At 66.4% G+C, this 914,681-nt stretch carries 815 protein-coding genes, 3 tRNA genes, 11 pseudogenes and 2 riboswitches (1 of these 831 cut by a window edge); of the genes and pseudogenes, 351 read left to right on the plus strand and 478 right to left on the minus strand.

What is annotated here, in order from left to right:
- Nucleotides 1-302 precede the first annotated feature (302 nt).
- The gene (locus tag ABIC50_RS05970; protein ID WP_354162273.1) at nt 303-578 is read left to right on the plus strand and encodes a CppA family protein; all 276 of its coding nucleotides are present in this window, start codon (nt 303-305) and stop codon (nt 576-578) included.
- A 144-nt stretch (nt 579-722) separates the two neighbouring features.
- Here the strand turns inward: ABIC50_RS05970 and ABIC50_RS05975 are convergent, their stop codons facing one another.
- On the minus strand, nt 723-2,216 hold the full coding sequence (locus tag ABIC50_RS05975) for an aminotransferase-like domain-containing protein (RefSeq protein ID WP_471685752.1): 1,494 nt from the start codon (nt 2,214-2,216) through the stop codon (nt 723-725).
- Between the two features lie 194 nt (nt 2,217-2,410).
- On the opposite strand from ABIC50_RS05975, the gene ABIC50_RS05980 reads away from it, so the two are divergent.
- Entirely contained in the window at nt 2,411-2,761 is a 351-nt protein-coding gene (locus tag ABIC50_RS05980) for a hypothetical protein (protein ID WP_354162278.1), read from the plus strand.
- A 125-nt stretch (nt 2,762-2,886) separates the two neighbouring features.
- Here ABIC50_RS05980 and ABIC50_RS05985 read toward each other — a convergent pair whose 3' ends face one another.
- From ABIC50_RS05985 to gtdA, 8 genes are all read right to left on the minus strand, one after another.
- Entirely contained in the window at nt 2,887-3,309 is a 423-nt protein-coding gene (locus ABIC50_RS05985; protein WP_165752926.1) for a DUF6691 family protein, read from the minus strand.
- Between the two features lies 1 nt (nt 3,310).
- Entirely contained in the window at nt 3,311-3,745 is a 435-nt protein-coding gene (locus ABIC50_RS05990) for a YeeE/YedE family protein (RefSeq protein WP_354162280.1), read from the minus strand.
- Complete coding sequence (locus tag ABIC50_RS05995; RefSeq protein WP_006751221.1) at nt 3,735-4,085, minus strand: ArsR/SmtB family transcription factor; 351 nt, start codon at nt 4,083-4,085, stop codon at nt 3,735-3,737. The genes ABIC50_RS05990 and ABIC50_RS05995 overlap by 11 nt, the downstream gene beginning before the upstream one ends.
- Before the next feature lie 117 nt (nt 4,086-4,202).
- Nucleotides 4,203-5,564: an MFS transporter gene (locus ABIC50_RS06000; RefSeq protein WP_354162283.1), complete on the minus strand. Its 1,362-nt coding sequence runs from the start codon at nt 5,562-5,564 to the stop codon at nt 4,203-4,205.
- A 76-nt stretch (nt 5,565-5,640) separates the two neighbouring features.
- On the minus strand, nt 5,641-6,849 hold the full coding sequence (locus tag ABIC50_RS06005; RefSeq protein WP_354162286.1) for a 3-hydroxybenzoate 6-monooxygenase: 1,209 nt from the start codon (nt 6,847-6,849) through the stop codon (nt 5,641-5,643).
- A 19-nt stretch (nt 6,850-6,868) separates the two neighbouring features.
- Nucleotides 6,869-7,510 (minus strand): maleylacetoacetate isomerase, encoded by a 642-nt coding sequence (maiA, locus tag ABIC50_RS06010; RefSeq protein ID WP_354162288.1) that lies wholly within the window; start codon nt 7,508-7,510, stop codon nt 6,869-6,871.
- Between the two features lie 25 nt (nt 7,511-7,535).
- On the minus strand, nt 7,536-8,234 hold the full coding sequence (locus ABIC50_RS06015) for a fumarylacetoacetate hydrolase family protein (protein ID WP_354162291.1): 699 nt from the start codon (nt 8,232-8,234) through the stop codon (nt 7,536-7,538).
- 90 nt (nt 8,235-8,324) lie between these two features.
- Entirely contained in the window at nt 8,325-9,371 is a 1,047-nt protein-coding gene (gene gtdA, locus ABIC50_RS06020) for a gentisate 1,2-dioxygenase (RefSeq protein WP_354162293.1), read from the minus strand.
- Between the two features lie 164 nt (nt 9,372-9,535).
- Between gtdA and ABIC50_RS06025 the strand changes: the two genes are divergently transcribed.
- Nucleotides 9,536-10,480 (plus strand): LysR family transcriptional regulator, encoded by a 945-nt coding sequence (locus ABIC50_RS06025; RefSeq protein ID WP_354162300.1) that lies wholly within the window; start codon nt 9,536-9,538, stop codon nt 10,478-10,480.
- Between the two features lie 46 nt (nt 10,481-10,526).
- Here ABIC50_RS06025 and ABIC50_RS06030 read toward each other — a convergent pair whose 3' ends face one another.
- From ABIC50_RS06030 to ABIC50_RS06045, 4 genes are all read right to left on the minus strand, one after another.
- The gene (locus ABIC50_RS06030) at nt 10,527-11,795 is read right to left on the minus strand and encodes an FAD-dependent oxidoreductase (RefSeq protein ID WP_354162303.1); all 1,269 of its coding nucleotides are present in this window, start codon (nt 11,793-11,795) and stop codon (nt 10,527-10,529) included.
- Nucleotides 11,792-12,025 (minus strand): 2Fe-2S iron-sulfur cluster-binding protein, encoded by a 234-nt coding sequence (locus tag ABIC50_RS06035; RefSeq protein WP_011658575.1) that lies wholly within the window; start codon nt 12,023-12,025, stop codon nt 11,792-11,794. The genes ABIC50_RS06030 and ABIC50_RS06035 overlap by 4 nt, the downstream gene beginning before the upstream one ends.
- A gap of 183 nt (nt 12,026-12,208) precedes the next feature.
- Entirely contained in the window at nt 12,209-13,336 is a 1,128-nt protein-coding gene (locus tag ABIC50_RS06040; protein ID WP_354162304.1) for an NAD(P)/FAD-dependent oxidoreductase, read from the minus strand.
- Complete coding sequence (locus ABIC50_RS06045) at nt 13,333-14,265, minus strand: 4-hydroxyproline epimerase (RefSeq protein WP_354163637.1); 933 nt, start codon at nt 14,263-14,265, stop codon at nt 13,333-13,335. Before ABIC50_RS06045 ends, ABIC50_RS06040 begins: the two co-directional genes overlap by 4 nt.
- Nucleotides 14,266-14,906: 641 nt before the next feature.
- Here ABIC50_RS06045 and ABIC50_RS06050 point away from each other — a divergent pair.
- The 4 genes from ABIC50_RS06050 to ilvD all read left to right on the plus strand — a co-directional run bounded on the left by ABIC50_RS06050 (nt 14,907) and on the right by ilvD (nt 21,485).
- The gene (locus tag ABIC50_RS06050) at nt 14,907-16,532 is read left to right on the plus strand and encodes an APC family permease (protein ID WP_354162307.1); all 1,626 of its coding nucleotides are present in this window, start codon (nt 14,907-14,909) and stop codon (nt 16,530-16,532) included.
- Between the two features lie 71 nt (nt 16,533-16,603).
- The gene (locus tag ABIC50_RS06055) at nt 16,604-18,196 is read left to right on the plus strand and encodes an aldehyde dehydrogenase (NADP(+)) (RefSeq protein ID WP_354162310.1); all 1,593 of its coding nucleotides are present in this window, start codon (nt 16,604-16,606) and stop codon (nt 18,194-18,196) included.
- Nucleotides 18,189-19,211, plus strand: a complete 1,023-nt coding sequence (locus tag ABIC50_RS06060; RefSeq protein ID WP_354162313.1) for an Ldh family oxidoreductase — start codon at nt 18,189-18,191, stop codon at nt 19,209-19,211. The genes ABIC50_RS06055 and ABIC50_RS06060 overlap by 8 nt, the downstream gene beginning before the upstream one ends.
- A gap of 414 nt (nt 19,212-19,625) precedes the next feature.
- The gene (ilvD, locus tag ABIC50_RS06065) at nt 19,626-21,485 is read left to right on the plus strand and encodes a dihydroxy-acid dehydratase (RefSeq protein WP_354162316.1); all 1,860 of its coding nucleotides are present in this window, start codon (nt 19,626-19,628) and stop codon (nt 21,483-21,485) included.
- Between the two features lie 116 nt (nt 21,486-21,601).
- Here ilvD and ABIC50_RS06070 read toward each other — a convergent pair whose 3' ends face one another.
- Both ABIC50_RS06070 and ABIC50_RS06075 read right to left on the minus strand, forming a co-directional pair.
- The gene (locus ABIC50_RS06070) at nt 21,602-22,465 is read right to left on the minus strand and encodes an SH3 domain-containing protein (protein ID WP_354162319.1); all 864 of its coding nucleotides are present in this window, start codon (nt 22,463-22,465) and stop codon (nt 21,602-21,604) included.
- A gap of 33 nt (nt 22,466-22,498) precedes the next feature.
- The gene (locus ABIC50_RS06075) at nt 22,499-22,948 is read right to left on the minus strand and encodes a hypothetical protein (RefSeq protein ID WP_175667808.1); all 450 of its coding nucleotides are present in this window, start codon (nt 22,946-22,948) and stop codon (nt 22,499-22,501) included.
- Nucleotides 22,949-23,255: 307 nt separating this feature from the next.
- On the opposite strand from ABIC50_RS06075, the gene ABIC50_RS06080 reads away from it, so the two are divergent.
- Nucleotides 23,256-24,806, plus strand: coding sequence for a sigma-70 family RNA polymerase sigma factor (locus tag ABIC50_RS06080; RefSeq protein WP_354162322.1), 1,551 nt, complete (start codon nt 23,256-23,258; stop codon nt 24,804-24,806).
- Nucleotides 24,807-24,994: 188 nt separating this feature from the next.
- Nucleotides 24,995-25,873 (plus strand): helix-hairpin-helix domain-containing protein, encoded by an 879-nt coding sequence (locus ABIC50_RS06085; protein ID WP_354162325.1) that lies wholly within the window; start codon nt 24,995-24,997, stop codon nt 25,871-25,873.
- 78 nt (nt 25,874-25,951) lie between these two features.
- Here the strand turns inward: ABIC50_RS06085 and ABIC50_RS06090 are convergent, their stop codons facing one another.
- Entirely contained in the window at nt 25,952-26,377 is a 426-nt protein-coding gene (locus ABIC50_RS06090; protein WP_175654962.1) for a helix-turn-helix domain-containing protein, read from the minus strand.
- A gap of 137 nt (nt 26,378-26,514) precedes the next feature.
- Here ABIC50_RS06090 and ABIC50_RS06095 point away from each other — a divergent pair, with 137 nt between their 5' ends.
- The gene (locus ABIC50_RS06095; protein WP_354162328.1) at nt 26,515-27,012 is read left to right on the plus strand and encodes a DUF2938 domain-containing protein; all 498 of its coding nucleotides are present in this window, start codon (nt 26,515-26,517) and stop codon (nt 27,010-27,012) included.
- A 136-nt stretch (nt 27,013-27,148) separates the two neighbouring features.
- Here the strand turns inward: ABIC50_RS06095 and ABIC50_RS06100 are convergent, their stop codons facing one another.
- Entirely contained in the window at nt 27,149-27,589 is a 441-nt protein-coding gene (locus ABIC50_RS06100; RefSeq protein WP_269017228.1) for a MarR family winged helix-turn-helix transcriptional regulator, read from the minus strand.
- A 135-nt stretch (nt 27,590-27,724) separates the two neighbouring features.
- Between ABIC50_RS06100 and ABIC50_RS06105 the strand changes: the two genes are divergently transcribed.
- On the plus strand, nt 27,725-29,260 hold the full coding sequence (locus ABIC50_RS06105) for an MDR family MFS transporter (protein ID WP_354162331.1): 1,536 nt from the start codon (nt 27,725-27,727) through the stop codon (nt 29,258-29,260).
- A gap of 49 nt (nt 29,261-29,309) precedes the next feature.
- On the opposite strand, the gene scpC is transcribed toward ABIC50_RS06105, so the two are convergent.
- Nucleotides 29,310-30,824 carry a succinyl-CoA:acetate CoA-transferase ScpC gene (gene scpC, locus ABIC50_RS06110; protein ID WP_354162334.1) on the minus strand — a complete coding sequence of 505 codons (1,515 nt, stop codon included), beginning with the start codon at nt 30,822-30,824 and terminating at the stop codon, nt 29,310-29,312.
- Nucleotides 30,825-31,464: 640 nt separating this feature from the next.
- On the opposite strand from scpC, the gene ABIC50_RS06115 reads away from it, so the two are divergent.
- The 8 genes from ABIC50_RS06115 to ABIC50_RS06150 all read left to right on the plus strand — a co-directional run bounded on the left by ABIC50_RS06115 (nt 31,465) and on the right by ABIC50_RS06150 (nt 40,315).
- Nucleotides 31,465-32,145 carry a CDP-alcohol phosphatidyltransferase family protein gene (locus tag ABIC50_RS06115; RefSeq protein WP_011658562.1) on the plus strand — a complete coding sequence of 227 codons (681 nt, stop codon included), beginning with the start codon at nt 31,465-31,467 and terminating at the stop codon, nt 32,143-32,145.
- Nucleotides 32,142-32,951, plus strand: a complete 810-nt coding sequence (locus ABIC50_RS06120; protein ID WP_011658561.1) for a HalD/BesD family halogenase — start codon at nt 32,142-32,144, stop codon at nt 32,949-32,951. The genes ABIC50_RS06115 and ABIC50_RS06120 overlap by 4 nt, the downstream gene beginning before the upstream one ends.
- The gene (locus ABIC50_RS06125; protein WP_105830122.1) at nt 32,948-33,949 is read left to right on the plus strand and encodes an HpnL family protein; all 1,002 of its coding nucleotides are present in this window, start codon (nt 32,948-32,950) and stop codon (nt 33,947-33,949) included. Before ABIC50_RS06120 ends, ABIC50_RS06125 begins: the two co-directional genes overlap by 4 nt.
- 36 nt (nt 33,950-33,985) lie before the next feature.
- Nucleotides 33,986-34,753 (plus strand): phosphocholine cytidylyltransferase family protein, encoded by a 768-nt coding sequence (locus ABIC50_RS06130; RefSeq protein WP_011658559.1) that lies wholly within the window; start codon nt 33,986-33,988, stop codon nt 34,751-34,753.
- A complete protein-coding gene (gene aepX / locus ABIC50_RS06135; RefSeq protein ID WP_354162337.1) occupies nt 34,750-36,432 on the plus strand; it encodes a phosphoenolpyruvate mutase in 1,683 nt (560 codons plus the stop codon). Before ABIC50_RS06130 ends, aepX begins: the two co-directional genes overlap by 4 nt.
- The gene (gene aepY / locus ABIC50_RS06140) at nt 36,429-37,610 is read left to right on the plus strand and encodes a phosphonopyruvate decarboxylase (protein ID WP_354162340.1); all 1,182 of its coding nucleotides are present in this window, start codon (nt 36,429-36,431) and stop codon (nt 37,608-37,610) included. The genes aepX and aepY overlap by 4 nt, the downstream gene beginning before the upstream one ends.
- On the plus strand, nt 37,610-38,674 hold the full coding sequence (locus tag ABIC50_RS06145) for a 2-aminoethylphosphonate aminotransferase (protein ID WP_354162343.1): 1,065 nt from the start codon (nt 37,610-37,612) through the stop codon (nt 38,672-38,674). Before aepY ends, ABIC50_RS06145 begins: the two co-directional genes overlap by 1 nt.
- Nucleotides 38,675-39,907: 1,233 nt before the next feature.
- A complete protein-coding gene (locus tag ABIC50_RS06150) occupies nt 39,908-40,315 on the plus strand; it encodes a hypothetical protein (protein WP_354162346.1) in 408 nt (135 codons plus the stop codon).
- 39 nt (nt 40,316-40,354) lie between these two features.
- On the opposite strand, the gene ABIC50_RS06155 is transcribed toward ABIC50_RS06150, so the two are convergent.
- Nucleotides 40,355-40,795 carry an acetyltransferase gene (locus ABIC50_RS06155; RefSeq protein ID WP_354163639.1) on the minus strand — a complete coding sequence of 147 codons (441 nt, stop codon included), beginning with the start codon at nt 40,793-40,795 and terminating at the stop codon, nt 40,355-40,357.
- Nucleotides 40,796-41,147: 352 nt separating this feature from the next.
- Between ABIC50_RS06155 and ABIC50_RS06160 the strand changes: the two genes are divergently transcribed.
- A complete protein-coding gene (locus ABIC50_RS06160; protein WP_175702295.1) occupies nt 41,148-41,531 on the plus strand; it encodes an ATP-dependent protease in 384 nt (127 codons plus the stop codon).
- A 34-nt stretch (nt 41,532-41,565) separates the two neighbouring features.
- Nucleotides 41,566-42,384 carry a PA3715 family protein gene (locus ABIC50_RS06165; protein WP_354162349.1) on the plus strand — a complete coding sequence of 273 codons (819 nt, stop codon included), beginning with the start codon at nt 41,566-41,568 and terminating at the stop codon, nt 42,382-42,384.
- Between the two features lie 28 nt (nt 42,385-42,412).
- Here the strand turns inward: ABIC50_RS06165 and ABIC50_RS06170 are convergent, their stop codons facing one another.
- A complete protein-coding gene (locus ABIC50_RS06170) occupies nt 42,413-43,564 on the minus strand; it encodes an acyltransferase family protein (protein ID WP_354162352.1) in 1,152 nt (383 codons plus the stop codon).
- A gap of 3 nt (nt 43,565-43,567) precedes the next feature.
- Here ABIC50_RS06170 and ABIC50_RS06175 point away from each other — a divergent pair, with 3 nt between their 5' ends.
- Nucleotides 43,568-43,735, plus strand: a complete 168-nt coding sequence (locus ABIC50_RS06175; protein WP_354162355.1) for a hypothetical protein — start codon at nt 43,568-43,570, stop codon at nt 43,733-43,735.
- 143 nt (nt 43,736-43,878) lie between these two features.
- Complete coding sequence (pip, locus tag ABIC50_RS06180) at nt 43,879-44,811, plus strand: prolyl aminopeptidase (RefSeq protein ID WP_006760245.1); 933 nt, start codon at nt 43,879-43,881, stop codon at nt 44,809-44,811.
- A gap of 62 nt (nt 44,812-44,873) precedes the next feature.
- Here the strand turns inward: pip and ABIC50_RS06185 are convergent, their stop codons facing one another.
- The 7 genes from ABIC50_RS06185 to ABIC50_RS06215 form a co-directional block, all read right to left on the minus strand.
- Nucleotides 44,874-45,146, minus strand: a complete 273-nt coding sequence (locus ABIC50_RS06185) for a hypothetical protein (RefSeq protein ID WP_354162358.1) — start codon at nt 45,144-45,146, stop codon at nt 44,874-44,876.
- A gap of 183 nt (nt 45,147-45,329) precedes the next feature.
- Nucleotides 45,330-46,388 carry a transglutaminase family protein gene (locus tag ABIC50_RS06190; protein WP_354162361.1) on the minus strand — a complete coding sequence of 353 codons (1,059 nt, stop codon included), beginning with the start codon at nt 46,386-46,388 and terminating at the stop codon, nt 45,330-45,332.
- A complete protein-coding gene (locus ABIC50_RS06195) occupies nt 46,382-48,988 on the minus strand; it encodes a circularly permuted type 2 ATP-grasp protein (RefSeq protein ID WP_354163641.1) in 2,607 nt (868 codons plus the stop codon). The genes ABIC50_RS06190 and ABIC50_RS06195 overlap by 7 nt, the downstream gene beginning before the upstream one ends.
- Before the next feature lie 212 nt (nt 48,989-49,200).
- On the minus strand, nt 49,201-52,635 hold the full coding sequence (locus ABIC50_RS06200) for a transglutaminase family protein (protein WP_354162364.1): 3,435 nt from the start codon (nt 52,633-52,635) through the stop codon (nt 49,201-49,203).
- A gap of 93 nt (nt 52,636-52,728) precedes the next feature.
- Complete coding sequence (locus ABIC50_RS06205; RefSeq protein WP_354162367.1) at nt 52,729-53,739, minus strand: transglutaminase family protein; 1,011 nt, start codon at nt 53,737-53,739, stop codon at nt 52,729-52,731.
- An 8-nt stretch (nt 53,740-53,747) separates the two neighbouring features.
- Entirely contained in the window at nt 53,748-54,689 is a 942-nt protein-coding gene (locus ABIC50_RS06210) for an alpha-E domain-containing protein (protein WP_011658544.1), read from the minus strand.
- A 64-nt stretch (nt 54,690-54,753) separates the two neighbouring features.
- A complete protein-coding gene (locus ABIC50_RS06215) occupies nt 54,754-56,169 on the minus strand; it encodes a circularly permuted type 2 ATP-grasp protein (protein WP_041491637.1) in 1,416 nt (471 codons plus the stop codon).
- A gap of 660 nt (nt 56,170-56,829) precedes the next feature.
- Between ABIC50_RS06215 and ABIC50_RS06220 the strand changes: the two genes are divergently transcribed.
- Entirely contained in the window at nt 56,830-57,822 is a 993-nt protein-coding gene (locus ABIC50_RS06220) for a LysR substrate-binding domain-containing protein (RefSeq protein ID WP_354162370.1), read from the plus strand.
- 16 nt (nt 57,823-57,838) lie between these two features.
- On the opposite strand, the gene ABIC50_RS06225 is transcribed toward ABIC50_RS06220, so the two are convergent.
- Nucleotides 57,839-58,102, minus strand: a complete 264-nt coding sequence (locus tag ABIC50_RS06225; protein WP_354162373.1) for a hypothetical protein — start codon at nt 58,100-58,102, stop codon at nt 57,839-57,841.
- A 404-nt stretch (nt 58,103-58,506) separates the two neighbouring features.
- Between ABIC50_RS06225 and ABIC50_RS06230 the strand changes: the two genes are divergently transcribed.
- The 9 genes from ABIC50_RS06230 to ABIC50_RS06270 all read left to right on the plus strand — a co-directional run bounded on the left by ABIC50_RS06230 (nt 58,507) and on the right by ABIC50_RS06270 (nt 71,255).
- A complete protein-coding gene (locus tag ABIC50_RS06230) occupies nt 58,507-58,938 on the plus strand; it encodes a hypothetical protein (protein WP_354162375.1) in 432 nt (143 codons plus the stop codon).
- Nucleotides 58,939-59,024: 86 nt separating this feature from the next.
- Complete coding sequence (locus ABIC50_RS06235; RefSeq protein ID WP_354162378.1) at nt 59,025-59,756, plus strand: hypothetical protein; 732 nt, start codon at nt 59,025-59,027, stop codon at nt 59,754-59,756.
- Between the two features lie 105 nt (nt 59,757-59,861).
- Nucleotides 59,862-62,987 carry a poly-beta-1,6 N-acetyl-D-glucosamine export porin PgaA gene (gene pgaA, locus ABIC50_RS06240; protein ID WP_354162381.1) on the plus strand — a complete coding sequence of 1,042 codons (3,126 nt, stop codon included), beginning with the start codon at nt 59,862-59,864 and terminating at the stop codon, nt 62,985-62,987.
- A 15-nt stretch (nt 62,988-63,002) separates the two neighbouring features.
- Nucleotides 63,003-65,096, plus strand: coding sequence for a poly-beta-1,6-N-acetyl-D-glucosamine N-deacetylase PgaB (gene pgaB, locus ABIC50_RS06245; protein WP_354162384.1), 2,094 nt, complete (start codon nt 63,003-63,005; stop codon nt 65,094-65,096).
- Nucleotides 65,093-66,364 carry a poly-beta-1,6-N-acetyl-D-glucosamine synthase gene (pgaC, locus tag ABIC50_RS06250; RefSeq protein WP_175659438.1) on the plus strand — a complete coding sequence of 424 codons (1,272 nt, stop codon included), beginning with the start codon at nt 65,093-65,095 and terminating at the stop codon, nt 66,362-66,364. Before pgaB ends, pgaC begins: the two co-directional genes overlap by 4 nt.
- Nucleotides 66,342-66,830, plus strand: coding sequence for a hypothetical protein (locus ABIC50_RS06255; protein WP_011658536.1), 489 nt, complete (start codon nt 66,342-66,344; stop codon nt 66,828-66,830). The genes pgaC and ABIC50_RS06255 overlap by 23 nt, the downstream gene beginning before the upstream one ends.
- 121 nt (nt 66,831-66,951) lie before the next feature.
- Nucleotides 66,952-68,775: a glutamine--fructose-6-phosphate transaminase (isomerizing) gene (gene glmS / locus ABIC50_RS06260; protein ID WP_354162387.1), complete on the plus strand. Its 1,824-nt coding sequence runs from the start codon at nt 66,952-66,954 to the stop codon at nt 68,773-68,775.
- Nucleotides 68,772-70,073: a hypothetical protein gene (locus ABIC50_RS06265; RefSeq protein WP_354162389.1), complete on the plus strand. Its 1,302-nt coding sequence runs from the start codon at nt 68,772-68,774 to the stop codon at nt 70,071-70,073. Before glmS (ABIC50_RS06260) ends, ABIC50_RS06265 begins: the two co-directional genes overlap by 4 nt.
- Before the next feature lie 345 nt (nt 70,074-70,418).
- Nucleotides 70,419-71,255 carry a c-type cytochrome gene (locus tag ABIC50_RS06270; RefSeq protein WP_354162392.1) on the plus strand — a complete coding sequence of 279 codons (837 nt, stop codon included), beginning with the start codon at nt 70,419-70,421 and terminating at the stop codon, nt 71,253-71,255.
- A gap of 10 nt (nt 71,256-71,265) precedes the next feature.
- Here the strand turns inward: ABIC50_RS06270 and ABIC50_RS06275 are convergent, their stop codons facing one another.
- The 3 genes from ABIC50_RS06275 to ABIC50_RS06285 are packed head-to-tail and all read right to left on the minus strand — an operon-like array spanning nt 71,266 to nt 74,237.
- Complete coding sequence (locus ABIC50_RS06275) at nt 71,266-72,522, minus strand: Zn-dependent hydrolase (protein ID WP_354162395.1); 1,257 nt, start codon at nt 72,520-72,522, stop codon at nt 71,266-71,268.
- The gene (locus ABIC50_RS06280; protein WP_105830142.1) at nt 72,515-73,054 is read right to left on the minus strand and encodes an L-2-amino-thiazoline-4-carboxylic acid hydrolase; all 540 of its coding nucleotides are present in this window, start codon (nt 73,052-73,054) and stop codon (nt 72,515-72,517) included. Before ABIC50_RS06280 ends, ABIC50_RS06275 begins: the two co-directional genes overlap by 8 nt.
- Before the next feature lie 16 nt (nt 73,055-73,070).
- The gene (locus ABIC50_RS06285; protein ID WP_354162398.1) at nt 73,071-74,237 is read right to left on the minus strand and encodes a branched-chain amino acid ABC transporter substrate-binding protein; all 1,167 of its coding nucleotides are present in this window, start codon (nt 74,235-74,237) and stop codon (nt 73,071-73,073) included.
- Between the two features lie 177 nt (nt 74,238-74,414).
- On the opposite strand from ABIC50_RS06285, the gene ABIC50_RS06290 reads away from it, so the two are divergent.
- Complete coding sequence (locus ABIC50_RS06290) at nt 74,415-75,308, plus strand: LysR substrate-binding domain-containing protein (protein ID WP_011658529.1); 894 nt, start codon at nt 74,415-74,417, stop codon at nt 75,306-75,308.
- Nucleotides 75,309-75,396: 88 nt separating this feature from the next.
- Here ABIC50_RS06290 and cuyB read toward each other — a convergent pair whose 3' ends face one another.
- The 3 genes from cuyB to ABIC50_RS06305 are packed head-to-tail and all read right to left on the minus strand — an operon-like array spanning nt 75,397 to nt 78,422.
- Nucleotides 75,397-76,098, minus strand: coding sequence for a cysteate racemase (gene cuyB, locus ABIC50_RS06295; protein WP_354162401.1), 702 nt, complete (start codon nt 76,096-76,098; stop codon nt 75,397-75,399).
- A gap of 10 nt (nt 76,099-76,108) precedes the next feature.
- Nucleotides 76,109-77,413: a dicarboxylate/amino acid:cation symporter gene (locus ABIC50_RS06300; protein WP_354162403.1), complete on the minus strand. Its 1,305-nt coding sequence runs from the start codon at nt 77,411-77,413 to the stop codon at nt 76,109-76,111.
- Between the two features lies 1 nt (nt 77,414).
- Complete coding sequence (locus ABIC50_RS06305) at nt 77,415-78,422, minus strand: ABC transporter substrate-binding protein (RefSeq protein ID WP_354162405.1); 1,008 nt, start codon at nt 78,420-78,422, stop codon at nt 77,415-77,417.
- 320 nt (nt 78,423-78,742) lie between these two features.
- Between ABIC50_RS06305 and ahpC the strand changes: the two genes are divergently transcribed.
- Entirely contained in the window at nt 78,743-79,306 is a 564-nt protein-coding gene (gene ahpC / locus ABIC50_RS06310; RefSeq protein WP_011658525.1) for an alkyl hydroperoxide reductase subunit C, read from the plus strand.
- A gap of 124 nt (nt 79,307-79,430) precedes the next feature.
- Nucleotides 79,431-81,029 (plus strand): alkyl hydroperoxide reductase subunit F, encoded by a 1,599-nt coding sequence (gene ahpF / locus ABIC50_RS06315; protein ID WP_354162408.1) that lies wholly within the window; start codon nt 79,431-79,433, stop codon nt 81,027-81,029.
- A gap of 114 nt (nt 81,030-81,143) precedes the next feature.
- Here ahpF and ABIC50_RS06320 read toward each other — a convergent pair whose 3' ends face one another.
- The 6 genes from ABIC50_RS06320 to ABIC50_RS06345 all read right to left on the minus strand — a co-directional run bounded on the left by ABIC50_RS06320 (nt 81,144) and on the right by ABIC50_RS06345 (nt 86,911).
- Nucleotides 81,144-81,983: an extensin gene (locus ABIC50_RS06320; protein WP_354162412.1), complete on the minus strand. Its 840-nt coding sequence runs from the start codon at nt 81,981-81,983 to the stop codon at nt 81,144-81,146.
- 193 nt (nt 81,984-82,176) lie between these two features.
- Nucleotides 82,177-83,076 (minus strand): lipid A hydroxylase LpxO, encoded by a 900-nt coding sequence (gene lpxO, locus ABIC50_RS06325; protein WP_354162415.1) that lies wholly within the window; start codon nt 83,074-83,076, stop codon nt 82,177-82,179.
- A gap of 208 nt (nt 83,077-83,284) precedes the next feature.
- Nucleotides 83,285-83,839, minus strand: a complete 555-nt coding sequence (locus ABIC50_RS06330) for a carboxymuconolactone decarboxylase family protein (RefSeq protein ID WP_175722210.1) — start codon at nt 83,837-83,839, stop codon at nt 83,285-83,287.
- Nucleotides 83,840-83,864: 25 nt separating this feature from the next.
- Complete coding sequence (locus ABIC50_RS06335) at nt 83,865-85,199, minus strand: aspartate aminotransferase family protein (protein WP_354162418.1); 1,335 nt, start codon at nt 85,197-85,199, stop codon at nt 83,865-83,867.
- A gap of 15 nt (nt 85,200-85,214) precedes the next feature.
- On the minus strand, nt 85,215-86,264 hold the full coding sequence (locus ABIC50_RS06340) for a C45 family autoproteolytic acyltransferase/hydrolase (protein ID WP_354162421.1): 1,050 nt from the start codon (nt 86,262-86,264) through the stop codon (nt 85,215-85,217).
- 275 nt (nt 86,265-86,539) lie between these two features.
- Entirely contained in the window at nt 86,540-86,911 is a 372-nt protein-coding gene (locus ABIC50_RS06345) for an MAPEG family protein (RefSeq protein ID WP_354162424.1), read from the minus strand.
- A 305-nt stretch (nt 86,912-87,216) separates the two neighbouring features.
- On the opposite strand from ABIC50_RS06345, the gene alr reads away from it, so the two are divergent.
- Nucleotides 87,217-88,338, plus strand: a complete 1,122-nt coding sequence (gene alr / locus ABIC50_RS06350) for an alanine racemase (protein ID WP_354162427.1) — start codon at nt 87,217-87,219, stop codon at nt 88,336-88,338.
- Between the two features lie 133 nt (nt 88,339-88,471).
- Here the strand turns inward: alr and ABIC50_RS06355 are convergent, their stop codons facing one another.
- The 6 genes from ABIC50_RS06355 to ABIC50_RS06380 form a co-directional block, all read right to left on the minus strand.
- A complete protein-coding gene (locus ABIC50_RS06355) occupies nt 88,472-89,266 on the minus strand; it encodes an enoyl-CoA hydratase (RefSeq protein ID WP_354162430.1) in 795 nt (264 codons plus the stop codon).
- A gap of 97 nt (nt 89,267-89,363) precedes the next feature.
- A complete protein-coding gene (locus ABIC50_RS06360) occupies nt 89,364-89,729 on the minus strand; it encodes a response regulator (RefSeq protein WP_006759394.1) in 366 nt (121 codons plus the stop codon).
- 35 nt (nt 89,730-89,764) lie between these two features.
- The gene (locus tag ABIC50_RS06365) at nt 89,765-90,724 is read right to left on the minus strand and encodes a chemotaxis protein CheX (protein ID WP_165752868.1); all 960 of its coding nucleotides are present in this window, start codon (nt 90,722-90,724) and stop codon (nt 89,765-89,767) included.
- Between the two features lie 22 nt (nt 90,725-90,746).
- Nucleotides 90,747-91,331 carry a hypothetical protein gene (locus tag ABIC50_RS06370; RefSeq protein WP_354162433.1) on the minus strand — a complete coding sequence of 195 codons (585 nt, stop codon included), beginning with the start codon at nt 91,329-91,331 and terminating at the stop codon, nt 90,747-90,749.
- The gene (locus ABIC50_RS06375; protein ID WP_354162436.1) at nt 91,328-92,068 is read right to left on the minus strand and encodes a methyl-accepting chemotaxis protein; all 741 of its coding nucleotides are present in this window, start codon (nt 92,066-92,068) and stop codon (nt 91,328-91,330) included. The genes ABIC50_RS06370 and ABIC50_RS06375 overlap by 4 nt, the downstream gene beginning before the upstream one ends.
- A gap of 2 nt (nt 92,069-92,070) precedes the next feature.
- Nucleotides 92,071-94,461, minus strand: a complete 2,391-nt coding sequence (locus tag ABIC50_RS06380; RefSeq protein ID WP_354162438.1) for an MCP four helix bundle domain-containing protein — start codon at nt 94,459-94,461, stop codon at nt 92,071-92,073.
- 57 nt (nt 94,462-94,518) lie between these two features.
- On the opposite strand from ABIC50_RS06380, the gene ABIC50_RS06385 reads away from it, so the two are divergent.
- A complete protein-coding gene (locus ABIC50_RS06385; protein WP_354162440.1) occupies nt 94,519-94,944 on the plus strand; it encodes a hypothetical protein in 426 nt (141 codons plus the stop codon).
- 12 nt (nt 94,945-94,956) lie between these two features.
- Here ABIC50_RS06385 and ABIC50_RS06390 read toward each other — a convergent pair whose 3' ends face one another.
- Both ABIC50_RS06390 and ABIC50_RS06395 read right to left on the minus strand, forming a co-directional pair.
- A complete protein-coding gene (locus ABIC50_RS06390; RefSeq protein WP_354162443.1) occupies nt 94,957-95,364 on the minus strand; it encodes a type II toxin-antitoxin system VapC family toxin in 408 nt (135 codons plus the stop codon).
- A complete protein-coding gene (locus ABIC50_RS06395) occupies nt 95,361-95,603 on the minus strand; it encodes an antitoxin (RefSeq protein WP_011658485.1) in 243 nt (80 codons plus the stop codon). Before ABIC50_RS06395 ends, ABIC50_RS06390 begins: the two co-directional genes overlap by 4 nt.
- Nucleotides 95,604-95,864: 261 nt before the next feature.
- On the opposite strand from ABIC50_RS06395, the gene ABIC50_RS06400 reads away from it, so the two are divergent.
- Nucleotides 95,865-96,563 (plus strand): alpha/beta hydrolase, encoded by a 699-nt coding sequence (locus tag ABIC50_RS06400; RefSeq protein WP_354162445.1) that lies wholly within the window; start codon nt 95,865-95,867, stop codon nt 96,561-96,563.
- Nucleotides 96,564-96,607: 44 nt separating this feature from the next.
- On the opposite strand, the gene ABIC50_RS06405 is transcribed toward ABIC50_RS06400, so the two are convergent.
- Nucleotides 96,608-98,101, minus strand: coding sequence for an amino acid permease (locus ABIC50_RS06405; RefSeq protein ID WP_354162448.1), 1,494 nt, complete (start codon nt 98,099-98,101; stop codon nt 96,608-96,610).
- Nucleotides 98,102-98,204: 103 nt separating this feature from the next.
- Nucleotides 98,205-99,611, minus strand: coding sequence for an aspartate ammonia-lyase (aspA, locus tag ABIC50_RS06410; RefSeq protein WP_006750132.1), 1,407 nt, complete (start codon nt 99,609-99,611; stop codon nt 98,205-98,207).
- Between the two features lie 156 nt (nt 99,612-99,767).
- On the opposite strand from aspA, the gene ABIC50_RS06415 reads away from it, so the two are divergent.
- Nucleotides 99,768-100,742 carry a LysR family transcriptional regulator gene (locus ABIC50_RS06415; RefSeq protein WP_175673921.1) on the plus strand — a complete coding sequence of 325 codons (975 nt, stop codon included), beginning with the start codon at nt 99,768-99,770 and terminating at the stop codon, nt 100,740-100,742.
- 83 nt (nt 100,743-100,825) lie between these two features.
- On the opposite strand, the gene ABIC50_RS06420 is transcribed toward ABIC50_RS06415, so the two are convergent.
- From ABIC50_RS06420 to ABIC50_RS06435, 4 genes are all read right to left on the minus strand, one after another.
- Nucleotides 100,826-101,890 (minus strand): asparaginase, encoded by a 1,065-nt coding sequence (locus ABIC50_RS06420; protein ID WP_354162451.1) that lies wholly within the window; start codon nt 101,888-101,890, stop codon nt 100,826-100,828.
- 151 nt (nt 101,891-102,041) lie between these two features.
- Nucleotides 102,042-103,064 (minus strand): DUF2891 domain-containing protein, encoded by a 1,023-nt coding sequence (locus ABIC50_RS06425; protein ID WP_175702259.1) that lies wholly within the window; start codon nt 103,062-103,064, stop codon nt 102,042-102,044.
- Between the two features lie 10 nt (nt 103,065-103,074).
- Nucleotides 103,075-104,025, minus strand: a complete 951-nt coding sequence (locus ABIC50_RS06430) for a DUF979 domain-containing protein (RefSeq protein WP_354162454.1) — start codon at nt 104,023-104,025, stop codon at nt 103,075-103,077.
- Nucleotides 104,022-104,711: a DUF969 domain-containing protein gene (locus tag ABIC50_RS06435; protein WP_354162457.1), complete on the minus strand. Its 690-nt coding sequence runs from the start codon at nt 104,709-104,711 to the stop codon at nt 104,022-104,024. The genes ABIC50_RS06430 and ABIC50_RS06435 overlap by 4 nt, the downstream gene beginning before the upstream one ends.
- A 293-nt stretch (nt 104,712-105,004) precedes the next feature.
- Between ABIC50_RS06435 and ABIC50_RS06440 the strand changes: the two genes are divergently transcribed.
- The 3 genes from ABIC50_RS06440 (at nt 105,005) to ABIC50_RS06450 (ending at nt 107,752) form a co-directional block, all read left to right on the plus strand.
- Nucleotides 105,005-105,229: a hypothetical protein gene (locus ABIC50_RS06440; protein ID WP_011658476.1), complete on the plus strand. Its 225-nt coding sequence runs from the start codon at nt 105,005-105,007 to the stop codon at nt 105,227-105,229.
- 389 nt (nt 105,230-105,618) lie between these two features.
- The gene (locus ABIC50_RS06445; RefSeq protein WP_354162458.1) at nt 105,619-106,623 is read left to right on the plus strand and encodes a chemotaxis response regulator protein-glutamate methylesterase; all 1,005 of its coding nucleotides are present in this window, start codon (nt 105,619-105,621) and stop codon (nt 106,621-106,623) included.
- A gap of 55 nt (nt 106,624-106,678) precedes the next feature.
- On the plus strand, nt 106,679-107,752 hold the full coding sequence (locus ABIC50_RS06450; RefSeq protein WP_354162461.1) for a diguanylate cyclase domain-containing protein: 1,074 nt from the start codon (nt 106,679-106,681) through the stop codon (nt 107,750-107,752).
- Between the two features lie 4 nt (nt 107,753-107,756).
- Here ABIC50_RS06450 and ABIC50_RS06455 read toward each other — a convergent pair whose 3' ends face one another.
- Entirely contained in the window at nt 107,757-110,006 is a 2,250-nt protein-coding gene (locus ABIC50_RS06455) for a putative bifunctional diguanylate cyclase/phosphodiesterase (RefSeq protein WP_105831729.1), read from the minus strand.
- Between the two features lie 210 nt (nt 110,007-110,216).
- A complete protein-coding gene (locus ABIC50_RS06460; RefSeq protein ID WP_354162463.1) occupies nt 110,217-110,489 on the minus strand; it encodes a hypothetical protein in 273 nt (90 codons plus the stop codon).
- Nucleotides 110,490-110,512: 23 nt separating this feature from the next.
- Between ABIC50_RS06460 and ABIC50_RS06465 the strand changes: the two genes are divergently transcribed.
- Nucleotides 110,513-111,235, plus strand: coding sequence for a haloacid dehalogenase type II (locus ABIC50_RS06465; protein WP_354162466.1), 723 nt, complete (start codon nt 110,513-110,515; stop codon nt 111,233-111,235).
- Between the two features lie 25 nt (nt 111,236-111,260).
- Here ABIC50_RS06465 and ABIC50_RS06470 read toward each other — a convergent pair whose 3' ends face one another.
- Nucleotides 111,261-111,536 carry a hypothetical protein gene (locus tag ABIC50_RS06470; protein WP_175673914.1) on the minus strand — a complete coding sequence of 92 codons (276 nt, stop codon included), beginning with the start codon at nt 111,534-111,536 and terminating at the stop codon, nt 111,261-111,263.
- 143 nt (nt 111,537-111,679) lie between these two features.
- Complete coding sequence (locus tag ABIC50_RS06475; protein ID WP_165752855.1) at nt 111,680-112,651, minus strand: LysR family transcriptional regulator; 972 nt, start codon at nt 112,649-112,651, stop codon at nt 111,680-111,682.
- 144 nt (nt 112,652-112,795) lie between these two features.
- Between ABIC50_RS06475 and ABIC50_RS06480 the strand changes: the two genes are divergently transcribed.
- The 3 genes from ABIC50_RS06480 to mmsB all read left to right on the plus strand — a co-directional run bounded on the left by ABIC50_RS06480 (nt 112,796) and on the right by mmsB (nt 116,668).
- Entirely contained in the window at nt 112,796-114,115 is a 1,320-nt protein-coding gene (locus ABIC50_RS06480; RefSeq protein WP_011658469.1) for an MFS transporter, read from the plus strand.
- Nucleotides 114,116-114,236: 121 nt separating this feature from the next.
- Nucleotides 114,237-115,763 (plus strand): CoA-acylating methylmalonate-semialdehyde dehydrogenase, encoded by a 1,527-nt coding sequence (locus ABIC50_RS06485; RefSeq protein ID WP_354162468.1) that lies wholly within the window; start codon nt 114,237-114,239, stop codon nt 115,761-115,763.
- Nucleotides 115,764-115,777: 14 nt separating this feature from the next.
- Nucleotides 115,778-116,668, plus strand: coding sequence for a 3-hydroxyisobutyrate dehydrogenase (gene mmsB / locus ABIC50_RS06490; RefSeq protein ID WP_354162471.1), 891 nt, complete (start codon nt 115,778-115,780; stop codon nt 116,666-116,668).
- An 89-nt stretch (nt 116,669-116,757) separates the two neighbouring features.
- Here the strand turns inward: mmsB and ABIC50_RS06495 are convergent, their stop codons facing one another.
- Entirely contained in the window at nt 116,758-117,090 is a 333-nt protein-coding gene (locus ABIC50_RS06495) for a hypothetical protein (RefSeq protein ID WP_105831736.1), read from the minus strand.
- A 542-nt stretch (nt 117,091-117,632) separates the two neighbouring features.
- Here ABIC50_RS06495 and ABIC50_RS06500 point away from each other — a divergent pair.
- Nucleotides 117,633-118,394, plus strand: a complete 762-nt coding sequence (locus ABIC50_RS06500; RefSeq protein ID WP_011658465.1) for a DUF4397 domain-containing protein — start codon at nt 117,633-117,635, stop codon at nt 118,392-118,394.
- 63 nt (nt 118,395-118,457) lie between these two features.
- Here the strand turns inward: ABIC50_RS06500 and ABIC50_RS06505 are convergent, their stop codons facing one another.
- Entirely contained in the window at nt 118,458-119,012 is a 555-nt protein-coding gene (locus tag ABIC50_RS06505) for a DUF3005 domain-containing protein (RefSeq protein ID WP_175659477.1), read from the minus strand.
- A 179-nt stretch (nt 119,013-119,191) separates the two neighbouring features.
- Nucleotides 119,192-119,455: a hypothetical protein gene (locus ABIC50_RS06510; protein ID WP_082089639.1), complete on the minus strand. Its 264-nt coding sequence runs from the start codon at nt 119,453-119,455 to the stop codon at nt 119,192-119,194.
- A 365-nt stretch (nt 119,456-119,820) separates the two neighbouring features.
- On the opposite strand from ABIC50_RS06510, the gene ABIC50_RS06515 reads away from it, so the two are divergent.
- On the plus strand, nt 119,821-120,993 hold the full coding sequence (locus tag ABIC50_RS06515; RefSeq protein ID WP_354162474.1) for a LysR family transcriptional regulator: 1,173 nt from the start codon (nt 119,821-119,823) through the stop codon (nt 120,991-120,993).
- Between the two features lie 59 nt (nt 120,994-121,052).
- On the opposite strand, the gene ABIC50_RS06520 is transcribed toward ABIC50_RS06515, so the two are convergent.
- Nucleotides 121,053-122,609 carry an MFS transporter gene (locus tag ABIC50_RS06520; RefSeq protein WP_354162477.1) on the minus strand — a complete coding sequence of 519 codons (1,557 nt, stop codon included), beginning with the start codon at nt 122,607-122,609 and terminating at the stop codon, nt 121,053-121,055.
- Nucleotides 122,610-122,709: 100 nt separating this feature from the next.
- Between ABIC50_RS06520 and ABIC50_RS06525 the strand changes: the two genes are divergently transcribed.
- Complete coding sequence (locus ABIC50_RS06525) at nt 122,710-123,588, plus strand: LysR family transcriptional regulator (protein ID WP_354162480.1); 879 nt, start codon at nt 122,710-122,712, stop codon at nt 123,586-123,588.
- 139 nt (nt 123,589-123,727) lie between these two features.
- Complete coding sequence (locus ABIC50_RS06530; RefSeq protein ID WP_354162482.1) at nt 123,728-124,717, plus strand: ABC transporter substrate-binding protein; 990 nt, start codon at nt 123,728-123,730, stop codon at nt 124,715-124,717.
- 16 nt (nt 124,718-124,733) lie between these two features.
- On the opposite strand, the gene ABIC50_RS06535 is transcribed toward ABIC50_RS06530, so the two are convergent.
- On the minus strand, nt 124,734-125,108 hold the full coding sequence (locus ABIC50_RS06535; protein ID WP_354162485.1) for a phage protein NinX family protein: 375 nt from the start codon (nt 125,106-125,108) through the stop codon (nt 124,734-124,736).
- 291 nt (nt 125,109-125,399) lie between these two features.
- On the opposite strand from ABIC50_RS06535, the gene ABIC50_RS06540 reads away from it, so the two are divergent.
- Entirely contained in the window at nt 125,400-126,476 is a 1,077-nt protein-coding gene (locus ABIC50_RS06540; RefSeq protein WP_354162488.1) for a glycosyltransferase family 2 protein, read from the plus strand.
- Nucleotides 126,477-126,491: 15 nt separating this feature from the next.
- Nucleotides 126,492-127,757 (plus strand): glycosyltransferase family 87 protein, encoded by a 1,266-nt coding sequence (locus ABIC50_RS06545; protein WP_354162491.1) that lies wholly within the window; start codon nt 126,492-126,494, stop codon nt 127,755-127,757.
- Here the strand turns inward: ABIC50_RS06545 and ABIC50_RS06550 are convergent.
- From ABIC50_RS06550 to ABIC50_RS06610, 13 genes are all read right to left on the minus strand, one after another.
- Nucleotides 127,721-128,761 (minus strand): TadG family pilus assembly protein, encoded by a 1,041-nt coding sequence (locus ABIC50_RS06550; protein WP_354162494.1) that lies wholly within the window; start codon nt 128,759-128,761, stop codon nt 127,721-127,723. The two genes, ABIC50_RS06545 and ABIC50_RS06550, sit on opposite strands and share 37 nt — an antisense overlap.
- The gene (locus ABIC50_RS06555) at nt 128,754-129,182 is read right to left on the minus strand and encodes a TadE/TadG family type IV pilus assembly protein (RefSeq protein ID WP_006755604.1); all 429 of its coding nucleotides are present in this window, start codon (nt 129,180-129,182) and stop codon (nt 128,754-128,756) included. Before ABIC50_RS06555 ends, ABIC50_RS06550 begins: the two co-directional genes overlap by 8 nt.
- Entirely contained in the window at nt 129,179-130,036 is an 858-nt protein-coding gene (locus ABIC50_RS06560) for a tetratricopeptide repeat protein (protein ID WP_354162497.1), read from the minus strand. Before ABIC50_RS06560 ends, ABIC50_RS06555 begins: the two co-directional genes overlap by 4 nt.
- On the minus strand, nt 130,033-130,977 hold the full coding sequence (locus ABIC50_RS06565) for a type II secretion system F family protein (RefSeq protein WP_105831472.1): 945 nt from the start codon (nt 130,975-130,977) through the stop codon (nt 130,033-130,035). Before ABIC50_RS06565 ends, ABIC50_RS06560 begins: the two co-directional genes overlap by 4 nt.
- Nucleotides 130,974-131,951: a type II secretion system F family protein gene (locus tag ABIC50_RS06570; RefSeq protein WP_354162499.1), complete on the minus strand. Its 978-nt coding sequence runs from the start codon at nt 131,949-131,951 to the stop codon at nt 130,974-130,976. Before ABIC50_RS06570 ends, ABIC50_RS06565 begins: the two co-directional genes overlap by 4 nt.
- The gene (locus ABIC50_RS06575; protein WP_354162502.1) at nt 131,948-133,372 is read right to left on the minus strand and encodes a TadA family conjugal transfer-associated ATPase; all 1,425 of its coding nucleotides are present in this window, start codon (nt 133,370-133,372) and stop codon (nt 131,948-131,950) included. The genes ABIC50_RS06570 and ABIC50_RS06575 overlap by 4 nt, the downstream gene beginning before the upstream one ends.
- Entirely contained in the window at nt 133,369-134,592 is a 1,224-nt protein-coding gene (locus ABIC50_RS06580) for a CpaE/TadZ family protein (RefSeq protein ID WP_354162505.1), read from the minus strand. Before ABIC50_RS06580 ends, ABIC50_RS06575 begins: the two co-directional genes overlap by 4 nt.
- A 21-nt stretch (nt 134,593-134,613) precedes the next feature.
- Nucleotides 134,614-134,997: a CpaD family pilus assembly lipoprotein gene (locus ABIC50_RS06585; RefSeq protein WP_011658449.1), complete on the minus strand. Its 384-nt coding sequence runs from the start codon at nt 134,995-134,997 to the stop codon at nt 134,614-134,616.
- Between the two features lie 14 nt (nt 134,998-135,011).
- Nucleotides 135,012-136,394: a type II and III secretion system protein family protein gene (locus ABIC50_RS06590; RefSeq protein WP_126225147.1), complete on the minus strand. Its 1,383-nt coding sequence runs from the start codon at nt 136,392-136,394 to the stop codon at nt 135,012-135,014.
- Between the two features lie 54 nt (nt 136,395-136,448).
- On the minus strand, nt 136,449-137,477 hold the full coding sequence (gene cpaB / locus ABIC50_RS06595; RefSeq protein ID WP_354162508.1) for a Flp pilus assembly protein CpaB: 1,029 nt from the start codon (nt 137,475-137,477) through the stop codon (nt 136,449-136,451).
- Between the two features lie 20 nt (nt 137,478-137,497).
- Nucleotides 137,498-137,977: an A24 family peptidase gene (locus ABIC50_RS06600; protein ID WP_354162511.1), complete on the minus strand. Its 480-nt coding sequence runs from the start codon at nt 137,975-137,977 to the stop codon at nt 137,498-137,500.
- 88 nt (nt 137,978-138,065) lie between these two features.
- Complete coding sequence (locus tag ABIC50_RS06605) at nt 138,066-138,245, minus strand: Flp family type IVb pilin (RefSeq protein WP_011658445.1); 180 nt, start codon at nt 138,243-138,245, stop codon at nt 138,066-138,068.
- Between the two features lie 312 nt (nt 138,246-138,557).
- A complete protein-coding gene (locus ABIC50_RS06610) occupies nt 138,558-138,848 on the minus strand; it encodes a hypothetical protein (RefSeq protein WP_354162514.1) in 291 nt (96 codons plus the stop codon).
- Between the two features lie 116 nt (nt 138,849-138,964).
- Between ABIC50_RS06610 and ABIC50_RS06615 the strand changes: the two genes are divergently transcribed.
- Entirely contained in the window at nt 138,965-139,921 is a 957-nt protein-coding gene (locus ABIC50_RS06615) for a TauD/TfdA dioxygenase family protein (RefSeq protein ID WP_354162516.1), read from the plus strand.
- 139 nt (nt 139,922-140,060) lie between these two features.
- Here ABIC50_RS06615 and ABIC50_RS06620 read toward each other — a convergent pair whose 3' ends face one another.
- Both ABIC50_RS06620 and ABIC50_RS06625 read right to left on the minus strand, forming a co-directional pair.
- Nucleotides 140,061-141,722 carry an ABC transporter substrate-binding protein gene (locus ABIC50_RS06620; RefSeq protein WP_354162519.1) on the minus strand — a complete coding sequence of 554 codons (1,662 nt, stop codon included), beginning with the start codon at nt 141,720-141,722 and terminating at the stop codon, nt 140,061-140,063.
- Nucleotides 141,719-141,856, minus strand: a complete 138-nt coding sequence (locus ABIC50_RS06625; protein ID WP_354162522.1) for a hypothetical protein — start codon at nt 141,854-141,856, stop codon at nt 141,719-141,721. The genes ABIC50_RS06620 and ABIC50_RS06625 overlap by 4 nt, the downstream gene beginning before the upstream one ends.
- A gap of 220 nt (nt 141,857-142,076) precedes the next feature.
- Between ABIC50_RS06625 and ABIC50_RS06630 the strand changes: the two genes are divergently transcribed.
- Entirely contained in the window at nt 142,077-142,484 is a 408-nt protein-coding gene (locus tag ABIC50_RS06630; protein ID WP_354162524.1) for a DUF427 domain-containing protein, read from the plus strand.
- A 218-nt stretch (nt 142,485-142,702) separates the two neighbouring features.
- A complete protein-coding gene (locus ABIC50_RS06635; RefSeq protein WP_354162526.1) occupies nt 142,703-143,695 on the plus strand; it encodes a sulfonate ABC transporter substrate-binding protein in 993 nt (330 codons plus the stop codon).
- Between the two features lie 20 nt (nt 143,696-143,715).
- Here the strand turns inward: ABIC50_RS06635 and ABIC50_RS06640 are convergent, their stop codons facing one another.
- The 4 genes from ABIC50_RS06640 to ABIC50_RS06655 all read right to left on the minus strand — a co-directional run bounded on the left by ABIC50_RS06640 (nt 143,716) and on the right by ABIC50_RS06655 (nt 146,867).
- Nucleotides 143,716-144,300 (minus strand): putative glycolipid-binding domain-containing protein, encoded by a 585-nt coding sequence (locus ABIC50_RS06640; protein WP_354162529.1) that lies wholly within the window; start codon nt 144,298-144,300, stop codon nt 143,716-143,718.
- Between the two features lie 171 nt (nt 144,301-144,471).
- The gene (locus ABIC50_RS06645; RefSeq protein WP_175663011.1) at nt 144,472-145,629 is read right to left on the minus strand and encodes an iron-containing alcohol dehydrogenase; all 1,158 of its coding nucleotides are present in this window, start codon (nt 145,627-145,629) and stop codon (nt 144,472-144,474) included.
- Nucleotides 145,626-145,961, minus strand: coding sequence for a putative quinol monooxygenase (locus tag ABIC50_RS06650; RefSeq protein WP_354162532.1), 336 nt, complete (start codon nt 145,959-145,961; stop codon nt 145,626-145,628). The genes ABIC50_RS06645 and ABIC50_RS06650 overlap by 4 nt, the downstream gene beginning before the upstream one ends.
- Before the next feature lie 189 nt (nt 145,962-146,150).
- Nucleotides 146,151-146,867 (minus strand): SDR family oxidoreductase, encoded by a 717-nt coding sequence (locus tag ABIC50_RS06655; protein WP_354162534.1) that lies wholly within the window; start codon nt 146,865-146,867, stop codon nt 146,151-146,153.
- A gap of 133 nt (nt 146,868-147,000) precedes the next feature.
- On the opposite strand from ABIC50_RS06655, the gene ABIC50_RS06660 reads away from it, so the two are divergent.
- The 4 genes from ABIC50_RS06660 to ABIC50_RS06675 all read left to right on the plus strand — a co-directional run bounded on the left by ABIC50_RS06660 (nt 147,001) and on the right by ABIC50_RS06675 (nt 150,470).
- Nucleotides 147,001-147,978 (plus strand): LysR family transcriptional regulator, encoded by a 978-nt coding sequence (locus ABIC50_RS06660; RefSeq protein WP_354163643.1) that lies wholly within the window; start codon nt 147,001-147,003, stop codon nt 147,976-147,978.
- A gap of 194 nt (nt 147,979-148,172) precedes the next feature.
- Nucleotides 148,173-149,561: a nucleobase:cation symporter-2 family protein gene (locus tag ABIC50_RS06665; RefSeq protein ID WP_354162537.1), complete on the plus strand. Its 1,389-nt coding sequence runs from the start codon at nt 148,173-148,175 to the stop codon at nt 149,559-149,561.
- A gap of 97 nt (nt 149,562-149,658) precedes the next feature.
- A complete protein-coding gene (locus ABIC50_RS06670; RefSeq protein ID WP_354162540.1) occupies nt 149,659-150,081 on the plus strand; it encodes an NUDIX hydrolase in 423 nt (140 codons plus the stop codon).
- 86 nt (nt 150,082-150,167) lie between these two features.
- Entirely contained in the window at nt 150,168-150,470 is a 303-nt protein-coding gene (locus ABIC50_RS06675; protein WP_165752829.1) for a hydrogenase maturation factor, read from the plus strand.
- A 51-nt stretch (nt 150,471-150,521) separates the two neighbouring features.
- Here ABIC50_RS06675 and ABIC50_RS06680 read toward each other — a convergent pair whose 3' ends face one another.
- Nucleotides 150,522-150,734 (minus strand): hypothetical protein, encoded by a 213-nt coding sequence (locus ABIC50_RS06680; RefSeq protein WP_006753552.1) that lies wholly within the window; start codon nt 150,732-150,734, stop codon nt 150,522-150,524.
- 369 nt (nt 150,735-151,103) lie between these two features.
- Here ABIC50_RS06680 and ABIC50_RS06685 point away from each other — a divergent pair, with 369 nt between their 5' ends.
- Together ABIC50_RS06685 and ABIC50_RS06690 are read left to right on the plus strand one after the other, a co-directional pair.
- Nucleotides 151,104-152,261 (plus strand): DUF4382 domain-containing protein, encoded by a 1,158-nt coding sequence (locus ABIC50_RS06685; protein WP_354162543.1) that lies wholly within the window; start codon nt 151,104-151,106, stop codon nt 152,259-152,261.
- Between the two features lie 65 nt (nt 152,262-152,326).
- The gene (locus ABIC50_RS06690; RefSeq protein ID WP_012365739.1) at nt 152,327-152,488 is read left to right on the plus strand and encodes a hypothetical protein; all 162 of its coding nucleotides are present in this window, start codon (nt 152,327-152,329) and stop codon (nt 152,486-152,488) included.
- 119 nt (nt 152,489-152,607) lie between these two features.
- Here the strand turns inward: ABIC50_RS06690 and ABIC50_RS06695 are convergent, their stop codons facing one another.
- The 8 genes from ABIC50_RS06695 to fdnG form a co-directional block, all read right to left on the minus strand.
- A complete protein-coding gene (locus tag ABIC50_RS06695; RefSeq protein ID WP_175790152.1) occupies nt 152,608-153,369 on the minus strand; it encodes a Fic family protein in 762 nt (253 codons plus the stop codon).
- A gap of 167 nt (nt 153,370-153,536) precedes the next feature.
- Nucleotides 153,537-153,632: transfer RNA gene (locus tag ABIC50_RS06700), tRNA-Sec, on the minus strand.
- Nucleotides 153,633-153,683: 51 nt separating this feature from the next.
- Nucleotides 153,684-155,609: a selenocysteine-specific translation elongation factor gene (gene selB / locus ABIC50_RS06705; protein WP_354162546.1), complete on the minus strand. Its 1,926-nt coding sequence runs from the start codon at nt 155,607-155,609 to the stop codon at nt 153,684-153,686.
- Complete coding sequence (selA, locus tag ABIC50_RS06710; protein WP_354162549.1) at nt 155,606-157,045, minus strand: L-seryl-tRNA(Sec) selenium transferase; 1,440 nt, start codon at nt 157,043-157,045, stop codon at nt 155,606-155,608. The genes selB and selA overlap by 4 nt, the downstream gene beginning before the upstream one ends.
- A 75-nt stretch (nt 157,046-157,120) precedes the next feature.
- The gene (gene fdhE, locus ABIC50_RS06715; protein ID WP_354162552.1) at nt 157,121-158,056 is read right to left on the minus strand and encodes a formate dehydrogenase accessory protein FdhE; all 936 of its coding nucleotides are present in this window, start codon (nt 158,054-158,056) and stop codon (nt 157,121-157,123) included.
- 107 nt (nt 158,057-158,163) lie between these two features.
- On the minus strand, nt 158,164-158,790 hold the full coding sequence (locus ABIC50_RS06720) for a formate dehydrogenase subunit gamma (protein ID WP_105831433.1): 627 nt from the start codon (nt 158,788-158,790) through the stop codon (nt 158,164-158,166).
- On the minus strand, nt 158,787-159,701 hold the full coding sequence (gene fdxH, locus ABIC50_RS06725) for a formate dehydrogenase subunit beta (RefSeq protein WP_011658409.1): 915 nt from the start codon (nt 159,699-159,701) through the stop codon (nt 158,787-158,789). The genes ABIC50_RS06720 and fdxH overlap by 4 nt, the downstream gene beginning before the upstream one ends.
- Before the next feature lie 10 nt (nt 159,702-159,711).
- Nucleotides 159,712-162,783 carry a formate dehydrogenase-N subunit alpha gene (fdnG, locus tag ABIC50_RS06730; RefSeq protein ID WP_354162555.1) on the minus strand — a complete coding sequence of 1,024 codons (3,072 nt, stop codon included), beginning with the start codon at nt 162,781-162,783 and terminating at the stop codon, nt 159,712-159,714.
- Nucleotides 162,784-162,922: 139 nt separating this feature from the next.
- Here fdnG and ABIC50_RS06735 point away from each other — a divergent pair, with 139 nt between their 5' ends.
- From ABIC50_RS06735 to ABIC50_RS06755, 5 genes are all read left to right on the plus strand, one after another.
- The gene (locus ABIC50_RS06735; protein ID WP_354162558.1) at nt 162,923-163,855 is read left to right on the plus strand and encodes a YihY/virulence factor BrkB family protein; all 933 of its coding nucleotides are present in this window, start codon (nt 162,923-162,925) and stop codon (nt 163,853-163,855) included.
- A 446-nt stretch (nt 163,856-164,301) separates the two neighbouring features.
- Nucleotides 164,302-165,459, plus strand: coding sequence for a porin (locus tag ABIC50_RS06740; RefSeq protein ID WP_175659529.1), 1,158 nt, complete (start codon nt 164,302-164,304; stop codon nt 165,457-165,459).
- Nucleotides 165,460-165,846: 387 nt separating this feature from the next.
- A complete protein-coding gene (locus tag ABIC50_RS06745) occupies nt 165,847-166,320 on the plus strand; it encodes a VOC family protein (protein WP_011658404.1) in 474 nt (157 codons plus the stop codon).
- A 292-nt stretch (nt 166,321-166,612) separates the two neighbouring features.
- The gene (locus ABIC50_RS06750; protein WP_354162561.1) at nt 166,613-166,963 is read left to right on the plus strand and encodes a hypothetical protein; all 351 of its coding nucleotides are present in this window, start codon (nt 166,613-166,615) and stop codon (nt 166,961-166,963) included.
- Between the two features lie 110 nt (nt 166,964-167,073).
- A complete protein-coding gene (locus ABIC50_RS06755) occupies nt 167,074-167,409 on the plus strand; it encodes a hypothetical protein (protein WP_354162563.1) in 336 nt (111 codons plus the stop codon).
- 169 nt (nt 167,410-167,578) lie between these two features.
- Here ABIC50_RS06755 and ABIC50_RS06760 read toward each other — a convergent pair whose 3' ends face one another.
- Complete coding sequence (locus ABIC50_RS06760; protein ID WP_006754477.1) at nt 167,579-168,028, minus strand: HU family DNA-binding protein; 450 nt, start codon at nt 168,026-168,028, stop codon at nt 167,579-167,581.
- Nucleotides 168,029-168,286: 258 nt separating this feature from the next.
- Between ABIC50_RS06760 and ABIC50_RS06765 the strand changes: the two genes are divergently transcribed.
- A complete protein-coding gene (locus ABIC50_RS06765; protein ID WP_354162566.1) occupies nt 168,287-169,405 on the plus strand; it encodes an acyltransferase family protein in 1,119 nt (372 codons plus the stop codon).
- A 507-nt stretch (nt 169,406-169,912) separates the two neighbouring features.
- Here the strand turns inward: ABIC50_RS06765 and galU are convergent.
- The gene (galU, locus tag ABIC50_RS06770; RefSeq protein ID WP_006754479.1) at nt 169,913-170,800 is read right to left on the minus strand and encodes a UTP--glucose-1-phosphate uridylyltransferase GalU; all 888 of its coding nucleotides are present in this window, start codon (nt 170,798-170,800) and stop codon (nt 169,913-169,915) included.
- 229 nt (nt 170,801-171,029) lie between these two features.
- Nucleotides 171,030-171,341 (minus strand): hypothetical protein, encoded by a 312-nt coding sequence (locus tag ABIC50_RS06775; protein WP_175658692.1) that lies wholly within the window; start codon nt 171,339-171,341, stop codon nt 171,030-171,032.
- 45 nt (nt 171,342-171,386) lie between these two features.
- Between ABIC50_RS06775 and ABIC50_RS06780 the strand changes: the two genes are divergently transcribed.
- Nucleotides 171,387-172,562: an acyltransferase family protein gene (locus ABIC50_RS06780; protein WP_354162569.1), complete on the plus strand. Its 1,176-nt coding sequence runs from the start codon at nt 171,387-171,389 to the stop codon at nt 172,560-172,562.
- A gap of 421 nt (nt 172,563-172,983) precedes the next feature.
- Here ABIC50_RS06780 and ABIC50_RS06785 read toward each other — a convergent pair whose 3' ends face one another.
- From ABIC50_RS06785 to ABIC50_RS06800, 4 genes are all read right to left on the minus strand, one after another.
- Nucleotides 172,984-175,446 (minus strand): glycosyltransferase family 4 protein, encoded by a 2,463-nt coding sequence (locus ABIC50_RS06785; protein WP_354162572.1) that lies wholly within the window; start codon nt 175,444-175,446, stop codon nt 172,984-172,986.
- Nucleotides 175,443-176,909, minus strand: a complete 1,467-nt coding sequence (locus tag ABIC50_RS06790; RefSeq protein ID WP_011658395.1) for an oligosaccharide flippase family protein — start codon at nt 176,907-176,909, stop codon at nt 175,443-175,445. The genes ABIC50_RS06785 and ABIC50_RS06790 overlap by 4 nt, the downstream gene beginning before the upstream one ends.
- A 41-nt stretch (nt 176,910-176,950) precedes the next feature.
- Complete coding sequence (locus tag ABIC50_RS06795) at nt 176,951-179,143, minus strand: NHL repeat-containing protein (RefSeq protein ID WP_354163645.1); 2,193 nt, start codon at nt 179,141-179,143, stop codon at nt 176,951-176,953.
- A gap of 104 nt (nt 179,144-179,247) precedes the next feature.
- Nucleotides 179,248-179,451 carry a hypothetical protein gene (locus tag ABIC50_RS06800; RefSeq protein ID WP_354162575.1) on the minus strand — a complete coding sequence of 68 codons (204 nt, stop codon included), beginning with the start codon at nt 179,449-179,451 and terminating at the stop codon, nt 179,248-179,250.
- A 185-nt stretch (nt 179,452-179,636) separates the two neighbouring features.
- On the opposite strand from ABIC50_RS06800, the gene ABIC50_RS06805 reads away from it, so the two are divergent.
- The 3 genes from ABIC50_RS06805 to ABIC50_RS06815 are packed head-to-tail and all read left to right on the plus strand — an operon-like array spanning nt 179,637 to nt 182,738.
- Nucleotides 179,637-180,701 (plus strand): acyltransferase family protein, encoded by a 1,065-nt coding sequence (locus ABIC50_RS06805; RefSeq protein WP_165752801.1) that lies wholly within the window; start codon nt 179,637-179,639, stop codon nt 180,699-180,701.
- Nucleotides 180,702-180,736: 35 nt separating this feature from the next.
- A complete protein-coding gene (gmd, locus tag ABIC50_RS06810) occupies nt 180,737-181,783 on the plus strand; it encodes a GDP-mannose 4,6-dehydratase (protein ID WP_006755185.1) in 1,047 nt (348 codons plus the stop codon).
- Nucleotides 181,770-182,738 (plus strand): NAD-dependent epimerase/dehydratase family protein, encoded by a 969-nt coding sequence (locus ABIC50_RS06815; RefSeq protein ID WP_354162578.1) that lies wholly within the window; start codon nt 181,770-181,772, stop codon nt 182,736-182,738. The genes gmd and ABIC50_RS06815 overlap by 14 nt, the downstream gene beginning before the upstream one ends.
- A 97-nt stretch (nt 182,739-182,835) precedes the next feature.
- Here ABIC50_RS06815 and ABIC50_RS06820 read toward each other — a convergent pair whose 3' ends face one another.
- The 18 genes from ABIC50_RS06820 to leuC all read right to left on the minus strand — a co-directional run bounded on the left by ABIC50_RS06820 (nt 182,836) and on the right by leuC (nt 201,291).
- A complete protein-coding gene (locus ABIC50_RS06820) occupies nt 182,836-184,029 on the minus strand; it encodes an O-succinylhomoserine sulfhydrylase (RefSeq protein ID WP_041490157.1) in 1,194 nt (397 codons plus the stop codon).
- 257 nt (nt 184,030-184,286) lie between these two features.
- Nucleotides 184,287-185,819, minus strand: a complete 1,533-nt coding sequence (gene purF, locus ABIC50_RS06825) for an amidophosphoribosyltransferase (protein WP_011658389.1) — start codon at nt 185,817-185,819, stop codon at nt 184,287-184,289.
- A gap of 51 nt (nt 185,820-185,870) precedes the next feature.
- Entirely contained in the window at nt 185,871-186,365 is a 495-nt protein-coding gene (locus ABIC50_RS06830) for a CvpA family protein (protein ID WP_006755189.1), read from the minus strand.
- Between the two features lie 6 nt (nt 186,366-186,371).
- Nucleotides 186,372-187,229 (minus strand): SPOR domain-containing protein, encoded by an 858-nt coding sequence (locus ABIC50_RS06835; RefSeq protein WP_354162580.1) that lies wholly within the window; start codon nt 187,227-187,229, stop codon nt 186,372-186,374.
- 29 nt (nt 187,230-187,258) lie between these two features.
- Nucleotides 187,259-188,569: a bifunctional tetrahydrofolate synthase/dihydrofolate synthase gene (gene folC, locus ABIC50_RS06840; RefSeq protein ID WP_011658387.1), complete on the minus strand. Its 1,311-nt coding sequence runs from the start codon at nt 188,567-188,569 to the stop codon at nt 187,259-187,261.
- A 100-nt stretch (nt 188,570-188,669) separates the two neighbouring features.
- A complete protein-coding gene (gene accD, locus ABIC50_RS06845) occupies nt 188,670-189,542 on the minus strand; it encodes an acetyl-CoA carboxylase, carboxyltransferase subunit beta (RefSeq protein WP_006755101.1) in 873 nt (290 codons plus the stop codon).
- A 66-nt stretch (nt 189,543-189,608) separates the two neighbouring features.
- Entirely contained in the window at nt 189,609-190,427 is an 819-nt protein-coding gene (gene trpA / locus ABIC50_RS06850) for a tryptophan synthase subunit alpha (RefSeq protein WP_175706028.1), read from the minus strand.
- Nucleotides 190,428-190,468: 41 nt separating this feature from the next.
- The gene (locus ABIC50_RS06855; protein WP_011658385.1) at nt 190,469-191,320 is read right to left on the minus strand and encodes a DNA-methyltransferase; all 852 of its coding nucleotides are present in this window, start codon (nt 191,318-191,320) and stop codon (nt 190,469-190,471) included.
- A 7-nt stretch (nt 191,321-191,327) separates the two neighbouring features.
- Nucleotides 191,328-192,521 (minus strand): tryptophan synthase subunit beta, encoded by a 1,194-nt coding sequence (gene trpB / locus ABIC50_RS06860; RefSeq protein WP_165752797.1) that lies wholly within the window; start codon nt 192,519-192,521, stop codon nt 191,328-191,330.
- A 56-nt stretch (nt 192,522-192,577) separates the two neighbouring features.
- A complete protein-coding gene (locus ABIC50_RS06865; RefSeq protein ID WP_175760061.1) occupies nt 192,578-193,279 on the minus strand; it encodes a phosphoribosylanthranilate isomerase in 702 nt (233 codons plus the stop codon).
- Entirely contained in the window at nt 193,276-194,088 is an 813-nt protein-coding gene (gene truA, locus ABIC50_RS06870) for a tRNA pseudouridine(38-40) synthase TruA (protein WP_354162583.1), read from the minus strand. The genes ABIC50_RS06865 and truA overlap by 4 nt, the downstream gene beginning before the upstream one ends.
- Entirely contained in the window at nt 194,088-196,163 is a 2,076-nt protein-coding gene (locus ABIC50_RS06875; RefSeq protein WP_354162586.1) for a FimV/HubP family polar landmark protein, read from the minus strand. The genes truA and ABIC50_RS06875 overlap by 1 nt, the downstream gene beginning before the upstream one ends.
- Nucleotides 196,164-196,429: 266 nt before the next feature.
- Nucleotides 196,430-197,551, minus strand: coding sequence for an aspartate-semialdehyde dehydrogenase (gene asd / locus ABIC50_RS06880; RefSeq protein WP_006756674.1), 1,122 nt, complete (start codon nt 197,549-197,551; stop codon nt 196,430-196,432).
- An 82-nt stretch (nt 197,552-197,633) separates the two neighbouring features.
- Entirely contained in the window at nt 197,634-197,753 is a 120-nt protein-coding gene (locus ABIC50_RS06885) for a hypothetical protein (protein ID WP_039319027.1), read from the minus strand.
- 119 nt (nt 197,754-197,872) lie between these two features.
- Entirely contained in the window at nt 197,873-198,940 is a 1,068-nt protein-coding gene (gene leuB, locus ABIC50_RS06890) for a 3-isopropylmalate dehydrogenase (RefSeq protein ID WP_166725030.1), read from the minus strand.
- Nucleotides 198,941-199,015: 75 nt separating this feature from the next.
- Nucleotides 199,016-199,666, minus strand: coding sequence for a 3-isopropylmalate dehydratase small subunit (gene leuD / locus ABIC50_RS06895; protein ID WP_006754088.1), 651 nt, complete (start codon nt 199,664-199,666; stop codon nt 199,016-199,018).
- Between the two features lie 65 nt (nt 199,667-199,731).
- A complete protein-coding gene (locus tag ABIC50_RS06900; protein WP_011658379.1) occupies nt 199,732-199,878 on the minus strand; it encodes an entericidin A/B family lipoprotein in 147 nt (48 codons plus the stop codon).
- 3 nt (nt 199,879-199,881) lie between these two features.
- Complete coding sequence (leuC, locus tag ABIC50_RS06905) at nt 199,882-201,291, minus strand: 3-isopropylmalate dehydratase large subunit (RefSeq protein WP_006754089.1); 1,410 nt, start codon at nt 201,289-201,291, stop codon at nt 199,882-199,884.
- A 240-nt stretch (nt 201,292-201,531) separates the two neighbouring features.
- Between leuC and ABIC50_RS06910 the strand changes: the two genes are divergently transcribed.
- Together ABIC50_RS06910 and ABIC50_RS06915 are read left to right on the plus strand one after the other, a co-directional pair.
- Nucleotides 201,532-201,864: a cupin domain-containing protein gene (locus ABIC50_RS06910; RefSeq protein WP_175659544.1), complete on the plus strand. Its 333-nt coding sequence runs from the start codon at nt 201,532-201,534 to the stop codon at nt 201,862-201,864.
- A 126-nt stretch (nt 201,865-201,990) separates the two neighbouring features.
- A complete protein-coding gene (locus ABIC50_RS06915) occupies nt 201,991-202,716 on the plus strand; it encodes a glutathione S-transferase (protein WP_354162589.1) in 726 nt (241 codons plus the stop codon).
- 188 nt (nt 202,717-202,904) lie between these two features.
- Here ABIC50_RS06915 and ABIC50_RS06920 read toward each other — a convergent pair whose 3' ends face one another.
- The 5 genes from ABIC50_RS06920 to ABIC50_RS06940 all read right to left on the minus strand — a co-directional run bounded on the left by ABIC50_RS06920 (nt 202,905) and on the right by ABIC50_RS06940 (nt 207,900).
- Nucleotides 202,905-204,446 (minus strand): amino acid permease, encoded by a 1,542-nt coding sequence (locus ABIC50_RS06920; RefSeq protein ID WP_354162592.1) that lies wholly within the window; start codon nt 204,444-204,446, stop codon nt 202,905-202,907.
- A 138-nt stretch (nt 204,447-204,584) separates the two neighbouring features.
- A complete protein-coding gene (locus ABIC50_RS06925) occupies nt 204,585-205,049 on the minus strand; it encodes an Lrp/AsnC family transcriptional regulator (protein WP_354162595.1) in 465 nt (154 codons plus the stop codon).
- A gap of 101 nt (nt 205,050-205,150) precedes the next feature.
- A complete protein-coding gene (locus ABIC50_RS06930; RefSeq protein WP_354162598.1) occupies nt 205,151-205,909 on the minus strand; it encodes a dimethylarginine dimethylaminohydrolase family protein in 759 nt (252 codons plus the stop codon).
- A 236-nt stretch (nt 205,910-206,145) separates the two neighbouring features.
- A complete protein-coding gene (locus tag ABIC50_RS06935; RefSeq protein ID WP_354162601.1) occupies nt 206,146-207,399 on the minus strand; it encodes a DUF1479 domain-containing protein in 1,254 nt (417 codons plus the stop codon).
- A gap of 111 nt (nt 207,400-207,510) precedes the next feature.
- The gene (locus ABIC50_RS06940) at nt 207,511-207,900 is read right to left on the minus strand and encodes a VOC family protein (RefSeq protein WP_354162604.1); all 390 of its coding nucleotides are present in this window, start codon (nt 207,898-207,900) and stop codon (nt 207,511-207,513) included.
- A 71-nt stretch (nt 207,901-207,971) separates the two neighbouring features.
- Here ABIC50_RS06940 and ABIC50_RS06945 point away from each other — a divergent pair, with 71 nt between their 5' ends.
- Entirely contained in the window at nt 207,972-208,955 is a 984-nt protein-coding gene (locus tag ABIC50_RS06945) for a helix-turn-helix domain-containing protein (RefSeq protein ID WP_354162606.1), read from the plus strand.
- Between the two features lie 90 nt (nt 208,956-209,045).
- Here ABIC50_RS06945 and gltA read toward each other — a convergent pair whose 3' ends face one another.
- The 7 genes from gltA to ABIC50_RS06980 form a co-directional block, all read right to left on the minus strand.
- A complete protein-coding gene (gene gltA, locus ABIC50_RS06950) occupies nt 209,046-210,347 on the minus strand; it encodes a citrate synthase (RefSeq protein ID WP_011658354.1) in 1,302 nt (433 codons plus the stop codon).
- Nucleotides 210,348-210,413: 66 nt separating this feature from the next.
- Complete coding sequence (locus tag ABIC50_RS06955; protein WP_011658353.1) at nt 210,414-210,686, minus strand: FAD assembly factor SdhE; 273 nt, start codon at nt 210,684-210,686, stop codon at nt 210,414-210,416.
- A gap of 6 nt (nt 210,687-210,692) precedes the next feature.
- Nucleotides 210,693-211,394 (minus strand): succinate dehydrogenase iron-sulfur subunit, encoded by a 702-nt coding sequence (locus ABIC50_RS06960; protein WP_011658352.1) that lies wholly within the window; start codon nt 211,392-211,394, stop codon nt 210,693-210,695.
- Between the two features lie 21 nt (nt 211,395-211,415).
- Nucleotides 211,416-213,191: a succinate dehydrogenase flavoprotein subunit gene (gene sdhA, locus ABIC50_RS06965; protein ID WP_006754980.1), complete on the minus strand. Its 1,776-nt coding sequence runs from the start codon at nt 213,189-213,191 to the stop codon at nt 211,416-211,418.
- A 3-nt stretch (nt 213,192-213,194) separates the two neighbouring features.
- Entirely contained in the window at nt 213,195-213,563 is a 369-nt protein-coding gene (gene sdhD / locus ABIC50_RS06970) for a succinate dehydrogenase, hydrophobic membrane anchor protein (protein ID WP_175655080.1), read from the minus strand.
- A gap of 4 nt (nt 213,564-213,567) precedes the next feature.
- The gene (sdhC, locus tag ABIC50_RS06975) at nt 213,568-213,984 is read right to left on the minus strand and encodes a succinate dehydrogenase, cytochrome b556 subunit (RefSeq protein WP_012365678.1); all 417 of its coding nucleotides are present in this window, start codon (nt 213,982-213,984) and stop codon (nt 213,568-213,570) included.
- 169 nt (nt 213,985-214,153) lie between these two features.
- Nucleotides 214,154-214,978 (minus strand): GntR family transcriptional regulator, encoded by an 825-nt coding sequence (locus ABIC50_RS06980; protein ID WP_011658350.1) that lies wholly within the window; start codon nt 214,976-214,978, stop codon nt 214,154-214,156.
- A gap of 288 nt (nt 214,979-215,266) precedes the next feature.
- Between ABIC50_RS06980 and ABIC50_RS06985 the strand changes: the two genes are divergently transcribed.
- From ABIC50_RS06985 to acnA, 5 genes are all read left to right on the plus strand, one after another.
- Entirely contained in the window at nt 215,267-216,253 is a 987-nt protein-coding gene (locus ABIC50_RS06985) for a malate dehydrogenase (RefSeq protein WP_006754984.1), read from the plus strand.
- A gap of 186 nt (nt 216,254-216,439) precedes the next feature.
- Nucleotides 216,440-217,444, plus strand: coding sequence for an HpcH/HpaI aldolase/citrate lyase family protein (locus ABIC50_RS06990; protein ID WP_175663119.1), 1,005 nt, complete (start codon nt 216,440-216,442; stop codon nt 217,442-217,444).
- Between the two features lie 223 nt (nt 217,445-217,667).
- Entirely contained in the window at nt 217,668-218,177 is a 510-nt protein-coding gene (locus ABIC50_RS06995; RefSeq protein WP_175667925.1) for a hypothetical protein, read from the plus strand.
- Between the two features lie 23 nt (nt 218,178-218,200).
- Nucleotides 218,201-219,652 carry a bifunctional 2-methylcitrate dehydratase/aconitate hydratase gene (locus ABIC50_RS07000; RefSeq protein ID WP_354162609.1) on the plus strand — a complete coding sequence of 484 codons (1,452 nt, stop codon included), beginning with the start codon at nt 218,201-218,203 and terminating at the stop codon, nt 219,650-219,652.
- A 45-nt stretch (nt 219,653-219,697) separates the two neighbouring features.
- A complete protein-coding gene (acnA, locus tag ABIC50_RS07005; protein ID WP_175659551.1) occupies nt 219,698-222,415 on the plus strand; it encodes an aconitate hydratase AcnA in 2,718 nt (905 codons plus the stop codon).
- Between the two features lie 143 nt (nt 222,416-222,558).
- Here acnA and ABIC50_RS07010 read toward each other — a convergent pair whose 3' ends face one another.
- The 3 genes from ABIC50_RS07010 to ABIC50_RS07020 are packed head-to-tail and all read right to left on the minus strand — an operon-like array spanning nt 222,559 to nt 223,747.
- Entirely contained in the window at nt 222,559-222,999 is a 441-nt protein-coding gene (locus ABIC50_RS07010; RefSeq protein ID WP_175663122.1) for a DUF1801 domain-containing protein, read from the minus strand.
- Entirely contained in the window at nt 222,996-223,427 is a 432-nt protein-coding gene (locus tag ABIC50_RS07015) for an SRPBCC family protein (protein WP_354162612.1), read from the minus strand. Before ABIC50_RS07015 ends, ABIC50_RS07010 begins: the two co-directional genes overlap by 4 nt.
- Entirely contained in the window at nt 223,424-223,747 is a 324-nt protein-coding gene (locus ABIC50_RS07020; RefSeq protein ID WP_105831397.1) for an ArsR/SmtB family transcription factor, read from the minus strand. The genes ABIC50_RS07015 and ABIC50_RS07020 overlap by 4 nt, the downstream gene beginning before the upstream one ends.
- Before the next feature lie 689 nt (nt 223,748-224,436).
- Between ABIC50_RS07020 and ABIC50_RS07025 the strand changes: the two genes are divergently transcribed.
- Nucleotides 224,437-226,176, plus strand: coding sequence for a S53 family peptidase (locus tag ABIC50_RS07025; RefSeq protein ID WP_354162615.1), 1,740 nt, complete (start codon nt 224,437-224,439; stop codon nt 226,174-226,176).
- A 72-nt stretch (nt 226,177-226,248) separates the two neighbouring features.
- Here the strand turns inward: ABIC50_RS07025 and ABIC50_RS07030 are convergent, their stop codons facing one another.
- The 5 genes from ABIC50_RS07030 to ABIC50_RS07050 form a co-directional block, all read right to left on the minus strand.
- Nucleotides 226,249-227,658, minus strand: a complete 1,410-nt coding sequence (locus ABIC50_RS07030; RefSeq protein ID WP_175702184.1) for an MFS transporter — start codon at nt 227,656-227,658, stop codon at nt 226,249-226,251.
- A 213-nt stretch (nt 227,659-227,871) separates the two neighbouring features.
- Nucleotides 227,872-228,708 (minus strand): ABC transporter permease, encoded by an 837-nt coding sequence (locus tag ABIC50_RS07035; protein ID WP_040141016.1) that lies wholly within the window; start codon nt 228,706-228,708, stop codon nt 227,872-227,874.
- Nucleotides 228,709-228,745: 37 nt separating this feature from the next.
- A complete protein-coding gene (locus ABIC50_RS07040; RefSeq protein WP_175663305.1) occupies nt 228,746-230,008 on the minus strand; it encodes an ABC transporter permease in 1,263 nt (420 codons plus the stop codon).
- A gap of 102 nt (nt 230,009-230,110) precedes the next feature.
- On the minus strand, nt 230,111-231,157 hold the full coding sequence (locus ABIC50_RS07045) for an ABC transporter substrate-binding protein (RefSeq protein ID WP_011658338.1): 1,047 nt from the start codon (nt 231,155-231,157) through the stop codon (nt 230,111-230,113).
- A gap of 81 nt (nt 231,158-231,238) precedes the next feature.
- On the minus strand, nt 231,239-232,336 hold the full coding sequence (locus ABIC50_RS07050) for an ABC transporter ATP-binding protein (RefSeq protein ID WP_354162618.1): 1,098 nt from the start codon (nt 232,334-232,336) through the stop codon (nt 231,239-231,241).
- Nucleotides 232,337-232,444: 108 nt separating this feature from the next.
- Between ABIC50_RS07050 and pdxR (ABIC50_RS07055) the strand changes: the two genes are divergently transcribed.
- On the plus strand, nt 232,445-233,968 hold the full coding sequence (gene pdxR / locus ABIC50_RS07055) for a MocR-like pyridoxine biosynthesis transcription factor PdxR (RefSeq protein ID WP_175713524.1): 1,524 nt from the start codon (nt 232,445-232,447) through the stop codon (nt 233,966-233,968).
- A gap of 39 nt (nt 233,969-234,007) precedes the next feature.
- Here pdxR (ABIC50_RS07055) and ABIC50_RS07060 read toward each other — a convergent pair whose 3' ends face one another.
- The 5 genes from ABIC50_RS07060 to ABIC50_RS07080 all read right to left on the minus strand — a co-directional run bounded on the left by ABIC50_RS07060 (nt 234,008) and on the right by ABIC50_RS07080 (nt 239,646).
- Nucleotides 234,008-235,042 carry a lipase secretion chaperone gene (locus ABIC50_RS07060; protein ID WP_354162621.1) on the minus strand — a complete coding sequence of 345 codons (1,035 nt, stop codon included), beginning with the start codon at nt 235,040-235,042 and terminating at the stop codon, nt 234,008-234,010.
- A 3-nt stretch (nt 235,043-235,045) separates the two neighbouring features.
- On the minus strand, nt 235,046-236,140 hold the full coding sequence (locus ABIC50_RS07065; protein ID WP_354162624.1) for a triacylglycerol lipase: 1,095 nt from the start codon (nt 236,138-236,140) through the stop codon (nt 235,046-235,048).
- Nucleotides 236,141-236,371: 231 nt separating this feature from the next.
- Nucleotides 236,372-238,501 carry a TonB-dependent copper receptor gene (locus tag ABIC50_RS07070; protein ID WP_354162627.1) on the minus strand — a complete coding sequence of 710 codons (2,130 nt, stop codon included), beginning with the start codon at nt 238,499-238,501 and terminating at the stop codon, nt 236,372-236,374.
- A gap of 83 nt (nt 238,502-238,584) precedes the next feature.
- Nucleotides 238,585-238,953 (minus strand): DUF2946 domain-containing protein, encoded by a 369-nt coding sequence (locus tag ABIC50_RS07075; protein WP_175663130.1) that lies wholly within the window; start codon nt 238,951-238,953, stop codon nt 238,585-238,587.
- Between the two features lie 156 nt (nt 238,954-239,109).
- A complete protein-coding gene (locus ABIC50_RS07080; RefSeq protein WP_105831388.1) occupies nt 239,110-239,646 on the minus strand; it encodes a cytochrome b in 537 nt (178 codons plus the stop codon).
- Between the two features lie 233 nt (nt 239,647-239,879).
- On the opposite strand from ABIC50_RS07080, the gene ABIC50_RS07085 reads away from it, so the two are divergent.
- Entirely contained in the window at nt 239,880-240,518 is a 639-nt protein-coding gene (locus ABIC50_RS07085; protein WP_175655095.1) for a Pr6Pr family membrane protein, read from the plus strand.
- Nucleotides 240,519-240,566: 48 nt separating this feature from the next.
- Here ABIC50_RS07085 and ABIC50_RS07090 read toward each other — a convergent pair whose 3' ends face one another.
- Entirely contained in the window at nt 240,567-241,298 is a 732-nt protein-coding gene (locus tag ABIC50_RS07090) for a peptidoglycan DD-metalloendopeptidase family protein (RefSeq protein WP_175655096.1), read from the minus strand.
- 413 nt (nt 241,299-241,711) lie between these two features.
- On the opposite strand from ABIC50_RS07090, the gene ABIC50_RS07095 reads away from it, so the two are divergent.
- Complete coding sequence (locus tag ABIC50_RS07095) at nt 241,712-242,032, plus strand: hypothetical protein (protein ID WP_011658328.1); 321 nt, start codon at nt 241,712-241,714, stop codon at nt 242,030-242,032.
- Between the two features lie 111 nt (nt 242,033-242,143).
- On the opposite strand, the gene ABIC50_RS07100 is transcribed toward ABIC50_RS07095, so the two are convergent.
- The 4 genes from ABIC50_RS07100 to ABIC50_RS07115 all read right to left on the minus strand — a co-directional run bounded on the left by ABIC50_RS07100 (nt 242,144) and on the right by ABIC50_RS07115 (nt 245,731).
- Nucleotides 242,144-242,488: a DUF4148 domain-containing protein gene (locus ABIC50_RS07100; RefSeq protein ID WP_006754857.1), complete on the minus strand. Its 345-nt coding sequence runs from the start codon at nt 242,486-242,488 to the stop codon at nt 242,144-242,146.
- 198 nt (nt 242,489-242,686) lie between these two features.
- On the minus strand, nt 242,687-244,099 hold the full coding sequence (gene gnd / locus ABIC50_RS07105; protein WP_006760524.1) for an NADP-dependent phosphogluconate dehydrogenase: 1,413 nt from the start codon (nt 244,097-244,099) through the stop codon (nt 242,687-242,689).
- A gap of 97 nt (nt 244,100-244,196) precedes the next feature.
- Nucleotides 244,197-244,838, minus strand: a complete 642-nt coding sequence (locus ABIC50_RS07110; protein WP_354162630.1) for a DUF938 domain-containing protein — start codon at nt 244,836-244,838, stop codon at nt 244,197-244,199.
- A complete protein-coding gene (locus ABIC50_RS07115) occupies nt 244,835-245,731 on the minus strand; it encodes an NAD-dependent protein deacetylase (RefSeq protein ID WP_354162633.1) in 897 nt (298 codons plus the stop codon). The genes ABIC50_RS07110 and ABIC50_RS07115 overlap by 4 nt, the downstream gene beginning before the upstream one ends.
- A 1,106-nt stretch (nt 245,732-246,837) precedes the next feature.
- Between ABIC50_RS07115 and ABIC50_RS07120 the strand changes: the two genes are divergently transcribed.
- Both ABIC50_RS07120 and ABIC50_RS07125 read left to right on the plus strand, forming a co-directional pair.
- A complete protein-coding gene (locus ABIC50_RS07120) occupies nt 246,838-247,797 on the plus strand; it encodes an LLM class oxidoreductase (protein ID WP_354162635.1) in 960 nt (319 codons plus the stop codon).
- A 154-nt stretch (nt 247,798-247,951) separates the two neighbouring features.
- Complete coding sequence (locus ABIC50_RS07125; protein ID WP_354162638.1) at nt 247,952-250,429, plus strand: mechanosensitive ion channel family protein; 2,478 nt, start codon at nt 247,952-247,954, stop codon at nt 250,427-250,429.
- Between the two features lie 13 nt (nt 250,430-250,442).
- Here the strand turns inward: ABIC50_RS07125 and ABIC50_RS07130 are convergent, their stop codons facing one another.
- On the minus strand, nt 250,443-251,270 hold the full coding sequence (locus ABIC50_RS07130; protein WP_354162641.1) for a CerR family C-terminal domain-containing protein: 828 nt from the start codon (nt 251,268-251,270) through the stop codon (nt 250,443-250,445).
- A gap of 92 nt (nt 251,271-251,362) precedes the next feature.
- Between ABIC50_RS07130 and ABIC50_RS07135 the strand changes: the two genes are divergently transcribed.
- From ABIC50_RS07135 to ABIC50_RS07150, 4 genes are all read left to right on the plus strand, one after another.
- Nucleotides 251,363-252,481: an HlyD family secretion protein gene (locus ABIC50_RS07135; protein ID WP_354162644.1), complete on the plus strand. Its 1,119-nt coding sequence runs from the start codon at nt 251,363-251,365 to the stop codon at nt 252,479-252,481.
- Nucleotides 252,474-254,060 (plus strand): DHA2 family efflux MFS transporter permease subunit, encoded by a 1,587-nt coding sequence (locus ABIC50_RS07140; protein WP_175738774.1) that lies wholly within the window; start codon nt 252,474-252,476, stop codon nt 254,058-254,060. Before ABIC50_RS07135 ends, ABIC50_RS07140 begins: the two co-directional genes overlap by 8 nt.
- 13 nt (nt 254,061-254,073) lie before the next feature.
- Nucleotides 254,074-255,558, plus strand: a complete 1,485-nt coding sequence (locus ABIC50_RS07145; protein WP_354162647.1) for an efflux transporter outer membrane subunit — start codon at nt 254,074-254,076, stop codon at nt 255,556-255,558.
- Between the two features lie 705 nt (nt 255,559-256,263).
- A complete protein-coding gene (locus tag ABIC50_RS07150) occupies nt 256,264-258,099 on the plus strand; it encodes a S53 family peptidase (RefSeq protein ID WP_354162650.1) in 1,836 nt (611 codons plus the stop codon).
- 147 nt (nt 258,100-258,246) lie between these two features.
- On the opposite strand, the gene ABIC50_RS07155 is transcribed toward ABIC50_RS07150, so the two are convergent.
- Nucleotides 258,247-259,797, minus strand: a complete 1,551-nt coding sequence (locus tag ABIC50_RS07155) for a phospholipase D family protein (protein ID WP_354162653.1) — start codon at nt 259,795-259,797, stop codon at nt 258,247-258,249.
- Here ABIC50_RS07155 and ABIC50_RS07160 point away from each other — a divergent pair.
- Nucleotides 259,790-260,098, plus strand: a complete 309-nt coding sequence (locus ABIC50_RS07160) for a hypothetical protein (RefSeq protein WP_354162656.1) — start codon at nt 259,790-259,792, stop codon at nt 260,096-260,098. The two genes, ABIC50_RS07155 and ABIC50_RS07160, sit on opposite strands and share 8 nt — an antisense overlap.
- A 24-nt stretch (nt 260,099-260,122) precedes the next feature.
- Here the strand turns inward: ABIC50_RS07160 and ABIC50_RS07165 are convergent, their stop codons facing one another.
- Nucleotides 260,123-261,046, minus strand: coding sequence for a LysR family transcriptional regulator (locus ABIC50_RS07165; RefSeq protein WP_354162659.1), 924 nt, complete (start codon nt 261,044-261,046; stop codon nt 260,123-260,125).
- Nucleotides 261,047-261,216: 170 nt separating this feature from the next.
- Between ABIC50_RS07165 and ABIC50_RS07170 the strand changes: the two genes are divergently transcribed.
- Both ABIC50_RS07170 and ABIC50_RS07175 read left to right on the plus strand, forming a co-directional pair.
- Nucleotides 261,217-262,503 carry an MFS transporter gene (locus tag ABIC50_RS07170; protein ID WP_175655114.1) on the plus strand — a complete coding sequence of 429 codons (1,287 nt, stop codon included), beginning with the start codon at nt 261,217-261,219 and terminating at the stop codon, nt 262,501-262,503.
- A 12-nt stretch (nt 262,504-262,515) separates the two neighbouring features.
- A complete protein-coding gene (locus ABIC50_RS07175; RefSeq protein WP_006751747.1) occupies nt 262,516-263,265 on the plus strand; it encodes a creatininase family protein in 750 nt (249 codons plus the stop codon).
- A 306-nt stretch (nt 263,266-263,571) separates the two neighbouring features.
- Here the strand turns inward: ABIC50_RS07175 and ABIC50_RS07180 are convergent.
- Nucleotides 263,572-263,775 (minus strand): annotated as a pseudogene (locus ABIC50_RS07180) (LysR family transcriptional regulator); the annotation flags it as partial.
- Between the two features lie 266 nt (nt 263,776-264,041).
- Here ABIC50_RS07180 and ABIC50_RS07185 point away from each other — a divergent pair.
- From ABIC50_RS07185 to ABIC50_RS07200, 4 genes and pseudogenes are all read left to right on the plus strand, one after another.
- On the plus strand, nt 264,042-264,809 hold the full coding sequence (locus ABIC50_RS07185; RefSeq protein WP_354162662.1) for a glucose 1-dehydrogenase: 768 nt from the start codon (nt 264,042-264,044) through the stop codon (nt 264,807-264,809).
- An 18-nt stretch (nt 264,810-264,827) separates the two neighbouring features.
- Entirely contained in the window at nt 264,828-265,331 is a 504-nt protein-coding gene (locus ABIC50_RS07190; protein WP_354162665.1) for a (R)-mandelonitrile lyase, read from the plus strand.
- 100 nt (nt 265,332-265,431) lie between these two features.
- Complete coding sequence (locus ABIC50_RS07195) at nt 265,432-266,097, plus strand: carboxymuconolactone decarboxylase family protein (protein WP_354162668.1); 666 nt, start codon at nt 265,432-265,434, stop codon at nt 266,095-266,097.
- A gap of 569 nt (nt 266,098-266,666) precedes the next feature.
- Nucleotides 266,667-266,885, plus strand: a pseudogene (locus ABIC50_RS07200) (AAA family ATPase); the annotation flags it as partial.
- A gap of 40 nt (nt 266,886-266,925) precedes the next feature.
- Here the strand turns inward: ABIC50_RS07200 and ABIC50_RS07205 are convergent.
- The 7 genes from ABIC50_RS07205 to ABIC50_RS07235 form a co-directional block, all read right to left on the minus strand.
- The gene (locus ABIC50_RS07205) at nt 266,926-268,932 is read right to left on the minus strand and encodes an ATP-binding protein (protein WP_354162671.1); all 2,007 of its coding nucleotides are present in this window, start codon (nt 268,930-268,932) and stop codon (nt 266,926-266,928) included.
- Nucleotides 268,933-269,176: 244 nt separating this feature from the next.
- Nucleotides 269,177-269,255: transfer RNA gene (locus ABIC50_RS07210), tRNA-Ile, on the minus strand.
- Between the two features lie 138 nt (nt 269,256-269,393).
- On the minus strand, nt 269,394-271,811 hold the full coding sequence (gene rpoD / locus ABIC50_RS07215) for an RNA polymerase sigma factor RpoD (RefSeq protein ID WP_105831367.1): 2,418 nt from the start codon (nt 271,809-271,811) through the stop codon (nt 269,394-269,396).
- Between the two features lie 88 nt (nt 271,812-271,899).
- Nucleotides 271,900-273,774 carry a DNA primase gene (gene dnaG, locus ABIC50_RS07220; protein ID WP_354162674.1) on the minus strand — a complete coding sequence of 625 codons (1,875 nt, stop codon included), beginning with the start codon at nt 273,772-273,774 and terminating at the stop codon, nt 271,900-271,902.
- A gap of 64 nt (nt 273,775-273,838) precedes the next feature.
- Nucleotides 273,839-274,285, minus strand: a complete 447-nt coding sequence (locus tag ABIC50_RS07225) for a GatB/YqeY domain-containing protein (protein ID WP_006751744.1) — start codon at nt 274,283-274,285, stop codon at nt 273,839-273,841.
- Nucleotides 274,286-274,471: 186 nt separating this feature from the next.
- Entirely contained in the window at nt 274,472-274,684 is a 213-nt protein-coding gene (gene rpsU / locus ABIC50_RS07230) for a 30S ribosomal protein S21 (protein WP_006751743.1), read from the minus strand.
- Nucleotides 274,685-274,790: 106 nt separating this feature from the next.
- A complete protein-coding gene (locus ABIC50_RS07235; protein WP_175673821.1) occupies nt 274,791-276,008 on the minus strand; it encodes a BaiN/RdsA family NAD(P)/FAD-dependent oxidoreductase in 1,218 nt (405 codons plus the stop codon).
- A 130-nt stretch (nt 276,009-276,138) separates the two neighbouring features.
- On the opposite strand from ABIC50_RS07235, the gene tsaD reads away from it, so the two are divergent.
- Nucleotides 276,139-277,179 (plus strand): tRNA (adenosine(37)-N6)-threonylcarbamoyltransferase complex transferase subunit TsaD, encoded by a 1,041-nt coding sequence (gene tsaD / locus ABIC50_RS07240; RefSeq protein WP_175655120.1) that lies wholly within the window; start codon nt 276,139-276,141, stop codon nt 277,177-277,179.
- Between the two features lie 100 nt (nt 277,180-277,279).
- Here tsaD and folE2 read toward each other — a convergent pair whose 3' ends face one another.
- The 4 genes from folE2 to ABIC50_RS07260 all read right to left on the minus strand — a co-directional run bounded on the left by folE2 (nt 277,280) and on the right by ABIC50_RS07260 (nt 281,404).
- Nucleotides 277,280-278,089 carry a GTP cyclohydrolase FolE2 gene (gene folE2 / locus ABIC50_RS07245; RefSeq protein WP_126225052.1) on the minus strand — a complete coding sequence of 270 codons (810 nt, stop codon included), beginning with the start codon at nt 278,087-278,089 and terminating at the stop codon, nt 277,280-277,282.
- 154 nt (nt 278,090-278,243) lie between these two features.
- On the minus strand, nt 278,244-280,148 hold the full coding sequence (gene dxs, locus ABIC50_RS07250) for a 1-deoxy-D-xylulose-5-phosphate synthase (RefSeq protein ID WP_175663150.1): 1,905 nt from the start codon (nt 280,146-280,148) through the stop codon (nt 278,244-278,246).
- An 81-nt stretch (nt 280,149-280,229) separates the two neighbouring features.
- On the minus strand, nt 280,230-281,114 hold the full coding sequence (locus ABIC50_RS07255) for a polyprenyl synthetase family protein (protein ID WP_175659584.1): 885 nt from the start codon (nt 281,112-281,114) through the stop codon (nt 280,230-280,232).
- On the minus strand, nt 281,111-281,404 hold the full coding sequence (locus tag ABIC50_RS07260) for an exodeoxyribonuclease VII small subunit (RefSeq protein ID WP_006760428.1): 294 nt from the start codon (nt 281,402-281,404) through the stop codon (nt 281,111-281,113). The genes ABIC50_RS07255 and ABIC50_RS07260 overlap by 4 nt, the downstream gene beginning before the upstream one ends.
- Nucleotides 281,405-281,674: 270 nt before the next feature.
- On the opposite strand from ABIC50_RS07260, the gene ABIC50_RS07265 reads away from it, so the two are divergent.
- Nucleotides 281,675-282,781, plus strand: coding sequence for an aromatic ring-hydroxylating oxygenase subunit alpha (locus tag ABIC50_RS07265; RefSeq protein WP_354162677.1), 1,107 nt, complete (start codon nt 281,675-281,677; stop codon nt 282,779-282,781).
- A gap of 117 nt (nt 282,782-282,898) precedes the next feature.
- Nucleotides 282,899-283,768 (plus strand): sulfurtransferase, encoded by an 870-nt coding sequence (locus tag ABIC50_RS07270; protein ID WP_354162680.1) that lies wholly within the window; start codon nt 282,899-282,901, stop codon nt 283,766-283,768.
- 51 nt (nt 283,769-283,819) lie between these two features.
- Here the strand turns inward: ABIC50_RS07270 and ABIC50_RS07275 are convergent, their stop codons facing one another.
- The 3 genes from ABIC50_RS07275 to polA form a co-directional block, all read right to left on the minus strand.
- Nucleotides 283,820-284,695: a dienelactone hydrolase family protein gene (locus tag ABIC50_RS07275; protein ID WP_175655123.1), complete on the minus strand. Its 876-nt coding sequence runs from the start codon at nt 284,693-284,695 to the stop codon at nt 283,820-283,822.
- 411 nt (nt 284,696-285,106) lie between these two features.
- Nucleotides 285,107-286,441 carry an NAD(P)/FAD-dependent oxidoreductase gene (locus ABIC50_RS07280; RefSeq protein WP_175663154.1) on the minus strand — a complete coding sequence of 445 codons (1,335 nt, stop codon included), beginning with the start codon at nt 286,439-286,441 and terminating at the stop codon, nt 285,107-285,109.
- Between the two features lie 279 nt (nt 286,442-286,720).
- A complete protein-coding gene (gene polA / locus ABIC50_RS07285) occupies nt 286,721-289,474 on the minus strand; it encodes a DNA polymerase I (RefSeq protein WP_212071490.1) in 2,754 nt (917 codons plus the stop codon).
- Between the two features lies 1 nt (nt 289,475).
- Between polA and ABIC50_RS07290 the strand changes: the two genes are divergently transcribed.
- Both ABIC50_RS07290 and ABIC50_RS07295 read left to right on the plus strand, forming a co-directional pair.
- Nucleotides 289,476-290,234 (plus strand): LOG family protein, encoded by a 759-nt coding sequence (locus ABIC50_RS07290; protein WP_011658288.1) that lies wholly within the window; start codon nt 289,476-289,478, stop codon nt 290,232-290,234.
- 400 nt (nt 290,235-290,634) lie between these two features.
- Entirely contained in the window at nt 290,635-290,904 is a 270-nt protein-coding gene (locus ABIC50_RS07295) for a hypothetical protein (protein ID WP_354162683.1), read from the plus strand.
- Nucleotides 290,905-291,014: 110 nt separating this feature from the next.
- Here ABIC50_RS07295 and ABIC50_RS07300 read toward each other — a convergent pair whose 3' ends face one another.
- Nucleotides 291,015-292,541 (minus strand): AMP nucleosidase, encoded by a 1,527-nt coding sequence (locus tag ABIC50_RS07300; protein WP_012365626.1) that lies wholly within the window; start codon nt 292,539-292,541, stop codon nt 291,015-291,017.
- A 140-nt stretch (nt 292,542-292,681) separates the two neighbouring features.
- On the opposite strand from ABIC50_RS07300, the gene ABIC50_RS07305 reads away from it, so the two are divergent.
- From ABIC50_RS07305 to ABIC50_RS07325, 5 genes are all read left to right on the plus strand, one after another.
- Complete coding sequence (locus tag ABIC50_RS07305; protein WP_165752732.1) at nt 292,682-293,089, plus strand: hypothetical protein; 408 nt, start codon at nt 292,682-292,684, stop codon at nt 293,087-293,089.
- Between the two features lie 107 nt (nt 293,090-293,196).
- Nucleotides 293,197-294,195 (plus strand): homoserine kinase, encoded by a 999-nt coding sequence (locus ABIC50_RS07310; RefSeq protein ID WP_354162686.1) that lies wholly within the window; start codon nt 293,197-293,199, stop codon nt 294,193-294,195.
- On the plus strand, nt 294,186-294,995 hold the full coding sequence (locus tag ABIC50_RS07315; protein WP_175655130.1) for a BPSS1780 family membrane protein: 810 nt from the start codon (nt 294,186-294,188) through the stop codon (nt 294,993-294,995). Before ABIC50_RS07310 ends, ABIC50_RS07315 begins: the two co-directional genes overlap by 10 nt.
- A gap of 178 nt (nt 294,996-295,173) precedes the next feature.
- Entirely contained in the window at nt 295,174-295,626 is a 453-nt protein-coding gene (locus ABIC50_RS07320; RefSeq protein WP_175655131.1) for a MarR family winged helix-turn-helix transcriptional regulator, read from the plus strand.
- Nucleotides 295,627-295,778: 152 nt separating this feature from the next.
- On the plus strand, nt 295,779-296,198 hold the full coding sequence (locus ABIC50_RS07325) for an organic hydroperoxide resistance protein (protein WP_011658280.1): 420 nt from the start codon (nt 295,779-295,781) through the stop codon (nt 296,196-296,198).
- Between the two features lie 108 nt (nt 296,199-296,306).
- Here ABIC50_RS07325 and ABIC50_RS07330 read toward each other — a convergent pair whose 3' ends face one another.
- Nucleotides 296,307-296,483 carry a DUF3563 family protein gene (locus tag ABIC50_RS07330; protein WP_006753395.1) on the minus strand — a complete coding sequence of 59 codons (177 nt, stop codon included), beginning with the start codon at nt 296,481-296,483 and terminating at the stop codon, nt 296,307-296,309.
- 81 nt (nt 296,484-296,564) lie between these two features.
- Nucleotides 296,565-297,674 carry an extracellular catalytic domain type 1 short-chain-length polyhydroxyalkanoate depolymerase gene (locus ABIC50_RS07335; RefSeq protein ID WP_354162689.1) on the minus strand — a complete coding sequence of 370 codons (1,110 nt, stop codon included), beginning with the start codon at nt 297,672-297,674 and terminating at the stop codon, nt 296,565-296,567.
- A 247-nt stretch (nt 297,675-297,921) separates the two neighbouring features.
- Between ABIC50_RS07335 and ABIC50_RS07340 the strand changes: the two genes are divergently transcribed.
- The 4 genes from ABIC50_RS07340 to ABIC50_RS07355 all read left to right on the plus strand — a co-directional run bounded on the left by ABIC50_RS07340 (nt 297,922) and on the right by ABIC50_RS07355 (nt 301,128).
- Nucleotides 297,922-298,620, plus strand: coding sequence for a phosphatase PAP2 family protein (locus ABIC50_RS07340; protein ID WP_105831354.1), 699 nt, complete (start codon nt 297,922-297,924; stop codon nt 298,618-298,620).
- Nucleotides 298,621-298,756: 136 nt separating this feature from the next.
- Complete coding sequence (gene modA, locus ABIC50_RS07345; RefSeq protein WP_354162692.1) at nt 298,757-299,554, plus strand: molybdate ABC transporter substrate-binding protein; 798 nt, start codon at nt 298,757-298,759, stop codon at nt 299,552-299,554.
- 10 nt (nt 299,555-299,564) lie between these two features.
- Nucleotides 299,565-300,242, plus strand: coding sequence for a molybdate ABC transporter permease subunit (modB, locus tag ABIC50_RS07350; protein ID WP_175737212.1), 678 nt, complete (start codon nt 299,565-299,567; stop codon nt 300,240-300,242).
- A gap of 142 nt (nt 300,243-300,384) precedes the next feature.
- Complete coding sequence (locus ABIC50_RS07355) at nt 300,385-301,128, plus strand: ATP-binding cassette domain-containing protein (RefSeq protein ID WP_354162695.1); 744 nt, start codon at nt 300,385-300,387, stop codon at nt 301,126-301,128.
- Nucleotides 301,129-301,249: 121 nt separating this feature from the next.
- Here the strand turns inward: ABIC50_RS07355 and ABIC50_RS07360 are convergent, their stop codons facing one another.
- The 3 genes from ABIC50_RS07360 to ABIC50_RS07370 form a co-directional block, all read right to left on the minus strand.
- On the minus strand, nt 301,250-302,089 hold the full coding sequence (locus tag ABIC50_RS07360; protein ID WP_354162698.1) for a TOBE domain-containing protein: 840 nt from the start codon (nt 302,087-302,089) through the stop codon (nt 301,250-301,252).
- Nucleotides 302,090-302,137: 48 nt separating this feature from the next.
- Nucleotides 302,138-303,769 (minus strand): CHAD domain-containing protein, encoded by a 1,632-nt coding sequence (locus ABIC50_RS07365; protein WP_354162701.1) that lies wholly within the window; start codon nt 303,767-303,769, stop codon nt 302,138-302,140.
- A 126-nt stretch (nt 303,770-303,895) separates the two neighbouring features.
- Nucleotides 303,896-304,279, minus strand: coding sequence for a tautomerase family protein (locus tag ABIC50_RS07370; protein WP_011658272.1), 384 nt, complete (start codon nt 304,277-304,279; stop codon nt 303,896-303,898).
- Between the two features lie 110 nt (nt 304,280-304,389).
- Here ABIC50_RS07370 and ABIC50_RS07375 point away from each other — a divergent pair, with 110 nt between their 5' ends.
- The 5 genes from ABIC50_RS07375 (at nt 304,390) to ABIC50_RS07395 (ending at nt 309,108) form a co-directional block, all read left to right on the plus strand.
- Complete coding sequence (locus tag ABIC50_RS07375) at nt 304,390-305,247, plus strand: LysR family transcriptional regulator (protein ID WP_012365617.1); 858 nt, start codon at nt 304,390-304,392, stop codon at nt 305,245-305,247.
- Nucleotides 305,248-305,286: 39 nt separating this feature from the next.
- A complete protein-coding gene (locus ABIC50_RS07380; RefSeq protein ID WP_269017415.1) occupies nt 305,287-306,210 on the plus strand; it encodes a DMT family transporter in 924 nt (307 codons plus the stop codon).
- A gap of 67 nt (nt 306,211-306,277) precedes the next feature.
- The gene (locus ABIC50_RS07385; RefSeq protein WP_175705487.1) at nt 306,278-307,057 is read left to right on the plus strand and encodes a sensor histidine kinase; all 780 of its coding nucleotides are present in this window, start codon (nt 306,278-306,280) and stop codon (nt 307,055-307,057) included.
- Nucleotides 307,058-307,133: 76 nt separating this feature from the next.
- A complete protein-coding gene (locus ABIC50_RS07390) occupies nt 307,134-308,477 on the plus strand; it encodes a hemolysin family protein (protein ID WP_012365614.1) in 1,344 nt (447 codons plus the stop codon).
- Nucleotides 308,478-308,523: 46 nt separating this feature from the next.
- The gene (locus tag ABIC50_RS07395) at nt 308,524-309,108 is read left to right on the plus strand and encodes a thiamine phosphate synthase (protein WP_354162704.1); all 585 of its coding nucleotides are present in this window, start codon (nt 308,524-308,526) and stop codon (nt 309,106-309,108) included.
- A gap of 59 nt (nt 309,109-309,167) precedes the next feature.
- Here ABIC50_RS07395 and ABIC50_RS07400 read toward each other — a convergent pair whose 3' ends face one another.
- Nucleotides 309,168-310,811, minus strand: coding sequence for a DUF3459 domain-containing protein (locus ABIC50_RS07400; RefSeq protein ID WP_354162706.1), 1,644 nt, complete (start codon nt 310,809-310,811; stop codon nt 309,168-309,170).
- A 302-nt stretch (nt 310,812-311,113) separates the two neighbouring features.
- On the opposite strand from ABIC50_RS07400, the gene ABIC50_RS07405 reads away from it, so the two are divergent.
- The gene (locus ABIC50_RS07405) at nt 311,114-311,824 is read left to right on the plus strand and encodes a class I SAM-dependent methyltransferase (RefSeq protein ID WP_354162709.1); all 711 of its coding nucleotides are present in this window, start codon (nt 311,114-311,116) and stop codon (nt 311,822-311,824) included.
- Between the two features lie 122 nt (nt 311,825-311,946).
- Nucleotides 311,947-312,615: a glutathione S-transferase gene (locus ABIC50_RS07410; RefSeq protein ID WP_354162711.1), complete on the plus strand. Its 669-nt coding sequence runs from the start codon at nt 311,947-311,949 to the stop codon at nt 312,613-312,615.
- A gap of 6 nt (nt 312,616-312,621) precedes the next feature.
- Here ABIC50_RS07410 and ABIC50_RS07415 read toward each other — a convergent pair whose 3' ends face one another.
- Entirely contained in the window at nt 312,622-313,275 is a 654-nt protein-coding gene (locus tag ABIC50_RS07415) for a DUF1345 domain-containing protein (RefSeq protein WP_011660476.1), read from the minus strand.
- Between the two features lie 134 nt (nt 313,276-313,409).
- Between ABIC50_RS07415 and ABIC50_RS07420 the strand changes: the two genes are divergently transcribed.
- Nucleotides 313,410-314,135, plus strand: a complete 726-nt coding sequence (locus ABIC50_RS07420) for a metallophosphoesterase (RefSeq protein WP_012365608.1) — start codon at nt 313,410-313,412, stop codon at nt 314,133-314,135.
- A gap of 58 nt (nt 314,136-314,193) precedes the next feature.
- Here the strand turns inward: ABIC50_RS07420 and ABIC50_RS07425 are convergent, their stop codons facing one another.
- Complete coding sequence (locus ABIC50_RS07425; RefSeq protein WP_354163647.1) at nt 314,194-314,889, minus strand: RES family NAD+ phosphorylase; 696 nt, start codon at nt 314,887-314,889, stop codon at nt 314,194-314,196.
- A 2-nt stretch (nt 314,890-314,891) separates the two neighbouring features.
- A complete protein-coding gene (locus tag ABIC50_RS07430; protein WP_006754054.1) occupies nt 314,892-315,311 on the minus strand; it encodes an MbcA/ParS/Xre antitoxin family protein in 420 nt (139 codons plus the stop codon).
- Between the two features lie 231 nt (nt 315,312-315,542).
- Here ABIC50_RS07430 and ABIC50_RS07435 point away from each other — a divergent pair, with 231 nt between their 5' ends.
- Nucleotides 315,543-316,325, plus strand: a complete 783-nt coding sequence (locus tag ABIC50_RS07435; RefSeq protein ID WP_354162714.1) for an ABC transporter substrate-binding protein — start codon at nt 315,543-315,545, stop codon at nt 316,323-316,325.
- A 208-nt stretch (nt 316,326-316,533) separates the two neighbouring features.
- Here ABIC50_RS07435 and ABIC50_RS07440 read toward each other — a convergent pair whose 3' ends face one another.
- The 3 genes from ABIC50_RS07440 to ABIC50_RS07450 form a co-directional block, all read right to left on the minus strand.
- Complete coding sequence (locus ABIC50_RS07440; RefSeq protein ID WP_241244814.1) at nt 316,534-316,785, minus strand: hypothetical protein; 252 nt, start codon at nt 316,783-316,785, stop codon at nt 316,534-316,536.
- A 530-nt stretch (nt 316,786-317,315) separates the two neighbouring features.
- On the minus strand, nt 317,316-318,788 hold the full coding sequence (locus ABIC50_RS07445; RefSeq protein ID WP_105831341.1) for a sigma-54 dependent transcriptional regulator: 1,473 nt from the start codon (nt 318,786-318,788) through the stop codon (nt 317,316-317,318).
- A 436-nt stretch (nt 318,789-319,224) separates the two neighbouring features.
- Complete coding sequence (locus tag ABIC50_RS07450) at nt 319,225-320,148, minus strand: metal-dependent hydrolase (RefSeq protein WP_354162717.1); 924 nt, start codon at nt 320,146-320,148, stop codon at nt 319,225-319,227.
- Between the two features lie 580 nt (nt 320,149-320,728).
- On the opposite strand from ABIC50_RS07450, the gene ABIC50_RS07455 reads away from it, so the two are divergent.
- A complete protein-coding gene (locus tag ABIC50_RS07455; protein ID WP_354162720.1) occupies nt 320,729-321,070 on the plus strand; it encodes an FKBP-type peptidyl-prolyl cis-trans isomerase in 342 nt (113 codons plus the stop codon).
- 25 nt (nt 321,071-321,095) lie between these two features.
- Nucleotides 321,096-321,863, plus strand: coding sequence for an AraC family transcriptional regulator (locus ABIC50_RS07460; protein WP_354162722.1), 768 nt, complete (start codon nt 321,096-321,098; stop codon nt 321,861-321,863).
- A 454-nt stretch (nt 321,864-322,317) separates the two neighbouring features.
- Here ABIC50_RS07460 and ABIC50_RS07465 read toward each other — a convergent pair whose 3' ends face one another.
- Nucleotides 322,318-322,788: a winged helix-turn-helix transcriptional regulator gene (locus tag ABIC50_RS07465; RefSeq protein WP_354162724.1), complete on the minus strand. Its 471-nt coding sequence runs from the start codon at nt 322,786-322,788 to the stop codon at nt 322,318-322,320.
- A gap of 150 nt (nt 322,789-322,938) precedes the next feature.
- On the opposite strand from ABIC50_RS07465, the gene ABIC50_RS07470 reads away from it, so the two are divergent.
- The gene (locus tag ABIC50_RS07470) at nt 322,939-324,174 is read left to right on the plus strand and encodes an MFS transporter (RefSeq protein WP_354162727.1); all 1,236 of its coding nucleotides are present in this window, start codon (nt 322,939-322,941) and stop codon (nt 324,172-324,174) included.
- Between the two features lie 195 nt (nt 324,175-324,369).
- On the opposite strand, the gene ABIC50_RS07475 is transcribed toward ABIC50_RS07470, so the two are convergent.
- The 10 genes from ABIC50_RS07475 to ABIC50_RS07520 form a co-directional block, all read right to left on the minus strand.
- On the minus strand, nt 324,370-325,536 hold the full coding sequence (locus ABIC50_RS07475; RefSeq protein WP_011660464.1) for a glycosyltransferase family 4 protein: 1,167 nt from the start codon (nt 325,534-325,536) through the stop codon (nt 324,370-324,372).
- Entirely contained in the window at nt 325,536-326,720 is a 1,185-nt protein-coding gene (locus ABIC50_RS07480) for a glycosyltransferase family 4 protein (RefSeq protein ID WP_354162729.1), read from the minus strand. Before ABIC50_RS07480 ends, ABIC50_RS07475 begins: the two co-directional genes overlap by 1 nt.
- The gene (locus tag ABIC50_RS07485; RefSeq protein WP_165752707.1) at nt 326,717-328,183 is read right to left on the minus strand and encodes an O-antigen ligase family protein; all 1,467 of its coding nucleotides are present in this window, start codon (nt 328,181-328,183) and stop codon (nt 326,717-326,719) included. Before ABIC50_RS07485 ends, ABIC50_RS07480 begins: the two co-directional genes overlap by 4 nt.
- A gap of 10 nt (nt 328,184-328,193) precedes the next feature.
- On the minus strand, nt 328,194-329,330 hold the full coding sequence (locus tag ABIC50_RS07490) for a glycosyltransferase family 4 protein (RefSeq protein ID WP_354162732.1): 1,137 nt from the start codon (nt 329,328-329,330) through the stop codon (nt 328,194-328,196).
- A 110-nt stretch (nt 329,331-329,440) separates the two neighbouring features.
- Entirely contained in the window at nt 329,441-330,400 is a 960-nt protein-coding gene (locus ABIC50_RS07495) for a glycosyltransferase family 2 protein (protein ID WP_229082457.1), read from the minus strand.
- A gap of 62 nt (nt 330,401-330,462) precedes the next feature.
- The gene (locus tag ABIC50_RS07500) at nt 330,463-332,688 is read right to left on the minus strand and encodes a polysaccharide biosynthesis tyrosine autokinase (RefSeq protein WP_354162735.1); all 2,226 of its coding nucleotides are present in this window, start codon (nt 332,686-332,688) and stop codon (nt 330,463-330,465) included.
- 50 nt (nt 332,689-332,738) lie between these two features.
- On the minus strand, nt 332,739-333,917 hold the full coding sequence (locus tag ABIC50_RS07505; RefSeq protein ID WP_011660458.1) for a polysaccharide biosynthesis/export family protein: 1,179 nt from the start codon (nt 333,915-333,917) through the stop codon (nt 332,739-332,741).
- On the minus strand, nt 333,911-334,354 hold the full coding sequence (locus ABIC50_RS07510; RefSeq protein WP_006752506.1) for a low molecular weight protein-tyrosine-phosphatase: 444 nt from the start codon (nt 334,352-334,354) through the stop codon (nt 333,911-333,913). Before ABIC50_RS07510 ends, ABIC50_RS07505 begins: the two co-directional genes overlap by 7 nt.
- Nucleotides 334,355-334,394: 40 nt before the next feature.
- The gene (locus ABIC50_RS07515; RefSeq protein WP_138848524.1) at nt 334,395-335,807 is read right to left on the minus strand and encodes a UDP-glucose dehydrogenase family protein; all 1,413 of its coding nucleotides are present in this window, start codon (nt 335,805-335,807) and stop codon (nt 334,395-334,397) included.
- A 66-nt stretch (nt 335,808-335,873) separates the two neighbouring features.
- The gene (locus ABIC50_RS07520; RefSeq protein WP_354162738.1) at nt 335,874-337,247 is read right to left on the minus strand and encodes an undecaprenyl-phosphate glucose phosphotransferase; all 1,374 of its coding nucleotides are present in this window, start codon (nt 337,245-337,247) and stop codon (nt 335,874-335,876) included.
- A 439-nt stretch (nt 337,248-337,686) separates the two neighbouring features.
- Between ABIC50_RS07520 and ABIC50_RS07525 the strand changes: the two genes are divergently transcribed.
- Entirely contained in the window at nt 337,687-339,213 is a 1,527-nt protein-coding gene (locus tag ABIC50_RS07525) for a mannose-1-phosphate guanylyltransferase/mannose-6-phosphate isomerase (protein ID WP_011660455.1), read from the plus strand.
- 121 nt (nt 339,214-339,334) lie between these two features.
- Here ABIC50_RS07525 and ABIC50_RS07530 read toward each other — a convergent pair whose 3' ends face one another.
- The 8 genes from ABIC50_RS07530 to ABIC50_RS07565 all read right to left on the minus strand — a co-directional run bounded on the left by ABIC50_RS07530 (nt 339,335) and on the right by ABIC50_RS07565 (nt 346,310).
- Nucleotides 339,335-340,276 carry a DUF6566 family protein gene (locus ABIC50_RS07530; protein WP_175702663.1) on the minus strand — a complete coding sequence of 314 codons (942 nt, stop codon included), beginning with the start codon at nt 340,274-340,276 and terminating at the stop codon, nt 339,335-339,337.
- A gap of 693 nt (nt 340,277-340,969) precedes the next feature.
- Nucleotides 340,970-341,551, minus strand: coding sequence for a DUF3501 family protein (locus ABIC50_RS07535; RefSeq protein ID WP_175667986.1), 582 nt, complete (start codon nt 341,549-341,551; stop codon nt 340,970-340,972).
- 45 nt (nt 341,552-341,596) lie between these two features.
- Nucleotides 341,597-342,934 (minus strand): heterodisulfide reductase-related iron-sulfur binding cluster, encoded by a 1,338-nt coding sequence (locus ABIC50_RS07540; protein WP_175667987.1) that lies wholly within the window; start codon nt 342,932-342,934, stop codon nt 341,597-341,599.
- Between the two features lie 126 nt (nt 342,935-343,060).
- Complete coding sequence (locus tag ABIC50_RS07545; protein ID WP_011660451.1) at nt 343,061-343,483, minus strand: rubrerythrin family protein; 423 nt, start codon at nt 343,481-343,483, stop codon at nt 343,061-343,063.
- Nucleotides 343,484-343,694: 211 nt separating this feature from the next.
- On the minus strand, nt 343,695-344,963 hold the full coding sequence (locus tag ABIC50_RS07550; protein ID WP_269017448.1) for an RNA polymerase sigma factor: 1,269 nt from the start codon (nt 344,961-344,963) through the stop codon (nt 343,695-343,697).
- Nucleotides 344,960-345,376 (minus strand): VOC family protein, encoded by a 417-nt coding sequence (locus ABIC50_RS07555; protein ID WP_175677227.1) that lies wholly within the window; start codon nt 345,374-345,376, stop codon nt 344,960-344,962. The genes ABIC50_RS07550 and ABIC50_RS07555 overlap by 4 nt, the downstream gene beginning before the upstream one ends.
- Nucleotides 345,377-345,402: 26 nt before the next feature.
- Nucleotides 345,403-345,825 (minus strand): YciI family protein, encoded by a 423-nt coding sequence (locus ABIC50_RS07560; protein WP_011660448.1) that lies wholly within the window; start codon nt 345,823-345,825, stop codon nt 345,403-345,405.
- Nucleotides 345,826-345,956: 131 nt separating this feature from the next.
- Nucleotides 345,957-346,310, minus strand: coding sequence for a YciI family protein (locus tag ABIC50_RS07565; protein WP_011660447.1), 354 nt, complete (start codon nt 346,308-346,310; stop codon nt 345,957-345,959).
- Nucleotides 346,311-346,517: 207 nt separating this feature from the next.
- On the opposite strand from ABIC50_RS07565, the gene ABIC50_RS07570 reads away from it, so the two are divergent.
- The 4 genes from ABIC50_RS07570 to ABIC50_RS07585 all read left to right on the plus strand — a co-directional run bounded on the left by ABIC50_RS07570 (nt 346,518) and on the right by ABIC50_RS07585 (nt 350,980).
- Nucleotides 346,518-348,320: an ExeM/NucH family extracellular endonuclease gene (locus ABIC50_RS07570; RefSeq protein WP_354162741.1), complete on the plus strand. Its 1,803-nt coding sequence runs from the start codon at nt 346,518-346,520 to the stop codon at nt 348,318-348,320.
- A 337-nt stretch (nt 348,321-348,657) separates the two neighbouring features.
- Nucleotides 348,658-349,047, plus strand: a complete 390-nt coding sequence (locus ABIC50_RS07575; protein WP_011660445.1) for an ElaB/YgaM/YqjD family protein — start codon at nt 348,658-348,660, stop codon at nt 349,045-349,047.
- A gap of 70 nt (nt 349,048-349,117) precedes the next feature.
- Nucleotides 349,118-349,702: a BPSL1445 family SYLF domain-containing lipoprotein gene (locus ABIC50_RS07580; RefSeq protein ID WP_012365579.1), complete on the plus strand. Its 585-nt coding sequence runs from the start codon at nt 349,118-349,120 to the stop codon at nt 349,700-349,702.
- 225 nt (nt 349,703-349,927) lie between these two features.
- Nucleotides 349,928-350,980, plus strand: a complete 1,053-nt coding sequence (locus tag ABIC50_RS07585) for an AI-2E family transporter (protein ID WP_105830088.1) — start codon at nt 349,928-349,930, stop codon at nt 350,978-350,980.
- 255 nt (nt 350,981-351,235) lie between these two features.
- Here ABIC50_RS07585 and ABIC50_RS07590 read toward each other — a convergent pair whose 3' ends face one another.
- The 5 genes from ABIC50_RS07590 to ABIC50_RS07610 form a co-directional block, all read right to left on the minus strand.
- Complete coding sequence (locus ABIC50_RS07590; RefSeq protein WP_354162743.1) at nt 351,236-352,252, minus strand: NADP-dependent oxidoreductase; 1,017 nt, start codon at nt 352,250-352,252, stop codon at nt 351,236-351,238.
- 35 nt (nt 352,253-352,287) lie between these two features.
- Nucleotides 352,288-353,076, minus strand: a complete 789-nt coding sequence (locus tag ABIC50_RS07595; RefSeq protein ID WP_011660440.1) for an SDR family oxidoreductase — start codon at nt 353,074-353,076, stop codon at nt 352,288-352,290.
- A gap of 432 nt (nt 353,077-353,508) precedes the next feature.
- Complete coding sequence (locus tag ABIC50_RS07600) at nt 353,509-354,096, minus strand: phosphatase PAP2 family protein (RefSeq protein ID WP_175677231.1); 588 nt, start codon at nt 354,094-354,096, stop codon at nt 353,509-353,511.
- Between the two features lie 81 nt (nt 354,097-354,177).
- Complete coding sequence (locus ABIC50_RS07605) at nt 354,178-355,494, minus strand: Nramp family divalent metal transporter (protein ID WP_354162746.1); 1,317 nt, start codon at nt 355,492-355,494, stop codon at nt 354,178-354,180.
- Nucleotides 355,443-356,516 carry a helix-turn-helix domain-containing protein gene (locus tag ABIC50_RS07610; protein ID WP_354162749.1) on the minus strand — a complete coding sequence of 358 codons (1,074 nt, stop codon included), beginning with the start codon at nt 356,514-356,516 and terminating at the stop codon, nt 355,443-355,445. The genes ABIC50_RS07605 and ABIC50_RS07610 overlap by 52 nt, the downstream gene beginning before the upstream one ends.
- 419 nt (nt 356,517-356,935) lie before the next feature.
- Between ABIC50_RS07610 and ABIC50_RS07615 the strand changes: the two genes are divergently transcribed.
- Both ABIC50_RS07615 and ABIC50_RS07620 read left to right on the plus strand, forming a co-directional pair.
- Entirely contained in the window at nt 356,936-357,856 is a 921-nt protein-coding gene (locus tag ABIC50_RS07615; protein WP_354162752.1) for a LysR family transcriptional regulator, read from the plus strand.
- 118 nt (nt 357,857-357,974) lie between these two features.
- The gene (locus tag ABIC50_RS07620; protein ID WP_354162755.1) at nt 357,975-358,376 is read left to right on the plus strand and encodes an OsmC family protein; all 402 of its coding nucleotides are present in this window, start codon (nt 357,975-357,977) and stop codon (nt 358,374-358,376) included.
- A gap of 142 nt (nt 358,377-358,518) precedes the next feature.
- Here ABIC50_RS07620 and ABIC50_RS07625 read toward each other — a convergent pair whose 3' ends face one another.
- Complete coding sequence (locus ABIC50_RS07625) at nt 358,519-359,400, minus strand: Dyp-type peroxidase (protein WP_354162758.1); 882 nt, start codon at nt 359,398-359,400, stop codon at nt 358,519-358,521.
- A gap of 504 nt (nt 359,401-359,904) precedes the next feature.
- On the opposite strand from ABIC50_RS07625, the gene ABIC50_RS07630 reads away from it, so the two are divergent.
- Nucleotides 359,905-361,767, plus strand: coding sequence for an ABC transporter ATP-binding protein (locus ABIC50_RS07630; RefSeq protein ID WP_126226725.1), 1,863 nt, complete (start codon nt 359,905-359,907; stop codon nt 361,765-361,767).
- A gap of 220 nt (nt 361,768-361,987) precedes the next feature.
- The gene (locus ABIC50_RS07635) at nt 361,988-362,701 is read left to right on the plus strand and encodes a riboflavin synthase subunit alpha (RefSeq protein ID WP_354162761.1); all 714 of its coding nucleotides are present in this window, start codon (nt 361,988-361,990) and stop codon (nt 362,699-362,701) included.
- Nucleotides 362,702-362,719: 18 nt separating this feature from the next.
- Here the strand turns inward: ABIC50_RS07635 and ABIC50_RS07640 are convergent, their stop codons facing one another.
- The 14 genes from ABIC50_RS07640 to ABIC50_RS07705 form a co-directional block, all read right to left on the minus strand.
- Nucleotides 362,720-363,301 carry a hypothetical protein gene (locus ABIC50_RS07640; RefSeq protein ID WP_354162764.1) on the minus strand — a complete coding sequence of 194 codons (582 nt, stop codon included), beginning with the start codon at nt 363,299-363,301 and terminating at the stop codon, nt 362,720-362,722.
- Complete coding sequence (locus ABIC50_RS07645) at nt 363,298-363,516, minus strand: hypothetical protein (RefSeq protein ID WP_354162766.1); 219 nt, start codon at nt 363,514-363,516, stop codon at nt 363,298-363,300. Before ABIC50_RS07645 ends, ABIC50_RS07640 begins: the two co-directional genes overlap by 4 nt.
- Nucleotides 363,517-363,604: 88 nt before the next feature.
- Nucleotides 363,605-364,846 (minus strand): voltage-gated chloride channel family protein, encoded by a 1,242-nt coding sequence (locus tag ABIC50_RS07650; protein WP_354162769.1) that lies wholly within the window; start codon nt 364,844-364,846, stop codon nt 363,605-363,607.
- 79 nt (nt 364,847-364,925) lie between these two features.
- Nucleotides 364,926-365,029, minus strand: a riboswitch (Fluoride riboswitch).
- A gap of 59 nt (nt 365,030-365,088) precedes the next feature.
- On the minus strand, nt 365,089-366,108 hold the full coding sequence (locus ABIC50_RS07655) for a chemotaxis response regulator protein-glutamate methylesterase (RefSeq protein ID WP_354162772.1): 1,020 nt from the start codon (nt 366,106-366,108) through the stop codon (nt 365,089-365,091).
- Nucleotides 366,105-368,414, minus strand: a complete 2,310-nt coding sequence (locus ABIC50_RS07660) for a hybrid sensor histidine kinase/response regulator (RefSeq protein ID WP_354162775.1) — start codon at nt 368,412-368,414, stop codon at nt 366,105-366,107. The genes ABIC50_RS07655 and ABIC50_RS07660 overlap by 4 nt, the downstream gene beginning before the upstream one ends.
- On the minus strand, nt 368,411-369,124 hold the full coding sequence (locus tag ABIC50_RS07665; protein ID WP_354162778.1) for a chemotaxis protein CheW: 714 nt from the start codon (nt 369,122-369,124) through the stop codon (nt 368,411-368,413). Before ABIC50_RS07665 ends, ABIC50_RS07660 begins: the two co-directional genes overlap by 4 nt.
- Nucleotides 369,125-369,169: 45 nt before the next feature.
- On the minus strand, nt 369,170-370,786 hold the full coding sequence (locus ABIC50_RS07670; protein WP_354162781.1) for a CheR family methyltransferase: 1,617 nt from the start codon (nt 370,784-370,786) through the stop codon (nt 369,170-369,172).
- On the minus strand, nt 370,783-371,295 hold the full coding sequence (locus tag ABIC50_RS07675; protein WP_105830072.1) for a chemotaxis protein CheW: 513 nt from the start codon (nt 371,293-371,295) through the stop codon (nt 370,783-370,785). Before ABIC50_RS07675 ends, ABIC50_RS07670 begins: the two co-directional genes overlap by 4 nt.
- On the minus strand, nt 371,292-372,968 hold the full coding sequence (locus tag ABIC50_RS07680) for a methyl-accepting chemotaxis protein (RefSeq protein ID WP_354162784.1): 1,677 nt from the start codon (nt 372,966-372,968) through the stop codon (nt 371,292-371,294). The genes ABIC50_RS07675 and ABIC50_RS07680 overlap by 4 nt, the downstream gene beginning before the upstream one ends.
- Nucleotides 372,969-373,087: 119 nt before the next feature.
- Complete coding sequence (locus ABIC50_RS07685) at nt 373,088-374,221, minus strand: hybrid sensor histidine kinase/response regulator (protein WP_175726960.1); 1,134 nt, start codon at nt 374,219-374,221, stop codon at nt 373,088-373,090.
- Nucleotides 374,222-374,471: 250 nt separating this feature from the next.
- Nucleotides 374,472-374,903, minus strand: coding sequence for a hypothetical protein (locus tag ABIC50_RS07690; RefSeq protein WP_354162786.1), 432 nt, complete (start codon nt 374,901-374,903; stop codon nt 374,472-374,474).
- Between the two features lie 57 nt (nt 374,904-374,960).
- Nucleotides 374,961-376,544: a Na+/H+ antiporter gene (locus ABIC50_RS07695; RefSeq protein ID WP_105830069.1), complete on the minus strand. Its 1,584-nt coding sequence runs from the start codon at nt 376,542-376,544 to the stop codon at nt 374,961-374,963.
- A 250-nt stretch (nt 376,545-376,794) separates the two neighbouring features.
- Nucleotides 376,795-378,228 (minus strand): aldehyde dehydrogenase family protein, encoded by a 1,434-nt coding sequence (locus tag ABIC50_RS07700; protein ID WP_354162788.1) that lies wholly within the window; start codon nt 378,226-378,228, stop codon nt 376,795-376,797.
- Between the two features lie 28 nt (nt 378,229-378,256).
- Nucleotides 378,257-379,897, minus strand: coding sequence for an acetolactate synthase large subunit (locus ABIC50_RS07705; RefSeq protein ID WP_354162791.1), 1,641 nt, complete (start codon nt 379,895-379,897; stop codon nt 378,257-378,259).
- A gap of 326 nt (nt 379,898-380,223) precedes the next feature.
- Here ABIC50_RS07705 and ABIC50_RS07710 point away from each other — a divergent pair, with 326 nt between their 5' ends.
- Nucleotides 380,224-380,541 (plus strand): type II toxin-antitoxin system RelE/ParE family toxin, encoded by a 318-nt coding sequence (locus ABIC50_RS07710; RefSeq protein ID WP_354162794.1) that lies wholly within the window; start codon nt 380,224-380,226, stop codon nt 380,539-380,541.
- A gap of 3 nt (nt 380,542-380,544) precedes the next feature.
- Complete coding sequence (locus tag ABIC50_RS07715) at nt 380,545-380,844, plus strand: addiction module antidote protein (RefSeq protein ID WP_006750245.1); 300 nt, start codon at nt 380,545-380,547, stop codon at nt 380,842-380,844.
- 51 nt (nt 380,845-380,895) lie between these two features.
- On the opposite strand, the gene ABIC50_RS07720 is transcribed toward ABIC50_RS07715, so the two are convergent.
- The 5 genes from ABIC50_RS07720 to andAc all read right to left on the minus strand — a co-directional run bounded on the left by ABIC50_RS07720 (nt 380,896) and on the right by andAc (nt 385,705).
- A complete protein-coding gene (locus ABIC50_RS07720) occupies nt 380,896-382,182 on the minus strand; it encodes a DUF445 domain-containing protein (RefSeq protein ID WP_165752680.1) in 1,287 nt (428 codons plus the stop codon).
- Nucleotides 382,183-382,376: 194 nt separating this feature from the next.
- On the minus strand, nt 382,377-383,597 hold the full coding sequence (andAa, locus tag ABIC50_RS07725; RefSeq protein WP_354162797.1) for an anthranilate 1,2-dioxygenase system ferredoxin--NAD(+) reductase: 1,221 nt from the start codon (nt 383,595-383,597) through the stop codon (nt 382,377-382,379).
- Nucleotides 383,587-383,913 (minus strand): anthranilate 1,2-dioxygenase ferredoxin subunit AndAb, encoded by a 327-nt coding sequence (gene andAb, locus ABIC50_RS07730; protein ID WP_006756593.1) that lies wholly within the window; start codon nt 383,911-383,913, stop codon nt 383,587-383,589. Before andAb ends, andAa begins: the two co-directional genes overlap by 11 nt.
- A 17-nt stretch (nt 383,914-383,930) precedes the next feature.
- Nucleotides 383,931-384,419 (minus strand): anthranilate 1,2-dioxygenase small subunit AndAd, encoded by a 489-nt coding sequence (gene andAd, locus ABIC50_RS07735; RefSeq protein WP_011660415.1) that lies wholly within the window; start codon nt 384,417-384,419, stop codon nt 383,931-383,933.
- The gene (gene andAc / locus ABIC50_RS07740; RefSeq protein ID WP_105830063.1) at nt 384,416-385,705 is read right to left on the minus strand and encodes an anthranilate 1,2-dioxygenase large subunit AndAc; all 1,290 of its coding nucleotides are present in this window, start codon (nt 385,703-385,705) and stop codon (nt 384,416-384,418) included. Before andAc ends, andAd begins: the two co-directional genes overlap by 4 nt.
- A 209-nt stretch (nt 385,706-385,914) precedes the next feature.
- Between andAc and andR the strand changes: the two genes are divergently transcribed.
- On the plus strand, nt 385,915-386,874 hold the full coding sequence (gene andR, locus ABIC50_RS07745) for an anthranilate 1,2-dioxygenase regulatory protein AndR (protein WP_041491607.1): 960 nt from the start codon (nt 385,915-385,917) through the stop codon (nt 386,872-386,874).
- Between the two features lie 60 nt (nt 386,875-386,934).
- Here andR and ABIC50_RS07750 read toward each other — a convergent pair whose 3' ends face one another.
- Nucleotides 386,935-387,825 carry a LysR family transcriptional regulator gene (locus ABIC50_RS07750; RefSeq protein ID WP_354162800.1) on the minus strand — a complete coding sequence of 297 codons (891 nt, stop codon included), beginning with the start codon at nt 387,823-387,825 and terminating at the stop codon, nt 386,935-386,937.
- Between the two features lie 91 nt (nt 387,826-387,916).
- Between ABIC50_RS07750 and ABIC50_RS07755 the strand changes: the two genes are divergently transcribed.
- Genes ABIC50_RS07755 through catC form a run of 3 tightly spaced genes read left to right on the plus strand, consistent with a single transcriptional unit; the run spans nt 387,917 to nt 390,323 of the window.
- Nucleotides 387,917-389,050: a muconate/chloromuconate family cycloisomerase gene (locus tag ABIC50_RS07755; RefSeq protein WP_354162802.1), complete on the plus strand. Its 1,134-nt coding sequence runs from the start codon at nt 387,917-387,919 to the stop codon at nt 389,048-389,050.
- A 36-nt stretch (nt 389,051-389,086) separates the two neighbouring features.
- Nucleotides 389,087-389,989 carry a catechol 1,2-dioxygenase gene (gene catA, locus ABIC50_RS07760; protein WP_354162804.1) on the plus strand — a complete coding sequence of 301 codons (903 nt, stop codon included), beginning with the start codon at nt 389,087-389,089 and terminating at the stop codon, nt 389,987-389,989.
- 43 nt (nt 389,990-390,032) lie between these two features.
- A complete protein-coding gene (catC, locus tag ABIC50_RS07765; protein WP_354162806.1) occupies nt 390,033-390,323 on the plus strand; it encodes a muconolactone Delta-isomerase in 291 nt (96 codons plus the stop codon).
- Between the two features lie 64 nt (nt 390,324-390,387).
- Here catC and tssJ read toward each other — a convergent pair whose 3' ends face one another.
- From tssJ to tssB, 14 genes are all read right to left on the minus strand, one after another.
- On the minus strand, nt 390,388-390,906 hold the full coding sequence (gene tssJ, locus ABIC50_RS07770; protein ID WP_354162808.1) for a type VI secretion system lipoprotein TssJ: 519 nt from the start codon (nt 390,904-390,906) through the stop codon (nt 390,388-390,390).
- A 13-nt stretch (nt 390,907-390,919) separates the two neighbouring features.
- Nucleotides 390,920-392,044, minus strand: coding sequence for a type VI secretion system baseplate subunit TssG (gene tssG, locus ABIC50_RS07775; protein WP_354163649.1), 1,125 nt, complete (start codon nt 392,042-392,044; stop codon nt 390,920-390,922).
- Nucleotides 392,041-393,855: a type VI secretion system baseplate subunit TssF gene (tssF, locus tag ABIC50_RS07780; protein ID WP_354162811.1), complete on the minus strand. Its 1,815-nt coding sequence runs from the start codon at nt 393,853-393,855 to the stop codon at nt 392,041-392,043. The genes tssG and tssF overlap by 4 nt, the downstream gene beginning before the upstream one ends.
- Before the next feature lie 9 nt (nt 393,856-393,864).
- Nucleotides 393,865-395,448 carry a type VI secretion system protein TssA gene (gene tssA, locus ABIC50_RS07785; protein WP_354162814.1) on the minus strand — a complete coding sequence of 528 codons (1,584 nt, stop codon included), beginning with the start codon at nt 395,446-395,448 and terminating at the stop codon, nt 393,865-393,867.
- An 8-nt stretch (nt 395,449-395,456) separates the two neighbouring features.
- Nucleotides 395,457-399,248, minus strand: a complete 3,792-nt coding sequence (locus ABIC50_RS07790; protein WP_354162816.1) for an ImcF-related family protein — start codon at nt 399,246-399,248, stop codon at nt 395,457-395,459.
- Nucleotides 399,226-400,527, minus strand: coding sequence for a KPHS_23130 family T6SS system protein (locus tag ABIC50_RS07795; protein WP_354162819.1), 1,302 nt, complete (start codon nt 400,525-400,527; stop codon nt 399,226-399,228). Before ABIC50_RS07795 ends, ABIC50_RS07790 begins: the two co-directional genes overlap by 23 nt.
- Nucleotides 400,528-400,530: 3 nt before the next feature.
- Complete coding sequence (locus ABIC50_RS07800) at nt 400,531-400,788, minus strand: PAAR domain-containing protein (RefSeq protein ID WP_175659644.1); 258 nt, start codon at nt 400,786-400,788, stop codon at nt 400,531-400,533.
- 61 nt (nt 400,789-400,849) lie between these two features.
- Entirely contained in the window at nt 400,850-403,090 is a 2,241-nt protein-coding gene (locus tag ABIC50_RS07805) for a T6SS phospholipase effector Tle1-like catalytic domain-containing protein (RefSeq protein WP_354162822.1), read from the minus strand.
- Nucleotides 403,083-403,874: a DUF3304 domain-containing protein gene (locus ABIC50_RS07810; protein ID WP_354162824.1), complete on the minus strand. Its 792-nt coding sequence runs from the start codon at nt 403,872-403,874 to the stop codon at nt 403,083-403,085. Before ABIC50_RS07810 ends, ABIC50_RS07805 begins: the two co-directional genes overlap by 8 nt.
- Before the next feature lie 116 nt (nt 403,875-403,990).
- Nucleotides 403,991-404,761 (minus strand): DUF3304 domain-containing protein, encoded by a 771-nt coding sequence (locus ABIC50_RS07815; protein ID WP_354162827.1) that lies wholly within the window; start codon nt 404,759-404,761, stop codon nt 403,991-403,993.
- On the minus strand, nt 404,754-405,746 hold the full coding sequence (locus ABIC50_RS07820) for a DUF4123 domain-containing protein (protein WP_354162829.1): 993 nt from the start codon (nt 405,744-405,746) through the stop codon (nt 404,754-404,756). Before ABIC50_RS07820 ends, ABIC50_RS07815 begins: the two co-directional genes overlap by 8 nt.
- Nucleotides 405,746-408,097 carry a type VI secretion system Vgr family protein gene (locus ABIC50_RS07825; RefSeq protein WP_354162832.1) on the minus strand — a complete coding sequence of 784 codons (2,352 nt, stop codon included), beginning with the start codon at nt 408,095-408,097 and terminating at the stop codon, nt 405,746-405,748. The genes ABIC50_RS07820 and ABIC50_RS07825 overlap by 1 nt, the downstream gene beginning before the upstream one ends.
- A gap of 78 nt (nt 408,098-408,175) precedes the next feature.
- Complete coding sequence (tssC, locus tag ABIC50_RS07830) at nt 408,176-409,726, minus strand: type VI secretion system contractile sheath large subunit (protein ID WP_006750267.1); 1,551 nt, start codon at nt 409,724-409,726, stop codon at nt 408,176-408,178.
- Between the two features lie 73 nt (nt 409,727-409,799).
- Nucleotides 409,800-410,312 (minus strand): type VI secretion system contractile sheath small subunit, encoded by a 513-nt coding sequence (gene tssB, locus ABIC50_RS07835; RefSeq protein WP_354162835.1) that lies wholly within the window; start codon nt 410,310-410,312, stop codon nt 409,800-409,802.
- A 579-nt stretch (nt 410,313-410,891) separates the two neighbouring features.
- Here tssB and tssK point away from each other — a divergent pair.
- From tssK to tssE, 6 genes are all read left to right on the plus strand, one after another.
- Entirely contained in the window at nt 410,892-412,241 is a 1,350-nt protein-coding gene (gene tssK, locus ABIC50_RS07840) for a type VI secretion system baseplate subunit TssK (protein WP_354162837.1), read from the plus strand.
- A gap of 80 nt (nt 412,242-412,321) precedes the next feature.
- Complete coding sequence (locus ABIC50_RS07845; RefSeq protein WP_354162840.1) at nt 412,322-412,996, plus strand: DotU family type IV/VI secretion system protein; 675 nt, start codon at nt 412,322-412,324, stop codon at nt 412,994-412,996.
- 11 nt (nt 412,997-413,007) lie between these two features.
- Nucleotides 413,008-414,771, plus strand: coding sequence for an OmpA family protein (locus tag ABIC50_RS07850; protein WP_354163651.1), 1,764 nt, complete (start codon nt 413,008-413,010; stop codon nt 414,769-414,771).
- A gap of 94 nt (nt 414,772-414,865) precedes the next feature.
- Nucleotides 414,866-415,351: an Hcp family type VI secretion system effector gene (locus ABIC50_RS07855; protein WP_006750272.1), complete on the plus strand. Its 486-nt coding sequence runs from the start codon at nt 414,866-414,868 to the stop codon at nt 415,349-415,351.
- Nucleotides 415,352-415,445: 94 nt separating this feature from the next.
- Complete coding sequence (tssH, locus tag ABIC50_RS07860) at nt 415,446-418,154, plus strand: type VI secretion system ATPase TssH (RefSeq protein ID WP_354162843.1); 2,709 nt, start codon at nt 415,446-415,448, stop codon at nt 418,152-418,154.
- Nucleotides 418,151-418,573, plus strand: coding sequence for a type VI secretion system baseplate subunit TssE (tssE, locus tag ABIC50_RS07865; protein ID WP_175677265.1), 423 nt, complete (start codon nt 418,151-418,153; stop codon nt 418,571-418,573). The genes tssH and tssE overlap by 4 nt, the downstream gene beginning before the upstream one ends.
- A gap of 10 nt (nt 418,574-418,583) precedes the next feature.
- Here tssE and ABIC50_RS07870 read toward each other — a convergent pair whose 3' ends face one another.
- Entirely contained in the window at nt 418,584-419,369 is a 786-nt protein-coding gene (locus ABIC50_RS07870) for an NAD(P)H-dependent oxidoreductase (protein ID WP_354162846.1), read from the minus strand.
- A gap of 86 nt (nt 419,370-419,455) precedes the next feature.
- On the opposite strand from ABIC50_RS07870, the gene ABIC50_RS07875 reads away from it, so the two are divergent.
- Nucleotides 419,456-420,349 carry a LysR family transcriptional regulator gene (locus tag ABIC50_RS07875; RefSeq protein ID WP_175705449.1) on the plus strand — a complete coding sequence of 298 codons (894 nt, stop codon included), beginning with the start codon at nt 419,456-419,458 and terminating at the stop codon, nt 420,347-420,349.
- 133 nt (nt 420,350-420,482) lie between these two features.
- On the plus strand, nt 420,483-420,887 hold the full coding sequence (locus tag ABIC50_RS07880) for a DUF2471 family protein (RefSeq protein ID WP_006750278.1): 405 nt from the start codon (nt 420,483-420,485) through the stop codon (nt 420,885-420,887).
- Nucleotides 420,888-421,066: 179 nt separating this feature from the next.
- Here ABIC50_RS07880 and ABIC50_RS07885 read toward each other — a convergent pair whose 3' ends face one another.
- Entirely contained in the window at nt 421,067-423,100 is a 2,034-nt protein-coding gene (locus ABIC50_RS07885) for an oxidoreductase (protein WP_354162848.1), read from the minus strand.
- Between the two features lie 75 nt (nt 423,101-423,175).
- On the opposite strand from ABIC50_RS07885, the gene ABIC50_RS07890 reads away from it, so the two are divergent.
- Nucleotides 423,176-424,258, plus strand: coding sequence for an AraC family transcriptional regulator (locus ABIC50_RS07890; RefSeq protein ID WP_354162851.1), 1,083 nt, complete (start codon nt 423,176-423,178; stop codon nt 424,256-424,258).
- Nucleotides 424,259-424,267: 9 nt separating this feature from the next.
- Here ABIC50_RS07890 and ABIC50_RS07895 read toward each other — a convergent pair whose 3' ends face one another.
- From ABIC50_RS07895 to ABIC50_RS07905, 3 genes are all read right to left on the minus strand, one after another.
- Nucleotides 424,268-424,717, minus strand: coding sequence for an aconitase X swivel domain-containing protein (locus ABIC50_RS07895; RefSeq protein WP_354162853.1), 450 nt, complete (start codon nt 424,715-424,717; stop codon nt 424,268-424,270).
- Entirely contained in the window at nt 424,710-425,957 is a 1,248-nt protein-coding gene (locus tag ABIC50_RS07900; protein ID WP_354162856.1) for an aconitase X, read from the minus strand. Before ABIC50_RS07900 ends, ABIC50_RS07895 begins: the two co-directional genes overlap by 8 nt.
- A 66-nt stretch (nt 425,958-426,023) precedes the next feature.
- Nucleotides 426,024-426,452 (minus strand): MarR family winged helix-turn-helix transcriptional regulator, encoded by a 429-nt coding sequence (locus tag ABIC50_RS07905; protein WP_354162859.1) that lies wholly within the window; start codon nt 426,450-426,452, stop codon nt 426,024-426,026.
- 106 nt (nt 426,453-426,558) lie between these two features.
- On the opposite strand from ABIC50_RS07905, the gene ABIC50_RS07910 reads away from it, so the two are divergent.
- The 5 genes from ABIC50_RS07910 (at nt 426,559) to ABIC50_RS07930 (ending at nt 432,234) form a co-directional block, all read left to right on the plus strand.
- Nucleotides 426,559-427,479: a LysR family transcriptional regulator gene (locus tag ABIC50_RS07910; RefSeq protein WP_126226682.1), complete on the plus strand. Its 921-nt coding sequence runs from the start codon at nt 426,559-426,561 to the stop codon at nt 427,477-427,479.
- Between the two features lie 107 nt (nt 427,480-427,586).
- Nucleotides 427,587-428,018, plus strand: a complete 432-nt coding sequence (locus ABIC50_RS07915) for a MarR family winged helix-turn-helix transcriptional regulator (RefSeq protein ID WP_354162862.1) — start codon at nt 427,587-427,589, stop codon at nt 428,016-428,018.
- A 65-nt stretch (nt 428,019-428,083) separates the two neighbouring features.
- Entirely contained in the window at nt 428,084-429,175 is a 1,092-nt protein-coding gene (locus tag ABIC50_RS07920) for an HlyD family secretion protein (protein WP_354162864.1), read from the plus strand.
- A gap of 13 nt (nt 429,176-429,188) precedes the next feature.
- Entirely contained in the window at nt 429,189-430,763 is a 1,575-nt protein-coding gene (locus tag ABIC50_RS07925) for a DHA2 family efflux MFS transporter permease subunit (RefSeq protein ID WP_212061907.1), read from the plus strand.
- 16 nt (nt 430,764-430,779) lie between these two features.
- On the plus strand, nt 430,780-432,234 hold the full coding sequence (locus ABIC50_RS07930) for an efflux transporter outer membrane subunit (protein ID WP_354162867.1): 1,455 nt from the start codon (nt 430,780-430,782) through the stop codon (nt 432,232-432,234).
- Nucleotides 432,235-432,298: 64 nt separating this feature from the next.
- Here the strand turns inward: ABIC50_RS07930 and ABIC50_RS07935 are convergent, their stop codons facing one another.
- Nucleotides 432,299-432,976, minus strand: a complete 678-nt coding sequence (locus ABIC50_RS07935) for an NlpC/P60 family protein (protein ID WP_354162870.1) — start codon at nt 432,974-432,976, stop codon at nt 432,299-432,301.
- Between the two features lie 52 nt (nt 432,977-433,028).
- On the opposite strand from ABIC50_RS07935, the gene ABIC50_RS07940 reads away from it, so the two are divergent.
- Nucleotides 433,029-434,006: a hypothetical protein gene (locus ABIC50_RS07940; RefSeq protein ID WP_354162873.1), complete on the plus strand. Its 978-nt coding sequence runs from the start codon at nt 433,029-433,031 to the stop codon at nt 434,004-434,006.
- 99 nt (nt 434,007-434,105) lie between these two features.
- Here ABIC50_RS07940 and glmS (ABIC50_RS07945) read toward each other — a convergent pair whose 3' ends face one another.
- From glmS (ABIC50_RS07945) to ABIC50_RS07975, 7 genes are all read right to left on the minus strand, one after another.
- A complete protein-coding gene (glmS, locus tag ABIC50_RS07945) occupies nt 434,106-435,923 on the minus strand; it encodes a glutamine--fructose-6-phosphate transaminase (isomerizing) (RefSeq protein ID WP_011660395.1) in 1,818 nt (605 codons plus the stop codon).
- A gap of 59 nt (nt 435,924-435,982) precedes the next feature.
- On the minus strand, nt 435,983-437,071 hold the full coding sequence (locus ABIC50_RS07950) for a hypothetical protein (RefSeq protein ID WP_354162876.1): 1,089 nt from the start codon (nt 437,069-437,071) through the stop codon (nt 435,983-435,985).
- 91 nt (nt 437,072-437,162) lie between these two features.
- Nucleotides 437,163-439,322: a polysaccharide deacetylase family protein gene (locus ABIC50_RS07955; protein ID WP_354162878.1), complete on the minus strand. Its 2,160-nt coding sequence runs from the start codon at nt 439,320-439,322 to the stop codon at nt 437,163-437,165.
- Between the two features lie 352 nt (nt 439,323-439,674).
- A complete protein-coding gene (locus tag ABIC50_RS07960; RefSeq protein WP_354162881.1) occupies nt 439,675-440,430 on the minus strand; it encodes a hypothetical protein in 756 nt (251 codons plus the stop codon).
- A 14-nt stretch (nt 440,431-440,444) separates the two neighbouring features.
- Nucleotides 440,445-441,509 carry a YaiO family outer membrane beta-barrel protein gene (locus ABIC50_RS07965; RefSeq protein ID WP_354162884.1) on the minus strand — a complete coding sequence of 355 codons (1,065 nt, stop codon included), beginning with the start codon at nt 441,507-441,509 and terminating at the stop codon, nt 440,445-440,447.
- Nucleotides 441,510-441,522: 13 nt separating this feature from the next.
- A complete protein-coding gene (locus ABIC50_RS07970; RefSeq protein ID WP_354162887.1) occupies nt 441,523-442,518 on the minus strand; it encodes a bactofilin family protein in 996 nt (331 codons plus the stop codon).
- Between the two features lie 3 nt (nt 442,519-442,521).
- Nucleotides 442,522-444,051 (minus strand): glycosyltransferase family 2 protein, encoded by a 1,530-nt coding sequence (locus ABIC50_RS07975; protein ID WP_354162890.1) that lies wholly within the window; start codon nt 444,049-444,051, stop codon nt 442,522-442,524.
- A 1,236-nt stretch (nt 444,052-445,287) separates the two neighbouring features.
- Between ABIC50_RS07975 and wecB the strand changes: the two genes are divergently transcribed.
- Nucleotides 445,288-446,505, plus strand: a complete 1,218-nt coding sequence (gene wecB / locus ABIC50_RS07980; RefSeq protein WP_354162892.1) for a non-hydrolyzing UDP-N-acetylglucosamine 2-epimerase — start codon at nt 445,288-445,290, stop codon at nt 446,503-446,505.
- Between the two features lie 62 nt (nt 446,506-446,567).
- Here the strand turns inward: wecB and ABIC50_RS07985 are convergent, their stop codons facing one another.
- The 6 genes from ABIC50_RS07985 to ABIC50_RS08010 all read right to left on the minus strand — a co-directional run bounded on the left by ABIC50_RS07985 (nt 446,568) and on the right by ABIC50_RS08010 (nt 453,115).
- On the minus strand, nt 446,568-447,356 hold the full coding sequence (locus ABIC50_RS07985) for a hypothetical protein (protein ID WP_354162895.1): 789 nt from the start codon (nt 447,354-447,356) through the stop codon (nt 446,568-446,570).
- Between the two features lie 102 nt (nt 447,357-447,458).
- Nucleotides 447,459-449,321, minus strand: a complete 1,863-nt coding sequence (locus ABIC50_RS07990) for a methyl-accepting chemotaxis protein (protein ID WP_354162898.1) — start codon at nt 449,319-449,321, stop codon at nt 447,459-447,461.
- Nucleotides 449,322-449,470: 149 nt separating this feature from the next.
- Nucleotides 449,471-450,157, minus strand: coding sequence for an OmpA/MotB family protein (locus ABIC50_RS07995; protein WP_354162901.1), 687 nt, complete (start codon nt 450,155-450,157; stop codon nt 449,471-449,473).
- An 18-nt stretch (nt 450,158-450,175) separates the two neighbouring features.
- On the minus strand, nt 450,176-450,940 hold the full coding sequence (locus ABIC50_RS08000) for a flagellar motor protein (RefSeq protein WP_354162904.1): 765 nt from the start codon (nt 450,938-450,940) through the stop codon (nt 450,176-450,178).
- Nucleotides 450,941-450,963: 23 nt separating this feature from the next.
- Nucleotides 450,964-452,202, minus strand: coding sequence for a Crp/Fnr family transcriptional regulator (locus tag ABIC50_RS08005; RefSeq protein ID WP_175746145.1), 1,239 nt, complete (start codon nt 452,200-452,202; stop codon nt 450,964-450,966).
- A 250-nt stretch (nt 452,203-452,452) separates the two neighbouring features.
- A complete protein-coding gene (locus ABIC50_RS08010; RefSeq protein WP_105830022.1) occupies nt 452,453-453,115 on the minus strand; it encodes a glutathione S-transferase family protein in 663 nt (220 codons plus the stop codon).
- A 289-nt stretch (nt 453,116-453,404) separates the two neighbouring features.
- Between ABIC50_RS08010 and ABIC50_RS08015 the strand changes: the two genes are divergently transcribed.
- Nucleotides 453,405-454,742 carry a polyhydroxyalkanoate depolymerase gene (locus ABIC50_RS08015; protein ID WP_354162907.1) on the plus strand — a complete coding sequence of 446 codons (1,338 nt, stop codon included), beginning with the start codon at nt 453,405-453,407 and terminating at the stop codon, nt 454,740-454,742.
- Between the two features lie 139 nt (nt 454,743-454,881).
- Here the strand turns inward: ABIC50_RS08015 and ABIC50_RS08020 are convergent, their stop codons facing one another.
- The 6 genes from ABIC50_RS08020 to ABIC50_RS08045 all read right to left on the minus strand — a co-directional run bounded on the left by ABIC50_RS08020 (nt 454,882) and on the right by ABIC50_RS08045 (nt 458,891).
- Complete coding sequence (locus ABIC50_RS08020) at nt 454,882-455,346, minus strand: DUF3761 domain-containing protein (protein WP_175746144.1); 465 nt, start codon at nt 455,344-455,346, stop codon at nt 454,882-454,884.
- Between the two features lie 62 nt (nt 455,347-455,408).
- A complete protein-coding gene (locus ABIC50_RS08025) occupies nt 455,409-455,546 on the minus strand; it encodes an HHHH-motif protein (RefSeq protein WP_164714777.1) in 138 nt (45 codons plus the stop codon).
- Nucleotides 455,547-455,865: 319 nt separating this feature from the next.
- Entirely contained in the window at nt 455,866-456,633 is a 768-nt protein-coding gene (locus ABIC50_RS08030) for an ABC transporter ATP-binding protein (RefSeq protein ID WP_175677285.1), read from the minus strand.
- Between the two features lie 18 nt (nt 456,634-456,651).
- The gene (locus tag ABIC50_RS08035) at nt 456,652-457,365 is read right to left on the minus strand and encodes an ABC transporter permease (protein WP_011660379.1); all 714 of its coding nucleotides are present in this window, start codon (nt 457,363-457,365) and stop codon (nt 456,652-456,654) included.
- Entirely contained in the window at nt 457,362-458,051 is a 690-nt protein-coding gene (locus ABIC50_RS08040) for an ABC transporter permease (RefSeq protein ID WP_011660378.1), read from the minus strand. Before ABIC50_RS08040 ends, ABIC50_RS08035 begins: the two co-directional genes overlap by 4 nt.
- A gap of 66 nt (nt 458,052-458,117) precedes the next feature.
- Complete coding sequence (locus tag ABIC50_RS08045) at nt 458,118-458,891, minus strand: ABC transporter substrate-binding protein (RefSeq protein WP_354162909.1); 774 nt, start codon at nt 458,889-458,891, stop codon at nt 458,118-458,120.
- A gap of 494 nt (nt 458,892-459,385) precedes the next feature.
- Between ABIC50_RS08045 and hutC the strand changes: the two genes are divergently transcribed.
- Nucleotides 459,386-460,081: a histidine utilization transcriptional repressor HutC gene (gene hutC, locus ABIC50_RS08050; RefSeq protein ID WP_006750813.1), complete on the plus strand. Its 696-nt coding sequence runs from the start codon at nt 459,386-459,388 to the stop codon at nt 460,079-460,081.
- 16 nt (nt 460,082-460,097) lie between these two features.
- On the opposite strand, the gene ABIC50_RS08055 is transcribed toward hutC, so the two are convergent.
- A complete protein-coding gene (locus ABIC50_RS08055) occupies nt 460,098-461,339 on the minus strand; it encodes a glycosyltransferase (RefSeq protein WP_354162912.1) in 1,242 nt (413 codons plus the stop codon).
- Nucleotides 461,340-461,433: 94 nt separating this feature from the next.
- Here ABIC50_RS08055 and ABIC50_RS08060 point away from each other — a divergent pair, with 94 nt between their 5' ends.
- Together ABIC50_RS08060 and ABIC50_RS08065 are read left to right on the plus strand one after the other, a co-directional pair.
- The gene (locus tag ABIC50_RS08060; protein ID WP_354162914.1) at nt 461,434-462,054 is read left to right on the plus strand and encodes a TetR/AcrR family transcriptional regulator; all 621 of its coding nucleotides are present in this window, start codon (nt 461,434-461,436) and stop codon (nt 462,052-462,054) included.
- A 208-nt stretch (nt 462,055-462,262) separates the two neighbouring features.
- Nucleotides 462,263-462,616 (plus strand): hypothetical protein, encoded by a 354-nt coding sequence (locus ABIC50_RS08065; RefSeq protein ID WP_012365480.1) that lies wholly within the window; start codon nt 462,263-462,265, stop codon nt 462,614-462,616.
- A gap of 42 nt (nt 462,617-462,658) precedes the next feature.
- On the opposite strand, the gene ABIC50_RS08070 is transcribed toward ABIC50_RS08065, so the two are convergent.
- From ABIC50_RS08070 to ABIC50_RS08085, 4 genes are all read right to left on the minus strand, one after another.
- Nucleotides 462,659-463,501, minus strand: a complete 843-nt coding sequence (locus ABIC50_RS08070; protein WP_354162916.1) for an alpha/beta fold hydrolase — start codon at nt 463,499-463,501, stop codon at nt 462,659-462,661.
- 114 nt (nt 463,502-463,615) lie between these two features.
- Complete coding sequence (locus tag ABIC50_RS08075) at nt 463,616-464,533, minus strand: LysR family transcriptional regulator (protein WP_006750808.1); 918 nt, start codon at nt 464,531-464,533, stop codon at nt 463,616-463,618.
- A gap of 266 nt (nt 464,534-464,799) precedes the next feature.
- Entirely contained in the window at nt 464,800-465,045 is a 246-nt protein-coding gene (locus ABIC50_RS08080) for a DUF3717 domain-containing protein (protein WP_006761486.1), read from the minus strand.
- 259 nt (nt 465,046-465,304) lie between these two features.
- Nucleotides 465,305-466,840 carry an amino acid permease gene (locus ABIC50_RS08085; RefSeq protein WP_012365477.1) on the minus strand — a complete coding sequence of 512 codons (1,536 nt, stop codon included), beginning with the start codon at nt 466,838-466,840 and terminating at the stop codon, nt 465,305-465,307.
- A gap of 569 nt (nt 466,841-467,409) precedes the next feature.
- Here ABIC50_RS08085 and ABIC50_RS08090 point away from each other — a divergent pair.
- The 3 genes from ABIC50_RS08090 to argG all read left to right on the plus strand — a co-directional run bounded on the left by ABIC50_RS08090 (nt 467,410) and on the right by argG (nt 471,871).
- On the plus strand, nt 467,410-468,942 hold the full coding sequence (locus ABIC50_RS08090) for a GGDEF domain-containing protein (protein WP_354162919.1): 1,533 nt from the start codon (nt 467,410-467,412) through the stop codon (nt 468,940-468,942).
- Between the two features lie 169 nt (nt 468,943-469,111).
- Nucleotides 469,112-470,182 carry an FUSC family protein gene (locus ABIC50_RS08095; protein WP_105830013.1) on the plus strand — a complete coding sequence of 357 codons (1,071 nt, stop codon included), beginning with the start codon at nt 469,112-469,114 and terminating at the stop codon, nt 470,180-470,182.
- Between the two features lie 351 nt (nt 470,183-470,533).
- On the plus strand, nt 470,534-471,871 hold the full coding sequence (gene argG / locus ABIC50_RS08100; protein ID WP_006750803.1) for an argininosuccinate synthase: 1,338 nt from the start codon (nt 470,534-470,536) through the stop codon (nt 471,869-471,871).
- Between the two features lie 143 nt (nt 471,872-472,014).
- Here the strand turns inward: argG and ABIC50_RS08105 are convergent.
- The 16 genes and pseudogenes from ABIC50_RS08105 to ABIC50_RS08180 form a co-directional block, all read right to left on the minus strand.
- Nucleotides 472,015-472,200 (minus strand): annotated as a pseudogene (locus ABIC50_RS08105) (hypothetical protein); the annotation flags it as partial.
- A 756-nt stretch (nt 472,201-472,956) separates the two neighbouring features.
- The gene (locus ABIC50_RS08110) at nt 472,957-473,508 is read right to left on the minus strand and encodes a hypothetical protein (protein ID WP_354162922.1); all 552 of its coding nucleotides are present in this window, start codon (nt 473,506-473,508) and stop codon (nt 472,957-472,959) included.
- 394 nt (nt 473,509-473,902) lie between these two features.
- Complete coding sequence (locus ABIC50_RS08115) at nt 473,903-474,079, minus strand: hypothetical protein (RefSeq protein WP_175668062.1); 177 nt, start codon at nt 474,077-474,079, stop codon at nt 473,903-473,905.
- Complete coding sequence (locus ABIC50_RS08120) at nt 474,076-474,330, minus strand: DUF7660 family protein (protein ID WP_354162924.1); 255 nt, start codon at nt 474,328-474,330, stop codon at nt 474,076-474,078. Before ABIC50_RS08120 ends, ABIC50_RS08115 begins: the two co-directional genes overlap by 4 nt.
- A gap of 631 nt (nt 474,331-474,961) precedes the next feature.
- Entirely contained in the window at nt 474,962-475,186 is a 225-nt protein-coding gene (locus ABIC50_RS08125) for a hypothetical protein (RefSeq protein ID WP_175668063.1), read from the minus strand.
- A gap of 230 nt (nt 475,187-475,416) precedes the next feature.
- Nucleotides 475,417-475,947, minus strand: coding sequence for a hypothetical protein (locus tag ABIC50_RS08130; protein ID WP_354162927.1), 531 nt, complete (start codon nt 475,945-475,947; stop codon nt 475,417-475,419).
- A gap of 304 nt (nt 475,948-476,251) precedes the next feature.
- Nucleotides 476,252-476,455 carry a DUF4926 domain-containing protein gene (locus ABIC50_RS08135; RefSeq protein WP_334042866.1) on the minus strand — a complete coding sequence of 68 codons (204 nt, stop codon included), beginning with the start codon at nt 476,453-476,455 and terminating at the stop codon, nt 476,252-476,254.
- Nucleotides 476,452-477,129 (minus strand): DUF6883 domain-containing protein, encoded by a 678-nt coding sequence (locus tag ABIC50_RS08140; RefSeq protein WP_354162930.1) that lies wholly within the window; start codon nt 477,127-477,129, stop codon nt 476,452-476,454. Before ABIC50_RS08140 ends, ABIC50_RS08135 begins: the two co-directional genes overlap by 4 nt.
- Before the next feature lie 51 nt (nt 477,130-477,180).
- Complete coding sequence (locus tag ABIC50_RS08145; RefSeq protein WP_354162933.1) at nt 477,181-478,077, minus strand: DUF637 domain-containing protein; 897 nt, start codon at nt 478,075-478,077, stop codon at nt 477,181-477,183.
- 60 nt (nt 478,078-478,137) lie between these two features.
- Entirely contained in the window at nt 478,138-478,707 is a 570-nt protein-coding gene (locus tag ABIC50_RS08150; protein ID WP_354162936.1) for a contact-dependent growth inhibition system immunity protein, read from the minus strand.
- A complete protein-coding gene (locus ABIC50_RS08155) occupies nt 478,632-479,663 on the minus strand; it encodes an endonuclease toxin domain-containing protein (RefSeq protein ID WP_354162939.1) in 1,032 nt (343 codons plus the stop codon). Before ABIC50_RS08155 ends, ABIC50_RS08150 begins: the two co-directional genes overlap by 76 nt.
- 195 nt (nt 479,664-479,858) lie before the next feature.
- Nucleotides 479,859-480,131, minus strand: coding sequence for a hypothetical protein (locus ABIC50_RS08160; RefSeq protein ID WP_354162941.1), 273 nt, complete (start codon nt 480,129-480,131; stop codon nt 479,859-479,861).
- Between the two features lie 9 nt (nt 480,132-480,140).
- On the minus strand, nt 480,141-491,843 hold the full coding sequence (locus tag ABIC50_RS08165) for a two-partner secretion domain-containing protein (protein WP_354162944.1): 11,703 nt from the start codon (nt 491,841-491,843) through the stop codon (nt 480,141-480,143).
- 155 nt (nt 491,844-491,998) lie between these two features.
- Nucleotides 491,999-492,919: a peptidylprolyl isomerase gene (locus tag ABIC50_RS08170; RefSeq protein WP_354162946.1), complete on the minus strand. Its 921-nt coding sequence runs from the start codon at nt 492,917-492,919 to the stop codon at nt 491,999-492,001.
- Nucleotides 492,920-492,930: 11 nt separating this feature from the next.
- Nucleotides 492,931-494,757: a ShlB/FhaC/HecB family hemolysin secretion/activation protein gene (locus tag ABIC50_RS08175; protein WP_354162949.1), complete on the minus strand. Its 1,827-nt coding sequence runs from the start codon at nt 494,755-494,757 to the stop codon at nt 492,931-492,933.
- Entirely contained in the window at nt 494,757-496,913 is a 2,157-nt protein-coding gene (locus ABIC50_RS08180) for a two-partner secretion domain-containing protein (protein ID WP_354163653.1), read from the minus strand. The genes ABIC50_RS08175 and ABIC50_RS08180 overlap by 1 nt, the downstream gene beginning before the upstream one ends.
- A gap of 401 nt (nt 496,914-497,314) precedes the next feature.
- Here ABIC50_RS08180 and ABIC50_RS08185 point away from each other — a divergent pair, with 401 nt between their 5' ends.
- Entirely contained in the window at nt 497,315-497,611 is a 297-nt protein-coding gene (locus ABIC50_RS08185; RefSeq protein ID WP_175663251.1) for a hypothetical protein, read from the plus strand.
- Nucleotides 497,612-497,647: 36 nt separating this feature from the next.
- On the opposite strand, the gene ABIC50_RS08190 is transcribed toward ABIC50_RS08185, so the two are convergent.
- On the minus strand, nt 497,648-498,958 hold the full coding sequence (locus ABIC50_RS08190) for an MFS transporter (protein WP_354162951.1): 1,311 nt from the start codon (nt 498,956-498,958) through the stop codon (nt 497,648-497,650).
- A 192-nt stretch (nt 498,959-499,150) separates the two neighbouring features.
- Entirely contained in the window at nt 499,151-500,233 is a 1,083-nt protein-coding gene (locus ABIC50_RS08195) for a tartrate dehydrogenase (protein ID WP_354162953.1), read from the minus strand.
- 108 nt (nt 500,234-500,341) lie between these two features.
- Between ABIC50_RS08195 and ABIC50_RS08200 the strand changes: the two genes are divergently transcribed.
- The 6 genes from ABIC50_RS08200 to ABIC50_RS08225 all read left to right on the plus strand — a co-directional run bounded on the left by ABIC50_RS08200 (nt 500,342) and on the right by ABIC50_RS08225 (nt 504,231).
- Nucleotides 500,342-501,250 carry a LysR family transcriptional regulator gene (locus ABIC50_RS08200; protein WP_354162956.1) on the plus strand — a complete coding sequence of 303 codons (909 nt, stop codon included), beginning with the start codon at nt 500,342-500,344 and terminating at the stop codon, nt 501,248-501,250.
- A gap of 251 nt (nt 501,251-501,501) precedes the next feature.
- On the plus strand, nt 501,502-502,008 hold the full coding sequence (locus ABIC50_RS08205) for a helix-turn-helix domain-containing protein (protein ID WP_126226856.1): 507 nt from the start codon (nt 501,502-501,504) through the stop codon (nt 502,006-502,008).
- A complete protein-coding gene (locus tag ABIC50_RS08210; protein WP_354162958.1) occupies nt 502,005-502,268 on the plus strand; it encodes a hypothetical protein in 264 nt (87 codons plus the stop codon). Before ABIC50_RS08205 ends, ABIC50_RS08210 begins: the two co-directional genes overlap by 4 nt.
- Nucleotides 502,265-502,735 (plus strand): type II toxin-antitoxin system HipA family toxin, encoded by a 471-nt coding sequence (locus tag ABIC50_RS08215; RefSeq protein WP_354162961.1) that lies wholly within the window; start codon nt 502,265-502,267, stop codon nt 502,733-502,735. The genes ABIC50_RS08210 and ABIC50_RS08215 overlap by 4 nt, the downstream gene beginning before the upstream one ends.
- A 90-nt stretch (nt 502,736-502,825) precedes the next feature.
- Entirely contained in the window at nt 502,826-503,455 is a 630-nt protein-coding gene (locus tag ABIC50_RS08220; RefSeq protein ID WP_354162964.1) for a LysE family translocator, read from the plus strand.
- A gap of 14 nt (nt 503,456-503,469) precedes the next feature.
- Entirely contained in the window at nt 503,470-504,231 is a 762-nt protein-coding gene (locus tag ABIC50_RS08225; protein ID WP_354162967.1) for a class I SAM-dependent methyltransferase, read from the plus strand.
- 24 nt (nt 504,232-504,255) lie between these two features.
- On the opposite strand, the gene rtcR is transcribed toward ABIC50_RS08225, so the two are convergent.
- Nucleotides 504,256-505,872 carry an RNA repair transcriptional activator RtcR gene (gene rtcR, locus ABIC50_RS08230; RefSeq protein ID WP_354162970.1) on the minus strand — a complete coding sequence of 539 codons (1,617 nt, stop codon included), beginning with the start codon at nt 505,870-505,872 and terminating at the stop codon, nt 504,256-504,258.
- 337 nt (nt 505,873-506,209) lie between these two features.
- Between rtcR and ABIC50_RS08235 the strand changes: the two genes are divergently transcribed.
- The 5 genes from ABIC50_RS08235 to ABIC50_RS08255 all read left to right on the plus strand — a co-directional run bounded on the left by ABIC50_RS08235 (nt 506,210) and on the right by ABIC50_RS08255 (nt 511,244).
- Nucleotides 506,210-506,282, plus strand: a tRNA-Cys gene (locus ABIC50_RS08235).
- Nucleotides 506,283-506,538: 256 nt separating this feature from the next.
- Complete coding sequence (locus ABIC50_RS08240; RefSeq protein WP_165752606.1) at nt 506,539-507,678, plus strand: slipin family protein; 1,140 nt, start codon at nt 506,539-506,541, stop codon at nt 507,676-507,678.
- Nucleotides 507,679-507,742: 64 nt separating this feature from the next.
- Entirely contained in the window at nt 507,743-508,966 is a 1,224-nt protein-coding gene (locus tag ABIC50_RS08245; protein ID WP_354162973.1) for an RtcB family protein, read from the plus strand.
- A 55-nt stretch (nt 508,967-509,021) separates the two neighbouring features.
- Complete coding sequence (locus ABIC50_RS08250) at nt 509,022-509,834, plus strand: nucleotidyltransferase domain-containing protein (protein ID WP_354162976.1); 813 nt, start codon at nt 509,022-509,024, stop codon at nt 509,832-509,834.
- A 258-nt stretch (nt 509,835-510,092) separates the two neighbouring features.
- Complete coding sequence (locus ABIC50_RS08255) at nt 510,093-511,244, plus strand: DUF1176 domain-containing protein (protein WP_354162979.1); 1,152 nt, start codon at nt 510,093-510,095, stop codon at nt 511,242-511,244.
- Nucleotides 511,245-511,253: 9 nt separating this feature from the next.
- Here the strand turns inward: ABIC50_RS08255 and ABIC50_RS08260 are convergent, their stop codons facing one another.
- Nucleotides 511,254-511,922, minus strand: coding sequence for an O-methyltransferase (locus ABIC50_RS08260; protein WP_354162982.1), 669 nt, complete (start codon nt 511,920-511,922; stop codon nt 511,254-511,256).
- A 132-nt stretch (nt 511,923-512,054) separates the two neighbouring features.
- On the opposite strand from ABIC50_RS08260, the gene ABIC50_RS08265 reads away from it, so the two are divergent.
- Nucleotides 512,055-513,350 (plus strand): O-acetylhomoserine aminocarboxypropyltransferase/cysteine synthase family protein, encoded by a 1,296-nt coding sequence (locus ABIC50_RS08265; RefSeq protein WP_175659699.1) that lies wholly within the window; start codon nt 512,055-512,057, stop codon nt 513,348-513,350.
- 547 nt (nt 513,351-513,897) lie between these two features.
- Here ABIC50_RS08265 and ABIC50_RS08270 read toward each other — a convergent pair.
- From ABIC50_RS08270 to ABIC50_RS08280, 3 genes are read right to left on the minus strand one after another with little or no spacing between them, the layout of a single operon-like run.
- Nucleotides 513,898-514,746 (minus strand): SDR family oxidoreductase, encoded by an 849-nt coding sequence (locus tag ABIC50_RS08270; RefSeq protein ID WP_354162984.1) that lies wholly within the window; start codon nt 514,744-514,746, stop codon nt 513,898-513,900.
- A gap of 51 nt (nt 514,747-514,797) precedes the next feature.
- A complete protein-coding gene (locus tag ABIC50_RS08275) occupies nt 514,798-515,559 on the minus strand; it encodes an SDR family NAD(P)-dependent oxidoreductase (RefSeq protein ID WP_175738387.1) in 762 nt (253 codons plus the stop codon).
- Between the two features lie 51 nt (nt 515,560-515,610).
- Complete coding sequence (locus ABIC50_RS08280; protein WP_354162987.1) at nt 515,611-516,351, minus strand: SDR family oxidoreductase; 741 nt, start codon at nt 516,349-516,351, stop codon at nt 515,611-515,613.
- Nucleotides 516,352-516,635: 284 nt separating this feature from the next.
- On the opposite strand from ABIC50_RS08280, the gene ABIC50_RS08285 reads away from it, so the two are divergent.
- On the plus strand, nt 516,636-517,529 hold the full coding sequence (locus ABIC50_RS08285; RefSeq protein ID WP_354163655.1) for an AraC family transcriptional regulator: 894 nt from the start codon (nt 516,636-516,638) through the stop codon (nt 517,527-517,529).
- Between the two features lie 7 nt (nt 517,530-517,536).
- Here the strand turns inward: ABIC50_RS08285 and ABIC50_RS08290 are convergent, their stop codons facing one another.
- From ABIC50_RS08290 to ABIC50_RS08300, 3 genes are read right to left on the minus strand one after another with little or no spacing between them, the layout of a single operon-like run.
- Nucleotides 517,537-518,463, minus strand: a complete 927-nt coding sequence (locus ABIC50_RS08290) for an NADP-dependent oxidoreductase (protein ID WP_354162990.1) — start codon at nt 518,461-518,463, stop codon at nt 517,537-517,539.
- Complete coding sequence (locus tag ABIC50_RS08295; protein WP_175738383.1) at nt 518,463-518,891, minus strand: nuclear transport factor 2 family protein; 429 nt, start codon at nt 518,889-518,891, stop codon at nt 518,463-518,465. The genes ABIC50_RS08290 and ABIC50_RS08295 overlap by 1 nt, the downstream gene beginning before the upstream one ends.
- 21 nt (nt 518,892-518,912) lie before the next feature.
- Nucleotides 518,913-519,344, minus strand: coding sequence for a DoxX family protein (locus tag ABIC50_RS08300; RefSeq protein WP_471685771.1), 432 nt, complete (start codon nt 519,342-519,344; stop codon nt 518,913-518,915).
- A 101-nt stretch (nt 519,345-519,445) separates the two neighbouring features.
- Between ABIC50_RS08300 and ABIC50_RS08305 the strand changes: the two genes are divergently transcribed.
- Nucleotides 519,446-520,348 (plus strand): LysR family transcriptional regulator, encoded by a 903-nt coding sequence (locus ABIC50_RS08305; protein ID WP_354162996.1) that lies wholly within the window; start codon nt 519,446-519,448, stop codon nt 520,346-520,348.
- Nucleotides 520,349-520,499: 151 nt separating this feature from the next.
- Here ABIC50_RS08305 and ABIC50_RS08310 read toward each other — a convergent pair whose 3' ends face one another.
- The gene (locus ABIC50_RS08310) at nt 520,500-520,868 is read right to left on the minus strand and encodes a hypothetical protein (protein WP_354162999.1); all 369 of its coding nucleotides are present in this window, start codon (nt 520,866-520,868) and stop codon (nt 520,500-520,502) included.
- 189 nt (nt 520,869-521,057) lie between these two features.
- On the opposite strand from ABIC50_RS08310, the gene ABIC50_RS08315 reads away from it, so the two are divergent.
- The 3 genes from ABIC50_RS08315 to ABIC50_RS08325 all read left to right on the plus strand — a co-directional run bounded on the left by ABIC50_RS08315 (nt 521,058) and on the right by ABIC50_RS08325 (nt 523,226).
- Nucleotides 521,058-521,342, plus strand: a complete 285-nt coding sequence (locus ABIC50_RS08315; RefSeq protein ID WP_354163002.1) for a DUF4148 domain-containing protein — start codon at nt 521,058-521,060, stop codon at nt 521,340-521,342.
- A gap of 711 nt (nt 521,343-522,053) precedes the next feature.
- Nucleotides 522,054-522,770, plus strand: coding sequence for a M35 family metalloendopeptidase (locus ABIC50_RS08320; protein WP_354163005.1), 717 nt, complete (start codon nt 522,054-522,056; stop codon nt 522,768-522,770).
- A 15-nt stretch (nt 522,771-522,785) separates the two neighbouring features.
- On the plus strand, nt 522,786-523,226 hold the full coding sequence (locus ABIC50_RS08325; protein WP_354163008.1) for a hypothetical protein: 441 nt from the start codon (nt 522,786-522,788) through the stop codon (nt 523,224-523,226).
- A 140-nt stretch (nt 523,227-523,366) separates the two neighbouring features.
- Here the strand turns inward: ABIC50_RS08325 and ABIC50_RS08330 are convergent, their stop codons facing one another.
- The 6 genes from ABIC50_RS08330 to ABIC50_RS08355 form a co-directional block, all read right to left on the minus strand.
- Entirely contained in the window at nt 523,367-524,557 is a 1,191-nt protein-coding gene (locus ABIC50_RS08330; protein ID WP_354163011.1) for a phosphotransferase enzyme family protein, read from the minus strand.
- 36 nt (nt 524,558-524,593) lie between these two features.
- On the minus strand, nt 524,594-525,205 hold the full coding sequence (gene pnuC, locus ABIC50_RS08335) for a nicotinamide riboside transporter PnuC (RefSeq protein WP_354163014.1): 612 nt from the start codon (nt 525,203-525,205) through the stop codon (nt 524,594-524,596).
- Nucleotides 525,206-525,264: 59 nt separating this feature from the next.
- Nucleotides 525,265-527,496, minus strand: a complete 2,232-nt coding sequence (locus ABIC50_RS08340; RefSeq protein WP_354163017.1) for a TonB-dependent siderophore receptor — start codon at nt 527,494-527,496, stop codon at nt 525,265-525,267.
- Nucleotides 527,497-527,968: 472 nt separating this feature from the next.
- Nucleotides 527,969-528,172, minus strand: a complete 204-nt coding sequence (locus ABIC50_RS08345; RefSeq protein WP_006750787.1) for a DUF2970 domain-containing protein — start codon at nt 528,170-528,172, stop codon at nt 527,969-527,971.
- Nucleotides 528,173-528,294: 122 nt separating this feature from the next.
- Nucleotides 528,295-530,349, minus strand: coding sequence for a pyridoxamine 5'-phosphate oxidase family protein (locus ABIC50_RS08350; RefSeq protein ID WP_354163019.1), 2,055 nt, complete (start codon nt 530,347-530,349; stop codon nt 528,295-528,297).
- Between the two features lie 34 nt (nt 530,350-530,383).
- Nucleotides 530,384-531,028, minus strand: coding sequence for a glutathione S-transferase family protein (locus ABIC50_RS08355; RefSeq protein ID WP_229062675.1), 645 nt, complete (start codon nt 531,026-531,028; stop codon nt 530,384-530,386).
- Nucleotides 531,029-531,155: 127 nt separating this feature from the next.
- On the opposite strand from ABIC50_RS08355, the gene ABIC50_RS08360 reads away from it, so the two are divergent.
- Nucleotides 531,156-532,094 (plus strand): LysR family transcriptional regulator, encoded by a 939-nt coding sequence (locus ABIC50_RS08360; protein ID WP_229082560.1) that lies wholly within the window; start codon nt 531,156-531,158, stop codon nt 532,092-532,094.
- Nucleotides 532,095-532,229: 135 nt separating this feature from the next.
- The gene (locus ABIC50_RS08365) at nt 532,230-532,493 is read left to right on the plus strand and encodes a fucose-binding lectin (protein ID WP_011660332.1); all 264 of its coding nucleotides are present in this window, start codon (nt 532,230-532,232) and stop codon (nt 532,491-532,493) included.
- A gap of 313 nt (nt 532,494-532,806) precedes the next feature.
- Here ABIC50_RS08365 and ABIC50_RS08370 read toward each other — a convergent pair whose 3' ends face one another.
- The gene (locus ABIC50_RS08370; RefSeq protein ID WP_354163022.1) at nt 532,807-533,448 is read right to left on the minus strand and encodes a TetR/AcrR family transcriptional regulator; all 642 of its coding nucleotides are present in this window, start codon (nt 533,446-533,448) and stop codon (nt 532,807-532,809) included.
- Nucleotides 533,449-533,550: 102 nt separating this feature from the next.
- Between ABIC50_RS08370 and ABIC50_RS08375 the strand changes: the two genes are divergently transcribed.
- From ABIC50_RS08375 to ABIC50_RS08385, 3 genes are read left to right on the plus strand one after another with little or no spacing between them, the layout of a single operon-like run.
- The gene (locus tag ABIC50_RS08375) at nt 533,551-534,477 is read left to right on the plus strand and encodes an SDR family NAD(P)-dependent oxidoreductase (RefSeq protein WP_354163025.1); all 927 of its coding nucleotides are present in this window, start codon (nt 533,551-533,553) and stop codon (nt 534,475-534,477) included.
- Nucleotides 534,474-536,036: a flavin-containing monooxygenase gene (locus tag ABIC50_RS08380; protein ID WP_354163027.1), complete on the plus strand. Its 1,563-nt coding sequence runs from the start codon at nt 534,474-534,476 to the stop codon at nt 536,034-536,036. Before ABIC50_RS08375 ends, ABIC50_RS08380 begins: the two co-directional genes overlap by 4 nt.
- A 7-nt stretch (nt 536,037-536,043) precedes the next feature.
- A complete protein-coding gene (locus ABIC50_RS08385; RefSeq protein WP_354163029.1) occupies nt 536,044-537,030 on the plus strand; it encodes an alpha/beta fold hydrolase in 987 nt (328 codons plus the stop codon).
- Nucleotides 537,031-537,107: 77 nt separating this feature from the next.
- On the opposite strand, the gene ABIC50_RS08390 is transcribed toward ABIC50_RS08385, so the two are convergent.
- Entirely contained in the window at nt 537,108-537,506 is a 399-nt protein-coding gene (locus ABIC50_RS08390) for a carboxymuconolactone decarboxylase family protein (RefSeq protein WP_229082566.1), read from the minus strand.
- Between the two features lie 362 nt (nt 537,507-537,868).
- Here ABIC50_RS08390 and ABIC50_RS33970 point away from each other — a divergent pair, with 362 nt between their 5' ends.
- The 3 genes and pseudogenes from ABIC50_RS33970 to ABIC50_RS08410 form a co-directional block, all read left to right on the plus strand.
- Nucleotides 537,869-539,896, plus strand: a complete 2,028-nt coding sequence (locus tag ABIC50_RS33970; RefSeq protein WP_471685774.1) for a collagen-like triple helix repeat-containing protein — start codon at nt 537,869-537,871, stop codon at nt 539,894-539,896.
- Between the two features lie 120 nt (nt 539,897-540,016).
- Nucleotides 540,017-541,300 carry an isoprenylcysteine carboxylmethyltransferase family protein gene (locus tag ABIC50_RS08405; protein ID WP_354163038.1) on the plus strand — a complete coding sequence of 428 codons (1,284 nt, stop codon included), beginning with the start codon at nt 540,017-540,019 and terminating at the stop codon, nt 541,298-541,300.
- Between the two features lie 467 nt (nt 541,301-541,767).
- A pseudogene (locus ABIC50_RS08410) lies at nt 541,768-542,193 on the plus strand (NADPH-dependent FMN reductase); the annotation flags it as partial.
- A 29-nt stretch (nt 542,194-542,222) separates the two neighbouring features.
- On the opposite strand, the gene ABIC50_RS08415 reads toward ABIC50_RS08410, so the two are convergent.
- The 4 genes from ABIC50_RS08415 to ABIC50_RS08430 are packed head-to-tail and all read right to left on the minus strand — an operon-like array spanning nt 542,223 to nt 547,322.
- Entirely contained in the window at nt 542,223-542,870 is a 648-nt protein-coding gene (locus tag ABIC50_RS08415; RefSeq protein WP_354163044.1) for a DUF2894 domain-containing protein, read from the minus strand.
- Nucleotides 542,867-543,511, minus strand: a complete 645-nt coding sequence (locus ABIC50_RS08420; RefSeq protein WP_165752555.1) for an OmpA family protein — start codon at nt 543,509-543,511, stop codon at nt 542,867-542,869. Before ABIC50_RS08420 ends, ABIC50_RS08415 begins: the two co-directional genes overlap by 4 nt.
- 3 nt (nt 543,512-543,514) lie before the next feature.
- The gene (locus ABIC50_RS08425; protein WP_354163047.1) at nt 543,515-546,562 is read right to left on the minus strand and encodes a DUF802 domain-containing protein; all 3,048 of its coding nucleotides are present in this window, start codon (nt 546,560-546,562) and stop codon (nt 543,515-543,517) included.
- 10 nt (nt 546,563-546,572) lie between these two features.
- Nucleotides 546,573-547,322, minus strand: coding sequence for a DUF3348 domain-containing protein (locus ABIC50_RS08430; RefSeq protein ID WP_354163050.1), 750 nt, complete (start codon nt 547,320-547,322; stop codon nt 546,573-546,575).
- Between the two features lie 529 nt (nt 547,323-547,851).
- Between ABIC50_RS08430 and ABIC50_RS08440 the strand changes: the two genes are divergently transcribed.
- Nucleotides 547,852-549,063 carry a DUF1444 domain-containing protein gene (locus ABIC50_RS08440; protein WP_354163053.1) on the plus strand — a complete coding sequence of 404 codons (1,212 nt, stop codon included), beginning with the start codon at nt 547,852-547,854 and terminating at the stop codon, nt 549,061-549,063.
- A gap of 118 nt (nt 549,064-549,181) precedes the next feature.
- Here the strand turns inward: ABIC50_RS08440 and ABIC50_RS08445 are convergent, their stop codons facing one another.
- Complete coding sequence (locus ABIC50_RS08445; protein ID WP_175673703.1) at nt 549,182-549,820, minus strand: LysE family translocator; 639 nt, start codon at nt 549,818-549,820, stop codon at nt 549,182-549,184.
- A gap of 172 nt (nt 549,821-549,992) precedes the next feature.
- Here ABIC50_RS08445 and ABIC50_RS08450 point away from each other — a divergent pair.
- A pseudogene (locus ABIC50_RS08450) lies at nt 549,993-550,106 on the plus strand (GCN5 family acetyltransferase); the annotation flags it as partial.
- An 8-nt stretch (nt 550,107-550,114) separates the two neighbouring features.
- Entirely contained in the window at nt 550,115-550,708 is a 594-nt protein-coding gene (locus tag ABIC50_RS08455) for a hypothetical protein (protein WP_354163056.1), read from the plus strand.
- A gap of 64 nt (nt 550,709-550,772) precedes the next feature.
- On the opposite strand, the gene dctA is transcribed toward ABIC50_RS08455, so the two are convergent.
- Nucleotides 550,773-552,140 (minus strand): C4-dicarboxylate transporter DctA, encoded by a 1,368-nt coding sequence (gene dctA / locus ABIC50_RS08460; RefSeq protein WP_354163059.1) that lies wholly within the window; start codon nt 552,138-552,140, stop codon nt 550,773-550,775.
- A 161-nt stretch (nt 552,141-552,301) separates the two neighbouring features.
- Nucleotides 552,302-553,468 carry a mandelate racemase/muconate lactonizing enzyme family protein gene (locus tag ABIC50_RS08465; RefSeq protein ID WP_175726891.1) on the minus strand — a complete coding sequence of 389 codons (1,167 nt, stop codon included), beginning with the start codon at nt 553,466-553,468 and terminating at the stop codon, nt 552,302-552,304.
- A 128-nt stretch (nt 553,469-553,596) separates the two neighbouring features.
- Between ABIC50_RS08465 and ABIC50_RS08470 the strand changes: the two genes are divergently transcribed.
- The 3 genes from ABIC50_RS08470 to ABIC50_RS08480 all read left to right on the plus strand — a co-directional run bounded on the left by ABIC50_RS08470 (nt 553,597) and on the right by ABIC50_RS08480 (nt 557,186).
- Nucleotides 553,597-554,556 (plus strand): LysR family transcriptional regulator, encoded by a 960-nt coding sequence (locus ABIC50_RS08470; RefSeq protein WP_041491595.1) that lies wholly within the window; start codon nt 553,597-553,599, stop codon nt 554,554-554,556.
- A 254-nt stretch (nt 554,557-554,810) separates the two neighbouring features.
- Nucleotides 554,811-556,187: an FAD-containing oxidoreductase gene (locus ABIC50_RS08475; protein WP_105829962.1), complete on the plus strand. Its 1,377-nt coding sequence runs from the start codon at nt 554,811-554,813 to the stop codon at nt 556,185-556,187.
- Nucleotides 556,188-556,283: 96 nt separating this feature from the next.
- Complete coding sequence (locus ABIC50_RS08480; RefSeq protein ID WP_354163062.1) at nt 556,284-557,186, plus strand: LysR family transcriptional regulator; 903 nt, start codon at nt 556,284-556,286, stop codon at nt 557,184-557,186.
- A gap of 27 nt (nt 557,187-557,213) precedes the next feature.
- On the opposite strand, the gene ABIC50_RS08485 is transcribed toward ABIC50_RS08480, so the two are convergent.
- Nucleotides 557,214-560,207 (minus strand): amino acid adenylation domain-containing protein, encoded by a 2,994-nt coding sequence (locus tag ABIC50_RS08485; protein ID WP_354163065.1) that lies wholly within the window; start codon nt 560,205-560,207, stop codon nt 557,214-557,216.
- A 386-nt stretch (nt 560,208-560,593) separates the two neighbouring features.
- Here ABIC50_RS08485 and ABIC50_RS08490 point away from each other — a divergent pair, with 386 nt between their 5' ends.
- On the plus strand, nt 560,594-561,583 hold the full coding sequence (locus tag ABIC50_RS08490; protein WP_354163068.1) for a zinc-dependent alcohol dehydrogenase family protein: 990 nt from the start codon (nt 560,594-560,596) through the stop codon (nt 561,581-561,583).
- A 54-nt stretch (nt 561,584-561,637) separates the two neighbouring features.
- Here ABIC50_RS08490 and ABIC50_RS08495 read toward each other — a convergent pair whose 3' ends face one another.
- Nucleotides 561,638-562,531 carry an SDR family oxidoreductase gene (locus ABIC50_RS08495; RefSeq protein ID WP_354163071.1) on the minus strand — a complete coding sequence of 298 codons (894 nt, stop codon included), beginning with the start codon at nt 562,529-562,531 and terminating at the stop codon, nt 561,638-561,640.
- Nucleotides 562,532-562,626: 95 nt separating this feature from the next.
- Here ABIC50_RS08495 and ABIC50_RS08500 point away from each other — a divergent pair, with 95 nt between their 5' ends.
- Entirely contained in the window at nt 562,627-563,496 is an 870-nt protein-coding gene (locus ABIC50_RS08500) for a helix-turn-helix transcriptional regulator (protein ID WP_354163074.1), read from the plus strand.
- A gap of 221 nt (nt 563,497-563,717) precedes the next feature.
- Nucleotides 563,718-564,947 carry a cyanate transporter gene (locus ABIC50_RS08505; protein WP_354163077.1) on the plus strand — a complete coding sequence of 410 codons (1,230 nt, stop codon included), beginning with the start codon at nt 563,718-563,720 and terminating at the stop codon, nt 564,945-564,947.
- A gap of 207 nt (nt 564,948-565,154) precedes the next feature.
- Here ABIC50_RS08505 and ABIC50_RS08510 read toward each other — a convergent pair whose 3' ends face one another.
- Entirely contained in the window at nt 565,155-565,538 is a 384-nt protein-coding gene (locus ABIC50_RS08510; RefSeq protein ID WP_105829956.1) for a hypothetical protein, read from the minus strand.
- Nucleotides 565,539-566,130: 592 nt separating this feature from the next.
- On the opposite strand from ABIC50_RS08510, the gene ABIC50_RS08515 reads away from it, so the two are divergent.
- The gene (locus tag ABIC50_RS08515) at nt 566,131-567,609 is read left to right on the plus strand and encodes an alkaline phosphatase family protein (protein ID WP_165752543.1); all 1,479 of its coding nucleotides are present in this window, start codon (nt 566,131-566,133) and stop codon (nt 567,607-567,609) included.
- A 290-nt stretch (nt 567,610-567,899) separates the two neighbouring features.
- Nucleotides 567,900-569,462, plus strand: coding sequence for a methyl-accepting chemotaxis protein (locus ABIC50_RS08520; protein ID WP_354163080.1), 1,563 nt, complete (start codon nt 567,900-567,902; stop codon nt 569,460-569,462).
- Nucleotides 569,463-569,579: 117 nt separating this feature from the next.
- Here the strand turns inward: ABIC50_RS08520 and ABIC50_RS08525 are convergent, their stop codons facing one another.
- Nucleotides 569,580-570,467, minus strand: coding sequence for an IclR family transcriptional regulator (locus ABIC50_RS08525; protein ID WP_126226604.1), 888 nt, complete (start codon nt 570,465-570,467; stop codon nt 569,580-569,582).
- A 292-nt stretch (nt 570,468-570,759) separates the two neighbouring features.
- On the opposite strand from ABIC50_RS08525, the gene ABIC50_RS08530 reads away from it, so the two are divergent.
- From ABIC50_RS08530 to ABIC50_RS08565, 8 genes are all read left to right on the plus strand, one after another.
- Entirely contained in the window at nt 570,760-571,842 is a 1,083-nt protein-coding gene (locus tag ABIC50_RS08530) for an ABC transporter ATP-binding protein (RefSeq protein ID WP_175732747.1), read from the plus strand.
- On the plus strand, nt 571,843-572,823 hold the full coding sequence (locus ABIC50_RS08535; RefSeq protein ID WP_175673690.1) for an ABC transporter permease: 981 nt from the start codon (nt 571,843-571,845) through the stop codon (nt 572,821-572,823). It begins immediately after the preceding gene.
- Nucleotides 572,820-573,614 (plus strand): ABC transporter permease, encoded by a 795-nt coding sequence (locus tag ABIC50_RS08540; RefSeq protein ID WP_354163083.1) that lies wholly within the window; start codon nt 572,820-572,822, stop codon nt 573,612-573,614. The genes ABIC50_RS08535 and ABIC50_RS08540 overlap by 4 nt, the downstream gene beginning before the upstream one ends.
- 2 nt (nt 573,615-573,616) lie before the next feature.
- Nucleotides 573,617-573,961 carry a (2Fe-2S)-binding protein gene (locus ABIC50_RS08545; protein ID WP_354163085.1) on the plus strand — a complete coding sequence of 115 codons (345 nt, stop codon included), beginning with the start codon at nt 573,617-573,619 and terminating at the stop codon, nt 573,959-573,961.
- On the plus strand, nt 573,958-575,397 hold the full coding sequence (locus ABIC50_RS08550) for an FAD/NAD(P)-dependent oxidoreductase (RefSeq protein ID WP_354163088.1): 1,440 nt from the start codon (nt 573,958-573,960) through the stop codon (nt 575,395-575,397). Before ABIC50_RS08545 ends, ABIC50_RS08550 begins: the two co-directional genes overlap by 4 nt.
- Nucleotides 575,390-576,538, plus strand: coding sequence for an NAD(P)/FAD-dependent oxidoreductase (locus tag ABIC50_RS08555; RefSeq protein ID WP_354163091.1), 1,149 nt, complete (start codon nt 575,390-575,392; stop codon nt 576,536-576,538). Before ABIC50_RS08550 ends, ABIC50_RS08555 begins: the two co-directional genes overlap by 8 nt.
- Nucleotides 576,535-577,581 (plus strand): ABC transporter substrate-binding protein, encoded by a 1,047-nt coding sequence (locus ABIC50_RS08560; RefSeq protein ID WP_354163094.1) that lies wholly within the window; start codon nt 576,535-576,537, stop codon nt 577,579-577,581. The genes ABIC50_RS08555 and ABIC50_RS08560 overlap by 4 nt, the downstream gene beginning before the upstream one ends.
- A gap of 176 nt (nt 577,582-577,757) precedes the next feature.
- Nucleotides 577,758-579,125 (plus strand): MFS transporter, encoded by a 1,368-nt coding sequence (locus ABIC50_RS08565; protein WP_354163097.1) that lies wholly within the window; start codon nt 577,758-577,760, stop codon nt 579,123-579,125.
- 26 nt (nt 579,126-579,151) lie between these two features.
- Here the strand turns inward: ABIC50_RS08565 and ABIC50_RS08570 are convergent, their stop codons facing one another.
- Together ABIC50_RS08570 and ABIC50_RS08575 are read right to left on the minus strand one after the other, a co-directional pair.
- A complete protein-coding gene (locus ABIC50_RS08570) occupies nt 579,152-580,162 on the minus strand; it encodes a 3-hydroxybutyryl-CoA dehydrogenase (protein WP_354163099.1) in 1,011 nt (336 codons plus the stop codon).
- Nucleotides 580,159-581,265, minus strand: coding sequence for an NAD/NADP-dependent octopine/nopaline dehydrogenase family protein (locus ABIC50_RS08575; RefSeq protein ID WP_175677354.1), 1,107 nt, complete (start codon nt 581,263-581,265; stop codon nt 580,159-580,161). The genes ABIC50_RS08570 and ABIC50_RS08575 overlap by 4 nt, the downstream gene beginning before the upstream one ends.
- 149 nt (nt 581,266-581,414) lie before the next feature.
- Here ABIC50_RS08575 and ABIC50_RS08580 point away from each other — a divergent pair, with 149 nt between their 5' ends.
- Both ABIC50_RS08580 and ABIC50_RS08585 read left to right on the plus strand, forming a co-directional pair.
- Complete coding sequence (locus tag ABIC50_RS08580; RefSeq protein ID WP_354163102.1) at nt 581,415-582,389, plus strand: AraC family transcriptional regulator; 975 nt, start codon at nt 581,415-581,417, stop codon at nt 582,387-582,389.
- Nucleotides 582,386-583,423 (plus strand): LysR family transcriptional regulator, encoded by a 1,038-nt coding sequence (locus ABIC50_RS08585; protein ID WP_354163105.1) that lies wholly within the window; start codon nt 582,386-582,388, stop codon nt 583,421-583,423. The genes ABIC50_RS08580 and ABIC50_RS08585 overlap by 4 nt, the downstream gene beginning before the upstream one ends.
- A gap of 32 nt (nt 583,424-583,455) precedes the next feature.
- Here ABIC50_RS08585 and ABIC50_RS08590 read toward each other — a convergent pair whose 3' ends face one another.
- Nucleotides 583,456-584,586 (minus strand): porin, encoded by a 1,131-nt coding sequence (locus ABIC50_RS08590; RefSeq protein WP_354163108.1) that lies wholly within the window; start codon nt 584,584-584,586, stop codon nt 583,456-583,458.
- 411 nt (nt 584,587-584,997) lie between these two features.
- On the opposite strand from ABIC50_RS08590, the gene ABIC50_RS08595 reads away from it, so the two are divergent.
- Nucleotides 584,998-586,404 (plus strand): spinster family MFS transporter, encoded by a 1,407-nt coding sequence (locus ABIC50_RS08595; RefSeq protein WP_354163110.1) that lies wholly within the window; start codon nt 584,998-585,000, stop codon nt 586,402-586,404.
- 156 nt (nt 586,405-586,560) lie between these two features.
- Nucleotides 586,561-587,541 carry a PDR/VanB family oxidoreductase gene (locus ABIC50_RS08600; RefSeq protein WP_354163113.1) on the plus strand — a complete coding sequence of 327 codons (981 nt, stop codon included), beginning with the start codon at nt 586,561-586,563 and terminating at the stop codon, nt 587,539-587,541.
- Between the two features lie 114 nt (nt 587,542-587,655).
- Here the strand turns inward: ABIC50_RS08600 and ABIC50_RS08605 are convergent, their stop codons facing one another.
- Nucleotides 587,656-588,576, minus strand: a complete 921-nt coding sequence (locus tag ABIC50_RS08605; protein ID WP_354163115.1) for a LysR family transcriptional regulator — start codon at nt 588,574-588,576, stop codon at nt 587,656-587,658.
- 139 nt (nt 588,577-588,715) lie between these two features.
- On the opposite strand from ABIC50_RS08605, the gene ABIC50_RS08610 reads away from it, so the two are divergent.
- Both ABIC50_RS08610 and ABIC50_RS08615 read left to right on the plus strand, forming a co-directional pair.
- Nucleotides 588,716-589,999 carry an aromatic ring-hydroxylating oxygenase subunit alpha gene (locus ABIC50_RS08610; protein ID WP_354163118.1) on the plus strand — a complete coding sequence of 428 codons (1,284 nt, stop codon included), beginning with the start codon at nt 588,716-588,718 and terminating at the stop codon, nt 589,997-589,999.
- Entirely contained in the window at nt 589,996-590,499 is a 504-nt protein-coding gene (locus ABIC50_RS08615; protein ID WP_105829936.1) for an aromatic-ring-hydroxylating dioxygenase subunit beta, read from the plus strand. Before ABIC50_RS08610 ends, ABIC50_RS08615 begins: the two co-directional genes overlap by 4 nt.
- Here the strand turns inward: ABIC50_RS08615 and ABIC50_RS08620 are convergent.
- Nucleotides 590,474-590,680: a hypothetical protein gene (locus tag ABIC50_RS08620; RefSeq protein WP_354163121.1), complete on the minus strand. Its 207-nt coding sequence runs from the start codon at nt 590,678-590,680 to the stop codon at nt 590,474-590,476. The two genes, ABIC50_RS08615 and ABIC50_RS08620, sit on opposite strands and share 26 nt — an antisense overlap.
- Here ABIC50_RS08620 and ABIC50_RS08625 point away from each other — a divergent pair.
- Entirely contained in the window at nt 590,679-591,065 is a 387-nt protein-coding gene (locus ABIC50_RS08625) for a tautomerase family protein (protein ID WP_354163124.1), read from the plus strand. The two genes, ABIC50_RS08620 and ABIC50_RS08625, sit on opposite strands and share 2 nt — an antisense overlap.
- A 62-nt stretch (nt 591,066-591,127) precedes the next feature.
- Here ABIC50_RS08625 and ABIC50_RS08630 read toward each other — a convergent pair whose 3' ends face one another.
- A complete protein-coding gene (locus tag ABIC50_RS08630; protein ID WP_354163127.1) occupies nt 591,128-592,681 on the minus strand; it encodes a sensor histidine kinase in 1,554 nt (517 codons plus the stop codon).
- Between the two features lie 141 nt (nt 592,682-592,822).
- On the opposite strand from ABIC50_RS08630, the gene ABIC50_RS08635 reads away from it, so the two are divergent.
- From ABIC50_RS08635 to ABIC50_RS08655, 5 genes are read left to right on the plus strand one after another with little or no spacing between them, the layout of a single operon-like run.
- Nucleotides 592,823-594,016 carry an acyl-CoA dehydrogenase family protein gene (locus ABIC50_RS08635; protein WP_126226582.1) on the plus strand — a complete coding sequence of 398 codons (1,194 nt, stop codon included), beginning with the start codon at nt 592,823-592,825 and terminating at the stop codon, nt 594,014-594,016.
- A 53-nt stretch (nt 594,017-594,069) separates the two neighbouring features.
- On the plus strand, nt 594,070-594,447 hold the full coding sequence (locus ABIC50_RS08640) for a hypothetical protein (RefSeq protein ID WP_354163130.1): 378 nt from the start codon (nt 594,070-594,072) through the stop codon (nt 594,445-594,447).
- Nucleotides 594,448-594,455: 8 nt separating this feature from the next.
- The gene (locus tag ABIC50_RS08645) at nt 594,456-595,004 is read left to right on the plus strand and encodes a nuclear transport factor 2 family protein (protein ID WP_354163133.1); all 549 of its coding nucleotides are present in this window, start codon (nt 594,456-594,458) and stop codon (nt 595,002-595,004) included.
- 32 nt (nt 595,005-595,036) lie between these two features.
- The gene (locus ABIC50_RS08650) at nt 595,037-596,161 is read left to right on the plus strand and encodes an amidase (protein WP_354163136.1); all 1,125 of its coding nucleotides are present in this window, start codon (nt 595,037-595,039) and stop codon (nt 596,159-596,161) included.
- A gap of 56 nt (nt 596,162-596,217) precedes the next feature.
- Nucleotides 596,218-596,961, plus strand: coding sequence for an SDR family NAD(P)-dependent oxidoreductase (locus ABIC50_RS08655; protein WP_354163138.1), 744 nt, complete (start codon nt 596,218-596,220; stop codon nt 596,959-596,961).
- A 52-nt stretch (nt 596,962-597,013) separates the two neighbouring features.
- Here ABIC50_RS08655 and ABIC50_RS08660 read toward each other — a convergent pair whose 3' ends face one another.
- Nucleotides 597,014-597,646: a response regulator transcription factor gene (locus ABIC50_RS08660; protein ID WP_011660264.1), complete on the minus strand. Its 633-nt coding sequence runs from the start codon at nt 597,644-597,646 to the stop codon at nt 597,014-597,016.
- Between the two features lie 333 nt (nt 597,647-597,979).
- Here ABIC50_RS08660 and hpaC point away from each other — a divergent pair, with 333 nt between their 5' ends.
- Entirely contained in the window at nt 597,980-598,525 is a 546-nt protein-coding gene (gene hpaC, locus ABIC50_RS08665; protein WP_354163141.1) for a 4-hydroxyphenylacetate 3-monooxygenase, reductase component, read from the plus strand.
- Nucleotides 598,526-598,543: 18 nt separating this feature from the next.
- Here hpaC and ABIC50_RS08670 read toward each other — a convergent pair whose 3' ends face one another.
- Nucleotides 598,544-599,794 carry a YbfB/YjiJ family MFS transporter gene (locus tag ABIC50_RS08670; RefSeq protein ID WP_354163144.1) on the minus strand — a complete coding sequence of 417 codons (1,251 nt, stop codon included), beginning with the start codon at nt 599,792-599,794 and terminating at the stop codon, nt 598,544-598,546.
- A gap of 249 nt (nt 599,795-600,043) precedes the next feature.
- Complete coding sequence (locus ABIC50_RS08675) at nt 600,044-600,589, minus strand: RBBP9/YdeN family alpha/beta hydrolase (protein WP_354163146.1); 546 nt, start codon at nt 600,587-600,589, stop codon at nt 600,044-600,046.
- A gap of 118 nt (nt 600,590-600,707) precedes the next feature.
- Between ABIC50_RS08675 and ABIC50_RS08680 the strand changes: the two genes are divergently transcribed.
- The 3 genes from ABIC50_RS08680 (at nt 600,708) to ABIC50_RS08690 (ending at nt 602,657) form a co-directional block, all read left to right on the plus strand.
- On the plus strand, nt 600,708-601,163 hold the full coding sequence (locus ABIC50_RS08680; RefSeq protein ID WP_006752128.1) for an Lrp/AsnC family transcriptional regulator: 456 nt from the start codon (nt 600,708-600,710) through the stop codon (nt 601,161-601,163).
- Nucleotides 601,164-601,522: 359 nt separating this feature from the next.
- Complete coding sequence (locus ABIC50_RS08685) at nt 601,523-601,645, plus strand: hypothetical protein (RefSeq protein WP_006752127.1); 123 nt, start codon at nt 601,523-601,525, stop codon at nt 601,643-601,645.
- Between the two features lie 58 nt (nt 601,646-601,703).
- Nucleotides 601,704-602,657, plus strand: coding sequence for a CgnE/CgnB domain-containing protein (locus tag ABIC50_RS08690; protein ID WP_354163148.1), 954 nt, complete (start codon nt 601,704-601,706; stop codon nt 602,655-602,657).
- Between the two features lie 8 nt (nt 602,658-602,665).
- On the opposite strand, the gene ABIC50_RS08695 is transcribed toward ABIC50_RS08690, so the two are convergent.
- The gene (locus ABIC50_RS08695) at nt 602,666-603,175 is read right to left on the minus strand and encodes a GNAT family N-acetyltransferase (protein WP_354163150.1); all 510 of its coding nucleotides are present in this window, start codon (nt 603,173-603,175) and stop codon (nt 602,666-602,668) included.
- A 40-nt stretch (nt 603,176-603,215) separates the two neighbouring features.
- A complete protein-coding gene (locus ABIC50_RS08700) occupies nt 603,216-604,274 on the minus strand; it encodes an AraC family transcriptional regulator (protein ID WP_229080746.1) in 1,059 nt (352 codons plus the stop codon).
- 143 nt (nt 604,275-604,417) lie between these two features.
- On the opposite strand from ABIC50_RS08700, the gene ABIC50_RS08705 reads away from it, so the two are divergent.
- From ABIC50_RS08705 to ABIC50_RS08725, 5 genes are all read left to right on the plus strand, one after another.
- Nucleotides 604,418-604,567: a hypothetical protein gene (locus ABIC50_RS08705; protein ID WP_175673660.1), complete on the plus strand. Its 150-nt coding sequence runs from the start codon at nt 604,418-604,420 to the stop codon at nt 604,565-604,567.
- Between the two features lie 26 nt (nt 604,568-604,593).
- Nucleotides 604,594-606,321: a GMC family oxidoreductase gene (locus ABIC50_RS08710; protein ID WP_354163153.1), complete on the plus strand. Its 1,728-nt coding sequence runs from the start codon at nt 604,594-604,596 to the stop codon at nt 606,319-606,321.
- Nucleotides 606,308-608,758, plus strand: coding sequence for an alpha/beta hydrolase fold domain-containing protein (locus ABIC50_RS08715; protein ID WP_354163156.1), 2,451 nt, complete (start codon nt 606,308-606,310; stop codon nt 608,756-608,758). The genes ABIC50_RS08710 and ABIC50_RS08715 overlap by 14 nt, the downstream gene beginning before the upstream one ends.
- 568 nt (nt 608,759-609,326) lie before the next feature.
- Entirely contained in the window at nt 609,327-609,659 is a 333-nt protein-coding gene (locus ABIC50_RS08720) for a type II toxin-antitoxin system RelE/ParE family toxin (RefSeq protein ID WP_011660253.1), read from the plus strand.
- Entirely contained in the window at nt 609,656-609,985 is a 330-nt protein-coding gene (locus ABIC50_RS08725) for an addiction module antidote protein (RefSeq protein WP_229080750.1), read from the plus strand. The genes ABIC50_RS08720 and ABIC50_RS08725 overlap by 4 nt, the downstream gene beginning before the upstream one ends.
- 15 nt (nt 609,986-610,000) lie before the next feature.
- On the opposite strand, the gene ABIC50_RS08730 is transcribed toward ABIC50_RS08725, so the two are convergent.
- Nucleotides 610,001-612,019: an LssY C-terminal domain-containing protein gene (locus ABIC50_RS08730; RefSeq protein ID WP_354163159.1), complete on the minus strand. Its 2,019-nt coding sequence runs from the start codon at nt 612,017-612,019 to the stop codon at nt 610,001-610,003.
- 102 nt (nt 612,020-612,121) lie between these two features.
- A complete protein-coding gene (locus ABIC50_RS08735) occupies nt 612,122-612,574 on the minus strand; it encodes a hypothetical protein (RefSeq protein WP_354163162.1) in 453 nt (150 codons plus the stop codon).
- 306 nt (nt 612,575-612,880) lie between these two features.
- Here ABIC50_RS08735 and ABIC50_RS08740 point away from each other — a divergent pair, with 306 nt between their 5' ends.
- A complete protein-coding gene (locus ABIC50_RS08740) occupies nt 612,881-613,528 on the plus strand; it encodes a response regulator (protein WP_165752503.1) in 648 nt (215 codons plus the stop codon).
- A complete protein-coding gene (locus ABIC50_RS08745; protein ID WP_354163164.1) occupies nt 613,525-615,312 on the plus strand; it encodes a sensor histidine kinase in 1,788 nt (595 codons plus the stop codon). The genes ABIC50_RS08740 and ABIC50_RS08745 overlap by 4 nt, the downstream gene beginning before the upstream one ends.
- Before the next feature lie 63 nt (nt 615,313-615,375).
- Here the strand turns inward: ABIC50_RS08745 and ABIC50_RS08750 are convergent, their stop codons facing one another.
- From ABIC50_RS08750 to ABIC50_RS08765, 4 genes are all read right to left on the minus strand, one after another.
- Nucleotides 615,376-615,675: a type II toxin-antitoxin system RelE/ParE family toxin gene (locus tag ABIC50_RS08750; RefSeq protein WP_229080755.1), complete on the minus strand. Its 300-nt coding sequence runs from the start codon at nt 615,673-615,675 to the stop codon at nt 615,376-615,378.
- A complete protein-coding gene (locus ABIC50_RS08755; RefSeq protein ID WP_175726863.1) occupies nt 615,672-615,947 on the minus strand; it encodes a YlcI/YnfO family protein in 276 nt (91 codons plus the stop codon). The genes ABIC50_RS08750 and ABIC50_RS08755 overlap by 4 nt, the downstream gene beginning before the upstream one ends.
- Nucleotides 615,948-616,059: 112 nt before the next feature.
- The gene (locus tag ABIC50_RS08760; RefSeq protein ID WP_105831609.1) at nt 616,060-617,370 is read right to left on the minus strand and encodes an MFS transporter; all 1,311 of its coding nucleotides are present in this window, start codon (nt 617,368-617,370) and stop codon (nt 616,060-616,062) included.
- Between the two features lie 103 nt (nt 617,371-617,473).
- Nucleotides 617,474-618,490 carry an ABC transporter substrate-binding protein gene (locus ABIC50_RS08765; RefSeq protein WP_354163167.1) on the minus strand — a complete coding sequence of 339 codons (1,017 nt, stop codon included), beginning with the start codon at nt 618,488-618,490 and terminating at the stop codon, nt 617,474-617,476.
- Nucleotides 618,491-618,725: 235 nt separating this feature from the next.
- Here ABIC50_RS08765 and ABIC50_RS08770 point away from each other — a divergent pair, with 235 nt between their 5' ends.
- Together ABIC50_RS08770 and ABIC50_RS08775 are read left to right on the plus strand one after the other, a co-directional pair.
- Nucleotides 618,726-619,391, plus strand: coding sequence for a response regulator transcription factor (locus tag ABIC50_RS08770; RefSeq protein WP_011660244.1), 666 nt, complete (start codon nt 618,726-618,728; stop codon nt 619,389-619,391).
- Nucleotides 619,378-620,799 (plus strand): sensor histidine kinase, encoded by a 1,422-nt coding sequence (locus ABIC50_RS08775; RefSeq protein ID WP_354163170.1) that lies wholly within the window; start codon nt 619,378-619,380, stop codon nt 620,797-620,799. Before ABIC50_RS08770 ends, ABIC50_RS08775 begins: the two co-directional genes overlap by 14 nt.
- Before the next feature lie 37 nt (nt 620,800-620,836).
- Here the strand turns inward: ABIC50_RS08775 and ABIC50_RS08780 are convergent.
- Both ABIC50_RS08780 and ABIC50_RS08785 read right to left on the minus strand, forming a co-directional pair.
- Nucleotides 620,837-621,288: pseudogene (locus tag ABIC50_RS08780) on the minus strand (hypothetical protein).
- Nucleotides 621,289-621,373: 85 nt separating this feature from the next.
- Entirely contained in the window at nt 621,374-622,018 is a 645-nt protein-coding gene (locus ABIC50_RS08785) for a TetR/AcrR family transcriptional regulator (protein WP_354163173.1), read from the minus strand.
- Nucleotides 622,019-622,085: 67 nt separating this feature from the next.
- Between ABIC50_RS08785 and ABIC50_RS08790 the strand changes: the two genes are divergently transcribed.
- On the plus strand, nt 622,086-622,649 hold the full coding sequence (locus tag ABIC50_RS08790) for a DinB family protein (RefSeq protein ID WP_354163176.1): 564 nt from the start codon (nt 622,086-622,088) through the stop codon (nt 622,647-622,649).
- A 24-nt stretch (nt 622,650-622,673) separates the two neighbouring features.
- On the opposite strand, the gene ABIC50_RS08795 is transcribed toward ABIC50_RS08790, so the two are convergent.
- Genes ABIC50_RS08795 through ABIC50_RS08810 form a run of 4 tightly spaced genes read right to left on the minus strand, consistent with a single transcriptional unit; the run spans nt 622,674 to nt 627,349 of the window.
- On the minus strand, nt 622,674-623,438 hold the full coding sequence (locus ABIC50_RS08795; protein ID WP_354163178.1) for an ABC transporter ATP-binding protein: 765 nt from the start codon (nt 623,436-623,438) through the stop codon (nt 622,674-622,676).
- Nucleotides 623,435-624,292, minus strand: coding sequence for an ABC transporter ATP-binding protein (locus ABIC50_RS08800; RefSeq protein WP_175722942.1), 858 nt, complete (start codon nt 624,290-624,292; stop codon nt 623,435-623,437). Before ABIC50_RS08800 ends, ABIC50_RS08795 begins: the two co-directional genes overlap by 4 nt.
- Before the next feature lie 11 nt (nt 624,293-624,303).
- Nucleotides 624,304-626,115, minus strand: coding sequence for an ABC transporter permease (locus tag ABIC50_RS08805; protein ID WP_354163181.1), 1,812 nt, complete (start codon nt 626,113-626,115; stop codon nt 624,304-624,306).
- A gap of 40 nt (nt 626,116-626,155) precedes the next feature.
- Nucleotides 626,156-627,349 carry an ABC transporter substrate-binding protein gene (locus ABIC50_RS08810; protein WP_354163183.1) on the minus strand — a complete coding sequence of 398 codons (1,194 nt, stop codon included), beginning with the start codon at nt 627,347-627,349 and terminating at the stop codon, nt 626,156-626,158.
- A gap of 355 nt (nt 627,350-627,704) precedes the next feature.
- Between ABIC50_RS08810 and ABIC50_RS08815 the strand changes: the two genes are divergently transcribed.
- Genes ABIC50_RS08815 through ABIC50_RS08830 form a run of 4 tightly spaced genes read left to right on the plus strand, consistent with a single transcriptional unit; the run spans nt 627,705 to nt 631,305 of the window.
- Nucleotides 627,705-628,718: a LysR substrate-binding domain-containing protein gene (locus tag ABIC50_RS08815; protein ID WP_354163185.1), complete on the plus strand. Its 1,014-nt coding sequence runs from the start codon at nt 627,705-627,707 to the stop codon at nt 628,716-628,718.
- Nucleotides 628,715-630,139, plus strand: a complete 1,425-nt coding sequence (locus ABIC50_RS08820; RefSeq protein WP_105831619.1) for an NAD(P)-binding domain-containing protein — start codon at nt 628,715-628,717, stop codon at nt 630,137-630,139. The genes ABIC50_RS08815 and ABIC50_RS08820 overlap by 4 nt, the downstream gene beginning before the upstream one ends.
- Nucleotides 630,140-630,184: 45 nt before the next feature.
- A complete protein-coding gene (locus tag ABIC50_RS08825) occupies nt 630,185-630,715 on the plus strand; it encodes a CMD domain-containing protein (RefSeq protein WP_354163188.1) in 531 nt (176 codons plus the stop codon).
- A complete protein-coding gene (locus ABIC50_RS08830; RefSeq protein ID WP_354163191.1) occupies nt 630,712-631,305 on the plus strand; it encodes a peroxidase-related enzyme in 594 nt (197 codons plus the stop codon). Before ABIC50_RS08825 ends, ABIC50_RS08830 begins: the two co-directional genes overlap by 4 nt.
- A 54-nt stretch (nt 631,306-631,359) precedes the next feature.
- Here ABIC50_RS08830 and ABIC50_RS08835 read toward each other — a convergent pair whose 3' ends face one another.
- Nucleotides 631,360-631,791 (minus strand): Lrp/AsnC family transcriptional regulator, encoded by a 432-nt coding sequence (locus tag ABIC50_RS08835; RefSeq protein WP_006479718.1) that lies wholly within the window; start codon nt 631,789-631,791, stop codon nt 631,360-631,362.
- A 302-nt stretch (nt 631,792-632,093) separates the two neighbouring features.
- On the opposite strand from ABIC50_RS08835, the gene ocd reads away from it, so the two are divergent.
- Nucleotides 632,094-633,173 (plus strand): ornithine cyclodeaminase, encoded by a 1,080-nt coding sequence (gene ocd, locus ABIC50_RS08840; RefSeq protein ID WP_354163193.1) that lies wholly within the window; start codon nt 632,094-632,096, stop codon nt 633,171-633,173.
- 59 nt (nt 633,174-633,232) lie between these two features.
- Complete coding sequence (ctlX, locus tag ABIC50_RS08845; RefSeq protein ID WP_354163196.1) at nt 633,233-634,234, plus strand: citrulline utilization hydrolase CtlX; 1,002 nt, start codon at nt 633,233-633,235, stop codon at nt 634,232-634,234.
- An 87-nt stretch (nt 634,235-634,321) separates the two neighbouring features.
- Here the strand turns inward: ctlX and ABIC50_RS08850 are convergent, their stop codons facing one another.
- The 4 genes from ABIC50_RS08850 to ABIC50_RS08865 form a co-directional block, all read right to left on the minus strand.
- Nucleotides 634,322-637,078 (minus strand): Hsp70 family protein, encoded by a 2,757-nt coding sequence (locus tag ABIC50_RS08850; protein ID WP_354163199.1) that lies wholly within the window; start codon nt 637,076-637,078, stop codon nt 634,322-634,324.
- 5 nt (nt 637,079-637,083) lie between these two features.
- Nucleotides 637,084-638,925, minus strand: coding sequence for an Hsp70 family protein (locus ABIC50_RS08855; protein ID WP_354163202.1), 1,842 nt, complete (start codon nt 638,923-638,925; stop codon nt 637,084-637,086).
- Nucleotides 638,922-639,497 (minus strand): DUF2760 domain-containing protein, encoded by a 576-nt coding sequence (locus ABIC50_RS08860; RefSeq protein WP_354163205.1) that lies wholly within the window; start codon nt 639,495-639,497, stop codon nt 638,922-638,924. The genes ABIC50_RS08855 and ABIC50_RS08860 overlap by 4 nt, the downstream gene beginning before the upstream one ends.
- Before the next feature lie 259 nt (nt 639,498-639,756).
- Nucleotides 639,757-640,197 carry an Rrf2 family transcriptional regulator gene (locus ABIC50_RS08865; protein ID WP_166726329.1) on the minus strand — a complete coding sequence of 147 codons (441 nt, stop codon included), beginning with the start codon at nt 640,195-640,197 and terminating at the stop codon, nt 639,757-639,759.
- A gap of 142 nt (nt 640,198-640,339) precedes the next feature.
- Here ABIC50_RS08865 and ABIC50_RS08870 point away from each other — a divergent pair, with 142 nt between their 5' ends.
- The 5 genes from ABIC50_RS08870 to ABIC50_RS08890 all read left to right on the plus strand — a co-directional run bounded on the left by ABIC50_RS08870 (nt 640,340) and on the right by ABIC50_RS08890 (nt 645,379).
- Nucleotides 640,340-641,254: an NAD(P)/FAD-dependent oxidoreductase gene (locus ABIC50_RS08870; RefSeq protein WP_354163208.1), complete on the plus strand. Its 915-nt coding sequence runs from the start codon at nt 640,340-640,342 to the stop codon at nt 641,252-641,254.
- 99 nt (nt 641,255-641,353) lie between these two features.
- On the plus strand, nt 641,354-642,280 hold the full coding sequence (locus ABIC50_RS08875; RefSeq protein WP_354163211.1) for a LysR family transcriptional regulator: 927 nt from the start codon (nt 641,354-641,356) through the stop codon (nt 642,278-642,280).
- Between the two features lie 113 nt (nt 642,281-642,393).
- Complete coding sequence (locus ABIC50_RS08880; RefSeq protein ID WP_354163213.1) at nt 642,394-643,524, plus strand: DSD1 family PLP-dependent enzyme; 1,131 nt, start codon at nt 642,394-642,396, stop codon at nt 643,522-643,524.
- Nucleotides 643,525-643,655: 131 nt separating this feature from the next.
- Nucleotides 643,656-644,627: an ornithine cyclodeaminase family protein gene (locus ABIC50_RS08885; protein WP_354163216.1), complete on the plus strand. Its 972-nt coding sequence runs from the start codon at nt 643,656-643,658 to the stop codon at nt 644,625-644,627.
- A 29-nt stretch (nt 644,628-644,656) separates the two neighbouring features.
- A complete protein-coding gene (locus ABIC50_RS08890; RefSeq protein ID WP_354163657.1) occupies nt 644,657-645,379 on the plus strand; it encodes an HAD family hydrolase in 723 nt (240 codons plus the stop codon).
- Nucleotides 645,380-645,443: 64 nt separating this feature from the next.
- On the opposite strand, the gene ABIC50_RS08895 is transcribed toward ABIC50_RS08890, so the two are convergent.
- Complete coding sequence (locus ABIC50_RS08895; RefSeq protein ID WP_126226542.1) at nt 645,444-646,061, minus strand: glutathione S-transferase family protein; 618 nt, start codon at nt 646,059-646,061, stop codon at nt 645,444-645,446.
- Nucleotides 646,062-646,135: 74 nt separating this feature from the next.
- Complete coding sequence (locus ABIC50_RS08900; protein ID WP_175655317.1) at nt 646,136-646,504, minus strand: YciI family protein; 369 nt, start codon at nt 646,502-646,504, stop codon at nt 646,136-646,138.
- An 82-nt stretch (nt 646,505-646,586) separates the two neighbouring features.
- Between ABIC50_RS08900 and ABIC50_RS08905 the strand changes: the two genes are divergently transcribed.
- Nucleotides 646,587-647,054 carry a MarR family winged helix-turn-helix transcriptional regulator gene (locus tag ABIC50_RS08905; RefSeq protein ID WP_354163219.1) on the plus strand — a complete coding sequence of 156 codons (468 nt, stop codon included), beginning with the start codon at nt 646,587-646,589 and terminating at the stop codon, nt 647,052-647,054.
- A 30-nt stretch (nt 647,055-647,084) separates the two neighbouring features.
- On the opposite strand, the gene ABIC50_RS08910 is transcribed toward ABIC50_RS08905, so the two are convergent.
- A complete protein-coding gene (locus ABIC50_RS08910) occupies nt 647,085-647,678 on the minus strand; it encodes a TetR/AcrR family transcriptional regulator (protein WP_229062838.1) in 594 nt (197 codons plus the stop codon).
- Between the two features lie 119 nt (nt 647,679-647,797).
- On the opposite strand from ABIC50_RS08910, the gene ABIC50_RS08915 reads away from it, so the two are divergent.
- Together ABIC50_RS08915 and ABIC50_RS08920 are read left to right on the plus strand one after the other, a co-directional pair.
- Nucleotides 647,798-648,853, plus strand: a complete 1,056-nt coding sequence (locus ABIC50_RS08915; protein WP_354163222.1) for a saccharopine dehydrogenase family protein — start codon at nt 647,798-647,800, stop codon at nt 648,851-648,853.
- Nucleotides 648,840-649,607: an isocitrate lyase/PEP mutase family protein gene (locus ABIC50_RS08920; RefSeq protein WP_354163224.1), complete on the plus strand. Its 768-nt coding sequence runs from the start codon at nt 648,840-648,842 to the stop codon at nt 649,605-649,607. Before ABIC50_RS08915 ends, ABIC50_RS08920 begins: the two co-directional genes overlap by 14 nt.
- Nucleotides 649,608-649,767: 160 nt before the next feature.
- Here ABIC50_RS08920 and ABIC50_RS08925 read toward each other — a convergent pair whose 3' ends face one another.
- Entirely contained in the window at nt 649,768-650,979 is a 1,212-nt protein-coding gene (locus ABIC50_RS08925) for an MFS transporter (protein WP_354163226.1), read from the minus strand.
- Nucleotides 650,980-651,049: 70 nt separating this feature from the next.
- Between ABIC50_RS08925 and ABIC50_RS08930 the strand changes: the two genes are divergently transcribed.
- A complete protein-coding gene (locus ABIC50_RS08930) occupies nt 651,050-652,084 on the plus strand; it encodes an AraC family transcriptional regulator (RefSeq protein WP_354163229.1) in 1,035 nt (344 codons plus the stop codon).
- A 92-nt stretch (nt 652,085-652,176) separates the two neighbouring features.
- On the opposite strand, the gene ABIC50_RS08935 is transcribed toward ABIC50_RS08930, so the two are convergent.
- Together ABIC50_RS08935 and ABIC50_RS08940 are read right to left on the minus strand one after the other, a co-directional pair.
- Nucleotides 652,177-652,344 carry a hypothetical protein gene (locus tag ABIC50_RS08935; protein ID WP_006749649.1) on the minus strand — a complete coding sequence of 56 codons (168 nt, stop codon included), beginning with the start codon at nt 652,342-652,344 and terminating at the stop codon, nt 652,177-652,179.
- Nucleotides 652,345-652,420: 76 nt separating this feature from the next.
- A complete protein-coding gene (locus ABIC50_RS08940; protein ID WP_354163232.1) occupies nt 652,421-654,325 on the minus strand; it encodes a DUF3857 domain-containing transglutaminase family protein in 1,905 nt (634 codons plus the stop codon).
- Nucleotides 654,326-654,655: 330 nt separating this feature from the next.
- On the opposite strand from ABIC50_RS08940, the gene ABIC50_RS08945 reads away from it, so the two are divergent.
- The 3 genes from ABIC50_RS08945 (at nt 654,656) to ABIC50_RS08955 (ending at nt 655,457) form a co-directional block, all read left to right on the plus strand.
- Nucleotides 654,656-654,841 carry a hypothetical protein gene (locus ABIC50_RS08945; RefSeq protein WP_006749647.1) on the plus strand — a complete coding sequence of 62 codons (186 nt, stop codon included), beginning with the start codon at nt 654,656-654,658 and terminating at the stop codon, nt 654,839-654,841.
- A 97-nt stretch (nt 654,842-654,938) separates the two neighbouring features.
- Nucleotides 654,939-655,238 (plus strand): hypothetical protein, encoded by a 300-nt coding sequence (locus ABIC50_RS08950; RefSeq protein WP_354163234.1) that lies wholly within the window; start codon nt 654,939-654,941, stop codon nt 655,236-655,238.
- A 60-nt stretch (nt 655,239-655,298) separates the two neighbouring features.
- A complete protein-coding gene (locus tag ABIC50_RS08955; protein WP_006749645.1) occupies nt 655,299-655,457 on the plus strand; it encodes a hypothetical protein in 159 nt (52 codons plus the stop codon).
- Between the two features lie 113 nt (nt 655,458-655,570).
- Here ABIC50_RS08955 and ABIC50_RS08960 read toward each other — a convergent pair whose 3' ends face one another.
- A complete protein-coding gene (locus ABIC50_RS08960; protein WP_354163659.1) occupies nt 655,571-655,891 on the minus strand; it encodes a DUF1840 domain-containing protein in 321 nt (106 codons plus the stop codon).
- Nucleotides 655,892-656,077: 186 nt separating this feature from the next.
- Nucleotides 656,078-656,335: a hypothetical protein gene (locus ABIC50_RS08965; protein WP_354163237.1), complete on the minus strand. Its 258-nt coding sequence runs from the start codon at nt 656,333-656,335 to the stop codon at nt 656,078-656,080.
- Nucleotides 656,336-656,771: 436 nt separating this feature from the next.
- On the opposite strand from ABIC50_RS08965, the gene ABIC50_RS08970 reads away from it, so the two are divergent.
- Entirely contained in the window at nt 656,772-657,635 is an 864-nt protein-coding gene (locus ABIC50_RS08970; RefSeq protein ID WP_105831642.1) for a crotonase/enoyl-CoA hydratase family protein, read from the plus strand.
- 56 nt (nt 657,636-657,691) lie between these two features.
- Here ABIC50_RS08970 and pdeR read toward each other — a convergent pair whose 3' ends face one another.
- From pdeR to ABIC50_RS08990, 4 genes are all read right to left on the minus strand, one after another.
- Complete coding sequence (gene pdeR / locus ABIC50_RS08975) at nt 657,692-659,695, minus strand: cyclic di-GMP phosphodiesterase (protein WP_354163239.1); 2,004 nt, start codon at nt 659,693-659,695, stop codon at nt 657,692-657,694.
- A 674-nt stretch (nt 659,696-660,369) separates the two neighbouring features.
- Nucleotides 660,370-664,008 carry a hydantoinase B/oxoprolinase family protein gene (locus ABIC50_RS08980; RefSeq protein WP_354163242.1) on the minus strand — a complete coding sequence of 1,213 codons (3,639 nt, stop codon included), beginning with the start codon at nt 664,006-664,008 and terminating at the stop codon, nt 660,370-660,372.
- A gap of 118 nt (nt 664,009-664,126) precedes the next feature.
- Complete coding sequence (locus tag ABIC50_RS08985; RefSeq protein WP_126226528.1) at nt 664,127-665,431, minus strand: MFS transporter; 1,305 nt, start codon at nt 665,429-665,431, stop codon at nt 664,127-664,129.
- 226 nt (nt 665,432-665,657) lie between these two features.
- The gene (locus tag ABIC50_RS08990) at nt 665,658-666,431 is read right to left on the minus strand and encodes a putative hydro-lyase (RefSeq protein ID WP_354163245.1); all 774 of its coding nucleotides are present in this window, start codon (nt 666,429-666,431) and stop codon (nt 665,658-665,660) included.
- Nucleotides 666,432-666,635: 204 nt separating this feature from the next.
- Here ABIC50_RS08990 and ABIC50_RS08995 point away from each other — a divergent pair, with 204 nt between their 5' ends.
- Complete coding sequence (locus ABIC50_RS08995) at nt 666,636-667,568, plus strand: LysR family transcriptional regulator (RefSeq protein ID WP_006749637.1); 933 nt, start codon at nt 666,636-666,638, stop codon at nt 667,566-667,568.
- Between the two features lie 62 nt (nt 667,569-667,630).
- Here ABIC50_RS08995 and ABIC50_RS09000 read toward each other — a convergent pair whose 3' ends face one another.
- The 6 genes and pseudogenes from ABIC50_RS09000 to ABIC50_RS09025 all read right to left on the minus strand — a co-directional run.
- Nucleotides 667,631-667,957 carry an antibiotic biosynthesis monooxygenase family protein gene (locus ABIC50_RS09000; protein ID WP_011660203.1) on the minus strand — a complete coding sequence of 109 codons (327 nt, stop codon included), beginning with the start codon at nt 667,955-667,957 and terminating at the stop codon, nt 667,631-667,633.
- A gap of 144 nt (nt 667,958-668,101) precedes the next feature.
- A pseudogene (locus ABIC50_RS09005) lies at nt 668,102-668,307 on the minus strand (flagellin N-methylase); the annotation flags it as partial.
- Nucleotides 668,214-669,023: a MetQ/NlpA family lipoprotein gene (locus ABIC50_RS09010; protein ID WP_354163248.1), complete on the minus strand. Its 810-nt coding sequence runs from the start codon at nt 669,021-669,023 to the stop codon at nt 668,214-668,216. The gene ABIC50_RS09010 and the pseudogene ABIC50_RS09005, both read right to left, overlap by 94 nt.
- Entirely contained in the window at nt 669,020-670,069 is a 1,050-nt protein-coding gene (locus ABIC50_RS09015; protein ID WP_354163250.1) for a formylglycine-generating enzyme family protein, read from the minus strand. The genes ABIC50_RS09010 and ABIC50_RS09015 overlap by 4 nt, the downstream gene beginning before the upstream one ends.
- 10 nt (nt 670,070-670,079) lie before the next feature.
- The gene (locus tag ABIC50_RS09020; protein WP_354163253.1) at nt 670,080-672,029 is read right to left on the minus strand and encodes an arylsulfatase; all 1,950 of its coding nucleotides are present in this window, start codon (nt 672,027-672,029) and stop codon (nt 670,080-670,082) included.
- A 145-nt stretch (nt 672,030-672,174) separates the two neighbouring features.
- A pseudogene (locus tag ABIC50_RS09025) lies at nt 672,175-672,588 on the minus strand (SDR family oxidoreductase); the annotation flags it as partial.
- A gap of 148 nt (nt 672,589-672,736) precedes the next feature.
- On the opposite strand from ABIC50_RS09025, the gene ABIC50_RS09030 reads away from it, so the two are divergent.
- From ABIC50_RS09030 to ABIC50_RS09040, 3 genes are all read left to right on the plus strand, one after another.
- Nucleotides 672,737-673,027 carry a co-chaperone GroES gene (locus ABIC50_RS09030; protein ID WP_006749630.1) on the plus strand — a complete coding sequence of 97 codons (291 nt, stop codon included), beginning with the start codon at nt 672,737-672,739 and terminating at the stop codon, nt 673,025-673,027.
- Nucleotides 673,028-673,039: 12 nt separating this feature from the next.
- The gene (groL, locus tag ABIC50_RS09035; RefSeq protein WP_354163255.1) at nt 673,040-674,680 is read left to right on the plus strand and encodes a chaperonin GroEL; all 1,641 of its coding nucleotides are present in this window, start codon (nt 673,040-673,042) and stop codon (nt 674,678-674,680) included.
- A 179-nt stretch (nt 674,681-674,859) separates the two neighbouring features.
- Entirely contained in the window at nt 674,860-675,474 is a 615-nt protein-coding gene (locus ABIC50_RS09040; protein ID WP_011660193.1) for a LysE family translocator, read from the plus strand.
- Between the two features lie 150 nt (nt 675,475-675,624).
- Here the strand turns inward: ABIC50_RS09040 and ABIC50_RS09045 are convergent, their stop codons facing one another.
- From ABIC50_RS09045 to ABIC50_RS09170, 26 genes are all read right to left on the minus strand, one after another.
- Nucleotides 675,625-677,028, minus strand: coding sequence for an amidase family protein (locus ABIC50_RS09045; RefSeq protein WP_354163258.1), 1,404 nt, complete (start codon nt 677,026-677,028; stop codon nt 675,625-675,627).
- A gap of 107 nt (nt 677,029-677,135) precedes the next feature.
- Entirely contained in the window at nt 677,136-677,927 is a 792-nt protein-coding gene (locus tag ABIC50_RS09050) for an alpha/beta fold hydrolase (protein ID WP_012365341.1), read from the minus strand.
- 82 nt (nt 677,928-678,009) lie between these two features.
- The gene (locus ABIC50_RS09055) at nt 678,010-678,351 is read right to left on the minus strand and encodes a DUF4148 domain-containing protein (RefSeq protein WP_012365340.1); all 342 of its coding nucleotides are present in this window, start codon (nt 678,349-678,351) and stop codon (nt 678,010-678,012) included.
- A 276-nt stretch (nt 678,352-678,627) separates the two neighbouring features.
- Nucleotides 678,628-679,164: a cytochrome P460 family protein gene (locus tag ABIC50_RS09060; RefSeq protein WP_354163260.1), complete on the minus strand. Its 537-nt coding sequence runs from the start codon at nt 679,162-679,164 to the stop codon at nt 678,628-678,630.
- On the minus strand, nt 679,164-680,204 hold the full coding sequence (locus ABIC50_RS09065) for an alpha/beta fold hydrolase (RefSeq protein WP_354163263.1): 1,041 nt from the start codon (nt 680,202-680,204) through the stop codon (nt 679,164-679,166). Before ABIC50_RS09065 ends, ABIC50_RS09060 begins: the two co-directional genes overlap by 1 nt.
- Before the next feature lie 312 nt (nt 680,205-680,516).
- A complete protein-coding gene (locus ABIC50_RS09070; protein ID WP_006749613.1) occupies nt 680,517-681,794 on the minus strand; it encodes an epoxide hydrolase family protein in 1,278 nt (425 codons plus the stop codon).
- Nucleotides 681,795-681,967: 173 nt separating this feature from the next.
- Nucleotides 681,968-682,564: a pyridoxamine 5'-phosphate oxidase family protein gene (locus ABIC50_RS09075; protein ID WP_354163267.1), complete on the minus strand. Its 597-nt coding sequence runs from the start codon at nt 682,562-682,564 to the stop codon at nt 681,968-681,970.
- Nucleotides 682,565-682,673: 109 nt separating this feature from the next.
- The gene (locus tag ABIC50_RS09080) at nt 682,674-682,862 is read right to left on the minus strand and encodes a hypothetical protein (RefSeq protein WP_175666094.1); all 189 of its coding nucleotides are present in this window, start codon (nt 682,860-682,862) and stop codon (nt 682,674-682,676) included.
- 10 nt (nt 682,863-682,872) lie between these two features.
- Nucleotides 682,873-684,072 carry an aminotransferase-like domain-containing protein gene (locus tag ABIC50_RS09085; RefSeq protein WP_354163270.1) on the minus strand — a complete coding sequence of 400 codons (1,200 nt, stop codon included), beginning with the start codon at nt 684,070-684,072 and terminating at the stop codon, nt 682,873-682,875.
- Nucleotides 684,073-684,476: 404 nt separating this feature from the next.
- Nucleotides 684,477-684,665 carry a hypothetical protein gene (locus ABIC50_RS09090; protein ID WP_354163273.1) on the minus strand — a complete coding sequence of 63 codons (189 nt, stop codon included), beginning with the start codon at nt 684,663-684,665 and terminating at the stop codon, nt 684,477-684,479.
- A 61-nt stretch (nt 684,666-684,726) separates the two neighbouring features.
- Complete coding sequence (locus tag ABIC50_RS09095) at nt 684,727-685,911, minus strand: thiolase family protein (protein ID WP_354163276.1); 1,185 nt, start codon at nt 685,909-685,911, stop codon at nt 684,727-684,729.
- Nucleotides 685,912-686,065: 154 nt separating this feature from the next.
- Nucleotides 686,066-686,251: a rubredoxin gene (locus ABIC50_RS09100; protein ID WP_006749607.1), complete on the minus strand. Its 186-nt coding sequence runs from the start codon at nt 686,249-686,251 to the stop codon at nt 686,066-686,068.
- Nucleotides 686,248-687,171, minus strand: coding sequence for an alpha/beta fold hydrolase (locus ABIC50_RS09105; protein WP_354163279.1), 924 nt, complete (start codon nt 687,169-687,171; stop codon nt 686,248-686,250). The genes ABIC50_RS09100 and ABIC50_RS09105 overlap by 4 nt, the downstream gene beginning before the upstream one ends.
- Nucleotides 687,171-688,268 (minus strand): fatty acid desaturase, encoded by a 1,098-nt coding sequence (locus tag ABIC50_RS09110; protein ID WP_006749605.1) that lies wholly within the window; start codon nt 688,266-688,268, stop codon nt 687,171-687,173. Before ABIC50_RS09110 ends, ABIC50_RS09105 begins: the two co-directional genes overlap by 1 nt.
- A 12-nt stretch (nt 688,269-688,280) precedes the next feature.
- A complete protein-coding gene (locus ABIC50_RS09115; protein ID WP_006749604.1) occupies nt 688,281-688,601 on the minus strand; it encodes an acyl carrier protein in 321 nt (106 codons plus the stop codon).
- A 55-nt stretch (nt 688,602-688,656) separates the two neighbouring features.
- Nucleotides 688,657-689,610: an acyl-CoA desaturase gene (locus tag ABIC50_RS09120; RefSeq protein WP_354163282.1), complete on the minus strand. Its 954-nt coding sequence runs from the start codon at nt 689,608-689,610 to the stop codon at nt 688,657-688,659.
- 56 nt (nt 689,611-689,666) lie between these two features.
- Nucleotides 689,667-690,626 (minus strand): acyl-CoA desaturase, encoded by a 960-nt coding sequence (locus ABIC50_RS09125; protein WP_354163285.1) that lies wholly within the window; start codon nt 690,624-690,626, stop codon nt 689,667-689,669.
- Between the two features lie 60 nt (nt 690,627-690,686).
- Complete coding sequence (locus ABIC50_RS09130) at nt 690,687-692,441, minus strand: fatty acyl-AMP ligase (protein WP_354163288.1); 1,755 nt, start codon at nt 692,439-692,441, stop codon at nt 690,687-690,689.
- Between the two features lie 123 nt (nt 692,442-692,564).
- Nucleotides 692,565-693,983, minus strand: coding sequence for an MFS transporter (locus ABIC50_RS09135; protein WP_354163291.1), 1,419 nt, complete (start codon nt 693,981-693,983; stop codon nt 692,565-692,567).
- Between the two features lie 4 nt (nt 693,984-693,987).
- Nucleotides 693,988-694,815: a hypothetical protein gene (locus tag ABIC50_RS09140; protein ID WP_354163294.1), complete on the minus strand. Its 828-nt coding sequence runs from the start codon at nt 694,813-694,815 to the stop codon at nt 693,988-693,990.
- A gap of 44 nt (nt 694,816-694,859) precedes the next feature.
- Complete coding sequence (locus ABIC50_RS09145) at nt 694,860-695,903, minus strand: aromatic ring-hydroxylating dioxygenase subunit alpha (RefSeq protein WP_354163297.1); 1,044 nt, start codon at nt 695,901-695,903, stop codon at nt 694,860-694,862.
- A 41-nt stretch (nt 695,904-695,944) separates the two neighbouring features.
- The gene (locus ABIC50_RS09150; protein ID WP_138849966.1) at nt 695,945-697,027 is read right to left on the minus strand and encodes a fatty acid desaturase family protein; all 1,083 of its coding nucleotides are present in this window, start codon (nt 697,025-697,027) and stop codon (nt 695,945-695,947) included.
- A 112-nt stretch (nt 697,028-697,139) separates the two neighbouring features.
- Nucleotides 697,140-698,525, minus strand: coding sequence for an NAD(P)/FAD-dependent oxidoreductase (locus ABIC50_RS09155; RefSeq protein WP_354163300.1), 1,386 nt, complete (start codon nt 698,523-698,525; stop codon nt 697,140-697,142).
- 162 nt (nt 698,526-698,687) lie between these two features.
- The gene (fabF, locus tag ABIC50_RS09160) at nt 698,688-699,980 is read right to left on the minus strand and encodes a beta-ketoacyl-ACP synthase II (protein ID WP_354163302.1); all 1,293 of its coding nucleotides are present in this window, start codon (nt 699,978-699,980) and stop codon (nt 698,688-698,690) included.
- Nucleotides 699,981-700,125: 145 nt separating this feature from the next.
- Nucleotides 700,126-700,779 carry an acyl-homoserine-lactone synthase gene (locus tag ABIC50_RS09165; RefSeq protein WP_354163303.1) on the minus strand — a complete coding sequence of 218 codons (654 nt, stop codon included), beginning with the start codon at nt 700,777-700,779 and terminating at the stop codon, nt 700,126-700,128.
- 378 nt (nt 700,780-701,157) lie between these two features.
- The gene (locus ABIC50_RS09170; protein ID WP_354163305.1) at nt 701,158-701,541 is read right to left on the minus strand and encodes a DUF4902 domain-containing protein; all 384 of its coding nucleotides are present in this window, start codon (nt 701,539-701,541) and stop codon (nt 701,158-701,160) included.
- 488 nt (nt 701,542-702,029) lie between these two features.
- On the opposite strand from ABIC50_RS09170, the gene ABIC50_RS09175 reads away from it, so the two are divergent.
- The 5 genes from ABIC50_RS09175 to ABIC50_RS09195 all read left to right on the plus strand — a co-directional run bounded on the left by ABIC50_RS09175 (nt 702,030) and on the right by ABIC50_RS09195 (nt 706,709).
- Nucleotides 702,030-702,683 (plus strand): helix-turn-helix transcriptional regulator, encoded by a 654-nt coding sequence (locus ABIC50_RS09175; protein ID WP_244101981.1) that lies wholly within the window; start codon nt 702,030-702,032, stop codon nt 702,681-702,683.
- A 443-nt stretch (nt 702,684-703,126) separates the two neighbouring features.
- Nucleotides 703,127-704,473 (plus strand): MFS transporter, encoded by a 1,347-nt coding sequence (locus ABIC50_RS09180; RefSeq protein ID WP_126226517.1) that lies wholly within the window; start codon nt 703,127-703,129, stop codon nt 704,471-704,473.
- Nucleotides 704,474-704,512: 39 nt separating this feature from the next.
- Nucleotides 704,513-705,484 (plus strand): dipeptidase, encoded by a 972-nt coding sequence (locus ABIC50_RS09185; RefSeq protein WP_012365330.1) that lies wholly within the window; start codon nt 704,513-704,515, stop codon nt 705,482-705,484.
- Nucleotides 705,485-705,529: 45 nt separating this feature from the next.
- The gene (locus tag ABIC50_RS09190) at nt 705,530-706,054 is read left to right on the plus strand and encodes a DUF5943 domain-containing protein (protein WP_354163307.1); all 525 of its coding nucleotides are present in this window, start codon (nt 705,530-705,532) and stop codon (nt 706,052-706,054) included.
- Nucleotides 706,055-706,136: 82 nt separating this feature from the next.
- Complete coding sequence (locus ABIC50_RS09195) at nt 706,137-706,709, plus strand: PAS and helix-turn-helix domain-containing protein (RefSeq protein ID WP_012365329.1); 573 nt, start codon at nt 706,137-706,139, stop codon at nt 706,707-706,709.
- A 28-nt stretch (nt 706,710-706,737) separates the two neighbouring features.
- On the opposite strand, the gene ABIC50_RS09200 is transcribed toward ABIC50_RS09195, so the two are convergent.
- Nucleotides 706,738-707,646, minus strand: a complete 909-nt coding sequence (locus ABIC50_RS09200; RefSeq protein WP_354163309.1) for an alpha/beta fold hydrolase — start codon at nt 707,644-707,646, stop codon at nt 706,738-706,740.
- A gap of 86 nt (nt 707,647-707,732) precedes the next feature.
- Here ABIC50_RS09200 and ABIC50_RS09205 point away from each other — a divergent pair, with 86 nt between their 5' ends.
- Entirely contained in the window at nt 707,733-708,119 is a 387-nt protein-coding gene (locus ABIC50_RS09205) for a MerR family transcriptional regulator (protein ID WP_354163311.1), read from the plus strand.
- 300 nt (nt 708,120-708,419) lie between these two features.
- Here the strand turns inward: ABIC50_RS09205 and ABIC50_RS09210 are convergent, their stop codons facing one another.
- From ABIC50_RS09210 to ABIC50_RS09235, 6 genes are all read right to left on the minus strand, one after another.
- Complete coding sequence (locus ABIC50_RS09210) at nt 708,420-708,890, minus strand: hypothetical protein (RefSeq protein ID WP_354163313.1); 471 nt, start codon at nt 708,888-708,890, stop codon at nt 708,420-708,422.
- A gap of 879 nt (nt 708,891-709,769) precedes the next feature.
- The gene (locus ABIC50_RS09215) at nt 709,770-710,372 is read right to left on the minus strand and encodes a J domain-containing protein (protein ID WP_354163315.1); all 603 of its coding nucleotides are present in this window, start codon (nt 710,370-710,372) and stop codon (nt 709,770-709,772) included.
- 351 nt (nt 710,373-710,723) lie between these two features.
- A complete protein-coding gene (locus tag ABIC50_RS09220) occupies nt 710,724-711,896 on the minus strand; it encodes an NAD(P)/FAD-dependent oxidoreductase (protein ID WP_354163317.1) in 1,173 nt (390 codons plus the stop codon).
- A 194-nt stretch (nt 711,897-712,090) separates the two neighbouring features.
- Complete coding sequence (locus ABIC50_RS09225; protein WP_354163319.1) at nt 712,091-713,242, minus strand: branched-chain amino acid ABC transporter substrate-binding protein; 1,152 nt, start codon at nt 713,240-713,242, stop codon at nt 712,091-712,093.
- A gap of 412 nt (nt 713,243-713,654) precedes the next feature.
- Nucleotides 713,655-713,846 (minus strand): CsbD family protein, encoded by a 192-nt coding sequence (locus ABIC50_RS09230; RefSeq protein WP_105831675.1) that lies wholly within the window; start codon nt 713,844-713,846, stop codon nt 713,655-713,657.
- 163 nt (nt 713,847-714,009) lie between these two features.
- Nucleotides 714,010-715,554 carry a PAS domain S-box protein gene (locus tag ABIC50_RS09235; RefSeq protein ID WP_354163320.1) on the minus strand — a complete coding sequence of 515 codons (1,545 nt, stop codon included), beginning with the start codon at nt 715,552-715,554 and terminating at the stop codon, nt 714,010-714,012.
- 391 nt (nt 715,555-715,945) lie between these two features.
- On the opposite strand from ABIC50_RS09235, the gene ABIC50_RS09240 reads away from it, so the two are divergent.
- The 3 genes from ABIC50_RS09240 (at nt 715,946) to ABIC50_RS09250 (ending at nt 716,789) form a co-directional block, all read left to right on the plus strand.
- On the plus strand, nt 715,946-716,110 hold the full coding sequence (locus ABIC50_RS09240) for a hypothetical protein (RefSeq protein WP_006749573.1): 165 nt from the start codon (nt 715,946-715,948) through the stop codon (nt 716,108-716,110).
- Between the two features lie 77 nt (nt 716,111-716,187).
- Nucleotides 716,188-716,538 (plus strand): BON domain-containing protein, encoded by a 351-nt coding sequence (locus ABIC50_RS09245; protein WP_354163322.1) that lies wholly within the window; start codon nt 716,188-716,190, stop codon nt 716,536-716,538.
- Nucleotides 716,539-716,591: 53 nt separating this feature from the next.
- On the plus strand, nt 716,592-716,789 hold the full coding sequence (locus tag ABIC50_RS09250) for a CsbD family protein (protein WP_011660169.1): 198 nt from the start codon (nt 716,592-716,594) through the stop codon (nt 716,787-716,789).
- A gap of 226 nt (nt 716,790-717,015) precedes the next feature.
- Here ABIC50_RS09250 and ABIC50_RS09255 read toward each other — a convergent pair whose 3' ends face one another.
- A complete protein-coding gene (locus ABIC50_RS09255) occupies nt 717,016-718,044 on the minus strand; it encodes a DUF1338 domain-containing protein (protein ID WP_354163324.1) in 1,029 nt (342 codons plus the stop codon).
- Nucleotides 718,045-718,264: 220 nt separating this feature from the next.
- On the opposite strand from ABIC50_RS09255, the gene ABIC50_RS09260 reads away from it, so the two are divergent.
- Together ABIC50_RS09260 and ABIC50_RS09265 are read left to right on the plus strand one after the other, a co-directional pair.
- A complete protein-coding gene (locus tag ABIC50_RS09260) occupies nt 718,265-719,218 on the plus strand; it encodes a LysR family transcriptional regulator (RefSeq protein WP_006749569.1) in 954 nt (317 codons plus the stop codon).
- A gap of 473 nt (nt 719,219-719,691) precedes the next feature.
- Nucleotides 719,692-721,320, plus strand: a complete 1,629-nt coding sequence (locus tag ABIC50_RS09265) for an NADP-dependent glyceraldehyde-3-phosphate dehydrogenase (protein ID WP_354163326.1) — start codon at nt 719,692-719,694, stop codon at nt 721,318-721,320.
- Nucleotides 721,321-721,427: 107 nt separating this feature from the next.
- Here the strand turns inward: ABIC50_RS09265 and ABIC50_RS09270 are convergent, their stop codons facing one another.
- Nucleotides 721,428-722,060, minus strand: a complete 633-nt coding sequence (locus ABIC50_RS09270; protein WP_354163328.1) for a LysE family translocator — start codon at nt 722,058-722,060, stop codon at nt 721,428-721,430.
- Between the two features lie 619 nt (nt 722,061-722,679).
- Here ABIC50_RS09270 and ABIC50_RS09275 point away from each other — a divergent pair.
- Together ABIC50_RS09275 and ABIC50_RS09280 are read left to right on the plus strand one after the other, a co-directional pair.
- A complete protein-coding gene (locus tag ABIC50_RS09275; RefSeq protein ID WP_006749566.1) occupies nt 722,680-723,003 on the plus strand; it encodes a hypothetical protein in 324 nt (107 codons plus the stop codon).
- 382 nt (nt 723,004-723,385) lie between these two features.
- Nucleotides 723,386-723,706: a DUF1330 domain-containing protein gene (locus ABIC50_RS09280; RefSeq protein WP_354163330.1), complete on the plus strand. Its 321-nt coding sequence runs from the start codon at nt 723,386-723,388 to the stop codon at nt 723,704-723,706.
- 19 nt (nt 723,707-723,725) lie between these two features.
- Here the strand turns inward: ABIC50_RS09280 and ABIC50_RS09285 are convergent, their stop codons facing one another.
- Nucleotides 723,726-724,562, minus strand: coding sequence for an NAD-dependent epimerase/dehydratase family protein (locus ABIC50_RS09285; protein ID WP_175698020.1), 837 nt, complete (start codon nt 724,560-724,562; stop codon nt 723,726-723,728).
- A 114-nt stretch (nt 724,563-724,676) separates the two neighbouring features.
- On the opposite strand from ABIC50_RS09285, the gene ABIC50_RS09290 reads away from it, so the two are divergent.
- Nucleotides 724,677-725,780: a LacI family DNA-binding transcriptional regulator gene (locus ABIC50_RS09290; protein ID WP_354163332.1), complete on the plus strand. Its 1,104-nt coding sequence runs from the start codon at nt 724,677-724,679 to the stop codon at nt 725,778-725,780.
- A 99-nt stretch (nt 725,781-725,879) separates the two neighbouring features.
- Here ABIC50_RS09290 and ABIC50_RS09295 read toward each other — a convergent pair whose 3' ends face one another.
- Nucleotides 725,880-727,172 (minus strand): MFS transporter, encoded by a 1,293-nt coding sequence (locus tag ABIC50_RS09295; protein WP_175666078.1) that lies wholly within the window; start codon nt 727,170-727,172, stop codon nt 725,880-725,882.
- Nucleotides 727,173-727,602: 430 nt separating this feature from the next.
- On the opposite strand from ABIC50_RS09295, the gene ABIC50_RS09300 reads away from it, so the two are divergent.
- Genes ABIC50_RS09300 through ABIC50_RS09310 form a run of 3 tightly spaced genes read left to right on the plus strand, consistent with a single transcriptional unit; the run spans nt 727,603 to nt 729,048 of the window.
- Nucleotides 727,603-728,031, plus strand: a complete 429-nt coding sequence (locus tag ABIC50_RS09300) for an Xre family toxin-antitoxin system antitoxin (protein WP_354163333.1) — start codon at nt 727,603-727,605, stop codon at nt 728,029-728,031.
- Entirely contained in the window at nt 728,028-728,501 is a 474-nt protein-coding gene (locus ABIC50_RS09305) for an RES family NAD+ phosphorylase (RefSeq protein ID WP_175748128.1), read from the plus strand. The genes ABIC50_RS09300 and ABIC50_RS09305 overlap by 4 nt, the downstream gene beginning before the upstream one ends.
- A 13-nt stretch (nt 728,502-728,514) precedes the next feature.
- On the plus strand, nt 728,515-729,048 hold the full coding sequence (locus ABIC50_RS09310; protein ID WP_354163335.1) for a methylated-DNA--[protein]-cysteine S-methyltransferase: 534 nt from the start codon (nt 728,515-728,517) through the stop codon (nt 729,046-729,048).
- Nucleotides 729,049-729,061: 13 nt separating this feature from the next.
- Here the strand turns inward: ABIC50_RS09310 and ABIC50_RS09315 are convergent, their stop codons facing one another.
- Nucleotides 729,062-729,880 carry an AraC family transcriptional regulator gene (locus ABIC50_RS09315; protein WP_175673592.1) on the minus strand — a complete coding sequence of 273 codons (819 nt, stop codon included), beginning with the start codon at nt 729,878-729,880 and terminating at the stop codon, nt 729,062-729,064.
- A gap of 77 nt (nt 729,881-729,957) precedes the next feature.
- Between ABIC50_RS09315 and panB the strand changes: the two genes are divergently transcribed.
- Nucleotides 729,958-730,812, plus strand: coding sequence for a 3-methyl-2-oxobutanoate hydroxymethyltransferase (gene panB, locus ABIC50_RS09320; protein ID WP_354163337.1), 855 nt, complete (start codon nt 729,958-729,960; stop codon nt 730,810-730,812).
- Between the two features lie 29 nt (nt 730,813-730,841).
- Here panB and ABIC50_RS09325 read toward each other — a convergent pair whose 3' ends face one another.
- On the minus strand, nt 730,842-731,333 hold the full coding sequence (locus ABIC50_RS09325; protein WP_138849935.1) for an Lrp/AsnC family transcriptional regulator: 492 nt from the start codon (nt 731,331-731,333) through the stop codon (nt 730,842-730,844).
- A gap of 156 nt (nt 731,334-731,489) precedes the next feature.
- On the opposite strand from ABIC50_RS09325, the gene glmS (ABIC50_RS09330) reads away from it, so the two are divergent.
- On the plus strand, nt 731,490-733,319 hold the full coding sequence (glmS, locus tag ABIC50_RS09330) for a glutamine--fructose-6-phosphate transaminase (isomerizing) (protein WP_354163339.1): 1,830 nt from the start codon (nt 731,490-731,492) through the stop codon (nt 733,317-733,319).
- Nucleotides 733,320-733,787: 468 nt separating this feature from the next.
- Here glmS (ABIC50_RS09330) and ABIC50_RS09335 read toward each other — a convergent pair whose 3' ends face one another.
- The 11 genes and pseudogenes from ABIC50_RS09335 to ABIC50_RS09385 form a co-directional block, all read right to left on the minus strand.
- Nucleotides 733,788-734,282, minus strand: a complete 495-nt coding sequence (locus ABIC50_RS09335; RefSeq protein ID WP_124613845.1) for a Mov34/MPN/PAD-1 family protein — start codon at nt 734,280-734,282, stop codon at nt 733,788-733,790.
- On the minus strand, nt 734,267-735,943 hold the full coding sequence (locus ABIC50_RS09340) for a ThiF family adenylyltransferase (protein WP_354163341.1): 1,677 nt from the start codon (nt 735,941-735,943) through the stop codon (nt 734,267-734,269). The genes ABIC50_RS09335 and ABIC50_RS09340 overlap by 16 nt, the downstream gene beginning before the upstream one ends.
- Nucleotides 735,944-735,950: 7 nt before the next feature.
- Nucleotides 735,951-737,123, minus strand: coding sequence for a CBASS cGAMP synthase (locus tag ABIC50_RS09345; protein ID WP_354163342.1), 1,173 nt, complete (start codon nt 737,121-737,123; stop codon nt 735,951-735,953).
- On the minus strand, nt 737,123-738,145 hold the full coding sequence (locus tag ABIC50_RS09350; protein ID WP_354163343.1) for a CBASS cGAMP-activated phospholipase: 1,023 nt from the start codon (nt 738,143-738,145) through the stop codon (nt 737,123-737,125). The genes ABIC50_RS09345 and ABIC50_RS09350 overlap by 1 nt, the downstream gene beginning before the upstream one ends.
- A 698-nt stretch (nt 738,146-738,843) precedes the next feature.
- A complete protein-coding gene (locus tag ABIC50_RS09355) occupies nt 738,844-739,104 on the minus strand; it encodes a hypothetical protein (RefSeq protein WP_354163345.1) in 261 nt (86 codons plus the stop codon).
- 103 nt (nt 739,105-739,207) lie between these two features.
- On the minus strand, nt 739,208-741,556 hold the full coding sequence (locus tag ABIC50_RS09360; protein ID WP_354163346.1) for a TnsB C-terminal domain-containing protein: 2,349 nt from the start codon (nt 741,554-741,556) through the stop codon (nt 739,208-739,210).
- A gap of 129 nt (nt 741,557-741,685) precedes the next feature.
- Nucleotides 741,686-742,420, minus strand: coding sequence for a PDDEXK family nuclease (locus ABIC50_RS09365; protein ID WP_354163348.1), 735 nt, complete (start codon nt 742,418-742,420; stop codon nt 741,686-741,688).
- Nucleotides 742,421-742,617: 197 nt separating this feature from the next.
- The gene (locus ABIC50_RS09370; protein ID WP_354163691.1) at nt 742,618-743,592 is read right to left on the minus strand and encodes a hypothetical protein; all 975 of its coding nucleotides are present in this window, start codon (nt 743,590-743,592) and stop codon (nt 742,618-742,620) included.
- A gap of 120 nt (nt 743,593-743,712) precedes the next feature.
- Nucleotides 743,713-744,240: pseudogene (locus tag ABIC50_RS09375) on the minus strand (TniQ family protein); the annotation flags it as partial.
- Nucleotides 744,149-745,213 (minus strand): TnsD family Tn7-like transposition protein, encoded by a 1,065-nt coding sequence (locus ABIC50_RS09380; RefSeq protein ID WP_354163349.1) that lies wholly within the window; start codon nt 745,211-745,213, stop codon nt 744,149-744,151. The pseudogene ABIC50_RS09375 and the gene ABIC50_RS09380, both read right to left, overlap by 92 nt.
- Before the next feature lie 370 nt (nt 745,214-745,583).
- On the minus strand, nt 745,584-746,915 hold the full coding sequence (locus tag ABIC50_RS09385; protein ID WP_354163350.1) for a hypothetical protein: 1,332 nt from the start codon (nt 746,913-746,915) through the stop codon (nt 745,584-745,586).
- Nucleotides 746,916-747,832: 917 nt separating this feature from the next.
- Here ABIC50_RS09385 and ABIC50_RS09390 point away from each other — a divergent pair.
- The 7 genes from ABIC50_RS09390 (at nt 747,833) to ABIC50_RS09420 (ending at nt 757,113) form a co-directional block, all read left to right on the plus strand.
- Nucleotides 747,833-748,369 carry a DUF6471 domain-containing protein gene (locus tag ABIC50_RS09390; protein ID WP_354163352.1) on the plus strand — a complete coding sequence of 179 codons (537 nt, stop codon included), beginning with the start codon at nt 747,833-747,835 and terminating at the stop codon, nt 748,367-748,369.
- Between the two features lie 361 nt (nt 748,370-748,730).
- Complete coding sequence (locus ABIC50_RS09395; RefSeq protein WP_354163354.1) at nt 748,731-749,066, plus strand: hypothetical protein; 336 nt, start codon at nt 748,731-748,733, stop codon at nt 749,064-749,066.
- The gene (locus ABIC50_RS09400) at nt 749,050-749,250 is read left to right on the plus strand and encodes a BPSL0761 family protein (protein WP_354163355.1); all 201 of its coding nucleotides are present in this window, start codon (nt 749,050-749,052) and stop codon (nt 749,248-749,250) included. The genes ABIC50_RS09395 and ABIC50_RS09400 overlap by 17 nt, the downstream gene beginning before the upstream one ends.
- A gap of 494 nt (nt 749,251-749,744) precedes the next feature.
- Nucleotides 749,745-752,558 (plus strand): type VI secretion system Vgr family protein, encoded by a 2,814-nt coding sequence (locus ABIC50_RS09405; protein ID WP_354163357.1) that lies wholly within the window; start codon nt 749,745-749,747, stop codon nt 752,556-752,558.
- Nucleotides 752,555-754,120 (plus strand): hypothetical protein, encoded by a 1,566-nt coding sequence (locus ABIC50_RS09410; RefSeq protein ID WP_354163359.1) that lies wholly within the window; start codon nt 752,555-752,557, stop codon nt 754,118-754,120. The genes ABIC50_RS09405 and ABIC50_RS09410 overlap by 4 nt, the downstream gene beginning before the upstream one ends.
- 3 nt (nt 754,121-754,123) lie before the next feature.
- Nucleotides 754,124-755,113: a PoNe immunity protein domain-containing protein gene (locus ABIC50_RS09415; protein ID WP_354163361.1), complete on the plus strand. Its 990-nt coding sequence runs from the start codon at nt 754,124-754,126 to the stop codon at nt 755,111-755,113.
- Nucleotides 755,114-756,009: 896 nt separating this feature from the next.
- Nucleotides 756,010-757,113, plus strand: a complete 1,104-nt coding sequence (locus ABIC50_RS09420) for a peptidoglycan-binding domain-containing protein (protein WP_354163362.1) — start codon at nt 756,010-756,012, stop codon at nt 757,111-757,113.
- A gap of 706 nt (nt 757,114-757,819) precedes the next feature.
- On the opposite strand, the gene ABIC50_RS09425 is transcribed toward ABIC50_RS09420, so the two are convergent.
- From ABIC50_RS09425 to ABIC50_RS09450, 6 genes are read right to left on the minus strand one after another with little or no spacing between them, the layout of a single operon-like run.
- Nucleotides 757,820-758,542: an HNH endonuclease gene (locus ABIC50_RS09425; RefSeq protein WP_354163363.1), complete on the minus strand. Its 723-nt coding sequence runs from the start codon at nt 758,540-758,542 to the stop codon at nt 757,820-757,822.
- On the minus strand, nt 758,539-760,533 hold the full coding sequence (locus tag ABIC50_RS09430; RefSeq protein ID WP_354163364.1) for a hypothetical protein: 1,995 nt from the start codon (nt 760,531-760,533) through the stop codon (nt 758,539-758,541). The genes ABIC50_RS09425 and ABIC50_RS09430 overlap by 4 nt, the downstream gene beginning before the upstream one ends.
- 8 nt (nt 760,534-760,541) lie before the next feature.
- On the minus strand, nt 760,542-765,530 hold the full coding sequence (locus ABIC50_RS09435) for an Eco57I restriction-modification methylase domain-containing protein (RefSeq protein ID WP_354163365.1): 4,989 nt from the start codon (nt 765,528-765,530) through the stop codon (nt 760,542-760,544).
- Nucleotides 765,531-765,534: 4 nt separating this feature from the next.
- A complete protein-coding gene (locus ABIC50_RS09440) occupies nt 765,535-768,387 on the minus strand; it encodes a DUF8741 domain-containing protein (protein ID WP_354163366.1) in 2,853 nt (950 codons plus the stop codon).
- A gap of 6 nt (nt 768,388-768,393) precedes the next feature.
- Nucleotides 768,394-773,721 carry a DEAD/DEAH box helicase gene (locus ABIC50_RS09445; protein WP_354163368.1) on the minus strand — a complete coding sequence of 1,776 codons (5,328 nt, stop codon included), beginning with the start codon at nt 773,719-773,721 and terminating at the stop codon, nt 768,394-768,396.
- Between the two features lie 16 nt (nt 773,722-773,737).
- Nucleotides 773,738-773,914, minus strand: coding sequence for a type II toxin -antitoxin system TacA 1-like antitoxin (locus ABIC50_RS09450; protein ID WP_084636098.1), 177 nt, complete (start codon nt 773,912-773,914; stop codon nt 773,738-773,740).
- Between the two features lie 66 nt (nt 773,915-773,980).
- On the opposite strand from ABIC50_RS09450, the gene ABIC50_RS09455 reads away from it, so the two are divergent.
- Together ABIC50_RS09455 and ABIC50_RS09460 are read left to right on the plus strand one after the other, a co-directional pair.
- Nucleotides 773,981-774,763, plus strand: a complete 783-nt coding sequence (locus tag ABIC50_RS09455; protein WP_354163369.1) for an SIR2 family NAD-dependent protein deacylase — start codon at nt 773,981-773,983, stop codon at nt 774,761-774,763.
- Nucleotides 774,764-774,875: 112 nt separating this feature from the next.
- Nucleotides 774,876-775,874, plus strand: coding sequence for a hypothetical protein (locus ABIC50_RS09460; RefSeq protein WP_354163371.1), 999 nt, complete (start codon nt 774,876-774,878; stop codon nt 775,872-775,874).
- A gap of 483 nt (nt 775,875-776,357) precedes the next feature.
- On the opposite strand, the gene ABIC50_RS09465 is transcribed toward ABIC50_RS09460, so the two are convergent.
- Genes ABIC50_RS09465 through ABIC50_RS09475 form a run of 3 tightly spaced genes read right to left on the minus strand, consistent with a single transcriptional unit; the run spans nt 776,358 to nt 778,371 of the window.
- Nucleotides 776,358-776,855 carry a TPM domain-containing protein gene (locus tag ABIC50_RS09465; RefSeq protein WP_012365293.1) on the minus strand — a complete coding sequence of 166 codons (498 nt, stop codon included), beginning with the start codon at nt 776,853-776,855 and terminating at the stop codon, nt 776,358-776,360.
- A gap of 2 nt (nt 776,856-776,857) precedes the next feature.
- A complete protein-coding gene (locus ABIC50_RS09470) occupies nt 776,858-777,691 on the minus strand; it encodes a TPM domain-containing protein (protein ID WP_354163372.1) in 834 nt (277 codons plus the stop codon).
- Between the two features lie 17 nt (nt 777,692-777,708).
- On the minus strand, nt 777,709-778,371 hold the full coding sequence (locus ABIC50_RS09475) for a LemA family protein (RefSeq protein WP_354163374.1): 663 nt from the start codon (nt 778,369-778,371) through the stop codon (nt 777,709-777,711).
- Nucleotides 778,372-778,838: 467 nt separating this feature from the next.
- Here ABIC50_RS09475 and ABIC50_RS09480 point away from each other — a divergent pair, with 467 nt between their 5' ends.
- Entirely contained in the window at nt 778,839-781,055 is a 2,217-nt protein-coding gene (locus ABIC50_RS09480; RefSeq protein WP_354163376.1) for a copper-transporting P-type ATPase, read from the plus strand.
- Nucleotides 781,056-781,206: 151 nt separating this feature from the next.
- Complete coding sequence (locus ABIC50_RS09485; RefSeq protein ID WP_244098276.1) at nt 781,207-781,713, plus strand: P-loop NTPase family protein; 507 nt, start codon at nt 781,207-781,209, stop codon at nt 781,711-781,713.
- 94 nt (nt 781,714-781,807) lie between these two features.
- Here the strand turns inward: ABIC50_RS09485 and ABIC50_RS09490 are convergent, their stop codons facing one another.
- A complete protein-coding gene (locus ABIC50_RS09490; protein ID WP_354163378.1) occupies nt 781,808-782,620 on the minus strand; it encodes a hypothetical protein in 813 nt (270 codons plus the stop codon).
- A gap of 263 nt (nt 782,621-782,883) precedes the next feature.
- Complete coding sequence (locus ABIC50_RS09495) at nt 782,884-783,699, minus strand: AraC family transcriptional regulator (protein ID WP_354163380.1); 816 nt, start codon at nt 783,697-783,699, stop codon at nt 782,884-782,886.
- A gap of 120 nt (nt 783,700-783,819) precedes the next feature.
- Between ABIC50_RS09495 and ABIC50_RS09500 the strand changes: the two genes are divergently transcribed.
- Complete coding sequence (locus ABIC50_RS09500; protein ID WP_354163381.1) at nt 783,820-784,479, plus strand: glutathione S-transferase family protein; 660 nt, start codon at nt 783,820-783,822, stop codon at nt 784,477-784,479.
- A 72-nt stretch (nt 784,480-784,551) separates the two neighbouring features.
- Here the strand turns inward: ABIC50_RS09500 and ABIC50_RS09505 are convergent, their stop codons facing one another.
- The 10 genes from ABIC50_RS09505 to ABIC50_RS09550 all read right to left on the minus strand — a co-directional run bounded on the left by ABIC50_RS09505 (nt 784,552) and on the right by ABIC50_RS09550 (nt 794,038).
- Nucleotides 784,552-785,640, minus strand: a complete 1,089-nt coding sequence (locus ABIC50_RS09505; protein ID WP_354163661.1) for a porin — start codon at nt 785,638-785,640, stop codon at nt 784,552-784,554.
- Between the two features lie 237 nt (nt 785,641-785,877).
- Nucleotides 785,878-786,213, minus strand: coding sequence for a Rieske (2Fe-2S) protein (locus tag ABIC50_RS09510; protein ID WP_354163382.1), 336 nt, complete (start codon nt 786,211-786,213; stop codon nt 785,878-785,880).
- A gap of 3 nt (nt 786,214-786,216) precedes the next feature.
- On the minus strand, nt 786,217-786,528 hold the full coding sequence (locus tag ABIC50_RS09515) for a YciI family protein (protein WP_012365279.1): 312 nt from the start codon (nt 786,526-786,528) through the stop codon (nt 786,217-786,219).
- Between the two features lie 5 nt (nt 786,529-786,533).
- Nucleotides 786,534-787,406: an intradiol ring-cleavage dioxygenase gene (locus tag ABIC50_RS09520; protein WP_354163384.1), complete on the minus strand. Its 873-nt coding sequence runs from the start codon at nt 787,404-787,406 to the stop codon at nt 786,534-786,536.
- Between the two features lie 28 nt (nt 787,407-787,434).
- Nucleotides 787,435-788,502 carry a maleylacetate reductase gene (locus ABIC50_RS09525; RefSeq protein ID WP_175694355.1) on the minus strand — a complete coding sequence of 356 codons (1,068 nt, stop codon included), beginning with the start codon at nt 788,500-788,502 and terminating at the stop codon, nt 787,435-787,437.
- Between the two features lie 7 nt (nt 788,503-788,509).
- On the minus strand, nt 788,510-789,976 hold the full coding sequence (locus ABIC50_RS09530) for an aldehyde dehydrogenase family protein (protein ID WP_354163386.1): 1,467 nt from the start codon (nt 789,974-789,976) through the stop codon (nt 788,510-788,512).
- Nucleotides 789,977-790,008: 32 nt separating this feature from the next.
- The gene (locus ABIC50_RS09535) at nt 790,009-791,028 is read right to left on the minus strand and encodes a hydroxyquinol 1,2-dioxygenase (RefSeq protein ID WP_126226489.1); all 1,020 of its coding nucleotides are present in this window, start codon (nt 791,026-791,028) and stop codon (nt 790,009-790,011) included.
- Between the two features lie 44 nt (nt 791,029-791,072).
- A complete protein-coding gene (locus ABIC50_RS09540; RefSeq protein ID WP_354163388.1) occupies nt 791,073-791,567 on the minus strand; it encodes a cupin domain-containing protein in 495 nt (164 codons plus the stop codon).
- Nucleotides 791,568-791,681: 114 nt separating this feature from the next.
- Nucleotides 791,682-792,611, minus strand: a complete 930-nt coding sequence (locus ABIC50_RS09545) for a LysR family transcriptional regulator (RefSeq protein WP_105831699.1) — start codon at nt 792,609-792,611, stop codon at nt 791,682-791,684.
- Nucleotides 792,612-792,787: 176 nt separating this feature from the next.
- Nucleotides 792,788-794,038: an MFS transporter gene (locus ABIC50_RS09550; RefSeq protein ID WP_354163390.1), complete on the minus strand. Its 1,251-nt coding sequence runs from the start codon at nt 794,036-794,038 to the stop codon at nt 792,788-792,790.
- A gap of 742 nt (nt 794,039-794,780) precedes the next feature.
- On the opposite strand from ABIC50_RS09550, the gene ABIC50_RS09555 reads away from it, so the two are divergent.
- The 6 genes from ABIC50_RS09555 to ABIC50_RS09580 all read left to right on the plus strand — a co-directional run bounded on the left by ABIC50_RS09555 (nt 794,781) and on the right by ABIC50_RS09580 (nt 803,767).
- Nucleotides 794,781-797,549, plus strand: coding sequence for a type VI secretion system Vgr family protein (locus tag ABIC50_RS09555; RefSeq protein WP_354163392.1), 2,769 nt, complete (start codon nt 794,781-794,783; stop codon nt 797,547-797,549).
- A 17-nt stretch (nt 797,550-797,566) separates the two neighbouring features.
- On the plus strand, nt 797,567-799,879 hold the full coding sequence (locus ABIC50_RS09560) for a T6SS effector phospholipase Tle3 domain-containing protein (protein WP_354163393.1): 2,313 nt from the start codon (nt 797,567-797,569) through the stop codon (nt 799,877-799,879).
- Nucleotides 799,880-800,013: 134 nt separating this feature from the next.
- Nucleotides 800,014-801,354, plus strand: coding sequence for a virulence factor (locus ABIC50_RS09565; protein ID WP_354163663.1), 1,341 nt, complete (start codon nt 800,014-800,016; stop codon nt 801,352-801,354).
- 71 nt (nt 801,355-801,425) lie between these two features.
- Nucleotides 801,426-801,683, plus strand: a complete 258-nt coding sequence (locus ABIC50_RS09570; protein WP_011660133.1) for a PAAR domain-containing protein — start codon at nt 801,426-801,428, stop codon at nt 801,681-801,683.
- An 18-nt stretch (nt 801,684-801,701) separates the two neighbouring features.
- Nucleotides 801,702-802,016: a TrfB-related DNA-binding protein gene (locus ABIC50_RS09575; protein WP_249182831.1), complete on the plus strand. Its 315-nt coding sequence runs from the start codon at nt 801,702-801,704 to the stop codon at nt 802,014-802,016.
- Between the two features lie 266 nt (nt 802,017-802,282).
- Entirely contained in the window at nt 802,283-803,767 is a 1,485-nt protein-coding gene (locus tag ABIC50_RS09580; RefSeq protein WP_354163394.1) for an aminotransferase class V-fold PLP-dependent enzyme, read from the plus strand.
- Nucleotides 803,768-803,832: 65 nt separating this feature from the next.
- Here ABIC50_RS09580 and ABIC50_RS33975 read toward each other — a convergent pair.
- A pseudogene (locus tag ABIC50_RS33975) lies at nt 803,833-804,276 on the minus strand (DJ-1/PfpI family protein); the annotation flags it as partial.
- Between the two features lie 252 nt (nt 804,277-804,528).
- On the opposite strand from ABIC50_RS33975, the gene ABIC50_RS09590 reads away from it, so the two are divergent.
- On the plus strand, nt 804,529-806,061 hold the full coding sequence (locus ABIC50_RS09590) for an amino acid permease (RefSeq protein ID WP_354163396.1): 1,533 nt from the start codon (nt 804,529-804,531) through the stop codon (nt 806,059-806,061).
- A 148-nt stretch (nt 806,062-806,209) separates the two neighbouring features.
- Here the strand turns inward: ABIC50_RS09590 and glyA are convergent, their stop codons facing one another.
- The 3 genes from glyA to ABIC50_RS09605 all read right to left on the minus strand — a co-directional run bounded on the left by glyA (nt 806,210) and on the right by ABIC50_RS09605 (nt 809,837).
- Nucleotides 806,210-807,457 (minus strand): serine hydroxymethyltransferase, encoded by a 1,248-nt coding sequence (glyA, locus tag ABIC50_RS09595; protein ID WP_354163398.1) that lies wholly within the window; start codon nt 807,455-807,457, stop codon nt 806,210-806,212.
- A 319-nt stretch (nt 807,458-807,776) separates the two neighbouring features.
- Nucleotides 807,777-808,556 carry an SDR family NAD(P)-dependent oxidoreductase gene (locus ABIC50_RS09600; protein WP_354163400.1) on the minus strand — a complete coding sequence of 260 codons (780 nt, stop codon included), beginning with the start codon at nt 808,554-808,556 and terminating at the stop codon, nt 807,777-807,779.
- A 33-nt stretch (nt 808,557-808,589) separates the two neighbouring features.
- Nucleotides 808,590-809,837 (minus strand): D-arabinono-1,4-lactone oxidase, encoded by a 1,248-nt coding sequence (locus tag ABIC50_RS09605; RefSeq protein WP_354163401.1) that lies wholly within the window; start codon nt 809,835-809,837, stop codon nt 808,590-808,592.
- A gap of 262 nt (nt 809,838-810,099) precedes the next feature.
- Here ABIC50_RS09605 and ABIC50_RS09610 point away from each other — a divergent pair, with 262 nt between their 5' ends.
- Nucleotides 810,100-811,047 (plus strand): helix-turn-helix domain-containing protein, encoded by a 948-nt coding sequence (locus ABIC50_RS09610; RefSeq protein WP_354163403.1) that lies wholly within the window; start codon nt 810,100-810,102, stop codon nt 811,045-811,047.
- 182 nt (nt 811,048-811,229) lie between these two features.
- On the opposite strand, the gene ABIC50_RS09615 is transcribed toward ABIC50_RS09610, so the two are convergent.
- From ABIC50_RS09615 to ABIC50_RS09660, 10 genes are all read right to left on the minus strand, one after another.
- The gene (locus ABIC50_RS09615) at nt 811,230-811,658 is read right to left on the minus strand and encodes a hypothetical protein (RefSeq protein ID WP_050810674.1); all 429 of its coding nucleotides are present in this window, start codon (nt 811,656-811,658) and stop codon (nt 811,230-811,232) included.
- A 44-nt stretch (nt 811,659-811,702) separates the two neighbouring features.
- Nucleotides 811,703-813,553: a S10 family serine carboxypeptidase-like protein gene (locus ABIC50_RS09620; protein WP_354163404.1), complete on the minus strand. Its 1,851-nt coding sequence runs from the start codon at nt 813,551-813,553 to the stop codon at nt 811,703-811,705.
- A gap of 791 nt (nt 813,554-814,344) precedes the next feature.
- On the minus strand, nt 814,345-816,159 hold the full coding sequence (locus ABIC50_RS09625) for an ExeM/NucH family extracellular endonuclease (RefSeq protein ID WP_354163406.1): 1,815 nt from the start codon (nt 816,157-816,159) through the stop codon (nt 814,345-814,347).
- A gap of 197 nt (nt 816,160-816,356) precedes the next feature.
- Complete coding sequence (locus tag ABIC50_RS09630) at nt 816,357-817,298, minus strand: CopD family protein (RefSeq protein WP_354163408.1); 942 nt, start codon at nt 817,296-817,298, stop codon at nt 816,357-816,359.
- The gene (copC, locus tag ABIC50_RS09635; RefSeq protein ID WP_354163410.1) at nt 817,295-817,690 is read right to left on the minus strand and encodes a copper homeostasis periplasmic binding protein CopC; all 396 of its coding nucleotides are present in this window, start codon (nt 817,688-817,690) and stop codon (nt 817,295-817,297) included. The genes ABIC50_RS09630 and copC overlap by 4 nt, the downstream gene beginning before the upstream one ends.
- A gap of 14 nt (nt 817,691-817,704) precedes the next feature.
- On the minus strand, nt 817,705-818,052 hold the full coding sequence (locus ABIC50_RS09640; protein WP_354163665.1) for a copper-binding protein: 348 nt from the start codon (nt 818,050-818,052) through the stop codon (nt 817,705-817,707).
- 82 nt (nt 818,053-818,134) lie between these two features.
- On the minus strand, nt 818,135-819,430 hold the full coding sequence (locus ABIC50_RS09645) for a multicopper oxidase family protein (protein ID WP_354163412.1): 1,296 nt from the start codon (nt 819,428-819,430) through the stop codon (nt 818,135-818,137).
- A 1-nt stretch (nt 819,431) separates the two neighbouring features.
- The gene (locus tag ABIC50_RS09650; RefSeq protein ID WP_354163413.1) at nt 819,432-821,054 is read right to left on the minus strand and encodes a TolC family protein; all 1,623 of its coding nucleotides are present in this window, start codon (nt 821,052-821,054) and stop codon (nt 819,432-819,434) included.
- The gene (locus tag ABIC50_RS09655; protein WP_212115672.1) at nt 821,051-821,347 is read right to left on the minus strand and encodes a hypothetical protein; all 297 of its coding nucleotides are present in this window, start codon (nt 821,345-821,347) and stop codon (nt 821,051-821,053) included. Before ABIC50_RS09655 ends, ABIC50_RS09650 begins: the two co-directional genes overlap by 4 nt.
- 94 nt (nt 821,348-821,441) lie before the next feature.
- Entirely contained in the window at nt 821,442-821,828 is a 387-nt protein-coding gene (locus ABIC50_RS09660) for a hypothetical protein (protein ID WP_354163415.1), read from the minus strand.
- Between the two features lie 278 nt (nt 821,829-822,106).
- Here ABIC50_RS09660 and ABIC50_RS09665 point away from each other — a divergent pair, with 278 nt between their 5' ends.
- The 3 genes from ABIC50_RS09665 to ABIC50_RS09675 all read left to right on the plus strand — a co-directional run bounded on the left by ABIC50_RS09665 (nt 822,107) and on the right by ABIC50_RS09675 (nt 825,591).
- Nucleotides 822,107-822,778, plus strand: a complete 672-nt coding sequence (locus ABIC50_RS09665; protein ID WP_012365252.1) for a heavy metal response regulator transcription factor — start codon at nt 822,107-822,109, stop codon at nt 822,776-822,778.
- Nucleotides 822,775-824,187, plus strand: coding sequence for a heavy metal sensor histidine kinase (locus ABIC50_RS09670; protein WP_354163416.1), 1,413 nt, complete (start codon nt 822,775-822,777; stop codon nt 824,185-824,187). The genes ABIC50_RS09665 and ABIC50_RS09670 overlap by 4 nt, the downstream gene beginning before the upstream one ends.
- Before the next feature lie 134 nt (nt 824,188-824,321).
- Nucleotides 824,322-824,498, plus strand: a riboswitch (yybP-ykoY riboswitch).
- A gap of 82 nt (nt 824,499-824,580) precedes the next feature.
- Nucleotides 824,581-825,591 (plus strand): sodium:calcium antiporter, encoded by a 1,011-nt coding sequence (locus tag ABIC50_RS09675; protein ID WP_354163417.1) that lies wholly within the window; start codon nt 824,581-824,583, stop codon nt 825,589-825,591.
- A gap of 236 nt (nt 825,592-825,827) precedes the next feature.
- Here ABIC50_RS09675 and gstA read toward each other — a convergent pair whose 3' ends face one another.
- Nucleotides 825,828-826,463 carry a glutathione transferase GstA gene (gstA, locus tag ABIC50_RS09680; protein ID WP_354163419.1) on the minus strand — a complete coding sequence of 212 codons (636 nt, stop codon included), beginning with the start codon at nt 826,461-826,463 and terminating at the stop codon, nt 825,828-825,830.
- Nucleotides 826,464-826,603: 140 nt separating this feature from the next.
- Between gstA and ABIC50_RS09685 the strand changes: the two genes are divergently transcribed.
- From ABIC50_RS09685 to ABIC50_RS09700, 4 genes are all read left to right on the plus strand, one after another.
- On the plus strand, nt 826,604-826,960 hold the full coding sequence (locus tag ABIC50_RS09685) for a winged helix-turn-helix transcriptional regulator (protein WP_175656866.1): 357 nt from the start codon (nt 826,604-826,606) through the stop codon (nt 826,958-826,960).
- A 20-nt stretch (nt 826,961-826,980) separates the two neighbouring features.
- Nucleotides 826,981-827,349: a hypothetical protein gene (locus ABIC50_RS09690; RefSeq protein WP_354163421.1), complete on the plus strand. Its 369-nt coding sequence runs from the start codon at nt 826,981-826,983 to the stop codon at nt 827,347-827,349.
- 48 nt (nt 827,350-827,397) lie between these two features.
- A complete protein-coding gene (locus ABIC50_RS09695) occupies nt 827,398-828,258 on the plus strand; it encodes an XAC2610-related protein (RefSeq protein ID WP_354163423.1) in 861 nt (286 codons plus the stop codon).
- A gap of 194 nt (nt 828,259-828,452) precedes the next feature.
- Nucleotides 828,453-829,862, plus strand: coding sequence for an MFS transporter (locus tag ABIC50_RS09700; RefSeq protein WP_354163425.1), 1,410 nt, complete (start codon nt 828,453-828,455; stop codon nt 829,860-829,862).
- 16 nt (nt 829,863-829,878) lie between these two features.
- Here the strand turns inward: ABIC50_RS09700 and ABIC50_RS09705 are convergent.
- A pseudogene (locus tag ABIC50_RS09705) lies at nt 829,879-830,139 on the minus strand (LysR family transcriptional regulator); the annotation flags it as partial.
- 207 nt (nt 830,140-830,346) lie between these two features.
- Between ABIC50_RS09705 and ABIC50_RS09710 the strand changes: the two are divergent.
- The gene (locus ABIC50_RS09710) at nt 830,347-831,183 is read left to right on the plus strand and encodes a helix-turn-helix transcriptional regulator (protein ID WP_354163427.1); all 837 of its coding nucleotides are present in this window, start codon (nt 830,347-830,349) and stop codon (nt 831,181-831,183) included.
- A gap of 239 nt (nt 831,184-831,422) precedes the next feature.
- Here the strand turns inward: ABIC50_RS09710 and ABIC50_RS09715 are convergent, their stop codons facing one another.
- On the minus strand, nt 831,423-831,827 hold the full coding sequence (locus tag ABIC50_RS09715) for a nuclear transport factor 2 family protein (RefSeq protein ID WP_138849892.1): 405 nt from the start codon (nt 831,825-831,827) through the stop codon (nt 831,423-831,425).
- 136 nt (nt 831,828-831,963) lie between these two features.
- On the opposite strand from ABIC50_RS09715, the gene ABIC50_RS09720 reads away from it, so the two are divergent.
- Both ABIC50_RS09720 and ABIC50_RS09725 read left to right on the plus strand, forming a co-directional pair.
- The gene (locus tag ABIC50_RS09720) at nt 831,964-832,104 is read left to right on the plus strand and encodes a hypothetical protein (protein WP_354163429.1); all 141 of its coding nucleotides are present in this window, start codon (nt 831,964-831,966) and stop codon (nt 832,102-832,104) included.
- A gap of 259 nt (nt 832,105-832,363) precedes the next feature.
- Entirely contained in the window at nt 832,364-832,954 is a 591-nt protein-coding gene (locus ABIC50_RS09725) for a GNAT family N-acetyltransferase (protein ID WP_269017682.1), read from the plus strand.
- Between the two features lie 42 nt (nt 832,955-832,996).
- Here the strand turns inward: ABIC50_RS09725 and tam are convergent, their stop codons facing one another.
- A complete protein-coding gene (gene tam / locus ABIC50_RS09730; RefSeq protein WP_354163431.1) occupies nt 832,997-833,785 on the minus strand; it encodes a trans-aconitate 2-methyltransferase in 789 nt (262 codons plus the stop codon).
- A 122-nt stretch (nt 833,786-833,907) separates the two neighbouring features.
- Here tam and ABIC50_RS09735 point away from each other — a divergent pair, with 122 nt between their 5' ends.
- Nucleotides 833,908-834,804: a LysR family transcriptional regulator gene (locus ABIC50_RS09735; protein ID WP_105833691.1), complete on the plus strand. Its 897-nt coding sequence runs from the start codon at nt 833,908-833,910 to the stop codon at nt 834,802-834,804.
- 15 nt (nt 834,805-834,819) lie between these two features.
- Here the strand turns inward: ABIC50_RS09735 and ABIC50_RS09740 are convergent, their stop codons facing one another.
- Nucleotides 834,820-835,254, minus strand: coding sequence for a GNAT family N-acetyltransferase (locus ABIC50_RS09740; RefSeq protein ID WP_354163433.1), 435 nt, complete (start codon nt 835,252-835,254; stop codon nt 834,820-834,822).
- Nucleotides 835,255-835,379: 125 nt separating this feature from the next.
- Between ABIC50_RS09740 and ABIC50_RS09745 the strand changes: the two genes are divergently transcribed.
- The 5 genes from ABIC50_RS09745 (at nt 835,380) to ABIC50_RS09765 (ending at nt 841,969) form a co-directional block, all read left to right on the plus strand.
- Nucleotides 835,380-835,559 carry a hypothetical protein gene (locus ABIC50_RS09745; protein WP_354163434.1) on the plus strand — a complete coding sequence of 60 codons (180 nt, stop codon included), beginning with the start codon at nt 835,380-835,382 and terminating at the stop codon, nt 835,557-835,559.
- A gap of 195 nt (nt 835,560-835,754) precedes the next feature.
- On the plus strand, nt 835,755-838,307 hold the full coding sequence (locus tag ABIC50_RS09750) for a type VI secretion system Vgr family protein (protein WP_354163436.1): 2,553 nt from the start codon (nt 835,755-835,757) through the stop codon (nt 838,305-838,307).
- Between the two features lie 14 nt (nt 838,308-838,321).
- On the plus strand, nt 838,322-839,344 hold the full coding sequence (locus ABIC50_RS09755) for a DUF4123 domain-containing protein (RefSeq protein WP_354163438.1): 1,023 nt from the start codon (nt 838,322-838,324) through the stop codon (nt 839,342-839,344).
- Between the two features lie 146 nt (nt 839,345-839,490).
- Complete coding sequence (locus ABIC50_RS09760; protein ID WP_354163440.1) at nt 839,491-839,946, plus strand: DUF3304 domain-containing protein; 456 nt, start codon at nt 839,491-839,493, stop codon at nt 839,944-839,946.
- A 13-nt stretch (nt 839,947-839,959) separates the two neighbouring features.
- The gene (locus tag ABIC50_RS09765; protein WP_354163442.1) at nt 839,960-841,969 is read left to right on the plus strand and encodes a phospholipase effector Tle1 domain-containing protein; all 2,010 of its coding nucleotides are present in this window, start codon (nt 839,960-839,962) and stop codon (nt 841,967-841,969) included.
- Nucleotides 841,970-842,068: 99 nt separating this feature from the next.
- Here ABIC50_RS09765 and ABIC50_RS09770 read toward each other — a convergent pair whose 3' ends face one another.
- Nucleotides 842,069-842,269 carry a hypothetical protein gene (locus tag ABIC50_RS09770; protein ID WP_175664461.1) on the minus strand — a complete coding sequence of 67 codons (201 nt, stop codon included), beginning with the start codon at nt 842,267-842,269 and terminating at the stop codon, nt 842,069-842,071.
- Nucleotides 842,270-842,299: 30 nt separating this feature from the next.
- Nucleotides 842,300-843,628: a DUF3422 family protein gene (locus ABIC50_RS09775; protein ID WP_354163444.1), complete on the minus strand. Its 1,329-nt coding sequence runs from the start codon at nt 843,626-843,628 to the stop codon at nt 842,300-842,302.
- Between the two features lie 159 nt (nt 843,629-843,787).
- Between ABIC50_RS09775 and ABIC50_RS09780 the strand changes: the two genes are divergently transcribed.
- Complete coding sequence (locus ABIC50_RS09780) at nt 843,788-844,663, plus strand: LysR family transcriptional regulator (protein WP_012365223.1); 876 nt, start codon at nt 843,788-843,790, stop codon at nt 844,661-844,663.
- A gap of 30 nt (nt 844,664-844,693) precedes the next feature.
- Here ABIC50_RS09780 and ABIC50_RS09785 read toward each other — a convergent pair whose 3' ends face one another.
- Nucleotides 844,694-845,260 carry a hypothetical protein gene (locus ABIC50_RS09785; RefSeq protein WP_126226448.1) on the minus strand — a complete coding sequence of 189 codons (567 nt, stop codon included), beginning with the start codon at nt 845,258-845,260 and terminating at the stop codon, nt 844,694-844,696.
- Between the two features lie 468 nt (nt 845,261-845,728).
- Between ABIC50_RS09785 and ABIC50_RS09790 the strand changes: the two genes are divergently transcribed.
- On the plus strand, nt 845,729-846,865 hold the full coding sequence (locus ABIC50_RS09790; protein WP_354163667.1) for an acyltransferase family protein: 1,137 nt from the start codon (nt 845,729-845,731) through the stop codon (nt 846,863-846,865).
- A 57-nt stretch (nt 846,866-846,922) separates the two neighbouring features.
- Here the strand turns inward: ABIC50_RS09790 and ABIC50_RS09795 are convergent, their stop codons facing one another.
- Complete coding sequence (locus ABIC50_RS09795; protein ID WP_166723184.1) at nt 846,923-847,513, minus strand: class I SAM-dependent methyltransferase; 591 nt, start codon at nt 847,511-847,513, stop codon at nt 846,923-846,925.
- 269 nt (nt 847,514-847,782) lie between these two features.
- Between ABIC50_RS09795 and ABIC50_RS09800 the strand changes: the two genes are divergently transcribed.
- Nucleotides 847,783-847,956, plus strand: coding sequence for a hypothetical protein (locus tag ABIC50_RS09800; protein WP_354163446.1), 174 nt, complete (start codon nt 847,783-847,785; stop codon nt 847,954-847,956).
- Nucleotides 847,957-847,978: 22 nt separating this feature from the next.
- On the opposite strand, the gene poxB is transcribed toward ABIC50_RS09800, so the two are convergent.
- Both poxB and ABIC50_RS09810 read right to left on the minus strand, forming a co-directional pair.
- Nucleotides 847,979-849,700: a ubiquinone-dependent pyruvate dehydrogenase gene (gene poxB, locus ABIC50_RS09805; RefSeq protein WP_354163669.1), complete on the minus strand. Its 1,722-nt coding sequence runs from the start codon at nt 849,698-849,700 to the stop codon at nt 847,979-847,981.
- A gap of 265 nt (nt 849,701-849,965) precedes the next feature.
- Nucleotides 849,966-850,463: an Lrp/AsnC family transcriptional regulator gene (locus tag ABIC50_RS09810; protein ID WP_354163448.1), complete on the minus strand. Its 498-nt coding sequence runs from the start codon at nt 850,461-850,463 to the stop codon at nt 849,966-849,968.
- 190 nt (nt 850,464-850,653) lie between these two features.
- Between ABIC50_RS09810 and ABIC50_RS09815 the strand changes: the two genes are divergently transcribed.
- On the plus strand, nt 850,654-851,670 hold the full coding sequence (locus ABIC50_RS09815; RefSeq protein WP_175707747.1) for a 1-aminocyclopropane-1-carboxylate deaminase: 1,017 nt from the start codon (nt 850,654-850,656) through the stop codon (nt 851,668-851,670).
- A gap of 106 nt (nt 851,671-851,776) precedes the next feature.
- Here ABIC50_RS09815 and ABIC50_RS09820 read toward each other — a convergent pair whose 3' ends face one another.
- The 6 genes from ABIC50_RS09820 to ABIC50_RS09845 form a co-directional block, all read right to left on the minus strand.
- On the minus strand, nt 851,777-854,785 hold the full coding sequence (locus ABIC50_RS09820) for an ATP-binding protein (protein WP_354163449.1): 3,009 nt from the start codon (nt 854,783-854,785) through the stop codon (nt 851,777-851,779).
- 81 nt (nt 854,786-854,866) lie between these two features.
- Nucleotides 854,867-855,526 (minus strand): response regulator, encoded by a 660-nt coding sequence (locus ABIC50_RS09825; RefSeq protein WP_126226442.1) that lies wholly within the window; start codon nt 855,524-855,526, stop codon nt 854,867-854,869.
- 344 nt (nt 855,527-855,870) lie between these two features.
- Nucleotides 855,871-856,059 (minus strand): hypothetical protein, encoded by a 189-nt coding sequence (locus ABIC50_RS09830; RefSeq protein ID WP_126226441.1) that lies wholly within the window; start codon nt 856,057-856,059, stop codon nt 855,871-855,873.
- Between the two features lie 118 nt (nt 856,060-856,177).
- Nucleotides 856,178-859,249 carry an ATP-binding protein gene (locus ABIC50_RS09835; RefSeq protein WP_354163450.1) on the minus strand — a complete coding sequence of 1,024 codons (3,072 nt, stop codon included), beginning with the start codon at nt 859,247-859,249 and terminating at the stop codon, nt 856,178-856,180.
- A gap of 371 nt (nt 859,250-859,620) precedes the next feature.
- The gene (locus ABIC50_RS09840; RefSeq protein WP_011660079.1) at nt 859,621-860,448 is read right to left on the minus strand and encodes a hypothetical protein; all 828 of its coding nucleotides are present in this window, start codon (nt 860,446-860,448) and stop codon (nt 859,621-859,623) included.
- A gap of 122 nt (nt 860,449-860,570) precedes the next feature.
- Nucleotides 860,571-861,158 (minus strand): tetratricopeptide repeat protein, encoded by a 588-nt coding sequence (locus ABIC50_RS09845; RefSeq protein WP_354163451.1) that lies wholly within the window; start codon nt 861,156-861,158, stop codon nt 860,571-860,573.
- A gap of 356 nt (nt 861,159-861,514) precedes the next feature.
- Between ABIC50_RS09845 and ABIC50_RS09850 the strand changes: the two genes are divergently transcribed.
- The 3 genes from ABIC50_RS09850 (at nt 861,515) to atsR (ending at nt 864,788) form a co-directional block, all read left to right on the plus strand.
- Nucleotides 861,515-862,405 (plus strand): helix-turn-helix domain-containing protein, encoded by an 891-nt coding sequence (locus ABIC50_RS09850; RefSeq protein WP_354163453.1) that lies wholly within the window; start codon nt 861,515-861,517, stop codon nt 862,403-862,405.
- 61 nt (nt 862,406-862,466) lie between these two features.
- Entirely contained in the window at nt 862,467-862,967 is a 501-nt protein-coding gene (locus ABIC50_RS09855) for a putative pterin-binding protein (RefSeq protein WP_011660076.1), read from the plus strand.
- A 9-nt stretch (nt 862,968-862,976) separates the two neighbouring features.
- A complete protein-coding gene (gene atsR, locus ABIC50_RS09860) occupies nt 862,977-864,788 on the plus strand; it encodes a hybrid sensor histidine kinase/response regulator AtsR (RefSeq protein ID WP_354163455.1) in 1,812 nt (603 codons plus the stop codon).
- A 54-nt stretch (nt 864,789-864,842) separates the two neighbouring features.
- On the opposite strand, the gene ABIC50_RS09865 is transcribed toward atsR, so the two are convergent.
- Entirely contained in the window at nt 864,843-865,262 is a 420-nt protein-coding gene (locus ABIC50_RS09865; RefSeq protein ID WP_011660074.1) for a secondary thiamine-phosphate synthase enzyme YjbQ, read from the minus strand.
- A 10-nt stretch (nt 865,263-865,272) separates the two neighbouring features.
- Nucleotides 865,273-865,599: a thioredoxin family protein gene (locus ABIC50_RS09870; RefSeq protein WP_354163457.1), complete on the minus strand. Its 327-nt coding sequence runs from the start codon at nt 865,597-865,599 to the stop codon at nt 865,273-865,275.
- 219 nt (nt 865,600-865,818) lie between these two features.
- On the opposite strand from ABIC50_RS09870, the gene ABIC50_RS09875 reads away from it, so the two are divergent.
- The 5 genes from ABIC50_RS09875 (at nt 865,819) to ABIC50_RS09895 (ending at nt 868,679) form a co-directional block, all read left to right on the plus strand.
- Nucleotides 865,819-866,151: a DUF2322 family protein gene (locus ABIC50_RS09875; protein WP_105833665.1), complete on the plus strand. Its 333-nt coding sequence runs from the start codon at nt 865,819-865,821 to the stop codon at nt 866,149-866,151.
- Nucleotides 866,152-866,223: 72 nt separating this feature from the next.
- Complete coding sequence (locus ABIC50_RS09880) at nt 866,224-867,024, plus strand: hypothetical protein (RefSeq protein ID WP_354163671.1); 801 nt, start codon at nt 866,224-866,226, stop codon at nt 867,022-867,024.
- Nucleotides 867,025-867,223: 199 nt separating this feature from the next.
- The gene (locus tag ABIC50_RS09885) at nt 867,224-867,856 is read left to right on the plus strand and encodes a LysE family translocator (protein ID WP_354163459.1); all 633 of its coding nucleotides are present in this window, start codon (nt 867,224-867,226) and stop codon (nt 867,854-867,856) included.
- Between the two features lie 180 nt (nt 867,857-868,036).
- A complete protein-coding gene (locus ABIC50_RS09890; protein WP_241244804.1) occupies nt 868,037-868,405 on the plus strand; it encodes a type II toxin-antitoxin system RelE/ParE family toxin in 369 nt (122 codons plus the stop codon).
- Nucleotides 868,392-868,679, plus strand: a complete 288-nt coding sequence (locus ABIC50_RS09895; RefSeq protein WP_175728120.1) for a helix-turn-helix domain-containing protein — start codon at nt 868,392-868,394, stop codon at nt 868,677-868,679. The genes ABIC50_RS09890 and ABIC50_RS09895 overlap by 14 nt, the downstream gene beginning before the upstream one ends.
- Nucleotides 868,680-868,761: 82 nt before the next feature.
- Here ABIC50_RS09895 and ABIC50_RS09900 read toward each other — a convergent pair whose 3' ends face one another.
- The 3 genes from ABIC50_RS09900 to ABIC50_RS09910 all read right to left on the minus strand — a co-directional run bounded on the left by ABIC50_RS09900 (nt 868,762) and on the right by ABIC50_RS09910 (nt 870,874).
- A complete protein-coding gene (locus ABIC50_RS09900; RefSeq protein WP_354163461.1) occupies nt 868,762-869,487 on the minus strand; it encodes a YebB family permuted papain-like enzyme in 726 nt (241 codons plus the stop codon).
- 143 nt (nt 869,488-869,630) lie between these two features.
- Nucleotides 869,631-870,200 (minus strand): hypothetical protein, encoded by a 570-nt coding sequence (locus tag ABIC50_RS09905; RefSeq protein WP_126226431.1) that lies wholly within the window; start codon nt 870,198-870,200, stop codon nt 869,631-869,633.
- Between the two features lie 215 nt (nt 870,201-870,415).
- Nucleotides 870,416-870,874 carry an Lrp/AsnC family transcriptional regulator gene (locus ABIC50_RS09910; protein WP_006486309.1) on the minus strand — a complete coding sequence of 153 codons (459 nt, stop codon included), beginning with the start codon at nt 870,872-870,874 and terminating at the stop codon, nt 870,416-870,418.
- A gap of 124 nt (nt 870,875-870,998) precedes the next feature.
- Between ABIC50_RS09910 and ABIC50_RS09915 the strand changes: the two genes are divergently transcribed.
- The 3 genes from ABIC50_RS09915 (at nt 870,999) to surE (ending at nt 872,997) form a co-directional block, all read left to right on the plus strand.
- Nucleotides 870,999-871,736: an AzlC family ABC transporter permease gene (locus ABIC50_RS09915; protein WP_354163463.1), complete on the plus strand. Its 738-nt coding sequence runs from the start codon at nt 870,999-871,001 to the stop codon at nt 871,734-871,736.
- Nucleotides 871,726-872,028 (plus strand): AzlD family protein, encoded by a 303-nt coding sequence (locus ABIC50_RS09920; protein ID WP_162999222.1) that lies wholly within the window; start codon nt 871,726-871,728, stop codon nt 872,026-872,028. The genes ABIC50_RS09915 and ABIC50_RS09920 overlap by 11 nt, the downstream gene beginning before the upstream one ends.
- A gap of 189 nt (nt 872,029-872,217) precedes the next feature.
- Nucleotides 872,218-872,997 carry a 5'/3'-nucleotidase SurE gene (surE, locus tag ABIC50_RS09925; protein WP_354163465.1) on the plus strand — a complete coding sequence of 260 codons (780 nt, stop codon included), beginning with the start codon at nt 872,218-872,220 and terminating at the stop codon, nt 872,995-872,997.
- 105 nt (nt 872,998-873,102) lie between these two features.
- Here the strand turns inward: surE and ABIC50_RS09930 are convergent, their stop codons facing one another.
- The 5 genes from ABIC50_RS09930 to ABIC50_RS09950 all read right to left on the minus strand — a co-directional run bounded on the left by ABIC50_RS09930 (nt 873,103) and on the right by ABIC50_RS09950 (nt 877,450).
- On the minus strand, nt 873,103-873,924 hold the full coding sequence (locus tag ABIC50_RS09930; RefSeq protein ID WP_354163467.1) for an SDR family NAD(P)-dependent oxidoreductase: 822 nt from the start codon (nt 873,922-873,924) through the stop codon (nt 873,103-873,105).
- A gap of 69 nt (nt 873,925-873,993) precedes the next feature.
- Nucleotides 873,994-874,461: a cupin domain-containing protein gene (locus ABIC50_RS09935; protein ID WP_011660063.1), complete on the minus strand. Its 468-nt coding sequence runs from the start codon at nt 874,459-874,461 to the stop codon at nt 873,994-873,996.
- Nucleotides 874,462-874,699: 238 nt separating this feature from the next.
- Complete coding sequence (locus tag ABIC50_RS09940; RefSeq protein WP_354163469.1) at nt 874,700-876,052, minus strand: pyridoxal phosphate-dependent decarboxylase family protein; 1,353 nt, start codon at nt 876,050-876,052, stop codon at nt 874,700-874,702.
- 20 nt (nt 876,053-876,072) lie between these two features.
- Nucleotides 876,073-876,372 carry an ArsR/SmtB family transcription factor gene (locus ABIC50_RS09945; RefSeq protein WP_012365181.1) on the minus strand — a complete coding sequence of 100 codons (300 nt, stop codon included), beginning with the start codon at nt 876,370-876,372 and terminating at the stop codon, nt 876,073-876,075.
- Between the two features lie 187 nt (nt 876,373-876,559).
- Complete coding sequence (locus tag ABIC50_RS09950) at nt 876,560-877,450, minus strand: LysR family transcriptional regulator (RefSeq protein ID WP_354163471.1); 891 nt, start codon at nt 877,448-877,450, stop codon at nt 876,560-876,562.
- Nucleotides 877,451-877,579: 129 nt separating this feature from the next.
- Here ABIC50_RS09950 and ABIC50_RS09955 point away from each other — a divergent pair, with 129 nt between their 5' ends.
- A complete protein-coding gene (locus ABIC50_RS09955; protein WP_354163472.1) occupies nt 877,580-878,617 on the plus strand; it encodes an aldo/keto reductase in 1,038 nt (345 codons plus the stop codon).
- 54 nt (nt 878,618-878,671) lie between these two features.
- On the opposite strand, the gene pdxR (ABIC50_RS09960) is transcribed toward ABIC50_RS09955, so the two are convergent.
- Nucleotides 878,672-880,150 carry a MocR-like pyridoxine biosynthesis transcription factor PdxR gene (pdxR, locus tag ABIC50_RS09960; RefSeq protein ID WP_354163473.1) on the minus strand — a complete coding sequence of 493 codons (1,479 nt, stop codon included), beginning with the start codon at nt 880,148-880,150 and terminating at the stop codon, nt 878,672-878,674.
- Nucleotides 880,151-880,281: 131 nt separating this feature from the next.
- Here pdxR (ABIC50_RS09960) and ABIC50_RS09965 point away from each other — a divergent pair, with 131 nt between their 5' ends.
- Nucleotides 880,282-880,758, plus strand: coding sequence for a GNAT family N-acetyltransferase (locus ABIC50_RS09965; RefSeq protein ID WP_354163475.1), 477 nt, complete (start codon nt 880,282-880,284; stop codon nt 880,756-880,758).
- A 31-nt stretch (nt 880,759-880,789) separates the two neighbouring features.
- Here the strand turns inward: ABIC50_RS09965 and ABIC50_RS09970 are convergent, their stop codons facing one another.
- Nucleotides 880,790-881,515 (minus strand): class I SAM-dependent methyltransferase, encoded by a 726-nt coding sequence (locus ABIC50_RS09970; RefSeq protein WP_175656892.1) that lies wholly within the window; start codon nt 881,513-881,515, stop codon nt 880,790-880,792.
- Nucleotides 881,516-881,758: 243 nt separating this feature from the next.
- On the opposite strand from ABIC50_RS09970, the gene ABIC50_RS09975 reads away from it, so the two are divergent.
- From ABIC50_RS09975 to ABIC50_RS10035, 13 genes are all read left to right on the plus strand, one after another.
- The gene (locus tag ABIC50_RS09975; protein WP_354163477.1) at nt 881,759-882,763 is read left to right on the plus strand and encodes a hypothetical protein; all 1,005 of its coding nucleotides are present in this window, start codon (nt 881,759-881,761) and stop codon (nt 882,761-882,763) included.
- Nucleotides 882,764-882,989: 226 nt separating this feature from the next.
- Nucleotides 882,990-883,580 carry a DUF4410 domain-containing protein gene (locus ABIC50_RS09980; protein WP_354163673.1) on the plus strand — a complete coding sequence of 197 codons (591 nt, stop codon included), beginning with the start codon at nt 882,990-882,992 and terminating at the stop codon, nt 883,578-883,580.
- 289 nt (nt 883,581-883,869) lie between these two features.
- On the plus strand, nt 883,870-884,679 hold the full coding sequence (locus tag ABIC50_RS09985) for a TlpA family protein disulfide reductase (protein ID WP_354163479.1): 810 nt from the start codon (nt 883,870-883,872) through the stop codon (nt 884,677-884,679).
- A gap of 645 nt (nt 884,680-885,324) precedes the next feature.
- Nucleotides 885,325-886,731, plus strand: a complete 1,407-nt coding sequence (locus ABIC50_RS09990) for an undecaprenyl-phosphate glucose phosphotransferase (RefSeq protein WP_354163481.1) — start codon at nt 885,325-885,327, stop codon at nt 886,729-886,731.
- A 132-nt stretch (nt 886,732-886,863) separates the two neighbouring features.
- Entirely contained in the window at nt 886,864-887,979 is a 1,116-nt protein-coding gene (locus ABIC50_RS09995; RefSeq protein WP_471685792.1) for a polysaccharide biosynthesis/export family protein, read from the plus strand.
- Between the two features lie 47 nt (nt 887,980-888,026).
- On the plus strand, nt 888,027-888,464 hold the full coding sequence (locus ABIC50_RS10000; protein ID WP_354163675.1) for a low molecular weight protein-tyrosine-phosphatase: 438 nt from the start codon (nt 888,027-888,029) through the stop codon (nt 888,462-888,464).
- A 25-nt stretch (nt 888,465-888,489) separates the two neighbouring features.
- A complete protein-coding gene (locus ABIC50_RS10005) occupies nt 888,490-890,742 on the plus strand; it encodes a polysaccharide biosynthesis tyrosine autokinase (RefSeq protein WP_354163484.1) in 2,253 nt (750 codons plus the stop codon).
- Nucleotides 890,739-891,800 (plus strand): glycosyltransferase family 4 protein, encoded by a 1,062-nt coding sequence (locus ABIC50_RS10010; protein WP_354163486.1) that lies wholly within the window; start codon nt 890,739-890,741, stop codon nt 891,798-891,800. Before ABIC50_RS10005 ends, ABIC50_RS10010 begins: the two co-directional genes overlap by 4 nt.
- On the plus strand, nt 891,787-892,881 hold the full coding sequence (locus ABIC50_RS10015; RefSeq protein ID WP_354163488.1) for a polysaccharide pyruvyl transferase family protein: 1,095 nt from the start codon (nt 891,787-891,789) through the stop codon (nt 892,879-892,881). Before ABIC50_RS10010 ends, ABIC50_RS10015 begins: the two co-directional genes overlap by 14 nt.
- Nucleotides 892,841-894,019, plus strand: coding sequence for a glycosyltransferase family 4 protein (locus ABIC50_RS10020; RefSeq protein ID WP_354163489.1), 1,179 nt, complete (start codon nt 892,841-892,843; stop codon nt 894,017-894,019). Before ABIC50_RS10015 ends, ABIC50_RS10020 begins: the two co-directional genes overlap by 41 nt.
- Nucleotides 894,007-895,299 (plus strand): polysaccharide biosynthesis protein, encoded by a 1,293-nt coding sequence (locus ABIC50_RS10025; RefSeq protein WP_354163491.1) that lies wholly within the window; start codon nt 894,007-894,009, stop codon nt 895,297-895,299. The genes ABIC50_RS10020 and ABIC50_RS10025 overlap by 13 nt, the downstream gene beginning before the upstream one ends.
- Nucleotides 895,296-896,663: a glycoside hydrolase family 71 protein gene (locus tag ABIC50_RS10030; RefSeq protein ID WP_354163493.1), complete on the plus strand. Its 1,368-nt coding sequence runs from the start codon at nt 895,296-895,298 to the stop codon at nt 896,661-896,663. Before ABIC50_RS10025 ends, ABIC50_RS10030 begins: the two co-directional genes overlap by 4 nt.
- Nucleotides 896,660-898,129, plus strand: a complete 1,470-nt coding sequence (locus ABIC50_RS10035; RefSeq protein WP_354163494.1) for a hypothetical protein — start codon at nt 896,660-896,662, stop codon at nt 898,127-898,129. The genes ABIC50_RS10030 and ABIC50_RS10035 overlap by 4 nt, the downstream gene beginning before the upstream one ends.
- 31 nt (nt 898,130-898,160) lie before the next feature.
- Here ABIC50_RS10035 and ABIC50_RS10040 read toward each other — a convergent pair whose 3' ends face one another.
- Nucleotides 898,161-898,565 (minus strand): hypothetical protein, encoded by a 405-nt coding sequence (locus ABIC50_RS10040; RefSeq protein ID WP_006756235.1) that lies wholly within the window; start codon nt 898,563-898,565, stop codon nt 898,161-898,163.
- Between the two features lie 673 nt (nt 898,566-899,238).
- On the opposite strand from ABIC50_RS10040, the gene ABIC50_RS10045 reads away from it, so the two are divergent.
- On the plus strand, nt 899,239-899,628 hold the full coding sequence (locus ABIC50_RS10045; protein ID WP_175659840.1) for a fucose-binding lectin II: 390 nt from the start codon (nt 899,239-899,241) through the stop codon (nt 899,626-899,628).
- 214 nt (nt 899,629-899,842) lie between these two features.
- Nucleotides 899,843-900,577, plus strand: coding sequence for a fucose-binding lectin II (locus ABIC50_RS10050; protein ID WP_354163496.1), 735 nt, complete (start codon nt 899,843-899,845; stop codon nt 900,575-900,577).
- Between the two features lie 112 nt (nt 900,578-900,689).
- Here the strand turns inward: ABIC50_RS10050 and ABIC50_RS10055 are convergent, their stop codons facing one another.
- Nucleotides 900,690-902,060, minus strand: coding sequence for a peptidoglycan DD-metalloendopeptidase family protein (locus ABIC50_RS10055; protein ID WP_354163497.1), 1,371 nt, complete (start codon nt 902,058-902,060; stop codon nt 900,690-900,692).
- Between the two features lie 329 nt (nt 902,061-902,389).
- Here ABIC50_RS10055 and ABIC50_RS10060 point away from each other — a divergent pair, with 329 nt between their 5' ends.
- A complete protein-coding gene (locus tag ABIC50_RS10060) occupies nt 902,390-903,268 on the plus strand; it encodes a mechanosensitive ion channel family protein (protein WP_354163499.1) in 879 nt (292 codons plus the stop codon).
- A 50-nt stretch (nt 903,269-903,318) separates the two neighbouring features.
- Here ABIC50_RS10060 and ABIC50_RS10065 read toward each other — a convergent pair whose 3' ends face one another.
- Both ABIC50_RS10065 and ABIC50_RS10070 read right to left on the minus strand, forming a co-directional pair.
- Nucleotides 903,319-904,464, minus strand: coding sequence for a branched-chain amino acid ABC transporter substrate-binding protein (locus tag ABIC50_RS10065; protein ID WP_354163501.1), 1,146 nt, complete (start codon nt 904,462-904,464; stop codon nt 903,319-903,321).
- Between the two features lie 69 nt (nt 904,465-904,533).
- Nucleotides 904,534-905,571: a histone deacetylase family protein gene (locus ABIC50_RS10070; RefSeq protein ID WP_354163503.1), complete on the minus strand. Its 1,038-nt coding sequence runs from the start codon at nt 905,569-905,571 to the stop codon at nt 904,534-904,536.
- A gap of 125 nt (nt 905,572-905,696) precedes the next feature.
- On the opposite strand from ABIC50_RS10070, the gene ABIC50_RS10075 reads away from it, so the two are divergent.
- From ABIC50_RS10075 to dbpA, 5 genes are all read left to right on the plus strand, one after another.
- Nucleotides 905,697-906,185 carry an Lrp/AsnC family transcriptional regulator gene (locus tag ABIC50_RS10075; RefSeq protein ID WP_105833634.1) on the plus strand — a complete coding sequence of 163 codons (489 nt, stop codon included), beginning with the start codon at nt 905,697-905,699 and terminating at the stop codon, nt 906,183-906,185.
- 68 nt (nt 906,186-906,253) lie between these two features.
- Nucleotides 906,254-906,559, plus strand: a complete 306-nt coding sequence (locus ABIC50_RS10080; RefSeq protein ID WP_175656908.1) for a hypothetical protein — start codon at nt 906,254-906,256, stop codon at nt 906,557-906,559.
- 487 nt (nt 906,560-907,046) lie between these two features.
- Nucleotides 907,047-908,729 (plus strand): malate dehydrogenase (quinone), encoded by a 1,683-nt coding sequence (mqo, locus tag ABIC50_RS10085; RefSeq protein WP_354163505.1) that lies wholly within the window; start codon nt 907,047-907,049, stop codon nt 908,727-908,729.
- A 491-nt stretch (nt 908,730-909,220) separates the two neighbouring features.
- Nucleotides 909,221-909,418, plus strand: coding sequence for a hypothetical protein (locus tag ABIC50_RS10090; protein WP_006756243.1), 198 nt, complete (start codon nt 909,221-909,223; stop codon nt 909,416-909,418).
- Nucleotides 909,415-910,812 carry an ATP-dependent RNA helicase DbpA gene (gene dbpA, locus ABIC50_RS10095; RefSeq protein WP_011660030.1) on the plus strand — a complete coding sequence of 466 codons (1,398 nt, stop codon included), beginning with the start codon at nt 909,415-909,417 and terminating at the stop codon, nt 910,810-910,812. Before ABIC50_RS10090 ends, dbpA begins: the two co-directional genes overlap by 4 nt.
- A gap of 40 nt (nt 910,813-910,852) precedes the next feature.
- On the opposite strand, the gene ABIC50_RS10100 is transcribed toward dbpA, so the two are convergent.
- Nucleotides 910,853-911,677 carry a phosphate/phosphite/phosphonate ABC transporter substrate-binding protein gene (locus ABIC50_RS10100; protein WP_354163507.1) on the minus strand — a complete coding sequence of 275 codons (825 nt, stop codon included), beginning with the start codon at nt 911,675-911,677 and terminating at the stop codon, nt 910,853-910,855.
- Between the two features lie 305 nt (nt 911,678-911,982).
- Here ABIC50_RS10100 and ABIC50_RS10105 point away from each other — a divergent pair, with 305 nt between their 5' ends.
- Genes ABIC50_RS10105 through ABIC50_RS10115 form a run of 3 tightly spaced genes read left to right on the plus strand, consistent with a single transcriptional unit; the run spans nt 911,983 to nt 914,430 of the window.
- Nucleotides 911,983-913,008 carry a fatty acid desaturase gene (locus ABIC50_RS10105; protein WP_354163509.1) on the plus strand — a complete coding sequence of 342 codons (1,026 nt, stop codon included), beginning with the start codon at nt 911,983-911,985 and terminating at the stop codon, nt 913,006-913,008.
- A complete protein-coding gene (locus ABIC50_RS10110; protein ID WP_354163511.1) occupies nt 913,005-913,271 on the plus strand; it encodes a hypothetical protein in 267 nt (88 codons plus the stop codon). The genes ABIC50_RS10105 and ABIC50_RS10110 overlap by 4 nt, the downstream gene beginning before the upstream one ends.
- Nucleotides 913,228-914,430: a benzoate/H(+) symporter BenE family transporter gene (locus tag ABIC50_RS10115; protein ID WP_354163512.1), complete on the plus strand. Its 1,203-nt coding sequence runs from the start codon at nt 913,228-913,230 to the stop codon at nt 914,428-914,430. The genes ABIC50_RS10110 and ABIC50_RS10115 overlap by 44 nt, the downstream gene beginning before the upstream one ends.
- 34 nt (nt 914,431-914,464) lie before the next feature.
- Here the strand turns inward: ABIC50_RS10115 and ABIC50_RS10120 are convergent, their stop codons facing one another.
- Nucleotides 914,465-914,681 carry the 3' end of an NAD(P)H-binding protein gene (locus tag ABIC50_RS10120; protein ID WP_354163513.1) on the minus strand. Its footprint extends 671 nt past the window's final position, so 217 of the gene's 888 nt are visible here — the last part of the coding sequence; its start codon lies beyond the right edge, outside the window — the gene reads right to left on this strand; its stop codon occupies nt 914,465-914,467.

Genomic DNA, 914,681 nt, shown 5'->3' on the forward strand with positions numbered 1-914,681 from the left:
CGTCAGACTGGCGTGCTCCGGCCGACGTGGTCGCGGACTCGATAGCCAACACCCCGGCCAGTCAACCTACACAAATAAGTGCCATAACCCTCGCGGGGCACCCGCACCATTAGTGCTTGCGCCAGAACGTGAGCACAGGTGCGCATTGGTCTTGTTACATCTTGCGGCTAAAAAATTCACCATATCGCTTCCAAACGGAAGTTTTATGGTTACCTCCACACCAGGCGCATGCGTGCCGCTTGCGGCCGCCTCATATACTGGTTATATTTACAGTACTGTATTTATGAACAGTGAGGTGCGCGATGGAACATCTGGTCCGTATCGTCAACGACACCGATCGCCAAGTGCTGGCATGGCTGCGTGCGCAGGTCGGCGACGCCCGCGTCGAGCGCGCGGCGCGCCAGCTTGGGGCGACGCGCAAGCCGTTTCCGTCCGCGTTATGCCGATACCTCGGCATGAGCGCGCCGGCCACGCTGCGCCATGCGGAACGGCCGCGTGCCGCGCGCGACTTCTCCGTCGGCGATCGCTACCTGTCGCTGATTCGTCAGCACCTCGCTGCGCATACGGTCGGCCGATGAAATCGCCGAAATCGTATCGTCGGCGCGTGATGGCGCGGCGGCCGGCAGCGATGAGCACGGCGTGCCCGATCGGGCGGCCCGTGCCGCCGTCACGCCAGCCGAGCCCGGTAGCCGGCCTCCCGGCTCGGCCGACAGCCGGCCCGCTTACGCGGCGGCCGCCGCGTCGCGTATCAGCTGGCCGAGCGTTTCGATGGCCGCTTCGTGAGCCGAGTCGAATACCCGCGTGCACCCAAGCCGGATATACGCATCGAAGCGGTCGGAATTCGAGAAGATCGAGCCGGGCGCGATCCTTACTCCCCGTGCCAGCGCCGCATCGAACAATGCTTCGGAACGCACGCCGTCCGGCAACGCGATCCACAGCAGCATGCCGCCCGGCGGCCGGTTCATCCGCGTGCCGGCCGGAAAATGACGTGCGATCGCATCGATCGTCACGTCGCGCTGCACACGAAGCTGTTCGCGAAATCGGCGGAGGTGGCGATCGAACGCGCCCGAGCCGACGAATTCGGCAGCGACGGCCTGCAGCAACGCGGCGTTGTGCCGGCTGTGCGCGAACTTGAGCATCTTCACGCGCGCGTGCCAGCGGCCTGCACTCATCCAGCCGAGCCGCATCCCGGGCGCCAGCACTTTGTTGAACGACGGGCAGTAGATCACCGTGCCGTCGCGGTCCCATGCCTTTACCGGCTTCACCGTGTGCGGCGCTTCGACGAGTTCGCGATACGGCTCGTCCTCGATCACGGCCACGCCGCGACGCGAGCACAGCGCGACCAGTGCGGCCTTGCGCTCGTCGGGCATCACGCTGCCGAGCGGGTTCTGCAGGTTCGGCACGACGACCACGGCCCGAATGTCCGGGTACGCGGTCAGCGCCACGTCGAGCGCTTCGATCGACAGGCCGCTCGTCGGGCTGGCCGGGATCTCGAGCGCACGCAGGCCAAGGCTTTCGAGCAGCTGGATCAAGCCGAAAAAGGCCGGCGATTCGATCGCGATCGTGTCGCCGGGGCGCGCCACCGCGCGCAGCGCGAGATTCATCGCATCGACGCCACCGCTCGTCGACATCACGTCGTCCGGCGACACGGTCACGCCGTACGACAGCGCACGCTTGGCCATCGTCTGGCGGAATTCGGGCGACCCGCCAACTGGCCCCGCGTCGGTCAACAGCGTCGGCTTGCGCCGCAGCAGCCGGATCGCCAGCGCCTGCAGGCGCTCGGCCGGATACAGCGTCGCCAGCGCGGACGCGCCGCCAAGATTCAACGCATCGGGCGTCGCGTTCGCGCGATCGATCACGCGCGACACGCGTTCGTGCAACCCCGCGAATGGCGGCTCGACGCTCAGCGGCGGCCCGTCGCACTCCGGCAGCGTTGCGAGCGCGGCCACCGCGCGCCGCCGCACGAAGTAGCCCGAGCGCGGCCGTGCTTCGCACCAGCCCGTATCCTCGAGCCGCCGGAACGCCTGGATCGCGGTCGACAGGCTCACGCCGTGCTGCGCCATGAATCCGCGCACCGACGGCATCCGGTCGCCGGGCGACAGCGTGCCGGCCGCGATGATGCGGCGGTAATGCTCGGCGAGTCGTTCGTACAGCGGCTCGCCGGCCATCGGCAAAGGTGTGCGGGGCGCGTCGGTGAGGGATGTCATGCGGGTCATCGTGCCCGCGCGCCCTGGCGCACGCCAGATACAGATTCGGGGAAAACCCACCGATACAGCAGGCCAAAATCGCCGCCTGCACCGTAACAGATTCCCGTCCCCTGAATCTGTCCGGCCCGCGCGCGTTTCCCTAACCTGATTGCACGCTGTCGCCCCACCGTCGCAGGGCGGCGCAACCGGGAAAGGGACTCGCCATGCGAACACAAAACATCCGGCTCGACGCCGGGCAAAGCCACTTTGCGTGGTTCGACAAGGGCAGCCAGGTCATCGTGCTCGACGGCGCGCTCGCGGTCACGTTGCGCCACGGCGGGCTCGACTGGCTGCCTGATGCGCCGCACTACGTCCGTCGCGTGCTCGACGAAGGCGAATGCCTGACGATCGAGACCGCCGGTCACGCGACGTTGACTGCCAGCGGTGCCGCGCCGGTCGACGCGACCCTTGCGGAACCCGCGGCCCGGGCCGGGATGTTCGCTGCGTGGCGGGCGTGGTTGCAGCGGGTGGCCTCCTGGCCATTCGGCGAGCGGCATGTGCACGAACAGCGCTGACGCGATGGCTCGCGCTGTCGCTGGTATCGTCATGCAACCACCGTATCGCCTCATCCGGCGCCGAGCGTGATCGCGGCCGGCGCCGTCGCCGCGCCGGACCGATTCAACCGGGCAGAGATCTCCGGCTACCGCACCTTCCGCGCACGTTCGATCCATTCGAACAATGCCATCCCGACCAGCATCGCGACGACGAACGCGATGCCCTTGACCGAGCCCAGACCGATCGACACGAGGGCCGGCCCCGGGCAGAACCCGGCAAGCCCCCAGCCGATGCCGAACACGGCACTCCCGGCGACGAGCCGCACGGTGATCGCCCGCGCGGCCGGCCACTGGATCGGCAGCCCGAGCCACGACCGCGTGCGGCGCTTCGCCCATGCGAAGGCGACCACGGCGACACCGATCGCGCCAACCATCACGAACGCGAGCGACGGATCCCAACGGCCTGCCAGGTCGAGAAAACCGAGCACCTTCCGCGGGTTGGCCATCCCCGACACGATGAGGCCGACGCTGAACAACAGCCCCGCCAGAAACGCGAATCCTGCCTGCATGTCAGCCTCCGAGCACGTGCCGCCGCACGAATACGGTCACGAAGCCTGCGACCATGAACACCGCCGTCGCGACGATCGACCGCGTCGCACCGCGCGACAACCCGCAGACCCCGTGACCGCTCGTGCATCCGCCCGCATAGCGCGTGCCGATCCCGACCATCAGGCCGGCCGCCAGCAACTCGCCCCAGCCTGCATCGACCTGCGGCGTCACGGCGGCACCGGCGATGCGCATCATCAGCGGCGCGGCGATCAGCCCGGCGACGAATGCGGCACGCCAGTCGCGCTCCGCGGCGCCGGCCGTGAACAGGCCGCCGACGATGCCGCTGATTCCGGCGATCCGCCCGTTGAACGCGACGAGCCACGCAGCCGCCAGCCCGATCAGCACGCCGCCGGCAAGCGACAGCCCGGGCGTGAAATGAAGCGCATCAAGCTGCATGGCGCTTCCCTTTCGCGGCCGGGCCGCAGAACTGTTCGTACAACACGCCCATCACCGCGATCGCGGCCGGGCTGTCTAGCGAATAGTGGATGTTCTTGCCTTCGCGGCGCGTGCGGACGAGTGCGTTGTCCCGCAACACGCCGAGCTGCTGCGACAGCGTCGGCTGGCGAATATCCAGCCGCGCCTCGAGATCGCTCACGCAGCGTTCGCCTTGCGACAGCTCGCACAGCAGCAGCAACCGGTCTGGATTGGACAGCACCTTGAGCAGCGCGCACGCCGATTCGGCGGCTGCGCGCATCTGGTCGGGCTCGGGCAGCCCGGCGGAAGGATCGGTGTTCATGGGAGCGGCGGCACATGATTAATGAATCAATATTATATCATCTTATATATTGTTGCTTCGCACCGCCGCCCGGCACTGTCACTCCGAAGCCCCCAACACTGCCCTCCCGTGCCACCGCTACGCCTGCTCGCCGGCAATCGCGTCGGCCGGCACGGCCCGCTCGGCGCCGGCCCGCACCACGCCGAGCGCCAGCACGGCGCCCCCTGCGATCACGCACGGCACCGCGACGCAGGCGAACGCGCTCGGCAGCGGCAACCCCATCGCGAGCATCGCCCCGCCCGCCATCGAGCCGACGACCGATCCGCTGCGGCCGATCCCGTTCGCCCAGCTCACGCCCGTGGTCCGGCATTCGGTCGGATAGAACGCGGCCGACAGCGCGTTCGCCCCGACCTGCGAGCCCGACACGCAGAAGCCAGCCGCGAACACGGCCAGCGCGGCACCCGCAGGCGACGCGGCCAGCACGCCGATCGCCGCGACGAACACCCCCGCCGCCGCATAGCTGCAGGCAAGCACACGGTGTGGATTGAAGCGGTCCATCAGCCAGCCGAGCACGATCGCGCCGAGCGTGCCGCCGACCTGGAACATCGCGGCCACGCGCGCGGCCGTCTGCAGCGTCGCGCCGGTCGTGCGCAACAGCGTCGGCAGCCAGCTCGACAGCAGGTAGATGACGAGCAGGCTCATGAAGAACGTGAGCCACAGGAGCAGCGTGCCGCGCAGCAGGTCCGCGCCGAACAGGCGGCCGAGCGGCGAACCGACCGGCTTGCCGCGCGGCGCGATGAACGACGCGTGCGCGAGATGCGGGTCCGGGGCGATACGCGCGAGCATCGCCGCGATCCGCTCGCGAGCCGCGCCGGTGTTGACGAGGTAACGCACCGATTCCGGCAGCCGCCACGCGAGCACCGGCACAAGCAGCAGCGGCGCGACACCGCCGACAACGAGCACCGCGCGCCAGCCGTCGCGCTCGATCAGCGACGCGGCCGCGAGTCCGCCGAGCGCGGAGCCGATCGTGAAGCCGCAGAACATCGTCGTCACGAGCAGCGAGCGCCGCTGCGCGGGGCAATACTCGGACGTCAGCGTGATCGCGTTCGGCATCGCGCCGCCGAGCCCGAGGCCCGTCACGAACCGCCACGCGATCAGCTCGGTCAGACCGCCCGCGCTCGCCGACGCCGCGCTCGCGATACCGAAGCACGCGACACAGGCGAGCAGCAGGCGCTTGCGGCCGAACCGGTCGCCGAATGGCCCGAACACGAGCGCGCCGGCCATCAGTCCGGCGAGCCCGGCGCCGAATACCGGCGCGAGCTGCGCGGGCGACAGGCCCCATTCCGTGCGAATGACGGGGGCGATGAACCCGATCGAAGCCGTGTCGAAACCGTCGATCGCGACTATCAGGAAGCACAGCACGACGATCGCGGCCTGAAACGGCGTAACGCGATGCCGGTCGATCCATTCGCTGACGTCGATGAACAGCGTGTCGGCCATGATGGTGTCTCCTCCATGAAGGCGGTCGCGCGCGATGTAGTTGGATTGCGCGCCGCCGGATTCGGGCTGAAGCGCGTCAGGCGACGGACTTCAGGCAATCCTGCGCACGCCAGCCGTGCAGCCAATCGAGCGCGTCGTAGAACTGCGCCTGCGTGCGTCCGATCCAGAGCGCATTGCGCACCTGCCGCTCGACGCCCTTCGCGTGATAGATCCGCCCCATCTCGCGCGCCGAATACAGCACGCGCGCGGTGCGCGGAATCCGCACGCGTTCGTACAGCGCGAACGCGGCCTCGAAATCGCCATCGGTCTGCGCGACGGCCGCGCCGAGCGTCACCGCATCCTCGAGCGCCTGGCACGCGCCCTGCGCGATGTATTGCGTCATCGGATGCGCGGCGTCGCCGAGCACCGTCGCGCGGCCCGCGCTCCAACGCTCGACCGGGTCGCGGTCGGCGGTCGCCCAGCGCTTCCACGACGTCGGCCGGTCGAGCATCTGCTTCGGCAGCGGATGGATGTCGTCGAAGTACGACAGCACTTCCTCCTTGCTGCCCTCGCGCACGCCCCAGCTTTCCTGCTCGCGGCTGTGGAACGTGACGACGAGGTTGTATTGCCGTCCGCCGCGCAGCGGGTAGTGGACGAGATGGCAATGCGGGCCGGCCCAGACGACCGGCGCATTGATCTGCAGATCCCTCGGCATGTTGTCGACGTCGACGACCGCGCGGTACACGACGTGCCCCGTCACGCGATGTGCATCGCCGATCAGCGCCTGCCGGATCGCGGACTTCACGCCGTCGCAGCCGATCACCGCATCGGCACGATAACGCTCGCCGTGCTGGTCGGTCACGGTCACGCCGTTGCCATCCTGCTCGAACCCGTACACCTGCGTGCTGGTCCGGAATTCGATCAGCGGATGATCCTTGACCGCTTCGTAGATCGACAGGTGAATGTCCGCGCGATGGATCACCGCATACGGGTTGCCGAAGCGTTCGCGATACGCGGCGCCCGTATCGATGCGCGCGACTTCCCGCGCATCGACCGCATCCATCAATTGCAGCCGGTCGGTGAATACCGCGCGACCGCGCGCGGCCTCGCCGACGCCCAGCGCGTCGAGCGCGTTGAACGCGTTCGCGGCGAGCTGGATGCCGGCGCCGATCTCGCCGATCTGCGCGGCCTGCTCGAGCAGCTTCACGCGAATGCCCTGACGCGCGAGCGCCAGCGCCGTCGCGAGCCCGCCGATACCGCCGCCGATCACGAGTACGCGCCGGCCTGTGTTGTGTGTCTCGCCCATGTTCGTCTCCTGCTTCGTATTACGCGACGTAGTCCGGTTGCCGCTGCGGCTGTGCCGCGTCGAACGCCGGCTCGCGCCGTGCGTGTTCATACACCGCGAGGCTGCGCGGATACGCGTTCAGGTCGCACTCCATCCGCAGCGCGTTCGCGATCTGCGGCACGAGGCACACGTCGGCGAGCGTCGGCGCATCGCCGAAACACCACGGGCCCGTGTCCGCGCGCGCGAGCAAGCGCTCGACGCCGGCCATCCCTTCCGCGACCCAGTGCCGGTACCACGCCCGCTTCTGCTGCGGCGTGACCTGCAGTTCACGGTCGAGGTAGTGCAGCACGCGCAGGTTGTTGACCGGATGGATGTCGCACGCGATCAGCGTCGCGAGTTCCAGCACGCGCGCGCGCGGCCGCGGTTCCTGCGGAATGAGCCGCGGCGCCGGATGAATCTGGTCGAGGTAGTCGATGATCGCGAGCGACTGGCCGAGACGGAAATCCCCGTCGACCAGCGCCGGCACCGATGCCGACGGATTGACCTGCGCGACGTAGCCGGGCTCGTGGTGCGCGCCCGTGCGGATGTTCACGGGCAGCGTGTCGTACGGCAGCCCTTTCAGCGCGAGCGCGATGCGCACCCGATAGGATGTCGAACTATTGAAAAAGCTATGCAGTTGCACGATGTGACCTTTCGAGGAAAACGCGTCAGACCACGCGCACGGCGAGTTCGCCGAGACGCTCGACGCCGACCTTCATCACGTCGCCCTTGACCACCGCGCCGACGCCTTCCGGCGTGCCGCTGAAGATCACGTCGCCCGGTTCGAGGCGGAAGAACTTCGACAGATCGGCGACCGTTTCGGCGACCGACCAGATCAGGTGCGACACGTCACTTTTCTGCTTCGTCGCGCCGTTGACGGTCAGCCACAGCCCGGCCTGCTCGAAATGACCGACTTCGCTCGCCGGATGCACGGGGCCGACCGGCGCGGAATGGTCGAACGCCTTGCCGATTTCCCACGGCCGACCCATCTCGCGCATCTTCATCTGCAGGTCGCGGCGCGTCATGTCGAGGCCGACTGCATAGCCCCACACGTGCTCGAGCGCGTGCTCGAGCGGAATGTCCGCCCCGCCCTTGCCGATCACCGCGACAAGCTCGGCTTCGTAGTGATAGTTCTGCGTCTGCGACGGATACGCAAGATCGAGCGTTTCGCCGTAGGCGACCGGCACGATCGAATCGGCCGGCTTGCAGAAGAAGAACGGCGGTTCGCGATCGGGATCGAAGCCCATTTCGCGTGCATGGGCCGCGTAGTTGCGGCCGACGCAGTACACGCGACGTACCGCGAAGCGGGCGTCGCGACCGGCGACGGGAAGCGCCACCGGCGCTTCAGGCGGAAAAACGTAAGTCATGAACGGCTCCAGCGTAGGCATCAAGGAAGGAACACGCGCCGCGGCGACGGCGCATCGGACGAATCGGGAAGATCGGGAAAACCAGCGGCGTCAGTCGCGCGCTTCGCGCAGCAGGTTCAGCGCGGACAGCACGGGCCGGTCGGAATAGCTGAACAGCACGCAATCGGACGACGCCGACAGCCGCACCGGAACCCACGACGGCGCGACGAAGATGTCGTGCGGCTCGAACGCGAACGCGTCGTCGCCGATGTGTGCGGTTCCGCTGCCTTCGACGACGCAATAGATCGTCGCGTCGGTGCTGCGATACGTGCGGCCGTCGAAGCCGGCGGGCAGGAACTGCATGAAGGTCGCAATCGTCGGCATCGGCCAGCCGCCCGTCGCCGGGTTCACGTAGCGCAGCTTCACGCCGTCCCACGCATCGAGCTCGCCGTTGCGGTACAGCGCGTCGAGCGCCTCGCGGGTGCGTGCATACGGATAGCTGAACACCGGCGACGTCGGATCGCTCACGCGATGCCGCACCGGCGCCATGTTGTGACCGAAGCGCGCGAAGCTGTCGCCTTCCGCGCGGCGGACGGGCTGCTCGGCTTGCGGATAGCTCTCCGCGAAGCCCGCATCGAGGCTCGCGACGAGCGGAATGTCGAGCCCGTCGAGCCACACGACCGGCTCGCCGCCGTCCGCCGCCGACGGATTGCCGTGGTCGTGCCACGCCCACGACGGCGTGATGATGAAGTCGCCCGGATGCATCGTCGTGCGTTCGCCGTTCACCGCGGTCCATGCGCCCTTGCCTTCGACGATGAAGCGCAGCGCCGACTGCGTATGCCGGTGGCTCGGGGCGATCTCGCCCGGCAGGATCAACTGCAGGCCCGCGTACAGGGTCGGCGTCATGCTCGACTTACCGGGCATCCCCGGGTTCTCCAGCACCAGCACGCGGCGCACGGCTTCTTCCGCGCTGATCACGCTGCCGGCCTGCATCACCAGATCGCGCACCTGCGCGTACTTCCAGATCGCGGCCTGTGCGGCCGGCTGCGGGGTTTTCGGCACGAGGTTGTGCAACGATTCCCACAACGGCGCGAGGCGCTGTTCGGCGATCCGTGCGTAGTAGTCGGCGCGCGACGTATCGGAGTGTCGGCTGGTCATGATGTCTCCATGGGACGGCCGATCTCGGTCGGCGCTGTGTCGGGTCGGGGACCGCATGCCGCAGTCCGTTAGCGAATTTATATTCGACGCAGACATACCCGGTAAAATGGTGAAATCATCTAATCCATATGGTTTCGGATATACCTTCCGATACGGAGTGCGCGATGGACTGGACCTACCGGCTGCGATTGCGGCACCTGCAAGTGCTGTTGAGCCTGGCCAGCACGGGCAACCTGAGCCAATCGGCGGCGGCGCTGGCGACCACCCAGCCCGCGCTGTCGAAATGGCTGAAGGAACTTGAGGAGGATGTCGGGCTGCCACTGTTCGAGCGGCACGCGCGCGGCTTGCGGCCGACGCCCTACGGCGACGCGCTGATCGAGCACGCACGCCGCGTGGAGGCCCAGCTCGACGTCGCGCGCGACGACATGGCCGCGTTGCGCGAAGGCGGCAGCGGCCTCGTCACGATCGGCACATCGGGGGTCGCGGCCGCCGATACGGTGCCGCTCGCGGTGTCGCAACTGCTGAAGCGGATGCCGCGTGCGCAGGTGCGGCTTGCGGAGAGCACGATGAACCAGCTGATGCCGCAGCTCGCGCGCGGCGAGCTGGACATCGTCGTCGGCCGCTCCGGGTCCGCGTCCGTCGATCCGCACCTGCACGCCGAAGCGTTGTACGTCGATCCGGTGGTGTTCGCCGCGCGGCCCGATCATCCGCTCGTCGGCGCGGCATCCGTCGGCTGGGACGAGGTGCTGACCTACTCGTGGATCGTCTGGCCGTCCGGCACGCCGGTGCACAATGCGCTACAAGTCGCGCTGACGGCCGCCGGCCGCGTGCAGCCGCCGCACTGTGTCGAATCGAACTCGTCGATCCTGAACCTTACGCTGCTGAACAACACCGACCTGCTCGGCGTCGCGTCGCATCGTGCCGCGCGACGCTTCGAGCAATTGAACGCGATCCGCATCCTGCCGATGCAGCTCGAGGGCCAGGGCGCGGTGTCGATCTACTGGCATCCGGACAGCGCGAGTCGCGCGGCCGTGGCCACCACGATCGAATGCCTGCGCGCCTGTACGGCGCCGCAGGTCGGCGGATGGGAGAAAGTGACGGTGGAATGAGCGGCGAGGCAGCCCGGCTCGAACCAGGTCACCTCCCCAACGCGCGTCAGGCCCCGTCGCAGGACGCCGTGTCGTCCAGCATCAGCGTACCGACCCGCGCGGGCACGAGCGGTGTGCGCGGCACCGGCGGCGTCCAGCCGAACAGCGCCTGCGCAGCGGCGCCGCACACGCGGCCCTGGCAAGCGCCCATCCCGCAGCGCGTCTGCAGCTTCGCGGCCGTCCAGCCCGGCGCCGGCGCGACCGCGTCGAAGCGCACGTCCTCGCAACGGCACAGCAGCGTATCGGGCCGCGCGAGCCGGCGGATCGGCTCGCGGATCGCGAAGCGCTCGCGCACCGCGTCCGCGAACGCCTGCCAGTGCGCGCGTCGCGCCACCAGCGCGGCCAGCGGCGCTACCTGCCCGGTGGCCGCATAGCCGGCGATCTCGCCTTCGACCATCGCCAGTTCGCTGCCACCGACACCCGTGCACTCGCCCGCGGCGAAATACCCGTCGCGGCTCGTGCGCTGGTGCGCGTCGACCACGACCGCGCCGTTCTCGATCCGGCAACCGAGATGGCTCGGCAGCACGGTGTTCGGCACGAGGCCGAAGCCGCACGCGAGCCGGTCGCAATCGACGTCGAACTCGCGCTCGCCCTGCCGGATCCGCACACGCTCCAGCCGCTTGTCGCCGAATGCTTCGACGACGTAGGCATTGGGCCGGTACGCGGCCGTGACGAGCTTCGCGGCCTGCGCGAGTTTGGACGGCCAGCGCCACAGCCCTGCGCCGAAACCGGCCACGTCGCCCCATGCCGCGTGTTCGAGCACGTGCGACACCTGTGCGCCTGCCTGTCGGGCCGTCGCCGCGCTCGCGAGCAGCAGCGGGCCGCTGCCGGCGATCACCGTACGCTGCCCGCGCACGTCGAGGCCGTACTTGATCAGCGCCTGCAGGCCGCCCGCGCCGGTGACACCCGGCAGCGTCCAGCCCGGGAACGGCAGCAGCAACTCACGCGCGCCGCAGCACAGGATCAGCGTGCGGAATTCGAGCAGAAAGCCGCGCTCGTCGTCCTCGAGCAGCAGCGTGCCCGGCTGCGTTTCGGCGACGATGCGCGTGGCCGCGAGATGCGTGACGTTCGGCTGCCGCAGCACGGCGAGGCGTTCCGCCGCGGCCGCCACCGGCGTCGCGGCGGCGGCCTGGCGCCAGATCTGTCCGCCCGCGCGCGGGTTGTCGTCGACGATCGCGATCGTTGCGCCGCTTCGTGCGGCGGCCCGCGCGGCCGACAACCCGGCCGGGCCCGCGCCGACGATCGCGACGTCGACGCTCAGTCGTTCCTGTTTCATCGCGTGCGCTCCACCCGCATTCCGTCGCGGCACAGCGTCTGGCAGGCCAGACGACGGCGGCCGTCGATCGTCATCCTGCACTCCTGGCAGATGCCCATACCGCAAAACGGCGCGCGCGCCGCACCCGTGCACGACACGCGCGTCGTGTCATCGCCGCTGGCCGCGACGGCGGCCGCGACGGTCGCACCGTCGGCCACCGTCAGCGCGCGGCCGTCCAGATGAATGATCATGTCAGCCTCCGCCGGGCCGCCCCAAGGGGGCTGACAGCCCCCGCGGGGGGCAGCGAACAAAGTGAGCGTGGGGGTCGTTTCATGTCAGCCTCCGCCGGGCCGCCCTGCACGTACGGGAATCGGCCTTCGAGGGATGGGGGGACTGCGTCCCCCCAAGCGAACGAAGTGAGCGTGGGGGTCGTTTCATGTCAGCGCTCCGGCTACGGGGGACGTCGTCAGGAAACGTCCCGGCAAATACGGTTCGATATCGATCGGCGGCTGCTCGCCGGTCATCAACGCGGCGACGATTCGCGCGCTGCCCGGCGCGGTCGTCACGCCGAGCCCTTCGTGCCCGACCGCGAGCCACACGCCCGGCCGCGCCGGATGTTCGCCGAGCAGCGGCAAGCCGTCGGGGCTCGCGGAACGAAAGCCCGTCCATGCGCGAATTCCGTTTAGGTCGGCCAGATCCGGCAGGTAGCCGGCCGCACGGCGCAGCATGCGCGCGAGCACCGGCGGCTCGATGCGCGCGTCTTCCGTGTCGAACTGGCGCGACGAGCCGATCAGCAGCTGGCCGGTCGGCCGCGGTTGCACGTTGAACGCGACGGACGTGCCGTCGCTCGCGTGCGCGCTCGCCGCATAGCCGAGCTCGACGAGCTGGTGCGACACCTGGCCCGGGTAGCGATCGGTGATCAGCAGATGGCCCTTCTTCGGGCGCAGCGGCAATTCAGGCAACAACGTCCGTGCGGCGACGCCGTTCGCGACGACGACGCGTTCCGCGCGCAGCGTGTCGCCGCTCGCGAGCGTGACGCTCGGGCCGTCGACCGCCACCGCGCGGTCGCGCCGCAACGTGATGCCCGGCGCGCGCTGCAACAGCCAGCTCGCGGCAACCGGCGCATAGAGAATCGCATCACCCGGGATCTTCAGCGCGCCGCCGAGCCCCGCGCGCAGCATCGGCTCCAGCCGCGCGAGCGTCGCCGCGTCGATCAGCTCGCCCGCGACGCCATGCGCGGCGAGCGTCGCCTGCTTGGTGCGCGCGAGGTCCATCTCGTTGGAATCGGCCGCAAGCCACAGCGTGCCGCAGTTGCGGTACGCGCAGCCTTCCGGCATGTCGCCGCTCAGCGCGCGCCACAGCTCGATCGAGTAATGGCTCAGCGCGAGCTCGGCCGCGTTGTCGTCCATCGCGACGAGGTGTCCCATGCCGGCGCCGGTCGCGCCGCCGCGGGCGTCGTCGACGACGAGCACGCGCAGCCCGCGCTGCGCGAGTTCATGCGCACATGCGGCACCGACGATGCCGGCGCCGATCACGACGACGTCGGTCCTTGCCTCGCTCACGACACGATGCCCCAGCCGAACGGATCGTCTTCCTCGATCAGCAACGTCGCTTCCGCGCTGAGATGCGCACTGCCGCGGATCGTCGGCACGATGCCGCCGTCGGCCTGCGCATAGCTCGCGTGGAACACGCTGCCGATCACGCTCGCCTGCCGCCACACGACGCCCGGTTCGAGCTTGCCGTCGGCCGCGAGGCAGGCGAGCTTCGCGCTCGTGCCGGTGCCGCACGGCGAACGGTCGTACGCATGGCCCGGGCACAGCACGAAGCTGCGGCTGTCGTGCTCGGCATCGTCGGCGAACAGTTCGATATGGTCGATCTCGCCGCCGTTCGCGCCGGTGATGCCCGCGCGCTCGAGCCCTTCGCGCACGGCGGACGAATAGGCGGTCAGCGCCGCGACGTTGTCGCCGGCCACGCGCTGGCCGTGATCGCTGATCAGGAAGAACCAGTTGCCCCCCCACGCGATGTCGCCCTTCACGGGGCCGTAGCCCGGCACGTCGACGGCGACGGCCTTCGCATGGCGATACGCGAGCACGTTGCGCACGCTGACCGACAGGTCGTCGTGCAGCGTCGCCTCGACGGTGCCGACCGGCGTTTCGATCCGGTGCACGCCCGGCTCGATGCGGCCCATGTGATGCAGCGTGCGCACGACGCCGATCGTGCCGTGCCCGCACATCCCGAGGTAGCCGCTGTTGTTGAAGAAGATCACGCCGGCCGCCGCCTCCGGCGACACGGGTTCGCACAGCAGCGCGCCGACCATCACATCGCTGCCGCGCGGCTCGAGAATGCACGCGGTGCGATAGCGATCGTGCTCGCGCGCGAGCACGTCGCGGCGCTCGGCCATCGTGCCGTTGCCGAGCGAGGGAAAGCCGGACACGACGAGCCGCGTGGGTTCGCCGCCCGTGTGCGAATCGATGATCTGAATGCGCTTCATCATGAGCCGTCCGAAGTGGGGAAAGGAGCATAGCTTCCTCCGTCGCGCGTCCGTCCGCTTGTGGCTTTTCGATGAGGACGGCGACGAAATCGGCACAGTGCGGAACGCCTTTCGCAGCCCTTGCGGCCACTGTGCCGATTTCGTCATTCTGCTCCGCGATACGACTCAAGCGTGATGGGTGTTTGCACGGCGATACTGGTTGCACGTCGACGCGCCTGTCGCCGGCCGAGATGAAGCGATACGTAGCAACAGGAAGCAACAGGAAGCAATACGAAGCAGGAGATTGCAGTGAGCCGAAACGCCATCCAGCGGACCGAAGTTTCCCCCGCCCTCAGCAACCGGTTCGCACCGGCCGCTTCCATCGCATTCGACGCCGCGCACCGCGCCGAACAGAACCGGGCGAACCGCTGAGCGACTTCCCCCCGGCGATGCAACGGCTTCCCACCGTCGCATCGCCACTTCCGGTCCGGCATGGCCCGCACGGGTCCGTTCGCCGCGGCGCCAAGGAGCGTCGCGCATAACGGCCGTCGGCCCGCCCGGTCGTTCGAACCGGTCGCATGCCGGCCGGCAGGTGTGCGCCGCTGCTCCGTCGGAGCGCGGCGCAAGCCCACCTGCCCCGATATTTCCCAGGAGACAAACCCATGCCAGGCCAAGGCAACACGCACCCTTCCGTCCCGCTTTCCCGTTCCGTGCCCGCCGACGGCGGTCACGGCAAGTTCAAGAAACAGCTGTCGCTGACCGACCTGACGTTCATCGGTCTCGGTGCGATCTTCGGTTCGGGGTGGCTGTTCGCCGCGAGTCACGTGTCGACGATCGCCGGCCCGGCCGGCATCTTCTCGTGGCTGCTCGGCGGCTTCTCGGTGCTGCTGCTGGGCATCGTCTACTGCGAGCTCGGCGCCGCGCTGCCGCGCGCGGGCGGCGTCGTCCGCTACCCGGTGTTCTCGCACGGCCCGCTGCTCGGCTACCTGATGGGCTTCATCACGCTGATCGCGTTCTCGAGCCTGATCGCGATCGAAGTGGTCGCCGCGCGCCAGTACGCGGCCGCGTGGTTCCCCGGCCTCACCAAGGCCGGATCGAGCGACCCGACGACGATCGGCTGGCTCGTGCAGGCCGGGCTGCTGTGCTTCTTCTTTTACCTGAACTATTCGAGTGTGAAGACGTTCGCGAAGGCGAACAACGTCATCAGCATCTTCAAGTTCATCGTGCCGCTGTCGGTGATCGCGGTGCTGTTCACGTTCTTCAAGCCCGCCAATCTGACGATCCACGGCTTCGCGCCGTTCGGCATGCCGGGCATCGAGATGGCCGTGTCGGCGGGCGGGATCATTTTCGCGTACCTCGGCCTCACGCCGATCGTGTCGGTCGCGAGCGAAGTGCGCAATCCACAGCGCACGATTCCGATCGCGCTGATCCTGTCGATCCTGCTGTCGACGCTGATCTACGTGCTGCTGCAGCTCGCGTTCATCGGCAGTATCCCGACCGACATGCTCGCCGCCGGCTGGCACGACGTGAGCAAGGCGTTCTCGCTGCCGTACCGCGACATCGCGCTCGCGCTGGGCGTGGGCTGGCTCGCGGTGATGGTGGTCGCCGACGCGATGATCTCGCCGAGCGGCTGCGGCAACATCTACATGAACGCGACGCCGCGCGTCGTCTACGGCTGGGCGAAGACGGGCACGTTCTTCAAGGTGTTCACGCGCGTCGACGAAGCGTCGGGCATCCCGCGCGCGGGCCTGTGGCTCACGTTCGGCCTCTCGATCTTCTGGACGATGCCGTTCCCGTCGTGGGAAGCGCTGATCAACATCGTGTCGGCCGCGCTCGTGCTGAGCTATGCGGTCGCGCCCGTGTCGGTCGCCGCGCTGCGCCGCACCGCGCCCGACTTGCCGCGGCCGTTCCGCGCGGTGGCGTTCGGCATCACCGGCCCCGCGTCGTTCGTGATCGCCGCGCTGATCGTCTACTGGTCGGGCTGGGGCACGGTGTCCTGGCTGCTCGGCCTGCAGATCGCGATGTTCGTGATCTATCTCGCCTGCCGCCGCTGGGTGCCGACCGCGCACCTGAGCATCGCCGAGCAGGTGCGTTCGTCCGCGTGGCTGATCGCGTTCTACGCGGCCATGATCGTGCTGTCGTACTTCGGCGGCTTCGGCGGCACGGGCCAGCTCGCGCATCCGTACGACACGGTCGTCGTCGCGGCCGTCGCGCTCGTCATCTACTACTGGGGCGCCAACACCGGCATCCGTTCCGACAAGCTGCAGCTCGAAGACGACGAAGACTGACGCCCCCGCTTTCCCCTTTCCACTCCGGCCGGGCGCATCACGCCCGGCCCCGCATTTTCCGAGGAAACACCATGCAACTCACAGGTCAGCTCCTGATCGGCCAGTCGGCCATCGCCGGACAAAACGGCACCCTCCACGCGATCGCCGCCGCCACCGGCGAACCGCTCGACCCCGCGTTCGGCGGCGCGAGCCTGCACGACCTGGAGACGGCCTGCGCGCTCGCGGACGACGCGTTCGACACATACCGCGAAACGCCTCCCGAGCAACGCGCCGCGTTTCTCGACGCGATCGGCCGCAACATCATGGCGCTCGGCGACGACCTGATCGAGCGCTGCGTCACCGAAACGGGACTGCCGCGCGCACGCATCGAAGGCGAACGCGGCCGCACGGTCGGCCAGCTCGCGCTGTTCGCGTCGCTCGTGCGCGACGGCGGTTACGTCGACGCGCGCATCGACCCGGCCCGGCCGGACCGCAAGCCGCTGCCGCGGGTCGACCTGCGCCTGCGCAACGTCGCGATTGGGCCGGTCGCCGTGTTCGGCGCGTCGAACTTCCCGCTCGCGTTCTCGGTCGCCGGCGGCGATACCGCGTCCGCACTCGCGGCCGGCTGCCCGGTGATCGTCAAGGCGCACTCCGCGCATCCGGGCACGTCCGAGCTCGTCGGCCGCGCGATCCAGCAAGCCGTGCGCGAATGCGGGCTGCCGGCCGGCGTGTTCTCGCTGCTGTTCGACGCGTCGCGCGAAATCGGCCAGGCGCTCGTCGCCGATCCGCGCATCAAGGCCGTCGGTTTCACCGGCTCGCGCCGCGGCGGCGTCGCGCTGATGAACATCGCGGCCGCGCGCCACGAGCCGATTCCGGTCTATGCGGAAATGAGCTCGATCAATCCGGTGCTGCTATTCCCGGCCGCGCTCGACGCGCGCCACGACACGATCGCGCCGCAGTTCGCCGCGTCGCTCGCGCTCGGCGCCGGCCAGTTCTGCACGAACCCGGGCCTCGTGCTCGCGGTCGACGGCCCCGCGCTGCGCGCGTTCGAAGCCGCGGCGGCCTCCGCCGTGCAAGCGAGCGCCGCGCAGACGATGCTCACGCCGCACATCCACGCGAGCTACGCGCAAGGCGTGGCCGCGCTGCGCGCGCACGACGCGGTCGAGCTGCTGGCGGAAGGTGCGGAAGGCGGCCGCTACCAGGCACGCGCGGCGCTGTTCGCGACGTCGGCGGACGCGTTCATCGCGCATCCCGAACTGCGTGACGAGGTGTTCGGCCCCGCGTCGCTGATCGTGCGCTGCCCGGATGCCGACACGCTGCATCGCGTGCTGAAGTCGCTCGAAGGCCAACTGACGATCGCCGCGCATCTCGCCGACGGCGACGCCGCGCTGTTTGCCGCGCTACGCCCGACGTTGGAGCGCAAGGCCGGCCGCATTCTCGTCAACGGCTTCGGCACGGGTGTCGAGGTCGGTCACGCGATGGTGCACGGCGGCCCGTTCCCGGCCACGTCCGACACGCGCACCACGTCGGTCGGCGCACGCGCGATCGAGCGTTTCCTGCGCCCCGTGTCGTACCAGGACGTGCCGGACGCGCTGCTGCCCGACGCCATCCGCAACGGCAACCCGCTGAACGTGCCGCAACGCATCGACGGCGTGCCCGCGCCGCGGGAAGCGCGCGATGTCTGAGCCGCTCGCCGAAGTCGTCCTGTCGCTCGATGAGGTCCACGCACTCGCGCTGCGGGTGCTGACGCACAACGGGATGTCCGCCGCGCACGCGCAGGCGATCGCGAACGTGATCACGCAGGGCCAGCGCGACGAGTGCCACTCGCACGGCGTGTACCGGCTGCTCGTCTGCGTGCGCTCGCTGAAGAAGGGCAAGGTCGATCCGCAGGCCGTGCCGACGCTGCGCCGGCTGTCGTCGTCGATCGTCGCGGTCGACGCGCATCGCGGCTTCTCGCTGCTGAGCTTCGAAACCGGCCTGCCGGTGCTCGTCGAGATGGCGAAGCAGCACGGGATCGCGGCGATGGCGATCAACAACTGCTACCACTTCTCGGCGCTGTGGCCCGAGGTCGAGGCGATCGCCGCCGAGGGGCTGGTCGGCATCGCGATGAACCCGAGCCACAGCTGGGTCGCGCCGGAGGGCGGCCGCGAACCGGTGTTCGGCACGAACCCGATCGCGTTCGCGTGGCCGCGCCCGGACGGCGTGCCGTTCGTGTTCGACTTCGCGACCAGCGCGATCGCGCGCGGCGACATCGAGCTGCACGCGAAACAGGGCAAGGCGATCCCGCCGCACTGGGCGATCGATGCCGACGGCCGGCCGACCACCGATCCGAAGGCCGCGCTGCAGGGCGCGATGCGCAACTTCGGCGGCCACAAGGGCTCGGCGCTGGCGGCCATGGTCGAGCTGCTCGGCGGCGCGCTGATCGGCGACATGACGAGCCGGGAGTCGATGGACTTCGACGAAGGCGTCGGCGCGACGCCGTGCCATGGAGAGCTCGTGATCGCGTTCGACCCGAAGGTGTTCCTCGGCGACGAACTCGACGCGGGCCTCGCGCGCGGCGAGCGGATGTTCGCGTCGATCACCGGGCAAGGTGCGCGGCTGCCGTCGCAGCGGCGCTTCGATGCCCGCGCGCGCAGCATCGCGCACGGCGTGCGGATTCCGAAGGCGCTGTACGACGAAATCCTGACGCTGCTCGACTGACGCGATCGCGTTGCGTGGCGGCGGCGGCTCGCGGCGCGGCTTCATCGCCGGTAGAAGGCGATGAAGCCGCCGCCTGTTCCGCCACCCGGTTCGCCGCCTGATTCTGCCGCCGGGTTCTGCCACCCGATTCGTCGCCCGATTTGCGCCTGGTTCCGCCACCCCATTCGTCGGTCGATTCGCCGCCCGGTTCCGCCGACGGTTGCACCGGCAAGGCCCCGCGCCGCTGGTGCGCGCCCTGCCCGGCTCCACGCCCGCGCCCTTCGCCCACTCCCGCCCGCGCCGCCCGCCCGGCGGCTGTGGGATAATCGCCCAGTTTGCCCAGGGCGCAGCTCAAGAGGTTGTTCGCACGGGCGCGCGAGAGGCCTTCAATCCCGTGCCTCCATCCTTTTCCGCGATATTTCTTCAGCCATCACAATGCCCACATACCGTTCCAAAACCTCCACCGCCGGCCGCAACATGGCAGGCGCGCGCTCGCTGTGGCGCGCCACCGGCATGAAAGACGACGATTTCTCGAAGCCGATCATCGCGGTCGTCAACTCGTTCACGCAGTTCGTGCCCGGGCACGTGCACCTGAAGGATCTCGGCCAGTTGGTCGCGCGCGAGATCGAGGCCGCCGGCGGCGTCGCGAAGGAATTCAACACGATCGCGGTCGACGACGGCATCGCGATGGGCCATGACGGCATGCTCTATTCGCTGCCGAGCCGCGACATCATCGCCGACTCCGTCGAATACATGGTGAACGCGCACTGCGCGGACGCAATGGTGTGCATCTCGAACTGCGACAAGATCACGCCGGGGATGCTGATGGCCGCGATGCGCCTCAACATTCCGGTGATCTTCGTGTCGGGCGGCCCGATGGAAGCCGGCAAGACGCGTCTCGCGAACCCGGTCACCAAGACCGTCGAACTGAAGAAGCTCGACCTCGTCGACGCGATGGTGATCGCGGCCGACCCGTCGTATTCGGATGCCGACGTCGCCGAAGTCGAACGCTCGGCCTGCCCGACCTGCGGTTCGTGCTCGGGCATGTTCACCGCGAACTCGATGAACTGCCTGACCGAAGCGCTCGGCCTGTCGCTGCCCGGCAACGGCACGGTCGTCGCGACGCATGCCGATCGCGAGCAACTGTTCAAGCGCGCCGGCCGCCGCATCGTCGAGCTGACCCGCCAGCACTACGAGCAGGACGACATGCGCGCGCTGCCGCGCTCGGTCGGCTTCAAGGCGTTCGAGAACGCGATGACGCTCGACATCGCGATGGGCGGTTCGACCAACACGATCCTGCACCTGCTGGCGATCGCGCAGGAAGCCGGCATCGACTTCACGATGAAGGACATCGATCGCCTGTCGCGCACCGTGCCGCAGCTGTGCAAGGTCGCGCCGAACACGAACAAGTACCACATCGAGGACGTGCACCGCGCTGGCGGCATCATGGCGATCCTCGGCGAGCTCGACCGCGCCGGCAGGCTGCATACCGACGTGCCGACGGTGCACGCGCCGACGCTGAAGGATGCGCTCGACCAGTGGGATATCGTCCGCACCGACGACCCGGCAGTGCGCACGTTCTACCAGGCCGGCCCGGCCGGGATCCCGACGCAGGTGGCGTTCAGCCAGAATACGCGCTGGCCGAGCCTCGACCTCGACCGCGCCGAAGGCTGCATCCGCTCGTACGAGCATGCGTTCTCGAAGGAAGGCGGGCTGGCCGTGCTGACCGGCAACATCGCGCTCGACGGCTGCGTGGTGAAAACGGCCGGCGTCGATGAAAGCATCCTCGTGTTCGAGGGCTCGGCCCACGTCACCGAATCGCAGGACGAAGCAGTCGAGAACATCCTGAACGACAAGGTCAAGGCCGGCGACGTGGTGATCGTGCGCTATGAAGGCCCGAAGGGCGGCCCCGGCATGCAGGAAATGCTGTACCCGACGAGCTACATCAAGTCGAAGGGCCTCGGCAAGGCGTGCGCGCTGCTGACGGACGGCCGCTTCTCGGGCGGCACGTCGGGCCTGTCGATCGGTCACTGCTCGCCGGAAGCGGCAGCGGGCGGCGCGATCGGCCTCGTGCGCGACGGCGACAAGATCCGCATCGACATCCCGAACCGCACGATCGACGTGCTGGTGTCGGACGAGGAACTCGCGCGTCGGCGCGAAGAGCAGAACGCGAAGGGCTGGAAGCCGGCACAACCGCGTCCGCGCAAGGTGTCCGCGGCGCTGAAGGCCTATGCGAAGCTGGTAATGTCGGCCGACAAGGGTGCTGTGCGCGACCTGTCGCTGCTGGAAGACTGATGCCGGGCAGCGGGCCGCACGAACGGCCCGCCCGCCGGACCCAGAAGCCGCTCTCCGGAGCGGCTTTTTTTCATCCGGCGCCGGCTGGCGGCTGCGGCACCGGAACCTTCAGGCGATCAACGACGGAACTCGTCGCTGCGGCCCCGGCCTCCCCCACCGCCGTGGTTTCCGCCCCCGTCCCCGCCGCCTTGCGGCCGACCGCCGTAACCGCCGCCGCCCTGATGTGCCGGCGGCATCATCTGGACCGCGCCACCGCTCGGTGCGGGCTGCGCGGGCGGCGGCGGAGCCGGCTGATGGACACCGGCCGCGCCGGGCATCGGCGCCGGCGCGGGCATCGGTGCGGGCGCTGGCATCGGTGCGGGTGCAGGCATCGGCGCGGGCGCGCGTGCGGGCGCGGGCGCAACCTGCGGCGCCGGCGCGCGGTTCGGACCATTCCAGCCGCCGCGCGTGGCCGACGGCCGCGCATCATGCTGCACGGGCGGCGCGCCGCGCGGCTCGCGCTGGGCCGGCCAGCCCGGCTGCGGACGGCCGTAGTAGGCGGGCGGCATCCCGCCGGGGCCGACGCGCGGCTCGGCACGATGCTCCCAGCGATGGCGATCGTGAAACCACGGCCGGTGGCGGTAATAACGGTCCCAGTACGTGCCGATCGCGAACCCGGTCACCGGCACGCCGATGATCGCGCCGTATTCGAGCAGCGGCACGTAATTGCCCTGGTACGGGTAGTCGAGCTGCTGCGCGTCGATCCAGCCGCGCACGCCGGGCAGCGCGACGTCGCACCACGAGTAGTCGCTCAGGCAGCCGAACACGTCCACCGCGGTGCCGGGCGGAAGTTGCGCGACGACCGGATAATCAGGCGCCGGCCCCGCAAAGAGTTCGGCGCCCGAGTTCGTGTAGGCGCTGCTTTGCGCGTCGGCGATCCCCGGCACGGCCGCGACGCCGAACAGGACGACGCACAAACTTCTAATGATGGTGTTGCTCATATTGCTCTCCCGCGCGGTGCCGCCGCGCGTCGGTCAGTGTCGATGGCCGCCGCCCCAGTGTCCCCCACCCCAATGTCCGCCACCCCAGTGGCCGCCGCCCCACGGACGGTGCCAGCCGCGGTAGCCGCCGCCCCAATACCCGCGGAAGCCGAAGCCGATCGTGACGGGCGGCCCGTACCAGCCCGGGTAGTACGCGGGGTAGTAGGCCGGGTAAGGCACATAGGCCGGCGCGGCATAAACGGGAGCCGGCGGGTAAGCGTAGGCATAATCGTCCGCTGGCGGCGGCACGGCCGGCACGGCGGGTGTGGACGACGCGGCCGGGCCCGTATTGGCCGGCGTCACCGGGATCTCGCGCTGCGACACCACGGCGGGCGCGGGTGCGTAATACGGTGCATATCCGTAAGGGCTCGTGTAATAGCAGCCACTCAGCGCGAGGATCGCCAGCACGATGACGGCTGGCCTCGCGGCGTGGATCGGGTTCATTTGAAGCTCCGCAGGAATTCGTGCGTCGCCGCGTGGCGCGCGCCTGACTCTAGCTTACGTCCCCTGCATATTTCTGCGGGTTTGATCGGTTACTTTTTGTTTCGCCATCACAATTGAAGGGGTCGCACCGCGCGGGTACGCTGCGTGCTCGCGCGTCTGGCGCGCCGGCGTTGAAGTTGGCGCAAATGCCCTCACTTGGATATTCAGTCAGGCTGGCCGGCGCGGACGGGTGTTCGCGGCCCCCGGCGGCCTGAAACCAGCGGACTTCGGCCCGCCCAACAGGAATGCGGCTCACGCCGCCATCGACATGACTACGCCACGCCCCACGCTTCGGGCGGACACGCCCCTCGATCCGATCATCCAGCTGCTGGCGCTCGCCGGCGAACAGGGTTATCTGACGCACGCCGACCTCGTCGACGCGCTGCCGCCGGAAAGCGACAGCCCCGACGCGCTGGACGTCGTGCGCGCCGCGCTTGCGGACATCGGCATCGCCGTGCTCGACGAGCCGGCCGCGCCGGCGCCGTTCGCGGGCGCGGCACCGGTCGACGTCGATCGCGATGCGCTCGACGAGGGCCGCGCGCTGCTCGGCGATCTCGCCCGCGGCACGAGCGCGTCGACCGATCCGCTCGCGCTCTATATGCGACGCATTCACGCGGTGCCGCTGCTCAAGCGCGAGGACGAAATCGTGCTCGCCCGCGAGATCGAAACGGGCCGCCATCAGATCCTGCATGCGCTCGCCGGCTATCCGGCGGCGGTCGATGCGCTGCTCGCGCGCCATGGTGCAACGGGTGGAAGCGGCGCGGCCGGAGACGAAGGCGATCACATCGGCGACGGCGAAGGCGACACGCCGGCACCCGCGCGCTACGACACGCTGCAGGACGCCATCACGGCCCTGCGCGCCGCATTGCACGCGCAAGGCTGCCGCTCGGCCGAATACCGCGACGCGCGCAACCGCCTCGCCGCACTGCTCGGTTCGCTCGCGTGGGTTGCGCCAGCCGTCGACGATGCGACTCGCGTCGTGCGTGCGCTCGCCGCCGCGCCGGCCAATGCCGCCGCCGACAGCGACGCCGCATGCTTCGACGCGGTCGCGCGGCGCGCGCTCGGCGCCGCGCTGAGCGACGGTCAGCAAAAGGTGCGCGACGGTACCCGCGCGATGCTGGAGGCGAACCTGCGGCTCGTGCTGTCGATCGCGCGCAAGTACATGAACCGCGGCGTCGACCTGCCCGACCTCGTGCAGGACGGCTGCCTCGGCCTGATGCGCGCGATCGAGAAGTTCGAATACCGGCGCGGCTTCAAGTTCTCGACCTATGCGACCTGGTGGATCCGGCAGGCGGTCGCGCGCGCGGTGGCCGACCGTTCGCGCACGATCCGCGTGCCCGTGCACGTCGGCGACCAGTACCAGCGCGTGCAGCGGCATGCGCTGCGCTTTCGCCAACGCACGGGCCGCCGCGCGACGCCGGCCGAACTGGCCGCCGAATCCGGGCTCCCCGAGGGCAAGCTGCGTGCGGTGCTCGCGCTGCCTGCCGAGCCGCTGTCGCTCGACACGCCGCTGCCCGACGCGGAGACGGGCCTCGTCGACCTGATCGAGGACCAGGCGTCGGCGAGCCCGTTCGAGCGCCTGGCGGACACGCGCATGCGCGAATGCGTGACGTCGCTGCTGCGCTCGGTCACGCCGGCCGAAGCCGACGTGCTGCGCCGGCGGTTCGGCCTCGGCGGCGCCGAGCCCGACACCTACGACGCGATCGCGCAGGACGCGGGCATGTCGCGCGAACGCGTGCGGCAGATCGAGAAGCGCGCGCTCGCCACGCTGCGCACGGCCGCGGAGGCCGAGGGCGCGGAGTCGTTCCTCGACGCGTAACCGGTCGCGCGTTCGTGCCCTATCCCGGCACGAACGCGCGTGCGGCGCGGTTCCCGCCTGTGCAACGTTTGCTATTGACACGCATCAAGTTTTGTTCGTCGCTTCCCGTGACAATGTGCTGAAATGAACGGCGGCCCGCGCGTTGCGCGCGCCGTTCATTCCGTTTGCGCTTCCCCAGGTCCCGCACCATGCAGACGACCATCAGCCAGACGCACGAGGAAAACCGGCAAATCGCGGCTTGCCTGCGCGAAGCCGCGCAGCTGCTTGCCGATCAAGGCGCGAATCCTTACCGGGTTGCCGCCTACCGCGCGTCGGCCGATACGATCGAGTCGCTCGACGACGGCATCCGCACGCGCTTCAACACGGGCGGTGTCGATGCGCTCGGCGCGCTCCCGGAGGTCGGCACAGGCGTCGCGCAGGCGGTCGCCGAATGGCTGGTGACCGGGCGCTGGCGCCTGCTCGATCGGCTGCGCGGCGATGCGGAACGCGTGTCCGCGTTCGAAGCCGTGCCCGGCATCGGCCATGCGCTCGCGCTGCGGATTCACGACCAGTTGCACATCGATACGCTCGAGGAGCTCGAACGCGCGGCCCGCAGCGGCCAGCTCGACGCGATTTCGGGTGTCGGCCCGCGTCGCGCGGCCGGCATCCGCGCGGCGCTCGACGACGTATTGAGCCGGCGCCGGCGCTGGCAAGGCCACGCGCAGGACGCCGACCTCGGCACCGAGCCGCCTGTCGAACTGCTGCTTTACATCGACCGCCTGTACCGCAACAAGGCCGCCGCCGGCATCCTGCCGATGCTCGTGACGCGTCGCGTGAACGCGGACGTCAGCGTGTCGCCGCCCGTGATGCACATGACGAAAGGCGGCTGGCATTTCACCGCACTGTGCCCGTATCCCGCCCGCCCGCACGAGGCCGGCCGCACCGCGGACTGGGTCGCGCTCTACTTCTACGATGCGTTGCAATGCGAGCACCAGCGCACGGTCGTCACCGAAACGTTCGGTTCGCTCGTCGGCAAGCGCATCGTGCGCGGACGCGAGATGGAATGCCGCGTCTATTACGCGGGATGACGTGCTCGGGGCATTAGCCGCCGCGGCTTGCCTGCCCCGTCGCACGCTCGCGCGCCCCACTCCGGCAAGCCGAACCGCCTACGCGCCTTCCGTCTTCGTGCGACGCGCCGGATGACGGTGCGCGGCGCTGCGCAGCAGCTTGCGGAACGACGGACACTCGAGATGACTCGGCGCCGGGCACACGGCCGCATGCCGCAGCGCATCGCGCACCGCACCGAGACGGCGGATCGTACGGTCGAGCTCGTCGGCCTTGTCGTCGAGCTTCGCGCGATCGATCGCCGGGCGGCCGTCCGCGCCGAACATCGCGAGGATGTCGTCGAGCGCGAAACCGGCCTCGCGGCCAAGCGCGATGAGCGCAAGGCGCTCCAGCACCGACTCGTCGTACTGGCGCCGCAGCCCGTGACGGCCGTTCGGCACGATCAATCCCTTTTCCTCGTAGTAACGCAGCGTCGACGCGGGCAATCCCGAGCGACGCGCGACCTCGGCGATATCCAGACGGCTCATGCTTGACCTCAAGTGAACTTGAAGTTGCAAGATAGTCGCTCGACTCCTTCGACACAAGACTGGACCGCCATGAACCCGCCGAAACCGACTTGTCTGCCGGCCCGCGCCGCCGCCACCATTCGCCGCGGAGGCGCGTGATGACCTCGCCCGACCTCCTCGTGCGTATCCTGCTGATCGGCGCGGGCGCGACGCTCGTGACGGACCTGTGGGCGCTGCTGCGACGCAATGCATTCGGGATTCCGTCGCTCGACTACGCGCTGGTCGGCCGCTGGCTCGGCCACATGTTGCGCGGCCGGTTCCGGCATGCGTCGATCGTCGCCGCGCCGCCCGTGCCAGGCGAACGCGTGTTGGGCTGGATCACGCATTACGCGATCGGCATCGCGTTCGCGGGGCTGCCCGTTGCGATCGCGGGCGCGGAATGGATCGGTGCGCCGACACTCGTGCCGGCGCTCGTCGCAGGCCTCATCAGCGTCGCCGCGCCGTTCTTCGTGATGCAGCCGGCGTTCGGATTCGGCGTCGCCGCATCGCGCACGCCGCAGCCGGGCGTCGCGCGCCGGCGCAGCATCGTCACGCATCTGGTGTTCGGGGCGGGGCTTTATCTGGCGGCGTTCGGGTTGGCGACGCTGGGCCGTTGAGCGCCGCGCGCCGGCGCAGCGCATCGGGCAGGCGCGGAGGGGCTGAAACGGAATCGGCCCAGGCCGGGCCACCTCGTCATCGCGAACGACGCTCCGCCGTGTCCGGTCGACTCTGCGGCCCCAGCACGCGCCTGCGTCATTCGCCGCCGCTGTCGATCAGGTTGTGGCGCACGCGCCCGAGCAGGCGCACGAGCGTGTCGCGCTCGTCGCGCGTGAAGCCGCGCAGCCCGTCGTCGGTGACGGTGTCGCCCACTTCCAGCATCTGCGGAAAGATGTCGCGCGACTTGTCGGTCAGCCGGATCACGAACGCGCGCCGGTCGTCGTCGTTGGCGATCCGTTCGATCCATCCGCAGCTTTCCATCCGGTCGAGCAGCCGCGTCAGCGAGATCGGCGTGATCTCGAGCCATTCCGCGAGCCGCGCCTGATTCATCTCGCCCTTCCACGTCAGGTACGCGAGCACGCGGCTTTGCGCGCGCGTCAGTCCGATGCGCTTCGCGCGCCGGTCGAACAGGCGTCCTTGCAGGCGGGCCACGTCGGTGATCAGGTAGCCGATCCGGTTCTCGTAAGTCTTGTCCATGCGGCGATTATAGGGGCAGGCCGCGACTGCCCCGTGCCTCGATCCTGGGCGATAAGCATGGATATAATAAGCATGCTTATAATTCGAGTCACACCGGATCGCCGCCCATGGCGACCGCCCCACGGAGACACCCGCTTGAATCCAGCCGCCGCCGACACCCCTGCCTCGCCGCCTGCCCTCAATCGGCCGATGCTGACCCTGTCGATCATGCTCGCGACGCTGATCCAGACGCTCGACAGTACGATCGCGAACGTCGCGCTGCCGCACATGCAGGGCACGCTGTCCGCGTCGCAGGACGAGATCACCTGGGTGCTGACCTCCTACATCGTCGCCGCGGCGATCGCGACGCCGCTGACCGGCTGGCTGTCCGACCGCCTCAGCATGAAGCGGCTGCTGACGCTCTCGATCGCCGGCTTCACGATTGCGTCCGCGCTGTGCGGGCTGTCCGAGTCGCTCGTGCAGATCGTCGGCGCACGATTGCTGCAGGGGGTGTTCGGCGCCGCGCTGGTACCGCTGTCGCAGTCGATCCTGCTCGACATCAACCCGCGCGAGAAGCAGGGCCAGGCGATGGCGATCTGGGGGATGGGCGTGATGGTCGGCCCGATCCTCGGCCCGACGCTGGGCGGCTGGCTCACCGACAGCTACAACTGGCGCTGGGTGTTCTTCATCAACGTGCCGATCGGCGCGTTCGCGCTGGCCGGCGTGCTGACCTTCCTGCCCGTGCGGGCACCGCGCCCGCACGTGAAATTCGACGCGTTCGGCTTCGCGACGCTCGCGCTCGCGATCGGCGCGTTCCAGGCGATGCTCGACCGCGGCGAACAGCTCGACTGGTTCGGCTCGTACGAAATCCGCATCGAGGCGCTGGTCGCCGCCCTCGCCTTCGCGTTCTTCCTCGTGCATACGGCAACCGTCGGCAAGGCGTCGTTCTTCAAGTCGGAGTTGCTGCGCGACCCGAACTTCGCGACCGGCACGCTGTTCATCTTCGTGGTCGGCGCGGTGCTGTATGCGACGCGCGCGCTGTTGCCGCCGATGCTGCAGAACCTGATGGGCTATCCGGTCGCGACGACGGGCCTCGTCACCGCGCCGAGCGGCGCGGGCACGATGATCGCGATGCTGTTCGTCGGGCGCTTGCTGAAATACGTGGACGCGCGGGCGCTGCTGTTCGCCGGGCTGGCGATTTCCGCACTCGCGCTATGGCAGATGATGCAGTACACGATCGTGCTGTCCGAGGCGGACATCGTGTGGCCCGGGGTGGTCCAGGGCTTCGGGCTGGGGCTCGTGTTCGTGCCGCTGAGCGCGCTGTCGTTCTCGACGCTCACGCCCGAGCTGCGCGCGGACGGCACGGCCACCTACAGCCTGATGCGCAACATCGGCAGCAGTATCGGCATCTCGATCGTGCAGACGCTGATGACGCGCAACACGCAGGTCGCGCATGCCGACCTCGCGACCCACGTCACGCCGTTCGACCCGGCCGTGCAGGCGATGGCCGGCAGCCACATCGACATCGCGCTGCTCGACCGCACCATCAACCAGCAGGCCGCGATGATCGCGTACCTGAACGACTTCAAGCTGATGTTCGTCGCGACGCTGCTGATGATCCCGCTGTTGCTGCTGATCCGCCCGCCGCGGAAAACGGCGAGCATCGACGTCGCGCACGCGGCGATGGACTGACGACGCGACGGGCGCGCGCGATGCACGCCAGCGCCCGCGCCCGGCCGGCTCAGGCCTTCATCGTCCCGGTACGCACGTAGCGTTCGTGCCACGACAGCGCCTCGGTGAGCAGGTGCGGCGTGTGCTTGCCGAAGCTCTCGCGCGACGCGCGCTCGAAGTAGTCCTCGAGCATCGGACGGTAGTCGGGATGCGCGCAGGTCGCGATGATCTTGCGCGCACGCTGCTTCGGCGACAGGCCGCGCAGATCGGCGAGCCCCTGCTCGGTGACGACCACCGCGACGTCGTGCTCGGTATGGTCGACGTGGCTCGCCATCGGCACGATCCGCGAGATCGCGCCGCCCTTCGCGGTGCTGGCCGACATGAAGCACGACAGGTAGCCGTTGCGCGCGAAGTCGCCCGAGCCGCCGATGCCGTTCTGGATCTTCGTGCCCATCACGTGCGTCGAGTTCACGTTGCCGTAGATGTCGGCTTCGATCATCCCGTTCATCGCGATGCAGCCGAGGCGGCGCACGAGTTCCGGATGGTTGCTGATCTCCTGCGGGCGCAGCAGGATTTTTTCGCGGAACGTCGCGATCTCGTCGGCGAAGCGCTGCACGGCGGCCGGGCTCAGCGACAGCGCGGTGGCCGATGCGAAGCTCAGCGTGCCGTCGTCGAGCAGGTCGAGCATGCCGTCCTGGATCACCTCGGTGTACGCGGTCAGGTTCGAGAAGCCGGCCGAGCTCAGTTCCGCGAGCACCGCGTTCGTGATGTTGCCGACCCCCGACTGCAGCGGCAGCAGGTTTTCCGGCAGACGGCCGCGCTTCACTTCGTGGCGCAGGAAGTCGATCAGTTGCAGCGCGATCTGCTTGGACGTGGCGTCCGGCGCGGAGAACGCGTTGCTGCGGTCCGGCGCGTCGGTCTCGACGATCGCGACGATCTTCTCGGCCGGGCAGCGCAGGTACGGCTCGCCGATCCGGTCGTCGCTTTTCGTCAGCGGAATCGGCTTGCGGTGCGGCGGCAGCGCGGTGCCGTAATAGACGTCGTGCATCCCGTCGAGGCCGAGCGGCTGGCGCGAGTTGACTTCGAGGATCACGTGCTTCGCCTGCTCGAGCCACGTCTTGTTGTTGCCGATCGATGCGGACGGAATCAGCAGCCCGTCCTCGCGGATGCCCGCGACTTCGACGATCGCGACGTCGAGGTCGCCATACAGCCCGAACCACGCGTATTGCGCGACGTGGCTCAGGTGGACGTCCTGGTAGTCGACTTCGCCGCTGTTGATCTTGTCCCGCAGCGTCGGGTCGGACTGGTACGGCAGGCGCATCGAGATGCCGTTGGTGCGGGCGAGCGCGCCGTCGAGCTCCGGCGCGGTCGACGCGCCCGTCAGCACGTTGATCCGGAAATCCTCGCCGCGCGCGTGGGCGGCCTCGATGTGGGCGGCGAGCGCGGCCGGCACGGCCTTCGGATAACCCGAGCCGGTGAAGCCGCTCATCGCGACGGTCATGCCGGGACGGATCAGCGCGGCGGCTTCGTCGGCGGTGCGGACGAGCGAACGCAGGGCGGGAGCGAGGATGCGTGATGAAGACATGGCTGTATATCTGACGCTTTTGGTCTGTCGTTGACGTCGCGGGGGGGTGTCTCCTGAGCGACGCGAAGCCCTTGGGGCCGCGAGGGGCGGCCGGCACCACAGGCACGGTCGGAGTATCGCAGAGGCCGTCGCCGCGAAATGTCCGCTGAATGCAAAAGATACTTACTGAATGCGCCGGGTATCGAACGGCCGTTCTGTGACAGGCGGAGCAATCTGCCGAATGCACCCGAAAGGTGCGCGAAAGCGAATCGGCAATTTGCCGCCCGCGGATGACGAACGACCTCACGTCACTCGACTGTGACGTTTCCGGATTGACTGCCTGAACGCAGGGAATCAATATGCCGCGGCCGATCGAAGATCAACGCGGCCAATTGTCGCCCGGCGCCGCTTTTTCGGGCCTGATGCATATCAACCCGGCGACGCGCGCGCCGCGTCAGCGGCCCTCTGGGCGCGGCCCGCGGGCCCTTGACAGTCGCGCCATGCGAACCACACTGGATTACATATGGCCCGGGTGTGCGAACGCCGTTTCGCGCATCGGGCGCGTAACCGGCCGATGCGCGGAATGGCGTTAACACTCCCGCATGTCAGGACATTGATCGAAGAAAAAGCAACAAGTTACGATTCCGTATATATTTCGCCGATGGACCAAAGAAAAACCGCCAAACACCCGGAACCGCCGCTGCCACGCACTTGGGATGCGCGGCTCGCGCGCGCGCTCGTCCGGCCGCTGATCGACACGCCGGTCACCCCGAATCACCTCACTACCCTTCGTCTGCTGATCGGCCTCGCCGGCGCCTGGTGCCTGGCGCAAGGCGGCTTCGGCTGGAGCAACGCAGGCGCATTCCTGATCGTGCTGTCGAACTTCGTCGACCACACCGACGGCGAACTCGCGCGCATCAGCGGCAAGTCCAGCAAGATCGGTCACTTTTACGACCTCGCGGCCGACGCGCTCGTGACGGTCGCGCTGTTCGTCAGCATGGGCGTCGGCATCGTCGCCCAGGGCGGCCAGATGGCCGCGTCGCCGGTGCTGCTCGGTGCGCTGGCCGGCGGTGCCGTCGCGCTGATCTTCTTCCTGCGCATGCGAATCGAATCGGTCGCCGGCAAGGCCGGCACCAAGCAGGCGTTCGCCGGCGGCTTCGAGACGGAAGACGTGCTCTACCTGCTGCCGCTCGTGACGCTCACCGACAGCGTCCAGCCGTTCCTGCTCGCGGCGTCGATCGGCGCCCCGCTGTTCGCCGCGTGGGTCGTGATCGACTGGTGGCGCATCGTGCGCCGCGGCAACACCCCGCAGAATTCAACCGAAATCCAGGCTTCCAAATGACTTCTAGCACGCGCGACGACTCCGTGCTGAGCCCGGCACGCCCCGCGCCTGCGCGCGCGGCGGCGGCCGATCCCGATCGCACCGTGGCCGGCTGTGTCGGCCAACTCGACCTCGACCGCCTGCGCAGCGACTACACGCGCCAAGGGTCGTTCCTGTATCTGGACGCCTTCCTACCGCCCGACGCGCACGCGAAACTCGCGGCCGCCGCCCGCGCGCTGCAGCCCGGCCTGAACCGCAATTACCTGCCCGGCCACAAACAGGGCGGCAGCGTGAGCCGGCACACGATCGACGAAAAGGCTCCGTACATCGCGGAGCTGTACCGCTCGAAGGCGCTGATCGGCTTCCTCGAAAAGATCACGGGCGACAAGCTGATGGTGTCGCCGGAGAACGATCCGCACGCGTACGCGCTGTACTACTACACGAAGCCCGGCGACCACATCGGCTGGCACTACGACACGTCGTACTACGACGGCCGCCGCTATACGCTGCTGATCGGCGTGATCGACGAATCGTCGTGCCGGCTCGACTACGAGCTGCATACGCGCAATCCGGACGTGCCCGACGAACCGGGCTCCGTGCAGATCGCCGACGGCGGCATCGTGCTGTTCGACGGCGACAAGCTGCGCCACCGGATCACGCCGCTCGGCCAGAACGAGACGCGCGTGTCGCTGACTTTCGAATACGTGACCAACCCCGGCATGCGGCCGTGGAAGCGCTTCATCTCGAACATGAAGGATGCGATCGCGTATTTCGGTTTCCGCCAGGTGTTCAAGCAACTGGCCACGCGACGGTCGAGCGGGTCATGACACGCGCCGGCCTGATCCTGCTGTCCCTCGGAACGGCACTCTTCATCGCCCTGCTCGCATGGCAGGGCGTCGGCGCGGTCGCGTCGACGCTCCTCGCGGCCGGCTGGGGCCTCGCGCTCGTCGCGGCGTTCCACGTCGTGCCGCTCGTGATCGACGCGTTCGCGGTGTCCGTGATGTTCCGCCGCGGTCAACCGGCCGCCGAGCTCGGCAACGCGCTGCGCGCGCGCTGGGTCGGCGAATCGGTGAACAGCCTGCTGCCCGCCGGGCAGATCGGCGGCCCGGTGCTGATGGTGCGCTACCTCGCGCAGCGCGGCACGCGGATGGCCGATGCGGCCGCCGCGATGACCGTCGGCACGACGATGCAAGCGCTCGCGCAGATGGCGTTCGCGCTGATCGGCATCGCCGCGTTCAGCCTGTATGCGACGCACGATTCGGTCGCGCACCTGCGCACGCCCGCGCTGATCGCCACCGGCGTGCTCGGCGCCCTCGCCGTCGCGTTCTACGCGGCTCAGCGGCGCGGGCTGTTCGGCCGCGGGATGCGTCTCGCGTCGAAGCTGCTCGGCCCGCGCGACTGGTCGTCGCTGGCGACCCGCGCGGATGCGATCGACAACGCGGTCGCCGCGCTGTACCGCGATCGTGCGAAGGTCGCGAAAACCTTCGCGTTGAGCCTCGCCGGCTGGATCGCCGGCACCGCGGAAGTGTGGCTCGCGCTGCACTTCCTCGGGCACCCGGTCAGCTGGCTCGACGCGCTGCTGCTCGAGAGCGTCGGCCAGGCGATTCGCGGTGCGGCGTTCGCGATCCCCGGCTCGCTCGGCGCACAGGAAGGCGGTTACCTGCTGCTCGCCCCGCTGGTCGGCCTGCCGCCCGACGCGGCGCTCGCGCTGTCGCTCGCGAAGCGCGCGCGCGAACTCGCGCTCGGCCTGCCCGGCCTGCTCTATCTGCATTTCAGTGAAAGAAACTGGCAGCGGCGCCATGCGCCGCAGCCTCTCGCCGACTGATCGTTCAGATCCGCCGGCTTTTTGGTTGGAGAACCCATGCGAGCCATCATTCTTGCGGCAGGCCTCGGCTTGCGCCTGCAACAACCACCCGAGGCGCAATACCCGAAGTGCCTGCTGCGCTTCGACGACGTGTCGCTGCTCGAGCGCCATCTGCGCGTACTCGACGCCGCCGGCGTCGATGAAATCGTGCTCGGGCTCGGCTTCCAGTCCGAGAAGGTCGAGCAGGAATTGAAGCGCCTCGGCCGCACCGCCGAGATCGTGATCAACGAGCGCTACGACCTCGGCAGCGTGCTGACCGTGCACACCGTCGCCGATGCGATGACGCGCGGCGGCGACGTGCTGCTGATGGACGCCGACGTGCTCTACGACGAGAACATCCTGCACGCGCTGGTGGCCGATTCGGACAAGGCGGTCGACCGCCTGCTGATCGATCGCGACTTCGAAGCCGGCGACGAGCCCGTCAAGCTGTGCCTGAAGAACGGCGTGCCGGTCGAGTTGCGCAAGCAGCTCGCCGTCGACCTCGACTACGACACGATCGGCGAATCGGTCGGCTTCTTCCGCTTCACCGAAGGCACCGCGCGCCGCCTCGCGAAAATCGTCGCCGGCTACGTCGACAGCGGCCGCGCGAACATGCCGCACGAGGAAGCCGTGCGTGACCTGTTGCTCGAAGGCGGCCATTCGTTCGACGTCGCCGACGTCACGGGTTCGCCGTGGATCGAGATCGACTTCCCGAACGACGTCGCACGCGCGACACAAGACATTCTTCCCCTGATTCAACGCACCACGGCAGGAGCCGCACGATGAACGCTCGCGAACCCAACTTCTCCGAATCGCGCAGCGCACGCCTGCGCCGCATGCTTGTCAGCAACGAACTCGAATTCCTGATGGAAGCGCACAACGGCCTGTCCGCACGGATCGTCCGCGAAGCCGGCTTCAAGGGGATCTGGGCATCGGGCCTCGCGATCTCCGCGCAGTTCGGCGTGCGCGACAACAACGAAGCAAGCTGGACGCAGGTCGTCGACGTGCTCGAGTTCATGGCCGACGCGAGCGACCTGCCGATCCTGCTCGACGGCGACACCGGCTACGGCAACTTCAACAACGTGCGCCGCCTCGTGAAGAAGCTCGAGCAGCGCGGCATCGCCGGCGTGTGCATCGAGGATAAACAATTCCCGAAGACGAACAGCTTCATCGGCGGCGAGCGCCAGCCGCTCGCGGAAATCGACGAGTTCTGCGGCAAGATCAAGGCCGGCAAGGATTCGCAGAGCGACGCCGACTTCTCGATCGTCGCGCGCGTCGAGGCACTGATCGCGGGCTGGGGGATGGACGAGGCGCTGCGCCGCGCGAACGCGTACGCGGAAGCCGGTGCCGACGCGATCCTGATCCACAGCAAGCTGTCGCGCCCGGACGAAATTCTCCAGTTCGCACGCGAATGGAGCGGCAAGGCGCCGCTCGTGATCGTGCCGACCAAGTACTACAGCACGCCGACCGACGTGTTCCGCCAGGCCGGCATCAGCACCGTGATCTGGGCGAACCACCTGATCCGCGCATCGGCATCGGCGATGCAGGCCGTCGCACGCGAGATCCATGAAAACGAGACGCTGATCAACGTCGAGGACCGCGTCGCGTCGGTCAACGAGATCTTCCGCCTGCAGGACGCCGACGAATACTCGGCAGCGGAGCGCATCTACCTGTCGTCGTCGCGCGCGTCGAACGCCGCGATCGTGCTCGCCGCGAGCCGCGGCAAGGGGCTCGAGGCCGTCACCGAGGATAAGCCCAAGGTCATGCTGCCGGTCGCCGGCAAGCCGCTGCTGCGCTGGCTCGTCGACGGCTTCAAGACGCACGGCGTGAACGACATCACCGTGGTCGGCGGCTATCGCGCCGACGCGATCGACACGTCGGGCATCAAGCTCGTCGTCAACGAGCGTCACGCGCAGACGGGCGAGCTCGCATCGCTCGCGTGCGCGGCCGAACGCCTGACCGGCGACACCGTGATCTCGTACGGCGACCTGCTGTTCCGCAGCTACATCGTGCGCGACCTCGCGGAGAGCGAGGCCGAGTTCAGCGTCGTCGTCGATTCGTCGCTCACGGAGACCAACCAGAGCGTGCGCGATTTCGCGCTCTGCTCGGCCGCCGACGACCGCGGCCTGTTCGGTCAGAAAACCTACCTGCAACGCGTATCGAGCGACGTCGCCGCAGGCACGCCGCATGGCCGCTGGATCGGTCTGCTGAACGTGCGCGGCGCAGGCGTCGATCGCCTGAAGGCGATGCTCGCGACGCTGCAGGCACGTCCTGATTTCGACACGCTCGATATCCCGTCGCTGCTCAACGAACTGATCGCCGCCGGCGAGAAGATCGAGGTGCAGTACGTGCACGGCCACTGGCGCGGCGTCAACGATCTCGAAGACTTCCGCCGCGCGGGCGACTTCGCGCACGGCCAGACGCCGCTGTCCGAGCCGGGCGCCGGCAACGGGGGCGCGCAATGATCGAAGCGGCCCAGTTCGTCGAGGCCGCGCGCGAGCGCGGTTTCGACTGGTACGCGGGCGTGCCCTGCTCGTACCTGACGCCGTTCATCAATTACGTGCTGCAGGACCCGACGCTGCACTACCTGTCGGCCGCGAACGAAGGCGACGCGGTCGCGCTGATCGCCGGCGCCACGCTCGGCGGCAAGCGCGGGATCGCGATGATGCAGAACTCCGGGCTCGGCAATGCGGTGAGCCCGCTCACGTCGCTGACCTGGACGTTCCGGCTGCCGCAGCTGCTGATCGTCACGTGGCGCGGCCAGCCGGGCGTGTCCGACGAGCCGCAGCACGCGCTGATGGGGCCGATCACGCCGGCCATGCTCGACACCATGGAGATCCCGTGGGAGACGTTCCCGACCGACCCCGAACACGTCGGCCCGGCGCTCGACCGCGCGATCGCGCACATGGACGCAACCGGCCGCCCGTACGCGCTCGTGATGCAGAAAGGCAGCGTCGCGCCGTATGAACTGAAGGCGAACCCGGCGGCGACGCCGCGCGCGCATGTTGCCGCACAGTCGGCGGCACGTGCTGAATCGCCCGCATCGTGGCCGACCCGCCACGACGCGCTGCAACGTGTGATCGCGCACACGCCGGTCGACTCGACCGTCGTGCTCGCGTCGACCGGCTTCTGCGGCCGCGAACTCTATGCGATCGACGACCGTCCGAACCAGCTGTACATGGTCGGCTCGATGGGTTGCGTGACGCCGCTCGCGCTGGGTCTCGCGCTCGCGCGCCCCGACCTGCGCGTGGTGGCCGTCGACGGCGACGGCGCCGCGCTGATGCGCATGGGCGTGTTCGCGACGCTCGGCACCTACGGTCCGTCCAACCTTACGCACGTGCTGCTCGACAACGGCGCGCACGAATCGACCGGCGGCCAGGCGACCGTGTCGCGGCATGTGTCGTTCGCGGGTGTCGCGGCCGCGTGCGGCTATGCGTCCGCCGTCGAAGGCGACACGCTCGACGTGCTCGATGCGACGCTCGCTGCGGAGGCCGACGGTACGCAGTTCGTGCGCGTTGCGATTCGCACGGGCGTGCCCGACGGCCTGCCCCGCCCGACCGTCACGCCGGTCGAGGTCAAGACCCGCCTGATGCGGCATATCGGCGCCGCACAGGCCGAAGCCCACGCCGAAGGAGCTCATTGATGCTGCTGCTGAACCCCGGCCCGGTCACGCTCACCGAACGCGTGCGCCGCAGCCTGCTGCAACCCGACCTGTGCCATCGCGAAAGCGAGTTTTTCGATCTGCAGGATGAAGCGCGTGCGCGCCTCGTCGCCGCGTACGAGCTCGATCCGGCCGAATGGGCCGCCGTGCTGATGACGGGCTCGGGCACCGCCGCCGTCGAAAGCATGATCGCGGCGCTCGTGCCGCAGGACGGCAAGCTGCTCGTGATCGAAAACGGCGTGTACGGCGAGCGCATCACGCAGATCGCGACGCAGTACGGGATCGCGCATGATGTGCTGAAGCATGAGTGGATGCAGGCGCCTGATCCCGCGCAGATTGGTGCGAAGCTCGATGCGGGTGCGTACTCGCACGTCGCGGTGATTCATCACGAAACGACGACCGGCCGGTTGAATGACCTCGGTAAGATCGCCGACGTATGCCGTGCGCGTGGTGTGAAGATGCTCGTCGACGGTGTGAGCAGCTTTGGGGCTGAGGCGATCGACTTTGCCGGCGGTGTGATCGATGCTGTTGCCGCTACTGCGAACAAGTGTCTGCACGGTGTGCCGGGGGCCGCGTTCGTGATCGTGCGCCGTAGCGCGCTGGCGAAGGCCGCGAGCCGTACTTATTACCTCGATCTCGGTCGGCTTGCGAAGCTGCAGGATCAGCGGAATACGCCGTTTACGCCTTCCGTGCATGCTTACTATGCGCTCGTAGAGGCACTGCGCGAGTTCGACGAAGCCGGTGGCTGGCGTGCGCGGCATGCTCACTACAAGGCGCTTGCTGATCAGGCGCAGGCTGGGCTGGCGGCGCGTGGGATGTCGCTCGTGTTGCCGGAAGGCGCTTCGTCAGTCGTGCTGCGTGCGTATCGGCTGCCGCAAGGCGTTACGTATGAGACGCTGCATGACGGGCTGAAGGCGCGTGGCTTCGTGATTTATGCGGGGCAAGGCGGGTTGTCGAAGGAATTGTTCCGGATTTCGACGATGGGGGCGATTCAGGCGGCTGACGTCGATCGGTTGCTGGATGGGTTTACGGAGTTGACGCGGTAAGCGTTGCCCTGCTCGTTCGTTCGTCCATGAAAAGGCCCGCAAGGGCCTTTTTTGTTGTTCATCGTGGATCAAAGGGAAATGCGGGGAAGAGTGCCGGCATTCGGCTGCGGTCAGTCGACGTAGTCACCCGAATCGTTGACAATGAAGTCTGCTTCGATCTATGCGACGTTTCTTATTGACCACGTCAATGCTACTTTCAAACGATTCCATCAACAGGTTACGTAATCTGGGGCTGCAATTGCCCAGCGAACCGTTCTTCTCGCCGGATCACCGTGCGTATCCTTCGGGTTATCTGATTATGAAACCCATTAGTGTCCAGGGGAACTCGCTTGCCAGTCTTAGTAAGGCTTATAGAGATGGACATACGCGCGATGATACCGACGCTCCGGTGCCAACGGTCTGGCATGCATCTGATCGCTGGAACGTGTCCGTTTGGGACTGGACGCCTGGCCCAGGACCAGGCGACTTCGTGAAGGAGTTCGCGGACGAAGATGCCGCAATTGACTTCGTCGTGCAATATTTCTTTGGCAAGACGCCAGAATTCTCCGCGCGACTCGCTCACGACAATCAGCGAACAGCGATATAGAGCCGAATTCAACGTGCGCTTTGCCCGACAGCTGTGTTCTCGATGACGATGCACTGGACGGCATCGAATCGCTGTTCGGCCAACTGCAGACGTTTGACAGCGCCGCCAGGCGAAAGGCGGCCGAAACTGGTGCTGTGTATTATTTAGACGCGGCTTTAGGCGTGAAGGGGAATAAGAGGTGGGCTCATGGGTCCGATGCAAGTGCGATCAACTCGTTCATAAAAACCTGTTTTGCGGAACAGGTATATCTCTGCTCGCGACGGAAGAGTTCCTCGATGAGGATCATGTCGCAAAAAGCGCAGGTGACCTGATCTCCGATCTTATCCGGCGGTCGGAACTTCTACTTACATGCTGGAACTGTGGACGAAAAATCTTGGTGAGGGAGACTAAAGACGTGTTCGAGGTCCGGTTCTTCAAGCCGGAACAAGACGGGTAAATGTAAATCTGCAGTGGACTCGCACGGGACATCGAACGGCCGCTTCGAGCCTCATTGAAGGGCCGCAATAGGTGTCGGCTACAGCCGAGAGCATCGGGCGGCTTCCGGCCAGCACCTGCCATCCGACGGCCCAGCCTCAAAGGAGACCTTCATAATTCCGATATGCCCGAAGTTGGCATCCTGTTTGCAACAGTATGAGGTGTAGAACGATATGGTTGAAGGCTGGCACGGAGAGGATTACATCATCTTATTTGCAGACGAAGAGGCATCGGCCACGGCGAGCGCCTGCGGATTCAACACGGCACTTCCCGGCTTCTCAGTCTTGGGGCTCCGAGGTTGGCTAGATTTCATCATCCAAGATGAGGCCGGGGCGACTTTCACGATCCCCAGTGTTCCGCTGGATACGCGTTATCTTGCATCTTTCAATCTTCCGGTTCCGTACGAACTGAAGCCTGATCCGCGACTCACTGGAAAGGTCAAATGGCTAGTAAAGCCACTAATTTTCGGTGGAAGCGCGGACGCCGAGGAGAACGTGTCATGGGTCACGCATCAGCAACACGGGGAACTCGTGCGATGGTGGAACGAGCAGTACAGGTTCGCCAAGGCCGGGGAGGCTTGACGACGCCGTCGCCTCGAGTCGGCTGCCATGAGCAGACACTTAGACGCCGATGTACTCCAAGTGAATGAGTGGATATGGTCTTCCCTGTCCATCCAGTGGAGCACGGCCCGTCCGTTTGAAACCCATTTTTTCGTAAAAACCAACGGCTTGACCGTTCTGCTCATTGACATCGGTTGTCATTTTGGGGTGAAGCTTCAGGCCATGACGGACTAGGGCTGCACCAATGCCAGTCCCTCTGCAGGCTGGATCAACGAACAGTGCCTCCATGTGGCCGTTGTCGATGAGCATGAATGCCTGGGCGTAATCATTGGCATCCACTGCCAACCAGAGCGGAGCTTTCGGGAGGAAGTCACAGACCAAATCATCAATAGCTTTGCGGTCCTCGAGGGACAGGAAATCATGTGTAGCGTCAACTGCACGGCGCCAAATTTCAATGGCACGAGCGCCTTCCTCGGGACGGGAATTTCGAATAGTAACCATTGTTTGATTATAAGCACTGCGAGGCTTGGAGGCTGAATCTGGTTCAGAGAGGCCCACCTAGGAAAAACCTCGACCTGTCGTCAGAATGACCGCAACGGCTTGCGATGCTACGCTCGACATTTGTTCTGCGATCTGCCACGCCCGGTTGTTTTCATCGTAATCGCTAAAATGAGTACCCCGCTGCCGCTGCGACCCAATGAGTAGCGCACTCAAAGGCATGAACCTCCCTATCACGGTGCCTTTGCTCCGGCCAAACACCAGTGCAAAACGGCGTATTATGCCGTCCGGATCCGCAACACCAAGCCGGGCCTAGCCCGTGCGATGTTGTGCCCTGACAGACAAGAGAAATGGAATGACGACTACCTTCGACGAGGCGACAACGGCGGCGATCGCCGCGTTTGCCCAATTGGATTTCTACACGGCTGTGCAAGCGATGCGCGCCGAGGCGGATTACGACCACGAACGAGACCAGTGGATCTCGCGCTATATCGACGAGCACGGCGGCGACGCGGACGATGCAGCATACGACGCGTTGCACGCTGAGGCCCAGACAACCCCGGAATACGCGCAGTTCGTCGATTCGGTTCGCCAGGAAATCCTGGACTACTTCGGCGTGACGGACGATCAACTGGACTGCATGATCGTGCTGCGCAATGACGACAGCGATGAGCTTTGGGCGGAAGTCAATCGGCAGCGGACCGCGCTGGGAACCGGTGAAGTGCGCGGAGATCTCTGATCGAAAGATGCGAAATATCTTTCCCATCGTCGCCATGAGACTCCCCGGCTTCATCCCGCTGTTGGCACTCGTCCTCGCTCCCGCTGCTCACGCCATCGACAACCAGCCCTGCGACGACGCAGCCATCACGGCCGTCGCCCGCTGGGCCGGCATCGCGAGTGCACGCATCGCCACGCGCGACGCGGACCGGCTCGCCATCGCATCGGCGTGCAAGGCGATGCCAAACGCGCCGCAGACAACGATCGCAGCCGTCGCGTTCGATTCGTTGCCGAAGAGCGAGAACCCGGGCGGCAACAACAAGCTGCAGGTCGTCGCGCTCGTCGAGGGCGGCAAGATCGTCGCGGCCGCGCGCTCGATCGTCGAGGAAGATGCCACGACGGAAGTCGGCCCGGACAGCTATCGCATCGACACCGCGCCGTATCGGCTGTCGCCCGACGTACGCGCATTCGGTGTCGTGTTCCTGAGCAGCGCGCGCGGGCCGAGCTGTCCCGATGCGAATGCGAGCGAAGAACTGACGCTGTGGGTTCGAGAAGGCAATCGCATTCGTCCCGTGTTCGGCACCAATCTGTACGGCTGGGTCAGTGTCGAACGCGACGCCTGCGGTCCAGGCACCGGCGACGCCCGCAGCGAAGATGCGAACATGACGATCGCCGTCGAGAAAACATCGAGCCACGGCTTTGCCGACCTATCGATCACGGCACACGTCACGAAGACGCAACGCAAGGACGGCAACTATTCAGAGACGGGCAAGCGAACCGCGCGCACGGTCGTCAAATACGACGGCCAATCGTACGGTATCGATATGTTCCGCGACTTCTGGTATTCGCCCGCCGCGCGGAAGCGCTTCAAGTAAGACGGCGGCAGACCGCCGCCTTGCCCGCCTACTCCACCACCTTCGGCCCGATCGCATCGGTCGGCGCCGGCATCCGCAGCGCGTCGTCGCGCACGCGTCGCGCCTCGCGCGCGGTGTAGCGATCCTTCAGCCGCAGGAACGGTTTTTCAACGAGGAAGTAGCTTGCCGTCGCCGCGAGCAACGCCCACACGATACCGAGCGGGAACGCATGCGCGACCGGCAGACCCGGGTTCGCGAACGGTTGCTGCCACAGATACAGGCTGAACGAAATCGTACCGACGAACACGACCGGCGCAGCCCGCAGCCACCGCGCGCACCAGAACTCGCTGCGGAAATTCAGCACGACGATCACGATCGCGATCAGCGCGGCCTCGATCGTCACGCCGTAGGTTGCATTCCAGAAGCCGCCGAGCCGACGTTCGGCAAGCGGCATCCCGAACAGCACGATCAAGACGATCACCGTCACGATGCGCGTCTCGCCGCGCCACGAGCTAATCCACGCTTCGAGCCGTTCGCGGTTGAGCGCCGCATAGCAGCCGATCAGGATCGGATCGACGCCCGTATGCAGCATCATCGCGAGCTGCCCGCGCAGCGCCGGCGCGATGAAATACGTGAGCGCGCGCACCAGCGGCACGGCCAGGATCAGCGCGGCCAGCCAGCGCGTCCCGCGGTGGCGGGTGCCATACACGAACAGCAGCGGCCAGAACCAGTAGAACTGTTCCTCGAGCGCGAGCGACCAGAAGTGACCGAGATACCACGCGCCGTCCGGATGCAGCGCGTTGTCGCCGGCCAGGCCGAACCACGCCGAGTAGTTCCACAGATGCAACGCCGCATACAGCCACTGGCGGCGATCGACGTCGAGCCAGCCGGCCACGGCGAGGATGCCGACGACCGTGAGATACACATAGCAGGCCGGCCAGATCCGCAGCGCGCGGCGCACGTAGAACGACGTCAGCGCAATTCCGCCGGTGCGCGCGAACTCCGCGCGCAGCACGTTGGTGATCAGGAACCCGCTCAGGACGAAGAAGATCAGCACGCCAAGCCGGCCGTCGGCGATCAGCCGAAGCGGCGCGAGCCAGCCGGTGTAGCCGCCCGGCAGCACGTGCTCCGCGTGGCCGACGACGACCATCGTGACCGCGACGGCGCGCAACCCTGTCAGCTGCTTGACGCGATGGTTCATCGGATGGCTTCCGTTGGCACGGTGGAGGGATGGCAGGCCGGCGCGCAATTCCCGATTCCGAGCCAGCGCCGACATGCCGCCGCGATTTTGTCTGAAAAATATCGGAATGAAATTATTTCAAAAATTCAGGGGCGCATGCCGCCGCGCAGCGGCCGGAATGAATGGGCATAATGACCGGCATTGTCCGGCGGCAGCGGCGGCCAGATGCAGACGCAACGAATCTTGCGGCGCCGCAATCTCCGCGATACCGGCGCTCCCGCATCCCGGCCCGCGCCTCGTCCGCCGTCCTGTCGACCCTCACCCGGAGCCTGCCTGTGTACCCACCGATCGAACCCTACGCCCACGGCCACCTCGACACCGGCGACGGCCACCACATCTACTGGGAGCGCTGCGGCAACCCGTCCGGCAAGCCGGCGGTGTTCCTGCACGGCGGCCCGGGCGCAGGCTGCAGCCCCGACCATCGTCGCCTGTTCGATCCCGAGCGTTACGACATCCTGCTGTTCGACCAGCGCGGCTGCGGGCGCTCGACGCCCCATGCCAGCCTCGACAACAACACGACCTGGGACCTGGTGGCCGACATCGAGCGGCTGCGCGAGATGACGGGCGCGGAACAATGGCTCGTGTTCGGCGGTTCGTGGGGCAGCGCGCTCGCCCTCGCCTATGCGCAGACGCACCCGCAACGCGTAAGCGCGCTCGTCGTGCGCGGCATCTTCACGATGCGTCGCGCGGAGTTGCTGTGGTACTACCAGGAAGGCGCGTCGTGGCTGTTCCCGGACCTGTGGGAAGAATTCCTCGCGCCGATTCCGGAAGCGGAGCGCGGTGACCTGATGGCCGCGTACCATCGCCGGCTGACGGGCGACGACGAAGCCGCGAAGCTCGAAGCCGCGCGTGCGTGGAGCCTCTGGGAAGGCCGCACGATCACGCTGCTGCCCGATCCGGCGCTGGCCGAGCACTTCGCGGACGGCCGCTACGCGCTCGCGTTCGCGCGGATCGAAAACCACTACTTCGTGAATCGCGGGTTCGTCGACGAAGGCCAGTTGCTGCGCGACGCGCATCGCCTCGCCGGTATTCCGGGCGTGATCGTCCAGGGCCGCTACGACATCGCGACACCCGCACGCACCGCGTGGGATCTCGCGAAAGCGTGGCCGGACGCGACGTTCGAAATCGTGCCGGACGCCGGGCACGCGTACAACGAACCGGGCATCCTGAAGGCGCTGCTCGCCGCAACGGACCGGTTCGCCGCGTAAGCGACTCCACGCAAAACGGCGCGGCGCGCTGCATCAGGCACGGCCTGCGCGCGCCGCCCCGCTCACAACGCGGCTTCGACGATCGACTTGCCGCTGATCGCCTGCTCGACGAGCTGTTCGTCCCCGACCTTGCGGATCGCATCGTCGAGCAACCCTTCCGGCTCCTCGGTCGCCACCTTCAGCAGGCCGGACAGCCCGCGCGCGTCGAGCACCACCAGCGTCTCCATCGAATCCGCGCGGCTCACGAGCACGCGGCGGAACGCAGGGCCCGCGCCGAAGCTCGCGCAGAGCGCGATCGTCTCGTTGCCGAGCGGGTAGTCGAAGTTCTTGATCATGTCTGCCGCCGTTGCAAGGGAATGGCTGCGCGCGACGGCGCGGCGCCGTGACGTCGACGCACCCGCGCGTGCCGCCGGCGCCCGACCGCTCCGATCCGTTCGCCGGCACCATCATGCTAGGCGGGCAGTATTAACGACGACTTAAACGGCCGGCGAGCGGCGTATCGGGCCGATCACCGCGTCTCACGACGCTTCGTCGAGCGGCTCGACCGTCACGCCGACCTTCAGCTCCTGATCCGCGCCGCCGCCGCGAATCACGCCGCGCAACGGCGTCACGTCCGCATAGTCGCGGCCGATCGACAGCATCACGTAGTCGTCACCGGGCGCACGGTCGTTGGTGGGGTCGAGTTGCAGCCAGCCGCCATCTTCGGGCCATGCCGGGTCGTATACGTCGATCCATGCATGCGACGCATCCGCGCCGATCAGCCGCGGCTGACCGGGCGGCGGCTGGGTCAGCAGATACCCGCTCACGTAGCGCGCGGCAAGCCCGAGCGAGCGCAGCGCGCCGATCATCACGTGCGCGAAATCCTGGCACACGCCCTTGCGCAATCGCAACGCATCGAGCGCGGTCGTCGTGATGTCGGTGCTGTTCGGCGTGTACGCGAAATCGGCGTGAACCCGCCGCATCAGGTCCCACGCGGCCTGCACGAGTGGCCGACCCGGCGTGAAGCTCGCGGCCGCGTACGCGGCCAGTTCGGGATCGCACGCCACGTGCGGCGACGCGAACACGAACTCGCTCGCCGCGTCATACGGCTGCCCCGCACGAAACTGCAAGCGCTCGCGCACGGCTTCCCACGCCATCGCATGCTCGGCGTCGGGGCTCGCGATCGCGGGCGGCGGTGCGCCGCGCGCGCCCAGCGACCAGACGGGCGCACTCACGCGCACCGTGCTGCGGCTGCGCACGAGCAGCGCATCGTGAGGCTGGTTCAGCGCGAACGACGCGCGCGCGTTGCCGAACGCATCGATCTCGGTGCAGACCGACTCCGGGGCGGGCTCGATGTCGAGCGAGAACGACAGCACCTTCTGGCGCGGCGTCGCGAGCGGCTGCAGCCGCGCCTGGTGCTGCGCGGATTCGACGCGTGCCGCGTAGCGGTATTCGGTGTCGTGCGTCACGCGCAGCACGCGGCCGGGCGCGACGGTGGTCGGCGCGGCGGGTGTTGCTGGTGTAGCCGCCGGCGCGTCCTTCGCACTGCCGGAAGCCGGCGCGGGCGACATCTTCGCCGCGTGTTTCGTCGTCACCATAGCGTCCTGCCCGCGTCCCGCACATGACTGAAATAGCGCTCGCCGATCCGGTTCGACAATTCCCACACCGCCTTCACGGTCGTGTCGAGCGCCTCGAGCAGCTTGTCGTGCCGGCCGTCGTCGCCGGTTTCGCACAATTCGTGCAGCGACCACGCGGGCACGTCCGGAATCGTCTCGGCAAGTTCGGACAGCGCATAGCCTTCGCTGCGCTCGACCTTCGTCAGCCGGCCGCGCAGCGCCTGCACGACCCAGCCGAGCGAGCGCGGGTTGTCGGTGTCGAGCACGACGAGCGACAGCAGCGGCGCGACGTCGAAGCCGCGCTGGAACCGCGAGCGGAACGTGATCGTGCTGTCGAACAGTTCGAGCACGAGCTCGAAGCCGTCCTGCCGGTGCACGGCGCCCTCGTCGAACGCGAACTTCAGCACGCTGCACAGGAAGTCCAGCCGTTCGATCTGCCGGCCGATCGACAGCAGCCGCCAGCCATCGTCGCGCGTCATGTTGTCGGTCTGCGCGCCGGTGATCGCGCCGAGCAGCAGCCCGAGGCGCTCCAGCAGTTGCAGCGCCTCGTTGCCGATCTGTTCTTCGGCTTCCGGATGATCGGCGCTGTCGGCGAACAATTGCGTCGCGTCGTCGATCAACCGCCACTGATCGCTCGACAGCCGCTCGCGGATCGCGGCGGCGGCACCGCGCATCCCGAACAGGCAGGACGCGATGCCGGACGTGCGGTCCGCGCCGCGCGTGAGCGACGTCGCGAGCGCGTGCTGGAACGCACGCGGCGCATCGACGGCGTTCGGCGCGTCGGACGCGATCAGCCCGGTGTCGCGGCACAGCGTGTCGATGAGCTCCAGATGCGCGGGGCTGTCGACGTCGTCCTCGCCGCGCAGCCGCTCGAGCGCGGCGCGCGCGAGACGCATCAGGCTGGTCGCGCGCTCGGTGTAGCGGCCGAGCCAGAACAGGTTCTCGGCCGCGCGGCTCGCAATCGCGCGCGGGTGCTCGACGAGATCGTCGGGGCCGAGACGGGTCTGCAGCAGCGTCGTCGAATCGACGATGCCTTCGGTCATCACCCACGTATCGACGGTGCTGCCGCCGCGCGGCATCGGCGCGTTGAACAGCGTATCGCGCGTGCCGACCCGCGACAGGCCGCCCGGCAGGAGCCGCCAGCGCTGCGCGCCGTCGGCTAGCGCGAACACGCGCAGCAGCAGCGGTTTCGGCACGATGCGCGCGCCGCCGTTACCTTCAGGCGCGTCGCGCCCCGGCCAGGTCGGCGCCTGCGACAACGGCAGGTCGGCCTGCACCGTGTAATGTTCGGGCCGGGCGAGGATCCGCGCACGCCACTCGGCCAGCTGCGCCGGCGTGAGCCGCGCGCCGATCACCGGATCGAACCCGCCGCCGGCCTGCGCGTCGGGCGGATACGACGGTTTCACGATGCCGCGCGCGAGTTGCGGCAGCGCGTCGTTGCACGCGGCGGCCTCGCCGCACCACCACGAATGCACGGCGGGCAGCGTCAGCGTTTCGCCGAGCAGCGCTTCCGCGAGGCGCGGCATGAAGCCGAGCATGCCCGGCGATTCGAGGAAGCCCGAACCCGGCGCATTCGCGAGCAGCACGTTGCCCGCGCGCACGGCCTGCAGCAGCCCCGGCACGCCGAGCATCGAATCGGGCCGCAGTTCGAGCGGATCGAGCCATGCGTCGTCGACGCGCCGCAGGATCCCGTGCACGGGCTCGAGCCCGCGCAGCGTCTTCAGGAACACGTGGTTGTCGCGCGCGGTCAGGTCGCCGCCCTCGACGAGCGTGAGACCGAGATAGCGCGCGAGATACGCATGTTCGAAGTAGGTCGCGCTGTGCGGCCCCGGCGTGAGCAGCACGATCCGCGAATTCTTGCTGGCCGGGCTGAGCGCCTGCATGCTCTGCAGCAGCGACCGGTACGCGGACGCGAGCCGCTGCACGCGCAGCCCGCGAAAGCCGCGCGGAAAGAGCCGTGACACGATCAGCCGGTTTTCGAGCAGATAACCGAGCCCGGACGGGCCCTGCGTGTGCTGCGCGACGATCCGCCATTGCCCGTCGGGGCCGCGCGCGAGATCGAACGCAACGATGTGCAGCCATGTGTCGCCCGGCACGCGCGCGCCGCGCATCGCGCGCAGGTAGCCCGGGTGGCCGGTGACGAGCGCGGGCGGCAGCAGCCCGCGCTCCAGGATCGTCTGCGGGCCGTACAGGTCGGCCATGGTCGCGTTCAGCAGCCGCACGCGCTGCAGCACGCCGCGCTCGATCGCGACCCAGTCCTCGGGCGTGACGATCAACGGCAGCAGGTCGAGCGACCACGGGCCGGCCGCGCCGTCGCCCGCGCGTTGCTCGTGGAGCTGGTAGAACAGGCCGTTCTCGCGCATGCGTCGCTGCAACGCGTCGGCGCGGCGGTCGAGATCGGCCACGCCGTCGCTGCCGATCGACGTGAAGAAGCTGCGCCATGCGGGCGCGAGCAGCGGCGCGGTGAGGCCGGCGGCACTGCCGCGCAGTTCGTCGTAGCGGCCGGCCGCGGCCGGCGCCGCGAGCGCGGCGGCCAGTTCCGCGGCGTCCGGCTGCGCGCCGGTATCGAAAAGCGTGGGCATCGCGTCGGCGTCGGCGAGATTGTCGGGGTGAATGAGCGGCACGGTCGGTTTCGTTCCGTCGTCAGGGTGCGGCCGTGCCCGCGCGCCGCCGCAGCGGCGGGCGGGCACGGCGGACGCGGCGGGCAGCCGCGGCCTGCCCGCATCCTAGCACTCCGGCCGGCGCGCCGGGAGGTCGCGAACCGCGCATCGTCGTCCGTCCGTTCATCCGGCGCTCAGGGCCGCCGCAGGTCGAGCGTGAACGGGAATTCGCGGCTCGGCGCGGCGGCCGATGCCGTCATCCGTCCCGGCGTGTGTCCCATCTCGACGAAACGCGTGAGCCGGCGGCTTTCGGCCTCGTACGCATTGACCGGGAACGTCGCATAGTTGCGCCCGCCCGGATGCGTGACGTGATACCGGCAGCCGCCGAGCGAGCGCTGCAGCCACGTGTCGACGATGTCGAACGTGAGCGGCGCGTGCACGCCGATGGTCGGATGCAGCGCCGACGGCGGCGCCCACGCCTTGTAGCGCACACCCGCGACATATTCGCCGACGGTGCCGGTCGGCTGCAGCGGCAGCGGGCGGCCGTTGACGGTCACGACGTGCCGGTTGTCGTTCAGCCCCGTCACACGCACCTCGAGCCGTTCGACCGACGAATCGACGTAGCGCACCGTGCCGCCGGGCGCGCCCTCCTCGCCCATCACGTGCCACGGCTCCAGCGCACCGCGCAGCGACAGTTCCATCCCGTTCACCGCGATCTGGCCGAACAGCGAGAAGCGGAACTCGAAGTGCGGCGCGAACCACGCCGGATCGAACCCGAAGCCGGCGTCGCGCAGCTCGGCCAGCACGTCGTCGAAATCCATTTTCAGGAACGCGGGCAGCATGAAGCGGTCGTGCAGCGCGGTGCCCCAGCGCGTGAGCGGCGTCGTGTACGGCGCGGCCCAGAAACGCGCGACCAGCGCGCGCAGCAGCAGTTGCTGCACGATGCTCATCCGCGCATGCGGCGGCATCTCGAACGCGCGCAGTTCGAGCAGGCCGAGCCGGCCGGTCGACGAATCGGGCGAATACAGCTTGTCGATGCAGAACTCGCTGCGGTGCGTGTTGCCGGTCACGTCGATCAGCAGGTTGCGCAGCACGCGGTCGACGAGCCACGGCGGCATGTCCTGCCCGTACAGCAGCTTGTTGCGCTGGATTTCCGCGAACGCGATGTCGAGCTCGTAGAGCTGGTCGTTGCGCGCCTCGTCGACGCGCGGCGCCTGGCTCGTCGGGCCGATGAACAACCCGGAGAACAGGTACGACAGCGACGGATGGTTGTGCCAGTAAGCGATCAGGCTCGCGAGCAGATCCGGGCGGCGCAGGAACGGGCTGTCGGCCGGCGTCGCGCCGCCGAGCACGAAGTGGTTGCCGCCGCCCGTGCCGACGTGCCGGCCGTCGACCATGAACTTCTCGCTGGACAGGCGCGACTGCCACGCGGCGTCGTACAGGAATTCGGTCTGCTCGACGAGTTCGTCGAAGCTCCGGGCCGGATGGATGTTCACCTCGATCACGCCGGGATCGGGCGTGACCTGCAGCAGCTTGAGCCGCGCATCGCGCGGCGGCGGATAGCCTTCGAGCACGAGCTTCACGCCGATTGCGTGCGCGGTCAGCTCGATCGCCGCCAGCAGGTCGAGATAATCCTCGAGTGCGGCGAGCGGCGGCATGAACACGTACAGGATGCCTTTGCGCACTTCGGCGCACAGCGCGCTGCGCGTGATCCACCCGGCCGATTCGAAGGGCTCGGGGCGGCGCTGCGGGTCCTGCTGGCCGGGCGCGTGCCGTCCGGCCGCGTCGGTGCCGTCGCCGCGCCACTGCATGACCGTTTGCGTGGGCGCTTCGCGATGCGCGCCGGCGAGATAGCGCGGCGCGTCGGCCGCGCCCACATGACGCGCACGGAACGCGGCGGCCTCCGGCAGCGCGGCGCGCGGCGCGAACGGATCGCGTTCGACCAGGTACGGATAGTCGGCGCCGGTGACCCACGGCAGCGAATCGAGCGGCAGCCGGTAGCCCATCGGCGAATCACCGGGCACGAGATACATCCGCTCGTCGCGGAAGAACCACGGGCCCGTCTGCCAGCGCGGACCGTCGAGGCCCGACCGCTCGCGGCCCGACTCGTCATCCGCGCACTTGAGCGGCAGCACGTAGCCGACCACGCTGTCGAGCTTCTGGTCGAACACCTTGCGCAGCCGCGCGCGTTCGAGTTCGTCGTCGAGCCGCGAATCGAACGGATCGACGTTGACGGGCAGCCGGCGCTCGCGCCACAGGTAGTACCAGACGTCCTCGTAGCCGGGCTGCACGAATTCGTGGGTCAGGCCGAGGCGCGCGGCCAGCGCGTCGATGAAGCGTTTCGCATCGTCGGTCGTCAGCGCGGACGGCTCGCGCTCGTCGGCGAACAGCGACGGATCCTGCCACACGGGCTGACCGTCGGCCCGCCAGAAGATCGACAGCGCCCAGCGCGGCAACTGCTCGCCCGGATACCACTTGCCCTGCCCGAAATGCAGGAAGCCGCCTTCGCCGTATTCGGCGCGCAGCCGCTGCACGAGTTCGGTTGCGTAGCCGCGCTTGGTCGGGCCGAGCGCATCGGTGTTCCACTCGGCGCCGTCGCGATCGTCGATCGACACGAAGGTCGGCTCGCCGCCTTGCGTCAGCCGCACGTCGCCCGCCGTCAGCGCGCCGTCGACCTGCGTGCCGAGCGTGCGCACGGCCGCCCATTGCGACTCGGTATACGGCTTCGTCACGCGCGGCGATTCGTACACGCGCGTCACCGCCATCTCGTGCTCGAACGACACCTCGCATTCGTCGATCAGCCCTTCGACCGGTGCGGCGCTGGTCGGCTGCGGCGTGCACGCGAGCGGAATATGCCCTTCGCCGGCGAGCAGGCCCGACGTCGGATCGAAGCCAATCCAGCCGGCGCCCGGCAGATAGACCTCGCACCAGGCGTGCAGGTCGGTGAAGTCGACCGACGTGCCGCTCGGGCCGTCGAGCGCCTTCACGTCGGGCGTGAGCTGGATCAGGTAGCCGGACGCGAAGCGCGCGGCGATGCCGAGATGCCGGCACAGCTGCACGAGCAGCCATGCGCTGTCGCGGCACGACCCGGACGCGAGCTCGAGCGTCTGCTCGGGCGTCTGCACGCCCGGCTCCAGGCGCACGAGATAGCCGATGTCGCGCTGCAGCTGCTGGTTCAGCGCGACGAGGAAGTTCGTCGTGCCGGCCGGCGTGCGGTCGACGCTGTCGAGATACGCGCGGAACCGCGGTGCCTCGCTCGTCGCCGGATCGCACGCGAGGTACGGCGCGAGTTCGGTCTTCAGCGCATCGTCATAGCTGAACGGGTATTGCTCCGCGCTCGCTTCGAGAAAGAAGTCGAACGGGTTGTACACCGACATTTCGGCGACGAGATCGATGGTGATCTCGAAGTGCTCGGTGCGCTCCGGAAACACGAGCCGCGCGAGATAGTTCGAAAACGGGTCCTGCTGCCAGTTGATGAAATGCTCGGCGGGCTCGACCGTCATCGAATACGCGATGATCGGCGTCCGGCAGTGCGGCGCGGGCCGCAGCCGCACGATCTGCGGCCCGAGATTGACGGGCCGGTCGTAACGGTAGCGGGTGGTGTGATGCAGCGCGACGTGGATGGGCATGGGGGAGCCGCTCGGTTCGGGTTGGGCCGGCCGCGCGCGCCGCGTCGCCGTCACTGCGGCGGCACGGCACGGCGGATTCGGCGAAGGGGCGCGTCAGACCAGTCCCGGCGACTGCACGACGCTGATCTCGACGCCGACGGCGCGCGCGCCGACTCCTGTCACCGGCTGCGCGTCGCGATGGTCGAGGCCGACCGCGATGCGCACGTAGCGCTCGTCCGGGCAGCGGTTCATGAACGGATCGAAGCCGACCCAGCCGAGCCCTTCGACGTACGCCTCGGCCCACGCATGGCCTGCCGGCTGCTGCATCAGCGCGGCAGTTTGCGGCTGCGCGCCGAGCGCCGGCTGCTGCAGCCCCTGCGATTGTGATTGCGATTGCGACTGCGACTGGGATTGCGACTGCGCGGCGTGCGACGCGCCGAGCGCCTGCTCCATCCCCTCACCGCTCTGCAGCGCAAGCGCTTCCTCCTCGCCTTCGTCGCCCGCGCTCTGCTTCGCGTCGGCGATGCGCTGCATCGCGCTGTCGGCGAGCACGTAGCCCGAGATATAGCGCGCGGGAATCTTCAGCACGCGCGCGGCCGCGATGAACGCATGCGCATGGTCGCGGCTCGTGCCCTCGCCGTTTTGCAGCGCGGTTTCGGCGTCGACCGGCGCGTCGGCCAGGGTCGGCGCGTACGCGATGCGATCGTGCACTTCCGTCATCAGCCAGTGCAGCGCATCGAGGCTGTGCGGCTCGATCGGCAGCGCGTGCGCGAGCTCGCGCACGGTGTCGCCGGCCTTCGTGAGCGCGGTCTCGCGCTCGAAGATCCACGGCGGCGCATAGCCTTCGGAGTTGCCGAGAATGCCCGCACGGTCCTGCGTCTCGACGACGCCGGCCGCGACCACGACGATCTCGTTCCGCGCGCCGGGGTCGTGGCGCACGAGATCGATCCGGTTGCCGAAGCCGTCCGCATAGGACAGGGTCGGCTCGACGCCGTCGATCGTGACCTGCCACGCGCGCACCGTCTGCCCGGGCCCCGATTGCGGGCGCAGCCGCAGCCGTTGCAGCGCGTGGGTGGCTTGATCGTCGAACTGATAACGCGAGATGTGTCGGATGGCGAGTCGCATGGCAAGTCTCAGTCGAAGTTGTAGGCCTGGGCGATATCGGCCCCGAGGCTGTTGTTGCGGCCGATGAAGTCGGTCAGGAACTCGTGCAGGCCGCTCTTGAAGATCCGCTCGACCGAGGTGTCGGACAGCATCTGCAGGATCTTCGCGGCCGTGTCGTGACACGGGTGTGTCACGCCGTAATCCTTCGCGAGCAGGTTCAGGCTCGACACGACGCGCCCGTAGCAATAGCGCAGCGAACGCGGCATGCGGCCGTTGAGGATCAGGTAGTCGGCGATGTTCATCGGCTTGTACTGCACGTCGTACACCCAGCGATACGACCGGTGCGCGGCCACGCAGCGCAGGATCGTCTCCCACTGGTAGTTGTCGAGGATCGTGCCGACGTGCGACACCGACGGCAGCAGCAGGTGATATTTCACGTCGATGATCCGCGCGGTGTTGTCGGCCCGCTCGACGAACGCGCCGATCTGCGCGAAATCGAAGATCTCGTTGCGCAGCATCGTGCTGTAGAAGCTGCCGAGGATCAGCGCGGTTTCGCGCTTCACTTCGTCGAGCACCGCCGGCAGCCCGCTCTCCGGCACCGGCTCCGCAAGCGCGCGGCGCAGCGCGAGCCACGCGCCGTTCACGCTCTCCCACGCCTCCCGCGTGAGTGCCGTGCGCACCATCCGCGCGTTCGAGCGTGCGGCCTCGATGCACGACAGCACGCTCGACGGGTTGTCGCGATCGCGCAGCAGGTAGTCGGTCACGGTATCGGCGGCATATGCGTCGTACTTCTGACGATAGCCGTCGTCCGCGCCCGAGCTGACCAGCACCGACGACCATTCGGCCGGCGCGTCGGCCGTGCGCGTGAGCGCCATCCGCAGCCCGGCATCGACGATGCGCGCGATGTTCTCCGCGCGCTCGATATAGCGGTACATCCAGTAGAGCCCGCTCGCAGTTCGTCCCAGAAGCATCTCGTGTCCACTCCGTCTTCGTTCGGTTCGCGCGCCGGCTGCGGCGCGCGCGGTCGTGCCCGGCTCAGTCGGCCAGCACCCAGGTGTCCTTGGTGCCGCCGCCCTGGCTCGAGTTGACGACAAGCGATCCTTCCTGCAGCGCGACGCGCGTGAGCCCGCCCGGCGTGATGCGGATCCGGTCCGACACCAGCACGAACGGCCGCAGGTCGACGTGGCGCGGCGCGAGGCCGGCTTCGGTCAGGATCGGCGTCGTGGACAACGCCAGCGTGGGTTGCGCGATGTAGTTCGCGGGTCGCGCGCGCAGCTTCGCGGCGAACGCCTCGAGTTCGGCCTTCGACGCGCACGGCCCGACCAGCATCCCGTAGCCGCCCGAGCCGTGCACTTCCTTCACGACCAGTTCGTCGAGATGGTCGAGCACGTATTTCAGGCTGTCGGCCTCGCCGCAGCGCCAGGTCGGCACGTTCTCCAGCAACGCCTTGCGGCCCGTGTAGAACTCGACGATCTCCGGCATGTACGAGTAGATCGCCTTGTCGTCGGCGATGCCGGTGCCCGGCGCGTTCGCGATCGTGATGTTGCCGGCGCGGTAGACATCCATGATCCCGGCCACGCCGAGCACCGAGTCGGGGCGGAACGTGAGCGGATCGAGGAACGCGTCGTCGACGCGGCGGTACAGCACGTCGATCTGCCGGAAGCCTTCGGTCGTGCGCATCGCGACGCGGCCGTCGACCACCTGCAGGTCGCTGCCCTCGACGAGGTGCACGCCCATCTGGTCGGCGAGGAACGAATGTTCGTAGTACGCGGAATTGTGGATGCCGGGCGTGAGCACGGCGATGGTCGGGTTGTCGGCGTTGCCGCCCGGCGGGCACACGGCCGCGAGCGACTGCCGCAGCATCTGCGGATAGGTCTCGACCGGGCGCACCTTGACCTGCTGGAACAGCTCCGGGAAGAGCTGCATCATCGTCTCCCGGTTTTCCAGCATGTACGACACACCCGACGGCGTGCGCGCGTTGTCCTCCAGCACATAGAATTCGTTCTCGCTGGTGCGCACGATGTCGACGCCGATGATGTGCGTGTAAACGTTCCCGGGCGGCCGGAAATCGATCATCTCCGGGATGAACGCCTCGTTGTGCGCGATCAGATGCTTCGGCACGATGCCCGCGCGGACGATTTCCTGGCGGTGGTAGATATCGTCGAGGAATGCGTTGAGCGCCATCACGCGCTGCTCGATGCCGAGCGACAGCCGGCTCCATTCCGCGCCCGAGATGATGCGCGGCACGATGTCGAACGGAATCAGCCGCTCGGCGGCCTGCGCGTCGCCGTACACGGCGAACGTGATGCCCGTCCTGCGGAACACGCCTTCGGCGTCGTGGGCCTTCTGGGCGAGGCTTGCTGGGTTCTGCGTGTCGAGCCACTGCTTGAGGCGCGCGTAAGGCGGTCTCACCATGTCGCCGGATTGCAGCATTTCATCGAACGGTTTCATCGAATTGTTCTCCATCGTTCTCCCCGGCATTGCGCATGCCGGACCGGCGTACTCACTTCTTTGCAAGGAACGTGCCTTGCGCTATCCGCTCGATTCCCCCCTTTTGGCGCCGCCGCGCGCACGCTCGTGCGCCATGACGCACCACGACGGTGCAGCGACGGCTCTCTCCGCCGCATCGACGCGCCGCGATCGCGCGCGCCAGTCGAACATAGTTCCCCCGCGTGTCATGAATGCGCAATCTGCACTGCACCAAATGGGCGCCCGTGCCGGTTGTGCCCGTCGTGGTGAATGGTGCCCCGCACCGCTCGCCATGGCCTTGGGCGCCTCGATTCCCGCCCCTGTTCGCCGAGCAGGATGGCGCGGCGCAACCGCTCGCGGGAAAGCGGGCCGGCCACGCAACCTGCGCAGGCCGGCCCTGGGGAAGTACCGTCTGCGGCCGCACCAGCGTTCGACGCGGTGAACTAACTGGTTAGCCGGGTCCGGCGCCTCAAACTTATGCAGCCGTAATGCCGCCGACAATGCTCATGCATATTTCGACTGACACCGATCGAAAAAAAACATCGGCTGCCGGCGCGCGAGGCGCGGTAGGCTAGAAGGTTCGTGCAGCGAAACGGCGCCGCCGCCCCCGTGGGCGCCCGACCATAACAAGCGAAGATCGAAATGGAAGCGAAGTGGCTGGAAGATTTCCTGAGCCTTGCGGATACCAAGAGCTTTTCCCGGGCCGCGCGTCATCGGCACCTCACGCAGTCGGCCTTCAGCAGACGAATCGCCGCGCTCGAAACGTGGATGGACGCGAAGCTGGTCGACCGCAGCATCAACCCCATCACGCTGACGCCGGCCGGGCAGATGTTCCGCGGGCTGGCCGCGGACATCCTGCGCAGCATGTATGCGGCCCGCAACCTCGTGAACGGCTACGACCAGTTCGCGGCAAGCGACCAGGTCGTGCGCTTCGCGGTCGCGCATACGCTCGTGTTCACGCTGTTCCCCGAATGGCTCAAGCAGTTGAACGGCGAAGTCGGCCATGTGACCGCGCGCGTGAATGCGGTGAACGTGCCCGAAGGCGTGCAGCAACTGGTCGAAGGTGAGTGCGACCTGCTGCTCGGCTATCACCATCCGCAACTGCCGATCGTGCTCGATCCGAACCACTTCCCGTTCGTCACGCTCGGCGTCGAACGGATCCTGCCGGTGTCGACGCCCGACGCGCACGGCCGGCCGCTATTCGAACTGCCGGGCGCGCCGGACGCGCCGCTGCCGCTGCTCGCGTATTCGTCGGGGGCGTTCCTCGGGAACGTGGTCGAGATGCTGCTGCTGAACGCGTCAGAATCGTATGCGCTGCACCGCTGCTTCGAGACGCACATGTCCGAAGCGCTCAAGGGGATGGTCGTGGCCGGGCACGGGATCGGCTGGCTGCCCGAAAGCTGCGTGGCGAAGGAACTCGCGGAAGGCTCGCTCGTGCGGGCGGGCTCGGCGGACTGGATCACCGAGCTCGAGATCCGCCTGTACCGGTCCGCGCGCAAGCGCGGGCTCGCGGCCGAACAGCTTTGGACCTACATCATGAACCGGCCGCGCACCGCGGCCGACGGCTCGATCGCGGCCGAGCCGGCAGCACCCGCCGTGCGCATCGCTCGCCGCAGCGTCGGCGGCAGCCGATAACGCCCTTCCTCGTCCTTCATCGCCTGACTTGCCGGCGCACGATGCGCGGATAACCGCGCGTCGCGCCGTCATCCGAACGGCGTCGGCCGCCCGCATTTTCCGCTCCTGCACGGAGTGTCGATGCGAATATCGCACGCTTGATCAAGCGAGTTAAATAGCCAAACGTTTGCGAGTCCGGGCTGTATTCCTTTCTATCAGAAATACCTGATCCCCAATAACTTTCCGGTTTCAACAGTGGAAATACCCTGTTACAGATCACAATAAAAGTTTCGATTTGCATGCAACGACGATTCATGCCAATACCGTCGCACCCTCTTTTTCTATTTTCACGCCATTTGTACCGATGTCATGGAAATGCCTCGATTACAGAGGCAATACTTCCTTTTATCAGTCGTTATTTTTCGGCACAAATTCCGGTACCTCTTACGTCGTAGGTTTCCGTCCGGGTCATCGCTACCGCCGAGCAAATTTCATGTCCGGCAACATCGACTTTATTATGATTTTAAAGATTCGTCGAATAAATGCCAATCCTATTTAAATAAGACATTTTAAACGGTGTGTCGTGCGGGCTACACATTATTGTTTGTTGAAAACCCATCGTGTATCAATAGCATGTCGTAAAAGCCGCATATAATTTCGACTCGGAATAAATGCGTTGTCATTTGATTCCGGCTGGAGGTGGCAATGTCTTCCTCGTCGTTTAAACAGCATGCCCGGCCGTTGCTCGGCCTCGTCGTCGTATTCGCGCTCTGCATCGACGCCGCGGCCCAGGGCCAGCCCCAAACCGAGCCCGCGTCCGGCGCGGGCCCGGAGCGATACGTGATTTCGTACATCTGCGGTGATGCACGAATCGACGGTACGGCGCCACTTCCCCCCGACGGCCGTCCGTACAACCTCGGTGTGTCGTTCGTCGCGGGCAGCACCGGACAACCGCTATCCAACGTGCAGGTCCGACTGCGGCGACACGGCCGCGTGCTGCTGGAATTCAAGGCCACGGGGCCGCGCTGTCTGTTCAGCGTGCCCGAGGCCAGTTACCGGGTCGAAGGCACCTATCAGGGGGCGACGCAGTTCGCGATCGTCGAAACGGGCGCGCTCACCACGCAGTTGAAATGGTGAGCCCCCGGCCGAATCCGCGTGCCGACACCGCACGATCGCGCCATTCACCGCGATCCACCGCTATCCACCGAAACGAGGAGCATGGAATGACTCGCGCAGAGCGACCGGACGACGCGCCGGTCCGTCAGCCGAAACCCTCCTGGGGCCCGGGCAAGAGTGCGGCCCTCAGCATCGTCGCGTTTGCCGCGATCTTCGGTGCGTTCGCGTATGTCGAGCGCGACGTCGGGATGGGCAACGCAGCCCACACGACCGTGACGCGCGACATCGCCGGCGTGGTCGGCACCGCCGTCCAGAAGTCTCGCGACGCCATCGTGGCCGTAACGGACAACGCGTCCGGCGCGTCCGTGCCCGCCGGCGTAGCATCGACCGTCGCACGGGCCGCGCCGGCTAGTTCGCCGGCATCGGCCGCGCCCGTGATGTCGGCCCGATCCCACGCGAAACACGCGCGCCGTGCGCATGGGTCATCCACGACGCTCGCGGCCGACGCGTCTGCCGCATCCGCCGGCGCGCGCACCACGCGCTCATCCGAAGCGCATCGGACGTCACGTTCGCAGGCGCTGGCGCGCACGAAAAAATCCGCCGACCCCGAGCCGAGCGTTCAGCCGCATTCGTATACAGCGGACTCGGCGCACATGCAGGCGGCCAGCGTGACGCGCGCGGAGGTGGAAGGCGCTCGCGCGCTGGCCAAGGCGCGCTCGTGCGCACAGATGGATCAATGGAACTGCGTGGAGCAAAACGCGAGCCGGGCACTCGCGATCGACCCGAAGAACAGCGAATCGCGCGCGCTGCTTGGACAAGCGATCCGTAACCGCCTATGAGCCGGCCCTCACGCTGCCAGGTCTCGCCACCCGGCAGCGTGAGGGCGGGCGACGCGCGTCGTCGGGCATGCAACCGATGTGATCGACAAGAAGTGAGGACATACCGTGGCTAACAATCGTCAAGAACAATGCACCACCGTCGCTCCGTCCAACCGGCGGATCCTCCTGCATGCGCCATTGCTGTTGCTGCTCGTCGCGTCCGGGCCCTGCTTCGCTGCCGAAGGCGACGCGGAACCGGGCAGCGCGCGCGAAATCGCCAGGACCCACGGCGCACGGGATGCGCTGCCGCCCGACCTGCAACCGACGGGGGCGCCGATGCAGGCCGCCCAGGGTTCGGGCACGTTGCCTCCTCATGCGCCGACGCCGATCGCGCTGGCGTCCGATGCGTCGCTGCAGATCGCTCAGGCATCGCCTATGCCGATCTCGGTGGTGGTGGAGCCGGAAGCGCCGCAATCGGGCGAGCCGGCGCCGGGCGCGCAGCCCCCCGATCCGCCGACACCTGTCGCGCCGACGCCCGACGGGCCGAGGCAACTGGCGCAGGCGTCCGACAGCGCACCTGCGAATACGCCGGCACCGGTCGCGCAGACGCTAGACGCACCTATGCAACCGGCGCAAGCATCCGACACCGCACCGCCGAATACGCCTGCACCGGTCGCGCAGATGCACGACGCGCCGATGCAGCTGACGCAGGCGTCCGACACCTCACCGCCGAATACGCCTGCATCGATCGCCCAGATGCAGGACGCGCCGATGCCGCCCGCGCAGGCGTCCGACACCGCACCGCTGAATACACCTGCACCGATCGCACAGACGCCGGACGCGCCGATGCCGCCCGCGCAGGCGTCCGACACCGCACCTGCGAACACGCCGGCACCGCTCGCGCAAACAAAGGACGCGCCGGTGCAACTGACGCAGGCATCCGACACCACCCCGCCGAATACACCTGCACCGATCGCACAGACGCAGGACACGCCGATGCCGCCTGCACAGGCCACCAGCACCCAACCGCCCGATACACCAGCGCCTACCGCCGCGACGCCATCCGAACCCTCGGCATCCACCGCGCCGGCTCCGAGCGCGCAACCCTCGGCCCCCCCGCCGCAGCCCACGCAAACCACCACCACCACGCCGCCGAATTCACCGACGCAAACCGCTCAGGCATCCGGCACGCCGATGCCGAACTCACCCGCCCCCGTGACGCAGATGCCGGGCGCGCAACCGCCGTCGTCCCAGGGGCCGAGTTCACAGACGCCCGGCGCCCAGCTACCCGGCGAATCCATGCAACGCTCGCAAGGCCCTGACGTCGAAACGCCGAACGCCGAGGCGCCGGATCTCCGTACCGCCGACGTCGAGACCGTGCGCAAGGACGTGTTCGGCCTCGCGACGAGCGGCGGCGCGGTCAAGGCGATCGACGAAGCGAAAATGCGGCCCGATGCGTTCTCCGCCGTCGACATCGCGCAACTGGAAGAACTGTCGATCCGCCAGCAGGTGCGCGGCGGACGCGACAAGTCGCGCGCGATGACGAGTTCGGACCGCTTCGACGGGCTCGACAACGCGCTGCGCGCAGCCGACGACCTCGACCAGCGGATGCCGGCCACCCCCGAGTACACGCCCGTCAGGACGGCGCTCGCGGGCGACCGCACGATCGCCCTCGCGGCACGCGGCGACATGACGAAGGCCGTCAAGACGTTCGAGACCATCCCGCCCGACGCGGAGATCTCGATCGACGCGCTGGCGGCCGTCGGCGACGCGTACCTGTACCTGAGCGAACCGGGCAAGGCGAATGTCGTCTACCAGCGTGCGCTGAATCAGGCGACCGCGTCGCCGACGGACCGAGCAACCCGCGGCTTCCAGTACGGTGCACGCACGCGCGCGATCGAGCTGCGCGAAGGGCTGTTCTGGTCGTACGTCGACCGGGCCCGCGCGGCGGACGCGAAGCAGGTGCTCGACGACATGGGCAAGTCGTTGCCGCCGGCCACGGAGGTGCGCAACTACGGCCCGGGGGAAAGCGACTATCTGCGCTACTACCGGCTGCGCGCGCAATACCTGATCTTCACGGGTCACGCCGACGAAGGGATCGCCGCGCTCGAGCAACTCGAGAACGAGGTGCCGTTCAACGGCGAGGTGCGCGCCGCGCACGCCGACGCGGTGTCGGGCCAGGCGCATCCGCGCCAGGCGATCTCGATGTATCGCGCGTCGCTGGCCGACCATCCGGACAGCGTCGAGATGCTCGCGGGCCTCGGCCGCGCGTCGCTCACGGCGGACGACTACGCGACCGCGAAGAGCGTCGACCAGACCCTCGACAACACGTTCCCCGACAGCGGCGCCGTGCGCAGCTTCAAGCGCGACTACAAGGCCTACCGCAGCCCCATCTTCACGACCGACCTGAGCTTCGAGCACGGCAACAGCGCGCTGGCCGACAACAGCTTCACGTCCGACAGCTACATCTATTCGCAACCGTTCGGCGACAACTGGCGGGTGTTCTCGCACACGTTCTTCGGCCACGCGCAAACCGACAACGGCAGCCTCAGCCGCACCCGCACGGGCATCGGCGGCGACTACCGGCACGGGCCGCTCACAGTCCTCGGCGAAGTCACGCGCTCGTTCGGCGGGGACGGCCGAACCGGCGGCCGCGGGTCGATCGCGTACGCGCTGAACGACTACTGGACTGTCTCCGGCGGGCTCGACAGCAACGACAACTCGCTGCCGTGGAAGGCGTATGCCGCGCACATCTGGGGCCGCTCCGCGAACGTGTCGGTCGTGTATCGCCAGAACGACCGGCGCGAAGTCAAGCTGAGCTACGGCGTGAGCCGCTACAGCGATTCGAACCTGCATCAGGAAATCACGGCGACCGCCACGCAGCGCGTGTACACGGCCGCCAACCAGCTCGTAAACGTATCGCTGGATCTCGGCACCGGCAGCAACACGCGCCGGGACGCACCGTACTTCAGCCCGGGCCGCGACTACGCAGCCGCGGCGACCGTGATGCACCAGCTGACGTTGTGGAAGAAGGGCGACATGGGGCTGCAGCAGCGCATCTCGGTGTCGGGCGGCGCTTACAACGAGCGCGGATTCGGCACCAGCGCGCTGTGGAGCGCGCGGCTCGAGCACGCGTGGACGTTCAAGCACGACATCACGCTGAGCTACGGGATCGAGGTCAGCAGCCACGCGTACGACGGCGAGCGCGAGCGCTCCGAAACCGGCTTCCTGTCGCTCAACCTGCCGTTCTAGCAAGGAGATCGTACGATGCAATCCCGACGGACCTTCATGTGCGGATGCATGGGCGCCTTTACCGCCTGTTCGCTGTTCCCGGGCGTGACCAATGCCAAGATGATCGACCTGCTGCCGCCGTCCGATCCGGCCGACGGCAAGACGTTTCGCGTGATCTGCCTGCATGACGTGCGTGACAATCTGATGGCGTCGTTCAACTCCCCGTCGGCGATGGTCGACCCGTTCGCGATCGATACCGGCACGCTGACCGCGATTTTCTCGTGGCTGCAGACCAACAACTACCACACCATCACGGTCAAGCAGATCGAGGAGTCGCGACACGGCGGCAAGCCGCTGCCGCCGCGCTCGGTGCTGCTCACGTTCGACGACGGCTTTCGCAGCCACTACACGAAGGTGCTGCCGCTGCTCGAGCGCTTCAAGTATCCGGCCGTGATGGGCATCGTCACCGCGTGGATCGATACACCGCCGAATACGCCGATCCGCATCAGCGACAAGGTGCAGGTGCCGCGCGACTACTTCCTGTCGTGGGACGAGGTGAAGAAGCTCGGCCAGTCGCACCTCGTCGAGCTCGGCTGCCACACCCACAACCTCCATCACGGCGCGATCGCGAATCCGCAAGGCAACGAGTTGCCGGCGACCACCTCGCACCTCTACCTGCAGAACGAGAAGCGCTATGAAACCGACGCCGAATTCGAAGCGCGCGTGCACAACGACCTCCAGACGTGCGTGCGGCAGATCCGCGAACACACCGGCATCGTCGCACGCTCGATGGTGTGGCCATACGGCGCGGAAAACCAGCCCGTGCGCAAGATATCGACGTCGCTCGGCATGGACATCCAGTTCAGCCTCGACGCCGGCCCGAACACGCCGGACGTGCCGCTGGACCGCTTGAGACGGATCCTGATGATGTACGACGTCGACATCGGCGGGTTCGAGCGCTCGATGCGCGAACCGGCATCCAACCGCGGTGATGTCGACGTGCCCGAGCGCATCGTGCAGGTCGATCTCGACCAGGTCTACGATCCGGATCCCGCGCGGCAGGAAGCGAATCTCGGCAAGCTGATCGAACGCATCTACCGGATGCAGCCGAAATCGGTGTACCTGCAGGCGTATGCGGATCCGAAAGGCACCGGTGTGGCCGAAGCGGTGTATTTCCCGAACCGGCACCTGCCGATGCGCGCCGACCTGTTCTCGCGCGCCGCGTGGCAGCTCAACACGCGCGCCAACGTGCAGGTGTACGCATGGATGCCGGTGCTCGCATTCCGGCCGCCGGCCGACAAGCAGCGCGGGATCGAGGCCGTGACCGCCTACGGCGGCGCGCCGGCCCGCGAGAACGGCACGCGCGTGTTCCGGCTGAGCCCGTTCGATCCGGAAGCGCGGCTGATGATCCAGCAGATCTACGAGGATCTCACCAAGCACGCGTCGTTCAGCGGCATCCTGTTCAGCGACGATGCCGTGCTCGACGACTACGAGGATGCGGGCAAGCATGCGCTGCGCATCTATTCGCAGTGGGGGCTGCCGGCCGACATCGGCAAGATCCGCGAGAACCCCGACCTGATGAAGCGCTGGACGCGCCAGAAGTCGCGCTACCTGATCGACCTGACCCGCCAGCTCTCGCAGATCGTGCTGGCCCACCAGAATGCGGGCGACGTGCTGACCGCGCGCAACATCTTCGCGATGCCGGTGCTCAAGCCCGAATCGGAAGCGTGGTACGCGCAGAACTACGACGATTTCCTCGCGACCTACGACTACGTCGCGCTGATGGCGATGCCGTACATGGAACAGGCGAAGGACCCAGAAGGCTGGCTGGACCAGCTCGTGCAGGCCGTCCATGCGAAGCCGCGCGGGCTGGAGCGCACCGTGTTCGAACTGCAGTCGTACGACTGGCGCGCGCGCAAGGCCGTGCCGGCCGGCACGCTGCTCGCGCAGATGCGGCGGCTGCGCAGCAAGGGCGCGGTGAATTTCGGCTACTACCCCGACAACTTCCTGAACGGCCAGCCGCAGCTCGAAGCGATGCGCGACGTGATGTCGTTGAAGTCCCGCCTCGACCAGAACTCGATCAACGCGCTGATGCAGATGCAGCACACGCCCGGAACCAAGACGCCATGAACTCCCACAGCATCATCCAGCGCCTGCAGGACTTCGTCTTCTACTATCCGTTCTTCATGTCGTATCTGTGGATGATCGGCGGCGTCGTTCACTACTTCCTGCTCGAGGAGGGCCGCGAGCTGTCGATGCGCACGATCGCGTCGAGCGGCATCCCGAAGATCTCGATCGTCGTGCCGTGCTTCAACGAAGCGGCGAACGCGCGCAGCGTGATCCGGCATCTGAACGCGATGGACTACCCGAACTACGACATCATCGCGGTCAACGACGGCAGCCAGGACCGCACGGGCGAGATCCTCAACGAGCTGGCCGTCGAGATCCCGCGGCTGCTCGTGATCCATCACGCGCGCAACGAGGGCAAGGCGGTCGGGCTCACGACCGCGGCCGCGGTATCGAACGCCGAATACCTGCTCTGCATCGACGGCGACGCGCTGCTCGCGCACGACGCGATCGGCTGGATGCTCGAGCATTTCCTGACCGATCCGGGCGTCGGCGCGGTCACCGGCAACCCGCGCATCCGCACGCGCACGTCGCTGCTCGGGCGCATGCAGGTCGGCGAATTCTCGTCGATCGTCGGGCTGATCAAGCGCACGCAGCAGGTGTATGGCCGCATCTTCACGGTGTCGGGCGTGATCACGATGTTCCGCAAGACCGCGCTCGCCGATGTCGGCTACTGGAGCTCGGACATGCTGACCGAGGACATCGACATCAGCTGGAAGCTGCAATGCCGCGACTGGCGCGTCGTGTACGAGCCGCATGCGCTGAGCTGGATCCTGATGCCCGAGACGGTCCGGGGGCTCTACCGGCAGCGGCTGCGCTGGGCGAAGGGCGGCATCCAGGTGCTGATGAAGTACGCGGGCACGCTCGCGCGGCCGACGCAGATGATGATGTGGCCGCTGTTCATCGAGTACCTGATCGGCATCGCGTGGGCGTACTCGATGTCGTTCATCCTGCTGCTCGCGCTGATCAACGTCGTCTATCCGCTTCCGCCGAGCTGGCATGTGTCCGTGGTGCCGCACTGGCACGGGATGCTGCTGGTGGCGACCTGCATCCTGCAGCTGATTATCGGCAGCATGATCGATCGTCGTTACGACGAGAAACTCCTGATGTACTTCCTTGACACCATCTGGTACCCCGTCGCGTTCTGGTTGATCAGCATGATCACCACCGTCGTCGCCCTGCCCGCCGTCGTATTGCGGGGCCGCGGCAAGCGCGCCGTTTGGGTCAGTCCCGACCGAGGCATTCAACATGAAGAACGCGCCGATTATTGACCTTTCCCTGCGCGCCCCGCGCGAACTGATCGCCGAGCGTGGCGGCATCGTGGGACCCGTGCTGGTCGCGTGGTTCCGCCTGATGCGGCCCGCGCTGGTGGGTGGGGTCTGGGCATCGATCTGCATCTATACCTACCGCTACCTGTTGCCGTTCAACGAGGCCGAGATGCCGATCGAACAGATCGTGTTCTACGTGACGAGCATCGCGCTGATCGCCGGCACGATCGTCATGTGGCTGATCGCGGGGCGCGTCGTGCATCCGCTCGCGTACCGGTGGCGCGTGTCGAAGATGCTGCGGCGCTCGGCCAGCGTGAAGGTGCGCTCGGTCGCGCCGACCGCGTTCGCGGGCGCCCGCCGGCGCGGCGCACGACGCACGACGCGCATTCTCGTCGCGTCGCACGACGCGAACGGGTCGATCTCGGGCATCGAATGGGTCGCGCATGCCGGGGCCCAACCGCGCGAATAGGTCCGGGCAGACGTGCCGCGCCGCGCGCGACGCATGCCGCGGGGCGCGACACCGCTCCTGATAGCGTGCTGCCGCGCGTCGCGCGCGCCAGCCGGCAACTTCCCTGGAGACGAGGTGAATCATGTGCGGAATCGTCGGAGCAAGCGGCCTGAAGAATCAGGTGCCGCAACTGGTCAATGCGCTGAGCCGGCTCGAATATCGCGGCTACGATTCGTGCGGCATCGCCGTGCTGCGCGACGGCCACCTGCGCAGCGAACGCACGCTGCGGCGCGTGGCCGACCTGCAGCACCGCGTGCTGACGCTCGGTCTCGAAGCGCAGACCTGCATCGCGCACACGCGCTGGGCGACGCACGGCGCGCCGTCGGAAGTCAATGCGCACCCGATCATGTCGGGCGACACGATCGCGGTCGTGCACAACGGGATCATCGAAAACCATGACGCGCTGCGCGCCGAACTGCGGCAGCGCGGCTATACGTTTCGCGGCGAAACCGACACCGAGGTGATCGCGCATCTGATCCACAGCGTCTATCGCGACAACCTGTTCGATGCCGTGATCCGCGCGGTCAAGCGGCTGCACGGCGCGTATGCGATCGCCGTGCTGAGCGCGCGCGAACCGCAGCGGCTCGTCGCCGCGCGCGCCGGCTCGCCGCTCGTGATCGGCATCGGCGCGGACCAGAACTATCTGGCGTCCGACTGCGCGGCGCTCGGCGACCTGACCGATCGCTTCGTCTACCTCGAAGACGGCGACGTCGCGCTGATCACGCCGGAGCGCATCGACGTCGTCGATTCGGTCGGATGCGAAGCCAGGCGTCCGCTGTGCGAGGTCAAGGCGCGCGACGACGACGCCGCGCTTGGGCCCTATCAGCACTTCATGCAGAAGGAGATCTTCGAGCAGCCGAAGGCGATCGCCAGCACGATCGACGGCATCGATACGATCTCGCCAGCGCTGTTCGGCGGCGAAGCAAGCGCGCGTGCGTTGTTGTCGAAGACCCGCAGCGTGCTGCTGCTCGGCTGCGGCACCAGCTACTACGCGGGCCTGACGGCGAAATACTGGCTCGAGAGCATCGCGGGCATCCCGGCCCAGGTCGAGATCGCGAGCGAATACCGCTATCGCGATACCGTGCCCGATCCGCACACGCTGGTCGTCGGCATCTCGCAGTCCGGCGAGACCGCCGACACGATCGGCGCGCTCGAGCGCGCGCGCGAGATGGGCCAGGACATGTCGATGGCGATCTGCAACGTGGCGACCAGCTCGATCGCGCGCAGCGCGCCGCTCTGCTTCCTGACGCGTGCCGGCATCGAACTCGGCGTCGCGTCGACCAAGGCGTTCACGACGCAGCTCGTCGCGCTGTTCCTGCTGACGCTGACGCTCGCGCAGCAGCGCGGCCGGCTCGACGCCGCGCAGGTCGCGATGCACCTGAAGAAGATGCACGAACTGCCGGAGCGCATCGCCCACGCACTCGCGCTGGAAACGCAGATCATGGGCTGGGCCGCGAAGTTCGCACGCACGGAGAACGCGCTGTTCCTCGGGCGCGGGATTCACTATCCGATCGCATTGGAAGGCGCGCTGAAGCTCAAGGAAGTGTCGTACATCCATGCGGAAGGCTATCCGGCCGGCGAACTGAAGCACGGCCCGCTCGCGCTCGTCACGAGCGCGATGCCGGTCGTCACGATCGCGCCGGACGACCGCCTGTTCCAGAAGCTGAAGTCCAACATGGCGGAAGTGCGCGCCCGCGGCGGACGGCTGTACGTGCTCGCGGGTCATCAGCTCGAGATCGAGGCCGATCGTGATACGCACCTGATCCGCGTGCGCGAATCGGGCGATGCGCTGTCGCCGATCGTCAACGTGATTCCGTTGCAGCTGCTCGCGTATCACGTCGGCTGCGCGCGCGGCGCCGACGTCGACAAGCCGCGCAACCTCGCGAAATCGGTCACCGTCGAATGACGGAGCGGCACGACCTGGCGCACGCGTTCGCCCTGCGCGCACGCGCGGCCCGGCGTGCCGCCGCGTGGCGCGTCGCTGCCGTTCTGTGCGGCGCGTGCGTTGCCGTCGCGGCGCCGTCGTACACGTGCGCGGGCGCGCCGGTCGTGCATACGGTCACCGTGCAGGAACCCCCGTCGCCGCAGGAACGCGGCGATGCGCGGCGCTTCATGCACGGGATCGGCGTGGCCGACGCCGGCGACGGCCGACGCTGGGTGTTCTTCAGCAGCTCGGGCATCGCGCCGCGCGGCGCGCTGCGCAACGGCAACTGGCCGCATGACGTATACGTCGGCGAATGGCTGCCGGGCAAGCCGGGCCTGCTGCGCGTCCATACGTTCATCAGCCGCCCGGAGGCGCAGGAGCCGGTGTCGATCGCGCAGAACCCGCGCGGCGACATCTTCGTCACGTTCGAGGACGGCTGGGACACGCCGGACACGGTCAGCCAGCGATACGGCATCTACCGGCGCGACCTGAAGCCGGTCAAGCCCTACCCGAATGACGTCGAATCGGGCGGCCACTCGGGGCACGTCGCCGCGGTGGGCGAACGCTTCGTCGTGTTCTATTCCGCCGACTGGATCGACGGCGGCGGCGTCGACGATCTCGGCACCGGCAACGGCGTCTACGTGAAAACCTACGATGCCGAAGGACGCGTGCTGAACCATGTGTCGGTCGCGCCGCGCCGTCGCGAGTGGTGGCCCATGGTCGCGGGCTCGGCGCGCCGCGCGCTATTACTCTGGCAGAAATACATCGAAGGCAGCACGGACGCGACGCTCGAATACGCGCTGTTCGACCCCGTCACGGCGAAGCTCGACAAGCTCGGGGCGCTGAACGACGCGATTCAGTACTACGTGTATTCATCGGCCTACGTGCCGGCGGTCGACCGCTTCGTCGTCGTCACGACCACCGCCGACAATCGCGGCGTCGCGATGCTGATCGACCCGGACGGCCGTCGCGTCGCCACGCTCGACTGCCTGCCGGCGTCGGTGCGGGAGTCCGGAATCGGCGTCGACGGCACGCATGCGTACGTGCCGACCCGCGACGGGCGGCTGCTGACGCTGGCGCTTTCGGCAACGGGCATGTCGGTGAGCGGCGTACAGCGTTCGCCGATTCCGTGGGGCTCGACCGGCATCGCGGGGTTCCCGGCACGCGGCGGGGCGATGCATTTCGTGTCGCTGACACCGTCCGGCGCGCGCGAAGCCGATTTCGACACGGCGCGGGACACGCCGTTGCCGAAGGCCGACGCGCAGTGTCCGACACATTGATGACGATGTGCGTCGATCGTCCGGATCGACGCGAATCACCGATGCCTTTTGAGTCGGCCGCTTCCTTGTGCGTCGTCGGCACGCCGTTGGTCGCGTAATGATGCGCGTGCTGCGGCACGTCGGCCCGATGCACCGCCGCCCGAATCGCGCCGCGCGATCCCTGCGCATGCATCCGGCGATCGGGTAGCCGGACACGCTGCCGTCGACAGGTCCGATTCCCGCCCCTCGGCTCCCGCGCCGCAGTCGCCAGCGCCGCCCGTACCGGATAGACTGTCGCCCGATTCCTTCCATCGGCCGCGGCGCTCGCCCCTTCCGCCGCCGCAACGCCCCTTCCACGGAGTACGAATGCTGAAGCGCCGGTGGTTTTCGCTGTTGCTGCTGATGGTGTGCCTGATCGCCACGCGCGCGTCCGCGCAGGGCGCGCTCGAACTCGACACAGACGGCACGCCGCGCGTCCTGACGCGCGAGGCGCTGCTCGCGCGCGCCGACGCGACGGACATCCACGTGCCGCGCGACATTGCGTACGGCCGGCCGATGACGTTCCGCGCGGTGCCGTTCGCCGCGCTGCTCGGCGACACGCCGCCAGCCGCCGACGGCGTGCTCGAAACGCGCGCGGCCGACGGTTTCGCCGCGCAATTACCGCTGGATCTCGCGCGCCGCCGTGCGCCGGCCGGCGCCGTCGCGTGGCTCGCGATCGAGGATCCCGCGCACCCGTGGCCAAAGCTGCCGGGCAAGCAGGTGAGCGCGGGGCCGTTCTATCTGGTGTGGCTAGGGCCGGACGCGTCGTCGGTGCGCGGCGAGCAGTGGCCGTATCAGATCGTGCGCATCACGGTCGAATCGTCGCCGCTCGCGCGCTGGCCGTCGCTCGCCGTCGATTCGGCGCTGCCGGCAAACGATCCGGCCCGCGCGGGCCAGCGGCTGTTCGTCACGCAATGCCTCGCATGCCACCGGCTCGACGGCGCGGGCAGCAGCCACGCCGGCCCCGACCTGAACGCGCCGATGAATCCGGTCGACTACTTCCAGCCCGCCGCGCTGCGCCGCTACATCCGCAACCCGGCATCGGTGCGCGACTGGCCGGGCCGCGCGATGCCGGCGTTCCCGCCCGAGCAACTGAGCGACCGGGAACTCGACCAGATCGTCGCCTACCTCGCGTACATGGCGCGGCGCAAGGCCGGCAAGTAAGCCGCGCCGCTCAAGCGCCCGCTTCCTGCGCGCTCTGCAGCACCGCGCGCAGCAGCACGTCCGCCCCCGCCGTCGACCATTCCGGCGTGATCGCCTCGGCCTCGTTGTGGCTGAGCCCGTCGACGCACGGCACGAAGATCATGCCGGTCGGCGCGACGCGCGCGACGTAGCACGCGTCGTGGCCCGCGCCGGACACGATGTCCATGTGCGACAGCCCGAGCGCCTGCGCCGCGTCGCGCACCGCGTCGATGCAGCGCGGCGCGAACGGCACCGGCGCATACGTGAAGATCTGCTCGATCTGCGCACCGAGCCCGGCATCGGCCGCCACGCGCGCCAGTTCCGCACGCAGCGCCGCATCGAGTTCGTCGAGCACCGCATCGTCGGGGTGGCGAAACTCGACCGTGAAGAAGCAATTGCCCGGCACCGTGTTGCGCGAATTCGGCCGCGCTTCGATCATCCCGACCGTCGCGCGCGCGTGCGGCGCATGGCGCCGGCCGAGCGCATCGACGAATGCGATCATCCGCGCGGCGCCCACCAGCGTGTCGCGCCGGAATTCCATCGGCGTCGTGCCCGCGTGCGCGTCGACGCCCGTCAGCGTCACCTCGTACCAGCGCTGCCCCTGACCGGCCGTCACGACGCCGATCGTCTTGCCCGCGCGCTCGAGAATCGCGCCCTGTTCGATATGCAGTTCGTACGCGGCATGCACCGGATAACCGCCGACGGGCTCGGTGCCCGCATAGCCGATCCGCGCGAGTTCCTCGCCGATCGTCTTGCCGGCGCCGTCGGTGCGCGACAGCCCGTATTCGAGCGGATAGACGCCCGAGAACACGCCGGCCGAGATCATCGCCGGCGCGAAGCGCGAGCCTTCCTCGTTGGTCCAGATCACGACGTCGATCGGGCGCTCGGTCTCGATGCCCGCATCGTTCAGCGCGCGCACGACCTCGAGGCCGCCGAGCACGCCGTAGATGCCGTCGTAGCGGCCGCCGGTCGGCTGCGAATCGGCGTGCGAGCCCGTCATCACCGGCGCGGCGTCGGGATTGCGGCCCGCGCGGCGCGCGAACACGTTGCCCATCCGGTCCACCCGCACCGTGCAGCCGGCGTCGCGCGCCCACTGCACGAACAGGTCGCGCGACTCGCGGTCGAGATCGGTCAGCGCGAGACGGCAAACGCCGCCCTTCGGCGTCGCGCCGATCTGCGCCATCCGTTCGAGCGATGCCCACAGCCGCGCGCCGTCGACCCGCGGTGCGCGTGCGAGGTCGTCATGCATTGCCGGCCTCCGCTGCGTCGTCGCGCGGCGCGGCCTGCAGCGCATAGCGAAAATCGCAGCGCTTGCCGCCCTGCATGATCGTGCTCGTGCGCGTGAGCGCGATGCGCGGGTCGTAACCCTCGATGAAGTAGCTGTCGCGCGCGCAGCTCAGCAGGTGGCCGATCTCGCCGAGCCCCATCGCGTGATACATCTCCGCATAGCTGCAGCGATGCACGTCGTAGTCGTAGTGCGCGTCGTCCGCGCGGCGCACCTCGACGTCGAGCGCGTCGTCCTTCTCCCACAGCACCTGCAGCGCGATGAACGACTGCACGCTCGTGCCGTCGGGCTCCTGCGCGGCGAACGTGCGGCCCGCGTCGACGGCCGCGCCGCGCACGGCTTCCGCGATCACGGCCTGCGCGCGCTCGGTGCCGAATTCGCGCTTCATGATCTCGTAGATCGGCTTGATGATTTCCGCTTCGATGCGGCGCCGCGCGAGGATGCCGAGGCGCGTGTCCTCGGGTGCCGCCGCGGCTGCGTGGGTCTTGTCGGTCATGGGAACGTCTCCGTCGTTATTTCGTTGCGGGGCGCGCGCCGCCGAGCACGTCGACGACGGTCCACTTGCCGCCGCGTACCTGGTAGATCGTGAACGCCGGGTCCTTCAGGTTGCCTTGCTGATCGAACGCGACCCGGCCGGTCACGCCGGGCCGGTCGATCGCGCGCACGGCCGCGACCACCTTCGCGGGCTGCGTCGTGCCGGCCTTCTGGGTGGCCGCGATCAACGTGGCGGCCGCGTCGTATGCGAACGGCGCATGCAGCTCGATCGGCGCGTGCCAGCGTGCGCGATATTGCGCGTCGAACGCGTTGCCGCCCGGCATCCGGTCGAGCGGCAGGCCCGGCTCGAGCGCCGTCACGCCTTCGCCGTCCTTGCCCGCGAGCGACAGGAAGGTCTGGCTCACGAAACCGCCGGCGCCGAGCAGCGGCGCGTTCACGCCGAGCTGCCGCATGCGGCGCGCGATCGGCGCGGCCTGCGCGTCGAGGCCGCCGAAGAACACGAGATCCGCGCGCTTGCCCTTGATCGCGGTCAGCACGCCGCTGAAGTCGGTCGTCTTGTCGTTCACGTACTGGCGATCGACGATCGTGCCGCCGTTCGCCTGCACGCCCTTGATGAACTGGTCGGCCAGCCCCGCGCCGAACGACGTGCGATCGTCGATCACCGCGATGCGCTTCGCCTTCAGGGACTTCACCGCATACGCGCCGGTGAAGTTGCCGCCCGCATCGTCGTGACCCATGATGCGGAACGCGGTTGCGTAGCCCTGCTGCGTGTATTGGTGGCCGGTGGAGGCCGGCGCGATCTGCGCAATGCCCGCATCGCGATAGACCCGCGACGCCGGCACGCTGCAGCCCGTGTTCCAGTGACCGACGACGCCGATCACGTGCTGGTCGACCAGCTGCTGCGCGACCGCGACGGCCGTGCGCGGGTCGGATTGGTCATCGGCCGCGACGAGCTTGTAGACGACCGGCTTGCCGCCGATGCTCGGATGCTTCGCGTTCGCGTCGTCGATCGCGAGTTGCGCGCCGTTCTGCAGGTCCTTGCCGATGCGCGCGGATGGGCCGGTGAGCGGCGCGGCGAGGCCGATCAGGATCGTCTGCGGCGCGGATTGCGCGAAGGCGGGAACGGCCGCGATCAGCGCGGCCGCGGAGAAGGCGAGACGGGCGGGAAGAAAGGCGAGTTTCATGTGCGGGGACCAGTGATTCGGATCAAAACATGAAAAATATTAAAGATTCGACACCAACACCCCAAATACTCAATTGTTGGATGCTTATGCCATTCCCGACACAATAGCGTAAACACCTGTAAATACAGCGCATTTTAAGATTGTCGCTTACCCTGATTTTTCGATAAAATTCGACACATGAAAAATATCGAACAATTGCCGCATGATCCGCCGTTGCGCGCCGTCCGCGCGTTCGAGGCATTCGCGCGTCTCGGCTCGGTCACCGCGGCCGCGCACGAGCTCGACATCACGCCGTCCGCGGTCAGCCACCAGTTGCAACTGCTCGAAGCGTTCATCCAGACGCCGCTGACCGTGCGCGAAGGCAGGCTGCTCGCGCTCACTGATGAAGGGCGCGACTATTACCGCTCGATCAGCGCCGCGTTCTCGGTGCTGCGCAGCGCGACGCGCTTCGTGCGCGACCGCTCGTCGCTGCGGCAGATCACGATCAGCCTGATTCCGCTGCTCGGCATCGGCTGGTTCATTCCGCGGCTGCATGCATTCCTCGCCGACAACACCGACGTCGACGTGACCGTGCTGTACGCCCATCACCGCAACTATCGAAGCGACGCGTCGGACCTGTCGATCCGCTTCGGCACCGGCGACTGGCCCGGCTACCGCTGCGAGCGGCTGCTGCCGGGCGCGATGGTGCCGATGTGCAGCCCGTCGTTCCTGAAGCGTCACGGGCCGTTCCGCACGCCGGCCGATCTCGCGCGGGCGCCGCTCGTGCACGACGAGGATCGCAGCACCTGGGTCAACTGGCTGCAGGGCGCCGGCGTGCGGCACGTGTCGCATGCGGTGGGGCCGATGTTCGAGGACGGGCAACTGACGCTGAGCGCGGCGCGCGCGGATCTCGGCGCGGCGCTGCTGCGCGCGCCGCTGGTCGAGCGCGAACTGGCGAGCGGCGAACTCGTGCAGCTGTTCGATCACGCGCTCGACGACGGGCGCGACTACTACCTGTGCACGCGCGAAGATGCGGACATGCCGGACGGCGCGAGACGGCTTGCCGACTGGCTGAGGAAGATCGCCGCCTGAGCGGCCGGCCTGCCGCCTGCCGGCCGAGCGGGGCCGCACGCGTGGCCGGCGCGGGCGGCGTCCGTCACGCATGCCGGAGAGCCGCGCGTCACACTGCCCGCCCCCAGCCGCGCTCGGCCGCATACGCGACCGTCGCCCGCGCCAGCTCCTGCGTGCTGTCGATCAACGCGAACGGCGCATCGCGCAACGCACGCGCGGCGATCGGAATTTCCGTGCAGCCCATCACCGCGACGCCCACGTCCCGCCGCGCCAGCGTCGCGAGCGCGCGCGACAGGTACCGCACCGACGCATCGATCTTCCCCGCCTTGACGGCCGCGATGCATGCGGCGATATCGCGCTGCGCGGCCACGGCCGGCATCACCGGCTCGAAGCCGCGCGCACGCAGCGCCGCCTGGTAGAAGCCCGACACCAGCGTGCCGCCCGTGGCGAGCACCGCGACGCGCCGCACGCCGGCCGGCACCGCGGCCACCGACGCATCGACGATATGCAGCACCGGCGCCGCGCTGCACTCGCGCAGCGGCGCATACCAGTGATGCGCCGAATTGCACGGGATCGCGATCACGTCGACACCGCAGCGGTTCAGCAGCGCGACGCCGTCGAGCAGCGCCGGCAGCGGATCGGCGCCGCCGTCGAGAATCGCGCGCGAGCGATCGGGCGTCTGCGTCAGGTTCGCGACGATCATCGGCAGGTGCTCCTGGTCGCAGCGCGCGCGCGTCAGGCGAATCACGCGATGCATGAAGTCGACCGTGGCCAGCGGCCCCATTCCGCCCAATACACCGACAAGCGCCATGATGTCTCCTTCACGCGCGCGGCGGCCGCGCGCAGATCGCGGATACGACGGCCGAGTTGCCGATCACCAGCAACAGCGTGCGCAATATCTCGCAGAACGGATCGACCGCCGCGAACAGCACGAACGCGGCCTCGAACGGCAGGTGCAGCGCCGCGCAGACCATGCCGGCGAGCGACACCGTCACGACCCCCGACGTGCCCGTCGACGCGAATCCGGCCAGCACCGACGCGACCAGCACGACGCACAGCTCGCCGGGGCCGAGCGCGCGTTCGTAGAGTTGCGCGACGAACAGCGTCGCGCTCGCGTAATAGACCATCGGCCCGACGCGCAGCAACGACACGGCGAGCGGCACGACCAGCTCGACGCGCGCGCGTGCGAAGCCGAAGCCGTCGGCCAGGCACTCGATCATGCTCGGCATGCAGGCCACGCTGCTGCGCGTGGCGAGCGCCATCGCGAACGGCGTGCGCAAGCCGGCCAGCGTCTCGGCCAGCGTCGCGCCCGAGCGCTTCCAGATCACGGCGATCGCCGCCGCCATCAGCACGAGGGAGACGACCACAAACGCCATCACAAAGCGAAACATCGCCTCGAGCGGCCCGAATCCGGACGTGCCGATCTGCGCGGCGCCGCCGCAGAACAGCACGATCGGCGTCGGATACGCGAGCCAGTGCATGATCTTCTGGCACGTGAAATACACGGTCTCCAGCGTCTGGCTCAGCGCCGCCGAGATGCTCGCCGGCACGCGCCCCGACGCGAAGCCGAAGAACAGCGAGAACACCAGCGCCTTCAGCGTGTCACCGCTCGCGAGCGCCGCGAAGAAGTTGCCGGGCACCAGCGCGATCAGCATGTCGGCGAGCCCCGACGACTTCTCCGCGGGATCGGTGCCGTACAGCGTCATCACGGTGTCGCTCGCCGCGCCGTCGCTGCCGACCAGCGCGCCGAACGCCTTCAGCGTCGCGTTCGACAGGTGCTCGCCCGGGCGCATTGCGACCAGCACGACCGCGCCGACCACCACCACGAACACCGACACGCAGCCGAAGATCGCGATCACGCGCATCACGAGATCCGATGCACTGCCCTCGCGCAGCAGCCGCTGCAGGCTGAAGATCACGGCGGCCGTCATGAACGGCAGCGCCGTCATCTTGAGCAGACCGACGTACACCTCGCCCACGTAGTCGAACTGCGGCGCGGCGGCCGGCCACAGCATGCCCGCCACGATCCCGAGCGCGAGGCTGCCGAACACCGTCAACGGATGGATCGCGAACGCATGCAGCCGCTCGATGCGTGGCTTGATCCTGCGGGTCTCGTTCATGTTCATTTCAGTGGCCCATCGCATCGAGCAGGGATTTCACGTCGAGCCGCTTGTTGCGCTCGGCCAGGAACTGGTTGACGAACGCGAGCAGCGTCGGCGCGGACACCGGCACGCCCACGGCCAGCGCGTCGGTCAGGTCGTCGAAGGTCGCGACGCGCAGCCGGATCGGCGCGCTCGGGTCGTCCTGCATCACGAGCTTGATCGCGAGCTCGTCGCGATACACGGCCGTCACCGCGCCGGCGTTCAGCGCGTCGAGCGTCGCCGGCCAGCTCGGATAGGTGCGCACCTGCGCGGCCGGGAAGTCGTTGCGCGCGTATTCGGCGTAGGCCGAGCGCGCGACGACGCCGATCGTGCCGCGGTAGTCGCGCACGACTTCCGGCAGCGGCCGCCCTTTCGCGAGTTCCGCGAAGCTGACGCGGTTGATCAGCAGCGCGCGCCGCAGGCTGATGTACGGCGTGCTGAAGCTGACCACCTGCGCCCGCGGCAACGTGCGCGACAGCTTGCTGATCGCGACGTCGGCCTGCCCGGTCGCGAGCAGGTGAACGACGTCGTCGAAGGTGCGCGCGTCGCGGTCGAACTGCACGGCCACGCCGAGCTTTTTCGCGAGCTGGTCGGCGAGGTCGATGTCGACACCCGCCAACGCGCCGTTGCGCGACCAGAAGAACGGCGGCTGGTCGACGCCGAGCACCGCGACGACGAGCGTGCCGCGCGTGACGATGCGCGCGAACTCGGGCGCGAGCAGCCGGCCGTCGGGGATCGGCACGAGGCCGGTGGCGGTGACGGTGGTGGCGGGCGCGGTCGTGGGGGCGGGCGTGGCCGTCGCGGCCGTCACCGCCCTCGCCGCCGTCGCCGCCGGCGCGGTTGCATCGAGGGCCAGCGCCGGCGCACCGCACGACACGGCGATGAATGCGCAGGCCGCGCCGCGCACGTGCCGAAGCACGCATCGGCGCTCGAGGAAAATGTCGCGGCACCACGCAAGCAGCACGCGCGCGGCGCGTCCGGAAAAGAGGTTCATGGCGGTGATTGACGGCGAGTGTCGAACGACCGCGCAGCCGTTCGTGCCGAACGGGTGCCGGGCCCTGGCGCGAAGCGCGTGGCCGTGGTTCGGCGCCGCACGCTCCCGCCCGCCCAATGTGTCAGAAGCGCCGCCCGGCCGAAATCCGCCGGAAGGCCCGGCCCGGATGTCACGGGCCGTCCGGACGGCCCGCCGCAACGGGGGCCGGAAGCAGATAGGAATTCCCGATGCCGTGGATTGAAACAAGCAATTTCACAAACTCGGGGTCAACCCGGATACTGGGAACACTTCATCAACACCACCCCAAAGGAACTCGCAAGATGCCGATCATCAACACCCAAATCAAGCCGTTCAAGGCAACCGCATACCACAACGGCGAATTCGTGCCCGTGACCGAAGAGAACTTCAAGGGCAAGTGGTCCGTCGTCGTGTTCTACCCGGCCGACTTCACGTTCGTCTGCCCGACCGAGCTGGGCGACCTCGCCGACCGCTACGCGGAATTCCAGAAGCTGGGTGTCGAAATCTACGGTGTGTCGACCGATACGCACTTCACGCACAAGGCATGGCACGACACGTCGGACACGATCGGCAAGATCAAGTACCCGATGATCGGCGACCCGACGCTCACGCTGTCGCGCAACTTCGACGTGTTGATCGAGGAAGAAGGGATGGCGCTGCGCGGCACGTTCGTGATCAACCCGGAAGGCGAGATCAAGCTGTGCGAAATCCACGACAACGGCATCGGCCGCGACGCAGGCGAACTGCTACGCAAGGTGCAGGCCGCGCAATACATCGCGGCGCACCCGGGTGAAGTGTGCCCGGCCAAGTGGACGCCGGGTGCGGAAACGCTGACCCCGTCGCTCGACCTGATCGGCAAGATCTGACGCTCACTGCGCGCGCCTCGCCCGAGGCGCGCGAGCGACGCGCCGCGGGCCGCCCCATGCGGCCCGCACCCTCCTCCGGCACGACGTGCCCGACCAGAATTATCAATACGGAATCCGAAACGCCATGCTCGACGCCAATCTCAAGAATCAACTGAAAGCGTACCTCGAAAAGATCACGCGCCCGATCGAACTCGTCGCGTCGCTCGACGACAGCGCGAAGTCGCAGGAACTGCTTGCGCTGCTCAACGAGATTGGTTCGCTGACGTCGCGCGTGACCGTGACCGAACGCCGTGACGACGCCGAGCGCAAGCCGTCGTTCTCTATCGGCGAACCCGGCAAGCCGGCAGGCATCCGCTTCGCCGGCATCCCGATGGGCCATGAATTCACGTCGCTCGTGCTCGCGCTGCTGCAGACGGGCGGCCATCCGATCAAGCTCGACGACGACGTGATCGAACAGATTCGCGCGCTCGACGGCGACTACGCGTTCGAAACGTATTTCTCGCTGTCGTGCCAGAACTGCCCGGAAGTCGTGCAGGCGCTGAACGTGATGTCGCTGATCAACCCGCGCATCCGCCACGTCGCGATCGACGGCGCGCTGTTCCAGAACGAAGTCGAAGCGCGCCAGATCATGGCCGTGCCGACGATGTTCCTGAACGGCGAATCGTTCGGCCAGGGCCGCAGCAGCGTGAAGGAAATCCTCGCGAAGCTCGACACGGGCGCCAGCGCACGCGCCGCGAAGTCGCTCGACAACAAGCCGGTGTTCGACACGCTGATCGTCGGCGGCGGCCCGGCCGGTGCGGCCGCCGCGATCTACTCGGCGCGCAAGGGCATCGCGACGGGTGTCGTGGCCGAGCGTTTCGGCGGCCAGGTGCTCGACACGATGGCGATCGAGAACTTCGTGTCGGTGCAGGAAACCGAAGGGCCGAAGTTCGCCACCGCGCTCGAGCAGCACGTGAAGCAGTACGACGTCGACATCATGGACGTGCAGCGCGCCGACGCGCTGATTCCGGGCGACGTGCACCAGATCCGCCTCGCGAACGGCGCGGTGCTGAAGGCGAAGACGATCATCCTGGCAACCGGCGCGCGCTGGCGCGAAATCAACGTGCCGGGCGAGCGCGAATACCGCAACCGCGGTGTCGCGTACTGCCCGCACTGCGACGGCCCGCTGTTCAAGGGCAAGCGCGTCGCGGTGGTCGGCGGCGGCAACTCGGGCGTCGAGGCCGCGATCGACCTGGCCGGCATCGTGAAGGAAGTCACGCTGCTCGAATACGGCGCGCAACTGCGCGCGGACGAGGTGCTGCAGCGCAAGCTGCGCAGCCTGCCGAACGTGACGATCGTCACGCAGGCGCAGACGACCGAGCTGACCGGCGACGGCAGCAAGCTGAACGGGCTCGTCTACAAGGATTTGCGTTCGGGTGAAGCGAAGCGCGTCGATCTCGAAGGCGTGTTCGTGCAGATCGGCCTCGTGCCGAACACCGAATGGCTGAAGGGCACGATCGAACTGTCGAAGCACGGCGAGATCGTCGTCGATGCACGCGGCGCGACGTCGGTACCCGGCGTGTTCGCGGCCGGCGACGTGACGACGGTGCCGTTCAAGCAGATCGTGATCGCGGTCGGCGAAGGCGCGAAGGCGTCGCTCGGCGCGTTCGATCACCTGATCCGGCAGGACGTGACGCCGGCCACGGCCGACGCGCCGCAGGCCGAAGAAGCGATCGCCGCGTAACGCGCGACGCACCGCCCGGATTCGTCTCTCTTGGCCCCGCATGCCCTGGTCGGCGTGCGGGGTCTTTTTTCATCCGGCGTCGTGCGGCGCGGTGCGAGCGCACCGGCACCGTTCTCACTGGGCCGCGGCGGGCGCGGCACTCGCCGATGCGGGCGCCTTGAAGCTGCTCGACTGCCTGACCAGCTGCTCGGTCATCGCGGCGGCAACCGCATTCCCGCCGGCCGACGGACGCGCGCGATCGACGCTCGGCGTCGCCACGTATTGCGGCGGCGGCAACGACGGATCGAGCTTTGCCGATTCATGCACGAGCGCAGCGGTTTCCGGCGTTTCGGATTTCGTGCCGGACGGTGTGGTCGCGTGCCGTTCAAGCCCGTCGCGCTTGCGCTCCGCGCGTTGGGCCGGCTGGGCTTGCTGACTCGGGCGGCTCGCCTGTGCCGCCTGGACTGGCGGTGTCGACTGCACGGGTTGCGCCGTTCGTGCCGCTGGTTGCGGTTGTGCGGCTTGTCCCGGGGCCTGCGGCGTCGCGGGCGTAGGCTTGGCTTTCGCTGGGGTCGAATCCTCCGGCTCGACCGTCACGACGTGAACGGTCGGCGGCGGCGCGGCCGGTTTCGCGGGGGGTGCCTGCCCGGCGATCACCGGCACGACGGCGGTGGATGGCGCCGCCGCGTTCGTGCGCGCGGGAGCCGCGGCTGGCGGCGGCACCGCCGCTCGTTGCGGCACGGCGTCGTCGACGTGCGGGGACGGCACCGCCACCGCCGCCGGCGGCGCGATCGTCCCTTGTGCGGTATGGTCCTCGTTCGCGGCGGGAACGGCGGCGGCAGGCGCTGCGGCATCGCCGATGCCGGCCTCCGCGATCGCGCGGTGGTCGTCGCGCAGCAGCATCACGTAGCCACTGCCTGCCGCAGCCACCAGCAGTCCGCCGACGATCATCAAAGTCTTTCGGGTCCTTCTCATGCTTGCTCACCGATCTTATCGACGTGAACGAGCCATCATACGCGTGGGTTCGCGGCAGATCCCGCATGAATACATTTGGTTGCATTGATGCGGGCGCAGCGCGGGCGCAGCGCCGCGGGTAGCGCCGGCTGGGCCGGACCGATGCCGCGCCGCCCTATCCTCAGACGGTTCGACACCCCCTGCTCGCGCCCCATCAGAGGCAGAAGATCGCGACCGCGATGCCGCCGAACAGCGCCCACTTGACGACGTAGTACACGGTGCGATTCCACGCCTTCAGCCGCTTGCCGGCGCGGCGAATCGCATACAGGTACTTGAATGCATGATTGAGGCCGCCGGTGCGGTCGCCCGTTTCGTTCGGCGACGCGGCCGCGCGCATCAGCAGTTGCCCGAACGCATCGTTGACGCGCTGCGCCCAGCGATATTTCATCGGCCGGTCGATGTCGCAGAACAGGATCACGCGATCGTGCGCGGTGCGATTCTCGGCCCAGTGCAGATAGGTTTCGTCGAACATCACGGCCTCGCCATCGCGCCATGCATACGACTCGCCGTCGACGACGATCCGGCACGCGTCGTCATTCGGCGTGTCGAGCCCGAGGTGGTAGCGCAGCGAGCCCGCATACGGATCGCGATGCAGCCCGAGCTTGCCGCCCGGCGGCAGCTGCGCGAACATCGCGGCCTTGATCGACGGAATCCGCGACAGGATCTCGACCGTCCGCGGACACAACGCCTGTGCGGACGGATGCGGCGCGTCATACCACTTCAGGTAGAAGCGCTTCCAGCCGTTGCGAAAGAACGAATTGAAGCCGATGTCGTTGTACTCGCCCGACGCCTTGATCCGGCTGGCATCGCGCAACGCGAGCGCTTCCTCGCGGAAGGTCCGCCATTCGCGCTGCAGCACCGCGAGTTCCGGAAAGTGCCGCGGGTCGAGAAACGGCGTGGTCGGCACCGAAGAGAACGCGTATGAAAAGCAGTTCAACGGCGCGGTGAAGGTCGAGTGATCGGATAGTTGCCTGAACAACCTGTGCCGAACCTTGCCGCGCCGGTGCGTATGAATCACACACGCAATGAACACGATCAACATGACCCACCGCATCGATACATCCCCCGTAAGCGTTTTGCAGAAATTCTAGGTACGGGGAAAATTTTCTGCGCTGACGCGTAGGCGCTGCGATGTGCGTCAGCAAGACGCGGCGAGGATGTCGATCGTGTCACGCCAAAACGCCGAAAAGCCCGTGCTGACGGGCTTTTCGGCGCAATCGGACTGCGCGCGTCGCATCCCTCGACGCACGCGTATGCGGCGATTATTCCGGAAACGGCAAATCAGTTTGTCCGTCTGCGCGCATACCGAACGTGTTGAGCGTCATCGCGACGAGCGCGTAATAGCCGAGCAGCGCGACGAGGTTGACGACGGTCTCGTGGCCGAAACGCGCCTGCGCGCGCGCGAACGTTGCATCGCTCACGCGTTGCGTGTCGTACAGCTCGGTCGCGAATGCATGGATCAGCGCATCGTCGTCCGATTCGAACGCCGGCGTGACGCCGCGCCGGATTGCATCGGCCGTCGCGGCCGGCACGCCGGCATCGAGTGCGATCGGATAGTGGATGTGCCACTCGGCCTGCGAGCGCCAGCGCGCGGCGGTCACGAGAATCGCGAGCTCCGACAGGCGCAGCGGCAGGCCCGTGCGATAGCGGCAGAACGCGCCGAGCCGCTGCGCGTGCTGGGCAAGCTCGGGGCTCGCGATCCAGCCGAGGAACGGCCCGTTCAGGTTGCCGCGCGGGCCGCTGAGGATGTCGGCCAGCACGGCCTTCTGTTCGTCGGTGGCCGATGCGGGATCGAAGGGAGGCAGTCTGTCTGTCATGGTCGGGACTCGGTGAGGTCGTGGTTCACGCGCCGGCCGATGCGAGCGCCGCATCGATCGCGCCGGACAGCCGTTCGACAATGGTATCGATCTGCTGCGCGGTGCAGACGAACGGCGGCGCGATCAGGATGTGATCGCCGTTCACGCCGTCGATCGTGCCGCCCATCGGATACACCATCAGGCCGCGCTGCATCGCCTCGCGCTTGACCGCCGCATGCAGCTTCAATGCGGGATCGAACGTCGCCTTGCTGTCGCGATCGCGGACGAGCTCGACGCCGACGAACAGCCCGCGGCCGCGCACGTCGCCGACATGCGGATGCGCGCCGTAATGCGCGCGCAGCGACGCACGCAGTTGCTCGCCGCGCGCCTTCACGTTGTCGAGCAGTTTCTCTTCGGCGATCACCCGCTGCACCTCGAGCGCGGCCGCACAGGCGGTCGCGTGGCCGAGATACGTGTGGCCGTGCTGGAAGAACCCCGAGCCGTCGACGATCGTCCGGTAGATGCAGTCGCTCACCAGCGTCGCGCCGATCGGCTGGTAACCCGCGCCGAGCCCTTTCGCGATCGTCAGCAGATCGGGCGCGACTTCGTCCTCGTCGCATGCGAACAGGTAACCCGTGCGCCCCATCCCCGACATGATTTCATCGAGAATCATCAGAACACCGTACTTGTCGCACACCGCGCGAATCTTCTTCAGGTAGGTACGCACCGGCGGCACCGCGCCGGCCGTCGCGCCAACCACCGTTTCCGCGACGAACGCCGCGACGTTTTCCGCGCCGAGTTCGACGATCTTCTGCTCGAGCTCGTCGGCCAGGCGCTGCGCATACGCTTCGTCGGTTTCTCCCGCATGCTGGTCGCGATACGCATAGCATGGGCTCACGTGGTGCGCTTCGATCAGCAGCGGCAGGAACGGCTCGCGCCGCCATGCGTTGCCGCCGATCGCGAGCGCGCCGAGCGTGTTGCCGTGATAGCTCTGGCGGCGGGCGATGAAGTGACGGCGCTGCAGCTCGCCCTTCTCGACGAAATACTGGCGCGCGAGCTTCAACGCGGCTTCGATCGCCTCGGACCCGCCCGACACGAAATACACGTGTTCGAGGCCGGCGGGCGCTGCGTCGACGAGCCGGTCGGCCAGTTCCTCGGCTACGTCGGTCGTGAAGAACGACGTATGCGCGTACGGCAGTTGCTGCACCTGCCGCTTGATCGCGTCGATCACGCGCTGGTTGCTGTGGCCGAGACACGAAACGGCCGCGCCGCCGCACGCGTCGATGTAGCGTTTGCCGGTCGAATCGATGATCTCGATGCCGTCGCCTGCGACGGCGACGGGCAAGGTCGCGCGTGGAGCGCGATGGAAAACGGTCGTCATGCGTTGCCTCATGGATCAGGACGCGCGGCGCGCGTGCGCGGATGGCACGATGCGCGTCGCGAAGCGCTGCGTGCCGTGTTGATGGATGGTGAAGTCGATCGCTGCGTCGCGAATGGCGAACACCGCGGTCGCCAGCGTGTTCTCGTCGTCGGGATCGGCCGGATCGTCGCGATAGATCGGCAGCCCTTCCGGTGCGCGATCGCCGAGCACGTGCAGCAGCGCGGCTTCGTCGATCGTGTCGATGCCCGGTGTCAGCGCATCGACGCGGCGCTGGCGATCGCCGGACGATTGCGTGACGATCTGCGCTTCAGCTTCGCAGCCGGGATGCACGAGATGGTTGGCATGGCCAGCAAGCCGCGCGACGTCGACGACCGAGCACCGCGCGACGCTCGCCTCGATGCTCAGCAGCCGCGCATCGCCGGTCGCGCCGAGCGTGTGGTGAAAGCCGCTCGCGCGCGCATGCGTGCGCAGCACGTCGGCGGCCGCATCGAGCGACGTCGCGTCGAGCACCGCGCGCGCGAGGATCATCCGCGGCACGCCGGCCGCCGGCGTCAGGATCCGCAGGTTGTTGATCGCCTGCGCGATGCCCGCGCGGTTCGCGGCGAACGTATGCCCGGACAGCGAGCCCGGGTAATAGAAGCTGATGAAGCCCGGCTTGCCCTGCGGCTGCACGTCGACCAGCAGGCAACGCTCGCGCAGGTACGGATCGCCGTCCTCGTTGTGCGCGATCCAGCGCGTGCCATCAGCATCGCGCGCGGCGAGTGTCGTGCAGCCGTCGGGCGCGTTGTGGATCAGTTCGCCGCGGCAGTTCCACAGGAAGATGTCGGCGGCCGGCCAGCCGACGCCCGCCGCGATCCCGTCCAGTTCCGCGACGAGATCGGGGTATGCGGCGCGCGCCGCCTGCCGCAGCGCGGCGACGAACGGATGGCCGCGCCAGCGGCGCACGGCCTGCCATGCGCTGCTCTGCTGCATGTATTCGTCGAACACAGGCCGGGCAAGCTCGCCGAGGCGCACGCCGATGTCGAACGGCGTGCCGGCGATGACGGGGGAAAGGGAAAGCGGCATGTCGCGTGGTTCGGTTTCGTTCAGGACACGTGGTTCAGGAATGCTTTGTTCGCCGCATGATCGGGCGATGTAAGCGGCCGGCTGTCGAGGGAAAGACGAGGTCGGCCCGCACCGCAACATGCGATGTTGAATTAAACATTAACGCAACATGTGTTGTCAATGCGGGTACTACGACAACAACATGCTGAACGGTCAACGCATCGAGAGAAACCCCGCGCCGGCCGGGGGGATAAATCGGAGAAAACGAGGCGCGAGCTCCGCCCTTCACGCCGCCGTCACGGCGCCGCGAAGAACAGCGCGACGACGCACACCATTCCGCCGAACCACACGAGCGAGCGCAGCGCCGCCCAGTTCAGCAGGTACATCAGCGTGTAGGCGACGCGGATCGCGACGAACCCCATCGCGATCTGGTCGACGTGGTGCGCATTCGCGCCGTTGTGCCAGGCGACCACCAGCGCGGCGGTGAACAACGCGAGCGCTTCCCACGCATTCTGGTGGGCGGCCTGCGCCCGCGCGCGCCATCCTTCGAGCTTCGCCAGGTACTCGCGCGGCGTGTGGTTGTCGTAGCCCTTGCGGCCCTTGACCAGGAACGTCAGCGGGAACGGCAACAGCGCGACGATGAACAGGCACAGCTGGGACGTGGTCATCCAGGTCTCCTCCTTTATGATTACATTGATCAATGACAGGGTCGCGCAGAGCTTAGCATCGGGCCGTGCTGTTCGGGCACCGGTTTTCTAGACGGGGGACTCGGCCGTGCGCGATGCTGACGCCCGCGGCAGCACGGATCCGGCACCTAAAATTCCACCAAATCACCGATAAATACGTTAATTAAAACTGGTCGAACACCAATAAGATAGCGCTCAACACTGGCTTGGCGCATCGCCGCGCCACTCTGCCCGACCGGCGCCGCACCGCCGCGCGCGCCGAACGACTTTTCGACCCGAGCCTGCCCATGCCCCGTCCCATCGTCGCCCATGTCCGTCCGGACGCCGTCCGCCACAACCTCGACTTCATCCGCCGCACCGCCGCGCAATCGCGCGTGTGGGCCGTGATCAAGGCCAACGCATACGGTCACGGGATCGAACGGATCTATCCGGGCCTCGCGGCCGCCGACGGCATCGCGCTGCTCGATCTCGACGAAGCCGTGCGCGTGCGCGAGCTTGGCTGGGACAAGCCGGTGCTGCTGCTCGAAGGGATCTTCGAGCCGGCGGACGTCGAACTGGCCGATCGCCACCGGCTGACGGTGGCCGTGCACTGCGACGAACAGCTCGACCTGCTGATCGCCGCGAAGCCGCGGCAGCCGGTCGACATCCAGCTGAAGATGAACTCGGGGATGAACCGGCTCGGCTACCGGCCGCACGCGTTCCGCGCCGCGTGGGAACGCGCGGCGGCCGCGCCGTCGATCGGCAAGATCACGCTGATGATGCATTTCGCGAACGCCGACGAAGGCGAAGTCGACTGGCAGCTCGATCAGTTCGATGCGGCCACGGCCGGGATTCCGGGCGAGCGCTCGGCATCGAATTCGGCGGCCGTGCTGTGGCATCCGCGCGCGCACCGCGACTGGGTGCGGCCCGGCACGATCCTGTACGGCGCGTCGCCGACCGGCGCGGCGCGGCACATCGCCGACACGCCGCTGATGGCCGCGATGATGCTGACCAGCAAGATCATCGGCGTGCAGACGCTCGCGCCGGAAGAGACGGTCGGTTACGGTCGCCGCTTCACCGCGGACCGGCCGATGCGGATCGGTGTAGTCGCGTGCGGCTACGCGGACGGCTATCCGCGCCACGCGCCGACCGGCACGCCGATCGCGGTGGACGGCGTGATGACGCGCGTCGTCGGCCGCGTGTCGATGGACATGCTGACCGTCGACCTGACGCCGTGCCCGAACGCGGGCATTGGGTCGAGCGTCGAGCTGTGGGGCGATCAGGTGAAGGTGGACGATGTCGCGGAAGCCAGCGGCACGATCGGCTACGAGCTGATGTGCGCGCTTGCGCGCCGCGTGCCGGTCGTGATCGTGCCGCCGGGCGCGTCGGCGGTGCAGCCGGTGCTGCGTACGGGCAGCCACGGGCGTTGATGGCGGTCACGGCGGTCACGGATGCGGCGGCACGCTGTCGTGTCGTGGCGCATCCGGATCCATTTGCGGGCCGCGTTGCAAGCGGCCCGTTTGTTTTTGCGGCGTGCTCGGAACGCAGGCGAACGAGGCCGCGCTACGACCGCCACGTCGGCTTGCGCTTCTCCAGAAACGCATCGATCCCTTCGCCGGCATCCTCTTCCATCATGTTGCGCGCCATCACGTCGCCCGCATACGCATACGCTTCGTCGAGCGGCAACTCGCGCTGTCGGTAGAACATCTGCTTGCCGTAGCGCACCGCGGCCGGGCTCTTTGCGACGATCTCCGCGACCTTGCGCGCGACAGCCGCATCGAGCGCGTCCTCGGGCACGGACTCGTTGACGAGCCCCCACGCGGCGGCCGTCGCCGCATCGACGAAACGCCCGGTCACGAGCATGTCGAACGCGCGCTTCGCGGTGACGTTGCGGCTCAACGCGACGGCCGGCGTCGAACAGAACAACCCGACGTTGATGCCCGACACGGCAAAGCGCGCGGTGTCGGCCGCAATCGCGAGGTCGCACGCGGCGACGAGTTGGCAGCCGGCCGCCGTCGCGATCCCCTGCACGCGCGCGATCACCGGCACCGGCAATGCGCGCATCGCGAGCATCACGCGGCTGCATTGCGCGAACAGCGTGCGGTAGTAATCGAGTTCGGGCTTGCCGCGCATCTGCCGCAGGTCGTGGCCCGCGCAGAACGCCTTGCCCTGCGCGGCGAGCACGACGCAGCGCACGTGCGGATCGGCGGCCAGCGATTCGAACGCGTCGTGCAGGCTCGCGAGCATCGCCTCCGACAACGCATTGAACTGCTGCGGTCGGTTCAGCCGCAGCGTGACGACGCCGTCGTGGTCTTCACGCAGCAGGATGGGTTCCTCTGAAGCGGGATTCGAGTCCATGACGCCCCCATTCGAAAAAACAACGATGCGATAACGCACCAATATAGTCCAACGGGGAGGTCCGTGGAGCCGGTTTCCGCGCCGGCCCGGCCGCGCTTCAGCCCGCGAGCTTCTTCAGCGCGTCGAGCACCGCATCGCCCTTGAACGGCTTCACGATCCAGCCCTTCACGCCGGCCGCCTTGCCGCGCTCCTTCATCGCCGGGCTGCTTTCGGTCGTCAGCATCACGATGTTGACCGACGCGTTCGCCAGTTCGCCGCGGATCTTCTCGACCATCGTCAGGCCGTCCATGTTCGGCATGTTCACGTCGCTGATCACGAGGCGCACGCCGGGCGTCGCCTTGAGCTTCGCGAGCCCATCCTTGCCGTCCACCGCTGTCGCGACGTCGAGCCCGTGATTGCGCAGGAAACCCGCGACTTCATCGCGCACCGTGCCCGAATCATCGACCACCAGAATCTTTGCCATGCCGTGTTCCCCTTTCGTTGTGACTACTTCAACATTCAAAACAGTTCGAGTTCGCCCGATTCGACCATCGGCCCCACGTCCTGCACCGATTCGCGGAAATCCTCCGGCGACCAGCTCAGGCTGAACACGAAACGCTGATCGAGCTGCACCGACCGCCCCGATGCGCGGTCGGTCATCCGGTACTTGAAACAGAGCTGCGGACAGTCGCCGCCGAACGAAATGAACTTCTGCTTGTGATTGACGACGAGCGGCACCTGCACCGGATGGCGCGCGAGTGCCTCCGCGTCGCCGAGATAGCGGTTCTTGAACGCGCCCCACACGAGGTTGGTCAGCTCGCCGAGCAGGCTGTTCACGTCGCGGAAATCGGGCGCGCGGCCGTCGTCGCGCGTGCCGCCGATCATGTCGAGCAGCGGCTGCTCGCTCGTCTGCAGCAGCATGTAGCCGCGGCACCACGCGCTTTCGAGCGCGATCAGGCTGAACACTTCGCCGAAGATGATCTGGTCGCGCACGATGCACGGCGTGTCGCGCTCGATCGTCATGCCCGGAAACAGACTGTCGAGCCGCGCCTCGGTGATCTCCGAGATGCCGCGCACGAGCGCGTTCGGATAGTCGCGGCCGAACAGGTATTCGCCGATCGCGCGCGCGAGCGGCGTCATGTCGTCCGCGACGTAGGCCGCGCACGCGACGCGCGCGAGCGCGTCGGGCAGCCCGTCGCGCGACGCGTCCGACGCACGGCGCAGGATGATCGGCAGCTCCGGCCGCAACGCATCGATCTGCGTCGCGACGATCGCGCTCTCGGCCGGCGAGCCGCCGTAGTCCTCGGCGAGCAGGATCGCGCCGAGATCGATGTTCGAGCGCAGCACCTTCAGCAGCCGGTTGCGCCGCACGGTCAGGCCGACGAGGTTGTGCTCGTCGCAGAAGCGCTTGATCGTCGCCGCATGCGCGGGGCTGTCGTCGAGCACGAGCACCTTGCTGACGGGTTGGTCTACGGTCATCTCGTGAAGCCCTCTGAATCGGTCAAAACAGTTCGAGCTCGCCGCCCGTGTCCACGCTCGCCGCTTCCGGCACGTGGAAATCGACGGGCGCGTTCGCGCACACGCACAGCGTCGCGCCGATCCGCACGTCGCCGTCGAGCGTCACGTCGTACGCGGCCACGTGATCGGGATGCAGCGCCGGCAGGTAGTCGATGCTCGCGCCGCTCAGCAGGTAAGGCGTCGACATCCCGAGATCGGGGAACGGCGCGGTCAGCGCCTGGTTGATCGCGCCGCAACACAGGTTCGCGACTTCCATGAACGCCTCGGGTAGCGGCCGCTGCGCGCTCGCGCCAGATGCGGCCGCGGCGAAATGACGGCGCGTCGGCGCATCGTCGCGAAAGCGCAGCGCAAGCAGCAGCCGGAAATGCAGCGCCGAGATCGTCAGGACAACGACGTGCTCGGACACCGTCGGCGTCGTGCGCGACTTCATGCGCGACGGATCGTGCGACGCGTCGTGCGCCTCGCCCGCGGCCGGCCGGATCTCGCAGGCGCCGCCGGACGCGAGCCGCGTGCGCGCCGCATCGAAAAAGATCCGCTCGAAACCGGCCCGGGCCTGCGCGCTGATCACGCCGCCGCTCCTTCGAGCCGCGCATGCAGTTGCCCGGCGAGCGTCTCGAGCGTCGCCAGCGCGGCCGTGATCATCTTGCCGCCGGCCTGGATGTCCTGGAACGTCGCGGCCGTCACGAGATCGTTGCGGTTCAGGCTGTCGCGATAGCTGTTCGACAGTTGCTGCGAGCGCGCGGCGAGCCCGCGCACCTCGCTCGCGACGATCGAGAAGCCGCGTCCGGCCGCGCCCGCGCGCGCAGCCTCGATCGACGCGTTCAGCGACACGATCGACACGTGCGCAACGATCGCCGACAGTTCCTGGTTCTTCGCGCGCATGTCCTGGTTCTGCGTGGTCAGCGAGATCATCTGCTCGTGCCAGCGCTCGAACGTGCCGGCCAGCCCGCGCAACCGCGCCGCTTCGTCGGCGAGCTTCGTCGCCTGCTGCGCCAGTGCCGCGCGCTCGGCCGCGAGCGCCTGCAGCGCATCGCGCTGCTCGCCGGCGCCCGCCGCGTCGCGGGCGAGCGTTTCCTCGAACTCCGCCTCGCGGCGCGTCCACGCCTGCGCCGCTTCCGTCTGCGCGGCGACGGCTTCGGCGGCACACGCATCGGCCGCGCCGAGCGCATCGCGCAACGCATCCGCTTCACGCGTGAACGCGGCAACGAGCCGCGCTCGCGTGACGCGACACACGATCGCGGCGATTGCCGCGACCACCAGGCCACCCGCCAGCGCGGCGCCGATCGGGATCATCCATGCTTGCACGATCACTCCGCCGCGTCGACGTTCGCGATGCCGGCGCGCGCATGCGGCTCGGCGTGGTGTGCGGCGCCGTCCGCCGCGAAGCGCGCCGGCAGCGACACGATCGTCTCGAACGCGCGATACGGCGAGCCGACGCGATCGTCGGTGAAGCGCAGCGCGATGTCGCCGCCGTCGCGCTTCAGGAAGTTGCGCACCGCATCCATCCCGACGCCGCGCCCGGACACTTCGGTCACGGCACGCGCGGTCGAGAAGCCCGGACGGAAGATCAGTTCGGCCACCGCTTCGTCGGTCAGCGCGGCTTCGTTGCCGGTGTCGATCCACCCGCGCTCGCGCGCGATCCCGCGAATCCGGTCGAGCGCGAGGCCGCGGCCGTCGTCGCCGAGCACGAACCGCAGCGCACCGTTCTCGACGTCGACCGCGATGTCGATCTTGCCGGCCGGCGGCTTGCCGGCCGCGCGACGCTCGTCGGACGTTTCGATCCCGTGGTCGATCGCGTTGCGCAGCAGGTGCATGAACACGTTCTTCAGCGTCGCGCCGATCTCGCTGCGCACGCGATGGCCGTTGCTGTCGATATGCACGACGGGCGCCGGCTTGCCGAGTTCGGCCGCGAGCGACGGCAGCGATTCGATCACGCCGCCCAGCGCGTCGCCGATGCCCTGCGTGCCGAACTGGCTCAGCAGGCGGCGCACCGAATCGCGCGCCGCGAGCCAGTCGCCCGCGTTCGCCGGATCGGCGCCATCGAGCATGCGCAGGCTCTCGCGGATATGCGCGCGCTCGACCATCAGGTAGTCGCCGCCGCCCGGCCCCGCCGGCTCGCCGTGGCGGCCGAGCGTGACCGCGTTGATCGTCGCGTAGTGGTCGACCGCCTCGCGCACGCGGGCCAGATCGTCCATCAGCGCATCGCGGTTCCAGTCGGGGCCGCTGTCCGCGCGGCGCAGCGATTCGTATGCCTGCTCCGCTTCATGCACGATGTTGGTCAGGTGCTGAAGGCTGTACGTGCGCGCATTGCCCTTGATCGTGTGCATGTTGCGGAACAGCGCCGCGACGATCGAGTGATCCGCGCGTTCGTGCTGGCGGATCATCCGCTCGTTCTCGCTGAGGAAGCCCTTCGCGCTGTGCACGAAGTCATGGAACTTGTCCTGGCTGATCGACAGAATCTCGCCGATCATCTCGAGGCGGCGCTGCTGCTCGCCGGCCTGCGCGGTCAGCTCGCGGATCTCGGTCACGTCGCGCACGCACAGCATCAGCCGCACGACCGTGTCGGTCTCGTCGGTGATCGCCGACCAGCTCAGGTCGAGCCACTTCTCGCGGCCATCCGGCATCCGCTTGGCAACTTCGTTGACGAGCAGGTGCTCGTTGAACGCGAAGTTCATGCTGTCCTCGCCGAGGCACGCATGCACGGCCGCCTCCACCTGCGAGCGCGCGTCGGCGCCGATGCTCGACTCGTCGAACACGAGCGCCATCAGGTCGCGTCCGGCGATGTCGCTCGTCTCGAAGATGGTCTCGAGGTACGCCGAATACTCCGCATGCACGACGCCGCCTTCGACGACGGTCAGGATCCCTTGCTGCATGTTCTGCAGCATCGCCTGGATGTCGGCCGTCTTCTGCTTCAGTTGCGCGGCGTTCTCCTGGATCTTCTCGATCATCCCGTTGAACGCGACGATCGAATGACCGATCTCGTCCATCCGGCCCACCGGCACGCGGCGCGTGAAGTCCTGGCTCGTCGCAATCTCGCTCATCGCCGTCTGCATCCCGATCAGCGGGCGCGCGATCTGGCGGTACAGCACGAAGCCGAGCGCGGTCAGCAGCACGACGACGGTGCCCGCGACCGCCGCGATCGCGGTCGCCGTGGTCGACAGCATGCCGTTCAGCGCGCGGATCGCGTCGTCCTTCTGGCGATTCTTCTCGACGCGCAGCGTGTCGACGATGCTTTCGAGCTCGTCGCGATACTGCGCGACGTTCGCGAACAGGTACGCCTGCGCCATCTCCGGCTTGCCGTCGGCCTTCATCTTCACGGTGTCGTCGATCGCCGCGAAGTAATTCGTGGCGCTGTCGTTCGCCTGCGCGACGAGTCCTTGCTGCGCCTGCCCGACCGCCGACTTCGCCTGCGCGTCGAGCGCCGCGCGCAGTGCGGCCTGTTTTGCCTTCAGCTCGTCGCGCGCCTGCGCGGCGGTGTTCGCGTCGGGCGCGTACACCAGCGTCATCGTCGCGATCTGGATGTTCTTCACATCGGCGACGAGATCCGCCGACGCGAGCGCGCTCGGCACGATTCCCTGGGTAACCTGACGCACCTCGGACGCGCTCTTGCGCGTCTGGTACACGGCGTACACGCCGATCGCGGACAGCGCGAAAAACGTCAGGACGACTAGCAGCGTAATGCGATGACGGATGGTCATGAGTACAGCTCCCCGCAGCGATCCGGCTTCGATCGCCCTTTGGTCTATTGAAAGAATATGAGCGCCGAATTATCGGGGATGGTGTATGACTGTCCGATGACTGAAAATCAATCGGTCATTGAGGAAATCGCAATGGTCAATTGCGGCGAGGAAATCCTAAAGTTTTTCCTGGATCGGCCGTTAATCTCCAGCCTGTATGGCCAGCCTGGGCTGCCCGGCAGCGTACAACAAACGAATCCGGATATTTATTCTTCTATTCACGATCCGGCAATTCAATCCGGTCGAATACCGGTAAAACGTTTGCGCATTATCTTGCGAAGCGGATCGGTCATGCAGCCCTCATGCAGCCCTTTACGCACGATAGCGAATTCAATGACGCACGGCGTTTCACCGGCCCGGTCATCGCCGCTCACGGATCGAGCGCGATACCGCCCCTGCGAGCCCGGCCGCTCGCGATTGCCATCCGCGCCGATTGCCACATGACTTGCACTGCGGTCAGTTTTCGCGCGCCGCCGCGAGCCAATCCTCGACCTGCAACTCCGAAATCCGCTCAAACTCGCGCGTGTTGTGCGTGACAAGCACTAGGCGTCGCGCTCGCGCCTGTCCTGCGATCAATGCATCGTATGGCCCGATCGGTGTTCCCACCGCGGCCAGTTGCGCACGAATTTCGCCGGCATGCTGCGCATCTTCCGCATCGAACGACACGACCTCGAACTGAAGCCCCTCGACGCGTGCCAGATTCGCTGCCGCTCTCTGACTCTTGTACGCCCCGTAATAGAGTTCATGCGCGACGATCGCGGGAATTCCGAAATCTGCAGGTTGATGGCTACGCAATCGGGCCAGCATGGCCTGGTCGCCTTTCAGAATGGCGATTACCGCATGGGTATCCAGCAGAAACTTCATTCAAACACGTCCAGCCCTGGACGCTCTTGAGCGGCAGGCTCGGTTGCCGCGGCGGCCTCGAAATCGGCGTCAACCGGGCCGATCAACGGTGTCAGCCATGCCCAGTCTTGCGGCACCGGTTCGAGAATGACAGACGCGCCGTGCCGACGAATCCGGACCTCCGTTGTATCGAAGCGGAAATCCTTCGGCAAGCGGACGGCCTGCGATCCACCATGCTTGAAAATCTTGGCAGTCTCCATCTCCCCACCCCATGTATCTACAAAACGTATCTATTTTATCAACTATGGGTTGCGATGACGAGTCACCCGGCCGGCATATTGACCATAACCAGTCGCCTACCGGCAAATTTCCTCGTCCATGACACAAGTAGCTGCCCCCAATATTCGACACCGCGGGCCCGCATTCACTCCAGACAGGAAACAATCAATCGCCAGCCGGCGATTCACGTCGCCGTCCGCGCGTTCTAGACTGACGGCTCATTCCCCTACCGGACCCACGCGATGACCGACGTCCTGCCGCTGACCACCGACGCCGAATCCGGCCTCCAGTACCGGCTGCGCCCGGCCGCCGGCCGCCCTGCGGGCCGCCTGTTGCTGCTGCACGGCGTAGGCGGCAACGAAACCAATCTGTTGAATCTGGCCGGCACGATCGATCCGCGCATCGAAATCGCTTTCGTGCGCGGGCCGCTGACATTCGGCCCCAACCAGCATGCATGGTTTCCGGTGCGCTTCGGCCCGAACGGCCCGGAAATCGATGCAGCCCGCGCGGAGGCGAGCCGTGTGCAGCTGATCGCGCTGCTGCGTGCGCTGCGCGCGCCGGACGCCGACACCGGCGCGCCCGGCGTTTCCGACTTGCCCGCCGTGATCGCCGGTTTCAGCCAGGGCGGCATCATGAGCGCGAGCGTCGCGCTCACGTCGCCGGCCGACGTGGCCGCATTCGCGGTGCTGTGCGGGCGCATCCTGCCCGAGATCGATCCGCTGATCGCGTCGCGCGATGCGTTGAGCCGGCTGCACGCGCTGGTGATGCACGGCCGCTTCGACGACAAGCTGCCGCTCGCGTGGGCCAATACGGCCGACGCAAAGCTGACGGCGCTCGGCGTCGCGCACGACACGCGCCTCTACGACACCGGCCACGAACTCACCGCGCCGATGGCAGCCGACTTCAGCCGCTGGGTCGGCGCGCGCGTCGGATCGAACTGAGCGCAGCGGGCAGTCGACCCGCCCGTGCGCATCATCAGACATCCTCAGACGTTGCTCGCCGGATCGGCGATGGCCGGTGCGGCGCTTGCCCGCTCTCGCGCGGTACCGCGCTTCGCGAGCTTCCAGCCGATCACGAGCGCGAGCACGACCAGCGGAATCATCCCGACGGTCCACGTGCCGCCCGGGTAATCGAACGCCATCAGCACCAGCACGCTGACGAGAAACCCGAGCGTGAGCCATGACGTGAACGGTGCGCCGGGCATCCGGAACGACACGGGGCTCAGCTCGCCGCGATTGACCGCGCGGCGGAACAGGATCTGGCACATCACGATGAAGCCCCAGGTCGTGATGATCCCGAGCGACGCCATGTTCAGCACGATCTCGAACGCCTGCGCCGGCACGATGTAGTTGAGCGGCACGCCGATCGCGTTGACCGCGACCGTGACGAGGATCCCGCCGTACGGCACGCCGCGCGCGTTCATCCGCGACACGAAGCGCGGCGCCGAGCCACCCATCGCGAGCGAACGCAGCACGCGCCCGGTCGAATAGAGGCCGGAGTTCAGGCTCGACAGCGCGGCGGTCAGCACCACGACGTTCATCACCGTGCCGACGTACGGCACGCCGAGCTTGCCGAAGAACGTCACGAACGGGCTTTCGTGCGCGCTGTACGCGGTCCACGGCAGCAGCATCGTCAGCAGCACGACCGAACCCACGTAGAACAGCGCGATACGCCACATCACGCTGTTGATCGCCTTCGGCAGCACCTTGCGCGCATCGGCGGTCTCGCCCGCCGCGACGCCGACGAGCTCGATGCTCGCATACGCGAACACGACGCCCTGCACGATCAGCACCGCCGGCAGGATGCCGTGCGGAAAGATCCCGCCGTGATCCGCGATCAGGTGCAGCCCCGGCATCTGGCCGGCGACCGGATGGCCGCTCGCGAGGAACACGGCGCCGACCCCGAGGAACAGCGCGAGCGTGCCCACCTTCACGATCGAGAACCAGAACTCCATCTCGCCGAACACCTTCACGCCGATCATGTTCATCACCGACACGATGCCGAGCGCGCCGAGCGCGAACACCCACTGCGGCACGTCCGAGAACGCGGCCCAGTACTTCATGTAGATCGCGACCGCGGTGATGTCGACGATGCCGGTGGTCGCCCAGTTCAGGTAGTACATCCAGCCCGCGACGAACGACGCGCGCTCGCCCATGAACTCCCGTGCGTAGGACACGAACGCGCCGCTGGTCGGCCGGTGCATCACCAGCTCGCCGAGCGCCCTCATGATCAGGAATGCGAATATGCCGCACACGAGATACACGACCGCCAGCGCGGGGCCCGCGCTCTGCAGGCGGCCGCCCGCGCCGAGAAAGAGGCCGGTGCCGATCGCACCGCCCATCGCGATCATCTGCACGTGGCGCGGCTTCAACTGTTTCGCATAGCCGGCTTCGTGCGACGCGAACATCGCATCGCGCTCGGCATGACGGGGATCCGCGCCGCCGGCCGTGTCGGCCGGGCGCTCGCTGACGTGCTTCATGGTGTGTCTCCGTTTCTTGATGTGTTGCGCCCGTCGACGGGGCGCTGCGGTAACGGGCGCGCGCGGGCCGCCGGCGGCATGCGCCGGCGCCGCGCGGCCGGAATCAGTACGCGCGCGGACGGATCAGCGCTTCGGGCTGCAGCGCTTCGTCCAGTTGCGCGGCGGTCATCAGCGCGCGCTCAAGCACGACTTCGCGGATCGACTTGCCGCTCGCGTGCGCCTCGGCGGCCACGGCGGTCGCGCGCTTGTAGCCGATGTACGGGTTCAGCGCGGTCGCGAGCGCGACGGACCGCTCCATCGTGTCGCGCAGCCGCTCGGGGTTCGCGGTGATCCCGCTCACGCAGCGGCCCGCGAGCGTCGTGCAGGCGGCAGTCAGATGGCTGAAGCTGCGGAACAGCGCGCTCGCGATCACCGGCTCGAACGCGTTGAGCTGAAGCTGGCCGGCCTCGGCGGCGAAGGTCACCGTCAGGTCGTTGCCGAACACTTCGAACGCGACCTGGTTCACGACCTCCGGAATCACCGGGTTCACCTTGCCCGGCATGATCGACGAGCCGGCCTGCACCGGCGGCAGGTTGATCTCGCCGAACCCGGCGCGCGGGCCGCTCGACAGCAGCCGCAGGTCGTTGCAGATTTTCGACAGCTTGACCGCGATGCGCTTGAGCACGCCGGAAATCTGCACGAACGCGCCGCAGTCCTGCGTCGCTTCGATCAGGTTCGGCGCGGTGCTCAGGTCCAGGCCGGTGATGCGGCGCAGCGCGGCCAGCGCCTTCTCCGCGTACTGCGGATGCGCGGTGATGCCGGTGCCGATCGCGGTCGCGCCGAGATTGATCTCGCGCATCAGCCAGCCGGCTTCCTGCAGGCGCGCGATGTCTTCCGTCACCATCACTGCGTAGGTCGAGAACTCCTGGCCGAGCGTCATCGGCACGGCGTCCTGCAACTGCGTGCGGCCGAGCTTCAGGAGATCCGAGAACGCGTCGGCCTTCTCCGCGAACGCATCGCGCAGGCGCGCCATCGCCTCGAGCAGATGCTCGACCGCGAAGCAGGTCGCGATCCGGATCGCGGTCGGATAGACGTCGTTGGTGCTCTGCGCGAGATTGACGTGCTCGTTCGGATGCAGGTATTCGTACTGGCCGCGCGCATGCCCCATGATTTCGAGCGCGCGGTTGCAGATCACCTCGTTCGCGTTCATGTTGGTCGACGTGCCGGCGCCGCCCTGGATGATGTCGACCACGAACTGGTCATGCAGCCGGCCTTCGCGGATCTCGACGCACGCCGCGGCGATCGCGTCGCGATACGCGGCCGGCAGGAGGCCGAGCTCGCAGTTCGCATCGGCGGCGGCTTCCTTCACGGCCGCGAGCGCCATGACGAAGTACGGCAGCGACGCGATCGTGCGCCCCGAAATGTCGAAGTTCTCCTTGGCGCGCAGCGTGTGGACGCCGTAGTACACCTCATTCGGAATGCTTCGTTTCCCTAAAAGATCCGCTTCGACGCGAAAGCCGTTTGCCGTCATGGTGTCCCCTCCAGAATTGTCCCGTGCCGCCAACGGAAAACAGCTGCGCTCGCCGCTTCCCGGGACGACGGGATCGCATTCTATGCCTTTGCATAAAGAAGCTCGCTTATGTATTATCGAAAGCGGTTTTGCGTGGGACGCAACAATGAGAGACGAATGAAAGCCATGCCGAGAGACACCGGCCTCGATCACCTGGGCGCGATGCGCGCGTTCGTGCGCGTGGTCGAAATGGGGAGTTTTTCCGCGGTCGCGAAGGAGATGCACGTGTCGACGTCCACCGTCGCGCGCAAGATCACGGCGATCGAAGAGGCGCTCGGCGTCGCGCTGCTGCATCGCTCGACGCACAGCGTGACGCTGACCGAAGCCGGCCATATCTATCTGGAACGCGCGGTCACGCTGATCGCCGATCTCGACGACACGCTGCGCGTCGTCGCCGAGCTCAATGCGCAGCCGAGCGGCCCGCTGAAGCTCACCGCGCCGGTCGCGTTCGGCCGCCGCCATCTCGCGCCGCTGATCGCGCCGTTTCTCGCGCGTTACCCGACGATCCAGCTCGACGTGCGGCTCACCGACAACCACAACGACCTCGTCGCCGGCGGTTACGATCTCGACATCCACGAAGGCGAGAACTATCTGGACAACCTGGTCGTCCACCGTCTGTCGCGCAACGACAGCATCCTGTGCGCGACGCCCGGCTATCTCGACCGCTGCGGCCGGCCCGCGACGCCGGACGACCTGCTACATCACAACTGCCTGCGCTACGTGCATCCCGAAGGCGATCCGCGCTGGGAACTCGTGCGCGGCGACGCGCGGCACAGCGTGCTGCCGGCCGGCAACCTCGTCACCGATCATTCGGAGCTGCTGCTGGAGGCGACCTGCGCGGGGCTCGGCATCGCGGAGTTCGAGATCTGGCTGGTGCGCGACCTGCTCGCGAGCGGCCGGCTCGAAGCCGTGCTGCCGCGCTATCGGCTGCACAACAAGCTGACGGGCGAGCACATCTACATCGCGTATCTGGCGAACCGGCGCAGCTCGGCGAAGCTGCGCGTGCTGAAGGACTTTCTCGCGGACCAGCTCGCGCACATCGGCGAGCTGTCGGAAGTCGAGCTGATGAAGATTCGCGACGCGGGCGCTTAGCGGCCGCGCCGGTCAGCAGGCAGATACCGATGCCGCACGCATCGCATGCATGCGGCATCGACCTGTCGACGCGTTACCTACCCTCACGCAGGCTGCAATTCGAACGGGAACGTCGCGTGCCCGGTCTCGACGCCCTGCGTGTTCAGCATCCGCGGCCGGTGGAATGCAGCAAGCCGCGCGCGCTGCGCGTCCGTGCCGATCCGCAGCCGTTCGAGCAGTTCGCTGACCATCATGTACAGCACGTCGATGTTGCCGTCCTCGATCTTCACCGAGATGCCGAGCGCGCCGTCGGCGCCGAGTTCCCGCGTGCGCGCCGACGCGCGTATGCCGATCCCGTAGCACGCATCCGCGCCGAGCTTGCCGACGACCTGCCCTTCGAACGCGTCCATCAGCACCGTGCAGTAGCGCCCTTCTCCGGCGACCAGCTCCGGATGGGCCGTCATCGCATGATGAATGCGCGCCAGCGCGCGCACGCGATCGGTCGTCGCCGCGCCGCGTGCTTCCACCGTATCCGCGCCGTCGGCCAGCGACGCGTAAAGACGCGCGAGGCGGTCGAGCGGGAACGCCGGCGTCGGCAGGTTGCAGCCGTCGATCGCCCAGTCGACCTCGTCGTCGCGCAGGCCGCACGCGTTCGCGACCACCTGCTTCACGCGCACCTGCATCGGATGCTCCGGCAGATGGTAGTCGGCGATCGCGGCGCCGATCGCCCGCGCGCCGCCCAGCATCCCGACGTGCTTGCCCGAGCAGTTGCTGCACACGCCGGTCGGCGTGTAGTCGCGCTTGATCCACGAGCGGTACACCGCGTCCGACAGCGGCGCATGGCCGCCGCAGCGCAAATCCGACTCGTGCGCGTCGACCTTCGCCAGCATCGCCCGCGTGCGCGCGATGTGCCGCTCCTCGCTGCTGTGCGACGCACACATCAGCGCGATGTCCGCGTCGTCGAAACCGAACCGCTCCGGCGCGCCCGTCTCGATCACGGACAGCGCCTGCGCCGGCTTCGCCGCCGAGCGCGCGAGTGTCGTCCGGAACGGATCGCCGAGCCTGAACAGCAGCTTGCCGCCGGCATCCACCACCGCCACATCGGCGACGTGCGTGTTCTCGATCGCATTGCCGCGGTACGTGACGACCGCTGCGCGTTGGGTGTCCATCTTGTGCTGTCTCCTTCGTCGGGCCTGATTGCCGGGGCCCGTGCAACCGGTGCGGCAGTGTATCGATTCGTCGCCGGGTTGCGCCGCTCGGCCGATGGAAAGTGGTGTTGCGCCGGATGCAAAGCCGGCGCAGCAATCCCCGTCGAAGCGACTACGCGTCGAGCGCCAGCAGCGCGAACGTCGCGAGCCAGTGCTCGCCCATGTAGTCGCCGGCCACGTGCGCGAGCGCGCTCGCGAGATGCCGGTCGGCCGCATCGAGCAGCTTCGCGCGCCGCGCATCGCCTTCCGGCAGCGCGCCGGCAAGCGAGCGCTGGCACCACGCACGGCTCAGGTTCAACCCGTCCAGATGCGCGATCTTGCCGTCGCTGCGGTCGCTGACCGTCGCCGGCACGAACAGCGTCGCCGGCTCGCCGCGCGCGAGATCGGGCAGGAAACGCGCGAACCAGCCGTCGAATTCGCCGGCCGGCAGCACGCGCCGCATCAGCTCCGCCTCCATCAGTGCGGGCGACAGGAATTCGTCGCCCGACGGCTCCCACGCCTGGCACGCGACATCGCCCAGGTGCCAGCGTTTCGCCGTATCGACGATCAGCGCCGCGAGCCCGTCGCGCTGCGTCGCGCGCGCGAAGTCGAGCGTGAGCGCGAGCGCGAACGCGGTGTTGAAGTGCGTGCCGACGCGCAGCGGATAGGTCGCCTTCGGCAGGAAGGTCTCGAAGCGCGCGACGAACAGGTCGGTGAGCGGCGCCATCGTCTTCGCCCAGCGGGCGGCCTGCGGCACCACACCCTTCAGCGCGAGCCGCTCCAGCTGCGCTGAGAGCGCCAGCAGCCACGCCCATCCGTAAGGCCGCTCGAAGCCGCTGTTGTGCGGCAGCGCGAGGTACGCGCGTTCGCCGGCGACATTCGCGTCGGTGAAATGCGCGTCGACGACGGCGATGATCCGCTCGGCTTCCGGCAGCGCCGGATAGCGTTCGAGCACGCGCAGCAGGAGCCAGTAGCCGTGCACGCACGAATGCCAGTCGTAGCTGCCGTAGAAGATCGGGTGCAGCGCGCGCGGCCCCTGCACGTCGTGCGGGCCCTCGAGCGAATGCGTGAGCTTGTTCGGATATTCGCGGGTCAGGTGCGCGAGCGCGAGCGACGCGAATTTCGATGCGAGTTCGGGAGTCAGTCGGTCGGTCATGGGCACCTCGTCAGAAGCGGAATACGAACGCGTACATCAGCAGCGTGTTCACGGCCAGCAGCAGCACGGCGGTCGGCCACTGCGCCTTGATCACGCCGTTCTTGTCCTTCAGTTCGAGCAGCGCCGCGGGCACGATGTTGAAGTTCGCGGCCATCGGCGTCATCAGCGTACCGCAGAAGCCGCTCAGCATCCCGATCGCGCCGAGGATCGCCGGGTTGCCGTGAAATTGATGGACGATCAGCGGCAGGCCGATGCCGGCCGTCATCACGGGGAACGCGGCGAACCCGTTGCCCATGATCATCGTGAACAGCGCCATGCCGACCGTGTAGGCGGCGACGACGGCGAACGGCGAGTCGATCGGCACCCAGTCCTTGACGAGCCCGGACACCACGCCGCCGACGCCCGCGACCGCGAACAGCGCGCCGAGCGCCGCGAGCATCTGCGGCAGGATCGCGGCCCAGCCGACCGCGTCCATCGTGTGGCGCGCTTCCTTCAGCGCGTGCACCGGGGAATCGCGCAGCATCGCGAGCGCGGCGGCGAACGCGACGAGCGTGCCGAGCACGAGCGAGATCAGCGTCACGCTCTTCGGATCGACGAACGGCACGAGCTTCAACGCGAACGTACCGATCAGCGTGACGACGGGAATCAGCAGCGCCGGCAGGAACAGCCTGTTGCCGAAGCGCAGCGCCTTCGCGTCGCGCCGCGCGGCCGCCGCGTCGCCGGCTTCGTCCGACTTGCCGCGTCCGAGCTTGCCCGAGCCCGCGATCAGCGCGAGCGCGATCGCGAGGCAGCCCATCACGAAGTGCGGCAGCAGCGCGCCGAACAGGAACGTGACCGCGTAGATCGCCCAGAACGCGAAATTGAACACGCGACGCGGGTTCGTGCGATCCATCAGGTTGAAGCACGCGAACGCGGCGAACATCAGCCCGGCGAGCGTATAGAGCGGTTCGAGGCCGATCATCGCGCGCCCTCCCGCCCGAAGGCGCCGAAGCCGCGCGACAGCCGGCGGTCGAGCAGCGCGAGCCGCGTGCAGTGGATCAGCAGCGCGGCGATCGCGGTCGGGATCGCCCAGACCGACAGGTGCAGCGGCTCGATCGCGATGCCGTTCTGTTCGAGAAAGCCCTTGATCAGCAGAACCGACTGGATCGCGATGAAGATGTCCTCGCCGAAGAACACGGCGACGTTGTCGGCGGCCGATGCGTGCGCGCGGATCTGCTGGCGCACCGACTCGGGCAGCTCGCCGTGCTGGCTGACGGCGGCGGCCTCGGCCATCGGCGCGATCAGCGGCCGCACCATCTGCGCGTGCCCGCCGAGCGACGTGAGGCCGAGCGCGGCGGTCGCCTGGCGCAGCACGAAATACAGCATCAGCACGCGGCCGGTGGTCGCCGCCTGCACGCGCGAGATCATCCGCTTCGCCTGCTCCTTCAGGCCATTGCGCTCGAGCAGCGCGATCACCGGCAGCGTCAGCCAGATCAGCCCCATATAGCGGTTGTCCGTGAACGCCTTGCCGAACGCGCTGACGATGTCGACAAGATTCATCCCGCCCGCCAGCCCCGTCGCAAGGCCCGCGATCGTGACCACCAGCAGCGCGTTGAAGCGCAGCGCGAAACCGATCACGACGATCGGCACCCCAATCAGCACCAGCATTGCTCCTCCTTGTGATGAATGCGCGACGCCGTGGAGATGCGCCGCCCCGCCCGGTTTCGACCAGTTTCAGGTCGCAAAATCTAGCACGAGACTTTATCGATAAAAAGTCGACAATTTGGTGCTTCGGGTAAACGTTGAAACCGGTATGGCGGTGCGCCACCGGTGTTGCGGCGGTGTTTTCAGAGGTGCCGACCGGAACGCCCCGCGCCGCGCGCCCTGCTCCCGCCGCGCATGGCGGAGCGCCGGTACGCCGACTACACTGGAAGGCATTGGCAACGTTGGGGAGAGCCGCCATGATTGACGTATTCCAGACCATCGGCAGCCGTGAGTTCTCCGCTCATCTGGCGAAGGACGGGATGGTGACGCTGATGGAACAACGCCATGAAGTCGACCGTGTGACGCTCGCGACCGCCTATGCCGCGCTCGTGGAAGAATCCGAGCAGGAAGCCGACCTGCTCGACGCGACCGTCGAAGGGATGATGCGCGCGCTGATCCAGGGGTACGCGCGCAGCCATTGACGGCGCGGCCGCGTCTTCGGCGCGTGGCTGCGTCGCGCCGCAGACGCACTGCGTCGGCATCGGCACCGGCTGCAAACTTGCGATAGACAACGCGCGCCCGCTCTCGAGCCGTCGATCCGGTCCGCACCCAGCCCTCGCGCTCGCCGTCTTTCCGCCGCACAGAGGCCAAAAATGCCCGCCCCTCCCTAGAGGAAAGGGTCAGAACGACGCAATGCGCAATTTTTTCGATTGCCGCCGCCCGCGCCGCATGACAGCATGCGGGGCGTTGCCAATCGAAAAGAATTCCGTGCCGTCCGCCCGCCGATACCGTTCGGCCGCGCCGACCCGACACCGCCTTCCATGAACCCGGCCCATCTCCAACACTACGAACCGACCGGAGTATCCCGCTTGTGAACATCGGCATCGTCAACGACCTCCCGCTTGCCGTCGAGGCGATGCGCCGTGCGATCGCGCGCCGGCCCGAGCATCGCGTGCTGTGGGTCGCGACCGACGGCGCGCAGGCCGTCGACATGTGCGCCGCGCAACCGCCCGACGTGGTGCTGATGGACCTGATCATGCCGAAGTTCGACGGGATCGAGGCGACGCGGCGGATCATGCGCTCCGGGCGCCCGTGCGCGATCCTGATCGTGACGAGCTGCATCGGCGCGAACGCGTGGCGCGTGTTCGAAGCGATGGGCGCCGGCGCGCTCGACGCGGTCGACACGCCCCGCCTCGGCGAAGGCGCGGCCGGCGACACCGCCCGACTCCTGCTCGCGAAAATCGACCAGATCGGCCGGCTGCTCGACGCGCCCGGCGGTGTCCGCACGGCCGGCACGACCACGCGCGCGAGCGGCGGCCCGCTGATCGCGATCGGCGCGTCCGCCGGCGGCCCCGGCGCGCTCGCGTCGATCCTCGGCGGCTTGCCGGCCAACTTCAGCGCGCCGATCGTGATCGTCCAGCACGTCGATCGCGCGTTCGCCGAAGGGATGGCGCAATGGCTCGACGGCCAGACGCCGCTGACCGTGCGCGTCGCGCGCGAAGGCGACCGCCCGCAGCCGGGCGTCGCGCTGCTCGCGGCGACCGACGATCACCTGCGCATCACGCGCGCCGGCACGCTGGAATACACGCGCGAACCGGCCGCCACGCCGTACCGGCCGTCGGTCGACGTGTTCTTCAACAGCCTGACCGAGCACTGGCCGGGCCGCGTGATCGGCGTGCTGCTGACCGGCATGGGACGCGACGGCGCGATCGGCCTGAAGGCACTGCGCATGAAGGGCTACCACACGATCGCGCAGGACCAGGCGACCAGCGCCGTCTACGGGATGCCGAAAGCGGCCGCGACGCTCGGCGCGGCACGCGCGATCCTGCCGCTCGAGCGCATCGCGGGCGAGCTGGCGGCCCTCGCGCGGATCTGAGCCCGATGAACTCCCGTCACACCCCACGCGGCCAGGGCGCAACCCGGCATCCATCATGACCAGCGACCTCTCCCGCCCGCCCGGCGGCCTGCACGCGGCGTTCGACGCCGGCCCCACGCCGCACGCCGACGCCCCCGCGATGGTCCTGCTGGTCGACGACCAGACGATCGTCGCGGAAGCCATCCGGCGCGCGCTCGTCGACGAGGACGGCATCGACTTCCACTACTGCCCGCGCTCGGACGACGCGCTCGCGACCGCGATCGAGACGCGCCCGACGGTGATCCTGCAGGATCTCGTGATGCCCGGCACCGACGGGCTGACCCTCGTGAAGGCATACCGTGCGAATCCGGCGATGCGCGACGTGCCGATCATCGTGCTGTCGACGCAGGAAGAGCCGGTGGTGAAGAGCGCCGCGTTCGCGGCCGGCGCGAACGACTACCTCGTGAAACTGCCCGACCGCATCGAGCTGGTCGCGCGGATCCGTTATCACTCGCGTTCGTACATGAGCCTGCTGCAACGCGACGAGGCCTATCGCGCGCTGCGGCAATCGCAGCAGCAACTGCTCGAGGCCAATCTCGAACTGCGACGCCTCACGCATTCGGACGGCCTGACCGGGCTGTCGAACCGGCGCTATCTCGACGAATATCTGGCCGCCGAATGGCGGCGTGGCGCGCGCGAACGCAGCGAGCTGTCGCTGCTGATGATCGACGTCGACAACTTCAAGCTGTACAACGACACGTACGGCCACGTATCGGGCGACAGCGTGCTCAAGCAGGTCGCGTCGACCATCGAGCGCTGTCTCGGGCAGTCCGGCGATCTCGCCGCGCGCTTCGGCGGCGAGGAGTTCGCGGTCGTGATGCCGGCCACGTCGCCGGGCGCCGCGCGGCTGCTCGGCGAGAAGATTCGCCTCGCGATCGAGGCGCTGCGGCTCGAACACGCGCACTCGTCGACGGGCCGCTACGTGACGATCAGCATCGGCGGCGCGAGCATCGTGCCGGCCGCCGGCGTGCCGACGACGTCGCTGATCGAGGCGGCCGATCGCGCGCTGTATCGCGCGAAGCACGACGGCAAGAATCGCGTGGAGATCGATGCGCCGCCCGCGCGTCCTCCCGGCGGCGGTGTCGCTTGAGCGCCTACACGGTGACGAGCCGGCGCGCGTAGTCGGCCGGATCGAGCGGCCGGCCGAACAGGTAGCCCTGCTGCATGTCGCAGCCGATCTGCTGCAGGAACCACGACTGCGCCTCGGTCTCGACACCTTCCGCGGTGACCTTCATCCCGAGCGAATGCGCCATCGCGACGACGGCCTGCGTGATCGCGACCGAGTCGCGATGATCGGGCACGCCCGACACGAACGAACGGTCGACCTTCAGGTTATGCAGCGGAAACCGCTTCAGGTACGCGAGCGACGAATAGCCGGTGCCGAAATCGTCGACCGAGATCCGCACGTTCATGTCCGTGAGCGCCTCGAGCATCGGCAGCACGGTGTCCGTGTCGTTCATCAGCAGTCCTTCGGTAATCTCCAGCTCGAGCGCGCCCGGGTCGAGCTGCGTCTGCGCGAGGCAGCGGCCGACCGACTCGACGAGGCCCTCGTGGAACTGCCGCGGCGACAGGTTGACCGCCAGCATCAGGTCGGGCGCGATCGTGCGGCGCCATTCGGCGGCCTGCCGGCAGGCCGTTTCGAGCACCCACTGGCCGATCGCCACGATCAGCCCTGTATCTTCCGCGACCGGGATGAATTCCGTCGGCGACATCGGCCCGAGCTCGGGGCTCGTCCAGCGCAGCAGCGCTTCGGCGCCGACGGTGCGGCCGCTGCGCGCGTCGACGACCGGCTGGTAGGCGAGCCGCAGCGCGTCCGACGAAATCGCGCGGCGCAGCGACTGCTCGATCGCGAAGCGGCGCTGCAGGCGCAGGTTCAGTTGCGCGGTGAAGAACGTGAAATGATTGCGGCCGCGCTGCTTCGCGTCGTACATCGCGGAGTCCGCATTGCGCATCAGCGTGACCGCATCGTCGCCGTCGCGCGGCGCGACGCTGATCCCGATCGACACGCCGAGCCAGTACTCGTTGTTCGCGATCGCGAACGGTTTCGCGATCGTGTCGATCACCTCGCGCGCGAGCGCGGACAGTTCGTCGGGATCGTCGCATTGGTCGACGAGGATCACGAACTCGTCGCCGCCGACGCGCGTGAGCGCGTGGCGCCCGTCTGCGCAGGCCGCGAGGCGCGCCGCGACGCTGCGCAGCAGCGCGTCGCCGGCGTCGTGGCCGGCCGTGTCGTTGACCTTCTTGAACCCGACGAGATCGATGAACAGGATCGCGACGCGCGCGGGCCCGGCCGTCGCATCGTGCGTGCCGAACAGCTCGCGCATCCGTTCGGAGAGCCAGCGCCGGTTGTAGAGGCCCGTGAGCGCGTCGCGCGTCGCCAGGTAGCGCAGTTGCTGCTGCGCTTCGCGCACGGGGCCGATGTCGTGAAACGACACGAGCACCGACTCGGGCCGCGTCTCGCCCGGCTTCACGATCGGCACCGCGTTGCCGCGCACCCAGATGATGTCGCCGTCCGCGAGCCCGAAGCCGACCGAATAGTCGAGCAGCGGCGTGGCCGTGGTGAACGCGAGCCGGCTCGGCCAATCGTCAGGCGCGATCGGCGTGCCGTCCTCGCGCAGCTTGTACAGGATCACGCTCGACAGCCGGCGCCCGACGAGCTCGCCCTTCACGCGCATCATCCGGTTCGCGCTCGGATTGCTCGCGATCACCACGCCGTCGGGCGACAACATGAGAATCCCTTCGTTCAGGCTGTTGACGACGAGACGGTGTTGCTCCTCGCTGTGCACGAGCTGACGAGCGATCGAGTCCTGGTGCACCGCGAGGCCGACGCTGTTGCCGATATCGCGCAGCAGGTCGGTTTCCGTGTCGCTGGGCCGCCGCGGCGCGCGGTGATAGACGGCGAACGCGCCGAGCACGGTGCCCGTCTCGTCCAGGAACGGCACCGACCAGCACGCGCGCAGGCCGAGCGGCAGCGCGAACGCCCGATAGTCGGCCCACAACGGATCGGTTTCGATGTCTTCGACGGCGATCATCCGGCGCTCGTACATCGCGGTGCCGCACGAGCCCGCGGCGGGCCCGATGGTTGCGCCTTCGATCGCGGCGCTGTACTGCGCGGGCAGCGACGGCGCGGCGCCGACGTGCACGTGCACGCCGTCCGCGTCGAGCAGCAGGATCGTGCACGACGCGCCTTCGCCGAGCAGCGCCTCGGCGCGCCGGCAGACCTCGACGAGCAGTTCCGGCAGCGGTGTGTTGCGCGTGATCAGCCTCAGCACGCTTTGCTCGGACGCGAGGACTTCCGCCGCGAGGCCGAGACTGTATCGAGAACTTTGCGGTTCGGTATTCAAGTGAATCCTGCCGTCAGTTCGATCGGGTTCTGATGCGCCCGATTCGTTAGCGGTCCTGCGTGCCGTTTATCGCTCCGGGTTTACGTGAACCCGATGCGTCCCCATGGGCGCGCGCCGGAACGCGCACCAAAGTACATTTAACACCAATCCGTGACAATCGGCGCACCCCTTTCATCAGGGGTTACGCTCGGTTGCTTCGACAACGAACCGTCAGATTGCGAACTGCTGGTCGCGATGAACGGCCACCTGAACGACCTGGTTGCAAGCGAAGTCGGTGACGACAGCCCGGACGTGATGCCAATTCGCGACGGGAAGGTGCAACTGCGGATCAGGAAGTGGCATTGACGGCGGCAAGCAAATCGCGCGCCACGCCGCCGGGCGGTTCCGCATGACGACCTGCCAGACCGCCTTTCCGTATCCGTGATTCAATGTCGATCGAACCGGCGCCGCGCAATCCGGCGGCACGGCGATGCGTACCCTCATCGATCGACCTTCACTGGATCATCATGACGAACCGTGCCGACATCAAGGCGCTCGTTTTCGGCGTGTTCGGAACGATCGTCGACTGGAGAAGCGGCGTCGCGCGCGAAGCCGCGGCGTTCCTGGCGCGCCATGCGGCGGATCTCGACCCGTTCGAATTCGCCGACGCGTGGCGCCGCGAATATTCGCCGTCGATGGAGGAAATCCGCAGCGGCCGCCGCCGCTACGTGCGGCTCGACGTGCTGCATCGCGAGAACCTCGTGCGCACGCTCGACCGCTACGGCATCGACGGCGCCCCCGATGACGAGATCGACGCGCTCAACCTCGCGTGGCACCGGCTGGATCCGTGGCCCGATTCGGTCGCGGCGCTGCAGCGGCTGAAGCAGCGCTACGTGATCGCGCCGCTGTCGAACGGCAACATCCGGCTGATGATCGACGTCGCGAAGCACGGCGGCCTGCCGTGGGACGCGATTCTCGGCGCGGAAGTCGCGCACGCGTACAAGCCGTCGCCGAAGGTCTATACCGATGCGGTCGAGATCCTCGGCGTCGCGCCGGCCGAGGTGTGCCTGGTCGCCGCGCACAACGGCGATCTCGCCGCCGCGCGGCAACTCGGGCTGGCGACCGCGTTCGTGCTGCGGCCGACCGAACACGGGCCGAACCAGACGACGGACCTGCAAGCGGACGACGCGTGGGACTTCGACGTCAGGGACCTGAACGAACTCGCGGACCGGCTCGGGTGCCCGGGTTGACGCCCACGCGCGCCCGAACGGGCGGTCACGACGTAAACGTGCAGGTCGTCACTTCGGCCCGGTTGCGTTCGTTGTTGTAGCTGATCGTCGTGATCGGATTGGCGTCGTCGAACCACGTCGGCTCGCGTGTCGCGACTTCAAGCACGAAGGGCTGGTCGGCAAACGCGGTCTGTTGCTTCACGCTCGTGATCTTCATGCTGACGCGGCCCATGCTGCCGCTGCCGGTGATGATCTGCCCGACCGCGAGCCCCGTCGGATCGGTATTCGCCGCGACGATCAGGATTGCTGTTTTCTTCTTCATTGCACACCTCCGGATGACAGGACATGCGGGACGCCGGGACGCCAGATGCGCGCCCGTCCCGCGAAGCCACTATGTCAAACCGGTACGCGGCGCGAAATCCATCGATCGACACGGGACGAAACGCCCGTGACGCATCGATTCGCTTACGGCGTGCCGTCCGAGTTCTCCCCGACAAACCGCAACACCCCCGACTCCCCCATCAGCAACCCCCGATTCGCATCCGCCGCCGCGCGCAGGTAATCCCACAGCGCCGTCACCCGCCGCAGCTTGCGCAGATCCTCGCGACAGGTCAGCCAGAAGCACCGCGTGACCACCACGTCGTCCGGCAGCACCGGCACCAGCGCCGGCTGCGTGGCCGCCATGAAGCACGGCAGGATCGCGAGCGCGCCGCCCTGCAGCGCGGCGAACACCTGCGCGATCACGCTCGTCGTGCGCAATCCGGCCGTCGCGCCGGGCACCGCCCGCTCCAGATACAGCAGCTCGCTGCTGAACGCGAGATCGTCGACGTAGCTGACGAACGCATGCCGCGCGAGATCGTCGGTGCAGGTGATCGGCGCATGGTTCGCCAGATAGTCGCGCGTCGCGTAGAGCCGCAACTGGTAGTCGCACAGCTTCGTGACCACGTAAGGCCCGCGTTCGGGCCGCTCGAGCGTGATCGCCAGGTCGGCCTCGCGCTTCGGCAGATTGACGAAATGCGGGACGGGCAGCAGGTCGACCGTCACATGCGGATGCGCGACGCGAAACCGCGCGAGCTGCGGCGCAAGAAAGAAGCAGCCGAACCCTTCGGTCGATCCGATCCGCACGTGGCCCGACAGCGCGCCGCCGGTGTTCGCGACCTGGTCGCACGCGGATTGCACGGTCGTCTCCATCGCATCCGCATACGCCACGAGCCGCTGCCCCTCGGCCGTCAGCGTGAAGCCGCCGGAGCGCGACTTGTCGAACAGCAGCGTGCCCATCGCGGCCTCGAGCGCGCGAATGCGCCGCGCGACGGTCGTGTAGTCGACGCCGAGCCGCTTCGCCGCGCCGCTCGCGCGCTGCGTGCGCGCGACCTCGAGGAAGAAGCGCAGGTCGTCCCAGTTCAGGTTGCCGGAAACCGGCTCGGGGGTGTGTCGCATCGGCAGGCGTCTCCAGGCCGGGCGTCGATATGCAGAAATGCACATCCAACCGGTTTTCTTGTCGGTACATCATGGATCAGCGCATAACTATACTCGACCGTGACCTGCGGACCATGAGCCGCGGGCATCCAATACGGAGACACCATGCAGACCCGATCCACCCTCGATGAGCATGCAAGCGTCGCGACGCCGGCGCCCGCCCGCACCGCGCGGCATTACCTGCTGGCCGGCTGGGCCAGCATGGCCGGCACGACGATCGAGTGGTACGACTTCTTCCTCTACGGCACCGCCGCCGCGCTCGTATTCAACCGCATCTTCTTTCCGTCGCTGGACCCGGTCGTCGGCACGCTCGCCGCGTTCGGCACGTTCGCGGTCGGCTTCATCGGGCGGCCGATGGGCGGCATCGTGTTCGGCCACTTCGGCGACCGCATCGGGCGCAAGTCGATGCTGATGATCACGCTGCTGCTGATGGGCGTGCCGAGCATGATCATCGGGCTGATCCCGTCGTACGACAGCATCGGCTACTGGGCCGCCGCGCTGCTGATCGCGATGCGCTTTCTGCAGGGGATGGCGGTCGGCGGCGAATGGGGCGGCGCGGTGCTGATGGCCGTCGAGCATGCGCCGAAGGGCCGCAAGGGGCTGTTCGGCAGCCTGCCGCAGACGGGCGTCGGGCTCGGGCTGATCCTGTCGTCGGTCGCGATGGCCGCGGTGGCCGCGCTGCCGGACGCCGACATGCTGTCGTGGGGCTGGCGCGTGCCGTTCCTCGCGAGCATCGCGCTGGTCGGCCTCGGCTGGTTCATCCGCGCGAAGGTGCCGGAGTCGCCGGACTTCGAGAAGATCCAGCGCCAGGGCAAGGCCGAGAAGTCGCCGGTGACGGCCGCGCTGCGCCGCCATCCGCGCGAAGTGCTGACGATCGTCGGCGCGCGCGCTGCCGAGAACACCTGGTTCTACATGGTCGTCACGTTCGCCCTCGCGTATGCGACGCAGCAGCTGCATCTGCCGAAGGCCGAGATGCTGCACGCGATCACGGCCGGCGCGGCGCTGTCGCTCGTCACGATGCCGCTGTGCGGACATCTCAGCGACCGCATCGGCCAGCGCCGGATGTTCGCGATCGGCCTCGTGCTGATGTGCGCGTTCGCCGCGCCGTTCTTCATGATGCTCGGCACGCAGCAGACGTCGACCGCCTGGTGGGCGATCGTGCTCGGCCTCGGCGTCGTGTTCCCGATTCTTTATGCGCCGGAGGCGCTGCTGTTCGCGCAGCAGTTCCCGGCGGAAATCCGCTACAGCGGCATCTCGCTGTCGGTGCAGCTCGCCGGCGTGATCGGCGGCGGCTTCGCGCCGATGATCGCGACGTCGCTGCTCAAGGCCGGCGGCGGCCAGCCGCACTACGTGATCGCGTACCTCGTCGGCTTCGGCGTGTTCGCGCTCGCGTGTACCGCGCTGATGCGTCCGGCGCGCGCGTGAGCGCACCGAAGCACCACCGGCATTGACCCGCTTCCTGTTCGACCTGTCGTCCGCCGCGGCTGCATGCGCGACGGACGCGGGCCACCGTTTTTCCTCGCATCATCGTTTCCCGGAGAATTCCATGAACGCCGCAGTTCCCCAGACCACCCTCGCCCTGCCCACCGCCAAGCTGCTGATCGACGGCGCATTCGTCGATTCGCAAAGCGCCGAATGGGGCGACATCGTCAACCCCGCGACGCAGGAAGTGATCGGCCGCGTGCCGTACGCGACGCTCGACGAAGTCGATGCCGCGATCGCGTCCGCGCAGCGCGCGTTCCAGACGTGGAAGACCACGCCGATCGGCGCGCGGCTGCGCATCATGCTGAAATTCCAGGACCTGGTGCGCCGCAATCTCGAACGGATCGCGCACACGCTGACGGCCGAGCAAGGCAAGACGCTGCCCGACGCGCAGGGCGACATCTTCCGCGGCCTCGAAGTGGTCGAGCACGCATGCTCGATCGGCACGCTGCAGCAAGGCGAATTCGCGGAGAACGTCGCGGGCGGCGTCGACACCTACACGCTGCGCCAGCCGATCGGCGTGTGCGCGGGCATCACGCCGTTCAACTTCCCCGCGATGATTCCGCTGTGGATGTTCCCGATGGCGATCGTGTGCGGCAACACGTTCGTGCTGAAGCCGTCCGAACAGGACCCGCTGTCGACGATGCAGCTCGTCGAGCTCGCGATCGAGGCCGGCGTGCCGCAGGGCGTGCTGAACGTCGTGCACGGCGGCAAGACGGTGGTCGATCGTCTCTGCACGCACCCGGACATCAAGGCGATCTCGTTCGTCGGCTCGACGCGCGTCGGCACGCACGTGTACAACCTCGGCAGCCAGCACGGCAAGCGGGTGCAGTCGATGATGGGCGCGAAGAACCATGCGGTCGTGCTGCCCGATGCGCACCGCGAGCAGGCGATCAACGCGCTGGTCGGCGCGGGCTTCGGCGCGGCGGGCCAGCGCTGCATGGCGACCTCGGTCGTCGTGCTGGTCGGCCGCGCGCGCGACTGGCTGCCCGATCTGGTCGAAAAGGCGAAGGCGCTGAAGGTGAACGCGGGCGCCGAAGCCGGCACGGATGTCGGGCCGGTCGTGTCGAAGGCGGCGAAGGCGCGCGTCCTGTCGCTGATCGACGCCGGCGTGAAGGAAGGCGCGACGCTGTTGCTCGACGGCCGCGACATGAAGGTGCCGGGCTACGAGCAGGGCAACTTCGTCGGCCCGACGATCTTCTCGGGCGTGACGACCGACATGTCGATCTATCAGGAAGAAATCTTCGGGCCGGTGGTGGTCGTGCTCGAAGCCGACACGCTCGACGACGCGATCGCGCTCGTCAACGCGAATCCGATGGGCAATGGCGTCGGCCTGTTCACGCAGAGCGGCGCGGCCGCGCGCAAGTTCCAGAGCGAGATCGACGTCGGCCAGGTCGGCATCAACATTCCGATCCCGGTGCCGGTGCCCTACTTCAGCTTCACCGGCTCGCGCGGCTCGAAGCTCGGCGATCTCGGCCCGTACGGCAAGCAGGTCGTGCAGTTCTACACGCAGACGAAGACGGTCACCGCGCGCTGGTTCGACGACGACGCGACGGCCGGCGGCGTGAACACGACGATCGCGCTGCGCTGAGCAGGAGTCCGCACATGGAAATCGCATTCATCGGACTCGGCAACATGGGCGGCCCGATGGCCGCCAACCTGCTCAAGGCCGGCCACGCGCTGACGGTGTTCGACCTCGACACAAACGCGGTCGACGCCGCGGTGCGTGCGGGCGCGACGGCCGCCGCTTCACCGCGTGACGCGGCCGCACGCGCGTCGCTGGTCATCACGATGCTGCCGGCCGCGCAGCACGTGTGCGCGGTCTATCTCGGCGACGACGGCGTGCTGGCCGGCGCGCGCGCCGGCGCAACCTTCGTCGACTGCAGCACGATCGACCCGGACACCGTGCGCGCGGTGGCCGACGTCGCCGCACAGCGCGACTTTCCGCTCGCCGACGCACCGGTGTCGGGCGGCACCGGCGGCGCGCAGGCCGGCACGCTGACCTTCATGGTCGGCGCGCCGGCCGCGCTGTTCGAGCGCATTCGTCCGGTGCTGCTCGACATGGGGAAGAACGTCGTGCATTGCGGCGGCACGGGCACCGGGCAGATCGCGAAGATCTGCAACAACCTGCTGCTCGGGATCTCGATGATGGGCGTGTCCGAAGCGATGGCGCTCGGCGCCGCGCTCGGCATCGATCCGGCCGTGCTGGCCGGCATCATCAACACGTCGACCGGCCGCTGCTGGAGCTCGGATACGTACAACCCGTACCCGGGCGTGAACGACGCGGCGCCCGCCGCGCGCGGCTATGCCGGCGGTTTCGCCGCGAACCTGATGCTGAAGGATCTCGGGCTCGCGACCGAAGCCGCGCGCAGCGCACGGCAGCCGGTGTGGATGGGCGCGCTCGCGCAGCAGCTCTATCAGTCGATGAGCCAGCAGGGGCTCGGCGCGCTCGACTTCTCCGCGTGCGTGAAGCTGTACGAGGCAAAACCCGCGTAACGCGACCGACGGACGTGCGTCGACCCGCGATGCCCGTCAACGGCATCGCGGGTCGTTTCACATCGGGAGCCGCACGGGCGGTGTGGCGCTTACCCGCGCGGGTTCGACGCGGTCTCGAAGGTCGGATGGCACTCGAACGCGAGTTCGGAGCGCGCGTCGACGCGGCGGCCGGCGGTCAGCTGCTCTTGCCGCAGGCTCGCGCGCATGCCGCGCTGCGTGCAGTAGTTGGTCGCTTCGCTGACCGCTTTTTCATGGGCGTCGGCCCACGTCGTCGACACGCCGAGCGTGCGGGTCGTCACGGTGAAGACATTCGGGTTCGACGTCGTGGTCACGTCGGAAGCGGTCGAACACGCGGCGAGCAAGCATGAAGCAGCCGCGATGGTCAACCATCGGAGGGATCGAAAAGGGTCGGGAATGGGCATGGGGGGCAAGCGCACGTCGGTTCGACGGCATTGAGCAACATAGGCGACAGTATGCCTGCCCGATCGCCGGAGATCATGCCCTTTTGAGTGAACACATTGTTTCGAATGGTTAAACTATGTGCCGCTGGCGGCAAATTTTACGGCGCCTGGGGCGCTCGGCGTTGGCCGGTGTGTCGCTTTTCCCGATCGCCGCCCTCGGTTTCGGGCCACGGCGCGCCAAACGCTTTTCCGGCAAACACGCGTCGACGCCAGCATCCGCACGTTGCGCCGCCAAGCTGCCGTTTTTTACAAGCACGACGCCGCCCGCCCGGGCAATCACGCCCGGCATGCAACTACATCCGCACGCCGCGCAACCGTCGCACAACAAGCGCCGCACCGACGCCACCGCGCTCCAAAACCGTGCAGGCACATCCCTTGCGACATCAAGGCGCCCGCCGCCCCGGCGGACGGCAATCCTTGCTCAATCGGCGCTGCGCCCCGCACGACTCTCTTCGTGCGGCGGCGTCGCATCGCAAGCAGATTCCCTGAACGAGAGGACGATAATGAAATCCATTCGAACGATAGTGGCCCTGTGCTCGGTCATTTCCGTACTCGCGGCATGCGGCGGCGGCGACGACGTCGGCACCGAACTCGGCATCTCCAAACCGCAGGCACGTTTCATCAACGCAGTGCCGGCCGGCCCGAATCTCGACTACTACCTGAACGCGAAAGTCGACGCGTCAGGCATCGCCTACAAGGGCGTGACCCGCTATCACGACATCGACTCCGGCACGCAGACCGCCAGCTACGACGTATCGGGAACGACCAGGACCATCGCGTCGCAGTCGTTTAGCGCGGCGAACGGTCATCACTACACGACCATTGCATTGCCGAGCACGTCGTCGGCGATTTCGGTGATCGACGATCCCTTCGACAAGAAGCTGCTGTCCGACAAGGCGCGCGTGCGTAGCTTCAACGCGTCGCCGAATGCGCAGAACGTCGACGTCTACGTGGTCCCTCCGGGCACCGACATCACGGCACAAAGCCCGACGCTGGCCGGTGCGGCCTACCAGAATGCGGTGCCGGCATCCGGACAGGATTCCGTCTATCTGAACGGCGGTACCTACCAGGTGATCGTCACGACGGCAGGCAGCAAGACGCCGATCCTGAAGACCCCGCCGGTCGCGCTCAACAACAACGCCGACTGGCTGCTGCTGACGATTCCGGCCGGCGGCATTAGCGACGTGATACCCAACGACGTTCACGTGCTCGTTGCGCAAGGCAACGATGCGGACACGTCCGCGCAGGAACTCGGCCCGCAATAAGGGCACGCGGTAAGCTCACGGCGGACCGCCTCCTGGCGGTCCGCCGAAGCAAGGATCGCGACGTCAGCCGATCCGCTCGAAACAGATCACATGTTCGGCCCGCGCGCCGACGCCATGCTGGACCTCCACCTCCACGTCGCCGACATACCGGACGCGCCAGCCCGGCCGCGTCCCGATCAATGGCACATTGCCGCCCGGCCGGCTTTCGATGCCACCGAGCCCTTCATCGGGCGTGATGACAGCATCGTCGAGCGACGCATTCGAGTAAATCACGTTGTCATGCCACTCGGTCGCGCCGGCGGCGGCCTCCAGGCCCTTGCCGTCCACGTCGACCGTGTTGTCGGTCCTCGCCATGTTCGCGTTGTCGAGCGTGACGATCCGGCCGGCGGCGCGCCGCACCGGGTCGCCGCTGTCGACCGCATGCGCGTCGACGTCGATCGGCGGCAGGCCGGTCGGCATTTTCGCCGCAACCGTTTCCGGCGTCAGCGGCCGCTTCGCCACTTCCGCGGCCTGGGTCGACGCATCGGGCATGTCGCCGGCAGCCGGCGTCTTCACCGGGCTCTTCGCGATCTGTTCGCGCTGCTTTTCGGGGGTTGAATTCGATTCCGCGTTCTGCACCGCACCTCCTGTTCCGGACGGCGTGCGCCGGCGTGATACGAGCGGCGCCGGTCCGGGAATCACTACAACGGTCCTTGCAAATCTTTCACGCGCAGGGCGTCGCACGCGCGCGCCGTGCGGCGCACGTGCCGAGCCGGCACGTCGCCGCGGCAGGGCCGGACGACGCCCGCTGCCGCGTGTCAGCCGCCGCTCGCGCCCGCCGGCGCGGATGCCGCGCCCGGCATGCTCGCCGCGTCGACGCCGCTGCCGGCCGTGCCGCTGCTCGGCATGCCCGACGGCGCGGTGGACGGCGCCGGCGCCATGCCGCCCGTGGCGCTCGAACTCGCACCGGTGCCGGTGTCGGTCTCGCTCTTCTTCTGACAGCCCGCACCTGCCGCCAGGCCGGCGATCAGGATGCCGGCGAAGACGGCTCGCGATACGTAACGAATGGAATATCGCTGCATGACACCTCCGCTGATGTCGATTGAATGGAAGCCGGGGGCGCGCAATCCGCGTGCCGGACGCCGGCGCGCCGATACTCGTCCCGCCCCATTCATTTTCCAACTGACGGCCAGACGAATATTTAATTTCCCATCGTCGCGGCGCCGACCCATACTCGCCAGCAAATCCGACACATAACGTCCACGGTGGCCGGGCCCGCGCTGCGTGCACACGCTGCCGGTTCGCGCCACCGAACATGGAAGGAGACAACGCGTGCGACTGGAAGCCATCCATCGGCCTGGGATCGAGCGGCGCGGACGCCCGCCGCGTCCGAGACGGATCGTCGGGCACCTTCGTCAAATGACGGGCCGCGGGCGCGCGTAGCGACATGCGGGACGCACCGGAGCCGAACGGCCTGCCCCTCGACGCGTCCGACGCCACGGGCGCGCTCGACGTACTGGACGCGCGGCTGATGCGCATCCTGCTCGTGCTGCTCACCGAGCGCACCGTGTCGCGCGCGGCCGTGCGGCTGAACATGTCGCAGCCGGCGACGAGCGCCGCGCTCAAGCGGCTGCGTACGCTGCTCGGCGATCCGCTGCTGGTGCGCAGCCGCTACGGCATGGTGCCGACCGAGTTCGGCGCGCGGCTGATCGAGCCGCTGCGCAATGCGCTGCGCGTGATCGACTTCATCCGCATCCAGCAACCGACCTTCGACGCGCGCACCTCCGTGCGCACCTATCGGATCGGCTGCCCCGATTATCTGAACGTGCTGTTCGTGCCGAAGCTCGTCGCGCTGTTCCGCGAACGCGCGCCGAACGCGCAGCTCGTGTTCCATCCGCTCGGCGACGGCTACGACGACGAACGTGCGCTCGCCGATGGCGAGCTCGACGTCGTGATCGACAATCGCCCTGCCCGTTCGTCGCGGTTCCGGCAGGACGACCTGTTCGACGATCGCGTCGTGTGCCTGATGCGCGCGACGCATCCGCTCGCGCGGCGCGGCGCGATGACGGCCGCCGAATTCGCGCAGGCGGCGCAGCTGTGCCCGACGCCGTCGTGGCTCGAAGCGTCCGGCGCGATCGATCTGCAGCTCGAACGCGTCGGCCTGCAGCGGCGGATCGTCGTCACGCTTCCGCATTTCGAACTCGCCGCGCATGCGCTCGTGCGCTCCGACCTGATCCTGACCACCACGTATCGGCTCGCGCGCCACTACGCGAAGCTGCTGCCGCTCGGCGCGGTCGCGCTGCCGGCCGAGCCGCCGGACATCGTGTACCGGATGACGTGGAACGAGTCGGGGGCTTGCGTCGACGGCGTGCGGTGGCTGCGCACGTTGATCGCCGAAGCGACGCGCAGTTGGCTCGATGCGGAGGCTGCGCTGCCGGATGTCACGGCGGTTGCCGCGAACGTGGGCGCGGACGCGCGAACGGCTGCGCCGGTGGCCGACGAGCCGCCCGAACCCACGCGACGCACCCGCCGGCGGCAGGCGACGCATTGCGGCACCTCGCAGCGGCCGCACCCCGCGCGCGCGGCGCGCATCCATCGCATCGCGACGAAGTCGCACTGAGTCCCGCTGAAATTGCGCGCGCTGCGCAGGGCGCGGTGTCGCCAGCACCACCACCCACCTCACGCGTCACGCATCGGTTGCGCAAGCAACTTGTACGCAACGACGGCGGCAGCAAGCGCAAGCACACCGCTCACCGTCAACGCGTCGGCGAATCCGCTCGCGAACGCAGCGGGCGCCGCTTGCGCCAGCGTGCGCGCGGCCGACGGCGGCACGTGCGCGAGCGCCTGCGCGAGATCGCCGGCCAGCAGGCTCGACATGAACGGCGCATCGACGAATGCCCGCACGCCCGGTGCGGCCGACAGCAGCCGCTCGAGCTGCGCGCGCGTACTGGCGGCCAGCACCGCGCCGAGCACGCCGACGGCCGTCACGATCGCCGAGAAGCGCGTGGTCGTGCTGATGCCCGACGCCATCCCGGTGCGGTTCGGCGGCACGCACGCCATGATCGCCTTCTGCGTGTCGCCGTTCATGATGCCGGCGCCGCACCCCGTCACGAACATACCGAGCGCGACGAGCCGGTAGTCGCCGCCGGCCGTCAGCGCGGCGGTCGCGAGATTGCCCGCGCCGATCAGTGCGAGCCCGCCCGCCAGCACGCCGCCGGGCGATACGCGCGCGGCGAGCATGCCGCCGAGCGACGGCCCGCCGATCATCGCGACCGCGAACGGCAGCATCCCGAGCCCCGCGTCGATCGCCGACATCCCGAACGCGTTCTGCAGGTACAGCGGCAGAAACGTCATCATCACCTGCGCGCACGCCGCATAGCCGAACATCGCCAGCACCGCGCCGACGAAGCGCGGCTGGCGAAACAGCGCGAGATCGATCATCGGCCGCGCCTGCCAGCGCTCCGCGCCGACGAATGCGGCCAGCAGCGCAGCGGCGAGCGCGAACCGGCCGAGCGTCGCGCCCGACAGCCAGCCGTGCGACGGCGCGTCGATCAGCGCGGCGATCGCGCACGCGAGCGCCGCGCCGAACAGCAGGCTGCCGGCGGCGTCCACCCGTTTTGCGTGCGGATCGCGCGACTCGTCGATCGCGACGCGCGCGCCGGCCGCGAGCAGCGCACACACCGGCAGGTTCAGCAGGAACACCCAGCGCCAGCCGATCCACTGCGTGATCGCGCCGCCGACGAGCGGCGCGACGGCCGTCGCGATCCCCATGCACATCCCCCAGATCGCCCACGCGCGGGCCCGTTCGCGCCCGTCCGGAAAGCGGTTCGCGATCACCGCGAGCGCGGCCGTCAGCAGCAGCGCGGCCCCGCCGCCCTTCACCGCGCGCGCGGCGATCAGCCAGCCGGCCGACGGCGCGAGCCCGCAACCGAGCGACGCGAGCGAAAAGAGCGCGAGCCCGGCGCCGAGCATGCGCTTGCGGCCGAAGCGGTCGGCGAGCCCGCCGGCCGGCAGCAGGCACGCGGCGAACGCGGTCATGTAGGCGCTCACGACCCATTCGATGTCGGCGAAGCTCGCATGGAAGCCGCGCGCGATGCTCGGCAGCGACACCGCGACGACGTTCGTGTCGAGCACGATCAGCGAGCACGTTGCCGACGCGACCGCGAGCGTCGCGGCGGCCGGCAGGCGGGGGCTCGCGGGCGCGGCGGCGCGCGAGGCGGAGGAAGGCTGGGGCATCGACAGCTCCGGAGCGAGAGGAACGAGCCGTATGCTAGGCTGGGCGCGTATTGCTTGTCATTGATACGTCCATGCAGTTTTATTGACGAAAATTGCAATCTTGAATCCGCTCGAATTCCGTCATGTGCGCGCGTTCCTGAGCGTCGCGCAGCATCTGCATTTCGCGCGCGCGGCCGACGCGCTCGACATGGCGCCGCCCGCGCTCACGCGGCAGATCCAGGAGGCCGAGCGGCTGCTCGGCGTGCGGCTGTTCCAGCGCTCGCGCCGCGCGGTCACGCTGACGGCGGCAGGCGTTGTGTTTCTCGCCGAGGCGAGCGCCGCGTTCGAGCATCTGCAGCGCGGCCGCGAACTCGCGATGCTGGCCGAGCGCGGCGAACTCGGCCGGATCGAAATCGGCTATGTGTCGTCGGCCGTCTATTCGGGCGCGCTGCAACGCACGGTCGGTGCGTTTCGCGCCGCGCATCCGCGCATCGAACTAAACCTGCGGGAAGTGCCGATGGATGACGTCGCGAAGCAGCTCGACACGGGCCGGCTCGATCTCGCATACGTGCGCCCGCCGCTGCCGCTGCCGGGCGGGCTGCGGATCGTCACGCTGCAGCGCGACGTGTTCGTTGCGGCCGTGCCGGCCGATTCGCGCTACGCGTCGATGGCAACCGTGCGCGCCGCCGATCTCGCCGACGCACGCTTCGCGGTACCCGAGCAGGAGCGCGGTACGCTCGAAGTCGCACGCCGCGGCCGCTTCGCGCCCGTGATCGCCGCGCGGCCGGGCGGCTTGCTCGCAGTGCTCGCGTGCGTGTCGGTCAACGGCTGGGTCGCCGTGATTCCGGACGCGCTCGCCGGCTGCGTGTCGTTGCCGGGCGTCGTGTACCGGCCGATCGCCGGCAAGCCGATCACGTCCGAACTCGCGCTCGCGCACCGGCGCTTCGAGAAGGCGCCCGCGGTACGTGCGTTCCTGCGCACCGTCCCCGCGGCAGCCTAGCGCCGTATCTTCCCCCGCCGCCATTTCCTCGTCGCACGAATAAGCATTGCGCGATTCGATGTTTGCCGGCGCGAAACCGATTCCGTAATCTGCCCGGCAGCCGCGCGGCCCGCGCGCGGATCACCGAGGACCGCCGCCGATGACTTCGCCCCCCGCCCCTGCCCGCCGCCGTGCGTTGCTGCGTGTGGCCGCCCTGGCCGCCGCACCGCTTGCGGGCGCCGCCGCCCTGCCCGCCCGCGCGGCCGGCCCCGACCTGTCGAACGTCACGCTGGTGCTCGGCGATCAGGCCGGCGGCCTGCGCGCGTTGGCCGAGGCCGCGCGCGTGCTCGACGGCGTGCCGTACCGGTTTCGCTGGGCGAATTTCCAGGGCGCCGCGCCGCTGTTCGAAGCGCAGCGCGCGGGCGCGATCGATCTCGCGCCGGCCGGCGACCTGCCGGTGCTGACGGCCGCGCTCGGCGATCCGGCGCTGCGGATCGTCGCGACGCGCGTGGGCTCGCCCACGTCGCTCGGCATCGTCGTGCAGCCCGATTCGCCGGTGCGCACGGTCGCCGACCTGAAGGGGCGCACCGTCGTCGTGTCGTCGGCGCGCGGCAGCATCTCGCAATACCAGTTGTACGGCGCGCTGCGCGAACACGGCCTCGCACCGGGCGAAGTCGACGTGCGCTTCGTGCTGCCGGTCGACGCATTCGCCGCGTTCGAGGCGAAGCAGATCGGCATCTGGGCGACCTTCGATCCTTACTACGGCAACGTGGTGCGGCGCGGCGCGCGCATCGTGCGCGACGGCAGCGGGATCAATTCGGGGCTCGCGTTCCTCACGTCGCCGGTCGACACGCTCGACGATCGATCGAAGCGCGCGGCGCTGTCGGACGTGCTCGCGCGTCTCACCCGCGCCGGCCAGTGGGCGCTCGCGCATCCGGCCGACTACGCGAGCGTCTACGCATCGCTCACGCGCCTGCCGCGCGATGCGGCCGCCGATATCGTCCGCCGGGCGGCGCTCGCGCAACGCGGCGTCACCGCCGCGGACATCGACGTACTGCAACGCGTCGCCGATCGCGCGGCTGCGGACGCGATCCTGCCGAAGCGCGTCGACGTCGCATCGATCGCGGTGCGCAACCTGTCGGCCGCGTAACCGGTTGCGCGCACACTCAGCGCGGCTTCGACATGTCGAGATCGGGCACGTCGTCGCCGAACGTCGACGCAACCAGCGTGCGCATCGCGGCGATCAGCAGCGTCGGCCCCGACTGGTTGAACGTGCAGCGCTCGCCCGCCGCCGGCACCGCCCGATGCAGCACCGCGCGCCACGCGCCGTGCCCGCCGTCGCGTTCGAACGCGCCGAACGGCAAACGCTCGACGAGCGGGCCGCCGTCCGCCCATGAAGCCGACGGCGCGTATGGCACCGGCGTGCCACCCGGCTCGCGAATGATCGTGCACCCGCCGGCGTCGACGCGCGGCGCACCGAGGTCTTCCGCCATCGCCACCCAGAAATCGAGCGGCGCACCTGTCAGATCGTGAACTTGCACCGCGCGCTCCTTCGGCAGTGAAAACGCCATCCTAGCGCCGTCGCGCACGGTCCGCCGCCGGGGGCCACCCGGTGTTTCCCCGGCAAGCCCTTCGCCACGCCGTGCAAATCCGCCGATACGTGTTACGAATCGGCGATTCCCTGCATACAATGGACACAACACCTAAGTCCGGTCTGCGGTGGGCAAGCAGACCGGAACCGACGTCGCGCCGAACCGGGCCACGCCCGTTCGGCAGAAAACAACCGGAATCACACGGTGCAGCGCAGGCCGGATCTCTCGGGAGCCCGCAGCATGTCCACGCAAGCCAGGAAGCCGCTGATCTCGCTCGTCGTGCCGTTTCATGACGAAGAGGAAACGATCGACGCATTCTTTGCCGAAACGCTGCCCGTTCTGGAGTCGGTCGCCGCGGTCCGCTTCGAGATCGTCTGCATCAACGACGGCAGCCGCGATCGCACGCTCGACCGGCTGCTCGCGATCGCCGCCGGCGATGCGCGCGTGCACGTCGTGGATCTCACGCGCCGCTTCGGCAAGGAAGCGGCGCTCACAGCGGGCCTCGACGAGGCGGCCGGCGCCGCGGTGATCCTGATCGATGCCGACCTGCAGGACCCGCCCGCGCTGATTCCCGCGATGATCGAACGCTGGCGCGGCGGCGCCGAGGTCGTCGCCGCGAAACGCACCGACCGGCTGTGCGATCCCTACCTGCAGCGTGCGGCGGCGGCGCTCTACTATCGCGTGCACAACGCGCTGTCCGAGGTGGAAATGCCGGAAAACGTCGGCGATTTCCGCCTGATGGATCGCGAGGTCGTCGATGCGCTGCGCGCGCTGCCGGAGCGGCGACGGTTCATGAAGGGGCTGTTCGCGTGGGTCGGCTTTCGCACCGCGATCATCGAATACACGCGTGCGCCGCGCAGCGGCGGCCGCTCGAAGTTCTCCGGGTGGCGGCGCTGGAATTTCGCGCTCGAGGGCATCACGAGCTTCAGCACGGTGCCGCTGCGCGTGTGGACCTACGTCGGCATCACGTTCGCGATGCTGTCGCTCGTGTACGGCGCGTTCATCGTCGTACGCACGCTGTTGTTCGGCAATCCGGTGCACGGCTACCCATCGCTGATTTCAGTCGTGCTGTTCGTCGGCGGCATCCAGCTGATCGGCATCGGCGTGATCGGCGAATACCTCGGCCGGATCTATCACGAGTCGAAGCAGCGCCCAGTCTATCTCGTCAGGCGGCGCTACCGGGCCGAGCGGGACGCCGCCGCGCAGCCCGCATCGAAGCTGCTGCAGTTCCCGCTCAAGCGCACGCACGCGGCCCGCCGCCGGACGACGATACCGGCCACCGCCGGCACCGCCGCCCGCAAGGCGTCGTTCAAGTAAGCCGGGCCGCGGCAATTGGACATTTCCAGCCAATCGATACGCTCGGCGCCGCGCGCCGTCGGCGAGTGGCTCACGCCGCGGCGCCTCGTTCTGTACAGCGCAATGATGCTGGTGTTCTACGCGCTGTTCATCGCGGTCTGGACGACCGTCGTGCGCCACGGCGGCGCAGTGGGGCGCCCCGGCGCCGACTTCTCGGTGTTCTGGTCCGCGTCGTACGTGATGCTGCACGGTACGCCGGCGCAGGCGTACGATTTCTCGTCATTCTCGCGGTTGACGGCCGAGCTGTTCACCCACTTTCGTCGTGACAGCTTCGCACCGTGGCTGTACCCGCCTACTTATCTGCTGCTCGTGACGCCGCTGGCGCTGCTGCCCTTTGCGCTCGGCTATCCGCTGTTCGTCGCGTTCGGCGTCGTCGTGCTCGGCCTCGCGGCGTCGCGCGTATCGGGCCTCGGCACGATGGCCGCCGCAGGGCGCGCCGCGACGCTCGCACTGGCCGCCGCACCGTGCATGTTCGTCACCGCGACGCTCGGGCAGAACGCGTTCCTGACCGCCTCCTGCGCGGCGCTGGCCGTCCACTGGGCCGCCCGCAGGCCGATGTGGGCCGGCCTCTGCATCGGCCTGCTGTCGGTCAAGCCGCAGATGGCGTTGCTGTTCCCGTTCGTGCTGATCGCGGCGCGCGCGTGGCGCACGATCGCATGGGCCGCGCTCGCCACGGGCACGTTCGTCGCGTTGAGCATCCTGGTCTGCGGGGTCGAGTCGCTGCGCCTGTTCGTCGCCAGCACGGGCCTCGCGCGCTCGATCGTCCTCGAACACGGTGTCGTGTTCTGGCTCGTGTCGCCGACGCCGTTCGCGACTTTCCGCCTCGCGGGCGTGCCGCCCGCCGCCGCCTATGCCGCACATGCGTGTATCGCCGTGATTGCAATCGCGGCCGCCTGCGTCGCGTGGGCATGGTCACGCGATACCCGCGTGCGCGCGGCCGTGCTGACGGTCGCGACGCTGGCTGCCAACCCGTACGTATGGCACTACGAACTCGCGTGGCACGCGGTCGCGATCGCGTGCATGCTGGCGATCGGCTGGCGCGACGGCTGGCTGCGCGGCGAGCAAACGGCGATCGCGCTGCTGTGGGCGCTGCCGATCTTCGAATACCTGAACCCGTGGCTCGAGTGGCCGCAGATCGGCCCGGCCGTGACCCTCTTCGCGCTGCTCGTGCTGCTGCGGCGCGCGCGGCACGACGCTCACAACGTTCACAACGCGAGCCGCGGCGGCACGTACACGCCGTAGTACGGCCCGACGCCGGTCGCGACGCCCGTGAGCTTCACGCCGGCGACGAAGTGGCCCTGGATGTACTTGTACGTGCCGCCGAGCGACACGTCGATGCGGAACGCAGCGAACGCGACGATCGGCACGGAAGTGCTGCTCGAGGTCTGCGTGACGACCGGCAGCACGACCGTCGCACCGACCGGCACCGACGTGTAGAGCGTCGCCTTCACGCCGGTGGCGAGATTGATGGTGTCGCCGATATTGAGCGTCGTCGGGTTGCCGGTCACCATCAGGCCGCCCATCGTCGTCGTGTCGGTCGCGGTCGACTGGAACGACGTCCACTGACCGCCCATGCACAGCGCGCCATAGGTCTGGCCGTTGGTGATCGAGAACTCGTACGGCTGGCCCGTCAGCGGATTGATCAGCGGCTGGTTGGTCGCCGCATTCCAGTACTGGTTGTACACGCACTGATCGATCGCGATCGGAAAGAGGCCGCCCGCCGCCACCCCGCCGGGCGCGGCGAGCACCGCGATCGCGGTCGCGCTGCCGGATGTGCCGGGCACGCCGAGCAGCCCGCCGAGCAGCAACGGGATCGAGCCGCCGTTGATGCCCGGCGCGCGCGACACCGTGACCTGCACCGCCGGCACGTCGTACGCGCCGGGCGTGATGGTGGTCGGCTGCATCGTCGCCGGGGTGCGCGTCACGTTCCAGTAGCCGGTCGTCACCGTGCCCGTCGCCAGCGCCGCGCCCGCCGCCGAATTCTGCGCGATCACGCCGTTCGCCGCCGGCGCGGCCTGCGACCAGTTCAGCGGGCCGCCGGTCGGCGACATCATCGCATCGGCCGCCGCGAGCGCCGCCGCGTCGGCGGCGTTCTGAAGCTGGTTGCGCACGGTGGCGACCCACGCGATGTCGATCGCCAGCGCGCCGAACGACAGCAGCGGAATCAGGAACATCAGGAAGAACAGCGCGACCGAGCCTCGCTCGGGTGCGCGGCCGGTGCAGCGCGTGTCGGCCGCGTCATTCATAGAGCATCACCGAGCTGGCCGAGATCGTAATCGGGCCGGTCAGCACGCTCAATGCCGTACCCAGCACCAGCCCGGAATACGTGTAGGTCACCGTCACCGTCAGCGCGGTGCCCGCGGTCGTGCCGTTCGCCTGCGTCACGGCCACGGTCGGCACCGTCCCGGTGCCGCCGCTGACCAGGCTGTTCTGCGTGTAGCTCAACGCGACGTTGGCGATCTGCGTCGGGGTCAGCATCGGCACGCGCAGCACGACGCCGGCCCGCGCGGCTTCGCGGCTCGCGTTCGTGATGACGGCCTTGTCGCACAGCAGCAGGCTCACGTCGATGATGCCGATCAGCACCATCAACAGGAACGGCAGCATCAGCGCGAACTCGAGGGATACGACGCCGCGCGCGTGGCGCGCGCCCCTCGCCCCGCGTGTCATTTTGCGGTCCCCGCAGCGGGAGGCACGACGCTCCGCTCGAGCGCCGCGCCCGTCAACGGCCGCGCGGCGGCGGCCGCCGGGCGCGCCGCGAGCTGCGCGCGCACCGCCTGGTAGAAGCGCAGGTTGTCGGCCACCGCCGACGCAGGCAGGTCGGCAGACAGCAGCTTCTTCGCCGAATCCGTGTTGCCGAGCACGCCGTACGCAAACGCGAGGTTCTGGCGCGCCTGCCACGGCGCGTCGGGCAAGCCGGCCACGTCGAGCAGCACGTTTACGCCTTCGCGCGGCCGGTTGCTCAGCACGAGCGACAGCCCGAGGTCGATGCGCAGCCCCTGCGCGTCCGGATGCGCGTTGAGCGCGTCGCGATACACGGCTTGCGCGTCAGCATGGCGGCCCTGCAGGTCGAGCACGGTGCCGAGCCCTTGCGCCGCGAGCGGCAGGTTCGGCTGCGCGGCCAGCAGGTCGCGGTAGCGCTGCGCGGCCTCGTCGAGCCGGCGCTGGCGCAGCGCGACGCGCGCAAGCCCGAGTTGCGGCCCGAGATCCGCCGGCGCCTGTTGCCGTGCCTGCTCATAGAGAATCCGCGCGCGCTCGAGATCGCCGGCCCGGTAGTTGACGTCGCCGAGCCCCAGCTGCGCCGCGAGGGAATCGGGATGCCGCGCGAGCACCTTTCCGTACAGCGTCGACGCAAGCTCGACGTTGCCGCCGGAGAGCGCGCTGTCGGCAATGCGCAATTCGGCTCGCGGGTCGTCGCTTTTTTGCGACAGCGCCGGTCTCGTCTGGATGCCCGGCGCGCAGCCGCCGGCCACCACGGGCAGCACGGCCGCGAACGCCAGCGCGCGGATGACGGATCGTGTCATTTGAATACCTCGATCAGGCGGATCGCCGCCGGGCCCGCCGCGATCAGGCCGACCGTCGGCAGGATGAACAGCATCATCGGCACGGTGATCTTCGGCGCGAGCTTCGCGGCCTTTTCCTCGAGCGCGACGACCTGCTCGGTGCGCTCGCTGCGCGACAGCGTGCGCAGCGCCTGCGTGATCGGCGTGCCGAATCGCTGCGATTGCGTGAGCGTCGTGGCGAGCGAGCGCGCCGACGAAAAATTGACGCGCAGCGCGAAATGCGCGAGCGCCTCCGAGACATTGCCGCTCAGCGTCAGCTCGTCCGCGCACACGGTCAGCTCGTCGGCGAGCGGCGGGCAGATGCGCTGGAGTTCGCGGGCGACGCGCCGCACGCCCGATGCGAGACTGTTGCCGGCCATCGTGCAGATCACGAGCAGGTCGAGCGCATCCGGAAAGCACGCGGCGATGATGCGCCGGCGCCGCCGGATCATCGCGCCGAGCACGTACTCCGGCACGATCACGCCGATCACGAACGCGCCGACCATCGCCACCGCACGGATCACGAAGAATTCGCCGAGGCGCGGAATGTACGGGCTGAACACGATCGCGAAGCCCGCGAACAGCACGCCGCAGCTCAGCTTGATGCCGATCATCGCCGACACCGCGCGGCGCTCGCGAAAGCCGGCGCGCGTGAGCTGCAACCCGAGCTTCACGCGCTGCATCGGGTCGAGCACCGGCAGCCGCTCGCCGAGCTGCGCGAGCCGCCGCGTCAGGTCCTGGCGCACCTCGCCCGGCTGCAGCCGCCCCGCCGCCAGCGACAGCGAGCGCTGTCCGGCCGCCTGCTGCACGCGCGCGGCGATGCGCCGGCGCGTGCCGCCGCCGGGCGTCGCGAGCGCCGCGGCGACGCACGCAATCAACAGCAGCAGTTCGAGGCCGCGGGCGGCCAGCATCGACATCGTCATCGCGCGGTATCCAGTTTCGAGATCTTGTTGATCGTCAGCAGTCCGATCGTCAGCAGCACGGCGGCGATCGTCAGCATCACGTGGCCGGCGTGCGTGTCGAACAGCAGCATCACGTACGAGCGGTTCACGAGGAACAGCGCGCCGATCATCACGAACGGCACGGCCGAAATGATCTTCGTCGTGATCCGCCCTTCGGCGGTCAACGCGCGCGTTTTCAGGCGGATGTCGCGGCGCGTGCGGATGATGCTCGACAATTCGTCGAGCGTTTCGCCGAGGCTGCCGCCGGTCTCGCGCTGCAGCAGCAGGTAGACGGTGAAGAACGAGAAATCCGCGATCATCAGCCGGTCCGACGCCTGCGTCAGCACGTCCTTCAGATCCACGCCCACGCGGAGGCTGTCGCCCATCGTGCGGAAGGTCGAGCGCACCGGCTCCGCCGCGCTGTCGCCGACCGTGCTGATCGCCTGCGTGACCGGAATGCCCGCGCGCACCGCACGCACGATCAGGTCGATCGCGTCGGGGAACGCTTCGAGAAAGCGCAGCCGGAAGCGCTCGACCAGCGCGCGATAGCTGGTGCGCATCGCCAGCAGCGGCAACCCGACGTAGATCAGCGGATGCAGGATGCTCGGCAGCGCGACGAGCTTCATCGCGACGATCGCCGCGATCTCGCCGACGATCGCGCTGGCGATGACGATCCGCATCCCGCGCTCGCCGCCGACCGCGCGCACGCGCGTCACGTAGCGCTGCAGCCACGCACGCACGCGGCCCTGCCGGCGCGGCAGGTTGAACAGCGCGACGCCGGGCGTGGCGTTGGCACCGGCCTCGCGGCCCGCCAGCGACGGCGCGAGGCGCCGCATCCGCTCGCGAATGCGCTGCTCCGGCCCCTGCCGCGTGCGGTCGAGCAGCGCGGACAGCATGAGCCCGATCACGAGGATCACGACGAATGCGCCGAGCGCGAACAGGTCGGCGGGCCTCATTGCCGGAATACCTCGGAGAGCGCGTCCTCCATGCCGTAGTAGGCGGCACGCGGCGCGAACGCGGGGCGCAGCGACGACGCCTCGAACACCCCCTTCACCACGTCGCGCGTCGTGTCGCTTTCCTGCCGGAACGTGAACAGGTCCTGCGTGATCACGACCTCGCCTTCCATCCCGACGATCTCGGTGATCCGCGTCACGCGACGCACGCCGTCGCGCATTCGCTCGATCTGCACGAACAGGTGCACGGCGCTCGCGATCTGGCGCCGGATCGACAGCAGCTGCAGGTTCGCGTTCGCCATCATCACCATGCTTTCGAGCCGGCTGATCGCGTCGCGCGGCGTGTTCGCATGGATCGTCGTCATCGAGCCGTCGTGGCCCGTATTCATCGCCTGCAGCACGTCGAATGCCTCCGCGCCGCGGATTTCGCCGAGGATGATGCGATCGGGCCGCATCCGCAGCGCATTGCGCACGAGGTCGCGCTGCGAGATTCCGCCGAGCCCCTCGGTATTCTCCGGCCGCGTCTCGAGACTCACGACATGCGGCTGCAGCAGTTGCAGCTCGGCCGCATCCTCGATCGTCACGATCCGCTCGTGCTCCTCGATGTGCTGCGACAGCGCATTCAGCAGCGTGGTCTTGCCCGAGCCGGTACCGCCCGAGATCACGATGTTCAGCCGGCACGCGCACGCGATCTTCAGCACCTGCAGCATCCCGTGCGAGATGTTGCCCTGGTGCGCCATCCGCGCGAGCGTGATGTCGCGCTTCGCGAACTTGCGGATCGAGATCGACGCGCCGCGCATCGCGATCGGCGGCAGCACCACGTTCACGCGGCTGCCGTCGGCAAGGCGCGCGTCGACCATCGGGCTGCTCTCGTCGACACGGCGCCCGACCGCCGCCGCGATCCGCTGCGCGACGCTCGTCACGTGCGCGTTGTCGCGAAACTTCAGCGCCGTGAGTTCGAGCCGCCCCGCGCGCTCGACGTACACCTGGTCGGGGCCGTTCACGAGGATGTCGGACACAGTGTCGTCGGCGAGCAGCGGCTCGATCGGCCCGACGCCGAACATGTCGTTCAGGATCGCGTCGACGATCAGCACCTGCTCGCCCGCGGTGATCTTCAGGCGCTCGCGCTCGACGGTGTGCGCGGCCACCTGCTCGATGCCCGCGCGCACTTCGTCGCGCGTCTTCATCAATGCCGCCGACATGTTCATCGACGAGAACACCGCGGTGCGAATCGCATCGAACTTGCCGGAGCGGATCAGCGACTCCTGCGTGTCGGCCGCCGCGGCCCCGCGCAGCGGCGGCGGCGCGTGGCTCGCGATCGGTGCCGGCGCCGGCGCGAGCGCGGGCCCGTCGTCACGCGGCCCGGCCGGGGACACTGCCGGCGCAGGCTCCGGCGTCGACCGTTTGCGGGTACCGAACGTCACGATCCTTTCCTCCACTTGACGAAGCGCGCGTACCACGGCTCGGCGACGGCCATCGATTCGCCGGTGATGCCGTTCGCGAGCCGCCGGATCTCTTCCAGAAAGCCATGACGCTTCCCGCCTTCGATCGGCTCGCCGAGGTTCTCGGCAACCGCGAGCGGCTGCGGCTCATGCGGCAGCTCGCGCAGCTTCACGCCGCCGAACGCGTCCTCGAAATCGGTCTGCGCGACGCGCCCCTTGACCGGCTCGAGCGGATTGTTCAGCACCATGGACAGCAGCCGCTCGCCGGGCAGCTCCTTCACGAAGCGCGCGAGCCGCGCGGCTTCGTACGCGGCGTGCACCGAGCGGTCGGCGACGATATAGACGAGATCCGACGCCGCCAATGCGTCCTCGAACAGCTTGCCGGCGCGGTTGCCCACGTCGAACAGCACGTAATGGAAGCGGTCCTTCAGCATGTCGACGAGCTGCGCGACCGCATCGTCGCGCAGCGGCGCGTCCTCGCCGTACGCCAGCTCGGCCGACAGCACGTGCAGGCGGTCGCCCTTCGTGACGAACATGCGGTCGAACAGCGCGTCGTCGGGGCGCTGCTCCATGTTCAGCAATTCGATCAGCCCGTTGTTGCTCGACAGCCCGAGCATCGAGTTCGCGCCACCGCCGTGAAGATTCAGGTCGGCATACGCGACGCGGCGGCGCTTCTCGCCCGCCAGACAGCGCGCGAGGCTCACCGCGACCGTCGTCGCGCCGACGCCGCCGCGCGCGCCGACGAAGCTGACGATCTTGCCGGTGCGCGCCTGCACGATCGATTCCGTCGCGGTCAGCGCGCGCCGCATCAGCTCGACGGTCAGCGGCTTCACGATGTAGTCCTGCACGCCGATGCCGAGCAGGTTGCGGAACAGCCCGACGTCGTTCTGCGTGCCGATCGCGATGACCCGCACGGACGGATCGCACATCTCGGCGAGCCGCATCAGGTCGGACACCGGCAGCACCGAATCCGACACGTCGACGATCAGCTGGCGCGGCGAACGCTCGTGCTGCTGCAGCAGGCGGATCGCGTCGTCGCAATTGCCCGCCTGCACGTGGGCGCGCGTGATCGACAGATCCTGCGCGACGCGGCGGATCACGTCTTCGCTGCCCGCGTCCGACACGACCGCGATGAGATCCGCCGCCCCGGCGGAGGCGGCGCGCTTGGCGTTCTGGCGATCGAGGACGTTCATGGTCGGCATCGCGATGTCATCCGGAGCGGGTCAATGGCCGGGCGAGCCGGTCGTCGTCAGCGTCTTGCCCGGGGTCGGCTGCTTCACGCGATCCTCCACGTAGCGGCGCACCGCGTCGGCCGCGACTTGCGCGTCCGCGCCGCCGTACGGGATGGGCGCGACGAGGTCTTCCGGCCGCGCGAGCATCGTCGCGAGATTCGTGTAGGTCGCGCAGCCGAACGGCACGCCGGGCCGCCCGAAGCCCGCGTCGACGAGATGCGACGGCTGCATCAGCGCCGCGCAGTCGGGCGGCACCGCGCGCACGCCGTCGAAGCCGATCGCGCGTGCATCCGGCAGGTTGATCGGCGGCGGCGCCGACAGGCAGCCTGCAAGCGCGGGCGCCAGCAGAGCGAAGACGATGGTTCGAACCCGCATGCGCGCTCCTCCGGTCAATACACGAAGCCCGCGGCGCCGACGGGGCGCGGCGTTTCGCCCGACATCAGGTCGAGCCCGAGATTGCGCTGCACCGCGAACTCGAGATCGCTGCTCGGCCGGGCGACGGTGTCGAGCGCCTGTTCGAGCTGGCCGGGGCCGGTCGGCTGCACGATGTACGGCGTCACGATCACGACGACCTCGGTCTTGTTGTCCTGGAAGTTCTTCGACGAAAACAGCCGGCCGATGATCGGCAGCCGGCCGAGCCCAGGAATCTGCGACACGGTATTGGCCGTCTGGCTCTGCAGCAGCCCGCCGATCGCGAAGCTCTGCCCGCTCGACAGCTCGACCGTCGTCTCGACGCGCCGCACGGTGAGCCCCGGCACCGTCACGCCGCCGGTCGTCACGCTGTTGTTCGCGTCGACCTCGCTCACTTCCGGGCGCACCTTCAGGCTGATCCGGTTGTCGGCGAGCACGGTCGGCGTGAAATCGAGCGACACGCCGAACGGCTTGAACTCGACCGTGATCGCGCCGGTCGTGTTGCCGGCCTGCGCGACCGGAATCGGAATCTCGCCACCCGCGAGGAAGCTGGCGGTCTGGCCGGACATCGCGGTGAGGTTCGGCTCCGCGAGCATCGTGATCAGGCCTTCCTGGTCGAGCGCGTCGAGCACGACGTCGATCGACCAGCGCCCTGTGTGGAAGCCGCCGAGCACCGAGTACGCGCCGGTCGGCGACAGGTTGAACAGCCGGTTCGTCGGATCCATCAGCGTGCGCCCGTTGAACAGCCCGCCGATGAAATTGCCGGCCGCGCCGAGCGAGCTCCAGTTGATGCCGAGCTGCTGCGTGACGTTGCGGCTCACCTCGGTCACGCGCACGCGCAGGTTCACCTGGATCGGGCGCGACAGGGTGAGCCGGTTGACGATCCTTTCCTTGTCGTTCAGGTAGGGCGCGAGCGACTGCATCACGGCGTCCGCGTCGGCCGCGCTCGGCACCTTGCCCGACACCATCAGCGAGCCCGGCGCGCCGGACACCGCCAGCTTCAATTGCGGAAAGCGGCTGTCGAGCACCGTCTGCAGCGACGCGGTGTCGACCTGCACGATCACCGTGCGGCGCAGGATCGGACGATGGTTCGCGCCGAGCGCGATCAGCGTGGTGGTGCCGGCCTTCTTGCCGAATACGAACACGGTGCGCGGCGACGGCACCTGGATGTCGGCGATGCTCGGATCCGCGACGAACATCGCGGTCGCGGGTTCGGACAGCGACAGCATCTCGCCCTTGCCGGTCGCGATCGACAACGGCGCGCCGGCGTCCGCCGCGTGCGCGCGCTGCGCGAGCGCGACGCCCGGCGCGACGATGCAGGCCAGACACCAGAAAGCGATCCAACGAACCATGCGCACCATGCGTTTTCCCGTCAGTTGCCGGCCGCCGGGCGGCCGGCCCGATTCTTCACTGCATCACTGCACCGTCGTGGTCCGCGGCGCTTGCGTCGCCGCGTCCGCCGTCGCATTGCCGCCCACGGGTGCGGCCGGCGCAACCGGTGCAACAGGCGTGCCCGGCCAACCGGCCGGCAGCGGCGGCACGCCCGGCGTGCCGGTGCCGCCGGCGCGCGATCCATCGTCGACCGACGAGCCGCGATAGATCACGACCGTGTTGCCTTGCGACGCCCGCGTGCCGACATCCGTCCGCGCAGCCGGCGCACGCGCCGCTTCGCGGGCCGCGCGCGATACGTCGCCGGCCCATACCGGCGGCGTATCGGGCTCCTGTTCGTCGCCGCCGGCCGCCTGGCGGCGGTCGCTCGTCGCGAAGCTGCGCAGTGCGAGCGACAGCGAACCGAGGCGCGTCGCGACCAGCACGACCTGCGCGGTGCGCGGCGCGACCTCGAGCGTGACCGTGCGCGCGCGGACCGGCGCGTCCGGCGCGCTCGCGGGCCCCTTCGCGCGCTGGAATTCCGAGCCGACCGCGAGCACGCGCGCGCGCCGCACGACCGTCTCCGCTTCGAACGTGCCGGGCGTCGTCGCGGAGCCGCCGATCTGCTGCGTGAGCACCACGTCGACGAAGTCGCCCGGCTGGATCAGCCCCGCGTTGCCCGACACGTCGTCGACCGGCACCGAGATCGCGCGCATGCCGGGCTGCAGCGCGGCCGCGAGAAAATCCGGCGCGCCCGCCGAAATCACGTTGTCCGCGCGGATCGGCGCGCCCGCTTCGACGCGGCTGCGCAGCAGCGCGCCCTTCAGGTCCGCGCCCGGTTGCGATTCGACGAACGCGCCGGCCGGCACCTGCGCGCGCGCCATGGGCTTCCACGCGAGATCGTTGTCGCGCAGCAGCAGCCCTTCGGGAAGGTCCGCCGCGGCGACCCGCACGCGTACGTCGGCCGTGTTATCGGGCGGCGGCGGTGTCGACGCGGAAACATACAGTTGGCGCAGGATGAACGCACCGATGCCGGCGGCGATGATCAGCACGGCCATTCTCAGGGGTTTGGGCATGGCGGCGCGCGTCCCCCGGGCTAGTTGAGCGAAAGTGCGTGAGGAAACGGCGCCCAGACGGCCAGCGCGCCGCCGAACGCAAGCGCGACGCCGTACGGCACGCCGCGCGTCACCATCGGGTGCGCAGGCGCGACGCGACGCTGCCGTGCGACGCCAGCGAGCATCGCGAGGCCGCACGCGGCGCCGCTCGCGCCGACGATCGTGAGCACCGGCAACGCGAGCGGCGGGCCGGCCCACAGGAATACCGCCGCGGCCAGCTTCACGTCGCCGCCACCGAGCCAGCCTGCGTGACGCAGCGCGCCGAACACCACCAGCATCGCCGCGGCGGTCGCGACGTGACCGGCAAATGGCGCAAGCCCTTCGCGCCCGAGCGCCGCCGCGACGAGGTACAGCATCGCGAATGCCAGCACCGCGCGATTGGACACGCGCCGCTCGCGCAAGTCCTGCATCGCGATCGAGACCAGCACGAGCGTGGCCGTCAGCTGTACGAGATAGAGCATCGGAGAGCCGTCCGTCGGTGCGCCCCGGCTGGATACGTCGTACCGCTGCGGATCCGTGTATTCGTCGGCGGCGCGCGGGTTCAGGAGATCAGATCAGTGAGCTGACCTTGTTGATCAGCGATGTGAATATGGCCTGCAGGCCTGATGTACCGCTCAGGTACGTGCCGACCGCCGCGAGTGCGACGACGATGATGCCGGCCAGCACCGCGTATTCGAGCGAACTGACGCCCCGTTCATCGCGCAACAAGGACTTGACGTATTGCAGCATGACTCCCTCCGTGTGACGGGGCCGGTGATCGACCTTGAATGTAAAGACGCTGCGTTGCTTCGGTGGCGGCGCATGGCGTTCGCCCATTCACGATTCATGCGGCGGCCCGGGCATCGGGCCATTCGCATCCCCCGGAATCCTTTCGATCGCTGCAACGCGCGTGTATGGCAACTGATTTGCCGCACTTCGCGCGTTTTGTTGCGTGGCCGCATTTGAGGCGATGCGAATCACGCCGTTTCGTCTAGTGTATAGATAATTTTTTGGGGGATTTCAAATTATTTAGCGTCGGAGTGTATTTATGGATGGCACCCTTCAGCAATGAAATACACGCGCACCGCTTACCGCTTTCCCGCCCGCCACGCAAGGCCTGTCGGGGCGCGGCGTAAGAATGTCAACGATGGCGCGCATCATTGCGTTGGCCGACGATTCGATATTTTTTGCCGTTTTTTCCAAATTCATCGGAGTCGCCCCGGCAAATTTGAAACCGGCCATTCGCGCTCGCTTTTCGGCAATCTTTTCGTGGCCGTCGATTGGACAGGGAAAATATTCCGTATTTCGCGTGCCGATCGGATTGCCGGATACCGCGCGCGCATCGCTCAGCACGACGACACATATCGATCGTCACGACGCGCGCTAAGGTTGTGACGATTCATCGGTTCCGGTTTCGCGCGGCCCCTGCTTGAATGGAGACCCGACCGACCCGACCCAGGAGACTCCCGATGTCCGACGTCCAGCATGCCGCTCCCCCGTCATCGCATGCTTCGCACGCCGCCGCGCCGCACACGGCCGCCGCCCCGCTTCAGCTGCGCCAGGTCGCTGGCCGGATCGGCGCCGAGATCGCCGGCGTCCGGCTGTCGAGCACGCTCGACGATGCGACGTTCGACGCGATCCAGGCCGCGCTGCTGCGCCACAAGGTGCTGTTCTTCCGCAACCAGGAGCATCTCGACGACGCCGCGCAGGAAGCATTCGCGCGTCGCTTCGGCGACACCGTCGCGCATCCGACCGTGCCGCCGGCGGACGGCAGCGCGCAGCTGCTCGAACTCGATTCCGCGCATGGCGCGCGCGCCAACTCGTGGCACACCGACGTGACGTTCGTCGACGCGTATCCGAAGGTGTCGATCCTGCGCGCGGTCGTGATTCCGCCGTTCGGCGGCGACACGGTGTGGGCCAACACGGCGGCCGCGTATGCGCACCTGCCGGAGCCGCTGCGCGCGCTCGCCGACACGCTGTGGGCGCTGCACACGAACGCCTACGACTATGCGTCGACCCACGTGCACGCCGACGACACGCAACTGAAACGCTACCGCGAAGTGTTCACGTCGACCGTCTACGAAACCGAGCATCCGGTCGTGCGCGTGCATCCGGAGACCGGCGAGCGCACGCTCGTGCTCGGGCATTTCGTGCAGAAGATCAAGGGGCTGTCGTCGCAGGACTCCGCGCATCTGCTGCAGGTGCTGCACGAACACGTGACGCGCCTCGAGAACACCGTGCGCTGGCGCTGGCAGCAAGGCGACGTCGCGATCTGGGACAACCGCGCGACGCAGCACTATGCAATCAACGATTACGGCGATGCGCGCCGCGTCGTGCGCCGCGCGACGGTTCACGGCGATGTGCCGGTGGGCATCGACGGCCGCCGTAGCGTCTTGCTGAAGGGGCCGGGGGTGACATTGCAGTGAGGGGCGCTGCGCACGGTGCGCGCGTCTGGCGTGGCCGTGCAGATGCGGTTTCGGCGTTCCTGTATTTCCGACAGGACGATCCGACTACGAGCTTCCCGCCACCGGGCCGGCGCGCCCCACACGCGCCGGCTCCCCCGCTTCACTCCAGCCACACTCCATCGAACCGATGCCCGCCGAGCGGCGAGAACGTCACCCCGTGCACGCGCTTCGAAATCGGTAGCGACACGATCGACGTCGCGATCGGCGTGAACGGCACCTGATCCTTGAACACCACCTGCGCCTGCTCGTAAAGCGACGTGCGTTTCGCGACGTCCGCGTTCGTGCGCGCCGCGCTGACGAGCCGCTCGAAATCCGCGTTGCACCACTTCGCGAGATTGCTGCCGTGCACCGCGTCGCAACCGAGCAGCGTGCCGAGCCAGTTGTCGGGGTCGCCGTTGTCGCCCGACCAGCCGTACAGGATCGCGTCGTGCTGCCCGTCGCGTTTCGCGCGGCGGTTGTATTCGCCCCATTCGTAGCTGACGATCTTCGCGCGCACGCCGATCTTCGCCCAGTCCTGCTGGATCAGTTGCGCCATCAGCTGCGCGTTCGGGTTGTACGGCCGCTGCACCGGCATCGCCCACAGCGTCAAGTCGAAGCCGTTCGGAAATCCCGCCTGCGCGAGCAGCGCCTTCGCGGCCGCCGGATCGCGCGGCGCATCCTTCAGCCGCGGGTTGTACGACCATTGCGCGGGCGGCATCGGGTTCGTCGCGATCGTCGCGTCGCCGTTGAACACCGTCTTGATGATCGCCGTCTTGTCGATCGCGATGTCGAGCGCGCGCCGCACGTCGACGCGATCGAGCGGCGGATGCTGCGTGTTGTACGCGACGAAGCCGACGTTGAACCCGGTCCCCGAAAACAGCGTCAGCTTCGGATCGCGCCGCACCGTCTCGAGGTCGGCCGGCCGCGGGAACACCGACACCTGGCACTCGCCGGCCGTGAGCTTCTGCAGGCGCGCGGCCGGATCGGGCGTGATCGCGAACACGAGATGCGCGAGCTTCACGTCGTCCGGCTTCCAGTAGTCGGGGTTCGCGTCGTAGCGGATCACCGCGTCCTTCTGGTACGCACGCAGCTGGAACGGCCCGGTGCCGACCGGAAGCTGGTTGATGTCGGCCTCGCGGTGGCGTGCGGCCAGCTGCGACGCATATTCGGCCGACAAGATCGACGCGAACGCCATCGCGAGATTGCGCACGAACACGACGTCGGGCGACTTCAGCACGAAGCGCACCGTGTCGTCGTCGACCTTTTCGATGCGCTCGATGTTGCGGTCGAAACCGAGATCGCTGAAGTACGGGAAGCTGACCGGGTACGCCTTGCGGAACGGACTGTCGGCGTCGAGCATCCGGCCGAACGTGAACACGACGTCGTCGGCCTGGAACGGACGCGTCGGCGTGAACCACGCGGTCGTCTGGAACTTCACGCCGCGCCGCAGGTGGAACGTGTAGACGCGCTGGTCGGACGACACGTCCCAGCTCGTCGCGAGCGACGGGACGAGATCGAGCGTGCCGCGCTTGAACTGCACGAGCCCGTTGTAGATCGTGTACGTGCTCGCGTCGAAATCGGTGCTGGTCGTATGCTGGCCCGGATCGAAGCCGGCCGGGCTGCCTTCGCTGCAGTACACGAGCGTCTTGCCGGCCGGCGCGGCGAACGCGTGCGAAAACCCGCCGGCGAGCAGCAGCGACGCGGCCATGGCGCGCAACGTCACGACGGCAACGGATGGATGCCGCGCACGACGCGCGGCGGATGAGACGAATGAAAGCTTCATGGTGGCTCGGACAGGACGGTCATGCGAATGACGACCGCCGATCTTCGCGCGCCGCCCGCCGATCGCTTACCAATTAATTCCGCGTTGCTTATCGCGGCGGATGCATCCCGCTGCTGCCGCATCGGATCGTCCATGCGAGCGCCGCGGACATTTCAGCCGACCTCGCGCGCCACGCCGTGCGTCACCGCAGTTCCTGCGCCGCCACGCGCCGCCTTCCGGCCCCGTGCAGGTTCTCCGGAATTGGCGCATCGTATCGGTTGGCCGACGCCGGCACCGGCGCGCGGGGATCCGCCCGGCGCGCACGTTCCGGCACGGCGCGCTGCCGGCGCGCCGACCCTTCCTGGAGGACCCACGATGTCGATCAGCCCCGATACGCCCTCTCGTCCCGTGAAGTCGCCGGGCCCCGATCATCCGATCACGATCGAGCCGCATCCGTCGCGCGTCGTGGTCAAGGTGGCCGGCAAGACCGTCGCCGACACGCGCCGCGCGCTGGCGCTGCGCGAGGCCAGCTATCCGGTCGTGTTCTACATTCCGCGCGAGGATGCCGACATGTCGCTGCTGCAACGGACCGACCATGCGACGTACTGCCCGTACAAGGGCGATTGCGCGTACTACTCGATCCCCGTGGGCGGCGAACGCGCGACCAACGCGGTGTGGACGTACGAGCATCCGAATCCGGCCGTCGAATCGATTCGCGCGCACCTCGCGTTCTATCCGGACCGCGTCGACGCGATCGAGGAAAGCCCACTCGGCACCGATTGAGCGCGGCGGCGTGCTGCCGCCCCGTCGTTCACGTATCGTCCGGCCGCTGATTTGCATATGCGGATTCGTTGGTTGGCGGCCGGCCCGCGCGGCCGTATCGTCCTGAATCCGGCGCGGGTCGGCCGTGCGCATCGCCCGCAAACGGCTGCGTCCCGTGCTCCCGTGCCGATTGCGCCGCCCGCCCGCGCGCCCCGTGAACCCGCCAGCAGGACGCCTCGATGAACGACACACCGCACGCAGAACTTGAAACTGCCCCGGCCAATCCGCGCCGCCGCCACTGGCTGCACGGCGCGGCCGCCGGCCTGGCTGGGCTCGCGCTCGGCCCGCTCGCGGGCCTGCCCGCACGGGCCCAGGGCAGCGACAAGCGGCTGCGCATCGGCTTCCAGAAATACGGCAACTTCGTCGTGCTCAAGGCGCGCGGCACGCTCGAGAAACGGCTCGCGAGCCAGGGCGTGGCGGTGCAGTGGCTCGAGTTCCCGGCCGGCCCGCAATTGCTCGAGGGGCTGAACGCCGGCGCGATCGACGTCGGCACGGTCGGCGAGACGCCGCCGATCTTCGCGCAGGCCGCCGGGGTCGATTTCGTCTATATCGGCAACGAACCGCCCGCGCCGCACGGCGAGGCGATCGTCGTGCTGCCCGATTCACCGATCCGCACCGTCGCGCAGCTGCGCGGCAAGAAGGTCGCCTTCAACAAAGGTTCGAACGTCCACTACCTGCTCGTGAAGGCGCTCGAACACGCGGGCCTCACGTATGCCGACATCCAGCCGGTCTACCTGACGCCCGCCGATGCGCGCGCCGCATTCGTGCAGCGCAGCGTCGACGCGTGGGTGATCTGGGATCCGTATCTGGCGGCCGCCGAACGGCAGCTCGGCGCGCGCGTGGTCGCGAACGGCGACGGGCTCGTGCGCAACACGCAGTACTACCTCGCCGCGCGCAAATATGCGGCTGCGCAACCGCAGGTGCTGCGCACGCTGCTCGACGAAGTCGACGCGGTCGACCGCTGGGGACGCGACAATGTTCCGGAAGTCGCCGCGCAACTGTCGCCGCTCGTCGGCCTCGACGCGCCGACGCTCGAAATCGCGCTCAAGCGGGCCGGCTACGGTGTGCAGCCCATCACCGATGCGACGCTCGCGTATCAGCAAAAGATCGCCGACGCGTTCAGCACGCTGAAGCTGATTCCGGCCAGGGTGACGGTCGCCAACGCGCGCTGACGCCCCGCCGCTGCGACGCGTTACGGCGCACGCGTCGCGCCGACCCGCCGCCATTCGTCGTAATCGGTGACGAGGCCCGCCTCGTCCACCGCGATGTCGGCCGCATACGTGCCGCTCTCGTAGCGGTACACGCGTTGCGCCGTGCGCGCATAGCGCTGCTCGCCGCGCACGAGCTCGAACGCCGGAAAACGCAGCCACGCGGTGTGGATGACGGCCGACGCGCCGACCGCCAGCCCCAGACGCCGGATCGGCAGCGTATTGGTCGATGGACTGAAGCCGAGATCGATGTCGGTCGCGCCCGCGAGTGCCGGCGCGTCGGCGCCGTCGATCGTCCAGCGCCCCGCGTCGCATTCGATCGCGAGCTGCGTTGGCGGCGTCGCGCCGAGCCAGTGCGTGACGCGCACGGAACGCGTCAGCCAGTCGGCGCCGCACGCGATCGCATAGTCGACGCGAAACGGCGTGCCGTCGATCGCGCCCGCGACCGCTCCCGACAGATCGATGCCGTCACGCGTCTCGACGAGCCGGCACCATTCGCCCGCTTGCCAGGTCTGCGCGATCTGCCATGCGACGCATCGCGTGCGCGCCGTTTCGTCCCGTTGCGTCATGTCGTCTCCTGTCGATCGAGCGAAGGCGATTTCCATTCACGACGCCGATGCTCGCATGTGCCACCTCGCAAGCCCGACGGCGAACCCGAATCGACCTGCAAGGATCGCGATCAGAAACAGCAGCGGCCGGTGGCGTTACGCCGCCGACCGTCGCGCAATCACGCGCACAGATCACCACGCGTGCCGATAGATCGCCAGCGCGTCGGCTTCCGTCACCTCGCGCGGATTGTTCACGAGCAGGCGCGTCTGCAACATCGCATCCGACGCCATGCGCGGCAGGTCGCTCTCGCCGATGCCGACCTCGCGCAGCGTGCGCGGGATGCCCGTCGCGACGATCAGCCGATCGATCTCGTCGATCAGCGCGTGCGTCCTCGCTTCGTCGCTGCCCGTCGCCGACGGCGCGACGATCGCCGCGAGCTCCGCATACAGCGGCGCGGCGGCCGATGCGTTGAAGCGCAGCACATGCGGCAGCACGAGCGCGTTCGACAACCCGTGCGGCACATGAAAAATGCCGCCGACCGGATAGGCCAGCGCATGCACGGCCGCGACCGGCGCGTTCGCGAAGGCCTGGCCGGCGAACATCGCGCCAACCAGCATCGCCTCGCGCGCGTGGCGATCGTTGCCGTCGTCGCACGCCTTCAGCAGATTGCGCGACAGCAGCGTCAACGCCTGCACGGCCAGCATGTCGGACACCGGATTCTTCAGCCGCGACGATGTATAGGCCTCGATCGCATGCACCATCGCGTCGATGCCGGTCGCCGCCGTTGCCGCGCGCGGCAGCCCGAGCGTCAGCTCGGCGTCGAGGATCGCGACATCCGCGAACAGGTGCGGCGACACGACGCCCATCTTGCGCGCCTCGCCGACCGTGACGATCGACACGGCCGTCACTTCGGAGCCGGTGCCGGCCGTGGTCGGCATCTGCACGAGCGGCAGCCGCGATGTTGCCACCTTGTCGACGCCGTACATGTCGGCCAGCGCCTGCCGCCCCGGTGCGAGCGCGGCGATCAGCTTCGCGACGTCCATCGACGAACCGCCGCCGAGGCCGAGCACGATCTCGGCGTCGGCCGCCACCGCCCGCGCGGTCGCGTCCAGTACCACGTGTTCGGGCGGATCGGCGATCACGTCGTCGATCACCGTCACCTGCCAGCCGTGCGCGGCGAGGCTCTCCAGCGCGGGCGCGAGCACGCCGCTGCGATGCAGGAACGCGTCGGTGACGACGCACAGTCGCGCGAGCGTCGGAAAGCGCTCGCGCAACACCGCGCCGAGCCGGCGCGCGGCGCCGAATTCGACGATCTGCGTCGGAACGGTACGGAATTGAAACGGGTTCATCGGGTGCCTCCCGGTGGCGTCGCCGTGCCGGTGTCGGGCTGCACCATGTAGCTCGTCACGTCGCGGCGATCGAGCAACGGAATGATCGCGCCGACACCGATCCGCTGGAAATGCGGCGTTTCCCGATGCACGTCGAGGCCGTCGGCTTCGCGGTAACGCTCGAGGATCACGATGTGGTCAGGCTCGACCGGCGAGCGGAAGTACGCGTAGTCGAGGTTTTGCGGCTCGGCGCGCGTGAGCGGCGCGAGTTCCGTGAGCAGTTCGATCACGCGGTCGCCGTTGCCGGGTTTCGCGAAGAAATGGGCGATGACCTGCAGGTAGGGTTCGTTCATGCTGCGCTCCGTATTCGCCAGCGGCCCGTCAGGGCGGGACGTCATTCCACGATGCGCGGTCGCCGGTCGATACCGCTCATCGAACGGGGCGCCCGGCTGCCCGACACGGCGCCAGCACCTCGACGTCGCATTGTATTGAATCGGCGCGGCATGCGCAGCGCGTCGTCACGCGCCCGACTGCCCCGGCCACTACCACGGCACCGTGCGCCCCTGGTAATCGAGGTATTCGAGCCCCGCGCGCCGCTGCTTGCCGATCAGCACGTTCACGAGGCTCGGCACGCTTTCGTCGATCGTCAGTCGCGCATCGGGGCCGCCGAGTTCCGTCCGAACCCAGCCCGGCGCCATCAGCACCATCGCGCGCGGCGTAGCGGCCTGGCGCGCCGCGAAGCTGCGCATGAACTGGTTCAGCGCGGCCTTGCTGCCGCGGTAGACCTCGCGCATGCCGCTCACGTTGTTCGCGACACTGCCCTGCCCCGACGACATCGCGCCGATCAGGCCGTCCGCAGTCACGAGATCGTGCAACGCCTCGATCACGCGCATCGGCGCCAGCGCGTTCGTGATCATCACGCGCACGAACTCGTCGGTCGTGACTTCGCCGATCGTTTCGCTCGGATCGTTGGTCGTGCCGGCATTCACGAACAGCATGTCGAAGCGCCGGCCCGACAGGCGCGCGCGCAACGCAGCCAGTTGTTCCGGCTCGCAGATGTCGAGCGTGTCGATCTCGAGCCGTTCGCCGAAGCGCTCGGCGAGTTCATGCAGCTTCGTGCGCCCCGACCCGGCGCGGACGGTGCCGGTGACATGCCAGCCCTTGTTCAGGAATTGCTCCGCCATCGCGAGCCCGAGGCCGCGCGAGGCCGCGATGAGCAGGATCGAGGGTGTGCTGGCGTTCGATACAGTCGATTGCATGGGTTTCACCTTTACCGAAGTCCGTGATCCGGCCACTATAGGCGCGCACCATCTGATGCACCAGACGCACCGAATTCAATCGATAGTTGCATCGAACGCCATGTCACCGCGCGCGATGTCGTATGCTGTTCGAATGGAAGACATCGACCTGAACCTCGTTACCGCGCTCGACGTGCTGCTCACCGAAGGGAGCGTGACCGGTGCCGCGCGCCGGCTCGGACTGAGCACCTCCGCGATGAGCCGCACGCTCACGCGGCTGCGCACCGCGACCGGCGATCCCCTGCTCGTGCGCGCCGGACGCAAGCTCGTGCCGACGCCGCACGCGGCGGCACTGCGCGATCGCGTGCATGCCGTCGCGGTCGATGCGCGTGCCGTGCTTCGGCCGGCGACGGCCGACATCGACATGACGACGCTGTCGTCCACGTTCACCATCCGCGCGGCCGCATCGTTCATGGACATGCTCGCCGGCCCGGTGGTCGCCGCGATCGGCGACATCGCGCCCGGTGTGCGCGTGCGTTTCGTCGCCAAGCCCGACCGCGATCCGGGGCCGCTGCGCGACGGCACGGTCGACCTGGAAATCGGCAAGCGCGGCGACGATGCGCCCGAACTGCACACGCGCGAGCTCTTTCACGACGGGCACGTCGCGGTGGCGCGCGCCGGACATCCGCTCTTCGCGGCGGCCAGAATCACGCCCGCGCGCTACGCGGCCTGCCGTCATGTGATCGCAGCACAGCTCGGCGACTTCGGCGGCCCGACGAACGATGCGGCCGACACGCCCGCACCGGCCCATACCGTGCAGGTCGTGGTGCCCGGCTATCCCGATGCGATGCGCGTCGCGGCCGGCACCGACCTGATTGCGCTCGTGCCGCGCTCGAGCCTCGGCAACGCATTCACGCCGGGGCTCGTGGACGCGCTCGGGCTGCGCAGCTTCGCGATACCGGTGCGGTTGCCCGAAATTCTGATCTCGGCGCTATGGCATCCGCGCATGCACGGTGACCCCGTCCATCGCCGTCTGCGCGATGCCGTCATCGACGTGTGCCGGCGCGCGTATCCGGCAGCCCGCGCACCGCGCGCACCGGCGCGCGGCACGAAGCCTCGCACCGCCGGCTGAAGCGTCGCGATCCGCGCGAAACACTCGCGACGCAGGCAGCGGCCAGCCGACGATCAGCAAGCTCGCCGCCGCGTGCTCGGCGGCACGCATCGGCGCCGCTTTCCCGCATCCCGCCCCCCGCATCGCGCGCGGGCCGCGCCGCAGGGCCCATCGGCTAAAATGCCGCACTTTCCACCTTGTCCGGCCCGCTCGCCATGCAACCCGCTTCCCCCGCCCGATCCGCCGCCCACGGCGCCGCCGACGCCGATCCGTCGCACGACCTCGTCTATGGCCCCAATGACCGGCCCGCGCCGATGGTCGCCTTCGTCGCCGCGCTGCAGCACCTGCTGGCGATCATCGTGCCGATCGTCACGCCCGGCCTGCTGATCTGCCAGGCGCTCGGCGTATCGAGCCGGGACACCACGCTCATCGTGTCGATGTCGCTCGTGATTTCCGGCATCGCCACCTTCGTGCAGTGCAAGCGCTTCGGCCCACTGGGCGCCGGCCTGCTGATCGTGCAGGGCACCAGCTTCAACTTCGTCGGCCCGCTGATCGCCGGCGGCAGCGTGATGGTCAAGCAGGGCACGCCGGTCGAGACCGTGATGGCCGCGATCTTCGGCGTCGTGATCGCCGGTTCGTTCGTCGAGATGGCCGTGTCGCGCATCCTGCCGTTCGTGAAGCGCCTGATCACGCCGCTCGTCACCGGCATCGTCGTGCTGCTGATCGGCCTCACGCTGATCAAGGTCGGCCTCATCAGCATGGGCGGCGGCTACGGCGCGATGGCCAACGGTACGTTCGCGAGCACGCAGAACCTGACGCTGTCGTGCGTCGTACTCGGCACGATCATCCTGCTGAACCGCGTGCCGATCGTATGGGTGCGCAGCACCGCGCTCGTGATCGCACTCGTGATCGGCTATGCCGCGGCCGTCGTGCTCGGCCGCCTCGACTTCACCGGCGTGCATCAGGCCGCGCTGTTCCAGGTCCCGACGCCGCTGCACTTCGGCATCGGCTTCTCGTGGTCGCTGTTCGTGCCGATGCTGATCATCTACCTCGTCACGTCGCTCGAAGCGATCGGCGACGTCACCGCCACCAGCAAGATCTCGAAGGAGCCGGTCGAAGGGCCGGTGTGGATGCGGCGGATCAAGGGCGGCGTGCTCGTGAACGGCGCGAACTCGCTGCTGGCCGGCGTGTTCAACACGTTCCCGAGCTCGGTCTTCGCGCAGAACAACGGCGTGATCCAGATCACCGGCGTCGCGAGCCGCCACGTCGGCATCTGGATCGCCGGCATGCTCGTGGTGCTCGGCCTGTTCCCGGTCGTCGCGGGCGCGCTGCAGGCCGTGCCGGAGCCCGTGCTCGGCGGTGCGGCGATGGTGATGTTCGGCGCGGTGGCCGCGTCGGGCATCAACATCCTGTCCGGCATCCACCTCGATCGCCGCGCGCTGCTGATCATCGCGGTGTCGCTCGCGCTCGGCCTCGGCGTGTCGCAAGTGCCGGACATTCTGAACAGCCTGCCGCATGCACTGAAGAACGTGCTGGAATCGGGCGTCGCCACGGGCGGCATCTGTGCGCTCGTGATGAACTGGTTCCTGCCGGAACAGAAGTAACGCTGGCGGCTCCATGAAGACGCGACCCGGCGGGCGGGCCGCGTCGCGCTCGGCGCCCCGGCTTGGCCGGGTGCCCGACACTCGCTAGAATCGGTCCATGCCCCAAACTCCCCTCTCCACGAAGCCGCCGGAAGGCAGTGCCGTCCCGATCAAGGAACGGGCGACGATCGTCTGCTATCGCGACGAACAGGTCCTGCTCGTGGCGCGCGCGACATCGCGCTGGGCGCTGCCGGGCGGCACCATCAAGCGCGGAGAAACGCCGCTCGAAGCCGCGCATCGGGAATTGCAGGAAGAGACCGGCATCACCGGCCAGGCTCTCGTCTACTCGATGCAGTTCACAGGGCTCGCGAAGGTCCATCACGTGTTCTTCGCCGAGGTCGGCCCGGACCAGACGCCGCAAGCGAGCAACGAGATCCAGAAGTGCAAGTGGTTTCGCATCGACAGCGTCGACGGCGTGCGCGCGAGCATCCCGACGAAGCGGATCGTCGAGCTCGTCTACCGGCACGAACTCCTCAAGTAGGTAGACACCCCACCCCCAGCGGCTCGCACGAGCCGATATGATGCGCCCACGGTCCGTCGTCGCGTTCCCTTCCGAGCGAGCTGCAGATGAACAGTGCGTACACCTACCGCGGATACACCATCGACGTCCGCTGCGAATTCCGGCTCGACAAACCGCGCGACCACGCGCCACCGCCCGACACGCTCCGGTTCGGGTTCGTCGCGGTCGTGCAGGTGCGCACGGCCGGCAGCGCGCCGCGTCTGCTCGCGCCAGTCCGCCTCGCGGACGATGGCGGCCGCCTGTTCGGCAGCACGCTCAATGCGTTGCGCGCAGGCCGGGCGGCCGGCGAAATCATCGTCGACGATCTGTTGGTCGATCGCGGCTCCGCCGACGGGCGCGCGCGTTCCTGAGCCGGTCGTCGGCCTCGAACGTGCTGGACGGATCGGCCGGCGTGCCGGCGCTCAGTGCAGGCGCTTTCTTCGCAGTTCGTGCGTGGAATAGACGACGAGGAAGATACCCAGCATCGCGACGCCGGATGCAATGAAGTCGTTTGCGGTTCCCGCGCTGTTCAGCGATTTCGGGAAGATGCCGAGACTCAGTCCTGCGGCAGCCAGGAATACCCCTGCCGCCACACCCCACACCGGTCCGGTGGTCTTTTCGATTGTGTTTTTCATACAGCACCCGTCTACGGTTATTGCCTGAACGGTATCGGCGCATCGCACGTGCACCTACCGTCCGTGCCTAGACTATAGCGAGGAAAAAATTCAAACGGGTTCGGTGCTTTTCCCCATCAAGTTTTTCGCGAACGCAATCGGGCGGCGTCGCGCGGCGTCGCGGCTCGCTCCGTTTCGTCAGATGAATGGCGAAAATTCGGCGGCTCTCGAACGGCCTTCCCCCTGTTGCATCGCCATTCGCAACGGCCCCGCAGCAGTCCTTACGCTCCGACGCACAATTTACGGTTCGTTGCAAAGCTGTCCACACTTTGGGCATGCCGGCCCGCTATGCTTCGTTGCATCCACAATCAGATTGGAGGGGGCAAAATCATGAACAACCATTTCTGGAAGGCCGCACTGTGCGCGGCCATGGTGCCGTTTGCGCTGGCAGGTTGCGGCGGCGGCGACGATGGCGGCGCGCAAACCGGCACGCTGCATGTCGCGATGACCGATGCGCCGTCATGCGGATTCGACCACATCTACGTGACCGTCTCGCAGGTTCGCGTCAATGCGAATACGAATGCTTCCGATAACGATGCCGGCTGGTCGACGATCACGCTGGCGACACCGCGCAAGATCGACCTGCTGTCGCTGACCAACGGCGTGCTCGCCGATATCGGCCAGACCGCGCTGCCGGCCGGCCAGTATCAGCAGATCCGCCTCGTTCTCGCGCCGAACCAGGGCAATAGCCTCGCGAACTCGGTCGTTCCGACGGGCGGCACCGAGCAGGCGCTTGCAACGCCGAGCGCGACGCAAAGCGGCTACAAGATCATCCAGCCATTCACGGTGCAAGCCAACACGCTCGTCGACCTCGTGCTCGACTTCAACGCGTGCAAGTCGATCGTTCAGCGCGGCAACGGCACGTATGCGCTGAAGCCGGTCGTCACCGCGATCCCGACCGTCGTGAGCGGCGCGATCTCCGGCTATGTCGCACCGGCCGAAGCGGGCGCAACCGTGTACGCGGAACAGGGTGGCAAGGTGGTCAGGGGCACTGTCGCCGACAGCACCGGGAAGTTCGTGCTGTCGCCGTTGATCCAGAGTTCGACGCAAGGTAACTACGACGTCGTGATCGTGCAGAACAACTTCGCGTCGGGCATCGTGCGCACGGTGCCGGTCGTGGTGAACACGACCACCGCCGTGTCGGCGTCGAACGCGCCGATCACGCTGCCGGCCTCGACGATGAGCTCGGTCAGCGGCACGGTGACGGCAAGCGCCGACGCGTTGGTGCGTGCATTGCAGACGGTCGATGCCCGCCCGTACGAGATCACGTCGATCAACGCGAACATGGACACCGGCGCCTATGCGCTGAACGTGCCCACGGCCGCACCGATCGTCGGTACGTACTCGGGCTCGCTGCCGGTCGCGCTGGCTGCATCGCCGGCTGCCGCGGCACAATATACGATCGAGGCGGACGCGGCATCGGGCGCAACGCAATCGACGAACGTCAACGCCACGACGAGCCAGTCGAACGTCAACTTCAGCTTCTGACGCACACGTCGGCAGCATTCAACGAAAGGGCCTCGCGGCCCTTTCCTCAATAACGGGAGAACGAAGTGAAGAAAGGGGTGATCGCACTGCTCGTCGCGGCGAGCGTGGTTGGCGCACTCGGTGGATGCGTCGCATACGTTCCGGGTCCGCCGGTCGTCGTCGCGCCGCAGGGCGGCCCGGGCAACGGGTTCTGCCCGCCCGGACAGGCGAAGAAAGGCAATTGCTGAGTGTATGAGGCCCGCGGAAAGCGGGCCTTTTTCGTGGTGCGTGCGTTGGCGCGGGAAGCGGGATGGCGCATGCGGCGGTTGACTGGATTCCGTGTTGGCGGAAGGCAGCCGGAGTCGAACTAACCTTGCGTGCGCAGCCCGAGCACCGCGAGGTAGACATCGAGCGCACGCAGGACGGACTCGGCCACCAGGCGCGTAATGCCGCTGTAGTCGCCGGTCACACAGGCTTCGTCCAGTGCATCGTAGTAAGCCAGTCGATCTTCCTTCCGAAGGATCGCGGGCGGATAGCCGGACTTCATCAACTCGAAATTGAGCAACAACCGCCCCGTTCGCCCGTTTCCATCGACGAACGGATGGATCTTCACGAACCGCGTGTGCAATTCGGCGGCACGCGCGACAGGATGCATCGCCGCAGCCTGCGCATCCCACTCGATGAGTGCAGCCATCTCGGCCGGCAGATGCAGGAAATCCGGCGGTGTCGTGCTGGCACCGGCGATCACGACGTTCTCGCGGCGATAACGCCCGGCCTCGCCATCGTCGATTCCTTTGAGCACCAGCCCGTGAATATTCCGGATCTGCCATTCGGAGAGCGTCTCCTGCCTGGCGACGATTTCCTCGACATAGAAAATCGCGTCGCGATGATTCGTGACCTCGAAATGCTCGCGCAGCGACTTCCCGCCGACTGTGATGCCTTCGAGGACGACCTTCGTTTCACGCAGCGTGAGCGTATTGCCTTCGATCGCGTTCGAATGATAGGTCCACTCCAGCATCAGCTTCTCGCGTAGCGATGCAAGCGTATGCGGCGGAAGCGGACGAACCGCGTCCAGCGTTGCCTTGTCGGCATCGACGACTTCCAGCAGGCGTGGTACCGATGAATCCATGAAGTCACCATTACGATCGATAAGCGCCATTTTAATCCCCAATGGGGACGATCAAGCGGTCATTGATGCGGGTCGTGACGCGGGGTGGCAAACAGACCTGATGTGGCCGTCGTTTGGAATCGGAGACGGCGGGATATCGCTGGAAAGTCGGCTACTGGCAGACCAAATGGCGGAAGGCAGCCGGAGTCGAACCGACCCGGGAGTGTCTGACACCCCCAACTGGATTTGAAGTCCAGCCGTACCACCGGATACGAATGCCTTCCAACGAGAGAAGAACCACAAGAAGCACAAGAACGAGAAGAACGCCGAGCGCGTTACGCCTGAATACTCGCCCAACCGCTGTCAGGCCGCAGGAAGTGGAGATCGCGGTGGAAGCGAGTATACCCAACCCGATCGAAGAACTCGAGAATCTGGATCGCACGCTTGCGGCCAAGCCCCGTCGCGTCGCGAAACGTCGCCGCATCGAGCCCGCCGCCGCGCGTCGGCGCGAGATCCGCAACGAGCCCGGCCAGCTCGCGCACGATATCCGCGTGATAGAACAGATCACGCACGACCTGCTGCACGTCGCCGCGCCGCGCGAGCTTGCGCAGCAGCGCCCGCACGGCCTCCTCCGCCGTGCCCGTGTCGCGCGCCAGATCGCGGACCCACGGCGGATCGAAGCGCCCGGCGTGGATCAGCGGCAGCAGTTGCCGCGCCAGCGCTTCCTCGCGCGCATCGAAACTCACCGAATGCGACGGCAGATGCAGCCAGGGCCCGCTACGCGCTACCTCCCCGCCGTCCACCAGCGCATCGACGAGCGCACGCCACAGCGCATCGCCGACGAGCGGCGCCACCATCCGCCGCAGACGTGCCGCGTCGAGCCCCTGCTCGTCCGGCACGCGCTCGTGATACGCGCGCAACGTATCGATCGTGCGCGCCTGCAGCGCCAGCCAGTGCGCCCGCGCCATCACCGTGCCGTCGTTCGACGCGGCGTCGCGCTGGCCGATCGCAAGCGCATCGTCCGGCAACGCGAGCACGTCGGGCGCAAACCCGGTGAGGTGCGTGAGCATCGTTCGAGCGATACCGAGCGGCGCCTGCGCGAGCAGCGCATCGAGCCGCCCTTCGTTGAGCCATTCCGCCAGTGCGTCGAGCCACGCGCGGCGCGCGGGCGTGCGGCGCTTGCGCGCGGGACCGAACGGGTCGAGCACACGGCCGCCGCCGACGGTGCGCGTCGCTTGTGGATTGCGAACGATGAAGCGATCGCCCGGCAGCGCGAACACGGGTTCGTCGAACACCAGTTGCACGCGCATCTTCTGGCCGGCCGCGAGCGTATCGCCGTCGAGCAGCGCGACGTGCGCGACGCGATGCAGCGTGCCGAGATGCACGTGCAGCGGCGCCCAGTGCGTCAGCGTGAGCCCCGCGTCGGCCAGCAGCGTCAGTTCGACGTCAAGCCGCGGCGACGTCGCGACGAGCCGCGCATCCGCGACGGTGTCGCCACGTTCGACGTCGGCCTTGTCGACGCCGGCCAGGTTCAGCGCGCAGCGCTCGCCCGCGCGGCCCGCGTCGACCGGTCGGTTTTGCGCATGGATGCTGCGCACGCGCGCCGCGCCGCCGGTGCGCACGACCGCGAGCGTGTCGCCGGTCGCCACGCGGCCCGCGAACGCGGTGCCCGTCACGACGGTGCCCTGCCCGGCGAGCGTAAACACGCGGTCGACCGCGAGCCGGAACAGGCCATCATCGCGGCGCGCGCGCCACGCGAGCGCCGCATCGGCGAGGAAACGCTTCAATGCGGCGACGCCCGGATCGTCGTCGCGCGTCGCGCAGGTTTCGAAGATCGGCGCGCCATCGAGCGTCGAGCCGTGCAGCCATGCGGCGATCTCGTCGCGCACCGCCGCCACGGCCGCGGGGTCGACGCGATCGCACTTCGTCAGCGCGACCGCGCCATGCGTCACGCCGAGCAGTTGCAGGATCGCGAGATGCTCGCGGGTCTGCGGCATCACGCCGTCGTCGGCGGCGATCACGAGCAGCGCGAAGTCGATTCCGCACGCACCGGCCGCCATCGTATGAACCAGCTTCTCGTGGCCGGGCACGTCGATCAGGCCGAGCACGTCGCCGTTCTCGAGCGGCGTATACGCATAGCCGAGTTCGATCGAGATGCCGCGCGCCTTCTCTTCCTTCAAGCGGTCGGTGTCGACGCCCGTCAGCGCCCGCACGAGCGTCGTCTTGCCGTGATCGATATGTCCTGCAGTCCCGACGATCATTCAGTGGGCCCTGCAATCCGCACGCATTGCGCGACGAATGTCGCTTCGTCGGCCGCTTCGAGGCAACGCAGATCGAGTCGCAGCGCATTGTCGGCCACGCGGCCGATCACCGGACGCGGCCATTCGCGCAGCCGCTTCTCGAGCTGCGCGAGCGCACGACCGCCGCGCTTGCCGTCCGGCGTGCGCACGACGAGCCCGGCGCTCGGCAACTGATCGAGCGGCAGCGCACCGCTGCCGATCTGGCTGAACATCGGCTCGACGCGCACGTCGAAGCCGCTGCCGAGCGCGGCCTGCAACGCCGGACGCACGCGTTCGGCGGCCTCGGCGATGTCACGTTGCGGCCGCGTCAGCAGCCGCAGCGTCGTGAGCCGCTCGCACAGGAATTCCGGCGCCTGATAGAGCCGCAGCACGGGTTCGAGCGCGGCGAGCGTCAGCTTGCCGACGCGCAGCGCGCGCTTGAGCGGATGTTTCTTGATCTTCGCGATGAGCGCGCGATCGCCGACGATCAGGCCGGCCTGCGGCCCGCCGAGCAGCTTGTCGCCGCTGAACGTGACGAGGTCCGCGCCGGCCGCGATGGTTTCCTGCACGGTCGTCTCGTGCGGCAGGCCCCATTGCGACAGATCGGCGAGCGTGCCGCTGCCGAGATCGACCGCCACCGGCAGCCCGCGTTCGCGCGCAAGCGGCGCGAGTTCGGCCAGCGTCACTTCCTTCGTGAAGCCGCTGATCGCGTAATTGCTGCAGTGCACCTTCATCAGCATCGCCGTGCGCGGGCCGATGGCCTCCGCATAGTCGCGCAGATGCGTGCGGTTGGTCGTGCCGACTTCATGCAGCTTCGCACCGGCGCGGCTCATGATGTCGGGGATGCGGAACGCGCCGCCGATCTCGACCAGTTCGCCGCGCGACACGACGACTTCCTTCTTCGTTGCCAGCGCCGACAGCGTGAGCAGCACGGCCGCGGCATTGTTGTTGACGACGGTCGCGGCTTGCGCGCCGGTCAGTTCGCACAGCAGATCGTCGATCAGATCGTCGCGGTCGCCGCGGCGGCCGGTGGCGAGATCGAATTCGAGGTTCACGGGCTGGGTGAGCGCGTCGACCACCGCGCGCACCGCGTCGTCGGGCAACAGCGCGCGCCCGAGATTGGTATGCAGCACGGTGCCCGTCAGGTTGTACACCGCGCGCACGGCGCCCGCGCTCCGCGCGGCCAGCGTGCGGGCGACGGCTGCCGCGATGCGCGGCTCGTCGAGCGGCTCGGCCGCCGCCGGATCCTGCTGCGCGGCGGTACGCCAGCGTTCGAGTTCGGCGCGCACCGCGTTCAGCACGCGCGTGCGGCCATAGTCGGCGAGCAGCGGCTGCAGCGGCGCCGACGACAGCACGCGCTCGACCGACGGTACGCGCGCGAGGACGGCATTCAGTTCATTCAAACCCGGTTCGCTCACGTAGGGGTGGCTCCATTTCCATGCGGGGCTGGCGGTCGGCGCCGGTGCTCGCGCGCCGGCCCCGGCTGCCTGCCGTCAATCCGCTTCGCGCGACATGTCCGGCCACAGCAGCGGGTTCGGCGAACTGCGCTGGTAGCCGGCTTCATTCATCAGCAGGTCGAGCGTAAGGCTTGCGAGATCGTCCGCGAGCGGCTCGAACTCGTAGTCCTTCTCCTGGTAGCCGATCTTGCGGTAAGTCTTGCATTCGTCGCACGATTCGGCCTTGATGGCTTCACTGCCGCCCTCGATCCCGTGGTAAGCGATGCCCTTGGTCGAGTCGCAGTGCGAGCATTTCGTGCGCACCATGTGCCACTCGGTCGTGCACAGCCCGCACTGCAGGAAACGGTAGCCCTGGAACTGGCCGCCGACGCGCACGACGCTCGCCACCGGATGCGTGCCGCACACGGGGCATAGCCCCGGCTGGTCGAGATACGGGATCTCGGCCGGCGCGATGCGGCTCGCGAGATCGGTCCAGACGACCTGCAGCGCGGCCATCAGGAACGGCGCGGTGGCCGGGTCGACCTCGGCGAAGCGCAGCGCGAGGATCGCCTCGGCCTGCGCATCGAGTTCGGCGGGCGACATCAGGCGCAGCCGGTCGAGCAGCTTCGCGAGCTGCGGGTTGACGAGCCCGGCGCCTTCGACGCGGTCGAGCAGTTCATACAGCACCGCGCGCCAGCGCGGATCGCGCTCGCCGCCGAGCGCGGGCACGAGCGGCATCGAATGCTGCTGCGCACGTGCGATCGCTTCCTTCGACGGCAGCGGCAGCTCGAGCGTCTGCAGCGTCGCATGCTGGGCATCGGCGACCGTGGCCATCAGCCGCAGGTAGCCGCTGATCGGGTTCAGGTCGGCCAGCTTGCGCAGCCGCGCGGCGCGCGCCGAAAACACGGTGGCGCGCTCCGGCAGGCAAAAGCGCGGAATGGCCGAATGATCGAGCGCCGAGATCTCGGTCGGTTCGAGAATGCGTTGTGTCACAAATATGTCTTCCAAATAAACAAGCGCCGACGAATCGGCGCTTCTGGCGATTCCGGCGGGTGGCGAAACGGTACGCCGCAATCGGCGCACCGTTCCGCTCCGGTGCGTTATTTCACGCTTTCACGGAACCACTTCGGGTGATGCTTGCGGGCCCAGCCCAGCGTGACGGTGCCGCGCACCATCGCGCCGATCGAACCCTTCACCCACAACGCCGCGTAAATGTGCACGATGATGCTCACGATCAGCACGAAAGCCGCCACGGCATGCACGACAGCGGCCGCGCGGATCACCCCGATCGGGAAGTAGAACGAGAAGTAGCGCCGCCAGATCACGATCCCCGACAGCAGGAGCAGCAGCAGGCACGCCACCAACGTGAAGAATAGCAGCTTCTGTCCGGCGTTATAGCGCCCGACGGGCGGCAGCCTGTCTTCCCGGTTGGTCACCACGTCGTCGATCTGCCTCAGCCACTGCCGATCGTCCGCGTCGAGCACGTTGTGGTGCCAGAAGCGCACCACGAGAATCGCGAACGACACGAACATCACGAGGCCGATGAACGGATGCAGGATCCGCGTCCACTGGCCGCCGCCGAACAGCGCGGTGAGCCAGAACATCGACGGATGGAACAGCGCGAGCCCGGACAGCGCGAGCAGCACGAAGGTGATCGCGGTGATCCAGTGGTTCGTGCGCTCGTTCGCCGTGTAGCGGACGATCAGGTTGGGGTCGTCGTGATTCATTTTGCGTCCTCCTCGATGCGTCGCGCCTCGTCGCGGGCGGCGGCCTCGTCTTCCGCGGTGACCTCGTTCGGACCGACGCGGATGTAGTGGAAGAATCCGGCGAGCGCGGTCAGCGCGATGCCGGCGACCGCGAGCGGCTTCGCGATCCCCTTCCACAGCCTCACCATCGGGCTGATCGACGGATCGTCGGGCAGCCCGTGATACAGCGAGGGTTTATCCGCGTGGTGCAGCACATACATCACGTGCGTGCCGCCGACGCCCTGCGGGTCGTACAGCCCCGCATGCTCGAAGCCGCGCTCCTTCAGGTCCTCGATCCGCTCGGCCGCGTGCTGCTTCATGTCCTCCTTGGTGCCGAACACGATCGCGCCGGTCGGGCAGGTCTTCACGCAGGCCGGTTCCTGGCCGACCGCGACGCGGTCGGAACAGAGCGTGCACTTGTACGCGCGATGATCCTTCTTCGAAATCCTCGGAACATTGAACGGGCAGCCGGTCACGCAATAGCCGCAACCGATGCAGTTCTCCTCGTGGAAATCGACGATCCCGTTGTTGTACTGCACGATCGCGCCCGGCGACGGGCACGCCTTCAGGCAGCCCGGATCCTCGCAGTGCATGCAGCCGTCCTTGCGGATCAGCCATTCGAGGTCGCCGGCCGGGTTCTCGTATTCGGAGAACCGCATCACCGTCCACGAGTGCTCGGTCAGGTCGGCCGGGTTGTCGTACACGCCGACGTTGGTGCCGACCTCGTCGCGCAGGTCGTTCCACTCCATGCATGCCGTCTGGCACGCCTTGCAGCCGATGCACTTCGATACGTCGATCAGCTTCGCGACGCTCCCGGTCACCGGTTCGCGCGCCGTGGGCGGCGGCGTCGTGGTGGCCGAGACGCGCTTGATATCCAGCGATTGCAATGCCATCTCTTTCCCCTTACGCCTTTTCGACCTTCACCAGGAACGACTTGAATTCCGGTGTGTACGAGTTGCCGTCGCCTACGGACGGAGTCAGGGTATTGGCGAGATAGCCGGGCTTCGTCAGACCCTTGAAGCCCCAGTGCAACGGGACGCCGACCGTCTGGACCTTCTTGCCCTCGATCATCAGCGGCCTGATCCGCTTCGTGACGAGCGCGACCGCGACGATGTAGCCGCGCTTGGACGACACCTTCACGCGATCGCCGTGCGCGACGCCGACTTCCTTCGCGAGGTCCTCGCCGATCTCGACGAATTGCTCGGGCTGGATGATCGAGTTCAGCCGCGCATGCTTGGTCCAGTAATGGAAATGCTCGGTCAGCCGGTACGTCGTCGCGACGTGCGGGAACTCGGACACCTTGCCGAACGACGCGCGGTCGCCCGGGAACACGCGGGCAGCCGGATTGTTCAGCGCCTGCGGGTTGTTCGGGTGCAGCGGGTTCGCCGCGAGCGGCGTCTCGAACGGCTCGTAGTGCTCGGGGAACGGACCTTCGTTCATCCCCGCGCGGGCGAAGAAGCGCGCGACGCCTTCCGGATTCATGATGAACGGCCCCATCCCGGTCTCGGGCGCTTCGTCCGCCTTGAAGTCCGGCACGTCGGCGCCCTTCCACGCGCTGCCGTTCCAGCCGATCAGCGTGCGGGTCGGGTCGAACGGCTTGCCGCTCACGTCGCACGATGCGCGGTTGTACAGGATCCGCCGGTTCGCGGGCCACGCCCACGCCCAGTTCAGCGTCTGGCCGATGCCGGTCGGGTCGGAGTTGTCGCGCCGACCCATCTGGTTGCCGGCCTGCGTCCATGCACCGCAGAAGATCCAGCAGCCGCTCGCGGTCGTGCCGTCGTCCTTCAGTTGCGCGAACGCGGCGAGCTGCTCGCCCTTCTTCACGAGCGTCTTCGTCGGATCCTTCGGATCCGGCAGATCGGCGAGCGCGCGCCCGTTGAACTCCATCGCGAGCTCGGCAGGCGTCGGGCTTTCCGGGTTCGCATACGGCCACGTGAGGTTCACGATCGGGTCCGGATACTTGCCGCCGTCCTTCTGGTACATCTTGCGCATGCGCAGGAACAGCCCCGACATGATCTCGAGATCGCTCTTCGCCTCGCCCGGCGGCTCCGCGCCCTTCCAGTGCCATTGCAGCACGCGGCTCGAACTCACGAGCGAGCCGTCTTCCTCCGCGAAGCAGGTGGTCGGCAGACGGAACACCTCGGTCTGGATCTTCGACGCGTCGACGTCGTTGTAGTCGCCGTGATGCTTCCAGAACTCGGACGTCTCGGTCGCGAGCGGATCCATGATGACGAGCCACTTCAGCTTCGCGAGCCCGGCGGCCGTCTTCACCTTCGACGGCGCCGCCGCGAGCGGGTTGAAGCCCTGGCAGATGTAGCCGTTCATCTTGCCTTCATTCATCAGCTCGATCGCCTGCAGCAGGTCGTACTGCTTGTCGAGCTTCGGCAAGTAGTCGTAGCCCCAGTTGTTCTCGGCGGTCGCCGCATCGCCCCACCACGACTTCATGAAGCTGACGTGGAAGGCCTTGTAGTTCTTCCAGTAGCTCAGCTGGTTGGGCCGCAGCGGCTGCTGCGTGCGCTTCTTGAGGTAGCCGTCGAAATCCTGTTCGGACTGCATCGGCAGCGTCATGTAGCCCGGCAGCAGGTTCGACATCAGCCCGAGGTCGGTCAGCCCCTGGATGTTCGAGTGGCCGCGCAGCGCGTTCATCCCGCCGCCGGCGATGCCGATGTTGCCGAGCAGCAGCTGCACCATCGCGCCGGTGCGGATCATCTGCGCACCGATCGAGTGGTGGGTCCAGCCGAGCGCGTACAGCACCGTGCCCGCGCGGCCGGGAACGGCCGTGGTCGCGAGCATCTCGCACACCTTGACGAATTTCTCCTTCGGCGTGCCGCACGTCTGCTGGACCATGTCCGGCGTATAGCGCGCGTAATGCTGCTTCATCAGGTTGTACACGCAGCGCGGATGCTGCAGCGTCGGGTCGACCTTCACGAAGCCGTCGTCGCCGCGCTCGTAGTCCCAGCTCGATTTGTCCGGATACGCGTGCTTCTCGGCGTCATAGCCGGAATAGATGCCGTCGTTGAACGCGAAATCCTCGCGCACGATGAACGAGAAGTCCGTGTAGTTCTTCACGTACTCATGCTGGATCTTGTCGTTCGTCAGCAGATAGTTGATGACGCCGCCCAGGAAGACGATGTCGGTGCCGGTGCGAATCGGCGCGTAGTAGTCGGCCACCGAGGCCGTACGCGTAAAGCGCGGGTCGACGACGATCAGCCGCGCCTTGCGGTGCGCCTTCGCCTCCGTTACCCACTTGAAACCGCACGGATGGGCCTCGGCTGCATTGCCGCCCATTACGAGAATCACGTCCGCGTTCTTGATGTCGACCCAATGGTTCGTCATCGCTCCACGGCCAAACGTCGGGGCAAGACCTGCCACCGTCGGGCCATGTCAGACACGCGCCTGATTGTCGAATACGAGCATCCCGAGGCTGCGGACAGCCTTGTGCGTCAGGTAACCGACTTCGTTGCTGCCCGCCGACGCGGCCAGCATGCCGGTGGTCAGCCAGCGGTTGACCTTCGCGCCGTCTTCCGCCGTCTCGACGAAGTTCGCGTCGCGATCGGCCTTCATCAGCTTCGCGATCCGGTCGAGCGCATCGCCCCACGAAATGCGCTCCCACTTGTCCGATCCCGGCGCCCGGTATTCGGGATGCGTCAGGCGGCTCGGGCTGTGGATAAAATCGATCAGGCTCGCACCCTTCGGGCACAGCGTGCCGCGGTTGACGGGATGGTCGGGATCGCCTTCGATATGAATGATGCTCGGCTGCGCGTTCTTCGCGCCGTCACCGAGGCTGTACATCAGGATGCCGCAACCCACTGAACAATAAGGACAGGTGTTGCGGGTTTCGACGGTGCGCGCCAGCTTGTACTGTCGGACTTCGGCGAGCGCTTCGGTCGGAGAAAAGCCCAGCAGGGCAAGACTCGATCCGGCAAGCGACGTGGCCGTCACCTTCAGGAACTGGCGCCGTGACATTTGTAGCATGATGGTCTCGGCGTCTTTGTGGGGTAAGGAGAAACTGAAAGGATTATAGACATTGAGCGCAACTATGATGCAATCCTCGGATCAATACCGATTTGTCTGATCCACCGATGTCCGGCGATCAGCGCGCAACCGAACCGTCATGAAACGACAGATCACATCCGAAGCGACCCGCCTCGCGCAACAGCAGGCCAACTGGGCGCTCAACGCATTCAAGCGTTTCTCTTCCCACCGCTGCTCGGCGATGGCCGCGAGCATCGCGTTCTTTTCCGCGTTCTCGCTCGCGCCGACGCTCGTGATGGTGATCGCCGTGGCCGGCTGGTTCTACGGCGACGAAGCCGCGCGCGGCCAGGTGTTCGAGCAGGCCCACCAGCTGATCGGCGACGATGCGGCGGCCAGCATCCAGACGATCGTGCAGAACGCGCATCGCGCGGGCGAGCGCGGCGGCATCGCGACGCTGATCTCGTTCGCCGCGCTCGCGATCGGCGCATCGGCGACCTTCGCGTCGCTGAACACGGCGCTGAGCGTGATCTGGCCGAGCTCGGAAAACCGCTGGTCGAGCATGCTCGGGCTCGTGCGGGTGCGGCTCATTTCGTTCGGGCTCGTGCTCGGCGTCGCGTTCCTGCTGATCGTGTCGCTCGTGCTCGATACCGTGATCACGTTCATCGGCACATGGCTGCTCGGCGATTCTCCATACGTCGCGATCACCAACGTGCTGCAGCTCGTCGTCGGCGTCGCGGTGCTCGCGGGCGCGTTCGCCGTGCTGATGAAGTTCCTGCCCGACGCACACGTCGCATGGCACGACGCGGTGATCGGCGGGATCGTCTCCGCGATCCTGTTCTCCGGCGGCAAGAAGCTGTTCGCGCTGTATCTCGCGCGGGCCGGGACGGCCAGTGCGTTCGGCGCGGCCGGATCGTTCGCGGTCCTGCTGATGTGGCTGTACTTCTCGGCGGCCGTGCTGCTGCTCGGCGCGGAATTCGCGGCCGCGCGCGGCGATGCGCATCGCGGCGCACGCAATACTGCCGGCGTGCCCGCGCCGATGGATCCCACCGCGGATCGCACACGCGACGACTGATTCTCCGCGCAGCTTGCCTCCCATGCGGCCGCGCGCCTCGCGCGCGCTGCCGGGTGTCCCATCGACTCCCTACGCGACCGCGTTCGTTTTCGCAATCACCAGGCCCTGCCGCGCGTTCATGCGTGTTGATGCGATTTTTGCATCGGCCCGGTTTGGCCGCTGCAACGGCAAACGTTTGCTCGCCTCGATTTCTGCGTGCCACCCCACGAAATTCGCCCTTCCGCTGCCGAGCGCATCGCCCACTGCAACAATCGCGCCGCAACAAATGTCAACTGTTTCAAAAAGAGGAACGGTCGTTGATGTGCTTGATATATATAGACTTTTTCCTGCTGTTACCTTTTCGAGACACTTTATTTTTTAAGCTTTCTTGCATGGTTGGCACTGAGCTATTCTCCAATCCGCAACAAATAACGAATGACGAATCACTTGCGTGGAGATACTCAACGATGAAGAAACTCGCTCTCTCGACCCTCTCGCTCGCCCTGCTGGGCGCCGCCGGCGCTGCTCATGCTCAGTCGAGCGTGACGCTGTACGGCGTGATCGACACGTCGATCGCATGGGTGCACGGCAACGACGGTCAAGCCAACAACTCGTGGCAAATGCTGTCGGGCAACCTGCAAGGCAGCCGTTGGGGCCTGAAAGGTGCTGAAGACCTCGGCGGTGGCCTGAAGGCGATCTTCCAGTTGGAAAACGGTTTTGATCCGGGCACGGGCCACCTGAACCAGGGCGGTCGCATGTTCGGTCGTCAGGCATTCGTCGGCCTCCAGAGCGACCAGTACGGTACGCTGACGCTCGGCCGCCAGTACGACCCGCTGGTCGACCTGGTCCAGGCAGTGACGGCTGACAACTACTTCGGCAGCGTGATGGCAACGCCGGGCGACGTCGACAACAACGACAACTCGCTGCGCGTCAGCAACGCAATCAAGTACACGTCGCCGGTCTGGGGCGGCTTCCAGGTCGAAGGCATGTACGCCCTCGGCGGCGTTGCAGGCAAGACGGGTTCGGGCCAGACGTGGTCGGTCGCGGCTGCCTACAACAACGGCCCGGTCGGCGTTGCAGCAGGCTACTTCTACGCAGCCAACCCGTCGCCGACGACGGCTGTCGGCCGCGCAGGCTGGGGCTCGACGACGTCCGACGCGATCTTCGACGGCCCGATCAACTCGGGTTACGCAACGGCGAAGTCGATCGCCATCGCGCAAGTCGCAGGTCAGTACGCACTGGGCCCGGTGACGTTCGGCCTCGGCTACAGCAACGCACAGTACAAGCCGGATGCATTCTCGGGCTTCGGTTCGACCGAAAAGTACAACACGGGCCGCGCGTTCGTGACGTACCAGGTCACGCCGCCGCTGCTGCTGGGCCTCGGCTACTCGTACACGCGAGCCAGCGGCGACACGAAGGCGAAGTACCACCAAGTCGGTGTCGGCGCGGACTACTCGCTGTCGAAGCGCACGGACATCTACCTGGTTGGCGCATACCAGCACGCGAGCGGTACGCAGCTCGTCGACGGCGTGCAGCAAAGCGCGCAAGCGTCGATCGCTTCGTACGGCTTCGCCGGCAAGAGCTCGGCCGAACTCGTCGCGCTCGGCATTCGTCATAAGTTCTAAGAAGTACGTTTCCGGTGTGCATGGCGTCTTCGACGCCATGCCGCCGAACTGCAAAACCAGTCATCGGCTTCGGCCCTGGCTGGTTTTTTTTCGTCCGTTGCCGGCGGCGTCGTGACGGGCTGCGACCGCTGCCGGGCCCTCGGATACGGCAACCGGTCGCGAGCGGCGCCTGGGGCCCCTGTCGCGCGCGGGAAGCCCCTTTGAACGCCTGCCGGACACGTCGCGCTGTCGAGTCGGATGCGCCGCTTTCCCCACTTCCCGATTCCCTGATCCTCCGATGTGAAGCACGTATGCTTCGACATGTCGATTTCGACGCGCTTCATTCGTCGTATCGATGACGGCATGCAGATTGGCCGTCCCTCACCGACAGCAGACAGGAGACGCTCCATGACGATTCAGAAGATCACGCCGTTCCTCTGGTACGCGACGGAAGCCGAAGAAGCCGCGGCCTTCTACACGGACATTTTCCCGAACTCGCGCGTCGTGCGCGTCACGGCGGTGCCCGGCACCAGCGGCACCCGGATGGTCGAGTTCGAACTGTTCGGACAGCCGTTCACCGCGATGAGCCACCCGCGCACCGAGACGTTCAACCACGCGATTTCGCTGATGGTCAGTTGCGCCGACCAGGCCGAACTCGACCGTTACTGGAGCGCGCTGCTCGACAACGGCGGCACGGCCGACGGCTGCGGCTGGCTGCGGGATCGCTTCGGCGTGTCATGGCAGATCGTGCCCGACGCACTGATCCCGATGATGACCGACCGCGACGAGGTCAAGGCGGCACGTGTGGCCGCGGCCATGATGCAGATGACGAAGTTCGACGTCGCCGCGCTGAAGGCCGCGTACGCGGGCACGGCGGGCTGACGAAGGCAACGGGCGGCGCGCGCCGGTGTTCGCGGGGGCGCGGGGGCGCGGGGGGCGCGGGGGGCGTTCGGGGTGTGCTTCGAGGTGTGCTTCGGGGTGTGCGGTCGGGGTGTGCGCGTGGGCCGCCCAATGACCACACGCTTCGACGGATTGCATCGCGCCGCGACGCAATCGCAAGGTCGCGGCCGTTCGTACATCGCTACGTCGACAGCATCGCTTCGACGATCCGTCACGCCCCGCACACGAATGCGGCGACCGGTTCGGGTGACGGCAGTTCATCGGCGCCGTCACCGTGCTGATAGACGGTGCACGCGGCGACGGAACGGGGCGGCACGCGTCGGGCAAGCCCGCCAGTACCTGCGCCGCGGCGAAGTCCTTCGGCGCGATCTTGCCGGTCACGGCGCTTTACTGGATGCGTGCGTGCGCAAGCACGACGCCGTATTCGTCGCCGCGCCAATCCCCGCTCGGCGTGCCACTGCGCGACGGTCGCCAGCAGCGCGGCGACGAAGTCGCGCGCGGACACCGGCTCGAACCACGCAGCCGCGCGCGGCCCGAGCAGCGCAACGCCGTGCCACCGGATCTTCGTCAACAGGATCGCGAGATCTTGACCGACGCACGGCGACTCGCCGATGCCCGCGCGTAGCTCGCCGCGCAGCCACGCGCCGAAGTGGAGCGCGCGTCGGGCCGGATGACACCACGGCACTACGTCGCCATGTCGCCACGCATGACGATCGTCGCTTCCAGCGCGCGCATGTGCGCAGTGCTCCCCGGCAACGCCGACACATCGAGCAAGTCGACCATCAGCGCGCACCACACCGCGCCGCTTCGCCCGGCGATGCGGCAATCGTCATCAGCAGGTCGATCTCGCTGCGCGGTTTCACCCGCCGTGAGCGCTTAGCCGAACAGATGCATCGGCAGCAGCGTCGTGCCGAGATGCCGTTCGATCGCAGCGCACGCGGCGCACGCGGCAGCCAGCTGGCCGGCAACTCGACGGGAACGATCGCCGCGTTCCTGACGCGAGACTTGCGCGAGGCGCAGCGCTGCAAAGCTGCGCGCCGCGCGCACGCAGCGATCCTGCCGTCCGCATGAACGGCCCGCAGCACGGGATACGCACCAATGTCACGCCGCATCCGCACAGCGCGACCTCACCCCCGCGCGCTTTGCGCAGCGCAATAAAAATCCCCGCACGCTTTCGCGTACGGGGACCGTCGGACATCGCAACGGTCGCCGACTTGCATTCGGCGGCCGTTACGCGGCATTACGCAGCCGCGTCCTTCAGCTTCTTCAGCGCACGTGCCTTCACGCGCACGCTGGCCGGCTTTGCCGGGAACCAGCGCTCTTCGCCCGTGAACGGATCCTTGCCGAAGCGCTTCTTCTTCGCCGGCACGACTTGCGCCGTGATCTTCAGCAGACCCGGCAGCGTGAACTCGCCTGCGCCCTTCTTGTGAACCGAGCCCAGCACGACGTTCTCGAGTGCGGTGAGCACTGCCTTGACCGCCTTCACTTCGACAGCTGCACGCTCAGCGATGTGCGTTGCGAGCGATGCCTTCGTGAACTTGTCCTTCAGCGGCGTCGGAGCAGCCGGTGCTGCCTTCGCGACAGCCTTCTTGGCCACTACTTTCTTCGCGGGCGCAGCCTTTTTTGCAGCCACTTTCTTGGTGGCCGGTGCGGCAGCCTTCTTGGCCACCTTTTTTGCGGAAGTCGCCATGTTTCTCCTACCAGGTGTGGTCGTTGGATACACGAAGCGTGCAACGCGCGCGCTTCAACGCCGGATTCTACAAGCGCCTCGACGCTTCGTGCAGTACTTTTATGCGTTTTCGCGGGGTTTCCCGCAGGTTTTGTTGCGCGCGACCGACTTCATCGACGCTCGAACGTCAAAAAACACCGTGACGTATACGCCCGAACGCGAATTACGTTCGATATTTGCACACCTATACTGACCTCGCTCAGTGCCCCGGATGTCTTCATGCGCGAAGTCAGATACGTCAAAGGACTCGACGGCCTGCGAGCCATCGCCGTCATCCTCGTTTTCCTGTCCCACAAGGGCCACGTCCTCGCTGTCGACGTGGGCAAGCTCGGTGTGTGGACGTTTTTCTTCATCAGCGGATTCCTGATCGTCGGCGAACTGCATCGCAACCGTCAGGCGATCGAATGCGGCACGATGGGTCGCCGCCACGCGCTCGCGCTGTTCCTCGCGAAGCGCGCGCTGCGGATCTTTCCCGTCTACTACCTGCTGCTCGCCGCGCTCGCGATCGCGCACGCGCTGTTCTACCAGCGCGGCGTCAATCTCGGGCTCCCGTGGCACGCCGCGTTCCTGTCGAACTACTGGATCGGCGTCGTCAAGGACGGCTGGCCGGGCTCCACGTCGCACTTCTGGAGCCTCGCCGTCGAACAGCAGTTCTATCTGATCGCGCCGCTCACGCTGCTCGCGGTGCCGGCCGCGCGCCACGTCGCGCTCGGCATCGCGGCCGTCGCGCTGTGCGCGCTCGCGCATCTCGCGCTGTACGCGTTCGACGCGTCGCCGGTGCTGATCTACGCGTTTTCCCCGTGGAATTTCGCGCTGATCGCGCTCGGCGGCGTCGGGGCGATGGCGCTCGCCGATCGCGGCCCGACCGTTGTCCGCCGCATTCCGCCCGGCTGGCTCGCGGCCATCGGCGTCGTGTTCTTCCTCACGCTGCCCGCGTTCACGGCGCTGCCGGACATCGTCTCGGGGCTCGTCGATCTCGGGCTGTCCGTGTCGCTCGGCGCGCTGATGCTGTGGATCGTCACCGAGCCCGACCATCCGGCGGTGGCGCTGCTCGACCGGGCGCCGCTCGTCTATCTCGGCACGATCAGCTACGGCTTCTACCTGTTCCACAACCTGATTCCGACACGTTTCGGCGAGATGCCCGCGCTGTTCGCACACGTGCCGATGCCCGGCATCGTCCGGGGGGCGCTGCCCGAACTGCTGCAGTTCGCGCTCGCGGTGGTGCTCGCCCATCTGTCGTGGCGCTATCTGGAAAGGCGCCTGCTCGACTTCAAGAAGCCGATCGCCGCGATGCTGGCCCGCTACTTCGTCGCGCGGCCGAGCACGTCGCCGCGCTGAGCGGAACAGTCGTCCGCGCGCGACGCAAGCGGAAAACATGCGTTGGGGGCCCGCGACGCCGGGCACCGAAACGGTGCGGCCGGCGGCCCCGTTCGTCCGTCGAGGAACTCGCATCACGTCGGCGGATGAAAGTGCCGCTGCGCCAACGTGGCGCTTCGTCGACACCCACCGCGAAGCGACACACCGACCCAGCATCAACGACGGCTATCGCCCCGCGCAATCTTCGTCCCTGAAGCCGCGCGCAAGCGGCACGTCAGCGCCGGTTTCATCGCCACTGCGTCCGGCAGCCAACGCACTGCGCACCGCGCACGCGAAAACCGGCTCGCGCGTTACGGCACACCGGAATCGCCACGCACGCCCCGGTTCGATCCCGCCGAATTCGGCCCGCGCCGACTACCCCGCACCGCGCCGTCCCCACCTCGCCCACACGCAAAAAAGCCCCGGCGCACAAGGCAGCCGGGGCCAACGGAACAACCACCACCTGAAACAGCGGAGCAGCGCGGCTGCTTATGCGACAGCAGCCAGCGCGGGCAGGCAGGTACGCAGGTACGCCTCGAATTCGCGGCTCACTTCCGGATGCTGGAGCGCGAGCTCGACAGTCGCCTTGAGATAACCGATCTTGCTGCCGCAATCGAAACGCGTGCCGAAGTAACGATACGCGAGCACCTGTTCGTTCGCGAGCAGCGACTGGACGGCGTCGGTCAGCTGCAGTTCGCCGCCGGCGCCCGGCTTGAGCTTGCGCAGATGATCGAAGATCGTCGGCATGAATACGTAGCGGCCGACCACGCCGAGGTTCGACGGCGCGTCTTCCGGCGCCGGCTTCTCGATGATGCCCGACAGCTTGATGATGTCCTCTTCCCACTCGCGGCCCTCGACGACGCCGTACGAGCGGCTGTCCTCGCGCGGGATCGTCTCGACCCCGATCACCGAGCTGTGATAGTGGTCGAACACGTCGACGAGCTGCTTGAGCACCGGCTGTTCGCCGTGCAGCAGGTCGTCGGCGAGGATCACCGCGAACGGCTCGCCGTGCACGAGCTTTTCCGCGCACAACACCGCATGGCCGAGGCCGAGCGCTTCCGGCTGGCGCACGTAGAAGCAGTTCACGTGGCTCGGCTTGATGCCGCGCACGAGCTCGAGCAGCTTTTCCTTGCCGCGCGCCTCGAGTTCGGCCTCGATCTCGTAGGACTTGTCGAAGTGATCCTCGATCGCGCGCTTGCTGCGCCCCGTCACGAAGATCATCTCGGTAATACCGGCGTTGATCGCTTCCTCGACCGCGTACTGGATCAGCGGCTTGTCGACGACGGGCAGCATTTCCTTCGGGCTCGCCTTCGTTGCCGGGAGGAACCGCGTGCCGAGACCGGCAACGGGAAACACGGCCCTGGTGACTTTCAACATGTTCGCATCCTGATTGCGTTGACTGCGCCGCGTCGCCCTGCGACCCGGCGCGATTGTTTTCCGAACGGCATATCGAGAATCGACGGTACGGCCAATTCCACTCCGCTCATTTTCGATATGGAACGATTGCCCATGTTTCCGTAATAATAGATAATCCGCCGACTCGGTCGATATTGCCGACCCGATTGCCGAAGCAGAAACAAATTACCGATTTTCCGGATACAAATTCTTACGAATCGAATTCCTCGATAAACGGGACGCCGCCCCGCTCGAGACCGGGGCGAATCGGCTCGTTCTGCAGCGCCTCGCGGTACGCCGACAGCACGGCCATGACCAGCAGTACAGCCGCGCTAGCGATCCAATGCATGTCCATCTTGCCGCTCCTTGCTTCAATCAACTGGAGCTTCAAACTATCAGAAAAAAATCCGCAAATAATTGTAGCGGCTGCCAAACCGCTTTCAGAGCCGGCTAAAACCACTATCTGAAATACCATTATTTCGCGGCCGGATTTTTTTATTGATTCGATCGAATTCTTGCGCATTACGATTGGACCATCCCCTTCATCCGTCGCAAGGACTCGAATCGCATGCAAGCTTCCAGCGGATCGCCTTTGACCGCGCCGCCCGTCGCCGACCACAAGGAACACGTGATCGACGCGATGCGCGGGTTCGCGGCGTTGCTCGTCGCCTATTTCCATTGCCGCCAGGTCGTCTGGGTCGGCATGCAGAGCTTCCATCGCGCTTACGGTCATGCGCTCGACCCGAGCGTGATCGTCGGCTACCTGACCTTCCCGTTCGCGTGGGGATCCGCCGGCGTGCCGATCTTCTTCGTGATCAGCGGCTATTGCATCCACCGCAACGCGGCGCTCAAGCTCGCGGCCAACCCCGCGTACCGGCTCGACGCCACGAACTTCTGGGCGCGCCGCTTCGCGCGGATCTACCCGGTGCTGCTCGCCGCGCTGCTGTTCACGCTCGCGATGGACGCGGTCAGCCTGCAGATCGCGCCCGTCAGCCACAAGATCCGCGACGTCGGCCTCACCGCGTTCCTCGTGAACCTGTTCTCGCTGCAGGGCGTCGCCGGCTACACGTACGGGTCGAACGGCGCACTGTGGACGCTGTCGCTCGAAGTGCAGTTCTATGCGATCTACCCGCTGCTGTTCGCGCTGCGCCGACGCATCGGGATGCCGGCCATCGTGGCGACCGTCGCGCTCGTCAACGTCGCGTCGGCATGGCTGCTCGAACGGCACGACCTGCAGTTCTTCACGTCGTACTGGCTGTCCTGGACGATCGGCGCGTGGATCGCCGACGTGCGCGCGCAGCCGGCACAGGGCCCGGCTGCGGTGCCGTCGCGGGCGTGGTACGTCGCGGCCGCCGTACTGCTGGCCGCGGGCTGCGGCGCGTTCCATATCGGCCAGTACGGCGCATTCCAGCTGTGGGCGGCCGGCTTCGCGTGCTTCCTGTACCGCGCGCTCGCGTGCCCGCCGCGCCCGACGCCGCTGCTGCGCGTGCTCGGCTGGTTCGGCGACTTCAGCTATTCGCTGTACCTCATCCACCTGCCGCTGTTCGTGTGCCTCGGCTCGGTGCTGTTCCATTCCGAACTGCAACTCTCGATCTGGCCGTCGTTCGCGTTCATGGCCGCCGCAATTCCGGTCGCCTACGTGTTCTACCGGCTGTTCGAACGCCCGGCGATGATGTGGGCGGCGAGCCTAAAGCCGACGCGCACCGCTCGCGTCGTCGCGCCGGCTCCTGAACGGGCCGTCTGACCGGCGTCGCTCCCGCGCTCATCGCCCCGCCCCCGCCCGGCCTCAGGCTGCGCGGGGGCTTTTACATGGGCGGGACGGACCGCCGGGATCCATTCGCGCGCCGGGTCGCGGCAGGCACCCGGTACGCAAGCATCCCAATCGAGCCAGACGGCCGTCAGGGCGGCTGCACTACCGTTACATCGCCCAACCCCTCGTCAGCTCCGCACCATGACCGCACGGCGCCGCTCAGGGCGTTCCGTCAAGCGATCACAGCGCGGCCGACAGCCGCGTTCGGGTGATCCGTGCGCGAACACCGCATCGGCCCATCGAGACCCCCATCGCCCAACCGCGCGACACGCCCCCCAAAAGCAAAGCCCCCATGCAGCACGACACCGCATGAGGGCTCGTTTCCCGACGCATCGCGCGTCGGCGCGCACCGCGCCTACCGCTTCTTCGCCTTCGCGGCCTTCGCCGTATCCGCGAGAATCTTCTCGACCCGCTCCACATAGGTTTCGGTGCCGAACCGGCGCACCGCGGTCGCCCGCCCGCTCGCGACGAGCCGCTCGCGCAGCGCGGTGTCGTGCTTCAGCCTGCCCAGCGCATCGGCCAGCGCGGCCGCGTTGCCCGGCTCGCAGAGCAGCCCGTTTTCCTCGTCCTCGATGATCTCGACGACCCCGCCCGCACGCGCCGCGACCACCGGCCGCCGCGCGAGCATCCCCTCGACGATCACGCGCCCGAACGGCTCCGGCGTGATCGACGTATGCGCGACCACGTCGACCGCCTTCATGCACGCGGCCACGTCGCGCTGGAACCCGAGGAAATGGACGCGGTCGTCCATCCCGTGACGCGCGACGATCTCGTGCAGCTGCGCCGCGTATTCGTCCTCGCCGAACAGCGGCGCGCCGACCAGCACCACGTGCATGTCGGGATGGCGTGCCGCGGCTTCCAGCAGCAGATGCTGCCCCTTCCAGTGCGCGAGCCGGCTGAACGAGCCGACCAGCCATGCGTGCTCCGGCAGCCCGAACCGCGCGCGCAGCGCGGCCTGGCTGGCCTGGTCCAGCGCGTCGAACGGTTCGGCCGAAATGCCGTTGAACACGACGTCGACGTGCTGCGGCGTGAAGCCCGTCAGCGCACGGAACGCCTGCGCGGACGCATCCGAGTTCGCGATCACGCGTGTGACGCCGAACCGCGCGCAGTACTTGATCGCCATCAGCTGCTTGCTGCCGAAATGGTCGCCGCTGACGATGTCGCGCAGGTGCCATACCACCGGCTTGCGCGCGAGCCGCCCGGCCAGCGCCGCGACCACCATCGCGCGCTGCGTGTTCGCGTAGATCACCTCGGCGCGCCGTGCGCGCCGTGCGACGTCGCGCACCAGCCCGGCGAGCCGCTTCAACGCGCCGACCGACACGCCGCCCTGCTTGCGCACCCCGGCGAGCGCGCCCTGGTCGAGCACGTCGACGCGCGCACCGATCTCGTCGAGCGCCGCGCGGAACGGGCCGTCGTCGAACAGCAGCACGTCGGCGTTCGCGCGCATGTGCTTCATGATCTCCAGCAGCGACAGCTCCGCGCCGCCGAGCACGCCGCTCTGGTCCAGCACGAGCGTCGCCGGGCCGTGCGCGGCCGGCATCGGCGCGGCGGCGGTGCCGCGCTGCGCGGTCGCGCCGGGCAGCGCGGCCTCCACATAGTCGAGAAAACGCCGGCGGAACGTGTCGGCGGAGAAGCGCTCCGCATTCGCGCGGCACGCGTGCGGCGTGAAACGCTGCGGCGCGCGCTCGAAATCGTCGACCGCCGCGACGATCGCGTGCGGCGTCTGCTCGTCGAAGAACAGGCCGGTCGGGTTCGCGTGCGAGCGCGGCTCGAGCACGGTTTCGAGCGCGCCGCCCTTGCCGTACGCGATCACGGGCGTGCCGCACGCCTGCGCCTCGACCACCGAAATCCCGAAATCCTCCTCGGCCGCGAACACGAACGCCTTCGCGCGGCGCATCCGGTCGTGCAGCACCGCGAACGGCTGGTAGCCCATGATCTCGACGTTCGGGCCGGCCTTCGCGCGGATCTTCTGCATCTCCGGGCCGTCGCCGATCACGACGAGCTTGCGCTCCGGCGTGCGCGAGAAGGCCTCGACGATCAGGTCGATCTTCTTGTACGGCACCATCCGCGACGCGGTCAGGTAGAAATCGTCCTTCACCTCGTTCAGCGAGAAGCCGTCGACGTCGACCGGCGGGAAGATCACCGCCGCGTCGCGGTGATACACCTTGCGGATGCGTCGCGCGATGAACGCGGAGTTCGCGACGAACCCGTCCACCGCGTTCGCGGTGCGCGTGTCCCAGTTGCGGATGTAATGCAGGATCATCCGCGCGAGCAGCGATTTCGGCCCGTGCGTGAGGTTCGACTGTTCCAGATACTGGTGCTGCAGATCCCACGCATAGCGGATCGGCGAATGCACGTAGCTGATGTGCATCTGGTCCGGCCCGGTCAGCACGCCCTTCGCGACCGCATGGCTGCTGGAGATCACGAGGTCGTAGTCCGACACGTCGAGCTGCTCAATCGCGAGCGGCATCAGCGGCAGGTAGCTGCGGTACTTGGTGCGCGCGAACGGCAGTTTCTGGATGAACGAGGTCGTCACCGGCTTGCCGCGCACGAACGCGCGATCGTCGAGAAAATCGACGAGGCTGAACAGGTCCGCGTCGGGAAAGCACGCGACGATCTGTTCGAGCACGCGCTCGGCGCCCGCGTACGTGACGAGCCAGTCGTGGACGATCGCCACGCGCACCGGACGCGACGCATCGCGTGCGCCCGCCGGCGCGGCCGCTTCGGTCCGCCGCAGCGAGGCGGCGCCGGCTTCGGCCACAGCGGCATCCGCCGTGGCCACGTTCAGGATGGCGTGTTCCGCCAGATCGCGATTCATATGGTTTTCCTCGCATTGAGACGGACGAACAGGTCGCGCACGAGCGCGCGCAGCCCCGGCGTCATCGTGAGCGACCACGCAAGGTTCAGCAGCAGCACGACCGCGCACAGGCCGATCGACTCGCCGAGCCCCGACCACGCTTGCGCGAGAAACAGGCTCGCGAGCAGGAAGGCGAGATGCGCGAGCATGTCGAGCAAGATCGCGCGCATCCGGATTGCCGACAGGTAAAGCAGCACGCCGTAGTCGACCAGCGCGCGGGCGGCAACGACCACCGCTGCGCCGATCAGCCCGAAGTGATGAATGCCGAACCACAGGCCGCCGACGAAGAACGGCATCTCGACGAGCCCGGCGAACGCCGCGCGGGCCGGGTTGACCTGCGACTGGATCAGGATGCGCGTGACGCTCGCCTGGCCGACGAGCCACACGCTGATCACCAGCACGCGGCCGACCGGCGCGGAATGTGCGGCGAGATCGGCGCCGACCCACAGCGTGAGGAACGGCGCGAGCGCGAAGATCGCGACGATGCCGACCGGCGTGAACACGCCGTTCAGGAATTCGAGCGACTGGCGCGCGAGCGTATCGGCGTGATCGCGGCCGACCGCCGACAGGCGCGGGAACAGCGTGCGCACCAGCGCGTTCGGCAGCATGTTCAGGCGCGTGACGAGGTTCTGCGGCACCGTGTAGTAGGTGACGAACTTCGCGCCCATGCCGGCGCCGAGCATCACGCGATCGAGCGTGTCGGCGATCATGCTCGTCGTGCTCGCGATCAGCATCCAGCCGCCGAAGTTGAACAGCCCTTTCGCGGTGCCCCATTGCGGCGGGTCGATGCGCCGGATCCCGAGCACCTTGATGCTCGCGTGACCGAGCATCACCGCCGCGACGAGCCGCGCGACAACCGCGGCCGCCAGCACCGTCTGCAGGTTCGGTGCGATCCACCATGCGGCGCCGAGCGGCAGCAGCTGGAACAGGAACGTGCCGATCGTCTGGTTCGTGTTGAACACGCCGAACCGTTCGGCGCCGTTGATCGCGCCGGCGAATACCCACGACACGTTCGCGAGCGGAATCGCGAGCGCGAGCCACGGCAGCGCGAGATACACCTCGTGCTGCATCGCGGCCGACACCTTCGTGAAATACGCGGTGTAGACGAACGCGCCGAAATAGATCAGCAGGCCGCCCACGATGCCGGTGCCGAGGTTCAGCCAGAACGCGCTCCAGAAGACCCGCGCGCTTTCGTCCGCGTTGCCGCTCGCGAGCGCCTTCGAGATGTGGTTCTGCGCGGCCATGCTCATCCCGAGATCGAGGATCCCGAAATAGCCGATCAGCGTCCACACGAGGCTGACGACGCCGTAGCGTTCGACCCCCAGCGCGTGGATATAGGCGGGCACCGTCACCAGCGACACGAAGGTCGGCAGGATCAGCCCGATGAAGTTGATCGAAACGTTCTTGAGTATGCCTTTGTCCATGCTTCTACCTTGTGTGACGGCGACGACGACGGTGCGTCGCGTCACGGTTTCCAGCGATACATCAGCACCTTGCCGCGCGCGTCTTCCTCGACGAACACCAGGTATTCGCCGTTTTCGCGCCGGAACGCGCTGATGCCGAACGGCACGTCGACCCAGCCCGATGCCTTGCCGACTTCGGCGCCCGGGCTCATCACGCCGACTTCCTTGCCGGTTTCCTTGTCATACACGTGGATCTTGCCGACCGGCTCCACCGTGAAGATGTAGTGGCCCTCGACGGTGATCCCGATCAGGTCGAGGATCGGCTTCGCATCGAGCTGCCACGGCAGCGCGACCGTGTAGCGCACGACCGGCGAGCCGGTCGACCACTTGTCGAAGCGCACCAGCACGCGGCCGACTTCCTTGTTGATGCCCGGCTGCGGCGGCGCGTCGGCCGTGTAGCCCGTCACGTACAGCGTGTCCGTCTGCGGCTCGTAGATCGAACGGCGCAGCTGCGTGAACGGCTGCGGCATCGGATAGGTCGTGACCTTGTCGTACGAGTAGATCGGGTTGCCGGCCTTGTCGACGCCGCCGTAGCCGAAGCGATGGATCCCGCGCACGTCGCTCGTGCGCCAGATGTCGCCCTTCGTGTCGACCCACCAGCCCCAGCCGCCCGCCTTCGCCTTGCCGGTCGTGTTGATCGTGAATTCGTCGGCGTCGAGCCGGCCGTTTCCGTTCGCGTCGCGCCACAGCCAGTCGCCGCCCGGCGGCTTGTTCGGCACCTTGTCGACCGGCCGCGCGCGGCCCGCGATCAGCCCCGACGGAATCGCGACCTCGCCGTCGCGCTTCGCGTCGAAGCGGTAGATCTTCAGGTGGTCGGCGTACATGTCGGTCAGGTACAGGAACGTGCGGCCGTCCACGCGCCGCGCGAACGGCATGCCGGGATACTGGTCTGTGTGGAACACGGGATCGTCCGGATACTTGAAGCGGTTCGACAGGAATCCGGCGTATTTCCAGTCCTGGCCCGGCGGCTTCGACAGGTCGAGCTCGAAACGCTTGTTGCCCGTATACACGCTGTTCGGCCGGGCGGGATCGATCCACGCGCCGTCGACGAACAGCAGCCCCTGCACCTGCCAGCGCAGCTTGCCGTCCGGCGTGTAGCTCTCGAGCACCGCGCCGAGCCCCGCGCCGATCGTGTCGTGACGCGGCCCGATGCCGTTCATCGACACGTACACGTTGCCCGCGCGATCGACGCCCACGCCCGTCAGCCCGTTGAAGCGCTGCGGCCCCGGGCGTCCCGGCACCGGGCCCGCGAAGATCCCGCCGCGCTCGCCGAGCGTGCCGGACGGCGCATAGCCCTTGCCGCCTTTCGAGAAGATCAGCACCTGCTGGCGCGCACCGTTGTCCGCCACCAGCACGCGTCCTTTCGCATCGACCGCCACGTCCACCGCTTCGGTGCCTTCGGGCAGCGCGGGCGCGTCGTCGAGCTTGCGGCCGTCCGCGCGCACGTGCACGAGGCGCGCGGGCCCGCCGATGGTGTCGGTGAGCAGCCACAGCGTGCCGTCGCCGGCCAGCGCGATGCGGCCCGGCTCGTGCGCACTCCACGTGCCCTTCTTCTGCATCGTCTCGGCGTCGAACACGTCGACTTCGTCATGCGACGGGTTCGTCGCGAACAGCGTCTTGTCGTCCGCGGCGAGGCCGCCCACTTCGGCCTTCGCCTCGCCCACTTCCGAGCGTGCGGGGGCTGCCACCTCGTTCATCACCATGAAGCTCGCGGCCATCCGCGCGCGGCCGGCATCGGCACGCCCGCCCGGCGCGACCTGCGGCGCCGCGCGGAACGGCGCCGGCTGCTTCATGTCGCCGATCGTGCGCCGCGAAATGCCGAACCACTGCTTGCCCTTGTCCGGCCAGATGCCGGGCGACTGCAGATGGCCGCGCTCGTTGCCGACGCCAATCGCGACGTACGCATACTTGCTATTCACCGCGACCGCGTTGCCGCCGAGGTTGCCCCAGCCGTGCGTGCCGCCGGCGAAGCCGAGCATCTTGCCGTCCTGGTAGACGCTCGCCTCGGCGCCGCTCTCGTCCCACGGCGCGTTCGTATACACCTTGCCGTCGGGCGTCACCGCGATCGCGCGAATGTCGATCTGCGTCCAGCTGCCGTCGCCATAGCCGAACGTGTTGCCGATCCACGACGTGGTCGCGGGCAACACGGTTTCAGCCGGGGCGGCGCTCACGGACAGCGCCGCGCATACCGTCATGCCAACCAGAATCAGACGTCGCAATGCGCTCTCCAGACTCGATGCAACAGCAACGGGGCACCACGGCGGACTGCGTGCCCGGATGCCCTGTCACTAAATGGGTTTCAAACGTCGCGATGCAGGTTACAAGCAAAAATAATCACAAGAAATTTGGAAATATTTGGGGATGTTTCCGCGTGAAATATCGCACCGGAACAGCGCGAAATAGCCGCCGCAAAGCGGAAATAACGACCGCCTTTCACGCGCCGATCCGTAGAAAATGCCGCTCCGGCCCGCCCGTCGGCGCACCCGGCCTGCAAACCTTTCATGCCGCGATTGAAACGACCGGTATTCGAAGGTTTTCGGCCGGATAAATGACATGCGTTTTTTTGCCGATTTCTTTTCCCTAGAATCGATTTCGATTCAATATTTCATTCAAACGCATGGATTACGTTCACGCATCGGATGCACGACGCGCCACGGCACCGGCCGCGCGTCGCGAAGGAGCGGCGCGATGACGGGCATCTCGCGCACCGCCGACCTCGCCCCGCCGCAACACGGCCGCATCGTGCAGCTCGACGGGCTGCGCGCGATCGCCGTCGGCGCCGTGTTCCTGCAACACGCGCTGAAGGCGCCCCTGTGGATGGGCGTCGACCTGTTCTTCGTGCTGAGCGGCCTGCTGATCACGGGCATCCTGCTCGATCGCAAGGCTCGCGGGCAGTCGTACTTCAGTCACTTCTACGCGCGCCGCGTGCGCCGGATCCTGCCGCCGTACGTGCTGCTGCTCGTCGTGTCGACGCTGCTGTTCGGCGCGAGCTGGCTGCCGCACTGGCCGTGGTTCGCGTTCTTCTCGACCAACATCGGGCTGTCGCTCGGCAGCATCGGGCACGACAGCCTGAATGTGCTATGGTCGCTCGCCGTCGAGGAGCAGTTCTACATCTTCTGGCCGTTCGTCGTGCTGTGGTGTTCGGAGCGCGCGCTGCTGTGGATCGCCGCCGCGCTGATCGTCGCGGCGCCCGTGCTGCGCGCGATCGCGACGCCGTGGTTCGATTCGTTCTGGCCGATCTACTACCTGACGCCGTTCCGGATGGACCTGCTCGCCGCGGGCGCACTGCTCGCGATCGTGCTGCGCCGCGACCGGCGCGCGCTGGACCCGTTCTATCCGCTCGCGATCGTCGGCGCGCTCGTGTCGCTCGCGATCCTCGGCTGGCTGCACCTGTCGTTCCCGCGTTTCCGCGCGGCGAACACGCCGATCTCGAACGCCGCGCTCTACAGCATCTCGCTGCTGCTGTGCACGTCGATCGTCGTGATCGCGCTGCGCGGACGCGGCCTCGTGCAACGCGTGCTGACCAACCCGCTGCTCGTGTACGTCGGCACCGTCAGCTACACCGTCTACCTGATTCACCTGAGCGTGCTGTATGCGCTCTGGCCGCTGCACCTGAACCGCTTCGTCACGGCCGCGCTCGCGCTCGCGATCACGCTCGCCTACGCCACCCTCAGCTGGTACGGCTTCGAGCGACGCCTGACACGCGGCCCGGCGCGCAACACGCTGCCCGCCGCCGCGCGCACGACCGCCTGACTTTCTCAATCCATCGTTTCGACCAGGACATTGCCATGAGCCAAAACCGCAAGAAGGCCATCATCACGGGGATCACGGGGCAGGACGGCGCCTATCTGACCAAGCTGCTGCTCGACAAGGGCTACGAGGTCACGGGCACCTACCGCCGCACCAGCTCGGTGAACTTCTGGCGCATCGCCGAACTCGGCGTCGACACGCACCCGAACCTGTCGCTCGTCGAGCACGACCTGACGGATGCCGGCTCCAGCCTGCGATTGCTCGAACGCACGCAACCCGACGAGCTGTACAACCTGGCCGCGCAGAGCTTCGTCGGCGTGTCGTTCGACCAGCCGGCGACGACCGCCGAAGTCACCGGCATCGGCCCGCTGAACCTGCTCGAGGCGATTCGCGTGGTGAGCCCGAAGACGCGCTTCTACCAGGCGTCGACGTCCGAAATGTTCGGCAAGGTGCAGGCGATCCCGCAGACGGAAACGACCGCGTTCTACCCGCGCAGCCCGTACGGAGTCGCGAAGCTGTACGCGCACTGGATGACCGTGAACTACCGCGAGTCCTACGACCTGTTCGGCTGCAGCGGCATCCTGTTCAACCACGAATCGCCGCTGCGCGGCCGCGAGTTCGTCACGCGCAAGATCACCGACACCGTCGCGAAGATCCGGCTCGGCAAGGCGACCAAGCTCGAGCTCGGCAACCTCGACGCGAAGCGCGACTGGGGCTTCGCGCTCGAGTACGTCGAAGGGATGTGGCGGATGCTGCAGGTCGACGAACCCGATACCTACGTGCTCGCGACCAATCGCACCGAAACCGTGCGCGACTTCGTGCGGATGGCGTTCGCGGCCGCCGGCTACCAGCTCGAATGGACCGGCAAGGGCGAGCAGGAACGCGGCATCGACGCGTCGAACGGCAACGTGCTTGTCGAAGTGAACCCGAAGTTCTACCGCCCCGCCGAAGTCGACCTGCTGATCGGCTGCGCGGACAAGGCAAAAAGCAAGCTGGGCTGGGCGCCGGAGACGACGCTCGAGCAGCTCTGCCAGATGATGGTCGAAGCCGATCTGACGCGGAATCGTCACCATGACACGTACTGAAGCCGGACGCCCGTCGCGCCGTGCGTTCGTCACGGGCCTGACGGGCTTCACCGGCCGTTACATGGCGCAGCGCCTCGAAGCCGCCGGTTACGACGTGTGGGGCACCGTGGCGCCCGGCGCGGCGCGGCCGGACGATCCGGCGTTCGCGAACTGCACGCTGCTGCCGGTCGACCTGCTCGACGCGAACGCAATGCGCGCGGCGGCGGCCGACGCGCGGCCCGATGCGGTCGTGCATCTCGCCGCGCGTGCGCATGTCGCGCAGGACGAGCCGTCGCAGACCTACGCGGTCAACATCGTCGGCACGCGCAACCTGCTGGCCGCGCTCGCGGGCCTCGACCACCGTCCGTCGGCGGTCCTGCTCGCCAGCAGCGCGAACGTCTACGGCAATTCGACGGCCGGCGTGCTCGACGAAGCGACCCCGCCCGCGCCCGCGAACGACTACGCGGTCAGCAAGCTCGCGATGGAATACGCGGCGAAGCTGTGGGCCGACCAGCTGCCGATCGTGATCGCGCGGCCGTTCAACTACACCGGCGTCGGCCAGGACGATGCTTATCTGCTGCCGAAGCTCGTGTCGCACTATGCGCGCAATGCGCCGCGCATCTCGCTCGGCAATCTCGACGTGAGCCGCGATTTCTCCGACGTGCGCGACGTGACGGCCGCCTACCTGAAGCTGCTCGAGGCGGCCCCGGCCGGCGAGACGTTCAACGTCTGCTCGGAGCGCGCGTATTCGCTGAAGGAAGTGCTGGCGATGCTGTCGCGGATCGCCGGCTACGTGATCGACGTGACGATCGATCCGCGTTTCGTGCGGCACAATGAGGTCAAGCGCCTGAGCGGATCGCGCGACAAGCTGCGGCGCGCGGTGGGCGAACTGCCCGTGACGCCGCTCGACGACACGCTGCGCTGGATGATGGAAGCGATGCGCGACGTGCCGCAGCCCACCGGGCAGGCCGGCTGATTCCGGCAACGCACGAGTCACACCGCCCAAAAGACAACGGGCCGCTCTGTCGAGCGGCCCGTTGTCATGTCGGCCGTGAAAAAACCTGCCGCCGCGCTCAGCCCTCGAGGCCGCGCGTGAGATCGCGGCGCAGGTCGCCCGCATCCTCCAGGCCGACCGCGAGGCGGATCAGCCCTTCGGTGATGCCCGCGGCCGCTCGCGCTTCCGGCGTGATGCGCGCGTGCGTCGTCGTCGCCGGATGCGTGATCGTCGTGCGCGTGTCGCCGAGGTTGCCGGTGATCGAGATCAGCTTCGTGCTGTCGATCACGCGCCACGCGTTCGCGCGCTGCTGCTCCGGCGTGTCGCCCTTCAGCTCGAACGAGACGATCGCGCCGCCCGCCTTCTGCTGGCGCTTCGCGAGCTCATGCTGCGGATGCGATTCGAGCCCCGGATAGAACACGCGCGCGACGGCCGGATGCGAATCGAGCCAGCGCGCGATTTCCAGCGCGTTCGCCGACTGCTTCTCGACGCGCAGCGACAGCGTCTCCATCCCCTTCAGCAGCACCCACGCGTTGAACGCCGACAACGTCGGGCCCGCGCTGCGCACGAACGGGAACACCTTGCCCATGATGAATGCCTTCGAGCCGACCAGCGCGCCGCCGAGCACGCGGCCCTGCCCGTCGAGGAACTTCGTCGCCGAGTGCATCACGACGTCCGCGCCGAGCTTCAGCGGCTGCTGCAGCACCGGGCTGCAGAAACAGTTGTCGACGACGAACAGCGCGTTCGCCGCCTTCGCGATCTTGCCGATCGCCTCGATGTCGGCGAGTTCGGTCAGCGGGTTCGACGGCGTTTCGAGGAAGAACATCTTCGTTTCGGGCCGCACCGCTTCCTGCCATGCGTTCAGGTCGGTCGGGTCGACGAAGGTCGTCGTGATGCCGAACTTGCTGAAGATCTGCGAGAACATCCCGAGCGTCGAGCCGAACAGGCTGCGCGAGCTGACGAGGTGATCGCCTGCCTGGAGTGCCGACATCACGACCGACATGATCGCGGCCATGCCCGACGCCGTCGCGATGCAGGCCTCGCCGCCTTCGAGCGCGGCGAGACGATCCTGGAACATGGTGACGGTCGGGTTCGTGAAGCGCGAATAGGTGAAATAGTCTTCCGAATTCGCGAAGCGCTCGGCGGCCTCGGCCGCGCTCTTGAAGCAGAAGCTCGACGTGAGGAACAGCGCTTCCGAGTGCTCGTTGAAGTCGCTGCTGCGCAGCGTGCCCGCGCGCACGGCGAGCGTGTCGAAATTGAGGGAGTCGTCCATGTTCCGTTTTCCGTATTCGAAGGGCGCGCCGCCAGTCATACATCGGGCGCGAACCCAGCCAAAAACCAGGCCAAAACAAAAAGCCCGCTATGCGTCGGCATCAGCGGGCTTCGGTGCGGTACGACAGCGATCGACTCGGGCCGGCTTTCGCCGGCCTTCGCTTTAGCTGTTTTGGGAAGTCGCCCCGCGTCCGCAAGCTGAATCAAATCGACGCAAGGCCACATCCTAGCACGCTTCGTCGGAAGCGTGCGCCGGCATCACTCGACCGACAGTTGCAGGTTCATCTGCGAACGCGCGGTGTCGCCGGCCGTGTCGCGATCGGCCTGCGACGCCGGTGCGAGGCGTGCACGCTCGATCGCATCGAGGTACTCGGGCGTCACGGCGCCGGTGATGTAGTTGCCGTCGAAGCACGACGCCTCGAAGCGTTCGAGCTTCGGGTTGATGTCGCGCACCGCGCGGCGCAGGTCGTCGACGTCCTGGTAGATCAGGTGGTCGGCGCCGATGATCTTCGCGACTTCTTCGTCGGTGCGACCGTGTGCAACCAGCTCGCCGCGCGTCGGCATGTCGATGCCGTACACGTTCGGGAACTTCACCGGCGGCGCCGCCGACGCGAAGATCACCGACTTCGCGCCCGCATCGCGCGCCATCTGCACGATCTCGTGCGAGGTGGTGCCGCGCACGATCGAATCGTCGACGATCAGCACGTTCTTGTCCTTGAACTCGATGCTCATCGCATTGAGCTTCTGGCGCACCGACTTCTTGCGCACGGCCTGGCCCGGCATGATGAAGGTACGGCCGACGTAGCGGTTCTTGAAGAAGCCTTCGCGATACTCGACGCCGAGCTTCGCGGCGACCTGCATCGCGGCCGGACGCGACGAATCGGGAATCGGCATCACGACGTCGATCGGCACGTTCGGCAGCTCGCGCTTGATCTTCTCGGCGAGGTAGTCGCCCATGCGCAGGCGCACGTTGTAGACGGGCACGCCGTCGAGGCACGAATCCGGACGGGCGAGATACACGTACTCGAACATGCACGGATTCAGCGTCGGCTGCTCCGCGCATTGCTGGCTGTGGAAGTTGCCGGCCTTGTCGATGAAGATCGCTTCGCCCGGCTGCACGTCGCGCACGAATTCGAAACCGATGCCTTCGACCGCCACCGACTCCGACGCGACCATCCATTCGGTGCCGTGTTCGGTTTCGAGCTTGCCGAGGCACAGCGGGCGGATGCCGAACGGATCGCGGAACGCGAGCAGGCCGTAGCCGGCGATCAGCGACACGATCGCGTACGAACCCTCCAGGCGGCGATGCACGCCCGCGACCGCCTTGAATACGGCAGCCGGATCGAGCTCGAGGCCGGTGGTCGACAGTTGCAGCTCGTGCGCGAACACGTTGAGCAGCACTTCGCTGTCGGAATTGGTGTTGATGTGCCGGCGATCGATCCGGAACATCTCGTCCTTCAGCTGTTCCCAGTTCGTCAGGTTGCCGTTGTGCGCGAGGATGATCCCGAACGGCGCGTTCACGTAGAACGGCTGCGCCTCGGCTTCGCTCGACGCCGAGCCGGCCGTCGGATAGCGGACCTGGCCGATGCCGAAGGTGCCGGGCAGGCTGCGCATGTTGCGCGTGCGGAACACGTCGCGCACCATGCCGTTCGCCTTGTACATGTGGAAATTGCTGCCGTCCGCCGTCGCGATGCCCGCTGCGTCCTGACCGCGATGCTGCAGCAGCAGCAGGCTGTCATAGATCAGCTGATTGACGGGGGATTGGGAGATAACACCTACGATGCCGCACATGGCATGTCCTTCAAGATGACAAAATCGGTTCCGTCCTGCCCGGCCGCGGCGTCACACGCGCACGTACTGGGCCATGCCGTCGGGCAGGAGCTGCTTCAGCTCGTGCACGCCCTGTTCGGCGAAAGGACGCAAGAGCGCATTGCGCCAGAAATCCTGTTTGGGCAATTCGGTCAGCCCGGCCGCCGCGACCAGCAGCACCACCAGCACGCAGCCGCGGACGAGCCCGAACATCATGCCCAGCGAGCGATCGACTCCACCGAGGCCCGTCGCCTGCGCGATCCGCGACAACAGCGCGTTCGCGACACCCGCGACGAACACGACGCCGATCACGATCAGCGCGAACGCGAGCACCCATTGGGTGAGCGCGCCGCCCGGCCAGTTCGCCGGAATGTACGGCACCACCAGCCCGACGTAGCGCGCGGCGATCACGACCGCCACGATCCAGCCGATCAACCCGAAAATCTCCGAGACGAAACCGCGCCATGCGCCACGCAGCGCAGACAACGCGATTACCGCCAATACAGCGTAGTCGAAAGCCGTTAGCATCGCACGTTACTGCGTCAGTCCGGCTTCGCGCACCTTCGCGATCGCGGCTGACGCCGCCGCGCGATCCGCAAACGGGCCGGCACGCAGCAGTGTAGCCGTGCTGCCGTCCGCCTGCTTGCGATGCTCGACATATGCGGGCACACCCGCCGATTTCAACTTGGTGGCCCACGAACGGGCCGTCGTGTCGTCCTTGAACGAACCGAGCTGCACCGCGAAGCGCGCGCCGGCCGGCGATGCGGGCGACGACACGTCGCCGCTGTCGGCTGAGGCGTCGGCGTTCGCGACCGTCGCGGGTGCCGGCGCCGGCTTCGGCGCGACCGGCTTCGCGGCCGGGGCGGCCGGCTTCGCAGCGGGCTTCGGCGGCGTCACGCTCGCGGTGGTCGTCGAGGTCGTCGAGGTCGTGGCAACGGGTTTCGCGGCCGGCTTGGCCGCTTCCTTCGGCGCCGGTGCGGGCGCGGCCGCCACCGCGACATCGGAGGCCGGCGGCTCGTCGTGCGCGACGCCCGCCTGCACGTCGGCCGCGTCGTCGTCACGCGGCGCGACCGCCTGATGCGCAGGCCGGTTCGGAATATCGATCGCGATGTCGTCCGTCACCGGCTTCGGGTGCGAATCGAGCACCATCGGCAGCACGATCACCGCGCCGACGACGAGCGCGATCGCGCCGACGAGACGCCGGCGGGCGCGTTGCTTTTCAGGAAGGGTCGGATCGAGAAGCAGTGCGTCCGATTCCGGACGCTCGGTGCGGCGCGTGCGTCGCTCGACGCGTTCAGTGCGCTCCGTGCGCACGTTCCGGGAGGCCCCGGTACGACCGCCGCGCCGGGTGGGCGCGTCGTCGTCTTTCTTGCCGAACGAGAAAATTCCCATGAATGGCTGAGTCCGAAACTGCCCGACAGTCAGTGTTGCTGCGATTTCCGGTAGGCCATCACACCGGCCACCGTATGGAAACTGCCGAAAACCACGATTCTATCATTCTCGGATGCTCTTTTTAGTGCATCTCGAAATGCTTCCGCCGGCGACGCGAACCGCGTGACGCTCGAATCGGGCCCGTCTTCCACGCCGGCCTTGCGCAGCGCGGCTTCGAGCTGCTCCGCACTCGCCGCGCGCGGCAGCGGCAGGTCGGTCACGCACCAGTGGTCGACCTCCCCCGCCAGGTGCCGCAGCACGCCGTCGATGTCCTTGTCGTGCATCGCGCCGAACACCGCGTACGTGTACGGGAAGAAGCCCATGTTGCCGAGGTTCTGCTCGAGCACGGCTGCCGCATGCGGGTTGTGTGCGACGTCGAGCACGATCGCCGGCTTGCCGGGCAGCACCTGAAAGCGCCCCGGCAGCTCGACGTTCGCGAGCCCGAGCCGGATGTCCTGCGCGGACACCGGCAGCACCGGGCGCAGCGCCTCGAGCGCGGCCAGCGCGGCCGACGCATTGATCAGCTGATTCGCGCCGCGCAGCGCCGGGTACGCGAGCGCCGGATAGCGCTTGTCGCGGCCGAGGTAGCTCCATTGCTGGCGCTCCGCGCCCGGCTGCGCTTCATAGCGAAAATCGCGACCGACCAGCCACAGGTCCGCACCGATCGCGGCGGCATGGTCGATCAGCGTGTTCGGCACGGCAGGATCGCCGCAGATCGCCGGCTTGCCCGCGCGGAAGATGCCGGCCTTCTCGAACGCGATCTTCTCGCGCGTGTCGCCGAGGTATTCGGTGTGGTCGATGTCGATGCTCGTGACGATCGCGCAGTCGGTATCGATGATGTTGACCGCGTCGAGCCGGCCGCCGAGGCCGACTTCGAGGATCACGACGTCGAGCCCGCGCGACGCGAACAGGTGCAGGATCGCGAGCGTCGTGAATTCGAAGTACGTGAGCGACACCGGCTCGGGCAGCGACGTGCGCGCCGCTTCGACGGCCTCGAAGTGCGGCAGCAGATCGGCATCGCTGACCTGCTGGCCGTTCACGCGTGCGCGCTCGGCGAATTCGAGCAGGTGCGGCGACGTGTGGCAACCGACCTTGTAGCCCGCGTGAACGAGGATCGCCTCGAGGAACGCGCAGGTCGAGCCCTTGCCGTTCGTGCCGCCGACCGTGATCACGGGGCACGCGAATTCGAGCTGCAGCGCCGCCTTGACCTGCCCGATGCGGGTGAGGCCCATGTCGATGCCGACCGGGTGCGCGCGTTCGAGATGCGAAAGCCACGCGTCGAGAGTGGGAAAAGTGCTCATCGGATCAAATCTGAATCGGTACCGCCACTACGCCAAAAAACGAAACGCGCCGCCCGGCGGTTCAGCCGGGCGACGCGCGCAGGTCACAACGCCGCGCCGATCAGGCCAGCGCGTCGGCCGGCTGTCGCTGCAGCAGCGCGAGCAGCTGCGCGATCTCGTCGCGCATCTTGCGGCGGTCGACGATCATGTCGATCGCGCCCGTCGTCAGCAGGAATTCCGCGCGCTGGAAGCCTTCCGGCAGCTTCTCGCGAACCGTCTGCTCGATCACGCGCGGGCCGGCGAAGCCGATCAGCGCCTTCGGCTCAGCGATCACGACGTCGCCGAGGAACGCGAAGCTCGCCGACACGCCGCCCATCGTCGGATCGGTCAGCACCGAGATGAACGGCAGCTTGGCTTCGGCCAGCTTGGTCAGCATCGCGGTGGTCTTGGCCATCTGCATCAGCGACAGCAGGCTTTCCTGCATCCGTGCGCCGCCCGACGCCGTGAAGCAGATGAACGGCACGTGCTGTTCCAGCGCGTTCTGCGCGCCGCGCGCGAAGCGCTCGCCGACGACCGAACCCATCGAGCCGCCCATGAACGAGAACTCGAAACAGGCCGCGACCACGGGCAGCGTATGGATCGCCCCGCCCATCACGACCATCGCGTCGGTCTCGCCGGTCTCGTCCATCGCTTCCTTCAGACGATCGGGGTACTTGCGGCTGTCCTTGAACTTCAGCGAGTCGACCGGCACGATTTCCTGGCCGATTTCATAGCGGCCTTCCGGATCGAGCAGCCCGTCGAGGCGCTCGCGCGCGCCGATGCGCATGTGGTGATCGCACTTCGGGCACACATGCAGGTTCGCGTCCACGTCGTTGCGGTACAGCACGGCCTCGCAGGACGGGCATTTGACCCACAGGCCTTCCGGAATGCCCTTGCGGCTTTTCGGGTCGGTCTGCTTGATCTTCGGCGGCAACAGTTTGTCGAGCCAGCTCATCGTGTATGGTTTCCTGTTCCGTGGCGGGGCGGGCCGACCGGCCCGTTCCCGCCGCCTGTGTTGTGTTTATCGCGCCGTCTTGCCGGCGCCGTCCAGGGCGGCGCGCAGCTCGGCGATGAATGTCTTCAGCGCGGCGGCGGCGCCTTCCGGCGCGGCGCTCTCGAGCAGCTGCACCAGGCGGCTGCCGATCACGACGGCGTCCGACACTTCGGCCACCGCGCGCGCCGTTTCGGCGTCGCGGATGCCGAAGCCGACGCCCACCGGAACCGGCACGCGCGACTTGATGGCCGGGATTTTACCCGCAATGCTCGAAACATCCAGATTTCCGGCGCCGGTCACGCCCTTGAGCGACACGTAATACACGTAGCCGCTCGCGATCTTGCCCACGTCGGCGATGCGCTCGTCGGTCGACGTCGGGGCGAGCAGGAAGATCGGATCGATCTGCGCGGCACGCATTTTCTCGGCGAACACGCCGGCTTCCTCGGGCGGATAGTCGACCACGAGCACGCCGTCGACGCCGGCTGCCTGCGCTTGAGCCGCGAACGCGTCGACGCCCATCCGCTCGATCGGGTTCGCATAGCCCATCAGCACGACGGGGGTCGTCTGGTTGGTGTCGCGGAAGCGCTTCACGTCGGCGAGCACGCTCTTGAGCGTGACGCCGCGCGCGAGCGCGCGCTCCGACGAGCGCTGGATCACCGGGCCGTCGGCCATCGGGTCCGAGAACGGCACGCCGAGCTCGATCACGTCGGCGCCGCCTTCGGCGAGCGCGTGCATGAACTCGACGGTCTTCGCGGGATCGGGGTCGCCGGCCGTGATGAACGGGATCAGGCCCTTGCGGCCTTGTTCGGCGAGTGCGGCGAAGGTCTGCTGGATACGGGTGGACATGGCAATTTTCCTAGTTGCGATCGGCATTGCGGCGGCGCGACTCACGCGCACGCCTGCGCGGCGAGCGCGTTCACGCGCTCGTGCGCGATCGCGCAATAACTTTCATTGATCTCGTAGCCGACGAAGTCGCGCCCCTGCCGTGCGCAGGCCACCGCGGTCGTGCCGCTGCCCATGAACGGATCGAGCACGCGGCCGCCCGGCGGGCAGCTTGCGAGCACCATCCGCTCGATGATTTCCAGCGGCTTCTGGGTCGGATGATCGACGCGCTCCGCGTGCTGCCGATGCAGGCGCGAGACCGACCAGACGTCCTTCGGGTTGTAGCCCATCTCCAGCCACTTGCTGCCTTCGAACAGCTTGCGCGAGCGGGCCTTCTTCGTGTCGGCGTCGTACGGAATGCGGACCGGATCGAGATCGAAGTAATACGCTTTGGAAACCGCGAAAAAGCCGATGTTGTCGTGCACCGACGTGAAACGGCGCGTCGTGCCGCCCATGCTCGGCACGCGCCGGTCCCAGATGATCTCGTTGACCATCGTGAGTTGCGTCTTCAGGAAGCTGAAGATTTCCGGCGCGTACTGCCACGTGCAGAAGATGTACATCGACCCGCTCGGCTTGAGCTTCGGAATCGCGAGCTCGAGCCACTCGCGCGTCCACGCGAGAAAGTCGTCGCCCGAACGCTTGTCCGAGTCGTTGCCGTAGTCCTTGCCGAGCCCGTACGGCGGATCGGCGACGATCAGGTCGATCGACGCATCCGGCAGGCGCGCGGCTTCGGTCATGAAATCGCGGTTGTGCAGTTCGATCCCGGACGGCAGTGCGCACGGCACGGCGACGGCGGGCTGCCCCGCCTCCGCTTCGCTCGCGGCGCCGCCGCCTGGTTCTTCGATCAGGTCACGCATCGGTCGGTCAGAGCGCGATGCCCGATCGCTCGGCGACCGTGTGCATGTCCTTGTCGCCCCGGCCCGACAGGTTGACGAGCAGGATCTTGTCCTTCGGCAACGTCGGCGCGAGCTTCACGCCATACGCGATCGCGTGGCTCGACTCGAGCGCGGGGATGATCCCCTCGATCCGGCAACAGTCGTGGAACGCCTTCAGCGCCTCTTCGTCGGTGATCGGCACGTATTGCGCGCGGCCGCTGTCCTTCAGCCATGCGTGCTCGGGGCCGACACCCGGATAGTCGAGGCCGGCCGACACCGAATGCGTCTCGATGATCTGGCCGTCGTCGTCCTGCAGCAGGTACGTGCGGTTGCCGTGCAGCACGCCGGGGCTGCCGGCGATCAGCGACGCCGCGTGACGGCCGGTGTCGAGGCCGTCGCCGGCCGCTTCGACGCCGATCAGCTGCACCGACGTGTCGTCGATATACGGATAGAAGATGCCCATCGCGTTCGAGCCGCCGCCGACGCATGCAATCACCGCGTCCGGCTGCCGGCCGGCGAGTTCCGGCATCTGCACCTTGCACTCGTCGCCGATCACGCGCTGGAAGTCGCGCACCATCGCCGGATACGGGTGCGGGCCCGCGACCGTGCCGATGATGTAGAACGTGCTTTCGATGTTCGTGACCCAGTCGCGCATCGCTTCGTTCAGCGCGTCCTTCAGCGTGCGCGAACCCGATTCGACCGGCACGACCGTCGCGCCGAGCAGCTTCATCCGGTAGACGTTCGCGGCCTGGCGGCGCACGTCCTCGGCGCCCATGTAGACGATGCACTCCATCCCGAAGCGCGCGCAGATGGTCGCCGTGGCGACGCCGTGCTGGCCGGCGCCCGTCTCGGCGATCACGCGCTTCTTGCCCATGCGCTTCGCGAGCAGCGCCTGGCCGATCACGTTGTTGATCTTGTGCGCGCCGGTGTGGTTCAGGTCTTCGCGCTTCAGGTAGATCTGCGCGCCGCCGAGCGTCTCGCTCCAGCGCTGCGCGTGATAGATCGGCGACGGACGGCCGACGAAGTGCTTCAGTTCGCGCTCGTATTCGGCGACGAAATCGGGGTCGTTCCGGAATTTGTCATACGCGGCGCGCAGTTCGTCCAGCGCGTGAATCAGCGTCTCGGCGACGAACACGCCGCCATACGGGCCGAAATGGCCGTGATCATCAGGGAGGTTGTACATGGTGTCACTCTCGATTGGTCGGCGCGCCCCGCGTTCGGGGGGCGCACCTTCTTGCATCACCGGGCGTCCGCTTCGCGCACCGCGCGTACGAACGCCGCCATCCGGGCGTGATCCTTCACGCCCTTCGCGCCCTCCACTTCGATGCCACTCGAGACATCGACAGCAAACGGGCGCAACTGGCGGATCGCATCACCGACGTTTTGCGCGCTCAAGCCACCACTCAAAACGGCCCGATGCGCGAGCTCTGCGGGAATAAGAGACCAATCGAAGACCTTGCCGCTACCGCCGTAGTCCGGCACCAGGGTGTCGAACAGGAGGCCGCGCGCTTTCGAATAATGAAGTGCCGATTCTACCAAATCGGACGGCTGAGTCGAGGGGCCGACGCGCACCGCGCGCAACCACGGCAGGCGGGCCGCGCGGCCGAGCGCGTCGCACTGCTCGGGCGTCTCGTCGCCGTGGAACTGCAGCACCGTGAGCGGCACCGCGCGCACGACTGCGTCGATCTCGGCTTCGGTCGCGTTCACGAACAGCCCGACCACCGACACGAACGGCGGCGCGAGGCGCGCCAGTTCGGCCGCCTGCGCGATCGACACCGCGCGCGGGCTCTTCGGGTAGAACACGAGGCCGATCGCGTCGGCGCCAAGTGCCGCGGCGTGCAGCACGTCCTCGGGGCGCGACAGGCCGCACAGCTTGATGCGCGTGCGCGGCGCGAGGCCGGTCGCGGCGGAGGTCGGAGAAGGCACGGCGTGATCCGTCATGATGGTAGGTCCAGATCGGCCCAGACGCTGCTCCACGGCACGCTGCCGAGTTGCGCGGGCGGGACGGCGAATTCCGCCGGGTAGCCGACATGGGCAAGATACAGCCCGTCGGCCATGAACGTGGGCGCGGCGAGCTTGCGGTCGCGCCCGGCCAGCACGTCGGCGAGCCAGTCCGCCGGATAGCGGCCGCGCCCGACCGCGACCAGGCAGCCCATCAGGTTGCGCACCATGTGGTGCAGGAACGCGTTCGCGCGGAAGCGAAAATGAATGAAGTGGCCCGAGCGCCGCACGTCGATCTGATACAGGTGTTTGACCGGCGTCTTCGACTGGCATTCCGACGACCGGAACGACGAGAAGTCATGCTCGCCGATCAGGTGCGCGGCGGCGGCGCGCATCGCGTCGTCGTCAAGCGGCGTGTGGATCCATCCCGCACGGCCGGCCAGCATCGGCGAGCGCACGGGATGCACGTACAGCACGTAGTAATAGGTGCGTTCGAACGCCGCGAAACGCGCATGGAACGTGTCCGGCATCGGCTTCGCCCACTGCACGGAAACGGTCGACGGCAGGAACGCGTTGGTGCCGCGCACCCACGAAAAATCCGTGCGGTGGAGGTCCGTGTCGAAGTGCACGACCTGCCCGAGCCCGTGCACGCCCGTATCGGTCCGCCCCGCGACCGTCGTGTGCAACGGCACGCACGCGAATTCGCCGAGCGCGCGCTCGAGCGCGTCCTGCACGGTCTTGCCGTGCGGCTGCGCCTGCCAGCCGCAGAACGCCGCGCCGTCGTACTGGACTCCCAGCGCGATCCGCATTACGCCTCGTCCGCCAGTTTCGCGAGCAGCGCACGCGCATCGTCGCGCGTGGCGGCGTCGTTCGCGTCGATCACCTCCTGCAACAGCGTGCGCGCGCCCGACAGATCACCCAGTTCGACGTACTCCGACGCGAGATCCAGCTTGTTGCGCGCGATGCGCGCGAGCTCTTCCGGCGTCAGCGCGGGCAATGCGGCCCCCGGCGCGGACGGCAGATCGAGATCGAAATCCAGTTTCAACGCGCCGAACTGCGCGCCGCCGAGCGGCGGCAGCGACGACGGCGCGGATGCGCCGCCCGCGTGAGGTGCGGGCCTTGCCGCATCCGGATCCCAATCGAACTCGTCGTCCTGGTCGGCCGGGTGTTTCGGTGACAGATCGCTCGCGCCAACCGGCGCGTGCGACGCGGATTGACCGTTAGTTGCGATTTGCTCGCTTTCGGCTTGCCCTTCCCGTGCGGCCGGCTCGTCCGCCTGACGCGGCGGCAACGGCATGTCGAGGCTGTTGAGCGCGCTGATCGCGTTCTGCATCAGCGCCGCGTGCTGGGCGTCATTTGTCGCAGGCGCCGCAGGCGTTTGCAGCGGCTCGTCCGCGGCCGTTTCCGCGACGGGCTTCACGTCGTGCGAGGCCAGCGCTGCGTCGCGCTCGAGCTCGGTGTGCGCGGGCGGGGCTTCCGGTTGATCGTCGTGTGGCTGCGCGGTTTCCGGCGGCGACGCGACCTCGGCTTCATGCGTGTCGACCGCCCCTGCCGCTGCCGCGGTAGCCGCGATCAGGTTCACATCGGCCGCGGCGTCGCGTGCGAGCGGCGTCTCGGGAAGGATCGGCGGCAAGGGTTCGACGGGCGACGACGATGCGCCGGCATCGACGGCAGCCGCTCCGCCGGATTCCGGGGCGATCGCATCGGCAGGCCGCGCTTTCCGGCGCTTGCGCCACGCGAACCAGGCCGCGAGAACGAGCACGGCCCCACCGGCCATTGCTGTCGGACGCCAATCGATCTGTGCCGCACCGCGCGCGGGCGCGGCGGTCGTGACGGGCACGGCCGGCTGCGCGGGTGCCGATGCCGGCTGCGCCGCGCTGGCGACCACATCGGACGCCGCTTCGCTCGCGGCCGATGCAGGCGCGGCAGCGGATGCACCTGCATCATTCGCGGCGGGGCGCGGCGCAGCGGGTGCCGGAGCCGGCGCACGCGCCGGTGCAACGTTGTTCGTGTCGGCCGGCTTGCCGATCCCGTGCTTCTGCAGCTCCATCAGCACGCGGTTCTTCAACGCGAGCAGTTGCTGAAGGCTCGACGGCCGTGGCTGCGACGCGCCCGCGACGGGTGCCGCCGCGGACGGTTCGTGCATGCCTTGCGCCGCGCCACCCGGTGCGACCTGCGCAGCGGCGTCGCTCGCGGACGACGGTGCGGACTGGATCGCGCCGCTCCACACGTGCGGCCCGCTTGCGCCGGCCGCAGGCGCTGCCGGCTGAACGGATTCGACCGTCGACGCGCCATGCGCGGCGGATGCGCCGATCGGCGCCGACGCCCCTGCTGCCGCCGCGACGCTCGCACCGCTGACCGGCGCCGCGTGCGCGGCCGATGCGGCCGGCGCGCTTTGCACGGCCGACCCCGGGTGCGGCGCGGACGCGCCATGCGGCGCGACTGCGGCCGTGCCGGACGCGGCCACCGCCGCTGACGCTGCCGCTGACACCGCCGATGCACCGGAAGCACTCGACGCACCGGCCGGCACGAGCGCCGCGCCCGTCGCGTCGAGCGCCGGCACCGTCAGCGTCGCGCCGACTTTCAGGCGGCTCGGGTCGCGCTTCATGAACGCCTGCGGATTGGCGTCGAACAGCGCACGGCCGGCGCGCGCGAGCACGGCCGGGTCGTGCGACTGCGTGGCCGCTTTTGCGAGGTCGTTCAACGACTGGCCCGGCTGGACCGTCACGTTCAGCGGCGCGGGGCCGCCGGTGGCGGACGCCGCCAACTCGCCGGTGTCGGCCGCCCAGGCCGACACGGCCGTGCCGAGCGCCAGGATCGCCAGCGCGCCACGTACGGCGCGCGACAGACGGGACTGACGCGGAAACAAGGAAATTCGGGACATCGTAGGCTCAATCGCCGCGCGCGGGCGCGGCTCGGATTCGCGTAGGGAAGCGTCAATAAAGTCGCCGCAGAAATGCAAAAGCGTCGCGCAGAACGCGACGCTTTTGGCGACTCTGCGCGTCGTAACCGCATAGTTTACTTCACACGATCGCGTTCCGGCCGAATTCGTCGCCGACGAATGCCGCCGCCCCTGCCCGGCGCCGACCAATGAAAAACGCCTGCCGCCCCGCAAGGGGCTGGCAGGCGTCTCGCTTCACGCGCAGATCCTTACTTGTCGAGCAGGATACGCAGCATGCGGCGCAGCGGCTCGGCCGCGCCCCACAGCAGCTGATCGCCGACCGTGAACGCCGACAGGTATTCGCCGCCCATCGCGAGCTTGCGCAGGCGGCCGACCGGCACCGTCAGCGTGCCGGTGATCTTCGCCGGCGACAGATCGCGCATCGACGCTTCACGCTCGTTCGGCACGACCTTCACCCAGTCGTTCGCCGACGCGAGGATGCCGTTGATTTCGTCGAGCGGGACATCCTTCTTCAGCTTGATCGTCAGCGCCTGCGAGTGGCAGCGCATCGCGCCGATCCGCACGCACAGCCCGTCGACCGGGATCGAGCCCGGCTCGCCCATCGCCGGCTTGCCGAGGATCTTGTTGGTTTCCGCGCCGCCCTTCCACTCTTCCTTCGACATCCCGTTGCCGAGATCCTTGTCGATCCACGGAATCAGCGAACCGGCGAGCGGCACGCCGAAGTGGCTCGTCGGCATCGCATCGCTGTTCATCGTCGCGAGCACGCGGCGATCGATGTCGAGAATCGCGGAAGCCGGATCGGCGAGCTGTTCCTGCACCGCGCCGTGCAGCGCGCCCATCTGCGACAGCAGTTCGCGCATGTTCTGCGCGCCCGCGCCCGATGCGGCCTGGTAGGTCATCGCCGTCATCCAGTCGACCAGGTTCTCGCGGAACAGGCCGCCCAGCGCCATCAGCATCAGGCTGACCGTGCAGTTGCCGCCGACGAAGTTCTTCGTGCCCTTGACGAGCGCGTCCTTGATCACGTCGAGGTTGACCGGATCGAGGATGATGACCGCGTCGTCCTTCATCCGCAGCGACGACGCCGCGTCGATCCAGTAGCCGTTCCAGCCGGCCGCGCGCAGCTTCGGGAACACGTCGTTCGTGTAGTCGCCGCCTTGGCACGTGATGATCACGTCGCACTTCTTCAGCTCGTCGACGTTGGTCGCGTCCTTGAGCGTAGTCTCGTTTTTCGCGAACGACGGCGCCTTGCCGCCCGTATTGCTGGTGCTGAAAAACACCGGTTCGATCAGGTCGAAATCACCTTCTTCCTGCATGCGTTGCATCAGCACGCTGCCGACCATGCCGCGCCAACCTACGAGACCTACGTTCATGACTAACCCTTTGAATGGAGCTTCCCCGCCATTTCCGCCCCCGGCGTGACCGCGCGGGGAAACAGGCGGGCACGACGGACGATCAGCGTTTAATGATCGTTTTCGTGGTAATGGTTTTCGTGATGACGATGGCGCGCGTACCCGCACGGGCAGTGTTGCCGTGGAGTTTCAGGACCGGGGAGATCAGGGAAATCAGCGCCATCGTTCGAGTCTACACAAAGCCGGTTGGCCGCACAACGGCCAACCCTGCGCGAACCGGCCGATTTCATGGCCCGTTCGCGCCCTTTCTACATTAATTGCCGTACGTCATCGCCCTGCGCGTTACAGCGCGGCGAGCACCGCATCGCCCATCGCCGCCGTGCCGACCTGCTTGCAGCCCGGCGTCGCGATGTCGCCCGTACGGTAGCCTTGTTCGAGCACCGTTTTCACCGCGCGCTCGATGCGATCGGCCTGCTCGGCGCGATTCAGCGAGTAGCGCAGCATCATCGCGGCCGACAGGATCGTCGCCAGCGGGTTCGCGATGCCCTTGCCCGCGATGTCCGGCGCCGAACCGTGCGACGGCTCGTACAGACCCTTGTTGTTCTTGTCGAGCGACGCCGACGGCAGCATGCCGATCGAGCCCGTCAGCATCGACGCTTCATCCGACAGGATGTCGCCGAACATGTTGCCGGTCACGATCACGTCGAACTGCTTCGGCGCCTTCGCGAGCTGCATCGCCGCGTTGTCGACGTACATGTGCGACAGCTCGACGTCCGCGTATTCCTTCGACACGTCGATCATGACGTCGCGCCAGAACTGCGACGTTTCGAGCACGTTCGACTTGTCGACCGACAGCAGCTTCTTCGCGCGCTTTTGCGCGGCCTGGAACGCGACGTGCGCGATGCGGCGCACCTCCGGCTCCGAGTAGCGCATCGTATCGAAGCCTTCGCGCGCGCCGGCGAACGGGCCGTCCGGCGCTGCGCGCACGCCGCGCGGCTGGCCGAAGTAGATGTCGCCGTTCAGTTCGCGCACGATCAGGATGTCGAGGCCCGCGACCAGTTCCGGCTTCAGCGGCGACGCATCGACGAGCTGCGGATAGCAGATCGCCGGGCGGAAGTTCGCGAATAGCTCGAGGTGCTTGCGCAGCCCGAGGATCGCCTGCTCGGGGCGCAGCGCGCGCTCGAGCGAGTCGTACTTCCAGTCGCCGACCGCGCCGAACAGGATTGCGTCCGCTTCCTTCGCGAGTTTCAGCGTCGCGTCCGGCAGCGGATGACCGCTCGCCTCGTAGCCCGCGCCGCCGACCGGCGCCTGCTCGAGTTCGAACTGTTCGTCGAGGGCGTTCAGCACCTTGACGGCTTCGTTGACGATTTCCGGACCGATGCCGTCGCCGGGCAGCACTGCAATCTTCATGCGTTATTCCTGACTGGGTAGGTGGTGGTGGCGGGTCGGCGAGCGCGCGTCATGCGCGCCCGCCCGGAGGCAATCTCAGCCGACCAGCTTGTTGTTGAGCCACGGCTGCTTCGCGAGCCGCTCGGCTTCGAACTGGCGGATCTTGTCCGCGTGACGCAGCGTCAGGCCGATGTCGTCGAAGCCGTTCAGCAGGCAGTACTTGCGGAACGCGGCGATCTCGAACGGATACTCGCGGCCGTCGCCCGTGCGCACGACCTGCGCGTCGAGGTCGACCGTCAGCTGATAGCCGTTGAACGCATACGTGTCGTTGAACAGGTGATCGACCTGCTGCTCGGTCAGCACGATCGGCAGCAGACCGTTCTTGTAGCAGTTGTTGAAGAAGATGTCGGCGAAGCTCGGCGCGATGATCGCGCGGAAGCCGTACTGCTGCAGCGCCCACGGCGCGTGCTCGCGCGAGCTGCCGCAGCCGAAGTTCTTGCGTGCGAGCAGCACCGATGCGCCCTGGTAGCGCGGCTGGTTCAGCACGAAGTCCGGGTTCAGCGGGCGCTTCGAGTTGTCCTGGCCCGGCTCGCCGTGGTCGAGGTAACGCCATTCGTCGAACGCGTTCGGACCGAAGCCCGTGCGCTTGATCGACTTCAGGAACTGCTTCGGGATGATCGCGTCGGTGTCGACGTTCTCGCGATCGAGCGGCGCCACGACGCCGGTATGCACTGTGAATTTTTCCATGATCCGTCTATCCGGTTGAAGGGCCGGCAGTCTGCCGGCGCACATCGACAAATTCCTGGCGGGCGTCAGTCCGCGGCGCGCTGCAGCGCGTTGCCGGCGGCATTGACGTCCTGGCCGAAGCCTCGGACGGTATTGCAGCCCGCAAGGCCGAAGCCCAACCCCGCGAGCGCCAGCGCGGCAACCAGCCGCGCGATGAGCTTCGATGCCGTCACGCGTTACCCCAGCTGGCGAATGTCGACGAAGTGGCCTTCGATCGCCGCCGCCGCCGCCATCGCGGGGCTCACGAGGTGCGTGCGACCGCCCGCGCCCTGCCGGCCTTCGAAATTGCGGTTCGACGTCGATGCGCAGCGCTCGCCCGGATCGAGCCGGTCGGCGTTCATCGCGAGGCACATCGAGCAGCCCGGCTCGCGCCATTCGAAGCCCGCATCGGTGAACACCTTGTCGAGCCCTTCGCGCTCCGCCTGCGCCTTCACGAGGCCCGAGCCCGGCACGACCATCGCGAGCCGCACGTTCGATGCGATGCGACGGTTCAGCTTCTTCACGACATACGCGGCCGCGCGGATGTCCTCGATGCGCGCGTTCGTGCACGAACCGATGAAGATCTTGTCGACCTTGATCGACTCCATCGGCGTGTTCGGCTCGAGCGCCATGTAGGCCAGCGCGCGTTCCATCGCGTCGCGCTTGACCGGATCCTTCTCGCGCTCGGGATCGGGCACGCGACCGTCGATCGACGTGACCATTTCCGGCGACGTGCCCCACGTGACCTGCGGGACGATCTCGGCCGCGTTCAGCTCGACCACTCGGTCGAACTGCGCGCCTTCGTCGGACTTGAATTCGCGCCAGTACTCGACGGCCTGGTCCCATTCCGCGCCGGTCGGCACGAACGGACGGCCCTTCAGGTAGTCGATCGTCGTGTCGTCGACGGCGACCATGCCCGCGCGCGCGCCGGCTTCGATCGCCATGTTGCAGACGGTCATCCGGCCTTCCATCGTCAGCGCGCGGATCGTCGAGCCGCCGAATTCGATCGCGTAGCCCGTGCCACCGGCCGTGCCGATCTTACCGATGATCGCGAGCACGATGTCCTTCGCGGTACAGCCGCGCGGCAGTGCGCCCTCGACCTTCACGAGCATGTTCTTGCTCTTTTTCTGCAGCAGCGTTTGCGTCGCGAGCACGTGCTCGACTTCCGACGTGCCGATGCCGTGCGCGAGCGCGCCGAACGCGCCGTGCGTCGACGTGTGCGAATCGCCGCAGACGATCGTCATGCCCGGCAGCGTCGCGCCCTGCTCCGGCCCGATGATGTGCACGATGCCCTGGCGTACGTCGTTCATCTTGAACTGCGTGATGCCGAACGCGTCGCAGTTCGCGTCGAGCGTGTCGACCTGCAGCTTCGAGACCGGATCGGCGATGCCGTGGCTGCGATCCGTGGTGGGGACGTTGTGGTCCGACACGGCCAGGTTTGCGCTGATGCGCCACACCGGGCGATGCGCGACGTTCAGCCCTTCGAATGCCTGCGGGCTCGTGACTTCGTGCAGCAGCTGACGGTCGATATAGAGCAATGCCGTGCCGTCGTCCTCGGTGTGGACGACGTGGGTATTCCACAGTTTGTCGTAGAGAGTCTGTGCCATGGGTATGCGGGGTCGTTGTGACTACAAGCCTTGCGGATGCGGTCGATTATGCCACGCAGAACGCGCCGCGGCGCAGGCGCGACGCGAAAAAACCCATTAAAAACAGTGGTTTGGCTGGTAGTGCCAATACCTGTATCGGCATTACCCGGCAAACGGCGTTCACCCCGGGCCGGATTCCGGCATACGATGGGACGACGCACGTCTGAACGTCCCCACGACCACGATCCGGAGCCCACGACGATGAAGCTCGGCATCCATGACTCGCTCGCCCGCCTCGACGCTGAAGGCACGCTGTTCACGACGCTGTTTCGCCACGGCACGCTCGACATCGAGTTGTACCGGCCGCGCGGGGAGGACCTGCAAACGCCGCATACGCGCGACGAGGTCTACGTGATTGCCGCGGGCACGTCGCGGTTCGTCCTCGACGGACGCGAATGCGGCGTCGCGGCCGGCGACGTGCTGTTCGTGCCCGCGTTCGCGGCGCACCGCTTCGCCGGCTTCTCCGACGACTTCTCGACCTGGGTGTTCTTCCATGGCCCGGAAGGCGGCGAAAGCGGCGAGCGCGGCGCCTGACGCGACGCGCGCGGCACTTCCCGCTCGATCTCCTAGACTGTCTATTCGCAACGGGCGGCGCATGGCCGCCCTCCCCGCCACCACGATGCGCGCACCCCCGCCGCATCGACCGGACAGGAGCAATGCATGCGATATGAACTCTATTACTGGCCCGAAATCCAGGGCCGCGGCGAATACGTGCGGCTCGCGCTCGAGGCGGCCGAGGCCGACTATGTCGACGTCGCGCGCGAATCGGGGCCCGGCATGGGCGTGTCGGCGATGATGCGCATGATGGACAGCACGAAGGACGAATGCGTGCCGTTCGCGCCGCCGTTCCTGAAGGCCGGCGACGTGGTCGTCGGACAGGCCGCGAACATCCTGCTGTTTCTCGGCACGCGGCTCGGGCTCGCGCCCGATGACGAAGCCGGGCGACTGTGGGTGCATCAGCTCCAGCTGACCGTCGCCGATTTCGTCACCGAGATCCACGACACGCATCACCCGATCGGCAGCGGCCTGTACTACGAGGACCAGAAGGCCGAGGCCGCCGAGCGCGCGGCCGACTTCCTCGAGCACCGGCTGCCGAAATATCTCGGCTACTTCGATCGTGTGCGCGAGCAGAATCCGCACAAGGGCGGCTATCTCGCCGGCAGCGCGCTCAGCTACGCGGACCTGTCGATATTCCAGCTGATCGAAGGCCTGCGCTACGCGTTTCCGAAGGCGATGAAGCGCGCGGAGCGCAAGGTCGAGGGACTCGTCGGTCTGCACGATCGCGTCGCGCAGCATCCGCCGATCGTGCGTTATCTCGAGTCCGAGCGCCGCATTCCGTTCAACGACATGGGGATCTTCCGGCACTATCCGGAGCTGGACAAGTAGCGTCGATGCAGGCGCGGACCGGCGTCTCGGGACGATGTCGCCGCACGGTCAGGCCAGCCGCTTCACGCCGGACCACGGCTGTCGAGCGCCGCCCTTCACCGTCGGTCCGTGTCTCGCGCCATTCGTGGATCGCGATCGCGAGGCCGGCGCGTGCGCCCCGCGCGCGCTGAGCGGCGCACGCCCGCCGCTCAGCGCGACTGCCCGTGCTGCCCGTGTTGCGTGACCGCCGCATCGACGGCCTCCACCGACCGCGTGAGCCACGGCCCGATATCCATCTCCTCGTACCGCACGAACCGGCTCTTGCGCACGCGCCGATACGCCCACCAGATCGCGACGAACAGCGGGATCCACACATAGATCGACAGCACTTCCAGCCAGTCGATGCGGGCCGCGAAGAACGCCTGGTAGTCCTGCCCGAGCGAGATCACGATGCAGATCGCGATCGCGAACAGCGGCCCGAACGGAAACCACTTCGCGCGGTATGGCAGTTGATCGAGCCGGTAGCCCTGCTTCAGGAAGCCCTTGCGGAACCGGTAATGACAGACCGCGATGCCCAGCCACGCGATGAAGCCGGTGATGCCGACCGTATTGAGCAGCCACAGATAGATGCTCTGGTTGTTGGTCAGCGACGTGAGAAAGCACAGCCCGCCCACCGCCATCGTCGCGTACAGCGCGTTGCGCGGCACGCCGCCCGGCGACAGCGTCGCGAACATCGCGGGCGCACGGCCCTCGGCCGCGAGGTTGTACAGCATCCGCGTGGCCGCATACGTGCCGGAATTGCCGGCCGACAGCACGGCCGTCAGGATCACGAGGTTCATCGCGCCGGCCGCGAGCGGAAAGCCCGCGTGGCTGAACACGAGCGTGAACGGACTCACACCGATATCGGTCACGTCGCTCTTCAGCAGGTTCGGATCGGTGTACGGCACCAGCAGGCCGATCACGAAGATCGCGAACACGTAGAACAGCATGATCCGCCAGAAGATCTGCTTCACCGCGCGCGGGATCGTCTTGCGCGGGTTTTCCGATTCGCCGGCCGTGATGCCGACCAGCTCGGTGCCGAGAAACGAGAAGCCCGCGATCAGCGCGACGCTCATCATCGCGTGCACGCCGCCGACGAACGGCGCGTCGCCGGTCCTGAAGTTGCGCCAGCCGACCGGCTGTCCGTTGCCGAGTAGCCCGGCCGCGATCAGCAACCCGGCCGCGATGAACGCGATCACGGTGACGACCTTGATCAGCGAGAACCAGTATTCCGATTCGCCGAAGCCCCGCACGGACAGCGTGTTCAGCAGGAAGATCAGCACCAGGAACCCCGCACCCCACCATACGCCCGGTATCGCGGGAAACCAGTAGCGCATCACGATCTGCGCGGCGACCAGCTCGATCGCGATCGTCACGGCCCAGCTGTACCAGTAGGTCCAGCCGAGCGCGACGCCGAAGCCTTCGTCGACGTATTTCTCGCCGTAGATCGCGAACGAGCCCGACACCGGCATCAGCGCGGCCATCTCGCCGAGCCCCGTGACGACGAAATAGACCATCAGACCGATCGCGACATACGCGGCGATCGCGCCGCCCGGCCCCGCCTGCGCGACCGACGCGCCCGACGCGACGAACAGCCCCGTGCCGATCGAGCCGCCGATCGCGATCATCGCGATGTGGCGGCCCTGCAGCCGGCGCTTGAGCGCCGTCCCGGACGGCGCGGCCGTCTGCGCTGCCGCTTGCAAAGCATCCATAGCATTCACCCTGGTTGGAATCGGGCCGCTCGAATTGATTCGGAATACCAATCGATCGGCCCGGTTATTCGCTTCGAGAACCGGTTCTGGCCGCCGGGCCGCTCGTTCGATGCCGGCGGCCCGACGCGCACTGCCGCGTCAGACGATGCTGCGCTTGATCGCCTGCAGCTCGGCGGTCGTCACGATCTTCTCGATCCGGAACCGCGGGCTTTCCAGCCACACGTTCGCGATCCGCCGGTATTCGTCGAGATCCTCGCACGCGAGCCGCACGAGAAAATCGAACGTGCCGCTGACGAGCCAGCAGTCGACCACGGCAGGATTGGTCCGCATTTCTTCTTCGAACGGGGCCTGCGAACGCCCGTGATCGGCCAGCACGATCTGCGCGATCACGACGATCGGCTTGGTCGCGCGCGGCGCCTTGATCACCGCGCGGTAGCCTTCGATCACGCCGAGCGCCTCGAGCCGCTCCACGCGCGCCTGACACGGACGCGGCGTGAGGTTCACGAGCTCCGACAGCTTGCGGTACGAAATCCGTCCGTCGGTACGCAGGATGTCGAGGATCCGGAGGTCGATCTTGTCGAGCTGCATCTTCTTGTCGGTCATCCGCGTTCGCTCCGGTCGGGTCGTGGCTGGTGCGCGGAGCGTCTCCTCCGTTTCCGCGCGGGGGCCACATTATCGGGCCGAAGCGGCCGCGCGCCAATCGGCTAGAACCGCAGCGACAGGCAGGTCAGGCCGCCGTCCATCTTGCGGAACTCGCTCGTGTCGATCACGTGCAGCGGCAGCCCGAGCGAGCCGATCGCGTCGTGCACGCGCGGATAGCCGGCCGGCGTGATCAGCGTGCCGTTCACGCGCAGCGTGTTGCCCGCGTATTCGTCGGCGGCCGAGATCGCGATCCGGCGATAGTCGGCGAACGCCGGATGCGCGGCCAGCGCCTCGGTCACGAGCAGCGTGTCGTCGCCGAGCGCGTTGACGACCGACTTCAGATGCAGGCCCGCGGCGACGGGTACCGCGACGACCGAATAGCCGAAGCGCGACACCAGCGATTCGAACGCGGCGATGCCTTCGGCGTCGGTGCGGCCCGTGAGGCCGATGTAGAAGCGCTTGCCGACCAGCATCACGTCGCCGCCGTCGAGACGGCCTGTCTGCATCGGCAGCAGGTCGCGATGCGCGCCGAGCGCGGCTTCGATGTGCACCGTCTCGCCGCGCCGCGCAGGCGCGCCGGGACGCGTGATCACCGCGAATTCGGGCGTCACGACCGCGACGTCCTCGACGAAATGCGCATCGGGGAATGCGTCGAGCGGCGGCAGCTCGGTCAGCTCGACGCCGAGCCCGCGGAGCGCGTCGCAGTATGCGTGGAATTGCGTGAGCGTCTTGTCGTAGTCGGGCGCGCCGAGCGTGGCGGTGGTAAGACCCGCGCCACAGGACGGCGCGGGACGGCGAACGATCGCTTGCGTGAATTGCATCGACTCCTCCATGGTCACGCTGCCCCCGTGCGGTGCACGGGGCGGCTGCGTTGTGTCCGGACCATTATCGGAAGCCAATTTGCGCAATTCGCGTCGATTTCGGGCACGCCCGCAGCCGATCGCGTCGAATTGAACGCGGAACGCAGCGGATTCGGCAGACGGTCGGCGGAAGCGGCGCGGTCGACCGATTTCACGTGCCGGAGCGGCCGCGGCGGCCGATGTTGCTGCCGCATCCGTCATGCAGCGAGCGGCCCGAACCCCATTTGCGCACGGCCAAGCGCCGTAAGGTCGCCCTCGCCGCCCCGGCCGTCGAATTCGACCTCGAAATGATCGGCCGGGAAATCCGGCGGGCTGTCGCCGCGCAGGAACGCGAGCCGCTGGCGCTGCAGGTACGCGTCGTTCTTCGCGCAGCCGGGCGCGGCCGCGATGTACATCACGTTGCTGTCGCCGCTGCCGCGATGCGCATCCTCGACCGCGTGCACGACGTCGCCGTGCCAGAACACCGCATCGCCCGGCTCCATGTGCGGAATCGGCACCAGCGCGTCGAGCAGCAACGCATGCCATTCGGGCAGGATCGACAGCGCGCGGCCCGGACGCGCGCCGCACAGGTCGTCGTCGGCGACGTCGTCCTGCAGCGCGCGCAGCACGACGTACGCCATCGCGTTCGCCACCGGAATCAGCTGCAGCGTGCCGTCGCCGGGCCCCTGCGGCGTCAGCGCGGTCCAGCCCTGGAACGTGCGGAACATCGAACATACGGCCGGCGACGGAATCTCCTCCACATCGGGACGAAACGCGGCGTCGAACGGATCGTAATCGCGCCACTGGCCGCGCAGTACGTGGCGATAGACCTGCCGGAAATTCGCGCCGAGCCAGCGTTCGACCGAGCCGCCGTCGACATGCGGCGACAGCCCGAGCGACGTGGAGCCCGGCGGCCGGCGGCGGATCCGGTCCGCGTAGGCCGGCACCCGGTCGGGATCGAAGTGCGTGCGCTGGCCGTCCGCATGCCGCCACAGGCGGTTCATGAACACACGTGCCTGCGTGAGCGCCGGCGACTGGCGCGCGGCCACCTGCGGCTTCGACCAGTAGACGCCGTAGATTTGCGGCTTGCCCGACGCGAGGTTGCCGAAGTAGCGATCCTCGGCACGCGCCTCCAGCCGCTCGGCGAAGCGATTCGCCTCCAGGTAGGCGCCGATCTCGTCATTCCAGTCACGCGCCTGCGCCGCGTCGAACACGCCGCGAATCACCGCCGCACCGTGCGTGCGGATCGCGGCGATCGCCTGCGGATCGACGGTGCCGTTCGCGATATCCGCGAACCGCAGCACCGGAATCACGTCATGGCCGTGCGCGTGCGCACGGCGGATCGCGTCGACCTGCCGCGCGATATCGCCCTCCAGCTCGCGGAACGTGGCCGCGTATCCGGGCAGGTCGGCGCGCAGCGCCCTTTTCGCCGCGCGGATCGCGGCCGGCAAATCGTCGATCGTCAGGTGCATCGCTGTCTCCTCGTGGAATCGTGTCGTGACGAGTGCTCAGCGTACGGCCGACGCACGGTTGCGATCGACACTATCCAGCCAACAATCGATACAATCCTGACAACCGGCGCGCTACTCGGGACGATGGCTGACCACACACAGCTTGTTGCCGTCCGGATCGCGGAAATACGCGCCGTAGTAGTCGCGGTGATAGTGCGGCCGCAGGCCCGGCTGCCCTTCGCAGGTGCCGCCGTGCTGCAGCGCAAGCGCATGGCAGCGGTCGACCTGCGCCCGCGTTTGCGCGTCGAACGCGATCGTATGGCCATTGCCCGGTTCCGGCGCGCGGCCGTCGAGCGGCCGGCCGAAGAAGAACAGCGGCCGGTCGACGTCGGCCGGCATCCAGCCCGACCAGCCGTCCGGTTCGCTGAATTTGAGACGCAGGCCGAGTTCCGCGAACAGCGGCGCGTAGAAGTCGTACGCGCGCGCGGTATCGCGCACGCCCACGCAAACATGTGAAAACATGGCATCGCTCCGTCGTGAAGATCGATCACGATCATGCCACGGCGCGGTGCCGCGCTCGACGGGAGGTCGCGATGAAACCGCAGTACGAGCATGTGGCGTTCGCCCCCGGCTGTTCGATCCGCGTGTACCACCGCCAGCTCGCGCGCATTCCGTTCGAATGGCATCGTCATCCCGAGTACGAACTGACGCTGACACTGAACAGCCGCGGCCGACGCTTCGTCGGCGATCACGTCGCCCGCTACACGGACGACGACCTGGTGCTCGTGCCGCCCAACCTGCCGCATACGTGGTCGTCGAACGCGCGCATCGATCGCGACGCGCCGGAAGTCGCGCTCGTCGTCTGGTTCGACGGCGACTGGGCGCGGCGCGTGGCCGACTGCTGTCCCGAGTACGCGCCGCTGCGCTCGCTGCTGCGGCGCGCGGCGCCCGGCCTCGCTTTCGACGCCGCGACGGCCCGCGCGATGCGCGAGCGACTGCCGCGGCTGCTCGACCCGTCGCCGCGCGTACGCCTCGCGGCCGCGCTCGACACGCTCGCCGACCTCGCGGAAGCCGGCGGCGAGCCGCTCGCCACCGCGCAGGCCTACGAGCGGGCCGACGCAGCGACGTCATCGGCCGACTCGGCCGCGCCCGAAGCCGAGCGCCTCGATCGCGTGCTCGATGCGATCGACCGGCACTTCCACGAGCCACTGCGCATCGACGCGCTGGCCGCGGTCGCACACATGTCCGAGCGCACGCTGCAGCGGCTGTTCGTGCGGCACCTCGGCGAAAGCGTCGGCCGCTACGTGCAGCGGCTGCGACTTGCGCATGCGTGCCGCCACCTGGTCGGCACCGACTGGCCGATCGCGACGGTGGCCGCACGCTGCGGCATTCCGAACGCCGCGAACTTCAACCGCCAGTTCCTCGCCGCGCGCGGGATGACACCCGGCGCTTACCGGCAGTTCTTCGCGCAGCACGGCCACGCGCCCGACGCCGACGCGCCGCCGCTCGACACGCGGCCGCCGTCGCTGGAACGCGGGACCGGGCCTGGCCATGGCCAACGCCGGCCGCGCAAATGAAAACACCCCGGTGGGATGACCCACCGGGGTGTCGGGGCGTTGCGATTGCCGGACGCGAGCGGCCTGACGGCCGTTCGCGCCGCGCACGACTTAACGTGCGTTGATCGGCTTCGCTTCGCGCGGCGCGTCGCCGATGAACAGCTGACGCGGACGGCCGATCTTCTGCTCCGGATCCGCAATCATTTCGTTCCACTGTGCGATCCAGCCGACCGTACGTGCCATCGCGAAGATACACGTGAACATCGACGTCGGGATGCCCAGCGCGCGCTGAACGATGCCCGAGTAGAAGTCGACGTTCGGGTACAGCTTGCGCGACACGAAGTATTCGTCTTCCAGCGCGATCTTCTCGAGCTGCATCGCGAGCTTGAACAGCGGGTCGTCGTGCAGGCCCAGTTCGTTCAGCACTTCGTAGCACGTCTCGCGCATCAGCTTCGCACGCGGGTCGTAGTTCTTGTACACGCGGTGGCCGAAGCCCATCAGCTTCACGCCCGAATTCTTGTCCTTCACCTGCTTGATGAATTCGGGGATGTTGTCCGGCGAACCGATCTGCTCGAGCATGTTCAGCGCGGCTTCGTTCGCACCACCGTGCGCCGGGCCCCACAGACATGCGATACCGGCAGCGATACACGCGAACGGGTTCGCGCCCGACGAGCCGGCCAGGCGGACCGTCGACGTCGATGCGTTCTGTTCGTGATCGGCGTGCAGGATCAGGATACGGTCGAGTGCGCGCACGAGCACGTCGTTGACCTTGTACTCTTCGCACGGGTTCGAGAACATCATGTGCATGAAGTTCGCGCTGTACGACAGTTCGTTCTTCGGATAAACGAACGGCTGGCCGATGCTGAACTTGTACGCCATCGCGACGAGCGTCGGCAGCTTCGCGATCATGCGGATCGCCGATACTTCACGGTGACGCGGATCGTTGATGTCGAGCGAGTCGTGGTAGAACGCCGACAGCGCGCCGACGGCCGCCACCAGCACCGCCATCGGGTGCGCGTCGCGACGGAAGCCACGGAAGAAGAAGTGCATCTGCTCGTGCACCATCGTGTGCTTCGTGACGGTATCGACGAATTCCTTCTTTTGCGCGGCGTTCGGCAGCTCGCCCTTCAGCAGCAGGTAGCAGGTCTCAAGGAAGTCGGCGTTCTGCGCGAGGTTGTCGATCGGGTAGCCGCGGTACAGCAGTTCGCCCTTGTCGCCGTCGATGTACGTGATCGCCGAATTACAAGCTGCCGTCGACATGAAGCCCGGGTCGTAAGTGAACTTGCCGGTCTGGCCGTACAGCTTGCGGATGTCGATTACGTCCGGGCCCATCGTCCCCTTGTAGATCGGCATTTCGACGCTCGGCGAGTTGTCGCTGAACGATAGCGTGGCTTTAACATCAGACGGAGTCATGGCACATCCTCAATCGAAATAAAGAAACGGGATTCGATAACGGGCACAACGCGCTACACCTTGGCGTTACACGTTGCGCAGCATCTCCAACAGCCTGTGAATTTCCGGGCTGTCTAGGTCGCCCTCTGGTTCCTTGCGCGCGAGGAGCAAGTCCATCAGGTCGTTGTCGCTCAGATCGAGCAGGCGCGACAACGCGCCTACGTCTGCATCGGTGAGGTCATGCTCGTATCTGCTGAAGAAACGCTCGAAGATGATGTCGTTTTCCAGCAGACCCCGCCGCGCGCGCCAGCGAAGGCGCGCGCGACGGTGCGGGTCGGATTGATGCGAATCGTCGCTCATCAAACTTTAAACCGCGCGGCGAACCATCAGTTCCTTGATCTTGCCGATCGCCTTCGTCGGGTTGAGGCCCTTCGGGCAAACGTCGACGCAGTTCATGATCGTGTGGCAACGGAACAGACGGTACGGGTCTTCCAGGTTGTCGAGACGCTCGCCGGTGGCCGTGTCGCGACTATCCGCGATGAAGCGGTAAGCCTGCAGCAGGCCGGCCGGGCCGACGAACTTGTCCGGGTTCCACCAGAAGCTCGGGCACGACGTCGAGCAGCTCGCGCACAGAATGCACTCGTACACGCCGTCGAGCTCGTCGCGCTCTTCCGGCGACTGGAGGCGTTCCTTCTCCGGCGGCGGCGCGTCGTTGATCAGGTACGGCTTGATCGAGTGATACTGGTTGAAGAAGTGCGTCATGTCGACGATCAGGTCGCGCACGACGGGCAGGCCCGGCAGCGGGCGCAGCACGATCTTCTGCGGCAGGTCGTTCAGGTTCGTCAGGCACGCGAGACCGTTCTTGCCGTTGATGTTCATCGCGTCCGAACCGCACACGCCTTCACGGCACGAACGGCGGAACGACAGCGTCTCGTCCACTGCCTTCAGCTTGACCAGTGCGTCGAGCAGCATGCGCTCATGCTGGATCTCGAGCTCGTACGTCTGCATGCGCGGCGCCGCGTCCTTGTCCGGATCGTAGCGGTAGACTTCAAAAATGCGTTTTGCCATTTCGGATTCCTTTGACTCGGCTTAGAACGTGCGCGGCTTCGGCGGCACGGATTCGACCGTCAGCGGCTTCATTTGAACCGGCTTGTAGTCGAGGCGATCGCCTTCGCTGTACCACAGCGTGTGGCGCAGCCAGTTGTCGTCGTCGCGGTGTTCGTAGTCGCTGTGCGCGTGTGCGCCACGGCTTTCCTTGCGCGCTTCCGCCGACACCATCGTCGCACGCGCCACTTCGATCAGGTTCTCCAGCTCGAGCGCTTCGACGCGCGCGGTGTTGAACACTTTCGACTTGTCCTTCAGATGGATGCTTTCCACGCGTGCCGCGAGGCCGGCCATCTGCTCGACGCCTTCCTTCAGCAGCGCCGACGTGCGGAACACGCCTGCATGCTTCTGCATCGTCGCGCGGATGTCGTTCGCGACGTCCTGCGTGTATTCGCCCGACGACGACTTGTCGAGCTTGTTCAGACGCGCCAGCGAGAACTCGCCTGCATCGGCCGGCAGCGGCTTGTGTTCCTTCTGGTTCTTCACGTGCTCGACGATGTGGTTGCCGGCCGCACGGCCGAACACCACGAGGTCCAGCAGCGAGTTCGTGCCGAGGCGGTTCGCGCCGTGCACGGACACGCACGAGCATTCGCCCACTGCGTAGAAGCCGTTGACCGGTTCCTTGTGATCGCGCGACGTGCCGACGACCTGACCATGGATGTTGGTCGGGATGCCGCCCATCTGGTAGTGGATCGTCGGGACGACCGGGATCGGTTCCTTGATCGCGTCGACGTTCGCGAACTTCAGCGCGATTTCGCGGATCGACGGCAGACGCTTCATGATCGTCTCGGCGCCGATGTGCGACAGGTCAAGCAGCACGTGGTCCTTGTTCGGACCGACGCCGCGGCCTTCCTTGATTTCCTGGTCCATCGAACGCGACACGAAGTCACGCGGCGCCAGATCCTTCAGCGTCGGTGCGTAGCGTTCCATGAAGCGCTCGCCGTTCGCGTTGCGCAGGATACCGCCTTCGCCGCGCACGCCTTCGGTGATCAGCACGCCCGCGCCGGCCACGCCGGTCGGGTGGAACTGCCAGAACTCCATGTCCTGCAGCGCGATGCCCGAACGCGCGGCCATGCCGAGGCCGTCGCCGGTGTTGATGAACGCGTTGGTGGACGCCGCGAAGATCCGGCCTGCGCCGCCCGTCGCGAACAGCGTCGTCTTGCCTTCCATGATGTAGACGTCGCCCGTCTCCATCTCGAGGGCCGTCACGCCGAGCACGTCGCCGTCCGCATCGCGGATCAGGTCGAGCGCCATCCATTCGACGAAGAACTGCGTCTTCGCTTCGACGTTCTGCTGGTACAGCGTGTGCAGCAGCGCGTGACCGGTACGGTCGGCGGCCGCGCAAGCGCGCTGGACCGGCTTCTCGCCGTAGTTCGCGGTGTGGCCGCCGAACGGACGCTGGTAGATCGTGCCGTCCGCGTTACGGTCGAACGGCATGCCGAAGTGTTCCAGCTCGTACACGACGTTCGGTGCTTCGCGGCACATGAACTCGATCGCGTCCTGGTCGCCGAGCCAGTCGGAACCCTTGATCGTGTCGTAGAAGTGGAAGTGCCAGTTGTCTTCGCTCATGTTGCCGAGCGACGCGCCGATGCCGCCCTGTGCGGCCACCGTGTGCGAACGGGTCGGGAACACCTTCGACAGCACGCCGACCGACAGGCCCGCGCGCGACAGTTGCAGCGCTGCGCGCAAGCCCGAGCCGCCCGCGCCGACGATCACCACGTCGAACTTGCGGCGCGGCAGGGAAGTTTTGATTGCAGCCATTCTTTACACTCTCCAGAGAATCTGCGCGGCGTAGCCCGCACATGCGAGCAGCCAGACGATGGTCAGCGATTGCAGCAGCAGGCGCACACCGACGGGCTTCACGTAGTCCATCCAGATGTCGCGCACGCCAACCCATGCGTGGTAGAAGAGGGAAAGCAGCATCACGAAGGTCGCGAGCTTCATCCATTGCGCGGAGAAGATCGACGCCCAGCCTTCGTACGAGAAATCATGCGCGCCGAAGAACAGCGCGAGCAGAATGACCGTGTAGACTGCCATGATCGTGGCGGTGACGCGCTGCGCGAGCCAGTCGCGCAGGCCGTAGTGAGCGCCGACGACGAGGCGCTTCGAGCCGATTCGGTTATTGGCTGCCATTTTCTTAGAATGCTCCGAACAGTTTGAGTGCCATGGCGATCGTCAGCGCGATCGAGACGACAAAGACGACGACGGCCGTCCGCTTGCCGCCTTCCTTCGAGACGGCGTCGTGGTTGACGTCCATCAGCAGGTGGCGAATGCCGGCGCAGAAATGGTGGAGGAACGCCCACGACAGCGCGAGGACGATCAGCTTGACGACGATGTTGGAGAGGAAAGCCTTGAAGACTTCGAAGCTGAGCTCGGAGGTGAGGCTCTGGTCGAAGAGGAACAGCAGGAACGGCAGGAACAGGAACAGCAGCGCGCCGCTGACTCGGTGGAGAATCGACAATATCGCAGCCAGAGGCATGCGGTATTTCAACGTGATGTCGCCGATTCCGATGTTCCGGTATTCCGGCCTCGGCTTTCTTACTGCGTCAGTCATGCTAGACCCCTACTATGTTGTCACACTAATCCGCGATTTTAGCGCCTTTTTATATCGCGCTGCAGCGAAAGTCTGCTCTGGATAGTTGCGCGAACACGAACAAAGGCGGCCCAAAACGTGCTTCGCGTGCATGGGGAACGCGAATGCACCCGGCCCGAGCCGAACACCGTCAACTCAAGTCATTCTGATAGTAGTACCCGGTTGTGACATACCAGCCGCGCCGCACTTCCACCGGCCGGTCACCGTATGTGTAGGACACGCGCTCGACCGACAGCAACGGAAAACCCGCCGGCACGTGCAGCAGGTCGGCCACCGCCGGCTCCGCCGCGACCGCGCGGATCTTCTCCGTCGCGCGGATCATCCGCGTGCCGAACTCCGTCTCGAACATCGCGTAGAGCGGCCCCTTGTACTCGCTCAACCGCTCGAACGTGAGCCCGCGGAACATCGTGCCGGGGAGCCAGATCTCGTCGAGCACCGTCACTTCGCTATCGAACTCCAGCAGGCGCCGCACCTGCACGACCGGGTCGGCCGGCTTCAGGTCGAGCTGCCGCGCGATCTCGGCCGGCGCGCGCAGGCGCCGGCACTCGAGCAGCCGGCTCACGTGCGGATGCTCGGCACCGTCGTCGGCCAGCAGCCGCAGGAAGCGGAACTGCGCGCGATCCTCGTTGTGCGTCGCAACAAACGTCCCCTTGCCCTGCCGCCGGACCACGAGGTTTTCGGCGGCCAGTTCGTCGATCGCCTTGCGAACGGTGCCTTGGCTGACCTTGTAGCGGGCCGCGAGCTCCACTTCGCTCGGGATGATCTCGCCCGGCTTCCATTCACCGGATTCGAGGCTCTGAGTGATCAATGACTTGATCTGCTGGTATAACGGGCTGAAGGTCGGGGACGGCGAAGCGGCAGGCGCCGGCGCGGAATCGCCCGCGCCCGGCTGCCCTGGGCCGCCTGCGCCGGTTGGATTCGCGTTGTTCGCCTGGTTCGATGTCATGGCGCGCATTTCATCACAAACCGCGCTTTTTCGTCCACTCAAATTCCGCAAAACATCTGTCTTATATAAGACATATGATACCGTTTGACTTTGGGCCAGCCGGCTCCTACACTCCGGGGCGAGCAAGGGTTCGCGGGTGCAAAATGCGTCCCCGGCTACGTGCCACGGCCGTCTCCAGGTTCACCGCGTGTGCCATTCGCGAGTCCTCCGCCCTGCTTCAATGCAACGCTACGCGTAACGCGCATAGAATGGCGTTTTGCCTAGCGTCCAACGCTTCACCCGTCCTGGAGATTTTCAATGGCTAAGCCCGCAAAGCGCGTTGCCGTCACCGGCGCCGCAGGTCAAATCGCATATTCCCTGCTGTTCCGCATCGCGAACGGCGACCTGCTCGGCAAGGACCAGCCGGTCATCCTGCAACTGCTCGACCTCCCGCAAGCCCAAGCCGCCGTCAAAGGCGTCGTGATGGAGCTCGACGATTGCGCGTTCCCGCTGCTTGCGGGCGTCGTGATCACCGACGATCCGAAGGTTGCATTCAAGGATGCAGACGTCGCGCTGCTGGTCGGCGCACGTCCGCGCTCGAAGGGCATGGAGCGCAAGGACCTGCTGTCGGCGAACGCCGAGATCTTCACGGTCCAGGGCGCCGCGCTGAACGAAGTCGCGAGCCGCGACGTGAAGGTGCTGGTCGTCGGCAACCCGGCGAACACCAACGCGTACATCGCCATGAAGTCGGCGCCGGACCTGCCGAAGAAGAACTTCACCGCCATGCTGCGCCTCGACCACAACCGCGCGCTGTCGCAGCTCGCCGCGAAGTCGGGCAAGCCGGTCGCATCGATCGAGAAGCTCGCCGTGTGGGGCAACCACTCGCCGACGATGTACCCCGACTTCCGCTTCGCGACCGCCGAAGGCGAGTCGCTGCTGAAGCTGATCAACGACGACGTGTGGAACCGCGACACGTTCATCCCGACCGTCGGCAAGCGCGGCGCGGCGATCATCGAAGCGCGCGGCCTGTCGTCGGCCGCGTCGGCAGCGAACGCGGCGATCGACCACGTGCGTGACTGGGTCCTCGGCACGAACGGCAAGTGGGTCACGATGGGCATCCCGTCGGACGGCTCGTACGGCATCCCCGAAGACATCATCTACGGCGTGCCGGTCGTGTGCGAAAACGGCGAGTACAAGCGTGTCGAAGGCCTGGAAATCGACGCGTTCTCGCGCGAGAAGATGGACGGCACGCTGGCCGAGCTGCTCGAAGAGCGCGACGGCGTCGCCCACCTGCTGAAGAACTAAGCAGGCTGCATGATGGCCGGGCCGCCTCCGGGCGGGCCGGTCACGGCACGGGCGGCGGGCCGGCAGCCGGCCCCGCCGCCCGATCCGATCCGCGCACGTTTTGCCGCTCACGCGCCCCGCGCGCCGGCCCAGAACGTGCCCGAATCCGATTTTCTCCACGTTGCCCGCTTTCTTGACGTAGAAGAGATGTCCGCGCTCACTCCTGCACAAGTGCTGTACGACGGGGCGTCGCCGCCCGCGATCCTGCCCTGCTGCGATCACTACGCGGGCAGCGAGAAGCTGATGCGCAAGTCGCTCGCGCTCCAGGCCGAACTCGGCCCCGTGTTCGACATCACGCTCGACTGCGAGGACGGCGCGGCCGTCGGCCAGGAAGCCGCGCACGCGCAGCTCGTCGCCGAGCTCCTCGGCAGCGCCGAGAACCGCTTCGGGCGGGTCGGCGTCCGCATCCACGACTTTTCCCATCCCCATTGGCGCGACGACGTGCGCATCGTGCTGCGCGCCGCGCGCGCACCGGCCTACGTCACGCTGCCGAAGATCGCGAGCGCCGCCGACGCGGCCGAGATGGTCGCGTTCATCGAAGGCACGCGCCGCGAGCTCGGCCTCGCGCAGCCGATTCCCGTCGACGTGCTGGTCGAGACGCACGGCGCGCTCGCGCAGGCGGCCGCCCTCGCCGCGCTGCCGCTGGTCGGCACGCTGAGCTTCGGGCTGATGGACTTCGTGTCCGCGCATCACGGCGCGATTCCCGATGCGGCGATGCGCTCGCCCGGCCAGTTCGATCACCCGCTCGTGCGCCGCGCGAAGCTGGAAATCGCCGCGGCCTGCCACGCGCACGGCAAGACACCGTCACACAATGTCACAACCGAGGTGCGCGACATGGCAGTCGTCGCCGGCGACGCCCTCCGCGCACGCGACGAATTCGCATTCACGCGGATGTGGAGCATCCATCCCGCGCAGATCCGCCCGATCGTCGACGCATTCGCGCCGCGCACCGATGAAGTCGCACTGGCCGCCGAGATCCTGCTGGCCGCGCAGGCTGCCGACTGGGGCCCGACGCGCCACGGCGATACGCTGCACGACCGCGCGAGCTACCGCTATTACTGGTCGGTACTGCGCCGCGCGCGGGCGACCGGCCAGCCGGTGCCGGCCGAGGCCGCGCCGCTGTTCGGCCCGGCCGCCGGAGACGCGCGGTGAGCGCGCGCCGACACACGAATTTCATCGAATCGCCGGGGCGTGAACCCGACACAGGTTTGCGAAACGACAAAAAACGTAACGGAGCCCGAAAACCTGAAATTTGCGCGGCCAAATAGGTGAAAATAGCGGCCGCTGCGCGCTTCCGGGGCGCGTGCAGTTTCAAACCGGCCGGCGGTTTCGATTGCCGGCCCTTGTCAACTGATAATCGAAAGGTTCTGACTCCATGAAGAAACTCCTGATCGCTACCGCCATCGGCGCGTTGTCCGCCACGATGCTGGTGTCGGCTCCGAGCGCGTTCGCCCAGGGTACGGCGACGACCGCGAAGAAGACGGCCAAGCGCCCGGCGCCGGCCAAGCGCATCATCCCGCGCAGCAAGAAGGCTCAGGCGCGCGCGGCTGCCAAGGTCGATACGGTGCCGGAAGGCGCGGTCAAGTGGTCCTGTAAGGAAGGTCTGTCGTTCGACCTCGCCGGCGACATGAAGCGCGACCAGCTCGTCACGGTTCACTGGGCGAAGCGGAACTACAAGCTGCCGCGCGAAGCCACGACGACGGGCGCCGACACGTTCTACGATCCGGCAGCCGGCCTGAAGCTGGTCGTGATCCCGACCAAGGCGATGCTGTTCTCCGACGCAAACGGCGGCGAGCGCCTCGCGGACGAATGCGTGACGCCGGAAATGGCGCAAGGCACCGCGGCACCGACGCAGTCGAACGAGCTGAAGCCGGCAACGAACTAAGCGCGTTCCTCCCCGGCCCCTCGATGTCCGCCCCGGTCTCCAACGTCCGCCCTGCTCCGGATACGGTACTCGTCGATATCGTCGACTACGTGCTGAACACCGGCATCGACAGCGCGCTCGCGCTGGAGACGGCGCGTCATTGCCTGATCGACACGCTCGGATGCGGACTCGAGGCGCTGTCCTATCCCGCCTGCACCAAGCTGCTCGGCCCCGTCGTGCCCGGCACGATCGTGCCGAACGGCGCGAAGGTGCCCGGCACGTCCTTCCAGCTCGATCCCGTCCAGGCCGCGTTCGACATCGGCGCGATGATCCGCTGGCTGGACTTCAACGACACCTGGCTCGCCGCCGAATGGGGTCATCCGTCCGACAATCTCGGCGGGATCCTGGCGACGGCCGACTGGCTGTCCCGCACGGCCGTCGCGGCCGGCAGGAAGCCGCTTGCGATGCGCGACGTGCTCGTCGCGATGATCCAGGCCCACGAGATCCAGGGCTGCCTCGCCCTCGAGAATTCTTTCAACGCCGTCGGGCTCGACCACGTGCTGCTCGTGAAGGTCGCGTCGACGGCCGTCGTGGGCCGCCTGCTCGGGCTCACGCGCGACGAGCTGATCAACGCGGTGTCCAACGCATTCGTCGACGGTCAAGCGCTGCGCACCTACCGCCACGCGCCGAACACCGGTTCGCGCAAGTCATGGGCGGCCGGCGACGCGACGTCCCGCGCGGTGCGCCTCGCGCTGATCGCGAAAACGGGTGAAATGGGCTACCCGTCGGCGCTCACCGCAAAAACGTGGGGCTTCTACGACGTGCTGTTCGACGGGCAGCCGTTCCGCTTCCAGCGCCCGTACGGCACGTACGTGATGGAGAACGTGCTGTTCAAGATCGCGTTCCCGGCCGAATTCCACGCGCAGACGGCCGCCGAAGCCGCGCTGCAGTTGCACGCCCAGCTCGCCGCGACGGGCCGCACGACCGACGACATCCGCCGGATCACGATCCGCACGCACGCGGCCGCGCTGCGCATCATCGACAAGCAGGGCCCGCTCGCCAATCCGGCCGATCGCGATCACTGCATCCAGTACATGGTCGCCGTGCCGCTGCTGTTCGGCCGGCTGACCGCGGCCGATTACGAAGACGCGGTCGCCGCCGATCCGCGCATCGACGCGCTGCGCGCGAAAACCGTGTGCGTCGAGGATCCACAATTCACGAAGGATTACCATGACCCGGCCAAGCGATCGATCGCGAATGCGCTGACGATCGAATTCGCGGACGGGTCGAAGCTTGCCGAAGCGGCGATCGAATACCCGCTCGGCCACCGGCGCCGCCGCGCGGAAGGCATCCCGCTGCTGGTCGAGAAGTTCAGGACCAACCTCGCCCGCCGCTTTCCGGCCAAGCAGCAACAAGCGATTCTCGACGTGTCGCTGGACCAGGCAAAGCTCGAAGCAATGCCGGTCGATGAATACGTCGACTTGTATGTGATATAGCCGCAGGACTCTTTGTTTCCTAGCCTTAAACCCAGGAAAATCACCATGGCCCACAATCTCCACAAGACCCTCAAGGAATTCGACAGCGGTTCCGGCAAAGGCAAGTTCTACTCGCTGCCGCAGCTCGGCAAGGAACTGAAGACGAAGATCGAGCGCCTGCCGGTGTCGATCCGTATCGTGCTCGAGTCCGTGCTGCGCAACTACGACGGCAAGAAGATCACCGAGGAGCACATCGAGCAGCTGGCGAACTGGAAGCCGACCGCGAAGCGCGTCGACGAGATTCCGTTCGTGGTGTCGCGCGTCGTGCTGCAGGACTTCACGGGCGTCCCGCTGCTCGCCGACATCGCGGCCATGCGCGGCGTCGCCGAGCGTTCGGGCAAGAACCCGAAGAAGATCGAGCCGCTGGTGCCGGTCGATCTCGTCGTCGACCACTCGGTCCAGATCGACTATTTCCGCCAGAAGGACGCGCTCGACCTGAACATGAAGCTGGAATTCCAGCGCAACAACGAACGCTACCAGTTCATGAAGTGGGGCATGCAGGCGTTCGACACGTTCAAGGTCGTGCCGCCGGGCGTCGGCATCGTCCACCAGGTGAACCTCGAGTATCTCGCGCGCGGCGTCCACAAGAAGGCGAACGGCGGCGACACCGTGTACTACCCGGACACCCTCGTCGGCACGGACAGCCACACGACGATGATCAACGGCATCGGCGTGGTCGGCTGGGGCGTGGGCGGCATCGAGGCCGAAGCCGGCATGCTCGGCCAGCCGGTGTACTTCCTGACGCCGGACGTCGTCGGCGTCGAGCTGAAGGGCAAGCTGCGCGAAGGCGTGACGGCCACCGACCTGGTGCTGACGATCACCGAAATGCTGCGCAAGGAGAAGGTCGTCGGCAAGTTCGTCGAGTTCTTCGGCGAAGGCACGAAGTCGCTGTCGCTGCCGGACCGCGCGACGATCGGCAACATGGCGCCGGAATACGGCGCGACGATGGGCTTCTTCCCGGTCGACGAAAAGACCATCGACTACTTCGAAGGCACGGGCCGCACGAAAGCGGAAATCGCCGCGTTCGAGAACTACTTCAAGGCCCAGAACCTGTTCGGCATTCCGCAGGCCGGCGACATCGACTACACGAAGACGGTGACGCTCGACCTCGCGACGGTCGCCCCGTCGCTCGCAGGCCCGAAGCGCCCGCAGGACCGCATCGAGATCGGCAACGTCAAGTCGACGTTCACCGACCTGTTCTCGAAGCCGGTCGCGGAAAACGGCTTCGCGAAGAAGGCGGAAGAACTGAACACGCAGTACACGACGAGCAACGGCGTCGACGTGAAGAACGGCGACGTGCTGATCGCAGCGATCACGTCGTGCACGAACACGTCGAACCCGAGCGTGCTGCTGGCTGCCGGCCTGCTCGCGAAGAAGGCGGTCGAGGCCGGCCTCACGGTCGATCCGAAGATCAAGACCTCGCTCGCGCCGGGATCGCGCATCGTCACCGAGTACCTGACGAAGACGGGCCTGCTGCCCTACCTGTCGAAGCTCGGCTTCGAAGTCGCGGCCTATGGCTGCACGACCTGTATCGGCAACGCGGGCGACCTGACGCCGGAGCTGAACGAAGCGATCACGAAGAACGACATCGTCGCGGCGGCCGTGCTGTCGGGCAACCGTAACTTCGAAGCGCGTATCCACCCGAACATCCGCGCGAACTTCCTCGCGTCGCCGCCGCTCGTCGTCGCCTACGCGATCGCCGGCAACATCACGCGCGACCTGATGACCGAGCCGGTCGGCAAGGGCAAGGACGGTTACGACATCTACCTCGGCGACATCTGGCCGACGAGCGAGGAAATCCACGCGCTGCTCAAGTTCGCGCTCGACCCGAAGAAGTTCGAGGACAACTACTCGAAGCTGACCAAGAAGGGCGACCTGTGGAGCAAGATCGAGGGCGAAACGGGCCAGGTCTACGACTGGCCGAAGTCGACCTACATCGCGGAGCCGCCGTTCTTCGGCAACGACTTCTCGATGGAGCCGGCCGATTCGATCCCGACGGTCAAGGGTGCACGCGCACTGGGCATCTTCGGTGACTCGGTCACGACCGACCACATCAGCCCGGCAGGCTCGATCAAGGAAGACTCGCCGGCAGGCAAGTGGCTGAAGGAGAACGGCGTGCAGAAGGCCGACTTCAACAGCTACGGCTCGCGCCGCGGCAACCACGACGTGATGATGCGCGGCACGTTCGCGAACGTCCGGATCAAGAACCTGATGATCCCGGTGAAGGCAGACGGCTCGCGCGTCGAAGGCGGCCTGACGATCCACCAGCCGAGCGGCGACCAGCTGTCGATCTACGACGCCGCGATGCGCTACGTCGACGCCGACACGCCGACCGTCGTGTTCGCGGGCGAAGAGTACGGCACGGGCTCGTCGCGCGACTGGGCCGCGAAGGGCACGCAACTGCTCGGCGTGAAGGCCGTGATCGCACGCAGCTTCGAGCGCATCCACCGCTCGAACCTGGTCGGCATGGGCGTGCTGCCGCTGCAGTTCAAGGGTGCGGACAGCGTCCAGTCGCTCGGCATCACCGGCGAAGAGACCTACGACATCGAAGGTCTCGGCGACGACTTCAAGCCGCAGCAGGACGTCACGCTCGTGATTCACCGCAAGAACGGCGAAACGCAGCGCGTGCCGGTGCTGCTGCGCATCGATACGCCGATCGAAGTCGACTACTACAAGCACGGCGGTATCCTGCCGTTCGTGCTGCGCTCGCTGCTGGCAGCGTAAGCGTCCTGCTTTTGCAGGTGCCGCAGCCGCCTCGCGGCGGTTGCGGCCGATTTGAATGCCCGACCTCGTGTCGGGCTTTTTTTCGCCTGCCGATCGGCGGCGGGAAGGCGGCGGCCGGGCCGTGCGCCCGGTGCGCCGGTGCGTCAGGCGGCCTTGTCGGCTCGCGCCTTCGCGCCGGCGCCGGTGCGCGCGTTCTTCTTCAGGTGCGCGCGGTTGTAGTCGATCGCCGCGCGAACGAGGCGCTTCAGCCCCCGCTTGTCGAGCTTGTCGCCTTCGAGCCAATCGATCGAGCGGCGCGCATTGCCGTCGAGGCCCCCATTGAACAGCCCGTCGGGATCGGGCAGGTGCGCGCCGTGCATGAAGGTCAGCTTCACCTTGCCCTTGTGCGCGTTCGCGACCGCGATCATCCCGTCGCATTCCCACACGGGGCTGCCCATCCATTTCCATTCCTCGACGATGCCGTCGTCGACGGCGAGGATCGTCTCGCGCACCTCGGCGAACGTCTTGCCGCGCCAGTCGGCGATGCCCGCGATCAGCGCGTCGATACGGGCGGACGGCGGGAGACCCGGGTCGGATGCGCTCATGCCCGGCCCTCCCCGTCTTCATCGGCACGCGCGAGCACCTGTTCGAGCGAGTCGAAGAACCGCACCCAGCCTTGCTGCGCACCGCGGTATGCCTGTTCCTGATCGGCGCGGAAGCCGGCCTGCTCCATGCGCAACAGCGTGCCGCCCGGCGTCGGCGTGAGCGTCCATGTGACGACGCTTTCCAGGCCATACGCGGCCCACGTGTAGGACAGCACGCGCTCCGGTTCGATCGTCAGCAACGTGCAGTCGACCGAACCCCAGTCCGCGTGAAAGCTGAACGCGCGGCCCGCGACGGGCTCGAAATCGCTCTTCATCAGCCACGCCTCGATCAGGTGCGGTTGCGTGAGCGCACGCCAGATCTTCTCCGGCGAATGCGACAGTTCCCGTTCGACGACGACGGTGCGTGTTTCGGAAGTGGGCTGGTTCATTGATCCATCCTGTTGAGCAGATCTTCGAGAGCGTCGAACCGGTTCTGCCAGAAGCCTGCCATCTGGCTGGTCCAGTCGATCAACGGAGTCAGCGCCTGCGGCTGCGCGCTGTAGTGCGTCTGCCGGCCCGCGTGACGGTCGCTGACGAGCCCGGCCTGCTTCAGTACACCCAGATGCTTCGATACCGCCGGCTGCGACACGCCTGCATGGGCCGTCAGCGCGGCCACCGTCAGCTCGCCCTCCTCGCACAGCCGCTCGAAGAGCGCGCGGCGTGTCGGATCGGCAAGCGTCCTGAACAGCATGTCGTGAGTGTTTTGCATGTTTCAATCAATAACTCGATGGTTATGGATTGAAGGATAGCCGCGCAATGGTGCGCGTCAAGGAGGAATTTCGCGGAGGGCGTCGTGCGATCCGTTCGCGTGGGTGTTCGTCGCGGCGAGCCGAACAGCGGCGTACCGGCGCGCGACGGACTAAGAGCGCGCGTCGCCACATGAATTCGAGCCCTTCCTCTAATCGGCACACCCGGCTCGAGAACCGAAAGCACGCTGCAAGACTCGGCAACGCGCTGTTCCACAGTTCGGGAAAGGCGCGCGATCGACCGGCCCCGTTTTCGTGAATCCGTGCATCGGCACGTCGTCGCGCGGGTGCCGCGGCAGCACTTGACCACATAGTGCGACGCACGACGCGTGCAGGCCCGATCACGGCCGATGCGCTCGCGCGGCGATGCGCTCCGCAATCGCGCGCATTCCGGTACCGCAACGAACGACGCGTGCGTTCAAACGTCGTCGACCGTCGCGCTGGCGCGCCGCGAACCGGTTCCCTTCATCGGGGCTGCGGCCGCCTGCACGAACGACGTGGCGCAAGCGTGCGAGCAAGCCGATGTCAGATCTGACAGCTATGGAAACTGGCAGCTACCCGAACGGCACCGACGCCCTACGCTCGTGACCGCTCGCGGCCCCACAAGGGCCGCGGGTTCCAGCAACGTCGTCTCTCCTCAAAAGGACTCCCGATGAAAAGGAACACCTGGTTTGCGCTGCCCCTTCCGTCGCCCCGCCACCTCGCGTGCGCGGTCCCGCTCGTGTTCGCCGCCGCCGCGGCCCATGCGGCGACGGATTGGGTCGATACCCATACGAAAGCCTTTCTGACCGGCCCGCAGTTGACGGCGCGCAGCGCGGCGCCGTCGCTCGAACTCGCGGCCGGCGAGACGACGGACATCGTCGTCAGCCTGAAGCTGCGCAACGCCGCGCAGCTCAAGCAACTCGCGCACGACGTGAACCGGCCCGGCAACGCGCACTACCGCCAGTACCTCACGCACGAACAGTTCCTCGCCGGCTACGCGCCGACCGAAGCCCAGGTCAAGTCGGTCGTCGACTATCTGCGCAAGAGCGGCTTCGTGAACATCGAAGTCGCGCCGAACCGGCTGCTGGTGTCGGCGCACGGCACGGCCGGCACGGTGAAGACCGCGTTCAACACGTCGCTCGTGCATTTCGAGTACGCGGGCCGCTCCGGCTTCGCGAACGCGTCGACCGCGCAGGTGCCGCATGCGCTCGGCGACGTCGTCGGCTCGGTGCTCGGGCTGCAGAACGTCGCACGCGCACGGCCGCTGCTGCGCATCGGCAACGTCGCGAAGCCGCAGGCGCTCGCGGCCGGCACGGCCACCGGCCACTATCCGAAGGAATTCCCGGGCCTCTACAACGCGACCGGCGTGCCGACCGCGGCCGGCGTGACCGTCGGCATCATCACGATCGGCGGCGTGTCGCAGACGCTGCAGGACCTCAGGCAGTTCACGTCGAGCAACGGTTACGGCACGGTCACGACCCAGACCGTCAAGACCAACGGCACCGGCACGAGCGGCAGCTACAGCGACGACCAGGACGGCCAGGGCGAATGGGATCTCGACAGCCAGTCGATCGTCGGCTCGGCCGGCGGCCAGGTCGGCAAGCTCGTGTTCTACATGGCGGACCTGAACGCCGCCGGCAACACGGGGCTCACGCAGGCATTCAACCGCGCGGTGTCGGACAACACCGCGAAGGTGATCAACGTGTCGCTCGGCTGGTGCGAGACCGACGCGAACGCGGACGGCACGCTCGACGCCGAAGAGCAGATCTTCACGACGGCCGCCGCGCAAGGGCAGACGTTCTCGGTGTCGTCGGGTGACGAAGGCGTGTACGAGTGCAACAACCGCGGCTATCCGGACGGCGGGAACTACACGGTGTCGTGGCCGGCCGCGTCGCCGCACGTGCTCGCGATCGGCGGCACGACGCTGTACACGACGTCTTCGGGCGCATTCTCGAACGAGACGGTGTGGAACGAGGGGCTCGACGGCAACGGCAAGCTGTGGGCCACGGGCGGCGGCGTCAGCTCGATCCTGCCGGCGCCGTCGTGGCAGTCAGGCAGCAACCGTCAGTTGCCCGATGTATCGTTCGACGCCGCGCAAGGCACGGGCGCATACATCTACAACTACGGCCAGTTGCAGCAAATCGGCGGCACGAGCCTCGCCGCGCCGATCTTCACCGGCTTCTGGGCGCGTCTGCTCGCGGCAAACGGCACGGGCCTGGGCTTCCCGGCCGGCAACTTCTATGCGGACATTCCGTCGAACCCGTCGCTCGTGCGCTATGACGTCGTGTCGGGCAACAACGGCTATCAGGGGTATGGCTACAGCGCAGGCAGCGGCCGGGATCTGACGACCGGCTTCGGCAGCCTGAACATCGCGAACCTCAACAAGCTGATCCAGACGGGCGGCTTCTGAGCGTGACGCGAAGGCCGGCGCGCGACGGAGGTTCGGCGCGCGCCGGCCAAAGCATTTGGAGGCTTCGGTGTGCTACTCCGTCGCCCGCTCCTTCACCGGCACCGGCGCGCCGGCCCGATGCGATGGCGCAAAGAGCCGCAACCCGCTCGCGACGCTCGCGGCGCCGGCAAAGCCCGCACCGAGCATCAACGCGAGCGTCGGCCCGTGGCGTCCGGCGATGCCGAACGACAGCGCGACGAGCGCCGCGCCGGTCGCCTGCCCGATGAGCCGCGCTGTCGCGATGATCCCGCTCGCGCCGCCGCTGCGCTCGGGCGGCGCGCTCGACATCAGCGCCTTCAGGTTCGGCGACTGGAAGAAGCCGAAGCCCGCGCCGCACAGCATCATCCGCCAGCCGATGTCGAAGACGTTGGGCGCGCTCGGTAGCGCGGCGAGCGCCACCATCCCCGCGCTCAGCAGCGCGAGCCCGATCGCGCCGAGCAAGCCGGGCGGATAGCGGTCGGACAGCCGGCCCGCGATCGGCGCGGCGAGCGCAACGACCGCCGACCACGGCGTCATCAGGAAGCCGGTCTCCACCGCGCTGCGATGCAGGACGGTTTCGAAGTAGAAAGGCAGAGATACGAACGCAAGCCCCTGCGCGGCAAACGCGCAGACGGCCGTCAGCGCGGACAGCGTGAACACCGGCCGGCGGAACAGGTCGACCGGCAGCATCGGCGCCGGATGCCCGGCCTGGCGGCGGATCAGCAGCCAGCCGAACGTGAGCGCGACCGCGGCCGCCGCGAACACGACGGACAGCGGCCCGCGCTGCGCGAATTCGCCGAGCGCGAAGATCAGCGACGCGAACGTGATCACGTTGAACAGCGCGGCGAGCGGATCGAACACATGCTTGCCGCGCGCCGACTGCGGCAGCGACGGAATCGCGACGGCAAGCGCGAGCACGCCGAGCGGCACGTTCACCGCGAACAGCCACGGCCATGCGGCCACCGACAGGATCAACGACGCGATCGTCGGCCCCACCGCGAACGACACGCCGACGACGAGCGCATTGAAGCCGACGCCGCGCCCGAGCCGGTGCGCGGGAAACAGGTTGCGGATCAGCGCGACGTTCACGCTCATGATCGCGCTCGCGCCGAAGCCCTGCACGATCCGCGCCGCCGTCAGCTGCGGCAGCGTCGACGCGAGCGAGCAGCCGAGCGACGCGAGCGTAAACACCGCGAGGCCCGCGACATACACGCGCTTGTGACCGACGATGTCGCCGAGCGACGCGAACGGCAGCAGCGTCGCGACCATCGCGAGCTGGTAGGCGTTGATGATCCACACGGATGCGGCCGGCGACGCGTGCAGGTCGGCGGCGATCGCGGGCAGCGCGGTGTTCGCGATCGCGGTGTCGAGCGTCGCGAGCGCGACGGCCAGCAGCACGGCGGACATCGCGCGCCAGTTGACGGCCGGCTCCCGGGCGCCGGCGGGGGAAGCGAATTCGGACAAGATGAGGCTCGGCTGACGAGCGACGCGCGGCGTCGCGGAATTGAGCGGCGCGGCGGCGCATGCCATGCGGTGAAACCGGTTCACGTACCGTCGCGACCCGTATTGTTACAGAGCCGCATCGAACCTGCAGGCAAGCGCGCCGTCAGTCAGCGAAACGAAAGCTTCGGGATGCCGCGCCGGGTGCGCGGCATCGTTGAGGACGCAACGATCGCGCTACGACACCGCGCGTCGCGCGTTGCGTCCGCGCAGCCATTCGAGCGCGAGCAGCAGGCTCGTCGAGAAGATGATCAGGATCGTCGCGAGCGCAGCGATCGTCGGGCTGATGTTCTCGCGAATGCCGGTGAACATCTGGCGCGGCAGCGTCGTCTGGTCCGCGCCCGCGAGGAACAGCGTGACGACGACTTCGTCGAACGACGTCGCGAATGCGAACAGCGCGCCCGACATCACACCCGGTGCGATCACCGGCAGCGTCACACGAAAGAACGTCGTGACGGGATTCGCGCCGAGCGACAGGCTCGCGCGCACCAGGTTCTGGTTGAAGCCCTGCAGGGTCGCGGCGACCGTCGTCACGACGAACGGCACGCCGAGCGCCGCGTGCGCGGCGATCAGCCCCGTGTAGGTGTTCGCGAGCCCGAGCGGCGCGAAGAACAGGTACATGCCGACGCCCACCACGACGACCGGCACGATCATCGGCGACAGCAGCACGGCCATCAGCAGCCCCTTGCCGCGGAAGTCCGCCTTCGTGAGGCCGATCGCGGCGAGCGTGCCGAGCACGGTCGCGACGACGGTCGCCGACGGCGCGACGATGAAGCTGTTCTTTGCGGCCATGCGCCACTCGTCGGACGCGATCAGGTTCTCGTACCAGCGCGTCGAGAAGCCGGGGATCGGATAGACGAGGAACGTGCTCGACGAGAACGACAGCGGCACGATCGCGAGCACCGGCAGGATCAGGTACAGCAGCGTCAGCACGACGAGTACGCGCAGCGCGACATACCACGCGCGTTCGACGAACGACATGTGCGGCGCGAACAGCGGCCTGGCGAGCTTCATGGTCGACATCCCCTTCCCGTTTCCCTGTGCCCGGCGCTCAGCCGAGGCTCACGTTCGAGCGCGTGAAGCGCCCGTACACCGCATACAGCACCAGCGTCGCCGCGAGCAGCAGCCCGCCCAGCGCGCACGCCATGCCCCAGTTGATCGTCACGTTCGTGAAGTACGCGACGTAGTAGCTGACCATCTGGTCGTTCGGCCCGCCGAGCAGCGCGGGCGTGATGTAGTAGCCGATCGCGAGAATGAACACGAGCAGCGCGCCCGCGCCGACGCCCGGATAGGTCTGCGGCACGTACACGCGCCAGAACGCCGCGAACGGATGGCTGCCGAGCGACACGGCCGCGCGCTGGTAGGTCGGCGGGATCGACTTCATCACGCTGTAGAGCGGCAGGATCATGAACGGCAGCAGGATGTGCGTCATCGAGATGTACACGCCGACGCGATTGAACAGCAGCGCCAGCGGATGCGAGATCAGCCCGCTGCCGATCAGCGCCGTGTTGATCAGCCCCTCGCTTTGCAGCAGCACGATCCACGCGGCCACGCGCACCAGCACCGACGTCCAGAACGGAATCAGCACCAGAATCATCACGAGGTTCGCGCGCCGATCCGACAGCGTCGAGATCCAGTAGGCGAGCGGATAGCCGAGCAGCAGCGCGAACAGCGTGACCGCGACGCCGATCACGAACGTGCGGCCGAAGATCGACAGATAGATCGACTGGTCGGGATCGGCCTGCACGATCCGGCCGAAGCCGTCCTCCTTGTGGTCGAGCGCGGCGAGCAGGTAGAACGGCGACACCTGGCTGCCGTTCTTCGCGATCGCCTGCCAGTACGCGGCATCGCCCCAGCGCGCATCGAGGTCGAGCAGTTTCGCGCGCGTTTGCGCGGGCGTCAGCGCCGTGACCGCATCGTTGTCGCCCTTCAGCGGCATCGCACGCGCCGTCTTCGCGACGAGCGAGCGGTAGCCGGGAATCTCGGTGTTCAGGCGCCGTGCGAGCGCGCCCATCGCCTCGCTGTCGGCGACCTTCGTCATGTCGGCCGCAAGCGCGACGTACGCGGCGTCGGCGGGCGGCGCCTTGCGGTCCCAGCCCGACAGCGCGGCGACCGTTTTCGGCAGCGCGGTCGCGATCTCGGGGTTCTGCACCGCGCGCGTGAGCAGCGTGCCGATCGGCACGACGAAGATGAGCAGCAGGAAGATCGCGAGCGGCGCGACCAGCAGCAGCGCCATCGTGCGCTTGCGGGCCTCGGCGGCCTTCAGTTCGCGCTTGAGCGCGGCTGTCGACGGCGAGGAAGGAGCGATCGTCATCGTGTTCAACGGTTCTCTCCGGCCGGGCTCGATCCGGCGGAATGCCGCGCGACGCGTTCGGCGCGTCGCGCGGCAGGTTGCATCAGGACAGCCTGAAGACGCTTACTTCGTGGCCCACGCGCTGAAGCGCTGCTCGAGCTCGTCGCTGTGGTCGGTCCAGAAGCCGATGTCCTCCAGCACCGCGTTCTTGCCGTTGGCCGGCGAGTTCGGCAGGTTCGCGAGCGTCTTCGCGTCGAGCGACTTGATCGCCGCGACGTTCGTCGGCCCGTACGCGATGTGCTGCGCATACGCTTGCTGCGGCTTCGGCGTGAGCGTGTACGCGATGTATTTCTCGGCCAGCGCCTTGTTCGGCGAACCCTTCGGAATCGCCCAGTAGTCGAGGTCGTAGATGCTGCCGTTCCACACGACCTTCAGGTTCTTGCCTTCCTTCTGCGCGGCATCGATACGGCCGTTGTACGCGGTCGACATCACGACGTCGCCGGCCACCAGGAACTGCGGCGGCTGCGCGCCGGCTTCCCACCACTGGATGTACGGCTTCAGCTCGTCGAGCTTCTTGAACGCGCGATCCTGGCCGGCCTTCGTGCCGAGTACCTTGTACACGTCCTTCGTCGCGACGCCGTCGGCCATCAGCGCGAACTCGAGGTTGTAGCGCGCGCCCTTGCGCATCCCGCGCTTGCCGGGGAATTTCTTCACGTTCCAGAAATCGGCCCAGCCGGTCGGCGCGGACTTCAGCTTGTCCGCGTTGTAGGACAGCGCGGTCGACCACACGAAGAAGCCGACGCCGCACACCTGCGGCGCTTCCGGAATCAGGTCGGACTTCTTCGCGATCTTCGACCAGTCGAGCTTCTCGTACAGCCCTTCGTCGCAGCCGCGGTTCAGGTCGCCCGATTCGACTTCGACCACGTCCCAGTTGACGTGCTTCGCCTCGACCATCGCCTTCACTTTCGCCTGCTCGCCGTTGTACTCGACGGCCGTGACCTTGTTGCCGGTCGCCTTCTCGAACGGCTGGTTGAATGCGGCTTTCTGCGCGTCGCCGTTCGCGCCGCCGAAGTTGACGACCGTGAGTTCGGCCGCCGTGGCCGATGCGCCGACGACAGCCAGTGCCAGTGCGAGCGCGGTGCGACGTGCGGTTGAGCTTGCTCCGTTCATGATGGTTCCTCTCCTCTCGTGGTGGAAATGGGCTTTGTTGTTGACGACGTACGTGCTACGGAAAAACGGTGAAACCCGGTGTCACGCGAACACGCGCAGGTGCTCGGGCGCGAAGGCGAGCGCGACCGGTGCGCCGGGCGCGAACGCATGGAGCGCATCCGTGCCGAGCGGCACCTTCACGAAGCATTCCTCCTGGCCCGGCAGCGCGCAGCGCATGCGCACGTGATCGCCGAAATAGATGAGACTGCGCGCCTCGCCGGTCACGCGATTGGCGTGGGCACCATTCGCGTGCCCGTTGGCGGCAAGGCTCATGCGTTCCGGGCGGATGCACGCGACGGCCGGCGCGCCTGCGGCCGCATCGCCGATGCGACGCCCGACGAGCTGCGTGCCGTCGTCGAGCCGGAATTCGCAGAACTCGCCGTCGACGCGCGCGATGGTGCCGCGCAGCCGGTTGCTGTCGCCGATGAAGTTCGCGACGAATTCGTTGCACGGCGATTCGTACAGGCAATCGACGGTATCGAGCTGCTGCACGATGCCCTTGTCGAACACGGCGACGCGATCGGACATCGTCAGCGCCTCGCCCTGGTCGTGCGTCACGTAGACGAAGGTCACGCCGAGCTTCTCGTGCAGCGCCTTCAGTTCGTACTGCATGTGTTCGCGCAACTGCTTGTCGAGCGCGCCGAGCGGCTCGTCCATCAGCACCAGCTTCGGCTCGAACACGAGGGCACGCGCGAGCGCGATGCGCTGCTGCTGGCCGCCCGACAACTGCGCCGGATAGCGCTTCGCGAAGCGTTCCATCTGCACCATCTTCAGCGCATGCGCGACGCGCTCCGCGCGCTCGGCGGCCGACAGCTTGCGCACCGTCAGCGGATACGCGACGTTCTGCTCGACCGTCAGATGGGGGAACAGCGCGTAGTTCTGGAACACCATGCCGATGTTGCGCTTGTGCGGCGGCACGGTATTCAGCAGTTCGCCGTCGAGCCAGATTTCACCGCCCGTCGGAAACTCGAAGCCCGCCAGCATCATCAGGCAGGTGGTCTTGCCCGAGCCGGACGGCCCGAGCAGCGTCAGGAATTCCCCTCGGTGGATATCGAGGTCGAGCGATTTGACGACCAGCGTCTCCCCGTCGTAGGTCTTCCGCACGCCGCGAAAGCTGACGATCACATCATCGGACTTCATCGTGGCTGTCCCCTTGCTGCGCGACAATTGATTATGAGATGAGATTCACTATACGGCGCGCACGGTCCTACAATAGGGAACCATTTCAATATTCCGCGTGGGACCACTTTGGACACCGTCATCGTCGCCGACTGGCTCTCCGGCCGGATCGACCGCAGCTCGCCCGAACCGATGTACCGGCAGTTGCTGCAGCTGATGCAGCAGGCCATCTTGACCGGAGAATTGGGGCCGGGCACAAAACTGCCGAGTTCGCGCACGCTCGCGGCCGACCTGTCGATTGCGCGCAATACCGTGCTGCACGTGTACGACCAGCTCACCGCCGAAGGCTACGTGCTGACCACGACCGGCAGCGGCACCTACGTGGCCGACACGCGGCCGGACGCCGCCGTCATCCACGCGCCGGGCGCCGCGCCGCCGCCGTCAGCCGCCGACGAACCGCCGCTGCCGGACGCGCACGGCGGCTTGTCGATGCGCGGCCGGCAACTGATCGAGCACGCGGGCGTGTCGCGACGTCAATGGGGCGCGTTCATGCCGGGCGTGCCAGACGTGTCGGAATTCCCGAGCCGCACGTGGAGCCGCCTGCAGGCGCGACTGTGGAAGGAAGCGAATCCCGAGCTGCTGACCTATGCGCCGGGCGGCGGCTACCGGCCGCTGCGCCGCGCGCTCGCCGACTACCTGCGCGTCGCGCGCTCGGTCAAATGCTCGCCGGACCAGGTGATCATCACGACCGGCATCCACCAGTCGATCGACCTCGCGGTGCGGCTGCTGTCCGACATCGGCGATCGCGCGTGGGTCGAGGAGCCGTGCTACTGGGGCGTGCGCAGCGTGCTGCAGGCGACCGGCCTCACGCTCACGCCGGTGCCGGTCGACCAGGAAGGCATCGATCCGAGCGCGAGCGACATGCAGCAGCCGCCGCGGCTCGTGCTCGTCACGCCGTCGCACCAGTATCCGCTCGGGATGGTGATGAGCCTCGCGCGGCGCCGGATGCTGCTCGAATACGCGCGCCGGCACCGCTGCTGGATCATCGAGGACGACTACGACAGCGAATTCCGCTACGGCAGCCGCCCGCTCGCGTCGCTGCAGGGGCTCGACGACGGCGGTCGCGTGATCTACGTCGGCAGCCTCGGCAAGATGCTGTTCCCGGGCCTGCGGATGGGCTACATGGTCGTGCCCGAGCATCTGGTCGACACGTTCCGCACCGGGCTCTCGGAGCTGTATCGCGAGGGCCAGCTGATGCAGCAGGCCGTGCTCGCCGAATTCATCATGGACGGGCACCTCACTTCGCACGTCAGACGAATGCGCACGCTGTACGGCGAGCGCCGGCAATTGCTGATCGATGCGATCCATGCGCGCTTCGGCGACGCGCTGCCGGTGATGGGCGACGAAGCCGGCCTGCATCTGGTGCTCGGCCTGCCCGATGCCTGCGACGATCGCGCGGTCACGCAAAGCGCATTCGACGCGGGCGTGATCGTGCGCCCGCTGACCAGCTACTACAGCCGGCTGGACACCGCGCGGCGCGGCCTGCTGCTCGGCTATGCATGCGTCGCGCACGAAGGCATCGGCCCCGCGTTCGACACGCTCGCGGCAACCATCGAACAGCACCTGCCGCGGCACTTCACGCGCGCGGCGTGATGGCGTGCGCCATCGTGCGCGATCACGCGTTATCGTTCGTCATCGCGCGGCCGCCGCGCCGCGGTCGAGCGACGCCGCTCGCACTGCTTCGCCGGGCTTCGTGAACATGCGCTGCCTGAGCGCGGCGACCTGCGCGTCGCGATCCTGCGGCGACAGCCCGGCCGCTTCGATCTGCGCGCGCTGCGCCGCATACTCGGCGTAGCGGCTCTGCCACGACGCGTCGTCCTGCTGCATCTGCGCGACGCGTGCGGCGGCGTCGGGCCCGAGCGTCTGCGTCAGTTGCGCGCGCATCGCGTCGGGCGTCGCCCCGCTCTTCTGCAATTGCGCGATCTGGTCGATCGCGGCCTGCTGCCGGTCGGCCTTCTGCCGTGCCGCGCGTTCGTCGGCCGGCATCTGCTGCGCGAGCGCCGCGAGCCGCTCCGCCTTCTGCGCCTCCGTCAGCGTGCGGTCCTGCGCAATCTTCAACCGGGCGAGATCGTAGCGCTGCCGCCACTGCTCTGCGCCGAAGAACGGCTGGCTCCAGTCGCCGAGCGTCCGGTACGCGATCGACACGCGCTGGTCGAGCGCGAGCTGCAGCGCACCGAGATCCGACTTGTCGACCGCGCCGGCGTCCGGCAGCTTCGCGAGCGCGTCGAGATATGCGCGATATCGATGCCAGACGTCGAGCGCCTCGGGCTGCGCGATCGTGCCGTCGAGCTGCGCGGCGATCTCGCGCACGACGAGCGCATCGAGCGCGGTCGCGCTCAGGTCGCTCCGCGCACTCAGGCAATAGTCGAAGAAATCGCGGACCGCGCGCGACTTCGCGAGATGGCCGCCGGCATCGAGCGGCAGCCGCGGCGCGCTGGAACCGGCGAGCGGCGCGGGCAGGCCCGCGCTTGCCGGCAGTGCGGGCGGCAGCGGTGCGGCGCTGCCGCCGTCGCGCGCCGCCGGATCGGCCGACAGGCGCGCCGTGTCGGTGCCGCGATGCGACGCCGCGCCGCTCCAGATCGCGACGCCGGCGATCGCCGCCAGCCCGACCGCACCGTAAACCGCCACGCGCCGCACCCGCGGCGCGCGTCCTTCACGTGCCGTCATCGATTACACGCCCGCGAGCTTCAGCCGGTTCGCATGCGTGCGGATCACCGCGACCGGATCTTCCGCATACGCACCGCGCACGCCGAGCAACTGGTTGATCTCGTCGACATGGTTCCACTTGTAGTTCGTGCTCAGCACCTTCCCGTACAACGCGCTGCACTTCGACACGAGCCCGTCGTTCTGGCCCGACGCGCGATTGATCATCACCGTGCCCGTGCCGAGCAACGCAAGCGTCGACAGGTCGAGCGCGTTCGCCGGATCGACCAGCGGAATCGTGCTGGTGTCGGTCGCGCCCGTGACGCCCAACGCGGAAATAGTCGGCTGGATCGCCGTGCCGGCCCACGAATACAGCAGGTGCGTATTGCCGCCGACGCTCTCCGTCGGCGCACCCGTCTGGCAACTGCCCGGCGCGCCGAGGCCCGCGCTCGGATAGTTCTGGTTGTACGTGGCGGCCTGGGCGGTCGTCAGCGTCTTCAGCGCGGCGAGCGCGTCCTGGTTCGTGTTGTTGTTGCTGCTCGTCAGGATTCCGAACACATTGACGAACGCAGCGATCACCGACGACGACAGCCCGGTCGGATCATAGGCGAGCACGCCCTGCACGAAATCGGCGAACTCGGAGCCGCGATGCGGCGTGCCGATCGTCGTGACCGATGCGACGAGATCAGGCGCGACGGCCGCCACATAGCGCGACGTGAGGCCGCCCTGGCTATGACCGACCAGATTGACCTTGGTCGCACCGGTCGCGGCGAGCACCGTCTTCACGTAAGCGAGCAACTGTTCGCCGCGTCCGTTCGGACCGTCGTCATTCTGGAATCCGGACAGGTTCGCGACGTAGACGGTCGCGCCGTGCTGTTGCAGGTCCTCCTGAATGCCATACCAGTAGTCGAGCACGCCCGCGTACTTGTCGGTGCCGGTGAGCCCGTGCACGAGAATGATCGGATAACGCGTCGTCGCGTAGTCGTCCGACGGCGCGGTCGCCGCCATCGCCGCATGCGTCGTCGCGAGCGTCATCAGCGCGGTCGCCCCCGCGAACGGCGCGACGCTCATCGCGCATGCCACTGCTCCTGCCACCACCCTGGAACGCATCGATCTGGCCATGCTTGTTCTCCTGATTATTGTGCTGCCGGTGCGAATGAGATCGGATCGACGCGCACGGCACGTTGCCGACAGTCGCGGCCATCGTGTGCGTCGAATGCGGGAGTGAATCACGAGTCGCCAACGTTTGCGCCCTGACTAGATACGGTTCTCTAATCGCTTGACGTGCCCCGCCCGTTCGGGCGGGGTCGCGTGGATGCGCGCGCATGCTGCATCGCACACGCGCCCCAGGGATTACAGCTTCGCGCTCACGCGCACCCATGCCGTACGCCCCGGCTCCATCACCGGCGCATTCGCCGGATAGCCGAAGCCCGCGTTGCCGGCGAGGTTCAGGTGTTCCGCATAGGCCTTGTCCAGCAGGTTGTCGACGCCGACCGAAATCTGCACCTTCTTGCTGACGTTGTACTGCGCGTGCAGCGACAGCACGCCGAACCCGGCGCTCGGACCGAAGTCCTTGCCGACCACGTTGCCCTCGTTCAGCGCATAGCGATGCTGCGGCGCAACGATCCGCCACAAGCCGCCGGCCGACCATGCGCCGCGCGTGTATTCGAGCCCGACGCGCGCCTCGAGCGGCGGCATCTGCGGCAACGGATCGCCGCTCGTCGCGTTGCGCCCCCATGCATAAGCAAGCGACGTCTCGACGCGCAGCGGTGCGACCGGCCGCCACGACACGCCGGCTTCGCCACCGAAGATCTGCGCGTTGACGTTGGTCGCCTGCGTGGTCGGGCCCATCATCCCGGCCGCGTAATTGAACAGGATGTAGTCCTGCACATAGCCCGCGTAGGCCGACACCCACGCATCGACCCGCTCGCTCTTGTACTGCGCGCCGATGTCGAGCTGCGTGGTCTTCTCCGGCTGCACCGCCGAGAACGCGTTGACCGAACCGGCCGGCCCACGCTTCGCGGAGAACAGCTCCCAGTAATCCGGATAGCGTTCCGCGTGACCGACTCCCGCGTACCACGTGACCGGCAGCGACGCGAGATCGCGCTCGTAGCGCACGAAGCCGCTCGGCAGCACGCGCGCGCGATCGTCGTCGAAGGTCGGGTTCGGCTTGCTCGCCATCATCCCGCTCGTCGTCGCACGCTTGTCGCGAGCGCTCGCGTAGTCGACCCGCGCGCCGCCGATCACGCGCGCCGCATCGCTCGCGTACCACGTCAGCTCGCCGAACGCGCCCGCATTCCACATCGTCGCCTGCGCATCCCACGGCTGGTCGCCGTAGTTCTGCCGCCCCATCGCCGAGCGCGCGTCGAGCCGGTTCGACTGCGCGTCGACGCCGGTGACGAGCTTGAAGTCGTCGCCGAAACTAAACGTCGCCGCCGCCCGCGCGCCGAGCGTGCGGCGCCGCACTTCGGATGCCATCCGCATCGGCATGCTGCTGGTCGGGTCGGGCTGCCGCAGCGTGGTGTTGTCCATCACATGGTCGGCTTCGTTGTAGTACACGCGCGCCTCGATGCGCTCGAGCACGTCGCCGAGATGCCGCTTGTCGAACGACAGGCCGAACGTCTCGCGGCGGAAATGCGCGCCGTCCATCCCGCGCCCCGCATAGCGCGCATAACCGTCACCGGTGCCGGCCGTCAGTTCGACGCGCGTGTGATCGTCGGGTGTCCAGCCGAGCGCCGCATCCGCGTTCCATTTGTCCCATTGCGACGGCACGGTGTTGCCATTGCCGTCCTTGTAATCCTGCGCGTGCGCGTGGTTCGCGCTCACGCGGCCATAGACGTCCGGCGTGCCGGCCGTCACGTCGACGTTCTGGTCGTTGCGGCCGAACGACCCGCCCACCACGCTGCCGTCGAAGCGCATGCCGGGGCGCTCGAAACGCGGCGTCACGCGTTCGAACAGCACGGTGCCGGCCGATGCGCCGGGGCCGTACAGCACGGTCTGCGGCCCCTTCACGACCGTGACCTTGTCATAGCTTTCCGGCGCGATATACGAGGTCGGCGCATCCATCCGGTTCGGACACGCACCGAGCGTCGGCATCCCGTTCGCAAGAATGTTCAGCCGCGAACCGAACATCCCGCGCAGCACGGGGTCGCCGTTCGTCCCGCCGCTGCGGATCGACGTGAAGCCGGGGATCGTCTTCAGGTAGTCGGCGCCGTCGCTGGCCGGCAGCGGCTGGCGCGGCGTCTTCGGATCCGTGACGATGACGAGCGGTGTCGTCAGCGGCGACGCGACGACTTCGACGGGCGGCAGCAGCACGGCCGCGTCGTCCGTCGGCGCACCGGCCGCGCGCGCGGCTTCAGCGGCGGCCGCCGCGCTCATCGCGCCGACGGCCAGCGCGGGAATGGTGAGTTTCAGCATGCGCGGCACGCATCGCGCGCGGCAATGGCGCGACGCCCTCGGCGTGCGCAAGGAAGGAATGGTCATGATCGAAAGCCCGAGTGACGCCCTCCACGCGGCCTCGACGGACCGCACGGATGTCGGCGATGAATGGAACGGAAGACAGCGCGTCAGGCGCGCTCGGGCGGTGCGCGTGGATACGCGCGCGGATAGGGTGTGGCGCGCGGCGCGACGGCATGCGGCGCGACGGCGGAAACGACCTCGGTGGGGACGAAAGCGAACGATACGGCGGCCGCGCCGCCGATCGCGGGACTGTGCGCGAAGAAGCCGCAATAGCCGCACGCATCGAGATGGCGCGCGGGATCGTGCGCGTGGCCTGCATCGGGCGCGCGGTGCGCGCCATGCTCGCTACCGCAGACAATCGCGTCGGGGGTGGCCACCCGTGCGAGGCGCCACTGCGACACCAGCGGCGCCGCGATCGCGAGCCAGATCGCGAACACGCCGAGCCAGGCGGTCAGATGACGATGTCGATGCAGCATGCGCGGCGACGCGTAAGCGGAATGTAAAAACAGCCGAGATGTTACCGAAGGTTCGCCGCGAAGGCCAGCCGCGCATCGCGGTAAACGAACCGGGGGCGCATGGTTGTCAACACAACCATGCGCCCCCGGCCGCCGCGCGGCTTCAGCACGCGGCGATCACGGCGCCATGCGTCGCAGCACGTCGTCGCGCCGCACGAAATGGTGATAAAGCGCGGCCAGCGCATGCAGGCCGATCACGAAGTAGAACGCATTGCCGAGCAGTTCGTGGACCTCCTTGATCGTCGGCCGCAGCGCCTTGTCGGGGCCGAACAGCGTGAACGACACGCCGATCCAGTCGAGCGACACGGGCTTGCCGCCCATGTTGATCATCATGATGCCGAGCAGCGGCTGGGCGATGATGAATACGTACAGCGCGACATGCGCGAGCTTCGACAGCCACTTGAGCAGCGGCGCCTGCACGATGGGCTCCGGCACGCGGCTGACCACCCGCCACAACACGCGCAGCACCGAGAGCACGAGCACCGACGTACCCGCGAGCAAGTGCACGTTCATCCAGAACGCGCGACTGTCGCTGCCTTTCGGTCCGCGAATCTCGATGGCCAGGTAGGCCAGCGCCACCAGCAAGAAGATGATCCAGTGAAAGAAGATCGCAGGCGAGCTGTAGCGCGTCTGTTTCGCGAGGATGTTTCTCATGCTTGGTCTCGTGTTTCTCGTTTGTATGTGTGGGGCAGGCAGATGCAGCGCCGGGCGGTACCCGGCGGCTGCACCGATTGTAGCCCCGCGTGCGGCCGCTGTTGCCCGGCCCGATCAAATATCCGAAGAATTCGCGCAGCCACGCGTCACCGCGCCGTCATATGGAAAATCCGCATCGCGCGCGCCGATGGCTGTGGCACGATGAAGCTTTCGTGCGACGTTGCGCGGGCATCATGAGCAAAGCGTTCTTCGTTGCGGCCTACCGGCTGATCGCCGCGTTGCTCGCGGTGTCGACGACGCTGCACAGCGTCGCCGACTACTGGGCCATGCCGACCTTTCATCTCGGCAACTACCTCAGCTACTTCACCCAACTGAGCAGCCTGTATGCGGCGGTCATGCTGATCGCGGGGCTGTCGCGCGTCACGCGCCCGGGCTCGCCCCGCTATGAATCGATGCGCGGCGCCGCCGTGCTCTACATGCTGATCACCGCGATCGTCTACGAGCTGCTGCTCGCCCGGCTCGATGCGCTGCTGCACGTCACACCAGCCCTGAACAACTGGGTCCTGCACCGGATCGTGCCGCTCGTGGTGCTGTGCGACTGGCTGTACGTGGAGCCGCGCTCGCCGATCCCGTGGCGCAGCGCGCTCGCATGGCTCGCCTTTCCGATCGTCTATCTCGGCTATACGCTCGTGCGCGGCTCGGTGGAGAACTGGTATCCGTATCCGTTCGTCGATCCCCGGCCGCACGGCTATCTGCCGGTCGCGATCCAGTGTTCGCTGATCGCGCTCGGCGCGACGGGGCTCGCGGTGGGCATTCGCTGGCTCGGCAATCATGCGAGACAGTCTGACGCCACGGAGCTTAAGGAAGGATGAAGGCGGGAACGTGTGCGCCGCCGGGCGCACACGTCGTGATGCGGCGCGTCAGCCGCCGTTGCGCGGCAGGAAGTTCATCGGATCGACGACCTTGCCGTTCTGCCGGACCTCGAACTCGAACGTCGAGCGGCCGCTCGCGTCGGTGCCCATCTCGGCGATCGGCTGGCCCACACGCACCGCGTCGCCTTCGTTGACGAGCAGCCTGCCGTTGTGCCCATAGGCCGTGATGAGCCCGTTGTCGTGCTTCAGGATCACGAGCGGGCCGTACGCCTTCACGCCGGAGCCGGCGTAGACCACCCGCCCGTTTGCCGCGGCCCGCACCGAATGGTCGGGGCCCGACGCGGCGATCGTGATGCCGCGCGTCCTGCCGGCCGAGAACGGCGCGGCGACGCTTCCCGTCGCCGGCCATGCCAGCGAGCCCGGTTGCGCCGCGGTGGACGGCTGCCCGAGCGACGTCGCGGCAGGCGGCGGCGCGACGCGCAGCACCTGGCCGGGCGACACGGCGTCATTGGGCGACATGCGGTTCCAGCTGGCCAGGTCCTGCACGCGCTGCCCGTAGGCGGCGGCGATGCCGGCGAGCGTGTCGCCCGGATTCACGCGGTAATAGCCGGCGATCACGCCCGGCGTGGCGGCCGACATGGGCGTCGACGGCCGCACCGGCTGCCAGCTGTCGGTCCACGGCGTCATCGTACAGCCCGTCAGCGCGGCGGCCGCGACGACCAACGCCGCCTGCGGCAACCAGCGCGCGAGCGCCTCGTGGATCGGAATCGTTTCTCTCAAGGGTCCTCCCGGATTTGCGTCGATGCGCCGCCCACCGCCCTCCGGCAAGCCACGCACGATGTCCGGCCGCATGGCCGGACCAACCAGTGTCCGACCGCTGTCGCGGCCGTCAGTTTCCACAGCGGGACGCCGACGCGACGGGGCTCACCGGCCCCCTTTTCGCGCCATTTGCACGTCGTCCCGATCGTGAAAGATACCATTTGTCGCGGTCGGGACAGCGACAGGCGCCTGACCCGGCAACAATCTTGCATCGCCCCGGCCACGCGCCGACGGTCCGCAAGCCACGCCACGCGGGCGTCCGGGCGGGTTCCTGTGGCCGGACCGCGATGGCCGGTCGGCCACCGCCCCCCTTGCCGGCCACCTCCTATACTCGGAGATGCACCGCACGATCCGCCAATAAAGAGGAGATCAACATGAACAATGCGACGTTTCTATCCGTGCAGCTCAACGCCGAGGATTTCGCCGGTTCCAGCGGCCTCGTCGAATTGCTCAACCGGCACCTGGTGTTCGCGACGGACGTCGCCGAAGCCGCGGACGCCCTCGTCCAGCTGGCGAGCGTCGCGCACCTGAGCGGCGCGACCCGGCACAGCGTCGAGCTGCCGGTGCTCGCGATCGAGCGGCTGCGCGAGGCGCTCGACACGCTGAGTGGCTACGACGAAGCGTGGCTGCAGGCGCTCGAACCGGCCGAGGCGCTGTTCCGGGACATCGGCCGCGGCCCGCGGCCGCTGCACTGACGCGGCGGACGCCAATGAAAACAGCCCGTCGTTCCGTGATGCGGAACGACGGGCTGCGTGTACTGCTCGGGATCAGCTCAGGCCGCGCATGCGGCCGGCGATCGAAGGCGATTAACGACCCTTGTAGACCGGTGCGCCATCCGACACGCGCTTCACTTGCCAGCCGGTCTTGGCGGCTGCCGGAGCGCCCGACTCTTGCTGGGCGGCCGATTGCGCGCCGTAGCCGCTCGTATCGGCAGCGGCGACGTTTTGTTGCGGGCTCAGACGGGCTTCAGCTGCCTGGATGCCTGCCGGGTAGTCGGTACGGTCGCTGCCCAGCTTGTAGCCGGCCTGTTGCAGCTCGGCCAGCTCGGCCTTGACCTGCGCACGGGTGACGGGCGCGTTCTGTTGGGCAAACGACACGGCGGGAACGGCGAGGACAGCAGCTGCAGCGAACGTTGCGATCAGCGATTTCATGATTACCTCCGGTATTTTTTGCTTCGCCGCACACACCATGTCTGCAGCGATTGATCAAAGTTTAGTCCGGAGATCACCTAGGGAAAACCATGAAAGAACGAAAACACTGTTTCCGCGGAGCCAACAATTCCGGGATCCGGGAACGAAAAACCCTACTCAAAGAATAGAATTTCGCAACAATACCGTCCTCGCAGCCCGTTACGACCAGTTCGCGTGGAAGCTGCCCGGCTTGTCGGTGCGCTCGAACGTGTGCGCGCCGAAGAAGTCTCGCTGCGCCTGCACAAGGTTCGCCGGCAGCCGCTCGGAGCGGTAGCTGTCGAAGTACGCGACCGCCGACGCGAACGCCGGCACCGGCACGCCGGCCTTCACCGCGGCCACCACGACGTCGCGCAGCGACGCCTGGTAGTTCGCGGCGATGTCCTTGAAGTACGGGTCGAGCAGCAGGTTCGCGAGCGCCGGATCCTTCGCGTACGCGTCCGTGATCTTCTGCAGGAAGCGCGCGCGGATGATGCAGCCCGCGCGGAAGATCTTCGCGATCGTCCCGAGGTCGAGGCTCCAGCCGTACTCTTCGGACGCCGTGCGCAGCTGCGCGAAGCCCTGCGCGTACGAGATGACCTTGCTCAGGTACAGCGCGCGGCGCACCGCTTCGATGAACGCCGCACGATCGCCGTCGAACGGTGCCGCGGCCGGGCCCGACAGGATCTTGCTGGCCGCGACGCGCTCCGTCTTCAGCGACGACAGCACGCGTGCGAACACCGACTCGGTGATGAGCGGCAGCGGCACGCCCAGATCCAGCGCGTTCTGGCTCGTCCACTTGCCGGTGCCCTTCTGCGCGGCGCGATCGAGGATCACGTCGACGAGGTGCTTGCCGGTTGCGTCGTCCTTCTTGCCGAAGATCTTCGACGTGATCTCGATCAGGTAGCTGTCGAGCTCGCCCTGGTTCCACTCGGTGTACACCGCGCCGAGTTCGTCGTTGGTCAGGCCCGCGACGTCCTTCAGCACCGCATAGCTCTCGGCGATCAGCTGCATGTCGCCGTATTCGATCCCGTTGTGGACCATCTTCACGTAGTGGCCCGCACCGTCCGGGCCCATGTACGCGACGCACGGCTCGCCGTCCGACGGCGCCTTCGCGGCGATCTGCTTGAGGATCGGCTCGACCAGGTCGTATGCGTCGCGCTGGCCGCCGGGCATGATCGACGGGCCGCGCAGCGCGCCCTCTTCGCCGCCCGACACGCCGGTGCCGATGAAATGCAGGCCCGATTGCGCGAGTTCCTGGTTGCGGCGGATCGTGTCGGTGAAATGCGTATTGCCGCCGTCGATCAGCACGTCGCCCTTCTCGAGCAGCGGCTTGAGCGAGGCGATCGTTGCATCGGTCGCTTCGCCGGCCTTCACCATCATCAGGATCCGGCGCGGCGTTTCGAGCGACGCGACGAACTCCTCGAGCGTATAGGTCGGTACCAGATTGCGACCGGGGAATTCGGCGATCAGTTCGTCGGTTTTCGCGCGGCTGCGGTTGTACACCGACACCGCATGACCGCGGCTCTCGATATTGAGTGCGAGATTGCGGCCCATCACCGCGAGTCCGATCACACCGATGGCTTGTTTGCCCATTATTCAATTCTCCGGAAAAAACGGGGCGCGACCCGAACCGGGCCGCGCGCACAGGCGAAAGGATAGTGGAAACCCGGCCGCGATGCGCGCCGGCGTGTCATTGCTCCGCGTGCGGCAGCCGGCGGAACACGACGCTCAGGTTGTTCGCCGGCATCTCGACGACCTCGGTGCAGTCGAGCCCGCGATCGAGGCCCAGCGCCACGACCGCCTCGAGATCGCGCACGCCCCACGACGGGTCGCGGCTGCGCAGCTGTTGGTCGAAGGCTGCGTTGGACGGCGCCGTGTGCCGGCCTTCGCGGCGATACGGGCCGTACAGGAACAGCACGCCGCCCGGGCGCAGCGCGCGCGACGCGCCGTCGAACAGCGCGTCGGTGCACGCCCACGGCGAGATATGGATCATGTTGATGCAGACGATCGCGTCGAGCGCCGCGGCCGGCCAGGCCGCGTCGCGCACGTCGAACGCCAGCGGCTCGGCCAGGTTCGCGAGGCCCGCATGCGCGACCCACGCGGCGATCGAGCGGCGGGCGTGCGCGTCGGGATCGCTCGGCTGCCAGCGCAACCCCGGCAGCGCCTGCGCGAAATGGACCGCATGCTGCCCGGTGCCGCTCGCGATTTCGAGCACACTGCCGCTCGCGGGCAGCACGCGGCGCAGCACGTCGAGGATCGGCCCGCGATTGCGCTCGGCGGCCGGCGCCGACAGCCGCGCGGACGGATCGGGCGAAGACGTCGGCCCGGTCACGATGCGTGCTCCGGCGCACTGCCGCACACGCCCAGCCGCGCGTTCAGCGCGTCGAGCGCGGGCGCGCAACGCGCCTCGACCTTCAGCGTCAGCATCGGATCGGCGCGCGTACGGCCGAGGTTCAGCGCGGCGACGGGCTTGTTCCGCGCCTGCGCCCACACGCAGAACCGATAGCCGGAATACACCATCAGCGACGAGCCGACGACGAGCAGCGCATCGGCCGCATCGAGCGCCTGCGACGCCAGCGCGACGCGCTCGCGCGGCACGTTCTCGCCGAAGAACACCACCGCCGGCTTCAGCAAGCCGCCGCAGGCCGGGCAGGCCGGAATGCGGAACGTGTCGAGCGCGGCCCATTCGAGGTGCGCGTCGCCGTCGGCGGCAGGCTCCGCCTGCGCGCCCAGCAGTTCCGGGTTGTCCGTTTCGAGCACGGTCTGGATCGTCGCGCGCGCGTGATGCGCGCCGCAATCGAGGCACGTGACATGGTTGATGCCGCCATGCAGTTCGATCACGTCGCCGCTGCCCGCGCGCTGGTGCAAGCCGTCGACGTTCTGCGTGACGAGGCGCTCGATCCGGCCCGCGCCGCCGAGCCGCGCGAGCGCGACGTGCGAGCGGTTCGGCTGCGCGCGCCCGACCACCGGCCAGCCGATCATGCTGCGCGCCCAGTAGCGTCGGCGCGCCGCATCGGAACCGAGGAATTCGTGCAGCTGGATCGGCGGCGAGCGCATCCATTGACCGTTGTGGTCGCGATAGCCGGGAATGCCGGAATCCGTGCTGATGCCCGCACCGGTCAGCACGAGCAGCCGCGGATGGCGCTCGACGAACGTGTGCAGCGCATCGAGCGCGGCCGGATCGACGCTGGCGGATGAGGGGTCGTGCAAGATGGTGTCGTTCATGTTGGCGGCGCGTGTTCGGGCGCGGCGGCAGGTCGTGCACCGCACGGGCGGCCAGCGCGCCAGCACATGATACAGAACGCCGAGCGATCGGGCCGGCGGTCCGCGCGCGAGACCGGCGCGCAAAAAAAGACGCCCATCGACCACATGGTGACGGGCGCTTCAACAATTGATCCATCGGGGTAGTGGATCAACTGACAGCACAATGTCATCGGATCCGCCGCGGCACGGCCGGCGGACCTTCCCCCGGAACTACACCTTCTATTTCCTGTTTGGTGCGCGGATCGCCGCGCTGGACCGCATGCGGCACGCACGCGCATGCGTCGGGCGCGGTGCGCCCGCGTTTCGCGCGTCGGCATGATGATCCGGAAGTCATGGTCGCCATCTGCATGCACCGGCGGTTCATCCCCGACGACCGACCGGCAATCGTCGGCCTCGCGCGTCACGCGTGCACGTCGTCGTTCAGAACGAATCCGGTGGGTTCGGAGGAATGGAAGGCCGCGCGCTCACGTCGCCGCAATCAACGGCGACGCGAAGTCACGGGCAGGTCGGCGATTCATGTTTGCAACACGGCGCGTTGCGATTCGGTCTGTTTTCATTCTGTTGTCCCCGTCTTCTGTACGTCCGACCCACTGAAGCGATCGCCCGGCCCCTGCTGCGCCCGCGATCGCGCTCACGGCACATACAGATATGCAAGGAGCGCACCATGCTTCACTGCGCAAGGCTGCGCGGGCCGCGGAAACGACCCCGATGCAAATCGCGCGGCAATGGAAATGCGTGAATGTTTCGAAAGTGAAACGACGGGAAACGGCCCGGGAGAGCGACGGCGAAGTTGCAGGAGTGGGGATGCGTGCGCCGGCCGTACGCTTGCGCCTGCTTGACGCCTGCATGCCGCCGACGATCTGCTTACAATCGCCCGACGCCGGCCGCGTTCATCGCGCGGCGGTCGGTCGTCGGCGCCTGACCCGGCGTCGCGTCACGTGGCGGCGCGCCTCGGTCTCGCGCCGCAGGGCACGACGCTGCGGATCGCGTCGCGAACATCGCGAACACGTTAGCATTCGGACACCGTACGGCGCGCGAGCGCTTCGCCCCGTCTTCAAGGAATGGACATGTCCCTGCCCGCCTTCGACCGCGCCGACGTCGCGCATCGCGTCTTCTCGGCCGAGCGACTGTCGATCGGCCTGACGTTGCCGCTGCTGCGCAGCGGTCACACCGTCGCGGATTTCAACGAGCAGCTCGAACTCGCGGCGCTGGCCGATTCGCTCGGTTTTCGCGCGCTGTGGATTCGCGACGTGCCGCTGAACAGCGCCGACTATCCCGACCCGGTCGGGCATCTCGATCCGTGGGTGCTGTTCGGCGCGCTCGCGGCGTGCACGCGCCGGATCGTGCTGGCGAGCGGCGCGATCGTGCTGCCGCTGCGTCATCCGCTGCATGTCGCGAAGGGCGCGCTGTCGGTCGCGACGCTGTCCGGCGGACGCTTCATCCTCGGCCTCGGCTCCGGCGACCGGCCGCCCGAATATGCGGCGTTCGGCGTCGACGCGCAAACGCGGCGCGACCGGTATCGCCGGCATTGGGACATCGTCGCGGCCGCGCTCGCCGTGCCGTCCCGCGTGGTGCCCGACGAAAGGCCGCCCGACGCACCCGAGTTCACGCTGCTGCCGCGCGGCGATGACGCGGTGCCGATGCTCGCGGTCGGCACCGGCGGACAAAGCGTCGACTGGATCGCACGGAACGCGATTGGCTGGATGACGTACCATCGCGATCCGGACACGCAGCGGGCGCGCCATTCGATGTGGCGCGCGGCGGTCGAGCGACTCGCCCAACCGGCCTTTCGCGCGTTCGGCGTGTCGATGCGGCTCGATCTCGATGCGAATCGCGACGCGCCGGCCACCGCGCTGTCGCTCGGTTACGCAACCGGACGCAACGCGCTGATCGGCATTCTCCGGGACATGCGCGCGGCCGGCACGCACCATGTCACGCTGAATCCCGGCTCGGACCGGCCGGTGCGCGAGGTCATCGAAGAAATCGCCGAGCACGTGCTGCCGGTCTTTCACGATGAGGAACGCTGATTCGTCAGGAATCCGCATCCAGCATGCCCGGTGCGGTATGCCCGAATCGAATATTCATCGACGGAACTATTCGGCGGCGCTCGCGATCATGTTAACTTCCGTCCATCGTCCAGACCGGCGGGCCACGCTTCGGCGCGCGCCCGCACGCCTACTCATGCGACATTTCCTGCTCGGCTGGCTGCTCGCCGCTGTCGTCTCGGCCGCCCACGCGGCCGCTCCCGCCCATGCCGCCGCATCGGCCGCCTCCGGCGCCGTGCCCGCGCTGACGCCGCAACAGGCGCAGCAGGCGCTCTCCGTCCTGCAAAACCCGCGCGAACGCGAACAGGTCGAAACCACATTGCGCGCGATCGCGGCCGTCGGCGTGCTGAACACGCCCGCGCTGCCGGCGAGCGGCGCGGCGCCGGCCAGCGCGGCATCGGCTGCCGCCGCCCCCGCCGCGCTGACGACGAACGGGCTCGCGTCGCTGGTCGTCCGGCAGGGATCGCGCTGGGCCGCCCAAATCGGCGGCGCGCTGCGCGAATCGCTGAGCTCGCTGCTCGATGTCGGCTCCGTGGGCAACTGGTGGCACGAGCGGCTGGTCCGCGCCGACGCACGGGCGGACCTCACGCGCGCGATCGGGATCATCCTTGCCGTGCTCGTGCCGGCATTCGTCATCGAATGGTTCGCGCGGCGGCTGCTGCGGCGCGCGCTGGGCACCCTGAGCGCGCGTCGCGCCGAATCGTCGCGCGTTGCCGAAGACGAGTCAGCCGGGCCAGCCGAGCCCGCCGGGTCCGAGCCGCCCGGCCCGGACGACCACACGGCGCCAGCCTCGACGGTCGACGCCGCCGCCAGGGCGGACGGCACCGGCAGGCCCGATACGTCGTCGCAAGGCCGCGGCCATGCGCGGCGCAACACCACGCTGCTGCGCCGGATGCCGCGCGCGCTGATCAGCCTCGCGCTGCGGGTCGTGCCGCTGCTGGTGTTCGTCGGCGTCGCGAGCCTGACGATGTCGTTGCTCGACGACGCCGGCACGCCGACCGAAATCGCACTCGAATCGCTGATCGACATCTACGTGATCTGCCGCCTCGTGACGATCGTCAGCCGGTTGTTCTTCCAGCCCGATGCGCCGCAGCTGCGGCTGCTGCACATCAGCGATGCGTGGGCCGCGTTCGCACAGCGCTCGATCGCGCGGATCGCGATCGTCCTCGGCGCCTGCACCGCCGCGGTCGAGCTCGCCGGGAGCTTCGGCCTCAGCGACGCCGGTCACGTCGCGCTGCTGAAAGCCGTCGCGCTGGTCGGCCACCTGATGATCTCGGCGCTGATCCTGCGGTGCCGCCAGCCGGTCGCCGCGCGCATCCGCGCGGCCGGCGACGAGCGGCCGGCCTTCGCGGTGATCGGCAACGCGCTCGCCGACGCGTGGGCGCCCGTATCGGTGTTCGTCGTGATGGCGTTGTGGTTCGTGTGGGCGCTCGACGTCCACAACGGCTACCGCGTGCTGATCACGCTCGGCGGCCGCTCGATCGCCGTGATCGTCGGCATGCGGATCGTGTCGATCGTCGTGTTCGGCGCGCTCGCGCGGCTGTTCCAGCGCCGCGACGACGATCGCACGCTCGTCCACCTGCACGCGTACCGCTACTACCCGCTTATGCGCCAGATCGTGTCGGCGGTGATCGCCGTCGTGACCGTCGTGCTGCTGCTGCAGACCTGGGGCGTGCCGATCTTCCATGCGTTCGGGACCGGCACGATCGGCCATCGGCTCGCATCGGCGCTGATCACGATCGCGATCGCGGCCATCGTCGCGCTGCTCGTATGGGAAGCCGCGAACATCGCGATCGAGCGGCGCCTGCAGCTATGGACGCGCGAAGGCAATCTCGTGCGCGCGGCGCGGTTGCGCACGCTGCTGCCGATGCTTCGTTCGCTGCTGTTCATCCTGATCGCGCTCGTCGTCGTGCTGACGGGCCTCAGCGAAATCGGCGTGAACATCGGCCCGCTGCTCGCCGGCGCCAGCATCTTCGGCGTCGCGCTCGGCTTCGGCTCGCAGAAGCTCGTGCAGGATTTCATCACCGGGATCTTCCTGCTGATGGAGAACGCGATGCAGGTGGGCGACTGGGTCACGCTCGCCGGCGTGTCGGGCACGGTCGAATACCTGTCGATCCGCACCGTGCGGCTGCGCGGGGGCGACGGGTCGCTGTACACGATCCCGTTCAGCTCGGTGACGACCGTCAACAACACGAACCGCGGGCTCGGCAATGCGGCCGTCAAGGTCAGCATCGCCTACGGGCAGGACATCGATCTCGCGATCGCGACGCTGAAAGAGATCGGCGCCGCATTGCGCGACGACCCGAATTACAAGGACGGCATCCTGTCGGATTTCAGCTACTGGGGCATCGACCAGGTCGACGGCGCGATGATCGCGCTGGCGGGACAGATCCAGTGCAAGGACTCGGCACGCTGGGGCGTGCAGCGCGAGTTCAACCGGCGGATCGCGGTGATGTTCCGCGAACGCGGAATCCGGATCGCGAATCCGCAGCGCAGCCTCGTCGCGTATGACGAAGGTTCGCGACCCGTGGGCCCCGAATACGATGGCGATGCCGCCGACATGCCTGCCGCCGACACGCATCCCGCGCCGCCGCCGGAGCGCAAGCCGAACTGATCGCGCGTGCCGCTCAGCGTGCCGCCGGCTTCTTCGTGCGCGGCACGCGCTTCGCGGCGGCGGTCGATGCAGCAGGCTTCGCCGCGCGTTTCACGCCCGCGCCGCGCCGTAAGCCGACCGGCGCTTCGTCGACAATGGCACCGCGCTGCGCATGCCAGTGTTCGAGCAGCACGCGCGTCTGGTCGGCGATCGTCGCCATCAGCAGCGCGCCGCCTTCACCGTCGAACCCGTCCCAGTCGAGCAACTGCAGTGCCGAGCGCTGCACGAGGTGGAACACCGTCAACTGCCCGAACAGGCTCATCGTGCGCAACTGCGTGACGGGATCGTCGGCCGGCCGCCCGGAGATCCGGCCGACCAGTTCGGCGCTCACGTCGTTCAACGGTTTGCGCACGCGCTTCATCAGAATGTCGGTCGCGCCTGCCGGCTCCTGCCCGACCTGCTCGCGCGCGAAGAACATCCGTTGCCCCAGCGTCTTCGGCACCGTGAAGATCCGGTCGGCCAGCGTGCGCAGGATGACGATGAACGCGTCGATCAGCGCGTCGACGTCCGCCTCCGCGTCGAGCGCCGCGCGCGCATGCTCGACTGCCGGCCCGAGCACGCTCCAGCCGATCTCGGCAATCGCCTCGACGCACGCGCGGTACACGCCTTCCTTGTTTTCGAAGTAGTACTGGAGCGCCGGCGCGTTCACGCCGGCCTTCGCGGCGATGTCGCGCGTCGATGCGCCCGCGAATCCGTGTTCGCCAAACAATTCGATCGCCGCATCGATGATTCGCCGACGCGTCTCGTCGCCGCGCGCGTAGCCGCCCGTCGACGTACGGCGCAGCTTCTTCGCTTCGTTCATGTCTTCCTCGTCACTCGATCGAACCACATTCTACTTGACAGATTTTTACCGACTGGAATAATTCGTCCGCCTGGAATAAATTGGATGACCTCATGTCGACGTCGCAACCCCCGTCACTGAAAGAAAATCGTCAGGGAACCGCATCGCCACGCAACGTCGGTTCGAGGCGGCGGCACATCCTGATCGCCGTCGCCGTGGTCGCGGCCATCGGCGGCGCCGTGGCGCTCGGCCGCTGGTGGACGGTCGGCCGCTTCATCGAAAGCACCGACGACGCCTATCTGCAGGCCGACAACATGACGGCCGCGCCGAAGGTCGCCGGTTACGTGACCGACGTCTACGTGCGCGACAACCAGGTGGTCAAGGCCGGCGACCCGCTCGTGCGGCTCGACGTCCGCCAGTACCAGGTGGCGCTCGCGCAGTCGACCGCGACCGTCGACGCGCGCCGCGCCGACATCGCGCGCGCGGAAGCCGACATCAGCCAGCAGCGCGCGAACCTCGAGCAGGCCGAAGCGCAGGCGAAGGTGGCGCAGATCAACGCACGGCACGCGAGCGACGAATACGCACGCTACGCGCCGCTCGCGGCGACCGGCGCCGAGACGCACGAGCGCGTGGCCGACCTGAAGAGCACGCGCGACCAGGCCGCCGCGACGCTCGCCGCGAACACTGCGTCGATCGCCGCCGCCCGCACGCAGATCGCGTCGTTTACCGCGCAGTTGCAGCAGGCGCGCGCGCAGCTCGAAGCCGCGCAGGCCAGCGCCGCGCAGGCACGGCTCGACCTCGACAACACGATCGTGCGCAGCACGCTCGACGGCCGCGTCGGCGACCGCACGGTGCGCGTCGGCCAGTACGTGCAGCCCGGCACGCGCCTGCTGACCGTCGTGCCGGTGGACGCGATCTACCTCGTCGCGAACTTCAAGGAAACGCAGATCGGCCGGATGCGCATCGGCCAGCCTGTCGAGCTGCACGTCGACGCGCTGCCGGACGACACGCTCAGCGGCACCGTCGACAGCTTCGCACCGGGCACCGGCGCGCAATTCGCGCTGCTGCCGCCCGAAAACGCGACCGGCAACTTCACGAAGATCGTGCAGCGCGTGCCGGTGCGCATCCGCCTCGCCGCGAACGCGCACACGCCACGCATGCTGGTGCCGGGGCTGTCCGTGACCGTCGACGTCGACACGCGCCCGGACGACAACGAGAACCGCCATGGCTGATACCGCCGCCACCCCGCCCGCGCCGCCGCACGAAGGCCGCGCGAGCATCACCGACTGGATCGCGGTCGCCGCCGGCGCGCTCGGCGCGCTGATGGCGACGCTCGACATCTCGATCACGAACTCCGCGCTGCCGCAGATCCAGGGCGAAATCGGCGCGACCGGCACCGAGGGCACGTGGATCTCGACCGGCTACCTGATGTCGGAAATCGTGATGATCCCGCTCGCCGCGTGGCTCACGCGCGTGTTCGGGCTGCGCAACTTCCTGCTGACGAATGCCGCGCTGTTCATCGCGTTCTCGATGATGTGCGGCTGGTCGAATTCGCTTGCGATGATGATCGCCGGTCGCATCGGCCAGGGCTTCACGGGCGGCGCGCTGATCCCCACCGCGCAAACCATCATCCGCACGCGGCTGCCGCTGTCGCAGTTGCCGGTGGGGATGACGCTGTTCGGGCTGATCGTGCTGCTCGGCCCGCTGTTCGGCCCCGTGCTCGGCGGCTGGCTCGCGGAGAACGTCAGCTGGAGTTGGTGCTTCTTCCTGAACCTGCCGGTGTGCCTGCTGCTGATGGCGCTGCTGGTGTTCGGGCTGCCGTCCGACCGTCCGCAATGGAACACGTTCTTCAACGCCGACTGGCTCGGGATCGCGGGCCTCGCGATCGGGCTGAGCTCGCTGACCGTCGTGCTCGAGGAAGGCCAGCGCGAACGCTGGTTCGAGTCGCAGATGATCGTCACGCTCAGCTGCGTGTCGCTCGCCGGCATGATCCTGATCGCGTTGTCGCAGCGGTTCGCGCAGCGGCCGATCATGCGCCTGTCGCTGATGCGCAATCCGCGCTATGCGAGCGTGATCGTGATCGTGTCCGCGGTGGGCGCCGGGCTGTACGGCGTGTCGTACCTGCTGCCGCAGTTCCTCGCGATCGTCGCGGGCTACAACGCCGAGCAGGCGGGCGCGATCATGCTGCTGTCGGGGCTGCCCGCGTTTCTCGTGATGCCGATCCTGCCGCGCCTGCTCGGCAAGGTCGACTTCCGCGTTCTCGTGATCTCGGGGCTGCTGCTGTTCTGCCTGAGCTGCATGCTCGACATCGGCCTGACCGCGCAGAGCGTCGGCCATGATTTCGTGTGGTCGCAGTTGATTCGCGGCGTCGCCCAGATGCTCGCGATGATGCCGCTGAACCAGGCGTCGATGGCCGCCGTCGCGCGCGAGGACTCGGGCGACGCGGCCGGGCTCTACAACATGGCGCGCAACCTCGGCGGCTCGATCGGGCTCGCGATCATCGGCACCGTGATCGACCGGCGCACGACCTTCCATGCGGCCGCGCTGCGCGAATCGGTCAGCGCCAATTCGCTGATCGGGCAGGAACGGTTGTCTGCCTACGCGGCGAACTGGTTCGCGAACACCGGCGACCTCGCGTATTCGCATCTGCGCGCGCTCGGTCAGCTCGCGCAGCAGATCCAGATCCAGGCCATCGTGATGACCTATTCCGAAACCTTCTACCTGCTGGGTCTCGCGCTGCTCGCGTGCGTGCCGCTCGCGCTGCTGCTGAAGACGCCGCGCGGTCCGCAGCCGATGTCGTCCGGCCATTGAACCGTCTTACACGATGAAGCCCTTCTCCCTGCCCCGCCGCCCTGCGCTCACGCTGTGCGCAGCCGCTTGCCTGCTCGCCGGCTGTACCGTCGGCCCCGACTACCGCGGCGCACCCGCGGCACCCGACGCGCCGACCTTCGTGCGTGCGCCCACCACCGGCGTCGACTCCACCGCGCCCGCGCCGAGTGCGTGGTGGCATGCGCTCGGCGATCGCCAGCTCGACGACCTGATCGCTGCCGCGCTCGCGCACAACCCCGATCTGCAGGCCGCGCAGGCCCGGTTGCGCGCGTCGCGCGCGCAGCTGTCGCAACAGCGCGCCGCGCAGTTGCCGAAATCGTCGGCCACCGTCGCCGCGATCCGTGCGCGCGAACCGGACGTCAGCGCGCTCGGCTCGCTGCTGCCGTCCGGCAACTCGAACCAGTCGGGCGGTTCATCGCCGTCGCTGGGCGGCTCGGGCCCGCTGCAGCTCTATTCGGCCGGCTTCGACGCGACCTGGGAAATCGATCTGTTCGGCGGCACGCGCCGCGCGGTCGAAGCCGCGTCCGCGCAGGCGGAAGCCGTCGACGCCGACCTCGCCGACACGCAGGTGTCGATCGCGGCCGAAGTGGCGACCGCGTACGTCGACCTGCGCGACCAGCAGCAACGGCTCGCGCTGTCGCAGCGCACGGCCGAACTGCAACAACGGATGCTCGAACTCACGCAGCAGCGCCGCGCGCGCGGCGTCGCGGCCGATGTGGACATCGAACGCCTGACCACGCAGGTCGAAAACACGCGCGCGTCGTTGATCCCGCTCGATGCGCAGGTGACGGAGTCGCTCGACCGGCTCGCGATCCTGACCGGACGCGCGCCCGGCGCGCTCGATGCCGCGCTGTCGGCATCGAGTACGCTGCCGATGCTGCCCGGCAGCGTGCCGGTCGGCGATCCGGCCGCGCTGCTCAAGCAGCGGCCCGACATCCGCGCGGCCGAGCGTCGGCTCGCGTCGAGCAATGCGCAGATCGGCGAGCACATCGCCGACTATTTCCCGAAGGTGACGCTGCTCGGCGATCTCGGCTTCAGCGCGACGGACCCCGGCCACCTGTTCCGCAAGCAGAACTTCACGTGGGTCGGTGCGCCGTATCTGCAATGGAACATTCTCGACTTCGGCCGCACGCGCGGCGCGGTACGGGCGGCCGAAGCGTCGCGCGACGAAGCGGAGGCGAATTACCGGAAAGCCGTGCTGGGCGCATTGCAGGACGCGAACACGGCGCTGCAGCGCTACGGACACCAGCGCGAACACGTGGTCGCGCTCACCAAGGTGCAGACGTCGGCCACGCATTCGGCCACGTTGATGGACCAGCGCTATCGCGCGGGCGTCGCATCGACGATCGATCTGCTTGATACGCAGCGCGAGGCGCTGGCCGCGCAGCAGAACGTGATCGCTGGAAAGGCCGAACTCATCAAGGATTACGTATCGCTGCAGAAGAGCCTCGGGCTCGGGTGGCAGACGAACGCGGGGTGACATGCGCCGGGCGCTCGCCCGGCAAAGTTCGTTGATGGCGCCGGCACCGACGATTCGAATGTTTCTTCCACAACGGTTCGTCCATTACGATTCGAACCGAGAATGATCCGCCCGATGAAGTTGCGATTACAACCAAATCGGGTTTCGAAAATTACAAAATACCCCCGATCTTTTCAAAAGCATTTCAGCTTAATTCATTTAATTTTGTTTCATATAATCAGAAAAAGTTTGACACCGAACTTTCGTTCTTGATACCGTCCGATGCAAGCAATCTGACACATTGCAAACCACGCACTCGATTCCGCTCGACGCATTTCGCTTCCGCTGCACCGAAGTTCTCGCCGCCGATCGCCTCTCATCCGTCGGCGCATGCAACATCCCGATGCATTTCATTGGGCAGCTGCCGTCCGGCAGCGGGCCGAAGGACCGAACCGAATGAGCAGGATACCGAAACTGTTGCTCTAGCGATCCCGCCTGCATCAAGCCTGCTCGCGCGGCCGACCCGCAACGCAGCGCAGCGCCACCACTACCTGGCATTCAAGCATTTCGCTCCCGGAGGCCACCACCTTTCCGGCTCGGGCGAAAGGCCCCGTCGTGCTCGCGCCATCCGCGCGAGCGCGACGGATATCGGCGGCACACGATCCGCGCCGCCGTCGACTGTTGTTGTTCATGCCGTTCGATGTTCAACCGGAGGGGTAATTCAAAATGAATCAGGTTGCAGACAAGAAACAAAAGCACATCCGCATCGTCAAGCTCGCGTTCGCCGCCGCGGCAGCCGCTTCGTTCGGCATGACGGCCGTCCATGCCGCACCGGCCGCCGGCTGGACGGAAACGCGCACCAAGGGATTCCTGCCGCTCGTCCAGCAAGGTGAAAGCAGCAGTACCGCCGGCGCACCGGCCGCCAGCACCGCCGCCGCTGCGGCAACTGCCACCGAGATGGCGCCCGGCGAATCGGTGGACATCGTGCTCGGTTTGAACCTGCGCAACGAAGCGCAACTCGACCAGTACCTGCGCGACCTGCATACGCCCGGCTCGCCGCACTACAAGCAGTTCCTCACGCCGGCGCGGTTCGCCGCGCAGTACGCGCCGACCGACCAGCAGGTTGCCTCCGTCGTCGAGCACCTGCGCAAGGCCGGCTTCGTCAACGTCGTGGTCGCGCCGAACCGCCTGCTCGTGTCGGCATCCGGCACCGCGGCAACGATCAAGTCGGCGTTCCGCACGACGCTCAAGCGCTTCACGCACAACGGCCGCAGCGTCTACGCGAACACCGACGCCGCGCAGGTGCCGAACGCGATTGGCGGCATCGTCGGCGCCGTGCTCGGCCTGCAGAACGTCGAGCTCATGCATACCGGCGCGGGCAGCAAGCCGCAAGGCAACACCAGCAACCTGACGATTCCCGCCGGCGCATCCGCGGTGCCGCACAATCCGACCGAGTTCTCGTCGCTTTATGGCGGCGACGGTACGCCGACGGCCTCGCAGACCACGGTCGGCATCATCTCCGAAGGCGACCTGTCGCAGACGGTCAGCGACCTCAACACGTTCGCCGCGAACAACGGCCTCGGCACGATCGGCAGCAGCGTCGTCCACACAGGGCCGTCAGGCAGTTCGTACACCGATACATCCGGCACCGTCGAATGGAACCTCGACAGCCAGTCGATCGTCGGCACTGCCGGCGGCAGCGTGAAGCAGGTCGTGTTCTACGTGGCGCCGTCGATGACGCTCACGGCGATCACCGCCGCGTACAACAAGGCGGTGAGCGACAACGTCGCGAAGGTCATCAACGTGTCGCTCGGCGTGTGCGAATCGTCCGCGTACAGCACCGGCTCGCAGGCGACCGACGACACCATCTTCAAGCAGGCCGTCGCGCAGGGGCAGACCTTTTCGGTGTCGGCGGGCGACCACGGCGCATACGAATGCGCGAGCGGTAAGCCATCGCGCTCGACCTACACGGTGAGCGAACCCGCGACGTCGCCTTACGTGATCGCGGTGGGCGGCACGACGCTGTTCACCAATACGTCGACCAACGCGTACAACAGCGAAATCGTGTGGAACGATCCGAGCTGGCAGCAGGGCACCGTGTGGTCGACGGGCGGCGGCTACAGCAAGTATGAAGCCGCGCCGTCGTGGCAATCGTCGAGCGTCACCGGGTCGACCAAGCGCGCGCTGCCGGACGTCGGCTTCGACGCCGACCTGCGCACCGGCGCGATCCTGGTGGTGAACGGCCAGACGTCCGACACGCTGTGGGGCTCGGGCTACCTGAACAACGAAGGCGGCACGAGCCTCGCCGCGCCGATCTTCACCGGCATCTGGGCGCGGCTGCAATCGGCGAACAACAACGCGCTCGGCTTCCCGGCGTCGAGCATCTACAAGTACTTTCCGAGCAACGCGGCCGTGCTCCACGACGTGACGTCCGGCAACAACGGCAGCGGATCGTACGGCTACAACGCAAAGGCCGGCTGGGACGCGACGACGGGCTTCGGCAGCGTGAACATCTCGAAGCTGAACACGTTCATCCAGAGCACGTCGGATTTCGCGCGCTGATCGTGCGCTGAGCGGTGCGGTTCCGGGCGCGGATGATTTCGAAAGCCCGCCCGGAACCTGTGCGCGGCGATCCGGGCGTCGCGTCCGGATCGACGATGTGCGTGCGGATACGCGGCCCGCCGTTGTCGCGGGCAAGCGCAAGCGCGATCACAGCTGCGATTCGATCGGAAACAAGCCGAGAAACCACACTTCCATGCGCCGCGCCGCCGACACTTCCGGTTCGTGGTCGAGCTCGATCGCCTTTCCGTCCGCGTCGGTCTGAATCCACTTGAGCTGCCCGTTGCCGGACGGATCGGTCCTCGATTCGACCCGCCATGCGATTTGATCGAGCCGCGGCTCCAGGTCCGTCGCGACGTCGGACGCAATGGCCGGACTTTCGCAATACACGCCGATCTCGGTATTGAGGTTCAGCGAGCGCGGGTCGAGATTCATCGAACCGATGAAGATGCTCTTGCGATCGAACACATAGGTCTTCGCATGCAGCGACGCACGTGAAGAACCGATGATGACCTGCTTCGAGATGCTCGTGTCGCCGGACGGCCGCCGCTCGTAAAGCCGCACGCCGGCCTCGACCAGCTCCCGCCGATAGCGCCGGTAACCCGCATGCACGGCCGCGACGTCGGTCGACGCGAGCGAGTTGGTCAGGATCGTCACGCGCACGCCGCGCGCCGTGAGCGCACGCAGCCGCTCGACCATGTCCTTGCCCGGCACGAAATACGGCGACACGATCAGCAGTTCACGCTCGGGCCGCAACGCGAGCGCGCGCAGTTGCGGCATCAGGTGTCCTTCGCTGTCCGTCGGGGCTCGCGCGATCTTCGCCGGATCGTCGTACAGGACCGTCGCGCGACCCCATGACAACTCCGTGCCCTGGCCATGCACGATCTGGTCGAGCCGCTGGTGCGCCTCGAGCACGTACGGATCGTCCTCCATCGCGCGCAGGTAATCGCGCAGCCGTTCGCGCTCGCGATCGAGGCCGCCCGGCGCGGCGTCATGCCCGACCAGCGCATTGACCGAAAACGCATACGGCGAATTCCAGAACGTGTCGAACTCGGTCGAGATGTCATTCACGACGGGACCGTGCACGACCACGTCGAGGTCGCCGAATTCCAGCATCGACGACGCACCGAAGTACTCGTCGCCGATATTGCGGCCGCCGACGATCGCCGCCTGGTTGTCCGCGATCATCGCCTTGTTGTGCATGCGCCGGTTGACGCGCGAGAACTCGAACACCGTGCCGATCTTCTTGAAGTGGCGCGTCGCGACCGGATTGAATAGCCGGATCTCGATGTTCGGATGCGAGCCGATCTCGAGCAGCTTGCGATCGTCCGCATTCGTTCCGAGATCGTCGAGCAGCACGCGCACGCGTACGCCGCGATCGGCCGCGCGGATGATCGCGTCGGCGAGTTCGTGGCCGGTCAGGTCGTCGTGCCAGATGTAGTACTGCAGGTCGAGCGAGCGGTCCGCGCGATCGGCGAGCAGCACGCGGGCATCGAGTGCGTCGACGGGATCACGCAGCAGATGAAACGCGTCCTGCCCCGGATGCGCGGCGGCCTGCTGGCTGAACGCGATGCCGAGGCGCGTGTTTGCGGTGTCGGTATATGCATGCGTCGGCTCGCGATCGACCTGCGGCGGCAGGCTGGCGCACGCGGCAAGCATCAGCAACGAGAGAATCGCAACCCACGAACGCAGCATGATCATGATGGTCGCCCCACTGTCGGGCGAAGTCGGTGTGTGTTTGTTATGGCTGCCGGACGGAGCGCGGCGCTGGTCTGCGGTTCGCGTGCTCGACGAATCCCGATCGCGCGCGCAGGTCGCGCTACAGCATACTTCGATTGATATCGGGACCGCACGCGCTCCGTGTTTTCCTGGTGGCGGCGATACGACAGGCGGCGCCGGCGCGGACGTGTTCAATACGTTCGACACATTCAGCCGGCGCACAAAGAAAAACCCGCGAAGCGTTGCGGCATCGCAATCCAGCCGGGCAGCGTCAACCGACTGAGTCATGACCTGTCCGCTTATTCTTCTACTCGCCGCCCCGCGCGAACATCGGCATGTCCCGCAAAATATGTTCAAGGAGCTTGAGCGCGGCCGCCGGTAACGGCCGCCCTGCCTTCGCGAGCAACCGCGCCTGGGTGCCCTTGAAGAGCCGATGATCGATCGGCACCACCGTGAGCGTGCCGGCGGCGATCTCCCGATACGCCGCGAATTCGCCGCCGATCAGCGTCATGTAGTTTTCGTAGGCGACGAACTGCTTGAGCGCCGTGAGTGAATTGGTGACCAGCTTCGGCCGTATCGTAATGTTTTCGGCAAATTCGAGCATCTTGGCCGCATGCCCGACACCGAACGATGCCGGCATCATGGCCAGCGGCCACGACAACATGTCCTCGACGCTGGCCGGGCCGCCGCGCAATGCCAGCGGATGGTCGGACCGCACCAGCAGGCCGACCGCCTGCGACGAACTCGCCAGATACTCGATACGCGGGTGCGGCGGCGGGTTGAACGCAAGCCCGAGATGCGCGCGGCTTTCCGCCACGGCTTCCAGCACCTGATCCACTCCGAGGATCTCCATTCCGATGTCGAGCAACGGGTACTGCGCACAGAATGGCGCCAGCACCTCGTTGACCAGCGCATCCACATAGCCTTCGCTCAGGACCAGTTGAACCTGCCCCTGCTTCAGGCCCTTGAGCGCGTGGAGCTGATCCTCGAGCCGCTCCTGATGGGAGCGGTAGCCGCGCCAGAACTCGAGCAGGTGCGCAGCGGCTTCGGTCGGCCTGACGCCGCGCGCCTGCCGCTCGAACAGCGTCGCGCCCAGTTCGTCCTCGAGCAGCCGGATCTGCCGGGTAATCACCGACGGCGAGGTGTTCAGGCTCTCGGCGGCGCCGCGGATGGTCCCTTGCTCGAGCACTGCGCGGAAGTAGCGCAGCCGCTGCTGATTGATTTCACGCATGTCGAACCATCCGTCCGATGATTACCGCCACTATCGCCAGACGCCCACCATACCAGATGCGTTGCCCAGTAGGCAACGAAGTGTGGACATGGTTGCTGTTGGTGATTGCACGTCGCGCTGCCACTATCCGATGCATCAGGGCGGTACCACGTACGACATTGGAGACTGGCATGCTGGCAATCCCGAGCGAAAGTGCGGTAGGCGACACCTCAAACCTCTACAGCAAGATCAACTGGCGGCTACTGCCGTTCCTGCTGAGCTGCTACCTGTTCGCCTACCTCGACCGCGTCAACATCGGCTTTGCGAAGCTCCAGATGCAAAGCGACCTCGGCTTCTCCGATGCCGCGTACGGCGTGGGCGCCGGAATCTTCTTCATCGGCTACGTACTGTTCGAGATACCCAGTAACCTGATGTTGCCGCGCATCGGCGCGCGCAAGACCTTCAGCCGCATCCTGGTGCTGTGGGGCATTACCTCGGCCTGCATGCTGTTCGTGCGTAACGTGCCGATGTTCTACGCGATGCGCTTCGTGCTCGGCATCTTCGAAGCGGGCTTTGCGCCGGGCATGATCTACTACCTGTCGTGCTGGTATGGCCCGCAGCGCATGGCGCGCGCCATCGCCGTCGTGTTCCTTGCCGGCCCGCTCGGCGGCATTGTCGGTGGACCGGTATCGGCGTGGCTGATCACAGCGCTGTCCGGCGCCGGCGGACTGGCCGGCTGGCAATGGATGTTCCTGGTCGAGGGCCTGCCTTGTATCCTGCTCGGCGTGCTCGCCCTGTTCTTCGTGCCGAACCGGCCGGCCGATGCGGCGTGGCTGACCGAGGACGAAAAGCGCCTGCTCGCGAGCGAGATCGGATCCGCGGCGGGGCACAATCATTCTTTCCTCGCCGTGGCGCGTGACGTCCGGGTCTATGTGCTGGCCTTCGCGTACTTCTGCATCATCGCCGCCATCTATGCGATCAGCTTCTGGCTGCCGACCCTCATCAAGGCCCAGGGCGTGAGCGACACCGTACAACTCGGCTGGTACTCGGCCCTCCCCTATATTGCAGCGGCGTTCGGCATGTACTACATGGGGCGCCGGTCCGACCGGGCGGGCGAACGCCGTTTCCATAGCGCGGTGCCCGCAACCATCGGGGGCCTGCTGCTGGCCGCGTCCACCCTCGTCGACGGCAATCTCGCCGCATCGCTGGTGCTGCTCACGCTCGGCACCTGCGCACTGTGGATGACCTACACGGTGTTCTGGGCCATGCCCTCCGAATACATCAAGGGCCCCGGGGCAGCAGGCGGCATCGCGCTGATCAACACGATCGGGCTTTCAGGCGGCTTCTGGGGCCCGGCCATCATCGGATGGGCGAAGACAGCCACCGGCAACCTTCACCTCGGCATGCTGATCCTGGCCACGCTGCCGATCATCGCCGCACTGATCATTCTCGCCAACAAGCTACCCGCAAAGTCGTAACAAGGAGTCGTCATGCTTCTACATCTTTCCACCTGGTCCGAAATCGAGCAGTTCCTCACGCGCAGCCGCACGATCGTCGTGCCGATCGGCTCCAACGAACAGCACGGCCCCACCGGACTGCTTGGCACGGATTGGCTGTGTCCCGAGATCATCGCGCGTGAAGCCGAAAAATCCGCCGATATCCTCGTGGGACCCACGTTCAATATCGGTATGGCCCAGCATCATCTTGGCTTTCCCGGCACCATCTCGCTGCGCCCGTCCACATTCATTGCCGCGATCGGCGACTGGACCCGCTCGCTGGTGGCACACGGTTTCGAGAAAATCCTGTTCCTCAATGGTCACGGCGGCAACATCTCATCGATCGATGCTGCGTTCTCCGAACTTTATGCCGAAGCCAGCTTTGCGCGTCGCCGTGCGGGCTTCGCGCTGAAGCTTTGCAACTGGTGGGATCTTGAAGGCGTGGGCGAACTGGCGCGGGAGCAGTTCCCGACGGGCCACGGCGCGCATGCCACCCCGTCCGAGATTGCGATTACACAGTGGGCCTTCCCCGATTCGATCAAGTCGGCCGACTACGCGCCGCCGATAGCGAATACCGGCCCGATCCGCGACGCCCTCGACTTCCGCGCCCGCTTCCCCGACGGACGCATCGGTTCCGATCCCGGCCTGGCCACGCGCGAAAAAGGCCGCGCACTGGTTGAACTGGCCGCGCAGTCACTGGCGCGCGAACTCGAAGCCTTCGGCCGCGAGCCGATGCCCGCCTGAAACTGACCTGCTGGCGCCCTTCCGATTCTCTCTGGCGCCAGTTGCCTTCACTGCCATTGACCATTCCGAGGCAACCTTCCTGCTACGGTCAATTGCCTGATGCGGGAAGCGTCGGCGATTACGGGAACCGTGCCTCGTCAGATTGCCCGGCGCGTCTGGGTGACTTCAGTCCCCGTGGCCGTCTCTCGCGCCAGCGCAGTGTGTCGATCGCCAATACGAGCGCCGGAGGCAATTGCCGGCGACTGGCGTAATACAGGTGATCGTTCGTAAATAGCGGCCACCAGTCCTCAAGCACCGACACCAATAGGCCACCGCGTTCGACAGTCGTATGCCGGCGTCCGTGCTGATGACGCTACGCGTCCGGCGCGTGAGCAGTCGTACGCGCAAGCGGGCTTCCAAACCGAGCATCGCATGGCTCAGTGCTGAGCGCGATGGACCTCGTCGAGCCGCAGCCCTCGCGAACCTGCGCTCACGTCGCTGAGGTTCTCTTTCAACATTAATGAAAGAGATTCACATGAGTATGCCGATTCCACGGTCTACCGAACCAGTCTCGTAAGCAATAAAGTTCACTGATCCCGTGTGACTCGGCCGGCGGCCAAGTTGGGCGTTGATGAGTTTTACGGGTCCTGCCCGATGACGCCGACAGTGTTGTGTCTGCTGCTCCGGCTATCCGGCGCCAGCGGCATGCATGCCTTGTCAGCATCAGCACCGCGAGCGGCGACGACTATCTCTGCCGATACGCTCAATACCTGTTCCACACATCTCGGAAAACCACTATGACCATCACCTACGACTTCAGCGGCCAGGTGGCACTCGTGACGGGTGCCGCTTCCGGCATGGGCCTGGCGGCTGCACGCGCATTCGCCAACGCTGGCGCCTCAGTCGCCCTCGCGGACATCAGGGCCGACGTTCTCGATGCCGCGACGCAAGAACTTGCGGCGGCGGGCCATCGCGTGATCGGCCTGGCCGGCGACATTTCCGACGAAGCCTACGTCAAGTCGCTCGTCGAGCAAACGGTGAAGACGTTTGGGCGCCTGGATGCCGCGTTCAACAATGCCGGCATTCAAAGTCCGGCCGTCGAAACTGCAGACGTCTCGAGCGAGGTGTTCGACCGCATCAACGCGATCAACCTGCGCGGCGTTTGGCTATGCATGAAATACGAGCTGATCCAGATGCGCTCGCAAGGCAATGGCGCGATCGTCAACAATTCGTCTCTCGGTGGCTTGGTCGGTGTGCCGGGGCGAGCGGCTTACCACGCGACAAAGCACGGGCTGCTTGGACTCACGAAGAGCGCGGGTCTCGAATACGCATCTCAAGGAATCCGAATCAATTCTATCTGTCCCGGTATCGTGGAAACGCCAATGGTCGCCGATATGCTGAAGGGGGAAGCGGCGGTCATGAATGAAATGATGAAGGATGTACCGATTGGCCGACTCGGCACGGCGCAGGAGATCGCCGATGCCGTTCTGTGGCTATGTAGTCCCGGCTCCACCTTCGTGGTTGGCGTCGCACTGCCGGTCGATGGCGGCTACACCGCACGCTGAACGAAGGGATTGAAATAGATGAAAGTCTCGTCGCTCCTGAAAGCGATCCTTTACGTCGCAGCATGTCATGTTGCCGCAACTGATGCTGCCGAGCCACAAACGGCGCCGGCATCGGCAGCAGCTCAACAGATCATGCACCCGGGCAGCCAGCCTTCGATAGCGGGCCCCGCGGCTTACTTCACCGGCAAGGTACGGATTGATCCGGTTTGGCCGGCCAACGGAGACATCAACGCATCGGGCGGTTTGGTGACGTTCGAGCCTGGTGCGCGCTCGGCTTGGCACACCCACCCGAAGGGGCAGTACTTCGTCGTCGTTTCCGGCGTCGGATATACGCAGGAATGGGGAAAACCCATCCGCGAGCTCCATCCCGGTGATGTCGTGTGGTGCCCGCCGGGTGTCAAACACTGGCACGGCGCGGCTCGCGCCAACGCGATGACGCACCTCGCTGTCACAGGCACGGTGGATGGCAAGAACGTCGAGTGGATGGAGAAAGTGACGGATGAGCAATACAACGCCCGGTAGGTCAATCATTCGGCGCCATGGGGCCATTGCTTTGATTATGTCTTTGGGATTGCTGGTGGCAGGATGCCACGCAGCTCCCACTACTCAGGAGTCTCACCAAGTGACAAGCACATCGATCGCATCGGAAACACTGTCGACTCGCCAGCAGGCCATCGTCCCGATCGCGGCATTCGCCGCGAAAGGCGATCTTGCCAGACTGAATGGCGCGTTGAATCAAGGGCTGGACGCCGGCTTGACCGTCACCGACGCGCGGGAAGTCCTGGTGCAGCTCTACGCGTACGCCGGCTTCCCGCGCAGCCTCAACGCGCTTGGAGAGTTGATGAAGGTGCTTGAGACGCGCAGGCAGCGTGGTACCCAGGATGCACCGGGTCACGCGCCCAGTCGTCCGATCCCGACCGGGGACGCGCTACTTTCCGCAGGCACCGCCAATCAGACCAAGCTGGCGGGTGGCGCGGTCAAGGGGCCACTGTTCGACTTCGCGCCGGCGATTGACGAATACCTTAAGACTCACCTGTTCGGCGACATCTTCGAACGCGACAATCTCGATTGGCAGAGCCGCGAAATCGCAACCGTCGCAATGTTGGCTGCCATGCCCGGAGTGGGGCCGCAATTACAAGCGCACATGCGCATCAGCATGAATGTCGGCCTCACGGAAAGCCAACTGCGCCAACTCGGACAAGTCTTGGCTGACCGCGTGGACGCCGATAGCGCGATGCGTGCGCACGAGGCGCTTGAGAAGCAGGTTGCCGCTAAATCCGCACGCTAATGTGTGCGCCGATGGGGACGGCATGGATCCGCGGTATGGCGTCGCCGTTCGTCAGAATGTGATGGGTGGAGTGGCCGACTCATGCTTAACGGCACAACTTCCCTGGATAATCTGGAAGAGAATCTGGTGGGCCCCCCGGGAGTCGAACCCGGCACCAACGAATTATGAGCTTGCTGGTCGAATTTTAGCCCCTTGCAAATCAGGCACTTACGCTCGCCAAGTTGCTGTTTTTATTGAGATAACGCTTCTCGTGTAGCCTAGGTGTAGCCTTTGACCAGACAACAAAGAATCCACTGCTCTCAGCAAAGGGCCTCTGTCCATGGCCCTTCGCTTTATCGCGTTGCATCCTGCTGAGGCCCGCCAGCCATACTTGAGCCTTATTTTCGTCCCTCCGAAGAAGAACGAGTTTTTGCGAGTTCGTACACTGAAGTCCACTGCTCCAAGCCATTGTTTGCCAATCTGGCGTAGCCTAGCCGAACCTCCTCGTACCCATTCGATTTCGTTGTAAGCTGAGACTTAAGCGCCCTAATCTCCTGATGACGAAAACAGCCCCTACAGGAAGAGTTCTGATGACTATCACTCAGATCGACATTGCCAGTTTCGGCAGCTTCAGTGGCTTGAACTGGAAGAAAAGCCTGCGTGACAGTGGCAACACTGTCCAGGACTTCAAGCGCCTGAACATCCTTTACGGACGTAACTACTCTGGGAAGACTACTCTCTCTCGAATCTTCCGAGCGCTGGAGACGGGGCGCATCCCACTGAACTACGCGGGTTCAACCTTCACTGTTCACGGTGACAAAGGAGACGTGATCCAATTGACGTTCTGGTTCATTTCGCACCCGCCGTCTCGGCAAGCGACGGTTGTGCGACAGCGACAGGTTCAACGAACTTATTTAGCTCGTCCTGTTGCTCCAAAAGAAACGGTGCCTCCCTTACCTGTTCATAGAGCTTGAGCAATCGTTGTTCGGCTCTGCTCAGAATAATGCTGTAGAGCAAGGGCTGAATTTTGACCTTGTCATTGTCTTCGGTGCGGGTCCCACCTTCTCCACTTTCAATCTGATCACCAAGAACGAAGCCATCTACCCGTGTCTCAGGCTGAATGTAACCTTTCTTCTTCAGCTCCTTCACGTACTTCCAAATCTGTTCTTTTTCCTTCGAGCCTAGCGAAAGCTTGGTGGTCTTCAGATCAACGATTACAAGATGGCCAACGCCGACCTCTTCGTGATCTTCGTTGTAAGACGGAAGGGAATAGAAGCCTGTGCTGCCGTCGCCACGAATGACAAAGTCGGGACGGTTCAGCGAAGCCTTCTCCGCCTTGCCATCAAATAGCTCGCGGATGACCGTCGTCATCCCTTTGTTGGACGTGAAGTGAATTGATTCAAACTTGTCGCCAAACATCCAAAGACCCTTGGCAAACAGAGGTTGAAGCTCCTTGACCTCGTCAATGCCTGCCACCTGAATCTTGATCCGCAGTTCGTTGATGACCTTCAATCGCCCTTGGATCTCGTCGAGCACCACCTTCGCCATGCCAATGGTCCATTGGCTCAGCACTTCATGAAGGGCGTCCAAGTCGTTCGGATCTTGGTTGTGCAAGATCTCCAGCAAGCCATACTGCGATTTGCTCTTCTCCAGCTTCGCCAGAATGGAGGTTAGCTGAACGACTTCCTGCTCTCCAAAGTTCGGGCATGTATCCACAACCTCATTGACGAAGGTGGTGACTCGCTCTTTGCTCAGTAGCGGAAGAAGATTAACCGACTCACCAACACGCTCCAGAACCGCGATCCGCTTCCCCTCGCGTTCGGCATAACTCGTGTTGGAAATGATTTCCTTGATCTTGTCTTGAACGATTGGCCTAGTCTTCAGCCATGCCTCGTTATTGTCATGGAAGCCGGACCAATCCTCCTTGACTGCATTTTCCTTGTTCAGAAAATCAGCCTGCACAATGAAGGTAAAGCGCTTGGCCTTCTCGGTTCGGCCATCAAGAATGCGCTCCACATCTGTCCCGCGCCACTTGCAGTCACCCACTGCGCGATTCGTCACCCACCACGCGATCCCATGCTGTTTGGTGGTCTTGTCGGCCTTACGCGAATCAATGTGGTAGATCTTTACCGTGCCGTAGCGTGGCACATCAACGTCGACAATGGACAGGGATGACTTGCTGATATCGGCAAACGAAATCGGCGCCCCATTCAGGATGACCTTGAAGGACGGATTGGCGAGGAACCGCCCACCAAGAAGCTCTCTAGCCTGCTCCACGGAGAGGTTGATCTGACGGATTTCACCTTCACCTGTGATGGTCGTTCCATGCCCCTCCACGTCCTTCTCAACGAACTCCACGAGTTCAGTGATTAGCGGTTTATTGGGTGTCCTGCTGACTTTGTAGACGAACTTTTGGCCGTCTTTTATCGAGGTGATCTGATAGTTCTTGGTAAGGCAAAAGCTGGCAAATCGGCCCTTGCCATTCTTGCCGAAGACGAAGCGAGGAAGACCTTCTAAGCCTACTGGCGGCGCAGTTGTGGCACCCCCCTTCGCGATGCGGTCATAGGACATCGCACGCCAAATGTAATCGAACTCGGCCTTCGTCATGCCCTTGCCGTTGTCCGAGATGGAGAACTGCTTGTTGCTCTTCGGATCGGGCCAGCTTATTTTGACCTCAGTGGCATAGGCATCCCAGCAGTTGGCAACGAGCTCGACAATGGCCGTGCTGGGATTGGTGATAATTGCACCTGCCCAGCTTTCAAGAAAGCGATCTTCATAGAAGAGGTCTTCCTGCTGCACTCCTGCGTTGTTCGACGAATCAGACATCACCCCTCCAGAGATTTTATTTTTCGCCATCGTCTTCGTTCCAGTCTTCGAGCTAGGCCAGCCCTTTTCCTATCTTGATCTCAAATCCTCGCAGAGTAGGCTGATATCAACCGAATCCGTCCATGCCCTTAGGCCGATAGGTTTCGCCCGTGACAGAAGCGCGAGCATGTCGATATTCACAATCATAGCCTAGCTTTCTCATAGACCTGGCATTTGAAACTACCAGACATAACGGGCGTAAAAAAAGCTCCCGAAGGAGCTTTCTGAGGGTATTTGGTGGGCCCCCCGGGAGTCGAACCCGGCACCAACGAATTATGAGTTCGCTGCTCTAACCAAGCATGAGCTAGGGGCCCAGATGAGAAGCAAGGCGTGCTACCTGTCGCCCCGGCAACGAAGCCGGGCCGGCATTGTAACAACAAAGACGACAGAGGAGACAAACGCCACCGGCATCACGTGGATACCGGCGGCGTTCGCAAGTGAGACGCTGGAAATCAGTTCCCTTCGAGGAACGACTTCAGCTTGTCGGAACGGCTCGGGTGACGCAGCTTGCGCAGCGCCTTGGCCTCGATCTGACGGATCCGCTCACGCGTGACGTCGAACTGCTTGCCGACTTCCTCGAGCGTGTGATCGGTGCTCATCTCGATACCGAAGCGCATCCGCAGCACCTTCGCCTCACGCGGTGTCAGCGAATCGAGCACGTCCTTCACGACGTCGCGCATGCTTGCATGCAGCGCGGCATCCGCCGGCGCGACCGTGTTGTTGTCCTCGATGAAGTCGCCGAGATGGGAATCGTCGTCGTCACCGATCGGCGTTTCCATCGAGATCGGCTCCTTCGCGATCTTCATGATCTTGCGGATCTTGTCTTCCGGCATCTCCATCTTCTCGGCGAGCGTTGCCGGATCCGGCTCGAGACCGGTTTCCTGCAGGATCTGCCGCGAGATGCGGTTCATCTTGTTGATCGTCTCGATCATGTGAACCGGAATACGGATCGTGCGCGCCTGGTCCGCGATCGAACGCGTGATGGCCTGACGGATCCACCACGTCGCATAGGTCGAGAACTTGTAGCCACGACGGTATTCGAACTTGTCCACCGCCTTCATCAGGCCGATGTTGCCTTCCTGGATCAGGTCGAGGAACTGCAGGCCACGGTTCGTGTACTTCTTCGCGATCGAGATCACGAGACGCAGGTTCGCCTCGGTCATTTCACGCTTTGCCTGACGCGCCTTCAGTTCGCCGGCCGCCATCTGGCGGTTGGTTTCCTTCAGGTCCTTCAGCGGCAGCACGACACGCGCCTGCAGGTCGAGCAGGCGCTGCTGCTGTTCGCGGATCGCCGGGATGTTGCGCGCCAGGACCGCGCTGTACGAATGGCCTTCGGCCGTGATCTTCTCGGCCCAGTCGAGATCCGTCTCGCTGCCCGGGAAGCGCGCGATGAATTCCGAACGCGGCATGCCGCACTTGTCGACGACGATGTGCAGGATCTGACGTTCGACCTGACGCACTTCATCCACTTGCGCACGCAACGTGTCGCACAGACGCTCGACGGTACGCGCGGTGAAGCGGATCGTCATCAACTCGGTCTGGATCGTTTCCTGCGCCTTCAGGTAGGCCTTCGACTTGTAGCCTTCCTTCTCGAACGCGCGGCGCATCTTGTCGAACCACTCGCTGATCTGCGAGAACTTTTCGAGCGATGCACGCTTGAGGGCTTCGAGCTGGGCGGCGTTGGCCGACGCCTGTGCGGCACCGTCGTCCTCCTCCTCTTCCTCTTCTTCCTCTTCCTCTTCGGCTTCCTCGTCCTCGTTCTCGATCGCTTCGGCTTCCTTCGCGGAGAAACCGTCCGTATCGGCGGAGTCCGAAGCATTCGGATCGAGCAGGCCATCGACGAGTTCGTCGACGCGGATCTCTTCGTTCGCGACGCGCTCGGCCATCGCGAGGATGTCGGCGATCGTCGTCGGGCACGCGGAAATTGCCATCACCATGTGGCGCAGGCCGTCCTCGATCCGCTTCGCGATCTCGATTTCGCCTTCGCGCGTGAGCAGCTCGACCGTGCCCATCTCGCGCATGTACATCCGGACCGGATCGGTCGTGCGACCGAATTCCGAATCGACGGTCGACAGCGCGACTTCCGCTTCTTCCTCGACTTCATCGTCCGACGACGCGGCCGGCGCGTTGTCGTTCAGGAGCAGCGTTTCCGCGTCCGGTGCCTGCTCGTATACGGCCACGCCCATGTCGTTGAACGTACCGATGATGCCCTCGAGGGCTTCTGTCTCGGTGAAGTTGTCCGGCAGGTGGTCGTTGATTTCGGCATACGTGAGGAAGCCGCGCTCCTTGCCGAGCTTGATCAGCGCGCGCAGCTTCACGCGGCGCTCTTCGAGCTCCTCGGCCGTGCCGGGCGTGCTCGTCGCGAACGCTTCCTTCAGCAGCGCCTTTTCCTTGGCGCGACGATCGCGCACCTTGGATTTGCCCGGAGCAGCCGCGGGTGCGGGCTGCTCGTCGCTCTGATTTGCGTCGTCATCGACGGATACTTCGTTCAGCTTTTTGGTCATGGAGTTCGCCGTACCGGCTATATCGACTCGCGGCTGCTGGACGACAGCCGGTTGAACCGTGGGTGCATGAGTAGTACGTACTGCCGTTTCGTCCGCGGCGGCAGTCGTGTCCCTTGCGCTTTTCGCACTTGCCCGCTTCGCCGCCGGCTTGGCCGGCCCGGAGTCGGGTCTGGCGGCAGCCCGTGTTCTGGCTGCCGACGCCGGCGCAGCCTGAGCAGTGCCGGCCGCGGTTTTCTTTCCCGCAGGGGCTGACGTGGCCGAAGACGTTGTCCTGGTGGAAGAAGCAGACTTGGCCGCAGTGACCTTCGTGGTCGGCTCCGTCGAGCCCTTGCCCGTTGCTTTCTTTCCGCCTGTCGTCTTTGCCATCGCGATTCTCGCCTCTGCTTGGAAAACAAACCGCTGGAAACCTTATATTATAGCACGCTGGGGAGCCCTCTCCTGGCGCCCCGGCCGCCTACAGCCCGAGCCGACGCTTCATGTCGGTTCGCTGCTGGTTCAATTCCGTTAATTCGGCCAGTTCCTCGGGTGTGAAGGTGGATTGCCGCGCCAGCCGATCGAGCCGGTCGCAGCATGCGTCGTAACGCATCTTGAGCACCGCGGCCTGCAGCTCCTCGCCCGCGATCCGCTCCTGTTCGCGCTGCCGCTCGGGCACCGTCTCGTCCTCCGAATTCTGTAACAGCAAGTCGCGGACGTTTTCATCATAGTCCAGAATTTCGCGGAAGATTTCCTCGTAAGTCGCCCCGTTCGAGGAGGTGCGCAGCACGTCAGACAGCAGCCGGAACTCCGCGCCGTCGCCGAGTGCACGCGCATGCTCGACGACCTCGGCGAACAGCTCGCCGATGCGCGGCAGCGCGCGCAGGGTCGCAAGTTGCTCGTCGTCGAGCTGCGACGCGATCCGCGGATGCATCACGAGCGTACGCAACGCCCGCTTTTCGCTGTCCGTCACGCGTCGCCGCTCGCTGCGCGGGGGCGCGTGGCGCGCCGGCGCGGCAATGCGTGCATCGACATCCGACAGCGCCGCGACTTCCTCGAACGGGATATCGAGACGGTCGGCGAACATGTGCATGATCTGCGCGCGCAACGCGTTAGCAGGCAGCGCCTGCAGCAGCGGCTTCGCGTCGAACAGCGCCTTCGCGCGACCTTCGGGCTGATCGAGCGCCTTGCCGGCAATTGCTTCGTTCAACAGAAATTGCGACAGCGGCATCGCGCGTTCGACCTGCTCGGAGAACGCTTCCGCGCCGAATTCGCGTACGTAGCTGTCCGGATCATGTTCGGACGGCAGGAAAAGGAATCGGATCGTCCGGTTGTCCGCCGCATGCGGCAGGCACGCCTCGAGCGCGCGACGCGCCGCACGCCGGCCGGCCGAGTCGCCGTCGAAGCTGAAAATGACCGTATCGGTCTGGCGCAGCAACTTCTGCACGTGGATCGGCGTACACGCCGTGCCGAGCGTCGCGACCGCGTTCGGGAAGCCGAGCTGCGCGAGCGCGACGACGTCCATGTAGCCCTCGACGACCAGCACGTACTTGCGCTCGCGGATCGCGAGGCGCGCCTCGAACAACCCGTACAGCTCGCTGCCCTTGTTGAACAGCGGTGTTTCGGGCGAATTCAGGTACTTCGGCTCGCCGCTGCCGAGCACGCGACCGCCGAACCCGATCACCTGCCCCTTCACGTTGCGGATCGGGAACATGATCCGCTCGCGGAACCGGTCGTAGCGTCGCGCGACGCCTTGCGCGTCGGTTTTTTCGCTGACGATCACGAGCCCCGATTCGACGAGCGACTCGTCGCGATAGTCGGGGAACGCGGTTTCGAGGTTCTGCCAGCCGTCCGGCGCATAGCCGAGGCCGAAGCGCGCGGCGATCTCGCCGGTCAGACCCCGGTTCTTCAGGTACTGAATAGCGACGGTCGCGCCGCGCAATTGCTTGCGATAGTAGTCGCACGCAACGGACATCACGTCGGACAGCGCCGTCGCGACCGATTTCGACACGGGTGCCGGATAGTCGCCGCCGCCGCCGCCGCCACCGCCGCCGCGCATCGACGGCTCGTGCGGCACGGTCAGCCCGACCGATTGCGCGAGTTCCTGCACGGCTTCCGGGAACGTCAGCCCCGCGTGCTCCATCAGGAAGCCGATCGCCGTGCCGTGCGCGCCGCAGCCGAAGCAGTGATAGAACTGCTTGGTCGGGCTGACGGTAAACGACGGGCTCTTCTCGTTATGGAACGGGCACAGCCCCATGAAGTTGGCGCCGCCCTTCTTGAGCTGCACGTACCGGCCCACCACGTCGACGATATCGACGCGGTTCAGTAAATCCTGCAGGAACGAATGCGGAATCACCGTGGGATCGAGCGAAAAAAGGACAATACGATGCCCCGGCGCACGCCGCGCCAGGAAGCGGGTTTTACTTCGACAGCGCGGCCTTGACCTGCGCGGAGACAGCGGTCATGTCGGCACGGCCGGCGAGCTTGCCCTTCAGCACGCCCATCACCTTGCCCATGTCCTGCGGGCCGGCTGCGCCCGTCGCCGCGACCGCGGCCTGGACTTCGGCGGCCACTTCCGCGTCCGACAGTTGCGCGGGCATGTAGGCGCCCAGTACGGTCAGTTCGGCCTGCTCCTTCGCGACGAGGTCGTCGCGGCCGGCGGCCTGGAACTGGCTGATCGAGTCCTTGCGCTGCTTGATCATCTTGTCGATCACGGCGGTGATGCCCGCGTCGTCGAGGGTCACCTGATCGTCGATCTCGCGCTGCTTGATCGCGGCCAGCAGCAGGCGAACCGTCGCCAGACGCTCGCTTTCCTTCGCGCGCATCGCGGCCTTCATGTCTTCGCTGATCTGCTCTTTCAAACTCATCTTGCACCCGGGATGGAAACGTGACTTCGACGCCCGTGAATGGACGTCAACACAAAAACCCGCTTGGGACTATGTCTCAAGCGGGTTGCTCGAATCCGGCATCGGCGACTCGCAGCCCCCTGATCGACACCGATCGCACGGAGGTCGCCGGTGCGCCGCTCAGTGAACCGCGCGGCGCTCAATCGTTCAGTACAGCTTCTTCGGCAGCGTCTGGCTGCGAATCCGCTTGTAATGACGCTTCACTGCTGCAGCCTTCTTGCGCTTGCGCTCGGCGGTCGGTTTTTCGAAGAATTCCCGCGCACGAAGCTCGGTCAGCAGACCGTTCTTCTCGATCGTGCGCTTGAAGCGACGCATGGCGACTTCGAACGGCTCGTTTTCTTTAACGCGAATGATCGTCATGATCCGACACGAATAAAGGTTTGCAGGGAAGATTCACGAGTATAGCAGAGCGTCGCACAAAGGCCTAAGGGCCGGGTCCCATCAACGACGGGCCTGCGCGGCCCTCTCAGACGCCGCGCGCAAACTCCGCCGCCGCCTGCCCGGCCGCCGTGCCGGACGCCCACGCCCACTGGAAGTTGTAGCCGCCGAGCCAGCCCGTGACGTCCACCGCCTCGCCGATGAAGAACAGCCCCGGCACCCGCGCACTCATCATGGTGGCCGACGACAGTTCGCGCGTATCGACGCCGCCCTTCGTCACCTCGGCCTTCTTGTAGCCCTCGGTGCCGTTTGGCGTCAGCGTCCAGCCGGACAGCGCGTCGCCGATCTGGCGCAGCGTCTTGTCGGGCAGGTCCGCGAGCCGCGCGTCGGCCGCGACGCGATGTGTGTCGAGCCAGACGTGCGCGAGCCGCGACGGCACCCAGTCCGCGAGCAGCGAGCCGATCTGTCGCTTCGACGTGCGCTTCGCGTCGAGCAGGTCGGCCACCGCGTCGCGCTGCGGCAGCAGGTCGATGCGGATCGGGTCGCCGGACTGCCAGTAACTGGAGATCTGCAGGATGCCGGGGCCCGACAGGCCGCGATGGGTCAGCAGCAGATCCTCGACGAATTCGCCGCCGCGTTTCTTGTCGCCGGTCGACACGCGCACTTCGAGCGACACGCCGGACAGCGCCGCGAACGGCTCCCAGTCGTGCTGCGCGAACGTGAGCGGCACGAGCGCGGGCCGCGTATCGATGAGCTTGTGGCCGAACTGCTTCGCGACCCGGTAGCCGAAGTCGGTCGCGCCGATCTTCGGAATCGACAGGCCGCCCGTCGCGACGATCAGCGCGTGTGCGCGGATCGGCCCTGCCTGCTGCGTGTCGAGCGTGAAGCCGTCGGCCGCGTGGCGCACCGCGTCGACGACCACCGGGCGGCGCCAGGCGATGCCGCCCGCGTCGCATTCGTGCTTCAGCATGTCGATGATCGCGTCGCTGCCGTGGTCGCAGAACAGCTGCCCCTTGTGCTTTTCGTGCCAGGTGACGTGATGGCGCTTGAGCAGCCCGAGGAAGTCGCGCGGCGTGTAACGGGCGAGCGCCGAGCGCGCGAAATGCGGATTCGACGACAGGTAGTTGTCGGGGCCTGCGTAGAGATTCGTGAAGTTGCAGCGGCCGCCGCCCGAGATGCGGATTTTCTCGGCGAGCCGCGGCGCGTGGTCGATCAGCACCACGCGGCGGCCGAGTTGCCCGGCGACCGCGGCGCTCATCATCCCGGCGGCGCCCGCGCCGATCACGGCGATGTCATAAGTTTCCATGGCGCGGATTGTACCTGCCCGGCCTCCGGCCCGGGCCGCCCGCGGCGGCGACCGGCTCCCGCCTGCTATAATTTTCGGTTACGTCGACCTACCTGCGGCGCGCTCGACACGCGCGCCCCCGCCCTTACCCATGCTCGTCCTCGGCATCGAAAGCTCCTGCGATGAAACCGGCCTCGCGCTCTACGACACGCAGCGCGGCCTGCTCGCGCACGCGCTTCATTCGCAGATCGCGATGCACCGCGAATACGGTGGCGTCGTGCCGGAGCTCGCGTCGCGCGATCACATCCGCCGCGCGCTGCCGCTACTCGAGGAAGTGATGGCGCAAAGCGGCACGCACCGCGACGACATCGACGCGATCGCGTTCACGCAAGGCCCCGGCCTCGCCGGCGCGCTGCTGGTCGGCGCGAGCATCGCGAATGCGCTCGCGCTCGCCTGGAACAAGCCGACCGTCGGCATTCATCACCTCGAAGGCCATCTGCTGTCGCCGCTGCTCGTCGACGAGCCGCCGCCGTTCCCGTTCATCGCGCTGCTGGTGTCGGGCGGCCATACGCAACTGATGCGCGTGACCGACGTCGGCGTGTACGAGACGCTCGGCGAGACGCTCGACGACGCGGCCGGCGAAGCGTTCGACAAGACGGCGAAGCTGATCGGCCTCGGCTATCCGGGCGGCCCGGAAGTGTCGAAGCTCGCGGAAACGGGCACGCCGGGTGCGGTCGTGCTGCCGCGTCCGATGCTGCATTCGGGCGATCTCGACTTCAGCTTCAGCGGCCTGAAAACGGCCGTGCTCACGCAGATGAAGAAATTCCAGGCGGCGAAGCTGGAAGGCGAAGCGCTCGAGCGCGCGAAGGCCGACCTCGCGCGTGGCTTCGTCGACGCGGCCGTCGACGTGCTCGTCGCGAAGTCGCTCGCCGCGCTCAAGCAGACGAAACTCAAGCGGCTGGTGGTCGCGGGCGGCGTCGGCGCGAACCGCCAGTTGCGCGCGGCGCTGTCGGCCGCGGCGGCCAAGCGCGGCTTCGACGTGCACTATCCCGATCTCGCGCTCTGCACCGACAACGGCGCGATGATCGCGCTCGCCGGCGCATTGCGGCTCGGCCGCTGGCCCGAACAGGCGAACGCCGACTACGCGTTCACGGTGAAGCCGCGCTGGGATCTCGCGTCGCTCGCACGCTGATTCGCGCAACCCGATACCCTGCGCGCCGACACACGCCGGCAAATAAAATGGCCGCTCGATGAGCGGCCATTTTTCATTGCAGCGGCAAAACGACGCAGCGTTACGCGACGTGTCGCTTGTCGCGCTCGATCAGCGCATACGCGCTGTGATTGTGGATCGACTCGAAGTTCTCGGCTTCGAGCACGTACGCAACCACGCGCTCGTCCGCATCGAGACGCTGCGCGACGTCGCGCACCAGATCCTCGACGAACTTCGGGTTTTCGTACGCACGCTCCGTGACGAACTTCTCGTCCGGACGCTTCAGCAAGCCCCACAGCTCGCACGACGCCTCTTCTTCCGCGATGCGGATCAGCGCCTCGACCGGCAGGTCGGCCGCGAGCTCGGCGTCGATCGTCACGTGCGAGCGCTGGTTGTGCGCACCGTACTGCGAGATCTTCTTCGAGCACGGGCACAGGCTCGTCACCGGCACCAGCACCTTCAGGAACAGGCGCGTCTCGCCGTTGCGGCTTTCGCCCGCGAGCGTCACTTCGTAGTCGAGCAGGCTCTGCACGCCCGACACAGGCGCCGTCTTGTTCACGAAGTACGGGAACGTGACCTCGATGCGGCCGGCCTCGGCTTCCAGCCTGACGAGCATCGACGCGAGCATCGCGCGGAAGCGCTCGACCGTCAGCGGCTCGCGGCTGTCTTCGAGCAGCGCGACGAAGCGCGACATGTGCGTGCCCTTCTGGTCGGCAGGCAGATGCACGTCGAGGTTCCAGACGCCGACGGTCGGCTGCACGTCGCCACTTTCGGTGCGCACCGTCAACGGATGCCGGACCGCCTTCACGCCCACGCGCTGAATCGGAATCTGGCGGGTATCCACCGTGCTCTGCACGTCGGGCATCACGAAGGCGGGATTCATCTGGTTCATCTTGTTCAATCCTTGTTAGCCGCGCGTTCGACGACGCGCACGCCGCGTCACGCGGCAGCCGGAAAAGCAACATGGGCCCGCAGGCCCATGTTTTCCGCATCAATGTAGACCGGTTGCACCAGTCGCACCGACGCCGCCCGCAGGCGGCGCCAGCTTACGCGACGCGCTTCGCCTGATCGGCGACGTCGGCCGCCGGGCTCAGGAAGCGTTCGCGAATCGATTTCGCGATGCCCGCGCCGTCGAGGCCGCATTGCGCCAGCAGCTTAGCGGGGTCGCCGTGATCGATGAACTGGTCAGGGAGGCCCAATTGTATTACGGGTCGGATAACCCCACTCTCCATCAGGGCTTCGACGCAGGCCGAGCCCGCACCGCCCATCACGCAGCCTTCCTCGACCGTGACGAGGTAGTCGTGCGTCTCGGCGAGTTCACGCACGAGCGCTGCATCGACCGGCTTCACGAAGCGCATGTTCGCGACCGTGGCGTCGAGCTCGTCGCCCGCCGCGAGCGACGGCGCGACCATCGTGCCGAACGCGAGAATCGCGACGCGCTTGCCTTCCGGCTGCGACGTACGGCGACGCACTTCGCCCTTGCCGAGCGGGATCTCGGTGAATTCCTTCACCGTCGCCACGCCCGTGCCCGCGCCACGCGGATAACGCACCGCGGTCGGGTTCGGCTGCTGAAGCGCCGTGTGCAGCATCTGGCGGCACTCGTTCTCGTCGGACGCGGCCATGATCGTCATGTTCGGGATGCAGCGCATGAACGCGAGATCGTACGCGCCCGCGTGCGTCGCACCGTCGGCGCCGACGAGGCCCGCGCGGTCGATCGCGAACACGACCGGCAGGTTCTGCAGCGCGACGTCGTGGATCAGCTGGTCGTACGCACGCTGCAGGAACGTCGAGTAGATCGCGACGACGGGCTTCAGCCCTTCGGTCGCGAGGCCGCCCGCGAACGTCACCGCGTGCTGCTCGGCGATACCGACGTCGTAGTAGCGATCCTTGAAGCGCTTCTCGAACTCGACCATGCCCGAGCCTTCGCGCATTGCGGGCGTGATGCCGACGACGCGCGAATCGCGCTCGGCTTCATCGCACAGCCATTCGCCGAACACCTGCGTGTACGTCTTCTTCGCAGGCGTGGGCGACGGCTTGATGCCTTCGGCCGGGTTGAACTTGCCGGGGCCGTGATAGAGCACCGGATCCGCTTCGGCGAGCTTGTAGCCCTGGCCTTTCTTCGTCACTACGTGCAGGAATTGCGGGCCGCGCAGCTCGCGAATGTTCTGCAGCGTCGGGATCAGCGAATCGAGATCGTGACCGTCGATCGGGCCGATGTAGTTGAAGCCGAATTCTTCGAACAGCGTCGCCGGCACGACCATGCCCTTCGCGTGCTCCTCGAGCTTGCGCGCGAGTTCGAGCACCGGCGGCGCCACGCTCAGCACGCGCTCGACGCCGGCACGCGCGGCCGCGTAGAAGCGGCCGGACATCAGGCGCGCCAGATGGCGGTTCAGCGCGCCCACCGGCGGCGAAATCGACATGTCGTTGTCGTTGAGGATCACGAGCAGTTTCGCATCCTCCGACACGCCCGCGTTGTTCATCGCCTCGAACGCCATGCCGGCCGTCATCGCGCCGTCGCCGATCACCGCGATCGAGAAGCGGTCGTCGCCGTTCAGCTGGCTGCCGATCGCCATCCCGAGCGCCGCCGAAATCGACGTGCTCGAATGCGCGGTGCCGAACGTGTCGTATTCGGACTCGCTGCGGCGCGGGAAACCCGAGATGCCGTCGTACTGGCGCAGCGAATGCATCTGGTCGCGGCGACCCGTCAGGATCTTGTGCGGGTAGGTCTGGTGGCCCACGTCCCAGACGATCCGGTCGTTCGGCGTGTTGAACACGTAGTGCAACGCGATCGTCAGCTCGACCGTCCCGAGGTTGGACGACAAATGGCCGCCCGTCTTCGACACGCTGTCGAGCACGAACGCGCGCAGTTCATCCGCGAGCGGTTGGAGTTGGCGACGATCGAGGCGGCGCAGATCCGCCGGGTCGTCGATGGTTTTCAGCAAGTCGTACATCGTCGTTCCATTGTAGGAAATCAAACGCGCCCGCATTCTATTGCACGCACCGTAAGCGTGTGCGCAGCGGCGGGCTTCGCGTCAGCTGACCCGGTTCACCACCAGGTCGGCAAGTTCGGCGAGACGCTGTGCGCGTGCGCCGAACGGTTTCAGCGCATCGTGTGCTTCCGCGCGCAGCTGGGCTGCGAGCTCGCGCGATGCGTCGAGGCCGAGGATCGATACGTAGGTCGGCTTGTCGTTTGCCGCATCCTTGCCGGCCGTCTTGCCGAGCGTCGCCGAATCGGTCGTGACGTCGAGAATGTCGTCGACGACCTGGAAGGCCAGGCCCACGGCCGCCGCGTAGACGTCGAGCGCGGCCAGCGTTTCCGCCGACGGCGTCTCGCCGGCCAGCGCGCCCATCCGCACGGCCGCGCGCAGCAGCGCACCCGTCTTCATCCGGTGCATCTTCTCGAGCTGCTCGCGCGTCAGCTTCAGGCCGACGCTCGCCAGGTCGATCGCCTGCCCGCCGGCCATGCCGATCGAGCCGCTCGCCAGCGCCAGCTCGCGCACGAGCGCGGCCTGCTGCACCGGCGACAGCGCATCGACGTCGGTCAGCGCGACGAATGCCTGCGACTGCAGCGCGTCGCCGACCAGCAACGCCGTCGGCTCATCGTACTGCACGTGCACGGTCGGCTTGCCGCGACGCAGCGCGTCGTCGTCCATGCACGGCATGTCGTCGTGCACGAGCGAATAGACGTGGATCATCTCCAGCGCCGCCGCCGCCGCATTGCGCGCCGCTTCCGTCGCACCGGTCAGTTCGCCTGCTGCATGGCACAGCAGCGGGCGAACGCGCTTGCCGCCGCCGAGGACCGCGTAGCGCATCGCTTCGTGGAGTTGCGTGGGCACCACGTTTTCGGCCGGCAAATAGTGGCCGAGTGCGTCCTCGACACGGTCAAGCACGGACCGCATCCATTGTTCGAATGTCATAGATCGTCGTCTTCGCCGTCCGTGGCGGCCGTTCCGGACGAAAGCGGCTTCAGCGTCGCGCCGTCCAGCACGCGAACCTGTTGCTCCACTTTCTCGAGCTGCTGTTGGCAAAACGCAACGAGGTTCGCGCCGCGGCGGTACGCGGCGAGCGAATCCTCGAGGCTCAACGCGCCGCCTTCCATCCGGGCAACCAGCGTCTCGAGTTCCGCGAGCGCCATTTCGTAATTGTCCGGCAACGGTTCGGTGCCATTGTCGGGCGGCGTGGCGCCTGGGGATGCGGTTTTCGCCATGGACGAGGGTGTCAAATTTCAAAACAAGTCGGACATTCTACGGCAAAAGAGAATTCTCCGATCTGCCGACTTGGCGGGCCCGGCACAATTCCGGCCCCATCTTCGACGCACAGTGTGCGCCTTCCGAGTGTCTCCCGACAAAAAATTGACACAAATCAGGCACTTAATCCTAGCCTTGCGGGGCGAACCGGGTATAATTGCCCGTTTCCCTAAATCGATTTTTCGATGGTTGGGTTGTTCACTGCTTTCACGCTAACACCGGGAGTGGGAATGTCCAATCTGAGCGACGCGCTTCAGTTGAAGTCGGCTCACAGCCAGCTTCCAGTCACTGCATATTTCGATGAGGCGCTACTCGAGCGCGAGATCGAAACCCTCTTCAAGAAAGGACCTCGTTACGTCGGGCACGAGTTGATGGTGCCCGAGACGGGGGATTATTTCGCGCTGCCGTCCGAGCAGGAAGGCCGCGTGCTGGTCCGCAACCAGACGAACCAGATCGAACTGCTGTCGAACGTGTGCCGCCACCGGCAGGCGATCATGCTCAACGGGCGTGGCCATGCGCAGAACATCGTGTGCCCGCTGCACCGCTGGACGTACGATCTGGAAGGCCAACTGCTCGGCGCCCCGCACTTCCCCGACAAACCGTGCCTGAATCTCGGCAAGAGCCCGCTGCAGAACTGGCAGGGGCTGCTGTTCGAGGCCGAAGGCCGCAACGTCGCGCGCGATCTCGAGAACCTCGGCACGAAGCATCACTTCGACTTCTCCGAATACCAGTTCGATCACGTCGAAGTGCACGAGTGCGATTACAACTGGAAGACGTTCATCGAGGTCTACCTCGAGGATTACCACGTCGCTCCGTTCCATCCGGGCCTCGGCAGTTTCGTGTCGTGCGACGATCTCAAGTGGGAGTTCGGCGACTGGTACAGCGTGCAGACGGTCGGCGTGCACAACGCGCTCGCTAAACCGGGCAGCGCGACCTACCAGAAGTGGCACGAGCAGGTGCTCAAGTTCCGCAACGGCGTGCCGCCGGAATTCGGCGCGATCTGGATGGTCTATTACCCGGGCCTGATGATCGAGTGGTATCCGCACGTGCTCGTCGTGTCGTGGCTGATTCCGCGCGGCCCGCAGAAGACGACCAACATCGTCGAGTTCTACTACCCCGAGGAAATCGCGCTGTTCGAGCGCGAGTTCGTCGAGGCCGAGCGCGCCGCCTACATGGAGACGGCCGTCGAGGACGACGAAATCGCGATGCGGATGGACGCCGGCCGCCGTGCACTGATGGCACGCGGCGAATCGCAGGTCGGCCCGTACCAGAGCCCGATGGAAGACGGCATGCAGCACTTCCACGAGTTCCTGCGCCGCCACCTCGGCGATCTCTGAGCGCGCGCGGCGCGTTCAGCGCCGCATCGCATTCGGCATATGAAAAGACGGGTTTCGGCCCGTCTTTTTTTGTTTAGACTTGGAGTATCAGGCCAGTTCGCACTCCAGGGAGCCGTCATGCCACACACCCACTACACCACGCTCATCTCCGCAGCCAATCTCGCCGAACGTCTGGCCGCGGCGCCGGGCAGCGTCGCCGTATTCGACTGCCGCTTCGATCTCGCCGATCCGGCCGCGGGCGAAGCCGCCTATGCGGCCGGGCACATCCCCGGTGCGCAATATCTTCATCTCGACCGCGACCTGTCCGGCCGCAAGAGCGGCACCAACGGCCGCCATCCGCTGCCGACACGCGACGCATTCGCGACGCTGATGGCCAGCCGCGGCGTCAAGCAGGGCCAGCAGGTGGTCGCGTATGACGCACACGGCGGCGCCTATGCGGCGCGCCTGTGGTGGCTGCTGCGCTGGCTCGGGCACGACTCGATCGCGGTGCTCGACGGCGGCCTGCAGGCATGGGAAGCGGCTGGTCAGCCATTGACCACCGACGTGCCGCACCCGCCCGCCGGCGACTTCCGGGCGGCAGCGCCGCTCGAATCGACGGTCGACGCGGCAGCCGTGCTCGCGAACGTGACGTCGGCCCAGCGCGTCGTGATCGATGCGCGCGCGCCCGATCGCTATCGCGGAGAAAACGAAACGATCGATCGTGTCGGCGGCCACATTCCCGGCGCACGCAACCGGTTCTTCAAGGACAACCTGAACGCCGACGGCCGCTTCAAGACCGGCCACGAACTGCGCGAGACGTTCACCACGCTGCTGGCCGGCACCGAACCGAACAGCGTGATCCTGCAATGCGGGTCCGGCGTAACCGCATGCCACAACGCGCTCGCGCTCGAAGTCGCGGGGCTGCATGGCGCATCGCTGTATCCGGGCTCGTGGAGCGAATGGAGCGCCGATCCGTCGCGGCCGATCGCGACCGGCCCGACGCCGTAACACACCGGCACTGCGCAAGACGACGCGGCGGCATTTGCCGCCGCTTGTCGTTTACATCACGCCGTACTTGTGGAACCACTCGATCGCGCGCTTCCAGCCGTCCTCGGCATCGCCCTTCACGTAACTCGGCCGGTAATCGGCGAAGAATGCGTGACCGGCATCCGGATACACGACGATCTCGGATTGGCGCGCGAGCTTCGAGTCGCTGGTCTGGATCGCCTTGCGCATGTCGGCCAGCGACGCCTGCGTGATGTTCGTGTCCTTCTCGCCGTACAACCCGAGCACCGGCACCTTCAGCAACGCCGCATGATCGACCGGATTGAACGGCGTCATCTCATCGGTCTTGCCCTCGACGAACCCATACCACGCCACGGCCGCACGCACGTGCGGATTGTGCTCCGCATACAGCCACGCCTGGCGACCGCCCCAGCAGAAGCCCGTCACACCGAGACGCGACAGGTCGCCGCCGTTCTTGCCGGCCCACGCGACGGTCGCATCGAGATCCTCGGTGACCTGGCGGTCCGGCACCTTGCTGACGATGTGCTCGACGAGCGCCTGGATCGTCGGGTACTTCGACGCATTGCCCTGGCGCGCGAAAAGATCCGGCGCGATCGCGAGATAGCCGAGTTTCGCGAAGCGACGGCAGACGTCGGCGATATGCTCGTGCACGGCGAAGATCTCGTGGATCACGATGACGACCGGCAGGTTCGTCTTGTCGACCGGCTGCGCGCGATACGCGGGGATGCTCGCGTCGCCCGAGCGGATCTCGATGGTGTCGACGTCCAGCCCGGCGCTGTCGGTCGTGATGGTCTGCGCCGACACGGGCAGCACGGCCGCCGCGAAGGTGCCGCCCAGCGCGGCCTGCATGAACTTGCGGCGCGAGAACGGAACGTGGGGAACCAGGCTGTCGACTTCGGGTTTCAACATGAATGCACTCCTCGATTGGGGCGCCGCCGTCACGGCCACGGATCCGGATCCGGCCTGACGGGGCATCGCGCCGGCGGACGGCGCGGATGTCGCGGCGGTTGGCACACCGCCGCAAGCGGAAACCCGCACAAGATGCCCAATAATCCGTTGTCGCGTCAACTGTCAGATGTGTAAGACTCGATTACGACGGTGCGATCCCGTCATATCGATCGCAGTGTCGATGGCCGCCCACCGAGCTTCCCCGCCCTTATGCGGCATGCGCGCCACGAGCGTCAGTCGCGCGATCGAATGCTTTCGGATTGAAACGAAAAGACGTGCCGCGCATGGGCAGTCATTCTGCGCCCGAAAAAGACAACGGGCAGGAAACGCGCTCGATGCGCATTCCCTGCCCGCCCGGTGCACGAACCGCGGTCAGTGCAGCTTGACGCGCGGCAGCGTCGTGCGGCGCAGCCAGTGCGCGACCGTATCGAGCATCATGCGCGGGTAGCCGTGCAGCGCCGCGATATGCAGCCGGTACAGCGACATGTACATGAACCGCGCGAACAGCCCTTCGATCAGCATGTTGCCGCCGATCAACCCGCCCATCAGGTTGCCGACCGCACTGAAGTGACCGAGCGACACGAGCGAACCGAAATCGCGATACGTGAACTCGGGCAGCGGACGCCCGTCGAGCCGGCATCCGATCGCCTTCAGCAGGAAGCTCGCCTGCTGATGCGCGGCCTGCGCGCGCGGCGGCACGTTGCGTTCGTTGCCGGGCCATGCGCATGCCGCGCAGTCGCCGAGCGCGAAGACGTTGTCGTCGGTGAAGGTCTGCAGCGTGCGGCGCACGTCGAGCTGGCCGAGCTTGTTGACCTGCAGGCCATCGAGATTCGACAGCACGGACGGCGCCTTGATGCCGGCCGCCCAGACCGTGAGATCCGCACGCACCGCCTTGCCGCTCGCGGTGTGCACGACGCCGGGCGCGACTTCCGTCACGCGCTCGGACAGCATCAGTCGCACGCCGAGCTTTTCGAGCAGTTCGGCCGTCGCGGTCGACACGCGCTCCTGCAGCGCCGGCAGAATTCGCGGCCCCGATTCGATCAGCACGATGCCGACGTCGTGTCGCGGGTCGAGCTTGTGCAGCCCGTACACCGACAGCACCTGCGCGGTATTGCGCAGCTCGGCGGACAACTCGACGCCCGTCGCGCCGCCGCCGACGATCACGACCTGGATGCGCGGCTCGGCCGCAGCGCCCGGCGCGGGCTGCGCCGGCGCCTGGTGCTCGGCGCGCATGCATGCGGCGATCAAGCGTTTGCGGAAGCGCTCGGCCTCACCGACCGTATCGAGCGCGATCGCGTTCTGGGCCGCGCCCTGTACGCCGAAGAAGTGCGTCGTGCTGCCGATCGCGATCACCAGCGTGTCGTATTCCAGATCGCGCGCGGGCAGCAGTTCCTCGCCGTCGCTGTCGTTGACGGGCGACAGCGTGATGCGCTTCGCCGTGCGGTCGAGCGCGGTCAGTTCGCCCTGCTGAAACTCGAAGCCATGCCAGCGCGCCTGCGCCGCGTATTCGAGTTCCTGCGTGAACGGGTCCATGCTGCCGGCCGCGACTTCGTGCAGCAACGGCTTCCAGATGTGGGTCGGATTGCGGTCGACGAGCGTGACGAGCGCACGCGCGGGACGATTGGCGCGCGCGCCGTAACGGTCGCCGAGCCGCGTCGCCAGTTCCAGGCCGCCCGCGCCTCCGCCTACGATGATGATCCGATGCATCTGATTCCCCCTTTGCGATTCGAAACTGCTGCCGCCGGACGATGCACACGCATCCATTCGCGCCGCCCGTTGGATTAACCGGTTCGGACATCATCGATGTGCAGTTCGAAACACTTCGATGCGTCCGATTCCGGAACGCGGGGCGCGCCGCCCCCGCGACAATGATCTGACTCACTTGCATTGTCCGGGAGCTTGCGCGTTGACCACAAGCAAACCATCTCGATATTCAGCATCCCTGCAACAATATGCCGCGGGAAGCGGGAATCGCACGGGGGTGCGTCAGTGTGCCTCTTCCCAGTTCGCGCCGGCGCCCACTTCGGCGACCAGCGGCACCTTCAGCTTCGCCACCCCGCACATCATTTCCGGCAGTTTCTCGCGCACGAGCGACAGTTCGTCGTCGGGCACCTCGAGCACCAGTTCATCGTGCACCTGCATGATCATCCGCGACGCGAGCCGGTCGCGCGTGAGCCAGTCGTCCACCGCGATCATCGACAGCTTGATCAGGTCGGCCGCCGTGCCCTGCATCGGTGCATTGATGGCCGCGCGCTCGGCAGCCTGACGGCGCGGGCCGTTGCCGCCGTTGATCTCCGGCAGCCACAGGCGACGGCCGAAAACGGTTTCGACGTAGCCCTTGTCCTTCGCCGCCGTGCGCGTGTCTTCCATGTACTGCGCCACGCCCGGGTAGCGCGTGAAGTAGCGGTCGATGTAGAGCTTCGCCGCATCGCGCGTGATGCCGAGGTTCGACGCGAGGCCGAACGCGCTCATCCCGTAGATGAGCCCGAAGTTGATCACCTTCGCGATCCGGCGCTGGTCGGAATTGACCTCCAGCGGCGTCACGCCGAACACTTCGGCTGCAGTTGCGCGGTGGATGTCCTCGCCTTGCGCGAACGCGCGCAACAGCGACGCGTCGCCGGAGATGTGCGCCATGATCCGCAGTTCGATCTGCGAATAGTCGGCCGACACGATCCGGTGGCCGGGCGATGCAATGAACGCTTCGCGGATCCGCCGGCCTTCGGCCGTGCGCACCGGAATGTTCTGAAGATTGGGATCGTTCGATGCGAGCCGGCCCGTGACCGCGACGGCCTGCGCATAGTTCGTGTGCACGCGGCCCGTTGCCGGATTCACCATGCGCGGCAGCTTGTCGGTGTAGGTCGACTTCAGCTTCGACAGCCCGCGATGCTCGAGCAGCAGCTTCGGCAGCGGATAATCCTCGGCCAGCTTCTGCAACACTTCTTCGTCGGTCGACGGTGCGCCGCTCGGCGTTTTCTTCACGACCGGCAACTGCAGCTTCTCGAAGAAGATCTGCCCGATCTGCTTCGGCGAGCCGAGATTGAACTCGCCGCCGGCCAGTTCGTACGCCTGCCCTTCGAGCTCGATGAGGCGCGTCGCGATCTCGGTGCTTTGCGCCTGCAGAAGTGCGTCGTCGATCAGCACGCCGGTGCGCTCCATCTTGCGCAGCACGAGCGATACCGGCATCTCGATGTCGCGATACACGCGCTCGAGGCCCGCTTCACGTGCGACCTGCGGATACAGCGCCTGGTGAAGCTGCAGCGTGATGTCCGCATCTTCGGCCGCGTAGGCGGCGGCCTGCTCGAGCGCCACTTCGTCGAAACCGATCTGCTTCGCGCCCTTGCCGGCCACGTCCTCGTACTTGATCGTCTTGACGCCCAGATGACGCAGCGCGAGGCTGTCCATGTCGTGCGTGCGGTGCGATTCGAGCACGTACGATTCGAGCAGCGTGTCGTGCTCGATGCCGTTCAGCGCGATGCCGTAGTTCGCGAGCACCTGCGCGTCGTACTTCAGGTGCTGCCCGACCTTCTTGCGATCGGCCGATTCGAGCCACGGCTTCAGGCGCGCGAGCACGTCGTCGATCGGCAGTTGCTCGGGCATGTCGGGGCCGCGATGCGCGACCGGAAGATACGCGGCCTTGCCGGGCTCGATCGAGAACGACAGGCCGACGAGGCGGGCGGTCATCGGGTCGAGCGCGGTGGTTTCGGTGTCGAACGCGGTGAGTGCGGCCGCATCGATCTTCGCGAACCACGCGTCGAATTGCGCCCAGGTCTGGATCGTGTCGTATTCGCGGACGATGTCCGCCGCGATCACCGGCGCAGGGTCGCCCTCCGGCGCATCGGCGCCGCCGCCTTCGGCGGGCGCGCTCTCGACTTCGCGCAGCCACGTCTTGAAGCCGTAGCGCGCGAAGATGTCGCGCAGCAGGTCGCGTGCTTCGCCGTCCGTCTTCAGCGACGCCTCGATCGATTCGAGATGCGGCGCGAGATCGCAGGCCGTCTCGACGGTCACGAGCGTGCGGCCGAGCGGCAGGAAGTCGAGCGCGCGGCGCAGGTTGTCGCCGACCACGCCCTTGATCTCGCCCGCGTGTTCGATCACGCCGTCGAGGCTGTCGTATTGCGACAGCCACTTCACGGCCGTCTTCGGCCCGCACTTCTCGACGCCCGGCACGTTGTCGACGGTGTCGCCGATCAGCGCGAGGTAGTCGATGATCCGCTCGGGCGGCACGCCGAACTTCGCGATCACGCCGTCGCGGTCGAGCGTCTCGTTGGTCATCGTGTTGACGAGCGTGACGCGATCGGACACGAGCTGCGCGAGGTCCTTGTCGCCGGTCGACACGATCACGTTCATCCCGTGCCGCTCGGCTTCGCGCGCGAGCGTGCCGATCACGTCGTCGGCCTCGACGCCGTCGACCATCAGCAGCGGCCAGCCGAGCGCGCGCACGGCGCCGTGGATCGGCTCGACCTGCAATGCGAGGTCGGGCGGCATCGACGGACGGTTTGCCTTATAGTCGGCATAAAGGTCGTCGCGGAACGTCTTGCCCTTTGCATCGAACACGCAAGCGCTATACTCTGCACTGACTTCCTTGCGCATACGGCGCAGCATGTTGATGATTCCGTAGAGCGCTCCGGTCGGCTCCCCGCCAGGGCCACGCAGATCAGGCATCGCATGGTAAGCCCGATACAGATAGCTCGAACCGTCAACCAATAGCAGGGTCTTACCTTCCAGATTTCGTTCTTCAGGCATTATGAACAAGAGAAAAGTGATTCCGAGTCTGCGTTCGCTCGCAGATCAAGAACGCGCGACGGCCAAGAAGGCGCGCGCATCGTGGCAGATGTTCACGATTATGGCAGAGTTTATCGAGGCGACCGAGTACCTGTCGGAGATCCGCCCGGCTGTCAGCATCTACGGTTCTGCCCGTCTCAAACCCGACACGCCGCACTACAAGCTCGCGGTGCAGATCGCGCGCAAGCTGTCCGACGCCGGCTTCGCGGTCATCTCCGGCGGCGGCCCCGGCATCATGGAAGCGGCGAACAAAGGCGCGCACGCCGGCAAGGCGCCGTCGGTCGGCCTGAACATCGAGCTGCCGCACGAGCAGGCGGGCAACCACTTCCAAGATATCTCGCTGCGCTTCCGTCATTTCTTCACGCGCAAGGTCACGTTCGTGAAGAACTCCGACGCGGTGATCGTGATGCCGGGCGGCTTCGGCACGCTCGACGAACTGTCCGAAGTGCTCACGCTGATCCAGACGAAGAAGTCGCGCCTCGTGCCGATCATTCTCGTCGGCAGCGCGTTCTGGCAGGGGCTGCTGCAATGGTTCCGCGACCAGCTGATTCCGATGGGCCTCATCAATCCGGAAGACATGAATCTGATGCAGGTGATCGACGATCCCGACCAGGTGCTCGACGCCGTGCTCGCGTTCTACGAGGACAGCGGCGAGGAAGAAGGCTCGGACGGCGACGGCCAGCCGCCGCGGCCTGAAGAAGACCGCATGTTCTATCTGTAATTCGATCGATGTCGATGGCCGGCCTCACGGCCGGCATCGCGCATCCGCACCCAGCGCGGCAGGCATGGCGATTTCGCCCCCTGCCGCGTGTCATTTTGTAACGCCGCGTTAATCCCGCTGCGCGTTCACGCACCGCCGAATGTCAAATCCGGGCAGCCTGTGCCGTGCAACGCGAATGCCCGGTTCCGCGCCTGCGCCCGTCATTGTCAAATCGGGCGGCCGGCCATTCATCCGGGTCGGGCCGCCGGCCCGGAATCCGCCGTAACAAACACGCCTCGCCTTTTTCGCGCGGTGCCTGCACACTACATCTCGTCGGCGTGGCGTCCCCCCGGTGGGCACGATCCCCCCTCGCGTCCATCGCGTCGCGCCGGCCTTTTACAACGACATCACGGAAAACAACATGCAACGCTCGCTGATTGCCCTCGCCTTCGCCGGCCTCGGTCTTTCACTGTCCGGCCTCGCCCACGCCGTCAACGTCGACGTCAATATCGGCACGCCCGCACCGGTCGTCGTCGCGCCTGCGCCCGTGGTGATCGTCGGCTGGCACGGCGACCGCTATTGGGACGGCCGTCGCTACTGGGAACGCCGCGAGTGGGAAGATCACGAACGTCATCGCGGTCATGGCGGCTATCACTGCCCGCCGGGACACGCGAAGAAAAGCGAGTGCTGAGCAACTGAACATCGGGCCGGTACGCCCGCACTGAAGCGCAACGAACAAGGCCACACGCGAACGAAGGTTCGCGTGTGGCCTTTGTCGTTGGGGCGCGGCGGCGTGCGGCGTTACTGGAACGCCACTTCCGCAAAACTCCGCAGCTTGCGGCTATGCAGCTTGTCGAGCCCGTTCGTGCGCAGGATCTCCATCGCCTTCACGCCGATCTGCAGATGCTGGTCGACCTGACCGCGATAGAACGTGTCGGCCATGCCCGGCAGCTTCAGCTCGCCGTGCAGCGGCTTGTCCGATACGCACAGCAGCGTGCCGTACGGCACGCGGAAGCGGAAACCGTTCGCGGCGATCGTCGCGCTTTCCATGTCGAGCGCGATCGCGCGGCTCTGCGACAGCCGCTGCACGGGCTCGCGGTGATCGCGCAACTCCCAGTTGCGGTTGTCGACGCTCGCGACCGTCCCCGTGCGCATCACGCGCTTCAGTTCGGCGCCTTCGAGCCGGGTGACCTCGGCCACTCCGCGCTCCAGCGCGAGCTGCACTTCGGCGAGCGCCGGGATCGGCACCCACAGCGGCAGGTCGGCATCCAGCACGTGATCCTCGCGCACGTAACCGTGGGCGAGCACGTAGTCGCCGAGGCGCTGCGTGTTGCGCAGGCCCGCGCAGTGACCGAGCATCACCCACGCATGCGGCCGCAGCACCGCGATGTGATCGGTGATCGTCTTCGCGTTCGACGGACCGACGCCAATGTTGACCATCGTGATCCCGCTGCCGTCCGCGCGCTTCAGGTGATACGCGGGCATCTGCGGCAGCCGCGGCGGCGCGACGCCCTCGACCGGCTCGCTGCCGAGGTTCGCGTTGTACGTGACGACGTCGCCCGGCTCGACGAACGCGCTGTACTGGCTGCGGTACTCGCGCACTTCGGGATCGTCGCTCTCGGTCATCATCGTGCGGCCGAGCTTCACGAATTCGTCGATGTAGAACTGGTAGTTCGTGTACAGCACGTAGTTCTGGAAGTGCGTGGGCGACGTGGCCGTGTAGTGACGCAGCCGGTGCAGCGAGAAGTCGACGCGCGCGGCGGTGAACAGCGCGAGCGGATGCGGCTCGCCGTGCTGCGGCTCGAACGTGCCGTTGACGATGCGGTCGTCGAGGTACGACAGGTCGGGCGTATCGAAGATGTCACGCATCGCGAGCAGGCGGTCGCGATCGAGTTCGCCTTCGAGATGGATGCCTTCGGGGAACGCGAAGTGAACCGGAATCGGCTGCGACGACACGCCTATCTCGATCTTCACATGGTGGTTTTTCGCCAACAGGCGCAGCTGCTCCCGATAGTAATTCGCGAACAGGTCCGGACGCGTGACCGTCGTCTCGAACACGCCCGGGCCCGCGACGAAGCCGTACGAGCGGCGCGAATCGACGTGGGTATTGACCTCGGTACGAATCCGCACGAACGGATAGCACGCGCGCACGTGCTCGGTGATCGGTTCGTGGCGGCGATAACGCGCGAACGCGTCGCGCAGGAAGCCCGTATTGGTGTCGTAGATGGCCGACAGCCGCGCGACGGCGGCGACGGAATCGTCGAATGCTTCGACAGGCGGGCTCTCGGGCATTAGCATCCGGTGCCGGCGGCTCAAATCGTTCTTCATTTTCGATACCTCATCTGATCGAACGACATTACCACGGAACCCGGTCACGCTCATGGCCGCCTGCTTGCAAGTCGCTTGCACATGAGGGCCGGGCAGCGCCCAGTATTTGCTAAAATCGGTGGGTTCACTGGAGACTCATCATGAAGCCGCTCATTCTCGTCGCCGCTGCTGCCGCATTTGCTGGCATGTTTGCCGCCGTCGGCACCGCTTACGCCGCAGGCAGCACGCCCGACGCCGACGCGCAGGCGCGGGCCGAGGCCAACGAAGCCGCCGGCCTGCCCGATCTCCGCAAGATCAACCGGCCCGGCGCCGAAGTCACGTCGAAAGTCGACTTCGCCGACATCCGCCGCACGCCGAGCTTCCATGAAAAGAGCAAAAACGGCACCGAGGTCACCGAGTATCGCGATCGCGGCAAGCCGGTCGAGATCAACGTGAAGTCGAACTTCGGCACGCGCTACCAGATGAGCTCGACGCCCGACACGTCGCCGAAGCCGCACGACGCCGGCGTCCCGATCACGCGCCTGCCGTCGGTGAACCTGCGCTACTGATTTCCCGCCGCGCCGCGTCGGGCGCCACGCGGCGCACCGGCGCTCCCTTCACCTCCTGTCGCGCCGCACGCCGCGCGCGTGCCGACAACTGACCTGACGCATCTCGCATGGCCGTTTTCACCGCTGTTTCCGACTCCGATCTCGCGCAATGGATGCGCCACTACGAACTGGGCGACGTGCTGGCGTTCCGCGGCATTCCGTCCGGTATCGAAAACAGCAACTTCTTCCTGACGACGACGCGCGGCGAGTACGTCCTGACGATCTTCGAAAAGCTGACGGCCGAACAGCTGCCGTTCTACCTCGACCTGATGCGCCATCTGGCAAGCCACGGCGTGCCGGTGCCGGATCCGATCCCGCGCGACGACGGCACGCTGTTCGGCCTGCTGCACGGCAAGCCGGCCGCGATCGTCACGAAGCTCGACGGCGCCGCCGAACTCGCGCCGGGGATCGAACACTGCATCGAGGTCGGGCAGATGCTCGCGCGCCTGCACCTCGCGGGGCGCGACTACGCGCGCTACCAGCCGAACCTGCGCAGCCTGCCGTGGTGGCGGGAAAACGTCCCGGCGATCGTTCCGTTCATCTCCGACGCGCAACGCACGCTGCTCGAGGGCGAACTCGCGCACCAGGCCGCGTTCTTCGCGTCCGATGACTATGCGTCGCTGCCGAGCGGCCCATGCCACTGCGACCTGTTCCGCGACAACGTGCTGTTCGCGCACGCGGCGCCCGGCACCGGTCATGACGTACGGCTCGGCGGCTTCTTCGATTTCTATTTCGCGGGCTGCGACAAATGGCTGTTCGACGTCGCGGTGACCGTCAACGACTGGTGCGTCGACCTCGCGACGGGCGTGCTCGACGTCGCGCGCGCGGACGCGCTGCTGCGTGCGTACCAGACGGTCCGGCCGTTCACGGCCGCGGAGCGCCGCCACTGGAGCGACATGCTGCGCGCGGGCGCGTACCGCTTCTGGGTGTCGCGCCTGTACGACTTCTACCTGCCGCGCGCGGCCGAAATGCTCAAACCGCACGACCCCGGTCATTTCGAACGCATCCTGCGTGAGCGTATCGCCCACACGCCCGCGCTTCCCGAGACCCATACCGCATGCAACTGATCGAAGTACCCGCGAAAGCGGGCTATGTCTGGTTCCGCCAAGGCATCTGGCTGTTCCGCCGGAACCCCCTCGCGTTCATCACGCTGTTTTTCACGTACCTGCTGGCCATCACGCTGGTGTCGATGGTGCCGGTGATCGGCGCGGCGCTGCCGCTGCTGTTCATCCCCGGCATCGCCGTCGGCTTCATGGCCGCGTGCCGCGACACGGTCGCCGGCAAGCCGGTGATGCCGACGATCCTCATCGACGGCTTCCGCTCGTACGGCACCGCGACGACGCAGCGGCTGCTCGTCCTCGGCCTGGTCTATGTCGCACTGATGGTCGCGGTGTTCGCGGCGTCGTCCATCGTGGACGGCGGCGGGCTGCTCCACATGATGCTGGGCGCGACGAACGACACGAGTCCGACGCCGGAAGCGCTTGCCGCGCAGGGCACGGTCGGCGCGCTGCTGCTCGCGACGCTGCTCTACGCGCCCGTCGCGATGCTGTTCTGGTTCGCGCCGGTGCTCACCGCGTGGCACGACATCCCGCCCGCCAAGGCGCTGTTCTTCAGCGTCGTCAGCTGCTGGCGCAATCGCGGCGCATTCGTCGTCTACGGGCTGCTGTGGTTCGGCGTCGCGCTCGGCTCGTCGTTCGGCCTGTCGCTGCTGCTGCAGGCGCTCGGCGCTGGCGCCTATGTGCTGACGATCATGATGCCGGTGACGATCATCATCGTCACGATGATGTACTGCTCGTTCTACGCGACCTATCGCGGCTGCTTCGGCGTGCAGGAACCGGGCGCCCCGACGCCCACGACCGGCCGCTGACGCCAACCCGGCCGGCGCACGCCGCCGGCCGTCCATCCCTTCCCGGGCAGCCCCACCCCGGTTTCGCGGGTTCCGGCTGCCACCCGATCCCTACGCGTTGCCCCTGTTCAATCGAATCTTTTGCGCGCAAAATAATTTGCGTACAAATCGTTAGCGCGTTCGCCGCGCCGCCCGAATCATGGACCGCCTCCCCCCGCTGCCCCAGACGCTCGACGAGCAACTCTGCTTCGCGCTCTACTCGACTTCGCATGCGATGACGAAGGCGTACAAGCCGTTGCTCGACAAGCTGTCGCTCACCTATCCCCAATATCTGGCCATGCTCGTGCTGTGGGAACGCGACGATATCGCGGTGAAGGACATCGCCGCCCGCCTCGACCTCGACCCGGCCACCGTCACGCCACTGCTGAAGCGGCTCGAGGCGCTCGGCTACGTCGAGCGAGTGCGCAGCGCGACGGATGAGCGCGTCGTGAACGTGCGCGTGACTGCCGAAGGCCGCGCGCTGAAGGTCAAGGCGCGCTCGGTGCCCGGCGATCTCTTTTGCGCGATGCAGCAAACCCCCGAGTTTCTGGTCAGGCTGCGCGCGGATCTCCAGCAGCTGCGCAACGCGCTGGCGGCCGCCAACGAAGGCTGACGAGCCGACCGGTCGCGAGCCGGCCGATGCGTCAGCCCTTTCTTCAAAATTTCATTTGCACACAAATCATTTGTGTTCTATATTTATCTCGTGGCCGGCGACATCCCAGTTCGACCGGACCGCTTTCCCCCTTTTCCGACAGGAGCTGCACGATGAACATTCTGTACAAGACCAGCGCCACGAGCACGGGCGGCCGCGACGGCCGCGCGGTTTCCGCCGACAACAAGCTGGAAGTGAAGCTGGCCGCGCCGCGTGAACTCGGCGGCACGGGTGCGGAAGGCACGAACCCGGAGCAGCTGTTTGCCGCAGGTTACTCGGCCTGTTTCCTGAGCGCGATGAAATTCGTCGCCGGCCAGAACAAGCAGACGCTGCCGGCCGACACGCAAGTCACCGCGGAAGTGGGCATCGGCCCGAACGACGCGGGCGGCTTCGGGCTTGACATCGAACTGCGTGTATCGCTGCCAGGGCTCGACAAGGCCGACGCACAGGCGTTGGTCGACAAGGCGCACCACGTGTGCCCGTACTCGAACGCAACCCGCAACAACGTGCCGGTGCGCCTGACGGTGGTCTAACGCGACACGCGGCGCCGAATGCAAAAAGGGCGTGTGCGGCTACTTGCCGCACACGCCCTTTTGCGTGATTCGCCGGACCGGCTGACGAGCCGGCCCGCGCTGCGCTGCTTAACGCGAGCCGAACGAGAACGGACGGTTCATCGCCGCTTCGCGATCGATCTTGCGCATGCGGAATTCGAGGTCATAGATGTCGGTGGCTTCGGACAGGTACGCGTCGGCGCGCTCTTTTGCGGCCTTTTCAGCGTTCTTGGTCAGCATCAGGAAGAGGTGGCTCAGCAGGTACATGATCGATCTCGCAATCCAAGGGTTCTTTGACTAGGGTTTTCCCGAATTATAGGGAAAACCCTAGCTCTTGGCTAGCATCGATCAGACGGTGCGTCGTTCGGTCGCCACAGTGCGACGATTCTGTTCGAAAAAGGACCAGATCATGGCGCTCGCGTCGGGGCCGACCGCCGCATGAAACGGTACGGCTTCGTCGCCGCCAGCCCACGCGTGATCGAGCCCCTTGACGTGGCAAAGCCGCACGACCGGCTCGCCGTCGCGGCGCACGTCGGTGATGTGCGCGCCCGCCTCGCGCGTCTCCACGCGCTCGCCCCCGCGCAGCGCGCCACGGCTGTCCGCGAGGCCGTTCAGGCGCATGAACTGCACCGTGAGCTGGTCCGCGTTCTTGGGCGCGACGACATGGTCGGCGTCACCCTGCACAATCAGCGCAGGCATGCCCGGATACGCACTGGCGTCGATCAGCGCGTCGAGCACGGCCGCCGGGTTCTCTCGGAGCCCGCGCCGCATCACGTCCATCGCACTGATGCCGGAATTCGCCTCGCCGAGCGCCGGGCCCGAGTGCAGCGCGACCGCCGCGAAGTGATCCGGATGGTGCAGTGCGAGCAGCGCCGCCAGCCCCGCGCCGGCCGACAACCCCGCGACGTAGACGCGCGATACGTCGAAACCGTGCTCGTCGACGAGCGCATCGATGAGCGACGCGACCGTATCCGCTTCGCCACGACCCGCGCGATCGGTATCCTCATACCAGTGCCAGCAGCCGTGCGCGTGCGCACGCTGCGACTGCTCCGGATACAGCACCGCGAAGCCGTGCTTGTCGGCCAGCAGGTTCATCCGCGTGCCCTGCGCAAACTCGTCGACCGATTGCTGGCAACCGTGCAGCATCACGACGAGCGGCATCGCACCGCGCCGACGCCCGGGCGGGACATAAAGCCCGTATGCGAGCTGCTGGACGAGGCGGCCGAGCGCAGGCGCCATTGGATGCTCGCCACGCGTCCACTCGCCTGCCGCCCAAGCCGCCGCGCGCGGCCGCACCCGCGACTCGCGCGGCGGGGACAGATCGGTTGCGGCGCTCGAGGCCGCGGCCTCGAGCGTATCGCGCGCGATCCGCTGTGCATCGCGCGCCCCACGTTTGGCGGCCGGGGACAGCATGCGTTTCACGCCGCCCAGCCATACCTTCGTCAGACTTTTGGTCATCAATCGGGCTCGCAGTCAGGAAAAATAGGGTCACGATACTCGGTGCATCGTTCGACTTTGTGCAATGCACCATAACATTGTTTCTGGGATTTTTCCTGCGCGCGGATAGTTCCCGGCGGCGCAAAAAACGGGCCTCGACCGGCCGCGGCGCTATACTGGGGTTTAACCGCTTGTATCCGTTGTAGTCGTTCCGCCCGGCTCGCGCGTTGATTTAAGCATTTGTCCCGCCTCTGTCCGTTCCTTCCCGATGTTCGACCTGCCGTCTCACCTGTGGATCACGATCACCGCGTTCGGTGGCGCTGGCCTGACCTTGCCGCTCGCGATCACGATCGCCGTATGGCTCGCGCTCGGCTACTCGTGGCAGCGCGCCGCCGCGTGGCTCGGCGTGCTCGCGGCCGCGATCGGGGTTGTCGCGCTCACCAAGATCGCGTTCCTCGGCTGGGGCATCGGGATCCGCGCGTGGGACTTCACCGGATTCAGCGGCCACGCGATGCTGTCCACGTCGGTCTATCCCGTCGCGATGTTCCTCGCGCTGATCCGCACGCGCGCGCCGGTGCGGATCGCCGGCATCGCGCTCGGGCTCGCGGCCGGCGTCGCGGTCGGCGTGTCGCGCGTCGCGCTCGCCGCGCATTCGCCGTCCGAATCGATCACCGGCTGCATCATCGGCGCGATCGCCGCACTGGTGTTCATCGCCGGCTCGTGGCAGGCGGTGCCGCACCGCTGGTCGGTGCCGGCGGTCGTCGCGAGCCTGGCGCTCGTCACGATCGCGCTGCATGGCATCACGGTGCCTTCGCATCAGTGGGTCACCAAGGTCGCGCTGGAGCTGTCGGGGCACGAGCGGCCGTTCGTCCGCGCCCGCTGGAAAGCCAATCCGAACTACCGGCCGGCATCGCAGCCGTCGTCGCTGCACCGCACGGGGCTGTCGCTGCCGTCGCTGCACGCGTGACGGGCCGCGCGCACGCCACTCCCGCCGCGTTTCACGTCTGAAGGTTTCATGCGTCCCGGCGCATGAACGGTATGTCGAGCGTTATAACCTCCCCTATATTACGATTACGGTTTTCAACCATTCGAACGACCCGACCATGCGCTCAACCGTCCGCCCGCTTCGCCGCACCCTGCTGCGCCTGTTGCCGCTCGCCACGCTTGCCGCGGGCGTCGCGTTCAGCGCGCCGGCTTCCGCTGCCGACGAGCTGGTCGTGTCGGCGGCCGCGAGCCTGACGAACGCGTTCAAGGCAGTCGGCGATGCGTACCACAAGCAGCACCCGGAGACCAAGGTGCTGTTCAACTTCGGCGCGTCGGACGTGCTGATGCAGCAGATCGCCAAGGGCGCGCCGGCGGACGTGTTCGCGTCGGCCGACCAAAAGGCGATGGATCGCGCCGTCACCGAAAAGGTCATCGTGCCCGGCACGCGCCGCGATTTCGCCGCGAATTCGCTCGTGCTGATCGTGCCGGCGGACAGCCATGCGGCCACGCCGACGTCGCTGAACGACCTGACGGTGCCCGGCGTGCGACGTATCGCGTACGGCGACCCGGCATCGGTGCCGGTCGGCCGCTATACCGAAAGCGCGCTGCGCGCGGCAGACGTGTGGGACGCCGTCAGCGCCAAGGGCGTGCTGGCCGCGAACGTGCGCCAAAGCCTCGATTACGTCGCGCGCGGCGAAGTGGACGCGGGCTTCGTGTTCGGCACCGACGCGGCGATCATGCCGGGCCGCGTGAAGATCGCACTGACCGTGCCGACGCAGACGGCCATCACCTATCCGATCGCGGTGGTCAAGGACAGCCGCCATGCCGCGCAGGCGCAGTCGTTCATCGACTTCGTCGCGTCGCCGCAGGGCCAGGCCGTGCTGTCGACGTTCGGCTTCAAGCCCGCGGGCAAGTGAGCACGGCATGATGCAGGACGCGTGGGTACCGCTGCTGTTGTCGCTGAAGGTCGCCGGCTGGGCGACCGCGCTCGACGTCGTGCTCGGCGTCGCCGCCGCCTTCCTGCTCGCGCGCTGGCGCTCGCCGATGCGCGACGTGGTCGATTCGCTGCTGACGCTGCCGCTCGTCCTGCCGCCGACGGTGCTCGGCTATTACCTGCTCGTGCTGCTCGGCCGGCGCGGCGTGTTCGGCGCGTGGCTCGACAAGCTCGGCATCGAACTCGTCTTCACGTGGCAGGGCGCGGTGATCGCGTCGATGGTCGTCGCGTTTCCGCTGATCCTCAAATCGGCGCGCACCGCGTTCGAAAGCGTCGATCCGCATCTCGAACGCGCGGCCCGCACGCTCGGGCTCGGCGAAGCCGCGGTGTTCTTCCGCGTGACGCTGCCGCTCGCCACGCGCGGCATCCTGGCCGGCGCGCTGCTCGCATTCGCGCGCGCGCTCGGCGAATTCGGCGCGACGCTGATGATCGCCGGCAACCTGCCCGGGCGCACGCAGACGCTGTCGGTCGCGATCTACGCGGCGGTGCAGGCCGGCGACGACAGCACGGCCAACTTCCTCGTGCTGGTGACGTCGATCACCTGCGTGCTCGTGCTGCTCGCGACCGGCTGGCTCGTGCCGTCGCGCGCCGGGCGGAGCCAGCCGACATGACGCGCCGATCGCATCCTTACCGCTGTGCCGACCCGGTCGCGGCGACATGCGTGTCCGTTGTGCGCGCGGTTGGCGGCGCGGGCGGCGCGGGCGGCGCGGGCGGCGCGGGCGGCGCGGGCGGCGCGGCACGACGGAGGTCCGCATGAGCGTCACCGTCGACATCCGCAAGACCTACGCGAGCGCCGAGCGACGCTTTACGCTCGACGTGTCATTCGCGGCCATCACGCAGCGCGTCGTGCTGTTCGGGCCGTCCGGCGCGGGCAAGAGCATGACGCTGCAGGCAATCGCCGGCCTGCTGTCGCCCGACGAAGGCACGATCACGCTGAACGGCGAAACCCTGTTCGATTCCGCGCGCGGCATCGACGTGCCGACCCGCGCGCGCCGCGTCGCGTACCTGTTCCAGGACTATGCGCTGTTTCCGCACCTGAACGTACGCCAGAACATCGCGTTCGGGCTCACGCCCGGCCTGCGCAACCCGCGCGCGAAGACGGCGCCGCCCGAAGTCGCGTACTGGCTGCAGGCGTTCGAGCTCGACGCGCTCGCCGGCCAGTTTCCATCGCAGTTGTCGGGCGGACAGAAGCAGCGCGTCGCGCTGGCCCGCGCGCTGGTCGCGCAGCCGCACGTGCTGCTGCTCGACGAACCGTTCGCGGCGATCGACGGCGCGATGCGCCAGCGCATGCGCCACGAGCTCGCCGAACTGCAGGCGCGCCTCGATATTCCGATGGTGCTCATCTCGCACGATCCCGACGACGTCGCGGCGTTCGGCGACCAGGTCGTGCAATTGAGCGAAGGGCGCGTGCTGGCCGCAACACCGCACGCCGAGTGGCCGACGCGCGTCGTCGGCGCGCACGACGGCCGTGGCCCTGGCGGCCACGCGGGAGCCTGAGGGAAGCCGCACGGCGGCATAAGTTGGAACAACGGGATCGAAGGCGGCGCCTCGTGCAAGTCGCGCGGCGACGGTTTCGCGTCGTCCACCCACGGTCGTCGAAGGCGAAAACCGCGCGCGATCAGCCCGTCACCGCGAGAATCACGCTCGATGCCTTGAACAGCGCGATCGCGCGCCGGCCAACGTCGAGTTGCAACGCTCCAACGCTGTCGTTCGTGATGACGGCCGTCAGCGTGCCGCCGCCGTCGAGCGCCAGCGTCACCTCGCTGTTCACCGCGCCCGCCGCGACAGTTTCGACCGTCCCGCGCAACTGGTTGCGCGCGGACACCTTCAATGTGGCTTCGGCTTCATCGGCGACCGCCAGCACGACCCACGACGCCTTCACGAGCGCGCACGCATCCGCGCCCGGCGCCAGGCCGAGCGCGTCGGCGCTTTCGTGCGTGAGCACCGCGACGATCACCTGGCCGCCCGGCAGCACGAGCGTCACCTCGTCGTTCACCGTGCCGCGCACGATCGTCTCGACCTTGCCGAACAGCTGGTTGCGCGCGCTCGTCTTCATGCCGATCCGGCCGATCAGTGCCCAGTCGACGTCGAAGCCGGACACCACCGCGCTCGCCGCGTCGATGAAGCGGCGATGCTCGCGCTCGATCGTGCGGAACGCGGCGATCAGCGACGTCGCGCGCGGCGTCAGCGTCGTGCCGCCGCCGCCCTTGCCGCCCGTCGAACGCGTGACGAGCGGCTCGCCGGCCAGGTTGTTCATCGTATCGATCGCATCCCATGCGGCCTTGTAGCTGAGGCCGACGGCCTTCGCCGCGCGCGTGATCGAGCCGGTGTCGCCGATCGCCGCGAGCAGCGCGATGCGGGTCGCGCCGCCGAGCGTCTGCGGGCCGGCGCGCAGCCATAGTTCGCCGCCCAGTGCGAGCGGTCCGGCGGAGGAGGAAGGAGGCGACGTGTCGCTCATGGGTAGGTCTGAAAAAAACGGGGAGCCATTATAGGGAGCGGCCGCCGCTCAACGCGGCTTGCCGTCGAGTCGCGGCGGGCGCAGGCTCGCGAGCAGCGCCTCGGCGTCGTGCGCCGCGCGCTGCTCGAGCGCCGCACCGTAGCCGCGTACGAAACCGAGCTGATACGCGGGTGCCGCCAGTTGCTCGAGATGATGCTGCGCGACCATCGTGTCGTTCACTTCGCCGAGCACGCTCTGCACGCGCGCGAGCGTCTTGACCGTTTCGTTGCGCGTGCGGCGCGACGCGAGCGACGCGAAGAATTCGAGCGCATAGCGCAGCCGCTTCGCGTCGATCCGCACCTGGTGCCGCGCGGCCGTATCGAGCGACGTGAGCGACGGCGATGCATACAGATGGCCGAACAGCCGCCGCACGCGCTTGGTCGCGTGTCGCCGCAGCGACGGCGCGTCGTCGTCGCCGGCGGCCGGCGGCAGCGCGAGCGTGCTCAGCCAGTCGAGCCAGCCGAGCGTCAGCCGCGCATAGCGTGCCGAATGCAGCGCCTGGCGCAGTTCGATGCGCGCCGCCGTCGCCTGCGCACGCGCGGCGTCGAGCGTGCCGTTCCAGTCGGCGCTGCCGCCATCGGCCGCGATCAGCGCGGGCAGGCTTTCGGTCGAAAACACGTCCCAGTCGCGCACCGTGCCGAGGAGCGACGCGAGCCAGCGCAGGTCGACACCGAAGGTTTCCTGCCACTGATCGTCCGCGAAGCGCGGAAAGAAGCGCATCAGCGTGCGCAGCCGGCGCAGCGCGACGCGCATCTGGTGCACGAATTCGGGATCGTCGCGATCGAGCACGCCGCCCTCGTTGCCGAGCCATTGCGCGGCGATGTCGCCGGACAGCGCAAACAGCGCGGTTCGTTGCGTGCGGATGCCGGTCAGGTCGACGAGTTTCGCCTTGACCGGCCCGGTGACGCCCGGCTCGCCCGCGCACGCGCGATCGATCACGCTGGTCAGCTGCATGAACGCGGGCCATGCGCCGCTGAGCTCGCGCGCGGCGGCGAACAGCGCGCGCAGCGCGGCCGTGCGGGCGGGGACCGTTTCCCAGTCGGGCGCCGCCAGGCGCAGCTCGACATGGCGGCGCGGCAGGTCGGCGCCACCGTGCAGCGTGACGTCGTCGAGCGTCATCTCGACCACCACGCCGCTGTCGTCCGCCCATCGCCCGCGCCGCCGCTCGGCGACGAGCCGCAACGGCGCCGGCCCGGACGATGCGGCGACGGCCGCTTCGTCAACGGGGCCGGGTGTCGTATCCGCGCCCGTGGCCGACGCCGATTCCGGATCGGCGCGCGGAGCCGGCGCGGACGGCGGCGTGGCCACGGCAATGCCGGCATGCTCAGCATCGAACCGCTCGCGCGCCATGACGCCGGGCGCAAATGCCTTCGTGCGGGATGCGACGACACGCCGCCCCTGCGCGTTCGACTCGATCCACGTCCACCAGCACTCGCCGGGGTTCGGCTCGGCCTCCTCGACCTGGCACGGCTCGATCGTCACGCGCTCGTGGCCGCGCCGCATCCGCACCTGCGGACAGATCCGCCACGCACGGACGAGTTCGGCGCCGAAGTCGCGCGGCTCGCCACGTGCCCGGCTTCCCGACTTGACTTGCCAGGCATCCAGCGACAGGCACAACACGATTTCCAGCACACGCGACATGGAGGCTCCCGCACATGAAGAAGCGCCGGCTCATCCTGCGTGCCGGCGTCGTCCGCGAATCGGCTTCCATAGTACACGGCGCGAAAACGCGCGGGCGACGATCCGGCCCTGCCGCCCTGTCGCGCATCAAACGGCGTATTGCGCGATGCCGTTGCCGAACGACCAGTCCTCCTTCAGCACTTCCACGAGACTGATGAACACGTCCTGCTGCCGCACGCCGGGCTGTCGCGCGAGGTTCTCGGTGATGGTCCGGTACAGCGCCCGTTTCTGCTCGAGCGTGCGCGTGTTGTTCGCGGTGATCTGGATCATCACGAGATCGTCGCTGCGTTCGATGTCGAAGTAGTGGCGGCCGAACACGAAGTTCTCGGCCGAGTGCTCGGTCACGACCATGAAGATGTCGTCCTCGGGCACGTTGAACGTGTGCATCAGCGCGCGATGCACGCCGTCGACGAGCGCCGCGCGGTAGGCGGCCGGTTTGCCTTCGCGCACGGCGATTCGGGTGAATGGCATGGTCCTGCTCCTTTCAGTGACGTTGAAAAATCGGGAACGCAACGTCAGGTTAGGCGCGCATAACTATAATGAACAGTCATCTATCCATATTTCATTCATTTACATCTGAAATGAAAGTCCTCGATCTGGATGCGGTGCGCGCGTTCGTGCTGGTCGCCGATCTCGCGAGCTTCACGCGCGCCGCCGACGCGCTCGGCACCACGCAGTCGGCCGTCAGCCTGAAGCTGAAGCGGCTCGAAGCGCACCTCGGCAAGCCGCTGCTCGCGCGCACGCCGCGCGTCGTCAAGCTGGCGGCGGACGGCGAAAACTTCCTGCCGGCCGCCCGCGCGCTGCTCGACGCGCACGACCACGCGCTCGGCGCGATTTCGGCCGGCGTGCACCGGCTGTCGCTCGGCGTCAGCGAGCACGTCGCGGTGCCCGACCTGCCGGCCGTGCTGACGAGCCTGCATCGGCAGGATCCCGGGCTGTCGCTGGAAATGCATCTGGGGACGTCGTCGAACCTGCTCGCGCAATACGACGAACGCCGGCTCGACGCGGCGATCGTGCGGCACGAGCCGGGCGAGGATCCGCCGCGCGACGACGGCACGCTGCTGTTTACCGAACCGCTCGCCTGGCTTGCCGCGCCCGACTGGGCGCCGCGCGCGGGTGAGCCGCTGCCGCTCGCGGTGCTCGCCGGGCCGTGCGGCGTGCGAGCCGCCGCGCTGCGCGCGCTGGAGCACGCGGGGCGGCCGTGGCGCGAGCGCTTCACGGGCGGCGGCGTCGCGGCGGTCGCGGCCGCCGCCGCGGCCGGGCTCGCGGTGTGCCCGCTGGCCCGGCGCGTCGCGCCGCGCACGCTGGTCGACGTCGGCGCGAAATTCGGCTTGCCGCCGCTGCCGCACTCACAGGTCGTGCTGTATTCGCGCGTGCGCGACACCCGCGCGGCCGCCGCTTTGCGGCGGTTTGCCGACAGTCTTGCAATCTCGGCGTAAACTACGCGCTTCGCCGCCCGCAATCCTCTGACGAATTCGATGAAGCCCGAAGCCCGCAAGCACCTCCGCGCCAACCTGCTGATGCTCGGCGCCGCCGCGATCTGGGGCTCGGCCTTCGTCGCGCAACGGCTGAGCCTCGACGTGATCGGGCCGTTCCTGTTCACGGGGCTGCGCTTCCTGCTCGGCGGCCTGGTGCTGATCCCGCTGCTCACGTTCAACACGGCGTCGCGCACGCAGCTGGCAGCGATCCGTCGCGAACCGGCGCTGCTGGCGCCGGGGCTCGCGCTCGGCGCGCTGCTCGCCGTGTCGATCTCGCTGCAGCAGTTCGGCCTGCAGTACACGCGCATCGCCAACGCGGGCTTCATCAGCTCGCTGTACGTCGTGATCGTGCCGCTGATCGGCGTGTTCGTCCGCCACCGGATCGGCGCCGGCACGTGGTTCGGCGCGCTGCTCGCTGCGATCGGCCTGTATTTCCTCAGCATCGACGAGCATTTCTCGGTGCTCTACGGCGACTGGTTCCAGCTCGCGGGCGCGGTCATCATCGCCGCGCACGTGATGGCCGTCGGCCATTTCGCGAAACGGCACGATCCGCTCGTGCTCGCCTTCCTGCAGTTCGTCACGTGCGGCGTGGTGTGTCTCGCGGCCGGCCTCGTGATCGAGCCGGTCAGCGTCGCGATGCTGCGCAGCGCGCTGCCGACGCTGCTGTACGGCGGGCTGCTGTCGGTGGGCGTCGGCTATACGCTGCAGGTCGTCGCGCAGCGCGATGCGGCGCCCGCGCACGCGGCCGTGATCTTCAGCATGGAAGGCGTGTTCGCGGCGATCGCCGGCTGGGCCGCGCTCGGCGAGACGCTGACGCTGCGCGCGCTGGTCGGCTGCGCGCTGATGCTGGCCGGCCTGCTCGCGTGCCAGTTGCTGCCGAACGGCGACGCCCGGAAAAAGGACGAGGACGCGCTGCCGGCGTGACACGCGCGATCCCTATAATGATGATTCGCGTGTTTTTCATCACAACCGCATCCAACAAACCAGCTCCGTGACGTCCATTCCCGTCGACCCTGCCGCCGACCTGCTGCGCGAACGCGCAGCGCACTATGCCGCCGAGGCCGCGCTGTTCCTGCGCGACCAGGCGCTTTCCACCGCGTCGCACGACCTGCGCAGCCCGCTGAATGCAATGCACAGCTGGGCGTATGTGCTCGAGCGCCAGCTCGCGAACGCCGATCCGAGCCTGCAGCGCGCGCTCGCGGGCATCCGCACCGGGATCGATCAGCAGGTTGCGCTGATCGACGACGTGCTCGACGCGCCGCGCGCGGAAACACGCACGCTCGCGATCGCCGCGCAGCCGTTCGCACTGCGCCCGCTGCTCGACGACACGCTCGCGCTGGTGCGCTTCGCGCTAGCCGACGCGCGGCAGGTGAGCATCGATGCGACGCTGCCCGATGGCGAGCCGTCACTGAGCGCCGATCGCGAACGCCTCGCGCAGGCGCTCTGGACGATGCTGACGACTGCCGTCGAAGCCAGTGCCGCCGGCAACCGCGTGACGTTCGCGTGCACGCGCGACGGCGCGCAGTGCGTCGCGCATGTCACCTGCGGCGTGAGCGCCGCCGCGCTCGCCGATCCGGCGCTACCGCACGCGTTCGACGCGTTCGCCCGTCGCGAGATGCTGCGCTCGCGCGACGCGAAGCGCGTCGCGTGGGTGCTCGCGCTGTGCCAGCGTGTCGCGCTCGCGCACGGCGGCACCTTCACGCACGCCGCGTTCGCCGACGGCGCCGTCGTCACGCTGTCGCTCGCGGTTCCCTGCGAGGCGGCGGGCTAAGCCATCGGCCGCCCGGCACATTACAACTTCCTTTCCGGCCCTATACTGTTGGGCCTGTCATGACTGGAGCGATTCTTTGTTACAGATCTTCGCGCTCATCGGCGCGTTGTTCCTGGTGGCCCTGAACGGGTTTTTCGTCGCAGCCGAATTCGGCCTCGTCAAACTGCGCGCGACGCGCGTCAAGACGCTTGCCCGCAAGCACGGCTTGCGCGGGCGCATCCTCGCCGTCGTGCACGGTCGACTCGATGCGTATCTGTCCGCGTGCCAGCTCGGCATCACGCTCGCGTCGCTCGGCCTCGGCTGGGTCGGCGAGCCGGCGTTCGCCGAGCTGATCGGCCCGCTGCTCGACCTGATCGGCGTGGAGTCCGAGCGCATCGTGCACCTGATCTCGCTCGTGTTCGCGTTCTCGCTGATCTCGTTCCTGCACATCGTGGTCGGCGAGCTCGCGCCGAAATCGATGGCGATCCGCCAGTCGGAGAAGGTCGGCCTGTGGGTCGCACTGCCGCTCTATGCGTTCTACTGGGCGATGTATCCGGCGATCTGGGTGCTCAACAGCAGCGCGAACGCGGTGCTGAGGCTCGCGGGGCTGTCGGCCGACCACGGCGGCGATGCGCACTACTCGACCGACGAACTGAAGCTGATCCTGCGCGGCCGCCGCAGCGCCGCGGGCAACACGGCGCAGCCGGCGCGCGGCACGTACACCAACGACGAGTGGAACACGCTCGCGCATTCGCTCGATTTCTCGTCGATGACGGTGTCGGACCTGATGCGTCCAGCGCATGAAATGATCGGCCTGCGCCGCGACCTGCCGCTGCCCGACAACATGGAAATCGTCGCGCGGCACCGCTTCAGCCGCTATCCGCTGTTCGAGAATGCGTCGCGCGAACAGGTGAGCGGGCTGATCCACCTGAAGGACCTGCTGCTTGCGCGTCATGCGGGCGCGGCGCTGGAGGACCTGTCCGACTACGTGCGCCCGGTGCAGTACGTGAAGCCCGACACGCCGGCGCTGGAGCTGTTCCGCCGCTTCCGCAAGGGCGCGCCGCACTTCGCGCTGGTCGGCAACAAGGGCGAGAAGCCGATCGGTTTCCTGACGCTCGACAACCTGCTTGGCGCGCTGGTCGGCCAGATCCACGACGAGTTCCGCCAGGGCGACTCGGACTGGACGCGCCTCGACGACGGCACGCTGATGGGCAAGGGCAGCCTGCCTGTCGTGTCGCTCGAGCAGGCGCTCGGCATCGACATCGACGAAGGCCGCGCGGAATCGGTCGGCGGCCTCGTGATCCAGGCGTTGAGCGATTTGCCGACCGAAGGGCAGCGCGTGTCGTTCGATCGCTTCGACGTCGTCGTGAAGAAGATGAACGGGCCGCGCATCGTGCTGGTGCGCGTCTATCCGAAGACCGCGAAGGAGGCCGACGAATGACGGCCACCGCTCGCACTTCCCGCCCTTCCCGCCCTCGCCGCATGCGATGAGCGCGACGCTGCCGCGCTGCTGCGTGATCACGCCGGAGCCGGCGTCCGCGTCGGCCGCCGATTGCCACGCGTTCCTCGAGCGACTGTCCGCCGTGCTCGCTCGCGGCGACACGCTCGTGCAGTTACGCGTGAAGTCGTTCGACGCGGCCGCGTTCGCGCGGCTGGCCGCCGAGGCGCTCGCGCGCTGCACCGCGGCCGGCGCGCAACTGATGCTCAACGGGCCGATCGATGCGGCCGGCGTGATGCAGCTCGACGGCGCAGGCTGGCACCTCGACAGCGCCGCGCTGCGCGCCGTCGCGCAACGGCCCTTGCCGGCCGCGCGCCGCGTGTCGGCCGCCTGCCATGCGGCCGACGATCTCGTGCTGGCCGCGCGCGCAGGCGTGGATTTCGTCACGCTGTCTCCCGTGTTGCCGACGCTCAGCCATCCCGGCGCGCCGACGCTCGGCTGGACGCGCTTCGCGGCATTGGCCGCGCAAGCCGTGATGCCGGTCTATGCGCTCGGCGGCATGACGCGCGCGCATCTCGACGACGCGCGCCGCCACGGCGCGTATGGCGTCGCGGGCATTCGAAGCTTCTGGTGAGTGGAGTGCGGCCGGGCGCGCCAGCGCCCAGCCTTCCGCGCGTTAAGCGCCTTAAGCGTTCAGTTCAGATCGGCGCGCATGCCGCGCCATGTGCTGTCGTCGAGCCGGCGCACGTCGTGCGTGAGCGCGTAGTGGTTGACGTCCCCCGTCAGCCACGCAACGAGCGAATACGGCGGCAAATCCCCCTCGTCGATCCGGTCGCGTGCGCGTGCCGGCGTCTCGAACACGACCTGCCCTCTCGGCGCATCGAACGGCAACGCGTCGGGCGACAGGTTCAGTGCGATAGTCAGCGTCTCGTCGTCGGCAAGCTGCCACGACGCCACCAGCGCATCGGCATCGCCATCACCGCCCGCCTTCAACGTGTGCGCGTCCCGCGGCCGGCAATCGGCCAGCCGCGGCGCAATCAGCTTCGCGCGCACGGCGAGCGCCGACTGCACGAAATGCGCACGATCGGCATCGCGCGCGGTTTCGTCGAAGATCAGCGGGATCTGCGGCGTCAGCAGCGACAGCGCGAGCGCGGCGAGCCCCGGCGTCTCGAGCTCGCCATGCTCGCTCTCGCGCCATACGCCGTCGGACAGCACCAGCGAGGTCAACGCCAGCCCTTCGGCGCAGGGGCCGTCGCCAGTGGCGGCCGGCTGGAACGCCGCGCCGGCCGCGGTCAATGCACGGGCCAGCGTATGGATCGACTGGTGTGCCGAAATCCCTTCGTGCGAGGTCGTGCCGCGGTCCGTCAACCGATGCAGCGCGCGTTCGCCGCAACCGTTCCACTGTGCATCGAAATGGGTATCGGCCAGATGCACCGGATGACGCTCGCTGCCGAGCACGAGGTGGATCAGCCGGTCGGCCGGCACGGCCGCGCGCACGCGGTCGGCGATCTCGCGCAGCCACGACGTGCCGATCCGGTCGGCCTCGCGCAGCCGCAGCCCGTCGCAACGGTATTCGTCGATCCAGTACATCGCGTTGTCGCAGAAGAAGTCGCAGACTTCCGGATGATCGAGCGCGAGCGGCGGCGCCTGCAGTGGATCGTCGCGCGTATGGAAGAACGGCACCGCGTAATGGCGCAGTGCGTCGGTGCCGCTGCCGAAGCGCGCGTAATCGAGCTCAAGCAGCACCGCGAGACCGTAGCCGTGCGCGTCGTCGATCAGCGCCTTCAATGCATCGGGGCCACCCTCGGCCGCGAGCGGCGCGAACGGCAGGCTGTCGTGCGGCGACGCAAGCAACTCCAGCGCGGTCACGCCGAGACGCGCGAGCTGCGGCAGCCGGCGGCGCACGCCGTCGAAGCCGCCCACCGCGTGCGGACGGATCGCGTACAGCGCAACGTCTTCCCACGGACGCCCGCGCCAGAACGTGTTGCGCCACGTGAACGCGCGCGGATCGATGACCTCGCTCGGGCCGTTGAGCCCGTCGGGCTGCGAACGCGACGCGGGATCGGGAATCGACACGACATCGTCGAGCCGATAACGGTAACGCGCGCCCGCACCGCATTCGACGAACGCTTCGAACCAGTTCCGACCGGCGGCCGTCATCGGGACGAGCGTCGTGCCATTACCGGTATCGAGTTCGAGCTGAACGTGCATGCTGGCCGGCGCCCACACGCGGAAATGCGTGCGCGGCGACTTGCCGAGCGCGCCGCAGGGCTGCGCGCCGAACGGCAGGCAGTGAATGTAGTGCTGCGCATACGGATCGTGCGAACAATCTGACATCATGCGCTCCTCATGCGTGCCGAGCAGCATGGCCGCGCGAACGGCGCGGCGCAGCGGGCCCGGCATGCGACGGCCAGGCAGGGGGGGAAGAAAAGTATGCGCCTGTTTCAGTTCTGAAACGTATTGATTCCTCACATTTTTAAATGCGAATCGACCCCGACAACGTTTGCGCGCGACGCGCACCGAGTCGGGTAGTCGGCATACCGGAATGGCCACTCGCCTTGTTGCACCGCGGACCGGCGCTTACGCTCGGTGCGATCCGCGTGGACACCCCGTCCGCGCCCGAACCCGCGGCATCCGCCATGTCACTCCCCGCCAGCGCCGCGAAGTTCGATCCGGCACGCGCGCACGAATACGCCGAACAATCCCGCATCGCGCTCGCCGGCTACGACGCATGCCACGAACTCGCCGCGTGCATGCTCGCGGCGTCGATCGGCGCGGCCGATGCGCGGATCCTCGTCGTGGGTGCAGGCGGCACGGGGCAGGAAATCTGCGTGCCCGCCGCGCTCGAACCAGGCTGGCGGTTCACGGCCGTCGATCCGTCCGCGCCGATGCTCGCGCTCGCGCGCGCCAACATCGAAGCGGCGGGTTTCGCCGCCCGCACGCACTTCATCGAGGCCGGCATCGATGCGCTGCCCGACGCGCGGGCCTTCGACGGCGCGACGCTGATCGGCGTGCTGCATCACGTGCCCGGCGACACGGCGAAGGCCGCACTGCTGGACGCGATCGCGCGTCGCGTGAAGCCCGGCGCGCCGCTCGTGATCGCGGGCAACCATCGCCGCTACGCGGACCACCCTCGGCTGCTCGATGCGTGGCAGCAGCGCTGGCGCATGAAGGGCGCGACGCCCGACGCCGTGCGTGCGCAGTTGGCGAAAATCCTGCAGGGCGCCGATCCGCCGGCTTCCGAGGAAGCCGTGTTCGACCTGCTGGATGATGCGGGTTTCGATGCGCCGCTGCGCTTTTTCTCGAGCCTGTTCTGGGGCGCGTGGATCGCGTTGCGCCGCGCCGCGTGACGAGGCGCAACGACGGGTGACGCGCGCCGCTCGACGCACTGGACCATCGCGCGGCAGCCCGACGTGCCGGGCGTCACCCGCGCTCGGTATGATGTCATTCCCGCCCCTCTTCCGGCCTCGACATGCTGACCGTCCATCACCTGAACAACTCGCGTTCGCAGCGCGTGCTCTGGCTGCTCGAAGAACTGGATGTGCCGTACGAGATCTTGCGCTACGCGCGCGATCCGAAGACGATGCTCGCGCCAGCCGCGCTGCGCGCGATCCATCCGCTCGGCAAGTCGCCCGTCATCACCGACGACGGGCGCACGATCGCCGAATCGGGCGCGATCATCGAGTACCTGGTCGAACGCCACGGCAACGGCCGTCTCGCGCCGCCCGGCGGCACGCCCGAGCGGCACGACTACACGTACTGGCTGCACTACGCGGAAGGGTCGGCGATGCCGCCGCTGCTGCTGAAGCTCGTCGCGTTGCGCATCGCGCATGCGCCGATGCCGTTCTTCGCGCGGCCGATCGCGCGCAAGATCGCCGCGACGCTTCAAGCGGGCTTCGTCGATCCGCAGATCGCGCTGCATCTCGATCATATCGACGGCGCGCTGACGCGCACCGGCTGGTTCGTCGGCGACAGCTTCAGCGCGGCCGACATCCAGATGAGCTTCCCGCTCGAAGCCGCGATGGCGCGCGGCGACGGCGGCAGGTATCCGGCGATCGCACGCTTTCTCGAAACGATCCACGCGCGGCCTGCATACCGCCGCGCGCTCGAGCGCGGCGGTCCGTACGAACTCCTGAAATAACCCGCGTCAGCTCAGCAACCCCGCCGCGACGTTGATCGACAGCCCGAGCACGGCCATGTTGAAGTAGAACGACAGGATCGACTGCGCGAGCACCGCGCGGCGCGCGGAGCGGTTCGCGAGCGACACGTCGGCGGTCTGCGACGCGACCGCGATCGTGAACGAGAAATACAGGAAATCCCAGTAGTCGGGCTCGGGATTGCGATCGGGAAAGCGCAGCCAGCGATCGCCGGTCGGCGAGCCGTAATAGAGCCGCGCGTAGTGCAACGTGAAGATCGTCGGAATCAGGAACCACGCGCCGAACAGCGTCGCGGCCGTGATCGCGTAATGGCCGAGCCCCGCGCGAAAGCCGACGCTCTTCGCGGTCGCGAGCTCGATCGCGATCGCGGCGACGCTCGCGACCGTCGCGAGGCAGATGACGGTCAGCACGGTCGTCGCGTTCTCGTCCTCGCGGATCGCGACTTCGCGCACCTTGTGATGATGCGCGGTGACCATGCGCACCCACATCAGCACGAGATACAGCCAGACCGTGCAATCCCAGCCGATCAGCACGCGCGCGGTCGGCCGCAACTGGAGCGGCAGCAGCACCGCGCACGCCACGCCCGCGACGAAGGCGGCGACCATGCGCGGCCGGTTGCGTAATACCTGCGGATAAAGCGTCATCGTGTGATTCCGAAAGCGGATGGAAAGGTCCCGCCGGCGCGCGAAGGGCCGCTGCGCGTCGCCGGCGGGTAGCGCCCCGATTATCGCCATTCCGGCATGTCGTTGCGATGGCCGCGAGCGCCTAAGATATCGGGATGACACCCGCCCTCTGCCACCATCCCGCGAACGCGGCCGGCCGCGACTTCGTCGTCGGCGATCTGCATGGCTGCGTGGATGTGCTGCGCGCGCTGCTGCACGACATCGGCTTCGATCCGGCTTGCGACCGGCTGTTCTCGGTCGGCGATCTCGTCGACCGCGGCCCCGCGTCCGAAACCACGCTCACGCTGCTCGACCGCCCGTGGTGTCACGTGGTGCGCGGCAATCACGAAGAAGTGCTGAGCCTCGTGTCGCGCGGCAAGCTGCCGCCCGATGCATGGCGCGGGATCGGCGGCGACTGGGGCGCCGATCTCCCGCCGGAACGGCTGCACGCGCATGCGGCGCGCGTCGACGCGCTGCCGCTCGTGCGCGTGGTCGGCGACGGCGCCGCGCGCTTCAACGTGCTGCATGCGGAGTTCTTCGGTCCGGACGCGGAACTCGACACCGGCAGCTATTCGCACGACGTGCGCGAGCGGCTGATGTGGGGGCGCGACCTGGTCCAGGGGCTCGCCGACCCGGCGCTGCAGGCCGGCCTGTCGCTGACCTGCACCGGCCATACGCCCGTGCGCGCGCCGCAGCGCATCGGCGCGCAATGGTTCATCGATACCGGCGCTTTCGCGCCGTCCGGACGCCTGACGATCGTCGAACCGCGCACGGGCGACATGTGGTCGCTCACCCAGGCCGACGCGCGCGCCCGTCACGCGGGCGAGTTGCCGCTGCCGTAGGCCGGCAGCGGCTTGGCGGAAGCACGCGCACGCATTTGCCCGCGCGAGCCTCCCCCCGCTAGCCCACCTGGTTCAACTCGAACACCGCATCGATCGCGGAACCGTTCCAGTTGTATTCGAGATACGCCGCGTGATGACAGTCGCGCAGCAGCGTCGTGCGAAACGCCGCGAGACATTCGCCGCCTGAGTCGCGCACCGACGGATAGACGATGCCCGCGCCACCCGCATGGCGCACCGCGCGGCCGAGCGCCTGCCCCGCGCTGTAGTCGAGCGGATCGAGCAGCGCCGGGCTGCGCTGCGGCCATGTGCGCACGTCGGCGACTTCGCCGTGCGCGTACACCGTGTAGAGCCGCATCTGCTGGCGCATCGGCGGCTCCTTCGTCGCGGACATGAACAGCCCGCTGTGATAGCGCGTTTCGGCGATCGCCGTATCGCGCGACCGCCCGCAGTAGAACACGCCGTAGCTGCCGTCGGAAAAGCGGCTGCCCTGCGGATTCAGGTGGGTGAACGCGGCCATGATCGGCCCCCAGCCCTGGCCGTAGCGACGCTCGGCCGGCGGCACGAGCTCGAGCGTACCGACTTCGTTGCGGATGCGGTCGTTCGTCAGCGATTCGAGCGCATAGAGCGCATCGAAATCCTCCGCGGACGCGACGCGGTCGAACAGGTTGATGGCGGGAAAACGGGTGGGAATCACGCGATAGGCAGGCGCCCAGTCGACGACGGTCGTGGGCCAGGCTGGCGCTTCGATCGGCATCGTCACGCCCAGCCACCTCGCATCGCGTCGAGATATTGCCGGACGGCGACCAGATCGCCGACATTGCCGGCGAGCATCCGGTCGAGCGCGCGCTTTCCGCCGAACGGCGCGGCGTCGTTGGGCCGCTTGACCCAGGTATCGGCGGCGGCCGGCTGCGGCAGCAGAATCTGCAGCGCCTTGTAGATGCCGAGCAGCAGCGATAGCCGCTCGAGCGTGTCGCGCGGCAGGCGGGCCGATTCCGGCGCTGCCTTCCACTTGAAGAACGTCGAACGGCCGGGCGAGCCGAGCAGCACGATCTGTTCGTCGATCGTCAGCTCCCAGTCGCGCGCGATGTTGAAGAACGCACGCAGGCCGGCCGCCGACATCTGCGCGACCGAAGCCTGCCGCGGGGCGGAATACGGATCGAAGGCGGGCTGTGTCATGAGCGTTAGTCTCGAAATGAATTCACTAACAAGATTAGTCCATTTCGGTATTTTTGCAAGGGTCGTCCCCCGACATCGGCATTTCCTTCGACAAGACGATATTTTTTGTCCATTCTGGACGAATATTTTGTTTTCTGCGTTAATGGCCGTGCGGACAGCGCATCGCCACGCGGTGCGTGTCTACAGCAACCGAGTCGCCGAGAACCGGATAGACCACGCCAAGGAACCATCATGAAGAGACTGATTGCCGCCGTTTCGATCGCCCTGCTCGCGGTATCGACGGGTCCCGCCGTCGCGAAGGACTGGACCACGCTGCGCTTCGGCACCGACGCCAGCTACGCGCCGTTCGAATCGAAGGCGCCCGACGGCAAGCTCGTCGGCTTCGACATCGATCTCGGCAACGAAATCTGCGCGCGGCTGAAGGCGAAGTGCGTGTGGCTCGAGAACGATTTCGACGGAATGATCCCGGCGCTGAAGGCGAAGAAGTTCGACGCGGTGCTGTCGTCGATGTCGATCACGCCGCAGCGCGCGGAGCAGATCGGCTTCACGACGAAGATCTACAACCAGCCGACGCGGCTCGTCGTGAAGAAGGGTTCATCGCTGCTGCCGACGGCCGAATCGCTGAAGGGCAAGTCGATCGGCGTCGAGCAGGGCACGACGCAGGAAGCGTATGCGAAGGCGTACTGGGCGAAGCAAGGCGCGAACGTCGTGTCGTACCAGAACCAGGACGGCGTGTATGCGGACCTCACGTCGGGCCGCCTCGACGCCGCGCTGCAGGACGAGGTGCAGGCCGCGATCGGGTTCCTGAAGTCGCCGCGCGGCGCGGGCTACCAGTTCGTCGGGCCCGAACTCATCGACGAGAAGGTGCTCGGCATCGGCGCCGGCATCGGGCTGCGCAAGGAAGACACCGACCTGAAGGCGAAGATCGACCGCGCGATCCTCGACATGGTCAAGGACGGCACCTACAAGCGGCTCGCGTCGAAGTACTTCGACTTCGATATCTACGGCGGTTGAAGCGGCGTCGCGCGCGACGGGTGTGATGCCCATCGCGCGCGGCCGGACCGCCCCTCCCCCAAGCGCCGGACGGCGACGCCTCCCTGACGTTTGCCGTCGCGCCGGTTTCATCGACCGTGTCGCCGCGCCTGATACCGCACCGCGTGATCCCGCGTTTCATCCGGATTGCAAACCGCTGACTTCCGCGGGCGATGGCCCGCGTGCGACGTCAATACGCGAAGAGCGGGCGCAGCCGAACCGGCGCGCGGGTGCACATACCCTGGCGGATCCGGTTGGCCAGCGAAAAAGTACCGGCCCGGCGCGGATGACCGGGTATCAGCCGGATCCGCCGCGCACCGGGCGCGCAGAGATGGCCTGTCGACGCATGCCGGCCGGCGGCAAGATGCGCGGACGCCCGGCGATGGGTCGAATCATTGCGTTCGCGGCTGGCCGGCCGCGTCGTTTGGCGATCGTTCATCATTTTTCTACCCCGTATTCGTGCCGTTGCTTGTGCCGGCAACCGGACTTCGCCGGTGCCCCGACGATCCGACGACGACGGCCCTGCCGGTCGGACCCGGGCAGTGCTTGCTGCCCGTCCCGCCGGTCATCCCCGTGGGCTGCGTCCTTGTCGGCTCCTGAATTCGCTGCCGAACCGGCCGGACGCCACGTCGTCGACTCTCGCACCTCGATCAGCGCAAGGAGCGGGCCAGCTTCGGATGAAGCCGGCCGCACAAGGCTTTCGTCGGACAAGCCCGCGGCCGGACCGGGCGGGACACGCGGGAAGTTACGAAACTGAAACATGCCGCGCGCGGGCGGCCGCGGGTGCGCTGCAGCAATGCCTTGCCGGACAAGGCGCGCGGAGGATCCGGAAAGTTTTGCCGGCGCGGGCGGCACGCCGCCGGCCGCGTTTGCCGGGTTATTCGGGTGGCTGCCGACAGGAAACGTTTCACGCTCTTTACATGCCGCCGGCCGTGCGCACGGGCCGGCCGCGAACGCTTCCCCTGCCGCCGTTCAGCCGACGCGCTGGTGGTCGGCGTCGCCGGGCGGCGAACCGTCCTTCCCGCCGTTGTCGCCGTTGTTGTCGTGGTCGTTGAGCCCGTGCTCGATCATCATCCGGTACAGCGTCACGCGCGAGATACCGAGTTCGGCGGCGGCCTTGTTGATGCGGTGATCGTTGCGCAGCAGCGCGTTCTCGATCGCGGTGCGCTCGGCGAGCGAACGCGCCTGTTCGAGCGTCACGGGCTCCGTTTCACCCGGCGTCTCGAGCCCGAGATCGTTCGGGGTCAGCAGCCGGCTCTCGGCCATCACGATCGCGCGGCGCACCCGGTTGATCAGCTCGCGCACGTTGCCGGGCCACTCGTAGCGGCGCATCGCGTCGAGCGCGGCCGACGTGAAGCCGCTGATCTTGCGGCCGCTGTCGGCCTTGTATTTCTGCAGCACGTAATGCGCGAGGATGTCGATGTCCTTGCCGCGCGCGCGCAGCGGCGGCTCGTGAATGCGCAGCACGCAGAGCCGGTGATAGAGGTCCGCGCGAAAGCGTGCGGCTTCGACCGCGCCGTCGAGATCCACGTGCGTCGCCGAGATGATCCGCACATCGACCGGAATCGATTCCTGGCCGCCGAGCCGCTCGATCTTCCCTTCCTGCAGGAAGCGCAGCAGGCTCGCCTGGCTTTCGACCGGCATGTCGCCGATTTCGTCGAGAAACAGCGTGCCGCCGTTCGCGGATTCGATCCGGCCCGCGCGCCGCTGGTTCGCCCCGGTGAATGCGCCGCGCTCGTAGCCGAACAGTTCCGACTGCAGCAGGTGATGCGGAATCGCGCCGCAGTTGATCGCGACGAACGGGCCCTTGCCGCGCGCCGAGCGCTCGTGGATCGCGAGCGCCGTCAGCTCCTTGCCGGTGCCCGACTCGCCGGAGATGAACACGCTCGCGTCGGTTTTCGCGACCTTGCGAATCGTGCTGAACAGCTGCTGCATCGCTTCGCAGTTGCCGATCATCCCGTGCTCGCCGATCGACGCTGCGTAGGCCGCGCCGTCGACGCGATCGAGCGCGGCCATCCCGCGTGCATGGCCGAGCACGTGCGAAATCCATTCGTGCGGCAACGGCAGCGTCACGTAATCGAAACAGTAGCTGCGGATCATTTCGCGCACGGCGGGGCTGATCGTGACACCGGCCTGCGCGACGGAAATCCAGCCGATCGCCGCCTGGCTCAGGCACGCCTTCAGCGCGGGATAGTCGCGCGACGTGAAGCCCGAGAAATCGATGAGCCCGGCGGCGACGTTGACGCCGGACGTCATGTTCTGCGCGGCGCCGGCTGTCTTGGCGATCGAGATATCCCAGCCGAGCCCGCGCAGTTGCGCCAGCAACGGCTCGTCCGGCGAACGCATGATCACGAACAGCTTGCGTCCGGCCTCGGGGGCGGTAACGGATACGAGCGGCATCTCGGGCGCCGCCGTCCCGTTTGCGTCGGGTGACCTTGCAACCATCGTTATTCCCCGCTTGGCGTTGGTATCGTGCGCCGGCTCGCCGCGCGTACGAAGGACCTCGATCGAACCGACATATTGGCCGTATTTCCGTACGAATAAAATCCCCCCGGGCGATAATCGTGCGCCGAACGAATCCTTTCATGAACGGTATATCGATGCCGCGGACGCCCGGCTAGATGGGTGTTTTCCCGGTGGCGGGGTGAACCCCGAAGAAGGCCGTGGAGATCACGAACGCGGGGAACCGCGCCGGTGCTGGCGCACCGGGTCGGCATGCGATGCCGGGCAGGCGGAATCGAATCGGCCGCATGCGCCGGCGTGGCTGGTCGGCCGTCCCGGCGAACGCGTGCGCAATCGTTTCCGGTTGATGCCGGTCAATCGTCAATTAAACGGGGTTGATGCACGAACGCAACACGCGCCGGATCGCGCGGCGGGCGGATTAGCGCCCCGATGCGAGTGGTGCGGGCGCGTGGGCATGAGAGCGACCACGGCCGGCCGCGGCGTCATCGTGTTCGCCGTATGCGGCGACCAGGCCGTCGACACGGGAAAGGTGATGACGGTTGTCGTGGTCCCACGGATGGAAGCCGGGCCGCAAAAAGCTCAGCCACTCCCCCGCGATGCGAGGAAACAGCCCGCGGCGCGGCCCGTACAGGAACGCGATCATGCGCAGCATGCCGCGCATGCGATGCCTGATATCGCGATCGCGCGACAACAGCGTCACGTGGATCAGGAACACGGTCGGCCAGAACGTCAGCGTCGTCAGCAGGTACACGCCGACGCGGATCAGGTAGCGACGCAGGCCCGGCTTCATCACGGCGTTCCACACGTCGTAGGACACGGCCTTGTGCTCGGTTTCCTCCAGCGCATGCCATACCCACATCTGCCGGTAGCCTTCGACCGAGCCGGCGAGACGCGTCGGGTCGCGCAGGAGCCAGTCCGCGAGCATCGCCGTGTAGTGCTCCGCCGCGACCGTATGCGCGAGCTGGACCGAATGCGGCAGCACGCGCTTCGCGAAGCCGAGCACCGTCCATACGCGCTTGTCGAGCTTGCGCGCGGGCAGCCGGTTCGCCTGCATCAGCTCGTTGTATTCGACGTGCTCGCGCGTATGCATCGCCTCCTGCCCGATGAAACCGAGCACCTGGCGCTTGAGCACGGGATCGTCGATCCGGTCGCGATAGTTGCGCACCGAATCCATGAAAAAGCGTTCGCCGGCCGGAAACAGCAGCGACAGCGCATTGAAGAAGTGCGTCACGTGCGGGCCGAGCCCGTGCCAGTCCTTCGCGCGTTCGACCGGCAGGTCGAAGCGCAGGTCGCGGCGCACCGGCATCACCTCGGCTGCGGTGGCGGAAGCGGCTGACTTCATGTTCGTCTTTCTCCTTGTTTTCGGGCGGCCCGGCAACTGCCGCGGCCTTGCCGGCGCGGGCCCGGGCGGCGCATCGCGCAACGCCGAAATCTTGACATCGATAACTGTAAAGATAGGCTCGGGGCGACGCCGCGCGCAAGCCGCGCGGTAGATGCGCGCTTCCAAACAGGACGCGCTCGGCAGCGCGGGAAAAATGATGTTTGGAAGGCGTTCGCGCGTGCCGCGATTCGAACGCTCACAGCGGCGTGCGATCGACAGGCGGGCGCTCAATGCGCGGACCGTAATCGGCTTGAAGGCGCCGTGCGACGGGCGTCTCGCGTGAAGGGTCGGTGGTGTTCAACGCGACGCCGGCTTGCCGCGTCGCAACGATTCATACGCGCGCGCCGTTCGCGCGGTACGACCGCGTCGATCCGGTTCGCGAAGAATTCAAACGCGCGTTCCATTCGCGTTTCCCGCCAGCTGCGTGGCCGCCTCGCCCGCGACCCGCGGTCGACACGCGGTTTGGCCTTCGCCACGCAGGGCGGCCCGCTGCGCGCTCGCCTACAATAGCGGTTTTACCTAACCCCTTTCAGGAGAAGTCATGACTGTCACCACGACCGCATCGGGCCTCAAAATCGAAGAGCTGACCGAAGGCACCGGCGCGGAAGCGCAAGCCGGCCAGACCGTCAGCGTCCATTACACGGGCTGGCTGACCGACGGTCAGAAATTCGACTCGAGCAAGGACCGCAACGACCCGTTCGCGTTCGTGCTCGGCGGCGGCATGGTCATCAAGGGCTGGGACGAAGGCGTGCAGGGCATGAAGGTCGGCGGCGTGCGTCGCCTGACGATCCCGCCGCAACTCGCGTACGGCCCGCGCGGCGCAGGCGGCGTGATCCCGCCGAACGCGACGCTCGTGTTCGAAGTCGAGCTGCTCGACGTCTGACGAAGACGCCGGCCGACTCCCTCCGATGGAACGCATCCCGTCACCCGCCATCGCGCTGCGCCGTTACGACACGTGCGAAGCGTCCGACGTGCACGACTTTCATCAGGTCGTGCTCGGCGTCGATGGCGAGATGGTGATGGCGGTGGACGGCGTCGGCCAGCGCATCGACCGGCACGCGGCCTGGCTGATTCCGGCCGGCGCGCGCCACGATTACGCGGGCCTCGGCGACAATCGCCAGCTCGTGCTCGACCTGCCCGCCGCGTCGCTCGCGGTGCCGCAGCGGCTGTTCGACAGCGCGCGTGCGGTGTCGATCGACCCGGCGCTGACGTCGCTCGTCGCGCAGGTCGCGGCGGCCGCCGCGCAACTCGACGGGCCCGCCGGCGACACGCGACACGCGCATCGCTTCCAGTGGCAGGCCGCGGCGCGTCTGTGCGGCGCGCTGCTCGGCGACACCAGCCTCGCCGCCCCCGCGGCGGGCCTCGATTTCGCGCGCATCGACCGCTGGCTACGCGCCCGGCTGGCGGAGCCGCTGCGCATCGCCGATCTCGCCGCGCACTGCGGTTACGGCATGCGCCGGTTTCATCAATTGTTCGTCGACGCGTTCGGCGAAACTCCGCATCGTTATTTGCAGCGGCTGCGGCTCGACGCCGCCGTCGTGCTGCTCGCCGACGGCCGCCATCCGCTCGTCGACATCGCCGGCATGGTCGGCTTCGCCGACCAGAGCACTTTCACGCACGCGTTCACGAAGCGCTTCGGCGTCGCGCCGGGGCGCTGGCGCGGCGAACGTCACTGAGCGATTTCGCCGGACGGTTCCTGCCTGCCGTAACGCGGTCGCGTGGTGCGGCAAGCCGCCTTTTTTCATGCGTAAATCGATCGCATTGGATCGCAGCCGGCGACCGTATCGACGCATCATGCCTTCCCGAAACCTCGGCCGCACGACACGTACTTCTCCGGGATCGCGCGCTGGGCCGACTATCACGCGGTATTCGAGCGCGATGCGTTCCCGCGCTGTGCGCGGCTCGCCGACGATGCCGATGATCGCGGCCGCACGAATCGCCGCCCGCGTTCGGCTACGGATCGCTGCATTTCGTCGACGCATTGACGCCGCTGACGCTGCTGCTCGCGGCGGTCGATGCTACTCGTCGCAGTGGGGTTGCTCGCGACGCTGATCAGGCCGAATGCGCATCGCGGTGCATTGGCTGCGCGTGAGGCAGCGGCGTCCGTCGATTGAACGGTACGGCCGGCCTTCACCCCCGCGTCGCGCCCTCGTCTTCCCCCACCTTCCGCACGACCGTCTCCGACGCCTTCAGCGGCCGGCCGTCGTCGTGCCGCAGCGCGAGCTTGCGGATCGCGCGGCCCGTCTTGCGCTCGACCAGCACCGAATGCGGCTCGCCGCGCGCGAACAGATTCGCCTCGCCCCACTGCCGCAGCATCACGATCACAGGAAACAGCCCCTCACCCTTCTTCGTCAACACGTACTCCTGATACGCGCTGCCGTCCGACGCGGGCACGACGTCGAACACGCCCGCCTCAACCAGCATCCTGAGCCGGTCGGACAGGATATTGCTCGCGACGCCGAGGCTCGCGCGGAAATCGCCGAACCGGCGCACGCCGTCGAACGCGTCGCGCACGATCAGCAACGCCCAGCGATCGCCGACGATATCGGTCGCCCGCGCCACCGGGCACGGCGAATCCGCATGACTTCTCTGCCTGGCCATATTGCTCTCCGCTGTCGTGCCGGCTGCCTTCCCGGCGCCGGCCATTCGTGCGCGGGCCCGTCGCCCGCCGCCTCATGAAGTTGCATTTTAAAACTACTTTTCCTACACTCACAATAGTTTCAAATTGCAACTACTTGCGTGAGGCAACCGATGGAATCGTCTTGTCGTTCAGGAACCGTCGCGTCGAATGCGGCATCGCGTGCCGCTCGCCCGGCCGATGACACACGCGTGTCCACGGCGCGCGTCGCGCTGCTGGCCGTCTGCTGCGCCGCGAGCGTCGCGAACGTGTACTACGCGCAACCGCTGCTCGACTCGATCGCCCGCGACTTCGGCGTCTCGCAGGCGGCGGTCGGCGGCGTGATCACCGCGACGCAGCTCGGCTGCGCGCTCGCGCTGCTGTTCGTCGTGCCGCTCGGCGACCTGCTGAACCGCAAGCGCCTGATCACCGTTCAGCTCCTGCTGCTGACGGCGGCGTGCATCGGCGTGGCCGCATCGTCGACGCGCATCGCGTTGCTCGCGGGCATGGTCGCGGTCGGGCTGCTCGGCACCGCGATGACGCAAGGGCTGATCGCCTGCTCGGCCGCGCTTGCGGGTGCCGGCGAGCGCGGCCGCGTGGTGGGCGCGGCACAGGGCGGCGTCGTGATCGGCCTGCTGGCCGCGCGCTCGCTCGCGGGTGTCGTCACGGATATCGCCGGCTGGCGTGCGGTTTATCTGGTGTCGGGCGCGCTCGCGATCGCGATGCTCGTCGCGCTGGCGCGGCTGTTGCCCGATGCCGATGCGCCGCGCGAACGCATCGGCTACGCGGCGCTGCTCGTGTCGATGGTCACGCTGCTGCGCACCGAGCGCGTGCTGCGCGTGCGCGGGGCGATCGCGCTGCTGATGTTCGCGGCGTTCAGCATCTTCTGGAGCGCGCTCGTCCTGCCGTTGAGCGCGCCGCCGCATGCGATGTCGCATACGCAGATCGGCGCGTTCGGGCTCGTCGGCGCACTGGGGGCGGCGGCCGCCGCGCGCGCGGGCCGGCTCGCGGACCGCGGGCTCGGCGAAGCGGCGACCGGCGTCGCGCTGGCGCTGCTCGCGCTGTCGTGGCTACCGCTCGCGTTCGGCGGCACGTCGATCGCGCTGCTGGTCGTGGGCATCGTGCTGCTCGATGTCGGCGGGCAGGCCGTCCACGTCGTGAACCAGAGCATGATCCTCGGCGCGCGGCCCGACGCGCATGCGCGCCTCGTCGGCTGCTACATGCTGTTCTATTCGGTCGGCAGCGGGCTCGGCGCGATTGCGTCGACGATGATGTATGCGCACGCCGGATGGATCGGCGTCTGCGGGCTCGGCGCGGCGGTCAGCGTCGTCGCGTTCGCCGTTTGGGCCGTGACGCGCAGGCGGGCATGACGCCTGTCGAAAACGGCGTGCTCATCACGGCGAGTTAGGCAGCGAACGACAAAAAGCCGGCTCGCCCGAATTGGGCGACCCGGCTTGTTGTCCGGCTTGTTGTCCGGCTTGGGTGTGCGGCTTGCGCGACCGGCTCGCAAACTGGCCGCTTGCGCGTGCGCCGCTCTAAATCCGCCGGCGACGCACCGCGTTCGCTTACCCCGCCGCCCGAATCGCCTCCTCGTACACGCCCGCGACCCGCCGCGCGATCACCGCGTTATCGAAGTGCTCACGTGCATAGCGCTTGCACGCGGCTTCGTCCGGCAGCTTGATCGCGCCCGACAGCGCCGCGCCGAGCCCTTCCGCGATCGCATCCGCGCCGGTCGACGGCAGCACGAGATCGTCGGACAGCCCGGCGACCGCCTCGGGCAACCCGCCGACCGGTGTGACCAGCACGGGCGTGCCGGACGCGAGCGATTCGACGGTGATCAGCCCGAAGCCCTCGAGCGCGACCGTCGGCACGACGCTGACCGTTGCCGCGCGGTACAGCGCCGCGAGATGGTTGTCGGGCACGAAGCCGAGCAGCTTCACGTTGTCCTGCAGCCCCGCCGCATCGATGCGCTGCTGCAATTCCTCGCCGATCTTGCCCTTGCCGGCGATCAGCAGCAGCACGTCCGGGTGCCGTTGCTTGACGACGCCGATCGCGTCGATCAGATCCTCCAGCCCCATGCGCCGCACGAGCCGGCGCACAGCCAGCACGATCGGCCGGTCCTGCGGCAGTTGCAGCTTGTGCCGCGCCTCGCTGGGCGTGAGCGGCGTGTCGAACTGCGCGGTATCGACGCAGCCGGGAATCACGCGCACGCGCGACGGTTCGATCCCGTAGCGGTTCGTCAGGATCTGGCCGAATGCCTGCGACAGCACGATCAGCCGCGACGAGCGCGTGTAGACGGCCTGTTCGAGATAGCGCTTCGCGCGCTGCCCGAGCGACGCGGCGCCCTCGACCTGGCTTTCGTCGGCCCATGGCCCCTGGAAGTGCGATACCTGCGGAATCCCGCGCGTCACGTCGAGGCCCGGGAACGTGTACAGCGCGAAGTGCGACGAAATCACGTCCGGCCGCTCGGTGCGAATCTCGTCGCGCAACGCGCGGCGCGCGGCGAGCATCCGGCGCGCGAGCGGCTGCGACGCGGGCCCGAAGCCCTGGATCGCACCGCCCGTGTCGTCGGCGACCTTCGGCGAGCCGGCGACGAGCCCGCGCACCTCGACGCCCGCCCCGGGCAGCGCGCCGACGAGCGAGTAGTACATCCGGTCGAGGCCGCCCGCACGTTCGGGGAACCAGTGCATGCCGATCTGCAACGATTTGATCGGCCGGGAAGATTGGGACATCACGATTGCTCCTGCGTCACCGCATGCTCGACCCGCTCGAAGGCGGACGGCTGCGTGGGTTGGCCGATGCGCCGGTAGAGCGCGACGTACTGGGCGCCCATATGGGCCCAGCCGAAACGGGTCATCAATTCGCGGGCCGCGTCGCCCATCGCGCGGCAGGTGTCGCGCGACGCGGCGAGCAAACCGATCGCCTGCGCGAGCGCCGCCGGATCGTCCGGGTCCTCGAGCACGATCCCGCACTCGCGCGTGATGATTTCCGCGCCGCCCGCCGTGCGTGCGGTGACGACCGGCAGCCCGGCCGCCATCGCCTCCAGCAGCGACAGGCTCATCGCCTCGTAGCGCGACGGAAATACGTACGCGTCGACCGAGCTCATCAGCGTCGGCATGTTCTTCACGAGACCGAGGAAGTGCACGCGCGAATCGATGCCGAGCGCGCGCGCCTCGTCCGGATACGGGCTGCCGGGCAGATAGCCGGCCACCGCGAGATGAACGTTGGCCGGCAGCTTCGTCAGCGCCTTCAGCACGGTGCCGAGGTTCTTGCGCGGCGTGCGCAGGTCGCCGACGAACAGCAGCAGGAACGCGTCGTCCGGCAGCTTGAACGCCGCGCGATCGGGCTGCGCACCCGCGAATGCGCTGCCGTCGACGCCGTTGTAGATCACGCTGATCTTGCGGCTGTCGATGCCGAGCCCGGCGATCTCGTCGGCCACCTTCTGCGACACGGCCGTGATCGCGCGCGAACGCCGGTATGCCCAGCGCTCCAGCGCGGTGTTCACGCGCGTATAGACGTACTGGTAGGCCGACCACATGCCCTTCGTCAGCCCGAACGGGTAGTACGGGCTCTTGAACCAGCCGCCGTGCACGAAGTGCGCGGTATTCACGTCGGCGCGGATCCACGAGATGAAGCCGTTCACGTGCAGCACGTCGTACTCGGCGCGATGCGCGCGCAGCCACCACGCGCTCTTCAGCGCGAACACCTGCTGCTTGACGAGATTCGACGGCCAGAACCGACCGACCTTCACCGGCACCCAGCGCACGCGCGGGTCGGCCAGCAGCTCGGGCGCGACATGCGACGCGACCAGTGTGACCTCGTAGTTTTCCGCCAGCGCCGCGCGCGCGATTTCGTAATTGACGCGGCCCTGGCCGTCGTTATGTCGCACGACGTGCGTGACGATCGCGATTCTCAATGGTCGCCTCCCCGTGATTGCGCGGCGGCCAGCAGGCGCTGCGCCTTCTGCCAGTGCGCCGCGGATAGTATTGAAAAAATGGCCGTGAACAGCAGCAGGCCGCCCGTGCCGATCAGCGAGTTCGTGAACACGAGCATCGCGAACACCGACAGGCACAGGCTCAGGCATGCGCCGACGAACTTGTCCTTGCGCAGCTTGAACGCCGCGCGCAGCGTGCGGCCGAGCAGCATCACGACGCCCGCCAGGTACAGCAGCGTGCCGGGCCAGCCGAGCACGAACGGCACGTTCATCACGCCGCTGTCGAAGCTGCCGTACTTGCCGAGCTCGCCGCTGTCGCTCGACAGCTTGGTCGACGCGCCGGTCGCGCCCATCCCTTCGCCGGCGACGTCGGTGAACGCCGTCTGCGCGAAGGTCGCGTAGAACTTGTTGCGGTCGTCGTAGCTGCGGTCGTCCTTCAGGTTCGTGATCGACTGCAGACGTGCGCCGAGCCGGTCGGCCACGGGGCCGACGGTCAGGAGCGGCACGCACAGCCCGACCAGCACGACGCCGCTGATCAGGATCCGCATCCGCACGCGGTTGCTCGACTGCAGGAGCTGGATCGCGAGCGCGATCACCCAGCCGCCCCAGGTCGAGCGCACGAGACACAACGCGAACGACACGAAGCCGGCGGCGCCCGCGAACCAGCGCACCTTCTGCGGCGCCGCGAACACGAACACCAGCGCGCCCATGATCGCGAACGCGAACGGCCCCGACGAGTTCATCGTGCTGAATACCCGGACGCCGTACGGCACCGGCTCGCCCTGCGAGCCCATGTTCGACCCGATCATCCACAGCACGTCCCACTGCGGCATCACGAAGTACTGCACGACCCCGTACACGCCCATCACGGCCGCGCCCCACATGAACGTGGACAGCAGCACGTCGCGGTACTCGGGATAGTCGCGCGAGTTCACCATGATGTGAAAGCCGATCAGCACCGGATACACCCAGTTCGCGAGGTCGTAGGTCGCGGCCATCACGCCGCTCGACACGATGCCGACCAGATACGCGTACGCGAGCCCGAACAGCATCAGCAGCACGGGAATCCCGCGCCGCTGCGCGAGCACGCGGTAATGCCTGATCAGTCCGAACGCGGCGATCATCGTCACCGCGAGCGGCGCGACCTGGATCAGGCTGGTCGGCGTGAACGCGCCCTTCGACCAGTCGGCGAGACGCCGCACCTCGGGGCTCAGGAACCACACCCACCACATGAAGCCGACGTAGCGCGCGGGGCTCTTGAAATACAGCCAGATGCCGACCGCGATGGCCAGCACCGGAAACGCGAGCGTCAGCACCTTGCCCTGGTGAATGGCGATCAGCGCGGCGGTAAACGTCCACAGCGCGGCCTGCCCGACCCAGTGCTTGCGCTCGGGCAGCCAGCTGCGCTTGCGCGACGGTTCGCGTTCGGCGGCAATCGTGCTCATCGATCCGCTCTCACCGCGACGACGGACGCGAATCCGCGAGCGGCATCGCGAGGCCGGCGGCCGCCGGCGTGCGACGCCGGCGCAGCATGTCGCGCGTGATCCGCACGTGCTGTTCGGCGAACGCCTGCGTGGTCAGGTCGCGCTCGCGCAAACAAGCGGCCGCGGCGCGCGCGCAGTCGAGCGCGGCGAGCGGATCGGCCACGAAGCGGTCGGCGGCCTGGCGCATCGCCTGCGCATCGAACGCCGGCACGTAGGCCGCCGTGTCGTGCGGGAAGTAGTCGCTGAGCCCGCCCACGTCGGACACGATCATCGGCTTGCCGACCGCCGCCGCCTCGAGCATCACGGTGATGCCCGACGCGTGGAAGTTCGGCCGCAGCGGCACGACGATCACGTCGGCCCATGCGTACAGCTCGTGCTGCTTCGCGAGGCCCGATGCCGAGCCGATCTTCACGTTCGGCGCATGCCACTCGCGCGGCACGCGGCGGCGCGTCGCGAGCCGCACGTCGTAGCGCTCGTCGCCGCCGAACGCGGCGAGGAAAGTGCGCCAGTCGCGGTCGCGATCGTTGCCGATCGCGGCGATCCGCAGCGGCCGGTTCGGCTGCCACTGCTGCGGCTCGACCGGCGGGAAATCCTGCGTGTTCAGCCCGTAGTACACGAACTCCGCGTCGCGCCCGAGATAGCGGCGGCACAGCTCGGCGTTGTCGCGCGCGAGTGTCGTCAGCGCGTCGGCACGCGCGAGCAGCTTGCGATACAGCCAGCGGCGCGCGCCGCCGAACGTGTTCCACTTGTCGAACAGCCACACGCTCTGCGCGAGCAGCAGCGGGCGCTTGCCCCGCGCGCCGGCGAACTTCAGGACCAGCGCCGCGGCGAGATGCTCCTGCTCGGTGTGCGTCCAGATCACGTCGGTGTCCAGCAGCGCGGCGCGATTGCGCCACGCGTGCACGACGTCGAAGCCGAGCGCCGCCTTCAGCGCACGGCGCGCGAGGCTCGCGACGCGGTTCTCGCGCCGGTCCTGCGAATAGGTCAAGCGGAATTCGTCGGATTCGGCGTGGTGATAGCCGTACAGGCAGCCGATGTCCTCGCCTTTGCGGTAGGTACGCGGATCGGCGCCGTAAAACAGGTGGACGTGAACCTTCGTTGCAGTCATGTCAGCCTCCGCCGTGCCGTGGGATGCCCCGACAGGCAGGCTTCAGGGAAATGAGCGGGTCGTACCATATCAAGCCCTCCGGGGGTGGCCATGCGTCGTGCGCGGCTCGTTCAAGACGTCACCGGCGGCATTGCCGCGCGATGGGGGGCAAGGTTGGCGCGGCGCGCATCGCGTGCGCCGCGGCGCACCGCGCGCCAGTGCTCGCGCACGCGCTCGCGCTGTGCGGTATGCAGCGACAGCAGCACGTGCGCGAAACCCGGATAGACGCGCGTGCCGACCAGCGTCCACCACCACCACGCGAGCTCGCGCCGCAGCGGCGGCAGATGCTCGCGCAGGATCAGGTGCAGGTTGTACGCGCCGTTGCTGATCGCATTCAGCGACGCGGCATCGCGCCGGTCGTCGTCGAAACGCTCGGCCGGAAAATGATCGACCGCGATCGCCGGGTCGTAGACGAGCTTCCAGCCTTCGCGCTGAACCTGCATGCTGAATGCCATGTCGTTGTGCACCTGCGCACCGGCGCCGCGCAGCCGCGTGTCGAAGCGCAGCCGCTCGATCGCGGCGCGGCGGTAGCTCATGTTCGCGCCCTTCAGCATGTCGACTTCGCGCGCGCCGCCGACGCCCAGGTGATGGTTGCCGATGATCTTGCCGGACAGCGTGAGCTGGCCGACGAGTTCGCGCGACTCGTCGAGCACGCGGCCTTTCTCGTGCACCCAGTCGCGGCCGCCGACCGCACCGACGCGCGGATCGGCCAGGAACACGGCTTCGATGCGCGCGAGCCAGTCGGCGCGCGGCGCCGCATCGTCGTCGGTGATCGCGACGATGTCGCCGTTCGCCGAGTCGAGCCCCTTGTTCAGCGCGGCGACCTGCCCCGGCACGTCGACCGGCACGATCCGCAGCGGCAGCGCGCCGCCGACCGACGGATCGGCGAGGCGCTCGTGCGTGGCATCGTCCTCCGGGCGCGCGACGACGATCACCTCGTCGGGCAGCCGCTGCTGGCGCTGCAGCGCCAGCAGGCAGCGCGCGAGGTCGGCGGGACGCCGAAAGGTCGGAACGAGCACGGAAATTTTCATCGAGGGTTCTCCATTCGGCCGGGCCGGAGCGATGCGCGCCGGCCCGGTTTCGTGCAATGCGGTCAGGCGCTCAGGTATTCGTGGACGGCCGCATAGCCGCGGCCGTAGCCGCGCGCCTTCGGCGGCACGCCGTTGAAGATCCCGCCTTCCAGATCGACGCCCGCGGTGCGCAGGCGCTTGATCGCGTCGGCGATCTCGCCTTCGGTGTGCATGCCCGAGCGCAGCACGAGGAAGGTCGCGCCGGCCATGCGGCCGATGATGGTCGCGTCGGTCACCGCCAGCACCGGCGGCGAGTCGATCAGCACGATGTCGTAGCGCTTGCCGAGCCCTTCGAGGTATTGCGGCAAACGCGTCGACATCAGCAGCTCCGACGGGTTCGGCGGGCGCGTGCCGGCCGAGATGAACGACAGGCCCTGCACCGGCGTCTCGCGGATCGCGTCCTCGAGCGCCGACTGATCGCTCAGCAGCTCGGACAGGCCGGGCTGCGCGGTGAGGCCGAAGTAGCGGTCGAGCATCCCGCGGCGCATGTCGGCGTCGATCAGCAGCACGCGCTTGCCCGAATGCGCGAGCAGCACCGCGAGGTTGACCGTCAGGAAGCTCTTGCCGATCCCCGGCGTCGGGCCGGTCAGCACGATCACGCGGTTCTTCGCGTCCATCATCGCGAACTGCATCGCGGTGCGCAGGCTGCGCATGCTTTCGACGCTCAGGTCCTTCGGGCGCAGGCTCGCGAGGATCGGCCGCGCACGGCCGCCGCCCTTCTCGGCCATCGCGTCGAGCTTCACCTGCTCGGCGCTTTGCGGCACCAGCCCGTACAGCGGCAGGTTGAACGTGCGCTCGACGCGGTCCGGATCCTCGATGCCCTGGAACAGGTTGCGGCGCAGGAACACGACGCCGGTGCCGAGGATCAGGCCCAGGAACACCGCGGCCGACAGGATCAGCACCTTCTTCGGCTTGATCGGGGCGCCCGGGCGCAACGCCGAGTCGATCAGGTGGATGTTGCCGCCCGTGCCGGCCTTCTGCACCGACAGTTCCTGCACGCGGTTCAGCAGCAGCACGTAGATGTCCTCGGCGACCTTCGCGTCGCGCTGGAGCTGGACGGCCTTCACTTCGGTCGCCGGCAGGCTGCGGAAGCGGTTGCTGAACTTGTCCTTCTCGCCCTGCAGCTCCGCGAGCTGCTGCTTCGCGGCGATCACCATCGGGTGCGAGTCGGTGAAGCGCTGCGCGAGCGACGCGAGCTGCAGGCGCTGAGCGGCGATCTGCTGCTCGTACTGCACGCTGCCCTGCAGGTAGACCTTCGCCTCGTCGCTCGCGTTGATCGAGCCTGACGTGCGCTGATACTGCGTCAGCGCGGCTTCCGCACGCTCGAGGTCGGCCTTCAGGCGCGGTTCCTCGCCCTTCAGGAAGTCGAGCATCTTGGTCGCTTCGGCCTGCTTCGCGATCACGTGCTGGTTCAGGTACGACTTCGCGAGCGCGTTCGCGATCGCGGCCGTCTGGTCCGGATTCTTGCCTTCGAGCGAGATCTGCACGACGCCCGTCTGCTTGCCCTGCTCGCTCACCTGGATGCCCGACTGGAAGCCGGTGATCGCGTCGAGATCGTTGTAGCGGACCACCGTGAACTGCGTGCCCGGACGCGCGACGAGCTTCTGCACGAGCAGCGTGACGCCGCCGCCCTGCTCCGATTCGCCGACGCGGCCCGACAGCAGGCGGCGGCCGTTCTGGTCGACCACCGTGTAGGTGCCGTCCGGGCCGGCCGTCAGCGTCATCTTCTTGCCTTCGAGCTCGGGCACGACGTTGATCGAGTCGATATCGGCGACTTCGCCGCCCCACGCGTACGACCGCAGGCCGAACCACGCGCGCGACGGCTCGCCCGGCGTCGCGATGCGCGCGGCCAGGCTGCCGATCAGCGGCATCGTCTTCGGCACGACCGAGAAGTTCAGCTTGAACTCCTCGACGACCGGCGCGACGACGCCGCGGCTCTTGATGATCTCGATTTCCGCATCGGTCGGCGCCTGCTGCGGGCCGCTGTTGATCGATGCACCCGTCTGCGTCTGCGTGAGCGCCTGCGACGTATTGTCGTTGCCCTCGACGCGCACGTGCACGTCGGCCTGATAGACCGGCTTCGCGACGTAGCAGTAGAGGCCGGCGAGCGCGATGACGGTCACCGCGATGCCGAGCAGCAGCCAGATGTCGTCCATGATCACCTGGAGCAACTGGCCGAGGACGACGTCCTCTTCCTCGGTTTTCGCGGCCGGACCCGCGTAGGTGTGTTTTGCTTGCGTGTTCACCATTCGTTCCCGCTTGAGTGGTGCCGGGGGGCAGGTGCCGCCCCGGCGGGCTATCAGCGCGTGATCTGCCGCATGTAGAAGATCGTCTGGATCGTCGGCAACACCTGCTGCAGCACACGGTTGAACTGCACCGAGCCGGCCGTGCTGACGTAGACGACATCGAGCGGCTGGAGCGGGAAGCGGCTCGACAGCATCAGCGCATCCGGCTGCGTCATGTCGAGGCGATACACTTCCGGCTTCGTCGGGTTGTCACGCATCCCGCGCATCACGTAGATCTTGCGCGGGTTCGCATCGGTGTCGAGGATGCCGCCGCCGGCGGTGAGCGCATCGGCGATGGTCAGCCTGCCCTTGAGCATCGGCACCGTGACCGGCGTCTTGACCTCGCCCATGATGAACACGCGGCTGTCGCTGCGGTCCGGCACGTTGACGATGTCGCCCGGCTGGAGCATCACGTTCTGCTTCACTTCGCCGCGATCGAGCACGCCGTTCGCGTCGAGCGTGTAGAGCTTGCCGTCGCGCGTCAGGCGCACGCGCTGCAGGTCGGCCTCGTTGGTCGAGCCGCCCGAGCGCGAGATCGCGTCGACCAGCGTCAGCGGCACGTCGCTCACCGCGAGCGGGCCCGGCTGCTTCACCTCGCCCGTCACCTGTATCTTCTGGCTGCGGAACGACAGCACGCGCACGTCGAGCTGCGGATTCTTCACGTAGCGCGCGAGCGTGGACGACATCTGCTCGCGGATCTGCGCGACGGTCTTGCCCGCCACGTGAATGCGACCGACGAACGGGAAGAAGATCGAGCCGTCGGCGGACACGGTCTGGCCGTACGGATCGGCCTGACCCGGCAGCGCGGTCGTATACGGCTGCTGGAGCGCGCCCGCGACCGACTGCGTCGTGTTGCCGCCGCTCGAGAACGACTGGCCCTGCGGCGTCGTCAGTTCGGGGTGATCCCACACCGTGACGCCGAGGATGTCCTGCGGGCCGACGCGGTAGACGTACTGCGACGGATCGGTGTAACGGCCCGGCGGCAGCGGGTGCTCGACCTGCTGCTTCTGCAGCTGATCCATCACCAGCTTCGCGTCGATGTAATGAACCGGATAGGTTTCGGCCTGGCCCTGGCGGCCTTCGTCCTTCAGGTTCGACGAATCGAGATAGTTGCCGGGCGCGGTCGCGCAGGCCGACAGGAATGTCGTCATCGCGACGGCGAGCGCCAGCGGGCGCATGGGACGTTTCAGCATAGTTTTTGCAGCCATCCTTGAACCAGACGTTCGATCAATGAGTAGCTCTCGCGATAGTCGGCCTCGGGGCCGCCATGCGGATCCGCGATCTCGGCGTCCTCCCACTTGCCAAGCAGGTGAACCTTGCCGCGCGCGAACGGATCGACCGATTCGACGGCCGCGATCTGTCCGCGCTCGCTGACGAGAATCAGGTCGGCGTCGCGCACGAGCCGGCGCGACAGCCGACGCGACCGGTGCGTCGTCGCATCGACGCCGCGCTCGGCGAGCAGTTGCCGCATCACCGGATCGATGCCGTCGCCGTCGTTCGCGCGCACCCCCGCGGAATGGAACGTCACGCGCGGGCCGCCGCGCGACGCGGTGTGCGACTTGAACAGCATTTCGGCTGCCGGGCTGCGGCAGACGTTCGCGTGACAGACGATCAGGATGTTGCGGAACATGGCGTCTCGAATCAGGTAACGGGGAACGGTGACGCGCGGGTTACGCGTTCGCGCGCGCGGCGCCCGCCACGCGGGCGGCGACGGCCTGACGCGAGCCCGGGCGGCCGATCGGGTGATATTCGATACCCTGCTCGCTCATCGCTTCCGGCTCATACAGGTTGCGGCCGTCGAAGATCACCGGCGACTTCCACTGTCGGCCGAGCGCGATGAAATCCGGGCTCTTGAACGCCTTCCATTCGGTGACGATCACGAGCGCGTCGGCATCGCGCGCGGCCTGCGCCTCGTCGTCGACGAAGCTCAGGCGTTCGAGCCAGCTCGGGTGATCGGCGAGATCGAGCGCGAGCACGCGGCGCGCTTCCTGCTGCGCGACCGGATCGTATGCGGCGATGCGCGCGCCGCGCGACAGCAGCTCGGCGATCAGCTCGCGGCTCGGCGCCTCGCGCATGTCGTCGGTATTCGGCTTGAATGCCAGGCCCCAGATCGCGAACGTGCGGCCGGTCAGGTCCTCGCCGAAGCGCGCGACGATCTTGTCGGCGAGCACGCGCTTTTGCGTCGCGTTGACCGACGACACGGCCTTCAGGATCTGCAGCGACTGGCCATGCTCGTCGGCCGTGCGGATCAGCGCCTCGACGTCCTTCGGGAAGCACGAGCCGCCGTAGCCGCAGCCCGCATACAGGAAGTGGTAGCCGATGCGCGGATCGGAACCGATCCCGCGGCGCACGGCCTCGATGTCCGCGCCGAAGCGGTCGGCCAGGTTCGCGAGCTCGTTCATGAACGAGATGCGGGTCGCGAGCATCGCGTTCGCCGCGTATTTCGTGAATTCGGCCGAGCGCACGTCCATGTACAGCGTGCGTTCGTGGTTGCGGTTGAACGGCGCGTAGAGCTTCTTCATCAGTTCGCGCGCGCGCTCGCCCGGCACGTCGTCGTCGCAGCCGATCACGATGCGGTCCGGCCGCGTGAAATCGTCGACCGCCGCGCCTTCCTTCAGGAATTCCGGATTCGACACGACCGAGAACATCTGGTCGTCGCCGCGCTTCGCGAGTTCCTCGGCAACCGCCGCGCGCACGCGCTCGGCCGTGCCGACCGGCACCGTCGACTTGTCGACGATCACCTTGAAGCCCTTCATGTAGCGGCCGATGTTGCGCGCCGCCGCGAGCACGTACTGCAGGTCGGCCGAGCCGTCCTCGTCGGGCGGCGTGCCGACCGCGATGAACTGCACGTCGCCGTGCGCGACCGCGGCCTCGATGTCGGTCGAGAAGCGCAGGCGGCCGGCAGCGCGGTTGCGCGCGATGACTTCCTTGAGGCCCGGCTCGTGGATCGGCACGCCGCCGTTGTTCAGGATGTCGATCTTCGCCTGATCGACGTCGAGACAGAACACGTCGTGCCCGATGTCGGCGAGACAGGCGCCGGTGACAAGTCCTACGTAACCGCTGCCGATGATAGTCAGATTCATGATGTGTCGGACCTCGTGACCAATGATTCGAAATTCGTAAAACCGGAACGCCTGAGCAGGCGTGCGTCAATAAGCGTTGCTGCCGGTGAAGCCTTTCCAGAGCGTCAGCACGACGATCTTGATGTCGAGCCAGAACGACCAGTTCTGCATGTAGTACAGATCGAGCTTCACGCGTCCCATCATCTTCTCGATCTGATCGGTCTCGCCGCGAAAGCCGTTGATCTGCGCCCAGCCGGTGATGCCCGGCTTGATCCGGTAGCGGAACATGTAGCCCTTCACCAGATCCTTGTAGATGTCGTCGTGCGCGAGCGCATGGGGCCGCGGGCCGACGACCGACATCTCGCCCTTCAGCACGTTGATGAACTGCGGCAGTTCATCGAGGCTCGTGCGGCGCAGGAAGCGGCCGACCGGCGTCACGCGCGTATCGTTCTTGGTCGCCTGCGTGACCTGCCCCGCGACTTCCTGATGCACCTTCATCGAGCGAAACTTGTAGATCTCGAACTCGTGCCCGTCGATGCCCTTGCGTTTCTGGCGAAAGAACACCGGCCCGCGCGACGTCAGCTTGATCAGGCATGCGATCAGCAGCATCAGCGGCGCCAGCGCGGTGAGCGCCGCCAGCGCGAACAGCCGGTCGAACACGAACTTCGGCAGGATCCGCACGTCGGTGATCGGCGACGCCGCGAGGTTGATCGCCGGCACGCCGAGCACCTCGACCACTTCCTGGTTGAAGAACGACAGCGTGCGCACGTCCGGAATGAAGCGGATGTTCACGAAGTCGTGGCGGAACACCGTCACGATCTGGTGAATCCGCCGCTCCTCCGTGACCGGCAGCGTGAGCCACAGCTCGCTGATCGCGCGGCTGCGCACCAGCCACACCAGCGATTCGAACTGCCGCTCGATGCGCACGTCGTCGAGTGCGACTTCGCCCGGCACTTCGCTTTCGTCGTAGACGCACACCGGGTTGAAGCCCGCTTCCGGGCGCGCCCGCATCTGCGCGATCAGCCGCCGCGCGGCCGGCGTACCGCCGACGATCGCGACCGCCTTCAGGTTGTAGCCGCCGCGCCGCAGTTGTCGCAGCACGACGTGCACGCAGGCCTTCGAGCCGGCCAGCAGCGCCATCGTCACGAGCGCCCAGTAACCGAGCCACAGCCGCGACAGATCGCCCGACTGGTGAAAGCTGAAACTCATCAGGATGCCCGCGAGCTCGACCACCAGCCACGCGAACGCGACACGCCCCACCAGCCCGACGAGACGCTTGCCGCGCCACGACTGATAGATGCCCATCGCCGGAAAGAACACGACGACCAGCAGGCAGTCGAACAACACCGTCGTGCGTTGCAGATCGTTGAGCCAGATGCTGCCGCCGTGCAGCGCGGCGGCGATCAACGCCCCCACCACGACCATCGCGATATCGATGACTCTCGCCAGCACGCTCAACATGTTCGCTTCCTCTTTGAACAGGCGTTTGCCGAACAGCTCCTCGTGCAGCCCGTGCCGCACATTCGATTCAAACGTTGCATGACGCTATTGAAGCGGTAAGAAAATTCATCCTCAAGCGCACAAGTATTTCGAAAAATAATCGGAAATTCTTGCCGCGATATTCTTGAATTAAATCGGCAGGTTTTCCCGAATCGAGCCCGAATCGGGGCATTTTTTGAAAACTTTACGGTTCTCGCCGAGCCTTTGCGGCAAGGCATGCGCGCGCGATTCGCGGAATTATTTTTTATTTTTTCTTTGCGCCGGATGTCATCGCGGAAAATTTTCCCGGATATGCGCGCGACGAACGTGCGCGACGAATATCGTGCAAGGCGCGCGGTTTTATTGTCGATTTACTTCATGCTACAAACAGGCACTGACTTCAATCGAGGAGAGTGTCATCATGAATGCTCCGGCCGTGGTAGCCGATACGCGCCCATCTTCTTCCGCCGCAACCGACGCCGGTACGCGCGTCGCGGTGCAGCCGGTGATTCTCGCCGGCGGTTCGGGCACGCGTCTGTGGCCGATGTCGCGCGAACACTATCCGAAGCAGCTGATCGGCCTGCTCGGCGATCATTCGCTGCTGCAATCCACCGCGCTGAGGCTCGACGGCCTGTCGACCGGTCATCCGCTGAACGACGACGTGCTGATCGTATGCGGCGAGGATCACCGTTTCACGACCGCCGAACAACTGCGCCTGACCGGCAAGCGTGCATCGATCATGCTCGAGCCGCTCGGCCGCGACACCGCGCCCGCGCTGACGCTCGCCGCGCTGCGCATCGTCGCCGGCGGCAGCGATGCCGTGATGACCGTGATGCCGGCCGATCACGCGGTGGCCGACCAGCCGCGCTTTCATGCGGCGGTCGCGGCCGGCGTGCACTGCGCGGCGCAGGGCAAGATCGCGACGATGGGCATCGTGCCGGGCCGCGCCGAAACGGGCTACGGCTACATCCGCGTCGGCGCGCCGCTCGGCGACGCCGGCACCGGCGACCTCGACGTGCGCCGTCTCGACCGCTTCGTCGAGAAGCCGCATCTCGAACTCGCGCAGCAGTACGTCGCGTCCGGCGAATACTGGTGGAACAGCGGCATCTTCATCGTGCGCGCATCGGTGTGGCTCAACGCGATCCGCCAGCTCGAACCCGAGATCTACGCAGCCTGCGAGCAGGCCGTCGCGAACGGCAAGGAAGACGGCGACTTCTTCCGCGTCGATCGCGACGCGTTCGCCGCTTCGCCGTCGAACTCGATCGACTATGCGGTGATGGAGCCGCTCGCGAACCTGCCGCAGCTGTGCGAAAGCGTGGTCGTGCCGCTCGACGCGGGCTGGTCCGACGTCGGCTCGTGGGACGCGATCTGGCAGATCCTGCCGAAGGACGATGCCGAGAACGTCGGCCGCGGCCACGTGCTGTTCGAAGACGCCACGTCGACCTTCGCGCATTCGGAAAGCCGGCTCGTCGCGTGCGTCGGCACGCAGAATCTGGTCGTCGTCGAAACGCCCGACGCCGTGCTCGTCGCCGACAAGTCCCGCGTGCAGGACGTGAAGAAAATCGTCGGGCGCATCAAGGCCGCACGCGGCGCGGAAGCGACCGATCACCGCAAGGTCCACCGCCCGTGGGGCCATTACGACTCGGTCGACATGGGCGAGCGCTTCCAGGTGAAGCGCATCGTCGTGAAGCCGGGCGCGCGACTGTCGCTGCAGATGCACCACCACCGCGCCGAACACTGGATCGTCGTGCGCGGCACCGCGCGCATCACGCGCGGCGAGGAAACCTTCCTGCTGTCCGAGAACGAATCGACGTACATCCCGCTCGGCGTGTCGCACCGTCTCGAGAACCCGGGCAAGATGCCGCTCGAGCTGATCGAAGTGCAGTCGGGCGCGTATCTCGGCGAGGACGACATCGTCCGCTACGACGATACCTACGGACGCCAGTGACGCAGCGGATGCCGGGTGCGCCCTGTCGACGGGGCGCCCCGCATCACGCGGATGGAGGAGACAAAAAAATGCGCGGGCGCCGTGACACACGACGACCCGCGCGTTTTCGTTCGGACGACGATCAACCTACCCGATACGCATACTCGCGGCGCTCCGACTGCACCGGATCGTTGCGGCCCTCGGACAGCACACCCGCGCGACGCTCGGCGATGAAGCGCTTGATGTCCGACTCCGCACGCGCCAGCGCGGACAGGCCGGCCAGCACTTCGCTTTGCGGCACGCGCACCGGCTCGTCGCTCGCACCATGGCGATCGATCCATTGGCGCGCCCAGTCGAGCGCGTACTGCTCCGCGGCTTCCGCGTCGGTAAAGCGCGGGCCGATCAGGCCCGAGCGCTCGACGCGCCGGTCGTCCTGCATGATCTCGGCCCACGCGCGGTACATCAGGTTCTGCACCGGCTGCGCGCTGCCATAGATCGTATAGCCGCGATACTCGTCGACTTGCGGCTCGGCCGCGGCGAAGCTCGTCGCGCCCGCCCGCCCGCGGCGCAGCCCGGCAGGCTGCGCGCCGGGCACAGCGAACGATGCGCCGGACGATTGGTCCGTGCCGGTGCTCGGCCTCGCGGCCACCGTCGCGCCCTCGCCCTCCCAAACGTTTGCCTGCGCGACCGGCAATTGCCACGACTCGGGGTTCTGCCAGAACACGCCGCGCAGACGATCGTTGTCGGGCACCGGCTCGGCACGGCACGCGGGTGCGGCGGGCACGGGCGGCGGCGGCACATACGCGAACGTACGCCCGCTGAATTGAGTCAGCACGTCGATCATCTGCAGCAGCGTGCCGTTCGCGAGCCACTCTTCGTAGCGGCGACGGCACGTCGGCCCGGACGGATAGCGCCCGGGCAATTTCGACCATGCTTCACCGGTCGTCAGGATCCACAGGACCGCATTGGCGACAACGCGCGGTTCTGCACGTGGGCGGCCTCGACGGTTCAGCCGGATGGGTTCATCGGCGATCAGCGTTGAAAGACGAACCCACTCTTCATCGTTAAGCTCATCGAAGAACATAGTAGATCTCTCCACGCAGCCAGGCCGGGCTGCGATTGTCGGCGCCGTCGTCACGCATCGCGTGACGGGGCGGCCCGGTTGCACATTATGGTTATCCGAATGTTGTGCATGCCGGCGCGACACCGCACGTTCACGGTGCCGCCATTCCCGGCAATGGCGCACAAATCACGGTCTCACTCCAATGTGGGAATTTTTGTGCACGAAGCATACCATCCTCAGGGTTTCTCTCAATATGACAATGACTTAATGTTACGTACTGAAACAACCTGCCATGGATGCGCAAACCATTTACGCTTGAATTTTTTTACGCGATCTTTATGCGTGAGGCTGGGAAGCCCCGTCTGGCGGGGCTCTGCGGGGTGCGGCCGACGCGCGGCCGGCGGCGCTTCCCGGCTGTTCCGACCCTGCGCCGTAACAATCGCGGAGATTGCCGCCTAAAATCGGTAAATCAGGGAAAATTTCGTAACAAGATATTCACGGATCGGTAAATCGTTCAAATACCGCTGAACCGAATTATCTCCGTGCACAATCTTTTTATTGTTTACCTGCGAGTAATGAAAGCGACCTGACGTGCAATGCACATTGTTTCCCGGCATGCAAGGGCGCAGGGGCTTGTTACATCCTCGGACTGAAGGGCAGTCGGTCGCGCGATAGAGCCGGTGGAAGCGTCGAAACGATGCGCGCGACCGTAGATCAGCGCAGATCGCCGGCGAGCGACGCGGCCACGTCCGCGTCCAATGGTTGCGGCGGCATCGTATAGGCCGGGTGGTCGCAGCCGATCGACAGCGTCGCGCCGTCCTTGAGCGCCGCGCGCATCGGCGCGCTCAATTCGAAGCGCACGAAATGTACGGCGGACGTCTTCTCCGCGTTGTCGCGATCGAGATCCTCGTCGGCGATCGCGTACACGGCGGGATGCCCGTCGACCTGCAGATACACGCGATCCTCGACGCCGATCAGCCGCGCGAGCGCCGCCCGCCGTTCGGCCTCGTGCTCGTATTCGATCTGCAGCGTCGCCTTCAGGTTGGTGCCGTCGGGCACGAGCGGCAGATAGGCTTCCAGTTCGCCTTCGATGCCCGCCTCGTCGAAGATCTTCTCGATGTGCAGCATCTCCTGGATCTGGTAGCGGATCGTGGTCTCGTCCTCGAACAGCAAGCGCAGATGGTTGCCGAGCGCCACCGCGCGGCGGCGCTTGTACGCGACGAGCCGCGCGTGTTCGGTCTTGCGGATCTTCGCGTACGCTTCGAGCGTGAGCAGCGAGTCGCGGGTCAGCGTCATGGGATGTCCTTGGATGGGAGTCGATGGGTTCGCCGGGCGGCCGCCTCAGATGCCGTACGCGCGGCGCAGCAGCGTCAGCGGATGCGCGAGCGGCGCGGCCGGCAGGCCCTTCTCGTCGATGCCCTGCACGATGTGATGGCCGGCGAGCGCGCAGTCCGACGACACGAAGTCCGGCTTCGGCTCGGCCATCGCCTTGAATACGGGCGCGCCGATCCGCATCGCATCCGCATGGAAGCCCTTCTTCACGCCGAACGTGCCCGCGTGCCCCGAACAGCGCTCGACCACGTTCACGCGCGTATCGGGCACGAGCGACAGCGTGTCGGCCGTCTTGCGGCCGATGTTCTGCACGCGCGCGTGGCACGGCACGTGATACGACACGGTGCCGAGGCCCTGCTTGAAATCGGTCTTCAGCAAACCGTCGCGATGCCGCGCGATCACGTATTCGAACGGATCCCAGAATGCGTCGGCCACCGCGCGCACGGCTTCGTCGTCGGGGAACATCAGCGGCAGTTCGCTCTTGTACATCAGCACGCAGCTCGGGATCGCGCCGATCAGCGCGTAGCCGTCGCGCGCATAGCGCTCCAGCACCGGCATGTTCACGGCCTTCTTCGCGGCGACGCCCGCGAGATTGCCCTGCTCGAGCAGCGGCATGCCGCAGCAGGCTTCGCGCGTGACGAGCTCGTACGGGATCTCGTTGTGCGCGAGGATCGCGAGCAGGTCGTGGCCGATGCCCGGCTCGTTGAAGTTCACGTAGCACGTCGCGTAGATCGCGACCTTGCCGGGCGTGCGCTCGCCGTCGCGCACCGGCGGGCCGTCCGAGCGCTTCGCGGTGCGCCGGAACTTGCGCGGCGCAAACTCCGGCAGCCATGCGTCGCGATCGACGCCGAGCACCGCTTCGAGCGCGTGCCGCGCGGGCGGCGTGCGGTTCACCGCGTTCACCGCCTGCGTGACGATCGGAATGCCCGCGAAATGGCCGAGCGCGTCGGTGTTCGACAGCACCTTGTCGCGCAGCGGCGCTTCGCCGCGCTGATAGCGCGCGGCCTTGCCGCGCAGCATCAGGTGCGGGAAGTCGACGTTCCATGCGTGCGGCGGCACGTACGGACATTTCGTCATGTAGCAGAGATCGCACAGGTAGCACTGGTCGACGACCTTGCCGAACGCCGCCTTCGGCACTTCGTCGATGGTGCCCGTCGGCGTGTCGTCGACGAGATCGAACAGCGTGGGGAATGCGCCGCACAGCGACACGCAGCGCCGGCACCCGGCGCAGATGTCGAACACGCGCGTCATTTCCGCATCGATCGCGGCCTGGTCGTAGAACGCTTCGGACTGCCAGTCGAGCGGATGCCGGGTCGGGGCTTCGAGGCTACCTTCCTTGTGGGGCATGGGGCGCTCCAGCGTGGCGCGCATGCGCGCGGACGCGCCGCCCGCGCGGTGCGGGCAGCGATCGACGCACGGCCGCCGGCCGGCGACATGCTCCGACCGGGCCGTGCGGCCTTGCAGGGGGCCGCGTCAGTCGACGAGTGCGTCCAGCGCCTTCGTATAGCGGTTCGCGTGGCTGCGTTCGGCCTTCGCGAGCGTCTCGAACCAGTTCGCGATTTCGTCGAAGCCTTCTTCGCGTGCCGCCTTCGCCATGCCCGGATACATGTCGGTGTATTCGTGCGTCTCGCCGGCGATCGCCGATTCGAGGTTCAGCCGCGACGAGCCGAACGGCAAACCCGTCGCCGGATCGCCGACTGCTTCGAGATATTCGAGGTGGCCGTGCGCATGGCCGGTTTCGCCTTCGGCGGTCGAGCGGAACAGCGCGGCGATGTCGTTCTGGCCTTCGACGTCAGCCTTCGAAGCGAAATACAGATAGCGCCGGTTCGCTTGCGATTCGCCCGCGAATGCGGCCTTCAGGTTCTCTTCGGTTTTGCTGCCCTTGAGTTGAGCCATTTGCGCCTCCGTTCGAGTCGGCGCAGCCGCGTGCGAAGCCGGGCCGATGATGTATGTAGGGCACGATGCTTGCGTGTGGCGCACGCATCGTGCCTTTTAATCTAGGCGCTCACGATCGCATCACCCAATAGGCTTTTTCAATCCGGGCGATAGTGCGCCGACGGAATTGGGGACGGTTTCGGTCCCCCGCTCCGGCGGCGCTTGCCGTGCGTCACGCGTCCGTCGCCCGCTTGAGCAGCAATTCCCTTTCGCGCTCGTTGCGGGTCAATTCCGCCGCGCGGCGGAACTCGACCTTCGCCTCGTCCGTGCGGCCGAGTTTCGCGAGCAGGTCGCCGCGCACGCTCGGCAGCCAGTGATAGCGCGCGAGCGCCGGATCGTCGCGCAGCACGTCGACGATTTCCAGCGCCGCGGCCGGCCCGAACGCCATCCCCACCGCCACCGCGCGGTTCAGCTCGACGACCGGCGACGGCGCGACTTCGGCGAGCGCGTCGTACAGCGCGACGATCTGCGCCCAGTCCGTGTCCGACGCGTGCCGCGCGCGTGCATGGCACGCCGCCAGCGCGGCCTGCAGCGCGTACGGGCCGCGCACGCCGCCGAGCTTGGTCGCCCGCTCGAGCGCCGCGAGGCCGCGCCGGATCAGCAGCGGATCCCAGCGGCTGCGGTCCTGGTCGAGCAGCAGCACCGGCCGCCCCTGCGCGTCGGTGCGCGCATGCATGCGCGACGCCTGCAGCTCCATCAGCGCGACCAGCCCGAGCACTTCGCTTTCGTCCGGCACGAGCCCGGCCAGCACGCGGCCCAGACGCAGCGCCTCGTCGCACAACGCCGGACGCGTCCAGTCGTCGCCGGCGGTCGCCGCGTGCCCTTCGTTGAACACGAGGTAGATCACTTCGAGCACCGACGCGAGCCGTGCGGGGCGCGCGGCGGCAGACGGCACCTCGAACGGCACGTGCGCCGCCGCCAGCGTGCGCTTCGCGCGCACGATGCGCTGCGCGATCGTCGGCTCGGGCGCCAGGAACGCGCGTGCGATCTCGCTCGTGGTCAGCCCGCCGAGCAGCCGGAGCGTGAGCGCGACGCGCGCATCGGTCGACAGCACCGGATGGCACGACGTGAAGATCAGCCGCAGCAGATCGTCGCCGATGTCGTCGTCGCTCGCGTCGGCGAGCGCCTCCGCGATGTCGGGCACGACGTGCGCTTCGAGCGCGTCCATTTCATGCCCGAGCTGATCGCGCTTCGCCGCATGCAGCGACTCCTGCCGGACCCGGTCGAGCGCGCGCCGCTTCACGGCCGTCATCAGCCACGCGGCCGGGTTGTCGGGCACGCCGTCGACGGGCCAGTGCTCGAGCGCCGCGACGAGCGTGTCCTGCGCGAGTTCCTCCGCCACGCCGACGTCGCGCACCACGCGTGCGGCGCGGGCAATGATCTTGGGCGCCTCGATTCGCCAGACGGCCTCGATCGCACGATGGGTCGCCTCGAGCGTCACGACGCCGGCTCCTGCCCGGCCGCGGCCTGCTCCACGAATACCAGCCCCCATTCGTGGCCGTCCGGATCGGCGAAATCGTGGCTGTACATGCCCGGGTACTCCTGCGCCTGCCGCGGCACGGCGCCGCCGGCCGCCCGCGCCTTCGCGACCACCGCGTCGACCTCGGCACGGCTGTCGCACGACAGGCACGGCAGTACCTGCACGTGCGTCGCCGGCTCGACGATGGTCTTGCCGGTGAAGGTCTGGAAGAACGGCCGTACCAGCAGCATCACGAAGATCGCGTCGCTGATCCGGATGCAGGCGCCCTGCTCGGTCGTGTAGGCCGGCACGACCTCGAAGCCGAGCGCGACGTAGAACGCCGTCGCGCGCGGCAGGTCGGCCACCGGCAGGTTGATGAAGATCGTTTTGTGCATGAAGCTCGCTCCCGGCGACGATGGATTCAGACGGCCTGGCCGCGTCCGACCTGGAGTTCGCGGAACCGCTCGACCGCGTCGCTGGGCGTCAGGTCGTCGAGCTCGAACAGCGGACGCACCTCGATCTCGCAGTCCATTTCCGCGCCGAACGGCGCGGGGAACCGGCGCGTCCATTCGAGCGCCTCGTCGCGCGAGCGCACCTGGATCAGCGTATAGCCGGCAATCAGTTCCTTCGTCTCCGCGAACGGGCCGTCGATCACCGTGCCCTTGCCGCCGGTGTACCGCACGCGCCAGCCGCGCGCGCTCGGCCGCAGGCCGTTTGCATCGAGCAGCACGCCGGCCTTGGCCAGTTCCTCGTGATAGACCGTCATCGCCTCGACCAGCCGGTTGTCCGGCAATGCGTCGGATTCGCTGACGGCGTTCGCCCGGATCATGATCATGAATCGCATCGTTCACTCCTTGTCGTCGGTGGAAAGCGGCGTCCGTTCATCGGCGCCTTATCCGGACGACGGGCGACAGGCTGCCGGATCGACGTGCCGCGCGACGAGCGCGGGTAAACACCAGGGCGCAGCCGTCACAGTCACAGGAAGCACGGGCCGACCTTGCGCACTTCGACCGTGCACCATTGTGCCGCCGGGCACTGGCGCGCGATCTCGATCGCTTCGTCGCGCGTGTCGACGTCGACGATGAAGAAGCCGCCGACCATTTCCTTCGCCTCGGCGAACGGGCCGTCGACGAGGCGCGTCTCGCCGTCGCGCACCTCGACCCGCGTCGCGCGTTCCGAGCGCTCCAGCGACTCGACGCCGCGCAGCACGCCGCGCGCTTTCAGCGTCTCGGCGAAATCGACCATTCGCGCGTAAAGCGCCTGCCCGTCTTCGAGCGTGCGTTCGGCGCGCTGGCCGGTCGGTTCGACAATCAACAGCATGTAGGACATGGAAATCTCCTGTTGGGGGCCGTGCGCGGAAACACCCGGATCGCAGGCCGGAATGACACGTCAGGTGCGAAGCGTAACAGCCCCGGCCGGCCTTGCCGTCATCGTTGGCCATTCGGCACTGGCCTGATGGCCAATTTGATCGCGGCACGCGATTTTGCCGTCAAGATGCATCCCGAACCTTCGAATTTTCTTCCTGTGTGCCACGCCATGTCACTCCTGCCGTCACCGCTCGCGCTTGCCGCCTTTCTCGTCCTGTCCGTTCCGCCCGCCACCGCCGCGCCGCCGGTGAGCACGGGCTGCGGCGGCGCCACCACCGCGATCGCCGACATCCGGCATCCCGCAGGCCGCTCGCCGCTGGCCGGGCACACCACGTCGATCGAAGCAGTCGTCACCGCGGCGTTCGGCGGCCCCGATGGCTTCGGCGGATTCTTCGTCCAGCAGGCGGACGCGCAGCGGCGACACCGGCCGGGCGTGCCGGAAGGCCTGTTTGTATATGCGCCGCATGCGCATGTGCAGCCGGGCGAGCGCGTGCACGTCACCGGCAGGATCGAACAGAAATACGGCCGGACGCAACTCGCGCTGTCAGGCCGCGTGGCCGTCTGCGCGCGCGGGCAGAGCGTCACGCCGGCCGCGCTGATGCTGCCGGTCGATAGTGACGCCGTATTCGCCGCGCATGAAGGCATGCGCGTGCGCTTTCCGCAAACGCTGACGGTCAGCGATACTTACGAACTCGGCCGCTACGGCAGCATCGTGCTCAGCCACGGCCGCCTGTACATGCCGACTCACGTGGCGCCGCCGGCCGAAGCCGCTGCGCACGCGGCGGCCAATGCACGCAACCGCATCGTGCTCGACGACGGTTCGAGCCGCGTGAACCCTGCAACCGCCCGCTATCCGCCGCCTGCGCTCAGCGCCGCCAACACGCTGCGCGCGGGCTACACGGTGCGCGGCATCGAAGGCGTGCTCGAGCGGCGCTTCGGCACGTGGCGACTGCAGCCCGTCGCGTCCTCGCCGCCCGCCTTCGAGGCCGCGTCGAATCCGCGGGCCGATGCACCGGCACGGCATCCGCAAGCCGACGTGCGGGTCGCGTCGTTCAACGTATTCAACTACTTCAACGGCGACGGCACGGGCGGCGGCTTCGGCGATCCGTCCGGCCGTGGCGCGAAAACCCCCGCCGCCTTCGCGCGGCAGGAAGCGAAGCTCGTGGCCGCGCTGCGTGCACTGCGCGCCGACGTGATCGGCCTGATGGAAATCGCGAACAACGGCCACGGCCCGGCGAGCGCCGTGCAGCGGCTCGCGGCCCGGCTCGGCGGCGGCTGGCGCGCGGTCGACCCCGGCACCGCACGGCTCGGGCGCGATGCGATCGCGGTCGCGCTGCTGTATGACAGCCGGATGATCGAGCCCGTCGGGCACGCCGCGACCGTCGCGCTCGACGGCCGGAATCGCCCGCCGCTCGCGCAGACGTTCCGTCGCGTCGGCGGCACCCGCGCGTTCACGGTCGCGGTCAATCACCTGAAGTCGAAGAACTGCCCGCACGCCACCGGCCCGGATCTCGACCAGTCGGACGGCCAGGGCTGCTGGAACGCAACGCGCACGCGCGCGGCCGAGCGCGTCGCCGGCTGGCTTGCGACGTCGCCGACTGGCGCCGCGGCCGACGGCGTGCTGCTGATCGGCGATCTGAACAGCTATGCGAAGGAAGACCCGCTGCACGCGCTCGAATCGCGCGGCTACGCCAACCTCGTCGCCCGCTTCGCCGGCAATGCCGGCTACACGTATGTATTCCGCGGCGAAGCCGGCAACCTCGACCACGCACTCGCGACGCCGCCACTCGCCGCCCGCGTGAAAGCCGTCCATGCGTGGCACATCAATGCAGATGAACCGATTGCACTCCAAGCCGTGCCCGATTACAAAACCCCGGCGCAACAGGCCGCCTATTACGCGCCCGATGCATACCGTTCGTCGGATCACGATCCCGTCGTCATCGACCTTACGCTGGAGGAAGGCGCCACCTGAAGCAGGGCGGGCACAAACCCTGCTCCACGAAAGCATGGCGATTAGTGCAATTGCATCAACAGAACGCATGCAATGGCACTATTTACCTGACAGGCCGGGCGACGCCATATTTACCGGGCTTTTCACGCCCGGCAATGGTTTTCTTTATGTCGCTTCGCTCGATCTCGAAATTTTTTCAACCGCTGTCCGGCCCCACTCGCGGGGCTTCCAAGGGATCTTGCCGACGAATTGAAAATTTGTCTCGAAACTCAATTGGCTGATTTGAATCACACAGGTTGCTGGGATTCGTCTTATCTTCAAATTGGCCTGTAAATCAAATCGAAGGAGGATAAACACCATGGCGCTCACCGACTCGATCGAACACAAGCTGGATCGCGGCCTGTCCGAAATCCGTCGCACCGGCCGGCGTGTCGGACGCACGACGCGCTCGGCGGCCCACGACCTGCATGCGGATGTGACCGACGATCTGCGCGGGCTGGTCGACGAACTGGAAGACCTGCTGAAGAACGATGGCGACGGCGATATCGCCGCGTTGCGCAAGCGGGTGCAGGCGCGGCTCGACGAAGCGCGCAGCACGCTCGACTACGCGTCGGGCACCGCGGCCGCCCGGCTGCGCGAATCCGCCGAACGCGTGTCGCAAGCCGTGCATGACAACCCGTGGCAGACCGCGGGCGTCGTCGCGGGCCTCGCGTTCGTCGCCGGCCTGCTCCTTTCTTCCCGCCGTTGAACGGGGCCGGCCGCCCCGCTGCACGCACCCGGACCGTCCGTCCTCAACCCGACAACGAAGGAGAATCGCCATGCAGAAATCCCTCGCCCTGAAAGCCGCCACCGCCGTCATGGTCGGCAGTCTCGCCCTTGCCGGTTGCACCATGACGTCCGACAAACCCGACAACGCGGCAGCCAGCGCGTCGAAACGCCAGTCGATCGACGCGAGCGTGAATGCAACGCTGTCGCGCCTCTATTCGACGGTGCCGGGCTCGCGTGAGCTCGTCGCGAAGTCGCGCGGCGTGCTCGTGTTCCCGAACGTGCTGCAGGCCGGCCTGATCGTCGGCGGCCAGTCCGGCAACGGCGCACTGCGCGTCGGCGGCAATACCGTCGGCTACTACAACACGTCGTCGCTGTCGGTCGGCCTGCAGGCCGGCGCGCAATCGAAGGCGATCGTGTTCCTGTTCATGACGCAGGATGCGCTCGACTCGTTCCGCAAGTCCGAAGGCTGGTCGGCCGGCGCCGACGCGTCCGTCGCGGTCGTGAAGGTCGGCGCGAACGGCGCGGTCGATTCCAATACGGCCACCGCACCGGTCCAGGTGCTGGTGCTGACCAATGCCGGCCTGATGGGCGACCTGTCGGTGAACGGCACCAAGATCACCCGGCTCCACATCTGACGATCCGGCGCGGCGCCGCCGCGCCCTTCCCGCCAACGCCGCGGCTTCGCCCGCGGCGTTTTCGCGTGCGCCGCGCGCAGCGGCTATGATGGCGGCACCTTTGCGGGCATACTGCCGGTCGGGCCGCCCGCAGCGTGCTTCGCCGCGAACCCGTGACGTTCGCGAGCCGATCGCGCCCGAGGCGACGAGATTCAATCAAACCAGGCATCAATGCGCGAACCATCCATGGATAGCGGACACGATCACCAAAAATTCTTCTATTTCCTGCTGTTCGCGGTCACCGTCGGACTGTGCTGGATACTCGCGCCGTTCTCCGGCGCCGTCTTCTGGGGCACCATTCTCGCGATCCTGTTCCAGCCGGTGCAGCGCTGGCTCGCCGCGCGTTTCGGCAAGCGGCGCAATCTCGCCGCGCTCGTGTCGATGTCGCTGATCATCCTGATCGTGATCCTGCCGCTCGTGTTCGTCACGGCGACGCTCGTACAGGAAATCGCGTACGTGTACCAGGAACTGAAGGACGCACAGCCGAATTATTCGCGGTACTTCCACGACATCATTCACGCGCTGCCGACGTCGATCCAGAACCTGCTGCAGAAATACGGGCTGTCCAACATCCCCGGCATCCAGAAGAAGCTGACCGACGGCGCCGCGCAGATCAGCCAGTTCGCGGCCACCCAGGCGCTCAGCATCGGCCAGAACACTTTCCAGTTCGTCGTCAGCTTCGGCGTGATGCTCTACATGCTGTTCTTCCTGCTGCGCGACGGCGGCGAGATCGGCCGCCGCGTGCGCCGCTCGATACCGCTCGACGAAGAGCACAAGAACCTGCTGCTCGCGAAGTTCACAACCGTTGTGCGCGCAACCGTGAAAGGCAATATCGCGGTCGCGCTCGTGCAGGGCGCGCTCGGCGGTCTGATCTTCTGGATCCTCGGAATCGAGGGCGTCGTGCTGTGGGGCGCGCTGATGGCGTTCCTGTCGCTGCTGCCGGCGATCGGCGCGAGCCTCGTGTGGATACCCGCCGCGCTCTACTTCCTCGCGATCGGCGCGATCTGGAAATGCGTGATCCTCGTCGCGTTCTGCGTCGGCGTGATCGGCCTCGTCGACAACCTGCTGCGCCCGATCCTCGTCGGCAAGGACACGAAGATGCCCGACTGGGTCGTGCTGGTCTCGACGCTCGGCGGGATGGCGCTGTTCGGGATCAACGGCTTCGTGATCGGGCCGCTGGTCGCCGCGCTGTTCATGGCAAGCTGGGACATCTACGCGCGCTCCGAACAGGGGGAATGACGCCGCGCGTTACGGATGACGAATCCTGATCACGACGGGCGCCACGGCGCCCGTTTGCATTTCCGGCGCGGCCACGGTGCGTTGCCTTCGTTCGCATGTTTCCCTCCCGTCTCGCCACGCCAATAAAAACGGCGGCGTGACGCGCATGTCACGCCGCCGTTTGCTGGCGATTACTGTAAGGAGAGCAACCGAAACGATCTATGGGACAAGTCCTAAAACAATGTCCGCCGGTTCGAACTCAATGCGCACGGGCGCTCACGCGTCGGGATCGACGCGCAGCACGAGCTTGCCGCGATGGTCGCCGTCGAACAGGCGATTGAGCACGTCGGGGGCGTTTTCGAGCCCGTCGGCCACGGTTTCCTCGGCCTTCAGACGGCCGTCGCGCAGCCAGCCGGCGAGCGTCTGCACCGCTTCGCGGCTCTTGCGGTAGTCGAGGATCAGGAAGCCGCGCATCGTGATGCGCTTCGAGATCAGCACGCCGACGTCGTCCGCCGCGCGGCCGCTGTTGTAGTTCGAGATCACGCCGCACAGCGCGACGTGCCCGCCGATCACCATCCGCGACAGCACCGCGCGCATCACTTCGCCGCCGACGTTCTCGAAGTTCACGTGCACGCCGTCCGGCGTCGCCGCCTTCAGCTGCTCACGGAAATCGTCGGCCTTGTAGTCGACGGCCGCGTCGAAGCCGAGCGTCTCGGTCAGGTAGCGGCACTTGTCCGCGCCGCCCGCGATGCCGACCACCCGTGCGCCGTGGATCTTGCCGATCTGGCCGGCGATCGAGCCGACCGAGCCGGCCGCCGCCGACACGACGAGCGTCTCGCCGGGCTGCACCGGCGCGATGTCGGTCAGCCCGTAGTACGCGGTCAGGCCGCTCATCCCGCACGCGCCGAGCAGCGTCGGCAGCGGCAGGCCCGACTGCGCGGGCAGCTTCACGAGCTGCGCGGCCTGGTCGGCCGCGACGACCGCATAGTCCTGCCAGCCGACGAGCCCCTGCACGAGGTCGCCTTCCGCGAAACCCGCGTGACGCGACGCGACCACGCGCCCGATGCCGAGCGCGCGCATCACCTCGCCGATCGCGACGGGCGGCAGGTATTGCGGCACGTCGCTCATCCATACGCGATTGGTCGGATCCATCGACAGATACAGCACGCGCACGAGCACTTCGCCGTCGGCGAGCGCCGGCACGGGCGTTTCGACGAGCGAAAAGTGTTCGCGGCCGACCCGCCCTTCCGGGCGCGTTTTCAGCAGCAGCTGGCGGTTCACGGGTGTCGACACGATGTTCTCCTCCGGTTGGTGTTATCGATTGCGCGTCAGACCGCGCACATGCCGCCGTCGATCACGAGTTCGGCGGCCGTCACGAAGCGGCTTTCGTCCGACGCCAGATAGACGGCCGCATGCGCGACGTCGTCCGGATCGCCGAGCCGGCGCAACGGAATGCCGCGCGCGAGCTTGCGCGTCGCATCGCGTTCGCCGAGCGACTGGAACAGCGGCTCGACGATCCCCGTGCGAATGAACGCCGGGTGAATCGAGTTGCAGCGCACGTCGAGCTCGCGGCGCGCGCAATCGATCGCGACCGACTTCGTCAGCGATGCGACCGCGGCCTTCGACGCGTTGTACGCGGTGAATTCCGGCTCGACCTTGAACGCGGCCACCGACGAGATGTTGATGATCGACGCCGGCCGGCTCGCGCCGAGGTACGGCAGCGCATGCTTGCAGCCGAGCACGATGCTCTCGACGTTGATCGCCATCACGCGCCGCCACTCGTCGATCTCGATCTGCGCAGGCGTGCCGATCGACCCGACGCCCGCATTGTTGACGAGCACCGACAAGCCGCCCATCGCTTCGTTCGCCTGCGCGAGCAGCGCCTGCCAGTGTCCCTCGTCGCGCACGTCCTGCGTGGCCGCGAACGCGACAGGCGCCGCGTGCCCCGCATTGAGTTCGTGCGCGAAGGCGTCGAGCACGGCCGCGTCGGCGATGTCGGTCAGGAACACGCGCGCGCCCTGCTCGACCATCCGGCGCGCGATCGCGCGTCCGAGGCCGCCGGCGGCGCCCGTGATGTACGCGCACTTGCCTGCGAGGCGCGAGGAAACGACTGTCATGGGACCTGCTCCTATCGTGAATCGTCGTGGCGGACCGGTGCCGCGACGGCGGTTGCCGTGCGCCGGCCGACGGCCGCGCGGTTTGCGCGAGTATAGCGAGCCGGCCGCACCGCGCCGGACCCATCGGGCAGGCCGCGCTGCAGGCCCCGATCGAACGAACGCCAGCGTACGCGATTGCCGCCGATCGATGAAATGAATATTCGTAATGCCCAGTCATAGATGCGGCTGATGGCCTTGGCAGCCGCAGCCGGTGCAACGCGCGGGCGCAGGCGCAGCGCGGCCGATTACCGCGAATACCGATGCGACGAAGGCCGCACGCGGGGCGTTTATCGATGACAGGGAACGAGTGAAACAAGAAATAACGCGCGGGCAGCCGCCGGAGCGACGACCGCATCCGGCACCGAGGCATCGATGCCCCGAAACCACCCGCCGTCAGAACCCGTCGCCGGATGCGCGCATGAACGCGCAGACTTGCGGGGAATGCGTGTCGATCATCTGCTGGAACGGTGCGCGATTGCCGTACGCGATGCCGGACACGAGCAGCAGGCAGACGGCCGCGATGCGCGGCGAGGACGAGCGCTTGTGCGCGTGGGCGTACGCGCGCAGGAACACGAGCGCGACCAGCGCGCCGAGCAGCCAGCCGACGACGACTTCGGGAATCGTGTGCGAATGGTCGAACACGCGCGCGACGGCCGTCACCGCGCCGACGGCGAGACCGGCCGCCACGCCCGGCGCCTTGCCCGGACGAAACGCCTGCCACAGCATCGACAGCGCGACGGTCCACACGGACGTCGACAGCATCGTATGGCCGCTGATCACGCGGAAATCGAACTGCGGGATCTCGACCCCGCAGCCCGCATAGAGAATCTTGGTGGCCCCGACCAGGCTCATGCCGGCCGCGAGCAGCACGATCCAGCGCACCGCGAGCCGCCAGTTGGACAGCGCGAGCCAGACCGCGCACGTCAGCGCGACCGGCAGGGTCAGCGCGGCGTCGCCAAGGTTGCTGATTTCACTCCACATAACACACATCGAACCGCTAGCGAAAGGGGGCAGTTTAACGCAAGCGCGCGCCGCGCCTGTTTCTGCCTGTGACAGCCTGTATCAGCCGGCGACACCCGTAATCAGCAGCAGGTTCGTGCCGGTGATGACGACGAACAGTGCCCATGCGGCGAACTGCATCTTGCGGCCGATCGCATGCTCGCCCATCGTTTTGCGATCGCTGACCGACTGGATCAGCGGCCACATCGCGAACGGCAGTTGCAGGCTCAGCAGCACCTGGCTCCACACGAGCAGTTGCCCGACCGACCCTTCGCCGAGCCACAGCACACCGATCAGCGCGGGCACCAGCGCGAGCCCGCGCGTGATCAGCCGGCGCTGGTAGCACGGGATTTTCGTGTGCAGGAAGCCGTCCATGATCACCTGGCCCGCGATCGTGCCGGTCAGCGTCGAGCTCTGGCCGGACGCGAGCAGCGCGATGCCGAACAGCAGCGCGGCCGCGCCGCCCGCGATCGGCGTGATCAGCCGGTACGCCTGTTCGATGTCGGTGACGTCGTGCTGGCCGGTCGCATGGAACGCCGCGCCCGCGACGATCAGGATCGCCGCGTTGACGAGCATCGCGACGAACAGCGACACGCAAGTATCGATCCGCACCAGCGCGAGCGTGTCGCGAATCAGCCCGCGCGCGCCGCCGACGACATGGCGCGTCTGTACGACCGACGAATGCAGATACAGGTTGTGCGGCATGATCGTCGCGCCGATGATGCCGAGCGCGAGCACGATCGCGTCCTTGCTGTCGTGGCCGGGGTTGCCCGGCACGAGCCCCTTCGCGACCGCATGCCAGTCGGGCGGCGTGATCGCGACCTGCGCGACGAAGCAGAACGCCATCGTCGCGATCAGCCCGAGCACGATCGCCTCGATCTGCCGGACGCCCGTGCCTTGCAGCCCGAGCACGATCACCGTGTCGAGCGCGGTCAGCACGATCCCCCACGCGAGCGGCACGCCGAGCAGCAGCTTGAATGCGAGCGCGCAGCCGAGCACTTCGGCGATGTCGCACGCGATGATCGACACCTCGGCCGTCACCCACTGCACGACGCGGCCGAAGCGGCCGTAACGATCGTAGCTGGCCTGCGCGAGATCCTTTCCCGCGACGAGGCCGAGCCGCGCGGCGAGCATCTGCAGGAAGATCGCGGCGACGCTCGAGAACGCGACGACCCACAGCAGCGAATAGCCGAATTGCGAGCCGGCCTGGATGTCGGTGGCCCAGTTGCCGGGATCCATATAGCCGATCGCGACCAGCAGGCCCGGGCCGAAGAAGCGCTTGAGCTTCATCCAGCGCGACGCGCCGGCGTCGATCGTGATGCTGCCCTTTACTTCCGACGGGCAGAAGGGGGCGGTAGCGGTAGTGGGGAGCAAGGGCATGGAAACCGGGGATCGTGATCGCGACACGGTGATTTTACGGTCTTCCGCTCCGTTTTCCCGCGCGGCTCGACGCGCCCGCCCCGGTTCGCCCGCTCGCCATCAGTTTTCGCGGGCCGCGGCGCGGGCTGCGGGTCGGACTGCGGATCGGCCGCCCCGGCGCCGTTCGTCAGGATCCGCTCGCGCTCGGCGATGCGAAATTCGGTCGGCGACATGAGCAGACGCTGGCGAAACAGCTTCGCCAGACGCTCGCCGCTGCCGAAGCCCGTGCGCCGCGCGACCTTGTCGGCCGGCAGCGTCGTGTGGATCAGCATGTGGCACGCGCGCTCGAGCCGCACGTGCTGCACGAATTCGGTCGGCGTCACGCCGATTTCCTTCTTGAAGCGCCGCAGGAAATTGCGCTCGCTCATCGCGGCCGTCCGCGCGACTTCCGCGATCGAAATGCGGTTCGCGCTCTGCGCGCGCAACCGCTGCGCCGACATCCGGATCGACGGGCTCGCGCTCAGCTCGCGAAACGCCCACATCGACTGCGTATAGCGTTGTTCGACCGGCCGCATCAGGTTGCTGGCGATCTCCTGCGCGGCGCTGTCGCCGAGATCGGCGCGGAACATGTCGAGCACGGCCGCGAACACGTCGGCCTCGCCGCCCTGCGGTTCGATCGTGACCGCCGCGCCGCGGGTGCGATCCGTTCGCGATTGACCGGCGTCCGTCTGCCGCTGCGACGCCGCGAGCGTCGACAGGTCCATCGCATCGACGATCCAGCGCGCATGCCGATGAATGTCGGTCAGGCGGCGGCGCAACGCATCGCTCCAATTGACCGACGCGCGATCACCGTGAAGATGAAAGAACGCGCGCGCACGATGCCCGTGCTCGTCGCCGAGCGCATCGGCGGCGATCTGCACGCCGGACGATGACTGCAGCAATCCCCCGCTTTCGGATACGTACTTCAACTGGTAATCCGCACTGAGCGCATGCAGGCGATTCGCCAGGTTGAAGGCCTCGCCGAGACGCGCGGCCTGGGCCAAGGAAAACCCCGTACTCAAATAGACAACGACCCATCTCTGATCTGCTGCTTCCACTGACCAAGCCCCCGGACTGTTTCGACTTCTTGTATTACCGTCGAACTGTCAGGCTTATATTTGGTTTGGACACGTGCGACAGGACGGCTATCTCAAAATATGAAGCGACGGCATCTTAGCCGAAGGGGTCCTCTATTTGGCGCGAAATGGCCGACCGCGACAGCATGATGGCGGATTACTACAGGCTGTTGCCGAGCGCTGGTATAGCCGCGCGGAAATACGCATGAAAGGCGCACGCGCTGCGTTGCCGATCGTCGCGATATTCGCGGCAACGCCGGGTGCGAACGAACGCGCGCATGCCACATGCGTTCCGTTGTCCGCGTGTCAATTAGAATCGCTCAACGTCCACCACGCCGACTTCGTCCGTGCCCGCCGATCATCGTCTCGACCTGAACCTGTTCCGCGTGCTCGACGCCGTCTACGTGAACGGCGGCATCGGCGCGGCCGCCCGCGCTCTGCACCTGACGCAGCCGGCCGTCACGCATGCGCTCAACCGGCTGCGCGCGCATTTCGACGACCCGCTGTTCGTCCGCCAGGGCAACCGCGTCGTGCCGACCGAGCGCACGCGCGCGATCATCGCGGACGTGCAGCTTCACCTCGCCGGACTGCAGCGCACCGCGCGCGACCCATCGGCGTTCAACCCGGCGACGCTCGACCTGAGCATCGCGGTCGGCATTCGCGACGTGCTCGAATCGATCGCGCTGCCGCAGATCGTCGCCGCGTTCGCCGACGAAGCCCCCGGCCTGCGATTCGTGAGCCGCCGCGTCGCGGTGCACGACATCGAACGCGAACTCGCGTCGGGCAATCTCGATCTCGCCGTCGATCGGCGCGTGCAAACCGGCCCGCGCATCGCGACCGAACACCTGCTCGACGATTCGCTCGTCGTCGCGATGCGGCACGATCATCCGCTGACGAACGGCCCGCTGCGGCGCGCCGATTATTTCGCCGCGCGGCATATCGCGGTGTCGCCGCTCGGCGAACCGCAATCGCTTGACGTGCTGCTCGGCAACGACGGACGCTTCCGGCACATCCAGCTCGTGTGCCAGCATTATTTCGCCGCGTGCCAGATCGCGGCGGCGGGCGATCTGCTGCTGACGCTGCCGCGCTCGTATGCGCTGCGCATGGCGGCGTTGCTGCCGGTCGCCGTGCAGCCACTGCCGCTGCGGCTCAAACCGTTTCCTCTGCTCGCGTACTGGCACGAATCGCGCGAGGCCGACCGCGCGCATCATTGGGTGCGCGAACGCGTCGCCGCGCTCGTGCGCGGGACGGCCGGCGTCGCCGTCTGATCCCGTCGAGCGTCGTCGAAGCACGCTGCGCCCGCGGTTTTTGCCGGGACGGTATGCTGACGGCTCGTCCGCCGCGCATCGTCGCGGCCCCCTCTTTCCCGCTTACCGGAGACTTGCCATGCCGCTCATCCACGCTGCCGCCACCCTCGCCGCCGACGCGCCCGACTACGTCGTCCAGCTGCAGGCCGGCACGCATGCGCTCACCGGCGACGAAGCGCCGCGCGAAGGCGGCCAGGGCCTCGGGCCGGCGCCGTTCGAGTTCGTGCTCGCCGGTCTCGCGCAATGCACGGCCGCGACGCTGCGCATGTACATGCAGCGCAAGACGTGGCCGGCCGTGCGCATCGACGTGCACACTGAACTGCATGCCGATCGCGAAGGCCAGCAATACGTGCGCCGCACCGTCACGCTCGAGGGTCCGCTCGACGACGCGCAGCGCCAGCGTCTCGCGGGAATCTGCGAGAAGACGCCGGTGACGCTGTTCATCAAGCGCGGCACGCGCATCGAAACGACGCTGAACTGACGCGCGCCATGCCGGGCGTGCGGGTTGGGCGGGGTCGGACGGGATTTGCACCGCAGCGCCGCACGCGATCGACGCGCAACAAACAAAACGGGCGGGCCGCGCACGATGCGCGGCCCGCCCGTTTGCGGATATCGTCCGGCGCTTAAAGGCCGAGCGCGGACAAGTCCAGCTTGCCGTCCTTCACCGGCGGGCACCAGAAATACGCGCCCGTCAGCGGCCGCGTGAAGCGGAACAGGCCGTCGACGATGCCGTCATCCGCGCCGCTCATCCGGCGCATCTGCACGTCGAACGCGCGGAACGAACAACCGAACGCGACGAAGTAGAGCCCGGCGCGACGCGCATCGGACCACGGCGACGAACGGCGCAGCATGAACGCCTCCGGCTCGAAGCTCTCCTGCGCGGTGCGCTTCACGTGCGCGAACTCGGGTGCGTCGTCGAGTTCCTCGTTGTCCGAGCGGCGGCGCCCGATGATGTGGTCCATGTCGCCCGACGCGATGCGCTCCATCTGGTCGAAGTCGTGCAGCCATTGCTGAACCGCGACGAAGCTCGAGCCGTCGAGCCCGGCGCCCTGCCCGGTGACGATCGCCGCGGCGAGCGCGTCGTCGCCGGTCGGGTTCTCGGTGCCGTCCTCGTAACCCGACAGGTCGCGATCGTTCGAATAGCGGAACCCGTCGACCGCGTCCTGCAGCGCGAATGCCGGCGCCAGCGCCCGCTCGATCGCCCGCGTGCGCAGCACGAGATCGCCGCGATCGTCGCCGCGCAGCCAGACCCATACGTCGGCCGGCGTGATCGGCAGCGTGCGGTCGTTCACCGCGAATGCCGGGTATTCGGTCAGGCCCGGAACCGGGCGCCCGAGGTGCGCGGCCAGCGCATGCCCGAAGCCGGCGACCGTGCCGCGCCCGTCGACGAGCTCGCGCAACGCCCTCAGCGCCGCTGCCACATTGGCGTTGTTCGAAATCGTGAAAGTGAGGTATCGGGCCGCCGTGTCGATCGGAGCCAGGATGCCTTGCTGAACGTCGCTCATCGTTTCCTCAGGAATGGTTCGGGGTGAATCCGCGGGGCCGCAGCGGCCGGCGCGCAACCGCGAAGTGTAATCGATGCGGCGCGCCGGGCTTTTTGCCGTGCGGCAGCGCCCCGCGGAACCTGCGCGGGGAAAAGGGCCGAAACGGCCCATACACTAACGGGCCGACCGTATCGACGCTGCAACGCCGCATTCGTCAGACGTTGCGGCGAGTCCCGCACTGCTGATAAACTCCCTACACGTCTTTTCGACGCCCTTTCAATCGTTCACTTCAGGGAGGTGCAGATGTTCCGAATGCCAGCAGCCTTCCCGAACGTGGTCTCGCGACGCGGCTGATCCAGCCCGTCGTCCGCGCCGGCTCCCGGGTTCTCCGCTGACCCGCCGGCCCGCGCACTTTCCCGACAGCCCGTTTCATTGCGCCCGCGTCGTTCGCGCGGCCCGGCTGTTGCGTTTTCGACGTTCTCCGAACCGGAAAGTCCCGTCGCGCGATGCGCCGGGCAACGATATATGACCAGAAAAACCACCCATCTGGGCGGCCAGGCGTTCCAGGCCGTCTTCGGCTTCACTTTCCGCTACTGGCGCAAGCAGCCGGTACGCATCGCGACGATCACCACACTCGCGCTGCTCGGTGCGCTCGCCGACGTGCTCACACCGCTGTTCGCCGGGCGCCTCGTCGATGCGCTGTCGACCGGCCTGACCGAGCGCGCCGCCGCATGGCATTCGGCCCTCGTCGCGTTCGGCACGCTGGCCGCGCTCGGCATCGCCGCGACGCTGCTGCGGCAAGGCGTCTACCTGAACATCATCACGCTCACGCTGAAGATGATGAGCGAGATCGCCGCAGCATCGTTCCATCGCGTGCAGCGCTTCTCGACCGACTGGCACGCGAACAGCTTCGCGGGCTCGACCGTGCGCAAGATCACGCGCGGGATCTGGGCGCTCGACCTGCTGAACGACACGGTGTTGATCGCGCTGCTGCCGTCGGTCACGATGCTCGTCGGCGCGACCGTGCTGCTCGGCACGCACTGGCCGGTGATGGGGTTCGTCGTCGGCGCGGGTTCGCTGCTGTACATCTCGGTGACGGTCGCCGTGTCGCTCGGCATCGTCGCGCCGGCCGCGCGGCTCGGCAACATGTGGGACACGCGCATGGGCGGCGCACTCGCGGACGCGGTGAGCTGCAACGCGGTCGTCAAGGCGTTCGGCGCGGAAACGCGCGAGGAAGCGCGGCTCGCGCGCGTGATCGGCAAATGGCGTCAGCGCACGCGCCGCACGTGGGTGCGCGGCACGCTGAACGGCGGCCTGCAGGGTGCGATGCTCGTCGCGATGCAGGCGGCGATGATCGGCGTCGCGCTGCGGCTGTGGGCGAACGACGAAGCGAGCGTCGGCGACATCGCGTTCTCGCTGACGATGTTCTTCATGCTGCAGGGCTACCTGCGCGACGTCGGCATGCATATCCGCAACCTGCAGCGCTCGGTCAACGACATGGAAGAGCTCGTCGCGCTCGAGCGCCAGCCGCTCGGCATCGACGATCGTCCCGGCGCGCCGGCCATCCGGATCGGGCAAGGCGAGATCCGCTTCGAGCACGTGACGTTCCGCTACGGCAATCATCCGGTCCCGCTGTACGACGACTTCTCGATGCGCATCGCGCCCGGCGAGCGCGTGGGCCTCGTCGGTCATTCCGGGTCGGGCAAGACGACGTTCATCAAGCTGATCCAGCGCCTGTACGACGTGTCGGGCGGCCGCATCACGATCGACGGCCAGGACATCGCGCAGGTGCGGCAGGATTCGCTGCGCAGCCAGATCGCGATCGTCCAGCAGGAGCCCGTGCTGTTCCACCGCACGCTGGCGGAGAACATCGCGTATGCGCGCCCCGACGCGAGCCGCGCGGAGATCGAGCGCGCCGCGCGTCTGGCCAGCGCGCACGACTTCATCGTCGCGCTGCCGGACGGCTATGACACGCTCGTCGGCGAGCGCGGGATCAAGCTGTCGGGCGGCGAACGCCAGCGCGTCGCGATCGCGCGTGCGTTCCTCGCGGATGCGCCGATCCTGATCCTCGACGAAGCGACGTCGAGCCTCGACAGCGAAAGCGAGCTGCTGATCCAGCAGGCGATGGAGCGGCTGATGGTCGGCCGCACGACGCTCGTCGTCGCGCACCGGCTGTCGACGGTGCGCTCGCTCGACCGGCTGCTCGTGCTCGATCGCGGCAAGGTGATCGAGGAAGGCAGCCACGATGCGCTGATCCGCATCGACGGCGGCACGTATCGCCGGTTGTTCGAGCGGCAGGCGCTGGAGCTGGCGAAAGGGCTCGCCGATTCGCCGCGGCGCCTCGCGGATCGCGATGCCGGGCCGCTAGGGGAGCCGGCGAAGGTGTGACGCAAGCGCGTCGCGACGCGACGCAATGCGGCCCGGCCCGGCGGCGCGGTCATCGCCGCCGGGCCGGGTCGGCGCAGATCCGGATCGAGGCCGTGCCGCGCGCACGGCCTTTTTTACGTCCACCGCACGTGCCCGCCGGCGCCGAACCGTGCGCCGCGGCGTGCTCGCCGCCGGGATCACTTATCATGTCGGCCAGCCAATTTGCGACAAGGGATCGATCATGTTTACAGGCATTGTTCAGGGCGTGGCGACCATCGGCGCCATCAAGGATTACGGCGAACTGAGAACGTTCAGCATCGAATTCCCCGAGCGCTTCACCGACGATATCGAGATCGGCGCGAGCGTGTCGGTCGACGGCGTCTGCCTGACGGTCACGACCATCCACTCGCCGGTGCTGATCGACTTCGACGTGATGTTGCCGAGCCTGCGAATCACCACGCTGGCCGATCTGACGACCGGCGCCCGCGTCAACGTCGAGCGGGCCGCGAAGGACGGCGCGGAAATCGGCGGACATCCGCTGTCCGGTCACGTCGACTTCATGGGGACCATCCTGCACATCGCGTCTTCCGAACATAACCGGATGATCCGCATCGGCGTGCCGGCCGATTTCAGACGCTACGTGTTCGCGAAGGGCTATATCACGATCAACGGCTGCAGCCTGACCGTGTCGGACGTCAATCGCGACGAAGGCTGGTTCGAAGTCTGGCTGATTCCCGAAACGCGCCGCGCGACCACGTTCGATGCGAAGGGCATGAACGACAAGGTCAATATCGAGATCGAGCGCAGCACCCAGGTCGTCGTGGATACGATCCGGGAATCGGTCAAGGAAACGCTGGGCGAATTGAACGGCGTCGTCACCGCGCTGCTGGCGGAAAAAGGCATCGATATCGAGGAACTGCTGGCGCGCAATGTCGCGCGCCTGCCGAAGCAGTAACGTGTGATTACCCGCGTGCTAGGTGATCCGCTGGATCACCGAGTACCGGCTCCCGTCGAAAAACACCTCGACCCACGGTTCCGACTCCTCGAACGTCCAGAGGACGAGTTCGAGATCGACCGGCTCGTCCCCGTCGTCGGGCCACGGCATGTTCCACCCGCCCGCGACGGCCACCACGCCGCCCGTGTAGAGCGGGCATTGCGCGATCCACTCGCGCGCGTAGTCGTGCGCGGCCGTGCCCTTGAAGTTGTCGTTGAATCCCCAGTCGCGCTGCCAGCCATGCGCGTCGAGGTAGGCGCCGATCGCGGCTGAGCCTAAGCGGAACACTGCATCGACCGGCGGCAGCGACATCGCGTCGGATCGGCACAGCGGGCGGTCTGAACGGACGGGTTGCGTAGTAGTTTCCACGTGGCCTGACGCGCCGCTATCGTCGAGATGCACGTTCAGCCACATGCCGTCACGCTCGATGGAGATGCACAACGCGCCGGCGTCGACCCCGTGCCAGTAGCCGGTGACGGGTTCGCCGTCGTCCGCGAAGCGGTATTGACGGGATGGCCTGGCGAGGCGCCGCGCTTCGATCAGAAAGTCTTCCAGCGTCATTGAATGTCGTTCTCCTCGCTTCTTGGGCCGCAGATACCGCATGGGCGCGTCGGGCGATCGACCACGCCCGGATACGGACCGTGTCCACCCGATGGCATCGACGCCACGATAAAGCGTTCGATGTCGGCCGCCACGTGTTCGGGTGGGCCGTCGCTCGCAAACCGCTTGCAGTTCAGGCGCATGAACGCGGGGAACCGATCGCGGATCTTGCGCATCTCGTCGCCTTCATTCGCATTCAGATACGGCCGGGACATGCATCGCGCTCCCGCAGCAGCCGCGACGAATCTGCCTTCCGCGCCCGCATCACTCCACCTCCACCTGCGCGCCCTTCCCCACCGCCACCCGCTGCGACCGATAAATCCCCGCGTGCCCGGAAAACAGATAGGCGACCACGCAGGCCACGATCGCATACACGCCGACATCCGCGCCGAACAGTTCGATCGCCATGATCGTGGACGCGATCGGCGTGTTGGCCGCCCCCGCGAACACCGCGACGAAGCCGAGCCCCGCGAGCACCGGCACCGGTAGCGCCAGCACCTGCCCGAGCGCATTGCCGAGCGTCGCGCCGATGTAGAACAGAGGCGTCACTTCGCCGCCCTTGAATCCCGAGGCGAGCGTGACGACGGTGAACGCGAACTTGCCCGCGAAATCGTAAGCCGGCAGCGGCCCGTGAAACGCGGCCTCGATCGTCGGAATCCCGAGACCGAGATACTGCGGCACATTCAGCACGGTGGCCGCCACGGCCACGATCGCGCCGCCGAGCACCGGTTGCAGCGGCGCATGGCGGACGACGCGCCGGAACCACGCGGTCAGCGCATGCGTGGCGAACGCGAACAGCCGGCCGACGACGCCGAACGCGACACCCGCGACGACCGTCGCGGCCAGCCCCGTCGCCGAGACAGCCGGCACGAACGGAATCGCGTAGACGGTGTGATGCACGCCCCACGCGCGGCACACGACATCCGCAACGATCGCGGACGCGACGCAAGTCAGCAGCGCGTCGTACCGGACGCGGCCGATCGCGAGCACCTCGAGCCCGAACACGGCGCCCGCGAGCGGCGTACCGAACACCGACGAGAACCCGGCCGCGATGCCGCCCATCAGCAGCACGCGCCGATGCTCGCGATCGAGCCGGAACAGGTGCGTGATGCGATCGGCGAGCGCGCCGCCCATCTGCACGGCCGTCCCTTCGCGGCCGGCCGAGCCGCCGAACAGGTGCGTGACGACAGTCGCGACGAGCACGAGCGGCGCCATCCGCTTCGGCACGAGCGCCTTCGGGTCGTGAATCTCGTCGATCAGCAGGTTGTTGCCGCGCGCGACCGACTGGCCGAACCGGTGGTAGACCCAGCCGGTCGCGAAGCCGGCGGCCGGCAGCCCCCACAACAGCCACGGATGCGCGACGCGCGTGCCGGTCGCCCAGTCGAGCGCAAGCAGGAACAACGCGGAAGCCGTGCCGGCCAGCGCGCCGAGCAAGGCCGAGAGCGCGAGCCAGCGGCACACGTAGCGCACGGTCGCGAAAAAATCGGCAGAAGTCGAGAAAAACATGATTTCCAGATTCGACAGGACATCAAAACCTGGGCGGCAGAATACCGCATGGACGGCCTGCGACCTCCTGACGACCCAGGAACACGCAGGCATCATCAGCCGGGCAAACCGGCGGTTGAGGGCCGAACCGCACGCGAGGCGCCGGGATCGACCGCAGGGAGGCATGCCATCTCCGCTGGCGGCGATTGTACGCGACGCCGCACATCGCACGCAACGCGGCCCGGCCGGGCCGCCGCGCACCGTCAGTCGAGCGGCACGCGCGTCACGCGCGAAATCAGCTGCGGCGCGATCCGGTCGAGCGGCAGGATCGCGGACGCCGCGCCGATCGCCGCGGCCGCCTTCGGCATCCCGTAGACGGCGCTCGTCGCCTCGTCCTGCGCGATCGTGTAGCAACCCTTCGCGCGCATCGCCTTCAGCCCCAGCGCGCCGTCGCGCCCCATGCCGGTCAGCAGCACGCCGAGCGCGTCGCCCTGCCAGCCGTCGGCGACGCTGTTGAAGAACACGTCGATCGATGGCCGGTACGGCGTCTCGGCCGGATGCCGCGTATAGCCGAGCACGCCGCGCGGCGACAGGCACAGGTGGTCGTTCGACGCCGCGAGCAGCACCTCGCCCGCCTGCGGCACGCTGCCCGGCCGCGCGACGCGCACGGGCAGCCGCGTATAGCCGTCGAGCCACTCCGCCATGCCGAGCGCGAACGCCTGGTCGACATGCTGCACGATCACGAGCGCGGCCGGAAAATCGGCCGGCAGCGCGCGCAGCAGCGCGGTGAGCGCGGTCGGGCCACCCGCCGACGCGCCGATCGCGATCAGCGTCGGCTGGCCGCGCGCGGGCGCCGGCACGGGCGGCACGAGCGTCGCGGTCCGGCTTTCGAGCAGCCGGCCGATCTGGTCGATCTTCGCGAGCAGCGGCTGCGGCGCGGCATCCGACGGCAGGCCAAGCGCGAGCGTCGGCGTGTCGACCGCGTCGAGCGCGCCGGCGCCCATCGCCTCGTAGACCGACGACGTGTTCGCGCTGACGCTCGCGGTCACGATCAGGATCGCGCACGGCGCGCGCGCCATGATCTGCCGCGTCGCGGCCACGCCGTCGAGCTTCGGCATCACGAGGTCCATCAGCACGAGGTCGGGCGGATGCGCGACGCAGAAATCCACCGCCTCGTCGCCGTCGGTGGCCACCCACAGCACGCGGTGATCGCTGCGCCGCGCGATCACGTGGCGCAGCGCCTCGACGGCAAGCGGCAGATCGTTGACGATGCCGATGTTCATCCGCGTGCCCCGCCGATCAGGTCGTGCACCGCATCGAGCAGCGCCTCGTCGTGGAAACTGCTCTTCGCGAGATAGTAGTCGGCGCCGGCATCGAGCCCGCGCCGGCGATCCTCGTCGCGATCCTTGTACGACACGATCATCACGGGCACCCGCTTGAGCGCCGGATCGCTCCGGATCAGCGTGACGAGCTCGATCCCGTCCATGCGCGGCATGTCGACGTCGGTGACGACCAGGTCGAACGCATCGCTGCGCACCGCGTTCCAGCCGTCCATCCCGTCGACCGCGACGGTCACGTCGTAGCCGCGCTTTTCCAGCAGCTTGCGTTCGAGCTCGCGCACCGTCAGCGAATCGTCGACGACGAGCACGCGGCGGCGCCGGTCGGCCCGCGCGAGCTGCGGATCGCGCGTGAGTTTCGCGAGCTGGCCGCCGCGCACGAGCTTGTCGACGGAGCGGATCAGGTCCTCGACATCGACGATCAGCACCGGATCGCCGTTCTCGAGCAACGCGCCGGCCGCGATGTTCTGGATCTTCTGCAGGCGGCTGTCGAGCGGCTGCACGACGAGCATCCGTTCGCCGAGGAAGCGGTCGACGGCGACGCCGTACAGCTCGGGCTCGCCGCCGACGACCACGACCGCCGTGCTCGTGCGCGTGACGGCGGGCTCGCCCGCATCGAGCAGCTGATGCGCGCCGACGAGGCCCGCACGCCGGCCGTCGAACGGAAAATGCGGCTGCCCTTCGAGCACGTCGATGTCGTCGTGCGACAGTTCGAGCGTGCGGCGCACGTGCGCGAGCGGGAACGCGTACGGCTCGCCGCCGACCTCGACCAGCAGGCTGCGGATCACCGACAGCGTGAGCGGCAGCTGCAGCACGAAGCGCATGCCCGCGCCGGGCTCGTTGAAGATGCGCACCGCGCCGCGCACGCCGCGCACCATCTCCTGCACCGCATCGAGGCCGACGCCGCGCCCCGACACGTCGGTCACCGCATCGCGCATCGAGAAGCCCGGCAGCAGCAGGAATTCGAGCAGTTCCGGGTCGGACAGCCGCGCGGCCGTCTCGTCGTCGGTCAGGCGCTGGCGCACGACCGCCGCGCGCAGCGCGTCCATGTCGACGCCCGGCCCGTCGTCGATCACGCTGACGAGCAGCGAGCCGGCGCTGTGGCGCGCTTCGAGCGTCACGCTCGCCTCGGCCGGCTTGCCGCGCGCGCGACGCGCATCGGGCGAGTCGACGCCGTGATCGATCGCGTTGCGCAGCAGGTGGCCGAGCGGCGCGTCGAGCAGGTCGAGGATGTCGCGGTCGACCTGCGTGCCTTCGCCGACGATCGAGAAGCGCACCTGCTTGCCGAGCGAGCGCGCGAGATCGCGGACGATGCGCGGATACGCGCGCGTCGCGTCGCCGAACGGGCGCATCCGGCATTGAAGCGCCTCGTCGTACAGTTGCTCGGCGATGTGCGTGCTGCGGCGCTCGAAGCGGTCGAATTCTTCCATGCGCTCGGCGAGCGAACGCTGCACGTCGTTGAGCATGTGCCGCACTTCGTTGACCGACGCGAGCACGCCCGCATCGAGTTCGTCGGCGAACCGTTCGTACAACAGATCGAGCGAGCGGGCCGCGTCGCGCTGCGCGCGCTTCACGCGCAGCATCGATTCCGCGAACGGCTTGAGCCAGCGCGATTCGACGAGCGACTCGCCGGACAGGCTCAGCAGCCGGTTCAGCGTATCGGCCCGCACGCGGCGCATCGCGCCCGCGCCGGCCGCGCGTCCCGCCGGGACCGGATCAGGCACGGCCGCCGACAGGGCGAGCGGCGGCACCGCGGCACCGGCTCCCACGGGTTCGTTCGCGGCGCCGTCGTGATCGCGAAACGGCACGCTGGACGGCGGCGCCGGCGGCGGCGAGAAAGCCGGTGCCGGCATCGCGTGCGCGCCGTCGGCGCCCGTGAGCGCCAGCGCGAACGCGTCGATCTCCGCCGACGATACGGGCGGCGCCTGCGGATCGGCGACGCGCACCAGCAGGTCGACGCCGGCGAGCAGCACGTCGACATGCGTGGCCGTCAGTGCGATGGTGCCGGCCTGCGCGGCGACGAAGCATTCTTCCATCCGCCCCGCGATCTCGACGCCGAGCGGCACGCCGACGATGCGCGCGGCGCCCTTCAGCGAGTGCGCGGCGCGCATGCACGCCTCGAGCGCGACGGAATCGGGCTCGCCCGATTCGAGCGCGAGCAGGCGTTCCGACAGCGCCTGGGTTTGCGTGCGCGTCTCCTCGCGATACAGCTCGAGCAGCGACAGGTGGCTCAGATCGTCATCGCCGCTCATCGCATGCTCCGTGTGACGGCGTCGAACAGCCGATCGTCGTCGAGCAGGCCCACCGACTTGCCGCGCCACGACAGCACGCCGCGCGACAGGCCGGCGCTCGCGCGCCCGACCGTCGCCGGCACGGGCACCCATTCGGATGCGCCGAAGCACAGCACGCCCTCGACTTCGTCGACCGGAAACACCACGGGCTCGCCCTGGTGCGCGGCGACCAGCAGTCGTGTGAAGCGGCCGTCGTCGCCGCTGCTGCCGCCGCTCCCGCCGTTGCCCGCCTCGAGGCCGAGCAGCGCGCCGATCGAGATCGCGATGCGCAGCGTGCCGCGAATGTTGACCACGCCGCGCACGGCCGAATGACGGCGATACGGCAGCGAATGGATCCGGCGCGTGCCGGCGATCTCGCGCAGCACGCCGATCGGCAGCGCGAGCCATTCGTCGGCGACGCGAAACGCCAGCGCCGCCTGGCGCGTATCGTCGGCGCCGTGCGCGCCGGTCGCGTCGAACGCGCTGATCCGCCGCGTGGCGTCGGCCATCTCGGCCGCGCCGAGCGGGCGCTCAAGCAGTTTCGCCGCGTGATACGCGTACACCGGGCAGTTCAGGCAGCGCAGGCAGTCGGCCAGCCGCTCGCACGAGCGGTCGCCGCGCGTGCCGATCCGGTTCCAGCAATCGTCGACGCCGATCGTCGTGTCGTCAGTGGCAACGGCGTCGCGGTTCATTCTTTCCTCGGTCATCCCGATGTCGGCTCCCAACCCGTATTCTCATCACCCTGCCGCGCGCCGCGCACGCTCGAGCAGCCATTGCGCGCCGGCGCCGTCGCCGCCGACGTCGAGCAAGGTCGCCAGATGCGTCAGCGCTTCGTGGTGCGTCGGCCGCAGGTACAGCGCCTTCCGGTAGAAGTCGCCCGCTTCCGCGACACGCCCGCACGCATCCGCGATCAGCCCGTTCAGGTAGAACGCGTCCGCGTGCGGCCCGGCGTGCGCGGAGAATCGCGCGAGCACGCGCTCGGCCTCGTCGAACGCACCGGCGTTGGCCAGCGCCTGCGCTTCCTCGAGCGTTGGGGTGGCGATGTCGGCGGGTGGTGGTGCCGGGGCTGCGTTGACTGCGTTGACTGCGTTGACTGCGTTGACTGCGTTGGCTGCGTTGGCTGCGTTGGCTGCGTTGGCTGCACTTGGTGCACTTGCTGCGTGGGCTGCGTGGGCTGCGGTGGTTGCGTTGGCTGCGTGGGCCGCGCGGGCCCCGTGGGCCGCTTGGGCCGCATTGACCACATCAGCTGCGTTGGTTGCCTTGGCCGCATTGGTCAGCGAACCGACGCGCATGTCGGCCCGTGGCTCGAACGCCGTCGGGCGCTCGGCCGGCGCGAGCCCGGCGGGCGACGGCGCGTTACCGCTCCACGTCGGCGGCACGACGGCCAACAGCGGGCGCGCCGCGGCGGGCGGCGCCACCGTCAAGCGCTCGGCACGCCGGTACGGCGCAACCGCGGGCGTCGGTGCCGCATACCGCGCCGCGCTCGCGTCCGCCGCCGCCCCCACCGCCGCACCGCCATGATCGCGATGAAACGCGAACGCCAGCGGCACGCGCGCCGAACGCATCCCGTGCCGCATCGCGACGCCCGTTTCGGCCGGGCCGACGAACAGCATCCCGTCGTCGGCGAGCCAGCTTTCGAGCGAACCGATCACGCGGTCCTGCGCGTCGCGGTCGAAGTAGATCAGCACGTTGCGGCAGAACACGAAATCGTAGCGAATGCCCGTATCGACGCCCGGTTCGATCAGGTTTGCCTGGCGAAACTGGACGCGCGCACGCACGCGCTCGTCGAGCAGCCAGCCGTCGGCGGCCGGCGTGAAGTAGCGCGCGCGGAACTCGGTCGCCGTGCCGCGAAACGCATTGCGCCCGTAGCAGCCGAGCCGCGCCTGTTCGATCGCGCGCGCGCTCAGGTCGAGCGCATCGATCATGAAGCTGGCCGGATCGAGCCCGGCGTCGAGCAGCGCCATCGCCGCCGAATACGGCTCCTCGCCGGTCGAGCACGGCGCGCTCAGCACGCGGATCATGCGCCCGGGCGTCGCGGCAAGCCGCTCGAGCGCAAGCCGCGCGAGCGTCGCGAACGCCTCGCGATCGCGGAAGAACCATGTCTCCGGCACGACGAACAGCTCGATCAGCGCGCGCCGTTCGTCGGCCGACGCGTTGAGCTGCTGCCAGTACGCGTCGAGCGCTTCGGGCGTGACGGCCGGCCGCGCCGCTGACGGCAGCCGCTCGCCGTCGCCCTGCAACGCGTGCACGCGCTCGGTCAGCGCGCGGCTCAGGAAATCGTTGCCGAGCGAATCGGGGTCGATGCCGGTCTCGCGCAGCAGCCAGCCGCGAAATCGCGAATCGGATTCTTTCATGCGGACTCCCCTCCGTGGCCCGGCAGGCCGTCGAACAGATACAGGCGCGCAACGTCGTCGATCAGGTCGGATACCGAAACCTGCTGCACGATTCCGTCGGGCGTGTTCGCGACGTGCCCGAGCCAGCGCGTGCGCGCGGTCGATACGCCGCTCGCGCGGAATGCCGTGCGATCGATTCGCAGCGTCTGCGTCGCGCGCTCGACGATCAGGCCGATCACGCGCTCGCGGTCGAGCGGCTCGACGCGGTAGCGCACCATCACCAGCCGCGTCGAACGCAGCGCATGCGCGCGCCGCCCGAGCGCCAGCATCGGCACGTCGATCACGGGCACCGGCTGACCGCCCCGCATCAGCAGCCCGGCGATCCAGTCGGGCGCGCCGGGCACGGCCTTGGTGGTCGCGAGCGGCAACACTTCGTCGATGTCGGCCGCGTCGAGCGCATAGCGCTCGCCGTCGAGCTCGAACATCAGGAACAGCGCATGCGCGCCGCCGTGCGACTCGGCGCGCGTCACGCGTCGACCTTGAAGCGCGACACGCTGGTGCGCAACTGGTTCGCGACCAACGTCAGGTCATCGATCGCCTGCGACGACTGGCGCAGCGATTCGGCCGTCTGCTGCGCGGCTTCCGACAGCTGCGACAGCGCCTGCGTGATCTGCTCCGCGCCGTTCGCCTGCGTCTGCATCCCTTCGTTGACCATCTGGAACCGCGGCGAAAGCGTCTGCACCTCGGCGATGATCTGCGACAGCTGCCCGCCGACCTGCTGCACGTCGAGCATCCCGCGGCGCACTTCCTCGGAGAACTTGTCCATCCCCATCACGCCCGCCGACACGGCCGACTGGATCTCCTTCACCGTCTGCTCGATGTCGTAGGTCGCGACCGCCGTCTGGTCGGCGAGGCGGCGGATCTCGGTCGCGACGACCGCGAAGCCGCGGCCGTACTCGCCGGCCTTCTCGGCCTCGATCGCCGCGTTCAGCGACAGCAGGTTGGTCTGGTCGGCCACCTTGGTGATCGTCGCGACGACCTGGTTGATGTTCAGCGCCTTCTCGTTGAGGATCGCGAGCTTCGCGTTCACCGAACCGGCCGCGTCCATCACGCTGCGCATCGTCTCGCCCATCCGCGTGAGGCCGCTCTGGCTCGCGCCCGCGAGCGTCGCCGACTGTTCGGCCACGCCGGCCACCTCGTTCATCGTGCGCAGCAAGTCACGCGAGGTCGCGAAGATCTCGCGCGACGTCGCGCCGATCTCGGTCGTCGTCGCCGCGGTTTCGTTGGCGGTCGCCTGCTGCTCGCGCGACGTCGCCGCGATTTCGGCCACCGACGTCGTCACCTGCAGCGACGACTGCTGCGCGCGCGCGACCAGCTCGGTCAGTTCGTCGGCCATCCGGTTGAAACCCGTTTCCAGCGTGCCGAACTCATCATGGCGGCGCAGGTCGAGGCGGCGCGTCAGGTTGCCGGTGCGCATCACGTCGTGCACTTCCACGAGCCGCGCCATCGGCACGGTGACCGCGCGGAACAGCCCGTAGCCGAGCGCGAGCGCGGACAGCAGCACGAGGCCCAGCGCCAGCGCGAGCACGACCTCGGTGTCCTGCACGGACTGGCGAATCAGCTTCGCGGAAGTGTCGGCGAACTTGCGGTTCTCCTGCACCAGGATGTTCGCGTTGCGCACGACTTCGGTCCATGCGGGCAGCGTCCGCGCGTAGGCTGCGACGGCTTCCTCGCGCGACACGCGGCTCTTCTGGATCGCATCGTTGAGCAGCGGCACGTAGCGATCGTAGGAACCGCGAAACGTCGAGAAACGCTGCCGGTCGTCATCGCGGAACGTCGTGTTCTGGTAGTCGACCGACAACGACTCGACCTCCTTGAGCGCCTCGGAGATCTTCGCGAAATCGCGCTGCACGAACTCGGGATCGGTATCGACGAACGTCGCCTGCTGCAGCATCGCGAACGATTCGTTGACCGAGCCGCGCAGCGACGCCGCGAGATAGACGCCGGGCAGCGAGTCGCGTTCGATGCTGACGGCTTCGGTGTTGATCGCATGCAGACGCGCGTACGATACGCCGGCGGTCACCAGCATCAGCACGAACAGCACGCCGAAGCTGAGCAGGATGCGGTTGCCGAGCGTCAGCCGGCCAGCGCCGATCGTCGGATGCAGACTTTCATTGGTCGCGCGGGGCGTCACGGTGGCCATGTTCGTTATGGGCTTTCTAAAATCAGCGTTGAAAAAAACCGCGCCCGCTGCACGCCGCACGGCGCGCCACGAGCGCATCGTCTGCGGGCGGCACGGCACCGGGGGGCCGCGCCGCGAAATCACCGGTCCGCTTGCGCCGGCAGCCGGAGCGCGACCATGAAGCCGCGCGCCGTATTGCGCATCAGGATCTGGCCGCGATGCCGCGCGGCCGTCGCGCGCACGAACGCGAGCCCGAGGCCGAAGCCGCTGCGCGCCGCGCCGTGCACGGATTCTAGCCGCACGAACGATTCGGTCGCGGCCGTGCGCTGCTCGGGCGCGATGCCGTTGCCGGCGTCCTCGACGCCGATCAGCCACGCACCGTCATCGTCGCCCAGCGTGCAATGCACGTCCGTGCCGGCCGGACCGTATTTCAGCGCGTTGTCGATCAGGTTCGCGACCGCGCGCGTGAGCATCATGCGGTCGCCCATCGTCACGCACTCGGTGTCGGGCACGTGGGCCACGACGCGGCTGCCGAAGCCGGCCGCCCTCTCCCACAGCTGATCGACGGCGTCGAGCACGATTTCGTTCAGACTCAGGACCTCGTGCGCGCGGCGTTCCGACTGCGCGCGGGTCAGGTGGATGAAGCCGTCGGCCAGCGCCAGCGCGCGCCGTGCATGACCGGCAATGCGCTCCATGATCGCCGGCATGTCGCCGTGCTCGCTGCGGTAAACCTCGAGCAGCGCGAGGATCGACGTCTGCGGCGAGCGCATGTCGTGCGACAGGAAATCCAGCGCTTCGTCGCGCTGCCGCGACATCAGGTACGAATTCGAGTGATAGCGAATGCGCGCGGTCAGCTCCATCGCGTCCGGGAGCTTCACGAGATAGTCGTTCGCGCCGGCGATGAACGCCTCGCGCTTGACGATCGGCTCCTCTTTCGCCGACAGCACGATGATCGGCACGCGTGCGGTGCCGGCGTCCGCGCGCCACGCGCGAACGAGGTCGAGGCCGTCGATTTCCGGCATCACCAGGTCCTGCAGGATGACCGTCGGCTTCACATCGCGCGCGACCGCCATCGCCCGGTGCGCGTCGGTGCACACATGCAGGTCGATATCGTGCTCGCTGCGCAGCGCGCGGCGGATCACCTCGCCGACGAACGGCTGATCGTCGACGAGCAGAACCGATAGCCCCGATTCGAGACAATCCGGCGCATTTTCACCGCTCGATTCTTTCATAAATACCGTTTCAAACGCCAAATCTCCAATTGATTCTTTCATAGGAGTTGTTTATCCGACTTGGACGCCATCTTAATTTAGCGGTCGAGAAATCCGCTTGTTGTTGCCGACCTGGCCTGTCGGCATTGCCTCACGGGGATCCGAGCGCCGATTTTCCCCCGACGACGGTCGTATTACCTCCGCGTGCTTTCTCTCAATAAAGATAACCGGCTGATTCTAAATGAAATTAGAACACAGCATCTATCTCCTTCCGGTTTAGTTTTGCCAAATATGGTGAAAGAGAGGGATTCAGTTAAATCAGATCATTTCCGGACGCGAAACACGATAACGTTTGCGAGGCCGATGCGACGAGGCTTGCATGCGCTGCAAGGCTTGTGTGTTGGTGGTATTGGGGCCGGTTTCCGGTGCAGGGAATCGGGGAAATGGAGGGGAAAAAGTAGCGCGCCGTGACCGGATTGGCCGCGACGCGGATGCCTGGGACGTGGCCGGGCGGCACCGGCAACCGGCAACCGGCAACCGCAATCGCAACCGCGACGCCGACGCCGACGCCCACGCCCACCCCGACGGCGTGTGGCGTGTGGCGTGTGGCGTGCGCCGTTCGCCGTTCGCCGTGCGCCGTGCGCCGTGCGCCGTTCGCCGTTCGCCGTTCGCCGTTCGCCGTTCGCCGTTCGCCGTTCGCCGTTCGCCGTTCGCCGTTCGCCGTTCGCCGTTCGCCGTTCGCCATGCGCCATGCGCCGTGCGCCGTGCGCCGTGCGCCGTGCGCCGTGCGCCCCGCGGCAGCCTATCCGCGCGCGTGCTGCGCGGACACTTCCTGCAGATCGAGATCACGCTCGAGCATGTGCAGCATCTCGTCGTGGATGCGCCCCGAACGATGCAGGCGCAACAATTCCGCACGTCCGGCCTTGATCGCGGCCAGTACGACGTCGTAGTGCGCGGTGCGCACCTCCGCCGGATACGCCGGCTCGTTCTTCGCCCGCTCGGTCAGTTGCGCGCGATACGTGTATTGCTCCAGCAGGCGCGGGTGAATCACGTTGCCGCGTTCGTCGCGCACCAGCGGCTGGATCGCCGCGAGCTGCGCCGCCTCGATATGCGCCCATGCCATCGGCTCGGTCAGGTGATGCGCGGCGCGCGCTTCGTGTTGAGGCAGGCGCAGCAGCCGGATCAGCGGCCCGATGGTCGTGCCCTGCAGCAGCACGGTGACGAGGATCACCGCGAACGACGCGACCAGGATCACGTCGCGGCCCGGCATCGCCTCCGGCAACGACAACGCGATCGCCAGCGTCACGACCCCGCGCATCCCGGCCCAGCTCATGATCGTCGCGGCCTTCCAGTCGGGCGCGAAACCGCGCCTCATGATCCCGCGCACCGGCAGCTTCAGCGCCTCGACCGCGTAGATCCACACGAAGCGCGACACGACCACCGCCGCCAGCACCGCGAGCACCGGCGGCACCATCGTGGCGAGCACCTGCTCGAAACCGCCGAGCCGGTGGATCGCGCCGCGCAGCGACAGCCCGATCAGCACGAACACCATCGCCTCGAGCAGGAACACGATGACCTGCCAGAACGCTGTGCCGCGCGTGCGCACGGCGGCCGAAAACACCTCGTGCTGATGCCAGCCGACGATCATGCCGGCCGTCACCGTCGCGATCACGCCCGACACCTCGACCATCTCGCCCGCGATGTATGCGATCCAGCCGGCGATTACCGCGACGGTAATCACCAGATAGTCGTCGTCGAGCAGCTTCAGGAACCACACGACGAGCTTGCCGACCAGGTAGCCGACCACGACGCCGCCGAGCCCGAGCTCCGCGAAGCGCACGACCGCGTGCTCGAAACTGAACGCACCCGTCAACGCGGCGGCGACCGCGAAGCGAAACAGCACCAGGCCGGCCGCGTCGTTCAACAGGCTTTCCCCTTCGAGCAGCACCATCAGCCGGCGCGGCAGCGCGACGCGCTCGAGCACCGCCTTCGCAGCCACCGCGTCGGGCGGCGACACGATCGCGCCGAGCGCGAAGCATGCGGCCCACGGCAGCGACGGCACGACCCAGTGCACGGCCAAGCCGACCGCGAACGTCGTGAACACCACCGCGCCGATCGCGAGCATCAGGATGCCGCCGACGTTGCGCTTGAACTCCTCCCATACGGAGAAATACGCGCCGTCCATCAGCAGCGGCGGCAGGAACACGAGCAGCACGAGTTCCGGATCGAGGTTGATCGGCGGCAGACCGGGAATGAACGCGATGCCGATGCCGCCGATCAGCAGCGCGGCCGCGGGCGGCAACCGCAACCGCTTGGCGATGCATTCGAGCGCGACGATCGCGAGAAACGACAACAGAACCAGCTTGAATGCCGAGACGGGGGACATGAATCGACCTTGTGAAGAATGAATGCGCACGCCAACCGGTTCGTACCCGGGTTGGCCATTTCGCGCGATTACATCACGATGCGATGCCGGCAGTCGAGCGCGTTCGGCAGGCGCCGCGCGCGGTGCCGCGTCGATACCACACGGCGGGGAATCGCCGCCCTTCCGCGGGTGTCGAAATGAAAAACGGCACGCGGGCCGGCGCGATCCCGCGATCGCCCGCCCGCGTGCCGCCTTGCCGCCTGCGATCGCGCTAGCGGCGCCGCACGACCATCAGCCGCGGCTCGGTCATGTCCTCGATCGCGTAGCGGATCCCTTCGCGGCCGAGACCCGAGTCCTTCACGCCGCCATACGGCATGTTGTCGACCCGGAACGACGGCACGTCGTTGATCACGACGCCGCCCACTTCCAGCTCGTCCCACGCGCGCTGCGCATGCGCGAGCGAATCGGTGAACACGCCGGCCTGCAGCCCGAAGTCGCTGTCGTTCACGCTCGCCAGCGCATCGTCGAAGCGGTCGAACTTCTCGAGGATCGCGACCGGGCCGAACGCCTCCTTGCGGTACAGGTCCTGCTCGCGGCCGACGTTTTCCAGCAGCGTCGCCTCGAACATCGCGCCGTCGACCTTGCCGCCCGCGACGATCTTCGCGCCCGCCGCGACGGCCGCATCCATCCAACCGGACAGCCGGCGGGATTCGGATTCGGAGATCATCGGGCCGACGAACGTCGACGGATCCTTCGGATCGCCCATCTTCAGCGAGCGCGTCTTCGCGATCAGCTTGTCGCGCAGCGCGTCGTACAGATCGGCATGCACGAGGATGCGCTGCACGCCGATACAGCTCTGGCCCGACTGGTAATACGCACCGAACGCGAGCCGCTCGACCACGTAGTCGAGCTGGTCGTGCTGATCCGCATCGACGATCGCCGCCGCGTTGCCGCCGAGTTCGAGCACGACTTTCTTCTTGCCGGCCTTCTCCTTCAGCGCCCAGCCGACGGCCGGCGAGCCCGTGAACGACAGCAGCTTGAAGCGCTCGTCGGTCGTGAACAGGTCCGCGCCGTCGCGATGGGCGGGCAGCACCGAAAACGCACCCTTCGGCAGGTCTGTTTCCGCGAGCACCTCGCCGATGATCAGCGCGCCGATCGGCGTGCGGCTCGCGGGCTTCAGCACGAACGGGCAGCCGGCGGCCAGCGCGGGGGCGACCTTGTGCGCGGCGAGGTTCAGCGGGAAGTTGAACGGCGAGATGAACGAGCACGGGCCGATCGGCACGCGCCGCGTATAGCCCGTGTAGCCTTGCGCGCGCGCCGAGATCTCGAGGTTGATCACTTCGCCGTCGATGCGCACCGACTCCTCGGACGCAACGCGGAACGTATCGATCAGCCGCGTCACTTCGCCCTTCGAATCGTTGATCGGCTTGCCGGCCTCGATGCACAGCGCCTCGGCCAGCTCGTCGAAACGCTCGCGAAAGCGCGCGACGCAGTGGTCAAGCACCGCCTGCCGCTTGTAGGCCGGCAACTCGCGCATCGGCTTCGCGGCATCGACCGCCGCGCCGATGGCCGCATCGATCGCCTTCGCGTCGGCGAGCGCGACGCGCGTCGCGACCTTGCCGCTGAACTTGTCGGTCACGTCGAGATCGGTGTTCGCGTAGACGGCTTCGTTGGCCAGGTAATACGGATAGGTATCCTTCAACATGGAACGCTCCTTCCGGTGAACTGCGGATTCAGAGTTGCGCCGACAGGCGCTTGATTTCGCGGTTGAGCACGCGCTCGTTGTCCGAATAGTCGATCGGCACGTCGATCACATGCACACCCGGCGTCGCGAAGCAGTCGCGCAGCAGCGGCTCGAGATCGTCGGCCCCTTCGACGCGATGCCCATGCGCGCCATAGCTCTGCGCATACGACACGAAATCGGGATTCTTCAGCGTCATCGCGAAATCGGGGAAATTCATGTTCTCCTGCTTCCAGCGGATCATCCCGAACGCATCGTCGCGCAGGATCATCACGACGAGGTCGAGCTTCAGCCGCACGGCCGTTTCGAGTTCCTGCGAATTCATCATGAAGCCGCCGTCGCCGCACACGGCGATCACCTTGCGCTGCGGATGCACGATCTTCGTCGCGATCGCCGACGGCAGGCCCGCGCCCATCGACGCGAGCGCGTTGTCGAGCAGCAGCGAGTTCGGTTCGTGCGCACGCCAGTAGCGCGCGAACCAGATCTTGTACATCCCGTTGTCGAGGCAGACGATGCCGTCCACCGGCAACGCGTTGTACAGGTCGTTCACGATCCGCACCGGATACATCGGGAAGCGCGGGTCGTGCTGGCCCTTCTGCAAGTGCGCGTCGAAATGCTCCTTGATCATCGTGAAGCGCTCGAAATCCCAGTGCGGCTGGCGCGTGACCGATTCCTTCATCTGCCACACCGCGTTCGCGATGTCGCCGACCACCTCGATCTGCGGGAAATAGACGGGATCGACCTGCGCGCCGAGGAAGTTCACGTGGATCACCGTCTTGTCGTCCGCGCGCATGAAGAACGGCGGCTTCTCGATCACGTCGTGGCCGACGTTGATGATGCAATCCGCATGCTCGATCGCGCGATGCACGAAGTCGCCGTCCGACAGCGTCGCGTTGCCGAGCCACAGCGGATGCGTTTCGTCGATCACGCCCTTGCCCATCTGCGTCGTGAAGAACGGGATACCCGTCTTGTCGACGAATTCGAGCAGCATCTTGCAGGTCGTCTTGCGGTTGCCGCCCGCACCGATCATCAACAGCGGATGGCGCGCGGCCTGGATCGCGTCGATCGCGTGCGCGACCGCCTTCTCCTCGGCGATCGGCCGCCGGCTGTAGCTGCGCGGAATCGGCTTGCCGTCGCCCTCCTCGTGCGCGATGTCCTCCGGCAGCTCGAGGTGCGCGGCGCCCGGTCGCTCTTCCTCGGCGCGGCGAAACGCCTCGCGCACCGCCGACGGAATGTTGCCGATCGACACGATCTGCCGCGTGAACTTCGTCAGCGGCTGCATCATGTCGACGACGTCGACGATCTGGAAGTGGCCCTGCTTGCTGGACTTGATCGGCTTCTGCCCGGTGATCATCAGCATCGGCATGCCGCCGAGCTGCGCATACGCGGCGGCCGTCACGAAGTTGGTCGCACCCGGCCCGAGCGTCGCGAGACACACGCCGGTGCGGCCCGTCAGGCGGCCGTAGGTGGCGGCCATGAACCCGGCCGCCTGCTCGTGCCGGGTCAGCACGAGCTTGATCTTCGAGCGCCGCAGCGATTCGAGCAGATCGAGGTTTTCCTCGCCGGGAATGCCGAATACATACTCGACGCCTTCGGCTTCCAGCGCCTTCACGAACAGATCCGATGCTTTCATGGGGGGACTCTCGGTTATGCCGCCTGCCCGGCTTACGGGCGCGCGACGTTCAGAACGCGCGCCGGCCTACGGCACGCGGACGCTTTACCTACTGGACACAAACCACGACACGGCACGCGCGCGGCAAGCACGCGCGGTCGACAAGGACGTTTTCGATTGTAGACGGATTCGCGCAATCCCGACTTCGACCGAATGGCCGAGGGTGGCCTCGCGGCAGGATCGGCCTGACGGCCAATTCAACGTCAAACGGCGCGCGCGGCCCTACTGTGGAGGCAACCGAATTCCATCTACCGAATCTGTGAACCATGGTTGACATGCTGCGATTCATGCCATACAGTGCACCAACATTCAGTATCCGGACCACCGACGTCTTCGACGCGTGGTTTGCCGGCCTGCAGGATCGCGTCGCGAAGCGGCGCATCCAGGCGCGCATCGACCGTCTGTCGATGGGCAATCCGGGCGACTGGAAATCCGCCGGCTCCCCCGTCGTCGAAATGCGTATCGATCACGGGCCCGGCTATCGCGTCTACTACGTCAGGCGCGGAACGATATGGGTGATCCTGCTCTGCGGCGGCGACAAGTCGATGCAACAGGCGGACATCCGCGCCGCGCACGCGATGCTCGCGCGGCTCGACCTGGAGTGATCGATGGACAAGATCAAGACCCGGCCGTGGGACTCGGCCGAACACCTGAAAACCGACGACGACATGGCCGACTACTTCGAGGCCTGTCTGCAGGAAGCCGGCGACGACCCGGCCTTCATCGCGCATGCGCTCGGCGTGATCGCCCGTGCGCGCGGCATGTCGCAGGTCGCGCGCGACGCGGGCCTGTCGCGCGAAGGGCTGTACAAGGCGCTGTCGCACGACGGCAATCCGAGCTTCGGCACGATCCTGAAAGTGATCAAGGCGCTCGGCCTGCAACTGCACGGCGCGAAGGCGCACGCATGAGTCGCCGGCGCGCGCGGGCGCGCCATGTGCACGATGGCCGCGATGGCCACGTCAATGCAGCCATCCGCCGGCCCAATGCGGCACCAGCGACACCACGTACAGCCCGAGCCCGATCAGCCCGCCGACCAGCGTGCCGTTGATGCGGATGTACTGCAGGTCCTTGCCGATGTTCAGCTCGATCTGCCGCGACATTTCGCGCGCATCCCAGTTGCGAACCGTATCGCGGATGTGACGCATCAGGAAATCCGCGAAATCCGGTGCGATCTCGTGCACGGCCTTCTCGATATGCTCGTTCATCGACGCGCGCAGCGCCGGGCTTTCCGCGAGCCGCGCGCCGAGCCAGCCGCCCAGCGTCGCGGCCTGCCGATGCAGCGACGAATCCGGGCGCGCGAGATCGGCTTTCAGCCACGCGCGCAACTGGTCCCACAGATCGCGCGCATAGTCGTTGAACGCGTCGCCGTCGCGGATGTAGCGCTTGATCTCGTCGCCCTTCGCGATGAACACGGGATCATGCTTCAGCCGCTCGGTCAGCCGCACGACCGTGCGGTCGAAGCGCTGCCGCAGTTCGTGTTCGGGATCGGCCGCCACCCCCTCGAGCACGCGGCTCACCGCGCTCGCCAGCATGCGCGCGCCGTTCTCGCCGAACCACTGCGTCGGCATGATCTTCTCGACCTTCGGATATTGCGTCTTCAGCCATTCGACGATGAAGCCCGCGATCACCTCGCGGTTCTCCTCCTTGTCGAGCACGTCGACCACCTGTTCGATCGCATCGTCGAGCAGCGCCTGGTGGCGGCCGTCCTTCGTCAGCGTGTCGAGAATCACGCCGGCCGATTGCGACAGGTCGATCCGGTCGATCACCGCGCGGAACGCATCGCGGACGAACGACTGGATCCGCGCATCGTCGGTCATGTCGAGCGCGAAGCTCATCAGCTTCGTCACGTAGCCGCCGAGCGCGTCGGTGTTCGCCGGTTCGCCGAGCCATGCGCCGAGCTTGCTGGCGGGATCGTGCTGGCGAATCTGCGCGGCGAGCGCGTCGGGGCCGAGGAATTTCTCGCGCACGAATACCGCGAGGTTGTCGGCGATCTTGTCCTTGTTCTTCGGAATGATCTCGGTGTGGCGCGACACGAACGGGATCGGCACGCGCCGGAACAGCGCGACGACCGCGAACCAGTCGGCCAGCGCGCCGACCATCGCGGCCTCGGCCACCGCCTTGATACCGTCGACCCACGGGCCGCGCGGCAGCAGGATCGTCGTGACGAACACCGCGACGGCGGCGAGCAGCAGCCATAGCGCGCGGCGCTTGCTGCGCTTCAGTTCGAGAGCTTTGTCTGGCGTCATGGGCGACCGGTGAAACGGCAATGCCGCTAATATGCACCGATCGCCGGCCCGCGACAAACCCGCGCGCATCGGGCGCGTCGGGACGGTTGCCCGGAAGGCGTTCCTTCGATCGACTTTCCGGCCGCCCGCCGCTTGCCGGCAGACGCCGGGCACCGACGCGAACCCGGCCACGCCGGCCGCGTTCGCGCGCTGCGTCAGAGGAACGTCTTCAGGTTCACCGCCGGGTCGGCGAGCTTCACGGGGTCGGGCACAGCCCCTGCCGCGATCAGCCGGCGCGACGCGCCGATGTCGCGCCCAAGGTTCGCCGCGGCCACCGCGACGATCCTGCCATCGTCGCCCAGCCCGAACACCGTGAACGGCCCGCTCGCCGGATCGCCGCGCACGACGGTCGTGCGTTCGCTGCCGAACAGGCCGAGCATCTGCAGGTTGCAGTCGTACTGATCGGACCACAGCCACGGCAGCTCGGCATAGGTTTCGTCCGCGCCGAGCAGGTTCGCGGCCGCGACGGCCGGCTGGTTTTCCGCGACCTGCCACGACTCGATCCGCACGTGACGCCCGAGCAGCGGATTGAAGTGCATCGTCACCTCGCCCGCCGCGAAGATCGCGTGATCGGCCGTGCGGCAGCCCGCATCGACACGGATCCCGTTGTCGACCTCGAGGCCGGCCGCCTGCGCGAGCTCGACGTTGGGCACGACGCCGATCCCAACCACGACGATATCGGCCGGCACGTCGCCGCGATCGGTCTCGACGATCGCACCGCCGCCCGCCGCGCGGCGAATCGCGCGCGGCAGCGTCGCCATCTGAAAGTTCACGCCGTGCGCGTCATGCAGTTGCCGCGCATACGCGCCGACGACTTCCGGCAACGCACGCTGCAGCAAGCGCGGCGCCGGGTCGATCACCGTCACGTCGCAGCCGCGCTGGCGCGCCGCGGCCGCCACTTCCAGACCGATGAAGCCGCCGCCGAGCACCGCCACGCGACGCCCAGGCGCGAGCTGCGCCCGCAACGCGCGCGCGTCGGCAACGGTGCGCACGTAATGCGCAACGACGCCTTCGTCGATCGGACCGCCAAACGCTCGCACCCGCGAACCCGTCGCGAGCACGAGCCGTGCGTACGGCAACGTCGCGCCGTCGTCGAGCCGCACACGCCGCGCATCGCGTTCGATCGCCTCGACGCGCGTGCCGAGCCGCAGCTCGACACGCTGCGCGTCGTACCACGCGGCATCGCGCACGAACGCGCGCTGCTCCCCGCCGTCGCTCAGCAGTGCGTCCTTCGACAGCGCGGGCCGGTCGTACGGCAGCTCGCGCTCCGCGCCGATCATCACGATGCGCGCATCGGCATCGCGCGCGCGCAGCGCCTCGGCCGTGCGCCGCGCCGCGTGGCCGGCGCCGACGATCACGAACGGGTCAGTCGACATTGACTTCCACCTGCCCGTCGACGATCCGGATCGGATAGGTCCGCACCGGCTCGGTGATCGGCGCGCATTTCGGCGCACCCGTGCGAATGTCGATGAGCCCCTGGTGCAGCGGGCACTCGACGCAGCCGTCCTCCACATAGCCTTCGGACAGGCGCGCGTGACCATGGGAACAGAGGTCGTGCATCGCGAACAGTTCGTCGCCGATCCGGAACACCGCGATCGGCTTCTGGCCGGCGACGCGCGCCGCCGGTTCGTCTTCGGAGAATTCGTCGAATGCGCCCAGCGGATGCCATTCGGCGAGCGTAGCTTCGGTCATGTCGGTTTCCTTGGCTGTCAGATCGGCGTCGCGAGCAGCGTCTGCACGCGCGACGTGTCGTAGATCACGCGCTTGGTCTTGTAGCGCAGCCCGTCAGGCGTGCGCACGACCGTGTCGTAGTACTTGCCAGCCTGGTACACGTTCGATTCGCCGTTGCTGCGCGTCTGCACGACCACGTAGTTGCTCTCGGTGTCGATCTCGCCGTCGCGCTGCGCGACGATCGTGAGACCCGACGTCATGTGCCGGTACGTGTGCTCTTCATAGATGTTTGCGTGCCGCAGCGACACCACGCGATCGCGCAGCATCCGCTGGTTCGTGCAGTGAACGATCCCGACCGGCAGCCCGAGATCCGCGTTCTCCTTCGGCACGATCTCGTACGTGCAATCCTCGGTGAACATTTCCGGCCAGTGTTCGAGCCGATCGTTGTCGAGGTGGCCGATGTAGCGGTTCTGGAGCATGTAAATCTCGAACCACGTCTTCATGTCTTCAGTCAGGTTTTCCATCATTCCGCGCTCCCGCTTCGATAGCCCATCAGCTTCTGGTAGCCGACCCAGAACTTGCGGATCAGGCTTTCGGTGATCACCGTGTCCTGCTGGTCCGGATTGCCGCGCGACATCTCGATCACCGACGTCGCATCGGCGTCGCGCACCGTGCCGCGCTGCACGAGCTCGGTCGCCTCGGTGTCCTCCATCGAGATGTAGCCGGCCGGCCCGACCAGGTTCGCCTGCTTGATGCGCAGCGCGCGCAGCTCGGGCGTGTCGTCCGCGTACCCGAAGAAGTGGAAGATCAGCTCGAAGTTGTCCGGCCCCTTCGGCAGGATCTGGCGCGCGACCAGCGTGTTGTGGATCTGCTGGATCACGAGCTGCGGGAAGATCGGCTGGATATGGTTCGTGCAGTCCTCGTCGTATTCGGACACGAGATCGAGGATCGACTCGTCTTCCAGATGGAAGCCCTCGTCGAACGAGCGGATGTTCTGCTGCTTGTACGCGGCCGACGTGTCGTCGCCCGTCTTCGTCACCGTGATGATGCTGTGCAGCCCGTGATTCGCATCCGGAATCGAGCGCGCCTTCATCCCGACGCGGAAGATGTTGAAGGTCGTATGGAACAGATGCAGCATGCTCGCGTGATACGGATCCTTCACGTTCTCCATGTACAGCTTCCAGTTTGACTTCGAATACTGTCTCGTGCAGCCGAGATACTCGATCGGCTTGTGGAAGATCCGGTCGATCCACGGGCGCATCTGCTCGCCGAGATAATCCGGCAGCGGCATCACTTCGTCGCTGAAGGTGGCGAACACGAGCCCGCGATAGCTGTCGACGCGCAGCTTGCGCAGCCCGTGCTGCTTCGGGTCGAAGTCGGCCGGCATCCCGGTCATCCCCTTCTGGCCGCGCCGGAACGGCACGCCGAGCAGGTTGCCCTGGTTGTCGAAGCTCCACTGGTGGTACACGCACGTGTGCGAGCTCGCGTTGCCGCGCGACTTGCGGCAAACCTGCGCGCCGCGGTGCGCGCAGCGGTTCACCCACGCGGACAGCGAGCCGTCCTCGGTGCGCGTGACGACGACCGGCGTGTCGCCGACGAACGTGCTCTTGAAGTCGCCGGCCTTCGGGATTTCCGCTTCCAGCGCGACGAAGTTCCAGGTCGGCCCGCGGAAGATGCGTTCCTGCTCGCGATCGTAGACCGCGCGTGAGCTGAACACCTTGTAGGGCACGCGCGAGCCGTCGTCGTGCGGAAAACGCACATCGGACGCGTCGTCACGCGCGGCGAACACGACGGGCGATTCTGTCTGCTCCATGTCGGACTCCTTGTGGTTCCGTTTCGTTGATTGCATGGAGCCCATTTTTGAAAAGCTAATATTCGCCGTCTATCCGGAAAGTGCGATTGCGGCGGCGCAATATCCACTTTCGGCGGATTTCTGCGCTAGCATGGCGACACACGCGACCCGCGCCCGATCGCGACCCATTCGTCGGATCGAAGCGCGCGTCCACACCAAGGCCGATGCCCATGTCCCCAACGTCGTTCGAGCCGTATGCGCTGCGCGCGCACCGGCTGTTCGAATCCCGCGATCTCGACGAGACGCGCGAGCGGATCTCACGCGTGATGCAGCCGCACGCGCTGCTGCCGAGCGGCCGCGTGCAAGGCGCGTCGCACATGGATTTCGTGCGGCTCGGCGGGCTCGGGATCGGAACCATCGCATTCGGCGACGCGATGCGCGTGCAGGTCGACGCCGTCGACGGCTATTACCTGCTGATGTTCTGCCTGTCCGGGCAGGCGGAAGTCCACGCGATGGGACGCCAGCTCGGCGTCGACGGGCAGACCGGCGTGCTGTGCGCGCCCGGCGAGCGCTTCGATGCGGTGCTGTCCGCCGACTGCGAGCAGTTCGTGCTGCGCATCGACGCGGCGACCGTCGGCTCGCTCACCGGCGACCCGCGCGCGACGCTCGACCCCGTGCTGCACATCAGCGACGCCGCGCTCGCCGCGTGGCGCCAGCAGCTGATGCTCGTCGCCCGCTCGCCCGAACTGCTCGAACGCGCGAACGCCAATCCGCGCGTGGCGTCGCAGCTCGAGCACCTGCTGATCGACCTGCTGATCGAAGGCCACCCGCCGTCCGTGCTGCGGGCGTCGCACCGCGACCCGGCGCCGGGCTTCGTGCGGCGCGCGCAAGAGTTCGTGAACGCGCACTATGCGCAGCCGCTGCAGCTCGCGGATATCGTCCAGGCCGCCAACGTGCCGGAACGGACGCTGCGCGACGCCTTCCTGCAGTTCCGCGGGATGAGCCCGATGCAATACCTGCGCGCGACGCGGCTCGACCATGCGCGGGAGTTGCTGCGCGGGTCGATGTCCGAGCGACGGATCGCCGATATCGCGCTCGATTGCGGATTCACGCACCTCGGGCGGTTTGCGCTCGCGTATCGGGAGAAGTTCGGCGAATCGCCGTCGGAGACGCTCGACGGCAAGCGGTAGGGGGTGCGGGGGCGCCGAAACCGACCGTTAGTTGCAGTCGGCGCGCAAACAGCACCGCCCTTACACCACCGGCACGATCATCTCCCGCGCGATCGCACAGAATGCGCTCGTCGCGGCACTTTCCCCATGCAGCCGGCGGCTCATGATGATCGGCGACGTCGCCGTCGGTTCCGGCAGCCGCCGGTAGACGACACCCTTCACGCGCACGCCCTCCACGCTTTCCGGCACCAGCGACACCCCCACCTGCGCGGCGACGAGCCCGAGCGCCGTCTGCAGCTCGCGCACCTCGTGAACGGCCGCCGGCACCAGCGCGCCGTCGCGCAGCGCGGACAGTTGCTGATCCGCGAAGCTCGGCCGCGGCGTGCTCGGATAGACGATCAGCGTCTCGTTCGCGATGTCCGCCAGCGTCAGCGGCCGTTCCGGATCCGCGAGCGGATGCCCGACCGGCAGCGCCGCGATCAGCTTTTCCTCGATCAGCGCCTCGCGCACGAGCTGGTCGTCGTCGAAGCGCAGACGACCGAACCCGACGTCGATCCGCCCGCCCTTCAGCGCGCCGAGCTGTTCGAGCGTGAACATTTCGATCAGCGACAGCTCGACGTTGGGCTGCGCCTCGCGAAACGCGCGGATCACGTCCGGCAGCGCGCCATAGAGCGTCGACGGCACGAAGCCGATCACGATCCGCTCCGACAACTGCGCGAGCCGCCGCGTCAGCGGGCCGAGCTCGTCGGCCTGCTCGACGACGCGCTTCGCCTGCGCGTAGAACACGCGTCCCGCGTCGGTCAGTTTCAGCGGCCGCGCACCGCGCTCGAACAGCGGCAACCCGAGTTCGTCCTCGACCGCCTGAAGCTGGCGGCTCAGCGGCGGCTGCGTCATGTGCAGCCGCTCCGCCGCCCGCGTGATGTTCATTTCTTCCGCGACCGCGATGAAGTACCGGAGCTGACGCAATTCCATTTCATGCCTCAAAGGTATGGAAGTAGTCGGAAAGAGTGTTGGACGACGCCGGGCGGGAATTCCTACCATGTGCACCAACAGGAGGAATCGCATGATAGCAACTGCCGCCACCATCGAACGCATCGACACGCTGCTGGTCGACGTGCCGACGATCAGGCCCCACAAACTGTCGGTCGCGACGATGAATTGCCAGACCCTCGTGCTGGTCCGCGTTCGATGCACGGACGGTATCGAAGGCGTCGGCGAGGCGACAACGATCGGCGGTCTCGCGTATGGCGAGGAGAGCCCCGAGAGCATCAAGGTCAATATCGACACCTACTTCGCGCCGCTGCTGCAAGGCATGGACGCAACGCGCCCCGGCGCCGCGATGGCGCGTGCGCGCAAGCTGTTCCAGGGCAACCGGTTCGCGAAGTGCGCGATCGAAACCGCGCTGTTCGACGCGCAGGCGCGCCGCCTCGGCGTGCCGCTGTCGGAACTGTTCGGCGGCCGCACGATGGATGCGATGGACGTCGCATGGACGCTCGCGAGCGGCGACACGCAGCGCGACATCGCGGAAGCCGAGGCGATGCTCGACGCGCGCCGCCATCGCGCGTTCAAGCTGAAGATCGGGTCGAACGCGGTCGACGACGACGTTGCGCACGTGATCGCGATCAAGCGCGCGCTCGGCGAGCGCGGCGACGTTCGCGTCGACGTGAACCAGGCATGGAGCGAAACCGACGCGATCCGGGCCGGCGCACGACTCGCGGACGCCGGCGTGAGCCTCGTCGAGCAGCCCATCGCCGCGACCAATCGCGCGGGGCTGAAACGCCTCACGCAGCTCGCGCGAATTCCGATCATGGCCGACGAAGCGCTGCACGGCCCTGTCGACGCGTTCGCGCTCGCGCAGGACCGCGCGGCCGACGTGTTCGCGGTGAAGATCGCGCAATCGGGCGGGCTGCTCGGCGCGGCGAGCGTCGCATCGATCGCGTCGGCGGCCGGCATCGACCTGTACGGCGGCACCATGCTCGAGGGCGCGGCCGGCACGATGGCGTCCGCGCAGTTGTTCAGCACGTTCGGCTCGCTGAAATGGGGCACCGAGCTGTTCGGCCCGCTGCTGCTCACCGAGGAGATTCTCGTCGAGCCGCTGCGCTACCAGGATTTCAAGCTGCACCTGCCGGCGACGCCCGGCCTCGGCATCACCTTCGACTGGGCCCGCATCGAACGGATGCGACGCGACGCCCGCTGAACCCACCCCACACGACTACCGAAACCGGAGACACAGATGAATAAGCAAGCCATCGACGCCCTGCTGAAGACGTTCGACGACGCCGCGGAAAAGCCCGGCAACCCGCGCGTGCGCGCGATCGTCAACCGGATCGTGAAGGACATCTGCTACACGATCGAGGACTTCGACGTGCAGCCGAGCGAATTCTGGACCGCGCTCAACTACCTGAACGAAGCCGGCCGTGAATTCGGGCTGATCGCTGCGGGCCTCGGCCTCGAGCGCTTCCTCGACGTGCGGATGGACGAGGCCGAGGAGAAGGCCGGCTTCCACGGCGGCACGCCGCGCACGATCGAGGGGCCGCTGTATGTCGCGGGCGCACCGGAATCGGTCGGCCATGCGCGCCTCGACGACGGCACCGATCCGGGCCAGACGCTGATCATGCGCGGCCGGGTGCTCGGCCAGAACGGCGCGCCGATCGCGAACGCGCTCGTCGAGGTGTGGCACGCGAACCACCTCGGCAACTACTCGTACTTCGATCAATCGCAGCCGGCGTTCAATCTGCGCCGCTCGATCCGCACCGATGCCGATGGCCGCTACAGCTTCCGCAGCGTGCTGCCGGTCGGCTACAGCGTCCCGCCGGGCAGCAAGACCGAGCAGCTGCTCGACCAGCTCGGTCGCCACGGCCATCGTCCGGCGCACATCCACTTCTTCGTTTCCGCGGACGGATATCGTAAGCTGACGACGCAGATCAACATCGAAGGCGATCCGCACATCTGGGACGACTTCGCGTTCGCGACCCGCGAAGGGCTGATCCCGAAGATCAAGCAGGCCGAGGGCGCGGAAGGCAAGCCGTATGGCGTCGACGGGCAGTTCGCGCTGATCGACTTCGATTTTTCGCTGCTCAAGGACAAGCAGGACGTGCCGGCGAGCGAAGTCGAGCGGGCGCGGGCGCAAGCCTGAACGGCCGTCCGGTTCGACGCATCGATAACGCAAGGAGTACAGAATGCTGTTTCATGTGGAAATGACCGTCTGTCTGCCGGCGGACATGGATCCGGTCAAGGCGGCCACGCTGAAGGCCGAAGAGAAGGCGATGTGCCAGCGGTTGATGAACGAAGGAGTCTGGCGGCATCTGTGGCGGATCGCGGGGCAGTATGCGAACGTCAGCATTTTCGATGTCGAGAGCGTGCAGCAGCTGCATGACGTGCTGAGTCAGCTGCCGTTGTTTCCGTATATGGAGATGGAAGTGCGGGCGCTGTGCCGGCATCCTTCGTCCATTCGGGACGACGATCGGTGAGTTTTGCGTGACCCATGCCGCCGGGGGGCCGGCGGCATGGGGCGGGAAGCGGAAGTGACCGCGGTTACTTGGGGATGTCGCCTGCCATCTCAAGCCGATTCGACGTCAATCCGATCCGTAGCGGCTTGTCCGGATCGAGTCTCTTTTTCTCGACGACTCTTTTCCAATCTTCGGCGCTTCCCGGAACGCGGTACAACGCGACGATCGCCACATACTTCGTCTCCCGTTGCATCGGTTGCGACAAGCTCGAAGAAGCCCCGGGGCTCACGGTAGCCGACATATCCGCTTGCAGATCCTGGGCAAGCACCGTGCGATCGTTCTTCAACAGGTCGTCATACGACGTCGCATCGAACATCTTGCGATCCTTCAGCTGGTAGACGCGCACGGCCACCGACGTCGGTCGCCCCGCGTCGTCCGGGTTCAGCGCCGCGCGTGCAGTCAGATCGACGTCAAGCACCTTCACCTGCTTGAAAAACACTGCGCGATAGGCATTCGACGACGCATCCGATACCGACTGCCACGCACCACAGCCCGACAGAAGCAATACGGCGGCAGCCGTAGCCGCACTCATTCGATAGAACATGAAGACTCCGGAATCAGATCGTGCGCGGCACGAGATGCGGGTTGGGTTGCGGCGCGGGCAATGCCTCGTAGGCACCCAGCGCAATATCGATCAGCCGTTCGTCGGCAGACGGCAACACCGTCGTCCAGCCGAGACGCGGCGCTGGGCCGGCACGCTCGATCCCGACGGACGGATGCGGAACGAACCGTGACGACACCTCCATCCGCAAATACACATCGGCCTTGATGCCGACATACAGCTGGATGAATGCCATCACCTCTCGATGCAGCCATGCGCCCGGCAGCAGATCCTGAGCCTGCCGCGCATCGGCTGGCCGCAATGTCACGCGCACTGCCCGGCTGCGATACGTGAGACGCCTGCCGAGCACGTAACCGCCACCGAGCCCATTGCGCTTGCCGTCCGGCAGCCCGCCCGCAGCCGGCTTCGTCGACGTCAACGGCTTCGGCCGACCGGTACTCGTCGTCACCGCCCAGAACTCATCGACGCGAACCTCCGCCCCCGGCGCGGCGAGCGCCACCACGCCGGCCAGCCCTTCGGACGTCCGCGTGCGCTGAATCAGCAGCCCCGACAATGCGAGCATCCGCGAATCCGGCAGGCCGGCCCGCAAAGGCTTGTCGCCCCATCCGAACCCCAGCAGACACAACAGGCTCCGCGAATAATCGTCGACACCACCGGCCCGAAAACGCTCCGGATAGCGATACTTCTTCCACGCGCGATACAGCAGCGTCGCGATGCGGTGATTGAACGGGTCGAGAAAGGCCTCGACCGCTTCATGCCCCTCTTCGCGCAGCACGATCTCGTCGATCGTATGCGACGGCATCGCCGCATCGACGCCGTAAAGCCCCATGAAGGTCGTGCGTACGGTCGGCGGTGCAGCGGGATGCTCATCGTCGAATTCGACCGCCGCCATCTCGCCTGCGGGAAAGCCCAACCGAGGACGCGGCCGGAATCGCACCGGCTCGTGCTCCGGCGTGTCGCGTGTGCCGAATCCGGGACGTTCAGGCGCACACGCCTCCAAAAGACGACAGAACTGCATGAAAGTCATCTTCGGCGCCCGCTCGAACAGCCTCGCAACCAGGGCCGACAGGCCCTTCGATTCAGCGGCTTCAGTGCTCATCCGATCGATCGATGCACTCATAGCGGTGCCCGCCCCGCCTTGCTGCGCGGCCACTCCGTCCGCGACCGCGATGGCAGGCTGACGATCGCCAGCTTCGTGAACAGATTGATCTCCGCGTAGGCGCCGAAGAACCGGTGCAGCAACTCGCCGAACAGCATCACGTCGCCTTCGCCCGAGAACGCATGCGCATCGAGCGTGACCTCGATCAGCACGCCGCGCTCGACCGCGCCGCCCGACACCTCCTCGATCATTTCCTGCGACACATGCAGGATGCCGGCGAGCCGCCGCCGGTTCAGTTCGTCGTTCGTCCAGTCGTACAGCGCCAAAGCGCCACGCAACACCTCCGCGTTCATCATCGACAGGAAGTTGGGGGCGAGATGCGACAGCACACGCCACTGGAAACGATCTTCGGTCGGCGGATGGAGCGGCAACGTCGGCGACACGAGATTGCGCACGCTCGCGACGTTCGGCGTGCTGGCCGCCAGCTCGTCTAGACTTGCCTCCCGCAGCCCCTTGCGCGGCAGCAGCCCGTTCGTGCCCGTCACGCGCAACGACAGGCTTTCCTCCGGCAGCGTATCCATCGTTTCCCACGCATGACCGCCGAGAATCACCCACATTTCGTGCAGCCCCGATACGCCGGAACGCACGCGTGTATGGAAATAGCGCTCCGGCGCCTCATGCCGCAGCATGCCGCCGCGATGCCGGAAGGTCGTGAACGGCACGTATTCGTATCGCTCGGCCGTATCGTGATCGAACGTCGCGATCGCATCGACCGAATACGTTTCGACATGCTCGCCCTGATGACCGGCCGGCACGACGCGATACTCGGTTTCGTGATGGTCGATCTCGATCGGCTCGGCATCCAGTTCGAACAGGTTGATCACCGGCGAACAGAACAGTCGCACGTTGTCCGCGCTGAATCGCTGATCCGACGGATAGGCATCCTTCAGAACGATCTCCAGTTCGAAGCGGGTCGATTTTTCAGGCAGCTTCGTGATGTCAAGTCCGCACAGATCGACGAACAGGAATTTCTCGCGAAACGTGAAGTATTCGAGCAGCAACTGATATCCGGAGAATGCCGCATCGGCTTTGGGCCACAGCCGTTCTTCCGTGGAAAATCCCGCCGGCTCGATCGTGACGCCCGGCAGCGGCACGGATTCGCCATCGCGTATTTCCGGGACGCGCCAGTGAATCGCGTCGACCTGACGCGTCAGCGCAAGATGCATCGCGAATGCAGTCGGCAAATCAGCGTTCAAATGCAGCCGCAGCCGCGACAGATCCGTCTCCTTGCGCAGCGCCGACGCTTGCAACGCGAAGCCGAAACGGATCACCGATCGGCCATCGTGTCGCACGGCCGGACCGGCATGCGTGAGCGAGACCGGCTGCAGCGCAACATCCTGCGTGGTGCGGTACAGACATCGCACGCTCATCGGTGCCGCGCCCTCCGCGCGGCCCGCGGACGGCACGCTGATCGGCGCGGAACGCACCGGCACGCCGGCCGGTACGACTACCGTTTTCTGCAGTTTCTCCGCGAACGGCGTCAGCTCGACGATCGACAGCGATGGAATCATCCGCAAATAGTGCGGCCACAACAAGCTGACGAGTCCTTCCGTCAGTTCGGGCAGTTCGTCGTCGAGTTTTTGCTGGAGCCGGCCCGTCAGAAACGCAAAGCCTTCGAACAGGCGTTCGACATACGGGTCGCGATCGCCGACGCGGTCGAGGTTGAGCAGGCGCGCGCGATCGGGATGCGCCTTCGCAAATTCCTTGCCGGATTCGCGCAAATAGCGCATTTCCGCTTCGTAGTAGCGCAGGATGGGATCGTTGTTGTCCATGGGAATCCGTTACGAAAGGGTCAACGCGCGGGCGGGATCGAGTACCGTGAGTTCCGCATGCAGCTCGCCGATGCGGCGTGCGAACGCCTGCTTGTCGGCGTCCTTGCGGCTGCTCATCGCTTTCAGTGCTTTGATCAGTTGCTGCTTGACCTCGAACGTCAGCGCCGGCTCCCAGCGCATCAACGGCAGCGAACGGGACGTTCCGTCGAGTTCTGCAAGGAGTGCGAGCGCCGCATCGTGACGGCCGGCATGGTCGGCCAGGCGGGCCATCACGAGCCGCTGCAAATAGCGATGTCGATCGGTTCTCATCCCGGGCAGCGCTTCGAGCCACGCAAAGGCCGTTTCGATGCCGTCACGGGCAGCCAGTTCGCGAGCCTGGGTTTCGATCTCCGGCCAGTCGCCCGCCGCATCGCCCGCGCTATCCGCGGAAACGGGCAGCGGCGCAACCGTCTCGCCCGCTTCCAGATCGCGCACGACAGCATGCCGGGCGATCCATTCGAGCGTCGTGTCATCGGCGAACGGTGTGCCGTCGCTGAATGCCAGGCGTTCGATGCCGGGCAGTCGTTCGAGAAACAGCGCGAAGTCGGTGCGCAGCAATTCACGCCATGCGCTGTACGGTGTGCCGACGTGGTCGAGCCCAACGTGCTGGAAATACTGCAGGTCGAACCACAGGTGATTCACGCTTTCCATGAACGCGCCCTCGACACGCTCCAGCAACTCGTGCCAGTGCTTCTGCAGGACAAGACGCTTCATCTGCTGGCGCAATTCGGCACGCGGCGGCGCCAGACGTGTATGCGACGCGGCATCCGACGGCGGCACGTCGTGCAGCGTGTCCCAACGAATGCTTCGCACAAGGCGCGCTGAAGACAAGTAGCCGTTTTCCTGATCCCTGAGCCACGCCGACATCGCTCGCGCCTGCTCGAGCAGATCGCGCGTAGACGCGATCGATCCGGCTGAAGTCTTTCCCGTGGCCGTCACAGGCGGCATCGCGACACCGGCATCGACACTGCGTGCCGGCCCTTCCTTTTTCTCGAAGCGGGAAACGAGTGACTGCAGATTCGGGCGAGCCGCATCGGGCCACGCCGCCGTATGCGTCACGAGCACATCGAGCGCGGCCAACGCGCGTTCCAGATCGACCGGCGCAAAGTCGCCACGACTATCCAGCGTCTCGATCACGCGCGCAGTCGCGAGCATTTCGAGCGCGGCCTTCTTCGCTTCGTGACGGGCAGGCAAAAGAGCTTCGCCAAACCGGTCGACGAGTGCGGCAGCCAGTTCGAGCCCGTCGGCGAATCCGGCCGGGCCGTCCTGCCGCAGGCGTGCGAACGCGTAGTAGCCGGCGACGCGCAAATCCTTGCCAGTCTCCTTGAGCAGGTGTTCGCACACGCGGACGATCAGGCCGTCATCGATTCCCGACAGCTTGCCGGCTTCATCCTTCAGTTCGAAGAACGCGTCTTCGTAGCCGGGGTCGCGCCCGCATGCGGAATCGCCCGGTATCGGCGCGACCCATGCGGCCCAGGTATCCGTCCGTGCCTTCCGGAGCGAATCGATGCGGGGACCACCGACGAGTGTCTTCACAAAATTGGCAAGCGTCATGGCAGGTGTCAAAAAACGAATACGTCAGCCGGCAGCCCGAGGGCGTGCCCAAACGGACGTGGGGAGGAATCGGAGAGTCCCGACGTGGTCGCCAACGGCGAAATCGCAGCGTTGGGCGTGCTCGTCTGTTTCGCCGGGCCGGGCTCGGCAGTTCGCGCTTTCGCCCGAGCAAGGTCGAGCGCGGTGCGTTGACCTGAGGCCTGCTCCGTCGGCGCCCGCATGGTGTCGTCCGGCAAGGGGCTCCCGCCCGGAAGCCCCGGCGGCAACGGCACAGCCGCATGCTTCGCGGCAGCGATCGCCGACGCCGGCAACGGCGGCGGCCCGATCGTCGACACCCGGGGCCCTGCGCTCCGAGATCCCGTCACGAAAACGCGGATCGGCAACGTGAAATTGCGCAACTGGAGAACGTCGAGCGGGCCGCCGCCGGCTTCGCTGCGCAATTGCACCTTGAGCGGAATGCCCTGACTCGTGTCGGGCGTCCAGGTCAGCAGATAGCGGGCGTTGTCCTGCTGGGTGACCTTCGCGCGCTCCAGCAATCGAACGAGGCCGAAACGCCCCTGCGAATCGAGCGCGGTACGCAAGCCGCCCTGCTCCGTTTGCCATTCGATATGCGACAGGTTCTCGAGCGACTGTCCCGGCCATTCGAACGGCGTCCACTCCTGCTTCTGGTTGAAGTAATGCAGTTCGCGGCCGGACAGCACGAATCTCATGTCGGTGACGCCCGGCGTCGGCTCGGCCCGCAGTTCATAGCGCACACGCGCGTCGCCCGACGGAAACAGGACCGTCGACGTGCGCGTGAGCTTGTTCAGACCGTTGAGGAATGCCGGATCGATCGTCAATGCGCCGGAATCGGCTCCCTGTGCGGCGACCCACCGGTCCCCCTGCCGTTCGACGACACCGGCCAGTTGCGACGTCACGAATTGCGCTATCACGCCGCTATCCGGGCGCATGAAGCGCGCCATCTCGGGCAGCGATGCATCGTTGTCGGAATCCGCGAACGGATAGCGGCCGCCGAAGGTCTTGTTCCAGTCGGCCACGATCGCGGTGCGCCACATCTCGTTCAGGCTCGATGCGGCCGGCTGCACGATGACCTGCCACGACTGATCGAACGGCGCGCGGAACAATGCGCCAAACCCGGACCACTGTTCACCGAGGCTCGCGGCGACACGACTCGCGTAATCGCGGCTGTCGGCGATATCGGACGTCTTGCCTTGCAGCACGGCTTGCGCGGCCAGACGTGCGATCGCGTCCGGATCCGGGCTGGAGACGATCTGCGATGTCTTCAGGCGCATCGCCGTGATCCGCTCCAGATAGCGTGCCAGGCTCAGGTCGCCGGTCGCTGCCATTTGCGTGGTGGCCACCTTGCCGTTCGTCGGCATTCCCGACGCGAGGTCGCTGCCGGTCAGGCGCAGGATCGGGCCGAATGCGGCGGCCAGCGGTGCGAGCTGCGGTTTGGCCTGCTTCGACGGATCTTTCTCGTCGGCGCCGACGAGCTGTTGGGCCTTGCTGATTAGCGTGTCGGACAACGATTGGGCATTGGCGCCCGTTCCCGCCTGATACACGATCGCATTCATCAACGCGACGAGCGGCGAGCGTTGCGGGTCGCCCAGTAGCGTGAGTTGGTCGGCCGTGGCTGATAGCGTCGGTGCGGGTTGCCAACGCAGACTGTTGAGGAATAGCGCCCATGCCCGCGCGTAATCGTCGAAATAGCGCTGACGCAGTTCGGTCTTCAATGTCGACGGAGATGAATGGGCAACCTTGGTATCGGAGAGTACCCAGTCGCTCGCCACATCGCGTTGCTCGCCGGCTTCGTCGATTGCCTTCGAGATGCGCTCTTCCCACGCTGCACGCGTGAATACGCCCGGTACCGTGGCGGTCGTGCCGAACAGGCCCCGGCTCGTCGCACCGCCGGAAGAGGATTGCGACGCTGTGTCACCGAGCAGCGTCGCGAGCGACAGCGGCGGATATTTCGGTGTCGCTTCGTCGATGATCTGCTGGTAGATCGCGTCGCCGGAGTTCTGGATGCCGCGCACGCCGATGATCGTCTGACGGGTCGAAGCGATCAGGCTTCCGTCGGGGACAATCGCCAATGCGGTGTGACTGGACGCGGCACCCCGCCCAACGTGTTTCGCGAAGAATGCGATCGCTTGCTGACGAAGGTCCTCCCACGTGCCCTTCGACAGCGGCGAATCGGCCGGGCGTTCAGGTGCGGCAGCGGCGACGAGCTGCGGTATCAGGAATGCGGCTGCCGCCCGCTCGGGTTTGGCGAGCATCATGTAGGTCTTGAGCGTATCGTACGCGGCTTGGACCTGGGCGTCGCCGCCGCTGGCGATTTCGGCGTCGGACAGGGTCGCGAGCTGATGCAGCCTCGCTTCGAGCTTCTGGCGGATCGGGCCGACGAGAATCCGGTTCGCGGCATCGGCGTAGTAAGGCCAAAGGGCGTCGAGTAGCGCGTGGTCGCGGTTCAGCGCGAAACGGGAAGTCAAAGGCGCACCGGCACGTTGGTGGATTTCGAGCGTGTCGATTTGACGGTCGAGATCGGTCAACGTTTGCAGCGATTGCGTCGAGTTCAGGGCTCCCGCGAGCTTCGCAACCGTATTCGCGGCCGTCCCGATCGTTGCACGGTTCGCGAAGCCGGACAGCAGCGTGCCAACCAACCAGCAGCTGATCAGGGCCGTCATCATCCACGCCGCCGTGGTCGACAGCGAAAAGCCAATGCGGCGACCTTGAACCTTGCGACTGTGGTCGGCGATGGTTTGCCAGATGGTTCGGGGTTGAGGATTGAGCGGCGCAGCAGGATCATTCGAATCGTCGGCTGGCGAATCGAAATCCTGAGACAGGGGCGCCCTCTCCTTAAAGAGAGGCGCAAACAATAGTCCGTGAATCGGATGCCGCGAAACGGTGGATTCAGCGGTACGACGCAGCAGGTCGGATAATCCTGCGCGCAGCCTCGAAACGTGCTGCGCCAGTTCAGCCGGGTAGCGATCATCGGTATTCACGGCAAGGCGCACGACACCGGCGTCCGAGAGGTTGCCGATGAGATTTCGCAGCGATTCGTCAATCACCGCCGCGCTCAAGCGCGCGTCGGCCCATGTGAAGCCCATCGCTTCGTCCGAAGTGACGCCTGCGCTGCCGAAATCCGTCACGTCCAGGAGATAGGTGGGTGCAGCCCAGCGCAACGCGCGTGCGTGACGAGCAAGCCGCGCAGCGAGTGTATCCACGTCAAACGATGCATCGCTCGAACTTCGGTGACGGGTAATGGCCACGATTGCGTCGACTGGACGGCGACGGCGCAGGTGACGAATCCGATCGAGCCATTCCGTGTCGAGTTTGTCGTCGATTTGCCGCGCATACAGCACGACCGTATTGCCGAGAAGCGCGTAGCCGGTATCCGCCAATCCAGGCGCGAGACGCCGCACGAGCGGATAGTCACCGGCAACAAGAACCCAACGATCGCGATAGCGCCATCGCCAGCCGTGCCTCTCCTTCTGGGCCTGCATGAGCGATGCGGCGAGAGTCGCGGCATCGGCTGCTGGACCACTTCCCGACGATGCGGGCGTGAGACGAGTGTGATCACTGACCCATTTCTTCACGGCACGCCACGCGTTGGCCGGCCTCGACGAATCACTGAAGCTGAAGATCAACAGGAGTGCGATAAATATGGCGCAGAAAATCACGACCGCCAATCCTCGATCCGTATCGGATATTCCGATCCAGTGCGGTCGCTTCCAGGCGATCAGCCCAGGAATGACGACAAGAACAAGGGACCCGAACAGGTCAAGTTTGAATATCCGGTTCATGCGGAAGTGCGTGTGTTGTTGATGCGTTATCCATGTTCGTCACAACAGCAATGAACATGTGGTCTTCGTCGCGGTGTGCGACCAGTTGCGGTTTCGTCGATTGACCGGCCATGTACGTCGCGCATGCCGCGGCAAGCCATGCTGCCGAGGCGCCCGTCTTGCCGACGATTCGATCGAGTTCAAACTCCGGTACCGCTTCGTCGCTCTTGCCTTCCGGTCGACCCGCGCTTAACGCCATGCGTAGCGAAGCGGCCGCCCGGCTGTCGAATCCGCTCAACCACACCGTCCCGACTTCGTCCGGCGAGGTGTCGCCCCAACGGAGTCCGTAGGTCAATGCATGGCCGGGGTCGTCATTGCCTGCTCGCCGGGGACGATGGAACGCAGCGAGCGGCTGCAATTCGAAGCGCGCCGCAAGCGCCTTTGAAACCAGCAACAAGCCGACCGCGGCCTCGGCTGAATCGGATGGCGGCGGCTCGGCAATGACTTTGCTGAGCGCAACGGATACGAGTAACACCGCATGCTGATGCAACGGCCCGTTCCGAGCGTCGAGCCAGGAATCGATCGTCATCAAATCAAGCGATTCGGGCGCACGCTCGATCTTCGCGAAGCGCAACTTGTGACGTCTCCATTCCTTCCGCCATGGTTCGATCACGTCGGACGCGCCGACATAGCCGGAAATATCGAGCAACACGCGCAACGGCAGATCCGCAGGAAGCGCGTTCAAGGGTTCCTTCAGGTCGTTCAGCAGCCGCTCGTACAGCCATTCGAGAACCTCATCGTGACGTTGTGCATCGTCTGCAGCGAGGCGCGCTTCGATCGGATCGAACCATCTCGCCGAAACCGATTCGTTTGCTTCCTGATCGGAAGCTTTGGCATGCAACGTCATCGTTCCATCGGCGATTGGGTCGATACCGTTTTCCGTATCGTCGGCAGTGACGCGTGCAGCCACTGCCAGGACAATCATCGGCACGCTTTCTCGCGCAAAGGCCTGCGCGTTGTACTTCCTGCTTGCATCGTTCCAGGCCTGGACTTTCGCGCGTTCGAGTTCGTATGCCCGATAGCGCCGGGACACGACGAAGGCGGCAAAACCCGTCGGGTATACGGACATGCAGATCCAGAACCACGGCGTGTGAGTCGGCTCATCCGCCGGCCAGAGCATCAGCACGGCTACTACGCCTGCCGCCGTCAGCGCGATGAACACCGCAGCCCAGAGAGTCCGCGACGGTGATTTATCGGGAACCGGCTTCTCCGGCGGAAGGGACGAGAAATCCAGCGCCATTACCTAGCGGCGCCCGCTATTCGCAAGAGAAGAAATCAAACGGCAACCGCACCCGCACAAGTCATCGTGCTGGGCGACCTCGCGACCATTATCGAATGCACCCGAAGTAGCCATCGCGATGCGGTTGTCGCCGTGCCGCGGGCAGGTCACGGGATCGTGGAGCCGCGCAAGCGCACGCCCCATGAAAAAGCGCGTATCCGAACCGGACGTTACGTAGCCGCCGCCGGTGTGGCGGTCTCCGACGCGAATGATGCCCGTCATAGGTATCTCCGAAATGAATCGACTCGCCACTGCGGTTCGACAGTGAGCGGTCGATATCGAGTTATAAGCGCCCCGGCAGCCGGGCTGCGGGCTTAATCGCTTCGCTGGCCTGCCTGACGCGCTCACCATGTTTTTCGTCGCGCTTGCGCTTCTTGTCTTCGCTGACGTAGTTGCTGGTTCCGAACGTGTCGATCGCACGTGTCTGGAAGTACAGATTCGACGACAGCACGTGGTCGTGCCAGCTCGTCAGCATCGTGTCGTGAACCAGCAGGTCGAAGAGCGCCATGACCTTGGGCGGCAGCGGGTTCTTGCCGCTCAGGCCCATCTTCCATGCCTGGATCAGCGTCTCCTCTTCAGGCGTCATCTTCCAGGCCTCGATCATCGATGCGCTGAACTCCGGGTTTGCGTCCCACGGCAACGACCCCTCTTGAGCCATTTCACGTATGCGATTCGCTGACTTCTGCAACCCGGCCTGTAGCGATTCGCGCCGCATCAGCGCTTCGGATTCGCTTTGAATGCGGTCCCAGACGCCCACGGGGGGACGCTTTTTCTCGATACCCGCATCGCGACCGGAAAGCATTTCCGGCAAAACCGCGTTCTGCCAGCGCGCGTAGGCCCTGCCAAGCGTCTCTCGATCCGCAGGCGGCCGTTGATTGCGCAGCGCGAGATACGCGGCCTCGGCATCGTTGCGCTCCTTCAGAAGCTCCCGGTGCTGGGCGGCGAGGTCATCGAAGTGACTCGTCACGGTCGCGCGAAATGCCGGGGATTGGTAGCGAACCGCCATCCAGCGCAGGAATACCTGCATGTGTTCGACAAAGTTCAGACGCGCGACGTAGGGAACTATTTGACGGTAGGCGTCAATCAGTTCTCCGATTTTGTAGGAGGCTTTGCCGTCGGAGATGGGGTTGGCGAGCGTGAACCTCTGAAGCACCTCTGGCTTCCATTTCGCCAAGTCCTCCATCGTATCCAGCACGACTCCATGCGAAACCGCCTCATTGAGCATGTCGCGCAAAACGACGCGCTGCAGTTCCGCGCGTGCTCCGAGCGTTCCTGGTGGCGCCCCGCCGGTGATGTCTTCGCTGGTTCCCGGATAGAGGTACTGGAGTCCACGCGTTTTCTCGAGGCTATCGAGCCGTTGATAGAACCGCAGTTCGTGAGCCGCGGCGAAATGCACACATCGCTGCACCGAAGCCGGTATCGATAGCTCGCGGTCACCGTAGTTTTGCTTGAGCAGGCCTAGCACCGGCACGATTCCCAGCAACTTGTTTTCTTCCATCACCGAAGAAACGGCGTCCAGTAGCCCGAGAAACCTGATCTCGACCGGAATAGCCGTTTGGTTGGGATCTTTCGGGTCGGTAAAAGCCAGCTTCGTGTCGCTCGGGTGCTTGTACCGTCGTGTCAGTTCATTCGCCAGCGCCCGGGCGAGAACACAGCCGCGATCGGCACCGAAGATGGATACCTGGATCCGCTGGACCTTCGGCATTTTCTGCTTGGTGTCGTCAATCGATTTTTCGAACTGCTTCATCGCGGCCATCAGCCGGTCCTCGACGCCTGTTCCAAATACACGGGCGATGGCGCGGTTGTCACGAAACCACGGAATCGAATCGATCACCACGCCGAAGAACACCGACTTGGCGGCATTCCATCCAATAGACAGAAAGTTCTTCTTCGTATCGTAAAGAAACAAGCGCGTAGCCGCCCGACCACGTTGAACCCAGCGGTTGTCGCGCTGCAGTTGCAACACTCGGCCGATATTGCGCGGCGCGGATTCGACCGAGTCGACCAAATCTTTGAATGACTTCACGATCGGCCGGTACGAAAATTCCTTGAGCCCTTTCTTGAGCCCCTCGGTGATAGTGCCTTTCGGATCGATGGGAAGCCGTTTCACGCCGGTTACTTTCTTGCCGGTGCTAACTGCGATTGAACCTGCAGCTTTGGCGCCCTGCTTTCCAAGCTTAAATGCGGCGGAGACGATTTGACCGTTTCTCGCGTCCTCATTCAACTCGGTTCCGAGCCCAGAATAGTAGAGTCGGTACCAAAACTGGTTGGGCTCCTCTTCTCGGCGTGGGTCCTCGTTATCGCGATGAGCCTCCCATAGTCGACATATGTTCGAGTATCGGGAAGTATTCCTTTCATCGTAGTCACGATGCCGGCCAAACCCATCAAAGAAAAAACCGACATGTATTACGGCGCCACATGGAATGCAGCCGTCCTGCGGATACGCTTTCCGATTCTCTCCAATTGCAGCACGTACTTCGGGCGGAGTCCGATCCGCCGGATCACGGATGGTTTTATCAGCCATGCTGCCTTCTCGACGTATCTCGTTCAAAGCGATTGCTCTTGATTTCCTGAACGATGGCATCTGGCAGGCTTTGCATCGCCGCACCGAAGGCACCAGGCGTGCCTTTCGTGTCCTTCAAGATCCGCTGCACGACGGGGTGCTCATCGAACTTGGGATTAACGATTTGGGTGTAGTAAACGTACTGTTCGAGGTCCTTCGTATCAGTCAGGTGATACTTCAACCAGCCTTGTGAAGCAATGCGGGCTGTACGTCTAAACGCAATAGCCATATCTGCGCCGTCCGGGTTGGCCGCCTTCCCGTACTTGGTTTTCAACCAATGATAGACCTTGGCATAGGAGATTCTCGATCCACTCATGTCGTTACGAATCTCAAACTCGATGTGATCGTCTGGATAAAAGTGCACGGCAAGCACGTCCTCCCCAGCGCCGCCCTTGACCTTTGCCGGTGGAAATTTGACCTCGGTCTTCTTGTGGATCTTCTTGATGGGCGCATATAGGTCCTTGATGGCTTCATCCGCGTCATAGACCTCCCACTCAACCGTGAAATCCGTTCCCTTCAGCTTGTAGCAGCAAGTTAGACTGCCGGCTCCCGAACCCGGCGGCAAATCCCCCCCTCCACTCGCTCTGTTGCCGTATTTGTCACGAATCGTGAAATCGCTCAGATTGAACGGCGTGTAGTTGAGCCCCATGATGCTGATGCCACGGTAGGTCGGCTCGGACGAAAACGCATCGCAACCGGCTAACGTCAGTACGACACCGAGCAACATGACAACCCGTTTAATCATTGCTTGAATACCTCGAAATCAAGAACACAATCCGTCACGTAAACGGCCTCTCGCAAACACGTTCGTCCTATCAGAGCCGCCTCTGATGATCGATACCCAACACTACGAAACAATGCCTAATCGAAGCGCCCTTGCTTGATCTCCTGTACAACAGCATCTGGCAAACTCTGCATCGCTGTGCCGAAGGCTCCAGGCTTGCCTTTGGTGTCCTTCAAGATCCGCTGGACGACGGGATGCTCATCGAACTTCGGGTTGATGAGTTGCGTGTAGTACACGTACTGCTCAAGATCCTTCGTGTCGGTCAAGCGATACTTCAGCCAACCCTGCGACGCAATCCGGGCTGTACGTCTAAACGCGACGGCCATATCTGCGTCGTCCGGGTTGGCCGCCTTTCCGTACTTGGTTTGAAACCAGTAATCCACGTCCGTGTAATCGATCCTCGTCCCGCTCATGTCGTTACGAATCTCAAACTCAATGTGATCGTCCGGATAAAAGTGCACGGCAAGCACGTCCTCCCCCGCTCCGCCCTTGACTGTTGCCGGTGGAAATTTGACCTCGGTCTTCTTGTGGATCTTCTTGATGGGCGCATATAGGTCCTTGATGGCTTCATCCGCGTCATAGACCTCCCACTCAACCGTGAATTCCGTTCCCTTTAGCTTGTAGCAACAACTCAACCTGCCCGCGCCAGTACCCGGCGGCAAATCACCTCCGCCGCTGGCTCGGTTGCCGTATTTGTCACGAATAGTGAACCCACTAAGATTGAACGGCGTGTAGTTGAGCCCCATGATGCTGATGCCACGGTATGTCGGCTCGGATGAAAACGCGTCGCAGCCGGCTTGCGTAAGCGCTATCGCGACCACCAATAAGGCGAAGAGCCACCTAATCATGCGAGGCCCCTCCCGCATCCACGAAATCCGTCGTCATGCGAGACGCCTCCCGCAACACATCAGCGTCGATACGACTCAACGCATCCCCAAACTTCTGCTCGCCGCTCATCGCGCGGGCCAGCCGCTCTCGAATCATCGGATGTTCATCGAACCGCGGTGAAATGACGACGCCCTTTGAGACGTAGTTCAAGAGATCGTCATCGTCGGCTATACGGTAACGATCGGCGCGCTCCAACTGTTCAGAAACACGTTGGTAAAGCGTTAGATCCGTAAAATCGTCGAGCATCGCTCCATACATCGTGCGCAGTTGCATCACGAGCTTGTCGGCACGACCAAGCTGCAGCAACGCCGTGTGCTGCTCCACCGTCATCGCCTGCTCTTCCCCGGCTATACCATCGGTCACACCCGCATCGTTACACCATACGATCTCGCTCATTTCGCGATCGCGATACCAGATCTCGGCGCACGGCGAGAGAAACGTCTGCGCCTGTTCCCCGGTCCAGACCGCCCTCAACCGCGCAAGAATCCGGTTATCGTAGAAATGCAGGAAGTACGCGCGCTTGTCCGGCGTCGAATAACGACAGAACGATCGAAAATGCTCAACCAGTAACTGAGTCGGAAACGGAGACCATATCCACGTCAGCATGTGCAGTTCGGTCGCCTCTTTCCAGAGCCGCCGCACGAGCCGGCTCTGCAGATCGCGCGCATCATCCAACGCGAAGCGATCGATCGCAATCAGATACGGGGCGATGTCCGTATAGGACTCGAGAACGGTGCCGCCCCACAGCGACTGCCATTCAAGCCTGGGGACCTGAACCAGCAGTTTGTCGAGATCCGGATTGGCACGCGCATCGGCGAGTACGTACAGGTAGGCCGAAACGTCCTCGGCATCAAACGCTTCGAATTGCGCCAATAATCGGTTACGCCACACCTCCCATGCCGCGTCCGAATCACCGGTCGACATCGCAAGCTTGGTTCCGGTCATCAGGCGACCTCCGTCATCGCTTCGACACCACGGTGCGCATCCAGCAAACACTCCTTGCATGGCCCAATGGGCATATTCGGCAGGGGAGCCGAAAGAGAAGCGGGACCGGTCCAGTGGAAATTTCCACACTTGAGCGTGATATCGCCCGGGCATCCGAGTTCGATGTTGCCGCCATCGATCTTGAGATAGGCGCCACCGCTTGTCAGTGTCAGCGCACCACGCGAGGCCGCGAGAATCGCGCCATCGCTACTGGTGAAGTTCAAGTCCTTCGATGCCGATAGCGCCATCGCACCCGTGCGGGCCTGGACGACAACGTCCTGTTTGGCTGCGGTGACCCGCACCCCCTGGGCCTGCGCGAAGAGCGACACCTGTTTTCCCGCCGCGACGGTGAAGTTCCGCATGATTCCGACGTCGAAATTCCCGCCGGCGGTCGCGATCAGATTCCGGTCTGCATTGACCTGTAAATGCGCCCCGGACGTGAGCCCGATACCCGAGGGTGCACTCGCGAGAATTGCAGAGCGTTTCAAGCCATCCAGTGCTTCCGCATAGAACGACTTCTGTTGCTGCAGCTCGGCGACGGTCGCCTCTGCAGCTCGCACCGCCTCGGAAAGCGACTCCATGCGATCGATTGCCCGCTGCAGCTGCTCCTGCGCGTCTTTCATGTCGAGCTGGTGCCCCGACGCTCCAACCTGCGCCTCGGTACTCAGCAGCATGCCCTTCGGGCCGCGCGCGGCAAGATGCCCGTCGGTACGTAGCTCGGCCCCTTGACCTCGTTCGTGACGGGCATCGTCAACCATGTGCCCCAGATTCAGCTCACTGGTCTGAGTTGGCGTCGTGAGATGAATATGCTCACTCCCCTCCTTGTCCTCCATCCGCAACTCATTCCGCGCAGCCGTCCGAATAAGGTTCCGCGTATGGTTCAGGTTGTTCACCAGATCCGGATGCACGCTGTCATGCATCGCCCCGATGATCACCGGCCGGTTCGGATCGCCGTCCGTATGGACGATCGCCACCTCCGCCCCGTCGATCAACGGAAAGTGATGCCCATAGTTGTCGCCGCTGTACGGCTTCGCAAACCGCACAGGCCGGCTCGTCCCACCCGGGCTCCATTCATCGAGATCGAACGGCAGCTTGATCACGTACCAGCCCTGCTCGGTCAGATACGCATACTTGTAGTTGCCCGGCGATGTAATCCGCGCCGGCAGAATCCCGTCCACCACCGGCCGCGAAACCGAAGCCACCGGCGTGCGCCACACGCGATCCGACGGAATGCCCTCGAACGCCACCCAGAACGACTCATTCCGCCCGCCGTGCGACTCGACCGACGTAACGAAAACGCCGTGCTTCGCGTCGGCAGGTTTCGGCTCGACCCGCATCACCTCGCCGGCTTCGAGCCAGAACGGATTGCCCGTCCCCTTGAACGTAATCTGCGTCGCCAGATAGGCCTCGTGCCGCAACCGCGCAACCCGCTTGCCCTCCTCCGGCGTTTCGTAATGCTCACCCCAGCGATAATCGACCGCGTTCGTCGTCTTGTCGTCGCGCGCCGCGTTTTCCTCGACCAGCAGCGATACCTCGGCTTGTCGATGGTTATAGTCGTGCAGCCGCACCGCCTCCGGCACACGCTTCATCTCGCGCCCGAGCGTCTTGATCGCATCCGCACCGACACTCTCGAGCCCCGAGTCACGCCGATACGGCACCGTACGCTGCTTGCGCGCATAGGCATCCAGATCGTCGCCGAACACAACAACCGCGCGATCCTTCTTTTGCTCCCAGCGAAACCAGATCCCTTCTTCCGCGCAAAGGCGCTGAATGAAGGCAAACGTCGTCTCGTGATACTGCGTCACGTACTCGCGACGTTTGTACTGTCCACGCAGCTGAAACTGGAAATCGACACCCGCGCGGTACCCGTAATGTCGCAACGTGTCGGTCACGATCTCCTCGACCGACTGCTTCTGAAACAACCGGCTGGTCACGCCGCGATCGAGATCGGCCAGTGTCGGCTCCAGCACGACCCGGTAGCGCGTTTCGTCCGCCGACGTCTCCAACTCGTCGAACTGCGTGATCACGCCATGAACCGTATACGCCGCCGGCTTTGCGCTGAACTGCGCGGCGTTCTCCCCGAACATCTTGCGCAGGTAATCCATGTTCGAATCGACCGGATCCGCGCTGAACTTCGCCGGTCGCCCCAGCACCTGATCCATCGGGATCCCTGCCATCGGGCTCGTGAATTCGATCTCGTATCGATAGAGCTGGCTCACGCGGTCCAGCCCGGTGAACTTCAGGATCGAGAACGGCGCCGGATGCGGCGCGAGTTTCAATTCATAAGCCTGCGAAGGCAGAATCATCGACATGGAATCTCTCGGTTGCGCGACTGCACGGCACGCCGGGGTGCCCCTGTCCACCCCGGCGCCACTGCGACTAACGTCAGATCAGTTCTTGGACTTCGGCATCTGCGACACGAGCGACAGCCCGATATCCATCCCTTCGACCTGGAAGTGCGGGACGATGAACAGCTTGATCCGGAAGAAGCCCGGGTTGTCCTCGATGTCCTCGACCGTGACCTTCGCCTCGCGCAGCGGATGCGACGCCTGCAGTTCGTCACCCGGATCCTTCATCTCGGTCACGAGCCCCTTGATCCAGTTGTTCAACTCGAGCTCGAGCAGACGACGATCCTTGGTCGTGCCGATGTTCTCCCGCTGAATCAGCTTCAGGTAGTGCGCGATGCGCGACAGCAGGAAGATGTACGGCAGCCGTGCGTTGATACGGCTGTTCGCGGTCGCTTCCCGGGTCTCGTACAGCGCCGGCTTCTGCGCCGAGTTCGCGGAGAAGAAGCACGCGAAGTCGTGGTTCTTGTAGAACGACAGCGGAATGAAGCCGAGATTCGCGAACTCGAATTCGCGGGTTTCGGGGATCAGCACCTCGGTCGGGATCTTCGGCTGGTGGCCGGTGCCGAGGTCGTACAGGTGAACCGGCAGATCCTCGACCTTGCCGCCCGCCTGCGGACCGCGGATCTGCACGCACCAGCCGTTGCTAACAAAGCTGCGCACCATGTTCGCCGCGAACGCGAACGACGCATTCATCCACAGGTACTTGTCGTGGTCGGGGCCCTTGACGGCCTCCTCGTAGTTGAATGCCCGCACCGGTGCCGTGTCCTTGCCGTACGGCAAACGGCCGAGCACGCGCGGCATCGTCAAGCCGACGTAACGTGCATCGTCGGTATCGCGGAAGCTCTTCCACTTGATGTACTCGGCGCGATCGAAATAGTTGCCGATATCCTGGATCGCGGCGACTTCCTCCATCGACTGCTTGCCGAAGAACGCCGGGCCGACCGAGCCGATGAACGGCATGTGCGCGGCGGCCGCCACCTTCGAGATGTTGCGCAGCAGTGCGACGTCCATCGGCGAATTCGCGAACTCGAAGTCGCTGATCATCGCGCTGATCGGCTGGCCGCCCGGCGTGTCGTATTCCTCGATGTACGTCAGGCGATACAGGCCGCTCTGGATCAGTTCCGGCGTATCCTCGAAGTCGCGCTGCAGCGCGTCCTTCGACACGTCGAGCACTTCGATGCGTGCGTTCTTGCGGAAATCAGTGCGGCTCACGAGCATCTTCAGGCCGCGCCAGCGTGCCTCGAGCGCCTGGAATTCCTGCGTATGCATCACGGCGTCGAGCTGGCGGCTGATCTGCCGGTCGATCTGGCCGATATGGAAATCGAGCAGCGACTTGTCGAGGCGGTCCACCGGCTGGCTCGCGTTAGCGACGAGTTCGAGGAATGCGCCCATCCCGCGCGCGATGCGCTCATCGGCCGACGCCTCGGACAGCATGTCGTTGTCGCGGAACGCCTCGAGCGGGCGTGCTTCGCTGACGGGCTTCAGGTTGATCTTGCTGCACAGCGACGCATAGACGCTGTCGATATCCCCGTGCGGGGCGTCCAGCACGACGGTCTCGCTCGCGCCGGCGTGCTGCGTTTCAGTGGATTTCATGGCGTGTCCTGTCTGCGATCGAATCGCTACGATGTTGCGGAATGCGCTGAACGCGCGTTTTTCCCGGCGCGTGTCACGCATGCCCTTCCGGCTGCGTCGCGGCGGTCGCGATCTGCGCGAGTTCGCCGCGCAGCTTCGCGGACAGGCGATCGTCCTTCAGCACCTTCTCGAACTCGCGACGGAACGTGCCGTTGTCGAGCAGGTTCGATTTCAGGTCGCGCAGCAGATTGCGCATCGCGAGGAGCGCCTGCAGCTCGGGAATCTGGCGCGCGACCTGCTCGGGCGCGAAATCCCTGATCGAGCGGAACGACAGGTTGACGGGCAGTTCCGAACCGTCGCCGGCCAGCGTGTTGTCCGCGGCGATCCTGAGATCCGGCGCATAGTCGGCCAGCACGGCATCGAAGTTGTTCTTGTCGATGTTCACCTTCTTGCGCTCGGCAAGCGGCGCCTGCTCACGGCCGGCACTGAAGTCGCCGGCGACCAGCAGCTTCAGGGGCAACTCGACCTTCTTCTGCGCTCCACCCGTATGCAGGTCGAGCGTGATCGACACCCGGCTCTTCGGGATCTCTCGCTGAAAGCTATCCAATTCGTTCTCCTTATCTCAGGAAGCTTGAAGACTCCGCGACACGCACCCGCAAGTCATGGGTGCATCGCCGTCCGTAACGCCCATGCCAACCCCGCAACGTGCATCGACGAACGGCCCATCCGGATATTCGCGGCCCGATATCCGACTCAGGCGGCAGAAAATATCACGCCCTTTGTCGGCGAGTAAACCCGAAACACGGAAAATTGAAAATTAACGACACAAGTTCTTTTGCAAATAAGACTAGTCCGATTCCCTGATGCATTCCAGACACGCTGTCCGAATCCCCCACGCTCGCCCGCAAATCACTATCAATCAAATTTACAACGATCTCACAACTGCTTGATTTATATGCGACCTCCACAAAAAACACGGAACACAAAATCTCAATAAAAATTCCACTCGACACAGCTCGCACCGACGAAACACCCCGCACCCAATAAATCTCAAAATAAACACCCTATTTATCTCAATTTATTCGAGACACTTCTCAACAAATTCGAATAAAACGGGGTATACGAAATCAGAAAACGATGTATAGAATCGGCGCCTCATAATTCCTACATCGGTATTGACCACACCATGCGGATCGACAAACCGCTCTGGCATGAAGGGCTGATTCTTACGCAGCAGCATTTCCAGCAGCAGGAGCGCTGGAACGGGTTCGCGCTGCAACAACTGGCGTCGGCTGTCGCCGTATCGTCATGGGGAACGCTGAACGTCGACATCGACGAGGAGGCACTGTCCTCTGGCCGCCTGAAGCTCGCGCGGCTGCAATTGCGTTTCCCTGACGGCACGCCGATCGACACGACCGTCGCCGACGCGTTGCCGCCGGCGCGCGACCTCGTCGGCGAAATTCCCGCCGATACGCAGACCGTCGACGTACTCGCCGCGCTCGCGCTACCGGACGCGAACGGCAGCAACTGCCGTTTCGACGAAACGGCGCTGGCCCGCCCGCGTCGCGCGTATCGCGAGTTCGTCAAGGTGACGGACCTGAACGGCTCGGCCGAAACCGAAATTGCCGCCGAGCGTCACGCCGTCCGGTTGCTGTTCGGCTTCGAATCGCACGCCGACGACACGGCATGCGCGATCGCACGCCTGACGCGCACGACGAGCGGGCAGTTCCAGGTCGATCGCCGATACGTGCCGCCCTGTCTCGCGCTATCCGGGCACACGCTGCATATCGAGCGTATTCGGCGGATCGCCGACATCCTCGCCGCCAAAAGTGCGCTCCTCGGTGCGCGCCGCAGCGAGCGCATCGAGCAGGTGGCCGAGTATGGCGTCGCCGACGTCCAACTGTTCTGGCTCCTGCATTGCATTCACCAGGCGTGGCCGCAACTGCGCTTCCTCGCGTCGCATCCGGCGCAGCCGACCGATCGCCTGTACCAGGTGCTCGCCCAGCTGGCCGGCTCGCTGATCACGTTCTCGACGCGCGTGTCGCTGACCGACATTCCGCCGTACGACCACGCGAGCGCCCATGACGTGTTCGCGGCGCTCGAATCGCTGATCCGCGATCTGCTCGACGCGATCATTCCGTCGCGCGTCGTCTCGATCGGGCTCTCGCATACGACGCCTACGACCTGGGTCGGTCAGTTCCGCGACGAGCGCATCGTCGAAGATGCCGCGGACTGGTATCTGTCCGTCAATGCCGCGTTGCCGGCGTTCGAGCTGCTCGAACAGTTTCCGCGCCTCTGCAAGATCGGCGCACCGGACGACGTCGAGCACATCGTCAATTCCGCGGTGGCGGGAATTCCGCTCAAAGCCGTGCAGCGGGTGCCCGGCGCCATACCGGTCCGGCTGGACAACCACTATTTCGCGCTCGATGCGCACGACGCCGCGCATGCGCGGATGCTCGCCGCGCGCGCTTGCCAGATCTATCTGCCCGCGTCGATTCCGGACGCGTCGCTCGAACTTTATGCGGTGCTGCGCTGATGAATGCCGTCGCCTCCCTGCGTCACGAAACCGCGCTGCTTGCGCGCGATCCGTCATCCGGTCATTCACATCGAGCCTCCATGCGTGCGCTGTTGCGCGATACCGCATTGCTCGTCAGTCAACTGTCGAACGGCGGCCAGGTCGACAACGCCGCGAGCCTGCGTGAGCAGTGCCGCCTGCTGGTCGCGCAGTTCGCGACCGCGCTCGATGCGCAAGGCATTGCCGCGGACGTACGGGACGACGCGATCGTCGCCCAGTGCGGCCTGATCGACGAAGCCGCACTGCGGCACCTGCCGGCTTCCGCCAAGGCGAAGTGGGAATCCACGCCGCTGCAGGTCGAGCGATTCGGCACGCACGATGCAGGCACGCGCATCTACGAGCGGCTCGACTACCGGATGCGCGAGCCCGTGCCGAACGTCGACCTGCTCGAATGCTATGCGGCCGTTCTCGGCCTGGGATTCCGTGGCCGGTATGCCGCCCGCTCGGGGCCGTCCGCGGGCGCCCATGACGGTGAGGCGAAACGTCAGGCACTGACCGCCGCGCTGGTTGCACAGATCGATCAATTGCGCCCGGCAGTCCGCCCGGGGTTCGTCACCGATCGCTCCAGCACGCGACTGCTCGACCGGCTCAGGCATGTGTCGCCTTGGGTGGTCGCGGGCGCGGCGTGCGTCATCGCGATACTCGTCTGGTTCGCGTGGGATCGGATCCTCGATGCCGAACTGGCCCAACTCATCCAGCAAGCGAAACGGCCGTGAGTTCGGGCACCATGCTCCCCACGGCGGCAACCCGCGCCGATTCCAATGCGGCACGCGCGGCGTTGTCGGGCCTCGGCTATCCGCTCAGGACGGTCGTGACGCTGTCCGCGGCACTGGCACTGGCTGTCGTCGGGTGGGTTGTACCCATCGAGCGCGGCGTCATGTGGGGATGGGTAGCGCTCGTCGTCGCGCTTTCCGCGCTGATCGTCTGGTTGCATTCGCGCGGATTGACGCGCGCCCGCGAACAAAACGTTCAGGTGATTGCGCAACTGGGCGCGGCGACCGCCGACCTGCCCGTCACGATGCGCACGAGAATGCCGCTCGCGCTCGTCACGGGCGACGGTCTGTCCGCGTTGTTCGATCGCGATACGGCCATGTCGCGTTTCGTACATGTCGGCGACGGCGCGATCTGGTTGCGAGCCGACCGCCCTCAGGATCTTCCACGGCTTGCGGTCGCGGTCCGCCAGTGGCGGGACGGTCATGCGCCGGATTGTGTCGTGCTGGCGGTCGCACCGGCCGTTCATGCGAACGACGACACGCTGTCGCAGTCGCTGCGCGTGATCCGGCAAGCCGTAGCCGATGCGTCCCGCATGCTCGGCACGTCGCTGCCGGGCTATGTCGCCCTCTATCAGCGGCTCTCGAACGCAAATGCCGCGACGACGACGCAGGCTGTCGAATCGGCGGCCCGGTGGTATGGCATGTCGACCGGATCGGCCATCGTCAACACGCATCGCTTCGACACCGCGATCGACGCGGCCGAGTCGGATGCGCTTCATGCCGACGGAAGTCCGGCGGTCGCGGCACGCGCCGCCGGCGTCGCATCGATGATCGGATGGACCCGACGCGTCGTGTTCGACACGCTGACGGATCGACGCCAGCCCGCATCGCCGTGGCCGTTGTTCGGCGCGGGCTGGATCGACCGTGGCCCGGCGAGCGGCCCCGGCAAACCGTGGGAACGTGAAGTCCGCAGCCTGACAGGTATCGCCCCGGCCGCACTGCCTGCGTCGCCGACGCCATGGCCATTGCCGCAACCGTTGATCGACGCGATGCCGCGCCGCACGTGGCGGTCGCCGCGCATCACCGCCGCCGCGCACGTCATCGCGATCGTCGCCTGCGCCGCAATCGCCGCCATCTGCGGCGCCGCAAAGAACAACGATGCGCTGATGACCCGCATCGGCGAGCACCTCCAACACTACAACCGTATCCCCGCCACGCACGACACGGCCAAACGCGACGCGCTCCGCGTCCTTGTGTCGGACCGCGATCAGTTCGACCGGTACGCACGGGTCGGCGTGCCGCTCCGGCTGTCGTTCGGCACCTATCGCGGCGCACCGCTGCTGCCCGTCCTCAACGACGCAATCGCGTCGTACGAACCGCCCCCGCCGCCGCCCGCCGTCGTCACGCTGGACAGCATGTCGCTATTCGACAGCGGCAAGGCAAGGCTCCGAACGGGCACCACGCGCGCGATGGTCGAGGCGCTCGAACTGATCAAGGCACATCCGGGCAAACGCGTGCTCGTCGCCGGCTATGCGGACGATCAGGGTCGGCCCGATCGCAATCTGAAGCTGTCGATCGATCGCGCGTCGGCCGTGCGCGACTGGCTCGTCGAAGCGTCCGGTATCCCGTCGACACGGTTCGCGATCCAGGGCTACGGCGATACGCGGCCGGTCGCGGACAACGCCACGCCGGAAGGGCGGGCGAAGAATCGTCGGGTCGAGATCACGCTCGTGCCCGATACACCGGTGCCTGCCGTCCCGACCGGCGCCGCGAGGTAACACGCGTTTGGGTTCCCGGGGCAGTCGCCCCGGGTTTATCAGCGCCGGAATCCGGTTCCGGCGATTCGCAGTACGAAGAAGAAGGAGTGAACAAATGGCAATTCCGGCCTACATGTGGCTCAAGGACGACGGTGGCGCGGACATCAAGGGTTCGGTAACCGTCCAGGATCGCGAGGGTAGCGTCGAACTGGTCGCGTTCGATCATGGCGTGCACATTCCGACCGACGGCAATACGGGCAAGCTGACCGGCACGCGCGTGCACAAGCCGATCACGCTGACGAAGGAGACCGACGCGTCGACGCCGTACCTGTACAAGGCCGTGACGAGCGGCCAGACGCTGAAGTCGGTCGAGATCAAGTGGTATCGAATCGACGACGCGGGCAAGGAAAAGGAATACTTCAACACCAAGCTCGACAACGTGAAGATCGTCGCGGTGAAGCCGAAGATGCTCGACATCAAGAACCCCGACTACGAGAAGCACAACCATCTCGAAGACGTGGAACTGCGTTACGAGACGATCACGTGGTCGTACAAGGACGGCAACATCATCCACAAGGACACCTGGAACGAACGTTCCTGATGGACTGACCGGCTGGCGGAATCCGTCGCGCTTGCGCGGCGGGATTCCGCTCCTGCGGGCGCCCGCCCTCTTCCCTTCCTGATCCGATACCGACATGACGCCGCCGCTCCGGGACGCTTCCCATCTCATTCGCCGCCTCAATCCTCACTGCACGCGCACACTCGAAGCCGCGGCGAATCTGTGCCAGACCCGGCTCGCGGACGAAATCGCGGTCGAGCACTGGGTGCTGAAGCTGATCGAAGCCGACGACGGCGACATTCCCGCGCTGCTGCGCCACTACGACCTCGACATCGACGCCGTGTGGGATGCGATGATCGACGTGATCGAGCGCATGCCACGCACGTTGCGCGGCATGCCGGCGCTGTCGAGGCAACTCGCCACGGTGCTGGAGGATGCGTGGGCGCATGCGACCGCCGACGATCCCGACGACTCGATTCGTTCGGGGCACCTGCTGCAAGCGATCGTCGACGCCCCTCATGTGCTGCGCACCCAGCGTGCGTGGCCGCTGCTGTCCGTCTCCAGCGCGCAGATTCGTCGCGTGCTGCCCCGGCTCGGGCGGCGCTCGTGCGAAAACGCGGTTGACGACCCCGTATCGGCACGCGAAGCCGACTCGACCGGCGATCCGCGCGCAACCGGAACGCCGACGTCGGCGGCCGCAGCACACCCTGCCCCCACGCGCGCGATCGAGCGCGACGCACTCGCGCGCTTCACCCTCGACATCACCGAAAAGGCGCGCCGCGGCGAGATCGACCCCGTCTTCGGACGCGACCGCGAAATCCGGCAGATGATCGACGTGCTCGCGCGCCGCCGCAAGAACAATCCGATCCTGGTTGGCGAGCCGGGCGTCGGCAAGACCGCGCTTGTCGAAGGGCTCGCCTTGCGCGTGATCGACGGCGGCGTGCCGGAAACGATCCGCGACACGCGCATCCTGACGCTCGATCTCGGCTTGCTGCAGGCCGGCGCCGGCGTAAAGGGCGAATTCGAACAACGGCTGAAGAACGTGATCGACGAAGTGCGAGCTTCGACGACACCGATCCTGCTGTTCATCGACGAGGCGCACACGTTGATCGGTGCCGGTAACGCGGCAGGCGGCGCCGATGCCGCCAACCTGCTCAAGCCGGCGCTCGCACGCGGGGAGTTGCGCACGATCGCGGCCACCACGTGGGCCGAATACAAGCAATACTTCGAACGCGATGCGGCGCTCGAACGGCGCTTCCAGGTCGTCAAGGTCGACGAGCCGGACGACGAAGCCGCCTGCCTGATGCTGCGCGGGCTCGCGAGCCGCTATGCGGCCCATCACGATGTTCACATCCGCGACGAGGCGATCGTCGCGGCCGTGCGCCTGTCGCGCCGCTACATTCCGGCGCGCCAGTTGCCGGACAAGGCCGTGGATCTGATCGATACGGCAGCCGCGCGCGTGCGGATGGCACTCGACGTCCTGCCGGCGGAACTGCAACAGGCACATGCCGCGCTGGCGGCACTCGAGCTGGAACGCGCGGCGCTCGATGCGGACGCCCGCGCGGGTATCGCCGGCATCGCGGAACGCCGTGCCGCAATCGATACGGAGCACGACGCGATGCGCGACACGGCCGACACGCTGCTCGGTCAGTACGCACGCGAGCGCGAACTCGTCGATGCACTGCGCACGCTTCGTGGTGCGGCCGACCCCGCGCCTGATCCGGCCGACGTAATCAATGCGATCGACGCGCTGGCGAGCGCTCAGGGAAAGTCGCCGATGATCTCGCCCGACGTCGACGCACAATCGATCGCGCGCGTCGTCGCCGAATGGACGGGCGTACCGGTCGGCAATCTCGTCGAGGACGAACTGCGCAGCCTGCTCGCGCTCGAGTCCACGCTCGCGACACGCGTGGTCGGACAGGACGATGCGATCGGTGCATTGGCGGAGAGCCTGCGCACCGCCAAAGCTGGCCTGAAAAGCGAGCACGCGCCGCTCGGCGTATTCCTGCTCGCCGGGCCGTCCGGCGTCGGCAAGACCGAGACGGCGCTCGCGCTCGCCGACGTGCTGTTCGGCGGCACCGCGGCGCTGACGACGATCAATCTGTCGGAGTACCAGGAAGCGCACACGGTATCGCAGCTCAAGGGTTCGCCACCCGGCTATGTCGGTTACGGACGCGGCGGCGTGCTGACCGAAGCCGTGCGTCAGCGTCCGTACAGCGTCGTGCTACTGGACGAAGTGGAGAAGGCGCATCGCGACGTGCTCGATATTTTCTATCAGGTGTTCGATCGCGGCACGATGCGCGACGGCGAAGGGCGCGAGATGGATTTCCGCAACTGCGTGATCGTGATGACGTCCAATCTCGGCAGTACGCAGATCGACGACGCGACGGCCGAGAACGCGTCGATCACGCAGGTCGCGTTGCGCGAAGCCATTCATCCGCAGCTGGTCGCGCATTTTCAGCCGGCGCTGCTCGCACGCTTCCAGACGCTCGTCTATCGGCCGCTCGATACCGCGTCGCTTGCATCGATCGTACGGATCAAACTGGACAAGATAGCCGAACGCCTGCATCGGCAACACGCCGTCACGCTCACTTGCGACGACGATCTGATCGAATCGATCACGCAGCACTGCGTGTCATGGGAATCCGGCGCACGCGGTGTCGATGCATTCCTGAACCAGCGTGTACTGCCCGTCGTGTCCCGTGAGCTGCTTGCCCGGATGGCAACGGGTGTCACGCCGCGACACATCGTGCTGTCGACCGGCGTTGAAGGTGCGTTGACGATCGATTTCGTCGATGCCGCGGCCACGACCGATAACCGCATCGAGCAACTGAACCACCGATGACCGCCGGCCCCTCCCTCTATGACATGCTGCTCGGCCAAATCGGCGGCGAGCCGATCGGCGCCTACGACGACCGGACGCTCGAATGCCTGAGCGTGCAGCAGAACGTGCGCCGCATTCTCAATACGCGGGCCGGCGCGCTCAAGCACCTGCCCGACTACGGGTTGCCCGACCTCACGAACATCTACAAGGCGCTACCCGCGTCGGCGCATCTGCTCAAGCAGCAGATGGAAGCCACGCTACTGAAGTACGAGCCGCGCATCCGTTCGATCGACGTCGCGATCGTCGAGAACCGCGATCCCGGCATCCTGGTCAGCTTCGAAATGACCTGCCACCTGAAGAACACGGGACTCGTGCGCTTCGGCACCTACTTCGAACCGCCGGGCCGCCTGCGCATCGAGCGGCGCATCGACCGGCCGTGATCGCACACCGTCACTGCTCGTGCGCGAGGTGCGCGGCAAATCCCGCCTTCTCCGGCGCGATCCCAGCCTTCAGCGTCAGCGCCGGAATGTCGTAGTCCCCTGCATTCTGCCGCCGGAACGGAAGCGGCCGTGCGGTCCACAGTTCGTCCAGACGCTTGCCGAGCGCCGCGCGGGTTTCCTCGAAGCGCGCGTCGTTCATCCGCCCCGTCCGGTAGATCACGAACGGCGGCAGCACGTCGAACCCCGGGTAATACAAAATCCCGTGCTGGATCGGAAACAGCACGTCGTCGATCGGCCCGTTGATGCCACGCGCGCTGTAGTGCGACTCCCAACCGCCCGTCGTGACGATCACCATCGCTCGCTTGCCCGCCAGCGAGCCCTCGCCGTAACGGTCGCCCCAATGCTGGTCGGAATGCTCGCCGACGCCGTACGCGAAGCCGTACGCATACACACGCTCGACCCAGCCCTTCATGATCGCCGGCATCGAGAACCACCACAGCGGAAACTGCAGGATCACCGCGTCGGCCCACTTCAGCTTGTCCTGTTCGCGCGCGATGTCGTCGCGCTGCGTGCCCGTTTCGAACGCACGCTTCGAATCGAGCGCGGGATCGAAGCGCGCATCGGGCGCACGGTCGGTCACGTCATGCGCGTCGAACGCGGCCTTCCAGTTCATCGCATACAGATCAGTCACCTGCACGGCATGGCCGGCCGCTTCGAGATGCTCGACCGCGAAGTCCCGCAACGCGCCGTTCAGCGAACGCGGTTCGGGATGGGCATAGACGATCAGCACATTCATGTTCACTACTCCGTTGATTGAATGACTGCAGGATGCCGTCGCCAACGGTATATTGGAAATGAATTCCCGATATTCCAGGTATAACCATGAATAATCTCAGACGACTGGACCTGAACCTGCTGGTCACGCTCGACGTGCTGCTCGCCGAGCACAACGTCACGCGGGCGGCTGAAAAACTGAACATGTCGCAGCCGTCGGTCAGCGTGCAGTTGCAGAAACTGCGCGACCTGTTCGGCGATCCGCTGCTGCTGCCGGGGCCGCGCGGGATGCGGCCGACCGCCCGCGCCGAGACGCTGCGCGAGCCGTTGCGGGACGCGCTCGACGCGCTCGAGCGGGCGGTGCTGACGGCCACGCCGTTCGATCCGGCGACCGCGACGAACACGTGGCGCGTGGCCGCCACCGACTACGGCGAATCGACGATCGTGCTGCCCGCGCTGAACACGCTGCGCTCGGCCGCCCCCGCTACGCGGCTCGCCGTCGTCGAACTCGTGCCGCCGCGCATCGAGCAGGACGCGGAGCGCAACGGCATCGACCTGGCCTTCCATACCAGCGAAGGGTCGCCGGACGGCATGCGGCGCCTGCCGCTGTTCGTCGAGCGATACGTGCTCGTCGGTCGTGCCGGTCATCCGAAGCTGAAACGGCGCCCGACGCTCGCGCAGTTCAGCACGCTCGAACACGTGATCGTGTCGCCCGACGGCGGCGGCTTCTTCGGCGTGACGGACGAAGTGCTCGCAAAAGCGGGCGCTGCGCGGCGTGTCGTGCTGTCGGTTCCGCATTTCCTGTTCGTGATGTCGGCCGTCGCCAGCACCGATCTCGTCGCGATGCTGCCTGAGCGGCTGGTCCGCAACATACCCGCATTACGCGTCGTGGAAGCGCCGGTCGAAGTCCCCGGCTATGAGATGTCCATGCTGTGGCACGAACGCGTGCATCGCGATCCCGCGCATCGATGGCTGCGCGAGACGATCGCCGCGTCGGTGTGAATCGCCGCACGCTGCACACGCATATTCATTCAGCACTTGAAACCGCCCCAAACACTGTATATATTTACAGTGCTTTTGCACCATTTGACCCGAATTCCGTCACCCACGACGGACGGACTTTTGTGAGGCGACCATGTTTCAGTCATCCGCATTCGATCCCGAGCAACCCGGCTTCAACCCCGGCCACTTCGAGCGCGCCGCGCAGCGCGCGGTCGTCGATCTGCAGCGTGTCGTCGGCGGCCCTGCGCAGCGCGCGCTCGGCCTGCGACGCCGCACGCATCCGGCCGCCGTCCGCACGATGAGCTGGCAGGCGCTGCTGAACGTCGAGGAACTCGCGTTCTCGAACGCCGGTTTCCTGAGCCGCAACGATCCGACCGTCGTCGACGCGTTCATCCGCCTGCGCGACAGCCGACTGGTCGCGGCGGACGTCGAGGAGCCGGTCGACTGGCGTCGCGATGACGACGACCTGCCGGCCGTCTACCTGATCGTCAAGGCGATGCTGGAAGCGGAAGAGGAGGAACGGGCCGAAGCGGCCTGATACACGCGGGCCGGGAGCGGATGGCCGTGTGTGGGGATCCCGCCGCGTGGTGACGCGGCACATCGGTTCGACGTGCTCAACCTCCCTGTGGAATCACGGAGCGGAAAACCGCACGCCGTCGCGCAGGCAAACCACCGCCGCGCGACGCACACCGCCCCGGCACCCGAAACGATTCCCCATTACAGCCGCGCGGCAAGCCGCGAACCCTGATCGATCGCACGCTTCGCATCGAGTTCGGCAGCCAGTTCCGCGCCGCCGATCAGATGCACCGATCGTCCGGCCGCCTGCAGCGGCACCAGCAGCGCACGCTGCGGTTCCTGCCCCGCGCACAGCACGATCGTGTCGGCTTCGATCAGTTCGTGATCGGTGCGCTGTTCACCGTACGACACGTGCAACCCGCGCGCATCGATCAGTTCGTAGTTCACGCCGCCGATCATCTTCACCTGCTTCATCTTCAGCGTCGCGCGGTGAATCCAGCCGGTCGTCTTGCCGAGCCCCTTGCCGAGCGGCGCGGCCTTGCGTTGCAGCAGCGTCACTTCGCGCGCGGGCGGCCCGACCTGCGCACGCGTCACGCCGCCGCGCGTCGCGGCCGGATCGGTCACGCCCCACTCCGCTTTCCACTCTTCCAGATCGAGCGTCGGCGACGCACCGTCCTGCACCAGATACTCGGCGACATCGAAGCCGATGCCGCCCGCGCCGATCACCGCGACACGCCGGCCGACCGGCTGCCTGCCGGCGAGCACGTCGATATAGCTGAGCACATTCGGCCCGTCCTGCCCGGGAATCTTCGGGTCGCGCGGCGCCACGCCGGTGGCGAGCACGATCTCGTCATAGCCGCCCGCGATCAGGTCGCTCGCGGCGACGCGGCGGTTCAGGTGCAGGTTCACGCCGGTCAGCTCGACCTGCCGGCCGAAGTAACGCAGCGCTTCATCGAACTCTTCCTTGCCCGGGATCCGCTTCGCCATGTTGAACTGGCCGCCGATCTCCGCAGCCGCGTCGAACAGATCGACGTGGTGGCCGCGCTGCGCGAGCACGGTCGAGCATGCGAGCCCGGCCGGCCCCGCGCCGACGACCGCGATGCGCTTCGGCTGTTGCACCCGCGTGTAGACCAGCTCCGTCTCGTGGCACGCGCGCGGGTTCAGCAGGCACGACGCGATCTTGTTCTTGAACGCGTGATCGAGACACGCCTGGTTGCAGCCGATGCAGGTGTTGATCTCGTCGGCGCGGCCCTGCGCGGCCTTGACGACGAACTCGGCATCGGCAAGGAGCGGACGCGCCATCGACACCATGTCCGCGCAGCCGTCCGCGAGAATCTGCTCGGCCACTTCGGGCCGGTTGATCCGGTTGGTCGTCACGAGCGGGATGCCGACCTCGCCCTTCATCTTCCTGGTCACCCACGCAAACGCGCCGCGCGGCACCGACGTCGCGATCGTCGGCACGCGCGCCTCGTGCCAGCCGATCCCCGTGTTGATGATGGTCGCGCCCGCGCGCTCGACGGCCTTCGCAAGCTGCACGGTCTCGCGCCAGTCGCTGCCGTCCGGAATCAGGTCGAGCATCGACAGCCGGTAGATCAGGATGAAGTCGCGCCCGACCGCTTCGCGCGTGCGCTCGATGATCTCGATCGGCAGGCGGATGCGGTTTTCGTACGAACCGCCCCACTGATCGCCGCGCTTGTTCGTATGCATCGAGATGAACTGGTTGATCAGGTAGCCCTCGGAGCCCATGATCTCGACGCCGTCGTAGCCGGCCTCGCGCGCGAGCTGCGCGCAGCGGACGAACGCCCGGATCTGCCGCTCGACGCCGCGCGCGCTGAGCTCATGCGGCGCGAACGGCGAGATCGGCGACTTGATCTTCGACGGCGCGACCGCGAATGGGTGGTAGCCGTAGCGGCCGGTATGCAGGATCTGCAGCGCGATCTTGCCGTCGTCCGCATGCACGGCGTCGGTGATCACGCGATGGCGCCGCGCGCCGGCGGACGTCATCAGCGTGCCGCCGAACGGCTTGGTCCAGCCGGCCACGTTCGGCGCGAAGCCGCCGGTCACGATCAGGCCGACGCCGCCGCGCGCCCGTTCGGCGAAATAGTCGGCGAGCCGCGGCAGCGTCTTGCGGCTGTCCTCGAGGCCCGTGTGCATCGAGCCCATCAGCACGCGATTCTTCAGCGTGGTGAAGCCGAGGTCCAGCGGTGCGAGCAGGTGCGGAAAGGGGGTCGTCATGATGAGTCTGCCGGTAAGCGATGGGTGTCATCGTAGGCGCGCGCCGCCTTGAACGTGAGGGGGCAAACAGCCATAATGCTTGTCATTTCCGGCCAAATCGACATGACCTCCCCGTCACGCAAGGATCACCTCGGGCTGCGCCGACCGACGATTCCGGTCGCCTATCCGCGCCTGCTGCTGCAGGCGCTGGCCGCGCGCGGCGTCGATCTGGCCGCGGTGCGCGCCGGCACCGGGCTGCGCGACGCGGTATTGGCCGAACCGGACGCACGCGTCGCGCCGTCGCAATGGGGCCGGCTCGTGCTCAACGCGATCGAGATCGGCGGCGATCCGGGCATCGGGCTCGCGTTCGGACTGCTGCTGAAGCCGACCGTGCACGGCTTCCTCGGCTATGCGACGCTGACCGCGCGGGACATCCGCGACGCGCTGGTCGTCACGCAGCGCTACTTCCGGATGCGCAATCGCCAATATCGTCTGACCTACGCGGAGGACGAACACGGCGCAACGCTCGAACTGCACGGCGTGCAGGCGAGCCCCGTGCTGCAGCATCACGTGATGTTCGAGTTCGTGCTGACCGGGCTTGCGCAAAATATCTCGCAGTGGTCCGGGCGCGCGTCGCCGCCGATCGCGCTGCGCTTCGCGTGGCCGGAGCCCGGCTATTTCGCGCGTTATCGCGACCAGTTGCCGCCGGTCGAATTCGGCTGCGCGGCGAATGCGCTGTGGATCGCGCGCGACGTGCTCGACTGGCCGCTGCCGCTCGCCGACGAAGTCGCACACCGGCAGGCGCTCGTGCAGGTCGAGCGCGAGTATGCGCAGGTGCGTCAGGAGGAAGGCGATCTGGTCGAGCGCGTGCGCGCGGAACTGGCGCGCACGGCCGGCGACTATTCGAGCCCGGAGGCGCTCGCCGACGCGCTGCTCGTGTCGACGCGCACATTGCGGCGCCGGCTCGAGGAAGCCGGGTCGAGCTATCGGCAACTGCTCGACGAAGCGCGGTTTCGCGATGCGAAGCAGTTGCTCGCGGCCTCGGATCTCGATCTGAAGACGATCGCCGAGCGGCTGCAATTCACCGACCCGGCGAACTTCACGCGGGCGTTTCGACGGTGGGCCGGGCAGACGCCCAGTGCCTATCGGGAAGCGGCCGGCGATCCGGCGCGCGAGTAAGCGGGAAGGTCAGCTGTCGACGTCAATCCGCGCGCCGCCATCACCTTCGCGTGCCTCGATCCGCACCGGCCCCGATGACGCGACAATCGCGTCATACACGTCGTCCGTCACGCAGACCACCGGCACCGCGATCGCATAGAGCTCCGCCGCCACGATCGCGCCGATCGAGATGATCAGGTCGCGCTCCTTCATCACGATCCCGACCGGCCCCGTGCCGTTGCGCACCGCTTCCGCGAGCACGCTGCTGCTCGAACTCGAGCCCTTCGCGTGTGGCATCACCATGATCCGGCCGGCCAGGCTTGCGCCGGCCTGCGGATGCCCGCGATCGACGATCCGCCCCGCGCCCGAGTCGTAGCCGCCCCAGAAGCTGAGCGGCTTGTCGAGCACGATCGTGTTCGCGCAGGCGCTGCCCGGCACGAGCGTGTCGCCCGTCAGTTGCCCCGTCGTTGCGTCAGTCATCGAATCGCACCTTTCCGTCGAACGCGGAGCGCACGCACTCGCGCATGCTGCCGTATGCGACCGTGACGCCAATGTTCGCGGGCGCATACGACGCCCACTTCCCCGAGTTGGTCATTACCAGGCCCGACAGCTGTTTCATCACCGGCGTGATGTACGTGCAGGTGTCGACGACGATCTGGACGCCGCGCGCATCGAATTTGCCGGCGAGCCCGAGCTCGCCCAGCTCCCACAGGATGAAGCGGCTCGTGTTCACGTAGAAATCGCACTTCGGCTTGCCGTCGAACTGGTCGAGCAGCGCGTCGAGCGTGCGGAATTCGGCCAGCGAAAAATGCGGCGTGCCGAGCGCGACCGCGACGAGCGCATCGCCGGCCGCGCCATGATTCAACGTGCGGCGGATCTCGTCGAGGTCGGCCATCGCGACATCGACCGTTCGCTGCGCCGCCTGCCCGTGCAACGCGGCGTCGAGCGTCGGCGCCTCGGGCGTGACGCCCACCGCATGGAACAGCGCGACGGCCCCGCTCGATGCGGCGGCCGCGCCGAGCGCCTTGAGTTCGTCCTCGGTGGTGTCCGCGGGCAGCCCGACGATCGCAGGGACGATCGCGCCCGCGATCCTGCCGATCAGCAACCCGAGCGCCGCGAAATAGATGTCGCGCGACGGCCGGTTGCCGAACTCTGGCGCGTTGAATACGATCCGCGCCGCGCGATTCGATTCGACGTGCAGGCCCGCATACGGCGCACGCCCGGTGATCGCGGCGGCCAGATCGAGAAAGTCGCCATAGCGGCTGGTACGCGCACCGAGCACCGAATTCGCGAACACGATCGCATTGGATTCGGCCCACGCGATCTGCTCGCCCACACGCGGACGATGCTTCAGCTGATACGGCGCGCACGTGAAGCTCGATTCGCAGCCGAGCTGCAGGTGCGCCTCCATCAGCCGCCGCGCGTCGCGCTCGATCGTGCGATCGCCGTGATACAGCTCGGGATGGATCAGGTCGAGCGACCCGACGTTCAGGGTGGTCGGCACCGCCACTCGCGCGCCGGTGTCGACGAAATACTCGACGAAGTCGAGGCTCGTCCGGCCGTGGTAAAGGCAGCCGTCGATATGCGCGGACGTGATGTCGATCAGGTGCGGCGCCGACATGACCTCGGCCGTGCGCGTGACGATCCGCATCGCGCGTGCGACGCCGTCGCCGAATGCGCCGCGCAACATCGCGTCGTCGCGCTCGCTCAACTGCAGCATGGGGGTGCTCCTCGTGTCTCGTCCGGCGGGCCAGGATCGCTTTTGTCATACTACCGCGCGTGGCGGCTATCGCTGCGCCGTCAGGCTGAACAGTTCGTCGCGCAGCGCCTTGGCGCGGTCGCGGCCGAACTGCGTGTCGAACTCGTCCTGCGCTGCCTGCCACGCGACTTTCGCCTGCGCATAGGTGCGCTCGCCGAGCTTCGTCAGGCTGAGCGCGTGCGCGCGTGCGTCATGCTCGGACGCGGCCGCGGCGACGAATCCGTCGCGCTGCAGCGGCTTGAGCGCGCGCAACAGCGTGGTGCGGTCCATCACCAGCGTATCGGCAAGCTCGCTCATCACGAGGCCCGGCCGGCGCGACAGGTTCGCCATGATCGAGAACTGCGCGGGCGTGACCCCGACCGGGCCCAGATGCCGCTCGTAGAGTTGCGTGACGAAGCGCGCCGCCTGACGCAGCGCGAGGCAATTGCAGGCCTGGGCGATCTGGATATCGTTCATGATCGGCAATTTATATGTGCATATGCATAAAGTCAATGTACACTCCGCCGTAACATGGCCGGGCCGGCCGCTTGCACCGCGCCGCCATCGCCGCGAGGAGACGAACATGGACTACATCGACAAGCTGCGGATCTTCCGGTCGGTGGTGGAAATGCGCAGCTTCACGCGCGCCGCCGACATGCACGGCCTCGCGCGGCCGGTCGTGTCGCGGGCGGTCGCGGATCTCGAGGCGCGCTTCGGCAGCCGCCTGCTGCACCGGACCACGCGCCAGGTCTCGCTGACCGAAACCGCCGAGCGCATCTACGAACGCTGCGCGGCCGTGCTCGACGAACTCGACTCGCTGGAAGCGCAGGCGCAGTCGCACACGCGCGAGCCCGAGGGGCTGCTGCGCCTCGTCGCGCACACGACGGCCGCGCTGAACCGGCTCGTACCGCTGATCGCCGGCTTCAAGGCCGCGCATCCGAAGGTGCGCCTCGACGTCACGCTGACCGAGCGCCCGGTCGACCTCGTCGGCGAAGGCTACGACATCGGCATCGTCGTGCCGTACATGCTGACGAGCGAAACGACCGTGGTGCGCCTGGTCGAACGCATTCCGGTGGTGATCGTCGCGACGCCCGCGTATCTGCGCGCGCATCCGCGCCCCGAAACGCCGGCCGCGCTCGCCGAGCATGCGTTCGTGCCGCTGTCGCCGTCGCTGCGCCGGCCCGCGCTGTCGTTCCGCGTCGACGGCGACACGCTGACCGTGCCGTTGAGCTTCGACATCTCGTCGAACAGCCCCGTCTTCAACCGCGAAATGGTGATGCACGACTTCGGCATCGGCGTCGTGCCGAGAACGCTCGTCGAGGCCGAACTCGCGTCGGGCGCGCTCGTGCAGTTGCTGGAAGACGCCGATCTGGTCGACGCGTTCGTGGAGATCAAGCTCGCTTACGCGAACCGCGCGCTGCTGCCCGCGAAGGTCAAGGCGTTCATCGACTACACGGCCGCGTACTGCGACCACGATGGCCGGATTGTTCCCGCCGCCGCCTGATCCGGCGCGAAAACGCGCCGTCCGGCCGCCGATTGGTACAGCCACGACACCAATCTGATCCCGCGCCGCCGCTCGCTTCAGCCCGCCTCGCCACCTAATATGTGCACATGCACACGACCACCCTCACCGATGACGATTGCTTCGCGGTCCGGCAGGCCGCGCGGCGAATCTCGCAGTTCTACGAGCGCTATCTGTCGCGGGCGGGCGTCACGCCGTCGCAGTACAGCATTCTCGCGCTGCTGCGGGAGCGCCCGGGCCTGACGATGGCGACGCTGTCGGCGGTGCTGGTGATCGAGCGCACCGCGCTCCTGCGCGCGCTCAAGCCGCTGATCGGCGCGGCGCTCGTGACGGGCCGGATGGAGCCGCGTTGCCGCCGCCAGACGTTCGCGCTGACCGAGCACGGCGAAGCCAGGATCGCCGACGCGCACGTGCACTGGCTCGCCGCGCAGCAAGCATTCGAGCAGCGGTTCGGGTCGACCCAGGCGGCCCGCCTCAGAGACGAATTGTTTCGGATCACGCACAACCTGCCGGAGCGCTAGCCCCCTTTCCCGATCGATGCGACATCGTCGATCGTTTTGATAAGTGCATATACATAGGTGACTCGATGGAAACGACCCAAGCCGCTGCTTCCCGCGAAGCAGCCACAATCGACCCGCCCGCGAAGCAGCAGCGCCGCGTGCCGTGGATGCGTATCGCGGTGGGCGCCGTGGTCGTCGTCGTGGCCGCGGCCGCGCTCGACTGGCTGTTCGTGCTGCGCTTCCAGGAAAGCACCGACGATGCGTATGTCGGCGGCGACGTCACCGTGCTCGCGCCGAAGGTGAACGGCTTCGTCGACAAGATCCTCGTGACCGACAACCAGCGCGTGAAGGCCGGCGACGTGCTCGTGCAGCTCGATGCGCGCGACTACGATGCGAAGCTCGCGCAGGCCGCCGCGGAAGTCGACAGCGCGCGCTCCGCGGTGACGGAACTCGAAGCGAAGCAGCAGCTGCAATACGCGGTGATCGGCCAGCACGCGGCGGACCGCAATGCGTCGTCGGCCGAGCTCACGCGGGCGTCGTCCGACCGCGTGCGCTACCGCGAGCTCGTCAAATCCGATGCGGTGTCGAACCAGATCGTCGAGCGCGCGGATGCCGACTATTCGAAGGCGGACGCGGCCGTCGCCCGCAGCGACGCCGCGCTGCTCGCATCGAAGCGGCAGCTCGACGTGCTCGGCGCGCAGCTCGCCGATGCGCGGGCCCGCGTGAACACGGCGCTCGCCGCGCAACGCGTCGCCGCGCTCAACGTCGAGTACACGACGATCCGCTCGCCGGTCGACGGTTACGTCGGCAACCGTACGAGCCGCGTCGGGATGCTCGCGAATGTCGGCGTGCCGCTGTTGACGGTCGTGCCGGCGTCGGGGCTGTGGATCGACGCGAACTTCAAGGAAGACCAGCTGCGCAAGATGCGCGCGGGCGATCGCGTCGACGTCACGCTCGATGCGTCGAGCACGCGCCTGCACGGCCGCGTCGACAGCCTCGCGCCCGCGACCGGCGCGACCTTCAGCGTGCTGCCGCCCGAGAACGCGACCGGCAACTTCACGAAGATCGTCCAGCGCGTGCCGGTGCGCGTGCATCTCGATCCGCAGGCGGGCCTCGAGCACGTGCTGCGCCCCGGCCTGTCCGCGGCCGTGACGGTCCACACCGACCACGCGAACTGACCGGGAGCCGACCATGACCACCGCGTTTTCCGGCGACCCCGCGTCGCAACCGACGAAGCAGCGCGTCTTCGCGTTCGCGCTGATGTGCGTCGGCTTCTTCATGGCGACGCTCGACATCCAGATCGTCGCGTCGTCGCTGCGCGACATCGGCGGCGGCCTGTCCGCCAGCCAGGACGAGCTGTCGTGGGTGCAGACGGCCTACCTGATCGCCGAGATCATCGTGATTCCGATGTCCGGCTGGCTGTCGAAGGTGATGTCGACGCGCTGGCTGTTCGTCGCGTCGGCGGTCGGCTTCACGATCACGAGCATGCTGTGCGGGCTCGCGTGGGACATCAACTCGATGATCCTGTTCCGCGGGCTGCAGGGCGCGCTCGGCGCCGCGATGATCCCGACCGTGTTCACGACCGCGTTCGTGCTGTTCCCGGGCAGGCAGCGGCTGATCGCGTCGACGACGATCGGCGCGCTCGCGTCGCTCGCGCCGGCGATCGGGCCGGTGATCGGCGGCTGGATCACCGATCAATGGTCGTGGCACTGGCTGTTCTACCTGAACCTGGTGCCGGGCATCGCCGTGGCCGTGCTGGTGCCGCGCTACGTGCATATCGACGAACCCGACCCGAGCCTGCTCAAGCGCGGCGACTATCTCGGCATCGCGCTGATGTCGGGCTTCCTCGGCTGCCTCGAATACGTGCTGGAGGAAGGCCCGCGCAAGAACTGGTTCAGCGACGACGCGATCGTGATCTGCGCGTGGATCTCAGCCATCTGCGGCTTCCTGTTCATCGTGCACGCGCTGACCGCGGACGATCCGGTCGTCGACCTGCGCGCGCTCGCCGTGCGCAACTTCGGGATCGGCAGCCTGCTGTCGTTCGTGACGGGCATCGGCATCTTCGTGACGGTGTTCCTCACGCCGCTGTTTCTGTCGCAGGTGCGTGCGTTCAGTTCGCTGCAGATCGGCATCGCACTGCTGTCTGTCGGCGCGTTCCAGCTGCTCGCGCTCTGCGCGTATGCGTTCGCCGCGCGCTACTTCAGCATGCGCGCGCTGCTCGTGTTCGGGCTTGTCTGCTTCGGCCTCGGCTGCTACCTGTACACGCCGATCACGCACGACTGGGGCTGGCGCGAACTGCTGCTGCCGCAGGCATTGCGCGGCATCGGCCAGCAGTTCAGCGTGCCGCCGATCGTGACGATGGCGTTGGGCTCGCTGCCACAGTCGCGGCTGAAATCGGCGAGCGGCCTGTTCAACCTGATGCGCAATCTCGGTGGTGCGATCGGCATCGCGGTGAGCGCGACGATGCTCAACGACCGGCTGAACTTTCACTACCTGCGGCTGAACGAGCACGTGAGCGCCGGCGAGCCGCAGATCGCGTCGCTGCTCGATCGCCAGGCCGCGTACTGGACCTCGGTGGCCGGCAATACGCTCGATACCGCGCAGGCCGGCCTCGCGAACCTGCACCGCCTGATCTATCGCGAAGCGCTGACGCTCACCTACGCGGATGCGTACTACGCGCTGTCGCTGTGCTTCATCGTCGCGCTGATCGCCGTCGCGTTTTCCCGCCCCATTACCCTGAACGCGCCGCCGCCGGACGCGCACTGAAGCCGAGGTCATCGTTATGAAAAAGCTACTCGTCGCGCTGGCCGTCAGCGCATTCGCCGCCGGCTGCGCGGTGCAGCCCGCACAGCATCCCGCGCTGCATGAATCCGTTCAATCGCTCGCGCCCGCCGCGTGGGACACCGACGTGCCGCGCGCGGACATCGACGCCGCCGCGTGGTGGGCGCGCTTCCACGATCCCGTGCTCGACCGGCTGATCGCGACCGTGCTCGACGGCAACCTCGATCTGCAGGCCGCCACCGAGCGCGTGAAGCAGGCGCAGGCGCTGACCGTGCAGAAGCGCGCGGCGCTGCTGCCCGAACTCGACGCGACCGCGCATGCGTCCGACGCGCGCCAGAACACGCCGCCGCCGCTCGGCTACGTGCGGCAGGCCGGCATCGGGCTCGCGCTGAGCTGGTCGCCGGACGTGTTCGGCGGCGAACGGCTCGATCTGCTGGCCGCCCAGGCCGAGCTGGTCGGACAACGGCATGCGGAAGACGCGATGCGGCTCGCGCTCGCGGCCGATGCGGCGTCCGCGTACGTCGACCTGCGCTGGGCGCAGCAGGAACTGAAGATCCTGCAGGACAACGCGGCGATCCGTCGGCATGCGCTCGAGCTTACGCGCAAGCGCCAGGCGTTCGGGCTGTCGACGGAACTCGACGTCACGCGCGCGCAGAACCAGCTCGATGCGCTCGAAGCGCGGATTCCGCCGACGCAGGCGCAGATCGCGCATCAGCTCAACCTGATCGCCGTGTATTCGGGCCGCACGCCGGAATCGGTCGACCGGCTCGTGCTCGCGCAGGCCGGCGCGATTCCCGCGCCGCCCGCCGGGTCGCCCACCACGCTGCCGTCGCAGGCGCTGCTGCGACGGCCCGACGTGCTCACCGCTTACGCGCAGGTCGAACGGCGCGCGGCGCAGGTCGGTGTCGCGAAGGCCGAGCGGTATCCGAAGTTCTCGCTGAACCTGGCGGACGGGATTCTTGCCGCGTCGTACCTCGGGTTGCCGACGCTGACCGACAACCTGTTCAGCGCGGCGTTGAGCGCGACCAGCCCGATCTTCAACGCGGGGCGGATCACGGCCGACATCACGCAGAGCGAAAGCCGGATGCGCGAGTCGGAACTCGGCTTGCGGCAGACGATGTTGCAGGCGCTGCGGGAAGTCGAGGATGCGCGCGCGAACCTCGTCAGCAGCGATGAAGCGACGCGGCGGCTCGACAGTGCGCTGTCGGCGTCGGACAAGGCGCTCGGGCTGGCGAATCAGCTCTACAAGGGCGGCGCGACGGATTTTCTCGATGTGCTCTCCGCGCAGGAGGTCTATCTCCGGGACTCGGATGCGCTCAATCAGGTGAGGCGCGAGCATGCGCTCGCCGCGGTCGCGTTGTATCGGTCGCTTGGCGGTGGATGGAGCAGGAACGATGCGGCGGGCGGGACGGACACGCAAGCGGTGGCCGTCGCGGCCACGGTCGCGAAGGACTGACCACGGCCACCCAGCGACGCCTTCGTCGCCCCTGCATGCACGGGGGCGCCGGGCAACAGCGCGATCATCCGGCGTCAGGCCACCGGTATCCGATCACTTCGCTCAGCGGATACGCGAGTTCGCGCACCTCATCCAGCTGATTGCCGCCGAACAAATGCACGTGTTCGTCGTCATGACGCAGATAGAACCCGACGTGGCCTTTCCAGCTCGCAGGATCGTCGCGCGTCAGGATCGCGATGCAGCCGTACACCGGGCGCGTCAGCGGCCGCCCCCACTCGAGCCATGAACGCGCGAGCGCCGACCCCGTGCCGCGGATGCCGGCATGCGTCATGCACCAGTTGACGAACGACGAGCACCACGAAATCTTGTCGTCGTAGCCGACGAGATTCGTGTGGTTGTTGTATTCGACGATGCGCGGATTGATGCTGCCGGGCGGGAAACGGCGGATGCCCAGCTCGGCCAGCGCGACGGACATCCAGGGCGGATGACCGGATTGCGGATTGCCTTCGGGATTCGATCGGATCACGACGGTCTCGAGTTCGGTGGTCGGATAGAGGGTTAATGTTCGCACGAATGGCGGCGTTGTGAGTGCACCGCTTCGTGAGCAGCCCGCGATATCCGACCACCATCGTCTACTCGATTTCCGACACAGGCGCGAACAATGGGCCGGATTTTTTCGCCTTTCGCATTCGTGCGAATTCCGGATGCGGGACGCGAGCCATTCCGCGAGATCGACTAACATCTGATCATTCGTCGATCTCCAGAACACCTCCTCCGGAAAAGAGCCACGCGCCATGACTACCCGCTCAGACGGCACCTTGTCGTCCGGCATCGCCGACACGTCGAACCCATCAAGACAGGGCACCGGCGCAAACCCGCGCGTCATTACGCTACCGGCGCATCTTCGGCAGATTCCGTCGTGTGAAGGGATTCCCGACCTGTTCAACACCTATCTGGTCAATATCGGCTTCCTGCTGTTTTTCGGCACGATGTTCGTCGGGCTGCTCACCGCGCCATTCGGCGATGCGTCTTTCGCGCGAGGCGGCTTCATCGGATTAGTTTTGTGGCTCGGCATATTGGGCTGCCTCGCGTGGGCGGTGGTCGTCGTCGTTCGGGCCATGCGGAATACGGGCGGCTGGTTTCATGTCGATGCAACCGGCTTCCGATATGGGATCGGCAAGCGCTCGAATGCGGCGGCCCTGCAGCAGGAACGTCACATCGAATGGCATGAAGTCGTACCCAGCCAGGACCTGCGCTGCGACGTCGAATACAACACGGCATCCCGAGTGGCCATGAGGCCGGCGAGTTTCCAGTTCTGGCGACGCGGTGCCAAGCGCGAACCGGCGACGCGATTCACGCTGCGCACGAGTCTCGTGGATTACGACTCTGACAGTGCCATCCGCTGCGTTCGCTTCAAGAATCATCACGAACTGGTTGTCGCGCTGCTGTGCGGCCTCGCGCATCAGGGGCTGCGTTTCAATCCGAGGACGTTCATCGCCGCGGGGATTCACCCTGAAACCTGGCAGCCGCTCGCAACAGCGCGACGCCCGGCGATGATCGCTTTTTCGATTATCGGCGCGCTCGGGCTTCTCGCCTTCTGGGCATGGGGGCGCATGTCGCTGCCCTTTTCGGTGGCGATCCTCATCGTTTCCTTCGCGTATTACTGGGCCGAGGGCAGGTACGCTTTATCGCCGGATATCAAGCACTATCCGCGCGATCCGATCGTGTTCCTCATCGACGACGACGCTCCAGCCGACGACGCGAAACCGTAACGGACCGGGCGGCCGCGCACGAATCGCGTCGGTTTGCCCGCCGCCATTCCGAGGCTGCTCCGCATCTCACCGAAGCAGCCACGTCGAGCCCCCTTCCCGTCACTCCACCGTCACCGATTTCGCGAGATTCCTCGGCTTGTCGATATCCGCGCCGCGCAGGCACGCCGCGTGATAAGCGAGCAATTGCAGCGGCACGACGTGCAGGATCGGCGACAGCAGCCCGTAGTAATCCGGCATCCTCAGCACCGATACGCCTTCGCCGTTGTCGATCCGCGTATCGGCATCGGCGAACACGTAAAGCTGCCCGCCGCGCGCCCGCACCTCCTGCATGTTCGATTTGAGCTTCTCGAGCAGCGCGTCGTTCGGCGCGATCGTCGCGACCGGCATCGCGTGCGTGACGAGCGCGAGCGGCCCGTGCTTCAGCTCGCCGGCCGGATACGCTTCCGCGTGGATATACGAAATCTCCTTGAGCTTCAGCGCCCCTTCGAGCGCGATCGGGTAATGCAGCCCGCGCCCCAGAAACAGCGCATTCTCGTGCCGCGAGAACTCCACCGCCCAGCGCTCGATCTGCGGCTCCAGCCCGAGCACGTCCTCGAGCGCGTCCGGCAATCGTCGCAGTTGCGTCGCATAGCGGGCGAGCTGCGCATCGTCGACATAGCCGCGCAGCCGGCCGAGCGTCACCGCGAGAATGAACAGCGCGACGAGCTGCGTCGTGAACGCCTTGGTCGACGCGACGCCGATTTCCGGGCCGGCGCGCGTCAGGAACCGCAGGCTGGTCTGACGCACCATCGCGCTGGTCGGCACGTTGCAGATCGCGAGCGTGTCGACATGACCGAGCGCCTGCGTGTACTTGAGCGCGGCAAGCGTGTCGGCGGTCTCGCCGGATTGCGACACGCTGACCACAAGCGTATTCGGCAGCGCGAGCGCGTCGCTGTAACGGTATTCGCTCGCGATCTCGACCTGCGCGGGCAGGCGCGCGATCGTCTCGAGCCAGCGGCGCGCAGTCAGGCCGGAATAGTAGCTCGTGCCGCACGCGAGAATCAGCACGTTGTCGATCTGCTCGAACGCCCGCGCGGCATCCGGGCCGAATGCCGCCGGATCGAACAGCCCCGCATCGGGAATGGTCGCGGCCACGGCCTGCGGTTGCTCGAAGATTTCCTTCTGCATGAAATGCCGGTACGGTCCGAGCTCGACCACGCCCTGCGTCGACGAGACGGTCTGGATCGGGCGTTCGACCGGCGTGCCGCCGCGCTCGAGAATTCGCACGCCGCCCGGCGTCAGCTCGACGATGTCGCCTTCCTCGAGAAAGATGAAGCGATCGGTGATGCCGGCGAGCGCGAGCGCGTCGGACGCGAGAAAACATTCGTCGTCCTTCAGGCCGACCACGAGCGGCGAGCCGACACGCGCGCCGATCAGCCGCTGCGGCTCGTGCTTGCTGAATACTGCGATCGCATATGCGCCGTGCAGCTGCGACGTCGCATCGCGCACGGCGGCGAGCAGGTCGCCGCGATACTTGCTGTGGATCAGGTGGGCGACGACCTCGGTGTCGGTCTGCCCGTCGAATTCGTAGTGCTCGTCGGACAGTTGCCTGCGCAACGTTTCGTGATTCTCGATGATGCCGTTGTGCACGAGCGCGATTTCGTCGCGCGAGAAGATCGGATGCGCGTTGCAGGTGGCGGGCGCGCCGTGCGTCGCCCAGCGGGTGTGCGCGATGCCGGTGGTGCCGGACAGCCCGGCGCTGCGCACGTGCGCGTCGAGATCCGCGACGCGCGACACGCTGCGCTCGCGGCGCGCATGGCCATCGACGACGGTCGCCACGCCGCATGAATCGTAGCCTCGATATTCGAGGCGGCGCAAACCTTCGATCAGAATCGGAACGATGTTCCGTTGCGCGACCGCGCCGACGATGCCACACATGACACGTCTCCTTCCCTTTGTCCGTTCATGAACCGCGGGCCGAACCGTGCGCCGTTGTATCAGCGCGATCCGGTCACCGTGACCTCCGCCGTCGTGAACCCGCATTTGGCGGGCGCGAGCGGATCGGTCATCCTGTTTTCGAATGCCAGGTACAGTGCCTCCTCCAGTACATTCCAGTGCGGGCCGTGACGGTACGGGCCCGAGCGGGCATACCAGCAGGCGACGGTGTTCCAGTCGTTCATCTTGTATGCGACCAGCGCGATCAACCCCCACGGAAAATCGGAGCCGGCGAGTTGCATCCAGGTCTTGCCGTACTTCTGCATCCACTGCGCGTAGATCCGGTCGTTCGACTGGTCCGGCACCTGGATGCCCGACAGGATCGGGAAAATCTGCGCGACTTTCGCCGGATAGAAGCTCGCGTCGCTGATCTTCTGCGTGCTCGCGCGAAAGCCGGATTGCGTGCCGCGCCAGAACACCTTTACGATCGCCGACGACAGCCGGTCGGCGCGCTGGCTCCACGGCGCCGCACGCGCGGCGTCGCCGCGGCGCATGTAATACGCGGCGAACGCCTGGAACGCGCTGTGCACCTCGACGTTGTCCATCAGCAGCGCGACATGCAGCGACGACGAGATCTGATAGACGCCGGTCGGCTTGTCGAGCAGCGCGTCGAGGTGCGCGCCCGCGCGGTTCAGGCTGAGCTCCCACGCGGCCGGCATTCCGTCGGGCGGTGCGAAGCGTGCGAGCAGCTCGATCCAGGTCGCCATCATCGCGTCGTCGGCGTCGGCTTCCGCGCACCGGTTCGTCAGGCCGTCCTTCACGCAATAGCGGTCGAAGCCGCCGTCCGGGCGCTGGCGCGGCAACAGCCATGCGATCCACGCGAGCGCCGACTGCCGGGCGTCCATCCGCGTATCGGCCGCGGCAAGTAGCGCCTTCGCCGCGAAATAAGGATCGATGCCGGCCCCGTTCAGCCGCACGGTGATCGCGCCGTCCGGGCGCTGATACAGCCCGTTGAGCTGGAGTTCGGCGGCGCCCGCGGGCAGCACGGAGCAACACGCGGCGACGCAGCAGGCAATGCGCCACGCATGGCACAGCCTGACGGTGGCCGCCACGCACGTGCGTGCGGCGGGGAAAAGCGCGGGCCAGTTCATGATGTGGGGCTCCTGCGCGGTAGTCCTGCGCATTCGTCGCCGAACGCGGCGTTGGCCGCGTCGCGTCCGGCGAACAGGTCGACGGTGTGACTCAGTGCAGCTTGACGCTGCTGAACTTGAGGCTGGTGCCGCTGGTCGCGGTCACGAGCCAGTACGTCGAGTCGGTGATGCCGATGGTGCCAATGCCTTGCGTGATGATCGGCGTCCCGAAGCTGGCCTTCGGCAGCAGCCACGTCATGTTCGCGAGGCTCGTCGGGTGGCTGGCCGAGAAGGCCCAGCCGCTGCCCGTGTCGGTGGCCGACCACGTGACGTTCAGGCGTGCGCGGTCGAACACCGTGATGTCGGTCATCGTGTACCACCTGAACTGCCCGGTCAGCTTCAGCGTGTTGGCCTGCGAGAAGATCGCGGACAGCGTCGACGTGTACGACGACGCGCCGAGCGGGTGCGCGTAGATCAGCCGGCTCGTGCGGTTTGCGACGACGAAATTCATCAGCGACGCGTACCAGTTGTTCACGTCGCTCGTCGGCACCGCAAACTGCTGGAACTCCTCGAACGTCGCGTACTTGCCGAACGGCATCACCGGATAAGCCCACAGGCCCGGGTTCAGCATCGCGCCGTTGCGATACGCGCGGGTCGGCGCCGAGCCGGTGTGGCCGGTGAAGTAGTACCCGTTGAAACCGTTGCTCTGAAGCCAGTTCACCGACCAGGTCGGCGTGTTGCCTTCCGGCGCCGCGTATTCGACGTCCGGCTGAGCGGTCACGGCCTGCACGGCCTGATGGTTCATCACCAGGTACTGCGTGAACGTGCTCGCGTTCGTTTCGCTCGCATTCGCGCCCCAGTAGTCGTGGATCCAGCCGCCGTGACTGCCGACGCGATGCCCCTTGAGCAGGAAGTACTTGAGGAGATTCTGCGCGGACGGATTGTTGGCGAGATTGATGCCGCCTCCGTCGCCGAAGGCTGCTTCGTCGGGGCCGGCCGTTACCACGAGCGAGAACGGCCCGTTGTTCCACACACCGAGGCTCTTCAGGTAAAGCGCCGGCTGGATCTGGTCGCCTGCGCAGAAGTGCCAGTTGAACACGAGCCCGGCCTGAGCCTTCGGCAGCGGCGACAGCGACGGCAGGTTCAGCAGCTTCATGCCGAAATAATGCAGGTAGCCGTGGATCAGCATCCCGTCGGTCTGGCCGTCGAGGTAGGCCAACGGCAGGTTGACGAACAGCACGCCGCCGTTGCCGTACGTGTTGTAGCCCGATACCAGCCCGAACGTCGGCGACGTCAGGATCGTGGTGCCGGTGTACGTGCCTTGCGTGACGAAGCTCGGATAGCTCAGGAAGCCATATACGTAGCCGGAGATCCCTTCGAGCGTGTCGGTGGTGGTTGCCAGTGTTGATGCCAGCGTGTTGGCGGTCGTGCCCGTCGCGGTGCTCAGCAGCGAGCCGGCGCTATACGAAGTGGTCTTCTTCAGCTTGTCGGTCACGGCGCCCGTGATCTTCGGGAGGGACTGGCTCAGCACGCCGCTGCCGGCGGGCGGCGTCGAGTACTGGAACCACGCGCCGTGGTTGTAGTTCGCGAGGCCGCCCGGGTTCGACGGGCTCGCGGGCAGGAACAGCGCGCTGCCGGACGTGGACCCCGTCAATGCCGAAGTCGTCGACGTGCCGGAGCTGCTCGTCGACGCGAACGACGTCGCGGGGCTGGCGGTCGTGCCCGACGCAGTCGTCGTCCAGGCCATCGACTTGCCCGGAGGCACCTGCAGCGTGCGCAGCCAGCTGCTCATGCCGGTCACGGTGCCGAGGCCGATCATGTTGCCGCCGTATTGGTCATACAGCACGTAGTCGACGCCGGCCATGCTGCTGAAGCGCGATTTCGGGCTCACATAGAAGCCCGCAGCGTTCAGTACGCCGAAATCATAGACGAGCATCACCTTGCCGCCATTGAGCGCATAGTTCTGGATTGCCGTCACGAGCGTGTCGGCGGCCGTCGTATGAATCTGGTCCGGCAGGATCAGGCCCGGATACTGCGACAGCGTCGAGCCGGCGGCCATGAACTGGCTGTCGGTCATCACCTTGATCTGCAGCCCTTCTTCCTGCGCGGTATCGAGCCACGCGGACACGCGCGGATCCGGCAGTGTCAGCGTGTCGGGCACCAGCAGCAGCAGCTGGTTGGTGGCCGCCCGGACGACGCCCGGACTGAATGCGATCGCGAGCGCGAACAACGCAAACAGAATCCGCAAGAACTTGCCTGACTTTGCCAACATGGTGTGCTCCTCGCTTCAGGAATGAGTGGCGCGCGGCGGCAGCGCTGCGCGTGCCGTCAGGTCAACCAACCTTGCCCGGTGGATGTGTGGGGCTGCCCGGTTCGTCGAGCATCGAACGGCATCTGCCATCGGCAGCCCGACTGATGAATCCGTCCCGGCGTGCCGCGCCGTCTTCTCCGGGGAAAACGAATCGATGCGACGAAGGAGAAGAAGCGAACAACGTGCCATTGGCGCCAGAGCCCCGGTCGCGCTCGCTTCGTGCGCCGGGCTTCCGGCGGGCTGGCCGAAAACGCGGCCGAATCGTTTCATCACTGATACGGCGGCGTTTGCGCGCTATCTCCGCGCGAACCATCTAAGGATTCGTCAGCGAGCCGGGCCAGCTCGCGCAGTAGGTGTAGAGCGTGACCAGCAGGCCGATCAGCAGCGGGCCGCCAAGCAGGAAATAGCAGAACGGCAAGAACAGCAGCGAGCCGTGATGGATGATGACCGCGTGCAGCAGCATCACGAACGGCAGCGCGAACACGAAATAGCCGACCACGAGCACCGACGCGACGATCTTTTGCAGCAGCGAGAAATCGAGCGGGTAGTAAAGCGCCGCCATCACCAGCGGAATCACCGCGATCGCCGCGCCGTGCAGCACGAACATGTCGCGCAGATGCAGCATCGGCACGTACGGAAACGCACCCGGCGCCAGCCAGAAATACGCGCAGATCAGCAGCTGCGTAAAGCTCGCGATACGTAACAGATATGCAACGGGCAGCCACTTCGCCCGCCGGAAAAACGACGCGCCGAAGCCGATCGCGCAAATCGCGGCGGTCACGGCAAGCTGCGTTGCGCTCGGCATCCGCGCGGCGAGATCGATCGACAGCAGCAGTACGCGCGGCGCATCGGGCGGGTAGCCGAGGGCGATCACGTGCAGCGCCGGATCGAGCTCGTGCGCGCCCCATGCGAGGACCGCGCGCCAGTAGCGCCACGCCAGCGGCAGGCCGAGCCACAGCAACGCATAGAGCGTCGGGGTGAGCAGCACGATCGACGTCAGCCAGCGCTGCGGATGCGGGTGGATTCGCAGCGACCGGTCGACGGGAGGACGGACGGGATGCGTCTGCATGGCGCCCGCCCCCGCTACCAACGATAGAACACGCTCAGCTCGCCGCCGATCCGTGAATAGTAGGGGTTATGGTAGTAGTCGAATTCGAGTTGGGTACCCCACTTGCGCGTGAACCAGTAGCGCCACTTCGCGGAAAGCTCGTGACTGCGGAAATCCGCGATCTGCGAGCCGGAACCGGTGATCTGATACGCCTCGCGACCGAACCCGCCGCGCAGCACGATTACGCTCTTGCCGACTTCGCCGTAGGTGACGGCGCCGTAGTACTGGGGCGCCTTCACCGAACCCGGCGAATCGACCGTATAGTTCGCGCCCGCCTCGAAGATCCACTTCGGCAGCGCGTACCAGATCACGCCGGCGTGATACAGCTGATCCTTGTGGCCGCTGCGGTTGCGTGCATAGCCGGCGCCCAGCGACACGATCAGCGACCGGTCCGGCAGCAGCTTGCGGTTGATCGACAGGTCGACGCGCATGCTCGGCAGGATCGTTCCGGACGTGGTGCCGGCAAAGCCGATGCCGCCGAACCAGTTCGGTCCCATGTCCTGCACGTACGTCAGCGAGCCGAGCTGGGTGTTCTCGCCGAAACGGTGCAGTTGCGCCAGCTCGCCGAGTATCGTGCGGCCACCGTCCTGATAGATGCCGCGCACATGCACGCCGTACCAGTTGCCATACCCGTGCGTCAGGTGCGCGCTGGACACGCCGAGCGACATCTCGGCATGCGATTCGCTCGGCGCCTGCACATGCGCGATCACGGCGTCGGGCAACGGCGGCCGATTCGTATCCTCGGGCGTGAATTCGGCGAGCGACATGCCATCCGGCAAGCCTTCTGGCGTCACACGCACGAACACGGGAGCGTCGAGCGTGCGCGGCACGATGACGGGCGAGGCGACGGGCACGGAGACTGGTGAAGCGACGGGCGCAGCGACTGGTGCCGCAACGTCGGGCGACTGCGCGGGTGGCGGCGCGCCGGCATCATCCGGCTGCGCCGCGAGCGCCGGCAGCGGGCCGACGGCGACGCCGTACAGCACCGCCAGGGCGGCGACCGGCGCGCGCGCGCCGCGACGACGAAAACGATCGGACATGAGAAGGCGCTCCTTAACGGGATGCGTGGAACCAGCCGCTGCGGCAGGCGACGAGGTCGCCGTGCACGCAGGCATGACCGATGACCGAGACGTCGCGTGCGCATGCGCTGACAGGATGGCCGGGGGCGCCGATGCGCCCGCCGGTCAGGCGCAGCAGCCCGCCGGCGGACACGACGCCATCGATGCAGCTGCCGCTCGCGAGCAGCACGTCGTCCCGCGCGAACACCGCGCCATGCAGGAATGCGTGGCGTTCGAGCTCGACGCGATGCGCCTTGACGCTGCCGCGCAGCACGCAGCCGTCGCCGAGCACCAGCGTGCCGTCCACCACGAGGTTGCCCTGCACGACCGTGTGCGCGGGCAGACGCACATCGCAGGGCAGCAGGTAGCGGCCATGCACGTAGCGATACGGCAGCTTCGCGAAGTGGCGCGTCAGCGAGACCGCGCGGCGCGGCGCGCCGGCCGTATCGGCGGCCGGCAGCTCCGGGGCCTTGCCGAACACGATCGGCTCGCCGTACAGGCACACGAAGCCGCCCGCGCCGTGCAGGTACATCGTCCCGCCGACCACGACGCCGCGCAGCACCGCGCTTTCGACGTCGATGTGCGATGCGTGCGCGAGCATGCCGATCGTCGCGCCCGCGTGAATGTCGATGCGCTGCTCGGCGAACGCATACGCGGCCCGCGCGCCGCCGTCGAGCGTGATCGCGCGATCCGCATACAGCACGTCGTCGCAATGCTCGTGACGCAACACGCGAATCTCTTCGTCATGCCGCACCAGCAGCCCCAGCGCGTGCCACGGCGGCGCGGCGGACGGATCGGCCGGCGGCACATCGTCGGCGTGCATGCGCAGCGCATCGTGCCAGCGCGCGGCGAGCAGCGCCTGATCGACGAACGGTCCGTCGCCGATCGGCAGCGCCGCGACGTCGCTGCGCCGGATCAGTTCATGCAGCAACGGCAGGAACGGCAGGCTGAGCACCCCGGCCACCGGCACCATCACATTGAAGGTCGTCATCGTTCATCGCCCCGGTTTCAGTTGCCGGCGAAAGCGCTCGGTCTTGTCCCATTTCAGTTCGCGGCGCAACGCGATGTCGAGCGCGAGCCCCCACAGCGCGGACACCACCGCCGCAATCGTCACGCAAAAGCCGACCACGTTGACGGGCACGAGCCGCAGGCGGGTCGCGCGACCGTCGAGCCGGGCGGCGACGACGATCTCGAAGAACACGCCGAAATTGCCGAAGGTGCTGAAGCCGAACAGCGCGAACAGCGACACGAGCAGGCCGAGCGCCGTCGAGTTGACGCCGTTGAGCAGATAGAGCGTGATCGCGGTCGCCCATGCGATCGCGAGCAGCGCGGGCATCAGGAATACGCCGAGCAGCAGCGCGCCGTCGAGCCGGCAGCGCCGCGACAGCAGCGGATTGCGCAACACCGGGCCGAGATAGCGCAGCAGCGTCTGGTTATGGCCCTTCGCCCAGCGCGTCAATTGCCGCGCGCGCACCGCCCAGCGCTCGGGCACTTCCTCATAGCATTCGGCGTGATTCAGGTAGACCGTGCGCCAGTCGCTCAACAACAGGCGATAGGTCATGTCGGTATCCTCGGCGAGCGTGTCGTCGCACCAGCCGCCGACCGCGTCGAGCGCGCTCTTGCGGATGCCGCCGACGGTGCCGCCGTATTGCGGCACCAGGTTCAGGTTGTTGCGCGCTTGCTGATTGACCTGGTAGCCGCCCGCGCGCTCGAGATCGAGCAGCCGTGCGAGCAGGTTGCTGTCGGCGTTCTGCGGTACGACGCGGCCCATCACCGCGCCGACTTCCGGATCGAAGAACGGCGCGACGAGTTCCTTCAGCAGCCCGGGGCGCGGCAGGTAGTCGGCGTCGAACACCACCATGATGTCGCCGCGGATGAAACGCAGCGCATCCTTCAGCGCGGCGGCCTTGCCCGGCTTGCCGCTCTCGCGGTGAAACGGCTTGACGAGATCGGGCGCAAGCGCCTGCACCTCGTCGATCAGCGCACGCGTGTTGTCGGTCGAACGGTCGTTGACCGGAATGATCGTCAGCCGGTCGCGCGGATAAGTCGTCGCGAGCAACGCCATCAGGCAATCGACGACGACGGCCTCCTCGTTGTGCGCGGCGACGAACACCGTGAGCCGCGGCCATTCGCCGTGGGTAATCGTCTGATAAGGCGCGTGCTGCGGCTTGAACAGGCGGTCGAGACTGAATACGTAATGCCGCGCGGCGTAGACGCACGTCAGCAGCGTGAACAGCCACAGGTACGCGACGCCCGGCATCAGCAGCGTGTCGGGATCGAACGTGATTGGCGCGTCGTCGGCCCGCGCCGTTTGGAGCAGCGCGTTCGCATCGGTCGACTCGCGCACCACGAGCGGCGCGGCATCGCGCACGCTGCGCTCGGCCGCATCGGCCGCCGACATGCCGACGCGCACCGCTGCGGCCGCCGGCCGCGTGGCGGTGTCGCGCACGGCCAGCGCGCAGGCCAGCACGATCAACAGCAGAATGCCTTCGATGCAGAGCGACACCGACCGACGGTTCTTCATGTCCTGCCCCCGTGCCGGCGACGGCGGCCGCCGAGCGCTGGAGCCCGGGCCGTGAGTCGCGCGGATGTCAATGGGAAGCGGCTGCACGTTCGTCGCGCATGCGCGGCCTTCTTCCGCGCAGGACGAGCGTGGTGTGCCGCTTTCCGGATTCGCTGCTGTGGCGCTCCGTCCGCTGTCGTAGCAACACGTCGGAACGCGCCTGTCCGGCCAGAACAAGCAAGCGGCGAGCCATCGGCCGCCGTGCCGCGTGCGGCAAGGGCTAGCCAGCAAGCGGCGCGCGCGGTCGGGGTCGCGGGCGGAGTTTTTGATTCATCTGCGAATCAGCTTTTCGGCGATACGCGCGGCCCGGACTCGCGCCGCGTACGCATCCGGCGGCGAATCGTCTGCTCTTCACGTGCGTGTCGCCTTGCGCGACGCGGCTCACGAACGTAACCGATCGCGAATCGCCGTGGCATGGACCGCGGGCGGCAAGCGTGCGCGGCGCCCCGCTGCGGTGCTCTGCGGATGGACGCGACACGGATGCGGCCACGTCATTCCGGCCGCGCGTTACAGATACGCAACATTTCGAGCCTGTCAGCCCGCACGACGCCGCCGCTGCTCCGCGGCGACGAAATCACGCGTGCGCGACCGGAATCGGACGCGCGATGACGCTGCGTTCATTGCCCAGACAAAATTCGCAGATCGAAGCGATTCAATGCGCTTCGAAGGATGCATGACGTTCGACCACCCACCGATGCACGACCCCCATCGCTGTTCGCCGAATGATGCGAGCGTGCCGATCGCACGCGCGGCCGCCCGTTTATCTGCGTCGCGACCGCCCGCCGATGGGGCGTCCGTAGCAGTTGTGAAACGTTCCTTGACGAACCGCGCGGGCCCCGCGATCCGGACCATTCCGGAGGGCGGCTGGTTTGAATATTGCTGTATCGAACGCAGGGACACCCGCCGGGTGCGCCATCGCGTGGCAGTGCGAAAGGTGTGACGGAAGACGTGACGATCGATACAGCGAGGAACGCTCATGACGTGATCGACGAGATCCAAGGTAACGGGCGTAGTCCGACGATTGCGCGGCGCAGACCGCGCGGACAGAAGCGGCGCGCTCGCCCGCACCGCCGCCGCATGTCGCGCGGCCGGCGCCGGTCGGCGCGACCGCGTGCGGGCACGGGACGGTTCGCCAGCCACCCTGCTTGGCGCCAGGTACCGGGTCGTACGGTGCGAAGAAGCTCAACGAGGATAACGATGAAAAAGATCTTGCTTGTGTTCGGGACTCGGCCGGAAGCCATCAAGATGGCGCCGCTCGTGCGCGCACTCAAGGCGCGCAGGGATGTCGACGCCCGCGTATGCGTCACCGCCCAGCATCGGGAAATGCTGGATCAGGTCCTCACGTTGTTCGGCATCAAGCCCGACTACGATCTCAATCTGATGCGTCAGAGCCAGACGCTGACCGACGTGACGACCGGCATTCTGCAGGCGATCGGCGTCGTTTTCGAGGATTTCCATCCGGACGTCGTCCTGGTGCACGGCGATACCACGACGACGCTGGCGGTGAGTCTCGCCGCGTTCTATCGCTATCTGCCGGTCGGACACGTGGAAGCCGGTTTGCGCAGCGGCGACATCTGGTCGCCGTGGCCCGAGGAACTGAATCGCCGCGTGACCGACGCGGTGTCGTCATGGCATTTCGCGCCAACCGGCCGGGCGCGCGACAACCTGTTCAGCGAAGGTATCCCGGTGGGTGCGGTCGTGATGACCGGCAATACCGTGATCGACGCGCTGCACGACGTCAAACGGATGCTCGATCACAATGCCGAGCTCAGCGACACGGTCGCCGCGCACTTTCCGTTTCTCGAGCCGTCGCGTCGCGTCGTGCTGATCACCGGCCATCGCCGCGAGAGCTTCGGCGAGCCGTTCCGGCATTTCTGCAACGCGCTCGGCGCGCTCGCGAACCGCTATCGCGATGCGCAGTTCGTCTATCCGCTGCACATGAATCCGAACGTGCGCGAGCCGGCGCGCGCGCTGCTCGGCGACGTGCCGAACATTTACCTGATCGATCCGCAGGAATATCTTTCGTTCGTATTCCTGATGTCACGCTCGCATTTCATCATCACGGATTCTGGCGGCATCCAGGAGGAAGGGCCGGCGCTCGGCAAGCCGGTGCTCGTCACGCGCGAGACGACCGAGCGCCCCGAAGCGATCCAGGCCGGCACCGCGCGGCTCGTCGGCACGGACCAGGAACGGATCATCTGGGAAGCGTCACGGCTGTTCGACAGCGAAAGCGCGTATGAGGAAATGGCGCGCGCGAGCAATCCGTATGGCGACGGCCATGCGAGCGAGCGGATCGTTCACGCGCTGATGCATATGCCGGGGGCGAGCGCGAACGCGACGAGCTTTTCGATGGGCGCCGCGGAGATGCCGTTCAACGCGCTCGCGCTGGGGTTGCAGGCGTTGCGCTCGCCTTGAAGGCTTTCGTCTGACGGCATCCCGACGGGCAGCGACGCGCGCGTGTCGTTGCCCGTTTCCCGCTATCGGACCACCGCATCCGCCATCGATTGCGCCTGCGCGATCAGCCGCGGGTAAATCCGCTGGGACGCCATCTGTTTGGCGAAACACGCCTGCCGCGCATCCTCGGGCACGCGCGCCGCACTGCATGCCGCGATCGGGCGCAGCGTCACGCTCTTCCACAGGATGTACACCCGTTGGCCCTGCCGCACCGACACGGCCAGCGTGTTCGCCCCGTCCGGCACGCCGTCCTGGCTTTCGCCCAGCAGCAACGCCTTCACGACGCCGTCGGCCGGCTGCCGCTTGACGGGCACTTCAGCGAAGCGAAACGCCGCGGCGTCGTCGCCGAACACGTTCGTGTAAAGCGTTTCATTGTCGAACATCGCGGCGACGTCGTCGGTCGGCTTGATGCCCGCATCCGCGGTACTCGCCCACGCCTTCAGCAGCGCAACCGTCGTGACGACGAGATTCGTCTTGCCGTCCTCCGACTTGAAGGACAACCCGTCCGGCCCCGGCGGCATTCCGTCGACGGGGCCGACGCTCTGCACGGTGCCCTCCGCCTTCGCGGCAAACCCTCGCGCGCGGACCGTGCCGATCAGCTTCGCGAGCCGTGCATTCACGTCGGCCGTGTACTGCTTGTCGAGGGCCGCCCGATCCTCGATCCGCGCCGCCGCGAGGCTCGCCGCAGCCTTGCTCCGATAGGCAAGATACGACTGCGCCGGCGATGCGATCACCTTCGCCCCGACTACGGCGAGCAGCGCCGCGACCACCACCACCCCCGCCCCGATCTTCAGTCTTGATATGCGCTTCATTTTTTATGACGTTACCGAACCCCGCGCCGACAGCGAAAACGGCTGCCGTCATCCCGCGGCAGCCGTCCCTCAGAAACGCTTCATTCTAACGTCGCGCAGGCTTCATTCGTCGACCTTGAACGCCGATACCAGTCGCGTCAGTTCCGCCGCCTGTTGCTTCAGGCTCTCGGCGGCCGCCGCGCTTTCCTCGACCAGCGCCGCATTCTGCTGCGTCATCTGATCGAGCGACTGCACCGCGTCGCCGATCTGGTCGATGCCCGCGCTCTGCTCCAGGCTCGCCTCGGCGATCTCGCTCATCATCGCGCTGACGCCCTGCACCTGCGACACGACATCGCGCATCACCTTGCCGGCCTCGCTGACGAGCCGCGACCCGGTGTTCACCGTGCCCGCGCTGTGCTCGATCAGCGCCTTGATCTCCTTCGCCGCCTGCGCGCTGCGCTGCGCGAGGTTGCGCACTTCCGCGGCGACGACCGCGAACCCGCGCCCCTGCTCGCCGGCCCGGTCCGCCTCGACCGCGGCGTTCAGCGCGAGGATGTTCGTCTGGAACGAGATGCTGTCGATCATCACGATGATCTCGGAGATCCGTTGCGACGCATCGCTGATCTGCTCCATCGTGGACACGACTTCGCCGACGACCTGCCCGCCGCGCGACGCCGTATCGGATGCGCCGGTGATCAGCTTCGCGGCCGTCGTCGCGGTTTCGGTGTTGTTGCGCACGACCGCCGTGATTTCCTCCATCGACGAAGCCGTGCGCTCGAGGTTGCTCGACTGTCCTTCGGTGCGCTCGCTGAGATCCGCGTTGCCCGACGCGATCTGCGCGGAGCCGGTCGCGATCGACGCGGACGCCGCGCGAATCCGATGCACGAGCGTCGACAACGACGACACGAAGCGGTTGAACGCGTCCGACAACTGTCCGATCTCGTCCTCGCTCTCGACCGTCATCCGGCGCGTCAGGTCGCCCTGGCCGCTCGCGATCTCGGACAGCAGCGTCGCCGCGCGGCGGATCGGCGCGGCGATCGCGCGCCCGACCAGCCAGATCACGACCAGCGCGACGCCAAGGCCCACCACCGCGGCGACCAGCGCCGCGCTGCGAATCGCGCGCGTGACCGGGCCGAGCAGTTCGGCCTGCGGCACTTCGACGACCACGTACGCATTCAGCTCCGGAATGAACGACGTCGCGATGAAGCGCGCACCGCCGTCGCCGTCGTAGCTCAGGTATGCATACGGTTTGCCGGCCAGCAGCGTCGACGCCGCGTCGCCGGGCAGGCCCGCTTCGTCCTTCAGGAAGTGCTTGCCGTCGATCAGCGACGTATCGCTATGCATCATGAACGCGCCGTCCGGCCGCACGAGGTACGCGAACCCGGTGTCGCCGATCCGGTACGCGGCGATGCCCTTCGCGAGCGCATCGACGGACAGGCTCATGCTGGCCGCGCCGATCGGCGCGCCGTCGAGCTCCACGCGGCTGTTGATGAACATCATGTAGCCGCCGAGCGTGACTTCGCGATCCATGTTCACGTCGAAGGCCTTGCCGGATGCGAGAAAGTTCGTCAGCCACCGATCCTCGCCGGTGACCTTGCGCTGCAGGCCGCCTTCGTTGTAGTAGTTGCCGCTCTTCACCGACACCCACTGCACGGACGCCGCCTTCTGCTCGTCCTTCACGTTCTTCGCAAGCTGGATCCAGTTGCGCGTGCCGGCATCCGGCTCGCCGTCGGCTTCCCATTGCAGCAGGAACGCATCGCGCGCGAGCAGGCGCGACGCGGCAATCGGTCCGGCCATCTGCCGCTGCACGTCGGCCCGGATGCCGCTGACGGCCGTCGGCAGCTCTTCGCGGACGACGCGATCGCGCACCGCGTGACCGATCAGGCGGACGCTCAACCCGCTCGAGATCGCGACGAACACGAGCAGGCAACTCGTCATGCTGAGAATCAGCTTGTTCTGAATGGACAGCTTGCGCCAGAAATGCATGGGGAACCCTCGATAACCGCTCGGTCTGAGCCAGCTTGGGTTATCGGCAGGCACGCGCGAAATCGCATCGCCGATTTCACATGTCCGTCATGCGGGATCCGATATGGGGTCGACTGGCGGGCGTGGCGGCCCCGCCGAACGTCGCGCGATCAATATGCGACGAAGATCGTCACGCGGCGGTTGCGCGCCCGCGCGGGCGCATCGTCGCCGGCGACGAGCGGCTGCGTGTCGGCTCGCCCGATCGCCGCGAGCCGGTGGGGCGCGACGCCGCGCTCGGCCAGATAGCGCACGACGCTGCCCGCCCGCGCGGATGACAGCTCCCAGTTCGATTCGTATTTCGCGTTCGCGATCGGCGCACTGTCGGTATGCCCCTCGACGAGTATGTCGCCGGTCGCATGCTCGCTCAACGCGCGCGCGATCTCACTCAGCACCGGCGTCGCGTCGGGCAGCAGGCGCGCATCGCCGACGTTGAACAGGATCTTCGCATCGATGCCGATCTCGATGCCGTGCGGCGCGCGCACGAGCGAGATGCGGCCGTTCGTCTTCAGCGCATCGAGCGAGGTTAGCCATGCGGGCGCGCGCTCGGGTGTCGCAGGTGCGGCCGCCGTCACGCTTGCCGCGCCGCCGTCGTGCCGCGCGAGCGTCTGATAGCGCGCATCGAGCGCGTTGTATTTCGCGAGCTGCAGCACGTACAGCGCGAGAAACAGCACCATCAGCGTCGTGATGAGATCCGCGTACGAAATCAGCCAGCGTCCGGACTGCGTGCCTTCCGCTTCATCGTCGTCGCGGTCGGCCGCGGCCGAAGCCGTACGCATGCCGTCAGTTCGAGCCGTCATGTCGAAGCTCCCGGTGCGTCATGCGAGCGATTCCGCCGCGCGGCCGCGCACGTCGCCGGTCAGCCGCGTTTCGATCGTATGCGGCGACTCCTTGCGCGAGATCGCGAGCAAGCCGTCGAGATACAGCTTGCGAAACCGCAGCTCGCTGTCGATCTGCGCGCGCAGCTTGCCGTAAAGCGGCAGGAACACGAGGTTCGCGAACGCGAGGCCGTAGAGCGTCGCGATGAACGCAACCGCGATGCCGGGCCCGAGCTGCGCCGGTTCGAGAATGTGGCTCGTCACCTGCACCAGCCCGAGCACCGAGCCGAGGATGCCGAACGTCGGCGCATAGCCGCCGGCCTGATGCCACACGCGCGCGGCCGCGAGCCGGCTGCGCTCGTACGCGTCGAGCTCGCGGTGCAGCGCGTCCTCGAGCACGGCGGTCGACACGCCGTTCGCGAGCAGTTCCAGCCCGCGCCGCGCGAATGGGTGAATGCCGCTCACGTCCATCGATTCGAACGCGAGCAAGCCGTCGAGCTTCGCGCGATCGCCCCACTCCAGCAGGTCGGTCAGGTGCTTGCGATCGACTTCCTGCGCGCGCACGAACGCGAGCCGCAACTGCTTCACCGCATCGAAGAAGCGCGCCCACGTGTTCTGGATCATCACCGCGCCGAGCGTGCCGCCGAGCACGATGACGAGCGCCTCGACCTGGAACAGCATCGAGAAGTGGCCGCCTTCCAGCGCGAAGCCGAACACGATGGCCGCGCCGCCGAGCACCACGCCGGCCAGGGTCAACAGGTCCATATGCGTCTCCGTCAGGTCGAGTGTTACGCGTCGGATGCAGCGAGGGGCGCGGACGGCGCCGGCGCCTTGGCGACACGCACGGCATCGAGCACGCGCTGCCCGATCTCCTCGATCTCGATCGGATCGAGCTTCAACTCGCGACGCATCACCCACGACACTTCGTTGCGCCGTGCCTCCGTCATCACGGAGAACAGCTTGTCGGCCACCGCGCGATCATCGAGGCTCGCGATCAGCTTCGCGAGATCGTACGTGTCGAATGCGCTGATCACGTCGAACAGCGTGCGCTGATCGATCCACACGATGTCCTCGAGCGCGCGCACGTCGCCGCCGGCGCGCGGGCTGCGGCGCGAGAAATACGCGACGCCCTTCTGCTCGACGTAACCGAGCACCTTCGACTTGCGGAACGCGAACACCTCGTCGGCGATTTCGCCGTGCGACAGCTTGTTGAGCAGCAGCTTCCGGTCGACGCCGATCAGCGCCTCCAGGTCGGCCAGCTCGATCAGCTCCAGCTCGCTGTTGATCGACAGGTCGAGATCGTGATCGGCGACCTGCTGCGCGCGATCGATCACGCGCGCCGCATCGAACGTGACGACCTGACGCGCATCCGACGAACCCGCGTAATCGCCCGCTCCGCCGGCATGGTCGGCCTGCGCGGCTTCGATCGTGACCAGATTGAGCTTCTCCATGCGGTGCAGCATCGCGAGCACGTGCGGGCGCGAATGGCCGGCGATCGCGCGACAGCGGCGGATCACGTCCGCGAGCGGCACCGACGTTTCCGCCGCATGCGCCTGCATCGGCCGGCGCGACCATGCGTCGTCGGAGCCGCGCGTGTCGGCGCCCGCCATCAGCGACAGCACATGCGCATACGACAGCACGCCCGGCATGAAGTCGGCGTGCGTATAGGTCGCGAGCTGGTCGTCCTTGCGCTTCACGCGCCGGATCATCGTGCGCACGACATGACGAAGCAGCGCGGACACGTGCTCGATCTCTTCGTCGAGCACCGCGGCCGGCACGACCGTGAGCTGACAGAACGACAGCGCCTTCGCGGTATGCGCGCGAGGCTCGGCCGCGAGCAGCGCGGATTCGCCGAAGAACTCGCCGCGCCCGAGCGTCGCGACGACGACGCGCTTGTCTTCGCAGCGCGTCGACAGCTCGACCTTGCCGTCGGCGATCAGAAAGATGACGGGCTCGCCGGCGAAGCCCTCCGAGTAAATGATTTCTCCAGGCGCCGCTGTACGCGTCCACGATTGCTGACGATTCACGTCGATCCCCCTGCTGCGCTGAATGTTGCGGACTGCGCGTCGCCTGTCGGAAGCATGCGATCGCGAGTCATCCCCGTGACTCGTTTACGTCATCGGGCGCAACATCCTTTAGGGAGTTCGCACTCGCTTTTGCGCGAAATCAACGTGAAACGTTTGCGGGTTGCGCGGCTGTTTCGCAATGTTCACTTCGATTGTTCACTTCGATGCGCGTGCGTGTAGTGCAATTGAAAGCGCAATGCGATCCCGCGCGTCAAAACTCCATGTCGAGTTCGTCGATGTCTTCCTGCTCCGCCTTCGCCGCGTCGATCCACTCCGCCACGAACGGATGCGCGAGCACCTGCATGCAGTACTCGGCGATATCCGGCTCCAGCTTCACGTCATAGGTCAGGAAGCGCGTGACGACCGGCGCATACATCGCGTCGGCGATGCCGATCTCCGCGCCGAACAGCCAGGGGCCGCCGTACGCGGCCAGACACTCGCGCCAGATCGTCACGATCCGCTGGATGTCGTGCTGCGCACGCGACCAGATCCGGAAGCCGGGGAAATGCGCACGCAGGTTCATCGGCAACGCGGATCGCAGCGCGCTGAAACCGGAATGCATCTCGCCGCAGATCGACCGGCAATGCGCGCGCGCATGCCGGTCTTCAGACAGCAGCCGCGCTTGCGGCCGGATTTCGTTCAGGTATTCGGCGATCGCGAGCGTATCCCACACCGCATTGCCGTCGTGCGTCAGGCACGGCACGAGAATCGACGGCGACAGCAGCAGCAATTCCGCCCGCGACGCGGCGTCGATCGGCACGCTGACCGTGTCGAACGCGAGCCCGCTCAGCTTCGCGAGCAGCCAGCCGCGCATCGACCACGACGAGTAATTGCGGCTGCTGATGGTCAGCGTCGTCTTTCCGGTGGATTCCATGTCGCTCCCCTACCCAATGCCGTTCGTGCCCCTGCACCGAAAACGGACGCTGCACGGCGTCATCCGCACCATACCCGTGCGGCGCATTCGCCGAACCGGCGCAGCGTCGCACCGTATCGTGGTACGGGCCACACGCCGGACCGGCGCGGCAACGCATCGCCTTCGGCCGTCCGTCATCGCGTGCCACCTGCGCCGCCGCACTCACGAACTGCGTGCAACGCGCGTGCCAGCCGCGCGCTGGCACACGGCTTGCCTCGTTTGATGCAATGCAGCGCAACGAGCGACGGTCATGAACCTGCTTGCCTATCCGTACTATCAATGGTCTGCCGAATGCCTGCGCCCGGCGCGCGCATGGGCGGCCACTGCACGCGCGACGATGGCGCTGTGGCCGCCGTCCACCACCACGCCGACGGGCCGCACGCTCGACGCACTGTGCGAACTACTCGAATGCTGCGCGTTCTCGCACCGGCGTCCACCGTTCGGCATCCGGTCGATCGTCGTCGACGGGGAAACGGTACCGATCGTCGAGGAGGCTGCCGCGGCCACCCCGTTCGGCACGCTGCTGCATTTCCGCAAGGCGCGGCCGGTCGCACCCCAGCCGCGCGTGCTGATCGTCGCGCCGATGTCCGGGCATTTCGCGACGCTGTTGCGCGGCACGGTGCACACGATGCTGGCCGACCACGACGTGTACATCACTGACTGGCACAACCCGCGCGACATCCCGCTGACGGCCGGACGGTTCGGCTTCGACGAATACGTCGTGCACGTGATCGACTTCATTCGCCAGATCGGCCCCGACGCACATGTGCTCGCGATCTGCCAGCCGACCGTCGCCGCGCTCGCGGCGGTCGCGCTGATGGCGGCCGGCGGCGATCCGGCGCAGCCCGCGAGCCTGACATTGATGGCGGGCCCGATCGACTGCCGCGTGAATCCGACGAAGGTCAACGCGCTCGCCACGAGCCAGTCGATCGAATGGTTCGCGCGGAACCTGATCAGCGTCGTGCCGGCCGGCTTCGTCGGCGCGCAGCGGTGCGTGTATCCGGGCTTCGTGCAGGTCGGCGCCTTCATGTCGATGAATCCCGACCGGCATGCGGCGTCGTTTGCCGATCTGTATTACGAGCGCGCGAAAGGCGACCCCGCGAAAGCCGACACGCTGCGGCACTTCTACGACGAATACTTCGCAACGGCCGATCTCACCGCGGAGTTCTATCTGGAAACGGTCGAGAAGGTGTTCCAGCAATATGCGCTCGCGCGCGGCGAGTTGACGGTCGGCGACAGGCTCGTGGAACCGGCGGCGATTCATCGCACCGCGCTGCTGACGATCGAAGGCGAGAAGGACGATATCTGCGCAGTCGGCCAGACGATGGCCGCGCAGGAGCTGTGTTCGGGGTTGCCGCCATATCTCAAGACGCACCACGTGCAGACGGGCGCGGGCCACTACGGGGTGTTCAACGGCACCCGCTGGGAAACGCAGATCTATCCGATCGTGCGCGCGACGATCCACGACAACGAGCCGTACGATCGCACCGCGGATTCGGAAGGCAACGCGAACGGCACGCACTACGTCACGCTGCGCGCACTGCTCGATGCGCGCGCAACGACGCACGATGCGGTGGCCGAAACATGATCGCATCACGCCCGCTGAAGCCGAGCGGCACGGTATTCGCCGGCGTTGCAAATGAATCGCCCCGCCGTTGGGGCGGGGCGCGATTTCCAGCAGCGTTCAGCCGACGCGCGAGCGAGCGAACCCGCGCGCCCGGCCTGCGTTACGAACAGGCCTTGCCGTGCGATGCATGGAAGCCCTTCGTCTTCGCCTCCGCTTCCGACATGTAGCTGCCGTGCTTCGTCTTGCCGTAGTACTTGTCGGTCGAGCAGTGATAGACCTTCGTGCTGTCGTTGGCCCACACCTGGCCCGCGCCGCCGCCCGGCGCTGCCGCGGTCGTCGCCGGCGCGCTCTTCGCGGGCGCGGCGGCCGATGCCGGAGCAGCGGATGCCGCCATTGCGGGCGCCGCGGCCGGTGCGCTGGCCGCCGCAGCAGCCGATGCGCCGTACCAGGCCTTCACGCCCTTGTGACCCGCGCATGCACCCTTCTTCGACGCGCCCGAATAGAACGACCCGTCCTTGCACAGACCGGTCGTGCCCGCCGGTGCGCTGGCCGGAACCTGCGCGAACGCAGCGGTCGACAGACCGACGCCGGCCGCAAGCGCGGCGATCAACATCATCTTTTTCATGGTCCTCTCCTGATTTGCCTGACGGGTGAAAGCGTCCCGGAGCCGCGCCGGGAAAACCCTGCTTAGTGCACCCAGTGGCACACGCGATGGTGGTGGTGATTGAAATGGCACACGCGGTGCGAGTGCGCTTCGGCGAGGGCCGGCACGAGAACGGCACAAGCCAGTGCGGTGGCCGTCAGGATCTTCGCGATGCGGTTCATGGACATTCTCCGGGATAGGTCAGCCGGTGATCCGGCTGGTATCTGCTTAACGCCGATCACCCGATCTCCGTGCACCGCACCTGCCCGCAATTGACGATCTTTGACATCGGCCGCTCGACGACGGCTGTGCACTCGCATGCTTTCGAAGCTTTCATCAGCACAACGCTCTGGACTTCGAATGAAGCGCCGCCGCCGGAATGGGCGAGCGCGTGCAAGAGAAGGGGTCAGGAAAAGAAACGGCGCGATGACCAATCGCGCCGACAAGCAATGAGAAACAATACGAAAAACCACCGCGTGCCGCGGCACGCGATCTCGCGACTTACTTCAACCGCCCCGACAGGAACTGCCCGAGCCGCTCGCTCTTCGGATTGACGAGAATCTCCTGCGGATCGCCCTCTTCCTCGATCTTCCCTTGATGCAGGAAGATCACATGATTCGACACGTTGCGCGCGAAACCCATCTCGTGCGTGACGACGACCATCGTGCGCCCTTCCTCGGCCAGCTTCTGCATCACCTTCAGCACTTCACCGACGAGTTCCGGATCGAGCGCCGAAGTCGGTTCGTCGAACAGCATGACCTCGGGCTCCATCGCGAGCGCACGCGCGATCGCGACACGCTGCTGCTGGCCGCCCGACAGGTGCGACGGATACATGCCCTCGACGCGCGGCGCGAGACCGACCTTCTCCAGATACGTGCGCGCGCGCTCGACCGCTTCGCCCTTGCCGATTCCGAGCACGGCCATCGGCGCCTCGATCACGTTCTCGAGCACCGTCATGTGCGACCACAGGTTGAAGTGCTGGAACACCATCGCGAGCTTCGTGCGCATCCGCTGCAGTTGCTTCTGGTCGGCCACGCGCAGCGAGCCGTTGCGGTCGCGCGTGGTCTCGATCGGCTCGCTGCCGATCGTGATCTGCCCCGAGCACGGCTGCTCGAGGAAGTTGATGCAGCGCAGGAACGTGCTCTTGCCGGAGCCGCTCGAGCCGATGATGCTGATCACGTCGCCGGCCTTCGCCTTCATCGACACGCCCTTCAACACCTCGTTGTCGCCGAACTTCTTGTGGAGGTTATCAACGGTGAGCTTGTACATGCTTGGTCCTTCCTTGCATTAATGGCCGCGCGGCGAGAGGTACGCGAGCCAGCGCGTCTCGAGCTTGCGGAACGCCCAGATGAGCGTGAACACGACGATGGCGTACAGCACGGCCGCGATGCCGTAGGCCTGGAACGACATGTACGTCGCGGAATTGACGTCGCGCGTGACCTTCAGGATGTCGGGCACGGTCGCGGTGAACGCGAGCGTCGTCGCGTGCAGCATCAGGATCACTTCGTTGCTGTAGCTGGGCAGCGAGCGGCGCAGCGCGGACGGCAGGATGATGCGCGTATAGAGCTTGAAGCGCGACATCCCGTAGGCCATCCCGGCCTCGATCTCGCCGGCCGACGTGGCCTTGATCGCGCCCGCGAAGATCTCGGTCGCATACGCGCATTCGTTCAGCACGAACGCGAGCAGCGTGCAGTTCATCGCGTTGCGGAAGAACGTGTCGAGCAGCACGTGGTCGTGCACGACCTGCAGGCTGTAGATGCCGGTGTAGCACATCAGCAGCTGCACGTAGAGCGGTGTGCCGCGGAACACGTACGTATAGAGCCACACCGGGCCGGAAATCCAGCGGTTCGACGACGCGCGCGCGATCGCGAGCGGCACGGCCAGCGCGAAGCCGAACGCGATCGACACGACCAGCAGCCACAGCGTGATCGCGAGGCCGCTGAAGCGATAGCCGTCGGTGTAGAGATAGTTTTGCCAGTATTGGCCGATGAGTTCGATCACAGTGCGAGCCTCCGGACGCCGACGGAATAACGCTTCTCGAGGTGGTGCAGCACGACGTTCGACACCGTCGTGATCGCGAGGTAGATCGCGCCCGCCGCGAGCGTGAAGAAGAAGAAATCGAGCGTGCTCTTGCCGGCATCCTGCGACGCCTTCACGACATCGGCGAGGCCGATGATCGACACCAGCGCGGTGGCCTTCACGAGCACCTGCCAGTTGTTACCGATGCCCGGCAGCGCGAAGCGCATCATCTGCGGGAACAGGATCCGGTGGAACACGCGCCAGCCGCTCATCCCGTACGCGAAGCCCGCTTCGAGCTGGCCGCGCGGCACCGCGAGGAACGCACCGCGGAACGTCTCGGTGAAGTACGCGCCGTAGATGAAGCCGAGCGTGATGACGCCGGCGACGAATGGATCGATGTCGATCTGATCCCAGCCGAGCGCGTCGGTCGCCATGTTCAGCAGGATCTGGATCCCGTAGAACAGCAGCAGCATCAGCACGAGGTCGGGCACCGCGCGGATCAGTGTCGTGTAGAACGTGCCGAGCGCCTTGAGCGCGCGGTTCGTCGACAGTTTCGCGCTCGCACCGACCAGCCCCAGCACGAGCGATGCGGCGAGCGACAGCACCGCCAGCTTCACGGTTTCCACCGTGCCGGCCCACAGCAGCGGGCCAAATCCCTGGAAAATCATGTCAGCGTATCCATCCAGAAAGACGGGCGGCGCAGCGCGGCCGGAGCCGCGTGCGCCGCGAAGGCGTCAGCCGCCGTAGACGTCGAATGCGAAGTACTTCTTCTCGAGCTTCTTGTACGTGCCGTCCTTGATGATGTCGGCGATCGCGTGGTCGATCTTCGCCTTCAGGTCGGCGTCGTCCTTGCGCAGGCCGATGCCCGCGCCGTTGCCGAGCGTCTTCGGATCGTCGATGTCCTTGCCCGCGAATTCGAAGTTCGCGCCGCGCGGCGTCTTCAGGAAGCCGAGGTCGGCCTGCACCGCGTCCTGCAGCGCGGCATCGAGGCGGCCGGACATCAGGTCCTGGTACACGCCATCCTGGTTCTGGTAAGACATAATCTGCACGCCCTTCGGCGCCCAGTACGCCTTCGCGTAGGTTTCCTGGATCGTGCCCTGCTCGACGCCCACCGACTTGCCCTTCAGCGATTCGGCCGTCGGCTGCAGATGCGCACCCTTCTTCGAGACGAGCCGCGTCGGCGTGTTGAACAGCTTGTCGGAGAACGCGATCTGCTCGGCGCGTGCCGGCGTCATCGACATCGACGACAGCACGCCGTCGAACTTCTTCGCCTTCAGCGCCGGGATCATTCCGTCGAAGTCGTTCTCGATCCACACGCATTTCGCCTTCAGGCGCGCGCAGATTTCGTTGCCGAGATCGACGTCGAAGCCGACGACCTTGCCGCTTGCGTCCTTCGATTCGAACGGCGGATAGCTGGCGTCGACGCCGAACCGGATCGTCGACCAATCCTTGGCGTGGGCACCCACCGCGATACACGCGAGGGCAATACTGAGGGCGAGTTTCTTCATGGCGTTCCTGTCATAGGCGAACTGGGCACGGGCCCGTCGGGCGTCGCCGCCGCGAACCCTTCCAACCGGGAAGCCGTCATCTAGACGGCGCCCCAAGTTGTACATACAACTTTGCCTTTTGTGAGGCACCCCCAGCAATCCGTGTTTATCTCTAGTTGCCGAAAAAGCGCCGTATCGCGACGAGATTCCCTTATATTTCAATCGATTATGTTTACGTCCGGTTGTAACGGCGCTTTTATGCGACGAGTCCGCGCTTCTCGGTCGCGCGCGCATTTGTCTATACTTTTCCGTTTGCCGTGCACTCGCGCCTCGTGCGCGACGTTCGCCGGAACCACGCCTGTGCGCGATTTCCCGTGTGGATATGTGCCGAAATAATGGGGATCATGCGTCGATGGCCGGGCGGATCCCGCATCGAACCCGGTACACTCCGCCGGGCCTCGCACGAAGGCCGGACTGCGACGGCACGCGGCCGCCGTCACTTGAACAGCAACCCCATGACCACACCGATCTATCAGGAAATCAAGGACTTCATCCTCGCGCGCATCCACGCGGGCGAGTGGGCGGAAGGCGACCAGGTGCCGTCGGAGAACGAGCTCGCGCGCGAATTCAACGTCGCGCGGATGACGGTCAACCGCGCGCTGCGCGAGCTGACGGCCGAACAGGTGCTTACGCGCACGCGCGGCTCGGGCACGTACGTCGCGTCGCCGAAATACGAATCGACGCTGGTCGCGATCCGCAGCATCTCGGATGAAGTCGCCGCGCGCGGCCATGCGTATCGGGCGCAGGTGCTCGAGGTGGGCGCGGCCATCGCCGACGCGCAGCTTGCCGACGAGCTGCGGCTCGACACGGGCAACCCGATCTTCCATTCGCGCGTGCTGCACTTCGAGAACGACACACCCGTGCAGCTCGAGGAACGCTGGGTCAATCCCGCCTGCGCGCCCGAATACGCGTTGCAGGACTTCACGACGACGACGCCGAACCAGTACCTGACGCGTGTCGCGCCGCTCCAGCGTGTCGAATACCGGATCGAGGCCGCGATGCCCGATGCGCCGACGCGCCGCCACCTGACGATGGACGAACGCGAGCCCTGCCTGCTGCTGCATCGGCGCACGTGGTCGCAAGGGATGGTCGCGTCGGTCGCGAATCTATGGCACCCGGGCAGCCGCTACCGGTTCACCGGGCATTTCTGACGCGCGGCTCGCGCGTTCATTGCGCGCCGCGGCGCGCCCAGCGTTCGATCGCGTCGACCGCGACACGCAACCCGTCCTCCTGCCCGAGCCGCGCACCGAGTTCAGCGGCCCGCGCCTGCGTGTCGGCCCGCGCCGCGAACGCGATCGCGCGTGCGAGCCCGGCGGCGCGCACGCGGCGCCCGGCCACCGGCGCATCGGCCACGCCGAGCCGCTGCAGCCGGTTCGCCCAGAAGAACTGATCGCCGGCGAACGGCACGACGACCGACGCAATGCCCGCCCGCGCGGCCGAATGCGTGGTGCCCGACCCGCCGTGATGGATCGCCATCGATACTTGCGGAAACAACCCGTCGTGCGGCGTGTCGCCGATCACGCACACGTGCGCGGGCAGCATCGACGCATCGATGCCGCTCCAGCCCGGCTGGAACAGCGCACGCCGGCCGTCGAGCGCCCGTACCAGCGCGTCGACCATCGCGGCCCGATCGAACCCGGCCATGCTGCCGAAGCCGATATACACGGGCCGATCGCCCGCTTCCAGAAAGGCCGCGAGCGCGGGCGGCGGCGTCCACGCCGGCGCATCGATACGCCACTGACCGCATGCCAGCACATTCGGCGGCCAGTCGGCCGGCTCGGCGAGCAGCACGGGCGACACGCCGTACAGCATCGGATGATCGGTCCACACGCGCCGGCGCGGCGGCAGTCCGCACACGCTGGCGCGCGCCGCATTGGTCGCCTTCCTGAACGCGTGCCACAGCAGCGCGTTCACGAACCGGTGGCTGGCGCGATTCAGCCAGCGCGGCGCCTTGCCGGGCGGCAGGAACGGCGACGCGAACGCCGCGGTCGGCGTGATCGGGATCATCCCCGCGCCGATCGCCGGCACGCCGCGATACTCGGCGACCGACAGCCCGACGAACGACGCCAGCCCCGACACGAGGATCGCATCGCAACCGGCCGACGCGTGCGCGACTTCGCGCATCCACGCTTCCGTGTTCGCATTCGCGATCGCCGCGAGCGCCTTCGACGTGTCGTTGAAACCGCCGCGCCCGCGCACCGCATCGGACAACGCGCCGTCCGGCGCGATCGCCGCGCGGATATCGCCGGACAACGGCGCGCACGGCACGCCAAGCGCGGCGGCCGAACCGAGCGTCGCCGCGTCGGCCAGTAACCGGACCTCATGGCCGGCTACCATCAGCGCGCGACCCAGCGCCGCGAGCGGACGCGTGTCACCTTCGGTGCCGTAGGTGGCAATGATGAGTTTCATGCGTGACTCCTCGCACACGGCGAGAACGAGTGGATTCAAAAAAGTGCACGTCGTATACTAATGCAATTCGTACACTTTCCGTCAACCCCGAGCCATGCCGATGACGACCGACGATCCGGGCCGCCGCGCGCGCAAGCGCATCCAGATGCTCGCGCACCTCGCCGCCACCGGCGCGCGCCTGTTCGATGCGCACGGCTACGACGCCGTCACGATGGAGCAGATCGCCGCGCAGGCCGACGTCGCGAAACGTACGCTGTACAACCACTTCCCGACGAAGGAAGCCGTGCTCGCGCACTGGCTCGAAGGCGAACTCGCGCGCGACCTCGCCCATCTCGAGCGCGACGTCGCAAGACGGAAAAGCTTCGCGTCGCGGATCGCCTGCGTGCTCGATGCGTCGGCCGCATGGTGCGAACAGCACCCGGTGTATCTGCTCGCATACCTGCGGCATCGATTCCTGAGCATCGGGGCAGCGCAAGCGGAAGGTGCGACGGCGCACGGCACCGACATCGCGCTCGTGTGGCAGCAGCTGATCGCGGCCGGCCAGCAGGCCGGCGAGCTGAACCCGGCGCTGGCGGCCGACCAGCTCGCGACGTGGTTCCATCACCTGTATCTCGCGGCGATGCTGCGCTGGTTGACCGTGCCGGGGTTGTCGCTGAAACGGGAATTCCAGTCGGTCGCGAAACTGTTCGTCGAAGGCGCGCAAGCGAAGCCGTGAGCGGCCGCCGCGGTCGGATACCGCGCTGATTGTGTCGCCCGCCGCGCAGGGGTTTTTACAACGAATGATCAGACGGGATGCCAAATTTCCCGCGCGGCAGTATGCTGGTGTCGTACGGCCGCGCCCGATACATCGGGCAATCCCCTAGTCCGCACGTCGCCGCGCCGCCGTCGCATCCGCAATCATGCATTGCAAGGAGGGCTTCGTGATGGCTACGACACATCAGCACTTCCACCTCGAGCTACGGCACGCCACCGCGCCGACGTATTTCATCAGCTACCTGTTTCCCGCCTTGCTGTTCGTCTACGAACTGCTGCGCGTCGGCCAGTGGATCCGCGATCACGGGATGCAATTCGCCGCGTTCAAGCAGATGGGTTACGAGTATCTGCTGATGCTGCTGTTCGTCGGGCTGCAGATCGTCGTCGAGGCGATCTTCCTGCTCGGCGCCGCGATGCGCCGCGACCATCGCGATTTCGAGCACCGCCTGCCGAACGTGGTCCTCGGCATCGGCTGCTCGATCGCGCTGCTCGCGATCGATCTCGCGATCCAGCTGGCGTTCTGAGCGCCGGCGGGTTCGCCCCGCCGGTCGCATAGGTTGGTACGTTCAGGCGGGCGCGTCGCGCAGCAACGTCGCCACCGCCGCGAGTACGTCGTCGGGCCGCTCGCGATGCGGGATGTGCCCGCATCGGTCGAGCAGCAGGAACGTCGACGGCCCAGCGACGCGCGCGGCGATCCGCTTCGGATGCACGTCCGACCCGTATTCGTCCTGTTCGCCGTGAATCGCGAGCGTCGCGCAGCGCACGCGCGGCAGTTCGTCGTCGAGGCTCCAGCCGCGAAACGCTGGCGACAGCCACGTATCGACCCACGCACGCAGCACCCATTCGGCCTTGTCGCCGTGATAGCGCGCGAGCCGGTCGAGCTGGCCGGGCGCGTCGAACTGCTGCGCCGCGTCGCGAATGCCGTCGCGCGTGCGATCCTCGACGAATGCCTGCGCGGCGACCGTCACCAGCGCGCGGCAACGCGCCGGATACGCGGCCGCGCACCCGACCGCCATCCCGCCGCCGACGCTGTGCCCGAACGCGACGAACGCATCGATGCCGAATCGTTCGAGCAGCGCATGGAATCCGTGACCAGCCTCGTCGCGCACGAACGTCGCGGCGAGCTGCCCCGGATGACGATCGGATCGGCCGAAGCCGAGCCGGTCGTACGCGATCACGTCGCGGCCGGTGGCGCGCGCGAGCTGTGCGGGGAAGTCGCGCCATAGTTCGACGCAGCCGAGCGAATCGTGCAGCAGCACGATCGGTGCGACCGGCGTAGGTGCGACCGGCGTAGGTGCGGCCGGCTCAGGTGCCGCCGTTTCCACTGCGCTCGCACCGCGCCAGCGCTTCGCGAAGAGACGCCCTTGCGGCGTCTCGACCCAGGTCTCCTCGGTCACGATGTCAGTCATGTGTATGTCGTCGTCTGCATGAAGGCGGCCGCACGCGGGCGTGCCGCATCGAATGCCGACGATGGTGGCCCGGCGACGCGCGCGGCGTCAAGCAAGCCCCCACCGCCCGCACGCTCATTCGGGTTGCGGCGGCAGATACTCCATCTGCGCCTCGTCGTAGAGCCGGTAGATCAGCGCCTGCATCGCGCGGATGTCCTCCGATTCGTCGAGCATCCGCATGCTCATGATGATCGGCGACACGAGGTTCGGATCGTCGAGCGGCTTGTAGCTGATGTCGTCGCGCTTCAGCCCGTACACGCTGTGCGGCACGACCGACACGCCCTCGCCCATCGCGACGAGCCCGAGCGCGATCTGCAGCTCGCGCGTCTCGTAGATGCGCCGCGGCTGCAGCGCGCGATCGTGGAATGCCGCGAGCACCTGGTCCGCATAGCTCGGCCGCGGCGCCTTCGGAAAGATGATCAGCGTGTCGTTCACGAGATCGTGCAGGGACAGCACGGGCTTCGCGCCGTCGAGCACGTGACCGACCGGCAGCGCGACGATCATCCGTTCCTCGCGCAGCACGACGCGCCGCACGCTCGGATCCTCGTGACGGATGCGCCCGAATCCGACGTCGATGCGCCCTTCCTTCAGCGCCTTGATCTGGTCCATCGTCGACATCTCGTGCAGGCTCAGCTCGACGGCCGGATACTCGCTGCGAAAGCGCCGGATGATCTTCGGCAGCATCCCGTACAGCGTCGAGCCGACGAAACCGACCGACATGCTGCGCTCGATCTTGCCGACCCGCTTGGTCATCGATTCGAGCTCGGTCGTCTGCGCGAGCAGTTGCACCGCGTGCGAATAGAAGAAGCGTCCCGCGTCGGTCAGCTTCAGCGGCCGCGCGTTGCGCTCGAACAGCGGCACGCCGAGCGCCTCCTCGAGCTGCTGGATCTGCCGGCTGAGCGGCGGCTGCGCGATGTGCAGGCGCTCGGCCGCACGCGTGAAATTCCGCTCCTCGGCAACCGCGACGAAGTAGCGGAGGTGTCTCAACTCCATGTTCGAACCCTCCCGGACAGGCCACGGACGTTCATTCGGCCCCGCGCGGATGCGTCCCGCGCCGGTCGCCCGCGCTGGTCGCCCACGCCGGTCGCCCCGTGCTCGCCTGATCCCGATGCCATGACGATACCTTACAGCGCGCCGATACCGGCGCGAGCAGCGTCGCGCCCGCACGCGCGTCCCGCACCGCGCAAAGCAAAACGGGAAGCCGCGAGGCTTCCCGTTCGTTCATCGACGCCGCGTCGCGGCATCGTCCCGGCCGCGCGTCACGCCTCGGTGGCGTACAGCGCATCGCGCTGCGCGTCGCTCAGCGAATCGAGCGGCACGTCTGGCAGTCGATAGCAGATCATCGCGCCGTACAGCTCGGCCAGGCAGTTGCTGCCGGCGTCGAGCGCGTAGCCGTCCTCGCCGTCCGGCGCCGGCGGATACACTTCGCGCCACGCATTGATCGCGGCTTCGATTCGCACGATGGAAACGGGTCCGGCCTTCCGCTCGGCGGGTGATGCGCTCATGAATTCCTCTGGGTTGCCGCTCCGCGGGCCGTGCCGGCCGCGGCGGAACGATTGAAACGCCGGGCGCCGCCGGCCGCCGCAACAGGCGCGCGCCGGATGCCCGATCCGCGCCGCGCTCGTCGCGCCGGCCGGGCCGTGGCCCGGTAGGGTCGGGAAATATAACCGGCTTTGACCCCGTGCAGGGGAAAGCCGACAAAAAAAACGGGAAGCGCGCGGCTTCCCGTTTCATCGCATCTCGCGCGGCCGTGCCGCACCGCTATCAGCCCGCGGTTTCGCGGTTCGCCACGCGCTGCGTCTGCGCGCCGCGGTTCGCGGCCACCCACGGCGCGATTTCCATATCCTCGTAGCGCACGAAGCGGCTCTTGTTCAGGAACCGGTAGCCGAGCCAGACGACGAGGAACAGCGGGATGCCGACGTAGGTTGCGGCCACGCCCGCCCAGTCGATCCGGTTCGCGAGGAACGCCTGATAGTCCTGCCCCAGCGCGATCACGAGACACAGCACGAACGCGAACAGCGGGCCGAACGGGAACCACTTCGACTGGTACGGCAGCTGGTCGACCGCGTAGCCCTGCTTCACGTAGCCCTTGCGGAACCGGTAGTGGCTGATCGCGATGCCGAGCCACGCGATGAAACCGGTCATGCCCGACGTGTTCAACAGCCACAGGTACACCGTCTTGTCGCCGTACAGCGACGTGAAGAAACACAGCGCGCCAACGGCGGTGGTCGCATACAGCGCATTGCGCGGCACGCCGCCCGGCGACAGCTTCGCGAACAGCTTCGGTGCGCGGCCTTCCGTCGCGAGGTTGTAGAGCATCCGCGTCGACGCGTACATGCCCGAGTTGCCGGCCGACAGCACGGCCGTCAGGATCACCGCGTTCATCACGCCGGCCGCGAACGCGAGGCCCGCGTGGCGGAATACGAGCGTAAACGGGCTCACGCCGATGTCGGTCACGTCGCTCTTCAGCAGGCTCGGATCGGTATAGGGAATCAGCACGCCGATCACGAAGATCGCCAGCACGTAGAACAGCAGGATCCGCCAGAACACCTGGCGCACCGCGCGCGGGATCGTCGTGCGCGGATTCTCCGATTCGCCGGCCGCGACGCCGATCAGCTCGGTGCCCTGGAACGAGAAGCCGGCGATCATCGCGACGCCCATCAGCGCCGGCAGGCCGCCCGCGAACGGCGCGTCGCCGATCGTCAGGTTGCCCCAGCCGTTGCCCGGCGCGCCCTTCAGAATGCCGAAGATCATCAGCAGGCCGACGCCGATGAACGCGACCACCGTGACGACCTTGATCAGCGCGAACCAGTATTCGGCTTCGCCGAAGCCGCGAACGGTCAGCGCGTTGAGCAGGAACATCACGGCGAGGAACGCGGCGCTCCACCAGACGCCCGGCACGTCCGGGAACCAGTAGTGCATCACGAGCTGCGCGGCGACGAGTTCGACCGCGATCGTCACGGCCCAGTTGTACCAGTAGTTCCAGCCGAGCGCGAAGCCGAAGCCTTCGTCGACGTATTTCGCGCCGTAGGTCGCGAACGAGCCCGATACCGGCATGAACGCGGCCATTTCGCCGAGGCTCGTCATCAGGAAGTAGACCATCAGGCCGATCAGCATGTACGCGACCATCGCGCCGCCGGGGCCGGCCTGCGAAATCGACGCGCCGGACGCGACGAACAGGCCCGTGCCGATCGAGCCGCCGATGGCGATCATCGTCAGATGGCGCGCCTTCAGCGCGCGATGAAGCTTGGGTGGGTTCGCGGGCGAACCGGATGGGTCGGAATTCGGAAGTGCGGACATAAACGAGACGAACGTTGAGCGGGCCGGCATCCGGAGCCGGCGCAAGCGGGATCGGGGTGCGCCGCCTGCGATGCATTCGATGCGGCCCCGATACGCGTTGCGCGCCGGGCGCCTGCGGCGAAGCGCGGATTCTACCTGATTCGTCATCGGGATCGCTCGGGTGCGAACGCCCGCGGAATCAACGGGTTGAGTGCGGCACGAGCGGCCACGCGCCACTCGCGGTGCGCAGGCGGCAAAACGCCTATTCGCCGAACGGTTATCCGTCATTCCAATCCAAGCCATGCTAATCGGCTTCGCCTCGTATGCCGATTCCGCATTAAAGCGACAAATCAATCGACATACACGGTAATAATCAGACGAAATGTTACGGACTGGCGATTGATTCATATCAAAATCGTCCGCAAGGCATGCAGTAATGATGCGTAACCGCCGGAAACCCGGTAATTTGCGCAGCATGTTTTGCATCGCGCGGCCAGCTTCAAGATTTCGCGACATAATACGGGTTAATTCGAAATATTCAGCGCGCGGCCCCCCGATACACAAATACCCGCCGCCTGCCGCCCCCGAGGATGAATTCATACCCGCTGCCTGCTACGCTGCGCCGCCATACCGTGTCGGCTGTGGCCCGCATTCTGTCGCCCCGCGGCGTACTCGTCGCGGGCATCGTGCTGCTGCTGCTCAGCTGGGGATTCTCGGCGTCGCTTTTAATCGAGGCACGCAACGACGCGTACGGCCATGCGGTCGAAAATGCGCGGAATCTGATGCTGCTGATCGAGCGCGATATTTCACGCAATATCGAACTTTATGATCTGTCACTACAAAACGTCGTCGACGGTCTCTCCGATCCGGAACTAATGGCATTACCGCCGCGCCAGCGTCACCGGCTGCTGTTCGACCGCGCCGCGACCGGCGCGTATCTCGGCGCCATTTTCGTGATGGACCCGCACGGCAATATCGTGATCGACTCGGCCAGGTCGCCGCCGCGGCAAGGCAATTTCGCCGATCGCGACTATTTCACCGTGCATCGCGACCGGCTTACGCCGGGCCTCTACATCAGCCGGCCCTATGCGTCCAGGCTGCGCGGCGGCGCACTGACGATCGCGCTCAGCCGCCGGATCGTCCGGGCCGACGGCACGTTCGGCGGGATCGTCGTCGGCACGCTGAACATCGATTACTTCCGCGCGCTGCTCGACGGGGTCGCCGTCGGCAAGCACGGCAGCGCCGCGGTCATCGAGGACAACGGCGCGCTCGTGTCCCGCCTGCCGTACGATGCGCGCGTGGTCGGCCTCGATCTGCACGACTCCCCGCTCTTCATCGAGTCGCAGCGCCGCAGCGAAGGCGCGCTCACGGGCGTCGGCGCGATCGACGGCGTGCGCCGCATCTATGTTTACAAGCATCTCGCGAATCTGCCGCTGCTCGTCGACGTCGCGCCCGCCGACATCGACATCTACGCATCGTGGCGCCATCGCGCGATCTGGACCGCCGTGCTGATGGGCCTGTTCACCGCGTTCATCGCGTGGGGCTCGCTCGCGCTGTCGCGGGAACTCAGGCGCCGGCAGATCGCCGAGTCGAAGCTGTACCGGCTCGCGCACACCGATTCGCTGACCGGCCTCGACAACCGCGGCACCTTCGACGCGGTGCTCGCGAAGGAAGCGCAGCGCGCGTCGCGCAGCGGCCGCCCGCTGTCGGTGCTGTTCGTCGACGTCGATCATTTCAAGGCGTTCAACGACTACTACGGCCACCTCGCCGGCGACGACGTGCTGCGCCGTGTCGCGCAATCCGCGTCGCGCTGCCTGCGTCGCGACAGCGACCACGTCGCGCGCTACGGCGGCGAGGAATTCGTCGTCACGCTGCCCGACACCGATGCGCGGGGCGCGGCGACCGTCGCCGAGACGATCCGCCGCGCGATCGCCGGGCTCGACATCGCGCACGGCCGCAGCCCGTACGGGCACGTGACGACGAGCATCGGCACCGCGACCGCCACCGGCGGGCGCGTGAATGCCGCGGCGCTGCTGCGGCAGGCCGACGAAGCGCTGTACCGCGCGAAGTCCGGCGGCCGCAATCGCGTGTCCGACGCCGAGGCGAGCACGGCCGACGCGTGACGCGGCGGCCGCCCACTCCCCCACGCTCCGCCGCCTCGCCGTGGACAGCCCGCGCGCGTTCGGCTAGCGTTACGTCAGCTGCGCGTGCGGCGCGGCGCCGGCCCGCGCAGGCCGCCCGCGTGTATTGTGGCCACCCCGGCGGCCACCCCGCCGGCCCCCCCGCTCCGTCATGACTGCCCAGCTCCCTGCCCGACTGCCGCCCCTCCTGCGCCACGCGCTCCGTCCTCTGCTGGACCCGTACCGCCGCTACCGGCACGCGAAGCTGATCCATGCGGCGCGCGTCGCGCTCGCGATTCTCGTGTCGATCGGCTTGTCCACCGGCCTGCGCGTGCCGCACGGCGAATGGTCGACGATCACCGTGCTGATCGTCGTCGGCGGGCTGCAGCACCACGGCAACATCCGCAAGAAGGCGGCCGAGCGCGCGCTCGGCACGTCGATCGGCGCGCTCGCGGGGCTCGCGCTGATCGTGTTGTATTCGGTCCTGCACATGCCGTTCGCGATCTACCTGCTGATGTCGATCGCGTGCGGGCTCTGCGCGTATCACGCGATCGGCAAGGCCGGCTACATCGCGCTGCTGTCGGCGATCACGATGGTGATCGTCGCCGGACACGGCGACAACGAGATCGTCGACGGCCTGTGGCGCGCGGTGAACGTGCTGGTCGGCATCGCGATCGCGCTGGCGTTCTCGTTCGCGCTGCCGCTCTATGCGACCTACTCGTGGCGCTACAAGCTCGCCGACGCGCTGCGCGCGTGCGCGGCCGTGCACGCGCGGCTCGCAGGCGACCGCCCCGTGAGCGACGACGCACACCTTAAGGAAATGGCAGCGCTGAGCGCGCTGCTGGTGCAGCTGCGTTCGCTGATGCCGTCGGTGTCGAAGGAGTGCGAGATCTCGGTTACGCACCTCGAGGCGATCCAGCGCAGCCTGCGCCTGTGCATCGGCTACCTGGAGATCCTGTCGAGCGCCGTGCCGGCCCGCGACGACCTCGCCGCCCGCGAATACATGCGAACCGGGATGAAGGCCGTGAACCGGCGCATCCGCGACACGCTCGTCGGCGCGAGCCGCGCGCTCAAGTTCGGCACGCCGAGCCGGCTCGCGCCGCGCCGCCGGCCGGCCGACGCGCCGCACGACGCGCCGCCGCCGGAATTGTCGGGCTACGTGTCGATCACGGCCAAGCTGGCCGCCGAAGTGGATCAGTTGCGCGAGAAACTGCTCGATACCGCGCAGGCGTGGAATATTTGAAGGTGTGAAGGTGTGAATGTCTGAAGCCGACGGATTTAGGCAGACGCCGGAAATCTTTCATCTTTCTTTCATCCGGGCGAGCCCGCGTCTTGACGACATCGGCCGTACTTTTCGGACGATCCGGCCCTGGAAACAGCGCTTGCGTACCGGCGCGTGCCCACCCGTTTCGACCGCCTTTCGGCGCCGCTTCGCGGCGGATTCTCCGGCCGGTTAACCGCCCTCCAGGCCCGCCGCGACAGGCCCGACGACGCATTGGCGCGAAAATCAGGTCTTGCCCCAACTTCCCGGACAGCCGATACTCGCATATTCCGCGAAATACGATCCCACCGGCTTCAATCCACGGTAATTCCTATGAGCACGATTCTCGAAAGCCTCCCGACCGGCCAGAAGGTCGGTATCGCCTTCTCCGGCGGCCTGGACACCAGCGCCGCGCTGCACTGGATGAAACTGAAGGGCGCCGTCCCGTACGCATACACGGCGAACCTCGGCCAGCCCGACGAAGACGATTACGACGCGATCCCGAAACGCGCGATCGAATACGGCGCAGCCGGCGCCCGCCTGATCGACTGCCGCGCGCAGCTCGTCGCCGAAGGCATTGCGGCGCTGCAAAGCGGCGCGTTCCACATCACGACCGCCGGCGTCACGTACTTCAACACGACGCCGATCGGCCGCGCCGTGACGGGCACGATGCTCGTCGCCGCGATGAAGGAAGACGGCGTCAACATCTGGGGTGACGGCAGCACGTACAAGGGCAACGACATCGAGCGCTTCTACCGCTACGGCCTGCTCGTGAACCCGGATCTGAAGATCTACAAGCCGTGGCTCGACCAGACGTTCATCGACGAACTCGGCGGCCGCGCCGAAATGTCCGAATTCATGAACCAGGCCGGCTTCGCGTACAAGATGTCGGCCGAGAAGGCGTATTCGACCGACTCGAACCTGCTCGGCGCGACGCACGAGGCGAAGGATCTCGAAAGCCTCGAGAGCGGCATCAAGATCGTGAACCCGATCATGGGTGTCGCCTTCTGGCGCGACGACGTGAAGATCGCCGCCGAGGAAGTGACGGTGCGCTTCGAAGCCGGCCAGCCGGTCGCGCTGAACGGCGTCGAGTTCAAGGACCCGGTCGAACTGCTGCTCGAAGCGAACCGCATCGGCGGCCGCCATGGCCTCGGCATGAGCGACCAGATCGAGAATCGCATCATTGAGGCGAAGAGCCGCGGCATCTACGAAGCCCCGGGCCTCGCGCTGCTGTACATCGCCTACGAGCGCCTCGTCACCGGCATCCACAACGAAGACACGATCGAGCAGTACCGCGAGAACGGCCGCCGTCTCGGCCGTCTGCTGTACCAGGGCCGCTGGTTCGATCCGCAGGCGATCATGCTGCGCGAAACGGCGCAGCGCTGGGTTGCACGCGCGATCACCGGCGAGGTGAAGATCGAACTGCGCCGCGGCAACGACTACTCGATCCTGAGCACGAAGTCGCCGAACCTCACGTACCAGCCGGAACGCCTGTCGATGGAGAAGGTTGCATCGACGTTCTCGCCGCGCGACCGGATCGGTCAGCTGACGATGCGCAACCTCGACATCACCGATACGCGCGACAAGCTGCGCGTGTATTCGCAAGTCGGGCTGCTGACGCCGGGTGAATCGTCGGCGTTGCCGCAGATTAAGGGCGATAGCGACAAGTAAGCCGGTCGCTTTCGCGGGCGGGCGGATGGGTGGTATGAAAACCGCCTGCCCGCCCGCAGCACTTCCCTCCCCGCCTTTTCTTCAAGCCCTGCCGGATTCGGATCGCGAACGCGTGTCGCGACGATCCTGCACGCGCATCACGATCATTTCGTGGCCGAGGCCGTCGCGGTCGCAGTGGCCGCAGTCGTCGTCATCGTGGTGGAAGCAGTCACCGGCGCCGGCGTGCGTGCCAGATCCCGACCGATCATGTCCGCGACCGACTTCTCGCACCACTTGATCCCTTCCACCGACTTGTCGAAGTTCTTCTCGAGATCGCTGAAGCTGCCATGATGTTTGGTTATTCTCCCGCCCTCTCGGACGTCACTAGCTCATAACAACGCTTTCCGTCTGCGTCAATCTCGACGCTCATTACATGGTAGACACGCCAGAGCGCCAGCCATGGAGAGGACTGTACCTCGCGACCGAACGCGTCAAGTAAGCGAATGCACTTAACTCTCATGGCTTCCGGTGTACATGTTCGTCTTGCGGGACAAACCACAAAATACGTCGCCTGTCGTCAGCCCCATATAGAAATGCAGCTGACAAAACCAAGCCGGGCCTTGATAGGTCGTAGCGTATATTTTCTGAAGCCTACTGGGAAATTAGGATTGGCAAATCACTTCACATCAAGCCCAAAAATTGATCGCCCATCGTCAACTCCCCGAATGACCGTAATATTTATAGGTCACCCCATAAACTGCCCGAATTTAAAATACATCCCAAAATCATACAATTCGCCAACCACAACCCAAAACAAAAACACATCAAATCACATATTCCGACATAAATTCAAATTCGTCGAAATATGATTCAGGCTCACCTCTCGAAATCCACTCCCTCGGCACATAAGGGCTATCAATATTAACTTCATAACCGTGCCGCCAAGCAAGACTACTGTAGATAACTGCCGACGCGCATATTAAGCTGGCAAAAAACCCCCGTCCAGAGCCGCCCGCTTGCGAACTAATTCCGTCGAAACCAACTCATCAATTGCAACCTCCATTCCATTAACATCCCCTTCCGCAAGAGCCAAATAAAATTTATGATCAGGTAAAAATTTTCTCTCTACTCCCCTTGGGCGGATTCGAAATTACCCGCTCGCACCGATCCCTCAAAGCATTCCAATCTCCCCGCAACGCAATGAAAAACTGCTCCGTCCAAAAATCGAATAAATTAGGATTATTTATCCTCTTGCCATCGAATGCAGAATCAATTCCACCGCACCAGTCAATCAGCCCCTGATGACCCGAAACCAAATAATAAATCCCATTAATCGCCCTACGCTCATATGCCAATGCACCAATAGGCTCATTATATTTCGACTGAGAAAGAATATACTCGAGCTTCGCACGAACATAGAACCATTGCTTAAAGGCTGCAACATCACCAGTTTCGTACCATACCGCGATTGCCGCCGCCTCCGCATAGCTCATTAATGTGCGCAAACATCCAGATGGATCGCCTAAACTACCCTCTATATTGGCAACACAATTATCCAGCACACCGCTTGAAACATCGAACGCATGTCTTTCCACGACATGTCTCAACCGATTAGCCGCATCCTCAGTAGGTGGAATTTTTATCATGAGCCTCTTCATGATTTCACCTTCACAGGCACAATCACCAAGCTTCCAGTTGCCTTATTCACACCAGCAACCGCCGTGAAAAGCTGCCCATTATTTCGAGCGCTTGTAATAGCAATTCTCGCAGGGGAATTGCTCGGCAAATTATCCAAGGTCGCATTTATCCAACTTGAACTGGCCACGGACGCACTTCATTGCGCCACGCTCCCTCAATCATCACCTCTCTTGTACGAACTGGATCTAAGAGCATACGTGCCTAAACAAAGTTTCCACTGCGGAACCGATGATGAACAAAGTCCTTTCGCCCGCTGGACCTTACGGACTTAGTAGCGGCAATTCGGGCTGGGGCCTGGTTGACGATCCTGCGTGGTTGATGCCGACATTTCAGATCCGCGCGAACTTCGAAACGCTAAATGATGACGGTTTTGGTGATCATAGGTTGCTGTGAAGAGGACTGTCGAGGTGCTGCCGTCGACACAATGCCGTTCGACACCACAAAGTGCGAACTCGGCTCGCCGCCGAGTTCGCGCAATCGGTTGATATCGAAGAGACGCCGATCCTCAATCAGGCTACGTGATTTCGTCATTCATATATCTTCGCAGCGTAGAGAATATCGCCCAACGTTCTCCAATTCGGAGTTACCGGAACTTCTTGGTTGGTGTTTTTGTAAAAACTATCCATAGATCGGATCCAACTTTCCATTGCAAGAAGAAACCGCTCAAGCGTTTGATTTTCCCACTCGGCTCTATTTTCATCCAAATCCTTCAGCAGTTGACCCACAAAATCCGCCAACTCCTCTTTGGATTCAATTCTTGAAACCAACTCCGACAATTCCATGTTTTTCTCCTACGGCTTGGGCCCACCTTTCACGCAAATGAGCACCCTTGATTTGGAGAATTCGACCTCGCAGTTACCGTCACCGTAGTCCTTAATGGCGTAGCCGATATCCTCCGGTCTAGTGAGGAAACCAGACCTCTCGGCCCCACGAATCTCACTCTGTCATAAATACGAATCGTCATTTCGCGCTCCGCGCAAATTCAGAGAATGATATATTTAACTCGATGGAACCATCACTTTGAATCACCCTGGCAGAGCGCAGATAGCTCGTTTGACGAGCTGCCGACCCTTCCCCAGGGAGCACAATTTCGTTGTTAATGCGTTGGCCGCATTGATCCAGTTTACCAACCATATATTGACCGCGGGCGTATTTTTGCGCAGCTGCGCATTTGAGCGCGCCCCAGTATACACGCGTCTGAAGAAACCGATACGTCACGAATCCGGCCAATGCCGCTTTTTTTGATAGTACGGCGGGTGACTGATTTCTGCTGCCAAGCTCCGTTCCAGCCCCGCTAGGGCATTGCCCCCTTGCCAGGACCGCGAGCCGGGGGCTAGCCTAGTACTGGCGCATTTACTTCGTGTTGAGCCGCCCTTCTCGCCCCCAGCCGCTACATTCCCCATCGGATACGATTTATTTGGTACGAAGCACCCACCATTTACAACTAATGTCCGGCTTGAGGATGACAATTGCCTCCGAGGTCACGCCCTGCAGGATGAACACTGCGCGAATACCACGTCGTCCTTGCTCGCGATAGAATCCGATCAGTTCCGTTCGCTCGCTCACGAGAGCCATCACCTCGCGACCACCACATTCGAGCCGCATCTGAAATGACTCAGCAACACCGCTGAAGGACACCTCAATTTCAACAGTACTTTCAAATTTCGCAGCTTGTCCGGACCGCCCAATAAAAACCGAATCTCCAACCTCAAAATTTCTGAATCGCCCTTTCAGGCTCCGCGTAAACCGCGCTGCACGATCGGGGCGGCGACAACGCCTCGAACGGCGGTTTTCAATGCTACCCGACGATCACTTTTGCAATGCCCTTGTCGCCAGAGAAGGAAATTTCTTCGCCGACATTCCACGCCTCATCCTCTTTTTAGCGAGAGATTCGCCCAATATTCATACATTTCCCGCAATTGTTTTCCGTCTTTTTCCCCGTTAGCAACGCCATATGCGAAAGAACTCACGATCCTTACGGGATTAATTGGCACAGCCTCGCCTCCCGCAATTGTGAGCTGCCCGTAGTCAGCGAACCTTTTATTTCTCAACTGCTGCTCCCACCTGACATTCGGCACATTATTCAATGCGACATCGCCGTAATACATACCGACGTAAGTGATTAGGCGCCTTGTTTCATCAGTCAAATCCAACCGGGAAATATTAACACCCCTTCCCAATCTACTCTCGATCTCTCCCATCTCAACCGATGTTAAATCCCGCTTTTCAATCTTTCCCGCCAGCCATGTACCCAAACTCTCCAAAGAACGGGGCGAGCAATCCGGAAACCAGTTTTCAAACCCCGGCGTGCTTCGTACCAGTTGCGTCAACTCCTCAATGAAGTACGGCAAATTCAACATAAACCACTCATTAAACTCCTTGAGCTCTTCCTTCTTCATCGACGAAAATTCCGTGGTTGCAGGATTATAGTTAGCCGAAAATTTCATTTGTGAATCACCACCTTGATATTTGCATCGGCAATCATCTTGAGCAATCCCGGCGCCGGGCCACCCATCCCCGTTATTGGGCTAGTATAAAAAATGCCACACCACCCCATTAACCGCACCTGTTTTCATTCGGATCGCAGCGCTAACAGACACGCACTGACGGAACGTTGCGTGCACGTCGGTGGAACGCTGTCGGTACACCGCTGGAACGCCACGCGCGTCAGCATCTGGGCGCTGAAGTACATTCAGCCGTAACTCAGGGCGTCAGCGGAGCATTCTCTAAATGTTCGACTGCAATTACTTCTTGTACTCGAGTTGTACCGTCTGCATTGGAGAATTCGACCTCGTAGTTACCGTCACCGTAGTCCTCAATGACGTAGCCGATATCCCCCGGTCTCAGTGAGGAAACCAAACCTCTCGGTCCAACGAATCTCACTCTGTCATAAATACGAATCGTCATTTCGCGCTCCGAGTAAATCCAGAGAATGATGTATTCAACTTGATGGAACCATCACTTTGGATCATCCAGCCAGAGCGCAGATAGCTTGTTTGGCCAGCTGCGGCTCCCTTCCCAGGCAGCGCAATTTCGATGTTAATGCGCTGGCCATATTGATCCAGTTTACCAAGCGTATATTGACCTTGGGCGTATTTTTGGGTGGCTTGTTGTTCCCACATCTGCGTCAGTGAAACAGAGTCAGCGCCGGAGTATCCCAATGATTCAAAAACGGCGTTCTTGCCGTGATCAGCGCCCGTGGCAAATATGTAGTCCAAGAACTTTCGTGAATCTGCTGTAGCAAGAGCAGCAACGTCTCCGCCCGCAGCAGACCTACCGATACCCATAAGCGAAGCCGCCCCGACCGCTCCCACCAGCGACACCAAACTCCCGAAGTCCGGATCGTCATATGGCAGCATCGCACCGTTGAGGAACGGCACGTAATCCGGATAGCCCGGCAGCGCCCCATTCACGAAGTTCGGAATCGCCTCAACCGTCCCAACCGCCGTGTTCCATGCCACACGTCCCGTATCTGCGATCGCGCTTTTCAATGTGCCGCAGTTGTGGCCGGCCGCACACGTATTGTTCAGCGTCTCGTTTTGTGCTGCCGTCAGCGCACCCTGCACGTTCTGGCCAAGCAAGCCAGCTGCTGCGCCACCGAGCAGCGACGTCGCCGTTACGATCGCCGCAAGCTACCCCTGATCGGTAACCCCTTGCCCACCCGTCACGGCGGTCGCGATGCTGTTCGCCATCATCGCCGACACGGCCCCGCCAATCGCACCACCGCCGCATCCTTGCCCCGTCGCCGCACCTGATGCGCATCCGAGCGCAGCATGTTCGAGGACGTTCTGAATGGAATAAGGACTCGTGGTGTCACCAATGCCGTACGCGACTGCTGCCGCAGCATCCTGAACCAAGCCATCTCGCAGACGATCGAGGAAACGTCCCCCGCCGATCAGCGTCTGCACTCCTGCCTGAATCGTCGCGTCCGCGGACATCGCCAACACGGCGGCCGGCAACGATCCCGATGCGGCACCAGCCTGCGGCACCAACGCATTCCCCGTCGTCTGCACACCGGCCAGTGCCGAAAGAGACGGCGCACTTCCTTCGAATGCAGCATTCGCGCTGAACCCGAACGACCCCGTACCGCTATCAAACGTGATGCCGTTCGTCAGCCCGGCAGTCACTGCTCCGATCAGGCCATTCTTCAGGCTCGCGCCGAAATCGATCTGTCCCGTAGCAACAACCTGCCCCAGCGCGCTCGATGCAAACGAGCTCACCCCGACTGCGATCATCGTGTTGGCCAAGCCGCCAACGGCCAGCGAACCACCCGCCGCACTCGCCGCCGCGGTAAGGGCCGCGCCCGTCAGCCCCTGCTGGGCTGCCATAAACGCAGCCATGGTTGCCGCTTCGGCAGCGCCCGACATCGACGCGATCGCAGCCGAGATTTCCGGCTGCACGACGAACATCGCGTCATCGCCGGTTGTCGACTCGCTGCCGACGATGAATCGGGCAAATGGAACGAAGACGACGCAACACCCGTCGACGTCATAAAACACAAACCCGGCACGTGGCCGGGTTCGTCTCATTGCTGCTATCCGGACAAAAGCCGGCGCGGGCCTATCCAGCACGCGTAACCGTAATAAGCCCTAGCCAGTGCACCGACCGAACGCAAGACGCAACGCTGCGCCAATCTCAACCGAAGAACTGTCGCGGGGAATGGTTACGTCCTCAATTCCGTCGTCCTTCGCCCGACTCCAGCTATCCAACTTATCGTGGTGGCTCGGGGATAGAACTAACTCGTCCGCAGATAACACGATGCTGCAACTCCGCATATTTTTGAACAGCGCTTGCTTGGTTCCGTATCCGTAACGATCCATCAACGATCTCACCCACTCTGCGTAGCGCGAATCAGCCGTCAGTCGCAACACATTGGCCTGATCGAGAGACAAGAATCTGCTTTCAGCTAGCGCGCTCCGAATTGCTTCGCCTAACACATCGTCCTGGACATCTGGAGCCAACACGTACTCCGCAGCCGTCGGCTCCGCCATAGCTAACCGGTACCCCGATTGAGGTACGAGGCAGATAAATTTTTCATTAATTTTCGCCGTTACCCGGCTCTTCCAACTTGGTTCGCTCGCCATCACTTCACCGGAGTAATAATCACTTTGACGCCCAGACCCTGACCATACTGGATCGCGCGGTAAATTTGCTGCCATTGCGCCGGGGTCGTGCCAGTAGGCACGGCCACCTGCAGTTGCCGGGCAGCAATTTCATCCACTGTTAATGTCGTGGTCCCAAGGCTGGCTTCTGTAAAATTCGCCACCGTGTCGATATTACCCTTGAGCGACGAATAGACCTGCGTCGGATTGGCTATCTTAGCTGCGGTCGTGGTGTCCAGCGTCTTGGCACTGATGGCAACACCCGTGGCTTCATCGTAAAAATCGAAGGTCCTAAAACCCGTCGGCAGCCTCAATCCGGCGGGCAACTGCGAAGCAAGGTAATTTGCCCACGGTATGCCTTGCGCCGCGATGCCCTTGCCCCACTGAATTCCAGCGTCGATGATGCCGTGGTCGCCAATCAGCGATCTCACTACAGTGCTGATCGCACCGACCGCAGCGGCAATGCCCGGATTGTCGATCGGCGCAAACTGCAGGGCATCAGCCGTGCTTTGGGCCAGTTGTCCGTCGAACGAATTTGCATAGGCGGTCTGATATGGATCGCCGAGGGCCTTGATCGCCGGAGCGTTCGGATCGAACGCATAGGCCGTCCCATTGATGAACTCGACCATATTCCCACCGGCCAACGCGGCCGTCATCGCTCCCCTTACAGGCAGGCGTGCCGCCCCCCCTGCACAAGCATTCGCCAGCCATGCATCGTTCTGCTGCGACAGCGTCTGAAGCGTTTTTGCCGTGGCACATGCCTGCTGGTCGCCGTTGCCGCATGCCGCTACCGCATTGTCGTAACGCTGCTGGTCCGACAGAAGCATCAGACTCGATGGAACGTGATTCAGCCAGTTGTTCAGCGTCTCGTTCTGGGCCGCCGTCACTGCGTCCTGAACATTGAGGCCGAGCGCTCCAGCGACGCTACCGCTCACCAGCGTCTCAATCGCCGCTAACGCAGCCGGCGGAATGTTCCCATTCCCATCAATGATCGGATTTAAGCCGGCTGACACGGCCCCGCCAATCGCTCCGTATCCAGCACCCCGACACGGCCCGCGTTCGCAACACCCCGCAACCCTAGACGCTGCGCGGCTTCGCAAGCGACTGCCGCCTTGATGCGGTTCGTCATTCCTGTTTTTCGCCGAGACGCACTTTCCAGCTTGACGGATCAACGCACCGATTCATCAGACCATCTCTTCTTCTCACAATTACTGCGCAAATACCTCGAAGCGACACCACTGTGGAAAATCGCCCATAAAAATGAAAAAGTCGTCTATATAGCCAAGCCCCAGCTTCTCAAGCATTCTCATACAGTCATCTGCCGCATCGCCGCCAAAAAATGGCCCCAATGAGATGAATTCATTTGATTGGTCAAAATATCCCTCGAAGTGAAACTCGATAAGGACCGGAGACAAATCAACTTGTTTTTCTTCCAAAGCCTTGCGGCGCACTACAATTCCGAAATCTGAGGAAACTCGCATGTCTCACTCCTACTTAGCTTTTGGCAGAATCATGCCGTTCGGCACATTGATTGTGACGTTGTAGATCGGCCGACTCGCTGATGGTTGCAGTATCTGGAAATTATTAGATGCGTTTCCGGGTTGCAACATACCGCTTGGCACAGCGAAATCAATTCGTACGGTTCCGTTCGCGCCCGGGGGGTATGGTGCTCCCGCAGTAGTCACGTAGACTTGCGGCGTACCATTTTGTGGTATCCCAGAAGGAATCGCCGTCCCTTGGTTTTGAACCCACAGGGACGCCTCAGCGGGAGACACCCACCGCGAAACCGTAACATATCCTGGCGGCAATGGCCCGCTGGCAGCACCCGACCCCATTGGATATACGGCGTACGTCTTCGGCGGCGGTGCGATCGTGTTTTTGGCTCCGCCAGCGGCCCCCGCCACTGACGAGGACGACCCTACCGTCACGGCTTCCGCATCCGTTCCACCACCGCCGCCCTGCTGCGCCTGATTGACCGGCGCACCCTGCGGCGTCGGATTCACTACAAACTTCTCGCCCTCGTTCTGCTGCCCCGGTTTACCGCCTGTTCCGTCCGGGGTAACGTGCGACGTCGCATTGTTCAGCGCCTCGTTCTGCGCCGCTGTGGCGCCCGCCATCGCATTTTGGCCCGCGAGTCCGGCAAGACCGCCACCGGCAAGCGTCGCCAGTGCGGTGATCGCGGCTATCTGACCTTGATCCAAAGGCGCATGCGTCGGATCGATCGCGTCAATAGCCAGCGGCGACAGGATAGCGCTCGTGGCCCCGCCAATCGCACCACCGGCACATTCTTGACCGCTGGCCGCCGCGGCTACGCATCCAAGCGCCGCATGCGAGGCGAGATAACCCAACTCTCCCGGCGCCCCGGCGCCAAAGGTTGTATCTTGCGCATTCCCTATCGCATAAGCAGTAGCGGCGGCTGCATCCCTGACGAAGCTGTCTCGCAAACTATCGAGGAAACTTCCCCCGCCAATCAGCGTCTGCGTGCCGGCCTGAATCGCCGCATTGGCAGAGAGAGCCAGCGCTGCGGTCGGTAGCGATCCAGCCGCCGCACCAGCCTGCGGCACCAACGCATTCCCCGTCGTCTGCACACCGGCCAACGCCGAAAGAGACGGAGCGCTTCCTTCGAATGCAGCATTCGCGCTAAATCCGAACGAGCCCGAACCGCTATCAAACGTGATGCCGTTCGTCAGCCCGGCAGTCACTGCTCCGATCAGGCCATTCTTCAGGCTCGCGCCGAAATCGATCTGTCCCGTAGCAACAACCTGTCCCAGCGCGCTCGACGCAAACGAGCTCAACCCGACTGCGATCATCGTGTTGGCCAAGCCGCCAACGGCCAGCGAACCGCCCGCCGCACTCGCCGCCGCGGTAATGGCCGCGCCCGTCAGCCCCTGCTGGGCTGCCATAAACGCAGCCGTGGTTGCCGCTTCGGCAGCGCCCGACATCGACGCGATCGCAGCCGAGATTTCCGGCTGCATCATGATTGCTGCAGCAACGGCAACCACCATCGAGGCGATCTGCATCATCCCGAACGAGCCGCCTTCCTTCACGAAATCCTGATGAAGGTTGTCGCTCAGGGTCGTCTGCGTGAAATTGCCGCCGAGTTGATGTTGAAGTGCAGCAAGCGCGTCCTGGGTGCCTGCCTGATCCATCGTTCCGTCAGACGCCAGCTTCTGCAGCGCCCCACCAATCTGATTGAGCGCCTGAACATTCAACTCCATGTTCGCCGCGCTCATGAACCCGCCCGGCTGCACCACCGTCCCGGTCGTCTTCAGATACCCGTCATCGACCTTCTGCCAGATCTCACCGACGTTGACCTGATTCGCCTGGTTCGTCAGCGTGTGCGTGTCGACGCTCAGCGTCCCCGACGCAGTGATGCTCCCCGTGTTGAGAATGCTGCCGTTGCCGTCCTGATTGAACTTCAGCGTGACGTCGTGTCCGGAGATATTGCCGCCCGCCGACAGCGCCTGCGTGTCCTGCGGCAGATACACCTGCGGCATCAATGCGGTGATCGTCGGGCACGTCGCCGTGCCCGTCGCGTGGCACGTCGGATCCGGCACCGTCTGCTCGACATACCACAGCATCGGCCGGTCGAGCGCATTGATCTGCTCCTGCGTCAGCGCAGCGCCGAGTTGCAGGTCGTGTGCCTTCGAGTAGTCGATCGCGTTCTGGTACAGGTACTCCTTTTCCTGCGTCGTCACCGACACGTTGTTCTTGCTGTCGTACGTGAGCCCGTCGACAAAGCTCGACTTCCCGGTCTGCTTCAACGCAGCCTGCTGCAACAGCAGGTCCTCTTCCTGCGGGTTGTAGTAGAACAGCGTCGACGACGGCTGAAGGCTCGACGGCAGATTATTCAGGAGGTCCTGCGGACCGAGCGAGCCGATCGCGGAACCGCCGAGCGACGCATCGACATACGACGCAGCGCCCGGGACCGGGGTCGGCAACTTGCCAGTACCGACCGCGCGCGGCACCGACAGGTTCAGCCCCGGCAGATCCACCGGACTCAACGAGATGACTTGCGACGGCGCGTTCACGCGCGGCGTATAGGTGTTCGCCGTCGTGATCCCGTTGATCAGCTTCTGGCCCGTCAGCGACACGTACGTGCCGATCACATTGCCGACGTTCTGGATCTGTCCGCTCGACGAGATCGACAGGTTCGGCGCCTGAATGGTCGCCGCGATGTTGCCGACCGGCGTCGGCGGATCGATCGTGCCGCCGGTGCTCGTGTACGCGCTGCCGTACAGCGCCTTGCACTGCTCGGGTGTACCGCAGGCCCAAATGTCGTGACGCTTGTCGCTGCTGAACATGCCGGTTTCCTGCACCCAGTGTGAGTGCCAATAGGCGTTCAGCACCTGCGCCTCGTTGACGACAGGGCCTGCGACCGCGATCGTCGCGTTGTTACCGGCCGCGATCAGGCTGCCGATGTTCGTCAGACTGCCCGCGTTGATCTGCAGGTTGTTGCCTGCGCTGATGACCGACGAGCTCCCCGACTGCTGGTCGACATAACCCTCGCAGTAGCTTTCCTTGTAGCCACCGGCAGTCATGCAGCCGGAGTACTGCTCTTGCTTGCCGTAGTTCTCGTGTACCGGAACGGGTGGCGGCAGGTTGTTGGTGATCGCACCCGATACGTTGAGCTTGATGTCGTTGCCGGCGACGATGTTGCCGGACGTGTTGTTCAGGCTCTGCGCGGGCGTGGTCGAGCTTGCCGTCGAGCCGACACCGCCGATGACGATGTCATGGCCCGCGAGCAGGTTGCCGTACGTGTTGTTGATCTGGCCGGCTGCGATGACGAGATCGTGGCCGGCGTAGATCGTCGCGTCGTTCTGGCTGTAGCCGAACGTCGTCGTGGTCGGGTTGTTGCCGCGCGGTTGGCCGGCGTTGCCGCAGGCCGAGTTCGGCACGCCGGATGCGCAACCGACCTGGCTCGCGTAGTTTTGTTGGTTGCCGCCCTGGTTGGTCAGCGTGCCGGACGTAATGGCGACGTTGTTGCCGGCATACAGGAGCCCCTCGTTGGTCAGATTGCCGCCGCCGACCGTCAGGTTGCTGCCGGCTGCGATCATGCCCGTCGGCGTCGTGAAGGTCACCGTGCCGGTAGCAGCAGGCGCGGCTGCACCCGTGTTGATCTGGAACGTGGTCGGCAGGTAAGGCGAGCCCACCTGGCAATAATTGCCCCCGTCGCAATTGAATAGCCCGGTCGGGTTGCCGGTACCCTGGACCCCGATCGATCCGAGCGCCGCCAGTTGCGTCAGAAAGTTCGCGTATTGGGCCTGGTCGACATAGGTCGTGCTGTTGACCGTCATGGTTGGCGCAACCGCGCCGTTGCTCAGCGACTGGACGTTGAGCGAGATATCGCCTTGCGCCGCGATCTGCCCGCCGCGATTCGACAGGGTGCCGGCGGTCAACGAGATCGAGCCGCCGGCGGAAATGACGCCCGATGTCCCGGCCTGCTGGTTCGTCGTCGTTTGATAGACCGTCGGCAACGTGAACGTCGCCGATTTGAGTGCACCGGCCGCAGGCCCCGTTCCGACAAACCAGTAGTTCGAATCCTGCGAAACGCCGTGGTCGTTGGTGCCGGTAAGGACGTGGTACTGATTGAACGTCACCGTACCGGACGTCGCGACCGGATCGGAAGCCGACAATAGTCCGCTGTTCGTGGTCGAGCCCGTCGGTGCCAGCAGGCCGCCGAGCGTCGCCGACGACGTCACGTAAGCCGCTGATACCGTTTGCTCATGACCCGAGATTTTTTCGTAGCCGGCGGTCACCGTGCCGACCGCCCCCGACATCAGGAGCGACGGATCGCTGACCTGCGTGGTCGTCGTGACGGCCCCTTGCGGAGCAGTCTGGTCGTTGATCACCTGCGCAGCAGAGATGCCGATGTTCCGTCCGGCGAATATCGAACCGCCCGTATTGAGCAGCGAGCCGCCCAGATTGAAATTCGCGTCGCCACGCGACTGGGTCGTCGCGCCCTGGTTGTCGTAGTTGCCGCCATTGACGTTGAGAACATTGCCCGCCTCGACGGTCCCCCGGTTCGTCGTGTTGCCATTCAGCGTCAGGATGTTGTCCGCATGCATCACCGCCCCGGCCGCGTTGTTCAGCGTGCCGTTGAACGTCACGTCCGACCCGGTGACCTGCCCGTGATTCTCGAAACTGCCGCCAGCCGTCAGCGTCAGCGGCGCCGTTCCGGTGATCGTGCCGTCGTTCGTGATCCCGTTCAGCCCAGTGAGCGAAACGCCCTGCCCGCCGTAATTCCACGTGCCGCCGACATTCACGTACCCCGCCGTGATGGACAGGTTGCCGCCCTGGCTGATCGTCCCCTGCGACGGATCGAACGCCATGTTGACCGCGCTGATCCCCATGTTCCGTTGCGCGAGCAACTGTCCGCCCGCGTTGTAGAGCGCGCCGTTCCCGCCATTGATCGTCAGCGACACGTCGCCGGTCGCACCTGTCGCGGCCTGCGGGTTGCCAGCAAAGACGATCCCGTTCTGGTTGTTCAGCGTCCCGGTATTGACGTTGAGCGCATTCACGGCCATCAGCGATCCGCCGACGTTCGTCAGCCCACCGCCAACGCTGACGTTGGTCGTCGTTCCGTTCACCAGCCCTGCGTTCGCGAAATTCGACGCGGTGATCGTCGTCGTGCCGATCGATGCCAGCGACGCACCGGCCGCATTCGTCAGGTTCGCGGCGGATACATCGAGCGATCCGGCCAACACGTTCGCGGCGTTATACAACCCGTTCTGCGAAGTCAGCGTCGCGTTGCCGACGACGTTCACTGCCTTCCCGCCGGCCAGCGTGAGTTGGTTCGACGCCTGCGCTCCGAGCGATCCGCCGACCGTCGCATTGCCGAGCGTCACGTTCGCGCCGTTCACCTGCAGGTTCTGCGACGCGACGAGCGACGCATTGCCGGCATCGATCGTCCCCGACGCTGAAACGGTCACGTTCTTCGATCCGACTGCCGAACCGCTCAGCGTAACGTTGCCGCCCGACACGCCCAGTTGCCCGGCAACAGTGCTGTTGCCGCTCAACGTGACGGTCTGCCCGGCATGCAGCGTTGCGTCGCCATTCGACGACACGCCCGCGACCGACACATTGCCGTTGATCCCGTTGACATCGACTGTTCCCATCGATGCCGCACCGCCCGCGAGCGACACGTTGTTCGCAGCCTGAACCGTGACGTTGCCGCCCGATTGCAACAACCCGCCGAACGTCACGCTGCCGGCGTTCGACTTTGCCGACACATCGCCGACCGCGGTCGTCGCGCCGAACGACATGTCGCCGCCCGACACCGCCGTGAACTTGCCAGCGCCTTGAACCGCGCCGAGCGTGATGCCGCCGCCCGCATTGACTGCGATGTCCTTGCCGTACGTCAGCGCCGCGCCACCCGCAATTGCGCCGCCGGCATTGATGCTAGCGCCGCCGAGACCGAACAGCGCGCCGCCGAGCGTCATCGCATCGCCCGACGTCAACGCCGTATCGCCGTTCACGAGCCCGCCGGAAAGCAATGCCAGCCCACTACCCGCATTTGCACGGAAATTCCCGGTCGACACGATCGGACCTGCGACGCCAAGATTGCCGGCCGTCGCAGTCAGCGCCGCATCCCCGCTCGAATTGATCGCCCCCGCGACACCGAGGTCGCGTCCGGCAGTCACGTTCAGCGCGCCGCCGCTCGACACCGCGCCGCCGACGCCCGCGTCGCGCGCGGCCGTGATCGTCGTCGCCTTGCCGGACGCCAACGCGCCGTTCACCATCACGTCGCCGGCGCCGTTGCGCCCCTGTGCCTGCAAAGCGATTGCGCCGGCCGCCTGCACCGAGCCTGCCGACAGATCGTTGCCGGCCGTCATCGCGAGATCGCCGTTGGTCCCGACGCTCCCCGCAACCGCGATACTGCCGCCCGCATTGACGGTTGCCTGCTGGGCGAACGCGATCGAACCGGCACTCACCGAGCCGCCCGCCGTCAAGGTGCCGCTTTGCTGCGCACCGATGCCGCCTGCCAGCGTCATGTCGCGCCCTGCGTTCAACACAGCACTGCCGCCCGCGACGGTCTGTCCGGCGACCGCAATGTCCTGCGCGACGCCGACGTTCAGGTCGCCCTGCGTCGTCAGGCTTGCCGCCGTCGCATTGCCGCCCGATGCGGTGATGCCGAGATTACCCGCCGAATTGACCGTCGAAAGCGCGACACCGTGCGCCGCATTGATCGTCGTCGTGCCGCCTGTATTGATTGCGCCCGCAACTGATACATCATGTGCGGCTTGCAGCTGCATCGCACCGAACGCGGTTGCCGGCCCGCCGATCGTCACATCGCCGCCGCCCGCACCGCCTTTGGCGGTCACGTCGAGATTGCCACTGACGGCCTGGACCGCGCCGAGCCCCGCATTGTTCCCACCCGTGACGTTGACGCTCGCGCCTTGCAGCGCGCCCGTCAATGCGACGTCGTGCGCCGCGTCGAGCGCCGCCACCTGTGCGAATGCCGCCGAACCCGCACCGCTGATGTCGCGCCCCGCGCTCAGCACGCCGTCACGCTGCCCCGCGAGTGCCCCCGTCAACGCGATATCGCGGCCGGCCTGCACGCGGGTCTGCGTCGCCACCGCGATCTGGCCGCCGAGCTGCGTATCGAGTCCGGACATGCTGTTGAACGCGCCCGCGGTCGTCACGGAGCCGGTGAGCAGCACGCTGCCATTCGTCGCGGTCGTGTTCAGATCTCCCCTCGACTCCACGCCGCCACTGACCGACACGTTGCGTTGCGCACTCAATGTCAGCGCATCGCCGCTGCCGAGCGTGCCGCTGACCGAGACGTCGCGCGCGCCTGTAAGGCTCGCCGCGCCCTGTGCCGAAGCCGCGCCGGTGATACCCGCATCGCCTGCGCCGGCATTGCCGCTCGCGGTCAGCGTCAGCGTGGTCGACGACGACGCGTCGTGCAGCGATGCATTGTTCCCTCCGATCACCGTGATCGCAGCAGCCTGCACGCCACCCATCAGCGCAACGTCACGCTGCGCCGTATAGTTTGCGGTGGCGGCAAACGCCTGCTTGCCGCCGCCGTTGATGTCGCGGCCGGCCGTCACCGTGCCGTTCGCCTGTCCGACCATCGTGCCGTTCAGCGCGGCATCGCGGCCGGCCGTCAGCACCGCATCGCCGATCGCGCTGGTGCTCGCGCCGAGCGACAGGTCGAGGCCGGTCGCGATATCGAGCTTGCCGCCGCTGTTGATGCCGCCGGTTGCGTTCAGGCTGCCTTGCCGTGCAGCGAGCACCGTGTCACCAACCGACTCGATCGCGCCGCTCACCGCGATGTCCCGCTGCGCAGTAACGCCGACCGTCGAACCACTCGCGACCTTGCCGCCAACCGCAACATCGTTCCGCGCGAGCGCCGTGATCGCGCCGGCGGCGGCGACCGAACCGTCGATGCGCAGATCGCCTGCGCCGGTTGCGGTGTTCGTGCCGTTCGCGCGTAGCGCGATCGTGCCCGTCGACTCGACGTTGTTCACGGCCGCATTGCCGGCCGCCGTCACGCTGACCGACTGCCCCTGAATCAGCCCTCGCTGGGCAACGTCGCGCCCGGCGTCGAGCGTCGCCTGTTGCGCGAACGTCAACGTGCCCGCGCCGACGATGTCGCGCGACGCGTTGACGATCCCTTGCCCCTGCCCAGCCAGCGTGCCGGTCACATTCACGTCGCGTCCCGCGACAAGCATCGTGTCGCGCGACGCGGTCGCGCTGCCGCCGAGGTTGATGTCGCTGCCGGCCTGCGCGTCGAGCGCGCCGTTGCTCGCGATCGCGCCCGTCGATCCGATGCTGCCGCCGCTCGCCCGCAACGACGTGTCGCCGGCCGATTGCAACGAACCGCTGATGTTGATGTTGCGCGCCGCAGCTAGCGCAACGTCTGCGCCACCGGTCACCGCACCCGTCACGCTCAGGTCGGTCTGGGCGCCGAGCGCAAGCGCCGATGCGGCTTGCACGTCATGCAGCGTCGCGGATCCGCCGGCCGCCGTCGTCACGTTGGCGCCGCGCAGCGAGCCGGTGAGAGTCGTATCGCCGCCCGAGCCGATCTTCGCCGCGAGCCCGAACGCAACCGCGGCCGCCCCGCCTATCGCGCCGCCGGCGTTGAGCGTGCCGTTGCCCTGCGCCACGACGGAGCCGTTCATCGTCAGGTCGCGGCCCGCGTCCACGCTCAAGTTGCCGAGCGCCGACGTCGATTGCGTGCCCAGATCCACGGACTGCGCGGCGATCACCGACAGGTTGCCTCCCGACTGGATATTGCCGGTGCTCGCCAGCGAACCGGCCGCGTTTGTCAGCGCGACGTCGCCGTTCGACTGGACCGTCCCGCCGATCGACGTGTTGCGACCGCCGCCGATGGCCAGGCCGCTCGCCGTCCGCAGCGTGCCGTTGACGGTCACGTCGCGCGCCGCGTCGATCGCTCCGTTCATCAGCGAATTCACGTTGCCACCGATCAGAATGTCGCCGGTGCGTGTCGCGAGCTGGAGCCCCGCGTTGGCTTGCACGTCGTTCAGCGCGATCGAACCGGCCGCCGTCATCGAGACTGCGTGCCCCTGGAACGCACCCGTCACGTCGATGTCGCGACCCGAGATCAACGCCGTGTCCTGCGCGAAGCCGCTGTTGCCGCCGGCGACGATGTCGCGCGCGGCGGTGAGCGTCGCGACACCCTGCCCGGCCAGTTCGCCGCCGATCGTGAGATCGCGGCCAGCCGTTGCGGTCACGTCGCCCGTTACGGTCGTCGCGCCGGTTAGCGCGACATCCTGCGCGCCCTGCGCCGTCAGCGCGCCCGCGCCGTTCAACGTGCCGGCCGACATGACGCTGCCGCTCGCCGCCGTCATCGCGAGATCGCCGACGGCCTGCACGGTGCCGCCGCCGTTGATGCTTACGTTGCGTTGCGCGGCCAGCGCGACCTGCGCGCCGCCGGCGAGCGTGCCGTTCACGACCACGTCGCGCGCCGCATGCACGTCGGTCGCGCCGAGCGCCGCCGCGTTGCCGTTGAACGTCACGTCTCCGCCACCCGCGACGCCGTTTGCCGTCACGCCGAACGTACCGCCCGCTTGGACGGTAGAAAGAGTCACGTCGTTACCCGCGTCGATCCGCAGACCATTGGCGAGCAGCTTGCCGGTCAACGCAACGTCATGCGCCGCATTCAACGCACCGTTCTGCCCGAACGCGATCGAACCGCTTCCCGTGATGTCGTTGCGTGCGCTCAGTGTCCCGTTGCGCTGGACGATCACGACACCCGATGTGTCGACGTTGCGTCCGGCGCCGACGCGCGCGTCGGTTCCGACCATCAACGAACCGCCGACCGACGCATCGCGCGTGACATCGGCCGCGAACGTCGTTCCGCTCGCGAGCGATCCGCTCACGCTCAGGTCGCGCCCCGCCTGCACGCCGACTGCGTTCTGTGCGGTTGCCTGCGACGCGACGAGGGTGTCCTGACCGGACTTCAGCGCCAGATCGCCACCGCTCTTCACCGTCGCATGAGTTGCGACATTGCCCTGCGTGGCGGTCAATGCCAGAGCGCCCGAGGTCTGCAGCGCCGCATTGATCGTCGCATCACGTTGCGCGGTAATCAGCAGCGTGTCGCTGTTCGTCTGTCCGTTCACGTTGACGTCGCGGCCGGCCTGCACAGCCGTAGCGCCGGTCACGACCGACGTGCCGTTCAGATTCACGTCGCCGGTGCCGTCCGCGCCATGCGCGGTCACCGACAGCGCGCCGCCGCCCTGTACGTCGCCGAGCGCCACGCTCGCACCGGCGGTGATGGTCATGTTGCCGCTCGCCTGCGCATTCGCCACGCTCACGTTGCCGCCTGCGGAAACGGCAAGCTTGCCGCCGGACTGTATCGACCCGGCCGAGGTCACGTCACCGTTCGCGTCGATCGCATAGCCGCCGACCCCGATGTGCGCGCCAGTCATCGACACGTTGCCCGTGCTGTCAATCTTCGCCTGCTGCTGCGCGGCGGAACCGGCAACCGCCACGTCGCCGTTCGCCGACAGCAGCAGATCACCCGCATTCGCGGCGAGCTGCGCGTCGGCACGCACGCCCATCCCTGCCGCCGTGCTGATCACCTGGATCTGGCCGGCCGTCATCGCGCCGAATGCGGTCGCGTCGATCGCAAGCGACCGGTTCGCGCCGCCGTTCGCTGCGTTGATCGCCCCGGCGGAATTGTCCGTGCCGTTCGATGTCGTGCCGTAGGTCGTGCCGTATGCATCGACGGCGGCCGGCGCCACGAACTGACGCCCGGCGATCGCGTTGATGCGCGTGCCCGCATAGAGCGGTGCATTGATGCCGATCGTCTCGCCGATCAGGTCGATCGTGCCGACGGTTCCCTCGATCCCTGCGCCGGGCCCATTGACGCCGGCATTGCCCTCGATCTGCAGGTGGCCGCCGGTCACGTTGTAGCCGATCGCCTTCGCGTTCGCGAAGCCGGTCGGGGTGCCCCCAACCCCGCTCAGAAACTGCGGCGCGCCAGTCGACAGCGTGACGCCGATCGTGTTGGTGAAGCCCGTGCCGCGCGTCGTGATTCCGTTCGGGTTCGCAATGACGACGGTTGCCGGTGCGCCGAACACTTCGAGCGGGCCGTTCAGCAAGCTCGCATACCCGCTGCCCGTCGACGTGACCTGGTTGACGATCACGCTGGCCGTGCGGCCGTTCAGGTTCGGGTTGGCCTGCACATTGCCGCCCGTCAGCGACGTACCCGACATCAGGCTGTTGTTCAGAATCAGCCCGACGGGATCGATATTGAATTGCTGATACTGGTTCAGCGAAATGCCGGCCGCGTTCGGCGCGGTGATGTTGACGATCGGTACGCCGCCACCGGCCCCCGTCGACTGCGTGATGGCCGGCTGAAACGAGATCGGCGCCGCGGGGTCGGTAATCGGTGCGGCGGCCGCGAGTTGCATCGAGAAGCGAACGCGCAGCGACGCAAGATCGAGCAGCCGCTGCCATGCAGCGTCGTCGATGCGGCGATTGTCCGCGCCGAGCACGCCAGCCGCATCGCGGCACTGCTCGACGGTGACCGTGATCGGCCCGACGAACATCGTCAGCGCAACGAGCGCGCTGATCGCGCGCTGCCACCAGCGGTACGAACGCGTAACGGGCGCACCCGCCAGAAAGCGCGGTGCGCCGGCCATCGATTGCTCACGCGCGCCGATTCGCGCCGCTGCTGCTTCGGCAAGCTGCTGCAAGGTCTTACGCTTGGACGTGTTCATCTTCTGTTGTTCGCTTCGTTTTATGGCTCCGCGCCGAACGCCATCGGCCGGCCGACCGTGGCGCCGCACGATGCCGGGATTTCCCCGCCCGGCATCGCATGCGTGTCCGCCGGATCGTCGTCCGACGCTGCTGCGTGCTACTTGTCGTTTGCTGCCTACTGCTGGATGCGCGCGTTGCGGATCAAGTCCGCGACCACCTGGGCGGTCGCCTTCTCCACCGCGACCTGCTCGAGTTGCTGCCGCAGCGTGTCCTTCGCCTGATCGAATGTCGGCACCTGCGTCTGCCGCTTGTCGTCAGCGCGCACGATCCAGTACATGTCGCCGATCTGCACTGGCTCGCGCGTGAGGCCACCCTGCGGCAGTTTGACTAGCGCCTCGGCGAGCTGCTGCGGCCAGTTCTGCGTATGACCCGCTTCGATCGGCGTCTTGAACGAGATCCAGTTCAGCGCGCCGCCCTGTGCTGCCGACGGCCCCTTGCTGAACTCCCGCGCGAGCGCGCCGAAGTCCTCGCCCTTTCTGAGCCGCGCGATGATTTGTTTGGCAGTGTCCGCATCGTTGACCGCGATCACGCTCGGCTTGTATTCGTTCTCGCCGAGCGTCGCGACGATCGCGTCGTAGCGTGCCTTGACGTCCGCATCCGTGACCGGGACCGGCTTGACCTGATCCCGCAAATACGCCTGCGTCATCGCGAGCGCCTTCGCCTGCTCGACCGCGGCGACGACCTGCGGCTTCGTGTCGTAGTGCTGCTTCAGCGCCGCCTGGCGAAACAGCTCGCGGGCGATCAGCTGATTCTTCAGTGCCGCGCGCAGCGCCGGCGTATCGGGTGCCTTCGACAGGCGTACGGCTTCGTCGACCTGCGCTTGCGTGATCGGCACGCCGTTCACGCTCGCCACCGCGTCGGCTGGGAGCGCGACGGTCGCGTCGGCGGGCTTCTTCGCCGCTTTGTTCAGCGCGTATGCATGTGGTGCCAAGGCGCCGCACAGCGCCGCCGCGACGAGTGCGACGCTGATCTTGCGGATGCGCGCCGGCAGGTTCGATTGCATCGCGATCTCGCGACCGTTCGACAGGCGATTCATGAGGTTCTCCATCAGTCCGTCCAGTTGAGTGTTGCCAGCAGCACGGTTGCCTTCTTGCCGAGTGCGGCGGGTTGCGCCAGCGCCTGCCCGACCAGCACTTCGGCCGACACGGTCCCACCTTTCAGGCGCCATTGCGCACGCGTGCCGACGCCCGTGCCGACCAGCGACGGCCAGCCGCCCTGCGCGTTCAGGTGCGTTTTGCCGCCATCGAGAAATACGTACGGCTCGATGCGTGCGTCATGCCAAGCGGGCACGTTTTGCCAGGCCAGCTCGTTGCGCACGAACGCGCCGCTGTCGCCCGCGATCCCGCCCTCGGTAAACCCGCGGACCGAGCCCATGCCACCGAGAAAGATCTGCTCGTTGCCGAACAGCGCGACACGGCTGTACTGCGCGCGCAGCGTGCCGCGATAGGCCCACGCGGATCCGGCCAGATTGCCGAGCGCGAATTGCAGCGTGCCGGTGGCGTCGAGCTTCGTGAACTGACTGTGCGCGTCGTCGATGCCGATCTCGGATGCGTCGTGGTTGGCCGCAAGCCACGGCAAGCCCTGCGATACGCCGATATCCCATGTCGCGGCCGCACCCTGATCGCGCATGACGAAGCGGGACAACCCGTTCAGCGCGACGCGCAGCACCGTGAGGTTCTGCGGCGACAACGGAATGCCGTTGACGTCGCGCTCGGTGCGCAGCTTGTTGAGCGTCACGTCGACGCTCATGCGCCCGCGCGGCGACCGCACCAGCACGTCGTTCCAGCCGAGCATCTGGCTGAACGTGCGCCCCGCGAGCAGCGCGACGTCGCCGATCACCTGCTGGTACTCGGACATCGACGCCGTGTAGCTGAAGGTCTGATACCCGTACGGCACCGCCGCCGAAAACACGACCGCATTCGTGTCGGTCGTGCCGACGTAGCTGAACGACAACGACTCCTGCAGTCCGATCACGTTGTCGGCTTCTACACCGGCGCGATAGCGCGTCGTACCAGTCTGCGAACTGCCGTAGTTGTCGATGCCGAAGTCATAATGAAGCCGATCGCCGTAGCGGTTCGAAATCGCGACGATCGAATCGCCCGGTGCTTCGCCGGGCAGAATCCGGATTTCAGCCTGATTGCGTCGCAGCCGGTTGATCTGATCGACGCCCTGTTCGAGGTCGGGCAGGCGCAGCACGTCGCCCGGCGCGCTCGCGAATGCCCATGCGGTGCCGGCTTCCGTCAGTAGCCCACCGCCCCGCACTTCGTACCACTTCTCGTCCGGATCGCGCGGCCGCAATGGCTTGCCGTTCAGCGTCAGCGCGGCCACGCGCCCGGCCACGAGATTGATCTTCAGCGTGCCTGTCGCGAGATTCTGCGGGCCGAGATACGCACGCGTCGTGATGTAGCCGCGCGCGATGAATGCTTCGGTCAGCCGGCGCAGCAGCAGGTTGATGCGGTTACGTCCGAGCTGCTTGCCGATGAACGGCGCCGCGATGCGGTCCAGTTCCGGCTGCCCGAGTATCGTGTCGCCGGTGAATTCGATTCGATCGATCGCGAAGGTCGGCGCGATGTCCGGCAGCGTCTCGATGTCGGCGCCCTGCGGCAGGTCCGGCATCGCCGGTTGCTCGGGCAACGCGATCTGCGCCGGCGGTTGCGCAATCTCGTCGCGGCGCTGTCGATCGCGCTGCTCCTGCAGCAAACGCTGCGCGGGATCCTGCTCCGCACGCGGCACCGCGAAGCCGGACGGCAGCGAGCCGAGACCGGGCAGCGGGCCGGCCGGCAGTGCACCCGCGAGCTGCGCATACGCGCACGGCGACGTCGCACCGATTGCCAGCGCGAGAGGTGCGGCAATGCGGAGCCGCGCGCGCGACATCACAGACCGAACCAAGACACGAGCCCCATGTGATTGCGGTTGCCGACCGTCACGAGATCGCGATGGGGCAGCCGGATCGTCACGATGCCGCCCGCCGCCGCTACCCCGTCGGGCGCGCTGTACGCGCCGCCGTCGATATCGGCCTCGCCGGTCAGGCGTACCTTGCCGGTTCCGCCGGTGAAGACGCCACCGGTGTCGGCCGCATAAATAGCCGCCCAGCGATTGCCGAACCATGCCTTCAGGTCGTGGTTGCGGTTGATCACGGTGTAGCCCGGCACGCCCTGCGCGAGCGTTTTCGGCGCGTCGAGCGTCAGTGCGCCGAGCGCGAGCACCGTTCCACCCGTGTTCGTGATCTGCGTGCCGGCCTTCAGTTGAATGTCGGACTGGGCCTCGATCACGCCACCGAACGCCTGCACGTTCGACGATGCGCTCGCGCGGCAGAACACGAAGCACGAGCGTCGGTACGATGCCTGCCCGGTGAAAATGGCCTGCGTGAGGATGTTGTCACGCGCGGCGATGTCGATTGCGCCGCCATTCGACAGGATCGACCCGCCGATATTCGTCACGTTCGCGGCACGCACCGATACATTCCCCGCGTCGGCCGTGATGTACGCGAGCTTCGATGCGTCGTCGAGCCCGCCGTAATCGACGGTGAATCCGTCGTTACGATGCTTGAGGAACAGGAAGCGGCCGCCCTGTTCGGAGAAGCCGACCACCGCACCATTCCGCACGCCGGTGCTGTGGTCGACGATGTTCTGCAGGTCAGCGCCCGCGTCGATCGAAACGTTGCGGTTCGACAGGATCCGTGCATTCTGATTGACGACATCGGCACCCGCGGTCAGCGACACGTCGCCTTGCACGCCGAACAGAATGCCGATCTGGGTCTGCGGCAGCGACTGATTCAGAATGCGCCCCGCTGCATTCAGTGTCACCGCGCCGGCCGAATCCGAATCCCCGTCGATCGCGGTCTGCCCCTGCACGAGCGAGCCGATGTTCACGATGTCCGCCGCGCTCTTGAGCACGACGCCGCTTTGCGTCGACGCCACGGTGGCACCCTTCATCGCATCGTCGGGCGTCAGCGCGATCCGCGTGCCGTTCAGCTTTACGCTGCCCGAAGCCATCAGGCTGCTGCCGGTCAACGCGATCGCATCGGCGGCGGACAAATTCGCGTGGCCACCGGTCGACTTCATTTCGGTGTCGTTCAGCGCGATGCCGCCCTGCACGGTAACGTCGAGGTCGCGCTCGACGCCGATCTTGGCATGCGACATCTCGACGTTGCCGTTCGATGTCAGCGTGAAATCACCGAGCGACGCATTCATCGCGCCGGCACTGCGCACACCGGGGCCGCGGTCCGTGACAATCAACTGCACGCGGCCGCTCGTCACGCTGCCCGCGGCGGTGATGTCGATCGCGTAGGACGATGCGGTGTCTGGATTCGTCGTCGCACTGCGCGAGAGCCAGTCGTTGGCGTTGTCGTTCGGCGACAGCCCCGTGTTCAGCTCGACGCGACTGCGGCCGGCGAGCAGGCGCGCGCCGGCGGTCGCGGACGAGAACGTGTTGTTGATCGGACCGTCGACGACGATGTTCTTCGCGATCAGATCGAGCCCGATCAACGCACCGGCCAGGCCGCCCGGACCAACGACGATCGTGCCGGTCGACGTATCGAGCACGACGTTGCGCTGAATGACGCCGGGCGCGATCTGCAGGTCGTTGAAGGTCACATTGCTGGTGGACAGCGCCACGTGCCCGGTATTGACGAACGATCCACCGTTGACCGTAATGCCGTTCGGGTTGGCCAGCACGACGTTCGCGCGCGGCCCCGCCACGGCGATTTCGCCTTCGATCAGGCTCCGGTTCGTGCTCGTCACCTGGTTGACGATCGTGCGCGCGTTGATGCCGGCGTTGTTCAGCGTTGCGCCGGCGGTCGTCACGTTGAACGACGAATACGTGTTGTTCGATACGCCGGCGACAGCCGGCGCGAGATTCACGAGCTGCCGGCCATTCGGCGCGTTCGACACGCTCGTCGGCGTGCCGCCGTCCGGGACGATGCCCGCAGCGGCCGCGCAATGCGGCAGCAGTCCCGCCGCGGCCAGGCAAAAGCACAGTACGCGCCGGCCCCCGATGCCCACGCGCCCCTTCGAATCGGTGCGTCCCATCTTCTGATCAAGCACGCGGCTTCGCCGGCCGTGCATCCTCGGTTATTTGGTCGTGTGGTTGTACTGCTTTATTTAGTAAGACTTTTATGAACTACCGAGGAAGGGTAACGGCAAGCCCCCGCCCTTTCTTTAGGGTGCTTTATTGAATATTTCTTCCAGTCGCGCCGCCCCACACATTACAAAAACATTTCATGCCGAAGACAATGCAGGATTCCGATCGAGCTTGCGCCCAGGGTTTCTCGAACGACCTGCGCCTCGCACCGTCATCCACGTGAACGGCCTCGCCGTGTGGCGCTTCCCGCCCATTGACGCGCCCGCTTCGATCGCGCCGTAGCCGGGGACGTCGTCACGCCGTGTATCCTCGAGGCTTTTCGCCAACCTGGAACGACACCCGATACAACATGACAACACGACTCGGCTCTCTTCTCGCGTGGCTCGCGGTCATTGAAATCGTCGCGCTGGTGATGTGCTACGGCTATGCCAGCTCGATGACCGATCCTTACGCAGGTGTCGGCGTTCTCGGCTTCGGCCTGCGGAGCATGGCCACTGTCTCCGTCCTGGCGCTTGCCGTCGGCGTCGGTTGTCTCGTGGCCCACACGTCGAAACCGGACCAGCGTCCGGAAACTTCATTCCGCATCGCGCTCCCGCTGCACCTTCTGCTCTGCATCCCGGGCCTGTGGTTCTGGTTCAACGCGTAACACATGCCCGAACCGGCGAATGCGGGCGCGCAGCCTTCAATGATGCTGCTGCGCCCCCGTCACGACGTGCGCCCTCGCCTCCTTCCGACTCAGCATCAGCGTAACGACCGCCGACACCGCGAGCGTGCCCGCCACCACGTAAAGCCCGGCCGCATACCCGCCCGTCACATGCTTGAGCCAGCCGATCGCGAACGGCCCGACGAAGCCGCCGAGGTTGCCGATCGAGTTGATCATCGCGATCCCCGCAGCCGCGCCGGCGCCTGACAGGAACGCGCTCGGCATCGCCCACAGCGGCGCCTTCGCGGCGCTGATCCCGATGTTGACGACGACCAGCGCGAGCACGGTCAGGAGCGCGGTGCTCACCTGCCCCGCGAACACGAAGCCGATGCAGGCCAGCACGCACGGAATCACGACGTGCCACGTGCGCTCGCCGCTGCGATCCGAATGCCGCGCCCAGACGATCATCGCCACGACCGCGGCGATGCTCGGGATGCCGGTGAGCAAGCCCGTCTGCAACGCGGTGAAACCGAACTGCTTGACCATCAGCGGCGCCCACAGGCCGAGCGTGTACAGCCCCGCCGACGTGCCGAAGTAGATCAGCGCGAGCGCCAGCACGCGCGGGTCGCGCAGCGCCTGCCATGCGCCGGCCGTATGCCCGGCATGCGTGTGGCGCGCGTCGGCTTCCGTCTTCAGCTTCGCGATCAGCCAGTCGCGCTCGTCCGGCCGCAGCCACGCGGCTTTCGACGGCGAATCGGTCAGGCACTTCAGCACGACGAAGCCGAGCAAGACCGCCGGCAGCGCTTCGATGATGTACAGCATCTGCCAGTCGGCGAGCCCGAACATCGGCGGCATCTGCATGATCGCGCCCGACAGCGGCGAGCCGATCGCGGTGGAGATCGGCGCGGCCGCCATGAACCACGCGGCGGCCACCGCGCGCTGCTTCGCGGGAAACCACAGGCTCAGGTACAGGATGATGCCGGGGAAGAAACCGGCTTCCGCCATGCCGAGCAGGAAGCGCAGCACGTAGAAGCTCGTCGGGCCGGCCGCGAACGCAGACACCGCGGACACGATGCCCCACGTGATCATCACGCGCGCGATCCAGATGCGTGCGCCGACGCGATGGAGAATCAGATTGCTTGGCACTTCGAACAGAAAGTAGCCGATGAAGAACAGGCCGCCGCCGAATCCGAACGCGGTCGGCGACAGGCCGATCGCCTTGTTCATCGTCATCGCCGCGAAGCCGACGTTGACGCGATCGAGAAAGCTGACGAAGTAAAGCAGCATCACGAACGGAATGATGCGCCACATCAGTTTCCGCGCGACACGCGTTTCAAGATCCGCTTGCATGTGTCTCCTCCTTGGAGGTCGAGCCGTGCGCAGTGCGCGCGTGCCCGGTGGGTGCCGGCCGGTGTCACGACGACCCGTGCGCACCGGCGCCCGGCTCGCGTCGGATGCGCGAGTCGCAGGCAGAAAATTCGGGGCGGTAAATCGACGGCGAACGGCTGCGCGCACGCGCGGCCGCTACCGTCCTCGTTGCCGTCAGGCGACGACCGCCGCGCTCGCGACGCGCTCGCAGACGGCCGCCGTCACCTGCGCGGTGCTCGCGCTGCCGCCGAGGTCGCGCGTATGCAGCGATGCGTCGGCCGTGACGGCTTCGATCGCCTGCATCACGCGCGCGGCGGCATCCGTCTCGCCGAGATGCTCGAGCAGCATCACGACCGACCAGAACGTGCCGACCGGATTCGCGAGGCCCTTGCCCATGATGTCGAACGCGGAGCCGTGGATCGGCTCGAACATCGACGGATAGCGGCGCTCGGGATCGATGTTGCCGGTCGGCGCGATGCCAAGGCTGCCGGCGAGCGCGGCGGCGAGATCGCTGAGGATGTCCGCGTGCAGGTTCGTCGCGACGATCGTGTCGAGCGACGCCGGGCGGTTCACCATGCGCGCGGTCGCGGCGTCGACGAGTTCCTTGTCCCACGTGACGTCGGGGAATTCCTGCGCGATCTGCTTCGCGATCTCGTCCCACATCACCATCGCGTGACGCTGCGCGTTGCTCTTCGTGATGACGGTCAGCAGCTTGCGCGGACGCGCCTGCGCGAGCCGGAACGCGAAGCGCATGATGCGTTCGACGCCGGCGCGCGTGAGGATCGACACGTCGGTCGCGGCCTCGATCGGATGCCCCTGATGCACGCGGCCGCCGACGCCCGCGTATTCGCCCTCCGAGTTCTCGCGCACGATCACCCAGTTCAGGTCGTCCGGGCCGCAGCGCTTCAGCGGCGCGTCGATGCCGGGCAGGATGCGGGTCGGGCGCACGTTCGCGTACTGGTCGAAGCCCTGGCAAATCTTCAGGCGCAGGCCCCACAGCGTCACGTGGTCGGGGACGTCGGGGTCGCCCGCCGAGCCGAACAGGATCGCGTCCTTGCCGCGCAGCGCGTCGAGGCCGTCGGCCGGCATCATCGCGCCGTGCTGGCGGTAGTAATCGGCGCCCCAGTCGAAATCCTCGAACTCGAACGCAAAGCGGTCGCTGCCGCGGGCCAGCGCTTCCAGCAGCTGCTTGCCGGCCGGCACCACTTCCTTGCCGATGCCGTCGCCGGGAATGGTCGCGATACGGTAGGTCTTCATGCTGACATCCTCGATTGATCGTAAGCGTGAATGCACTTTACCGAACCGGCAGTACGGGAACCGGTGCTAGACTCAAAGCATCTTTAACTTTGATTCACGAATCCTGTCATGGCGGATACCGTCCAGCCGGCCGATCTCGGCTTCTTCTCGACGCTGGCCGCGTCGGGCAGCCTGAGCGCGGCCGCGCGCGAACTCGGGCTGACCGCGGCGGCCGTCAGCAAGCGGCTCACGCAGATGGAGCGCCGCGCCGGTGTGACACTCGTCAACCGCACGACGCGGCGCATGATGCTGACGCCCGAGGGCGACATGTATCTCGACTACGCCCGCCGGATCCTCGATCAGATGGACGAACTGGGCGAACTGCTCGGCAGCGCGAAACAGCGGCCGAAGGGGTTGCTGCGCGTGAACGCGACGCTCGGCTTCGGGCGCAGCCACGTCGGGCCGGCGATCTCGCGCTTCGTCGCGCGCTATCCGGAAGTGTCGGTGCAGCTTCAGCTGTCGGTGATGCCGCCGCCGCTGACGGACGACGCGTTCGACGTGTGCATCCGCTTCGGCGAGCCGCCCGATACGCGCGTGGTCGCGCGGCGGCTCGCGCCGAACCGCCGGTTGCTGTGCGCGGCGCCCGCGTATCTCGCTCGGCACGGGACGCCGGGCACGCCGCACGAGCTGACGCGGCACAACTGCATCGGCATCCGGCAAGGCGATGAAGGCTACGGGATCTGGCGGCTGACGGGCGGACGCGGCGCGGCGCGCAACACGGAGGCCGTGCGGATCAACGGCAACCTGACGACGAACGACGGCGAGATCGCGGTGAAGTGGGCGCTCGACGGACACGGGATTTTGATGCGCGCGGAATGGGATATCCGCGACTACCTGGCCGACGGGCGGCTCGTCGTCGTGCTGCCCGATTACGAGACGCCGGCCGCGGATATTTATGCGGTGTATGCGCAACGGCATCAGATGTCCGCGCGGATCCGCGCGTTCGTGGACTATCTGGCGGAGGAGCTGGGTGGGTGACGGGGGTGCGGGCGGACGAGCCCCAGTGCGCCTGCATGGCGAAGTGATACCGAGTGTCCCCGTATAAACCACGTCCAGCGTTGACTCGCCCGATCGGGAAAATGCCAATATTTCGGTGTTTTCTCACACAAAAAGCCAGAATATCTACACTTTCCTCTTGCGCCATCGGTTCGAATCATCGCTTGCACCCCGCCAAAGTGCTATTATTTTGGCGTTATCACGTAAAAAGTGCTGAAATAATAGCTCCCACCATGGCCAAGAAAACTGCCCCGCTCTTGCCGGCATCCAGTCGGCTGCTCGCCGACCTCGGCGAGCGGCTGAAGTTGGCACGTCTGCGCCGAAAACTGACGGCCAAGCAGGTCGCAGAGCGCGCCGGCATGTCGCCGATGACGCTGCGCTCCCTCGAAGCAGGCAGTTCTGGAGTGACGATGGGAGCCTACCTTTCCGTCATGCAGACGCTCGGGCTCGAGGGCGATCTGGAACAGCTGGCCGCCACGGATCCGCTCGGCCGCCAGCTTCAGGACAGCCGCCTCGCATCGCCGCGGCGCCCGAAGCGCGTCGCGCCCCCGGCGACCGCCGCAGCGTCGCGCACACCCGACAGGCGCGCGCGCGTCTCATCCACATCCCAAGTCGAGGAAACAGCAACCCCGGCATCCGATCGCGCACTGCCTGACGACAATCGCGGCACGACCGCAGCGGAGCTTGCCGCATTGCTGAAACCCGTCGGCAAGCGACACGGGGGGACAACCAGGAAATGACGACCATCTCCGTCTATGCGGACTGGAGCGGTCTGCCCACTCCGTTGAAGCTCGGCCTTCTGCACGGTCGACAGACACGTGCCAGCGAACGGTTCGAATTCCGGTACGACGCGGCTGCGCTGGCTTCTCCCGAGCTTGCCGGCGTGCAGCTCGACCCCGGAATCGGCCTCTTCGAAGGGCCGCAATACCCACTTCCGCCACAGAACGCGTTCGGCGCGTTCGCCGATTCGAGCCCCGATCGCATTTTGCATCGGCCATGACGATGACCGGCCATGTCGACGGCGACGATGCATCCACCGGCGTCAGCTACCTGGAACTGGCGGAAGTCCTCATGCGACACGGCGCGCAACCGAATGCCGACCTGCGCGAACTATGGACCCGGATCGTCTTCAACCTTCTCGTCTCGAATACCGACGATCATCTTCGCAATCACGGGTTCATTCTCGAACCCGGTGCGGGCTGGCGACTCTCCCCAGCCTACGACATGAATCCCGTTGCCGTAGCCGAGGGCCTCAAGCTCAACATCACGGAAGCCGACAACGCGCTGAACCTCGAACTCGCCCGCGAGGTATGTGAATATTTTCGGGTGAGCCTGAAGGATGCCGACGAGATCATCGACGACTTCCGCGAAGTCGTCGGCCAATGGCCCACACTCGCGACACGACTCGCGCTTTCCGCGCGGGAACAGGAGCGCATGGCCGACGCGTTTCGCCTCGCGGGCACCTGACAGCGTTCCGCGCCGCCGGCAACCGCGCGGCGAACCGAATACAATGCGTCGATCCTCCCCCGCCGCTGCGCCCACCTTGCTGGAGCCGCCATGTTCGACCTGACCACGCTGACCACCTTCACGGCCGTCGTTCTGGGCCTGTTCCTGATCCCCGGCCCCGCCGTGCTGCTCGTGCTGAGCCGCACCGTGCAGGGCGGTCGCAAGACCGGCATCCTGACCGGTCTCGGCGTCGCGAGCGGCGATTTCGTGCATACGCTGTTCGCGGCCGTCGGGCTGTCGGCACTGCTGATGACGTCGGCGCTCGCGTTCAACGTCGTGAAGCTGGTCGGCGCCGCGTACCTGATCTACCTCGGCGTGCGTGCGCTGCTCGACCGGCCGTCTCCCGATCCGTCGCTGCCGAAGGTGTCGGCCGTCACGCCGCTGAAGGCGTACCTGCAAGCGATTCCCGCCGAAGTGCTGAACCCGAAGACCGCGCTGTTCTTCCTCGCGTTCATGCCACAGTTCGTGCATCCGGAACGCGGCTCGACGTTCGTTCAGTTCGCGGTGCTCGGGCTGATCTTCGTCGTGCTGAGCTCGCTCTACACGACGCTGATCGCGTGCTCGATCCGCCCGCTCGGGCGCGTCGTGAAGCGGCTCGCATGGCTCACGCGCTGGCAAGGAAAGATCATCGGCACGATCTTCATCGCGCTCGGGCTGCGCGTCGCGGTGCAGCAGCGCTGACCCGCGCGTTTCGCATGACGTCCGACGCCGCGCCTGCCGGCGAACGCCTCTATACCGACCCGCGCCTCGTCGCGGTCTACGATCGGTTCAACGCCGGTGATCGCGACTTCACGTTCTACGCATCGCGCATCGGCGCCGCGCGGCAACGGATTCTCGATCTCGGCTGCGGCACCGGCACGTTCGCGCGGCGGCTCGCATCGGCCGGACACGACGTCGTCGCGATCGATCCCGCGCCCGCGATGATCGACCATGCGCGACGCCAGCCGGGCGCCGACGCCGTGCGCTGGTTCGCGTGCGGCCTCGACGGCCTGCCGCCCGGCGCGCCATTCGACGCCGTCGTGATGACCGGGCATGCGTTCCAGTGCCTGCTGACCGACGCGGACATCGAAGCGACGCTGCGCGGCGTGCGGCGCGTGCTGGCTGACGGCGGCCGCTTCCTGTTCGAAACCCGCAACCCGCGTGTCGAGCCGTGGCGTGCGTGGACACCGCAGGCGTCCGTATCCCGTATCGATTCGCCCGAATTCGGCATCGTGGAGCTGCACCACGCAGTGACCGCGATCGACGGGCCGATCGTTTCGTTCGACACGGTCTACCGCTTTCACCGTGACGATACGCAGGTGAAAAGCGCGAGCCGGCTGCGCTTCATCGCGCAAAGCGAACTGCAGGCGCGGGTCGCGGCCGCCGGTTTCTCGTCGGCTGAGTGGTGCGGCGACTGGCACGGCGCGCCGTTCGATGAAGCAGTCAGTGCGGAGATCATCGCGATCTGCCGCGTGTGAGCGGCGAATATCGCGGCGGTTCGACTACCTCGCGTCCAGCACCTGCCGCACGCCCTCCCAATCCAGCCCGAAGCGCGCGAGATACTTGCGCAGCCGGTCCGCATCGTTCGGCTGCTTCTTGTTCTGCCGCGACACAGCGAACAGCGTGCGCCCGGCTTCCGACAGGCTCGCCGACACGCGGCACACGTCGAGCACGCGTTCAAGCTGCGCGCGGTCGAACAGGTCGAGTTCCGCCGCACGCATGCCGAACACGGCGTCGACGTAGCCATCCGACGCACCCGCGCCGCCCGGTGACGACCACGTGCGCGTCAGCCGCTCGACCTCCTGTTCGGCAATCGCCTCGGTAATCCGCCCTGCATCGGCGAGCGTCGCCATCCGCGTGATCGATGCAGACAACTCGCGGAAGTTGCCAGCCCATGCCGCGCGCGGCGACGCCGCGAACGCGAGATAGCGCCGCTTCGCTTCCACGTTGAACCGTACCTGCTCGCCCTGCTCGCGGCCGAATCGATCGAGTTCGAACTCGAGGTTCGGCTCGATGTCCTCACGACGCTCGGCCAACCCCGGCAATTCATACGTCCACAGATTGATCCGCGCATATAAATCCTCGCGGAACGTGCCGGCCGCCACCATCTGCCGCAGGTCGCGATGCGTGCCCGCGATCAGCTCGAAATCGCTGGTTGCCTCGACGTCCGCGCCGACCGGCAGGAAGCGCTTCTCCTCGATCGCCTTCAGCAGCATCGCCTGCTCGTCGAGCCCGAGTTCGCCGATCTCGTCGAGAAACAGCAGGCCGCCGTCAGCCGCGCGCAGCAAGCCTGCACGCGCGGATTGCGCGCCGGTGAACGCCCCCTTCACGTGACCGAACAGCGTCGACATGGCCGCGTCGCCGCGCAGCGTCGCGCAATTGATCTCGATGAACGGCCCCGCGAGCCGATGGCGCCCGCGCTTCAGCTCGTACACGCGTTTCGCGAGAAACGACTTGCCGGCGCCCGTCGGACCGACGAGCAGCATCGGCGCGCGCGAGCGCACGGCCACGCGCTCCAGTTGCTCGATCAACGCGTTGAAACGCGCGTTGCGCGTCGCGATGCCGGCCTTCAGGAACGACACGGTTTCGTCGCGCTCGCGCGTGAAGCGCTGCGCGATCCGGTTGTAGCGCGACAGGTCGAGATCGATCACCGACACCGTGCCGGGCCCGCTCGGCCCTTCGTCGGTCTGCTTCGGCGGCCCCGTCTGCACGAGGCGCGCGGGCAGGTAGCGCGCTTCCGCGAGCAGGAACCAACAGATCTGCGCGACGTGCGTGCCCGTCGTGATGTGGACCAGGTAGTCCTCGCGGTCCAGATCGAATGGATAGGCGCGCGCGAAGTCGTGCAGCGTCGCGTAGACCTCCTCGAAATCCCACGGATCGCGGATCGTGACCGGCGTGAGCCGCACCTCGGTATCCGGCGACAGATGCGCGAGATCGTCGCGCACCTGATTGGCGAGGCGCGTGTGGCCCGGCGAATGCAGCAGCTCGAGCCGGTCGATCGCGAAGTCCGGCTGCATGCAGAGCGACACGGTCGGCCGCCACTTGCGGTAACGGCGCGGCGCGCGGCCGCCCTGATCGAGCACGGTACCGAGAAAGCCAATGGCGACGGTCTTGCGCATGTTTATCTCATGGGATAAGAAGCGATCCGATTGTATCGGAATTGGGTGACGAAGAGAGGCCAGCGGATTCCGCCGGCGCCGACCAAAAATCAAAAATTATTCTGTTATTTCAAAGGCTTGATGGAATTTTTCGTCACGCACCCCGCCCGCTGGCACGCTCCTCGCTAAATAGAAAGCGCCGGATGTCCCGCTGGCCCGCGAGCCAGGGTTCACAAAGCCCTGCTGGTGCGCCGCCGCCGAACCTCGTTCGTCGCGGTCGCGCATGCCGCCATGGACAGACGAAGGCAAACGGGCGCGTATTGGAACTTCGCCCGGGTTCGAATCCCGGGGCGCCCTCCGTTCGGTAGCTCATTCGGGTAGAGCAGCCGGCGCAAGCCGGTGTGTAGCGGGTTCGAATCCCGCTCGAACACTGTCCGCAAAGACAGTCTGTTGATAGAAGCAGTACCCGCCGGTGCGGGCCGACAGGCCCGCCGCGCGTCGGACCGGTCGCGGTTCCGCGCGATCGGCCGGGCGGCCGGACGGCCCGCGCGAATGCGCACGACGACGCGATGCAGGATGCGTCGCCGTGCGACCGCGCCGGACCTCCGCGCCGCCCGCCCGATCGCGTCGCACCCCGATCCGTGCGATGCGTGTCGCCCGGCGGCCATTGAAGAAAAGGACAAGAATATGTGGAAGCGTCATGTGGTGAAAAAGAACGAACGCGCGCTGCTGATGAATGAGGGCGATTTCGTGAAGGTGCTCGAACCGGGTGTGTTCAAGGCCTTCGATCCGTTCAAGCGTCTGTCGGTGCAGACCGCGCGTCTCGACGCGCCGCTCGCCGATGCCGCGCTGGCCGACTACCTGCGTCACGACGCACCGGACGTGCTCGCGCACTACTTCGTCGCAATGGATTTGGGCGACGACGAAGCTGGCCTGCGTTACGAAGACGACGTGCTCGTCGAAATCTTGCCGCCCGGCACGCGTCGGCTGTACTGGCGCGGCCCGATCGCGCACCGGCTGGAGCGCGTCGATCTCGCGCAGGACAGCATGCTGCCGGCCGCGCTCGCGAAGCGCATCGCGCAACCGGCGCTGCGTGCGCGCGGCGTGGCGGGCCTGACGGGCGTGCTGCTGGCGCAGGTGCCGGCGTATCACGTCGGTGTGCTGAAGATCGACGGCAAGATCGAGCGGCTGCTCGAACCGGGCGTTGCAGCGTACTGGCGCTTCAACCGCGACGTCGCGGTCGAACTCGTCGACCTGCGTTTGCAGGCACTCGAAGTCGGCGGACAGGAAATCCTGACACGCGACAAGGTCGCGCTGCGGCTGAACCTGTCGGCGACGTGGTGCTATGCGGACGTGCTGCATGCGTTCGGCCAGCTGCAGAAGCCGGTCGAGCACCTGTATCGCGAGTTGCAGTTCGCGCTGCGTGCGGCCGTCGGCACGCGCTCGCTCGACGAGCTGCTGGAGGACAAGCAGGCGATCGACGACGTCGTGATCGCGCAGGTGCGCACGCGGCTCGCGCAATCCGGCGTGGACGTGCGCAGCGTCGGCGTGAAGGATATCGTGCTGCCGGGCGACATGAAGACGATCCTCGCGCAGGTGGTCGAAGCAGAAAAGGCCGCGCAGGCGAACGTGATTCGCCGCCGCGAGGAAACGGCGGCGACGCGCTCGCTGCTGAACACCGCGAAGGTGATGGAAGAGAACCCGACCGCGCTGCGGCTCAAGGAGCTGGAAACGCTCGAGCGCGTCGCGGAACGGATCGACCGCATCTCGGTGTTCGGCGGCCTCGACCAGGTGCTGAACGGACTCGTCAGCATCAAGGGCGCGTGATGGATGAACCGGCGCGGCGCATGCGTGCCGCGCCGGACGAATGAACGAATGAAGGGTGATGCAAATGAGTAACGACGACTTTCAGGTGATGGAACTGGCGAACGGCAAGCCGGTGAAGATGTGGACGCAAGGTGTCGCTGTCGAGGACGAAGCGCGCGCGCAGCTGCGCAACACCGCGCAGATGCCGTTCATCTTCAGGCACGTCGCGGTGATGCCGGACGTCCACCTCGGCAAGGGCTCGACGATCGGCAGCGTGATCCCGACGAAGGGCGCGATCATTCCGGCCGCGGTCGGCGTCGACATCGGCTGCGGGATGATGGCCGCACGCACGACGCTCACCGCCGCTGACCTGCCGGACTCGCTCGGCGCGCTGCGCAGCGCGATCGAACGCGCGGTGCCGCACGGCCGCGCGCCGGGCCGTCGCGATCCGGGCGCATGGGGCGACCGCACGCCGGCCGCCGTGACCGAATCGTGGAAGTCACTGCTGCCGGGTTTCAAGCGGATCGTCGACAAGTATCCAAAGCTGGAAAAGACGAACCACTACGCGCATCTCGGCACGCTCGGCACCGGCAACCACTTCATCGAGGTGTGCGTCGACGAAGCGGACCACGTGTGGTTCATGCTGCACAGCGGCTCGCGTGGCGTCGGCAATGCGATCGGCAGCCTGTTCATCGAACTCGCGCAGGCCGACATGCGGCAGCACATCGCGAACCTGCCGGATCGCAACCTCGCGTATTTCACCGAGGGCAGCCGGCACTTCGACGACTACGTTGAAGCGGTCGGCTGGGCGCAGGACTACGCGCGGCGCAACCGGCAGGCCATGATGGATGCGGTAATCGGCGCGGCGCGCAGCGTGATCGCGAAGCCGTTCTCGGTCGACGAACATGCGGTGAACTGCCACCACAACTACGTGCAGCGCGAACGCCACTTCGGCGAGGACGTGCTCGTGACGCGCAAGGGCGCGGTGTCGGCGCAGAAGGGGCAGCTCGGGATCATTCCGGGCTCGATGGGTGCGAAGAGCTTCATCGTGCGCGGGCTCGGCAACCCGGAAAGCTTCTGCTCGTGCAGCCACGGCGCGGGCCGGACGATGAGCCGTACGGAAGCAAAGCGCCGCTTCACGGTCGACGACCAGGTGAACGCGACGCGCGGCGTCGAATGCCGGAAGGACGCGGGGGTCGTCGACGAAATTCCGATGGCCTACAAGGACATCGATGCGGTGATGGCCGCACAGCGCAGCCTCGTCGAAGTGGTGCATACGCTGCGGCAGGTGGTGTGCGTGAAGGGATAGCGCGGTGCGCGGCCAAGGGCCGGCGGCCGCGCACAACGAAAAGGAAACGACAACAATGAAAACGGAAAAATTGGCACCGGTGCGAAGCGCGCACCCGGTCGATCCGGCCGTACGGGCGCGCGTGATGGTGGAACTTGCGGAAGTCGAACGCCGCCACGATGTGAGCGTGCTGTTCGCGTGCGAATCGGGCAGCCGCGGCTGGGGCTTCGCGTCGCCGGACAGCGATTACGACGTGCGCTTCGTGTATGCGCATCGACGCGATTGGTACCTGAGCGTCGAACCGCAACGCGACGTGATCGAGCGGCCGCTCGACGACGAGCTCGACGTCAGCGGCTGGGAGCTGCGCAAGGCGCTGCAGCTGCTGCGCCGCTCGAACCCGACGCTGCTCGAATGGCTCGACTCGCCTGTCGTATATCGCGAAGATGCGCGCTGGGCGCCACGGCTCAGGTCGCTGGCGTCGGCGTTCTTCTCGCCGGTGCGTGGGCGTCACCACTACCTCGCGATGGCGAAGAAGAATTTTCGCGGCTACCTGCAAGGCGACACGGTGCGCTACAAGAAGTACCTGTACGTGCTGCGGCCGCTGCTCGCGGTGCGCTGGATCGACATGGGGCTCGGGATGCCGCCGATGCGCTTCGCGGATCTCGTCGCCGGCACCGTGCACGAGCCGGCGGTGCGCGCGGAGCTCGACGCGTTGCTCGCGCTGAAAATGAGCGCGAACGAAAGCGAATACGGGCCGCGCCGGCCGGCGATCCACGCGCTCGTCGAGACGATGCTCGCCGATACCGAACACGATCGAGAGTACAAGCGGCCGTGGGGTGACGTGGCGATGCTCGATGCGTTCCTGCGTGACGTGGTCGACGGTCGATGAAAAGCGAATGGCGCGATGCCTGCGGGCATCGCGCCGTTTTCGCATTTGCACTCGTCCGACCAATGCAGGCCCGCAACGTACGTGCCCGCACACTACGCGTCGTCGCCGCGATCACCGCCCGTTGCGGCGGTATACTCGATGCCGTTCCGTCAAGCGCACCACCGCATGCGCCGCAGCCTTCGACGAGCCCCGCTTGCTGACGATGCGCTTGCACTCCGACATCTTCCGCCCGCCCATCCATAGTCGATACGAACCGTCATGTCGCACCGCCTTTCGCTCGCCGTCGCTGCCCTCTTCACCGTTTCGCCGATCGTGGCTCAGGCTCGTCCGCTCACGCGGCCGCCGGTCGAGCGCGACTTCAAGAACTGGTCGGTCGTCTGCGACAACGGCAACCGTTGCATTGCCGAAAGCGATAGCGACGAAATCAATGAAGCACGCTCCCGTCTCATCCTGCGCGTGACGCGCGATGCCGGCCCGGACGCGCAAGCATCGCTCGACATTTACGCGTCGGCGCCGCTGGACCTGCGCACCGCACGCGCGGACGGCCGCCCGTTCGATGCAATGGCGGCCCAATGGCATGCATCGGGCGGCAAACCCGATGGTGACGACCCATACCCGTTCCGGGTCCGGACCAATGATCCTGCAACGGTTGCCGCATGGCTCAGCGCGTCGCGCAATGCGCAGTTGCTGAGCTTCGGCGATTCGGCATCGGCACAAACCGCACGCATGCCGTTGGCGGGCTTGAATGCCGCGTTGCTGCTGATCGACGACACGCAGGGCCGCGTCGGCACCGTCACGGCGCTGCTGCGCCCGGGCAACCGGCCCGCGTCTTCGGTGCCGGCCGCGCCGGCACTGCCGCCCGCGGTCACACCGGCGCCGGCCGTCGCCAACCTGTCGGCCGTCGAGCAGCGCCCGCTCGTCGACGCGGTGCTCGCGAAGTTCAGTGGCGACGTGAAGCAATGCGCGGCCGATGTCGAAGACGAAATGTCGGCAAGCGATCGCAGGAAAGCGTCGCGCGCGGTGGCGATCTCGGCCGACGAAGCGCTGGTCGCGATACCGTGCCAGACCAGCAGCATGTATAACCACACCGACCTGTGGTATCGCGTGCGACGGACGGCACCATTCACGCCGACAACGATGAATTTCGGCGAGAACGCGAACGCGGGACTCGATCCGGCGTCGTTCGCGAACGAGCTGACCGAGGCCCGCTATGACCGCACCAGCGCGACGCTGTCGAGCAAGGTCCGGCTGCGCAATGCCGGCGATTGCGGCTCGACCGCATCGTGGATCTTCGACGGCCGACGCTTCCTGCTCAACGACATCGCCACGCGTGGCACGTGCAACGGCCTGCTCGACGATCAATGGCCACGCCTGTATCGACGTGCCGATGCGGCAGCAAGCCCGCGCTGACGCGTCACGTCACCCGCCGACGATCGAGATCGAGAACCCGTCCCAACCCTTCTGCCCGACCGTCTGCACGGCCGTCGTCGTGAGGTTCGGCTCGGCCACGAGACGCGCGAACCCGTCGCGCACGCCGACCACGTCGGGCTCGCGATTGTCCGGATCCGCCACGCGGCCGCCACGCACGACGTTGTCGACGACGATCACCGTGCCGGGCCGCGACAGCTTCAGCGCCGCGTCGAGATAGACCGGGTTGCTGTCCTTGTCGGCATCGATGAAGATGAAATCGAACGGCGCTTCACCCGCATCGACGAGCCGCGCGAGGCTGTCCTTCGCGCTGCCGACCACCACCGTCACGACCTCCGCGAACCCGGCACGCGCGATGTTCCGCGTCGCGACTTTCGCATGCTCGGGGTTCAGTTCGAGCGTCACGAGCGTGCCACCCGGCGGCAACGCGCGCGCGAGCCAGATCGTGCTGTAGCCGCCGAGCGTGCCGATCTCGAGAATCCGGCGCGCGCCGCGGATCGTCGCGAGCAGTTGCAGCAGCTTGCCCTGGTTCGGCGCGACGTTGATCGCGGGCAGCCCGGCCGCGTTGCTCGCCGCCAGCGCCGCGTCGAGCACGTCGTCGGACGGCACGAGCGTCGCGGAGAAATACGCATCCACCTGGTTCCAATGATCCTGATTCATTGCGCACCCCTTGTTTGCGGAAAAGGCATTTTATGCGCCGCGTTGCCATAAGCAACAAACCAATCGTTCTAAGGGTAGCCGCGCACGTCCTCCTATAATCGCTCGACCACCACAACAACAGATGGAGCACCCATGACCGATCAGGCCGCATCGAACTGGCGCCTCGAAACCATCGCCGTGCACGGCGGTTATCGCCCCGACCCGACCACGCGCGCGGTCGCGGTGCCGATCTACCAGACCGTTGCGTACGCATTCGACGACACGCAGCACGGCGCCGACCTGTTCGACCTGAAGGTCCAGGGCAACATCTACACGCGCATCATGAATCCGACGACGGACGTGCTCGAGCAGCGGATCGCCGCGCTCGAGGGCGGCATCGGCGCACTCGCGCTCGCTTCGGGCCAGGCGGCCGTCACGTACGCGATCCAGACGATCGCGGAAGCCGGCGACAACATCGTGTCCGCCAGTTCGCTGTACGGCGGCACCTACAACCTGTTCGCGCATACGCTGCCGCAATACGGGATCACGACGCGCTTCGCCGATCCGCGCGACCCCGCATCGTTCGAGCCGCTGATCGACGCGCGCACGAAGGCGATCTTCGCCGAATCGGTCGGCAACCCGCTCGGCAACGTGACCGACATCGCCGCGCTCGCCGACATCGCGCATCGCCACGGAATCCCGCTGATCGTCGACAACACGGTGCCGTCGCCGTATCTGCTGCGCCCGTTCGAACATGGCGCGGACATCGTCGTGCACTCGCTGACGAAGTATCTCGGCGGCCACGGCACGAGCCTGGGCGGCGCGATCGTCGATTCGGGCAAGTTCCCGTGGACGCAGCACGCGGACCGCTTCAAGCGGCTCAACGAGCCCGACGTCAGCTATCACGGCGTCGTCTATACGGAAGCGTTCGGGCAGGCCGCCTATATCGGCCGCGCGCGCGTCGTGCCGCTGCGCAACATGGGCGCGGCGATCTCGCCGTTCAACGCGTTCCAGATCCTGCAGGGCATCGAGACGCTCGCGCTGCGCGTCGAGCGCATCAGCGACAACGCGCTGAAGATCGCGCAGCATCTCGCGCGCCATGAAAACGTCGAATGGGTGAACTACGCGGGACTGCCCGATCATCCCGACCATCCGCTTGTCGCGCGCTACCTGTCGGGCCGCGCGCCCGGCATCCTGACCTTCGGCGTGAAGGGTGGCCGTGACGGCGGCGCGAAGTTCCAGGACGCGCTGAAGCTGTTCACGCGGCTCGTCAACATCGGCGACACGAAGTCGCTCGCCACGCATCCGGCCTCGACGACGCACCGCCAGCTATCGCCCGCCGAACTCGCGAAGGCCGGCGTGAAGGAGGAAACCGTGCGGCTGTCGATTGGCATCGAGCATATCGACGACCTGCTCGCCGATCTCGATCAGGCGCTCGCGCAGGTATGACGCGAGGCGGGCGTGCTGAGGCGCCCGCTTTCAGACATCTTCACCTTGCAACGGCTTCAACGTGTTCGAGCCTGAACCGCCGCCGCATGGCGCGCGCCCGCGCGATCGCGATTGTGCGACGACGGTTTCGTCACCGATCGAAGGCGAATCACGCGAGTCACACCGCGACGCATTCGCCGCTGCATGACAAAAATTTCATGTTCCGATCAGCTTCGCGATGGGTCGCTTCGATACGATCGACAACGTGACGGGCAATGCCCGTTACACCCACGCAAGCGATTCGCTGCCGCACGGCACGAACACGCGTTAGGCCCGGACACGTGAAGTGCCGGGCCTTTTTTTGGTTCATCGCGGATTACGGGGGGAACGCAGGGGAGGAACGTCGGCGTTCGGCCAATTTGAGACATATCGCTGCGCTCTTCGAATGTCGCATCTTGGCCGACACCGTCATTGCGAGACCTGAGCGGGTACATGCTCAAAGCGCACCTCCTTTTTCCGGATTCGGGAAAAAAAGTCCCGGGCAAAGCCGGGACATGGGCGCCATTGATCAATCTGCGAAATCGGTGGCTTCGGACGCCCCCCTCCACGTGTCGAGATCCTTTGCGACGGCGCTCGCCTTCGCCGCCGCAAGTTCATTGGCGATCTTGCCGGCGAAAAGATGCAGCGGCGCCGTTTCCACAGTGGCGGCCTGGATGATCAGGAGTGCAAGCTTGTCCGGGTCGCCTGCCTGATGGCCATGCAACGTATCGAGATGCAGGTCCAGCGAAGCTTTCGCCTCCGCGTAGTCGTCGATCTGGCGCTTGGCTACCGCCAGAGCACCGTTCGACAGAAAGTCCGTGCGCACGGGGCCCGGATACACCACCGTCGCGCGGATACCCAGTTCGGCAACTTCTGCCGCGAGGGATTCCGTCAGGCCCGATAGTGCGAACTTGCTGGCAACGTAGCTGCCCCACCCCGCATACCCACCCTGGTAGCCGACAATGGAAGAGATGTTGATAATGTGTCCACTGCGCTGGCGGCGAAGCTGCGGCAGCGCATGGCGCAGAACAGCCATGGGCGCGAAGAAGTTGACCTCGAAATTGCGGCGCAGCTCTTCGTCCGACAAGGCTTCGACGGTACCTTGCTGGGCGTAGCCGGCATTGTTCACGACTACGTCGATGGCGCCGAACCATTGCACAGTCTTCTCGATCGCCTGCTGCACACTGCGATCATTGGTCAAATCGACCTCCAAAGGTAGAAAGCGGTCGGATGCGTCACCGAACGTCTCTGTCAGCGAAGCTGCCGAGCGCGAGGTTGCCGCCACCCGATGGCCTTGTTCCAGCAAATGCGTAACGAGTTTCTGGCCGACGCCCTTCGATGCGCCGGTGATGAACCAAATAGGGGATGCCCGTTTCATGATGCGAATTCCTTGAGTCAGTACAAGAATGGGTTGCGGAGTGAATGGGCTTCAGGGCAAAGCCACGCTCATGCCACCGTCGGCCATAACCACCGCGCCGACAATAAAGCTGGCCTTCTCCGATGCGAGAAAAGCGATAACCTCTGCAATTTCCTTCGGCTGCGCCGCACGGCGGATTGGCGCCTTCTTGCCATGCTCGGCCAGGAACGCCTGGCCGTCGGCATGGATGTGGTTGGTAATGTTGGTGATGACATCGCCAGAGCCCACCGCATTGACGCGAATGCCATGCTCGATGGCTTCCAGCGAGAGGGCGCGCGTCAACTGCGCCAGCGCCCCCTTCGACGCCGCATACGCTGCAATGAGCGGAAAAGCCTGATAGCAGGCGTAGGAGCCCACGTTGACGATGGCACCCGTCTTTGCCGGCACCATGACGCGCATGGCCTCACGGGAGAACAGGAACGCGCCGGTGGCATTGACGGACTGGATGCCATTCCAGTCTTCCAGCGACATATCGACCAGCGGCTTGTTGATGATGACCGCCGCGTTGTTGACCAGGATGTCGAGCTTGCCGAACCGCTCGATTGCCGTGGCAACGGCCCGCACGGCGCTTTCCTCTCGCGCTACATCGGCAACGATGGGAACGATGCCCGGCCGCGCCAGCGCTTCCACGTTGGCGCTGCGCCCAACGGCAATCACGTTTGCGCCTTCGGCGTGGAGCAGTTCCGTGGTAGCCAGTCCAATGCCGCTGGCTGCACCGGTCACGATGGCGACCTTGCCTGCAAAGGCGCCGCTTGCTGTGTTGCGTGTCGTCATGAATATTCTCCTGACAGGATTGCTTACTGAATGCTTGCTCGGTGGGATGGATCAGAACGGGCTGGCGGTTGGCCGTACCACGATCTCGCTGACGTCGACTTCGGCGGGCTGCTCCACCGCGTATGCAATGGCGCGTGCGATGGCGTCGGGCGTGATGGCAATGCGACGGAACTCCTGCATGGCACTGCGCGCGGTGTCGTCGGAAATCGAGTCGGCCAGTTCGGATTCCACGACGCCGGGGCAAATCACCGTCACGCGGATCTTGTCGGTTTCCTGACGCAGCCCATCGGAGATAGCGCGTACGGCGAACTTGGTAGCGCAGTACACTGCGGCCGTCGGCGACACGGAAAGCCCGCCAATCGAGGAAATATTGATGATCTGCCCTCGCCCTTGCGCTTCCATCGTGGGCAGCACGGCGGCGATGCCGTGCAGTACGCCACGGATGTTCACATCGATCATCCGGTTCCACTCGCCGACCTTCAGGGCGTTGAGCGGCGAAAGCGGCATCACGCCGGCGTTGTTGACCAGCACATCGATACTGCCGAAGGCATCGAGCGCGAACCGTGCGAATGCGGCCACATCATCGGCCGAGGTCACGTCGAGTTCGCGGTAACGAACGATACCGCCGGACGATTCGATCGATTGCGCCAGCTCGGCCAGCCTGTCGGTGCGGCGTGCACCGATGACGAGCCGGTGTCCTTGCCTGGCAAGCAATCGGGCGGCGCCCTCGCCAATGCCGCTGCTGGCGCCGGTGATCAGAATGACTTTCGATTCGTTGGTGAAGATTGTCATCTTGCATACTCCTATTGTTGGTTCGGGTCCGGCCGGGCGGGGCCGTGCTGTGCGTGGCACGCCTCGCAGCCGCGTTTCGGCCTTCAATGAAGTGGTATGGTTCGTTGGCCGGTGAGGGAATGATAGGGATGGCCTACCTGTTGGCGAATACACGGACCGATGCCGTTATTGCCTATTCCTATCGACCTGGCTGGTACAGCGGGAGAGGCGCGGCTAGAATGGCGACTGTCGGCAAACAACAGGAGACTGCGGTGTCGAAGGTCCGCTCCCCCGCTTCCGTCAAGATGGTTCGTCTGATCGAGAAACTGGCGCCCAACGAGGGCTACACACAGTCGACGCTCGACAGCGTTCGGCTGATGCGCTCGGACCGTCCCCTTGGGCGCACGCCGGTGCTGTACGAACCGAGCATCGTGATCGTGTGCCAGGGCCGCAAGCTGGGCTTCCTGGGCAATGAGGTCTATGTCTACGACGCACAGCACTATCTGGTACTGTCCGTACCGTTGCCGTTTTCCACGGAAACCCAGGCTACGCCAGAAGAACCCATGTTGGCGGTGTCCATCCGTCTGGACCTCATCGAACTCAGCGAGCTGATCACGCAGATCGGCGCCGCAGCACATCAGCCTGAAGCGCCGCCGAACGGCATGGTGTCCACGCAACTGGAGGAGAATCTGGCCGCCGCAACCGTCAGGCTGCTGGAGGCACTAACGGTGCCGATGGATGCCCAGATTCTGGGTCCAAGCCTGGTGCGGGAAATCTGCTACCGCGTGTTGACGGGGGCACAGGGCGGTGCAATGCGTGCCGCCCTTGCCCATCACGGGCGCTTCGGCCGCGTCGCGAGAGCGCTGAAGCGTATCCATACGGACTACGCGTCGCCGCTCAATGTGACGCGCCTGGCTGAAGAAGCCGGCATGAGCGTGCCAGCCTTTCACGCCAACTTCCGAACGGTGACCCACACTTCGCCAATCCAGTACATCAAGTCCACCCGCCTTCATCAGGCGCGCCTGATGATGATTCGCGACGGCGTCACCGCTGCGGCTGCAGCGGGACGCGTCGGTTACGAGAGCACTTCGCAGTTCAGCAGGGAATTCAAGCGGCTTTTCGGGCGAACGCCGATGGAAGAAGCACGCGACATGCGTGAGTCCTTCACGCTCTCGCCAGCGGTGCGATTTGCCGCTTAGGCGAGCGCTACCGGGCCACGTCCACAACGATCTTGCCTCTTACGTGGCCGCCCTTGCTGTGGTGAAGCGCCTGCCCGACGTCCGAAAGCCCAAAGACCGAATCGATATGGGCACGCAGATCGCCCGACGCATGGAGCGTTGCGAGGTGCCCGAGCTGCGTCGCGTCGCTACGCGTGGCGAAGTGTCTGCCGGTTGCCTGGGCGGCTTCGGCGCGCGCTGCATCGGGTCTGGCGACCGTCGACACCAACGTGCCGCCCGGTTTCAGTACGGACCATGATTTCTCCTGGGTTCCGCCGCCGATCAGATCCAGCACAAGATCCACCATCGACACACGCTCGGCGAAATCCTCCGTGCGGTAATCGACGAAGGCATCAGCGCCTAGACTTTCCACGTATTGGCGGCTCGCGCCGGAGCCCGTGCCGATCACGCGGGCACCGGCCAGCCTGGCAAGCTGCACGGCTGCACTGCCGACGCCGCCTGCCGCACCGTGAATAAGGACTGATTGGCCGGGTTGCAAGACACCATGCTCGTGCAGCGCCTGCCATGCCGTCAACGTCGCCGCGGGAATCGCGGCGGCGCCTGTGAAAGCCAGGGACGCGGGCTTGCGTGCCAGCCGGGTTGCCTCCACCACGGCGCGCGTGGCGAAGGCGCCGACAATGCCGATGAATCCCATCACCTCATCTCCCGGCTTCAGCGTGGTCACGTTGCGCCCGACGGCGATGACGGTCCCTGCTGCGTCCACGCCCGGCGTGAACGGCAACGGCAGCGGGATGAAAGCCTGCATGGCGCCGCTTACGATTTTCCAATCAATGGGATTGACCGACGCGGCGGCAACGTCGATCAAGACTTCGTTGTCGCCCGGTACGGGATCGTCCGCCTCGACCAGCGTCATGCCGTCGGGGCTGCCGTACGCAGATACGTGGATGGCTTTCATCAGATGCTCCTGGAAGCGACGCCCACTACAGGGGCGTCGAGGGCAAGGGCTGCCTGGACCGGGTCGAAATACTCGCGCAGATGCACGATGCGACCGTCGCGGGCAGTCAGAAACACGACATACTCCTGGCGGTAGGTGCGGCCGGTCGCCGCGATCACGCCCTCTCCACGCACCCGTGCAATCGCATGCTGCGGGTCGTCCGTCGCAGTCACGATGGCATCGGAGAAGCGAAAGTTCTTGACTGCTCCCACGAACCAGCTCGCATGCCGCAGCACGGATTCGCGTCCTTCGAGTTTCAGCGGATGACCCAGGCTTGGTGCGTACGGCAGATCCCAGACGATGCTGTCGGAGATCAGTTCCCGCCATTGCTCCGGCTTGTCGACCAGGAACTGGAGATGTTGCTCCAGAAGCGTTGTGGCAATGCTCATGATGTCTTCTCCTGCGATGTATCAGGCGACAACGCGCTTGGCCGGCGCGCGACGGTTGTCCAGGCTCAATGCGCCGGCGCCGAACGCGACCACCTGCAGGAGACCACCGGCCATCGCCAGGTTCTTCAAGAAATGGAACATCTGGTTCTGGTCAGCGAGCGCGTGATGAAAGATCAGCGCCGTCACGACAGCGTAGCCAGCGAGCAAGAGAGCCACCACGCGCGTCTTGTAGCCAATGACCAGGAGCGTGGCGCCCGCCAGTTCCAGCACCAGTGCGCCAATCAGTCCGAGCGCTGGCGCGGGGAGGCCCAGCGATCCGATATAGGCCATCGTCGCGTCAGGGGCCATCAGCTTGCCGAAGCCGCTGATGAAGAAGATGGCCGCGATGAGGGTGCGGCCCATAAGGGGAATGGCGGAGGGTTCGTTCAGCGAGGTGTTCAGGTTCGAGTTCATGGTGTTCATCCTTTCAAAGAGGGGATGAACGAAGCGTAAAGATTTGACACCTATCCAGGTAGCCTATATTTTTAGATTCAATCCATCTACTACATAGATACATGCTCGACGCCGTCTCGCTGGACCAGATCCGCACCTTCATCGCCGCCGCCGACGAAGGCAGTTTCTCCGCCGCCGGCCGCAAACTCGGGCGAGCGCAGTCCGTGGTCAGCCATACACTGGCCAACCTGGAAGGCCAGATTGGCGTGCAACTCTTCGATCGCGCGGGACGGTATCCCAGGCTGACGGACGCAGGATCGGCCCTGCTGGCACAGGCGCGGCTGGTGGTAGGCGGCATGGACGGGTTCAAGGCGAAGGCGCGGGCAATGTCCGAGGGCCTCGAGCCGGAGTTGTCCGTGGTGGTGGACGTCATGTATCCGATGGCATCGTTGACCGACGCAGTCGGTGCGTTCCGAAGCGAGTTTCCGCATACCCCCTTGCGGCTTTACGTCGAAGCGCTTGGCGCCGTCATGCAGCCGGTACTGGCCCAGACATGCCGGCTCGGCATCAGTGGCTCGATGCCATCGGTGCCAGACATTCTCGATGCCGAAAAACTGCTGGATGTGCCAATGATGACGGTCGCGGCCGCGTCCCATCCTCTGGCGTCAAAGCATCGGATCCTCCGGCCCGCCGATCTCGAGGCGCACGTGCAGCTTGTGCTGACAGACCGCACGACCCTGACGGAGGGCACGACTTTCGGCGTTTTCTCACCGCAGATATGGCGCCTTGCCGACCTGGGGGCCAAGCACGCCTTCCTGCGAGCTGGCTTTGGATGGGGCCATATGCCGGTAGCCATGGTTCAGGACGATCTGGATTCCGGCAAGCTCGTGCCCTTGCGGCTTGAAGCGTTCCAGCCACATACACCGCCCATCGCCATGTTTGCAGTCTTCAGGAAGGACACACCGCCCGGCCCTGCCGGAAGGTGGTTACTCAAGCGACTGGGAGACGCACGCGATACCCACTAGCGAGAAGCAACTGGAGAAGGCTTAGGCTTCCTACTCATCCGATTTCGGCCAGATACGGTGGCGACATGACGGACCGAGATGGGTCGGCAAGCGACGTCGACGGAAATCCACGAAGAACTTTTTTGCATGGTCTTTCACGCGGTCACAGTATTCAGCGCGCGACGTTGCGCTGCGGAAACAGGCACGGGTGCGTCTTCACGTACAGGTTCGGATTGCCGCAGCGATGCCCCGCGTAGTCGATCTGCCCGCCTGGCATCAACTCGCCGGCGACGGGCTTTGCTTTTGGCGCACTGGTCGATGCGGCCGGTCCGGTGCCTGGCCGCACGGACGCGCAGCCTGCGAAAAGCGAGACGAGAAGCGCGACGACCGGCATGACGAGGTGCGACGAGCGGGCAGACAAGCAATTCTTTGGCGAACGATTGGAAGAGTCGTGATGGGCTCGTCCGCTGTCGAGACTCTCGCGGCGAACGATGCGCATGCCAGCGGCCGGATCGCATATCGGCGGCAACGCGCCCGACATGTCCGCCGCTGGTTGACTGCATGTTCCGCTTTGATCCCGTCGCATGCATGACTCGAACATGACGATTGCGTCACGCGCGTCATCCCCCTATCTGACGCACTTTTCATCTTCCGATCACGGTCACGCCCGGCTGCTTTCGCATACTGAATGCATGGATCGCCACCCGGCGGCCTCATCAAGGAGAGCTCCATGCACACGACAAAACTCACGGCCCTGTTCGTCACCGCCACGCTGTCGCTCGGCATCACCACGCAAGCCGCGTTCGCGCAAACGCAAACGCAGGGCAAGACCCGCACGGAAGTCATCAACGAACTGAAGCAGGCGCAACACGACGGTGTAGTGCCGACGAGCAAGACGCAGTACCCGCCGACCAGCGAGATGATCGCGCGCAACAGGGAACTTCACGCGATTTCGATGCATGCCGGGGAGAATACGCCGCAGGTCGACCGTCACGACAGCCTCGCGACCCGTTGATGCCGGTCAGGCGCGTGCGCTGCCCGGCGATCGCGGGCAGCGTGTCGCGCGGTTCATAAGCGCGCGCATTGGAAAGCAGGTTGCTCAACGCGCGCTGATACAACGTGAGTTCCGCATCGCCGCCGCATAGCCGTCCACCTTCACCGACACACCCCATCCTCCTCGAGCGGCCCGTAGTAGCTGGCGACGCGCGACGCTTCCTCGGCCGCATCAATCCTCCGCACGTCGATCGGCGTGCCGGCCCGCTCCAAGCACGAGACACAGCATGTCCGCGACAAGCGCTGATATTCGTCGATTCTTTTGTGGCGCTTTGTACCCCCGAACCATCGTGCATCCTGCCCGGATGGGTCATCTGTACGCGACTTCTAACACTCGCGTGCAAACCGATGATGCCGTCAAAGCTCATCGAACGCGTCGCATCGTTTCCAATCATCCAATTCGGCTACGTCAAAATCACAAAAATATTCTTTGCATTCCAAAATTTCGAACGAGTTCTATAGACATCTTCACTCGAAAGGATGACTGTTCAAGGTTCCGGGGACACGAACGCAACCATGCCGCTCCGTAACCCCGCAGTTGTGCGCTCGGATTTTCACCAACTTCAATTGAGGAGCCGACGAACGATCGGGAACGACGACCCGACAACAATGCGCCGCTTCGCTACTGATACGCCAACATCCTTGAAAATAGACACAGCGAGACTTTAAAGCAATGAATGATATTTCCAATCACAACGAGTACAACTTTGACGCTGACGAAGACAATGAATGGTTCCTCGTTCATTCCGGGGCCGTCACCAACACAAATCCGGGATCGATGGTACATGTTCACATCAACACAACGCCCATTTGCCCGAACATGACCAACAGCGAATTTCGAATAATGGTAGCGCGGCTTAATAAATGGGCCATTATTCTAATTGAGCGAAGGATCGCCGACCTGAAGTGGTACGACGAAAAAACCAAAGAGAGAATGATCTATTGGTTCAATCGATACGATGAAAATACTCGACACTATCTTATCGGTGGCTTCTCACGACACCTCTCTGTTCTTAAAATGCTAACGCCACACAATTTCGTTCGAAGCGATCCGAGCCTCGATAGAATGCTAGGGTGCGTTCCGAATATGAGCAATATCGATCACGAAGCCGCTCATGTTTGTGGACCCAACACTGAGCGCAGGCTTATAAGTATTGCGATGAAGTTTTGTACCGGCTTGCGCGATCAGAATATGTTCGGGGATTCCCGCCTGTCCACTCTCATTCATGAAGTAACCCATTTCATTGACACCTTTGGCAGCGACGACGCTCGCTACGGGCTCGACCCCACAGCGGCTGCATGGGCAAGAGCCAATCCTGACCTGGCATTGAGAAATGCGGATACACTCACCGGATTCGTGATCTACGGCGAAGACTTATTTGCAGAGTAAGGAGTGAAATTCAGCATGAGAATTTTTATTTCAGCACTAATCTCGACCCTGTTCATTTTTTCGGACAATGCGACTGCAGAATGCCAAGGATCACAGAATCTTCCATCACAACAATTGTTCGTGGCCTTTTCACCCAATAGTCACGAGATCGCCGGATCGGAGCAAACACGAATCGGGCAATGGGTCTCGTCAATCAATTCCAGGTATCCGATTCAAAACTGGATCTACATAATTGGCAGCGCGTCCAAAAATGAAACCTCGCCCGATAAACTTGCAACGAAACGCGCCACCATTGTGGCGAAAACCATCATAGACGATGGGCTGATAAACGCACCACTTCAGATAAAAACGCAAATTTATCCGGCCGGTAGCACAGCCGAATCGACATCGGAAACCCGTGAGGTCACCGTCCAAGTGAGCCCCGGCTGCCCCGACAATTGCTGCACCGGTCATTGACCTGAGAGTTGACTCATTTGTCGTCGCCGCACGTGCGATAAGCGCGCACATCCAGCACTCGCGGGCGACGGTCCGTCAAATCGATTTGGGCGACCTATCCATCGCCGAACCGATGATGCTGTCAGGATGTTCCCAAAGAATCAAACGCTCCCCCGCGTCGCACGCCGACGCCGCACCAGCCATTCGAGCAACTGCCGCCCGTCTCGCTCACCAAACCAGCGCGCGTGCCCGATCAGATAACCGTCGTACGCGACATCGACGATCGCCGGCGCGTCGATGATGCACCCGAAATACGCGACCTCCGACAACGCGAACTCCGTATGCACGATCGGCAGCATCGCGACCAGCGCCGCGTACGCATCGTCGCTCAGCGGTTCGAGCGATTCGTAGCCGTCGAGCAGCGCATCGATGTGCGCGTATTCGATGCGACGCGCGTCGGGCGGCGCCATCCAGTCGACCGTGTTGCGCTCGATCGCAAGCGCGACGTCCATCACCGCGCAAGTGCGATCGGACAGACCGAAGTCGAGCACCGTACGCACCTGCGCGCCGGGGCCGGCGCTGGTCCACAGCAGGTTCGACGCGTGCCAGTCGCCGTGCGTCCACAGCGGCGGCAGCGCGGGCAGCAGCGGCACGAGGCGCGCGTGATACGGGCCGATTGCATCCGCGACATCGCCGCGCCAGTCGCGCGTGCCGAGCGCGCGCACCAGCAGCGGCTGCGCGTCGACCCAGCGTTCGAGCGCGCCCGCCAGATCATCGGACGACAGCACGCGGAAACTCGACAGCAGCGTGCGCACGGGCCGCGCCGGCGCGTCGTAACCGGCCGACGCGCGATGCAGCTCGGCCAGCGCGCGGCCGGCCGCGTAAGCGTGCGAAGGATGCGTGAACGGCTGCCACGACATCACGCCGCGATACGCGTCGACCCCGGGCGCGACCACATGCACCTCGTACGTCCAGTCGCCGCACGCAAAGGCCGTCGCGCCGTTGCGATCGGCCAGCACGTCCACCACCGGCATCCCGCGGGCGCGCAGATGCGCGATGAAACGATGCTCTTCCTCGAGCCCCGCGACGTCGCGCAGGCTCACGTGATGACGCTTGACGAACAGTGCGCGCCCGTCCGTCATCCGCACCAGCGTGGCCGCCGCGAACTGCCGCGGACTGTGCCAGGTCAGCCGCGCCGGTTCGCCGGCGCCGTCGATGCGCGCGAGCAGCGCCGCCACCTCGTCGTGCGTCATCAGCGGCCAGTCGCGTTCGGCCTGCTCGCCGTCGACACCGAACTGCGGCGGTGCGACGTCCGGCGACAGCGGCCGGTCCGGCTCGAGGGGAAATGACATGAACGACGTAGCTCCGTAGTTGAATCGGCGCGTGAATCAGCCCGCCGGGTTCGCGCTCGCGCGCAGCGCGTCGGCCGTCCGGCTCCAGTCGCGCCAGCCGACGACGGCGAGCGCGATGAACAGCGCATAGAGCCCGGCCGTCAGATACAGTTCCTTGAACACGAACATCCCGACGTACACGACGTTCACGACGATCCACAGCCCCCACGACGCGATGTAGCGCCGCGCGGTCCAGTATTGCGCGACGAGGCTGAACGCGGTCAGCGACGCATCGACGAACGGCAGCGCGGCGTCGGTCCAGCGCGCCATCATCCCGCCGAGCAGCGCGCTGCCGACGACGGCCGCCATCAGGTCGGGCAGCATCTGCCGCGGCCGCACACCGGCGACGGGTGCGACGTCGCCTGCCGGCGCCGCGCCGCCGCTCGCCTCCAGCGTACGCTGCGCGATCCAGCGGCGCCAGCCGTACACCTGCAGCACCGCGAACGCGCCCTGCAGCAGCATGTCGGAATACAGCTTCGCATCGAAGAAGATCCAGCCGTACAGCGCGACGGACGCGAGCCCGACCGGCCAGCACAGCATGCGCCGCTTCGCGGTCAGCCAGATCGCGAGCGCGCTGACGATCACGCCGGCGATTTCGAGTGGGGACATCGTCCATGCTCTCCTGGTTAGCTGCCGGAGCCGCGTGTCACGCGGCCGAATCCGGTCGATCAGAAATCATAGGTCAGCGACACGCGCGCGGTGCGCGGCGCGCCCGGGAACAGGTACGCGTCGCCCTGCTGCTCGCCCGCGTCGCGCCAGTAGAACTTGTTGAACAGGTTGTCCACCGACACACGCAGCACCGTGCGATGGCCGCCGATCTTCGTCGTATAGCGCGCGCCGAGATTGAACACGAACCACGACGGCACGCGGGCGGTGCCCTCTTCGTTCGCGTTGCGGCCGCCGCTGTACTCGACGCCGCCCAGCATGTTCAGGCCCGCGACGCCCGGCACCGCGTAATCCGCGTACAGCGACGCACGCAGCGCCGGCACGTTGATGATCTGATGCCCTTCGTACGCCGGCGAGCCCGAATCGTACGCACGCGCGCGAATCGCCGCGACGCTGGCCGTCAGCGACAGCCGCTCGGTCACGCGCCCGGCTGCGCCAAGCTCGATCCCCTGGTGGCGCTGCGTGCCGCGCTGCACGAACGCGTAGCTCGTGCCGGACGCATCGGGGTCGGCGAACTGGAACGGCTTGCTGATCGAGAACACGGCGGCCGTCAGGCTGAGCCGGTCGAGCCAGTCGTATTTCGCGCCGAGCTCGAACTGGTGCGATTCGACCGGCGGCAGGAACGCATACGCGTTGGTCGCGCGCACCGGCGCCTGGTCGCCGAGCGACAGCGCCTTGCTGTACGACGCGTACAGCGACAGCACGTTCACCGGCTTGTAGACGAGCGCGACCTGCGGCAGGAACACCGAGCGGTCGGTGTGCGTCGCGTCGCCATCGAGGCTGCTCCAGCTGCGCTGGCGCAGCAGCACCTCCTTGCCGCCCGCGAGCACCTGCCAATGCTCGCCGATGCTGATGCGGTCGAGCCCAAACACGCCGTACTGCCACGAATCGAGCTGCGGATACGACGGCCCGGCCGTGTTCGACGACGGCGCGAACGCGACGTCGGGCCCGTAAATGTTCTCGCTGCCGACGTAGTCGTACACGGCGTTCGCCATGTGCACGACGCGGCGCTGCACGCTCACGCCGAGCGTCAGCTCGTGACGCAGCGGCCCCGTCGCGAACTTGCCCGTCGTCACCGCGCGCAGGTCGTCGTTGCGGCGGTATTCGCCGGGGCTGCGGAAGTCGTACACGTCGTAGTCGCCGTTCGCGCCGAAGAAGAACGGCGACGTCGCGCCGGCCGCGCAACTCGACGCGTAATAGCAGCCGTACGCGAACGCGCTGTTGTCGTCGATCATCGTGCGGCTGCGGCCCGCGGCGATGTAGGCGTTCCAGTCGTCGTTGAACCGGTAGTCGAAGCGCGCGTTCAGGTTCAGCGCGTCGGTCGTCACCGGTTTCGCCCACGGCTGCGTGCCGAGCGCCTTCGACGTCGTGTTGACGGACGGCACGACGGTGCCGCCGAGCAGCTGGTAACCGGGTGCGGAACGCTGGATCCACTGCTGGAATTCCGCATTGAACTGCAGGCTCGCGCGCGGGCTGATGTCCCAGTCGGCGGCGATCGAGCCGAACGTGCGCCGTCCGTTCGTGCCGTCGATGTACGAGTGCATGTTCTCCTTCGCGGCATTGATCCGGAATCCGAACTGGTGATCGGGGCCGAAGCGGCGGCCAAGATCGACGGCCGCCGACGTCGAGCCGCGGCTGTCGACGCCGGTCGTCACGCTCGCGACGTTCGCCGAGCGCTTAGTCACGAAGTTGATCACGCCGCCCGGCGCGACCACGCCGCTGTCGATGCCGGCCAGTCCCTTCAGGATCTCGACGCGCTCCTTGTTCTCGAGCGGCACGTTCTGCTCGCCGGACACCGTCAGCCCGTCGATCCGGATCGCGCTCGCGAGATCCACCGGGAAGCCGCGAATCGCGAAGCCTTCGAAGTAGCCAACGGGCGCGTAGTCGTTGACGACCGACGCATCGTTGCGCACCACGTCGCTCAGGCGCTTCGCCTGCTGGTCGTCGAGCTGCGCGCGCGTGACGACGCTGACGGAGGCCGGCGTGTCGCGCAGCGGCGCGTCGTCGAGCCCCGCGACCGACGCTTCGCGCGCGCGAAACGCGCCGCCGCGCTCGCCGCTGACCGCGATCGCCGGCAGCGTCGCGCTGGCGGCCGCATCGGCTTCGGGAGCCGGCGCGTCGCCCGGTGCCGCGGCGGCCTGCGCCGCGAAAAGCGTGATGCCGAGACCGACGCCCACGCCGACCTTCGCGCGCCGCCGCCGTGCGGGCGACGCTGTTGTTCTATTCACCGTCATTGTTCTGGATGGAAAACTCGCCACTCGACCCTGTCGAAAACACGTTATGCAGCCGCGAAGCGCGACCCCGCGCATGACCCGGCGAGCCGCCGGGCACGACATTCACCGGACGAATCTGACCATCCGGCCGCTTGCGTGCCGATCGATCGGGAATGCGCAGGATGGGACATCGGATGCCGGTGACGCGCCAGGCGCCGACACGGCGGCCGATCCGTGGATCGGATGCGTGTCGGGCGACCGGCTATGCCGCGCGGTGTTGTCATGCAGGGGACGCTTCGAACGCCCCGGTGCGGGCGCCGGGCATTTGCGTGCACCGTTCGTCGGAACGGCGGAATGCCCGTCGCACGCGACATCGCGGCGTGGCGCGCATTTTACCCCGGGCGGGGCTGGCGGCCGGAGAATCGGCCGAAACGGAAGGCGGGAAGCGGGAGGGGGAACGCGGGCACGGCGACCGGCGTGATTCGGCGAGCGCTCAGAACCCCTGCATCGTCACCGTCGGATCGACGACCAGATGGACGACGCCATAGATCACCGCGCCGACCAGCACCGCGAGCACGATCGCGACGAACGGCAGCAGCGTGAAGTTGACGTTCGCGAGATCGGACGCGTGCGCCTTGCTGTTGCGTACGCCGAAGAAACTCCACAGAACCAGGCGGATCATGCTAAACAGTTTCATGATGTTGCTCCTTTTCCTCTATCGGTTGACGCTATCGTCGATCCGACAGGCCTCCTGAAAAAGAAGCAGTTGCGTGCGTTTTTTGCGCAGCACGGGCTGTGCGACCGCATGCCGCACGCGCGTCAGCGGTCGAGCACGAGCGGCTCCGTGGCCCCCTCGGCAGGTTGCGCGACGCACAGCAGCGCGCAACCGGGCTCGACCGGCGCGTCGTACGACTGCACGTAATCGACCGCCCCGGACAGCACGCGCGTCGCACAGGTGCCGCACGACCCCGACCGGCATTCGGACGGTACCGCCACGCCCTGGCCTTCCGCGAATTCGAGCAGCGTGCCGTCGGCGGGCGTCCATACGGCGTCGCGCGCGGAACGTCGGAACACGACAGGCACGCTCGCCACCGACGGCACTCCCGTCGCGCGGGCCGCACTGCGCACGACACTCGACGGCCCGAACGCCTCGAAGCGGATACGCTCGTCCGGCACGTTCAGCGCACGCAATCCGTCGTACAAATCGCGCATGAACGCGGACGGCCCGCACAGGTAGAAATCGTAGTCGTCGAACGGCAGGATGCGCTTCAGTTGCGCGACGTCGATGCGGCCCGGCCGCGCCGCGCCGTCGCGCTGCGGCCGGCTGTCGAACCAGTGCAGCGCCACGCGTGCGTCGGTGTCGGCGATGCGCGTCAGCTCCGCCGCGAACGGCCGGTCGGCCGTATCGCGCGCGCCGTGCACGAACACGACGCGGCGCGACGGCGTGTCGTCCGCCAGCGCGCGCCGCAGCATCGCGAACATCGGCGTGATGCCGATGCCGGCCGACACCAGCACGGCCGGACGGGGGCTCGCGACGTCGAACGTGAAGCGGCCGCGCGGCATCTGCGCATCGAGCGTCATCCCGGCATGCGCGTGGTCGTGCAGCCATGCCGACACGCATCCTTCGCGCTTCACGGTGATCCGGTAATGCGGTGCGCCGGGTGCATCGGAGAGCGTGTAGCTGCGGATCGCGGGCGCGTCGCTGTCCGGCAGCGCGATACGCAGCGTCAGATGCTGGCCGGCTTCATGGGCTGGCAGCGCGCCGCCGTCCGCCGGTTCGAAATGAAACGAGCGGATCGCGCGCGCTTCGTCGACGATCTTCGCGATGCGCAGCGGGCGCCAGTTGGACGGCGATGCGGATGCGGGCTCCGAAGCCGCCTGCGCACCCGCGTTCGCCGAGCCCGCGGCCATCGCCGCAAACTGCGGCGCCCGCTCGGGCACCGACCACCGGAACGGCAACGCGCCCCGCGTGCGCCGCACTTCGTCCACATGAAACCGCACGACCCGCTGTGCGCCGGCGAACGACGCGACGAGCGGCCCGTCCCACACGATCTCCGCCCGCGCGGCGACATACAGCACGTCGCCGCTGTCGAAATCGAGGAACAGCAGCCCCGCGCGCGGATCGTGCTGCAGGTTGCCGAGCGTGTTGAAGAAGCGGTTGCCGCTGAAATCCGGCGTCGTCAGCGTGCACGCGTCGTCGACGCGCACGAAGCCCGGCATGCCGCCGCGATGCGACACGTCCGCGCCGCCCGCGGCGCCCGCATCGGCCGACGTATTCGCACTCGCGACGAAGAACGTATCGGCCTGCGCGAGCAGCGCGCGATCCGCGTCGCTCAACCGATCCGACACGTCGGCCGCGCCGGACGCATCGCCTTCCCGCGCGACGAACGTGGCTTTGCGACCCTGGATGTACTTCGCGCAGTTGCCGAAGCTCTGCTCGACCGCGATCGTCAGCGCGCCGCCGTCGACCGCACGCACGACGCCGTTCACGCGATTGCGCCGGCGCGTGTCGAACTCGATGCCGAGCCCGCCGAGCGGCGCACCGGGCTGCCACGCACCGGCCAGCGGATCGCCGGGCAGCGCATCGCCGCCGATGTGCAGCGTGCGCGCGTCCGGCGCCGTCACGAAGCCGGGCATCCCTACCCGCAGCGTCGCCCACGGCTGGCCGTGCGCGTCGACGCCGCCGAGCACGAAGAACGGCAGCTGCGCAAAAAACGCCCGGTGCTGGTCCGGCATGAAGCGACGGATCCCGCGCCGGCCGGCCGCCCCCGCGGCCTCCGTCACGCCCGCGCGCTGCTGCACGGCGAGCTCGCCCGCATGAAAAGGCGCAACGTCGAGTTCCCAGCCCGGTACGGCGGCGGTCGGCGCGGTCATCGCATTTCTCCCGGTAAAGACGTGTCGTGGCGCGTCAGGCGGCCAGCAGGCCGGCACGGGTCGTCGGCATGCCGACGAAGCCCGGCAGCGCCTCGACGCGCGCGAGCCACGCCCGCACGTGCGGATACGGTTCGAGCGACACACCGCCTTCCGGCGCGTGCGCGATGTACGTGTAGGCGGCGATGTCGGCGATCGTCGGCTGCGCGCCCGCGGCGAACGGCTTGCCGGCGAGCTCGCCGTCAATCACCGCGAGTATCTTCGCGGCGGTGCGCTTGGCCGCGTCGTGATCGAGCGGCGCGTTGAACACGGTGACGAGCCGCGCGGCCGCCGGCCCCGACGCGATCGGCCCGGCCGCGTACGACAGCCAGCGCTGCACGGTCGCCGCGCCGGCCGCATCGTCGGGCAGCCAGTGCGCGTCGCCGTAGCGCTTCGCGAGATAGACGAGAATCGCGTTCGAATCGGCGAGCACGGTGCCGTCGTCGTCGATCGCCGGCACCTGGCCGAGCGGATTGACGGCGAGGAACGCGGGGTCGCGCTGCGCGCCGGCCGCGAGGTCGACGTCGACGATGTCGGACGGCAGCCCGAGCAGCGACAGGAACAGCCGGACGCGGTGCGCATGCCCGGACAGCGGGAACGAATAGACACGAACTGGACGGACGGGCTTGCTGGCGGCTGGCATGGAAAGGCTCCTGGATCTCGCGCCGCCGGAAATCGGCGACGACCAGCCCGCAGCGTAGCGCTCGCCGCTCACATCCAGAAGGCGGATAATCGCTGAAACATTATCCTTTCCCATAGGACAATCAACGATGGCCGACCTGCGCGACGTGAACCTGAACCGGCTGGCGATCTTCGTCGCGGTGGTCGATGCCGGCTCGCTGACGGCCGCGGCCGAGCGGCTCGGCCTCGCGAAGACGGTCGTCAGCACGCACATGCAGCGCCTCGAATCCGAAGTCGGCGCGAACCTGCTGGTGCGCACCACGCGGCGGCTGAGCGTGACCGATGCGGGGCGCGCGTTCTACGACGCGTGCCGCGACATCGTGCTCGCGACCGAAAGCGCGCTCGACGCTGTGTCGTCCGACGCGGGCCCATTGCGCGGCACGCTGCGCGTGAGCGTGCCGATCGACTACGGCGCGCTGGTCGTCGCGCCGGCCATCGTCGCGCTGCGCGATGCGCATCCGGGGCTCGACGTCGAACTGATCGCGAACGACCGCGTCGTCGATCTGGTCGCGGACAACCTCGATGTCGCGATCCGCCTCGGCCGCCTCGCGGATTCGAACCATCGCGCGGTGCAGCTCGGTCAATACGAGAAATGGGTGGTGGCGAGCCCCGCGTTCGTCGCACGGCATGGCCTGCCGCGCGATCCGGACGCGCTCGCCGCGCTGCCGTTCGTGATGCTGTCGACGCCGTCACGCCCGCATACGCTCGAACTCCACGACACGAGCGGCGGCCATGCGTCGGTGCGCTGCACCGCGCCGGTCGTGTCGAACACCGCGACGGCCTGCCGCGCGATCGCGCTCGCGGGCGGCGGCTTCGGGTTCCTGACGGATTTCGCGACCGCGGAGGACATCGCGGCCGGCCGGCTCGTCCGGCTGCTACCCGCCTGGCGTTCGGCGCTGGCGGGGATTCATGCGGTGTATCCGTCGACGCGGTTGCCGTCGCGGACGGTGCGCGCATTCATCGACGCAATGAAGGCGCGGATCGCGGAAACCGCGCCGGCGGCAACGGATTTTCTCGCGCCGAATTAATCGCGCCATTTATTCACAAAAAATCTCATATTGATTTTCGAGATTTTCATCTAACCTTATTCCCGGTAATGCGCGGAATCGCGTTTTACCGAAACACTTCAATTCTCCGCCTTATTCCAATCAAGGAGTTTGAACATGCAAACCGCCGCAATTTCCTGGGGAACCACGCCGTCGATTCGCGTCTACACGGCCAACGGCAACAAGATCACCGAGCGCTGCTACGACGGGTCGAACTGGTACACGGGGGCGTTCAACCAGGCCGGCGACAACGTGTCGGCGACGTGCTGGCTGAGCGGGAGCGCCGTGCATATCCGTGTGTACGCGACGAGTGGGGGCTCGACCACCGAGTGGTGCTGGGATGGTGATGGCTGGACCCGGGGCGCATACACGGGCTTGTAATCTCGCAGTGCACGCGCGCGACACGTTTCGCGTGCAGGGCCGACGCAACGTCAATTTTCATTGGCGTCGCGCCGGCTTGTTTCATTTAAATTCGATTATATATATTCGCAAACCGACAAATCAAAAAAATGAATATAGCCAATGACAATTTCGTGAAATTCTGCGCCTTGTTAATATCGATCCCCACCCGTTAATTATCGGTATCGATTGCGCGTAATGAATTCACCCCGGCGAAAAACGTAAATCAAATCGCAACATGCGCGCAATTGGCTTCGACCCCTTCATTCCGGGCGCCACCAAGCGCTTGGCCCAGCTACCCCTCTTCCCTCAACGTACCTAGCAGCACTTTCCTGCAACTCGCGATCATCTGCGCCTCCGGATCGCGATACTCGGTGAGCAGCCATGCGGCGCCGACATTCGTCATCGCGCCGACCAGCGCGAGCCCGACGAGCCGCTGCTCGGTGCGCTCGGCGGGCGTCACGGCCTCGCGCGCCGCGCCGATGGCCATGATCAGCTTGCCGAAGTCGATCAGCATCCGCTGGTAGGTCATGTCGGTATCCGCGCTCACGCCCATCACCTCGAGCAGCAGCACGCGCGCCGCGCACGGGTCGCGCAGGAAGCCGAAGAACGCGGCGAGCCCCGCGTCGACGCGCTCGCGCAGATCGCCGCCGCGGTCGGCCACCGCCCGCTCGACCGCGTCGTGCAGTTGCTGCGCGTGATGCAGGTAGGTGCAGCGCAGCAGATCCTCCGTGCTGTCGAACGCCGCATAGAAATAGCGGTCGTTCAGCTTCGCTTGCTGGCAGATCGACCGCACGGTCGCCTTGCGGAAGCCGACCGTGCCGAACATGTGCGTCGCCGCGCGGATCAGCGCGTCGCGTCGCTCGGCGGCGCGCACCTCGGGCGCGACACCGCCGTACGCGCGCCCCCGTTTTTCCGTTTCGAGTGCTTTCTCCATTTCGCTATTTGACATCAGGACACCCGAAAACTAAAGTGGTGACGAACATCACCACAATAAGCACGCCGCCGGCGCAGTGCAAGCGGAACGGGAGGAAGACGAATGAAGGGTTTTTCCGGCAAGGTCGCCGCGATCACGGGCGCCGCCTCCGGCATGGGCCGCAGCCTCGCGGTCGAGCTCGCGCGGCGCGGCTGCGAGGTCGCGCTCGCCGACGTCAACGATGTCGGGCTCGCCGGCACAGCGGCCGCGTGCGGCAAGCACGGCGTGCGCACGAGCATGCGACGGCTCGACGTCGCCGACCGCGACGCGGTGTTCGCGTGGGCCGATTTCGTGCGCGCCGAACACGGCAAGGTCAACCTGGTCTTCAACAACGCGGGCGTGTCGTTGGCCGCGAGCGCCGAGACCGCGCGCATCGCCGATCTCGAATGGATCGTCGGCATCAACTTCTGGGGCGTCGTGCACGGCACGCAGGCGTTCCTGCCGCATCTGCGCGCGTCGGGCGACGGGCACGTGATCAACACGTCGAGCCTGTTCGGGCTCGTCGCGATGCCGACGCAGAGCGCGTACAACGCGACCAAGTTCGCGGTGCGCGGCTTCACCGAGGCGCTGCGGATGGAGCTCGAACTCGACGGCGCGCCGGTCAGCGCGACCTGCGTGCATCCGGGCGGCGTCGCGACCGGCATCGTCGATGCGAGCCGCGTCGACACCAGCATCCGCGCGCTCACGGGCCAGGACGAAGCGACCCACCGCCGCCAGGCGAACCGCCTGATCAACGCGACGACGGCCGACGACGCCGCGCGGCAGATTCTCGCCGGCGTCGAGCGCAATGCGCGCCGCGTGCTGGTCGGCGCCGATGCGCGGCGCCTCGACAGGATCGCGCGCCTGCTCGGCGCCGGATACCAGCAGCTGGTGTTGCGCTACGTGCGCCGCGCACGCGCACGCAATCTGTGCCCGAAGGCAGCCGCCGCGGGAGAACGCACGCACGCGCCGGCCGCACGCCCCACCCCACCGACCAAGGACCTGGCATGAGCTCGACGACGACCGACCGGCGCGACGCGCCGTCCGCCTGCGGCGACAGCCGCGACCTCGACGTGCTGATCGTCGGCGCCGGCCTGTCCGGCATCGGCGCCGCGTATCACCTGAAAAAGCGCTGCCCGTACGCGAGCGTCGCGATCGTCGAGGCGCGCGATGCGATCGGCGGCACGTGGGACCTGTTCCGCTATCCCGGCGTTCGTTCGGATTCCGACATGTTCACGCTCGGCTACAGCTTCCGCCCGTGGCACAGCGACAAGGCGATCTCGGACGGGCAGACGATTCTCGACTACATCCGCGACACGGCACGCGCGTACGGCATCGACAAGACGATTCGCTACGGCCAGAAGGTGATCGCGGCCGACTGGGATTCGAACCGCGCGCGCTGGACGGTGCGCATCGAGCGCACGCGGGACGGCACGGTCGACACGCTCGTCTACACGTGCCGCTTCCTCTACATGTGCAGCGGCTATTACGACTACGACGGCGGCTACCTGCCCGACTGGGCCGGCATGGAATCGTTCGAAGGCCGCATCGTGCACCCGCAGCAATGGCCGAAGGACCTGTCGTACGCGAACCGGCGCGTCGTCGTGATCGGCAGCGGCGCGACGGCCGTCACGCTGGTGCCGTCGATGGCCGCCGACGCGAAACACGTGACGATGCTGCAGCGCTCGCCGACCTACATCGTGTCGCTGCCCGCGCGCGACAGGATCGCGAACGCGTTGCGCCGCGTGCTGCCGTCGCGGCTCGCGCACCGGCTCGTGCGCGTGAAGAACGTGCTGCTGACGATGTACCTGTACAACGTGTCGCGCCGCAAGCCCGAGCAGACGAAGCGGTTCATCATCCGCGCGGCCGGCAAGCAGCTCGGCCCCGACTTCGACGTCGCGAAGCATCTGACGCCGCGCTACATGCCGTGGGACCAGCGCGTGTGCCTCGTGCCGAATGGCGACCTGTTCAAGTCGATCCGCGCGGGCCGCGCGTCGATCGTCACCGACGAGATCGAACGCTTCACGCCGACCGGCCTGCAGCTGAAGAGCGGCCAGCAGCTCGACGCGGACGTGATCGTCACCGCGACCGGGCTGAAGGTGAAGATGCTCGGCGGCGCGCGCGTCACGGTGGACGGCCGCGCGGTCGACTTGCCGCAGACGGTGTCCTATAACGGAATGATGTACAGCGACGTGCCGAACCTCGCGTCGTCGTTCGGTTACACGAACGCATCGTGGACGCTGAAGGCCGAGCTGATCGCGCGCTACGTGTGCCGGCTGCTCAACCACATGCGGGCGAACGGCTACGACACCTGCGTGCCGCGGCTCGGCGCCGGCGACCTCGGCGACGTGCCGGCGGTGAACCTGAGCTCGGGCTACATCCAGCGCGCGGCCGGCATCCTGCCGAGGCAGGGGCACCGCAAGCCCTGGAAATTCCATCAGAACTACGTGCTCGATCTCGCGTCGCTCAAGTTCAGCGGACTCGCCGATTCGGCGATGAAGTTCGAACGCCGCGCGACAGCCGGCGCGGCCGCCGCGCCGGTTGCCGAACCCGTACTCGAAACCCGTTGAGGCCGACATGAGCCATACGCTTCATCTGATCCAGAACGTGCTGCTCGGCGTCGTCGTGGTGCTCGCCGTGCTCGCGCTGTTTTCCGGCTTCATCGCGCGCCGCGTGACGCGCGCGTTTCCGCCCGAAGGGCGCTTCGTCGACGTCGGCGGCGATCGCATCCACTACGTCGAGTACGGCAGCGGCCCGCCGCTCGTGTTCGTGCACGGGCTCGCCGGACAGTGGCGCAACTTCGCGTACCTGCCGCTCACGCGGCTCGCGCAGCACCATCGCGTGATCCTCGTCGACCGGCCCGGCGCCGGCCGTTCGCTGCGCGCCGCCAGCTCGCAGGCGAACGTGTTCGCGCAGGCCCGCACGATCGCCGCGTTCCTCGACGCGCTGAAGCTCGACCGGACGGTGCTCGTCGGCCACTCGCTCGGTGGCGCGATCGCGCTCGCGGTCGGCCTCAACCATCCGGAGCGCGTGAGCCGGCTCGCGTTGATCGCGCCGCTGTCGCACGACCAGACCGAACCGCCGGCGCCGTTCAAGCCGCTGATGCTGCCGTCGCCGCTGGTGCGCCGCTTCGTGTCGTGGACCTTCGCGGTGCCGCTGACGATCCTGACCGGCCGCAAGGCCGTCGACCAGGTGTTCGCGCCGGAAGCCGTGCCGCGCGACTTCCCGGTGAAGGGCGGCGGTTTGCTCGGGCTGCGCCCGCACGTGTTCTACGCGACGGCGACGGACCTGCTGTCGGCGCCCGCCGACCTGCCCGCGATGGAGCGACGTTACGCGGACCTCACGCTGCCGGTCGACGTGCTGTACGGCCGCGCCGATCCGATCCTGAACTGGCGCGCGCATGGCGAGGCGCTGGCGAACAAGTCGGCGCGCGTGCGACTGACGGTCGTCGAAGGCGGACACATGCTGCCCGTCACGATTCCGGACGCGACCGCGGACTGGCTGCTCGAGGTTGCCGCCGCGCCGGTCGACGTGCCGGCGCAGGGTGCGCACGTCGAGCATTGAGCGTCATCGGGTAGACGGGGCGAGCGCGCTGAGGATGGCGGCGCGCCGGCGCTGCGGGGGCGGGCACCGCGCGTCGGTCACGCTTCGTCGTCGGGCAGCGACAGCCCGAGTTCCGCGATCACCTCGCGCGCGCTGCGGAACGCTTCGACCGCGGCCGGCGCGCCCGCGTACAGGGCGCTGTGCAGCAGCACCTCGCGGATCTCGACGAGGCTCGCGCCGTTGTTGAGCGCGCCCCGCACGTGGCCCTTCAGCTCCGCGCTGCGCCCCAGCGCCGCCAGCATCGCGCACGTGCAGAGGCTGCGCGTCTTCAGGTCGATGCCGTCGCGCTGCCAGGTGCTGCCCCATGCGTGCTCGTTCAACCAGTTCTGCAGCGGACGCGAAAATCCGTCGAGATCGCGCATCGCGCGCTCGACGAATGCGTCGCCCATGACTTCGGCGCGGCGCGCCTTGCCCTGTTCCCTGTCCTGTTCGCTCACGTCGGTGTCCTCTCTGAAGTCGCGACCGCTTCGGCGCCGGCCGCGGCCGGGTGGGTTCGCGTCATGTTCGCGGCACGCGGGCGTTTCGTCAAAGAGTCGGCGTTCCGGTCGCGGCCACCCGCGTCGCGGCGGGACGAACGCTACGTAACATCGCGCCGCGCGTTACGGCGCCTTACGGGAACATCGCAGCGGGCGGATTGGCGCGCTTGGTATGCCCATCTCGCGAAACCGCCATTCCTCCGTTTAAATCGCGCCGGTATTCCCGATTTCCGCAACAAAGCGCCGGCGCGTCGCGCGAAAGATGCCATGGCGCGGAATTTGCAGTAATGGCCCTCGGCACAACTTCCAATGTCGAGGGCACCATGCACCATTACTTCAAGAAAACGACGGTATCGCTGGCCGTCCTGTCGCTCGTCACACTCTACGGATGCGGGTCGGTCGACGGGCCGGTCACGCCGTCGGTCAAGCCGAGCACGTCGGGAACGTCCGGCATTTCGGGGACCTCGGGGACTTCGGGAGCATCCGGGAACACCTCGACGGGGACGTCCGGTGGCGGTAGTTCGGGGACTTCCGGTGGGGGGTCGTCGGGAACGTCGGGAGGCGGTAGTTCGGGGACTTCGGGGACTTCGGGGACTTCCGGCACCTCGGGTACGTCCGGCACGTCGGGTACTTCCGGCACGTCGGGTACGTCCGGCACGTCGGGTACTTCCGGTACCTCGGGTACTTCCGGTACGTCGGGTACTTCCGGCACTTCCGGCACGTCAGGCACTTCTGGTACGTCGGGTACGTCCGGCACCTCGGGTACGTCCGGCACGTCGGGCACTTCCGGCACCTCGGGTACCTCCGGCACCTCGGGCACTTCCGGCACGTCGGGCACTTCCGGTACGTCGGGTACTTCCGGCACCTCGGGCACCTCGGGCACTTCGGGTACGTCGGGCACTTCCGGTACGTCGGGTACCTCCGGCACCTCGGGTACTTCCGGTACGTCGGGTACTTCCGGCACCTCGGGCACCTCCGGTACGTCGGGCACTTCGGGTACGTCGGGCACGTCGGGCACCTCCAGCAACGTCACCCCGCTCGGCAACGTCCTCCAGCAAACCGGCACGCTCGTCACGGGACTTGGCACGACAGTCGCGAACGGCGGTACCCAGATCGGCGGCGTGCAGGTCCCCGGCACGAGCCCGACGACGGCCACCAGCATCGGCAACGCGGTCACGAGCCTCGGCAACGGCGTGCAGTCGCTCGGCAGCGGCGTCGCGGCGGGCCTCGGCTCGATCGGCGTGTCGCCGAACCCGCTCGGCCCGACGCTCACGTCGACCACCGGCCTGCTGACCGGCGCCGGGGGCGCGGTCAACAACCTCGGCAACGCAGTGACGAGCCTCGGCAGCGGCCCGCTGTCGCCGCTCGCGCCGGCCACGACGCTGGTCGGCGATCTGGTCAACACGGTCGGCACCGCGGTCAACTCGACCGCCTCGGCACTCAACACGGCGCTGAACAGCGCGCCGGTCCAGCAGCTCGAGACGCAGCTCGGCAGCGTGATCAACCCGATCACGAACACGCTGACCGGCGGCGTCACGACGCCGGGCGCCACGCAGACGCTCGGCAACGCGACCCTGCTCGGCGCGCCGCTCAGCGGCCTGCTGAGCACGCTCGGCAGCGGCCTCGGCCTGGCCGGCTCGCAGGTCGGCAGCGCGACCGGCAACCCGGTCGGCACGAGCGCCGGCGGCAGCGTGTCCCAGCTCGGCAACACGGTGGCGTCGGCCGGCGGCCTGCTGTCCAGCGGCAGCTCCAGCAGCGGCACCAACCCGCTCGCACCGATCACCGGTCTGCTCGGTACGCTGACGGGCGGGCTCGGCGGCGGCAGCAGTTCGAGCGGGTCGGGCGGCACCAGCGGGACGAGTGGTACCAGCGGCGGCCCGCTCGCGCCGATCACCGGCCTGCTCGGCACGGTGACGGGTGCGCTCGGCGGCCTCGGCTCGAGTGGAACGAGCGGAACGAGTGGCACCAGCGGCACGAGCGGCTCGGGTGTCGGCGGCCTGCTTGCGCCGGTCACCAGCCTCGTCAACTCGCTGACCCCGCTCGGCGCCAGCCTGACCGGCACGGTCACGACGCCGGGCGGCGGCCTGACAGGCAACCTCGGCGGTGCGCTGACGAGCGGCCCCGTCGGCACGCTGACGGGTTCGCTGACGTCGCCGGCCGGCGCGCTGGGAGCGCTCGGCACGGCGAGCCCGAGCGGCGCGGCCGGCACGGTGACGACGCCCACCGGCAGCAGCACCGTCGCGACCGGCCTGACCGGCGGCTCGACCAGTGCCGCGGGCGGCACGAACAATCTGCTCGCGCCGGTGACGAACCTGCTCGGCGGTCTGCTCGGCGCCACCCCGAAGAAGTAACGCTGCACCCATCAAAACCACAGGCCAATGGCCGGGCGCGTACCAATCCAATGCCCGGCCGACGGCCGGCGTCACCCGCCAAGCGGGGGCGCCGGCCCTCATCCCGACGAGGATTCGATCATGAATTCCACCATCGACGGCATCGCCGCCGTCCAGGACCGCCCGCCCCGTTCCGCCACACCATTGCGCGCCGGCCTGCTCGGCATCGCGGCCGGCCTCTTCGCGCTGTGGATCACCCGCGACCAGCCGACCCTCGACGCGGCCACACGCGCGGTCATCGCCAGCCTCGCGATCATCGGCACGATCGCGCTGCACGAAATCTTCATCTCGCGCGTCTACCTGCGCCCGAGCGCGGGCCTGTCGCGGCAGGCCGTGCGCACGCTCGGGCTCGCCCGCGTCGCGACGCGACTCGGCGCATTGACGTCGATCTACGCCGGCATCGGCCTGCTCTACTGGCTGCTGCCCGAATATCACGGCGCGTTCTACCTGCCCTTCTGGTCGCTGCTGCGCTCGCTCGCGCCGTACGTGATCGTCGCCGCGCCGTTCTACTTCGCGTGGATGGATCGCCACCAGCGCGAGACCGACGACGCGTACCTGCTGTGGGGCCGCTTCCTGTTCCGCCGCGAGCAGCCCGCGAGCTGGCAGCCCGTGCGCGAGATGCTCGCCGGCTGGGGCGTGAAGGCGTTCTTCCTGCCGCTGATGACCGTCTACCTGTCGAAGGACGCCGATCACCTGAGCGCGTCGCTCGCGAACGCGATGCACGCGCCGATGACGCTCGCGACCTTCGTGTTCCTGTACGACCTGTCGTTCACGATGGACCTGATGTTCGGCACCGTCGGCTACCTGTGCACGTTCCGCATCCTCGACAGCCACGTGCGCACCGTCGAGCCGACGACGCTCGGCTGGGTCGCCGCGCTGATGTGCTACCAGCCGTTCTGGTCGCTGATCTCGAACAACTACATCCGCTACGAAGGCTCGCTGTTCTGGGACAACTGGCTGTTGTCCGCGCCGATGCTGCGCGTGATCTGGGGCGCGGTGATCATCCTGTTGCTGATGACCTACGCGCTGTCGACGATCTCGTTCGGGCTGCGTTTCTCGAACCTCACGAACCGCGGGATCATCACGTCGGGCCCGTACCGCTTCACGAAGCATCCGGCGTATATCGCTAAGAACCTGTCGTACTGGATGGTGTCGGTGCCGTTCGTCGAGCCGCTCGGCTGGCAGCTCGGGCTCATGCACTGCGCGGGGCTCGTCGCGGTCAACCTGATCTACTACACGCGGGCGAAGACGGAAGAACGGCATTTGATGCGGGATCCTGACTATCGCGCGTATGCGGAATGGATCGCTCGGCACGGGCTGTTCGCGCGGATCAAGCACGCGTTCGGGGGGCAGCAGGCGGTGTGAGGATGTCTCGCGCTCATCGGTTCGATGAGCGCCTCCGGTATGGAAGTCCCGGCGGAACGCGTGCGATGGACGCAGCGGCTACCGTGTCGTGTCGCGCATGTGCGATACAAACCCACTCGCGATGTCGCACCCCGGGCCGGCGCACGCAAACGCATCGCCATCACACGCCGCCCCTTGCGGCCAATTGTCGCGAAACACGCCGATTCCCCACGTTTCGTCGCTTTTCTCCCGCCGCCAGATTGCCCGCCCCGTATCCGTCGCGTATGGTGCTGACCGTCCGCGCGCACCTGTCGCCGGAACTCCGACCGTCGTCGCGCACGACGGCCGCGCGGGCCGTGCCCGCCGTCACCGTCTCCGCGGCACGTCCTTCGGCGCCGCGCATTCAAGAGGAGAGAGGCGTGATCCACAAAGTCCTGATCCTGTTCGCACTCTGCATCGCGGGCCTCGCCGCGATCGCCGCCGGCTTCCGTCTCGGCGAATTTCCGCTGTTCAATCCCGATGCCGAACATCCGTCGCCGGCCGCGGTGCGCGACCTGATCGAGCGGCTGAACATCGCGGACGGCGTGCTGATCGCAAGCCCGGAATACGCACACGGCGTGACGGGCGTGATGAAGAACGCGCTGGACTGGGTCGTGGGATGCGAAGCCGTCGTGGACAAGCCGGTCGCGGTATTGAACGCGTCGCCGCGCGCGACGCATGCGGACGCGGCGCTGCGGGAAACGCTGTCGGTGATGTCGGCGTGCATCGTCGAGCGCGCGTCGATCGCGTTGCCGATCCTCGGCAGCCAGCTCGATGCGGCGGGCATCGCCGCGCATCCGCCGTTCGCGTCGGCGCTCACCGATGCGTTGCACGCGCTGCGCGCGGCGATCGACGCGCAGGCGCCGGGCCGCTAGACAACGATCGGCGCGGCCGACCGCGTGCGTTATCGCGCCTTGGTGCGCGTGGTCTTCCTCGCCGGTTTCGTCGCCGGTTTAGCCGGCTTCGCGGCCTTCGCGCGCGGCGCTTCCTTCTCCGGCTGCGCGCCGCCGCCGGCCAGATCCTCGAGCCACGCGAGCGCGTCGATATACGACAGGAATTGCTGCAGATATTCCGGCGACAGCTCGCGCATCGTCGCGAGCGACCGATGCACGAGGCTGTTCGAATTGAGCGGCCCCGCGTTGCGCGGCACCTGGTCGAGCGACTGGCGATACTGCTGTTCGGTCCGGACCTTCGACCACATCGTGCGGAAGTAGTCGATCAGCTCGGGATCGACACCGCGCCGGTCGGCCTGCGCATCGCGCGCGAGCTGCTCGACAAGCCCGCCGAGCGCGCTGCGTGCAGGCGCCTGCGCGCTTGCTTGCGGCGGCTCGCTCGCGGCTGCCGCTTCACCAGCGCGCGCGACGATCTGCGCAAACCCTTCCAGCAGCGTCGCGAGCCGCGCATCGAGCAACGCGCGCGCGTCGCCGTCGAACGCGGCCGCGCGCTTCTCGAGCGCGTCGAGCCGATGGAAGCGCACCGGATCGAGCCGGTCGGCGCCCTGCTCGCGCCACGCGTCGAGCGTTGCGCGCACGTGGGTCGCGTCGTCCGTCACTTCGGCTTCCCTCCGTTCGATGCGGACTTGCGCGGCACCGGTGCGATCTCAACGCGACGGTTCTTCGCGCGGCCTTCGTCGTCCGCATTCGAGCTGACCGGCTGCTCGGAACCGAACGCGGCCGCGAACACCGACCGCGCCGGCACGCCGGCGTCGATCAGTGCCCGCGTGACCGTGAGCGCGCGCTTGGCCGACAGCTCCCAGTTGTCCGCGAACTGGCGGTTGCCGGCACGCACCTGCTGGTCGTCGGCGAAGCCGCTGATCATCAGGATCTCGTCGCGCGTCGTCAGATAGGCGGCCAGCGGCCCGGCCAGCGTCTTCAGCAGATCGCGGCCCTCGGGCTGCAACTGGTCGGAGTTCAGTGCGAACAGCACGGCGCCGCTGATGCCGATGCGGCCGTTCACGAGCGTCACGCGGCCGGCCGCGAGCGGCCCGGCGAGCGCCTGTTCGAGCGACTTGCGCTGCTGCGCCTCCTGCTGGCGCGCCCGCACGGCTTCCTCGAGCTTCGACGTGAGCTGCAACTGCATGCCGATCACGCCGACGAGAATCAGCACGAACGCGCCGAGCAGCACCGACATCAGGTCGGCGAACGCGGGCCACACCGGCGCGGAAGGCGCGCCGTCGTCGATTTCGTCATGCATGCGTCACGCTCCGACCGATGCGCGCCGACCGGCGATCTGCTGGAGATCTTCGACGATCTGCTTCTGCGACATCATGCTCAGGTCGATCACCTCGCGCGCCTGCGCGACGTAGTACTCGAGCTGCTCGTCGCTGCGCGCGAGCGACTTCTCGAGCGCGGCCTCGATGCGCTGCAGGTGGTTCAGCAGCTTGTCGTTCGATTCGCCGAAGATCTGCACGGCCGCACCGAATGCATCGCCGAGGCTCGCGACCTCGACGGCGCCCGCCGTGACCTGCGCGGCCACCGCATCGAGCTTGCGCGTTTCGGCATCGACCGTATCGTTGAAGCGTGCGCCGACGCGATCGAGCAGGTCGGCCGACGTGCTGACGAGCGCGTCGATCGCGGTGCGCTGTTCGGTGGACGCGTGATTGACCGCGCCGAGCAGCGTTTCGAGCGTCGCGAGCAGGCGGCTGCGCTCCTCGAGCATCGCGGTGTCGCGCACCATGCTGTCGGACAGGCGCTGGCGCAGCTCGGCGACGACGTCGGCCGCGGCCTTCGGCGCTTCCGACGCGGCCTGCACGAGGCGCGAGATTTCGTTGATCGTGTCGCTCGCGTGCACCTGCGCCTGCGCGGTGATGTCGTTCGCGGTGCGGGTCAGCGTGTCGCAGATGTCCTGCTGGCGCGTCGCGGCCTGTTCGCTCGTGCGCGCCCATTCGTCGCGCAGCGCGGCGGCCATCGCGGCGAGCGAGTCGTTCCAGGCCGACAGGCGTTCTTCGTCGCGCGCGGCCAGTTGCGCTTGCAGGCTCGTGTGCGAATCGCGGATCGTCAACAGCAGGTCGTTCGAGCGTTGTTCGAACGTTGCCGCCTGAGTGGTCAGATCGCGCGTCGTTTGCGCAAGCGCGTCGCAGATTTCCTGCTGACGGCCCGCGCTGTGCACGCTGGCGCGCTGCCATTCGTCGCGGAGTTTCGTCGCCATCTCCGTGAGCGAAGCATTCCACGTCGCCAGGCGTTCTTCGTCGCGCGCGGCCAATTGCGTTTGCAGGCCCGAGTGCGAATCGCGGATCGTCGACAGCAGCTCGTTCGAGCGTTGTTCGAACGTTGCTGCCTGTGTGGCGAGATCGCGCGTCGTTTGCGCAAGCGCGTCGCAGATTTCCTGCTGACGGCCCGCGCTGTGCACGCCTGCCCGCTGCCACTCGTCGCCGAGTTTCGTCGCCATCTCCGTGAGCGAAGCACTCCACGTCGCCAGACGTTCTTCGTCGCGCGCGGCCAGTTGCGTTTGCAGGCCCGAGTGCGATTCGCGGATCGTCGACAGCAGCACGTTCGAGCGTTGTTCGAACGTGGCTGCCTGAGTGGTGAGATCGCGCGTCGTTTGCGCAAGCGCGTCGCAGATCTCCTGCTGACGGCCGGCGCTGTGCACGCCGGCTCGCTGCCATTCGTCGCCAAGCTTCGTCGCCATCTCCGTGAGCGAAGCACTCCACGTCGCGAGACGTTCCTCGTCACGGGCGGCCAGTTGCGATTGCAAGCCCGAGTGCGAATCGCGCATCGTCGACAGCAGATCGTTCGAGCGTTGTTCGAACGTCGCCGCTTGCGCGGTCAGATCGCGCGTCGTTTGCGCGAGTGCGTCGCAGATCTCCTGCTGACGGCCCGCGCTGTGCGCGCCCGCGCGCTGCCACTCGTCGCCGAGCTTCGTCGCCATCGCGGTCAGCGAAGCATTCCATGCCGACAGCCGTTCCTCGTCGCGCGCGGCCAGTTGCGTCTGCAACCCCGTGTGCGACTCGCGCATCGCGGCGAGCACCGCGCCCGAATGCCGCTCGAACGTCGCGGCGGCGTCGCCCAGTGCCTTCGCATGCTGGCCGGCCAGCGTCTCGCCGACTTGCTCCTGACGCGCGAGCGCGTCGCGCCACGCGTCGGACAGGCGGCTTTCGGTCGATTCGAGGCGCGTCGCGACACCGTCGAGCAGGTCCGTCGAACGCTGCGCGAAGGTGTCGGTGAACTGGCCGAGCGTCGTCTGCAGCTGCGTTGCGACGGCGTCGCCCGTGCGGCGCTGCTCGTCGAGCGCGCGGTTCCATACGGCCGTCACGTTTTCAGTCGTCTTCTCGAAACCGTCCGTCAGCCCGTCGAGCTGACGCTGCACGGCGCCCGTCACCGTGTCGCGCAGTGCGGCCATCTCCTGCGCGAGGCCCGTCATCGTCGCCGCGACGACCGGCTGCAGCGCGGCACCGGCCACGCGCGCGCTTTCGGCGGCGCTTTCCTTCAGCGCGTCGCCGACGTTCGACGCCAAACCGGCATACGCGCGCTCGGTGCGATCGAAGAACGCCTGCTGGCTTTCGATCTGGCGATCGTGCAGCGCGACGCTGCGCGCCTCGAGCGTCGTCATCATCGTCTGCAACCGGTCGACCAGCGCCGGCATCACGTCGGCCTGGCGCTGCAGCAGCCGGAACGATTCGTCGCGCTGATGCGCGGACGAATGCACGCGCAACGTCGTCGCGATCTTCGCGTCGAGCTGCTGGCCCGCGTCGACACGTTCGCGGCGCACGAGCGCGGACAGCAAGCCGAGCATCGCGGACGTCGCGACACCCGCGATCGACGTGCCGAACGCGAAGCCGAGGCCCTTCACCGGCGCGATCAGCGACGCGCGGATCGCGTCGAGGTCGGTCGCGCTTTCGAGCGCGGCGCCCGTGCCCTTCAGCGTCACGACCATCCCGAGCAGCGTGCCGAGCATGCCGAGCAGCACCAGCAGGCCGACGAGATACGGCGTCAGCGACGGACCCGGCAGCGCGACGCGCGCGCCTTCGACCCGCGCACGCACCGCGCCGCGCAGGCCCGGGTGCAGCGTATCGAGCCACGTGTCGAGGGTCGCCGGCGGTTGAGTCAGGCCGGCCACCGCACGCGACAACGTGGCGGTCGCCTGCCGGTAGCGCAGCAGTTCCCACGCACCGGCGACGTAGCACGCGCCGATCAGCAGCGTGACGGCCGCCGCGAGCGGGTTCGACGCGACATAGCCGACGCCGATCCAGCAGACTGCGAGCAGACCGGCGATGAAGACAACGAGATCAAGACGAATTCTGGACATAGCGTAGGGATTAGCAGGTACGAAGGGCTGCGAGCAGCCCGTCCACCGTTTGAAACCGGACTTCGAGTTCGGCGAGCAGGATGCTTTTCATCTCGTCGCGGAACGTATCGAGCCACGTGCCGGACACGATTGCCGCGGCGGAAGGCGCGTCGCCGTCGGCGCCGGCATCGGCGGCCGCTTGCGCATCGGCCAGCGCCTGCCGTTCCGCGTCGCGCAGCCGCTCGAAGCGCGTGCCGAGCAGCGCGGGCACGGCGGACAGCAGGCTGCGCTCGCGCGCGCCGAGCACGCGCTCCATGATCGCGTCGAGCGCCGCGAGCCGCGCCATCCCGGACGAACGCGCGGCGAGCGCGACCCGCAGGCGGCCGCGCAACTGGCCGATCGCGGTCTCCATCTCCTGCTGCAGGGACAGACAGCTCTGGCGGAAGTCCGCGAAATCGGCCGTGTCGGCGGGCGGCGGCGGCATCTCGCCGGGGCGTCGCCGCGTGCGTGGGCGGTGGGCGGCCGTGATCGCCTGCGCGAGGTCGTGGCGCACGCGCGCGCCGTCGCGCTCGGCGTCGTAACCGCGCACGCCGGCCGCGACGCCGGGCGGGGTCGCATTCAGCGCGGACGACAGCGTGATCGCGTCGGTCCAGCCGAGCCACTGGCTCAGGCGGTCAGACAGCGGCTGCCGGGATTCCGCGACGTCGGCATCGGTGAGGCGCGCGAGCAGCCGGACGAGCGTCGGGCCGCTCAGTGCCGGGCGCGGAGGAGCTTGCACCATGCTGCAAACCGTCAAAAAGGCAGCAGTTTACACGTCGGCGGCAGGTCGACCGCCAGAATCGGGGAAGCGCGCCGGCCCGGGATGCCGTGCAACCGGCGCTAACGCCCGCCGCACAAGGCTCGCGGGCAGATCGGCGGGTTGGCGGACAGTGGGCCCGGCCCTGGCGACGTGCCCGGCCGCCCGCCGAGTTCGTGCGCGAGCCTCGCGCCGGCATCCTCATCGACGTCCACCAACACCGCCTTGCAGCCTTCGGCCACCACCATGCGCGCGACTTCGGCGCCCGGCCCGGCGGGCGCCGATCTTCACCGGCCTACTATTTCGCCACGCAGGTGCGGTACCATCGCGACACCCGCCGCGCGATCGCGCCCGCTGCGGGCCCGCGCCGCGATGCACCCGGCGCGCGGGCCGCCGGACGCGTGACGGATATCCGGCCGATATCCGCGGGCCGCAGTCGGCGCCCCCGGCGAGACGGGTGCCGCCGCCCATGACAACAGAACCAATAACAGACGGGCCCGCCCGACCGCTCACGATGCTTTCAGACTTCGTCGCGCGCCTGCGCGAGCGTTTCAGCAAACCGCCGACCCGGCAGGACTTCGCCGAACGCCTGATCGCCGCGCTGCGGGCGACCGGCGACACGCGCGAGTGGCTTCACGAGGACGACAAGGGCCGTCTCGTGCAAGCGGATGTCCCGTCGAACATCATCAACCTGCACAACCTGTTCCGCGATTACGCGGGCGCGAAGCCGGCCGAGCGCGAAGCGACGCTCAAGCGCCAGGCGAACGCGATGCTGCAGCACGAGATCCCGTCGAACTTCGCGGACGTGCGCCCGCGGCTGCGCCCCGTGATCCGCAGCGCGACCGAGCGCGGCGCGGTCGCGCTGCAGCTCGCCGGACAGCCCGGCGCGTCGGAGGTCGCGTTCCGGCCGCTGTGCGAGAACCTCGAGATCGGCATCGCGTACGACGGCGAATTCAGCGTCGCGCGGCTGACGACCGCGCGGCTCGCCGAATGGGGCGTCACCTTCGACGACGCCTGCGACGTCGCGATCGACAACCTGCGCGGCATGTCGTCGGCGCCGTGGGCCGCGTTGCGCGACGGCGTGTTCCTGTCGCAGTTCGGCGACTACTACGACGCGGCGCGCCTGCTGCTGACCGACCTGCTGCACCGCCAGCCGATCTCCGGCGCGCCGGTGGTGATGGCGCCGAACCGGACGGTGCTGCTGCTCACCGGCGACCGCAATGCGGCCGGGCTCGCGACGATGGTCGAACTCGCCGAACAGGCGCGCGCGCAGCCGCGCCCGCTGCCGTCGCTGATGCTGCGCTGGGACGGCGCCGCGTGGCGGAACTTCGTTCCGCAAGGACTGGAAGCGAAGCTGCATGCGCTGCGCGTGGACGAACTCGCCGGCGACTACCAGGATCAGCGGGCACTGCTCGACGAGTTGCACAAGCGCGACGGCACCGACATCTTCGTCGCGACCTACACCGTGTACCGGCGGCAGAACGGCGAGCTGTTCAGCGTCAGCGTGTGGAGCGACGGCGTGCCGACGCTGCTGCCCGAGACGGACATCGTCGTGCTGTACCGGGAAGCGACGCGGCAGTCGGCCCACGTGCCGATGGCCGCGCTGCGGGACGCATGCGGCGACCTGATGACGGCCACCGCGCACCGGCCAGTGCGGTATGAAGTGACGGCGTTTCCGGATGAAGCGCGGTTCGCGGCGCTGATCGAGCGGTTTCCGGCGGCGTGACGCGCGCTTGCGCGCGTCGGATGGAACGGCTGGCCCAGCGCCCGCCGGCATGGCCGGCCGTGGCGGCCTGCTTGACGGGAATAAAAACGGCGGGGCGCCACGGCGACACCGCCCGTCGTCAGATCCCGACCTTCGGCGCGTTCAGGATCAGCCGCAGCCCGAGCAACGTGATCGCACCGGCCGCGACGCGGTCGACCCACTTCTTCGCGCGCAGGTAAAGCTCGCGCGGCCGGCGGGTCGAGAAGCACAGCGCGACGATCGTGTACCAGCCGCACTCGACGCCGAACACGAGCGGCGGCAGCGCCAGGTAGCACCACAGCGGCGGATGCTGCGGCAACAGCGCCGCGAAGATGCTGCCATACCAGATCGCCGTCTTCGGGTTGCTCAGCTGGGTCGTGAGGCCGATCCAGAACGACTTGCGCGCGCTGCCGGTGACGGCTGCCTGCGGGTCGTCCATCGCGATCGGCCGCTCGGCGCCGCGCCAGATCTTCGACGCCATGTAGATCAGGTACGCGCCGCCCGCCACCTTGAGGCCCACGTACAGCCATTCGACCGTCTGCAGCAGCGTGTAGAGCCCGGCCAGCGCGACGCCGCCGAACGCGATCCCGCCGACGCCCATGCCGAGCGCGGTAGCGAGCCCGTCGCGGCGCGACAGCCCGATCGAATTGCGGGCGACCAGCACGAAACTCGGGCCCGGAATCATCGCGCCGAGCCACAGCGCGGCCAGAATGGCGAGTACGGCAGCCGATGCAGTCATCGAAGTCTCCTTGATCAGCGACGCCGAAGCGCCGGCGCCTGCGTGTCGGTATCGTGTCGATTCCGACGGTGAAGTCGCTGATTCTGGCACGCTTCGCGAGCCGCCGAAAGCACCGGCGCGCTGCTATGCTGGCTGCCGTTCCCGCCATCCCGCACCACCCGCCATGATCGAGCTGCCCGAATTCGCCGCCGCAAGGCAACTGTATGGTTCGCTCGGCTTCACGCCCGCGCCGCCCGTTGCGTCCAATCCGGTGCCCGGCACCGCGTTTCTCGGGCGGGATCTGTGAGGAGCACGATGCGCGCGCCGGGCGCGACGGTTCGTCGAGCCCTCCTCGTTCCGCTGTTCGCCGCGTGGTGCTGCCATGCGCAGGCAGCGCCGCCGCTGCCGCCGTCGATCGCCGCGCAATTGCCGGCCGGCTATCAGCCGTTCGTCGCGCAGCCCGGCCCGGCACTCGGCAACGGCCGGCGCAGCCTGCTGGTCGTCGTGCATCGCGCGACCGACACACGCGAGCAGCCGTCGCCGCGCCCGCTCCTGATCTATGAGGAACAGGCCGACCACACCTATCGGCTCGCCGCGCGCAACGACGACGTCGTGCTGCGCGCGAACGACGCGCTGCAGTGCGACCCGTTCGATCCGGAATCCGCCGCCGACGGCGGGATCGCCGTGAAGGGACGCTATTTCACGGTGCAGAACGACGTCGCATGCGGACAGCACTGGAGCGACTACGTGACGTTCCACTACGTCCCGCGCACGCACGAATGGGTGTTTTCCAGCCAGATCCACACCGAATCGTTTCCGGTCGATCCTGGCAAGCCCGACATCGTCAGCGTGGTGCGGGCCGATGCGCGCAAGCCGGTGTCGTTCAGCCAGTGGCGGCGCAAGGAATGAAACCCGCGCGGCGAGCATGCGCGGGTTTCGTCATGCGCATGTCCGTGTTCCTGACACGCCGCGACTAGCGCACATTCGATTGCATGCCCGGCGCGCTCGCCTGCGTGTGCCGCTGCGGCGCCGGCGGTCCCGCGTCGTGCTCGTCCGCGACGAGCGACTCCGCCCCGGCGCGACGATCGAGAACGGCCCGGGCCTTGTCGAGGTCCAGCGCCCCTTCCCAGCGTGCCACCACGACCGTCGCCACGCCGTTGCCGATCAGGTTCGTGACGGCGCGCGCCTCGTTCAGGAAGCGATCGACGCCGAGCAGCAGGACCAGGCCCGATACGGGCATCTGATGCATGGTCGACAAGGTTGCGGCCAGCGCGACGAAACCCGCGCCCGCGACACCCGCCGAGCCCTTCGACGTCAGCAGCAGCACGCCGAGCAGCAGAAGCTGGTCCCAGATCGACAGGTGGATGTTGAATGCCTGCGCGATGAACAGCGACGCCATCGTCAGGTAGATCGCGGTGCCGTCGGCATTGAAGGTATAGCCGGTGGGCAGCACCATCCCGACGACCGGCCGCGAGCAACCCATTCGCTCCATCTTGAGCAGCATCTGCGGCAGCACGGCTTCCGTCGATGCCGTGCCGAGCGTGATCAGGATCTCGTCGCGGATATAACGCAGGTATTGCCACAGCGACAACCCGCACACGCGCATGACCAGGCCGAGCGCCACGACGACGAACAGGATCGACGTGACGTACAGGCACAGCATCAGTTGTCCGAACTGTGCGAGCGTGCCGATCCCGTATCTGGCGATGGTGAACGCCATCCCGCCGAATGCGCCGGCGGGCGCCACATGCATCACGATGCGCACGACCCCGAACATCCCTTGCAGGAACATGTCCAGCATGTCCACGAGCGGCGCGGTCCTCGGGCCGAGTTTCGCGAGCGCGACCGCGAAGATGACCGAGAAGAAGATGATCGGCAGTATCTCGCCGTTCGCGAAGGCGCCGACGACACTGCCCGGCACGATGCTCATCAGGAAGTCGAGCGTGCCGTGATGCTGCGCCGCGTGCGTGTAGCTGGCGATTGCGGCACCGTCGATCTTCGCCGGATCGACATTCATCCCGCTGCCCGGCCGGACCAGGTTGACGACCGCCATTCCGACCACGAGCGCGACAGTGGACGCGGCTTCGAAATACAGCACGGCCTTGACGCCCACCCGGCCGGCTTCGTGAAGATCGGTCATGCGCGCGATGCCGACCACGACCGACGCGAAGATGATCGGCGCGAGCAACATCCGGATCAGCTTGATGAACAGGTCGCCGAGCGGCTTGAGTTGGGCGCCGATATCGGGGTAGAAGTGCCCGACGAGGATGCCGGCGACGATGCCGATCAGGACCTGGACGTAGAGTTTGGAAAGCGTTCTGCGAATGCGTGATGCCAGCATGACTGTCTCCTGTGCATGGCGTCCTGTTTCCGGAAAGCGCACGCGTGCCGGCGATGCAGCCGATCGCGCGGAACGCCAACGCCGATTCCGCCTGCCCGATTGATTGTTTTGTAATGTGATGCGGTGCGCCGTCGAGCGTCCGGCGCACCTGCCGACAACGCTTATGCGGACAGCTTCCGCATTTGCGCGTACAGGTCGGCCTTGCCTTCGAAGCCGATGCCCGGCAGGTCCGGCATCGTGATGTAGCCGTTGTCGACCTTCACGCCGTCGGGGAAGCCGCCGTACGGCTGGAACAGGTCCGGGTACGACTCGTTGCCGCCGAGGCCGAGGCCGGCCGCGATGTTGAGCGACATCTGGTGACCGCCGTGCGGAATGCAGCGGCTCGGCGACCAGCCGTGCTGGCGCAGCATGTCGAGCGTGCGCAGATACTCGACGAGGCCGTAGCTCAGCGCACAGTCGAACTGCAGCCAGTCGCGGTCGGCGCGCATGCCGCCGTAGCGGATCAGGTTGCGGGCATCCTGCATCGAGAACAGGTCCTCGCCCGTCGCCATCGGCTTGTCGTAGTAATTGCGCAGCGTCGCCTGCAGCTCGAAGTCGAGCGGATCGCCCGGTTCCTCGTACCAGAACAGGTCGTATTGCGACAGCGCCTTCGCATAGCGGATCGCGGTGTCGAGATCGAAGCGGCCGTTGGCGTCGACGGCGAGCTTCTGGCCATCGCCGAGCACGCTGAGGATCGCGTCGATGCGCCGCAGGTCTTCGTCGAGCGATGCGCCGCCGATCTTCTTTTTCACGACCGTGTAACCGCGGTCGATGTAGCTGCGCATCTCGTCCTTCAGCTTCTCGTGATCCTGGCCCGGATAGTAGTAGCCGCCCGCCGCATAGACGAAGATCCTGCGGTCGGGCCGGCCGTCGCCGTAGCGGTCCGCCAGCAGCTGAAACAACGGCTTGCCTTCGATCTTGGCCACCGCGTCCCACACCGCCATGTCGATCGTGCCGATCGCGACCGAGCGCTCGCCATGGCCGCCCGGCTTCTCGTTCGTGAACATCGTCGCCCAGATTCGGTGCGGATCGAGGTTGTCGCCGGCATCGTTGACGAGCGCGCCGGGGTCGGCTTCGAGAATGCGCGGGATGAAGCGCTCGCGCATGAGCTTGCCCTGGCCGTAGCGGCCGTTCGAATTGAAGCCGTAGCCGACGACCGGCTTGCCGTCGCGGATCACGTCGGTGATCACGGCGACGAGGCTCAGCGTCATCTTGCTGAAGTCGATGTAGGCGTTGCGGATCGGGGAACTGATCGGAACGGTTTGTTCGCGAATCTCGACGATTCTCATGGCGGCGTCTCCTGGACTGGCACGTTTGCGGGTATCTCGATTGCATGCACGTTGCTGCAACGAGACCGAGCATAGTCCGCGGAGAGCGCCCTATAATTCACCTCAATTCATTTCATTTTTTACCAAAAGTGAGAACTGATTCGACGTCCGACTTCGAGTTCTTCGTCCAGCTCGCCAAACTGAAGAGCCTGTCGGGCGCGGCCCGCTCGCTCGGGATCACGCCGCCCGCGGCAACCAAGCGGCTCGGCATTCTCGAAGACCGGTTCGGCAAGCGGCTGGTTAACCGCACCACCCGCAGCGTCAGCCTGACGCCGGAAGGCGAGATGTACGCGCGGTACGCCACGCAGATTCTCGACCAGGTGCGCGAGATGGAGGACGCGATCGCGGGCACGCCCGCCGACCCGCACGGGCGGCTGCGCATCAATGCGACGCTCGGTTTCGGGCGCACGACCATCGCACCGCTGGTGTCGGAATTCGCGAAGCGCTATCCGAACGTCGATGTCCAGTTCGTGGTCACCGATCGCCCGGTCGACCTCGTCGAAGGCGCATTCGACATGGCCATCCGGTTCGGCGAGTTGCCGGACCAGCGCTTGAGGGCGCGCCGCCTGATGAGCAATCGCCGGTTCCTGTGTGCGTCGCCGAAGTATCTCGAGCGCAACGGCGTGCCGCAGTGCAAGGAGGATCTCGCGCATCACCGCTGCATCATCCACACGCAGAACGACGATGCGTTCGGCGTGTGGCGCTTCATGCAGGAGGATCACCTCGAAGCGCTGAAGGTAAGCGGCTCGCTGTCCAGCAACGACGGCGACATCGTGCTGCGCTGGGCGCTGGACGGTCACGGCATCCTGATCCGCTCGGAGTGGGATCTCGCCAAATACATCCAGAGCGGCCGACTCCGTCTCGTGCTGCCCGACGTCGTCCTGCCGTCCGCCGACCTCTTCGTCTACTATCCCGGGCAACGCAACGAATCGACGCGGGCCCGCGCGTTCATCGACTTTCTCGTCAAGCACTTCGAGGCACCGTTCGTTCCGGTCGACGTAGCCAACGCGGCGCCGGACCGCAAGCGATCCGCTCGATCGAAGCGTTGACACCGCGCCGGCCCCGCCCCTTCCGGCCGCGGGCGGTCGATGCAGGGACACATCACGCGGCCGCATTGCCACGGGGCGGGAAGCCGCCAGCCGGCCGGGAATGAAGCATGTTCCGTCTCGCGCGCATCCATGCAAACTCGCACACCCGCGCCAACCGGTCTACCATAGGCGCTCGTCGCCGTTCAGGGGCGCGCCGGCGCGGCATGCGGCTTGCGCGCCGCCCTTCCCACGTTGAACCCGCGCAGGAGGACGTCATGACGCAACAATTCGACGCGATCGTCATCGGCACCGGGCAAGCCGGGCCGCCACTCGCGGCGCGGCTCGCCGGCGCCGGCATGAAAGTCGCGATCGTCGAGCGCGGCCGCTTCGGCGGCACCTGCGTGAACACCGGCTGCATTCCGACCAAGACGCTGATCGCGAGCGCATACGCCGCGCAGCTCGCGCGGCGCGCGGAAGAATACGGCGTGTCGGTCGGCCCCGTCAGCGTCGACATGAAGGCCGTGAAGGCGCGCAAGGACCGGATCTCCGGCCGCTCGAACCACGGCGTCGAGCAATGGGTGCGCGGGCTCGACAACACGACCGTGTTTCAGGGCCACGCCCGCTTCGAGCGCGCCGATGCAGTGCGCGTAGGCGACGAACTGCTCGAGGCCAAGCGCATCTTCATCAACGTCGGCGGGCGCGCGCAGATCCCGCAGATGCCGGGCCTCGACTCGGTGCCGTACCTGACCAACTCGACGATGATGGACGTCGACTTCCTGCCCGAGCATCTCGTGATCATCGGCGGCAGCTACGTCGGGCTCGAATTCGGCCAGATGTACCGCCGCTTCGGCTCGAAGGTCACGATCGTCGAGAAGGGCTCGCGCCTGATCCATCGCGAGGACGAGGACGTGTCGCAGGCCGTGCGCGAGATTCTCGAGAACGAAGGCATCGACGTGCAGCTCGATGCGAACTGCCTGAATGCGCGGCGCGACGGCGACGGGATCGTGGTCGGCCTCGACTGCGCGGGCGGCGGTCGCGAGGTCGCGGGCTCGCATCTGCTGCTCGCGGTCGGCCGCGTGCCGAACACCGGCGACCTCGGGCTCGACCAGGCCGGTGTCGCGACCGACTCGCGCGGCTACATCACGGTCGACGATCAACTGCGCACCAACGTGCCCGGCATCTGGGCGCTCGGCGACTGCAACGGGCGCGGCGCGTTCACGCACACCGCGTACAACGACTACGAGATCGTCGCGGCGAACCTGCTCGACAGTGATCCGCGCAAGGTGTCCGACCGCATCGCCGCGTACGCGATGTACGTCGATCCGCCGCTCGGCCGCGTCGGCATGACGCTCGCGGAAGCGAAGCAGACCGGCCGTCGGCTGCTGGTCGGCACGCGGCCGATGACGCGCGTCGGCCGCGCGGTCGAAAAAGGCGAGAGCCAGGGTTTCATGAAGGTGATCGTCGACGCGGACAGTCATGCGATTCTCGGCGCGTCGATCCTCGGCGTGACGGGCGACGAGGTCGTGCACGCGCTGCTCGACGTGATGGCCGCCGGCGCGCCGTACACGACGATCAGCCGCGCAATGCACATTCACCCGACCGTGTCGGAGCTCGTGCCGACGCTGCTGCAGGACCTGCATCCGGTCGAATGAGCGGCGGCGGGCGCGCGTCGCCCGCCTCGCAGCCACGCCGAACCGGTGTGGAACCCTGTGCGAAGATGGCTGTTCGCTACGACATCCGGAAGCGCCATGGACCGTCTGCAAACGATGCAGATCTACGTACAGATCGTCGAACGCGGCAACTTCACGCAGGCCGCCGATGCGCTGCAACTGCATCGGCCGGCCGTCACGAAGGCCGTGCAACAGCTCGAACAGGAACTCGGCATCCGGCTGCTGAACCGCAGCACGCGGCGCGTCAGCGTGACGGCCGAAGGCGAGGCGTTCTACGCGCGCTGCGTGCAGCTGCTCGGCAGCATCGACGATGCGTTCGCGTCGTTCCCGAAGCAGCGCGTCGTGCCGAAGGGCCGGCTGCGGCTGGATATTGCCGTCGCGCTCGCGAAGACGTTCGTGATTCCCGCGCTGCCCGAATTCCAGCAGCGCTATCCGCAGATCGAGCTCGTGCTCGGCGCGAGCGATCAGCCGGCCGATCTGATCGGCGAAGGTATCGACTGCGTCGTGCGGGTCGGCACGCTGAAGGATTCGAGCATGATCGCGCGGACGGTAGGCGCGGTGCGGATGGTCACGTGCGCATCGCCCGCCTACGTCGTCCGCCACGGACTGCCGCGCACGCTGGACGAGTTGCGCACGCACCGCGCGGTCAATTTCTTCACGGGCGCCAATCGCAAGATACTCGAATGGACGTTCCGCGCGAACGGCGAACTCGTCAACGTGAAGCTGCCGAGCAGTCTCCTCACGAACAACTCGGAAGCGCTGCTGTCGTGCGGGCTCGCCGGCCTCGGCATCGTGCACGCGTTGCGGCCCGCGCTGCAGCCGAGCATCGATTCGGGCCAGTTGATCGAGCTGTTGCCCGGCGTGCCGGCCGAGCCGAAGCCCGTATCGGTGATGTACCCGAACCGCGCGCACCTGCCCGACAAGGTGCGCGTGTTCATCGACTGGCTCACGGAATTGTTCGCGCGTCGGTATCCGGCGTAGCGCCGCCGGGTATGACGCGCGAGCGCGTCACCCCGTCACCCGATAACCGACCGAACGCTCCAGGTATCGCGCAAGCTGCTCGCGGGAAAATGCCGGCTGCTCGATCCCGCTGCCTTCGAGGAATTCGATTACATTGCGGCAGTCCCATACGTAGTTGTTCTGATAGAGCTCGGCAGTACTCATGCCATCGCGAATGTTGTCATCGAAGAGGCTCAACAACGGATAGAGCGGTGCATCGATATCCGTCTTCCACGCGCCGAGCCATTCACGGAACGGAACGACGCGAAACCGCAGGCCGAAGTATCGCTCCAGCCGCGCGAAAAACTCCTTGAGCGTGATGTTGGTCTCGGGCGAATTGATCAGATTAAATTTGCGCCCGAGCGCCGCCGGATTACGCGAAATCCTCGCGAGCGCTTTCGTCATGTAATCCACGCTCGTCAATCCTTCGCGCAGATCGTCGAGATCGGGGACGGTACCGAGCGCGATGCAGGTCTTCACCAGCCGCCCCCACCACTGATAATCGGCGCTGACGCCGGTCTCGCCATGAAACGTCGCGTAGCCGAGCCGGAACGTCATCAGCGGCAGACCGCGCTGCGCGGCCAGATCGGCCATCTTCTCCATCACCCATTTGCTGCGCGTATAGCCGATGTCCTCGAGCACCGCCGGCAGATTCTGATCGATGTCGTCGGCTTCGGTCATCACGGTCTTGCCGGTGAAACGATGTCCCCAGCTGTACACCGAGATCGTCGACAGCAGAATCAGCGCCTTGGTTCGCCGGCACCCGGCGAAAGCGAGGATCTGCGTCAGCCCGTCCACATTGATCTTCTTCATGTACGAATACGGCTGAATGAAATTCACTGCGCCGGCCGAGTGGTAAACGATGTCGATTTCGTCCGCCAGCTCCGCGTAGTCGCGCTCGTTCATGCCGAAGCGCGCCTGCGTGATATCGCCTGCGCACACACGGATGCGGGAGCGCGCGTCCGGCCGGACATTCACGTCGTATGCGCGCAGCTTTTCGTCGATCCGCGCGCGCCCCGCCGCGGCATCGTCGGCGCGCACCAGACAATGCACCACCGCCGACGTCGTCGCCAGCAGTTCGGCCAGCAAGTGAACGCCGACGAATCCCGTGGCACCCGTCAGCAGGATCGTGTGCGGGCACGCCAGCAACGCATCGTCGAACGGGCGGCTGAAATCCGCCTCGTCCGGCACGCGAATATCGTTATCCAGCGCATAGACGGGTTCGCGCTCGATCTCGAGCGCCGCGGCGCCGACACGCCGCTCGATTTCGCACGCCAGCGCCGCCACCGACTGGTGCTCGTAAACATCCCGGATCAGCATCTTCGTACCTGCGGCATCCGACAGCGCCCTTGCGAGTTTCGCCGTCAGCAGCGAATTGCCGCCGATGTCGAAAAAACTGTCGGTCTTGCGAAATGATGCATGGCCGATCAATGCGATGAATGCGTCTGCAACGATTTGCTCGGCGGGCGCATACGGCTCCTTCTCCGTCCGCTCGCGCTGTTCCGCGCGATAACGCTGTTCGAGCGCGGCTCGGTCGGTCTTGCCGTTTGCCGTCATCGGCAGATCGTCGAGCAGCACATGGCCGACGGGCCACATGTAATCGGGCAAATCGTGCCGGACGCTCGCCCTGAGCGCATCGACGACATGCGCGGCCGGCTTGGCCGGATCATGCGGCACGACGAACGCGACGAGTTCGACCCCGCTTCCGGCCGCATTGGGCAACGCCAGCACCACGGCCTTGCGTACCTCGCCGGATCGGATGAGCGCCGCGTGAATCTCGCTCAGCTCGACCAGATTGCCCCTGATCTTGACCTGATCGTCGACTCGGCCGAGGAACTGAATCGAGCCGTCATCCAGCCGGCGGCCGCGGTCGCCGGTGTGGTAGATCGTGCTGCCCGGCCGCAGCGGATGAGGACGGAACTTCGCGAGGGTCAACGCGGCGTTACCCAGATAGCCGCGGGCGAGCCCGGGCCCGCCGATGCAGATCTCGCCGGTGTTGCTTCCCGTCACCGCTTCGCGCGCGTCGTTCAGGATCAGGATCTCCGTATCGCCGACAGGCCAACCGATCGACTCGGGACGGCCGAGCGTCGCGCTCGGAACGACGTGGCACGTCGCGAAGATCGTCGCTTCGGTCGGCCCGTAGTAATCGATCACCGCGTAATCGATCCTGTCGGTATCGATCGGGACGAGCTTTTCGCCCGCCGTGAACAGATATTTCAGCATCAGGCCGGCAGGCTGCCCGACACCCACCACGTCGGCGACCATCGCGGTGGGCACGTATGCATGCGTGATCCGATGACGAACGAAGAAGCCGACCAGTGCATCGGGATCGAAGCGCGTTTCGTCATCGGGCAAAAACAGCGTTGCGCCCGCGCAGAGCGTCGACCAGATTTCCCACTGCGATACATCGAAACCGAGACCCGCCATCAATGTCGTGCGGCATTCGGCATGCATCGCAAAACGCGCGTTGTGCCAATCGACGAGTGCCGCGACGGCGGCATGTTCGACGATCACGCCTTTCGGCGCACCGGTGGAACCGGACGTGAAGATCACGTAAATCGCTGCGTCCCGTGCATCCGCATCGTGCGTCGGGCGCGCGTCGTCACGCGCCGACCGATCCGCGGACAGGTCCGCCACGCCCGCGAACCGGATGGCTGCGTCCCGACGTGTCGCGCCCGTCGTCAACACCAGCGCGGCGTTGCATTGCTGCAGGATGTAGCGCTTGCGCGCATCCGGATAGCGGTCGTCGATCGGCACATACGTCGCGCCCGCCTTCAGAATGCCGAGGATGCCGACGATGAAGTCGGCGTTGCGCGCTGCCTCGATCGGCACCAGGCTGCCGCCCGCGATTCCCCGGTCGCGCAATTCACGCGCAAGCGTATCGCTACGCCGATCGAGTTCCCCGTAACTCACGCATTCGCGCGCCGAGACCACGGCCGGCCGCTCCCCGTCGAGCGCCGCACGCAGCCGGAATTTTTCGAGCACATTCGATTGAGTCGTCATCGTTTTTATTCCTCACATCGAAAAGAACTGATCCCAATATAGACAGCAAGCGGTGAAAAGCAATTTCGCGCCCGATGCTGCTTGCGATCACGAACGATCGGGCAGTCAGGCTGTTGCGTGGCACTCGGTTGCCGCAACATCGCGCAACAATGAAGGCGTTTGATTCGATTCGAGACACGACATCGATGCGCGATGGGCTCGTATCCCAATGCGATGTCGAATCGCTCGATCAGCGTAGCGCATCGAATATCGACGGACTGCCACGCGAATCGGGCGCCTATTGTTATTCGTCAAATAACAATCAATGATCAGGCCGTGCGTTTATCAGCCGCGCTCCCCCGCCTACAGTTCTCCTTCATCTACCCCGTTCATCGAAGGAGTGCACCATGTCCCGTGTCATTCGTTTCCATCGTGTCGGCGGCCCCGACGTGCTGCAGATCGATACCGTCGACGTCCCCGCGCCCGGCCCCGCCGAAGTGCAGCTGCACGTGAAGGCGATCGGCATCAACCGCGCGGAAGTCATGTTCCGCAGCGGCGAATACACGATCCAGCCGCGCTTTCCCGCGTCGCTCGGCTACGAGGCGTCGGGCGTGGTCGCCGCCGTCGGGCCGGACGTGACGGCGTTCGCCGTCGGCGACGCGGTGAGCGTCGTGCCGTCATTCTCGTTCGCCGACTACGGGATGTACGGCGACGTGGTCAACGTGCCCGTGCATGCGCTCGTCCGGCATCCGGAGAACCTGTCGTTCGTGGAAGCCGCCGCGACGTGGATGATGTTCGTCACGGCATGGGGCGCGCTGATCGAACTCGGTGGCCTCGAGCACGGCGACGCAGTGCTGATCGGCGCCGCGTCGAGCAGCGTCGGGCTCGCGGCGATCCAGGTCGCGAACCGCGTCGGCGCGGTGCCGATCGCGCTGACGCGCAGCGCGGCGAAGCGCCAGGCGCTGCTCGACGCGGGCGCCGCGCACGTGATCGCCGGCAGCCCGGCGGACCTGCCGCACCAGGTCGCGGAACTGACGGGCGGCCGCGGCGCGCGCATCGCGTTCGATCCGGTCGGCGGCCCAGCCGCGGCGAACCTGCTGCGCGCGCTGCGCACGAACGGCACGTTCTTCCAGTACGGCGCGCTCGACACGCGCGACATCCCGGTGCCGGTGATGGACCTGCTCGCGCGCCACCTGACGCTGCGCGGCTACGAGCTGTTCGAGATCACCGGCGACGCGCAGCGGCTCGAACGCGCGAAGCGCTTCATCGTCGACGGGCTCGCGGCCGGCGCGCTGAAGCCGTCGATCGACCGCACGTTCGCGTTCGACGACATCGCGCAAGCCCATCGGTACATGGAAGCCGGCACGCAGGTTGGGAAGATCGTCGTGACCGTCTGAGCAGGAGCGCGACGGGCGTGCCGACCGAAAACGACGGCACGCCGCATGCGCGCGTCAGGTTTCGAAATACCGCGGCCGGTCGATGTCGGCCAGCAACCCGACCTGCGTCGGCGCCCAGTCGAGCCATGCGCGCGTGCGCTCGCTCGTTGCGGGCGCATCCATTCCCGCGAACATCGCGAACCAGCCGAAGTGCTCGTCGGCTTGCGCGGCCGATTTCGACACGACCGGCACGTTCAGCCGGCGACCGATCACTTCCGCGATCTCGCGGAACGGCACGCCCGTCTCGGCGACCGCGTGATAGCGCGCGGCCGGCGCACCGCGCTCGACCGCGAGCCGGTACACGCGCGCCGCGTCGAGCCGGTGCACGCCGGGCCAGCGGTTGCCGCCGTCGCCGAGATACGCCGATGCGCCCTTCTCCCGCGCGAACGCGATCAGGCGCGGCACGAAGCCGTGATCGCCGTCGCCGTGCACGGACGGCGGCAGGCGCACGACCGACGCGCACACGCCGCGCGTGGCCAGCGCGGCCGCGGTTGCTTCGGACGCTCGTGGATAGCCGGCCGATACCGGCACGTGCGGATCGTCCTCGGTCGCCGCGCGGCCCGGCGCGACGAGCGCAAGGCCCGACGTGACGATCAGCGGCCGCGTCGAGCCGGCGAGCGTCGCACCGATCGTTTCGATCGCGCGGCGGTCGAGTTCGCAGTTTTCCGCGAAGCGCGAGAAGTCGTGATTGAATCCCGTGTGGATCACCGCATCGACGCCCTGCGCGCCGCGCGTGAGGCTGTCGATATCCTCCAGCGACCCGCGATGCACGTCCGCGCCCAAGGCGGCGACCGATGCAGCCGCCGCGTCGGAACGCGCGAGGCCGAGTACGGAATGCCCGGCGGCCACGAGTTCGGCGACGACCGCGGAGCCGACGAAACCCGACGCTCCCGTAACAAAGACACGCATGTTCAGCACCTCCGGATGAATGAGAGGCTTACTATCTGTCGAGCGTCGCGGACGGTGAAGACGTGACGGTTTACCGGTAAACGAACTAACAGGCTATGGCTGACGCACCCGACAACCTGCTCGGCGCGTACCTTCGGGACCGCCGCGAGAAACTCGATCCGGCCGCGCTCGGGCTGCCCGTCGCGCGCCGCCGCACGCCGGGCCTGCGCCGCGAGGAAGTCGCACAGCGCGCGCACGTGAGCGCCGCCTGGTACACGTGGCTCGAACAAGGGCGCGGCGGCGCACCGTCGGCCGACGTGCTCGAGCGGCTCGCCCGCGCGCTGCTGCTGAACGACGCCGAACGCGAGCACCTGTTCCTGATCGGCCTCGGTCATCCGCCCGAGGTCCGCTATCACGCGAGCCGCGACGTGACGCCGCGCCTGCAGCATGTGCTCGATTCGCTCGACGCCAGCCCCGCGATCGTGCGCACGGCGACGTGGGACGTCGTCGCGTGGAACGACGCGGCCGCCGCCACGCTGACCGACTACGCGACGCTGCCGCCGCCCGCGCGCAACATCCTGCGGCTGATCTTCATCGATGCCGCGGTGCGTGACGCGCAGCCGAACTGGGAACGCGTCGCGCGATTCGCGGTGGGCGCGTTTCGCGCCGACATCGCGCGCGGTGGCGCGACGCAGGCCGTGCAGGCATTCGTCGACGAGATGCGCGCGGCGAGCGCCGAGTTCGATGCGATGTGGCGCAGTCACGACATTCATTCGCATGACGAAGGGACGAAGGAGATTCGTCATCCGCAGGCCGGCCGGATCGCACTCGAATACTCGGCGTTCTCGGTGACCGGCCGCCCGGATCTGAGCCTCGTGGTCTTCACGCCCGCGACGCCGGCCGATCGTGCGCGGATCCGGACGCTCGTCGCCGCCCGGGAACAGGCTCGCGAACACGTCCGCGACCCGCACGCGCCGGCCGCGTAGCGGCGCGTCGAAGGTGCGCCCGGAATCGCACCGAACCCGCCGCGCCGCCCGTGCAACGAGCGCCATCCCCCGGCCTCGCTCATCCCCCCCCGTCATACCGCGCCGTGCCATCACGATCCGCACTGACACCCAGTCGAATATTTAATTTTCCGCGGGGCAAGCGCGCCTTTACCCTTTCGGCATCGCATCACAGGGCCACCGGCCCCTTCCGGAGCATCTCGATGACCGACCCCGCCACCGCGCAAGCCGTTCCCCGCACGCACGCGGCTTCCGTATCCTATGGCGCGCTCGCCCTGCTGGTGCTGGCCGGCCTCAATCTGCGTCCCTTCCTGACCGCGTTCGGCCCCGTGCTCGACCTCGTGCGCGCCGACACCGGCCTCGGCTTCCGCGCGGCCGCGCTGCTGACCACGCTGCCGTTCGTGCTGATGGGCGTCGTCGCCGGCATCGGCGTCGGGCTCGCGCGGCGCGTCGGCGAGCAGCGCGCGCTGAGCGTCGCGCTGGCGCTGATCGCCGCGGGTTGCACCGCACGCCTGTGGACCGGCGGCAGCACCGGGCTGGTCCTCACGGCGATCGTCGCGGGCGCGGGCGTCGCGGTGATCCAGTCGCTCGCACCCGGCCTCGCCAAGCGCTGGTTCGTCGACCGGCTGCCGCTCGCGATGGGGCTTTATTCGGCCGCGCTGGTCGGCGGCGGTGCGTTCGGCGCGATCGCGAGCCCATGGCTCGCCGCGCATGGCGGCTGGCGTCTGTCACTCGCCGTGTGGGCCGTGCCCGCGCTCGTCACGCTCGCGCTGTGGCGCGCGAAGGCGCCGCGCGACGCGGTGCACATCGCGACGGCATCGACGCCCGTCGCCGCGTTCGCACGGATTCCGCGTGCGTGGCAGCTCGCGTTGTTCTTCGGCCTCAGCAACAGCGGCTATGCGAGCCTCGTCGCGTGGCTTCCCGCGTTCTATCGCAGCGTCGGCATGAGCCCGCAGGCGAGCGGCAACCTGCTCGCGTGGATGGCGCTGTTCCAGGCGATCGGCGCGCTCGCGATGCCGCTGCTCGCGAAACGTTCGCACGATCGCCGCGCCGTGCTGTGGCTCACGCTCGCGTTGCAGACGGCCGGCTTCGTCGGCTTCGCGACGATGCCCGCGTTCGCGCCGTGGCTGTGGGTCACGAGCGTCGGCGTCGGGCTCGGCGGCTTCTTCTCGATGAGCCTGATCGTCACGCTCGATCATCTGCCCGACGCGCGGCTCGCGGGCGCGCTCGCCGCGTTCGTGCAGGGCGTCGGCTTCGTGATCGTCGCCGCCAGCCCATGGTTGATCGGCTGGCTGCGCGACGTGGGCGGCGGCTTCGCGATCGCGTGGTGGCTGCACGTCGGCGTGATCGCGTCGACGGCCGCGTTGAACGCCACGTTCTCGCCGGCCGGCTACCGGCGCAGCATGGCGCGCATCACCGGCGCCGTGCGCTGACTCGCCGACTTCGTTCGACATCCATAATTGACGGATGCGAGCGGGAAATGCAAAGGGGCGTCGTGCTCGCGTGCACGACGCCCCTTCTTCGTTTCAGGCACCGTAAAGATGCTCAGAGCCGCACGACAGTGCGGCGATCCGAGGATCGCATATTCATTACCGAGCGAGTGCGGTGGCACTACCCAGCACAACTGACGGTATCGATAATTACGTTGTGGGTTCCAGTAGACCCGTTGCGAAGGACCTCGCATGCGCGACGGCCTCTTGCGGGTCGGGGAACACGCCAAGTTCCTCCCACTGCTCTTCGGCCGCGTATGTGCCTTTCACCGCGAGCGCCCGCTGAACGCGCAACTGCGCCGCGTATCTGCCGTCTTCGAGTGGCCGGGCCGTCGCGACGACCTTGTGCGGAAGACCGGACCGCTCCGGCTGAACCAGCTCGACCGGGCCGTCGGCCGCGCCAACATTCTTCAACTCGTTCCTGGCCTTGCAGTCCGGGCAGTAGAAGCACCAGCCCGCGTCCTCCTCACGTGACCTGACTTGCCCTCGAGCCAGCACGGCACGGCATTCAACGTTCTCGCAGATGAACGGCATGGCAGTCTCCGAAGTTGTTTGTCGGAAATCCTAGCATGTCCGCCGACCATCAACCATCGGCATCGACAGTGCAGCGATTTCGGCTCGGCGCGGCAGTCGCGCGAGCGCCAGCGTCTTCTCGTTGCACGCGCACGGAACCGGAAGCCGTCCTTGCGCCCGCGACAACGATGTCGAAACTCTCCGCAATCCGGCAGCGACTGTCAACCGCGCGTTCGCAAACGACATCGCGCCACGAAGCTGACGGCGCGTCTTCTCGCAATGCATCAATCGTCGATTCCTTTTGACCCACGACCTGCGCTTTGGCGTCGTTCAATCGTCCGACTACGACCTCGTTGCGCACGAAACGACGAATGGTGCACCGCGCCGAACACGCAGTAGCGACCCGCACATGCAAGCGAGCCAGCCCGCGGGCCCAGCGACCGTCGAACGCGCAACAGCATCGGCGGCTGCCAGCATCGAATGCGCCCCGCAGGCATGAAGGTTGCGCCTTCCGCCCGCTCGCGTTTTCCGCACGGCGAGTGCGCGTCGCTTCGCGGCGGCGATGCGTGATCGGCTGGCCAGCGCCGCATCCAATAACGAAGGAGACGTTGTCATGGACGAGTCGAATGCATATCGCCGCTACAACCGCCGCCGTTTTCTGGCCGGTGTTGCAGCAGTGGCCGGCAGTGTCGCATTGCCGGGTTGCGGAGGCGGCGGAGATGGAGACATCAATTCACCGGACGGCAACGCGCCCGCGCCGTCGATCGGCGACACGCCTTCGCCGAATGCCGGCGATCGCTACAGCCTGCCGCGGCCGAAGTTGCCCGACCCGGCGAGTTCGGGCATCGATCACATCGTGCTGATCACGATGGAAAATCGCTCGTTCGATCACTTCCTGGGCTGGGTGCCCGGCGCCGAGGGCATGCCCGCGAACCGCCAATACAAGGACGCGTTCGGCGCCACCCACGCACCGTTTTCACTGTCGGCCGATCCCGCATACGGCTATCAGGCGTGCGCGTACCACGACCCGAACCACGGCTACGAGGGCGGACGCGTGCAGCTGGCCTCGGGGGCGATGAACGGCTTTCTCCTCACACCAGGCACGAGCCAGACGCAGGGCGACCTGCTGCCGATCGGCTTCTACGCGGCGGCAGACCTGCCGTTCTTCAACGCGGTGGCGAGCAATTACACCATCGGCGACTTCTACTTCACCGGCGTGCTGACCGACACGATCCCGAATCGCCTCTATCTGCATAGCGGTGCCACCGACCGCCTCACCGACAGTGTCGACAACTCGTCGCTGCGCACGATCTGGGACAACCTGAGCGACGCCAACGTCGGTTGCAACTACTACTACCACGACGTGCCGTTCACCGCGCTTTACGGCACGCGCTATCTCGGCATCTCGCGTCCGTTCTCGGAGTTCCTGTCGAATGCGGCGGCGGGCACGCTGCCGCCATTCTGCATGGTTGATCCTGTTTTCTCGGGCGAGCAGGCCGGTACGTCCGCCGACGACCACCCGCACGCGGACATCCGCAACGGGCAGGCATTTCTGAACCAGGTGTATGACGCGCTGCGCACGAGCCCGACGTGGAGCCGCACGCTGATGATCATCGTCTACGACGAATGGGGCGGCTTTCTCGAGCACGTGGTGCCGCCGATCCGGCCGATCAGCAACAACGAGCACGCGGTCGGCAACGACGGCAAGCTCGGCTTTCGCGTGCCGCTTGCGCTGCTCGGCCCGCGCGTGCGTGCCGGCACGGTCACGCGCTATCCGTTCGACCCGAGCTCGATTCACGCGCTGCTGCAATGGCGCTTCGGCCTGAAGCCGCTCGGCGTGCGCGGCAGCGATCCGGCGACCTTCAATCTCGCGTACGCGCTCGATCTCAACGGCGCGGCGCGTACCGATGCACCGGTGTTCACGGTCGCGCAAGGGCCGTTCGGCGGAACGTGTCCGGGAGCCACCGCGCCTTCGCCGTCCAGCTCGGTGTCGGGCATCGATCCGTCGCAACTGGCGGCCAATCCCGCCGCCGACCGGTTCTCGGACCTGCGTGCGAAGGCCGCGGCGCTCGGGTTCCAGACCGGCGGCTGACGGCAACGCGGGTGCGGCAGCTGCAATCGCCACCGATGCGGCTGCCCACCCGCGCCCTGCCACCTTCACATTCAGTACACTGCCCCGCCGCGCCAACGCATGCCGGCTCCCCTTTCTGTCGCATTCCGTCGGGTTCGCGTCGCGTTCGGATAAAAACTTCCAGTCATCGCCGCCGTTAACTCGTTCGCAATCCCGGCGCCCCGCATCGCGACGCGGCGCCCGTCGTCGTTCGTGCTCCGGAATCCATATCCGCCGTCGGCCGCCCGTTGTGCCGCCGGCAAGGGAACGTCATGCGAAAACTCACCATCCGCGGCGGACTCGTCGCGACCATCGCCGGCTATACGGCGCTGCTCGTCCTGGTCGTCGGCGCGTGCATCGCCGCGCTGTATGCCGGCAACGGCTCGCTCGAAGCGATGTACCGCGACGACACCGCGTCGCTGCTGCACCTGAAAACCAGCTCGGAGCGCATGCTCGTGCTGCGCGAACGCGTGAGCGACGTCGCGCAGATCATCAGCGCCGGCCAGCCCGCGAAGGCGGAAATCGCGCAACTCCACACGCTGCTCAAGCAGAGCAACGACGAACTCGACGCCTACACGCGCCTGCATGCACGCGACGCCGACGAGCAAGCGCTGTTCGACACGCTGCAAACGCGTCGTCGCACGCTGCTCGACCAGGTGTTCCTGAAGGCGATGTCGCAACTCGACCAAGACAACGCATTCGACTTCCTCGACACGCATCGCACCGCACAACCGGCGCTGTTCACGGCTTACCAGGATGCGATCGACGCGCTCGAATCGTTCCAGGTCGCGCGCCAGAAGGCGCGCTACGACGCGGCCGGCGCGCGCTTCCATCGCATCGTGTGGGCGATGGCGGCGGTCGCGCTGTTCGCGCTGATCGTCGGCTTCCTCGCGCAGCGCGTGCTCGCGAAGGCGATCATCGAGCCGATCCATCTCGCCGTCGACCACTTCGACAGGATCTCGAAAGGCGACCTGACCGGCACGGTCGTCATTCCCGGCAAAAACGAAATGGCGTATCTGCTGAACGCGTTGAAGCGGATGCAGGACGGCCTCGTCGAAACCGTGACGCAGGTCCGCACGAGCACGGAGACGATCGTCGGCGACGTCCGCACGATCGCGAGCGGCAACGTCGACCTGTCCGCGCGCACGGAGCAGCAGGCCGTGTCGCTGCAACAGGCGGCGGCGAGCGTCGAGCAGCTGACCGCGACCGTGCGCCAGAACGCGGATAACGCGCGCGATGCGCGCACTTACGCGCAAGGCGCGGCCGGCATCGCCGCGCGAGGCGGCGACGCGATGCAGCGCGTCGTCGAAACGATGTCCGCGATTTCGCACAGCTCCGCGCGGATCTCCGGCATCGTCGGCGTGATCGAGAGCATCGCGTTCCAGACCAACATCCTCGCGCTGAACGCCGCGGTCGAAGCGGCGCGCGCGGGCGAGCAGGGGCGCGGCTTCGCGGTCGTCGCGACCGAGGTGCGCGGGCTCGCGCAGCGCTGCGCATCGGCGGCGAAAGAAATCCGCGAGCTTATCGGCAACTCGACGCAGCGCGTGGAGGACGGCAGCGGCCTCGTCGCGCTCGCCGGTTCGGCGATGTCCGAACTCGTCACCGCGGTCGAGCGCGTCAACGCGATCATGGGCGAGACCAGCATCGCCTTCGACGAGCAGACGTCCGGCATCGAGCAGGTGAATACCGCCGTCATCCAGATGGAGCAGACGATGCAGCGCAACGCCGCGCTGGTCGAGGAGGCCGCCGCCGCGGCGCTGTCGCTCGAGGATCAGAGCACGCGGCTCAGCGATGCCGTCGCGCAGTTTCGGGTTGGTGAAGCGGCGCTGGGGTGATTGAGCAGGCCGTCCGTGCCGTCGCGAGCAAAAACGAAAGCGCTCGACAACGCGCGCTTTGATCAGACGTAAAGAGCTCGCATCAGCAAGCTAACGAACCAGCGACGCGCGACGCATCTATACCGTTTTCCCGGCCAGCCCATGCATCGGCCGCCGCAACGCGGCGTCGAACGGATTCGTGCGCGGGCCGATCGCGTCGGCCTGGCGCCTGAGCAGTTCGACGACCATCGGCATCCGGTCGTCGCCGAGACGCGACGCCAGCGTGCCGACGCTCAGCGCGCCGACCGGATACCCGGTGCGGTCGAGGATCGGCACCGCGACGCCGGCCATCCCGTCGAGCACGCCGCTGTTGCGGCCCGCGTAGCCGAGCTGCCGCACGCGTTCGATCTCGGTGCGCAGGTACACCTCGTCGAGCACGCCGTAGCCGCGGATGCGCGGCACGTTGAAGCGGATCACTTCCTCGCGCTCGGCCTCCGGCAGGAACGCGAGGATCGCGAGGCTGCCCTGTCCGACGCCGAGCGCGATGCGCCCGCCGATGTCGCCGGTAAACGAGCGGATCGGAAACGGCCCTTCGCACAGGTCGAGACACACCGCGTCGAAGCCGCTCTTCACGAGCAGGAAGATCGTCTCGCCCAGGCTCGCGCACAGCCGCAGCAGCACGGGCCGGCACAGCGTGCGCATGCTGCTCGGATTGCCGGCCAGCGCGGCGAGCGCGAAGAAGTCGACGCTCAGCCGGTACAGCTTCGACTGTTCGTCCTGCTCGACCATCCCTTCGGCGATCAGCGATTGCAGGATCCGGTGCGCGGTGCCCTGCGTGAGGCCGACGGCCTTCGCGAGGTGCGTGACGCGCACGCCGTCCTGCTGCATGCCGGCCAGGGCGCGCAGGATCGCGAACGCGCGCTGCAGCATACCGGTGCCCGGCGCGCCGGCCGGATCGGCGGCGTCCTCGTCCGGGCGCGGCGCGCGTGCGGCCGGCGACGTTCCGGGCGACTGGGGTTCTGGCATGCCGGCTCTCCTCGATGATTTCATTGAACGGAATACGGTAGCCGCCATTGTCGTCCGGCCGAAATTGCGCGGGCATCCGGGTGTGCACGGGATTGACGTGTGCATTTCGCGGGCCGGCCGCCCTTCATTCACCGGAACGATTTCGACGTGATTCGACGTTCCATTCCGCTCATCGGAATTTTTTCGAAATTTCTCCCGTTGAGCAGAATTCCAAATTGACGCTCCGAAATATGGCTGGCTAGAGTCCGCGTCATCGGTGCACCGGCCACGGTGTGCGAACCCGGAGCTCCCCATGTCGTTTCTCACGCTTACGGATCTGACGAAATCGTTCGGCGAGCTGACCGCCGTCGCCGACGTCAACCTGTCGGTCGAACAAGGCGAATTCGTGTCGTTGCTCGGCCCGTCGGGCTGCGGCAAGACCACGACGCTGCAGATGATCGCCGGCTTCGTCGACGTCACGCGCGGCCGCATCGCGCTCGACGGGCAGGACATCACGCACATGAAGCCGAACCGCCGCGGGCTCGGCATCGTGTTCCAGAGCTATGCGCTGTTTCCGCACATGAGCGTCGCGGAGAACGTCGGCTTCGGCCTCGACATGCGCGGCGTCGACAAGACCGAGCGCGCCGAGCGCATCCGCGCGGCGCTCGCGCTCGTGCGCCTCGATGCGCTCGCGCACCGCTTCCCGCGCGAACTGTCCGGCGGACAGCGGCAGCGTGTCGCGATCGCGCGCGCGATCGTGATCGAACCGCCGGTGCTGCTGCTCGACGAGCCGATGTCGAATCTCGACGCGAAGCTGCGCGAGGACATGCAGTTCGAACTGCGTGCGATCCAGCGCAAGATTGGCACAACGACGATCATGGTCACGCACGATCAGTCGGAAGCGCTGTCGATCAGCGATCGCGTGGTCGTGATGGAAGCCGGCCGCATCACGCAGACGGACACGCCGTACCGCGCGTATGAACGTCCCGAGAACCATTTCGTGTCGCAGTTCATCGGCAAGGCGAACCTGCTGCCCGGCACGATCGTCGCGCACGACGGCGACGCGATCCGCATCGACCTCGGCCACGATCTCGCGGAAACGGGCCGCACCGCGCACCTGCCGGCACGCGAGCGCGACATCCGTGTCGGCGACGCCGTGTCGGTCTGCATCCGCCCGGAAAAGCTGCGACTGTGCGCGCCGGGCGCAGGCCGCTTCGCCGCGACCGTCACGAGCCGATTCTTCCTCGGCAGCCAGTGGCTGTACCGCGTCGACAGCGCACTCGGCGAAGTGCTCGTGTGCTGCCAGAACGAAGGCGCGGAGCCGCTCGCGGAAGGCGCGCCGGTGGGCGTCGACTGGCATAGCGACGCGGTGCGCGTGATGCGCCGGGAGGCCTGAATGGGACAGCCTACCCGCCCGCTACCCGCCGACGGCGCGACGGCCGGCCTCGCACCGTCCGCCGCCGCAGGCGATGCGGTGACGCCGCGCGCTGCCGGCGGCCGCGTGCCGCGCGCCACGTGGCGCGCGCATGCACCGCTGTGGTTGATGTGCGCGCCCGCGTTCGCGCTGTTCGCCGCGCTCGTGCTCGTGCCGCTCGCGATGACCTTCGCGCTCACGTTCTATCGCTTCGACCCGGCCACCGGCCCGATCGCCGCGTTCCAGTTCGGCCACTACGCGGAAGTGCTCGGCTCGTCGTACTTCCACACGATCTTCGCGCGCACCTTCGGCATCGCCGCGCTGACCACCGCGATCTGCGTCGCGATCGGCACGCCGGAAGCGTACGTGCTGTCGAAAATGCGCGATCCGTGGCGCTCGCTGTTCCTGCTCGTGATCCTCGCGCCGCTGCTCGTGTCGGTCGTCGTGCGCGCGTTCGGCTGGAGCATGCTGCTGAACACGAGCGGACTCGTGAACCAGGCGCTCGGGCTCGCGGGCCTCGGGCCGTACAAGCTCGAATACACGACGTTCGCGATCGTGATCGCGCTCGTTCACGTGATGCTGCCGTTCATGGTGATTCCCGTGTGGACCGCGCTGCAGCGGCTCGATCCGCAGACCGAACACGCGGCGCTGTCGCTCGGCGCGTCGCCGTTCACGACGTTGCGCCGCATCGTGGTGCCGCAGCTGATGCCGGGCGTGCTGTCGGGCAGCCTGATGGTGTTCGGGCTGTCGGCGAGCGCCTTCGCGATTCCGGGCCTGCTCGGCGGACGTCGCCTGAAGGTCGCGGCGACCGCCGTCTACGACGAATTCCTCGGCTCACTGAACTGGCCGCTCGGCGCGACGATCGCGGTGCTGCTGCTGATCGCGAACCTCGTCGTGATGCTCACCTACTACCGCGTGCTCGAACGCCGCTACGCGCGCAGCCTCGGAGGCGCTTCCCGATGAGCAAGAACGGCCCCTTCGCCCTGGCGTTCCATACGCTCGTGATCCTGTTCGTGCTTGCGCCGCTCGCGATCGTTGTGCTCGTCGCGTTCACGCCCGACGAAACGTTGACGCTGCCGACGCACGGGCTGTCGCTGCGCTGGTTCCGCGCGATCCTCGACTATCCCGACTTCGTCACCGCGTTCGTCAACAGCGTGAAGCTCGCGTTCGCGTCGGCGACGCTGTCGCTCGCGATCGCATTGCCCGCCGGGCTCGCGATCGGCCGCGCGACGTTTCCGGGCCGCGCGTTCCTGAACGGGCTGCTGCTGTCGCCGCTCGTGATTCCCGGTCTCGTGCTCGGCATCGCGCTGCTGCGCTTTTTCGCGCTGATCGGCGCGACCGGCTCGTTCACGTGGCTGGTGCTCGCGCACATGATCGTCATCACGCCGTTCGTGATGCGGCTCGTGCTCGCATCCGTCGCGGGCCTCGACCGCAGCATCGAGCAGGCCGCGTGCTCGCTCGGCGCCGATCCGTGGACGACGTTTCGCCGCATCACGCTGCCGATGATCGTGCCCGGCATCACCGGCGGCTGGCTGCTCGCGTTCATCAACAGCTTCGACGAGCTGACGATGTCGATCTTTGTCACGTCGCCGCAGACGGTCACCCTGCCGGTGCGCATGTACATGTACGCGACCGAATCGATCGATCCGATGATGGCGTCGGTATCGACGCTCGTCATCCTCATCACCGCCGGCGCGATGCTGCTGCTCGATCGCGTGTACGGCCTGAACCGCATCCTGATCGGCCAACACTGACGATGACTTCCGTTTCCCGTTCCACCGACATCGCCGACGACGGCCCGCAATTCGTGCGCGTCGCCGAACGCGAGCGCGCCGCCGTCGCGTTCACGCTCGACGGCCGCCCCGCGCATGCGCTTGCCGGTGACACCGTGCTCACCGCGATCCTCGTCGCGCAGCGCCGCGTGCGCGTGAGCGAATTCAGCGGCACGCCGCGCGCGGGTTTCTGCCTGATCGGCGCGTGCCAGGACTGCTGGGTGCGCACCGAGGCCGGCGCACGCGTGCGCGCATGCTCGACGCCGATCGCAGAAGGCATGCGGATCGTCACCGGTGCGCAGCATGTTATCAACGGAGACGCATCGTGAGCGACGCACTGCGACCGGTGATCGTCGGTGCGGGGCCGGCCGGCGTGCGCGCGGCCGAGGCGCTGGTCGACGCGGGGCTGCGCCCCGTCGTGATCGACGAGAACGCGCGCTGGGGTGGGCAGATCTATCGGCAGCCGCCGGTCGACGGCGCGTTCGCCCGCGGCAAGCGTGCGCTGTACGGCTTCGAGGCCGCGAAGGCGGACGCCGTGCACCGGACGATGGCCGCGCTGCTGCCGCAGGTCGACTACCGGCCAAACACGCTCGCGTGGGCGTGCGGCGCGGGCCGCGTCGACACGCTGCAGGACGGCCGCGAAACGACCGTGCCGTTCTCGCACCTGATCATCGCAAGCGGCGCGACCGATCGCATGCTGCCGGTGCCGGGCTGGACGCTTGCCGGCGTCTATACGCTCGGCGGCGCGCAGGTCGCGCTGAAGTCGCAGGGCTGCGCGATCGGCAGCCGCATCGTGTTCGCGGGCACGGGGCCGTTGCTGTATCTCGTCGCCTACCAGTACGTGAAGGCCGGCGCGCAGGTCGCGGCGGTGCTCGACACGAGCCCGCTGCGCCAGCAGGCGGCCGCGACACCGGCGCTGCTGCGCATGCCGGCGACCTTCGCGAAGGGGCTCTATTACATCGGCTGGCTGCGCGCGCACGGCGTCGCGATCGAAACGGGCGTCACGCTCGAACGCGTACTCGGCGAGCGACACGTCACCGGCCTCGCGTGGCGCGCGGCCGGTAGCGATGCACCGATGCGCCGGCTCGACTGCGATGCGCTCGGCCTCGGCTTCGGGCTGCGTTCGGAAACGCAGCTTGCCGATCTCGCCGGCTGCCGGTTCCGTTTCGATCCGCTCAACCACGCATGGCTGCCGGAACGCGACGCGGCCGGCCGCACGTCGGTGCGCGGCCTCTACGTCGCGGGCGACGGCGCCGGCATCGCGGGGGCCGACGCGGCCGAGGCGTCCGGGCGACGCGCGGCGCTCGCGCTGCTCGACGACGCGGGCATCGCGACGTCCTCTCCATCGCCGGCTGGCAAGCCCGATGCGGCCACGCTCGAACGCACGCTCGCCCGGCTCGGCGCATTCCGTGCGGGCCTCGAGGCGGCGTTCGCGCCGCCGCCCGAGCTTGCCGCACGCTGCCCGGACGACACGATCGTATGCCGCTGCGAGGAGATCGACGCGGGCACGCTGCGACGCTGCATCCGCGACGGCGCGGCCACCGAGCTAAACCGGCTGAAGGCGCTGACGCGCGCCGGGATGGGCCGCTGCCAGGGCCGCATGTGCGGCGACGCGACCGCTCTCGTGCTGGCCGCCGAAACCGGCCGCCCGCTCGCGGACGTCGGTCGGTTGCGCGCGCAACCACCTGTGAAGCCGTTCCCGATCTCGGCCGCGCTCGCGGGCGACGACGTCGCGGCGATTCCCGACGAGGCGCGCGATGAGTGAACTTCGTCACTATGATGTCGCGATCGTCGGCGGCGGCCTCGTCGGCGCGTCGGCCGCGCTGGCGCTGGCGCGGCGCGGGCTGCGCGTCGCGCTGTTCGAGCGCCGCGACTGCGGCGCGCAAGCGAGCGGCGTGAACTACGGCGGCGTGCGCTGCCAGGGCCGCCCGGCCGAGCAGCTGCCGCTCGCGCTGCGCGCACGGCGCATCTGGGACCGCCTGCCCGAGCTGATCGGCATCGACGGCGAATTCGTCGTGTCGGGCCACTTGCGGCTCGCGCGCAGCGACGCCGACCTCGATGCGCTCGATGCGTATGCAACGGTCTCCGGCGAGCACGGCCTGCCGCTGCAGGTGATGCGCGGCGACGCGTTCCGCCGCCGCTACCCGTGGCTCGGCCGCGCGGCGCTCGGCGGCTCGCTGTGCGCGACCGACGGGCACGCGAACCCGCGCGTCGTGTCGCCCGCGTTCGCGCGTGCGGCCCGCGCGGCGGGCGCCGACGTGTTCGAGCACGCAGCGGTCGATGACGCCCGGCACGACGGCATGCGCTTTCACGTTCAGGCAGGCGGCCGCAGGTGCACGGCGACGTGGCTGATCAATTCGGCCGGCGCATGGGCGAACACCATCGCCGAACGCTTCGGCGAAGCCGTGCCGATGGAGCCGATCTACCCGAACATGTGGGTGACCGAGCCGCTGCCGCCGTTCATCACGCACAACCTCGGCGTGTACGGCGGCGGGGTGTATGCGCGGCAGGTCGCGCGCGGCAACTGCGTGATCGGCGGCGGACGCGGCCGCGGCGACGGCGAATTCGGCCAGCCGTCGGTCGACACGACGCGCGCGGTGATGCGCGACGCGTGCGCGCTGTTGCCCGCGCTGCGCGATGCGCTGCTGATCCGCACGTGGAGCGGCGTCGAAGGCTGCACGCCCGACCACAACCCGATCATCGGCGCGAGCCGCACGACGCCGAACCTGTTGCACGCGTTCGGCTTTTCCGGCGGCGGCTTCCTGCTCGCGCCGGGCGTCGGCGAGGTGCTCGCCGAGCTCGTCACGACCGGCGAAACCGTCACGCCACTCGAAGCATTCTCGATCGGCCGCTTCGCGCCGCACACGCCGATCGCCCCTTTCCGTCAAGAGGAGACCCACAAGTGAAACTGTTCGGAACGATCGCGGCCGCCGCCGCCCTCTGCGTCGCCGGCGCCGCCGCGCCCGCGTTCGCGCAAACGAAGACGATCTACGTCGGCATGAACGGCGGCCCGATGGAAAAGGCCTATACGAGCCAGGTGCTGCCCGAGTTCGAGAAGGCGAACAACGTGAAGGTCGTCGTCGTGCCCGGCACGTCGTCGGACGTGCTCGCGAAGCTGCTCGCGAACCGCAACAAGCCGCAGATCCACGTCGCGTTCCTCGACGACGGCGTGATGGCGCGCGCGGTCAGCCTCGGCGTGTGCCAGAAGCTCGACGATTCGCCGGTGCTCAAGGAGCTGTATCCGTTCGCGCGGATGAAGGACGACGTCGGCGCGGGCGTGCAGCTCGGCATGACCGGCATCGCGTACAACAAGAAACTGTTCACGGAGAAAGGCTGGGCGCCGCCCGCGTCGTGGATGGATTTCGCCGACCCGAAATACAAAGGCAAGGTCGTGTTTCAGTCGGCGTCGAGCAGCACGTTCGGGCTGCACGGCTTCCTCGCGATCAACCGGCTGCTCGGCGGCAGCGAGCAGAACGTCGAGCCCGGCTTCAGCAAGTGGGCGAGCACGGTCGGGCCGAACGTCGTCGAGTACATCCCGAACTCGGCGAAGATCTCCGAGATGGTGCAGACCGGCGAGGCCGGCCTGTTCCCGCTGACGCCGACCGGTGTCGGCGACCTGCAGGACAAGGGCATTCCGGTCGCGTATGCGAACCCGAAGGAAGGCCCGGTGCTGCTGCTCGTCGACCTGTGCGTCGTCGCGAACAATCCGGATCCGCAGCTGGCGCAGAAGCTCGCGCAGTTCCTGCTGTCCGCGCCCGCGCAGACGAAGGCCGCCGAGGCCGGCAAGCAGATCCCGACCAACCGCCTCGCGAAGATGCCGGCCGCGATGCAGCAAAGCCTCGGCAACGTCGACGATCTCGTGCGCAAGGTGACGGTGGTCGACTGGGCGGCGATCAACGCACGCCGCGCGCAGTGGGATACGCGCTGGAACCGGCAGATCGAGCGGTAACGGGCGACGGCGCGCGCGGGCACGGCCGCGCGCGGCGCAGACCATCATCAGCGGGAGTGATGACACTCCCCTTTTTTTGTGGATTTGACCGGGGCGGCGGTGCCGACAACACTAGCCCGCAGTGCCGCATGCGTTCTCCAGAGACGGCACGCGTTCGTCCCCCTTCAGAGTCCGCCATGTACCCGACCGACACCGTGCAATCCCCGAGCGCCGCCCGGCCGCTCGCCGACCGGCAACTGCGCCGGATCGTCATCGCCTCCGTCGCCGGCAACGCGATGGAATGGTATGACTTTTTCGTCTACGGCACGGCCGCCGCGCTCGTGTTCGGCCACGTGTTCTTTCCGCCCGGCGCGTCGCCGCTCGCGGGCAGCCTCGCCGCGTTCGCGGCGTTCGCGCTCGGCTTCGTCGCGCGGCCGCTCGGCGGGATCGTGTTCGGCCACGTCGGCGACCGTTACGGGCGCAAGGCGTCGCTCGTGTGGACGCTGCTGATCATGGGCGCGTCGACGTTCGCGATCGGCCTGCTGCCGACCTACGCACAGGTCGGGCTGTGGGCGCCCGCGGCGCTCGTCGTGCTGCGGCTGCTGCAGGGCGTCGCGTCCGGCGGCGAATGGGGCGGCGGCGTGCTGATGATCAGCGAGAACGCACCGCCCGAGCAGCGCGGCTACTACGCGGCGTGGAGCCAGCTCGGCGTGGGCGGCGGCTTCGTGCTGTCGTCGGCCGCGTTCCTCGCCGCGCAGGCGCTGCCGGACGACGCGTTTCGCACCTGGGGCTGGCGGCTGCCGTTCCTCGCGAGCATCGCGATCTTCGCGATCGGCGTCTATATCCGCCGCCACCTGCCGGAAAGCCGCGACTACGAGCAGGCCGCCAAGCGCGGCGCGCACACGCATTTGCCGATCGTCGAGTGCATCCGTCGTCATCCGAAGGAAATCCTGCTCGCGATGGGGCTGCGCGTCGCCGAAAACGGCGGCGCGTACATCTTCCTCGCGTTCTCGCTCGTCTACGGCAAATACGTCGGCATCCCGAACGGCGTGATGCTGACCGGCGTGATGATCGCGATGATCGTCGAAATGGGCGCGATGCTCGCGTGGGGCCGCCTGTCCGACCGGATCGGCCGCAAGCCCGTGTACCTGATCGGCGCGCTGAGCCTCGTCGCGTGCGCGTTTCCGTTCTTCTGGCTGCTCGACACGCGCGCGACGCCGCTCGTATGGCTCGCGCTGACGATCGGCACGGCGGTGAGCCATGGAGCGATGATCGGCACGCTGCCCGCGCTGGTCGGCGAGCTGTTCAGCACCGAGGTGCGTTACTCGGGCGTCGCGCTCGGCCATGAAGTCGCGTCGATCTTCGCCGGCGGGATGTCGCCGCTGATCGCGACCGCGCTGCTCGCGCGCTATCACGCGTCGTGGCCCGTGTCGTTGTTCCTCATTGCGCTCGGGCTCGTGACCGTCGCGACGCTGTGCGTGATGCGGGAGACGCGCGGTATGCCCGGAGCCGGTACGCCCGCAGCCGGTATGCCCGCCGCCAGCACGCGCGGCGACGCGGCATGACCGCGCGGCCGCGCGCCGCCGGACGCTCACGCGCCGGAATCGCGCCGGGCGGCATCGAACGCGGGCGCGAGCCCGAGGTGGTCGAGCAGCCGCGCGAACTCGCCGAGCCGTTGCTGCATGTAAGCCGGCACGTCGACCTGCGCATAGTCGTGGAACCCGGTGCCCGTACGCATGCCGTCGCGCCCGGCCTCCATGTTGTGCACGACACTCGCGGCCGGCGCGAAGCGCGGACCGATCTCGCCGGCGAGGTACGTCGACGCGTAGTACAGGATGTCGCAGCCGCCCCAGTCGATGAACTCGAGCAGCCCGAGCACCGCGAAGCGCGGGCCGAAGCCGGTGCGGATCGCCGTGTCGATGTCCGCGGCGCTCGCGACGCCCTCCTCGACCATCCGCGCGGCCTCGTTCATCGCGAGCGCCTGGATGCGCGGCACGATGTAGCCGGGCGCCGGCCCGCAGATCACCGGCTTCTTGCCGACGCGCTCGAGCAGCGCGGCGAGCGCATCGACAACCGACTGATCCGTCACGTCGCTGCGGCTGATCTCGACGAGCGGCATCAGCAGCGCCGGGTTCAGCCAGTGCGCGTTCAGCATCCGCTCCGGGTGCGGGACATGGCGCTGCAACGTAGTGACGACGAACGTCGACGTCGTCGACGCTATGGTTGCACGCGCATCGACATGTTCGCCGAGCCAGTGCAACGCGTCGGCCTTCGCGTCGAGCACTTCCGGCAGCGCTTCGAACACGATGCCGGCGTCGCGCACCGCGTGCGCCGCGCCATCACGCGCGACCAGCGCGATGCGCGCGACGACGGCCTCGGCCTGCGCGCGATCGATGCGGCCGAGCGCGACCTGCGCATGCAGCGGCCGCAGGATCTCGCCGCGCGTGCGCTCCTCGAATGCGCGCCATCCTTGCGCGTCGCGCGGCTTGAAGTCGATCAGCGTCACGTCGAGGCCCGCGAATGCGAACACGAGCGCGATCCCCTGCCCCATGCGTCCCGCGCCGAGCACGTGCACGCGCGTCACGTCGAGGGCGGCCTTCATGCGGCGTACCCCGCATCGAGCAGCGCGCGCAGTGCGTCGCGCGACAGCGCGGCAAGACCCAAACCGTCCAGCGTGCGCCCTTGCGCATACAGATCGCGGCCGGTGACGGCCGACGCGACGCTCAGCAGCCCCTGCGCAACGGGCGTCGGCACGTTGGCCCAGCGTCCGCACGACACGATGAAGGACAGCCCGAGCCGGGTGTCCTCGAGCATGTAGCGATGCGTGCACAGATCGATCTTCTCGCGCCAGTCGCCGCTATCGGTCAGCTTGCCGTGCGCGCCGCGCCCGTACATCCATTCGTCGCCGTCGGTCGCGTAGTGGTCCGCGAGCGGGAAATGCGGCGCGCGGTAGCCGAGCGCCTCGCGCACGGCGATGCGTTCGGCGTCGAGCGCGTTCGTCACGCGGCGGATCGACGGTTGCGTGCCCTCGTTGTGGATGTCCCACGCGTCGAAGTGTTCGAGCGGCCCGGCGTTCATCAGGATCAGCGGCGGATGGATCACCGGGCCCGCGTTCATCAGCGCGCCGGACAGCGCGTCCTCGACCGGCTCGACCGACGGATAACCGGCGCGCAGCACGTCGAACGCCCAGCCGGCCGCGTTCGCGGGAAACACGCCGGTCGGCAGGCGCGTCGCGTATGCGCTGATCACGACCGCGTTGTCGCCATGCTTGCGCACCAGGTACGGCAGCGTGCCCGTCTCGGCGTATGCGACGCGCGCACGGTTGCCGGCGTCGGCCGCCGCGCGCGCGAACACGAAGCTGCCGAATGTGCCGGGCGGCAGGAACACGACCTGGCCGTCCTCGAGCAGCGGCGCGACCTGCGCGGCCAGCGCGTCGTGCGACACGGCCGGCAGCGGCACCACGACGAGCCGCGCGCCGCGCAGCGCGGCCGCGAGATCGTCGGTCAGCCGGATCGCGCCGGGTGTATCGCCGAGCGGCACCGCGCGCTCGCCACGATAGTCGGTCACGTGCAACGCGCCGAGTTCGCGCAGCCGCGCGTGCGGTTCGCGGTCGCGCCGCCACCACGTCACGTCGTGGCCCTTCTCGAACAGGTCGATCGCGGCCGCATGGCAGCCGTGGCCGCCGCCCAGTACACATACCTTCATCGTTTTCTCCCGGTGAGTGAGTGTTGCCGAGACTACGCGGCGGCGCGCATCGCGTCGCTTCAAAACGCGCAACGGCACGCCCGTTCGCGCAACGCAATCGCGGCGCCGCGCATGGCGCCGTACTCACGCATCCGACACGAGGCCACCGCATGGACATCGCCCTCTCCCGACATGCGCCGAACCGGCTCGGCACGCTGCATGCGCCCGACGAAGTCGAACGCGCGGTCGCGCACCGGCTCGGGCCGCACCGGATGGCCGCGCACGGCCACGATCCGTTTCATGCGGAGCTGTACGAGGTGCCGCTGCATCACGGCGCGCTGCTCGAACTCTGCTACGGCCGCGAAACGCGCATCGATTTCGGCGACGATGCCGATCACTTCCTGTTCCGGCTCACGCTGTCGGGCGCGTGCGAGTTGCGCGCCGGCCAGCGGATCGCGCGTGCGGGCCCGGGCGAGCTGACCGTGTCGTCGCCCGCGCTCGCGAGCCGCCTGAGCACGAGCCCGGATTGCCGCAACCTGGTGCTGCGGCTGGAGCGCGGCGCACTCGAACGCAAGCTGCAGGACATGCTGCACGCGACGCTCACGCGGCCGCTGCACTTCGATCTCGCCGCCGGCGGCAACGGCGCGGGCGCCGCGCTCGTGCCGCCGACGTTCGAGTACCTGTGCCGGCTCGGCGCGCAGCCGGGCCTCGGCACATCGGCGGCGACGTTCGGCGCCGATCTCACCGCGTGGCTGATGTCGCTGCTCCTCACGCACCTGCCGCATTCGTACAGCGCCGCGCTCGCGCGCGGCACGCCGCCGCTGCCGGCGCACGTGCGCCGCGCATGCGACCACGTCGACGCGCACCTGAGCGAACCGCTCGCGCTTGCCACGCTGGCGGCCGTCGCGGGCGTCGCGCCGCGCACGCTGCAGCATGCGTTCCGCGCGTTCCTGAACACCACGCCGGCCGCCTACGTGCGCGAGCGCCGGCTGGCCGCGGTGCACGCCGCGCTGCAACGCGGCGACGCGCGCAGCGTGACCGACGTACTGATCGCGCACGGCATTCATGGCTTCGGCCATTTCGCGAAGGCCTACGCGCGGCGTTACGGCCACGCGCCTTCCGTCACCGCGAGGCAAGCACCATGACGCACTCCGCCACCAGCCGGCCGCCGGCCCCGGCCCGCGCCGAACCTTCACCGCACGACGGCGATTCGCCCGACGGCCTGCGCGTGCAGGATCTCGATCTCAACTTGCTGAAGACGTTTCGCGCGGTGTACGAGGAGCGGCACGTGGGCCGCGCGGCGCTGCGGCTCGGCGTCACGCAGCCGTCGGTCAGCTACGCGCTCGGCCGCTTGCGGCTGATGTTCCGCGACGCGCTGTTCGTGCGCACCGGCACCGGCGTCGAGCCGACGCCGCGCGCGCAGCGGCTCGCGATCTCGGTCGACAAGGCGCTCGCGATCCTGCAGGACGTGCTCGACGAAGGCTCGCGGTTCACGCCGGACAGCACGCAGCGCGTGTTCCGGCTGCACATGAGCGATTTCGCGGCGAGCGCCTTCCTGCCGACGCTGCTCGCGGCCTTCGACCGGCGCGCACCGGGCGCGGTGATCGAGACGCTGCACGTCGACGAATGCCAGCTCAACGTCGCACTCGAATCGGGCCGCATCGATTTCGCGCTCGGGCATTTCGCCGATGCGTCGAGCCATTTCCAGCGCGCGGCGCTGCTGCACGAGCGCTGCGTGTTGCTGATGCCGCGCCGCACCGCGCAACGCGTCGCGCTGCCCGACGATTTCGTGCTCGACGGCGACGCGCCGGACACGCTGCGCTTCGTCGCCGTGACATCGCATCCGCAGTCGATGCAATTGCTCGAGCGGCACGGACTGATGCCGCGCGTGCGGGCCGCGCTGCCCGACTTCATGGTGGTGCCGGCGCTGCTCGAACACGGCGATTACGCGTTGATCCTGCCGGAGACCGTCGCGATCACGTTCGCCGCGCGTCAGCCGTGCACGCTGTACGAGATCGCCGGGGCCGGCGAATGGGCCGTCAACGCGTACTGGCACCGGCGCTTCGATGCGGACCCGGGCCATCGCTGGCTGCGTGCGCTGCTGCTCGAGTTGTTCGATATCGGCCGGCAGCCGCCGTTCGACGCATGGCTCGCGCCGCACCCGCCCGCCTGCGCGTAGCGGCGCAGGCGGCCAGGGGCAACGCTCGGCGCTCAGAACGACGTGAGGATGCCCGCGACGATCGAGCTGGCGGTCGCGCCGGGTTTCGCGACCGCGACGCCGCCGCCCGCCGCGCCGTTCACGACGAAGCGCGCATGCGCGCCGTTGCGCACCATCGCCGCGCCCGTGTACAGCACCGTGCGCTTCGACAACGGATAGTCGAAGCGGATGCCGTACGAATCGGCGTTGCCGTCGCTGTCCGCGACCTTCCGGTAGTGGCCGATGCTCAGCAGCAGCGACGCGCGTCCGACCGGCACCGTCGCGCTGAGCTCCATCGTGTCGCTGTGCGGATACGCACTCTGGCTGTCGATCGCGGCCGCGACGTCGGGGCCGCCGCGATGGCGCATGTACAGCGCGGCGATCTTCACGACGCTGAAGTCGTACGAAATCGCGCCGAGCGTGTAGTTGCCGTTCGCGGCCGTGCTGGTTGTGCCGAGCGCGGATGCGGCGACCGGGCTGAACTTCTGCTGCATGTAATCGACGTCGATCGACAACCCGCCGCGCGCGTAGTTGAGGCCCGCGCCGTACGTATCGCCGAGCGTCGCCGGCTGGCCGGCCGCGCCGTTGGCGCCGCGCGCGGCCATCGCGCGGAGCAGGAATCCGGCATAGCGCGGCGACGTGTAGCGCATCGAGTTGCGCACGCGCAGGAACGCGGGCCCGACGAAGTTGTTCGTCGCGTTGCCCCACGCGAGGCCCGCGCCGAGACCAGGCAGGCTGTACGTGACGAGCGTGGTGTGCAGGATCGTGTAGAGCTCGCCGAACTGCACGCCGCCGAACGGCCCGGTGATGCCGACCCACGCCTCGCGGCCGAACAGCGCGCTGCTGTTCGACAGCGCGCCGCTCGCGGCGTTGAAGCCGTCCTCGAGCTTGAAGATCGCCGCGTAGCCGCCGCCGAGATCCTCGACGCCCTTCAACCCCCACTGCGACGCCCACAGGTTGCCGCTGCCCATGCGCGTCACGTGGTTCGGCCCGGCGTTCGCGTATTCGATCGCGGTGTCGATGCGGCCGTAGAGCGTCACGCTCGATTGCGCGAGGGCCGGCAGCGACGCGCACGTGAGGAGCGCGGCAACCAGCGTGGCACGCGGTACGGCAAGCCGGTCGGCCCGCCCGTTCGGATGGTTCATCTTCGTCGTCCCGTAGTCATTCCGGCGCCGGTCGGCGTCGCGCCGCTCGATGTGAAACGCGTTCGCGATCTCGTGCGAACACTGCCGATCAAAACCGGGCCGAGTCTAGGAACGACAATTTCGGACGTCGACGCAATCCGCTCTATAACGCTTATAGATGCGCCGCATGATGCGCGCGCGCCCCGCCGCACGCGCGCTGCGCGCCGGCCCGCGCGCACGGCCTCGGTGTTTTCTTTATCCGGGTCGGTAAAGGTCCGTGTGGCGCGGCTGTCACTCCGGCTATGGCGACCGAATTTGGCCGACTACGCTGCGTCTCCGACACGTGTCACCCGCACGCTTTCGCGCCGCGACGGCGCCCGGCCCGCGAGGCCGGCGCCGCGCCTTTCCACCGCCCGCTCCTGGAGAATCCGCATGTCCGCACCCACGGCCCGCGCTGCCGACGGCAAGCGCTATACGTACGAATGGTATGTCGTCGTCATCTGCATGCTCGCGTACGTCTTTTCGTTCGTCGACCGTCAGGTGCTCGTCCTGATGATCGAACCGATCAAGCGCGACCTGCACCTGACCGACACGCAGTTCAGCCTGCTCAACGGCTTCGCGTTCTCGCTGTTCTACGCGGTAATGGGGTTGCCCGTCGCGTATCTCGCCGACCGCTACGCGCGCCCGCGCATCATCGCGCTCGGCATCGCGCTGTGGAGCGTCGCAACCGCCGCGTGCGGGCTCAGCCAGCAGTTCGTGCAGATGTTCGTCGCGCGCATGGGGGTCGGCGTCGGCGAGGCCGCGCTGTCGCCCGGCGCGTATTCGATGCTCGCCGATTACTTCCCGAAGGAGAAACTCGGCCGCGCGATCGCCGTGTATTCGCTCGGCTCGTTCATCGGCGGCGGCGTCGCGTTCCTGATCGGTGGCTACGTGATCGCGCTGCTCAAGCACGCGAGCGCGTTCACGCTGCCGCTCGTCGGGCAGGTGCACGCGTGGCAGGTCACGTTCCTGATCGTCGGGCTGCCGGGGATTCTCGTCGCGCTGCTGTTCGCCGCGACCGTGCGCGACCCGCAGCGCAAGGGGCTCGCGCAGGATCGCTCGGGCGCCGTGCGGCGCGTGTCGATGCGCGACTCGCTGCGCTTCGTCGGCACGCATCGCGCGACCTTCACGTGCCACTACCTCGGCTTCTCGTTCTATGCGATGACGCTGTACTGCCTGCTGAGCTGGACGCCCGCGTTCTATATCCGCCGCTTCGGGATGACGGCCGTCGAAGCCGGCTACACGCTCGGCATCGTGCTGCTGGTCGCGAACACGGCCGGCGTGTTCTGCGGCGGCTGGCTCAACGACTGGCTGCTGCGCCGCGGACGCAGCGATGCGCCGATGCGCGCCGGCGCGATCGGCGCCGCGTGCATGGTAGTTCCCGCGACGCTGTTCACGCAGCTCGACAGCCTGCCGGCGTCGCTCGCGATGCTCGTCGTCGCGATGTTCTTCGCGTCGTTCCCGATGCCGACGTCGACCGCCGCGATGCAGACGCTCGCGCCGAACCAGATGCGCGCGCAGATCTCCGCGCTGTTCCTGCTCGTGTCGAACCTGATCGCGCTCGGCATCGGCACCACCGTCGTCGCGCTGTTCACCGATCGCGTGTTTGGCGCACCGGCGGCGGTCGGCCATTCGATGTCGATCGTCAACGTCGTCGCCGCGACGCTCGCCGCGCTGCTGCTGGCGGCCGGATGCCGGCAGTACCGTCGCAGTCTCGAGCGCGAGCGCGGCCATGCGGCTGCGTCGGTCAACGCCGCCAATGCGGCCGCCGACGGCGGCAACGTGGTCGCCGCACGCTGAGCGCGCGACGATCGGGCCGCGGTTCAATTATCCATCCCACTGATTCCGGCATCGCTTTTTTATCGATTTGATTTATGCGATGCCCATCCCTATTCTCGGCTGCATGACGGCGCGGTATCCGCCGCGCCGGTTTCTTCCCTACCCCACGGAACACCCATGCAAGCGAACCGCCACCAGGTCCGGATCGATGCGCTGATCGACGCGGCGCAGGACATCCGCTGTTTCCGGGTCTCGCGCGTCGACGGCCAGCCGTTCGACGCGTACGAGCCGGGCGCCCATATCGACGTCACCGCGCCGTCCGGCGTCACGCGGCAGTATTCGCTGTGCGGCCGCCCCGACGAGCGCGGCAGCTATCTGTTCGCGGTGAAGAAGGAAGCGCGCTCGCGCGGCGGCTCGCGCTCGCTGCACGACGACGTGTGCGTCGGCGCCGAGTTGTCGATCGGCGCGCCGCGCAACCTGTTTCGTCTGACGGACGACGCGAGCGAACATGTGCTGATCGCGGCCGGGATCGGCATCACGCCGCTGCTGTCGATGGCGTATGCACTCGAGCAGCGCGGCGCGCGCTACCGGTTGCACTACTTCGCGCGCAGCCGGGAACACGCGGCCTTCGTCGATGAGCTGTCGGCCGCCCCGTTCGCCGCGCACGTGACGTTCCACTACGGCATCGAGCCCGACGCACTGGCGGCCGAACTCGGCCGCTGCGTCGAAGCGATCGATGCGCACGCGCATGTGTACACGTGCGGCCCCGGCCCGTTCATGGATGCGGTCGTCGCGGCGGCGTCAATGAGGATTCCCGAGGATGCGATTCATCTCGAACGCTTCGCGGCGGAACCGGCCGCGGCCGATGCCGCCACGGATGCCGCGCCGGCGGAAGGCTTCGAAGTGCGGCTGCAGCGCAGCGGGCAATCGGTGCGCGTCGCGCCCGACACGTCGATCGTCGACGCGCTCGCGCGCATCGGCATCGAGGTCGATACGTCATGCGGCGAAGGCGTGTGCGGCACCTGCATGGTGCCGGTGCTCGACGGCGAGCCCGATCATCGCGACCACTGCCTCAGCAAGGCCGAGCGCGCGAGCAACACGGTGATCTGCTGCTGCGTGTCGCGTGCGCGCTCGGCGGTGCTCGTCCTCGATCTCTGAGTCGATAACGCGACGATGCGCGGGTGCATCGCAACGGCCCGCGCGTCGATCTCGGAGGCGCTGATGCACTGACGCGACGATGCGCGGCTGCATCGCGACGGCCCGCCCGCGCGCTCACGCTTCGTCGAAATGCTCGACGATCTCGGCGAGCAGCGCGCGCATCCACGCGATGCCCTCGTCCTCGTGAAAGTGTTCGTGCCAGTGCATCGTGACCGGCGCGGGCGGCAGCGTCACCGGCAGGTCGTACAGCCGGAACCCGTTGCCGCGGTTCAGGATCTGCGCGAGCCGCCTCGGCAGCGTCGCGTAGAGATCGGTGACCGACAGCACGCTCGGCAGCGCGACGAAGTGCGGCACTTCGAGCGCGATGTTGCGGCCCACGCCCTGCGCGCGCAATGCGTCGTCGAGCGCGTGGTGGCTGTGCTCGACCGATTTCACGTTGACATGCGCGGCGCGCACGAACTGCTCGAGGCTCAGCGCCGCGCCGGCCGGCAACCCGCGCCGGCGGCCCGTCATGCACACGTAGGTTTCCTCGAACAGCACCTGGTGGCGCGTGCGCGGCATCAGCTCCGGCAGGTTGCCGATCGCGAAGTCCAGCCGGCTCGCGCGCAGCGCCTCCTCGATCTCCTCCACCGGCAGCGGCTGCACGCTCAGCGTCACGCGCGGCGCGCGCTCGCGCAGCGCCTGGCAGATCGCCGGCAGGTACGCCATTTCCCCCGCGTCCGACAGCGACAGCCGGAACGTGCGCGTGCTCGACGCCGGATCGAAACGCTCCGCATAGCGCAGCGCGGCGCGCACCATGTCGAGCGCCTTGCCGACGATCCCCGCGAGTTCGAGCGCGACTGGCGTGGGCTGCATCCCCGCGCGCGTACGCACGAACAGCGGATCGTCGAACAGCGTGCGCAGCCGCCCGAGCGAATAGCTGACGGCCGGCTGCGACAACGCGAGCCGCTCGCCGGCCTTGGTCAGGCTGCGCTCCTCGACGATCGCCTGGAACACCCGCAACAGGTTCAGATCGAGATGATCGACCGATGTCATCGTGACCTCCATCATTTGCCGTATTTATTTGATCAGCAATTTTAGATCAATTTGACGGATATGTAGCAGAAGCCGAGACTGGTCTCCCGACGCTGCGCACAGCGCGGCCCGACTTCGCGACTCTTTCCCCACGACGACGATGAGCGACATTCCCTACCAGACGATCGACACCCGCGCGTTGCACGGCTTCGCGCAGCCCGACCGCATCGCGCCCGCGATGTATCACGACCCCGCGCTGTTCGAGGCCGAGCTCGACCGCATCTTCTACCGCACCTGGATCTGGGTCGCGCACGACAGCGAATTGCCGAACCCGGGCGACTTCATCACGACGACGATCGGCCGCCAGCCGGTGATCGTCGTGCGCGACAAGACCGGCGAGATCAACGTGCTGCAGAACCGCTGCCGCCATCGCGGCGCGACCGTGTGCGAATCGCACAAGGGCAATGCGAAGGGCTTCACGTGCCCGTATCACAGCTGGTCGTACGCGCTCGACGGCACGCTGCGCGCGCTGCCGTACGGCGACGGCTACGAAGGCGTGTGCGAGAAAGGCGACCTGCCGCTCGTGAAGCTGCGCGTCGGCGTGTATCAAGGGCTGATCTTCGCGACCTTCAACGACGACATCGAACCGCTCGAGGATTTCCTCGGCGGCGCGAAGCCGTGGATCGACCTGTTCATGAAGCAGGGCGCCGGCTACCCGATCAAGGCGAACGGCGAGCACAAGTTCAAATTCAAGGGCAACTGGAAGATCCAGCTCGAGAACACGACGGACCTCTATCACTTCCCGGTCGTGCACAAGTCGTGGATGAAGTCGATCGACGATGAAACAGCCGCCGCGATCACGAGCTTCATGACGAGCGAGCACGCGTTCTGTCGCGCGCTCGGCAACGGCCACAGCCTCGCGGTGCTGATGCCCGAGCTGATCGATCTCGACGAAGACGACGGCGCGCCGCTGCCCGAGCGCTTCGCGCCGCTCGCGGCGACACTCGCCGAGCGCCACGCGCCGGACGAAGTGCGCCGCATCGTGCGCTCGCTGCTGGGCGTCGGCTTCAACCTGAACCTGTTTCCGAACCTCGCGCTGTCGATGGCGTTCTTCCGCGTGTTGCGGCCGATCTCCGCGAACGAAACCGAGATCCGCCACGTCGCGCTCGCGATGGACGGCGGCCCCGACGAAGCGAACCGCGAGCGGCTGCGCATCCACGAGCACTTTCAGGGCCCGTTCGGCTTCGGCAGCCCCGACGACGCGGAAGCGTGGGAGCGCGTGCAGCGCGGCGCGCACGCGGGCCCCGACGTGCCGATCCTCGTGAACCGCGGGCTGAACCGCGAGACGACCGCCGCGAACGGCGAAAAGACCGCGCATGCGACCGACGAGACCGGCATGCGCGAGGCCTACCAGCAATGGCGCAAGTTGATGGAGCAAGCATGATGGACGACCGCAACGCCCTTTTCTCGCAGCAGACCTTCGCCCGCGCGGTCGAATTCGTGTGGCGCGAAGCCGAGATGCTCGACCGCCGCGACTATCGCGCGTGGCTCGATCTGTGGGATCCGGCCGGCCACTACGTGGTGCCGATCGATCCCGACGCGACCGATTTCGCGGCGACGCTGAACTACGTGTTCGACGACCAGGACATGCGCGAGAAGCGCGTGCAGCGGATGCTGTCCGGTTACTCGGCGTCGGCGAGCGACGCGGCGCGCACGGTGCGCACCGTGTCGCGCTTCACGCTGGAAAGCAGCAGCGCCGGCATCGTCGAGCTGAAATCCGCGCAGGTCGTCGTCGCGTACAAGCGCGGCGTCGCGACGCTGTTCGCGGCCGACGTCACGCACAAGCTGCACGTCGATGCCGAAGGCGAGATGCGCATCGCCGAGAAGGTCGTGCGCCTGATCGACTCGACCGAAGCGCTCAGCGCGATCGGCTTCCTGCTGTAACGCGCGGCCGGTTCGCCGCCGCCTGCGCGATGGTGAGCCAGTCGCCTTCACCTGCAAGCGGCCACCGGTTCGCCATCGCCAGCGCAACGGTGAGCCGGTCACCTTCACCTGCAAACGGCCACCCGTTCGCCGCCGCCAGCGCAACGGTGAACCGGTCACCTTCACCTTTCCGGACGACCATGCCCACACTCGAAGTTTTCCTGCCGGCCGGCCACGACGACGCACGCAAGGCCGAGCTGATCGCGCGGCTGTCCGGCGCGACCGTCGACGCGATCGGCGCGCCGATCGAATCGGTGCGCGTGCTGCTCACCGAATTGCCCCCGACCCATATCGGCCTCGGCGGGCGCACGGCCGCCGACGGCGCGCCGCCGTCGCTGCCGGTAATCGTCGCGATCCTGATCGCCGGGCGCACCGACGAACAGAAACGCGCGCTGATCGCCGCGCTGTCGGACGCCGGCGCGAACGTGCTCGATGCGCCGTTGCAGGCGACGCGCGTGATGATCAAGGACATCCCGAACACCGACTTCGGGATCGGCGGGCAGACCGCGCGGGCATTGGGGCGCTGATCGTGTGCCACGCGTCGCAGCCCAGCCGTGACGCACGTAAAGCACGTGAAGCAACGCGGCGGCTAAGCTTGCGCGTCGGCGAGCGGCAGCGTCACACGGCAGTCGAGCCCGCCGCCTTCCGCCGGGCTCGCGCCGATGCGGCCGCCGTGGCGCGTGACGATGCTCTTGCACAGCGACAGCCCGATCCCGTTGCCGCCGGCCTTCGACGACGAGAAGCCGTCGAACAGCCGGTCGTGCGCCCCTTCGGCGACACCGGGGCCGTTGTCGATCGCGCGCAGTTCCGCGTGACCGTCGACGTTCGCGGTGCCGAGCGTCAGCGTGCGCGGCGTGCGCTCGCAGCCGGCGAACGCCTCGATCGCGTTGAACGCGAGATTGAGCACCACCTGCCCGATCAGCACCCGCTCGCAGCGGATCGGCAGCGGCGCATCGGCCTGCACGATCGCGACCGTCACGCCCGCTTCCTTCGCACGCAGCTCGATGAAATACGCGACGTCGGCGAGGATCTCGCGCAGATCGGCGAGCGCGACAGCCGGCTCGCGCTTCACGATGAACTCGCGCACGCTCTTGATGATCAGCGCCGCATGCTCGGCCTGCCGGTCCGCGCTGCGCAGCCCCCAGATCGCATCGTCGACGGCGCCGCGCGCATTCAGCCGTCGCACCGCGCCCTCGATGAAGTTGCGCACGGCCGCGAGCGGCTGGCTCAGCTCGTGCGCGATCACGCTCGCCATCTCGCCCATCGCGTTGTAGCGCCCCGCGTATTCGAGCATGCGCGCTTCCGCACGCCGTGCGTCCTCGATCGCGACTTCATCGCTCACGTCGCGAAACTGCACGAGCAGCCCGTCGAGATCGCCTTCGATCTCGACCTGCCGGCACAGGATGCGCAGCCAGCACGTCGATCCGTCGCGCCGCACGATCCGGTAACGCTGCGGTTCGGACGGGCACGCCGACGGCGCATCGCGCAGCTGCGCGACGAGCCGGTCGCGGTCGGCCGCGCTGCAGTAGTCGAGCACCTCGCCGAGCGCTTCGTCCGGCGCGAGCCCGAGCACGCGCCGGCCCGACTCGCTGATGAACTGCACGCGGCCCTGTGGCGTCACGACCGCGATCCCTTCGTCGAGATCCTGCATGAACTCGCGCAGCCGCGCCTCGTAGCGGCGCAGTTGCTGGCGCACCGCCTCTTCCGCGCTGATGTCGCGGAACTGCACCATCACGACGTCGCGCCCGCGCAGCGGCACGTAGGTGGCGGTCGCCTCCGACAGCATGTCGACGCCCGTGCGCGACCGGTAGCACCACTCGTACACCTGCGGGCCGTCGACGAGCGCGCGATCCCACGCGCTCACGGCGATCTCGCGGCGGTATTTCGGTTCGGGACGCGTCATGTCCTGCGCCTTCAGCGGCAGCAGCTCCTCGACCGAAAAACCGAGCGCGATGCACGCGGCGCGGTTCGCCCACACGATCGCCCGGGTCTGCGCGTCGTGCAGCAGCACGCAGGTGGTCAATGCGTCGAGCAGCCGGTGGAAGTCGTCTTCGTCGGGAAAACTCATGATCGGATTCGGATGAAGGCGCGCGGCGTCGCGCGGCCGGACGTCCAACATAGCACCGGCGTGCGCGGCCCGCATCTGAAGATTTCTTTAGTCCGGCACGGAGCGACACCAGTCACGCGGCGCTACGCACCAATTGCTGCGGGTTTTCGACGTTTCTAGACTAGGCCCATGCATCGTCTTGCCCCCGCAACCGAACCCCATCCCCAGGAGACCGCCATGCCCAACGCCGCCCTCGCCATCGACGCCGCGTCCCCCTCGCCGCACGCGGTCCGTGAAGCGGCCGCGCGGGTGTCGCCGCTCGACGCCGTGATCGAGACCGTCGCCGCGCGCCGCGACGAATTCGACCGCCTGTCGCACGTGCCGCGCGACGTGATCGCGCTGTTCAAGGAAGCCGGCATCTATCGCGCGGGCACGCCGCGCCGCTTCGGCGGCGACGCGCTCGCGCCGGGCGCGTTCCTCGACATGATCGAGCGGATCGCGACCGCCGACGGGTCGGCCGCGTGGGTCGCGAGCTTCGGCTCGGCCAACGTCTATCTCGCCGCGCTGCCGCTCGCCACGCAGGCCGAGCTGTACGCGAGCGGCCCCGACCAGGTGTTCGCGGGCGGGCTGTTCCCGGTGCAGCCGGCGCAGGCGGCCCCCGGCGGCTGGCGCGTGAACGGCACGTGGAAATTCGCGAGCGGCTGCAAGGGCGCCGACTGGCTCGGCGTCGGCATCGCGGTGCCAGGCGCGCAGGACGCCGCGCCGAACAAGCCGCGCACGGCCGTGTTCCGTGCCGCCGACGTCGAGATCGTCGAGAACTGGAGCGTGGTCGGCATGCAGGGCACCGGCAGCCACGACCTGCGCGTCGACGATCGCTTCGTGCCCGAAGCGTGGACCTTCGTGCGCGGCGGCGAGGCAACCGTCGACGAACCGCTGTACCGCTATCCGACCGTCGCGTATGCGGCGCAGGTGCTCGCCGTGGTCAACCTCGGGCTGGCCCGCGCGGCGCTCGACGTCGCGAACCGGATGTCGGGCGGCCGCCAGACGACCACCGGCGCGCCGCGCCTCGCCGATCGCGCGTATTTCCGCATCGAGCTCGCGAAGGCCGAAGCGCAGTTGCGCTCGGCGCGCGCGTTCTTCTATGACGCGACCGACTCGGTCTGGCAATCGATCCTCGCGGGGAACCCCGTGACGCCCGAGCAGGTCAGCCTGTTGAGGCTCGCCGCCACGCACATCGCCCGCGAAGGCGCGAGCGTCGTCGAGCGCGCATATCGCCTCGGCGGCACGGCCGCGATCTATCGCACGCATCCGCTGCAGCGCCTGCTGCGCGACGCGATGGTCGTCACGCAGCACGCGTTTCTCGGCGAAGGCAACTTCGACGGCGCGGGCGCGGTGTTCACCGGCGTGACGCCGTTTCCCGGCTATCTGTAATTCGCGTCGCTTCGCCGTGACGCCGCTCAATACATTCTTCAGGAGAACCTGTCATGTCCCAATCGAATCCGCTGCCGCTGCGCGTGCTGTTCTGCTGCGGTGTGTCGCAAAACTTCTTCGACCTGCCGCGCGAGAAGATCGGCGAAGTGTGGCAAGCGTACGGCGCGATGCTCGCCGCCGTCGAGGCGATGCCCGGCGTGCGCGTGCTCGGCGTGATGGATGACGACCGCCTCGTCGTCGGCCAGGCCGACGGCGCGCCGTGGACGTTCTACATCATGGCCGACGTCGCCGACTTCGACACGACGGTCGCGGTCTGCAACCTGTATCGCACGACGCCCGTCGGCGAATACAACCTGTGGCGCTACGGCAAGATCGAGGCGCGGGTCGGCCGCGCGCTGACCGTGCCGCCGGCCGCGCGCCCCGCGTCGTGAGGCGCGCGATGACCGGCTCCGATTCGGCCCGCTCGATCGATGCACGCGAAGTGCTCGAAGTGCTTGAAGGACTTGAACGGCGCGTGGCGACGCTCGACGCCGAACGCGCGGTGCGTGCGACGATCACGCGCTACATGGCGCTGTGCGACGTGCCCGAGGATGCCGGCGACGGCCCGGCGCTCGCCGCGCTGTTCACGGCCGATGCGGTGTGGGAAGGCATCGGCCCGCAGTACGCGCGCAAGTTCGGCCGCCTCGAAGGCACGGACGCGATCGTCGCGATGCTGCGCCGCTATCTGCCGCCCGAGCCGCATTTCGCGGCGAACCTGCACTTCCTGACGTCGGAGTCGATCGACGTCGGCGCCGATCTCGCGACCGCGCGCGGCCGCTGGATCATGCTGCAGGCGTCGCGCCACGTGGACGGCACGGCCGAGCTGATCGCCGCGCGGCTGACCGTCGATTTCGCGCCGGCCGAGGGCGGCGCGTGGCTGATCCGCCATTTCCGCACCGAGCGCGTGCTCGACGGCCCGTGGCCGCTCGCCGCCGCGTCGCGGCCTTGAACCTCTTCACTCCGCTCGCACGCCATCGCACCATGACAGGCTTCATCGACACCTTCACGCTGGGCGGTCCGGGCCCGACGATCGCGATCAAGGACACGATCGACATCGCCGGCCATCCGACCCGCGCGGCCAGCCGCGCGCTCGCCGATGCGCCGCCCGCCGCGCGGCACGCGGACGTGGTCCGCCTGCTGCTCGACGCCGGCTGGCAGATCGCCGGCAAGGCGAACATGCACGAGCTCGCGTTCGGCATGACCGGCATCAACGACTTCACCGGCACGCCGATCAATCCGCAGGATCCGACGCGCATTCCGGGCGGCTCGTCGAGCGGCTCGGCGTCGCTCGTCGGGCTCGGCGTCGTCGACGCCGCACTCGGCACCGACACCGGCGGCTCGATTCGCGGGCCGGCCGCCTGCTGCGGCGTGGCTGGGCTCAAGCCGACGTTCGGCCGTGTGTCGCGGCGCGGCGTCGCGCCCGCCGACACCACGCTCGATTGCGTCGGGCCGTTCGCGCGCGACGTCGATACGCTCGCGGCCGTGATGGCCGCCATCGCACCGGGCTTCGACCGCGCGCGTGCGGCAGCGCCCGTTGCCGGCTGCACGATCGCGCACGTGATCGTCGATGCCGACGCGGCCATCGTCGCCGCGCTCGACACGGCGCTGCGCGCGTCGGGCCTGCGCGTACGCGAAGCCGTGCTCGACGAGCTGCCGGCCGCGTTCGCGGCGGGGCTCGCCGTCATCAACGCGGAAACGTCGCGCGCATTCGGTCATCTCGTCGCGACCGGCAAGCTCGGCGCCGATCTCGATGCGCGGCTGCGCACGGCCGCGACGACGACACCGGCCGCACTCGACGAAGCCGAAGCCGTGCGCGCGCGCTTCACCGCGCAGGTCGATGCCGCGCTCGAACATGCGGACGTGCTGGTGCTGCCGACGCTGCCCGCGTTGCCGATCACGCTTCAGCAGGCACGCGACGGCGTGTCGGTGATTGCGATGTCGTCGCTGATCCGGCCGTTCAATTTGAGCGGTCACCCGGCGCTCAGCCTGCCGCTGCCGCTCACGGGAACGCGGCTGAAGGCCGGCTTGCAGATCGTCGGACGCAAGGGCGCGGACGAACACATGTGCGCCGTCGCCGCGCACTTCGAGGCGGCGCTCGCCGTATGAACCACGATGCGGGCGCCGCTTCGGCCATGCGCCCGCGAACCAGGGAATCACGCACCATGTCAGACCGAGTCGTCCTCGTCACCGGCGCCGCACGCGGGCTCGGCGCCGTCATCGCCGAACGCTTTCATGCGGCCGGCTATCGCGTCGCGCTGGCCGACATCGCCGCCGACGCCATTCAAGCGCATGCGCGCGACCTCGACCCGAGCGGCGAACGCGCGATCGCGCTGCCGCTCGACGTCACGTCGAAGCGCGACTTCGAAGCCGCGCGTGATGCGCTGGTCGCGCGCTGGGGCACGATCGACGTGCTCGTCAACAATGCCGGCGCGTCGAAGGTCGTGCCCGCGATGGAGATCACGGCCGATCAGTTCGACCAGGTGATCGACGTGAACCTGCGCAGCGTGCTGTTCGGTTGCCAGGTGTTCGGCCAGTACTTCGCGACGCGCGGCGCGGGCCGCATCGTCAACATCGCGTCGCTCGCCGGGCAGAACGGCGGCTCGGCGACGGGCGCACACTACGCGGCCGCGAAGGGCGGCACGCTGACGCTGACCAAGGTATTCGCGCGCGATCTCGCCGCGCACGGCGTGACCGTCAACGCGATCTCGCCGGGCCCGCTCGACTTGCCGATCGTCTACGAAAGCGTCGCGCCGGAGAAGCTGCGGCAGGTGCTCGCGAGCCTGCCGGGCGGCAAGCTCGGCTCGGCCGGTTTCGTCGCGGATGCGGCGGTGCTGCTCGCGTCGGGCGACGCGCATTTCGCGAACGGCGCGTGCTGGGACATCAACGGCGGGTTGTACATGCGTTGAGCATCGAGCGTGGCGCGCTTCGGCGCGCATTCGCGCAGCTAGCTGCCAGCAGCTAGCGCGGCGTTTCGTTGTCGCCGCCCCACACGACCATCACGTCGCGCACGAGCGCGGCGATCGACGTCGCGCCGAGCTTCTCCTTGATGCTCGCGCGATGCACGTCGACGGTCTTCACGCTGATCGACAGGTCCGACGCGATCTGCTTGCTGCCCTTGCCGTCGACGACGCCGCGCAGGACTTCCTTCTCGCGCGCGGTCAGCGCATCGAGCCGCTGGCGCAGCTCGCGATGATGCCGGTCGACCGCGTGCCGCTGTTGCGCGAGCCGCAGCGCGCGTTGCACGCGCTCGAGCATCTGCTGCGAGTTGTACGGCTTCTCGACGAAGTCGATCGCGCCGTTCTGCAGCGCGCGCACCGACATCGGAATGTCGCCGTGCCCGCTCACGAAGATCACCGGCAGCGTCGCGCCGCGCGCATTCAGCTCCGCCTGCACGTCGAAACCGCTTTTCTCCGGCATCCTCACGTCGAGCACCAGGCACGCGGGCAGGTTCACGTCGAAGCGCGCGAGAAAGTCGGCGGCATTCGCGAATCCTTCGGACGCGATGCCAACCGATTCGAGCAACCACGCGAGCGACGTCCGCATGCCGCTGTCGTCGTCGACGATGTATACGATCGGAGCGGGTGACGTCATCGGGGTGTCTCGCAAAATATCGGTATCGGTATCGCACGCGCCGCATGTCACGCAAGCGTCGTTCGTCGGGGGTATGCGGCACATCATAACGAGCCGAAAATGCGCTGAATACCCCTTCACGTGCCGCGCGAACGCCCGATCGCAGTTTTTTTCGCGCGCCGCGCCGCGCATCTAGGTAGAACCTTTAGACGCGTTGGCGGGAACGCCAGCTTCGGCATCAATCGTGCGAATGTTCGCCGGCTTTTTCGTGACGTACGCTTGGATCATCGTCGACGATCCGATGCCGTATCGATACCATGCACGATCGCCGCACTCATCCAATCAGGAGCGCCCATGTCCGCCACGACCGACACCCCGCAACCGGCGCGCGCCGAACCGACCGACGCGCAAAAGGCCTTCCGGCAAGCGATGGCCCACCTCGGCGCGGCCGTCAACGTGATCACCACCGCCGGGCCGCACGGCCGTTGCGGGATCACGGCGAGCGCCGTCTGTTCCGTCACCGATGCGCCGCCGACGCTGCTCGTGTGCCTGAACCGGTCGAGCGCGATGCACGCGATCTTCGAGCGCAATCGGCACGTGTGCATCAACGTGCTGCCGGCCGAGCACGAACTGCTCGCGCGGCATTTCGCGGGGCTCACCGAGCTGCCGATGGAGCGCCGCTTCCAATTGCCGGTGTGGGATCGCGGCGAGCAGGACGTGCCCGTGCTGCGCGACGCGCTCGCGAGCCTGCAGGGGACGATCGCCGAGATGAAGGAAGTCGGCTCGCATTCGGTGATGTTCATCGAGGCGACGTCGATCCGCGTGCGCCACGACGGCGACAGCCTCATCTACTTCAGTCGCGCGTTTCATCGCGTGGCGCGCACGGCCTGCGTGCGGTGACCTGCCGCTGATGACCAGCTAGGCGGACGCCCGCAGCGCGCGCTGCCCGGCCGCGAGCGCCGCACCCGCGAACAGCGTCAGCGCCGAATACACGAGCCCGCGCGCGAGCCCCGCGCTGTCCGACACCCAGCCGATCGCGACGGGGCCGGCGATCTGCCCGAACGCGAACACCGTCGTGAACGCGCTGATGCCTTTCGCCCAGCCTTCCGGCGGCAGGTTGTGGCGCACGAACGCGGTGGTCGCCGCGACCGCCGACAGGAACGTCGCGCCGAACAGCACGCCCGACGCGAACGCGGCCGCCGGATGCACGAACAGCGCCGGCATCAGCGTCGCGACGCCGAGCAGCGCGTTGAGCACGGCCAGCGCCTGGCCGCCGCGCATCCGGTCGAGCAGCCCCGACCACAGCCGCGCCGACACGACGGTCGCGACGCCGAGCGTCACGTAGAACGCGGACACGACCGTCCCGCTCATCCCCGCGCCGCGCAGCAGCGCGACGATGAACGTCATGTAGCCGATATAGCCGACGCCGAACAGTGCGTAGCCCGCGAGCGCGAGTGCGAAGCGCGCGGGATGCGCGGTGGCGGCCAGCGCGACGCCGTCGCGCGGCGCGGCCGGTGCCGCGTGCGCGCGCTCGATGCGGCGTGCCGCCGACACGGCTACGGCGGAGAACAGCACGCACGCGAACGCGAGCGCGAACCACGCGGGTTGCCAGCCATGCGCGCGAGGCATGAGCGTCGCCGGCACGAGCAGCGACGACGCGACGACGCCCCACCCCGTGCCGCCGTAATAGAGCCCGAGCAGGAGCCCCGCATCGCGCGGCGCCGCGGACGCGAGCCGCGCGGCCAGCACGCCGCCGCTGATGAAGATCAGCGCGCTGCCGACGCCCGTCGCGAGCCGCTCGACGAGCAGCGCGTTCATGTCGGACGTGAGCCCGCATGCGGCCATCAGCAGCGCGGTCAGCGCGCAGCCGGCCGCCAGCAGCGTGCCCGTGCGCCAGCGCGGCGACAGGAACGGGAAAATGAGCGCGCCGATCAGGTAGCCGGCCGCGTTCGCGGTGTTCAGCGCGCCGGCCTGCGCGAAGGTCCAGCCGAGATCGGCCTTCATCGGCGGCAACAGCAGTGCATACGAGAAGCGTGCGAGGCCGAGCGCGATCGCGCTGCCGAGCGACAGGCAGATCGCGAGCCGCCATGCGGCCATGCGGTCGGGTTCGGTGGCGCTCGCGTCCGGCCGTGCTCGGCCGGCGTGCTCCGGTTGCGGTGCTGCGCGCATCGCGGTGTCTCCATCGTGGTTTTTCGAGGCCGATCCGGGCCAATGCCCGGGACCTGGGTTCCGCAACGCCGACGCGGCTTTGACTGCCGTGGGCCGCCGGCCGTGACGTCGTCGCTGCGGATTCCGTGTCGTGGCGGCCGCCGGTTCCGACTGCCGGACCCCGTGCGCCGCTCGACCGATGATACTTGACCGGCTGCGAGCGCTGCCTGCGCCGCCTGCAAACCGCGGTGCGCTGACGCCCGGCATGCACTACGCACCCAGTCCGGCAGTAAAGGCGGTGAACAGCGCGCGCCCCTCGTCCCACTGCGCCAATCCGGAAGCCGCGTTCAAGTGGCCACGTGCGCCGACCACGAGCGGTGTCGCACCGCGTGCCGCCGCCCATCCGATTGCTCGCCCGTGCGGGTCGTACGGATCGTCCGAACTGGCGATCGCCACCACCGGCCAATCGCCGAAATCCCCGTCCGGCACACGCGCGAACGCCTGCGCGGCGGCCGGAAAACGCGGGCCGTCCGGATCGGGTACCGCCACGAGAAAGGCGCCGTGCACCGGGCGCGCGGCGGCCGCACGCCAATGCGCGAACAACAGGCAGCCGAGGGAATGGCACACGACGATCGGCGGGGTCCGCGCAGCCGCGACCGCCGCATCGAGCGCCGCGATCCAGTCGCTCAAGTCCGGCGTGTCCCACGACGCCGGCGCGATGCGCGTCGCGCCGGGAAGCGCCGTCTCCCAGTATGTCTGCCAGTGATCCGCTCCCGAGTTGCCGATTCCCGGCACGATGACGATGCTTCGATCCATTCCCGTCTCTCCTTGAACATGAGGGTCCCAGTCTGGTCCGGACGACTTCCGCGTGGAATGGCAAGTCATCGGATATTGAGACAGAATCCCGATGAATTAACGGAACAGGACTGCCGACATGCCCGATGGAGAACTGGATCGCCTGGACATTTCGATCATCGAAGCGTTGCAGGAGAATGCGCGGATGCCATTGTCCGAAATCGGCCGACGCATTGGCCTGTCGCAACCGGCAACGTCAGAACGCGTCAAGCGCCTCGAGGAGCGCGGCATCATCGCCGGCTACACCGCACGGATCGATCCGGCGGCGCTCGGGTTGGGAATGATGGCCATCATCCGGCTGAGAACGACGCACGAACACATCAAGCCCGCGTTGAATGCGTTTGCCGAGATGCCGCACGTGATCGAGATTCACCGGATGACCGGCGAGGATTGCTTCCTGCTGAAAGTGCTCGTGCCGACGCCCGGCCAGCTCGAGACCATCATCGACGCGATTGCCCGCTTCGGCGCGGTCACGACTTCTCTGGTGCTCCGCTCCGAGCCCGTCAAGCCGCTCGGCAAGGCTCTGCTGGGATGAAACCGGTAACGGTCCGGCGATGCATGCGTCGCTCGCGAATGATAAAAAACGAAACGATCGGCGCAATTGGACTCCGGATTTAAAAAATCACGCTAATCGATTTATCGATCATGCCCTGATATTCAATAAAAAATCGCGGCCGTCGAAATTCGATTCATTCGCGTCGATCGCACGAAGTTCAGCGAACACGCTTGTTTAGCACGCTTTGGCTAAAAACATTGCAATGCATTGCATTCGGTAAATCGTCAGACTAATATCGACGCCACTCGCCCGGTATTCAAAAAATTCCGGATGAGGGCGGTAATCCCTTTACCGCGCTTTCATGTTGAATCACTCATGTTCACCACAGGAGAATTGACATGCAGGAAACCCGGCAAATCGAATTGCTTGACTGGATGCAGGAAGACACGCACCCCGAAGCCGTCGACATGATGGTGGAGGATGCCGTGGTGCCGTTCGGCACCGCGCTCTGGCCGGTCTGAGCGGCCAGCCCGTTCTCGCGGAAGGGCTGCGGCCCTTCCGCCGCTTCCGGAGACACGCATGCTCAACCTGCATCGCGCGCTGGGTTTTCACCCCGCGCTGCGCGACAAACTCGCACGCGGCGAGACGGGACAACTGCTGGTCGGCTACGACACCCGCAACCGCGACACCGCATTGCGCGCGTTTTCCGCCCTGCCCGACTCGCTCGACGCAACGACCCTCTGCCTCGAAAGCACCCCGCCCGCCGAGATCACCGCCGCGCTCACGCACGCCGACCTGTTCGTGCTGCTGTACGACTCGTCGTGCCTGCCGACGCCGTCGCCGAGCGGCCCGCCGTTCCTGGCCGCGATCCGTCCCGCGATCGTCGAGCACTGGAGCAAGTCGGTGCTGTTCAAGGATTACGGCCCGCATCTCGACGAGGCGTTCGCCGAATCGCTCGACGACATCGCCGCGCGCAACGGCCGGCTGATCGACGCGGCCGCGCGCGCGTCAGAGATCCGCTTCATCGACGAAGCCGGCAACACGCTGACCGGCTCGCTCGCGCCGGACCAGAAATGGACGAGCGTGGACGGGATGGGCAATCTCGACGTCGTGCCCGGCGAAATCGCAACGCACGTCACCGATCTGCACGGCTCGATCGTGTTCAGCGGCACGTTTCTCGGCACCGTGCCGTTCGCGATCAAGTACCGTGTGGCGGAGCGGCTCGCGACGCTGCATGTCGAAGACAGCCTGATCGTCGATTTCGACAGCGACGACGCGGGCTTCCGGCGCGACTTCGCATCGTATCTCGACCGGCACGACAATCACCGGCGCATCGAGGAATTCGGCATCGGCACGAACCTGGGCATCCGCGGGCTGTACGGCCGCAACGCCGGCTTCGAGGAACGCCATCCGGGCCTGCATCTCGGCCTCGGCGGCGGCGCGAACGGCAGCCACCACCTCGACCTGATCTTCGCGCGCGGCACGCTCGCGTTCGACGGGCAGGTCGTGTTCGACGGCGCGTTCGCCGTCTGAGCGTGGAATCAGGCTTCGGCGGCCGCCGCGTCGCCGAGCCATTTGAACATCACGAGGCAATCGACGAAGCCGAGCCGTGCATGACGATACGCGCGCGGCAAGCGGCCGACGATCTCGAAGCCGAGCTTCTGCCACAACGCGACCGCCGCTGCGTTCGTCGCGACCACCGAGTTGAACTGCATCGCGAGGAAGCCGCGTTCGCGGGCCACCTGCTGCGAGTGCTCGCACATCAGGCGCGCGACGCCCTTGCCGCGCGCCGCCTCGGCGACCATATAGCCGCAGTTGCACACGTGATTGCCGGGGCCGGCCGCATTCGCCTTCAGGTAGTACGAGCCGAGCAGCACGCCGTCCTCCTCGGCGACCCACGTGCACAGCGGCGCATCGAGCCACAGCGCGCGGGCGGCTTCGCGCGTCGGCGCCGGATCGAATGCGTAGGTCTCCTGCGCGGCGACGATCGCGTGGTAGGTGGGCCAGAAGCGGGGGAAGTCGTCTTCGGTCATCGGGCGAAGCGTGATCATGCGGGTTCTCTCGCGAAAGGGTTGGGGGAGGCGCGCGGCGCTACGCCGCGTCGGTGCGGGCGCCGTCGCGCAGCAGGCCGCTGCGGTAGGTGCCCGGCGGCACACCATACCAGCGCTTGAACGCCTGCGAGAAGCTCGACAGGTCGCTGAAGCCGAGCCGCTCGGCGACCTCCGTCAGCGACAGGTGCGCATCGCCGAGCAGCGTCTCGGCCATCGCGCCGCGCGCCTGCGCGAGCAGCGTGCGAAACGTCGTGCCTTCCTCCTGCAGCCGGCGCTTCAGCGTGCGCGGGCTCGTGTTCATCAGCCGCGCGATGTCGTCGAGCGAGAACGGCACGTTGCCGGGCGTCGCCGTCAGGTATTGCCGCACCATCTCCGACGTGCCGACCCGCGCGCGCCGCGCCTCGACCAGCTGCACGCACATCTGCTCGCACATCGAGACCGTCAGCGGATTCGCATGCGGCAGCGGCCGGTCGAGAAACCCGCGGTCGAACGCGACGCTGTTCGCGCGAGCGCCGAACGCGGGTTCGACACCGGCGATGCGCGGTGCGGGCGCGCGCGTGGACGCGGCTGCGCTCGCCGCGCTCGCGGCCTGCATCGTGAAGCGCGACAACGCGAAATCGTCGCCGCCGATTTCCTGCAGCAGCACGACGGCGGCCGTCATGTCGCGTTCGACGAAGAACCGGCTCAGGTCGGCATCGAGCTCCGGCGCGCCGAAATTGAGCACGCACGTGTGCGCTTCCTCGCGGTACGTGATCACCGTGAACGCATACGTGAGCGGCAGGAAGCGCATCGCGAGTGCCAGCGCGTCGCGCGCGGTCGCGCTCGCGATCAGCCCGTAGCCCCACACGCCGTATGCGGAGAAGTGATAGCGCTGCCCGACCTCGAACCCGAGGCCCGGCGCACGGCCGAGCGCGCGCAGCAGATTGCCGGTCAGCCGCAGTTCCTGCGCGGCCGTCACCTCGACGTTCGGATCGTCGAGCTGCGCGTCCGCGAGGCCCGTGCCGGCCAGCAGCTTCGTGCGCGACACGCCGCGCTCGTCGCCGAAATCGACCAGCAGCCGGGCACTGGCCGGACTCCGGGTGAAGTCCCAGAAGCTCATGCGGAGAAACCCTCGAAGCGCCGATTTGGCCCAAATACTAAAACAATTGTCCCGAAGCAGCATTGGTGTTTTCCCATGCGGCCCGCACCATCGGCGTCATCAGTCGTCGCCTGAACGACACCCACGCCCCCGGAGGAGACACCATGCGACCGAGTCGCCCGCCCGATCTCGCGGCCCGCTTCGAACGCCAGCGCGAAGCATTCGCCCGCGACCCCGCCCCCCCGCTCGCGATCCGCCTGTCGCGGCTCGATCGCCTGCGCGCGCTGCTGCGGTTGCTGCCGCGCATCGCATGATCCATCGACCATCGGGAGACGATTCCTTGAGCAAGACTTTCGACTACATCGTCGTCGGCGGCGGTTCGGGCGGATGCGTCGTCGCAGGGCGACTGACCGAGGACCCGGCCGTGACCGTCTGCGTCCTGGAGGCCGGCGGCCGCGGCGACACCGCGGTCGTCAACGTGCCGACCGGCTCGGTCGCGATGCTGCCGACCCGCGTGAACAACTGGGCGTTCGACACCGTGCCGCAGCCCGGACTCGGCGGGCGCATCGGCTATCAGCCTCGCGGCAAGGCGCTCGGCGGTTCGTCCGCGATCAACGCGATGGTCTACATTCGCGGCCATCGCGTCGATTACGACGGCTGGGCCGCACTCGGCAACGAAGGCTGGTCCTACGACGACGTGCTGCCGTACTTCCGCCTGAGCGAGCACAACGAGCGCTTCGACGACGCCTTTCATGGCCGCGATGGCCCGCTGTGGGTCAGCGACCTGCGCACCGGCAACCCGTTCCATGCGCGCTATCTGGAAGCGGCGCGGCAGGCCGGGCTGCCGCTCACCGACGACTTCAACGGCGCGCAGCAGGAAGGGGTCGGCATCTATCAGGTCACGCAGAAGCACGGCGAGCGGTGGAGCGCGGCGCGCGCGTATTTGCTGCCGCACGTCGGCCGGCGCGACAACCTGACGGTCGAGACGCACACGCAGGTGTTGCGCATCCTGTTCGACGGCACGCGTGCGACGGGTGTCGAGGTGCGGCAACACGGCGAAGTGCGCACGCTGCGCGCCCGGCGCGAAGTCGTGCTCGCGGCCGGCGCGCTGCAGACGCCCCAGCTGCTGATGCTGTCGGGTGTCGGTCCGGCCGGCGAACTGCAGCGGCTCGGCATTCCGGTGCGCGCCGACCTGCCCGGCGTCGGCCGCAACCTGCAGGATCATCCGGACTTCATCCTCGGCTACCGCACACGCAGCGTCGACACGATGGGCGTGTCCGTGCGCGGCGGCCTGCGCATGCTGCGCGAGTTCGCGCGCTTTCGCCGCGAACGGCGCGGGATGCTGACGTCGAATTTCGCGGAAGGCGGCGGCTTCCTGAAAACGCGGGCCGGTCTCGATGCGCCCGACATCCAGCTGCACTTCGTCGTCGCGCTCGTCGACGATCACGCACGCCGGCTGCACGTCGGCCACGGGCTGTCGTGCCACGTGTGCCTGCTGCGACCGCGCAGCCGCGGCTCGGTCACGCTGCATGGCACCGATCCGCTCGCCGCGCCGCGCATCGACCCCGCGTTCTTCGACGACCCGCGCGACCTCGACGACATGGTCGCCGGCTTCCGGCTCACGCGCCGGCTGATGGCGGCACCCGCGCTTGCCGAATGGATCACGCACGACCTGTTCACCGCGAACGTCACGACCGACGACGAGATCCGCGACGTGCTTCGCCGGCGCACCGACACCGTGTATCACCCGGTCGGCACCTGCCGGATGGGACGCGACGCGCTCGCGGTCGTCGGTCCGCAATTGCGCGTGCACGGCCTGCAGGCGCTGCGCATCGTCGATGCGTCGATCATGCCGACGCTGATCGGCGGCAACACCAACGCACCGACGATCATGATCGCCGAGAAGGCCGTCGACCTGATCCGCGGCGTGCGGCGCGTGCCGGCCTGCTCGTCGGCCGACACGGAGCGCGAACCGGCCGCCGCGCCGGCGCACCGCGACCCCGTTTATGCAGCGTGCGCGTCGCACGATGCGATCCAGCCCGAGGAGAACCGCCATGTCGTCGCCTGAAACGTCACGTCCCGCCGAATCGGCCGCGCCGCTGTCGGTAATCATCATCGGCGCCGGCTTCGCCGGCATCGGCATGGCCGTCGCGCTGCAACGCGCGGGCATTCACGACTTCGTGATCGTCGAACGCTCGCACGACGTCGGCGGCGTGTGGCGCGACAACCGCTACCCGGGCGCCGCGTGCGACGTGCCCTCGCATCTGTACTCGTTCTCGTTCGAACCCAATCCGGACTGGTCGCGCGTATTCGCGCCGCAACCGGAAATCCATGCGTACCTGCAGCACTGCGCGCGCAAGTACGGTCTTGCACGCCATCTGCGTTTCGGCGCCGAGGTCGAGCGCGCGCAGCATGACGAGGCCCGTGCGCTGTGGCACGTCACGCTCGCCGACGGCACGACGCTCAGCGCCGCCGTGCTCGTCAGCGGCACCGGCCAGTTGAGCCGCCCCGCGATGCCCGATCTGCCCGGCATCGACACGTTCCGCGGCCGTGCCTTCCACTCCGCGCACTGGGATCGCGACTATCCGCTCGCCGGCAAGCGCGTGGCGGTGGTCGGCACCGGCGCATCGGCGATCCAGTTCGTGCCCGCGATCGCCGCCGACGTCGAGCGCCTCGTCGTGTTCCAGCGTTCGCCGGCCTACGTGATGCCGCGTCCGGATCGCGCGTATCGCGCGTGGGAGCAAGCGCTGTTTCGCCGGCTGCCGTGGGCGATGAAGCTGCATCGCGCGTCGATCTACGTGCGCTATGAGTCGCGTGCGATCGCGTTCACGCGGCTGCACGGGCTGATGGATGTCGCGATCGGCCGGCCGTTCCGCAAGCTGCTCGCGCGCGACGTGCGCGACCCGGCGCTGCGCGCGCGGCTCACGCCCGACTATCCAATCGGCTGCAAGCGGATCCTGCTGTCGAGCGACTATCTCGCCGCGCTCGACCGCGACAACGTCGAGCTCGTCACGCAGCGCATCCGGCGCGTGACCGAGACCGGCATCGAAACCGACGACGGCGTGCACCATCCGGTCGACGCGATCGTCTACGGCACCGGTTTCGCGGCGACCGCGTTCCTGTCGCCGATGCGCATCACCGGCCGCGACGGGCTCGACCTGAACGACGCATGGCGGCGTGGCGCGCAGGCGTATCTCGGGCTCACGGTGCCGGGCTTCCCGAACTTCTTCATGCTGTACGGCCCGAACACCAACCTCGGCCACAACTCGATCGTCTACATGCTCGAGAGCCAGATCGCGCACGTGATGCGCTGCGTGCGCGCGATGCGGCGCAACGGCGCGACGGCGATCGACGTCGACCCGCGCCGCTACCGGCGCTTCAACGCGCACGTGCAGCAGCGGCTCGCGGGTTCGGTGTGGAGCGGCTGCAAGAGCTGGTACGTCGATGCATCGGGCCACAACAGCACGAACTGGCCCGGCTTCACGCTGACCTATCGATGGATCACGCGCTTCACGGGGCTGTCCGCGTATCGCTTCACGCAGCCGCTGCCGGGCACGGCCACGCCGACGCACGGCGCCGTCGTCGCGCCGCCCGCCGGTCGCGTGGAAGCGCTCGCCGCCGCCTCGCTGCGCGGCTTTCTGCGCGTCGCGTTCCGGCCGCTGATCGGGCCGCCGTTCGGCGCGCGCATGCAGCGCCGCGTCGTCGCGTTGCTGTCGCCGCTGATGCCGGGCACGGGCGGCACGCTGCGTTACCGGACGTCGGCCGCCGGCGTGCCGGTCGAAATGATCGCGCCGAAGCGCGGCGACGCGGGCGGCGCGATCCTCTACCTGCACGGCGGCGCGTTCTGCCTCGGCGGCCCGCACACGCATCGCGGCGTGACGACGCGGCTCGCGACCGAAGCCGGCCTGCCGGTGTGGGTGCCCGACTACCGGCTCGCGCCCGAGCATCCGAGCCCGGCGGCACTCGACGACGCGCTGGCCGCATACGATGCGTTGCGCGCGCTCGGCCACGCGCCGCACCGGATCGCGATTGCCGGCGATTCGGCCGGCGGCGCGCTCGCGCTGGCGCTCGCCATCGCGCTGCGCGAGCGTGGCGAACCGGCTGCCGCCGCGCTGCTGCTGATCTCGCCCGTGACCGACCCGGCGCTGGGCGGCGACACGCTCGCGTCGCGCCGCCAAGACGATCCGATGATTCGTCGCGGCTGGCTCGAACAGGGGTTGCGCTGGTATCACGGTACCGGTTCGGTGGCGCCGCGCGGCCCGCTCGACACCGACTTGCGCGGCCTGCCGCCGATCCTGGTGCAGGCCGGCGACCAGGAAGTGTTGCTGTCGGATGCGCAGCGACTGGCGGCGCATGCGCTCGCGTGCGGCGTGCCGTGCCGGCTGGAGATTCACGCCGCGCGCTGGCATGTGTTTCATCTGCAGGCGTTCTATCTGCGCTCGGCGCGGGACGCGTTGCGGACGCTGGCGGGGTTTGCCGCGCAGCGGGTGACGGCGACCGCGTAGTGAGGCCGGTGATGCCGGTGATCGAGGCGGCGGGGCGCGGGTTCGGCGCAATGCCGTGTCCGCGCGTCGTTCGATGCAACGGAACGCGAACGATAGCGAGCACGCCGACGTGATCGTGACGATGAGCGACAAGCACACGGAGAAGGTGCTCGCGCTCTGGTCGCGCGCTATCCGTCGGCCGCCGGCAAATTGTTCACGCTCGCCGGATACGCGACCGGCGAGCACAAGGACGTGCCCGACGCGTGAAGCAAGCCGGCCGACTTCCACGAATCGGTGACCGCATAGCTCGACGCGACGCGCAATCCCTCCTCCGCACGGCGCGTGCCCTCACGCGCCGACGAGATCGGCCATTCGGCCGAATCGTCATCGCAGGCCCCGAATGAAAGAATGATCGTCGTTCGGGAAGCCAGCCTCATCGCCCGAAACCCCGCGTCGCGAAGGCTCTGCGGGCACTCCTGCGCAGCGCCCTTGCGTCGTGCTTCGTCTCGATTCAGCAGTCGGCCCGCGTATGCGTCACTTCATGCCATCCCGGCAATACCCCTTTCCCTCATGTAGCTTATAAGTTACAATGCTCTCCAAGTTCGAACTGCTTCGCTATCAGCGCGACGACGGTCGCGAGCCTTTCACCGAATGGCTGAACACCGTCCGCGACAAAGTCATCCAGGCACGGATTCGCGAACGCCTGCGCCGCGTTGAGACCGGCAATTTCGGCGATTGCGAGCCTGTCGGCGAAGGCGTGATCGAACTGCGCATCCACGTCGGTGCCGGCTATCGCGTGTACTTCGGCCGGTACGGCAGCGCGCTGATCCTGCTGTTGTCCGGCGGCGACAAGCGTAGCCAGTCCGACGACATCAGGCGTGCGCACGAACACTGGTTGAACTGGAAACGGAGGCAGATGTGAACAAACTCAAAGGCGCGGTCTCGCACCACGACGCGGAAGTCGCCGAACTCGCTGCCGACCGCGAGCTGGCGGTGGCCTATCTGCGCGTCGCGATGGAATCGCTCGACGATCCCGACAACCGCGCGGCCGCACTGCTCGCGCTGCGTACGGTCGCGGAGGCGTACGGCGGGCTCGGCGCGGTCGCGGCCGAAGCCGGGATCAGCCGCGAATCGCTGTATCGCACGCTGTCGCCCAACGGCAACCCGACACTGAAAACCCTGCTCGCGGTGCTCAAGACGGTCGGCCTGCGCCTGTCCGTCGTCCCCGCGCGACCGGCGCACGCCTGACGCGTTGCGCGCGCTTCAAGGCTGCACCATCCACACGAGCGTCATCGCGGGCGGCGCCGCGCTCATCCCCGCCGGCGGCCGCTCGATCGTCGGCTCGACCTTCAGCGCCTGCGCGATCGTCGCCGCATCGTCGAGCGGCGTCGTGCGCACGACCGTCATCACCCGCGCGGGCCGATGCAGCGTCTCGCGATACAGCGCGCCGTACCACAGCGGCCGCATGCCGAGCGCATCCTGCAGCACGTACGGATAACGCCATAGCCGCAGCACGAGGCGGCTGTCCGGATGGGCCGCGTCGACGCGCACGAACACGCGGCGCGTGCTCTCGCCGTGCGTGTAGCGCGGCAGCACGGGCAGCGTCTCGGCCGGCGCCTGCGGCGACAGCCAGTGCAGCGCGGTGGCGGGCGACCACGGCGTCGCGCGCTGCCAGCCGGCCAGCGACAGATGGCGGTCGAGCGTGTCCGACGTCGCGCACCATTGCAGCGGCAGATATTCCTCGCGATCGCCGCCGATCTCGGTGCGCCGCGTCGGCACGCGCTGCCAGCCGCCGCGCATCCACTGGTCGACGGTCATCGCGACGACGTCGCCGACATGCGGACGCGCCGCGCGATCGAGCTGCCACTGCGCGGGCACGGTCCACACGCCGGCGGTGGCGAGCACGACGAGCACCGCGACGAGCGCGCCGCGCGGCTGCACGTGTTCGTGCACCCGCCAGTATGCATGGGCGCCCGCCAGCACCGCGAACCACGCGAGCCCGAGGCTCCAGCCGCCGAGCAGGCCCGACAGCCACGTATCGCCAACATAGAGCCGCGCGAAGCCCCCGAGCACGATCCAAAGCACGACCGCCGTCACGACCGGGATCCGCCACGACGCGGGCCGCTCGCGCGTCAGCACCCAGCCGATGCCGCTGCTCGCGAGCATCGCGAACGCCGCGTCGGCGTCGGGCAGCGCCACGTGCAGCGCGCCGGGCGGCAGGCTCGCGGGCGACATGCCGGGCACGCCGGCGCCGAACGCAGGCACGAGCACGACCGCGATGCCGAGCGTCGCGAGCCACCACGCGGACGTCACCCAGCAGCGATGGATCATCAGCCAGACGAGAAACGCTGCCGCGACGATCAGCCCCGTATCGTGTCCGTGCAGCACCGCGAGCGCGCGCATCGTGGCGTCCACGGGCGGCGTGCGCAGGTTCTGCAGGAACGCATACAGCGCGATGTCCGCGTGCGTGAGCGGATCGTTCGCGACGACGTCCTGCACGATGCCGGCGAACAGCCACACGCAGCCGAGGAACAGCAGCGCGAATACGGGCACCGCGCCCGGCAGGCGGCGCACCTTGCCGATCGCGTCGTGCAGCCACGCGCCGAAGCGCGGCCAGCGGCGCGCGGATGCATGCACGGCCGCGCCGGTCGCCTGGCACAGCAACGGCCAGCCGCGCCGCAGCGCCAGGCGTACGCCGAACCACACGAGCGCGACCAGCGCGGCGACCACCAGCAGGATCGCGGCGACCCGCACGCTGATCGCCGCGGCCAGCGCCGCCGACGCGCCGAACACGATTCCCGGCGCGATGTGCACGGGTGCCCAGATCAGCGCCGACACGGCGTTGACCGGATAGAACGACCGGCGCGGCAGCGTCGCGCAGCCGACCACGACCGGCACGACCGCGCGCAGCGGTGCCAGAAAGCGCGCGAGCACGATGCTCTTCATCCCGTGGCGCAGCACGAACTGCTCGCCGCGCGCATAGGCGTCCGCGTAGCCGAGCCGCACCCAGCCATTGCGAATCGCGCCGCCATAGCGGCGGCCGATCTCATAGCTGATGCCGTCGCCGACGATCGCGCCGGCGGCCGCGACGCCGATCGTCGTCGCGCCGTCGAGCGCGCCCGCGCCGATCAGCGTGCCGGCCGCGAACATCACCGCGCCGGCCGGCACGACCGTGCCGATCAGCGCGATCGCCTCCGCGCAGGCGGTCACGAACACAATCGCCAGCACGAGTAGCGGATGCGCGCCGATCGCGCCCAGCCATGCGTGGATCGTGTCGCTCATCGCGGGTCGCGCGGCGTGGCGGCGCGGCGTGTCCGCAGCGGGCCGGCCATGGCGTGGGGAAGGTTCATCGGAGAGTGTGTATGTTCGTGCGGGCCGGTCGCATCAGTCGAACTCGTGCTGCCGCGCATCGGCCTCGAGCGGCGCATCGTGGTAGCCGACGGTCGCGATCTCGTGCAGGTAGCGCGCGAGAAACGCGCCGATCGACCCCGCTTCCTCGTACTGATGCACATGGCGGAACTCGTGTGTGAGCAGGCGCCGCGTGTCGTGGCCGCGCAGCACGAACACCGCGTGGCCGAGCGTGAGGCCGATCGTCCCCGGCCACAGCAGCCCGGTGTCGCGCGCGATCGCGGCCAGCGCCGGCGTGTCGGGAAACGGCAGCTCGTCGCCGACCACGATGCGGATCCGCTCCGGCTGCACGACGCCCACGGTACGCGCGTCGTCGGCCTGCGCGGACGTGAGCGGCACGCCCTGCGCGAGCCCGTGCGCCGCCTGCGCGTCGGCCCACGCGACGGCGTCGGGCAGCGCGGACGGCAGGATGTCGGCGAGATCGATCATCGTGGAGGCTCCTCGGGTCGCGACAGGGCAATCGGGCACCAGTTTATCTCTGAATCAGGGCGTTCCGCGACACACACCGCCCGCCGGAGGGCAATGACTCCCCGGGAATACCCACCCCATCTGGCCCTATCGCCTGTACCATTTCTCGCTGATTATTTCGTTTCGAGACACACTCCACACCTCAATGTCTCAAAAATTTACCGAAGGTGCACCTTTTCCGGCTTCGGCGGAATATATTGGTCAGAAGAACGGCCGCGGCGGCAACCGGCGGAACGGCCCGCGGCGGCATCCCGAAGAGGAACGCTAGTGATCAGGATAATTCTGGCTGACGATCACGCAGTCATGCGGGACGGACTGCGTCACATCCTGGAAACGGCCGGCGGTTTCGAAATCGTCGGCGAGGCAAGCGACGGCACGGCCGCGCTCGCGCTGGCCGAGCGTGGCGACGCCGACGTGCTGCTGCTCGACCTGTCGATGCCCGGGCCGACCGGTATCGAGCTGATCCGGCTCGTCAAGACGCGCGCGCCGGCGCTGCGCATGCTGGTGCTGACGATGCATGCGGAGGCGCAGTACGCCGCGCGCGCGTTCAAGGCCGGCGCGACCGGTTACCTGACGAAGGACAGCGCGACTGCCGAGCTGGTCCAGGCCGTCACCAAGGTCGCGGCGGGCGGCGTCTACGTGAGCCCGCAGGCCGCCGAAAGCCTCGCGCGCACGCTGCGCGCGCCCGTCGAAATGCTGCCGCACGAACGGTTGTCCGCGCGCGAACTCGACGTGATGCGCCGCATCGTCGCGGGCCAGACGGTCACGCGAATCGCGTCGGAACTCACGCTGAGCGCGAAGACGGTCAGCACCTACAAGACGCGTATCCTCGAGAAGATGGAGCTGCCGCACGAAGCCGCGCTGGTGCGCTACGCGGTGCGCCACGATCTCGACCTCGGCGTCGACGACGCATGATGCCCGCGTTCCGCGTGCGCGCCGCAGCCACCGACGACGACGACGCGCCGGATCCGTCGCATCTGTTCATGTCGTCGCTGCCGCCCGGCCGGCGGGAGCGGCGGCTCGCGATCGCAATGGTGATCGTGTCGGCCGTGATCTTCGTCGCGCTCGCGCCGTTCGCGGGCGTGCCGCTTGCTCGCGTGTGGGGCTTCATTCCCGTGTACCAGTCGGCGATCGTCGTCAACGACATGGTGACGGCCGGCCTGCTGCTCGGCCAGTTCGCGATCCTGCGCGAGAAATCGCTGCTCGCGCTCGCGGCCGGCTACCTGTTCACGGGGTTCATGGCCGGCACGCACATGCTGACCTTTCCGGGGCTGTTCACGCCGACCGGCCTGCTCGGCGCGCGCGAGCAGACCACCGCGTGGCTTTATCTGTTCTGGCACGGCGGCTTTCCGCTGGCGGTCGCCGCGTACGTGCTGCTGCGCGCGACGCCGCGCGCCCGCCCGCCGTCGCTCGAGCGGCGCCGCGCGACGCTTCCGGTGCTGCTCTGCATCGTCCTGACGGCCGCCGCGACCGGCGCGCTCGCGCTGCTCGCGACCGCCGGCCACGACCTGCTGCCGCGCATCATGCAGGGCAACCGGATGGCCGCGACGATGACGATCGCGATCACGGTCGTCTGGGCGTTGAACCTGGCCGCGTTCGTGCTGATGTGGCGGCAGCGGCGGCGCCATTCCGTGCTCGACCTGTGGGTGATGATCGTGCTCGTCGCGTGGCTGTTCGACATCGCATTGTCGTCGATGCTGAACCACGGGCGCTTCGATCTCGGTTTCTACGCGGGGCGCACCTACGGCCTCGTCGCGTCGGGCGTCGTGCTGTTCGCGCTGCTGTTCGAGAACGGCCGGCTGCATGCGCAGACGGTGCGTGCGCTCGCCGGCGCGCGCTATCAGCACCTGCTCGTCGTGCAGAAGAGCGCGCAGCTCAACGACGCGAACGAACGGCTCGAGCAGCGCGTCGCGGCCCGCACCGCGCAGTTGAGCGCATCGAACCGCGACTTGCGGCGCGAAGTCGAGGAACGCGTGCGTGCGGAGCGGGCGCTGCAGGCGTCGCGCGAGGAGCTGCGCGAGATCGCGGCGATCAGCGCGAGCGCACGCGAGGCCGAGCAGCGCCGCATCGCGCGCGAACTGCACGACGAACTCGCGCAGACGCTCGCGACGCTGAAGAACGATCTCGAATGGCTGCTTGACCACGTGCCGCAGGACGATGCGCCGCTGGCGCGCAAGATCGCGGCAATGCATGCGCTCGCGCGCGGCGCGGTGACGGCCACGCGGCGCATTGCATCCGACCTGCGCCCGCTGATGCTCGACGACCTCGGGTTCGCGGCCGCGATGCAATGGCTCGTGGAGGATTTCCGGCACCGTCACGGCATGGCGTGCACACTGCGCGTCGAGCCGGGCGAGCTGCAGCTCGACGAACCGTATGCGACGGCCGTGTTCCGCATCGCGCAGGAAGCGCTCGCGAACGTCGCGCGGCACGCGGCCGCGTCGAGCGCGACTGTGGAACTCGTGTACCGGGACGAAACCATCGCGCTGACGATTCGCGACGACGGTGCGGGCTTCGATCCCGGTGCGCGGCGCAAATCGGGATCGTTCGGGCTGGTCGGCCTGCGCGAGCGCGCGTATCTGGTCGGCGGCACGCTACGGATCGACACGACGCTGGGCGTTGGGACGACGGTGGAAGTGGATATTCCGGTGGCGTCCGCGCATGTGGCGATCGCGCATGATGGACGGGGGACGTCGCGCTGATGCAGGGGTGACCGATGGCGGCAAGGTCGACAGACTCCGGGCGCCAGCCGCATCGTTAATGCATCAGCGGTAATCGTCCTCCCGCTGATGGCGGACGGCGAGGATCGTGACTTGCTCGACGGCCTCGATCTCGAACAGCAGGATATAGCCCGATGTGCCGAACGATACGATCAGTTCACGCAAAAACGGATTCCCGGCGTCGATCTTGCGGCACGTGAACGGAAACCGTCGAAGCATCGCTACACCTTGCTCGATCGCCTCTGCCGCATGAGCCGCCGCATCCACATCGCGGTCGAGCAGATATCGATACAGTCGCATCAGGTCGTCACGCGCCGCACGCGTATAGCGGACCCGATAGATCAATCGCCCGCCTTCGTCGCACGCGCGGCTTTCAGCATGTCCTCGAGTTCTGCCTGCACGTCCGCGGCATCGACATATTCACCGGTACGTCGCGCCTCGTCGCGCGACGCCAGGCCTCGAGCAACGAACTCGTGTTGCAGACGCCGACGCGCAATGCCGTCACGCAGTGCCAACTCCATGAACGCGGATAGCGTCTCGTTTTGCTCGAGAACGGATTCCGCCGCCTCCCGCAACTGCGGATCGACACGCAGTGCAGGCATGGTCGCTGTTTTCATTGCATTCTCCATGCATTACATATGCAATGCATGGTAACACGACTCCTCCGTCGACGGCAGTCCACCGTTCGGCCAAGCCGGCGCGTCCTGGACAGTGATCCAACCCCGCACATCACGCCCGCACCGCCACCATCCCCCGCTCCGAGCGCGTCCACGCAACGAGCGCGCCAATGCCGAGCAGCGCGAGACACACGATCGGCACGATCATCGGCCCGAACGCGGTGCCCGTCACCTTGCCCGCGAACGGCATCAGGTTCTGGCTGAAGAAGCCGCCGAGGTTGCCGATCGAATTGATCGCCGCGACACTCGCCGCCGCGCGCGCGCCGGTGAAGTAGCGCGGCGGCATCGACCAGAAACACGGATACAGCAGCGGGATGCACGCGCCGCCGAGCACGAGCGCGATGAAGCGCAGCGGCGTCGACGGCAGCACGAGGCTCAGCAGAAAGCCGAGCGCGCCGAGCGCCGCGACGATCGCGATCGTGCGCAGGATGCTCTTCGCGCGACGCAGTTTCGACGGCAGCCACACCAGCAGCACCACCGCGAGCGCCCACGGCAGCATGCTCAGGAAACCGTTCATGCTGCTCGACACGCCGAACGATTTCACGAGCGTCGGCAGCCAGTACGTGACGCCGTACAGCGACGTCGACATCAGCATGTAAGTCGCCGCGAACAGCATCACGCGCGGATCGAGCAGCGCCTTCCACGGCTGGCCGTGCTCGGCCTGCGCCGGCTTCTCGCGCTCCAGCGCGGCCGCGACGATCTGCTTCTCGCGTTCGTCGAGGAACGACGCCTCGCGGAACGAGGCCGGCAACACGCGGAACACGACGATCGCGACGATCACGGCCGGAATGCCTGTCGCCACGAACACCCACTGCCAGCCCGCGAGGCCCCACACGCCGTTCAGGCTCAGCAGCACGCCGCCGACCAGCGAGCCGAGCATGTTCGCGAGCGCGCTGCCGAGCGTGAAGATGCCGAGCACCTTCGCGCGGTAGCTCTGCGGAAACCACAGCGTCAGGTAGTAGATCACGCCCGGATAGAAGCCGGCCTCGGCGATGCCGAGCAGGAAGCGCAGCGAGCAGAACGCCGGCATCGACGTCGTGAAGCCCATCAGCACGGTGATGAGGCCCCACGTCAGCATGATCCGCGCGAGCCACACGCGGGCACCGTAGCGATGCAGCGCGAGCGTGCTCGGCACCTCGAACAGCAGGTAGCCGATGAAGAACAGCGACGACGCGAGCCCGAATGCGGCTTCCGTCATCCCGAGGCTGTGCACCATCTGCAGCTTCGCGAAGCCGACGTTCTGCCGGTCGATGAACGCGATCAGGAACATCACGACGAGGATGGGCAGCAGGCGCCGCGCGATCTTCGACATGACGCGCTGCTCGTCGGCGGACGCGGGGTCCAGGGTTTCGGTGGCATTCATTAAGGGATCCTCCATGAATCGGTTGCTTGTCGGTTGAATCGGCGCCGCGCGCGACGAACGCGCGGGCGCGGTGCAGGTCGATGAAATCGTGGATCGGCGGCGCTCAGCGTGGCTGGTAGTCGTCGAGCATCGGCGCGAACATCTCGTGCCACGCGCGCGGCTTGGCCTTGATCGTGCCGGCGAGGTACAGGAACTCGACGTAGTCCATCAGCTGGTTCGGCCACACCGAGAACCGCGTGTCCGGCGCGGCGAGCATCCGTATCACGTCGTCGTGCGACACGCCGACACCCGACGACGCCGCATACAGCGCGGCCGCCGCGCGCGGATCCTGCACGATCAGGCGGTTCGCTTCGTCGAGCGCGCCGAGAAACGCGGCGGCCAGCGCAGGCTCCGCATCGACGAGCCGCTTCGGCGCGAACACGACGTCGAGCGTCATCGGGCCGAGCACGTCGACCGAATTCACCACGCGATGAATGCCCGGCTGCCGCAATTCGAGCGTCGAGAACGGCGGCGACGTGAAGTGCGCCGTCACGCCGTTCTCGCGGCGGATCAGCGCCTGCATCGCCTGCGGATGCGGCAGGTTCACGGTGATCGAATCGAGCTGCGCGAAATGCTTCGCACCCAGCTGCCGGCTCGCGACCATCTGCAGCACGACCGCCGACAGCGATGTGCGAATGCCCGGCACCGCGATCCGGTCGGACGGCGTGAAGTCGCGCAGCGACGCGAGGCCCGGACGGTTCGCATTGAGCGACAGCGAGGTCGTCGACAAGCCGCTGATGCCGATCACCTCGACATTCGGAATTCCGCGCGCCCGCGCCCACAGCTCGATGAAGCCCGGCGCGCCGGCCCCCGCGAAGTCGAGCGTGCCGGCCATCATCGCGTCGTTGACGGAATTGCCGCCGTCGAGCAGCACCCAGTCGAGCGCGAGGTCGCGCAGGCCGCGGCGCGCCGCGTGCCGCTCGAACAGGCGCTGCTTCTCCATCACGAGCAGCGGCAGGTACAGCACGCCATAGCCTTTCGAGATCCGCACCGTGCGCGGCTTCGCGCGCACCAGCGACGGCGCGGCGAACGCGCCGAGGCCGGCGGCGAGCAACGCGCGGCGGCGTGGCGACGTCGTCATGCGCACGCCTGCGCGCGGCGCACGGCAAGCGGCCACGCGGCAACCGGCGTCACGCCTCGCCGTGCGTTCGGCCGCGCCTTCATCGTGCCCGTGACATGCTGCATGTTGCCGTCTCCTCTGGTATTAATGCCGTCATCGCTTGTTCCGGCTGTACACAGGTTATCGAGCGAGTCTGAGAAAATGCTGACATCCCGGCCCCGGGAAAACCCCTAACCTTCTACCTGCAAACGGCACCATGCGCATTCTCGTCGTGGAGGACGATGCCGAAATCGGCGCGGCGATCCGCAGCCGTCTCACGCGGCTCGGCCATGCCGTCGATCTCGAAACCGACGGTTCGACCGCGAACAGCCTGCTGCGCGTCGAGCGCTTCGACCTCGTCGTGCTCGATGCGAACCTGCCCGGGCTCGACGGCTTCACGGTGCTGCGCAATCTGCGCGCGTCGGGCAGCACGACGCCGGTGCTGCTCGTCACCGCGCGCTCGGCGATCGACGACCGCGTGAGCGGCCTCGGCTTCGGCGCCGACGACTATCTCGTGAAGCCGTTCGACTATCGCGAGCTCGAAGCGCGCGTGCAGGCGCTGCTGCGCCGCAACAGCGGCCATGCGAACGACGTGCTGACGCTCGGCGGCCTCGTGATCGACCGCAGCAGCCGCCTCGCGGAACTCGACGGCCAGCCGCTGTCGCTGTCGCGCCAGGAGTTCGCGCTGCTCGAGATTCTCGCGAGCCGTCCGCAGCGGATCTTCTCGAAGGACGAACTGCTGAACCAGCTGTTCAGCTTCGGCAACGAGCCGAGCGCGAACGCGGTCGAGCAATACGTGACGCGCGTGCGCAGGAAGCTGCAGGGCAGCTCGGTCGAGATCCGCACCGCGCGCGGGATGGGGTATCAGATTGCCGCGCATTGACTGGTTCCCAAAGACGCTGTTCGGTCGCACGCTGCTGTTCATCGCGCTCGTCGTCGCGACCGGCGCGCTCGCCCTCGCGGTGATCGCGCGCTACTACGCGGGCGTCGCGGCCGAGCGCGCATACGATCAGTTGCTTGCGGGCGCATCGATCCAGGTCGCGGAGAACCTGTACGTGCAAGGCGGCGTGCTCGCGCTGAATCCGCCGGTGGCCGCGCTGTCGACGCTGTCGCGCTACGACCTCGTCTACTACAAGGTCGTCGATTCGCGCGGCGTCGTCGTGGCCGGCTACAACGATCTCGCGAGCTCCGCGACGCTCGCCGCCGCGAAGCAGGGCCCCGCGTTCGCGAACGCCGTCTACCAGGGACACCGTATCCGCACCGCGACGATCGCGCGCTACATGCCCGAGGAAAGCACGCCGGGCTGGGCGCTCGTGACGGTTGCGCAAACCACCAACGCGCGGCAGCAGTTGACCAACGACATGAGCATCAAGGTGTGGACGTTGATCCTGCTGATGAGCGTGCTCGCGATCGGCGCGAGCGGCCTCGCGATCCGGCGCGGGCTGCGCCCGCTCGCGCAGATCGGCACGATCATCGCCGCGCGCGACCCGGCCGATTTGCGGCCAGTAGCCGTCGATACGCCGAGCGAGATCGACGCGATCATCGGATCGATCAACGGGCTGATGCACCGCTTGGCCGAGCGGATCAACGCGATGCAGCGCTTCATCGCCGACGCCGCGCACCAGATGCGCACGCCGCTCGCGAGGCTCGACGCGCAGATCGAACTGCTCGATGGCGAGGCCGATCCCGCGCGTCATGCGGCGCGGCTCGATGCGTTGCGTGCGACCAGCGCGGATGTCGGGCGGCTCACCGGGCAGTTGCTCAATCATGCGATGGTGATTCATCGTACCGAGGTCGTGCCGCTGCAACCCGTCGAACTCGTCGCGCTCGCGAAGGACGTGCTCGGCCGCACGATTCCGCTCGCGGACGAGCGCGACGTGGCCGTCGCGTTCGCGAGCGATTCACCGCATGCGTGGATCGACGGCGATGCAATCAGTCTGCAGGAGGCGTTGTCGAACGTGCTGCACAATGCGCTGCTGCATGGGCATGCGGACGATATCGTCGTGTCGGTCGCCACTGCGGGCAACAGCGACGATGCGGTGACGCTGACCGTCACCGACAACGGGCGCGGGATTCCGCGCGAGCATTGGGACGCGGCGTTGCAGCCGTTCGTGCGAATCGCGCCGGACGGCACCGAACGCCGCACCGGGTCGGGGCTCGGGCTCGCGATCGTGCAGGAAGTGATGAAGGCGCACGGCGGGCGCGTCGGGTTCGCGTTTCCGGATGCGGGCGGGTTTGCGGTGGTGCTGACGTTTCCGCGGGCGGCGGGGGCTGAAGCAGAAAAGGCATGAACAGGCGAACCTGCGCCGGTTCATGCGCGGCAGGCGATCAATCGTCGCGGTCGCTGTCGTCGTCGAAGCGATTGCGCTCGGCGTGCCGCGCGACCAGCCGGTCCAGCTCGTCATACTGACGATCGCAGAAAAGACGACACAACGTGTCGACGTCCGCGCGCGAGTCGACGTCGATCGTGTCGACCTGCCGCTCCAGCTTCCCCTTGCCGATCCCGAACAGCCCCTTCTTCATCCGCATGGCAACGGCATTCAGCTGGAAGCCGTCCGAATGCGCATCCGTCAACGCAGTCACCCACAGCTCGCGCTGATCGTCGGCATGCTGCAGCACGAGCGCCGGTAGCGGGCCGTCCTGCGTCTCGTTCCATTCGACGTGCTGCGCCACCCAAGGGAAGCGTCGAACGCATGAACGAACGACGCATAGTCGGTCGCGCCCTGCTGATCGAGCTGATTGAAGTCGTAGCCGACTTTCTGGATGGAATAGGTCAACATGGCGCGGCAACCCCGTGGTGTTCGAAATCAGGAGAGCGTCAATCTACTGTGAATTTCGGTATCCGTGACGATTTTTCCGGGCGGCTCATGAACGCACATTCGCCGTCGCCGCGCGATGATCTTCGAGGTAAGCACCGGCCAGCCTGACGAGCTCGCGCTTCAGTTTCGGATCCGCCAGCAACCCGCGCCGGGCCGCGTTGTGCACGACGCCTTCGAGCGCGGACGACAGCACCTGTGCGGTCAACGTATCGGCCTTGACCGGCGCACGCCCGCGACACGCGGCAACGATCAGCGCATACCTGCACAGATATTCCTTCTGAAATGCGTCATACGCTTCTCTCGCACCGCCCGGATCGGGAAGATCGAGCAGCGCCCGGTGCAGCGCAGGGTAATCGCGATGCGCGGCGATCAGGTCGCCGATCAGGCCTTCGAGCCGACGCCCGGCGCTCGCCCGACGATCATGCGCGCGCTGCAGCACGGCAAGCACGTCGTCGAAATGGCGACGCCGGATCGCATCGACCAACGCGAGCTTGTTCGGGAAATACTGATACACGGAGCCGATGCTCACACCGGCGACCTGCGCGACCTCGTTGGTCGTGAATCCGGCCCACCCGTGCTTGTCCAGAACGCGAGCCCCGGCCGTGACGATCACGTCCACCGTCGCACGCGAACGGGCCTGGGGTGGGGCTTTGCGCATCACGGCGGCTGCACTGGAAACGCGAGTGGACATGCGGGCTCCCACTGAAAATAATGGTGGCGAAACTCACATATTAGGTGAACCCGACGAGGAAACGATCATGAGCGCGAACCCACTCCTGTCCCGCATGCTGCGCTACCAGGCATGGGCCAATGACGAAATGCTGAAAGCGATGTCGGGGCTCGACGCGGTACGGCATGCGCAGGCGCGTCATCTCGCGCTGCGGCTCATGAACCATTGCCTCGTGGTGAACCGGATATTCGCCGCGCACCTGAGCGGCGAACGTCACGGCCTCGTGTCCGACAACACGCCTGACACGCCGGAGCCGGAAGCGCTGCGCGCGGCATTCGCCACGCTCGATCGCTGGTATCTCGACTATGTGGAGGCCGCCACACCCGACATGCTGTCGGAATCGATTCCCTTTGTGTTTACCGATGGCGACAACGGATACATGACGCGCGAAGAGATGCTGACCCATGTCGTCACGCACGGCGGCTATCATCGCGGCGAAGCGGGCAGACTGATGATTCAGGCGGCCGCGCTCTCGGCACAGGATATCGAGCTCCCTTGGGATACCTACGCCGTTCACTTGCATCGGACAGCGCCCGAGCGCAGGCTGCAACGCAAGATTGGCGGTGCGAACTCGGCGAATGCTGGGCGATGAAACGCGCTACGCCGCCTACACCGTCTACGCCGCCACCGCCTCCCCACCGAGATACGCATCGCGCACGCGCTCATCGTCGAGCAGCGTTTTCGCGGGCCCTTCGAGCACGACGCGCCCCGTCTGCAGCACGTACCCATAGTGCGCGATTTCCAGCGCGAGGCTCGCGTTCTGCTCAACCATGAACACGGTCACGCCCTGCTTGTTAATCGCGTCGATCAGTTCCAGCACCTTGTCGACGTAGAGCGGCGACAGCCCCATCGTCGGCTCGTCCATGCAGATCAGCTTTGGTCGTGCCATCAGCGCACGCGCCATCGCGAGCATCTGCTGCTCGCCGCCCGACAGCGTGCCCGCGCGCTGCGCGAGCCGTTCGCGCACACGCGGAAACAGGTCGAGCACGCGCTCGTAGTCTTCCGCCACCGCCGTGCGATCGCCACGCGTGTATGCCCCCATCAGCAAGTTCTCGCGCACGCTCATGTCGCCGAACAGCCGCCGCGCCTCGGGCACGGCCGCAATCCCGCGCCGCACGCGCTGCGGCGTCGCGAGCGCGGTCACGTCGTCGCCGTCGAAACGCACGACGCCGCGGCGCGGCCGCATCAGCCCGAGAATCAGCTTCATCGTCGTCGACTTGCCGCTTGCGTTGCCGCCGAGCAGGCTGACGATCTGCCCGCGGCCGACCTCGAAGTTCACGTCGAAATGCACCTGCACCGGCCCGTAGAACGTGTCGAGGTGTTCGAGTTTCAGCAGCGCGTCGGTCATGGTCGTATCGGGTTCCGAAGAAAGTGCGCTCATGCGGCCGCCTGCGTAGTGCGGTCGGCCGGCGCGTCGCCCGCATGGCGGCGGCCGAGATAAGCTTCGATCACGCGCGGATCGTGCCGCACGTCGCGCGGCGCGCCTTCGGCGATCTTAACGCCGTTGTCGAGCACCATCACGCGGTCGGACACGCGCATCACGAGTTCGAGCTTGTGCTCGATCAGCAGGATCGTCAGGCCGCGCGCCTTCAGCGACTGGATCAATTGCAGCATCTCGGCCGTCTCCGTCTCGTTCATCCCGGCCGTCGGCTCGTCGAGCAGCAGCAGGCGCGGATGGAGCGCGAGCGCACGGCCGATCTCCACACGCCGCCGGTTCGCATACGACAGGCTGTGCGCCGGATGATCGATGCGCGGCGTCAGCCGCTCGCCGAACCCGGCGACGATCGCGCGCGCCTCTTCGCGTAGCGCGGCTTCCTCGCGCCGCACCGACGCGGGCCGCACGAGCGCGCGCCACACCTCGGCCGCCGCGCCGAGCGCGGGCCAGCCCGGCCGCGCCGCGCGCAGCCGCGCATGCGCGCCGATCAGCACGTTGTCGAGCACGCTCAGGTTGCCGAACACGCGGCCGTGCTGGAACGTGCGCGCGATGCCGAGCGCCGCGAGCCGTTCGGGCGCCGTGCCCGTGATGTCGCGGCCGTCGAACGTCACGCGGCCGGCGTCGGGCCGGTCGGCGCCCGCGATCAGGTTGAACAGCGTCGACTTGCCCGCACCGTTCGGGCCGATCACGCTCAGCAGCTCGCCGTCGGCGAGCGTCAGGCTCGCGCCGTCGAGCGCGGTCACGCCGTCGAAGCGGCGCGTCAGGCCCTGCACGTCGAGCAGGGGTCGGGTCGTAGTCATCGCGTATCTCCTCACACCGTGCCGAGCAGGCCCTGCGGCCGGAACCGGACGAGCAGCAGCAGCACGAGGCCGTAGATCAGCATCCGGTAGTCGGCCGCCCAGCGGAACAACTCCGGCAGCCCGATCAGCGCAATCGCGCCGGCGATGCCGCCGAGCACGTTGCCGAGCCCGCCGAGGATCACCATCGTCAGCGCGAGGATCGACACCTGCGAATCGAAGGTCTGGTGATTGATGTAGCTGTACAGATGCGCGGCGATCCCGCCGCTCACGCCGGCCGCGACGCCGCCGACCGCGAACGCGATCGCCTTGTAGCGGTTCGGCACAATGCCGTGCGCACGGGCGGCGACATCATCCTCGCGCACCGCGCGCAGCGTGCGGCCGAGATGCGAACGCAGCAGCCGCACCTGCACGAGCGCGAACACGATGAGCACCGCGAACGTGAACCAGTACGCGGCACGCGCGGTCGTCGCCCACGGCAGCGGCGCGATGCCGGTGATGCCGAGCGGGCCGCGCGTGAGGCCGTCCCAGTTCAGGATCACGAGGCTCACCACTTCGCCGATGCCGAGCGTCGCGATCGACACGTAATGCCCGCGCAGCCGGAACGCCGGATAGACGAGCAACGTGCCGAGCATGGCGGTGATGACGCCCGCGCACGGGATCGTCACGGCCGGCGACCAGCCGAGATCCGACGACAGCAGCGCCGACGCATACGCGCCGATCACGAGCAGCGCCGCGTGGCCGAGCGAGATCTGCCCGACCGTGCCCGCGACGAGCGTGAGGCTCAGCGCGAGCAGCCCGTACAGCCACGCGTTGGTCAGCGTCTGCAGCACGTAAGGCGATGCACCGAGCCACGGCAGCACGGCGGCCGCCACGATCAGTACGACAAGTACGGGGCGCGGCGCGCGCACGGCCTTCGCGGCCGCGAGGAAGGTCCCCGTCATCGGCTCGGGCGGCAGCGCGCGGTTCGCGCTGAACAGCCCGTTCGGCCGCCATACGAGGAATACGATCAGCAGCCCGAACGCGAACAGGTCGCGATAGCTGGTGCCGAACAGCGCGACGCCATAGCTTTCGACGAGGCCGAGCAGCAGGCTGCCCGCGATCGCGCCCGGCACGTTGCCGAGGCCGCCGATCAGCAGCGCGACCACGCCCTTCAGCGTTGCCTGGAAGCCCATCGCCGGATCGATGCTGTTGTAGTACATGCCGACCAGCAGCCCGCTCACGCCGCCGAGCGCGCATGCGATCGCGAACACGGTCTGGTTCACGCGATCGACGTCGACACCCATCTGCAGCGCCGCGTCGCGATCCTGCGCGGTCGCGCGCACGGCCCAGCCGAGCCGCGTGAATCGCAGGAAGCCGTACAGCAGCGCGGCCGCCGCGATGCCGATGCCCGCGATCAGCAGGTCGAGCGAGCCGAGCGTTGCGCCGGCAATTCGCAGATGCCAGTCGGGCAGCGGCGTCGGCACCGCGCGCGGGTCCGCGCCGAATGCGAGCTGCGCGAGCTGGTCGAGGATGAAACTGATGCCGATCGTCGCGAGCAGCGGCGCGATGCGTGCCGCGTGCCGCAGCGGCCGCAGCCCGATCCGTTCGATCGCGACGCCGAGCGCGCCGCAACCGATGACGACCGCGGCAAGCGCGACCGGCAGCGGCAGCCCGAAGCGCGTCAGGCACAGCCAGCCGATGAACGCGCCGACCATGTAGACCGAGCCGTGCGCGAAGTTGATCAGGTGCGACACGCCGAAGATCAGCGCGAGCCCGACCGCGAGCAGCGCGTAGATGTTGCCGACGATGAGGCCGTTGAGCGTGTAGTCGAGCCAGGAAGCCATCACGATGCGTCCGTTACGTGCATGCTGTTCAGGGCTGGGGTCAACGCGCGGCGAGCTGCGGCTTCGCGCCATCCCATAGCGCCCACTGCCCCTGCTTCACGACCAGATACACGGTGCGTGCGCCCGCGACGCGACGCGTCTGCGGATCGAAGCGCACCTTGCCGAAGATCACGCTCGGCACGTCGCTGATTTTCGCGAAGCCGTCGTGCGCGGCCTGGCGTGTCGTGCCGTAGCGGCGCAGCACCTCGGCCGACAGGATCAGCGCGTCGTACGCACGCGCGACGAACGAATCGGGATCGGCATGGAATTTCGCGCGATAGCGCTGCACGAACGCCTGCACCTCGGGGCGCGGTTCCGCCGGGAAGAAGTTCGATTCCGTATAGACGCCATCGACGGCCGCGCCGCCCAGCTCGAGGAATTTCGGCGAATACACGGAGCCAACCGCCGCGATCGGCAGCGTGACGCCCGACGTGCGCGCCTGCCGCACGATCTGCGCGCCGTCCGCGTAGTACGAGATCAGCACGATCGAATCGGGCTTCGATGCACCGATCCGCACGAGCGTCGAACGGAAATCCTTCTCCGTCGGCTGGTAGCCTTCGGCCGCGACGACCTGCGCGCCGAGCCCGGCCACCGCCTTCGCGAAGATGTCCTTGCTGGTGCGGCCCCAGTCGGTGTTCAGGTACAGCACCGCGATCCGCTTGAAGCCGAGTTCCTTCACCGCGTAGCGTGCGAGCAGCGGCTGCTCCTCGGCCTGGCTCAGCGCGGTGCTCCACAGATAGTCGCCGCCCTTCGTGAAGTCCGGATGCGAGTTCGTGAAGCCGAACTGGGTCAGCTGCCCGCGCTGGTAGATCGGCGACGCGGCCATCGACGTCGCGCTGGAGAAATCGCCCAGCTCGATCGCGATGCGCGGATCGGCGACGAACTTCTGCGCGATCGCGACGGCCTGACGCGGGTCGCTGCGGCTGTCCTGGAAGTCGACTGCGAGCGGCCGGCCGTGAATGCCGCCGCTGCCGTTGATCTCGTCGAGCGCGAGATCGAAGCCGCGCTTCCATTGCTCGCCGTACTGCGCGTCCTGGCCCGTGAGCGGCCCGCTCACGCCGATCACCACCGGCTCGCCCGACACACCGGCCGCGAGCGCACCGCCCGTCGACAAGCCCCATGCGGCAGCGAGCGCCGCCACCGTGCCCAGCACGCGCCGCCATGCGCCGCGTGCGTCGTTCCCCGAAACGTTCATGCGTCCCCCAGCTTCAGTCAGTCGAAAAGAGTGAGGGCATGTAACCATCCGGTTCAGGACGATCCAACGAAGTTTTGCGCATATCGATATCGTGCGCGGCGCGAAGCGAGTGATGCTCGCGAACGGCCGTCCGCACACCCCGTGTCGCACGATGCATCGGCATGCATCGCATCGCGTTGATTCGATTGGCGTTTCGGTCACGTCACCCGTCGCTACCGATGCTCACGCGCGCACCACCGGCCATCGCGACGATCGGGCGCTTCGAAGTTTTTGCGCTGTCGATAGCAAGAATCATTATATGAATCACGCATGCTCGCGCTCCTACAATGCGCAAATCGGATCATCGGAACGCGTCATGGAACTGCATCAACTCGAAGCCTTTTCCGCAGTCATGTCGGCCGGCAGCGTAACCGGCGCGGGCGAACTGCTCGGCCGCTCGCAGCCGGCCGTCACGCGGCAGATCCAGGAACTCGAAGCCGATCTCGGCTACTCGCTGTTCGACCGGCACGGCCCGCGCGTCACGCCGACGCGGCGCGCCTTCCTGCTTTACGAGGAAGTCGAACGCTCGCTGGTCGGCCTGCGTGCGATCGAGGCACGCGCACGGGCGCTCGGCGATGAAACCGCCGAACCCGTCCGCATCGCGGCGACACCTTCGCTCGCGGCCACGCTCGTACCGGCCGCGCTCGCCGCGCTGCCTGACCACGCGCACGCGCCGCACTACCAGTTGCGCAGCGAATCGGCCGAACATGTCGTCCACGAGGTGCTGGCCGGCACGGCCGATGTCGGCGTCGTCACGCTGCCGATGGCGCACGCCGGGCTCGACGTGCACTGGATCGCGCAGACGCCGTGCGTCGCCGTGCTGCCCGCCGGCGACCCGCTCGCGGCGCAGCCACGCATCGCGCTGCGCGATCTCGCGCAACGCCGCATCGTGACGGTCGCGAACCGGCACCGGCTGCGCCAGCGGATCGATGCGGCATTCGCGGCCGCGCGGGTCGACGCGCGCGTGTTCATCGAAACCAATGCATCGCTGAATGCGGTCATGGCCGCGCGCGCGGGCATCGGGATCGGCATCGTCGATCCGGCGACGGGTATCGCGCTGCCGGTGGACGGCGTCGTCGCGCGAGCGCTCGACGTCGACATCCCGTTCGCGTTCGGCGTCGCGACACCGGCCGGCAAGACGCGCACGGCGGCCGTCGATGCGCTGCTCGACGCGCTGCGCCGCACGACGCGCGCGCTGCTCGACGACGTGATCTTTCATGAAGCGGCCGCGCACCACGCGCTGTTGCGTGGCGATCGGCTGCGCAGCGGCCGCACGCCGCCCGCGCCTCGCCCGACCCGCCCCCGCCGTTCGCGCAAGGAGGCCGCATGACGACTTCGCTCGACGCACTCGAAGCCCGGCTCGCGCAAGACCTGCGCTGGCTCGACCTGCCCGCGCCGTCGTGGGTGCCGCCGCGAGAGGCAGACGGCACACGCGTGCTCGACGTCGCGATCGTCGGCGGCGGCATGGCCGGGCTCGCGGCTTCCGCCGAACTGCGCCTGCTCGGCATCGACAACCAGTGCGTGATCGACCGCGCGCCGGCCGGCTACGAAGGCCCGTGGGTCACGTTCGCGCGGATGGACACGCTGCGCTCGCCGAAACAGCTCGCGGGCCCCGCACTCGGGCTGCCTGCGCTGACGTTCCGCGCATGGTTCGAAGCGCAATATGGCCGCGACGCGTGGGACGCGCTCTACAAGATTCCGCGCACGCAATGGATGGACTATCTGCGCTGGTATCGGCGCGTGCTCGACCTGCAGGTGCGCAACGACACCACGCTCGTCGCGCTGCGTCCGCGCGACGACGGCCTGCTCGCACTCGATGTGCGCGGCAACGGCGAAGCGCAGACGCTGCTCGCGCGGCACGTGGTACTCGCAACCGGCCGCGACGGGCTCGGCGGCCCGTACGTGCCGCCCGTCGCGCAGCGCGCGCCGCGCACGCGCTGGGCCCATTCGTCCGAGCCGATCGATTTCGCGGCGCTCGCGGGCAAGCGCATCGGCGTGGTCGGCGCGGGCGCGTCCGCGTTCGACAATGCGGGCACCGCGCTCGAAGCCGGCGCCGCACGCGTCGACCTGTTCTTCCGCCGCGCGGACATTCCACGCATCAACAAGCTGACGGGCATCGGCAGCCCGGGCCTCGTGCACGGCTACGCCGATCTCGACGACGCGACGAAATGGCGCTTCATGCATTACGCGCTGACGTCGCAGACGCCGCCGCCGCGCGACAGCGTGCTGCGCGTGTCGCGTCACGGGCATGCGCATTTCCATGCGGGCAACCCGATCGAGACGCTTGCCGAACACGCGGACGGACTCGACGTGACGACGCCGCGCGGGCGCTACACCGTCGACTTCCTGATCTTCGCGACCGGCTTTCATTCGGACTGGACGACCCGCGCGGAATTTGCGTCGTTCGGCGCGCAGGTGCGGCGCTGGAAGGATCGCTATCGACCGGAGGCGGGCGCGTGGCTCGACGAGCTCGCCGAGTCGCCCGATCTCGGCCCCGCGTTCGCGTTCCAGGAGCGCGAGCCCGGCGCGTGCGCGGCCATCACGCGGATCCACTGCTTCAACCATGCGGCGAGCCTGAGCCACGGCAAGCTGTCCGGCGATATCCCGGCCATCAGCGCGGGCGCCGAGCGGCTCGCGCGCGGCATTGCGAGCCGGCTGTTCGACGCCGATCGCGATCGCCACTACGATGCGCTCGTCGCGTACGCGAACGCAGAACTGCAAGGCGACGAATGGCGCGACGCCGATGCGTGAGCGCGCGTCCATCGATCACATTGACGACGAAGGGAACCTGAAACGATGACTGAATCCATCACGCCGGCCGGCGCGCCGGACACGATCGATGCGGTAGCCGGCCTGCGCGACGGCGATGCGGTCGCCGCGCTGCGCCGCGCGCGCGAAAAGGTGCTGCTTCATACTCGGCTAAGCGAGGCTGCGCTGTTCGATCCCGCGCTGCCCGATCTTTCGCTAACCGAACGATTGCACGTGGCACGGTATGTCGCACAAAAATCGAATGCACTGGCGTTGGCCGAGACTTATCGCGCGCGACTGGCCGAGGCAGGCGGCACGCTCGACGATATCGCACACGCGGACGCCGATGCGTTCGACGCACTGCCTCGACGCACCGGCGCGATCCTTGCGCATGCGCGCCTGCTGACGCTTTCCCCTGGCGATGCACGCCCGTCCGATCTCGATGCGCTGAAGTCCGCCGGACTCACGACACCCGCAATCGTCGCGCTGTCGCAGCTCGTTGCGTTCGTCGCGTATCAGCTGCGCGTCGCCGTTGCCGCGCAAGCGCTTCAGGCACGTGCCGCCAAGGAGGCCGCATGACGACGACCGCCCACGGCTTCACGTCCGACACGCTCGGCTGGCGTGCCTGGCTCGACACCGTTGCGCTCGACGCCGCAACACCCGATCAGCTTGCCGTGCTCGAAGCGAGCCACCCGCACGCGAAGACGTCCGACTATTACCTGCTGCTCGTCCATCTTCCCGAGATCCTGCGGCAACGCTCGGGTGTATTCAACGCGATCATGTACGGCCCCGGCGGACTGTCGCGCGCGGAGCGCGAACTGGCCAGCACGGCCGTGTCGCGCGTGAACGGCTGCGTGTATTGCGCATCCGTGCATGCGCAGCGCTTCTCGCAGCTCGCGAAACGCACCGACGCGATCGAGCAGGTGTTCGACGATCCGGCGACGGCCGGCACGACGGCGCGCGAACGCGCGATCGTCCGCTATGCGATCGCGCTGACGGAACGGCCCGATACGGTCGACGCGAGCGATATCGCCGAGCTGGAAGCCGAAGGGCTGACGCATGAGGACATTCTCGACCTGTCGCACGCGGTCGCGATCTTCGCGTGGGCGAACCGGTTGATGTTGACGCTGGGCGAGCCAGTGTTTCCGGAGCCGGCGGCCCACGCCTGAAGCCTGGGCAACCCGAACCCGTACGCAGGCTGACGCGGGTGCCACCCGCCCGCGTCAAGCCTTGTGCGTCGACAGCAGAATACTCGTCTCGGTATTTGCGATCCCGTCGATCAACCGGATCGCGCCGAGCACGCGATCGAAATGCTCGAGCGAATCGGCATGCAGCTCGGCCACGAGATCCCAACGCCCGTTGGTACTGTGGATCGACGCGACGTTCGGATGCCCGCGCAGCACCTTCACCACCTCCGCGCCGCGATTGCCCTGCACCGCGATCGACATCAGCGCGCGGATCCGGTGCCGCTCGGCCGCCGGCTTGAGCCGCACCGTATAGCCGACGATCACGCCGTTCTTCTCCAGCCGCGTCAGCCGGTTCTGCACGGTCGCGCGCGCGACGCGCAGTTCCTTCGCGAGGGCAACGACGGGCAGCCGCGCGTTGTCGCGCAGCAGCGCGATGAGCTGCCGGTCGACGTCGTCGAGCGTAATCATGAACGAACCTTCCTGTTGAACGTGACGAACGCGAGCGCGCCGCCAGCGCGCCGGACAGCACGCATTCCGACCCACATGAATCGAGCAAATTGCCGAATCGGCATAGCAATTTGCCAAGTCTATCGAGAAATCTGCCGCTTTTGCCGTCTTTTTGTTAGCTCGACTCCCGGAAATAATGACTTCATCGACCGGCAGCCCACGCTGCCACGCCGCATTTGATGAGCCGGGGCCCGGGCCGACACGCCCGCCCGGGCGACCAGAACGCCGGACACGCGTACCGGCAACACAATGGAGACAGACCGATGACTCGCTTCCTCGACGTTCCCGCCACCGCCCGACTGATCGCCAAAACCGGCGTCACGCCGTTCCTGCGAGAGCTCGTCGACACGCTTCGCGCCGACTATCTGCACTGGGCCGACTTCGACAAGTCGCCGCGCGTCGCATGCCATTCACGCGACGGCGTGATCGAGCTGATGCCCGTCGCGAACGCGTCGCTGTTCGCGTTCAAGTACGTGAATGGCCATCCCGTGAACGCCGCGCGCGGCATGCACACGGTGATGGCGTTCGGCGCGCTCGCCGAAGTCGACACCGGCTACCCGCTGCTGCTCGCCGAACTGACGCTGACCACCGCGCTGCGCACGGCCGCGACGTCGGTGCTGGCCGCGCAGGCCCTCGCCCGCCCCGACTCGCGCACGATGGCGCTGATCGGCAACGGCGCGCAGAGCGAATTCCAGGCGATCGCGTTCCACACGCTGCTCGGTATCGAGGAGATCCGCGTATTCGACGTCGATCCGCTCGCGACCGACAAGCTCGTGCGGAACCTCGCCGCGTATCCGGCGCTGCGCATCGTGCGCGCCGCGTCGACCGCCGATGCCGTGCGCGGCGCCGACATCGTGACGACCGTCACCGCCGACAAGGCCTATGCGACGATCGTCACGGCCGACATGATCGAGCCCGGCATGCACCTGAACGCAGTGGGCGGCGATTGCCCGGGCAAGACCGAGCTCGAAGCCGGCGTGCTGCAGGCGGGCCGCGTGTTCGTCGAATTCGAGCCGCAGTCGCGCGTCGAAGGCGAGATCCAGCAGATGCCGGCCGACTTCCCGGTGACCGAACTGTGGCGCGTGCTGCAGGGCGAGACGAGCGGCCGCGAACGCGCGGACGAAGTCACGGTGTTCGACTCGGTCGGCTTCGCGCTGGAGGACTACTCGGCGCTGCGCTACTTGTACGCGCTCGCGCAGCAGCACAACGCGGGCGTCGAGATCGCGCTGATTCCGCCGGCCGTCGATCCGAAGAACCTGTTCGCGCTGATCGACGATCCGGCCGCGGTCGCCCACGGTCACGCGGCGTTCGTGACCGAAGCCGTCGCCGCGTTCGCGCGCTGATCGACCTCCGCGGGCGGCCGGTGCGCCGCCCGCTCTCCTGCCCTTCGCTTCCGCCTTTCATGAATCTCGTATCGATCCAGGCGCCGTCCGCCGTCGTGATGATCCGGCCGCACCGCTTCGTGCCGAACCCGCAGACCGCGGCCGACAACGCGTTTCAGCGCACGGCCGGCAACGGCGCGGGCAGCCCGCCGTTGGTGTCGGCCGCCGCGCGCGACGAGGTCACGGCCGCCGCGCGGATGCTCGCCGATGCGGGCGTACGCGTGCACGTGTTCGACGACCACGGCGAGCGCGACACGCCCGACTCCGTGTTCCCGAACAACTGGTTCTCGACGCATCCGGGCGGGCACGTCGCGCTGTATCCGATGTACAGCGCGAACCGTCGCCGCGAACGGCGCGCGGACGTGATCGAGATGCTGAAGGCCGAGTACCGCGTACAGGACGTGATCGACTACTCGGGGCTCGAATACGATGACGTGTTCCTGGAAGGCACGGGCGCGATGGTGCTCGATCACGTCGCGCGGATCGCATACACCGCGCGTTCGCGCCGTGCCGATCCGGTCGCGCTCGAGCGCTTCTGCACGAATTTCAACTTCGAGCCGATCTGCTTCGACACGGCCGACGCGAATGGCAAGCCGATCTATCACACGAACGTGATGATGAGCGTCGCCACCGAATTCGCGATGGTCGGCCTCGACCTGATCGCGGATCGGCGCCGCCGCGACGAGATCGCGCAACGTCTGACCGAAACGGGCCGCACGGTGATCGCGCTCGATCACGCGCAGATCGCCAACTTCGCGGGCAATACGCTGGAACTGTCGGGCAAGGACGGGCGCGTGCTCGCGTTGTCGCGGCGTGCGTTCGACTGCCTCACCGGCGAGCAACGCGCGACGATCGAGCGCTCCGCGCGGCTGCTGCCGCTCGACGTGCCGACGATCGAGCTGGCCGGCGGCTCGGTGCGCTGCATGCTCGCGGGCATTCACCTCGCGCGGCGCGCGGCAACCCGTGACGTGAACGAAATCGAATCGGGGGAAAGGCAACGCGAACTCGTGTCGCATGCTTGACAGACAGAGACGGGCCGCGACGCACGGCCCGACTCGATCGGATGATGCTTCGATCGGCGAACCGGATCGAAGCACCGCGCTCTTGCATCAACCGGCCAGCAGCTTCAACCCGGCCGGCAGCGTTTCGCCGAACACGCGCCCCGTATCGGCTTCGTCGAACGCGATCGCCTCGCGCACCATGTCGATCCACGCCGCCGATGCATTCGCGGCCGACAGGCGCTTGATCACCGCTTCGCGCGTGTCGTCCGGCAAATCGCGTTCGCGGTCGCCCGTCATCCGCGCGATTTGCGCGGCCGCGAAGGCCGCGGGTTCGACCTGCTTCCAGTCCAGCGCGAACAACGCGTCGAGCCAGCGGTTCGCGATCCCGGCCGGCACGACACTGTGCGCGCTGCCGTAGAACGGCCGGCGCGCACCGATCCGCCCGAGCGCCCACGCGCACAGCGTGCGCTCGGCCGGCTTCTGCAATTGCACGATCAATCGCTCGGCCAGTTCGACCTTGCGCTCGACCGGCAATCGTTCGAGCGACGCGGACAAGCGCGTCATGTCGGCCGGGCCGACCTTGGCCGGGTCGAACGGCAGCTTGCGGCGCTTGTCGTCGGACGGTTCGAGGAAGGCGATCGCGTCGCGCACCTGGGTCTGCGCATCGTCGTCGAGGCCGCCGGCCACGCGCCGCCACAGCGTCCACCACTCCGACCACACCTGCGCGTCGTTCACGTACTGAATCCCGTCGTCGAACAGCGGCCACAGCTGCTCGATGCGCCATGCATCGAGCGGATGGCCGAAGCCGGGGCGCAGGCAATAGCCGGCCAGGTTCAGCCATGCACGTTCGTGATCGGCCGAGCGCCGCCGACGACGCCCCCGTGCGAGCAACGCGTCGAACAGTTCGCGCGCGAGCGCGACGTCCCACTCGTCGCGCGGGCCGAGCACCTGTTCAAGTTGCGCGCGCAACCGTCGCGTGTCCTTCGGCGTGACGCCGGCGGCCTTGCTGCCGAACGAGCGGTCGATCAGCTCGATCGCGTGGTCGACACGCGGATGGCGCGCCGGCGCGGCGCCGTCGCCCTGCGCGGGCGCATCGCCGCGCAACTGGAATTCGAGCCGCCAGCGCCGCGATGCATCGTCGGTCGCGATGCAGTGCATTTCGAGCGTGCCGACCTCGGTCAGCGACGCGGTGAGCTTCACCGGCGTTTCGCGTGCGTCGCCGCCGGCCTGCCGGTCGACGACCGTCGCGATCGGCGGCAGCCGCACGAAATCGCCGCCGTCCAGCTCGACGAGATCGCCGGGCCGGTACGCGGTCTCGGCCACCGTCGACACGAGGTGGAAGCGTACCGGCTGCCCGAGTTGCAGCGCGAACGTGCGCTCCTCGAGCCGGATCTCGCGGCCTTCCTCGGCACCGCGCGGCAGCAGGCAAACGCCGCGCGGCGCGGCGTCGCTCTCACCCTCACCGTCGTCGAGCACGAGGAAATAGCTGCGCGCCGAGCCGCCGCCGATGCGCGGCGCATGCCCGGCCCGCGCCAGGCCGTACGCCACCGCGCCGCGCGCGACGGCCACGTCCGGGTGTGCGTTGTGCAGCACGTCGAGCGGTGCGCCGCGCCATGCGCCGAGCGTCTGCGCGAGGCGGCCGGCGAGTGCACCCGCGCGGAACACGCCGCCGTTGAGCAGCAGCGTGTCGGGCAGCGGCCCTTCCGCATGACGGTTCAGGAACGCGGCGACGTGGCGCGTGACGCCCGGGTCGCTCGCATACGGCAAGCCGAATTCGACGATCGCGGCCCGCGCACGGCGCGGCAGCTCGCCGGCCTCGACCTGCGGAAAGAAACCGTCGACGACGACCTGCTCGACTTCCTGCCGCGTCAGCTCGGCCGAGCGCGCGCCGCCGACGAGCTTGCTGCCCGCGCCGAGCAGCGTCACGGTGACGGACGCCGGCGCGTCGTCGCCGAGCAGCCGCTCCTTCGCGGCGCGGCAGCGTTCGACGAGCTGCGACAGGCTCGCGGCGGACAGCCGCGTGCCGGGCTCGGTCAGCCGCGTCTCGACCAGGCGCGCGAGCGCGAGGTCCATGTTGTCGCCGCCGAGCATCAGGTGATTGCCGACGCCGACGCGCGTGAAGGTCGGCTCGCCGTCGTCGCCCGGCGCGACATCGACGAGCGTGAGATCGGTCGTGCCGCCGCCGACGTCGCAGATCAGCACGCGGCGCGCCGCGGCGAACGTGTCGCGCAACGTCGCGCGCTGGCCGTACAACCAGTCGTAGAACGCGGCCTGCGGTTCTTCGAGCAAGCGCAGCGCCGGCAGTTTCGCGCGCCTGGCGGCCTCGACCGTCAACGCGCGTGCGCCGTCGTCGAACGAGGCCGGCACCGTCAGGATGACGTCCTGCTTCGCGAGCGGCGCATCGGGAAAGCGGGCATCCCACGCGGCACGCACGTGCGCGAGATAGCTCGCGCTCGCGTCGACCGGCGACACCTTGTCGACACCGTCGGCCGCGCCCCACGGCAGGATCGCCGCGAGCCGGTCGACCGATGCGTGCGACAGCCAGCTCTTCGCGCTGGTGACGAGCCGGCCCGGCACCTGGGCGCCGAGCGTGCGCGCATAACGGCCGATCACGGCCGGCGGCACATCAGCCGCGGCCGCGCCGGCCTTCGGAGCGGCCGCCCACGGCAGACGCAGCGCGTCCGGCGGCAGTTCGCCCGCCGCCGGGTGATAGCGCACCGACGGCAGCAGCGGCTGCGCGGCCACCGCGCCGGGGCCGACCAACTGATCGACGTCGAACACGCGGATCGCGTCGGAGCCGGCCTCGACGTATGCGACGACCGTGTTGCTCGTGCCGAGGTCGATGCCGACGGTATAGCGCTTCATCGCGCTCAGGCGGCGCCGCGCACGTCGAACTCGACCTTCCAGCGCTCGTCCGTCCCGCTCGGGATCGCCTCGAGCTCGAGCGTGCCGGCTTCGGTCACGCGCGCATGCAGCTTCACCGGCACGATCTCGCCGACCGTGCGCCCTTCGGCGGGCAACGTGGCCTGGATTTCCTCGAGCTCCTGCAGCTCTTCCGCCGACCAGTAGTCGAGCAGCGTGCCGACCTCGTCCTGACGGCGCACCGACGACCCGAAGAAGCGGAACTGCACCGGTTCGCCGACGACGAGCCCGAACTCCTGCGGCGGCAGCGCCGCATCCGAGCCTTCCTCCATCCCGAACGGTGCGACGCACAGCGCCTGCACCGGCGGTTCGAGCCCCGGCACCGCGGGCATCGCCGATTCGATCGCGACGTAGTACGCGCGCGCCGTGCCGCCGCGAATGCGCACGCCACGGCCGCGCTTCACGAAGCCGTAGTACGCGGCGCCGCGCGCGACCGCGAGGTCGAGGTCCGCGCCTTCGAGCAGGCGCGCGGCCGGCGCACCTTCGGCGGCGAGCCAGCCGTTGAGCGTATCGAGCACGCGCTGCGTGAGCAGCGCCGACTTGAACACGCCGCCGTTGAACAGCACGGCGGTCGGATGCAGGAACGTCGCGCCTTGCGGCAGCGTGCGCTGCACGCCTTCGAGCGCGTCGAGCGCCGCGACCTGGCGGCCGAGGAACGCCGCGAGATGGCGCGTGATGCCCGCGTCCTGCGCATACGGCAGGCCGAGCTGCGTCAGGCCGACGCGCGCGCGGCTCACCGGCCGCGCGGCCGCATCGACTTGCGGGAAGAAGCCTTCGAGGATGGTTTGCGTGAGTTCCGCGCGCGTCAGTTCCGTGCGGATCGACCCGCCGATCAGCTTCGAGCCGCGGCTCGGCACGACGAGCGGCACCGCGTCGGTCGTCGGGTCGGACAGCAGCGTTTCCTTCGCGGCGCGGCACGCGTAGGTCAGCGCGCGCAGTTGCCACGGATCGGCCTGCGTGCCCTGCTGCGCGAGCTTGCGCGCGACCACGTGCGCGAGCGCGAGATCCATGTTGTCGCCGCCGAGCAGGATGTGCTCGCCGACCGCCACGCGATGCAGTTCCAGGTTGCCGTCGCGCTCGACCACCGCGATCAGCGACAGGTCGGTCGTGCCGCCGCCGACGTCCACGCACAGGATCAGGTCGCCGACCTGCACCTGCTTGCGCCAGCCGCCTTCGCTCTTCTGGATCCAGCTGTAGAGCGCCGCTTGCGGCTCCTCGAGCAGCGTCATCCGCGTGTAGCCGGCGGCGCGCGCGGCTTCCGCCGTCAGTTCGCGCGCGGCCGGGTCGAACGACGCGGGGATCGTGACCGTCACGTCCTGGTCGGCGAACGGTGCGTCGGGATGCGCGTGGTCCCACGCTTCGCGCAGGTGCGTCAGGTAGCGGATCGAGCTTTCCAGCGGCGACACGCGCGACACTTCGGGCGGCGCATCGCTCGGCAGGATCGCCGCGCGGCGATCGACACCCGGGTGGCACAGCCAGCTCTTCGCGCTCGACACGAGGCGGATCGGCGTGCCCGCACCACGGGTGCGCGCCATCTCGCCGACCGCGAAGCCGCGCGAGTCCGTCCACGGCAGCGTCAGGTCGCCCTGTGTCAGCTCGCTTTCATGCGGAAGATAGAGGAACGACGGCAGCAGGTCGCGCGACTCCAGCGCACCGGGCGCGGTCAGCTGCGCGATCGGCAGCACCTGCTGCGTGATTTTTTCGCCGTCGCTCGCGGCGCTGTCGACGTACGACAGCCCGCAGTGGGTCGTACCGAGGTCGATACCGATCGAATAGCGCGGATCGCTCACAGTTCCACCTCCGCCGGTGCGACCACCGATGCGTCGTGGCTGCCCGTCAGCTTCGGCAGGCGCACATCGGCCACGCGCCAGCCGCGATGGCTGACCGTGCCCGTGAAGGGCGCCGCGCCGACCACGTTCCCCGTCACGCGCACGGCCGTCGCGTCGAAGCCGGCCGGCAGCGTCACGCGGCTGCCCTCGGTTTCATCGCGCACCGGCACGATCGTGAAGTGTTCGCGCAGCGTGGCACGGCAGCCGTCGTGCACGAGGCGTGCGGCGGCGCCGATATCGGCGTCCGCGTAGCCGGCGATGTCTTCCTCGACGAAGTCGATGAAGCGCGCATCGCGCTGCAGCAGGCCGAGCAGTTGCAGTGCGGCTTGCGGGCTCGCTTCGCGCAGCTCGGGCGCCGGCGCCTTCACGGGCGCGGGTGCCGGCGCCGCGGCGGGGGTCGGCGCGACCGGTGCCGGCGCGCCGTCGCGCAGGCGCAGCACGCCGGCCGCGAACTCGCGGTTGCCGAGCACGGAGAAGAACGTGCCGACGGCCAGCGATAGCCGGCCGAAGAAGGACAGGTTGGTTTCGGGCATGGGGTCTGGACTCCTGTGGGCTCGCGACGCGGCGAGCAGCTTGCCTGGGCGCCCGGCGACGGCGTGCGACTGCGCACTGCCGCCGCCCGGCGCGTGATTCGGACGCGCCCTCTCGGGTGCGGAAAACCCGTATTTTGCCCTGTGGCGGGCGAATCGGGCAGAAGTCGGGGGACAGAACACGGCGGTGCGGCGGTTTCGCGCCGCGCCGCATTACGTCGGACTGCCGGCTATCTGCAGCCGGCGGCGATGCTGCAGCGCATCAGCGCGGCGTGCGGCGGCGCGCCGCCTTCGCTTCGAAATCGCGTGACAGCATGCCGAGCGTGACCTCGCCGAAGCGCGCGAGCAGCACCGCCTCGGCCTCTTTCAGCGTGGCCGACAGATGCGCGTTGACCGCCTGTTCGACCAGGCATTCGGGGGCATCCTCGGACACCAGATCCGAAAACACCGGCGGCTCGCCCACCGCACGATAGACATCGAGCAGCGTGATGTCGTCGAGCGCGACGGCGAGCGCCCAGCCGCCGCCGTGGCCTTTTTCCGACTGCACGTAGCCGCTGTCGCGCAAGCCGCCGAGCAGGCGCCGCACGACGACCGGATTCGTGCCCAGCATCGCCGCGATCGCCTCCGACGTCAGCGGGCCGTCGGCCTGGTCCATGTGGATCAGCGCATGCAGCATGCGCGACAAACGGCTATCGGTTCTCATCGCCGGACGGCTCCCACTCTCGAAACTCCTGAAGTTGCATGAATGATACCATCGACCTATCATGCAACTTCTCGTGTTTCATGAGTTGACCGCCAGCGAAGCACGTTCTTCGCTGGCACGGATTCCGGAAAGGGGTGAACACATGCAGAACCATCATGAAGTGATCGTGATCGGCGGCAGCTTTGCCGGGCTGTCGGCCGCGATGCAACTGGCGCGCGCGCGACGCCGCGTGCTCGTGATCGATGCCGGGCGGCCGCGCAATCGTTTCGCGGAGCATGCGCACGGTTTTTTCGGGCAGGACGGCAAGCCGCCGGCGCGGATCGTCGCCGACGCCGCCGCGCAACTCGCGGCGTATCCGACCGTGCAGCAAATCGCCAGCGAAGCGCGCTCCGCCGAGCGCGATGCGCGCGGCCGCTTTCACGTGACGCTCGCGGACGGCAGCCGCGCCAGCGCCGACCGGCTGATCCTCGCGACCGGCATCCGCGACGCGTTGCCTGCGCTGCCGGGTCTTGCGCAACGCTGGGGCGTCAGCGTGCTGCATTGTCCGTATTGCCATGGGTACGAGGTGTCGGGCCGGCAACTCGGTGTGCTGGCCACGCATCCGCTGTCCGTGCATCAGGCGATCCTGATTCCGGATTGGGGGCCGACGACGTGGTTCACGCAACGCGTAGTCGAACCAAATGAAGAGGAAGCCGCGTTGCTGGGCGCACGTGGCGTGCGTATCGAGCGATCGCCGGTCGTCGAGATCCTCGGCGACGCACCGCATATCGAAGCGTTACGGCTCGCCGACGGGCAGGTCGTGCCGATCGAGGCGCTCTTCATCGGCGCGCGTACGGAGATGGCGAGCGATCTCGCGCAACAGCTCGGCTGTGCGTTCGACGAAGGGCCGCTCGGCGTGGCGATCCGCGTCGATACGTGGAAGCAGACGAGCGTTCCCGGCGTGTTCGCGGCCGGCGATGCGTCGAGCCTGATGACGAATGCGACCTTCGCGTCGGCATCGGGCGTCGCCGCCGGCGTGGGCGCGCATCGTTCGTTGATTTTCGGGCTGGACGCGTGACGCGCACGAAGCCGCAGGTTGGTTGACGCGGTGTAACGCTACCGTCTTCGCGCGATGTGTTGTTTAATGCTTCGCAATGCCAGCATTAAGAGACATGCAATGCTCGATCTCGAAGACCTTCGACTCGTCCGCGCGATCGGCGCGTCGCGCTCATTGGCATCCGCCGCTCGATTGCTCGACCTCACCCCGCCCGCGGTCACGATCCGCCTGCAGCGGATGGAGGCGCGGCTGGACGTACGCCTGGCCGTGCGACAGCCGAAAGGCATCGCATTGACCGACGAAGGCCAGCGGCTGTATCAGGAGGCCGTCGAGATTCTCGAGCGCGTCGAGGCGCTGCCGGTCAACATCTCCGGCGATCACGGCGACGTGCAGGGCACGCTGCGCGTCGTCGCGCCGTTCGGCTTCGGACGCAAGTACGTCGCGCGGATCGCGCGCGACGTGCAGCGCGCGCATCCGAAGCTCGAGATCTCGCTGCATCTGTCGGAGAGCCCGCTGGGCAGCGCGTCGGGCGCCGACGTGGTCGTGCATGTCGGCACCCTGAAGTCGTCGTCGTGGATCGGCTATCCGCTCGCCCCCAACGAGCGCTTCCTGTGCGCGAGCCCCGGTTACGCGCGTCGCATCGGCGAACTGAACCATCCGTCCGACCTCGCCCGCTACGACTGCCTGTGCCTGCGCGAGAACGACGAGGACGTCCCGCGCTGGCACTTCTCGCAACCCGGCGACAACAAGGGTGAAGCCAGGCGATCCGCGGTGATCCGCATCACGGGCGCGCTTTCATCGAACGACGGCACCGTCATCACCGACTGGGCACTGGCCGGGCTCGGCATCGTCGAGCGCTCGGAATGGGACGTCGCACCGCTGCTCGCGAACGGCAAGCTGGTGCGGCTGCTGCCCGACTGGCATCTGCCGCCCGCGCCGGTGACCGCGCTGCTGCCGTCGCGCACCGGCCGCTCCGCGCGGCAACGGGTTTTTCTCGATGCCGCGAAGCAATTTCTCGATCCGCCGCCATGGCGCGGCAAGGCCTGAGTGGCTTTCCACGATTAAATGCGGCTTAATGATCGATTTGGCACGCGTTAAACACGCGGCCGGCCGATCGCCCTACAGTGTTCGCTGTCGGCAACCCACCGAGGCAACGCACCATGGGCATCCCACCCCTCAACACCCCCGCCGCATTGATCGACGTCGATCGCATGCGCAACAACATCGCGCGCATGCAGGCGCATCTCGACGCACTGGGCGTCAAGTTCCGGCCGCACGTGAAGACCACCAAGTGCCAGCAGGTCGTCGACGCGCAGATCGCGGCCGGCGCGCAGGGCATCACGGTGTCGACGCTGAAGGAAGCCGAACAGTTCTTCGCGGCCGGCGTGCGCGACATCGTCTACGCGGTCGGGATGATTCCGGCCAAGCTGGGTCAGGCGCTCGCGCTGCGCCGCCAGGGCTGCGACTTGAAGATCGTCGCCGACAGCCTGGAGACCGCGAACGCGATCGCCGAATTCGGGAGCGAGCACGGCGAGCGCTTCGACGTGTGGATCGAGGTCGACGTCGACGGCCACCGCTCGGGGATTCGGCCCGACGACGGCCTGCTGATCGACGTCGGCCGCGCGCTGGTCGATGGCGGCATGGCGCTCGGCGGCGTGCTCGCTCACGCCGGTTCCAGTTACGAATACGACACGCGCGACGCGCTGGTCGCGATCGCCGAACAGGAGCGCAGCCGCACCGTGCACGCCGCCGAGCGCCTCAGGGCGGCCGGCTTGCCCTGCCCGGTGGTGAGCATCGGTTCGACGCCGACCGCGCTGTCCGCGACGAACCTCGACGGGGTGACGGAAGTCCGCGCAGGCGTCTACGTGCTGTTCGACCTCGTGATGCACAACATCGGCGTGTGCGCACAGGCCGACATCGCGCTGTCGGTGCTGACCACCGTCATCGGACACCAGGAAGAAAAAGGCTGGGCCATCGTCGACGCGGGCTGGATGGCGATGAGCCGCGATCGCGGCACCCAGCGGCAGGCGCGGGATTTCGGCTACGGGCAGGTGTGTACCGAAGATGGCGACGTGCTCGGCGAGTATGTGATGAGTTCGGCCAATCAGGAGCACGGCATCGTGTCGCGCATCGATACGCCCGATACGCGCATCGCGCAGCGGTTTCCGATTGGTACCCGTTTGCGGATCCTGCCGAATCATGCGTGCGCGACCGGTGCGCAACATCCGGAATACCACGCGCTGAGCGGCGACGGCGCGGTCGAGACGTGGCCGCGCTTCTACGGGTGGTGAGCATCATGAGCACGGTAGCCGGTGCGGCGATCCAACGCCCGACTCCCTCATCCGGACCAAATTGACATTTTGTCTATATCTATACAAACTATAAACATTGCGATTCGCATCGCCCCACAGGCTCGCCCACCATGCCGACAGACGCTCAACTCCTTCTTCTCGACCGCGATGTGGTCGAACCGGCCCTTCAAGCCGAACAAGTGACGGCGGCGGTGCGCGAGGCCTTCGTGCTGCATAGCCGACGCGCCGGACGCGTGTTTCCGGTCGTCCGCGAGAAGCTGCATACCGGCGGCGTATTCGGAATCAAGTCGGGCGACGTCGCGAGCCAGGATCTGCTCGGTTTCAAGGCGGCCGGGTTCTGGCCCAGCAATCGCGGCCGCGGCGGCGAACCGCATCAGGCGACGATCGCGCTGTTCGATCCGGCCACCGGCCGCCCACTCTGCATCATGGACGGCAACGCGATCACCACGGCGCGGACCGGAGCGGCAGGCGGCCTCGGGCTGCAGGCGCTCGCCCGCCGCGACAGCACGCGCATCTGCGTGTTCGGCACCGGCGTGCAGGCGCGCGTCCAGCTCGACTATGCGATCAGGCTGCTGCCGCAACGGTGCTCGGTGCAGTACGTGAACGTCGGCGGCGAAGTCGATCCGGAGTTCGAATCGGCATTTCGCGAACGCTGCGACATCCGCGTCGCACGAGACCGCAACGATGCGGTGGCCGACAGCGACGTGGTCATCACGGCGACACCGGGCGGCGGCCCGCTGTTCGATGCGGATGCGGTGCAGCCAGGCACGCATCTGACTTGCGTGGGCGCGGATACCGCGGGCAAGCGCGAACTTCCCGAGCGCGTATTGGAGCGTGCGCGGATTTTCGTGGACGATCACGAGCAGGCGCGCAGCATCGGCGAGTGTCAGTGGGCGCCGGATTTGCCGCGCACTGAAATCGGCGACGTGCTCTCCGGGGCTGTGTCGGTCGATCGCGCGGCGAGCGAGATCACCGTGTTCGACATGACGGGGCTCGCGCTGCAGGACCTGACCGTTGCGCGTTTCCTGTATCGGCACGCTGTCGAGAGTGGCGCCGGGCGCGCGATCCCGTGGCCGTGGTGAATGGCGACTGCGTGGTATCTTCCGTCGCCATGCACCTGACCAACGTTTCCGCCATCTCGTTCGATCTCGACGACACGCTGTGGCCGTTCGGCCCTTCCGTCGAACGGGCCGAAGCGTCGCTGCATGCGTGGCTGCTCGCGCACGCGCCCGCAACCGCGCGCGTGCTGCCCACGTCGCAGGCGCTGAGCCAGTTGCGCGACGAATACGAGCGCTTGCGGCCGGATCTCCTCGGTGACTATCGTGCGTTGCGCATCGGCTCGATCCGGCTTGCGCTGGAACGCGCGAACGAAGACGTCACGCTGACCGAGCGCGCATACGACGTGTTTTATGCCGCGCGGAATCGGGTCGAGTTCTTCGACGATGCATTGCCGGCGCTCGCGTGGCTGAGCGCGCGTTTTCCGCTGATCGCGGTGACGAACGGCAATGCGGACCTTCGGCTGACGGGGGGCGGCGAGTTCTTCCGCGACACGCTCAGCGCGCGTGCGTTCGGCTTCGCGAAACCCGAGCCGGAGATCTTTCATGCGGCCGCCGCGACGCTTGGCGTGCCTGCGGGGGAACTGCTTCATGTCGGGGATGATTACCGCCTCGATGTCGTCGGCGCGTTGAATGCGGGGCTTCAGGCGGCGTGGGTGGTGCGCGACGAAGGGGCGGAAACAGCGCACGACGCGCACCGTGCCACGCCCCCTCATCTGACCATTCGCGACTTGTCGATGCTGTGTCACGCGCTCGGCGCCCCCGTCGGGCTGGCCTGACCGCAGCCCAGCGAATCACGCGGCCGAACTCAATCGCGCCCGTGGACATCACCGACCGCCGTCTTCACGCCGCCTTCCGCGCCTCCGCAATCCGCTGCGGCGCCTTCGGCCGCGCATACAACCGTTCGAGATACGCGCGCAATTGCGGGAACGGTTCGATCAGGTTGCATTCGCTCGCCCAGTCGATCAGATACGCCGTCACGCAATCGGCCACCGTCAGCGTATCGCCGACGATGAATTCACGCCCTTCGAGATGCTTGTCGAGGATCACGGCCATCGCGTTGAAATCCTCGCGCGCCAGTTCGATGTCGGCCGGCGAGCGCTTCTCGGGCGGATAGATGAACGTATGCCGCGCGATGCGCCACAGCGGCTGCTCGAGTTCCGTCACCGCGAACATGATCCACCGATAGGCCTCGGCACGCCGCGCGAGATCGACCGGCAGCAATTGCTTCTCCGGATACTTGTCCGCGAGATACAGCACGATCGCGGCCGACTCGGGAATCACGAGGTCGCCGTCTACCAGCACGGGCACCTTCCCGGCCGGATTGAGGTGCAGGAATTCGGGCCGCTTGTGCTCGCCCGCGAGCAGGTTGACGGACACGAATTCGAAATCCGCGTCCAGTTCCTTCAGCCCCCACAGCGCGCGTTGCGTGCGGGTGCCGGCAAATCCGTAAAGCTTCATTGCAGTGTCTCCATCCAGATTGTCGGGAATTGGTCTCCATGCAGGCTGCGGCGCATGGTTCATGCGTTCATCGTTTACATATCGGGCACCGCGAGCACCGGCATCACCTCGATCGTGTCGCCGGGGAACAGCGTGAAATGCGGATGGCCTTCGAATAGCGCGGCAGCAGCGTCGTGCGACGCGGCGCGCACGACGGTAAAGCCGCTCAGCGCATTGGCGGTGTCCGTGATGCCGCCCTTGCCGATGGACTTGGTCTTGCCGAGCGGCCCGCCGAGCTCGACGATCGCGTCGCGATGCCGGTCGACCCACGCATGCCACGCGGCAATCCCTTCCTTCTCCCGCGTGCGCCGCTCCTCCTCCGGTAGCGCCATCCACGCCTTCATGGCCGGGCTCTCCTTGCTGCCGAGGAAAACCGCGAGATACAACTGCTGTTGAGCACTCATGCTTCCTCCGTCCGATGGCGGGAACAGCGGGCTGCCGCTCCTCGCCCTTGACAAGATAGGTTGATATCAACACAATTGCAACATGGCACGCAATGAAAAGCTTCCTTTCGAAACGACGCTGATGGTGCGCGATTGCTGCCTGTGCCTGCACATGCAGCGCGCGGCGCGCAATCTCGCGCGCATCTTCGACGATGTGCTGCGTCCGCTGGATCTCACCAACGGCCAGTTTTCGCTATTGATGTCGCTGAACCGGCCGAAACCGGCCGCGATGAAATCGGTCGCGTCGCTGCTCGCGATGGATCGCACCACGCTGACCGCCGCGTTGAAACCGCTCGAGCGGCGCGGCCTGGTCACGATCGTGCAGGATCCGGACGACAAGCGCAGCCGCCTGCTCGAACTCACGCCGGCCGGCCATCGTCTGCTGAGCGACGCGTTCCCGCTGTGGCAGCAGGCACACGCCGAGATCGAACAGCCGTTCGCGGCCGGAGAAGTCGATGTGTTGCGCGATCAGTTGCGCATGCTGTCGGAGGATCCGGCTACGCGCGGCTGAAGCCGCGCGCGGCACGGCACTACCCGCGCTTCACTTCCTGCCCTTCGTCGGCATCAGCAATTGCGCGAATTCCTGCAGGAAGCGCACGGGGCCGTGCGCGTGCAGTGCGTGCCCGCTGCTGAGCGCGCCGTCGATGACGGTCGCGAGCCGCAGCGCGTAAGTCTGCGGTTCGTCGATCCCGATCGCGCTGGCCAGTTCCGTCAGCCGGCGCCGCAATTCCTGCTTGTGCGCGACGGCGACCTTGCGGGCGGGATGATTGCCGTCCGCGTACTCCGCGGCGATGTTGATCTGCGGACAGCCGCGATAACCGGGCCGCTCGATGCGCTCGCCGATCCACTGCAACTGCGCATCCAGTTCCTCGCGCGGCGTGCGCCGGTACCGCGCGGCCACCGCGTCCCAGTGCGCCCAGAAATCCGCATCCTCGCGCAGCAGAAACGCCTCGATCAGGTCGTCCTTCGTCGCGAAATGCCGATACAGGCTCGTCTTCGCGACGCCCGCCTGCGCGACGATCAAATCCACGCCCACCGCCCGCGTCCCTTCCCGATAGAACAGCGCGCTCGCCGTTTGCAGAATGCGCTCGCGCGTATCGGGCGCGCTCCCCTTCGTCTGTGTTTCCTGTTTCATCGAAGCCCGGCCGTCGACGGCCGCCTGTCCCGCAAAAGTGCATCCGATGATAGCACCGCGGGGTTGACGACGCTACAGGTCTGTACTATAAAACAAACCGGTCTGTATCGGAGTGAATCATGGACGGTCGAATGACGGTTGCAGTGTATGGCGCCACGGGTCACACCGGGCGGTTTGTCGTCGCCGAACTGGAACGGCGCGGCCTCGGCGCGATACGCATCGGGCGCGATGCCGCGCGGCTCGCGCAAGGCGGCAACGCCGCGGCGCCGTGGCGCGTCGCGTCGGTCGACGATCCGGCCGCGCTCGACGCCGCCTTGCGCGGCACGCACGCGGTGATCAACTGCGCGGGCCCCTACCTCGATACCGCGCTGCCGCTCGCCGACGCGGCGTTGCGCGCCGGTATCCCGTATATCGACCTGACGGCCGAGCAGCCGTCCGTTCAGACACTGACCGAGCAGCGCGACGCCCGCGCACGCGCCGCCGGCGTGACGCTGGTGCCGGCCGCCGCGTTCTACGGCGGCCTGGCCGACCTGCTGGTGACGGCCGTCGTCGACCCGCAGCGGCCGATCGAGAGCGTCGACGTCGCGACCGGCCTCGACAGCTGGCATCCGACGCGCGGCACGCGCGTGACCGGCGAGCGCAATCACGCGACCCGGCTGATGCAGAAGGACGGCAAGCCGACCGCGGTGCCGACGACGGCACGCGAGCGCCGCTGGCCGTTTCCGGCGCCGCTCGGCGACGTCGACGTGACGCTGCTGCCGTTCTCGGAAGTGATGACGCTCGCGCGTCATCTGCGCATCGATACGATCGAGTCCTGGCTCGCGACACTCGCGCTGCGCGATATCCGCGATGCCGGCACGCCGCCGCCGCAACCGGTCGACGCGCTCGGCCGCTCGGCGCAGCAATTCGTGATGGACGCCATCGTCGTGCAGAACGGCATCACGCATCGCGCGAGCGCGTCGGGACGCGACATTTATGCGGTCAGCGCGCCGATCATCGTCGAGGCGACGGTTCGCCTGCTGAGCGGCCGTACACTGACGTCGGGCGGCGTACGCAGCCTGGGCGAACTGTTCGACGCGCGCGATTTTCTCGCGGCGCTCGACACCATCGACGTATCGTTCGATACGATCACCGATCGGCATTTCAACCGGAGGGACGAGCATGAGTCGCAATAAGAAGGAAAAAGCCGCGTATTTCCGTTCGCTTCATCGCGCGGGCGAGCCGCTCGCGCTGTTCAACGTGTGGGACGCCGGCAGCGCGCGCACGGTGGCCGACGCGGGTGGGCTCGCGCTGGCGACGGGCAGCTGGTCGGTCTCGGTCGCCAACGGGTTCGCCGACGGCGAGCAGATGCCGAAAGCGCTCGTGATGGAAGTGCTCGCGCGAATCGCCCAAGCAACCGACCTGCCCGTCACCGTCGATCTCGAAAGCGGGTACGGCGAGCGGCTGGAGGAAGTAGCCGACACGATCGCGCGCAGCATCGAGGCCGGCGCGATCGGCTGCAATCTGGAGGACAGCTTTCCGGCGACGGGCGAACTGCGCAGCGTCGACGACGCGGCCGCGCGTCTCGCGGCGGCCCGGCAGGCGGCCGATCGCGCGGACATCGGCTACTTCATCAACGCGCGCACCGACGTGTTCTTCACGGCCGCGGCCGACACGCACGACGAACGGCTTCTGGACGACGTGCTGACCCGCGCACGCGCGTACGCGGCGGCGGGCGCCGACGGCCTGTTCGTGCCGGGCCTGCGCTCGCCGGCGCTGATTCGCGCGCTGACGGCCGCGTCGCCGCTGCCCGTGAACATCATGCGCGTGACCGACACGCCGACGCTCGCCGAACTCGCGGAATACGGCGTCGCGCGCATCAGTCACGGGCCCTACCCTTACCTGGAGGCGATGAAGGCGCTGGCGGCGGTGGTGAAGCAAGGCGGCTAGGCGCTGCCCGGGGCGGACAGCGGACTGCCGACGATTACATCCGATGCAATCGCCGTCCCCACGCTTCAGGTGCCGCGCCGCCATTCCCGCGGCGCGCATTACAACTAGCAACGAGCAGCGGGCCGATGCGCGATCGCACGCGCCGGCCCGCTGCGATCCATCATTCGGCCAGCGCCGGCGAGACGCCAACCCGCTTCGGCACGCCGGTCACGATCGTCGCGACCGCGACGGCCAGCACCGCGGCCGCGCTCAGGAACACGCCGCCCGCGCCGTTCGCGTCGAACACGACGCCGCCGGCCGCCGCGCCCGTCGCGATCGCGAGCTGGATCGCCGCGACGATCAGCCCGCCCGCGCTCTCGGCTTCATCGGGCACGGTGCGCGTGACCCACGTCGACCAGGCAACCGGCACGCCGCCAAACGCCATCCCCCACAACGCGACGAGCACCGCGTCGATCATCGGCGCGCGGCCGAGCGCGACGAGCGCGATGCCGAGCACGACCATCAGCGCCGGCATCCCGATCAGCATCGGCCGCAGCCGGTGCTCGAGCACGCGGCCCGCGAGCGACGTGCCGACGAAGTTCGCGATCCCGTAGCCGAGCAGGATCGCCGACAGCCCGTTCACGCCGACGCCGGCGACCTGTTCGAGGAACGGCCGCAGATACGTGAAGAACGCGAAATGCCCGGTGAACACGAGGATTGTCGCGAACATCCCGAGGCCGACGGTCGGCCGGCGCAGCACGTCGACGAGCGTGCGCAGCCGCGTCGTGCCGCTCGGCGGCATCGACGGCAGCGTCATCACCTGCGACACGAACGCGACACCGCCGAGCCCCGCCGCGATCAGGAACACGTTGCGCCAGCCGATCAGGTGCCCGAAATAGCTGCCCATCGGCGCCGATGCGATCGTCGCGACCGCCACGCCGCTGAAGATGATCGATAGCGCGCGCGGCACCATCGCGGTCGGCACGAGCCGCATCGCGGTGGCCGTCGCCATCGTCCAGAAGCCGCCGAGCGCGACGCCGAGCACGACGCGGCCGATCAGCAACGTCGTCAGGTCGGGCGCGAACGCGACCGCGAGATTCGAGGCGACGAGCAGCACGGAGAACGCGAGCAGCACGCGCCGGCGGTCGATCGTGCGCGTCAGCGCGGAGATCAGCAGGCTCGTGACGAGCGCGACCGTCGCGGTGGCCGTGACGGCCTGGCCGGCCACGCCTTCGGTCACGCCTAGGCTGTCGGCCATCGGCGTGAGCAGGCTCGCGGGCAGGAATTCGGCGGTGACGAGGCCGAACACGCCGAGCGTCATCGCGAAGACGGCACCCCAGGCCGGGGCGCGGGGAGCCGCCTGGGTGGCGGCAGAGGAGATTCCGGGATTCATGCGTCGTTCCGAGTGGGATAGGGAAAATACTGATGACGGCCTATCGTAGGGAACCACGGCAGGACGGTCTATGACATACAATCCGTTCTTGTTGATCGATCGTCCGAATCTCAAAATGGCCGAGCCCCTGCTTCCCCCCGTGCCCGACGTGCACGACCTCGTCAGCGAGTTGCTGCTGGGCATGCGCTTGAGCGGCGTGCAGTATCGCCGGATCCAGGTGCCGCGGCCGTTCGGGCTGAGCTTCGGCCATGCGCCGGGCCGCGCGCAGTTCCATTTCGTCGGGCGCGGGCCCGTGCTGCTGCGCGACGCGGCCGGCACGACGGTGCGGCTCGAGGCCGGCGACGCGATCCTGCTGCCGCACGGCGGCACGCATGCGCTGGTGTCCGATCCGGATGCGCCGTGCCGCGAGATCGGCGGGTTCGAAGTCGCGAAGATCTGCGACACGGTCGCGTCGGTGGCCGCGACGTCGTGCGCCGCGGCGGAGCCGGCCGCCGGCGACGCGCTGATCTTCAGCGCGTGCATGGAGCTCGATCTCGGCGGCATGCAGCCGCTCGTCGGGACGATGCCGGAGTTCATGCACGTCGGCACGCTGCTCGCGCGCTATCCGGAAATCCGCCCGATGCTCGACGCGATGGAGCGCGAATCGTGCTCCGAACGCGCGGGCTTCGCGGGCATCCTCGCGCGGCTCGCCGACGTCGTCGCCGCGTTCATCGTGCGCGGCTGGGTCGAGTGCGGATGCGGCGACGCGACCGGCTGGGTGCAGGCGCTGCGCGAGCCGAAGCTCGGCCGCGCGATCGTCGCGCTGCATCGCGATCCGGGGCGCAACTGGAGCGTGTCGGAACTGGCCGCCGAAGCGGGCGTATCGCGCTCGGTGTTCGCGGAACGCTTTCTCGCGGCCACCGGGATGACGCCCGTGCGCTACCTGACCGAACTGCGGATGCGGCTCGCCGCGCAATGGCTCGCACGCGACCGCGAGACGATCGAGGCCGTGGCGTACCGGCTCGGCTACGGGTCGCTCGCCGCGTTCAGCCGGGCGTTCAAGCGCGTGGTCGGGCGGCCGCCGGGCGCGGTGCGCGCGGAAGGCGACACGCACGCCGACGTGTAACGCGTCACGTGCAAGCGCAATGCGGGCCCGGGCGAACGCCTGTCGAGTCGCCCCGGCTTCGCTCGCGCCGTCTTCGCCTGCGACGACTCCGCTCAGCCGCTGCGTGCTTCCAGCCGATCGACCAGCGCCGTCGCGCAGCGCACGGCCAGCGCCGCGCACTGTTGCGCATCCACCGGCGCGCCGCTCATCATCGCGCCCTGCACGATCCGGCCCAGCAGTTCCTTCGACAGGTCGGCGATCTCGTCTTCCCGCTTCGTCATGTCCATCTCCCGCGCGTCGGCCGAACCCGGCCGCGCGTCCGATCGTGCCGAGCGCCGCATACGCCGCGCCCGGCGTTCAACGTTGCCTTGCCCGCACGACGATCTGCGCCTGCGTGTCGCGCTCGATACGTTCGAGCGACGCGCGCAGCGCCGTGAACTCGTCAGGCGTGCAGACCTGCCGGCCGAACGTCGCCGTCAGCCGGCGCGTGACCTGCACGACGTGCGCGGCCGCATCGAACACGTAATGCGACGCGAAGTCGACGAAACGGTCGTGCACGGCCGTATCGGTCGGCAGGTCGGTCACCGCGACGCCAGCCGGCAGCGCGATTTCGCCGGTCTCGTCGAACGTGCCGCCCAGACACACCCACGGCTGCGTGCGCACCGGTTCGGCCAGCCACCCCTCGACCTGCGTCGCGATACCGCCCGTGATGCTCGACAGCGCGGGCACGGCGGTCGTGCCGTCCGGCCACACGACGTGATCGAGCGTGCCGTCGTACGTCACGTCGAACGGCCCGTCCGTCGCGCGGCGATCGCCGGTCGAGATCCGTGCGCGGCCCCGCAAGCCGCTTTGCCGCAGCCGTTCGTTCGCAAGCTGCCGCACGCGCTCGGGCGGCGCGCGGCGAAACAGCGTGCGTTCGAGCTCCGCGGTCCAGCCGTCGTCCACGACGAGCGCGTGAAACCGTGCGGCGCCCGGTTGCGCCGCATCGATCTCCACGCGCGCGGTGCGGCGCTTCGGCTGCGTGGCCGGCGTGCGCGACAGCACGCCGGTGTCGACGAGCAGCGCCGGCCGGTCCATCACGATCGGCGGCAGGTAGCCGAACGCGATGCCGCTCGTCGTGGTGTCCGCGTAGAGGCCGAGACCGGGCAGCCACGTGATCGCGTGATTGATCGCGCCCGCGCCGTAGCCGGGCACGGAGGGCAGCGCGTACACGGAGCCGAGGTTGATCAGCACCGGTTCGCTGCGGATGCCGACCGCCGCGAGCAACGCGCCGAACAGCGCGACGTGGTCCTTGCAGTCGCCGTAGCGGTTGCGCAGGATGTCCGTCACGCGATGCGGCGCGGCGGCCGTCTCGCCGAGAAAAATCGCGACGTAACGCACGTTCGCTTGCACCCAGTCGAACAGGCGGCGCGCCTTGTCGTGCGGATCGGCGACGTCGGCGGTGAGCGCGCGCGCCAGTTGCACGACGGCCGGATCGTTCGCGCCCGCGTCGACGGCCGCGTTGCGGTAGCGCGCGGCGAACGCCGCATAGTCGGGCAGCGTGGACACCACGAGCCGGTCGCCGTAGGTCGGATAGCCGACCGAGCCGCTCTCGATCCGGTCGTACGGGCCGTGCCGGTATGCGAACTCGTAGCGCGTGCGGCCGTTCGCCGTGACCGGCGGCAGCGCGACGTAGCCGCGCGCGTCCGCACGCAGCGGCATGTCGGCCGGCACGTCGAAGATCAGCCGCTGGTTCTCCACCGGCTCGCGCGACGGTTCGACGTAGTAGCCGAAGTAACCGGCGTTGACGGGCTTCGTGCGCGCCTTGCGGAACGCGATGCGCGTGCTCGACCTGGCCTCGACGCCCGGAAACACGACGGTGCGCAGCAGGCCGTCCTGGAACGTCGGCGCGCCGGCCGAACGCGGCTCCTGGACATCGCGGATGCCGTCGGGCCCGACCGGATGCGCGACGCCGCCGCGATCGATCGTCTCGGCCGCGACCAGCTCGACCTTCTCCAGGTTCTTGTCGAACCAGACGTAGCGCTGCGCGATCGCGTCGATCCCGTTCGCATCGTTCGCGCGCAGCGTCGAATCGTCTTCCTCGTCGAGCGAGCCGTCGCGCTGGATCACGAATACGTGAACATCGCTGACGAGCGTGACGGGCGCTTCGTCGCCCGAATCGGCCAACGCGGGACGCGCGAGCGCGGCAACGGCGACGGCCACCGCGAACGCGGCGGCGCGGCCCGGCAGGCGGCCGGTCGATCGGAACGGAAAACGCACCACGTCGAAGCTCTCCGCGCGTTCGTGTTCAGGTCGGGACGCGACGGGCACGCATCCGCGCGCCGCGCCCGGTCGTTCAATTCAGTGTGGGTGACGTGCCCGCGAGCGTCAAGCCGCTGGGCGGCCGGCCACGCCGCGGCGCAACATGCGGGCGGGGAAGCGCCGCAAGCGGGATGCAGGGGCGTGGGGACACTTTCACGATCTGCTCCGCGCGGGAGCGCTTTTTATATCACGTTGTGACATATAATTCAGGCAGTGAAAGCGTGCGTGCGACGTCGCCGAAACGAATGACGATCCGGTATGTTCGACACGCCTACATGGGAAGGAGACATCATGCTGATCAACAACGATTTCGAAATCGGTTATCTCGTGATCGCATTCGCGCTGCTGGGCGTGATCCTGATTGGCGCGCTGCTCACCGCGCTGCATCTCGAGCGGTGGCATCCGAAACTGGTCGGCGCCGCGATCGGCGCGCTGCTCGGGATCGCGCTGATCGAAGCGATGCCGATGCTGACGTGAACGCGGCGCGGCGCTCCTTCGTGCGCCGCGCGCTTGCCAGTACGTGCTCGTTTGCGGCGTGGGGTCGGAACGGCGGGCGCCCGTGAAAGGAATCGGGATGGAGTCGCCGCTTTCCGTGACCTACCATCAAGATGAGAGCCGCGCGGACGTGCGGGTCGATCCGGTGGCCGGCGAAGGCTTCGCGCTCGGCGTGAAGTCCCCGCCGCGCGCCATCATGTGCTGGCGCGATAGCGGCGGCGGCCGGAGCAACGCGCATCTGCTCGATCGATCCCACGCACCACGTGTTCGCAACGATGCGGATGCGTGCGGGGTCGCGATTGCACTGGCCCAGCGCTTCAACGCCGGCGCGATGCCGGCCGCGGCCGGCGCGACGCGCATCTGCTCGCCGGCCTCTTGATGCCCATGCCGGCTAACGCCAGCCGATGGCATCCCTCGCTCCCAACCTGCCGGAGGCGACATGGAAAACGGTATCGTCGCGACCATCCTGCTGCTCGCGGTCCTCATGTTCGCGGTGCTGTTCTTCGCGGAACAGCGCAGCCGCGAGCGCATCCGCGACCGGCTCTTGCACCGCCCGTCGCGGCGCTCGGCACGCTCGCATACGCACCACCATTCGTAAGCGGAAAGCGCCCCGCGCAAAAAAATCGGCCGACGGTATGGCGTCTTGCGACGCCAGGCCGTCGGCCTTGCAGCGGAGGTCCGGTTCCCGGGCAGCCGGCGCGCGTCGCGCGCCTACACACTCCACATCACGTGCCGGCCCTGTTCCTGGGCCGCACGCATCATGTCCAGCAGCGGCCACGCGCGTTGCGCGAGCCCACCTGCATGCGGCGACAGTTCGGTGCGCAGCGCCTGCGTTGAACGCGCGTGCGCGCTTTCCCGCGCCACATCATCTTTGATCGCCTGCTCGAGCCGCGCGATCGCGCCCGGCAATTCGTCAGTGGAAATCACCCCGCGAACGTCGAGCCCCTTGCCGACGAGCCCCAGCAGGTACTCCGCCAGATCGCGCAACATCACGATGTCCGGTGCGGCGGAGGATCGGAATGTAACCATCATCGTCGTTTTTCCCTCGTCATTGTCGCGAGATCGTGCGGCGATAGCAGCCACCGATCGCGGCGTGGTCTGTGGCCATCCTCCGTTCTTCTCAATAGAAGGTCCGCCCGGCACGCTGCGCGTATCGCGCGGCCGGGTTGGTTTGCGGCATAGAAACCGGATGGCACGAAGGCCTGCTTTTATTTTATGTCACGTTGTGATGCATTCAAGTTTCCGGCACAGGAATGGGCGTATGTGTGTGTCGCGAGATCGATGCATCAGCATGCGATCGCCGACGCGCTTGTCACGCTCCTGTTCGTTCGCGTAGGCCAGCGCGATCTTCAGCGTGGTGCCCGCGTAGTTCGAGTTCGTGATCGTGCAGTCGACGTTGTCGCGTCGCAGCCGCAACTCCATCCTCTTGCACAGATTGTTCGCGTCCGTGTCGGTCACGCATCGGGTCAACGCCATGCGGTAGCGGTAGCGGCAGCGTCATCCTCCAACGCTAACCGATGCACGGTCGCTGCACCAGTCCGCACATTCCATGAGATGTGATCGACGGCGCGGCGTCGTTTTCATCGCGTAAACGACCGACACGCGACACGTCTCCCGTACGGCATGCGCGCATCGATTGTCGCCGCATCGTCACACTTCCGTGCCACACCTCCCCCACGTCCTCCCGCCAAGCGATCGCATCGATCGCATCGATCCCGTCGTTCGCATGGTCCACACGTCTCACACCGACCGCGATACCCCTCCTCGTCCCCGTCGTGCGTTTTTCCCCGCATTTCGGCTTTTGTGTGCGCGCAACAATGGCGGTGCCTCGCGGCCGGCGCCGTGCGGGGGCAGTTGTCCACGGCGCCGGCCGCGGCGCTCTTTGCAAAACCACATCTCACGAGGACATACCATGCAACTCCAATCTCATCCGGCGTGCCGTCCGTTTTACGAAGCAGGTGAACTCACGCAACTCACCGCGTTCTACGAAGAAGGCCGCAACATCATGTGGATGATGCTGCGATCGGAGCCGCGGCCGTGCTTCAACCAGCAACTCGTCACCGACATCATCCATCTCGCGCGCGTCGCACGCGACTCCGGCCTGCCGTTCGACTTCTGGGTGACGGGTTCGCTCGTGCCCGAGCTGTTCAACGTCGGCGGCGACCTGAGCTTCTTCGTCGACGCGATCCGCAGCGGTCGCCGCGATCAGTTGATGGCCTATGCCCGCTCGTGCATCGATGGCGTGTACGAGATCTACACGGGCTTCGGCACCGGTTCGATCTCGATCGCGATGGTCGAGGGCAGCGCGCTGGGCGGCGGCTTCGAGGCCGCCCTCGCGCACCACTACATGCTTGCGCAGAAGGGCGCGAAGCTCGGCTTTCCCGAGATCGCGTTCAACCTGTTCCCGGGCATGGGCGGCTATTCGCTGGTCGCGCGCAAGGCAGACCGCGGGCTCGCGGAATCGCTGATCTCGTCCGGCGAGGCGCATGCGGCCGAGTGGTACGAGGATCGCGGGCTGGTTGACCAGACGTTCGACGCGGGCGACGCGTATCTCGCGACGCGCACCTTCATCGACGTGACGAAGCCGAAGCTGAACGGCATCCGCGCGATGCTGCGCGCACGCGAGCGCGTGTTCCAGATCACGCGTTCCGAGCTGATGGACATCACCGAGGAATGGGTTCACGCGGCGTTCACGATCGAGCCGAAGGATCTCGCGTACATGGAACGTCTGGTGATGCTGCAGAACCGGCGCGTGTCGAAGCTGCGCACGGTGTGATGTGAATGGAGCGCGCCGCCGCGTCGCGGGCGGCGCGCTCCGTGATGCGGGCAGGCTCAGGCGATCAGCCTGAGCTTTCTCGTTTCCGCGAGCCAGCCCTCGAACGCCTGGGCCGGCATCGGCCGCGCGAAGTAGAAACCCTGCGCGTGGTCGACGTCGACCTGCTTCAGGAATTCCGCCTCCCCCGGCGTCTCGACGCCTTCGGCGACGACCGCGAAACTCAGCGCCTTCGCGAGCGACACGACCGAGCGCACCAGCGCCTGCGAGCGCGGATTGCGATCGATGCCCGTGATGAAGCTGCGATCGAGCTTGATCGAATCGAGCGGCAGCCGCGACAGTTGCGACAACGACGAATAGCCGGTGCCGAAATCGTCGAGGTGAATCTTCGCGCCGAGCTGGCGGAATTCCTTCATCAGCTCGTGCGCCGTTTCCTCATCCTCGATGAAGCTGCTTTCGGTGAGCTCGATGTCGACGAGGCTCGGCTTCAACCCCGCGCTGGCGAGAATCGATGCGAACTGATGGACGATGTTCATGTCCTGCAGTTGCCGCGCGGACACGTTCACCGCGACCCGCACGCCGAGCCCCTTCGCCTTCCATGCGGCGGCCTGCGCTGCCGCGGTGCGCATCACCCAGCGTCCGAGCGGCGCGATCAGCCCCGACTCCTCCGCGAAGTGGATGAACTCGATCGGCGCGACGAGCCCGCGATCGGGCGACTGCCAGCGGATCAGCGCCTCGACGCTGCGTACGTCGCCGCTCGCGAGGTCGACGACCGGCTGGTAGTGCAGCACGAACTGCTCTTCCTCGAGCGCCTTGCGCAGGTTCGTGTCGAGCCACATGTACTTCGCGACCTTCTGGTTCATCTCCAGCGAGAACACGCGGTACGTATGCTTGCCCTCTTCCTTCGCGACGTACATCGCGGTGTCGGCGCTGCGGATCAGCGTTTCGAGCGAATCACCGTGCTGCGGATACATCGCGATGCCGATCGAGCAACTCGTGTAGATCTCCATCAGCCCGAGGTGGATCGGCGTGCGCAGCCGTTCGAGGATGATCTGCGAGGTCGCTTCGAGCAGCGGCCGCGTGCCGTGCTCGAACAGCACCAGGAATTCGTCGCCGCCGAGCCGCGCGAGCGTCGCCCCGGACGGCAGGCAGCCGCTGATGATCGTGGACACGTCCTGCAGCAGGCGGTCGCCGGTGATGTGCCCGTAGTGATCGTTGACGCGCTTGAAGTTGTCGAGATCGAGGAACAGGATGCCGACCTGGCCGCGCATGTCGGTGCGGTCGGCGGCCAGCGCGGCGCCGATGCGCTCGCTGATCGCATGGCGGTTCGGCAGGCCGGTCAGCATGTCGGTGTTCGCGAGTTCGGTGAGGCGCTGCTGCGCGTTGCGCTCCTCGGTGACGTCGATGCCCGAGCAGATCAGGTACTGCTCGTCGGCGCCGCTGCCGCTCTGCACGAACTTGTTGCGGAACTGGAACAGGCGCGGCCCGTTGACCGTGTTGATGTAGCGCTCGACCGCGAACGAACGGTTGCTCGCGAAAAAGCCGGTGATGTTGCTGCGCGACTGCGCGCCCTGCTCGGGGCTCATGAACAGCTCGAACGCGCTGCGGCCGATCACGTCGACTTCGCGCTTGCCCGTCACTTCCTCGCACAGGCGGTTGAAGCGCTGCACCATGCCGTTGCGGTCGAGGATCACGACGAGCGAATTCACTTCGGACACGACCTGCTCGGCGAACGCGAGCCCGTGCGACAGGTCGTTCGCGACCGACGCGGTATCGGAATAGGCGGAGGCCGTGCCGGCCCAGTTCGACGTGTCGACCTTGCGGCCGACCAGGTGGAGGGTGACCGTGTCGCCGAACAGCGCAAGGTCGAGCACGAGGTGCGACGTGACGCCGGTGAGCGCGCGAATTCGCGCGGCCTGCTCGCCGGTCAGCGCCACCGCGACGTTGGTCAAGCCGCGAACGGCCGCCAACTCGAGCGCATTGCTGTCGCTGCCGAGACGCCAGCAGGGGCTGCGCGTACCGACGTGCGCTTCAAGCACCGCGCTATCGTTTTCGTCATCCATGGACACGCCCCGATCCAGAAAAAACGCACAGTGTAGACGGAGGCGAGTTGGCTGACCCCAATTCCCGGACGCGCAGCGCGCGGATCCGGCGGGGCAGTCGTGACGGCCATGACAGCGGCCCTCGTTCCGTATTTGTTTCCAACCAATGCGACCCGGCGGTTGCGCATTCGCGCGCAAGGTTTTCCAAACGAATGTGTAAGCCATCTTATCAAATGACGATCAAGAATGGCACTCACATTCGGCAGAGAGTGTCAAGGAATCGGGACTCGATTGGCACGGCGGCTTTTTCGTGATTGGCGGGATGGGCGCGCGGGGGGCGCAGGGCCCCGAAGCGGGGTGGCAGGATCGGCGGGGTGCCCCACCGGACGGGCGTTTGCGGGGAATCCCGGCCGCCCCGTCCCGCTCGGCCCCAAGGCGTTCCGCAGGGGTCGGGTCGCCTCGAGTCGAGCGCGGAAGCGGGGAATTTCCGTTTCCGTTTACGACGCGAATGCCCGTCTTTATTCCCATTCGCGTGGCAATAGCGCGCGGATCAATGCAAGTGAATATATCGCCGGCGCGCACCGGGCATTGCACCGCCCTGAATGGAACCGGTACAACGGCCCCGTCGCCACGCGCGAAAACCGTGCGGCGTGCACGCCGCCGCACCGCTTCCGCACGGGTTGCGGGGCGCCCGCTCAGCCCGCCGCGCCGTAACCGCCGCCGCCCGGCGTTTCGACGACGAACACGTCGCCCGGCGCCATCTGCGCGCGGCCGATATGCGCGAGCGTCTCGACCGTGCCGTCGGCCCGCTCGATCGTGTTGCGGCCGAGCGCGCCGGCCTCGCCGCCCCCCGCGCCGAACGGCGCATGGATCCGGTTGTTCGACAGGATCGACGCGGTCATCGGCTCGAGAAAGCGGATCCGCCGCACCGCGCCGTCGCCGCCGCGCCAGCGCCCGGCGCCACCGGAGCCCGCGCGCAGCCGGTGCGAGTCGACCCGCACCGGGTAGCGCCATTCGAGCACTTCCGGGTCGGTCAGGCGCGAGTTCGTCATGTGCGTCTGCACCGCGCCGACGCCCGCGAAGCCGTCACCCGCGCCGCTGCCGCCCGCGATCGTCTCGTAGTACTGGTATTGAGCGTTACCGAATGTGAAGTTATTCATCGTCCCCTGGCTGGACGCAACGCAGCCAAGCGCGCCGTACAACGCGTTGGTCACAGCCGACGACGTCTCGACGTTGCCCGACACCACCGCCGCCGGATACTCGGGATTCAGCATCGAGCGCGCCGGCACGATCACGGTGAGCGGCTTCAGGCAGCCGGCGTTCAACGGGATGTCGTCGCCGACCAGCGTACGGAACACGTACAGCACCGCGGCCATGCAGACGGCCTTCGGCGCGTTGAAGTTGTTGTCGAGCTGCGCGGACGTACCGGTGAAATCGATCTCGGCGCGCCGCGCCGCGCGGTCGACCCGGATCGCGACGCGAATCTCCGCGCCGTTGTCGAGCGGATAGCGGTACGCGCCGTCCTGCAGCGCGCCGATCACTCGCCGCACCGCTTCTTCCGCGTTGTCCTGCACGTGCCCCATGAACGCGAGCACGACGTCGCGGCCGAACTGGGCGACCATCCGCCGCAACTCGTCGACGCCCTTCTGGTTCGCGGCGACCTGCGCGCGCAGGTCGGCCATGTTCTGCTCGACGTTGCGCGCCGGGTAGCGGCCCGACGCGAGCAGCGCGCGCGTGTCCGCATCGCGCAGCACGCCGGCCGACACGAGCTGCCAGTTGTCGATCAGCACGCCCTCTTCGTCGATGTGCTTTGAATCGGGCGGCATCGAGCCCGGCGTCGTGCCGCCGATGTCCGCGTGATGGCCGCGCGAACCGACGTAGAACAGCGGCGTGTCCGAGCCGTCCGCGAACACCGGCGTGATGACGGTGACGTCGGGCAGGTGCGTGCCGCCGTGATACGGGTCGTTCAGCATGAACACGTCGCCGTCGCGCATGCGGCCGCGGTTGCGCTCGATCACCGTGCGGATGCTCTCGCCCATCGATCCCAGATGCACGGGCATGTGCGGCGCGTTCGCGATCAGGTTGCCGTCGCCGTCGAAGATCGCGCACGAGAAGTCGAGCCGCTCCTTGATGTTCACCGAGTACGCGGTGTTCTGCAGCCGCAGCCCCATCTGCTCGGCGATCGACATGAACAGGTTGTTGAAGATCTCGAGCCGCACCGGATCGGCGTCGGTGCCGAGCGAGCGGCGCGTCGGCAGCGGCGTCGTGCGCGTCAGCACGAGGTTGCCCTGCGCGGTCATCCGCGCGCGCCAGCCGGGTTCGACGACGGTCGTGCCGTTCTGCTCCGCGACGATCGCCGGGCCGTCGATCGTGTCGCCGGCGAGCAGCGTGTCGCGCACGTACAGCGCGGCGTCGTGCCATTGGCCGCCGGAATGGAACCGCACGGCGCTGTGGGGCCGCGGCGCCGCGCCGTCGTCGCGGGGCGCGAGCGGCGCGATCTCGAGGGGCGCATCGGAGCGGCCGATCGCCTCGACCGCGGCCAGTTCGGCGACCAGCGGCGTGCCGGGCATCAGGAACGCGTAACGCTGCCGGTACGCGGCTTCGAACGCCTGCTGCATCGCGGCGACGCTGCCGGCCGGCACGTCGAGCGCGGAATCGGTGCCCTGGTAGCGCAGGTGCACGCGCCGCTCGGTCGCGATGCGTTCCGGCGGCACGCCCTGTTCGAGCAGCGCGCCGACCGCGTCGTCGGTCAGCCGGTCGAGCGTCGCGTTCAGCGCCGGCAGCGACGCGTCCGACAGCACCGCTTCCACCGCGCGCTCGCGCATCGCGGTCTGGTCGGCGAGGCCCATCCCGTACGCGGACAGCACGCCCGCGAGCGGATGCGCGAACACCTGCGTCATGCCGAGCGCGTCGGCCACGCCACACGCGTGCTGGCCGCCCGCGCCGCCGAAGGTCGTCAGCACGTAGCGCGACACGTCGTGGCCGCGCTGCACCGAAATCTTCTTGATCGCATTCGCCATGCTGCCGATCGCGATCTCGAGGAAGCCTTCGGCCAGCGCCTCGGGCGTCTCGCGCCGCCCGGTCGCGGCGTGGATCTCGTCGGCGAGCGCCGCGAATTTCGCGGCGACGCCGTCGCGGTCGAGCGGTTCGTTCGCATGCGGGCCGAACACGCGCGGGAAATGATCGGGCTGGATCTTGCCGAGCATCACGTTGCAGTCGGTCACCGTCAGCGGGCCGCCGCGCCGGTACGCGGCCGGCCCCGGGTTCGCGCCGGCCGATTCGGGCCCGACGCGCAGCCGCGCGCCGTCGAAGCCGAGCACCGAGCCGCCGCCGGCCGCGACCGTGTGGATGCTCATCATCGGCGCGCGCATCCGCACGCCGGCCACCTGCGTCTCGAACACGCGCTCGAATTCGCCGTTGTAGTGCGACACGTCGGTCGACGTGCCGCCCATGTCGAAGCCGATCACGCGGTCGAAGCCGGCCGCGCGCGCGGCGCGCACCATCCCGACGATGCCGCCGGCCGGGCCGGACAGGATCGCGTCCTTGCCCTGGAACGCATCGGCGCGCGTCAGGCCGCCGCTGCTCTGCATGAACTGCAGGTTCACGCCGGGCATCTCGTGCGCGACCTGCTCGACATAGCGGCGCAGGATCGGCGACAGGTACGCGTCGACCACGGTCGTGTCGCCGCGCGACACCATCTTCATCAGCGGCGACACCTCGTGCGACACGGACACCTGCGTGAAGCCGATCCGGCGTGCGAGTTCGGCCAGCGCGCGCTCGTGCGCGGTGTAGCGATAGCCGTGGATCAACACGATGGCCAGCGCCTGCACGCCCGAGTCGAACACGCGGCGCAGCTCGGCTTCCGCGCGTTGCACGTCGAGCGGCACGACGACGTCGCCGTGCGCGCCGACCCGCTCGTCGACCTCGACGACGGTCTCGTACAGCGCATCGGGCAGCACGATGTCGAGATCGAACAGGCGCGGCCGGTTTTGGTACGCGATGCGCAGCACGTCGCGAAAGCCGCGCGTCGTCGCGAGCGCGGTGCGTTCGCCCTTGCGTTCGAGCAGCGCGTTGGTCGCGACCGTCGTGCCCATCTTCACCATGTCGACGCGTTCGGGCGTGATCGGCTCGCCGTCGGCCAGGCCGAGCAGGTGGCGGATGCCGGCCACGGCCGCATCGCGATACTGCTCGGGATTCTCCGACAGCAGCTTGTGCGTGACGAGCGAGCCGTCGGGCCGGCGCGCGACGATGTCGGTGAAGGTGCCGCCGCGGTCGATCCAGAATTGCCAGCGCGCGGCGTCGGAGGAAACGGGGAAAGTATGTCGGTCAGTCATGGCGATGAACTCGATGCGTCGTTGAAGCGATGGACGAGCGCCGCCGCACGGCGCGCGTCGCGCGCCGCGTGAGGGCTTCGATCAAAGGGAAGAAGTAAGGCGGCGGGCCGGCGCCCGCTTACGCGGCGTCGAGTTCGCGGCCGCGGGTTTCGGGCAGCGTCAACGCGGCGACGATCATCACGCCGTAGGCGGCGACCGCGAAGATGCCGATGCTCGCGCCGAGCCCGTAGTGCTTCGACAGCGCGCCGATCAGGAACGGGAACAGTGCGCCGACCGCGCGGCCCACGTTGTAGCAGAAGCCCTGCCCCGAGCCGCGCACCCGCGTCGGGAACAGCTCGGTGAGGAATGCGCCCATCCCGGAGAAGATGCCCGACGCGAAGAATCCGAGCGGGAAGCCGAGCCACAGCATCGACGCGTTCGTGAGGTTCAGCACCGGCGACGTATAGGCGAACGCGATCACCATCGAGCCGAGCGCGAACAGGATGAAGTTCGGCTTGCGGCCGAGGCGGTCGGTCAGGTAGGCGCTCGTCAGGTAGCCGACCCACGAGCCGATGATGATCGTCGCGAGATAGCCGCCCGTGCCCATCACGGTCAGGTGCCGCTCCGTCTTCAGGAACGTCGGCAGCCAGGTCGTGATCGCGTAGTAGCCGCCTTGTGCGCCGGTCGTCAGCAGCGCCGCGCGCAGCGTCGTCGACAGCAGCTGCGGCGCGAAGATTTCCGTGAGGCGCGGCGTGCCGGCCACCTGCGCCTGCGCGGCCTTCTCCTTCTCGTAGACGTCCGGTTCCTTCACGTAGCGGCGGATCACGACCACCAGCAGCGCCGGCGCGAGGCCGATGAGGAACAGCGCGCGCCATGCCTGTTCGGCCGGCAGCACCGAGAACAGCAGCGCATACAGCAGCGCCGACAGCCCCCAGCCGATCGCCCAGCCCGACTGCACGAGGCCGACCGCCTTGCCGCGATCGCGCGCGCGGATCACCTCGCCGATCAGCACCGCGCCGGCCGTCCATTCGCCGCCGAAGCCGAAGCCCATCAGCGCGCGCGCCGCGAGCAGCTGGTGGTAGTTCTGCGCGAGTCCGCACAAGGCGGTGAACACCGCGAACCACAGCACGGTCAGCTGCAGCGTGCGCACCCGGCCGATCCGGTCGGACAGGATGCCGGCGAGCCAGCCGCCGAGCGCCGACGCGAGCAGCGTCATCGTGCCGATAAAGCCGGCGTCCGCGAGCGAGATGCCCCAGGTCGCGACGAGCGTCGGGATCACGAACGACAGCATCTGCGTGTCCATCCCGTCGAGCATGTAGCCAACCTTGCAGCTCCAGAACGCGCGGCGCTCGCGCGGCTGCGCGTCCGCATACCATCCGAACAGGCCGTTGCGCGCGGGGCCCGCGGGGTCGGCGGCGGGCGCCGCGAGGATCTTGCTTTCCATGGTGAAGCTCCTGTCGAAATGTGCGGTCAATGCCGGGCTGGTGGTGCGTGTGGTGCGTGTCGTGCTCGTAGTACGTGCGGTGCGTGTCGTGCGTGGTCGTACATGCGTCGCGCTAGTCGGGCGGCAGTTGCGCGCGGCCCTGCGGCCAGGCGGATCGTCTGCGGTTGCCGCATACCGCCGCGGCGGGGCCGGACCGGCGGCCGTACGGGCCGCGGGTGCCGACCGGTCAGAACACGGCCAGCGACGCGTTCGTGATGTCAGTCATCAGCATGTAGCCGGGCGTATGCGCAATCGCGAGCGGCAGCTTCGCTTCCATCAGCGCGGTTTGGGGCGTCACGCCGCACGCCCAGAACACCGGCAGCTCGCCGTCGCGCACCGTCACCGCGTCGCCAAAATCGGGCGTGCCGAGATCGGCGATGCCCAGTTCCCGCGGATGGCCGATATGGACCGGCGCACCGTGCACGCCCGGGAACCGGCTCGTGATCTGCACCGCGCGGATCGCGTCGGCGCCCCGCAGCGGGCGCATCGACACGACCAGCTGGCCGCCGAAGATCCCCGCACGGCGGTTCGGGATCGACGTGCGGTACATCGGCACGTTGCGACCCTCTTCGATGTGGCGCAGCGCGATGCCTTCACGCGCGAGCATGTCCTCGAACGAGAACGAGCAGCCGATCGCGAATACGACGAAATCGTCGCGCCACAGCGCCTCGAGGGATTCGACCCGCTCGGTCAGGCGGCCGTCGCGGTAGATGTTGTAGCTCGGCACGTCGGTGCGGATGTCGAGATCCTCGCCGAGCACGTCGAGCCGGAACGCGCCCGGCTCGCCGACGCCCAGTAGCGGGCACGCCTTCGGGTTCGCCTGGCAGAAGCGCAGGAAATCGTGCGCATACGCGTTCGGCAGGATCGCGAGATTCGCTTGCGCGAACGGGCCGCACTGGCCGGCGGTCGGCTGGCGGAACGCGCCGCTGCGTACGGACTGGCGGAATTCGGAAGGCGTCATGATGGTGGTGGCGGGTCGGGATGTCGTCGGGCTCCCGCAATTGCGTCAGCGGTTACGGCGAAGAATAGAAAAGAAAAAAATTGGTCGCCAACGAGTTTTTTTGCGCCCGGTGTATAGAATTTCTTAACGCATCTTCGGGTTTTCCCCGGTCCCGTTCATTTTTCTTCACCGGCAAGCTGCGCGTCCACCGTCCCGCCGACCGCCATGAACACGCGTTTTCTCGAAACCTTCGTCACGCTCGCGAAGCTGCGCAACTTCCGCACGACGGCCACCGCGCTGCACGCGACGCCGGCCGCGATCTCGCAGCGCCTGAAGGCGCTCGAGGATGAATTGCAAACCGTGCTCGTCGATCGCGACAGCCGCGAGTTCCGACTCACGCCGAACGGCGAGTATCTGCTCGGCTATGCGAAGGCCGTCGTCGAGGCGACGCACGAGCTGCAGGCCGCCGCGGCTGGCGAAAGCGCGCTGCGCGGCAAGCTGCGGCTCGGCGTGATCGAGACGGTCGTGCACAGCTGGCTGCCGCACTACCTGCGCCGCCTCGCCGCCGACTATCCGCAACTGGAGGTCGACCTGACCGTCGACGTCAGCGTCGTGCTGCAGCGCCGGCTGATGGCCGGCGAGCTCGATCTGATCATTCGGGTGGAGGGCAGCGACGAGGCGTCGGTCGTCTGCGACGCGCTCGCGAATTATCCGGTGCGCTGGATCGCGCGCGCGGGGCTGCTGCCGACCACGCGCACGGGCCTGGCGCGCCAGGTGCTGCGCCAGCCGATCCTGACCTACGGGCGCGGCACCGCGCCGCATCGTGCGCTCGAGGACATCGTGCGCACGCTCGCGCACGCGCATGGCGTGCCGCTGTCGGAGACGCGCATCACCGGCTCGCCGTCGATCTCGGTGATCGTGCAGCTCGTGCGCGACGGCTTCGGCGTCGCCGCGATTCCGGTGCTGTTCGTCGATGCGCTGATCGCGAGCGGCGAAGTCGTCGAGCTGCCGTTGCAGCCGTCACCGCCGTCGATCGTCGTGTCGATGTCGCGCCGCGCCGACGCGCCGAAGTTCGTGCACGGCGCGTCGATCGCCGCGCGTGCCGCGTGTCACGAGTACTGCGAAAAGAGCAACCGGTTGCTGGTCGAGGCGCTTTGACGCGGTGCGTGGATGCGCAGTGGTGCGCGCAGAACGCTCGACGCGCCGATTCGAGATTCAATTCACGCGGGCTGCCCCGCGTGCGGTTGCGCGAGCTTGCCGTCGCCGTACTCGCGCAGCACCTGCGAGATCACCACGCGATAACCGTCCAGCCAGCGCGCCTGCTTCGCCTTCGCTTCCCGATGCGCGGGGTGCTGGATCAGCTGCTGCAGCGCCGCCTCGGATTCCCAGTAGTAGACGTTCTGAATCAGCCCGGCTTCCGCGTTCTCCCAGGTTTCCTCGCCGAGATAGCCGGGTGTCGCACGCGCCATGTCGGCGATCTGCCGGTCGAGCCGATGGAATTCGTCGTCGTATTGCCCGGCGCGGAAAATGAAGGTCGATGCGTACATGCGCGCTCCGTTGGGAGACGATTGAAAGAGCGTCAAGTGTAAGGCACGCATCGCGTGCCGCTTTCCTCACGCGGTGAGCGTGACGGCGTCGTGCCACGCGTCGATGCGTGGCGCATTCGTGCGGGTGGCCGGCGTGGCGGTCGGCACCGTCAGCGCGCCGACGAAGCGATGCCGATGCCGGAACAGTTCGCGCAACGACAGCGTCGGCGCGCTGTTGCAGCAGCGGCCGCACGCGTTGCCGTGAGGCGGTAGTCGTCTACCACGGCCGCCGCACCGAGTCCTGGTAGCGCGTCAGGATGAAATGCGCGACGTCGTCCGAGTGATACGCGGCGACGAGCTGCGCGACCCACGGCTTCGTACGATCGGCATCGCGCACGGTCAGCACGTTCGCATACGGCGAGCGCGCGTCCTCGAGGTTGATGCTGTCGCGCGCCGGTTGCAGGCCCATGCGCGTGGCGTCGTCGCTGTCGATCGCGACGAACGCGGCCGAGTCGAGCGCCGCATGGAGCCGGTCGCGACGCAGCGCAACGAATTTCAGCGCGAGCCGGTTGCCGGTCACGTCGCGGAGCGTCGCATGCAGGCCGGCCTTGGCGCGCAGCGTGACCAGCGTGTCGTTCTGCAGCAGCACGAGCGCACGCGCCATTCCACGCGGATCGGCCGGGATCGCGACCGTCGCGCCGGGCTGCAGTTCGTTCAGACTCCTCAGCTTGCGAGAATAGAGCGCCATCGGCAGCGTGACGGTCGGCGCGACGGCGCTCAGCGCGTAGCCTTTCGCCGTGCGGGTGGCGGCGAGGCGCTGTGCATCCTCGAAGCTCGCCGCGTCGATCTTGCCGTCCGCAAGCGCGGTATCGATGCGCGACGCGTCGTCGAATTCGACGACGTCGACACCGAGCCCGCGCGTGGCGGCGACGCGTTTCACCGCGTCGAGGATCTCCGCATGCACGCCGCGCGTCACGCCGACGCGCACCGTGCGCGTGGTGGTCTCCGCGGCAACGGCCGAACCTGATTGAACGACGCCGCATGCAACGGCCAGCCATACGGCGACGCAATGCGCGACGCGTTTCACGATGCATCCCTCAGAATCGTACGGAATCCGATATGCGACGCACCGAGATCGGCTTCCTGCTGTTCGCGCGACGACGCGCGATAACGCACGCAGTAATCGCGCGAGCACAGGAACGAACCGCCCTTGATCACCATCGGCGTGTCGTGCCGGCGCGTCGGCGGCGCGACGGCCGCCGTGTCGCCGTTCGTGTGCGACTGATGCGGGCCCGTGTACGCGTCCTTCGTCCATTCCCACGCGTTGCCGATCATGTCGTACAGGTGAAAGCCGTTCGCCGCGTAGCAGCCGACCGGCGCCAGGCCTGCATGGCCGTCCTCGGCCGTATCGAGCACCGGGAACGCACCCTGCCAGTAGTTCGCGGCCGGCTTGCCCTGCGCGTCGCGCGGCGCCGCGTCGAGCGACGCGTCGTCGCGACCGGCCTTGCCCGCGTATTCCCATTCGGCTTCGGTCGGCAGGTCGCGGCCGAGCCAGTGCGCATACGCGAGCGCGTCGCGCTGCGTGACGAGCGTGACGGGCAAGTTGCCGTGCCCATCGACGCTGCTTCCAGGGCCACGCGGCTGCCGCCACGACGCGCCCTTCACCCAGCTCCACCACGCGAGGTCACGTACATTCAGCTCGTCGCGCGTCGGCACGTGAAACACCGCCGCGCCGCCCTGCTGCTCGGCCTCGGTCACGTAACCGGTCGCCTTCACGAAGGCGGCGAACTGCGCGATCGTCACGTCGGTCTGGTCGATCCAGAAGCCGCCGACGCGCGTCCTGCCGTCGCCGACCGGACGCTCGTCCGCATAACCGCGCGTGCTGCCGAACACGAACGCGCCGCCGCTCAGGTGCACCATCCCGGCCTTCGGATCGTCACGCCACGCCGCGGGCAGGCCCGAGTAGCGCTCGCACTGCCGCTCCGAGCCGAGCGGCGCGAGCGGGCGGCCGCGATTCGCGTCGTCGAAGGCGCCGGCGGGCGACGGCGACGGGCTCGCATAGCCGGCCGCGAACGCAGCCGCGAATAGCGTGGCCGCGAGCGCCGCGCCGAGCGTCCAGAAGCGCAACCGCATCGTGTCGTCCTCAGTAGTAGCCGCGCGGACGCAACGGCTCGACGCCGCCGACGTTGCTCATGTAGGCCTTCCACTGGTCGACCAGCGTGCCGATCACCGACGGGTTCTGCGCGGACACGTCGGTCGTCTCGCCGCGATCCGCCGCGAGGTCGTACAGCTGCCAGTGACCATCGAGCGGGCCGAGCGGCGGCTCGGTCCACAACGCCTTCCAGCGACCGTCGGCGCTGCGCAGATACGCGCGGCCGTACGCTTCGTCGCCGAACGGCGCCGTATGCACTTCACCCGTCGCCGAGCCGGTCAGCACCGGCAGCAGCGACTGGCCCGTCACCGGATACACATAGCGGTTGTTGTAGACGACCTTGCCCTTGTTCTGATCGATGCCGGTCAGCGTGTTCACGAGCGGCGGCGCCGGCTGCGACGGCGGCGTGACGCCCGCGACCGCGAGGAACGTCGCCGTGTTGTCGGTCACGTGCGTGAACGCGCGCAGCGTCGGCAACTGCTGCGTCTGCCCGGGCAGGCGCACGATCGTCGGCGTCGACACGCCGCCTTCGCCCGAATAGCCCTTCGTGAGCCGGAACGGCGCCGCGCTCACTTCGGCCCAGCGCAGCCCGTATTGCAGCCGCTGCGCGTTCTGCTTGCCGTTGTCGGTGCCGAGGGTCGAATAGATCGGCTCCTGCCCGTTCGCGGTGTCGGTCGCCGTCGGGTCCGCGCCCGAGTCGATCGGCCAGCCTTCCGCGCCGTTGTCCGACTGGAACATGATGAACGTGTTGTCGTATTCGCCGATGTCCTTCAGGTGCTGGATCAGCAGGCCGATGTTGTAGTCGAGGTTCTCGACCATCCCCGCGTAGATCTCCATGTAGCGCGCCTGGGCACGGCGCTCGGCCGGGCTCAGGCTCGCCCACAGCTTGTCGACCTTGCCGGTGCCATAGTCGGTATAGCCGTCGGCGGCCGAATGCACGGCGCTGATGTACTTCGCGTTCGAGGTGCCGTTGTTCGCCGTTGCCGGCGACGCCGACGTCGTTTCGGGCAGTCCGTCGAACGGCCTGAAGTCGGCCGGAATCAGACCGAGCGCCTTCTGCCGTGCGATGCGCGCGTTGCGGATCGCGTCGTAGCCGGCGTCGTACACGCCCGCGTACTTGTGCAGCCACGGCTCCGGCACCTGCAGCGGCCAGTGCGGCGACGTGTAGGCCGCGTACGCGAAGAACGGCTTGCCGTCCCGCTTGTTCGAATCGATGTACGAGATCAGCTTCTGCGTATAGAAGTCCGTCGAGTAGAACACGGCCGGACTGCCGCCCGCGCCGCCCGGTTGTCCGGGCTGGCCGGGCTGCACGTAGCGGCCGTCTTCCGTGTAGTTCGACGAGCCGGCCGGCTCGTGCGCGAAGTGGTTCGTCGCGGCGCCGGCGAGCAGCACGTAGCTGCGCTCGAAGCCCCACTGGTCCGGCGTCTGTCCGCTGCCCGTCGCGCTGCCGACGATCCCCGAGCCGATGTGCCACTTGCCCGCGATGTACGTGTGATAGCCGGCGTCTTTCAGTAGTTGTGCGAACGACAGCGCGCGATCATTCAGGTAGCCCTCGTAGCCCGGCAGGCCGCGCCGCTCGTCGGTCGGCACGCCCATCGTGCCTTCGCCGACGAGGTGATGATCGGTGCCGGAAATCAGCATCGCGCGCGTGATCGCGCACACGGTTCCGGTGTGATGGTTCGACAGGATGCGGCCCGACGCGACGAGCGCGTCGAGGTTCGGCGTGTTGATCTCGCCGCCGAATGCATGGATGTCGGAATAGCCGAGATCGTCGGCCATGATGTACAGGATGTTCGGCCGCTTGGCCGCGGGCGTCGCATTGGCCTGCGGCGGCGGATCGCTGTCGACGCCGCCGCACGAGGCGAGCGACAGCGCACCCGCGATCGCGGCGCACACCACACGAAAACGAAAGGCAAGCAACGGCGAAGCGGACTTTTTCATTGTTGTGAGCGCACGATCTACGGGATCGGCGATCTTAGCGTCGCCTGCGCGGCGCCCAAAGTCGGATTCGTCACATGCTAAGGGGGTGGGGGAATATGCGGCACGGCTCGTGTTTTACGACTTGCGCCGCGATGGTTGTGTTGCGTCAGCTGCGTCCGCCGAGGCTGCCGCCGCCATCCACCGCGAGCACCTGCCCTGTGACGAAGGCTGCATCGTCGGACAGCAGGAACGCGATCGCCGCGGCCACATCGTGCGGCGTGCCGAGACGACGTGCGGGAATCGTTGCCAGCACCTTGCGTTCGGCTTCGCTGCCGACTGGCCGCGTCTGGCGAAACAGTTCCGTCTCGATCGGGCCCGGCGCGACCGCGTTGACCGTCACGCCGTGCTCGGCGAGTTCAAGCGCCCATGTACGCGTGCAACCGACGAGCGCGCTTTTCGCGGCTGAATACGCGGTGCGATCGAGGCTGCCGAAGATCGCGCGGCTGCATACGTTGACGATGCGACCATATCCGCGTGCCTTCATCGCATCGGCGAAATGCTGCGTGACCTGGATCGCTGCTGCGTACGGTCGTCGTCCGCATAGCGCATCCACGCAAATGCTTTTCCGAATCCGTTATTGGATCGCGCCACCACGCGTTCATATACTCGTCAGCACTCTCCGATAAAGAGTGCCAACCAATCTCGACGCAACAGAACAGGACGGACAGATGAGCCTACGCCCCTTGCACGACCGGGTCATCGTGAAGCGACTCGACCAGGAAACCACCACCGCCTCGGGCATCGTGATCCCCGACAGCGCCGCGGAAAAGCCCGACCAGGGCGAAGTGATCGCCGTCGGCCCCGGCCGCAAGGACGCCGACGGCCAGCGCCTCGTGCCCGACCTGCAGGTCGGCGAGCGCGTGCTGTTCGGTAAGTACGCAGGCCAGGCCGTCAAGGTGGACGGTAACGAATTCCTCGTGCTGCGCGAGGAAGACATCGTCGCGGTCGTCAATCAATAACGGAGCGCAATCATGGCAGCAAAGGAAATCATTTTCAGCGACGTCGCGCGTACGAAGCTCACCGAAGGCGTCAACATTCTCGCGAACGCGGTGAAAGTCACGCTCGGGCCGAAAGGCCGCAACGTCGTGCTCGAGCGCAGCTTCGGCGCGCCCGTCGTCACGAAGGACGGCGTGTCGGTCGCGAAGGAAATCGAACTCGCGGACAAGCTGCAGAACATCGGCGCGCAGCTCGTGAAGGAAGTCGCGTCGCGCACCAGCGATGCCGCCGGCGACGGCACGACGACGGCCACCGTGCTCGCGCAGGCGATCGTGCGCGAAGGCCAGAAGTACGTCGCGGCGGGGCTCAATCCGCTCGACCTGAAGCGCGGGATCGACAAGGCCGTGGCAGCGGCCGTCGACGCGCTGAAGACGATCAGCAAGCCGACCACCACGAGCAAGGAAATCGCGCAGGTCGCGACGATCTCCGCGAACGGCGAGGAATCGATCGGCCAGCGCATCGCCGAAGCGATCGACCGCGTCGGCAAGGAAGGCGTGATCACCGTCGAGGACGGCAAGTCGCTCGCCGACGAGCTCGACGTCGTCGAAGGGCTGCAGTTCGATCGCGGCTACCTGTCGCCGTATTTCATCAACAATCCCGACAAGCAGATCGCCGAGATCGAGAACCCGTACATCCTGCTGCACGACAAGAAGATCTCGAACATCCGCGACCTGCTGCCGGTGCTCGAACAGGTCGCGAAGTCCGGCCGGCCGCTGCTGATCATCGCGGAAGACGTCGAGGGCGAAGCGCTCGCGACGCTGGTCGTGAACAACATTCGCGGCATCCTGAAGACGATCGCGGTCAAGGCACCGGGCTTCGGCGATCGCCGCAAGGCGCTGCTGGAAGACATCGCGATCCTGACCGGCGGGCAAGTCATCGCGGAGGAAACGGGACTCACGCTCGAGAAGGCGACGCTCGCCGAACTCGGTCAGGCAAAGCGCATCGAGGTCGGCAAGGAAAACACGACCGTGATCGACGGCGCGGGCGACGCGAAGAACATCGAGGCGCGCGTGAAGCAGATCCGCGTGCAGATCGAAGAGGCGACCTCCGACTACGATCGTGAAAAGCTGCAGGAGCGCGTGGCCAAGCTGGCGGGAGGCGTCGCGGTAATCAAGGTCGGCGGCGCGACCGAAATCGAAGTGAAGGAGAAGAAGGACCGCGTCGATGACGCGCTGCACGCGACGCGCGCGGCGGTCGAGGAAGGCATCGTGCCGGGCGGCGGCGTCGCGCTGATCCGCGTGCGGCAGGCAATCCGCGAGCTCAAGGGTGCGAATGCCGACCAGGACGCGGGCATCAAGATCGTGCTGCGCGCGCTCGAGGAACCGCTGCGCCAGATCGTCACGAACGCGGGCGAGGAAGCGAGCGTGGTCGTCGCGAAGGTGGCAGAAGGTTCGGGGAATTTCGGCTACAACGCGCAGACCGGCGAATACGGCGACCTCGTCGAATCGGGCGTGCTCGATCCGACGAAGGTCACGCGCACCGCGCTGCAGAATGCTGCGTCGGTGGCCGGGCTGCTGCTGACGACCGATGCGACCGTGTTCGAGGCGCCGAAGGATGCAGCGCCGGCCACGGCGCCGGGCGGCCCGGGTGCGGGCGGGCCGGGGTTCGATTTCTGACGAGCCGACGATTCGACGATGTGCCGCGGCGTGCCGGTTCGCCGGCATGCGCGGTGTTTCCGAAGCGATGCAACGCGTGGCGACGTCGATCGTCACGCGTTTTTTTCTGGATCGCACGCAGGTACGGCAGGTCGACCGGGGTAAGATGAAGGCCCATTCCGCGTCACGGGCCCAAATCCATGTCGACCACCATCAACACCCTGCTGCCGCTCGCCGGCGTCCTGCTGCTGAGCGTGGCCAGCCCCGGCCCGAACTTCGTGATCGTCACGTCGAGCGCGGTCGCGCAGCGCCGCGCCGGCGTGATGACCGGGCTCGGCCTCGCTGCCGCATCGGGCACCTGGGCCGCGATCGCGATCGGCGGGCTGAGCCTGCTCGTGACCCACGTCGCATGGGTGCATACCGCGCTGCGGCTGGCCGGTGCGACCTACCTGATCTGGCTCGGCCTGAAAATGGTGCTGACCGCGCGCAAGCCGTTGTCCGTCGCCGCGCCGGCTTCATCCTCCGGCTGGCACGCCGCGAAGAAAGGCTATGTAGTCAGCATGACGAACCCGAAAGCCGTCGCGTTCTACGGCAGTGTCTTCGCGCTGATGGTGCCGGCCCACACACCGGCATGGTTCGATCTCACGGTCGTCGCGCTGTCGATCGGGATTTCGGGCGCGTGGTATTGCACGATGGCGCTGCTCGCGTCGCATCCGTTCGTGCGCCGGCTGCTGATCAAGCGCAAGGCCGTGCTCGATACGACGGCCGGACTGCTGCTGATGGGGCTCGGCGGGCGGATGTTGACGGGGCGTTGAGCGGCGTCGTCATGGAGGGAGCCTGCGAACACGATGAATGGAAACTGCTTTCGCCGCTTCCCCGCTCCTGATACGAACACAGGCATAACTTCCTGAATAACGATCCCGACGGACGCGATGCATCGCCGATGCACCGCGCCCGTCGCCGCCTCAGACGATCGGATCGACCACCGTCACCGCCGCGCCACGCGCCTCGATGTCGCGCCCGGCGAGCAGGCACAGATCCTCGCGATGATGCGCGGCGACCACCTGCACACCGACCGGCACGTCATTGACGATCCCCGTCGTCACCGCCAGCCCGGGTAGCCCCATCGCCGGCAGCGCACGCAGCGTGAGCTGCGCCTCCCATACGCGCTCGAACCCTTCCGGTCCTTGCCTGTCGAGTTCGTCGGGGAACGGCAACTCCGACGACACAGGCAGCAGCAGCACCGCGTATGCATCGAGAAACAGCCGCCATTGGCGCGTGAGCGTCGTACGCCGCACGAGTGCGCGGCTGATCACGTCGGCCGGCAGATCGCGCACCTTGCCGCGCACAGCCGCGATCACCGCGGCCGCGCCCGGATCGCCGTCGCTCTCGACCGCGTTCGTCAACGCGTCGAATCCGTCGCCAAGCCAGAGCTGCTCCTGCAACAACGCGGCCTCGCGCATCGGCGGCGTATCGTCGATTTCATCGACGATCCACCCTGCATCGACGAGCCGGCGCGCGGCATCGCGCAACGCGGCCTCGACTTCGGGCACGACCTGCAGGCCGCCCGGCCGCACGCACAACGCCGCTCGCTTCGGTACCACACGGCCTTCGAACGGCACCGGCACGTACCACGGGTCGCGCGGGTCCGGCGCGGCGAACGCTTGCAGCGCCAGCGCGAGATCGTCGATCGTGCGCGCGATCGGCCCCGTCGTCGACATCAACTGCGCGCCGATCGCACGCTCGGGCGACGACGCATTGAACGCCGGCACGCGTCCGAGCGACGGCCGGATCCCGTGCACGCCGCATGCATAGGCCGGGTAACGCACCGAGCCGCCGATGTCGGTGCCGATCGCGAGCGGGCCGATCCCGGCGGCCACCGCAGCCGCCGCGCCGCCGCTCGATCCGCCCGGCGTCAGCGACCGATTGCGCGGATTGTACGTATGGCCGTGCACGAGATTCGACGTGAACCAGCGCAGCGCGAACGTCGGCGAATTGGTGCGGCCGAGCAGCACCGCGCCGGCCTTTCTCAGGTTCGAGACCGACGGGCTGTCGGCGCTCGCGATCAGGTTTTCCTGCAGGCGCGTGCCGTTGGTCGTCGCGAATTCCGCGACGTCGACGTTGATCTTCACGGTCACGGGCACGCCGGCGAGCGGCCCCGGATCGCCGCCGCGCGCGATCGCGCGATCGACTTCGTCGGCTTGGCGCCGCACGTCGTCCGGGCGATGCTCGACCACCGCGTTGATCGCCGGGTTCACCGCATCGAGACGGGCCAGCGTCGCATCCGCCACTTCCCGCGCGGACACTTCGCGTTGCCGCACCCGCTTCGCGATTTCAGTCGCCGACAGTTGCCAGAGTTGCTGCGTCATCAGAATGTGCTCCGAGAAACTCCGCCATGTCCCCAACGGGGGCTTCCTTCGAGGCGGATGGCCGGAAGGAGGCGCCGCGCGCCATTCGCATCGCGGCGCCGCATCGCTTACTGCGTATCGTGCTTCGCACGCTCCGCCGCCGCGATGATCGCGTCGGCCACGGCCTTCGGCTGGCTCAACATCGCGACGTGGCTGCCGTTCACACGCGCGACCGTCGCGCCGATCCGCTTCGCCATCGTCTCCTGCAGCTTCGGATCGATCATCCGGTCCTGCGTCGCGACGACGAACGTCGACGGCTTCTCATGCCACGCGGCCTGCGTGACCTTCTGCGAAATACAGCCACCGTACCACGGCCCTTGCGTCGCCGCGACGACGCGCTGCTGCGCGGGCGACAGGTCCGGCGCGAAATCCTGCGCGATCGCCTTGTCCGACAGCGTCGCGAAACCGCCTGTGTCCTTGCGCAGCTCGCCGGCCCACGCCGGCGCCGGCAGCCCCTGCGTGACGTCGGCGATCGACTGGCCGTTGTCCGGCGCGAACGCGGCGACGTAGACGAGCGACTTCACCTTGTCGTCGTTGCCCGCATCGCTGATCACGACGCCGGCCCACGAATGGCCGACCAGCACGACGGGCCCCTTCTGCTCGTCGATCGCGCGCTTCGTCGCGGCGGCATCGTCGGCGAGCGAGCTGAGCGGATTCTGCACCGCTACGACATGCAGGCCGCGCGCCTCGAGCAGCGGAATCACGCGGTTCCAGCTCGACCCGTCGGCGAACGCGCCGTGCACCAGCACGACGTTCGTGCCCTTCAGGTCCTCCTTCGGCGCAGCCTGCGCCGCGACCGCACCGAACAACCCGCCCAGCACCGCCGCGGACACCAGTACCCGTTTCGTCAAACCGACCATCGTCTTGCTCCTTCCTGTCGTGTTGTACATCTGAAATGTTTACGATGCGGCCGCGTCTGCGCATGGCAGGCGCGGCAGCGGATCACGAATGCGCGTACAGGCCGTTGGCGGCATCCGTGCGTGCGTCGCCGGCCGCGGCGTAGCGGGCGGCCGGCACCGACGCGGCGGCGACGTTGTCACCCTGCGACTTCGACGGACCGTTCTGGTCCGAGCGCGCGACCTGCTGCGCGGCAACGGCGTTCTCCGCGGCGGCGATATCGTCCGGGTAGTTGGCTTCGCCGCTGGCCGGGCTGTAGCCGGCCTTCTCGAGCCGGACGAGATCGGCGCGCACGTCGGCACGCGTGAGGCCGTGGCCGGTATCGGCGAACGACAATGCGGGGATCGAAGCGAGGACGGCAACGGCGAGGATTCGAGCGACTTTCATGAGTGTTCTCCTAGAAGGAAGTGGGTGTATCGAACATTCGGCATCCGATCCAGATGGCTGGCATCGAATGTTTCCTGCATGTCGACAGTAGAACCCGCCCACGTATCCGGCATGTTTCCGAAACCGGTGCTTCCTGCATGCCAGTTTTTCAGGAGGGGCCGCAGACACAGTGCGATACAAACCCGCGTGCCGATCCATCTCCCGTCATCCCGCACGACAAAAAAGGCGTGCCTCGCGCGGCACGCCCTTCCGTCAAGCCGATCCCGTCAAATCACGTCACGGCGCCAACCGCGTGAACACATAGTCGTGATTCTTCACGAGCGCCTGGTGACACGCAAAGCACGTCTGGTGCTGACCGATATCAGCCGGCACGCCGTTGATGAAGCGTCCGAAGCCCCAGCCGCCCGTCGACGCATAGCGACGCGAATCCTTCACCATCACCTGCACGGTGGTCGCCTGGCCGGGCACCGTCGCCGACGGGAACTCGTCCGACTGCTTGCGCTTGTACGCGAGCTTCACGAGGATCGTGCCGTCCGGAAACGGCAGCGTCGACTTTTCGAGCGCACGCATCGCGACAGGGTTGCCGAGCACCACGCGCAATTCGTCGAGCGGCGCCGCTTCCTCGGCCGGCGCGACCATTTCCCACTTCCGGTAGCCGGGCGGGATCGTCACACCGTAGATCGGCGACGCGGCCGGCTTCGGCTGCTCCGCGAACGCGGCCGGGCCGCTCGCCGACAACGCACTGACCAGCAACACGCCCGCGACGAGCGCACGGCGCGCGCCGTGACGCACCACTCCGATAGGCGCCCCCATCACAGATGCTCCACTTGCAGGATCGCCTCGGCGAACGCCTGCGGCGCTTCCTGCGGCAGGTTGTGGCCGATGCCGCCGGTAATCGTGCGGTGCTGGTACTTGCCGGTGAACTTCTTCGCATACGCGGCCGGGGCCGGATGCGGCGCGCCGTTCGCGTCACCTTCCATCGTGATCGTCGGCACGGTGATGACCGGGCCGGCCGCGAGCCGCCGCTCGATGTCGTCGTATTTCGCTTCGCCCTTCGCGAGACCGAGGCGCCAGCGATAGTTGTGGATCACGACCGCCACGTGGTCGGGATTCTGGAACGCAGCGGCGCTGCGCGCGAAGGTCTCGTCGGAGAACTGCCACTTCGGCGACGCGAGCCGCCAGATCAGCTTGTTGAATGCGTCGAGGTTCTCTGCATAGCCGAGCGCGCCGCGCTCGGTCGAGAAGTAGAACTGATACCACCACTGGAGTTCGGCCTGCGGCGGCAGCGGCTTGGTGTTCGCCTGCTGGCTGCCGATCAGGTAGCCGCTCACCGACACCAGCGCCTTCACGCGCTGCGGCCACAGCGCCGCGATGACGTCGGCCGTGCGTGCACCCCAGTCGTAGCCGCCGAATATCGCACGGTCGATCTTCAGCGCATCCATCAGCGCGACGATGTCGACGGCCGTCACCGCCTGCTGGCCGTTGCGCAGCGTGTCGGCCGAGCGGAACGTCGTCGATCCGTAGCCGCGCAGGTACGGCACGATAACGCGATAGCCGGCCGCCGTGAGCAGCGGCGCGACGTCCGCATAGCTGTAGATGTCGTACGGCCAGCCGTGCAGCAGGAACACGACGGGGCCGTTCTTCGGCCCGAGATCCGCATACCCGACGTTCAGCACGCCCGCGTCGATCTGGTGGATGGTGCCGAGCGACGCCGCGCCGGCCGCGCGGCTCGTCGGGGCATCGGGCGCCGACTGCGCATGCGCCAGCGAGCCGAAGCCGAGATCGGCGAGGCTCAGGCTTGCGATTGTCGTACCCAGGATCAGGCGGCGGCGGCTATTCACGGTATCAGGCATGACTGGTTCTCCATTGTCGATCGCTAAGGAAGGGGCCCGCGGCAGATGCGGGCGCTCCGGTATCGCCGTTCACGCCGGCCGCGCATCGCTTCGCGCCGCCGTGTGAATCGCTTCACCGGATTTATATCCGAACCATTCGGACGCTTTGTATCCCAACGTATCTGTGTTCGGATACGACACAGAGCGATTCAAAAAACGTCCGCGACGCGGTGCGTTTCGGGGGCCGCGCAACACACGCGCCCCGATGCACCGATGCGGCGACGGACGCGGGCCGGCATCGCAACCGGCCCGCGCGCGCCCGTCGAGCCGCGCTTACGCGCGACGCAACGGCCGGAACCCGGCACGCACTTCGCGCGCGAACAGCTCCGGCTCTTCCCATGCCGCGAAATGGCCGCCCTTGTCGACTTCGTTGAAGTAGATCAGGTTGTGATAGCTGCGCTCGGCCCAGCTGCGCGGCGCCTGATAGATCTCGCCGGGAAACACCGTGATCGCGGCCGGCAGCGAGATGTCCACCGCGTTGAAGTTGTTCGAGTGATCCTCCCAGTAGATCTGCGCGGAAGATGTCGCCGTGTTGGTCAGCCAGTACAACGAAATGTCGTCGAGGATCTCGTCACGCGGAATCGAACGTTCGGGTACGCCGCCGCTGTATGTCCACTGCGAAATCTTGTCGTACATCCATGCGGCCTGCCCCGACGGCGAATCGGCGAGCGCGTAGCCGACCGTCTGCGGACGCGTGACCATCATCGCCGAGTAGCCGCAGTTGTCGCGATAGAACGTCGCGAGCTTCTCGTACGCGGCCTTCTCCTTCGGCGACAGCGATGCCGGCGCCGGCGCGTCGACCTGCAGCAGCGTCGCGATGTCGGGCGGCACCGTCGCCGGCATGTTCACGTGAATCCCGGCCAGGCCCTGCACGCGCTGCATCGCCATCCGGTGCGAGATCACCGAGCCGCAGTCGCCGCCTTGCGACACGAAGCGCGTATAGCCGAGGCGCGCCATCAGCTCGCCCCATGCGCGCGCGATGTGGTCCGAGCCCCAGCCCGTCTTCGTCGGGCGGCCCGAGAAGCCGAAGCCCGGCAGCGACGGCACGACGACGTGGAACGCATCGTCGGCGCTCGCACCGTGCGCGGTCGGGTCGGTCAGCGGGCCGATCGCCTTCACCAGCTCGAAGACCGAACCGGGCCAGCCGTGCGTCATGATCATCGGCATCGCATTCGCGTGCCGCGACCGGACGTGGATGAAATGAATGTCGAGCCCGTCGATTTCCGTGATGAACATCGGGAAGCCGTTCAGGCGCGCCTCGCCCTTGCGCCAGTCGTAGTCGGTGCCCCAGTAGCGCAGCAGCGCCTGCATGCGCGCGAGCCGCACGCCCTGCGATTCGTCCGCGACGGTCTCGCGGCCCGGCCAGCGTGTCGCGGTGATGCGGCGGCGCAGGTCGACCAGTGCGTCGTCGGGGATGTGGGCGGTGAACGGGCGTATGCCGGTGTCGCCGGTTGCCGCGTGCAGCGCGGTGGGCAGCATCGCGGATACACCCGCGGCCACGGACGTGGCCAGCAGGTGCCGACGCATCGGGGAAAACGGTGTGGAAGACATCGCTCGGCATCTCCTTTCGTGAGGTTCAAAGTGAACATGCCGCGCGCCCGGGCGCCCCTTCGCTTTCATTCGGGCACGCGGCAGTCACGCGGCGGTCACCCATTTGAAAGGTCTGATGTATCCGGGATGTGTCTGATTTGTACCCGTTTGTAGCGGGCGGGTGTACGTCGACGTCAGGGGGCGATCCAGCGGCCTTCGTAGCCGTCGTCGTTCAGGTCGAAGATCGCGCGGCGATGACCGCTGCGGGCAAGCTCGAGCCAGTCGATGCGCGTCACCGTGACGTGGACGAGGCAGAAGTTCCGATAGCCGTCGTCGGTGGGGGCGTCGCCCGGGCTGGGCGTGACGTGCGCTTCTTCAGGCGACTCGATCGGCGTGCCCGGCCGCAACGGTGCGCGATACAGCAGCAACGTATGCGGACGGCTCGATTGCCAGATCGCGCGCCGTTGCGCTTCGTCGTCGCAGATCGATGCGACGCCTTCCGCGCGAATCTGCACGAGCGCGTCGAGATCGTTCGCGACGACGGCGATGCGAGGCTCGCGGCGCAGCTCCGCCACCTTCTCCGACCGGGCATCCGTATGGAACGCCAGCAGACGATCGGCGCGGCTCACTTGCCGCAACACGATCGTGCGCACCTTCGGCGCGCCGTCGAGGCCGAGCGTCGCGGCCTGCATCATCGTGAACGGCGAGCGCTGCGTGCCGACGCCGGATTCGAGGCACGACCAGAGACGGTCGTAGGTTTGCGTGAGCGATTCGGAAGCGGGATCGGACATGATGGCGCGGCGATCTTGCGGGATTCGGTCGCGCTAGCTTAACCGTTTCTTCGGTGGCGAAGCTCGCGACGCGCCCACGATATCCGTTGCAAACCCGCCGCCGCGCGGTTCAGTTATAGCCGAGGACGACCGGTGCGGCGTCGCTCGTGTCGGTCCAATCCGCGCCGAAGCGGCCGAGCACGTCCGCGACGTATTGCGGCCCCGCGCCGATCTGCGACGACTTGTGCTCGACGGGACGAATATCGGCCATGCCGGGCGCTTCATCCAGCCATGCGGTGTCGTTGATGACGATGTTCATGTGTGTCTCCTCACGCGGCCAGCGCCGCACCATATGCGCGCACCAGGCGCGCCACGCCTTCCCGGATCGCGTCGACGTCGGGCGCGGCGAACGACAGCCGCAGCGATGCGACGTCGACGTTGTCCGCGAAGAACGCCTTGCCCGGCACGAAGACGACCTTGTTTGCGATCGCCTGTTGCAGCAGCACGTCCGACGATACCGCGCCGATCCGCGCCCACACGAACATCCCGCCTTCGGGGCGATGGAACGTGATCGCATCGCCGAAACCGTCGCGCAGCGCGTCGCACATCGCGTCGCATTTGCGCTGGTAGGCCGCCGCGATGCGCGGAAGATGGCGTTCGAGCGCGCCGTCGGCGAGATACTCGGCAGCGGTGGCTTGCGTCCATGGCGTGCTGCACAGATCGACCGTCTGCTTCGCGATCACGCAGCGTCGCGCGATCTCGGCCGGCGCGATCGTCCAGCCCACGCGCAGCCCCGGCGCGACGATTTTCGACAGGCTCGCGAAATGCACGATCCAGTCGCGCGCGCCTTCCACTTCGTTCGCGAGCGCGAGCATCGACGGCACCGGTTCGCCCGCGAAACGCAGGTCGCCGTACGGATCGTCCTCGACGATCAGGAAACGGTATTGCACCGCGAGACGCAGCAGCTTCAGCCGGCGTTCGCGCGTGAGCGTCGCGCCAGTCGGGTTCGCGAAGGTCGGGACGGTGTAGAGCAGTTTCGGCTGCGCGATCGCGCCGGACGCGAGTTGCGACGCGAGGCGGTCGACGTCGAGGCCTTCGCCGTCGACCGGGATCGTGACGATGCGTGCCTGTTGCAGACGCATCGCCGACAGCGTCGCCGGATAAGCCGGCTGTTCGGTCAGCACGACGTCGCCCGGCGCGACCATCACGCGCAGCAGGAGGTCGAGGCCCTGCTGCGAGCCGGTCGTGACGAGCAGTTCGGCCGGCGTGCACGCGACCTTGCGGCGCGCCATCAACGCAATCAGTTGCTGCTTCAGTTCGGCAAGGCCGTCGGTCGGGCCGTATTGCAGGCAGCGCACCGGCTGGGCGTACGCGCGTTCGGCGGCCGTGTTCAGGCCGTCGACGTCGAACAGGTCGCTGGCCGGATAGCCGCCCGCGAACGAAATCATCCCCGGCTCGGAGAGGTACTTGAACAGCTCGCGGATCGGCGAACCGGCAGGATTCTGGAATGAGGGCGTAAACGCGTACATGTCGTCGTGAGCTGGATCGCACGGACGGCCGGGATAGCCGACAGGTGCCGCCCGCCCAACGCGCTTCTGGCGCACGGGCGGGAATTCGAGCCACGATTGTCGATAGTCATTAACGCAGCCGCAAACGATATCTATGCACTAGGTCTTGCGGTTTGGTCATTAATTGAGGAAGAGCCGTGTTTTCGTCCACGGCCGGCCGGCATACGCCGCGAATGCGGGAGGCCCATCGCGACCCCGGCGTTCGCGCCGTTACAGCCCCGCGACGCCATCAACGCGATGACGCCCGGAGACACGTCCGCGTGTGATCGGCCGAGCCAGACCCGGGGCAAGCCGCGCCGCGCTTGCACCCTTGGCCCGGCCGGTCACGCGCACTGGACACGCAGTGGACGCACGTGAATCGCGAGCTATTCGCCCGGAGGAGATATTCCCTTCCTGACATAGCCGGCAATCGCCTCCAGCATGCCGAGGTCGAGGTCCTGCACGCGGTCTGCGCCGAAATGGGTCAACCACTTGCGCGCGAGCTCCGTCTGCATCGTCGCGTGCCCGGCCGCGGCAGGGGCACACAGGTCTTCCAGTGCTGAACGCTGGTCCATGTCTTCTCCGTGATTGCTGATGGGCGGGACGTCGCCGGCTCCCGTCGCGATCAAGACGCCGTCAGACGGCCTCCAGCGCGAGGGCGATACCTTGGCCGCCGCCAATGCACAAGGTCACCATGCCGCGTTTGATGCCATCACGGCGCATCGAATGCGCGAGACGAGTCGCGAGGACCGCACCGGTCGCACCGATGGCGTGACCGTGCGCGATCGCGCCGCCTTCGACGTTCACCCGTTCTTCGTCGATGCCGAGCTCCCGAATGACCGCGATCGGCACGGCGGCAAACGCCTCGTTGATCTCGAAACGCTCCACGTCGTTCAACGACCATCCGGCACGCGCGAGCGCCATCCTGACTGCCGGCACGGGCCCCAGCCCGAACATGCCCGGCTCGACCGCACCCACGCCGTACGACACGAGCGTCGCGATCGGCTCGATTCCCCGCGCCTCGGCATACCGCCGCTCTGCCACGACCATCGCCGCCGCGCCGCTGTTCAATCCCGGTGCATTGCCTGCTGTGATGGTGCCGTCAGACCGAAACGCGGGTTTCAATCTGGCAAGCGACTCCATCGTCGTGTCCGGCCGCGGCTGCTCGTCGCGCTCGAATCGGACGGGTTGCTTGCGCCCCTCGATATCGACCGCCACAAGCTCGGCGTCGAACGCCCCGCGCCCCTGAGCCTCCACGAAGCGCCTTTGCGAACGTTCCGCCCAACGGTCCTGCTGCTCGCGCGTCATGCCCACCGTCGACACGAGATCTTCTGTATGCCATCCGGAATGCCGGCCGGAAAACGCGTCGACGAGACCGTCCCCGAGCATGCTGTCGACGATCTCGGTATTGCCCATGCGCTGGCCCCACCGACCGCTATGCAGCAGATACGGCGCACGGTCCATGTTTTCCATACCGCCCGCCACCGCGACCTCGCCGAATCCGAGCCAGATTTCCTGGGCCGCATTCACGATGGCCTGAGCGCCCGAGCCACAGACGCGATTCACGGTCAGCGCAGGCACCTCCACCGGAATGCCGCCGCCGACGGCTGCCTGGCGCGCGGGATTCATCTTGTTTCCCGCCTGAATGACGTTGCCCATCACGACCGAAGCCAACGCCGCCGGATCGACCTTGCTGCGGCGCACCGCTTCGCGCACCGCGATTGCGCCGAGCGTCGTCGCGGCGACGTCCGTCAACGTGCCACCAAACGCCCCGATGGGCGTTCTTACCGGACTGCAGATCACTACTTGTCGAGCAACCATTTCAACACACTCCATTCAACGTTCAGTTTCGCCTGAAGCGATGCCAGCGCAGTGCCGGGGGATGCATACGTCGCATGCCCGGCACGCTCGTGAACCCGCATCTCGTGCTTGCGGGCACAGGATCGAGGGCGCCGCGCGCCCCCTCTCCGTTGGGTCAAATCGATATCATTTCGAAATCCTCCTTGCCGACGCCGCACTCGGGACACTTCCATTTGGCCGGAATGTCTTCCCAGCGCGTGCCCGGTGCAATGCCGTCTTCCGGCGCACCTTTTTCTTCCGAGTAAATCCAGCCGCACACCAGACACATCAATGTGCGCATCTCCACCGCTGTCGTGCTCATCCCGCCAACTCTCCAAGATTCGACATTTGTCGCTTCACGAATTCGCGCACCTGCTCGCGTACCCTCGCATCCGACAAGATCCGCCCGTGACCCGTGCCCGGCGCCGGCCACAATGTCGCCTGCGGCAGGCCCGCCACGACCCGCTGCGCCTCGCAGTACGGCACCACGGGATCGGCCGGATCGTGCACGACCAGCACCGGGACATCGAGCGACGCGCCGCGCGCCAGAATGTCCCAATGGCTAACCGGCACGCCATTGCGGCATTGCAGCTCCGCATAGATGCGCTCGATCACCGGCCGCGGCAACGCCATGTCGCGATTCGCCCAGCGCTCCAGCACCTCGGTCAGCGCGCTCGTCGGCGCGATCAGCACGATGCAGCGCAACGACGCGCGGCGCGACCGCTCCGCCAGCGCCGAGATCGTCGCGATCGAGCCGAGCGAATGTGCAATCACCACTTGCGCGCCTTCGATCGCATCCAGCGCCGCGCCCGTCGCCCGCGTGAACTGCGTCATCGTCGTGTGCTTGCCCGGCGACAGACCATGTGCGGGCGCATCGAATGCCGCCACCGACAAGCCCAGCGTCTTCATCGGCTTGACGAAGCTCAGCATGCTGCTGCTGTCGGTGCCCCAGCCGTGCACGAGCAGCACTCGCGCCGCACCGCCCTCCCAGTAATACGCCCGGTCGATGTCCTCGTTGCCCTTGATGGACGTCACCGTCGCACCGAGCGGTATGCGATCGCTGACGGGCAGCCCATAGCCACGCGTGAAGCCGAACGCATCGGCCGCGCGCCGTCCGGCAATGCGCGGCGCAAACGTGTTCAGCATCCGGAACGCGTGACGGCCGAGCCGCACGCGCAACGAAGGCGCCTTCGTGGTCTGCCGGGTGATCGGCGAGACTTCCGTGGGATTCGCGGCCGCCATCACCGGCCCTCCGTCGCCGCACGCGCGCCGACGGCCACGGCCTCCCGGGACAGGGTCCGGTAATAGCCTGACTCGGTGTCGTAGAAGTGGCAGTGGCGGATCACGTGCCACAGATCGCCGAACGTGAAATCCTTTTCGCGAATCATTCCCGGAAACGCTGCCTTGAGCGCCGCCTGTGCCTTCGGAAGGTTGTAGAACGGCACGATCGGCGCGACGTGGTGCGCCGTATGCACCGAAATGTTATGGGTCATGAAGTGAAGCCATTTCGGATACCGGTAGTCCGTCGTCACGAGCAGACGACTCGCGTTCGGCGTCCAGTGCTGCGACGGCAGAAACGGGATGTCGTCCGACGTGTGGTGCATCAGCGTCGTGGCGCTGAACCACGCATGGATCATGAGCCACGGCACGACGAAGTACAGGAACAGGCCCGTGACGCCGGTAAAGTAGATCAGCGCAGGGAAATAGAGCATCGCGACGATCAGCACGAAGCCGATCGAGCGCTTCACGTCACGCCGCATCTCGCGCTTCGGATAGAAGCCGGGGCGGAAGCCCGATTCCTTCCAGTAGCTCAACGTACCTGCCCAGAACAGCCACTTGCGGGTACCGGCGTACTCGAGGCGCTTGAGGAGCGGCATGCGATCGTAAAGCGGCGCGGGAATCGGCCGCCAGTCGGTGTCGAGCTCGAGGTTGTTGGTATTCGCGTGGTGCAGGTTATGCGTGTGGCGCCACGCATGGAACGGATACAGCAGCGGCAGCAGCGATAGATGCCCGATCGTCAGGTTGAACCACCGGGAGCGGGAGAACGAGTTATGCCCGCAATCATGCGCGATGCAATGCAGCCCCCAGCCGCCCAGACCCGCAAGCAGCCACAGCGGAACGTAGAACAGCCAGTGCGGCGCATACGCGATGCCGACGAGCGCGCCGATGTACGCCGCATAGCTCACCACGAAGCCGAGAACGCCACGCCACGCACGCGGCTCGTACAGCGACTTTGGAATCGCATCGGTCAGCCGTACGCCCTCGAGCGCCTTCGATTTCTGCAGGAATTCGTCGAAACGCGCCGGCGGCGCGCTCGGAACAGTGTAGGTGTTCGCCATGTCGATCTCCGCTTACGCAGCCTGCAGACCGAGCTCGGTCGAGAGGTGGCGCGCCAGCTCGTCGATGCTGTTGTGTTCGAACAGCAGCGCCGGAGACAGCCGCTGCTCGACGACTTTCTCGAGATCGCCCGACACCTGCACGGCAACGATCGAGTCGAGTCCATACTCGTCAAAGCGTTTGGCGGGATCGATGGCAGCCCGGTCCATCTTCAGCTGCTTCGCGAGCCGGTCGACCAGCCAGCTGCGGATCGACGCTTCCGTCAGAGGGCCGACGTCGGCGGCAACCGCTTTCTTGCGGCCGAACAGGCCACCCAGGATTCCAGCTTGAGACATGGTGAATAATCCTTCTATACGAGGGAGATGAACAGCTTCATGAAGGCAACTTTCTTCAATGCGGTTGCTTGGCCAACTTGCGGATCGCGGCCGGCCCCGGCAAGCGCAGGTCCCAGACGACACCCGCCTTGCCGAGCGTCCAGAGCACCCACGCGCTGAGATCCGGCTCGTACCACTTCACCGAATGGCGATACGACGCGGGGAACGCGTGATGGTTGTTCTGCAGACCTTCGCCGAAGGTGAGGATGGCGACCGTCCAGTTGTTCGCGCTGTTGTCGTCGGTCTTGAAGGGCCGTCCGCCGAACATGTGGCACACCGAACCGACGCACCAGGCAGCCTGATTGGCCAGGAAAATCCGTGCGAAGCCACCGAACAGCAGGCCGTTCCACGCGCCGTGCCAGGAACCGCCGATCGCACCTCCGATCGCGGCGGGCAGCACGAGGCCGAGCACGACCCACCAGACATAGGTGCGGTGATAGAAAAACAGGCGGCGATCGCGCAATACATCGGGCGCGAAGAACGTCCACCCCGACACGTCCGGGGCCAGCATCCACGGCATGTGCGCATACCAGAGGCCGCGCAGCTTCGCGATCAGGCCCGCGCCGACCAGGTTCGGCGAATGCGGATCGCCTTTCTGGTCGCTGTACAGGTGATGACGTCGATGCGTCGTCACCCAGAACATGACCGGCCCTTGCGCGGCCATCGAACCGCAGATCAGCAGGATTCCTTCGAACCACTTCGAGGTCCGGAACGTCTTGTGCGCCAGATACCGATGGAAGCCCATCGTGATCCCGCCCATGTGCAGAAAATAGAACACCGCGAACAACACCAGGTCAGTGACGGCGAAGTCGCCCAGCACGAGTTGACGCACCGCCAGCGCGAACCCGGCAAGCGGCACCAGCATGACGGCCAGGGCGGTGTAGCGTTTGACGCGCGCACCACTGCCTTTTAGCGGCGAAACGCCGGGGATCTGGCCGTCAGGGGCCGACAGCCCGCCGGCGGCAGTCACGCCGGGGGCAACCTGAATCGACGAATTCATAGGATTCTCCAAACGCTAATAGAGGATTACGGCGAAGTTGAGGAGAACGCCGCGCGGCGCTTCGGCGCATAGCGCACCTCCGTGACAAGTCCCAGCGCGTCGAGCAGGCGGATGAGCCAGGCGGACGGATCGATCTGCCAGAACGCGTGATCGTTGTTGGCGAACGCCGGCTGCGCGTGATGGTTGTTGTGCCATGCGCCGCCCACAGAAACGATCGCGAGCACGCCCAGGTTGCGGCTATGGTCGCGCGTCGCGTGCGGGCGGGTGCCGATCGTGTGGCACAGCGAATTGACGGCCCAGGTCGACTGATCGAGCAGGAATATCCGCGCGAGTCCGCCCCACAGGAAGCCGCCGACGGCCCCCAGCAAGCTCTGGCCTGCGGGAGCGAGCACCGCGCCCGCGAGCGCGGGAATCGCGAGCCCGAGCAGCACCCACCATCCGTAGCGCAGATTGAGATTGACGATCAGACGGTCGCGCAGCAGGTCTGCGGCATACGTGCTCCAGTTCTCGCGGCGCACGGTGAATAGCCAGCCCACATGGCCGTGCCAAAGGCCCGCGAATCGGCTGAGCTTGCCGTGCCGGTTCGCGCGCGGGCGCGGCGAATGCGGATCGCCGTCCTGATCGGTGAACGCATGATGCATCCGGTGCGTGGCGGCCCAGAACAGGATCGGCCCCTGGGCGGCCATGCTGCCGAGCACGCCAAGCATCACGGTGACCACCGGCCGCCCCTTGAACGACCGGTGCGAGAAATACCGGTGCATGCCGGTTTCGACACCGATCGCGGTCGAGAAATACATCACCGCCAACAACACGAAGTCGGTTGCGCGCAACCCATATATCCACGTGTAAGCAATCGCCAGTGCGAAACCCAGCGCGGGAATACCCACGGTCAGATAAGCGAGCCGGCGTGCGCGCACGTCGGTATCGGCTTGCGCCTCACGGGCGGCCGCCGGTGTTCGCGAAGACAAAGAATCCGCTTCAGCCATGACTGGCTCCGAAGAAAGACAGCGTCGATGAAAATCGGGGATGCGGTTCGTGCGAACCACTTATGCGCGCGTCTCGAGTGCGCTCAAGCTTCCCTGCTGGAACGCTTGCTTGCACGCTTGCCGACGCACCTTGCCGCTCGTCGTGAGCGGAATCGCACCAGTCGGGCCGAGGTGCACCACCGCCGGCGAGACCCCATGGTCGCGCGTGACCGCCAACGTGATCGCGGCCCGCACCTCGCTCATTTGCTCGGCACTCGGACGGCGCGACCGTTTAAGTTCCGCAACGATGACGAGCGACTCCCCTTGCGCGCCGTCGATCGAAAACGCCACCACGCCGTTGGTGCGAATCGAGTCGTGCGCCGATTGCACCGATCCCTCGATGTCGGTCGGATAGAGATTGCGCCCGGCGACGATCACGACGTCCTTGATGCGGCCCGTCACGAACAGCTCGCCGCCGTTCAGAAAGCCGAGGTCGCCCGTGCGCAGGTAGCGCGTCGGCTCACCGCCGTCGTCTGCATCGGCAATCGTCGCGGCGAAGATGTCGTCGCTGTCCGCACGATTCAGATAGCCGGCTGCAACGTTCGGACCACTAAACCAGATCTCGCCGACGGTACGCTCCGGCAGCACGCGCTTCGTCGCCGGATCGACAATCAGCAGCCGATGGCCGACTGCCGCGGGCCCGCACCCAACCAGCGTGGTGCGTCCGTGCCCATCGAGTTCCGGGTCGTGCGCCTTGCACAGGCCACGAACGAGCGCCTCTTTGTCGACCTCGATCAGCGAGACCGGCGAACGGCCGACCTTGCCCGATACATAGAGCGTCGCCTCCGCCATGCCGTAGCAGGGAACCACGGCGCGGCGCTCGAAGCCGTGCCGGCCGAAGCGCGCGAAGAACCGTTCGAGTGTCGTGTGGCTCACGGGCTCCGCGCCGCAGAATACGTGCTGCAACGAGCTTAGATCGAGCGTGGCTGCTTCTTCTTCACTGACGTTGTCGACGCACAGGTCGAACGCGAAATTCGGAGCGACGCTCGTCGTCACGCGGTAGTCGGAGATCGCCTTGAGCCAGCGATAAGGACGCTGGACGAAATGCTGCGGCGACAGAATCACGAGCGGAAAGCCGCTGTACACCGCGAGCAGCAGCGCGCCCATCAGCCCCATGTCGTGATACGGCGGCAACCACGTGCAGCCGACGCGGTCCGGATCGGGGCCGAGCCGCTCGGCGATCACCGCGCAGTTGCTGACGAGATTCTCGTGCGTGACGATCACGCCCTTGGGCTCGCCCGTCGATCCCGACGTGTACTGGAGCAGAGCCGGCCGATCCAGATCGACGCGCCGCTCCAGCAGGTTCCGAACGTCATGTACCGATACTTCGCTATCGTCGAAGGAATCTTCGTCGATCGTCAGCAAGGCGGGCGCCGCGCGCTGGTCGCCGTAGAGCTCGTCGAGCTGCGGTTGCAGCGAGCGGTGAAGCTTGCCGGCAATGACCACGTCAGGATGGGCGTCGCGACAGATCGATGTGAAGCGTGCCACCGCGCGAGAACCGGCAGGCGGAAACGAAGGCACCGCGGTGGCACCCGCGAGCAGGATGCCGAACAACGCGGCGACGTAGCTCAGGCCGGGTTCGAGCAGCAGCAATACGCGTCGTTCGTGCAGCGCGTGCTGCAGCACCCTGTCGCGCACGTGGACAGCAGCGGCGGCGAACTGGCCGTACGACCAGCTCACGACATCATCCTCGCCGTCGCGAAGAAAATGGAATGCGATCCGCTCAGGCGTTTGCTCGGCCCGCTCTCGAAGAATGTCGAGCAGAGACGAGGTCATGCGCTCCGCCGTCAGGGTGGAGGGGGGAATGCTACCGTCCATCGTGAGACCCTCGGATAATTAGTGTTGTTTTGTTTTGGTGAAAGCTTCATGCGCCAACCGGCGCTGGCCGGCACGCGGCCATCAACGCGCCGTCGCAGGTGCCAGCGCTCGCGGTCGCGTATCCACCGGCGCGCACAGGATTGCCGTGGCCAGACCGAGCGCGATCTGCAGGTAACACAGGGTGCGGAATTCCGCGAGGTGCCCGATCGCGTTGCCGGTTATCGCGACCGTCAGCGCCACGCCGAACACCGATCCCATCTGGCGTATCGCCTGGTTCACGGCCGAGCCCACGCCGAAGCGGGCTGGCGGCAGATGCGCGACGGCGGCGGCCGACAGCGCAGGCATGACCATGCCCACCCCGAGTCCGGTCAGCAGCGCCCCCGGAAGCCACGCGTGCACATAGTCGGGAGTGACGCCGGGCACCAACGCGAACCATATGCTTGCCGCCGTGGAGATCAGGCTCCCGGTCACCAGCAGAAGCCGGTGCCCCGCGCGCGCCGCGAACCGTCCGCACACGATCGCCGTGGGGACGACGAGCAGCGGCCCGGGGCTGCCGGCCAATCCCGCACGCGTCAGCGAATACGACCAGACACCGGTGGTAAACAGGAACGTCTGGAAAAACATCATCGCGAAGCCGATCGCGAAGCACAGCGAAGCCAGATTGATGTAGCAGTAAGTCCGATCCTGGAACAGCGACAGATCGATGGCCGGGGCGCGCGTCGTGCGCGCCCATGCAACGAACGCTGCCAGCACGACCAGCCCGCCGACGATCGCCAGCGCCACCGCGGGGGAAGTCCAGCCGACCGCCTCCGACTGCACCAAACCGAAAGCAATCGCGCCAACGCCGAGGATCAGCAAGACGACACCAACGAGATCGAGCGGCGCGCCCCGCTCGGGATCACGCGACTCGTCGAGAATGCGCCACCCGCGCCAGAGCGCGATAGCGCCGAGCGGCAGGTTGAGAAAGAAGGCTGACGGCCAGCCGAATCGATCGACCAGGAACGAGCCGAGACTCGGCCCCAACGCACCGGCCACCCCGCTGACCGCGCCCCACAAGCTCACGGCGATCGCCCGTTTGTTGACGGGGAACGCCGCCAGCAGGATCGACAGCGAGGCAGGCAACAACAGCGCCGCGCCTGCTCCCTGCACCGCACGCATCGCCCAGAGCATCTCGACACGCGTGGCGATGCCACAGCCCAACGATCCTGCCAGGAACATCGCGAGACCAAGCAGGAATGTGCGCTTGCGCCCGCGCAAGTCGGCGAGGCGGCCGGCCGGCACGAGCAACGCGGCGAACACCAGCGTGTACGCGTTCAGCACCCACGACAGGCCGGTCGGGTGCGCATCGGGAAACGCCAGTCGCAACGCGGGAAACGCCGCGTAGAGCACGGTGACGTCGATCGAAACGAGGAACACCGCCACACTTGCGATCCAGAAAACCGGCCACGGCGAAACGGCGTTCGACTGCGCCTGTGGAGTGAGCACGCTGGGTCCGTTCATGTCCTTATACCTCGCGCGGCTGAAGCGGCGTCACGCCGTCGCCCGATTCGGATTCGAAATACGACGCGTCGAGAAACGACAGCGTCCGCGCCCGCATCCGCGCTTGAAACAGCGCCACGACCGGCCACGGGCGCATCGCCATTGCCATGCCCTTCACGTTCTGGGCATCTTCCCAGTGAATGACGTTCGCCACTTCCAGCGGCAGCCCGCCGACCTCCCCTGTCCAGAGGCTCAGCGTCGTCGCGCCAGCCGACAGACGCGGGCCGCTCGCCCGCCCGCCGTAGACCGCGATCGAGTGGCCGCAAACGCGTTCGACATCGGCGCTGCCGCGAATCGGCTTGCACGCCACCGGACTGGTCAGAAACATTTCGTCGGTGATGCCGAACGGCAATTTGGCGTCCAGCACTTCATCGTCGGGTACCGGCGGCAACGCGGTATCGATCCCCGGCGGCAGCGTCCACACGTTGGCGTCGACGAGATCCCGGCTCGCGTCATACAGCGCCCGGCGCACCGGCGCGGGAAACGAACCGAGGAAGATGTCGACCTGGATGCGCGTGCCGAACCGGCGCGCCACCGTCACGCCGCGAATCCGGCGGTCCTGGAAGCGGCCGTGCCATTCGCGCCCGCCGATATCGGCGCCGCTCCACGCGTGTGTCGGCTCGACCTCGGAGAAGATGCCTTCGGCGGCAGCCGCGAGGCGCTCGACCTGGTCGCGACCGACAATTTCTCCGAACGTCATCGGATGCCGCAAACTGACCTCGTCCTGCGCCGACGTGTCGAGCTCGCGCAGCAACTCGCCGACATAGAGACCGGCGCGTCCTTGGTGATTCATCGTCGTTTCCTTCCCGGTGATCGTCGATACTTCCGCTGCGTGCGTCATACGGCTGCTCGAATGGACGCGCTCGCGCCCATGCGCTCCAATATCCGCCGCGCGGCAAACGCCGGTCGATCGAGCTGGATGTCGATCATCGGCGCCGTGGGGCTCCAGTTCGCCTGCAGGCTCTCCGCGACGTCCTTGTCCTCCATGACGGTGGCGAACACTTCCTTCGCGGTGAACTCGGTAAACCGTTCGTTGTCGATGTCGAAATCGCGATGCATGCCCACGAAGACATGCGTGGTGGTGTCCGTCGCGGGCGTGAAGATCGTCGTCGTGTAGACGTGGTAGACCTGGCCGCTGGCATCGTCGCAGGCGTGCGCCCGCGTTTCGACCCGCGTGTTGCCGATGGGCCAGTACACGACCTCCTGGAAACGGTCGATGTAGTCGAGCTTCAGGATATGGGTGTAGAGCGGCGGCGTCTTCTCGCGGCGCAGGTACCGGCGCACGCGGACTTCATCGTCATTGATCACGATTTCGGGCGGCGTCTCGACGATGTCGAGCGAACCCAGCGTCTTCGCATGCACGAACGCGGCGTGCGAGATGTCGAGGATGTTGTCGATGCCGAACAGGTAGCTGCACGCGATGGTGCAATAGCTCATCTTCCCGGCGAGTTCTGGCGCCGAACAGACCCAATGGTTCGGGATCGCCGCTTCGTCGGCCTGGTCCGGCTCGCCGGTCCACAGCCAGATGAAGCCGTATTTCTCGACCGCGGGGAACGCCCGTGCGCGCGCGCCCTTCGGGATCGTGCTCTGGCTCGGAATACTGACGCACGCGCCGGAGCAGTCGTACCGGAGCCCGTGGTACCAGCACTGGAGATCGTCACCGACAACGCGCCCGCGGGACAACGGAACCTGCCGGTGCGGGCATCGGTCCTCGAGGGCGACGACCTGGTTCGCCAACGTACGGTACATGACGATCTTCTGATTCAGGATCGTCCGTGCAAAGGGCTCCCGCTGGACTTCGTCGGAAAGTGCGGCTGCGTACCACGCATTCTGGATAAACATGATTCCTCTCATTGCTACAGGGGTGGCGTTGTGGCACACCGGACCCGAGTTCAGGCTGGCATGTGCCTAGCGGATCGTTTCTACTTGCGCGCGACGGCGACCAGCGCGTCGCCGTCCCGAACGTCGGCCGTGGCCGCTTCGCGATCGAGACGACCGTCCGCCATCCGCTCGAGGAATTCGTCCGTCGCGGACTGCAGATTGACGCACGGGTACTGGAAGCGACCCGTCGTATAACGCAACGCCCCAAGGAAGGACGGCTCGACCTGCGCGCCTGTCCCCTCGAACAGCCCGTGCGACGCCAGATACGCGTGGAGCGCGGGCAGCCGATAACACGGGACGGCTGGATACTGGTGGTGTTCGAGGTGGTAATTGCTGCCGAAGAACAGCGCGGTATAGATAGGCGACGTATAGCTGCGGCTGTCGCGATATCGCCCCGGCACGGTATCCGTGTGCTCGATGTAGGCGCGGATCGTGCTGAACACGTACACGCCGATATACGGAATCAGCATGACCGTGAAACCCAGCCACACCGAGCGATGCCAGATGAACCCGTAGGTCGTCACCGCGCACAGGTTCAACGCAACATTGAGCCGGGAGATCCAGCGCATTTCGCGCTGGCTGAACGGCAACCGGGTGTTCTCCGGCCAGGGCAGCCCCGCCGCCATGCGCATGGCGTTCTTCAGGTAGATCCGCACGCCCGTGGAGCGCGCGAGAAAGAAGCGCGACCAGAATGTGCGGTACTGCGAATAGATCTGGACATCCGGGTCGATGTCCTGACCGGTGAAGCGATGGTGCTTCCAGTGCGTCATGCTGAAGCCGACGATCAGGAAACCGGGCACCAGCGACGAGCAAATGAGCGCGAGCGCAGCGCTCACATACTTGTTGCGATGCAGGTTGGTGTGCATCCCCTCGTGCCCGACGAAGGTCAGCAGGTGCATGCCGTGCCCGCCGATCACGCCCAGGACGATCGCCATGGCAATACGTGCCGGCGTCGACGCCGGGATATCGACGATGGCGAACGCCACGGCGGCCGGGATCAGGAAGAATGCGAGCGCGTGCGCCAGATAGAGGATCGTGGCGACGGAACTGATTCGGTGGAAGTATCGTGGCAGCTTGAGCCGCGAGAGTGCGAGTTCACTGTCCAGCGTGGCTTCGATGGTCAAAGCGTCTCTCCTCGAGTTACGCGACGCAGGGCCGGCGATTGGCGAACGTGCCACGCCGTGGCCGTGGCTTGAAATCGCGTGGCCGCAACGACCACGCACCGGTATTCCGCGCTCATATGGACTCCTTCACGCGAACCTCGTGATCGCTGTCGACGGCGAACGCTTCGATCTCGTCAGGCTCGGACGCTTGCGGCCGGCTGGAACGGGCTTCCTCGGCCAGACGCTGGCGCAACGCCATCTCGGCGCGGATCGCCTCGCCTCGCCTGGACATGTCGATCAACGGCTGGATCACGCCCATCTCGCCGCGCGCAACGGCCTCGTCTGCCCATTGCTTGATATCGCTCGGGTCGAATACCGCGAACGGCGAGCACTCGCGATTCTGCGAAGCGAGCAACCGTGCCTGCAGCACCGGATCGGCCGCCAGCTTGCCGTACAGGATCCGGCTGAGCGGGTTGTTGTGGTCGACGGCGCCGCGACTACGCGAGTATTCGAACAGGTCGATCGAGGTCGCGTCGCGCTGACGCCAGTAGCGCACCAGCGCGTCGTCGCCGCCGTCGACAATCGCTCGGCCGAGCGCACGTGCATCGCGTAGCGCATCGGTAATCCCGAACCCGGGGGACGGGTCCATGAAGAGGCCCGCATCGCCGACCAGGGCCCAGCCTCGCCCTGCCGCCTGACGGAAGAAAAAGCGCAGCTTCAACGCGCCGAGCACCTTGCTCGCGGGCGCCCCGGTAATCAGTGGAGCCGTGTGACGGTTGGCGCTCAGCGTCTCCATGAGCTTTTCGAGCACGCGCCCTTTCCACTCCGGCAACTGCGTTTTCGCGAAAGCCACCCCAATCAGCAACAGATCGCGGTTGGTCGGAAAGACGAAGACGATATCGTCGCCGAACACGCAGTTCATCGCGCCACCCTGATAGCGTGGATCGTCGTCGAACCAGTCCGGCCGCGGCCAGTAGGCCCAGTAAATCGCACGGGGGCAGTCGTAGTCGTGATACTCGTCGGCGCCGACGAGTTCCGCCGTGGTCGAGTGCGGACCGTCCGCGCCCACCACGACCCGCGCCCGAATTTCTTCACGGGCTCCGCCATGTTCGACCACCGCGCCCGTCACCCGCCCGCCGTCGCGCAGCAGGCCGACCAGCTTGGTCCGCGTACGGACCTCGGCACCCGCGGTGCGCGCCTCCTCCAGCAGGAGCGCATCGAGATCCATGCGTCGCGGGCACGAGCAACGTCCGCCGACCGGATACTCGATGCGGCCGGTCACCTCGTCGACGCCGTACATCATGCTGGGCACCGGTGGCGCGAAGCTGCGCACCTTGTCACCCAGAGACAGTTCGTCCAGCAGCGCCATGCCGTACGGCGAAATCCAGTGGGTGGACAGTGGCTGGTCGCTCGGGAGATTGCCCGCGTCGATCGCCAGAATGCGCTTGCCGGCGCGCGCCAGATGAATCGCGAGTGTGGCGCCCGCGCAGCGGGCGCCCACGATGAGGGTGTCTAACACGGAAAGTTTTCCCTTTGGATGACGACTGGAACCCGGATTGCACGTGACGCGCCCTCGCCATCGCATGGCGGGGACGGTTGCGGACCGCGACGTAGCGCCGATTACCGACGCTCCCAATCCTTTCTAAATGGCGAATGGCACGCGAACTACGAGCGTCTGCGTTCAATGCGCCGAGGCTGAGCTATCCGGCGGATACCGTTTGAACAGCACCGACGCATTGACGCCGCCAAACCCGAACCCGTTCGACAGTGCGATCTCGATGGGAACGTGCCGTGCGGAAGGCCCGATCAGATCCAGGCCGGCGGCCGCTTCGTCGGGGTGCTCGAGATTCAGCGTGCCGGGCATCACGCCATCGCGCAGCGCGAGAATGGAAAACGCCGCTTCAATGGCGCCCGCCGCCCCAAGCAAATGTCCGGTTGCCGACTTGGTCGATGAAATCGCCGGACCGGCACCCACGCCGAACACGGTTTTCAGCGCCTCGATTTCTCCGGAGTCTCCGACGGGTGTCGAAGTCGCATGCGCGTTGACGTAGCCCACCTGTTCCGGGGCGACGTCGCCCATTGCCAGCGCCAGCTTCATCGCCCGCATGGCGCCGGATCCGTCGTCGGGTCCGGCGGTCATGTGATAGGCGTCCGCCGTGGTTCCGTACCCGATGATTTCCGCGATCGGAGTGGCGCCGCGTGCGACGGCATGGTCCAGCGACTCGACCACCAGCATCGCGGCCCCCTCGCCCATGACGAAGCCGTCACGGTCGCGGTCGAACGGGCGCGACGCCCGGGTCGGCTGATCGCCGAAACCGGTCGACAGCGCGCGCGCCGCCGCGAATCCGCCCAGGCTGACCTTGTCGAAGGCCGCTTCAGCGCCGCCGGCCAGCACGACATCGGCCTCTCCGTTCTGGATCAGGCGCATTGCATCGCCGATTGCCTGCACACTCGCCGCACAGGCGGTCACGGGACAGCCGAGAGGCCCGCGAAACCGATGCTTGATCGAAATCTGGCCAGCCGCCAGATTCGACAGAAAGAACGGAATGGTGAACGGCGACAACCGCCGCACTCCACGCGTCTCGCCAATCCGGACCGCCTCCGCCAGACCGGGAAAGCCACCGATGCCCGATGCGACGACCGTAGCCGTGCGCTCGCGCTGGTGCTCGCTTTGCGGCGCCCATCCGGCTTCAGCGAGCGCCTCGTCCGCGGCAACCATCGCCATCTGGATGAAGCGATCCATCTTCCTCAGTTCCTTGTTCGGCACCGAAAGCTCGGGATCGAACCCGCCGTCGGGATCGTCGGTCTTGTCCTGCACGGTCCCGCCGACCTTGGCGGGCAGGTCGGCGACGATGTCGTCGCCGAGCCGGCGCAGCCCGGAGCCTCCTCCGATCAAGCGCTGCCACACCAATTCTTTACCGCAACCCAATGGGGACACAATGCCGATACCGGTTACTACCACTCGAAGCGTCATTTCACCTTCCCCCTTCGGGCCGGGACCGGCCGAGCCACGTCGTTAAAACTGTTCATCTTCAGGGCACACCCTTTGAGTTAATTCATTGCACCGGGGCACGGCCGCGTCGGACCGTCGTGCTTCCCGGGGCGTGCGCATCGAGCGTTCACACCGCTTGTCCGAACGCGTGCGACATAGGCAGGGCGCGCGGCAGGTTGAACGGCACGCTGTGTTCCAGCGCGTCGAGGTTCAGCGCCGCGCGCGTTTGCTCATCGATCTCGATCCAGAACGGCAAGGTCGGCTTGCCGTCGATCATTTGCGGCGGAGCAGCGCGATGCACGTTGACGCCCATCCGCTTCAGAAGCCGTTCGTTACCGAGCACGGAGAACGCAATGAGACGGTTGGCGCCATGTGCATGCGCGACACGGACGATTTCGGACATCAGGGCACGCGTGTTTTGCCACGACTCTTCCGCGGTCAACGACTCGCCGCGCGGCATGCTCATCGCGAAGCGGGACAGTTCCCACACGTTGCGCGCACAGGGAAGGGATGCGCCGCCCATCAAATCCGGAAACACCTCGCCGAGCAGATAAGGCTCATCGGTCGGCAGTAGCCGACCGCATCCGACGATTTCGCCGTTGCGGTCGCAAGCGACCACATAGAGCGTGTCCGCGTGATCGAAATCGTCAAATTCGATGCCGTCGCCGGTGGGTAACGACCAACCGAGTTCCTGTATGAAGACCTTATGCCGAAACTCCGCAAGTCGATTCATCGTCTCGCGACTCAAATCAGCGCTTCTTCCCGACAATAAAGTCAGCATCGTAAATGCCCTCGCTCTCTCATCTCAGAATTGTTAGCGCGAATTGGACCCGAAATTGCAATGTCAAAAAAGCTGCCCGAATGGGCAGGGTCGGGCGTTCGGGCGAGATTCTTCGCGGCGAATGCGCCGGGACATTACGCCGTGCAAACGGAGGGGAATTCAACTGGCGAGAGCCACGCGAGTCGGTCGGAAGAACCGGCTGGAGCGCGCTTGATTATCGGAGGTTCTGTGTCACGGCATGGATGACCGTAGCCGTCATTGCGCGATTGCCATACCGATCAGGAGGATCGACGGAAATCGGTGGCGGAGCGGCACATGTGCTGTGCCGCGAAGCATAGGGTTTCATGCAAGATAACCCTATGCATTGAAAAAACAAAATCAGTAACCTGCGAAGATGGCCGATTCAAGTTCGCGCTGACGGACTCCGGAGCACAGCCAGCCCTGGATCAATTCCTGGCTGTACCGCGCTCCGTAATCGTCACCGTTCATGTTGAGGAGCATCACGTTGCTGCTAACGTCGTTCTTCCCGACCCTCACGTCGGACTGGCCCACCGCCACATGCCATACGCAGCCGACGCTCGCGGTCGGTCGCGTTTCAGTGCAGACCAGCTCGTAGTAGCCGGCGTTGACAGCGCTAATGCCCTCGCCCCACAAGTCATGCAACACGTTCGGGGCTTGCTGACACATATGCTGACGGAAGCGCAGCGCGTAAAACGCCGGCAAGGTCAATCGTACGTATCCATCGTTCAGTTTTTCTGGCATGTCCGTTCTCTCGACGTGGCACCTGTTAAAATCGCTGCCGCATAGTTTGGCAAGATTCGCGGCTATCGGCTAGGCGAAGGCCATTGCAACGCTTGTAGCGTGCCCGCGTTGTGATTCGCGATAGCCGGCGCAATCGTGTGCATATTATTTGCGATTATTACAGATCATCCGAACAATGCCATCGCATTATCAGGATGTACAAGTAGCCATGCCCACATGCAAACCCTACAACTCGAGCAATCAATATCGAGCGCGGATCCCCCTGAATCCGCCATCACGCAGAAAATTCGCGTACAACACCATGCTTGCCACTCGATACTTGAAACAATGAGCCTCCCTCTTGAATAATTTGTTGAAAAAACCGGTCAACGCACCAACCACACGATATAGCCCGCCTTCGCGGGCAAGATTGACCGCAAGGGAATGATATGCATGCCTGGAGAGAGAAGTATCTGAATGGATACGCTACGGCAAAATCCGAGGCCGACGTGTTTCTGGAGTTCACGGCTGACGTGCGAGCACTTGGATTCGAGTACTGTTCGTTCGGTCTGCGCATTCCGTTGCCGGTCAGCAAGCCGCAGTTCATGCTGCAGTCCAACTATCCGCAGACGTGGGTCGACCGCTATGTGAGCCAGAACTATTTTGCCGTCGACCCGACGGTGCGGCATGGCCTCAGTCAGATGAGCCCGTTGATCTGGCGTGCCGATAGCCAGACGCAGAGCGTCGAGTTCTGGGACGAAGCGGAACACCATGGCTTGCGCCACGGCTGGTGCATGCCGTCCATCAGCCGCACCGGGGCGATCGGACTCGTGACCATGGTGCGATCGGGCGAGCCGATCGATGAGCGCGAGCTCGCGGAAAAGGGCTACAAGATGTCATGGCTCGCGAACATGGCCAACTATGCGATGAGCATGCATCTGCTCGCGCGGTTCGTGCCCGAATATGCCGTCGAGTTGACTGCTCGCGAGCGCGAGACGCTGCAATGGTCTGCCGCGGGGAAAACCTACGCCGAGATCGGCAAAATCATGCATGTCGACGACCGCACCGTCAAATTTCACCTCGTCAATGCAATGCGCAAGTTGAACGCGACCAACAAGACCGAAGCCGCGGTCAAGGCGGCGATGCTGGGGCTTTTGTTCTGATGCCGTTCTCGTCATCGACTTTGTACGGACCTTTCCGCCGTTCCTAAGTTCGCTCATCGCGCAAGAGGCGCATCGGCACATGGCGTTAGCCCTTACTCGCGCCGTGCGGGCAGACGACCGTTCGCCCCGCCATCGTGACGCAATGGCCGGCGTCATTCTTCCGACGATTCAGGCTTGGCATTTGCCAAGCCTGTTCCCAGCCTCGCAGCCCGGCTCGCGCTTGTCTTGCGCCACGCTACGGGCGCGGCTTTCTGCCTGGTGCCCGAACGCGCGCGCGGTTTTTTACCCGATTCCGAATGCCAATCCGACAGTCGGGCCGATCGCCCGTCAGCCCACCCCGCCCCCGATTACCTAGGTAATTGACACGTATAGACCTAGGTAATTGTCCTCCCTACCATGGGTTTCGACGCGACCCAAGCGCCCCACACGAAGAGGACACGACCATGACCACCCAGGACGTCGACACCAGAACGTTACGACGCGTGATCGCTGCGGCGTCGATCGGCAATTTCGTCGAATGGTTCGATTTCGCCGCATACGGCTTTCTCGCCACCATCCTGACCCGCGAATTCTTCCCGAGCGGCGACCCGACGATCGGACTCCTGAAGACATTCGCCGTCTTCGCGGTGGCGTTCGCATTCCGCCCGCTCGGCGGGCTGATCTTCGGCGTCATCGGCGACCGGATCGGCCGCAAGCGCACGCTCGCGCTGACGATCCTGATGATGGCCGGCTCGACGACGTTGATCGGCCTGCTGCCGACCTACGCGAGCATCGGCTACTGGGCGCCGTTGCTGCTCACGATCATCCGCTGCGTGCAGGGCTTTTCCGCCGGCGGCGAATACGCGGGCGCATGCGCGTACGTGATGGAACATGCGCCGCGCCGCCGCCGCGCATTCTTCGGCAGCTTCGTGCCGGTATCGACCTTCTCGTCGTTCGCTTGCGCGGCGGTGGTCGCCTATCTGCTCGAGTCGTCGCTGTCATCGCAGGCGATGATCGAGTGGGGCTGGCGCGTGCCGTTCCTGATCGCGGCACCGGTCGGCCTCATCGGCGTCTACCTGCGCGTCAACCTCAATGAAACGCCCGCCTTCCAGGCGCTCGAAGGCAAGCACGACATTGCGCATGCCCCGCTGATGGAAACGTTGCATTCGCAATCAAGGAATATCCTGAAGCTCGGCGCGTTCGTGTCCGTGACGGCGCTGTCCTTCTACACGTTCACGACGTATTTCGCGACTTACCTGCAAGTGGCCGGGCACCTGTCGCGCGGCACGTCGCTCCTCGTCACGGTGCTCGCCCTCCTGTTCGCCGCGGCATTGTGCCCGGTCGCCGGCCTCTTCTCCGACCTCGTCGGCCGCCGCGCGACGATCGCCACGACCGGCATCTTCATCATCGTGTCGGTGTATCCGGCCTTCTCGCTGGGCGGCTCGGGCGTGTTGTCGCACTCGCTGCTCGGCGTCGCGCTGCTCGCGATCGGCGCGGTGTTCTCGGGCGTGGTGACGGCGCCGTTGATGTCGGAAGTGTTCGCGACGAAAACCCGCTATACGGCGTCCGCGATCACCTACAACCTCGCGTACACGATCTTCGGCGGCACTGCCCCGCTCGTCGCCACGTGGCTGATCTCCGCGACCGGAACCAACCTGTCGCCTGCGTACTACCTGATCGCCGTGTCGATCTTCGCGATGATCGGCGGTCTGTCGCTGCCGGAAACGTCGAAGACGGCACTCGAGGAAGCCGGCCCGGCAACGGGGAGAGCCGCCCAGTCCGCGAAGCGCGGCGTCGAACGCGCCGTTTGAGCGGCCGTCCCGCACAACATCAACGCACGGAGCGACACGATGACCAGCCTTCATGAATCCAGCATCATCATCGACGGCCTGAACATTTCCAAGTTCGAGCGCTCGGTGTTCGAAGACATGCGCAAGGGCGGCGTCACGGCCGTCAACTGCACGGTCTCCGTGTGGGACGACTTCCAGAAGACGATCGACAACATCGCGGAAATGAAGCAGCACATCCGCGAATACAGTGAAATCCTCACGCTGGTGCGCACGACGGACGACATCCTGCGCGCGAAGCAGGAGAACAAAACGGGCATCATCTTCGGCTTCCAGAACTCGTATGCGTTCGAGGACAACCTCGGCTACATCGAAGTGTTCAAGGAACTCGGCGTGAACGTGGTGCAGCTCTGCTACAACACGCAGAACCTTGTCGGCACGGGCTCCTACGAACCGGACGGCGGACTGTCCGGCTATGGCCGCGAAGTGATTCAGGAGATGAACCGGGTCGGCATCATGGTGGATCTCTCGCACGTCGGCGCGAAGACGTCGTCCGACGCGATCGCCTGTTCGACGAAGCCGGTCACCTACTCGCACTGCTGTCCGTCCGGCCTGAAAGAGCATCCGCGCAACAAGACGGACGATCAACTGCGCGAGATCGCGGAGGCCAACGGCTTCGTCGGCGTCACGATGTTCATGCCGTTCCTGCGGCGCGGCGCCGACGCGACGATCGACGATTATCTCGAAGCGATCGAATACGTGATCGACGTGATCGGCGAAGACAAAGTCGGTATCGGCACGGACTTCACGCAGGGCTACAGCACTGAGTTCTTCGACTGGATCACGCACGACAAGGGCCGCTATCGTCGTCTGACGGACTTCGGCAAGGTCGTCAATCCGCAAGGCATCCGAACGATCGGCGAATTCCCGAACCTCACGGCCGCGATGCAGCGTGCCGGCTGGAGCGAATCGCGCATCAAGAAGGTGATGGGCGAAAACTGGCTGCGGGTATTCGGCGAAGTCTGGAACGGTTGAATCGCCCGATACCCACGCACTACCACGCACTACCACGCACCCGCCATGCACCCGCAACTGCCCATCGACGTCGATCCGGATACCGGTGTCTGGACGACCGACGCGCTGCCGATGCTGTACGTGCCGCGCCACTTCTTCACGAACAATCATGTCGCTGTCGAAGAGGCGCTCGGCCGCGAAGCCTATGCGTCGATTCTCTACACGGCCGGCTACAAGTCGGCCTATCACTGGTGCGACAAGGAAGCGAAGCAGCACGGCATCGGCGGCATGGCCGTGTTCGAGCATTATCTGAAGCGGCTGTCGCAGCGCGGCTGGGGCTTGTTCACCCTCGCCGAAGCCGATCCGGCGACGTCGCATGCGCGCATCCATCTGCACCATTCGTCGTTCGTGCTGGCGCAGCCGGACAGGCATGGCAAGCTGTGCTACATGTTCGCTGGCTGGTTCGCCGGCGCGATGGACTGGGTCAACGACACCGCGGCCGGCCCGGCCAGCAAAGGCCCGCGCGCGCACTCGGCCGAGGTCCAGTGCGCGGGCGAAGGACACGAGTGCTGTGTCTTTCAAGTCGGATGAGTGATCGGCAAGCGCTACAATCCAGCAGGAGCGAACCTGCCCGATAGCCTTGGTCCGAACGCGGTTCGGGCCCGTCGACACGATGCCGAACATGACCGACACGACGCCCCGTCTCGATTACGAAGATCTCTTCCGACATCTGCCCGTCGCGGCGATCGTGGCCAGGGAGCGCATCATGGTCGAGTGCAACGAGAAGGCGCTGCAGTTGTTCCGGGCGACCCGAGACGACATCATCGACCAGTCGTTCGCGAAGCTGTACCCGCAGCAGAAGGACTTCGCGACGACCGGCCGACGCCTCGCGCCGCTGCTCGCGAAACATGCCGGGTTCAGCGACGATCGCATCATGCGCCGTGTCGACGGCAGCCATTTCTGGGTCACCGTGTGCGGCTTCGGATACAACTCGAAGCGGCCGTTCGAGCTGGCCGTGTGGACCTTCACCGATCTGTCGGAGAGCGCAAAGCATCCCGACGTCACGAGCACGCTGACCGATCGCGAGCGCGACGTCGCGGCATTCCTGGTTCACGGCCTGACGAGCAAGGAGATCGGCAAGGAGCTGAACATCAGCCCGCGCACGGTCGACATCCATCGCGCGAGCTTGCTGCGGAAGTACGAGGTGCGCACGACGCATGATCTGATCGCGTGCTTGCTGGCGTGAGGTGCGTGCGGGTCAAAGCATCAGTGCTTCATTTCCCGGACGCCGATCTGACGAACTCCGCCAGATCGTGATTGAAGCGATCGGGTTCCTCGATGAACGGTGCGTGACCCGCATCGACGTACACTTTGCTCTGGACGCGAGGATTCAACGCCTTCGCGCGGGCCAGCGTCGTGGGCGTGTCGACCAGCGCATCGCGGCCGCCGTATATGAACAGCAACGGCACGCGTGTCTTGCTGAGCGCCTCGGAGGCTAACACCGTCATCGTCGGAATTTCCTTCTGCATGTCCCACGACGCCAGCGCGGCGTTGGCGAGCAATCGGCTGAAAGTGTCGGCGTCCGGACGACGGTTGAAGCACAGCTCAATGAAGGTACGCTCGCCATCGAGATGTGTTTTCAGGTCCGGCGAATTCATGTCCCGATAGACCGCTGGATGATCGACGATCTGACTCGGCGCGAGTTCGACGACACCATCGACGTATACGGCACCGGCGATGTTGTCGTCGCCGTACGTTGCGAGGTAGTTCGATATCACCACACCGCCAAGCGACCAACCAACCACGACGGGTCTTCTCGCATGCGAGCCGGCGATGACTGCTTCGAGGTCGTCGGCCCAACGGCGTCCATCGTGATACGGCGTGGCGCCCGACGGTTTATCCGACAGGCCGTGGCCGCGCAGATCGTAGGTGATGATCCGGTATTTGCGCAATTCGGGGCTTTGCACTTGCGCTTCCCAGTTCAGGCGACTGCCAAGCAGACCGTGAATGAAAATAACCGGTGGGCCGTTGGGGTTGCCGCTTTCCTGAACCGAAAGCCTTACACCATCCTTCGATGTAACCATATAGCTTGTCGGAGCAGCGACTGCATCAGGTATCGACGCAAATAGCGTTGCCGCGGAGACTGCGGCGGCCAGCAGGTATCTGAGCATTCGGGTGAGCATGAAGAAGGCCTCGAGGTGAATCGTCCGCTCAGTCTGAACCCTGACACTAATGTCAGAGTCAAGCGCTTTGTGCTAGTCTGTTTTTCATGGACAAGATGCCCTCAAAGGAACTGCTGACTATCGGAGAAGTTTCGCAACGCACCGGCGTAAGCGTGCGATCGATCCGTCACTACGACAAACACGGTTTGCTCGCGTCGGTGCGCGCGGACAATGGATACCGGATGTTCCCCGACAGGGCGGTCACGCAGGTCAAGCAGATCCGGCGCATGATCGCGACCGGTTTCACCATCGAAGACATTCTCGGCTTCCCGGACTGCATGCTTCTGATCGAAGGCGCGCGTTCGTGCGACCAGATCACCGATATCCAGCGGCAACGCCTCGAAGCTATCGATCGTCAGATCGCGGATCTCGAACGACGTCGCATAAGGCTCATCAAAACCTTGTCAGAAGGCGCGATTCCGCCGGTCGAGTAAGGGGCGGTGTTGGAATGGATGAACCCGCGGCACACGAGTCAATCGTCGAACCGTCGCATTCTGCGCTGACTTCTTCTAGGAAAGCTCTACGCGTCGGCTGTTGTATTCCGCGTGCCGAGTTGGCGACCATGAGGGCCGCCGGAACGGCTTCTCTCTGCTAAGTTGCAGACGTTCAGGGTCCGCTAGCTGTGGGGAGACGAATGGTGCTTTCCGACCCACAAGGGACGCTCGACGTTACCGGAAGCGGACATACGCCTAGAGCACAATAGCCCAGTCGACAGTCGCCCTACCCACGGTGCTTCAAGATGAAGGGCGAATGCGAAGGCCGTTCCAATCCAGACGAAGGAAACCCACCGAGATCGCAGGACCATCCGTTGGGAGAATGCAATATTCCATACCACCCGGTGCGTAGCCCAACTCCCTCCAGTTCAGCGAGATCAGTTTTCCCCATGAGAAGCGCTTAGTGCGCACAGCTCCCCGCACGTTGGTCTCGCTAAGGCCAGCCGTATCGGGTTTCGTCAAGAGGTGTTCAACGACTTCGCTTTCAATAAAGATGTGCGGCGAAATGATCTCGACCGTATGTGGGCCTTTCTCGGCAAACCGGCCCGTCACCCCAATGACTTTGGCCGAAGTTTCACCTTGAAGGATTACAATTTCCTGCCGTATATCGCGCCATTCCTCGTTCATCCAGTCATAGTCGCCATTGTTCGATACCGTGATCAGGGCGGTGTCGAAATCGAGCGTGAGCAGTCCGAGAGCGATGGAGTACATAGGGGCGCAGGATTTCCACTATAAGAGTTTTCCTGGCACCAATTGTCGGCGATTTCGGCCATGCGGTCGAACGGCCCATAGTGGCCGAACCCGGCCCCGCGACGAAGGCCGCGTTGCATCGACGGAGTCCCTGGACGCCGATGGCGGATGCCGATCCGAAACGGTCAGTTTGAATGCCCCGATTCACTGGAGCGGGCCAGGTACTGCCCGAGGTAATTGACCACAACGGTCCTTGTCGACGACGTTCAAATTTCATTAGACAGGATATGAAAACGTCGAAATCTGGATAAACGGTTGAATCTGCAATTGAAATCCGTAGGGGGGTGTATATGCGTGGTCGAAACGCCCTCCGAACAGCCGTGCAGCGGAAAATTCGATATACGTGCGTTGATCATCTCGGATGACACGTGCCCCCGGACAATTGAGCAGGTTAAGCCGAACAAACGGCTCTGCAAACCCTTCATTCTTGAACAAAACCTCGACGTCGCAATCGAGCGGCCATATCGTTAGACTCACGGAAAGAGGCGCTCTCGAAACGAGATACTGATAGTAAATTCCATACTCGCCCACTACCGGAACGACTTCAAGTGCTTCAAGAAAATCCAACGGTTCCCACGAGAAATTTGGCATTGAGCTTCCTGTCGTATCGCAGCCGGGCCTTGTGTGGGCTCGACCCTAGCGCATCTGATCCTCGTTTGGATCGACCTCATAGTTGGTGGATTTTCTGCGATCTCCTCAACGATGTCGAACGACCGCTTCTGGCCGATTACTGCCCGATTAGCCGTCAATTCATGAGGCAGTCGATCAAAAAAACTCCCCCGAAGTTGGCACCGATCGCGGTCGAGTTCTGCGTTCGCAGAACTGGTCACACACCAAGGCTCACCGGCGCAGCCCGAACACGCCGTGCCAGAGAGCGCTGAAAAAGTCCGTATGCGCGTGTTCGCCACTCCTTCGCGCGTCGCTCTTTGACGCCTGCGCCGATGCCGCCTGTGTCGCCCTCTCGTCGCATTGCGGCATCTGCTCATCACGCTCCCCGTCCGGCGATGCGCCCGGCTGGCGCGACGCATGCAACTCGACCACGCTGCCGGCAATGCGCTCGGCGAGTTGAACATCGCAATCACGGCCGAGCAGAACACCGAACACGACATCGCGGTTGTGCCCTTGCTCGGCGAAGCGCATCGCCCATGCCACGAACCGCGCATATTCCGCTTCGCGCTCCGCGTTCAAGCGCTCCTCTTCTTCGCGAAGCCGTGTGTGACGGAGCATTTCCTCTGCGTAAGTGGTGTCATAGACGCGGCGCAGCTCCGGGTCCGAGAGAATCGCGTATGCCTCCTTGATCTCCTGAAATCGCGCATGCGCGTCCGCTTCGCACCCGACGTTGCGGTCGGGATGCGCTTTCATCGCCGCCTTTCGGTAGCCTCGCTTGATTTCCTCGTCGGTCGCGTTCTCGCACACACCGAGCAATTCATACATTGTCGTCATTGCGCGTCTGGATGAAAGTCGGATCGCGTTGATCGTAGCATGTCGCCGCAGCGCCAATCCGTCGGGTTGAGAATTCACCACGTTCTGAACACCATGAGTGCAGGTCAGGGGCGCGTTCGCAGATGACGGAATCTAAATCGTTCTCATCGGAATGGCCGTTTGCCGACTGGAGCGGTCGCTCAAGTGTCCGAATGTGCATGCAGGCGAACGGCGCTTCATGGCCAAATGCCGACAGCGCCCCGCTCCACCCATAACCCCCAAAAAACAAAAAAAACCCGGCAAAAAGCCGGGCCAATCAGATTGAGACACAAGGAGAATCCCGCCCACCCCACACCGGGCGGTCACGCCGCGCTACACGACGTTCTTTTCGACGATCGGCCGGTTTTCGAGCACGCGCTCCCAGCCGAGCGACGACAGGTCGAGCGATTCATACCGCCCGCCCAGAATCAGTTCACTCACCCCACGCCCGGTCGCGGGCCCCTGCTGCAGCCCGTGCCCGCTATAGCCGTTCGCGAACACGACGTTATCGAGCTCCGGGTGATACCCGATGATCGCGTTGTGATCGAACACGTTGTACTCGTAGTACCCGGACCAGCAGTTCTCCACGCGCAGCGCTTCGAATGCCGGCACGCGATTCGCGAGCGTCGGCCAGATCACCTCGTCGAACAGGTCGTGATCGACCTCGTCGAGCGGCAGATCGTCGGGATCGCGATCCGGGCTCGGCGACGTCCCGCAGATATACGTGCGCCCCTCCGGCCGGAAATACACGCCCGTCGGATCGATCAGCAGCGGACAACCGGTGAGCTGCGCCGGCGACGACACGTTGAAGATGCTGCGACGCCGCGCATACACGGGAATGTCGATACCCATCATCGACGACAGCGTGCGCGTCCACGCGCCCGCCGCGTTGACGAGCGTGTCGCACGCGTAGCGCTCGCCGTCGCTCGTCATCACATGCGTGACCTTGCGACCGTCGCGAACGACGCCGGTCACGTCGGCCGGCACGTAGCGCGCGCCCAGTGCCTGCGCCTTCTTGCGCAGCGCCTGCACGAGCCCGTAGCCGTCGAACCATCCTTCGCCGCTCACGCCATAAGCGCCCGACACGAGATCGTCGACGTTCAGCCACGGAAACTTCGCGCGCAGCGCATCGCGATCCATCAAGCGGATATCGGCGCCGAGCTTCGTCTGCAGCGCATGGTTCTCGCGCAGCGTCGCATCGCCTGCCGGTGTCGCGAGGAACAGGTAACCGCCTTCGTGCAGATCGATCGACGGCCGCGTGCCGTCGACCTCGAGCCGCTCGCCGATCGTGCGCAGGAAGTCGATCCCGAACAGCGACATCTCGATCGACAGCGGCGTCGAGAACTGCTGGCGAATCGATGCGGCCGACAACGCCGACGACGACTTCGCATAGGTCGGATCGCGTTCGATGACGGTCACGGACACCGTCGGATCGGTAGCACGCAGAAAATAGGCGATCGAGCTGCCGATCACACCACCGCCGACGATGACGACTTGAGAACTCACGACTGACTCCAGTTGCACGTGAAAGGCGCGGCCAGCCGGCCGGGCCCGAAGGTTGTTCGTGCCGCGTCGCGTGCGGCGCCGTGCGTGCGGACCGCCCGGCGAATCGCCCCGACATGCGCGGCGACCGCACTCGATTGCCGTGGATATTTCAACACGTTGGGCGTCGCCGCGAAAGTCCGCGCGCGTTCGGGTATTCAGTCCGCCGTTTGCGTGGTGACGGGCTGCCACGCGGCGTTCTTCACTTCATACAGCGTCGAGCTCGGGTTCTTCAGGTCGCCCGTGTTCGTGAACGCGATCGTGCCGGTGATGCCGTCGTAGCGCGTGCCCTTCAGCGCACCGTTGAAATCGGCCGGCTTCGTCGAGCTCGCCTTCTGCATCGCGTTGATCGCGATCCACGTCGCGTCGTACGCGAACGGCGCATACGCGAGCATGTCGACGCCGTACTTCTGCTTGAATTTCGTTTCGAACTGCTTGCCCTTCGCGAGACGCGACAGCGGCTGACCGTACTCCCACACGGACGCGCCTTCGGCCGCGTTGCCGGCGAGCTTGATGAAGTTCGCGTTCATCACGCCGCCGCCCGCCAGGAACTGCGCGCGGATGCCGAGCTGGCGCATGCGCTTGACGAGCATCGCGGACTGCGCGTCGAGGCCGCCGAAGAACACGAGGTCGGCGTTCGTGCTCTTGATCTTCGTGAGCTGCGCGCTGAAGTCGACGGCCTTGTCGTTCGTGAATTCGCGCGCGACGATCGTGCCGCCGTTCGCCTTCGCGGCCTTCTCGAACTCGTCGGCTTCGCCCTGGCCGAACGCGGTGCGATCGTCGATGATCGCGATGCGCTTCGCCTTGGTCACGCTCGCCGCATAGGCGCCGGCGTTGCCGGCGTTCTGCGCGTCGGTGGCGATCACGCGGTACACGGTGCCGAGCCCGGCGCGCGTAATGTCGGGATTGGTCGCCGACGGCGTGATCATCGGAATGCCGGCCTTCGCGTAGATCTTCGACGCGGGCAGCGTCGTGCCCGAATTGAAATGGCCGATCACGACGGCCACTTGCGCGTCGGTCAGCTGCTGCGCGGCCTGTACGCCGATGCGCGGGTCGCTCTGGTCGTCCTGCGACGCGACGACGAACTTCACCGGCTTGCCGCCGATCGTCGTATGCGCGGCGTTCGCCTCGTCGACGGCCATGCGCACGCCGTTCTCGATGTCCTTGCCGTACGCGGCGCCGCCGCCGGTCAGCGGCACGGCCACGCCGACCTTCACGACCGTCTCCTGCGCGTGGGCCGCGCCCGTCTGGAACGCGAGGATCGCGGCGGTCAGTGCAATGCCGGAAAGCGAACGAATGCGGAACGTCATCGGCCAATCCTTCTTGTATGGGTCGGATGCGCCGCACGACCATCGCGCGGCGGCGACCTCCCGCGTGCCGGTGCATTCTGCTGTCGCCGGGGCCGGGCCAAAGGCGCGCGCCTGCCGGTCGATCACCGCGGTTCCGTCTCCGAAGAACCTGTCAGCGCGAAAGAGGTGAACCGATTGTGGGTAGCCAATACGCGTGCAGCAAACGAAATATCGGAACTACGTTGTGAGGAATTGTCATCAAGTTCCGTGTGCACGGACGGCGCCGGCCCGCGCGATGGCGAGCCGGAAAGGGAGAAAGATCGGGCGGTATGCGCAAAAACGCCTTCGAATCAAGGCCGCGCGGGGTGATGCCGATGGAGAATCATCGCTATGTCACGCGGCGTCGACACAGCGCGCGATGAGTCAACGGCGCTCAGTGCCGGTCGCTGCCCGTATGACGCCGCACTTCGTCGGCCGCTTCGCCCGCCTTCTCCTGGATCTTGCCGGCCTGCTGTTCCGCCACGCCTTCCGCCTCCGTCGCGCGGTCGCCCGTCACCTTGCCGAGTGCTTCCTTGACCGAACCTTTCAGTTGTTTGAGCTTGCCTTCGATGCGATTCCTGTCCATGGTCGTCTCCTGCAACGAATTGGGGAGAGAGCCGACGGTGCCGCAGCCCGCGTCGCACCGCCGAGTGGACAGGATCGCAGCCGCGCGCCGCGCGCGGCAGATGCGGATGCACCAGCCTGCATGGTGCATTCGCACCGATGAGGGAAACGGCCCGCGCCCGGCGTCAGCCCTTGACGTTCGAGCCGCCCTTCTCGGCACCCTTGTCGCCGCGCGCACCGTTCGCGTCTGCCGCGCCGACGATCCCGCGCTCGCGCGCCCACACGATCGCCTCGCCGCGACTATGCACGTCGAGCTTCGCGTAGATCGTCGCGACATGATTGCGGACGGTGTTCGGCGCGAGCCCGAGGCGGCCGGCGATCTCCTTGTCGGCGAGGCCGTGACACAGCAGATCGAACACGTCGCGCTCGCGCGCGGTGAGATCCGACAGCTGCGCGCCCGCGTCCGGCGCATTCTCGCGCCGCACGTTCGCCAGTTTCTCGATCAGCGTGCGGCTGAACCACGACGCATCCTGCATCGCGGTCTCGATCGCGTAGACGAGCTCCATCTCGGTACGCTTGCGATCGCTGATGTCGAGCAACGCGATCAGCAGGCAATCCTGCCCGTGAATCGCGACCGGTTCGGCCGACACCACGCAATCGCGCACGTCGCCGTCGCCCGTGCGGATCTGCACGTCCGCGTTGCGCACGTTGCCGTCCCGTGCAAGCGCGCTGTCGATCTGCTGGCGCGCGCCGCGCTCGGCCCACAGCCCGATCTCGTCCGCGGACTTGCCGAGCAGATCGTCGCGCGCATGGCCGGCCATCGCGACGAATGCATCGTTCACGTCGAGCAGCTCGAAGCGGTCGGCCGTGACGATCGCGGTCGCGACCGGCGCCATCCGGAACGCCTTCGCGAAGCACTCCTCGCTCTGCCGCAGCGCGAGCTCGGCCTGCTTGCGCGGCTCGAGATCCATGAACGTGAACAGCATGCACGCCTCGCCGTTCATGTCGATCGGTTGTCCGGCGACGACGACCGCCTTTGTGCCGCCGTCCGCGCGCTTGAGCATGGCCTCCATCTGCGGGATCGTCGCGCCCTCGCCGAGTCGCTCGATCGCGAGTTCGCGATGTTCGGCCTGATCGAGCACATCGACTTCGTAGACGGAGCGGCCGAGCACGTCGTCGCGTGCGTGGCCCGTCATGTCGAGGAAGCCTTGATTGACCTTCACGTAGCGCAGGTCGTCGAGCCGGCAGATCACGGCCGGCGCCGGGTTCGCGTTGAACGTGAGCTCGAAGCGCTCCTCGGCGCTCGCCCATTCGGTCGCGTCGTGCAGCACGAGCGCCAGGCAGTCGGGCTCGCCGGCAGCGTTCGTCAGCACGAGGCTGCGGATCCGGTGGACCCAGCTCACGTTCTCGTCGGCGGCCGATTCGACTTCGACCGTCACGTCGCTGAACTCCTCGCCCGCGATCACGCGGTCCATCGGATAGTGGCCGTCGCCGACCGGATTGTTGTTCCGGTAACGCAGCCGGAAGCGCTCGCGGTACTCGGTCACGTCCGCGCCGAGCGCGTCGAGCTCGGTGACGCCGTGCATCGCGAGCGCGGCCTCGTTCGCCCACACGATGCGCTGGTCGGGTTCGATGAGGATCACGCCTTCGGTGAGCCCCGCGATGATCTGGTACAGCTGACGCCGGTCGGTATGCGACTTGAGCGTCTGTTCGTTTACTCGATCGTCCATTGAAGGGTCGTCCACGTCGTGTGCATGGTTGCCGGTTCGGCTGCATCCGCGCCATCAGGCGCCGACGTGCGCCGGCCCGACGCGTGTCGCGATGGTCGCGTGCCGTCGATGCGCTCGGCACACTTGGATGCACCATGCGCAATAGTACATTCGCGTGCAACGCCGCCAGCGTGCGCTATCCCGCCGAGCGGCGCGCATGGCGGCACCCGCGCATGCCCTCGCGCCTCGCAGCTTCATCGGCGCATTTCCCGTTCCTGCTCGGCCGTTCCGTCCCCGTGCAAACGCACTAGGCAACCCGGTGAATTTGCGCGATGTGTGCGTGCGTTCGCGCCGGTACGCTGGTACTGCATCGGCGCTCACGCGCTGAACTACCGCAGAGGAGGACGACCCGATGAAGCTGCATCAGACACCTGATCCGACGCGGCCCGAACCGGCTCCGGACCATCCGCCCGAACCGTCGCCCGGCACCGACCCGCCCGTGCCCCAACCACCCGACGTACCGCGCCCGGACATGCCGCCGCGCGAGCCGGGCTACGACACGCCGATCGCGCGATGACGCGATAACGCGCGGCGCGATCCGCATTCGCATTGCATTCGCATTCATTTACTCACGCCACTCGAAGGAGAACATCAATGAACAAGACCTCGCACCTTTCGACGCTGCTCGCCGTCAGCGCGGCTTTCCTGCTCGCTGGCGCACCGCTCACGAGCGCGTACGCACAGGCGTCGTCGACCGAGAAATCCATGAAGGCCGAATCGGATCAGCCCGTGACCGATACATGGATCACGACCAAGGTGAAGAGCGAACTCGCGACCACCAAAGGCGTGAAGAGCACGGACATCGACGTGAAGACGGTGGACGGCGTCGTCACGCTGACGGGCGTGCTGCATTCGAAGCTCGCGGTCAAGAAAGCGATCGCCGTGACACGCTCGGTGAAGGGCGTGAAGCACGTCGACGCATCCGGCCTGAAGGCGAAGGCCTGAGGTGTCACGCGGCCTGGCGCCGCACTTTTCTCCCTTTACGACAGGAGCACACCATGAACGAAGACAAGATCAAGGGTCAGTGGAAGCAGTTGTCGGGCAAGCTGAAGGCCAAGTGGGGCAAGCTGACCGACGACGACCTGGCCGTCGCCGAAGGTAACCGCGACTATGTGGTCGGCAAGATCCAGGAGCGTTACGGGATCGCACGCGACGAAGCCGAGAAACAAATGAAGGAGTTCGATCGCGAGCTGTAACGCGTCAGTTTCCTCACACCGCCGCGACGCGTCCCGCGTCGCGGCCACGCGGAGGACCACGACATGGGCAAGTATTTGATCGCATGGCTGTTGGGCGTACCGCTCGGCGTGCTGGTGCTGTTCTACCTGATCACGCATCTGTTCTGACGCTCGACGCGCTCATGCAACGCAAAAGGGCCGGCGGCTGTCATCAGCCGCCGGCCCTTTTGTCTTGCGTGCGTCGCGCTTACTTCGCCGCGTTCGCCGTCATCTTGAAGATACCCTGCGCGTTGCCCGCATCGAAACGCAGGTCCGTCACCCAGCGCCGCGCCGCCTGGTCGAACGTGCGACGGCGCGTGATGAATTCATAGAACGAGCCCGGCACGTTGCGCTTGACCGTGCCGCCGTCGCGCGTGCGGAACTCGCGCTCGACGATGTCCGCGCGATACGCGGTCTGGAACACGCGGCCCGAACGCGAGCGCTCGACCTCCGGCTTCATCGGCCGCCCCTTCGCCTTCTCGTCGTCGGACAGCTTGAACACGTCGGCCACGCGATCGGTCGCATGGTTGAATGCGTTGCCTTCGGTCGCGATCCATGCCATCTCGGCAGATTCGAGCAACAGCGTTTCGTAGTCGAGTTCGCTCGGCACATCGTGCTGGCGCGCGAACGCGCCGACGATCTCGGGCAGCAGCGCATGCGCGGCGTCGAGCGGCAGCCAGCCTTCGCGCTCGATCTCCCACAGCAGCGCGACGGCCGCCGGCGACAGCGGATCGCGCGACGAACTCACGACGTTCGTCACGGCCTGCTGGAATTCCTTCGAGAAACGTTCCGGATGCAGCTCGCTGACGAAGAACTGCGCGATCTCGTCCGGCGCGTCTTCATGCGCGTACGCGCGGCCGGTCATGCCGAGCTTGTCGAGCGGATAACGGCCGTTCAGGCGGAAACCGAGCGGACGCAGGATCCGCGTGAACGCGGCTTCGCCCGGCGGCAGCGCACCCGTGTGCGGCCAGCGCACCGTGCGCAGTGCGCCGTGGTCGAAGTAGACCGAACCGCCGTTTTCGATGGCTTCGGCGGTGTACGCGCGGCCATTCGCCGAACGCTCGAGCAGCCCTTCGAATAGCGCCATGTTCATCGCCTGCGCGATTTCCGCGCGCGTGACGACGTCGGTTTCCCATTCGTCGAGGATGGCCGGCATGTTCAGGGTGGCGAACAGGGCGTCGGTCTTCGCCTGTCCCAGCAGCTTCGTCAGCAGGCTGTCGATATTCGGATTGCGCATCAGGAGTCTCGTGTCGGGGGATCACCGGCAAACGTGCCGGCATCTCGGTTGGCCGGCTACCCAGCGGGCGCCTGACCTTGCGTGGGATGCATTATTCAAAGGGTTGCAGCCGGGCGTAAAGCGAGATTAAATTGATACGTGATGAGTTTTTGGAATTATTCGCGGTTCCCGCACGCGTTCGCCGGCCCGCTTCGGGCGGGCTCCTTCGTCAGACAAATTCATGCGCAAATTCAAGATCCCCAACATGGGTGCGCTCGTGGCTTTCGAAGCCGCGGCGCGCCACGAGAGCTTCACGCACGCGGCGAAGGAGCTGTTCCTGACCGAAAGCGCGGTATCGCGGCAGATCGCGACGCTCGAAGCGAGCCTCGGCGTGCGGCTGTTCGCGCGCGTGAAGCAGCGCGTGGTGCTGACGCGCGCCGGCAAGCTGTACGGCACGCAGGTGCGGCGCGCGCTGGAGGCGCTCGATCGCGACACGCTGTCGATCATCGCGCACGGCAGCGGCGGCGGCTATCTTGAACTGGCCGTGCTGCCCACCTTCGCGTCGCACTGGCTGATCCCGCGCATCAAGAGCTTCTACGACCGCACGCCGGACGTGCGCGTGAACATGGGCAGCCGCACCGACTTGTTCTCGTTCGAGGACACGCACTTCGAAGCCGCGATCCACTACGGCAAGCCGACCTGGCCCGGCACGTCGTCCGACTATCTGTTCGGCGAGGAAGTCGTGCCGATCTGCTCGCCCGCGCTGCTCGACGGGCCGGTCGAACGCGTGGAGGATCTGCTCGCGTATCCGCTGCTGCACTCGACGACGCGTCCCGGCGCATGGGCGCAATGGTTCGAGACGCACGGCGTCGAGGACATCCGCACGATGCAGGGCGTGCGCTACGAACTCCACACGATGCTGATCAGCGCGGCCGCGGCCGGGCTCGGGATCGCGCTCGTGCCGAAGTTCTTCGTCGAGGAACAGCTGCAGCAGCTCGGCCTCGTCGTGCCGTGCGACGCAGCGACGGTCGGCGATTCGGCGTACTACCTCGTGTATCCGACGGAACTCAGCCACAGCAAGCCGCTGGAGTCGTTTCGTGCGTGGTTGCTGGAACAGGCGAGCGCGTATGCGGCGCCGGGGCGGGACGGGGAGGAAGACGATCTCGATGCGGAGGACGACGAAGACGTCGAATGATCGCGGCGTACCGCGACAGGTCCGGTGCGCGCCGGGCGGGCAACCCCGACCCGGCGCTCCGGGCAGCCGACCTCGCTTCGGCAGCGCGGCGGCACCTTCTCTCGTTTCTTCACTGCTTATGTTTTCTCTCAGGTCCCCGGGCAATTTTTTCTGCGCCGCGCGTGGCCATTATCCGCCCAAACCGGCCGCCGTGAAACGTTTGCGAACGCACCGATCGGCTTATTTCCGGCATTTGGAAACAGTCTTACAGAATACTTACGCACCGAACGATCGCGTTCGGTAAATGTTGCAATCGGCTCGGCGTTCCTTTTAAATGGAACTGGTTCCAATCCGGGTTTCGGCTACGCCATCGCGTGACGTAGCGTGACGTCACGACGTACGCGCGTCATCATGCCGATTCAAGGATCGAGGATCATTCAGCTCAGGATTCCGCATCGCCCGTCCTTTCCGGACACCTGTCAAACGAGACCGTCATGCCCGATTCCGCCTCCCTGCAGCAGCTATTTCGCGCCTATCAAGACATCCCCGCCGAATTCCGGCTCGCCGCCCCGATCCATCAGCGCGTGTCGCTGGTCGACGGCGAGTTGCGGCCGTGGGACGGCACGACCAAGACAGTGCTGTCGCCCGTGTGCGTGCGCCAGCCGGACGGCAGCGTCGCGCAGATGGAGATCGGCAGCTATCCGGTGATGGGCGAGACGGAAAGCGACGCGGCGCTCGACGCCGCGGTGCGCGCGTACGACTCGGGCCGTGGCGAGTGGCCGACGATGAAGGTCGAGCAGCGCATCGCGTGCATGCAGGACTTCATCAAGCGGATGGTCGCGCAGCGCGAGCTGGTCGTGAACCTGATCATGTGGGAGATCGGCAAGAGCCTCGCCGATTCGCAGAAGGAGTTCGATCGCACCGTCACGTACATGACGCAGACGATCGACGCGCTGAAGGAACTCGACAACGCGAACTCGCGCTTCGTGATCGCGGAAGGCACGATCGGCCAGATCCGCCGCACGCCGCTCGGCGTCGTGCTGTGCATGGGGCCGTACAACTATCCGCTGAATGAAACCTTCGCGACGCTGATCCCCGCGCTGCTGATGGGCAACACCGTGGTGTTCAAGCCGCCTCAGTACGGCACGCTGCTGTTCGAGCCGCTGCTCGAGGCGTTCCGCGACGCGTTCCCGAAAGGGGTAATCAACACGATCTACGCGCCGGGCGCGGTGGTCGTGCCGCACATGCTCGCGTCGGGCAAGATCAACGTGCTCGCGCTGATCGGGTCGAGCAAGGTCGCCGATCACCTGAAGAAGCAGCATCCGAAGTCGCACCGGCTGCGCGCGATCCTCGGCCTCGACGCGAAGAACGCCGCGATCGTGCTGCCCGACGCCGATCTCGACCTCACCGTGAAGGAGTGTCTGCTCGGCGCGCTGTCGTTCAACGGCCAGCGCTGTACCGCGCTGAAGATGCTGCTCGTGCATCGCTCGATCGTCGACGAGTTCCTGAAGCGCTTCACCGCCGCGCTCGAACAGCTGAAGATCGGCATGCCGTGGGAGAAAGGCGTCAGCATCACGCCGCTGCCGGGCATGCATCGCACCGCGTACATGACCGACGCGATCGACGACGCGAAGGCCAAGGGCGCGCAGGTCGTCAACCACTCGGGCGGCGAGTTCAGCAAGACGCTGTTCTACCCGGCCGTCGTGTATCCGGTGTCCGAAGGCATGAAGCTGTATCGCGAGGAACAGTTCGGGCCGATCATTCCGGTCGCGCCGTTCGACGACGTCGAAACCGCGCTCGACTACGTGACGACGTCGGACCACGGCCAGCAGGTCAGCATCTTCGGTTCCGATCCCGCGCAGATCGGCGCGCTCGTCGATCCGCTCGTGAACCAGGTCTGCCGCGTGAACATCAACTGCCAGTGCCAGCGCGGGCCGGACGTGTTCCCGTTCGCGGGGCGCAAGGACTCGGCGGAAGGCACGCTGTCGGTGACCGATGCGCTGCGCGCGTTCTCGATCCGCTCGATGGTCGCGGCCAAGCAGACCGAAGGCAGCAAGCAGCTGCTCGATTCGATCGTGTCGGATCACTACTCGAAGTTCATCAACACCGGCTTCATTTTCTGAAGCGCGGTACCCGGAACAAGCCGCTGCCCGCGCCGGTGCAGCGGCTTTTTTGCGCGTGCGCGCCACGCGCGGGCCGCGAACGCCGACGCGGCGCTGCGCGCGCCGCCCTATACGTTCGACGCCAGCAACCGGACGCCCGCCACGCCGAACACCACCGCGAGACACGCTTCCATCGCGCGTCGGCCGCGCACGTACAGCCGGCGTGCGCTGTCGGTCGAGAACACCAGCGCGTAGCCGCCGAACACCACGCATCCGATCGCGATGCAGCCCGGCACGACGGCGCCGTGCGACGCGCCCGCGCCGTTCGACGACAGCGCGACGATCGATACCCACACCAGGATCGCTTTCGGATTCGTCAGGTGCAGCATCGCGCCGCGCGCGTAGAGGCGCGACCGCTTCTGCTCGGGCGCCGCGTTCAGCGTATCGGCCGATCTGGCCGACCATGCGGTGCGACCCGACTTGAACGCGAGCCACAGCAGATACGTGCCGCCGAACAGCTTGATCGCGACCAGCAGCTTCGACCATGCGAGCAGCGCCGCCGACACGCCCAGCGCGGCCACCGTCGCCCAGAACATCGATCCCGAGATGACGCCCAGCGCGAACGCGAGCGCCGCCTTGCGGCCATGGTTCGCGGCGACCGACATGATCGCGAGATTGCTCGGGCCGGGGCTGGCCGTGCCGATGAAATAAGCCGTGTACGCGAGCAGCAGGTTGGCCGAGAAGAAGGCGTGGACGCTCATGTCGAACCTCGCAGGGATGATGCGGAGATTGTTCGCAAACACGGCGCGGCTGCCCATGCACAATTGTCCGGTTATTCGCAGGGCCAGTTGGATCGCGCGGGCGACGTCGGTTGGATACGCATACGCATTGGGATCGCCTCGCGCGAAAACGTCTCGGATATGAAACATCCAGCGCAGGTGCCGCGGCGTTCGACGGCGCGGCGAACCCGGTCGCGGCGCGCGGCACGCAGCCGTCCGAGGCCATGGGGCACCGCCGACACACAGGCGTCGCGCCATGCCGGCGATCCGTCGACCGAAACATGCAACCGGTTTCCACCCGGCGTTACGTTACATCGCTGAAGCATTTCATCCGTCCGGGCCCTGACGCGCGATCGATCGTGACCGCGCGCGGCGTATGGATCCCTTCGTCGATTTTCCACGCAAGCCAGCACCGGCGGGACGCGATGACCGCGGCCGCGCCCCGCGTCGACATTGCTCGACACTCGGATCGCGCCGCTGGTACGAAACCTGCATTCGCATTGCAGCGACAACCGCGTCACCGGACGGCGCGGACATGAACCGGATCGCGATCCGTCCATCGGATACGCCCGAACGATCCACGCAAGCAACGAGGCTCCCCATGGATGCGCTGCCCAACTCATCCGATACGTCGTTCCAGCTCTTTCTCGCGAAACTGCTCGAACAGCCGCAGCTCGAATGGACCGAAAAACAGCAGATGGAACTCGAGATGGCACGCTCGCTGTCGACCCAGATGGTCCACTTCGCCGAAGGCATGCGCGGCGGCAACGCGGACCTCGCGCGCTGCCTCGTGCTGCTGCGTTACGCGAAGGTGCTCGACTTCATGCTGACGTCGCTCGCCGCGCGCCGCGACATTCATCCGCAGACTCTGCGCACGCTGTTCCGGCTCGCGAACCTGAAGGTCGACGATGCGTATCCGGTCTGAGCCCGCATCAGGCCGCACGACGCATCGCCGTCGCGCCTAACGCGCCGCCCGCCCCGCCATCCCCTTGCGGTAGCGGCGCGTCTGGCACTGCGCGGCCATCTGCTGCGACACCAGCGCGCGCAGGCCGGCGAGGATTGCGCGGGCGCCGCGCAACGCATGCTCGACAAGCGAGGCAAGGAAGCAGCCGAGTCGGCGCCGGCACCCGAGGCGGTGCCGCACCCGCGACCGATGCGCAAGCGCGCATGACGCGCTCGGCCGGATGGATTTGCTTACGTCGCAGGTAATCGACGCGCGCCGCGCGCGCACCGATCATGGCCGCATCGATCAACGAATCGCTCGACGCATCGCATCGACGCATTGCATCGACGCCACGGAGCCCGCCATGACCGCCTACGCCATCGCCCACCTGCACGACGTTCAAATGTGCGACGACATCGTCGACTACCTCGAGCGCATCGACGGCACGCTCGCGCCGTTCGATGGCCATTTCGTCATACACGGCGCGCGGCCCGACGTGTGCGAAGGCGAGTGGCGCGGCGACCTGATCGCGATCGCGTTTCCTGACCTCGACACCGCCCGCGCCTGGTACGAATCGGACGCGTACCAGCAGATCCAGCCGCTGCGCGCACGGCATGCGAGCGGCCCGTTGATCCTGATCGACGGCGTGGATGAACGGCACAAGGCGACGGACATCCTGCGCTGATCCACGCCGTGCGCGGCGCTTACTTCGCGTTGCGCTCCATCGGCTCGCCGACGACGAAGCCGCCGCCCTGGTAGCGCTGCGCGGGATCGTCGTAGTCGGCGGTCGGCGCGGTGAGCGGGAACATCCCCGCGAACTGCTCGGAGCTGTCCTGCGGCCGGAAGCCGAGGAAGCCGGCCTTCGTGTTGTCCCACCACTTCACCGGGTTGTCGGACACGCCGTAGACGATCGCGTGCCCGACGCGGTTCGTCAGCAGCGAGCAGCGCACGAGCTCGATGAAGTCGCGATAGCTGAGGAACGTCACGAGCATGCGCGGGTTCTTCGGCGCCTCGAACGACGAGCCGATCCGCAGGCACACCGTCTCGATCCCGAAGCGGTCGAAGTAGTAGCGCGACAGCGACTCGCCGAAGCACTTCGTCACGCCATAGAGACTGTCCGGGCGCTGCGGCGAATCGGCATCGAGCACTTCCGTGACCGGATGGAAACCGATCGCATGGTTCGAGCTCGCGAATACGATCCGCTTCACGCCGTGCTTGCGTGCGGCTTCGTACAGGTTGTACGTGCCGGTGATGTTCGCATCGACGAGATCGTCGAACGGCGCGTCGACCGAAATGCCGCCGAGATGGACGATCGCGTCGACGCCGTCGACGAGTTCCATCACCGCCGGCCGGTCGGCCAGGTCGACGACACGGGTTTCTTCGTGCGGGGCCGCGTCGTCCAGCGCGGCGATGTCGCTCACGCGCACGACGTCGGCCCAGTTCGCCAGCGCGCCGCGCACCTGGCGGCCGAGATTGCCGGCCGCGCCGGTCAGCAGCAGGCGCCCGAACGGCTTGCGTGCACCGGTGGATGAGGCGTTCATCGAGTCTCCTTGAATCTGTCCTGAAGGGTGTCCGGGAAGTTGCCCGAAGTCGGTGAAATCAGCCGAAAGCGGAAAACGTTTTCCAACTATACGCGGGACAAAAGCCGACCGTCAATGCTTGGACCCGCCCGCAGCCATCCGCATTTTCCCGATATCGGGCGGTGGCCGGGCGCCGGCTTTTTCTGCCACAATCCGGGGCAACGGAACGAAAACGTTACCCTCTTCATGAAAAAAGTTTCCCCGACGATCCGCGACGTGGCGGCGGAAGCCGGCGTGTCGGTCGCGACGGTATCCAAGTACGTGAACGGCACGCAGCGCTTTTCGCCGGCCGTCGAGGCGCGCCTCAAGGAATCGATCGAGCGGCTCGGCTATCGTTCGAACCCGCTCGCGCGCTCGATGATCACCGGACGCACGCGCACCATCGGCGTCGTGATCCTCGACATCAGCAACCCGTATTTCACGAACGTCGTCAAAGGCGCGAACCGCGTCGCGCTCCAGCATGACTACACGCTGCTGCTCGTCGATACCGAAGAGAATCAGGCGCGCGAACGCTCGCTGATCGAGGCGCTCGCGCAGCGCGTCGACGGGCTGATCGTCAGCACGCGGATGCCCGACGAGGAAGCCGGCTGGATGCTCGACCTGCACAAGCCGCTCGTGCTGCTGCGGCGCAGCCCCGGCCTGCCGATTCCGAGCGTCGGCATCGACAACCGGCTCGCCACCTACATGCTCGCGCGTCACCTGCTCAATCTCGGCCATACGCACATCGCGTACCTCGGCTTCGGGCCGGCGCGCGTGAACGACGAACGGATCCAGGGCGCGCGCGACTGTCTCGCCGAGGCAGGCCTCACGCTCGACGTGCACGATGCGCATGCGCCGACCGCCGAGGCCGGCGAGCGCGCATGCTCGCGCGTGATGCTCGGGCCGCAGCGTCCGCAGGCCGTGATCTGCTACAACGACCTGATCGCGCTCGGCTTCATGAAGGAAGCCGCGTCGCTCGGGTTCCGGCTGCCGCAGGACGTGTCGGTCGCCGGCGTCGACAACGTGCCGTACGGCGAGTACGCGGCGCCCGCGTTGACCACCATCGACATCCAGAGCGAGAACATGGGCGAGCTCGCGATGCAGAAGCTGATCGACGCGCTTGCCGGGCGCACCGACGCAAGCTATTCGACGTTCGAGCCGCGGCTGATCATGCGCGCATCGACGGCAGCGGTCGGCTGACGCACGCGCCCGCTGCGATACCCGGCGCTTCCTCGCCCCGCACATGAAAACGCGCCGCCTCCGGGCGGCGCGTTCGTTTGCCAATACGCAATCACGTCATCACGCGTCGAGCTTCGCGGGCTTCATCTTCGGCGTGAGCATGTGCATGACCGCCAGCGCGAGCAGGTAGGCCAGCGCGCCGATCGCGAACAGCACCCAGTAGTGGCCCGTGCGTTGCAGCACCTGGCCGATCACTTCCGAGAACAGCACGCCGCCGATCGAGCCGGCCATCCCGCCGATGCCGACCACCGACGCGACCGCACGGCGCGGGAACAGGTCGGACGCCGTCGTGAACAGGTTCGCCGACCAGCCCTGGTGCGCGGCCGCGGCGAGGCCGACGATCAGCACCGCGATCCACAGGTTCTGCACCTGCGACACGAACGCGATCGGCAGCACGCAGCATGCGCAGATCAGCATCGCCGTCTTGCGCGCGCCGTTCACGCTCCAGCCCGCGCGCAGCAACGCCGACGACAACCAGCCGCCGCCGATGCTGCCGATCGTCGTCAGCGCATAGATGCATACGAGCGGCAGGCCGATATGCTGCATGTCCATCCCGCGCGACTCGTTGAGCCACTTCGGCAGCCAGAACAGATAGAACCACCATACCGGGTCGGTCAGGAACTTGCCGATCAGGAACGCCCACGTCTCGCGCTTGCGGATCAGTTCGCCCCAGCGCGGCGCACCGGCGTTCACGTTCGCCGCGTCGAGCGCTTCGGCTTCGTCGCGCGGCTCGTCGTAGGCGTCGGCGAGTGCGCGCGTGTCGGCCTTGCGATACAGCACCAGCCACACCGCGAGCCACACGATGCCGATCGCGCCGACGATCACGAACGCCGCGCGCCACCCGTAGGCCACCGCGATCGCCGGGATGATCGCGGGCGCGAACACCGCACCGATGTTCGCGCCCGAGTTGAAGATGCCGGTGGCGAGCGCGCGTTCGCGACGCGGAAACCATTCGGCCGTGGTCTTGATCGCGGCCGGGAAGTTGCCGCCCTCGCCGATCCCGAGCAACGCACGCACCGCCGCGAAGCCCATCACCGAGCCGACCATCGCGTGCATCATCGCCGCGATGCTCCACACCAGCATCGCGACCGCATACGAGATGCGCGTGCCGAGCCAGTCGACGATGCGACCGAAGCACAGCAGGCCGATCGCGTAGAACGCGGAAAACGCCATCACGATGCGGCCGTACTGCACCTGGCTCCAGCCGATGTCGTGCTGGAGCATCGGCGCGAGCAGGCCGAGGATCTGGCGATCCATGTAGTTGATGACGGTCGCGAAGAACAGCAGCGCACAGACGGTCCAGCGGTAGCGGCTGGCGGCGGCGCGCACCGCGCCGACGACGGCAGATTGCATGAGTGTCTCCGATGCGCGGCCGCGCCCGTCGCGCCGCAAGTTGTTGCCTGTCCGTGACCGGCGACGGGCGCCGGGACGGGCGGCGGCCCCGCCCTTTCGTGGCGCGGCCGATTGCCCGTCGAGTCGTGGAAAACGTTTTTCAAAGCATAGGGCGTGGGCCGGTGCCGTGTCAGTCGGGGATTTCGATGAGTCATCTCGAAATTGGCCGCGCAAAAAGAGACGACTGTTTCGCAGATTGGCATTAACCGTTTTTCCGGAATTTTCCTGCGGGTAAAACGGGGGCATGACTCGAACCCGTGCGCCGAGACACAGGTCCGATTTCGGCCAGAATCGGCGGCGACGATGGTTTACAGTCGTCGCAGGCGCATATCGCGCGCGGTATCATATGGCCTACAATCAAGTATCATTTGATACCTTATCGGGAGTCGCCATGTCACTCGTTACCCCTGAAGCGGTGGCCGCGGTCATGGATCTGCACCCCGTTCCGCATACGCTGGCCCAACTCGAGGCGCTTGTGCGCGACGGCCTGCCGAAGTCTGCGCTGCGCGCCGGCGTCGAACATGCGACGCAAGGTGCCGACGCCCGGCGCGCACTCCTCGCCCGCATCATTCCCGAGGCGACCTATAAGCGCCGCCGCGATCGACTGACGCCAGACGAATCGGAGAAGACCGAGCGTCTGGCCCGGATCGTTGCGACGACCATCTACGTCTGGAATGACGAAGAGGACGCGCGGGAATTCCTGTCGACGCCGCATCCGGAACTCGAGGGGCGCGCGCCGCTCGATGTCGCGCTGACCGAGCTCGGTGCGCGCCGGGTCGAAGAGCTGCTCTGGAAGCTGTTCTATGGGCTGCCGGCATGAAGCTGTTCCGCATTGCCGACACGCGACACGCGATCTGGAGCGGTACCGGCGCGATGCTGGTCGGCGGCCGCTTCAATAGTCCGGGCCGCCCGGTCATCTATGCGGCGTCGACCTTCGCGGGCGCGATGCTCGAGGTGCTCGTGCACGCGCGCATCGGCAAGGTGCCGAAGACGCACGGATGGGTCGAAGCAACGGTTCCCGACGATGTTCCCGTTGAACGCCATACGGCGGAAACCTTGCCGGTTGGATGGAATGCGGCTGCACTGCAGGAGGCGCGTCGGTTCGGTGACGCATGGCTGACCGAATCCCGCACCGCGCTCCTGGTCGTGCCTTCCGTTGTCGTCCGAGCGGAGTCCAACGTGCTGGTGAATCCCGCGCATCCCGACGCCGCGCGAATCGTCGTGAACGAGCCGCAACCCGTCGTGTGGGATGAGCGGCTGTTTGTGATGCCGCCGGCCGGACAGTCATAGGAGAACTTTCGCGATGACTCTCGCTCATCTGATTCCGAGCCCGCTGGGCGATATCGCCATTCGTATCGAGGACGATGCGCTGACGGGCCTGTTCTTCGTCGGCCAGAAATACTATCCGTCGCTGGCAATCGCGCCGGAGGCGGATGCACGCAACGCGTCGCCGCTCGCGCGCAAGGTCGCCGACGAAGTCGCCGACTATTTCACCGGCACGCGCGAAACCTTCTCGGTGCCGATTCATCTGCGCGGCACCGCGTTTCAGCGCAACGTGTGGAAGGAACTGCTCGCGATTCCGTTCGGCGAGCTCGTGTCGTACGGCGACATCACCGAACGCGTCGGGCTGCCGATGAGTGCCGCGCGTGCCGTCGGCGGCGCGGTCGGCCGCAATCCGGTGTCGATCATGGTGCCGTGCCATCGCGTGATCGGCGCGTCGGGCAGCCTGACCGGTTATGCGGGCGGGATTGAACGGAAACGCGCGTTGTTGTCGCTCGAAGGCGCTGGGTTCGCGCGCGGCGAGCGTCATCCGGTGCAGCAGTCGCTCGGGTTCTGACGCATGCCGCGCGTCACGCGCTCAACACGGGCCGACGCGCTTCACGCTTCGCATACGCGCCCGGCGTCACGCGGAATTTCGCCTGGAACAGCGCGATGAACGACGACGTCGAGTCGTAACCCAGTCGCGCGGCCACCGTGCCGATCGGCTCGCCCGCGTCGAGCAGCGGCAGCGACGCGAGCAGCCGCACGGCCTGCCGCCATTCGGTGAACGACAGCCCCGTATCCTGCCGGAACAGCCGCGACAGCGTGCGCCGCGTCGCGCCGACCTGATGGCCCCATTCGTCGAGACTGCGCGTATCGCCCGGCGCCGCATGCAATGCGCGCGCGATTTTCAGCAGGCGCGGATCGCGCGGCAGCGGCACCGTGAGCGGCGCGGGCTGCATGCGGGCGATCCGGTCCGCGATCACGCACACGAGCGCACCGTCCGGCCCCGTCTCGTCGTAATTCACCGGCAATTCGCGAGTCGCGATCACCAGCTCGCGCAGCAGCGGCGTCATGCAGAGGATCGTGCAATCGTCGTTCACGTCGCTCCGTGCGATCGCCGCATCGAGATACAGGCTGTGGAACGCGACGCAATCGCGCGTCGATACCGCATGCGGCACGTGCGGCGGAATCCACATCGCATAGTGCGGCGGCAGCAGTTGCCGGCCCGCCGGCGTCGACACCTCGAGCACGCCGCTCGTCGCATACATTAGCTGGGCCCATGGATGACTGTGCGCATCGACGCTCACGTTGCCGGGAATCCCGAAGGCGCGCACGTATAGCGGCCTCGGCAGGCGCGCCATCGGCGGCACTGCGTATGGGTCGCCGGGTTGTCCTGCCAGCAACATAAGACGTCCTCCGAAGGTCATTGCACGAACGAGCGCGATGCTACCGTGGCGGCTCTTCTTTCACACGGCTTCCGTTCATGAGCGCTCATACCCGCATCACCCGCAAGACCGTCACCGCGATCCGCTCGACCAAAGGGATCGGCAGCCTCGTGTCGCTGACCGCGTATTCCGCGCCAATGGCAAAACTCGTCGACGACGTGGCCGACGTGATCATCGTCGGCGACTCCGTCGGCATGGTGCTGTACGGGATGCCCGATACGCTGCGCGTCACGCTCGACATGATGATTGCACACGGCGCGGCCGTCGTGCGCGGCGCCGCGCAGGCGTGCGTCGTCGTCGACCTGCCGTTCTCCACGTTCCAGGAATCGCCCGCGCAGGCGTACCGCTCCGCCGCGCGGCTGCTCGCCGAAACCGGCGCGCAGGCCGTGAAGCTCGAAGGCGGCTGCGAGATGACCGATACGATCCGCTTCCTGACCGAGCGCGGCATTCCGGTGATGGCGCATGTCGGCCTCATGCCGCAGCAGGCCAACGCGACGGGCGGCTTTCGCGCGCAGGGGATGGACCCGCTTTCGGCCGCGCAGGTGTTCGACGCCGCGTGTGCGGCCGAACGGGCCGGCGCGTTCAGCGTCGTGATCGAAGGCACTGCCGAGGCGCTCGCGCGCCACCTGACCGGAACGCTGACGATCCCGACGATCGGCATCGGCGCATCGCCCGCGTGCGACGGGCAAGTGCTCGTGACCGAGGACATGATCGGCGCGTTCGATGCGTACACGCCGCGCTTCGTGAAGCGTTACGCGGACGCGAATGCGGTGATGCGCGACGCGATCCGTCAGTACGCGCATGACGTGCGGCACCGCATGTTTCCGGAGCCCGCGCATTGCTTCGGATACGGGAAGCCGCTGCAACTGGCCGATGCGGGCGCAACGGTGTGACGTAAGACGAATGACGCGTTCGCCTCACGCTATGCGCGCTTGCGCATCGCATGCGCGACCCGCGCGTTCGCCTCGAACTTCGCGCGATGCGTCGAGAAGAACGTCCGCACGTTGCGCACGTTCGAGGCGCCGGTGAACAGCCGCCGCGCGAACGCGTCGTATTCGGCGACGTCGGCCAGATCGGCAATCACCACGAAATCCGGCCCCGGCGACACGCGGTAGCACTGCGTGACCGCCGGCTCCGCACACACGTAGGCTTCGAACGCGTCGTAGTCTTCGGCGGTCTGCCGGTCGAGGCTGATCTCGATCAACGCCGTGACCGCCGTGCCGATCGCGACCGGATCGAGCACCGCCACCTGACGGCGGATCACGCCCGCCTCCGTCAACCGCCGCACGCGGCGCATGCAGGTCGGCGGCGACGACAGCGCACGCTCGGCCAGTTGCAGGTTCGACACCGATGCGTCGTCCTGCAGGATCGCGAGAATGCGCAGGTCGAGATCGTCGAGCGTGATGCCGGCCATCCGCGGCTCCTTCCGGTCAGGGTGTGAAATTTAATTTCAATATTATAGCCGATCGCCGCCTCGTTTCATTTATTGATGTATTTTGAAATTTAATTCCATAGACTCGCCTCTACCATCGCTGTCACGGGTCCAGACAGGACATTTACGGAGCGCGATATGTGTGGAATTGTCGGGGCGGTTGCCCAGCGGGACATCCTGCCGAACCTCGTCGACGGGCTGAAGCGGCTCGAATACCGCGGCTACGATTCATGCGGCGTCGTGGTCTATCGCGACCGAGCGCTGGCACGCGCGCGCAGCGTCGACCGCGTCGCCAACCTGCAGCGCGAGATCGCCGCGCAAGCACTATCGGGCTATACCGGCATCGCGCATACGCGCTGGGCAACGCACGGCGCGCCCGTCACGCTCAACGCGCATCCGCACTTCTCGCCGAGCGACGACAACGCGCGCATCGCGCTGTCGCACAACGGGATCATCGAGAACTGCGATCAACTGCGCGCGGAGCTGCAGGCGCATGGCTACGTGTTTGCGAGCCAGACTGACAGCGAGGCGATCGCGCACCTGATCGATCACCTGTACGACGGCGACCTGTTCGACGCGGTGCGCCGCGCGGTTGCACGACTGCGCGGCAGCTACGCGATCGCGGTGATGTGCCGCGACGAGCCGCACCGGATCGTCGGTGCGCGCGACGGGATGCCGCTCGTCGTCGGTGTCGGCGATGGCGAGAATTTCCTGGCTTCGGATGCGATTGCATTGTCGGGCATCACCGATCGCATCGCGTACCTGGAGAACGGGGACGTCGCCGATATCCAGCTGCATCGCTACTGGATCGTCGATGCGGCCGGCCAGCGCGTCGAGCGCGCGGTGCAGCGGGTGGCGGCGCACAGCGGCGCGGCCGATCTTGGGTCGTATCGCTACTACATGCAGAAGGAAATCTTCGAGCAGCCGCAGGCCGTGGCCGATACGCTGCTCGACGTCGCGTCGATCATGCCGGAGCTGTTCGGCGACGGCGCGTGGCGCGTGTTCAACGACGTCGATTCGGTGTTGCTGCTCGCGTGCGGCGGCAGTTATCACGCGGCGCTGACCGCGAAGTACTGGATCGAGAGCATCGCGAAGCTGCCGGCGAGTGTCGAGATTGCGAGCGAGTTTCGTTATCGCGACAGTGTGCCGAATTCACGCACGCTCGTCGTCGCGGTGTCGCAGAGCGGCGAGACGGCCGACGTGCTCGGCGCCGTGCATGTCGCGAAGCAGCGCGGGATGATGCATACGCTTGCGATCTGCAACGTCGCGACGAGTGCGCTGATGCGCGAATGCGCGCTGCAGTTCGTCACGCGTGCGGGGATCGAGATCGGCGTGGCGTCGACGAAGGCGTTCACGACGCAGCTCGTCGCGTTGTTTCTGCTCACGCTGGCGCTTGCGCAGGTGCGCGGGCGGTTGAGTGAAGACGAGGAGAAGGCGCATCTGCGTGCGCTGCGGCATCTGCCCGATGCGATGTCGAAGGTGCTCGCGCTGGAGCCGCAGATCATGGGGTGGTCGGAGTTGCTCGCGCGACGCGACAACATGCTGTTTCTCGGACGCGGGATGCATTATCCGATCGCGCTCGAAGGCGCGCTGAAGATGAAGGAGATTTCGTATATCCACGCGGAGGCTTATCCCGCGGGGGAGTTGAAGCACGGGCCGCTGGCGTTGGTCAGTAATGAGATGCCGGTTATCGCGGTGGCGCCGAATGATGCGCTGCTCGAGAAGCTTCGGTCGAACATGCATGAAGTCAGTGCGCGCAATGGCAGGCTTTTTGTGTTCGCGGATGTGGACTGCGGGTTGGTGCCGAGCGAAGGGATCGAGGTGATTCGGCTCAACGAGTACTACGGGCCGCTGTCGCCGATTCTGCATACGGTGCCGATGCAATTGCTGGCTTATCACGCGGCGTTGGCGCGGGGGACGGATATTGATAAGCCCAGGAATTTGGCGAAGTCGGTGACGGTGGAGTGAGGGGCGGGGGCGATTGGGTATTTGTGCCCAGATGCATTAATTTCGGTTACAAAGCCTCGATTCAGTTTTGGTTACGCAGCTCTTTCCGGCCGCTGAGCCGCACCTGGCAAGCGGTAACCAAAACTAATGCCTCACGGGGCGATGGAGCATTTTCTAGCGCCCTTCGTTTGCGCACGGCATCCCGGATTTCGCCTTCACGACGCATCAGCCCAAGGAAGCCGCCGTCGAGCCAAGAGGACTCCACGCGAGCCGTGCGGCGAGCGACGCCGACCGAGCATATGTCTTCAGCAGCTGCGCCCATGGAGGAAGATTTGAAGCATGGGCGCGCGATAGATGATGCCGTTTAGACGCTTAGGCAGCGACGGACCAGGGCGCATGCCATCACATGACCCGAACGCTCTCCGGCCGTCAATGTTCCACCTTGAGGTGACATCCTGCGGCTTCACCATTGCGGTGAACATTCGTCCGCTATTCTGTTCTACTTTCGCTAGGCACGTCGGCAGTTTCCCCACGCAGTTCGCCACGTCGGCCCGCTCCGACCCACAGCACGTTGCGAGTACCAAGAATCAGAAACATCATGGACTCGCTTTTTTTCGCGCAAATCTTTCGCCATTCCCCGGTGTCGATTGACGACGGTGTAGGGACAGCTTCCGGATGGGTATGCCACTCACCGAGGTAGTCCATTGTCTCGCGCTCGGCTTTCCAGAGGTCAAGGGCTATTTTCTGATGCCCATGTGCCTGTCGTCGAAAACCGTAACGGTGTTGGGTGTCACCTGGTTGTGGAGTCGTCACCATCGACACGTGAAGATGCAAGCCCCGTCGATAGCCCAGCAAGATGCCACCGGACTCTGGCGCTGTAGGGTCCGTTTGCCGAAAGCCCATCAACGTCGACAGTACGAACGGTTCAATCAGAATTCGCGCGTCTTCGTGGAACGGGTGTCGAAGAATCAGAGCTGCTGGCATGCGGGACATCCGTTCGTCGGGGCGATATCCTGGTTCTTGATGCGTTGGGCATCAGCCGTTTCCAGATAACGGGTACGAAATCTTGGGCTGACTGCACCCTTCAGCCAATCACTGACCATATCGGCAGCTAATGCCGCCGCGGACATAGGAGCAGAAACCGCATAGGGAGTAAACGAGCTACACCCCCGGAATTTCGTTCGAGGCGGATTCGTCAGGACCGGGAACCGGTCCTGACGATAGTTGGACCCGATTCCCTGACGCAGACACTGAAAACAGCCGAACTTCGATGAATCGGACCACAGCGCCTGGACACACTCACCGTTCCCCTTTACCCACACGTACAGAACGGGTCCAAGCCGATGTGCCATGTGCGAGGCATTCACGAGACTGCTCAGGGCCTCTTCCCCGGTCGCTTCAATGATGAGGTCCGTCGCAAAAAACTGGTCGTTCAATCTAGGCGTGTCCCACTGTGCCTCGACCTGCAGATACGGAAACTGCCGAATGAGTTCCTCGCGAAGAGCAACGGCCTTGTTCTGGTACAGAGACGGAAATCCCAGAGCGTGCCGTCCCAAGTTGTCAGGCTCAAGCTGTCCTACGTCGACGAGTCGCAACAAGCCACCTTTCCCGGTGCCAACGCCCAGCCGTACCAATGCCTGCGCCAGATACCCGCCAATCGCTCCACAGCCTATGAGCGTCAGCCGCTTTCCAACCAGACTAGGAAATTCCAAGTTTCGCGAGTGGATATAGGATGGGCCGATTTCGTCGAGCCGAAGTCGCAAAACCACTGCGTCCCCACCACCGTTGTGCATGTAGTGCCGATAGTGCTTCGGCGTGTTGGCGTAGCCGATGCGATGCCGCCTGTCCAATGAAAACGCAACACCGAGGCGCCCTACTGGAGTCGTGATAGCAAGAACACAGCCTTCGCGAGAAAGGTACGTCTTATCGGAACCCAGACGATGCTGAATCGCATTGGCGAGGTCACCGTCCCACAACTTAACCCACGTAAAGAACTGCTTGATGGTTGCTGGCAGGCAATCGACCGACGCGCCAGGCGGCTTCTCGCTTGTGAACAAAAGACACGTGAAGGCACCCTTGACCAGCCTCTCAGCGTCGACGCCCGTGGCAATTCGTTGTGCGGCAAAGATATCCTGCGCAATCAGTGCTCTTCGGCCCTGGCCGGTCTGGTCCAGCAGGAAATACATTGCAGATTCGGCTTGGGGCTCGAGCTCGTCGACCAATACAGGGTAAGCCGCCGGCTCCTGTCCCACGGTCCAGTACGCGATGAACTCATTGGCAATATCTTGTTCTCGCCCTTGCCCCCGCGCGATACGGTTCAGCACGTCGATGGCGGCGTGGAGGCACTGATGGATAGCCACGTCGGGTTGAAACCGGTCGAGCACAACGGAGCCCGGGGCTAGGTAGCACAGGCCGCCCAGCGCGTCGACATGTTGCAGCAGTTGCGGCGTGCCAACTGGCCGCTCGAGCAGTGTGATACGCGGGTAGTGCAAGAAGTCCCAGTCCTCAACTTCAAATCGAATTGGAACTTCCCCGGTGTCTGTCTTAAGGCGCCCCTCGAAAGCGCGAACACCAGAGCGCGCTTTGACCGGCCGCAGCCCATATTGCGTCAGCAAGGCCAGAGTACGGCCGTACCTGCTTTGCATCCTCTGGTCAGCCTGCGCTCGTGGCCCCAACCACGGGGGGAGGCACCGTGACCGCCGGGACCCGACGAATGTCATCCCCTGACGAGTCGACGTCAATCCAGCCCGGGTGATTCGGCAGCCGGTCACCCAGTTGGGCTTGCAAAATCATGATGACTCGGGTCGCTTGCGCAACGCTATGCTCACGGGCGTGCTTCAGCGAATCTGCCAACTCCTGTGCAAGACGAGACGCTTCAAGGCGCTCGTCCGCGTCAAGTCGATTGAAATCGTCAGCTCCGTTGTCGATACCCGGCTCCCGAATGTCAGTCAACAGAGCTTTCGCGAGTGTCAGTGCAGCACGCTCAAGCGCCAAGTCGTCACGAGACGGGACGGGCTCGAAGTTCTGGGCCACGGCAATCATGATGGATACGGAAGTCGGACCTTTTTTATCCCAACGATAATCCCGCCAGGCTTTCAGAAAGCGGCAGACTCGCTGAAGCTGCACTCCATGCTCTTCAATCCGGTCCAGGAACCACTTGGCCACGTCGTTCGGGTCCGAAGCCACCCATTCCCCAGAGCGAGTCGCCAGTACGATGCCTTCCATCTCATCCCAGGATTGGCCGACCAAGTCGCCCAGATTAGCGCTTTCAGCAAAATCCGCCGAATCCATCGCAAAGGCCTTTCGCATGGCTGCGGCCACACGGACCTCATATACCTTCTTGAATTCAGCTTCAGACGCGGCGTAGAGCGGGACGTCAATATGTGCCCAAGCCGACACATTGACGCGAATACAAGTCCCTTTGGACTTGTCCAGCGTCCAACCCTCGTCGTCGCAAAGCTCTTTCAGAAGCCGCTCCACCAGCATGAAGTACGCCTTGGCCATGTAGATAGGCGGACCGTTCTCTTCCCAAACGGTAACAGGGAGGTAGATTCCGAAATCCCAATCCATTTCCTGCGGCGGCAACGTGCAGGGATGCACGCAGGTTCCATAGGCCCAGGACCCTTGAGTGCGAAACCGCGGCGTAACCTGTCGCTCCATACCGAGCACTGTCGTGGAGACCTTCTCGATGGCTGGGCGCAGATGGTCACGAATCTTGTTTTTGCACGACACCAGAAACCGGCGTTGCTCAGGGGAAACGGCAATGTTGTCGGCAAAAGTGCCGCTCTGCACTGACGAGTAAAACAAGCGATGAAGTTTCAGCATTACGCCACCTTAAGAATGTTGGCGCGAGGGCCATAGTGATAGACCGGCGAAGCTGCCGTGTAATCCATAAAATTCTTGAAGGCAGCGCTTCCTACGAAATCCTTTGCAGCTTCGGCAGCCGACCCGAGCAGCACTTCACGGGCCGCTGCGTCGGCCTTATCGAGGGCAACAGCCTGTGCCCGCTCGTCCGTAAGCACGTCATCGATATGAACGTACTTGCCTTCGGGAAACTGATGCTCGAGCATTTTGTTCGTCATCGCTTCCTGTGCAGAAATACTCAGCCCGAAAAGTCGTTTCGGTGCATTGACCGGCCACCAGCCGCCCCAATCCATCGTTCCGCCGGAGCGATTCCGTTTGGGATTGACCGTGAATTTGGAGGACATCGTTCCGATAGAAAGCACCCGAACATCGCTCTCCGCGCGAGAAACGCCAAAGAACTTATAGGCCTCGTGAACGCCAAGCAGTCCGGGAGCGTTTGCAAAGAGCCCGCCGTCTACATACTGGCAGTCGTTGAAAAAATAACGGGGAAACACGATGGGCGCCGCACTGGTCGCCATCGCGACATCCACTATGCGATGGCGATGGTCCGTCTTGAAATCTGCGTGGTGCGGGGTCTTGAAGACGACCGGCAGGCCGCGCGTGTAATTGATAGCCGGCACGATAACGGGGTGCAGGCATTCGCCAATCACGCGCTGACCAAAAACATCGTCACCTGACAGGTAACGAAACAGCGCGTCGCTACTGTACTGGGAGCGGGAAAAACCTCGAACGGAGAAGCGCTTGCGGAAGATGGCTTCCCCGTGTTGTTGGAAAAGCTCGACCATCCTTTGCGCCGGAATCTCAAGCGCAACCGCGAGTGCCAAGATGCCACCGATGGACGTACCGGTAATGAGGTCAAAGCGCGAGCCAATAGGTGCTTCGATTTGCCGCTCGATTTCCGCCAGGATTCGAGCCGTGAACAATCCCCGATAGCCGCCACCGGACAAGGCGAGGACTTGAAATCGCGGCTTTGCCTTATCCATCCACTATCCCTGAGCAAATAACGCGGGCCAGAATGGCCGCGCCAGTTTTTGACACGAACTAGGGACTGCCGCCACGCAATGCCGTGGCTCACAACGAATTGGCACTCTAGCACCACAAGTGCTAGCCATACTATATGCGCCATGTCATGCATGGTCAAGGCACTAGATATAGTGTTGATGCGTTGACAGACACATCTTTGGCGCAACCCACTCCTGGCCTCACGCACGCAAACGTTTGCTCGCAGAAGAGTCAATATTTTTTTATGTCGTCGGTCTTTCAGGTTTCCGGAAGCAATCGGTTTTGAAGGCCGTCATGATGGGAGCAAAGCGGTGAATCTTGGTGCAGCATCCGGGGGCGCTGCACTCACGACTCATCGACGTGTGGCTGAACACGCGAGCGTTATCGCCTCCTCATGAGGATGCCGGTAACGGGGAAGCAGTCGCTAGCGCCCTCTCGGCCACACGACATCGGGGGTCATCCTATGTCGTTTCTTGTAGGTTACAACCGGCTTCGCAGGCGCCGCATTCAGTGCATGTGGCGACTCGAGGTGTTCGTCGAGCATCTCCTGCAGCGCGAAACCAAAGCCCTGGATTTGGTCGCGTTTGGTCGAAGTTGACGTGCCCCCATGCTGGCTAGACACGAGGAGGTCGTCTAGGACTTTGGTGGCCTCACTTTCGCCGATTTGCAGGGCTTGCATCTACGCCGTAGCCTGCATGTATCGGCGCTCTTCGAAACTCCTTTCGTCAAGGTCGGAATCCCAGAAGGTCTCGTATGCGTGTTCGCCACCGTAATATTCAAGAGAGTCGAACCAACTAGTGAAGCCGTAAATCCGTGCAAGCAGATTCAGTGACGCGTAATACTGTTTGACATCCCATCTGATATGCAGACGCAACTGTCTTGCCATCGCTTTGAACCACTCGATTGATGGCGCAAAGAAGACTTCTTTAACTTCGTCCATTTGATTCTCTTGGTGCGAAGCCCGCATCGAACCGATGAAGGGCTCCAAGTCTACGAAGTTCGAGTCGGAGCTGAGCCGCCCGACCGAAAATAACCGACTCGCTTCAGCGCTGCTCAGGTGCATCCGGATTCGACTTCCGCGCAGAAAGACGCTGCGCAAGCCGACGCAAGTAGGACGACTCGGCGACTGAAGAGGGTGCTGCAAGCTGCGCGGGCTCCGTCCCATGAACTTCAACCCCAGCATCTGCGATGCCGTAAGCCGTTGCCTGGGCAACGCCCCGGCGGGCGTTTTGCTTCGCTTCGGCGTTCGCCCTTGCGCTTCTCCCGGTGACGCCTTCGAGCCCACCCATTTCGTTTCCGGCGCGAACGCCCTCCGCTCTGACGGCACTCGCATGAACCCTGGCCGTAACCCGGTTGCGACTCGCTCGGCGGCCAGGCTTGAGCTTTTCCTCGCGCCATGAATCGTCAGCGTTGAGCAACTCCAGTCCTTTCCAGGTTACCGAGCCAATGCTGCGGGCATCCTCTTCGACGAGGTTCAGCACAGACGTCGCACCATCAGACTTTTGCCAGAGCAGGATGAGTGGATGTCCGTCCAGGCGTTTCACTCGCACGGGTAAAGGTTCGCGCTTTCCAAGCTGTCGCACATGCTCATTGAAATGCTCAACGAGTTCATCGGAGCTGTACCGCATCGACATGAAGTTGACCAGACCTCGCTGGCATATACGGGGCTGCCACGGGACAAACCGCTCAAATACCTCCCGGGGTGTGAGCTGGCGACGGGCGTCGCCGCGGCGTTGCTCCTGGGTGTATTTGAAGATGGCCGCCGGGGTCACGCCAATGCGGGCCTCTCGCATCTCGTACGACCTCAAGCGCTTTTTGTTCGTGAACAGGTTGTAGTGCTGGATTGCCTTGAGCAGCAGGCGTTCAAACTGCTCCAAGGGGATAGGCGCATTCTTTGCCCTCTGTCGCCGTATCTCTTTGGATAGGTGGTCGGTCGCTCGGGTGTACGCGCTGTCTTCGCCGAGCATCATCCGAATCATCAAACTGTTGACGCCTTCTCCAATGCCCTTGAGGTCCCCGCGACCGGGCGGTGGCAGCATCCTCATGAGACCCATTTCGTCGCAAGCAGCTACGATGACTTGTTCTGAAGCACCAGCTCCGTTGTCTACGAAAATCGCATCGACGTTGCCGTGAAGTAGCCCTTTGGTCGACGTTAGCCCGAGTTCCAGCGCACGCTGGGCCTTAGGCAGAAAGACGGATGCGATGCACCGGCGAAAAGCCTCCGCATTCTCCCCCCTGATGGCAAGCTCGTAACCGAGAATTGCCCCGGACGGGCGTGAGACGGCGAACATCACCGTCATGTGAACACTTTCAATCCGGCCGCCAACTCGAGCAGCTACGCCAATCTTCGCCACGAAGCCGTCGACATCGAGAATCTCGATGAGTCCTTGTGTGAGGTGGCTGGCCTGACCGGCGCGGGCGTCGTTGTACTGCGCTGATAGCCGTTTTCCGTTCCGCAGGCGCTTGAGGTCAAGGTTGGGGATGAGCCGCTTCGTCGCGTGATAACGGAACGACCGAAGACTAGGAATGAGGCGCTTCGGCCATTTCGGATAGTCCACGAGAACCATGCCGTCATAAGCCTCACGTATGGTGCAACGTAACTGCACCCAACGTTGTTCCAACGTCCGAATAAATTTGATTTCGTCGCTCGGCCTGACGGGATGACGCCGTGCGTGACTGTCTGTACCAAGCGCCTTGTTCCTTGATGCAATGCGGGCTTCACTCGCTGATTTTGGCCCCGGCTTTTTCGGGTTTATTCCCACGCGCGACATTTTGGGATGCCCCTGCCGGAACGTATGTTTCGCGAGCGCGTTCGGATGGCCGCCGTTGTGCACAAACTTGTGGAACAACTTTCTGACAGCGGTCTGGAATCCATGCGGCTGAGCAAGTGCAGCGACTACGCGTTTCAGCGCCGCTGAGCGAGCACCGTCGCTCACCACCACCAGGTCGTTGAAAATGAAATCCGAAGGATTCCCTTTTCCGACCGGGTCCAGATACGCGAACGCCTGCACAATCCGCGTGCGCTTATCTATCCCCTTCACGGCGCTCGGTCTCAGTTTGTCGCGCGTCACTTTCATCTCGACGGGCATGATAGTGTCGTCGACCAGATAGATGTCGTCGAGCGGCTTGTCTTTCGCGTTCTCATGCCACGTTTCCCAGTAGCCGACATCCTTGGGGGTCCCCGAAGTGACTCGCAGTACGTGGAGGGAATTGTTGTATGGGTTCCAGGCAACGGACCGGTAGATTACGTTATCACCATCGCGCTGCCGCTTGAAAGGGGTGAACCGACCGAGCTGGTGGGGCCAGGTAGCCGACTGGAATTCGAGCAGTTGTGCAAGCAGTTCAGGGCTCGGTACCGGCGGCTTGATGAAATCGGAAGAGTTGGGTTGCATTCTTGCCTCGAATTAAATAGCTACGCAAAACGACGTCATTAACGTGTTTCTAGAATCGGAGGACGAGCGAGGCCACGGCCAGGTAGACGGTGGCCTCGGCGACTTGTGGGGTTACGTGACTGACCGGGTCTAACAGAGCAGGTGCAGTGGTAAGTCCACCCGCAGGTCCTTTGAATGGTCGACCGTCAAGAAGCCATACGACACGGCGACGGCAAACAGCTGATGCGCGGCATCGTCGCTGATGCCGACGCGTTTCGAGATGCGCCTGAGCACGGAGCCCATCGTACCCCGCGTGCTGCTCCGAAGTAGCTTTTTCGCAAACCAATGTGCGTCGTCGTAGTTCAACGCCACATCCTGGTCGCGCACAGTTCGATACATACAGAAGTTATTCGCGAATTCCCGCTGGCTGACGGCATCTCCGCGCATCAACTCCCACGTCCAGCCACGAGATGCAAGGGCGTTCTGCTCGCGGTGCTCCCGGTCGAGGTCATTCTGGTCCGGCACGTAATCTGCTGGCTTGATGGAGATTCCGTGGTAATGCAAATCGAGGCTCCCTGGCATCACGTAGGTAACGATGACATCAATGGTCATCATGTCTGTGCGCAGCAGGAGTTCGCCCTTGCTTTGCGCGCGGTGTAGGGCCTCGACGTCGTAGATTCCATACTGGTCTCGCACATCAATAACGTAAGGATTGAATGCAAGGGAGAACAGGATGCGCTGTTCGTTTCCCGATAGCGCCTCGTAGCGTCGGCGGAATTTCATCCCGCGAAATGTCGAACGCGTACTCAACGATGGCTGGCGGGCCTTGAGCAATGCTTCGTATGCAACTCCGTGCGGCCAGCCGTACTTGTCGGTGGGCGGCAATCGGGCGTCTCTCGGTGTGACGAACGGGCGCGCGAGATTCGCTAGCTTGAACTCGCCGGCGGACGGCCTTTCGTTCGTGGGACGATGTCGTGAAGCTAGGGGTGGCCAGACTCGCAATAACTCAACGTTTTTAGTAGGGAGAGAGCCATGTGCTTCCCTGCGCGCGGAAACACTATCCATGCCGGGTACGGAGACATTCATCGTGCGGCTCCTTGTCTAAGCAGCTTGCGGACTGTCACGTCATCCATTTCGTCGATTTGTTCTTTGGTCAGTCGCGGCATCGTCAAGACGGTCGCGGAATTGGAGAGCATCAGCAGGCGGCGGCGTCTATACGCTGGCATGCACTCCTCACTCTGCGCGAGTGCCAGTTTTGCGAGCGGCAGTCGGTCGCGGATTTGATACCAAGCGACGTCCATGCGATGTCCGCGTATCAGGGCATGCCGTGTTACTCGCCCAGGGAAACCCTGTTCGAAAAGTCGCTTTGCCGTCGCACGTATGTGCTCGGCGTATGACCGGTCCAACGCAGAGTCGTAAGCGCCGGCGCGCGACGGAGGTACGTCTTCGCCGGCTGCAATCAGCTTTGTGCGAGTGAGAAATTGAGCTGCGGTAGCAGGTAGACGACGCATCAGTTGCGAAAAGGTATCGTCGGGATGCTTCCTTCGAACGTCCCGATACATCCCTGCATAGTGCTCGAACCACCGGTCGTGGTGTTTGTCCATCCATCGGGCGCGGTATGTCCTGAATCTCGAGTAATTGCTTCGAGCACTCGCGTTCGTAGTTTTCGTAGATGGTGCAGCCTGATGCTCCTCAGAATTCATAGTCGAGCAGGCACCTTCAACTGCCTCCCACGTTCCGTAGAGCGCAATCAGCAATGCGACGTTTTGCATCGGGTTGCGGTATACGCCCTTCCCACGCAGAATGGTCCCGACGTAGCCGCGTCCGACCAGAAGCGATGTCCGAGAGATTAGTCGCGCGTGCGGGGTCTCTTTAAAATAATCTTCGGTGTGACGCCAGTTAACGCCACGGTCCTGCGTCAGTCCAAGCTGACGGGCGGATTTTCCAACGAGGGTCGCAAAACCCACGTGGTTGAGTTGCGGCATGTAGTCAGGTTGAAGCAGTCTCGACGCGGCCTTCGCCATCTCAATTTCCGATGCCGTTTGGGCGTCGGTCAACGTGGTCGCTCGGCGCTGAGGCCTGAGTCCACAGCCACAATGCCTGCCCGGGTGAGTTGTCCAATTCGGATAGGTCCTGAAGTCGCTACACGTCTCACACCGGACGTGCAACGGCAGGTGATGGCGACCACAGAAGAGAACGCCAGGCACCAGGTGGTCCCGTCTCCAATAAGGATTGCCGCACGGCGCGATATCATCCTTGATGCACATCGGACAGCAAGCGACGGCCGCGCGCGCCCAGCCAGAACGCGGCCCATTGAGCCCGACTAAGGCCGGTAAGCCCAGTCTCGGCGCGTCAAGACAGTGGGCTTTGAGAATGTGTTGGTCGTCGGGGGCCAATGCACGATTGAATAACGGCAAAAGCATGTTGCCACCGAGAACCTTATCGAGCGGTCCAACCAGGTCTCCAAACTGGTCGATAAGCTTGCGCATACCGCTTGGGAACAACAGGGCAGTTGGCGTCAAGTCAACGCAAGCGAAGCTGCGAAGTCGCGCGAAGTAGAGGGGAAAGTGCTCGCCATCGGCAATGGATGTCATCACCATGGACGCGAGGGCTTCATTCGCTTGCATATCTAGCGGACTCCTCGCGTTGATAGCGGACAACGGTTGAAATCCGCAATCTGGCTTCGCGTGCGACCGACGCCACATCAGTCGCCATTCCCTTCGCCGCAAGCCCCGAAATGGCTCGTGCTAGTCGGCGAGCGATGAAGACCTCACGACGTGCGGGCAACTGCGCAGCTTTTCCCGCGCCATCGAACACTTCTGTTGCACGGTCGAACAGGTATTGATTCATTCCATAGGCGAGACGCATCTGGTATGCCGACGGAAGCGGCTCGCGGCCAATCGCGCCACGGTGCACGGAACGCTCAGCTGAAACGATTGCGCGTGCGAACGGCGCCGACGGCATGGCGCGGGTCTTCCGACCGCGGGGTTGCCGAGGGGCGACCTGATGGCTGACGAGCCAATCACGGTCATATCGATATAACCAGACCCAAAGAGCTGGCTGCCGATGCCGAATCTCATTGCGTCCCATGCCTGCGCACTGCATTTGATGTCGCAACCACGCAGTTCGTTTTGCGTCACGTGTATCCATAGCAGGTTCTGCGTTGCCTACATCAGGGCTTATTGCATGCGACCTGATAGGCAGTGTGTCCAACTCCACCGACAGCCACTCAAGGAGTATCAAAAAGACCGGATGTATGGCTCTCGCCTCGCGGTTCAACAGATAAGCACTGGTCGCTGCAACATCCGTATTCGCCAACAGTTCGTTAAGACGAATGTCTTCGAAGCCATCCGAAAACGCCCCGGCGAATGCGCTTCGTAGCGCGTCCAGTCGACACCTTCCGGATTCGGAGAGGTACTGTTTCTCGCGTAGTCGCCGACGTACACTTTCCCGGGTGTACTCCGATGAACAACCCTGCGCCATGGCATGAGCCAACTGTGCGTAGCGAGATGCATTGCGCGCCGCATTGACGCCGGCGTTGAACGCAAGCCTCTCTTCGAGGGAACTGCAATCGTCGCCACTGACCAGCTTGCAGCCATGAATCGGACAGCGACTAACGAAATCAATGCAGTGCATGCAATACGAAATCCGACGCCCATGCATCTTAGTGGCCAGCATCGCGCATTCGGGACACTGCAGGCCGTGGCGATTTCCGCATTGGATGAAGGGTCGCAGCCGAGGACAGCAAGTTCGGGAATGCGGGCCATCCACCAACTGGGCGACTAGCTTCTGTTGCATTAGCGGATTCATTCCCCGGGAATACAAGGGGGCGAGCGAAAACTTTGACACGACTTCTTCGGGTGTGCCGTATGCTTGCTCCGTTGCGTCACAGAACAACTTCGCCCGCGACGGCAGGGTCCCGACTAGTGGGGCGCAACGACGATAGCAACGCGCAGAAAGGTAGCGAGCCGCTGCGGAGCCTGTCGCAAAAGCAGCGGCCTCGAGTAGACTCGTCGCTGTTTCACCGGCGGTAGCAGAGACATAGGCGCTAAGCATGGTTGCCCCCCAGCGTCGACACGTCGGTGATTCGGAATGCTGGATTCGTCTCGTCCAGTCCCGGCACCGACTGCATCATCGGTTCGACAGGAAGCCAGTCACCATGACGACGAATGCTGGCAGTAGTGAATGAGCCTCCTTCGCGCAGTTTCCTGATTGCACGCAGATGTGGCCATTCAAGAGCAAGGGCATTCTTTGCCAACTTCAGAAATTCGTCCTTGCCAGGTCGCCTGAAATCCTCTTTCCGGCTAACACTCATGATATGAATGCATGCCTTGACCGCAAGCTCGCTGAGTCCGCAAGTCAGCCACCACATCGTTTCAGCGAACCATTCCGGTTCGCCAAAACCCATACAGCCCGTCAGATACGTCGTGTAGAGATACTCGCACGTCAGGGACCACTGGGCGGAGTGCGGTTCTGCGGACGCAATGTTGTACCAAGTGTTCCCGGCGAGGAGCGCAGCAGCGGTGCTCTGCTCGGAGAGTGCCGCAGCCGCCCCGGGCGTTACAAGGCAAACAATCGGAATACCGGTGTCTGCGGTGAAACGCGCCAAGATTGCCCACAAGCTTTTGGCCAGCTTCGTGCTTGCGTTGCGCGTATTGATTTGCTCCACAATCAGTACGCCGATGTTTGCTGCAATCGCATAGGCCTGCAAGGCCGGCCCGACCTCCTCTTCCCCGCGATGAAATGGGCCGCGAAGACGCGCTGAATGAGTCATCTTCATAGCGTCGTCGAAGTAGCGGAGGAAGAGCTTTCCAAACGAGCGCGGCGCACCGTTTTCCGGGAACGGCACGGTCAGAGATGGCAGCCGCGTGTATCGAATCGTCCCACCTTGCGGGACCGCAATATCAATTCTTTCGTATTCCGTACCAAACATGCGTTGGATGGCTTTTCGAAACGCCTGCTGGCTCATCCCGGCTGGAATAACGACGACATGGCCGCGCGGCCCAGCGTTGGCGATGGTAATTGGCGCACCCTCCAATGCATGACCATGCCGGTCGGCCGAATGGTTTATGTACATGGCCGCGGAGACCGTCTTGCGTCTGAATTCTTCAGAGTTCAAGTTGCGCTCTGTCGCGCTTTCGGTAGCCGAGGCAAAAAGTTCGACTGCGAATCGGGCATGCTCGAACGTAGGAATCTGAAAATCGGTTACGCCGATACCGGGCTCCCCCAGCCGCTCCGAGGGGATGCACTCCATTGCGTCGTAACCGTCGTCAAGCGTGGTCACGTCCCTGGCAAACCGCGCGCACGGATTGGACTGGTCTGGGATGTCCGCGAGTCGAGCGCTATTCAGGACGCCCGTGTCATCGATGGTCAGTTGCATGACGGCACCTGACCGGCTGGCGAGAACCGTGCGGCGGCGCCAGGCATTCGCTGGCACTCGCAAGAACGAACCGCGACCCGCCCGAAGCACACACGCAACCGGAGGGAAAGTCGCTGCGCCGGCTTGCGGCGGACAGTGCACGTAGATTGCGGCCCCAACGCTTCAGTTCGCGGGGCTGCGGTGCCGCTGCTGTTGCAGCGGATGGAAAAGTCGCGCGCAAGCATACGCGGCGACAAACGGGGTGTCGTCATAATTGCCTCTCAACGCCCGGTTACGGGCGTGACTTGACAAGGCGCGCTCCGTCTGGCAATCTGACGCGCGTGAGTGAGCGTAGATGTGCCTTTCGGGGTGCACCACGTGTGAGACGGCGTTCAAGGGGCCAACCTTGGACGCCGTTTTATTTTTGGGTCTGTATTCCGCTACCGGGTTCCTATCAAGGCGTCAATGCGCTCAAAATTGCCTGACATTGGTTTGAGTTGCAGGACTCTGCATTTCTCGATATACTATTAACTATCCGGGGCAGATTTCCGATAGCTCGAGGTTATGACAGGGTGCGATAGTAGCCGAAGCACTCTATCTTCCGCAAGTCTGTCGCGCTCAGCGACATTGGTCCTCCGCGCCGCACCGGATTCCCTGGCGGCCTGCATCTCCCTTCTTTTTCTTGCCGGCAAAGTGTCGATGCCGCATTCATCCGAGCCCAACGACGCGAGAATTTCGCGGGCAGCGCGGCATTTGAGCTATCGCAGCTCGTGCGCGGACTGTAGACGCTGCCGCTTCCCATCTAGATAATCTAAGTCGACGGGTGCGCACAGCGCGCGCCTTCCTGGCGCGCCGTGTTATCGGAAACACTGTTCCAAGAGTGGACGGAGTTCAATGCCGATACATTTGTATCTACAAAGATAGTCGATTCTACAAAGATGACAAAGACTCTTGTGAGCGAGGAAGATGCGGTGTGGGGAGGACTAGCCTCCCGCGTCATCCGGGTCGCGCTTGAGCGAAAAGGACTGACCTATGCCGGATTGGCCGAAGAGCTAACCGCCATAGGGGTCCGCGAAACAGAACGCGCACTTATCTCGCGCCTCGCTCGCGGTACGGCAAAGCTCACTCTTCTGCTACAAATCATTCATGTAACGGAAGCCCTTGCTCCACGCCTTTGGCTCGGACCGTTGGCTCTCTGCGGGACGTGGGAGGGGCGAGCGCAGGCAGTGATTATGGCGGAATTGGGGCAACGGCCATGGGTTACGCCGGACCGGCTCGTCGCCCTTCTCGGGGATATCGGAGTTGCCACAACCGAGCAGCTGCTCGCGTCCCAGTTCTCGACAGGGACGATTCCACTCTCGCTCTTTCTCCAGTGCGCGGTCGTGCTGGGAAGTTGCAGCCTACACAGCTACATCGACTTCGCAGACCTCGCTGCCGCAGTTGATATGGGCGGCCGCCCGCAAAAGCCCGAGTAGCAGAGTCCTTGCGTTCTTCAATCGGTGCGCTAGACTGAACGTATCGATACATTTGTTCCGATTCGTTGAGCGCAATCTTGGTGTCGGCAAGATTCGTCGGCTCGCCAGAACCACCCAATCTTGGGACGTCGCGTTACTGCCACGGTATCTAGCGTTTGGCACCAAGACCTGCGTCTGCGCGTACGTTTTTTTGCTACATACCGCCTGGGGACGGCACGCGCATGGATTCCGGCAACGCAGGGATGCTACGTCGTTCCAATCGGAGATGTATCCGCGCTCGTGCTCGCTTTATGGATGTTGTCCGTAATTCGACACGGCATGTCTGGAACGGTATGAATCTCCTCACCAACAGGAGGCCGCAATGCCCATCTGGAAGCTACCCTCCTTCGCCGAACAGCCGAGGATTCCGCTGTCTCGATGGTCCATATTCGAGACGCAGAATGGGAGCCGGCATTTTGTCGGTGTGGACATGTTGGATTCGTCGGGGCGTGTCAGTTCCGCGATAGTGCGGTTCGACCCGGCAACTATGCAGGGTACAACCCGGAGTGGACGCATCTATGAGTTGGTCGGCAAGAACGGTTCGTCATTGAATGCTGAGTACGTCTGGAAGAAATGGTGCGAACTGAACGAGGTCACGTCATACACCGACGTCACCAAACGTCTGCTTGACGGCGCTACTGATGACGACGCCACGTGAGCGCACGAAAGCCGTTGTGGACACGCGGGAATTCTTGCTGATACTCGCTTCTGCCGACGAGGTAAACGTCCGAGGTCTCGTTCAAACAATGGCGATGCGCCTGCTCAGGCACTATCCGCTGGACATCGACCTCGAAGTTTCGGCCGCTGCATTGCCTGGGGTCTGGGCCATTCCCGAACGCTGACGGTAGCGGTATTGCCTCGTCAAGGCGGGCGATTTATCGGAAGGATTCCGCTGCGATAATGGACTGCGGCCATACTCGACTTCGCACGCATGGGAGTAGTCGGACTTCCGGGCATCGATGAGCGCGACCTCCGGCGAGCCCTACTTCGGCAACACCTTCTCGGTGCTAGCGGCGACATCCTCCACCAGTTCGGTTTGGCGTGTGCACACCTGCTCATGGGTACCATGGCTTGGTCGCGAGTCGGCATATTCATGTCCCGTGAAAATCGGCTGCCGAGAAAGAAAAATTCTTGCTGCCCTCACTCAAAAGCCCGCCCGGCCGGCTTTTGGGGGCGGCGGACCTAAATTTCCTCCGAGTCGCCGATTATTTGCTCATCGTAGCGAAATCCGGTCTGTGACGGCGGTTCCTTGCCTATCATTTTTTATTGTCTACATAGGGTTTCCCCCGTATGATTTTGCTCGGCTTTGAGGGAAGCCGATACAAGGAAAATCAAAATGGGAGCCCAGGACCTTATCGCGTTATTGAATTCGGGGTTACGCCAGTTCGAACGGATTGTGAAACTGGATACCCCCGCCGGGCCGGATGTGCTGCTGCCGCATATCGTGGTGGGCACAGCGGGCCTGGGGCGCAATTTCGAGTACGCAGTCGACGTGGTCTCGCTGCGGGATTCGCTCGAACTGAAATCACTCATCGCGCAGCCAGTCACGCTGTGGATTCAGCAGGCAGACCGGACGTACCGCCCCGTCCACGGCTACGTGCATACGGCACGACGGCTGGGCAGTGACGGGCAGCTCACGGCCTTTCAACTCACGTTCTCATCGTGGCTGCACTTTCTGAAATTCCGCAAGGACGCGCGAATTTTCCAGGACAAGACAGTCGAAAGCATCCTCGAAGCTGTTTTCGCAAAGCATCCGCAAGCCCACGGCGCTTACCGGTTTGAGCTTCAGAAACGCTCGCCGGTCCGCTCGTTCTGCGTGCAATACGAAGACGACTGGAATTTCGTCCACCGGCTCATGGAGTCGGAGGGCTGGTGGTACTACTTCGAACATGCATCGGACGGTAAGGCGCACTCGCTTGTCATTACCGACGATTTATATTCGCTCAAACCGGTTGTGCCTGAGCAGGTCCGGTTCTCGCGTGTAGGGCGCGTGCATCAGCCGGATGCGCTTGTGCAGTGGGCAGGCACGCGAACATTGCAAAGTACGTCGTACTCGACCAGAACGTTCGACTATAAGAACCCCGATGCCCGGAAGGAAAAGTCCTATCCGACCGTCGCGGGCCAGGGCGACCTGCCTCAGCAGTCCGAGGTCTACGAATATACTGGACCATACACGTACCAGGACGAAGGCCGCGGCGAGCAGCTCACCAAGCTCAGGCTGGAGGAATGGGAGTCCCGCGCAAAACGGTTCCGCGGCGTGGGCAGCACGCCAGGCATCGACGTCGGGCAGTGGTTCACCCTGCTGGACCATCCAGAACACGACCGGGATGCCGCCGAGGACCGCAAGTTTGCAGTTGTGGAGGCAACCTGGTACATCCGTAACAACTTGCCGGCGAGCGAAGGTCGCTCATATCCGTACAGCCTGGACGCACGTCTCGCCGAAGTCCGCGATGCTCATTCCAACGCGGCGTCGACGTTCGTTCTCAAGGACAGCATGGGCAGCGAGGGCTTCTTCCTCGTCGAGGTGGAGGCCCAGCGCCGCAAAGTCCCATTCCGTCTCCCGTTCGAGCATCCGAAGCCCGTCATGCACCTCGAGACGGCGACGGTCGTCGCGCCCGGGAACGAAGAGGTCTGGACGGATGCGCTCAACCGCATCCTGGTCCGAATGCACTGGGACCGGCGTGACGGCGAGGCTGCGACATGCTGGGTGCGGGTCGCCTTTTCCGACACGGGCGGCGGCTATGGCAGCGTGCACGTGCCGCGAGTGGGCGAAGAAGTGACCATCGACTGGGTCGGCGGGGACTGTGACCGGCCTATTGCCACGGGGCGCGTGTACAACGGCGCCAATACGCCGCGCTGGCACACCAATGGCATCCTGTCGGGCTATCGCTCGAAGGAATACGGCGGACAGGGCTACAACCAGCTCGTGATGGACGATGCGACGGGGCAGAACAGGCTGCAGCTGTTCTCCTCGCAAGCCAGCTCGATGCTTCACCTCGGATACCTGATTGCCCAGGACGGCAACGTTCGCGGCAACTACCTCGGCAGCGGCTTTGAGCTGCGCACCGATGCCTACGGCGCCATTCGCGCCAATCGCGGGCTCTTTCTGACAACGCACGCCAGCTGGGGCGCGGCACAGCAACTCAATGTGCGAGAAGCTCGGCAGCAGCTCGACAGCGCGCACGGTCTCATCGAGTCGCTGTCCGAGGCGAGCACGACACATCAGGCCGAGAGCATGAAGCTCGGCCAGGACGCCCTCAAAGCGTTCTCGGACGCGACAACCGAAGCCTTCGAAGCCGAGGCATCAGGGGGGCGTACAGGTGGCGGTGGCGTCGGCACGGCAAACGCATTCAAAAAGCCCATCCTCCTGGCAGCCAGCCCTGCCGGCATCGCGCTGTCGACGCAGCAGTCCATACACCTGAGCGCCGATGAGCAGGTCAACCTGGTCAGCGGTCAGAGCACGCACGTTGTCGCCGGCAAGTCGCTCCTCGCGAGCGTGTCCCAGCGCCTCAGTCTGTTCGTGCAGAACGCCGGGATGAAGCTCTTCGCCGCGAAGGGCAAGGTGGAGATTCAGGCGCATTCGGATAACGTCGAGGTGACGGCACAGAAGACCGTGAGGGTGCTGTCCGCCACCGAGAAGGTGGAGGTCGCGGCGAGTCAAGGCATCCTTCTGACCTCGGGCGGCGCGTACATCCGCATCCAGGGCGGGAACGTCGAAATCCACGCGCCGGGCAAGATTGATATCAAGGGCGCGCAGCATTCGTTCAATGGCCCGACGAGCGGCACGTACGACCTACCTGCGCTGCCCAAGGGCGACCTGCACAACAAGCTGGAGTTGAACCTCACGGACGGCAACCTGAAGCCCGTGCCGGGCGCGCCATACAAGGTCGTCTTCGACAACGGAACCACCTTGACCGGCAAACTCGATGCGAACGGCCATGCGCTGCTGCGTGACGTTCCCGATGGCACCGCCCAGGCTTTCTTCGGCGAAGACACGCGCCCATTCGTTCAGCAGCCACTACCCGCGCCAAAGGTCATGGAACAGGACGATGTCCTGAAGGAGCTTCAATCTGCCGGCCACGACGGCATAACGGACCAAAACTTGGTCAGCCTTTTCAATCAGTTCTCCGGCCGCGTCGACCCATCATGAACGACACCGACCAGCAAGCTATTGACGACGCGGTAAAGCAGATTGGCTTGTCGATGGCAGCCAACGCTGTTCCGCTCTTTTACGTGGCTCAGAACGTCTACGATACTTCACAAAGTGTTCTGGATGTATGGAACGCTCGCAACAGTGCGGACGAGATGACGAAGGTTGAAAGTGGTATCGACCTCGTCTTTGCGGTGGTGGGCTGGGTTCCGGTAGTCGGCGCTGGTGTGAAGAGAACTTTCCGGCTGGTGAACCGCAATTCGGAGGTCTATGGGCCGTTGCTTTTCGATATCCTGCGGCTCGTCCTGCAGCGCGCCCATTGCCCGACTAGTCCGGAGCAGCTCATCAACAAGTTGTTTGACGCCTCTGGGCTAAAGAAGCTATTGACCGAGGCGCGCGAACACATAGAGAAGTCATGGCTGTACCGTGACCTTCCGGCTCAAGGGCAGGTAGCTGTCTCCGAAGCGCTCGAATACGGGCAAAACAACTTGCCGTTCTGGCTCACTATGTTCGTCGAGCGCAAGTTGATGCATTGGAGAAGAAAGCAACCCAACTCCTCCGCTGAAGGTTCCGTCGCGCTGAAAAAGGAGACTGAGAAACCAGGAAAGATTGGTGAGGAGGCAGCACAGGGTAAGAATCGCTCAAACACCGGAGCTTCGGGTGGCACCATAAACGCAAAACTCGCTATCGAGGATATATCCAATAAACTAACGGGGTTTGTCGGAGAGCATATCGCGGACTACCACTGCTATGAAGTTCTGAAGTGGGGAAACGGTTGGTCCAAGCACGATGACGGACTCAGTGGAAAATGGGAAATGCCCCCGAGCCTCGAGTCGCTCGGCAAGCTCAACGATGGAACCAAGCTCAACAAGCTGTTTGCGGTGAAGGCACACGGACGAGGCCTTGATGGTGTCTGGCGCGCCAACCCTTCGAATAATCACGGCGAAAAATATGCGCTCGTTGAAGCGAAAGCGTCGAGAGTGATGAATGAGCCGGTCGACGGACAGAACCCAGACGTCTCTGGCAAACTGGGCAAGGCGAAGTTGAAAGTCGAAAAGATTATTGAGACGGTTGTGCCACCTGGCGTTGAGTTGTTGGAACCTCCTGAAGTTGGCAGCAATCCTGGGCGAACGTCCAAGAAGGCTTCACGGAAACAGGGCTCTGACAGCAAGGCACCGACGGACAAACGGACCAAGTCAGATAAGACCGATACGCCGGCCACCACCTCGACTACTTCATCGACCACCGCTGAAGGTCGGGTGCTACCGACGAGCGACAAAATCGCGCAGATGAGTGTCGAGTGGATACGTCAGGTTCTTCCGAAAGCTGTCGGAACTGCGTGGAGCGAGACCATCGAAGTTTCCGGGTATGCCAGGCACATTCTGTACACTCCGTTCTACTCGGCCAGTGCAAGGCAGCACGCAGAAGCGCTGTTGGCAAAGAAAGAACACGACCATCATGACCATTCCGTCCAGCATCATTATCGAGAGGACGAGGTCTTTAAGGCAGTCAACGAGAAGCAGACGCGCCTTAACAAACGATACGGAACCGGGAAGGCTTGAAATATGGATGACTTTTTGAACCGACGTCGCCAGCGCTTTATCAGCGAGCCTTACTACCGCTTCTGGTCAAATTACTACAGCGAAGCTATCGAGCGGTGGGCAAAGCAACTGCCCAAAAATGGCACCGAAGAAGAAAGGCACGCACATGCGGCCGCAAGAAGGGCCGAGAGCCGTTTTGCGTTGATGTTGTTGCGGTACACGGCGGGCGAGCCTATTGTGGAGTTGCGTGAGCAACTCGAGGAAGTCGTCGCCGCTTATGAGGAATATGCACGGCGTCAGGCTGCGGTGCACCGCCCGGGTTGGCCGCCTTTACGACTGAGCGAGCTGGAAGACTACGAGAGAACGGTCCAGCTTATCGGATTAAGCTACTTGCTTCACCGTCGTGACCTTCTCCCGCGAATTGCAGCCATAGAAGACCCGTTTTACGAAGGCGAGGACGGGCTCTATGAAGACCTGCTCGCATATGCCATCAAGGGTCGCATCGACGTTGATACTTGCCTGCATGAGTCGTACATCGATTGTCTCAACAGTATTTATGGTGAGACAGACGAAGAACGGCTCACGGACCTGAATGCTTATTTAGAGCAATGGTATGCCTCGATGGAGGAGGTGTCTTGGCATGACAGTCACCTCAACCTCTCGAACGAATGGGGTTTGTACTTCGGGTACTGGGCTATAGAGGCCGCGGCACTGGTATTCATCCTTGAACTGGACGACACGTCGCTGCACGAGCACATCGTCTATCCGAAGGACCTCGTGGACTTCGCGCGAAGCTACGAGGAGCCTGCAAAATCATCGGATATCGGCGCGGGCCCCCGGACGGTACGAACCGGTCAAGTCTGCCCGGAAACCGGCATCTGGAAGGCGCTGGGCCATCACGTTCCGGGCGTGCTGGTTCAGCAGGGCGAGCGCATGCCCGAGGTGTTCGCGCCTGACAAGACCGGTGCTTACCGTATGCAGTCCGCTCTCTGGGAATTCGAACGCAAAGCGTAAGTTCTCGTGGCTGGCGCTACTGAAGACGTACGTCGGCCGCTCAAGTTGCTGTCGGATTTGCCGATACACCAGAATGGAATGCTGCCGAGTTGGGTAGCAGCAATAGCGGACCAGGAACAAACGACGTGGAACTGAGTCATCAAGGGCGCGGCCTACTGAAAAATCTCCGGCATCTCTTTGTCGGCAATCATGCTCGAGAAGAAGACGTAGTACCCACGGACGAGTCGACTGCGCGCTATCTCGCGACTGCGTTCGTTGTGTGGCGATTCGAGCACGACGTCACGACGACTACGTCGAAAGGTAATGCCGCAATATCCGGCGCACACTTCGGTTATAACTCCGCGGACTTCCAGAATCACCTGCGGATGTTGTGCGAGAAGGCCGTACGTAACCGCGACATTCGCGTTCCGTTCATGCAGTGCATCGATGTCGCCGGCGCGAACGGACTCGAGTTATCGGCAGCAGTCCATCCTGTTCACGATTTCGGCTCTTACTCCGTGTTTCGACAATGCGGGAGTTGCAGCGGTAGCGGCAGAGTGTCGTGTGGAGGCTGCTCGGGCAGAGGACGGAACAGCTGTTCCAGCTGCAGCGGTATCGGCTCGAAGAATAGAACGGTCACGCATACCCGATGGAACGGCAACCGTAACGAGACTTACACGCAAACAGTTCGCGAGACCTGCAGCTTCTGTATTGGCAGTGGACGTGTTGTTTGCGCGCGTTGTGGCGGCTCAGGTAAGCAGACATGCGGTGCATGCGCGGGACATGGATTCTTCACCGACGTTGCTCGTGTTCAAGCGTTGGCACGTCCGTCATGGCACGTGCCGCCCCACCGCGGACTGGCTGCCGATGCGCTTGTGCGAGCCCTTGAGCGAGGAGGACCAACCGGTGCCCGGAGATTGGTCCCGCTCGAACTGACCGGTACGGAGTACAACGACAATGACAACTGGGTCGCGTGCTATGAAGGCACCGCCGACGTTGTCGAACTCAGCCTCACCATTGTGCAGAAGCCGTACAAAGTAGCCGCTGTGGGCAGCAACCTCGTCCCTATCGTGACGCCTCCGATATTTGACCAGTTGCTGCGTGCCGAGTTAGAGCGGATTGCGTCATTGAGCAATAGTAGGCGGGGACGCTCGAAGGTCCGGCGGCAAGCTAAGAAGCTCTTCTCATCACTCTGTGAGTTGCCAGTCCTGGACCGCTCGATGCGCATACTGGCGAAGCTCGACAAGCAGGCCCGAGCAAATCCCGAGCATGCAGTCGCCCGCGCGGCGGAAGGTTTCATCACGAAGGAGGCAGCGGAGTCGATTGGCGGAGCGTTTCTCCACGTACTTGACAAGATTTCGCCGCCAAATTCGCCGGCTGCTTGGGCTCTTGTTGCTGCATTCCCCGCTGTCGCTGGTTTCGTCGTTACGGCCAACAACTTCGCAAACTTTTCGATAGCGAATCCGTGGAGCGCTCTGCTACCTCTGACATTCGCTGTCGTCATTTCAGTGCTGACCATGATACTGGTGTCGCCGCTGGGCTGGATGCTCAGCGCCGCGACAAGCTCGCTTCTGCGGCGCAAGGTTCCAATTGAATACCGCCAGCGCGGGCGCAACTGGGCGCCATTGAAAGGAGCGTGCCTGTTCTCGGCTATTGCAGCCTTTGGTGGCGCGCTGTACGGCGCTGCCGGCGCCATGCACTGGGTGCCAACGGTGCGAGTAGCAGCGACTCCAGCGATTGCGTATGCGATGACGCATACCGCTACGGATTCGCAGGCGCACGTTCTTCTCGCAAAATTCGTGACATCGGGCCCGGCTGGAGTGGGGACTGCAAGGCTAAGCGAAATCGACGTTCGTCGCACGGTCCAACGACAATTGATTACCCGTGGATACCTGCGTGGGCAAGCGGACGGAAACATCGGGCCTCGCACGGTTGCGGCGATAGTGCGCTACGAGCGCCACGAACACCTGAGCCCGGCAACTTCGATGCAGGACCTCATGGCGTACATGGAGCAGCACTAGCGGGAAACCACTAGCCCGAAACACTGCTCTTGAAACATCGTAGCTTGCGCGCGCTGCGCGTCGCTTGGGAGAAGTCACGGAATGAAGGAGTCGACGGAAGGCAAGCTTTGCAGCCCTGCTGTGTGGCCGGCGAGGAAGGACGGGTCGAGCGACAATTTCGCTTGAAGACTGTTCCGCGTTCGAGATGAAAAGCGAGACCGATATCATGTGTTCGCGGTTGGAACGCAGGAATCGGGGGACACCGGGCGCGAGCGCATCGACCTTGTCGCATTTCGAGTTGAAACCGACCGATTCGGTGATTCGTGTGCTCGAGAAGAGGTGTGCTCAATGTCTGCCCACCGCTCGTTCGGATTGACGCTGACGAATGGCTTTGTGATTGTCGAGCAAGAGTCTTTGCGCGGTCTGAATATCGGAAGCTTATGCTTTATGTAGCAGGAGCCATAAAGCTGGATTTTGGGGGGCATCCGTCCGGATTTTTGTTGGCGAACGCTCCTTGATAGCTTAGATGGATGACTTCTCGTTGAGCAAGTTGCCAGCAGTAAGCAATCGCCGCCGAATCTAAGCGGCCATTTTGTCATACTAGGCGATAATCGGCGTCCGCTCTTTTTTCCGGTGCCGAGACTTGGGTACTTGCCGCTCGGATAAATTTCCGCTCGAGGGTTTCGCCCACATTGCGGCGGAATGGGAAAGGGGCTACCCCATGCCGTCAAGGCGTCCGACGAAACTCGTTGGCGCGGTGAAACATCAGGTATGAGGCATGTCCAGGCTTGAGATTCGGAATAGTCCATTCTGACGAGACCCCAAGCTGAACTCTTGCAGCATACGACAACACGTCAGATATGAGTAAGGTTCCTTGGTCTGAAAACGAAATCCAACCACCGTCGAACAGCGCGTCAATATGTGGAGCGAGCAGAAACCCGTTGAACACATCCAGCCTCTCTTCGTCACTTTGACACTTAGCCCAAGGCTTGATGTGCGAGGCTCGTAGCAAGGCTGGGACGGCGAGGCCAGTTACGCAGCAGCGCCCCTGCCAATAATCCATCAGTGCACTTCGATACAAGTCTTGCCCGACACGTTGTACCGCCAGGCGCTCCGCCTCAGTAGTTTGCGGTAGATGCTTTTTCGCACGCCGAAACTGGTCGGCCACACGGTTCGGCATGGTTCTGGCGATGGTCGAGGCACGTTGGAGGACAGCGTAAAGCTTGTCCAAATCACTAACTGAGATTTCACTGGCGTCTGCGCCATCCAATAGGGCATCGTTCGAAGCCGAAACGCGAAGTGCGCCGTCCCACATTTGTACGAATATCGCTTCTGGAAACTGCGCCGAACGCAACTCCATCCCGCCGTCGGTCAGCAGAATAGGCGTGCGCTCAAAGCCACAGTCTGCAGCAGCTTTCTCGACGCGAAGGCGCTCAAGCGGCGCCATCATTCCCTCGGCTGCTCAAAACCTGGCAATTCAGGCAATAGCTCTCGTTTAAACAGAAGCTTTTCTTCGGCACCCGGCTCAAGCTCCAGCACAACATACCGGCCCCCGTGTACCTCGTCTGGCGGAGGTGAAGTAGTCGTCACGATGAACTGAAACGGGACACCATCCTCGCCAAGTTGCGCCGCAGCTTCGGACGCTACGAGAAAGAATTCTCTATACAGACGCTCGCTCATGTCGGCTTCTCGCGGACAGTCGTGAACCAGGAAACCCGGGTGGCTACTGACCTCAGACGTGGCGGAATCCAGCAAGCAGACGATGTCGCCGAGAAGTACCTCCAGAACCTGATAAGCCTCGCCACCACGCAAGACCCCAAACGGGCGCACCTCGTCGTCTGGAACAAATCGGGCGTGCCCTTCGGCCCCCAGCAACCGAGACGATACGCGAGCAGTTAGGGATTTGATTGCATCTACTCGTGCAGACCGCTGAGACCGTCGGTCGGCAATCGAAGTCCGAAGACGATTTAGCTCAGACTCAAGCTCCCGCTGCCGTTGCCGTGCCTGTATCAATTCAAACGTGTCAACCCCTTGAGCTCGTTGCGAATGCAACGCTTGCAGCTCGTCCCAGGACTTTTTCAGAAGGGTGTTGCTACTTTCGTTTGTTGCAATTCGAACACGGAGCCGCCGTAGCTCGGCCTTTTTCTCGGAGATTCGTTGAGATTGCTCCGAGACCGTAGTTGACGCACCTCGGAATTCAGCTTCACGGCGGGCAAGTTGTCGTGCGAGTTCCTGTGCATTCGCCTGCACTTCTTTCCCATCTCGATGCCACGTCAGGCTGGCAGCGTTTTTCCGGTCTTGGATATATTGGCATGCGGAAAACTCGATGTTGCCGTGGTCACATCGACTACCATCGAGTCCTTCCAACCGGTCACGAACCTTAGTCAACCGCTCAAAGTCTTCCCGGTTTGCGTCGACGAGTGCCTGCGCGATGCCCACCTCGGCCTCAGCCAGCCGCATCGTGTGATTGAGATTTGTGAGGCGAATTTGCTCTACTGCCAGTTGCTCCTCGACTTGCTCGACCTCACGTTCCCAGCGCTCCTCCACTTGCTGAGCGGTCTCGAAAGCGGCTAGAACGCGGGACTCGATGGACTGGCCAACGGTCGCAGCATACAGCGGCTCGTCTTCTCCGGCGCCAAGCCGGATACGTAGTTGACGGTCGGCATGGGCTAGAGCAAAAGCCGGCGCGCGTTCAAACTCTGGAATTCGTTCCTTCACTTGGTCGAACTGGATTTGCTTTGACTCAATCTCGCGAAGTAGTTGGTCCAGTTCCGCATCCACGAGGCCGAGAACAGACCCGACGAACAGTGGCGGGTCTCGCCGCGGTCTCGCGAAGCCTAAACCCTCGCCATCACGCCAGTGGTAGAACCCGTCAAACCGTGTTCGCTGGTCTCGTATACACCACGCCAACAGATGCCGCCATTTAAGTTGCTGATTCGTACCCGGCAACGATTGTGCCGTGAGGCGACCTATCGAGAACAGCTCCAGCGCATCGAGATATGCCTGGAAATCATTGGAGACATCTCCCTGAAGAAGCTGCTCTAGCGCTTCGCACTGTGCGGCAAGGGAATGGCTGTAGGCCCCATAGGGACGAAAGACCAACCACGTCACGCCCTCGATGTGGACCTTCGCCGCGACGCCTCCCTTCGGAAAGCCACTCGACGCCTTGTCGCGCAACGTCGAGATAGAAGGGGCGTCGTCACCCAGCACATATCGCATGAGAAGACACAGCGATGTCTTCCCAACCCCATGGCCTGCGCTGGACAGGCCAGGTGTCTCATTCGACGCCGACTCCTTGGCCCATACAATGTTCAGGCCTTGGTGCAAATCGATAACACGCGTCAGGACTAGAGGCTCCCGAGATTCGACCAGCCATACCGTCTCGACCCATAGTCGAGGATGCTTGTGAGCGGGTTTATATCCCTCGAGCCAGCGTGTCATTGTTCCTCCTATCTCGTGCCTGTCGACTTAGGCGTTGCAGAGCCATCATCTGTTGTCGTTCCCTCCAATGCAACGCGCCGCGAGTCGGCAGCGACCAGCAATCGAGCAATTCCGGTATGTTCTGGAAGTTGGGTTACATCTCCAGGAATCGCTCCGCTCCCCCGTCTGAATAACGACACGGCACCTTGCTGCTCACGCACAAGAACGGAAACAGCCTCCAGTCGCTGAACGATAGGGAGGACACGGTCAATCAACTGCACGAGACTCGAAGTCTCATGCGCGTCCAACAGTGACGTAAGCTGCTGCACCTCAGCTGGTTCCAGGTACTGAGCAGCTATTCCAGAACGAGCAATGAGGGATTGGAGTTCCGACACAGAGCAGCCCGCTGAGCAAACGTCCACAAGAGCGACTATGAGCCCCGCCAACTTTGCTTCTTCGGCATTTCGAATAAAACCTTGCTCGGAATATTGAACCCGCACGGCCGAAGCAGCCGACGCATATTGCGATGGCGTCGTGCTTTGTCGGTCCCACGCCTCAAGTACGAGACGCTGAGTGCGGTACTCCCCGAACTCGCGTATTTCATTGTTTCTGAGTACACGGAACGTTTCGCTGGGATAGTCGATGCCTATCACGCCGGCAGGGTCGAGGATATAGCGCAGCTCATCGCGGGTCAGTCCATAGAGGCGAGCGTAATAAGCGTCCAGCTCGGCGCGCAATTGAGCACGCCGTTCAGGGTTCCAGGCGAATGGTTGACCACGTTCGCCGGCGGGCCTATGGTCATACATAACCAAGTCGTTGGCCCAAGGCGTGAGGTCGTACGCTGTGTATGTCAGTTCCAAGACACGAGGGACGATGAATTCGAGTGCTGCGGAGGCGTACCCATCTGGCGGTAGCATGGGCAACTGCTTCAAATACCCGTAAGTGAGGTGCGTGCCCCCAACTTTCTGTCTCGCCACGTAATCGAAGGTCAATGAAAGCCAATTTCCAAGGAATGCTGCAACTTGGGGGGCACTCGCATTAGTAGAGAAAAGCGGCATCGTGTGGCCGACTCCCACCCGAGGCATGACAGACGCAATTACGGTTCTCTCATCCGTGCTACGGCAAATATCCCGCCACCCCATCAGCCAACGGGGACTACGGCAGTCCATCCAGCCATCAAGCAAGTCGAGCAACGCGCTTTCCTTCGGTGTAACGCGGAGTGCATCAGCCAAGACCGACAGCTCTTCGTCACAGAGACGTGTATTGAAGTTCTGGGTCGCCCATTTTGGAAACTCAGACAGGGCTTTCTTCGTCGTCAGGCCTTCGCCGCGCAGCGCATCGCCAAGACGCGGAAACTGAGATTGAAGCTGAACCTCGACGGTCGCGATATGGGGCTGCGCTTGGGTCGGCGTCCAGCCTTCTCCTTTGCGCGACGAAGCAGCAGCAACATGGAACAACTCACCAGCGACCCATTGTGCCAGCGCACGCTGCAAATCAGCCAGCGCGATGCTCACCCGTTCACGCTGTCCCGAATCCTGCGCTGAATGAAGTTCTAGCCAAGCGCGAGCCACTTTTGCTGGCACATTGGCAATGCGCGCGAGTACTTCCCGCTCGCTGACCCAGTAACGCGGACGCACGGTGTAGTCCGGGTCGACTTGCTGCAACGGGCTTAGGTCGACTGCATCTATCCCATCCGGCTTGTCGGGTGCATCCACGTAAGTCGCCCATCGGTGGTCAAATTGGTGAATCATCTTGGCTTCATACAGCGGCAGTCGCGGTGGCTTACCAATGGCTGCGGGTACGTCTCGGAACAGCTCACTGTCACCCGACATATGGAACATTGTCTGAAAGCGAATACCCCAAGGATTAGCCTCGGCTTTGAGTTGTTCTCCCTCTGGGCCGTACTGCGCTTCGCGGATGAGCACTGGCGCAGCGCGGTAGAGCTTCTTCGTCAATTCGGCATCGCGCTCACTGCGGAATACCGGACATGTACGAGTGTTGGGATTGATGAGGCCAAATTCGTCTGGCGTGAGCGTGAAGCGACGTCGGGAATCCTCCAGATGCTCTACACGGGTCGCAAAACAGACGAACTCCGACTGAGTTACGGCACCTAGCGTCAGCAGCGAAAATTTGTAGCTGCGATGCACTGCCGGGAATACGCCATTGCTATTTTCGAAGTCGTACAGACTGGCCAAGCGACCACTGCTGGCGATGTGACCGAAGTAGGCCTTGGTCGAGTCGTCTGTCGCAATGCCGGTCGGCACGATGAACCCTGCTCGCCCCGTCGACGCTGTTGCCTGCAAAAACGTCTCTGCAAACATGGCATAGGTGTTTACGTCACCCACGCCGGTGAGCGGGTAGCGCCGGCTATCGTGCGCATACAGGCTTGCAGCCTCGGCCCCGTGTCGTGCGGCGATGAAGCTGGCGTACAACGACATCTCAGCGCGGTTGGGCGGTGCCAAGCCTTCAGCGCGCTCGAGGTCGGGATTCACGTTATGCAGCAATACCCCCTCACGCAGCCATTCGATACGCTGGCTGCGTTCAGCTTTGTTCCTGGCCGTTGCCACTAGCGGGCTGCGTGTAGCAAAGAACTCTTCCTCCTGCAGCTTGATGCGCTCCCACGGCGGATTACCCAGCATGACCGAAAACCCACCGCGCGCTGCCACCTGCGGGAACGCGAGCCACCAGTGGAAAACGGCGTGCTGTCGGCACAGAGCTTGGGCCGCATCTTCCAATTCGGCCTTGGCAGGCTGCCCGCTGAGTACGCCCCACAGATAACCCGACAAAGGCACCACATTCTTTGTATCGGCTAACTTCGGTGCCAAGAAGGCTGCCACGTAAGTGTCGGCCAGTCGAGCAAATGTGCTGCGCTGTCCTTCGGCTTCGGCCGTTGCCCATGCCTGACGCTTCGCGGTCAGGTGTTCGGGGGTGTCGTCGTCCAGCGCTTCCACCGTCACAGCTTGCACAGCCAGGCCGGCTTGCGTCAGCAGGTCACCGCCCGCAATGGCACGCCAACTCTTCAGGTCAGCTTTGTTCTGCTTCTTTAGCGCACTCGCCGTTGCCTTGTCATCACCCGAAAGAACGGTATAAGCCTCATCAGGAATACCGTGTTCCAGTACCTTGGGGTCCAGCACTCCCAGCAGCGCGTCACCTACGCGGAGGTGGTGGTCGACAAAGCTCAAGGGGCGGTCTGGGGAATAGGCTTCCAGCCACAGCGCCGTCTTCGCGAGCTGGATGGCCATGGGATTCTTGTCCACGCCGTAGATGCAACGGCTAACCACATCGCGCAGCGCGTGACGATAGTCCAAGGGCGTCGGAGCGCCGCCTTCCCGCTCAGCCGCAGCACGACGCAGTGCGACCTCGTCGGCCAAGCGCCGGGCAGCGGCGAGCAGGAAGTGGCCGCTACCGCAGGCGGGGTCGCAAATAGTCAGCTCGAGCAGCGCCTCCACCGGGCGCTGCGGGTTGGTCTTGACGGTCTGCTCAATGACCGGCTCCAACGCGCTTGTGATGAGCTCTTGCACCAAGCTGTCGGGGGTGTAGTAGCTGCCTGTGAGCTTGCGGGTATTTCCTTTGGTGGACGCATCCGTTATCTCATCGCCCACGAACGCCAGACGAGCGGTGCCAGCGTGTGCAAGGCCTTGAAGGTCCGGTACAAGTTCCAGAAGGCTCTCATATACGCTTCCAAGCTCCTCCGGTCCCATGTCGCGGTAATTGACGCGGGATAGACTGCCGTCAGCGCGGAACCAGCCCAGCTCGAACACCGCAGTCAGCAGATAGCGATTTTCGAGTTCCGCGGCATCCAGGTGCCAGCACTGGTCGGTGTCGAACAGCCCGCCGATGGCAGGCAGGCCGAGTGCCGCCTCACCGTGCGCCAAGGCACGGAACGTGATGGTCAATGCCTGCCAGAGGTCTGCATGGCGGTCATGCTGGCTACGGCGAACCGCGCGCTCGCGCAGCCAGGTGAGCGAGTAGCCGTCAAGATACCGCGCCTTGGCCTCATCACTAGCGTCAGGTGCAAAGACCAGGCGTTCGCCACTGCCACGGTCGCGCCGGTCCTCCACGGTGGAAAGAAAAATGAGGCGGTAAACAAGGCGCAGTAGTTCTTCAAAAAAGGCCTGACGGTCATAGCCGCTTTCGGCATCCTGCAACGCTCCTCGCAACGAATGATTCGCATGGTGGGACAGGAACCCTGTCCCGAGCGCTCGCAACGCGTTCGCCACCTGGTTACGCAACTTGCCCCGCACAGTAACGCCGACCTGCTGGCCTGCATCGCGCCAACGCTCCCATGGACAATCGGTCGGCAAGGCTTCGGCGTTGCCGAAGCGGCTTGCGTGAGCCAGCAGCCAGAATGCACCGAAGTCAGCCAGCAGCTCCTCGGCGAAAATGGCTTCGAGGTCAACCTCGATATAGGCTGGACGCGTGAGGCTCGGGTTATCACGCAGAATGCGTAGAGAGAGCCCGTTGCTGACTAGCGCCCAAAGCGAATCATCGCTCGCGTTCAGCGCTTCCTGCGTCAGCATGAAGGGACTGCGGCGACGAATCTTGCCCGTGTCCGGGTTCGTTTCGCCAAACCGGTCGGCGGCGGTATCGAGCGATTCGTCGACACCAGCCAGCACCAGTGGCACCCGACCACCACTCCCGGCATGGCCAATGTTGTATTGGTGTCCAGCGACTTCAATGGGGGAATGACGGCCAATATCGTGGAAGTGCAGTACGTCTCGCAGGAGGGGAATCAGCCACTCACGCACCGTGACCTCATGTAGCCGCACGTCCTGGCGCTGTCGCAGTGCCTGAAAGTCCTGCCAGAGATTGAGTGCAATCTTGAAGTCGCGGGCAATTTCGTCGCGCAGCTTCAGACCCTTCGCAATGCGGTAATGACTCTCCGTCTGCTCAGTGTCCTTGGGGTCTGCAAGCAGAGTCAGGCGCGTCAGTTCGTCGGCCGGAATGAGGCCGCCTTCGATACGGATGGCACGGTAGGTCAGCTGATGCGTTTTCCGCGTTGAATTCAATCGGGCCATCGCGTCAGGCTCCCGTCGTAGCCGCTGCTGCATCCGGCAGCAACACGTAGACGCCTATCACGTCGACCGGCAAACTGGCAGTCACCTGGTAGCTCCCTCGACCTTCCGAAGCTTCGCGCACACGGCGGTGGTCTTGCAACAGTGCTTGGGCACGCGTCTGGGCAATGGCTTCGAGTTGCGGTTGCCAGCCCGGCAAGGTGTCCAGGGCGGATTGCAACTGGCGGTCGCGAAGTGGCGCGGGCATATTCCGGGTGGCCTCGGCACCCAGCAGGGCTCGGGCCTGGTCAGCAGAAAGTTCCGTCAAAGGTTTATTTCCGGATGCGGCTACGGCGACAGCCTCTTCGCACATCAGTAGGCGTGTATTAGCGCCATGTGTCACCGTCAGTTGATGACGAATGCGCAACAGCATGACGGTCGTTTTGAGCGAGACGTGATTGACAAAAGCGCTGCCTGCACGCGCGACGGTGGTATCTTCAATTGCGTACGCGGCGTCATCTAGTGCCCGTTCGAGCAGCGTGTCAGCCAGGACGGCTACCAGCGGGTGAGTACGGTGAATGAAGCTCGCGCCCTGCGCGGGCGGCTGGTGAAAATCGATACGCAAAGTGTCGGTCAGTCCCTCGACAGCCAGTCGTTCACGTACGGAGGCAGGCAGGTGCTCCGTTAGCAACTTGAAGTGGTCATTAACTGGCTGCAGGGGTGCGCCGAGCTGGCTAGCAGCGCGGCTAACGAAGCGCGCGACGTCTGCTTCACCGCCAAGAACCGCAGCGGTCTTTTGCCACTCAGGCAGTACATCCTCTGGTCTCAACCGGCGTTGGGCGAAAATGGAGCGATTCTGCCTGGCTTTTTCGCGGGCACTTTCCCACGCAAGTTCAATCTCCCTCGCTGGCTCGCTGAACAGGTCAAGCTCTGCCTGCATGCCGATTGATGCCCCCTTGCGCAACAGCACGGCATTCATCAGCGCCTGCGTGAGTTTGCCCTCATTGTCTGGCATTGGCACGAGTATGCCGAGTTCCTTGCGGATGCTTTCCGCCTTGCGCAGGATAACCTGCAGCACCGCGCCGTCGACCGGATTGTCCTCGCCGTAGAGCATGGTGCTGCGCACCTCACGGGCCTTCTGCCCGAAACGGTCCACGCGTCCCTCCCGCTGCTCGTGTCGGGTCGGGTTCCAGCTCAGGTCGTAGTGCACAACGGCCGTGAAGAGGCCCTGCAGGTTGATACCTTCAGAAAGGCAGTCTGTCGCGACAAGAATGCGCGTATCGCTTTCGCCCAGTCGCTCGACGGCATCTTCACGTTCATCGGGCGTCAACTCACCCGTTACCGCCTTAACCGTTGCGGACTTGAATTTCTCCTGCAATGCAGTCTCGAGGTAGTGCGCTGTTGCGATGTAACGGCAGAAAACAACGGGCTGAAAACCGGCCTTCAGCAACAACGCGAGGTGTTCCTGCAATTTGGCGAGCTTCGGGTCGTTTTGCTGACCGGTCAGTGCTGTAGCGCTGGCTATCAGCGCCTGCAGACGCTCACTGTCTTCAGTCTGCGCACCCGGTTCAATGTCGTCTGTCGACAAGGCGTCATCTGTGCCATCAAGCACACGGTCACTGGCTTGTGCCTCGAGCTCTTCGAGAGGTATGCCGTCAGATGCATCAGTGTCTCCAGCAACGCCGGCCAACCGTGTACGCAAGGCGTTAACTGCCGCAGCCGGCGACGACGAGATGCAGCGAAGCAACGCCAGCGCCGCCCACCAGTTCATGCGTTGCTCACGCAGCCCCTGACTCTCGGAGCGCTCAACAAGTTCGCGCGCGTAGGAAAGCACGTCGTTGAACAGCTTGCCCCATGCGCCTGTGAGTCGATAAGTAATCTCGGCAGTGAGACGCTCGGGAAACATCGATGTATCCTGCCACTCGGCAATGTCAGGCCGGCGGCGCTGGACAAAGTGACGCGCCAGGGCCTCACGCAAGTCGCTACGCTGGTCGGCTGGCATATCCTTTAGCTGCGCGAAATCTGGGCGCAGCAGGCCGAGCAGGTTGAAAAAGGCATCCTCGTCGCCGCTGTGCGGGGTGGCGGTCAACAAAACCAGATGCCTCTCGGCGTCATCGGCGAGTCCTTTGAGCAACTGATACCGCTGCTGGCGTCCTTGGCCCGCCTGAGTGCACGTGTGCGCCTCGTCGACGATGACGAACTCCGGGCAATGACGCTGGAATGCTTCCCGGCGTCGCTCGGACTTGATGTAGTCCAGACTGACCACCGTGTACGGGTGAGCGTGAAACAGCGACGTGCCGGGCGGAAGGTCGCGCTCGAGCCGGTCTGCGGTGTTCGACCGCACGACGACCGCGTGAACATGAAAGCGCTCGGCGAGTTCGCGCTGCCATTGCTCGCATAGATGGGGAGGGCACAGCACGGTAAGGCGCTGGATTTCTCCGCGGTCTAGCAGTTCGCGGGCGATGAGCGCACCTTCAATCGTCTTGCCTATACCCACGTCATCAGCAATCAGCAGGCGCACGGTCGGCAGCTTGAGTGCCATCAGCAATGGCACAAGCTGGTAAGCACGCGGCTCGACAGCGATGTTGCCGAAGCTGCGGAATGGACCGGCGCCGCTACGCAGCTTCAACTGCAGGGCATCGAGCAGCATCTGGCTGGCCGTATGGTTACGCGCCTGCGCAACGGTCGGCCAAGGGAACGTCGCAGGCCGAACCGTCTGTGGCTTTTCAAGCGGCAGGTAGATAAGCGTCTCGTCATGCTCAGCCCCACCCAGAGGACGCAGTCGCAGCGTCTCTGCGGTGGATTCGGGCAAAACAACCCATTCCCGGCCACGTGCCGAAATCAGGGAACCCGGATGAAACTCCGGCGTCGGTGCATTCATGTTTAATCAAACCTTCCCGGGACCAAACAGGTCTACGTTCTTCTTGAAGATGTCAGCCCAGGACGTTTTTTCCTTGGGGAAACGAACGACCAGATAGCCAAGCGCATCTAGCTGTTGATTGATATTTGCGTCCCGCTGACGCTGCGTCTCTGTCTCGTGATGTGGCCCATCGATAAAGACAGCGAGATGCAGGTCATCGTAAAAAAAATCGGCGCAGCAAGCAGCAACTGCAATGGTGTACTGTCCACGGTCCGGCTTGCGGAAGCCGTGCTCGGAAACGTAATCCAACCAGGACTGCTCCAACGTGCTACCAGCGGTACGCGCCAGTTCTGCGTCATGCTGACCAGGATCTCGCCCCTGAGTCCCCTGTTTCGTCCCGGCTTGCGTCAGACGACACAGGATGTCCAGCACCAGACCTCCAGCCTCGGCGTCTTTCCTGTCGATGAGTTGATGGTCGGGCTGGTTGTAGTACGAAAGCAGGCATCGGTAGCAACCTGCCTCGCAAATCGGATTGCCGTGCTCGAGCTCTTCCGTCAGCGTCTCCCGCTGCCATGGCGCACCGGAAGCAGGAGGCAAGAAATGCATGACTTCGAGCGCCTTGACCGCTACAGCGGACATCGCCGCCGGCTCAGTGGCGATGCGTGTCAGGACGCCAGCACCACCTTCCGCCGCCTCGAAGAACAGGATGGATTGCCGGTTGTCGCGCGTAGGCAAGGGTTCTGCCATCAGTTCGCTTTCTTCCAGCTGATAGACCGCCTCGATACCCCGTTTGAGTGCGTACTGCAGCGTCGTCAACGTTGTGGAGGATAGTTCACCTAGGCAGAAATGCGGGCGAATAATGAGAATGTTTCGCCGGTCTTCCACATACGGAACGATACGCTGCGGCGGCGTCTTGTCTGGCGGTGCCTCAGCCTCGCTTTCCGATTCGCCATTGCCATCGTCAACACCACCGACCCAGTGGCCCGTGACCGGGTTCATCATGAAACCCTGGATAGCCTTTTCCTTGCGCCGCCGCCAACCAAAGTTCATGCGCCAGACCGTGGCGGTCGGACCATATTGCATCTCCAGCAACGGTCCCTGGTCATCTTCGACCAAAGTGGTGACCATCTGAAGCTTGCCGTCAGCCTCAGCAAACTGCAGTGTGGTCTGCATCTCGTAACCTTGGCGAACGCGCTCTTCCTCATTGGCCGTAATACGCTCGGCACGCTTGGTCGACACGTTTTCAATGCGATACAGATTCTTCACTTCCTGGGCACCGGCCAGCGATGCGCCGCATGAAATGCAGCGGTCCGCATCGCGTTGGGAACGAAAATGGCCGTAACCGCACGCAGGGCACAGGCGAGCAACTTCGGTGGGCAAGCGTGCCCCGTCGCTGATTTGGTCTTTCCCCGTGATGGTCAGCAATGCCTTGATGACCCGGTACTGGCTGCCCTCGTGATAGATAAGGCTATAGGGACCAAACTCTCCCAGTGCGAGGAAGCGTGGGCGAGACAGGAAACTCTCGCGCCCGATGCTGCCGCGACGGGCAGGCAGGTAGGCAAGCAACGGCAAGCGCGGGAAGTTATACCCCGGCAAAAAGCCTTGGCTCGCCATATAGCGATATGTATAGAAGTCGCTGTTGAAAGCGCTGTCGCCGGCTAGGAGCAGGTCGCGCTGCTTACGCGCTTCATTGTGTCGCTGCTGAGCTTCGCGTCGCTCCCGTTCATTGGCCGCGGGGTTGTTCTCAATCTTGAAGTTGAGGTCAATGGCCTGCGCGGTGGCTCGATAAAGGTCGCGCCAACGCTGCAGTGCCCCGTTGAACTCGATAAATGCGCGTTGGAAGACAGTCTCGGCCCACTCCTCGCTGAACCACGGCGCTCTTTGCGCAGTCAACTCCCCTTTCAGCATGGCCAGCACCTTGAGCCCACGCTTATGGGCACGCAGCTTCGCTTCCGGCCTATCAAGGTCGGAGGCAACATCTTCCGCGACAGGTAGCGCCTCCGGCTGGTTCATGTCCAGCAGGTCACGTACGCTGTTGCCGAGTTTCCTGCCCGTTTCGGCTAGCCAGATGGCATGCATATGGCTCTTGATGAGCTCCAGGTTGGCCAGGTCGAGCGTTGGCGCATTAACCTGGCCATGCACCATTCGAACCGGGTCGCTGAAGTAATACTGATCGTGTGGACTCTGTGCCGCACAGTAGGTAATAACGAGCGCTGGCTGCCCCGCGCGCCCGGCTCGACCACTGCGCTGCGCATAGTTTGCCGGCGTCGGCGGCACGTTGCGCATGTACACCGTATTCAGCGAAGAAATGTCGACGCCGAGTTCCATCGTCGGCGAGCAGAACAGCACCGGCAGCCACTCAAGCGCCATGCCGGTCTTCTCCTGCCACTCAGCCTTGTCCTTTTCCGTGAAGCGAAAGCGTGCTTCCCGCTCCATCCGGTCTTCCTGTTCAACCTGGGCGGTATGTTCGCGAGCTTCAAAATCGAAAAGCTGATGGACCGGACTGTCCAGCAATGCCGCAATGTTCTGGTATAGCCCCTGGAAAAAAACGTTGTTGTTCGACGGTGTGGTGCTTTGCCCATTGCCGGACGCCCAGACGAGCGCTGAACCATTTAACTGCCAACCCACCAAGCCAACATCGGTTTCGTCCTTGCGCACAAGACCATAAGATTCGGCGGCTTTCAGGAGCGCCGCAATAACATCCGGATAGGTCTGGTCGTTGAGGTCCGTAGAAAACGGATTGCTACCTCCCCAGGTACTAGCCCTGCGGAGCTCTCTGCCCAAACGGGAGCGGCTGGAACCAATAACCAGGAAGTCGTCCAGAATCAGACGTCGGCCCCGCCGGTCAACCTCCTCACGGGGCCGTCGCGTGACAAACCATTTGGCCGGCTGTGGACGCTCGTCTTCGGTAAAGCCCCATGGCTCACGAAGATTTGCATAGCTTTGGGTGCGCAACTGCTCGAGCTCGCCGCGGTCAAGGTAGCGCGTAGCGATACAGAGCCCCTGCCGCATGAAGTTAAAGAGCACTCGCAATACTGCGGCCCGCTCCGCAGGCTTGGCTGCCTGCAGCACCCGGGGGGCATCAGCCCACTCGTCACTATCAGCAGCAAGGTCATCTATGTCCTGATAGTCGATGCGAATCAGCCCGAGTTGCTCCAGGTTGGGATTGTTGAATCGCCAGCCACGATGTAGGTCAAAATAGCTGCGGTAACCCAGGATGCCGCGCATCGCCTCTTGCACCTGGCGTCGTGCATTGCCTTTCACTTCAGGTTGCTGCATGTACTCCGCACGAACGCCGAGGTCATCACGATGGAAGCCCAGCGCTTCAAAAACAGCATTGGCGATTTCCTTTTCGCCGAGCACTTTCGACGAAGATTGGTTGACTGCGGAGAGTAGCGCTGAGCGAGTCAGGAGTACCTGAAGGAAGTCGTTGAAGTGCCCAGCCTGCAGCGCGGCATCCTGCCGGTTATCAGAAAAGCCCAGCACTTTTTTGGCATCAGGCGTTAGTTCTTGGTCCTGCTCATAGAGATACCGTAGCGCCGAGAGCGTTAGCATCGTCGTCGCAGAACTCCGGCCTTCACCGGATAGCGACGTCAGGCGCAACGCATCCTTGCCTGCCGTTGCATGGGTGGCCCCACACGCCGGACAGAAGCGGAAAGCACCGGGGATAAACCAGGCATCCAGGCCAATGCCATCTGTTTTCACGCCATCCGGCCGAACACGCACCTCTTGGGGAACGAACTTGCGCTTGTCCGTCTTGACACGCCAGTCCCCATCGCTCCGCTCTTCAATCCAGCCCTCGGGGTAACGCTCAGGGTCTGACGGGTCCCAGTTATCCAGTCCTGGCATCAGGAAGCCGAACCGAACCTCCTCATCGTCGTGCTGACGCTCGTCGATACTGCGCACGTTGAAGGTGCGACCTTCGGCGCCATTCGTGTCCCAGACCGGCATGAACTCCTGGCCGCAATCCCGACAGAAATGGACGTGGTAATAGCGCCGGACACGGTCGGTATCGCCCGCAACGAACTGCTGTCCATCGAGCGTGATGGCACGGTGTCGAGCTGCTTCCAGCGTCGCGTAGACCTTGCCACCGCCGGCGATAAACTGGTGAAGCTTGAATGCAAATAGTGATTTGCCGGTCTCATCCTGAACTGCGTAGGCGAGTAGCATAAATTTCTGGAGATAGTCCAGGCAGGCATCGACGGATTCGCCCGACACCTCATGCAGCTTCTGCGCTGCGTCAGCAAGTTTCTGGGGACGTGCGCGCCTCGGCTTGTCACCCTCGTAATCCAGTCCCAAAGTCAATTCGACCCAAACGGAAACCGGATGCGACGCTAGACCAGCAAAATCGGCGACCTCAGGTACGCCGGCGCGAATAGCCTCAGCTAGGCGGGGTGAAACAGTCGCAATGGTTTCTTGTTCTGGCGTGACACGGCGCAGCGTTTCGGTAACGATGTTCCGGTCAGGGATGTTCGTGCCAAACAGTCGCGATGCAACGTCCGCGACGATGGCGTTCCGCTCCATCTGCGTACCTTCGGTAGCCATTGTGGCTGAGGTACCGATGCAAATTAGGTTTTCGGAAAGTGCTTCTCGCACCCGACGAACGAGGAGCGCGACATCGGCACCCTGCCGCCCCCGGTAGGTGTGAAGTTCATCCAGAACGAGAAAGCGCAGGCCTTTGGCATTGCGCATCACCGCCTTGTCGATGTCATTCTGCCTGGTCATCAGCAGCTCGAGCATCATAAAGTTGGTGAGCAGAATGTCAGGCGGGTTGGCTGCCATGGCCTGGCGCTCTTCATCAGACTCCTGGCCCGTGTAGCGTCCAAAAGTTACAGCGCGCTCGGCTGGATTTGAGCCGAGGAATTTTTTCAGTTCTTCCAGCTGCGAGTTAGCCAGCGCGTTCATCGGGTAAATGACAATCGCCCGGGTACGTGAAGTCGAGTCAACCGCCTTGGCTTTAAGGCATTCGTCGATGATGGGGATGAAGTAACTGAGTGACTTGCCTGAACCCGTGCCCGTCGTCAGGACATAGCTTTCGCTGGCTGCAGCGAGGCTGATGGCCTCTGCCTGGTGCTTATGCAGGGGCAAGGAAACCCCCGCAGATGAGGCAGATTTCCCGAGTCGAAAAATATCCGCACACTGGGCGCTTAGCTGTCCGGCAGCGACGAACTCTTCGACCGTGCCGCCAGACTTGAAGTTCGGATTTATCTGGATGAGCGGCGCAGGCCAGTAGCGCTGGCTGGCGTATTGCTCATCGACAAAGTTCCGAATGTCATCGGCCCGGATACGCGTAAAGCTACGAGTGAACTGCTCGTATTCGTCGACAATGTGCTGGCGAAACTGAAAGACGTCCATCCTTCCCCCGGTAGATTTAGCGGCCCAGTGGCCGTTTGGCCGGAATCGTTATGCTGTGTTCGCCACAGTGTTGTCGAACGAGCACTTCTATGAAGTTGGCAATCGTCCTGTGCTCTCTCTCGGCGGCCAATCGAATCAACTCCTTCAACTCGGGTGTAATCCGGAGATTCAAGGTGTCGGACTTACGTTCCATAGGTCGGCTCGCCAGAGAAAAATGTACCGCAATTGTAACGCTGATGGGTGTTGCGCCGGCGAATCAATGGTGGAAAGGCTGCTCATCACCGCAGGCGCTGGCATGGGGGTGGATTCCGGGCTACCCGACTTCCGGGGAACGGAAAGCTTCTGGCGTGCATACCCGGCGCTGCGCCACTATGGATTTTCGTTTGAGGACATCGCCAACCCCGCGGGCTTTGCGAGCAATCCGCGCCTGAGCTGGGGATTCTATGGTCACCGCCTCGCGCTCTATCGCGCGACCGTTCCTCATGCCGGCTTTGGCATTCTGCTCAGGTGGGCGTCGGCGATGAAGCACGGCGCTTTCGTGTTCACCAGCAACATCGACGGCCAGTTTCAGAAGGCAGGATTCGATGAACAGCACATTGTGGAATGCCACGGCACCATCCACCGGCTTCAATGCGTCGAGGCTTGCATCGATGAGACGTGGTCTGCTAACGACTTCATGCCGGTCGTCAACGAAGCGACATGTCTGCTCGAGAACGAAATGCTGAGGTGTCCACATTGCGGAGGTCTCGCGAGGCCGAACATTCTTATGTTCGGAGACTCGCAATGGGTGGAGAAGCACGCGGAAAGGCAGGAAAACCAGCTCGCGTCCTGGCTCAAACGCGGCCGGCGCCGGGTAGTGGTCGAGGTGGGCGCTGGCCGAGCGGTACCGACCGTGAGGCGATTTAGTGAAAGGCATGGCCCTCGTGTCACCCGCATCAACCCACTGGAATCAGGGATACCGATTGCAGTCGGAGTAGGAGTGGCATGCGCGGCGCGAGACGCGCTGCAACAAATCGACAATGAACTCCGCCGACAAGCATGAGCATTTCCCCTTCAGTAACCGTCGACTTTTCCGTTAACGAGAATGGGCCTTTGTGCAAAATGCGAGCCCCCATTGCTGGCTCGAACCGACTTCTACCAAGAGTTGAACTGTCGTGAACCGTACTGACTACCTCGAAGATAAAGACGTTCAGGATTTCGTCGCCTTCCTGGCTGGCGTCATCGACGGCAAGTCCCTCGGGCTTTCCATCGGATTTTCCAGAAATCAACTTTATGATGGCTTTGAAGACAAGTTCCCGGGTGGCTACCACGACTACCGGAATGGTGGCGGTCCGGTCTACGTGGTGCGCGCCGAAAGTCTTGAAAGCCTTTTTGATATGTATTGGTGGAACCGAAAGGACTTTGAGGGCAACATGCTTGCGCTCAGCGCAGTCAGCCAGAAAATCAAGGAAGCCATTGAGGGCGAGAATAGCTCGCGTGCGCACAAGCTCGCCGAAGCGGCATGTCACGAAGTGATGAAGTGGGGCTTTGGAGAAAAACGTCGCGCGTACGCCGCAAATATCAGTTGGGCAAAGCAACAGGGACAAGCCCTCCCCCATGTCCTGCGTATGGGGCGAGAAGCATTGAGCGGAGACAATCCGGACATTGAGGCTTTCGGCGGCAGTGAGAGCAGCCACACCCACTCGCCGCGAATGAATGCCGGCTGGACGAAGTACTACGCGCTGGCACTTCCCAATCACATTATTTACGATGGTCGCGTTGGGGCTGCCCTTGGGTTCCTCGTGCAACGATACCTGGCCTCCCTGTCCCACTTTGCAGGCGTTCCGGAGAAGCTCCAGTTCCTGTGGGCCAACGGTGATGGCGGCCGCACGCTGCGCGACCCGTCCACTGGCGGACACCAGTTTAGCAAGCTGTATGGCGGATGCTACGGTTCCAAATCCTGGGCCCGAGTGAACGTCTGGGCCAACTGGATTCTTTCTGACGCACGTGACAAAGCCGGTGCGGAATGGTGCGCAGGGCCTGATGGGCTTCGTAGGCTGGAGGCGTCGCTTTTCATGCTTGGGTATGATTTCTATCGGTTTCGTGATTCGCATAGCGGCAGAGGAACCGACCAGCTCCGCAGGGCAAGGAGAGGTACCAGCGAAGCTGCCTAACAGCTGGTCTGGCGTCCCGCAGGAGAAGCCCCCGTTTCACGACGACGCCTCTGGAGGTGGTTGCTCGTCGCCTGCCGCAAGTGCACCGACACGATTAGCCGGTCATGATGGCTGTACTTGCGGTCGGCGCGATTCTCTCGCGTCCCGGTCACTTCGGGCTGCACCTATAACGCTCGCGCGCTCATTGGACATGGGCCATAAGGGAAGCGCCAGTGCGGGTCCTACAGGCAACGTACGTAACCGAAACTGTTGGAAAAGCGAGTGTTCGGATGTTGACGGCGGTCACGCAAACATACGTACGATTTGACATCGTCGGGTCGGCCACGCAAGCCATTGATTTGCCGAGAGAGTTCGGACGTAACCAAAACCAGCGGTGACGCGTAACCAGAATTAATGTACCTCGGCATTTGGCAACCTCGGAGCCAACGGTTTCTCACAAAATTCGCAGATTTCCGCTCCGGAGGATCGATATGAGGTCGAGGCCTACATCACGACGGGCGAACTCGAAAGGTCGTCGCGCCGCGGACCATGAGCTGGAAAGTGTTTTCTCAACAGCTCGGTAACCTGCTCGACACCCCGCAGCGCACCGGACCGGAAATCTCCTTGCCGGAAATGGGCCTCCATGGCTTGGCAAATCGCCTCCCATTCGCGGCCATCCACCTTGGCGTGTATGCCTCGGTCCACAACGATTTCGACGTCGCGGTCCGCAAGAAGCAGATAGATAAGAATGCCGTTGTTGTGCTCCGTGTCCCAAACCCGGAGGTCCGAGAAAACCTCGATGGCACGGTCCCTCGCAGATGTGCCCTTCAGCAAGGCGCCGATGTGCAGCGCCCCCTCTACAGCAAACCTGACTTGACCCACGTGCGCGCGATGACTGGTACGTACAGCCTCTTCAATAGCGATAAGTGCTTGCCGTGAAAATGCGCTGTTGACCCGCCAGTGGGTCGTGAAGAGATGCCGAAAGAGGCGTTTCAGGTCCATGCTCACCACCGTCCCGATGCGCCACCGCCGCCAAAGCCGCCACCGCCTCCGCGAAAGATGTCGCGATTCGAATCACTACCGAAACGCCCACCGCTACCGCCAATGAAGCGCCCGCCAACCGCGCCCATCCCGCCCCCCAGCAACGTGAAGAGCAGCGCCATCAGTCCTGCCGCGATAGCGACAAAAAGCGCCCCCGACAAAACCCACGCGAGTACACCAACGACTCCGCCTGTAACGGCGGCCCCCGGCAATCTCCCGAGCATGGCGCGCAGCAGGCCGCCGGCCATGACCGTCAGGAGGAAGAGAAGCGGAAGTAACCGTCCGGCGCCGGTGCTTGCCTGATCTCGTCGCTGCGGCGGGGGCAACTGCTCGCCGCTGGTGACGCGCATCATGCCGTCGAGGCCCGCAGTGATGCCGCCGTAGAAATCGCCGTTTCGGAACCGGGGAACGATTGCCTCGTTGATGATGCGATTGCTCGTCGCGTCGGTGAGCACGCCTTCGAGGCCGTATCCGACCTCGATTCGAAGCGTTCGGTCGTTCTTGGCGATAATCAGAAGCGCGCCGTCGTCGACGTTCTTGCGCCCCAGCTTCCATTGCTCGACGACTCGCATCGAATACTGTTCGATGGTTTCCGGCGCCGTGGTTGGAACAACAAGAACCGAAATCTGCGTTCCCTTTTTCGCTTCGAACTCTTTCAACGTCTGCTCAAGGCCAGCCTTCTGGTCGCTGGTCAGGGTTCCAGTCTCATCGGTTACTCTCGATGTCAGCGGCGGGACAACGGCGTCCGCGTGGGCGTGAACTCCCCCCAACACAAAGAAGGCCAAGACGACGGCCATCGCCAGTCGGAACACGTTCAATTGGAAGCCCTGCCCGCAGATGCCGGCGTCGAGCCGAAGTCGACCCGCGGCGGCCTGGAAATCTCGGCTTCGTTGCTCACCGAGAAGTTGGGTCGTTCCAGATAGCCGAACGCCTTTGCAGTCAAATTACTCGGGAACGAACGTACCGTCGTGTTGTACGTCTGGACGGAGCGAATGTATCGATTGCGGGCGACGGCGATACGATTTTCCGTACCCTCGAGCTGCGCCTGCAAGTCCCGGAAGTTCGCATCCGACTTCAATTGCGGATAGTTCTCCGATACCACGAGCAGACGTGACAGAGACGACGTGAGCTGCCCCTGCGCCGCCTCGAACTTTGCGAACGCCTGCGGGTCGGCAAGAAGTTCAGGCGTGGCGCGAATCGAGCCCACTTGCGCCCGAGCCTCCGTCACACTGACGAGCACTTCCTTTTCCTGGTTCGCGTACCCCTTCACCGTGTTGACGAGATTGGGGACAAGGTCGGCACGCCGTTGATACTGATTTAGAACTTCTGACCAACTGGCCTTCACCTGCTCGTCTTCAGTCTGGATCGCGTTATAGCCGCATCCAGTGAGAGCAAGCAGGGAGACGGCCAGTGCGGCCGTCAGAAGTGCGCGTGCCAGACCGCGCCGCGCGGAGATTGCTGCCGATTTTTCCAACATGGACGCGCCTCTGCTCGATATTCCGCGGCATTCCGCTCACGGGTGCACTGTCTATCGTAAGTAGCCGGGCGAGCGCAGCGTTGATGCACGTCAATGCTGCGTTGCCGAGCATGTCCGCGCCGATACACCCATCCGCTCGCACGCTCGCTCCATGGCTCTTATTCGTATGACGAATTTGGGTTCTTAATTTTGTTGAGCGACGTCAAACCGTCGAAGGGGCGCGAGCATAGAGTGATTCCGGAATTCAACCGGCTTTCGAAAACGATGCTCGTGGACCGTCAGGCCGCGCAGGCAGCATCCGGCCGAAAAGTTTTACCTATTATGTTCGGGAAGCGCCCGGCCCAGGTACATTGAAATCAGGCGGGCCCGCCCACAGCCGACGCTGTGGCGTCTCACTGTACGCAACTGATGTACCGGCCGGCCTCGGTCAATAACCGGAGCGGAACGGCTGAGCAAAGGAGCGTCAAATGAGCGGTCAACCTGGCGAAGACAAGCGTTATCGTCAACGGATTTCCGAGCACGTGTCATCGGGCGGGCATCACACACACGAGACGGCCAAGCAGCAGCCCCAAGCGATGCCCGAGGGCACCGTCTACACGTGCCCGATGCACCCTGAAATTCGCCAGGACCACCCGGGGCAATGTCCGAAGTGCGGCATGACGCTGGAGCCGATTCTGCCCAGCGTCGACGAAGGCGAGAATCCGGAACTGATCGATTTCCGACGCCGATTCTGGTGGACGTTGCCACTGACCGTCGTCGTTTTCGTGCTGGCGATGTTCGGCCATCGCCTGAAACTGATGGATGCCGGCACTGAAAGCTGGGTCGAGTTCATCGTCTCCACGCCGGTCATCCTGTGGGCCGGCCTGCCGTTTTTCGCGCGGTGCATTCGCTCATTCATGAACCGCAGCCCCAACATGTGGACGCTCATCGGGCTCGGGACAGGCGCCGCGTATATCTACAGTGTCATCGCTACCCTCTTCCCCGGCGTGTTTCCTGAAACGTACAGCGAGCACGGCCGAGTCAGCGTCTATTTCGAAGCGGCGGCGGTCATCATTTCGCTGACGCTTCTCGGGCAGTTGCTCGAACTGAAGGCCCGCTCGCAAACGTCCGCAGCCATCAAGGCGCTGCTCGGGCTCGCCCCCAAGACGGCCCGACGCATCAACCCGGACGGTTCCGAGGAAGACATTCCGTTGTCCCATGTACATGTCGGAAACCTGCTTCGCGTGCGGCCCGGCGAGAAAGTCCCCACGGACGGCGTGGTGACCGATGGCTCGAGTTCGCTGGACGAGTCCATGATCACCGGCGAGCCCATTCCCGTCACCAAGCGCGTTGGCGACCACGTCATCGGCGCGACGATGAACGCGACAGGCAGTCTCATCATCCGCTCGGAAAAGGTCGGCTCCGAGACGGTGCTGTCGCAAATCGTGCAGATGGTCGCGCAGGCGCAGCGGTCCCGGGCCCCCATGCAGCGGATGGCCGACAAGGTGGCTGGGGTGTTTGTCGTCGGGGTCGTCAGCGCCGCTCTTCTGACGTTCTTCGTATGGGGCATCTTCGGGCCCGAGCCCAGCTGGGTGTTCGGGCTCATCAACGCTGTGGCGGTGCTGATCATTGCGTGCCCCTGCGCGCTCGGTCTTGCGACGCCAATGTCCATCATGGTCGCGAGTGGCAAAGGAGCCACCAGCGGAATTCTCTTTCGCGATGCGGCCGCGATCGAAAATCTGCGAAAGGTCGATGTACTGATCGTCGACAAGACGGGCACGCTGACCGAGGGGCATCCAGCCTTCGAGCGGGCCGTGGGCACAAACGGATACACGGCCGACGAGGTGCTTCGTCTGGCGGCGAGTCTCGACCAGGGCAGCGAGCATCCGCTTGCCGCGGCCATCGTCGCGGCTGCGCGTGAGAAGAACCTGACTTTGGACCGCCCGGAGAATTTCGAATCCGCGACGGGTATCGGCGTGAGAGGACTGGTCGCCGGCAGGAAACTCGCGCTGGGCAACACCGCGCTGATGCAGACCGACGCAGTCTCGGTCGAATCGCTGGCCAACGAGGCGGACGGCATGCGCGCGCAGGGCGCCAGCGTCATGTACCTGGCAGTCGACGGCGGCTTGGCCGGGCTGCTGGCAGTCGCCGACCCGATAAAGACGACGACGCCGGAAGCGCTTTCGACATTGAAGGAGAACGGTATTCGCGTCGTGATGGCGACCGGTGACGGCGTGGTCACGGCCAAGGCCGTGGCCGAGAAGCTTGGCGTCGATGAATTCCATGGGGAGGTGAAGCCTGCCGACAAGCTCGACCTGGTGACACGGCTTCAGCAAGCCCGGCATGTCGTGGCGATGGCCGGGGACGGCATAAACGACGCTCCCGCGCTTGCCAAGGCCGATGTCGGCGTGGCGATGGGAACCGGCACGGATGTGGCAATGAGCAGCGCCCAGGTGACGCTGGTCAAGGGCGACCTGCGCGGTATCGCGCGTGCTCGGGCGCTGTCCGAGGCAACGGTCGCGAACATGAAGCAAAATCTTGGCTTCGCGTTCGTATACAACGCACTCGGTGTTCCGTTGGCGGCTGGGGTGCTTTATCCATTCACCGGTTTGCTGCTCTCGCCGATGATTGCCGCACTGGCCATGAGTCTTAGCTCCGCTTCGGTCATCTCGAACGCTCTGCGACTGCGCAACGCGAAGATTTAGCTTTTCTCGCAGCGTGCGTCGCCATGCGGATCTGCGATCATGCGATTAACCGGCTTGGCAAGCTTGCGCTCCGAGCCATCGCCGATCAATTGAGCTGCGGCACTTGACGATCAAGAGATTAGCCGTTGGCCCCCACGAGACGAGCCCCCGTATGGATCTGCATAGAACGCTGATAGTGGGGAATTCGGGCTCCGGAAAAAGCTGGCTCGCCGAACGAATCGCGAATCGGTTGGCGGCGCCCTGTGTAGATCTGGATTCGATTCATTGGCTTCCGGGCGGATACAGCGTTGCTCGGGAGCGCAACGATGCCGTTCAATTACTGCGAGATGCCGCGAAAGCTGATCGATGGGTCATCGAAGGCATTTACGGTTCGCTCGTCAATGAGATCCGCGATGACTCCACCGCGCTGATCTGGTTGTGCCTCGACGAAGCGGAATGCGTTGAGAATATCCGTCACCGCGGTATTCGTCGAGGAGGAGACGCGGCGTCATTCGCCGCGCTGCTGGATTGGGCCTCGACGTACCGAAGTCGTCAGGGATCGAGTTCATACGTTGGCCACCAGAAATTGTTTGAGGAATACGGGGCCGACAAGCGGATTCTTCGATCACGCGATGACGTAATGGCCTTCCTCCATCGTTGGGACGCGCAGTCTTCCTAGGCTCTGCGATGCGTCAATCGGCGACGCCAACTCACCCGGGCGAGTCAAGACGGCGTCGGATATCGCGCGTGAAATGCACTTGATCGCAATACCGCTACTTCGACAAACTCAACTTCTTCAACACCACCGCCCCACTCGCCGGACTCACCAGCGAAATCGATTCGACATCCAGATACAGCCTTGAAGTCCTCGTCGTGATGTCGGTCGGCTCGTCGTTGCTCGGCTCCGCGTGTTCGACGTGCTCCATCAGATACGGCCGGACCAGTCGCCCGGAAATAGCGACCGCGAACTGGCCATGCGTTTGCGCGTACGCGGCCGGCGAAAGGTTCACACGGCCGCGAACGGTCGACTTCCCGCCTTTTCCGGGATCGAGCTCGATGATGTCGATCTGCTGGATATAGCCTTTCGCCTTCGCCTCGGCCGCGATCACGAGCCCTCGCCCGCGCTTCCCGGTAATGCTCTTCTTGAGCAGGATGCCTTTCCGGCCTTCGCCGTCGCTGTCGACCAGGTCGACGTCCACCTTCAACACATGCTTCTTCGACTGATACAGCAGCCCATACGACACCGGCACCAGGAAAGTCACGTCACGATCCAGATTGACCGCGGCCAGGTCGGCGTTCCGGCCATGTTGGTCGGCACCACCGGGCACCAGGCTGCGAACGCGATCGCTCAGGGAGGGGGCCGCGCTTTTGATGTGCTGCTTCTGGAGCGCGTCCCGAATCGCAACCGGATCGTCGCCGACGATCGGCCGCGTGGGTGACGTGTCGGGCGACACGGCGGGCGCAGCGCTCGCCGTATCGCCGACATTGGCGGCCTCGGCACGCATCGCGACTTGCGCCAGCATGATCGCCACGGCGGCAACGCACACGACATTCCGACGACCCAACATGGATTTCCGGTAAAACACGACAGACTCCTGATTATCTGACTGACCGGCCGACCACGCGATCGGCAGGATGAAATTGATGGGCAGCGCGCCAACCGTTCGAGCTCACCGGTCGCCTACGCGACACATCGTAGGTTCAATTGCAGCTCGGCGGCAGGCCAGCACGCCACACTATCGTATTGCCCGGACTACAACAATCCGACAATCCACGACCGGCGAGCAGCCGCCCGACATGCGGCAGGCAATGACATTCGGTTGCCCGTCACGAAGCCGCACCCGCCACCTCACTGCTGCCGATCGTCCCGCCGATACTCCGCCGGCGCCTTCCCGACCAACTTGCGGAAATCGCGCGTGAAATGCGCCTGATCGAAATACCCGAGCGCATGCGCCAACTCCGCGAGATCGACCGGCTCGCCGCCGGCGAGCTTGTCGGCGGCCTCATGCAACCGGTATCGACAGATCACCCACTTCGGCGTGACCCCCACATGGCTGGAAAAGAGCTGCTGCAGCGTGCGCTCACTCAACCCCGCACGCTCGGCCAGATCACGCACCTGCGTCAGCGCGAGGTCCTGCTGCAGCATCTGCAAAATGGCATGAATGCGCTCGACCTGCGGATCCGGCGGCGGCAGCACGCGCAACAGCAGCGCCTCGGCCGCCGCCACCATCGCGGCATCGTCCTCGCCGCCGAGCACGGCGTTTTCGGCTTCCGCATCGCCGCAATCGAGCAGCGTCGACACCGGCACCACCTTGTCGGTCAGCAGATGCACGGGTTTGCCGAGGAACGCGCGAAACGCACCGGGCCGAAACCGCATGCCGATCACCTTCCCGGCCCCGGCCAGCGTCGTCTCGAACGCGCCCGACACCACACCGAAGATTCCCGTGCGTCGCCGGTCGAACACCAGGTTCACGCATGGATACGGCAGCGTGCGCTGCACGTACGGCGGCTGGTCGCGCAGATCCCATTCGACGACCCAGTGATGATCGAGCACCCCGGCCAGTTCGGCACTCGGATAGTATCGATTCAGGCGGAAGCGCTGGTTGAACGCTTTCGGGCCGACGACGCCCTTGGGCGGATCGGTCACGTTACGCAAGTCGGCCATGGTGACGAACGGATGGAAGGATTGCGTAATGATGCACCGCCACAGCGGATTTTTCCAAGACGGCGGCCGGCAATCCACCTACATTGGAAACCTTGTCCCGACCGCACACCGGAGCCCGCCATGCCGCAAGACCGTCACCTGACCCTGTTCCATTCCCCGCGCAGCCGATCGGCGGGCGCCCGCAAGCTGCTCGAGGAACTGGGCGCCGACTATGAAGTACACGCGTTCGATCTGTCGACCGGCAAGCACCACGAAGCCGATTACCTCGCGATCAATCCGCTGGGCAAGGTTCCCGCGCTGCGTCACGGCGACGTGATCGTCACGGAGCAGCCCGCCGTCTATATGTACGCGGCCGAACTGTATCCGGAAGCCGGGCTGTCGCCCGCGCCGGGCGACGCGCTGCGCGGGCCGTACCTGCGCTGGATGGTGTTCTACGGTTCGTGCTTCGAGCCGGCCATCGTCGACCGCTCGATGAATCGTCCGCCCGCCGCCTATTCGATGTCGCCCTACGGCGATTTCGATGCCGTCGTCAACGCGCTCGAGGCGCAACTAGCAAAGGGGCCGTACCTGCTCGGCGAGCGCTTCACGGCGGCCGATGTGCTGTGGGGCTCGGCGCTGAACTGGACCACGATGTTCAAGCTGATACCCGAGACGCCGCGCATTCGCGCGTATATCGATCGCATCCTGGCACGCCCGGCAATCCAGCGCGCCCAGGCGGCGGATGCGGCGCTGGCGGCGGAGCAGGACAAAGCCAAAGAGAACGCCGCGACGGCGAGGTAGCCCGGCGCCATGCGGAGCTTGACGCAAGCTCCGCCCCGACACCGGCTGACCCGCGCGCCGCCGCCGCGTCCGTCAAAACATCGTATGCAACCCGATCCGCGCCACCGCCTGGGTCGCTGAACTGGACGCCCCATTCGGGTCGAGCACGCCGTTGATCTGCGCGTTGGCGCCGCTGTTCGCGCGTTGATAGTCGCCGGACACATAAACCATCGTCCGCTTCGACAGCAGGTATTGAAGCGCGACGCTGACCTGATGCGCGTGGTTGTCGTTCACGGCTTCGTTGCCCTTCATGTACATGTACTTCGCGCCCAGAAAAACGTCCGGCCGGACGCGCCACATGCCGCCGGCTTCAGCCATCCACACACCGGCGTCGTTGAACGAATTGTGGACGGTGGTCAGCAACGCCTTCGCGGTCACCGCGCCGAAGTCATAGTGCATCCCGACGCCCCAGTTGCGCACACTGGTCGACGGTGTACCGGGCGCCGGACCGTACTTCTCGTTCGTATAGGCCGCGCCGATACCGAACGCCCCGACTTCGTAGTTCAACCCGGCGCTCACGGCATTGTCCGCGCCGATGGAACCGGCCACGCCGCCGAACGCATACATCACGCCACCGGAGAAACCCGCAATCGTCGGCGAACTGTATTTGACCGAATTCGCCACCGGCTTGCTGCCGGCCGTTCGATCCCAATCGAATGCGCCGGTCGGATTGTTCGGCAGCGCAAGACGCTGGAACGGGCCATTCCTGAACCCGTACAACCCGCTGATATCCATCGAAATCGCGTTCCCTTTCGCGAACAGGGCATCGACCATGAAGTCGTACTGGTTCCCGAGCGTGATGTTGCCGAAGCGGTCGCTCTCGATGCCGACGTATGCATTGCGGCCGAAGATCCCGGTGCCGATGATGCTGCCGTTCGCCATCGAGAACTGGTTCACGAGCGCGAACGTCGCGCGATATCCGCCGCCGAGATCCTCGGTGCCGCGCAAGCCGAACAGGTTCGGCGTGAAGATGCCGTCGTCGAACTTGACGTTCTTCCCTCCGCCCTCGTTGCTGACATACGAAATGCCGCTGTCGATCAGACCGAACAAGGTCACGCTGCTTTGCGCGTAAGCGCCCTGCGCGATGACGAGCATCGCGGCTGCTCCAAACCTGAGTTTCATTGTGTCTCCGTCTTTTTTCTGTGAATGCGAACGGCCGCCCACTGTGTCGCGGGTACTCGACCGATGTTTCGTGAAACAACGACTTCCCCATCCCGGTTTCTCTTTCATCCGGGTCGGAAAATTACTTAGTTTTACTGATTGTAAAGCGTGAATGAAATCCCGCTCATTCCCGATTTCATCCACCTCGATGCGATTGCCCGATCATCCGAATACGGCTGGGCAATCCCACCTTTCGACTCAAGCGCCGCGACAGACCACCCATGCCGCCGAATCCACCTCGACCGCCACGGCTTCCAGCCCGGCACCCGAGCATGGTCCATCGATGCACACACCATCGTCGAACCGGAACAGCGCACTGTGATGCGCGCACATCAGCACCTGGGACCGGTAACAGGAAACGTTGCCCGGCACGAAATCGAGCGGAACCGAGAAATGCGGACAACGGTTCACGTACGCCCACACCTGCTCCCCACGCCGCACGACGATGACAGGTTGCCCGATGCTCGCCTCGTCGACGACCCGCGCGCCGCCGTCGGGCACCTCGGAGAAGCGACAGAGTTGCGTGGCGCCCATGACTCACACTCTCCGCTCGGGATTGCCGAGGCTCCAATCCCACGGACGCACCTCGACCCGCGAGAACAGCCCTTCCTTCACGTACGGATCGTTGCCGACGAACTGCATCACCGCATCGATGTCGTCCGCTTCGATGACGAGCAGCGTGCCGTTCATCGCATCGCCCTGCGGATCGAGTGTCGGCCCGCCGAGCCGCACATAGACGCCGTGCTGCGCGGCGGAACGCAGGTACGTCCGATGTGTGGCGCGCACGCGGTCGCGCACGTCGCGCATCCCGGGTTGGTCGGTCGCAAACACCGCGAAAAATCGAGCCATGTCGGTCAGCTCCGGTCGAGCACGAAGTCATACGTCGCTTCGCGGTACGCGCCTTTCAACCCGAACCGGCGTGCAAGTTCATCGTCCGCCGCACGCGGCCGATACGCGACCATCAGCGACGGCTTCACGCCGAACACGGCATCGGACTCCAGATACGCATCCTCCTCGTCGAACAGGTGCGTGACGAGCTTGCGGTAGCCCGGCGCGTCGATCATGAAGTGCAGGTGCGCGGGCCGCCACGGATGGCGTCCGGTGGCATCGAGCATCTTGCCGACCGGGCCGTCGGTCGGAATCGGATAGCTGACCGGCAGAATCGTCGTGATCGCATAGCGGCCTTCGGCATCGGTCCGGTAGCGGCCGCGCAGATTGCCGTGCGGTTGTGCCTTGTCCTGCCCGGAATACATGCCGTTGTCGGCGGTCTGCCACACGTCGAGCACGGCGCCCGGCACCGGCGCACCGTCGGTGCCGAGCACGCGGCCGTGCACGACGACCGGCGTGCCGGGCGTGAACGCCATGTTCTCGCCGTACGCACGCTCGGGCATGCCCTCGATGTAGAACGGGCCGAACACGGTCGTTTCCGTCGCGCCGGTGGCGAAACGATGATTGATGGCATCGACCAGCATCGACACGCCCAGCGTGTCCGACAACAGGATGAATTCCTGGCGCACGACGTCGTCGCACATCTGCCCGGTTTCGGTCAGGAAGCGGATCGCGGTCATCCACTCGGCCTCGGTCAGCTCCGTTTCGCGGACAAACGCATGCAGGTGCCGCACGAGGCTCTGCATCAGCACGCGCAAGCGCGGGTTCGGCGTACCGTCGAAGCTGGCGACGACCTGCTCGGTCAGCCGGGTGTCGCCGTCATGATGTTCATTCGTCACGTTCGTCTCCTTGGATGCGGCCGGCCGCTCACTGCGGCGCGTGCCCTTGCCACGCACGCTGAAGCAATTCGCGAATCGGCGCGCGTTCGATCGGCCGCGGATTCGCGTAGGGGTTCCGGCATGCGAGGTCGGCGGCTTCGTCGAGGCCCGCTTCCGGCATCCCGATATCGGCAAGCGCCGCCGACAGGCCGAGCTGCCGATTCAACCGGAACAACAGCGGCCCGGCGTCGGCCGCGTCGGTGCCGCCCAGCGCCCGCGCGACCCGGCGCAGCGCGTCGGGCGCCGCGGCATGGTTGTAGTGCGCCGTATGCGGCAACATCGCGGCGTGGGTCTGCGCGTGCGGCAGGTTGAAGGTGCCGCCGAGCGTATGACAGAGCTTGTGGTGCAGCGCCATGCCGACCGCGCCGAGACACGTGCCGGCAAGCCATGCGCCGTACAACGCGCGGCTGCGCATCTCGCGGTCGTCTGGTGTGCGAACGATGGCCGGCAGTGCATCACCGAGCGCGCGAATCGACTCCTCGGCCATCAGGCTGATCACCGGGTTCGCATCTTCCGCATAGAGCGCTTCGACCGCATGCGCCATCGCGTTGACGCCGGACGCCGCCGAAATCCCCGGCGGCAGCGACAACGTCAGGGACGGGTCGTAGAGCACCGTACGCGGCAGCACGCGCGCATCGCGCCCGGTGCGCTTCAGCCGGCCTTCCGTGAGCCCGTAGATCGGCGTCATCTCCGAACCCGCATAGGTCGTCGGCACGGCGAGGATCGGCAGCGACGATTCGAGCGCGATCGCCTTGCCAAGGCCAATCGTCGAGCCGCCGCCGATCGCGATGCAGCAGTCCGCGCCCAGCTCGGCCGCCCTCTCACGCGCGGCACGGGCCACCTCGATCGGCACGTGCATCACGGCCTGCGCGCATACGCCGGCCGCCCGCTCGCCGAGCACGCCGGCGACCCGTTCGGCGAGCGGCTGCTGCTCGGGCGTCGACAGAATCAGCGCGCGGTGCGCGCCGAGCGCGGACAACTCGTCAGGCAGCCGCTCGAGCGCGCCCCATTCGAACACGACGCGCGACGGCGTTCCCTGATAGACGAAGCGCTCCATGGCAGCCTCAGCGCTTGAAATGCGGCGGCACGTTGCCGTCGACGTTGACCCACACCGAGCGCGCTTCGGTGTAGTCGTGCATCGCCTCGAAACCCATCTCGCGGCCGTAGCCCGACTGGCCGACGCCGCCGAACGGACTGCCCGGATTGACGCGCTTGTAGCAGTTGATCCAGCACATGCCCGCGTCGATCCGCGATGCCATCCTGTGCGCGCGGGACAGATCGTTGGTCCAGAGGCCGCTGCCGAGCCCGTATTCGGTCGCATTGGCGATCGACAGCGCTTCCTCGTCGCTGCCGAAGCGCAGCACGGTGACGAACGGGCCGAACACTTCCTCCTGTGCGACGCGATCCGACGCGCTCTTCGCTTCGATGACCGTCGGGCGCACGTAGTAGCCGTTGGCGAGCGCCGCATCCTGCGGCACGCTGCCGCCCGTGAGCACACGGCCGCCCTGCTCGCGCGCGACGTCGACGAACGACAGCACGCGGTCGAGATGCTGCTTCGACGTGAGCGGCCCCATCTCGGTGTCCGGGTCGAGCGGATTGCCGACACGGATCGACGACGCCAGCGACACGAAGCGCTCGAGGAATGCGTCGGCGATGCGTTCGTGCAGCACGAGACGCGAACCCGCGATGCACGCCTGCCCCTGGTTGTGGAAGATCGCCCACGCGGCGCCGTTGATGGCGGCGTCGAGGTTCGCATCGTCGAACACGATGTTCGCGCCCTTGCCGCCCAGCTCCAGCTGCACGCGCTTCAGGTTGCCCTGCGATGCCTCGACGATCCGGCGGCCCGTCGCCGTCGAACCGGTGAACGCAATCTTCCCGACACCGGGATGTTCGGCGAGCCGCTGGCCCGCCGTATGCCCGTAACCGGGGACGATGTTGACGACACCGGCCGGGAAGCCGACCTCGGCCATCAGTTCGACGATACGCAGCGTCGACAGCGGCGTGATCTCCGACGGCTTGAGCACCACGGTGTTGCCCGCGGCCAGCGCCGGGCCCATCTTCCAGCTCGTGAACATCAGCGGGAAATTCCACGGCACGATCTGGCCGACGACGCCGATCGGCGCGCGCTGCACGTAGTTCAGGAAGCCGGTTTCGACCGGAATCACCGAGCCTTGCAGCTTGTCGGCCATCCCGCCGAAGTAGCGGAAGCATCCTGCCGTGCGCGGCACGTCGAGCGCGCGCGAATCGCGGATCGGGTGGCCGGTGTCCAGCGATTCGAGCTGCGCGAGTTCCTCCGCGTTGGCTTCGATCGCGTCGGCGAGACGCAGCAGCAGCCGGCCGCGTTCGGCCGCCGGCATGGCCGACCACTTCGGGAACGCGCGGGTGGCCGCTTCCACGGCCAGGTCCACGTCCGCCGCGGTCGCCGCGGCGATCTTTGTGATCAGCGAGCCGTCGTGCGGATTGAGCACGTCGATCGTGCCACGCTCGACGGCGTCAACGAAGCGGCCGTCGATGAAGAGTTGGGTTTGCATGAATCGTCCTCGGTATCGCGCGCATGCGCTGCTTAGAATTCGATCGGATACGGCGCAAGCTCGCCGCTCTCGTATCGCTGCGGAAGGTCCGGCGTCGCGTTTTCCCAGACCAGCAGCATCGAGCGCTTTGTCGAGTAGCCCTGGTGCCGGATGTCCGCGGGCATCGCGCAGATGTCGCCGGCCCGCATCGTGATGCGTGCGCGCGGCGCACCGGTGTTCTTGTCGCCGATGTCCCACACGATTTCGTCGGACAGTTGCAGGAACCATTCGACGCGGTCGTTGCCGTGGAACACCGGCAGGATGAATTCCTCGGTGGTCGGGCAGAACAGGCTGCGCCCGCACACGGAGGTGACCGACGGATTCCACGTCACGTCCGAGCGCGACAGGTACTTGAACAGGTTGAACGCGTGCAGCTCGCCTTCGAAGCCGGGCTTCACATGCACCTCGGGCTCGTCCTGGCCGACGTCGCGGAACGCGCGGTTCACCGGCAGTTCGTCGCGCAGCGGCGAGTCGCCTTCGAGGCCGGGCATGCGGCGCGTCGCGATGCGCGTGCGTTCGATCGCCGCGCCGTTCTCGCCGTGCTTGCGGCCGAATGCCGTGCCGGTTTCCTCGGGCGCCGCGAACGGGTCGAAGCCTTCGTTGGTCCAGTCGTGCAGCATCGCCTTGAAAGTCGCCATGATCGTCGGCGTTTCGAAGGTCTCGGTGTAGTCGACGCCGGCTTCCTTCAGGATTCCGTTGAATGTGCCGGCATAGACGTCCACCTTGCCGTAGTGATTGCGCGTGCCGAACACGTGATCGAAATTCACCCAGCCGTAGAAGAAGCCCCATGCCACGTCGCGCATCATCGCGCGCAAAAACGCGTCCGCGGGGATCGCATGCGTGCGCGTGCTGCCCTTCGCCGGCCAACTGATTTTCACGAAATACTCGTCGCGCTGGAACGCGAACGCGCCGAGGTGGAAGCGGCGGTAGCCGGTGACGGCATCGGCTTCGGTGGCTTGCACCAGATCGGCGGCAAAGCCGGCGGAAAGATCGAGGGTCTCGAGAGTGGCCATCACGTGTCTCCTGGAATAGTCGAATTGGGGGGCGGTCGGATCGGTCAGTGCAGGCAGATATCGGCCCACTTCTCGACGGACAGTTCGCCGAGCACGGTCTGCACGAGCGCGACGCCCGGCTTGTCGGCGGCGAACCGATACGCGCAGCCGCCCGGCAGCAGCGCCTGATGCCCCTTGCGCAGGACGACGTAGCCCATCTCGCGGCCCGCCGGCTGCGTGCCGGCGCTCACGGTGCCGCGGCCGGTGGTCGGCGGGTTGTCGAGCTTGATGAATTCGATGCGGACTTCGCCGTCCATCTGGATCGCGAACTCGTCGTGCGCGCAGGCAAACCACGGCGACTCGCCGTCTGTGCGCAGCACTTCGATCACGTATTCGAGGTTCTTGCCGGCGACGACTTTCTCGTAGGGGGCCGACTTCGATGCCACCTCGAAGACGTTCGAGAAGGCGTAGTGCTGCGCGCTGCCGCTGGTGATTTCGATCTCGCCCTTGGTGTAGCTGTCGAGCGAGCCAAAGACGGTGTGGAATGCCGTGTCGGTCATTGCTGTCTCCTGAGTTGTACCGCTTGTTGGATTCAACTCTAGGGGCAAGGGCGCCCCTCAACAAGGCAACGGAGCGCGACTACGGCATTTGCGTTTCGCGAATAATCGCCCGGCTCAACGGACCCAGCCGCGCTCCAGCAGCGGACGGTCCCACGGCGACTCGTCGCCGATGTATTCGGCGAGGAATTCGACCAGCGCTTTCACCTTCAACGCCTGTCGCTGCGTTGCGGGATAGACGGCCGCGAAGCTCAGCGGCGCGATCTCGAAGTCGGTGAGGATGGGCACCAGCCGGCCCGCGACGAGCGCCTCGCTCGCGACCAGCGTGGGCAGGCACACGACACCGCCGCCCGTCAGCGCGTACTCGCGCAGCAGATGCACGGAGTTCGAGCGGATCATGCCGGGCAATTCCATTTCGACGACCTCGTCGCCGCGCGTCATCGTCCAGCGATTGCGTGATGGATAACCCGAATACAGCGCCGTCGTGTGCTGCAGCAATTCGCGCGGATGTTGTGGCGCACCATGCGCGTCGAGATACGCGGGCGACGCGCAGAACAGGCGTCGGACCACGAACAAGCGCCGCTCGATCAGCGATTCGGAAATCGGCGGGAAGATCTGGAACGCGATGTCGAACCCTTCTTCGACAGGGTCCACCACACGGTCGTTGACGATGATGTCGAGCTGGATGCCCGGGTAGCGCCGATTGAATTCGGCGAGCGGCACGCCGAAGTGATCGAGCGCGAAGCCGGGCAGCATCTGGATGCGCAGCCGCCCGGTCGGTGTCGCGCGCAGCTCGCGCATCTGGTCGGTCAGCTCGTTCACGCGCCCGACCACCTCCGCGCATTCGCGATAGAAGGTCTCGCCCACGTCGGACAGCCGCACGTGGCGCGTGCTGCGATGGAACAGCGGCGCGTTGACGAACTTCTCCAGCTGCTGGATGCGGTTCGTCACGACCGAACTCGTGACGCCAAGCTGGCGCGCCGCTTCCGCAAAACTGCTCGCCTCGGCGACCCTGACGAATGCCTCGATGCTCAGAAAGCGGTCCATGCGGCGCCTTTTCCGGGAAGCGAAACCGCCAGTCTAACCGTACCTCCCGGCCGGTTGGAGCATGCGCAAAGCGTCACACTGTCACCCGGCAGGTGTCAATCTCGCAGGGCCGCCGGGCGCGGGTGCGGGTGCGGGTGCGGGTGCGGGTGCGGGTGCGGGTGCGACCGAGCCGCATGTTACGGCTGCTCGCCCGTAGTCAGTTCCGGCTGCACGCCCACGCGGCGCTGCAGCACGGCCGGCGCAGTTTCCCGCAGCAGCATGCTGACCACGATGCCGAGCAGCACCGCAATCATCGGCAGCCACAGAATGTTCTGGATCCCGAAGTGCGCGGCGACGTAGCCGCCCAGCGCCGGCGCGATGCCGCCGCCGAAGATCTCGCCGCAGCCGACCACCACGCCGATCGACGTCGACACGAGCCCGACTGGCGCGGCTTCGGTCGCCACCGGCCCCGACAGCAGCGACACCAACCCGAGCGTGAAGAACGACGCGACGAACAGGACGACGAACAACACGACCGGCTGCGGGCCCAGCCCGCGGAAAATGTAGAGCATCACCGCGGTGCCGGCGAAGCCGACGATGCTCGCGAGGCGGCGCCCCACCAGGTCGGACAGGCCCGGCAGCCCGAACTGCCCGAGAAAGCCGCCGAAGCCGATCGCCGACACCACGAGGCCCATCTTCTGCGTGCCGAGCGACAGGTAGTCCGTCAGGTACAGCGGCAGCAGCGCGCCAAGCACGAACACGCCGGTCATCGCGCAACAGAGCGCGGCCATCGCGACGAGGATGTTGCGGCTCTTGAGCACATGGCCGAGCGAGGCCGGCGCGTGTTCCGACACGACCTCCTTCGTGCGCTTCGGTTCGCGGATCACGAAGAACATGACCGCGCCGAGGATCAGCCCGGGAAGCGCCACGAGCGCGAACACCCAGCGCCACGACACGACGTTGAGCAACTGGGTCGCGATGATCGGCGACAGCGCCAGCCCGAACAGCGCGAAGCCGCTTTGCTGCAGCCCGAGGTTCAGGCCGCGCCGCCGCGGGTGCGATGCGTCGGCGGTCGCCGCGAAGCTGGTCGGGCAGAACGAACCCTCGGCCACGCCCATCAGCCCGCGGATCGCGATCAGGCCGAGCAGCCCGCCCGCGAGCCCCGAGAAGCCGGACAGCAGCGAGAACGCGACGATGGCGGGGATCAGTACCTTGCGGCGGCCGATCTTGTCCGAGATGCCGCCCATCAGCGCCGCGAAAATGCCCCACGACAGGCCGAGCACGCCGATGCAGTTGCCGACGTCCTGCGCGGTCAGGTTCAGGTCCTTCATGATCGACGGGAACAGCGGCGCGATGAGCCAGCGGTCGAGGCCGACCAGCCCGAAACCGAGCGCCAGCAGCGTCACCGCCTTCCACTCATAGGAGGTATCCCACTCGTTTGCTTTCATGTCTGTCTCCGTGGATTGGTCCGCGTGCACGCGCCGGAGCGTCGGTGCATGAAGCCAGGTGTTGTCTTGTGTGCGATGCGACGCGAGTCGCGAGGAAATGGCGGCCGCCTTTCCGGTTGCAGGCGTCGAATTCAATCAGCCGACGCCCGAACGATAGGGGCGCGGCCGCCGATCGGGTATGGAACAACCGGCGAACGCGCCATTCGCGAAACGCAAATAATCGGGAGCGGGAGGTGGGAAGCGTCGGCGGGAAAGCGCCGGGCGAAGGGCTGCGGGCGTCGACGTGACGTTCACCGGCGTGTTACGGGGGATTCCCTCATAGACATCATGCGTTCGCGCACATTGCCTGCGCAGGCACGAGCGCGATCCGTTCGCGTCTTTTCCGATACTGCAACATGCAGTCGTTCGCCTTTATGTCTGACAAATCGAGTTTTTAAAAACCCATACCTGCTTTAATCGGACAAAATAACGCGACCGCATCCCGTGGTCCACCGAATAATTGTCGAGACAGCATCAATCGCATCCCGACATAAGATTTTTAAAAAATCAACAGGTCGCCCAAAAATGCAAAATACTGTTTCTTAAAGATAAATCCCGCAATCCCAAAATAAAAATACATTCTCCGAGCCAGAAAAACTTGCTAATCTCCGCCGCGCGATTTAGCGGATTCCCGCCTTTAACCCTACCGATATTCAATTTCAGATAAATCAGAATTCTGAAACATAGCAATGAGATTAGCGTGATGTCGATAGCAAAAACGCTCCGTAATTTTGCGTCTGGTCTGATTGACGGGAACCCGCGGCCAGTCGATCTCCATTTCGGGCGCGCGCAACGCGCGGTCGGCCATCTGCTGGCGCTCCATCACGCCGATATCCACGAAGGGCTGATGTCCGGCATCGAAGGGCAGCTGACCTGCGTATCCACCCACGACCATCTGTCGCCGGCGCTGTTTCTCGGCCTGCCCGTGTCGGTTCGCGTGACGACCGATCGGGGCGGCGTACGCGCGATCAATGCGATCGTGCGCGAAGTGCGGACCGGTCAATCCGACGGCGAGTTGACCGTCTATCAACTGCAGGTGTGTGACGCGCTGTCGTTGATGGAGGGTCGCACGAACGCCCGCGTGTTCCGCTCGCGCAGCGTGCCGGAAATCCTCACGACGCTGATGAACGAATGGAAACAGCGCAGCTACGCACTCGCGCGCGCGTTCGATTTCGACCTGTCCGGGCTGCAGGCCGATCGCTATCCGGTGCGCGAGCTTACGCGACAGGTCAACGAATCGGACGCGCGCTTCATCCGGCGTCTGCTCCGCCGGGAAGGCATCACGGTCTTCGTGAAGGCCGCGCCGGTCGGACGCGTGCACGGCATGGCCGACGAGCAGCCGGTTCACACGCTCGTGTTTTGCGACGATCCGCATTGCCTGAAAGAGGCACCGGCCGGTGCGCTGCGCCTTCATCCTCGCGACGCGGGCGCTGCGCAGCGCGACACGGTGACGCTCTTTGCGCACCGCCAGCGCCTGTCGTCCGGCAAGGTCCGCCGTCCGTCGTGGGACTACAAGACGGCGCGTATCGACGATTCAACGGCCGTCGCCAGCCTCCATCAGGGTGAATCGGGAAACGATCTGGCCCACCTGCTGACCGACGTCGCGATCGACATCCCGCACGTCGGCGATTCGTGGAACGACCACGACCGCATCACGCGCGACCGGATACTGGCTCACCAGTTCGAAGCCGAGCGATACGACGGGATCAGCAACGTGCGCGACTTACCGGTCGGCCACTGGTTCACGCTGACGGGCGACCCGGAGCTGGATATGAAGCCCGTCGAGCATCGTCGGTTCGTCGTCACGTCGGTTCGACACGATATCCGCAACAACCTGCCAACGCAGCTTGCGAGTCGGGCGCAGGGACTTTTCGCGGCGAGCCGTAACCTGGCGCAAACCGTTGGGCCGACGCCTGCCGATGTTGCCGAACAAGCGGACACGCGCTACGAGAACCGCTTCACGTGCGTGCGGCGCGGCGTGCCGCTCAAACCCGCCTACGATCCGAAGATCGATGTGCCGCCGGTTCACCTGCTGACCGGCACGATCGTCGGCATGCAGGGCGAGGAAGTGTTTTGCGACAGCGCCGGCCGCGTGCGCGTGCGGATCCACGGTTACGATCCGGCCGATCATGCGCACGCGCAAGGCGCCGGAACGAACGGCCGGGCCGGTGACAGCGCACCCATTCGCGTCGGGGCAAATCTGGCGGGCGGCAACTTCGGGACGCTGTTCCTGCCCCGCGTCGGCATGGAAGTCATGCTGGGATGTCTTGCGGGCGACCCGGACCGGTTGGTCATCATCGGCGTGCTGAGCAATGGCGCGAACCCGCCTGCGACCTTTAGCCATACCGGCGCGCTTCCCGGCAACCGGTTCCTCTCCGGCATCAAGACCAAGGAAATCAACGGCAGGCGTTATAACCAGCTTCGTCTGGACGATACGCCGTCGCAAATCTCGGCGCAGTTGGCGAGCGAACATGCGCACACCGAATTGAATCTCGGGTATCTGACGCAGCCGCGAGAAAACGGACATGGGGAGGCGCGCGGCGAAGGCGCGGAGCTGCGCACCGATGCCGCCGCCGCATTGCGCGCCGCGCGCGGCATCCTGCTGTCGACCTATGCGCGCACACGGGCCACCGGTGGCCAGCTCGATCGCGATGAACTGGTTCGCCTGCTCGATCAATGCACCGAGCTCTTCAAATCGCTCGGCGATTACGCCGGCCAGCACGGCGGGCAGTCCGCCGACACCAGCGGTCAGGACAACCTCGCCAGTGCATTCCGCAACTGGACGCCCGGCGGCGCACCAGCCGGCGCGGCCGACGATGCGTCGGCGCTGCTCGCATTCGGCGCGCAGTCCGGGGCGCTCCACGTCACGCCCAAAACGCACGTCATCCATGCGGGCGAGAACATCGATCAGGTCGCGCAGCAACATGTGCAAGTCACGAGCGGCGAGCGCATCAATCTGCATGCCGGTCGCGGCGTCGCGATGTTTGCGCACGGCGACGGCGTGTCGGCGATCGCGAATCAGGGGAAGGTCACGATCCAGTCGCAGAACGACGATACGCGCGTCGACTCGGCGAAGAACATTCAATTGACCGCGGCGGGCGGAAAGCTCGTCGGCACCGCGAGCGATGAAGTCGTGCTCGTTACGTCCGGCGGCGCGTATCTCCGGCTGCGCGGCGGCGATATCGAGCTGGGATGCCCCGGCACGTTCACGGTGAAGTCGGCTGGTCATGCTTGGGATGGTCCGGCGAGCATGAGCGCGGACATGCCGACATTCGCGCAGGACACGCTTGGCCGCGTGCCAAAGCTGGTCCGCGCGACGGACGGCCACGCGGCGGCGGGATTCGAAGGCGAAATTCAAAAGCCATCCGGACCGGTATCGAATGTGTCGAGCGACGTGGCCGGCCAGCTGCCAGCGGTCGATGCCGATCAGTTCGAGAGACTGGCGGTGCGGTTCATCAAGAAAAACATATAGGAATGCCAGGAGTTTGAATGAGCGATTCATTTCTTGATCCGGCGACGGTAGCGGCCACTCCTGGCGACGAACCTGCGACGAAAGCCGATTCTCCCGACGTTCCTGCGCCGCGGCCGGCGCCGCCGCAAATCGTCGTCGGCCGCGGCGAAGGCGTGACGATGTTTGCAAAGAACACGCCGCTGATCTGCATCAAGCAATTGCCGTTGCCCGGCATCGTGATCTTCGTGCACGGCGTCAACTCGGAGGGCGAATGGTTCGATGCAACGGAGCAAGGGCTGTGCAAAGGGATGAATCGCAGGCTCGGGCGGCTGGACGATCAGATGATGTATCACGGCGTCGATGCGGGGCAACTGACGCCCGCGAAGTACACGGAAAGCGTGACGCCGGATGGGTTCTTGAATCCGAAGCTTTGGTCCGGTGACTACATCAAACCCGAGCCGTCGTTTTCGCCTGTCATTCATTTCCGGTGGGGCTATCGGGCAACAGCGGCCGAACTGAAGGAATACGGCGACAAGATCTTTCTCAACGAGAAGGACTATTGGGGCGGTGGTCCGTTCACGAACGGCTGTGCAAGCCTGCCCGATCTCTGGCACGGCGGTCTGGATGATCGAACGATGGGATGGATGACGGTGCAAGGCATCAATCCAACCAATCGGCCGCTGTACCGCGCGCCGCCTCGCGCGTATGGCGTGCTCGCGGCGTTGCGACTGGCCAGACTAATCGAGTCGATTCGCCGCATGCAGGCCGATGTACCGATTACCGTCGTGTGCCACAGCCAGGGCAACATCATCGGCCTCACGGCGGCGTTCTTTGGCGACGCGTTCCCCGATGTCGAAGATCCGTGGGGACGCACCGGGCATTGCGTGGCGGATGCCTACGTACTGGCGAATGCGCCGTATAGCCTGGCGAATGCGGACGGCCCGTACAAGTCCGACACGTTCATGGATACATGGTCGCAACGCGCGACGAAAGACGCCAGCGGTCATCGCGGACGGCAGACCTATGCCGCGCGCACGAAGACCTTCGGCAGATTCCTGTCGATCATCGGCGCTCGCAAAGCATGCGACCTGCCCGCGGACAAGATCGATGAAGACATGGAAAACAAGCGGGTGTCGCCGAAGAGCAACCGGTCCTATGCGACGCAAGACGATCGCTCGCGGCACGGCTTGAATGGGTCCACGTATGGCCGCGTCACCGCGTACTGCTGTCCGCACGATCAGGTGATTTCAGCGGTGACGGTGCAAGGCATCGGATGGCGCGGGATCAGCAAGCACGAACTCGAGGATATCGGTGCGGCAGGCATCCTGACGCAGCGGGTGTTCGCATCGGGTTTTCCGGTCGGTGTGCAGAAACCTTACCGGTATTGGGAAGACGATTGGCGGCATGGCAAGCACGGAACGAAACCGGGTTTCTGGTACCCACCGTCGCCGCCCGCCAAGTTCAATCTGATCGGTGCGATCAAGGGCAATGAGTCTGTCTTGGGCGTGGCCGCTACGCTCGTGACAGCGCCCCTGATGTTCGTCGTGACTGGAATCAGCTCGGCGTTGAACATGCTGCGTGTGAACGCCGATCCGCCGAAAGGCTGGACCGTGGTGGCGGATGCGCCGGCGCTTGATGATCCGTTTTCGCCGAAGGCGCTGCGATTCGGCAAGCCCGTTGAAACGAAAGATGGCGCCGCGACAAGCGACTTCAACGAAGGCAACGATCCACCGGCCGCGTGGCGCGACGCGAGCAAGACCGATGCGGACAAGCGGACCGACGATCCGTACGACCAGTACCACGCAAAGAACGCGGATAGCGTCGCGCAGGGTACAGCGGAAACGGAAGCCGGACAGCGCTATGAAGATCGCGCGTTGTTGCGAATGGAAGCGCGTCGAACGCTGAACACCGAATGGTTTGATAGCGACGGCCACGTAATTGGTGAGGATGGCAAAAGCACGATACCGGAGGGCTACAAAGAATGGCGCGACAAGCAGATCGTCGACTGGCTCGATCGTGGTTCGACGAATAGCCCGACCAATCACTCTACGACGATGACCAATCCGGAGCATGCCGAGAAGGCGCTTGCGTATGACGTTGCGGTGGGCCTGTGCTACCTGACGGAGGAACAACTCAAATCGCTGCGCATTGAGGCGGATTGGCGGATAGGGAAGGGTATTCCCGAAACCAATCCGAACAAGAAGTACGTCAATTACTTTAAATACGGAACGCTTGATCGAATGTCGATGCACGAATGGGTGCATGCCACGAATAGCGAAGGAAAGATTCCCGAGGCGATCACGGATGAACGTGAAGGCGAGTTTTATCTGAAGGCCGGGGGTTTCGTATGAAGGCACTGATCGCTACCTGGCCGCGACGCGTCGCCGTCGCCGTTTCGACATGGCTCATCACCACCGTGCTCATGGCCTCGTTGATGGCGCATGTCGAACAACCCGACCCGGCACATTTGGAAATAGGAGATTGGATGAAACGATTGTTTGCCGTACCTGGCCTGGCCGCGCTGATGGTGTTTCTGTTCACCACAGCCCTCATGCGCTCTGTACACGCCGCACCTGTCAATGCACTAGAGAATTCATCACCATCAGCCCAGGAGCCCGCCAAGCCGTTCGTCGCGCAGGTTGTGGGCCTGATGTGGTTGAATCCGTTGCAACGTATGGACTATCCGACCGAATGGCAATTGTTGTGGACACAGGGGCTTGCCGCTCCCAACAAGAATGACGATATGGTCCGCACCGACCCGAAGTCCTTTACCACCCTGCAGTCGGTAGCTGGCATCGCATACGGCAACGAGGGCGAAGAAACATTCAAGGGTTTCTATCACAAGTACGTAAGCGAGTTTCTCGTGTTGATGCGTTCGCGCTACTTCGCGAACGCGAGCTATTTCTACACCGTGAAATCGGAGAATCCCAAAGATTGGCGCGAGCTTGCCGGAATACATATCGAGCTCGCTCTGCCTCCAAGGCTCGATCCGATCGAAGCGAAGACGTACTTTACCAATGAGTTTCTCCAATGCTTCGAAATCGGCCCACCATCACCCAAGACGCTTTGGAGCCGCGACACGCCTCCTGATATCCAGATCACGCAAGGCAATGCAAACGCCGGCTTTACATCGCTGAACAAGGCGTTGGACTACTTGCAGGCAAACCCCGACAAGACCGCCTGGGCGATGAACTGGGACGCGCCGAACTTCCCGCCCACGGATGCGCAGATCAACGAAAACCTCGTCGTGCTGTTCCTAGCCGGCCCGAACTTCAACACCGAACGTGAGCCGCTCGCATGGATCGGCAAGGCCGCGGCCGGCGACACGAAAGCATTCTCGCCGAAGGTCGGCACGACGCGCGCCGTCCAGGCGTGGAAGGCAACCATCGCGCAAGCGGCACGCAATGCGGGTGTCGCGGTCACTGACCTGAACTACATCGTTCACGATGCAGGGCACGGCAGCGATGCAGCGTCATCACGCGTCGCCGCCCTCGCGCAAACCCTGACCGAAACGCTGCCGGAATACGACCACAAGAAGCAGACATTCAACACCGCCGCCCTGCTCGGCGACATGGGAACGGGCAGCGCATTGACCGACGTCGCGCTCGCGATCGGCCGGATCAACCACTTCGGCGGCAACGCATTGGTCGCCGGCACGACCGACGCTGAACACCCCGTGGCCGTCGTCGTCAGGCCGCCATCGAATCTCACGCCGATCGACCCAACCAAGGACTGGTTCCGCGCGCGCGGTGGAAACAATGCATACCTGCCGTGGTGGGGACGCCGACACGATGTCGATTACGGCATGCAGGGTTATTCGTGGTGATGCAAACCGGCTCCGCGGCACAGCGCGAGCAACACGCGACCACCACACGAATCATTCGGAGGACGAGTCATATGCGAGGAATTATCCGCGTAGGCGACATGCATACCCACGGCGGCCGGGTCGAATCCGGCGCCGGAATCAGCAAGGTCATGGGGCGCGCGGTCGCGCGCTTCGGCGACGCCTGCTCGTGTCCGATCCACGGCGCCTGCACGATTGCAGCAGGCGACCCGGCCTTCAACATCGAAGGCCAAGCCGCCGCGTTCGATGGTGACGAAACGACCTGCGGCGCGAAACTGATTTCTTCACTTCCGAATTCGGGGCGAATTTGAATGCAGAAGACACGACGCATGACCGCCGAACAGTTCCGGCAGTTGCGGCTTCAAGATACCCGCATCAAGCCGGTGAACCAGTGGGCGCTGCACGAGATTTTCGTCAAGGGCCGCCCGCAGCGCGAACTGGCCGCGAAGCTGGGCATGAACCGCTCGGCAATGTCTCAACTCGTTCGCAAGGCGTGGCAACGGTATCTGGACCTGCCGGGTAACGTCACACGCCTCACCACGGTGACGATCACGATCCCGGCGAAATACGAGCGCGCGCTGCACGCATGGGTGCAGGACGCGCATCGTTTATCGAACCAACCCGATCAAGACGAGCCGGCCTGAGCGACCCGCGCCCCGACGCGTTAACGGCATCCGGTTGGTCGCAGGCCCGCCCCCCGCGCCCACCGCGGCGCGCCGCGCCATGCGGGCATCCGTATGACCAATCCCCGATGCTCCGCCACGCCAAGAAAGAAATTCATCCCCCAATATCGGATTCAGATAGATTCATATTCCAGATCAAGCTAAATTCTCAGCTCCTTTTGGATCCTTTTTCCCCGCCCGACCTCGTATCATTTCTCCCATTCCGAAGAGAAGAGCAAGAGAAGGACATGAGCGATACCACCCCGCTGCACTACCTCGACTACGCAGCCACCACCCCTGCGGATCCCCGCGTGATCGAAGCGATGACGGCCTGCCTCGGCGCCGACGGCATCTTCGGCAATCCCGCGTCGAGCTCGCACGCCGCCGGCCGGCTGGCGAAGGAAAAAGTCGAGCACGCACGCGCGCAGGTTGCCGCGCTGATCGGCGCGCATGCCGACGAGATCATCTGGACGTCGGGCGCCACCGAATCGAACAACCTCGCGCTGAAAGGCTACGCGGAAGCCGCGACCGACAAGCGCCACCTGATCACGAGCCGCATCGAACACAAGGCCATCCTCGACACGATGGCGAACCTGTCGAAGCGCGGGATGACGGCCGCTTACCTGAGCCCCACCGCCGACGGCGAAATCACCGTCGACGCCGTGGCCGCGGCGATTCGCCCCGATACGGGCCTCGTGTCGCTGATGCTCGTCAACAACGAGCTCGGCACGCTGACGGACATCGGCGCGATCTCGCGCATCGTGCATGCGGCGGGCGCGCTGCTGCACGTCGACGCCGCGCAGGCGCTCGGCAAGACGCCGATCGACGTGCGCGCGCTCGGCATCGACCTGCTGTCGATGTCCGCGCACAAGGTGTATGGCCCCAAGGGTATCGGCGCGCTGTTCGTCCGTCGCGACATTGCCGGTCGCATCGCGCCGCAGATTCACGGCGGCGGACACGAGCGCGGCCTGCGCTCGGGCACGCTCGCGACGCATCAGATCGTCGGGATGGGCACCGCGTGCGAACTGGCCGCCGAAAAGCTCGAGCGCGAAGCCGAGCGGATCGCGGCACTCAGCGCGCGCTTGAAGGACGCGCTGCTCGCGCTCGGCGACATCACGCACAACGCAGCAGCGGCGCGCCGCATCCCGCACACGTTGAGCCTCACGGTGAACGCGCCGGGCTTCTTCCCGTTCATGCTCGGCGATTCGCTCGCCGTGTCGTCGACCTCCGCATGCAACTCGACCAGCGGCGCGCCGTCCCACGTGCTGACCGCGATCGGTCTCGATGCGGAAACCGCCGGCCGCACGGTGCGCATCAGCTTCGGCCGCTTCACGACCGAGCAGGATGTCGATTTCGCGGTCGCGTGTTTCGCGCGCGCGATCGAGCAATGCCGGGCCGCGGCCGCCACCGGGTTCACCGCGTCGCGACAGATCACGGCGGCGGACCTGAAAGCGATCCGCAATGCAGGCTTTCGCGCGGTGATCTGCAACCGGCCGGACGGCGAAGGCGCCGATCAACCGGCCTTCGACGAGATCGCGGCCGCCGCGCGCGAACTCGGCCTCGACGCGCGCTATCTGCCGGTCGAACGCGACCGGATCGGCGATGCGGAAGTCGACGCGTTCGGCGCGCTGGTCGATGCGCTGCCGAAGCCCGTGCTCGCGTATTGCCGCAGCGGAAGCCGCTCCGGGATGCTGTGGAACCGGCTGACGGCGCGGCGGACCGCGACGGCCTGAGCGCAACGCCGTTTCCGCGCGGGGGAAGCGCGGTTCGCGTCGGGCGGCGCGCAAGCTCTCCGCCGCTACTTCGCCTGCTCCAGTTGCAGCGCCACCCAGTCTGACGTCGCGTCGCCGTAGCGCGCCGCGACGTCTCCGAGCACACCGGCCAGCACCACGTCGCAACGTACTTGCGCATCTGCCGTTGCGCCAACATCGCTGCGCGATGTCCGCACCCACGCATCGGCGGTGAGCACCATCGGGGAGTTCGTCGAAGCCGTTCGCGACCGGCCAATCGAAGGTCCGATGCCGCCACAACGTGACGCGATTCGTCAGCGCGGTCGCCACGGCACGCGCGGTCAATCCGACCCGGCTGCCGTCGTGCACATCGCTCCATCCATCCGCGCCGACGTTGCGCACTGCCGCCGCCTCCCCAACGCATTCACCCCCGCAAGCGACGCGCGAACTAACGCGGCCACGCCGGCCGCCGTCATCGCATTGCCGTCCATCACGCAACGGCGATCGCCCACCCCACGCCGCATCGGCAAAACCGCCCCTCGATGCCCCCGAAAGGTGCATCCGTCCAGACTTTCCGGTGCATTGCCAAAATCCGATAGCGTCGCGAGATTTGGCTTCATACCGTTCCCGCATCGGACCGGAAAACGACGTGTCATTCACCCATGACGTCGCGTGCCGCCGACGAATTCCAGGGGCGGGCCGCAATGCCGGGCCCGGGCAGCGATGACGGTCCTGCCATGCAGGACATTCGTGACGGAGCGAACATGGACGCGAAAATTCAGCCTGACTCAGGCACCGACAGTGACGTAAGCCTTCTCCACAAGATGGGATATGCGCAGGAGCTGTCGAGACGCATGAGCGGCTTCTCGAACTTCGCCGTGTCGTTTTCGGTGATCTGCATTCTGTCGGGCGGCATCACGGCGTTTCAGCTCGCGTTTTCCGCCGCCGGCGGCGCATCGATCGGCCTCGGCTGGCCGCTCGGCTCGCTGTTCGCGCTGGTCGTCGCAGTGTCGATGTCGCAGATCGCGTCCGCGTTTCCCACCGCCGGCGGCCTCTATCACTGGGGCGCCATCCTCGGCGGGAAGCAATGGGGGTGGATGACGGCGTGGCTCAACCTGATCGGCCTGATCTTCGTGATCGCCGCGATCAATTTCGGCACCTACGATCCGTTCTTCAAGACGCTGATCGCCCCGATGTTCGGCGTCAGTTCGGACAGCCTGACGTGGTGGCATCAGACCGCGTTCATCGCATTCATCACGCTGTCGCAGGCGGTGCTGAACGCACGCGGCATCAAGATCGCGAGCAAGATCACCGACCTGTCCGGCTACCTGATCTTCGTCGTGACGATCGCGCTGGTCGTGTCGCTGCTGGTCTACTCGCCGGTCCCGTTCGACCTGCATCGGCTCGTCACCTTCACCAACTTCACCGGCGTCGACGGCGGCGCATGGCCGAAACAGACGCTGCCGCTCGCGTTTCTGTCCGGCCTGCTGCTGGTGACCTACACGATCACGGGCTTCGACGCGTCCGCGCACACGTCGGAAGAGACCCACAACGCGGCGAAGAACGTGCCGCGCGGCATCATCGGCTCGGTGTTCTGGTCCGCGGTGTTCGGCTACGTGATGGTGTGCACGTTCGTGCTGGTGATGCCGGATCTGACGGCCGCGATGAAACAGGGCACCGGCTTCTTCGAAGCGATCCTCGCGCCGATTCCGAAGACCTTGCGCGTGTGCCTCGAACTCGCGATGTTCTTCATCAACTACGTGTGCGGGCTCGCCGCGATCATGTCGACGTCGCGCATGGTGTATGCGTTTGCGCGCGACGGCGGGCTGCCGGCGTCGAAGCTGCTGCGCAGCGTGAATCACAACCATCGGACGCCCGGCCCCGCGATCTGGACGTGCGCTGTGCTCGCGATCGTCGTCACGCTGTACGGCGACGCGTTCTCGGTGTTGAGCGCGGGCAGCGCCGTGTTCCTGTTCATCTCGTATGCGATGCCGATCGGCTCCGGAATGCTCGCCGAAGGGCGCACGTGGACCGAAAAAGGCCCGTTCCAGCTCGGCATCTGGTCGAAGCCGTGCGCGTTGCTCGGGCTGGTGGGCGCCTGCGTGCTGGCTTACGTCGGCATCCAGCCGCCGAACGAGAAGGTGCTCTACGTGCTGGTTGCGTTCGTGGTCGTGTTGATGGTGATCTGGTACGGCTTCGGGGTGCGCAAGTCGTTCGCGGGGCCGCCGGTGCTCAAGGACACGCGCAACGACGCGCGCATTCGCGAACTCGAGGCGAACGTCGATGCGTCGGTGTGAAGCGATAGCGGCTCGCACCTAGGCTCACAACGCAAAAATCCGGCTCGCACACACACGGCGAGCCGGATTTTTTTACATCGCTTCGGATCGGACGAGATTCAACGGCCTGAGCCGTTGAACGCCCGATCGCGTGCCCGATTGCAGCGCGTCAGCCGTAGACCGGGAAACGCTGCGTCAACTCCGCGACGCGCCCGCGCACGCGCTCGATCGTCGCCGCATCTTCCGGCGCTTCCAGCACGTCGGCGATCAGGTTGCCGACCAGTTCGGCTTCCGCCGGGCCGAAGCCGCGCGTCGTCATCGCCGGCGAACCCAGGCGGATGCCGCTCGTCACGAACGGCTTTTCCGGATCGTTCGGGATCGCGTTCTTGTTCACCGTGATGTGCGCGGCGCTAAGCGCCGCTTCCGCCGCCTTGCCCGTGATGTTCTTCGCGCGCAGGTCCACCAGCATCACGTGGCTTTCGGTGCGGCCCGACACGATCCGCAGGCCACGCTTGACCAGCGTTTCAGCCAGCACCCGGGCGTTCTCGACCACCTTTTCCTGGTATGCCTTGAATTCCGGCGACAGCGCTTCCTTGAACGCCACGGCCTTCGCCGCGATCACGTGCATCAGCGGGCCACCCTGGATGCCCGGGAAGATCGCCGAGTTGATCGGCTTCTCGTATTCCGACTTCATCAGGATCACGCCGCCGCGCGGGCCGCGCAGGCTCTTGTGCGTCGTCGTCGTCACGAAGTCGGCGTGCGGCACCGGGTTCGGATACACGCCCGCCGCGATCAGGCCGGCGTAGTGCGCCATGTCGACCATCAGGTACGCACCGACCGACTTCGCGATCTTCGCCAGACGCTCGAAGTCGATCTTCAGCGCGAACGCCGACGCGCCCGCGACGATCAGCTTCGGCTTGTGTTCCTGTGCGAGCTGCTCTGCTGCGTCATAGTCGATGTCTTCCTGCTCGTTCAGACCGTAGCTCACCACGTTGAACCACTTGCCCGACATGTTCACCGGCGAGCCGTGCGTCAGGTGACCACCGTGCGCGAGGCTCATGCCCATGATCGTGTCGCCCGGCTTGAGCATCGCGAAGAACACGCCCTGGTTCGCCTGCGAACCCGAGTTCGGCTGCACGTTCGCGGCTTCCGCGCCGAACAGCTGCTTCACGCGATCGATCGCCAGCTGCTCGACCACGTCGACGTATTCACAGCCGCCGTAGTAGCGCTTGCCCGGATAACCCTCCGCGTACTTGTTCGTGAGCTGCGAGCCCTGCGCGGCCATCACGGCCGGGCTCGTGTAGTTTTCCGACGCGATCAGCTCGATGTGGTCTTCCTGGCGGCGGTTCTCGTCCTGAATGGCAGTCCAGAGTTCGGGATCGACGTTGGCGACGGTGCTGGTAGTGCGATTGAACATGATGATTGATCAGAAGAGAGTGATGGATTGATCCTGGTATGCCGGACTTGCCCGGACCCGCGAAGCCGAGCGCCGGAACGGCGCTCGATGACGTCGACAACCCTGCCGCGTCGCGAAGCCGGCTGAACGGTGACTCGTCATTGCCATTCCAGCAGACGCCACGTCGTTCAGATAGAAGGATTGCGACATTCCGCTAGGACGCATCGCGCGACGCCCAGCCAAAAAAATCGAAGGTCCGCATTGCTGCGGCACCTTCGACCGAACCTGCCGTTCCCGGAGAGGTCGTGCCTGCCCGTCGGCTTCTAGCGTATATGGGGGCCTAAACGGCGGAAAAACAGTTGTCGACGAACAGCTGGGTGCCATTGACGAAGCTCGATTCGTCGGACGCAAGGAACAGCGCGGCCGCGGCCACTTCCGACGGCTCGCACAGCCGGCCTTGCTGCACCGCGATGGCCGCCTCGGTCGCGTCCACGCCCATCGCCTGCAGATCCTTCAGCTCGCGCATCCCGTGCGGCGTGCGGATAAAGCCCGGCGCCAGCGCGTTGCAGCGAATGCCGCGGTCGCGGTATTCGACGGCGATCGCGCGCGCGAACATCTGGCATGCGCCCTTGGTCGCGTCATACAGCACCTCGCCGGGCGTCGCGAAGACGGCCGAGATCGACGACGTACACACGATGCTGCCGCGCCCTTTTTCCAGCATCTGCGGCAGCACCGCCTTCGTCATCAGGAACATGCTCTTCACGTTCACGCCCATCAGCCAGTCCCATTCCGACTCCTCGATGTCGAGGAACGGTTTGACGATCAGCGTGCCCGCATGATTGAACAGGATGTCCGCGTTGCCGTACTGCGCGCGGGCTGCCTCGACCGCGTGCTGCACATCCGGCTGCTTCGACACGTCGGCTTGCAGGCCGATCGCCTGCAGGCCGACATCGCGCAACCGGGACGCGAGCGTGTCGGCCGCGTCGCCGTCACGGTCGATGATCGCCACCTTCGCGCCCTGCGCGGCGAACAGCTCGGACGCGGCGGCGCCGCATCCGCCCGCGCCGCCGCTCACGATGGCGACCTTGCCGGCAAGGCGACCGTCAATCTTGGCATTCATGCGTCGTTCTCCAATGTGATTCGTCAGGACCCCTCAGCTGAACAGGGTCCGAAGATGATCGTTGAGGAAACGGCCTTCCGGGTCCACGCTGCGGCGCAGTTCACGGAACGCCTCGGCCTTCGGGAACCAGCGGTCCACGTCGTCGCGGTTCGTGAAGTGCAGCTTGCCCCAGTGCGGACGCGAGCCGTAGTCGCGCAGGATGTCGTCGACATCCTTCAGGAACGGCCAGTAGTCGACGCCGTTCGGACCGCCCGAGCACGAGATGGTCACGCTGTCCTGGTGATTGAACGGGCTGATCCATGCCGGGTCGCCCTTCGTGAAGCGGTACTCGACCGGGAAGATGCAGTCCCGATGCTTCGTGAGGATCAGGTCACGCACGCGGCGCAGCGCTTCCTTGCCGTGTTCGGCGGGCACCGCGTATTCGAGTTCGTGGAAGTTTGCGACGTAATGGATCGCGTAGACCTCCGAGCTGTACGCGATCTTCTCGTGCTCGCCTTCGTGGTACGTGCGCGCGTCGGTGACGTCCATCACCTTCACTTCGCACACGTCGTCGTCCTTCTTCGAGTTCGACACCGCGGTGGTGTCGGGCAGGCAGTACAGGTGGCGGCTTTCGGACGTCGGGCACCAGAAGAAGCCGAAATGCCGGTGCGTCGCCGCGAGCTCGTCGTACCGGTCCATCAGCGCGTCGAAGTCCTCGCGCCACACGCGGTCGTGCAGCCAGAACGCATCGGTCACCTGCAGCGTCAGCTCCGAGACCGCGCCGAACATGCCGATATTGACCTGCGTCGCGTGCAGCAGGTCGAGGTCCTGCTTGTCGCTCACTTCCATGATCGAGCCGTCGGGGCGGACGATGCGCATCCCGACCACCTGCGACGACAGGTTGCTCAGCGTCGTCCCGGTGCCGTGCGTGCCCGTCGCCAACGCACCGGCTATGGCCTGCGAATCGATGTCGCCCTGGTTGACGAGCGAGAAGCCGATTTGCTTCAGATGCTGCGTGACCGCGTTGATCCGCGTGCCGGCCTTCACCGTCACGCGCTTCTGCCGCTCGTCGACCGCGACGATGCCGTGATAGTCCTTCAGCGACAGCAGCAGGCCGCTCGTCGCGACGACGGGCGTGAACGAATGCCCCGATCCCGCGCAGCGGACGTTCTTGCCCTGGCTCGTCGCGGCGTGCACCAGCTCGGCAATCTCCGCCTCGCTGGTGGGCGCCGCCATGTGCGCGGCGACGCACGACTGATTGCCGACCCAGTTCCGCCAGAATCCGCCACGTGGAAGCTCCATCAACGTCTCTCCTGAAGTGCGCCGGCCGGCAACGAAGCGGGAGACTCCAGGCGCCGGCGCGATGCGTCGTGTTCGTGCCGACGATATTTCGCCGGCCGGCTTTGCACTATCGGATTTCGGCAAGCGAGGGTTTTCTCCGGGGTTTTTTGACCGGCGCGTGCAGCGACTACAATGAATCGATCCGCCCGCTCCCCTCCCGACTCCGATTACGCCGTCTGCCGATCCGAGCGATTACTCCGGCGCGCCGCCGCTCGCGCGGAGGGTGACGTTCTGCGCGTTCACCGACGTGGAGGAGCAGGCGCGGATCTTCGACGGCTGGCACCTCAACTACACGCAGATCTCGGGCGGCCGGTTTCATGGCTCGTCGTCCATCGTGTCGCTCGGCGGCATCCGGCTGCTGGTCGAAGACCTCGACAAGGTGATCCTGCAACAGGGCGCGGTGCCGTCGGATCGCGTCGCGGTGGCCGTGCCGCTGGAGCTCGAAGGCCATGCGCGCATGTGCGGCGAAAAGAGCGGACGCGACAGCCTGCACGTGTTCTCGAGCCAGCCCATGTTCGAGTTCTATTCTCCGGACCGGCATGTGCTGGTGAACGTCGAAATCGCGCCCGACAAGCTGTCGACGCCGGCGCTGTGCACGTTCGCCGCGTCGCTGCGGGCCCGCACCTTCGCACCGCTGATCCCGATGACGGCCCAGGTCGCGGATCGCCTGCGCCACCTGCTGCGCCACGCGATGGCCGCGGCCGCGAAGAGCACGCCGGTTGACGACGTGACGACGCAGGACCGGATCGAGCTGCTCGAGCGGACCGTGCTGTATGCGATTTCCGAAGCGATGACGGTGCCCGCGCCGGACGCGGACGCGCTCGCGACGCGTTCGACGAAGTACTGGTCGCTCGTCAACGCGGCGCAGGCGCGGCTGCAGGATGCGTCGACGTGCCCGCTGTCGATCGCCGAACTGTGCGTGCAGCTCGGCATCAGCCGGCGTACCGTTCAATACGCGTTCAACGACACGCTCAATCTGAATCCGATCGCCTACCTGCGCGCCGTCCGGCTCAATCACGTTCGCCGCGAGCTGCGGCTCGGCGGCCCGGTGACGTCGGCCGCGACGAAGTGGGGCTTCTGGCACCTGAGCAGTTTCGCGCAGGACTATCGCGCGATGTTCGGCGAGTTGCCGTCGGCGACGGCGAGGCGCTACGCGCAACGGGAAGCGTGAGCGTCGATCGTGCGAGGCGCGACGCGTGATGCGGCTTCGCACGTGCGCGCCGAACTTTTCATGAAGAAGGCCGCGGCACGAACGTGCGCCGCGGCAGGTTGAACGCAGGCCGCCGCCGCGGTTGGGCAGCCGGCACCGAACCGGCACCGGCCGCCTTCCCACCCGGCGACCTCACTACACCGTCACTCCTGCTGTTCCTGCTGTGCCTGCACCTGCCGCTGCTGGATGAACTGCCGCACATCGCTCATCGTCACGCGACCGGTGTGTTTCGCATCGATCTCGTCGAAGTGCTTCGCGACGAACCCGAGCCCGCTGCTCTGCGCCTGCGCTTTCGTCACCGCCGCGCCGTTGCCCAGCACCGTGTTGCCGCCGAGCCGGGCATCGACGCGCTTCTGCGCCTGCTGCTGCAGCGTCGCGCCGGTCGACGGCAGTACCGGCGCCACGCGGGTCGACGGAAAGAACGGCCCGTCGACGCCGTGGCCGCCGTGCGGCAGCTTCACCGGCGCCACCGCCTGCGGCGGCAGCGCATGCGCGGCGCTCATCACCGCACCGAGGACGATCAACGAACACATACGTCGCATCAAGTTGATTGGAGACATGATCACTCGCATTCAATGGATGAATAGAGGGTTCCTTTTCGCAAGGAGTCCGTTGTTTACGGTGCCGCCGCCAGCGAAGTCGAGGCCGTCGCGCCCGGTGTGCTGCCGGTCGGCGTGCCGGCCGGATTCTCGTCCGGCCACGGCGGCGGCAGGGTCTTCAGCGTCAGCGCCGTCGGAATCCGCGCGCCCTTGTAGAACGTCGCCAGGTCGCGCTTCATCTGCGGACGTGCCACGTCATCCAGATACGTCATGTGTCCGCCCTGGAAGAAGTTCACCTGCAGCTTCGGATTCAGGCCCTTCACCGTCTGCAGACGGGCGAGCTGCTTCTCCGTGTTGAAGAACGGCGTGGCCAGATCGTGAAGGCCGTTCTCCGCGAGCACGTGGAGCTTCGGATTGAGCTGCAGCGCACCGAGCAGATCGGGGATCGTGTCGGGCATCGGCTGGCCGTCATGCGAGAAGTCCCACACCTGGATGATGTTGTCGTTCAACGGCAGGTAGGTCGCGTTCGGCGCGGTGTAGCCGAGGTAGTCGGGCATCTGCGTCGCGAGCGCGTTCGTGAACGGCTGCGAGATCAGGATGTCCGACGGGTCGCCGTCCGCCTGCAGCCGCGGATCGCTGTTCGGCAACGACACGCGTCCGTCGTAGCGGCCGATCGTCGTGCCGGGCACCAGGTTCGTGCCGAACGGGTTCGCGTTGAAGTAGTCGCGCAGCGCCTGTTGCGTGAGACTCGACGGGATCGACCACAGCTTCAGCGTCGCATCGCTCGGGAACACAGGCGTGCCGAGCGCATCCGGAATGCCGAGCTGACTCAGCACCCACGACTGCGAGTACTTCTGCAGCTGGTTGTAGATCAGCGTGGTGAACAGTTCGGTCTGCAGTGCATACAGGAATGGGTTGACCGGCGCCGGCGACACCTGGTTGAAATACGCCGCGACCGCCGCATAGCCGGGCAGATAGCCGGCCACGGTATCGGTGTCGAGTAGCAGCCCTTCGGTCGACTGCGTGATCGCCACCGCCTCCACCGCATCCGCGAAGTAGTTCAGGATCGCCGATTGCAGCACGATACCCGTCAAGTGCACGCCGGCCGATTCGAGCGCCAGCGCGAGCATGTCGGTGCGCGGCGTGCCGTACGATTCGCCGTACAGGTAGATCGGCGACGTGCCGCGGCCGTTCACGTTCAGGTAGCGCTGGATGAAGTCGCGCATGACGTTGACGTCCGCGTCGGAACCCCAGTACTTCTGGTTGGTGTTCGGCAACACGGCTTCCGACAGCCCGGTTCCCGGCGGGTCGATGAACACGAGGTCGGTGGTGTCGATCAGGCTTTCCGCGTTGTCGACGAGCGGATAGTTCGGCCAGTTGTTGCCGAACAGCGGATCGGGTGTCGCGACGCGCGTCGGCGCGAACGAGCCGAGCCGCAGCCAGATCGACGACGAGCCGGGGCCGCCGTTATAGACGAACGTGACGGGACGCGGCTTGCCGTTCGTGCTCGGCGCGGTGTACGCGACATACGACATCGACGCCTCCGCGTTGCCGTTCGCGTCCTGCGCGGTCAGGTGGCCGGTGGTCGTCGTGTAGTTGACCGTCGTGCCGCCGGATTTCCACTGGTAATGCATCACCGCGGCCTTCTCCGACACCTGCCCGGGCGCGAGGCCGTCGGTCGCGTTCATCGAATAGGCAACGGGGTCGACGTAAGGCTGGTTCGCCGCGGGCGTCTGATTGCCCGCGGCCTGCTGCGCGCCGGCCTGCTGGCTGGCGACGGCCTGCGCGAGGCTCGACGCGCCGACCGACGACGAATCGTCGCCGCCGCAGCCCGCGAGCACCATGGTCAAGACGGTCAATGCGCCTAGCCCGGCCAGCCGGCCGCGGCGTTCGCGGCGGCTGCCGGTACTGCTCCTGTCTGGTTGCATGCCTCTGTCCTTGTGTTGGGTCGAATATCGCTTCACACACAGGCCGCCATCGCCGGCGAAAAACGCGCAGGCATACCCGCCACTCGCGTTGCACGATCGGCAGACGGCGGTTGGGGATGGGACTTCTTCGAGAGACTGAACTTGATACAGACACAGCAAACTGCTGGCGGAGAATGATGCGGGAACGCCGCCCCCTTGCAGTTTTGACGACTTTTGTATTACCTAAATTTACGACACCACAAAAATAGGCGGTGTTGCGGCGCGTTGTCAAAGATCATTCGGATATTAAAAAATCTCCGATGATGCGAACGGAGATCAGTGTCTGGATTTTGAAAGAAAATGCGATTGGTCGCAGCTGGCACGCCCTGCGCGTGGTATTCCCCGGAATGCCGCGGCTTTGTTGCACGTTGCATAACCCCCTTTTCGGGCATTAGCCACGTGCGTGGGATTTCCTTCAAATCGACAGGGTTAATTACCCGAAGCCGATTGACTTGAATTGCTGAATAACAGCCGCCTCTATCCACGAAATACCGATTTTCAGGATAGGCGACGGAACTATTTACCCGATATCGGAATAACGTCGCTGGGCTGCGTAAGACGCGGGTTATTCACAAGGAAGAAGCAATCATTCGCGCCGCACATTGCGGATTGCGAATTGCATTGCGGCAATCGCGCATCGGGCACGTGATGCGTGGAGAATGGAGAGGCCGCGCGAGCGAGCGGCGACGCCCCCGCTCACGCGACGACGTGCGGCACCGCCGCACGCCATCATTCAAACGCTCGAACGATGATCAGCGCCCGGCGCCCGGCAGCGCGATATCGATCAGCACCGGATCGTGATCCGACGAGCGATACGCATCCGGCGCGTAGTACGTCTTCTGCTGCTCGGCCGACTTGTACGCGAGCGTGTACTGCAGCGCGAGCGGCTCATCCGCGTTGATGTGCCATTCGTGCACGGCCTTCACGTGCGACGCGAGCGGCAGCGACGCGAGCGCGTGATCGAGGTAGCCGGCTTCGCCGTTGTACACGTAGCTGTATGCGTTGGCGCCGATCCAGCGCGACACGAGGTTGCGGTAGCCGCGCGATTCGAGCAGGCGGATCGGGTCTTCATACGTGTAGCTGTTGAAGTCGCCGATCAGCAGCGTGCCCTGCCCCGCGACGCCCGTCGGCGTGCCGGCGAGCCAGTCGGCCAGCTTCGCCGCCGCGCGCGTGCGCGTCGGGTTCCAGCAGCCCTGGCCGTCGCCCTGGTCGAGGTCGTCGTTCGCCGCGTCCGGGCAGTTCTTCGACTTCAGGTGGTTGACCGCGATCGTCAGCGCCTGCTTGTTGCCGCCGACGCGTCGGAACGACTGCGCGAGCGGCTGGCGGTTCTTGTCGTCGATCGCGAGCGTCGACGCGCGGCCGACCGGTTCGACCACGCGGCTGTCGTAGATCATCGCGACCGTGATCGCATCGCCGCCGAGGCGCGACGTGCCCGGATCGACCACGCGCCAGTTGCTGCCGAGCTTCGCCGCGAGCTGGCGCACCGCGCTCAGTTCGCCGTAGCCGTTGTTCTGGATTTCCATCAGGCCGATGACGTCGGCGTCGAGCGCCTTCAGCGCGCTGACGATCTTCGCTTCCTGACGCTGGAATTCCTGATAGTTCTTCGCGCCGCGGTTATTCGGATCGTCGAAGCCGCCGCCCATGCCGTTGCCGTTGAAGTAGTTGAGGACGTTGAACGATGCGACGCGCAGGTTCGATTTCGGATCACGTGCCGGTGCGTTGGCGCGCGGGTTCGCGCGCATGTCGAACGTCGGCGCGGCCGCGCCGGGCAGCGGCTGCACGCGCCATGCGCCGTAGCGCACCTCGAGCACGCCTTCGACGTTGCGCACGGTATAGCCCGAGCGCAGCGTGTTCGCGGCCGACAGTTCCGGCGCCGGATACGGCACGCTCGCCGGGTTCTGCTTGTTCGAGCCGTCGTCGAGAATCAGCCGGTTGCGTGCATTCGCATCGATCTGCGTCTGCGCCTGCGACGGCGGCACCACGCTCGTCGGCGTGCGCAGCCGGCCGTTGCTCAGCATCGTGCTGCCGTAGCGGCCGAGCTCGTAGTTGTCGGTGACGGTGAGCGTCTGCGGCAGACGCACCAGCATCCCTTCATACGCGGCGAACGCGTTCGGGCTGTCGACGGGCAGCGTGAGCGTCGCCGGCGTGACCGTCTGGCCGTTCGCGCACACCGCGATCGCGCCCGACAGCGTGAGCTGCGTCTGCCCGTATTTCTCCTCGACCTTGCCCGTCACGTGCACGAGATCGCCGGCCTTCGCGCGCACTTTTGGCGCATAGACGAACAGCCCTTCGGACACGCCCGGCTGGTTGCGGCGCTGCGGGTCGGCCTGCTGGACGAAGAAGCCGCCGAAGCCGTCCGTGCCGCCGAAATCGGCCGTGACGACCGCTTCGATCGACGCGTTCTGGCCGGCGAGCGGCGACGGCGCGCCCGGCCCCTGGATGTCGGCGATCGGCGTCGTGCTGCCGCCGCAGTTGGGGCTGACGGGGGCGGCGGTCGCCGCGAGGACCGGCGTGACAAGCGTGGGCAGCAGCAATAGCGGGGCAAACAGGCGGATTGTCGAGCGCATGGCGGGGAATCCCGGTTGTGAGGGTGGCGAAAGCTTAGCGGCGCTCGGTGACAGTTTTTAGTAACCAGAAGATAGGCTAACGTAATCCCCTGTATCACTGCGCGATTGCGCTCGGCAAGCGGGAAATCGTCCGACAAACGCCGGCCCCGTTCCGACGATTTCTCGCTACCGGCGTTACCACTCACCCCGCCGCGACGCTAGACCGTCCCCGGCAACGCGCTCGACACAAGCACGGCCGCCACCATCAGCACGCCGGCGAGCACGACCGCCTCGATCCGCAGCACCGCGCCGAACCCGCGCAACGCCATGACCGGCATCGCGGCTTGCGGATCCTTCAGCGCGGCCAGCAGCTTCGGCATCCCGAAGAACCGGTTGTGCCCGCCTAGCGCCGCCGCGATCAGCACGAGCGTGAGCTTGAGCAGCAAGATCTGCCCGTACGTCGATGCGAGCAGGTTGGCCGGCGTATCGACGCCGCGCCAGCCGTTGTAGGCACCGGTCACGAACAGCACGGCCAGTGCAAGCGTCGACGCATCGGAGAGCGACTGCACGAACGACGCGCCGATCGTCCGCTCGCTCGCGGGCATCCCGGTGAATTGCGGCATCACGCCGAACGCCGTCACGAGCACGAGCCCGACCCACGCGCTGATCGCCAGCAGATGCAGCCAGTCGACCCACACCGGCACGCTGAACAGCCCCGCGTCGACCGGATGGCCGCCGTTGCTGCGCGCCAGCGCGACGCATGCGAGCGCGGCCCAGATCGCGAACGGAAAGCGCGTATCGGTCGGGCGCCGCACGAACGACAGGATCACGACCGCCAGCATGAACACGGCACCGGCCAGCCACGCATGACCGAACCCCGTGCCGGCGAGCATCGCGCGCACGGCCGGCGCCGCTTCGAGCAGCGGCACTTCGCTCATCAACGCGCAGTGCGCCCAGAACGCCGTGATGCTCGCGAGCAGCGACACGACGGACGCACCGCGCAGCGTCGCGAGGAGCCGCCGCGCGATGCCGTGCTGCCACGCCGACTCGCCCCGCGCGAGCCAGTGGCTGCCGAGCAGCGTGCCGATAACGACGGCAAACCCGGCGTTCTGGATCGCCACGGCCACCAGCCGCAGCATGCCGACGAAGCCTTCGTTCACCCTTTCACCTTGAACGTATAGGTGCCTTTGGTGCGATGCGCGTCGGCCGTCATCGCCACCCATTGCACCGTGTACGCACCGGGCGCGAGCTTCGGCATCGCGACGGTCATCACGCGCGGCGTCGCCGGATCGACCTTCGCGCTGTCGTGCGCGACGGGCTTGCCGTTCGCGTCCGACACCTTCACCGAACTGAAGGTGGGCTCGAGGTCTTCGTTGAACGCGAGCCGCAACGTGTCGGGCGCGGTGTCGACCGTGCTGCCGGTCGCGGGCGTCGCGCTCTCCAGCTTGCCGTGCGCCCAGGCCGCAACCGGCGCGGCGGCGATCAGCGCGCCGGCCGCGACGAAGCGGACGCCGCGGACGAACCGCATGAGCATCGTGATCTTGATGTGCATGTTCCGCCCCGGCATCACGGCTTGCGCAGTTCGACGACGGTCAATGCGCCGTCCACGTCCTCGGCGACGAAATCGATCTTGTCGCCGGCCTTGACCTGCGTGAGCATCGCCGGGTCCTTGACCTTGAATACCATCGTCATCGCGTCCATCCCGAGGTTCTCGAGCGGGCCGTGCTTGATCGTCAGCTTGCCCGCGGCCGTGTCGACCTTGCGGATCTCGCCGTGCGACATCTCGCGCGTCGCGCTGGCGCCCTGCTTCGCGTTGCCGCCCATGTCCATGCCGGCCATGTCGCCGGCCGCGTACGACGCCGTGGAAAACATCAGCACGCAACCCGTTGCAATCGAAACCAGTCCCTTCTTCATCATTGCCTGCTCCATCCAGAGTGAGTGAAATGAAACCGGCGGCCGCACCGTGCGGCCACCGCTTGCCGCTGTTGGCCGCCGCTCAGCCCTCCGGCAATTCGCCGGTGTATTCGTAGGCGACGGTGCCCTTCGGATGCCGGAACCAGCCCGGATCGCGATAGTCGTTGCGGCCGAGCCCCTGCCGGACCTTCAGCACCGTGAACATGCCGCCCATCTCCAGCGGCCCGAACGGGCCGGTGCCCGTCATCATCGGCAGCGTGTTGTCGGGCAGCGGCATCTCCATGCCGCCCATCGCGCCGCCGGTGCTGCCCATCGCCATGTAGTCGGGCACGAGCTTGCCGATGCGCTGCGCGAGATCCTTCTGCGGCACGCCGATCAGGTTCGGCACCTGGTGGCCCATCGCATTCATCGTGTGATGCGACTTGTGGCAATGGAACGCCCAGTCGCCGGGGCGATCGGCGGTGAACTCGATCGCGCGCATCTGGCCGACCGCGACGTCGGCCGTCACCTCCGGCCAGCGCGCCGCCGGCGGAATCCAGCCGCCGTCGGTGCCGGCGACCTCGAAGCTGTAGCCGTGCAGGTGGATCGGATGGTTCGTCATCGTCAGGTTGCCGAAACGAATCCGCACGCGGTCTCCCGCCCGCACCGGCAGCGGGTCGATGCCCGGGAACACGCGCGAATTGAACGTCCACATGTTGAAGTCCGTCATCTCGTTCACGCGCGGCGTGTAGCTGCCCGGGTCGATGTCGTACGCGGAGAGCAGGAACACGAAGTCGCGATCGACCGGCATCGTCGCGCGGTCCTTCGGGTGCACGATGAACATGCCCATCATCCCCATCGCCATCTGCACCATCTCGTCGGCGTGCGGGTGATACATGAACGTGCCGTGCGCCTCCAGCTGGAACTCGTAGACGAAGGTCTTGCCCGGCGGGATATGCGGCTGCGTGAGGCCGCCGACGCCGTCCATTCCGTTGGGCAGCCGCAGCCCGTGCCAGTGGATCGTCGTGTGCTCGGGCAGGCGGTTGGTCACGAAGATGCGGACCTTGTCGCCCTCGACGGCCTCGATCGTCGGGCCCGGCGACTGGCCGTTGTAGCCCCACAGGTTCGCGTTCATCCCGGGCGCCATCTCGCGCACGACCGGCTCGGCCGTCAGGTGGAACTCCTTCCAGCCGTTCTTCATCCGCCACGGCAGCGTCCAGCCGTTCAGCGTCGCGACGGGCGTGTACGGACGGCCGTTGGGCGGCACGAGCGGCGGCTGCGTGCCGGCCTTCGCCATCGTGGGCGCTTCGGGCAGCGACGCGGCGCCGGCCTTGCTGACCATCGCCGCACCGAGCAGCGCGGCGCCCGAGCCGCTGAGAAATTGTCGACGGGACACCATGTCAATGACCTTCCGGATGCGTTGCGGGCGCCGGTTGCGCCACGGGAGAGGAAGCCGGCTGCGATGCAGCATCGGGCGTGGAGGCGGCGGGCGCGGATGCGCGCGGTGCCGGTTGCGGGGTCGGCTGCGGGGTCGGCTGCGAAGGCGGCTGCGAAGGCGGCTGCGGGGTCGGCTGCGAAGGCGGCTGCGAAGGCGGCTGCGAAGTCGACTGCGAAGTCGACTGCGAGGTCGACTGCGGGGTCGACTGCGGGGTCGACTGCGAAGTAGGCAGCCGGCCACCAACGGCCATCTGCAGATCGGTTTCGGCGAGCCAGTAGTCCTTCAGCGCATCGATGTAGCCGTTGACCGCGCCGACCTGTTCGCGCGCATCGGTGAGCAGCTCGAACACGCTCGCGAGCATCCCGTTGTAGCGCAGCAGCAACTCGTCCGAGATCGTCTTGCGCAGCGGCACGACTTCGTCGCGATAGTGCGTCGCGACGTCGTAGCTTGTCGTGTACGCAGCGTACGATTGGCGCACTTCCGAGCGTGCGTCGATCGCGGTCTGCGCGAGCCGGTTCGCCGACTGCATGTAGACGGCCTCGGCCCGCGCGACCTTCGCGCCGCCCCAGTCGAACAGCGGAATCTCGACGCTGATCTCGTAGCCGTGCTCGTGCCCCTTGTCGGTCTCGTAGTTGTTCACGTAGCCGAGATCGACTGCGTTGACGAAGCGCGTCGCCTTGCTGAGTCCGAGCGACGACGCGACGCCCTGCGTCTGCAGCTTCGCGGCCTGGATGTCGAGACGGTTGCTCATCGCGTAGCGTTCGAGATCGGGCAGGTCCGGGCGCGCCTTCGGCAGATCGGGCAGACGCTCGGGCAGCGCGTAGCGGGTGCGCTCGCCCCACAGCCCCATCGCCCGCGTGAGCTTCTCACGCGCGGCCACGGCCTGCTGCTGCGCCTTCGCCTGCTGGGCGACCGCGTCCGCGTGGAACGCTTGTTCGCGTGCGTAGTCGAGCCGGCTGAAGTTGCCGGCCTGACGCATGCGCAGCGCGAGTTCGGCGGCGGCGCTCGCGGCGTCGCGCACCTGCCGCGCATAGATCGCGGCCTGTTCGGCGGCGACGGCCTCGACATACGCGCGGCGCGCGTCGGCTGCCACCTTCAGCATCGCATCGGCCGTCTCGAGCTTGGTCTGCTCGAAGCGGCGGCGTTCGATGTTCGTCGCGAGCGGCAGCGTCAGCAGCGCGAATACGTTGGCCGAGAACGTGCGGCCGAGGCTCAGCTCGCCGTCGCCGGCCCGCGTGCGGCTGAATGAGAAGCGCGGATTCGGCAGCCGGCCGGCCTGCACGAGATCGGCCTCCGACAGCCCGAGCGCCGCGTACGACGCTTGCAGGCCGCGGTTGTTCAGCAGCGCGAGTTGCACCGCGTCGTCCATCGACAGCGGTTTCGCGAGCAGTTCCTTCGTGCGCGCGTCGACGGCGTCGCGGTCGGCGTCGGTCCGAACGATCACGGCGTCTTTCCCGATCCGCTCCGATGCGGCGGACGACACGGCGTCGAAGCCGCCGTCCTTCGAGAACGTCGTACAGCCGGCGAGAAAGGCCAGCACGAGCGCGGTCGCGCCGATTCGCGGTGACATCGCAAGTCTCGTCATTGCGCGGCCTCTCCGTGCATTGAATGGGCCGGGCCGCCCGCCGCGCTTCCAGGCTTCGCGCTTCCCGCCTTCGCGTGCCCCTTCGCGGGCCGCTCCATCACGTCGCGGTTCAATTGTTTCCAGCCGGGGCCTGCATCGTCCCGATACCGCGCGTAGCCGTCGAACGCGGACGGCACGGCGACGTCCGACACGGGCGCAGCGGCATCGGCCGGATCGGGACGCGGAGTTTGCGCAGGCGCGAGCGACGGCACGAGGGCCGCCGCGCCAAGCAGCGCCGCAATGATCAATCGCATGGGTGTTTCTCGTCGTGAGTCGTGCGACGGTCGTCGAATGGCCGCCGGCACGGTTTGCGGATCGCGGCCGGTCGGCCGCGGAAGAGGGCAAGGACTAGACGGGAAGCCGGCGCGGCGGCCGCTCGATGCCGCCGGTCAGGAACGACACGACGACCGGCGACGGCGCGAAAGCGACGAACGCGATACCGATACCCGACGCCACGGACGCCGCGGGAGGATCGGCCATGCCGGTGCCGAAGCAGCAGGCTCCGCACGACGAACACGACGATGCATGCCGTGCGTGGCCTTCATGCGCATGCTCGCCCCCCTGCGCGCTCGACATCGCAAGCGACGCGGCCGGGTGATCGGCGCTCATCCGATCCTCCGCGTGCGGCACGGCAGCAACAGCGCCTGCGCACTGCATCGACACGGTCGCGAACGACTGGATCGGCAGGCTCAGTGCCAGCAGCACGACGAGGATGAATTTGCGCCAGTACGACATGGATGCGGAATCAGGCAGGCTACGACCGGATGAACGGGAGCGACACCGCGACGGCGCGCTCCGGACACAAGACCACCGCAGCTTATCGCCGCCGTCGTGACGACGACATGGCCGAAACATGACCGGTTTTTCATGAAACGCGGGCGTCGCACGGCGAGCGCGCTTCATGACAATTCCGTCATCCGCCGGTCATCTTTCGCGCACGCGCGGCGCCCTAAGCTCACGCGTTACACTGACCGGCTGAAATCACGGATGAATCACGAACGGCCTGCTCCACCATGCGGATACTGATAGTCGAAGACGAACCCAAGATGGCGTCCTACCTGCGCAAGGGGCTGGCGGAGGCGAGCTATACGGTCGACGTGGCCGAGAACGGCAAGGACGGGCTGTTCCTCGCGCTGCACGAGGATTTCGATCTCGTCGTGCTCGACGTGATGCTGCCCGAGCTGGACGGCTTCGAGGTGCTCCGGCGGCTGCGCGCGCAGAAGCAGACGCCGGTCCTGCTGCTGACGGCGCGCGACGCGATCGAGGACAAGGTCACGGGGCTCGAGCTGGGCGCCGACGACTACCTGCTCAAGCCGTTCGCGTATGCGGAGTTCCTCGCGCGCATCCGTTCACTGTTGCGGCGCGCGCCGCGCAATGCGCGCGACTTCCTGCAGGTCGCCGATCTCGAGGTCGACCTGATCAAGCGCCGGGTACGGCGCGCGGACAATCGCATTGACCTGACCGCGCAGGAATTCGCGCTGCTGCAGCTGCTCGCGGAACGCGAAGGCGAGGTGCTGACGCGCACCTTCATCACGTCGCAGATCTGGGACATGAATTTCGACAGCGACACGAACGTCGTCGATGCGGCGATCAAGCGCCTGCGCGCGAAGATCGACAACGCCTACGAGAAGAAGCTGATCCACACGATCCGCGGCATGGGCTACGTGCTCGAGGATCGCTCGTGACCGGCGGCTCCGCGCCGTATTCGCTGCTCCGGCGCCTGACGCTCGCGTTCGCCGCCGTCGCCGCGCTCGTGTTCGCGCTGACCGGCGCATACCTGTATCGCTCGCTGTCCGCCGAGCTGACCCGGCGCGACGACATCGAGATCGCCGGCAAGCTGAACCAGTTCCTGCAGCTCGCGCGCTCGAGCGGGTCGACGGCGGCATTGCGCGCCGATCCAGCCGTCTTCCATGAAGTGCTGCTGTCGCATCCGGGCGTCTATCTCGGCATCTACGACGCCGCGAACCGTCCGCTCGTCGAACACACCGACGAAGCCGGCAACACGCTCGCGTCGGTGATCGCGCGGCCGCGGCCGGACGCAGCGGCCATGGCAGCGAGCCCGTTCACCTGCGCGCCGCCCGGCATCGGCACGTCGCGCTGCGTGCGTGCGCGCGCGACGCTGCCGTCGGGCGAAACCATCCAGGTCGCGCTCGCGCGCACGGCGGCCGATCGCCAGTCGCTGCTGGAAAGCTATCGCGTCGACATCTGGCTCGCGGCCGCCCTCGGCGCGCTGCTGGTCGGCGCACTCGGCTACGCGGTCGCGTCGCGCGGCCTGCGCCCGGTCGAGAGCCTCGGCCGGCAGACCTCGCGCATCGAGGCACACAACCTGAACGCGCGTCTCGATGCACGCGGCGGCCCGGTCGAGTTGCACGAGCTGGCCACGTCGGTCAACCGGATGCTCGACCGGCTCGAGCGTGCGTTCGTGCGGCTGTCGCAGTTCTCGTCCGATCTCGCGCACGACATGCGCACGCCGCTCGCGAACGTGATCAGCTCGTCGCAGGTCACGCTGTCGCGCGCCCGCACCACCGAGGAATACGAAGCGCTGATCGATTCGAACATCGAGGAATGCGAACGGTTGCAGCGAATGATCGAGAACATGCTGTTTCTCGCGCGCACCGACAATGCGCGGCAGCACCTGAAGATCGTCGAACTCGATGCGGGCGCCGAGCTGCGCCGGCTCGCGTCGTATTTCCAGGCGCTGGCCGACGAGGCCGGCGTGCATCTCGCCGTGCAGGGCGAAGCGCCGGTCGTCGCGGACGCGACGCTGTTCCGGCGCGCCGTCAGCAATCTCGCGTCGAATGCGCTCGAACACGCGCAAGCCGGGTCGACGATCGAGCTGACCGTATCGACGCGGCCCGCCTACGCGGTCGTCGAAGTCACGAACCGGGGCGTCGAGATTCCGCCCGAGCAGATCGAGCGGATCTTCGAGCGCTTCTACCGGATCGATTCGTCGCGGCACGGCGCTGCGCGCAACGCGGGGCTCGGGCTTGCGATCGTCAAATCGATCATCGAGCTGCACCGCGGCAAGGTCGAGGTCGAGAGCCGCGACGGTCGCACGACGTTCGCGCTGTATTTCCCGGCCCGCGCTGCGTGACACGCGCGTGACGCCCGCGCACGCCGATTGCTTCCCCGCTACGGCATGCGCATCCGCCGTCGCTCGACCCGCCTTTCCGAATGAAAGGGTGTGACCGCACAAGCTTGCCGAAAGCAGCCGGCTCGGCTAGACTGCCCTTCGTCTTTGGGGAGTAGCCTGCTTTCCATCCCCCGGAAAGCGAACACGTCAACATACTCGGCCTGCGGCCGTGGCGCGTTCGGCCGAATCGGTCTGGCGAGACCATCGACGCATCGCGCCGTTCCTGGTCGGACGTCGGCAGATGCGTCATGGTTCGTCCACGTCCGACCACGGAGTCCCCATGTTCCTCGTTGCCTGTCCTTCGCGTTTCATCCGTTCCATGATCGCCTGCATGCCTGCCTGCGGAGGTGCCGCATGACGTTGATGCTCGTCGAACTGGCGTTCATGCTGATCGTCATCCTGGTCGCCGCCGAGTTCTTCACGAACGCGCTCGAACATCTCGGTGAACGGCTGAAGATTTCCGAAGGCGTCACCGGTTCGCTGTTCGCGGCCGTCGGCACCGCGCTGCCCGAAACGATGGTGCCGCTGCTCGCGCTCGCGGGCGGCACGTCGAATGCAGCCGTGAACGAGGAAATCGGCGTCGGCGCGATTCTCGGCGCGCCGCTGATGCTCGCGACGCTGACGACCTTCCTGATGACGATCGCCGTGATCCGCTCGCGCGGCCTGACCGGCACGATCACGCCCGAGCGGACCGGCTTCGTGCGCGACCTGAACTACTTCATCGCCGCGTTCGCGCTCGCCACCATCGCGATGTTCGTCCCGCATCATGTGTGGGGCGTCCGCGCGCTGCTCGCCGCGATGCTGGTCGGCATCTACGTGCTGTATGTCGTGATGACGTTCCGCGCGTCGACGCAGCTCGTCGATGCCGGGCACGGCACCGAGGCGCCGCACGCGATGTTCCTGTCGCGCATCGGGCTGCCCACCAACCTCGCGACCATCGCGCTGCAGCTCGCGATCGGCGTCGCGCTGCTCGTCGGCGGTGCGAAGGGCTTCATTCACGGCGTCGAAGGCGTGTCGCACGTGCTCGGCATCTCCGCGCTGCTGCTGTCGCTGATCATCGTGCCGATCGCAACCGAGTTGCCCGAGAAGGTCAACAGCGTGCTGTGGATCCGCCGCAAGAAAGACACGCTCGCGTTCGGCAACATCACCGGCGCGATGGTGTTCCAGGGCACGCTGCTGCCCGCGATCGGCATCATGCTGACGCCGTGGGAGCCGCGGCCCGAAGTGCTGACCGGCGTGATCATCACGCTCGCGGCGGCGGCCTGGCTGCGCGTCAATGCCCGCGCGCACGGGCTCGCGATCTGGGCGTTGCTCGCGAACGGGGCTGGGTACGTCGGCTATCTGTTCGTGACGCTGACGCGCTGAAGCGCTGAAACGCGACATCGCGCACGGTCGGGCAACGTCGGGCGCATCCACGCGCCCGACCGCGGCTCACGAAGCCGAATCGTGAACCGCCGCCGTCGCTAATTGATGCGGGGTGGACGCCACAACCCGTTCGGGTCGCGAATCGGGACGGACTTCATGGCGGCGATTACAGCGCGGCGAATGGCGGCGGGGCCGGGCGATATGTACGGCTTCGTACGTCTCCCGGGCCGCCCGGCTCACTCGCTGGCCAGGCCGTCCGCGGCGAGCACCTGCTGTACGGCCGGCCGGGCCCGCACCCGCTCGTACCACGCGCGCACGTTCGCATGGCGGGTCAGGTCGATATCCGCGTTGTACACCGAGCGCATCCAATCGGCCTTGCCCCAGCCCGTCACCGCGAACAGGTACGCGTCGGCGATCGTGAATGTGTCGCCCGTCACGTACGCGATGCCGTCGAGCTGCCGGTCGATCCACGCGAAACGACCGTCGAGCTTCTGCCGCACCGGCTCGACATATTTCCCCGCCTGCACCGCATATAGCAGCGGAATGAAGCCCTTGTGGATTTCGGTGCCGACGAAGTTCAGCCACTCCATCAGCCGATAGCGTGCGAGCGTGCCGTACGCGGGCGCGAGCGCCGCTTCCGGACGTTGGTCGGCAAGATACTGCGCGATCACCGGCCCTTCGCGCAGCATCGTGCCGTCGTCGAGTTCGAGCAGCGGCACGTAGCCGAGCGCGTTGACGTCATGGAAGTCGCGGCCGTCGTCGATGCGATGCTTGCGCGCGTCGACCGTGACGATCTGCGCGTCGAGGCCCGCTTCGCGCAGCACGATGCGGATCGCCTGCGAACAGCTGCCGGGAGCGTGATAGAGCTTCATGCGCTTTCCTGGGTTGGTTGGTGGTTGAACTATCGATTCGTCGCGACGCGGGCGCTAATATCTCGCATTTGCGCGACGCGCGGAAGACGGCAGTCGTTTGTGCCGTAGTCACAAAAACGTTACCTATCAGGGCCAGCAGCATGAAAACGAGTGCGACAGGATGTTCGGTGGAAGAGGCGATGCGCATGCTCGGCGGCCGCTGGCGACTGCTGATCGTGTCGTATCTGCTCGACGGGCCCAGACGCTTCAGCGACTTGCGCCGCGACATGCCCGGTATCTCGCAACGGATGCTGACGCTCGATCTGCGCGCGCTCGAGGAAGCCGGCTTCGTACGGCGCACCGTGTATCCGGAAGTGCCGGTGCGCGTCGAGTACGATCTGACCGCGGACGGCGACCGGCTACGGCCCGTCGTCGAGGTCATGCGCGAATTCGGGTTGTGGCTGAAGGCGCGCGATGCGCACTGCGGCGTCGCGACGCAAGCGGCCCTGCACAATTGACTCAACATCAGAGAAACATCATGGAACTACACGCCACCGTCGGCGCAGCCACGTCCGACATCGACGACGATGAAAGCTGCGCGAACATCTATTGCCACGACGCGGAGCAGAACTATTGCTTCTCGCTGCTGCGCTTTCCGGAGGAAACCACGATCGAAGTGATGGTGCGCGACCAGCTCACCGCACACGTGAACGATTTGTCGGTGCGCGTCACGGGCGACACGATCGACGTCGAGCTCGATGAGCGTACCGCCGCGCGTCTCGACGGCAATACGCATTACGTGATCCATCTCGCGCCCGGCGAGCATGATCCCGTCGCGCTGCGCGCCGCGCTGAAGGAAATCTTCGACGGCAAGAGCGGGTATCGCGACGACAGCGCAAGCGCGTAAGCTGGCCGGCTCGATACACCATTCCGCCCACGCGATCGAACTCCGCTCATGACACGCACTCCGCGATTCCAACCGCTGCTCCGCCGCTGCGCGCTGCTGATCGCGTGCTGCGCGTCGGCTGCCGCCGCGCATGCGGCCAAACCGCTGCTCACGTTCAAGGTCGACGACGCCGTCACGGCCCGTGTCGAACACGCCGACGGCACGCGCATCACGATCCGCTTTCTGCCGAGCGGGAAAACGCAGGTGCTCGACGTCGGCATCTCCGACGAGGAAGGCCACTACCGGCTTGCGTCCGACGACTACAACTTCGACGGCCACCGCGATCTCGCCGCCTATGCGCCGCTCGGGATGGTCAACGAGCGCTCCGGCATCTTCCTGTATGACGCCGCGCATCAGCGGTTCGAGCCGCTGAGCCTGCCGGCGGCCAGCATGCCGCACGGCAACTGCGACGATCTGATCAACGTCCAGGCGAAGCGGAACGAGCGCACGCTGTACAGCTCGTGCCGCGGCGGGCCGATCTGGTACACCGACGCGTACCGCTTCGACGGCAACGGCCGGATGTATCTTCACCAGTCCAGCGAAGCGATTCCGGACGATCTGCGCGACCTGTTCGACGGCGACGCGGGCCCGTCGTCGATGCTGCTCACCTATGACGCGCACGGTAAGCGCGTCTCGCGCCGCCCCGACGCATACGGCGGCGGCAAGGTCACGTTCAAGGTGCGCCCGGCGCGCCTGCCGTTGCACGACGCGATGAACGACGCGCCGACGCGCCGCTATGTCGTCGCCGGCGATACGCTCGAACTGATCGACGCCAGCGCCGACTTCCAGTGGCTGAAGGTGCTGTATCGCAATCCGCATGGCGGCAGTTCGCAGGGCTGGGTCAGCGCGAAGGAAGCGACCGGCAACTGAGCCACGATGCGGTGCTGGCCTTCTCCACGCGCACCGCCCTTTCCCACATACTGAACGCATCACGTCCCATTAATAGGGACGCCTGTCCAAATGTTGACGCGCTTCGCCCCACGGCCCTAACGTTCGCCCAATGCCATTGGATCCGGCCGCACCACCTCGCGTGTGTCGGCCGGCACAGAACACAGGAGACGACCGTGGCCCATTCCGCGTCACGCACGCATGCCAGCCCGTCGGCGCAGCCGCACACGCGCGCCGACACCGCACCCGACACCGCCCACGATTCCGCAGCCCGCGCGTCCGCGCCCGCAGCCGCCACCTTCACCACGCCGCCGAGCCGCAAGCGCCTGATCATCCTTGCGCTGCTGTTCGTCACGGTGGTGATCAACTATCTCGACCGCAGCAACCTGTCGATCGCCGCGCCCGCGCTGTTCAAGGAATTGCACATCGACCCGGTTCGCGCGGGCCTCGTGTTTTCCGCGTTCGGCTGGACCTATGCGTTGATGCAGATCCCCGGCGGCTGGCTCGTCGACAAGGTGTCGCCGCGCGTGCTGTATGCGGGCGCGCTCGCGCTGTGGTCGGCCGCGACGCTGCTGCTCGGCTTCGCCGGCTCGTTCGTCGGGCTGGTCGTGCTGCGGCTCGCGGTGGGCGCGCTCGAAGCGCCGGCCTATCCGATCAACAACCGCGTGGTTACGACGTGGTTCCCGACCCGCGAGCGCGCCAGCGCGATCGGCGGCTACACGTCGGGGCAGTTCGTCGGCCTCGCGTTCCTCACACCGGTGCTCGCGTGGCTGCAAGTGCATCTCGGCTGGCACATGGTGTTCGTCGCAACCGGGCTCGCCGGCATCGCATGGGCCGCGATCTGGTATGCGGTGTATCGCGAGCCGCGCGCGTTTCGCGGTGTCAACGCGGCCGAGATCGCACTGATCCGCGACGGCGGCGGCCTCGTCGATCTCGAGGACCGCGTCGCCGCGCGCACCGAACGCACGCCGTCGACGTGGCGCGACCTCGGCGTCGTGCTCGGCCGGCGCAAGCTGTGGGGCATCTATCTCGGCCAGTTCGCGCTGAACTCGACGCTGTGGTTCTTCCTCACGTGGTTCCCGACTTACCTCGTCAAGTATCGCGGGATGGACTTCATCAAGTCGGGCTTTCTCGCGTCGCTGCCGTTTCTCGCCGCGTTCGTCGGCGTGCTGTGCTCGGGCGTGCTGTCGGACTGGCTGATGCGGCGCGGCGCGTCGCAGGGCTTCGCGCGCAAGCTGCCGATCATCTCGGGACTGCTGATCTCGACCTGCATCATCGGCGCGAACTACGTCACGTCGACGGGCTGGGTGATCGCGTTCATGACGATCGCCTTCTTCGGCAACGGCTTCGCGTCGATCACGTGGTCGCTCGTGTCGGGCCTCGCGCCCGCGCGGCTGCTCGGCCTCACGGGCGGCGTGTTCAACCTGATCGGCAACCTGTCCGCGATCGCGACGCCGATCGTGATCGGGCTGCTCGTCGACGGCGCGGACTTCTCGCGCGCGATCACCTATATCGCCGCGATGGCGCTTGCGGGCAGCCTGTCGTACGGGTTGCTGGTCGGCAAGGTCGAACGCATCGACGCCTGAGTCGTCGCATGGGCTTCGCGGGCAGCGCGACCGCGTCGATGTTGGACGCGCGCAGTAGATCCTCGCCGGACGCGCTGACGATCGACCTGTCGCTTGCGCTGCGCTTCATCGCGAGATGCAGTGGCACGTCGAAGCTGAACGTCGTGCGGCTGAGTGCCTCCACAAGCCCGCGCTGCTCGACTTGCTCCGCATCATGCGCGGGCAGGTAGCCGAGATGCCCGCCCGACTGGATCGGGATCGTCGCCGCCTCGATGCTATGCGCGCTCGCGGTCACGCGTCATCTCGCCGGTCCATTCGATGTCGGCGTCGCATTCCACGTTGCTCGTCGTTACCCATTTATACTGCCCCGGCATGCCTCCTTCGTTGGGGGCAAGCCGCGTTTTCCGGGGCAGGACGGCTGACAAGACACCTGCCGGTATTTCCCCTGAATGACGATTTCGGCTTCCGGCGCTAGAATCGCGCCCGCTTTTCATCGGCGAACCGCATGCTGCTCGACGTGAACTCCTCCCACCGCGACACCGATCGCTTCAACGTGTCGTTCAAGGCGCTCGGCGAATTGATCGAGACGGTCGGCACGCCGCACTTCGTGCCGCGTCTCACGCAACTGCTGAACGACGTGGTGCCGCTCGACGTCGCGCACATCGAACGCTCGCGCGTCGATGGCGCGATGCCGACCGGCTACCGCTGCGAATGGATCGGCAGCAGCGGCATCGGCGCGGAGACTGATACCGCCGAAATCTCCGACGTGATGACGCTCTACTACGAGCGCTTTTTCGACAGCGATCCACTGTTCGCGGGGCTGCGCGGCAAGACGGGTACGATGCTCGTCGTGCGCGACATCGCGGCGATCCCTCCGGGCGAGTTCCGCCAGCGGCTGTTCGACGACGTTCGTATCGGCCACGAATGCGTGCTCGCGCGCGGCACCCGCTATGCGCAGCATTCGATCGCGCTGGAGCGCGGCCGCGACCGTCCGCCGTTCACGCTCGCCGAGATGAGCCGCTTTCGCAGCATCAGCGACGTGCTGTTCCCGCTGCTCGAGCTGCACGCGTCGACCACCGCCGCGCGTCGCATCGCGCATCCGACGCCCGACGTGCATCCGCTCGCGCAGTTCGATGCGCGGATCGCGGCCGACGGCGTGAAACTGTCGAAGCGTGAATACGAAACCTGCAAGCACCTGATCTCCGGCAAGACCGTGCCGGAGACCGCCGAGATCCTCGGCGTGCGGGTCGCGTCGGCCGAGTCGTACGTGAAGCGCGCGTTCGCGAAGCTCGGCGTGCGCACGAAGCGCGAGCTCGCCGCATGGGGCGCGTTCGTTGGCTGAGCGCGCCGATGACACGGTTGTGCAGCGTCGATGCGCGTTGAGATTCGTCGATGCGAACGTTGTGACCTCAAGATTTTCGCGCCGGCGTTCTCCTCCACCATCGATCGATCGTTGTTCACCGTACCTGCGCGGCTATCGGCAACTGCGCCACGCGATGCGGGCGATCGTTTGACCAGGGCGGCCGTTCGGACCGTTGGCGACGACCTGGGTTCCTCGGCAGCCAGCTGCGCGCGGCGCTGTCAGTAACGATGTGCGGCCGCTTCGGCGGCGGTATCGTGGTACTCGGCAAACTTCGCGATCTTCCCGCTTTCGATAGTGAACACGTGCACCCAGTCGTCCTCGTACGTGCGCCCGGTCGACAGCACATGCCAGCGCTGCGTGCCGAGCACGACGACCCGCTTGCCGCTGGCGATGAACTCGAGCGGCTCGAACCGTTCCGCGGTCTGCGTCGCCGCAAGCGCAGCGAAGAACGTCGCGACGTCCCGCGGCCCGCGTCTCCTGCCGACGAACGGTACGACGTCGGCCGGCCCCGGGATGAACCAGTCGATGTTTTCGGACAGCGTCTGCAGGACGCCGCCGATGTCGCCCCTGCCGAACGCCGCGTACGCCTCCTGCACCAGTTGCACATTGCTTTGCTCGCTCATCGCGCCCTCCCGCCATCGCCGGTTCGCCGCGTTGCGGCGCGGAAATCCGGCCGCAGACAATTCAGCATAGTCGAAGCGCGCGGCGGCACGCATAGGGTTCGCGAGCAATCGGGTGGCGTGGATTCGGTATGACGGTATGAGCAATTCGCGGTACCGCCATCTTGCCGCGATGCGCGCTGCGGTCGCGGCGCTGGAGCGCGTCGACGTGCTGCTGCTCGGGCCATGCGTAGAACTCGTGATCGGGCAGCACACGCGCGAATCGGCCGCCCGCTGCTGAGCCGCGAACCGCGCGTTGCACTGTTGATCGACGATGGCAGCGCCGCCGTTTCGAGGTTGCATCAATTGGCATTCGATTATTCGGATTCCTCTTTACCCTCTTCCACATGCACGCGCAGCACCGTCGACAAATCCCAATCCGATGGTGACAATCGAACTGCGGCGAGGTCCGCGCCGATATCCCGCATAATCGGGCGTTGAACGGCGCCGCGGGGGGACGGATTGTGCGAGCGCAGCCACTCGAGACAGGACACCGACACATGGACCGAGCCGAGCACATCAGCATCGAACAGGCGGTCGATCTGCCCGCCGACGAACTGAACGGATGCGACTTCTCGTTCGAGATCGCGTGGGAACTGAATGCGCCGTACCGCGACCTGCTCGATTTGCGCGCGCTGCCCGTGCGACGCAAGGACTACGGCTTCGACCCGGCCGGCTGGGCGCGCGAGGCGTGCGGCGGCACCGCGCTGTTCCGCGCGACTGCGGGCGGGCGCCTTGCGGGATTCGTCGCGATCACCGAAAGCTGGAACGGGATGGCCGAGATCGCGGAACTCGCGGTCGATCGAGCGTGCCGGCGGCAAGGAATCGGCCAGTACCTGCTGGCGGCCGCGGAAGCGTGGGCGCGCAGCCGCGGGTTCGGCTTCATGCGGCTGGAAACGCAGGCGAACAACGTCGCGGCCTGCTGCACGTACGCCCGTGCGGGCTTCGTCGTAGGTGGCCACGACCGCTTCCTGTACGCCGACGGCGTGAACGACGGGGAAGTCGCGCTGTTCTGGTACAAGGATCTGCGCGACGGGCAGAGCGCGAAGAGCCGGACCGTCGATCCCGAAACGATGCGGCCGCTGTCCTGACGCGCTACAACCTGCCGCCCCGAGACCAGTCTTGCTGTTGCATTACTTCCGCGTCGCGACGATGAACAGTCGCGGAAACGGCAGCAGCACGGTGCCGTTGTCGAGCACCGGATAGCCGTCCGGTCCCGCGAGTGCATCGCGATAGCGCGCGATGAACGCGTCGCGTTCGCTGTCGTCGTCCAGCGCTGCAAGGAATGGCCGCAGCGCGCTGCCCTTGAACCATTCGACGACCGCATCGGCGCCGCCGCTCAGCGGATGGTAGTAAGTCGTGCGCCATACATCGACTCGCGAACACATCGGCGACAGCAACGTGTAGTAGTACCGCGCATCGAACCGCTGCGTGCGCGCGGCGTCTTTCAGCTTGTCCGCCCACGGCCCGGCCCCGGCGACTTCGCGCATCAGCCGGTGCGCGGGTTCGTCGAGGTTGTCGGGCATCTGCACCGCGAGATGGCCGCCCGGCGCGAGCCAGCCGACGAGTGACGGAAACAGCGTGGCGTGCGCGGGCACCCACTGCAGCACCGCGTTCGACAGGATCAGGTCATAGCCGCCCGGATCGCTCCAGGTCGAAACATCCGCCAGATCGAAACGCAGCGCGGGCAAGCGCTCGCGCGCGGCCGCGATCATGTCCGGCGACGCGTCGATGCCGCGGACCGTCGCGTCGGGCGCACGCGCGATCAGCGCCTGGGTCGAATTGCCGGGCCCGCAGCCGATGTCGATCGCGGTACGGATCGGCGTATCGGGCACCGCGGCCAGCAGGTCGCGGACAGGCCGCGTGCGTTCGTCTTCGAATCGCACATACTGTTTCGCGTATTGATCGGGTGGGGTCGTCACGGTAGGCCTCCTGGTCGGCGTGGACGGCGTCGGGAGATAGACAGCCGGCGATGCAACACATTCTGCGATTTCGGCGTTCGTCAGTAAAATGAATTCAATATCGCCATTGATTCATATTTCTGATGAAAATCGATACGCTTGGTGTTCAGGCTTTCGTCGCGATCGCCGATGGCGGCAGCTTCAGGCAGGCCGCCGACACGCTGCACGTCACGCAAACGGCGATCACGCAACGGCTGCGCAAGCTCGAGTCGTTTCTCGGCGTCGCGCTGGTCGAGCGCACGACGCGCCGCACCACCCTCACCGAAATCGGCCGACGTTTCCTGCCGCAGGCCCGCCGCCTGCTGAACGAGCTGTCGGATGCGCTGACCGAAATCCGCGAGACGGGCCTGAGCCAGCGCGGCGACGTGACGATCGCGTGCGTGCCCACCGTCGGCGTGCAGTATCTCCCCCGCATTCTGCGCGCGTTCTCCGGGCACCGGCCGCACGATCGCGTGAAGATCCTCGATCACGCGTCGGCGTCGGTGCTGCAAGCCGTGCTGCGGCGTGAAGCGGAATTCGGGATCAGCATCGCCGGCGACCAGCATCCCGAACTCGTCAGCGTGCCGCTCACGCATGATCCGTACGTGCTCGTCTGCCGCGACGATCATCCGCTCGCGAAGCGGCGGCGGATTCGCTGGGCGGCGCTGCAGCCGCATCCGCTGATCTTCGCGGGTGAAGTGAGCGGCAATCGCGGGCTGCTCGAAGGTGCGTTGAAGACGAGCGGCGTGTCGCTGCATTCGTTCTACGAGGTGCAGCGCAGTTCGACCGCGCTCGGGCTTGTCGCGGAAGGTCTTGGCGCGGCCGTGGTGCCGAAGCTCGCGGTCCAGAAGAACGCGTATCCGATGATCCGCACGATCGAGCTCGTCGAACCGTCGGTGTCGCGCACGCTCGTACTGGTCAAGCGCAAGGCCGCGCAGTTGTCGCCCGCGGCGCAGGCGCTGTACGACATGATCGTCGAGCGCGCGACGCCGGGGCGGTGACTCGGGCAACGTCGCTCAAAGCGTCTTGACCATGAACACGCGCGCCGCGCCCTCCGGCTCGCACGGCACTTCGCCGAATACCTCGTAGCCGTGCTTGCGGTAGAAATCCGGCGCCTGGAAGGTGATCGTGTACAGCACTGCGCGCGCGCAGCCGCGCCGCTTTGCCTCCGCTTCGGCCTCGCGCAGCAGCCTGCTGCCGAAGCCGCCGCCGCGCAGCGATTCCGGCAGGTAGAAGAGATCGATGAAGAACAGGCCGAGCGACGTCCGGCCGGTGAGGCCGCCCAATACCTCGCCGGTCGCGGGATCGGTCACGTAGACGTCGAGCGCCGTCGTGTCGGCGCGGCCCGTCACCGCGTGATTGAATTCGCCGAGCTTGCGGCTGATGAAGTCGCGGGCGGCCGGCTGCTCGGTGTCGGTCAGCTGAAGGGAAACGGCGGGATGCGCGGTCATGGAATGAAGGCGTGCGTGAATGGACGGCCGGACGTGCGGAGCGTCCGCAGCGGGTGTCGCACGACTATAGCGCGTCGGGTGTTTGCGCAACGCGAGGCGGGCCTGCGAGTGCGCGGGGATCAGCGATGATCGAGATCGTGCGCCGCGCGATTCTCGCGACGCTGCTACCCCCAACGACCGCCCCGAGCATGGATCTCGTCGCCGTGGCGCTGGAACCAGCGGTGCCGCGGCGTACGGCCCTGTTGCTGCCGTGCGAGGAGCCTTATCGCAGCGCGCCGAGGCGGTCGGGCGCTCAGGATCACTGAGGCGACAGGCAGCGAGCGTATGTAAGAGGCCGCCGCCGGTGTCGCCGGCTGCCATCGGTCCCCCAATAAATCCGATGGATTTGATACCGAAATGGTGCGATTAATCCGGTAAAATCGCCTACCGAGAGCATTCATACGACAAATGCGACGATAAAGTCGCCAACTCATCGTTCTCGATCCAAGAGGGCCACGACGATGAATTCACAAGAACTCGTTCGCGCAATCGCCGGCGGCCTGTTTCAGCAAGGTCGTCTGCTCAAGCTCGATACACCGCTGGGCGGGAATGTGCTGCTGCCCCAGGCTGTCCATGGCACGTCACGGCTCGGCCGCGAATTCGCATTGACGGTCGACGCCATCTCGACTCGCGACAACATCGAACTGAAAAAGCTGATCGCGCAGCCCGTCACGCTGTGGATCCAACAGCAAGGCGACACCTACCTGCCGTGGCATGGCTATGTGCAGACCGCGCGTCGGCTCGGCTTCGACGGCGGCATCACCGCATACCAGATTCGTTTCATGTCGTGGCTCGGGTTTCTCCGCTACCGGCGCGACCAGCGCATCTGGCAGGACCGCACCGCCGACGACATCATTACCGACGTATTCAACCAGCATCCGCAAGCCGGCGGCATGTTCCGTTTCGCGCTCTCCGCACCGCTGCGAAACCGTTCGTTCTGCATGCAATTCGAGGACGACTGGCATTTCGTTCATCGCTTGCTCGAGGATGAAGGCCTGTTCGGCTATTTCGAGCAGGCTCCGGACGGCTCGCACCATACGCTGGTGATCACCGATTCCTTGCACTCGTTGCCAGCCGCCACGCCTGCCCGCGTGCCTTTCCAGCGCGCCTCCTCGGGCGACGAGACCCAAGCTCTCGCCGAGTGGTCCAGCACGCGCACACTGCAAAGCAGCCGTTACACGACGCGCACCTTCGACTACAAGTCACCCGGCACCGCACTCAATCCAAAAAGCACCGACGTCCCAACCAGGCCGGACCAGGGTGAATTGCCTGATCAGGCCGAGGTCTACACTTACACGGGCGCCTATACGTACGGCCCCCAAGGTGACGGCAACCGTCAGTCGACCATCCGGATGGAAGAATGGGAGTCGCGCGCCAAGCGGTTCCACGGCATCGGCGGCATGCGCGGCATCGATGCGGGCCGGGTATTCGAACTGACCGACCATCCCGCGCATCCGCCCACCGAACATGACGCCAACCGGTTTGCCGTCGTCGAGACGGTCTGGTGGATCAGGAACAACATTCCGGCCACGCCGTCGCCGTTTCCGCACGGGCTGGCCGCGCGCTTCGACGCAATGCAGGCACAGCTCGGCGACGCGGTCAGCGCGATGACCGTACGCCATACCGACGGCAGCGAGGGTTTCTATCTCGTCGAGGTCGAAGCCCAGCGCCAGGCAGTGCCGTTCCGCAGTCCATTCGAACATCAGAAGCCCGAGATGCACCTGCAGACCGCAACCGTCGCCGGCCCCAAGGGCGAGGAAGTACATACCGACGAACTGAACCGCATCAAGGTCCGGTTCCACTGGGATCGCCTTAACGAAGGCGGCGACCGCGCATCGTGCTGGCTTCGCGTCGCATCGTCGGACACAGGCGGCGGGTACGGCAGCGTACACGTGCCGCGCATCGGCGAGGAAGTGATCGTCGACTGGATGTCCGGCGACTGCGACCGGCCGATCGTCACGGCCCGTCTCTACAACGGCGCGACCAAACCGCAGTGGCATACCGACGGCCTGCTGTCCGGCTTCCGTTCGAAGGAATACGCGGGCAGCGGCTACAACCAGCTCGTGATGGACGACGCAACCGGGCAGAACCGCGCGCAGCTCTACAGCAGCACGGCGAACAGCGCACTGCACATCGGTTATCTGATCGAGCATTCCGGCAATACGCGCGGCGCTTACGTCGGCAGCGGCTTCGACCTGCGGTCCGATGCCTACGGCGCCGTGCGTGCGAGCCAGGGCCTGTACGTCACGACGCATCCGAAGACCGTGTCGAGCCAGCCGCTCGACGTCCGCGAGGCGCAGCAACAGCTCGTCGGCGGCGAAAGCCTGCTCGAATCGTTGTCCGGCGCGAGCGAAGCCCATCAGGCCGACACGCTGCAGCCCGGTCGCGATGCGCTGAAGACGTTTACCGACGCAACGCAGCAGAGCGCGTCCGGCGCGGCTTCGGGCGGACGCACGGCGGGTGGCGGCACCGGCAACGCGAACGCGTTCGCGCAGCCCGTGATGCTGTTCGGCAGTCCCGCCGGCATCGGGATGGCCAGCCAGCAGTCGTTGCAGATGGTCGCGGACAAGCACGTCAACGTCATCAGCGGCCAGAGCACGCACATCGCAGCCGGAAAATCGCTGATCGCGAGCGTGATCTCGTCGGTGAGCCTGTTCGCGCAGAACTCGGGAATCAAGCTGTTTGCCGGCAAAGGCAAGGTCGAGATCCGCGCGCATGACGACGACGTGCAACTCACTGCGCAGAAGACAGTGAAGGTCGTCGCCGCCACCGCACAAATCGACATCGCGTCGAAGCAGCCGATCCTGTTGACGTCCGGCGGTGCATACATTCGCATCGGTAACGGTAGCATCGAGATTCACGCGCCCGGGAAAGTGGATTTCAAGGGCGGTAACCACAGCTTCTCGGGCCCGACCAGCATCGACTATCCGCTGCCACGCCTGCCCGAAGGCGTATGTTCGGAATGTCGTCGCAGCGCCGCGAAAATGAAATCCGCACTGACGCCCCGCACATGAACGACGCAGCCTCCATGAAGCCGTTTCGCGATCTGACGCGCGCGCTGCCACTGCCGGCGCAATGGCCGCGCACGAGTGCCGCACAACGGCACGACGACATGCGCGACTGGCATCGCACGCGGCAGGCCGGGCACACGCGCCCGTTGCGTCTGATTGCGCTCGTCGACGGCGCGCTGGACGACACCATGCTCGACGCCGCGCGTGCGCGGGGCCTTGCATGGCAATCGCTGTACCCCGACACAATGCTCGAGGCGTCGCGGCCTGAAATCGGTCCGTTCCTGCTCGACCTGAGCGCAGACGACGAGGCATCGCACGCGATGATGCTGGACCTGCTGAATGCCGGCGGCGAGTCGGACCTCGTCGTGTGGCTCGCGACGGGTCATGCGGTGTCCGAACTCGCGGCCTATCTGCATCCTCTTGCCGAGGTCACGCTGCCCGACACGCGACAGGCCTTGCTGCGCTACTACGATCCGTCGGTCCTCGAGAACCTCCTGCCGATCCTGACGCCCGCGCAGCGCCGCGAACTGCTGGCCGCGTTCGTCGAACTGCGTTACCGGTTCGATCCGTGGGAGGCCGTGGCGGGCGACGAACGAGGGCCGCTGCCCGCGCCCGCCGCGACGCCGATCGTGTTCACGGACGCGCAATACGACGCGCTCGCCCGCGAAGGGTTCGCCGAGACCCTCTATTTCCAGTTGCGTGACGAACTGCTGCCGCCGATGTCAGCGGTGCCGGACCGCTGGGGCATTCGCTATGTGAAGGACCTGGTGGCCCGAGCGCGGAGCCGGCATGGGCTCGTGAACGAAAACGATCTCGCGTACTTTGTGCTGGTCGGGATGAACGTGCATCCGGCGTTCGACGCGCATCCGGCGATTGCCGGGAAGATCGCGGCGCGCGGGGACGATCCGCCGCCGTTGTCGGAGTCGCTCGGCGATGTCGATACGGAAGTGTGGACGGAACTGCTGGACGAGCATCCGCTGGCCGGCTATGCAGCCGAACGGCAATCGGCGACGATGGCGGCAATTGGTGCGCCGCCTTAAGCCGGGTCAACGGGGGGAAGGTGCGACGGCTATATCGAGTTTCATTTCCTGCCTGACCGCAAGGTCGAAGCCCAATGGGTCGAGCATCCGACAGACCCACTCAGCAACGCGTCGTCCGCGACGAACCGAATTCCAGGAACACCGACATGCTGAATTTTCTCCGCCGCTTCATTCGCAACCCGATCGCCGTCGCCGTGCTGCTGCTCGGTGGCGCATGGTGGGTGCACGCGCAAACCGCAGATTTTGGCCCCTATCGCGTCATTGGTTATAACTTCAGCGATCGTAGTATCTACAGTTTCAAGATCGATGAATTTGGTGCAGGCAACGTACGTGCGCATCAGCCGGGGGGCGGTGGCGGAACGGTATGTTGCATGGATGTACCTCGTGGCAAGAAAACCTGGCACATCAAAATCAAGTACGAGCTGACTCAGGAACAATACAAGAAAAACCTCCCTAACGAAGTCTTCGAGACGGACATCGATATTCCTCCGTTACCTGACAAGCACGGTGGATATATCGAATTCTATTTCTTGCCGAAGCAGAAAATTGAAGCGCGATGGGCCAAACAGCCAACTGACCCGCACAATCCAAACTTGCAGTAATCGGGAGGAAAACATGCCTAACGATGTGATTCCCGCCCAAGGTGCCAAGCCCGTACGATCCAGCGCCATTGCAGGATCATCGCGCGCCGCACGGGCGACTAGCGTCAGCACACAGCTTCCCGCCGAGCCTCCCAGTCCATGCTTTCGTTGCCACCAGGAGATCTATCAGTCGTTCTTCTTTGACGGCTTCGGGCAAAGCCTCGACGACGAAAATCCTTCGAATATCGCGCGCCTGTACCAGGCCCATATAGGAAGTGACAATTCAACCGGTATCTATCGAACATACTATGCCGGCATGGGGCGTGCCCTGCCCAATCAGACGGTTGGCACGCTAAAGAAGGTAGTAAGCGATAGTGGTGCCGCGTTATTCAAGGAAGCCAAAGGCAAAGGCATCGAAAATCCTGCCAAGAAAGTCGGGGCCGATATGGGCCAGAGAATACTTGCCGATCGAGCCAATCAATCGATATTCGCACACGCGAAATCATCGATACTCGAAGCAGTCGACCACGCGCCGGACACCATAAAAAAATCCCTCAAGGAGTCCTTTACGGTAAAAAAAGTCGGCACCGACCTTATCCCCGCCGGGATATCAACAGCGGCCGACGCGGTTCCGGCAATACGGGACAGCGAATTCTCGGCAGCATATTTGGGCACCGGCTTCGACGTCCGTGTCAGTCAGGCACTTGCCGACTTTCAAGCCAATGTCCAACGCGCAATAGAAAGTGATCCTCGCGAGCTCAAGCGTATTCGCGTAGCTGTTTTCGGCTACGACAGAGGCGGCACCATCGCCCGCAAGTTCGCAAACGAATTGATCGGCCAGGTATGCCAGAAGAAGGACGGGAAGGTTACATATAAGGGATACACTGTCGAATTCGACTTCATGGGACTGTTCGACTGTGTCTCGACATCCTACGCGGACTCGATCTTCACGAAGGCCGTCGCTCCTGTTCTTGGTGTCGTGCCAGCCGCAGGAAAAGGCGCCAGTCTCAGCATCAAGGGGCTTAGCATTTTTCTCAGTCTCTCCAAGCAAACGCTTGGCGAATACGATATTCAAAAGGAATTCAAGTCGATCGTCCATCACGTCGCAGCGACGGAGTTGCGCTTCTACAAGAACCTGGATTCGCCTAGAAAATCTTCGGATCACGCGAATCTGCTGGAAATCGTGTATCCGGGTAGTCAGGCAGATGTGGGTGGTGGATTTCACGAAGGCGAAAATCACAAGTCAGCCGAGCTGGCACGTATATCGGCACGAAACATGCTGGATCGAGCATGGTCGGCCGGTGTGCCGCTGCTGCCACTCGAAAAGCTTCGCGAAACCGACCCAGCGGTTGCTCGCGAATTCGATTTTCAGAAGACAATCAGTGTCAACGGCAAAAGCCTGACCGTTAATGACCTCTTCGCCGCCTATACCGCGATGCTCCCGAAATCGAACGGCCCACTCGAAACGCACTTCCTCGAACACCAGAAATTGTTCGTGTCATGGGCACGTCATGTCCACGATCGCACTGCGCACGAAAGTACCGGCAACAACCTGTTCATCAACACCGTGGACGCCAACGTCTACAACGCCGTCTTCCCGCACGGTGGTGGGTTGCCGAACTACGAAGGCCGTGACTGGTACTACAAGAGCCAGGATCCGAACTCCAAGGTTCCGCAGCTCACCTTCGGCGAGCGCCGTACGGTCGACGACATTTCGGACAAGACGGTGCGCGCATTGGCTACCGCATGGGTACATCCGCCGAAGCTGTCACCGGAAGTGATCGCGTTCTTCGACAACTTCGTGCACAACACGATTACCCGGCTCAACAATGTGTCGCTCGGCGACGGCGTATTCATGCAGCTTCGCGAAATCGAGGAGAAAGGCTGGGTCGCGCGCAAGACCGACGCGGCAAAGGACTACGTCAAGAAAGTCCTCGCCAATGTGTCGAAGAACATCAAGGATGCGCAGGACGAATACGTCAGGCAGGTCACATCCGGCCAGATTCCGCACGGCGCTTCGATCGGCGATCTCTCCGGCGACTGAGCAGCTGCCCGGAGCAATACCATCCCCTGTCACGCCGGCAGGCAATGCGAAACCACCCGGCGCATACGCGACCGGGTGGCGCCCACATTCAATCCCGCGTCAGTTATACCCAAGAATCGCCACCGCCGCGACATCCGGCCGATCCATCGTACTGCCGACGAGCGACGTCATCGGCTCCTGCAGCACGGCCTGATACGACGTCACGTGCACTTCCTCCGGCGCGCCGGATTCGTCCCACATCGGCTCGTCGAATGCATCGAGGCCAGTGAAAAACTGAGCTTGCGTTTGCGTAAAAGTCATCTCCACTCCTATTGATATGTCATTGATGTTCTAATTCGCCTGCTTCAACGCCGCTGCATTCACCGTCGGCACGGGTGCGCCGTCATGCGCGGCCTCCGACCGCGCGAGCTGCGCGCGTGTGCGTCGCGTGATATGAATCACCGCGAACACGACCGGCGCGATCAGCAGGCCTTCCGCCAGTTCGGGATCGACCGGCAGGTTCATCACATGCAGCGCCTTGAACGCCGCGGTCGCAAGCGACAGCACGTAGTACGAAATGGCCGCCACCGACAGCCCTTCGACGGCGTGCTGCAAATGCAACTGATTGCGCGCGGTCCGCTCCATACCGACCAGCAGGCGCGTCACGTCCTTTTCCTGCGCAAGATTCACGCGCGTGCGCAGCAGGTCGACCGCTCGGGCAATCCGCGCGGCGATCTGCTCATGGCGCGCCCACACGCTGCGGCAAGTTTCCATCGCCGGCGCGAAGCGCCGCTCCATGAATTCCGCGATCGTCGGCATCCCTTCGATGCGCTCCTCGCGCAATTCGTGGATGCGCGCCAGCACGAGCTTTTCGTATGCACGCGACGCGCTGAAGCGGCCGCCGGACCCCGACAGCGCTTCGACCCGCACCGCGAGATGCGTAAGCTTCACGAGCAGGGCCGCGTCGTCGCCGTCGGCGCCGCTCGCATCCATCCGCTGCATCAGCGCATGCAGCGCCGCGTGAATCTCGTCGAGTTCGCGGCTCATCCGCCGCGCGACCGGCAACGCGAGCAGCGCCATCATCCGGTACGTCTCGATTTCATATAGACGCTGCAGCAGCCGCCCGCCCTGCTCCTCGCGGAAATCCTCGTCGATGACGAGAAAGCGCATGAAGCCGTCGTCGCGCACGTGCCAGTCGCAGAACACCTTGCCGCCGCCGAGCACGTTGCTGCCGACGAGCGCGGGCCCGTCGATCCAGCGGCGCAGGTCGCCGCACACGAGCCGCGCGGCATCGCCCGACAGCAACTCCATGCGCACCGCGACGAAGCGGATGCCCGCGAGCCGCGCGAACCATGCGGCCGGAATCCCGTCGATCGCGAGATCGTCGAAATAGCCGGTGTCGCGACGCGGCGCGACGAACGTGAAGGTCGAGAATTCGGTGTGGCGCTCCCACTTCAGATGCCAGCCGCACGGCGACTGCACCGCGTAGTGGGTCGCGCCGTCGTGCGGCACGGCGATGCCGGTGTCGCGGCACAGCGCGTGCAGCAGCGTTTCGTGGATGTCGGGCTGGCCGTCGGTGTAGATCGCGTAATGCGTGAGCGACACAGCTTCGGCGAGCCGCAGGAATGGCCGGGCATGCAATTCGGCGGCCAGTGCGGCGCGCAACGGATGATCCATCATCGGTACACCACTCTTCCCTGTTCAACGCCGCATGCCGGCACGCCGGCTGATTGCCGCACCACATCGAACGATACGGCGGGCTCGATTCCACTATGGCAGACACATTGCGACAATAAAAACGCATAATGCTGATCGTTACGTTCAGTTTTCCTGATACCGATGAAGATGCTCGATCACGACGTGCTGGCCACCGTCGTCGCCGTCGCGGAAACCGGCAACATGACCCGCGCCGCCGAAGCGGTGAACCGCTCGCAGTCGGCCGTGAGCATGCAGATCAAGAGCCTCGAGGACGCGATCGGCCGCCCGCTGTTCGTGCGCAAGCCCCGCAGCATCGTGCTCACGCGCGAAGGCGAGGTCTTGCTCGGATTCGCCAGACGAATGCTGGCGCTGCGCGACGAGGCGTGGGCGGCCGTGGTGCGGCCGGAAGTGACCGGTAAGGTGGTCATCGGCGTCCCGGACGACTACGCGTCGTCGCTGCTGCCGTCGGTGCTGAAGAAGTTCTCGGCAACCTATCCGAAGGTCGAGATCCAGGTGATCGGGCTGCCGAGCAGCGCGCTCGCGCCGCTCCTGAAGGAGGGCACCGTCGATCTCGTATGCGGCACGCGCATCAAGGGGCTGTCCGGCGACTTCATCCGCCACGAGCCGATGGCGTGGGCCGCGATGACGAACGGGCCGCGCGTTTGGGAAGAACGGCCGCTGCCGATCGCGGTGTTCATGCCGGGCAGCGTCGCGCGCGAGAACGCGATCCGCAGCCTCGAACGCGCGAAGCTGCCGTTCCGCACTTCCTATGAAAGCCCGAGCCTGCTCGGGTTGCTCAGCATGGTCGAGGCAGGCCTTGCGGTCGCGCCGCTCGCGCGCTGCGCGATTCCCGCGCAACTGTCGATGCTCGGCCGCTCGCACGGGTTGCCCGATCTGCCGCCGCTCGAGCTGATCCTCGCGCGCAGCACGAAATCGAAGCGCCCGCCATGCGACTTTCTCGCGGATCAGTTGATGGAAGACCTGCAGCGGCAAACCGGTCAGGCCGGCGATGCCTGAAGTGTGAGCGGGCGGGCGCCGCCAGCGCCGTCACGAACCGCCCGGCTGCGGATGGCCGGCCGCGAGCAACGCGGCGTTGACGATGCCTGCCACGGTGTCGACGAGCGCCTCGAGCGTGTCGCCGTGCACGTGCCGCGTGGCCGGCGGAACGCATTCGTTGCGCCGGCCGCCCCACTGCGACCCGGCCGTCACCGACAGCGTCGCGCCAAACCGGTTGCCGTGCCGGCGACCGAAGATGCCGACGCGCTGCTCGCCCATATAAGCCTGCTCGGGCAGAAACAGCCGGATCTCGACCGCGACCTGCTCGGGATCGCCGGCGCGCGTATTCGCGTCGACGCCCGGCTCGAATACCTTCGCGACGCGAAACGTCACGTGCGAATCCCACGCGGCCAGCGGGCCGCCGGCCGCGTCGACGCGTTCGATGTCGACCGACCATTGATGGCGATCCGGCAAGCGGATCGCCTGGCGCAGCAGCACATCCGCCGCGCGAACCGTCACCAGCAACTGCCGGGCGAGCTGTCTGCCCGACGGCAGTGTCACCACGCGCACGCGACGGCTAGCGGGACGCGCGGTGTGTACTTCTTCCGTGAGGTACATGGATCCTCCTTGGCGAAGGCAGCGCCGCATTCGACGCGGCGCACAAACGTCCGCCGCGACCGGCCGACGAAGCCCGACGACCGATAAAACGGCGACGAATCGACTGCAAGCAATCGGTGTTCCCGGCCTGACGAACCCAGTTTAGAAGGCACCGCATCAATACCGTGCAAAAAAACGGGGTTGCGGTGCAAAAAACGGCATGCGGGCTGGCGCTGCCGGTGCCCGTCAACGCTGACAGGACCACCGCCCACGCTGCGCCGATACACTGTGTGCCACCTCGATGTTCGGCGTCCGCGATGCCGGACCCCGCTTGCATCCGGCGAATTCAGCCCTACCCCCGATCCGATGGAGTCTCGCTTGAAACACCGGCACTTCACGCTGCTCGACGCACGACCCGACGCCGGCCCCGGTTCACGCGACGCGTTCGCCGCGCCGCAGGCGCAGGCACTCGCGCGCGCTGCAGCCGCAATGAGTACCGGCCTGCGCAATGCGCGGATCGACATGCTGCGCGGCGTGTCGATCCTGCTCGTCCTGCTGCATCACTTCAACATTCCGTATTCGCTGCGCGACACGTCCATCGCGCACATGTTCGGCTGGGATGCCGTGCATGCGGTGGTCCGCAACGGCAACTACGGCGTGACGATGTTCTTCGTGATTTCCGGCTACCTGATCACGTCGAATGCACGCCGCCGCTGGGGCAGTCTCGGCGCGATAGACGTGCGCGCGTTCTACGCATCGCGGATCGCGCGCATCGTCCCGTGCCTGCTCCTGCTGCTTGCGTTCGTCAACGCGCTGGCGGCAGCCGGCGTGCCGATCTTCGCGAACCACGCGCCGCAGGGTGTCGCCGTTTCGTTCTGGCTCGTGAATCTCGCGTCGCTGACGTTCTGGATGAACGTGCTGATCGGCGCATACGGATGGGTCAACTATGCGCTCGGCGTGCTGTGGTCACTGTCGGTGGAAGAGGTGTTCTACCTGTCGTTTCCGCTGCTGTGCATCGCGCTGCGCCGCGACGCGCGCCTGTTCGCGTTCTGGCTGGCGATCGCCGCGATCGGTCCCGTGTACCGCTTCACGCATGCGGGCGACGAAGCCGGGTTTCTGTATGCGTATTTCGCGTGCTTCGACGGCATCGCGATCGGCTGCTGCACCGCGTTGCTGGCCGGGCGCACGGGCTGGCGGCGGCTCGCGGCCGCGCCCGTGCAATGGCTGACGGCGATCGCCATGACCGTGCTTTATCTCGCATGGCCGATTGCGCAAAGCCATGTGCTCGGCGTATCCGCGATGGCGCTCGGCACCGCCGTGCTGCTGATCGGCGCGCAGGCGCACGGCGAGCAAGCGCAGGCTCGCGTGCTCGCGCCGCTACGCTGGAGCGGCCGGCTCAGCTACGAGCTGTACCTGTTCCACCTGATCGCGCTCGGCGCGCTGCGCACGGTGTGGCCGCCGTCCGCGATGCACGGCGACGACAAGCTCGTGTTACTCGTCGCTTATCTGGTGTTGTCGGCCGGCTTGAGTGCGATCATCGCGCGCGGCTATGCGACGCCGCTCGATCGCTTCATCCGGCAGGCCGCGTCGCGACCGGCGGCACGCATGCCGGACGCTGCGACATGAGCCACATCCGAAAGCACTTGCAGAGTCGATGAAAGGAAGCGCGGCATCACACCGGCATCACGCCACTTCTCCGATGGCGGCGCGGCGCATCGTCACGATGCGCGCGGGCGGAATATTTGCCCACACGATCCGGCTGGCGTCGGCAACAAATGCCGGATCGCCGAGCGGATGACGGTCGGGCGAGCGCAGGTCGTAGGTGAACTGGATCATCACCCCGTCGACCGCCAGCACGCGTTGGCACTGGTTGACGATCGCCGTCACATCCTGGCGCGGCAGCGTGCGCAGCGGCAGGCACGACACGATCGCGTCGACCCGCGCGTCGCTCGGCAGCAGGCGCTCGAGCTGCCGAGCGTCGCCCGACACGATCGAAATACCGGGAAAGCGCCGCCGCAGGTGCTGGACGAACGCCGGCGACCGCTCCACGACGACGAGGCGCCGCGGCGCGACGCCGCGCTCGAGCAGTGCGGCGGTGATCGCGCCGGTGCCGCCGCCGAGTTCGACGACGAGCCCGTCACCATCCGGCACCACATCGGCCATCTCGCGCGCCAGATGCCGCGAACTCGGGCACAACGCGCCCACCGCGGCCGGGCGGCCGACCCACTCGCGTACGAACAATGCCGAGACGCGCAACGCGTTCGGCCAGATCATCGGCCCACCTTGCGCGGTTGCGCGTTCAGCTTCGACGTGCCGATGAGCGTTGGGAACAGGGGTACGACGACATCGGGCATTTTCACGTGCATCCTCCTCGACAAATCGATCCGCCGCGGCGAAGCGGCGATCAATCGATTCTAGGAAACGCAAACTTAAGGCGACATGAAGATTGTGCCTGATTGCGCCATCGAGGCGGGCATGCCGTCGCCGAACATCCGCTCAGCGGTCGACGCGCTGCTGAAGCTGCGCGGGTAACGTTCGCCGACGTGCTGCTGCGCGTGCGGGCCGCCGTCGCCAATCTCGACAACGCGACGAACGACGCCGCGATCGCCCGCATCCGGTCATCGGGTCGGATCCGGCATCGGCCGGCCGCGCTGCGACTGTTCGTGCAGGCCGTGCGCGAATGGACGGCTGCCGGGGGCGACACGGTGGCCAACTGACGGTGCGTGCCGCCCCCCCACCTCACCGCAGGTTGGTCCGCGCCAGCTCGACGATCTCGTCGCCGCGCCCGCTCAGGATCGCGCGCAGCATGAACAGGCTGAACCCCTTCGCATGCGCGATCTCGATCTTCGGCGGCATCGCGAGTTCGTACTTCGACGTGACGACGTCGACGACCGCCGGCCCGTCGTGCGCGAACGCGGTGCGCAGCGCCTGCTCGACGTTCTCCGAATGCTCGACGCGCACGCTGAAGATCCCCGCGCCCTTCGCGATCGCCGCGAAGTCGGTCGGGCTCAGGTCGACGTTCGTGTCGAGATACCCGGCCGCCTTCAGTTCCATCGACACGAAGCCGAGCAGGCTGTTGTTGTAGACGACGATCTTGATCGGCAGGTTGAGCTGCCGCGCGCTCAGCAGATCGCCAAGCAGCATGGACAGCCCGCCGTCGCCCGACAGCGACACGACCTGCCGCCCCGGATGCGCGCCCTGCGCGCCGAGCGCCTGCGGCATCGCGTTGGCCATCGAGCCGTGATTGAACGAGCCGTGCAACTGGCGCTTGCCGTTCATCGTCAGGTAGCGCGCGGCCCACAACGTGGGCGTGCCGACGTCGGCCGTGAAGATCGCGTCGTCGGCCGCGACTTCGTCGACGATCTTCGTCAGGTATTGCGGATGGATCGCGCGGCCCGGCGGCTCCGCCACCGCAAGGTCGTCGAGCCCCTTGCGCGCGGCCGCGTAGTGCTTCAGCGCGTTCTCGAGGAAGCGCCGCTGCGTCTTGCGCGTGAGGCGCGGCAGGAGTGCCGCGATCGTTTCCTTCACGGTGCCGACGAGCCCGAGCGCGAGCGGCGCGCGATGGCCGAGCTGCGAGCCCTTCCAGTCGATCTGCACGATCTTCGCGTTCGCCGGATAGAACGGGCGGTACGGGAAATCCGTGCCGAGCATCACCAACGTGTCGCACGACTCCATCGCGTGATAGCCCGAGCTGAAGCCGATCAGCCCCGTCATCCCGACGTCGAACGGATTGTCCCATTCGACGAACTGCTTGCCGCGCAGCGCATGCACGACCGGCGCGCCGAGCGTGTCGGCCAGCGCGACCACTTCGTCGTGCGCGCCCTGCGTGCCGCTGCCGCACAGCAGCGTGACCGCGTCCGATGCATTGAGCAGCGCCGCGAGCCGGTCGAGATCGGCATCGGCCGGCAGGATCGACGGCGGCGCCGATTCGCTCCACGCCGGCGCTTCCTCCGGGCCGTCGCCGAGCGCGATATCGCCCGGCAGCACGATCACCGCGACACCGCGTTCCTCGATCGCCGTGCGCATCGCGCGCGCGAGCACGCGCGGGAACTGCGACGCGTTGGTCACGAGTTCCGCGAAATGGCTGCATTCGCGGAACAGTTCCTGCGGATGGGTTTCCTGGAAGTAGCCGAGACCGATCTCGGTCGACGGAATGTGCGCGGCGATCGCGAGCACCGGCTGGTGATTGCGGTGGCAGTCGTACAAGCCGTTGATCAGGTGCAGGTTGCCGGGGCCGCAGCTGCCCGCGCACACCGCGAGCCGGCCGGTCGATGCCGCATCCGCGCCGGCCGCGAACGCGGCGCTTTCCTCGTGGCGCGTATGCATCCAGCGGATCGAGCCCATCTGGCTCAGGCTGAATGACAGCCCGTTCAGGCTGTCGCCCGTCACGCCCCAGATGCGCTCGACGCCCGCTGCCGCCAGCGTCTTCGCCAGGTATTCCGCCATCGTCTGTCTTGCCATCATGCCCTCGCTCGTTGTTCGGTCGTTACACGATTGATCCGGCTACGGCAGCCGCCATCGCCGCGACGGAACGAGCATACGCGATCGTTCGAAGCAACGTCGTGATGACGCAATCGTGCCCGGAAGCGCTGCCGTTCGGCCGTTTTGGGCGATGTCGGGCAGACGTCAACGTTCCGTTGCGAGTCGGTCGTGAAGATCGATCCGCCGCCGGCCCCGACCGGTTGGCAGCGCGTCGGGACGGCGAGCGCGAGTCCCGCCGCCGGGGCTACAACGGCAGCGCATGCGTCGACAGGATCTCCTTGAGCACCATGAACGAGCGCACCTGCCGCACACCGGGCAGGTACAGCAGCTGTTCGGCGTGCAACCGGTTGAAGCTCTCGTTATCGCGCGTGCGCACCAGCATGAAATAGTCGAATTCGCCGGTCACCACGTGGCATTCGACGCACCCCGACACTTTCTGCGCGGCCTTCTCGAATGCGGCGAACGCCTCCGGCGTCGAACGATCGAGCACGAAGCCGATCACGACCAGCATCCCGGCACCGAGCGGCTTCGGATCGAGCAGCGCGACGATGCCGCGGATCAGCCCCATTTCCTTCAGCCGCTCGACACGCCGCAGGCACGCCGGCGCGCTCAGCTTTACCTTCGCCGCGAGGCTCACGTTGGAGATCGACGCGTCCTGCTGCAGTTGCCGCAGGATCGCGCGGTCGATGCGATCGAGCGCCGGCGCATCGGCCGGCAATGCGTTGCTTCGATCTAATTTCATTACCTCTCCTGTCTGTTTCACGAATCAAAATTATGTGTTTCGTCTTCTTCCGATCGATAACGTAGGTCCGTGTCATTTATTTCGCAAGCTCATTTCGCGCGGTCCTGCCTATCATTTTTCCATCGGGACATGGCGCGCCGGCCGCGCCCGACCGTCCGATCTTCCGCCCACCGCTATCCGGAGCTTGTCGATGAACCTGCAACGCTTTCCCCGTTATCCGCTCACGTTCGGCCCGACGCCGATCCAGCCGCTCAAGCGCCTGAGCGCGCATCTCGGCGGCAAGGTCGAGCTGTACGCGAAGCGCGAGGACTGCAACAGCGGCCTCGCGTTCGGCGGCAACAAGACGCGCAAGCTCGAATACCTCGTCCCCGACGCGCTCGCGCAAGGTGCCGACACGCTCGTGTCGATCGGCGGCGTGCAGTCGAACCAGACGCGCCAGGTCGCGGCCGTCGCCGCGCATCTCGGGATGAAGTGCGTGCTCGTGCAGGAACACTGGGTGAACTACGAAGACCCCGTGTACGACCGCGTCGGCAACATCCAGCTGTCGCGCATGATGGGCGCCGACGTGCGGCTCGTTGCCGACGGCTTCGACATCGGCATTCGCCGCAGTTGGGAAGAAGCGATGGAGAGCGTGCGGCAGGCGGGCGGCAAGCCGTATCCGATTCCGGCCGGGTGCTCCGAGCATCCGCTCGGCGGTCTCGGGTTCGTCGGCTTCGCGGAAGAAGTGCGCGAGCAGGAAGCACAGCTCGGGTTCAAGTTCGACTATGTCGTGGTCTGCTCGGTGACGGGCAGCACGCAGGCGGGGATGGTCGTCGGCTTCGCGGCCGACGGACGCGCGGATCGCGTGATCGGCATCGACGCGTCGGCGACGCCCGAGCGCACGCACGAACAGATCACGCGCATTGCGCGGCATACGGCCGAACTGGTCGATCTCGGCCGGCCGATCACCGAGGCGGACGTGGTGCTCGACACGCGCTATGCCGGCCCGGAATACGGATTGCCGAACGATGGCACGCTGGAGGCGATTCGCTTGTGTGCACGGCTCGAGGGGATGCTGACCGATCCCGTCTACGAAGGGAAATCGATGCACGGGATGATCGACAAGGTGCGTCGCGGGGAATTCGAGCCGGGGTCGAAGGTGCTGTATGCGCATCTCGGCGGGGTGCCGGCGTTGAGCGCCTACGCGGAGATCTTCCGCAACGGGTGATGTGAAGGGGACGTCGGGCTGGGGCGCGCTCGCTGGCGCCAGCCGGGATGCAAAACCGTGGCCGCATGTGTCCCGCCGCCGCCTCAGCAGCGCGGCGCCATTCGGCTCAGACGCCGGCCAATCTCGACAGCGCGGCCTCCATCGCCACGCGTATCTCCGGCCATTCCAGCTTCAGCGCATCGAGACCGCCCGCGGCCAGCACCCGCTCGCCGTTCGCGCATGCATCGCTCGAGTCCACGTCGCCGGCCAGCGCGAAACCGCCTCGCATCGAATGCAGTTCGCCGCTGACGCACGCGACGTCGCCGCGCAGCAACGCGGCATCGATCTTCGCCAGCGAGTGCAGCGTCGAGGCATGCAATTTTTCGCGTATCTCGTCCGTCATGGGCGGCACCGGCCGGTCGGCACGATCGACCGGATGCGATGCCGCCGCGCCGCGTCCTCCGTGACGCCGCAACACCGCGCCGAGCGCATCGATCGACAGCGGCTTGAGCACGACCTCCGCGACGCCGGTCTGCGCGCAGCGCCGCCGATCCTCCTCAGTCGCATGCGCGGTCATCGCGATCACCGGCACCTTCGCGCCCTGCTCGCGCAGGAAGTTCGCGAGCGCGAAGCCGTCGAGTTCCGGCATGCCGAGATCGGTGAGCACCACGTCAAACGAATGCGCGAAGAACGCGCGCATCGCTTCGACACCGTTCGCGACGAGCATGGCGTCGCAATGCAGCGCATCGAGCTGATCGCGCAGCAGCGCGCGGCTCGCCGGATGATCCTCCGCGACGAGCACGCGCAGCGGAGTCTCCTCGTCCGCGTATGCCGGCAACGACGACGCGGTGGATTCCGTTTCGTCGAACGCGACGCGCCATCCGGACGGAGCGGCGGACAGCGGCAGCGACACGATGAACGTCGCGCCCTGGCCCGGCCGGGCTTCGACCGCCAGGTCGCCATGCATGAGCCGCGCGAGGCGCCGGCACAACGGCAGTCCGAGCCCCGTGCCGCCGAAGCGCCGGTAGATCGACGCATCGGTCTGGACATACACGTCGAACAACGTCGGCAGGCTCTCCGGCGCGATGCCGATACCGGTGTCGCGTACCACCACCTCGACGCCACGCGCTTGACCGACGGTGGCCGTCGGTCGCGCCTCGATCGTCACGCTGCCGCGCTCGGTGAACTTGATTGCGTTGCTGACGAGATTCGACACGATCTGACGCAGGCGAGTCGGGTCGCCGACATAGCCATCGGCCAGTTGCGGGTCGATCCTGCATTCGAGCGCGAGGTGCCGGGCCGCGGCCAGCGGATGGAAGATCGCCGCGACGTCGCGCACAACCGCACGCAAATCGAACGGCACGGCCTCCAGCACCATCTGGTTCGATTCGACCTTCGACAGATCGAGCACGTCGTTGATCACGCGCAGCAACGCATCCGACGACGACATCACCGTCTGCAGGCGTCGCCGCTCCTCGGCCGGCAACGGCGCGCGTTCCATCAATTCCAGATTGCCGACGATCGCGTTCAGCGGCGTGCGGATCTCGTGGCTCATCGTCGCGAGGAACGTCGACTTCGCCTTGTTCGCATCGTCGGCCGCCTCCCGGGCCTCGCGCAGCTTGTCTTCCATCTGCTTGCGCGCGGTGATGTCGGTCAGCGTGCAGAGCAACACGTCGACGCCGCGATAGCGCGTACGGACGATATGCGCGGCGAGATAGGTCGTCCCGCCGCCGACGAGGTCGACCGACAATTCGTGCGTGACGACGCGCGGCGCCCGGCCGCCCGCGATACCGCGGTGATAGGCCTGCCAGATGCGCTTGCCGAGTGACGCCGCCGCATCGGTGTCGCCGTAGGCCTGCGCGGCCTCGTTGCGCACCATGGTGTCGCCGTTGGCGAGCGACAGCAGCATCAGCCCGGCCGGCGCCGTGCGAATCAGCGTGCGGTTCAGCGCCTCGCTTTCGATCAGCCGGATTGCACGACGGTTCGCCGGGCGCAGCGCGCGCCGGTCGAACATGACGATCGCGAACCACACCGTTCCGATCGCCAGCAGCGCGAGACCGATCGCGACCCCCAGGCGGCCGGCCATGTCATCGAACAGGCTGCGCCACGAGAAGGTCGCGGTCAACACCTCGCGGAACCCCGGCATCCGGTCGCCGATGACGATATTCATGCCGACGCGATGGGCGGCCGCCCGTTCCCTGCCCGCCTTGTGCGCATAGTCGAGCGCACGGGCCGTCAGCGCGGGGGCGACCTCGCGGCCGGTCAGAACCTGTCCCGCCTGATTGACGAGCGCGTAATCCTTGCCGGCGGACGAAGAACGCAGAAAATCGTCGATCTCCGGCCGGCTGACCGCGATGAACCATGCGACCGGCTTGCCCTGCGGGTCGCGCACCGCCTGTGCGAACCGCAGCGTCGAGCGTCCGGTCAGCGGGTCGTCGCGCCGATCGAGCAGAACCTTCCGGCTATCCGATGCCGATGCCATCGACACGAAGTCGGGCGGCGGTTGCAATTGCCGAATCAATGCCTTGATGTCGAAGCCGGCCGGCAGCGCCAGCACCTGCTTGACCAGCGGATACCCGGTCACAATGACAAAATTGCCGTCCGGATCGATGATGTACGCGCCCATTCCCGGATCGCCGGCCTGTTGCGGCGGCATGTTGCCCGTCACCTCGCCTTGCGCGAGCAACTTGAGAAGCAACGGCGCGTAGGCCTTCTCCGGTTGCGATGACGAAGCGAGCGCGAAAGCCGCAAATGCCACACGCCCCGCGTGGCCGACGGCAACCATCCTGCCGTGATCGTCGACAAACCGCCCGAGCGTATCGGGCGACACGCTCGCGCCATGCTTGGCGATCAGTTCGAGGTTTTCGACGTAGCGATTCTGGAGGGCCCTGACCACCTCCATCTCCGCCAGCAGTTCGGCCTTGCGTATCAGGAACCCCGACCGGTACTGCGCAAGCGATTCCTGCAGGTCGAGTCGCGCCACAAGTGCCGTGCACACCAGCACGAACACCGTGATCGCCGCGCCGCTTGCGTACAGCAGCCATTGCTGCTGGCGGCGCACGCGCCCCGGCTCGAACGGCTTGCGTCCCGCGGTAGCGGTGGCGTTCGCAATCAGCGCTTTCAGTTTGGTGGGCATACGGATCGTCGAAGTCGACTCGGCGCCGGCGCGGCGTCATGCGCCGCCCGGGTTACGCGGTGCTGCCCGCCGGTTGCCCGTCTACGCATTGGTCCCGGGCATTTCGGGCAGTTGGCCCTCGCTTGCATAGCGGATCAGGTCCGCGTCGCGGACGATGCCGAGCTTCTTCATCGCGCTCGACTTCTGCGAGCTGATCGTTTGCTTGCTCCGGTGAAGCTGAACAGCGATCTCGCCAACCGTCAGGCCGGCGCCGTACAGTCGCACGACCTCGATTTCGCGGGCCGTCAGCGTGCGCGTGCCCGGCGACGTCTCGGTACCCTCCAGCAATTGCTTGACGAACGGCGACAGATAATTCGCGCCAACATAAGCCGCGTGAACCGCGCCGACCAGATGCGAAATCGCGTCGGACTTGCTGAGGATGCACCCGACGCCCTGCCGCTGAATCGCATGCAGCACGCTCGGATTGTCGATCATCGTGATCGTCACGAGATGAAGCGCGGGATAGCGACGCTGCAGAAACGACAACAACGCGAGACCGTCGCCATACTTGCCGCCCGGCATCACATAATCGACGACGAGCACGTCGCTCTGCTGCACGTCGAGCATCGCTACCAGGTCGGTCGAATTCGACACGGTGCCGAGCAGCTTGATCGTGCTGCTGCCCGCGAGTGCCTGCGACATCCCGAGTGCGGACGAAGGATGATCGTCCGCTACCATCACTCGCACAAAAAATTCATCCATCTATATTCTTCTCCCGATACACGCGGCCCGACGTGCGATGTTTGTGCGACGCGCCGATCGCGACACGGTCGCGTTGCGATGTTCAGCGAACCGGGCGGTGCGCAGCGTAATTTTAAGATAATAGACGGGTTCCGCGTCGCCGCGAGAAATCGACGTGCGGCTGCTTGCACCGGACCGCGCCCGCCAGGCTTCGACGCACCCGCCGACGCGCCGTCCACCAGGCCCGGACACGGCGTCGCAACGACGGCGGCACGTTCGCCGATTCGCCGCCCACGCACATCCGATCGACGGCCTTCCCCATACCGTCGATCCATCCCGTCCCGCGAAACGGCCTCGGCCGCTGTCTAACGTTTGGCCACGGACTTGTCCGGTTCGCCCGACCCGTCATCCGCGGCATGCTGCCACTCGGTGATGGCCCGCCGCTTCTGCGACGGCGACATCATCATGAATTCATTCAGCTTCGTGAGGAAATCCCGTCTGGATTTCTCCGGCAGCGTCGCAAATCCAATCAGCAGCCCGAACACCTTTCCCATATAGCGCACGGCCTTACCCTTCCTTCTCAGTCGAAATCACGCGGCATCTGTACGATGCGGCGTGTCTGCCTTCCCCGTTTTGAACGCCGGCGATCTATGCCGCCATGGCGTCGCTTTTTTATCTTCCCGGCCAGTGCGCCACCGCTGCCGCCATTGCGCTCGACGCCGGCCGTTCGTCCGCCGCGGCGGCAGAAAACGCGATCCCGCGCTGTCGCGCGACTCGGGCAAGCGCGCGACGCAAGTCGGCCAGCGTCACCGGCTTCGTCAACACGCACTCGACGTTCGATGCGGCGTAACGCTGCGCGTCGTCGGGCGCCAGATGCGATGCGACGACGATCATGTCGCACGGCAGCGCGCGCGCATGGACGGCTTCCGCCAGTTGCCCGGCCGACATGTCGGGCAGGTCGGCGCCGAGCAGCAGCACGTCCCATGCACCGTTCGCGAGCGTATCGAGCGCGGCCCCCCCGGACGACACGCACCGCACCGTGCAGCCGAGCACGTCGAGCTGCTCGCGAAAGATCGACCCGTTGACCGACGCATCGTCGGCGACCAGCACGCGTGGCACACGCGCGCCGGAAGCCGTCTCGGGTTGCCCATCACCGGCTTTGCCGGCGGCAGGCGCGGGCCGCTGCTCGGCAGTCGCGACGCGCGCCTGCTCGATCGCCGTGCGCAGCCCGTTCAGCGAATAGCTCGACACGCGGATCGTGCGACCCGCGACGTCGGGCTGCAGCGGACCGTCCGGCGTGGCGAGCACGACCGGCGTGCCGCCGCCGAGACTGTCGAGCTCCTCGCGCCGCCATTGGTCCGAATCGCCGAAGAGTACGATCGCGTGAGCACGCACGAGGCACCCGGCGGCTATCCCGATCGGACTCGGATGCATCGCGACATCGAAACCCCATGCACGCAGATGCGGAAAGGCGAACGCGCGCCATGCGTCCTCCGGCGACACGACGATCAGCGTCCGCCTGTCGCCGGCAACCACCGACGATTTCGGCGCGATACCCATGCGCAGCGGCAGGCGGACGGTGAACAGGCTGCCGATGCCCGGCGCGCTGTGGACTGAAATCGTCCCGCCCATCGCCGCGACCAGCCGATCGCACAGTGCGAGCCCGAGCCCCGTGCCGCCGTAGCGCCGCGTGATCGACGCGTCGACCTGCGAGAACGGCTTGAACAGCCTCGCATGTTGCGCGGGATCGATCCCGATGCCCGTATCTTCGATGCCGATCGCGAGTTCGGGCCTCCCGCCTACGTCGTGGCCCACCGCCACGCGCGCGACGATGCGGCCTTCGCTGGTGAACTTGATCGCGTTGCCGAGCAGGTTGCCGACCACCTGCGCGAGCCGCGTCGGATCACCACGCATACGCTGCGCCGCGCTCGCATCGATATCGGCGAACAGCGGCAACCCTTTCGCCCTCGCGACGGACGCGAACGCCGCCAGTTCGCGCTCGATCACCGCGATCACGTCGAACTCGATCGACTCGACCGTCATCGCGCCGGCCTCGATCTTCGAGAAATCGAGGATGTCGCTGACGATCGCGAGCAGGCCCTCGGCCGATGCGCGCAGCGTCTGCACGCGACTCTGCTGTGACGCATCGAGCGCCGTGCGCTCGAGCAACTCGAGGTTGCCGAGGATCACGTTGAGCGGCGTGCGGATCTCGTGGCTCGTCGCGGCGAGAAACGACGACTTGGCCGCATTCGCCGAATCGGCCGCGCGCACGGCTTCCTCGAGCTGATGCACGAGCCGGCGCTGCGCGGTCGTATCGGCGAAAATCGCGATCAGCACGTCCTCGCCCTGATAACGCGCGCTGTGCGCGATGACCTCCAGGTGCAGCGGCGCGTCGCCGTGCGCATCGAGCACGAGCTCGGTCATCATCGTGCGGCCCGCGCCGCCGTTCGCGACGAACGCGTCGTATTGCGCCAGCGCCTGCGCGGCCAACGCGTGGTGATCGCCGCCGTGCGGGACGAGCATCTGCGCCAGCACATCGCTCGCGAGCATCACGCGGCGGTCGGACAGCGACACGAGGCCGATGCCGACCGGCGCCATCGCGATCACGCTGCGGCACAGCGCCTCGCTCTCGAACACGCGGGCCGAACGCGCGTAGACCGGCACGAGCACGCGCCGGTGGAATCGCACGAGCAGCAGCCACATCACGACGATCGCGACGAGCGTCGACGCCGCGAGCGCGCCGGCCTGCACGCCGATGCCGGCCGCCACGTCGGCCCACGACAGTACATAGGCGATCGTCCAGCCGGTGGCCGCGAGCCGTGAGCGGAACACGATCGCGCCATCGCGAAAGAGCGGCTCGTCGGCGGCCCGGTCGGCATGCGCGACATCGAGATTCAGCAGGCGCTCGGTCAGCGCGTTGGTCCGCTCGATGCCGGGGTCGATCGCGATCAGCCGGTTGTCCGCCGACGCGATGAAGAACACGCCGGCCGGCCCGCGCCCGGGCAGCCATGACAGCAGGTATTCCGGTGCGTATTCGGTGACGAGCACCGCGAATGGCTGGCCGTCCGCGCGCGCTTCGGCGGCGATCCGGATACGCGCCTGCCCCGTCACGGGATTGATGTAGGGCGGCAGCCAGCGAACGTGGGGACGACCGTCGGTCGGCGCCGGGCCGTCGAAATCGACGTGCAGCGCCGCGAGGACACGCGCGCGCGCGTCGGGCGTCGCGAGCGCGGGATTGTCGCGCGACAGATGCGGCACGAAGCCGAACATGCCCGTGCGCGTACTGTAGTGGTAGCCCTCGAGCGTGCGCCCGCGATTGAGTGAACTCGCCGCGCCGATGCGCGACAGCAGGAACGACAGCGCGAGATAGCGCGCCACCTCGTCACGCTGCCCGGTTTGCCCCGGCACGCCGACCACGAGCGACGGATACGGCTTGATCGCCAACTGCTGGCCGTTGGCGAAAAACGCGTTCACGACGTCGGGAGGCGCCGCGCCGAGCTCGTGCCAGATCAGCTGCGTGTTCGCGACGCCGTTGCGGAACGACGTCTCGGCCACCTGCACCTCGTCGACGGCCTCTTCCACGCCGTTCAGGAAATTGCGCCGCTCACCGTCCAGATAGCCGTAAACGATCGACGTGATCCCGAGCCCGCAGGCGATCAGGATCAGGATCGTGACGACGATGCCGCCACCGAACATCGAAATGCTCTGGTAGCGGCGAATGGACTGAAGCGTGCTGTATGGCATGGCTCGGCGTGACGGTGCCCGGGGATGCGGACATGCGGCAGATTCCCTGCCGGGCTGGGCGTCACGATGAATGCATTCGGGATAGAGACATCCCGATCATGCCAAACGACACTGCGAAAATCAGTTGTGTATTATCCTTTTAGTACATGTCCGATTTGTTTCAATGCTTGTTTTGAACTCGAACGAATCCTAGCGGCGCAATCGCCCATAACGTCTTGTCCCCTCGGACAAGTCGTGACATCGCTCCCCGTCCGCGCGCGCCAATACAATTCCGCCGGCAAGCCGACGGCACGAGATGCAATTCAGGGGCGATGCGGCGCATCCAACGTCCCCGGTTCGGCCGGCGCGGCTCGCAGCGCCGGCCCGGAACCTCAATTGACCTGCAACTGGCCGCCGCGGCCGAGCCCGCCCTTGACGTCCTGCGCCTTGTAGCTGCGCAGTGCGACGACCATCTTGTTGTAGGCGTCGATGAACGCGACGACGGTCGCCTTGCCTTCCGGCGTCGCCGAGAAGCCCGACAGCGCGCCGCCCACGCCACCGCCGAAGCCGCCCAGCGCCGCGCCGTAGTTGGTCGCCGTCGAGCTGCCTTCCGACGCCGCGATCTGCACGGCCGAACGCACGTCGAACAGCGTCAGCGTCACGACCGATGCCTTCGTCTGCAGATGGCCGGCCACCGCCGCGACCGCGCTGTTGCCGATCAGCCCGCCGATCATGCTGCCGATGCCGCCGACCGCCGAATCGTTGATCACGATCTGCGGTTCCATGTAGTAGTCGGCCGCGACGCGCTGGCCCTTCTGCTGCTTCGAGCCCGCACGGTATTCGCCCGAGTTGCGCTGCAACTGCGTGATGCGCGACAGGCGCGCGTCGCTCTTCTGGTTGCCGATCGACGTGATCACGAAGCAGTTCGACTGCTGCACGGCCAGGCGCAGCAGCGGGTCGATGGTCGTCATCTTGGTCGCGCTGCCGAACGGGCCCCACCAGTCGGCGTTGCGGCCGTCGTCGACGGCGATCGTGCCGAGCGGCGACGTGCAGCGCTGCAGCGTCGTATCGGCGCCGGCGCTCGCGCCGCCCGCCGCGGCGCCGGACACGCCCGCGTTCTGGCCGCCGGGCGTCACCACGCCGCCGCAGCCGGCGACCGACGCGCAAAGCGCTGCAACCAGCGCACCTTGAGTGAGACGTTGGGAAAGGTTGGTCTTCATGTCGTTATCGATCGATAGAGTCGTTGTTCGGCGTATATGTTCGTGCGAACTTCGATAAGCCCCCCCGGCGTGGCTGCGCGATGGTGGTCTCCCCGCTGCAGCTCCCGTTGCTTTCGGTCCGGTCAGTAGTACCAGTACGTCTGATTCCAGACGCCGTAGTACGGATAGCCCGAGTACCAGTAGCCGTAATAGACGTCACGCCATTGCGTACGCCATTTCCAGTCTTCCTCGTCTTCCTTCTTGGCCTTGCGGGCGAGCTCGAGCAGCTTTTTCGATTCCTTGTCGCCGCGGCTCGCCGCGATCGACAGCCACTTGTCCGCTTCGCGCGGATCGGAGCCCATCTCCTCGAGGCCAAACAGGTAGAAACTGCCGAGCGCCTTCTGCGCGTTCAGGTCGCCGCGCTCGGCGGCGTCGCGCATCCACTTCAGTGCCTGATAGCTGTCCTGGCGCACGCCGTCGCCGCGGAAATAACGCAGGCCGAGGTCGTAGGCGGCCTTGGGCTGCGCCTTCGCGGCCTGCTTCAGCGCAACGATGCGCGGATCTTCGCGGCCGTCCGCCTCGTCCCTTTTTTGATAGGACACCTGATCTTTAGGGCGATCGGAACAACCTGTGTCATCGCAGATCCGCACCGTGTTGCGTGTAACGGACGGATCCTGCGCGCACGCGGCCAACAGCAACAGCAGCCCCGGTGCCAGCAAACGGCGATACATGTGTGCGTTCCCCACGTTTTATCTGCGCCGCACTGCTTCGCGCTATCCCACCCCCGCGAGCGCGCACCCGGTTTGCGTGCGGCGAGGCGAATACAATTCGCCAACGCCGACACGCACTCCAAGGCTCTCTCAGGCTCTCTCTTTGAATCGTTCAGTCACGTGCTGGCTGCCGCTTTTCGCCAGATGACCGTGTTCGATACCGGCCTCCAAACCTGACGCGACAAACAATAGTGACGTGGTGAGCAATAATAATGGAGAAATATGGCATGTCAAGGTCAATCGCGATTTCAAAGTTTGCGTATCGCGTCACTTTTGAATATGCTCTTCGTCGCTAAAACCCAGGAGACCCTTTCCAGATGTCCACTAGCGAGCAGGCCAACGTCGATCTCATCACCGCCACCAAGGTGCGCGATCTGCTGACGCGCAACGGCATTCCGCCGCGCAGTCACAACACGACGATCGCGAACGTGCTGGGCCTCAGTTTCTCGGTCGTCACGCGCAAGATGAAAGGCTTGATCCCGTGGAACCTGTCGCAGTTGCAGGACATCGCGACGCACTTCGGCGTGCCGCCCGCGATCCTGCTCGACGACAAGGGCACGCAGCCGGCCGCCGCCGAGATGATCGACGCGACGCTCGTGATCGAGTCGCGCCGCTTTCGCTGCCGCGCGGCGATCTCGGCGAAGGCCAGCAGCCAGATCGAAACGGATTTCGTCGCGTTGCAGTGGCAGGGCGAATGGATCGTCACCGAACGCGAGCACGCGCGCGAAGGCCGCACCTATCCGGTCGACGTCATCGAGCTGCGCTCGAGCCAGCCGACCGTCTATGCCGCGCGGATCGCGGTGGTCGACGATTCGCAGGACGTCGCCGAAACCGTGTGCGAATACTTCATCGAAAAAGGCGTGAACGCGGTGCCTTACTTCGACGGCGCGTCGTTCCGCAAGGCGCTGGAAGTCGAGGACTTCGACGGCTACATCCTCGACTGGATGCTCGGCGACCAGACGGCCGCCGAACTCGTGCGCGGCATCCGCTCGAGCGAAAACGGCGGCGCGCCGATCTTCCTGCTGACCGGCAAGATCTCCACCGGCGAGGCGAGCGAGGACGAGATCGCGCACATCGTGTCGCACTACAACGCGCGCTGCGAGGAAAAGCCGGTGCGCCTGCCGATCCTGTTCGCCGAAGTCGCACGCGAACTGAAGATCACGCTGCCGGCCGCCGCGAGCGCCGCGGGCGCCGCCGTCGCGAGCTGAGACCACGACGAACACCCACCATCACACGAACTCGAACCCGAACACGACCGAGGGGAAACACATGCGAATCTCGACGATCTGGATCAAGAGCCTGGTCGCGGCCGGCCTGCTCGGCATGGCCGCCGCGAGCTGGGCCGCGTCGTTCACGTTCACCGTCGACGGCAAGATCGGCCGCAGCAACCAGCCCGGCAACACGACGTTCGTCTTTTCCGAGCAGGCGCTGATGGCGCTGCCGCAGTACACGATCGTCACGTCGACGAGCTGGACGCCGAAGGCGACCTTCACCGGCCCGCGCCTGTCCGACGTGCTGAAGACCGTCGACGCGCACGGCACGCAGATCGAGTTCCGCTGCATCGACGAGTACACGTTCACGATCCCCGTGTCGGATGCCGACAAGTACGGCGTGATCCTCGCGCGCACGATGAACGGCAAGGTGCTCGGCAACGACAACTACGGGCCGCTGTGGATCATGTATCCGCGCGACCAGTATCCGGACGAGCTGAAGACGCCGCTCGGCGAAGCCAAGTTCGCGTGGCAGATCATCGGCCTGACCGTGAAGTAAGCGGGCGACATGAAGCGCGGGCGGTGGAAGAACAGAAAGATCATCCTGGTCCTGGGGTCGCTGTGGATCCTGGGCTTTGCCGCGTGGGCATTCCTGCTGTGGGACCTGCTCGCGACGTCGGTCAACGAGGGCGTGCTCGAAGGGCCGCGTGAAGGCGTGTTCTGGACCGCCGCGCAATACCGCAACGTCTACACGCGCTTCGACCGCCAGCTGATTCTCTACGCGACGCACGTGGACGACGACTACGACCACGTGCAGATGCAGCTCGACAGCCTGTCGGTGTCGTTCGGGTTCCTGCAGCGGCCGTCCGAGGTGTCCCAATACTGGCTGCGCATCCCGCGCGCGCGCGGCGAGATCGCGGCGCTCGGCGAATTCATGGCGCGCCTGAAGCGCGACGTGCCGCCGTTGCGCAACGCACCGAACGACGCACAGCGCGTGATCGACGAGGTCAATGCGCACTGGCCGAAGGTCAACGGCCTCGCGAACTACTTCCGCGCGATCGAGATGGCGCAGCGCGACTTCACGTTCCATCAGTTGAAGGAAAAGCAGCGCGCGATCCTGTCGCTCGGCATCATCCTCGGCGTGATCCTGTGCGCGCTGTTCCTGCTGCTGTTCTATACGATGCGCACGCGCGACGACCTGCTCGAACGCCAGGACGCGGCGCTCGATGCGGAGCGCAAGGCGTCCGATCGCGCGTTCGAGATGATCGAGGCGAAGAACGCGTTCCTCGGGATGGTCAGTCATGAACTGCGCACGCCGCTGCAGGCGATCTGCGGATCGATCGAGATCCTGCTCGCGCGGCCGCAATCCGACGCGAACCTGAAGACGATCCGGCGGCTGCAGAATTCCGCGTCGTCGCTCGAGGCGCTGGTCAAGGACCTGACCGACTACATCAAGCTGCGCTCGACCAAGCGTCTCGCCGAAGCCGAAACGGTCGGCATGGCGTCGCTGCTCGCCGAGGTGCTCGATCCGCTGCGCGCGAAGATCGCGGCCAAACGGATCGCGATCTCGCAGCTGGTCGAGCCGCACGACCTCGCGATCCGCTCCGATCGCAAGCTGTTGCGGCAGGTGCTGTCCAACCTGATCGAGAATTCGGTGAAGTACACCGTCGACGGATCGATCCACGTTTCGATCCGGCTCGTCGACACGCCGGCCGGCCGGCAGTTGAAACTTGCGGTGCGCGATACGGGCGCCGGTATCGCGAAGCAGCATCTGCCGAAGATCTTCGAGCCGTTCTACCGCGCGAACGACGCGGTCGGCCTGCATGTGGACGGCATCGGGATGGGGCTCGCCGTCGTGCGCGAGATCGTGACGACGCTGCGCGGCCATGTGGACGTGCGCAGCGCCGTCGGCGAAGGCAGCGAGTTCGTCGTCACGCTGCCGGCCGAGGCGCCGGATGCCGCCGACACGGCCGGCGACGCGCCCGCATGGCAGGCCGTCGACGTGCGTCGCAACCGCCGCGCGCTCGTGGTCGACGACAACGACAATGCGCGCGAAACGCTCGGCGCGATGCTGTCAGCGCTCGGCGTTGACGCCGATCTGTGCGGCACCGGGCATGAAGGCGTCGCGCGTTTCGGCGACGCGCGTTACGACCTCGTCGTGCTCGATCTCGAACTGCCGGACCTGAGCGGCTTCGAAGTCGCGCGCCGCATCCGGATGGTCGCGCAACCGGACGACGACGGCAGGTTTGCGTCGATCCTCGGCGTCAGCGCGTACGAATCGGCCGCGTTGCGCGAGAACCAGCAGGTGTTCGACGCGTTCCTGCCGAAGCCCGTTCACCTGCGCGAACTCGGCGCGCTCGTCGAGAAGCTGCTCGGCTGAGCGCGGCCGCGCTGCGTCACGTGCCGGCCTGCCCGGCCGTTCGCACTCCCGCGCTCATTCGCCGATCAAATGCAGCACGATGTCGCGCCGATGCGCCGCGCGACGATGCTCGAACAGATAGATGCCCTGCCAGGTGCCGAGCACCATGCGTCCATGCTCGACCGGGATCGACAGTTGCACCTGCGTGAGCGCGGTGCGCAGATGCGCGGGCATGTCGTCGGGACCTTCGGTGTCGTGCTCGTAGCGCGTGGCGTCCTCGGGCGCGAGCGTCGCGAAGTAGCGTTCGAGATCGCGCTGCACCGACGGATCCGCGTTCTCCTGGATCAGCAGCGACGCGGACGTATGGCGGCAGAAAACCGTCAGCAGCCCGGTGCGGATCGCCTGCTGGTCGACGAACGCACGCGCCTGCGATGTGAACTCGACGAGGCCGCTCCCGTGCGTTTCAACGCCGATGTGCGTGATGGCCTGTTGCATGATGGCTACCTCAGGCGAGTGCGGCGAAGCCTTCGGCTTCGATCTGCTTCGCGTCGGCGGGGCGCACGACGCGCGCGACTTCGACCCCGTCGCGCATGAATATCAATGTCGGCCACAGCTTCACGCGGAACGACCGGCCGAGCGGCCGGCCCGGGCCGTCCTCGATCTTCACATGCCGCACGGCAGGATGCGCGGCGAGCGACGCGACGATCGCGGGCTGCGCGCTCGCGCAGATCCCGCACCAGTTCGCGCCGAATTCGATCACGGTGTTACCGGCCAGTGCGTCGACTTCCGCGCGCGTCGGCGCATTGGCGGTGTAGCGTTGCTCAATGTCCATCGGGGCCCTCGTGTGCAATGCAATGGCGGGACGTGGCCGCCGCGTGCCGGCGTGGGCGGCGGATGCGGCCGGTGATCTCCTACTCTAGCGGAAAAGCCCGCGCGATGCCGACGGTGGCGGGCAGCGCGGTGCGGCTCGCCGGTGCACCGCGGCCGGCCGGATGACGATCGGATAAGATACGGCCCGATTGGCCCATGACCGAACCGACGGAGTGTTTCAGTGATTCAACCGACCCAAGTATTCAAGGACAACCTCGCGCAACTGCCGGCCATCGACGGCATCGCACGCATCGATCTCGTCGGCGCGAACGGCGACGTGGTCGCGAGCATCGAGAACCAGCCGGGCAAGCAGGGCTCGCTCGCGGTGTATCACTATCTGAAGCAGGCATTCGGCACGCTCGATGCGAAGGCCGCTGAACATGGTCTCGCCGTGTTCGCGGAGCACACCGCCGACGCGCGCAACCGCCCGGGTGCGCACCCGAACGTCGATCGTCTGCTGGCGATCGTCGACGGTGGCGAAGCACTGCGGATCGACGTGATCGCGCAGGGCTGAGCCGACGTGCGCCGCATCGCCGCCCGGCCGTTGGCCCGCCGCGTCGCATCGCTCGCGGCACTCGCGTGCGTCATGTTCGGCGGCGCGGCGTCGGCCGAGGCCGAGGCGCTGCGTACGGCTTCCGATATCGCGGGCGCGTCGCTGGTTGCGCTCGGCGCGCTGCCGCACTCGCCCGAGAACGGCACGCTCGACGCGTTTTGTGCGCAATATCGCGCGAAGACCACAACTGCGGCCGGCCGCGACGTCGCGAAGCTCGGCTGGATCGTGACGTCCGAGGCGCCGCTCGGCCGCTATACGGTCGTCACGTTCGCGAGCGGGTTCAAGCCGGGGACGAGCGCGATCTGCTTTGCGCGCAACGCAAACATCGGCGTCTTCGACGGCACGACGCTCGTCGCGCTCGGCTATACGGCGCGCGCGTCCGGCTGGCAACTCGGCTCGGTCGAGCCGCTGGAAAGCGGCGCGCTGCTGGTGTGGGGCGGCGATGGTCCGTCGGCGCCGGTCGGCGAGCTGCGCGAAGAGAATGGCGGCTTGCGGCTGACCGCGGTCGCAGCGGAACGCACGTACTGTCACGGCCGTGCCGTCGTGCCCAACGTGTACGGCAAACCACTCGACAAGGCACGCAAGATCCTGATCTCGCACGGCTGGCAGCCGCTGCGTCCGCACGAAAAACCGAACGAGATGGATGGCGCGGCGACGCTCGCGAAGCACGGGATCATCGAAGCCGAAGCATGCTCGGGCACCGGCATGGGGTATTGCGCGCTGCGATATCGGAGCGCGGCCGGCGTGCTCGGCGTGACGACGGCCGGCGGTGAGCCGGACACGCCGTCGGCGAATACCGTGATCGATTATCAGGTGGCTTGCAGGAAGCAGTAACGGGCGCGACGGCGCGTGCGCTCGATTCGCGCGTGGCGCGCTTGGCACGAGTTCGTCGGCGCGTCGAAAACGGAGCGAATCCGTTGGCGATCGGCTGTGCCGGCACATCGAATCATCGGCCGTTCGGCCAATTGACCCGCGCCGGACGCACTCCTACACTGATCTCCCTTTCACGCCGCTCCGGCACGACGGGACTTCCATGATCGACCTCTCCACGCTCGCACTGTTCTCCGGCGCGTGCCTCGCGCTGACCGTCACACCCGGCCCCGACATGCTGCTGATCGCATCGCGCAGCGTGAGCCAGGGCCGCCGCGCGGGGTTCGCCACGCTCGCGGGCATTCAGGCCGGCACCTACTGCCACGCACTCGCAGCCGCGCTCGGGCTGTCGCAGCTCTTCGTCGCGGTGCCGCTCGCCTATGACGCCGTGCGCTTCGCGGGTGCCGCCTATCTGCTTTATCTCGCGTGGAAGACGTTCCGTTCGGATGCGACTGCGCTGTCGCCGGTCGCGTCGCCGCGCCGCCATTCGGCCGCCGCGATCTTCCGCCAGGGCCTGACGACGAACCTGCTGAATCCGAAGATGGCGCTGTTCGTCCTCGCGCTGTTCCCGCAGTTCGTGCGTCCCGAACACGGCTCGATCGCCGTGCAGATTCTCGTGCTCGCGACGGTGCTCAACCTGATCGGGCTCGTCGTCAACGGCGCGGTGATCCTGTCCGCGAGCCGGTTGAGCCAGCGAATCGGCGCGCGCCGCCGGCCGTCGAAGCTGCCGCAGTATCTGCTCGGCACGGTATTCGTCGGGCTGGCCGCGCGGCTCGCGGTGGCGGGACGGAATTGACTCTGCTGGCGCTTCCAAACTGCGCCATCTGAGCCGACACCGAATCGCACACCTCGCCCGATTCAGGTCGCCCGAACCTGGTCGGGTACCGCCTTCCTGATCGACCTCCCCGATAGACGTAACGACGCTTCGAACGTCTGCCCGGCCGCCTGCATCCGCAGTCGCGGCCGAACGCTCCACTTGCATCGACATAACATATTTGTTACTGTGCTACCTAACTCGTACGAAATTCAGTTCTTCAATGCGCGTGTGGAGACGGGAGTCGTCACGTTACCGACGACGCTGCTTGCCCGTTTTTTTGCACTCGCTGATCGCATGGAGCAGTACGGCCCGAATCTTGGCGAACCGCACACGCAGTCAATGGGAAACGGGCTGTATGAAATGCGACTGAAGGGTGCCGAAGGTATCGCGAGGGTGTTCTACTGCGCGATCGTCGCCCGGCGTATCGTCATGCTGCATTGTTTCGTGAAGAAGACGCAAAAGACGCCGCGGAAGGAACTGGAAATCGCCCGCCGTCGACTCAAGGAGGTTCAAGATGGCAATGTATAAGAAGCTGCGCGAGCGCGCGTTGTCGAACCCCGACGTGCGCGCCGAATACGAACGGCTGAACCGCGAAGAACTCGCCCTGCTCGACGTGATGCTCGCTGCCCGGCGAGACGCCGGCCTGTCGCAAGCCGACGTGGCCGAGCGCATGGGTACGAAAGCACCGGCGGTGACACGACTCGAGCGGGCGCTCGCAACGGGCCAGCATTCACCGTCCATCGATACGCTGCGCAAATACGCGGCAGCTTGCGGCAAGAAACTCGTGATCTCGTTCGCTTGATGCGTCGTACCCGGCCGCCCGTCGTTTGAGCGGCCTACCCCCGCCACACGCCACCCTCGTTCAACACCCGGAACGTGCCGCGTCAACGGTCATACGCGCCGTCGATATCCGCATCGTCCGAACCTCGCGGCTCCCGCGCGCCGGCATCGCGCCCACGCGTATCCATCACCACGCGCAACTCACCGCTATCGAGCAAGCTCGCCGGCGTCACCGTACGGCGCTGCCACGGAATCCGGCCGAAATACCAGATCTTCCAGAACCCCAGCGGATGATCGGGATTGCGGCGCAGCAGCGCATCGAACGTCTCGACGTCACCGAGCACGATCCGCGTCGCATCGCGCACCACCTCGCGCACGAAACGCGAACAGAACTGCCGGCGCGACGCGAGATTGAAGCCCGTGTCGTAGATCACGCCGAGCCGGCGCATGGCCGCGTCGACGAGCCGGCGCCGTTGCGCGGCGTCGAGCGGCTGCTTCAAGCGCGCGATCACGCACGCGCCGCGATCCGAGCGCGCGAGAAACCGCGACATGGTCGTCACGCGCGACAGCGGAAACGTGCTCTCCGCGACGAGCGGCTCGCCGCCGCGCTCGCCGACGACGATCCCCATGTGATTCGTCCACGAGCGCGTCGCGCTCGCCACTTCGAGAAACGGCCGCACCGTCACGCGGATGAAGACAATGTCGCCGAGCTCGGGTTCGGCCGGCAACGGCATCGTGTCCGGACCAGCCGTACCCACCGCAAAAAGGCGCCGCCGGCGCACGCCCGGCCGGCATATCGCCGGCGACCGAGAACCCGTGTCGATGAACATAAGAACCTCGCGCGAGTGGACATGGCCACGAGCATGTCAGCCGCGGCCGCATCGCGCATCTAGGATGTGCACAAGGGGATCCATTCGCGCCGCCGGGTAGCGGATTCCGGTACCGGCGCGTAATGCGCGGGCGTGCGCGATCGTCAGCGATTGGCGCCGAGCGCGACGCGCAGCCGCTCCATCAGCCGCGTGTAGTGCCGCACCACGTCGGCCTTGTCCGTCACGTTCGCGGTCGAGAACCGCTCGGCCCACGCCGCGTTCCATTCGTACGTGCCGTGCACGCTGCGGTCACCGTCCGGCGCGTGGATCAGCGAACGGATCCGCGCGTCGCGTCCCGGCCCCGTATGCATCTCGAACAGCGCGTGGATGAACGTGTGATACGCGTCGTACACGTCCTCGTCGAACAGGTAGCGGTAGATGTGAAACGTGCGGTCGAGGTCGCGCTTCGCGCGGATCACGTCGTCCGGCGAGATATCCTTCCAGTAGCCGATCCACGTGTAGAAGCACAGCAGCGCATTGAGCTGCGGCGCGACCGTGTCGTACAGCGTGAGCCGCTTCTCGATCAGCCGCTGGTTGGTCCACTGCACGAGCTCGAGCCGCTTCAGCCGGCGCGCGACGAGCCAGCCGAGGCACGCGACCGACAACGGCGTCAGCACGCCGAGCACGAGCTTGACGATTTCCAGCGAATTCCATGGCGTATTGAATGGCTGCATGAATGGCTCGACCAGAAAAAAGGCACCGCCGGCGGATCGCGTCGCGCGCAGCGCGCCTGTCCGATCGCCTCGCGGTTGACCGTTAGTTGCTAGAGCATCGAAGGCGCACCGCGATGCAACGGTGCGCGGCGAAGCGGCTTGTCCCGCCAGTGTATCGGCCGATTGTCACTGGCTGGTGACGATCCGCCGAATCGTCGTCGCGTGTTCGCGCCGCGTTACGTCGGCAGCGCCGACGTGAGCTTGACCTTCTGCATCGGGATGTCGGTCTTCACGCTCAGCACGCCCGGAATGCGCGTCAGGTATTCCATCTGGAAGCGCCGGTAGTCGTCGATGTCGGCCGCCACCACGCGCAGCAGGAAATCGCAGTCGCCGGCCATCAGGTGACACTCGACCACTTCCGGCATCTGCTGGACGGCCTCCGCGAAGCGGTTCACGGATTCCGCGTCCTGCCCCTTCAGCCAGACGCGCGTGAAGATCGTCAGCCCCTTGCCAACCTTCGCCGGGTTCAGCACGGCCACGTACTTCTCGATCACGCCCGCTTCCTCGAGCAGCCGCACGCGCCGCAGGCACGGTGACGGCGACAGCCCGACCTCATGCGCGAGTTCCACGTTCTGCATGCGGCCATCGCGCTGCAGTGCGCTCAGGATCCGCCGGTCGATAGCGTCGAGCTTCATTGGCATCAAATTCCAAAAAAATGGCAAAACACACGTTCAATGCCAAATTCTCCGGAAGATCTGGCCACAACGCAACCCGATTCGAGTCAAAAAAGCAGACAATCCTCGTCCCCAAGGAGGAGTAATGAGCAGTAGCGTTTCAACGTCGTCCGGGCTTCGCGACAAGTCCGCCCAGGTCGCCGAGATGGGTCGCGGATTGCGCGCGGCGCTGCCCGTCATGCTGGGTTTCGTGCCGTTCGCGCTGGTGCTCGGCGCGCAGGCCGCGCAAAAAGGGCTGAGCCTGTTCGAGGTGCCGATGATGACGGGCCTCAATTTCGGCGGCGGCTCCGAATTCGCCGCGATCCATCTGTGGACGTCGCCGCCGCACATCGCGCTGATCGTCGCGATGTCGTTTCTCGTGAATTCGCGCCACATTCTCATGGGCGCGGCGTTCGCGCCGTATATCCGGCGCCTGCCGCGCCGCCGCGCGTTCGCCGCGCTGTTCTTCATGTGCGACGAAAGCTGGGCGATGTCGCTCGCCGACGCGCGCGCGCGCTCGGCCACGCACATCAGCGTCCCCTATTACGCGGGCGTGTGCTCGGGGCTGTACCTGACGTGGATCTCGATGACGACGCTCGGCGCGGCCGTCGGCCCGACCATCGGCAACGTCGAGCAGTACGGCTTCGACATGGCGTTTACGGCCGTGTTTCTGGTGCTGCTGCGCGGGAGGTGGAAGGGCATGCGCGCGAGCCGTCCGTGGTTCGTGAGCCTCGTCGTCGCAGCCGCCACGCACCTGGCCGTGCCCGGCGCGTGGTACGTCGCGGCCGGCGCGTGCGCGGGGCTGATCGCCGCGCTGCTGTGGGAGCCGCGCGATGCTGCCTGATTTCGCGACGGTGGCGACCATCGTGCTGATGGCGTCGACGACCTACCTGTCGCGCGTGCTCGGCTACGTGCTGCTGCGCAACCGCACGCTGAGCCCGCGGATGGCATCGGTGATGGAGAACGTGCCCGGTTGCGTGCTGATCTCGGTGATCGCGCCGGCGTTCGTGTCGACGCGCCCGGCCGACCTGCTCGCGCTCGCCGTCACGCTGATCGCGGCAACGCGCCTGTCGATCCTGCCGACCGTGATCGTCGGCGTCGTGTCGGCGGGGCTGCTGCGGCATTTGCTCGGGTAACACGGTCCGGCCCGCCGCGCAGGCGACACACATCGAACCAACGAACGGGCGCGTCATGCGCCCGTTTTCGCATGCGCGCGCAGGGCGCGGCCCTGCACGGCACGACACGCATCACGACGCAATGCTAGCCTTCCGGATGTACCCGCGATGCCTTTCCCCTCTCATTGCCTACCTGCGAGGATCATCCCGATGCAAGAAACCCGCCCGCTGTTCGACCGCGTCCTGCTCACCAACGACGACGGATTCGACGCCCCCGGCCTTGAAGTGCTCGAACAGGTCGCCACGCAACTGGCGCGCGAAGTGTGGATCGTCGCACCGGCGGAAGACCAGAGCGGCACGTCGCATTCGCTGAGCCTGCACGAACCGCTGCGCGTGCATCGCAAGGGCGAGCGCCGCTTCGCCGTGCGCGGCACGCCGGGCGATTGCGTCGCGATCGCGGTCAGCCACCTGATGAAGGACGCGCGGCCCGATTTCGTGCTGTCCGGCGTGAATCGCGGCGCGAACCTCGGTGCCGAAACGGTGTTCTCCGGCACCGTCGGCGCGGCGATGACGAGCATGCTGGTCGGCGTGCCGGCGATCGCGCTGAGCCAGGCATTCAGCGATCGCAACGCGGTGCCGTGGAATACGGCGCGCACGCACGCGCCGGACGTGATTCGCCGGCTCGTCGCGGCGGGCTGGGACCGCGATGCGTGCCTCAACGTGAATTTCCCGCCCCGGCCGGCCGACGACGTGCGCGGCCTGAAGGTGACGAACCAGGGCGCCGGCACGCTGCAGGGCGTCGACATCGAGTCGGGGCGCGATCCGCGCGACATCGAATACCACTGGCTGAAGCTGACGCGCGCACCGCGCGACGACGATGCGGATTCGGAAACGGTCGCGCTCGGTGAAGGCTATATCGCGGTCACGCCGCTGAAGTTCGAACGCACGCACGACCACGCGCTCGTGCGGCTGCGGGCGAACCTGGGCTGAACGGTGCGATCGCGCCGGCAGGCAGCGGCCACCGGCGAATGACGGCGGATCGAGACCGCTTGGCGGCCTCGCCGCGCCGCCGGATCACGACGTTACCGCACCGCATCACGTCAGGTTCATTCCCCCGTCGAGCATCACGATCTCGCCCGTCACGTAGTCGGACGCGACAAGCATCGCGACCGTCTGCGCGACGTCGTCCGGCGTCGCCGCGCGGCGCATCGGCGCACGCTCGTGCCAGAGTTGCTGCACTTCGGTCCAGTCGGCCGTCAGCGGCGTATCGACGAGCCCCGGCGCCACCGCGTTGACGCGAATCGCCGGCGCGAGCGTGCGCGCGAGCAGGCGTGTCGTGTGATTGAGCGCGGCCTTCGCCGCCGCGTACGGAATCGACGCGCCCTTCGGCCGCACGCCCGCATGCGAGCTGACGTTGATCACGCACCCGGCGCGCCCGCTCGACGCCGCTTCGAGCAGCGCGGGCTGCGCTTCGGCGACGAGCCGGAACGGCGCGATCACGTTGATCTCGTGCATCTCGCGCCACACGTCGGGCGTCGCGGCGGCGAGATCGTCGTGCGGAATCACGCGGCTCGCGCCCGCATTGTTGACCAGCACGTCGAGCCGCCCGTGCACCGCGAGCGCATCACGGATCAACCGCACGCGTTGCGCATCGTCGGCGAGATCGGCTTGCACGTAGCTCGCGCCGAGCTCGGCCGCCATCGCGCGGCCGGTCTCGGCGGAGCTGCGCGAATGCAGGATCACGGCATAACCATCCGCCGACAGGCGTCGTGCGATGGCCGCGCCGATCCCCGACGTCGATCCGGTGACGAGCGCGACAGGCCGATGCACGCGCGACGCGCGCGGCTCGGCGACGGTTTCGGTTTCAGGTTCCGTTTCGGAAATGGGGGCATTCATCGGCGGATGCGGCGCGTCCATGGCGTGGAATCCCGTGAGTGACGTTCCTGCATCATAAGCGCGGCGACGGCCGATGCGAATGTGTGCCGTCTACGGCCGTTTCGGCAGATCGACGAAATCCTCGAGTTCGCCGGCGATGTAAAGCCGCTTGCCGATTCTCGGGTATTCGCATACGTCGTGTTCGAGGCGCTGGCCGGCGATGAACAGTTGCAGCGGCACGTCGCCGGTATTCTGCAACGTGTGTGCGTCCCCGCCGCGCGGGAAGCCGAGAAAATCGCCCGGCCCGATGTCGAAAGCGCGTTCACCGATCGTGGCCGTGCCGGTGCCGGACAGCACGTACACGCATTCTTCCTCGTACAGGTGACGGTGATATTCGGCCGATTCGTGACCGGGCATCAGCGTGAGCAGGTGAGCGCCGATTTGCGTGAGGCCGGTCAGGTCGCTGAGCTGCCTTTTGAGGCGAACGGCATTGGGATTCAGCGAATGCACCGCGCGCGTCGGTTCCATCTTCGCGATGTCGGCAGCTTTCAGCAGTTCCCGGGGAGGTGTCGTGGACATGGGGATCTCGTCAGCGTGATGCAGCGGTTGAACGTGCCGCCCGGGCCGGCGCGGCGCGCATGCCGCGTTATTGTCCGGCATTTTCACGTGGATGAGAAACGCGTACGCGCGCGTCGGCGCACGCCCCGGACACCCACACGCCACTACCCGGCCTACGCCACCACGAGGCAGCTTCTTCCACGGATTGGCGACGCATGCGCAATGCAAGCGCCGCGCCAGGGTCGCGCGCCGCCGCCGCTCAGCCCACGTGCACGCCGCGCAGCTTGGTCAGCAACGCGACGAGACGATCGATGTGTTCGTCCTCCGTGCGCCACGACGACACGCTGATCCGGAACGCCGGCCGCCCCTGCCACACGGTCTGCCCGAACCACACATCGCCCGAATCCTGCGCGGCCTGAAGGACCGCGGTCGTTTCGTCGTCGGTGCCGGCGCGCACGAGCACCTGGTTCAGCACGACGCGGTTGAGCACGTCGTAGCCGGCCACGCGCAGGCCGTCCGCGACACGCGCGGCTTGCGCGCAATGCCGCTCGATCATCGTCGCCACGCCGGCGCGGCCGAGCGCGCGCAGCGCGGCCCATACCGGAATGCCGCGCGCGCGCCGCGAGAATTCGAGGTTCAGGTTCTTCTGCGCGTCCTGCGCGCCGCTCAGGTAGACGGCGTCGCTGTTCATCGCGGTCGCGAGCGCGGCCGCGTCGCGGCAGATCACCATCGCGCCGTCGTACGGCGTGTTGAGCCACTTGTGGCCGTCGGTCGTCCAGCTGTCCGCGCCGTCGATGCCGTTGGTCAGCGCGCGCTTGGACGACGCGCGCGCCCACAGCCCGAACGCGCCGTCCACGTGCACCCACGCACCGGCGGCCTTCGCGAGTGGAATCAATGCCGCGAACGGATCGAATTCGCCGGTGTTCACTTCGCCGGCCTGCACGCAGAGGATCGTCATGTCGTCGAGCGGCGGCAATTGCGCGGGATCGATGCGGCCGTGCGTGTCGACCGGCGCGACGATGACGCGCTTCATCCCGAAGCCGAGCACGCGCAGCGCCTTCTTCACCGTGACGTGCACGAGCTCGGAGACCACCACCTTGACCTCGGGCGCGTCGATCAGGCCGTCCTCGTCGACGTCCCAGCCCTTGCGCGCGAGCAGCGCACGCCGCGCGACGACCAGCGCGACGAGCGTGCAGGCCGTCGCGCTCGTGCCGAAGCCGACCGCGCTGCCCTCGGGCAGCCCGAGCACGTCGACGATCCAGCGCGCGGCCTGCCGCTCGATCGTCGCGGCCACCGGCGAATTGGCGAACGACGACGCGCACTGGTCCCACGCGAGCATCAGCCGCTCGGCCGCCGCCGCGGCCGGCAGCGTCGCGCCGATCACGAAGCCGAAGTAGTTCGGGCCGTTCGACGCGACGGTCGCGGGCGTGCCGCGCTCGTCGAGCAGGCGCAGCACGTCGTCGGCCGGACGGCCCGTGTCGGGCAGCGGCTCGTCGAAAGCCGCGAGACCGGCGAGCGCGGCCGCGTCCGGATACGCGCGCCGTTCGTTCGTCGCGGCGAGATACGCATGCGCGCGCCGGTCGGCGTCGGCCAGCAGGGCGAGTTCATCCATGTCGATTGCCTCGGTGAAGGTCAGAGTTGCAGGAGATCGCGGCCCAACTGATGCAGCGCATCGTCGATCCGCCTGTAGTACGTGAACTTGCCGACGCGCGTCGCCTGCACGAGCCCGGCATCCGCGAGGATGCGCATGTGCCGCGTGGTCGTCGCCGGCGCGATGCCGAGCTTCTCGGTGATGTAGGTGCAGCACACGCCGAGTTCGTCGAAGTCGCCGTGCGGCTGCGGCGGAAAATGCTCGCGCGGCTGCTTGAGCCAGCGCATCACGGCCAGACGGCTTTCGTTGGCCAGTGCGCTGATGCGGGTGACGTCGTCCATGGGTTGCGGTTTCGTTTGACGTTTTGAATATTAGCTAAATGACGAAATGTGGACAACCGGTCCGGCCGGCGGCTTCTGCGTTCGCTGTCGTGCCGGCAGCCGCTTCGTCCGCTACCGCACCGCATCCGACGTCATCACGTCGCGGCCGGCATGCGGAGGCATCCGGCGCGACGCGATCCGGTTGCGATCATTCCGCTGCTGCCAGCGCCTGCGCGAGCTGCTCGATCAGCGCCCGCACGCGACGCGGCTGCGCGGCGCCGCCCGGATAAACGATCTGCAGGTCGACTTCGCCCGGCGAGAAGTCGCGCAGGATCTCGACGAGCGCGCCGGACGCCAGATCCTGCTCGACGTCGAGCAGCGACTTCAGCGCGATCCCGTGCCCCGCGATGCACCACGCGCGCACGAGCGCGCCGTCGTTGGCCACGCGCCGGCCGCGCACCATCACGCGCTTCAGTGCGTCGTCGATGCGGAACGGCCACTCGGCATACAGCTCCTGCCCGAAACGCATCACGATGCAGTCGTGCGCGGCGAGTTCGTCCGGATGCCGCGGCGTGCCGTGCGCGGCGAGATAGGCGCGCGCGGCGCACACCACGCGGCGCGACCGGCCGAGCGAGCGGCTGCGCAGCGCGCTGTCGGCGAGCGTGCCGCGCCGGATCGCGAAATCGAGCCCCTGCCCGACGAGATCGACGTAACCGTCGCCGAGATGCAGGTCGACCGTGACGCCGGGATGCTCGGCCAGGAACGCGTCGACGACGGGCACGACGCGCACCTGCCCGAGATCGGCCGGCGCGCTGAGCCGCACGGGCCCCGACAGCGTCTGCGCGCCGAGCCGCACGCGGCTTTCGAGCTCGTCCGCTTCGGCCAGCAGGCGCCGCGCGCCGGCGACCAGCGTGCGGCCCTCGTCGGTGAGGCTGATCGCGCGGGTCGTGCGCGTGAGCAGCGCCGCGCCGTAATGGCTCTCGAGCGCCGCCAGCCGCTCGGAGACCGTGGCCGGCGACAGGCCGACCTCGCGGCCAGCCGCGGCCAGCCCGCCCTTTTCCACGATGCGCAGGAACAGCGCGAGGTTATCGAGCAGCATTCTTCGCCTTCTCCGAATGATATTTTCGAAGTCTGCCCAATTATCCGGCCGAACCGCAAGCGCTAGAGTGAGGATGCACGTTGCCGGCGCCCACTCGCGCCGGCGTCCGATCCAGAGAGGGCACACGACATGGAATACCGCACGCTCGGCCGCTCCGGCCTCAAGGTTCCCGTACTGAGCTTCGGCGCGGGCACGTTCGGCGGCACCGGCCCGTTGTTCGGCGCATGGGGCAACACGGGCGTCGACGAAGCGCGCCGCCTGATCGACATCTGCCTCGAAGCCGGCGTCAACCTGTTCGACACGGCCGACGTGTATTCCGACGGCGCCTCCGAGCGCGTGCTCGGCGCCGCGATCCACGGACGGCGCGACCAGGCGCTGATCTCGACGAAGACGGGCCTGCCGACCGGCGACGGGCCGAACGACGCCGGCACGTCGCGCGCGAGGCTGATCCGCGCGGTGGACGACGCGCTGCGCCGGCTCGACACCGACTACATCGACCTGCTGCAGCTTCACGCGTTCGACGCGGCCACGCCGGTGGACGAAGTGATGTCGACGCTGGACGACCTGATCCGCGCGGGCAAGCTGCGCTACATCGGCGTATCGAATTTCTCCGGCTGGCAGATCATGAAGTCGCTTGCGGCGGCCGACCGGCACGGCTGGTCGCGCTACGTCGCGAACCAGGTCTATTACTCGCTCGTCGGCCGCGACTACGAGTGGGACCTGATGCCGCTCGGCGCGGACCAGGGCCTCGGCGCGCTGGTGTGGAGCCCGCTCGGCTGGGGCCGGCTCACCGGCAAGATCCGCCGCAACGCGCCGCTGCCCGAAGGCAGCCGCCTGCACGACACGGCCGACTTCGGGCCGCCGGTCGACGACGAACGCCTGTACGACGTGGTCGATGCGCTCGACGCGATCGCGGAGGAAACCGACAAGACCGTCCCGCAAATCGCGCTGAACTGGCTGTTGCAACGGCCGACCGTGTCGTCGGTGATCGTCGGCGCGCGCAACGAGGAACAGCTGCGTCAGAACCTCGGCGCGGTTGGCTGGTCGCTGACCGACGCGCAAATCGCGAAGCTCGATGCGGCGAGTGCGGTCGAAGCGCCGTATCCGTACTTCCCGTACCGCCGACAGGACGCGTTCGCGCGCGTCAATCCGCCGATGCGCGGTTAAGCGCAGCCGTGGGCCATCGCGCCGCGACGCCATCGGACCGCGGCGCGACGCCCGTCACCGCGCGGCCAGCACGCGGTCGATCATCTCGCCGATCCGGCGCGCGAGCGCGTCCATCCGCTCGGCCGGCACGCCGCCGTAGCCGAGCACGAGCCCGTTGTAGCCGTGCGCGGTGCCCGGCATGCAGAACGACGACAGCGGCCGCAGGATCAGCCCGTGCGCCTGCGCGACGCGGCTCAATTCCGTGTCGGCCACCGGCACGTCGAGCCGCGCGGACAGATGCATGCCGCCGGCGCCGCCGGACACCGTCAGCCGCGTGCCCAGCCGCCGCGCCAGCGCATCGTGCAACGCGTCGCGCCGCTGCGCATAGACGCGCCGCATGCGCCGCAGATGCCGCGTGAAATGCCCGGCGTCGATGAAATCCGCGAGCGCGCGCTGCTCGACCGCGCGGCCGTGCAGCATCAGCGCGCCCGCCGCGTCGCGCAACGGCTGCGCGAGCGCGGGCGGCACGACCATGAAGCCGAGCCGCAACGCGGGAAACATCACCTTGCTGAAGGTGCCGAGATAGATCACGGGCGCATCGTCGGCGAGCCCCTGCACGGCCGCGTGCGGCGTGCCGTGGTGGCGGAACTCGCTGTCGTAGTCGTCCTCGACGATCCACGCGCCGGCCGCGCGTGCCTGTGCGACGAGCGTGAGCCGCCGTTCGAGGCTCATCACCGCGCCGAGCGGATACTGATGCGACGGCGTGATGTAGACGAGCTTCGGCGCACGATCACGCCAGTCGTCCGGATGCGGCGCGAGCCCCTGCGCATCGACGCCGATCGGTTCGACACACAGGTCGGCCGCGAGAAACGCGTTGCGCGCACCTTGATAGCCGGGGTTCTCGATCCACGCGACATCGCCCGCGTCCGCCAACGCGCGGGCGCACAGGTCGAGCGCGCCCTGCGTGCCGTCGGTGACGATCACCTGCGCGGCGTCGCAGCGCACGCCGCGCGACGCACGCAGATAGCCGGCGATCGCGTCGCGCAGCACCGCATCGCCTTCGGCCGACTGGTAGCCGAGTTGTGCCGGCCCCGCCGTGCGCCATGCCCGTTCGATGCAGCGACGCCACTGCGCGAGCGGGAATTCGTCGACGGCCGGCGCGCCCGGCATGAACGGCAGCGATTCGTCGAGGCCGCTCGGCGCGCGCTCGGCCCGCGCGACGCGCCGCGACAGCACCGTCGTATCGCCCGCGGGCGCCGCGGCGGCGACCCGCGACCCGCGCAGGCCCATCCGCGCGACCACGGTGCCCTGCCGCGAGCCGGTCACGAACCCTTCCGACGCGAGCCGCTCGTACGCGTACAGCACCGAGTTGCGCGCGATGCCGAGTTCGTCGGCGAGTGTGCGCGACGCAGCGAGCCGCGCGCCTTCGGCGATCCGGCCGCCCAGGATCGCATCGCGCAGGCATGCGTACAGCCGCTGCTGCTGCGACATCCGCGTGGCCGCCTGCGGCCCCGCCTCGCGCTCGAAGGTCGACAGCAACACGGCGTAATCCATCGTGGCTCCAGAAAGTGCAGATGTCATGGGTCTACACATGGTGCCACGAACTTTCTATCGTAGCGGTCTGCTCCCGTTGCCGGCCGTGCTGGCAACGCTTCATTTCAACGTCATCGATGAGGTTCTCGACCATGAACGCTACCGACGCCGGCCTGACCGTACGCGCCGTGCGGGAAGACGATTTCGACAACTGGCTGCCGCTGTGGGGCGGCTACAACCGTTTCTACGGCCGCTTCGGCGACACCGCGCTGCCGCGCGAGATCACGCAGCTCACGTGGTCGCGTTTCTTCGACGGCTACGAGCCCGTGCATGCGCGCGTCGCGGAACGCGACGGCCGGCTCGTCGGGCTCGTGCATTTCCTGTATCACCGCAGCACGACGCTGGCCGGGCCGACCTGCTATCTGCAGGATCTCTTCACGCTCGACAGCGAACGCGGCAAGGGCGTGGGCCGCGCATTGATCGAAGCCGTGTACGACGCCGCACAGGCGCATCGCGCCGAACGCGTGTACTGGCAGACGCACGAAACGAATCACACGGCGATGCGGCTGTACGACTCGGTCGCGGAAAAGACCGGGTTCGCGATCTACCGGAAGGTGTTGCCGCGCTGATCGTGGCACACGCAGCGCGGCCGCGGCGGCTTCAATCCAGCGGCCGCGCCTTGATCCAGAGGAACAGCGGCACGCGCGACCACTGCTTCAGCGTGTCCGTGTCGGCGCGGTCGGGCAGCGGTTCGCGCAGCGACACGATCGCGAAGCCGGCCGACTCCAGCGCATCCATGTAGGCCTGAAGCGGCAGCGACCACCCCGCGAAGTGCATCGACAGCCCGTCGCGCGTTTCCACGCCTTCGAAATGCTCGCTGCCGAAATACGTGCCTTCCAGCACGAACGGCGCGTCGGGTTGCGGCCCCGCGAAACGGCCGCGATCGCGGAACGGATGCACGAGCGACACGAACAGCAGCCCGCCCGGCTTCAGCACGCGGCGCGCCTCGCGCAGCGCGGCAGCCAGGTCGTCGAGGTCCATCAGCACGTTGTACGCCATCACGACATCGAAGCTGGCCGGATCGAACGGCAGCGCCGCGGCGTCGGCGAGCGCGTAGCGGTGCGCGGAATCCGCGCGACGCGCGGCGTCGAGCATCGCGGGCACCGCGTCGCTCGCGGTCACGTCGTAGCCGAGCGCCTTCAGCTCGCGGCTCACGCGGCCCTCGCCGCAGCCGATCTCAAGTGCGCGGCCCGCTCCGCGGCCGAGGTAGGCGGCCAGCCCCTCGCGATACTTCCAGAACGCATCGTGGCCCGGCCTCCCGGCCCAGTCGATCCATTGGTCGGCGACGTGCGTCCAGTGCGCTGTGATGGCTTTCGTGTCGGTCATGTTCGATCTCGATCGGCGGGGGTCGTTCCGGCCCAACTGTGCATGGTAAGCCGAAGCGGCGGAGCATGTGAGCGGGGCTTGGCGCTGGCGGGGTCGCTGGGGTCGCTGGGGTCGCTGAAACCGCCGGCGCCACCTCGGCTGGTTTCCGTTTCCGGCTACGGCGTCCTACAGTTATGAGCAACATCATGCGCCGCCGCGTATCGGCCGCATCCGCCGATACGCACCCGACTCCGAGGGAAGTCCATGCCGAGTATCGTCGCCGGTCCCGCCCATCTCCCGCCGAGCCCCGTTGCCGCCGAAACGCGCATGGTGCGCGACGTCGCCACGCTGCAGCCGGCCGACTATCGTTCGGCCGACGGCGCATCGTGGGTCATCGCCACCATCACGCCGGCCCCGGACAGCGGCGAAAACGTGACCGGCACCACCTACTTCGATACCGCGAAACAGCAGACCGTCGCGGTGCCCGATGCGCGCCGGCGCTACGCGAACCGCGGCACCTGGCAGGTCGTCGCGAGTTCGAGCCCGTCGGTGCCGGCCACCGGCCGCTACGACTGGCTGACGCTCGCGTGGCTGCCGATCAACCGGCGGCCGCTGCCGCAAACGGCCGAGCATCTGTATTCGCCGTTCATTCACGGCGGCACGATCGTCTACCGGTGGAATCCGGCCGCGCCGGGCGGCGAGCAGTTCGGCAACGTGCGGATGATTTTTCCGGAGTGGCAGCAGCAGGTGGCCGATGTGCTGCGGGCCGCGCCTGGCGACGACGCGCAAGCGGCGGCCGCGTCGTCGGCGTCGGCGCTCGATCGCGTGAAGCAGGACCGCAATCCGATGGCCGCCGTGCTCGACTTCGGCGCGGCGCTGCATGACGAACCGGCCGACCGGATCGCCGCGCGCCTGCCCGATTTGCTGCGTGAGAACGACCTCCACGAAGTGTCGGCTATCGTGTTCCAGTGCATCGCCACCTCGCGCGAAGCGGACCGGCCGCGCTTCGTCGAAGCAATCAACGGCTCGATCTTCTCGATCGACGACAGCGCGCGCCTTCTCGCGATCGCCTACGGCGCGTTCGCGGCCGGCCGGGCAAAGCCGCATCCGTTCGGCGATGCCGCGCAGGCCGGGCGCATCAACGACGTGTTCACCGCGTTGAAGCAGCGCACGTCGGCGCTCGGCGTGCCGGTCGCGCAAGGGTCGCCGTGGTACGAGTTCTTCACCGCGTATCGGCTGGGCGGTGCGGTATCCGGCCACGGACGGTAATCGCGCGTCAATCGCCGGCGCCGCGATAGCAACGGCCAATCTCCGGCACGCGTCATCGCTGACCGCGCCGCGGATCATTCATCGCCGCGTCGGCGCCCCGGTGAACCAATGCCGAACCGATTCGCGATCTTTCCCGTCAATTCGACGAATTGAATCGAATTGCCCCATGCTAGATTCAGTTCCGGCTACCAAGCCTGTTCAAATAACCCCAATCAAAAGACCAACCATGAAATCTCTTTTCCGTCATGCCGCTCTGGCACTGGTGACCATCGGCTTCCTGTCGGGCTGCGCAAGCAGCGTGACACGCGATACGAGCAATTCGGCGGGGGCGCCCGTGACCGCATCGACCGCCCACTTCGGCACGAAACTCGTGATCGTGAAGGTCACGCTCGACGATACCGCGCGGGAAGAGTTGAAAGACAACCTGAAGTTCGACGCGAAGAAACTGCAGGAGAAAATCGAAAGCGCACTGGACGCACGCAAACTGCTCGCCAAAGCAGATTCCCCCGATGCGATGCACCTGAATGTCGAAGTCACCGGCGTTCGCGTGCGGTCGAGCTTTTCCGCGGTCATGTTCGGATTCATGGCGGGCAACGATCATGTCAACGGCACCGTGACGCTCGTCGATGCCGACAATCATGCGGTCGACCGCTTCAAGGTGTCGGCGTCGTACGCGCTCGGCGGCATCGCCGGCATCGACAGCATGCGCATGGACTGGCTGTACGAGAAATTCACCGAGCAGACGCTCGCAACGCTCGATCCGGCAACGGCTGCAAAGCAGGCTGCCACGGCACCGGACACGTCGAAGAAGCTGTAAGGTCCGACGCCCGGCGAATCGCGCAATCACGGCCCGCCGGGCGGCAGTCGCCGTGCGCATCGTCCGGCGACGCTGCCGGTTCGTCGCCCGACGCACTTTACCGGGCATCACGAAAGAAATCGCCGCCCGGTGAGGAGTGCCCGTCCGAGGAATCCGGATCGTCGGAGGTGACACGCGCCGTCACGGCCGCCGCGGGAACCCCCGCGCACGATGTCGGGTCGAAACGCGACATGCCATTCGACCGTGCCGTTTTCACCGGTCGCCCCTCCATCCTCATCGTCTCGCTTCCATGTTGAGCATCGGTCCCTTCTCGATCCGCGTCGTCGCGGTAGCCGCCGCCGCGCTGATTGCATGGCTCGTCGCCCGCTTCATGCAGCGCCGGCCGCCGGACGGCCAGCACAAGAGCGCGGCGAGCCTGATCCTCGACACGCTGCTGCTTGGCCTGATCGCCGCGCGCGTCGGTTACATCGGTCAATGGTGGTCCGAGTATTCCGCCGCCCCGCGCTCGATCGTCGCGCTCGGCGACGGCGGCTTCGACTGGCGCATCGGCGTCGCCGCGGCGCTCGTGTTCGCCGGCTGGCGACTGCGCCGCCTGCCCGCGCTGCGTCGCCCGGTGCTAGCCGGCATGCTGGCGGGGTTCGCCGCGTGGGGCATCGCGCAAGGCACGCTCGCGACGTTGCAACGCGGTGCGCCGCCGCTTGCCGCGATGCGTCTCGAAGCGCTCGACGCGACGCCCGTCGCGCCGCAGCGCTTTACCGGCAAACCCGTCGTCGTCAATCTGTGGGCCACCTGGTGCCCGCCGTGCCAGCGCGAAATGCCGATCCTCGCGCAGGCGCAGCAGGATCATCCGGACATCACGGTGCTGATGGTCAATCAGGGCGAAGACGCGCAGACCGTGCGCGCGTTCCTCGAACGGAAGGGGTTGCGGTTCGATCACGTGCTGCTCGATCGCACGCTGCATACGATGAAGGCCTACGGTTCGCGCGGGCTGCCGACGACGCTGTTCTTCGACGCGAACGGCAATCTCGTCGAATCGCACATGGGCGAGATCACCGCTGCACGGCTGAAGGACACCGTGAGCGCGGGCTTGCGGCCCTGACGACCGTGTTCCGCGCACGAGTTCGAACGCGCGACGCACGACGCGAACGACATCGTCGTGCGACATGCAGCCGACGAGCAGAAGCGTTCGACCGACACGGTTTCTGACACATCTGCAACGAAGCGACGATTCGACCAGCCAGCGCGGTTGACCCGAAATCATCGGGCGGCTGCGCGCAAGCAAAGCATCGGCTGACAGCCTGCGCCGATGAAAGCCCACCTAACCCGCACCTGATAGCAGCCAAACTCGGCTAGAGTGGTTGCACGTTGTCGCGTGGAAGATCAGTCGCGGCAATCAGCATCCCCCCTTTCAGTACTTCGTGTCGGATGAAACGCTCGTATTAGAAGCGTAGAGGCACCTCTTCATCGGAGCGGCCCTACATCGACTGCGCCTGCTCTCCCGCCCTTTCCCCGACAACGTTTCGTTGTTTCCCGCCGCGGCATTCTCAACGAAATTAGTACTCGTCCTACCGCTTTTCTTCGGTGGACGACACGTTGTCTGATGGTTCCGAGATGGCCCCCCCCATAAACTCGGTTTCTTCCTTGCCAACTGTCATTTTTGATTATCGATGTCAGATCTGGTTCGCCCCGACACGTCAGCGATCAGTCCATGCCGCAACACCGGATTGATCGTGCATCAAGCTGAATGAACATAGGTATGAAACGCAAGCGGGAAAAAGGTCGCGCAACGAAAGCCATATGCGCCGTCGATGTCCTCCTTATCATCGTCATCGCGGGGGTCACGCACAAAGGTTCAATGTGGACTCTCGGCGCATTCCGAATCGAATGGATGCTGATCGGCGTCAGCGCACTGCTCGCGGCGTTCATGTTACGGCTCGCCGGCATCGGCCTCGAGGGCCGAACGCGTCCGGGCACACGGTACGCGCTGCGCACACTCGCCCTTTGGCTCGTCGTCCAAGGATTCGTTCTACTGAAGATGATCGCACTGACGCCCGTCACGATGACGCTGCTGGCGTGGTTCTTCTACTGGACGCTCGGTGTCGCGATCGCGCTCGCCGTGTTCCGGCTCGGCCTGAGCGTCGCACGCCACCGCAGCCTGCATGTGCCGTGCACGCCGTCGCGCGTTGCGATCGTCGGCGGCGGCGAATGGCTCGAACGCGTCGCCGACTCGATCGACACGGCCGGCGCGTCGCGCTACCAGTTCGTCGGCGCGTATCGCACGACCGAGCACGCGGCCACGCTCGGCGAAGGCGCGTTCGTCGCCACCGATCTTGCGTCGTTCTCCGCCCTGGCCCGCACCGAACGCGTGGACGAGATCTGGATCGCGCTGCCGCTTGACGACGACGCCACGATCACCCGCGTGATCAACGAATTCCGCCACGATTTCGTCGAACTGCGCCTGATGCCGGACGTCAGCAAGCATGCGCTGTTCGGCAGCCGTGTCGAAGACATCCTGGGCGAACCGGCGATCTCGCTGGCCGCACCGCCGCTGTCGCGCGGTGCACGGCTCGCGAAGGCTATCTTCGACCGTGCGTTCGCGGCCGTCGTGCTGGTCGGGCTGATGCCGCTGCTGCTCGTCGTCGCCGCGGCCATCAAGCTGACGTCGCCGGGGCCCGTGCTGTTCACGCAGAAGCGGCGCGGCGCGGATGGCCAGACCTTCGACATCTACAAGTTCCGCACGATGCGCGTGCATGTCGAACCAGCCGGCACGGTCGCGCAAGCCACGCGCAACGACCCGCGCGTGACGAAGGTCGGCGCGTTCCTGCGGCGCACGAGCCTCGACGAGCTGCCGCAGTTCGTCAACGTGCTGTTCGGCGACATGTCGGTGGTCGGCCCGCGCCCGCATGCGGTGGAGCACGACGCGCAGTACCGCACGCTCGTCGACGGCTACATCCACCGATACCGGATCAAGCCCGGCATCACCGGCTGGGCGCAAGTCAACGGGCTGCGCGGCGCGACCGAACGGCTCGAAAGCATGCAGTCCCGCGTCGAGTACGACCTCTACTACCTGCGCAACTGGTCGTTCGCGCTGGACCTGCGAATCATCGGTGCGACGGTGTTGCGCGGCTTCGGCCATCAGAACGCGTACTGAGCACCGCATGCAGATCGTCCATCCGCTTCACACGTCCGAATAGGCTCAACCTTGAAGTTATCTCTGTTCCGATCCTTCGGCGGTCGCCGCCATCGTACGTCCGCGAACGCCCCGGCGCCTGCGCGTGGCACCGTGCGCGCATGCGTCGGCGTGCTGTGCTGCGCGGTGTTGTCGGGCTGTGCGCTCGCGCCCGGGATGAAGATGCCTGCCACGACCAGCCTGCCTGATTCGAACGGCCACGCGCCGGCACCTGCCACGACGCCGCCGGTACCGATCGCCGAAATCGATGCGACGCTGATCCGCCAGTTGAAGGCCGACGCGCGCGCGGCCGCCGGGAACCAGGTCGATGCGCTGCTCGGCCGCCCCGCCGCCTATACGCTCGGCGCGGGCGACGTGCTGCAGGTGACCGTCTGGGACCACCCGGAGCTGACCATCGCGCAGGGGCCGTTGCAGCAGACCAACGTGCGGCCGTCCGATCCACCGCAAGGGTTCGTGATCGACGACGCGGGCAACGTGCAGGTGCCCTATGCCGGCAACGTGCCGGTCGCCGGCCTGACCGTCGACGGTGCACGCCGCGCGATCTCGGCCGCGCTCGCGCGCTACTTCGTCGCGCCGAAGGTCACGGTGCGCGTCGCATCGTTCCGCGCGAAGCACGTTCATGTCGACGGCGAGGTGCGCACGCCCGGCACCGTACCGGTCAACGACGTGCCGATGACGCTATACGAAGCGGTCGGCCGCGCGGGCGGCTTCCTGCCGGCGGCCGATCAGAGCCGCCTCGTGCTGGTGCGCGGCGGCGTGTCGTATCCGCTCGATCTGCCCGGCATGCTGGCGCGCGGCACGAATCCCGCCGGCTTGCTGCTGCGCGACGGCGATCTGTTGCGCGTGCTGCCGCGCGAGGAGAACGGCGTCTACGTGATGGGCGAAGTGGCCCGGCCGGTCACCGCGCTGCCGTTGCGCACCGGCCGGCTGACGCTGAGCGACGCGCTGTCGCAAGCCGGCAGCTTCAACAGCGCGAGCGCCGACGCCGCGCAGCTCTATGTGATCCGCGGTGCATCGAGCGATGCGCCGCGCGTGTTCCACCTCGACGCGCGCTCGCCCGTCGCGATGGTGCTCGCCAATCAGTTCGACCTTCAGCCGAAGGATGTCGTCTACGTGGACAGCAACAGCCTCGTCCGGTTCAGCCGCGTGCTGAATCTGTTGTTGCCGGCGATCAATGCCGGGTTGACGGGCGCGATCGTCACGAAATGACCGAAAGCCATCGATACGGCATTCACAACAGAAAAGCCGGAGGAAAAATGATTCGAACCATTCTCGTCGTCTGCACCGGAAACATTTGCCGCAGCCCTATCGGCGAGGGTCTGCTGCGGGCACGACTGCCGGGTATCGAGGTGATCTCCGCCGGCACGTCGGCGCTCGTCGGGGCCCCGGCCCACGCGCTCGCGTCATCCGTGTCCGCCGAAGCCGGGATCGACATTTCCGCGCATCGCGCGCAGCAGCTCACCGCGGCATTGGTGCGTCGTGCCGACATCGTGCTGACGATGGAAGCCGGCCAGCATCGCGAGATCGTCGAGCGCCATCCATTTTCGCTGGGGCGCGTGTTCCGGCTCGACGGACGGAACGGCATCGATGTGCCGGATCCGTACCTGAAGCCGATCGATGCGTTCAGGCATGCCTATTCCCTGATCGAACGAGGCGTGAACGCGTGGGTGCCGAAGATCCAGGCCCTGAGATGAGCATCGAACGATGAACGGAATTTCCATGAACAAAGCACCGAACCCGTTACCCGAAGCCGACCTGGGCGACGAGCCGGAACTCGTGCGGTATGTCGATCTGCTGCTGACGAACCGCTGGCTGGTGGCCGGCATCGCGGCGGTCGTGTTTGCCGCGGGCGCGGCGTATGCGTTGCTCGCGCGCCCGATCTACGCGTCGAATCTGCTGATTCAGGTCGAAGACAGCACGGGCGGGTCCGACTCCCTGCTCGGTAGCGTGTCGTCGCTTTTCGACGGCAAGATCCAGGCGGCGGCCGAGATCGAGATCCTCCAGTCGAGAATGGTGGTCGGCCATGCCGTCAAGACCCTGCGCCTGTATATCGACGCGACGCCGAAGCGCTTCCCGCTGATCGGCGAGGCGATCGCCGCGCGCGCACACGGCCTGTCCCGGCCAGGTTTGTTCGGGTTCGGCGGATACGGCTGGGGCACCGAGTCGATCGAGATCGGCACGTTCGACGTTCCGAAAACCTTCGAGGGCGACCGGTTCGAACTGACGGCGCTGCCCGATGGCCGCTTCCGGCTGGAAAACGGCGATCTCGACCGGCCGATCGAAGGCGCGCTCGGGCAGCTCATCGAATCGACGCAGGCCGGCGGCACGTTCCGGATCCGCGTCGATGCACTCCACGCGCGGCCGGGCGCGGTGTTCCAGGTGGAACGTCATTCCGAACTGAAGACGCTGCAGCGGTTGCAGAAACACCTGGCCGTGTCGGAGATTCGCAAGCAGAGCAACGTCATCAACGTGTCGCTGAAGGGCGAAGACCCCGACACGGTGGCGAACATCCTGAATACGATCGGCACGGCGTACGTCGCGCAGAACGTCAAGCGGAAATCGGCCGAGGCGGAGAAGTCCCTTGCGTTCCTCGAGAACGTCGCGCCGCAACTGAAACAGAACCTGGAACAGGCCGAAGCGAAATACAACGCAATGCGCCGCAAGCGCGGCACGTTCGACCTCGGCATCGAGGCGCAAGCCTATCTGCAGGACAGCATCGCAACCCAGGCGACGCTGCTGGCGTTGCAGCAGAAGCGCGCGGAGGCGTCGACCCGGTTCGCGGCCGGCCATCCCGAGATGCAGGCGCTCGATCGTCAGATCGATGGCGCGAAACGGAAGATCGACGGGCTGTCGGCGCGTCTGCGCGCGTTCCCCGATATCGAACAGGACGAGCTCCGGCTTCGTCGCGACGTCGAAGTCGGCAACGAAATGTATGTCGGGGTGCTGAACAATATCCAGCAGCTCAGGCTGGTGTCGGCCGGCAAGGTCGGCAACGTTCGCGAAGTGGACAACGCAGCCGTCCCGGAAGAGCCGGTCGAGCCGCGCAAGGCATTGATTGTCGCGCTGTCCGCCATTCTCGGCGTGATGCTGGGCGTCACGGCGGCGGTCGCGCGTGAGGCGCTGTTCGGCGGCGTGAAGGACGCGGCCGACATCGAGCGCCGCACCGGATTGAGCGTCTACGGCACGATCCCCGATTCGCCGATGCAACGGGGCGCAGCCGCATCGGCCGCGCGGCGCGGGACCATCCCGTCGTTGCTGGCCAACGAGAACCCCTTCGACCCCGCCGTCGAGAGCCTGAAAAGCCTGCGCACGGCCGTCGGCCTCACCTTGCTCGACGCAAACAACAACCGGGTGCTGCTGACGGGGCCGAGCCCCGGTGTCGGCAAGTCCTTCGTGTCGGCCAATCTGGCGGCCGTGATGGCCGCCGCCGGCCATCGCGTGCTGCTGATCGATGCGGACATGCGGCGCGGTCACCTGCACGATTCGTTCGGCGTGCGGAGCGCACCCGGGCTTTCCGACCTGCTGACGGGCCGCGCCTCGTTGCAGGACGCCACGCGGCGCGGCGTCTCGAAGGGGTTGGACTTCATCCCGACGGGCGCCGCTTCGCAATCCACCTCGGAGCTGCTGCTGGGTGAATCGACGACCCGGTTGCTCGACGAGATGAGCGCCACCTACGACGTCGTGATCATCGACACGCCGCCGGTGCTCGCGGTGGCGGACGCCAGCATTCTGGCGCCGCACTGCGCGACGATCTTCCTCGTGACCCGCGCGAGACAAACGACGATCGACGAGATCGCCGAATCGGCGAAGCAGCTGAACAGGATTTCGTCGGGCTTGCTCGGTGTCCTCTTCAACGGCATCGACACGCGCGCATTCGGCTATCGCACCCGATACGGCGCGTATCGCTATGCGCCGTATGAAGCGCCCGAAGCGAACGACGCGTCCGCAACGCGCGAGCGGGAGGCGTCATGAAGATCGTTCACGTCGTGGAAACCTGGGTGGGCGGTATCGCCACCTACGTCGGCGCGCTGGCGCGCGAGCAGATCGCGATGGGCAACGAAGTCCTGCTCATTTGCGATCCCGACAAGATGACCGGCACGACCGGCGTCGAAGGGCTGACGCTGATCGGATACCGGTCGAGCCGGCATCCGGCGCGCATCGCCAGCGTCGCGCGCGAGATCCGCGCGTTGCTCAAGGCCATCGGCCCGGATGTGATCCATTGCCACAGCACGTTCCCCGGCGTGTACGTGCGGCTGCTCCGGCATCGACACGCGAAGGTCCTGTACACCCCGCACGCGTGGGCGTTCCTGAAGAAGGACGTCGGCTCCGTCACGCGGCTCGGCTATGCGCTGATCGAGCGCCTGCTGGCAACCCGATGCGACCGGATCGTCTGCATGTCGCTGGACGAGTTGCGCGCGGCACGCAAGTACCGGCTGCCGATGTCGAAGGTCGACCTCGTCTACACCGGCATTGCCGGCGACGAGGCGAGGGCCGCCTTCGACCGTCCGTCCGGCGGCTCGACGATACGCGTCGGCTATTTCGGCCGCCTCGATTACCAGAAGGGTTTCGACGTCGTGCTCGACGCAGTGCCGGCGTTGAAACCGGACATCGAGATCAACGTGTACGGCATGGCGGTGCGCGGCGGCGTCGCGGCGGAGCAGGCCGGCGACGACCGGATCGTCTACCACGGCTGGGTCGATGCAGCCGCGACGAAGAACGCCATGCAGGCGATGGACGTCGTGATCGTGCCGTCCCGCTGGGAAGGGCTCGCACTCGTGCCGATCGAGGCGATGCGCGCCGGCAAGGTGCTCGTCGTGTCCGGCGAAAGCTCGCTGCCCGAGCAGGTGATCCATGGCTACAACGGGATCATCCTCACCGAGCTCACCGGGCAATGCCTCGCCGACAACCTGAACCGCCTGACGGTCGACAAATGCCGGCGCATGGGTGAGAACGCCCGGCACGTGTTCGACCAGACCTTCAGGCAGGAACATTTCCTGAAATCGCTGATGCGGATCTATGAACAAGCCTGACGTTTATCTGTTGCACGCATACAGCTCGCGAAACAGCGGCGACGGTCTGCTGGTCAAGTTGAGCCTGAAGGCGATCCGCGCCGCCGGCATCGACGGCGTCGTCACGATCGTCTGCCTCGATCCCGAATCGTTCCGCGGCTATCTCGACGACGCGAACATCCGCCTCTGGTCGCTGGCCCGTTTCTGCATCGAATCGGTGCGCCGCTTCGGCCGCGCGAAGCCGGCGCTGTTCTTCGGCGTGGGCGGCGGTTACCTGCGTGCGTCCAGCGGCATGGAAGGCTGGAAATCGCTTATCGCGCACGGCAGCCAGCTGGCCTGCACCGCGTTGCGTCGCTCGAAGCGATCGATCTATCTGCCGCAGAGCATCGGTCCGCTGAAGTCGCTGCCGGGCACCCTGCTGGCGGCGTTGGTCCGGCGTTGCGTGGACGTCGTGTTCCTGCGCGACGACCAGAGCGTCGACGAGCTTGCACACCCGCACGGCATTCGCACGGGGGATCTGGTCGTGCTCGAGATCGGCCGGACACCGCGCAGCCAGCCGGACGCGGAGCGCCGTGCCGAACACCCGCGCCCGATCCGGTTCGTGTTCCGCGACCTGAAGGGCAAACCGTATCGCGACGACTACGTCAGCCGTCTGCGTTGCGTCGCGAAGCGGCTGCCGCGCGCGGGATTCGCGCTGCAAAGCAGCGGCCGCGGCAACGGCGACGACACGTTCTATCGCGACACGTTCGGCGTCGGGCGGGTCGACGATCTGGCGACGCTCGTCGCGCGCGAGCGCCCGGTGGTCGTCTCCGTCCGGCTGCACGGCAGCCTCGAAAGCGTGCTGGCCGGCGTGCCGAGCATTCATATCGCGTACGAGCGCAAAGGTCAGGCTGCATACGACGACCTCGGCCTGTCGCGCTACGTGGTGCACGCCAGCGACTTCGGCGCGGACCGTGTCGCCGCGCTGGCTCGCGAGCTTGCACACGACGACAGCGCGTACTGGCAGGCGTTGCGCACGACAGACGCGACGCGCTACAACGAGATGGTCGAAAGGATCCGTCATGAAATCGAGCAGTTCAATCACCTTCGTGATGGACGGTAATTTTTCGCGCGTCGGCGACGAAATCTACAGTCCTCACATGGGCCACGAGAAGTTCGCGAGCCGGTTCGCGCCGCATTTCGACGCGGTGCGCATCGTCGCCCGCGCGTTTCCGAAAACCCGGCCGATCGGCTCAGTCGTCACCGGGCCGCGCACGTCGTTCGTCGACCTGGGCGCCATTCGCGGCGGCCGCCGCTGGCTGACTGGCTTGCCGCGTACGGCGGTACGGCTGTTCCGCGTCATCCGGAGCGCGCAAACGCTGATGATCCGCTTTCCGGGCAATGTGGCAACGCTCGCACTGCTGCTGTGCTGGTTCACGAGAAAGCCGTTCTCGGCCGAGATCGTCGCCGATCCGGAGGACTACTTCAGCAAGGATGCGTCGCCCCATCCGTTGCGCCGCGTCGCGAAGTGGATCCATTGCAGCTCGACCGCGTTCGCCGCGCGGCGCGCACAAAGCGTGCGATACGTGACGGAAACCTATTTGCAGGCGAAGTATCCGGCGCGCCCGCGCGCCGATTCGTTCGGCTTCAGCGATGCCTACCTGCCAAACGGGCTCTTCGCGGCGCGCGACGCCGACGCGCTCGCGCGATCCGGGTCGTTGCGGCTGATCAACGTCTCGATGATGCACAACCGGAGCAAGGGACACGTGGCGCTGCTCGAAGCCGTGTCGCGCCTGAAGCGCAAGAACGTGCCGGTCGTGCTGACGCTCGTCGGCGACGGTGCATTGCGCGGGGAACTGGAGGCGCTGGCGCGTACGCTGGGCATCGCCAACGTCGTCGCATTCCGCGGACAGGTCTCGTCGGAAACAGCCTGCGCGATCGTCGCCGAACACGATCTGTTCGTGCTGCCGTCGCTTCAGGAAGGGATGCCGCGCGCGATGCTGGAAGCGATGGCAGTCGGCACGCCCGTGCTCGGAACCGGCGTGGGCGGCATACCGGAAGTACTGCCTGCGAGCGACTTGATCCGGGCCGGCTCGGTCGACGCGATCGTGGGTGCGGTCGAGGCGGTCGCACGCGACCGCGCCCAGCTCGTCGACATGCGCATCCGGCAGCAGGCGAAAGCCGCCGCGTTTTCCCATTCGGCACTGCAGGCAAAGTACGACGCGTACTGCCGTTACCTGATCGAGCGATGCGCCGCCTGAACGCCGACTTGATCCATGTCGTCGCCAGCACCGGCTTGCCGGCCCTGGTGAATTTCGTCGTGGCGGCACTGGCGCTGCATCTCTTCGACCCCGTGCTCGTCGGTCGCTCATATGCGTTGCTCGCCCTGTTCTACGTCGCCATCGACGCCTTCAACTTCGGGTCCGCGCGCATCTACACGATCGATCGCATCCGGGCGCGGTTTCCGAACCTGCTTCGGCTCGACTGCGTCAGCGCGCTCGGCTCGACCGTGCTGTTCTGTCTGGCGTGCGCGCTGCTGGGCCGAACCGGCTCGATCGCGCTGCCGAACTGGACCGCCATGCTCGTCCTCGCGCCCGTTTGTTACGGGCTGTCGCACTTTGCGCTCGGATTCTTCCGGGTGACGAGGCGCAATGGCGTCGTGCTGGTCATCTCGACGATCTCGGCGCTTTCGCGTCTGGCTGTCATTGCGGTGCTCGCCGAATACCACGGCTTGCGCGGCCATCTTCCCGATCTGCTGCTGCTGGTCGAAGCCGTGTATGGCGCGCTGCTGCTGGCTGCCTATCTGTGGGTAACGCGCGGCAGCACGACCGGTTCGGAACCGAGCCGATATCCGCCCACCGTGCGTGGCGGGCTGGTTTGGTATCGCGACTTTATCGCGCAGGCGCGCGGTGAAATGCTGAGTAGCTGGTACGCGAACGCGGTGCTGTCCGGCGCCAAGCACCTCGACGTGCTGATCGTGTCCGCCGTGGCCGGGCCGGCCGGCGCCGCGCTGTATCGCGTCGCCAAAGGCTTCAACAATCTGGCCTTCAATTTCGGCCAATCGGTTTCGCTGGCGATCAGCGGAAACGGCGGGCGGGCGCTTCGATTGATCGGCGGGGCCGGATTCGCACGCAAGCTCGCGGCGGGCCTGTTGGCGGGGTTGGTCCTTCTGGCCGCGGCATCGTACGCGTTGCTGGAGATACGGCTGTTTCCGGTGCATTCGCTCAGCAGCAGCCGGGTCAGCCAGTTTGCATTCGTGTTCGCCGTGCTGCTGGGCGCCTGCCTGGTGTTTCTCTGCAGGATCCTGTCGCTGTGGCTATATGCGCGGAGCCGGCGCGCGTTCGTGAAGATGGCGTCGTTCGAGGCTGTCCTCACGCTCGCGCTGGTCGCGGCGCTCAGCTGGACGTTCGGCGCCTATGGCGCGATTTGCGGCGTCGGCACGGCGGCGTTCGTCATCCTGTCGTCGTCGTGCGTCCTGCTGACGCGTCACGCCATGCCCGCCGCGCCGCTTCCGGCGAACGCCGGGCAGGAGCAGCCATGAAACGACGATCCTTCATCACGACGACGGTCGCGACCGCGCTGGCCCCAGGCGGGCTGCTTCGCGCGCGCCCCCGCGAGACGAGCGACGCGCCGGGCACGCGCCAGGTTTTCGCGCACTACATGGTGGCGTGGCCGAGAGGCGGAAAGGCAGCCGGCCCCGAACAGTATGCGCAGGAAATGCGTGACGCGATGGCGGCCGGCATCGACGGCTTCGCACTGAATTGCGGCGGGTGGCACGCTTCCGAGCCGTACTACAAGCGGCGGGTCGAGACGATCTACGACGCGGCCGACCGGTTCGACGGCGCGTTCAAGTTGTTCGTGTCCGCCGACGGCAACGCACAGGACGAACTCGCAGACATCATCCGGACGGTTCGCGGACGCCGTGCGCAGTTGACGGTGGACGGACGACCCGTGCTGTCCGCATACGCGTTGGGCGGGCGGCACGGCACCGGCGCACGATCGCTGATCGAGACCGCCGGACGCCTCGGTGCGTATTTTGTCCCGCATCTGTCTCCGAGCACCGGAGAACGGGAAATCGATGCAAGCGTGGCGGCCGAGATCGTCGGGAAAATCCGGTCCGCGGACGGCTATTTCTATTTCGGTGCGGCGGGCGCACCGTCGCTGCTGGCCCGCTCAACGCGCGCACTGGCTCCCGCGTTGCGCAACGCCGGCAAGGTCTTCATGGCGCCGGTGACGCCGTACTACCGGGGTTTGCCGCAAGGCACGAACTATCGCGCATTCGAGACGCGCGGGTTCGCCGGCATGGCCGAGGAATGGCGCGCGGCGATCGAGTCGCGCGCGACCTGGGTGCAGATCGTGACCTGGAACGACTGGGCGGAATCGACGTATGTCGCGCCGACCGGGGCAGCACGGCAGGCCTGCGTGTATGACGCGCGCTTCGGCCCGATCCTGAACCACGAAGGCTATCTGCGCGCGTCGCGTCATTCCATCCGCTGGTTCAAGACGGGCAGCGAACCGCCGATCGTGCGCGACGAGCTGTTCTTTTTCTATCGTCCGGGCCTGGCAGGGCAACGCGAAGCGTCCGCCTATGGGCGTTCGGCGTCGACATACGGATCGCCGCGCATGCCGCACGGGCCGCTCGTCGATCGCATTTTCGTGTGTGTATTCCTGACCGAACCCGCGTTGCTCACGATCGGCCAGAACGCCCGCAAGGACCGCCGGTCGCTACCGGCCGGAATTTCGTTCGTCGATGTCCCGAGCACGCCCGGGCTGCCGACGTTCTCGATCGTTCGTGACGAGCGGGTCGTGCTCGAGTGTGCGGGCGAGCTGGCGGTGGCAGAACCCGGCGGCGGCGGCCAGTACGGCTACTACAGCGGTTGGGCGATCGACGGACAATCTCGATGAATTCCTTGCGTTCGAACCTCACGTTGCGCCGGACAGGCGACCACCGGCACATGGTGTGGACGACGTTCGCCGTCGGCGCGCTTGCCGCGATCGTCGCGACGCTGCTGATTACCCAGCGCATGCATGGCGTGCTGCTGCTACTGAACGTCGCGCTGTTGCTGGCGATCGCCGCCATTCGTCCGAGAACGCCGACCGTACGCTGGTTCCGGATCTTTCTGTTCTTCATTCTCGGCGTGTTCCCGCTGTGGCAACTGCTGGCGGTAGACGAGATCTATCTACGGCTGCTGCCGCAAGACGATCCGGCCGTCGCGCTCTGGTATTTCCTGAGCCTCGCCGGCGTGCTGGTCGTCAAGCTGACGCTCGACCTCAACGCAAGCCGCCTCGGCAACGCCGGCTTGCCGTTCGAACCCGGCATGCGCGTCAGCAGCCTCGCCTATCTGTTCGCGCTGCTGTCCCTCGGCGCGCTCGCGTTCATCTACGTCAAGCTGGGCGGTTACGCACGAATCGTCGAGTTGTACGACACGCGTGTCGAGCAAACCGGCACCGACAACGATCCGTTTCGCGGTTTGGGCGTCATACAGGCGCTGGCCAACACGTCGCCGCTGTGGATATTCGTCTGCCTCATGATGCGACGCCGCCGCAGCGTCGTGCTGACGGCCGTGGCCTTCGTTCAGCTCGGCGTACTGAGCTGGCTGTCGTCCGGCATCGCCGGGAGTCGCCAGGGTATCGTCTTCGTGCTGGTGTTCGCACTGTTCATCCATCACAGCTTCATCGAGCGAATCAGGCCGCGCACGATCCGGATCGCCGGTATCGGCGTGGCGCTGACCGGCCTGCTGCTGATGCCGTTGAAATTCGGCCTCGGCTACGACGACATCGCGAATCTGTCGCAGCGGTTTGCCGAGCAGCGCGATCTCGAGTTGAGCATGGGGCCGGTCAGCGTGTTCCTGTTTCGGGACCTGTCGCGCTTCGACGTGCAGGCACTGGCGATCGATACGGTCGCGCAACCGACCTATGCGTACCCGATGGGACGAAGCTTCGTCGGTGCGATCGCGTCGATCGTTCCAAGTGCGCTGTGGAGTGATCGCCCCGACACGTTCGCGCTGGAAAAATCGGAGATCATGCGCGATCTCGAGCGCACCGCGCTCGACAAGACAACCCTGTTGTTCGGCATGCCGGGGGAATTCCTGGTGAACTTCGGCATCGCCGGGTTCGTTTTGTCGTTTGCGATTCCCGCGATTCTGCTTGTCCTGCAAAACAACACGGGAATCCGCTCTCGCAGATGGCTGCCGTTACAGGCCGTGATGTGGCCGCTGCCGTTCCTGTTCTTTCTGTTCGACTCGAACGTCATGGTGTACTACACGGTGCGATGGATCCTGCTGTTCGGCTTGCCGATGGCGTTCGTGCTCAGGCAACCGCGACGATCGCGACGGGCGGCCATCGACACGCTCGCGCCGCCGATCCGATGACGATCCGGCGCCGCGGCGCACGCGTTCGATCTCAAGGCCGCGACAACACCATCACCCGCCCCGACACGCGCTGCAGCTTCAGCCACCCGGTATCGGCCGTAAACCGAAGCTGCTGCAACGGAAAATCGAACCCGGCCTTCTGCGCCGCGCTGACCACCGCGTCGGCGATCCAGCGGATCAGTTCCTTGCCTTCGTCGGTGGTTTGGTGACCGTTCTGGACGCCATAGAAATAGCGATTCCCGGCGTTGACTTCGTTCTGCAACTGCATCCAGTGTCCCGGCAGGCCCGGCAGCGTTCTGAACAGGTCGGCCACGCGCTGCGTCGTCAGGCCGCGCGCCCACAGCGCCCCATTCACCGCGGGCCGCGCCAGGTTGTGACGGTCTGCTTCCTGGGCCTGCTCCTTGATATCGCCTTTCAGAATATCGGGTTTCGTCATCGCACTGTCCTCGTGAGGGCCCCGCAACGGGCCGGTTGAATCAAAAAAGCGCCGAACATCGGGCGCACGCGTTGCGTGCACGATACCGCTAATCTTGAAATTGATCGCCTGTCAGGTATGTCAGGCCGGCGCGTTTCAACATCGCACGCAAGAATCAGCCTCGTCCGATAGGCGCCGCGACAGCGGGTCGATATGCTTATCGGGTGTGGTGCCGGTGGAATGTCTTGTTCAAGTTCGGACTGAGCCGGTCACTAACCTTCGCCGGCGCCGCACACCCCTCTCGTTGCGATCCGGCTTCGGCGTGGGCGTTCGGTGGTGGCCGGTGGGCGCGGCCACGACAGAGAAAGACGATGTTGAAACAACACGCTGCCATATGCGAACGCCGAGCGCCTGCTCCGAAGCCGGATCCCTCCTCCATTCCCGCCCGCACCGCCCATCATTCAATAATTCGCGACATGCATCGATATAATTTCGCGATTATATCGATCGACAATCAATCGAATTCACGCCATTAAATCGGACTGTTTCAGCTTTCGATTTTCTGAACAATTTCCATTCCAGGCCGAATATTTTTCTATTTATTTTTCGCCATGCTGGCCGAGCCGTGTTTAAAACAGCAAACGTTTGCGCGACACGGTGAAGTGCTTTATCCATCGATCTCCAGGAGGAAAGCATGGCCGACAATCAAACATCCTCGAATCGCGCCGGCGAGTTTTCGATCCCGCCGAACACCGACTTCCGCGCGATTTTCTTCGCGAATGCCGCCGAGCAGCAGCACATCAAGCTGTTTATCGGAGACAGCAAGGAACCGGCCGCTTATCACAAGCTGACCACGCGCGACGGCCCGCGCGAGGCCACGCTGAATTCGGGCAACGGCAAGCTGCGCTTCGAAGTAACGGTGAACGGCAAGGCGTCCGCCACCGATGCGCGCCTCGCGCCGATCACCGGCAAGAAGTCGGACGGCTCGCCGTTCACGGTCAACTTCGGGATCGTCGTGTCGGAAGACGGTCACGACAGCGACTACAACGACGGCATCGTCGTGCTCCAGTGGCCGATCGGCTGACCTGACGCGCGCTTGACGACCGACCTCGGCCGGCGCGCGGGACGAAAACCCGCGCGCCGCTGTCGAACCCGCGATGGCGCCGGGGCCATCCACGCATTGCGAATCGATTCAATCGAGCAGTCATTTGCAGTCCCACGCTGTACTCCGTGCGCGACAACGGCGGGACCACTCGCCGGCCGCGCGACGCGAGACCTATCATCGAGACGAGGACGACATGTCACAACCGTTTACCCATGACGATCTTTACGCACTGCTGCAACTCGCCGGCAACGACGCCACCGCCGTACAGGCGAACGGCGATCAGGCGGTGCTCGACCGGATGCGCCAGTTCATGACCACGCAGCTCGTGGAAAAGCTGCCGCAATACGATGTGTTCGTCGACATCGCGACCATCCCGTACAGCTTCGACGTCGGCAGCTGGCAGAACAAGGTGAAGGCCGATGCAGCGGGGCAGGTGATCGCCTGCACGGTTACGTGGGCCGGCGCGCCCGGCGTGCTGCCGGGGGCCGCGGCGAAGTTCGGCGTCGGCGCGGTGGTCAATTACTTCTCGAAGGCAACGCCGCAACCGGAGCCCACCCAGCCGGGCACGACCGGCGGTGGCGAACGCGACGGCATCTTCAATCTGCCGCCGAACATCGCGTTCGGCGTGACTGCGCTGGTCAATTCGTCCGCGCAGCAGACGATCGAAGTCTATGTCGACGACAACCCGAAGCCGGCCGCGACGTTCCAGGGCGCGGGCACGCAGGACGCGAACCTGAACACGCAGATCGTGAACTCGGGCAAAGGGAAGGTGCGCGTGGTGGTGACGGCGAACGGCAAACCGTCGAAGATCGGTTCGCGTCAGGTCGACATCTTCAAGAAGACCTACTTCGGGCTCGTCGGGTCGGAAGACGGAACGGACGGCGATTACAACGACGGCATCGCAATCCTGAACTGGCCGCTCGGCTAAGCAGCCGCGTCCTGCCAATGATCGCCACGCCGCCCGGCGTGGCGATTTGCATTGCGACGCAGCATAGATGTGCGCGCCGCCACCCCCGGCGGCGACCGCCCCAGCTCGACGGTCAGCCGTCGCTCGGTGCGCCGTGCTGCGACATCGCGAGCGACGGCGCCAACGTGGCCGCAGCCAGCTGCGTGCGCGCGGCGTGAGCCACGCGATTGAACGCGACCCGCTGCTCGCCCTTCAGTTTCGCCGCCCTGGCCGCCTGCACCAGTTCGATCGGATTCACGAGGCGGGCATGTCGCCGCACCTCGAAGTGCAGATGCGGGCCGGTCGCCGTGCCTGTGCGGCCGACCGCGCCGACACGCTGGCCGCGCACGACCCGCGCGCCGGTTCGCAGCGTCGGCTCGAACGCCGACAGGTGCGCGTAGTACGACGCATAGCCGCCGTCGTGCCGAATCACCACGTACTTGCCGTAGCCGCCCGGCTCGGTGCCGATGAAAGTCACGACCCCGCGCTCCGACGCGTGGACGGCACGGCCCGTCGGCGCGGCCAGATCCACACCGGAATGGACGTGACGCACGCCCGTGACCGGATGCACGCGCGCGCCAAATTGCGAGCTGATTCGCGTTGCGTTGACCGGCATCGCGAACCGTGCACCGGCGAGCGGCATGCCGTCGAGATCGTAGTACGCGCCTCGCGAGCCAGCCTGCGGCGCGAACCACACGGCCGCGACACGCTGGCCGCGAAAGCGGATGTCGAGCGCCGACACGCGCACGCGGCCCGTCGCGGTTGCGCTGTCGTCCGGTTCGAAGGCGACGCGGAAGGTATCGCCGATCGCGCCGCGCTGCGTCGAATCGATTCGCCCGGCCAGCATGCGCGTGATCTGCGCGGCGACGTCGGCGGGCAGATCGGCGCGCGCGAGCGACGCGCGCAGGCTGCCGGTGATCACGCCGGCTCGCGTGCCGCGCTCCTGCTCCGCGAGCACGAACGGCTCGGCGGACGCGAGATCGACAGGACACGCGTCGAACGCCGGCGCAGCGCCGATTGCCGGAAGCGGCGACGCAAAACCGTAGGCGAAGCGCGCCGCGTAATCGCGCTCGATCGCATCGCGCGCCGCATCGCAGAGGACGACGTACGGCGCACATGCACCGGTACGCATCGTGAACGAGACCGAAGCAGCGTCCGTGCGCGTGCTGGTCGCATGCGGCTCCAGCGCGACACGCGGCACGTCAGTCGATGCCAGCAAGCCGCCCCAGATGGTCCGGGCGGAATTGAAAAAAGGCACGTCGACAAGGTCGGCCGCTTGCGCAGTCATGGGCGAAAACGGCATGGCATCGGAAGATGCCCACGCCACCGCACCCTGCATGCCGGCAAGCGACGCCGCAGCAACGACACCGCACACCAGCGCGCGGCGAATCGGAAAGCGGATGGCGCCGCAGCGCGCGGGCCGACCTTGTTCGCGTGCGAGACGTAAACACAGGTCAAGCCGCATTGCGTCGTCACTCGCTATCAATGAAAAGGAGGGGGAAACCGGTTATCGCGGAGGAACGATCATCGCGATCCGGTAGCCTGGAAGCGAGTGTATCGGCACGGCCAACATAGCTAAATAGGACGAGTCCGATTTGTTTGAATACTCGCTTAGTACACACACCAAATCGCGATTTCACGGCGCTGACGCGTGAAATCCGGCCCCCATGCATTCGCGCGGACTACCCCATGGCGTGTACAGTCGAGGGCGGCCGACGCACGAGCGGATGCCCGCCCGATCACGGCGGACGACGCCACCCGTCGTGCCTTCTGTCCTCAAACCGGAATCCCGTCATGTTTCTCGATCATCTTCATCCGGAACGCTGGACGTTCCTGTGGAACGCGTTGTCCACGCTTTCGCTCAGGCTTTGCGCCGCCCTCGCGCTACTCGTCGCGGGCTGGTGGCTGTCGAAGCGCATCGGCAACTGGCTGAGCCGCCTGCTCACGAACAAGGAGCGCGTCGACGACACGCTGCGGCCGATCCTCTGCGACGTCGCCGTGTGGGGCATCCGCATCGTCGCGATCGTCGGTGCGCTTTCACAGCTCGGCATCGAAACCGCGAGCATCGTCGCGGTGCTCGGCGCGGCCGGCCTCGCGATCGGGCTCGCGCTGCAAGGCACGATGCAGAACATCGCGGCCGGCATCATGCTGTTGCTGTTGCGGCCGTTCAAGGTGGGCGACTACATCGACGGCGGCACGGGTGTCGCGGGCACGGTGGACGAGGTCGGGCTCTTCATGACGCGGCTGACGAAGCCGGACGGCATCTGCGAATACGTGCCGAACAGCGCGCTGTGGGGCAGCGCGATCCGCAACTACACGCGCAATCCGACCCGCCGTCTCGATCTCGAAGTGGAAGTGTCCGTGCACGACGACATCGACCGCGCGCTCGATGCGCTGCGCGCGCTGGCCGAAGCCGATCCCGACGTGCTGCAGGATCCCGCGCCGGACGTGATGGTGATGCGCTTCGACGACAGCACGGCGGTCGCGAACATGCGCGTGTGGACGCACACGGACAAGTTCTGGGCGATGCGTTGGCGCCTCGCGCGCCAGGTGCGCAAGACGCTCGCCGACGCGGACTGCGCGCTGCCGATCCGCACGCGCGAGCTGCACATCGTGCACGACGTCGAACAGCAGCCGCAGCAGATCGAGCCGCGCCGCGTACAGGCGTCGTAATACTTCGGGGCGCACGACCGCGCATGCCCGCGCGGCGCGCCCCGCCTGCGTTACATCCAGACGATATCGAGCAGCGCCTTCCTGCCGCTCCTGTACGTGAACACCGAGATCGCGCCGTGCTTCAGGTCGCCCTGCGGCGTGAAGCTCGTTTCGCCGATCACGCCGCGATAGTCGGTCGCCGGCATCGCGGCCAGCACCTTGGCCGGGTCCGTCGAATTCGCGCGCTGCATCGCGTCGACGATGATGTACACCGCGTCGTACGAGAACGGCGCATACACCTGCATCGGCTGGTGGTAGCGCGCTTCGTAACGCTTCACGAACGCCGCGCCGCCCGGCATCTTCTCGAGCGCGATGCCGGCTTCCGAACACACGACATTGTCCGACGCCGGACCCGCGAGCTTCGGCAGGTCGGTCGAGCACACGCCGTCGCCGGCGAGGATCTTCGCGCGCAGGCCGAGCTGGCGTGCCTGCTTCGCGAGCGGGCCGCCCGTCGCGTCCATCCCGCCGTACATGATCGCGTCGGGGTTCTCGCCCTTGATCTTCGTGAGGATCGCGCGGAAGTCGATCGCCTTGTCGTTGGTCGCGTCGCGCGAGATGACCTTCATCCCGGCCGATTTCGCCGCCTTCTCGAACTCGGTCGCGAGGCCCTGCCCGTACGCGGTCGCATCGTCGACCACGGCCACCGTCCTGATGCCCAGCTGCTTCGCCGCATACATCGCCAGCGCGGGCCCTTGCTGCGCATCGGTCGCGACGACGCGATAGGTCGTCTTGAAGCCCTGCTGCGTGTACATCGGGTTGGTCGCGGCCTGCGAAATCTGCACGACGCCGCCGTCGCGATAGACGCGCGACGCCGGAATCGACGTGCCCGAGTTGTGATGGCCGACGACGCCGACCACCTTGTCGTCGACGAGCCGCTGCGCGACCTGCGTCGCGGTGCGCGGGTCGCCCGCGTCGTCCTGCGCGTCGAGCTGCAGCGTGACCTTCTCGCCGCCGATCACGAGCCCCTTCGCATTGATCTCCTCGACCGCGAGCCGCGCGCCGTTCTCGCTGTCCTTGCCGAGGTGCGCGATCGCACCGGTCAGCGGCGCGACGTGCCCGATTCGCACGATCTCGTCCGCGTGCGCGGGCAGCGCGGACCATGCGCCCGCCAGCGCGGCCGCGATTGCGCATGCCGCCTTGTTCCGATGTCGATTCATGTTCGTCTCCTTCGTTGTCGCGCTTCGTTCGTGACGGGATCGTCGTTCATCAAAGGCAAAGCGATACGGTCACGCGCGCCCTTCGAAACCGAGCAGCACGTTCACCGCGTTGATACCGATTTCGTCGACCATGTAGCCGCCTTCCATCACGAACAGCGTCGGCAGGTTCAGGCGCGCGAGCGCTTCGCCGACGCGCAGATAGTCGGGCGAGCGCAGGCGGAAATGGCTGATCGGGTCGTGCTCGAACGTGTCGACGCCGAGCGACACGACGAGCAGGTCGGGCGCATGCGCGGCGATCGCGGCAGCCGCGTGGTCGAGCGCCGTCGCGTAGGTGTCCCACTGCGTGCCCTTCGGCAACGGCAGGTTCAGGTTGAAGCCTTCGCCCGCGCCGCTGCCGCGCTCGTGCCCGTAGCCGGAGAAGTACGGATACGACACCGGCGGCTCGCCGTGGATCGACGCGAACAGCACGTCCGCGCGGTCGTAGAAGATGTCCTGCGTGCCGTTGCCGTGGTGGAAGTCGACGTCGAGCACCGCGACGCGCGACGCGCCGCTCGCGATGCCGTGCTGCGCGGCGATCGCCGCGTTGTTCAGGTAGCAGTAGCCGCCCATGTACTCGCGGCCCGCATGGTGGCCGGGCGGCCGGCACAGCGCGAACGCCGCGCGCGCGCCGCCGTTCGACAGCAGGTCGGCGCCCGTGAGCGCCGAGTTCGCGCTCGCGCTCACCGCGTCCCACGTGCCGGCGTTGATCGGCGCACCGGCGTCCATCGCGAAGAAGCCGAGCTTGCCATCGATAAAGTCGGGCAGCGTCGCCGACGACGGCATCGCGCGCACCGGCCACACAAGCGGCAGCGCCTGGCAGGTGCGGCCGGTCGCGGTCCATTCGTCCCACGCGCCGGCGAGAAACTCGACATAGCGCGCGCTGTGCGCGCCGGCATAGCATGCGCGGTCGAACGCGCGCGGCGCGATCACGTCGCCGAGGCCGGCCGCGCGCACCTGCGCGAGCACCGTCTCGGCGCGCAGGGGGTTCTCGAACGACTCGGTGATCGCGCCGTCCTTCAGTTCGACGCCGCGATGCAGATGGTGATCGCTGCTGTAGACCGTGAGCATGGTTGACCGTTGCAGTGAAGGCTGTGAGGGGTGAAAACAGTCTATTGATGCCGGCCGGCAATAACTTTGCTTTCCACCCCTTCGTTTCGTACAATTTTGAGAAAACCGCCTACGGAGACCCGACAATGAGCAAAAATCGCGCTTCGGTGGAACTGGACGGCGTCGACCGCGCGATGCTCCGCCTGCTGCAGGAAGACGGCGCGCTGTCGAACGCGACGCTCGGCGAGAAGCTGTCGCTGAGCGTCACGCCGTGCTGGCGCCGCCGCAAGCGGCTCGAGGACGAGCACGTGATCACCGGCTACCAGGCGAACCTCGACCGGCGCGCGCTCGGCATGAACGTGTTCGCGTTCGTGCAGGTCACGTTCAACATGCATTCGGACCAGGATCCGGATCACTTCGAGGAGGTGATGCGGCGTCACGACGAAGTGACGTCGTGCCACAAGATCACCGGCGCGGCCGACTACATCCTGCAGGTCGTCGCGGCCGATCTCGACGCGTACGCGGAATTCGTCGAACGCGTGCTGCGAAAGCAGGCCGGCGTGTCGTCGATTCAATCGAGCCTCGCGCTGCGCGAGGTCAAGTTCTCGTCGCGCGTGCCGGTGCCGGATGCGTGATCGTTCGTGTTGTCATGCGCCCGCGCGCGGGCATCCGCTGTCGATCGTCACTTCATGGAGCGCTACCTATGAAACGTCTTCTACCTTCCGCCTCGCTTGCCGCAACGATCGCCTGCGCACTCGCATTGGGCGGCTGTGCGGCGCAATCGTCCGCACCGGCCGCTTCGTCGACGCCCGCGCAACCTGCCGCGCCGGCTGCCCCGCCGATGGTCGGCGGCGATCGCGACGCGCACGGCTGCATCGGCTCGGCCGGCTATTCGTGGTGCGAACAGACCCAGCAATGCGAGCGCCCGTGGGAACTCGCGAAGCAGAAGGGTTTCGCGAATTCGGCGCAAGCGTACGAGCAGTTTTGCCACAACAATTTCGCGAAGTGACGTGACCTGACCTGACGTGAAGCGATCATGTCGCGGCGCGATGCCGCGACATGACGCGCCCGCATTCCATCCCGCTACCGCCCGGTTATCCACATCTTTTCCGGTTCCGGCGACCGTCGTTCCGGAATCCCGGACACGCAAAAAACCCCACAAAAACAAGGGCATTTTTCGTTTGTGACACAGCAAACGAGTTCGGTTACATTACGCGCCCCTTGCCATACCGCCCCCGCAAAACGCGTCGCGCGCGGCCTCTTTCCACGCAGCCCGAAGCGCCTTCCGCGCAGGCTTGCCGCGAGGGCCCCGGCGCGTTGCGCGCCATCGCGACGCACGCATTTGCCTGACTGCGACAAGCCGATCCGAAGGTGTCCTTCGCGACGGCGGCGCGTGCGCAAATGCAACGGCGAACACGGTCGATCCGGAATTCCGGATTCGCGGTCCGGATCTCCGGATGCGCGAGCCGGTTGCGATTCGGCGTCGGCCCGGCGGCATGGCAAACCGATGCATTCAAGTTGAAGAGGGATCTGTTGTGATCAAAACGTTACGGGTAATACTGTCGGCGCTCGCGCTGTGCGTCGCCGCGTCGTCCGCGCACGCCGCCGATACGAAGAAGGTCGACGTCCTGCTGGTGGGCGGCGGCATCATGAGCTCGACGCTCGGCGTCTGGCTGCACGAGCTCCAGCCCGACTGGTCGATGACGATGGTCGAGCGCCTCGACGGCGTCGCGCTGGAAAGCTCGAACGGCTGGAACAACGCGGGCACCGGCCACTCGGCGCTCGCCGAGCTGAACTACACGCCGGAGAAGGCGGACGGCAAGGTCGACATCTCGAAGGCGATCGAGATCAACGAGTCGTTCCAGATCTCGCGCCAGTTCTGGGCCTGGCAGGTGCGCCAGGGCGTGCTGAAGAACCCGCATTCGTTCATCAACTCGACGCCGCACATGAGCTTCGTGTGGGGCGACGACAACGTCCGCTTCCTGAAGAAGCGCTACGACGCGCTGCAGGCGAGCCCGCTGTTCCGCGGGATGCAGTATTCGGAAGACTACGACCAGATCAAGCAGTGGGTGCCGCTGATGATGGAAGGCCGCGACCGCTCGCAGAAAGTCGCCGCCACCTGGACGCCGATCGGCACCGACGTGAACTTCGGCGAGATCACGCGCCAGTTCGTCGGCTACCTGAAGACGCAGCCGAACTTCACGCTGTCGCTGTCGAGCGAAGTGCGCGAGATCTCGCGCAACGCGGACGGCACGTGGCACGTGTCGTGGGTCAAGCTGCACTCGGACGAACCGCCGCAGGCCGTCGACGCGAAGTTCGTGTTCATCGGCGCCGGCGGCGGCGCGCTGCACCTGCTGCAGGCGTCGGGCATCCCCGAGGCGAAGGACTACGGCGCGTTCCCGGTGGGCGGCTCGTTCCTCGTGACCGACAACCCCGAGGTCGTGAAGCGGCACCTCGCGAAGGCGTACGGCAAGGCGTCGGTCGGCTCGCCGCCGATGTCGGTGCCGCACCTCGACACGCGGATCATCGACGGCAAGAAGATCATCCTGTTCGGGCCGTTCGCGACGTTCTCGACCAAGTTCCTGAAGAACGGCTCGTACTTCGACCTCGCGAAGAGCACCAACCTGCACAACGTCGCGCCGATGATGCGCGTGGGCGTCGACGAATTCCCGCTGGTCCAGTACCTGGCCGGCCAGCTGATGATGTCCGACGACGACCGTTTCAACGCGCTGAAGGAATATTTCCCCGACGCGAAGAAGGAAGACTGGCGCCTGTGGCAGGCCGGCCAGCGCGTGCAGATCATCAAGCGCGACCCGAAGAAGGGCGGCGTGCTGAAGCTCGGCACCGAGATCGTCAGCTCGCAGGACGGCAGCATCGCGGGCCTGCTCGGCGCATCGCCGGGCGCGTCGACGGCGGCGCCGATCATGCTGAACCTGATGCAGAAGGTGTTCAAGGACAAGGTCGCGACGCCCGAATGGCAGCAGAAGATGCGCCAGATCGTGCCGAGCTACGGCACGAAGCTGAACGACAGCCCGGCGAAGGTCGTCGAGGAATGGACCTATACGAGCGACGTGCTGCAGTTGTCGCCGCCGCCGAAGATCGACCTGACGACGCCGTCGCAGGCGACGGGCGCGGCCCCGGCGCGCCCCGCGAAGGCCGCGGCCGACATGGCGCTGTAACGCGTCCGGCCCCGTTTCGTTGCATCGCACGGCCGCCCTCCGGGGCGGCCGTTTTACATGGCTGATGCGGGGGAGGCTGCCGCGCACCGATCGGCGGGGCGTACTTGCCGGTTGCCGACAGCCGGCCCGGGGAGTGCCGATGGACCGCTAGCGGCTCTCCGCCAGCGGCACCGGCACCCCGCTGCCGGCCCTCCGCCGCTGGACAGCCGCCGCCGACCGTCCGCGACCGGTCATCCGCTACCGCCCCACCGCCGCCAGCCGGGCCATTGCCGATAGACCGCTACCGCCCCTCCGCCGCCGGCCCTCCGCCGCCCACCGCCCGCATCCGCTAGAATTGCGGGCACGCGCGACGCTGTCGCCCCCGATCCACCATCCGCATCGACGCGGTCCACGCGACCGCCGGTGCGGCCCGCGCCCGAACCGCGCGAGCGCCGCACCCCGTTGCCGCGCCGCCGGGCGCGCCACCAACCGAATTCAGCTGGAGAATGACCGTGTTTACCTGCAGAAACCAGAGCTGCGGCACGCAGTGGGAGACGTCCGACGTCGTGATCAAGGACGAAGGCCAAGGGCTGCTGTTCCGCTGCCCGCTATGCGGCGCGCGCAACTATCTCGAGCGCTTCGACGCGGAAGACGGCACGGTCGTCTACGAGCAGATGGCCGGCCGCCCTTACCTCGGAGACGTGGAATGACCGAGCCGACCGCCACGCCCTTCAGCGCGCTGCCGCTCACGCCCGCCGCGCTCGCGAACCTCACGCAGCTCGGCTACGTCGACATGACGCCGATCCAGGCCGCGAGCCTGCCGATCGCGCTGGCCGGCCACGACCTGATCGCGCAGGCGAAGACGGGCAGCGGCAAGACCGCCGCGTTCTCGCTCGCGCTGCTGGCGCGCCTCGACACGCGCCGCTTCGACGTGCAGGCGATGGTCCTGTGCCCGACGCGCGAACTCGCCGACCAGGTCGCGCAGGAAGTGCGCCGCCTCGCGCGCGCCGAGGAGAACGTGAAGGTGCTGACGCTGTGCGGCGGCACGCCGATGCGCCCGCAGGCGCAGAGCCTCGAACACGGCGCGCATATCGTCGTTGGCACGCCCGGCCGCATCATGGATCACCTCGACCGCGGCAACCTGAAGCTCGACGCGCTGAACACGCTCGTGCTCGACGAAGCCGACCGGATGCTCGACATGGGCTTCTTCGACGACATCGCGAAGGTCGCGCGGATGTGCCCGACGACGCGCCAGACGCTGCTGTTCTCGGCGACCTATCCGGACGGCATCGCGAAGCTGAGCCAGCAGTTCCTGCGCAACCCGAAGGAAGTGAAGCTCGAGGAGCGCCACGACAACAGCAAGATCCGTCAGCGCTTCTACGAAGTGGCGGAAACCGAACGTCTGCACGCGGTCGGCCAGTTGCTGAACCACTACCGGCCGGTGAGCACGATCGCGTTCTGCAATACCAAGCAGCAATGCCGGGACCTGCTCGACGTGCTGCACGCGCAGGGCTTCCACGCGCTCGCGCTGCACGGCGAGCTCGACCAGCGCGAGCGCGACCAGGTGCTGATCCAGTTCGCGAACCGCAGCTGCTCGGTGCTGGTCGCGACCGACGTCGCCGCGCGCGGGCTCGACATCGCGCAGCTCGAGGCGGTGATCAACGTCGACGTGACGCCCGACCCCGAGGTGCACGTGCACCGCATCGGCCGCACCGGCCGCGCGGATCAGGAAGGCTGGGCGCTGAGCCTCGCCAGCATGGACGAGATGGGCCGCGTGGGCGCGATCGAGCAGGCGCTGAAGCGCGAAGTCGAATGGCATCCGCTCGCGGAACTGAAGCCGGCCGGCAACGACACGCTGCTGCCGCCGATGGAAACGCTGCAGATCCTCGGCGGGCGCAAGGACAAGATCCGGCCGGGCGACGTGCTCGGCGCGCTGACCGGCGATGCGGGGTTCGACGGCAAGCAGATCGGCAAGATCAACGTGACCGAGTTCTCGACCTATGTCGCGATCGAGCGCGGCGTCGCGCACGACGCGCTGCGCAAGCTCAATGCGGGGAAGATCAAGGGCAAGCGGGTCAAGGTCCGGTTGATGGACGAGGAGTGATCGCAAGCGGCGCGGCCGTCACGGCAGCCGCGCCGCCGCATCACGCCAGCTCGGGATACCCATGCGCGGCCGCGTCCCGCGCGAACCGGGCAATTGTGTCGTATGCGCCCGGCGGCAGGCGCTCGAATCCCTTCAACCTCAGCAGTTTCGCCCGCTCCGGATCGACCGCGACCGCGTGATCGAGCGCATCCCGCAACGCCTCCACCCGCTCCCATTCCAGCGCCTTCGACGCAATCAACGGCAACCCCGGCGCCGACGCCGTCATGCCGATGATCCGGATCTCGTTCAACAGCTCGGGCAGCGCATCGCGCACGTACGCGAACGTCACGCAGTCGATCGCCGCGCAATCGGCATCGCCGGCCGCCAATGCGCGCAGCACGTTCAGGTGCGAGCCGAACGACATGACCGAACCGAAGAAACGTCCGTCATGCGCATGCGGCGCGACCGCATGCCGGAACGCGTTCATCCCGCTGTGCGAATCGTCGCCGTTGAATGCGGCCCGCAATCCGCGACACGCCGCCAGCGTCGTCGCACCGCCCGCATGCACGCGCGCCGACACGGCGAGCACGCTGCTGTAGCGCGCGCCGTCGCAGCCGGGCGCGTCGAAGGCCGGCGTCGCGATCAGGTGCACGGCATCGCGCAAGCCGAGCATCCGGTACGGATAGCCGCACGTCTGCGACAACAGCAGGTCGTTGCGCCACCACAGCGCGTGCAGATCGCCGAACGGTTCATCCAGCAGCACGACGTCGGCAGGCCCGCCGGCGCGCGCGAATGCGTCGAGCGCGTCACGCAGCAACGCACGCCACAGTGCGGCGTGGCGCGGCGTCACGTTGTACATCGGCAGTCCGGCGATCCATTGGCTCATTCGTGCATTCTACGCATCGGATGTGCCCGGGAGAAAGCCGGTTCGCCCACATTTCGGCGAGGTACGGCACCCGGCGGAGGCTGCCAATGCTTATCGGCCGAGCATCGATAAGCAAATGCGAATTGCTTGGTTGGTCTGACGATGCAGCCCGGTTAGCGTTCCACTGTCGCAACGCGGTCGCATGCCGCTGTAGCGGTCGATCGCGAGCCGCGACGCCTGTCGGCCCATCGCATCGCGCCCCGCACCGGCGCGCTCGTCCGCTTCCCGCATCGTCCGCACTACCCGTTTCATCCCGCCTCAGCACCATGGCCGAATACTTCGACGTCGACCACGCGCGCGCGATCGCCACGCTCGACGCCCGCTTCACCGCCCGCACCGAGTGGCCGACCTGGCTGCTGGTCATCGCGATCTACGGCGGCTGGCTCGCCGTGCTGCTGCTCGTGCGCGCCGAACGCCTGCCGCTCGCGGCCGCGACGCCGCCGCTGATCCTGATCGGCGCGTGGCACATGTCGCTGCAGCACGAGCTGCTGCACGGCCATCCGACGCGTTCCGCGTTCGTGAACCGGCTGCTCGGCTATCCGCCGCTGACCATCTGGTATCCGTACACGCTGTACCGCGACACGCACCTCGATCATCACCGCGACGAGGACCTGACCGTGCCGGGCGTCGACCCGGAAACGAACTACGTGTCGCGCGAGCAGTGGGCGCGGCTGCCGCGCTGGCGTCGCGCACTGACGGTTGCGCGCACCACTTTCGTCGGACGGCTCGTGTTCGGGCCGCCCATGAGCGTCGTCGCGATGTTCATCGACACGTTCCGCACATTCCGGCGCGGCGACTTCCGCTATCTGCGGATGTGGATCACGCACGTCGCCTGCGTGGTCGCGCTGCTCGCATGGCTGCAATGGGCGATCGGCGTGCCGTGGTGGTACTACCTGCTGGCGGTCACGTGGCCCGCGCTGTCGCTCGCGATGATCCGTTCGCTGTTCGAGCACCGCGCGGCGCGACATCCGAAGGCGCGCATCGTGATCAACGAAGCCGGCTTCGCGATGCGGCTGCTGTACCTGAACAACAACTATCACCTCGTGCATCACGACCTGCCGAAGCTGCCGTGGTACGACCTGCCGCGCGCGTACCGGATGCGGCGCGACGCGTACGCGGAAAAATGCGGCGGCTTCGTGATTCGCGGCGGGTATCGCGAACTGCTGGCGCGCCATGCATGGACGCCGACCGACCCGCCCGTGCATCCGTTCGACCAGGGCACGGCGTCGCTGTCGACCGGCAGCGGCGCGAAAGTGGCCGCGGTCGACGGCTATCTTCAGATCAGTACGTGATGCTCGATTGGGCCGCGCTTCGTCGTGACGCCGCCCGAATCGAACGCGCATCCGCAAGGCCGTCCGGCTCGCATTCCTTACGAAAAGCCGACAATATCGCTCCTCATCGGCGAATTGCCAATTCCATCGGCAATGCGCAGAATGACGGCTCGTCCGGGGCTTCCAACAATCATTCGCCCCGGCTCAGCCTCCGGCCGCGCGCCGCATTCCCCTACGACGATGCAACCGAACACCTCGCCCGGCGCGATCCGCTCGATCGGTAACGACTGGTCCGTCTCCGCGATCACCGCGGGCTTTCTCGCGGTGCTGATTTCCTATGCGGGCCCGCTCGCGATCTTCTTTCAGGCGTCGCAGGCCGCGCATGCGTCCAACGCGATGGTGACGTCGTGGGTCTGGGCGATCTCGATTGGCGCGGGCGTGTCGGGGGTGTTTGCGAGCTGGAAGCTGAAGGTGCCGGTCGTGACCGCGTGGTCGGCCCCCGGCACCGCGTTGCTCGTCGGCCTCTTTCCGCAACTGACGCTGAATCAGGCCGTCGGCGCGTACATCACGGCCGCGCTGATCATCCTCGTGATCGGCATCACCGGCTATTTCGACCGGCTCGTGCGCCACATTCCGCGCGGCATCGCCTGCGGGATGATGGCCGGCATCCTGCTGCCGTTCGGCATGCACGCATTCTCCGCCGCGACCGCGCAGCCGGTGCTCGGGTTCGGAATGATCGCGGCCTACGTGATCTTCAAGCGCGTGCTGCCGCGCTACAGCATCGTGCTCGTGCTGCTGACGGGCGCGGCACTCGCGACGCTGCTCGGCATGACGCAGCTCGGCAGCGTGTCGCCGAGCATCGCGCGGCCGATCTTCATCGCGCCCGAATGGACGCTCGGCACCACGCTCAGCCTCGCGCTGCCGCTCGTCGTCGTCAGTCTCACCGGCCAGTTCCTGCCGGGCATGACGATCCTGCGCGTGTCGGGCTATCACACGAACGCCCGGCCGATCATCACCGCGACCAGCGTGATGTCGCTCGTCGTCGCGTGCTTCGGCGGAATCACGATCGTCGTCGCGGCGATCACCGCGGCGCTCTGCACCGGCAAGGACTCGCACGAGGATCCGGAGCGGCGCTATATCGCGGGCCTCGCGAACGGCGTGTTCTACCTGATCGGCGGGCTGTTCGCGGGGACGATCGTCACGCTGTTCTTCGCGCTGCCGAAGGCCTTCGTCGCGATCCTGGCGGGGCTCGCGCTGATTGGCGCGATCGGCGCGAACGTGCACGGCATCTTCGAGGACGAGGATCATCGCGAAGCGTCGGTGATCACGTTCCTCGCGACCGCATCGGGGATGACGTGGCTCGGGCTCGGTTCCGCGTTCTGGGGGATCGTGATCGGGTCCATCGCGTATGCGGTGCTGAGCAGGGTGCGGCGGCCGGCGTAACGCGCATCGCGCGCGGCTTCAGCCGCCGCGTGGCTCACCGCGCGTGTTCGCGCACCAGCGCGGCGAGCGCCTCCACCGGTGTCGTCGTGCCGTACACCCGCTCCGACACACCGGCCTCGACATCGATCTGCCCCGCGTTGTGCACGTCGTACAGATCGACGATCAGCTGCGCATGACGTTCGCTGAGCCCTGCGCGCAATAGCGTCGCCGTCCATGCATCGCGCGGCAGTTCGCGCGCGACGATCTCATGG

The organism is Burkholderia sp. 567, from assembly GCF_040545115.1.
Classification (GTDB): Bacteria; Pseudomonadota; Gammaproteobacteria; order Burkholderiales; family Burkholderiaceae; genus Burkholderia; species Burkholderia ambifaria.

Coding starts and splice junctions, on each gene's coding strand:
- ABIC50_RS08130 (WP_354162927.1), bottom strand. CDS start 475,947: ATGAAGAAGGAAGAGCTCAAGGAGTTTAATGAGTGGTTTATGTTGAAT.
- andAc (WP_105830063.1), bottom strand. CDS start 385,705: ATGGAGCAGACAGAATCGCCCGTCGTGTTCGCCGCGCGTGACGACGCG.
- ABIC50_RS09480 (WP_354163376.1), top strand. CDS start 778,839: ATGAGCGGTCAACCTGGCGAAGACAAGCGTTATCGTCAACGGATTTCC.
- ABIC50_RS06015 (WP_354162291.1), bottom strand. CDS start 8,234: ATGACTTACGTTTTTCCGCCTGAAGCGCCGGTGGCGCTTCCCGTCGCC.
- andAa (WP_354162797.1), bottom strand. CDS start 383,597: ATGTCGACTGACCCGTTCGTGATCGTCGGCGCCGGCCACGCGGCGCGG.
- ABIC50_RS08600 (WP_354163113.1), top strand. CDS start 586,561: ATGCAAGCGAACCGCCACCAGGTCCGGATCGATGCGCTGATCGACGCG.
- ABIC50_RS08365 (WP_011660332.1), top strand. CDS start 532,230: ATGCAAACCGCCGCAATTTCCTGGGGAACCACGCCGTCGATTCGCGTC.
- aepY (WP_354162340.1), top strand. CDS start 36,429: ATGATCGAAGCGGCCCAGTTCGTCGAGGCCGCGCGCGAGCGCGGTTTC.
- ABIC50_RS06925 (WP_354162595.1), bottom strand. CDS start 205,049: ATGACCGACAAGAAGATGCAGCTCGACAAGATCGACCTCCGGATCCTC.
- ABIC50_RS08610 (WP_354163118.1), top strand. CDS start 588,716: ATGAGCGACATTCCCTACCAGACGATCGACACCCGCGCGTTGCACGGC.
- ABIC50_RS06340 (WP_354162421.1), bottom strand. CDS start 86,264: ATGCCGCTTTCCCTTTCCCCCGTCATCGCCGGCACGCCGTTCGACATC.
- ABIC50_RS07915 (WP_354162862.1), top strand. CDS start 427,587: ATGCACACGACCACCCTCACCGATGACGATTGCTTCGCGGTCCGGCAG.
- ABIC50_RS08445 (WP_175673703.1), bottom strand. CDS start 549,820: ATGACTGCATCGGCTGCCGTACTCGCCATTCTGGCCGCGCTGTGGCTC.
- ABIC50_RS06440 (WP_011658476.1), top strand. CDS start 105,005: ATGATTGACGTATTCCAGACCATCGGCAGCCGTGAGTTCTCCGCTCAT.
- alr (WP_354162427.1), top strand. CDS start 87,217: ATGCCCCGTCCCATCGTCGCCCATGTCCGTCCGGACGCCGTCCGCCAC.
- ABIC50_RS08440 (WP_354163053.1), top strand. CDS start 547,852: ATGCTTTCAGACTTCGTCGCGCGCCTGCGCGAGCGTTTCAGCAAACCG.
- aspA (WP_006750132.1), bottom strand. CDS start 99,611: ATGACGGCAAACGGCTTTCGCGTCGAAGCGGATCTTTTAGGGAAACGA.
- ABIC50_RS09745 (WP_354163434.1), top strand. CDS start 835,380: ATGATCGAGATCGTGCGCCGCGCGATTCTCGCGACGCTGCTACCCCCA.
- ABIC50_RS07430 (WP_006754054.1), bottom strand. CDS start 315,311: ATGACACAGCCCGCCTTCGATCCGTATTCCGCCCCGCGGCAGGCTTCG.
- ABIC50_RS09140 (WP_354163294.1), bottom strand. CDS start 694,815: ATGAATCACCAAGGACGCGCCGGTCTCTATGTCGGCGAGTTGCTGCGC.
- folE2 (WP_126225052.1), bottom strand. CDS start 278,089: ATGAACCAGATGAATCCCGCCTTCGTGATGCCCGACGTGCAGAGCACG.
- ABIC50_RS09880 (WP_354163671.1), top strand. CDS start 866,224: ATGTTCGGCGGCGCGGCGTCGGCCGAGGCCGAGGCGCTGCGTACGGCT.
- tssH (WP_354162843.1), top strand. CDS start 415,446: ATGACGCCGCCGCTCCGGGACGCTTCCCATCTCATTCGCCGCCTCAAT.
- ABIC50_RS06685 (WP_354162543.1), top strand. CDS start 151,104: ATGAACAACCATTTCTGGAAGGCCGCACTGTGCGCGGCCATGGTGCCG.
- ABIC50_RS06855 (WP_011658385.1), bottom strand. CDS start 191,320: ATGCGTGACCTGATCGAAGAACCAGGCGGCGGCGCCGCGAGCGAAGCG.
- ABIC50_RS08405 (WP_354163038.1), top strand. CDS start 540,017: ATGAATTCCACCATCGACGGCATCGCCGCCGTCCAGGACCGCCCGCCC.
- ABIC50_RS07670 (WP_354162781.1), bottom strand. CDS start 370,786: ATGAAAGAATCCGATTCGCGATTTCGCGGCTGGCTGCTGCGCGAGACC.
- ABIC50_RS09505 (WP_354163661.1), bottom strand. CDS start 785,640: ATGAAACTCAGGTTTGGAGCAGCCGCGATGCTCGTCATCGCGCAGGGC.
- ABIC50_RS09440 (WP_354163366.1), bottom strand. CDS start 768,387: ATGAATGCACCGACGCCGGAGTTTCATCCGGGTTCCCTGATTTCGGCA.
- groL (WP_354163255.1), top strand. CDS start 673,040: ATGGCAGCAAAGGAAATCATTTTCAGCGACGTCGCGCGTACGAAGCTC.
- ABIC50_RS07020 (WP_105831397.1), bottom strand. CDS start 223,747: ATGCAAAACACTCACGACATGCTGTTCAGGACGCTTGCCGATCCGACA.
- ABIC50_RS08175 (WP_354162949.1), bottom strand. CDS start 494,757: ATGTCGCGCGCGCGGCTCCGCATTGCCGCACCTCTCGCGCTGGCAATC.
- ABIC50_RS08430 (WP_354163050.1), bottom strand. CDS start 547,322: ATGGTGCAAGCTCCTCCGCGCCCGGCACTGAGCGGCCCGACGCTCGTC.
- ABIC50_RS06960 (WP_011658352.1), bottom strand. CDS start 211,394: ATGGCAAAACGCATTTTTGAAGTCTACCGCTACGATCCGGACAAGGAC.
- ABIC50_RS07710 (WP_354162794.1), top strand. CDS start 380,224: ATGCCATACAGTGCACCAACATTCAGTATCCGGACCACCGACGTCTTC.
- ABIC50_RS06320 (WP_354162412.1), bottom strand. CDS start 81,983: ATGAGAAGGACCCGAAAGACTTTGATGATCGTCGGCGGACTGCTGGTG.
- ABIC50_RS06080 (WP_354162322.1), top strand. CDS start 23,256: ATGACTACGCCACGCCCCACGCTTCGGGCGGACACGCCCCTCGATCCG.
- ABIC50_RS09545 (WP_105831699.1), bottom strand. CDS start 792,611: ATGGACCGCTTTCTGAGCATCGAGGCATTCGTCAGGGTCGCCGAGGCG.
- ABIC50_RS09265 (WP_354163326.1), top strand. CDS start 719,692: ATGCCCGATTCCGCCTCCCTGCAGCAGCTATTTCGCGCCTATCAAGAC.
- ABIC50_RS08385 (WP_354163029.1), top strand. CDS start 536,044: ATGAGCCATACGCTTCATCTGATCCAGAACGTGCTGCTCGGCGTCGTC.
- rtcR (WP_354162970.1), bottom strand. CDS start 505,872: ATGCGCAAGACCGTCGCCATTGGCTTTCTCGGTACCGTGCTCGATCAG.
- ABIC50_RS07825 (WP_354162832.1), bottom strand. CDS start 408,097: ATGTCGATGATTCTGCCTTCGCAGGCTTATGAATTGAAACTCGCGCCG.
- ABIC50_RS09230 (WP_105831675.1), bottom strand. CDS start 713,846: ATGGACAGGAATCGCATCGAAGGCAAGCTCAAACAACTGAAAGGTTCG.
- ABIC50_RS06150 (WP_354162346.1), top strand. CDS start 39,908: ATGGTTGAAGGCTGGCACGGAGAGGATTACATCATCTTATTTGCAGAC.
- ABIC50_RS06175 (WP_354162355.1), top strand. CDS start 43,568: ATGGCTTCCGTTGGCACGGTGGAGGGATGGCAGGCCGGCGCGCAATTC.
- ABIC50_RS09665 (WP_012365252.1), top strand. CDS start 822,107: ATGCGGATACTGATAGTCGAAGACGAACCCAAGATGGCGTCCTACCTG.
- ABIC50_RS06380 (WP_354162438.1), bottom strand. CDS start 94,461: ATGACCATCCGTCATCGCATTACGCTGCTAGTCGTCCTGACGTTTTTC.
- ABIC50_RS08825 (WP_354163188.1), top strand. CDS start 630,185: ATGACTGAATCCATCACGCCGGCCGGCGCGCCGGACACGATCGATGCG.
- ABIC50_RS07300 (WP_012365626.1), bottom strand. CDS start 292,541: ATGAAGAACGATTTGAGCCGCCGGCACCGGATGCTAATGCCCGAGAGC.
- ABIC50_RS06215 (WP_041491637.1), bottom strand. CDS start 56,169: ATGAAACCGTTCGATGAAATGCTGCAATCCGGCGACATGGTGAGACCG.
- tssE (WP_175677265.1), top strand. CDS start 418,151: ATGACCGCCGGCCCCTCCCTCTATGACATGCTGCTCGGCCAAATCGGC.
- ABIC50_RS07000 (WP_354162609.1), top strand. CDS start 218,201: ATGTCCGCCCCGGTCTCCAACGTCCGCCCTGCTCCGGATACGGTACTC.
- ABIC50_RS09820 (WP_354163449.1), bottom strand. CDS start 854,785: ATGCCCACCAAACTGAAAGCGCTGATTGCGAACGCCACCGCTACCGCG.
- ABIC50_RS10000 (WP_354163675.1), top strand. CDS start 888,027: ATGATTCGAACCATTCTCGTCGTCTGCACCGGAAACATTTGCCGCAGC.
- ABIC50_RS08715 (WP_354163156.1), top strand. CDS start 606,308: ATGTCGTCGCCTGAAACGTCACGTCCCGCCGAATCGGCCGCGCCGCTG.
- dxs (WP_175663150.1), bottom strand. CDS start 280,148: ATGTACGACTTGCTGAAAACCATCGACGACCCGGCGGATCTGCGCCGC.
- ABIC50_RS08425 (WP_354163047.1), bottom strand. CDS start 546,562: ATGTCCAGAATTCGTCTTGATCTCGTTGTCTTCATCGCCGGTCTGCTC.
- ABIC50_RS07505 (WP_011660458.1), bottom strand. CDS start 333,917: ATGCTGAAACGTCCCATGCGCCCGCTGGCGCTCGCCGTCGCGATGACG.
- ABIC50_RS07580 (WP_012365579.1), top strand. CDS start 349,118: ATGCAGAAATCCCTCGCCCTGAAAGCCGCCACCGCCGTCATGGTCGGC.
- ABIC50_RS06830 (WP_006755189.1), bottom strand. CDS start 186,365: ATGCTAACGGCTTTCGACTACGCTGTATTGGCGGTAATCGCGTTGTCT.
- ABIC50_RS08535 (WP_175673690.1), top strand. CDS start 571,843: ATGGGACAGCCTACCCGCCCGCTACCCGCCGACGGCGCGACGGCCGGC.
- ABIC50_RS07455 (WP_354162720.1), top strand. CDS start 320,729: ATGACTGTCACCACGACCGCATCGGGCCTCAAAATCGAAGAGCTGACC.
- ABIC50_RS07920 (WP_354162864.1), top strand. CDS start 428,084: ATGGAAACGACCCAAGCCGCTGCTTCCCGCGAAGCAGCCACAATCGAC.
- ABIC50_RS07135 (WP_354162644.1), top strand. CDS start 251,363: ATGTCGACGTCGCAACCCCCGTCACTGAAAGAAAATCGTCAGGGAACC.
- ABIC50_RS08300 (WP_471685771.1), bottom strand. CDS start 519,344: ATGAACTCGAACCTGAACACCTCGCTGAACGAACCCTCCGCCATTCCC.
- ABIC50_RS06275 (WP_354162395.1), bottom strand. CDS start 72,522: ATGCATGACGACCTCGCACGCGCACCGCGGGTCGACGGCGCGCGGCTG.
- ABIC50_RS07930 (WP_354162867.1), top strand. CDS start 430,780: ATGAAAAAGCTACTCGTCGCGCTGGCCGTCAGCGCATTCGCCGCCGGC.
- ABIC50_RS06585 (WP_011658449.1), bottom strand. CDS start 134,997: ATGCGGGTTCGAACCATCGTCTTCGCTCTGCTGGCGCCCGCGCTTGCA.
- ABIC50_RS09050 (WP_012365341.1), bottom strand. CDS start 677,927: ATGGTCGGTTTGACGAAACGGGTACTGGTGTCCGCGGCGGTGCTGGGC.
- ABIC50_RS07320 (WP_175655131.1), top strand. CDS start 295,174: ATGGACCGCCTCCCCCCGCTGCCCCAGACGCTCGACGAGCAACTCTGC.
- fdxH (WP_011658409.1), bottom strand. CDS start 159,701: ATGGCATTGCAATCGCTGGATATCAAGCGCGTCTCGGCCACCACGACG.
- truA (WP_354162583.1), bottom strand. CDS start 194,088: ATGCGGATCGCGCTGGGAGTCCAGTACGACGGCGCGGCGTTCTGCGGC.
- ABIC50_RS08055 (WP_354162912.1), bottom strand. CDS start 461,339: ATGAAACTCATCATTGCCACCTACGGCACCGAAGGTGACACGCGTCCG.
- dbpA (WP_011660030.1), top strand. CDS start 909,415: ATGACCGAGCCGACCGCCACGCCCTTCAGCGCGCTGCCGCTCACGCCC.
- ABIC50_RS08380 (WP_354163027.1), top strand. CDS start 534,474: ATGAGCTCGACGACGACCGACCGGCGCGACGCGCCGTCCGCCTGCGGC.
- ABIC50_RS09280 (WP_354163330.1), top strand. CDS start 723,386: ATGACCGCCTACGCCATCGCCCACCTGCACGACGTTCAAATGTGCGAC.
- ABIC50_RS10060 (WP_354163499.1), top strand. CDS start 902,390: ATGTTTCTCGATCATCTTCATCCGGAACGCTGGACGTTCCTGTGGAAC.
- ABIC50_RS09350 (WP_354163343.1), bottom strand. CDS start 738,145: ATGGATAAGGCAAAGCCGCGATTTCAAGTCCTCGCCTTGTCCGGTGGC.
- glmS (WP_011660395.1), bottom strand. CDS start 435,923: ATGTGTGGCATCGTCGGCGCGGTCGCGCAACGGAACATCGTTCCGATT.
- ABIC50_RS06395 (WP_011658485.1), bottom strand. CDS start 95,603: ATGGAGACTGCCAAGATTTTCAAGCATGGTGGATCGCAGGCCGTCCGC.
- ABIC50_RS10100 (WP_354163507.1), bottom strand. CDS start 911,677: ATGAGCCAATGGATCGCCGGACTGCCGATGTACAACGTGACGCCGCGC.
- ABIC50_RS09250 (WP_011660169.1), top strand. CDS start 716,592: ATGAACGAAGACAAGATCAAGGGTCAGTGGAAGCAGTTGTCGGGCAAG.
- ABIC50_RS08220 (WP_354162964.1), top strand. CDS start 502,826: ATGTTCGACCTGACCACGCTGACCACCTTCACGGCCGTCGTTCTGGGC.
- ABIC50_RS08990 (WP_354163245.1), bottom strand. CDS start 666,431: ATGACGCCTTCCGAATTCCGCCAGTCCGTACGCAGCGGCGCGTTCCGC.
- ABIC50_RS07600 (WP_175677231.1), bottom strand. CDS start 354,096: ATGTGGAGTGAAATCAGCAACCTTGGCGACGCCGCGCTGACCCTGCCG.
- ABIC50_RS08915 (WP_354163222.1), top strand. CDS start 647,798: ATGGACGGTCGAATGACGGTTGCAGTGTATGGCGCCACGGGTCACACC.
- ABIC50_RS10040 (WP_006756235.1), bottom strand. CDS start 898,565: ATGACGAAACCCGATATTCTGAAAGGCGATATCAAGGAGCAGGCCCAG.
- ABIC50_RS06055 (WP_354162310.1), top strand. CDS start 16,604: ATGCAACTCACAGGTCAGCTCCTGATCGGCCAGTCGGCCATCGCCGGA.
- ABIC50_RS07335 (WP_354162689.1), bottom strand. CDS start 297,674: ATGACCAAAAGTCTGACGAAGGTATGGCTGGGCGGCGTGAAACGCATG.
- ABIC50_RS07850 (WP_354163651.1), top strand. CDS start 413,008: ATGCTCCCCACGGCGGCAACCCGCGCCGATTCCAATGCGGCACGCGCG.
- ABIC50_RS09900 (WP_354163461.1), bottom strand. CDS start 869,487: ATGTTCATCGACACGGGTTCTCGGTCGCCGGCGATATGCCGGCCGGGC.
- ABIC50_RS08110 (WP_354162922.1), bottom strand. CDS start 473,508: ATGAAGAGGCTCATGATAAAAATTCCACCTACTGAGGATGCGGCTAAT.
- ABIC50_RS09390 (WP_354163352.1), top strand. CDS start 747,833: ATGACAAAGACTCTTGTGAGCGAGGAAGATGCGGTGTGGGGAGGACTA.
- ABIC50_RS08070 (WP_354162916.1), bottom strand. CDS start 463,501: ATGACTGACATCGTGACCGAGGAGACCTGGGTCGAGACGCCGCAAGGG.
- ABIC50_RS08720 (WP_011660253.1), top strand. CDS start 609,327: ATGCTCTCCAAGTTCGAACTGCTTCGCTATCAGCGCGACGACGGTCGC.
- polA (WP_212071490.1), bottom strand. CDS start 289,474: ATGCCTGAAGAACGAAATCTGGAAGGTAAGACCCTGCTATTGGTTGAC.
- ABIC50_RS08185 (WP_175663251.1), top strand. CDS start 497,315: ATGACAACACGACTCGGCTCTCTTCTCGCGTGGCTCGCGGTCATTGAA.
- ABIC50_RS09110 (WP_006749605.1), bottom strand. CDS start 688,268: ATGGCGAACACCTACACTGTTCCGAGCGCGCCGCCGGCGCGTTTCGAC.
- ABIC50_RS06485 (WP_354162468.1), top strand. CDS start 114,237: ATGAACGCCGCAGTTCCCCAGACCACCCTCGCCCTGCCCACCGCCAAG.
- ABIC50_RS06130 (WP_011658559.1), top strand. CDS start 33,986: ATGCGAGCCATCATTCTTGCGGCAGGCCTCGGCTTGCGCCTGCAACAA.
- ABIC50_RS07500 (WP_354162735.1), bottom strand. CDS start 332,688: ATGGTGAACACGCAAGCAAAACACACCTACGCGGGTCCGGCCGCGAAA.
- ABIC50_RS07565 (WP_011660447.1), bottom strand. CDS start 346,310: ATGTCCTACATGCTGTTGATTGTCGAACCGACCGGCCAGCGCGCCGAA.
- ABIC50_RS07990 (WP_354162898.1), bottom strand. CDS start 449,321: ATGCATTTCTGGCGCAAGCTGTCCATTCAGAACAAGCTGATTCTCAGC.
- ABIC50_RS08905 (WP_354163219.1), top strand. CDS start 646,587: ATGGCACGCAATGAAAAGCTTCCTTTCGAAACGACGCTGATGGTGCGC.
- ABIC50_RS06640 (WP_354162529.1), bottom strand. CDS start 144,300: ATGACGCAACGGGACGAAACGGCGCGCACGCGATGCGTCGCATGGCAG.
- ABIC50_RS09695 (WP_354163423.1), top strand. CDS start 827,398: ATGACACGCACTCCGCGATTCCAACCGCTGCTCCGCCGCTGCGCGCTG.
- ABIC50_RS10020 (WP_354163489.1), top strand. CDS start 892,841: ATGAAATCGAGCAGTTCAATCACCTTCGTGATGGACGGTAATTTTTCG.
- andAd (WP_011660415.1), bottom strand. CDS start 384,419: ATGATGGAAAACCTGACTGAAGACATGAAGACGTGGTTCGAGATTTAC.
- ABIC50_RS07150 (WP_354162650.1), top strand. CDS start 256,264: ATGAATCAGGTTGCAGACAAGAAACAAAAGCACATCCGCATCGTCAAG.
- ABIC50_RS07885 (WP_354162848.1), bottom strand. CDS start 423,100: ATGACGACCCCCTTTCCGCACCTGCTCGCACCGCTGGACCTCGGCTTC.
- ABIC50_RS06660 (WP_354163643.1), top strand. CDS start 147,001: ATGGAAGACATCGACCTGAACCTCGTTACCGCGCTCGACGTGCTGCTC.
- ABIC50_RS06920 (WP_354162592.1), bottom strand. CDS start 204,446: ATGGATGCTTTGCAAGCGGCAGCGCAGACGGCCGCGCCGTCCGGGACG.
- ABIC50_RS08205 (WP_126226856.1), top strand. CDS start 501,502: ATGGCCAAGAAAACTGCCCCGCTCTTGCCGGCATCCAGTCGGCTGCTC.
- ABIC50_RS06345 (WP_354162424.1), bottom strand. CDS start 86,911: ATGACCACGTCCCAGCTGTGCCTGTTCATCGTCGCGCTGTTGCCGTTC.
- ABIC50_RS07855 (WP_006750272.1), top strand. CDS start 414,866: ATGGCAATTCCGGCCTACATGTGGCTCAAGGACGACGGTGGCGCGGAC.
- ABIC50_RS10065 (WP_354163501.1), bottom strand. CDS start 904,464: ATGAATCGACATCGGAACAAGGCGGCATGCGCAATCGCGGCCGCGCTG.
- ABIC50_RS07940 (WP_354162873.1), top strand. CDS start 433,029: ATGACTACCCGCTCAGACGGCACCTTGTCGTCCGGCATCGCCGACACG.
- ABIC50_RS07700 (WP_354162788.1), bottom strand. CDS start 378,228: ATGTTGAAGGATACCTATCCGTATTACCTGGCCAACGAAGCCGTCTAC.
- ABIC50_RS06330 (WP_175722210.1), bottom strand. CDS start 83,839: ATGACAGACAGACTGCCTCCCTTCGATCCCGCATCGGCCACCGACGAA.
- ABIC50_RS10070 (WP_354163503.1), bottom strand. CDS start 905,571: ATGCTCACGGTCTACAGCAGCGATCACCATCTGCATCGCGGCGTCGAA.
- ABIC50_RS06955 (WP_011658353.1), bottom strand. CDS start 210,686: ATGAGCGACGATTCGCATCAATCCGACCCGCACCGTCGCGCGCGCCTT.
- ABIC50_RS07290 (WP_011658288.1), top strand. CDS start 289,476: ATGAACAAGAGAAAAGTGATTCCGAGTCTGCGTTCGCTCGCAGATCAA.
- ABIC50_RS06120 (WP_011658561.1), top strand. CDS start 32,142: ATGACTTCTAGCACGCGCGACGACTCCGTGCTGAGCCCGGCACGCCCC.
- ABIC50_RS06570 (WP_354162499.1), bottom strand. CDS start 131,951: ATGAGGCCCGCCGACCTGTTCGCGCTCGGCGCATTCGTCGTGATCCTC.
- ABIC50_RS08320 (WP_354163005.1), top strand. CDS start 522,054: ATGAATGATATTTCCAATCACAACGAGTACAACTTTGACGCTGACGAA.
- ABIC50_RS06125 (WP_105830122.1), top strand. CDS start 32,948: ATGACACGCGCCGGCCTGATCCTGCTGTCCCTCGGAACGGCACTCTTC.
- ABIC50_RS06000 (WP_354162283.1), bottom strand. CDS start 5,564: ATGGCCGACACGCTGTTCATCGACGTCAGCGAATGGATCGACCGGCAT.
- ABIC50_RS06305 (WP_354162405.1), bottom strand. CDS start 78,422: ATGAACCTCTTTTCCGGACGCGCCGCGCGCGTGCTGCTTGCGTGGTGC.
- ABIC50_RS08745 (WP_354163164.1), top strand. CDS start 613,525: ATGATGCCCGCGTTCCGCGTGCGCGCCGCAGCCACCGACGACGACGAC.
- ABIC50_RS09540 (WP_354163388.1), bottom strand. CDS start 791,567: ATGACCGACACGGCATTCCACACCGTCTTTGGCTCGCTCGACAGCTAC.
- ABIC50_RS08570 (WP_354163099.1), bottom strand. CDS start 580,162: ATGAAGGCCGCCCTCGACGTGACGCGCGTGCACGTGCTCGGCGCGGGA.
- ABIC50_RS08290 (WP_354162990.1), bottom strand. CDS start 518,463: ATGAAAGCCATCCACGTATCTGCGTACGGCAGCCCCGACGGCATGACG.
- ABIC50_RS10080 (WP_175656908.1), top strand. CDS start 906,254: ATGAAACGTCTTCTACCTTCCGCCTCGCTTGCCGCAACGATCGCCTGC.
- ABIC50_RS08165 (WP_354162944.1), bottom strand. CDS start 491,843: ATGAACACGTCCAAGCGTAAGACCTTGCAGCAGCTTGCCGAAGCAGCA.
- ABIC50_RS07370 (WP_011658272.1), bottom strand. CDS start 304,279: ATGCCATTCACCCGAATCGCCGTGCGCGAAGGCAAACCGGCCGCCTAC.
- tssK (WP_354162837.1), top strand. CDS start 410,892: ATGCGGATCGACAAACCGCTCTGGCATGAAGGGCTGATTCTTACGCAG.
- ABIC50_RS09555 (WP_354163392.1), top strand. CDS start 794,781: ATGTCGATAGCAAAAACGCTCCGTAATTTTGCGTCTGGTCTGATTGAC.
- ABIC50_RS07265 (WP_354162677.1), top strand. CDS start 281,675: ATGTCCAATCTGAGCGACGCGCTTCAGTTGAAGTCGGCTCACAGCCAG.
- ABIC50_RS07260 (WP_006760428.1), bottom strand. CDS start 281,404: ATGGCGAAAACCGCATCCCCAGGCGCCACGCCGCCCGACAATGGCACC.
- ABIC50_RS08030 (WP_175677285.1), bottom strand. CDS start 456,633: ATGTACAAGCTCACCGTTGATAACCTCCACAAGAAGTTCGGCGACAAC.
- mmsB (WP_354162471.1), top strand. CDS start 115,778: ATGGAAATCGCATTCATCGGACTCGGCAACATGGGCGGCCCGATGGCC.
- ABIC50_RS08650 (WP_354163136.1), top strand. CDS start 595,037: ATGACAGGCTTCATCGACACCTTCACGCTGGGCGGTCCGGGCCCGACG.
- atsR (WP_354163455.1), top strand. CDS start 862,977: ATGAAGCGCGGGCGGTGGAAGAACAGAAAGATCATCCTGGTCCTGGGG.
- wecB (WP_354162892.1), top strand. CDS start 445,288: ATGAAAAAGATCTTGCTTGTGTTCGGGACTCGGCCGGAAGCCATCAAG.
- ABIC50_RS09465 (WP_012365293.1), bottom strand. CDS start 776,855: ATGGACCTGAAACGCCTCTTTCGGCATCTCTTCACGACCCACTGGCGG.
- ABIC50_RS06425 (WP_175702259.1), bottom strand. CDS start 103,064: ATGACCGACCGACTGACTCCCGAACTCGCATCGAAATTCGCGTCGCTC.
- ABIC50_RS07520 (WP_354162738.1), bottom strand. CDS start 337,247: ATGTTGAGCGTGCTGGCGAGAGTCATCGATATCGCGATGGTCGTGGTG.
- ABIC50_RS06095 (WP_354162328.1), top strand. CDS start 26,515: ATGACCTCGCCCGACCTCCTCGTGCGTATCCTGCTGATCGGCGCGGGC.
- ocd (WP_354163193.1), top strand. CDS start 632,094: ATGACTCGCTTCCTCGACGTTCCCGCCACCGCCCGACTGATCGCCAAA.
- ABIC50_RS08315 (WP_354163002.1), top strand. CDS start 521,058: ATGCACACGACAAAACTCACGGCCCTGTTCGTCACCGCCACGCTGTCG.
- ABIC50_RS07555 (WP_175677227.1), bottom strand. CDS start 345,376: ATGCACAAAACGATCTTCATCAACCTGCCGGTGGCCGACCTGCCGCGC.
- ABIC50_RS08575 (WP_175677354.1), bottom strand. CDS start 581,265: ATGAAGGTATGTGTACTGGGCGGCGGCCACGGCTGCCATGCGGCCGCG.
- ABIC50_RS08835 (WP_006479718.1), bottom strand. CDS start 631,791: ATGATTACGCTCGACGACGTCGACCGGCAGCTCATCGCGCTGCTGCGC.
- ABIC50_RS07800 (WP_175659644.1), bottom strand. CDS start 400,788: ATGACGGGCATCATTCGCGTCGGAGACCGCCACACCGGCGGCGGCTAC.
- ABIC50_RS08865 (WP_166726329.1), bottom strand. CDS start 640,197: ATGAGAACCGATAGCCGTTTGTCGCGCATGCTGCATGCGCTGATCCAC.
- ABIC50_RS06285 (WP_354162398.1), bottom strand. CDS start 74,237: ATGAAACTCGCCTTTCTTCCCGCCCGTCTCGCCTTCTCCGCGGCCGCG.
- lpxO (WP_354162415.1), bottom strand. CDS start 83,076: ATGCGGTGGGTCATGTTGATCGTGTTCATTGCGTGTGTGATTCATACG.
- ABIC50_RS06300 (WP_354162403.1), bottom strand. CDS start 77,413: ATGAACATGAACGAGACCCGCAGGATCAAGCCACGCATCGAGCGGCTG.
- ABIC50_RS09850 (WP_354163453.1), top strand. CDS start 861,515: ATGTCCACTAGCGAGCAGGCCAACGTCGATCTCATCACCGCCACCAAG.
- ABIC50_RS09855 (WP_011660076.1), top strand. CDS start 862,467: ATGCGAATCTCGACGATCTGGATCAAGAGCCTGGTCGCGGCCGGCCTG.
- ABIC50_RS08885 (WP_354163216.1), top strand. CDS start 643,656: ATGCCGACAGACGCTCAACTCCTTCTTCTCGACCGCGATGTGGTCGAA.
- ABIC50_RS08020 (WP_175746144.1), bottom strand. CDS start 455,346: ATGAAAAAGATGATGTTGATCGCCGCGCTTGCGGCCGGCGTCGGTCTG.
- ABIC50_RS07445 (WP_105831341.1), bottom strand. CDS start 318,788: ATGGTTGCAAGGTCACCCGACGCAAACGGGACGGCGGCGCCCGAGATG.
- ABIC50_RS08145 (WP_354162933.1), bottom strand. CDS start 478,077: ATGAGACGAACCCGGCCACGTGCCGGGTTTGTGTTTTATGACGTCGAC.
- ABIC50_RS09760 (WP_354163440.1), top strand. CDS start 839,491: ATGCTGAATTTTCTCCGCCGCTTCATTCGCAACCCGATCGCCGTCGCC.
- ABIC50_RS06760 (WP_006754477.1), bottom strand. CDS start 168,028: ATGGCGACTTCCGCAAAAAAGGTGGCCAAGAAGGCTGCCGCACCGGCC.
- ABIC50_RS07470 (WP_354162727.1), top strand. CDS start 322,939: ATGGAATCGTCTTGTCGTTCAGGAACCGTCGCGTCGAATGCGGCATCG.
- galU (WP_006754479.1), bottom strand. CDS start 170,800: ATGTTGAAAGTCACCAGGGCCGTGTTTCCCGTTGCCGGTCTCGGCACG.
- ABIC50_RS06365 (WP_165752868.1), bottom strand. CDS start 90,724: ATGACCGTAGACCAACCCGTCAGCAAGGTGCTCGTGCTCGACGACAGC.
- ABIC50_RS07905 (WP_354162859.1), bottom strand. CDS start 426,452: ATGAACGATATCCAGATCGCCCAGGCCTGCAATTGCCTCGCGCTGCGT.
- ABIC50_RS06145 (WP_354162343.1), top strand. CDS start 37,610: ATGCTGCTGCTGAACCCCGGCCCGGTCACGCTCACCGAACGCGTGCGC.
- ABIC50_RS08325 (WP_354163008.1), top strand. CDS start 522,786: ATGAGAATTTTTATTTCAGCACTAATCTCGACCCTGTTCATTTTTTCG.
- ABIC50_RS06435 (WP_354162457.1), bottom strand. CDS start 104,711: ATGCTGGTGCTGATTGGGGTGCCGATCGTCGTGATCGGTTTCGCGCTG.
- ABIC50_RS09060 (WP_354163260.1), bottom strand. CDS start 679,164: ATGGGGGCGCCTATCGGAGTGGTGCGTCACGGCGCGCGCCGTGCGCTC.
- ABIC50_RS06170 (WP_354162352.1), bottom strand. CDS start 43,564: ATGAACCATCGCGTCAAGCAGCTGACAGGGTTGCGCGCCGTCGCGGTC.
- ABIC50_RS07325 (WP_011658280.1), top strand. CDS start 295,779: ATGAACATTCTGTACAAGACCAGCGCCACGAGCACGGGCGGCCGCGAC.
- sdhD (WP_175655080.1), bottom strand. CDS start 213,563: ATGGCAGCCAATAACCGAATCGGCTCGAAGCGCCTCGTCGTCGGCGCT.
- ABIC50_RS07155 (WP_354162653.1), bottom strand. CDS start 259,797: ATGATCATGCTGCGTTCGTGGGTTGCGATTCTCTCGTTGCTGATGCTT.
- ABIC50_RS09070 (WP_006749613.1), bottom strand. CDS start 681,794: ATGTCTTCCACACCGTTTTCCCCGATGCGTCGGCACCTGCTGGCCACG.
- ABIC50_RS06790 (WP_011658395.1), bottom strand. CDS start 176,909: ATGGACAAAGGCATACTCAAGAACGTTTCGATCAACTTCATCGGGCTG.
- ABIC50_RS06500 (WP_011658465.1), top strand. CDS start 117,633: ATGAAATCCATTCGAACGATAGTGGCCCTGTGCTCGGTCATTTCCGTA.
- ABIC50_RS08585 (WP_354163105.1), top strand. CDS start 582,386: ATGACGCACTCCGCCACCAGCCGGCCGCCGGCCCCGGCCCGCGCCGAA.
- pdxR (WP_354163473.1), bottom strand. CDS start 880,150: ATGGATTACGCCGTGTTGCTGTCGACCTTCGAGCGCGAGGCGGGGCCG.
- rpoD (WP_105831367.1), bottom strand. CDS start 271,811: ATGGCAAAGACGACAGGCGGAAAGAAAGCAACGGGCAAGGGCTCGACG.
- ABIC50_RS08655 (WP_354163138.1), top strand. CDS start 596,218: ATGTCAGACCGAGTCGTCCTCGTCACCGGCGCCGCACGCGGGCTCGGC.
- ABIC50_RS09785 (WP_126226448.1), bottom strand. CDS start 845,260: ATGTACCTCACGGAAGAAGTACACACCGCGCGTCCCGCTAGCCGTCGC.
- ABIC50_RS06995 (WP_175667925.1), top strand. CDS start 217,668: ATGAAGAAACTCCTGATCGCTACCGCCATCGGCGCGTTGTCCGCCACG.
- ABIC50_RS09495 (WP_354163380.1), bottom strand. CDS start 783,699: ATGGCCGACTTGCGTAACGTGACCGATCCGCCCAAGGGCGTCGTCGGC.
- ABIC50_RS08935 (WP_006749649.1), bottom strand. CDS start 652,344: ATGACGAAGCGGGAAGACGAGATCGCCGACCTGTCGAAGGAACTGCTG.
- modA (WP_354162692.1), top strand. CDS start 298,757: ATGCGCTCAACCGTCCGCCCGCTTCGCCGCACCCTGCTGCGCCTGTTG.
- ABIC50_RS08790 (WP_354163176.1), top strand. CDS start 622,086: ATGAGCGCGAACCCACTCCTGTCCCGCATGCTGCGCTACCAGGCATGG.
- ABIC50_RS08195 (WP_354162953.1), bottom strand. CDS start 500,233: ATGAAGACCTACCGTATCGCGACCATTCCCGGCGACGGCATCGGCAAG.
- ABIC50_RS10055 (WP_354163497.1), bottom strand. CDS start 902,060: ATGCGGCTTGACCTGTGTTTACGTCTCGCACGCGAACAAGGTCGGCCC.
- ABIC50_RS08040 (WP_011660378.1), bottom strand. CDS start 458,051: ATGATTTTCCAGGGATTTGGCCCGCTGCTGTGGGCCGGCACGGTGGAA.
- catC (WP_354162806.1), top strand. CDS start 390,033: ATGCTGTTTCATGTGGAAATGACCGTCTGTCTGCCGGCGGACATGGAT.
- ABIC50_RS09590 (WP_354163396.1), top strand. CDS start 804,529: ATGGACGCGAAAATTCAGCCTGACTCAGGCACCGACAGTGACGTAAGC.
- ABIC50_RS05995 (WP_006751221.1), bottom strand. CDS start 4,085: ATGAACACCGATCCTTCCGCCGGGCTGCCCGAGCCCGACCAGATGCGC.
- aepX (WP_354162337.1), top strand. CDS start 34,750: ATGAACGCTCGCGAACCCAACTTCTCCGAATCGCGCAGCGCACGCCTG.
- ABIC50_RS06460 (WP_354162463.1), bottom strand. CDS start 110,489: ATGAGGGTACGCATCGCCGTGCCGCCGGATTGCGCGGCGCCGGTTCGA.
- purF (WP_011658389.1), bottom strand. CDS start 185,819: ATGTGCGGCATCGTAGGTGTTATCTCCCAATCCCCCGTCAATCAGCTG.
- ABIC50_RS06070 (WP_354162319.1), bottom strand. CDS start 22,465: ATGAGCAACACCATCATTAGAAGTTTGTGCGTCGTCCTGTTCGGCGTC.
- ABIC50_RS33970 (WP_471685774.1), top strand. CDS start 537,869: ATGCACCATTACTTCAAGAAAACGACGGTATCGCTGGCCGTCCTGTCG.
- ABIC50_RS08985 (WP_126226528.1), bottom strand. CDS start 665,431: ATGGAAAGCAAGATCCTCGCGGCGCCCGCCGCCGACCCCGCGGGCCCC.
- pgaC (WP_175659438.1), top strand. CDS start 65,093: ATGAACTCCCACAGCATCATCCAGCGCCTGCAGGACTTCGTCTTCTAC.
- folC (WP_011658387.1), bottom strand. CDS start 188,569: ATGAGCACTTTTCCCACTCTCGACGCGTGGCTTTCGCATCTCGAACGC.
- ABIC50_RS09385 (WP_354163350.1), bottom strand. CDS start 746,915: ATGCAACTGACCATCGATGACACGGGCGTCCTGAATAGCGCTCGACTC.
- ABIC50_RS06005 (WP_354162286.1), bottom strand. CDS start 6,849: ATGGGCGAGACACACAACACAGGCCGGCGCGTACTCGTGATCGGCGGC.
- ABIC50_RS08345 (WP_006750787.1), bottom strand. CDS start 528,172: ATGAAACTGTTTAGCATGATCCGCCTGGTTCTGTGGAGTTTCTTCGGC.
- ABIC50_RS09620 (WP_354163404.1), bottom strand. CDS start 813,553: ATGCAACCAGACAGGAGCAGTACCGGCAGCCGCCGCGAACGCCGCGGC.
- ABIC50_RS08240 (WP_165752606.1), top strand. CDS start 506,539: ATGTGGAAGCGTCATGTGGTGAAAAAGAACGAACGCGCGCTGCTGATG.
- ABIC50_RS09685 (WP_175656866.1), top strand. CDS start 826,604: ATGAAAACGAGTGCGACAGGATGTTCGGTGGAAGAGGCGATGCGCATG.
- ABIC50_RS09260 (WP_006749569.1), top strand. CDS start 718,265: ATGCGCAAATTCAAGATCCCCAACATGGGTGCGCTCGTGGCTTTCGAA.
- ABIC50_RS06805 (WP_165752801.1), top strand. CDS start 179,637: ATGACGGGCATCTCGCGCACCGCCGACCTCGCCCCGCCGCAACACGGC.
- leuC (WP_006754089.1), bottom strand. CDS start 201,291: ATGGCACAGACTCTCTACGACAAACTGTGGAATACCCACGTCGTCCAC.
- ABIC50_RS09270 (WP_354163328.1), bottom strand. CDS start 722,060: ATGAGCGTCCACGCCTTCTTCTCGGCCAACCTGCTGCTCGCGTACACG.
- ABIC50_RS07225 (WP_006751744.1), bottom strand. CDS start 274,285: ATGAGTTTGAAAGAGCAGATCAGCGAAGACATGAAGGCCGCGATGCGC.
- ABIC50_RS07545 (WP_011660451.1), bottom strand. CDS start 343,483: ATGGCTCAACTCAAGGGCAGCAAAACCGAAGAGAACCTGAAGGCCGCA.
- ABIC50_RS07475 (WP_011660464.1), bottom strand. CDS start 325,536: ATGTCCCAATCTTCCCGGCCGATCAAATCGTTGCAGATCGGCATGCAC.
- ABIC50_RS07305 (WP_165752732.1), top strand. CDS start 292,682: ATGAAGCCGCTCATTCTCGTCGCCGCTGCTGCCGCATTTGCTGGCATG.
- tssG (WP_354163649.1), bottom strand. CDS start 392,044: ATGAGTGCATCGATCGATCGGATGAGCACTGAAGCCGCTGAATCGAAG.
- ABIC50_RS06265 (WP_354162389.1), top strand. CDS start 68,772: ATGACGGAGCGGCACGACCTGGCGCACGCGTTCGCCCTGCGCGCACGC.
- ABIC50_RS08010 (WP_105830022.1), bottom strand. CDS start 453,115: ATGGAATCCACCGGAAAGACGACGCTGACCATCAGCAGCCGCAATTAC.
- ABIC50_RS08910 (WP_229062838.1), bottom strand. CDS start 647,678: ATGAAACAGGAAACACAGACGAAGGGGAGCGCGCCCGATACGCGCGAG.
- trpA (WP_175706028.1), bottom strand. CDS start 190,427: ATGTCCACCCGTATCCAGCAGACCTTCGCCGCACTCGCCGAACAAGGC.
- ABIC50_RS07790 (WP_354162816.1), bottom strand. CDS start 399,248: ATGAACCGGATATTCAAACTTGACCTGTTCGGGTCCCTTGTTCTTGTC.
- ABIC50_RS09355 (WP_354163345.1), bottom strand. CDS start 739,104: ATGGACGAAGTTAAAGAAGTCTTCTTTGCGCCATCAATCGAGTGGTTC.
- ABIC50_RS07420 (WP_012365608.1), top strand. CDS start 313,410: ATGACACCCGCCCTCTGCCACCATCCCGCGAACGCGGCCGGCCGCGAC.
- ABIC50_RS06940 (WP_354162604.1), bottom strand. CDS start 207,900: ATGTTTTCACATGTTTGCGTGGGCGTGCGCGATACCGCGCGCGCGTAC.
- ABIC50_RS08690 (WP_354163148.1), top strand. CDS start 601,704: ATGCTCAACCTGCATCGCGCGCTGGGTTTTCACCCCGCGCTGCGCGAC.
- ABIC50_RS05975 (WP_471685752.1), bottom strand. CDS start 2,216: ATGACCCGCATGACATCCCTCACCGACGCGCCCCGCACACCTTTGCCG.
- ABIC50_RS06650 (WP_354162532.1), bottom strand. CDS start 145,961: ATGAACGAACCCTACCTGCAGGTCATCGCCCATTTCTTCGCGAAACCC.
- ABIC50_RS09125 (WP_354163285.1), bottom strand. CDS start 690,626: ATGGCTGAAGCGGATTCTTTGTCTTCGCGAACACCGGCGGCCGCCCGT.
- ABIC50_RS07395 (WP_354162704.1), top strand. CDS start 308,524: ATGAGCGCGACGCTGCCGCGCTGCTGCGTGATCACGCCGGAGCCGGCG.
- ABIC50_RS08500 (WP_354163074.1), top strand. CDS start 562,627: ATGGCTGACGCACCCGACAACCTGCTCGGCGCGTACCTTCGGGACCGC.
- ABIC50_RS06495 (WP_105831736.1), bottom strand. CDS start 117,090: ATGCCCATTCCCGACCCTTTTCGATCCCTCCGATGGTTGACCATCGCG.
- ABIC50_RS08515 (WP_165752543.1), top strand. CDS start 566,131: ATGGACGAGTCGAATGCATATCGCCGCTACAACCGCCGCCGTTTTCTG.
- ABIC50_RS07900 (WP_354162856.1), bottom strand. CDS start 425,957: ATGCTGCAGTTGAGCGAGCGCGACGACGCGATGTTGCGCGGCGCATTC.
- ABIC50_RS09710 (WP_354163427.1), top strand. CDS start 830,347: ATGCTGCTCGACGTGAACTCCTCCCACCGCGACACCGATCGCTTCAAC.
- ABIC50_RS07975 (WP_354162890.1), bottom strand. CDS start 444,051: ATGAAGAACCGTCGGTCGGTGTCGCTCTGCATCGAAGGCATTCTGCTG.
- ABIC50_RS10075 (WP_105833634.1), top strand. CDS start 905,697: ATGAGCAAAAATCGCGCTTCGGTGGAACTGGACGGCGTCGACCGCGCG.
- ABIC50_RS06115 (WP_011658562.1), top strand. CDS start 31,465: ATGGACCAAAGAAAAACCGCCAAACACCCGGAACCGCCGCTGCCACGC.
- ABIC50_RS08065 (WP_012365480.1), top strand. CDS start 462,263: ATGGCTACGACACATCAGCACTTCCACCTCGAGCTACGGCACGCCACC.
- ABIC50_RS08605 (WP_354163115.1), bottom strand. CDS start 588,576: ATGACATCGGTCGATCATCTCGATCTGAACCTGTTGCGGGTGTTCCAG.
- ABIC50_RS07525 (WP_011660455.1), top strand. CDS start 337,687: ATGAATGCTCCGGCCGTGGTAGCCGATACGCGCCCATCTTCTTCCGCC.
- ABIC50_RS07015 (WP_354162612.1), bottom strand. CDS start 223,427: ATGAACCAGCCCACTTCCGAAACACGCACCGTCGTCGTCGAACGGGAA.
- ABIC50_RS06655 (WP_354162534.1), bottom strand. CDS start 146,867: ATGCAATCGACTGTATCGAACGCCAGCACACCCTCGATCCTGCTCATC.
- ABIC50_RS06520 (WP_354162477.1), bottom strand. CDS start 122,609: ATGCCCCAGCCTTCCTCCGCCTCGCGCGCCGCCGCGCCCGCGAGCCCC.
- ABIC50_RS09255 (WP_354163324.1), bottom strand. CDS start 718,044: ATGCGCAATCCGAATATCGACAGCCTGCTGACGAAGCTGCTGGGACAG.
- ABIC50_RS09300 (WP_354163333.1), top strand. CDS start 727,603: ATGTCACTCGTTACCCCTGAAGCGGTGGCCGCGGTCATGGATCTGCAC.
- ABIC50_RS09000 (WP_011660203.1), bottom strand. CDS start 667,957: ATGTACGCATCGACCTTCATTTTCCGCGCCGGGCAATACGACGACGAA.
- ABIC50_RS07125 (WP_354162638.1), top strand. CDS start 247,952: ATGCGACATTTCCTGCTCGGCTGGCTGCTCGCCGCTGTCGTCTCGGCC.
- ABIC50_RS09225 (WP_354163319.1), bottom strand. CDS start 713,242: ATGACGTTCCGCATTCGTTCGCTTTCCGGCATTGCACTGACCGCCGCG.
- poxB (WP_354163669.1), bottom strand. CDS start 849,700: ATGGCAAGACAGACGATGGCGGAATACCTGGCGAAGACGCTGGCGGCA.
- ABIC50_RS06405 (WP_354162448.1), bottom strand. CDS start 98,101: ATGAAGCACGTCAGCGAGCGCCCGGCCGACACGGCCGGCGGCGCGGAT.
- ABIC50_RS06030 (WP_354162303.1), bottom strand. CDS start 11,795: ATGAAACAGGAACGACTGAGCGTCGACGTCGCGATCGTCGGCGCGGGC.
- ABIC50_RS09215 (WP_354163315.1), bottom strand. CDS start 710,372: ATGACGACAATGTATGAATTGCTCGGTGTGTGCGAGAACGCGACCGAC.
- ABIC50_RS07410 (WP_354162711.1), top strand. CDS start 311,947: ATGCTGACCGTCCATCACCTGAACAACTCGCGTTCGCAGCGCGTGCTC.
- ABIC50_RS07895 (WP_354162853.1), bottom strand. CDS start 424,717: ATGACTGACGCAACGACGGGGCAACTGACGGGCGACACGCTCGTGCCG.
- selB (WP_354162546.1), bottom strand. CDS start 155,609: ATGATCGTCGGGACTGCAGGACATATCGATCACGGCAAGACGACGCTC.
- andR (WP_041491607.1), top strand. CDS start 385,915: ATGTCCCCAACGTCGTTCGAGCCGTATGCGCTGCGCGCGCACCGGCTG.
- ABIC50_RS07640 (WP_354162764.1), bottom strand. CDS start 363,301: ATGACGCTGGAAGACTTTCTGATCGAAGCGCGGCGCCTCGCCAGGCCA.
- fabF (WP_354163302.1), bottom strand. CDS start 699,980: ATGACGCTTCGAGTGGTAGTAACCGGTATCGGCATTGTGTCCCCATTG.
- ABIC50_RS08595 (WP_354163110.1), top strand. CDS start 584,998: ATGTCCGCACCCACGGCCCGCGCTGCCGACGGCAAGCGCTATACGTAC.
- trpB (WP_165752797.1), bottom strand. CDS start 192,521: ATGTACAACCTCCCTGATGATCACGGCCATTTCGGCCCGTATGGCGGC.
- ABIC50_RS09295 (WP_175666078.1), bottom strand. CDS start 727,172: ATGCAATCTGCCGTCGTCGGCGCGGTGCGCGCCGCCGCCAGCCGCTAC.
- ABIC50_RS08900 (WP_175655317.1), bottom strand. CDS start 646,504: ATGAGTGCTCAACAGCAGTTGTATCTCGCGGTTTTCCTCGGCAGCAAG.
- ABIC50_RS09310 (WP_354163335.1), top strand. CDS start 728,515: ATGACTCTCGCTCATCTGATTCCGAGCCCGCTGGGCGATATCGCCATT.
- ABIC50_RS06385 (WP_354162440.1), top strand. CDS start 94,519: ATGAGCGCCGAATTATCGGGGATGGTGTATGACTGTCCGATGACTGAA.
- ABIC50_RS06675 (WP_165752829.1), top strand. CDS start 150,168: ATGAACAGTGCGTACACCTACCGCGGATACACCATCGACGTCCGCTGC.
- ABIC50_RS09075 (WP_354163267.1), bottom strand. CDS start 682,564: ATGTCCGATCCCGCTTCCGAATCGCTCACGCAAACCTACGACCGTCTC.
- ABIC50_RS07405 (WP_354162709.1), top strand. CDS start 311,114: ATGTCACTCCCCGCCAGCGCCGCGAAGTTCGATCCGGCACGCGCGCAC.
- ABIC50_RS09615 (WP_050810674.1), bottom strand. CDS start 811,658: ATGCGAGTGATCATGTCTCCAATCAACTTGATGCGACGTATGTGTTCG.
- ABIC50_RS06945 (WP_354162606.1), top strand. CDS start 207,972: ATGAAACCGCAGTACGAGCATGTGGCGTTCGCCCCCGGCTGTTCGATC.
- ABIC50_RS07280 (WP_175663154.1), bottom strand. CDS start 286,441: ATGCATCGGATCATCATCGTAGGCGGAGGCGCGGGCGGCCTGGAACTG.
- ABIC50_RS09515 (WP_012365279.1), bottom strand. CDS start 786,528: ATGGCTCGATTTTTCGCGGTGTTTGCGACCGACCAACCCGGGATGCGC.
- ABIC50_RS07605 (WP_354162746.1), bottom strand. CDS start 355,494: ATGCCCTTGCTCCCCACTACCGCTACCGCCCCCTTCTGCCCGTCGGAA.
- ABIC50_RS08260 (WP_354162982.1), bottom strand. CDS start 511,922: ATGAATCAGGATCATTGGAACCAGGTGGATGCGTATTTCTCCGCGACG.
- ABIC50_RS08960 (WP_354163659.1), bottom strand. CDS start 655,891: ATGATGGTTACATTCCGATCCTCCGCCGCACCGGACATCGTGATGTTG.
- ABIC50_RS09565 (WP_354163663.1), top strand. CDS start 800,014: ATGAAACGATTGTTTGCCGTACCTGGCCTGGCCGCGCTGATGGTGTTT.
- ABIC50_RS10015 (WP_354163488.1), top strand. CDS start 891,787: ATGAACAAGCCTGACGTTTATCTGTTGCACGCATACAGCTCGCGAAAC.
- ABIC50_RS09840 (WP_011660079.1), bottom strand. CDS start 860,448: ATGAAGACCAACCTTTCCCAACGTCTCACTCAAGGTGCGCTGGTTGCA.
- ABIC50_RS06820 (WP_041490157.1), bottom strand. CDS start 184,029: ATGGACGACTCCCTCAATTTCGACACGCTCGCCGTGCGCGCGGGCACG.
- ABIC50_RS08270 (WP_354162984.1), bottom strand. CDS start 514,746: ATGAAACGGGCATCCCCTATTTGGTTCATCACCGGCGCATCGAAGGGC.
- ABIC50_RS07425 (WP_354163647.1), bottom strand. CDS start 314,889: ATGCCGATCGAAGCGCCAGCCTGGCCCACGACCGTCGTCGACTGGGCG.
- ABIC50_RS06620 (WP_354162519.1), bottom strand. CDS start 141,722: ATGAAGCTTTCATTCGTCTCATCCGCCGCGCGTCGTGCGCGGCATCCA.
- ABIC50_RS07595 (WP_011660440.1), bottom strand. CDS start 353,076: ATGACAGTCGTTTCCTCGCGCCTCGCAGGCAAGTGCGCGTACATCACG.
- ABIC50_RS06155 (WP_354163639.1), bottom strand. CDS start 40,795: ATGGTTACTATTCGAAATTCCCGTCCCGAGGAAGGCGCTCGTGCCATT.
- ABIC50_RS07845 (WP_354162840.1), top strand. CDS start 412,322: ATGCGTGCGCTGTTGCGCGATACCGCATTGCTCGTCAGTCAACTGTCG.
- ABIC50_RS06745 (WP_011658404.1), top strand. CDS start 165,847: ATGACGATTCAGAAGATCACGCCGTTCCTCTGGTACGCGACGGAAGCC.
- ABIC50_RS07460 (WP_354162722.1), top strand. CDS start 321,096: ATGGAACGCATCCCGTCACCCGCCATCGCGCTGCGCCGTTACGACACG.
- ABIC50_RS09955 (WP_354163472.1), top strand. CDS start 877,580: ATGGAATACCGCACGCTCGGCCGCTCCGGCCTCAAGGTTCCCGTACTG.
- ABIC50_RS06935 (WP_354162601.1), bottom strand. CDS start 207,399: ATGCACCTGACGATCGACGATTTGCCGGCCGCGATCCGCGCGGCGAAA.
- ABIC50_RS08630 (WP_354163127.1), bottom strand. CDS start 592,681: ATGCGGGCCGCGCACGCCGGTGCTATGTTGGACGTCCGGCCGCGCGAC.
- ABIC50_RS06390 (WP_354162443.1), bottom strand. CDS start 95,364: ATGAAGTTTCTGCTGGATACCCATGCGGTAATCGCCATTCTGAAAGGC.
- ABIC50_RS09910 (WP_006486309.1), bottom strand. CDS start 870,874: ATGAAGCTCGACGCTATCGACCGGCGGATCCTGAGCGCACTGCAGCGC.
- ABIC50_RS08190 (WP_354162951.1), bottom strand. CDS start 498,958: ATGCAAGCGGATCTTGAAACGCGTGTCGCGCGGAAACTGATGTGGCGC.
- ABIC50_RS07645 (WP_354162766.1), bottom strand. CDS start 363,516: ATGCGCAAGATCCGCGATCGGTTCCCCGCGTTCATGCGCCTGAACTGC.
- ABIC50_RS07810 (WP_354162824.1), bottom strand. CDS start 403,874: ATGATTAAACGGGTTGTCATGTTGCTCGGTGTCGTACTGACGTTAGCC.
- ABIC50_RS07050 (WP_354162618.1), bottom strand. CDS start 232,336: ATGAAGTCCGATGATGTGATCGTCAGCTTTCGCGGCGTGCGGAAGACC.
- ABIC50_RS09775 (WP_354163444.1), bottom strand. CDS start 843,628: ATGATGGATCATCCGTTGCGCGCCGCACTGGCCGCCGAATTGCATGCC.
- ABIC50_RS09205 (WP_354163311.1), top strand. CDS start 707,733: ATGGACAAGATGCCCTCAAAGGAACTGCTGACTATCGGAGAAGTTTCG.
- ABIC50_RS08245 (WP_354162973.1), top strand. CDS start 507,743: ATGAGTAACGACGACTTTCAGGTGATGGAACTGGCGAACGGCAAGCCG.
- ABIC50_RS09410 (WP_354163359.1), top strand. CDS start 752,555: ATGAACGACACCGACCAGCAAGCTATTGACGACGCGGTAAAGCAGATT.
- ABIC50_RS08045 (WP_354162909.1), bottom strand. CDS start 458,891: ATGAAGAAACTCGCCCTCAGTATTGCCCTCGCGTGTATCGCGGTGGGT.
- ABIC50_RS06680 (WP_006753552.1), bottom strand. CDS start 150,734: ATGAAAAACACAATCGAAAAGACCACCGGACCGGTGTGGGGTGTGGCG.
- ABIC50_RS07625 (WP_354162758.1), bottom strand. CDS start 359,400: ATGAGCGACGTTCAGCAAGGCATCCTGGCTCCGATCGACACGGCGGCC.
- ABIC50_RS09765 (WP_354163442.1), top strand. CDS start 839,960: ATGCCTAACGATGTGATTCCCGCCCAAGGTGCCAAGCCCGTACGATCC.
- ABIC50_RS08135 (WP_334042866.1), bottom strand. CDS start 476,455: ATGACGATTCGTATTTATGACAGAGTGAGATTCGTTGGACCGAGAGGT.
- ABIC50_RS07100 (WP_006754857.1), bottom strand. CDS start 242,488: ATGAAATCGCTGATCGCAACGTTCGCTGCAGCTGCTGTCCTCGCCGTT.
- ABIC50_RS09020 (WP_354163253.1), bottom strand. CDS start 672,029: ATGAAAAAGTCCGCTTCGCCGTTGCTTGCCTTTCGTTTTCGTGTGGTG.
- ABIC50_RS09625 (WP_354163406.1), bottom strand. CDS start 816,159: ATGCGCTCGACAATCCGCCTGTTTGCCCCGCTATTGCTGCTGCCCACG.
- ABIC50_RS07065 (WP_354162624.1), bottom strand. CDS start 236,140: ATGGCCAGATCGATGCGTTCCAGGGTGGTGGCAGGAGCAGTGGCATGC.
- leuD (WP_006754088.1), bottom strand. CDS start 199,666: ATGGAAAAATTCACAGTGCATACCGGCGTCGTGGCGCCGCTCGATCGC.
- asd (WP_006756674.1), bottom strand. CDS start 197,551: ATGAACGTAGGTCTCGTAGGTTGGCGCGGCATGGTCGGCAGCGTGCTG.
- ABIC50_RS08475 (WP_105829962.1), top strand. CDS start 554,811: ATGACGCAACAATTCGACGCGATCGTCATCGGCACCGGGCAAGCCGGG.
- ABIC50_RS09185 (WP_012365330.1), top strand. CDS start 704,513: ATGACCAGCCTTCATGAATCCAGCATCATCATCGACGGCCTGAACATT.
- ABIC50_RS06050 (WP_354162307.1), top strand. CDS start 14,907: ATGCCAGGCCAAGGCAACACGCACCCTTCCGTCCCGCTTTCCCGTTCC.
- ABIC50_RS07190 (WP_354162665.1), top strand. CDS start 264,828: ATGAAAGTCTCGTCGCTCCTGAAAGCGATCCTTTACGTCGCAGCATGT.
- ABIC50_RS07870 (WP_354162846.1), bottom strand. CDS start 419,369: ATGAATGTGCTGATCGTCTATGCCCATCCCGAACCGCGTTCGCTGAAC.
- ABIC50_RS06235 (WP_354162378.1), top strand. CDS start 59,025: ATGACTCGCGCAGAGCGACCGGACGACGCGCCGGTCCGTCAGCCGAAA.
- ABIC50_RS08280 (WP_354162987.1), bottom strand. CDS start 516,351: ATGACAATCTTCACCAACGAATCGAAAGTCATTCTGATCACCGGCGCC.
- ABIC50_RS06775 (WP_175658692.1), bottom strand. CDS start 171,341: ATGCGCAAGAATTCGATCGAATCAATAAAAAAATCCGGCCGCGAAATA.
- ABIC50_RS08525 (WP_126226604.1), bottom strand. CDS start 570,467: ATGCCAGAACCCCAGTCGCCCGGAACGTCGCCGGCCGCACGCGCGCCG.
- ABIC50_RS06625 (WP_354162522.1), bottom strand. CDS start 141,856: ATGGACGATCCGATGCGGCAGCAGCGGGATGCATCCGCCGCGATAAGC.
- ABIC50_RS06865 (WP_175760061.1), bottom strand. CDS start 193,279: ATGACGGATCACGCCGTGCCTTCTCCGACCTCCGCCGCGACCGGCCTC.
- ABIC50_RS08675 (WP_354163146.1), bottom strand. CDS start 600,589: ATGGATCGAAGCATCGTCATCGTGCCGGGAATCGGCAACTCGGGAGCG.
- ABIC50_RS08025 (WP_164714777.1), bottom strand. CDS start 455,546: ATGAACCGCATCGCGAAGATCCTGACGGCCACCGCACTGGCTTGTGCC.
- gltA (WP_011658354.1), bottom strand. CDS start 210,347: ATGACTCCGTCTGATGTTAAAGCCACGCTATCGTTCAGCGACAACTCG.
- ABIC50_RS09780 (WP_012365223.1), top strand. CDS start 843,788: ATGAAGATGCTCGATCACGACGTGCTGGCCACCGTCGTCGCCGTCGCG.
- ABIC50_RS06515 (WP_354162474.1), top strand. CDS start 119,821: ATGCGGGACGCACCGGAGCCGAACGGCCTGCCCCTCGACGCGTCCGAC.
- ABIC50_RS09740 (WP_354163433.1), bottom strand. CDS start 835,254: ATGACCGCGCATCCCGCCGTTTCCCTTCAGCTGACCGACACCGAGCAG.
- ABIC50_RS09950 (WP_354163471.1), bottom strand. CDS start 877,450: ATGCTGCTCGATAACCTCGCGCTGTTCCTGCGCATCGTGGAAAAGGGC.
- ABIC50_RS08565 (WP_354163097.1), top strand. CDS start 577,758: ATGTACCCGACCGACACCGTGCAATCCCCGAGCGCCGCCCGGCCGCTC.
- argG (WP_006750803.1), top strand. CDS start 470,534: ATGAGCACGATTCTCGAAAGCCTCCCGACCGGCCAGAAGGTCGGTATC.
- ABIC50_RS09485 (WP_244098276.1), top strand. CDS start 781,207: ATGGATCTGCATAGAACGCTGATAGTGGGGAATTCGGGCTCCGGAAAA.
- ABIC50_RS10010 (WP_354163486.1), top strand. CDS start 890,739: ATGAAGATCGTTCACGTCGTGGAAACCTGGGTGGGCGGTATCGCCACC.
- ABIC50_RS06885 (WP_039319027.1), bottom strand. CDS start 197,753: ATGGCGCTGATTTCCCTGATCTCCCCGGTCCTGAAACTCCACGGCAAC.
- ABIC50_RS06910 (WP_175659544.1), top strand. CDS start 201,532: ATGAAGCTCGGCATCCATGACTCGCTCGCCCGCCTCGACGCTGAAGGC.
- ABIC50_RS09315 (WP_175673592.1), bottom strand. CDS start 729,880: ATGTTGCTGGCAGGACAACCCGGCGACCCATACGCAGTGCCGCCGATG.
- ABIC50_RS07585 (WP_105830088.1), top strand. CDS start 349,928: ATGGATAGCGGACACGATCACCAAAAATTCTTCTATTTCCTGCTGTTC.
- ABIC50_RS06290 (WP_011658529.1), top strand. CDS start 74,415: ATGAAAAATATCGAACAATTGCCGCATGATCCGCCGTTGCGCGCCGTC.
- ABIC50_RS08590 (WP_354163108.1), bottom strand. CDS start 584,586: ATGAACCATCCGAACGGGCGGGCCGACCGGCTTGCCGTACCGCGTGCC.
- ABIC50_RS08970 (WP_105831642.1), top strand. CDS start 656,772: ATGCAACTCCAATCTCATCCGGCGTGCCGTCCGTTTTACGAAGCAGGT.
- mqo (WP_354163505.1), top strand. CDS start 907,047: ATGGCAAACCGATGCATTCAAGTTGAAGAGGGATCTGTTGTGATCAAA.
- ABIC50_RS07040 (WP_175663305.1), bottom strand. CDS start 230,008: ATGACGATCGCTCCTTCCTCGCCGTCGACAGCCGCGCTCAAGCGCGAA.
- ABIC50_RS09105 (WP_354163279.1), bottom strand. CDS start 687,171: ATGGCGGCCGCGAATCCCACGGAAGTCTCGCCGATCACCCGGCAGACC.
- ABIC50_RS08495 (WP_354163071.1), bottom strand. CDS start 562,531: ATGCGTGTCTTTGTTACGGGAGCGTCGGGTTTCGTCGGCTCCGCGGTC.
- ABIC50_RS06270 (WP_354162392.1), top strand. CDS start 70,419: ATGCTGAAGCGCCGGTGGTTTTCGCTGTTGCTGCTGATGGTGTGCCTG.
- ABIC50_RS06875 (WP_354162586.1), bottom strand. CDS start 196,163: ATGTCCCGAATTTCCTTGTTTCCGCGTCAGTCCCGTCTGTCGCGCGCC.
- ABIC50_RS07165 (WP_354162659.1), bottom strand. CDS start 261,046: ATGCGTGAAATCAATCAGCAGCGGCTGCGCTACTTCCGCGCAGTGCTC.
- ABIC50_RS06335 (WP_354162418.1), bottom strand. CDS start 85,199: ATGACGACCGTTTTCCATCGCGCTCCACGCGCGACCTTGCCCGTCGCC.
- ABIC50_RS06930 (WP_354162598.1), bottom strand. CDS start 205,909: ATGCAATTCACGCAAGCGATCGTTCGCCGTCCCGCGCCGTCCTGTGGC.
- ABIC50_RS06835 (WP_354162580.1), bottom strand. CDS start 187,229: ATGGGAATTTTCTCGTTCGGCAAGAAAGACGACGACGCGCCCACCCGG.
- ABIC50_RS08770 (WP_011660244.1), top strand. CDS start 618,726: ATGCGCATTCTCGTCGTGGAGGACGATGCCGAAATCGGCGCGGCGATC.
- ABIC50_RS06205 (WP_354162367.1), bottom strand. CDS start 53,739: ATGCGACTCGCCATCCGACACATCTCGCGTTATCAGTTCGACGATCAA.
- ABIC50_RS08265 (WP_175659699.1), top strand. CDS start 512,055: ATGACCGATCAGGCCGCATCGAACTGGCGCCTCGAAACCATCGCCGTG.
- ABIC50_RS08830 (WP_354163191.1), top strand. CDS start 630,712: ATGACGACGACCGCCCACGGCTTCACGTCCGACACGCTCGGCTGGCGT.
- ABIC50_RS06740 (WP_175659529.1), top strand. CDS start 164,302: ATGAAGAAACTCGCTCTCTCGACCCTCTCGCTCGCCCTGCTGGGCGCC.
- ABIC50_RS08080 (WP_006761486.1), bottom strand. CDS start 465,045: ATGAGCGCATCACCCGCCGAGCGGAAGGCCGGACCCGTTTCCATCGTG.
- ABIC50_RS07620 (WP_354162755.1), top strand. CDS start 357,975: ATGCCGCTCATCCACGCTGCCGCCACCCTCGCCGCCGACGCGCCCGAC.
- ABIC50_RS07910 (WP_126226682.1), top strand. CDS start 426,559: ATGGACTACATCGACAAGCTGCGGATCTTCCGGTCGGTGGTGGAAATG.
- ABIC50_RS07070 (WP_354162627.1), bottom strand. CDS start 238,501: ATGACCATTCCTTCCTTGCGCACGCCGAGGGCGTCGCGCCATTGCCGC.
- ABIC50_RS08820 (WP_105831619.1), top strand. CDS start 628,715: ATGACGACTTCGCTCGACGCACTCGAAGCCCGGCTCGCGCAAGACCTG.
- ABIC50_RS07650 (WP_354162769.1), bottom strand. CDS start 364,846: ATGTTTTTCTCGACTTCTGCCGATTTTTTCGCGACCGTGCGCTACGTG.
- ABIC50_RS08980 (WP_354163242.1), bottom strand. CDS start 664,008: ATGACTGACCGACATACTTTCCCCGTTTCCTCCGACGCCGCGCGCTGG.
- ABIC50_RS09720 (WP_354163429.1), top strand. CDS start 831,964: ATGAGCAATTCGCGGTACCGCCATCTTGCCGCGATGCGCGCTGCGGTC.
- ABIC50_RS09895 (WP_175728120.1), top strand. CDS start 868,392: ATGGCAATGTATAAGAAGCTGCGCGAGCGCGCGTTGTCGAACCCCGAC.
- ABIC50_RS06530 (WP_354162482.1), top strand. CDS start 123,728: ATGACTTCGCCCCCCGCCCCTGCCCGCCGCCGTGCGTTGCTGCGTGTG.
- ABIC50_RS07690 (WP_354162786.1), bottom strand. CDS start 374,903: ATGGCGAACGGCGAACGGCGAACGGCGAACGGCGAACGGCGAACGGCG.
- cpaB (WP_354162508.1), bottom strand. CDS start 137,477: ATGCCCAAACCCCTGAGAATGGCCGTGCTGATCATCGCCGCCGGCATC.
- ABIC50_RS09400 (WP_354163355.1), top strand. CDS start 749,050: ATGACGACGCCACGTGAGCGCACGAAAGCCGTTGTGGACACGCGGGAA.
- ABIC50_RS09990 (WP_354163481.1), top strand. CDS start 885,325: ATGAACATAGGTATGAAACGCAAGCGGGAAAAAGGTCGCGCAACGAAA.
- ABIC50_RS06645 (WP_175663011.1), bottom strand. CDS start 145,629: ATGAACCCGTTTCAATTCCGTACCGTTCCGACGCAGATCGTCGAATTC.
- ABIC50_RS07715 (WP_006750245.1), top strand. CDS start 380,545: ATGGACAAGATCAAGACCCGGCCGTGGGACTCGGCCGAACACCTGAAA.
- ABIC50_RS09290 (WP_354163332.1), top strand. CDS start 724,677: ATGCTTGGACCCGCCCGCAGCCATCCGCATTTTCCCGATATCGGGCGG.
- ABIC50_RS09835 (WP_354163450.1), bottom strand. CDS start 859,249: ATGCCATACAGCACGCTTCAGTCCATTCGCCGCTACCAGAGCATTTCG.
- ABIC50_RS07685 (WP_175726960.1), bottom strand. CDS start 374,221: ATGAAAGAATCAATTGGAGATTTGGCGTTTGAAACGGTATTTATGAAA.
- ABIC50_RS07330 (WP_006753395.1), bottom strand. CDS start 296,483: ATGTACCTGCTGAGCCACCTCTTCCTGATGCTGACCAAGAACGCTGAA.
- gstA (WP_354163419.1), bottom strand. CDS start 826,463: ATGAAGCTCTATCACGCTCCCGGCAGCTGTTCGCAGGCGATCCGCATC.
- ABIC50_RS08350 (WP_354163019.1), bottom strand. CDS start 530,349: ATGACCGCGCCGACCGCCGCCGTACCGGGCTGGGAACTCGACGTTGCG.
- ABIC50_RS08680 (WP_006752128.1), top strand. CDS start 600,708: ATGCCCGATGGAGAACTGGATCGCCTGGACATTTCGATCATCGAAGCG.
- ABIC50_RS06990 (WP_175663119.1), top strand. CDS start 216,440: ATGTCCGCGCTCACTCCTGCACAAGTGCTGTACGACGGGGCGTCGCCG.
- ABIC50_RS08615 (WP_105829936.1), top strand. CDS start 589,996: ATGATGGACGACCGCAACGCCCTTTTCTCGCAGCAGACCTTCGCCCGC.
- ABIC50_RS09750 (WP_354163436.1), top strand. CDS start 835,755: ATGAATTCACAAGAACTCGTTCGCGCAATCGCCGGCGGCCTGTTTCAG.
- ABIC50_RS08850 (WP_354163199.1), bottom strand. CDS start 637,078: ATGAAGCGCTATACCGTCGGCATCGACCTCGGCACGAGCAACACGGTC.
- ABIC50_RS06785 (WP_354162572.1), bottom strand. CDS start 175,446: ATGAATCGCGATCTGGCGGAACACGCCATCCTGAACGTGGCCACGGCG.
- ABIC50_RS06400 (WP_354162445.1), top strand. CDS start 95,865: ATGACCGACGTCCTGCCGCTGACCACCGACGCCGAATCCGGCCTCCAG.
- ABIC50_RS06160 (WP_175702295.1), top strand. CDS start 41,148: ATGACGACTACCTTCGACGAGGCGACAACGGCGGCGATCGCCGCGTTT.
- ABIC50_RS09165 (WP_354163303.1), bottom strand. CDS start 700,779: ATGCTGACTTTATTGTCGGGAAGAAGCGCTGATTTGAGTCGCGAGACG.
- rpsU (WP_006751743.1), bottom strand. CDS start 274,684: ATGACGATCATTCGCGTTAAAGAAAACGAGCCGTTCGAAGTCGCCATG.
- ABIC50_RS07080 (WP_105831388.1), bottom strand. CDS start 239,646: ATGAGAAACATCCTCGCGAAACAGACGCGCTACAGCTCGCCTGCGATC.
- ABIC50_RS09755 (WP_354163438.1), top strand. CDS start 838,322: ATGAAGCCGTTTCGCGATCTGACGCGCGCGCTGCCACTGCCGGCGCAA.
- ABIC50_RS09790 (WP_354163667.1), top strand. CDS start 845,729: ATGAGTACCGGCCTGCGCAATGCGCGGATCGACATGCTGCGCGGCGTG.
- ABIC50_RS07985 (WP_354162895.1), bottom strand. CDS start 447,356: ATGAAGCGCATATCAAGACTGAAGATCGGGGCGGGGGTGGTGGTGGTC.
- ABIC50_RS07360 (WP_354162698.1), bottom strand. CDS start 302,089: ATGAGCGACACGTCGCCTCCTTCCTCCTCCGCCGGACCGCTCGCACTG.
- ABIC50_RS10115 (WP_354163512.1), top strand. CDS start 913,228: ATGCAACCGAACACCTCGCCCGGCGCGATCCGCTCGATCGGTAACGAC.
- ABIC50_RS08355 (WP_229062675.1), bottom strand. CDS start 531,028: ATGCCAGCCGCCAGCAAGCCCGTCCGTCCAGTTCGTGTCTATTCGTTC.
- ABIC50_RS09030 (WP_006749630.1), top strand. CDS start 672,737: ATGAGCCTACGCCCCTTGCACGACCGGGTCATCGTGAAGCGACTCGAC.
- ABIC50_RS10030 (WP_354163493.1), top strand. CDS start 895,296: ATGAAACGACGATCCTTCATCACGACGACGGTCGCGACCGCGCTGGCC.
- ABIC50_RS08540 (WP_354163083.1), top strand. CDS start 572,820: ATGAGCAAGAACGGCCCCTTCGCCCTGGCGTTCCATACGCTCGTGATC.
- ABIC50_RS07380 (WP_269017415.1), top strand. CDS start 305,287: ATGAAGCCCGAAGCCCGCAAGCACCTCCGCGCCAACCTGCTGATGCTC.
- ABIC50_RS06800 (WP_354162575.1), bottom strand. CDS start 179,451: ATGAAAGGTTTGCAGGCCGGGTGCGCCGACGGGCGGGCCGGAGCGGCA.
- ABIC50_RS06475 (WP_165752855.1), bottom strand. CDS start 112,651: ATGCGACACACCCCCGAGCCGGTTTCCGGCAACCTGAACTGGGACGAC.
- ABIC50_RS07815 (WP_354162827.1), bottom strand. CDS start 404,761: ATGATTAGGTGGCTCTTCGCCTTATTGGTGGTCGCGATAGCGCTTACG.
- ABIC50_RS09470 (WP_354163372.1), bottom strand. CDS start 777,691: ATGGCCGTCGTCTTGGCCTTCTTTGTGTTGGGGGGAGTTCACGCCCAC.
- ABIC50_RS07495 (WP_229082457.1), bottom strand. CDS start 330,400: ATGAAAATTTCCGTGCTCGTTCCGACCTTTCGGCGTCCCGCCGACCTC.
- ABIC50_RS06735 (WP_354162558.1), top strand. CDS start 162,923: ATGAAACGACAGATCACATCCGAAGCGACCCGCCTCGCGCAACAGCAG.
- ABIC50_RS07960 (WP_354162881.1), bottom strand. CDS start 440,430: ATGCAGACGCATCCCGTCCGTCCTCCCGTCGACCGGTCGCTGCGAATC.
- ABIC50_RS08305 (WP_354162996.1), top strand. CDS start 519,446: ATGCTCGACGCCGTCTCGCTGGACCAGATCCGCACCTTCATCGCCGCC.
- ABIC50_RS07255 (WP_175659584.1), bottom strand. CDS start 281,114: ATGACATTCGAACAATGGATGCGGTCCGTGCTTGACCGTGTCGAGGAC.
- ABIC50_RS07175 (WP_006751747.1), top strand. CDS start 262,516: ATGCTTCTACATCTTTCCACCTGGTCCGAAATCGAGCAGTTCCTCACG.
- ABIC50_RS09940 (WP_354163469.1), bottom strand. CDS start 876,052: ATGGATGAACTCGCCCTGCTGGCCGACGCCGACCGGCGCGCGCATGCG.
- ahpC (WP_011658525.1), top strand. CDS start 78,743: ATGCCGATCATCAACACCCAAATCAAGCCGTTCAAGGCAACCGCATAC.
- ABIC50_RS07355 (WP_354162695.1), top strand. CDS start 300,385: ATGAGCGTCACCGTCGACATCCGCAAGACCTACGCGAGCGCCGAGCGA.
- ABIC50_RS09865 (WP_011660074.1), bottom strand. CDS start 865,262: ATGCAACAGGCCATCACGCACATCGGCGTTGAAACGCACGGGAGCGGC.
- ABIC50_RS07540 (WP_175667987.1), bottom strand. CDS start 342,934: ATGCCCCACAAGGAAGGTAGCCTCGAAGCCCCGACCCGGCATCCGCTC.
- ABIC50_RS07075 (WP_175663130.1), bottom strand. CDS start 238,953: ATGCTGCATCGACATCGTCATCTGACCGCCTGGCTCGGCGTGTTCGCG.
- ABIC50_RS08735 (WP_354163162.1), bottom strand. CDS start 612,574: ATGATCGATCTCGCCGACATCCTGCCGTCCGCGCTGCCCGACGCCGTC.
- tssJ (WP_354162808.1), bottom strand. CDS start 390,906: ATGTTCTATCGAATGAGTGCGGCTACGGCTGCCGCCGTATTGCTTCTG.
- ABIC50_RS07890 (WP_354162851.1), top strand. CDS start 423,176: ATGCTTGTCATTTCCGGCCAAATCGACATGACCTCCCCGTCACGCAAG.
- glmS (WP_354163339.1), top strand. CDS start 731,490: ATGTGTGGAATTGTCGGGGCGGTTGCCCAGCGGGACATCCTGCCGAAC.
- ABIC50_RS09725 (WP_269017682.1), top strand. CDS start 832,364: ATGGACCGAGCCGAGCACATCAGCATCGAACAGGCGGTCGATCTGCCC.
- ABIC50_RS08625 (WP_354163124.1), top strand. CDS start 590,679: ATGCCCACACTCGAAGTTTTCCTGCCGGCCGGCCACGACGACGCACGC.
- ABIC50_RS10105 (WP_354163509.1), top strand. CDS start 911,983: ATGGCCGAATACTTCGACGTCGACCACGCGCGCGCGATCGCCACGCTC.
- ABIC50_RS09190 (WP_354163307.1), top strand. CDS start 705,530: ATGCACCCGCAACTGCCCATCGACGTCGATCCGGATACCGGTGTCTGG.
- ABIC50_RS09055 (WP_012365340.1), bottom strand. CDS start 678,351: ATGAAAGTCGCTCGAATCCTCGCCGTTGCCGTCCTCGCTTCGATCCCC.
- ABIC50_RS07170 (WP_175655114.1), top strand. CDS start 261,217: ATGCTGGCAATCCCGAGCGAAAGTGCGGTAGGCGACACCTCAAACCTC.
- ABIC50_RS08510 (WP_105829956.1), bottom strand. CDS start 565,538: ATGCCGTTCATCTGCGAGAACGTTGAATGCCGTGCCGTGCTGGCTCGA.
- ABIC50_RS10035 (WP_354163494.1), top strand. CDS start 896,660: ATGAATTCCTTGCGTTCGAACCTCACGTTGCGCCGGACAGGCGACCAC.
- ABIC50_RS07315 (WP_175655130.1), top strand. CDS start 294,186: ATGCAACTGATCGAAGTACCCGCGAAAGCGGGCTATGTCTGGTTCCGC.
- tssA (WP_354162814.1), bottom strand. CDS start 395,448: ATGACGCTTGCCAATTTTGTGAAGACACTCGTCGGTGGTCCCCGCATC.
- ABIC50_RS06430 (WP_354162454.1), bottom strand. CDS start 104,025: ATGATCGGCCTCGAACCGCTCTATACGCTCGCCGGGCTGATGTTCGCC.
- ABIC50_RS06615 (WP_354162516.1), top strand. CDS start 138,965: ATGTCCGACGTCCAGCATGCCGCTCCCCCGTCATCGCATGCTTCGCAC.
- ABIC50_RS06420 (WP_354162451.1), bottom strand. CDS start 101,890: ATGGACACCCAACGCGCAGCGGTCGTCACGTACCGCGGCAATGCGATC.
- ABIC50_RS07795 (WP_354162819.1), bottom strand. CDS start 400,527: ATGGCGCTGGATTTCTCGTCCCTTCCGCCGGAGAAGCCGGTTCCCGAT.
- ABIC50_RS06815 (WP_354162578.1), top strand. CDS start 181,770: ATGACACGTACTGAAGCCGGACGCCCGTCGCGCCGTGCGTTCGTCACG.
- ABIC50_RS07630 (WP_126226725.1), top strand. CDS start 359,905: ATGACCAGAAAAACCACCCATCTGGGCGGCCAGGCGTTCCAGGCCGTC.
- ABIC50_RS07060 (WP_354162621.1), bottom strand. CDS start 235,042: ATGACGGCACGTGAAGGACGCGCGCCGCGGGTGCGGCGCGTGGCGGTT.
- ABIC50_RS09090 (WP_354163273.1), bottom strand. CDS start 684,665: ATGGACCAGCGTTCAGCACTGGAAGACCTGTGTGCCCCTGCCGCGGCC.
- ABIC50_RS09500 (WP_354163381.1), top strand. CDS start 783,820: ATGCCGCAAGACCGTCACCTGACCCTGTTCCATTCCCCGCGCAGCCGA.
- ABIC50_RS06090 (WP_175654962.1), bottom strand. CDS start 26,377: ATGAGCCGTCTGGATATCGCCGAGGTCGCGCGTCGCTCGGGATTGCCC.
- ABIC50_RS06795 (WP_354163645.1), bottom strand. CDS start 179,143: ATGACGGTATGCGCGGCGCTGTCCGTGAGCGCCGCCCCGGCTGAAACC.
- pgaB (WP_354162384.1), top strand. CDS start 63,003: ATGCAATCCCGACGGACCTTCATGTGCGGATGCATGGGCGCCTTTACC.
- ABIC50_RS08215 (WP_354162961.1), top strand. CDS start 502,265: ATGACGATGACCGGCCATGTCGACGGCGACGATGCATCCACCGGCGTC.
- ABIC50_RS07805 (WP_354162822.1), bottom strand. CDS start 403,090: ATGGCTGATAAAACCATCCGTGATCCGGCGGATCGGACTCCGCCCGAA.
- catA (WP_354162804.1), top strand. CDS start 389,087: ATGAATAAGCAAGCCATCGACGCCCTGCTGAAGACGTTCGACGACGCC.
- ABIC50_RS08015 (WP_354162907.1), top strand. CDS start 453,405: ATGAACCTGCTTGCCTATCCGTACTATCAATGGTCTGCCGAATGCCTG.
- ABIC50_RS08375 (WP_354163025.1), top strand. CDS start 533,551: ATGAAGGGTTTTTCCGGCAAGGTCGCCGCGATCACGGGCGCCGCCTCC.
- ABIC50_RS08760 (WP_105831609.1), bottom strand. CDS start 617,370: ATGAATGCCACCGAAACCCTGGACCCCGCGTCCGCCGACGAGCAGCGC.
- ABIC50_RS09080 (WP_175666094.1), bottom strand. CDS start 682,862: ATGAACATCGTCATCAACGACACCGCATGGCTGGATGAAGCGCCCGGC.
- ABIC50_RS08620 (WP_354163121.1), bottom strand. CDS start 590,680: ATGGTCGTCCGGAAAGGTGAAGGTGACCGGTTCACCGTTGCGCTGGCG.
- ABIC50_RS08120 (WP_354162924.1), bottom strand. CDS start 474,330: ATGGAATTGTCGGAGTTGGTTTCAAGAATTGAATCCAAAGAGGAGTTG.
- ABIC50_RS09340 (WP_354163341.1), bottom strand. CDS start 735,943: ATGCAAAGCAGGTACGGCCGTACTCTGGCCTTGCTGACGCAATATGGG.
- pdeR (WP_354163239.1), bottom strand. CDS start 659,695: ATGGATGACGAAAACGATAGCGCGGTGCTTGAAGCGCACGTCGGTACG.
- ABIC50_RS09570 (WP_011660133.1), top strand. CDS start 801,426: ATGCGAGGAATTATCCGCGTAGGCGACATGCATACCCACGGCGGCCGG.
- ABIC50_RS06075 (WP_175667808.1), bottom strand. CDS start 22,948: ATGAACCCGATCCACGCCGCGAGGCCAGCCGTCATCGTGCTGGCGATC.
- ABIC50_RS07680 (WP_354162784.1), bottom strand. CDS start 372,968: ATGGCCACCGTGACGCCCCGCGCGACCAATGAAAGTCTGCATCCGACG.
- ABIC50_RS09195 (WP_012365329.1), top strand. CDS start 706,137: ATGCCGAACATGACCGACACGACGCCCCGTCTCGATTACGAAGATCTC.
- ABIC50_RS08925 (WP_354163226.1), bottom strand. CDS start 650,979: ATGAATCCCGGAATCTCCTCTGCCGCCACCCAGGCGGCTCCCCGCGCC.
- ABIC50_RS07465 (WP_354162724.1), bottom strand. CDS start 322,788: ATGGCCAGGCAGAGAAGTCATGCGGATTCGCCGTGCCCGGTGGCGCGG.
- pnuC (WP_354163014.1), bottom strand. CDS start 525,205: ATGTCCCCACTCGAAATCGCCGGCGTGATCGTCAGCGCGCTCGCGATC.
- ABIC50_RS07130 (WP_354162641.1), bottom strand. CDS start 251,270: ATGAACGAAGCGAAGAAGCTGCGCCGTACGTCGACGGGCGGCTACGCG.
- gmd (WP_006755185.1), top strand. CDS start 180,737: ATGAGCCAAAACCGCAAGAAGGCCATCATCACGGGGATCACGGGGCAG.
- ABIC50_RS06670 (WP_354162540.1), top strand. CDS start 149,659: ATGCCCCAAACTCCCCTCTCCACGAAGCCGCCGGAAGGCAGTGCCGTC.
- ABIC50_RS08965 (WP_354163237.1), bottom strand. CDS start 656,335: ATGGCGTTGACCCGATGCGTGACCGACACGGACGCGAACAATCTGTGC.
- ABIC50_RS09935 (WP_011660063.1), bottom strand. CDS start 874,461: ATGTCCACGACACCTCCCCGGGAACTGCTGAAAGCTGCCGACATCGCG.
- ABIC50_RS08210 (WP_354162958.1), top strand. CDS start 502,005: ATGACGACCATCTCCGTCTATGCGGACTGGAGCGGTCTGCCCACTCCG.
- ABIC50_RS09015 (WP_354163250.1), bottom strand. CDS start 670,069: ATGCGGTTGCGCTTCTGGACGCTCGGCGCGGCGCTCGCGGCCACGCTA.
- ABIC50_RS08670 (WP_354163144.1), bottom strand. CDS start 599,794: ATGCGCGCAGCACCGCAACCGGAGCACGCCGGCCGAGCACGGCCGGAC.
- ctlX (WP_354163196.1), top strand. CDS start 633,233: ATGAATCTCGTATCGATCCAGGCGCCGTCCGCCGTCGTGATGATCCGG.
- ABIC50_RS10050 (WP_354163496.1), top strand. CDS start 899,843: ATGTCACAACCGTTTACCCATGACGATCTTTACGCACTGCTGCAACTC.
- ABIC50_RS07145 (WP_354162647.1), top strand. CDS start 254,074: ATGAAGCCCTTCTCCCTGCCCCGCCGCCCTGCGCTCACGCTGTGCGCA.
- ABIC50_RS09045 (WP_354163258.1), bottom strand. CDS start 677,028: ATGACGCAGCAACTCTGGCAACTGTCGGCGACTGAAATCGCGAAGCGG.
- ABIC50_RS08765 (WP_354163167.1), bottom strand. CDS start 618,490: ATGACGACGTCGCCACGCCGCCGCGCGTTGCTCGCCGCCGGCCTCGGC.
- modB (WP_175737212.1), top strand. CDS start 299,565: ATGCAGGACGCGTGGGTACCGCTGCTGTTGTCGCTGAAGGTCGCCGGC.
- ABIC50_RS06665 (WP_354162537.1), top strand. CDS start 148,173: ATGCAACCCGCTTCCCCCGCCCGATCCGCCGCCCACGGCGCCGCCGAC.
- ABIC50_RS07120 (WP_354162635.1), top strand. CDS start 246,838: ATGTCCCTGCCCGCCTTCGACCGCGCCGACGTCGCGCATCGCGTCTTC.
- ABIC50_RS06600 (WP_354162511.1), bottom strand. CDS start 137,977: ATGCTCTATCTCGTACAGCTGACGGCCACGCTCGTGCTGGTCTCGATC.
- ABIC50_RS06915 (WP_354162589.1), top strand. CDS start 201,991: ATGCGATATGAACTCTATTACTGGCCCGAAATCCAGGGCCGCGGCGAA.
- ABIC50_RS07695 (WP_105830069.1), bottom strand. CDS start 376,544: ATGTCCCCCGTCTCGGCATTCAAGCTGGTTCTGTTGTCGTTTCTCGCG.
- ABIC50_RS08360 (WP_229082560.1), top strand. CDS start 531,156: ATGGCCGACCTGCGCGACGTGAACCTGAACCGGCTGGCGATCTTCGTC.
- ABIC50_RS09825 (WP_126226442.1), bottom strand. CDS start 855,526: ATGGATGAATTTTTTGTGCGAGTGATGGTAGCGGACGATCATCCTTCG.
- ABIC50_RS10005 (WP_354163484.1), top strand. CDS start 888,490: ATGAACAAAGCACCGAACCCGTTACCCGAAGCCGACCTGGGCGACGAG.
- ABIC50_RS07035 (WP_040141016.1), bottom strand. CDS start 228,708: ATGAAGCTCGCCAGGCCGCTGTTCGCGCCGCACATGTCGTTCGTCGAA.
- ABIC50_RS08555 (WP_354163091.1), top strand. CDS start 575,390: ATGAGTGAACTTCGTCACTATGATGTCGCGATCGTCGGCGGCGGCCTC.
- ABIC50_RS09475 (WP_354163374.1), bottom strand. CDS start 778,371: ATGTTGGAAAAATCGGCAGCAATCTCCGCGCGGCGCGGTCTGGCACGC.
- ABIC50_RS05980 (WP_354162278.1), top strand. CDS start 2,411: ATGCGAACACAAAACATCCGGCTCGACGCCGGGCAAAGCCACTTTGCG.
- ABIC50_RS09920 (WP_162999222.1), top strand. CDS start 871,726: ATGCTGCCTGATTTCGCGACGGTGGCGACCATCGTGCTGATGGCGTCG.
- ABIC50_RS08370 (WP_354163022.1), bottom strand. CDS start 533,448: ATGGAGAAAGCACTCGAAACGGAAAAACGGGGGCGCGCGTACGGCGGT.
- ABIC50_RS07490 (WP_354162732.1), bottom strand. CDS start 329,330: ATGACTGCAACGAAGGTTCACGTCCACCTGTTTTACGGCGCCGATCCG.
- ABIC50_RS09450 (WP_084636098.1), bottom strand. CDS start 773,914: ATGGAACGTAAGTCCGACACCTTGAATCTCCGGATTACACCCGAGTTG.
- ABIC50_RS06355 (WP_354162430.1), bottom strand. CDS start 89,266: ATGGACTCGAATCCCGCTTCAGAGGAACCCATCCTGCTGCGTGAAGAC.
- ABIC50_RS08880 (WP_354163213.1), top strand. CDS start 642,394: ATGGGCATCCCACCCCTCAACACCCCCGCCGCATTGATCGACGTCGAT.
- tssC (WP_006750267.1), bottom strand. CDS start 409,726: ATGAAATCCACTGAAACGCAGCACGCCGGCGCGAGCGAGACCGTCGTG.
- ABIC50_RS06540 (WP_354162488.1), top strand. CDS start 125,400: ATGTCCACGCAAGCCAGGAAGCCGCTGATCTCGCTCGTCGTGCCGTTT.
- ABIC50_RS08795 (WP_354163178.1), bottom strand. CDS start 623,438: ATGAGCGCACTTTCTTCGGAACCCGATACGACCATGACCGACGCGCTG.
- ABIC50_RS06190 (WP_354162361.1), bottom strand. CDS start 46,388: ATGGTGACGACGAAACACGCGGCGAAGATGTCGCCCGCGCCGGCTTCC.
- ABIC50_RS09655 (WP_212115672.1), bottom strand. CDS start 821,347: ATGCGATTGATCATTGCGGCGCTGCTTGGCGCGGCGGCCCTCGTGCCG.
- ABIC50_RS09645 (WP_354163412.1), bottom strand. CDS start 819,430: ATGGTGTCCCGTCGACAATTTCTCAGCGGCTCGGGCGCCGCGCTGCTC.
- ABIC50_RS09915 (WP_354163463.1), top strand. CDS start 870,999: ATGAGCAGTAGCGTTTCAACGTCGTCCGGGCTTCGCGACAAGTCCGCC.
- ABIC50_RS09770 (WP_175664461.1), bottom strand. CDS start 842,269: ATGACTTTTACGCAAACGCAAGCTCAGTTTTTCACTGGCCTCGATGCA.
- ABIC50_RS07535 (WP_175667986.1), bottom strand. CDS start 341,551: ATGACGCTGACCCGCGACTCGCTGCTCACGCTCGAAGCGTACGCGAAG.
- ABIC50_RS07270 (WP_354162680.1), top strand. CDS start 282,899: ATGCCACACACCCACTACACCACGCTCATCTCCGCAGCCAATCTCGCC.
- ABIC50_RS09305 (WP_175748128.1), top strand. CDS start 728,028: ATGAAGCTGTTCCGCATTGCCGACACGCGACACGCGATCTGGAGCGGT.
- sdhC (WP_012365678.1), bottom strand. CDS start 213,984: ATGACTGACGCAGTAAGAAAGCCGAGGCCGGAATACCGGAACATCGGA.
- ABIC50_RS06085 (WP_354162325.1), top strand. CDS start 24,995: ATGCAGACGACCATCAGCCAGACGCACGAGGAAAACCGGCAAATCGCG.
- ABIC50_RS06560 (WP_354162497.1), bottom strand. CDS start 130,036: ATGACACGATCCGTCATCCGCGCGCTGGCGTTCGCGGCCGTGCTGCCC.
- ABIC50_RS08000 (WP_354162904.1), bottom strand. CDS start 450,940: ATGGACCTGTTGACCCTGGCCGGCGTGGTGCTCGGCGGCGCGGCCATC.
- ABIC50_RS08805 (WP_354163181.1), bottom strand. CDS start 626,115: ATGGCTTCCTGGCTCGACTACACGCTCAACGGCCTCATCGTCGGCAAC.
- ABIC50_RS08255 (WP_354162979.1), top strand. CDS start 510,093: ATGTCGCACCGCCTTTCGCTCGCCGTCGCTGCCCTCTTCACCGTTTCG.
- ABIC50_RS10025 (WP_354163491.1), top strand. CDS start 894,007: ATGCGCCGCCTGAACGCCGACTTGATCCATGTCGTCGCCAGCACCGGC.
- ABIC50_RS08730 (WP_354163159.1), bottom strand. CDS start 612,019: ATGAGCGACACGATCCACGCATGGCTGGGCGCGATCGGCGCGCATCCG.
- ABIC50_RS08860 (WP_354163205.1), bottom strand. CDS start 639,497: ATGCCCGAAACCAACCTGTCCTTCTTCGGCCGGCTATCGCTGGCCGTC.
- ABIC50_RS08170 (WP_354162946.1), bottom strand. CDS start 492,919: ATGAATCGCCTGTCGAACGGTCGCGAGATCGCGATGCAATCGAACCTG.
- ABIC50_RS07010 (WP_175663122.1), bottom strand. CDS start 222,999: ATGAGCGCATCCGACCCGGGTCTCCCGCCGTCCGCCCGTATCGACGCG.
- ABIC50_RS08895 (WP_126226542.1), bottom strand. CDS start 646,061: ATGAAGCTTTACGGATTTGCCGGCACCCGCACGCAACGCGCGCTGTGG.
- ABIC50_RS06980 (WP_011658350.1), bottom strand. CDS start 214,978: ATGCGCGCCATGACATCGAACCAGGCGAACAACGCGAATCCAACCGGC.
- ABIC50_RS09245 (WP_354163322.1), top strand. CDS start 716,188: ATGAACAAGACCTCGCACCTTTCGACGCTGCTCGCCGTCAGCGCGGCT.
- ABIC50_RS09455 (WP_354163369.1), top strand. CDS start 773,981: ATGGTGGAAAGGCTGCTCATCACCGCAGGCGCTGGCATGGGGGTGGAT.
- ABIC50_RS08800 (WP_175722942.1), bottom strand. CDS start 624,292: ATGACTACGACCCGACCCCTGCTCGACGTGCAGGGCCTGACGCGCCGC.
- ABIC50_RS09660 (WP_354163415.1), bottom strand. CDS start 821,828: ATGTCGTACTGGCGCAAATTCATCCTCGTCGTGCTGCTGGCACTGAGC.
- ABIC50_RS09235 (WP_354163320.1), bottom strand. CDS start 715,554: ATGGACGATCGAGTAAACGAACAGACGCTCAAGTCGCATACCGACCGG.
- ABIC50_RS09275 (WP_006749566.1), top strand. CDS start 722,680: ATGGATGCGCTGCCCAACTCATCCGATACGTCGTTCCAGCTCTTTCTC.
- ABIC50_RS08695 (WP_354163150.1), bottom strand. CDS start 603,175: ATGATCACGCTTCGCCCGATGACCGAAGACGACTTCCCCCGCTTCTGG.
- ABIC50_RS06605 (WP_011658445.1), bottom strand. CDS start 138,245: ATGCTGCAATACGTCAAGTCCTTGTTGCGCGATGAACGGGGCGTCAGT.
- ABIC50_RS09580 (WP_354163394.1), top strand. CDS start 802,283: ATGAGCGATACCACCCCGCTGCACTACCTCGACTACGCAGCCACCACC.
- ABIC50_RS08755 (WP_175726863.1), bottom strand. CDS start 615,947: ATGAAAACAGCGACCATGCCTGCACTGCGTGTCGATCCGCAGTTGCGG.
- ABIC50_RS07025 (WP_354162615.1), top strand. CDS start 224,437: ATGAAAAGGAACACCTGGTTTGCGCTGCCCCTTCCGTCGCCCCGCCAC.
- ahpF (WP_354162408.1), top strand. CDS start 79,431: ATGCTCGACGCCAATCTCAAGAATCAACTGAAAGCGTACCTCGAAAAG.
- ABIC50_RS09650 (WP_354163413.1), bottom strand. CDS start 821,054: ATGACGAGACTTGCGATGTCACCGCGAATCGGCGCGACCGCGCTCGTG.
- ABIC50_RS09640 (WP_354163665.1), bottom strand. CDS start 818,052: ATGAAGAAGGGACTGGTTTCGATTGCAACGGGTTGCGTGCTGATGTTT.
- ABIC50_RS07970 (WP_354162887.1), bottom strand. CDS start 442,518: ATGACGACCTTCAATGTGATGGTGCCGGTGGCCGGGGTGCTCAGCCTG.
- ABIC50_RS06565 (WP_105831472.1), bottom strand. CDS start 130,977: ATGACGATGTCGATGCTGGCCGCCCGCGGCCTCGAACTGCTGCTGTTG.
- ABIC50_RS08635 (WP_126226582.1), top strand. CDS start 592,823: ATGCCCAACGCCGCCCTCGCCATCGACGCCGCGTCCCCCTCGCCGCAC.
- ABIC50_RS09600 (WP_354163400.1), bottom strand. CDS start 808,556: ATGAATGCCAAGATTGACGGTCGCCTTGCCGGCAAGGTCGCCATCGTG.
- scpC (WP_354162334.1), bottom strand. CDS start 30,824: ATGTCTTCATCACGCATCCTCGCTCCCGCCCTGCGTTCGCTCGTCCGC.
- ABIC50_RS08225 (WP_354162967.1), top strand. CDS start 503,470: ATGACGTCCGACGCCGCGCCTGCCGGCGAACGCCTCTATACCGACCCG.
- ABIC50_RS07440 (WP_241244814.1), bottom strand. CDS start 316,785: ATGATGAACGATCGCCAAACGACGCGGCCGGCCAGCCGCGAACGCAAT.
- ABIC50_RS08420 (WP_165752555.1), bottom strand. CDS start 543,511: ATGCATGACGAAATCGACGACGGCGCGCCTTCCGCGCCGGTGTGGCCC.
- tssF (WP_354162811.1), bottom strand. CDS start 393,855: ATGGACAACAACGATCCCATCCTGCGCTACTACGAAGCGGAAATGCGC.
- ABIC50_RS09735 (WP_105833691.1), top strand. CDS start 833,908: ATGAAAATCGATACGCTTGGTGTTCAGGCTTTCGTCGCGATCGCCGAT.
- hpaC (WP_354163141.1), top strand. CDS start 597,980: ATGTCCGCCACGACCGACACCCCGCAACCGGCGCGCGCCGAACCGACC.
- ABIC50_RS08060 (WP_354162914.1), top strand. CDS start 461,434: ATGCCGATGACGACCGACGATCCGGGCCGCCGCGCGCGCAAGCGCATC.
- ABIC50_RS09210 (WP_354163313.1), bottom strand. CDS start 708,890: ATGTACTCCATCGCTCTCGGACTGCTCACGCTCGATTTCGACACCGCC.
- ABIC50_RS07340 (WP_105831354.1), top strand. CDS start 297,922: ATGTTCGACCTGCCGTCTCACCTGTGGATCACGATCACCGCGTTCGGT.
- ABIC50_RS06510 (WP_082089639.1), bottom strand. CDS start 119,455: ATGCAGCGATATTCCATTCGTTACGTATCGCGAGCCGTCTTCGCCGGC.
- ABIC50_RS07880 (WP_006750278.1), top strand. CDS start 420,483: ATGTTTCAGTCATCCGCATTCGATCCCGAGCAACCCGGCTTCAACCCC.
- ABIC50_RS06630 (WP_354162524.1), top strand. CDS start 142,077: ATGTCGATCAGCCCCGATACGCCCTCTCGTCCCGTGAAGTCGCCGGGC.
- ABIC50_RS09795 (WP_166723184.1), bottom strand. CDS start 847,513: ATGATCTGGCCGAACGCGTTGCGCGTCTCGGCATTGTTCGTACGCGAG.
- ABIC50_RS08250 (WP_354162976.1), top strand. CDS start 509,022: ATGAAAACGGAAAAATTGGCACCGGTGCGAAGCGCGCACCCGGTCGAT.
- ABIC50_RS09170 (WP_354163305.1), bottom strand. CDS start 701,541: ATGCCAGAAAAACTGAACGATGGATACGTACGATTGACCTTGCCGGCG.
- ABIC50_RS09810 (WP_354163448.1), bottom strand. CDS start 850,463: ATGAAATTAGATCGAAGCAACGCATTGCCGGCCGATGCGCCGGCGCTC.
- ABIC50_RS09425 (WP_354163363.1), bottom strand. CDS start 758,542: ATGATGGCGCCGCTTGAGCGCCTTCGCGTCGAGAAAGCTGCTGCAGAC.
- ABIC50_RS08465 (WP_175726891.1), bottom strand. CDS start 553,468: ATGAGAATCGTCGAGATTCGCGAACAAACCGTTCCGATCAGTTCCCCG.
- ABIC50_RS09085 (WP_354163270.1), bottom strand. CDS start 684,072: ATGTACGCGTTTACGCCCTCATTCCAGAATCCTGCCGGTTCGCCGATC.
- sdhA (WP_006754980.1), bottom strand. CDS start 213,191: ATGGCTGCAATCAAAACTTCCCTGCCGCGCCGCAAGTTCGACGTGGTG.
- ABIC50_RS09445 (WP_354163368.1), bottom strand. CDS start 773,721: ATGGACGTCTTTCAGTTTCGCCAGCACATTGTCGACGAATACGAGCAG.
- ABIC50_RS08580 (WP_354163102.1), top strand. CDS start 581,415: ATGGACATCGCCCTCTCCCGACATGCGCCGAACCGGCTCGGCACGCTG.
- ABIC50_RS06060 (WP_354162313.1), top strand. CDS start 18,189: ATGTCTGAGCCGCTCGCCGAAGTCGTCCTGTCGCTCGATGAGGTCCAC.
- ABIC50_RS07705 (WP_354162791.1), bottom strand. CDS start 379,897: ATGAAAGCATCGGATCTGTTCGTGAAGGCGCTGGAAGCCGAAGGCGTC.
- ABIC50_RS08275 (WP_175738387.1), bottom strand. CDS start 515,559: ATGACGACACGCAACACAGCAAGCGGCGCCTTTGCAGGCAAGGTCGCC.
- ABIC50_RS06045 (WP_354163637.1), bottom strand. CDS start 14,265: ATGAAGCGCATTCAGATCATCGATTCGCACACGGGCGGCGAACCCACG.
- ABIC50_RS09435 (WP_354163365.1), bottom strand. CDS start 765,530: ATGGCCCGATTGAATTCAACGCGGAAAACGCATCAGCTGACCTACCGT.
- ABIC50_RS08330 (WP_354163011.1), bottom strand. CDS start 524,557: ATGTCATTTCCCCTCGAGCCGGACCGGCCGCTGTCGCCGGACGTCGCA.
- ABIC50_RS09530 (WP_354163386.1), bottom strand. CDS start 789,976: ATGCAAACCCAACTCTTCATCGACGGCCGCTTCGTTGACGCCGTCGAG.
- ABIC50_RS08530 (WP_175732747.1), top strand. CDS start 570,760: ATGTCGTTTCTCACGCTTACGGATCTGACGAAATCGTTCGGCGAGCTG.
- glyA (WP_354163398.1), bottom strand. CDS start 807,457: ATGTTCAATCGCACTACCAGCACCGTCGCCAACGTCGATCCCGAACTC.
- gtdA (WP_354162293.1), bottom strand. CDS start 9,371: ATGACCAGCCGACACTCCGATACGTCGCGCGCCGACTACTACGCACGG.
- leuB (WP_166725030.1), bottom strand. CDS start 198,940: ATGAAGATTGCAGTGCTGCCCGGCGACGGCATCGGTCCGGAAATCGTC.
- ABIC50_RS07095 (WP_011658328.1), top strand. CDS start 241,712: ATGAACAATGCGACGTTTCTATCCGTGCAGCTCAACGCCGAGGATTTC.
- ABIC50_RS08520 (WP_354163080.1), top strand. CDS start 567,900: ATGCGAAAACTCACCATCCGCGGCGGACTCGTCGCGACCATCGCCGGC.
- ABIC50_RS09380 (WP_354163349.1), bottom strand. CDS start 745,213: ATGCTGGCCACTAAGATGCATGGGCGTCGGATTTCGTATTGCATGCAC.
- ABIC50_RS07160 (WP_354162656.1), top strand. CDS start 259,790: ATGATCATGATGGTCGCCCCACTGTCGGGCGAAGTCGGTGTGTGTTTG.
- ABIC50_RS07660 (WP_354162775.1), bottom strand. CDS start 368,414: ATGAGCGGCGATGACGATCTGAGCCACCTGTCGCTGCTCGAGCTGTAT.
- glmS (WP_354162387.1), top strand. CDS start 66,952: ATGTGCGGAATCGTCGGAGCAAGCGGCCTGAAGAATCAGGTGCCGCAA.
- panB (WP_354163337.1), top strand. CDS start 729,958: ATGAGCGCTCATACCCGCATCACCCGCAAGACCGTCACCGCGATCCGC.
- ABIC50_RS05970 (WP_354162273.1), top strand. CDS start 303: ATGGAACATCTGGTCCGTATCGTCAACGACACCGATCGCCAAGTGCTG.
- surE (WP_354163465.1), top strand. CDS start 872,218: ATGCAAGAAACCCGCCCGCTGTTCGACCGCGTCCTGCTCACCAACGAC.
- ABIC50_RS07570 (WP_354162741.1), top strand. CDS start 346,518: ATGTCACTCCTGCCGTCACCGCTCGCGCTTGCCGCCTTTCTCGTCCTG.
- ABIC50_RS09415 (WP_354163361.1), top strand. CDS start 754,124: ATGGATGACTTTTTGAACCGACGTCGCCAGCGCTTTATCAGCGAGCCT.
- ABIC50_RS08295 (WP_175738383.1), bottom strand. CDS start 518,891: ATGAGCATTGCCACAACGCTTCTGGAGCAACATCTCCAGTTCCTGGTC.
- ABIC50_RS07415 (WP_011660476.1), bottom strand. CDS start 313,275: ATGACGCTTTATCCGCAGGTATTACGCAACCGGCCGCGCATGGTCGCC.
- ABIC50_RS08545 (WP_354163085.1), top strand. CDS start 573,617: ATGACTTCCGTTTCCCGTTCCACCGACATCGCCGACGACGGCCCGCAA.
- ABIC50_RS08640 (WP_354163130.1), top strand. CDS start 594,070: ATGTCCCAATCGAATCCGCTGCCGCTGCGCGTGCTGTTCTGCTGCGGT.
- ABIC50_RS07875 (WP_175705449.1), top strand. CDS start 419,456: ATGAATAATCTCAGACGACTGGACCTGAACCTGCTGGTCACGCTCGAC.
- ABIC50_RS07485 (WP_165752707.1), bottom strand. CDS start 328,183: ATGAGCACGATTGCCGCCGAACGCGAACCGTCGCGCAAGCGCAGCTGG.
- ABIC50_RS08705 (WP_175673660.1), top strand. CDS start 604,418: ATGCGACCGAGTCGCCCGCCCGATCTCGCGGCCCGCTTCGAACGCCAG.
- ABIC50_RS09675 (WP_354163417.1), top strand. CDS start 824,581: ATGACGTTGATGCTCGTCGAACTGGCGTTCATGCTGATCGTCATCCTG.
- ABIC50_RS09980 (WP_354163673.1), top strand. CDS start 882,990: ATGAAATCTCTTTTCCGTCATGCCGCTCTGGCACTGGTGACCATCGGC.
- ABIC50_RS06185 (WP_354162358.1), bottom strand. CDS start 45,146: ATGATCAAGAACTTCGACTACCCGCTCGGCAACGAGACGATCGCGCTC.
- ABIC50_RS09525 (WP_175694355.1), bottom strand. CDS start 788,502: ATGGAGCGCTTCGTCTATCAGGGAACGCCGTCGCGCGTCGTGTTCGAA.
- ABIC50_RS08160 (WP_354162941.1), bottom strand. CDS start 480,131: ATGCGAGTTTCCTCAGATTTCGGAATTGTAGTGCGCCGCAAGGCTTTG.
- ABIC50_RS07205 (WP_354162671.1), bottom strand. CDS start 268,932: ATGGCGAAAAATAAAATCTCTGGAGGGGTGATGTCTGATTCGTCGAAC.
- ABIC50_RS08490 (WP_354163068.1), top strand. CDS start 560,594: ATGTCCCGTGTCATTCGTTTCCATCGTGTCGGCGGCCCCGACGTGCTG.
- ABIC50_RS08645 (WP_354163133.1), top strand. CDS start 594,456: ATGACCGGCTCCGATTCGGCCCGCTCGATCGATGCACGCGAAGTGCTC.
- ABIC50_RS08955 (WP_006749645.1), top strand. CDS start 655,299: ATGGAAAACGGTATCGTCGCGACCATCCTGCTGCTCGCGGTCCTCATG.
- ABIC50_RS09430 (WP_354163364.1), bottom strand. CDS start 760,533: ATGACACGCTGGCTCGAGGGATATAAACCCGCTCACAAGCATCCTCGA.
- ABIC50_RS07755 (WP_354162802.1), top strand. CDS start 387,917: ATGATAGCAACTGCCGCCACCATCGAACGCATCGACACGCTGCTGGTC.
- ABIC50_RS07045 (WP_011658338.1), bottom strand. CDS start 231,157: ATGAACGGAGCAAGCTCAACCGCACGTCGCACCGCGCTCGCACTGGCA.
- ABIC50_RS07955 (WP_354162878.1), bottom strand. CDS start 439,322: ATGTTGGCAAAGTCAGGCAAGTTCTTGCGGATTCTGTTTGCGTTGTTC.
- ABIC50_RS09405 (WP_354163357.1), top strand. CDS start 749,745: ATGGGAGCCCAGGACCTTATCGCGTTATTGAATTCGGGGTTACGCCAG.
- ABIC50_RS07750 (WP_354162800.1), bottom strand. CDS start 387,825: ATGGAATTGCGTCAGCTCCGGTACTTCATCGCGGTCGCGGAAGAAATG.
- hutC (WP_006750813.1), top strand. CDS start 459,386: ATGACCACACCGATCTATCAGGAAATCAAGGACTTCATCCTCGCGCGC.
- ABIC50_RS08090 (WP_354162919.1), top strand. CDS start 467,410: ATGAATTCATACCCGCTGCCTGCTACGCTGCGCCGCCATACCGTGTCG.
- ABIC50_RS07510 (WP_006752506.1), bottom strand. CDS start 334,354: ATGTTCCGCAACATCCTGATCGTCTGTCACGCGAACGTCTGCCGCAGC.
- ABIC50_RS09945 (WP_012365181.1), bottom strand. CDS start 876,372: ATGGACGACGTCACCCGCATCAGCGCACTGGCCAACGAAAGCCGTCTG.
- ABIC50_RS09930 (WP_354163467.1), bottom strand. CDS start 873,924: ATGGACGCGCCGCATCCGCCGATGAATGCCCCCATTTCCGAAACGGAA.
- ABIC50_RS07820 (WP_354162829.1), bottom strand. CDS start 405,746: ATGACCGGAACCAAGCTTGCGATGTCGACCGGTGATTCGGACGCGGCA.
- ABIC50_RS09180 (WP_126226517.1), top strand. CDS start 703,127: ATGACCACCCAGGACGTCGACACCAGAACGTTACGACGCGTGATCGCT.
- ABIC50_RS07995 (WP_354162901.1), bottom strand. CDS start 450,157: ATGACGGCTCGAACTGACGGCATGCGTACGGCTTCGGCCGCGGCCGAC.
- ABIC50_RS06450 (WP_354162461.1), top strand. CDS start 106,679: ATGACCAGCGACCTCTCCCGCCCGCCCGGCGGCCTGCACGCGGCGTTC.
- ABIC50_RS07635 (WP_354162761.1), top strand. CDS start 361,988: ATGTTTACAGGCATTGTTCAGGGCGTGGCGACCATCGGCGCCATCAAG.
- accD (WP_006755101.1), bottom strand. CDS start 189,542: ATGAGCTGGCTCGACAAACTGTTGCCGCCGAAGATCAAGCAGACCGAC.
- ABIC50_RS09135 (WP_354163291.1), bottom strand. CDS start 693,983: ATGAACGGACCCAGCGTGCTCACTCCACAGGCGCAGTCGAACGCCGTT.
- ABIC50_RS09285 (WP_175698020.1), bottom strand. CDS start 724,562: ATGAACGCCTCATCCACCGGTGCACGCAAGCCGTTCGGGCGCCTGCTG.
- ABIC50_RS09715 (WP_138849892.1), bottom strand. CDS start 831,827: ATGAGCGAGCAAAGCAATGTGCAACTGGTGCAGGAGGCGTACGCGGCG.
- ABIC50_RS06720 (WP_105831433.1), bottom strand. CDS start 158,790: ATGAATCACGACGACCCCAACCTGATCGTCCGCTACACGGCGAACGAG.
- ABIC50_RS08115 (WP_175668062.1), bottom strand. CDS start 474,079: ATGACGAAATCACGTAGCCTGATTGAGGATCGGCGTCTCTTCGATATC.
- ABIC50_RS07400 (WP_354162706.1), bottom strand. CDS start 310,811: ATGTCAGATTGTTCGCACGATCCGTATGCGCAGCACTACATTCACTGC.
- ABIC50_RS07925 (WP_212061907.1), top strand. CDS start 429,189: ATGACCACCGCGTTTTCCGGCGACCCCGCGTCGCAACCGACGAAGCAG.
- ABIC50_RS06225 (WP_354162373.1), bottom strand. CDS start 58,102: ATGCAAATCGAAACTTTTATTGTGATCTGTAACAGGGTATTTCCACTG.
- ABIC50_RS09830 (WP_126226441.1), bottom strand. CDS start 856,059: ATGGGAAAGGTGTTCGGGCTGCTGATTGGATTTGCGACGCTGCCGGAG.
- ABIC50_RS07365 (WP_354162701.1), bottom strand. CDS start 303,769: ATGTCGCGTGTGCTGGAAATCGTGTTGTGCCTGTCGCTGGATGCCTGG.
- ABIC50_RS06200 (WP_354162364.1), bottom strand. CDS start 52,635: ATGCCCATCCACGTCGCGCTGCATCACACCACCCGCTACCGTTACGAC.
- ABIC50_RS06635 (WP_354162526.1), top strand. CDS start 142,703: ATGAACGACACACCGCACGCAGAACTTGAAACTGCCCCGGCCAATCCG.
- ABIC50_RS09815 (WP_175707747.1), top strand. CDS start 850,654: ATGAACCTGCAACGCTTTCCCCGTTATCCGCTCACGTTCGGCCCGACG.
- ABIC50_RS09100 (WP_006749607.1), bottom strand. CDS start 686,251: ATGAGCACGACAGCGGTGGAGATGCGCACATTGATGTGTCTGGTGTGC.
- ABIC50_RS09115 (WP_006749604.1), bottom strand. CDS start 688,601: ATGTCTCAAGCTGGAATCCTGGGTGGCCTGTTCGGCCGCAAGAAAGCG.
- ABIC50_RS08200 (WP_354162956.1), top strand. CDS start 500,342: ATGGCGGATACCGTCCAGCCGGCCGATCTCGGCTTCTTCTCGACGCTG.
- ABIC50_RS07935 (WP_354162870.1), bottom strand. CDS start 432,976: ATGTTAGTCGATCTCGCGGAATGGCTCGCGTCCCGCATCCGGAATTCG.
- ABIC50_RS06195 (WP_354163641.1), bottom strand. CDS start 48,988: ATGCCCACGCTTTTCGATACCGGCGCGCAGCCGGACGCCGCGGAACTG.
- ilvD (WP_354162316.1), top strand. CDS start 19,626: ATGCCCACATACCGTTCCAAAACCTCCACCGCCGGCCGCAACATGGCA.
- andAb (WP_006756593.1), bottom strand. CDS start 383,913: ATGACCGAAGCTACGCTCGCCGAATGGCATCCGCTGGGCGCATTCGAC.
- ABIC50_RS08700 (WP_229080746.1), bottom strand. CDS start 604,274: ATGAGCTTCTGGGACTTCACCCGGAGTCCGGCCAGTGCCCGGCTGCTG.
- copC (WP_354163410.1), bottom strand. CDS start 817,690: ATGCACATCAAGATCACGATGCTCATGCGGTTCGTCCGCGGCGTCCGC.
- tsaD (WP_175655120.1), top strand. CDS start 276,139: ATGCTCGTCCTCGGCATCGAAAGCTCCTGCGATGAAACCGGCCTCGCG.
- ABIC50_RS09200 (WP_354163309.1), bottom strand. CDS start 707,646: ATGCTCACCCGAATGCTCAGATACCTGCTGGCCGCCGCAGTCTCCGCG.
- ABIC50_RS06555 (WP_006755604.1), bottom strand. CDS start 129,182: ATGACACGCGGGGCGAGGGGCGCGCGCCACGCGCGCGGCGTCGTATCC.
- ABIC50_RS08995 (WP_006749637.1), top strand. CDS start 666,636: ATGAACACGCGTTTTCTCGAAACCTTCGTCACGCTCGCGAAGCTGCGC.
- ABIC50_RS06165 (WP_354162349.1), top strand. CDS start 41,566: ATGAGACTCCCCGGCTTCATCCCGCTGTTGGCACTCGTCCTCGCTCCC.
- ABIC50_RS10045 (WP_175659840.1), top strand. CDS start 899,239: ATGGCCGACAATCAAACATCCTCGAATCGCGCCGGCGAGTTTTCGATC.
- ABIC50_RS08310 (WP_354162999.1), bottom strand. CDS start 520,868: ATGTCGGGCGCGTTGCCGCCGATATGCGATCCGGCCGCTGGCATGCGC.
- ABIC50_RS06255 (WP_011658536.1), top strand. CDS start 66,342: ATGAAGAACGCGCCGATTATTGACCTTTCCCTGCGCGCCCCGCGCGAA.
- ABIC50_RS09325 (WP_138849935.1), bottom strand. CDS start 731,333: ATGGCCGGCATCACGCTCGACGATCTCGACCTGCGCATTCTCGCGATC.
- ABIC50_RS08285 (WP_354163655.1), top strand. CDS start 516,636: ATGGTTCGTCTGATCGAGAAACTGGCGCCCAACGAGGGCTACACACAG.
- ABIC50_RS09605 (WP_354163401.1), bottom strand. CDS start 809,837: ATGGAGCTTCCACGTGGCGGATTCTGGCGGAACTGGGTCGGCAATCAG.
- ABIC50_RS06695 (WP_175790152.1), bottom strand. CDS start 153,369: ATGGATTCATCGGTACCACGCCTGCTGGAAGTCGTCGATGCCGACAAG.
- ABIC50_RS09870 (WP_354163457.1), bottom strand. CDS start 865,599: ATGGACATTGAGCAACGCTACACCGCCAATGCGCCGACGCGCGCGGAA.
- ABIC50_RS06550 (WP_354162494.1), bottom strand. CDS start 128,761: ATGAATGACGCGGCCGACACGCGCTGCACCGGCCGCGCACCCGAGCGA.
- ABIC50_RS08815 (WP_354163185.1), top strand. CDS start 627,705: ATGGAACTGCATCAACTCGAAGCCTTTTCCGCAGTCATGTCGGCCGGC.
- ABIC50_RS09240 (WP_006749573.1), top strand. CDS start 715,946: ATGAAGCTGCATCAGACACCTGATCCGACGCGGCCCGAACCGGCTCCG.
- ABIC50_RS08945 (WP_006749647.1), top strand. CDS start 654,656: ATGCTGATCAACAACGATTTCGAAATCGGTTATCTCGTGATCGCATTC.
- ABIC50_RS08505 (WP_354163077.1), top strand. CDS start 563,718: ATGACCGACCCCGCCACCGCGCAAGCCGTTCCCCGCACGCACGCGGCT.
- ABIC50_RS07310 (WP_354162686.1), top strand. CDS start 293,197: ATGGCCGTTTTCACCGCTGTTTCCGACTCCGATCTCGCGCAATGGATG.
- ABIC50_RS08480 (WP_354163062.1), top strand. CDS start 556,284: ATGGACCGTCTGCAAACGATGCAGATCTACGTACAGATCGTCGAACGC.
- ABIC50_RS07530 (WP_175702663.1), bottom strand. CDS start 340,276: ATGTTCTTCGATGAGCTTAACGATGAAGAGTGGGTTCGTCTTTCAACG.
- ABIC50_RS06470 (WP_175673914.1), bottom strand. CDS start 111,536: ATGAAGAAGAAAACAGCAATCCTGATCGTCGCGGCGAATACCGATCCG.
- ABIC50_RS09040 (WP_011660193.1), top strand. CDS start 674,860: ATGTCGACCACCATCAACACCCTGCTGCCGCTCGCCGGCGTCCTGCTG.
- ABIC50_RS05985 (WP_165752926.1), bottom strand. CDS start 3,309: ATGCAGGCAGGATTCGCGTTTCTGGCGGGGCTGTTGTTCAGCGTCGGC.
- ABIC50_RS08930 (WP_354163229.1), top strand. CDS start 651,050: ATGACATACAATCCGTTCTTGTTGATCGATCGTCCGAATCTCAAAATG.
- ABIC50_RS05990 (WP_354162280.1), bottom strand. CDS start 3,745: ATGCAGCTTGATGCGCTTCATTTCACGCCCGGGCTGTCGCTTGCCGGC.
- ABIC50_RS08890 (WP_354163657.1), top strand. CDS start 644,657: ATGCACCTGACCAACGTTTCCGCCATCTCGTTCGATCTCGACGACACG.
- ABIC50_RS08870 (WP_354163208.1), top strand. CDS start 640,340: ATGCAGAACCATCATGAAGTGATCGTGATCGGCGGCAGCTTTGCCGGG.
- ABIC50_RS08685 (WP_006752127.1), top strand. CDS start 601,523: ATGCAGGAAACCCGGCAAATCGAATTGCTTGACTGGATGCAGGAAGAC.
- ABIC50_RS07665 (WP_354162778.1), bottom strand. CDS start 369,124: ATGAACCGCGACGCCGTTGCCACTGACGACACGACGATCGGCGTCGAC.
- ABIC50_RS06220 (WP_354162370.1), top strand. CDS start 56,830: ATGGAAGCGAAGTGGCTGGAAGATTTCCTGAGCCTTGCGGATACCAAG.
- ABIC50_RS09510 (WP_354163382.1), bottom strand. CDS start 786,213: ATGGGCGCCACGCAACTCTGTCGCTTCTCCGAGGTGCCCGACGGCGGC.
- ABIC50_RS09550 (WP_354163390.1), bottom strand. CDS start 794,038: ATGAAAGCAAACGAGTGGGATACCTCCTATGAGTGGAAGGCGGTGACG.
- ABIC50_RS06230 (WP_354162375.1), top strand. CDS start 58,507: ATGTCTTCCTCGTCGTTTAAACAGCATGCCCGGCCGTTGCTCGGCCTC.
- ABIC50_RS06590 (WP_126225147.1), bottom strand. CDS start 136,394: ATGGTGCGCATGGTTCGTTGGATCGCTTTCTGGTGTCTGGCCTGCATC.
- ABIC50_RS07115 (WP_354162633.1), bottom strand. CDS start 245,731: ATGAACGACACCATCTTGCACGACCCCTCATCCGCCAGCGTCGATCCG.
- ABIC50_RS06025 (WP_354162300.1), top strand. CDS start 9,536: ATGGACTGGACCTACCGGCTGCGATTGCGGCACCTGCAAGTGCTGTTG.
- ABIC50_RS09360 (WP_354163346.1), bottom strand. CDS start 741,556: ATGCAACCCAACTCTTCCGATTTCATCAAGCCGCCGGTACCGAGCCCT.
- ABIC50_RS08180 (WP_354163653.1), bottom strand. CDS start 496,913: ATGGGACGCACCGATTCGAAGGGGCGCGTGGGCATCGGGGGCCGGCGC.
- ABIC50_RS07965 (WP_354162884.1), bottom strand. CDS start 441,509: ATGTCCGATCGTTTTCGTCGTCGCGGCGCGCGCGCGCCGGTCGCCGCC.
- ABIC50_RS07295 (WP_354162683.1), top strand. CDS start 290,635: ATGCAACGCTCGCTGATTGCCCTCGCCTTCGCCGGCCTCGGTCTTTCA.
- ABIC50_RS08085 (WP_012365477.1), bottom strand. CDS start 466,840: ATGTCCGCACTTCCGAATTCCGACCCATCCGGTTCGCCCGCGAACCCA.
- ABIC50_RS09845 (WP_354163451.1), bottom strand. CDS start 861,158: ATGTATCGCCGTTTGCTGGCACCGGGGCTGCTGTTGCTGTTGGCCGCG.
- ABIC50_RS09395 (WP_354163354.1), top strand. CDS start 748,731: ATGCCCATCTGGAAGCTACCCTCCTTCGCCGAACAGCCGAGGATTCCG.
- ABIC50_RS06480 (WP_011658469.1), top strand. CDS start 112,796: ATGCAGACCCGATCCACCCTCGATGAGCATGCAAGCGTCGCGACGCCG.
- ABIC50_RS06765 (WP_354162566.1), top strand. CDS start 168,287: ATGCGCGAAGTCAGATACGTCAAAGGACTCGACGGCCTGCGAGCCATC.
- ABIC50_RS09130 (WP_354163288.1), bottom strand. CDS start 692,441: ATGACCTCGTCTCTGCTCGACATTCTTCGAGAGCGGGCCGAGCAAACG.
- cuyB (WP_354162401.1), bottom strand. CDS start 76,098: ATGGCGCTTGTCGGTGTATTGGGCGGAATGGGGCCGCTGGCCACGGTC.
- ABIC50_RS07140 (WP_175738774.1), top strand. CDS start 252,474: ATGGCTGATACCGCCGCCACCCCGCCCGCGCCGCCGCACGAAGGCCGC.
- ABIC50_RS09970 (WP_175656892.1), bottom strand. CDS start 881,515: ATGACCGACACGAAAGCCATCACAGCGCACTGGACGCACGTCGCCGAC.
- ABIC50_RS08485 (WP_354163065.1), bottom strand. CDS start 560,207: ATGACGACTCAATCGAATGTGCTCGAAAAATTCCGGCTGCGTGCGGCG.
- ABIC50_RS06780 (WP_354162569.1), top strand. CDS start 171,387: ATGCAAGCTTCCAGCGGATCGCCTTTGACCGCGCCGCCCGTCGCCGAC.
- acnA (WP_175659551.1), top strand. CDS start 219,698: ATGGCCCACAATCTCCACAAGACCCTCAAGGAATTCGACAGCGGTTCC.
- ABIC50_RS08660 (WP_011660264.1), bottom strand. CDS start 597,646: ATGACGTCACCCGCTCCGATCGTATACATCGTCGACGACGACAGCGGC.
- ABIC50_RS06280 (WP_105830142.1), bottom strand. CDS start 73,054: ATGACCGACAAGACCCACGCAGCCGCGGCGGCACCCGAGGACACGCGC.
- ABIC50_RS06580 (WP_354162505.1), bottom strand. CDS start 134,592: ATGCCGACCATGAACGTCCTCGATCGCCAGAACGCCAAGCGCGCCGCC.
- ABIC50_RS06985 (WP_006754984.1), top strand. CDS start 215,267: ATGGCTAAGCCCGCAAAGCGCGTTGCCGTCACCGGCGCCGCAGGTCAA.
- ABIC50_RS09345 (WP_354163342.1), bottom strand. CDS start 737,123: ATGCTGAAACTTCATCGCTTGTTTTACTCGTCAGTGCAGAGCGGCACT.
- ABIC50_RS08075 (WP_006750808.1), bottom strand. CDS start 464,533: ATGGAGTTGAGACACCTCCGCTACTTCGTCGCGGTTGCCGAGGAGCGG.
- ABIC50_RS07450 (WP_354162717.1), bottom strand. CDS start 320,148: ATGAAGTCAGCCGCTTCCGCCACCGCAGCCGAGGTGATGCCGGTGCGC.
- ABIC50_RS09065 (WP_354163263.1), bottom strand. CDS start 680,204: ATGCCTGATACCGTGAATAGCCGCCGCCGCCTGATCCTGGGTACGACA.
- ABIC50_RS09905 (WP_126226431.1), bottom strand. CDS start 870,200: ATGCAGCCATTCAATACGCCATGGAATTCGCTGGAAATCGTCAAGCTC.
- ABIC50_RS08920 (WP_354163224.1), top strand. CDS start 648,840: ATGAGTCGCAATAAGAAGGAAAAAGCCGCGTATTTCCGTTCGCTTCAT.
- ABIC50_RS06100 (WP_269017228.1), bottom strand. CDS start 27,589: ATGGACAAGACTTACGAGAACCGGATCGGCTACCTGATCACCGACGTG.
- ABIC50_RS09975 (WP_354163477.1), top strand. CDS start 881,759: ATGCCGAGTATCGTCGCCGGTCCCGCCCATCTCCCGCCGAGCCCCGTT.
- dctA (WP_354163059.1), bottom strand. CDS start 552,140: ATGCTGGCATCACGCATTCGCAGAACGCTTTCCAAACTCTACGTCCAG.
- ABIC50_RS07435 (WP_354162714.1), top strand. CDS start 315,543: ATGAAGAGACTGATTGCCGCCGTTTCGATCGCCCTGCTCGCGGTATCG.
- ABIC50_RS09335 (WP_124613845.1), bottom strand. CDS start 734,282: ATGCCAGCAGCTCTGATTCTTCGACACCCGTTCCACGAAGACGCGCGA.
- ABIC50_RS08095 (WP_105830013.1), top strand. CDS start 469,112: ATGACTGCCCAGCTCCCTGCCCGACTGCCGCCCCTCCTGCGCCACGCG.
- ABIC50_RS08340 (WP_354163017.1), bottom strand. CDS start 527,496: ATGACGGTGAATAGAACAACAGCGTCGCCCGCACGGCGGCGGCGCGCG.
- ABIC50_RS09560 (WP_354163393.1), top strand. CDS start 797,567: ATGAGCGATTCATTTCTTGATCCGGCGACGGTAGCGGCCACTCCTGGC.
- ABIC50_RS09885 (WP_354163459.1), top strand. CDS start 867,224: ATGATCGACCTCTCCACGCTCGCACTGTTCTCCGGCGCGTGCCTCGCG.
- ABIC50_RS07185 (WP_354162662.1), top strand. CDS start 264,042: ATGACCATCACCTACGACTTCAGCGGCCAGGTGGCACTCGTGACGGGT.
- ABIC50_RS07515 (WP_138848524.1), bottom strand. CDS start 335,807: ATGAATCTGACTATCATCGGCAGCGGTTACGTAGGACTTGTCACCGGC.
- ABIC50_RS07235 (WP_175673821.1), bottom strand. CDS start 276,008: ATGGAAACTTATGACATCGCCGTGATCGGCGCGGGCGCCGCCGGGATG.
- ABIC50_RS09535 (WP_126226489.1), bottom strand. CDS start 791,028: ATGGCCACTCTCGAGACCCTCGATCTTTCCGCCGGCTTTGCCGCCGAT.
- ABIC50_RS07720 (WP_165752680.1), bottom strand. CDS start 382,182: ATGACGCCAGACAAAGCTCTCGAACTGAAGCGCAGCAAGCGCCGCGCG.
- ABIC50_RS09965 (WP_354163475.1), top strand. CDS start 880,282: ATGAACGCTACCGACGCCGGCCTGACCGTACGCGCCGTGCGGGAAGAC.
- ABIC50_RS09690 (WP_354163421.1), top strand. CDS start 826,981: ATGGAACTACACGCCACCGTCGGCGCAGCCACGTCCGACATCGACGAC.
- ABIC50_RS06035 (WP_011658575.1), bottom strand. CDS start 12,025: ATGATCATTCATCTGGACGGCCGCGCGCTGACGGTGGCCGACGGTGCG.
- ABIC50_RS08455 (WP_354163056.1), top strand. CDS start 550,115: ATGCGCGCGCCGGGCGCGACGGTTCGTCGAGCCCTCCTCGTTCCGCTG.
- ABIC50_RS07655 (WP_354162772.1), bottom strand. CDS start 366,108: ATGAACATCGGCATCGTCAACGATCTGCCGCTTGCCGTCGAGGCGCTG.
- ABIC50_RS07375 (WP_012365617.1), top strand. CDS start 304,390: ATGAAAGTCCTCGATCTGGATGCGGTGCGCGCGTTCGTGCTGGTCGCC.
- ABIC50_RS08810 (WP_354163183.1), bottom strand. CDS start 627,349: ATGAACGTTTCGGGGAACGACGCACGCGGCGCATGGCGGCGCGTGCTG.
- ABIC50_RS08875 (WP_354163211.1), top strand. CDS start 641,354: ATGCTCGATCTCGAAGACCTTCGACTCGTCCGCGCGATCGGCGCGTCG.
- ABIC50_RS08785 (WP_354163173.1), bottom strand. CDS start 622,018: ATGTCCACTCGCGTTTCCAGTGCAGCCGCCGTGATGCGCAAAGCCCCA.
- ABIC50_RS07575 (WP_011660445.1), top strand. CDS start 348,658: ATGGCGCTCACCGACTCGATCGAACACAAGCTGGATCGCGGCCTGTCC.
- ABIC50_RS06465 (WP_354162466.1), top strand. CDS start 110,513: ATGACGAACCGTGCCGACATCAAGGCGCTCGTTTTCGGCGTGTTCGGA.
- ABIC50_RS07275 (WP_175655123.1), bottom strand. CDS start 284,695: ATGTTGAAACCCGAAGTCGACAGCCTGGTTCCCCACGTTCCGTTCTCG.
- ABIC50_RS09575 (WP_249182831.1), top strand. CDS start 801,702: ATGACCGCCGAACAGTTCCGGCAGTTGCGGCTTCAAGATACCCGCATC.
- ABIC50_RS07560 (WP_011660448.1), bottom strand. CDS start 345,825: ATGCGATTCATGATCATGATCCGGGCGAACGCCGTCAGCGAATCCGAC.
- ABIC50_RS08150 (WP_354162936.1), bottom strand. CDS start 478,707: ATGGCAGCAAATTTACCGCGCGATCCAGTATGGTCAGGGTCTGGGCGT.
- ABIC50_RS07950 (WP_354162876.1), bottom strand. CDS start 437,071: ATGAACTGGCCCGCGCTTTTCCCCGCCGCACGCACGTGCGTGGCGGCC.
- ABIC50_RS09095 (WP_354163276.1), bottom strand. CDS start 685,911: ATGGTTGCTCGACAAGTAGTGATCTGCAGTCCGGTAAGAACGCCCATC.
- ABIC50_RS06360 (WP_006759394.1), bottom strand. CDS start 89,729: ATGGCAAAGATTCTGGTGGTCGATGATTCGGGCACGGTGCGCGATGAA.
- ABIC50_RS07085 (WP_175655095.1), top strand. CDS start 239,880: ATGAGCAAAGCGTTCTTCGTTGCGGCCTACCGGCTGATCGCCGCGTTG.
- ABIC50_RS09985 (WP_354163479.1), top strand. CDS start 883,870: ATGTTGAGCATCGGTCCCTTCTCGATCCGCGTCGTCGCGGTAGCCGCC.
- ABIC50_RS06415 (WP_175673921.1), top strand. CDS start 99,768: ATGAAAGCCATGCCGAGAGACACCGGCCTCGATCACCTGGGCGCGATG.
- gnd (WP_006760524.1), bottom strand. CDS start 244,099: ATGGGCAAACAAGCCATCGGTGTGATCGGACTCGCGGTGATGGGCCGC.
- ABIC50_RS08950 (WP_354163234.1), top strand. CDS start 654,939: ATGGAGTCGCCGCTTTCCGTGACCTACCATCAAGATGAGAGCCGCGCG.
- ABIC50_RS06210 (WP_011658544.1), bottom strand. CDS start 54,689: ATGCTTCTGGGACGAACTGCGAGCGGGCTCTACTGGATGTACCGCTAT.